The organism is Persicimonas caeni (assembly GCF_006517175.1).
Taxonomy (GTDB): domain Bacteria; phylum Myxococcota_A; class Bradymonadia; order Bradymonadales; family Bradymonadaceae; genus Persicimonas; species Persicimonas caeni.
Genome location: NZ_CP041186.1, coordinates 2,185,138 through 3,107,883 on the forward strand (window position 1 = coordinate 2,185,138; position 922,746 = coordinate 3,107,883).

Here is a 922,746-nt window from a genome sequence, read left to right on the forward strand (position 1 = left end):
CGAGGACGAGGACGGCTGCCCCGACACCGACAACGACAAAGACGGCATCGCCGACGCCGACGACAAGTGCCCCGGCGAGGCCGAGGTCATCAACGGCTTCGAAGACGAAGACGGCTGCCCCGACAAGGGTGAGTCGAAGGTCAAGGTGACCGACAAGAAGATCGAGATCCTCGACCGCGTCTACTTCGACACCGCCAAGGCCACGATCCAAAAGCGCAGCCACAACGTGCTCAACCAGGTCGCCTCCATCCTCAAGGCGCACCCCGAGATCACGCGCGTTCGGGTCGAAGGCCACACCGACAGCCGCGGCAAGGACGAGATGAACCAGGACCTGTCGCAGCGTCGCGCTGAAGCGGTCATGGGCTACCTCGTCGAGCGCGGCATCGACGCCGACCGACTCGTCGCCAAGGGCTTCGGTGAGACCAAGCCCATCCGCGACAACGACACGGCCGAAGGCCGCTCGAAGAACCGACGCGTCGAGTTCGTCATCGTCGAGCAGAAGCGCAACTAACGCGCAACTGCTCCACACACACCAAAGGCCCCGGCGGATTCCTCCGCCGGGGCCTTTTTGCGTCTACGTAGATTCACGGAAGATTTTGACGATATGGGTTCGGTGCCGGGGCATCTTGCCCTCGTCTTCTTTTCGGTGCCGGGGCATCTTGCCCTCGTCTTCTTTTCGGTGCCGGGGCACCTTGCCCTCGTCTTCTTTTCGGTGCGGGGGCATCTTGCCCTCGTCTGCGAGCGCTGGAAGTACTCGCACCGAAAGACGAAAGTCCTCCGTAATTGCACTCAGCTCTCCTGTAGTCCACCTGCTGGAAAAGCAATGGCGCGTTGGCTAATACTACACCTCACCCGCTATTTGACTCCCAACATCGACGAAGGGGGGCCTATGTGCCTGCATAAGTTCGTACTCGCCGAAAAGGCCATCATCATCACGACGCTCGCCCTCCTTTCGGTCGGCTTCGTCTCGTTGACCTCGAGCCCATCCCACGCCTGCTCGCCGCCGCAGTCAGGGTGGAGTTTGACCTCGGAGGGAGCCCATGTGTCCCAGCCGATTCCCACCGACGGCGTCGTCTCGGCACGCGCCTACTTCTGGGAAGTCAGCGCCACCGACAACCTCCCCAGCTTCGACGTGGTGGACAGTGGAGGCAACGCGGTGGAGGGAACAGTGACCGCCCTCGTCCTCTCGCCTTCGCAAAACGACCAACCTCCCGGGCAAAGCGGCGAGGCCATTCTCATCTGGAAGCCCGATGCGCAGCTCGCGCCCGAGACTTCTTATACGGTCACGATTCAGGCGACCCACCCCTACGACGAGGATCTGCGGACGATTGACGAGACGGCGACCTTCGAGACGACGTCCGGGCCCATGCCGCCCCTCGAGCCCGTCAGCTTGAGCGCCGGGATCAAAGTCACCGAAGTCACCGGCGACGTCGAGTGCTGCAAGGTCGAGACAAGCTGCGACTCGTGTGGCATTTGTAGCTCTGAGACCTGTTGGCCGCTCTCGTACGACTACCTTCCCACCGTCAGCGCCACGGTCAGCCTGCCCGACGACCAGAACGGCGCGCTCGTTTACTACGAGGTCCTCGCCAACGGTGAACGAACGAGGCTCGAGGATTCTCTCCGGCAGGGAGATGTCATCGACTCCACATTCGAGGCCGACGCGGATGGTCCTTTTTGTGTCGAGGTCGTCACGATCAGGTTGGTCGACGGCACGAGTGCCAGCAGTGGCAAGGAGTGCTTCGAGCGGTCGGATCTTCCTGACTTTCAACGACGCTCGCCCTCGGCATCGCGCCCGGCGCAATGCCTCGAGGAGGCAGACGGAGGATGTAGCACGAGCGGGACGACCGCGCGGCCGTTCCCGTGGGCTTTGCTCCTCGTCGTCGTCGCCGGCGTGCGCTTGGCTCGTCGCCAAGGGATTCGGTGAGACCAAGCCCATCCGCGACAACGACACGGCCGAAGGACACAAAAAAGCCCCGGCGGGCCAACCCGCCGGGGCTTTTTTGCGTTTGTCTTGCTCGGCTGCTGTCGTTGGTTGCAGTGAAACGACCGGCCACGGTCACGGCTACGGAGCATGACCGTGTTCGTGCCCGTGCTCCGTGCTCCGTGCTCCGTAGCCGTGCCCGTTCTCCGTGGCCGTAACCGTGATCGTGGCCGTGATCGTAACCGTGATCGTGCCCACGGCCGGTTCAGCGATTGCCCTATTCAGTACGCTCCGACGCCTCGCCGCCTGCGCGCTCGAGCACCTTGAACTCCACGCGGCGGTTCTGCGCACGTGCCTGGGGCAGCTCGCTGGCGATGATCGGCTCGGTGTCGCCGTAGCCCTTGGCGGCCAGGCGTTCGGCGGGGACGTTGGCGCCCTCGACCAAGAAGGTCTGGATCGCCTCGGCGCGCGCCTCGGCCAAGATCTGGTGCTCCTCTTCGGACATATTCTCCTGATCGGTGTGCGCGCCGATCTCGACCTTTTTGATGTCGGGGTTGGTGCGAATGATCAGGCCCACCTGCTGGAGCAGGTCGTAGGAATCCTTGTCGATGATCGCCTTGTCGGCCTCGAAGACGACCTTCTCGGTGAGCTTGATGCGGTCGCCGTCGAGCACCGCCTTCTGCTCCTCGGGCGGGCAGCCGTCGGTCGTCTGCAGGCCGGGCTCGTTGGGGCACTTGTCGTCGGCGTCGAGGATGCCGTCTTTGTCGTTGTCGGTGTCGGGACAACCGTCCTTGTCCTCGAAGCCGTCCTCGTCCTCGGGCTGCTCGGGGCACAGGTCGTTGGCGTCGACCACGCCGTCGTTGTCCGCGTCGGGGCCGCGCGCGCTGGGCGGCTCGGTGGGCATCGACGTCTCGCCGGCCTTGTCGGCCTCGGCGCCCTCTTCGCCCTTCGGTGCTTCTTCACCCTCGACCGGGCAGCCGTTATTGTCGGCCGGGCCCGGCGTCTGCGGGCACTGGTCCTCGATGTCGGCCACGCCGTCTTCGTCGTTGTCGGGGTCGGGGCAGCCGTCGGCGTCTTCGAAGCCGTCGATATCCTCGGCCTCACCTCGGCACTTGTCCTCGACGTCGCGCACGCCGTCCTGGTCGGAGTCGGTCTCCATGTAGGCGTAGCGAAGGCCCAAAAAGCCGCGAAACTCGGGAGCGCCCACGCCGCCGACGATGCCGCCGCCGGCGCCGGCCATGACCGAGAACCCGCTGCGGGTGACGACCTTGGCGCCCAGAAGCCCCTCGAGGGGCGTGACGTCGTCGCCGAAGAAATCGCCGAACTCGGTACGCCCGTACAGCTCACCGCCCACGAGCAAAAGGCCGTTCAAGAACTCCGCCTCGGCGCCCAGGCCGTACTCGAAGCGCTCCCCGATCTCGATGTTGCGCACCGAGCGGTCCTCCTGGATGCGCACACCCAGGTTGGCCGCCACGAGCACGTTCTCCCAGCGGTAGTCGACCACCGCCCCGGGGGCGACCTCGACGCTCGAGTCACCCACGAGCGACTCTTGGCGGCCGGTGGGCAACGTCACGTCGACCAAGCCGGTGACGCCGACCGGAAACTTCTCGCGCGACAAGATCATGACCTTGGGCCGCAGCGCCATGTCCCCGATGACCCCGCCCTCGACGTTGTCACTGAACTCGCTGTCGTTGACGAAGTAGATCGGAACCTCGAGGTCGAGCTGGGCGATGTCGAAAAAGCCCACACCCGCCAGCACGTGCATCGCCAGCTGCTGGTCGATGATCGCCACGTTCTCGCCGCCCGCATCGGGCTCGAGCACCAGCGGCTCGCTCGAGTAGTTCAAGAAGACCGACCCGGTCGGCTCCAGGTGACCCAGCGTGGGCGAGGTCTCGACCGTATAGATCGAATACGGCCCCACCGCCGGGCGGAACGTCTGCACGTCGAGCTGCAGCCCATCCTGAGCCGCCGCGCCCGCACTGAAGGCAGTCGCCAGAAGAAAGGCCAACCCGGCCAGCACCTTGTGCGAGGCCGATGACGAACGCGATTTCGGGCAAGCAATCATCATCACTCCTAATACGCGGAAATTTCCCCCTGCTTGATACACTTCTATATCTTGACAGGCAACCAAACCTTGCCTATAAACCGCTTCCCGTTTGGGCCGAAGGCCCTATTCGGGCACACGCCAACGTAGCTCAGTCTGGTAGAGCAGCTCACTCGTAATGAGCAGGTCACCGGTTCGAGTCCGGTCGTTGGCTCTTCTTGAAGGGCTGGATGGTTGCTCCTCCCGTCGCGGTTGCTGGCCAATTTCGGCCTCGCCCCGCTCGGTCCGGATCAACCACCCAGCCCTTCGATTTTTCTTGTACACTTTTTCGCGTGTGACCGATGGAACCGGAAGAACTCGAAGAATTACGCGAGAAGCTCATCGTTCGGCGCGACGAGTTGATCGGCGCAGGAGACGTCGAATTCGAGCCTGTCAAAAAGGACCCGAGCTCGAAGGTCGACGAAGACGAGGCGCCGCTCACCGAGATGAATCAGGTGATCGCGTCGCGGCGCAACAAGAATCGCAAGCTCGAACTCGAGCGAATCAACGTCGCGCTGCAACGGATCGCCAACAACCCGGATGAATTCGGCGAGTGTGCCGCGTGCGGCGAGATGATCCCGATCAAACGCCTCGAGCTGATGCCGTGGGCGCGCTACTGCGTCGCGTGCCAGGAGGAGCGGTCGGGCCCGCGCGGCCGTCGTCGTCGCCACCTCGCGGACTTCATCGATTGAGCAGGCGCGCAGCCAACCTGCCCGCTCCGCACGAGTTGCCAGCCGCCCCACCGGGCTCGCCCCGGCCCCTTCCCCCACGTTCCCTTCGGTCACATGGGGCTAAAGAGACCCCTCTCCGCTACGCTACGAGGGGTGGCGCTTCGGCTTGCGCCTCCGCTTATCAAAACGACTTGAGATTTGTGGGGAAGGATGAGGGTTTGCCCCGGTGGACGGAAAGCCTGACAGCTAGACCCACGCCTTGCACGAACTCCCCTCCGCCCCACCGGGCTTGCCCCGGTGGACGGAAAGCCTGACAGCTAGACCCGCGCCTTGCACGAATCCCCCTCCGCCCCACCGGGCTTGCCCCGGTGGACGGCAAGCCTGACAGCTAGCCCCACGCCCCTCCCCTCTCAGGCGGCGCGCAGCGCCGCGGAAGACATTGAGCAATGCGTTGAGGAGGTCAACGGGGTGGAAGACCTCGTCATCCTGAAAGGACGTGTCCCCGCTCAATTATGCGGGCTCCTACAAATGGGCGAGCTCGCTGGCCTCGAGGTCGGCTTCCCTCGGCGCGGCCTGGTCGGGTGCGTCGTCGGGGAGCGTGGTTCCCGGTCGTTAGCGGGTACGGTCGCTCGTGTGAGTGCGCTGCCCATCGACGGACACGCGATGAACAACGCCATTGACCAAGCGGCCGACGAGCTCGGCGTGCCGAATGTTCTGGAGTACGTCGAGCGATTCCGTCGTGCTCGAGAAAAGTGGGTCCGACGGCTCGAAACGCAAGGTGAACCTCCAAAAGTCTGCACTCGGCTCGAATAGAGCAAGCCCTCCCCAACGGCACTCTCGCCGCGATTCTTCAGAAAGTACGCAACAAATCGGGCGCTTCTGCCGAAAACGATAGTGAGGGGTGAGAGACATCCTTACCTTATCCTGACACCTATGGAGGCAAATATGCTGGAGCAGATACTGGAACGCCTGACGCCCGACCCGAAAGTCGCCGTCGCGTGCGCCTTGGAGCGCGTCGACGATCTCACGCTGGAGCAGTGCCGGCTCGAGCTCTACTGGATGGAGCGCTGGCAGGAGGTGGGGCGGCTGAACCGTACGACCGGGCCGCGGGTGATGGCGAAGCTGAAGGATCGGATTACTGTGAGATGCAAGCGCAAGCCTGCTGCATAGCATCGAAATTTTCTGTACAGTTCGGATTGTACTGATACATATTCAGGCCTGACATTGTAACTGCCCACTTGTTTTTATGGGGGTGAGATGAAGACGTGCAAGTACGACACCTTCTCCGAGGCCATACAGGCATCTGATGGTGAGCTTCCTGAATTCGATGGGAACGGCAATCTCCCACCAGGAGACTATCGCCCCACAGAAGGTGAGCTTAGAAGTCGTTTTGCTGAGTGGCACACGCTCAGCACTCGGCCGGAGGTTTATCGAGTGTGGAGAATTCGGCGACGGGACTTGGTTGGGGCTGGATGCCCCAAGGACGCTGCCTTACTAGTGAACGGGAGCTTCACCACTGAGAAATCACATCCTGAAGACGTGGACTTCTGTGTGGAGGTTGAAGTCCCAGGAATGGACGGGTCATCGCTGAGTTCAGTGAAGGATATCATTGACCTGCTTCCCGGTAACAAGAAGGACCACAAGCGGATTCATGCCTTTCCGGTGTACGTTCTCCCTGAGGATCACCCCATGTACCAAGCCGTTACTGTCGAGGGTATGAGATATTGGCTAAAATGGTTTGGCAGGGACCGTAGCAGCAACCCCAAGGGTCGTGTTTGGGCGACCATAGGAGGGCACCGTGACAAGTAACAACCATCTTGAACCCAGGCCTGCTCACGTTGTCCGGGAGGAGATTGGAGATCTTGAGGCATATCTTCACGGCATACCTGAAGGCATTCGCTCATCTGGGGCTTTTGCTGCGTATGAGAGCAGGCTCAAAGGCCTGAAGGACGAACTCTACTGGTCTGAACTGGGGGCTGAGGCTGAGAAACGAAATGAGTCCTTGATGGACCTGCGTCTCCACAACAGTCGAGATGTTGCAACAGTTCCCCCAACAATGCTCGGTGAGTTGCTCAAGAAGTGGCAACGCTTTTACGACGCGCTAGGGCAATCAGCCAAAGGTGAGGCGACGCCTCGCGGCTTTATCGCGAGAGACATCACCAAGCAAACTCAACTTGGTGTTCTTGCAACGCCTCCCGGATCTTTCGTGGTACGAATGGTGCTGCAACCTGAGCAACAGGCAATCGATCCATCTGAATCATTGGCTTTCAGGGCATACGGACTCCTTCAAGGGCTTGCGGCCGTTGGCGATGATTCTGCTCAGCTTCGAGCCGAATACCAAAAGGTCCAGGCACGTGTTGCCTCACACTACGTTGACATCCTTCAACTGCTCGACGGTGAGCACCTTGATGTGGATGTGAACCTGGCCACGCCAGGTGGAGCAGTTGGGTTTGAGCATACTGGAATCAGCCATTCTTGGGCTGCATCAGCACAATCTGCCTTCACGGATTCAATCGAGTTTGAGGAAAACGAACTTGCACTCGTGGGTCTCTTAAGTGGCGCAAACCTTCGAAGGCTCACATTCGAGTTGGATCTTGGACAAGATGACGCAATCAAAGGCGACATCTTCCCAGACCTACAAACACGAGTTGATGGTGCTGTAATCGGTGCCAGATATAAGGCTATCGTAAGAGAGCGCGTTGAATTCGATAAAATGCAGGGGCGGCCGAATATATCGTATGTGTTGATCGGCTTGGAGCCTGACTAAAAGAAGTGAGGCGACGTGCAAAGCTCCCCAATGGGTGCAAAGCGAGGTGCAAAGTGAAGTCTGTCTGACCCTGTGTCGGGACTGGCTTCGATAGCTCAAACGCCACCCGAGCGCCGCGTAAATCCACAGCAGGAGAGAACCTCGCTCCCACCTAACGAGCAGGTCACCGGCTCAAATCCGGTCGTTGACTCTCTCGCACATCCTCCCCCCTTGACCCCCCTCACCCGTCCGGCTACAGTCGCCCTTACGCAACAACATCACCCGCGGGGAATAGCAGCGTGTGGCCCTCCTCGCGGACGCTGGGCTAGGCCACGCAGTTCGCGCCGCGGAGGTGTCCCGCCACCACGAGGGGATGGGCGTTGAGAGGACAGCCGAGCTATTGGACCGCCACGTAACCTGAATCACTGTCGCCAAGACAGAACTGTAAGGAGAGTGACTCCATGGCTATCAAACGCACCCTTGGCTATCGCAAAAGTAGTGTCGGGAGCCGCGAATTCGTGCTCAAGAAGACCCGTCCCATCGCCGAGGACCTGGGCAACGAGCGTCTGGTCGAAAAGATCGACCTCGGCCTCGACAAATACCGCACCGCCGCGACCCTGCGGCTCAAGTACCTGATGCAGCGCGACACCAACCGCAGCGCGCGCAACGAGGCGGTCAAGCTCGACGTCGACGTCGACAACACCGTCAGCGACCTGTTCGGCCTCATCGAGCTGCACGCCAACCGCCGTCGCGAAAGCGACAAGAAGAAGGCCGCCCAACGTATCATGAAACGCGTCTTCCCCTCCGGCGGCGTCTTTCCCATCACCTCGAGCCAGTACGACGAAGAGCACGCGCTCATCAACACCCTCGTCGACGAGCTCGAGCAGAACTTCGCCGACGAGATCGACCTGCTCGACGCGCGCGACCTGCTCGAAGACCTCGAAACGGTCAACGCCGAGTTCGGCAAGGCGCTCGACATCATCGACCGCGACGTCGTCACCTACGCCGAGTTGCAGGCGCAGATCGAAGACGCCGAGGACGCCTTCAACAAGGTGATGCTCATCATCCACGCCGACTACTGCGACGACGACGCCACGCGCCAAAAGCTGCTCGAGGCCGCCGAGGCGCAGGACGCACGCACCGCCGCCTACTACAGGCGACGCGGCGTTCCCCCGGAGGTCGACCCGGATACCGGCGAGCCCATCGAGGACGTCGACACCGACCCGGTCGTCGACGAAGACGTCGACGTCGACGAGCCGGTGACCAACTAACCCGACGCACCACAAACTTAACAACAACAAGCCGCACCATTTGGCCGACGCGACCCGGGTCCTCCGCCCCTGTCGCGTCGGCCAAATTCATTTTTGAGAGGGTTATCACAACCCTCCGACGCCCCTCGAAGCACGATCTCCCCCCATTCGCATAACATGTAAGCGACCTTCAAAATCGCTCGCCGACACATTCGATCAATATGTAAGCGAGTCGTAGAATTGCTCGCCGTAGGATTGCGATAACGTGAAGCCGACCTCCAAGGCGGCTCACTCGAGCATTCCCCCAACCCTCACCGCTCTGATCTGTCGCGAGCCCGCAGGATGCGATCAATCCTCGCCCCAGCCTTCCACCCCCTTACCGACCCATTCGTGCACCCCTGCGCCGAGCCTCGCCGAGCCAACCGCGCCCCTTGCATCAACCCCACACCGAGCTTTCGAGCGACTGACGATCACGTTATCGCAACCTCACGACGAGCAATTCCGCAACTCGCCGACCCATTGCGACAACCCCACATCGAGCAATTTTTCGCCGCCGCGAGCCCTGCGCCCACCCTCGCGCGACGCATCCACCCCGCCGTCGAGCCCTGCTGCAATGGTCGACGAGGGGGTCGAGGCCCTGGGCGAGGGTTCGGGGGCAGGCGCACGGCAGGAGCGCCGCAGGGCGGCCCGACCACCTGTCGAGCGTCGACCCCTTGTCCCCCAACCTCCCTACGCTTGCGCTCCGGTCGGATGCGGCTACAGAGGCCTCCCTCGGCTACGCCTCGTCCGGCGCGCTTCGCCTCCGGCTCGCTTATCGGGTGGGCTTACGAGTGTCCGTTAAACCAGAGCAACGTCACACTTCGGTGTCACCCCACTAGCGAGCACCGCCGCAAACATGCAACATGCCTCGCGTTCGTTCCCGCGTTTGTCCTTGGGGGGTAGTCGCTCATGTCTGCACGTCCACGTCTCCACCATCGAAGTATCCACCACACCATGTGCCAGGTCTCGCCTGGTCTCGGCCAAGCCATCCTCGCCGCGCTCGTCTGCATGATGTTTGCCGGTTGCAGAACCGTCACGCCCAGGCAGGTCGCGTTCTCGCCGAATCACGCCGAAGTCACCGATCCCTACACGACCACCGAGGTCCGGGAGGCGAAGGCCTGCCGGTCGACGCTGCTGTACATCTTCGGCAGCGGTGATGCCTCGTTGAGGCAGGCGATGGACCAGCTCCCGGAGTCGAGCGCGGCGATGCGCCTGGCTGTCGTCACGGTCGACGTCGAGTACACGAACCTCCTGCTGGCTGCGGAGTCGTGCACGCTAGTCACGGCGACGTATGTGGTCGGCGGGCGCGCGGCGGCTGGCGCCCCAGATCTCTTCGCGGATGTGGCCGACGAGGGCGCTGCAGAGGACGATGCGATGGCGCCACCGCCACCGCCTGGCGAAGAAGCTCCTGCTGACGAGGCGCACGTCCCGGAGGTCGAGCAGCCCCCTGAGCAGCGATGGCTCGGCTCGGTCGAGGACATCTATGAAGCGCGCCAGGAGCCTCGCTGCGCGTGGCTCACCGACTCGCCACCGTTAGGTAGTCGAAGCGCAGCAGGATGTCGTCGACTTTGTCGAAGAGCAGCCCCTCGCTGCCGTCGCGGCTGATGAACTGGGCATCGATGAACAGAGCGTAGTCGCCGTACAGTCCGCGGGTGGCGAGCTCGGTGGAGGCGCCGGCGGAGTCCTGCAGGCTCTCCAAGGTATTGTGGTCGGTGCCCACCGATGCTTGGATGCGCGCCCGGCTGTACGCCTCCACGCCGTTGGCGGCGTTGTCGGTGCCGTCGAGTTTTCCGACGCCTGGCACGCGGAACAGGTTTCGGCTGGGCCGCACGCTCGAGTACTGGAAGCCGGCCTGGTCGGAGCACCACTGGCTGTAGAAGGTGTTTCGCTGCAGCAGGTCGAGGCGCATCGTCCCGCGGGCGCCATTGTAGGCTTGCTCGCCCACCACGCCGGCGTCGAGCGACCAGAGACGCTCGGCGCAGTCGGTGCGCGAGTAGATGGGCACGCCGCCGCCTTCGACGTCGAGCGCTTCGAGGGGGGCGAGCTCGAAGGGGATGCGCTGGCCCAGGTAGCGGCCGTCTTCGTCATAGGTGGCGTAGCGCTCGCTGCTGAGCAGCGTGCGGAAGCGCTCGACGGCCGACAGGGGACGCATCGACTCGGGCCAAGCACTCTCGTCGCCCAGCCGCAAGATGTCGTCGCGCAGGCTGACCACCACGGTCAACTCGTTGGGCGCGTTGCCCCCGATCTTGCGGGTGCCCGCAGTGTCCCACAGATCGCTGAGCACGTTGCGCAGGTCTCGGGGAAGCTTGGCTTCCAAGACGTCTTGTCGCTGCGAGAGGCTCTGTTGGTACTCGTACTCGACCGCGCGCACCGCCAGGTAAGTGGCCCGCCGGGCGAGCTTGAAGTCGCGCACGTACTGCTCGACCTCGGCGCGGCCCCATTGGTCGCCTGCCGGGTCATGCTCGGCGGAGTCGTCGATGTCGGCGAAGTACGCGTAGGCCTCGGTGTGAACGGCCTGGGCCTCGGCGATGCGCTCGTCGAGCTCGCCCTGGGCGCGCTCGAGGTCGAAGGCGGCTCGCTCCAGATCCATCACCGCCGTGGTCATCCCCACCAGCTCCTGCTTGGCCTCGATGAAGCAACGCTCGAGTTCGCCGTCTTCTTCGAGGGTGGCGACCCGGTCGTCATGGCGCTGCTGGGCGTTTTGCATCTCCTCTTCGAGCGCCGACGAGGAGATATTGGCGGCCGCCTCGGCGGCGGCGGCGCCGCAGGCGACGCCGCTGGCCGCCGCCGAAGCGCCCGCGCCCAAGACTCCCTTATCCGAGCCGGCCAAGGTGGCCGCACAGTCTTTGATGGCCGCGGCGCCATGGGCGATGCTGTCGGCGACGAGCTGGCGGCGACGCAGGTCCTTCATCTCTCTGAGATGCGAGTCACGGGCGTCCTGGAGCGCCTCATTGGTCTCCTCGAGGCTAAAGCACGACTCCATCTCGATATCATAAGCCTCGCGGTGTTCCACGATGGCCTGACGGGCCGAGTCGACGTCCGAAGCGGCCGCGACCACATCGAGGTAGGCCTCTCCAATCGAGCCCTGCACGCAGCCGGGTACCTCGAGCGGATTGTCCGGACGGGGGACGCTGACGCGCATGCTCGGATGGTGGGTGACGCAGACGACTTGCGCCCGCTGCAAGTTTCGGCTGGGCTCGGCGGACGACCCGTCGTCGCGGGCTTTGTCCATGGCGGCCAGCTCCAAACTGGTCGAGCCGAGTTGCACCTCAGCGACACTTCCTTTCCAGTCACAGCGCAGACACTGCGCCTGCGGATCGGCTCCGCAGGCGCCGATGGAGACGGCGCCATTGTCGGGCATCGCGTCGGTGTAGCACTCGGCGGCGAAGTCGCGCATCGCCTCGGAGGCAAAACCGACATCCTCGGCTAACGTGGCCGCGGTGACCTCATTGTGCATACACAGCCGTCCCAGGATGTCCTCCTCTCGCCAATTGTCGAAGTAAGCGTTGTTGTCGATCGTACACTCCGGCTTGTCGATCAGCGCGCACGAAGAGGCGACAAAGTCGGGATCGTCGATCGGGTCGTAAGACGGGTCGTCCGTGGTGATGTGTGGCCCGCAGAAATCGAAGAGTTCGTCGCTATACTTCATCCGAAGCTCGTTTGCCCACTGGTTCAGACGCTCTTGGCGGATTTGGCGGTCGGCGGCAGCAGCGTAAATCTCTTCGGCGGCCACCAGTGAAGCTTCGGCCTGGTCGATCGCTTTGGAGGTCCAGCCGTCGGCGGTGTCTCGTCGACCGGCGATATATTCGGTGATCGCCGAGAAGCGGTCGGCAATGCCGTCGGCGTCGTCCGCCACGAAGTACAGTGGAAGGTCGGTATCGGCGATGTCCAGCGGATTGGCGCCGGCGTTGACGGCGCGCACATAGTCGAGCGACTCGGCGACGTTTGCGCGTGCCTGGGCGAGCTTGGAATCATAGGCGTCCTTCCAAGCGGGCGTCGATGGGGCAGCGAGCGCGCGCTGGTGGATGTCGGCGGCCATCGTTTGGGCGAGGAGCATCCGGGGCATCCACTCGGCGAGCGCGTCGGGCGTCTGGCGGGCCGGGTCGTTGGTAGGGCCCTCCATCTCGGCGTAGCGCTCCAGCAGGTCGGCTTGTCGCGTCAGGGTCTCGAAGATCACCGGAGCGAGGGACTGCTTTTGCTCGTCGGTCGGATCTCCGGTCTGACCAAAGCGGTGCAGCCGATAATCGGGGTCGACCAGCGCCTCGACGGGCATCTGCAGCACTGAATTCGCCACGTGGGGGGTCACGAAGATGTCCCAGCCGCGGGTGCTCTTTTGGACCATCTCCTCGACCGTGGGCGGGATACGGTCGCTGGCGGTGGTGTTCAGCCCCTCGCGGAAGTACTCGGACATCTGGGCGACCTGGTCGGTCTCACCGGCCAAGAAGCCGTGCAACTCCAACCAGCGCACCAGCAGGCGTTGGGTGTAGGCCGAGGCCCGCGTCTGTTCGTTAGCTTCGAGCGGAGTCGCTCCCGGGCGAAGGGTGCGGCCTTGAGCGCCAATGGCCGCCAGCATACGCCCGACGTCGACGCACTCGGCACCGGCGTCGAAGATCGCGTCGGGGCTGCCGGGCGCCGGGGGCTGCAGCTCGAGCATGTCGAGTTCGGCCGGGCATTTCTGCAGCACCTCGCTCGCGGTCATTTGGGAGGCGGCTCGGTCGAGCGCGATGCCGGCGCTCAGAGCGCTGTCGGCGCACTCGAGGTCGTCCACCTCGGCGAGCTTGCTTTCGGCGAAGTCCCAGCCTGGGTAGGCGGCCGGATTGGTCGAGGTCGCGCGGATGCACGAAATCGACTCGCCGCAATAGGCCGGAGCGCTTGGGAGTTCACACAACTTGGTGACCGTCATCGACACATCGATGGGGTCGGGCCCGGTCCCATAAGAAGAAGAAGTCTCCTGGTGGCGTAGCCATGCCCTCATGGAGAACGAATGATCGAAGTTGACCGACTTGATCTGACAGCCGGTCTTCGCCGCCAGATCATTGCAGAAGTCGATATTCGCAGTGGCCGAAACCTCCTCACCGGTAAAGTGGGTGGTCGCGGTGTAGTCTTGAAATCCGCACGCCATGCCATCGGACATCGAGGGATGTGCGTACTGCGACCAAGGAGGCTGGGCCTGAAAATCCTCAACATTCAACCACTCATTCGGATCGTTAGGCCCAACGACATCTTGCATTTGGTCGTATACCGCGGTGAACTCTGCAGTCTGTGGGTAGGTGTTGGCGTGTTCTGCTGAAGGCTTGTCCTCCTGGACCATCCAGTAGCCGGAGAGCGCCTGGTGCATCGCGCGGCGCTCGGATTCGCTCCAGCCGCACAGATTGGCGTCCATGCCCCCGTGGTTGAAGGTGTGCGTCAACGAGGTGACGCTCGGCGGGGTGGCTCCGGCAAACGCGTGCTCCCAGGGCGATGCGGCGGCCAGGCGCTGGGCAGCGTCGTAGCCAAGCTCTGCGGGCAGATGGCTGCGATCGGGGACCGCCGCGGTGGTGTCCGCGCTGCGCTGAAGGTCGACCGCCCACTCGACCGTCGGCGCCACCGTCGTGCCGTGGCCCAGATAGCTCTGGGTGATCGCCAGGCTCAACGTGCGCGGTGCGAGCCGCGAGCGAAGCTTCGCCTCGACGGTCTCGGCGACCAGCTTGTGGTCGCGTCCGGCGACCGTGGTTTCGATGAACGGGTGGGTCTGGAAATCAGCCTGTCCGTCGACCAATCCGTCGGTATCGTCGTCCTGCTCCAAGGTGAGCGTCCCGATAAATTGCTCGGCGCTGGTCAGCGCGCCGGTGGGGTCGTCGATGGCGATGACAACCTCGCCGGCGTCGTCCCACACCGTCGCCTGCACGCTCATCTCGGTGGGCAGTTGCGCTTCGGGCAGGTTGGCGAGGTCCGCGTCGGTCCCCGCGCCCACAAGCCGCATCGTGCCGGTGTAGCGCCCGGCGATGCTCACCGGATCGGTGTTACCCGCCTCGCCGTCGAGTTGGTCGAGCCGCGGCACCACCGCGGTCTCAGTGTTGGCGGGGCCGTGGACGGTCACCGTGGGCACGTCGTCGGAGGGGTCCTCCCCGGCCGTGCGCCGCACGACTAATTCGGCGGCGGCACCGGCGGCGAGCGGGCCCAACATGCAGCTTTCGCTAAAGTCGGTCTGGTCGGGGCATTTAATCTGTAAGCCCGCGCTGACCGTGGCCCGCGCCCGGTCGACGGCGCGCTCCTCGACACGGATCACAAGCCTCTCTTCTCGGCCCTCCTCGAGGAGCAGCCGGCGCTGGTCCAGCGCGATACGCCCTTTGTCGGCTTGCTGGCGCGGAAGCGGCACGAGCCCTGTGGCTGCGGTGTCGCGGCAACGTCCGAACTCGTCACAGACCTCGCCGTCCTGGCAGTCGGCCGCCTCGCTGCAGTCGGCGATGCAGCGGCCGAGATCGCAATAGGTGCCGCACGGGCAGTGGTCGTCGATCTGGCAACGGTTCTCTTGGGCGACCAATTCGGGGTCGGGCGTGCACTGTTGACTGACGATGTCCGTGTCTGACTCGGAGTCGGTCGTGGGACCGGCGTCGGCGTCCCCGCCCGCATCGGACAGCGGCTTGTTCCCGGAGCCGGGGTCGCCGCCACAGCCAAAAAAGGTCAGCATAATCACGAGCGCCCAAAGTGAGCGATGAATGCGATGCATCGTCGTACCCTCGAAAACAAGTTGGGGGGGGGCGGGTTCCAGCCGCAGAGTATATGGCCGCGGACAGATGCTGTCTTTGTCTTGAGACGCCAATCTCTTTCCCATTTACGCCAGATTGGCTATCGATGCCTGTTTGGCTTGCGATGTCTGTTTGGCTACGGATGCCGGTTTGGCTTGCGATGTGCCTCGACATTGTTATCCTCGCCACCGACAACTCATTATTCAGAGAAATTGGAGTACTGCTGTGGGGTTGAGTGCAACTGAGTGGCGAGACATCGCGACTCTCTGGCGAGAAGTGACCGAGATTCCGAGCTACGAGTTCGAGCGCGCGCGGCGACGTGCTTCCGCCGGTCTGATGTCGCTGGTGGGGGGCTCGCACGTGTTGATGGTGATTCAGCAACGCATCGCGCCCGAGAGCGCGCCATTGAGCGGTTTCGCGCCGGTCTTCTCCCAGGACTTCGGGCCCGATCTCGAAGCCCGCCAGCGGATCCTGCAACAATGGCAGGCTCACGAGCCCGAGACCGCCCTGGCCACCGACCCCGTTTTCCAACGCCTCGCCGCCGGTATCGGCGAGCTTCGCACGGTGCGCCACCGGGGAGATATCGACACCGAGGAGTGGGCGCAGTCTGCCGTTCGCCGGCTGCTCGAGCAGCTCTCGCTCGAGGACCGCGTCAACGTCGTGGTGCCCCTCGGCGAAGACATCGAGGTCTCGTACTGCATCGATCGCCCGCAGGGTGCGCCGATCTTTAGCGAAGCCGACAGCGAGCTGCTGCTCGCCGCAATCGAGGGGCTCCGCCCGCTGACCGCCCGGTTTGTGCGCCGCTACGGCTTCATGCCCGGCCAGCACAGCCTCGACCTGGTCGAGCAACGAGCCGTCGAGCACCTGATCGGCCCGCAGTCCCTCGACGAGATTGCCCCAACCCTCGACCTCCCCCCGGCGAAGCTCGCCGAGGTCGCCGACCAGATCTACCAGAAGTTGGGCGTGGGTGACCGCGTCGGGCTGATGAGTATGTGGATGGAAGGAGCCGAGCCTCTAGACCCTCGCGAGGCGCACCTGAAGCAGCCCCGCAGCTCCGTCCCCAGCTCACAGGACATCCCCAGCCCACAGGAGGAGGGGCCGCTGGTCACCCGCGTACGCGACGCCATCGACCAAGGCATGCAAATCGGCGAGTTCGAGATCGACCAGGTCGCCCGCCACCTCGGCCTCAGCGTGCGCGGCCTACAGCGCGATCTGGGCGAAGCCGACACCTCCTACCGCGATCTCGTCGAAGCCGCCCGCCAGTCCCGCGCCGAGGTCCTCTTGACCCGCCCGTGGCTGACCTTTTCGGACATCGCCCAAAAACTGGGCTACACGCAGGTGTCGAGCTTCAACCGCGCGGTCAAGCGCTGGACGGGAAAGACCCCCAGCGAGCTTCGCCAGGAGTTTCTCGCCGAGGAGTCGCGCGACCGAGCGTCCGATTGAGTTGTCGACTCACGCCCACTCGGCGCAAGTAGAGCGCCCCCCTCGACACGTGGTCGACTCGCACGAGTTGGCAACCACCCCACCGGGCTTGCCCCGGCGTACGCGTAGTCGACTCGTTCGAGGCAGCAGCCGCCCCTGACAGCTAACTACGCGGCCCCCGCCCCCTCCATTAGGCGCGCGCAGTGCGCCGAGTCGAGGGTCAACATATGCGGGACCAAGCACCTAGTGCCTAGTTTCACGAAACGGTCGGGGCGCGCGCCGTCTCGGCCGCCGGCGCTCGTTTGCAGTTGCACATCTGCGTTCAGTGGAGTGATTTCGCAAGCGCATTTGTCAACTCGACCGCTTTTTGCCAAATTATCGGGTAGTAGAAAGGAGATTCAGATAATTGGCGGGGCGGTTCGAAAGAAGAAGGAACAGCGAGTTCTCGGGCAAGAGTCTCTCTCAACTCCTTTGGAATCACTTCGACCGCATGCTGCGGCTGGGGTGAAGATACCTCGGACTTGAGAAGGCTAGAGAAGTTCTCTGCCGAAGTCTCGTCGCCGGTCTACGGCAAAGAAGAGGAGCGCTACGCCGACCACGCCGAGGGCGACGCTCGGGCCGCTACGTGGATGCGCCTGGTCAACAAGTCACCCGACATCCCCGACGCCTACGCACGCTTCCTGCTCATAACGCTGTCGATGTTCCTTGAGGGCGACGTTGTCCCTGTCACCTTCGATGATGTGCTCGAAGAGCCCCACCTGAAGAATTAGCAGGACATGTGGTCAGCGGGGTCCGAGGTCGTAAAATCGACGTTCGTCGAGCCAATCGGCAACTTGGCCGCAGAGGATCGCGGCGGGTGAGTGTTGAAGTTGAAGTTTCCTGATGAGTGAGCCCCTGAAAACAGGGGGGATGGCAAAGCCGAAAGGCTGTAGTGATCGCCAAACGAGCAAAGGCCATTTGAGCGATCGTTGAGTTCGTTTGCTGGGTATATAAGGATTAGTAATGGCGGCTGAGTTAGTTTTCACTATGTTTCGCCTTCAGCTTGACGAGCGCGAGCAACTCGAATTCGGCCTGAGCGCAAGCTATGGCCGTACGGCCGCGCTAAGGGACGTGCTTTATGAGGCTCCCTACGGGGAGAGCAGATGGGGAACTTGGACGATCGGAAACGTCGCACAAGTCGACGAGTTTGGATACTACTTCAGGCTAGGACGCGTGAAAAAGGAGCGCACACAAACGTTCGAGGATGGCAAATTCGTTGATGTTGCATTCGATCGCGCACCTTATACCCATGCCTTTCTGGACACGCACAAACAAGTGCTCGGAGTCGCACGCAATAAGGAGGTAGCAGGTTCGACCAAGGCACTAGCGAATAGGTTTTGCGGCATAGTGGCCACTTCAGAGACGTTTAAGAAGGCAGGTTTCCTTTGTGAGGCATTTCAAATCTCTGACCCCAAAGGGCTTCTGACTTGGATTGAACGAGCTGACACAATCAAGGCGATGTGGCTCACCTTTCGCCGGCCCAACGCTTTCGATGAAGAGAAGGACTTTCGAGGGCCGATGAAGAAGACACTGAAGGCGCTCAAAGCGAAGAGTGGAACCGCTCAGTTTCATGGTCCAGACATTGACAAGCAGCAGGCGAAAGAGATTACCCAGGCGACAGCCGCCGGAGGGAACGACGCAACTGTTAGGCTTCGAGCCCCGGAAGAAGCCACAGACAGGAATGTGTCGACTAAAGACACCCCGGCGATAGTTACGACCGAGAGTGTTTCGAGCGAAGAAAGCCGCAAGCAATTTCTAGCGCGACTTCGCGCCAAGTACACGGAAGTACGCGGCCCTACACCGGATGAGAGCTAAAATCACAACGAAGGTGAAACGATGGCAACGCACACACGACAGGCGCCGCACGAGGCGAGGCAGCACTCGCCAGAAGATGCGGTTGAATCCGAGTCGAATGCCGTACCATCGACGACGGAGAATGAGGAAACCGTTGAACCAAAGAAACGCGACCGAAAGCTGAATTTTTGGCATTGGTTCTTCTTCGACGGTGATTCGGATGCAGGATGGAAGCGGTTGACGGACCGTTGGATGTTCTTTCACATGGCCATTGGCGGTGTATTTACCTTTCTAGTCGAAGCCCCGATCAAGGAGGTTGCTGGTTCTGGTGTACTACCATTGGTGGCCATTCTTTTTGGACTTGCTTTTGCTTGGGTAGGCAACGCCTTGGCACTAATTACTGACTCAAGCTTCAAACATGCCGCTCGAAACCGTGAAGGAGGAGTCAAAGAGTATGCTTATACCTACCAACTCGCCGTGTTGACTTCGCTGTGCACAGTGGTGCTTTGGGGCCTGATTGCAGTTGGCGTTGCGGATCATCTTTCGTTTGCCGGTCAGGCGGTCTTCAAGTTTGTCCTCTTCACAATTGCTAGCTTGACGATCCGGGAATGCTGGCAGGTTATCTACGGTGCTCATCGCTCGCTCATCGTTGCAGACGAGATCGACCAAGAGATTGGTGACTAGCTGCAAGCCAAATTGAGGTGTTGCCCCGGTCTCCAGCCTGGGCTTTTTTGTGTCACATGATCAAGCACGGAGCTTCGACTTGATCTCTTTGTGCAGCCCGCGTGCCATAAGGGAGGTGCATAGCGAGGTGCAAAGTGAAGTCTATCTGACCCTGCGTCGGGACTGGTTTCGATGGGTCAATCGCGCTACGATTGCCGCTTGGGGCCGCGGCAGGAGGGTAAGTTGCTCACTCGTAATGAGCAGGTCCCCGGTTCGAGTCCGGTCGTTAGCTTCTTCTTGGGCGCGAGATTTGGAGGTCGGCCGACTTCCACACCTCGCGCCCGGATTTCTTACTGAACATTTCGTCCAGCTTGGTCGCAGGATCGACCCAAGGCGGCGCCGTCCCGCCGCCGCGCCGGAGCGCCAGCGAAGGCCTCGTTAGCCCCAGGCGACCGAAGGGAGTCTGGGGTCGAGCGCACGCCCCCCTCGACACGTGGTCGACTCGCACACCTTGACGATGCCCATTTGTTGAGATGAGGTTAGCCCCCTCTAGCTTTCAGGCTTTCCGTCCACCGGGACAAGCCCGGTGGGGCGGTGGGGCGTTCGCGTTTCGCACACTCTAGCTTTCAGGCTTTCCGTCCACCGGGGCAAGCCCGGTGGGGCGGTGGGGCGTTCGCGTTTCGCACACTCTAGCTTTCAGGCTTTCCGTCCACCGGGGCAAGCCCGGTGGGGCGGCTTTCTGCCAAGGCGGCGCCGTCCAGCCGCCGCGCCGGAGCGCAAGCGCAGGCCTCGTTAGCCCCAGGCGACCGAAGGGAGTCTGGGGTCGAGCGCACGCTCCCTCGACACGTCGTCGCTTCCCCCTCGACACATGGTCGCTTCGCGCGCCTACTCTGCTCGCCCCGCCCCTCGCAAAAAGAACGCCACGAGCCGATCGATATGCTCCTCGCTCATCGCCTCACGGAGCGCCGCCTCCTTGTCGGCGGCGGCGGCGTCTGCGACGGCGTCGTCGGCGGCGTCGACGCTCTCGAGGAGCCGGCGGATGCTGTTGCTGATCATGCCCAGGACTTGGCGGGCGACGAAGTCGGCGGTGAGCTTGTCGGCGAGGGTGAACGAGCCGTCTTGGTGGGCGCGCTCGAAGAAGTCGGCCAGCGGGCGGGTGAGCTGCGCCCAGATCGTCTGTCTGTCGAAGGCGGGTTGGCTCGCCGAGGGGTTGCGCGCCACGGTGTAGGCGAAGCTCAACATGTCGGGGTGGGTGCGGGCGTCTTGCAGGGGCAGCTCGATGAGTCGGCGCAGGGTCGGCTCGATGTCGTGGCCGGCGTCGACCGTCGCCTCGATGCGCTCGGCGGTGCGCTCGAAGAGGCTGTCGACGATGGCCAGGAAGAGCGCCTCTTTGTTGCCGAAGTGGTAGTAGACCACCGGCAGGGTGACGTTGGCGCGCGCGGCGATGTCTCGGATGGTGGTGCCCGAGTAGCCGCGCCGGGCGAAGAGCGCCACGGCGGCCTTGGCGACGCGTCCCGGTGAGTCGGTGCTCGCCGGGTCGAGGTCCATGACGAGGTCGACCACGCTGGGGGTCGTGCCGGCGATATAGGGTGAATCTGCCATGCTCTGATCGTTCTGTTCAGTCTTCGGGCTTCTTGGCGGCCCCGTTCATGAACAACTCGATGAGATCGTCCATGTGCGGCTTGAGCGGAAAAGGACCCTCGAGCGCCCAATGGCCGGTCAGGGCCTGCAGGCTGCCTCCCATCGCCATCGCCAGGGTGGCCGGGTCATAGTCGCGCAAGACGCCCTCTTCGATGCCGCGCGACATCAGCTGATTGAACGCGTCGCGCATCTGGTGGTGCTTCTCGAGAAACTCCTCATCGAGGGTCATCGGCGACTCGGCGATCGGCGAGTTGGCCATCGCGGCCAAGAAGAGGTCGCGATCGTTCTCGGCGAACTCGGCGATGCTATACAACGTCCACTTGAGCCGGCCCACGAAGGGCAGGTCCATGGGCGGCTCGTTGGTAAAGACCTCGATCATCTCGGTGAAGACCCGGTGCCACAGGCATCGGAAGAGGTCGTCCTTGTTCGAGAAATGCTTGTAGAGCGCGGACGCCGAGTACTCGGCCTCGGCGGCGATATCCTCGACGGTCGCCCCCCTTCCCTTCTCGAGAAAGACGCGAGCCGCGGCTCGCAGAAGTTTATCGCGCGCCTCAGCGCGGCCCAGCCGTTGGCGGTTATCCTTTGCCATGGTTTCTCGTCGTCCAATGAATTGCAGTTACAGATATGGCTCCCGAGTCAGTATGCACCCTGTGGCAGGCGCCGACAAACTCGGGAGCTCGTGGTGTCACTCCACCAGTGCGTCAGCCGACGACGCCTTCGGCGCCCTCTGGCGACTCGTCAGGACCTGGCGCCTGGTCATGCGGCCCCCCATCGCGTTTGGGGCGCACCTTTTGGACCAGCTTCTCGGCCAGCAGGTAGGCCACCGGCACCACGACCAGGGTGAGCAAGGTCGAGGAGACCAGGCCGCCGATGATCGCCACGGCCATCGGCGCGCGGCTCTCGCCGCCGGCCGACATCGCCAGGGCCACCGGCATCATGCCGCCGATCATGGCGAAGGTGGTCATCAAGATCGGCCGCATTCGCACCGTCCCTGCTTTGACCAGCGCCTCGAAGAGCGGCAGGTTTTCCTCGCGGCGCACCACGTTGGTGTAGTCGACCAGGAGGACCGAGTTCTTGACGACCAGGCCCATCAGCATGATGAAACCGATCATGGTGAACATGTTCAGCGTCATGCCGGTGAGCGCCAGCGCGCCGAGCGCGCCGATGAGCGACAGGGGCAAGGCGAGCATGATCGTGAGCGGGTGGACGAAGCTCTCGAACTGGGCGGCCAAGATCAAAAAGATCAACACGATCGCCAACAGGAGCGCCTCGACCATGTAGCCCATCGACTCGCGCAGCTGCTCGGCGTCACCGCCGAGGGTGCCCGAGACGCCTTCGGGAGCGACTTGCTCACTGAGCGCCATCATCTGCTCGGAGGCCTGGCCGACCGTCTGGCCCTCCAGGTTGCTCAGCACGGTGACCTGGCGCTGGCGGTTGAACCGCTCGATGGAAGCAGGGCCTTCGCCGCGCTCGATGTCGACCACGTTCGACAGCGGGACCAATCGGCCGGTAGCCGAGCGCACCTGCAGGTCCAGAAGCTTCTGGGGGTCGTTTCGGAAATTCTCCTGGATGCGCACTCGCGCGTCGTAGCGGTCGCCGTCGGTGGCCACCTCGGAGACATCCTGGCCCTGATACAGCGTGCGGATGGCCATGCCGATGACCGCAGTGGGGACGTTGAGGTCGGCGGCGCGCTGACGATCGATGACCACGCGCACCTCGGGCTTTCCGAGGCGCACGTTCTTGTCGACGTCGACATAGCCATCCATCTCCTCGAGGGCGGCGATCATCTCGTCGGCCGTGGCGTTGAGCTCGTCGTAGTCGCTTCCCAACAGCATGAACTGCGCGTCACCCTGACGCTGGCCACCGCCACCGCCGACGGACTGAATCGGCTCGATGGCCAGCTGGACGCCTTTGTAGCCGGCCAGCAACGTACGGGCGTACTCCATGGCGTCGGACTGGCTAAACGAGCGCTCCTTGGCGTCGACCAGCTCGACGTGAATGGTGCCCTTGTGCACCTCTTCTTGCTGGCCGCCGCCGATGGTCGCAAAGGTCAGCTCGACGCCGGGCATCTCGCCCAGGTCGTCGGTGATCTGGTCGACCTGCTCGATCGTCTTGTCGAGCGAGGTCCCCAGCGGCATCTCGGCATAGACGCGGAACTCCCCGCGGTCGGCCTCCGGGATGAACTCGGTGGGGATGACCCCGAGCAGTCCCAGCGAGCCGATGAACGAAACGGTGGCGACGATCATGGTGATGATCGGGTGGCGAAGCGCGCCTTTGATCGTGATGTTATAAACGCGATCCAACCAGTCGAAGAACCAGTCGAGCGCCTTGCCGATGGGCCCACCGCTGCCATGCTCGTGCTCTTTGAGCATTCGCGCCGAGAGCATCGGCGTGAGCGTCAGCGCCACGAGCATCGAGACGGACACGGCGATGGCCACGGTGACGCCGAACTGGAAGAAGAACCGGCCCATGATGCCCTTCATGGTCGCCACCGGCAGGAAGACGGCCACGATCGAGGCGGTGATCGCCATGACGGCCAGGCCAATCTCGGCGGTCCCCTCACGGGCGGCCTTCCAGGGCGATTTTCCCATCTCCAAGTGGCGGTGGATATTCTCGATGACGACGATCGCGTCGTCGATCAGGATACCGATCGACAGGGTCAGGGCGAGCATCGTCAACTGGTTGAAGGTAAAGCCGAACGCGTTGAGGAAGCCGACCGTGGCGATGACCGAGGTCGGCAAGGCGAGCGCCGAGATGAGCGTGGCGCGCCAGTCGCGCAGGAAGACCAGGATGATGATGACCGCCAAGATCGCGCCCAACATCAGGTCGAATTGCACATCGCCGATGGTGCGCTCGATGAACGTCGAGTTGTCGACGGGCACGGTGATTCGGTACGACTCGCCGAGCTCTTCGCGCAGCTCGTCGAGCTCGGATTTGACCTCTTTGGCCACCGCCACGGTGTTGGCGCCCGACTGCTTCTGGATGGTCAGCGCGACCGCTGCGTCGCCGTCGAGCGCGGCGTGCGAGCGTTTCTCCTCTTCGGTGTCGCGCACCGTCGAGACATCGCCGACGCGAATCGGCCGGCCTCGAATCGAGGTGATCACCAGCTCGGAGAGCGCCTCGGCGGTGTGCACCTCGCCCTCGGTCTTGATGGTCAGCTCGGTGTCGCCCTGGTCGATGCGACCGCCGGGCACGTTGATATTCTGACTGCCGATCGCCTGGGCGACGTCGGTGACCGTCAGCCCGTAGCTGTCGAGCCGGGCCGGGTCGATCAGGATATGAAACTCGCGCTCCTGACCACCGACGATGTCGATATTACCGACACCGGGCAGGGTCTGGAGGCGCTGCTTGAGAGTGTCGTCGGCCACCTGCGTCAGGTGGCGTGTGTCGTAGTTCCCGGAGAGCACCAGCGACATGATCGGTGCCGCGCCGATATCAAATTTCTGAATGACCGGCGTCTCGACCTCATCGGGCAAGTCGCCCAGCACGGTCTGCACCTTGTCGCGCACGTCCTGTACGGCGATATCGGCGTCGCGTGACAGCTCGAATTGGATGGTGACCAGCCCGAAATTCTCCGAGCTCGTCGAGCGCAGCTCGTCGATGCCGTTGATCGAGTTGACCGCCTCCTCGAGCGGCTCGATCACCTTCGATTCGACCGTCTCCGGGTCGGCGCCCGGGTAGACCGTCGAGACGACGGCCACCGGAAACTCGACGTCGGGGAACAGGTCGACGCCCACGCGCGGATAGGCCACCACGCCGAAGACGACCAGGACGAGCATCATGACCGTCGTGAGGACCGGCCGCTTTACACTGATATCGACGAGCTTCATTGCTCACCCCCTTCGGCGGTCGGACCGCCACCTGCAGCATCTTCGGCCAGCGTAATCTCGGCGAACATGCCCGAACGGATCGCCAGGTCGGGGTTGTCGACCTCGGCGAGCACGTCGAAGGCGCGCGAGCTCTTGGCCACGCTCGGGTTGATACGGTCGACGGTCAGCGTCATCTGGCGGTCGAGCGCAGGCACCTGCACCGACAGCTTGTCGCCCTCATCGACCTGCTTGGCGTACTCTTCGGGCACGCTCACCCGCAGGTAGAGATTCTGGACCTCTTCGAGCTGGATCAGCGGCGACGGGCCGGGGGCAGCGAAGCTCCCCTCGGCGACGTTGACCGCGGTGACCACGCCGGCATAGGGGGCGCGGACCACCGAGTCGGCGCGCGCCTTCTGGGCCATACGCAAGCCCACCTTGGCCTGCTCGAGCTGCGCGCGCGCCGCGGCGAGGTTGCCCGACAACTGGTCGGCCTCCGCAGGCGCCACCGCCTCCTTCGCCAGGAGTTTTTCGAGGCGCTCGTACTCGGTCTGCAGCGTGTCGACCTGCGCCTGGGCCGCCTTGACCGCGGCGCGCGCCTGGTCGACGCGGAGCTGATAATCCTTGGCGTCGATATTCAGGATCCGGTCGCCCTTGTCGACGACGTCGCCCTCTTCGACGTAGACCTCGCGGATGATCCCGCCAACGCTGGCGGCCACGCTCGAGGTGCGCTGCGGCTCGAAGCTGCCCGACAGGCGGCGACCAGCCCCTGGGGCCTCGTTCGTCGTCGGCGACGCCTCGCTGGCGCCCTCGTCGGCCTTGTTTGACTCGTCCGCCTCTTCAGCCTCGTCGGCTCTTTCAGCCTGCTCAGCCTGCTCGGCCTCGTCAGCTTCTTGGGCTGCCGCCTCGTCATTCGCCGTCGCCTGCTCGCTGGGCAGGTCGACCTTCTCTTGTTCCGTGCTGCATCCAGCGAGCGCCAGTCCTCCGGCGCACACTGCGAGCACCACATAAGTCTTCAGCGTGGTCTTCATCGGTTTCCTCCACGGAGCAGCCGATCAGCCGTCACGGGCCGGCCGGTCGCATAAATCAATTCTGTGTGCTGGATCAGCGCCTGATACAGCGCGTTATTTCGATTGTTGCGCGCCTCGGTCAGCGCCGACTGTGCGTCGAGCAGGTCGGTCGAGGTCGACTTGCCTGCCTCGTAGCGCACCGACTCGACGCGATAGGCCTCTTCGGCCTGCGCCACGGCGCGCTCGGCGACCCCATAGGCCTCGACAGCCGACTCCAGGTCGTACCAAGCCATCTTCGCCTGCAGGCCGATCTGGCGGCTGGTCTGCTCTTGGGTCGCCTCCAGGCTGACCACCTGGGCCTCGGCCTCGTCGACCGCGTAGTAGCGCGCGCCCCATTGCCACAGCGTCCAGTCGAGTGACAGCCCAACGAACGCCGTATCGGTGCCGGCGAGTCCCTGTCCCTCGGTGTGCGAGTACTGCCCCACGGCGACGAGCTGCGGGATATAGGTGCCCTCTTCGGCCTTCACACCCGCCTGGGCAGCCTCGATGCCGAGCTCGAGCTGTCGTAGCTCCGGGCGGTTGGCGATCGCCGCCTCGACGGCATCTTCAGGCGAGCCGTCGACGCCGGGCAATGTGTCCGCGTCCACGGCGTTCGCGCCTACGCGCTCTTGGGCGTTGCGCCCCAGCGCCACGGCGAGGTTCGACTGCGCCAAGCGCACCCGCGAGCGGGCCTGGATGACCTCCTGCTCGGCCGCGGCCAGCGCTACTTCGATGCGCATGCGCTGCGAAGAGGTGGTCGCCCCTGCCTCGACGAGTACCGAGACCGTCTCGACCTGCGCGGCGAGCTGCTCGACCGACTGCTGGGCGGTCTCCAGGAGCGCCTGCGCCTGCAACACCCGAAAATAGGCCACGGCAGCTTCACGCGCCTGGTCGCGGCTCACCTGGTCGACCTGCTCTTCGGCGGCCTCCTCGGCGAACTCGGTGGCGCGATAGCCGTGATAGATCGAGTAGAGCGGCCCCAGCGGCTGCGAAATCGTCAGGGCGACATCCCAGGTAATCTGGTCGCGCACCACCGTCGGCTCGGTCTGGGTGAACAGGCCGGCGATGATCTCCTCGTAGGGCGTCTGCGGCGGCGGAAGTTGGGGCACTTGGTCGCCACCCGGCGACGTCGAGAAGGTGATCTCGTCATTCCAGAACTGGATGCCGGCCGACGCTGACAACGTGGGCCCGAAATTCGCGCGCGCCTGCTTGCGCTGCGCCTCGGCGGCTCGCCGGTCGGCCCTGGCGCGAGCAATATTCGGATGCTCGCCGGTCGCCTCCGCGATCGCCTCCTCCAGAGTCACAGTCGTGGCCGCCGTCGTCGGGGCCTGCCCGTCGGGCGCCTGCGCGGCTGCCACCGCCGGCCCACCCACCACACAGGCGACCAGCACGGCAAGCGCGGCCCCTGCGCTAAGTCTCGTTGGCTTGGTTCGATCGGTCATCTACTTCCTTGCTCCATCAGACTGACTACGTGGGTGCCTCGGCGAGAAGCCATCGTCACCCTAAGTGAAAAAGCATTCACCTCTTACGGAGATGACCGTGAAGGATTCATCCCCAGATGTCAATCAAACTTATCGATTGGTGAATATTATTTCACTAAACTCGAGATCGCCGAGAAATCGGTGAACGTGTGTGTCTGAGCATCCGCTACATTTCACGGTTGCGGTCGCGGCGGATCATCCCACACGTTTCTGAGCATTGAGCCCGGCGGGCCTTGCGCCGCGCAAAAAGAAGACCCCGGCGGCGCAAGGCTCGGCGGGGTCTTCCTTCGGCGGGGGGCTTCTTTCGGCGAGGTCTTCTTTCGGCGAGGTCGAGGTCTTGGGGAGCGTAGGCGAAGAGCTTAGCCAACGCTCACTCCCCGCGCTTCTCCTTGTACACCCCGTACATCAACTCGTAGACCACCTCGTCGGGCGGCGTGACGCCCAGCTCGGCGTTGGTCTCGCGGCGGAAGCCGTCGATGAGTTCGCGCACCGGCTTTTTGTAGTCTTCGTCGATCGTCCAGAAAATGGCGGTCAGCCGGGAGACGTCGCCGTGGGGCTGGCGGGTGTAGCTGACGACCTTGTCGAGGTCGCTGCCGCGGCCCTTGCGGTCGAGTTCGTCGACGAAGCCGGCGACGCGCTCGCGGAAGCGCTCGGTGACCGGGTGGTCGGAGTGCTCCCACCCGTCGACGTCGCTCTGGGGCAGCGCTTTGGCCGAGAATTTGGCCGTGTCCAGGCCCTCGCCCAACCGGTAGCGGATATGGATGCGCACCGGCTGGCCCGCCTCGACGTCGACGTCTTCGCGCAGCGGCACCAAGATCGACTGCAGGCCGGACTGGCTGGTCACCTGGATGACGCCCTCGGCGAGCTCGCACATCGTGGTCAGCCGAAGCGCGCTCAGGCGGCCGGAGAGCAGCGGCTTGATGATGATCGTGTCGTCGATCGCCTCGGGGATCTCGGCCGACTTGGTCAGGTCGGTGGTCAAGAAGTGCTTCGACTCGCCCAGCACCGGCACGGGCTCGCCGGGGCGGCTGTAGCGCGGCACCCTCAGCGGCATGCCCGCCACGCCGGTGGCCGTCGAGGCGATCTCGAACATGTGGGCGAGCCGGCGAGGCACCATGGCGCCGTTCTTCTTGAGGACGTTGGCGCGCAGGTTGGCCAGCACGGCCGCCTCGTCGCCCTCGATGAACCAGGTCGAGGTGACGCTGGCCACGGCGATGTCGACGTGCTCGTCGAGGCTGACCTCGCGGGGGGACTCGGCCACCAGCTTGACCTTCTTGCCCAGATCGCGCGCCAACAGCCCCTTCTCGATGCTGTCGATCAGCTCCGGATCTTCCTCGATGATCACCACGCGCCCGGCCTTCTCGTAGGCCGCCTCGATGAGCGTGGCCGCCTGCCAGCCAACCAGCGCCACGCTCGGCTCGGCCGCCGCGCACGCCTCCAGGGCAACCTGGAGTCCGCGCAGCATCGACTGGCGCCGATGCGGGTCGAGGGCTGCCGAGAACTGCTCGCCGACCGGTCTGGAAAACATCCCTTTCGATTCCATCACTGCCTCTCTTAGTTGTACGTTTTTGGCACCCCAACAGTTAGCAACTCCCCATTAGGGTGTAAACAACGCCCCCCTCCACCCCAGCCCCCACCTCCCATTTGCATTCCAAAGCCGTACGGGTAACATGCAGCTATCGAAACGGACCTGCTTTTTAAGGGAGTAACCCTGATGTCTCAGTTTCCCAACCGCCGCTTGATGCCGTTTTTGCTGATGATTCTGGCTGTCGCCAGCCTTGGACTCGCCGCCTGTCAGGCGGCCATGGAGACCAAGCAGGGTGGGCTGAACGAGTTTTGCAACAACCGCGACTCCGATTGTCGCGAAGGTTTGGTGTGCGAAGCCGGCGTGTGTGTGATGGCCAACCCGGCTGTGACCGACGCGTGTGAGCAGGTCTGCATGCGCATCGACACCTGCGGGGTCACCGAGCCCAACTGCATCAACGACTGCTCGACCGAGATCCAGAACTGGGGCGACGGCGTCATCGAGACGTTCGCCAGCTGCGTGGTCGACGATTTGACCTGCGAAGAGATCGGCGACACCGCCAACGACGCCGCCCAGGTGTGCTACGACCGGCTGCCGCTCGACACCGAGCGCGCCGACCGCTGCCGCCTGCTGGTGCGCGAGCTGCAGAGCTGCCGCCCCGGCGCGAACACCAACCGCTTCCAGTCCGACTGCGTCTACCTGGCGCGCACCGCCGGTGACGAGCTGTGGTCGAACACCGACGGCTGCGCCGAGTCGGTCGAATTCGGCGAGTGCAGCGAGACGGTCGACTGCATCAACCAGGTGTTCAAGTACGAAGAAAACCCGTTCTAATCACTCCCGATCACTCGATCGCCTCTTCGACCTGCGCGACCGCCTTGCGGGTGCGCGGGTCGTCGCTCATCGTCTTGATGGTCGACAGCCGATTCTTCAGAGGCGTGACCCGGTCGAAGCCGCGCCGGCCGGCCAGGTCGGCCACGTGCTCGAGGGCGTCGCGCACCACGCGCTCGTCGGGGTGATCGAGCATTCGGATGAGCAGGTCCTCGTCGTCCGGATATGTCCAGCCCGCCTTGCGGTACTCGCTGACGGCGGTGGCGAACTCGCGAAACCCGTCGGCCTTTCGAAGCTCGTCGATCGCGGCCTTGCGCTCGGCCTCGGGTGTGCCCTCCTCGGGCTCCAGGCCCTTCATCATCTCTTTGAAACGCTCGGGCATCTCGCCCGACTTGAACAGCTTGTCGAGGTCGCGCTTGTACTTGGCCGACGAGCGCTTGTCCTGTGACTTCCGGGACTTACGGTCTCGGCTGGTGTGCTTGCTGCTGTCTTTCTGCCGGTCGATCTCTCGCCAGCTCTTGTTTCTGCGCTCGTCATCACTCATGGAACCTTTTCCTCTTGCTTAATCAGGCGTCGAATGGTCACAACGCCTCAGAATGTCGTGCGAGGACGCTTGGCGTCAACGGGCGCGACGAAATTTCGTCTTCGCCTCACCCCGTGTTATGGATGGTGAGACGAATTCAGCCGTATAGAAGCGTTAATGGATGAACCGACATAAGCCGAACAAAATCGCTTGGGTGGGCGCAGGCGCCCTGATCGCGCTGCTCTGGCCTGTGATCGGCCTGGCCGCCGGCAAAGGCGGCTTCGAGGGCCTCGACCCCAGCCAGGAGAGTGTGCTCATTCTGCTGGCCATCGTCGGGGTCGCCTACCTGGTCACCCACCTGGTCCTGGAGCGCGTCGCCGAGCGATTCGGCTTCGTGACCGGCGTCGAGTACATCGTGCTGGGCGCCATTTTGGGCCCGGCCGCCAGCTATATCCCCGACGTCCAGCCGCTGATCGACGACACCACCCTGGGCGCGCTGACCCCGGCGATCGTGCTGGGCACCGGCTCGCTGGGGCTGTGGGGCGGGCTGCACTTCGACTTCAAGAAGTTCGGAAACCTGCAGTTCCGCGCGCTCAAGAGCGCGATGTTCATCTCGCTGACCACCCTCCTGGTGGTCGTGGGCGTGGCGACCGCGGTGCTCTACTACTTCTGGAGTCCGGGCACCGTCGTCGCGGCCATGCCCGCGCTTTTGTGCGTGGGCACCGTCGCCATGGTCGCCGACACCGGCCCGCTGCGCTCGATGGCCGCCTACCTGGGCGCCGAGGGCCCGGCGACCGAGTTCGGCGCGCTGGTCGCCGGTTACTGCTCGGCGATGGGCATCACCGCCTTCGGCCTGATCTTCTGCTTTTACAACACCACCACCGTCCCGTTCGACGTCGACCCGCCCTTTGTGTGGCTGGTCTGGTTCGGCATCCACCTGCTTCTGGGGAGCGCGCTGGGGCTGGTCTTTGCGACCTTTCTTCGCCGCGACTTCTCCGACGACAAGATCATCACCGTCGTCATCGGCATGGTCATCTTCTCGAGCGGGTTCGCCTACTACCTGCACCTGTCGCCCATCTTCGTGAACTTCATCTTGGGCGTCGTGCTCATCAACACCGGCCGCCACGCCGACCACGTCGAGTCGCGGCTGCGCGCCATTCGCCGACCGCTGTATATCGTGCTCTTCTTCTTCGCCGGCGCCGGCTGGAAGACGGGCAACGTGGCCTGGTGGGCGTTCGCGCTGGTGATCGTCTACGTGGTGCTGCGACGCACCGGCCGCCTGGCCGGAAGCCTCGCCGCCACCCGCATCGTCTCCCAGCAGACCTACGGCGCCGGCCTGGGCCGCGCGCTCCTGGCGCCCGGGGCGCTCAGCGTGGCGATGTTGTTGAATTTCGACCAGGTCTTCAGCGGCTCGCCGTACGCCAAGGTGCTGTACGACGGGCTTCTGACCGCCATCGTCGTGACTGAAATTGTCGCTTATCCCATGACGCGTAGTTGGCTCATCGACGTCGCCGACGTCGCGCCTCCCGAACAGCGCAAACGCCAAACGGAGGCCGGCTGATGTGGCAGATTATCACCATCGTCGTACTGCTCTTGCTGATGATCAGCCGGCAGTTCTTCGACCTGCACAGCACCGTCGGTGACTTCGATCCGGGCACGCTTGCGGCCACCGGCTTTATCATCCTGGCCGCCTTCACCATGGGCGAGCTGTTCAAGCGCCTGAAGATGCCGGCGCTTCTGGGCTATATCGCCGCGGGCATCGTCTTCGGCCCCGACCTCTCCCAGCTCGTCTTCGACGGCCAGCGCCAGGCCATCTTCGGGCGCGAGGTCATCTCCGATCTGTCGCTCATCAATATCTTGACCATCGGCGTCATCGGCACGCTGGGCGGCGGTGAGCTCAAGATCAGCGACCTCAAAGACCAGGCCGGCACCATCCTGACGGTGATCGCGTTCTCCTTTTTGGCGATCGTGCCCCTGTCGGCGGCCACCGTGATGGGCATCTCGGTGGCGTTTCCCGACCTGATCCCGTTCTTGGAGGGCACCCCGCAGATGACCCGCATGGCCGTGGCGCTCTTGTTCGGCGTCTTCGGCTTTGCGATGAGCCCCGCGGCCACCCTGGCGATCATCCAAGAGACCAAGGCCAGCGGCCGGTTCACCTCGCTGACTCTGGGCGTGGTCATCGTGGCCGACCTGGTGTTGGTCGCCTCGTTCTTGCTCGTCTTCAACTTCTCGCAGCTCCTCATCGGCCCGGGCGGGGTGACCGACGAGGCGGTCAACAACCTGCTCATCAAGATCGGCCTGGAGTTCGGCTGGGCGATCGTCATCGGCATCGTCACCGGCGGGCTGTTCATCTTGTATTTGCGCTTTGTCGCTCGCGAGATGCTGCTCTTTACGGTGGGCCTGATCTTTGCGGCCGCCGCGGTCGCCGAGATGGTCCACGCCGAGATGCTCCTGGCATTCTTGGCCGCCGGTTTCATCGTCCAGAACTTCTCGAAGCATGGTCACGACATGATCCATGCGCTCGAGAAGATCAGCCTGCCGGTCTTCGTCATCTACTTCATGATCCAGGCCGCCGAGCTCGACTTGATGGCCGTCGCCCAGTTCTTGCCGCTGGCGCTGGTCTTGACCTTCGTGCGCGGCCTGGCGCTGTACGGCAGCGTCAAGATGGCCACCAAGCTGCGCAACGCGCCCGAATATATCGACAGCAACCTGTGGATGGCCTTCTTCTCGCGCGGCGGCGTCGACATCGTGCTCGCCAGCCTCGTGGCCGACCAGGTGGGCACCTGGGGCACCGAGTTCAAGGCGGTCATCATGGCGACCGTCGTCATCCACATCATCGCCGGTCCCGCCATCCTCAAGTGGGTCTTCGAGCGCGTCGGCGAGACCGAGGACGCCCGCAAGGCAGGCAGCGAAGAGGTCGCCGAGCTCGACCGCATCGTCGGCTTCGACCACGAGCCGGTCTACGAGCCGCTCGAGCGCCCCGACTTTCCCGACCCGCGCCTCGACGCTCGCCTCGGCGAGGTGCGCGAGGAGCTGACCAACTGCTACCAGGGGTGTCTGGTCGACCAGATCGAGCAGCACGGCCAGCGCCTGCAGCACATGGTCGGGCGTATCGACACGGTGCGCCGCGAGACGCTCGACGACCTGGTCACCCTGCTCGAAGAGGCCGAAGAGGGTCACAGCGAGGACATCGCCCCGCGCGTCAAGCGCCTGCACGTCAAGTTTCGCCAGACCATCCAGCCCCAGATCGACATGCTCGAGCAACTCGAGCCGATGCCGGTCACCGTCGAGACCACCGACCGGCTCTTGGAGCGGGTGCGCGGGCTGGTGGACTTCGACGAGACCTACCGGGTGCGCATGGAGCGCTGGCTGCTCAAGGGCGGCGCCGTCGACAACAAGCTGTTGACCCTCGTGCGCGCCATGCGCCGCATCCGCCGAGCGTACGGGCGCGGCGGGTACCGAAACGTGCCTCTGGGCCGCTTGTGGCGGTTTTATCTGGAGTTGTCGCTGCCCGGCTATCTGGCCAGCGCAGTCAGCGCCACCGCCGAGCGCAACGAGGCGTTCTGGTATCACCTGGGCATTCACCTGCGACGCGTCGACGACCTGTTCGAGCGGGTCGTGCGCACGTTGCGCGCCCCGGCCGAGCGCCCCATCGACGAGGAGCCCGACGAACAGAAATCGCCCGGCGACGAGGAGGGAGTCACCGTCGTCGAGCGCGGCGAGACGCTCTCGCCGTCGGTCGACGCGTTGCCGATGAGCATGGCCGCCGAGGCGGACGACGACGAGGACGAGCACGACACCCACGGTGAGCACGACGCCCACGGCGAGCGCGACGAGCATGGCCACGACGACGCCGACGAGGCCGGCGACGAAGAGCCGAAACGCGCCGACGCGTCGGCCGAGTTCGGCACGCTCGCCCCGCTGGCCAAGGCGCTCAGGCAAGCCAAGCAGAGCCGCGAGCGCCTCACGACCGATGCGGACGAGCTCGACACGCTGTTGGCGCTGTTCATCCAGACCCAGCGTGAGCGCTTCAGCTTCAGCATCGAGCGCGCCTTCGGCGACTTCGTCGACGCGGTCGCCAAGGCGGGCACCATCGAGCTGCCGGCGTTCCGCTACCGCGCCTCCGCCCGCTACGACGAGGCCCACCGCGCCGAGGCACGCCTGCGAAGCCGACTCGACCGCGAGGCGAGCCTGGTCATGGGCTATCAGGGCTGGGTGGTGCTCGATCACCAGCTCATCTTGTTCTTGCACTGGTTCCGCACCTATCAGCGGCGCGTCGTCGCCACCCTCGAGTCGCGCTTCGACGAGGGGTGCCTGCGCCAACTGCGCCGGCTCGAAGGCCGCTGCGAAGAGCGCCCCAGCGTTGTGCGAGAGGGCGTGATGCCCGATGGAGGGGGCGACAAGCCGGGCGTGCCGGATTGGGCGAATTGGTTTGCCGAGCAGCTCGATCCGGCCCTCGAGAACGCGCGCGTCGACCTCGAGCACGCGCTGACCGACTTCGGTCAGGGCATCATCACCCGTCGGTTGATGGACGTGCTCGAAGCGCGCGTGGCCCGCTTCTCCGACCAGGTCCACCTGCTCGTCCAAAACCCGGTGGAGTCGGTCGAAGAGGGAAGCCAGATCGAGACGGTGACCGTGCCGCTTCGGGCCTGGTATTTCTCCAAGCTGCTGCGCGAGGCCGCGCTTCGCCTCGTCGAGTTCAACGAGCGCGCCGAGCGCATCTTGCGCCGCTCGCTGGTCGCGCTCAGCGAGATCAGCCAGAGCCTCGAGTTCGAGCTGGTGGCTCGCCAGGCCGAGTACCGCAACGACGGCGAGACCGAAGAGGCCAACCAGGTCGCCGAGCGTGCCCTGCGCGAAGCGGCCGCCCAGACCGCCCAGCTCGTCGAGCAGATCCACGAGGACGAAGAGCAGATGCGCGTGTGGGTCGTCGGCGAATCGACGCGCATCGTGCGCGAGTCGACCATCCCGTTCCTCGAGCACCGACTCATGGAGGTCATGCGCGAGCTTAGCCAGGTGCGCCGCGGCGGGCTGGCCAAGCGCAGCGTGCAGCCGCTCATCAGCCGGCTCGAGGTGGCGTATCGACGCATCACCCCGGTGGTCGCCCAGATCACCGGCGACATCGGCGACAAGCTCGCCGGCCGCCAGCCCGAGACGCGCAAGTCTCAGGTGCGCGATCGGTTGATCAGCGCCGATCCTCAACGCGCGGCCAACACACCGGCGATCTACCGGCGCCTGTTCAGCCCCGTGCCCGTCGATATCCCCGACTTTTACGTCGAGCGGCCCGCCCTCGAAGAAGAGTGTCTCGAGGCGGTCGATCGCTGGTTCAACGGCCAGTCGACCTCCATCCTCATCGCCGGCGACCGCGGCATGGGCAAGCGTACGCTGGTCCACCACGTGCTGCCGATGCGCATGTTCAGCAAGTACCACGAGCTCGACGAAGAGCAGCTGCAGACGGTGCGCATCGACGAGCAGGTCGAGACCGAGCGCGAGCTGTGCGCCTCGTTCATGCCGCTGCTCGACGGCGACTCCCCGCGCACGCTCACCGAGCTCGCCGGCGAGCTCAACGGCGCCGAGCAGCGAAAGATCGTCTTCGTGGAAAACGGCGACAAGATCTACTCGCGCACCCGCGAGGGCCTGGCCCTGTGCGAGCGCTTCCTCGACATGATGGAGGCGACCTCCGGGCAGATCTTGTGGATCATCATGATGGGCAAGCCGGCCACCACGCTGCTCGACACCGCGCTGCAGCTGTCGGACTACTTCACCCACGCCCTCGAGGTCGACCCGCTGGGCCCCGAGCAGATCGAGCAGATGATCTTGGCTCGCCATGAGGTCAGCGGCTTCGACATCACCTTCCAGAAGCCCGAGGTGCGCTACCTCGACCGCCTCCAACGCCCCCTGGAGGCCTCCGACGCGCTGCGCCACCCGCAAAAGGAGTATTTCGAGCGCCTCGGCCGCCTGTCGGGCGGCAACCCCCTGCTCGCCCTGCTCTACTGGCTCGAGACGGTCCACGTCGACCCGCGCGACAACTCGCACATCATCGTCGACCCTCTGCCCGAAGAGGAGCTGGCGCTCATCGACAACCTGTCGGTCCAAAAGAAGCTGATTCTAGCCACCTTGGTCCAACACCACGCCCTGAACGCCCGGCGGCTCAGCCGGATTCTGCGCGTGGGCCTCGAAGAGGTCAAAACCGAGCTCAACCACCTGCGCCGGCTCGGCTTCGTCGAGTTCATCGCCAGCACGACGAGCTATCAGCTGCGCCCCCTGCCGGGCGCGTTGATTACGCAGGAGTTGCGGGCGCGCAATTTGGTGTAGGGGTTCGCACAAGCGACGTCTTCCTCTCCGCCCGTAGCGAAGCGTAGGGTAGGAGAGGACCGAGGAGAGGGACCTCCTCCGCGAGCAAAGCGAAGTGGAGGAGGATCTAGGAGGAGGCCGTCTTTGCCGGCATTAAGGGCCTCTCCCTCGGTCCCTCTCCACTTCGCTTACGCTGCGTGGAAAGGGAGGCCTCTCCTTAATCCTCTCCCTCCCTTCGCTCCGCTACGGGTGGAGAGGAGACCCATGCGCGCTCGATCTCTCCTAATACACCTTATGCACCTTCGGCCTAATACACCTTCGACACCGAAAACGAAAAATTGCCCTCGAGCGGCCATCCCTCGCGCCACCCGAACGAGTAGTACGCGTCGGCCTGGAAGTTATCGAGGAAGAAGACGTGGATGCCCGGGCCGAACGAGGCGAAGAAGTCGAGGTTTTGCTCGCGGGTCTGGCGGTCCATCAGGCCGACGAGCGCGGCGCCGCCCGAGGCGCTGACTTTGAGAATGTCGCGGTAGAGCGACATCCGGTACTCCAAGCCCATCTGGCCCATGTTGCGCGCGAACGATTCCTCGCCGGCCACCGCGCGCAGGATCGGCGAGGCGATCGGCTCTTCGTCTTGCCAGCTCGTCCCCTCGCCGGTGATGGAGGTGCCGCGCAGGCGCCAGAACAGGTCTTGGTAGCCGAAGGTCCACACGTCCCGGTAGCGCAGCTCGGCGCGGCGCACCAGGCCGGCGGCGACGTTGTACATCTCGAACTCCAGGTCGAGCTTGTGGCGCTTGTCGCGACGAAAGGTTCGCATCCCCAACAGCCAGTCGAGCGAGACGCGACCCAAGGGATAGTGGCGGGTGACTTCGGTGACGTAGTCGGGGGTCAGCGCGGTGCGCTCGAGCAAAAAGATCTTCTCGTAGCCGTAGCCCAGGCCCAAGCTGAAGACGAGATCGTCGACGGGCTCGACGCCCAGGCTGGCCACCGCGCTCACGTTGAGGTCGAGGAAGTCGTCGAGGCCCAAGCTCGCGCGTCGAGGGCTGTCGAGGCGCCCGCGAAGATCGATCGTGGGCCGCAGCCAGGCCTCGTGGAACGGCGGCAACGCCCAGTGCAAGCGCGACTCGGCGTGGGTGAGCAGCTCGTTGCTCAGCCCGGCGGCCTCCAGGCTCACGCGGTAGCGATCGTCGTCGACGGCCAACCCGGTCGACGCGTAGCTGATATGCGGGCGCAAGCCGTACGGCAGCAGGTAGCTGACGCCGTAGCCCAGCCCGTCGCCCCAGCCGTTGCTGACCACGTGCACCCGCAGCGCGTAGCGCCCACGCGACTCACGCCACACATCGTCGAGATCATCGTCATTCTCCTCGAGGGCGCTGATGAAGTCCTGCAGCTGGAAGAACGTCGACGGCCGCGGCTCGAGCAGCACCAGCTCGGCGCGGAGCTCGGCGAGGCCGTATTTGTCTTCGAGTCGGGCCAGCTCTTCTTCGATGCGGTGGCGGTTGTAGACGTCGCCGGGAAGGCGCATCTCGATTTGCAGGCGAAGGGTTTGTCCGCTCCCCGAGCCCGTAAAGAAGATCTTGTCGAGCTTGCCCTCGTCGACGAAGACATACAGCGTCTCGTCGTGGACGAGGGTGCGCACCCGGGCCAAGTCGTAGCCGGTCTTTCGAAAGAAACTGCGCAGGCGCAACTCGGCGCGCTCGGCGACTTGCTCGGTGACCGGCCCCTCGTCGGGAAGGTCCATCACCCAGAGCAGCACCGAATCGAGCAGCTCGCTGTTGCCGCGGATATGGACCGGCAATCCGGTGGCAAAGGTGCCGTCTTCACGCGGGTCGGGACGCAGCTCCTCGACGGTCATCTGAGCGAGCGCCTCGTCGGCGGGGGCGACGAGGGCGATGAGTGCGGCCGCGGCGATCAACCATCGGGCCGCCATGGGGTGGACAACAGGCATCGAACTTCTTCAGTCAGCAGACAATCCCATTCGAGGCGTGAACTTTGTGCGAATGTAAGTACATTGCGCTATAGTCGTCACGCAGGCGGCAAAGCTAAGCGCAAGCGACATACTCGTCACGTCGTACCCAAACGAGTCCCATGGACCCACAGCAGACACAAGCAGCCTCTCAGGTAGCCTCGCAGGTAGCCGGTGAAGCCGTCCCCCTCTTTTTGCAGCCCGTCTGGGCGCTGAGCATCTTTCTGGGGGCCGTGTTGATCTCGCTGGGCATTGGCTACCTGGCCAGGCTGCCGGGACTACGCCGGGTGCGCCATTGGTTGTTGCTCACGCGCGTGCTCGTGTGGACCGTGGCGGTGTTCAACACCGTATTCGCGCTGTTTCGCCCGGTCACCGAGCACTGGGTGTGGCTGGGCGTGCTCGTGTTGGGGCTGATGGCCCTGGCGGGCATCGACTGGCTTCGAAACGTCGCCGCCGGCCTTGCCGTCGCCTTCGAGTCGCACTTCCACGTGGGCGATATGGTGCGCTTTGGCAATGTGGAGGGTGAAGTGGTCAACCTGGGAACGCGCGCGGTGACCATGCGCGCCCCCGACGGCACCCTGCACCAAATCCCCAACGAGAGTCTCACGCGCGACGCGGTCACGCACCTGGAGGCCGACGGCGAGGCGGCCTGCGAGATCGTGGTCGCCCTGCCCAAGGGTGTGTCGCCGGAGCGCGCGCTCAAGCTCGCCCAGCAGGCCGCGTTTTTGACCCCGCTGGCCTCGCCGCACCACCGCCCGGATGTCTTCTTGGACGTCGACCGCAACGCCGGCGGCGGCATCCAGTTGCATATTCGCGGCTTCGCCTTCGATCCCGGCCACCGCGAGCACTTCCGCAGCGACGTCGTCGCCCGCATCCACGACATGCTGCGCATCGAAAGCGCGCCCTCTTGAGGCGCCCATTTGACGCGCCCTCTTGACACACAGGCCCCGTCCCACTTTGATAGGGACAGCTGTAAAGCACTTAAAAACATACACAACGCGAGGCCTCCGATGGGAAGCATCATCCCACCGATCAACTTCAAGCAGTGGATCGAGGACAACCGCCACCTGCTCAAGCCCCCGGTCGGCAACAAGAAGATCTGGGAGGACACCGACTTCGACGTCTTCATCGTCGGCGGTCCCAACGAGCGCAAAGACTACCACATCAACCAGAGCGAAGAGTTCTTCTACATGATCGAGGGGGACATGACCCTCAAGATCGTCGAGAACGACGAGTTTCGCGACCTGCCCATCCGCGAAGGCGAGATCTTCTTGCTCCCCAAGGGCATCCCGCACTCCCCGCAGCGCGAGGCGAATACGGTCGGTCTGGTCATCGAGCACAAGCGCCCTGAGGGCGTCGAGGATGGGCTGCGCTGGTACTGCGACGAGTGCGGCGAAGTCTTGCACGAGGAGTTCTTCTACCTGACCGACATCGTCGGCCAGCTCAAGAAGGCGATCCAAGACTTCTGGGCCAGCGACGAGAAGCGAACGTGTGAGAATTGCGGCGCGTACATGGAGAAGCCATGAGTGGAGCAGCGTGTGTGTGCTGATTCGCTACGCCCTCTATTTAAGTGAAACTACTATTGAAGGGCGGACGATCAGCGGCATTTGAGCGAGGTGGACGTCTTGCAGGACAGACACGTTTCTTTTCACCATGACGCACGCTATGCGCATACGCCTCGCACCGTCCGCCCTGAAATAGTAGTTTCACCTCAATAGCAGGCGCTACTGCCCTGAAGCACGATCATCAAGTTTCTTGACCCCATATAAACATGAAAATCGACATCCACGCCCATATCCTCCCCAAAACGTGGCCCGACCTGCGCGAGCGCTACGGCTACGGCGGGTTCATTCGCCTCGAGCACACCGGCACCGGCTGCGCGAAGATGATGAAGGACGACGAGTTCTTCCGCGCCGTCGAGCCGAACCTGTGGGACCCGAAGGTGCGCGTCGAGGAGTGTGACAAGCACGGGGTCGACGTGCAGGTCCTGTCGACGGTGCCGGTCATGTTCAGCTACTGGGCCAAGCCCGCCGACACCCACGACCTGTCGAAGATCCTGAACGACCACATCGCCGACTGCGTCGCCCAATTTCCCAAGCGCTACATGGGCCTGGGCACCGTGCCGATGCAGGCGCCCGAGCGCGCCGCCCAGGAGCTCGACCGCTGCATCAACGACCTCGACATGGTCGGCGTCGAGATCGGCACCCATATCGGCGAGTGGAACCTCGACGACGAGGCGCTCGACCCGTTTTGGGAGGCGGCCAACGACCTGAACGCGGCGGTCTTCGTGCACCCATGGGACATGATGGGCTTTGACGACATGCCCAACTACTGGCTGCCGTGGCTGGTGAGCATGCCCGCCGAGACCAGCCGCGCGATCTGCTCGCTGATGATGGGCGGCGTGCTCGAGAAGTACCCGAATATCCGGTTCGCGTTCGCCCACGGCGGCGGCGAGTTCCCGGCGACCATCGGCCGCATCCAGCACGGCTTCAACGTGCGCCCCGACCTGTGTCAGACGCGCACCAAGACCTCGCCGACCGACCTCATCGACCGCATTTACATCGACTCGCTGGTCCACGACCCGCGCGCGCTCAAATACACCGTCGAGGTCATGGGCCACGAGCGCATCGCGCTGGGCACCGACTACCCGTTCCCGCTGGGCGAATTGCAGCCCGGCCAGCTCATCGAGAAGGTCGACTTCCTCACCGCCGAGGTCAAAGAGCGCATGCTCAGCGGCACCGCGCTCGAGTGGGCCGGCCGCGAGCGCACCGCCTACGAGACCGACGCCAGCCGCGCGCACTCCGAGTCGATCGGCTTCGAGATAGCCGACAGCTGCTGCGCCGAGCACGCAGCGGCCGCCAAGACGCCAGCTCAATAAGGTCGCCCGCCTCATGAACCTGCTCGACGAAGTCTGCTTCGAGGTCGATGGCGAGTCGTACCGCGCCGATATGAGCCGCGTGTGGGACCTCGCCATCCGCCTCGACTTCGACGGCCCCCAGCCCAACGCTTTCCACCTGGGCGAGGCCCGCGCAAAGGCCGTCGAAGCCGGCGACTTCGTCGGCGACACCCGCCTGGGCGGCAGCGCCAACTGCGCCGACGTCCACCTCAACCCACACGGCAACGGCACCCACACCGAATGCGTCGGCCACATCGTCGACGAGCCGGTCGCCGTGGGCGAGCTCGCCAAGACGCCGCTGATGCCGGCGGTGGTGCTGAGCGTCCCACTCGTCTCCTTCGCCGATTCGGGCGAAAGCTACGGCGGCAAACACGCCGACGACGATCGCGTCATCACCCGACACGCCCTCGAATCCGCCTTCGCCGAAATCGAGGCCCCGGCAGCGTTCTGCCAGGCAGCTGTCCTCCGCACGCTACCCAACTCGCCGGACAAAACCGGGCGTCGCTACAGCGGCACGAACCCGCCCTACCCCACCTCGGACGCCATCGCCTGGCTGCGCGAGATGGGCTGCGAGCACGTCGTGCTCGACCTGCCGTCGCTCGACCGCGAGGACGACGGCGGCATCCTGCCGAATCACCACCAGTTCTTCGGTGTGCCCCAAGGCGAGCACTCCCTCGCCGGCGCCGAGCCCTCGACGCACACCGTCACCGAGATGGCCTTCGTCTCTGACGAAGTCGCCGACGGCATCTGGCTTCTCGACCTGCAACTGCCGCGCTTCGCGCTCGATGCTGCGCCCTCTCGGCCACTTCTGGTCGAAGTCATCCCTTCGTGAGCTAACCGCAAAGGTCGCCAAGGTCGCTAAGGACGCAAGCAAGGCATCCCCTGCTCCCTTTACCTCCTTTGCTCCCCTGGCGATCTTCGCCGCTCGTTGCCCCGAAGACCCCGGCGGGCTCGCCCCGCCCGGTGAATCAGCCTGTGCAGCTAAAAGCGTCGGCCAATCGAGCCCGAAGACCCCGGCGGGCTCGCCCCGCCCGGTGAATCAGCCTGTGCAGCTAACCGGCCGCCCAGGCCCATCACGACGGCATACCGGTGCGTCTACCGACAAAATTCGCCGGCATGGGCGCTGCGGAGTTTCTTGTGATGTCGACAGGTCAACGGGCAAAGCCCGCCCCGTTTTGAAGCCACCTCGGATAGGTCACGTCTCACTGCGACGCGCCCACCCCGACGCCACATCTTACGAGCTACATCGACGCCGCTGCGGCAATCCTCATGGCACAGGCCCATCTTCACGCCACATCTTCTACTTCGACGCTCCTACAAACCCGCACCGGGCAAATCCGATAACCGCGCTCCGCCACAAGGGCGAAGCTACCGGCTCGGCCTCCGCCGAGCGCGTCGAAGAGGTACGGTCCCACATCTCCTCGAAGATACGCTCGCTACGAAAGCTCTGTTTTGCGGATCGGGAAACCGTTCCGCCGCAGTCCAGGTTCTGTTCGACAACTCCGGACCGAGCCGAGGCGAGGGGATTCGGTGCAGATTCGGATGCCGTCTGACGCAGGCGATGCAGCGCATCGTCGAGGACAGACGGCGCCGAAGATGCACGAATCAACCGCCTTCGGCGACGGGAGCGAGTTGTCGAACAGAACCTTCCGAGCCCACCGGCTCAGCCACCCGGGCAGTGAGCCAACGCTGACGACGACTCACCCGCCCGTTTGAAATTTGTGGGGAAATTCGTGGCCACGATACTTCCACCCCTCATTACGGTTTTCGGCAAAAATCAAAAATCGTTGCGTACTTTTTTCACGATCGGCCCGTGGCGGGGTTTATGAGGCGAAATTCTCTAATGCACAGATCCGGATATTCGACCCACCGACGCCGCTCCTACCCAAGCACCTTACGAGCGTTGCGCTGCCCACCACCTGTCGCGATGCTGCTGCGGTAACCTTTACAATTCGATTGGGCCGGAGGGCTCGTCACCGTCCTCCGGGTAACCTTGCCAGAGAGGATGCTATGGGGATTGCCAAGCGTGATGCACGTCTGGAAGAACAGATGGGAGAGTCGGCCGACCGCGCCGATCAACTGACCCTGACGGGCCGTCCGGCCCAGCAGCGCGACCTCGCCGCCGGGATGCACGACCGGCTCAACCAGATCGTGCCGCCGGCGTCGACGGTGTTTTACGGGCAAGGCGGCGGCGCGGATGCCGAAGATCCCGACACGCCCACCGAACCCGCCGAGCCCGTCGTCGAAGCCTAAGTGATGGCTCGATAGTTCGCTCCCGCCTCACGAACGCCATTTCAGTTGCCCTTCGAATCGACGGAGGGCACTGAAATGGCGTTTCTGCGTATCCAGCTTCTCCATAGCCCGACGCACGAGCGTTTCTGTGCCGTAAAGATTTTCGAGAGCCCGATGAAACGCCCTTTCTACGCCTCGATCTCTTCCACATCCCGCTGCTCGGGCGCGTGTGCACCTCCCACATTTCCCAACGCCCGATGAAATGACGTCTCTGCGCCATCAGAGCCTCCAGATCCCGATGAAATGACGTTTCAATGCCCTTCGGTCTTTCGACGGGGCACTGAAACGAGTCGAGTTCGGCCGCTGGAGTTATGGGACGCGGCCTGCGTTGTCCCTCCTGCGTGAGCTAACGGCAAAGGTCGCCAAGGACGCTTAGGACGCTAAATACACTTATCCTTTGCTCCCTTTGCCTCCTTTGCTCCCTTGGCGGTTCATTCCCCCTGCAACCTTGCCCGATCCACCCAGAGTCGATTATTACCGTCCCTAGCTAAACTCGCCTTACAACCGGCCAGGTACACCATGTCGCACGAACCCACGCTCGAGTACGCCCAAAAGCTCGACCAAGAAGATCGCCTCGCCAAGTTTCGCGGCGAGTTCCACTTTCCCGTTCAGGATAACGGAGAGCCGTTCGTCTACCTGTGCGGAAACTCGCTGGGCTTGCAGCCCAAGGGTGTGCGCGCCGACATCGACGGGGAGCTCGAGGATTGGGCGAAGTTGGGCGTCGAGGGGCATTTCGACGGGCGGGACCCGTGGTACTCGTACCACGAGAAATTCTCGAGGATGCTCACCGATATCGTCGGCGGCCGGCCCGACGAGATCGTGGTCATGAACTCGCTGACCACGAACCTGCACCTGATGATGGTCTCGTTCTACCGGCCGACCGAAGAGCGCTACAAAATCCTGATGGAGGGCGGCGCGTTCCCGTCGGACCACTACGCGGTCGACAGCCAGGCCGATTTCCACGGGTTCGACCCCAAGGACGCGGTCATCAAGGTCGAGCCGCGTGACGGCGAAGAGACGCTTCGCCACGAAGATATCCTGGAGGCGATCGAGGAGCACGGCGACGAGCTGGCGCTCGTGATGCTCGGCGGGGTGAACTACTACACCGGCCAGCTCTTCGACCTCGAGGCGATCACCGAGGCCGGCCACACGGTGGGCGCGACGGTGGGCTTCGACCTGGCGCACGCGGTCGGCAATGCGCCGCTGAAGCTACACGAGTGGGGCGTCGATTTTGCGGTGTGGTGTCACTACAAGTACCTGAACGCCGGGCCGGGAGCGACCGGCGGCGCGTTCGTGCACGACCGGTGGGCCGAGGACGCCGAGCTTCCGCGTTTTGCAGGCTGGTGGGGCTACGATCCCGAGACGCGCTTCGAGATGCTGCCCGAGTTCAAGCCGATGCGCGGCGCGGGTGGCTGGCAGTTGTCGAACGCGCCGGTCTTCTCGATGGCGCCGCTCAAAGCGTCACTAAAACTGTTCAACGAGGCGGGCATGCCCGCGCTGCGACGCAAGTCGCTCGGGCTGACCGACTACCTGCTCTACCTCATCGACGAGATGCCGTCGGGGAGCTTCGAGGTGATCACCCCGCGCGCGCCGAAACGACGTGGAAGCCAAGTCTCGCTCAAAGCGACGCGAGACGGCCGAAAGCTCTTCGACGCGCTGCAGGAAAACGGTGTGATTTGCGACTATCGAGAGCCCGACGTCATCCGCCTGGCTCCCGTACCGCTGTACAACTCCTACGAGGATGTCTGGAAATTCTGCGACATTCTTCGTCGCACGCTCGCTAGCGATTAACGTCGGCTAGCGACTGATGCTGGCTGGCGACTAGTTCGTCGCCGTGCGCTGGCGCTGCCGCCACTGACCGATTGCGATTTGGTGGAGCGCTTGGAAGGACTCGGCGCGGCCGGACGAATCAAAGCTCTCGAGCGCGGCGAGCGCGGACAAATCGTCGGTCAACGACAAGGCGACCAACGCCTTTTGGCGCTGCCCGGGCATCGTGGGCATCGAGTTCAGCATCTCGACAAGCTCGGGAACACTATACAGCCCGACCCACCGATCGACTTTATCGGCGAGCCAGTTGTAGCGCTCCCGCTCGCGAATCAAGTGCAGGAACTCCTCGCCCGACATTCCCGTCACGGCCAGAGAATGAGCGGCGGTCGCACTCGACGAAGGGAGTTGCAACATCAGCGTCTGTTGACTGTCATGCGCTTTCTGGTTCATGGCATTGGCCTCGAAAGATGCGCAGAACGTCTTGCTGGTTGTCGATACTAAGGGCTTCAGTGTTGAAGTATATGCTCTCCCCAGAGTCGATCAAGCCGCAGCTCACTAAACGTTTATAAAAGTTCTTTGGGCACCCGATTAGCAACTCGTTAGCAGTCCTTTTGGCGTTTTTTGCGAGGGCCCCTCAGGCGCCGACCCGCTCGACCTCGAAGCGCACCCCGCCCGACGGCGCGATGGTGACCATGCGGCGCACCGGACGCACCTCCTCCTCGTCGCACAGGCGCAGCTCGACGCGCGTGGCGATGCGCGCCAAAAGGATCTGGAGCTCGTAGAGGGCCAGGTGCATCCCCAGGCAGCGGCGCACCCCGCCGCCAAAGGGCATGAATTCATTGTGCTTGTAGTCGCGCTCCAGAAAGCGTGACGGCCGAAACTGCCCGGGCTCGTCGTACAGATCTTCGCGGCGGTGCAACAGGTAGATCACCGGGGCGACGGTCACCCCGGCGGGCAACTCGTAGCCGGCGATCTGCACCGGTTCTTGCAACTCGCGGGCGATGATCGGCACCACCGGGTTGATGCGCAGCGTCTCCAGGACGACGCTCTGCAGGTAGTCGAGCTCGGCGATTTGGCTCGGGGAGGCGTCGGGGCCGAGCGTGGCCAGCTCGGCGCGCAGCCGCTCGAGCACCGGCGGGTGGGACCAGACCCAGTGCACTGCCCACGCCAGCGAGGTCGCCGTCGTCTCGTGGCCGGTGGCCAGCAAGGTGACCAGCTCGTCGCGCAGCTCGTCGTCGCTCAACGACTCGCCGTCCTCGTACTCGGCGTCCATCAATAGGCTCATGATGTCGTCGCCGCGTCGGCCCGTGGCGCGTCGCTCGGCGATCTCCTCGCGCACCAGCCGGTCCATCTCGGCCAGTGACTCTTGGAGCTGCTGCCACGCCGGCGATCCCGCCAGGCGCTCGCCGAATTGGCCGATCAGCGCGATGTTGAAGTGAGGATGGCTCAAGATCTCATCGAAGCAGCGATGCAACGCGTCGTGTCGGTCGTGGTTGGCCTCGCCGTCGAGGCCGAACACCAGCCGATCAATCAGGCCCAACGCCACCGACTGCGCCGTCTCGCGCATCGGCATCTCCTCGCCGACACGCCACCCGTCGATCATGCGGTCGGCCACCTCTTCGATCTGGTCGCCCCAGCCATGAATCTGGCGACGCGAGAAGTGCGGCATCATCAGTCGACGCTCGCGCTTGTGACGCTCCTCTTCGAGCAACAACAGCGAGTGCGCCCCCAGGAAGGGCTCCAGCAGGCCGTTGGCGGCGTGAAATACCGCCGGATCTCCAGTCAGAATCTGATGGATATGCTCGGGGTCCGAGAAGAGCACGTATTGGCCGTGGCCCCGAAAGTCGATCGTGAACACGTCGCCCACCTCTTGCCGACACCGGGCCAGCAGTTCGTAGGGACGCGTCATCCAACCAAAGGTCTGCTCGCGCGGGGACATCGACGGAGACGGCGGCATCGGCATAAGAACCTCGATGACCGCCCGGGCATTTAACCGAGCGGACAACTACAAAAGGCACACAACGAACAACCAAACGTTAAACATCAATTTGTCACAACTCGCTCCACACTTCCAACGAATACTTTTTGTCTCGTCCGTCACAGCCGATCACCGTCACCCACACTTTTCGCCTTATGAGCGCTCGCAATCCTTCGACACACGGCCACTCGACCACCTGAACATTAAAAAAGCCTTAATAACCGCATAAACACTGAGCGAGAACCACTTTTGACCACATCCTCCGAACGGTATCATTTCAATGCGTTAGCATGCCAAGAAGACACTACCGCCGAAACTACCAAAAATGAGAACTCTGCCCTTTTCATGCTAATCTAGGCTTATTAGCAAGACATATTTATTGCTAAAGACCACCCAAAAACCTAAAATTCAGCCACCGTAGACTCATGGACTGACATAGCAGTGTCGGTCGCTCGGATCGCTCCAAGCGCCGACCCAAGTGAGGTAGTGATGAAAGAAGTCGTCGAGTTGGTTCATCGTGCCATTCGGGCCGCCGCGCAAAACGAATTGCCCGACCGGATCCAGTCGCATCACTCCTTTCTCGAGGACCTCGGCTTCGACTCCCTGTCACTGTCGGTGCTGACTCTGGAGCTCGAAGCGCTCCTGGGCCGCCCGGTGCTGCTCAACCGCTGGGTCGAGCGCGCCTCGAGCCCCTCGAAGCTGACCGTCGAATCGCTGTGCGAATACCTCGAAGGAGTCGCCGCGTGAGTCAGACCGTCAAACAACCAAAGACAATTCACGTGTACCGACGCTCGCGTGGCGTGGTCGAAGTCGAACTCGACACGCCGGGAAGCGAGGTCAACATCTTGACCGGCGCGGTCGTCGGCGAGATCTACGAGCTGCTCGCCTCGCTCGACGCCTCGCAGGTCTCGGCGCTCGTCTTCACCAGCGCCAAGCCGCGAAGCTTCATCAACGGTGCCCAACTCATGCTCGCCAGCGCGGTGCAGTCGGCCGACAGCATCTTCGAGCTGACCGAGTTGCTACGCCGCACCTACCGGGCGGTCGCCGAGTTCGACGCCCCCACGATCGCGGCGGTTCGCGGCTCCTGTTACGGCTGCGGGGTGGAGTTCTCGCTCTGCTGTGACTACCGCATCGCCCAGAACGGCGCCGACACCACGTTCTACATGACCGAGATCGCCGACTACCTCAACGGACCGGCCTTCGGCAGCACCCAGCGTCTTCCTCGCCTGCTCGGCATCGAACACGCCATCGGGTTTTTGTTGTGGGGCCACCGTCTGTGGGGCGACCGCGCCCAGCAGGTCGGCCTCATCGACCGGGTGCTCGCAGAAGAGAGCTTCGACGCCGAGGTCGACGCTTTCGTCGACGCGATTATCGCCGGGAAGGTCGAACCGCGCGCACAGGTGCGCCAATCCACCGAAGAGCTGAACCGCGTGCGCGAGGCGTGCCTCGACGAGATCGACCGACTCCCCAAGGACTACCGACGCCTCTACAAAGACTGCCTGGCGTTGCTTCTCCACTCGGCGCTCAAGCAGGGCCCGCTCGAGGACGACGACTTCCACCGAGAGCTGCGTCTGGCCGGCGAGAGTCTCGTCGAACCGCAGGCCGAAGCCGCGCGCTCGTTTTTGTACCTTCGCCAGCTCGCCGAGCGCGTCTGGGTGCGCCAGATTCCGAAGCGCCGCGGATGGCTGCTCGGAGCCGACACATCGGACCAAACCGCCGCCCGCTTCGCCGACATGCTCGACCGGCGCGACGTCTCCGGCGTGCGACGACTGGGCGCCGGCGAGGCTACGTCGGCCGACGACCGGGTGTTCTGGCTGACCAGCCAACCGGGCGAGCCTCCTCGGCTCGACGCCGAGGTGACTCCGGTCGGCGTCTGCCTCGACCCCATCGGCGCCGCGCTCGAATGGACGGCCGACGTCGTCGTGCGCCGCCCCTTCGCTCACGCCGAGGTCGATCACTGGGAGACGCGCGTCCCGGCTACCGGCACCCGGCCGCTGGTCGAGATCGCGACGACGCCCGAGGGCACCGCGGCCATCGCGCCGCTGTTCGAGTACCTCGACGCCGCCGGCCACTCGGTCATCGTGAGTACACCTGAGGACGCGTTCGCTGCCGACACCTTCATGGCCGCCTTTGTGGCACCGCTGGTTGCCTACGTCGCCGATGGCGGTGACGCGAGCGCCGTGCACACCTCGCTGAGCCGGTTTGGCTTTGTCCCCTCGCCGCTTGCGGAGTTGGCCGGCGAAGCCGACCACGACGCGCTGCTCGACCTGGTGCGCCCGCAACTTCCCGAGCACCTTCGCGCGGAGGCGAGCACCGCTCTCGAGGCGTTGCTCGACGCATCGCACACCCAGTCCACCGCGCACCCCGAACTCGTCGACGCCGTCGTCGTCTCCTTGCTGTGGGCCACGCGTCGCGCACTGGCAGGAGGGCTGCTTCGCCACAGCACCTTGGCCGACGTGATCTGCCGAGAGCTGCTCGGCTTCCCGGTCGGCCACGCCAGCCTCTGTGAGTACGCCACCGTCGAGCGCGTCGACTCACTCCTGGACGAGTCCGACACGCTCGGGCGCTGGTTGGCCGAGCCCGCCCTCGAGGATGCCCGCGCCTTTGTCGACGAAGGTCGCAATTTTTACCTTTGAACCACCCAATCGACCCCGCGGGGCGATGGAGAGCCGCCATGCAGTCTGTGCTCGTATCAAAAGCGTCGGACTCGTCCGAGTCCGACTCGTCTGAAGAAGTCGTCTGGCGTCGTGCCGAGGGTTGGCAGGACAAGGTCCCCCAATCGGTCTGGGACGCGCTGCCCGATCCCGAGGAGAGCCTGCCGGCCATCTTCGCACGGCGCTACGAAGAGGACCCGACAGCGGTCGCCCTCCACGTGGTGAGCTTGGCCGGCGCCGAGCTCGACGCTGCGCCGATCACGTTCGAGCAGTTGTGGGAGCGCGTCCACCGCGCCGCCGCCCTGCTCGACGCGCGCGGCGTCGAAGCGGGCGATCGGGTGGTGCTCTCGCTCGACGGCATCGCCGACTTCGTCGCGTTCTTTCTGGCGTCGATGGGCCTGCAGGCCATCCCGGTGCCGCTGCCGCCGGTCACCGAGCTGCGCATGCCGCAGGCGTTCATCGAGCGCATCGAGTCGGTCTGCCAGGACTGCCGCCCGCGGGTCCTCGTGGGTGATTTGCCCGAGCGCTGGGCCGATCTCGAGCTCGACGGCGGCATCGTCGAGATCTTCGTCGACGCGAACAACCTCGCCGACGCCGACGCCGCCGAGATCACGCTCGACTTCGACTGCGAGCTCTCTCAACCGGCGTACCTGCAGTACACCTCCGGGAGCACCGGCCACCCCAAGGGCGTCGTCGTCACCCACGGCAACGCGGTCGCCAACCTGCGCGCGAGCACCCTGGGCGGGCATTTCTCGCCGGCCGACCGCTCGTTCTCGTGGCTGCCGCTCTTCCACGACATGGGGCTGATCGGCGGGCCGCTGTTGGGGCTGTTCGTTGGATTCGCCCCCTACTTGATGCGCCCGTCCGACTTCGTGACCCGACCCGACAGTTGGCTTCGCGGCGTCGAGCAATTCGGCGCGACCTTCATCGTCGCGCCCAACTTCGCCTACGCCGTGGCCGCCCGAAAGCTGCCCGACCGGCTCGTCGAGGGACTCGACCTGTCGTCGGTGCGCCTGGCCTTCAACGGCGCCGAGCCCATCGACCACCGCACGGTCAAAGCCTTTTTGGAGCGCTTCGCCCCCTGTGGGTTCGACCCGCAGGCGTTCTTCCCGGTCTACGGGCTCGCCGAGGCGACCCTGTCGGTGGCGTTTCCCTCGCCGGGCGAGACGGTGCGCTACGACAGCGTCAGCCGCACGGGGCTCGCCGCCGAGCAACTCGCCGAGCCGGCCGACGCCGAGGCGGCCTCCACGGCGACCTTCGTGGGTGTGGGGCGTATCGTGCCGGAACACGACCTGATCATTCGCGACCTCGACACCGACCGGGCGCTCGACGCGCGGCAGGTCGGCGAGATCTGCGTGCGCGGCCCCTCGGTCTCCCCGCGCTACTACGAGGTGGACGCCGAGGACGACACGGCCCGCGAGGAGCTTCGCACCGGCGACATGGGCTACGTGGCCGACGGCCAACTCTACGTGGTCGACCGAATCAAAGACCTGATCATCGTGGCCGGTCAGAACTACGCCCCGAGCGACATCGAACGCCACATCGGCCGACTGGGCGGCGCGCGCAAAGGCCGCGTGGTCGCGCTGACGCGCACCGACGAGACCCTCGGCACGGAGCAGTTGGTGGTCGTCTGCGAGGTCTCGCCCGGTCACCTGCGCCCGCTGGACGAGCTGAGCGACACCATCAAGCGGGTGGTCAAACGCCACTTCGGGCTGAGCGTTGCAGAGCTCGCGTTGGTGCCTCCGGGGAGTATCCCGAAGACATCGAGTGGCAAGATCAAACGGCGCACCACCCAACAACTGCTCGACGCCGGCCGCCTCGACTCGATGCGCGAGCCGCGAGTCCGTGTGCGCGAGACGCTTCGCCACCTCAAGAAGACCGGCACGCGCGTCGCCCTGCACTGGATACAGCAGCTTCGCGCCAAAAGCCCAATCCACTGAAATAGAGCCCGATCCGTTGAAGTGTGGCGGCACGCAAGCCGCCACACGCAGTTTCAATGAGAAGGACGATGAACCCCAGTTCCACAGAACAGAACCAATCTAGCTTCTTCGACCTACTAACCGCCCGGTTTCTGCCCAAAGACATCGAGGAGGGCTCCGACGACATCTTCCGCGCCCGCGTGGTGGTCGTCTTCTCGCTGGCGTTGGCCATTTGGGGGCCGATCTACGCGGCCGTCATGTACGCGCTCAGCGGAGCGTTGGCCGGGCCGCTGGCGGTCATCGCCTGTGCGGTGTTCGTCTGCAGCAGCCTCTTCCTGCTCCGCCGCGGCGTGAGCTTTGGCATCATCGGCAACTGGCTGGCGTTCAACGTCTTTTGGATCATGCTATTCGTCGCGCTGGTGAGCGACTTTGGCAGCCCGCCCTTTTTGTGGCTGGCCGTCGTTCCCATGCTCGCCGTGCTCATCTCCGGGATGCGCTCGGGGATGGTCTGGCTGGTGCTCGTGGTCGCCAGCGCAGTCAGCTACTACATCTCGCAGCTTCAAGGCGGGGCGACCGGCGGCGCGCTCGACGCGCGCCAGCAGGTCTTCTTCGAGCTGACCGTGCTGGTGGGCCTGTACGTGCTCGTGCTCTCGCTGACCTTGGCCTACGAATCGCTCAAGGAGTGGGCCATCGGCCAGATTCGCAGTCGCGAGGCGCACACCCAGGCGGTCGTCCAGACAGCCGCCGACGGCATCCTGACGGTCTCACCACGTGGACGTATCCGCGAGCTCAACCACGCGGCCGAGGCGCTCTTTGGCTTCCGCCGAGACGATATCCTCGACGCCCCGTTTGCCACGCTCGTGCCCCAGATCAGCGACGCGCCGCCCCAGGAGGAACCCGACGCCTCCGAGGAAGCCGACGGCGCCGACGGTGAGTTGTTCGCCACGGCGAGCCCCACCACATCCGAAGCTCGCATCGGCGGCATGGACGCCTGGCAGGGATCGGGCCGCGAAACCGAGGGCCGCCAGCGCGGCGGCAGCTCGGTGCCCATCGAGATGTCCATCAGCCGCATCGAGGGTGAAGACCTCGACATCGACCAGGGTTATGTGGCCATCGTGCGCGACATCACCGAGCGCAAGCAAAACGAGCGCGCCCTCGAAGAGGCCCGCGACGAGGCAGTGCGCGCCAACGAAGCCAAGAGCGCCTTTCTGGCCAATATCAGCCACGAGCTTCGCACCCCGCTCAACGCCATCATCGGCTACAGCGAGCTGATCTACGAAGACTTCGAGATGGACGGCCACACCGAGTATCTGCCCGACCTCAAGAAGATCGGCGTGGCCGGCGAGCACCTGCTCAGCCTGATCAACGACATCCTCGATCTGTCCAAGATCGAGGCGGGCAAGATGGAGCTGTACCTCGAAACGATCGACCTGCACTCGCTTCTGGGCGACGTCGCCGACACCATCGAGCCGGTGGTGGCCAAGAACGACAACACCTTCCTGGTCGACATCGACAACGCCCCGAAGACCATGCAGGGCGACATCACCAAGCTTCGCCAGGTGCTCTTCAACCTCTTGTCCAACGCCGCCAAGTTCACCGAAAACGCCACGGTGCGGCTGCATGCCTACGCCGACGTCGACGACGGGCGTAATATGTGCGTCTTCGAGGTCATCGACCGCGGCATCGGCATCCCCGACGAGAAGCTCGAGCGTCTCTTCCAGGCGTTCACCCAGGCCGACGAATCGACCACCCGCCAGTACGGGGGCACCGGACTGGGCCTGACGATCACCAAGCATTTCACCGAGATGATGGGCGGGCGCATCGAAGTGCAAAGCGAGGTCGGCCAAGGCACGACCTTCCGGGTGTTGGTGCCCGTGAACCCGCAGGTGTCCCACTCCGAGCCGTTGGATCTGGGCGAGGACGAGAGTTCGTCCGCCGAGAATGACGAGCTGATGGCCGACCCCAACTCCTCGGAGGTCTTGGTGATCGATGATGATCCCACCGTGCACGCGTTGATGAAGCGGTTCCTCAACCGCGAGGGCTTCGCCATCCGCTCGGCCAACAGCGGCGAGGAGGGGCTCGAGCTCGCCCGCGCCCACAAGCCCGACGCGATCACCCTCGACGTCATGATGCCCGAGATGGACGGCTGGACGGTCTTGTCGCGGCTCAAGGGTGACGCGGAGACGTCCGACATCCCGGTGATCCTGCTGACGATCGTCAGCAACAAGAATATGGGCTATTCGCTGGGCGCTTCGGAGTATCTGGTCAAGCCGGTCGACCGCAAACGACTCTCGACGGTGCTCGCCGACGTGACCGGCGCCAAGGGCGAGGGGCGGGTGCTCGTGGTCGAGGACGACGAGAGCACGCGAGAGATGCTCGAGCGCACCGTGGCCCGACAGGGCTGGCAGGTGGACACCGCCGCCAACGGGCGCCTGGCCATCGATCACCTCGAGAGCGCGCCGGCTCCCAACGTCATCTTGCTCGACTTGATGATGCCCGAGATGGACGGCTTCGAAGTGCTCGAGACGATGAGGGAGCGCCCCGAGTGGAAGGATATCCCGGTCGTGGTGGTCACGGCCGCCGATCTGACCGTCGAGGAGCGCACCCGGCTGAACAATCAGGTCAACCGGATTTTGGGCAAGGGCGCCTACACCAAGGATCAACTGCTCGCCGAGGTCACCCGCGCGGTCGGCAGCGGCGCAGCGCGCCACGTGAGCGACGAAGCTTCCGCGAACGTTTGAGAAGCCCCTGGCGACTTATCTGAATGAGAGCATTTTTCTGATCAAGGCAAAGATTTTATCGAGGCACAGAACCACGTCATGGCAAAGCTGCTACTGGTCGAAGACAACGAAATGAACCGCGACATGCTCGCCCGACGGCTGATGCGCCGGGGCTTCGAAGTCACCGTCGCCATCGACGGCGAGCAGGCCTTGAAGAAGTTGAGTGAAGGGAGGTTCGACCTGGTCCTGATGGACCTGAGCCTTCCGGTCATGGATGGCTGGGAGGCCACGCGACGCATCCGCCAAAAGCCGAAGTACGCGGACTTGCCTATCATCGCGCTGACCGCCCACGCCCTCGAGGGCGACCGCCACAAGGCCATCGAGGCAGGCTGCAACGGTTTCGAGACCAAACCGGTCAAGATCGAGAGCCTGCTCGAGACGATGTCCAACTGGCTCGACGGGTAGCGGGCGGTCACCGTGTGGAGATCACCGATCCCACGTCACCAAGATCCGGTGCTCTCCATCGACTTCCACGGCTCTTTGGGCTCGAGCGGCTCGCCCTTTTGCAACAACTCCACCGAGATGTCGTCGGGGGATTTGACGAACGCCATGCGCCCGTCGCGCGGCGGCCGGTTGATGGTCACGCCGCCGTCTTGCAGACGCTCGCAGACCTCGTAGATATCGTCGACGGCGAAGGCCAAGTGGCCGAAGTTGCGCGCGTTGCCGTAGGTTTCGGGCACATCCCAGTTGTAGGTCAGCTCGACCTGGCCGCCGTCGTCGCCGGGCGCCTGCAAAAAGATCAGCGTGTAGCGGCCGCCCTCGTTGTCGTAGCGCCGCACTTCCTCGAGGCCGAGCAAGTTGCAGTAGAAATTGAGCGACTCGTCGATGTCGCGAATGCGAACCATGCTGTGCAAGAATTCCATCTCTGACCTCTGTGCAGATAAAATTGAACCGCGAAGGTCGCAAAGGGCGCCAAGGACGGCAAAGGAAAAATTTCTATGACCTTTGCGCACTTCGCGCTCTTTGCGGTTAGCTCCCTATTTTCACTTCTGAATTTCTTCGACCATCGCTTCGGCGGCCGCCTTGGCCGAGGCCGGGTTTTGGCCGGTCACCAGCCGCTCGTCGACGACCACGTTCTCTTTGAACTTCTCACCCTCGACGAATTCGGCGCCGCGCTCCTCGAGCTTGTCCTGGAGCAGAAACGGCACGACCTCTTCGAGTTCGACGGCGCGCTCCTCTTCGTTGGTGAACGCGGCGACCTTCTTGCCGGCCACCAGATAACTGCCGTCGGACAGCTCGATATTGACCAGGCCGACCGGCCCGTGACACACCGCGCCGACCACGCCGCCCGATTCGTAGACCGCCGCGGCGGTCTTGGCGAGCTCGGGGGTCTCGGCCAAATCCCACATCGTGCCGTGGCCGCCCGGATAGTAGACGGCTACGTAGTCCTCCGCGTCGACCTCATTGGGCGCCAGCGTATCCTCGAGGCGGCCCATCAATTCGGCGTCATCGAGAAACTGCGCGTTGATCGGATCGGAGCGATCCTCGCTCTTCGGATCCATCGGCGCCGCGCCGCCGGTGGGGCTTACGAAGTCGACGGTGAAACCCGCCTCGGTGAAGACGTAATACGGATGGCTCACCTCCGACAGGTAGTAGCCGGTCTTCTTGCCCGTATCGCCGAGCTCCGCGTGGTTCGTCATCACGAAGAGCACGCGCTTGTCGCCCTGCTCGTCGGGCTTGGCAGCTTCGACTTCCTGCTCGGCAGCGCTATCCGATGCGGCAGCTGCAGACTCGTCGTCCTTCGCCGCGTGAGCCGCGGCCGCTCCCATGGTCTGCTTTTCTCGCTCCGTATACTCGGGAGAACCCGCACAGCCATACGAGGCGGCCAGCAGCCCGAGAATGCCGAGCAATGCCACAATATTCTTCCGTTTCACGTACTTCATCATGAGCTCTCGCTTGCGCTGTAGGTACAGGTACGATGCGTCTGTCGCCGATTTCGTAGCAAACCAATCGCTGCATGGACAAGACCGTCCCACCCGCGACAACGTCGAGTTGTTCGATGTTTGCGAAAAGAAAGGTTCACCACGGAGAACACGGAGAACACAGGGAAAGAAATAACGAAGTTCTTTCCTCCGTGTCCCCGTGGGCTCCGTGGTGAATTTGTCGTGTTACGAGGAGCTCAACGCTCCAGAACGATCGACATGCCCAGACCGCCGGCCGCGCACAGCGTCATCAGGCCGAGGTTGACGTCGCGACGCTCCATCTCGCCGGAGAGCTGCATGAGCATGCGAGTGCCGGTGGCGCCGAAGGGGTGTCCGATGGGAATCGAGCCGCCGTGGACGTTGAAGGTGTCCATGTCGACCTCGCCGATCGCCTCGTCGAGGCCCGCCTCTTTGCAGAGCTTCTCGGAACTCCAGACTTTGAGGTTGGCGAGCACCTGAGCAGCGAAGGCCTCGTGCATCTCGACCAGGTCCATGTCCTCGAGGGTCACGCCGCCGCGGGCGAGCGCCTTGGGTGTGGCGAAGGTCGGGCCCATGAGCATCGGCTGCTCAAACAGGTCGATGCCGACGCTGGCGTGCGAGCGAATGAACGCCTGCGGCTCCAAGCCCAACTCCTTGGCCTTGCTCTCGCGCATCAGCAGGACCGCCGAGGCGCCGTCGGTCAGCGGCGAGGCGTTCGCCGCGGTGATGGTGCCGTGCTTGCGGTCGAAGACCGGCTTGAGGCGCTCCATCTTCTCGACCGAGGTGTCGCCGCGCACCAGGTTGTCGCGTTTGACCGGCTCGTCGAGATCTTCGCCGGTGAAGACTGTGACGACCTCCGGGAAGCAACCGTTCTCGTAGGCTTCGGCCGCCCGGTGGTGGGTCATCTCGGCGTACTCGTCCTGCTCGCGGCGGGTGATGCCATACTTCTTGGCCATCACCTCGGCCGAATCGCCCATGCGCTCCTGGGTGGTCGGCTCGGCGATGTCGGGCACGTCGGGCAGGAAGTCACGGGCCTCGACGCCTTCGAAAGCCTTGAGCAAGTCGACCGGCGAGCCGGCCTTGGAGGCCTCGTTGAGCGCGTGCGTGAGCGGGAGGCTGACGCGCGCCTGGGCCGCGCTCATCGACTCGACGCCGCCCACGATGGCCACGTCGGCCGCCCCGCTCAGGATATCGCCCACCGCGTTGGTCGTCGCCAGCGCGCTCGACGCGCAGTACATCTGCACGGTGTAGGCGGGGATATGGTTGGGCAGCGGCGTGCGAAGCACCACCTCACGGGCGACGTTCGGGCCGTTCATCGGCGCCGAGACACATCCCATGATCACCTCGTCGATGAGGTGCGGATCGATCTCGGTGCGGTTGACGAGTTCGGTGACCGCCGCGCGGGCCAGGTCGGCCTCGTTCAAGTGCTTGTAGTGGGTCCACGCCTTGGCGAACGGGGTTCTGGCCCCGGCAATGACCGCGATGCGATCTTTGCCGCCAATGGGTGTCTGAATGTTTTTCTTTGTCTCTTTGACAGTCTTCTTAGCCATCATATCCTCAGTCCCCAGCTCCGCTTCGCTTCGCAGGGGCTATCAAAATAGGTGGATCTGCCCTTCGGGCTCGGCTTGTCTTGTGGGATCGAGGCGTGCGCTTGCGCTTTATTCTTAGCGCCGTGTGCGCCTTTCCTTCGATCCCGAGATCTCTCGAGTCCTCGATCACTCCGAATAGAAGTTTTCGTTCTTCTCGGCCTTCTCGACGATGATGTCGGCGGGCTTGAGGCGGTCGCCGAATTGGTCGGCGAGCCGGTGCATGCGCTCGGCGACGCGCGGCAGGCCGACCGAGTCGGCGTGGCGCAGGATGCCGCCGCGGAACGGCGGGAAGCCCAGACCGAAGATCACGCCGATATCGATGTCGCGCGGGTGCTCGGCGATCTCCTCCTGCAGGCAGTAGGCGCACTCGTTGAGCATCGCCAGCCAGCAGCGCTCCTGGATGACCTCCTTGTCGACCGGCTTGCGGTCGCGGCCGCCCGGAAGCAGGTCGTAGACGGTCTCGTCGACCTCTTTGCCCTTTCCGTCCTTGTACTTGTAGAAGCCCTTCTTGTTCTTCTTGCCTTTGCGCCCGTCGGCGGCGACCGCCTTGAGCGCAGTCGGCGCATCCCAGCGCTCCTCGAAGGCCTCTTGGAGGGTCTTCGCGGCCTTGAGGGCCACGTCCATGCCGACCTCGTCGACCAGCTTCATCGGCCCGACCGGGAAGCCCCAGTCTTTCATGGCGCGGTCGATGTCCTCGATGCGCGCGCCCTCCTGCAAGATCCAGCCGGCCTCGTTGATGTAGGCGCCGATGACCCGGCTGGTGAAAAAGCCCGACCCGTCGTTGACCACGATGCAGGTCTTACCCATGTCGCGGCCGACCTCCAGCGCGGTGGCCACCGCCTTGCTGGAGGTGCCCTCGTGGCGGATGATCTCCAACAGCGGCATCTTGTGCACCGGGCTGAAAAAGTGCATGCCCAGCACCATCTCGGGGTTCTTCGACGCCGAGGCGATCTCTTTGATCGGGATCGTCGAGGTGTTCGAGGCGATCACCGCCTCGTCGTGGGTATGCTCTTCGAGGTCTTTGATGACGCTCTTTTTGAGGTCGAGGTCCTCGAAGACCGCCTCGATGATCAGATCGGCTTGGCCGAAGCCAGTGTACTCGGTGGTGCCGCTGATCCGGCCGAACATGATGTCGCCCATCGGCGCGGAGATCTTCTTGCGCTTGACCAGCTTGTCGATGAGCTCCTTGGTGTAGTTCAACCCCCAAGAGAGCCCCTCGTCGTCGACGTCTTTGAGGCGCACCTCGTAGCCCTTGTAGGCGGCGACCTGCGCGATGCCCGCGCCCATCAGGCCGGCGCCGAGCACGCCTATCTTGTCGACCGGGTATGCCTTGGTGTTCCAGGGGAAGGGCTTGGCCTTGTCGACCTCCTGCTTCATGAAGAAGAGGTTGATGAGGTTTTTGGCCACGTCGTCTTTGACGAGCTTGGCGAACGCGTCGCCCTCGGCTTGGAGGCCGGCGTCGAAGCCGTCCTTGTAGCCGGTCTCGATGACGTCGATGGCGGCGAACGGTGCGGGGTACTTGTCGCCGGCCTGTTTGCGGGTGGTCTCGCGCGCCTGGTTGAAGATGAGCTTGCGAGCCGGGGTCTTGGCCGCCAGGTTGACCATCTCGCCGGGGTTGGAGAAGACCTCGCCGATGCTCGCCTTGGGCCGCTTCTGCCAGCCGCCCTTGGCGTACATCTTGCGCGCCTTCTCGGCGGCGACCTGCAGCAAGATGCCCGGGTGGACGACGTCGTCGACCAAGCCGAGCTTTTTGGCCTTCTTGGCGCCGACCTGCTTGCCGGTCAGGATCATGTTCAGGCCCGTTTGCAGGCCGACGAGCCGCGGCAGGCGCTGGGTGCCGCCGAGGCCGGGGATGACGCCGAGTTTGACCTCCGGAAGTCCCATCTGGGTCTTGTCGTTATTGGACGCGATGCGTGCGTGACACGCCATCGCAAGCTCGAGCCCGCCGCCCAGGCAATTGCCGTCGACGGCGGCGACCACCGGCACCGACAACTCCTCGAAGCGGCCCAGCATCTGATGGCCGCGGTCGATCATCGGGCGGACGTCTTCGGGCCGTTGGCTCAGCTCCTGCAGCTCGTTGATGTCGAAGCCGACGACGAAATTGCCCTCTTTGCCGCTGTGGATGACCACGCCCTCGAGCCCGGCGGTGTCGCGAAGCTCGTCGAGCACCTCCTCGAAGCGTTCGGTCATCGGCGTCGACAGCGTGTTGACGCGCTGGCCACTGACGTCGATGCAGACATATGCGATGCCGTCGTCGACGCGTAGCGAGAGATATTCTTTGGGAGCCTCTTCACTCATTTCCTACCCTCATTCGTCTAAATTGTGGTGCCGTACGGGCGCATTGAACCACTTGTGACGCAGTGCGTCAAATGACAGCCGTGGCCATGAAAAAAAGAACCCGCGCAGCCGAATCGGCGCGCGGGCAACTTAAACGCTTGGGCGAAAAAGCAAGTCGGTTACAGCAGATGCCCCGACTTTTTGCGCTTGGTCTCCAGGTAGCGCACGTTGTGCGGGTTGGGCAGCACCTTGAGCGCGCGGCGCTCGGTGATCTCGACGCCCTCAGCTTCCAACCCCTCGACTTTGCGCGGGTTATTGGTGATCAGCTCGATGCTCTTGGGTCCCAAGAGGCGAAGCATTTCGGCGGCCACGCTGTAGTCGCGCAGGTCGTCGTCGAAGCCCAGGTGTAGGTTGGCCTCGACAGTGTCCATGCCGTCGTCCTGCAGGCTGTAGGCTTTGACCTTGTTGGCCAAACCGATGCCGCGGCCCTCCTGGCGCATGTACAGGATGATCCCCAGCTCGGAGTCGGCGACGACGTCGAGCGCCCGGTCGAGCTGCTCACCACAGTCACACTTGAGGCTGCCGAACACATCCCCAGTCAAACACTCGCTGTGCACACGCACCGGCACGGCTTCTTTGCCGGCCACGTCTCCGTTGACGATGGCGATATGCTCTTTGAAGTCGAGATTGTTGACGAACGCCACGATCCGGAACTTGCCGTGCTTGGTCGGAAGGTTGGCTTCTGCATACTTCTCGACCACCAAGCCATCGGCCTTCTCCAGCCGCGCTCGATCCGTGTCACTCAACTCTAGCTGCGCCGCAGAAAGTGGACTCTGCATCATTCTACTCCAATGGGGTCGGAAACCTCGTACCACACCACCCGACGGGGCCCTCTTATCATAAGGGGGACCCTTCGAGCGGCAAAGGTTCGCATGCCAGCTTCTAGGATTCAAACGTCTTTGATGCCGGGCAGATTCCTGTAGCCTGCCCGGCCCCAATCACGCGTCCGTCGCGCTCGCGCTGAAGCCGGCCCAAAATAGCCGGTCGACAGCGCGCGTCAAGCGCTGGACTCCATTAGAAGATGCAAGGCGACCCGCCAGAGTTTCACATCGCGATCTGATGGCGATGAGATTGCTGCTGCATGCGCTGCTGCTCGACGCGCTGGCGGAAGATACGCGCCGCCTCGATCGTCCCCTTCATCGCCTCGACGACCACCGGCACCATGTCGGCACGGTGTCCGTTGAGGGCGTCGAAGTAGTGGTGACGGTCGTTGGCGTGGATGATCGCCGGCGGGTAAAAGTTCTTGATGAGGATGTAGTTCATCATCAAGCGGCCTACGATGCCGGTGCGCTCATCGAACGGAAAGACGCGCATAAACTCCCAGTGCGCCATCGCCGCGGCCCGAATCGGGTGGACCGTGCTCAGCTCGGCGTCCCACTCTTCCAAGAATTTGTGGAAGTAATACGAGATGCTTTTGTAGGGGACCACGTCCAGGTGATAGACGCCCGGGCTGGTGTCGCGCTTGCGGTAGCGGCCGGCGTGCTCGTCGTCGGCGTCGCACATGCTGCGGTGCAGATCTTTGAGCCAGTCCATCGACACGTCGACACCACGACTGGCGTCGGTCTCCAGCTGGCGGATACACCCCATCATGCGGCGCAGCGATTTCTGGACCAGCCCATCGCAATAGTTGCGACACGGGCGGCCGGTGAGCGCGCGGTTGATATCCGATTCGGTGAGCACCACCCCTTCGAGCATGTGGTCGTGGTACAGCCACGACTGGAACAGACGATCGTCGAACGTCTGACGCAGCTCGTCGGAGAGCTCGAGGTAATCGGCGCGAGCTTGATCGATTTCGAGGTATGTCAGCGACATTTCAAGCCTCCTGGTGCGAGTTCGGAGGCCTTCAGCGTTCCCCAACGATCCAGAGCACTCCCGAACTTGCAGCACAAGCTGCTTTTGATGTCACGCTCTAGAGTCTAGCGACTGGACAAACCCGTTTCAAATACTATTTTCGTTCGGCGAACCTCGCTAACTTTTTCACCATGGATGTATTTATGACTGCTTCGCGAATCTCCCGGTTGCTGATCACTGTCTGCTGCACGCTTCTGTTCTGCCTGGTGAGCTCGTCGGCCTTCGCCCAGCGCGCCCCCAATGGGTTTGGTATCGGCATCGGCGCGGCCACAGTGGCAGGTGGCCTGTCCATCAAGACCGGCACCGCCAGCGGGTTTACCTTCCAGGGTGTCGTCGGCCCCTGGCGCGGCTACGGCCCCGAGTGGCGTTATGGCGCCGACTCCATCGCCGTCGCCGGCGACTTCTTGTACGAGCAGGCTCCGCTGGCCTCCGGTGGACTGTTGTCTCTGGGCTGGAACTACGGCGTGGGCGTGGGCGCAGGCTTCGGCGATTGGGGCGGCGCGGTCGTCGGGGTGACCGGCGTGCTCGGCCTCGAGTTCAACTTCGTGCCCGCTCCCATCGACGTGGTTCTGGAGTACCGCCCGGGTCTCTACATCGGCGAGAACGACTTCGACATCGCCTTCTGGGACGTCACCCCGCATATCCGGCTGTGGTTCTGAGCCATTTGAATTCTTCGCCGAACTCCTCGTCATACCCACTGAACACACGACGACAACGACGAGGAGTTCGACGATGAAACGCACCGCCGCATACGCCCTGCTGATCGCTTCGCTCATCTGCCCACCGTTGGCCGCGACTTCGTTCGCCCACGATAACGGGCACACCCACTCCCACTCGCATTCGTATGCCGAAGCTCATGCCTCGGCCAGCGCCTCGGCGACCGTCACCATCGACGGACACACCTCCCGAAGCTCGTCGTCGAGCCAAGCCTCGGCCAGCGCCTCGGCGAGTTCATCGTCCGGCCACGGGCACGACTCCGACTACTCCCGAAGCTCGTCGTCGAGCCAAGCCTCGGCCAGCGCCTCGGCGAGTTCATCGTCCGGCCACGGGCACGACTCCGACTACGCGTACGACGAAGATTACGACTACGACGAAGATTACGACTACGACGAAGATTACGACGACAGCTACGGCGACTACGACAGTGACGGCGGCTACGGCGACTACGAAGGGCGCACTCGCCGCGATGACGACCGTTACGAGCGAAAGCGGCGCACTCGCCGCGACCGCACTCGCCGCGACCGCCGCCGACACCGCCACCCGCGAGAGCGTGCCCGACGCGGTCACACCCACCGCTGCTCGAGCAGCTGCGACCACCACCACAAGCGTCGCCACCGCCACTACGACGGCTGCGGACACGACCGCTATGATGACCGCGACGACTACGACGAGTACGAGCCGCAAGCGATGTCCGACGCCGAGTTCGCCCGGTTCATCCGGCAGGTCAAAGGTGAGAATTTCTCGTCGGACCGGCTGCAAGTGATCGAAGTGGCCGCCAACGGCAACTACTTCACCAGCGCGCAGGTCTCCACCGTCATCGAAACACTGACCTTCAGCTCCAACAAAGTCGACGCGGCGGTCGCGCTCTACCCGCGTGTGGTCGACCAAGACGATTTCTACCAGGTCTTCGCCGCCTTCACCTTCGAGTCGAACAAGCGTAAGGTGCGCGAGAGCCTTGGCATTTAGACCAATTGCATCATTGCGAACTTATGATGTTGAAAAAGCTGTATTTATCGCTCCTCACGGTCATATTCACATGCGCCTGCGCCGGAGCTTCGGGCACGAAGGCGCCGAGCGAAGGGAGCTCGGCCGACGCGGCGCAGGAGGCCGCCCCGGGGAGCGTTCTGCCGGAGCATCACCGCACCCAACTTCGCGAGTTGAGCTCGGCCGTGGCCGACTGTCAGAACGACGACGTCCACGCCTGTACCGAGCTCGCCCGGCGCTACGCCGCCGGCCACGAGGTGCCGCCGAGCGCCGAGGCGACCGAGACTTTCGCTGCACGTGCCTGCGAGCTGGGCGACGACGAGCATTGCGCCTATTTGGCCGTCGAGCTCGTCCAACACGATCACACCGCGGCGCTCGGCGCCGGACACATCGCGAAGTTGTGCGCGGCTGGATACAAGCCATCGTGCCGCGCTCAGGCGCGCTTGATGGTCTCTGGACGCGGCCTCTCGAAGGCGCCGGCTCGCGCGGCCAAGATGATGCGGCCGCCATGCGAAAGTGGCGAGAGCGACGCCTGCTGGGTGCTGGTCGACGCGGTCCAGGCCGCCGACGTAGCTGACAAGCCGTGGGCGCTCGACGAGTACACCGCCCTGCTCGACCGTGTCTGTCAAAAGGGAATGGAGGATGCGTGCAAACAGCTCGGAGATTTCTATTTCGAAGGCGTCACCTGGGGTGATGCCACGATCGAGGCGGATGTCCCGAGGGCGAAGTCCTACTACCAGAAGGCCGGCCAATCGCCCCCGAGCAGCGCGCAGGTGACGGTCTACTCGAAACCCGCCGGCCTCATCGTCATTGACGGCCAAGTGACCACGCAACGCACGCCCGCGACCGTGGACATAAGCCCCGGCGAGCATGCTCTGCGCGTCAAATTCGACAATGGTGAGACGTCAGAGCCCAAATCGGTGACCGGCCGACGAGGCGAACGCGTCAAACTCTTCTTCCGATATCAATAAATAAATGCCCGCCTAATACTACTTGGTCACTTTCGGTGAACCCGCCCTGGAGCGGCCCAGAACCACGATCGCTTCGGCGTCATTCTTCCATGATGCGCACCGGCATCGCTGTCAGAATGCCTTCTCGCGCTCGTGGCCCTGGTCTCGCTCAGGTGCGGGCCACGAAATTGACCAAGTAGTACTAAATGGCCGCCGCCAAGATAGCCGCGGGCCGGAAGAGGTGGCGTCGGCTCACCCCTTCTTGAGACGATTGATGGCGCGCGCAATCTTGCGGCAAGCGCCGAAGTAGGCCTTGGCGGCCGTCTCGACGGTCTCTTTGAAGCTGCTTTTGGTCTCGTCGTTGCCGCTGTCGGCCTCGTAGGAGGGGGCAGCGTGCGCTTCGGGACGCCGGTCGTTGGGGGGCGCCTGATTCATTCTATTTTCCCTTGCGAAACTAAGGCGAAACTGAAAGCTTTGCGAGCGTGTATACAACCTTATACCACCGCCACCCATCGGACAAATGAGCGACGAAAAGGTACTCACGAAACAGGTCGATGACGACGGCCTTTGCGTAATTACCATCAATCGGCCCGACGCGATGAACTCGCTCAACGGCGAGCTCGTCGGCCAGTTGTGGCACGAGTTCTACGAGATGCGCCACGACGACGCGGTCCGCGTGATCGTCTTGACCGCTGCCGGCGACCGCGCTTTTTGCGCCGGGGCCGACCTCAAGGAGCGCGCGACGATGAGCGAGTCGGAGGTGCGCCGGCGCATCGACGACTACCGCGGCTGCTTCGGCGCGATCGACAATTGTCCCAAGCCGGTCATCTGCGCGATCAACGGCTATGCGTTCGGCGGCGGCCTCGAGCTGGCGCTGGCCTGCGACCTTCGGGTGGTCAACGCCGACACCAAGGTCGGGCTGACCGAGACGCGCCTGGGGATCATCCCGGGCGCCGGCGGCACCCAGCGCCTGCCGCGCGTCGTCGGCGTTGCCAAGGCCAAAGAGCTCATCTTTACCGCCAAACGGCTCACCGGCAAGGAAGCCGAGGCAATCGGGCTGGCCAACTACGCCGTGCCCGCCGACCAGGTCCTCGACCGCGCCAAAGAGCTCGGCCGCGCCATGCTCGACTCGGCGCCCATCGCCCTGCAGCAGGCAAAGATCGCCATCGACGCCGGCATGCAGGCCGACCTGAACACCGGCCTCGAGATCGAATCGCGCGCCTATGCCGTCACGATTCCGACCGAAGACCGCCAGGAGGGACTCGCCGCCTTCCGCGAAAAACGAAAACCCAACTTCAAGGGCAAATAGGCCCATGCGGAGCGGCCGCTTGCTGCCCGCGGAGCTCGCCCCGTTGTCTGGGGCGCCTGTGCAGCCCCAAGGCTTGCCTTGGGTAAACCCGCGGCATAAACCACAGACGCCACGCACACGTTACGGCATTCGCCACGCCACATCTACGCAACATCAACAACCCAGGACGTACTCATGAGCGAAGAGACCAACGCATTGTCCGAGCTGGACCAGGAAGTCCACGAGCGCCGCGCCGACATCGAAAAGGGCGGCAAAGAGAAGTACCACGAGCGCAACAAGGAGCGCGGCAAGCTCTTCGTGCGCGAGCGCCTCGAGCTGCTGTTCGACGACGGCCTCAAGCTCGAAGACGGCAAGTGGGCCAACGTCTTGGCCGGCGACCTGCCGGCCGACGGCGTGGTCACCGGCATCGGCCACATCAACGGCCGCCGCGTGGCCGTGATGGCCAACGACTCGACGGTCAAAGCCGGCTCGTGGGGCTGGCGCACCGTCGAAAAGATCATCCGCATCCAAGAGAAGGCCGAAAAGCTTCGCATCCCGCTGCTCTACCTGGTCGACTCGGCCGGTGCGCGCATCACCGACCAGCTCGAGATGTTCCCGGGCCGCCGCGGCGCTGGTAAAATCTTTTACAACCAGGTGCGCCTGTCGGGCTACGTCCCCCAGATTTGCCTGCTCTTCGGCCCCTCGGCCGCCGGCGGCGCCTATATCCCGGCGTTCTGCGACGTGGTCGTCATGGTCAAGGGTAACGCCTCGATGTACCTGGGCTCGCCGCGCATGGCCGAGATGGTCATCGGCGAGAAGGTGACGCTGGAGGAGATGGGCGGCGCGAAGATGCACTGCAAGCAGTCCGGTTGCGGCGACGTACTCGTCAAAACCGAGCAGGAAGCGCTCGAGTGGGCCCGCAACTACCTCGACTACTTCCCGTCGAACTGCCACGAGAAGCCGCCGATCCACGAGCCGATCGCGCCTCAGGAGCAGAAGAAGACGCTCGAAGAGCTCATCCCGGTCAACCAGAACAAGGCGTTCGACGTCAAAAAGGTCATCGCCCACCTGGTCGACAACTCCGAGTTCGTCGAGATCAAAGAGAAATTCGCCCGCGAATTGGTCACCTGCCTGGCGCGCATCGACGGCCAGCCGGTGGGAATCATCGCCAGCCAGCCCAAGTACAAAGGCGGCGTCTTGTTCGTCGACTCGGCCGACAAGGGCACCCGGTTCATCGACCTGTGCGACGCCTTCGGCATCCCGCTGGTCTTCTTGGCCGACGTCCCCGGCTTCATGATCGGCACCCGCGTCGAAAAGCAGGGCATCATCCGCCACGGCGCCAAGATGATCTCGGCGGTCAGCTCGGCGACCGTGCCGAAATTCTCGGTCGTGCTGCGCAAGGCCTACGGTGCGGGCCTGTACGCCATGTGCGGCCCGGGCTTCGAGCCCGACGCCACCCTGGCGCTGCCCGAGGCGATGATCGCGGTCATGGGTCCTCAGGCGGCGGTCAACGCGGTGTACGCGCGTAAGATCCAAGCGCTGCCCGAGGACGAGCGCCCCGCGTACGTCCAAAAGTTGCGCGACGAGTACGAAGAGGACATCGACATCTACCGGCTCGCCAGCGAGCTCATTGTCGACGACATCGTCACCAAGGACGAGCTTCGCGCCGAGCTCAGCGAGCGCCTGGAGCTGACGGCCTCGAAGAAGGTCGACTGGCCCGACAAGAAGAAGCCGGTACGCCCCGTCTAAGACAGGAGCGCGGCATGCTAGGCCGCTATTGGCGAAGACGCCGGGGCCCCTGAGGCCCCGCGGCTGAGCCTACCCGTGCGCAAGCCACGAAATTGTGGCCCATTCGTTTTCGCCCTCCTCGGCGGGCACAGGGCCCGCTCTCGTCGGCCAAATGCGGACTGGCATTCCGCGCTCCTAAAGACCGCATAGCCGATGAACCCCACCTTACGACAGGCAGACGTGGACGACGCGCGAGGCATCGCGCGCGTCCACGTCGCCGCCTGGCGAGCCGCCTACCGCGGGCAACTGCCCGACGACCTCCTCGATAACCTATCGGTCGACGCGCGCACGGCGCGCTGGAAAAAGCTCTTGAGCGATCCCTCCGGGGGAACACGCGCCTTCGTCGCCGTCGACGACGGCGAGGTGTGCGGGTTTGTGGCGTTTGGACGCTCGCGCGACGCGGACGTCGACACGCGGAGTGTCGGCGAGGTGTTCGCGATCTATGTGCACCCCTACGCGTGGCGCCACGGCATCGGGCGGGCGCTGCTGACCATCGCCACGAACGAACTCGAACGCGAGGGCTTCGACGAAGCCACGCTGTGGGTGCTCGAGACAAACGAGCCGGCAAAGCGGTTTTACGAGTCGCAGGGGTGGGAGGACGACGGTGGTCGCAAGGTCGACGAGCGGCCGAACGCGACCTTTCGCGAGATGCGTTACCGCGTGGCGCTCGATTGAGCTGAACGAGGGCAAGATGCCCCCGCACCGAAGGTAGGCGAGGGCAAGATGCCCCCCCGCACCGAAGGCAGGTGAGGGCAAGATGCCCCCCGCACCGAAGGCAGGCGAGGCCAAGATGCCCTCGCACCGAGGAAATCAGTTGCAGATGCCTTCGGCGCGATTGGCGCGGTACTCGTAGTAGCGCGACACCGGACTGATGCCGGTGGCCTCGTCGAGCCAGGCCGAGGTCTTGACGAGTTCGTCGAGAGAGACGCCCGTCTCGATGCCCATCGTGTCGAACATGTGGACGAGGTCTTCGCTGCCGAGGTTACCGGCGGCGCTGGGGGCATAAGGGCAGCCGCCGGTGCCGCCTACGGCGCTGTCGAATTGGCGCATGCCGACCTGCCAGGCGACGTAGGCATTGGTCAGGCCCAGCCCCTGGGTGTCGTGCAGGTGCAGTGCGACGCGATCCGCCCCGAACGCCTCGACGGTGCGCCGGCAGCCATCTTCAACCTGTGGCGGCGTGCCTGCGCCGATGGTGTCGCCCAGCGAGATGAGGTCGGCGCCGAAGTCGAGAAGCTTGGCGCAGATATCCATGACCCGGTCGAAGTCGACTGCTCCCTCGTAGGGGCAACCGAACACCGTCGACAGGTACGCGCGCACCTCGCAGCCCTGCGCTTTGGCCGTACCGATGAGCTCCTCGGAGACCGTCAGGCTCTCTTCGAGCGAGCGGTTCAGGTTGCTCTGGTTGTGGGCTTCGGTCGCCGACATGAACGTGGCGATGTGGTCGAGGCCGGCGCCGAGCGCGCGCTCCAGCCCCTTTTGGTTGGGCACCAACGCCCAGTAACGTACGCCCTCCTTGCGCTCGATCCGGCTCACGACCTCGCCGGTGGCGGCCATTTGCGGCACCCACTTGGGATGCACGAAGCTGCCGATCTCGACATCGGTGTGCCCGGCGGCGACCAGACGTTCGATCATCTCGACCTTCTGGTCGACCTCGAGGATCACGTCCTCGTTCTGCAGGCCGTCACGCGGCCCGACTTCGAAAATGCGCGCGGTGTTGGCGTCCACGTCTTCTCCAATATGACGATTGCGGGTCAAACCCTTCATGTAGAAGGTATTCACTCAGTCGAAGAGGTGTCAACTACGCGACGTCGTCCCACGATCATGGCCTCTACAACCGTCCCGGGTCCGTGGCCAACAAGTAGTCGAAGACGCCGCGCTCTTGGCGAAGCGAGCGGATATAAGCGACCACCTGCCAGATCTGGTCGGGCTTCAACGCGCCAGCGTAGCCGGGCATCGGCACGCCGGATACGCCCGTGGCGATCGTTCGATAGAGGTCGCGCGGGCGCGGTCCGCTCTTGTAGACGCCGGTGCTGAAATCGGGAGGCGCGATGGGCCGACCCGTGTAGTCTTCGAGATCTGCAGCCGACGGACCACCGCCACGACCGTCTTCGCCGTGGCAACTCGTACACCCAAATTGACCGAACAGCTTCTGACCCGACGCCACGGCATCGGCGCCCAATTCCGGCGGGGCGGGGATGTCGATGACCGCCTCCGGCTTGGGGCGAGTCGCCTCGTCGCCGAAGCCAGGCTCCAGCGTCTGCACGTAGGCGGCGATCGACCACATCTCCTGCTCGCCGAGGCGATCGCCCCAGGCAGGCATCTCCGTACCGGGCACGCCGAGGGCGATGACGCGGTACAGATCTCCGGCCGTGGGCGACGAGCCCATCGGGGTCGAGCGGAACTTGAACTGACCGGCGGTGAGGTCTCGCGGCGGCGTGTCGAGCACATCCGCGGCCGGGCCGTCGCCCTTCCCTTCGGCGCCGTGGCACGGCTGGCAATACTTCATGTAAAGGTGGGCGCCTCGCGAGACCAGCCCCGGCCCCTCGACCGTCTGACCGACGTCTTCGGGCAAGTAGGGTTCGGGAGCGTCGGTGGCGCACCCGGCGCACCACAACGCCAGGAACGCGGCGGTGTTGCACAACAGGAGGAGGATGCGCATCAAAAGCTCCGGGCGTCTAGTGGACCAACAACTAGAAGTAGAAATGGGCGATGACGGCCAACTCGTCGATGCCCTCGCGCTCGCCGTCGAGCGGCCGGCGCCACAAGAACTTGAGGTCGAACATCGGGATGGGAAACGCCTCGAAGCCGGCGCCGATGCGCGGAACCTCGTCATCGTCGGCGTCGAGGTCCGGCTCGAGCCACTCGAGCTGCAACTGCAGATCGAGGCCTTGGATCACCAGGTAATTCAACGCGTTGAATACGACGTAGCCTTCGACCTCGTCGGACGAAGAGTCGAAGGTTTCCGGGTCGGTCGAAAAGCGCGTCGTCCATACCCGATCGGCCTCGCCGAGATACGTGAAGCGGCCGAGCGTCGCGGTGACGTAGACGCCCAGTTGGTGACGCTCGATGCGGTCGTCTTGCTCCAACCGGGGGACGCCCTCCTCTTCGACGATGACCCTGCGGCCCGACTCGTTGGTGTAGCCCGAGAGTCCCACCCGCAGCGGAAGTGCGGAGGGGCCGAAGCGATACTCGGCCAAGCCATAAAAGCCTTTGGCGTCATCTCGATCGAAGCCAAAGGGCGCCGCGCCGGTGATGGGCTTGCCGTTGGCGATCGCCAGCGCGAACGTGAACGGCCCGGGGCGCCATCCGACTTCTAGGCCGGTGTCGAGGCCGTAGTAGGCCGCTTGCGGGCTGAAGCCGAGTTCCTCGCGAATGAAAGCGGTGTGATCGGCTAGACGAAGCCCGTAGGGCATGACGAAGTGACCGATCTTGAGCCACGCCTTGCGCTCGGGGAGGTGTAGCATGCCGAAGGCTTCGAAGTTGGTGAGCCCGCGGTCGAGCACGAAGGTCAGATAGCGGCCCAACTCGGCGGTGACATATAGGTCGACCTGCATGGGAAAGAAGGAGTTGAGGCCGGGATCCGACGGGTCGTCGGTCTCCTCGACATGCGCGTAGAGCACGCGCAGGTCGGCGCCCAAGGAGGCGGCAAACCCATTGTCAAAGTCGAGGGTGGGCATCGCGCCGATCTCGACCTCGCCCAGGTCCATCGGCAGCGCCTGCTGGGCCCAAATGTTGGCGCCGAAGCGAGTGCGTGGTCCTGCGCCGGTGGGGTTGACATGGCAAGTGGCACACGGATAGCCCGTGCGCGCGGCAAAGCGCGGTAGCGCGGTGGCGGTGCTCGCCGTCAACAGCACGACACAGCCCATCCACAGACCTACGACAGCGGCAAGGCGATGCACGCTGACTCCAGATGTAGCGGAAGAAGGACCGGCGGCGATGGTCGCCGCCGGCCATCGAGCGGACCTACTGGACCGTGGCCACCCCGTCATTCATCTGCGTGGGATGGATCGTGCAGTAGTAGTTGAAAGTCCCCGCCTGGTTGAACTGCAGACAATAACTCTCGCCCTGGGCGATATTGCCCGAGTCGAACAGGTCGCCGGCGTCGGCGTCACCCGAGCGTCCACTGGTCACCGTGTGCGGGATCGCCGAGGTCTCGTCGTTGTCCCAGCGAACCACGTCACCCGCTGCGATGGTAAAGGTGGCCGGGTCGTAGGCGATATTGACCATGCTCACCACCTGGTCGGCCTGCACGGTGGCACAGTCGACCTCGACGACGGCCGAGACGGTGGCGTCAGCGTCATCGCCAACGTCTTCAGCCACATCTTCTTCGACATCTTCAGCCACATCTTCTTCGACGTCTTCAGCCACGTCCTCAGCAGCATCTTCGGCGACATCTTCGGCCGCATCGGCCGGCGCATCTTCGGCCACGTCTTCGACGACATCCTCAACCACGTCCGCCGTGCCGACATCCGGGGGCAGATCATCGTCGTCATCGTCGTCGCAGCCCACCACGACCAGAGACAGTGACATCAACACGGCCACACACAACTTCCATCGTTTCCATTCGAGCATTTGGTATCTCCCAATCGAATCGTCATGAACCCCCGAGCAGACTTCATCGACTCGCCCGACACAGAGATGCCGGCCAATACCAACCGCTGGGATCAGGTCAGTGAAACACTCTCGACTTCATTTGTAACGGCTCAGCCAGACAGTAGGCACACGACGCACCGCGTCAAGGGGGCGAGCGCAGGGAAGCCCGTGCCGTGGTTGACATTCCGAGGCCCGGATCCTTATTCTGCCTTAACCTACGCGGGCCCAGAAATTGTCCCGCCCCCGATTGTGCTTTCCACATCGCGAGGTCCACCCGTGGCATCCGACGCAAAACCAACTTTTCACCGCGGCGTGGCGCTGATGCTGTGCGAGAATGAGGCGATCTTGGAGGAGACGATGGTCTCCATCGATACCACCGAGCTCGACATTCAACGCATCGGCGGTCGCGCCATTGTCGCACCGGCATACCAGTTGGAGGCAATCCGCGAGGCCCTTCAGCAACGTGGCACATTTCCCAAAGTCGTTGGCGATATCGTCACTGAAGAGCTGCTTGCAGCCCAAGCCGCCCAAGAAGACGAAGAAGCCGAGACGTCCGAGCAGCAGGAGGACGAGTGAGAGGTCAGCGTTCAGACAGGTCGCGTGGTTCGGGAGGAGGTCCTCTCGAGTCAGAGGAACTCGTAGCACTCTTCGAGCGCGGCTACAGCCTGTCATCGAAGCGCTTTCTCGCCGAGACCTGGGGACTCTCGCCGGAAAGTGAAGGCATTCAAGTCGCCGGCCACGTCAACTCCAAAGACGTCGTCGACGAGCGCCTCGCCCAGGTCAACAAACTGCAGCGGGTGATCTTGAGCCAGGTCGCCGCCAGCGGCGGACGCATGCGCGGGGAGAACCTGCGACGCGACCTGTTGCTGCGCGGCTTCGGCGACACCGACGAGGTGCTGCGCGAGCTGGTCGAGCAGGCTCTGCTCATCCCGTTGCCCAACCCCGGCGAGAGCGAGCTGGATATCGAGGGACTCCTCGACCAGGACTCCTTTTTGCAGCGTGACCTCGCCGTGGTCGTGCCCCTCAAAGATCAGCTAACCGAGGAGGCCGAGAAGCTCGGCCCCGAGGCGATCGAGGCGTGGTCGGGCGAGATCTCGACGACCCAGCACAACACCCTCGAGGGGCTCGAGCTCAACCTGCTCCACTTTGCCTCGCTGCTCCAGCAGGAGAACCTGCGCCTGAACATCGACGGCACGCCCAACCGGCGAAGCCTGGTGCGCTTTGGCCGCGGGATCACCTTCCCCGGCGAATCGGGCGAGGCGGCCGACGACCTCGATCTCAACGACGCGGTCCAGCTCGACTACCTGACCTTTTTGTTGGCGCTGAGCCTCGAGCTCGACTTCGTCGACAAACAGGACCAGTCGATCACGGGCAAGCAGGGACCGGTCGAAGAGTTCTTTTGCGCCGATCCCGACGGGCGCAACCGCATGCTATCGAGCGCGTTCCGCGGGCTGAAATACTGGAGCGAGGTCGAGAGCCTCTCTCTGACGCGCGCAGGTGGGCCGGCCGACTCCGAGGAGCACTTCTCGCAGTTCGAGCCCACCGGCGAACCCTTTATCGGAGCGCGCGGCTACGTGCTCTCGGTGCTCAAGCGCGCTCGACTGGGCCAATGGACCCCGGTCGAGGCGATGATCGACCTGTGCGCACAGCTCGACAAGAGCTATCTGCCGCGGGCGCTGAGCAAGACCGAGCCGCCCGTCGAGCCGCGACGCTATATCGAAGCGGTGCTCCGACGCGGCCTGATCTGGCTGGGCGTCATCGAATTTGGTGAGAGTGACGACGGCGTCGAGATGATGCGGGTGACCCCGCGCGGCGCGAAGTTGCTGGGCGTCAAAATCGAGCGCGAGGAGACCGACGCCGGTCCCCCTCCGTCCGAATGCATGGTCGTCCAGCCCAACTTCGAGGTGATGCTCTTCCTCGATCCGGCGCCCCTGGAGATCGTCTACCGACTCTACCAGGTCGGCCAGCGCGAGAAGCTCTCCGAGCGCGTGGCCAACTTCAAGTTGACCGCCGAGACCGTCCAGCGCGGTCTAGGGATGGGATTGAGCGCCGACGAGATCGTGGAGACGCTCAACAAGTTCAGCCACGCTCCGGTGCCCGACACCGTCGCCTTCCAGATCCGCGATTGGGAGCGCGTGCACCGCAAGCTCGAGTTGTTCGCCAACGGCGTGCTCATCCGCCATCCGGACCCCGACAAGCTTGACCTAGTGATCGGCCAGCTTCGCCACGAGCAGCGTGGCAAAGACTTCGTGTCGTATCGCCTCGGCCCCGAGTCGGCCTTTTTGCCCGACAGCAATCCGGCCGGACTCGAGCGACTCGTCGAGCAACAAGACGGCGTGCTCATCGACTATCTGGGCGACATTCCGCCCAGCCTGTACTTCGTCGATATGCTCGAGGTGATGATCGATCCGCTCGAGACCGACATCGTCACCCTGAGCGAGCTCGACAAGATCGGCACGCAGCTCGAGGACAGCACCCCGCGCTCGCGTTTTTACAAGATCGAGGTCGGCAAGAGCGCCCGTCGCTGGCCCGACAACACCCTCGATCATATCGTCAAGTTCTTGGACGCACGCACCGACGGCGGCATCCCTCCCGCTCAGGCCCTCAAGCTTCGCAGCTTGCTCGACAAGCCGCTCGAGGTCGCCATGTCGAGCGGCGTGACGGTCATCGTGCTCGAAAACGCCGAGATCGCCGATCGCTTCGCTCAAATCCCCGAGTGTGACCCGCTCATCGAGCGTCGCCTGGGCGACGTCGCCTTCTCCATCAAGAAAGGGCACGAAGACGAGCTCAACGAAATGCTCGAAGAGCTGGGGATCGAGCTGATCGAATAGACCTCATGACGACCAGTCCCGACTCAGCTTGGTACAAGCAGCTCCACTGGCAGATCTTCATCGGTCTGCTGGTGGCGCTCGTTTATGGACTGGTCGTACGTGGGGCCGTCGATCCGAGCCAATTCGAGAGCTATCGCGCTCCGTTCAGCTTCGTGGGCGAGTTGTTCATTCGCCTGCTCAAGCTGATCATCATCCCGCTGATTCTGACCAGCGTCGTCACCGGCATCCAGAGCCTCAAGGAACCCTCCGAGCTCGGTCGGCTAGGCGTGTTTACCGTCGGCTACTACCTGATGACCACCCTGCTCGCCGTCACGGTGGGCATCGGCGTGGTCAACGTGCTCCAGCCGGGCAAGGGCCTCAACCTGAGCGCCCCCGAAGACGGAGGACTCGAGCCGACACCGCTGAGCGAAGTCTTCCTGAATATCGTGCCCGAAAACCTCTTCGGAGCGTTCGCCGCCGGCGACATGCTGCCGACGATCTTCGTGGCGATCTTGACCGGCCTGGCGATCTTGGCCGCAGGCGAGCGTGCTTCGCTCATCCGTAAATTCTTCACCCAGGCCAACGATCTGGTCTTGATGGTCACCGACTGGATCATGGCCACCGCGCCGGTGGGCGTGGCGGCCTTGTTCGTGAGCACCCTGCTCGACCCAAAGCTGGGCGACTTGGCGACCTTCTTCGGCGACATGGGCATCTACATGGTGTCGGTGGTCGGCGGGCTCGCCATCCACGCGTTCGTTATCCTTCCGCTCATCCTCCTGCTCATCGCGCGCATCCAGCCGTTCTTCTATCTGAGCGCGCTCGCCCCGGCGCTCCTGACCGCCTTTTCGACCGCCTCGAGCTCGGCGACCTACCCGGTCACCCACGAGTGCGTCACCGAGCGCGCCAAAGTCGACCGCAAAGCCGCCGACTTCGTGCTGCCGCTGGGCGCGACCATCAACATGGACGGCACCGCGCTGTACGAGGCGGTCGCTGCGGTCTTTATCGCCAACGCGCTCGGCTTCGACCTGACTTTTGCCCAGCAACTCATCATCGTGTTGACCGCCACCTTGGCCGCCATCGGCGCGGCGGGTGTGCCCAGCGCGGGCCTGGTCACCATGATCATCGTGCTCGAGAGCGTCGGGCTGCCGGGCACCGGTTATGCGCTGGTGGTCGCCGTCGACCGCATCCTCGACATGTGCCGCACGTCGGTCAACGTGTGGGGTGACAGTGTGGGCGCGGCGGTCGTCGGCCGGTTCATGAGCCCCAACCGAGCAGACGTCGCCAGCGGATGACCGAGTCGTACCCGAGCGCCCTGCCCCAGCAGGCCAGTCGACGCAGGGGCGTCCGAATCAGCTTCATTCTGGCAATTTGTGTGGGGATGCTCGCCACGCTGTTTGCGGCCGGATACCTGGTGCGCACCCCGCTGGTCGTCGGACCGACGGTGCGCGCCAAGCTGACGGCGCTCGCCGAGCGCCACGACGTCAACCTTCGGATCAACACATTTCGGCCTCACGGACTGCTGGGGGTGCGCTTCGAGCAGGTCCAGTTGGTCGCCCGACGCGGCGCTTATCTGGTCGAAGCCGATCTCGACGCCGTCGACGTCACGCCCTCCTTGGCACAACTGCTCGACGGCCTTCGCGTCCACCCAAACTCCATCGACGTCGACGGCGGGCGCGTTCGCATCACACGTGCGCCGGCGTCGCCCCAACCCGAGCCCGAGCCGACGAAGCAACCTGCCAAGCCCAGCGCCTCGTCCGCGAGTAAGTCAGTCGCCCCGGCAGCCCCGGTGGCTCGCAAGACACGCGCGGTGCTCCACGATGTGTCGGTGTCGGTTCACCCCGCGCCCCTGCCGAGCACCACGCGGCCGCTTGTCTTGCACCGCGCCGAGTTCCTGCTGACGACCGGCGCCGGTTCCACGCTCGAGTTTCGCCACGGCTACGGCCAGCTGCCAGACGCGACGCCCTTCGGCATGCGGCGTTTAGCTGGCGACAATGCGGGCGCCGGGGCCGCTAACGGAGCGAGCACCTACGTGCTCGAACCCGAGCAGCCCACACGGGTCGACCGATGGGTCGCCACCGGGCTTCCGCTGGGCATGGAGGTCTCCGAGATCACGATGTGCCCGCAGTGCCAACCTGCCACCGTCGAGTTGGGCGGGCTCCAATTCGTCGGACCTGCCGGAATCTCCGCCGAGAGCCGCGCCATGCGGCTGTCGGCGAGCACCAGTGAAGTGCGCGTGAGCCTAGACGACCTTGATGTCGACACGCGGCGCACGCCTCTGCCGTACCGCCTCGAAAATTTCGAGGCCGTTCACGACAGCGAGACCAAAACGACGATTGTCCAAGGCGACGTGCGCGACGCCGACCGGGGCCTCGCCTCGTTCGCGTCGAACTGGTCGGGTCAATGGGGCGTTCTGGAGACGCGCGTTCAATTGAGCGAGTTTCAGACCGCGCCCATCTGGCCAACCCTCGGCCTCGACGACCACGCCGGCGGCGGTGTGCATAGCGGCAAGATCGAGGCGAGCTACGAGCCCTGGCTCGATCTCGTCGAGCTCGACGTCGACTTGAACACCCGCTCGATGACCCTCGACCTGCCGATGGTCACCGGTGAGCCGCTCGAGTTTGGCCGCGTCGGCCTCGAACTCGTGGCGGCGTTCCAGCCGCGTGCGCGCACCGTCAGTATCTCGTCGGGCAAGGCGGCATTGGGCGAGGCCGACCCCATCGACTTTGGCGGCTACGCCCTCGACGCCGGGCGCGGGTGGGTCTTCGAGACCTTCGCGCTCGCCGAAGATCTGCACCCGCAGCGGCTGCGAGACGGCCTGCCGCCGAGCCTCGCCAAATTGGCACGCGGCACGGAGTTCGACGGCGAGTTCGGCTTCGGCATCTACAGCGCCGGGCACACAGCCTTCCCCGAGAGCATCGAGCTGACGGTCGACTTTAGCGGCGAGGTCGAGGTCAAAGGTGACTCGAGCCACGCCGACGTCCTCGCCCTTGCCGCCGACGGTCCGCCGTCGATCGATCTGCCGGGCACCCTGGCCCGTAACGTCGAGCTGGACCGCTGGGTCGATTACGACACCCTGCCCGAGCACGTCCCGCAGGTGCTCACCGCCGCCGAGGACGCCAAATTCTTCAGCCACGACGGCTTCGACTGGCGAGGGCTTCGCCGCGCGCTCGTCCACAACGTCAAAGAAGGCGGCATCGTGCGCGGCGGCAGCACACTGAGCCAGCAACTCTCCAAGAACCTCTTTCTGGACCACGAGCGCACGCTCGCCCGCAAGCTCCAGGAGGCCTACGTCACCTGGCGCCTCGAATCCGAGTTGAGCAAAAAGCGCATCCTCGAGTTGTACATGAATATGGTCGAGTGGGGCCCGAACCTGCGTGGTCTCAAGCAAGCCGCCCGGCGCTATTTCGACATCCCGCCCGAGGAGTTGAGCGTGCCGCAGGTGGCGCTGTTGGCCTCGGTGCTTCCGGGCCCGTCGCTCTTCGGCCAGCAAGTTTTGTCAGGGTACCTGCCGTCGTCGCGCGTCGAGAAGATCGAGCATATCTTGTCGAACCTGCGCTTCTTGAAGGTCATCTCGGGCCGCGAGTACCGCAAGATGTACGCAGGTGCCCAACGGGGCGAGATTGGCGGGCTCGAATTGCAGGTGTGCGACGATGATGGCAAGGCGCCGGAGGGCACGCCGGAGTGCCCTTGAGCACGCGCCTCACCGAGCCTGCAACCGCACACGCACCAGCAAATCGTGCAGGCGCTCTTTGGCGTCGGCCTCGGGCGTCTCGCGCAGCTCACTCGCCTCGTGTTCCTTCTCGAGACGCTCGATGAGTTCGAGCACGTAGTCGCGGTGCTTGTCGATGCTCGACGGGTCGAGCTGCATCTTCTCGGTGCCCGCCTGCTTGGCCTCGATCAGGTCGAGCAAGTCGGGGCGGTTGTACTTGGCGGCGAGCGTCGTCAGGTCGGTCTCGACCTCGCCGGTACGCATCAGGTGAATGCCGGAGAAGCAGCCGCGATAGGCGTACAACAGCGCCTTGAGGCGCCGACTCTCCTCGAACCCCTCCCAGCGCGAGCGAGCAAACCCCAGATAGTGGTGGGCGTGGTGGCGAGTGATGCAGTCGCCGGCGATCTCTTTGAGCTCGTCGAACGCGTCGCCGCCCTCGATGAGGTGCGGCGAAAAGACCTGCTCGAGCACCATCGCGTTCTTGTTGAGCAGCAGCTCGATGAACTTCTTGAGGTCGTGCGTGACCACGTCGAGCTCCCGGCCCTCCAGGTCGTGCATGACGTCGACCGTATCACGCCTCGCCCGCAACCCCACGACATCCTCGAGCGGCAGCACATGTGCCCCGCGCACGTCATAATCCGAGTCTCCCGACGGAAACCCGTACATATGCGCTCCGCTCAACACCGCGAAGAAGATCGGATACGGATGCTCGTCAACTTGCCGCTCCAACCAACCGAAATCATATGACTTTTGCATGGGGAGTCTCTTAGGGTTGCTTAGGGTTACTTAGGGTTGCTTAGGGTTACTTAGGGTTACTTAGTACTACTTGGTCACTTTCGGTGAACCCGCCCTGGAGCGGCCCAGAACCACGATCGCTTCGGCGTCATTCTTCCATGATGCGCACCGGCATCGCTGTCAGAATGCCTTCTCGCGCTCGTGGCCCTGGTCTCGCTCAGGTGCGGGCCACGAAATTGACCAAGTAGTATTAGGGTTACTTAGGGTTACTTAGGGTTACTTAGGGTTACTTAGTCTCCCATCCATCGACGGCCCACCGCCTCGCCTCAACAAGATAATCATTCGCGCGCTCGTAATCAGGTCGTTCGGGCAAATCGGTCGCCTCGAACACCTCGTCGAAGCGCTTGTGCAGGTCCAGTCGCCACTTGTCGACCTCCGGCCAGGGCATCTCGCCGTCTTTGATGGCGATCAAGCGCCCGCGCCACTGCTCGACGTCGACCGGCACGAAGCCCTCCTCGAGGATGGTGATCCCCGAGATGAGCAGCCGGATCAGGTGCATGGCGTGCTTGGTCTTGATCTCGCTGGTCTTCTCGAAGCGCCGGTTGAGCTTCTTGAACTGCGAGAGCACGTAGCGGTTGTAGGTCTGGTAGACGAGCTGCGACAAGAAGATATGCCGCATGTCCAACAGCTCCTGGGCCACCGGATGCACGTGCTCGACGACCGGCGTGTACAGGCACTCCAAGATATTCGGGTTGGCCTTGAGCGCGAGGCGCAAAAACTTCTGCAGCTCCCAGTACACCTCGTCGGTCGCCTTGTCCTCGAGCTGCTCGGGCACGCCGTAGAGCGACCAGTGCAGCCTGGCCGGCGGCAGGTAGATGCCGCGCCGGTCGACGTCCGACTCCTCGTGAGCCAGCCCGTAGGCCTCCGAGCCGACGATGCACCGGTAGATGACTGTGCGCCGCAGGCTGTCTTCGCCCTCGGGATGCTCGGCCTGCTCCCAGTCGGGCCGGTGGAAGTGGCTCAAGATGGCCAGATCGTCGCGTGCGACGGTCGCCTCGGCCCCGTCGGTAAAGCGAATTCGGTAGTCGCCGCCCTTCTCGTGCGGGTTACGCACGACTTGAGCGACCGCGCCCTCGGGGCGCTCGCGCGGGCCGGCCTTCGTGGGCGTCCTCAAGACGACCTTCGTGCCGACGGGCAAGATTTTGTGGACGTTTTGCATAATAAAACCTCACTCACGCAAGGTAGCGGCGACGACCACGACCAACAAGGCCGCCAACCCCGCGGCTCCCCAGAAGACGCCCTCATAGCTCCATGCGGCGTACAAGACCCCGGCGGCGACCGGCCCGGTGGTCTGACCGATGCGGTAGACCGTGCCGTTGAGCGCCATGAATGCGCCGCGGTACTCGATGGGGGCGAGCCCGGCCAACAAGGTCTGCACCGACGGGATGTTTAGGCCCTGGGCGGCGCCGTACACCAGCGACGGCACGACCATCCACCACGCCGAGGGCATATACGGGAGCATCGCCATGGCGGCGACGTAGAGCACGATGGAGGCGTAGATGAGCCCCGTGGCGCTGAACCGGCGAGTGAGCGCCTCGAGGTTCGCGCTGACCAAGAAGGTCGTGATCGACGCCGACGAAATCACCAGGCCGATGGCGAACGAGTCGATGGCGAAGCGGTCGTCGAGCAACAGCGGCACGAAGGTCAGGTACGGGCCGAACAAGATGGCAAAGACGGCAAAGCTGACCAAGAAGATGCCCACCACCTGCCGGTTCTTCAGCCCGCGGGTGACCTGAGCCAGGTACTCTTTGAAGTGGGCGTTGACCTCCGGCTCGGGGTTGTCGAGGCGAAACAGCACGAAGAGCCCCACCGGAATGGCCACGATGGGCAGCGCGAACGGGTAGTGCCAGCCGAGCATGGCCAGCGCGCCGCCGATGGCGGGGTAGGCGGCGGTGCCGATGCTCAAGACGCTCGCGTTATAGCCCATCGCCGCGGTGCGCTCGTTGCCCGCGAAGATGTCTCCGATCAGCGTCAGGTTGAGCGCGCCCAAGGACGCCGCGCCCATCCCCTGCAAGAGCCGAAGCCCGAGCAACAACTCGAAGTCGCGCGCGAACGCGCACGCCGTTCCGGCCACGCCGAACAAAAAGAGCGACGGCACCAGGATGCGCTTGCGGCCGATGCGGTCGGACAAGAAGCCCAGAACGGGCGTCAGAATAACCCCGGAGAGGTAGTAGAAGGTGATCAGCAGCCCGGTCTGCTCGGGGGCGACGTCGAGCGCCTCGGCGACCTTCGGAAAGACGGGCGTGATCGACGACACGCCCATGACCGCGCTCAGGGTGATACCGAAGATGATGTGCAGCCGGGGATCTTTTAGGACCCGCCGGCCGGCGGGCTTTGCTTCTCGAGTCATGAGGGCCTTCGGCCGGTCGTGGGGCGCTTCGCGCCACACCTACCCGCCGATGCACGTACCGGTCAACCCCTCCTCGATGGCGCACGTTCCCTCGCCGCAGCAGTCGCCGTTGTCGGCGCAAGTGCCGCCAAGCGGCTGGCACTGCGTACCGCAGGTACCGTCGATGCACGTGCCGCTGCAGCAGTCTCCGTCGGCGCTGCAGGAGTTGCCCGCCGGGGTGCAGCCGGCGCAGTTGACGGTCACCGCCATCACCGTGCCGTCGGCGGCGGCGTCTTGGAGCGTGTCGCACCAGCTTCCGTGGACGCTCAGGGTCGCGGTGCCCGGGTCGTAGGTAAAGCCGTCGGACCCATCCTGGGGCACCGGCTGATTGTCGATCTCGACGCTGATCAAGTCAGCGCTGGCCGGGGCGGAGTCGAGGGTCTGCGAGCAAGCGATGACATCGGTCGAGATATTGCGCACCGCGTCGGCCAACTCGCTGGTGCTGTTGGCGGTGTAGAACCGGTTCGAGCCGGGGGCGTCGGTGCCGCCGGCTTCGGCGAGCGCGTCGAGCTTGTCGGGGTTGGCCTCGGAGCGGAAGCCGACCACGAAGATGGGCACGCCCTCGGCGGCCAGCGTCTGGGCCTCGCTCAGGTGGGGGTGCTCGTCCTCACACACGGTGGGGTCGCCGTCGGTGATGACCACGAGCGCCTTTTCGCGCTTGTCGTCGTTAGTGTCGCCCGTCTCGCTGAGCAGGTTGCGCGTGCGCACCTCGTAGATCGCCTGGCCGGTGGGCGTGCCGCCGGCGGCGGTCAGCCCCGCCCAGGCGCCCTTGAGGTCGGCGGCGCTGTTCGTGCCCACCTCGATCATGTCGTTGACCCCGCAGCCGGCGCTCGGGAAGGGATAGGCGCCCACGCCCAGCCGGATGCGCCCGGAGAGCGAGTCGGCGACCGCGTCGAGGCCCGCCTTGGCCTGAGTCATCGGCTCGCCCTCCATCGACGAGGAGCGGTCGACGAGCAGGTAGACGTTGGGCTGGTAGACCTCGCTAAAGGTGGTCGTCGGGCAGGTATCGCCGTTGTTTCCGCCGCCGTCGGCCCCGGAGCCATCGGCTCCCGAGCCGTCGGCCACGGCATCGCCGGTGGTGGCGTCGCCGCCGTTATTGCCTCCGCCGTCGGTCTGGCCGTTATTCTGGCCACCGTTATTGGAGCCGCCGTTATTCGCCGAACCGGCATCGTCGTCGGAGCATGCACCGAGCACAAGGCCCGCTGCGCAGGTGAGAACCGCCAGCCACTTTGCGTGTCGCGCCGCCATCTCTCTCTCGTTGTCGTGGAATCGTTACTCGCCGCGATCCATAGTACGCAATCGAGGGCCGACCTTCCAGCGCGGGCGCCAAGAGCGAGATGCACTCGCAATGAACGACTACCGACGCGCGTCGACCGCTTGCAAAAACGCGTCGATCACCGCGAAGCGATCGAGCAACTCGTCTTCGTCGGCGTGCTGGAACTCGGGATGCCACTGCAGGCCCATCGCCCAGCGCTCGTCGGAATCGAGGCGCACCGCCTCGACCACCCCATCACCCGCCGCGCGCGCCTCGATGACGAGCCCCTCGCCGACGTCTTTGATCGCCTGGTGGTGCACGCTGTTGACCAGCCCTCGGGTCTTGCCGCCGTAAATCCCGCTCAACCGGCTCTCCGGCTCGATGGCGATCGGGTGGTAGTTGCGCTCGTACAGCGGGCGGTCCATGTGGGCGAGCGGGTCGTCGACCTGCGTGGGCACGTCCTGGTAGAGCGTGCCGCCGCGAGCGACGTTCAAAATCTGGTGGCCGCGGCAGATCCCCAACAACGGCTTGTCGTGCTCGAGGCAGGCGCGCACGAGCGCGATCTCGTAGGCGTCGCGCACGGCATCACCGGGCCACTGCTCCGACATATGAGCTTCGCCGTAAGTCTCCGGCGCCACGTCCACCCCGCCCTGCAGCACGACGCCGTCGAGCCCTTCGACAAGGTCGTGCAGGGAGGTGGCCACCTCGACGCCTTCCGGGGCGAACGGGATGACGTAGGGGCGCACGCCGGCTTCCATCAGCCAGGTGGCCATCGATTGCTCCAGGTAGAGCAAGGGGCGGCCGTTGTAGACGCGTCGATCCGGATCTTCGTGGAAGACCGACGCCGAGACACCGATGCGGGCGGATGTGCGGATCATGTTACTCGTCTCCTACAATTCTCACTTCTTGGGAGCCTTCGGTTGCACGCTCCTACAGCCCTACCATAGACTACGTCCATATTCCCCAACGAAGGGGCGGCAGCGCACGGTCGGAGGACCACTCCAAGATGCTGTCGTGTGTTTGTATTAGTGTGTCTCTCGAACGCATGGAGGATACCTTGCGCCGTAAAGAGTCTGCCACCCGATCCGGTGGCTCCAATCTATTACTGATGTTTGTGGCCCTGGCCGCCATCTTCATGTCGGTCGGCTGCGCGACCCAGGTCGGGCCGCGCTACGTCGACCAGATCACGTCGTCGAAGAAGTCGGTCAAGCTCCTGTATCACCAGCAAGTGGGCGCCGAGACCAAACGTGGGCTCATCGAGTGTGAGCGCAACAAAGACGGGTCTCTGCAGAACTGCCAGAACGTCAACATCCACTTCAAAGAGTAAGGAGCGATCCATGAACACCACGCGAAATATCGCCTTCGCCCTGCTCTTGTTGGGCGTGTTGGCGCTGACGTCGGCCTGCTCGACGAGCTACCGCATCCTGAGCGTCGAAGACCACCCCAACGGGGAGGTCACCCTGATGAAGACGCTGACCACCAGCAGCGTGGGCGGGTTCTACAACACCGCCAAGTACAACTACTGGGAGTGCCGCCGCAGCGACGCGGGGCTCAGCTGCGAGAAGACCTGCTGGCACCGCGACATCAGCGGCCAGTGGCCGCAAAACGCCCCCCAAGACGGCGCCATGTGCGGCGGCGGGGTCGCCACCGCTGCTCAGTAGAGCCATCAGTCGATCGACAAGGAGTGAACGATGAAAAACGCATTTCGAGCGGTAGCCGCTCTCATCGCGCTGGGCATCCTAGCCAGCGTCTCGGTGGGTTGCGTCACCCCGCGACCCGTCATGTTCAAGCAAGAGTTCGTCGAAGGAAAGAGCATCAAACACATCAAAGACCCGGTGACCGAGGAGTACCTCCTCGAGATCTGCGAGTACGATGATGCCGGCGAGCGCCTGCAATGCAGCCGCAGCACCATTTTGGTCGAGAAAGAGGAGAAGACCCTGCTATGAGCACTCGAGCCATTCGAATCAGTCTAATCGCAGCGCTCTCGCTCTTCTTTTTGTCCGGCTGCGGCATCTTCAAGCAGCAGAGCAAGCGCTATATCAGCACCACCCACTGGGGCGAGATGGGCGGCGGCGCCTTCGCCGAAAAGGAGCAGCCTGCTCCCGAGCCCGAAGCCAAGAGTGACGTCGAGGCGGCCGCCGAAGAGAGCGCGGGCACCAAGACCGAAGAAGGCAACGAGGCCAGCGCCGAGGGCGACAATGCCCCCGAAGCGCCGCCCCAAGAGGTCGCCTCGGCCGGCAACGTCGGCAGCACCGCCCAGTCGAGCGGCGGCGACGAGGACATGACCCTTTACATCGCCTACTACGAGCACATCACCACCGAGAATATGCTCAACGGCGAGACGAACACCGCGGCCATCCGGTCGCACCTGCGCATCTGCCAGCTCCAGGAAGACAACTCGCTGCAGTGCAGCGAGAACAAGGAGCTCAACAAGATGCTCAACCCGCACATGCAGCCACGCTAAGCAGCATTGGAGGCAGGGTCGAGCGCCCTGCCTCCGCTTACCTGCCTCCCCTTACCTTCCTCGCAAGTTCTGCGAAATCCGGAGCACGTCGCTCAGTACACCCGCCGCGGTGACGGCGCCGCCGGCGCCCGCACCCTGCACGATGAGCGGGTAGTCCTGGTAGCGCTCGGTGGTAAACGCCACGAACGACTCCGAGCCGCGCAGCCGCGTGGCCGGGTGGCTCGCTTCGATGGCGACCGGCCCCACCTGAAATCGGGGCTCGGCGCCGTCGACGCCCGGGTCGATGACCGCCAGGTACCGGAGGGTCTTGTCCTCGGCTTTGATCGTAGCGATCTGCTCGGAAAACTCCTCGTCGTAGTCTTCCAGCGCCGCGAAGAACTCGTCGAGCGTGTCCGTCTCGAGGAGCCGCTGGGGCACCAGGGGCTCGACGGCGATGTCGTCGAGCTCGAGGTCGAGGCCGAGTTCACGGGCCAGGATGAGCGCCTTGCGGGCGACGTCGAGCCCGCTGAGATCGTCTTGCGGGTTGGGCTCGGTGTAGCCGAGCTCCTTGGCGGTGCGGATCGCCTCGGACAGCGGCACGCCGGCCATCACCTCGTTGGTCAGGTAACCGAGCGTGCCCGAAAACGAGCCCTCCACGAGCATGACGCGGTCGCCGGTGCGCACCAGGTTTTGCAGCGTGTCGACCACCGGCAGGCTCGCGCCCACGGTCGTCTCGTAGTGGTAGGCGCGGTGATTCTTGCGCGCGCTGGCCATCAGAGCTGCGTAGTCGTCGAGTGAGGCGGTGACTGGTTTTTTGTTGGCCGCCACCACGTGCACGCCGCGCTCGAAGGCCTTCTCGTAGAGCGCCTCCATGCCGCCGGCGGCGGTCACGTCGACCAAAATGGGCACCGACAGGCGCGTGAGCTTGTCGAGCATTCTCTCGAGCGCCTCGGGAGAGTTCGGCTCGCTGTGCAGCTCGTCGGCGGCGTCCGCGTCGAGCAGCTCCGACCAACCATCGAGCTCGAGGCCGGCAGGGTCGAAGGTGATGCGCCGGCTATTCGACAGGCCGACGACGCGCACGTCGACGTCGTGCTCACGCTCGAGCTTTTGCTGCTGGCTGCGAATCTGGCCGAGCAGCTCGCTTCCGACCACCCCGCAGCCCATCACGAAGAGGTTGACCTCCTGGTGGGCGAAGTTGAAGGCGGCGTGGACCGTGCGCACGGCCACCTCGGTGTCGGCGGCGTCGATCACGCACGAGATCGACCGCGAGCTCTCGCCCTGGGCGATGGCCAAGACCTTGATGCCCACCGCGCCGAGCGACTGGAAGAACTTGCCGGCGATATTGTGGCTGTCGCGCATCTTCTCGGCGACCAGGCTCAACAAGGTCACCGGGCGGCGCACGTCGACCGGCTCGACCTCGCCGCGCTCGAGTTCCCAGGCGAACGCCTCTTCAATCGCCGCTTTGGCGCGCTCGACCTCGTCGACGGGCACTACGACCGAGACGGCCTGGCCGTGGGCGGCCTGCGTGGCCATCCACACGGTCACCCCTGCCTCTTCGAAGGCGCGCAACACGCGACGGCCCATCTGGGCCTGTCGGGAGAGTTCGCGCCAGCGAAGGTCGACCAGAGCCAAGTTCTCCAGCGAGGTCACGCACGTGGGCTGGTCGCCCTCGCCCACCCCGAGGGCGTCGATGCGCGTGCCCGGCTCGTCGGGGTCCATCGTGTTGCGAATGCGCATCGGGATGCCCGACTCGATGAGCGGGAGCATCGTGCGGTTGTGGAACATGCGCGCGCCGTAGTTGGCCAACTCGAGCGCCTCGAGATAGCTCAAGCTGGCGACCGGGTAGGCGTCGTCGACGATGAACGGATCGGCGGTCATCACGCCGGATACGTCCGTGCAGATGACGACCTCGTCGGCGTCCAAGCCGCGCCCCAGGAGCGTGGCGGTGTAGTCCGAGCCGTTTCGCCCCAGGGTGGTCGTGCGCCCGTCGGGCGTCTGCCCCAAAAAGCCCGTGTGGATGGGCACCGCGTCGCCCCACCCTTCGCGTAGTGCGTCGAGGCGCGCTTTGGAGGCCTCCCAGTCGACCCGGGCGCTGCCGAAGGTGGCGTCGGTCACCACCCAGTCGCGCGCGTCGACAAAGGTCGCCTCCACCCCGCGCGCCGCCACCAACTCGGCCACGATCGTCGCGCTCAAACGCTCGCCGAAGGAGAGCACGAGATCGAGCGACTGCTCGGTTTTCTCGCGAAGCAGACTGATGCCGAGCAAGAGCTTTCGCAGCGGCTCGAGCATCTCGCGCACGACCGGGGTAATCTGGGCGTGCGGGGCGCTCGCAGGCGCCGGGCCGTCGGCCTCGAGCGCGTCCCCTTCTAGCACGACGAGCGCGTTGCTCGTGGCCAGGTCGGCGATGCGATCGACGAGCGCCTCGGCGCCGTCGAGATCGCCCCCAGCGGCCAACTCGACCGCCTCGAGCAGCCAGTCGGTGGTGTCGCCCATCGCCGAGCAGACCACGGCCAAGGGGCTCTCCTCGCGCTCCTCGACGATGAGGTCGACGACCTGGCTCAAACGCGGGGCGGCGCCCAACGACGATCCGCCGAATTTCAGAACACGGTAGCTCATCTCACACCTCCTCGAGCGCCTGCTCGAGATCGTCGATCAGGTCTTGGGTGTCTTCGATGCCGATAGCAAAGCGCACCAGGTTGTCGCGAATGCCGATGTCGAGCCGCTGCTCGGTGGTCAACTCGTAGAACGACATCAGGGCGGGCTGCTCGATGAGGCTCTCGACGCCGCCGAGCGACGGGCCGATCTGGGGGATCTCACACGCGTCGATAAACCGCGACACGTCGTCGAGATCGCCCTCGACGAGAAAGCTGACGACCCCGCCGAAGCCGTGCATCTGCCGGCTGGCGACCTCGTGGCTCGCGTGGCTCTCGAGGCCGGGATAATAGACTCTCTCGACCTTCGGATGCGCCTCGAGCCACCGGGCGATCTGCAGCGCCGAGTCGTTCTGGCGGTGCACCCTGAGGTCGAGCGTCTTGATGCCCCGGATGAGCATGTAGGCGGTGTTGGCGTCGACCACGCTTCCGAGCACACCGCGAAAGTCGCGGATCGCGTCGATGATCCCGGCGTTGCCGCAGATCGCCCCGGCGAGCAGGTCGTTGTGGCCGCCCAGGTACTTGGTGGCCGAGTGAACGACCAGGTCGACGCCGAAGTCGAGCGGCTTCTGATTGATTGGGGTGGCGAACGTCGAGTCGATCATGATCTTGACGCCGCGGTGGCGGTCGCGAATCTCGACGAGCTTCTCGAGATCGGCCACATGCAGGTACGGGTTGGTCGGCGACTCGGCGATGATCAGCCGGGTCTCACCGGGGCGAATCGCCGCCTCGAGCGCCTCGTAGTCGCCCGGCTCGACGAGGGTCGCCTCGACGCCGAATTTACCCAGCGTGCGCGTGACGAATTGGCGCGTGCGTCGGTAGCAATCGCTGGTCATCACCACGTGCTGGCCGCTGCGCAGCATGGCCAGCAGCGTGGTCGTGATCGCGGCCATGCCGCTCGAGAAGAGCGCTGCGCCGCCGGCGCCGTCGAGCGCGGCGATCTTCTGCTCGGCCACGCTCACCGTCGGGTTGCCGTAGCGCCCGTACTCCTCGCGCTCGATGCGCCGCTCGAAGTGCGCACGCAACTCGGCGGTATCCTCGAACACGTACGTCGCCGTGCTCTGGATGGGCATGGTGATCGCATCGCCGGCCTTTTTGCGCGGCTCACCGCCGTGCACTGCGATCGTCGATAGCTTCTTCCCGTCCGTTGCCATGGCGTCCCTCGGGCAAAAGGCAAAGCATAGTTGTGTGGTAGGATTTGTAGCAGGTGGGCTGGGACGTGGCAAGATCGAGCCTGGCGGCGCGGTCTTGGGTCTTGTAGGCGGGGTGTCAGTACAGCTCTTTGACTTCGATGCCCGAGTAGTAGTGGGTGAGGATGTCTTTGTAGGACTTGCCGTCGTGCGCCATGCCGGTCGCGCCGGTCTGGCACATGCCGACGCCGTGGCCGAAGCCGGCGCCGCGGAAGGTGAACTCGGTGATATTGCCCTTGTTGTCCTTGCTGTACTTCATCAAGAACAGCCCGCTCTTGAGGCCGCCGAAGAGCCGGCGCACGTTGAGTTCGCGCTCGATGACCGCCTTGCCCTTCGAGCCGGTAACCTGCAGGCGGATGACCCGCCCGCTCACACCGCGACTCTCGATGGCCACCTTGCGCAGGTCGCCGACGTTGTAGCCGTGCTCGTCGAGCCACGCTTTGGCCTTGGAGGCGGGTACGGTTTTGGTCCAGCGGTAGTATTTGGTGCTGCTCACCGGCGCGGTCTTGCTGTGGGCGGGCATGTCGCTCTTCAGGAAATCGTCGAGCTCCGACACGCTGATGCCGTCCCTAAACTTCTTGGGCACCTTGCCCGACGGGGCGTCGGCTTTGCCGCGTAGGTAGGGCCTGGGCTCGGCGTCCCAGACGTTGTCGTTATTCTCGGTGAACCCGCCGGCGTTCGAGCTGTAGACCGCCTCGATGATCTGCTTGCCGTAGAACATGACCTGGCCGCGGGTGGCCTTGACCGCCTTCGTCGTGCGCGGATGCTCGGCGCCCACGCCGCCGTAGACCTGGTCGTAGATGTCGGCGCGCTGCATGTAGGGGTCGGCCAGGTTGCGTACGCCGATGGCCGCGAAGATCTCGTTGCGCGCGGCCACTGCCTGGGCGCGAAGCGCGCCTTCCGGGGCGCTGGCGTAGATCTCGGCGGGGACGACGCCGCGCAGCAGGCGCTCGGCGCCCAAGCTGTTCATCGCCACGAGCTTGCCCTTTTTATCGGGCGCAAAGATCAAGGTGCCCGTGTAGGTGCGCGTCTCGGTGCCGGGCCGGTAGTTCTTCTTGATGCCGGGGACCGTGTAGCGAATCTCCTCTTTGCGCCCCTCTTTGGCCGACACCCACATCACGCTCGGGTTTTTGACCTCGACGTCGACGCCCTCGCCGGTCAGCGTGAGCGTGCCCGACGGGTATTCGGTCGCCTGGGAGTGGATGCGCCCGATGATGCCGTATTTCGCCTCGAGCTTGCGCTTGAGCTTGTGGGCCTCTTTGAGGTCGTCGGTGCCCCCCACGCCCACCAGAATCTGCCGCGAGTCGAAGACCTTACCGCGGATGGCGAAGAGCCCGCCCACCTCGAAGGTGTCGGGCAGGTAGCCGCGCTTGGTCCACTCCTGAGTGACCTCGCCGACCTTCTTTCGCTGGCGCACGCTCAGCCCGTCGACGACGACCCAGTGCTTGTACTTGCCCGGCTGGGTATCCGAAATCTCGACGGTGTACTTCTTGTTGCCCGGCAACACGATCTCGGTGCCGCCCTCGCCCTGAGGGAGCACGCGGATCGACTCCGACGGGGTGAACTCGACGGACTTTTTGCCCTCGAGGATACCCACCCGAATGATCGGGTCGCCCTCGGCGGTGAAGTTGAGCTGGGGGGCGTACAGAATCGCCAGCCGGTCGGCCGCGGTCAGCTCGCGCTGCTGGGCGGTGGCGGGGATGGAGAGCGTGACAAACGCCAGAGCCACCAGCGCGGCGAAGACGATGCGACGCGCGCCGGAGGTGATGTGGATGAGGTACTTCATGGGTCCTTGGATTGCGCTACCAACTGAAGAGCGCCGAGACGCCCCGGGGCGAGACGCTGACGTCCCAGTTGCGCTCGTCGGCGAGCGGGTCGTCGGCCTCGGCGCCGTCGACGAAGAGCCAGACGGTGCCGGCGACGACGCTGACCGCCCCCACGCCCAGCAACACGCGGTGGGCGAGCTCGTAGCTCTCGCCGGTGTCGATGATTTCTTGGCGGTCGGAGATGTAGGCGTCGCGGCTCATCTGGAAGCGCTGGGCGTCGTGGTCGGCCAGCTCGTCTTCCTGGCCCTTCATCAACAGGGCCATCGCCCCGCTGCCGGCCAGGGCCACACCGCCCACGCCGATGGCGCTCCAGGCGCCCCAATTGGGCCCGCCGCCACCGCCGGTGACCGGCGGCTTGGACGAGTCGCCCATGCCCGACGAATCACCCAGGCCCGACGAGTCGTCGACCTTAACGCCGGTGTCGCCCTCTTGTGTTCCCTCACCCGCTTCTTTCTGAGCCACCGCCTCGGGTTGCTTCGTCTCGTTGAGCGGCGCCCACAGCCGGATGTCGGCCCCTTCGGTCAGCTCGATGCTCACCTTCCAGGTGTCGTAGCCCTCTTGAGAGACTTCGACCGAGTAGTTCCCCGGCGGCAGCCCCTTTCGCTCGACCGGGGCGTTGCCGATCATCGTGTCGTTGACGCGCACTTCGGCGCCCTCGACGTTCGAGCCGATCTGCAGCCGTGTCCCCTCGGTTGCCTGATCGGGGGCGAACATCGACTGGATCTGCTTGCGAAAGGCGATGACCGGGTCGTCCTTGTTGACGATGGTGCGCACCAGGCGCTGTTCGACCTTGGAGGTGTCGGCGTCGAAGACTTCGATGGTGACCGTATGGGCCTGCTCGACCTTCTCGACACGCCCATAGATGAGCACGCGCGCCTCGAGTTGGTCGGCGGCCTGCTTCAAACACGTAGGGTTGTTGGTGTCGCAGCCGAGCACGACCACGATCTCGGACAGGTTGATCGGCGACTGGTTGACGATGTCGTAGTCGCTGTATTGCTGCGCCTCGTTACGCAACACCGAGGTGAGCGTCTCGAGCAACTTTTGGTCGACGCCCTCCCCTTCGAGGTTGAGCACGGCCACATTGATCGACTCTCCTGTGTCCTGCGCGTGAGCCATGGGCACGGCCGCGAAGAGGGTCACCAGGAGGGCGAGCAGCGTGCGTACAAGGGAGACTGCAGTTGTATTCATGATAACTGCCCGAGGTGCGAGCGGGGTACGAATCGTCCTCGGAGTATATGAGGGCGCCGCAGGGAAGTAAAGAAATGCAGGCGGCGCCCGGCTCGGGCCACGAAGACCTACTGGAGGACCCATTCACCGTAGGGCCGCCCGAAATTCGAGCGCAAGTGTTCTTTGTGGAGAGGGCTGCCGGGAGGCGGCGTATACGGCTCGCCCCAACGTGCGCCGGGGGCGAGAAGTTCGCCGTCGGAGGTGCGATCCATGACCGGCTCGCCGGGCTTGCGTTTGCTGAGCGGCTTGACCTTGGGGGCGGCTTTGGTCTTGGCCGACGCCTGCTTGGCGTTGGCCGCGTCGTCGGCGCCGTCAGCGGCTTCATCCGGCGTGGGCGCGGGCATGTAGACCACGAAGCTGTAGGGGCCGTAGGGGTAGGCGTAGACCTGCGGCATGAACTCGCGCAGCCCCACGGCGCGCACCTGGTCGCCCGGGCGCAGCACTTCGTAGTCGGTCAGCCGGGTTTTGAAGAAGGCTTCGATTTCGTCGAGGGACATGCGCGTCTTGACGCGAATCTCGTCGCCGTGCTCCTCGATACCGCGCACGCTGGGAGGCAGCGGCAGGCCAAAGGCGCTGCGCATGCGCTCCATGGTGTCGGTTTCTTGCGACGAGGCGTCCTCTTTGGCGGCCTGCTCCTCTTTGGGAGCCGACTTCTCGGCCTCCTCGTCACCACACCCGCCGCAGCCCACAGGTCCGGCGGCGAGCACGCTCAAGCCCATCGCCAGCCACAGGGCGTGGCGACGGGCCGAGCGGGTCCAATCGAATGATGCGAAATTCATGAGACTCAATTGTCGATGACCGCCCAGCTAAGTGGGATATGCTGACTCTCGAGCGCGTCGAGTTGCTGCTCGATAGCGTGCAACTCGCCGGTGTCGCCGGCGTCGAAGGTGTCGCTGCCGGTCTCCGACATCGCCCCCGAGCTCGACTGCGCGATGAGCGTGGGTTGCTTGGACTGTTGCTGGACTTTGCCGCCGGTGGCGCTGCCGGGGTTCGCCACGCAGCTCGCCCCCAGGGTGATCGTCAGGCCGCGCACGACCACCGGCTCGGTGAGGTTGGCAGTGTTCGACGGCTCGTAAGCCAGACGCGCCGAGGTGGTGCCGCCCACGCCGTTGGTGCCGCTGGGCAGGTCGGCGTCGGTCCACAGGCCCTTGGGTCCTTTGGAGCCGTCGCCTTCGAAGTCGAGCGCGTAGATGCGCGACCAACCGGCTTGGCAACGATCGCTGGTCGGCTCGACGAAGCTGGTGAAGTACAGGCCTTTGTTGAAGACCACCGCCTCACTGGTCAGCTTCTCGATCTGGGCGTCCGTCTCGTCTTGGAACTCGTGGCTCCAAAGGTGGGTGCCTTCGGCCACGGCCTCGTAGTCGCCGTTATTCTCGACCGTCGAGATCTCCTCGCGCACCGCGATCATCATCTGCTTGGTACCGGTGCTGCTCAAATCACCGCGCTCGCCGAGTCCGTAGAAGACCAGCAGGTCGTTACCCACGTCGGTGGTGCCCAGCGCCAGCGCCGGCTTGTAGGCCGCCGGGCCGAAGATGGGCCGGTCGTTCTCGTCCATCTGCTTGTACTTGTCGATGTCGACGCGCGGGTCGAAGAACAGCTCGACCGACCAATCCTCGGGGTCGTCGTTCGAAAGGTCGATGCGATACAGACGCCCGGCGCCGTCGCCCACGAAGCCGCGGGTGGCCAGGCTGCCGGGCTTGGCGTTGTAGAGCGCCGGCGAGCCGGTGATCGGATGCTGGAAGCGCTTCTCGACCGGCGAGCCGCTCTCGTTGTCGATATACGACACGAAGCGTCGCAGCAGGGTGCCCGTCTGCAGGTCGACCACGTAGATGGCGCGGCCCACGCGCTGCTCGGCGTCACAGTCCGTGCCGAATTCACCGTACGCACCACCGCTGATCACGGCGACCGGGCGACGAAGGCGCGGGCGGGTGTCGGCGTTGGGGAAGGTCGCGTGCAGCGCGATGGTGCCGATGGCGGCCTTGCCGACACTGGCGCCCAAAAACGGCTGGTCCCAGAAGTACTCGTTGACGCCGTCGCTGTCTCGGTCGTCGCTGCGGTCGTCGTCACACTCGGCGATGAACCCGCCGCTTGTGCCGTCACGCAGGCTCGACTCGCTCGGGTAGACCAGCTCGTCGCGGCCGGCGTCCGACAGGGTCTTGACCTGGCCGCGCTCCCAGTTGGAGTCGAACTCCCACAGCGGAATCGGGTCCGGCGCCTCGATCTTGAGGCTGTTGGTCGACTCGACGAATTTGCCGCCCGGGCGGGTCACGTCGACGGCGAAGTAGCCGGCGCCGGCCTCCCCCAAGCCCTGCACGAGCACGGTGCGCCACTGGTCGGCAGGCTCGACGGTGCAGCTCGAGCCGGTGCATCGGCACGCCTGGCGGTTCAGGTTGTAGTCCTGCGAGCCGTGGCACAGACGCACGTCCTTGACGCTGGGGGTGCCGTCCATCAGGTAGGGCTGCTGGCCTTTGAAGAGGGCGAGCTTCTTGTGGAGCATCTGCGGGATATAGGCCCACGCCTCGCGCTGCTCGGGCATCGAGCCGTTCGTGCCATCCTTCTTCATGATCTGGGTGTCGGCCGTCGCCGGATCTTCGTCGAGCTCACCCGAGTAGATGCCGTGGAGCAAACCGTCGGTGGTGGCCACGTAGATCATGCTGGGGCGATCGGCGAACTGCGCTTTGTAGGCGCGGTAGCTGTCGATAGGCAGGTCCAGATTCGGCGGCTCGACGGCGACCGGCGACGAGTTGAGGATGGCGCCAAACGCCCGCCCCTCGCCGTTGGTGAGGTCGTACTCTTTGGCCTCCGCACGGCCGCGCACCTCGTGGATGAGCTGTTTGAGGTCTGTCTCGTCGAGAGCGTTGAAATAGTCGAGCAGCTCGATGTCCGGGTCGACGTCGGCGTTGAGGTTGGCGATGACCTGCTCGAATTCATCGAATTCGAAGGGCACGCGCCCGGTGAGCAGCTGGTCGGGATCGAAGCCCAGGTAGGTGCTGTCTCCGTTGGAGTCGCGGAACTGGTCTTCGTCGCCCGACTCGAGGTCCATGCCGAACCAGAAGCGGTGGCGCTCGAAGTCGATGGAGCTGGCCGTGTCGAGGTTGCCGGCCAGACGTGTGTTGTAGTCGAACGAATCGTGGGTGGCGAACGAGGTGAAGATGCGTCGCCGGTCATTGGTGACCGTACCCGTGTCGTAGATGCCGTCGCTGGCGTCCGGATCGCCCACCGAGCCGGCCAGTTGGTTGATCTGGTCGTGGATGGTGGTCTCGGACTTGTCGATGGAGGCGCTGGCGGTGCACACGTTGTTCTGACGATACAGAAGACCGCGCCAGAAGATCTCGCCGTTGTCGACGCCCACACCCGAGAAGAAGCGGTACTGACCGCCGTAGGTGTTGTCGTCGTCGAGGCGGTTGACGAAGGTCGGGCGGGTGCGCGACTGCAGGCCACCGCCGACGATGTCGTTGAACAGAAGCTGCAGGGCGTCGGCAGTGTAGCGTACCAGGTTGACGTCGGGATCGTCGGTCGAAAGGATCAGCGCCGGGTAGCGGCACTTGACGGTGTCGCCGTCGGGCTTGATGTACTCGTAGGCCCCGCCGGTATTGTTCTCGCGCAGGTCCATATACTCACCCTGGCGCGCATCCAAGCAGGCGCGCACCGACGGGTCACAACTGCCCTGGGTGCCGTCGTACATCGTCTCGCCGTCCGGGACCCAATTCGACCCCAGGTAGTACTCGGCGCAGGTGCGGCCTTCGACGGCCATCGCGGCGAGCTTTTGAACCACGCGGTCCTCGAGCGTCTCGAGGTCGGCGTTGGGGTCACCGTCGTCGTCGACCTGGCCGACCTGGCCGACCACGTGCACGCGCGGGTTGTACTTGCAGGCATCTTCATACGAGGACGCCGTCGAATCCCACGAGCCGACCAGGTACGAGTCGGGATACGGCGGGCTGCTCGTGTAGCGCGGGTTGTTGACGCCGGTATGCTCGGTGTCGGTCATGAACGAGCGGATCGCCTTTTCGGTGTAGGTGTACGGATATTGTGCCGGGTCGTAGCCGAACGCCGAGCTCAGCGTGTTCGTGCCTACGTCGACACCACCGGGAAGCTCGGGCTCCGGGTTGCCGTCGGTGAGCATGATCACGTGCTTCGGACGGCAGTTTTTGTACGAGTCCTCGATGATCGGGCTGTCGTCGCTCAGCTTTCCCTTACGCCCGTGGGCGAAGTAGTGGTGGATGTCGTACATCGCTGCGGCCAGCGGCGTGGCGCGCGCGATGGGCTGGCGGCCGAGGGTGTATTTGTCGACGAACTTGTCGAGATCGTCGGAGAACTGCACGCCCAGCGCATCGTTGAGCGCACCGCTGAGGAGCCCCTCATCGTCGGCCTTCTTGGGCTCGAGCTTCATGTCCTCGTCGTCGCGCAAGTATCCGGCGTCGATCAAGGCGTATTGCACGTAGCTCGAGATCTGGCCGGCGATGCTCGTCGACATCTCCAGGGACTTGGGCCCGATCATCTGAAAGACGCCCAAGTTGTAGTTGAACTTGTCTGGCTCGCCGGCCTTGTCGGGCTCACCCTTGCCTTCGGTGACCCCGGCGAAGGTGTCGTCCTCCTTCATCGGATCCTGGAGGTGGTCGGCGCCCGACGAGCCCTTCCAATCCTTCCAAGCGTCATCCTCGCGGTCCTTGTAGCCGTCGAACATCGCCACGGCGAAGATGGCGTTACCGGCGACCGTGTCCATCAGGCCGTTGGGCACCTGGCCGTCGAAGACCTCCTGGAAGTGCGGGCGCGGCTCGGAGTAGTCGGGGAACTTGTCGAATTTGTTGTAGTCGCTCGACGCCAGATCGTCGCACAGGTCGCCGGTCTGAGCCGTGGCGTTGCGCTGGCGCGGCACCAACCAGCAGCCCGGCGCGTCGACGTTGGGGTTGAGGTCGCCGATCGAGCGGGTGTCGCCGTCGTAGCGAAGCACCATCTCTCCGGACAGAATCTCCTTGAGGCTGACGTGGCGCGGCTGGCTTTTGTTCTGCAGACGGGGGCCGACGCCGGTGGCATCACCGCGCATCGCCTCGATGCGGTTGTTGATGGTCGCGTCCGAGTAGTTGTCGCTCCAATCCGAACCAGTCTGCCAACCGGGACGGTCGTAGTCGGAGCAGTCGGCCTTCCAGACGTAGCAGGGCCCGTAGCGCTCGGTGTCGAGCAGCGACTTGCCGGCTTTCCACTCCGGGGCGCCGTCGTTGTTGTTGGGGTACTGCTCGTCGCCCTCGTCGGTCCATTCCATGCTCGCCGAGGTGTCCATCAAGATCATGATGAACGGCTTTTGCGACGCTCCCGTCGACTGGGCGTAGGCGGTGGTGCTCACGGTGCCGAAAAGCGCCGTCAGCGCGGCCACCGTCAGGGCGCGACGTCCAAATGTTGCGAACGCGGTAGGGCTGAGCATGGGGATCCTCACACGATTGCCGGAGCTATCAAAAATCCATCGTCGGTTGGCCATCTTGTCCTGCTCCATCTGATCGGGCTCCATCTTATTGGACTCCATCTTATTGAGCTCCACATTCGATGGGACCGATATACGTTTCGATCGCGGTGCGCTTGTCGGCGACCATGCCCGAGCCGCTCCAGTCGTGCGAGGGCTCGCCGACCAGCCCGCGGCTGACCACGGTGATCTTCTTGAAGCAGTAATTCTCGCCGTAACCCGCTGCCGGCGGCCCGTCCATCGGGTCGCGCAGCACGACCTCGAACTGCGAGCTCGACTCGCGGGCTTCGAACGACTTCTTGGAGCCGTTGGTCAGCAGGCCGGTCTCGCCGGTGATCGCGGTGACGTTCGGAAAGACCTTGTCGCCGCTGCCCGCCTTCTGCTTCAGGTGCAGATAGGCGCCGCGACGCGCCTCGGCTTGGCGCGCATTGGCGCTGGACAACTGCGACAGGTTGGTCACCTGCGGGCTCTGCATCATCGCCCAAAAGCCGCTGGCGTCTTTGCCGGCCATGTAAGCGGTGTAGCCGCTGGCCGCTTCGGCCAGGCCGGTGGCCTGGGCGCGCACGCGGTATGCCCCCGACTGCTGCAGGCTGGCGCGCGTGTCACGCATCGCCAGCATGCCCAGACCGGTGAGCACCAGGAGCACGAGCATCGTCAAGATCAGCGCGCTGCCCTGCTGCTGGGCGAGCCACTTTCGAGTCGTTGTGCGGTTCGTATTCATCGGAAACTCGGCTCCTAGTAGACGACGTTGCGCATCGAGAAGGTCGCCAGCTCGACATCACTCTGGACGGTCACCACGCGAGCGGCTCCCTCGGCGTCGGGGTTGACGTCGAAGTAGCGCATCGACATCTCCTTGTTGACCGTACCCGTCGAGTCCATGAAGAAGGCTTTGATATTGTCCGGGGCGTCTTTGCGCTCGTACTTGGTGCGCACCGACAGGCGAATGTGGGCCATGCGCGCCTCGCCGAATTCGCCGGTGTTCGGGTCCATGCACGCGCCTCCGCCCGGGTTGGCCCACTCGGTCAGCCAGGCCGCACCGGCCAACTCGCCCTGAGCGTTGCCGGCACAGTCGAACCAGACCTGGAAGTCGACCACGCGGTCGGCAATGACGACCTTGTCGCCGGTGGCGAGGCCCTCCAGCTTGGTCGTGGTGATGGCGTTGGGGTTGGTCGCCAACTCGCTGGCGATGCCGTCGCCGTTGAGTCGCTCGCGCACCAGGCGGAAGTTGAGCGGGTCACGCGGGTCACTCTCGACATGGTACCAGTACACGTCGATGAGCGCGGCGTCGTAGCCGATATCCTGATTGTCCTCGGTCTGACGCTGCAGCCCCACGGCGTGGTCGGCGCCGGCGCTGTCGTCGGCCTCGTTGTTACGCACCAACAGGTTGGTGGTGAATTCGATGGGAATCCCACCGAGCGACGCCGCCGGGATGGCCGTATCCGAGTAGGTCGGCACCGGATCGGCGGCGATGCCGCTGACCTGGCTGTTGCCCTCACGGTCCATCACGCGGATGAGCCGGTCGGACAGGTCGTTGGTCAGCACCGCCGAGGCCTCGCTCAATTTGAGAGCGTCACCGCCGGCGTCGGCCGAGTCATCGGGCACGATGCCCTGCGGCAGGCCGGGGTCGGTGTGAAACGGATTGTTGACCAGCAGCTTGAACATCCCGCGCTCGTTGGCCGGGATGGTCGCCCCTTTGACCCGCTCGTTGCCGGAGTTGAACGTCAACGAGGTGATCTCGAAGCTCTGCGGAAAGTCGATGGCGCCCATGACGATGAACCCGTCGTACCCCACCGCCGGCACCGAGCCTGACACCGCGGAGTCGGTGTGAGCCGCGTCCAAGCCATGGGTGGTCAGCAGAGTGTGGTCGTTCTGCCAGCCGTTGTAGCTGGCCACCCCGGCCAGGCGCACCGAGCTGGAGCCGGCGTTGTTCACCGACGGATACCAGCGGTCGCCCTGGGAGTCCGGGCTGCCGAACGAGCCGGCGTTGCGCACCTCGGCCGACAGCCGCTCCATGGCAAACCGAGTACGGTCGAGGGTGTCGGCCAAGCTATCCGCCTCTTTGAGCGTGTCGGAGGTCGAGGCGAAGAGCGAGAAAATCACCCCGACGATCAACCCCAGCAGGGTCACCGCCACCATCAACTCGACCAGCGTAAAGCCACGGCGCAACAATTTGGGCAAACGAATCTTCATAGGGAGCCTCACAGGTAACCGCGCCGGTAAATATGCGAGCCGAAAAACTGGACCTTGTAGCCTTCCATCTGCAGCGAATTGTTGTCCAGCGGGTCCATCGACGCATCGAGTTTGGCGGCGGCGTACTGCGGACACTGCGTGGCCGGCGGCGCATTATTCGAAGCCGGGAAGGCCTTGTTCGCCGACGGAAAGACCACCGCGATCTGGACGGTGAAGACGTCACCCGCCTCCAAGTATCCGCCGCGGGCATAAGCGCAGTAGCGCGTGGTGCCGGTGGTGGTCAGCCGGGGGTCGACCGGGTTGGCAAATAGCCGCGTCCACGAAGTCCATCCACCGCCGTCGACCGCCGCTAGCACCGGCGAGGAGATGAATGCCGTGCCGTTGAAGGCGGGGGTGTCCACGTCGTTGGCGATCGTACCGCCGCGCCACTGGCCCGACTCGGCGCGCATCACGTCGAAGATGCGCTTCGCGATATCAGACGCATTGGAGTTGTCGCGCGAGATCATGGCGCTTCCCATCGAGCTGAACTGCATCTGCAGGATGGCCATGATGCCGATCGCCAGAATCAGCATCGCAATCAACAGCTCGACCAGAGTAAAGCCGGCGCGTGTGCGACGGCCCGTCGAGCGGTTGGGAGACTGGGTTTGGACTCGTGTCGTTTTCATCACTGGATGACCGAGACGGCGCCGTTGTAGGGAACGTGAATGCTATAAAAGTTGGTCAGGTCGCGCCCATCCTTTTGGGCTTGGCGTTTGGTCGCGTCCTCGGTGGCCTCGTTCACGCACTTGTCGAGCGCCGGGGCGGTACCTCCGAGCGGGTTGGACGTCAGGCCGGTGTCGCCCGGCTCGCCCAGTCGCACGTAGATGCGCGTGTTGATCGCGTCACAATCGGACTCGAAGGGGGTGCCCGCCTGGCTCAGCACACGGCCGCTGGGCGAGAAGCACAGCGTCAGCGTATTGCCCGCCGGAGCAGGCGTGGCGTCGAAGCCGCTGATCAGCATGTCGGGATGCTTGTCGGCGAAGTCGAGCTCGGCGACCTGCACCTTGGTCAGCGCGTTGGTCTGCGTGCAGCTCAACGCGAAGCAGTCGGTGTTGTGCGGGTCGTAGTTGGCGTTGGTGGGGTCGCACTCGGCGGCCCCGCTGTTGGTGGTGCGGTAGAGCACCACCTCGCCCGCATCTCCACTGCCCTCTTTGGTCACTTCCACCAGCAGCGCTTCGCCGCGGCTCATCGCCTGGTTGCGCGCAGCGCGAATGATATTGGCCACGTCGCGCGCGGCCGATTGGCCTTTGGCGCGGCGCATATAGGTCATCACACTCGGAGCCAGAAAGCCGGCCAAGATGGCAATGATCGACACCGCGATCATCAACTCGGTCAGCGTAAAGCCCCGCGGGTCACGCCAAATTTGGTTGTTGGGCAGTCTTGATTTCATCGCAATCGACTCGCGCTCCGCAGATAGAGTTTCAGTCTGACCATATTTTAGCAGCAAGAATCACACCAACCGCACAGCCAGTAAGATCACGTCAGCATCGGCACTGAGTCATGGTACCCCGTTTGATGCACTATGAAAACTTTTCATAGTCATGAAAAAGGTTCGCACTGCAGCCGACTACTGCGGTCGTTGGGTCGTGGGGCTTGGGGGCTTGGAGGGTTGGGTGGGTGTGGAGTAAAACGGGGGGTGAGCGGAGAATGGTGTTCGTTTGGTGGAGATCGGTGCGTGTCGTCTTTTTGTGGCTCGATTGCAGTCCGACGCTTGTTGGTGGGCTGTGCGGTGCTTGCCTGGGGGCTGTTGGGTCCCGGCGAGGCGGGTGTGTCGAGTGCGCAGGCGGCGAATTACCGGGTTCGGTCGATCACGATTGGGCGTGCGACCCAGTATTTTCGTTCCGATCAGACGATCAGCGCGCCGCGTATCTTTACGCAGGGGTTGAGCGTCTGGGGCTATGACCTGCTCGATGACCGCACCGGCTCGCTCAACCTGCACGTGTCCATCCGGTACAACACCGACTTTTCACTGACGCGCGTCGAGCGCGACAACCCCTACTTTGGCGACCAGTGGAACGAGTTGAGCCTCGATCTGGCTTACCTCGACTGGCGGCCCTACGACTCCTTGCAGGTTCGCTTCGGCCGCCAGTGGAGCCAGGGCGCGCTGGGCGTGCGTGATTTCGACGGCGCGCTGGCCGCCTGGCGGCCCAGGGTGGGGCCAAACACTCACGCGCGCCTGGAGGTCTACGGCGGCCACGATATTCAGACCGCCTTCGGCGAGTTCGACGCTGCCCAGTGGGATGTGCAGGGACTGCCGCCCGACGACTCCATCCTGACCGACCGACTCGACGGCTTCCACCTGCTCGGCGGCGCCAGCGGCGGCATGCAGTGGGGCGGCGACGCGAGCTTCGAGCTGAGCTACCGGCGCCGCTGGGCCGTCGGGGTCGACTCGCCGGTCGAGGGCGCCGACACCGTCGTCGGAAGTGAGCGCTTCGGCGCGGCCGCCAGCGGCTCGTTCCACCCGCGCCTGGCGGTGTCCGCCTACGGCTCGATCCACTCGATGCTCGAAGACGTCGACCGCGCCGGAGCGCAACTCAGCTGGCAGATTCCGGGCCTCGAGGGCATCGCCACCGGCGGCGTGGAGCATCGCCACCCATGGTTCGACAGCTCGAGCATCTTCAACCTCTTCGGCCCTCGGGCCTACCAGAGCGCGTTCGGCATCTATCAATTCGAAGTGGAGTCGCTTCGCACCGAGTTCGGGGTGCGCGGCTGGGGCAGGATCTATCACGGCGACGACGACGCGGTCGCCCTGGGGGTCGACGCGCAGGACGAGCGCGCGGTGGGAGGAGCTGTGAGCCAACTGAGCCGCTTGAAATGGGGCGAAAAGCCGATCAACTGGCACTCGCTGGTGAGCTACCAGACGAGCATCGACCGGGGCACCGACCAGCTCTTGGCAGACAGCCGAGTGCGCATGCCGCTGCTCGCCGACGACCTGTACGTCTCGGCGCGCGGCCTCGTTTTGGCCGCGATGACCGACAACCCCCGCTTCGACGACGAAGGCTATGCGCTGACCGGGGTGTTGGGGGTCGACCTGCCGATCTCGACGCTCGGCACGCTCAGCGCCGCGCTGGAGACGACCGGCGGCAACTTTTATCCGACGCAGACCAGCGTGTACGCGACCTTTGCAGTGGAGCACTGGCCTTGAGACGACGACGCCGACACATCAAAAAGCGGCGCCGAGCGTGGCTCCGAGGGGGCGTGCTGGCTCTCGTGCTCACCGCCCTCTTCGCTGGCTGCCAGACGCGCCAGAGCACGGTGCCGGCCGAGTTGCGCGAGGGTGAGTCGCCCGACTATCGCTCGCTGCTCGCCGACGAGCCGGCCAGGCTGCGCCCGCGCAACCACGAGGTCGGCTGGCTCGAGCGCCACGGCGTGGCCGCCCGCGCCATGTCGAGTGACTGCATGAGTTGCCACCAAGAGGAAGACTGCGCGTCGTGCCACACCGAGAATCTGGCGAAGCCACTGACGGTCCACCCACCTAATTTCGAGACGATCCACGCCATCGACGCCCACCTCGACCAGGACAACTGCACCGACTGCCACAAGGTGGAGACGTTCTGCGCGTCGTGCCACATCCGCACGCGGGTCAGCGCCATCGAGCCCAACGACCCGCCGACGCGCGTGGAGTTCCACCCACCCGGCTGGCTCAACGCCTCGTCGCCGAACAACCACGGCGTGGCCGCCCGGCGCAATATCACCGACTGCGCGAGCTGCCACCAAGAACGCGATTGCGTGACCTGTCACCAGGGCATCAATCCGCACCCGCCGCAGTTTCGCTTGAATTGTGGGAGATGGTTGGAAGCAGATCCGCGAGCATGTGTGACGTGTCATGCGGATCTGAGCGCCTTGAAGAGGCGCTGCCTCTAACATCGACGCAAATAACACCTAACATCGACGCAAATAACACCTAACATCGACGCAAATAACACCGACACAAAGGCAACATCTCCCTCCCCGTGCAAAGCATGGGGAGGGCCGGGGAGGGGCGCCCTCCTCCGCGTAGCGTAGCGAAGTGGAGGAGGATCCAGGAGGAGGAAAGTAGGCGTTCGATCAAAGAAAAGACCTCTCCCTCGGTCCCTCTCCACTACGCTTCGCTTCGTGGAAAGGGAGGCCTCTCCTTTGTCCTCTCCTTCCCTTCGCTTCGCTACGGGCGGAGAGGAAAGCTAGCTTTAGCGCGCTCACTCCCCCTTAAACTTATCCCCAAGCAAATCCCCGAGCGTACCAAACCCACCGCCGTCACCACTATCGTCGGTATACCCTCGCGAGCCCGACGACTGTGATTTCTGCGATGACTTGGACTTGCTGCTCGACGTACTCGCCGAGCGGTCGATGTCGCTCGCGCTCTTCTCGGTGAGCGCCATTTTGCGCTCGGCCGAGTCGACGTTGAGCACGCGCGCGGTCGCCTCCGAGCCGACGTCGTACTTGCGATGCGGGGTGACGCCGCTGGGCAGGTCCATCTCGCTGCGCGGGATGAGGGCGGTGATGCCCGAGTCGAGGCGCACGAACGCGCCGAAGTCCTCGACGTTCTCGACCGTGCCGGTGACCTCCATGCCGATGCTGTAGCGATCGGCGGCGGTGTCCCACGGGTCACCCTCGACAGCCTTCATGCTCAGGCTGATGCGCTGGCGGATCTGGTCGATGTCTTGGATCTGGACGGTGATCTTGTCACCCGGCGAGACGACGTCGCGCGGGTGCCGCACGTGCTCTTTCCAGCTCATCTCGGAGACGTGGACCAGCCCGTCGATGCCGGGGGCGATCTCGACGAAGGCGCCGAAGGGAGCCAGGCGAACGACCTCGCCTTCGACCTGCTGGCCGACGGCGAACTTCTTGTTCACCTCTTCCCACGGGTCGCCCTGGGTCTCCTTGATGGAGAGCCCGATGCGAAGGTCGCCCTTCTTCTCTTCGATGTTGAGGATCTTGACCTCGACGCTGTCGCCGGGGCTGACGACCTCGGAGGGCTTGTCGAAGTAGCCGTGCGCCAACTCGGAGACGTGGCACAGGCCTTCGACGCCGCCGATGTCGATGAACGCGCCGAAGTCGACCACGCGGGTCACCTTGCCCTGGACGACCTTGCCTTCTTGGAGGCTCTCGAGGGTTTCCTTGCGCTTGGCGGCGCGCTCTTCTTCGAGCAGCGCGCTGCGGCTGACGACGACGTTGCGCCCGCCCTCGGCGACCTTCTCGACGCGGAAGCGGTAGGTCGCGCCCACGTGGACCTGCGGCTCTTCGGTGTAGCCGAGCTCGATCTGGCTGATGGGGCAGAAGGCCCGGACGCCGCCGATGACGACCTCGTAGCCGCCCTTGTTGGTGTCGGCCACGCGACCCTCGATGGGCACGCCGGTGTCGTGGGCGGTCTGAATCGCCTCCATGGCGCCCTCGCGCCCGCCGAGCTTTTTGCCCAGCCGGACTTCGTCGGAGCCGACGGACAGGACGTAGAATTCCTTCTCGTCACCGACCTCGACGGTCAGCTCGCCTTCTTCGGTCTGGAAGTCCTCACGCTTGGCCACGCCCTCGAGCTTGGTGCTGCCGATCGACACGAAGACGAATTTTTCGCCAATCGCCTCGATGACGCCCTTGATGCGGTCACCGGCGGCGATGTCTGCCGACTGCGGCGCGCTCACCGAGCCTTCACCGGCCAACAGGGCCTCGAAGTCGGCCGTCGACACGTCCGGCTCCTCGACCTTGAACTCGACCTTGGGCTTATTCTTGGGACGGGGCTTCTGCTTTCCTCCCCCTTTCTTCCCCTTTCCTCCCCCTTCCTTACCCTTCTTCTCCTCTTTTTTCTCCACCGTCACAGCCCGACGCCCAGGCTTCTTTTTGCTCGCCTGTTCCTTCTGGGCGTCAGCATCGGACGAGGAGCCAAGGCCCTCCGTGGAGCGCGCAACGCGCACCTTACTGCCGGCCTGATGCTCGGTTTGGTAGTCTTTTTTGCCCTCCTGGGCCTCTTCGGCCTGAGCTTCTTCTTCGGAGGGCTTATCTTCGACGACTTCTTCGACGACTTTGACGCGCTTGCGCACGGTGTTCTTCTCTTCGTCGTTCTGTTTCGGCTTTTTGTCCGACATGATCCCTGTTTTCGGTGGGTAATCGTATAGAGACAGTGTTCTGACGGGGGAAGTGTTAGCGCAGCGGCCTATTTGCTGCAAGCCCGCCCGCAATAGATCGCCCCACAAGGGTCGAACATTCCACGTTTTAGCCGTCTGTGGACTGCGTCGGCGTCATCGTCACGGTCTCTTCTGCCTCACGGCACTCCGGCGGACAAAACTCTCCGTTGGGATAATACTCGCCGTAGTCCAAGTCCACCGAACCGACGTACGCCAGCGCGCTAGCATCGTCGCTCGTGCGTATGTCGAGTTGCAGCGAGTCGACGTCGGGGGCCTCGAACAGCACGACACTGGCCCTTCTACACTCGTAGCTCTCGCCGATTTGGGCCCCGTCTGGGCCGCAACTTACCGAGATCGTTTCGTCACCAGCGGTAATCTCTCCCTCGAAACCGTCGATCGGCTCACCGTTGGAGTCTTCGAAACTCAGCGTGATCGGATACCCACAACCCACCTCGGTACAGCCAATCAGGTCACAGCCAGCCGCACCTGCGCTGAACGCTACCAAGACCGACATCAGGACCAACTTCTTCATCTCTTCTCCCCTGCTTTTGATGGATATCTATTCGAGTCCTCAATGAGTCGGGCACCGTAGCGACTCGGGCGTCCGCTTTCAAAAGGACGCGGCCCGATATGTACGCCAACCCTTGATATATCCGACAACCTACTGACATTCATACTGAATCGCGCGACAACCCAACGATGCAGTAGTCTTTCAAAGGGAGTAAGCGATGAGACATACGATTCTAACGAGGTTTGGTAAGCTCGGTGTTCTTCTGTGTGCCCTGGCGCTCGCCCTGACGGCTTGCGAGAGGGAGCAAGAGGAGCCGACCGGGCTCGAGCTCGAAGAAAAGGAGATCGAGCGTGACGACGGACAGATCGAAGAGGCCGAGATCGAGGTCGAGCGTGAGGAGCTCGACGAGATCGACGAGCCTGTCGGCGAAGAGCTCGCCGGCGCGCTCGAAGAGGGCGAGCAGCCGGGCGAACAGGCCGGCATGGAGCCGCAGCAAGACCAGCTCGCCCAGCAAGATCAGATGCAACAAGACCAGATGCAGCAAGGCCAGCAAGGCCAGATGCAGCAAGGCCAGCAAGGCCAGATGCAGCAAGGCCAGCAAGGCCAGATGCAGCAAGGCCAACAGGAGCAGCAGCTCACCACGGTCATGGTCGCCCCGGTCGACTATATCGGCATGCCGGTCAAGGGAACTGCGACTGTCGACAAGGTCATCTCAGACCGCGGCTTCTGGCTGAGCGAAGGGGATAACCGCCTCTTCACCGTCGTGCGCGAAGACGTGCCCAGCGAAGAGATGATCGACATCAACGAGGGCGAGAAAGTGCAGGTCACCGGTATCCTGATGGCGCCGGCGGACCCCAGCGACATCGCCGGTAACCTCGAGGAACAAACCAAAAAGGTCGCCGAGGAACAAACCAGCATGCTGGTCGTCTCGTGGAGAGACGTCCAGAAGGCCGATGAGAAGGGCGCCGTCGGAGGCGGCCCCAACCAAGGCCAGCAAGACCAAATGAAGCAAGACCAGCAGAACCAGCAGAACCAGCAGAACCAGCAGAACCAAAAGCAGAAGGACGAATCGTACTAAGAGCTGGTTTCAACACCAACTGAGCAGCCCCCAGTAGGATCTAGCGCGGCGCGTCTCCATGGCGCGCCGCGCTAGTTTTTTGTTCCCTCAGCGTCCTCGGTGCACTCGTAGCTCAACCGCACCACTTCGGTCTGCCCGGCGTCCATCGTGGCGAGCTTGCGCTCGACCTTGAGGAGTCGGTCCTCCCGGTAGTGAAACGAAGCGTAGCCGACCTCCTCGCCGTCGGCGTGCCTTTCAGACACGCGGATGAGTTTGCCGGCGCGGTAGTCGGCCTCCAGCTTATGCTCACCTTGCCCTGCGGGCAGCGTCAGCGACACGAGCCTCCCGTCGACCACTTTCACGTCGTCGATGGGCTGCGGGCCGAGGTTGTAGCCCGTGCGCGTGACCAAGAACGAGAAGTCGCCCGGCGCCGTGACGTAATGGTAAGTCAACTCGCCGTCGGGAAAGGTGAGCGCGACGAGGTTCGAGCCGTCGACGGCCCGAAGCTGCGAGGTCTCACTCGGCTCGGTCTTCGCCGAGCAGACACCCTCTCGAACGCCTTTGCTCACGAGGCGGCCGTCGGTGTAGCCGAGCGAGATGCAATTGGTCAGCTCGTCGCCCTCCCCGAATTTCGCCTCCACCTTCCGGGGAAGCTTCCCTTCGTACGCGACGTCGAAGGTCCCGTCGACCTCACCGTCAGCCGGCGAGTCGACCTCGAGGCGGCACGGCTTCAGTGTGACGGCGACCCCCGCGGCTTGCACGTCGGCTGTTTCCGCGGCGGTCTGTCGAGAACGCGCCTCCTGCTCTTTGTCACAGCCCACTGCCCCCCAAGTCGTCGCGCACGCCAACAGCCACCCCATACGGCGCAAAGCGCGGGCTCGAGATCGGTCGAATTCGAAGAGATTCATAGCAGTCAGGTCGTCATCGTCACACAAGCGGGCGGAGACAGAAGGTGCGAACCCAACATCGTCGGTCAACCACCCCGAGCCACGACGCTGGAATGTCCTGCGCCCGTCGTCTAGTTTAAGGCCTGTATGAAAATAAATGCCCGAGCGAGGGCGAGCTGATTTTGAGACCAGTTTTGTTCGTAAAACGTAGGCTTAGCAGCGCTAAGTCGAGGCTTTGCGGGCAAAAATGGGCCAAAACTCAGCCGTCATTCGCGACCAAATTAATTTTCATACAGGCCCTAAGCCCATGCCATCGAGCAGGGGATCTGCACCCACATGACCGACGCAAATGAACATAACGAGCCCGACGAGAGCTCGGAGGCCGCTCCCGAAGAGGAGGAGGCCGAGCGCGATGGACTCCTGTGGCTCGGCCTGCCGGTCTTGTTCTGGTCGTTGGTCATCAGCCTCGTGCTGCATGGCCTTGGCGCCGCGCCGTTTCTGATCTGGGAGTTCGCGCCCAACGGTCAGAGCCTCGACGCCGAATGGGCTGAACAATTCGAGGATTTGGAGGGTATTGGACACGGCATGAGCCAGGGACGATGGGCCAACCTCGAAGATTTGCCGGAGGTGGAGACGGAGACGGACACGGAGACGGACACGGAGACGGACACGGAGACGGACACGGAGACGGAGACGGACACGGAGACGGAGACGGAGACGGAGACGGACACGGAACCGGACACGAACACGGACACGGAGCCGGAGACGGACACGGAGACGGACACGGAAACCGGAGACCGGCAGCCGGATACCGAAAAGCCGGAACCGGACCCGGACCCGGACCCGGACCCGAACCCGCCATCCAAAGCCAAACCCAAACCCAAAGCCAACGAGGTCGCCCGCGGCCCCTTTCGCCCAGACAAGCCTCTGCCCGCCCTGGAGCGTGCGGGCCCCACGAATATCCCCGACCTCAAGCATTACGGGCCGGGTAACGCCCGCATGACCGCGCTCGTGCGCATGGACCGGGTGCGCGGCACCGTCTACGAGGCTCCGATTCGACAGATCATGCAGGCCGTGCCAGATTTTCGCATCTTGGCGCACTCCACGGGCTTCGATCCCGTCGACGACATCGACTCCTTTTTCATGGCGTCGGCCAAGCCGCAGTACATCCAGCACACGTTTTTGGCGGTGCGCCACTCGAAGTCGCAAGACGAGATCAAGAGCGTGCTCGACCGGCGCTTCGCCGAGCCGGTGCCCTGGCAGAAAAAGGGCGACTACGACGTACGCCGCCTGGTGCCCCGCGACAGCGAGTACTGGGACCCGCGCAAGATCATGCTCGCCCGCCCCGGGCTGACGATCGTGGGCAAGGACAAGTGGCTCGACACGCTGGCCGCGAATCTCCCCAAAGATTCGCCACTGCGTGGGGAGCAGACCGAAGGCAACCAAAAGCAGGCCGACGCGCCGGCCCCGGCGACGCTGCTCGACGGCCTCGCCCAGATCGAGCGGGCGGCCAACGACAACGACACCCTCGTGATGATGAGCGCCCAGGGCCTCGTCTACACGATTCCGGGGCTCGGACGGATGACCTTCGAGGGGGTCCGACTCGCCGTCACCAACCCCAAATCACCCACCCTCGACGTCGACCTCAAATTCGAGGACGCCGAGCAGGCCAACCAATTCGCCGGCTCCTGCCCCGCCCTGCGCGCCCGCCTCAAAAAGGCGCTCAAGCTCGACAATTTCGTGATGCGCAACTCCACGCCCGCGCAGGTCATCAACGGGCTGAAATGCCGCGCCGACGACAACTACGTCAACATCCACGCCCAGTACACCGCCGAGCAGATTCGCGCGGTCGCCGGCATGGCCGCCCCCTGGATGCCCAAGCCAAAGGCGCTCGACGAGTTGCCGCCGCCTCCGCCGCGGCCAGCCGAGAACGAGCAGCCGGACGCCGGCACCTCGCCGGATGCGGGTGCGTCGGAGGATGCCGGAGATGTGATGTAAGGCAACCATAAAGCACCCCGCCGCTTCGCGCGGGGTGCCGGGAGCGAAGGCGACCGGAGGCATTGCCGCTGACCTGCAATGCGATCACCAGGGGCATCCACTGCGCAGCTAAAACAGCGTCTCCACCGGCGCACGCTTATCCTCGTTCGTCCCGTCCCCCAACTGCCCGTGCTCGTTCGCCCCCCAACACCAAACCTTGCCGTCGGAGGTCACCGCACAGGCATGCGCCTCGCCAGCGTCGAGCGCGACCACATCCTGCAATCCGGCGACCACCGCTTCCCCATAGCTTGCCGGCAGCGCCCGCGGCCCCTCACCGCGGCCCAACTGACCGTTGCTGTTACTCCCCCAGCATTCCACATGACCGCCCTCGGCCAGCGCACAAGTGAAATGCGCCCCGCAGGCAATGTCGATTGCGTCGATGACCAGCGTCTCGATTCCCCACTCGTCGAAGCCGTGATCACCCACGGCTCCCTCGGTATTTCGCCCCCAGCACGTCACATGACTCGATCGTCCACTTCGGCTGCAAACGTGTCCGTCCCCCACGCACAGTTGCACGGCTTCATCAGCGCGCTCGTTCTCGAGCGGACTTGGCTCGTGGTCATTTTGGTAGTCGGGTGTATGCCGACGAAGCTGGCCGAAGGTGTTGTCGCCCCAGCAAAAGACGCGCCCGTCGCGAAGACGCGCACATGCATTCGCACCACCCGCTGCGACTTCGATCACGTCAGTGAGCCCCGCCACCACGCTCGGTTGGGAGGCCAGCATCTGGCTACCGCCCTCCCCGCCGCGCCCGTCGCCGACTTGTCCTCGTGCGTTGTCACCCCAGCACTCCACGCGCCAGTCTAAAAGGCGTGCGCAGGTGAAATTGTCGCCCACGGCGATCTCGACTACGTCATCCAGGCTCGGAATGGTGATAGGAGGCGTCCCGGACCCGGGCGGCGCAACGTCGGTGAGCTGGTACGACGCGTTTTCGCCCCAACACGTCACTTGACCGGGCATGAGAGCCGCGCAGAAATGTGAGGAAAAAGACTCGACTGCGTGCACGTCCTCGACACCGTCGACAATCGCCGGCTCATTCACGTCACCCCGCTCGACAGCACCGCCAAACGCCCCAAACTCGTTATCGCCGGCGCACTTGATGCGCCCGTTCGAGTACGTGACACAGGTATTCCGACCGGCCGCCACCGCCACGGGCACGACTTCAGCTTCGCCGGAGTCCGATGCGTCCCGAACATCGCCGCCCCCTCCAGAGTCGAGATTTGGGGCATCGTGGTCGGAAGTATCGGACGTCGCATCGCGAAGGGCGTCCCGGTCGTCATACGTCGCCGAATCCCGGTCGTCGTCGAGCTGCCAGCCTGGCCCCGACGAAGCCGACTCCAACGAACACGACGGAAAAAGGCAAAGCGCAGCCAGCAGGTATCCGACCCGTGCCTTTCGTCTATCAGGTCCCCTCAGCACTTCCACGTTCTTCCTCGACCTGTGCGATGAGCTTCTTGGCTGCGCCGTAAGTAGTGTTCGCCCGGAGCACGTCCTCCAGCAACTCAAGAGCCTCATCAACTCTCTGATTGGCTAGCAGTACACGAGCATAGTCGACGGCAACCTGAGAATTCGCGGGATTCGCCTGGTGCGCACGCTCATAGTACTCTTCCGCTTCCGTTGCACGCCCAAGTTTCTCCAGTACTTGTGCAATCCGTTGCCACGTCTTGAAGTGTTCGTCGATTCGGCTCGACTCGCGAAAGTAACGAAGTGCCAGCTCATACCGCTCTTCGTCAAAAGCCTGCATTCCATTCAGGTACTCTCGACGAGCCTTTTCTTCGTCTTCCATGTTGCTTCTCCCAGAACTTCAAGACTGGTCTACCTTGCAAATATGACGCGCATTTTCACATCCCAAACTTGCACCAGATCGCCATTTCCTGGATCAGTCAAGATTCTTCTGAACATGTTCTACTAATCGATTGATGTCATTTCGGACGGTCTTCGGTAGCTCGCTTGGCTTCCTGAGGACGGTGCCTCCGTGCGTTTTAGCAAATGCTCCGGTACCAGCCACCTTGGCCACCTCTACGTCTCGTCGATAGATGTGAATGTGAAACCTGCCTTCTCCTGGCGCGACCGCTCCAGGATTTGTGTCGATTCGGTAGTTATATCGCTTATTGCGAAATTTTCCGGTCACTCCATGCACTGAGCGCACTTTCTTCGGACGCTTGAACTTGCAGTTATGTACCCACGCCCCACTCTCGCCGACAAAGTACGAGCGAAAGTCGTCGACGGCAAAGTTGTAGACCGTCTCGACCCGCTGCGTCAGAAACACGCTCGCGACGGTCAAGCTCGATCCGTCACCGCTGGGCACTTGGTCGCCCGTACGTAGCTGGTCGACACGCGTCCAGCCCTTGCCGTCCACCCAGAAGGGGTGGTTGTTCGTCGTCTCGATCACCTCCGCCACGCCATCTTCGTCGACGAGCTCGAGCTCGACGATGACCCGCTCGGGATTTGCATACGGGTCATGGGTGCGGGCGCATCTTGCCCTCGCCTGCGAGCGCTGGAAGCACCCGCACCGAACACTGGGTGCGGGGCATCTTGCCCTCGTCGGTGGTCACGGGGCCGTGTTGACCCCAGCCTGTGCGGCCCCGGGTCACGATACTTCCGACTGAAGTCGCACCCCTCGTGGCCTCGGGTCACGAGACCGAGGGCTCGAGAGCGTGTTGTTCCGGCCTCGGGTCGGGCTCTTCGCGGCTCGACCGCTCTCATTCCAGCCTCAGGTCACCCCTCGAGCAACTTTTTGCGACGCTTACATGACCCAAGGTCACCCCTTCGAGCCATTTTTCGCGACGCTTACATGACCCAAGGTCACGCTGCGATCGATTTTGCGCGACGCCGTGAGACCTGTGGCCGCGTTGTGAGGCACTCGGGTCCGAGATCGTCCGGCCTCGGGCCGGGATGAATTCGCCCTGAGCCCGACCTCGTCCGACGCAAGGCCGGAAACGGAGGGGCTCTGGCCCCTTCTCGTCCGGCCTCGGGCCGGGATGGATTCGCCCCGAACCCGACCTCCTCCGACACGAGGCAGTGATCTGAGCGACCCAGGTCCCTTCTCGTCCGGCCTCGGGTCCCGCGGCGAGGCGCGGACAAACAAAAACGGCGCCCCGAAAGGCGCCGCCATTCACACAACCATCCAATTTAATTCATTCAGTTCCGGAACTGGTCCGTGTTGGCCTGGTTAGGCCCGATCTTCGCCCTCGCTGGCGACCACCAGACGGGTGCGCGCACGCTTGAGCGATTCGCGGTAGCGCTCGAGGAGTTCCTCCTCGTCTTCGGCCACCTCAGTCTGCGCCTCGAGGCGAGCGATCTCTTCCTCGGCGACGGTGATTTCTTCCTGGGCGTGCTCGATGTCGATGTCGCTGACGCCCTCGCAGCCCTGGGTGAGCACGCTGACCTTGTCGTCGAGGACTTCGGCGAAGCCTTTGTCGACAAAGAAGCGACGCTCGCCGCCCTCGCTACGGATGACCATCTCGCCGATGCCCAATCCGGTCAGAAGCGGAAGGTGGCCCGGCAGGATGCCGACTTGACCCTCGGAGCCGGGCAGGACGACTTCGTCGACGTCCTCGCTGAGCACCGCCTTTTCGGGCGTGACGACTTCCAATTTGATTTGCTCTGCAGCCATGACTCAACCTTACAAAAAACGTTCGGCGAATCAGCCGGCGCGCGCACGCGCCGGCTGACTTGCATCTGCTTAACTCTGCGCCGCGAGCTCTTCGGCCTTCTTCTTGACGTCGTCGAGGGTGCCCTGCAGGTAGAACGCCTGCTCGGGAAGGTCGTCGACCTCGCCGTTGAGAAGCGCCTTGAAGCCGGCGATGGTGTCCTCGAGCTTGACGTACTTACCGGGCATACCGGTGAACTGCTCGGCGACGTGGAACGGCTGCGACAGGAAGCGCTGGATTTTACGCGCGCGCTCGACGGTACGCTTGTCCTCGTCGGACAGTTCGTCCATGCCGAGAATGGCGATGATGTCCTGCAGCTCCTTGTAGCGCTGCAGCGTCTCCTGGACGCGGCGAGCGACTTCGTAGTGCTCTTCGCCGACGACCTCGGGAGCCAGAATCGTCGAGGACGAATCGAGCGGGTCGATCGCGGGGTAGATACCCAGCGAGGCGAGCTGACGCGAGAGAACCGTGGTCGCGTCCAAGTGAGCGAAGGTGGTCGCCGGAGCCGGGTCCGTAAGGTCATCAGCCGGCACGTAGACCGCCTGGACCGAGGTAATCGAGCCCTTCTGGGTCGTGGTAATCCGCTCCTGAAGGTCACCCATCTCGGTCGACAGCGTGGGCTGGTAACCGACAGCAGACGGGATACGACCGAGAAGCGCGGAGACCTCCGAGCCGGCCTGGGTGAAGCGGAAGATGTTGTCGATGAAGAGGAGCACGTCCTGGCCCTCTTCGTCGCGGAAGTACTCGGCGATGGTCAGAGCCGACAGGGCGACGCGAGCACGCGCTCCGGGGGGCTCGTTCATCTGACCGAAGCACAGGGCAACTTTGGAGTTGTCCCAGTCGCCGTTGGGAGCCAGAACGCCGGCTTCCATCATCTCGAAGTACAGGTCGTTACCCTCACGGGTACGCTCACCGACGCCGCCGAACACCGAGAAACCACCGTGCTCGAGGGCGATGTTGTTGATGAGCTCCTGGATGAGAACCGTCTTGCCGACGCCGGCGCCGCCGAACAGGCCGACCTTACCACCACGAGCGTAGGGAGCGAGCAGGTCGATGACCTTGATGCCCGTCTCGAACGCCTCGGTGGCGACTGCCTGCTCTTCGAAGGAAGGCGCCTTGCGGTGGATGGGCCAACGCTGGGTGGCCTCGGTCTCTTTGATCTCTTTGACGTTGGTCTTCGAGATCTGCTTCTCTTCGATTTCGTCGAGCGTGTCGTGGGTGGTGCCACGGACCTGGACGGTGTAGGCGGTGTCGCTCTCGCCCTCGAGGGTGCCACGCACGGTGGTGCCGTCGTTGAGCTCGAAGATGCGCACGCCGTCGACCGGGTCGCCGGTGACGTTGAGGATGCGACCGAGCACTTCACGGCCGACCGGCACGGTGATCGGGTCGCCGGTGTTCATGACCTTGGCGCCGCGGGTCAGACCGTCGGTCGAGTCCATCGAGATGGTACGAACGACGCCTTCGCCCAAGTGCTGCGCGACCTCGAGGACCAAGTTCCACTGGTCCTCGCCGAGCAACTCGTTGGTGACCTTGAGGGAGGACATGATCGGCGGCACGGCGTCCGAAGGGAACGCCACGTCGACGACCGGTCCCATGACCTGGCGAATCTCGCCAAACTTGGCGCCTTCCTGGACCCCTTTGGCGGCGGGCCCCTGGCTGGATGCGGCTTCGGTGGTCATTGTCTTTCTCCTGAATCTATTGCGTAACTACTACGTTGACTTCGGTATATGTGGCGTTGGTGCCGTTTGCCGCGCCCGATCCCAAGGCAAGCCTTGGGGCTGCACCGGCGAGGGCTCCGCTGGGGGCAAGCCCCCGCTCCGCTGTTAGCCTTTGAGCGACTCGGCTCCACTGACGATCTCGCAGATCTCTTTGGTGATATAGGCCTGACGCGCCCGGTTGTACTGGGTGGTCAGGCTGTCGATCATGTCTTCGGCGTTGCTGGTCGCGTTGTCCATCGCCGTCATACGCGCGCCCTGCTCGGCGGCGTAGGACTCGAGGAGCGCCTGCAAAAACTTTACTTCGACATAGCCCGGGAGCGTCTGCGCCAAGAGTCCCTCTTCATCGGGCTCGTAGATATACTCCGAGGCGCCCATGCCCTCTTCGGCCTCTTCGCCGTCGGCTTCACCGGCGCCGAAGATCTCTTTGGACAGCGGCAGGACCGGCTCGACGAGCGTGTTGTATTCGATGGCCGAGACGAACTCGTTGTAGGCCACGTAGACCGCGTCGTACTCGCCGGTCAGGAACTGCTTGGTTGCGTGCTTGGCGAGGCGCTTGGCCTCGTCGTAGCCCGGGCCGTCGACCACATCCATGAAGTTCTTCTCGACCTCATGTTTGCTGCGCCGGAAGTAGTCGCGCGACTTGCGACCGGCGGTCACCACGGCGACCTCTTCTCCGCTGAGCTCTTCGTCGCGGATGAAGTTCTCGACGCCGCGGAACAGGTACGAGTTGAACCCACCACACAGGCCGCGGTCACTGGCGATCGCGTACACGAGGACCTTGTCGACCGGGTCACGCTGCTCCAAGAGCGGGTGCGACCCCTCTTCGGCGCGCGCCACGAGGTTCGAGATCACCTGGTGCATCTTGTGGGCGTAGGGCCGAGCGGCCTGCACCGAGCTCTGGGCTCGGTTGAGCTTGGCCGCCGCGACCATCTTCATCGCCTTGGTGATCTTCTGGGTGTTTTTGACGGAGTTAATCCGCGTCTTGATGTCTTTCAGGCTAGGCATGGCTTGTTGCCTACTTCTAGTTGAGGCGCCTATCGAACCAATCGGTCGATACGCAACCCCTAAAACCTTAATTGCTCATGTAGAGGGCCCTGCAGCAATCGAAGCGCCCTCTACTTGGGCATCTAAATTCTAATGGGTTGCCCCGGCGCAGCGTGATCGCGCGACGGGGCAACTCATCTGCTTATTCCGCCGCTGCCGTCTGCTTGCCGGCCAAGAAGTTCTCGGTGTACTCGTCGAGAATCTCCAGGGCGTGAGCGGTCACGTCGGACTGATTTTCCGTGCGGATCTTCTTGCCGAACTTGCCGTCGCCTTCGATCTTGCTCCAGATCTCGGGGTCCTTGCTCTCGGCGAAGTCGTACAGGCCGTTCTCGTACTCTTTGAGATCGGCGACGTCGAGCTTCATCAGGTAGCCGGCGTTGGCCGAGAAGATGATCAGAATCTGCTTGCCCACGCGAAGCGGCTGGTACTGACCCTGCTTGAGGATCTCGACCAAGCGCTCACCCTTGGCCAGCTGACGCTGGGTCGTCTCGTCGAGGTCGGAAGCGAACTGCGAGAACGCCTCCAGCTCGCGGAACTGAGCCAGGTCGAGCTTCAGGGTACCGGCGACGTTCTTCATCGCCTTGATCTGGGCGGCACCACCGACACGGCTAACCGAGATACCGACGTTGATCGCCGGGCGGACACCGGCGTTGAACAGGTCGGTCTCCAGGAAGATCTGACCATCGGTAATCGAGATGACGTTGGTCGGGATATACGCCGAGACGTCGCCTGCCTGGGTCTCGATGATCGGCAGCGCGGTCAGGCTACCGGCGCCTTCCTCGTCGCTCATCTTCGCGGCGCGCTCGAGCAGGCGGCTGTGAATGTAGAAGACGTCTCCGGGATACGCCTCGCGGCCGGGCGGGCGACGAAGCAGCAGCGAAAGCTGGCGATAGGCGACAGCCTGCTTGGAGAGGTCATCGTAGATGATCAGGGCGTGCTGGCCGTTGTCACGGAAGTACTCACCCATGGCGACACCGGCGTACGGCGCCAGGAACTGCAGCGGCGCCGGGTCCGACGCGCCTGCGTTGACGACCGTGGTGTACTCGAGGGCGCCGTGCTGGCGCAGGCGGTCGACGACCTGAGCGACCGTCGATTCCTTCTGGCCCACCGCGACGTAGATGCACTTCACGTCGAGGCCCTTCTGGTTGATGATCGTGTCGACGGCGACCGCAGTCTTGCCCGTCTGACGGTCACCAATGATGAGTTCGCGCTGGCCACGGCCGATGGGGACCATCGAATCGATAGCTTTGAGGCCGGTCTGCAGCGGCTCGTGGACCGACTTACGCTCGATGATGCCGGGAGCCTTGACCTCGGCGCGACGACGCTCGCTGGCGTCGAGCGGGCCCTTGCCGTCGATGGGCTGGCCCAGCGGGTTGACCACGCGTCCCAGAAGCTCGGGGCCGACCGGCACGTCGGTGATACGACCGGTACGCTTGACCTCGTCGCCCTCGACGATCTTGGTGTCTTCACCCAGAAGCGCCGCACCGACGTTGTCTTCCTCGAGGTTCAGAACCATGCCGAAGACACCGTGCGGGAACTCGAGCAATTCGCCGGCCTGCGCCGACTCCAGCCCGTAGATACGCGCGATACCGTCGCCCACCGAGATGACAGTGCCGGTCTCTTCGACCTCGACACGCTTATCGTAGTTCTCGATCTGGTCCTTAATGATGGAACTGATCTCTTCGATATTGATGTCCATCGTCCTTCCTGTTTCGGGGGGCCTTGAGGCTGGCCCGTTTATCTCTGTGACAACTCTTTAAAATCTATCGGATGCCGGGGTTCAGACCTCGGCCAAGATGCTCTCTCGCAGCCGCTCGATCTGGCTTCGGATCGACCCGTCGTACACCATGCTGCCGATGCGGGTGACCGCACCGCCGAGCAACGACTCGTCGACGTCGGTCTCCAGCAACACGTTCTTGCCGGTGATCTCGCCGAGGGCTTTTCGGATATTGCTTTTTTGCGCTTCGTTTAGGTCGACCGCGCTGGTCACCTTGGCGCGAATGTTGCCAGCCTTCTCGTCGACACGCTCGCCGAAGGTGCGTGCGATGGTGGGCACGAGCCGGAAGCGGTCGTTATCGAGCAGGAGCAAAGCGAAGTTGGTGATCATCTGGTGCCAGCCGCGCTTCTGCGCGATGGCACGCACGATCTTGCGGCGCTCGTCGAGCCCGATGCTCGGGTTGAGCAACGCGGTGCGAAACGGCTTGCTCTGCCCGTAGATCTCGGCGAGCTCGTCGAGCTGATCGCGAAGCTTCTCGTAATTGTTTTGCTCGACGCCGATGTCCAACAGCGCCTGAGCGTATCGTCTTGCTACCGGTTCGCCTGCCATGAGGACTTACTCCTTGAAGTTGGCGCGCGAGGCCGACGCTTCGGCCCGTGCGCACCGTCCTAAACTTATGCGGCGCGCTCGGAGTCGCCGGAATCCAGGGTCGAAAGCTCGCTGACGTAATTGTCGACCAGCGTCTTCTGCGTGCCGCCGTCGAGCTTCTCGCGGGCCATCGTCTCGGTCATGCCGACGGCCAGATCGACGACCTGACGCTCCAGGTCGGCGATCGCCTTTTTGACCTCTTGTTCGATGGTGACTTCGGCGTCGGCGCGCATCTTCTCGACCTGCGTCTTGGCCTCTTCGACGATGCGCTTTTTCTCGCGCTCGCCCTGCTCGTGGTACTCCTCGAGCAGCTTTTTGCGCTCGTCTTCGAGCGCGTCGAGCCGCGCGGTGTACTCTTCGAGACGGGCCTCGGCCTCTTCGCGAAGCTTGCGAGCCTCCTCCAGATCATGGATGAGGGTCTCGCGGCGGGTTTTGAAGAAATTGGTGATTCCTTCGCCACCGAACTTGTAGATGATCCCGAGGAAGATCAGCAGGTTGATGATGCTGACGATCCAGCTTCCCCACGGGAAGCCGTGGCCGCCACCTGCGGCGGCGAAAGCCGGCTGGGCGAACAGCAGCACGGCACAACCGGCCAGCACTGCCAATTTAACGGGAGTTGGGGCTCGAAATTTCATCGGTTCAGCCTCTGGTAAACTCGCGTCCACTACTGCTAGCGAGCCACGACTGCTAGCAAACAGGTGGCTCGTTAGCTCGGAAGAATCTTGGCGGTCATCGCGTCGGCCAGGCCCTGGGCGCGCTTCTCGATGTCGGATCGAGCCGAATCGACCTTCTTGGCGATCCGATCGCGCTCCTCTTTGAGCTTGCCCTGAATCTCTTCGCGCACCTCTTGGACCATGTCGTTTTGCTTTTGGATCCCTTGGTTGCGAAGCGACTCGCGCACGTCCTGGGCGTCACGACGCGCCTGGCGCATCTTCTCTTCGTACTCTTCGATCACCCGCCCGGCGCGCGTCTCCATCTCGGCGGCCTCTTCGCGGGCGCCTTCCACCCCGTCTTCGCGCGCGTCGACCGCCTGTAGATAGGGGCGGAAGAGCACGAAGTGCAGGAAGAAAAGCACGAAGAAGAACAAGATCATCTGAACGATGATCGTTCCATCGACATCGATAGCAGCAGCCGCCATCACAGGGGCGACTTGACTGGCGGAAATGGTGGCCATTGTATTGAACATCACCGGCTCTCGGCTTTGAAAAGAACTACCAAGATGCAGCCTCTAGCGCTGCGCCAGAAGGCTTCGACGAGCCCTCCGGAGAACGCGCGGCGGAACTAACACGCGTGATTTACGGGTGTCAAGCTATAGAGTGGGGGGAATTCAGCACGTTGCGCGCCCTGCCCTCATTGCGCACCGCCGAGACATCTGTGCAACGCGTCGGATCGCGCGGACACTCCCGAGTAATAAGGTTTCGGGGCGGGGGGGAAACTCGAGAAGTGACAATCGGTGTGACGACTAGAAGGTGTTGTCGTCGGCGCGCACACCTTTCTTTCAGACCATCCGAAGCGCCGAACAGCTTTGCGTTCGGGCCCCATCGTCTGTTTTGGGGAGGCCGGTCACGGTTTCGGTTTCGGTTTCGGTTTCCGGTCGCCGGTCGCCGGTTTCCGGTCGCCGGGTGCCGAACCCGTGACCGTGACCGTCTGATCATCCCACACATCTCATTTGCCGATGCGGAGCCGGGGCTTGCCCACTTGTTTTGCTAAGCAGGGGTTGGTCGGCGTTGAGGAATCGCACGCCCGACCCCAAGGAGAGCCTTGGGGCTGCACCGGCGAGGGCTCCGCGGGCAGCAAGCAGCCGCTCCGCGTGCCGCAACACGGTGCCTGACACCTCGTCGACGCCATCCCGCACATCTTTGTTGATGCGCTGCGTTGACGGTCGGGGCGCGGTCGTCCCCGGCCGCCGGGGTCCGTCTCGGGCCCCGCACGTGTTCGCGCAAGGCGTGTGCCTTGCTTCAGACACGCGACAACACGGCGCCTGACACCGCGTCGACCGCTCCGTGATCGTGATCGTCGTCGTGATCGGCGGTTGTCGTTCGCGGCGAGACAAACGGCCGATCACGATCACGACGACGATCACGGCCGCACAACACGGTGACTGACACCTCACCGTCAACCCACTTCGTGGGCCTCGATGGACGGGTTCGCCGACCACAACACGGTGTCTGGCACCTCGTCGTCGCGGGGTCCGTCTCGGGCCCCGCACGTGTTTGGGCAAGGCGTGTGCCTTGCAAAAGACACGCAAGCTGGGGCGCCGGTCACGGTCACGGTTTCGGTTTCGGTTTCCGGATCCGGTTTCCGGTCGCCGGTTTCCGGTCGCCGGTTTCCGGATCCGGTTTCCGGCCGCCGGTCGCCGGTCGCCGGGTGCCGGACCCGTGACCGTGACCGTAATCCGTGACCGTAACCGTAATCCGTGACCGTGACCGTAATCCGTGACCGTGACCGTGACCGTAATCCGTGACCGTGACCGTAATCCGTGACCGTAACCGGACCCGTAACCGTGACCGTAAACGTAGCCATCCCCACGATCCTCCTCACCGATGTTCTTGACCCTGCCCCCACCATGCGCCATGTTGTTCGGGAAAATTCGTGGACCGCTGTACCAACATTAATGCCACAAACGAGACACGACGCCGTGACTGACCAACCTTCGGAAAAGACCGAATTTACAGGCGATAACCTCACCTATATCGAACAGTTGTACGCTCAGTACCTGGACGACCCCTCCTCGGTCGATCCGAGCTGGAAGCCGGTGTTCGATGAGTATCTGGCCGATCGCGGCGCCGCCAAGCAGAAGCCGTCGTTTCGGCCGCGCACGATCTTTCGGTCGGGCACGACCACGACCAACGGCAACTCGAACGGCGAGGCGGTCTACGTCGACAAGGTGCACAACACCACCGTCGGCGCGCCGGGGCGCACCGAGGGGTTTGCCGCGCGTATCGAAGCTCTCGTGCGCGCGTACCGTCTTCATGGCCACTTGATCGCCAAGATCGACCCCCTCGACCGAAGCCGCCCGCCGGCGCCGCCCGAACTCGATCCGGCCACCTACGGCTTCTCGGACAGCGATCTCGACACGCCCGTGCGCTGCGAGCCGCTGTTCGGCTCCAACGAGACCAGCTCGCTGCGCGAGGTGCTCGAGCGCCTCAAGCAGCTCTACTGCGACGGGATCGCCGTCGAGTACCAGGACATGCCCGTGTCTCGGTCGCGCTCCTGGCTGCGCGAGCAGATCGAAAAGAATAGCTACGCGTCCATCGACGGCGCCGACGAGAAGAAGCGCATCCTGCAGCGCCTCATCGAGGCCGACTCCTTCGAGTCGTTCCTGCACAAGAAGTACGTGGGTGCCAAGCGCTTCTCGATCACCGGCGGTGACACGCTCATCCCGATGCTCGACGCCATGCTCAACGAGTTGGGCCGTCTGGGCGCCGAGGAGATCATCTTCGGCATGGCGCACCGCGGCCGGCTTAACGTGCTGCACAACATCATGGGCAAGCCGGCCGATGCGATGCTCTCGGAGTTCGAGCGCAGCCCCGAGCCCGAGGAGTATATCGGCTCGAGCGACGTCAAATATCACATGGGCTACTCGAGCGACTTCGAGACGACCTCGGGGCGCAACCTGCACCTGTCGTTGTGCTTCAACCCGAGCCACCTCGAGTTCGTCAACCCGGTCGTCCAGGGCCGCGCCCGCGCCAAGCAGCACCGTCGCGGCGATGCGCTCGCCCGCGAGGAGATCGTGCCGGTGCTCATGCACGGCGACGCCGCCTTCAGCGGCCAGGGTATCGTGACCGAGTCGCTCAACCTGAGCCGGCTCGACGCCTACAACGTGGGCGGCACGATCCACATCGTCATCAACAACCAGATCGGCTTTACCACCGAGCCCAAAGACGGCCGCTCGACGACCTACGCCACCGACGTCGCCAAGATGCTGTCGGTGCCCATCTTCCACGTCAACGGCGACGACCCGGAAGCGTGCGTGCGCGTGATGAAGCTGGCGGCCAAGTACCGCCAGATGTTCCAAGAGGACGTCATCATCGACCTGGTCTGCTACCGCGAGTACGGCCACAACGAGGGCGACGAGCCGCGCTACACCCAGCCGGTCATGTACCAGCGCATCGAGGGCCTGGCCCCCGTGCGCAAGAAGTACACCCAGGAACTGCTCGAAGAGGGCGTCATCGACCAAGAGGAGGCCGACCGGCGCTGGGACGAGCGCATGGAGATGTACTCCAGGACCTTCGAGAAGGTGCACACCTCGCCTAAAAAGAAGACCGTCGACACCATGAACGGGCTCTGGGAGCCCTACGAGGGTGGCGACGTCGACGCCACGGCCGAAGTCGAGACCGCCGTCGCTCGCGAGCGCCTCGAAGAATTGGGCACGCTGCTCTCCGAGGTCCCCGACGACTTTACGCCCCACCGTACCCTCAAGCGTCTACTCAAGACGCGCAAGGAGATGGCCACCGGCAATAAGCCGCTCGACTGGGGCATGGGCGAAGCGCTGGCGTACGCCACGTTGCTGACCGACAACCACTCGATTCGCATGAGCGGCCAAGATGCCATCCGCGGCACGTTCAGCCACCGCCACGCGGCGGTCTTCGACGCCGAGACCGGCCTCGATTACTGGCCGGCGCGCCACCTTCAAGACGAGCAGGGCGAGCTCGAGGTCTACAACAGCCTGCTCTCGGAGGCGGCCGTGGTCGGCTTCGAGTACGGCTACAGCCTCGACTACCCCGACGGCCTGACGATCTGGGAAGCGCAGTTCGGCGACTTCTCCAACGGCGCTCAGGTGATCATGGACCAGTTCATCAGCTCGGGCGAAGACAAGTGGAAGCGCTTGAGCGGTCTGGTCATGCTGCTTCCGCACGGCTACGAGGGCCAGGGCCCCGAGCACTCGAGCGCGCGTCTGGAGCGCTACCTGCAGCTTTGCGCCGAAGACAACATGTTCGTGTGCAACCCGACCAACCCGGCGCAGTACTTCCACATGATGCGCCGGCACATGATGCGCGCGGTCCGAAAGCCGCTCATCGTCATGACCCCCAAGAGCCTGCTGCGCCACCGCGACGCGACCTCCACGCTCGAAGATCTGAGCGAGGGTAGCTTCCAGCCGATCTTGGGTGAGACCGACGAGCGCGTCGACCCGAAGAAGGCCAAGCGCGTCATCCTGTGCTCGGGCAAGGTCTACTACGACCTGGCCAGCTACCGTGCCGAGAACGAGCACTTCGACACCGCGATTCTGCGCGTCGAGCAGCTCTTCCCGCTGCGCGAGGCCAAGCTCGAAGAGGCGCTCGCCAAGTTCTCCAACCGCGAAGAGGTGGTCTGGGTCCAAGAAGAGCCCAAGAATATGGGCGCTTGGACGTACATCTTCCCGCGGCTGCTCGACGTGCTCGGCCCCGAGCATATGCCCAGCTACGTGGGCCGTCGCGCCAGCGCCAGCCCGGCGACCGGCTCGCCGGAGGCCCACGACATCGAGCAGGCGACCCTGGTGCGTGAGGCGTTCGGCGACTGAGCAATGGGCGAGAGCCTTGCTTTGCGTCGCCCCCCATCCGCCTCGCGCTGTACGACGCGCGAGGCACCTTCCCCGAGGGGAAGGGATGCCCCTGCGAAAAGCTACGTGGTCCAGAAAAGCTAAGGCAGCCCTTCCCCCGGGGGAAGGTGCCCGTAGCGAAGCGAAGGGCGGATGGGGGGCGCCAAGAACCCACCACTTCCTAAATCTCCACTCTCCCCTTGAAACCTAGCACTAAGCGCGTAGACTGCCCGTGGTTTGCGTGAGGGTGCGATTCGCAGTCGCACGCACAACTCCAAATTTCTTTGTAATTAAGTAGATGTAATCAGCCGGTGCGTCGACGCACCGCGAGCCAAAGAGGCAACCCATGAGCGTTACCGTCGAGGTCCCGTCGCTGGGAGAATCGGTCACCGAAGGCTACGTCGCCGAGTGGAAGAAAAAAGAGGGCGACTACATCGCCGAGGACGAGGTCCTCGTCGAGTTGGAGACCGACAAAATCACTATCACGGTGCCGTCGCCGGTGTCGGGGACCATCACCGCGCTCAAGGCCGACATCGATGATGCCGTCGCCGTCGGCGAAGTGATCGCCGAGATCGAGCCCGGCGAGGCTCCCGAAGGCGCCGGTGAAGCCGAAGAGACCGTCGAAGCCGAAGCCGAGACGGCCGAAAAGGCTGCCGAGCCGGTCGAGACTCACGAGGGCCTGAGCCCGGCGGTCGCCCGCCTGGTCGAAGAGCACAACCTCGACCCGTCCGACATCGAGGGCAGCGGCCCCGACGGGCGCATCCTCAAAGGCGACGTCCTCGCCCACGTCGAGGGCGGCAAGGCCAAGAAGAAGCCCGCCGACGCCGGCGTCGAAGTGCGCCGCGCCCCGCAGGTCGAGACGCAGCAGACCGAAGAGCGCGTCAAGATGAGCCGGCTTCGCCAGACCATCGCCAAGCGACTGGTCTCCGCGCAGCAAGACGCGGCCATGCTGACGACCTTCCAAGAGGCCGACATGAGCGGCGTCATGGAGCTTCGCAAGAAGTACAAGCAGAAGTTCCTCGACAAGTACGACGTCAAGCTCGGCTTCATGAGCTTCTTCGTCAAAGCGGCCATCGAGGCGCTCAAGGCCTACCCGGCGGTCAACGCCGAGATCGACGGCAACGAGATCGTCTACAAGAACTACTACAATATCGGCGTGGCCGTCGGCGGCGGCGAGAAAGGCCTGGTCGTCCCGGTCATCAAGAATGCCGACCAGCTCAGCTTCGCCGAGGTCGAGCTGACCATCAACGAGCTCGTCGGCAAGGTGAAGAGCAACTCCCTGACGATGGAAGATCTGCAGGGTGGCACCTTCTCGATCACCAACGGCGGCATCTACGGCTCGATGCTCTCCACGCCCATCCTCAACCCGCCGCAGAGCGGCATCTTGGGCATGCACAACATCGTCGAGCGCCCCGTCGCCGTCGACGGCGAAGTGGTCATCCGCCCGGTGATGTACCTGGCGCTGAGCTACGACCACCGCATCATCGACGGACGTGAAGCCGTGTCGTTCCTGGTGCGTCTCAAAGAGTGCATCGAGAATCCGGAGCGGATTCTTCTCGAAATCTAAAAGGTTTTACAATGTACGATCTAGTAGTCATTGGTTCGGGCCCCGGCGGCTATATCGCCGCCATTCGTGCTGCTCAACTCGGCATGAACGTGGCCTGCGTGGAGAAGTACGACAGCTACGGCGGCACCTGCCTCAACGTCGGGTGCATCCCGTCGAAGGCGCTGCTCGACTCGAGCGAAAGGTTCGCCGAGGTCAACCACGCGCTTGCCGACCACGGCATCAACGTGGGCGAGGTCGAGCTCGACCTCGACAAGATGCAGGCGCGCCGCCGCAAGGTCGTCGAGGACTCGGCCAACGGCGTCAACTTCCTGTTCGGCAAGAACAAGATCGACGGCATCCACGGGTTCGCGACCATCAAGGACAAGAATACCGTCGAGGTCGATCTCAACGACGGCGACACCAAGACGCTCGAGACCAAGAAGATCTTGATCGCCACCGGCTCGAAGCCCTCGCAGCTTCCCGGCATCGAGTTCGACGACGAGCATATCCTCGATTCGACCTGGGCCCTCGAGCTCGACGAAGTCCCCGAGCACCTCATTGTGATCGGTGCCGGCGTCATCGGACTCGAGATGGGCTCCATCTGGTCGCGCCTGGGCGCCAAAGTCACCGTCATCGAGTACCTCCCCCAGATTCTGGGCGGTCGTGCCGACAAAGAGGTGATGAAGAAAGGCAAGCGCATCTTCGAAAAGCAGGGCCTCGAGTTCGTCATGAACGCGATGGTCACCGGCGCCGAGGTCAAAGACGGCCAGGTCGAGGTGAGCTACCAGCCGCGCGACGACGAAGAGAAGACCGAGACGCTCACCGGCGACAAGCTTCTGGTCGCCGTGGGTCGCTCGCCGTACACCGAAGGTCTGGGCCTGGAGAATATCGGGCTGGAGACCGACGATCGCGGCTTCATCCACGTCGACGGCAACTACGAGACGAGCGTCGAGGGCGTCTACGCCATCGGCGACGTCATCCCCGGCCCCATGCTCGCCCACCTGGCCGAGCACGAGGGCGTGGTCGCCGTCGAGCGCATGAACGGCATGGGCTCGCACGTGCTCTACGAAGCGGTGCCCGACGTGGTCTACACCCACCCCGAGATCGCCAGCGTCGGCAAGACCGCCGCACAGCTCGACGAAGAGGGCGTGGAGTACAAGACCGGCAAGTTCATGTTCCGCGCCAACGGTCGCGCCCGCGCCATCAACGACACCGACGGGTTCGTCAAAGTCCTGGCCGACGCCAAGACCGACCGCATCCTCGGCGCCCATATCCTGGGCCCGCAGGCCGGCGACCTGATCGCCGAATTGGCCGTCGCGATGGAATTCTGGGGAAGCTCGGAAGACGTCGCGCGCAGCTCGCACGCACACCCGAGCTTGGCCGAGGTGGTCAAAGAGGCTTGTTTGGCCGTCGAGGGTCGGGCGCTCAACTCTTAAGAGCTACTAAGGGTGACTTAGGGTTACTTAGGGTTACTTAGGGTTACTTAGGGTTACTTAGGGTTACTTAAGGCAGCCTGTTTGAAACGCACTGCTTAGTTCCCCTTAGTTCCACTTAGTCACCCTTAGTCACCTTTAGTTCCCCTTAGTCACCCTTACCTCCCCCCAACATCTCATCTCGCGCCTCGCCGCCGGTTCGAACGACCAGGTCGCGAAGCTTCAAATCGAGATCGATCCACGCATCGAAGACGTGCTGTGGGACTTCGTAGTCCTGCAGCACGTCTTTTAGTATCTGGTGGCGGCGGTCGAAGTGACCGACGAGGATGGGGTGGTCTTGGTGGCCGCGCCGAATGGGCTTGCCGGTGTACTCGACGTCCTCGTTGCCGAGGCGAGCACGGGTGTACTCGCCCTGCAGTCGGGCGATCTCGTCAAGGTCGGTGTCGACGAAGAAGAAGCCGATCATGACGTCGTCGAAGAGACGACGGTAGAAGTCGCGCATCATCTCGTCGAGGCGGTCGAGACCGCCGACCTCTTCGGAGAGGCTCCAGTTTTGGTCGGTCATGGTGCTTATTTGGTCGGATGGCTGGTTCGTAGCGATGCCCCCGGCCGGCCTCCACCGGCCCCCCCGCGCGGAGCGGCGGGGGGCTTTATGGTCGGCTTCTCGGAAGTGTCTCAGGGGCGAACGGTCGAGAATCGACCACTTTGAATAGATCGACCATATAGGCCCCCGCCGCTCCGCGCGGGGGCCGGGGGTGCGGAGGCACCCCGGGGGCATCGCCACTCACCTGCAATGCCCACACAACCAAAATCACCCAATCCGCCCGGTCGACATCAGCGATTCGTAAACCAGCAGGCGCACCGAATCATTCTCGATCGACTTGAGCACCGTCTCGGTCTTGTGCTCCTCGACGGTCTGCAGCGTCACATCGAGGTCGCCGCCCCAGATGCACTGGTCGGTGTCGTCGAACACCTCGACCACGCGCACGCGCACCGGCGTGTCCTGGAAGGTATTTCGCAAGGCCGCCAGCGGCACGTGGAGCATCGTGCGGTCGGTGTCTTCGGGGCGCGGCACGATCACGGTGAACGTGGGCACCATGCGAAGCTGCGATTCGCGCGGGTCCTGGAAGGGATCGAAGATCACCTGCGCGCCGAGCACGTGGCGAACCTCGGTGCACAAGATGGTGAACGCCTCGCGCTCGTCCCACTTTTGCCACGCCTGAAAACGGCGGTCCCACACCGCCTTGGCCTCGCCGAAATAGCCGCCGTAGGCCGATCGAAGCGTCTGGAGCAGCCGCTTTCGCTGCGAAGCTTCGAGGCGCTCGAACTGACGGAGCATCGCCTGGTGATTGGCCTGCAACGCCCGGGCGAGCAACTCGTCGTAGTTGTCGGGCAAGGAGTGCTCACCGGCCACGACCTGGACTTGCAGCGCGGAGTCGGCGACTGCCACCTGCAGCGGCTTCTCGTCGCTCTTGGTGGTGATGTCGCAAATCTCGCCGTGGGAGTTGGGGAGCGTCTCGGCCAGTGAGCGGCGCATGCCCACGAGCAGGTCGCGAAGCGCGTTATGCTCGCGCATGCTCCACGATAGCAGCGGCGCGTCCCACGGGAGGCTGTCGGGCTCGCACAAGCGCATCGTCTGCAGCGGGAGACCGAAGACCGACACCGGCGGCGTGCTTCGCCGGCCGGGGGCGAAGGCCAAGGCGCGCTGCTCTTCGCGGAAGAGCTCACTCCACGCATTCGCCAACTCGCCATAAGCCGACCACTCCTGGAGTTGCCCGGTCAGCTCGCCGCTCTCCTCGTCGACGATGCGCGCCAGCTTGAGCAGCGCTTGCTCGACGTCCACCCTGCTCTGCTCGGCGCGAAGCTTTTGGGCGGCGTGGCGCAGGAACGATTGCGGCGACAGCGCCAGGCTCTCCCAGCACAGCTCGACGAGCGCCGCCGGGTCGGGCGCGTCCTCCAAGCCCTCGACGGCCACGCCGATCTCTTCGACGGCGCCCTTCATGAAGCTCGAGCGCTCGACCACGCTCCAGTCGGGCCAGCCGCGCTTGGCGCGCTTGAGCTTCTCGGTGAAGTCGTCCATGCCGCTGAGCAGCAAAAAGACGCTGTCGCCGAACTGTTCGGCGAAATCGCTCAGCCGCTCTTCGAACAGGCTCATGCGCTGCTCGACGATCGCCGGAATCTGGGTGAGGTGGACGCGATCGCCGCCGAGCTGACGCGCGGCCTTGTTCGTCAGGCTCTTGAGCTTGCGGTCGTCGCGGCTCTGCAGCACCAGGCCCACGCCCACCTGCGAGATCCCCAAGATTTCGGAGACGGGCTGCTGGAAAGCGAGCAGCAACTCGGAGTCGTCGACGTTGTCGATCAGCTTTTTGTGCAGGCGGATGCTCGGCGGCGACTGCGACAGGTCGGTCATCACGGGCACGGGGCGCCCCCCGTCGCTCAGGGTATCGTCGACGCCCACGTCGAGCAGGGCACGCACCAGCGCATCCATGCGGCGACGCTGGTCGGCGACGGCGACCCCCTCCTCGGCCAACAAAATCAAAAAAGGATCGAGATGGACGGTCAGCAGCTCGCGAACCAAGCGTTTGGTTCTGAGCTCGATCGATTCACTCACGAAAAGACTCCTCGAGGCGCGCGCGTATGCCAGCTCGTATCGGCCGGCACGCTCACACAAAAAACCCGCGCAGAAATTGGCGACAAATGTTGCTCGTCGACTATCTTACGCGTGAGCGGCCGCCGAGTGAAGGGGATTAAAGACACAAATTTGTGGCCAACGCTCGCGCAGTTTGTGCGCCAATGCGGCCGCATCGACGCGGTGCCCCTGAATGCCACTGGGGTTGATGCTCAACGCCAGAATACGAGCCGGCTGCAGGGCGCGCACTTGCCAGCGTCGCTCGAGTCGCCCCAACCGCCGCGCAGAAGCCTGCAGCACCGTGCCGTCGGGCACGAGCAGCATACGCCCCTTCCCCGTCACCGCGAGCAAATGCTCGACGACGCTGTCGCTCACGAGCCCCGGAATGGCGATGGCCTCGATCTCCTCGGTCCACAACGCCCCCGCTCGTTTGAGCCCCAAAAGAGCGCTCTTCGAGGGCAACTCGACCGGTTCGACCCCCTGTCCGCCCAACAGCGAACGGTCTTGGCTGATCGCCTCGCCCAAGAGCTCGCGCTGCCAGTCCTCCTCGACTTCCGCGAGCGCCAGCCGGTCGACCAACTGCGCGGTGCGCGCGCAGATCTCGTCGACGTCACTCGACAGCACCGCCCCGGTCGACACGATGAGCGCATCGCTCAGCTCGGCCTTGGCGGCCACGGTGCGCCCGTACGCCCCGTCGATGAGCACGAGATCGACCCCGTGCTTCTCGAGCACGTCGATGCCCTTGCGCAAATCTCCGCGGTGGCGAACTCCCGCCAACACCACGGTCCCCTCCTCGATGACCCTTCCGACGAGCACCTCGCCGAGTGGCGTCGAGAACCCGAGCGACTCGACGTACTCCACCCGCGCAGTCGACTTGGCCAGCGCATCGCGCGCCGTGACAATCCAGTGGCCACGTTTCACGTGGATCGGCGGCTTCTTAGTCCCGATGAGCAAATCGGCCGATTCGCCGTCGATCCCGATCGACACCAGCCCCACACACCGATCGGCGCACGCCGGCGAGCCGAGCAAGAAGTTGAGCGTGGTCGTCTTGCCGCAGTTCTTCGCCACGCCGACCAGTGCCAGGCGGCTTACTTCGTCTAGTAAATTTGGAGGGATTGTCGTCATATCGTCGGTCTATTTGGGCAAACAAAAAACAATTTGAGGGTCGTCCAATTCACCATTTGTGGTGATTGACACGACCCTCAAATCGTCGTTTGTCCGCTCTAATAGGGTCCAATTCACCATTTATGGTGATTCACACGACCCTCAAATCGTCGTTTGTCCGCTCTAATAGCACACGTTTAGTCGTCTTCGCCCTCGGGCTTGTCGCTGCCCTGGTGGCCGAGCGGCTCGGCCTGGTCGAGGCGCGGGTGGTTGTTCTGGAACTGGCGGCGAAGCTTGCCGCTGCCGTCGTCCATCGCGTCCATCGCCTGCACCGACTCGGCGATCGCGTGGACCGCGGCGAGCACGTCGGAGGTGTTCCCGGTCTCCGAGATGGTGTGCATGTTGCGGATCGGGAAGCCGATCGAGGTCGCAGCCGTGTCGACCGCGGCGAGCACGCCGGCCATGCCGTCGGTGCCGGTGTCGCGGCCGCAGACGTCGCGCTGGAACGGGATGTCCTTCTCTTTGGCGGTCGTCTCGATGATGCGGTTGAGCTGCTCGCTCGCAATCGAGCCGACCGACATCGTGAAGCCCTTGCCCATCTCGAGCGGGGTGAACCGGCGGTCGCCGATACCCGGAGCGGCCACGTAGTCGTGGTTGACGTCGACGGCGATGATCGCGTCGGGGTTCAGCTCGCCGGCGAACACACGGCTGCCGAAGCGGCCGATCTCCTCGTAGCTCGCAATCGCGAACATCACGCGCACGTTGTCCGTGCCGCCGTTCTCGGCGATGAGGCGGGCGACCTCGGCGGCCACGAAGCAGCCCAGGCCGTTGTCCAGATACGCGCCGTAGAAGGTGTCGGGGCTGAAGCCGCGCTTGATCGGGCGGTTCAAGATGATCGAGTCGCCCGCGCGAATGCCCAGGTTTTCGATCTGCTGCTTTTTGTTCTCACCGTGGATCTGCAGCTCGAGGTAGAGTTGCTCTTTCTTGATCCCCTTGTCGCCGGTGCGCAGCGCGCTGTCGGCGAAGTGAATCGCGCCCAAGGCCTCGACGGTGCCACCCTCGATGGTGCGGTAGTTGCCGGGATTCTCCGGATCTTCGCTGAAGACCTTGACCTCGTGACCGATGAGCGTCATCGGCAGGAACGAATCGCTGTCGATCCAGATCTTGCCGTCGTCACCAATGGAGCGCACCTGCATGCGGATCTTGTCGGCGTGGCCGATGATCATGACCGAGAACATCTCGTCCTGGCCCGGGTGCGTGTCGAGCACGACGCCTGCGTGGCCCTTGAACTGGTGCAGCTTCCAGCCGTCCTGCGAGAACGACTCGAAGTACGGCTTGAGCACGCCGTAGGTCATCGCCCCTTCGAGCCCCACGGGGCTGGGAGCGGCGAGGATGTCACGCATCAGCGCAAATTGGTCCTCGGGCATCGACTCGTTCCACGGCTTCTTTGCATCACTCATGACGTCACTCTATTTGTGAGAATTCTGCTACTTTGGAGTTGTTCTAAGCGCTCGACGCTTGTCGCGGGGGAATATACCACGCGATGCGCGGAGGTAAAGGTGGGAGGAGGGATTTGCAGGCATTGCTGATTCGGGGCGATGCCCCCCGGCGCCTTCGCGCCGCCACCCCCGTGCGAGGCAACGGGGGTGGATATGGTCGGTCTTTCACAGGTGGTCCCCTTCTGCAGTTTCGCTCCTGCGACCACGTATGCCAGGTCGACCATAACGCCCCCCAGAGCTTCGCCTGGGGGGCAGCGGCGAAGGCCGCGGGGGGCATCGCTACGCATCAGCAATGCGCCTCAAAGAAGACGCACCTCAAAGGCTGCGCGCAACCTTATTCAGCCGCGCCAACACACCCTCGTCGACATAGTCGACCTCGCCGGTCACCCGGTTCGCAATGAACTGGTCCACCGACGCCGTATCGACGTCGCCTTCGACGCCCAACTCGGCGCGCTCCCACAGGCGGACCGTCGCGTAGAAGAGCCACGCCAACTTGTCCATCTGCGGGCGCATGGCGAGCGTCGCCGGGCCCATGTCCATCTGGGCGATCTTGCCCAAAGCTTTCATCGACTCGCCGAGGCCGGCTTTGACCGCCGCGACGCGCTCCGAATCAGCCTCGTCACACTCGTCGAGCAGGGCGTTGAGGTGGCTGAAGAAGCCCTCGTGCACGCCGTACTTTTGCATGTCGCGCATCACCTGCATCTGCAGGGTGTTGTGGGTGCCCTCCCAGTTCTCGGTGACGATGGAGTCACGCAGCATACGCGGCAGGACCGAGAAGGTCTCGATGGCGCCGTTGCCGCCCAAGATCTCGATGCCGTCGACGGCGGCGTAGCGCGCCGACTTGGCGGTGCGCACCTTGTTGAGGTTCAGGGCCATGCGGAAGAAGCCCTTCTCGACGTCCGTCGCCTCGCCCTTGTCCAGCTTGTCCTGCAGCCAGGCAAGGTGCATCGTGCCGGACATGCACGCGTCGATCTCGGCTTTGACGTTCGCCAAGGTCTCTTGGACGAGCGGGTAGTTGATGATCGGCTGGTCGAAGGCCACGCGGTGCTCCGCGTAGGTCTGCGCGGTCACATAGGCCCGACGCGCGATGCCCATGCAGGCCGCCGCGTTGAACAGGCGGCTGGTGTTGATGACCAGGCGCATCATGTTCTTGAAGCCGTCTTTCGGCGCGCCCATGTGATAGGCGACCGCGCCGCGGAAGTCGCACTCGCCCGAGGCCATCGAGCGCGTGCCGATCTTGTCTTTGAGGCGGCGCACCGTGAAGTGGTTGACGCTGCCGTCCTCGAGCTGGCGCGGCACGAAGAAGAGGCCCAGGCCGCGGGTGCCCTCTTGCTTGGGCTTGCCGTTGGCGTCCTCGAACCGCGCGGTCATCAAGAAGATGTCGGCGTCGATATTCGAGCAGAACCACTTTTCGCCATAAATCCGGTACGAGCCGTCGGGCTGCTCGACGGCGCGCGAGGCGTTCCGGCCCACGTCGCTTCCGCCCTGCACTTCCGTCAGAAACTGCGCGCCCTCGAGGTGCTTGGCGTAGTCGCGGTCGAGGAAGCCCGGTAGGTACTTCTCGCGGATATCGTCCGGGGCGAGTTCTTGGAGCACGCGAATGACGCCCGCGGTGCACGCGGCCGGGCAGTTGTGGCCCGCTTCGCCGTTGTAGCTCGAGATGTAGAAGCGCGACAGCACGCCCGTAGCGTTCGGGTGGTGCGCGTACGCGGCCATCATGCCGCCGCCGTACATGTAGGCGCCCGCCTCGTGATAGGTCGGGTGGTGCTCGATCTGCTCGCTGCGCTCGCCGATGCCGCTGTAGCGGTCCAGGCGCGGCAGGTTCTCGTTGAGGTTGTTGCGCCGCACCAGCTTGTCGACCGGGCCGGCGACCTCGGCGCCAAATTTGGTGAGCTCTTCGGTCAGATCTTCGGCCGACTCGGTGGTCGCGTACAGCGGAACCAGTCGCTTGAAGTGGGTGTCCGAGGTGAACGCGTTGTCCGGCTGCGAGGCTTCCCACGCCTTCAGGTCGTTGCGGCCCTCCGCCTGCCCCGGCTGCACGGCATCGGGCTGCGCCTCGGTGACCACCTTAGTGATATTCGACTCTGGGTTTTCCTTGTTCATTTTGTCTCTCGAGCGATGGAGCGTGTGAGACCCGGTAGTTGTGAATTGCCATTCAGCGCAATGGTACTCGATAGGTGCATAGATGCAACGCGTGAGGTGGGGCGAGGCTTCCGAGGCGACCGTTTGACGAGCTGCGACCCTTCCGAGGGTGCGCTTCATCGAAGGCGCCGAAGGCGCTTCGATTTTGCTTACCCCCGGTGACGAGGTCGAGATTGAGCTCGCTTCCGGCAATGAGGTTGGGATCTTGAAAACGATTTGCCGATTCGGTCGCTAGGGCGTAGGACTAAGTGCTAGTCGGTCGAAAATGCGACCTCGTCACCGAATGCTAGTCGGTCGAAAATGCGACCTCGTCACCGAATGCTAGTCGGTCGAAAATGCGACCTCGTCACCGGGGCTAAGCTCAGCCGGGCGCGCCTCGCGCGACCGGCGTAGCGCCCCCCCGGCGAGGCTCGCAGCTCTACAAGACCTCAACCTTAAAGCCCCTATGAACCTCACCTTCAAAGTCCCCGTCGAGCATCACCCCAAGACTCTCTCGCAGCTTCTGCGCCGCGCGTGGCTCGACGCCACCGAGGAGCAGCTCGCCAAGGCGTTCGCCGACGGCAACGTGCGCATCAACGAGCGGCTGTCGAAGAACCCAGACAAGGTGCCCTCGCCCGACGAGGAGGTCACCGCCGCGGTCGGCGCCGGCGAGGAGCCGTTCGGGCTTCCCGAAGCGGCCGAGCTCGCCCGCGGCGAGGGCTGGGTGGTGGTGGAGAAGCCAGTCGGCATGCCCGGAACGCTCGATCGCGACGACCCGATGAACTCGGTCTTGTTTTTGGCCGACACGCTCGGGCTCGACCGCGACACATTTACGCCGGTGTGGGAGATGCCCGCCGAGGGAGGCGGGCCGTGGCTCTTTGGCGATGATCCACAGAATGCCGACGAGCTTTTGGAGGCGTGGGCCTCCGGCGAGCTCATGATCACCTGGGTGGTGCTCACGCCGACGCCGGGGCGCGCCCAGGGGCGCATCGAGGCGGCGCACGGCATACCGATCGACTACAGCGCCACCCAGATCCGCGAGGGCATCGCCGAGCTTCAGCTCACCCCGATGCCCCAGCAGGCGGAGTTCGAGGATGCGCCCGACCCGGTCGAGCTTGTGCTCGACGCGCTCGCCAAGGCGCAAATCCCGGTGCTCGGCGACGCGCAGCGCGGCGGCTATATGATCGACGGCGGACTTCGCCTACGCGTGACGGCGCTGTACCAGGCGGGCAGCGACCTCGCTCATAGCTGGAACCCCGACGAGGATTGGTGGCCCACCGACCCGGTGGTCGAGCTTCCCGAAGAAGAGGAAGAAGAGATCCCGCGCAAAAAGAGCAAGCGCCGCAAAGAAGAGATTGAAGAGCTTCTGGTCTCGGCCAAGACCATCGAGGTGCTCACCCGCCACGGCCACCCGTGGGTGCTCGCCGACCGCCAGACCGGCAGCCGCGGGCACCTGGCGCCCGGCAGCGTCGTCCAGCTCGTGGGCACCGACGGGGCGACCGGTCCGACTGCGCTCGTCGAAGGCACCGGCAAGCTCGCCGCGCGGGTGTGGAGCAGCGATCGCGAGGCGGCCGAATACTTCGCCGACGAGGTCGACATGCGCGTCGACGAGGCGTTTACCCGCCGCGCCGACCTGCTCGGCCAGACTCAGAAGACCGACCTCTTCCGGCTCATCCACAGCGAAGCCGACGGCCTGCCGGGCCTGCAGCTCGACCGCGTCGGCCCGCTGCTCCGGGCGACGCTGGTGGGCGCGACCGCCTTCGGCTTCCGCGAGCGCGTCTACCAGAATATCCTCGATTTCGACCCCGAGATGATGATTCTGGAGGTCGAGCACCTGCGCGATATCCGCACCGAGGAGATGCCCGAGGCGCGCGTGGTCGCCAAAGGCGCGTCCTACGTGCGCCCCGGCGAGCGCGTCGTGGGCGTCGAGGACGGTCTGAAATATTGGTGTGAGCCGTGGGAGGGGATCGACGTCGGGTTCTTCGCCGACCAGCGCGAAAACCGCCGCCGGCTCCGCCAGATGGCCGAAGAGGGCCAAAAGTGGCTCAACTTATTCTGTCACACCGGCGCGTTCACCGTGGCGCTCTGCTCGGAGGGCTGCGAGGTCGTCAGCAACGACCTGTCACAGCGCTATCTGACCTGGCTCGAGGAAAACCTCGACCTCAACGGGCTGCCGCAGTCGCTCAACCGCTCGGTCGCCGACGACGCGCGCGCTTATCTCAAGCGCTCGGACGAGACCTTCGACGGTATCATCGTCGATCCGCCCACGGCCGCCGCCGGCTCGGAGGGATTCTGGTCGGTCAAAAAGGACTACGAGGACCTGCTCGTCGACTGCTTCGAGCTGCTCGCCGACAACGGCGTGATGCTGGTGTGCCGCAACGAAAAGCGCGCCTCCGACCCGCTCGAAAAGCTCGTGCGCCGCGCCGCCAAGCGCGCCGGACGCAAGGTTACGAGCGTCGAAGACGCGCCGCCCGCGCCCGATTACCCGACGATGGAGGGTTTCCCGGAAGGAGATTCGTTCGAGGGTTTGTGGGTTCGAGTTTGAATTTGAGGCGCCTCGGTTCCTGAAACGCCTTCTACATAAGCAATTAAGGACATAGGGGCTGCGAATTGCGACGCCTTCGCGATACGCAACCCTTATGTCCTTAATTGCCCAAATAGAGGGCGCTGCTCCTCTGCAAGGCGTACAGCAGCTCTAGACCAACTCCGGCAGCCCAAACCACAAAAACGCGGCGATCAGGAAGTAGCCCAGACGTACGAAGGTGAGCCACTTGCCCAACTTCTTCGCCGTCTCGAAGTCTTTCTTTGCCCGCCGAGCGTTGCGCGGCAGCAGGAAGACCGCGCCGATCAGCAACCCGCCGAGCAAAAAGGGTTTTTCTGACAGTGAGCGTGTCAACACAGCGCTCGTGCTGAATATGATAAAGAGCGCGTAGAGCACCACGCTCACAGCGATGCGTCCGTACAGAATCCGATTCTCTCGCCGGTCGTCGCTCGCAGGTTGGTCGCTCGCAGGTTGGTCGCTCGCAGGTTGGTCACTCATAGTTGTTCGCTCGTCGTTGCAGTCCCAGATACCTAAGAACCTTGGATACACAGCCGTCTCTTGCCACTAACACGGTAAATCACGGCTGGCCAAGCATGCCTATAAAATGTATGCGAGTTGCACGGGCAAGGCGAAGTTGCCCGTCACCCAGATAAAATTAACGAGTTCTAGGCGCGTCCCGTCGTGTCGCTGCGTTCGGGTGTGGCCTGGCAATAACCAAGGAGTCGACAATGAGCAAACGAGTTACTCTGATTCGCGGTGATGGGATCGGCCCCGAGATCATGGAGGCGACCCTGCGCGTCATCGGCGCGCTGGACGTCGACATCGAATGGGACGAGCAACAAGCCGGCGCCGGCGCCTTCGAAAAGCTGGGCACCCCGCTGCCCGAAGAAACCCTGGCGAGCATCGCCGAGACCGGCGTGGCCCTCAAAGGCCCGCTCGAGACGCCCATCGGCGCAGGCTTTCGCAGCGTCAACGTCGCCATCCGCAAGCACTTCGACCTGTACGGTAACGTGCGCCCCTCGCGTGCGATTCCAGGGGTCAACACCCGCTTTAGCGACCTCGACCTCGACCTGGTGGTCATCCGCGAGAACACCGAGGGCGCCTATATCGGCATCGAGCACACCATCCCGCCGAACCGCTCCGCCGCCGAGTCGATCATCTTGGTGACCCGCCACGGCTCCGAGCGCATCTGCAAATTCGCCTTCGAATATGCCCGGCGCCACAACCGCGACAAGGTCACGCTCATCCACAAGGCCAATATCCTCAAGGAGACCAGCGGCTTGTTTCTGGAGGTCGGCCGCCAGGTCGCCAACCGCTACGACGACATCGAGTACGACGAGGTCATCGTCGACGCGATGTGCATGAAGCTGGTGACCAACCCCGAGCAATACGACGTCATCGTCAGCACCAACCTGTTCGGCGACATCCTCTCCGACCTGACCAGCGGTCTGGTCGGCGGCCTGGGCGTGACCCCCGGCGCCAACATCGGCGAGAACTGCGCGATGTTCGAAGCCGTGCACGGCACCGCGCCGGATATTGCCGGCCAGGGCAAAGCCAACCCCACCGCCATCATGATGGCCGCGGTGATGATGCTCGAGCACCTCGACTACGACGCCGAAGCCCAGCGCATGCGCGAAGCCACCCATAAGGTGGTCGGCCGCGGCGAAGAGGTCACCGGCGACCTCGGCGGCTCGGCGAGCACCGAAGAGTTCACCGACGCTGTGTTGCGTGAGTTGGGTGCGTAGTACGGAAGGCATAGCTTTGCGGCGCCCCCCATCCGCCCTGCGCTTCGCTCCGGGCACCTTCCCCCGGGGGAAGGGATTCCTTAGCTAGAACCACATTGGTCGCTTTTCGCAAGGAAATCCCTTCCCCTCGGGGAAGGTGCTGAGCGCGTAGTTTAGCGCGAAGCGGATGGGGGGCCCCGCATAGCTTTGACTCACTCTAGGCTCAATTCAACGAAACGAGCTTGCTCCCATCGCTGCTGCAGTAGGCCGCGTGGCCGCCGTGCTCGGCGCCGCACTCGCCGCAGACCTTGCGGCGGGGGCCGAAGCCGCGCGCCGGGAACTCGGTCACGCGCATGTTGACCACCGGCATGAACACTTCGCCGTCGTTGGGGCAGAAGGCCACGCCCGGCGCGCCGTATTCGCGGCAGGTCGGGCAGATGGTCAGCGGGATGGCCGGTTGGACGTGGGTGGAGTCCGACGGGTCGATCTCGACCAGCTCGTGGCCGTCGTTCGGGCAGAGCATCTCGTCGTCGGCCTCCCCTTCCCATCCACAACTCTCACAGGCTTTGAACGCCGGCGCGTTGTCGGCGCGAGCGCGGGTGTCCTGCATCAGCGGGAGGCCGTCGTGGTAGCAGTAGTCGACGCCTGGCGGGTAGCGGCGCTCGCAGCCGGTGCATACCAGCCGCTCGAGGCCGTCGGCCCTCTGGGCGCGTCGGCGCCGCCGCGGCTTGTGGGCCGGCCGAAGCGCCGTCGAATCGTAGGGGCAGACCAAGATGGTGGCGGGGAAGGTACGCGAGCACTTGGGGCACTCGCGCTTGGGCTCGGCGAACTGCTGCTGGGGCGTAAAGCCGACCTCGGAGGTGCCCAGCGCCTCGAGCACACTGTCGGGCGCGCCCGATTTCTGCTCCGAGGCCCCCTCGCTTCGCCGGCCCGAGGCTGCAACCTGACGGTGGTTCGAAAAGTCGGACTCGGTGACGGGGGCGAACCCGTCGAAGTCGAAAAGCTCCTGCTCTCGGCGCTGCCGGCGACGCACGAAGAAATACCCGCCGAACATGCCCAGACCCAGCGCACAGGCCGTTCCGAGCAGTACATACCCGAGATTCTTGCGCTCCAACGACTCTTCAGCCGCGCCTTCAGCCGGCTGCTGATCCGCCGACTCCTGAGCGAGCGCCGTGCCCGAAATGCCGAGCAAGCCCAAGATCCCGAGCAGACAAGCGAGCGCACTGAGCGCCAGCGAGCGCTTCAAGCGACTGAGGATGCGACCTTTTCGCGATTCTACCATGTACTCGCCTGCAGGAGAGGTGACGTCGGCCCGAATATATCAAGACTCCCGCAACTTCGCCAAGTTGGGGCGATACGGCGCCTCGACGACGCCCTCTTCGGTGATGATCGCGGTCACCAACGTGTTCGGCGTGACGTCGAAGGCCGGGTGCGCCACCTGCACGCCCTCGGGGGCGATCGCCTGCTCTTTGATGTGGGTGACCTCACGCGCGCTTCGCTGCTCGATGGGGATCTCGTCGCCCGACTGCGCCTCGAAGTCGATCGTGGAGACCGGCGCGGCCACGTAGAACGGGATGCCGTGGTGCTTGCACAGCACCGCCAGCCCGTAGGTGCCGATCTTGTTGGCGATATCGCCGTTGGCGACCACTCGATCGGTGCCCACGATGACCGCGTCGACCTCGCCCTCTTTCATAAAATGCGCGGCCATGCTGTCGGTGATCAGCGTGCACGGGATCTCGTCTTTCATGCACTCCCAGGCGGTCAGCCGCGCGCCCTGCAGGTACGGCCGCGTCTCGTCGACCCACACGTGCTCGAGCTTGCCGGCCGCGTGCGCCGCCCGGATGATGCCCAGCGCGGTGCCGTAGCCGCCGGTGGCCAGCCCGCCGGTATTGCAGTGGGTGAGCACCTTGGCGCCCTCGGGCAGCAAGTCGGCGCCCAGCCGGCCCATGCGCAGGTTATTGTCGCGGTCCTCGGTGAAGATCGCCTCGGCCTCCTCGAAGAGGCGCGCGACGAGCGCCGGCGCGTCGAGCTCCGAGCTCTCGGCGACCGTGCGCTTCATGCGCTCGATGGCCCAGAACAAGTTGACCGCCGTGGGGCGCGTCTTCGACAGGTGGTCGTAGACGTCTTCGAGCTTCTCTTCGATCTCGTCGCGCTCGGCCTCCACGGCGAGCACGCGAGCGGCCAGCGCCACCCCGTAAGCTGCCGCGATGCCGATGGCCGGCGCCCCGCGAATGACCATGTCGCGAATGCCGTCGGCGACCTCGGCGTAGGTCGACATCTCGTGCCAGTGCTCTTCAGCCGGCAACAAGCGCTGGTCGAGCATCTTCAGGTGCCCGCGGTCGAGCGCTCCGACCCACTGAACCGGTGCTACTGCTGTTTCCATTTGTTCCTCCAGAATCTCACGTAGATCTTATGATTTTTGAACAACAACAGGCTTTTTGAACCGGTTATTAGTTCTTGGTTCTTGGTTCTTGACGGCTGAAACGTGCAGCTCGATTGGACTGCAGTAATTTTCGAGAGTCACTGCCGTTATGAATGAGCAAGAGACCTCGATTCGCAAGAACCAAGAACCAAGAACCAAGAACCAACTCACCGATCTTCGTCGAGGCGATCTCGTAGCATTTCATTGGCAAGCTGGGGGTTAGCCTGTCCTTTGGTGGCTCGCATGACCTGCCCGACGAACCAACCGACGATATTGGTGTTCCCTTCCCGATAGGTGGCCACCTGGTCGGGATTATCCGCGATGATGCCGTCGATGATCTCGCCGAGCGCGCCCTCGTCCGAGATCTGTTTCAACCCCTTCTCCTCGACGATTTCTTCCGGATCGCCGCCCGAGGCGAGCATCTCCTCGAAGACCTGCTTGGCGATCTTGCCGCTGATGACGTCCTCGTCGATCAGACGCACGAGCTTGCCGAGCTCGGGCGGGCGCACCGCGACCGTCTCGATGGTCGTCTGGGCGTCCAGGCGCCCCAGCAGCTCGTTGATCACCCAGTTGGCCACGCCCTTCGGGTTGTCCGCGTAGGCGTCGACGGCCTGCTCGAAATACTCGGCCAGGAGCCGGTCGTCGGTGAGCACGCCGGCGTCGTAGGCGCTCAGCTCGTACTCCTCCTGGTAGCGCGCGCGCTTTTCGGCCGGAAGCTCCGGCAGCGACTCGCGCACCTCCTCGCGCCACGCCTCGTCGATCACAATCGGCGGCAAGTCGGGCTCCGGGAAATACCGATAGTCGTGCGACTCCTCCTTGGAGCGCATCGCGAACGTCTCACCCTTCGACGGGTTGTATAGCCGCGTCTCCTGGACGACCTCCCCGCCCGCCTCGACGAGCTCGATCTGGCGGTCGATCTCGTAGTTGATCGCGTCTTTGATGAACTTGAACGAGTTGATGTTCTTGAGCTCGGTGCGCGTGCCCAGCTCCTCCTGGCCCTTGGGCCGGATGGAGACGTTCGAGTCGCACCGAAACGACCCCTCCTGCATGTTGCCGTCGGAGACGCCCAGGTAGACGACGATATTGCGAAGCTCCTTCAAGTAGGCGACCGCCTCGTCCGCCGAGCGCATGTCGGGCGCGCTGACAATCTCGATGAGCGGCACCCCCGCCCGGTTCAGATCGACCAGGCTATACGGCCGATCCTCGACGTGCGTCGACTTGCCGGCGTCCTCCTCCATATGAATGCGCACGATGCCGATACGCTTCTTCTCCTCGGAGTCCTCCAGCTCGATGTCGAGGTGGCCGTGCTCGCACAACGGGTACTCGAACTGCGAGATCTGGTAGCCCTTGGGCAGGTCCGGATAGAAGTAATTCTTGCGCGCAAACTGGCTCCACTCGCGCACCTCGCAGTTGAGCGCAAACCCCGCCCGCATCGCATACTCGACCGCCGTGCGATTGAGCACCGGCAACACCCCCGGCAGCCCCAGGTCGACCTCGCTGACCTGCGTATTCGGCTGCGCCCCATAGGCCGCCGACGCCGAGCTGAAGATCTTCGACTTCGTCTGCAACTGGACGTGCACCTCCAGCCCGATGACGACTTCGTATTTGTCTCTCAGATTTGCCATAGTCTATTGCCCCAAAGGAGGATTTACCACGGGGAGCACGGGGACACGGGGAGAACAACAAAGCTTTTCTCCGTGCCCCTATGTACTCAGTGGTGAACTCGCCATTTCTTCTTCTAACTCGAGTGTTTCACTACGGGGAGCGCGGAGACACTGGGGACAGCTACATAAAGCCTTTCTCCGTGTCCCCGTGGCCCCCGTGGTGAATTCGCCGCTTATGCCTCCACCACCGCACCAATCGCCAGCATCGTCTCCTCGTCGAACGCCGGCGCGAGCACCTGCAAGCCCACGGGTAAGCCCGCGGCGGTCGCGCCGCAGGGGACGCTCATGCCCGGCAGCCCTGCCAGGTTGCACGAGATCGTGAAGATGTCTTCCAGGTACATCTGCAGCGGGTTCTCGCTCTTGTCGCCCAGTGCGAACGCCGGGGTCGGCGCGGTCGGGGCGACGATGGCGTCGACCTTGTCGAAGGCGTCGTCGAAGTCCTGGCGGATGAGCGTGCGCACCTGTTGGGCCTTGCCGTAGTACTGGTCGTAGTAGCCGGCCGACAGCACGTAGGTGCCCAGCATGATGCGGCGTTTGACCTCGTCGCCGAAGCCCTCGGAGCGCGAGTTTTCGTACATCTCGACCAGGTCCTCGCCCTCGGCGCGAAACCCGTAGCGCGCGCCGTCGTAGCGGGCGAGGTTGCTCGAGGCCTCGGCGGTGGCGATGAGGTAGTAAGTCGCCACGGCGTACTCGGTGTGCGGCAGCGAGACCTCGACGAGCTCGGCGCCCTGGGCTTCGAGGTCGTCGATGGCCGCGCGCACCAGCGCGCCGACCTCGTCGTCGACGCCGACCTCGGAGGCGAAATACTCTTTGGGCACGCCCAGCTTGAGCCCCTCGACGCCGCGGCCGACCGCGTCGGTGAACTTGGGCACGTCGCGCCGGGCGCTGGTGGCGTCGCGCGGGTCGAACCCGCAGATGACCTCGAGCAGGCGCGCGGCGTCGTCGACCGAGCGGGTCAGCGGACCGACCTGGTCGAGGCTCGAGGCGAACGCGATGAGCCCGTAGCGGCTCACCCGCCCGTAGGTCGGCTTGACGCCCACCACCCCGCAGTGGCTCGCCGGCTGGCGAATGCTGCCGCCGGTGTCGCTCCCCAGCGCGGCGACGCACTGGTTGGCGGCCACGGCCACCGCCGAGCCGCCCGACGAGCCGCCGGGCACCCGCTCGGGGTCGTGCGGGTTGAGCGCCGGGCCGAAGAACGAGTTCTCGTTCGACGAGCCCATCGCGAACTCGTCGAGGTTCGTCTTGCCCACCAAGATCGCGCCTGCGTCCTGGAGCCGCTCGACGACCGTGGCGCTATACGGCGCCTCGAACTCGGCGAGCATCCGACTCGCCGCGGTCGTCTGCCCGCCTTTGACGCACAGGTTGTCTTTGACGGCGACGGGCACACCCGCCAACGCGCCGAGCTCGGCGCCATTCTGGCGCGCCTCGTCGACCGCCCGCGCCTCGGCGAGCACAGCGTCGCGCTCGCGCACGCTGATGAAGGCGTTGAGGTTCTCGCCGGCCTCGATGGCGTCGAGCACGGCGCCCGCCGCGTCCTCCGCGGTCGCCTCGCCGGCCTCGAAAGCCTCGATGAGTTCGGAGATCGTTTTTGCGTTTAAGCTCATAACGTTATCTATTGTAGGCCTTCAGAAATCGAGGCGCCCTCTACATAGGCAATTAAGGACATAGGGGTTGCGAGTTGACGGTGATGGACGATTCGCAACCCCTATGTCCTTAATTGCTTATGTAGCAGGCGTTGCAAATCATCCATCCGTCCCAACTCGCAACCCTCAAATCCTTAATTGCTTATGTAGCAGGCGTTGCGAATCGTCCATCACCCTCAACTCGCCAATTCAACTCGGCACCATCAATCTTCCACGACTTTCGGCACACGAAACTGCCCGGCTTCGCTCTCGGGCGCATTGTGCAACACCTCGTCGTGATCGAGCCGCTGCTCGACCTCGTCGTCGCGCAGCCGCGACTCGAGCGCCACGGCGTGCGTGGTCGGCTCGACATCGGTCACGTCGAGCTCGTCGAGCTTGTCGACGTAGTCGAGAATCGAGCTCAGATCCTCGCGGTAATGCTCGACCTCGTCTTCGTCGAGCTCGATCCGGGCGAGCCTGGCGATATGCAGGACTTGTTCGCGTGAAATAGCCATCGTTCCTCCGTTTGCGGGACGGGTGGTTCATAGCATTTGGGCGGCGTGAAATCGAGCCTCTAGACCGAGCCCACGCCGTCTGCCTCCTCTCCGCCCGAAGGGAAGGAGAGGATTGAGGAGAGGACTCCCTTTCCACGCAGCGAAGCAAGTGGAGAGGGACCGAGGGAGAGGCTTTTTCGAGCGCCGACAAAAGCACCTCCTCCTGGATCCTCCTCCGTTCCGCTACCGCTTCACGGAAGAGGACACCTCTCCTTAATCCTCTCCCTCCCTTCGCTGCGCTACGGGTGGAGAGGAGACACATCACAATACGAACCTTATTTGAGCCACACCCCAACTTCACATATCCTGCCCACATAGCCGTCCAACTCCACCCGGGCCACCACGATGAAACTCCGATTACGCCTCGCCCCACTCCTACTTGCCCTGGCAGCCGCCTTCCTGCTCGCCGGCTGCGTCAACGTCGCCGGCGGCAGCCTCGGTGTGTCGCTGCTCGTCTTTTTGGTCGCCCTGATGGGCCTGGGCGCCGCCGCCTGCAGTGATGACACCTCTGAGGGCCGAGACACCGGCTGGCAGGTCGGCGAAGATACCGGCTCGGACGCCGACGACGCCGACGATGCGACCGACACGCAGGACGGCCGATGGGAGTCGTGCTGCGAGAACGGTCGCGTCGACTCGTGCTTCTGCCCGGCCGGCATGGCCTGCAATTACGGCATGTACACCGATTGCGGCGACGGCACGTGCTCCTACGACCCGCAGGGGTGCTACGACACCGGGGACGCCGGCGATGTGTCGGACACGACCGACACGACCGACACGACGGACACCTCGGATACCTCCGACACGACCGACACGGCCGACACCTCCGACGTCACCGACGAGCCCGATGGAACCTGGGAGCCGTGCTGCCAAGACGGACAGGTCGACACGTGCTTCTGCCCGGCGGGCGTGGCCTGCAACTACGGATGGTATACCGACTGCGGCGACGGCACGTGCGTGATGGGCGGCGGCGGCCAAGACGAATGTAAAGTTGACGCGGGAATGTAAACGATGAGCCACAAAGCAAGCTTCGCCGGCGGCATCTTCGCCGACTTTCACGACGAACTGATGGGCGTCGACATCGACTTCGACGCCTTCGACCCCTCTCGATTCGACGACGACCTGGTCCACCAAGCGCGCCACGTGTGGCTCGAGCGTTTCCAGACCGAGTTTCGCTCCACCCAGATCATGACGCGGTTCATGACCGAGGTCCTGGGCGCCGGCGACCCCGTCGACGTCTACGCCGGCTGCGTCGACCTCATCGAAGACGAGGTACGCCACGCCGCGCTGTGCGCCGGCATGTGCGGCGCGCTGGGCGTCGAGGCGCGCTTTCCCGACCCGGTCGCCCTGCAAGATCCCGAGCGCTTTCTGCGGGCGCCGATGGGCGAGCGCGCGCTGCACACCGCGATCACCATGGTGGCGATCAACGAGTCGCTGTCGTTCGGCTTCATCACCGACCTGCGCGAGCGCTGCGGGGAGCCGACGGTGCGCGCCGTGCTCGACGCGACCGTCGAGGACGAAGAGGGCCACCAAGATTTCGGCTGGATCTACATCGAAAAGTCGCTCGGGCGCTTCCCCCGCTCGACGATGAACGCCTGGCGGCACCTCGTGCAGACGACCCTGAAGACCCACCTCGACGCCGCCGGCCCCATTCTGGACGAGATGAGCGACGACGCCAAAGATCTGGCGAAGTGGCCCGACGCCGAGCGCGTCCAACTCGGCCTATACAGCCCGCAGCGTCAGGCGCTAGTCTTCCAGAAGACCTACCAAGAGGTCGTCAAACCGAAGCTCGAAAAGCTCGAGCTTCTGTAACGAGCTTCCGCAGGCAGTCGGACCCATGGCACAAGCAACCGCACAACAACCCAAAGCGATCTTCCACCCGTGGGTCGACGCGCTGGCCATCGGCGGGCTGTCCATCGGGTTCATCACCTTCCTGTTGCTCGTCGAGCCCAACTGGAACTCGAGCCAGGTCGCCGAGCAATTCGTCATCCTGTCGGCCCTGCTCAACTGGCCGCACTTCATGGCGACCTATTTTCTGCTCTATGGCTCCAAGGAGACCGTGGAGCGCTACCCGTGGTCGACCAAGTGGATGCCGCTGCTCTTGGGCGCGTACTGCCTGGCCACGATCTTCATCGCCCCCTACTCCGAGATGCCGCTCAACCTGGCGCTCTTCTCGGCCGGCGCGTATCTGGCCTGGCACTACACCGGCCAGACCTGGGGGATGATGGCCACCTTCTCGTACCTGGGCGGCGCGCCCATCGACGACTCCGAGAAGAAGTTCTTGCGCCTCAGCCTGCGCCTCTTGTTGGTCTGGCACCTCGTCTGGTTCCTGTTCCACCCGCCCGACTACGGGCTGCACGAGACGCTGCTGCCCAAGTACTACCTGGTCTACCGCTCCGCCTCGATCATCTTGATCGGCGCCGGCATCATCCTGGGCGGCTACGGGATGTACCGCTACATCAAGCGCATCGAGCGCACCCCGCCGATCCGCGTGCTCATCCCGTTCGTGTCGATCTGGCTGTGGTACGCGCTCCTGGCGGTCTACCCGTTCGCCATCTTCTGGGTGCAGCTGTCCCACGCGCTGCAGTACCTGCTCTTCCCGGCGCGCGTCGAGGTCAACCGCAAGGAGAAGCAAGCCGCCGACGCCGACGCCCGAGGCGGCCGCTCCTGGCTGCAACTGGCCGGCTACGCAGTGCTCCTGCTCGGCAGCGGCGTGCTCATCTTCGAGGGCTTCCCTCGCCTGCTCGAGTGGACCGTGCCGCTCGTCGGCGCCGGCGTCACGCTCGCCCACACCAAGGCCGCCATCGGCGCGTTCATCAATATCCACCACTTCTTCGCCGACGGCGCCATCTGGAAGATCAGCAACCCGGCGGTGCGCGGCGAGTTGTTCTCGCACCTCAAAAGATAAGCCGCACTCGGGACGCACGCGGTCGCCGCCCGAGCGACTCGACCGCCTCCGCGATCGACCGCGCTCGCCCCACGCCGCAACTCACCGCCTCCGCGATCGACCGCGCTCGTCCCGCGCCGCCCCTCACCCTCGCCCCGATCGAGGCCGCTCGTCACCATCGTCACTCCACCCTCGCCTCGATCGACCGCGCTCGTCCCCGCCGCAACTCCTCCCCAAGAGCAGACGACCGCGCTCGTCCCACATCGAAGGTGCACCCCCGCGCCGAACGACCGCGCTCGTCCCGCCCGAAGGTCACCCATAACTATTAACGACCGCGCTCGTACCATGCCGAAGGTGAACCCCTACGCTCAACGACCGCGCTCGTCACGCCCGAAGGTCACCCAAAAATCCCGACGACCGCGCTCGTCCCGTGCCGAAGGTGAACCCCTGCGCCCAACGACCGCGCTCGTCCTGCCCGAAGGTCGCCCCAAAATCCCGACGACCGCGCTCGTACCGTCCAAAGGTCACATGAAAATCCCGACGACCGCGCTCATTTCCGCCGAGGGTCCCCCTTCGGCGGCGACGACCGCGAGCATCTCGGCCCCCTTTTCGGTGCGGGAGCATCTCGAGGCTGTCGCAAAAGCCTTTGGAGGCAGTGCTTCCAGCGCTGGTTGCAGGAGCGTGCGGCCCTGCTCCCAGGGCAAGATGCCCTGCCTCCAAAGGCTTTCGACAGCCTCATCTTGCCCTCGTTGGCGAGAGCTGGAAGCACTCGCACCGAAAACTCACTCACAAGGCACGCCCGCCAATCCAAACTTCTCGTCGAGCTCGCCCAAGACCTCCCGGGCGGCCGACGACTCCCGGCACGCCCGCTCGATCAACGCCTCGTCGCGCGCCTCCAAAGGCTCGCCCATGCGCCGGCTCTCGAACGACTCGAGGCCCTCGACGTCGAAGGCGTGCGGCCGGTTCAGGTTCTTGCGCAGGTAGACGTAGCGGTCGGCGGCGTGGATGGCGACGCCGCGCACCTCGGGGACGCGCGAGGCGGTGAAGCAGTAGGTGAGCCGGTCGTCGGGCGCCGGGTGCAGCAGGCTCTGGCCGTCGGGCTCGACGACCGGCGGCATCGACCACAGCTCGAGCACCGTCGGCAAGATGTCGACGTGGGAGCTCAGCTTACCGGTGTTGGCGGCGAGGACGCCGCGGTCGACGCCCAATCTCTGCTGCCATTCTTTGGGCACGTACATCAGCATCGGGGTTCGGGCGTAGACCGGCTCGCACGAGGAGACGCGCGCGCCCTGGAACATCGCCGGCTCGTCGCGGCGCAGGGCCTTGTGGCCCGCGCGGTATTTGGCCTCGTTGAGCTCGATGGCGTGGTCGCTCACGAAGATGACCACCGTCGAGTCGAGCCGGCCCTTCTCTTCGAGCGCGTCGAGCACCTTGCCGACCGCCGCGTCGCTTCGGGCCATCGCCGCGTCGTAGCGGTCGACCGACCCCTCGATGGGCCACGAGACGTCGTCGAGCGCGTGGTAGGGGAAGTGGGTGGCGTTGAGCTGGAAGATGCCGAAGAAGGGCTCGGCTTTGGCCGAGGCGTCGCCGATGAGCTCGACGACCTTGTCGGCGGCTTCGAGGTCGTCGCCGCCGGCGTCGTTGACGACTTCGAGGCCGAGCGCCTCGGCGTCCCAGAAGGCGTCGGGCGGCTGGTGGTCGATATAAAAGCCGGTCAGGTTCGCCCAGCCCCACGGCTGCGCGCTGACCAAAAAGGTCTCCATCTCGGCGGCCTGGGCGTATTGCCAGATGACCGGCGCGCTCCGGAGCACGTCGGCCGGAGCGGCGTAGTGCTTGCCCAACAGGAGTCCCATGCCCGAGGCGAGTGTGGCGGCGGCGTTGGCGGTGTGGCGTTGGAAGGCGAAGACCTCGTCGGGCCGCCTCTGCGCGAACCCGGCCATCGCGGGCGTCGTCGCACGACCCGGCTCGCCCCACAATTGCGTGCGGTCATTGCGCACGCTCTCGGCCAAGATCAACAGCACCGACGGGCGCTCGCTCGGCTCGTTCGGATCGTTCGGCTCAGAGGCGACGGGCGGGACTTCGGTGCGCTCGGCGGGCCGCATCATGATCGAACTGACCCCCTGCGCATAGAAGCTCACGCCCTGCTCGCCGACTTTGAGCAGCCGGATATCGGTGGGGTACGGCGTCCACGGGTTCTCGACGACCGACGGCCACGTCGTCCACACCACGAGCGGCACCGACAGCACCGCCGCCCCGGCAATGAGGCGTCGGTTGCGGCGAGGCGCTTCGGGCTCGGCGTCGTCGATCGCGCTGTAGAGCGCGGCGGCCAGCCAGACGATGGGCAGCAAGATGAGCGCGGCGAGCCAGCCGGGCGAGACGCCGGCCATGGCGAGTTCGATGGCGTAGAGGGGCTCTTCGAGCAGGAAGGCGACGACGGTGGCGGCCGGGTCGTAGTGGCGAAGCGTGCGAAACCGCCACGACGCCACGATGAGCACGCCCAGCGGCACGACGACCAGCGGCAGCAGAATCCAGCGAAGCCGCGAGCCTTTGACCAGGCTCACCAGGCCCCACCAAAGCGCGACCGACAGGCCCACCGACCCCAGAAACCAGGGCCAGAAGACGATGGGCTCGCGGGCGTGCTCCTGGACCCAGCGAAACTCGAAGTCGCCAATGAGGATGGTCAGAGGGATGAGCAGCAGCGCCCCGATGCGGGCGAGTCGTCCCGTCTTGTCTTCGGCGCGCTGTGCCATGGATTGGGTCTACTTCTTGCGGAACATCACTTCTTGCGGAACAGGCGCATGAACGGTTCGAGCCGAAGCTTCGAGCTGGCCGAGCCGCCCACGATATGCCAACTGAGCGCCCACCAGAACAGCGCCAGCGCGATGATGGCGAGCAGGATGCCCACGATCATCATCACCGAGACGCCCGAGATCATATAGTCGTAGCCGCGCAGGATGAGCGCGGCGGCCACCGCCAGGCCGGCGGCGATGATCCCCAAAAAGAGGCGCGTTCCCAGCGTGTTCAAAAAGGTGCCGATCTCGTCGATCGACTCGTTTTTGATGGTGATGGTGAGGTTTCCGCCCTCCAGATCCATCAAGATCTGGTCCATCTGCTGGGGGATCTGCTGGACGAAGCCCGAAAAGCCCATCGCCGAGTTCATCACGCCCTGCATCACCTTGCGCGCCGAGAACCGGCGGGTGGCCAGCTTTTTGGCGTACGGCATGCCTTTTTTCATGATGTCCATGTCGGGCTCGAGCTCGCGCATGATGCCCTCGATGGTCATCGCCGCCTTGGTCAGCACTGCGTAATTCGTGTTGATGCGGATGCGGTGCTTTTGGGCGGCGTTCATCGTCTCCTGGACGAACTCGCCGACTTCGATGTCGCCGAGGTTCATCGCCAGGTATTTGTTGCGGATGCGCGTGATGTCGGCCTTGAACTCGCGCAGGTTCACCCGGCCGACGGGATAGCCCATGCTCAACAATGAGCGCGACACGCCGTCGACGTCGCCGGTGAGGATGGTCAAGATCAGGTCGATGAGGTCGTCCTGTTGGCTCTCGCTCAGGCGGCCGACCAGTCCGAAGTCGATGAAGACGATGGTGTCGTCTTCGCGCACCATGATGTTGCCCGGGTGCGGGTCGCCGTGGAAGAACCCGTCGTAGAGCACCATCTTGACCATGGCCTCGAGCAGGGTGTCGAGCACGCGAATAGCGCGCTCCGAGCCGCCCTCCAGGCTGGCGAGCTTGTCGGCGTCGATGAACTCCATCGTCAAGATCTGCGAGGTCGTGTACTCGTGCTCGACCTCGGGCACCTCCACGGTGGGCATCTCGGCGAAGTTGTTGCCGAACTCCTCGATATTCTGGGCCTCTTGGAGAAAATCGAGCTCGTTGAGGATGGCGCGCTCGAACTCGCGCACGATGGCGGTGGGCGTGTACAGCTCGACCTCCTCGATGGTCGCCTCCAGAAAGCGCGCCAGGTAGTAGAGGATGTCGAGGTCGCTGCGGATTTTCTCGGAGATGCCGGGCCGCTGGACCTTGACCACCACCGCGCGCCCGCTGGGGAGCACGGCGCGGTGAGCCTGGCCGATGGAGGCGGCGGCGAGCGGCTTCTCCTGGAACTCCTCGAACAGCTCTTCGATGGCGCCGTCGAGGTTCGACTCGACCTGCTCGCGCACCTGCTCGAAGCTTAGCGCGGGCACGCGATCCTGCAGGTTTTTGAGCTCGTCGATGAACTCGGGCGGCAGGATATCGGGGCGCGTCGACAAGACCTGGCCGAGCTTGACGAAGGTCGGGCCCAGGTCCTCGAGCACGTTGCGAAAACGCACTGCCGCTTCGCTGCGGTCGCCGCCGAGCAGGTCGCCGTCGTCCTCGAACTCGACGACGTCGGCGCCGCCCGAGTCGCCCAAGAAGCGACCCAGCCCCGCCCTGCGCGCCACCGCCGAGAAGCCGTGGCCGGTGAGCACCCCGCTGATTTCACGAAGTCGCCGAATATCCTGAACGGCGGTCTTGACCGGAGAAACCATAATGCGTCCAACTGCAAACGTACCGCGTGGGCCGGCGCCTTCGGGGGGCGCCTCAAGCCAAATAACCCGTACAACATTCGTGCCCACAGTGCGTTTGGCAAGGTAGCATGGTGGTGGGCAGGCGCAAAGAAAGACGACTTGGCGCAATAGTTGACAATCGATCGGGGGCGACTGAAAATGGCGGTTGCGTCAAAAAGCTCGACGCAGCGGTAAGCCCCCTGCACGATGTTATTCGTATGAAGCTCACGCTGGCCCGTCCAGAACACGCCGAACACGTCGCCGATTTTTATCGGGCGATCCACGGCCCTGATTTCCCCCATCAGGAGATGTTTTCGCGCCAGACTGTCGAGCGTCTGCTGCGCGACGGCGAGTTGGCGGTGGTCATCGCCTCGCAGAACCGTCGCATCATCGGCTGCGGCATCAGCTTTCCGCAGGCGTGGAACCAGTCCCTCGAAATCGGCACCCTGTCAGTCGACAGCATTCCGCAGCGCGGCGAGGTGGGCAAAGCCTTGTTCGAGGCGATGCGCCGGCTCGGTTTCAAGTCCTACGGGCTGGTCTACTTTCGGGCGAGCACCGAACGCACCTTCAAGCGTGCCCGCAAGATCGGGGCGACGACCTGGGGCTTTCGGCCCGCGCCCGGATCACGTGATTTCGACAAGTCGGAGCTTCTGCTCGGCTTTTTCAACCCCGACGCCAGCGCCCCGCGGGTGCAGCCGCCCGACAACCTGATCAGCCGGCTCCCCTTCGCCGCGCGGATCGTCGACGCGCTGCCCAACGCCGACCAGCACATGGAGTACCCCAAGGCCTACCCGGTGGGTGAGCCGCGGGGCACGGGCATGCCGGTCATCTCGGGGCGCGTGTGGCCGACGTACCACTCCAAGGGCAACTACGTGAGCATCGAGAGCTCGGCGGGGCGCTATCCCATCGAGATCATTCGCGAGTTCACCAGCAAGGTGCGCCAAAAAGGCGTCTCCGACATTCGCCTGACGCTGCCGGTCAACCAGGAGCAGGCGTTCATCGACCTGCTCGACTTCGGCTTCCAGCCCGTGGCCTACCTTCCGGGTTGGTACCTTCGCGGCTCGCACCGCTTCGACTGCGTCCAGCTCGTCGCCGGCCTGCCCAGGGTCCCCCGCGGGGCGAGCTCGTTCATGGAGCGCGCCGCGGCCAAGATCATGGACGGCCTCGCCGTCGAATAGCGGCGAAATTGCAAAACCAGCCATTTAGAGTCACAATAAAACGCACAGTCTCAATGTGCTCAACGCACTTGTTGGCTTTTGGCCGCTTCTCCGAGAGGCACGCGCGTGACTCGAGCCCGCACATCCCCCGACTCGACCCGGCGTCGATGGGCACCTTTGGTGCTCTTGGTGTCGATATGCGTGTTGTTCGCGTGGGGATGTGATCTGGCGGGCATCCCCGGCCCCGAGGTCCGAGACACGGGGCTGAGCGACGTCGAAGAGCTCGAGCAGGTCTGCACGCCCCGCGCGCGCCGATGCTTTGCGGGCTCGGTCATCGCCTGCAACGCCGACGGCACCGTCGAGAGCGAGTATGCGTGCGGGCGCGGCGAAGCCTGCGACGAGGGTTATTGCAAGGCCGTCAGCACCCAGTGCGATCCCGAAGGCCAAGCCGACGGCATCCCGTTCAGCGTCTCGAAGACCCAACTGGTCTTCGACACCGGCCAAGACCTCAAGAAGGTCACCGACGCGGTCACCCTGACGAACTGCACCGACAGCGTCCTGCGGCTCGACAATATCGCGATCGAAGATCCCAACAGACTGCCGATCAACGACTTCTTCGAGCGCGACGGTGTCTTCCACCTGACCCGCGGGAGCGATCTGGAGGATGCCGAGCTTCGCGCCTTCGAAGAGTTGACCATCGCGGTGAGCTACAACCCGCGCTATGCGTTCTCGGAGACATCCCACCAGCGAGGCGAACTCGAGCTGACCACCGTCGACGCAGACTACCGCAGTCATACGACAACGCTCGAACTGATCCCGAAGACCGACTGCGTCACCGTCTCGCCCGGCGTCGACCTGGGCATGATCGACACGCAGGTCGCCGGCAGCGTCTACATCCAAAACTGCGGCAATGAATCGATCGAGGTCCTCGGCATATCGGTCGAGCCCGACAAAGCCGAGACGGTCGTCTACGCGGACGTGCACCTGCTCGACCCGCAGCCCACGCAGCGATTCGAGCTGGCCAGCGGTGAGATCCAGGAGGTCACCTATACGGTGGTGCCCTCCGGCTACGGACCCATCAATCGGCAACTCGTCTTCGAGCTGGGCGAGCCGGCTCGGTTCGCGGACGCCACCCCGTCGATTCAACTCACTGGCCATTCGGTGTCTCAGTCGTGCACCGCCAACACCCTCGACGCGCCCACGGTGTGGACCGAAGACGCCGACGGCGACGGTCGCACCGAGGTCGAGGTCGACGCCAACTGGTCGGGCGAAGTCGAACGCGGCCGCACCGTTCACTTCCAGATGAACCCGACGCCGTCGTGGCTGGGCAAGCCGGTCTTCCGGCTGGTGCCCCCGGCGGGCAGCCGCGCGACGCTCGAAGCCCCGTCCGATTCGATCTTTCCGCTGGGCAAACTGCAGTTCGAGACCGACGTCGCAGGGGTCTACGAAGTGCACATGAACTACCTGAACGCCAACTCGCGGCCGATGTGCGACGGCGAGGGACAGCAAACGGTGCTCGAGCTCTTCGCTCGCCCCACCGCCGATCTGTACGTCGATCTGCAGTGGATCACGCTCGGCGATCAGATTCGAACCGACGTGGGCTACGGGCGCGGCGCCGACCTCAACCTGCACCTGACGGCCACCGACGACGATCACCTCTCTCCGAATTGGGGCGACAAATACGAGGCCTGCCTCGGCTTTGGCGAATACCCCACCGGCGAGGCCGGCGAGCGCTACGACATGGCCAACTGCAGCAGTTCGGGGGCCGAAATCCACTCGCTGAGCGTCAGCGGCGCTCACCGCGAGATCATGACGGTTGCGCAAACCGACCGGCGCTACTACCACATCGGCGCGCAGGTCTGGAGCATCGCCGACTTCTACGCCAACGCCCAGGCGAGGGTGACCATCTGGGCCAACGGCCAGCGGGTCGACTCGCACGAATGGGTCAACGACCAGTGGGCGAATGTCTTGTGGGCCGAGGGCGACAACCCGGACGAGCAGATGTGGGCTAACGAGCCCCCGCCCGACGAAGAGACACAGGACGAGATGCTCCAAAGGACGTACCTCTTGGGCAAAGAGAACTTTTGGCCCTTTGCGGTGTGGGACGCCCAGGAACAAGAGCTCTTGCTGTACCCGTTCCGCCGCTTCAACAATACGTTTCCGTAGAACTTTCGATCCAACCGGCGAGACAATCGCCCGAATGCTTTTTGAGATGTTTTTTGGGAGTACCTATGAGTAGTAGATGGATGCTGATGGCGCCAATCGCAGCGCTCACGTTCGCCACCGCCTGTGGTGGATGTGATGAAACGACGGCCACCGGTGCGAATAACTCCCAAACCGAGGAGGACGCTGGCTGGTGCGTCGACGGCGATTGTGCCGACGCAAGCGACGTCAGCAGCGACTTGGACGCCCAGGATAGCTCGCTGGATGGCTCATCGGACGACGCGTCCGATGTCGAGACCGACGCCGAGCAGTGCGCCCCCGAGAATCAGTGCGCTGCCGAGTGCTGCGCCAGCGACGAGTTGTGCCTGCGAGATTCGTGCGTGACTCCGGGCGCCGACTGCCAGACCAACCGCGACTGCACTAGCAGCCAGATCTGTGAGCCCACCTTGGGCAAGTGCATCCCCGACCCGGGCATCGTGTGCGAGTGGCGCCCCCCCACCCAGGTCTTCGACCCGGAGGTCGACCTGGCCTGGAAGGACGACGCCAACACGCCTGCGCCCGAGTACAAACAGGTCATGATGACCCCGGCGGTCATCGACATCGACGAAAACGGCTCGCCGGATATCGTCTTCTCGACGTTCCAGGGGAGCGCCTACAACGGCCCCAGCGTGCTGCGAGCCATCGACGGGGAGACCCATCAGCCGATCTTCGATTTGACCGATCCCGCCAAGCACGTCGCCGGGTCGGCTTCGCTGGCCATCGGAGATATCGACACCGACGGACGCAATGAGATTGTGGCGGTGCGCCCGCACTCTAGCGGGCTGATCGCCATCGACGACCACACCACCGGCTGGGCGGTCATGTGGGAGACCGGCTCGCACGCGATGGGTTGGGACGGCGCCTCCCTCGTCGACCTCGACGCCAACGGCCAAGTCGAGATCGTGGGCGCCAACGGCGTGTTCGCCGGGATGACCGGCACCCCCTTATGTGAGGGCACCGGGATTCGAAACACCCCGCTCAACTCGACGACCGCCGACCTCGACGACGATGGCTTCCAAGAGATCATCGCCGCCAACGGCGCGTTCGACTTCGAGCCAGACGGTCAGGGCGGGTTTACCTGCCCGAAGTACTGGAACTACGACGATGGCGACAACGGCTTCCCGGCGGTGGGTGACTTCGGCACGTTCACCAACGGCCAGCGCCTCTTCGGCCAACTCGACGGCGTCCCCGAAGTCGTGCGCACTCGCGGCAGGGAGATCGAGTTGTTCAACGGCCAGACCGGCGAGAGTATCTGGACGGCGACCCTGCCGGGGACCGGTCACCCGATTCATTCCGACTCGACGTGCTCGAACACCAGCGGCATCGGCGCGCCCACCGTGGCCGACTTCGACGGCGACGGCGCCCCCGAAATCGGCGCCGCCGGTGCCTGCTTCTACGTGGTCTACGACACCGACGGCACCATGATGTGGAAACACGCCTCCCAGGACTTGTCCAGCCGGGAGACCGGCTCGTCGGTCTTCGACTTCCAGGGCGACGGCAAAGCCGAGGTGATCTACGCCGACGAATGCTTTATCCGCGTGTATGACGGCGCCGGCAATGGTGACGGCACCACCGAGGTGTTGTTCAAGCGCTCGCATTCGTCGGGCACCACCCGCGAGCTGCCGGTGATCGTCGACGTCGACAATGACTACCACGCCGAAATCGTGCTCATCTCCAACGACTACTCGAGCGTGGGCAGAGGCTGCGCAAACAACTGGCCCGACTACGGCACCCTGGGCGGCGAGGAACGCGGCATTCTGGTCATCGAGGACAAGGAGAACCGCTGGGTGTCGACCCGCCCGGTGTGGAACGAGTACTCATATCACGTCACCAACGTGTGTGACGGCAGCGACGACCAGCTGTGCGCCGGGCGCCAGAACAAAGTCGGCGCCATCCCCATCGGCAAAAAGGCCAACTGGAAGCTCGATTACCTCAACAACTTCCGCCAGAACGTGCAGGGCGAGGGGCTGTTCAACGCCCCGGACCTGCAGATCACCAACGTCAAGACCGAATGCGACGGCAACGGGCTGACCTTGCGGCTGACCGTGGCCAACCGCGGCACCCAGGGCGTGCGCGCCGGCGTCGAGATCGCGGTGTGGGTGACCGTCGACGGCACCGAGCAGTTCTTGACCACGCTGGTGACCACCCAGGACTTGCCCCCCGGCGGGCGTGAAACGATCGAGTACGTGTGGGCCGACGCGCCCGACCCGGCCGGCCAGACCATCTCGGTGCGCGCCGTCGCCGACGGCAACGAGGCCGGCGAGCAGCAGCATAACGAGTGCAAAGAGGACAACAACGAGACGCTCAACGACGTCACCTGTGCATGCCAGGAAAACACCGACTGCGACCCGGCCGAGTTCTGCTCCAACAACGGCCAATGCTTGCCCATCGACGGCTGAACGCCGGTTAAACCGAGGGCGACTTGCCGATTCGCGCATGGCTCGCTAAGATTCGCTTAACCATACGCACATACCTGCTGTCACGACGGAGCCGTGGCTGCACTTCAAGACGGTCTTGGACCGGCCAGAACTCTGGTAACAGCCTAGCTCCCCTGCGTTTCTAGCTATGCGTGTATGGTGCGGGTCTGTGGGGCTCGCGCGGCTCTCGAGGTGCGAGAGCGCGAAAATGTATAGTGCATCATGTGCAACGGTTCAGGAGACGGCATCATGGCAGAGACGTACAACGGCAAGGTCAAGTGGTTCAGCGAGGAGAAGGGTTACGGGTTTATCTCCCGTGACGACGGGGAAGATGTTTTCTTCCACTACTCCTCCCTGCAGGTTCCCGGATTCAAGACGATCCAGGACGAGGCGGAAGTCCAGTTCGAGATCGAAGACGGTCCCAAAGGCCCCAAAGCGGTGAACGTCCATCCGCAATAAGGGCAACCACATAGCAGCAACGCAAAAAGCCCGGCTCCTGCGAGCCGGGCTTTTTGCTGTTCTCGAGCTCTCGAGCTTCTCTAGAACCGTCCGTTGACGCCCAGCGTGGGGATGATCGGCAGGCTCGGCACCGGCGCCGACTCGGTCGAGTCGTAGTTGTACTGACGGCCCTCTTCGTTGACCGCGTTGTAGGCGTTGAGCACCTCGATGTAGGCGCCGATGATGAAGGTGTCGAAGATGAACTTCTTGTCGATGCGCACGTCGAGCTGGTGGAAGGTGCCGTTGCGCGCCGACAGCGTGGAACCGTAGACCGGGTCGTAGTCGTCCTCGTCGGCGTCCCACACCGAGCCGACCACCGGGGTGTACGGGGTGCCGGTGACCAGGCGGAAGCGCGACGACACGTCGATGTCGTACGGCAGGTTATAGCCGGCGACCATCGTCAGGATGTGGGTCTGGTCGTAGCGGAACGGCTCGTAGGCGTCCTCGAGCGGGTCGTAGCGCTCGGCGCGGCTCAGCGTGTAGGAGACCCAGCCGAAGAACCGGTTCTGCGGGTAGTGTCGCAGCAGCAGTTCCAGTCCGTAGGCGCGCCCTTCGCCCAGGTTGTTGTACAGGACGTTCTCCGCCGTGCCGTCGTCGGAGATATTGACCGCCGAGGTCGGCTCGACCAGGTCGAACATGTCGCGGAAGAAGAGCGTGCTGTCGAGTTCGACATAGTCGAGGATGCGCCACTCGCTGCCCACCGCGTAGTGCATCGCCTTCTCGAAGGTGATCTTGTCGGTGCCAAAGACCGTGCCCGACTCGTTGGGAAGCGGCGGCTGGGTAAACAGACCCACCCCGCCCTTGAGGGTCAGGTTGTCGAGCATCTTCCAGCGCGAGGAGATACGCGGCGACACCGAGGTGCGCCGGATCTGGCCGTAGTAATCGGCGCGAATGCCGGGAATGATCTTGAGGGTCTCGAACGGCTCGTACTCGGCCTCGGCGTAGACCGCCGGCTGCAAGATCGGGACGGTCTCGTCGGCGACCACGCCGTTGGGCGACAGGTTCACCCCGCCGTTGCCGTCGTCGCCGAAGTCGCTGTTGCGGTCGCGATCGGAGCGCGGCAGCTGCAGCTCGTAGGCGGCCGCGCCCAGCTGCAGGTCGGCGCCGAAGCGCAGGTTCAGGTTGTCGGCCGCCTCGATGCGGAAGTCCTCGCGGATCTGGGTCTGGTAGTAGTCGATCGTCAAGTACAGGTTGTCGGCCGCCTCGAAGCCGGCGCGGTTCAAGCCGAACGAGGCGCTGAAGTCGCTCTCGATGGGCTCGCCCTCGGGCCTCCACTCCCAACGGACCTGTCCGCGGTGGAAGAGCTGGCCGAACGACGCGCCCGTGACCTGCACGTTCGTGTTGCCCTGCGGCTCGTCGTCGTCGAAGACGGTGGCGATCTTGTCGTCGGAGCCGTACAGAAACAGCTCGAATTTGTGTGCGTCGGTCGCCCGCCAAGTCAGCCATCCCTGATAGTCGTAGTAGCGCGGCGAGACGGTCACCTGGTCGGTGAGTTCGTCGGGCGCGAGCACCGGGAGCACCGCGTCGATATAGCTTCGTCGAGCCGACAGCGCGAAGCTGACGTTCTCGCTAATCGGCCCCTCGAATTGAGCGGTCGCGTCGATCAGGTCGATCTCGGTGAACCCGTGGAAGCGGTCGTCACGCGGCGAGCGCGTGCGCAGCGCCACGACGCCACCGGTGGCGCGGCCATAGTAGGCGCTGAAGTTGCCCGGGTAGAAGTCGACGCCCTCGAGCATCTCGGAGCTGACGACGGCCGGCCCGCCCAAAAAGTGGAAGACCAGGGGGATGGTGTCGCCCTGCAAGAAGACCTGGGTGTCTTCAGGCGCCGCCCCGCGCACCACGAGGCTGCCGGCCACGTACGACGGCCGGGCCACGCCGGGCATATTCTGGACCACGCGCACCACGTCGCCGCCGGTGCCCGGGATGCGCCGAAGCTCCTTGAGGTCGATGCGCTGCTTGCTCACCTCGCGCTGCTCGCGCTGCGCGGTCGTCTTGACGGTGTACTCGTCGTAGTACTCGGCGCGCAGATAGAACGTGCCGCTGGTTACTTTGTCGGTGTCGACGGTCTCCTCGGAGCTGAACGACTCGTAGCTCTCGGCGTCGAAGACCAGCCGGTACTTGCCCGGCTCGAGGCCGCGGAAGGCGAACTTGGCGTCGGCGTCGCTGTAGGTCTGGCGAATCTGGTCGCCCGTCTCGGGGTCGACCACCTGCACCTCGACGCCGGCCAGCGGCTTGCGCGTGCCCGCCTCGCGCACCTCGCCGCGCAGGTTGATGGGCGACTTGCTGAACCGGTAGGTCACGTCGACCGTCTCGCCCGAGCCCAGCTCGACCTGTTCGCTGCGGTCTTTGTAGGCGGTCGGCGAAATCATCACCGCGTAGGGTCCGGGAGGCACGTCGCTGAAGGTGAACGTGCCGTCGCTCTCCGAGGGCATCTGCGCCTCGGGCGCCGGCTCGTACTCGTCGCCGACGTACTTGATCGCCACCGTGGCGCCCGCGATGGGCTGGCCGGTGTCGGCGTCGACGACTTTGCCCTGGAAGGTCGCAGGCATCAGCGGCAGCGAAAACCCGATCGCAAAGTCGAGGGTCACCGGCGCCGGCTGGTTGTTGATCTCGGCGGGGGTGAACACGAACTGCTTGGCCGCCTCCACCGCGGCCTGGTCGAGTCCGTAGCCCAGCCCCTCGAGCACCTCGACCTTGGTGACCTTGCCGGTCGCCGAGATCGTCAGCCGAAGCTTCACCTGGCCCTCGATGCGGTTCTCGACCGCCTCGTCGGTGTACTCGGCCTGGGCCTGCTCGACGAGTTCGGGCGCCTTCGTCAGGCGCACACGCCCCTGCTGCGGGCCCTGCTGTGCGGACTCATCGTCCTGCTCGCCGGTCTCCTCCCCGGTCTCCTCCTGGGCCTGCTGGGCAAACCCCGTCGCGGGCATCCCCACCCCAACAAGCGCCACTATCAGCAACCAATGCTTCATCCCTTGCATCCTTCTAAGCTTATCCATCTATTCGAGCTCCCACGCCACCACGCGCAGCCGACGCTCCACAAAGTCGAGCCCCAGCCGCCCGTCGCGAATCACCGACCAGACGTACACGTCGCAGCCGTCGCCGATGCCGTCGTCGTTCGAGTCGACCTGGTCCGGGTTGTAGAGCGGCGCGCAGTTGTCCGACGCGTTGCTCACCCCGTCGTTGTCGTAGTCGCTCTTGCTGGCCTTGAAGGGGACGCTGAAGGTCGTCGTGCCCGCCTTCTCGAGGGTGTTCTGCTCGTCGATGAAGAGCCCGCGCGAGTCGCCCAGGTCGCCCGCCGAGGCGAACCAGCGAAACTCGAGGCCCTCCGATTCGGGCGGCAACAACTCCTGCTCGGAGCCTTCGGGCGCCGGCGGCCGCCAGGTCTCGATGCTGAAGGGGTCGACGTCGGAGAGCACTTCGAACGGGATATTGGCGACGATGGGGGTGGGCGCGTCGGCGGGCAATTCGTGCCAGTCTTCGAGCAAATCGGGGTTGGTCTCGGCCACCCAGTCGAGCTCGTCGCGCACCTTGTCGGCGTCCTCGGGCTTCTCGAGACGAATGCCGATGCCGGTCACGTCGGGGTTTTCGTTCACCGGCGTCTCGTCGGTGGTCGCCAGCACCACGCGCTTGCGGGCGACGATCTCGTCGTCGGGCGTGGTCGCGACCATGCGCACCGACACCTCGAAGCCCCTCGAGCAGTCGAGCGTCGGGATGACGCCGCCCAGCCCCGACTGCGCGCCAGCGTCGGCGGCCGCCTGCACGATCGCCTGGCAGAAGCCCGCGATCACCTCGCGGCTGGCCGGGTACTCGAACTCGACGCTGGGGTCGGTGCCCAGATCGAAGAAGTCGTCGGGCAGCGGCGGCGGCACCGGCTCATCCTCGGGCGCCTGCTCGGCCAAGATCTCGTTGATCTGCTCGACGGTGACCGGGCACTCGTAGCGATCTTGGACCGACACGCGAAACGGGCACCACTCCCAGCGATAACTGACCTGTTCGCCGGCCGGGTCGTGGCTCAGCGCGCTGAGCGTGGTCGACTCGCCTTCGTCGAGGGTCACCGGATCTGCCTTGATGGCCAGCACTCGAAACTTGTTGACTTTCCAGTAAGGGTCGAAGTCGGGGCCGCAGGCGCCCAGCGCGAGCAGGGCTGCCAGCAGAAGACTCCGAGAAACCACCGCATTCATTGGCCGTCTCATTGTCGACATTCGTGGTAAAAGTGCGCGAATCCAACGGCCACATCATGCATAACCCGTCGGTCAATCTCCAGTGCGCTTTCTCATTAGATGCACCGACAGCCACCAGAAGAACGAAGAAAGAGCGGCGAGCCCCGCCATGAGCATCAGGAGTTGGGGGATCTCGATGGGCGCGTTCGGGTCGGCGGCCTCGGGCATGATCTCGGGCAGGACCACCGCGTTGGTCGTGTTGACCACCGCGTGGGCGACAATCGCGGGGATGAGGCTCCCGCTACGGATGGTGATATGGGCAAAGAACGCCCCCAAAATGGCCAGGCCGATGGCCGACACCGGGTTGACGTGGAACGCCGAGAACAAGATCCCGTTGACCACCACGGCCACCCCGACCCCTTCGACCTTGCGCTCCTCCTGCAGGATGGTCCCGCGAAACAACGCCTCCTCGCAGATCGGCGCCGCCACGCACACCCCGATGATCCCGAGCACGCGCTCCACCCCGCTCGCCTCGAGCAACAACTCGGCGATGCGCTCGCTGTAGGCCTCGGCCGACTCGGCCATCCACGGGCTCAACTCAACCAGGAGCGCGGCGATGGTGTTGGCCAAAAACCCCAGCCCGATCGCGGCCAGCGCCAGGGCCACATACGCCCCCACCGACGCCTTCGGCCGCAGGCTCGGCCACCCGGCGGCGGCGTCCTTCGTCACCCAACGCCAGATAAACGCCGCCCCCAAAATGGCGACGACCTCGCTGATGATCGTGGTCAGGTGGAAGCCCACCACCTGGAGCACGACCGCGCTGACGAACACGAAGAACACGAAGCTCAGAAAATAGAGCAGGTAGGCGCCGGCGTTGCTGTTTCGGATGCTGTTGCGGAAGGAGGACACAGGGGGCCTCGTCTGGGGGTTGGGTACCTCGTCGGATTTAAGCGCGTTGGGGTTTGATTTCAAGAGTGAACCGTTTGTGGTTGAGGGAAGGGGCCTCTCCCTCGATCCCTCTCCTTCCCTTCGCTTCGCTACGGGTGGAGAGGGCGTTTGGGCCTCTCCCTCGATCCCTCTCCTTCCCTTCGCTTCGCTTCGGGTGGAGAGGGGGGCCTCTCCTCGGTCCTCTCCTTCCCTTCGCTTCGCTACGGGCGGAGAGGAAGATGTCGTTCAATCGATCTCTGTACAGAGTGCGATATTGCTCTATCGATCTCTGTACAGCGTACGCCAAGGCAACATCTTCCTCCCCTGCGCGAAGCAAAGCGTAGCGTAGGGGAGGACCGAGGAGGGGACTCCTCCTCCGCGCAGCGAAGCGAAGTGGAGGAGGACCGAGGAGGAGGACCGCCGACATGGACAAATCCCCACCGTCTCAGCTACCATCCCCCCGTCGTAACCAGCCCCCCGACTCCCGACGACAACCATGACCGACTTCGTACACCTGCACGTCCACACCCAGTTCAGCCTCCTCGACGGTGCCATCAAGCTGCCCGACCTGATGAATCGGGTCAAAGAGTTGGGCATGGACACCGTCGCGATGACCGACCACGACAACATGTACGGGGCGGTCAACTTCCAGAAGGCGGCGCAAAAAGCAGGCGTCAAGCCGATCATCGGCTGCGAGATGAACCTCACCAAGGAGGACTTTCGCGAGTCGACCGACCCGATGAGCTATCACCTCACCGTGTTGGCCAAGAACAAGACCGGCTACAAAAACCTGATGTACCTCAACTCGATGGGCTGGCTGGAGGGCTACCACGAGCGCACGGGCATCCCGCGCATCGACCGCGACCTTCTGGCCGAGCGCAAAGAGGGCCTCATCGTCTTGTCGGGCGACCTGGGCGGCGAGATCAACCGGGCGATTTTGCGCGGCGACATGGACGCGGCGCGCGAGACGGCCAAGGCCTACGCCGAGATCTTTGGGGAAGACCACTTCTACCTCGAGATCATGGACAACGCCTTCCCCGAGCAGAAGAAGTGCAACGACGCGCTCATCGAGCTCGGCCAGGAGCTGGGCATCCCGCTGGTGGCCACCAACGACTGCCACTATATCCACCAGGAGGACGCCCGCGCCCACGGCGTGCTCATGGCCATCCAGCTCCAAAAGACCGTCGAGCTCGAGCGCATGATGGAGCACGGGGTCGACCAGCTGTACGTGCGCGGCCCCGAGGAGATGAAGGAGGCCTTCGCCCACGTGCCCGAGGCGATCGAGAACACCGTCAAGATCGCCGAGATGTGCGACCTGGAGATCCCGCTGGGCGAGATTTACCTGCCCCAGTACGACATCCCCCAGGAGTTCTTCGACGAAAACGGGATCGAGGACTACAAAGAGGGCATCCACGAGTACTTCGAGCACGTCTCCTGGAAGGGCCTGGAGGCGCGCTTCGAGGAGTTCGACGCCCTCGGCAAGGAGTACGACCGTCAGGTCTACGAGGACCGGCTCAAAGAAGAGATCGGCATCATCCGCCAGATGGACTTCCCGGGCTATTTCCTCATCGTTTGGGACTTCATCCGCTGGTCCAAAGAGCAAGGCATCCCCGTCGGTCCCGGCCGCGGCTCGGGTGCGGGTAGTCTGGTGGCGTACTCGCTGCTGATCACCGACATCGACCCGATGCCCTACGACCTGCTCTTCGAGCGCTTTTTGAACCCGGAACGTGTGTCGATGCCTGACTTCGACATCGACTTTTGCATGAACCGGCGCGGCGAGGTCATCCAGTACGTCCACGACAAGTACGGCCACGACAACGTGGGGATGATCATCACCTACGGCCAGCTCAAGGCCAAGGCGTGCATCCGCGACGTGGCCCGCGCGCTCAACTTTTCTTATGGCGAGGCCGACAAGATCGCCAAGCTGGTGCCCGACGAGCTGGGCATCAGCCTGCAGGGCGCGCTCGACCAGGAGCCCGAACTCCCCAAGATGCGCAAAGAGGACCCGCGCGTCGACGCCTTGTTCGACATCGCGCTGTCGCTGGAGAACCTCAACCGCCAGGCGGGTATCCACGCCGCCGGCGTCGTCATCGCCGAGGACCCGCTGTGGGAGTACGTCCCCGTCACCCGCGGCGCCAACGGCGAAAAGGTCACCCAGTTCGCCAAAGAGGAGGTCGAGGAGGCCGGCCTGGTCAAGTTCGACTTCCTCGGCCTCAAGACGCTCACGGTCATCGACGTCGCGCTCAAGCTCATCAACGCCCAACGGGACGAGCCGTTCGACATCGACGCCATCCCGCTCGACGACCGCAGCGTCTACGACATGATCTGCGCCGGCGACACCACCGGCGTCTTCCAGCTCGAGTCCTCGGGCTTCCAGGAGCTGCTCAAAAAGCTCAAGCCGTCGACCTTCGAGGATATCGTCGCTTCGGTCGCCCTGTACCGCCCCGGCCCGCTGGGCTCGGGCATGGTCGACGACTTCATCGACCGCAAGCACGGGCGCAAAAAGGTCGAGTACCCCCACCCCTGGCTCGAGGACGTCCTCAAGCCCACCTACGGGGTCATGGTCTATCAGGAGCAGGTCATGAAGACCGCCCAGGTCATGGCCGGCTTCTCGCTCGGCGGCGCCGATATCCTGCGCCGCGCGATGGGTAAGAAGAAGATCAAGGTGATGGAGCAGCAAAAGAAGGTCTTCATCGAGGGCGCCGTCGAGCAGGACGTCGACGCCAACAAAGCCGAGGAGATCTTCGACCTGATGGCCTACTTCTCGGGCTACGGCTTCAACAAGTCGCACTCGGCGGCCTACGCGCTGATCACCTACCAGACCGCCTACCTCAAGGCGCACTTCCCGGTCGAGTTCATGGCCTCGCTCATGACCAACGACCGTGACAACACCGACAAGATCGTCCGCTTCATCAACGAAGCCAAAGAGATGGACATCGAGGTCCTGCCGCCCGACGTCAACGAGTCGCGGCTCGACTTCTCGGTCTCCGACGGCAAGATCCGCTTCGGACTCGCCGCCATCAAAGGCGTGGGCGGCGGCGTGGTCGAGTCGATCATCGAAACCCGCGACGAGGGCGGCCCCTTCGAGAGCCTGTACGACTTCTGCGGCCGCGTCGACCACGGCGCCATCAACAAGCGCACCATCGAGGCGCTGGTGCGCTGCGGAGCCTTCGACTCGATCAGCCCGCGCGAAGAGCCGGCGCGCTTCATCGGCGACATCTGCACCGACCGCGCCCGCATGTTCGCCGCCATCGAGATGGCCGTCAGCCGCGGCCAACAGGCCCAGCACGACGCCGAGGTCGGCCAGTCGAGTCTCTTTGGCATGATGTCCGAAGACGCCAAAGAAGAGGTCCTCGAGGAGAACTACCCCGAGGTCGAAGCCTGGTCGGACCGCGACCTGCTGCAGAACGAAAAAGACCTGCTCGGCTTCTACGTCACCGGCCACCCGCTCGACCGCTTCGACGGCGAGCTGGGGCTGTACGGCATCACCGCCACCGAGGTGATCACCGGCGGCAAAGAGGTCCAGCACCGAGACGACGTGGTCATCGCCGGCGTCATCACCGAGTACCGCGAGCGCCCCCTCAAGAGCGGCAACGGCCGCATGGCCTTCGTCCAACTCGAAGACAAGACCGGCCAGGTCGAGGTGCTGGTGTTCAGCCGCACGTTTGCCGACTACGAAGAGCCGCTCAAATCGAACGAGCCCATTCTGATCCGCGGCCAGGTCCAGGAAGAAGGCGAAGGCGACGCCCGCAGCTGGAAAGTGCGCGCCAACGAAATCCAGCGCCTCATCGACGCTCGCCGCGAGCGCGTCAAACGCCTGTGCGTCGACATCGACGCCGACGAGGTCGCCCAGACCACGATGCGCCAGCTCGAAAAGCTGTTCAGCTCGTACCACGGCGAAATCCCCACCAGCCTCGTCTTCAGCATGGAGAACGACGACGGCCGCGGCAAAATCGAACTCGCCCTGCCCGCCCAATACGCCGTCGATCCGTCCGACGAGCTGATGATGTCGCTCGATCGTCTGTTTCGGAAGAGGTCGACGCGGTTTCGGTAATATCGGAGCGAGGGCATCTTGCCCTCGTCATTTCGGTGCGTTTGGGTGCGCGACGTCCTCCCCCCCCAGCTCCGCTTCGCTACGCAGGGGGCTATCAAAATTTGGATTCCGCCCAAGGGCTCCAGGTGGCGAGGGTCTTTGGTTTGCGTGAGGCGCACGCCACCTGAAGCTCCCAGGCAACTCCCTCCAACGAGCACGCGATACCGAACGCGCAAGGCCGCCGCACGGCAAGCTCGCAGAGCGTAACCGCGATTTGATAGCCCCCTGCGCAGGGAGCGCGTAGCGCGACCGGAGCTGGGGGGCGCGACAAACCTGCAAGGCAAACATCAAAAAACAACCTACCTCGCCACGTCACACCCCTCGCGCAACACCATCAGCCGATCTTCCAGATACGCGTGGTTGACGTACATCAACGTCGGATCTTCGCCCAACCACCAGACCGTGGCCGTTCCGTCGGCCTGCACCGACGTTCGGTAGCGGCCGAGCGCGGTGCGCGCCACGATATACTGGGGCCCCTCGCCGGGCCACGGCTCGCCGCGCAAGGTCAGTTGCACCTCGGCGTGATGCAGCGGCAGGTCCCACGACAGGTCGCCGTCTTCGGCGACTTCGACCCATCGAGTCAGGCCGGGCGCATGGCGGTAGCGTCGATGGTTGGTAAGTCCGCCCAGGGAGAGGTCGAAGCGATATTGACCGGGGAACGCGTCGAAGGCGAAGCCGGTCGGTCCAGTCGCGGCGAACTCGAATGCGGCGGACTCTCTATCGTGGTGCGCGCGCGGATAGTGAACCCGCAGCGGGCCGTGGAAGACGGACGTCTCGTCTGAATATGTCTCGCCCACATAAGGCGAAAACGCTTCAGCCGCCGGTATCGCCCCGCCATCGGCGGTCAGCTCGCCGGACACACGCACCACCTTCATGTCGAAGTCGCGAGTCATCTCCTCGTCGCCCACCTCCAGGTATGGGTCGAGGACATACCCTCCCGGAGGCAGCGCATCACTATGGGGCGCCTCCAGCGACGTCGGCAGGCCTCCATAGAGGACCACACGGTAGATGCCCGGGCGGATCTCGACCTCGTATTCGGCTTCCCCAGCCGACGACAAGACCGACCCCAACCGCTGCGCCGTCGCCACGCGCCAGCAGGTTCCGCGCTCACCGCTCAAACATTCGAAGGCCACGTAGCCACGCATGTCGTCGCCGAGGGTGTTGTCGGGCATCGGGGCGCCGTCGACGGTGATCGTGCCGTGCACCTTCGTTCGCACGTCGATATCGCCGAGATCGACGAGCAGGTCGTCGATCGGCGTGTTGCCCACCTCGAGTTCACGCAGCGTGGTGCGCGGCAGATAGGAGGCTCGATCGCCTTCGTATTGGTCGATGGCGACCGCGTAGTCGCCGGGTGGCAGCACCGTCTCGAAGCGGCCGTCGACGACGCTCGCCGTGTGCCACAACGGGGACCCACCGCGGCGGGTAAACCACACCATCGGCGGCACCTCTTGGTCCGGGACCGGCTCGACGCGGCCCCGCACGGCCACCAGCCCCTCGCCGAGGGTCATCTCGATACGTTCGTCGCCGGCGAGCGAGAAGGTCTGAGTCTCGACAAGGGTGGGGTCTTCGCCCAACCCACCAACCCAGGCGCGCAGCTCGTAGTCACCGGCGACGAGTGTCTCGCTGAATTGCCCGTCGTCGAGAAAGAGCTCGACGAGTGGCTCGTCGCGACCCTCGATGCGGATTTCGACCATCGTCATCAGATCTTGCGGCAGGTCGTCTCGCAAGCGCACCTGCCCCGACACCGTGGCCAGATCGACGGGCACCGTCCACGAGGTATCCTCGTCGACGGTACGCGGCCCGTCGAGCAGCATGCCCGAGAGAGTGCGCACTCGATAGGTGCCGGGGAGCACCGTGAGGGTCATCGGCTCGTCGTAGTGGGTCTTGGTGATCACCTCGACATAGCGCTCTCCCGACGTCGTCTGGGCGAGCCGCTCGACAGTCACGGCACGGAGCGCCCCGCTCTCGCGAAGGCGCTGCGAGACGTCCAACGACATATCGAGGTGAATGGGTCCGGAGACGTCGACGTCGAGGGTGCGCTCACCGGCGACGACCAAGTCGGAGGCGACCCACTCCCCGTGCGCGAAGATGACGGGCGCAAAGCCTTCGACGCCAGTCACATAGACGTCGTAGGTCCCCGGGTGGAGCTCCACCTGGTAGCGGCCCTCCCGGTCGGTCAAGACGTCTACCCGCGCCCGGAACTCACCGCGGTTGGCTCGGTTGATAAAGCGAAGCTCGGCCATCGGCTCGCGTCCGGTCAACGGCTGCCCGTCCATACGAACTTGGCCGCTGACGACATGCCTTTGAATGTCGAAGGAGAGCGACTCGCCGGCCACCGACTCGCTGGCCTCGGCTCCTTGGGCGCAGATCGACTCGCACCGCCCCTCCACGCAGACCTCGTCGTCGGAGCAATCGAAGCAGGCCGAAGGAGCCTGTCCGTTCCAGTCCGGCACCCCGGAACATTCACTGACGAGGTAGCCGGTACACGACGCGTTGCAACGCAACTCACCGCCCGAGAAGCCAAAGCTCTGGCAGTCGCGCCCGCCCAACTCCACCCCGTCGCAGGCTTCATCCCCGCTGACGCGGCCGTCTCCACAAAATCCCGAAGACCTCGACGCGTCGTCGCACCCGGCGAGCACCCACAACACGACCGCGACCGACAACGAGCAGACAATTCGAGCAAACATCACGCACCCCAAATTATGGCGGGAGGTTGAAATCGCCCGACTATAGCGATTGCGGGGGGTGGGGGCAAATGGTTGGGGGGCAGAGCACGCGATACCGAACGCGCAAGGCCGCCGCACGGCAAGCTCGCAGAGTGTAACCCCGATTTGATAGCCCCCTGCGCAGGGAGCGCGTAGCGCGACCGTAGCTGGGGGTGTGCAGAACGCATAAGCGCTCACAAGCCCTTCAGCGCAATATCGACCGCGCCAAGGAGCGTTCGCGAGCCCTCGAAAGAGCGGTCGACCGCGACGCTGTGCGTTCACGAACGTCGCGTGGAGCGGTCGACCGCACAAAAAAGGGCTCGCGAGGCCTCCATCGGTCGGTCACCCGAACCGGGGGAGGGCTCGCGAGCCCAAAAAACTGCGGTCGATATCGCTCGAAGGTGTTCTAGAGCGTTTCCGAGACCGGTCGACCGGTCTCCGAAGTGTTCTGACACACTCGTAGAGCGGTCGACACTGAACGCCCGTTCACTACTCGCCGGGCTCGGGGTCGGTCACGTCGTCGACCGGGTCTTCGACGACGTCTTCGCCGGTTTGCGGGTCGACGTCGGGAAGGAGGCCGGAGCCGCGGTTGCGTTTGTAGAACGCCGCCGCCCGGTCGTTCTGGATGGCGAACGGGCCCAACACGGCGCTGCGCGCCTCCAAGTCGGCCTGGCCGGGGGTCGGCCAGGTGCCGTTGACCCGGTGGATGGCCTCGATCATCTTCGCCTCGATCTCGTCTTCCATCTGGCCAAGCTGCTCGGTGGTGGGGGCGGCCTCGGTGTCGACCTGGGAGCTCATCGCCTCGCGGAAGGCGGCGAAGTCCTCTTTGAGCACGGTGAACGACGCCTCCAGCCCGCAGGTGCGGATGTCGGGCAGGTGGTTGGCTTCGAGCTCGGCGATGATGGAGCTGAGCATCGCCTCCTCCTCCTCGCGGGTGGCGTTGGTCACCGAGTACACCTCGACGTCCAGGGGGCCTTCGAGCAGGTTGTGGGCCGACTGGCCGCGCGGCGAGTCGGGGCCGTGGTCTTCGAGCTCCATCTCGGTGCGGCTGACGAAATTCGAGAAGCTGCGGTCGACCTTTTTGTCGCGCACGTTCAGCTGGGGGTCGGCCTTGGTGTTGCGCGCGGCCTTCCAGGCGCGCTTGGCGGTGGTGTAGTCGACGGTCATCTGCAGAAGTTGGTCGAAGGTGTCGACCACGGGCGCCGGGGCGCCGACGTCCTCGGCGGCCTCCACGGCGCGGCGAGCCGCCCACTGCACCCGCGACGGCGGCAGCTTGTAGGACGTGAAGAATTCGCTGATCGGAACAATACGCATACATCCCCTCCATCTGGCATCGCGCAGCTCTGCCGGGAGCATGCCTATCACGCCCCCGTGTCGCTGCATCTCTTTATTGACGTAACGACACCGTAGCAGATGCTCGCCGAGGGCTCCACGCCCGTTTTACCCGCCCTCTTCCTCCCCCTTCACGACTCCAAAACCCCCGCCAACACCTCACGCAGCTCCGACGGCGCGATGGGCTTGCGCATGATCGTGTGCGCCGAGGCGCCCGCGGCGCCAAGGTCGTGCTCGTCGCTGTAGCCGGTCAGCAAGAGCACGGGCAGCTCGGGGGCGAGGTCTTCGAGGCGCTCCAAGAGCTCGAGGCCGTCCATCACCGGCATGATGATGTCGGAGACGACCGCGCCGATGCGCTCGCGGTGGTCGCCCCAGATGTCGAGGGCGTCGCGGCCGTTGCTGGCGACCAGCACGTGGTAGCCGCCGCGCTCGAGTCCGCGCACCAGACTTCGGCGCACCAGGGGGTTGTCGTCGACGAAGAGGAGCGTGGCCCGGTCGTCGGCGGCGCGGACGGTCGCGTCGGGGGTCGGTTCCTCGCCGGCGCGCTGCTCGGGGGTCGCCTCGGGCAGCCAGATGGTGAATTCGCTGCCGCGGCCCGGGGTGCTGGCCACGTCGATGTAGCCGCCGCTCTGGGTGACGATGCCGTGCACGCTGGCCAGCCCCAGCCCCGTGCCCTTGCCCTCCTCTTTGGTGGTGTAGAACGGCTCGAAGATCCGGTCGATGATGTCGGCCGGGATGCCCACGCCGTCGTCGTGCACCGAGATGACGCCGTAGCGTCCCGGCGCGAGCTTCCCGGGCGCGTGTTCGCCCAGGGTCTCCCAGCGGCTGTACAGCTCGATGCGTCCCTCGCCGTCGACGGCGTCACGGGCGTTGAGCACCAGGTTCATGATCACCTGCTCGAGCTGGCCCGAGTCGACGAAGACCTCCAGGTCGCCGGCGTCGAGTTGGATGTCGAGGTCGATGGGCGCGTCGATGACCCGACGGCACAGCTTGGCAGTACGCTGCACGACCGAGTCGAGGTGGACCACCCTCGATTCGAGCACCTGCTGGCGGCTGAACGCCAGCAACTGGCTGGTCAGCGCCGCCGACTGCCCGGCGGCCTCGTGGATGTCGACGGCGTCGACGCGGCGGGGATCGTCGGCCGCCAGATCTTCGAGCAGAAAGCTCGAGCACGCCGAGATGACGTTGATCAGGTTGTTGAAGTCGTGGGCGACGCTGCCGGCCAGCCGCCCCAGGGATTCCATCTTCTGGGCGCGCCACAACTGCCGGCGCGTGGCCTCGAGCTCGCGCTGGGCGCGCCGCTCCTCGGTGCGGTCGCGCAAGATCGCCTGGATCACTTTGCGATCGCCCAGGTCGATCAAGGCCGAGGAGTTCTCCACGATGATCTCGCGTCCGTCGGCGCGTGTGAAGGTCACATCGTAGAGGGCCGGCTCGCCCTGCTTCCAGCGCTCCCACTTCTCCTGGGTGGCCTCCAGCTCTTCGGGCGCGATGAACTCCGAGAAATGCGAGCCGCGCAGCCGCTCGAACGTGGTCCCGAACATGTCCACCATGCGCTGGTTGCAGTCGATGAGGTACCCGTCGAGATCGGAGATGACGATGGCGTCGGTGGAGTTCTCGAACAGCACGTCGTACTTGAGTTGGGTGAGCGTGAGCTCTTCGCCGGCGGCCAGGTGGCGCTCGCGAAAGTGCTCGACGCGCTCGGCGAGCCGCTGCTGCTCGCGCATCTGCTCGCTTACGTCCCGGGTCACCCCGGAGATGCTGTGGGGACCGGAGTCGTTCTCGACGACGAAGGCGCTACTGCTCACCCACTTTTGGACGTCCCCTTGTGCGTCGACCAACCGGTAGACGAGGCTCATCTCCTGGCCCGAGGACAGGTCGGCGATCGCGTCGGCCAGCTCGGCGCGGTCGTCGGGATGCACCTGCTCCAACCACCAGTCCGGCTCGTCGAACCACTGCTCGCGCGAGATCCCCCAGACCTTCTCGATGGCGGGGCTGACGTAGATGGCCTCCTTGAAATCGGCCGATCGAATCCAGAAGACATCGGAGAGGTGGGCGGTGAAGCGGTCGAGCGCAGCGCTGACGGCCAGACTCTCGGATCGCTGCCTGGCGAGTTGGTCTTCGGTCTGGTCGGCGCGTCGTCGCGAGCCGCGCAGGCGCAGAAACTGCTCGAGTTGACGGGTCAGCGCCTGCATCGCCTCGATCTGCGTGGCGCTGAGCTGTCGGGGGCGGGTGTCGAAGACGCACAAGGTGCCCACCGCGACCTCGTCGAGCGTGATCTGAAAGCCGGCGTAGAACCGGATATGGGGAGGCCCGACGACGAAGAGGTGCTCTCGAAACCGCTCGTCCTCCCGGGCGTCCTCGACGATCAGGGGCTCGTCTCGACGCAGCGCATGCTCGCAGAACGACCCCTCCCGCCCGGTGTGCTCGACGGACAAGCCCTTGCGGGCCTTGAGCAAATGGCGCTCCTTGTCCGGCAGTGAGCAGGCCGCCATGGGCACCTCGCACAGGATGGAGGCCAATTCGACGATATCGTCGAAGGTCTGCTCGGACTCGATGTCGGGCAACTCCAGCTCGGCCAAGATGGCCAAGCGCTGCGCTTCCTTGTCGAGCAATGATGGTTCGTCGAGCAATGATGGTTCGTCGAACGGTGACTGCGAAGAGGGATTGCGATCGTCTGACATAGTCGAACTACTGCCTCGAAGTTCAGTCAGGCTCGCGAAACGATGCGCACCGAAAGGAGCCTGCAGATGCAATACACGCCGGGCGGCGGTGATGATGTACGTACAACGAAGCTATAATGCATAAAAACCGTGTAAAGTCACAGTGTCTTACAGTTCTGATAATTCGTCGAATTTTCAGGCCACCGGCGCCCACCCCTCGCCCGCGTCTGCGGCCAGGTGAGCCGACAGCGCGTCACACAGCTTGGCCGGCGAGATCGGCTTGCGCAGAATCTCGTCGGCCTGGCGGCTCGACGGGCCCAGACCGCGCCCCTCGGCGTAGCCGGTCAGCAAGAATACCGGCATCTCGGGCGCCTGCTCTTTGAGCGTGTCGAGCAACTCGAGGCCATCCATCGCCGGCATGATCACGTCCGAGACCACCGCCGCGATCTGGGAGTCGTGCCGCCTCCACATGTCGAGCGCCTCGCGGCCGTTGGCCGCCGTCAGCGTGCGATAGCCGCCGCGCTCGAGCCCGCGCACCAGGCTGCGGCGCACCAGCGCGTTGTCGTCGACCAACAAGATCGTGGCACGCTGCTCGCTGCGAGCCTGCGCGCCCTCCAGCTCGGAGAACTCCAGGTCGCGTTGGTCCTCGGTCGCCTCGGGCAGCCAGATCGTAAACGCGCTGCCCTTACCCGGGGTGCTGTCGACGTCGACGTAGCCGCCGCTCTGGGTGACGATGCCGTGCACGGTCGCCAGGCCGAGGCCGGTCCCCTTGCCGTCCTCCTTGGTGGTGTAAAACGGCTCGAAGATGCGCTCGATGTCGTCGGGCTCGATGCCCACGCCGTCGTCGCGTATCGAAATGACGCCGTATCCTCCCGCGGGCCGCGACCCGGACACGCCCGCGCCAAGCGTCTCGTGGCGGGTGTGGATCTCGATGCGTCCGCCCCCCTCGACGGCGTCGCGAGCGTTGAGCACCAGGTTCATGATCACCTGCTCGAGCTGGCCCGAGTCGACGAAGACCTCCAGGTCGCCGGCGTCGAGTTGGATGTCGAGGTCGATGGGCGCGTCGATGACGCGACGACACAGCTTGCCGGTGCGCGACAAGACGCTGTCGAGGTGGACCACGCGCGACTCGAGCACCTGCTGACGGCTGAAGGCGAGCAGCTGGCGGGTCAACGCAGCCGACTGCTCGGCCGCCTCGCGAATATCGAGGGCGTCGTCGCGGCGGGGATCGTCGGCGTCTAGATCTTCGAGCAGGAAGCTCGAGCACGACGAGATCACGCTGAGCAGGTTGTTGAAGTCGTGGGCGATGCTGCCGGCCAGACGCCCCAGGGACTCCATCTTCTGGGCGCGCCAAAGCTGCTGGCGCGTGGCGTCGAGTTCGCGCTTGGCGCGCCGCTGCTCGGTGTGGTCGCGCACGATCGCCTGGACGACTCGGCTATCGCCCAAGTCGACCTGGCTCGACGAGACTTCCACGAACGACTCGTTGCCCTCGCCGTCGACCAACGTCATCTCGAAGATGACCGCCTCGCCACGCAGGCGCTTCTCCCAATTCTCGTAGGCGACGTTCAGGTCACGGGGGTGGACGAACGCCGGCCAGTGCGTGCCGCAGATCTCTTCGTAGGGGCGGGCGAACAACTCCACGGCGCGGCTGTTGCAGTCGATGATGTGGCCGTCGAGATCGAAGATGACGATCCCGTCGTTGGAGTTTTCGAAGAGCAGGTTGTACTTGAGTTGGGCGTTGGTCAGCTCTTGTCCGGCGGCCTTGTGGCGCTGCTCGTACAGCGTGGCGCGCCGAGCCAGGCGCCGCTGCTCGAGCACCTCCTCGGTCACGTCGCTCGTCAGCCCGGCCACGAAGTCGGGGCCGTCTCGGTTTTCGACCAGAAACGCGCTGGCGCGCAGCCACTTGCGGACCTCGCCGTCGTCGTCGACGAACCGGAAGTTGAACGAGCGACTCCCGTCGGCCGGCATCTGCGAGAACGCGTCGAGCAACTCTTGGCGCTCGTCGGGATGGACATGCTCGGACCAGGCGGCCGGGTTTTCGAGCAACTCCTCGCGTGAGATCTCCCAGATATTTTCGAGCCCGGGGCTCGCGTAGATCGTCTCGCTCAGATCCTGGGTAAAGATCCAGAGCACGTCGGGGATATGCGCCGTGAACCGGTCGAGCACGGCGCTGAACGCGCGAATCTCGGAGCGCTGCCTGGCGAGTTGGTTCTCGGCACGATCGATGCGGCGCAGCGAGTCGCGCAGGCGTTGGAGTTGCTCTTCGTGCTCGAGGGGAAGCGACCGGTTCTGGGACTCGTCCTGCATACTGCAACCTATGTGGGAGGGGGGCCAGTTATTGGATGCAGCTCGTGCAACGGGCGTAGCAAATAAATCTCGCGCGCCCTGTACCGTTTAGACAGCCCGACCTCGGCACCGGCCTTGCCCACGAAATAGTTTCACCCTAGAAGTTGCTTATCGACTGTGGCCCCAACGGCCCTCCATGCACCCATCAGCAGTAAGAGTGACCAAGATGACCCCATATAAGTTGTCCGCCGCCGCCATCGCCGCGGCTCTGCTCACCTCGACCAGCATGGGCTGCGCCGGCTCGAGCGCGGCGACCAGCTCGCCCGCGCAGGACGCTGCCCCCAAGGAAGCTTCGGCCGACGAGGCCTCCCAGCAGGAGGCCCAGGCCGACCAGACGCTTCCCGAGGTGGAGATTCCCTACGAGAAGTTCACCCTCGACAACGGCCTGACGGTGCTCGTCCATCAGGACAAAAAAGCGCCGGTGGTCGCCGTCAACGTCTGGTACCACGTCGGCTCCAAGGACGAGAAACCGGGCAAGACCGGCTTTGCGCACCTCTTCGAGCACCTGATGTTCCAGGGCTCGGAGAACTACAAGGGCGAGTATTTCGAGCCGCTCGAGAAGGCCGGCGCCACCGACATGAACGGCACGACCAACCGCGACCGCACCAACTACTTCCAGACGGTGCCCAAGAGCGCGCTCGACGTGGCGTTGTGGATGGAGTCCGACCGCATGGGCCACTTCCAGGGCGCCATCTCCCAGGAGCGCCTCGACGAACAGCGCGGCGTGGTCCAAAACGAGAAGCGCCAGGGCGAAAACCGCCCGTACGGCAAAGCGTGGCGGATGATCCCCGAGAACACCTACCCGCAGGGCCACCCGTACTCGTGGTCGACCATCGGCAGCATGGAGGACCTCGACGCCGCCTCGCTCGAGGACGTCAAGTCGTGGTTCGATGAGTATTACGGCGCCTCGAACGCGGTGCTGACGCTCGCCGGCGACATCAGCGTCGAGGAGGCCAAGGAGAAGGCCGAGAAGTTCTTCGGCCACATCCCCGCCGGCCCGGCCGTGCCGCATCGCGGCCCTTGGATCGCCAAGATGGACGAGCGCAAGGAGCTCGACACCTACGACCAGGTGCCGCAGGCTCGCGCCTACTACGTCTACAACGTGCCGCAATACGGCTCGGAGACCACCGAGCACCTGCGCCTGGCCGCCGACCTTTTGGGCGACGGCAAGAACTCGCGCCTCTACAAGCGCCTGGTCTACGAAGACCAGATCGCCACCGACGTCTTCGTGTGGCTGTGGGAGGGCGAGATCGGCTCGCAGATCTTGATGGGCGCCGACGCGCGACCCGGCGTCGAGCTGGCCAAGGTCGAGAAGGCCCTCGAAGAAGAGGTCGCCCGCTTCGCCAAGGAGGGGCCGACCGAAGAGGAGCTCGCCCGCGTCAAGATGTCGAATTTCGCCGAGACCGTCTCCGGCCTCGAGAAGGTCGGCGGCTTTGGCGGCAAGAGCGACCGACTGGCCCGCGGCGAAGTCTTCTTGAGCGACCCGGGCGCCTTCGAGAAGTTGCTCGACGTGCAACGCGACGCCACGGTCGAGCAGGTGCGTGAGGCGACCGCCGAGTGGATGGGCGACGGCGTCTTCGTGTTGCGCGTCTATCCCGATCCGAACCACAAGGCTGCTGCCAAAAAGAGCGCGGCCGATCGCAGCAAGGTCCCCGAGCCGGGCCAAGCGCCCAAGCTCGACCTGCCCGACCTGCAGCGCGCAAAGATGTCGAACGGCGTCGAGGTCGTGTTGGCCGAGCGCCACGACGTGCCGATGGTGCGCCTGCGCCTGATGGCCGACGGCGGCTACGCGGCCGACCCCAAGGACAAGCTGGGCGTGGCCAAGCTGACGATGGACGTGCTCGACGAGGGCACCGAGAACCACAGCTCGCTGGAGCTGGCCGCCGAGCTCGAGAAGCTGGGCGCCGGCCTGTCGAGCGGCTCGAGCCTGGAGACGGCGTATGTGAGCATGCGCGCCATGACGACCACGCTCGACCCGGCGCTCGACCTGTTCGCCGACGTGGTGCTGCGACCGGCGTTTGCCGACGAGGAGATCGCGCGGCGCAAAAAGCAGCTCTTGGCCAGCATCGACCAGGAGACGGCCCGGCCGCGCACCCGCGCGCTTCGCCTGCTCGGCCCGCTCGTCTACGGTGACGCGCACCCTTACGGCGTGCCGCTGACGGGCTCGGGCACCAAGGCGTCGGTCGAGGCGCTCGAACGCGACGACCTCGTCGCCTACCACGCGCGCCAGTTGCGCCCCGAGAACGCGACCATTCTGGTCGTCGGGGACACGACGATGGAGCAGATCAAGCCCAAGCTCGAAGAGCGCTTCGGCAAGTGGAAGGCCGCCGAGGCGAAGGCGCAGGTCCAGAACGGTCAGATTGCCAAGCACGACAAGGTGCGCGTCTTCCTCATCGACAAGCCGGGCGCCGAGCAGTCGCTCATCGCCACCGGCAACGCCTTCGACGAGCGCAGCGGTGTCGACCAGCTCGCCGTCGAGGCGATGAACACGGTCATCGGCGGGGCGTTCAGCTCGCGGCTGAACATGAACCTGCGCGAGGACAAGCACTGGTCGTACGGCGCGCGCTCGTTCGTCTACGAGACCAAGGGCAAGCAGCTCTTCGGCGCCTGGGCGGGTGTGCAGTCCGACAAGACGAGCGAGTCGATGGTCGAGATCAAAAAGGAGCTCGACGCCTACCTGGGCGACAAGCCGATCACCGAGGCCGAGCTGGCCAAGACCAAGCAGAACAAGACCCGCAAGCTGCCCGGCCGCAACGAGACGACCGGCCGACTGCTCGGAAGCGTCGCCGAGATCGTCAAGTTCGAGCTCCCCGACGAGTACTGGGACACCTACACCGACCGCATGAACGAGTTGACCGTCGAGGGGGTTCGCAAGACCGCCGGCGAAGTCATCGCCCCCGAGCGTATGACCTGGATCGTCATCGGCGACCTCGACAAAATCGAGGAGAAGGTGCGCGCGCTCGAATTCGGCGAGGTGATCGTGCTCGACGAGGAGGGCAAGCCGGTCAATTGAAGCCGGTCAATTGAAGCCGGCTGACTAAGGCGACGACGATTGTGAAGAAAAATTTGTGCCCGGACTTTTGCCTGTTACCCTTGGGCGACAGACGCGCTCGGCTTTGTAGTGCATTCACGGATGAATGCGGTCAGCGCGTCGGATGACCCCAGATTCCACGGAGAGGAAGTATGGAAGCAGTCATGAGTAACGATCGTCGTCGTCGTCGCAGCGAGAAGACCCACGAAGCGGTGTACTACCAGCTCGACCACGTCCGTCAGAAGCACGGGCTGGGTTTCCTGGTCCTGGCCAACGACGAAGGCGTCTTCGTCGCCGGCGCCGGCGAGAAGGACCGCGACGAGGTCTTCGCGGCCTATGCTGCCGAGATGGCGCAAGCCGACTCCGCCTACCGCCAGAAGCTCGAAGCCGAACTGCACGAGTACCTCTTCGGCCCCGACGCCGACACGGTCGTCGACGTACGCAGCTTCAAGATCGATGATATGCCGATGTACCTGTGCGCCGCGGGCGCTGCGTCGAGCAGCTCCGACGACGCGCTCGAGCACACCATCAACGGCGTGCAGCGGATCTTCCGCACCACCTGAAATATCTAAAAGAAGTCGCGTCACCGAACTCTAGCCGACGATCGGAGCGACGCGAGAGAGGCGCTGGGGCTACTGTCCCAGCGCCTTTTTGAGTTTGTCGGCTTGGTAGCTGGCGATGGAAGCCTTCGAACCGCCCGGAAAGCGGCTCAGGTAGTTCTGGTAGGCGTCGAGCGCAGCCTGGTGATTCCCCTGCTCGCGCTCGGCCTTGCCCAGCCCGATATAGGCGTCGCCGTAGCTGGGGTTGTAGTTGAGGGCCTTGCGAAATTGGGCGCTGGCGGCAGCCGGGCTGCCCAGGGCGAGCAGCGACCAACCCAGGCCGGTGATCGCCTCGACGTTGTTGCGCTCCTCTTCGAGCACCGCGTGAAATTTCTGGCGGGCTCGGCGCGGATGTCCCGCCTCCAGGTAGCGCTTGGCCTTGGCCAACAACTCCTCGGCGTCGGGCTCTTCGGCAGCCTTGACCGCCGCCTCGATCGCCACGGCGACGCTCTCTTCGAGCTTGGGACCTGCGGCCGCGATCCCGGCGGCGAGGTGCTTGGCGTTCTCCTTCTGCGCGCTGTCCAGCGCGTTGGCCACGGCCCCGTCGATGCGCTCGCGCGGAGACGCCTCTTTCTTTTCGGGCTCGCGCTCCTCGTCGGCCTGCTCGGCCTCGGCGATGTCGACGACCTCGGACTCGGCCTGCGTCGGCAGGTATTCGTCGATCAAGTCGGGGCGAGCGAAATAAACGGCGGCACCTCCGCCAGCCACCACGAGCAGCATCACCGCGACCACGATGGGCCAACGACTCTTTTGAGGCTCGTAGTCGACCGCGTCATGGCGCCCCGTACCTTCGAGTTCACCGAGAGACGAGCCTTCACCAAAGCTCCACTCGTCGTCCTCTTCGAGGTCGTCGCTCGCCGAGCCGAACGCGCCGGTCTGCAGGCGTACCTGTGGCTGAGGAGCGCTTGGCTGCGGGGCGCTCGGCTGCGGGGCACGCGGTTGCTGGGGAGCAGCCTGCGCGGTGGCCTCACCCGAGGCGTTCCGCTGGGGTGCGGGGGTCTGTGAGCGAGGCGGATCGGTCGGGCTTGGTGACGGCTCGGAGCGCGAAGGTTGGGAGCGTTCCGGGCCCGCAGGCCCGCCCTCGGCGCCGCGTTTGGGCGCCTCGAGTCCGAACTGCTGGGAAGTCTTGACCTTGGAGCGAAAATCCGGCTCGGACGCAGGCTCGGGAGCGCTCGGCAGTTGCTGCTCGGCGCCACGCCGTTCGGCTGCGTGCGAGGCGCTGATGCTCGAGATGCTCTCGACGGCCTGAAAAATCGGCATGAACTCGCCGATGTCGGCCAGGCGCTTCCACTTTTTGCCGGTGCGCGAGACCTGGTCGGCCTTGGTGACCTTGCCCTGCAAGATCCACTGGTGCAGCTCGTCGAAGCTCGAAAAGTAGAGGATATCGCCGCTGGTCGTGTTCTTGACCATCCAGCGGCGCTGGTTTTCCTGGCTCAACGCTGCGTGGGTCTGCAGCCGAAAGACATGCTCGCACTGACTGCACTTGAGCGTCGCGGCGCCGCCACGAAGCTGACGTGCGTCGATCTCGTACAGCGTGTCACACTGTGGACAGCGAACGTCCATGGTAGGTGTTTCCAATGGGGGCCCGGAGCGGCCCAGCCCGGCGCGGCGGGGCGGCCGGATGAGTCAATACGGCCGCTACTCGTTACTGGCGGCTTCGCCAGCTTCATCGCCCGGATCTTCGGAGGCCGTCAACTCGGCGACTTTCTTCTTGGCCGCCTCGGCTTCTTTGTCCTGGCCCATTTCCGCGTACACCTCGGCGAGCATCTCGTAGATCTCGACGCGCTCGGGAGTGAGCAACTTGGCGTTTTGCAGCTTCTCGGCGGCCGTCTGCAGTCGGTTGTTCTTGACGGCGCGCTCGGCATCGTCGATGAGCCGGTTGACCTCTTTGACCAGCTTGGGATTGGGGCCGCTCTCCTCCTGGGCGACCTCCTCTTGCTGGGCCTCGTTTGCCGGCGCAGCTTGCTCCTGGGGAGCCGGCTTCTGGGCCTGCTCTTCGGGCTGAGTCGACTTCATCCCCAGCACTTCGCCCTTGATGTCGTAGATGCCGAACATCTGGACGCTGAGGCCGCCGGCGACAAGGAGCAGCACCAACACCACGCCCCACAAGAGCACGTTCCATTTACCGTCACGCGACGGCGGACGGTACTCCTTGGGCTTGATCTTTTTGCCGGGCGGCTCCGACGAGGGCGACGGCACAGGCGCCGACGGCGCCGGAGTCTGGCTCGCCAGCGAGTTGCCGGGCATGCCCGCGGCGCCGGCGCCCGGGCCACTGGGCGGCTGCTGCGGCGCCGGCGACGGGTTGTTTTGCTGGAACGAAGGCGGCTGCTGCGGGCCACTCTGGGCCGGGCCGCTCGAAATCTGCGGCCAAGCGCTGAGCGCGTGGAACGTGTCGCCGTCGCCCGAAAGCTCGTAACCGTCGAGGTCTTCTCGGTTCGACAGCCAGTTTTTGAGGCTCTTGGTGTCGGGAAACTCGTAGGTCAGCCCGAAGTTGGTCTTGAGCTTCCACGGCCCGTCGTGGTCGGCGTTCGGACCGGAAGGCCCGTCGGCTGCTTCGAACGGAGCGGCTTGGCCGCCTGCGTCTCGTTGGCTCTGCTGTTGACTCTGCTGCTGGCTCGGCTGTTGCGCCGGCTGGCTGGGCTGAGCAGGAGCGGGCTGCTGATTCTGTTGGGGCTGCGGTTGCGACGGCGCCTGCGGCGCGTCGGCGGGTTCGAACGGAGGCTTGGACTCGGCCGACGAATCGTTGAAGCCGAAGTTGTCGAGCATGTCACCGGAGACGACCTCGGTGGGCGCCCCCTCGTCCATCGACGAGCCTTGGTGGCCACCGGCGTTGCCCTGCCCCATGCCCGGAAGACCGCCGTCCTCGAAGGGATTCTTCATCTCGACGGTGCCGTCGTCCGGCGCGTCGGCGCCGTTGAGAAAGTCGGGGATCGAATCGCCCGACATCACCTCGGTGGCGGCCACGCCGTCGTCTGCACCACCTTGCGGCGCGCCTCCACCCTGCTGCATCTGGTTGACCAGCTTGTTCAGATCGGGGCGGAAGGCGACCGAGGTCTTGTCCTCGAGGTCGTCGGAGGCAGGCGCGCTCGGAGCCGGGTTCTGCTCCTCGGGATAGACGATGAACTTATGCTGACATGACGGGCAGGTGATCTTACCTCCCGATGCCGGCACATTGGCATCGTTGACGCGGTACCGAGATGCACAACTGGGACACTGGACAATCATTCCGAGAGCTGCTCCGTGATGGACGTCGAGATCGTTCGGCTACCCCGCTTCAGACCGGCGACCCGAGTGATGTGAGCGTGCCGGAATGGCTTTGGAGAGTAACCGGTCGCATTAAATCACACGTGGGGGGGTCACGCAAGAGATCACCCCTATTCAAACACGCTCAGGCGGGCATAAACGCTCCGGTTCCGGCTCCCGGCTGGTATCTCCAGCCACCTGCGCTACGATACGTCCATGAGCGCCACGACCCCCATCCAGTTCTCGACCCCCCGACGCCTTCGGCTCAGACGACTCACGGTGGCTGATCTGGCGGCGATAGGCTGGATTGACGCGCATCCCGGCGTGTGCCGCTTCGAACCCCTGGCCGCCCGTGAGCGCCTCGTCCAGCTGATCGCTTCTTATCCAAGCGCCCAGTTCGCCGTGGAGGTCGACCATCGCCTCGTGGGAGCGCTGATGGGCTTTCCGAGCGAATCGGGACCGCCGATGTGCAGCCAACCCTGGGAGGCGCTGACAGCGCCATTTGGTGCGGCCGAGCTCGACGTCGACGGCACCGTCCTGATCGGCGAGGGCGCGGTATGGCGCGACGTGCTCGAGGACGACCAGATCGATCACCTGCTCTGTGTGGGCCGAAAAGCAGTGGTCCAGCAACTGGGCCTCGACGAGACCGTCAGCGTGGTGTGCGCGTCGAGTTGGGCTGCGTGGCGCGATCGGTTGGCGCCACAGGCGTTTGTCCAGCAGGTGCATGCCGGCGGGATCAGCGATCGGGCGATCGCTGCATACGTGCGGGCCGGATGGGCGATCCGTGGGTTCTGGGAGGACGCAGAGACCTTGAAAGTGCTCGTGCGTTGGGAAAACCGGCGGCGATAAGACGGCGGCGTGGCCCTCGAGCTCGAGCAACGCCCCTTCCAGGAAATATCGCCAAGAAATACCGAAGCCCGCGCCTCACGGCGCGGGCTTCGGAGATCTCTACTCAATCGAGCTTGGCTCAGCCAGCGAGCTGCTGGACGAGAGTAGCGGCGTCGATCTGGTTCGTGATCAGGATCGTGATAACGAACGCGTAGATGACGAGCGACTCGATAAGAGCCAGACCGAGAATCAGCGGGGTGAGAAGCTTACCGCTGGCGCCCGGGTTGCGAGCGATGCCCTCGAGGGCAGCCGCAGCAGCGCGGCCCTGGCCGAGCGCGCCACCGATGGCAGCCAGGCCGATGCCGAAGCCGGCAGCAACCGCCATCCAGGAGAACATGGTGAAGATGTTGTCGCCAGCGGCAACTGCAGCGTTCTGAGCGAAGGCCGAGGTGCTCCACAGAGCGATGACACCGAAGGTGCTAAGAAAAGCGATGACTTTGTTTTTGGACAGCATAGACGAATCCTCCTAACTCCAGCGCTTGCTATATTTGATTCGCGGCCTCATGCCGCCTGCGCCGTTGGTTGGTATGGTGAACGGTCCACGTAATTATGGGCGACGACCTTTCAGCAAAGTTATGTCGCCCCGCTTCTTAATGCCCTTCGTGCGATACTGCAAGGGAGATGTAGATCGACGAGAGCAGGCAAAAGACAAGGGTCTGAATAATCGAAACTAGTAGACCCAGGAACAAAAAGGGTACGGGAAGCAAAGCCGGGACTTGCACAAGCCCGGCGGCCAAGTCGCCGAACACCCCGAGCACCATGTGGTCACCGGTCATATTACCGGTAAGACGCACAGCGAGGCTGATGGGGCGGAAGGCGTGGCCGATGAGCTCGATGACGAGCATCAGCGGCGCGATAAACCAAATGGGGCCCAGGAAATGCTTGAGATAACCCATGCCGTGCTCGCGCAGGCCGGCCACGTTATAGACCACGAAGACGACCGCCGAGCAGGCGAGGTTGGTGTTCAAGTTCTGGGTCGGCGGCAAAAAGCCGGGGATCAAGCCCAACAGGTTGCTCAGGAGGATGAACACCGCCAACGCGCCGATGAGCGGGAAGAACTTTTTGGCGTTCTCCTTGCCCATCATCTCGGTCATCAACCCGAGGGTCGCGTCGAAGATCACCTCGAAGAAGTTACGTACGGTCAACTTCCCGTCGGGGATCATCGCCTCTTCTTTGCTGGCGTATTTACGCCGGGCGATCAATCCCAAGATGACGATGAGCACCGTGACGACGCCCGCCATGACCACGTGATTGATCGTGACGGTGCCGGTGGCGTTCAAAAGCGGATTGCCGAAGATCTCGTTGAAACCCTCGCCGTGATTGCGCTCGGCGATTCCGGGGGCCACTAGATCGAGAAAAGTGTAGTCTGCCATCGGTTTACAAACTCTCGGTGTCGCCGTCCTCTACAAGGTCGTCTTCGCGGCCCATGTACAGGGCCAACTGCCAGACGATAGCCAAGAGGAACGTGCTGTACCCAATGATATAGCCGAAGACGTTGGCGCCGACGATGATCACGAAGACGAACGTCAGCACGAACAAGACAAACAGCTTGATGACCAACAACAGGGACCAAAAGGCGGAGCTGGTACTGCCCTGCGCCCCGGCCTGCAGTATCTTGCGGCTGATCCAAGAGACCACCCGCAGGTTAAACGCTCCCACCAACACGCCCAGGCCCACCGAGCCGGCAAAATGCACCGACATGACCCACCAGCCGATCAGCGCCGACACGGCGCCGATGATGAGGGTCTTCCAGAAGAGCCCGTCGACAAATTTGGTCTCGAGCGAGGTCATGATGAAGCTGTCACTCCAAAAAACGTTTGGCCACGCGATAGATGTGCCACAGCACACCAACCAGTCCCAAGAGCACCATGACGATGACGCCCCAAGGGTGAGTGCCGAACTGGCCGTCGATCAGCGCACCGACGATATAGCCGCCGATGATGAACCCGACAAATTCGAACCCGAGGGCGCCAAAGACCCCGGCGACTAACCAGGGAGAGCGCTCTTCGGTGGGCTGCTCATCGGCGTCTGACGAAGCCGGTCTCTTAGGCACTTTGCTCTTCGAGTCCGTCATCAAGTCAGCTCCTTGCGAGCGGCCCGCCTCAGCCGGCTTGCACCCCGTTTTTTGGGGCGCCGGCCACGCGGCGGCGATTGACTAACACAGGGGTAGGTGTGCGTCAACTGGGTAGTTAGACGCTTCTTTCACAAACAAAAACACCCGGCTCGTCAAAGCGAACCGGGCGTTGTTGTAAGGCTGTGAGGCGAAGCTTATTCCTCTTCACCTTCATCGAGTTCGTCCTGCAGGTCTTCGGCGATGGACGACTCCTCGCCCGCCTCACCGGCGGCCTCTTCGGCGTCAATCTCGGCGCCCTCGACGCCCTCGACGCCCTCTTCGTCTTCCTCGTCGTCGGTCTCGGCCAAGCGAGCCATGCTGACGACCTTTTCGCTGTCGTCCGTGACCATGACTTTGACGCCCTGGGTATTACGCCCGTAGGTCGAGATCTCGCCGACGCGGGTGCGCAGGATCTGGCCCTGGTCGGTGATGAGCATCAGCTGGTCGTCGTTGTGCACCAGCCGGGTGCCAACCAGGCGGCCGTTGCGATCGTTGACCTTCATCGTGATGACGCCCTTGCCGCCTCGCGACTGCTGGGGGTACTCGTCGATGATGGTGCGCTTGCCGTAGCCGTTTTCGGTGATCGTGAGGATCGTCAGATCTTCGTCACGCTCGGTGGGCAACACCTCCATGCCCACCAGCTCGTCTTCACCCTTGAAGCGCATGCCGATGACGCCGGTGGCCGTGCGGCCCATGGGGCGCGCGTCGGACTCGTGGAAGCGAATCGACTGGCCGTTCTTGCTGACCATGAAGATGTCGTCATCGCCCTCGGAGAGGCGCACCGAGACGAGCTCGTCGCCCTCTTTGATGTTGAGCGCGATGATGCCGCCCGAGTGCACGTTCTGGTAGGCGATCAGCTCGGTCTTCTTGATGATGCCGTTGCGGGTGGCGAAGACGACGAATTTGTCCTCGTAGAAATCGTCCGAGGCCAAAATGGTCTGGACCGTCTCGTCTTCCTCGAGGGGCAGCAGGTTAGCCACGTGGCTTCCCTTGGTGGTGCGCGAGCCCAGAGGCAGCTCGTGGGTGCGCAGCATGTACAGCTTTCCGATCGAGGTGAAGATCAAGATATTCGTGTGCGTCGAGGCCACGAACATATCGGTGACGAAATCCTCGTCCTTGGTCCCCATGCCGCGCTTGCCGCGGCCACCGCGACGCTGGGCGCGATACTCGTCCAGCGGGGTACGCTTGGCGTAGCCCTGGTGGCTCAAGGTGACGACCATGTCTTCTTCGGCGATGAGATCTTCGAGCGACAGCTCGCTGACGTCGTACAAGATCTCGGTGCGACGCTCGTCGCCGTACGACTCTTTGACCTCGACGAGCTCGTCCTTGATGACACCCATCATCTTCTGCTCGTCGGCCAGAAGGCTTCGCAGATATTCGATGGTGGCGCGCACCTCGGCCAACTCTTCCAAGATCTTTTCGCGCTCGAGGCCGGTCAGCTTCTGCAGGCGCATGCGCAGGATGGCGTCGGCCTGACGCTCGCTGAGCTCGAAGCGCTCCATGAGGCCGGCCTGCGCCTCCGACGGCGAGTCGCTGGCGCGGATCAGCGCGATGACCTCGTCGAGGTAATCGAGCGCGATCTTGAGACCTTCGAGGATGTGGGCGCGATCTTCGGCCTTGTTCAGCTCGTAGATCGTGCGGCGGGTGACCACGTCACGACGGAAGTCGATGAAGTGGTTGAGCACCTCTTTGAGGCTCATCACCTGGGGCTGACCGTTGACAATCGCCAGCATGATAATGCCGAACGACGACTGCATCTGGGTCATCTTGTACAGGTTGTTCAACGTGATCTCGGGCATCACGTCGCGGCGAAGCTCGATGACGATGCGCATGCCCTTGCGGTCGGACTCGTCGCGCATGTCGGTGATGCCGTCGATCTTCTTGTCGCGCACCAGCTGGGCGATCTTCTCGATGAGGCGCGCCTTGTTGACCTGGTAGGGCAGCTCGGTGACGATCAGGCTCGACTTGCCCGACTTCTCGTTGTGCTCGATCTCGACCCGAGCGCGCATGCGGATGACGCCGCGGCCGGTCGAGTAGGCCTCTTGGATGCCCTTGGCGCCGTAGATCATCCCTGCGGTCGGGAAGTCCGGGCCGGGCACGATCTCCATGAGATCGCCCACCGTCATGTCCGGGTTCTCGATGAGGGCGACGGTCGCCTCGATGACCTCGGCCAAGTTGTGCGGCGGGATATTGGTCGACATACCGACCGCGATACCCGACGAGCCGTTGACCAGCAGGTTGGGCACCTTGGCGGGCAGGACCGACGGCTCTTTTTCGTTGCCGTCGTAGTTGGGCACCCAGTCGATGGTGTCCTTGTCGATGTCCGCCAGGAGCTCTTCGGTCACCCGGTTCATGCGAACTTCGGTATAACGCATCGCCGCGGCCGGGTCGCCGTCGACCGAGCCGAAGTTGCCCTGGCCGTCGACCAGGGGCACGCGCATGTTGAAGTCCTGGGCCATGCGCACCAGGGCGTCGTAGACCGCCGAGTCACCGTGGGGGTGGTATTTACCGATGACGTCGCCGACGACACGCGCCGACTTTTTGTAGGCCGCGTTCCAGCGGTTTCCCAGCTCGTGCTGGCTGTACAAAATACGCCGGTGGACCGGCTTGAGGCCGTCGCGGACATCCGGCAGGGCACGCCCGATGATGACGCTCATCGCGTAATCGAGGTACGAATGACGAATCTCGTCCTCGATATTTACGGGAATGACGTTTGCCGACTCATCTGCCATAAGGGTCTCTCCTCAAGACGTAAGCAAACGCCCCACCCGAGCGCGGCCACAGGCCGCATGGGCGGGCGCTCACCGAAAAACTACTTGTAAAAATCGTAGGTTGCTCGCTGCGAGCGCTGAGTCGCTAGCTAGCTTCGAGTCCCACATTCGCACCGAGAGCGCCGCGAGGCTATCAATAACGATCCCCACGGGCAAGCGCGACAAACAAATCAGCGTCGCCCTGAAACCTTCTGAAGCGTGGGCGCATCCTACAAGTCGAATGGTTACTGGTCTGGATGGGCACCTAACCGAGGCGCGAGACGCCTCGAGCACGTGCGCGCGCCCGATGCAAGCGGTGGGTCGCAAGGATCTCTTGTCCCGCGCAGTTCGCTGGTTAGCTTCTCCCTAGATTCGAACGAGCCGTCGAATCCGGGAGGGCAGCACGACTCGCAGTGATTGAACGAGCGACCATCGCGCGTCATTCCAGCCAAAGCCATGATCTTGGCAAGCGTTGCACCACAGGCACTCCGGGGTTTCGACCCCCGATGTCACCCGCCCGGGGCGGCCCGGGTGAAAAAATACAACTAGTTTGAAACCTTTTGGCTTAGAACGCTTCTAAACAGAGAAGGCTTGAGGTTTCAGCCCTCGTGGTCGAGTCGACTCGACCGGCTCGATGCGAGCGCTTTAAAATAGATCGAAAAGGAGTCACCATGATCAAGCTCAACCAATTCAACCGCGAGCTCGGCGAAGGCGCTGACGACTCGAAGATGATGGTCTTTCAAGAGACCGCCATGGGTCACCTGGACGAGTTATACGCCACGGCGCTGCGCTACACCAAAAACGAAAAGGACGCCGAAGATCTCGTCCAAGAGACCTTCTTGAAGGCGTATAATAATTGGGACCGGTTCGAGCAGGGCACCAACTGCCGTGCCTGGTTGTTCACGATCCTGACCAATACATTCATCAACAAGTATCGTCGCAAGAAGAAGGAGCGCGAGATCCTCAATGCGGACGACCTGCGTCCCATTGAGCAGTACTTCTTCAACCGCGAGAAGACCAACTTTTATGACAACCCCGAGCGCGAAACGCTGCACAAAGCGTTCAGCAAGGACGTCAAAGAGGCGCTCGAGTCACTCAGCGAGGAGTTTCGGATGGTCGTGGTCTTGGCCGACCTGAACGACTTCTCCTACAAGGAAATCGCGCATATCTTGGACTGCCCGGTGGGCACGGTGATGAGCCGGCTGTTCCGAGGCCGCAAGATGATGCGCCAGGCACTGGTCGACACCGCCTACGAGCGCGGCATCATCCGCGACCGTGAGCCGTTTTTGTACGACGACTCCAACCGCACCCGTCGCTCGGTGCGCAAGGCCAAGCTCAAGGAGCGCCGCAGCGACGAGAAAGAAGTCGCCTAAGGCGGATCACTCGCCCAGCGATGTAGCAGCCATCGAGGCGGCGTCGAAAGACGTCGCCTCGGCTGTTTCTTGTGCAGTTTCTTGCGAGTTGACCCGGGAGGGAGTGGCGGGTCGCGAGATCCCTTCGAGCGCCTTCCAGCGCTGGGCCTTGGAGGACTGGCCCTGACGGTCGCGCGCGATCTCGCGCACGAAAACCTCGACGACCTGCGGGTCGAATTGGGTGCCCGCGAACGCCTCGAGCTCACGCACGGCCACGTCGTGCGGCAGCGCGCGTCGGTAGGCGCGGTGGGAGGTCATCGCGTCGTAGGTGTCGGCCACGGACAAGATCCGCGCCATCAGCGGCGTCTCTTCGCCGACCAACCCCAACGGATATCCCTTGCCGTCCCAACGCTCGTGGTGGTGGTAGACCCCGGGGATGAGCTCGTGCATGAACTCGATCGGCTCGAGCATCCATTTGCCACGGGTGGTGTGGCTCTTGAACATCTCGTACTCCGACTCGGTCAGCGGCTCGGCCTTGTTGAGGTCCTCGAAGCGAATGCCGAGCTTGCCGATATCGTGCACGAGCGCGGCGTCGGCGATGGTGTCGACTTGCTCGTCGCTCAGCCCCATCCCCTCGGCGATCATACGCGCATAGCGGCTGACCCGCTCGGAGTGGCCGCGTGTGTAGGGATCTTTGTCTTCGAGTAGATTCGCAAACGCCTGCACCGTCTGCTTGAGCACGTCCTTGAGGTGGACGTTTTCGGCCTCCAGGCGCTTTTGCTCGAGCCCCCGCTCCAAAAGCCCGATGACCTCGCGCACCTTGAACGGCTTGAGCACGTAGTCGTACGCCCCGTTTCGCATCGCCGCGGTCGCGGTCTCGACCGTGCCGTACCCGGTCATCATCACCGGCACGAGGTGCGGGGCGAGTTCTCCGAAGCGCGCGAGCACCTCGAGTCCGTCCATCCCCGGCATCTTCAAGTCGATGAGCGCGGCGTCGAATCGCTGCGCCACGATGGCTTCGAGCGCCGCCTCACCGTTGGCCACCGCCACCACATCATAGCCCTCCACCGTCATGAAGTCCTCGAGGACTTCGCGAATGCTACGCTCGTCGTCGACGACGAGGACTCTTGTGGGGGCTTGGGATGACATACAGCGTCTGCGTAAAAAAGAAAGCAATGCAAGCAGTTGCGACTGTGCCGAAATGTAGCACACGGTGGGTCAGTGCGTCAAATTTTGAGGGAGCTCGTCCGAGCTAAAAGAGCATGCCTTGTAGAATTGCAGCGCCAGCTATTAGGGGCATGGGCTGAACTACGCCCACGCGGAACAACAATTTGAGGGTCGTGTCATCAACCACATGAGCCGCATCGAGACGACACTCAAACAAATAAGCCGCATTGAAACGACCCTCTAATTGCAGTTCCGCGCCGCTGTTCAGGCGCGCCCTAATAGCCGGCGCTGCGCTCCTGCCCCCCCTCCGTTCTTGCCACACTCCCGTCGCCTCATGTAAACCATACGAAACACAACTTGCGACGTTGGTCTCATGAATACCCTTTCCAAAGCCATCCTTCCTCTCCTCTGTCTCTCCTTGCTCGTCCCGGCAACGGCCTTCGCCCAGGAGGACACCGTTCCGCAGGGCGAGCAAGCCTCGACGACCGCCGAGGACGACGACGACACGTCTCCGAAGCTCCTCTACCGTCTTTGGGGAGATCTGGCCGACAACCCCACCTTTGCGGCCGGCGACGGTGAGCGCACCGCCTTGCGCCAGTTGATCCGCGGGCGCATCGACATGGACAACGAGGAGTTCAGGATGGTCGCCGAGGTCGACCTGTTCGCCGGGCGACTCGCCGGCGACAGCGATCCGGCGGTGCCCGAGGACGCGCAGTCGGGCACCCAGGCGAGCCGCGATCTTTTGTCGAGCGGGCGCCTGATCGACCCGCGCGAGTTCTACGCGCAGTGGCTCACCCCCGTGGGTCAGTTGCGCGGTGGCCTGCAGACGAGCCAGTGGGGACTGGGAATCTTGGCCAACGGCGGCTCGACGCAGACCGAGAGTCTCTTCAACCAACACTTCGGCGGCGACCGGGTCATCCGCGCCGTCTTCGCTACCGCCCCGCTCCGTCCGCTCTCCGAGAAGAGCTTTCTCAAAGACGTCTACCTCGCCGTGGGCGGCGACTACGTGTGGCGCGACGAAAACGCCGATCTCTTGGCCGGCGATCAGGCGCTGCAGGGCATGAGCGCGATCCTGTACGACACCGAGCAGACCAAAGGCGGCACCTACGTCGTCTACCGCAACCAGACCGACCGCGACGACGACTTTCTGGAGATCTGGGCGTTCGACGTCTACGGCGACCACACGATGAGCGTGGCCGATGATTTCGAGGTCCGCGCCGCCGCCGAGGCTGCCTTTTTGACGGGCACGTCCAACCGCTCGCTCACCCAAGACGGCCAGCCCGTGTCGGTCACCGGCCTGGGCGCCGCCGCCGAACTCGGCGTGCACTACGAGCCGGCCAAGCTCGGCCTCGAGCTTCGCAGCGGCTACGCCTCGGGCGACGCCAACACCGACGACGACACGCTCTACCGCTTTCGGTTCGACCCCAACTACAACGTCGGACTGGTGATGTTCGATTACTACCTGCCGGCGGTCACGCGCACGAGCGTGAGTGCCATCCACGATCCCGCCCGCAGCGGCGAGGCGCCCAAAGGCGTGGGCGGATTGGTCAACGACGGCGGCATCGAAAACGCCCTGTACCTGAGCCCGCGCGTGCTCTACGGCTCGGAAGACGGCTTTTTGGCAGGCTTCAGCTTCTTGTGGGCGCAGGCCGATCAGCCGGTCTTCGATCCGTACAACTCCTTCGAAAATGGCGGCGTGCCCACCGGCATCAACGGGCGCAGCCCCGCCTCCAAAGATCTGGGCATGGAGTTCGACGCGGCCATGCAGTACCGCTTCGAGCCGGTCGACGAGCTGACGCTGGAAATGAAGGGCGAATACGGTATCTTCTTCCCCGGCGAAGCCTTCGAAGACGCCTCTGGCGCCCCGCAGGGTGCGCAGAGCTTGGCCCGAGTGCGCATGAGCGTGCTCTGGTAGACACCGTACACATCCCGACATGACCGACTCCAAACGCACCTACTGGCGTCCCAAGCCCCTCGATCGCTGGGACTGGCCCATCGGCGCGGCGGTGCTCCTGGGCACCTTCGCGCTCTTGATGGCCACCCTCGACATGGGCTTCACGCGCGACGAGAGCTTCTATTTCCACGCCGCCTACGAGTATATCGGCTGGTTTGAAGAGCTGTGGGACAACCTGCTCGCCGGCAACCTCGCCGAGAGTTTCACCAAGGCGAACGTCGACAAGCATTGGAGCTACAACCCCGAGCACCCCGTGCTCGTCAAGACGCTCTTTGCGCTGAGCCACAAGCTGTTCCACGACAAGCTCGAGTGGCTCAGCCACTCCGAGGCGATGCGCCTGCCCGGGGTCGCCTTCGGGGCGATCACCGTCTTCTTCACCTACCTGTTCGGCCGGCAGACCTTCGGCCGCTTCGCGGGCCTGATCGCCGTCGGCGCCCTCCTGTTCCAGCCGCGCTTCTTTTTCCACGCCCACTTGACCGTCTTCGACGTGCCCGTGACCGCGCTGTGGCTGATGGTGGTCTACGCCTACTGGCGAAGCTACGAGAGCAAGGGGTGGGCGGTGGCCACCGGCGTGCTGTGGGGCCTGGCGCTGTCCGCCAAGCTCAACGCCTTTTTCCTGCCGCCGGTGCTCTTGCTGCACTGGTTCTTCGTGCACTGGCGTGAATTCGGCTTCAAGCGCGACGAGGCGGGCGCGCGGCTCAAAATCCCGCCGGTGCCCTGGGCGTTCGTGGCGATGGCCGTCATCGGGCCGATTCTGTTCTACGCGCTGTGGCCACGCCACTGGTTCGACACGTGGAACCGCGTGGAGTGGTACCTGAACTTCCACCTCAAGCACGTCCACTACTTCGTCTGGTACTTCGGCGAGCGCCTCGATCTGCCCCCATTCCCCATGGCCTTCCCGTGGGTGATGACGGCGGTGACCGTGCCCGCGACCATTCTGCTCTCGTTCGTCCTGGGTATTTGGGCAGCCGCACGCCAGTGGCGCTTCGTCGACTGGGCCAAGCAGTGGTACGCCGCGCTTCGCCGGCGCGAACTCCCCAACACCAAGGACCCGCGAGCGGGCTTCGACCCCAAGGGCACCGGGCTTCTGTTGGCGATCAACTTCCTCTTTCCGATCGTCCTCATCGGCATGCCCGACACGCCCGTCTTCGGCGGCACCAAGCACTGGATGCCGGCGATGCCGTTTATGGCGATGCTCTCGGGCGCCGGCGTGGCCATGGCGTGCGCCATGACGATGCGTGCGCTCCACGAGTACAAGGAGAGCCTGGTCCGACCGGCCGTCGGTTGGACCGTCGCCGGCCTGCTGACGGTCTCGGTGCTCGGCCCGGCGGTCTATGCGACCTGGTACAGCCACCCCTTCGGCACCAGCTACTACAACGAGCTCATCGGCTCGTACCGCGGCGCCGCCGACTCCCAGATGATGCGCCAATTCTGGGGCTACACCGCCCGCCAGGGCCTGCCCTGGCTCGACGAGCACGCCCCCAAAAACGCGCGTGTGTGGACCCACAACACCACCGGCTACGCCTGGAATATGTACCGGCGAGACGACATGGTCCGAAAAGACCTGCGCGGGTCGAGCTACCGGGGCAGCCAATACGGGCTCTTCCACCACCAGCGCGCCTTTGTCTGGCCGCTCACGCGACTGTGGAACGAGTACGGCACGATGGCCCCGGCTCATGTGGTCAGCATCGACGGGGTGCCGGTGTTGAGCATCTACGAGCGACCGGGGACGCGCGAGAAGGCGAAACAGCGCGAAAAGACAAAGAAACAGCGCGAAAAGACAAGAGAGTAGAGTCGCGTAACATCTTCCTCCCCGCGCGAAGCGCAGGGGAGGACCGAGGAGGGGCCTCCTCCTCCGCGAGCAAAGCGAAGTGGAGGAGGACCGAGGAGGAGGAGGACAGGCGTACATGAAACAAGTAGACGTATAAGAAGTCGAACAGCCTCTCCCTCGGTCCCTCTCCATTTCGCTTCGCTACATGGAAAGGGAGTCCTCTCCTCAATCCTCTCCTTCCCTTCGCTTCGCTACGGGCGGAGAGGAAGATGTCGGTGTGGCAGGAGTTTTAGATCGTTCGGGCGTCGCCTCCGTTAGAACCATCCGAACCGACGGATGAACCTACGGAGCTCCCATGAACCGCCTTACCCAATCGACCGCCCTGCTCGTCCTGCTCACCACCCTCGCCCTGGCCGGCTGTAGCAACGCCGGCAAGTCGGCCGATTCCGCCATGCAATCCGAGGCCGTGGCCCGCTCCTCGGGAGGCGGCTTCACCGGCAGTGACGAAGCGAGCGAGTCGGGCGGCGAAGCCCGCATCGACGGGCGAAAGCTCAAGCGCAACGCCTGGCTGACCGTCGAGGTCGACAACGAAGACGATATCCCCAAGACCATCGAAAAAGCCCGGCAGTTGGCTCAGAACGCCAACGGCTATATCCAGAGCGCGTCGACCCACTCGGTGACCATGATGGTGCCGACCGAGCGGGCCGAGAACTTCCTCGACGAGTTGGCGGCGCTGGGCGAGGTCACCGACAAGCACGTCAGCGTCGTCGACGTGACGTCACAGTACGTCGACCTCGAGATTCGCATCGACAACCTCGAGAAGACCCGCCAGCGCCTGCAGCAACTGCTCGCCCAGAGCGCCAAGGTCCAAGATGTGTTGGAGGTCGAAAAGGAGTTGTCGCGGGTGACCATCGAGCTCGAACGGCTCAAAGGTCAGATGCGCACCATGAAGCGCGAGACGACCTACGCGAGCATCCGCCTCAACGTCGAAGAGGAAGTCACGCCCGGGCCGCTCGGCTGGGTCTTCTACGGCGGCTACAAGGCCGTCAAATGGTTGTTCGTGTGGGATTAATCCGCCCGCACCAATACGAACCACGCGTCCATCGGCTTGCCCTTGTAGGCGCGGCCGATGGTGCAGTGCTGCGAGACCCGCCGAAGGCGATCGACCATGCCGTGATAGACGAATCGGCCCAGTCGCGCTTTGTTGCTGATGATCTTGGGCCACTCGTCGGGCCGCTCGGTGGGGAGCTCGCGGTAGTCGATCCAGACCTCGCCGCTCTCTTCATCCTCGTAGGCCACGAAGTAGCCGGGACCGGTAAACGGCGACATCGTCTGGTGGTTGTAGCCCCACAGCACCTCGCGATTCGACTGGCGCTGGTCGCGGCTGGGTCGGCAGAAGCGCTTCTGGAACTTACGAAACGCCGGCAGCGTGTTCTGCCCCTCGTGGATGACCTCCTCGAGTGAGCCTTTCTCGGACGGCACGATGTGCTCGATGTCCACCCGGCGCCCTTCCGCGGCCTCGAAGAGACGCTTCTGAATCTTGGGAGTGAACTCGCGAATCGCCTGCACCCGCTGCTCGTGAGTCGCCTCGTCGAAGGCCGATTCCAGCGCGTCACAGTCGATCTGATCGGCGGTCACAAGATCCAAAATCTGGGTCGAGACACGGCTCATAGCACCACTTCCTTGCGCAGCAGGGATACTGAACGGTCAGTCGGTTTTGGTACAACGAGCCGATCATAGGGCCGAGGGTCGCAGGTGTCCAGCCATCAACGGCCGAGACCCCACGACCCCGAAACCCCGACCCACCTCACTTCACGTTCTCGGGGTGAAGCTCGACTTTGGTGTTCGCGCGCAGGTCGCTCAACAGGCTTTGGAGCGCCTGCTGGACGCGCTGGTTGCGAAGCTTGTTCTCGAGTTGGTCTTTGACCTCGTCGTAAGCCACCGTACCAGCCTCGCGCTCGTCGACCTTCTTAACGAGGTGCCAGCCGAACTGGGTTTTGACCGGCTCGGAGACCTGGCCCTTCTCGAGGTTGAAGGCGACCTCCTCGAATTCGGGGACCATGCGGCCGCGGCCGAACCAGCCCAGATCGCCGCCCTGGTTAGCCGACGGGCCCTGCGAGTGCTCCTCGGCGAGCTTGGCGAAGTCGGTGCCCTTGGCGGTCGCCTTCTTACGAATCTCGAGGGCCTCTTTGTGAGCCTTCTCCCAAGCAGCCTCGTCGGCTTCGGGCTCGACTTTGATGAGGATGTGGCGCGCGTGCACCTGCTCGGGGCGATTGAACGCCTCTTTGTTCTCCTCGTAGAAGCTCTTGACTTCCTCGTCGCTCGGATACTCCATGCCGCGCTTGACCAGAAGTTGCTCGATGGCAAGCGACTCGCGCACCGAGTCACGGAACTCTTCTTTGGTGATGCCGAGGTTCTTGACCATGTCGTCGAGCGAGCCCATCTGGCCGTTGAGCTTGGCGTTGGCCTCCTCGAACTGGGCGCGGATCTCTTGGACGCGCTCCTCGAGCTTCTCTTCGCTCACCTCGATATCGGCCTTCTCGACGGCGCGGTCGATGAGCTCGCGGTCGACGATCTTGCTGATGATCTGGTCTTTGACCTGGCTCAGCAGCTGGACCGGAAACTGACCCGAGTCGACGATCTTCTTCATCTCGGTGTTGAACGTCTCCGCGCTCACCGGCTCCCCGTCGATGTGGGCGATGGGGCCCTCGGCGGTCGGAATCTTGCCCTCTTCTTGGGCGTCGCCGGCCTGGGCGGTCTGCTCTTTCTCTTTGGCGCCCTCGGTCTGACCGGCCTTGTCGGCCGACTCGCCTTCCTGCGTCGACTTGTACTTGTGCTGCTTGCCCTGCTTCTGATCGGGCACCTCCGGCGAGGAGGAGCAAGCAACGGTCATACCCGCCATCGACAGGCACAGAGCGAAAAAAATGAGCTTGAATCGGGTGATCATGTAATTGAACTCCGAACGTATGTTCTAGCTAGTCGTGTTTCGGATTAGGCGGTGCGGGTACGCGATGCGTAGCACCATCTGGCGGTGGTTACAACTATTCTGCCAGTCGAACTATTCGAAGTTCTGTCGCGCGTTCCCCCCGGACGCGCGACGTCTACGGCGCCAATTGCGCCACAATCTTCCGCCACGCCTCGAGCTCCGGCTTACCCGGCTTGCGCTCCCCGAACACCTGAAAAGCCATCTCCGAGCGTCGGTCGAATACCTCCAACGAGGTCACGATGCCGTCGACGGTCGGCTTCTCGACCACCCACGCGTCCGCAAGCTGGGTGCGGTCGACCCAGAGCTCGAAATTCGGCCCCTCCACGCGCATGCCCGCCTCGTCGAGGTGCTCGACGCGCACCGTGCCGGTGTGGATCTGGACGCAGCCGCCGCTCGACACGAACACCATGATCGGCGTCTGCGACGCCTCGGCGAGCTCGAATACCCGATGCAGCGCCCCGTCTTCGGCCTCGACCGCGAACCCGTCGGGCGCCAACTCGAGGGCGACGTGGCGCTCGAGGCCGTGCTCGCGCAGCATGCCGAAGAACTCGTGGGTGTCTTCCATGTCGCGCCACGCCTGGGCGAACGACGCGGCGGTCTCGTCGTCGACGTCCTCGACCTGCATGGGCGGCTCGTCGGGAAGCTCGTCGGGCTCGACCGACTCGAACTCCTCGGCGGCGAATGCGTCGACGAGGCTCACAAAGGCTTGCGCGTCGCAACGCCCCACACAGCGCACCTCGAAGACGCAACGCCCGTAGCCATCGTAGATCTCGATGGCGTCTTTCGCCTCGGAGCGAACCGCCCGGGCCCACTTCCAGTGATGGGTGAAGAGGCGCAGGTCGATATCACCGGCGAGCACGAGCCCGATCGGCCCCTCGAAGCTCACGTTGTCGAACTCGCCGCGCTTGATGTGGGACACCGAGCGGTTCTCGGTGCGCACCTCGACCGGCCCGAGTTCCTGGAAAGCTTCGACCAACTCCGCCCAATCGGGGCGCAGCCGTACCGCGTGGCGCGCCTCGCCGGCGGCAAAGAAGTTCGTCTCATCGACTGTCATCTGGTTCCTCGCATCCATCGGGTTCCTCGCATCAGTGAAGTGGTGTTTCGAATGGCTAAAACGATAGTTGGGCTCGGATATGTGGCCGCCCGCTCTCGTCGGCCGACACCGCAACCGGCGCGCCGAAGCACGCCTCGAGCTCCGTGGCATTGAGACATACGGAAGGCGGTCCGGCGGCCACGATCTCACCGCCGCGCATCAACACGACCCGGTCGGCCACGCTGGCCGCGGCGTTGAGGTCGTGAAAGACGCTCACCACGCCCAGCCCGCGGTCTGCGAGCCGGCGAATCAGGGTCAGCACACGCGCCGATTCGGCGATGTCGAGGCTGGCCAGCGGCTCGTCGAGCAGCAGGTAGCGAGCCTCGTCGACCGCTTCGAGCGCGCGAAGCTGGACCATCACCCTCGCTAGTTGGACCCGGCGCTTCTCGCCGCCCGACAGCGTCGGGTATTTGCGGTGAGCGAAACGGCGCAGCCCGACGGCCTCCAGATAATCGAGGGTGCGCACCCGCGCGGGCCCTCCAGCGACGGCGCGCCACGGCAATAGCCCCATCTCGACCACCTCGCGCACCGAGAAGCCAAAGGGCATGTGGTGCTCTTGGCTCAAGACGCCTCGGCGCCGGGCGAGCGCGTCGCCTGGCCAATCACCGAGCGCGCGCCCGTCGAGGCGAACATCGCCGGCGGCCTCGCGGCGTCGAGCCAGCGCCGACAACAGCGTCGACTTGCCCGCCCCGTTGGGTCCAATCATGGCCACGACCTCGCCCGGGGCACACACAAGCGCGGCGTCTCGCACCAGCGTCTTGGCGCCCGCGGTGACGGTCACGTTCTTCGCGATGAAGCTCATAGGTAGTACTCCGAGCGGCGGCGAACGAGCAGGTACAGAAAGAACGGCGCGCCCACCAAGGAGGTGACGATCCCAATGGGGAGTTCGGCGGGGGCGACCACCGTGCGCGAGACGGTGTCGGCGCAGACCAAGAGCAGCGCGCCCAGCAACATCGACAGGCCGAGCACGTGGCGGTGGCTCGGCCCACGCCACAGCCGCACGATATGCGGCGCGACGAGGCCGACGAAGCCGATGAGCCCCGTAAAGGCGACCGACGCCCCCACGACCACCGCACTGATCACCACGATACGCCGCTCGAGCTCGGCGACGTCGACGCCCAGGTCGCGCGCCTCGTGTTCGCCCAGCAACAGCGCATCGAACTCGTCGGCGCGGCGAACGAGCATCCATCCGGCCACGCCCAGGCAACTCGCGCACACCGCGAGCTGCGCCCAGTCGGCCGAGCCCAGGCTTCCGAGCGTCCACAACGTCAGGCTTCGCAGCTCGGCCTCGTCGGCGGCGTAGGTCAACAGGCCGATGATCGAGCCGGCCGCCGCGTTGACCGCGATGCCGGCGAGCAGCATCGTGGCCACCGAGGTGCGCCCGTTATTCGTCGCGATCCGGTAGACGACGAGGGTCGCAGCGAGGCCGCCCACAAACGCGGCCGCGGGCAGCAACAGCGACTGCGGTATCCAGCCGAGCTGCATCCAGCCAAATAGGGACTCGAGCGCCCAACCGGCGACCACCGCTGTTGCCGCGCCCGCCGCCGCCCCGCTCGACACGCCGATGAGCCCGGGATCGGCCAGCGGGTTGCGAAACATCCCCTGCAACGCCGCTCCGCACAGCGCCAGCCCCGCGCCGACGCACACGCCCATGAGCACTCGCGGCAGCCGGATCGACCAGACGATGACCTCGACTTGCGCCCCCGGCGACGCCGTCACCCCGAGCTTCGCGCCGATCACGGCCGCGATCTGGCCCAGCGTGACGTCCGCCGCGCCGATGACCAGCCCCAGGATCGCCGCGGCGACGACGCCCGCCCCCAACAGGTACGCCGCAGGCGCATCACCGACCCCGAAGCGCCGCCCACGGGCCCCCTGATTGCTCACTCCCGCGCTCATCGATCACTCCGCGGCGTTGGAGGCCTGCGCCTCGTCGAGACACAGCTTCTTGGCGAGCTTGGCGGCGGCCTGGCCGGTGCGCGGGCCGAAGCCGAGAAGCTCCAGATCTCCCATCGTCACCACCCGGCCCTCTTCGACCGCGGCCGTCTCGCTCAAGCCCTTGACCCCGCGAAGCCCCTCGACGCCGCCCATGCTCTTCAGGCCGCTGCCGGTCATCAGCACGGTGTCGGGGTTCGCCTCGAGCACGGCCTCGGCGGTCATCGGCTTGAAGCCCTCGATGTTGCCGGGCACGTGCGTCGCCCCGGCCAGCTCGATCATGCGCGACGCCGAAGTGTCCTTGCCGGCCACAAACGTCGTGCCGCGTCCGCGTGCGTACATAAAGAGGGCCTTCGCCGGCTTGTCACACGCTTCGGCGACCGACTTCGCCTCGGCGAGCTCGGCGTCGAGCGTCGCGAGGAGCTCTTTGGCGGCGCCTTCTTTGCCGAGCGCCTCACCGAGCTTGGAGATTCGCGCCTTGGCGGCGTCGACCGTCTCGTCGGCCGTCAGCCGAAGCACTTTCACCCCCGCCTTTTCGATGCGCTCGAACGCCCCGTCGGGGTTGGCGGCGTCGGTGGCGACCACCAGCGTCGGCTCGTGCGACAAGACCGCCTCGGCCGAGACCGTCCGAAACAGGTCGAGGGTGCGAAGCTCCTCGGTCGCCTCCGGATAGACGCTCGACTTGTCGACCGCGACGACCGCGTCCCCTGCACCGAGCGCGTACACGATCTCGGTGACCGTGCCCCCCAGCGAGACGATGCGCTGCTTTTCGGCGGGCTCTTCTACAGGGTTCTCCTTGGCGGCCTCGGCACTCGCTTCGGCGCCTTGCTCGACGCCCTTCTCACTGGCGGGCGCGCTCTTGTCGCACCCGAGCATCCCCGCGCCGAGCAACACCAAGCAGGCGGACCAAATCAGACCTTTTCGAGTCATGTCGTTGACCATAGACATCATTCTTCTCCAGTTGTGCGATCGTTGCTGTGATAGTGATATTCGACCGAGGCGAGCACACTCAGGCCCGTCTTCGGACCCCAGGTCGCGTTGGTCTGGTCGAGCAAATTGTCCGCGTCGAGGCGGACCAAAAAGTCATCGGCGGGCTTCCACCCCACGCCGGCCCCGAGGAGCACGTACGCAGGCGCTCCGGGCGATCCGCTCGGGACCGACAACGCCGAGCGCGACCGGGCGTCGAGCCAGGTCTGCAGGCGCTCGTCGAGCCAGTCGCGCTTCATCTCCACGAGCACCTGGTGATGGGTGCGAAGCTCCAGGCGCTCGCCGGTGTCGAGGTCTTCGGCCAGAGGCAGGTACGAGTAGCTCACCCGCAGGTCGACGCCGCCGAAGAGTTCGCGGGCGCCCAGACTCAGCCGCCCTCCGGCGGTGTGGGCGCGGGCCACGTTGGTATAGGTGAACGTCGGGCTCGTGCCGGCCAGGTCGGCCGTCTGAGCGGTCGTGATCAGGTCGTCGAGCCGGTGGTAGTAGACCTCGGCGTCGAGTTCGAGCTCGTCGGCGGGGGCCACACGAGCGCCGGCGCGCGCCGACCACAGCCGCTCGGGCCGCAGATCGGGGTTGCCGCTCACTTTGTAGCCGACCTCGGAGTGATCGAAGAACAAGAAGAGCTCCTCGGCGGTCGGCAACCTGCGGGTGCGCGAGGCCGACGCGCGAAGCTGCAGCGCGTCGGTCGCCTGCCAACCCACGCCGACGTCGGCCATCCACCCCGCCTCGAAGTCGGTGTGCACGTCTCCCCACAACCTGCCGCTCACCTCGACGGCCGAGGTCGGCATCCACGTGTCCGACAGCCCCAGGCCCCCGTGCAGCCGGTCGACGGTGGGGAGCTCGCCGGTCTCGCCGGTGCGCGTGACCCGCTCGAGCGAGCCGTACAGCTCGACGCCCAACAGGTGCCGGCCGACGGACTGCTGGACGAGGACGTCTTGGACGCCGCGAAGCTGGCCGGTGTCGGCTTTGAGGCGCTCGAACCCGCTCTGGAGCACGCGCTTGGAAAATTGATGGTCGTAGACGTCGAATTGCGTCTTGTGCTCGAGCGAAAATCCATCCGCCGAGCGCCACTCGCCGAGCACCCGCCCGACGACCTGCTCGGTGTCTACGAGGTCGCGCAGCACGCTCGTGGGCCCGAACGCTCCTTCGGTGACGTTGTTGGCGTAGGAGACGTCGACGACGAGCGAGTCCTTCGAGTTGGCGGACGGGCGCCACACCGACCGCGCGCCGAATCCGTAGTCGCGCTCGTCGGCCGAATCGAGCTGGCCGTCACTGTTGACGTCGACGCCGTCGTGGCGGCTCGCGCTCGCCCGAAGCTGCACGTCGACCCGCTCGGCGCCCCAGCCTGCCCGAGCCGCGCCGAGCGCGAGCGTGGGGAAGGAGTCGACCGGCCGCCCCGCGAGGGTGCGGCCGGCCGTCTGCAGCGAGAGGCCCAGGCCAGTGGGTAGCTTCTCTCGGTGCAACTGGACGACGACGCCGCTGGCAGGTCCGCTGCCAGGGGGGCCCATGCCGCGGTGCACCTCGACGCGCTCGACCCCGCGACCGGCGAGGCTGAGCGAATCGAGGTCGACCGACGGCCCGTCGGGCCCGCCCACCGGTCGTGAGACCGGCATGCCGTCCTCGGTAACTTGTAATTGTGCTGCGGGGAGGCCGTCGACGATGAGCCCCGAGCTCGTCCCGGTCGAGTCGACCGGCGTCGCCGAGGTGAGCCACGCGAGCGCATCGCCCAGCCGCCAGGTCTGGCGACGGTTGATGTCTTCCTCGGAGATCTCGTCGGTCCGCTCGGGCGCCGCCGCGTCCTCTTCGGGCGCCTCGCGCTCGGCCTCGACGTCGACCTCGGGGATCACCACCACGTCTTGCGCGAGCGCATCGGCGGTCCACCCCAAGGTCGTAGAGACCAGGACCGCAACAAAGATGACGAGGCCGACCCACGAACGCATCGCTCACTCCCAGAGGCTCGCAGGCACGTCGGGCGTACCGGCCACGTCGGTCCGGCCGGTCGACCAGAGCAGGTGCCCCGGCGGCAACCGAAGCGAGACCTGGCCGTCGAAGCGCTCGACGATGAGATCGTAGCTGTCGACGTCCATCCGCAGCGCGCCGGCCGGCTCGGACGCCCTCGAGACCACCGTCGGGCCACTCTCGGCGCACAGGTCGACGTAGCTCGCCCCGTCCGCGTCGACTGCGATCGACGCACGCCTCGCGCCCCCGACGTCGGGCAGCGTCTGCGCGTCCTCGCTCGTCGCCAGCTCCTCACAACTCGCCGCGAAGCTGAGCTCGGCGTCGCCAACACGCGTCACCGACCAGGCCGCGAGTTGCATATCCGCGGTCGCCTGCACGAGCACGTCCGACGATTCGCCGTCGGCGAGCGCGGCGAGCCGCCCGGCGAGCAGGCTGTCGGCGCGTCGGCTCTTGGCGTCTGGCAGCCGCGTCCACGCGTCCGGAAGCACCTCGAGCGAGTCGCCTTCGGCGCGCTGCACGGTCAGCGGCGAGGCCGACGTAAAGTGAGTCGAAGCGTAGATCCACGGGTCTTGGACGGCGAAGCCGGCCGCGGGGACCACCCGAAGGTCGGTGCGCAGCACCACATGGTGCGCCTCGGCGCAGTCGACGACCGCCGGCGTCTCCAAGTCGACGCAAACCGGGGCCTCTTTGACGCTGTCGCCGATCTCGAACTCGACGATCGTCGAGGCGTCGAGCGGGCGCGTCTGCAGGGTGAAAAACCCGCTCGTCCCCTCTTCGTCGTAGTAGCTCACCACGCGGAAGGCGACGTCGGTCTGGGCGCTCGTCACCCGATAGACGAACGGGCGCGGGGTGAGCGCGTGGGTCTGCGAATCGTAGTCGTACCACGAAGCGCCCACGCCGTAGCGCTCGGCGTAGAAGCCGTCGGTCAGCGCCACCTGACGGCCGGTGTCGTCGCCACCGGCGTCTGCGTCCTGGTCGCTCGGCGTCGTCTCGATATTGCAGCCCGCGGCCCCCACGAGCAGCGCGAGTGAGAAGAATATTGCCTGGCCCGGCGATTTCATGACTGGCGAATCTCCTCGAAAAACTCGCGAATCGACATCACTTTGCAGCGCGTGCTGTCGCGCACCATCAGCAGCCGGCGCGACCGCCGCTCGGTCGGTTGGCGTTCCGCCTGCGCGCTCTACTCATCGACGCGCGTCACCTCGGCGCTGTCGTCTCGTTCCCGAACCGGTTTCATTCGAACCCTCCCCAACGAATGTCGTAGGTGCCGTCGGCGTACGCATCGATGCCAAACTTCACGACCGCGTGGGTCGACATGTTGTACATCGCCCAGGTCGTCGACTCGGGCACCGACACCGAGTGCGTCGACGGGTCGTACTCGTACCAGGTGCCGAAGCCGGTCTTGATCGTGTCGCGCCCCTCGGTCACCAGCTCGCACGCGTCGGTCACGAAGTCGTCCTGCGCCCACTCGGCGTCGGTGCCGGGAGGCTGCGTCGCCTCCGCCCACCCCTTGTCGATGCGGCTGACCATCCAGTTGCCCGGCCCGGAGTCGGCGCTGTTCAGGCGAATGACCGTGCGCCGGAAGGCCAAGTCCCACACGTCGTCCTCGAAGGCCTCGGCGTCGGACAGCTCGAGCTTCGCCGCCGCGTCGAGGTCGACGTAGATGAACGACTCGCCGGCGGCGTTCTGCACGCCGCCGGAGGCCGCCTCGACCGTAGCGGTCTGCACGTCGCCGTCGGCGCCGAAGCTCACCGCCCCGTCGTTGACGGTCGCGTTCTGAGCCACCTGCGCGGCGGCGACGTCTTCGGGCGAGCACGCCGCGGCATCCTCGCCTGTCGAGGCATCCTCGCCCGTCTCGTCTGCGACGTCCTCGCCGCCGGCGTCGGCGGCGGCGGCGGCGTCCTCGGTCAGGCCGGTGTCGGTGGTCGCGTTATGGGTCGCGTTATCGTCGTCTCCGCCGCAAGCGGCGAGCGAGAGCGCCATGAAAATGAAAACCGTTTTCAATTTCGAGGAAAATGAGCGCATGAGTTTCTCACGGATGTAGGTGCATCAGTCACTTCTTCCCTGTCAGTGACCTACATCTACCCGCAGATTTTGCACGTGTCAAGCTAATTGAAAATGACTTTCAATTGCAGGACATGGAGGATGGAGGATGGCGATAGTTCAGGAAGCACGCGTCGTCCACGGGGGTGCGACCCCGCCCATTAAGGCAATTAAGATTGACGTTTGGCGTATTGGCGGTGGTTCAGGAAGCGGGGGTTGGGCTTATCGGCGAACGTTAATCTTAGATGTGTAAATAGGCCGGCTCCCACGCCGGTGGTCGAGGCCCCGCACCCAGATCTGTCGCCAATTCGCTAACTCGCCCATCGACATTCGCCAATTCGACATTCGCCAACCAACAACAATCACGCCGGCCCGTTGAAATACGTCCGGATCTCCTCGGCCGTCGCCTGCCCCACCCCGTCGACCTCGGCGAGTTGCTCGACCGAGGCGTCTTTGATCTTTTTGAGGCTGCCGAAATGCCGCAAGAGGTTCTTGCGAGTCTTCGGCCCCACGCCGGGCACATCCTCGAGGCTCGAGCGAAGCGTCTGCTTGCGGCGAAGGCGCTTGTGGAAGTTGATCGCAAAATTGTGCGCCTCGTCGCGCACCCGCTGCAAGAGGTACATCTCGGCGCTGTTCTGCTTGAGGATGATCGGGTTTTTGCGCCCCGGCTTGAAGACACGCTCGGGGCTCGAGGTGATCTCGGGATCCTGGAAGCCGACCTTGTCGTTTCGGGCCTTGGCAAGCGCGATGAGGTCGATGTCGTGGATACCCAAGTCCTCGAAGACGCTCTCGGCCTGGCCGAGCTGGCCTTTACCGCCGTCGATGACCACCAGATCGGGGGCGTCATCGCCCTCCTCGACCACCTTGGTGAACCGGCGCATGAGCATCTCGCGCATGCTGGCGAAGTCGTCCTGGGCGTCGACCGAGCGCATCTTGTAGTGGCGGTACTCGCTCTTTTCGGGCTGGCCGCCAATGAAGCAGACCCGCGAGCCGACAATCTGCTTTCCCTGCATGTTGGAGACGTCGTAGCACTCGATGCGCTCGGGGTAATTGCGCAGCCCGAGCGCGCCGCCGAGCTTGTCGAGCAGGTCTTTGGCGCGGTCTTCCTTGTCGTGCTCGTCCTCGAAGGAGTGCTTGGCGTTGGTCATCGCGGTGTCGACGAGCGCCTTCTTCTGCCCGCGCTTGGGCGAGTGCAGGTACACCCGGCGGCCGGCCATCTCGCTGAAGAGTTCCTCGAAGCTCTCCACCTCGCTCTCCTCGAACTCGATGGGCAGCAAGACCTCCTGGGGCAAGTCGTTTCCGGAGCTGTAATACAGGTTCAAAAAGCTCGACAGGACCTCCTCGTCGGGGAAGGTCTGGTCCTTGTAGCTAAACGAGCGCGCCCCCTCGAGCTTGCCCGAGCGGATGAACAAGATCTGCAGGGTGAGCCGGTCGCCCTCGCGATAGAACCCGAACGCGTCGCGGTCGACCTGGTTGGTGGTCACCGCCACCTGCTGCTCGAGCACCTTGCTAATCGCCTGGATCTGGTCGCGGTAATGCGCCGCCAGCTCGTACTCGAGCTCCTCGCTGGCCTGCATCATCTTGTCGCGCAGCCCGTCGACCAACTCGTCGCCGCGCCCCTCCAGGAACATCACCGCCTCCTGGACGTGCTGCATGTACGTGTCGCGGTCGATGTCGAAGACGCACGGCCCCGGACAACGCTTGATCTGGTACTGCAGACACGGCCGGCTGCGGTTGTTGAGCACCGAGTCGGGGCAGGTGCGCAGCCGAAAATACTTGTTCAGCACCTTGAGCGTGCGCCGAATCGCGCTCGCCGAGTGATACGGCCCGAAATACTTCGCCCCGTCTTTTTTCTGCTTGCGCACCACGTCGACCCGCGGCCACGCGTGCTTCATGTTGATGCGCAGCGACAGGAAGTTTTTGTCGTCCTTGAGCTGGACGTTGTACTTGGGCTTGTGCTCCTTGATGAGCGTATTTTCGAGGATGATCGCTTCTTTCTCGTTGGCCGTAACGATGTACTCGATGTCGCCGAGCACATACGGCAGCCGGGCCACGAACGCGCGCGTGTCGCCCGAGGCTCGAAAGTAGCTGCGCACCCTGTTTTTGAGGTCCTTGGCCTTGCCGATATACACGATCTTGCCGCGCTTATCGCGCATCAAGTAACAGCCCGGCTCGTGGGGGACGACCTCGATTTTTGCTTCGTAATCGAACTTCTTCATGGGTGTCTAAATACTGGAGATGGTCGGCCTAGTGCAACGCTCGGCGGGCGGGGATCATTTCGGGGCTTGGTGAGGGAAGGGGCCTCTCCCTCGATCCCTCTCCTTCCCTTCGCTTCGCTACGGGTGGAGAGGGGCGCCTCTCCTCGGTCCTCTCCTTCCCTCCACTTCGCTACGGGCGGAGAGGAAGATGTCGTTTAATCGAGCTCTGTACAGGGTGCGATGCTGCTCTACCGATCTCTGTACCAAGTGCGTACTGGCAACATCTTCCTCCCCTGCGCGAAGCAAAGCGGAGCGCAGGGGAGGACCGAGGAGGGGACTCCTCCTCCGCAAGCAAAGCGAAGTGGAGGAGGACCGAGGAGGAGGCAGAAAAGATGCACTACTTCTGCCCACTTGTGTGTTAGAGCAACAACGTCAATCACCTCCCGCACCGAAACGAGCCACATTGTGACCACCAACGAATTTGCAACCCTGGGCCTCACCCAAGCCTGGACCGACAACCTCGACCACCTCGACTACACCGAGATGACGCCCATCCAGGCCGCGGCCCTGCCGCTTTTGCTCGAGAGCAAGGACGTCATCGGCCACGCCTACACCGGCACGGGCAAGACGGCCGCGTTCGGCCTGGCGTTGTTGCAGAAGATCACGCCCGCCAGTGAGCTTCCCGGCGCGCTGGTGTTGTGCCCCACCCGCGAACTCGCCGGGCAGGTGGCCACCGAGCTTCGGCGGCTGGCGTGGGCGCTGCCGAATACCAACGTGGTGACCGTGTGCGGCGGCAAGCCGTTCCATCGCCAGCAGCACGCGCTCGAGCACGGCGTCGACGTGGTCGTGGGCACGCCGGGGCGAGTGCTCGACCATATTCGGCGCGAGACCATCGACCTGTCGAACGTGTCGACGGTGGTGCTCGACGAGGCCGACCGCATGCTCGACATGGGGTTTATCGATGATGTGGCCCAGATCCTCGAGAACACGCCCTCGAATCGCGGAGACAACTCGCGGCAGACGGTGCTCATGTCGGCGACGATCACCGATGATGTGCGCGAGGTGAGCGAGCGCTTCCAGAACGACGCCGCGATCGTGTCGGTGGTCGACGAAGAGGAGGCGCCCGACATCACCCAGATCGTCTACGATCTGGGCGACATGGAGCGCATCGAGGCGCTCCGGCGAGTGCTCGGCCACCACCGGCCGGACTCGGCGGTGATCTTTTGCAACGAGCGGGCCACGTGCAACGACGTGGTGCTCGCGCTTCGCAACGAGGGGCATTCGGCGCAGACGATGCACGGGGGCCTGGAGCAGCGCGACCGCGACGACGTCTTGCTCATGTTCAGCAACGGCAGCCTTCGCTACCTCGTGGCCACCAACGTGGCCGCGCGCGGCATCGACATCGACGCGCTCGACGCGGTCATCAACTACGAGCTTCCCGACGAGATCAACACCTACACCCACCGCATCGGGCGCACCGGGCGCGCCGGCGACGAGGGCCAGGCGATCAACCTCATCGACGGCAACGAGCGCGGCCGGCTGCGCGACTACGACGAGGAGCTGGCCAAGGTCGACCCGACCCCGATCACCAACCTGTCGAGCGACTACAAGGCGCCCGAGTCGGCGCCCATGCGCACCATCGCCATCCAGGCGGGGCGCAAAGACAAGCTTCGCCCCGGCGACATCGTCGGCGCGCTGACCGGCGACGTGGGCATGCCGGGCGACGCCATCGGCCTGATCACGGTGCGCGACCGCATCGCGTTCGTGGCCGTGGAGCGCCACTACGCGCAGAAGGCGTTTCAGGGCCTGAAGCACGGCAAGATCAAGGGGAGGAGCTTTGGGGTGTTTTTGGTGAGGTGAGGGCGCTGAGGGGCCTCTCCCTCGATCCCTCTCCTTCCCTTCGCTTCGCTACGGGTGGAGAGGGGGGCCTCTCCTCGGTCCTCTCCTTCCCTCCACTTCGTTACGGGCGGAGAGGAAGATGTCGTTCAATCGATCTCTGTACAGAGTGCGATGTTGCTTCACCGATCTCTGTAAGGGGTGCGCTGTAGCAACATCTTCCTCCCCTGCGCGAAGCAGAGCGTAGCGTAGGTGAGGACCGAGGAGGGGACTCCTCCTCCGCGCAGCGAAGCGAAGTGGAGGAGGACCGAGGAGGAGGAGCCTTTACCTTGCCAACCCCCACCCCGCGTTGATATGTCTCCTGCGTCGATTCGACACAGCACAACTCAACCCAACCGAGGACACATCATGACCAAGCCAGTTCGCGTTGCAGTCACCGGTGCCGCCGGCTCGATCGGCTACTCCCTTCTCTTTCGCATCGCCGCCGGCGAGATGCTGGGCCCGGATCAGCCCGTGATCTTGCAGCTCGTCGAGATTCCGCCGGCGATGGACGCCCTCAAAGGGGTCGTCATGGAGCTCGAAGACTGCGCCTTCCCGCTCGTCGAAGAGATCACCACCGCCGACAACCCGTTCGACGGGTTCGACGGCGCCAACATCGTCATGCTCGTGGGCGGCAAGCCGCGCGGGCCGGGCATGGTGCGCGCCGACCTGGTCGAGGCCAACGGCCCGATCTTCGTCGACCAGGGCAAAGCCATCAACGACCGCGCCGCCGACGACGTGCGCGTGATGGTCGTGGGCAACCCCTGCAACACCAACTGCCTCATCGCCATGAACAACGCGCCCGACGTTCCCAACGAGCGTTTCACCGCGATGACGCGTCTGGACCAGAACCGCGCCAAGAGCCAGCTGTCGACCAAGTCGGGCGTGGCCATCAAAGACATCAGCAACATGGCCATCTTTGGTAACCACTCCAAGACCATGTACCCGCACTTCTTCGACGCCCAGCTCGACGGCAAGGCGGCCACCGAGGCCATCGACGACGAGTCCTGGCTCAAAGAAGACTTCATCTCCACGGTCCAGGGCCGCGGCAAGGCGATCATCGAAGCGCGCGGCGCCTCCTCGGCCGCCAGCGCCGCCAACGCCGCCCTCGAGCACGTGCGCGACTGGTTCCGCGTGACCCCCGAGGACGACTGGGTGTCGATGGCCGTGCCGTCGGACGGCTCCTACGGCGTCGAAGAGGGCCTCATCTTCTCGTTCCCCGTGCGCTGCGACGGCGAGGGCAACTACGAGATCGTGACCGACCTCGAGCTGAACGACTTCGCCAAAGAGAAGATCAAGATCACCGAAGACGAGCTCAAGAAAGAGCGTGAGATCGTCGCGGATCTGTTGAAGTAAGCAGCAAATTGAGGATTTGACGAGCTGCGACCCTTCCAGGGGTGCGCCTCGCCGAGTGCGCGAGGCGCACTCCGCTGGGCTTACCCCCGGTGACGGTTGGTTTGCGCATAATGAGCGTTTGGGTTGAACAGGCCTTCTCCTCGAAAACAAATCGCCCGTTCGGTCGATCGAGCGTAGACCCACCGTCACCGGGGGTAAGCGTAATCGAGGCGCCGCCAAGCGTCCTCGATGAGCGCCCCCCGGAAGGGTCAACGCTCGACAAATCCTCACCCCTCCCCCACCACAAAGCTCCCCACATCCCCCCACAACGCCTCGAACCCCTCCCGGTCGAACCCCGACCCCGTACACAACCAATCGATATGCGGCGGGTCGTGATCCGGCCCGGTGAAGTGGCCGCACACGTCCAGGTGGTCGGCTTTGGCCGCGTGGATGACCTCGTCGTAGACCTGCGACAGCGTCGGGCACATGCCGTCGTTGTCGCGCAGGGTGGGTAATTCGCCGTAGGCGGCGACCAACTTGGCGCGTTGGGCGTCGGTCAGCGGGGGGAAGTCCTCCTTCACACGCGCGGTGATGCGCGACACCAGCTGGTAGACGGCGTTCGACGCCTGGCGGTACGGGTCCAAGCCGACGTTGAGCGTGGTGCGCAGACCCGGGCGTTGGGCCTTGGTGATGACCGAGGCGTAGCGCACGCCCGGCCTGTCGGAGGCCGTGGCGTTGAACAGGTCGATGCCGCCCGGGGTGAGCTGGCCCAGCGCCGACTGGTCGTCGACGATGTGGTGCAAGAAGTCGCGGATGACCTCCTGGTGCTCTTTGTCGAAGTCGCTAAAGAGCTGGTCGTAGAACTGGTCGAGCACCGTGTTCTTGAGGCCGACGTGGTCGTCGAGCTTGGTGATGATGCCGCCCAGGGCCATGAGCGCGCGCAGCGGGAGCCGGCCGAACTGCAGCATGTAGACCGTGGCCAGCGACCAGACGTACAGGAGCTTTTCGCCCAGAAGATCGTCGAAGAACGCGGCCACGGGCGTGCCGAAATGAGGCGTCGCCACGGTGACCACCGAGCGGACCCGCTCGGCATAGGGCTCGGCCTCGGCGTCGACGCCCAGTTTGACGTTGGGCGTGGCGAACAGCCGCGCGTCGAGGCCGCCCGTGGAGTGGCCCACCAGGTGGATGGGCGCGTCGGGGGCCATCTCGGTCTGCTCGATGGTGTCGAGCAGTTGGAAGGTGCGCCGGCGAATCGAGGCGGTCGGCAGCGTCGACACCGTGGTGATGTCGACGTCGACGCCCAGCTCGTCGAAGACCTCGGCCAGGTACTCACGCACGTGGTGGAAGTAGGTGATGCGGCCGAGGTCGGAGAAGCCGAAGAAGCCGGGGATTAAGAATATGTGCTCTTTCATGGGGACCGGCAGAGATTTCGGGTTTTGTATTCGGAGGAGTGAGGCCTTGCGGGTCCGGTGCGCCTTCTATTATGGGCGAGGGCTGGAAGGCGCCCTCGCGGCCATTAGGGAGTCGTGTCGTTGCCGCTCTTGTGGTTCGTGTGCGCAACTCCTTAATGGCCTTAGCCCCTAATAGCTGGCGTCACTTACTTGCAAGGCGTCGCCTCCATCCAAATCCAAGCACCACCAGCAGCCACATCAACCCCGCGGGCGAACTTTCGCCCGTCGACGAGCACGACGAGGTGGTCGTGGCGCGGGTGGACTGTTCGCGTTCTTCGCCGTCCTGGTCGCTATCGGTGCCCGAGCCGACGTCGCTGCCCGTGTCGGCTTGACCGGCGTCGACCGTGTTGCCCGCGTCGGGCTGGGTCGTGCCCGCGTCGGGCTCGGGCTGGGCGGGGCGAATGCGAGTCAGGCGCACCGCGTCGGCGATGATGCGTCGGTCGAGATCGAGCGATTCGCCGGTGTTGTCGTAGTTGACGACCCACTGGTCGGCGCCCTGGGCGAAGTCGAACTCGCCCAAGCTTCGCCAGCCGTCGCCGGCGGTGTAGTCGAGGCGTTTTTCGGTCTCGTTGCCTGCGTGGCGCACCACGTAGCGCGCCTGCTGGGCCTGGGCGTAGTCGGCGACGACGTAGACTTCGACCTCATAGGTGCCCGCCTCGCTCGTCTCGACGTGCCATTGCGCCCAGTTCGACGCGTCGGGGTCGTCCCAGGCTTTGGTCCAGTGCAGGTCGCCGTCGTGGCCGGCGTCGGTCACGTAGCGCCAGGAGGCCGGCGGGCCGTGCAGCTCGAAGCAGGGGCCGGCGTCGTCGAGGGTGCCGCCGTCGGGGCCGAGCGCCTCGCACGGCTCCTGCGGGATGCCCAAAAGACGCTCGTAGGAGTCGACCAGCGACATATAGGTGGGCACGTAGGTGTTGCCGATACCGCTGACGTTTTGGTGCAGGTCGTAGTGCAGGTGAATCGTGGTCGGTGTGCCGCCGAAGGCGTTGGAGACGCGGCCGAGCCGGTCGCCCTTGGCCACGCGTTGGCCCTCGCTCACGGGGATGCTCGCCGGGTCCATGTGCAGGTAGCGGTGGCGCGTGCCGTTGTCGGCCTGCAGGTAGACCGAGTAGGTGCCGATATTGGTGATCGTGCCCGCCTCGGCGGCCACCGCCCAGTGCTTGTTGTCCTCGCAGGTCGCCGCGCGGATGTCCTGGCCCTGGTGGCCGTTGCCGCTGGGGCACAGCGGCACGTCCCAGCTTCGGCTCTCGCAGTAGTTGTCCCACCACGGGTACGAGTAGTTTTCGGTGTCACATTGGCCGCCGCCGGGGCCCTTGTAGCCGCCGTGGCCCCACACCTGCGAGTTGGCGTAGGCTGGCGCCTGCTCGATCGGAAAGCGCATATTGGGCACGTAGATCTTCGAGTCGACGCGGCCCTGTCCGCTGCCGGGCACGAGCTCGCCGGGCGGCTTGTAGGTGAATTCGGCCGAGGCCGGCGTGGCCAGGAGCGTGAGCGCGAGGATGCCGCATGTTCCGAGGATTCGCTTCATCGCTCACCTCCTTCGGTTGCAGTCTGCTCGGGCAAGACCAACGCGTTGGCCAACTCGACGGCGTAGTCGTCTTCGGTGCAGCGCGGGTCGCTGCTCGGCTTCGCGCACTCGACTTCGATGACGTAGGCCGCCCCGAAGGCGTTGAACGACAGGCTGACGATGAGCTCGTTTCGGGTGATACGAAAATCCTGGGCGAGGTCGAGGCGATCGTCGGGAAGCGCCAGGCTCGGCACGACCGTCTCGAGGCGCGTGCCGCTAACGTAGACGTCGTGGCCCTCGCCGTCGAGCGAGGCGGCGTACCAGTGCTCGCCCTTGGTGATCGTGGCCGACTCGAAGAGTTCGGGCCGATTGGGAAGCAACGCCGGCACGGGCGCGTCGAGCAGCTTCGCTCGCTGCTCGGCGCCGAGCTTGTCGAGGCGAGCGGCCGGGTGCTGTTTGGCCTGCGCCCAGTCGATCGTCGCCACGCGCTTTCGGACGGTGGGAACCTGTCCGGTCTTTTTGAGGGCGCGTTCTTGTTCGATCGCGAGGGAATCGTCGATCGCGAGGGAATCGTCGGCCGGGGCCGATTCGAGGGGGTGTGAGTGGGTCGCGGACGGCGCGGCGCTCTCTTCGGTGCAGGCGGAGAGGACCAGCGTCGCTGCCAATAGCAGCAAAACGGGAGATCTCATCGTCGATTCTCGTTGAGGTTGGGCGGCACGAACGAGTGGAGTGTAGTTGAATGGAACGGGACTGTCACTGGAGGTGATGGCCGTTCGACGCCCCCTCCGACGGCTTCGCCTGCGCTACGCCGCCACCTCCCCGCAGCGGAGAGGGGTCACCGACTCTCCGCCGCCTTCAACTTCTCGAGCACCTCGAGATCTTTGAGGGCCAGCGGGTGCTTCGGTTTGATCTCGAGCACGCGGCGGTACGAGTCGATCGCGCTGTCGATGTCCCGGCGAAGCTTGGCGGTGTCGGCCTGCTTGAGGAACATCTCGAGGGCGGCCTTGCGGTCGACGCCGATAGCGATCTCGCTGCGGTAGGTCGCGCGGCGACGGGTGTCGGAGAGCAGCTCGTAGGCCTCGGTGAGCTTCTGGCGAAGCTCGTCGATCGTCTCGCGAGTGCCCTCGTCGAGCTCGTCGGGCAGCTTGTCGTCGGCGAGTCCGGCCATGCGCTCTCGGTAGGCCTCTTCGATCTCCTCGTCGTAGGCCGTCCAGTGCACGCCGAGCGTCTCGAAGTGGTTTTTGGCGTGCAGCCGCGCCTTCATCCGCGCGATCTGCTCGACGAACTTGGTGCGCCGGCGCGTCCACGGGTTGGTCTCCTCGGTGGTGAGCATGCCGAGGCGGCGGAAGCACTCGAGCAAGACGATCAGGTTGTCGTCGCCCAGCCGGGAGATGCGCGTCAGCTCGCTCAGCGGGCGCGGGGTTTCGAGCACGAGCTCGTAGAAACGCGTCTCGCGCTTGCCCAGGTCGAGCTGGGCGATATCGCACAGGGGCTCCGGGGCGCGGGAGGTGAGGTGGGCGCGAAAAAAGTCGCGGCGCTCCTCGAGCCAGGCGTCGTCGGCGCCTTTGAACCCATCGCGCATGCGCCGAAAGAGGTGGTAGGCCAGCGGGCTTTTGGGCGCGCGGAAGCGCCGCGAGAGCTCGTCGACCTCCCACAGGCGCGCTCGTCCCTCGGTCTTCTTCCACAGAATGCCCAACAAAAAGCGCGCGCGGGTTTTGAGGGCGAGTCCCATCTCGGCGTACGAGAGGATGCCCAGATCGACCAGCGCCTCGGCCATGCAGACGCCGTGCTGGGCGGTGTAGCGCTCGGCCCGATCGATGTCGGCCTCGTCGAGCTTGCCGGCAGCCAACAACAGGCTCTCGAGGGTCTCCTTTTGGGCCGTCGGGTAGATCTCGACGTCGACCACGTTGGCACCGTCGAGCACGACCTGCGCGCGGCGCTCGCCGAATTCGACCTCCAACACGGACAAGCCCGTTCGGTCGAGCAGGCCGAGCAAAATGTCGGGGACCGACTGTTGCGCGAGGTCCCAGATCCGCGTCGGTTCGCCATCGAGCACCATCGGACCGTCCGGGTCGACCGCGCAGATCGGCTCGCGTTGCGTGCCGGAGGCCTGCTCGATGGTGGGCGTCGATGCCCGAGGGGCGGACTGCGTGGCCTGGGCGGCCTGCGCGGCCTGCGCGGCCGTGGCCAACGCCTGCTGGCCAGCTTCGGCAGAAGCCTGGCGCATCTTCTCGGGCATCTCGCGCAGGCTGTCGGCGATGGGCGGCTCGGGCGCGTTGACCTGAAAAGCGACGCCTGCGGGCGTCTCGCGCACCGCGCGCCCCCGCAGCGTGACCGTCTGCTGCAGGTGAATGCCGCCGATCACCAGGAGGACGTCGGCCAGAGGCGGCAGCGTCTCGTCAACCTCGAGGCAGACCCCGCCGACCTCCAGGTAGTCGTCGAGGTCGCGCTCGAGCCCCACGCCCGTCGAATAGATCACCTTGAGCTTGATCGGCTCGGTCTTGCCGACCACCTCGACGGTGGGGCTCAACGAGCCGTCGACCAGGTCGTGATGATACTCCCCGAGGTATTGTGCGAATTCGCTCGTCTGCAGTCCCGCCGAATATTTGCGGATTAACTGCGACAATTCGCGCTTAAACTGGTGCTCCGCGCCCATATGAATCAGCCTTCGCGGGGGTTCTGCCCCACCTACACGCGTCAGTTTGGTAATAGAACGTCCCCAAACAACTATAAAATTCACTTTTTTGCAAGTATTCGATTGGCGAACGCTGCTACCTTGCACCGGTCGCGTGCCTAAACTATGGTCCGCGCGCGAGTCCCCTCCCCTTCTGGGGAGGTGCCGAGCGATGTCTGCGAGGCGGAGGGGGCGTCACCTATCGACGCACTCCATTCGCTTCCCCTGTCGTACGAGCCGAAGACGTGGAACTCCTTCTCAGCATCGTGGCCCTGGTGGCCGGTCCGCTCCTCTTCCCGGTGGCAAAGCGCCACCCGCGGCTGCTGTGTGGGATGGACGGGTTCGTGCTGGTCGCGATCGCGGGCCTGAGCTTGCTGCACCTGCTGCCGGTGGCCATCGAGCACGCCGGCCCCTGGGCTCTGATCACCGCCCTTCTGGGCGTGCTCGGGCCCTTTTTGTTCGGGCGAAACCTGCCCCACGAAGGCCAGCGAAGCGTCCACAACGTCTTCATTCTGGTCGCGGTCGTCGGCCTGGCGTTTCACGCGATGGTCGACGGGGCGGCGATCTTTCACGGCACCCACAGCGACGACATGAACCTGGGCGGCATGGTCGCCGCCGTGCTCATCCACCGGGTGCCGATGTCGCTGTTGATCTGGTGGGCGCTGCGCCCGCGCATGGGCATCGGCCTGGCGAGCGGGGCGTTGGGGCTACTAGCCGTGTCGACCGGCGCGGGCTACCTTCTGGGCGGCTCGATGCACTTCACCCCCGAGATCATGGGGCACCTGGTGGCGTTCGTCGCCGGAAGTCTCGTGCACGTGGTCGCCCACGACACCGCCAGCGAGCTCATCCCACGACACTGCCACGACCAGTGGCACGCGACCTATTCGGCCATCGGCGGCGCGGTCGCGGCGGTGGGACTTCTCTTCTTCGGCCACATGCACCACTTCGAGGGGGCCTGGAGCAGCTTCTCGGAGCTGATCGTCTCCCATTCCCCGGCGATCTTGCTGGGCTTCGGGCTGCTCGTGCTGGCCGTGCGCATCGGCGTCACCGCGCTGGCCGACGACGGCGGCGTGACCAAGCCGTGCGGCTCCGAGGGGCTCGTGCCCCCCAACGAACTCGACTGGCTCGACTGGATCGACCGCGTCACCCCCTGGCTCGCCGTAGCCATGGCGCTGGTCTTCGCCGTGCAGGTCGTCGACACCGGCGCCGCCCACGCCCACGCCCACGACCACGGCGAAGCCGCCGCACACGCCTGGTGGCAGTGGGCGGCGACGGCCGTGCTCGCCGGCACTTTCCTGGTGTCGTATTTCCGAGTGGGCCCGCGCGGGATGCTCGCGCAGTTGTTTCCGTTCGAGCACGACCATGATCACCGACATCACGATCATGAGCATCATGATCACGACCATGGGTAGAGTGGGCCTTGCAAGCGTTGAGGCGCCGTCTATTAGGGGCTTGGTCCATTAGGGGGTCGCGGCTCTGCAGCGGGTCGATTGTTGCAGCGACCACTTGGCGGCGTGCATCGGGCGAGACGAGGCTGTCGCAAAAGGTCGCCATAGTTTGGAGGCAGCGCTTCCAGCGCTGGTTGCATGAGCGTACGGGCTTGCAATCAGGGCAAGATGCCCGGCCTCCAAAGGCTTTTGCGACAGCCTCGAGACGCCCGCGCCCCGGATATGTCGCGCGCTTCGGCGTTGTCGGGGCGCGGCGCCTCTGGCCCGCCCCGGGTGCCTCTGGCCCCGGCTTGCGTATCCCTCAGACCGCCAAGCGCATCGCCTCTTCGGGCGAGGTTCGGGGCAGGTCGCAGATTTGGTAGATGCGCTCGTCCTCGACCGGCAGATCGGTCACGAGTCCCTCGGACAACGCCTGAATGAGCCCGTACGGGAGGTCGCTGATGGCCGAGAGCCACACGGCGCCCAAGGAGCGCGGCATCCAGGGGACCTCGATGAGTTCGAGGCGGCGGCCGGCGAAGCGGGCGTACATCTGGATGAGCTCGAGGTAGGTGACCTGCTCGCGTGAGCCGACCTCGAAGGTCTGGCCCAGGGTCTGGTCGCGGTGGGACAGGCAGCACATCAGGGCGGCGACGACGTCGTCGACGTAGACCGGCTGGGTGTGGTTGTGGAACTCGGGGACGACCATCAGGGTGTCCATCGTGCGGGTGAGCGCGTCGAGCATGATGCAGCCGGCGCTGCCGTCGCCGATGATGAAGCCGGCGCGGATGACCGTCAGGGGGACCTCGCCTTCGAGCAAGATGCGCTCGACCTCGCGGCGGCTCTCCAGGTGCGCGGAGGCCCGGCCGGGGGGCTTGAGCCCGCTCAGGTAGACGATCTGCGAGACGCCGGCGGCGGCGGCGCGCCGGGCGAAGTTGCGCGCGGCCCTCTTGTCGCGCTCGACGAACTCCTTTTCGCGGCCGACGCCGCCGCCCATCGAGTGGATGAGGTAAAACGCGGTGTCGATGCCGTCGAAGGTGCCGTCGAGGCTCGTGCCGTCGAGCAGGTCGAGTTGGACGCACTCGAGGTTGTCGTGGGGGGTGAGGTCGAGTTGGTGCGCGGGTCGGCGGCTGGTGGCGCGCACCCGATGGCCCGCGTCGAGCAACGCGGGAAGCAGGTGGCGGCCGATAAAGCCGGTCGCGCCGGTGAGTAGAATTTGATTAATTTGGCTCAAATCGGCGTTTGAGATCATTGAAACGACCCTCAAATTGTAGTTTGTCCGCCCAAATAGCGCTCAATTCAGCGTTTGGGGTTGCTGAAGGTCTATTGAGGCAAACAAACTACAATTTTGGGGTCGGTCAATTCAGCGTTTGGGGTTGTTGAGGGTCTATTTGGGCGTTTGAGGTCATTGACACGACCCTCAAATCGTAGTTTGTCCGCCCAAATAGCGTTTACTTCACGTCCATATCGGCCAACTTCGGCAGCAACGCCCGACACGCCTCGCGCAGCCGCTCGATCCCTGCGTGGTCGATCGCGAAGGTGCGCTCGTTCATGTAGAGGTCGCGGTTGACCTCGATCTGGATGGCGTGGATGTCCTCGCCCGGGCGGCCGTAGTTGCGGGTGATGAAGCCGCCCTTGTAGGGCTGGTTCGTCTTGACCGAGAACGAGTGGTCGCGGAAATGCTCCTCGACCGTCCAGGTGACCGTGACGTCACAGGAGGTGCCGTTGGCGTTGCCCGGCACGATGTCGGCGCGGCGGCTGCCCGGGTCGGTGTGACCGCGGCGGCCTTTCGAGGGCATCGAGTGCCCGTCGACCAGGATGCAGTAGCCGAATTGCTTGCGTACCCGCTGGATCTCTTTGGCGAGCGCCTTGTGGTAGGGGTGGTAGAAGGTGTCGAGGCGCTGCTTGAAGGCCTTTTTGCTCATCGGAGCGGCCATCACGGGCACCCCGCTGGTGGTGTTTCGCCACACCACTCCGCGGTCCTGGTAGTAGCCGGGTCGGTTGATGCGCTTGCCGCCCTCGACCGTCTCGGGGGAGACGTCGTCGGGGGCGCGGTTCAGGTCGACGACGTAGCGCGACACCTCCGAGGCGATGAGCGTGGCGCCCAGCGCCGGGGCGTCTTGCCACATCTGGTCGACATACAGGTCGAGGTCGCGTTTGAGCACCCGCCGGCCGACCACCATTTCATCGCGGACATCGTCGGGGATCCACTCCCCGGCATGGGGCACATCGACGACGACCGGGAGGGTCTGCTCCTCGGGGCGCTCGATACGAAAATACGACTCAGGCATGGCGTTCAACTCTTCGTACAAACCTTAAGTAGGTCGCTGTGCTACTGATGCACAAGGCATATCATACTTGTGGCGGGGTGGATACAGATTTTGTGGAAGTTTGGGTTGTTGGGGCGGCCCCTCCGCCTCGCGCGTCGCCGCCTGCGGCGGCTGGCGCTCGGCACCTCCCCCCGCCTAAGAGCGCGGAGAGGAGCCCTTCGCCAAGGCCTCCCGGACCTCCTCGAGAACATACGCCTCGTCTTCGCCCTGTCGAGCCCTTTCGAGGATGCGTCGGGCCTCCTCGCCGCCGATCTGGCCCAGCGCCCAGGCGATGTGGCCGCGCACGAGCGGCTCGTCCTCGTCGTCGAGCAGCCGGCGCCCCAACAGCTCGACGTCTTCTTCGCCGCCCGTGTTGCCGATGACCACCGCCGCGTTTCGCTTCAGGCCGCGCAGCTTGGCGCGCTTCATCGCCGACTTACTGAAGTATTCGACGTAGTCTTCGAGCTCGAAGCAGACGAGTTCCTGGGGGGTCAGGTCGCGGTATTTGTCGCGGGTTTGGAACTTCGGGTCCTCGGTGGGCACCGCCTTCGAATTCCACGGGCAGACGGCCTGGCAGATGTCGCAGCCAAAGAGCAGGTCGCCCACGAGCGGGCGCAGGCGGCGGGGGATCGGGCCTCGGAGCTCGATCGTCAGGTACGAGATGCACCGGCGCGCGTCGATGACGCCGGGGCTGACGATGGCGTTGGTGGGGCAGGCGTCGATGCAGCGCGAGCAGGTGCCGCAGCGGTCGGGCACGAGCTCGTCGGTCGGCTCGAGGTCTTGGTCGACCAGCACCTCGGCGATAAAGCAAAACGAGCCGATCTCGGGGTTGATGAGCATGGCGTTCTTGCCCACCCAACCCAGGCCGGCCAGCGCGGCGAGGTCGCGCTCGAGGAGCGGGGCGGTGTCGGTGGCCGGGCGTGTGGCGACCTCGGCGCCCGACTCGGCGTGGATGAAGGCGGCCAGCTCGCGCATCCGGTCCCACAGCACGTCGTGGTAGTCGTCGCCGTGAGCGTAGCGGGCGATCCGCAGGCCCCCGGCGAGCTTGTCGGCCTCGCGGTAGTAGTTCTTGAGCAGCACCACGCAGCTCTTGGTCCCCTCCTCCATCTTGGCGGGATCGACCCGCAGATCGTGGTAGCGATCGAGGTAGTTCATGTCGCCGTGGCGGCCCTCTTTGAGCCACTCGAGGTACTGCTCGGCGTGCTCGAGCCTGCGCGCCGGCACGATCGCGGCGCGGTCGAAGCCCAGCTCTCGGGCACGGGTGATGATCTTTTGCGATAAGGTCATGCTGTTCGCTGCATTAGAGGGCGGCCTTGCGGGGCCGGAACGCCATCTATCTATTAGGCGCTGCGCACCTGAAAGGCCACTAGACCGTCAGATCTACAAAGATCCTTGCCTGATGGGAAATTTCAGGTATGACGCCTGCGTAATGGATGGGCCGGCGAGTGCCGGCAGGGTGTAAAATTACACATAAGCTAAAAGCCCCTGCACACGTCCCATGGAAAGCCTTCTAGTCATACTGCTTATCGGCGGCCTGTGCACCTATATCGGCATGGGTACTCTTCTGGAGTTTCACGCCTTCCGCCAAGTCGCCGCCCGCACTGACCTAGCACAGGTCGGCCGCCAACTCGAAGGCGACTACAACGGTGTGCCGGTGGTGGTCGCCGCCGAGCACCGCCCCGGTGACGGGCACCACGACGAGTGGACGGTGGTGCAGGCTCGACTCGCCGCGCCGGCTGACGAAGCGCTCGACGCGCCGGTGCTCGAGGAAGTGGTCGAGGCCTGCAAAGACCGCCACCCGGTGGTCGTGGTCGAGAACGACGAGCTTCGCGCCGAGCTGCCCGGCGGGATCAACCGCGCCGGCGAGCTCATCGAGGTGCTCGATGCGGTGACCGAGTGTGCGAGTCGGATCAATCGCGCGGCCAGTTAGAGACGCCTCGGTTTCTGAAGGCCTTCTACATAGGCAATTAAGGACATAGGGGTTGCGAATTGAGGCGCCTCGGTTTCTGAAGGCCTTCTATTTGTGCAATTAAGGATTTTGGGGCTGCGAATTGAGGCGCCTCGGTTTCTGGAGGCCTTCTACATAGGCAATTAAGGACATAGGGGTTGCGAGTCGGCCATGTGTCTCGGCACGCAACCCTTATGTCCTTAGATGCTTATTTAGAGGGCGCCACGCCCCTGCAGGGCCTGCTCTCTTAGCCACGAGCCAGCCTACGCAATACCCAACCCTCCTCATCTGTTGCACCCACAGCGCCGATTGACCTCTGCGCATCCAACTGCAATATATGAACGAGTATTCACTCACTTAGCACCACCCAAAGCACCATGAGCAATACACAAGCCCCCGGCTCTTTCGATCGTTTCTCCGGGACCGAGTCCTATATCACCAGCCCCGAGCTTCGCGACGTGGTCAACGTGTCGGTCGCCCTCGAAAAGCCGCTGCTGATTCGCGGCGAGCCGGGCACCGGCAAAACGTTGCTGGCGCACGCGGTGGCCGACGACCTGGGGATGCCGCTGCACCGCTGGCACATCAAGTCGACGACTAAGGCGCAAGAGGGCCTGTACGTCTACGACACCGTCCAGCGCCTCAACGACAGCCGCTTTGGCGACGGGGACGTGAGCGACATCAAGCAGTACATCAAGCTGGGCGCGCTGGGCAAAGCGTTCGACAGCGAGGAGCGCGCGGTGCTGCTCATCGACGAGATCGACAAAGCAGACATGGAGTTCCCCAACGATCTGCTCCACGAGCTCGACCAGATGAGCTTTTATATCCCCGAGACGCAGCGCACCGTCGAGGCGACCCAGCGTCCGGTGGTGATCATCACCTCGAACGCCGAAAAGGAGCTGCCCGACGCCTTCTTGCGCCGCTGCATCTTCCACTACATCGAGTTCCCCGATGCGCGGCTCATGGCCGACATCGTGGCGGTGCACCACCCGAACCTCGAAGAGAAGCTGTTGAAGCAGTGCCTCGACAAGTTCTACTGGCTGCGCCACCAGCCCGACGTGCGCAAAAAGCCGTCGACCAGCGAGCTCATCGACTGGATCGGAGCGCTGATGCGGGCGGGGATCTCGGCGGAGTCGTTGGAGAAGGAGTTGCCGTTTATGGGCGTGCTTCTCAAGAGAGAAGAGGATCTCGTCCAGTTCTGAGGCGCAAACGAGCAACGTCCTCCTCTCCTCCTGAAGCGTAGCGGAGGGAAGGAGAGGACCGAGGAGAGGACGCCCTTTCCACGCAGCGAAGCAAGTGGAGAGGGACCGAGGGAGAGGCTGTTTCGAGCGCCGACAAAAAGCCTCCTCCTGAATCCTCCTCCATTTCGCTTCGCTACATGGAAGAGGACGCCCCTCCTTGGTCCTCCCCTTCGCTTCGCGCGGGGAGGAGAATGTTGGCGAAACACCTCACTCGTGCAAACGAAGCTATGTTCATAAACTTCTTCTACCACCTCCGAGCCCGCGGCCTCCCGCTGAGCACCACGGAGTTCCTCGCCCTGCTCGACGCCCTCGCCCAGGGGCTCTCTCGCGAGAGCCTCGAGCATTTCTACGTGGTCGCCCGCGCCGTGCTGGTCAAACGTCCCGAGCATTACGACATCTACGACCAGGCGTTCTACGAGTTCTTCAAGGACACCGAGTTCGACAAGTCGTTGCTCGACGGGCTGCACGACGAGCTGTTGGAGTGGCTCGAGAACCCGCTGGCGCCGCCGAACCTGTCGCCCGAGGAGCTCGACGAGCTCAAGAGACTGGGCCTCGACGAATTGCGCGAGGAGTTCGAGAAGCGCCTGCAGGAGCAAGACGAGCGCCACGACGGTGGCAGCCATTGGATCGGCACCGGCGGGACGAGCCCGTTCGGCCACGGCGGCCAGAACCCCGCCGGGGTGCGCGTGGGCGACCAGGGCGGCGGGCGCAGCGCGGTACAGATCGCCAGCGAGCGTCGGTTTCGCAACCTGCGCAAGGACTTGACGCTCGACGTGCGCGACATCGGCATGGCCCTGCGCCGGCTGCGCCAGCTCACCCGCGAGGGCAACGAGGAAAAACTCGATCTGCAAGAGACGATCGACCAGACGGCCCGAAACGCCGGCTATATCGAGCTGGTCTTTCGGCCGCCGCGCGAGAATAACGTCAAGCTCTTGCTCTTGTGCGACGTCGGCGGGTCGATGAACCCGTACACGCGGCTGACCTCCCGGCTCTTCTCGGCCGCCCACCAGGCGAGTCACTTCAAGAATTTCGAGAGCTACTACTTCCACAACTGCCCCTACGAGACGCTCTACACCGACATGGAGCGCGAGAAGGGCAAACCCACCGAGGAAGTCTTCCGAAACCTCGACCAGACCTGGCGCTGCATCGTGGTCGGCGACGCGGCGATGGCGCCCACCGAGCTGACCTCGCGGGGAGGCTCGGTCAACTACTGGCACTACAACGAGAAGGCGGGCATCGAGTACCTGCGCACACTCAAGGACACCATCCCGCGCACGGTGTGGCTCAACCCCGACAAGCCGGCGTGGTGGGGGAGCTGGACGACCCAAGAGATCAAAAAGATGTTCCCGATGTACCCGTTCACGATGCAGGGACTGGAAGACGCCGTCGACGAGTTGCGCCGGCGGGGGTGAATGTCGAATGGAAGGCCTTGCAGAGATCGAGGCGCCCTCTAATTAGGCAATTAAGGACATAAGGGTTGCGAGTTGGAACGCCTTCTCGATTCGCAACCCCTATGTCCTTAATTGCTTATGTAGCAGGCGTTGCTATTCTGCACGCGTTCTCAATTACTGTGTGCCGGAACGCGCCATGCCCTATCGTAGTGCCGTTGCATTGCTCGCCCTCGCCCTCCTCGCCCCTACGACCGCCCAAGCCAAAGCGTGGACCCAACCCGAAGGTGACGGCTACGCCAAGGTCTGGCTGCGCGGCATCTTCGGCGGCGACGCCTTCTTGGCCGACGGCGAGATCGCCGAGTCCGAAGGCTACGCCGACGTCTCGCTGCGCCACTACGTCGAGTACGGGCTGACCGACAAATGGACGCTTCTGACCTACGGCGCCCCCGCGGGCGTCGCCTCCTACGGCGACGAGTCGAGCGCCTACGTCGGCCCGCTCGCCGTCGGGCTACGCCGCGGCCTGACCGACGGCCCGTTCCAGGTGGCCGCCGAGGCGCATTACGGCTACGCGCCGCCTGTGGGCGACGACGACCTCGCCCCGGCCGGCTCGGCTCTGCGCTACTTTCCGACAGTCGACACCCACTTCGCCGTGGGCGAATTGCAGGCAGGCTACGGGTTTGGCTGGGGCTGGACGGTGGTGAGCGCGGGCGTGCAATGGAACAGCAACGACGACGTCGACACGGCCGTCATCGGCCTGGCGCAACTGGGGGTCAAGCTCACCCGCACGGTCTTTGTCGAGGCACACCTCGTCCCGTACGAGCCGCTGGGCGACGTCGAAGAGACCAACGTGGCGGGCACCGGACAGACGCGCTACCTGGGCTTCGGTCTGGGGGCGAGTTGGTGGGTGACCGAGAGCGTGGGGCTGTCGGCGAGCTTCGACGGCGCCGCGTACGCTGAGTCCAACGCTGCGACGCCGTCGTTTTCGGTGGGTGTGGAGGGTCGGTTTTAGGGGCCACGCCTTTCGCCGTGCGTCAAGGCGTCGACGGTTCCACGACCCGAAAATGCAGCGGATTCGAACTTTCATGCAGGTCGCGACTGCTGCCGAACGAGACGTCGTCGTTGCGAGTACCGTCTCGATCACGCCAGTACAGGTACGGGTCCTCCCAGGTCGCCACCTGGACGACATAGATGCCTGGTTCTTCGGGAAAGGTCACCTCGAAGCTTTTACGAGCGTCGACGCGCGTACGGTAGTCTCCGCGGGCGTTCCCCTGGGTAATCCACCACACGGGCCCCATCGGCTCCCCCTCGAATAGCGGCACCAAGACCGTGGGCTTGCCGCCCTGCTGATCGGAAGTGCTGAGCGCCGAGAAGTACATCCGCCGCGTTTCGCCTGGCTCCACGTCGATGAGCGATTGGGTATCGAGCGCGTCGGTGATGCCGTCGTAGAAGAGGGGCCCTATATTCATGCTAGCGGCGTAAAGGTACATCTGTCTTTCCCAATCGGACCACGGGATGTCGAGGCGTGGTTCGGCGCAAGGACGCGACGGACGGTCGTAGCCGCCGTTGAAAAGGGCGAATCGGTAGGCCTCACCTGTACGCCCCCCGCGAGGAACGGTCACGTTGAAGCTGACGCTGATTTCGTACATTCGTCGGTCTGGAAAGGCAGATGCCGGAATGGTGACGTCCAAAATCTCGAAATCGGAGTCGATGTCGAAGTTGATCCCGGTCGCCGTCGTCTCGAGCAACTTCTCGCTGCGATCCGGCTTCCAACGAGCGTATGTCGCTTGAACCGGTTCGTAATCGACCATGACCGCGACATTGAGGCGATAGCCGGTGAAGTCAGAGGCGTCATTGAGCGAATAGATGTGAATCGGGACGTCAGTGCCCGGTTCGGCATACAGGTCAAAAGCGCGGCCGTCTCCGGGAAGTACACTCGTATCCGGTCGAACCGAATAAGCCTGCTCGGGAACGAACCCGAGTTCAGCGATGAATTCGTCACGCGTAATTATTGGCCGCTGTGACGGCTCGACGCGAGTAGGTAGCGAGAACTCTTCGTTTTCCTCGGCGAATGTGACCTCGCCCGTGCATGGATTCGGTTGCTGCCAAAGCGTTGGATCAAAGTCGATCGGTTCGCTCGATGTATCTGCACCCGACCCGCCGTCGCCATCGGAGACTGCACGGAAGCTTACAATTCCTGTGGACGATTTTCGAACAGAGCGCTGGGTTGGGGCGCGCGAGGTGTCTCTGCCCGTCGGGTTGGGCGGCGCACTGTCCGGCGAGGCGTCTCTGGTCGTCGGGTTGGGCGGCGCACTGGCGAGTGAGGTGTCGCTGCCCGTCGGGTTGGCTCGCTCGACGTCGAGTGGGCCGCCCGGGCCGCACCGGCGGCTCTCTTGGGAGTGCGCGGCGCGGCCGGATTGTCAGAGACGGCTCACCGGACAGTGCGCGGCGCGGCCGGACGACCAGCGATGAATCGCCGGACAGTACGCGGGGTGTCCGGACGACCAGAGACGAGTCGCTCGACAGTGCGCGGGGCCGTGAAGCCTTCGGAGGCAGGACATTTTGTCCTGGGCTGTCGTGCAACCAGACCTGGAAGGTCTGCCTCCCAGTCCAGACCTGGAAGGTCTGCCTCCCAGTCCAGACCTGGGAGGTCTGCCTCCGAAGTCGGACGGAGCGTCAGTCGCGCCGGCGGCGCACCAGCGCCATCGCGCCGGCGACCATCACCAGCATCAGGGCGTTGCCGGGCAGGCTGTTCGGGTTCGTGCTCGAGCAGCCGCAGCCGTCTTCGGCGGCGCCGCCCGAGGCGGTCTCGACCGGGCAGCCGTCTTCGCCCTCGCCGGCTTCGAGCGGGCACAGGTCGTCGGCGTCGAGGACGCCGTCTTCGTCGTCATCCTCGTCACACGCGTCGCCCATCAGATCTTCGTCGGTGTCGAGTTGGTCGGTGTTGGCGACCAAGGGGCAGTTGTCGGCGTCGTCTTCGACGGTGTCGCCGTCGTCGTCGGCGTCGCACGCGTCGCCCTCGCCGTCGGCGTCGGTGTCAGTCTGCTCCATGTTGGCGACGGACGGGCAGTTGTCGTCGGCGTCGACGATGGTGTCGCCGTCGACGTCGTCCTCACAGGCGTCGCCTTCGCCGTCGGCGTCGGTGTCGGTCTGATCGGGGTTGTTGACCAGGCGGCAGTTGTCCGAGCCGTCTTCGACGGTGTCGTCGTCGCTGTCGATGTCGCGGTAGTCGGGCTCGCCGTCGCCGTTGGTGTCGACCGCGGCGGTCGCCAGGTCGTCGTCGCCGGCCTCGTCGGCGTCGGTCACGCCGTCTTCGTCGGAGTCGTCGTCGAGCGCGTCGAGGGTGCCGTCGGCGTCGGTGTCGATCGGGTTGTCGAGGTCGTCGCCGACTTCGTCAGCGTCGGCGATGGTGTCGCCGTCGGAGTCGGCGGTGGTCGGGTCGAGGCCGTTGTCGGTCTCCCAGGTGTCCGGCAGGCCGTCGTCGTCGGCGTCGAGCAAGCTCACCTCGACGGTGATGCTTCGGCTGTCGCCGGCTTGACCGTCGGTGACGTCGAGGGTCCAGGTGTAGCTTCCGGCGTCCTCCCAGGTGGGCGTCCAGCTGAACGCGCCGGTGGCGCCGTCGAAGCTTGCCGCGTCCGGGGCGGTGGTGACCGCGTACGTGAGCGTGTCGCCGTCGGCGTCGTCGGCCGTCAGCGTGAAGGCGAGCTCGTCGCCCTCGACGACGCTGAGCACGGATGCGTCGGCCGGCGTCGGGTCGATGAAGACCGGCGCGTCGTTGATATTGGTCACGGTGACGGTGACCGTGGCGGTGTCGGTGCCGCCGTTGCCGTCGCTCACCTCGTAGGTGAACGTGTCGGTGCCGAAGAAATCGGCGTTCGGGGTGTAGTCGACGCCGCCGTTGGCGTTGACCGTGGCCGTGCCGTTGGCCGGCGCGGTGCTGATGGTCGCCGTCAGGATGTCGCCGTCGACGTCGGTGTCGTTTCCGACCACGTCGATGCTCACGGCGAGCTCTTCGTCGGTCGTGGCGGCGTCGTCGACGGCCACGGGCGCGTCGTTGACCGGGTTGACCGTGATGGTGACCGTGGCGGTGTCGGTGCCGCCGTTGCCATCGCTCACCTCGTAGGTCAGCGTGTCGGTGCCGTTGAAGTCGGCGGCGGGCGTGTAGTCGATGGAGCCGCCGTTGACGCTGGCGGTGCCGTTTGCAGGCGCGCCGGTGATGGTGACGGTGAGTGCATCGCCGTCGACGTCGCTATCGTTGCCGACCACGTCGAAGGAGGCGGCGACGTCCTCGTCGGTCGAGGCCGTGTCGTCGGTGGCCACCGGGGCGTCGTTGACCGCGTCGATCGTGATGGTGACCGTGGCCGCCGCCGAGTCGCTCGTGCCGTCATTGGCCAGGTAGGTGAACGTGTCGGTGCCGTTGAAGTCGGCATCGGGCGTGTAGTCGAACGAGCCGTCGGCGTTGAGGGTGAGCGTGCCGTTCGTCGGCCCGGCGTCCAACGTGGCGGTCAGGGTGTCCGCGTCGGCGTCGGTATCGTTTTGGAGCACGCCGGGAGCGGCCACGTTGAGCGTGGTGTCCTCGTCGACCGAGTAGGTGTCGTCGACGGCCACGGGCGCGGGGTCGCACGCGTCGCCCAGCCCGTCAGCGTCGGCGTCGGCCTGGCCCGGGTTGGCCACAGTGGGGCAGTTGTCATTGGGATCGTTGATGCCGTCGCCGTCGGTGTCGACCGCATCGGCGACCCAGGCGACAGCCTGCTCGAGCAGACGATCGAGGTCGCCGCTGCGCAGGTCGCTGTTGTTGTAGCTGGTTCGAGCCATATAGAGCAGCCCGAGATAGACGGTGCGCCCCGAGCCTTCCTCGCCGACCACGATCACCCGGTTGCCAGGCGCGCCCGGACACGAGCCCAGCGATTGGGCGTTCGTGCCGTCGAGCGGCTGCGACGAGTACTCCATCTGGTACGACGTGGTGAAGTTGACGGTGGTCGGAAGCCCGGCGGTCACCGGGTGATTGTTGGGCGCCGGAATCGACACCGCCGAGTCGTTGCAGAAGTCATAGACGTACGGAGCCGCGTCGATCGGCGTCACATCGTCGAGGGTGGCGTCGACGGTGGTCGAGCGGGTCGTGTAGTCGAACCAGCCGGCGGTGATCACTCCGATACGGCCTGCGCGCAGTTCGGCGACGAGCGCGTCGGCCATCGCCTGGGTGAAGTCGTCGTTGTCACTTCCGGAGTCGCCGAGGATGACGACGTCGTAGTTGGCAAGCTCGGCGCTCGTGTCGATTTGATCGGCAGAGACGACGGTCGCCGTAAAGTCGTAGAAGGTGTCGTCATTGAGCTGCGCGGCCAGCTCCGGAGCGCTGTTATCGGTCGACGCGCCCTTCTCGACGGCCACGCGGATCTGGGCCGACGCGCTCGAGGTGACGAGTAGACCGGCCAACGCCAGTCCCATACTTCCTAAAATCTTGGCTTTCATACTGCACTTCTCTGAAAAGGGGGTGCTGTGGACTCGGACGCCCCCTCTCGTCGAAATCAGCATGCGTGCTTGGCTGTGTTGCTTACTCTGACAGCCTACCTGTCGAGCCAATCGCCTACAAGTAATGCTTATAAAATTTTTGCACCAAGAAATACCGAAGGCGCCGCAACGTCGCGGCGCCTTCGGTGATTGCGAGGTCTTCGGGGTGAGGCTTAGTAGGTCACTTCGAGGCTCCACTCGTTGAGCGTGCCCTCGTCGTATTTGGCCTCGTCCCACACGTACAGCGTCCAGTCGCCCTGGGCGTCGACGCCTTCGAACTCGGTGACGACAATCGTGCCGTTGAAGTTGTCCTCCGACGACTCGCTGCTGTCGAGCAGCACGGCGAGGTCACCGTTGGGGCCTTCGAGCATCACGCTCAGGTCGCCGATATACGAGTGGGTGATGTCCAGGTTGACCGACATGGCGCCGATGGTGCCGGTGTCGTCGATGGTGATCGTGCTGGTGATCCCGTTTTCATCGTTGTCCGGAATCGCCACCGACTCGGTGTTCGAGTAGGTCTGGGTGTCGCTGGTCTCCTGGCAGGTGGCGTGCTCGCTGCAGACGCTGTCGTCGCAGTCGACGTCGCCGTTGCCGTCGTTGTCGAGGCCGTCGCCGCAGACTTCTTCGGGGATCTCGAATTCGGGAGCTTCAGCCACGCGACCGCGGCCGTACTCTTCGACGTAGTCCATCGAGATGAAGCCGTAGCCGGCGCCGTAGGGGCTCTCTTCGGCCCAACCGGTGCCCCAGCTGTTCTTGAAGATGAAGAAGCCCTTGTCGACCACCGGCTCGCCGTTGTCGTCGACCATCGGCTCGCCGTTCTCGTCGAGACGCGGCACCTCGAGGTTGTCGTCCCAGCCGACCAGAAGGATGGAGTGACCGGCGCGGTTCTCCAGGCTCTTCTCCTTGTCGACTTCGTTCGGGTAGAAGACGTAGCCGTTGCGCGAGTATTCTTTGCTGGTGGTCAGCGGCGAGCCGCCGTGGCCCCAGGCCTGATAGAAGAAGTCGAGGCCGACGATGACCGCCGACTTCTTGGTGTGCATGTGCGCCTTGATGTCGTTGGGGCGCGTCGAGATCCAACGGCTGCGCGGCAAGTACCACTTCTCGGCGTCGGCCGCTTCGGCCGGGGGCTCACCGTTGGTGTAGCAACGCGTGGGCTTGTCCTCTTCGCCACAGGCAGGGTCGTCGGATGAGGTCCAGCCGCCCGACTCGTAGGGCCACACGTCTTCTTCGACGATGCCGTAGCGCACGATCGCGTCGAGGTTCGAGCGTGCGTTCGAGCCGCTGGTGTTGGGGAAGGCGCCTACTTCGAACTTCGCCGACCACTGCAGGTACTGCTCGGAGAAGTCCGGGTTCAGGTAGGTGCCCTCTTGGATGTAGAGGTGCTCCATGAGCGCGACGGTCGAGAAGATCGAGCAGACGCCGCGGCGGCCCTGGCTCTTGACCGGCGACTGCGTCTCGAGCAGCTCGGTGAACTGCGCCGGGTAGACCGCGTCGGCCTTGCCCTCGGTGGGCAGCGCGTCGTTCTTGGGAGCATCCGCGAACAACTCGTCGGGATTCTCGTGCAGCGGCGGAAGGTACTCGTCCTGCTCACCACCGACGGTTTCGTTGTTTTGCTGCGTCTGGTCGTCGGCACAGCCGGCGAGCACCAGCAGCGAGCTCAGCGCGAAGAGATAAAGTCGATTCCGAAAGTGCATTGATTCTCCAAAGAGCCAAGTGAGCGAGACACTCACAAAGTCAGTCAAACCGAACAATACTTCTCTAACTACTCTCTTTGGCCCGTTTTTGTCAAAGCCGAGGCATTTTGCGGTGCAGATCGCCTCTTCAGCCTACACGTGTGAGGACCGTGCGCTGGACGCTGCCGACCTCGTACCGACATTTGACGCGGTAACCCAGGGGCATTAAAAAGGTATTAACACACCGACACACGCCGATGCAGCGCCGTTAGCGGGATGAGGCTTGGAGCCCATGAATGAGGACCGTGCTCGAGATGCTAGTGGTGGGGGACGTACCCGAAGCGATGGAGATCGTCGACTTCGAGCACCCGTTCGAGTTGAGAGCCCAGTGCGCTCGAGATCTGGCGCAACTGGAGAAGGCCCTTCGTAACGACCGCTACGCCGTGGCTGTGAGCGCCGTGCGCCTGCAGGGCGAAGCCGAGGCCGGCGATATTTTGGCCATGCTCAAGCAGAGCTTCCCTTTTCGACCGGTCGTCATGGTCGCCGACCCGGGCGACGCCGATCAAATTGTGGTGGCTTACGAGCAGGGGCTCGACGACAAGCTCATTCGATGCGAGCAAGTCGAGCCCACGTGCCAGTTGCTCGACTGGGCGGTACGCCGTTGCCTGGAGAACTTCACCCTTCGCAACACGAGTGCGCTGCCTTGCTTCGACCTGGCGCTTCGCCAGGCGACCAATCAAAGCCTGCACGAGACCCTCATCTTGTTCGACGGCGACAGCCGCGTTCTGTACTTCAACAAGGCGGCCGAGGAGTTGGCACGGAGAGTCTTCGAGGTCGAACTGGAGGTGGGCGCGACGCTCGACGAGCTGTACACCGCGAACGTTCCGGTCGACTTTCGCGGGCGTGTCGACGAGTACATCGCGCGCGCGATGGGCGGCGAAACCGTGTTCATGCGCGAAGAGACGACCTTCGCCAACGGCACGGTCATGGAGCGCGAGTACAGCTACGAGCCGCTATACGATCCGCAGGGACACGTGATGGCAGTGGCGAATACGAGCCGCGATCTCGAAGAGATCCGTCTCATCGAACATCAACTCGAGGAGAGCGAGGCGCGTTTCTGGCGCTTCTTCGAGCGGCTTCCGGTGGGCATCGGCATCGTCGACGCCGAGGGGCGCTGGGTGCGGGTCAACCCCGCCCTGCAGGAGTTTTTCGGCTACGACGAAGACGCGCTCGTCGGCAAAACGCCACTCGACCTGACCCACTCCGAAGACCTCGCGACGACCTATGAGCGCATCCACAGGTTGCGTGCAAACCAGCTGCCGTTCGTCAAATTTCACAAGCGGTACCTCCATCGAGAAGGTCATACGCTGTGGGCCGATGTCATGGCGATGCCCCTGAACGTCGAGTCCAAACCCGACCACTTCATCGGCATCATTTCCGACATCAGCCAGCGAAAACAGCTCGAAGACCAACTCCAGCAATCCGAGAAGATCCGCCTGATCGGCCAGCTCGCCGGCGGAGTCGCCCACGACTTCAACAACCTGCTGACGATCATCAGCAGCTACACCTACCATGTGCTCGACGAAATCGGCGACGACTCGCCCCACTCCTTTGCGCTGGGCAAGGTGCTCAAAGCTGCCCAGCGCGGCTCGGCGCTGACTGAGCAACTGTTGGCGTTCAGCCGACGTCACCTCAGCCAACCTAACGCGGTCGAGCTAGGAGAAGCGATCGACGAGTTGAGTGAAATGATCGATCGGCTTATTCGCCCGCGCTTCGAGTTGCACGTCCAGTTGGGCGACGACGCAGCCACGGTGTGGATCGATCAGGGACAGCTCGAGCAGGCGCTGTTGAACCTGGTGCTCAACGCGCGTGACGCGATGCGAGACGGCGGCACGTTGCGGCTCGAGACCGAACGCGTGGCCCTGGACGAGCCACGCAGCACCCGGTTCGGGCTCATTCCGCCCGGCCGCTACGGCGTCGTGCAGGTCAAAGACGACGGCGCCGGCATTCCCCCCGAGGTCCTGGAGCATATCTTCGAGCCCTTCTTCACCACCAAAGACGTGGGTCAGGGCACCGGCCTGGGGCTGGCGTCGGTGTGGGGAATCGTCACGCAGGCGGGCGGTTTCATCGACGTCGAGTCGGTGGAAGGCCGCGGGACGACGTTCTCCGTCTACCTGCCGATCGCCGAGGAGCGGGCGCTCGATTGAGCGCCGCGTTCCTCGATATCGACGAACTCACACCTCGACTTTCGGATCCTTTTGGAAGGTGATGCGGCGCCACACCTTGGCGAGCACGCTTCGGCGTGCGCCCAGGAGAGTTTCGAGCAGGAGCATCATCGTGATCGCGAACAGGATCGGCGGCCAGACGTTGACGCGGCGCTCGTTGGTGGGGATGGCGGCCTGGGCAGCTTCGCCGCCTTTGCCCTCGTCGGGTTTGGTCCACGGGTCGAGGGCGTTTTGGCCCAGCGGGTCGAGCTTGGACTCGTCGGAGTCGACGTTGGCCGCAAAGGAGAGCGCGTCGAGGCGATTGCGCGGGTTGTCCGCATCGCCCTGAGCCTCGTCGGAGTCGGCCCACACCTCGTAGAACCCGACATGCTCGGGCGCGAAGCCGACGGTGCCGTCGGTCGGCTCGAGCACGAGCCGCGAGTCTTCAGGCCCGTGGATGATCGCGCGCTCGTCGACCAGACCGCTGACGTCCAGAGTCAGCCGCTCGCCCACGACCGGGCGGTCCTTGCCCGCCGAGGTCGCCCGACGCGCCAGGTACTGCACGCTTCGGCGCATCAGCGGCAAAAAGGCAGTGCGCACCGGCAAGTCGGTCCACTCGCGATCGACCGTGGTCGTCAGCATGACCACGCGCCCGTCGCCGACCTTACGCTCGATGAGCGCGGGGGCGTTGTCCTTGTACGCCAGGATTTCGCGCGTCTCGGTCTGCTGGGTCGGCTCGAGCAGCATATAGCTGTAGACCTTGACCGACTGCAGCGACGAGCCGCCCGGCAGGTCGAAGATGCGAAAGATCGGGTGGTCGCGGTTGCCCGTGCCCAGCCGGGTGATCTTGACGGGCGCGTCGGGATCGTCGCGCTCGGCCAGCCGCTTGAGGCCGCGAAGCGGCTTGGGCAACAGCCCCTCCATCGTCTGGTTCCACGAGGTGGCGTCGATCTGGTCGCCCATCGTCACCAGGAGCCCGCCGCCGCCGTCGACGAATTGCTCGAGCTTGCCGGCGTTCGGCTGGCTGACCGTGGCCACGTTGGCCAACACGACCACGTCGAAGTCGTTCAGGTCGCGCCCGGCGAGGCCCTCGGGCGTGGTCATTTCGGGGATGATCGCGCTCTGACTCGTCGTGCCGGGGTTGAGCGCGCGCACCGCAAAATACAACTCGTCGGAGTAGGCGACGCTGCTCGGCTCGCCGTTGACCAAGAGCACGCGGATGCGCTCCTTGAGGTCGACGGCGAAGTAGTAGCGGTTGTCGATCTCGAGCGGGTCGTCGTTGACCAACTCCACGTAAGCCTCGCGCACTCCGGCGCCCTCGAAACGATGGCGGAAGGTGTGCGTCGAGGTCTTGCGGGCGGGCACGTCGACCAGGCCGCCGCCGATATCCTCGCCGTCGACGTTGAGGCGAAGCTCGACGCCCTTTTGGTCTTCGGGGCCGAAGTTGCGGACGGTCGCCGTGATCTTCCAGCTTCCGCCTTGGCCGCTATGCTCCTGCTCGTAGTCGACCGCGGTGATGCCCAGGTTCTCTGGCACGCTCTCGGCGTCGTCTCGCACCGACACCTGGCGTACGTCGTAGGGGATCTTCGCTTCGGGCGTGGGGCTGTCGGGGAAGCCGCCGCGGGCAAAATCACTGATCACGACGATGCGCTTGCTCGGAAGCTGCGACGACGAGAGCAAGTCACCGGCGGCGACCACCGCTTGTGACAGGTCCGCCGACGCATCGGTGGCCTGCAGATCAGAGAACGCCTCACGAATTTCGCCGTGGTCGCTCGTAAAGCGGGTCACCGGCCCGTCGATGGTGCTCGCCGTGATCAGCGTCGCCTCGTCCCACGGGCGCAGCTTGCCCAACTGCTCGTCGAACTGCTCGACGGTGTTCTCCCACCAACCGGCGTGCTGCATCGAGGCGCTGTCATCGACCACGAAGACGACCGCCGTCGGCAGCCGCTCGGAGGCGGTGACGCCCTCATCGCTCAAAAAGTACGGCTTGGCCAACGCCAGGGCGAGCGCGGCGATGACCAGCACGCGCAGCCCGAGCAGGAGCCACTGGCGCACCTTGACGCTGCGCGCCTCCTTTTTGTTCGACTCCATCAAGAGCCGAAGAGCCGGAAACTCTTGGCGGGTCGCCTTGCGGCGGTTGATCAGGTGGATGGCGATCGGGATCGCCGCCGCCAAAAGCCCCGCCAAAAAGAGTGGTTGCAGAAAACTCAAATCCGCCCCCTCAAGAAGGTCAGGCAGGTCTGCTCGATGGGTTGCGTGGTCGGAAAGCGCAGGTACTCGATGTCGGCTTGCTCACACTGCTGTTTGACGAACGCCATATGCTCGCGCATCCGCTCGGTGTAGGCGTCGCGCAAGTCGTCGACGTCGACGAGGAGCTCGCCCTCGCCCTCCATGCCTTCGAAGAGCATCATGCCTTCGTAAGGCAGGGTAATCTCGGCCGGATCGACCACGTGGAAGGCGGCGACGTCGAGGCGGCGGTGGCGCAGCACCTTCAACAGCTGCATCGCCTCGCCGTCGGCGTCGAGAAAGTCGCTGACGATGAACACCACGCTCCTGCGGTTGGCCCGCTCGGCGATGGTGCGAAGCGCGTGATCGAGGCCGGTCTTTCCGGCCGCCGGCTGGTTGTCGAGCAGGTAGAAGATATCGTCGAGGTGATTTTTGCGCGCGCTCGCCGGCAAAAACTGGCGCTGGTCGGCGTTGAAGCTGAGTGCGCCGACCGCGTCGCCCTGGCGCAGCAGAAGGTGGGCGAACGCCGCCGACAAGTACGAGGCGTAGTCGAGCTTGGAGATGGGCGCCTCCTCGCTCTTGAAGCGCATCGACCCAGACCCGTCGACGACCATGTAGGCGCGCAGGTTCGTCTCGTCCTCGTACTGCTTGACGTAGTACTTGTCGGTCTTGGCGTAGACCTTCCAGTCGATGTGGCGGATCTCGTGGCCCGGCGAGTACTCGACGTACTCGGCGAATTCGACCGACCCGCCGTGGTGCGGCGAGCGGTGCAGGCCGGCCAAGATCCCCTCGACGAGCATGCGAGCGCGCACCTGCATCGTGCCGAGCTCGTCGAGCACGGCCGGATCCAGGTATTGTTGGCGTAGTGTCTCAGTCATAGCTACCTTTTCCTCCCCGCCCGAAGGGAAGGGGAGGACCGAGGAGGGGAGCCCTCCTCCGCGAGCGAAGCGAAGTGGAGGAGGATCCAGGAGGAGGAAAATCAACTCTCCTCAACCAACCTCTTCACAATATCGTCCGTCGTCAGCCCCTGCGCCTCGGCCTGGAAGTTGGTCAGCAGGCGGTGGCGAAGGATCGGCAGGGCGAGCGCCTTGATGTCCTCGTTGCTCACCGTCAGACGCCCGTCCAAAATGGCGCGCGCCTTGCCGCCGATGACCAGGTACTGACTCGCGCGCGGGCCGGCGCCCCATCCGATATATTCTTTGACGTAGTCGGGCGCGTCGGAGCCGTCGGGGCGCGTCTTGCGCACCAGATCGACTGCATAGCGCACCACCTCGTCGCTCACCGGCACGCGTCGCACCAGATTCTGCAGCTCGAGGATGCGCTGGGCGTCCATAACCGGCTCGAGCTCGGCCTTGTAGCTCGAGGTCGTCTTCTTGACGATCATCACCTCGTCGTCGGCCTCCGGGTAGTCGACCGTAAGGTGGAACATAAAGCGGTCGAGCTGGGCCTCGGGCAGCGGGTAAGTGCCCTCCTGCTCGATGGGGTTCTGCGTGGCGAAGACCTGGAACGGAAGGTCGAGCTCGTAGGTCGTCCCGCCGGCAGACACCTCGTACTCCTGCATCGCCTGCAACAGCGCGGCCTGCGTCTTGGGCGGCGTCCGGTTGATCTCGTCAGCCAAGAGCAAGTTGCTGAACACCGGCCCCTTGATGAACTTGAAGAAGCGCTTTCCGGTAGCGTGGTCCTCCTCGAGGATATCGGTGCCGGTGATGTCGGCCGGCATCAAGTCCGGGGTGAACTGGATGCGGTTGAAATCGAGATCGAGCACCTCGGCGAGCGTGGCGATCAACGAGGTCTTCGCCAGGCCCGGCACACCCATCAGAAGGCAGTGACCGCGCGAAAACAGCGCCACCAGCAGGTGCTCGATGAGCTCGGTTTGCCCGTAGATACGCTTGCGAACCTGCGCCAAGATGGCCTCGCGGGCCTCGGCGATCTGGTCGACGTTTTCGAGCAACTCCTCTTCGGGGCTGCTGTCGGTTGTGAGATCGGTCGTCATTCGGTGTCCTAACTTACGAGTTTCGCAAACTTTCTGTACTTCTTCGCCATCTCGGCATCACCCAGCTTCTCGTACGCCTCGGCCAACTTCTCGTGGACCTCGGGGTCGAACGGGTTGATGCGCGCCGCCTCGGACAGGTACTCACGCGCATCTTCGTACTGGCCTAACGCCAGACTCGCCTTGCCCATTTCAATCCAAGCTTGAACGTAGCTGGGGTAGGTCTCCTTGACCGGCTCGAGGACCTCGAGGGCCTCTTTGGCTTTGTTCTCGTGCAGCAGACATTGCGCCTGGCGCGTGTGGAGCACGGGGTTGGTCTTGCCGAGCAGATGCGACGCCTTTTTGTACTGGACGAGCGCCGCGCCGTGGCGGTTTCTGGCCTGCAGCATCTCGCCCAGGTGCATGTGGTCGCGCGCCTCGGGCTGCTCGATTTCGTTGACCTCACTCTTCTGGGCGTTCTCCTCTTTGAAGAGCAACTTCTCTTCGTAGCCGCTGTCTTCGGGCAGGTCGGCCATCTCGCGCGTCTTGAGGTGGGCCAACCAATCCTTCTCGAAGTCCGCGAAGGGCTTGCCGACGGTCGTGGCGAACGCGGTCTTGGCGTCCATTCCCTTGTTGATATTGTCGAGCAGGGTGCCGAAGGCCTTCTCGCCGACCTGACCGCGCAGGTACTCCATGACGGTGTAGACCTGGGCGAAGGCCACCGCGGCGTCTTCCTGGCTGGGAAGCTTGGCCATCGACGGATGCATCTGCTCGAAGGTGATCAGGTTGTCGGACTCGACGCGCTTTTTGAGCAAGTTCTGGCTCGACGGGTTGAGCTTGTGGGCGTGCGCGCCGCGCCAGCGCCGCTCCAAGAATTTGGCCAGACCCTCGTGCATCCAGATAGGCACGCGGTTCTTGGTCTTGGTGTTGATGACGTAGTGGACGTACTCGTGCACGAGCGTGTCGACCCAGCCGTAGCCGCGGAGCAACGCGCGCGGGCTGGTGATCATCAGCCGGTTGTACTTGCACAGGGCGATCGTGCCCGAGGTGCGAATCTCTTGCTCGGTCAGGCTCGACACCTTCGCCAGGGTCGCCGTGCGCGGATAGACCTCCACGCGGATGGGCGTGGCCGGCTTGAAGCCGAGCTCGTCGCCGACCTCCTCGTAGGCGCGCTCGAGCGCCTCGGCGGCGAACGGAACCAGCACCTGGTCGCGCCCTTTGGGCACGAAGATCTCGAAGCGCCCCTTCGAGCTGGTGTACTTGACGTAGTCTTTGGTGACCTCGTGGGTCGACTTGATCAGGTCGCGCAGGTGGGTGAAGTGAGCCAGGTCGCCGCCGTTGGCGATCGCCTGGTCGAGCTTCTGGACCGCCTCTTCGTAGTCGCCCTGAAAGAAGTCGTAGCGCGCCTGAAGATACAGCACGTTCGGGTCGTCGCCTTTGACCTTGGCGAGCTTGCCGATCGCCTTTTGAGCCGCGTCCATCTCCCAGGCCGACAACAGATTGTTGACCTGCTCGAAGGACTCGGCCGACGCCGACGCAATGCCGCCCAGGCCCACCAGGAGCGCGACCAGCACCGACACCGTCACACGAGCGAGACGTAATTTAAGGTTCATTTCTCACTCCATGATCGACTTGTAGTACTGCTCGATCTCGGACTCGTAGCTGTCGAGCTTCTCTTCTTTCATTGCGTCCATGACGTCCTGGCGAAGCTCCTTGCCTGCTCGCTGGTCGTCTTGGCCGGGGATCTTGACCTTCTCGTCGCGCGTAGACTGCTGGCCTTGCTGCTGGCGCTTTTGCTTCTGGACGGCCTGCTTCATCTGCTGCTTGAGCTTGCCCAACTGCTCGAGCGCCGAGCGCTCCGAGTCGAGCCCGCGCTGGATGCGCCGCTTACCGAGGCTCTCCTGGGCGTCCTGCATCGCCTCTTGGGACTTCTGCATCGACGGCTTTAGCTGCTGCTCGAGCATCGGAAAGCGCTTGGAGGCCTCGCCGATCTTCTGCTCGAGCTTTTTGGCCTGCTCGGAGATCTTCTTCTGGCGCTCGGACAACTCCTGCATGCGCTGCTGGTTCATGTTGCCGAGCTTCTGCTGGGCCTGATCCATCATCTCTTCGAGGTCGTCGACGATGCGCTGGCCGCGCTCTTCGACGCCGTCGTTCATCTTGCGAAGCTCTCCGAGCTGCTCTTTCTGCTCGGGCGAATCGCTGTAGCGCTGCGACAGGTCGATGCGGAAGCGCAGCCGGCGGCTGGCCTCCTGGGCCTCGCGCGCCTTCTCGAGGCTCTGCTCGATATCCTTCTCCTCGAGCATCTTGTCGAGCTCGTCGAGCTTTTGCTCGACTCGCTTGATGCCATCTCGGTGGGTCTGCTCGGTGCCCTCGCCTTCCATCTTCTCGAGCGCTTGCTTCTGGCGCTCGACCTTTTGGCGCAGCTCCTTGGTGAACTCGTCGAGCATCTCGTCGATCTGCTCTTGGCGCTCTTTGGCGAGCTCCTTGTTGAGCTGGGCGGTGTCCTCCTCGAGCTTCTTCTCGGCCGCCTGCAGGTCGTTGACCTGGTCCATCAGCTCGCCAACTTTCTTGTCGAGCTCGCTCAGCCCCTGCGGCTGGGCCTGGCCGAACTGCTCATTCATGTCCTGAGTGAGCGAGTCGAGGTTCATCTCCATATTCTCCAGCGCCTTCAACGCCCCGTCGATGTCGTCGTTCTCGAGCATCTTCTCGATCTGCTGGAGACTGTCGGCCATCTTGCGCGAATCGCTCTCGAGCTGCTGCTGCTTGATGGCGTCGAGGTTCATGTGCTCCTGGGGGAGCTTTTGCAGCTGCATCTGCATGCGCTGCATCAGCTCGCTCATGCGCTGGCGCATGCGCTGGATCTCACGCAAGATCGCCTTTTTGAGTTCGGGATCTTTGGTCTCTTTGTACTTTTTGAGCAGCTCTTTGAGCCGGTCTTTGAGCTCCTTGATATCCTCGGCGGTCGCCTTGATGGCCTCCATCTTCTGGCTGGCCAAGAGCTCCTCGAAGCGCAAGATGCCCTTCTCGAGGGTGTCCTCGGCGCGCGAGGCGTAGTCAGCCACGCGCTGAGCGCGCCCCGTCGACAGGCCGCCGTTTTGCATGGCGGTGCTCGCCATCGTCATGGTGCTCTGGCCGTCGTCGTGCAGCTCGACGAGCTGCTTGTGCAGCGCCGAGAAGAGCGTGAAGTCGCGCTCGAGCATCAACGGATCTTCTTCGAGCTTGTCGACGAGCTCGCCCATCTGGTCGAGGATGCGCTTTTGCTCGGTCTGCAGCTTCGCCAGCCGGCCGACGCGCTTGGTCAGCTCGCCGGAGGCTGTCGAGACGGGCACCACCTGATGCCAGGTGTCGTCGGAGCGCACCTCGCGCTCGCCCATCGGGCTCTCCAGGTAGGTCGCCAGAAGACCGAGGAGCTCCTCCAAGATCTTTTGCTGGTCGGCGATATTCTGCAGGTGCTTGTCTTCGGGGCTCGACACGCGCAGCCGAATCGGCTGGCTCTGGCCGGTGCCCGGGCCGGTGAGCGTGTTGTTGTCGACCGCCTCGATGTAGAAGACGACCACGTCCTTGGGCTGCAACGACAAGGGCGTCAGGTCGAAGCGGATCTTGCCGCTCGTCTCTTTGGGCGAGTTGGCCAGCTCCGGAAGGTCGAGCTTCTTTTTGCTCGCGTTTTCCTGACCGCCGGCGAAATGCCAGACCCGCGCCACCGACTCGAGGCCGAAGTCGTCGGAGACCTCGAACTCGATTTCGAGCACGTCGTCAGGGCTGACCTCCAGCTCACCTTCGTGCGAAGTGACGGTGACCTTGGGCGCGTTGTCGGGCAACAGCTCGATCTTTCGCTCGGCGCCGTCTTCGACGACAGTGCCGTCATCGAGGGTGGCCCGAAAGTGGTAGGTTCCCGGCTCGAGGGCGACAAACGACCCGCGAAGCTTGCCGTGAGGCCCCTTTTCGAGCTTCTCCATCACAATCTTGTTGGTGCCCTCCCCCGTCTCGAGAACCAGCTCGATCTGCTTGGTGTTGGGGATGAGCGGATAAGCCTCGATGGCGACCTCGGTGCCGACCATCGTCTCGATATGGCCGGTCGAAAAGGCGTCCATCTTGCGCCCGAGACCGGTGTAGGGCGGCGTCGAGTAGTAGATATACAAATCGCCGACGATGGGGCGAATATCGGGATCTTCGGCTTTCTCGGCGGCCGTCTTGGCAAACGGCGAGTTGAGAACCTTCAGCGTCCAGTCGGCGTCGACGAGCAGCGGCACGATGAGCAGCGTCAGGCAGCCGGCCAGCGACATCGCCGGGGCGACGAGTTCACGGCGTGGCAGAAGGTGTGCCAGATGGCCGTGCTCGGCCTTCGACAAGACTTTACTCACGGTCCGACGCACATGCGCGCGGGCCATCGTCGTGCTGAACTCGAAGTTGTCGTCGCCGTCGAGCAGCTTCTCGGCAAATTCGAGCGCGGCGACCAGGTCATTGCGAAAAGCAGGATGGTGGCGTTGCAGGAGCGTCGCCACCCCCTCGACGTCCCCTTTGCCCGCTTGCAAGCCCAGCCAGGCGACGATGGCGCCCAGGGTCGCGGCCACACCGCCCACCACGAGCACCCACTTGGTCACCCCGGGGATGAATTGCGGGACGAGCGCGCCCAGCAACAGCGCGCTGAGCACCACCGCGCCCAGCGTCACCAGATACCAGAGCGCCCCCTCGAAGACGATCGGGCGGCGCCAAGCGCGCCCGGTCCTGTGCAGGATCGCGCGCAGCGCGCCCAGATCCTTTTCGAGAGAGGCGTTGTCGGGAAGTTGTTCGGAATGGTCGGCCATTACGGCTTCAAATCGGGTTTGGGATGTCGAGTAGTGAAGGCCTTGCTGAAATTGGCGTTGCGAATCGAGCACGCCTTACGAATAACGGACCTTCGCCAATCCAACCCTTCAACAGGCTCGCGCGCCTGATTTAATCCATAAACCTCAACGGAATCGGCGGCCTACTCCAGATACGACAGCGGCCCCGACTCGAGGCTCTCGGGCTGCCAGCCCGGCTCCTGTCGAAGCTGGGCCTGCGGGTAGGTGCAGTAGAGCCCTGCCAGAAGCGCCGAGGGGCGGTGGTTGCCCGACTTTTTGATGCCCCCGAACGGCAGGCGGCTCGACGCACCGCACGTCGACCGGTTCATGTTGAGCACGCCGGCGCGCAGCCCATACGACAGGTTCTCGAAGCGCTCTTCGTCGGCGGTGAACACGCTCATCGACAACCCGTACTCGGTGGCGTTGGCCACGCGGACGGCGTCCTCGTCGTTGTCGACGACGTAGACGACGATGTCGGGGCCGAACAGCTCGCGGCCCTGGTGTGAGCCGGTCGCGTCGACCGACTTGGCCAACCACACCGACGGCTTGACGAAGTAGCCGTCCAGATCACTGCGAGCGCGTCCGCCTTCGAGCAGGGGCACGAGCCTGCCGCCCTCGTTGTCGCGCTGGGCCTGCAGAAATTTGTCGAAGCCCGACCCGCTGGCCAGCGGGCCCATAAAGGCCTCTTCGTCGAGCGCATCGCCGGTGGTCACCCGCGTCGACAGGTCGCGCAAGCAGTCGATGAACTCGTCGGCGACCTCGTTTCGCACCACCACCCGGCTCGTGGCGCTGCAGCGCTGACCGGTGGTCAGATACGCCGCCAGGCCCACCTCGTGGACCGCCTGCATCAAATCGGCGTCCTCGAGCACCACCGAGGTATTCTTGCCGCCCATCTCGAGCGCCAGCAGCTTCCAGTAGTGCTCCTCGGTGGCCTGCTTGATGCGAAGCCCGGTCTCCCAGGAGCCCGTAAAGAGCACGCCGTTGACCCCACGGTGGCCGGCGAGCTCGGCGCCCACCTCACCTTTGCCCTGCACGAGGTTGATGACGCCGTCGGGAAAGCCCGCCTCTTGGGCACACTCGAAGTACAACTGCATGCACCCCGGCGCGAGTTCGGAGGGCTTGACCACCACCGTGTTGCCGTTGATCAGCCCGGGGATGATGTGCCCGTTGGGAAGGTGCAGCGGGAAGTTGAACGGCCCGAGCACGCCCAGCACGCCCAGCGGGCGGTGGCGATAGCTGCCGTTGGCCAAGCCGTCGGGGTGCACCTCCTGGGTCAACTCGAGCCCCGGCCCGCACATAATCTCGATCTTGGCGGTCAGCGCGCCCGCCTCGGTCCGAGCCTCCCAAAGAGGCTTTCCGACCTCGCGGGCGATGATGTGCGCCAGGTCTTCTTTGCGCGCGGCGAGCGCCTCTTTGAAGCGCTCGAGGTACGGCATGCGCCCCTCGACGCCGAGCCGATCCCACGCCGGCAGCGCCTTTTTGGCCGCCTGGACCGCCTCGTCGACCGCCGAAACCGCCCACGGCGCGCTGAAGACGGTCTCAGACGTACGACATGGGTTCTCACGCACGATCTCGCCGTCCGATGAGGTCACCGCGCGCCACTTCCCATCAATGAAGTTGCCTTTGTAGTCCATGTCCGCCTCTCCGCCCGGCTCCGCTTCGCTTCGCCGGGGGCTATCAAAGAATTTTGCTCCGCCCTACGGGCTCGGCTTCTCAGGTTGATTGGTGGCTCATTTGAAGATCACGTATTTCTTCAGGAAATCCATGACCGCTCCGTAGAAGTGCTCGATCGTCTCCGAGCGGCGCCAGCCATGCCCCTCTTCTTCGTAGATATGATACTCGTGAGGCACCCCGCGAGCGGCGAGCGTCTCGACCATGGCCTCGGCCTGGTTCTGGGGGACGACTTTGTCCTTGCCCCCTTGGAAGATCGCGACCGGATCTTCGATGCGGTCGGCGTTGAACAGCGGGGAGCGCTCGCGGAACGTCTCGCTCGCCTCGGGCAACTCACCGACGAGCATGTCGTTGTAGTGTGACTCAAACTTGTGCGTCTCCATCGACAAAGCAAATAAATTGGAGATGCCGTATTTGGAGATGCCGGCCGCAAACGTGCCCGGATGACTCACCAACGACTGCAACACCGTATAGCCGCCAGCGCTTCCTCCCATGATCACGATGCGCTCGGCGTCGGCCAGGCCCCCGTTGATCAAGAAGTTCGCCCCGCTGACCGCATCTTCCACATCGAAGATGCCCCACTGGCCGGCCAACGCATCGCGGTACTCGCGCCCGTAACCGGTGCTGCCGCGGTAGTTGACGTCGAGCACCGCGAACCCGCGGGTGGCGAAGAACTGGTTGGCCGCCTCGAAGCGCGCGGTGCGCTGGGAGGTCGGCCCGCCGTGGATCATCACCAGCGCCGGCGGCTTGCCGTCGGCCTCGAATCTCGGGTTGGTCGGCGGGTAGTAGTTTCCGTAGATCTCGACCGACTCGCCGCCGCTCTGCGCAGTCCAGCTCACCGGCTCCATCTCGGAGAGTTGATCGGCCTCGAGGCGCTCGGCCGAAGAACGCCGCGCCACGCGGGCCGGCTCGTCGGGGCTCCAGGTGACCACGCGCGTCGGGATGCGACTCGACGAGGCGATCATCCCCAGCGTTCCGTCCGGCGACATCGCCAACTGGCCCAAGAAAGTGTACTCGCTCAGGCCGCTGACCGTCTCGGAGGCGCCGTCCAACGACACCTCGAGCAGGTCCATCTCGCCCTTCTCGTTGCGAATGGCGTACAGCCCCGAGCTGTCGGGCTTCCAGATATAGGCGCGAATTCCCTGAATCCAGGCCGGCCCGCCCACCTCGAAGTTGCCTTCGGTGAGTTGCTCGACCTCGCCCGTTTCGGTGTCGTGAACGTACAGGTGCCACCAGCCGTCGCGATCGCTCAGGTAGGCGAGCTTTTGGCCGTCGGGGGAGAACTCCGGCTGCATAACCGAGACCGATTCACCGCCGGCCACCCGTTCGGTGCCGATGACGAACAGCCCATTTTCGCCCAATTTGAGGGTACCTACGTGCAACTCGGTCTCGTCCCAGGGCATATTCGGGTGATTCCACGACACCCAGGCTAGGTGGCGCCCGTCGGGCGACCACTGCGGCTGCATATAGAAATCATCACCCGACACCAGCTTGATCGGCCATTGGTCTCCGGCGCTGTCGACCGCGGCGAGCACGTCGTTGTGGCCGTCGGTGTGCACGTAGACCACCCAGTCGCCGTCGGGCGAGACCACCGGTGAGGCGACGCTTCCATGAGCCGGCGTGAGCGCGCGCGGATTGCCCGTGTCGAGCCCAACCCGGTAGAGGCGGCCGTCGGAAGCGGCAAAGTAGACGCTGCGGCCGTGCACGCAGAATTCGCCGCCGCCGTAACCCACGCCCCCGGAGACACGCTGCTCGCGGGTCAAATCGCGGGCGGCCTCGTCACCTTTGGCCACCAGAACGCCGTGGCCGTCGCGCGACTCGAGCCACACCAAGGTGCCGTCCGAGGTCCAACCGACGTCCTTGAGTCCCAGATCTCCGGCCATCGCCTTGGCGGACAGGCCGCTCGACCACAGCCCATAAGGTTTCTTGGTCTTCATCGTGCAGAGTCTCGTTTTATTCGCAGTTATTGTTACTCGGAGGCCAACTTAACCAAGTTGAGGCGAAATTGGAAATTGTGTGCGCTTGGTCGGTTCTTAATGCCCCCTCCGCCTCACAGACATCGCTCGGCACCTCCCCGACGCGGGGAGGGGGTGATCAAAAAAGGGAGGCCGAAGCCTCCCTTCTCTTACATCACCCTGAGATTCTATCGTGTCACGCCGTCTCGATAAGACCCACGTTGCCGTCGTGGCGCTTGTAGACGATGTTGATGTTTTTGCTCACCGCGTTGGTGAAGATGTAGAACTCGCGATCGGACAGGAGGTCGAGCTGCATGACCGCCTCTTCGAGCGACATCGGCTTGGCCTCGTACTCCTGGTTGCGGAGCACCTTGACCGCATCGCCACCGTTGACCTGAACCACGCGGGCGTCCTCGTCTTCGGCCACGGCCACCGCTTCGTCTTCGCTGGGGGCCGGATACAACTCGTAGTCCTCGGCGAACTCCTCGTCGAATTCCGACTCCTCGTACATCCCGCCGTCGAACGGAGCGACCACGCCCATGCGGAACATGCGCGAGTGCCCGTTGCGGTCGGGCTGGTGATCCTTGAGGCGATCCTTGTGGCGGCGAAGCTGCTTTTCAATCTTCTCGAGCGCCAAGTCGATGGAGCTGTACATGTCCTCGCTGCGCTCTTTTCCCTTAACGGTAAAGTTCTTGATGTGAAGGGTGAAGTCGGCGATATGCCAGTGCTTCTCAACGCTCATCACGACAGTGGCATCGATCTTTCCCTGCACGTACTTGTCACAGACACGCTCGAGCTTGCTCACAGCGTATTCGCGCAGAGAAGCAGAGGATTCCATGTGCCGAAAAGAGACATTGGCATTCATTGCGGACTCCTAATTGTGGGGGAGTTAAACTGTTCGGGTTGCTGATGATCATACATACGCAGTTGCGCCACGTAGTAGTTAGAACCCCAAAGGACACCACGATGCCGGGATGGCAGAAGTTGTGGTGCCGCCACGGTTCCGTAAGGGAAAGCATATCGTGATCATCGCCAGAAAACCAAGCAAGATCATAAGAAATTTAAAGAGATTCTTAACGCACAAAAAAGGACGGCCCGAAGGCCGCCCTCGATGACTCGACGCGAGGGTCGCTCAGCTCACTGCACGGACACGCTGGTCAGCGTGCCGAAGGCCATCGCCGTGCTGCCCGAGGAGATCGGGCCCGGTCCAGGTCCCGAGTTGCCCGAGTCGAGCCCCTCGGCGAACTGGATCATGAACTGGCGCTGCTCGGCCTCGGCGAAGGCCATCGGCCCGCGGAAGTGATCGTCGTTGAACACCGTGCCGTCGGCGTCGTACATCGCCAGGGTCATGTAGCTGACCTCGAGGCCGTTGAAGTCCTCGTTGGCCTGCGAGGTGACCCGGTACTCGTCCTGGTTGGTGAACCCGAAGTCGTTGTTGAACTCGAAGAGCAACTCGGCGGTCGGCGACGACGTGAGCAGGTTGGTTCCCAGGTTGACCGAGAAGCTGCTGGTCTCGCCGGTCAAGGTATACATGCCCATGCGGCCGTCGGGGTTCGAGTCGGTCGGCGAGGACATCCCCGGATACGAGATCACCCCGGTGAAGGTATCTCCGACGGCGACGCCCGGGCTCAAGTTATCGTTGTCATTGACCGAATCGATCGTGCCTTCGAAATAGATCGTGGTGAGGACGAGGCACTGGTTGGGATCGTTGGGGTCGGCCGTATAGCCGTCCGGGCAGGGACCGCACTCGACGATCTCCGACTCGACCTCTGATTCTTCGAGGGTGCCGTTTTCGTCGAGATCGCGGCCGACCTGAATGGCGGTGCCGCCGCCTCCGCACACATCGCCCTGCGGAACCTCGACCTCCTGGATCAAGATGGGCGCGTCGACGGCATCGGGAGCATTGCAGATCGTCTCTTCGCTGGTGACTTCGGAGTCTTGCAGCGCGCCGTCGTCGTTTGTGTCGACGCCCACACGCACCAGCGTGCCGCCCGCGTCGCCGCACGAGGTCGCCTCGGCAGTCTCGACGAGCGCCGTGGCGCCCTGCTCTCCTTGATCGCCTTGCTCGCCCTGCTCGCCGGCATCGCCCTGAACTCCGTTGCACACGTAGCTGGTGGCCTCGACCTCGGTGTCGCTCAGGCTGCCGTCGCCGTCGGCGTCGACGCCCGTGCGAATGGCGGTGCCACCCTGCGCACAATTGTCACCGGCCGGCTCTTCGACCGTCTCGACGAGTGACGAGGCACCGGCCGGACCCATTTCGCCGGCGTCCCCGCAGGCAACCAACAAAAGAGCCGTCGCCAGTGCTGTCAGTACTACTTTGCCGTTGCGCATTATCTGTTCCTCATCTCGAATCGTTCGAAGAATCCATGGCCGCGTACCGTACGCGGTCCGCCTCGATTCGTATTGTCCACATCCACCCCAGTTGTGTGACGTAACAATACCTTACAATTCGCTGTGAGGTCGATAAAATCGCAAAACAACACGCTTTAGTCGGGCCTACTTGGTAGACGCCTTATCTGGCAAATACGACGCCGCGGGTGTCGAACTCCGCGCCCGGGCCGCCTTGCTCGGAGAAGGAGTACTCGCGGACCGTGCCGGCGACGTCGGCGCTCATCTCGGTTTGCACCTGATACGCCTCGCCGCTCGCCACTTCACCGCGCTTGAACGCCGCGGACTCGACGCGCGCCTCCCACAGGCCATCGAGGGCCAGCGGCGTCCACGCCATTTCGTATCCGAGTTGCTCGGCCGAGGGCGCGTAGATGTAGCCGCCGCCGGTCTCGCAGGCGAGTCGAGCGTAGTCGTGGATGGGGCCGACGCGGCCGGCGGCGTCGTGCTCGGGCAGACAGTAAGTCTGGTCGATATCGTAGGTGCCGGGAGATTCGACCGTATCGCCGGCGTTTTCGGTGTAGCCACGCGGCTTGCGGCACGTCTCGTAGTTCTTGCATTCGGTGTCGTCCGAGCAAGGCGTCTGCCCCTCGGGATACATCGGATCTTCACGGAGCAGCGTCGGCTCCTCGAGTGCGGGATCGAGGTGGACGACAAAGACGCGCACGTTGTGTTCCCGTGCAGCGCGGATCGCGTCGCCGATCCCCTCGCTGCCCATCTCGCGCATGTCGTCGTAGCCGTCGACGAAGACCACGAGTTGCTTGTCGACCGCGCCGGGGCGCTCGACGCCCAACTCGGTCATCGCCGATTCGCTGTAGGGGCCGTCGATGACGTTTGTGATCGCCTCGTAAACGTTGGCACGCGCGTCGGGCGTCGGAGGCGCGTTCCGATAGTCGCTCGCGATCGAGGCTTCGACCGTGGCCTGCTCCTGAGTCCATTCGCTGGTCTCCGACGAGGCTTGCGCAACATGAGACGTCGGCTGGAGCGCCGTGGAGTCGAAGGTCCACACGCCGAAGAACGTCTCGCGGCCCTCCGCGCGGGCGAGCCTGTAAGCGCGTTGCCAGGAGGTATAGGTGCCGAGCACGGCCGCTAGGCGACGCTCGTCGACATCCGTCGCCGTCTCGCGCAGACGAAAGTCGGGCACGCCCATGTCCTCGCGATCTCCGGTGACACCGTTGCCGTTTTTGTCCCAGTGACCTCGGGCGCCGGGTGGGACGAATCCGTCGAGGCTGCCGGCGTTTTCGAGTAGCAGGCCGAAGACCTGGTGCTCGTCGTTGTCAGCGACGAATTGCACACTCGGGCCGGCGACCACCGAGATATCCGAGTTGGAGAATGTGAGCGACTCGGGGCCCAGTTCCACCGACTGATGGTCGACCGTCTCGCCCAGACGAATCGGGCGCACCTCGCCGTCGGTCAGCACAAAGCGCACGCGCATCTCGCCGTCATCCCCCGTCACGCCCTGGCAGGAGCCGGGCGCGGCGGTAAACCGCGACGAGTGGATCTCGACAAATGAACGCTCCAGATCACCGTTCGGTACCTGCTCCATCGGATCATCCCAACAGGCAGGCAACAACGCGACGATCAGGCCGACGCCAACAACATCCAGTCTCCCCATCCCAAACAACCTTTTTAGAATACTTGTTTACGCTTCGAACTCGACAAAATCCCCATCATCTCGCGGTACTTGGCCACGGTGCGCCGGGCGATGTCGATATTTTGCTCTTCCTCGAGCTTTTTGGCGATTTTGGAATCGGAGAGCGGCTTTTGCGGGTCTTCCTCGGCGATGATCTCGCGGATCTTCGCTTTGACGGCCTCACTGGCGAGGTCTTCGCCGCCGTGCTTGGTGATGCCGGAGTTGAAGAAGAATTTGAGCTCGAAGACACCGCGGGGGGTGTGCACGTACTTGTTGGTGGTCACGCGGCTGACGGTCGACTCGTGCATCTCGATGTCGTCGGCGACGTCCTTGAGGACCAGCGGCTTGAGGTGCTCGATGCCCTTTTCGAAGAAGTCCTTCTGGAACTTGATGATGCTCTCGGTGACCTTGATGATCGTCGACTGGCGCTGGTGGATGCTGCGGATGAGCCACATGGCGCCGCGAAGCTTGTCCTGGATATAGTCGCGGACATCGTCCTTTTCGCCCTCTTCTTTCTTCTGGGCGAGCATCTTCTTGTAATAATTCGAGACCTTGAGCTTGGGAAGCCCGTCCTCGTTGAGCGAGGCGACGTATTCGCCGTCGAGCTCGTAGATGTAGACGTCAGGGGTGATGTAGCGGCCCTCGTCCTGGCTGTAGAGCCGGCCCGGCTTGGGCTCGAAGGTCGCGATGAGCTGGGCGGCGCGGATCACCTCGTCTTTGTCGACGCCCAGGGTACGCGCGATCTTCGAGACGCTCTTGCGCTCGAGATCGGCGAGGTGATCTTCGAGGATCGCGTGGACGGTGTCGTCGTCGGGTACCAGACGATCGGCCTGGATGAGCAGGCACTCCTTGATGTTGCGGGCGGCCACGCCGATGGGGTCGAACTCCTGGATGATCTCCAAGACCTCTTCGACCTCCTCTTCGGTGGCGTCGATCTCCTCGTCGGCGGCGAGCTCGGCCACGGTGATGTCGCGAAGGTAGCCCGTCTCGTCGAGGTTGCCGATGATGTGGGCGCCGATTTGCTGCTGGCGATCGTCGAGCGCGGAGAGGCGAAGCTGGCTCATCAGATGATCGACCAGAGACTCGCTGGTCGACATCGTCTCCTCGTAGCCGGGCAGATCGCTGGTGCTATACCCCTTGTACGAGTTCGACGGCATCGAGTTGCCGTCGTACTTGTTGAGGTATTCGTCCCAGTCGACGCTGTCCATGTCGCCTTCGTCGGCCTTGACCTCTTCGGTTTTGTCGGAGCGCTCCTTCTCTTCGATGCCGTGCTCTTGGACGTAGAGCGACTCGGCCTCGTAAGGATCTTGCTGCTCTTCGAGCACCGGGTTTTCGGTCATCTCCTGGCGCACCATCGAGATGAGTTCCATGCGCGACAACTGCAGAAGCTTGATAGCCTGCTGAAGCTGCGGAGTCATGCGCAGCTGCTGTGTCTGCTTCAGTTGCGCTCTGAGTCCCATTTCCATGGTTGTGCTCTCCTTCGCCTTCGTTCCAGCCGAGTAAAGCCGAGCGTCGCACTCTCAAGGTGCGACGCGCCGCACATGTTACAAGTCAGCGCTCCAGTTATTCCGTGCCCGCCGGGGGCGAGGCCCCGGAAGGCTCAGGACGACTCTGGGTGGTCGAGCCGCCCGGTGCAACTTTTTCAAACAGCACGCGCCCCGAGGCCAACTCGACCTCGATACGCCGGGCCTGTAGTCGCCAGCGCGGATGGACCACGCTCGGCGACTCATCCGTCTCGACGAACACCAGCCCACGCGAGGGCTGCACACTGACCATCTGGCCCGCCGTGACATAAAGATCATCGGGGCCTGCGAGCCTGACGTGACCATGCGCGGTCCACCAACTCACGTCGATGGACGGGGCCGCTGCGAGGCCCGTTTGGACGCGATCCGCCGTCAAAATCCACCCCGGCGTGCCCGCCCGCCGAGCGTAGACGCCGTCGAGGCGCAAATGAGCATCCTCGACTACAGCGCGATGGGCGAAAATCTCCCAGCCGCCCATCTCCACCAACACCGGACCTTTCGGCGCGTCCACGTCCGGCCGTCTTGGAGGCTCGTGCCCGCCAACGGGCAGCGCGAGCGCCCCAATCGTCGTGATCGCCATGATCGTGCAGGCGATCTCGCACGCCTTTCCGACGAGGCGACTGCGCACAATCTGCGTAGACTCTGACATCAATGTCGCCTTTGGGGCGTCATCGGTGTGACACCCTGTCACATGAAGCTGCGCGTTTCGTCGGGCTCAGAATACATTGACAACATTTTTCGACCCGTGCACATACGCCAGCCGAGCCGCCCACAACGGGAAATTAAATCGCTTGTTCAAAGCGTAAACCATTCGCCCATTTGGTTGGCGTTCATCTTGCATTCAGCATACGACAGCCGATGACGCGAAGCAAGTCGAAAGGATTTCCGTGGTACGACTCTTGCTTACGGTCTCCATATGGACCAGGCGCGCTTCGGCATACCAAGTTGGACTTTCTTCTGAGGAGTGACTGATGAAGCGACGAGTACTGCTGACTATCTTGCTTGCGATGACTGTGGGCGTTGGCGCCTGCGGCGACGATGACGACGCGACCAACAACGCCAACAACACCAATAACCAAGCTGATACCGGCACCGAGGACGCGGGCACCGAGGATACCGGAGCCGAGGACACCGGCGACGAAGATGCCGGCGACGAAGATGCCGGGGACGAGGACACCGGCGACGAGGACGCCGGCACCGAAGATACTGGCACCGAGGACACCGGCGGCGACACCACCGCTGCGGCGACCGCCGACGACCAGACCCTCGACAACCTGTCGACCCTCGTTACCGTCGCTAGCGCCACCTCCGACGGCCCCGGCTGGATCGTCATCCACGAAAACGCCTGCACCGACGATCAAGGCACCGCCACCTTTGGCGCCGTCATCGGCAAAGCAGCTCTGAGCGACGGCGAGAACACCGACATCTCGGTCACTCTCGAGCGTCCGGCCGTCGACGACGAGTCGCTGTGCGCCATGCTGCACTCCGACACCGGCGAAGAGGGCACCTACGAGTTCGGCACCGACGATCTCGACGGGCCGGTCACCGACGGTGAGGGCAACGTCGTCATGGACAGCTTCGCCGTACAGGTCCCCGAGGGAACCCCGGCCATTCGCATCACCATCGACGCTTCGGGCAACCAAGACTACGATTTCCAGAGCGTCGAGCCGGCAATGTACGACAACGGCCTGAGCGGCTCGGCCGATCCGGTGCTCTTCCTCAACGACGGATGGCGCTACGAGATCGTCAACAACGCCACCGCCAATCACCCGTTCGAGCTTCTCGACGCCGACGGCGGCCTGGGCGGCATGGGTGATGTCCTGCTGTCGCAGGCCTCGAACCCGACCGCCGAGACCGATCCGGACACCGCCTGGAACGAGGACGGCAACTCGGTCCTGTTCACCGTCGCCGGTGAAGCCTTTGCGGGAGGCGCGCTCAGCGGTAGCGTCGACGCCTACCGGTGCGCGAACCACCCCGAGTCGATGCAGGGCACGGTTACCATCGAGTCACCCTAACCTCAGCTGAAGCACCAGGGTGGAGGCGCGGCCCCTCGGGGTCGCGCCTTTTTTGTGTTTTAGGGTACGAATGTGTTCTGGAATACAAAGGCAGGAAGTCACGGCCGGTACGTCACGCCCAACGACAACAGCTCCGCCGACGCGTCGTAACTCCCCGGAAAAGCATCCCCGCTCGCCTCGGCTCCCATGAACACGACGTGTCCGTAGCCCACATCCACCTGGAGCCCGTCCACGACCGTGTACCCCGCGCCCAACGACGGGATCAGCCGGTTGCCATCGGGCGACGACGGCGACAACGTGTTCGACGGCGACGGCGCCATGTCGAAGGCCAGCCCCACGCGCAGATCCAAATCCTCAACCCATCCCTTTTGCTCCCAGCCGGCCGCTAACGTGATCGAGTCGTTCCAGTTGCGCGGCTGAGTAACGTCGGGAGTCTGGTCGTGGGCGAAGTCGATGCCGAACTCCTGGAAGGTCGACCACGTCCAGTACGTCACGTCGACCGAGGCGATCGCATCGTCGAATGCCCACGCAGCCCCCAGCGCGATACGGTCGGGGAGCGTCAGCTCGGTGGTCACGTACTGGTCGTGGGCCTTTTGCTGCAGCTCGATCGGCACGTCCTCGAAGTTGGCCCAGCCCGAAAAGTCAAGGTGCATGCGCGAGCGCCAACTCAAGCCCAGCGTCAGCTCGTCGAGCGGGCGATACATCAACGCGAGCTGAGCGCCCAAGCCAGTGGCATCCCCGGCGAGCTGGACGCTTCCTTCGGTGTCGACGGCGTCGATCTGGCGACCGTAACCCACCGTCGAGCGGCCGAGCCGCGGTCCTGCGGCGATGGAGAGCTCGTCGATGGGCCGCCACACGACCACCCCGGCGACCTCGAAGACCTGCAGCTCGATGGAGGTGATCTCGAAGCGTCCGCGCCAATCCTTCGGCCAGCTCAAGCCCGAGCCGAACGGCACGTCGAACGAGAGTCCGACTCCAAAATCGCCGAAACGATACCCGACATGACCGTACGGAATCGTCGACAAGTCGGTCTGCGCACCGGTCTGCTCACCAGACCCTGGCTGCACGTGCGCCACCGAGGGTGCTAGTCCCGACACGCCCGCCGAGATCATCAGTGAATCGGCGAAGCCAAACGCCGCCGGGTTATGGAAGCCCGCTCCGCCCAGGTCGGCGCGCGCCGTCGCCGCCCCTCCAACTCCACGCGCACCTGCCCCCTGCTCCCCAATCGCAAACCCCGCCGCAAGAGCAGGCTGGGCATACAAAAGGCCCGCGAGAACCAAGAACCAAGAACCAAGAACCGTGTTATCGCTCATTGAAAAACTCGATCATCTCGTTGCGTGCATCTCGCCCCTCGAAAGAGGTCGGGTCGAACAAAAAGCCATGGTTCGATATCGCCGGTTCGTACTCCGAAATCGGCACGCCCATGCGCTCGGAGAGCACCTCGGTGGCCACGTTGGGGACGACCGCATCGTTTTTGGCCATCTGGATGAGCACGCGCTTGGTGGGCGCGGTCTTCTGTTGACCGTCGACCGGATCGACGTAGGTCACCGGGTCGAGGATGGCGTGTTGGGCCATGTTGAGCGGGTCGACCGGATCGAGCAGCCAGCGAATGGTGTTGCCGAACTCGAAATAGGCGTCGCTGCCGTCGGCCACACCGCGCTCGTCGAGGGCGTGCTGGAACTGACTCTTGAAGGTGTCCGAGTGCTGGATGAGCTTGAAATAGTCGGCCCCCGGCACGTTGAGCACGAAGGTCTCCAAGGTGGGCTCGGCGGCGGTCAAGATCGAGCCGATAATGCCGCCCAGGCTCATCCCCAGGTAGACCACGTCGTCGCCATCGAGCCTCCAGCCACCGGTCTTGCCGACCCAGTCGGCGTTTCGAATCACCCGCAGGGCCTGCATCTGGTCGAGGGCTGCCTGGGCGAAGTGGTCACGGGTGCCCACCAGGTTGCCGACTTCGACGAAGGCAAAACCGGTCGAGACCGGATATTCAGCGTCGACGAAGGGCACTTCGATGGTCGCGATCGCGCCCTTGGAGCCGTCGGGCTCGATGCACTCGCCGACTTCGTTGCACGTCCCATCGCCCTTGCAATCGCTAGTCTCCACGCACACCGCGCGATGGCCGTGATAGGGCATATCGACGGCAAACGCCGCGTAGCCCTCGTCGGCGAGCTTGTTGGCGATGAGGTAGACGAGCTCGCGGCTGGTCATCAGCCCGTGGCCAAATTGGACCACCGGAATCGGCTCGCCCTTGTCGATGCCCGACGGAATGGTGAGCACAAACGAAGCTTTGCGCTCTTGGGCCGCGCCGTTGGGGTAGGCTGTGCGCGTAGTCGGATCGAGGTGGTCGAGCACGAACATTTCGCCGGAGACAATCGTCTTGACCTGGGGCATCGCCAAGAAGAGCCCACGCTCGAAAGGCGTGGCGACCTCGACGTTGACGATGTCGGTGCGCACGTCCTGCTCGTAGAGGGTGGCGCGCTTGGCCAAGAGGCGCTCGACCGCCGACAAGGTCCGGAACGGCACCGCCGCCGAGACGAGCTCGCGCGGCATCAAGTCGGCGGCGAGGTGGTCGAGCACCGGCGTGGCCATCTGGCGCACCGGCTCGAGCATCTGCGCGGTGGCGTCGTCGACGGCCGACACCTGCGAGGCACCCCCTTCGACGAGGGTCGCCTTCGAGCGCAACAGGGCGCCGAGCGGCTGGGCGCGAAGCGCGTCGCCCCCCTGCCCGGTCAGCTTCTGGGTGGCCACGTACACGTAGTCGCTGTTCGGCTCGAGGGTGAGCGAGGGGCGCGCCCAAAAGCTCTTGCCGTCGTTCAGCACGCCGCGCTCGAGGTCGGTGACCTCGACGAGCGAGCCGTCTTCCTGCTTGCGAAAGAGCCGGATCGCCTCGGGGTCGGCGACCGTAGTCGGGTCCACCGGATGGGTCGACTCGATCACAATCGCGCCGGAGGCCGAAAAGCCGTCGTATTGTGACAGCGCATGCTTGACGTCGCGCACCTCCTCGGAGTCGTCGTCGCTCACCGGCAGGTCGACCTGACCGGTCGCCGGATCAATGAGCAATTGATTGGGAAGCGGGATGCGCCCGGTATCCGGGTCGAACCACACCGCCGGCTGGCTTGTCGTCGTAAAGCTACCCAGCACGGCGAGCTGCTCGCGCGCGAAACCGCGCGTCTGCGTGACCATCTCGATCAGCGGCGCGTAGGCCTGCTGGACCTTACGGAGCGCCTCGGCCGTCTCGAGCTTCTCGTCGTCGGTCTCACCGGGCATCGCCGCTGGATGCTCGTCGAGCGGCGACATCGAACGCACCAAGTAGAAGCCGGCGTCGGCGATCACGGGTTCGCCCTCGGCGCCGATAAGCCCGCCGTCGTAGCCGCGGAGCCCGAAGACGTAGGTATGACCGGGCAAAAACTCCGAGTTCTGGCCTCCTTTTGGCGTGCCGGTAATCAGCCCCGCCTCGGAATCGTAATCGAGCGACAAGTCGAGCGCCTCGCGCGTCTGGGCGTCGAGCACGAACGCCGCCCCGCGCAGCCCACCGGCCTGCACGTCGTCGGACATCGGGATCTTCAGCGTCGAGGCGAGCGGGTAGCCGTCGAGCGAGTTGAGATAGCCGACGAATTCCTTGTCGGCCGCCGGCGCCTGAGGGTCGACGGGCAGGTCGAGCCGACCGGTCGCAGAGTCGCGCACCAAATCGGTCGGCGTGGGCAACTCGCCGGTCGCCGGGCTCCACATCGGGCGCACCACGTCGGGCACGGGCTCGATGTCGGCTTCCGGAGCGCATGAGCTCATCGCGACCGCGCAGAGGCCGAGCGAAAGTAGACGAAGGCGCGTCATCGCGGCACCTCGAAAAGGGTGAATGGTCAGTCAGATGGGGTGGAGAGTACAGGAGAGAGGACGGAAGATTCAAGTCACGGGGACGGGGACGGCCACGGTCACGGGGACGTAAACGTGATCGTGATCGTGATCGTGATCGTAATCGTAATCGTGATCGTAATCGTGATCGTAATCTTGCTCGTCCCCCCCACCCCCAACCGAAATGCGCGCCGGTTTAGCCTCGTTACACCCCACGAAGCACGTTGATAACTCGACCCCCGTTCGGTAGGGTGGGCGCATCGTCAAGCATTCAAACGTGGTCAGGAGTCGATAGAATGGGCAAACGCTGGGAACCGCTCGAGAAGTACTCGTCGTGGCGCAAGATTTCGGTCGGCATGTGGAAAACCCCCGCAGATCCGACGATCTACGGGTTCGAAACCGTCGACGTCAGCCGCCTGGTGCCGTATCTCGAAGAAGTGTCGCGCGTCAGCGGCACCAAGGTCGGCGTCGCCGCCTATTGCGCCAAGTTGATGGCGACGGTCTTCGAAGAGTATCCCGACCTCAACGTGGTCATGGTGGGCAAAAAGGTGCACCGCCGAAAGACCATCGACATCTTCTGTCAGGTCGCCGTGGGCAACGAAAAGGCGAGTCAGGCCGACCTGAGCGGCATCAAGCTCGCCGAGGCCGACAAGATGGACCTGGTCGAGATCGCCAAGAAGCTCGGCTCGCGCGCCGAAGACGTGCGCACCGGCCAAGACGCCGAGATGGAGAAGACCAAGTCGATGGTCGACGTGGTCCCGCCCTGGTTGATGGGCGGCGTGCTCAAGGTCGTCGACTTCTTGACGTTCAACGTGCCCTTCGACCTCGACAAGCTGGGCATCCGCAGCGACCCCTTCGGCAGCGCGATGGTCACCTCGGTCGGCCAGTTCAACATCAAGCAGGGCTTCGCGCCGCTGGTGCCCGCCAGCCGCGTGCCGTTGGTGGCGCTCCCGGGCGTGTTGCACAAGGCGCCGTTCGTCACCGAGAACGGCGACGTCGAAGCGCGCGACGCGCTGACGGTCTCGTGCACCTTCGACCACCGCGTCTACGACGGCTACCAGATCGGGCGCATCGTCGACGTCATCCGCGACGTGTTGATGTATCCGACTCGATATTATCCCGAGCCGGAGCACTGGGCGACGCCGGACACCGAACCCGCGCAGTCGCCGCGGCCCGAAGATCGCGAAGCGAAACCTGCCCCGGCCGAATAAAATGAGATCTGCAGGTCTCTTCAAACTTCTGGTCGTCGCGCTGTTGGCGTTTGGCCTCGGATATACGGCCTGCTCGGACAATACGGGCAACCAATCCAACGAGACGAACAACACCCTTACCGACGTCTCCACGCCGGACGCCACCGATGCGTCCGGCGCGTGCACGCCCGGCGAGGCCGAGTGCACTTCGCTCGCCTCGCGGCAGGTGTGCAAGAGCGACGGCAGCGGCTTTCGCGACGAGGTCTGCCCCGCCGACCAACGCTGCCACCCCGACTCGGGCGAGTGCACCGACAAAGTCTGCAACCCGGGTGAGTTTCAAAGCTGCACCGACGAAGGTCTGCAGCGCGTATGCAACGCGAGCGGCACCGCCATCGTCGAGACGCTTTGCCCGGGCGACGCCCCCTGCACCGACGGCGCGTGCGAAGCGCCCGAGTGCAGCCCCGGCACCAACCGCTGCGTCGACCGCCGCCAGCTCGAGGTCTGCAACGAGGCGGGCGCCTTCGTGCCCGGCGAGCCGTGCCCCATTGGCACCGAGTGCTTCAACGGCGCCTGCGAAGAGCTGTGCGAGCTCAATAAAAAGGTCTCGAGCTATATCGGCTGCGAGTATTGGTCGGTCGACCTCGACAACTACGACGACGCGCTCAGCCAGCCGCACGCGATCGTGGTCACCAACCCCAACCCCGAGAGCGAAGCGCGCGTCACGCTCAGCGAGGGCTTTACCGACCGACAGCTTATCAGCGCTCCCGACGGCACGCGCTACGACCTGGTGATCCCGCCGGGCGAAGCGCGCATCTACTCGGTGCCGACCGGTTTCGACCACTCCGGCACGCGCCGCCTCCAAGACAAAGCGATCCGGCTGACCAGCAGCGTCCCGGTCATCGCCTACCAGTTCAACCCGCTCAACAACGTCGACGTCTACTCGAACGACGGCACGCTGCTCATCCCGACGAACTCGGTGGGAAGCGAGTACTGGGCACTGAGCTGGTATTACCGCGGCGGTCGCGCCCGCATTCGCGGCTTTTTGACGATCGTCAACTCCCACGGCAACCCCAACCGGGTGCGCGTGACCCCGTCGGCCCAGGTCATCCAGGGCCCGGGCATCGAGCAGATCGAGCCTGGCGAGACGCGCGTCTTCGACCTGGCTCCCGGCGAGTCGATCAACCTCGAGACATCGGGCGCCGAGCTCGACGCCGCGATCGAAAGCGGCTGCCTGGCCACGCGCGAAGGCCCGCCCGAGCAGGTCACGCCCTGCCCCGACCTGACCGGCACCCACATCGACGCCGACATGCCGATCACGGTCTTCGGCGGCCACCAGTGCGCCAACGTGGTCAAAGACATCGACCGCTGCGACCACATCGAGTCGATCATCTTCCCGGTGTCGTCGTGGGGTAAGAATTACGTCGGCGCCAAGTTCAGCCCCCGCGCCGACGGCATCACCGCCGAGCCCGACGTGTGGCGAGTCATCGCCGCCGAGGACGGCACGATCATCCAGACCGACCCCGAGATCCCGGGCGTCCACGGCCGCACCATCGACGCCGGCGAGTGGCGCCAATTCGAGGCGCACGGCAGCTACCAAAACTTCCAGCTCGTCTCCAACAAGCCCGTCATGCTCGCCCAATACATGGTCGGCTCCAACTGGACCGGCATCCCACGCGAGTGCGACGAGGGCATCGACGCCCAAAACCCCACCGGCATCGGCGACCCGGCCATGTCACTGGCCGTGCCCGTCGATCAATTCCGCACCGACTATATCGTGCTGACGCCCGAGGCCTACGACGAGGACTACATCAACCTCATCGTCCCCGCCGGCCAGCAGGTACGCCTCGACGGCGAGCCTGTCCCCGACGACCAATGGACCACGGTCGGCCAGCGCGGCAACTTCGATATCGCTCAAATTCGTGTGGAGGACGGCTTCCACCGCCTGGAGGCGGACGCGCCGTTCGGCGTGATCAGCTACGGGTATGACTGCCACGTCTCCTATGCGTACCCGGGCGGGTTGAACTTGGAGACGGTCGAAGATCGTCTCGAATAGGAAAAACGCGCATTAAGCCAACATCTTCCTCTCCGCCCGTAGCAAAGCGGAGGGAAGGAGAGGACCGAGGAGAGGGACCGAGGGAGAGGCTCTTTTGCCGTTTCTTTTTCCTCCTCCTGGATCCTCCTCCACTTCGCTTCGCTCGCGGAGGAGGGCGCCCCTCCTCGGTCCTCCCCACCCGCACAAAGCGCGGGCGGGGAGGAAGATGTCGATTTAGCGAACTCTGTTCGCAGTTCGCTCCCCGTCCGCAAAAAGCGCGGGCGGGGAGGAAGATGTCGATTTAGCGAACTCTGTTCACCATTCGGGGTTGCTTAGAACGGAATGTCGTCGTCATCGAACGACTGGTCGAAATCACTCTCGACCTGCGGGCGGCTCTGGTTGAAGCCGCCGCCTCCGCCGCCGCCGCCACCCGAGTAGCCGCCGCCTCCGCCGCCGTTGCCGCCGGACAGGAAGGTGACGTTCTGGGCCACGATCTCGGTGGTGTAGCGCTTGTTGCCGTCGTTGTCTTGCCACTCGTTGGTCTGGATCCGACCTTCGACGTAGACCTGACGGCCCTTGCTCAAGTACTTGGCGCAGTTCTCGGCGGTGTTGCCGAAGACGACCACGCGGTGCCATTCGGTGCGCTCTTGGGACTGACCGCTCTTGTCCGTCCAACGCTCGTTGGTGGCGATGCGCAGGTTGGCCACCGGGGTGCCCGACTGCGTGTAGCGGACCTCGGGATCGGCGCCGAGGTTTCCGATGATAATCGCTTTATTGACGCTCATTGTTTTCTCCTTATCTATCCTGCCCAGGCTCACCCCGAGCAGGTGGAAGTCCATGTGACGCGTTTATGGTAACGTGCCTTAGCTATTTTGCAACAACCACTGAACACCTGTTCTGTGGTCATACGATCATTTTCAGAACTGCCGGAGGATCGTGAGCCGACAAGGCTCTACCAATGCCCTCATATATGTTATCGGCAAAAAGTGCTAATTCGTTGCGTGGTTTTTTGCGCTTTGTCAGGAAATCCCTGTTAGCACATGATGCTGGAGGGATGCAGTGAAGATTTTTTGTGCGTGCTCTGTTCTGTTTTTTTGAGGCGTAGCGTCGTGGCGCCCCCCATCCGCCTCGCGCTAAACAGCGCGCTCGGCACCTTCCCCACGGGGGAAGGGATGCCCCTGCGAAAAGCTACGTGGTTCAGGCACGCAAGGAAATCCCTTACCCTGTGGGGAAGGTGCCCGTAGCGAAGCGAAGGGCGGATGGGGGTCCCCAACAACCCAAACGTTAATAACCCTATGTCCTTCCTAGACAAACTCAGCGAACGCGTCGGCGGTTTCCTCGACGAAGTCTTCTTGCCCGAAGACGTCGCCCACGCGCTGCACAAGGCGTCTCAGGCGATGCAGCGCGAGGACTACGACGCGGCGTTGCGCATCCTCTATAGAACGCACGCCGAGCACCCCGACTTCCACCGCACGCACCACATGATCGGGATGTGCCACTTCCATCAGGAGAAGTTCGACGAGGCCCTGTCGGCCTTCGATCGGGCGGTCGAGCAGCGCGAGGAGGCGGTCAGCCACCTCTACGCGGGGCTGTCGGCCGAGCAGTTGGGCAACGCGCACGAGGCGCAGGTGCACTTCCGAAGAGGACTCGAGCTGTCCGACGCGGCCGAACTCGAGTTCGACCTGCTCTTCGGGCTGGGACGCGTGTATCTGGCGCAGGGACGTGCTGACAAGGCGGTGCGGGAGCTCAAAAAGGCGGTCAAGGCGCGCCCCGACCAGTCGGAGGCGACCGTGCTACTCGCCCGGGCGCTCCTGCAGCGCTCGAAGCTCGACGAGGCTCGCAAGGTGCTCGAGCGGCCGGGCGCGCGCAGCGCGGGTCAACCGGCGTTGATCTTGCGCGGCGAGATCGAGGAGGCGCGCGGTCACCACGGCCAGGCACGCGAGGCCTACGACAAAGCGCTCGAGTGGGAACCGAACCACCTGATCGCGCTGATCGGCGTGGCGCGAACGAGCCTGGCGCTGGGCGACCACCGCCGGGCCAACGAGTGCTCGCTGCGTGCGCTCGAAGAGGCTGACGAGGAGCAACTCCCCGAGATCCATACGCTGCTCGGGCGCGTCAACGAGGCGGTCGAAAACCGCCAGCGCGCCCTCGAATGCTATCGAAACGCGCTGCATCTCGACGCGCGGCGCCCGCAGGCGCATCTGGGCGCCGGGAGGATCTTGCTCGAGCGCGGCGACGCGGAGACGGCGCGCGAGCACTTCCAGGGAGTGCTCGAGATGGGTGGTGACGACCCGACAATGCGTCGAGAGGCGCTCGTTGGCTTTGCCAAAGCCAACCTCGCCGGGGGCGATTTGGCCGGCGCCCGCCGACTGATCGACGAGGTGCTCCAGGAGCAGGACAAGCCGTCCCCCGAAGCGCTGCACTTGCTCGGGCAGGTCGCGCTCGAGTCGGGCGACCCCGCCGAAGCGGTCGTCGCCTTCGAGGAAGCCGTGCGTGCGGCCGGCGAGCGGCGCGTCGACGCGGTCGAGGCCGACCTTCGTCGTGCCCTGGGTGAACTCACGTTCGACTGGGAGTTGCCCGAGCGGCTCGACGACTCGACCGACGTGGTCGAGGTGTTGCGACAGCTTCGCGACTTCGTCGCCTCCGACCCGCGCATCGACCACTTCTCGGCGCGCGTCCAGCAGATGCTGGCCACGCTCAACTCGCCTTTGTCGGTCGCCATCGTCGGAGAGTTCAACGCCGGTAAGTCGACGCTCCTGAACGCGCTCATCGGCGAAGAGGTCGTCCCCATGGGCGTGTTGCCGACCACGGCGCACACCTGCTTTATCCAGTACGGACCCCGTAAGTCGGCGCGGGTGGTGCGCAAAGACGGCGAGGTCACCGAGGTCAACCTCGAGGAGGCCAAGCGCCAGATGAAGACCGACGCCGACGACATCGACCACCTCGAGTACGTCTATCCGCACCCCGACCTTCGCTCGGTCGAGTTCTGGGACACGCCCGGCTTCAACGCGCTCGAAGACGCTCACGAAGAGACCGCCAGCCGCGCGCTCGAGGAGGCCGAGGCGATTCTGTGGGTCCTCGACGCCAACCAGGCGCTCTCCCACAGCGAGTTCGAACAGATCGAAAAGGTCCCCAACGGACGCGAGCGTCTGCTCGTCTTGCTCAACAAGATCGACCGGCTGGGACCGGCCGACTCGCGCGGCCCGCAGGTCGAAGAGCTCGTCGACTATGTCGAGGAGAACGCTTCTGCGCGCATCGCCGGCTGTTTTCCGATGACCGCCAAGGAGGCGCTCGCCCACCGTACGGCGCCCGAGGACGAAGCCGACGCCGAGGCACTCGCTGACACTGGCTTCGAAGCGTTTCGCGACTTCTTGGAGTCGCGCATCATCGAGCGCTCGGGGCGCATCAAGACGCTCGAGATCGCACGCCAACTCCACGATCTGGTCGGCGACATGACCGAGTTTCAACGAGCGCTCGTCGACAAATACGACCAGCTCGGCGGCGAGGCCGCGTCACTGCGCGGCTGGCTCGACGAACTCGCCGACGAACGCCCCGAGAAGCACGCCAAAAAGGAGGCGCGCGCCCTCGAAGATCGCTTCGACTTCGTGCTCACCGGCATCGAGCGAGAGATTCGCGAGGCGCTCAAGTCACGCGGCACCTGGCTCACACGCAAGGTCCTCTCGGAAGAGGACCAGACCTTTATCCTCGACCTGCTCTCCGAGCGGCTCGACGACGTGCTCAACCGTTCACGCCAGACGATTCTGGCCGACGTCGACGAGCTCGAAGGCGCGGTCGCCCAGCGCGTCGGCCCGATCATCCAGTCGCTTCCGCTGGGAGACGCCCGCGCGATGAACCGACGACTCGAAGGCTTCTTCGACGAGACCCGCATGCTCAAGCTCTTGCTCGAAGAGCGCGTCTACGGGCAGCTTCGCGCCCGGGCGACGGGTCAGATCGAGGCGGCTGGTCAGCGCGCGCTCGAAGAGATTCGCAACAGCGGCCAAGAAGGCCCCGCCTGGCGCGCAGCGCTTCGACGCCTGCTCCCGGACACCCGCGGCCACCTCAACCGCGAACTCGCTGCCTGGTACGAGGAATTTTTCCTTGCAGCATGTCGCTTTTCCGATAGGGTGCAGCGGGACTTGCACCTCCTCAAACTGGAGGCCGAACACCACTTCGACGTCTCGGCCGTACTCCAACTGGCCAGTGACTGAATAGATGACTTCGAAGAAGACACTTCTGACAACCTGCGCGCTGCTGCTCATCGGACTCTCCGCCTGTGACGACAAGTCTGAAGGCGAGGCTCGGGTCGACGCCGGCGTTGACGCCACCAAGACGGCCCAAAAGGCTCAGAAAAAAGCCGAGGCCAAGCAGCCGAGCGCGTCGAAGGACGCAGCGGACCCGGAGAAGCGCACCAGTGCGTCCTCCCCCAAGGGTGCTACCGTTGCAGAAGAGCCCCCGCTCGACATCTCCAAGTTGCTCACGACAAAAGATTTCGAAGATTTCACCCGAACCTCGATGGTTCGCGAGCAGCTCGTGGGCAAGCCCCCCTCCCCCACCTACAACGCCGTGCACCTGCACCCGTCCGGACGCAACTTCTACGGCGCCGGCCTGCAGGTCTGGAAGGCAGAGTCGTCTGAAGCCGCCGTGGAGCGCGCCCTGCAACTGCGCGAGCAGTATCTGGCCGTCGATGATGCCCCCAAAGACGGTCCGGTTGACAACGAACGGGCGTTCGTGTCCGACCGTGCCGGGATTTTCACCTACGTCTTTCCGTTCTCGGAAGGCGATCAGAGCTACGTCGTAGCCGTGTCTTGTGGAGAGAAGCTCTGCAAGAAGGGATTCGAGGACGTGGCAGAGCTTGCTGAGGTGGTTGTTGAGCGGCTTGGGGAATCGGAAGAATAGCTTTTCGAGGCCCCCCATCCGCCCTTCGCTTCGCTACGGGCACCTTCCCCCAGGGGAAGGGATGCTGTTGCGAAAAGCTACGTGGTTCAGGCGCGCTAAGGCAGCCCTTCCCCTGGGGGAAGGTGCCGAGCGCGCGGTTTAGCGCGAGGCGGATGGGGGGCGCCGCAAAGCAACACCCCTCAGCCCCCACTCCTCCTCCATCACGCCTGAATCTTCGAAATATCCGCCACTTTCATAAACAGCTCGCGCAACTCATCCAACAGCGCGATGCGGTTCTGCCGAAGCTTCTCGTCTTCGGCCATCACCATCACGTTGTCGAAGAAGTCGTCGACCGGGGCTTTGAGGCCGATGAGCGTGCCGCAGGCGCGGCGCCAATCGCGCTCGGCGAGCGCTGAGTCGACCTCGCCGGCCGCCTCTTGCCATGCCTCGTGAAGCGCGCGCTCTTGCTCCTCTTCGAGCAGCTCGGCGTCGACGCTCTCGGCGAGCTCGGCCTGCTCTTCGGCCTGCTTGCGCAAGATGTTGACCACGCGTTTGAACCCGATGGCCAACGGCTCGAAGTCGGGCTCGTCGCGAAGCTCGGCGAGCGCAGCGACGCGGTCCTGGACGCTCAACACGTCATCTTTGTTCGCGGCGAGTACCGCGTCGACCACGTCTGTCGGGTACTCGTCGGTGAGCTGGTACTTGAGGCGCGTGGCCGCAAAGTCGACGACTTCGTCGACCAACTCGGCGTGGTCCTTTTCGAGCACGCCGGGGCTCAGCTCCTCGTAGGTCTCCACCGACAGCTCGAACAGACGCGACAAGCCGATGCTGTACTCGCGCTCCTGCAAGATGCGGATGACACCCAGCGCCGCGCGGCGAAGGGCGTACGGGTCGGACGTACTCGTCGGTATGAGCCCGATGCCGAACGTGCCGGTGAGCGCGTCGATCTTCTCGGCCAGCGCCACCGCGGCGCCCGCCGGCGTCGCCGGGGTGTCGTCCTCGGCGCCTTTGGGCAGGTACTGCTCGTAGATCGCGTGGGCGACGTCGGCGTCCTCGTCGTGGGCGAGCGCGTACTCGCGGCCCATCACACCCTGCAGGTCGGGGAACTCACCGACCATGTCGGTCAGCAGATCGGCCTTGCTCAACAGCGCGCCCCGCTCGGCGGCGGTGTGCACGTGCTCGCCCAAGCCGAGCTCGTTGGCGATGGCGCCGGCGAGCTTCGACATGCGCTCGCTGCGGTCCTTCATCGAGCCCAACTTCTTGAGCCAGACGACGTCGTCGAGCTTGTCGACGAGCGCATCGAGCGGGGTCTTGAGGTCCTTGTCCCAGAAGAAGCGCGCGTCATCGAGGCGCGCCTTCAACACGCGAAGGTTGCCGTCGTAGACCTGCTCGGGGGTGCGCACCGGGGTGTTGTAGATGACCCCGCACACCGAGATGAGCGAGTCGCCCTCTTCGTCGGCGATGCTGAAGTAGCGCTGGTGCGAGCGCATCGACGAGATGAGCACCTCGTCGGGAAGCTCGAGATACTCGTCGCCGAACTTGATGGCGATGGCGTGCGGCTCCTCGATGAGGAAGGCCACCTCGTCGACCAGCGCCGGGTCTTGGACGAGCGTGCCGCCGATATCCTCGGCGATCTCGGCCAGGCGCTTCTCGATGGTCTCGCGACGCTCGGCGGGGTCGGCGATGACGTGCGCCTCGCGCAGTCCGTCCAGGTAGTCGTCGATGCTCGAGACCTCGAACGATTCCGGCGCCGCGAAGCGGTGGCCGCGGGTGGTGTTCGAGCTCTCCACGCCGGCGTAGGTGACCGGCACGGTCTCGCCGCCGGCGACCGCCAGAATCCAGCGCACCGGACGCGCGAAGCGCTCGGTGCGATCCGCCCAACGCATCGACTTCGGAAAGCCCAGACCGTTGATGATCTCTTCGAGCAGCTCGGGCAGGAGCTCGGCGGTCGGCTGGCCCTCTTCGAAGACCTTGGCCGCGATATACTCGCCCTTGTCGGTGTCGACCGTGTAGAGGTCACTCACGTCGACGCCCTGGCCGCGCGCGAAGCCCTCGGCGGCCTTGGTCGGCTCACCGTCTTTGAAGGCGATGTTGGCGGGCGGGCCGGTGCGCTCCTCCTCGAGGTCGGACTGCTTCTCGGCCAATCCGTCGACCAGAAGCGTCAGGCGACGCGGCGTCGACACGGTGCGCGCGCTGTCGAAGCTGATGCGCAGCTCGTCGGCGCGCTCGCGGAACTTTTGTTCGATTTGCGTGAGCGCCGGCTCGCAGAAGCTTGCGGGGAGTTCCTCTGCGCCAATTTCGAAGATTAATTGCATGGGTTTGATCGTCTGTATGTTCAAAGGTGGCGGCCTTGCTGGGTTTCGGCGCGCTATTTGGGCAGACAAACTACGATTTGAGGGCTGCGAATTGACCGGTGGTCGCGATTCGCGGCTTCGAGAACCGACCTACTTCGATAACACGACCCTCAAATTGTAGTTTGGCCGCTAAAATAGCGCCTCGATTCCTGAAGGCTTCACTCGTCTGCGTCTTCAGCCAACAACTTCTCTGCTTCCTCGCGCGGCAACAACGGGTAGCCGAGCTCCTTACGCTGCTCGACGAACCCCTGGGCAACCATGCGCGCCAGCGATCGGATGCGCCGGATATATTTTTGGCGCTCGGTCACGCTGATGGCGCCGCGGGCGTCGAGGATATTGAACGTGTGGCTCGCCTTCATGATGTAGTCGTAGGCTGGCAAAATCAGCCCGTGCTCCATCAGGCGCTTGGCCTCGCCCTCGTACTGGTCGAACCACTCGAAGTGCAGCGCGTTGTCGGCCTGCTCGAAGTGGAAGTGGCTGAACTCGACCTCTTCCTGGTGGCGGATCTGCCCGTAGCTCACGCCCGGCGCCCACTCCAGGTCGTAGACGCTGTCGACACCCTGCAGGAACATGGCGATACGCTCGAGACCGTAGGTAATCTCGGCCGGGACCGGGTGCAGCTCGATGCCGCCCACTTGCTGGAAGTAAGTGAACTGGGTGGCCTCCATGCCGTCGATCCAGACCTCCCAACCCAAGCCCCAGGCGCCCAAGGTGGGCTGCTCCCAGTCGTCTTCGACCAGGCGCAAGTCGTGCTCCATCTTGTCGATCCCGATGGCCGCAAGGCTCTCCCAATACAGGTCGAGCACGTTGTCCGGGCTCGGCTTCAACAACACCTGGAACTGGAAGTAAGCGCCCATGCGGTTGGGGTTCTCACCGTAGCGACCGTCGGTGGGTCGACGACACGGCTCGACGTAGGCCACCTTCCAGGGCTCGGGGCCCAGCGCGCGCAAAAACGTCGCCTCGTTGTAGGTACCGGCGCCTTTCTCGACGTCCCAAGGCTGCTGCAACACGCAACCCTGGTCGGCCCAGAACTTCTGGAGGGTGAGGATGAGGTCTTGGAAGAGCATGGGTTGTTCGGGGTTTCGGTTTGGCTGCTCGGTGCAGCGTTTTGGGTCGATCGTGGGTCTTATAGCGTGAGCGTTGGTGAGGGGCAAGCGTGGGGTCGTACAACAAAAAACCCGGCGCCCCAAAAGGGCGCCGGGTCTCAACAAGCTACCGAAGTAGCCTATCGACTAACACTTACTCAGCGGTGGCGATACCGCTGAAGGTCGCGCCGGTGGTTTCGAACTTGGCACCGATGCTGACAGCGTCGGCCGAGCCGTCGCCGTCGGTGTCGATGTCGGCCAGGAACGGAAGGACGCCCACGAGGGTGTCGCAGTTCGAGGCGATGGTGCCGCAAGTGCCTTCACCGGCCTGCTCACAGGCGTCGCCTTCAGGCGCGCCGGCGTTGCAGGTGGCGGTGCCGGCGATGTCCGACGGGTCGTACGAGATGAGGTCGTCGCCTTCCAGACCCATGCAGGTGCAGGTGCTGGCGAAGCCGTTCAGGCCGTCGAGGATGTCGGAAACCTTGACCACGCCGCCGAGCTTGCCGTCGGTCATGGTCACGCCGTCGCTCAGATCGGTGTCGTCGATCGTGGCCTCGAGCTGGGCGTTGCTGATGCGAAGCGACAGCGGGGTGCCCAGCAGGTCGATGCTCAGCTGGACGACGCCCGGGCCGGCCGAGAACTGGTCGCCGTTGATGGTCGCGTTCGGCACGCGCGCCTGAGGGAAGGTACCCTGGTCGATGCTGGCCGGGTCGATGAGGTAGGTGCCGTCACCAGCGTCCTCACCCAACCAGAAGTTGGCGGCGTACTCTTCGCCGGCGCTCAGGTCCGTCAGACCGTCGTGTTCGAAGATCAGGATGAGGCTGCCGTCAGCGATGCTGTCGGTCAGGCTCTGGTTGATGCTCTCGAGCTGGCCGAAGTCGAGCAGCGTGGCGCCGAGCGCGTTGTCGGGGCCGTCGTTGCCGTCGTCCGGGGTGTAGTCGAAGCAGCACTCCGGGTCGGTCTGGCCGCCCACGGAGCGACCGGCGACCTGGAAGGAGGTTACGAGCGAACCCGGACCGAATTCGGTATCGTCGAAGCCCTGGTCGCAACGTGCCGGTCGATCGTCGCCGGTCAGGTCGCAGCCGGTGGCTCCTGCCACGCACATGCCGGTGTTGGTGTCGCACACCTCGCCGTCGGCGCAGTCGTCGTCCGAGGTGCAGCCCTGGTCGGCGTCCATGTCGCCGCCATCGTCGGCGTCCATATCGCCGCCGTCTTCGGTACCGGCGTCTTCGGTGCCAGTGTCGGCCTGGTTGTTGGTGTTGTTGCTATCGTTGGTGTCGTCATCGCCACAAGCGGTGAGCGACAAGCCGGCGCAAAGCGCCAGCGCCATCAAGCCAATCAGATTCTTCTTAAGCATCGAACTCCTCCAGAAGTCGAAAAACTGCCGGTCTGCATCAATCGAAAATTAACCGGTTGGTCAAGAAACGTGGGTTTCTAGCCGTATGTTGTCGCTTATGTGCTTCAACTGGAGGGGAAACTAGCAAAAATGGGAGGGCGGAGCAAGTTTTGGTATTCCCCCAGCTCCGCTTCGCTTCGCAGGGGGTTATCAAAGGGGGGATTCCGCCCAAGGGCTCCAAGAGAAATCAATCCAAAACCCACGACACCGGCTCACCCTCCTCCACGCGATCGACCTCGGGCACATCACCCCACTCCCGCAACTTCTCGGGCATCTCGAGCGAGATCTTGGGCAGCTCGCCGCTGCCGTACAGCCCGGCGTAGGTCACGTAGCTCGTGAAGACCTTGCGCACGTAGCCGCGCGCCTCGCGGTAGGTGATCGACTCGACCCACGCGTCGAGCTCGCGCTCGCCGTAGCGCTCGAACCACGACTCGAGCGGGGCGGGACCGGCGTTGTAGCCGGCCAAGGCCAGCGGAATCTGGTCGGCGGCGAACGCGGTGTGGATGCGGATATACATCGTGCCCAGCTTGACGTTGGTCTCGGGGCGCACGATCTCGGAGCGCGACAGGTGGCCGCCCTGCTGAAGGAACTGACGCTGGGTGTAGCGGGCGGTGCCGGGCATCAGCTGCATCAGGCCCATGGCGCCGGCGTAGCTGCTCACGCCGGGGCGGAAGCCGCTCTCCTGGCGGATGATCGCCTGGACCAAAAACGGCGAGACGCCGTATTTCGCGCCGTATTTGTGGGCGAGTTCCATGAAGTCGGTCGGAAAGGCCACGCCCCACTCGCGCAGGTTGTGGTAGCCGGGGCCGGTCTCGTCGATATGCTTCTTCATGATCCAGTGCGCGTAGTTCGGCTGGTCGTCGGCCAGGTAGACCGCGGCCATAAACTCGTGGGCGTGCTCGGGCACCGGATAGATGGAGACCTGCTCGCGAAGCTCGCTGATCGCGTCGTCGTACAGGCCGAGCCGGCTGTAGGCGGCGGCGACCTCGAGGCGCTCGTCGCGCGGCACGCGAAGCGTCGACAAGTCTTTGAGCTCGGTGGCTGCCAGTGTCGAGTGCGGGATACTGACGCGCGCCTCGAAGCCCGCCTTTTCCATGCGCGCGACCGCCAGGCGGCCGTACCAGGTCAGCGGTCCCTTATCGATCGCCTTTTGCAGAGCGACCCGAGCGCCCTCTTTGTCACCGGCCTTGAGCTTGGCGACGCCCAGCCAATACTGGGCTTTGAGGCCGATCGTCAGCTCGGAGGCGTCCTGCTCGTCGCCGTAGAACGCAACGATCTGCTCGAGCGGGCTCTGCATCGCCTCGTAATCTTCCATCAGGTAGGCGCTAAAGGCGCCTCGCCACAACGCTTGAGGCACGTGCTCGCTGAAGGGAAAGAGGCCGACGACCAACGCGAAGTTGTCGCGCGCGTCGTCGTGCTTGCCCAGGTACTGGCTCAAACGACCCGCCTCGAAGTAGGCGTCGTCGCACAGGTGGTGGCGCGGGTATTCGTCGCACAGGCGCCTGTAGAGCTTGATCGCCTCGGTGTCGCGGTCGAGCCGGCGAAGCGCGCGGGCCCAGCCGAAATACAGTCGCGGGCGGATCGCGTCGTCTTTGACGAGCTTCTCGGCCTGCTCGAACATCTCGGCGGCCTTCTCGCGGTCACGCTGGCGCTCCTCCTGGAGGGCGCGGCGATAGAAGCTCCACCCTTTGATCTCGTTGCCGCTCACACCGCGAAGCTTGGCGTTCTCGATGGAGACCTCGCGCGCCTTGCGGTAGCGACCGCGCGCGATCAAGTCGCGCATGCGGTCGACGCGCTCACCGAACGTGAGCACCTCGACGCCGGCGCGCTTCTGAATGCGCTCGAGCCGATCTTCGATGGCGTCGCCGATATTCCAGTCGCGCGCGACCCTATATATGCCGAGCATCTTGCGGGCAGCGTCCTTGAGCCGGCCGGCGCGCTCAAGAATCTCGACCTGCGCCGAGCGCACCTGGTACTTGTGCCACCAGCGCGTCTGCTCTTCGTCGAGGGTGTCGAGATCTTGAAGCGCCTCGTCGACCTTGCCCTTGCGAGCCAGGCGTTTGGCCTGGTTGATGCGGTCACGAAGGTACAGACCCTCGTCTTTCTCGCTGGAGTCCTTGCCGGCCGGAAGCCCGAGCCGACGTCGAGCGAGCTCGGCGACGACGCTGTCTTTGGCCTTGGCGAGTTCTTTGAGCGTCTTCTTACCCGCCGCCTCGTGCTCCTTGGTGCACATCTGGATGCGCGCCAACGCGTAGCGGATCGCCGGCTCGCCCTCCTTGTGCATCTCGGGCTCGCCGACGATCTCGGTGGCGAGCGTGTGGGCATCTTCGCAGTCGTCGTCTTTGAGGAGCTGCATCGCCTCGACCCAGCGCGGGTCGCTCACATACGGCGTGAGCACGAGCTGGTCGCCGCCGCCGGCGGTCAGCATCTGGCCGGCGATACGCTTGAGCTGGGTGAAATTGATCTTGGTCTTGAACTCGTCGAGCTTGCCGCCACGCTCGATCACGCGGCGCTCGACCGACTGCTCCTCGGGCGTCTTCGCCGCGGCGCCGTCGCCGGAGATTGCCGCGGCTACACGCGTCGCCGAGCCGGTCACCTGCTCGACGGCGCGGCGCACCTGGATAGGCGGCTGGCCCGACGGCTTGATGCGCCAACTCGTGTCGTCCTCGGGGTCGACCTCGGCAGGCTCGACGTCTTCGCCGGCGTGCGCCTCGACCGCAGCGGGTTCGTCTTCGGGCGCCTCGACCAGCTCGTCGACCTCCGGCAGCGTCTTCGAGTCGGCTTCTGCCACGCCGTCGGCCTCGGGCACGCTTTTGGGAACGGCGACCTCGGAGCCGGCGTCCGGCGCGGGTTCTTCCGAGGGGCTCGATTGCCCGAACGCGCTCGACGCCACAGAAGTGAGCAGCGCGATCACACAGAGGGTGAGCGCGGCCCGTGAGAAGGCGGAGTCGGTGGGTGCAAAAAACTTCTTCATATATATGTCCAAGATTCGCGTCCGTGCTATCTCGGAGGACGGCTGCTGTTGATGCTCAGATGTTAGTATCTAGTATAAGGGGATGTGGGTGGGACGGCAAAGAAAAGGTTGTGAGCTGGGGAGTTGTCGCAGGCTGTACCTTCCGGGGGCGCTTCCTCGTTCGCGCGAGGCGCGCCCGAGTTTGCTTCCCCCGGTGACGGATACGAATCGAGTCCGATTCAGGTTTTGATTTGAACTCGTCACCGGGGGTAAGCATAGTCGAGTACGTCTTCGGGCGCACTCGACGAGCGCACCCTCGGGAAGGGTCGCAGCTCGTCGGGTCGTCGTCTCGAATCCTCAAATCTGAATCTCTGCTCCCCCGCTCGACGTCTTATTCGAGCAAGCGCCACTCCACAGCTAGCGCGTCCGTATGGAACTCAACTTCGAATACCTCAAAGAGCACGCCACCGAGCGCGCTCACAAGCCGCCGCCCACCCTCGAGTTGGACCACCTCGACACGTTGTGGCTGCAGGTCACCGGTACGTTGTGCAACTTGGCGTGCCTGCACTGCTTCATCTCGTGCGGCCCCAAAAACGACAGCCACGACTACATGTCGGTCGAAGCGGTGCGCCGCGCGGTCGAGACCGCCGCCGCCCAGGGCACCAAGGACTACTACTTCACCGGCGGCGAGCCGTTTTTGCACGACGACATCCAAGAGATGATCGAGCTGACGCTGGAGCACGGCCCGCTGACGGTGCTGACCAACGGCATCCTCATCGACGAGGAGATGGCCGACTGGCTGGCCCAGACCTTCCGCAACTCGCGCTACAGCTTCGATCTGCGCGTCTCGCTCGACGGGACGACCAAGTCGGAGAACGACGCGCTTCGAGGCCGCGGCACCTTCGAGAAGATCATCGCCAGCATCGAGCGGCTCTACGCCGCCGGGCTCAACCCGGTGATCACCGTCACGACCTGCCACGCCGGAAGCGGCGGCGAAGAGGGCCGCCGCAAGTTCTACGAGTTCGTGCGATCGCGCGGCGTCGAGCAGCCGCGGCTCAAGTTCCTGGCGCCATTCAAGATCGGCCGCGAGGAGCGCCGCGGCGGCGGCTATGAAGAGTGGGAGCGGTTGGTCGAAGGCGACCTGCTGCCCGACGAGGCCGAGCAATTGCAGTGCTCGAGTTGCCGGATGGTGACGTCGAAGGGCGTGTATCCGTGCCCGATTCTGATCGAGTATGACGACGCGTTGATGGGTCAGGAGCTCGAAGATGGCCTCCAGGCCATCGAGTTGCGGCATCAGGCTTGTTATACGTGTCATGTGGAGGGGGTAACGTGCAGCACCTGACCAAAATCGCCGTCTTCGGCGGCGTCTACAACAACTATTTGAGCCTCGAAGCCACCCTGGACGACGCGCGCCAAAGAGGCGCCCAAGAGATCTACTGTTTGGGCGATATGGGCGGCTTCGGCCCGCACCCCGACCGCGTCTTTCCGATCTTGCGCGGCGCCGACGACCTGCTCGTCATGCAGGGCAACTACGACCACTCCATCGGCAACCGCCTCGACGACTGCGCCTGCGGCTACTCGGACCCGCGCGACAACCACTTCGCCGAGATCTCGTACGAGTACACCTTCGAGAATACCGCCGACGACAACAAAGACTGGCTGCGCGACCTGCCCACCGAGTTCAGGCGCGACTGGGCCGGCCGCCGCGTGCTCATGGCGCACGGCTCGCCCCGGCGCACCAACGAGTTTTTGTGGGAGTCGAGTTCACCCGACGCCTTTTTGGAGCACCTGCTCGTCGAGGCCGAGGCGGACCTGCTGTTCGTGACCCACACCGGCATCCCGTGGCAGCGCACGCTTCCCAGCGGCAAGCAGGTGGTCAACGTGGGCGCGATCGGCCGGCCGGCGAATAACGGCAAGACCACCGTCGACTACGCGATCGTCGACGTGTTCGACGACCGCGTCGACGTCGAGCTCCACGAGGTCGCCTACGACCACGAGCGCCTCGCCCGCGAGATGCAAGACGAGGGCTTGCCCGACGAGTTCGTCGAGACGGTGCTCACCGGGTGGTGGACGACGTGTGTGGAGATCCTGCCGGCGAAGGAACGGGCGCGGGGGCGCTACTAGCCTCCAACATTCGACACGCTGCATGTCTCCTCTCCCCCGAAACGAAGTGAAGGGAGGAGAGGACTAAGGAGAGGCCTCCCTTTCCACGTAGTGAAACGGAGTGGAGAGGGACACAGGGAGAGGCCCCAAAGCCACCAACTACTTCACCGAACATACCTTCCAAATCTCCTCCAGCACCGCACGCGTATCCTCCATCACCTCCTCATTGGTGAAGCGGATAACTTCAACACCGTGCTCACGCTCGAGATACTCTTCGCGCGCCACGCCCTTTGCCTGCTTCATTACGGTTTTCAGCAAAATTGAGGATTTGTTGCGTGGGATCTTACGAAGTTGAGGTCTGGTAGGGTTCTGGAGGCAATTTTTGTTTTTGTGCTCTGTTTTCCTCCTCCTGTATCCTCCTCCGTTTCGCTTCGCTTCACGGAAGAGGACGCCTCTCCTTAATCCTCTCCTTCCCTTGCTTCGCTGCGGGCGGAGAGGAGACTACGCACTGCTCAACTGCACGGCTGTTCGGGAACGGGTAGAGAGGAGAGATGCTCGACAGCAAGTCAGCACCTGATCTAAAAACGCCCCAGCGTTTCAACACTCACACCCCCGGAGCAGTTGCCAATGGATCTCCTCAAAACCCTCTCCGAACTACCGGGCGCGCCCGGTCGCGAAGAAAAAGTCCGTGACTTCATCAAAAGCAAGGTCGACGGCCTCGCCGACGAGGTGCGCGTCGACGCAATGGGCAACCTGATCTGCCGCGTCAAACCCTCGGGCGACGGCGAAGGCACAGATGCCCAAAAGGTCATGCTCGCCTGCCACATGGACGAAATTGCGTTTTACGTGCGCAAGATCGACGACGACGGCTTCATTCGGCTGCAGCACCTGGGCGGCTTCGACAACCGCAACCTCTTCGCCCGCCGCGTGCGCATCCAGACGCGCGACGGCGAGGAGATCATCGGCAACCTGAACCCGGGCGGAAAGCCGATCCACATCTCGGACGCCGAAGAGCGCAAGAAGATCCCGAAGATGCACGAGTTTTTCGTCGACACCGGCCTGTCCAAAGAGGAGCTCGAAGGCCGCGTGCGCCCCGGCGACCCGGTCACGCTCGTCGCCGAGTTCATCGAGATGGGCAACCTGGCCAGCGGCAAATGCCTCGACAACCGCGTGGCCTGCTGGGTGGGCATCCGCGTGCTCGAGCAGCTCGCCGACGCCAAGACCGACTACGACGTCTACGTGGTGTTTACCGTTCAGGAAGAGATCGGCATCCGCGGCGCGACGACCTCGAGCTACGAGATCGATCCCGATATCGGCATCGCCATCGACACCACCCTCGCCGTCGACACGCCCGGCGTGCCCGACGAGCACGAGATCACCAACCTGGGTGACGGCGTGGCCATCAAGATCATGGACTCGTACACGGTCAGCCACAAAGAGCTCGTCGACGAGTTCATCGAGCTCGCCGAGGCCAACGAGATCAACCACCAGTACGAGATTCTGCCGCTGGGCGGCACCGACGCCGCGGCCCTGCAGCGCGCGCGAAGCGGCTCGAAGGCGATCACGCTGAGCGTCCCGACACGCTACATCCACACGATCACCGAGACCATCCACAAGGATGATCTGAAGGCGACCGTGGAGCTACTGACGGCGTATTTGACGACATGACCAAACTCGACGAACTGCGCGAACAACTCAACGAGATCGACGAGCAGTTCCTGCGCTTGGTGCAAAAGCGCCAAGCGCTCGTCGAAGAGATCGGCCAGGTCAAACAAAAGATGGGCCGCGGCACGCGCGACTTCGGTCGCGAGAAGGTCGTCATCGAGCGAGCCCGGGGCTTGGCCGACGACCTCGGGCTCGACCCTGACCTGGCCGCTGCGCTCTTTCGCCAGCTCATCCAGGCCTCGCTGACCGTCCAGGAGCGCGACCGCCTCGAGCAGCGCGGCACCGGCGGAGGGCGGCCGGTACTCTTGATCGGCGGCGCCGGGCGCATGGGAAAGTGGTTCGCCGACTTCTTGGACGCGCAGGGCTACAACGTCACCATCGCCGACCCGGCCGGCTCGGTCGACGGCTTCGAGAATGTCGACGACTGGCAAGCCCTTGACCTCGACGATTTCTACATGATCGTCGTCGCCGCCCCGATCCGCGCGACCAACCGCGTCCTGCTCGAGCTCGCCGAGCGCGCCCCCTCGGGCGTGGTGCTCGACATCAGCTCGGTCAAAGAGCCGGTGCGCCCCGGCCTCGAAGCCCTCGTCGCCGCGGGCGTGTCGACCACCTCGGTCCACCCGATGTTCGGCCCCTCGACCGAACTCTTGTCGGGATCCCACGTCATCTTCATCGACCTGGGCGACCGCCAAGCCCTCGACGCCGCCCGCGCGCTATTCGACGACACGATGGCCGCCAAAGCCGAAATGAAGCTCGAGCAGCACGACCGCGCCATGGCGTTCGTCCTGGGCCTCTCGCACGCGCTCAACATTGCCTTCGGCGACGCCCTTGCCCAAAGCGGCCCCCGCGCCGAGCGCCTCGACGAGGTCTCCAGCACCACCTTCGCCCGCCAAGTCGGCGTCGCCGGCGAGGTCGCCCGCGAAAACCCCTACCTCTACTTCGAAATCCAGGCGTTCAACCCCTACTCCGACGAAACCCTCGCCGCCCTCGCCGACTCGGTCGCACATTTACGCGAGACGGTCGCCAACGGCGACGAAGAGGCTTTCGTCGAGATGATGGAACGCGGCCGCGAGTTCCTGACGGCCAGACCGGAGGCTTCTGACGGGAACAGTGGTTAGGCTATAGAGTTGGCCTTGCAGATGAGCGGCGCACGCTCAAAAGCGGTCGAGATCCTGGAGCCGATTCAGCTGAAACTCCAAGAAGTGGTCGGCGAGCACGAGCGCGGCCATCGACTCGAGCACGGGGATCGCCCGCGGGACGATGCACGGGTCGTGGCGGCCCTTTTTGGACATCTCGCCGACGGTGCTCGCCGGCTTGAAGTAGGTGAGCAGGCGGATGCGTTGACCGTTGGAGATGCCGCCCTGGATGCCGTTGGCCGACGGGCTGATGCCGGCCTCGGGGCCGTAGCCGCTCTTGCCGGCGTGGAAGTCGAAGCCCGACTTGGTGCTGTCTTCGGCGGCGTCGCCCAGCGTGCAGCCGACGACGGCGCCCACGCTCATCATGGCGTTGGCGAGGGTGTTTTTGATCTTGCGGAAGACCGGCTCGCCCAGACCAATCGGCAACCCGTCGATCCACAACTCGACGATGCCGCCGCGCGAGTCGCCCTGCTCTTTGCACGCGAGCAACTCCTCTTCGATGCGCGCGGCGACCTCGAGGTCGGGGCAGCGCGTGGCGTGTTGATCGACGCGATCGCGATCGAGGTCCTCGGGCACGTCTTGGGCGCGATGCTCGCCGATTTGGCGGGTAAAGCCGACGATGGAGACCTCGTCGGGCAACATCTTCTCGGCGATGGCCCCGCCGATGACCCGCGCGGCCGTCTCACGCCCGGAGGCGCGCCCGCCGCCGCGGTAGTCGCGGTGGCCGAACTTCTCCTCCCAGGTGCGGTCGGCGTGGCCCGCCCGAAAGAACTTCGGGTCGTAGTCGCGGCTGCGCTGGTCCTTGTTCCAGATGATCACGCAGATGGGCGTGCCCAAGGTCTTGCCCTCGAAGACGCCGCTCAAGATGTCGGGCGCGTCCTTCTCGTCGCGCGCGGTGGTGATCTTCGATTGGCCGGGCCGACGGCGCATGAGTTGGGGCACCAGATCGTCGGGCGACAGTTCCACCCCGGCGGGCACACCGTCGACAATCGCGCCAAGCGCGCGGCCGTGTGACTCGCCAAAGGTGGTCAACCGAAGCAAATTGCCGAATGTGTTGCGGTCCATAAAAGCTCTCCAATCAAGCCACCCGCCCCCGCGAACGTGCACGTGCACGCGAACGCAAACGAGCAGTCAAAGCTGCAATGAGTCCAATGTGACGACCAGGTTCGAGTTTCACCGACATGGTCGCTTTGAAAACCTTTGTCTTTCCGACCGTCTGTGCAGGAGGAAAGGCCGTTCAGGTGCACGAGCACGTTCACGGGGTTCGATTCGCTCACGAGTACCAATACGCCCTCTGCGCCCTCGCCTGAGCGTCAAAGAAGGTATCGCCGTTAAGATGCACGCCCACGCCCTCGGGTGCAGCACGCACGCCGGTATAATGCAAGTCGACCCACACCTCGCAAGCAGGCGGGTTCGCGTACGTTCGGTCCGAATCGCCGGTGGCGTTCACCACCATCGTCACTGAGTCAGGCGCCGCGTCGGTCCAGCCCTCTCGCCCGCTAGCGTGGTGCACCAGGTCCCACTGCGACTCCTCCAACGCCCGAAGCACCGCCGGCGAAACGCCGCCGCGGCCGATGATGGCCACGGTGCCGGGCGCCATGCCCTGCTCTTCGGCTGCAGCCAGCGTCGCCTGCATGCCGTACTCGTCGGTATCGGTCGCCTCCCACTCGCGTGGCCCAATGCGCCGCAACGTGTTGGCGGCCGACAGCCCCTCGGGGTTCTCGACGACGTCGGGCGCGAGGATGGCGCGCTTGAGCGGCGAGGTAATCGACAGCCCGCGCACGTCGAGCCAGGCGGCGCTGTCGAGGAGCAACTCGAGCTCCTCCGTCGATGCCTCACGCCCGAACGGGATTTTAACGTACGAGGTGTTCCGTCCTTCGTCTCGGGCAGCGCGGCGATGCCAGACATCGCCCTGGCTCGACTCGACGGGGTCACCCAGCAACCCTTCGAAGCCGGTGGGCTCGGGCCCGGCGAGGTGTGGCAGCCAGCCCTGCAGGTCGAGCGGCGTCTCGACCGGGTTGTCGGTGTGCGTACGCCGCTGAGGCCCCAGGCCCACCGGCAGATAATTCGACGCGTTGCGCAGCACGAGCGGCGGTCGACACCAGGCGAACGCGCTCCCTTGCGGCAGGCACGTGACCGCGTGCCCGGCCTCGCGGATCCGCGCGTCGGCGTCGAGGACCTCGAGCAAGTCGGCGTAATCGTCGACCACCGGCGCATACTTCAGCACGAGCTCGCTCGCCCAGTCGGGATGCGCTTCGGCGAGCTTGGTGGCTTCGTAAACGAGTCGGTCGACTCGCTCGGCGGCCGTCTCGGGCGGGTGCCACGACAACAACAACGGACGTGGCTCGAGCTTGTCGAGCGTGCCCGCCTCGAGCACCTCGTCGATGAGCGAAATGTCGATATCGATGGCGGCCGCGTGGTCGAGCTTCTCGAGCCACTCGGGCTCCGGCGTGCGCAGGCTGGCGAGCACGTCGACGTCGAGCGCCGCAGCTTCGGCGGCGTCGAGCAGGTCGCTGCGCACCTCTACGCCGGCCAGGCCGAGCACCCTGGCGTCGTGCACGGCGCGGTCGAGCTGCTCGGAGCCCGCAGGCACAACCCAGGTGCGCCCGGCGAGGGTCGACTCGGGTAATTCGAGCAGCCAACCGATCATCGTCGCCAGGTCACGCCCGGTGCGCTCGGGGCCTCGACCACGCGAGACATCGAGGCGCAGGTGCGCCGCCGCTTCCCAGCGCGGCTCGCGCTCGGCGACCATCCAGGCGACCTCATCGGCGAAGTCGTCGTCAGGGTTGAGCTGCGCGCGCGCCGCCTCGGCGACCTCCTGCCAGCCATCGCGGTACAGCCAGATGGCCACGCCGTCGTCAGGCACCGGAAAGAAGCCACCGCCCAGCGAGATGATACGCGGCTGGCCCGTCGCCTCCGAACGCACCTTGTCGAGGTACTCGTGCTCGAGCCTGCGAAAGCGCGGCTCGCCGTCGGCGATGATCTCGGCGCAGGTCTGCCCTTCGCCCGCCTCGAGCACCTCGTCGAGGTCGACGACCTCCAGGCCGAGGTGCTCGCCGGCGAGGCGTGCAGCGGTCGATTTGCCCGAGCCGCGATGGCCGATGATGTAGATGTTCATATTCAAACTCGGCTAATGACTTGATTCGCACGACATTTTCCTCTCCTCCCGCAGCGTAGCGGAGGGAAGGAGAGGAGCTTTGCATGTTGGCAATGCTTTTTCACAACGCGCCAACCACCCACCCCACACGCCGCGCATCGTGCCAAAAGGTCGGGTAAGACTTCGCCACCACCATCGGATTTTCAATCAGCAGCGGCGTCCCGCCCGCCGTCATCAACAGGCCCGCCATCGCCAGGCGATGGTCGCCGTAGGTGGGCCATAATCCACGCGCACGCGGTGTCTGCCCCCCTGCGGGAATCGTCATGCCGTCGTCGCGCGGCTCGATCTCGATGCCGACGTCGGCGAGCGCCTGGGCGAGGTCGCCGATGCGGTCGGACTCCTTGTGGCGCAGGTGCGCGGCGCCCACGATATTGACCTGCGGGTCGATCTGCGTAGCCACGGCGGTGAGCACCGGCGCCAGGTCGGGCGCCTCGGCGAGGTCGACGTCGACGCTGTCGACGCCCTCTTCGTGGGCTTTGGCCAGCTTGGCGGCGATGTCGGCGGCGCGCGCGTCGGGCTGGCGGCCCGATTGGGGCGAGCGGGCGACGTCGGCCTCCACGCCGACCAGCCGCGCGAACGCCCACACGGCGGCGCTGCTCGCGTCGGTCTCGGCGACGAGCGTTGCTGGCTCGTCGAGCGTCGGAGTCGGCGCGAATTGGAACGAGCCGTCTCCTTCGGTCACGTCGACGCCGGCCGTCCGAAGCAGGTCGAGGGTCATGTCGAAGTACGGCCGACTCGCGATCGACCCGTCACCCGACAACGCCAACTCGAACCCGTTTCCACTCGTCGAAAGCAGCGCCAGGGCCGTGGCGTACTGCGACGACAGCTCGGCCGAGATCTCGAAGCGCTCGGGCCACGTCGACCAGCCCCGCACACGAATGCCTTTGCCCTCGTCGGTCTCGACCGGCTCGATCGTCGCGCCGGCAGCCCGCAGGGCATCGAAGAGCGCGTCGTGCGGGCGCTCGAGCAGTCTCGGGGCAGCCAAAACGACCGTCTCGCCGGGCCGCGCGGCGCACACGGCGCTCAGGAATCGAAAGGTCGTGCCGCCCTCGCCGGCAAAGATCGTCGTCGGCCCGTCGGCTTCCTGCGACTCGGCTTCCTTTAACTCAGCCCCTTTTAACTCAGCCCCTTTTAACTCAGCAAGACAACGGCGAAGCCAGGCGACGTCGTCGGCCGTGCTGTAGCCGTCGATGCGCGTCTGGCCGGGGCGCAAGTGCTCGATGACGAGCGCGCGGTTCATCTCCGACTTGCTCGCCGAGATCTCCAAGCTGGCCGCGCGCTCCACGCGACGCTCGACGAGCGCCGGGGTCGACTCGAACCACTCGACCGCCTCGCGAAAGGCCTCGTACCAGTCGTCGGCGCTCACCTCGCGGGTGACGTACGGCTCGCCGGGGGCGTCGAGGAGCACCGAGCGCAGCTGGCCCTCGATGCGCTTTTTGTCGCGCTTGATGCCCGCGCAGAAGCGCTCGCGGTCCTCGAACGCGCTGATGACCTGCGCCGGAGTCAACAACTCGTAGACGTGCCGGCGAAGGCGCGGGAAATCGCTCAGAAAGCTCGCCGAGAGCATGCCCCAGCAGACCGCTTGGCCGTGCGAGATGCCCGTGTGCAGCTCGAGGGTGTGGGCGACGGTGTGCCCGAAATTCAAGAAGGTGCGGATCTCTTTGGTCTCGTAGAGGTCCTGGTCGACGATGTCGAGTTTGACGTCGATGGCGCGCTCCAACAGCTCCATCATCCGCTCGCGAATGTCGTCGAAGGGAGCCGAGGCGAGCTCGCCGACGCCGCCGTCGGCTTCGAGCAACTCGAGCGCGTCGGCGTCGCCCAGCCACAGACCTTTGACGAGCTCGGCGAGGCCGTCGCGGCGATGCTCGAGCGGCAGGGTCGCCAGCGCCTCTTCGACGAGCACGACGCGGTCAGCCGGATAGAAGGTGCCGAGCTGGTTTTTGGCCGCGCCCAGGTTCACCGCCGTCTTTCCGCCGTGGGCCGAGTCGACCATCGCCAGAAGCGTGGTGGGCACGTGCCACAAATCGACGCCGCGCCACAAAATACTCGCCAAAAACCCGACGGCGTCGCCGATGGAGCCGCCGCCGACGCCCACCAGTGTCAGAGGTCGCGTCGAGCGGCGCTCGAGCACCTGGCCGGCAAGCTCCTCGATGGAGGCGAGCCGTTTGAGCGATTCGCCCGCCTCGACCACGATGGGGTCGGGCAGCGCGTCGATCCACGCCTCGGGAAGCGCGTTGTCGACGACGACGATGGCGTCGTCGGGAAGCTCGAGCGCACTGAAACTGCGTGCGCGCGTGATTTCTGAAGTCTTGGAATCGGGTCTGCTCATGACGGCGTTTTCATTGCGACGGGAAGCTTCGGTTGTATGCTCCATGCAACCGTATGCATGATGGATTGCCAGCTACTTTGGTGCACGACACAGGATTGTTCAATGGCCAACCAAGACTCATCCCATGCGCTCGAGGTCGCCTACCAGGGCGAGATCGGCGCGTACTCCGAGGGCGCAGCCGTCGAGGCGCTCGGCGACGCCATCACACCGATGCCCTGCGAGAGCTTCGATGCAGTCTTCGAGGCGCTCGCCGACGGCCGCGCCGACCGCGCCGTGCTGCCCATCGAGAACTCCCTGGCCGGCAGCATCCACCGAAATTACGACCTGATGCTGCGCCACGATTTTCATATCGTCGGCGAGCATATCTTTCGGGTGCACCACAATTTAATGGCGCTGCCCGGCCAGTCCATCGACGAGATCGACGAGGTGCTGAGTCACCCGCAGGCGCTGTCACAGTGCGAACACTACCTGCGGGACCTTGGCGTCGAGACGCACGCGACCTACGACACCGCCGGCAGCGCCAAGCGCGTGCGCCGAGAGAAGCTAGCCCGCACCGCCGCCATTGCCAGCCGGCGCGCCGCCGACGCCTACGATCTCGAAATCCTCGCTGCAGGCATCGAGGATGATCCGGAGAACTACACGCGTTTTCTAATCTTGGCGCGCGAGCCCCAGACGCCCGCCGAAGGGACGAACGCGAAGACGTCGATCGTCTTCTCCCTCAAGGATCAGCCGAGCGTGCTCTTCAAGGCCCTGTCGGTCTTCGCGCTGCGCGACATCGACCTGACCAAACTCGAGAGCCGACCGCTTCGCGGGCGTCGGTTCCGGTACTTGTTCTATCTGGACTTCGTCGGCAGCGTCGAAGAAGAGCGTGCGCAGAATGCGCTGCGGCACCTGGAAGAGATCGCGCCGATGTTGCGCGTGCTGGGGAGTTACGGGCGCCATATTGTCCAAAGCGCCTGATTACGCTAAAAAACAGGCCACCAACCCCAACCAACCCGAGGTCCGAAGTGCGTAGCCAAAGAGTCGAGTTCCTGCAGCAATCCGACATTCGTCGCATGACCCGTGAGTGCAACCTCGCCGGCGGGATCAACCTCGGCCAGGGCATCTGCGATTTGCCCACACCTCCGGAGGTGCTCGACGAGGCCTCGAAGGCGGTGCTCGCCGACAAGAGCGTCTACAGCAAATACGAAGGCATCGACGAGTTGCGCGAGGCGCTCGCAGACAAGCTGCACACCCACAATAAGCTCGACGTCGACCCCGACAGCGATATCGTGGTCACCGTCGGCTCGACCGGCGCCTTCGCGAGCACCATCCAGGGGCTGTTCAACCCCGGCGACGAACTGATGGTCTTCGAGCCGTACTACGGCTACCACCTCAACACGATGCGCGTGGGCGGGGTGAAGCCCAACTTCGTGACCCTCGAGCCGCCCAATTGGGAGTTCTCGGCCGAAAAGCTCGAGGCCGCGCTCACGCCCAAGACCCGCGGCATCGTGGTGAACACGCCGACGAACCCGTCGGGCAAGGTGTTTACCCGCGAAGAGATGAACACGATCGCCTGGTTCTGCCAGAAGCACGATCTCATCGCGATCACCGACGAGATCTACGAATATATCCTGTACGACGGGCGCGAGCATATCAGCTTGGCGAGTCTGCCGGGGATGTACGAGCGCACGGTCACGATCTCGGGTTTCTCGAAGACATTCTCGATCACCGGCTGGCGCATCGGTTATGCGGTCGCCCCGCCCGAGCTCAGCGAGGCGATCGGCCTGGTCAACGATCTGTTCTACGTATGCGCTGCGACTCCCTTGCAGCACGGCGTGGCCCGCGGCATGGCGCGCCTCGACCCGTCGTATTACGCCGAGATGGCCGCCGACTACGAGAAGAAGCGCGACATGTTCTGCGCCGCGCTCACCGAGGCCGGCCTCACCCCCTACGTCCCCGCCGGCGCCTACTACGTGCTCGCCGACATCTCGCCGCTCGGCTGCGACACCGCGCGCGAGGGGGCGATGAAGATCCTCGAAGAGGCCGGCGTGGCCAGCGTGCCCGGAAGTGCGTTCTACCAGTCGGAGGCCGGTGAGTCGCTCACCCGGTTCTGCTACGCGAAGGATTGGGACACGTTGGAGGCTGCGGCGGAGCGGTTGAGTCGTCTGGGGGGCTGATGACCGAGAAACTCCAAAAGCAGACGATCCTCGACGACTTGGTCAACCAGTTCGCCGACCCGCTGTCGTTTTTCCGCGAGCTCATCCAAAACGCCATCGACGCCGGCTCCGGCGAAGTCAACGTCCACTTCGGCTTCGACCCCCACAGCAAGCCCGATGCAACCCTTCCCCCGGGGGAAGGGGCCTCGCGCGCCTTACAGCGCGAGGCGGATGGGGGGCGCCAACAAGCTGGGAGCCTCAAAGGCACGATGACCATCCACGTCGACGACTTCGGCGAAGGGATGAACCGCGAGATCATCGAGACCAAGCTCACCCGCCTGTTCAGCTCGGCCAAAGACGACGACTACACCAAGATCGGCAAATTCGGCATCGGGTTCGTCTCGGTCTTCGCCATCGAGCCCGAGGCCGTCTGCGTCGACACCGGACGCACCGGCGAGAGTTGGCGGGTGCTCTTTTCGGCCGACAAGACCTATGAGCTCTACAAGCTCGACCATCCCATCGAGGGCACCCAGATTCGGCTCTTCAAAGAGGTCGGCCGCGAGGAGTTCGACGACTTCGTGGCCCGCGCCCGCGACGTCATCATGCACTGGTGCAAGCACGTCCCCATCCCCATCTACTTCGAGGACGAAGAGCTCGCCGCCCCCTTCGACATCGACTCGCCGTGTAAGCTGGAGCACCGCGAAGAGGGAACGCGCCTGGTCATGGGCTTCGTCGACAGCTTCGAGGCCCCGTTCGGCTACTACAATCGTGGGCTCACCCTCAAAGAGGGCGACGAGAGCCCGTGGCCGCATATCGCCTTCAAGCTCGACTCGCGCTACCTGGAGCACACGCTGACCCGCGACCAGATCTTGGAGGACAAAAACTTCCACAAGGCGTGGAAGCTCCTCGAAGAGATCGCCACCGAAAGGCTCCCCGAAAAGCTCGTCGACCTCATCGAGGCCGAGGCGAAGCATCCAGCGGGACGCGACCTCCACGAAGAGCTCTGCGGCCACCTGCTGCGCTGGCTCGAGGTCGACGGCGCGTTGCGCCGCGATTGGTCGAAACGCCCGCTCATCCCGACGGTGCACGGCGAGGCGGTCAGCTTGCGAGAGTGTGAGCGGCGCGCGAACAAAGGCCAGCTCTTCGCCGAACCGGAGGCTACCGCGCTCACTGCGCGCCTCGCCGACGACTACCTGGTCATCCGCGCCGCGGACGACTCACCGATTCAAAGGCTGATCGATCGCACGGTGGGCCACAGGCCGCCGGTCGCCTCGCGCCAATTCGCCTTCGCGGCGCAAGCAGCCGGCGCGCCCGCGGCAGGCATCGGTGAGCTTGGCGAGCAGCTCGCGCTGTTAGTGCGCGAGATGGGCGGCGCCCTCGACTGGGTGGGCTTGCTCGAGTTCGACGACGGCGTCGCCGGCAACGATCGCATGGCACTCGCGCTCGAAGATCGCCACGAGCCGGTGCCGATCGACGACGTGCCCGCATGCGGCGAAGCGAGCCTGTGCGAGGCGCACCACCTGGTGCTCAACCTGAGCGACGAGCGCGTCGACAAATTGGTGCGCCTATCGAAGAAAGAGCCCGAATGGGCCGCCTATACCCTGCTCAAGCTCCTCCTGCTCGACGACGAGCTCCGCCCCGAGCTCGACAGCCTGCTCGCCGCGCGCGCCGTCGAGCGGCGCAAGCGCCGCCTCGATTAGCGACGCCCTACCAACTCGCAAGGGCATCCCTTCCCCTCGGGGAAGGTGCCGAGCGCGAAGTACAGCGCGAGGCGGATGGGGGGCCTCAGACTGCTAGGCCTACGCCAAGAGCTAAGGCATCCCTTCCCCTCGGGGAAGGTGCCGAGCGCGAAGTACAGCGCGAGGCGGATGGGGGGCCTCAGACTGCTAGGCCTACGCCAAGAGCTAAGGCATCCCTTCCCCTCGGGGAAGGTGCCGAGCGCGAAGTACAGCGCGAGGCGGATGGGGGGCCTCAGACTGCTAGGCCTACGCCAAGAGCTAAGGCATCCCTTCCCCTCGGGGAAGGTGCCGAGCGCGAAGTACAGCGCGAGGCGGATGGGGGGCCTCAGACTGCTAGGCCTTGCAAGATCGCAACGTCACACAAAGCTACGCGTAGCTTCTTGTGGCCCCCCATCCGTCCGGCGCTAAACTGCGCGCCAGACACCTTCCCCCGGGGGAAGGGATGCCCCCCAGGTGTCAGGATAGTTGTCGCCTCTTCGATTGTTAGTTTCATGGAACGAAGGGGCAACAAGGAGATCCGAGATGAGTCCATATCCTAAAGAGCTAAAAGAGCGTCTTGTTCGACGGATGCTCGACGAAAAGATCAGCCCGGAGAGCCTGGCCGAGCTGAGCGGCGTGGGCAAGACGACGCTTTGGCGGTGGAGAAAGGCGGCGCTCGATGGTGCCTTGCGTGCTGAGGCAAAGCCAGAGTCGGCACCCGAGAGACGCTCTTCGGCCGAAAAGCTGCGTCTTGTGATGGCCGCCGAGGCGCTCGAGGGCAAGGAGTTTGGCGCTTTCCTGCGCGAGGAAGGAGTGCATACAAGCGACCTTCGACGCTGGAGAGCGCAGATGTACGAGGGGCTTGATGGACGCACCAGGGCCAAGAAGGAGGCCACCCAGAAGCTGCGCCAGGCCCAACGGGACAAGCGCGAACTCGAAAGCGAGCTTCGCCGAAAGGAGGCCGCGCTGGCCGAGACGGCCGCCTTGTTGGTGCTCTCAAAAAAGGCGCGCCGGTTGTGGGGGGACGAGGACGCTCCCATGATCGGCAAGAGCGACAAGTCATCCTCGACATGATCGCAGAGGCGGTCTCCCACGGCGCGCGTCAGGCCCAGGCCTGTCGGACCCTGGGCATCAGCGAGCGCACCATACAGCGGTGGCGAAAAGACCCGCAGGCCGAGGACGCTCGCCAGGGACCCCACAGTCGGTGTGCGCACGCGCTCACCGACGAGGAGCGAGCACAGGTGGTCGCCATCGCCACAGGTCGTGAATTCTGTGATGTGAGCCCCCGGCAGATCGTATGCAGCCTGGCCGACCGGGGCGAGTATGTCGCCAGCGAGTCGACATTTTACCGCGTGTTGCGCGAAGAGAAGATGATGACCCACCGCCAGCCAAGCCGGCCGCCGAAGCCCAGGCCGAAGCCCGAATTAGTGGCCGCCAGCCCCGGCCAGGTCTGGGTGTGGGATATCACATACTTGCCCACCCAGGTACGCGGCCGGTTTGTCTACCTTTACTGGATCATGGACTTGTTCAGCCGCAAGATCGTCGGCTTTAGCGTCGAAGACCAAGAATCGATGGAGCTGTCGAGCCGCCTCATTGAAAAGACGATCCTCGCCGAACAGGTCGAGGCGAGCGGACTTTGCATCCACGCCGACAACGGGGCTGCGATGAAGGGCTCGACGCTTCTGGCGACGCTGGAGCGCCTGGAGGTGGCCGCTTCGTTTAGCCGCCCGGGCGTCTCCAACGACAACCCTCACTGCGAATCGAGCTTTCGCACGCTCAAATACCGGCCTGGCTACCCCAAAAAGCCGCTCGACGGCGTGCATGAATGGTCTGAGTGGGTCGAGGCGTTTGTCCGCTGGTACAACACCGAGCACTATCACAGCGGGATCGGCTGGGTGACCCCCGAGCAGCGCCACGCGGGCGAAGACGTCGAGCTGCTACAAAGACGCCAAAAGCTCTATGAACAGGCGCGCCAAAAGAATCCCGCACGCTGGAGTCGAAGGCCGCGAGGATGGACGCGCCCCGAAGAGGTGCGGCTTGCGCCGCTCAATTTACAAGAGACGTAGATAATTCAGACGCGACAACTATCTTGACACATACCGTGCCTTAGCCCGTTGCTACGCGTAGCTTCTTGTGGCCCCCCATCCGTCCGGCGCTGTACTTCACGCCGGACACCTTCCCCGAGGGGAAGGGATGCCTTAGCATGGGGGCAAGGCTTGGGTAATTGGGGCAAACGTATGGCAGATCGATCACATCTCGACGACTTGCGCAGCGAGGGCAGCCTGGCGGCGCGGGGTGAGTTTGGGCTCGACCGCGCTAAGGCGCGCGAGAAGATGCAGAAGTTCCAGCTTCGCGACCCGCATCATTACGTGCTGCAGTTCGTGCAGGCGGCGCACCTCCTGGGCACGTCGGTGATTCGGGTCACCATCGACGCCGACGAGATGGAGATGCACCTGAACCAGGCGCCGCTCGACCGCCAGGACCTCGAGCGGCTCTACGACGCCCCATTTTCGAGCCGCGTCGACCCGAAGACGCGTGCGCTTCGGCACCTGGCGATTGGGCTGACCGCAGCGCAGGCGATGGAGCCGGCGGTGGTGCAGCTCGATATTTTGCGCGATGCGCAGCGCCTTCGCCTCGAGATCGGACCGAACGGCGAGGAGTTTATCGAGGAGGCGTACGAGCCGGGCGAGCACGAGGGCGAGGTGCGCATCTACCTGCGCGAGAAATTTCGCGCCTCGCACCTGGTCGACTTTTTCCGCAATCTGGCCGGTGACCTCGCCGAGAAGGCTGCGCTTCGCCAGTACTGCGCCCATTCGTCGCGGCATATCTACCTGGACGGCGAGCGCATCAGCTTCGGGCCGATGTTGCCGGCAGCGGTCGTCGGTCGCGTCGACTTCGAGACGGAGCACGAGCGTGGATTGATCGGGATGTTGCCCGACGACGAGGAGACGCGCGTCACGATTCTGCAAAACGGGGTCGAGGTCGTCGAGCACCGCATGAAGCCCGACCTGGTGGCCTATCGCGCGGTCATCGAGTCGGACCGGCTGACCAAGAACCTGTCGCAGAGCGCGTTTGTCGAAGACACCGATTGGAAGCGCTTTGTCGAGATGGTCCTGCCGGCGGCGCTGTACGCTTCGCTCTACGAGTACGTCTCGTCGCTCGACGAGCGCGATTGGGACAAGCAGCGACAGTGGCTGCAGACGCTGTGCGATGCGGTCAACCGTAAGGCGCACAACGTGAGCGACAAGCATATCGCGCTTCGCAACCGGCTGTACGGGCTCGGCTCACTGCTCGACGCCCTGCCCCGGCTGGCCGAGTTGCTGCGCTCGCTCCCGCTGTGGCCCGTCTACGACCAACGCTCGGCCGACGCGCCGCGCAAGTACGTCTCGCTCAACGAATACCTCCACGACAACAAAGCTCCGGAGGAGTTCGTGCCCTACACGAGCGTGTACTACCCCGACAAAAGCCTCGAGGTGACCGGGCCGGCGCTCTTCTTCGACGGCCAACCGCCCGCCCTCTTTCCGCTGTTGTTCGGCGCGCGCTTTATCGACCTGAGCGAGGAGTACGAGGCGGCGTTTACGCGGCAGCGCAACAAGACGCTTTGGCGAGAGCTCCCCTGGCCCGACGCGCCCGCCAAAAGGAACTACCCGCACCAGCGCCACTTCGAGGGCGACCGGATGAGGGCGACCCTGGCGCTCAGCAACGAGCTGCAGTCGAGCTCCAAAATCTGGCTCGTCAAAGAGGGCCACCTGCTTCGTCAGTTCGACCAGAGCGAGCTGCTCGAGCCCTTCTTCGATTACGCGGTGTTGCCGCGCCGGATGGTGATCTCGTTTTCCGGCGACATCCCGGTCAACCGCGCGTTCGACAACGTGCAGCCCGACGACGAGTTCGTCGAGCTCGTCTTCCGGCTCGTCGAGGCACTCCCCGAGTTTCTCGAGCCGCACGCGCAGCGCTTCGCGATGGATGAATTGCAGGGCTTTGTCTCTCATCTGCTCGGCGGCAAGCTGCACGAGTACTTGTTCAACGCCTTCCAAATCAACGCCGTCGAGTGGTTGCCGTGGCTCAGAAAGCTCGCCTTCGAGCGACCCGACAGCGTGTGGGCGCTGCTGTCGCCATCGCCCGACAAAGACTGGAACGCCGTGCTGCGACCCGAAGAGGTCGAAGCGCAACTGGCGTCGTTGGGCGACTATTCGCAGGCCCCGATGTTCGAGGGGTTGTGGGGCGATGCGATCACGCTCGCGGAACTCGCTCAGAATTACCGACGCCACGGAGAGATCTGGTTTTGCCGCGCGTCGGGCGATCTCGACAAAGTCTTCGAAATGGCCAACGAGGCAAATATCGATCGCTCGATCGTCATCGCCGGCAAAGAGGGTGAGTTCATTCTCGAGAGGCTGTTCGGGCCGGGGCTTGTCTACGCGATCAAGCGCCTCGTCCGGCACAATCTGAGCCCCCGGCGTAAAGAGGTGGCCCCGGCTGCGACCGAGAGCGCCAAGGAGTTGGTGCAGAGTTTGGTCGATAGGCCGGTCGAAGAGACGTCGGTCGAAAAGACGCCGGTCGAAGAGACGCCGGTCGAAGAGACGCCGGTCGAAGAGACGCCGGTCGACCAGACCGTCGCCCCACCGATACCGCCGCCCTTGCCCGACGAGACACCCGAGGGCCGGCTCCTCAGGCGTCTACGCACGCAGCTGACCGAGGTGCGCGGCGACGTACACTATCTTCTGGACGACGCGCTGTTGCACGCGCTCACCTTGGAGCTCGACGACACCGAATTGATCGCACGCACCGGCGCCGACAGCGTCGAGATCGCCCCCGACCACGTCGTGACGCGCTACGCCATCGAGCAGCGCGGGGATCCGGTGGCGCTGGCTTTTCTGAGCGTGAGCGTCTACACCTCGATCAACATCCATTACGAAGAGATCACCGATTCGCACGAGGGTGAGTTCCTCATGCGGATGGTCGACCACCTCGAGGCGCATCTGGCCGGTCGCACGCACCTGAAATGATGCTCGAGCGACGGACCCTTGTCGGAAACGCCTTTCATGTCGTATTTTTTGGATGTTTCCAGTTCTGTGCTCATCTTTTGCCCGCTAACTTCTGAGTAGTTCTCGCAAGCCGGAGTGACCTAGAGAAATCCATGGCTGACCTTGGTAGTATCGAGTCGATCGAATCCCTGGCCAAAGACATGCGTGTCGAAGACGGCCTCGTTCACGTGACCTTTCAGTCGAAAGGCAGCAACGAGGAGGTGCGCACCGTTGTGCCAGTTTTCCCCCAGAACCGCCCCAAAGCGGGCACCGAGACGAGCGTTGAAGAACCGTTTGTCTTCAGCGTCGTTCGCTCGGCCAATGGGCTAGTTCGCAACTTGCTGGGCTACACAGCCAGCGTGAGCGCAGCTACCACCGCCATTGACTCGGCGCTCGACGAGGAGGAGGGCGAGGCGCCGAAGAACGACGGCGGCGCGCCGACCGTCACCAGCGTCGACGAGCTGAGCGCCGAGCAGCGCGAGGACGTGCTGTACCGCGCCTTCGAACGCATCATGTTCCACTTTGCGTGGGACCCCGCCAACGAAGAGTGGGTCATCGTGCACGAAGCGCGCGGGCTGGGAAGCGAGCTGCAGCGCCAGCTCAAGCTCGCCCCGCTCGAGTCGCCCGAAGACCGCGAACTGGTCACCCGCATGATGCTCGACGTGGCCACCGCCGACGACGAGTTGAGCGAGGCCGAAGAAGAGGTCCTGCTCGACTTTATCGACCGCGACCAGATCCAGAACGCTCGCCCCGGCGAGCGCGGACGCGTCTCCCAAAACGACCTTCGTCGTGCCAGCACCGGCCAATCGCGCGAGACGCTCTACATGCTCGCCTGCGCCATCGCGCTGGCCGATCACAAGTTCGATCCCGAGGAGAGCGACCGCCTCGAGTTCTACGCCAAAGGACTCGGCCTCGAGGAACACCGCGCCGAAGAGCTGATGGAAGCTGCTCAGATGTTCTTCATCGAGCAGTACATGGTCAGCCGCTTCGCCGAGACAGGCGAGCTCGACGAGGACGCCCGCGAGGAGGTCATCGAGTTGGCCAAGAAGATTGGGTACGACCCCGACTCGGCCGAATTTGCCTTCGAGCGGTATCGTCGCGTGCAGGATAGCGGCGGAGGATTCTCCTCTGGGCTCTCCTGGTAACGGCAGAGGATCAAGGGTCGAGTGGCTCGAACCACTCGACCCTCCCTCCCCCCTACAATCAGACAAAGCGGTAAAGAATGGCTGGGACGATCAAGAATATTCTCTGCGCCAACCGCGGTGAGATCGCGATTCGTATCTTCCGCGCCTGCACCGAGCTGGGCATCCAGACGACGGCCATTTACAGCTGGGAAGACCGGCTGGCGATCCATCGCTACAAGGCCGATCGCGCGTATTTGGTCGGCCAAAAGGGTGAGCCGGTCGCCGCTTATTTGGACGGCGACGCCATCATCGAGCTGGCGCTCGACAAGGGTGTCGACGCCATCCACCCCGGCTACGGCTTCTTGAGCGAGAACGCCGACTTCGCCCAGAAGGTCATCGACGCCGGCTTGGTCTGGATCGGCCCGCCGCCCGAGGTGATGCGCGAGCTGGGAGACAAGGTTTCGGCCCGCAAAGTCGCCAAGCGCGCCAACGTCCCGGTGGTGCCGGGCACCGACGGCGCGGTCGACTCGCTCGACGACGCCCTCGAATTTGCCGAGGAGTTCGGCTTCCCGCTGCTCATCAAGGCCGCCCACGGCGGCGGCGGACGCGGCATGCGCGTGGTCCAAGACGGCAGCGAGCTTCGCGAGGCGTTCCAGAATGCGCGCAGCGAGGCCAAAGCCGCCTTCGGCAGCCCGGAAGTCTTCATCGAGCGCTACATCGACAAGCCGCGCCACATCGAGGTGCAGCTTTTGGGTGATACGCACGGCAATCGCGTCCACCTCTTCGAGCGCGACTGCTCCATCCAGCGCCGCCTCCAAAAGATCGTCGAGATCGCCCCGGCCCCCAACCTGCCCGCCGAGGTGCGCGACCAGCTCACCGAGTACGCGCTCCGACTGGCCGACGCGGTCGACTATTCGAGCGTGGGCACCGCCGAATTCTTGGTCGAGCAGCGTGACGGCGAGACCAATATTTACTTCATCGAGGTCAACACCCGCATCCAGGTCGAGCATACCGTCACCGAGATGGTCACCGGGCGAGACCTCATCAAGGCGATGATTCGTGTCGCCGAGGGATACCGGCTCGACGACGACGTCATCGACATCCACGGCCAAGACGATATCGGCGTCAACGGGTTTGCGGTGCAGGGCCGCGTCACCACCGAGGATCCCGAGAATAACTTCATGCCGGACACCGGCCGCATCATCACCTACCGGTCGGCCGCCGGTTTTGGCATCCGGCTCGACGCCAGCGTCGGCGGCACCAACACCGAGGTGCTCCCCTACTACGACAGCCTGCTCGTCAAGGTGTCGGCCTGGGGGCGTGACCTGGCCGACTCGACCCACCGCCTCCACCGCAGCCTGGCCGAGTTCCGCGTGCGCGGGGTCAAGACGAATATCCCGTTTTTGCAAAACGTCATTCGCCACCCGGTCTTCCAGAGCGGAAACACGCACACGCGCTTCGTCGACGAGACCGAAGAGCTGTACCGCTATCCGGAGCGTCGCGACCGCGGCACCAAGGCGCTGCGGGCCATCGGCGACATCACCGTCAACGGCCCTCCCGGCACCGAACAGCGCCTCGAGCGGCCCGAGCCGCTCATCGTGCCCACGCCGCCCAAGCCCCCCAAAGGGGCCGAGATCCCCGAGTCGCCGGCCTACAAGGTCTTTCGCGAGGACGGTGCTCAGGGCCTGAGCCGCTGGATTCGCGACCACGACAAGCTGTTGATCACCGACACGACCTTCCGCGACGCGCACCAGTCGCTCCTGGCGACCCGCGTACGGACGCGCGACCTGCTCGACGTCGCCGAGCAGACGGCGTGGGCGATGCCCAATATCTTCTCGTGTGAGATGTGGGGCGGCGCGACCTTCGACGTGTGCATGCGCTTCCTCAAAGAAGACCCGTGGGAGCGGCTGAGCCGCCTTCGCGAGAAGATGCCCGGCACGCTCTTCCAGATGCTTCTTCGCGGGGCGAACGCCGTCGGCTACACCAACTACCCCGACAACGTCGTCGAGGCGTTCGTCGAGGAGGCGGCCGACGCCGGCATCGACATCTTCCGCATCTTCGACGCGCTCAACTACGTGCCCAACATGGAGTTGGCGATCGAAGAGGTGAACAAGGCCGGCAAGATCGCCGAGGCGTCGATTTGCTACACCGGCGACGTCGCCGATCCCGACGAGGACAAGTACACCGTCGACTACTACGTCGACCTGGCCAAGCGCCTCGAAGCGTGCGGCGCGCATATCCTGAACATCAAGGACATGGCCGGGCTCTTGAAGCCCTACTCGGCCAAGATCCTCATCGGGGCGCTCAAAGACGCCGTCGATCTGCCGATTCACCTGCACACCCACGACACCTCCGGAAACGGCGTGGCCATGTACCTGATGGCCGCCGAGGCGGGCGTCGACGTGGTCGACTGCGCCCTGTCGAGCGTCGCTGGGCTGACCAGTCAGCCGTCGCTCAACGCGATCGTGACCGCCATGAAGGGCCAGCCGCACGCTCCCGAGTTGCCGGTCGACAAGCTCCAAGAGCTCGCCGATCACTGGGAGCTTCTGCGCGAGATCTACCACCCGTTCGAATCGGGCCTGAAATCGGGCACCACCGACGTCTACTACCACGAGATTCCGGGCGGTCAGTACTCGAACCTGCGCCCGCGGGCGATCCAGCTCGGCCTGGGCGACCAGTGGGAGCGCATCACGCGCACCTACCACGAGGTCGACCAGGCGCTCGGACGCCTGGTCAAGGTGACCCCGACGAGTAAGGTCGTCGCCGACTTTGCGATGTTTTTGGTGCGAAACGACATGACCGTCGAAGACGTCTTCGCCATGCACGAGCGCGGCGAGGAGGTCGACTTTCCGCAGTCGGTCGTCGACTTCTTCATGGGTCGACTCGGCCAGCCCTACGGCGGGTTCCCCGAAGAGCTCCAAAAGATCGTCACCCGCGGCAAAGAGCCGATCACCGACCGCGCCGGCCAACACCTCGACGACTACGATTGGGAGGCGCACGCCGCCGACCTCGAGGAGCTGCTGGGGCGCACGCCGACCCGCCGCGAGGAGATCTCGTACGCGCTCTACCCGAAGGTGTTCACCGAGCTGGCCCAATCGATCGAAGAGTTCGGCGAGTTCCGCATCCTCGACACCGTCTCCTTTTTGTACGGCATGAAGCCGGGCGAAGAGACCCTGGTCGACATCGAGGAGGGCAAGACGCTGGTCATCAAGCTGTTGACCATCGGCCCCCTCGAAGAGGACGGCACGCGCACGATCTACTTCGAGCTCAACGGTCAGCCACGCGAAGTCACCGTGGTCGACCAGTCCGCCGAGCTCGCCGTGGCCGCACGCCCCAAGGCCGACCGCACCAACCCCGACCACGTCGGCGCGTCGATGAAGGGCAAGGTCATCGCCGTGGCGGTCTCCGAGGGCGACACGGTCGAAAAGGGCCAGGTGTTGCTGACCACCGAGGCGATGAAGATGGAGACCAACGTCACCGCGCCCAAGGACGGTACGGTGAGTCGCCTGGAAGTACGCGCCGGCGATGGGGTCGACTCGGGCGATTTGGTGGCAATCATCGAATAGACGTCGGTCATTTTTCGACCAACGTTCGGCAATTGCCACGTCGTCCACCCGGGATCGACCGATGAAACACCTTCGGACCAACGAGTTCGACTTTCACCCCGGCCACATGGCCACCACGTGGCGGCCGGGCTACCCGCTGAGCCTGCGCAAGCCTCAGGGCGTGTTGCGCATCGGGCACCTGAGTGACTTCCACTTCGGCAAGCCGACAGCAGACGGCGTCGACGCCGAGGATGCGGTTTGGCGCTGGATCGAAGATTTCGGCGAGGTCGGCGTCGATCTGCTCTTCGTCACCGGCGACCTCGTCGAGGAGCCCGACGATGAAGAACGGCTCCCCGCGGCCAAGGCGATGCTCGACAAGGCGCCCTTCCCTTACGTGGTCATCCCCGGCAACCACGACGTCTCCAACCCCGGCACGCCGGGAACCTTCGAGAAAATCTTCGGCCAATACCCGCGCCTCGAGCGCCACGGCGACCTCGAGATTGTCCTGCTCGACTCGATGCAGGGCCTGCCGCCCTCCGAGCGCAGCCTATACGACCGCATGGAAGCAGCCACCGGCAAGGCCTACTCGCGCGGCAAAGTGGGCCAAGCGCAACTCGACGACCTCGAAGGCCGCTTCGCCCACGAGGAGCCGCTCACGTACGGGCGCGTGATGCTCGTGCACCACCACCTGCGCCCCAACGCCCCGACTCGCCAGGGCTACCAACACCACCCCACCGAGCCGTGGGGTCTGATGGGCCCCCTCGAAGACGCCCACGACCTGATCGATTGGGCCTCCCAACACCGCGTGCGGGTGATCTTTCACGGCCACAAACACAATTTCTGGGATCCCTACGAGCCCCGCCCCGGCGTCATCGTGCTCAACAGCGGCACGTCGACGCGCGCCAAGGCCGACCGCCCTCGCCGGGCGCGCATCGTCGACCTCTTCGCGGCCGAGGATTCGATCGCGGTGCACGATTTGGAGTTGTCTATTTAGGCGGACAAACTACGATTTGAGGGTCGTGTGAATCACCTCTAACGCTGAATTGAGCGCTATTTGCGCGGACAAACTACGATTTGAGGGTCGTGTGAATCACCTCTAACGCTGAATTGAACGTCCCCCAAATTGTTGTTTGTCCGCGCAAATAGACCCTCAGCAATCTCAAACGCTGAATTGAACGTCCCCCAAGTTGTTGTTTGTCCGCTCAAATAGACCCGACATCATTTCCCCAACGCCTCGACGATTCGATAGGTGCCGAATTTGGGCAGGCGCATGAAGCCCGACCAGGCCGCGGCCGCCAAGGTGCCGTCGGAGAGCATTTCGGCGAGCCAGTCGCCGGCGTAGCGTGGGTCGCGTTGCTTCAAGCCGGCACCGGCCTCGACCGCCCAGCGGCGGTTGTAGCGCTCGTGGACGCCGACCGGCCACGAGAAGATCAGCGGAAGCCCGAGGGCGGCATAGAAGGTCATTTCGCTCGGCTTCGTCCACAAGATGTCGGTGTCTTGCAGGCGCTCGTTGAACCTGCGGTAGTAGGTCTCGAAGGTCGGCTCGTGCAAGATCTCGATGCTGCGGCCGAGTTCGGCGTCGAGTCCGGCGTCCGAGATCATCTGCTCGAATTTTTCGACGACCTCGGAGCGCACACCGGCGACCAATGTCAGCCGGAGATGGTCGAGCACGAGCAGGTGGCGAAGTCGGGGCAAGAAGGTCGCCACCAGCTCGACCTGCGCACCTGCTCCGCCCACCGCATACATCAACCGGGGCGACCGCCCCTGCTCCTCGTCGGGGAGCTCTCCCAAAAAATGCTCGAGCTCGTGGCTGTGGTAGTCGCGAAAGCGCCCCTTCGGGTCGAGGCGCACCAGCCGGCGCGCGAGGTTGTCTCGGAGCACGGGCAGGTCGGGGCCGCCCAAAAGCTCCGGGGGCAACGGAAAGCCCGTAAAATGGATATGCTCGCCGGGCACCCCGTACGACTCGAGCCGCCGGCGCGCTCGCTTCGAGGGCACGAGGTACTGAATGGCACTCCCCCGCGAGTTTTTTGGCGCCCACACCCGGTTGATATCGCTGTCGGTGACCACGCAGAAGACACGGCGGCAGCCGAATCTGTCGGCGATGATCGCCGGCGAATAAAACGTGGTCAAAAGGGTCGCGCCGGTCTGGCGCAGCTTGGCCACCATTCCCTGACCGATACCTCCGTCGATGGCCCGCTCGAGCAGCCGCACGCCAAGCGTCGGCCGCGACAGGTCACGGTAGGGATGCAGGTGCGGGATATCGGTGACCTGATTGAGGGCGAACCGAAGGGGCACACCGACCACAGGAAGCTGCGAGATGCGCGAAGTCGCCTCGTAAACATGGCGCGTCTTCTCCCACGCCTTCTGCTCCTCAGCGTCGGCCAACGGCGCCTCATCCACGTGAAACACTTCGGTGCGCAGCTGATCGGCCAGTGGGTACGCCGCGCGCAGGTGGCCGTAGCCCATTTCGATCGATACGACGTTCACTTCTGTCATTGGTAAGCCTTGCAGGTGGATTGAACCGCCAAGGTCGCGAGGAACGCCAAGGACGCTAGACAGACCCTCTTGGCCGTCCTTGCTTCCTTTGCTTGCTTTGCGTCCTTAGCGGCCATTGTCGAGCTCAAGCAACTTCATCGAAACCGAGCGGCTCGAGCGCCGGCTCCTCGTGCAGCGGGCGCACCCGCGAGCCCTCGTCGATGATGAACTTGTTGCCGCGCCAGATGACCACGCGTTTGACCGCGGCGACGGACCATAGCAAGAAGACGACCAGGTCCTTGATCGGGGCGACGAGCATACCGCGCCAACCGATGGAGTCGCCGCGCAGACGGCGGTTGAGAAGGTCGTCCGAGAGCACCTTGAGCACCACGGTGCCGAGCGCTGCTGCTGCGAGCACAGGGGTCAAGGTACCCGCCGCGGCGCCCAGGGCAACGGCGGCGGCGACAAAGGGCACCGGGTACAGCAGCGGCTCGGCGAAGAAGGCGGGTGGGTTGATGCGTCGGCGAAGCTGCGCCCAGCGCACGTGGCGGTTGCTGAAGCGCTCGAAGGTCCAATCGACGTTGACCGTCGGCAGCACGTGCGAGGAGAGGGCCACCTTGTGGCCGGCCTTGTGAAACCAATTCCCAAGCACGTAGTCCTCGGCGAGGATGTCGGCCACGGCATGCCAGCCGCCGAGCTCTTCGAGGTGCCTTTTGCGAAAGAGCATCGACTTTCCAATCACACATGGATGACCCACGAGGTCGGCTGCGCAGATCACCGAAGCGACGAACGAGTTCAGGTGCAGGTTCTCGAACAGGGCGCCAGTGGAGCGCTCGCCGACGCCGACGAGCACGTTCGACACCAGCCCCACGCCCTCCTGGGCGAGCTCGGCGGCGATGTCGCGCAGGTACGAGGGGCCGGGACGCACATTCGAATCAGAGATGAGGATCTGTTCGTATGTAGCGTACTGAGAGAGGACGGCCAGGTTGCTGACTTTCGGGTTGAGGCCCAGCGTCTGGTCACACACATGCACGCGAATGTCGACACCGGGGTAGGCGCGCTGAAAACGTCTGGCCACAGTCAGCGCCGGGTCGAGCGGGTCGGCGGCGCCCAGCACAATCTCGAATTCGGGGTGGTCTTGCTCGGCCAAGGCGACCAAGTTCTCCCACAACTCGTCGTCGACTCCCTTGAGCGGCTTGAGCACCGATATCGGCATCGGCCGGTCGCTCTCGGGCGGCTTTCGTGAAGCCTTGATATGAACGGCAAGGTGAACGAGCAGCGTCAGCACCAGTGACGCTGCGGCGAATAAGACGGTCGAGGCGATAAGTACTTGAAGTACCATAGGTCCCTCCTTGGGTTTGGAGGGACCTTAGAAGGGCCAAGTGACCGTAAGATGGCGCATCTGTGAAAGATGTTGCGCCGGCGGTGACGCCTTGTGGAAGCGGCGAGCGCTACCTGTAGAACGGCCCTGTAAAATGAAACCAGGTGGGCACGTCGCGATACTCTTGGTTCGCCGCGTCGATCACCTCGGCCGACGGCGAGTAGACGAAGAAGCCGGGAAAGTCGGCACCTGTATAAGTCCCGGCAGGGGCCGCTTTCAGGCCGAGGTTGTCGTGCTGATTGGCGCCTTCGATGGTCACGGCGATGTCAGTAACCCGGGCTGATGCACCGCTGGAGGGACCCACGACGAGGTAGGCCGCGCCTTGGCTTGTCGACCCCGAGTCTCTGGCGCCGACGACCAGTTCGTCGCGCCCGTCCCCGTTGATGTCGCCCACGTAGGTGAGGCTGGTGCCCAGGAGTTGCCCCGCTTCGACCCCGTGGATCACGAAATTCGCCGCGTTGTCCACCGTCGTGGAGCCGACCGACGGGAAGTTGCCCCGGCCCGAGACCACGTGCACCTTGCCGGCCAAGTCCCCGACGGAGCCCACCGTCGACCACTTCGAGGCGATCACCAAGTCGTCGAACTCATCGCCGTCTAAGCTTCCGCCCATGGCGATGGTAGCGCCGAAGTTCCCGCTGGAGTTGGTCGTCGAGATCCGTAGGTCGACGTCACTGCTACTCACCAGATTGATCGGCTGGCCGTTCGCGATCTGCGCAGTGCCGATCGAGCGTCCCGAAATGAGATAGACCATCCCCGTGCCGTTGGCGTCGGGCGCACCGAACGCCACGTCGGCCATCCCGTCATTGTCGAAGTCACCGCCGGCGATGGAGGTACCGAAATCCGACCCCGCCTCGCCCACAAAGGCCGTGTCGACCTCGGCGAGACTGTTGACGAAGTCGATGTCTGCTCCCGAGATCAGATATACTTTGCCCGGCCCGCTCTGATCGGCGCTGCCGCCGAACCCGGGCGCCCCCACGGCGAAGTCGACCTCACCGTCTTTATCGACGTCGCCTAGGGTGACCACCGCGCTTCCGGCCGCGTCTCCGCCCTGCTCGCCTGCTAGCGTGCGCGCCGGACTCGTCGAGCCATTCTTCAAGTTGGAGCTGTGATAGATATGCACGGCGCCCCGAGGCTGGTTCGAGTTGCCGACGTAATCAGGATGGCCGACGGCGAGTTCGGCAACACCGTCACGATCGATATCACTGACCGCGGCGACCGCCGCACCGAACCGACCGTCGCTGCTCGGTGCGGGAATCTGCGTGATTTGCAACGAGCCAAGACCCAACACTCCGCTCGTGGGAGCTCCGCTGCTGAGCAAAAGCCTGACGGCACCCTCGCCCTCCTCGGCTGACGGCGTGCCGACGGCCAAGTCATCCTTGCCGTCGCCGTCGAGATCTCCGAGAACGGCGATGCCCCCAGCCCAGGTGTCGGTGGAAATGGTGCTGTTTTCGAACAACACCAGGTCGGCCTCTCCGGGGAGCAACCGCTCCGCGCACGCGAGCCCAGTTCCCGAGGTCGTCGTACGCTGCTCCGGGTTGTAGTGGTCGGGGCAGTTGTCGTCGCTGTCGGCAATGCCGTCGTTGTCTCGGTCCCCTATGGCTGCGTCTTCCGTATCTGAGGAATCGGCCGCATCGGAGGCGTCGGCGACATCGCCGCTATCTGCATCACCAGCATCGCCCGCATCGACGCCCACGTCGCCGGTGTCACCGGCATCTGCGTCGCCTGCGTCCGCGTCGCATATCGCAAGATCCGCACAGTCCGAGTCCTCGCAGTCCGCCGCGCCGTCGCCGTCTTCGTCGCCGACGCTCGTGCACGATTCGACCTTGTCCGGCGGCACACAAATAGACTGACTGCGGTCCTGGAGATGCGCGCACTGGTAACCGTCGCTGCACTCGGCGCTCGAATCACACAAGTATTCGTAGCGTTCGATGTCGAGATCCGTCTGGCAAGCGCTTGCGCCCAGCGTCGCGACAAGACAACCGGCGAGCACGTTGCGGAGAGTTTGGAACGTCATGAGCTTCTCTGGGTACGAGCTGAATACTAGAAGGAGACTCGCCACTGCACGCGCACCGCATCGGCGTCGAGGTGGACCGAGGTCTGCGAGCCCGAAGACTCGTCGTCCGCCACAAACAGATACGCGCCCACGCCGGTGATCACCGCACCTCCGGCCAGCGCAGCCACGCCGATCGTGTCGTAGGTATTGGCGCGCGACTCGATCTCGGCGGCTTCTTTCATCGTACGCTCTGTCACCACGCCCTCGTCGGGCTCGGGTTGCGAGCGGACCTTGTCGCGCTCGCTCGAGGCGAGCGCGAACATGGCGCCGCCGCCAGCCATCACGGCGACACCGCCGAGCGTGACGGTCCAAGCAACCGCGTTCGACGAGTCTTCCTCGACCACCGGCGGCGCCTCGACCTTGTCGACCTTGTCGGCCTCTTTCGCCTCGACCGTCTCCCCTTCCGGGCACTCCTCGTCGAGCTCGGCGGAGTACTCGGCGACCTTCTTCTGGATGAACGTAGGCGGCGGTTGTTTGACCGGCGGCGCCTCGAGCGCTCGCTCGAAGGCATCGCGCGCCTTCTGGCACTGCTCCAGTTTTTGATAGGCGCGGCCCAGGTTCAGGTAGGTCACGTTGAGCTCGCCCAGTGAACGCGCCTCCTCCAGCAACGCGACCGCACCGGCATAGTCGCCCTTGATGATCGCGCGGACCGCGTCGTCGTTGAGTGTCAGCTGGTGCTCGCTGGGATTGGCGTACTCGGGAGGGTCTTGAGCCCAAGCGGCCGTCGGAGACACAAAAGCCACGCTGGCCGACAGGCATGCCGCAATAAGGATTGAAACGCGAGATTTTCGAAACATTTGGGCGCTCGAGGTACAGCGAAAAAACGATAGGTTCTACGATACCCGGGGTAGACGGTGGTGTAAAATAGGGATGCATGCTTTCTGCTTTGGAGGCAGCGTCGCCAGTGGTGGTCTCACCTGGAAGGTCTGCCTTCAACGGATGAACACCGTATCCGGACGAACACCGTATCAGAGATACGCATCCCAAAAGTCGCAGTAGTCGCCGCGCACGCCCGTCGTAGGGCCGAGCTCGTCGGTGTCGAGCTGCAGCCAAGTGTCGGCCCCGGCGTCATAGGCGGGCCAGTCGACCGTACCGTCGCTGCCCGGCGCGCCGTCGTAGGCGAATTGGGTCCACCACGTCTGCATGCTGCCCGACAATTCGCCCTCGGCGCCGCCGCCGCCAAAGCTGCCGAAATTGCCGAAGACGAACGCCAACTCCGAGGCGTGGAAGGCGCCCAGGCCCGTCTGGCGACCGGCGGAGGTGACATGGGTGAAGAAGTAGGTGAACGTCGCGTTTGCGTTGGTGCTGTGGGCGCGGGCGGCCTTGCGTGATGGGCACACGAACGCGACGTCGCCCACGATGGCGGCGAGGGCTTTCCAGGGCGCGTCGTATTCGGCGGCGGGATACTCTTCGAGCACCTGAGCGCCGATCGTCGGGAAGGTGGCGTTGACCAAGTCCTCGTACTGCGTCTCGGTCATATTCTGCTGCGAACTCGTAAAGAGCGTCCCCTCGTCGGCGTTGACGCCGATGACAAACGGCACCTCGTGGGCCGAGCCGTCCTCGATGGCCCGAGCCATGCTCTTGTCGAGCACATGGCCGTCGATGATCGGCTCGAAGGCTTCGCCGTCCCCGAGCAGACTGATGGAGCCGGGGAGCGCCTCGAGGATCTCGTCGGACGATTTGCCACGCATACAGGCAGCGACGTCGCCGGCGTCTGCACACCCTGCGGCCTCGGCAAGGCGCTCGCCCTGGGCCGTCGCCGGTTCCTGCTGACCATTCTGAACGTCGAGCTTCCGCATCTGCGCCAGACAGTTGCCGCTCTCCATGATGGCGCCAGTGAACATGCCCTCGGTCAAGGGCGAAGCCATCAATGCGCATACGCTCACCCCGCCGGCCGACTCGCCAAAGATGGTGATCTTGTCGGCATCGCCGCCGAATCGGTCGATATTGTCGCGTACCCACGAGAGGGCCTGAATCTGGTCGAGCAGCCCGTAGTTGCCGGCGGCCGGGTGGCCGTCCTCGCCGACGAACGCCTCGTGCGCCAAAAATCCGAGCGCGCCGAGCCGGTAGTTGATGGTGACGACCACCACATCTTCGAGGGCAAGGTCGACGCCGTCGTAGACCTCGGTGCCCCCCGCGATCGTCTGGCCCGTGCTCCCTTGAATAAACCCACCACCGTGGATCCAAAACATGACCGGCAACGGCTCTTCGGGCTCGAGTTGGGACGTCCAAATATTGAGCGTCAGGCAGTCCTCGTCGGTCGGCCCGGACTGGGTGAGGGTATTCGACGCATCCTGCGGGCAGGCGTAGCCGTAGCTCTTCGCCTCGAAGATGCCGTCGCGCACGGCCGGGGCTCTGGGCGGCTTCCAGCGATGCTCGCCGACAGGCGGCTGGGCGTACGGGATCCCCTTGAAGGCCCAGACCCCGGCAAATTCGGTGCCCTGCACCGGCCCTTCGGTAGTGTCGACACGTCCTTCGGGGGTCTGCCTGCTATCGGCGTCCTCGACACCGTCACCGACATCGTCGCCGGCGTCGGGCTCGAGTGCCGTGTCTGCGCCGGTGTCGGCGGCCGGATTGGAATTGGTGTCGTCGCCGCAGGCGGCAAGGGTGGATGCGGCCAACAAACAGATAGCGAGTGTATTGCGATTCATCGGGCGCCCCGTCTTCGGGTGTAGACGGGGCGAGATTAGCCCAAACTCAGCCCCAAAGCCACCGCACCAACCACACTGCAGGTACGGTCCACAACCCGGCGACGATGTCGTCGGCGACGACCGAGATGCCGTCGTCGCCATTCTCGTCGAGCGACTTGGCCGGAGGCGGCTTCGTCGTGTCGAGGATGCGAAAGAGCACCAATCCGACCAATGCGGCCAACCAGCCCAGGTCGTCGAACCAGACCAACGCGGTCCACACCCCGATGACCTCGTCGATGACGATGCGGTTGCTGTCGTGCTCGCGCAGGGCGCGGCCGGCGTGGTGGCTCCAGTACATCGAGGCAGCCGAGGCGATGATGAGGAGCGCCACGCGGAAGGGAAGCGACCAGTCCGACATCCACACGATGAGCGGGGTGAACAAAATCGCCGCGTAGGTGCCCGGGCCGCCCGGCAGGTGGCCGATGCCGGCGCAGGTGGACATGAACATCGACGTGGGCGCCTCGGTCCAGGCGCGGCGTGTCTCGGATACGGGCGCAGGATCACTCACCGGCGGCTTCCTGTGGTTGCGGGCTCAGAATGTCGGCGAACGACTCGCGGATGGTGGCCGCAGCCCGATCGGGCCACTGCCCCAAGCGAGTGTGGGCGAGCGCAACGTAGACGCCGGCGGCGAGCGCGCCACCGGCGATGACGTCGATGACGTAATGATGCCCCAGATAGACGGCGAAGAAGCACATCGCGCCGGCGTATGAGTAGGCTGCGACTTTGATGGCGGTCTTGCGCGCCCACAATGCAATCCAAATCGACGGAGCGACGTGCAACGACGGTAGGGCGCCGAAGACGTAGGTCCCCTGCTCGTAGATGCTCGCAAAGTGCGGGTACCCCAGCCAGACGTCGACGCGCCCCAGGCCGGCAGGGTCGCCCAGGATCGGCTCGCCGGGCGGGGCGAAGCCGTATTGCTCGACATACCATGGAGGGGCGACCGGCATCAGAATCCAAACCAGAAAGCCGAGCACGTTGAAGACGAGATAACCCCACATGAACTTGTGCAGGCGGCTCTCTTCCTGCCCGTCATCTCGCCACGTGCGCCACCAAAGATAGATGCCGAAGAGGACGACCGACGGCACGTGTGTCGAGTAGAAGAGCCCGGCGAAGATATCGATGAGGATATGGTGGTGCTCTCGAAAGAAGTCGACCGGCCCGAGGTCGCCCGGCTGCGGGGTCATCCACCCAAACATCGCCTGCTCGATGCGATAGATCGGCTCGACGACCACCGCATCGTAGGACCGCCCGGCGAAGAGGCGCAGCAGATCGTAGACCAGCCCGAAGATCGCCGCCGGCACCAACGCCACGGCCAAGTCACGCGTCGCCCGTGAAGCGACGGTGAGCACCACAAATAGCGCGATCAGCGCCATATGCTCCATCCGAAACGGATTGACGGTGCCGTACAAGGTCAGCGCCAGCACGACCACGATGACGGGCACGAATTTTTTGAGCGGCGACCGTTTCACGACTCACGTCCTATGGGAGGGTCACGAACGTCACGAGTGGATATTTTCGCGCTGGCGGGCGACCAGCATCACCTGCACAAGAAGGTTTATAGTCAATATGGACCCGAGACCGATGACGGCTACCTGTCCCAGGCTCAGCAACCCGGTGTGGCGGGCGAGAAGCAGCGTGCCGAAGCCAATCATCGAGGTCAGGTATGCTGCGCTGATCGCCAGGGCCACGTTGGAGTGCGGCCCGAGTTTGTGGCCGTTGTCGACGTGGAGCATGATGTGAAACGAGGCGTCGACGCCCAGGCCGATCCAGATGGGCAAGATGACCACATTCATGAAGTTGAAGTCGACGCCCAGCAGTCCGTTGAGTCCCAGGGCCACCAACACGGCCAGCGCGACCACCAGCAACTGCAACCCCACGAGCCTGCGGCTTCGAAACGCCACGAGCGACAAGAGCAACAGACCGATGAGGGTGATCGCGAGCATCCACACCGCGTCACGCTCGGCCATGCGGATGATGTCGCTCAACAACAACGCATCGGAGATGGCGTCGTAGCCGCGGCCCGAGTCGACCCCGGGCAGGCTTCGGATCACCCGCGCGTAGTCGTCGACGGCGTCCATGTCGGACAGGTTGATCGCCGGGAAGACGAGCACGACGGCCTTGTCGGGCGCGTCCTTGCGCGAGAACGGCCGGCGCACCTGCTCGGGCAAATCAGCTATGCTCAACTCCCCGAGGCTCGAGACCCGTCGAACCTCCTCGAGGTAGCGAGCGAACTCGTCGGGTCGCGCAGATGAGGGCAGATCGGCGAGGGTACGGGCGATTTGTCGAATCACCTCGAGCTTGGCGCGCTGACGCTCGGGGACAAAGGTCGACAGCGACACGACCTTGTCGATGGTATATCCCTCGGGCAGCCGCGAGGCGCGCTGGCGAAGCTCTCCGACGATCGTCTCGGCCTGGCGCTCCGAATCGGCGAGGACGACCGCAGGCGTCTGAGACTGCCCCAACATCTCGTTGACCTTCTCGTCGAGCTTCCAGGAAGGGGCCGAGGTCGACTGGAGCACCGAAAAATCGCGCACGAAGTCGAGCTGGGGGAGCCCCACCGAGGCCGCTACGACCACGGCGACCAACGCCGCCGTCGCCGCCCGCCCTGCAGCCTGGGCGCGTCGGTTCACCGCGGCATCTCCGCCAACCTCGAGTTTGGCGAGCACGCGCTCGGTCAGCGCACGAGACGCCGGTGGAGGCAGGTCGAAGTCGTAGCGCGAGGCGAGCAGAACGGTGCACGGAAAGAGCACGGCGTAGCTCACCAAGATGAGCACCAGCCCCCCCAGCGCGATGACGCCAAACTCGAAGAAAGCGCGAAACTCCGAGACGACCAAGCTCCCCAGGGCGACCATCGTCGTCAGCCCTGCAAATAGGTTGGCGCGACCGGTCGTCGCCAATGTCTCGGCGAGCGCATCGCAGCAATGGCACTCCTCGGAGAGTTCGTGGAACCGCGAGTAGAGATGGATGCCGTAGTCGACACCCAACCCCATGAGCACCGCCCCCAAAAAGGCCGTCAAGATATTGAGACTGCCGAAGGCGAGTTCGGCCCAGGCAAACGTCAGGATGGTGCCCACAATCAACGGCGCGATGACCGCGGCGGTGCCGTGCGCGCTTCGCAAAAAGGCGAATAGGAAGATCAGAATCAATCCCAGCGCCAGACTCATCGACACGGCCAGGTCGCGCTGGAGCATCTCCTGCAGGTCGACGCGCTTCTTGTAGCGCCCGGTGAGCCCGTAGCCCACATCAACTTGCCCCTTCAACTCCCGTTGGACGATCCCGTCGACCTGCTCGACGAGCTTCTCGGCACGTCCGAGATCCGAGGCGGCAAACGATGGATACACAAAGAGCGCCAACATGCTGCCGTCGGCGCTCAGATAGTGAGCCGAGCCGTCGAACTCCTCGACCTTCTCGGTCAGATCCGAGAAGTCGACCTCGGGCGGCTCACCATCCTCGACATCGACAAAGAGCGGGTTGGCCCGCTTCTTCTCCCAGCGGATGCGGCGGTCGAGCCGGTGTTGGATTGTCTGCAGGTCGTCGAGGTCGGCGTAGAGCAAACGCCGGTTCTCGAAAAAGCCAATCGGTTTGGTCGCCTCGACGCGATCTACCCCACCGAGGTCCTCGAGCCGGTCGGCCAAGGTATGTGCGGTGCGCTCGAGCTTGGGATTGCGACGCTCGCCGGTGGGCTGGGACTCCAAGACGACCGTCAGCCGGCCGATCTGGCCGCCGTAGGCTTCCTCGAGGCGCTCGAGTCCGGCGACACTGGGAGCGGACTTGGGCAGCAGGCGAGCCATGTCGGCTTCGATCGCCAGTTGGGAGGCGAGCGCCAGCGCACCGAGGCTCACCGCCACGACGAGCGCAACGATCGGCCAAGCAAAGCGCTGACAGAAGTCGATGTAGGCACGCACAGCCCCCATGAAGAGCCCCCGGTCCATTGACGCCCCAAACGGCGTCGATACCAATCAAATCATCAGTCCCTTTCAGCCACCGTCTGCTTGGCGCTATTCGCCCCCAAGCCCCCAAACACCACGTAACGGCTGAGCGGATAGATCCAGAACACCCACACAAGGCCTTTGGAGGCAAACCAGCCTACCGACGGCCCCAGATACTCGACGAAGCTTTGGGTCAGCGTGCCGTGGAAGGCGGCCGCCAGCCAACTCATCGCAAAATAGGCGACTGCCGACTGCTTGAGCGGCGCTTGAAAACGCTCGAAGACCCAAAAGCGACTCATCGAATAGTGGATCAGACCGCCCACAAAGGCCCCCAGACCTGCGGCCATGCCCACCGAGATGTCCCCCCATTCAACGAACGTCCACAACAAGACGGCATAGATGATGCCGTCGACGGCGGTGGCGGTCGCGCTGGCGACCGACGCCCCCGAGAGGTCGAGCAAATGTCTTTTCCAAGACTTCATAGGCACTGCGACGCCCGGACGACCCACAGTGCAGGCGCAACCGACCCTCGGCTGCGCCAGGCCCTATTCGGCCACCCCGGCGTTCTGTTCGAAGTGTGTGTAGCCCTCATCCGGCTCATCGGCGCCCACGATGGGCGCTCCGTTCTCGTGAGACTGACCGGCGAGGGTGCTAAAGATCCAATGGGCACGGCGCACGGCGGTGACCGTGCTCAAAGCAGCCAGAAGGCCAATGCCGAAGATAGCGACGTGGAAGACAGGGCGCTGGGCGCCGGGCTCCAAGAATACCGCGGCGATGGGCGCCGCGAAGAGCGTGAGGATCAACAACAAGAGCCGCTCGGGTCGCTGCATCAAGCCGACCTTGCAGTCGGCCCCGAGGCCCTCACCTCGGGCGCGGGCGTAGCTGACCATCACCGAGGCGAGCATCGCCCACAGCGCGAGCCAGGTGAGAGCGCCGCCGCCCCCATAGAAGGCGATTCCGGCGAACACCATTCCCTCGGCGATGCGATCGGCGAAAGAATCGAGAAAAGCGCCGGCAGGTGAGCCGGCATCGGTCTGGCGGGCCAGCAGGCCGTCGAGCAGGTCACAACTGGCCGCGGCGATGACCAGCCAGCAGCCGACCATGAAATAGCCGGTGCCCAGCGCGACGGCGGCCAAAGCGGCCAGGTAGAGCGAAAAGAGCGTGATGTGGTTGGGGCGCACCCCCAGGCGGTCGAGCCCGGAGATGATCGGGGTGACCAGCCAATACCAAAAACCGATGAGGATTCGGGGCAGCAGCACCGAGCCGTCGCGGCGGAGCGAGCGCTCAGTGCCGGCCGTGCTCAGCGCGTAGATCCCCAGCAAGACCACGAGCACCGCCCCCAGCAGCAGGCCGGGGGACAGCTTGACGAGCAAGTCGAACCATGGCGCGTTTGGCATCTGGTCACCCGTGTCAAATTACAGCTCCGAGCGAATGCGCGCCTGCGGCTGAGGGTCGACGAGGCGGCCGTCCCACGGCTCGCCGGCCGCATGCAGCGCGCGGAAGGCCTCCAACTGGTTGAACAGCATGCGTCGCTGGGCGAACAGGTCGTGCACCGGCTGCTCGCCGTCGTTGGTCTGAGGGCTCTTGAAGTAGAACGACAACCACTTTTGGTTGCCGCTCAAGCCGGCGCGGTGGGCCAGGTCGGCGAACAAGGCCAGGTCGAGCACCAGCGGGGCGGCCAAGATCGAGTCGCGGCACAGAAAGTCGATCTTGATCTGCATGTCGTAGCCCAACCACCCGAAGATATCGATATTGTCCCAGCCCTCCTTGTTGTCACCGCGGGGTGGGTAATAATCGATGCGCACCTTGTGGTGCATGTCCCCGTACAGCTCGGGGTTGTTGTCGGGCCGGAAGATGGAGCTGAGCACCGACAGCTTCGACTCCTCTTTGGTCTTGAACGAGCCGGGGTCGTCGAGCACCTGGCCGTCGCGGTTGCCCAGAATATTGGTCGAGTACCACCCGCGCACGCCCAACTGGCGGCTGGAGAGCCCCGGGGCCAGAATCGTCTTCATCAGCGTCTGGCCGGTCTTGAAGTCCTTGCCGGCCACCGGCACGCCCTTCTTTTTGGCCAGTTGCACCAGAGCCGGGGTGTCCAGCGCGCGGTTAGGCGCGCCGTTGACAAACGGCACGCCGGCCTTGAGGTGAGCGTAGGCGTAGATCATCGTGGGGCTGATCGCCTCGTGATCGTTGCGCAGCCCGTCTTCGAAGGCCTCCAGGGAGAGGTGGACCTCCTGGGGCGACACGTGCACCTCGGTCGAGCCGCACCACACCGCCACGGCGCGATCACAGCCGTTGTCGGCGACAAAGCCCTCGATGTCGTCGATGAGCGCCTCGGCCAGCTCCATCTTCGAGCCCGCCTCCTTGACGTGGGTGCCGTCGAGATTGCGCACAAACTCGCGATCGAAGACCGCCTTCATCGGCTTGACCGCCGCCAGCTCCTCTTTGACCGGCTCGAGGTGCTTGTGGTCGAGCACGCCCGCCTCGCAGGCCGCCTCGTAGCAATTCTCTTCGAAGATATCCCACCCCCCGAAGACCAGATCGTCGAGACTGGCCAGAGGAAGGGCCTCCTTGATCAACGGCGGCTCCTCACCGCCCGGCATGCGCCCTAATTGGCTCAAGCTGCCGATGGGTTCGGCCAGCTGACGTCGGATGGCCATCACCCCGGCGATGAAGGTGGTTCCCACTGCGCCCAATCCGGGCAGCAAGACGGCCAGCTTTCCGTCAGCGTCACTGATTTTCGCCGCGTCGGTGTCTTTACTCACGATGACCTCTCGAGGCTCGTGTCATTAGCGATGTGAATTGCGTCGGCTGACTCGCCCCCCGTCTGCCACGCTCGCCGTTGTGGCAGCGGCGCGGCAGCGGATGCCCTCCCGTCGACTGCGGGGGGAGTCTCAGCTCCGGCAGTAACAGACAAGGTAGTTGCGTTGTCGACATTTCCAAGCATAAACCCGGCCAGCAGGTTCTTCCACCTTCTGGCCCACAGACGACGCCCTGACAGGCGCCCACGCTCGGGCTGGCGGCGCTGATCTTGCAAGCTTCTTGGGCCGCCACAGGCCCCGGGCGCCGCGACCCAACCCAGCGCGCGCCTCGAGCCCCAGCCGCGCCGGTCCCATTGGAGCATCTTTGCTCCAATGGACGTGCCGCATGTGGAGTGATATGTCTCCACTTGTTGACAACTCCCTGACGTAACTGACGAAGTTCGATGTATCAAAAAGCACTCATCCCTGCCGCCGGACGCGGCGCTCGTCTCGACCGCCCCAATACTCCCAAGCCGCTCGTCGACGTGGGCGGCCGCCCCTTGATCCTGCATGTGCTCGAGCAACTCGAGGCCGCCGGAGTCGACGAGGCGGTGGTCGTGTTGGGCTTCGAAGCCAAAAAGATCGCCCGCGAGCTGACCAACCACCCCGACCTGTCCATTCAGGTGACCTTGGTCGAGAATCCGTCGTGGCAACATGGCCTGGCCAGCAGCTTGCTGGCGGCCCGCGAGCACTTCGACGCGCCCTTCTTGCTGTCGATGGCCGACCACTTCTTCGACCCCGCGCTCGTCGAGCGCATGGCCCAGGTCGACCTGAGCGACGAGCAGGTTGCCTGCATGCTCGTCGATCGTGATACGAGCCGAATCTACGACCTGGACGCCGCCGTCAAGGTCAACCTCGACGGCGAGCGCGTGCTCGACGCCTCTCGAAGCCTCGAAAACGCCCACGGCGTCGACGCCGGGCTCTTTGCCTGCCGCCCCGCTCTGTTCGACGCCCTCGAGGCCACCTTGGCCGACACCGAGCCCGCCGACCTGACCGACGCCATCGCCCGGCTGGCCGCCGACGGCAAGGTCGCCGCCCGCTTTGTCGGCGAGCGCAAGTGGTACGACATCGACACCCCGCCGGCGCTGATTCGCGCCGAGATGGACCACCGCCAAAAGCGCCGCGTCGAGGCGGTCTTCTCGGCCGACATCCACGACACCGACCGCGAGACCCACGAGTACACCTTCGTCACCGGCAAGCCCATCGAGACCGACGTGTTCGTCCAGCGCGGCTTCGTGCGCAACCCGAACACCATCAAGCTCATCCCCGACGAGAGCGCCTCGTCGCCCATCTACGTGTTCACCGACACGCGCGTCAACGAGCTGTACGGCGACGATTTCGTCGGCGGCCTGAGCGACATGGGCTACGACGTGCGCCGCATCGTCATGGCCGAGGGCGAGGAGTCCAAGACCCTGTCGAACTACACCAAGCTCGTCGAGCACGTCCTCGGCGAGGGCATCGACGAGCGCTCGGTGCTCGTCAGCCTGGGCGGCGGCGCGGTGTGCAACGTGTGCGGCTTTATCGCCTCGACCCTGTACCGCGGCATCGGCCTGGTGCACGTTCCCACCACGCTCATGGCCCAGTGCGACGCCGCCATCAGCCACAAGCAGGGCGTCAACGGCGAGCGCGGCAAAAACCTGGTCGGCGCCTACTACCCGCCCATCAATATCGCCGTCGACGTCGAGGTCCTGGCCACCCTCGAGGACTGGCTCATCCCCGACGGCCTGAGCGAAGTCGTCAAGCACGCGCTCGGCCAAGACCCCGACTACCTGCAATTTTTGCTCGACTACGACGGCGCCATCGACGACCCCGACTTTCTGGAGGCGGTCGTGCGCAAGAATATCGAGCTCAAGTGCGAGCTGATGGCCATCGACCCCAAAGAGCTTCGCGAGGGCATGGTCCTGCAGTACGGCCACACCGTCGGCCACCCCATCGAGTACCTGTCGGGCTACGACCTGAACCACGGCCAGTCGGTCGGCATCGGCATGATGGTCGCCGCGCGCGTCTCCCGCCTTCTGGGCGGCTGCGACGAGGAGATCATCGAGCTGCACCGCCACGTCATCGAAAAGTACGAGCTGCCCACCCGCATCCCCGAGTCGATCAAGGTCGACGACATCCTGGCGATGATGCGCTTCAACAAGCGCTACCTGACCGAAGGCACGCGCATGGCGCTCGTCGACGGGCCGGGCACGCTGTGGTCGGTCGACGATGACTACGCGATTCCGGTCAGCGACGCCGTCCTTCGTGAAGCGATCGAAGCGAGCTATTGAGGTCGACCATGCCACGCGAAATCCTGATCACCGGCGGCTCCTCCGGCATCGGCCTCGAGACCGCCCGCGCCTTCATCGAAGCGGGCGACGACGTCCACATCGCCAGCCGCAACGCAGACAAACTGCAAGCGGCGAAGCAAGAGCTGGGCGACGTCACCACCCACCCGCTCGACGTCACTGACCAGGCCGCCGTCGACGCGCTCTTCGTCGAGCTCGGCGCCCTCGACGTGCTCGTGGCCAACGCCGGCGTCTGCCTGCAGGCGCGCCTCGACGACGCGAACACCGACGAGGTCTGGCACACCACCATGGATGTGAACCTCAACGGCGTCTACTACTGCCTCAAGGCCGCCCAGAAGACCCTCGTCGACGGCGGAAGCATCGTCACCGTCTCGTCGGGCCTGGGCAAAAACGCCCGCGCCGGCTACGAGGCCTACACCGCCAGCAAGCACGCCGTTTTGGGGCTGACCAAATGCGTCGCCCTCGAACTCGCCCCGCGCGGCATCCGCGTCAACGCGGTCTGCCCCGGCTGGGTCGACACCCCCATGTCGCGCGCCGACAGCGCCGAAGGCGCGCGACGCGCCGGTGTGGAAACCGACGAGTTCCGCAAGGAGGCCATCGCCGGCATCCCGCTCGGCCGCATGGTCGAGCCGGAGGATGTCGCCGACTTGATCGCATTTTTGTGCTCCGGCGCAGCACGTGCAATCACCGGGCAGTCGTACAACATCGCCTGCGGCGAGTTCTTCAACTGAGAACACAGCTCGATCGAGCAAACGCATCCTCTCCGCCCGCAGCGAAGCGAAGGGAAGGAGAGGACCGAGGAGAGGCTCCCTTTCCATGAAGCGAAGCAAAATGGAGAGGGATCAAGGGAGAGGTCTTTCGCACACCAACTACTTTCCTCCTCCTCGGTCCTCCTCCACTCCGCTACGCTTCGCGGAGGAGGAGTCCCCTCCTTGGTCCTCCCCATCTCTCCGCTGCGCTACGAGCGGGGAGGAAAATGTCGAGTAGAGTAGGCTTTTCATGAAGACGTTGATCGCCGGCCACACCACCCACGACCACTACCAAGGCGGCTTCGCCGCCGGCGGCTGCGCCTTCTACGGCGCCAAGGTCCACCACGCGCTCGACCGCCTCGCAGCGAGGGCAAGATGCCCCCGCACCGATGGGACGAGCGCAGCTTCGGTGCGGGGGCATCTTGCCCTCGTCGACGGACACACCCACCTGGTCACCGTCGTCGGCCACGACTTCACCCGCGACGACGAACTCAGCGACCTCGACGCCACCGTCCACCGCCAGGGCCAGACGACCGTCTTCGCCAACTACTACCCCGACGACGCCCCGCGCATCCAACTGCTCGAGGCGATGGCCCCCGAGGTCACCCCCGACATGGTGTCAGACACCATGTTGGACGCCGACCTCGTCCACCTCGCCCCGGTCCTGGGCGAAATCGACCTGCTTCGCTGGAAGGACGCCGTCGGCGACGGCCTCCTGGCGATCAACGTGCAGGGCTGGATCAAAGTCCCCGGCCCTGTCTTCGACGCCTCCGAGCTCGAAGGCGTCCAGCAACGCGGCGTCACCGGCCAAGCGCACCGCGTCGTCCAGCAGTTCTGGGATGTGACCGAAGAGGATTTTCGGGGCGTCGACATCGCCTGCTTGAGCGAAGAGGACGTCATCGACCAACCCGGCCTGCTCGACAAGCTCGTGCGCGCCGTGCCCATCGTCGCCTATACCCTGGGCGAGCAGGGAAGCCGCATCTATGTCGACGGCGAACCCACCGAGGTGGGCATCTACCCCACCGACGCGGTCGACCCCACCGGCGCCGGCGACACCTTCGCTGCGAGCTTCTGCCACCAAATCGCCGCCGGCCATGCTCCCGTCGACGCCGCCCGCTTCGCCGCGGCCTGCGCCTCCATCGTCGTCGAAGATATCGGCGCCCGCGCCCTCACCCGCCTCGACGAGGCCGAGGGGCGCATGGAGGCGATTTGAGGGGCGGAGGCCCTGCAGGAGAGCAACGCCTGCTATTAGGGGCGAGGGCTGAACAGCGCCCTCGACAAACGACAATTTGAGGGTCGACTCATCCACCACATGAGGCTCATTGAAGTCATCAACCACATGAGCCACATTGAAACGCCCCTCAAATTGTAGTTCCGCGCCGCCGTTCAGGCGCCCCTAATAGCTGGCGCCGCGCCCCTGCAAGGCGTTCGCCCACCGTCGAAGTTGGTTGCTCGCCTCTCGCACATAGGTTACACGCAGAATTGCGCGTGATCTGTTTGTGGCACGATCTGTTGAGCACCTTCTTCGCTGTGAGGCGCCTCGATGCACGACCTGCACCTACTGGCTGATTTTTTGATCATCGTGAGTCTGTCGGTGATCGTCGTCTGGCTCTTCCACAAGATCAAATTGCCGTCCCTGGTCGGCTTTTTGGCCGCAGGCGTGCTCATCGGGCCGGGCGGCATGGCGGTGATCGCCGACCCGAGCGAGGTCGAGCTGCTGGCCGAGATCGGCGTGGTGCTCCTGCTCTTCTCCATCGGCCTGGAGTTCTCGCTGCGCGACCTGATGCGCATCCGCAGGCTGGTCTTCGGCGGCGGGGGCATGCAGCTGTTGGGCACCGCGGCGATCGTGGCCGGGATTGCGATGGGGGTGGGGATTGCCTGGAACGTGTCGCTCTTCTGGGGGGCGCTGGTGGGGCTGAGCTCGACGGCGATCGTGTTGAGCCTGTTGCAGCAATCGGGTCAGCTCAGCGCGGTGCACGGCCAGGGGATGCTGGGGATCTTGATCTTTCAGGACCTCGCCGTCGTCGCGCTCATCTTGCTCGCCCCCATCATGGCCGGCCAGGCGCCCGGGGCGAAGGAGGTGGCGTTTATCTTCCTGAAAGCCTTCGGGGTCATCGTCGGGCTGATGCTCCTGGCGACCTACGTCTACCCGTGGTTCATCGAGAAGGTCGTCAAGACCCGCCAGCGCGAGCTGTTCACGCTGCTGACCATTCTGGTGGGCGTGGGCACGGCGTACCTGTCGGGGCTGGCGGGGCTGTCGCTGGCGCTGGGGGCGTTTTTGGCGGGGCTTGTGATCTCGGAGTCGCCCTACTCGCACCAGATGCTCTCGGAGGTGCTGCCGTTTCGCGACCTGTTCAACAGCCTCTTCTTCGTGTCGGTGGGCATGTTGTTCTCGCCGACGGTCTTCATGAATATGCCCTTCGAGCTCATCGGGCTGATCGTGGCGGTCTTCGTCATCAAGGCGCTCATCGCCGGCACGGTCATCCTGGTGCTCGGCTATGGGCTGCGCGTGGCGGTGCTCGTGGGAATCGGCCTGGCCCAGGTCGGTGAATTCTCGTTCGTGCTGGCGCGCGAGGGGCTTCGCGTCGAGCTGCTCTCCCCCGATCAGTACTCGGTGTTCCTGGCCGTGTCGGTCATCACGATGGCGGCCACCCCGCTGTTGTTCCGCCTGGCCGAGTGGCTCGCCGAGCGCACCGAGTTCGCCAAGCCATCGCGCCTCGAGCGGCTGCTCGCCCCGTCGCGCCGCGTCGAGGCCGTCCACCACGATGGCACCGAGCAGGACCTCGAAGACCACGTCATCGTCGTGGGCTACGGGCTCAACGGCAAAAACGTCGCCCGCGTGCTGCGGCGAATCGCGGTGCCGTACGTGATCGTGGAGATGAACTCGAAGACGGTGCGCGACAAGCGCGACGAAGAGCCGATCTATTTTGGCGACGCCGCCCGCCAGCCCATCTTGAAGCACCTGGGCATCGAGCAGGCGCGCTCGTTGGTCGTGGCCATCGGCGACGCGCCCACCACCCGACGCATCGTCGCCCAGGCCCGCCGCCTCAACCCCGAACTGTTCATCGTGGTTCGCACCCGCTACGAGCGCGAGGTCGACGACCTGTACGAGCTGGGCGCCTCGGAGGTCATCCCTGAGGAATTCGAGACCTCGCTCGAGCTGGTCGGCTCGGTGCTCGAGAGCTACGGCGCCTCACCGGTCGACATCCTGCGCGAAAAGGACCGCATCCGCCGCGAGGCCTACGGCTTCTTGCGCATGCCGCGCGCCCCGGAGCAGTCGCGCACCCGGCTGACCCTCAAGCAACTCATCGGCCGCAGCGAGGCCGACATCATCCGCGTGCCCCGCGGCGGCGCCGTCGAGGGCAAAACCCTGCGCGAGCTGAACCTGCGCGCCGAGACCGGCGCCTCCATCGTGGGGGTGGTCCGCCAGAACGACCTCGAGATCAACCCGCCGGCCAACTGGATCCTGAAGGGCTGGGACGAGCTCGTCATCCTCGGCAAGGGCCCCCAGGTGGCCCGGGCGCGCGAGATGGTGTCGCGGGTGGAGGAAGAGGTGGCAGCAGAGTCGAATTCGACGAACGAGTAGGCCTTGCAGGGGAGTAACGCCGTCTATGAAGGGCGCCTGAACGGCGGGCAAAATCTCGGCACCGCCATCAGGGAAACGGCGAAGGATTCGTGTGCGGCGAAAACGCCCTCACTCGATCACCGACTCGCTCACCTGCGGGTCGCCGTCGCCCAGGTAGAAAATCCCCGGATATCCCTGCGTCTCGAAGCCGTCGCTGGGGTTGTTCTGCAGCGTCGAGTCCTCGATGACCAGGTGTCCCGAGCGGTCATTGCTCACAAAGAAGATCGCCCCGCCCCCCTCGTTGGCGTGGTTGTCGACGATGCGGGTGCCGCACACCGTCAGGGTGTAGGTGTTGCCGTCGTTGTAGATGGCTCCGCCGCTTCCGCCGCCGGGCGTGCCCTCCTGGGCGGGGTTGGCGCCGCGGCCGATGGCGTCATTGTGGCTGAACAGGCTGTTGATGACGGTGTAGGAGACCCCGATGCTGCTCAAGCCCCCACCGTTCGAGCACGTGTTGCCCAGCTCGGCCGCCCCGCCGAAGGTGCTGTTGACGATGTAGACCGGCTGGCCCTCGTGCTGGCTGAGCGTGCGGATGGCCGCGCCGCCCACGTCGGGGCCGACCTCGTCGCAGCGATTGTTGAAAAACCGCGAATTGACCACCTTGAAGCGCCCGCCGCGCACAAAGATCGCCCCGCCGCCGCCCGGCTCCTCACCGGAGGCATTGCCGTCGACGAAGGTCAGGTTCTGGACGGTCAGCCACGGGTGGTCTTGGTTCTGGCAGTGCGACGTGGTCCATTTTTGGTCCTGGTCGCAGGTGTTCATATAAAGGATGCGCCGACGGCCCGCCCCGCTCAACGTCACTTTGCCGCCGCCGTCGATGACGATCTCGGGGCCGGTGTCGTTTACCACTTTGGCGGTTTCTTCGAGGGTGATGGTGTGCGGGTCGGGCCCGCAGTCGAAGGTGATGACCCCGCCTTTGGCGACCGCGTCGACGAAGGCCTGCGAGGTGCAGCTCTCGGGGGCGCCGTCGCCGACGACGTGGTCGGGGCGCGACGTATCTTCGAGGCCGGCCTCGTCGGGGATGTCGGTGCAGGGAGCGTCGGGGTTACCCGCCGGCGGGCCGTCGTCGGGGTCGGTGAGCGGGTCGGAGACGTCTATGCGCGTGTCCGGGGACGTACCGGCGTCGGTCGAGCTGCCGCCTGATGATGCACCGTCGGAGCAGGCTGAAAGCGTGGTGAGCAGGAGCATGCACAGGTAGACGAGCGTGGGACGTGGCATGACGGCCTCGGGCGGGTGGCGTGATTGCTGCGGCCGAGTCTAGCAGAGGAGCGTGGGCCTTGCAGGTGCGTGACGTATGCGCCCCTACTTCCTCGCCGTAATCCACCGATCGAGCGCATTGGCGAACGCTTGCTTTTGGCGGTCACCAAAGGCCGACGGCCCGCCGGTGTCGACGCCGATGCTGCGCAGGTGGTGGGCGAAGTCGCGGCGGCTGAGTCGGGCGCGCACGTTGTTGGCGTCGAGCTCCTTGCCGTGCGGGGTGATGACCACCGCGCCCTCCTCGACGGCGCGCGCGGCCAGGGGGATGTCGAAGGTGATGACGAGATCGCCCTCTTCGCACTGCTCGACGATATAGTCGTCGGCGACGTCCTCGCCGCTGGCGACGGTCACCACCGAGACGCGGCTCGACTTGGGCTTTTGCAGCCAGCGGTTGGCCACGAGCACCACGTCGACCTCGCGCTTGAGCGAGGCGCGCACGAGGATGTCTTTGCAGGCGTTGGGGGCGGCGTCGGCGTCTACCCAGATGGTCATGATTTTTCTCGTCCTATTTGAAGCGCATCGGTTCTTGAAGGCCCGCTATTTGGGGCGAGGGCTAAACAGCGCCCTCGCGGAACGGCAATTTGAGTGTTCCCCAATCAAGCTCTTGTGGTGCATGAGGCAACACCCAAATCGTAGTTTGCGCCGCTGTTCAGGCGCCTCTAATAGCGGGCGCCAACCTCGCAAGGCGACCGCCTCCGGCTCACCCGCCCAATAGCTGCTGGCTCTCCACCAGCCGGCGGTACACGTCGTCGCCGCCCATCAACTCCTGGTGCGTGCCCTTCTCTACCACGCGGCCGCGGTCGAGCACGACGACGCGGTCGGCGTTGGCGATGGTCGACAGGCGGTGGGCGATGATGATCGTGGTGCGCCCCTCCATCAACTTTTCGAGCGCGGCTTGGACGAGCGCTTCGCTCTCGACGTCGAGCGCCGAGGTCGCCTCGTCCAAGACCAGGATCGCCGGGTCCTTCAGGATCGCCCGGGCGATGGCCACGCGCTGCTTCTGGCCGCCCGACAGGCGCACGCCGCGCTCGCCGATGACCGTGTCGAGGCCGTCGGGGAAGTCGCTGACGAACTCCCAGGCGTTGGCGGCCCGCAGGGCGTCGACGACCTCGTCGTCACCGGCGCCGAGGCGGCCGTAGACGACGTTGCTGCGGATGCTGCCCGAGAAGAGGACCGGCTCCTGGGCGACCATGCCGATGGCGCTTCGCAAGACGTCGGGGTCCCAGTCGCGGATATCGTAGCCGTCGATGCGCACCCGGCCCTCTTGCGGGTCGTAGAAGCGGGCGACGAGGTTGGCCACCGTCGACTTGCCCGAGCCCGACGGGCCCACCAGCGCGACCTTCTCGCCAGGGCGCACTTCAAAGGAGACGTCGGCGAGGGCGGCGACCTCGGGGCGCGTCGGGTAGCGGAAGGTGACGCCCTCGAGGGCGACGTGGCCAGTCTTGGGCGCGTCGTGGCGCGGGTCGTCGGCCACATCGAAGTTGGGCAGGCGGTCGATGAGCTCGAAGACGCGCTCGCCTGCGCCCACCGCCTTCATGAAGTCGGTCCACAGACCGCTCAACACGCCCAGCGCCACCGCCACGAACAGCGTGTAGAGGATGTAGGCGGCGAGCTCGCCGGGGGTCATCTGGCCGTCGATGACCATCAGGCTTCCGAGCCACAAGATCACCGCGATGGTGCCGTAGCCCAAAAATGTGATCCCGCCGGTGAAAAAGGCGCCCAGCCGGGCGCGGATCTTGGCGATGTCGAAGGAGCGCTCGATGTCGCGGTCGTAGTTTTCGCGCTCGTGCTCCTCGCGGGCGAAGCTTCGCACCGTGCGGATGCCCCCGATCGACTCTTCGGCGACCGAGGTCGAGTCGGCGATGGCGTCCTGGACCTTTCGGGAGAGCCTGCGGAGCATGCGCCCGTAGAAGAACGCCGTGCCGATGACCAGCGGCACCGCCACGATCATCACCAGCGACAGTTTGACGGAGGTCACGAACAGGATGGCCACCCCGCCGATGGCCTGCGCGCCGTAGCGAAGCCCCATCGACACGTTCGTGGTCACCGCGCTCTGGATGGCCTGGGTGTCCGAGGTGAGCCGGCTGGTGAGTTCGCCTGTGCGATTGTCGTCGAAGAAGCCCATCTCCTGGGCGAGCAACGCCGAGAAGAGGCTCTTGCGCAGGTCGGCGACGATGCGGTCGCCGATAACGGTGAACAGGTAGTAGCGAAGCGCCACGAAGAAGGCCTGCACCGCGAAGATGCCGAGCAGGCCGAGCCCGAGCATCTTCATGTCGGTCGTCTGACCAGCCTTGATGACGTCGTCGATGGCGATGCGGGCGGCCTGCGGGTACAAAAGCGAGATGCCCGCGGCCACGAACAGGGCGAACGTCGCCACCGAAAGCCCCTTCCAGTGGGGCTTGATGAGGCTGAGCAAACGCTTGGCGTTCAGCGAGGTCTCTTCTGTAGGTCGTTTGGCCATCTAGAGGCTAAGGCTGTGAGGCGCTGCTTTATTTCGTCTCGCCGCGCGCGAAGCCGCGCCAGCATCTGGTCGTCAGTCAGCGGCTCGTCGGTGTCGGGGTCTTCGAACGGCCAGTGATAGCGCGTCGCCTCACCCAAAAAGGCGTGGTCACGGTGGCTTCTTTGGGTGTTAAGATTATCGCATTTGCACGATTATATAAGAAGGCTCAAGATGTCAATTTGACGAGCTGCGACCCTTCCGAGGGTGCGCTCATCGAAGCGCCTTTTGGGCGCTTCGATGAGCGCACCCTCGGTGACGAGAATATCGCGCAAGCGACCTCTACGGGCAAATGATTATCGAATATGCGACCAGATCAGCTCAGAGTGCAGCAAGGCTAGGCCCCCTCGTCACCGGGGGTAAGCACAGTCGGGCGCGCTTCGCGCGTCCGACGAAGCGCACCCTCGGAAGGGTCGCAGTTCGACAGCTTGACACTCATCGTAATATGACGATAATCGCAAAAGAACGATAAAGGCTCAACCCACAGGAACCCACAATGACCACAACCGAAACCCAATGCTGCCCGCCGGCGTCTGAACTCGAGCCGCTCGCCGACCTCGAAGGCCCCGCCGCCGACGACGAGCTCGCCGAGCTCGCCAAGGCGTTGGGACACCCGGCGCGCGTCAAGATCTTGCGCCTGCTCGCCAGGCGCGAAGCCTGCGTATGCGGCGAAATCGTCGACGAGCTGCCGCTGGCCCAGTCGACGGTGTCGCAGCACTTGAAGAAGTTGAAAGACGCGGGGCTGGTGCAGGGTGAGATCGACGGGCCGCGGGTGTGTTATTGCATCAATCCGGACGTGTTGAGGCGGTTGAGGGTGCTAGTTGCAGCTCTTTGAGACTCTTCGAGCTGCCTTTATGAAACGATAGACTCAAACCACAGGAGCCCAAAATGAGCAAAACTGAAGAAATCAAAAAGCAAATTCGCAAGACCTACGGCGACGTCGCCAAGTCCGATCCCTCCAGCAGCGGTTGCTGCTCGGGTGGCCAAGCCGAGCGCGACATCGCCAACATCCACGCCGAGCGCCTGGGCTACTCCAAAGAAGAGGCCGAGTCGGTGCCCGAGGGCGCCAACCTGGGACTGGGCTGCGGCAACCCGACGGCCATCGCCGCGCTCACGCCCGGCGAGGTCGTGCTCGACCTGGGGGCCGGCGCGGGGTTCGACGCCTTTTTGGCGGCCGACAAGGTCGGCGATGAAGGTCTGGTCATCGGCGTGGACATGACCGCCGAGATGGTCGAGAAGGCGCGCGCGAACGCCGACAAAATCGACGCGAAGAATATCAGCTTTCGGCTGGGCGAGATCGAGCACCTGCCGGTGGCCGACGCCACGGTCGACGCGATCATCTCGAACTGCGTGATCAACCTGTCGCCGGACAAGCCGCAGGTCTTCGCCGAGGCGCTGCGCGTGCTCAAGCCGGGCGGCCGGCTGGCCATCTCGGACGTGGTCGCCACCGCCGAGATGCCCGACGAGATCTTGGAGGACCTCGAACTGTACTCGTGCTGCGTGAGCGGGGCGAGCACCATCGACGACCTCCGGGCGATGCTCGAAGAGGCCGGCTTTGTGGACGTGACCATCGAGCCCAAAGACGAGAGCCGCGAGTTCATCCGCGAGTGGGCGCCCGGGGCGGTCGTCGACGAGTATATTCGCTCGGCGAGTATTGAGGCGAAGAAGCCCGGCAAGCAGTCGTGCTGCTAATGATTCGGTGCGGGTGCATCCTTGCTCTCGCCTACGAGGGCAAGATGCCCACGCACCGATGAGTTCGAGGGCAAGATGCCCACGCACCGATGAGTTCGAGGGCAAGATGCCCACGCACCGATGAGTTCGAGGGCAAGATGCCCACGCACCGATGAGTTCGAGGGCAAGATGCCCACGCACCGATGAGTGTTACGGCGCGCAGGTCTCGCTGGGCGCGGCGCCCAGCCCGCTGAAGTCGTCTTCGGCGTGCGTCGTGTAGAACACGGCGGCGTCGAAGCTCGACACCCCGTCGAAGGGCGCGAAGTTACAGCGCTCGAGAGTGACGTCGGCCCACAACCTGCTCGAGGGCTCGCTGGCGAGCTCGCCGAAGGCGTCGACGACCGTGTCGACGCCGTGCTCGTAGGCGCCGCTACCGTCGTCGAGGTAGATGACGAAGCGGTCGTCGCCGTTGAAGCTGATGTTACCGGTGAGTTCGTCGCAGGCGGCGGCGTCTGAGATGCGGTCGTTGCACAACACCTGCACCGCGCCTGCGGCGAGGGTGCCGGTCAGGTCGTGGTCGCGCGAGCAGTCGGCGGTCCCGGTCGGGTCGGTCGAGTTGTGGGCGGCGCAGTAGCGGTAGTCGGTCAGGTCGATGGCTGCGCTGCCGCAGTTGTAGATCTCGATGGCCTTGTTGTAGCTGCTCCCCTCGACGTACTCTGAGATGATCAGGCAGTCGGCGCCGCCTCCGCCGGTATGTCCACCGCCGTCGTTGCCGCCAGTCCCGCCGTCATCCCCCCCGCCGCCGTCGTTGCCGCCGCCCTCGCCTACGCGCACCACCACCGAGTCGCTGCTGGTCAACTCGCCGTCGTCGACGGTCAATTCGAAGGCGTAGTCGCCCTCGACGCTGGGGGTGAACCGCGGGGTGGCCGAGTCGGAGCCGAGCAGCGCGGAGGTGTTGCCGGTGGGCTCGGCGATCATCGTCCAGCGGTAGGTGAGCGCGTCGCCGTCGGGGTCGCTGCTATTCGAGCCGTCGAGCGTCAGTTGGGTGCCCACGTCGGCGGTGATATCGGCGCCGGCGTCGGCCACGGGCGCGTGGTTGGGCCCGGCGTCGACCTCGTCGGAGGTATCCTGGCCGACGTCTTGGCCGGCGTCGGCAGTCGTGTCGATGGGGCTGTCGTCGACGGTGATGGTGAATGTCTCGGTGGACTCGGCTTGGCCGTCGTCGACGGTCAGCTCGAGAAGGTATTGGCCGACGACGTCGGGCTGGAACCACGAGTTGGCGCTGCGGTCGCCCCAGATCACGACTTGGCTTCCGTCAGGTTTGCTCGCAAATCGCCAGACAAAGTCGAGCTCGTCGCCGTCTGGATCGACGCTCGCCGACGCGTCGAGGTCGACTCGCTGGCCGACCGAGGCTTGGCTCGGCGCAGAGATCGACGCCTGCGGCGCCTGATTCGCGCCGTCGACGGTGTCGGCGCCGAGACCGGCGTCGGCGCCGGAGTCGGACGGGTTGTGGGCGGGACCTTCGCCGCCGGCGCACGCGCCGGCAAAGATGAGCAGCGAGGAGAGAAGACAGACAGACAACTGAGTTCGCGGCGCTTTCAACAACATGGCCAAATCTCCGAGACGGAAGCTCGTTATTTGGCGCGGAGGATGGGGGTTTAGGCGACGCGATGCAACGAAAAAGGCCGATTTGCTACAGAAATGACACGTTGATGGAGAGGGATGAGCTCCGCTCCGCAATCCCGCCCGACAGTTCCTGTGATCGTGGTTTGCAGCTGTAGTGGTCGTTCACGGTTAAACTGCCGATCACGATCACGACGACGATCACGGTTTGCGGTGGACGTGGTTGCGGAGAGGTCAGTCCGGGAGGAACGCCTCGATATACCCCGGTTCGTGGTTGAATCGGGGTATTTCTGTATCGACCTCCCACGGGCGCCGCGTCACGACTTCGTCGGGGTCGTCGACGTGGCCCTTCTCGAGCAGCTCGTCTAGCTTGGCGGGCTCGAGGGCCTCTCGAAGCGGCAGCTCGCGCTCGACGCGGCGGATGCACACCCCGCGCTTCCATTTGGTGGCGATGTCGTTGGGGTTGACGCCGAACTCTTGGAAGATGAGCTCCTGGCGCTGATTGGTGCTCAGGCCTTGGAGCATCTCGTGGGCCTTGTTGGCGTCGTACTTCTTGCGAAGCTCCCAGTAGGCGTAAGTGCTCACGCAGTTTTTGAAGGCGTCGTTCTGGCGCCACAAAAAGTAGTTATTCACCTCGGCGTACGGCACGACGAAGGCGCGACAGTCGAACATCGCCTCGGTCGGAATGCCGTAGGCGTTGGCGACGCGGTTGAACGTCACCGCCGCGCGCGAGGCGGTCAACGAGGCGAGCTTCTGGGTGCGATTGCCCAGGAACGGCTCGGTCTGCTCGGTGTGGTCGTTTCGAAGGAGCACCGAGATTTCGTCGGATTGCACGTAGGCGAGCTCCGCGCCCGAGCAAAACTCGAGCACGTCGGTCGCCGCGGCGTGCATCGCCTCCAAAAAGCGCTCGTCGAACGGCTTGTCGAAGTCCTCACGCTCGGTGAGCTTGCTGAAGGCGTGGCCGTCCATGCGCAGGATGACCGGCAAGCGCGGAGGCAGGAGCTGCTCGGAGGTGGATTCGTAGGCTTTGAAACGTGCGGCGAGTCGGTCGGTCATGGGTCTCTCGTCGGTGGTTCGGACATGCTCGGCGCGCCGGCGCCTTCTGCTTCTTCGGTGCGCGACGAACGGGTTGCGGCGCAATCCTCCGAGACAAGCCTCGGGGCTGCACGGGCGCTGGCTCCGCGGGCAGCAAGCAGCCGCTCCGCGTTCAGTACACCGGCAGCTCGCCCTCTTCGACGAGCTCTTGCCCGTCGAGGGCCTTCGGCAGCGCCTCGCACAGCGCCTCGTACTGCTCGAGGCGGTTGTAGAGGGCGCACGAGACGCGCAAGATGCGCTTGGGTAGCTCGGGGAACGCGGCCATGCGCACCTCGAAGCCGCCGCGGGCGAGTCGCTCACCCAATGGGTCAGTGAACTGGTTGGGCGGGAGCTTGTCGTAGGGGGCGTCGGGCAGCGGGACCGAGGCCATCGGGCCGAGCATCTCGTCGGGCGCAGGCGGGTCGATGTCGAGCGTGTCGCACAGTAGGTCGCGGGCTTGCAGGGCGAGCTTGTGGTTGCGCTCGTAGATAGCGGGCCAGCCGCCGGGCATCAGGCTGCGCAGGAACTTGATGGTCGTCGGTACGCACAGATACGGCGAGAAGTCGTGGGTGCCGGTCCAGTCGAACTCGTAGTGGAAGCGCTCCTCGGGCGGTGCGCCGGCGCCGTGACTGATGACCGCCGGGCGCACCTCGGTGCGCTTGCTCGGGTCGACCCACAAAAAGGCGGCGCCTTTGGGAGCGCACAGCCACTTGTGGCAGTTGCCCGTGTAGTACGTGGCGCCCAGGCTCTCCAGGTCGAGCTCGAGCATGCCCGGGGCGTGCGCGCCGTCGACGAGGACGTCGACTCCGCGGGCCTGCAGCTCGTCGACGATCTTTTCGATGGGCAAGATGAGCGCCGTGGCGCTCGTCACATGGTCGATGAGCGCGAGCCGGGTGTTGTCGCCCACCTTGGCGAGAATCGCCTCGACCACCTCGTCCGGCGAGCTTATCGGAAAGGGAATATCGGCGACCACGGACTTGGCGCCGGCGCGCTCGCAGACGAAGTCGACTGCGTTGTTGCACGCCGGGTAGCCGTGGCTTGTCACCAAGATCTCGTCGCCCGCCTCGAGCGCGAGCGAGCGCAGCACCGAGTTGACGCCGGTGGTCGTGTTCGGCACGAAGACCAGATTCGCCGGATCTGCGCCCACGAACTCGGCGAACTCCGCGCGCGCTCGATCGAGCTCGCCCGGCAGATCGCGCATGAAGAACTGCATCGGCTGGCGCTCCATGCGCTTGCGAATCTCTTCCTGCTCGTGGAGCACGCGCTTGGGCGTGGCACCGAACGAGCCGTGGTTGAGAAACGTCACCGACGGGTCGATTGTCCAGTGGGCGGCGAAGTCGATCTTGGGATCCTCAGTCATAAGGTGTCTCGTCGTGCTATTTGGGGCGCCTGGCGGCTACAAACTACAATTTGAGGGTCGTTTCAATGCGCCTCATGTGGCTCATGTGGCTCATATACGCGACCCTCAAATTGTAGTTTGTCCGCCCAAATAGGCCTCAAGAGCCCAAACGTTCTTTAAGCCAACCCGCAACGTCTTCACGCGCGACCTTCTCCTGGTCGCCCGACTTCATGTCCTTGAGCGCGACGACGCCCGCTTCGAGTTCGTCGGGGGCGAGGATGGCCACGAACGGGATATTGCGCTCGTCGGCGTAGCCGAACTGCTTGCCGTAGCGGTCGTTGTCCGGGTACAGGTCGACCTTCAGGCCCGCCTCGCGAAGCTCGTTGGCCAGCCGGAAGCTGTTGGGCGTGAAGTCGTCGTTCCAAAGGGTCACGAGGACGTCGACCTCCGACTCGCGCTCGTCGAACATGCCGCGTTCTTCCATGAGCACGAGGATACGCTCGACGCCCAGCGAGAAGCCGCACGCCGGGATGTCTTGCTTCGAGAACATGCCGATGAGCTCGTCGTAGCGACCGCCACCGCCCAGGCTCCCCGAGAACTCGTCGCTGCGAATCTCGAAGATGGGACCGGTGTAATACGACAGGCCGCGCGCCAGGTACGGGTCGATATACAGGTGGTCCGCAGCCGAGCCCGACGTGGCGAATTTGAGGAGCTTGTCGAGGTCGGACAGCGCCTTTTGGCCGCTCTCCAACTCACCGACTTCCTCTCTCAACGCGGCGAGCGTCGCCTCGTTGTCGAACTCACCGGGGCTGGTCGGTTCGCTGGCCTGGTCCAACAGCGGCATCAGGCTGTCGATGGAGCCTTGCTCGATGCCGCGGTTTTCGAGCTCCTCGATGACGCCGTCGCGCCCGATCTTGTCGAGCTTGTCGATGGCGATGAGTGCCTCTTGGCGCATCTCGGGGGCGACGCCGGCCTTCTCCATCATCGCCGTCAGCAGCTTCCTGTGGTTGACGTGGATACGAAAGTCGGTGAACCCGAGGCGAACCAGTACTTCGGCCAGCGCCGCGGTGACCTCGGCCTCGACGGTCATCGCCTCGGAGCCGATGACGTCGACGTCACACTGGTAGAACTCGCGAAAGCGACCCTTCTGGGGCCGGTCTGCGCGCCACACCGGCGCGATCTGGTAGCGCTTGAAGTAGCGCGGCAGCTCGTTTTGGTATTCGGCGGCCACCCGCGCCAGGGGCACGGTCAGGTCGTAGCGAAGCCCCATGTCGGCCACATCGGTGTCCTGGGGCTCATCCTTGCGCAGCGCCTTGTCGAGCTTGCGCCCGCGCTTCATGACCTTGAACAAGAGCTTGTCGCCCTCTTCGCCGTACTTGCCCATCAACGTCGACAGGCGCTCCATGGCAGGGGTATCGAGGGGCTCGAAGCCGTAGGATTCGTAGACTTCGCGGATGATATTGAAGACGCGATTGCGGCGCTGGACGTCCTTGGGCAGGAAGTCGCGCATGCCGCTCGCGGGCTTTGTCGAAACTTGACTCATTGTTCTTCCAATTGATGTTTGTTCAGAATTGCGTGTCGACGTTTTGGGGCGCTCTTCTTGTTCGGCGCTCGCTATTTGGGGCGCCTGAACTGCGGCGCAAACTACAATTTGAGTGTTCCTCCGATGCACCACATGTGGTTTTTCGCAGCAACACTCAAATTGTAGTTTGTGAGGGCGTCTTTTGCCCTCACCTCAAATAGCGGGCCTGAAAAATCTATACGTCCCAGCTCGGCTCGATCTCTTCTAGAATCTGGGCCAACTCGTCCCACCCGGGCAGCTTGTCGAGCGCTTCGCGCACGTAGCGGATCGAGGAGTCGTAATACTGCAAGAAGCTCGGGTCGCCTTTGACGCGGTCGATGTAGACAAAGCGGCCAGCGTCCTTGAGCTTGCGTTGGATCGTCTGCAGGTGGAATGCCTCGTAGGCGCGGTCGCCGTCGGCGCACCACGGCAGGCCGACCTGTTGGCCGCGCGTGACGTAGTGGTCGAGCAGCGTGTCGACCTGGCTCGATTCGAGCTCGATATACGAGTCGCGCAACAGGGCGACGAGGTCGTAGGTGAACGGACCTTTGAGGGCGTCCTGAAAGTCGATCAGGTGCCACTGGCCTTCTTTGTGCATCAAGTTGCGCGACTGGTAATCGCGCAACACGAGCGCCTGTTGGACGTCGAGCAGCTCGTCGACCACCTCGTCGAAGATGCGGTCGAGGTCGGCCTTTCGGGCGGCGACGCGCTCGGCGGCTTTGCCGTCGAGGCGCTCCTCGAGGCCCCACTCCAGGTAATGGTCGAGCTCCCAGCGCAACAGCTCCTTGTCGAAGCTTCGGCCGAAGGCGATGCAGTCGGCGTTGTCGACGTCGTCGTCGGTGGCCGACTGGAGCACGGCTTGCTGGAATTCGACCAGCAGGTCGATCGCTTCGCGATAGAGGTCCAAGAAGGCCTCTTCGTGGTCCTCCGGCTCGAGGTCGTCACGACGGCGAAGCTCGAGGATCGACTCCTCGAAGGTCTGGTCGCCCAGGTCCTCGAGCAACAACACCCCGAGGTTCATGTCGACCAGGTCGATGTCGGGCACCGGCATGCCGATGCTGTCGAGGTAGCGATGCACGTTGACGAACGGGAGTTCTTTGGGCGCCTCGGCCCCGGAGGACATCCCCTCTTCGCTCTCGAGGATGTCGGCGTCCTGGGGCAGCACCATGGCCATCTGGGTGTACTCGCCGCGCGGCGCGCTGGCATGCGCGGGTAGCTGGACGCGCCAGTAGATACGCAGCGAGGCGTGCCCGCCGCGGTTTTCCAATTCGGCGGACTGCGCCACCTCGATGTCGAACAGTTGAGTCAGCGCTTTGCGGATGCGCTCTTCCATGTTTTTGATGGCCAAAACGAACCTCCCGTGGTCCGAAAATGATGAACAGTGCTGCACGATGCTCGACGGCTCCACGATTGTCAAATGGTGGCGTATTGGGAAGAATGGGCCGACGGGGTGCGCCAACAAGCAACTCTTACAACACTCGCGACCAATGAACTTCGACCAACTCCTCGAAAAAGCCAACGCGCTCAAGAAAGAACGCCCGCGCGGCCGCTACGCGCCCAGCCCCACCGGCCCCCTGCACCTCGGCAACGCGCGCACGGCCCTTCTGGCCTGGCTGCAGGCGCGCCTGATGGGCGGGGCGTTCATCATGCGCAACGAAGACCTCGACCAACCGCGGGTGGTCGAGGGGAGCGCCGAGCAGATCTACGAAGACCTGTACTGGCTCGAGCTCGACTGGGACGAGGGCCCCGATGTGGGCGGCCCGGTGGGGCCGTACAACCAGTCGGAGCGCACCGCGTTGTACGAAGAGGCGCTTCGCCGCCTCGACGAGGCGGGGGTGGTCTTCCGGTGCTACTGCTCGCGCAAAGACGTGCGCGAGGCGGCCAGCGCGCCGCACGACGACGGCCGGGTCATTTACCCGGGCACCTGCCGGTTTCTGAGCGAGGAGGAAGAAGCGCAGGTCAAGGCCGACAAGCCCAACCGCACCCCATCGTGGCGCTACCGCGTGCCCGCCCGAGACGTCTCGCTCGAGGACATCATCGCCGGACGCTACGCCCAGAACCTCGACACCGAAGTGGGCGACTTCCCCATTCGACGCGCCGACGCGCTCTTTGCCTACCAGTTGGCAGTGGTCGTCGACGACGCACTGATGGGGGTGACCGACGTGGTGCGCGGCGATGATCTGCTGTCGTCGACGCCGCGCCAGGTGGAGTTATTCGAGGCGTTCGGCTTCGACGTGCCGCGTTTTTGGCATGTGCCGCTGATGTGCGACGAGGAGGGCAACCGCATGTCGAAACGCGACGGCTCCGATTCGCTGCAGATGCTCCGCGAGCAGGGCAAGACGCCCTACGAGGTGGTCGGAAAGCTGGCGGCGTCGGTCGGTCTGGCCGAGCCTGGCGAGGAGATCTCGGCCGGAAGGCTCCTCGACCGACTTACGATCGAGGAGTTCGAGGAGGCGCTTCGCGCCCGGTCGCCTTACGGCTGACCGGCGTCGTCGCTCTGATTATTGCCGTTGTTCTGATTCTGGCCGTTGGTGCCCGGGTTGTTCTGCTGGGCGCTGCTGGCGATGGCCTGGCCCTTTTCGTTGGCGTCGAGGCGCCGGTTGTTGTTCTCGTCGCGGAACAGGCGCGCCGAGCGCTTGATCGAGGCCTTGAAGCTACCCATCATCTCGGGGTTCTCCTCCGATGAGATGACGATCGGGTCTTGGTCGCTGACGTTGTCGAGCTGCGACTCGTTGATCCACTCGTCGAGCGCGAAGCCCACGATCAAGTGCTGGTCACCGACCAACTCGAAGTCCTCGAGCACACCGCTCAAGTGGAATTTGTCGTCGAGGTCCGCCTCGATGCGGAACTCGACGCCGTCGGCCCGAGCCCCCTCGACGAACAGCGACAAACCGGCCAATTCACCCGGCGCCCCAGCGGGCAGCGCGTCGGCGTCGACCTGCGAGAAGCCGACGTCGAGTTTGCAGTAATCGCCGGCCGGCTTGGTGAACAGCGGCGCGTCGTAGGTGGGCTGGTCGGCCAGCAGATCGACGACCACCGGGTCGGTCACGTCGTAGGGAAGCGTCTCGTCTTCGCAATCATCGACGCTGCGGAAGCGGAACTGCGACAGCACGATCCACGCCGTGTCGATGCGCAGGCCGTCTTCCAAGGTCAAGGCGCCCGAACGGGTCTCGGTGTAGCCAGCAACCTCGAGTTCTACGTTTGCCTGTTCGTCTTGCGGGTTGCCTACATCGGTGCCCACACACGAGGGCACCAAGAGCGCGACCAGGAGAAGGATATGGAGGGTGATGCGTTTCATTCGTCTGGGTTCTCCTCGCCCGGCACCTCGGTCAACGGGAACAACTGGAAGTTGATCTGGAAGACCGCCTCGGGATTGGCGTCGCGATCGCAAAAATCGAGCAAGCTCTCACGAAACGCGTGGATGCGCTCTTTGACTTCCGGGACCTTTTCGGAGTCGATGCACACGGTCAACGCGCTGATATCGCGAAGCTCGCGCGGCACGTTGACGATGGAGTTAGCCGCGCGCTCGAGCATCTGGCGATGGTAGTTGCCGATCGCCAAAGAGCGCACCTCGTGGCCGGTGGTCAGGCTCGGCTCGCCGCGCGAGATCGAACCATCCTCTTCCTCCACCAGAAGGCCCATGTCGAAGAGAAGATCCAGCGATGCCTCGATCTGCTCGACGGAGACCTCCGGGGAGAGCTTCCGGGCGATCCATTCGGGATCGCGGCGGAAATCGTCGAGTGCGGCCAACTCCCGGATCGCCGGGTGGTACCAGCGCGACAGGTACTCGAACATGCTGCTGTCGAGTCGGCGCGCGCGGCGAAACCGCCGGCTGGCGGCGACCCGCTCGAACGCCTCGTTGCGCTCCTCGACCGTCTCGGCCTGATCGAAAGCGACCAGGTCGGCGAAGAAGCGCTTCTCTTCGCGGTCGAGTTTGAGCGCCTTGGCAAACTTGTTGATGCTGTCGTTGCTCAGGTTGCGATCGCCGTCCATCACCAACTTGAAAAAGTTGGGGGACGAGAAGCCTGCCAGGCGCGCCAAATATCGATACGAGAACTGCGAGACGTTCGCCTTGCCGGCGTCGTAGTAGTCGCGCAGATACTCGCGATAATCGACGTATTCGAAGATGTTGGGTTTCCAGTCGTCGCTCATGAAACGTCCCAACGCGAAAGGTGGACCGTTAGAATACGTCTTTGCAAGCCAGCTTGCAAACGAAAGGAGCCACTTTTCGCGCTGGGAGGCGTCAAACGAAATGCGAGAGGCGCTCAGCCCTCGTTCTCCTGCTGGTCGTTGGTCTCCGAGGCAGGCCGCACATCGAAGGTGAACGTCTCGGTGATGCCGTTGCCGCCGTCGGCGCCCGGAATCGACACGTCGATCTCGCAGCTACCTTCGGCCTTGCCGGTCACCTTCAACACGTTGGGCTCGTACAGGTTGAACAACCCGTCGTCGGAGGTGCGCGCCTCGTAAGCGACCTCGCAGGTGTCGGAGGTGGTGGCCGTCGCCTCGATGGCGATGTCGCTCTGGCAGACCGGCACGGGCTCTTGGATCGCCGGCAGCAAGCCGCTGGCGGTGGGAAGCAGGTGCAAGGTGAGCGACTTGTCGACCTCGACGGGGAAATTGGACTCATCGAGGAAGTCCTGTTCGAAGATCTTCGCGCCGTCGATATCGCCCTGCTCGATGAGCGTGAGCGCAAAGGTCGTATCATCGACCTGCGACTTCACCGAGATCTCGCCGGGGGTGCTGGGCGTGCGCAGCGGGAGCAGTCCGTTGACCGTCGAGTCGCCCAACGTGGCGGCGTCGGCCGGCTCGAACTCGACCGGGTAGTGGCCGTAGCCCACCGCGATCTTGCCGCCGGCGCGCATGGTGTAGTGCAGGCTGATGTCGTGGTCGACCAGATACAGCGCCTCGGCGTCTTTGGCGCACGGGTTGTCGAACTCGAGAGCATCGACGGTCGCCGCCTCGAGCTCGAACGAGTCGGTCAGCGCCTCGCCATCGGGCGCGGTGGCCTCCACGTCGATGGTGGTCTCGCCGTCGGCGACGCCCTCGAGGGTCATCAGGCCGCCGTTGACGCCGTCGACGCGGATGATCTTGTCGTCAGCAGCAGTCGCCGAGTCGAAGGAGACCTTCTGCTCCTTGTTGCCGTTGACCATCGCCGAGTAGTCGAGCTTGGCGCCCACCGCCAGCGGTGACGAGCCGGTGGCTCCACCGATGGGTCCTTCGTTGTAGGTCAGCGTCAGGTTGCCCTCTTCGCCGCCAATCTCGGGGTTACAGGCGCTGGCAAAAAGTGCGGCGGCCGACATCGTGAGCAAAATTTTCGTGGTCTGTCGCATTTCGACACCTCGTTATCTGAGTAAAAGCGTGCTCTCAATTTGTAGTCGGTGCGTAAGACTGCAATGGGTATGCCAGTATTCAAGGCGTGGCTTCGTGGAGTTTCTACCGCCCAACCCCGACACCCATGCCCCACCCGTGGACAAATGGTACACCACTTGGCGTGCGTCAAATTGCGGTTAAAATCGCCGCGTGCCAAAAATTGCTACCAACACCTGAGGAGACCCCCATGAGCATCCGCTCCGTCAACCCTACCACCGGAGACGTCTTCGCCGAGTATCCGTACATGGACTCCGAGACGATCGACCAGACGCTGACGCGCGCCTGGGAGACCTACGAGAGCTGGAAGCAGACCGACTTCGACGAGCGCACGCGCCTGATGCACAAGGCGGCCCACATCCTGCGCGACCGAGTCGAGGAGTATGCTCGCCTGATGGTCAAAGAGATGGGTAAGCCCATCGAGCAGGCGCGCGGCGAGGTGCGCAAGTGCGCGTGGGCCTGCGAGTACTTCTCCGACAACGCGCGCGAGTTCTTGCAAAACGAGGAGATGCAGAGTGACGGGTCGCGCGCGTTCGTGCGCTTCGACCCGCTGGGGCCCATCTTTGCGGTGATGCCCTGGAATTTCCCGTTCTGGCAGGTCATCCGGTTTGCCGCCCCCAACTTGATGGCCGGCAACGTCGGCGTGCTCAAGCACTCCCATAACGTGGGTGGCTGCGCGGTCGCGCTCCAGGAACTCTTCGAGGAGGCGGGCTTTCCCGAGGGCGCCTTCCAGAGCATCTTTTTGTCCAACGACATGACCGACGAGGTCGTCGGCCACACCGCCATCCGCGGGGTGACGCTGACCGGCTCGGTGGGCGCCGGGCGAGCGGTGGCCAAGCTCGCCGGGCAGAACCTCAAGCCGACGGTGCTCGAGCTAGGCGGCTCGGACCCGTTCATCGTCCTCGACGACTGCAACCTCGACTACACCGTCGAGCAGGCGGTGCGCGGCCGGCTGATCAACAACGGCCAGAGCTGCATTGCCGCCAAGCGCTTCATCGTCGAAGAAGGTATCTACAACGACTTTGTCGAGAAGTTCCGCGACGCGTTGGCCGGCCAGACGATGGGAGACCCGATGGACGACGCCACCGACCTGGGCCCGATGGCCCGCCTGGATCTGCGCACCACCCTGCACAAGCAGGTGCAGCGAAGCGTCGATCAGGGGGCCAAGCTGGTGCTCGGCGGCGAAATCCCCGAGCGCGAAGGGTTTTATTATCCCGCCACGCTCGTGACCGAATGCGAATACGACATGCCGGTATTCGACGAGGAGACCTTCGGGCCGGTCGCTGCAGTGACCCGAGTCCAAGACGCTGACGAGGCCATCGACGTCGCCAACCACAGCCACTTCGGCCTGGGCGCGTCGGTCTGGACGAGCACCGACCGCGGCGTCGACCTCGCCGCGCGCATCGAGGCGGGCCACGTGTCGGTCAACGGCATCGTCAAGAGCGACCCGCGGCTGCCGTTCGGCGGCGTCAAAGACTCCGGCTACGGCCGAGAGCTGAGCCACCACGGCATTCACGAGTTCGTCAACAAAAAGACGGTGTGGGTGAAGTGATTCAGTCTGCCTTCGTCGCCCGATTGCGCCCGTTTTGCTTCGAGGCATAAAGGGCGCGGTCGGCGGCGTCGATGAGTTCGGAGGCCGAGTCGACCTCCTGTTCGGGGTAGGAGGCGACGCCGGCGCTGATGGTCACCGCCAGCTCTTCGCCGTCGTGGGTGAACTCGTTCTGTTCGACCAGCTTTCGCAGCCGCTCGGCGGCCTGCCATGCCTGCTCGAGGCTCGCGCCGCGGCAAATCATCGCAAACTCTTCGCCGCCGTAGCGCGCCACGAAGTCCTCGGTGCGCACCGTCTGGTTGAGCAGCGAGCCTAGCTTCTCGAGCACCGCGTCGCCGGCCAGATGGCCGTGGGTGTCGTTGACCTTCTTGAAGTGGTCGAGGTCGAACAAGATCAGCGCGATCTGGTCACCGTAGCGCGCCGCATAACCGAACTCCGAGTCGAATTTCTGGTCGAAAAAAGCCCGGTTGTGCACCTGGGTCAATGGGTCTTTGATGGCCGCGTCGAGCAGGCGCTGCTGGAAATCCTCGTCGAGGTGATCGTGGTAGGTGAACTTGAGGATGGTGTCGGTGCCCAACGTGATCTTGTCGCCCTGCTCCAGGTGCGCAAATCGCTCGATGCGCTGGCCGTTGACGTACACGCCGTTGGAGCTGTTCAGGTCTTCGACGTACCCGCCCTGCTCGCGCAGGTAAAACCGCGCGTGGCGCCGCGAGACCCCTTCGTCGGTGATGACGAGATCGGCGTCGTCAGCGCGGCCCACCACTTTGGGTGACTCGGACAAGGAGACGGTGTGCCCCATGACCGGCCCCGATAAAAACACCAAGCAGGCGTTGCGCTCGGTCTCCTCGGCGAACGACTCCTCGAAGGCATCGGGGGGCACGTCGATAGTAATCTCGTCGTCTTCCGACTTGACCAACTCGAGATCAGACTTCTCAGCCATCATTGCTCCAAGAGCGAATCACAGAAACGGGTTTCGCCAGTGTAATTGATGACGGCTGTCGCGGCAAAGCACCGCATGGTGAATTCTCAGTACTACGCCTTGATGGCGTGTGCGTTCAGGTGCTTGCTCCGCAAGCTGTCCGCCTCGGCTCGATTCTCGTCGTCGGATACGGCGACTGCCCGCTTGAAATTATCGATAAAATCTCGATCGTCGGGCGACCAGAGCACGTAATTATCGACCGTGCCTTGTCGCATGGTGACACCGAGGACTCCGTCGATGCCGGTCATGTCCTCTTTGCTCATCTCGAGAGTGGGGCCGTTGACGTCGACGAAGCGGTCGACATCGGCGCCGAGATCGTCGGCTCGGTTCATCAACCCTTCTACGGTCACCTCGCCGCTGGCCAGTTGTTGTTGCAACTCGAGCCCCGACTTGCCGAGCGCCTTTGCGAGTCCATGAAGATCTGTGATGGTCACGCCAATATTGGCGTCGATCTCCGATCGGCCGACCCTTAGCGTCATATCGACATCGTAGGTGACTCGAATCGGCTGCTCGGCGCCGACCGGCGTATAGAACCCCACGGTCGCCTTCGGCTCGGCGGCGAGGTTGATGCCGACCGTCGGACCGTAGACCTCTTTGAACCCCTGGGGAATCTCGGGGGGAAGCTTTTCGAACATCTCGTCGAGGAGTGGATGGCCGACTTTCGAGCTCTCCAGCCACGGTCGAGCCAGGTCGTCGCCGATCTGCAGGCTTGGACTCTTCGCTTCGAACTTCAGCCCCACCGACGCGGTCTTTCCGTAGTACTTCTGCCCATCGATCGTGGTTAAGCTCGCGGTGCCCTCGATGCCGACCTTCGCGCCGACGTCGAAAACCTCGACATCGAGATCGTCGGCGAAGCTACCCTCCGCCTCGCTCACATCGATATCGGTCGACGGTGTCTTGCGAAGCAGAGCGGCGAAGTTGCCATGAGGCGCCGTGGCCATCTGCGCGGCGCGCTCGGCGGCGCCCGGGCCAGATACTTCGACGACGATCTTCCCACCGAGTTCGACCTCATTGTCGCCGGTTGCTCCCTCACCGGCTGCCTCTACGCCCCCTCCCACTCCAACTGTTCCCTTCAGCGAAACTTCGACCTCGTATCGATCTGCGTCCAGCCGAGTGACACTCGACTCGACGCTGGCTCCTACAACTCCGCCGACTTTGGCGTGTGCCGACACCTCGAGTCCGCGTTGAATGACGTAGCTGTTGCCGACCTCGAGCGCCTCAATCTCGGGTTGCACGTCATTTGGGTCGAGGTCCTCGACGAGCATGCGCACCTTGTCGGGATGATCGATCAGGTCCTGGGCAAGTCCCGGAGCGCCCTTGGCACCACGCGCGAGGCCCAGCATGGCCGTACGCGAGAAGGATATCGCGAGGCCTACCGGGTCCAAACCCGCCTGCTTAAATGCATATGCTGCACGCTCGTTGTCGAGTACCTGCTCGACGAATTCGCCGGCGCCTTCGATCAGCTCACGATGCTCGACGATCGTGTCGGCACCCGTCAGAACCATGCCGACGAGGGCATGCTTGGCATTCTCCGAGAGCGTCTCGGGCAGGCTCTTCAGCGGCTCGTAGACATCCTGCTCGACCGTTTCGAGCATCTCCCGTCCCAAGTTGACGGTACCGTCGAAGACGCGTTCGGCCGCCTCGTAGACTGCCTCTTCGGGCTGGCTCTCGAGGAAAGCTTCGACCTCGTCGGCCAATTTAGCACCCTGGTTCTCGAGGGTGCGATACAACTCCTCGCCGCCGGCGACGACGTCTTTGGGAACCTCGCCCATCTCGTGCAGCGCCTCGTGGGCGAGGTCGAGGACCTGCTCGAGCTCTTCGGCCGTCTCGACGGCGAAGTCGCTCGCCTCGTCGACCTCGTCCATCACCGAACGCTCGACCTCGTCGACGGCCTGCTGCGCCGCGCCGCTGACGCCGTCCCAGAATTCCTCGGCGGCCTCGCCAATATCCTCCTCGGCGTCGCCCACCGCGTCCTCGATCTGCTTCTGAGCGTCACCGATCGCATCACCGATCTGCTCGCCAGCGTCACCGACCGCGTCCTCGACTGACTTCTTGGCGTCGCTGGCCGCGCCTTCGAGCGTATCGAGCGCGCCATCGAACATATCAAAGCCCCATCGACTCGAATCGCCGCCATCAATTTTGTCTGCCATTTTCTCGCCTCGTGATAGAAGTACCCTCCTATTACGGTTATCGGCAGAAGAGGCGATTTCGTTGCGTGTTCGGCATATATTTTTTTGTACGCCCACACACAAACCCCCACTAAACACTTGACAATGCAGACCTTTCTCTCGCACAATCCTTCGTGCCACTCAGGCCAATCTCTAAAAGCCAGCTAAAGCAAGTGGGGTCCCACTCGAAACTCGCTTCACCTAGCGAGGCCCGGCGCCTATGATGGCCGCCGATGATGCATTTCTTGCCGAGAATTGCCTATGTGCGGACGATTTACACTTTCTACGCCGCCCGATCAGATCGCCAAATTATTCGATGCGCCCGAGGTGCCGTCGATGGAAGCGCGCTATAACATCGCGCCCACGCAGGATGTGCCGGTGTGCCGTCGGCCCAATCCCGATGCCCCGCGCCAAATCGATCTGCTGCGTTGGGGGTTGGTGCCGTTTTGGGCCGACGACCTCAAGATCGGCAACCGGATGATCAACGCCCGCTCGGAGACGGCCTCCTCGAAGCCGGCATACCGAGCCGCGTTCAAGAAGCGACGCTGCTTGATCCCGGCGACGGGTTTCTTCGAGTGGAAAAAAGAAGGCGGAGGCAAGCAGCCTTACCTGTTTCGACGCGAGGACGGGGCCCCGTTCGCCTTCGCCGGCCTGTGGGAGCATTGGAGCGACGACGAGACCGGCGAGGTCGCCGAGACCTTCACCATCTTGACCTGTGCGGCCAACGAACTGGTCGCCCCGGTGCACAAACGCATGCCCGTCGTGCTGCGGCCGGACGATTTCGAGTTCTGGCTCGATCCCACCAACGTCGACGTCTCGGCGCTCGACGAGTTGGTCGGCCCCTGGGCTCCGGAGGGATTCGAGGCGTACCGGGTCAGTCGCGACGTCAACAGTCCCCGCAATGACAACCCCTCGCTGGTCGAACCACTGCAGTAGACATCTGATGCATAATCCGAAGCAACTCTTGCCCGTCGCCGTCTCGGCGTCCAAATCGCTGGAGCGCTCGCTACGTGCGATCGTCAATGGCTTGGACATTGCCGGGGGCGCGCTTTACCTCGTCGACCGCAACAACGAGCTCAAACGCATCGTCGCCTCGGCGAACTACCCAGAACCGCTTCCCAACGAAGCATATCTGCTCGAAATGGTCGCCGCAGACCAAATCGAGCTCATCGCCGACGCGCATGCTCACCCCAAATTGTGCGAGCACCCGTGGGTCTGCGAGTCGCCTCGCTGGCGCAGCTTGGCCGTGGCCCCGCTGAAACTGGCGCGAGCCCAAGCACCGTTTGGCTATCTACTCATCGCCGATGACCAGCCCCAGCGCTTCGACGCATCGACCCAGACTGTCCTCGAAGACGTGGCTCATCTGGTCACCGAGCGCCTCGAGTTGCAGCTGTCCCAGGCCGAAGTCGCCGGCGAAATGGATCGTATGATCACCATTGGCATCCTCGCTGCCGGCGTCGCCCACGAGATCAACAACCCACTGTCCTTCGTTGGCGGCAACCTGCAATTTGCCCTGCGCCTGCTCGATAGCGAGTTCGATCGAGACGACCTGCCCTCGGCGGTCTCCGAGAGCCTGTCCGACATCAACGAAGCGCTGCGAGACGCGCTCGAAGGGAGCCGACGTGTACGCAACGTGGTCCGAGATCTTCGCCGATTGGCCGGCGGAAACGGCACCGACGACTACACCATCGAGCCGGTCGACGTGCTCGAGTCGCTCAAGAGTTCGCTGAGTATCGCGCGCAAACATATCGAACAGCGCGCCAAGCTCGTCGAACAGCTCACCCATACCCCCATGGTCATGGGCAATGATTCGAAGCTCGGCCAGGTCTTCTTGAACCTGCTCATCAATGCCGCTCAAGCCATCCCCCGCGATAATACGGGGGACAATGAAGTGCGCGTGCGCACCTACGAGCGCGATGGGGATGTGGTGATCAGCATCACCGACACCGGAACGGGCATCACCGAAGAGGCGCTCGAGCATATCTTTACGCCCTTTTTCACGACCAAACCGACCAACGAGGGCACCGGGCTGGGCTTGGCGATCTCGCACAATATCGTGCGCAATCTCAGCGGCGACATCGAGGTCGAGACCGCTCTGGACGAGGGCACGACCTTTCGGGTGGTCCTGCCAAGCGTCGACAAGGTCGTCCAACAAATGCCTCGAACCTGAGGCCCGAACGCGAGCGAGGCTGTCCGGAGTGCTTCGCGGCTTTTTAGTCGCTTAAAAAAGTGTTAAATTGAGCGCTGGTCTCTTGCCCCCGGAACCATGCAGCGCTCCAACCGGTATCATCTTCTCGAGAATGCGCCGACCCAGGCGTTCCAGCGGAGCACGCGCCTCATTTTACGCCTGCTCGACGTGACCGGCGTGGCGATCTTTTTGACCGGTCTCGATGGCGACTGGAGGCTTGTCTTTCTTTCGGGGTGCCCTCGCAGCCAGGCTGCCGACATCGAGCCGTGGCTCTCCGCACTACCTGACGACGAGCCGTGGGTACTGAGCGACTCGTCGAACGCCCCCCTCTCTGCCGAACGCGCAAGCACTCCGCCGCCGTTTCTGGCCAGTGCCCCGCTTACTTGCCCGGAAGACGGCGCCAACTTGGGTTATCTGGTGGTGACCGGAACGAACTCGAGCCTCGGCGAACAAAGCCGGCAGACACGTCAGAACCTGCGAGACTGCGCAGATATGATCGTCGAGCAACTCGAACTGCGGCTCCAGGTGCGGCAAGCCGACATGGATGTTCGACAACTCGAACAATACACCACCCAGCTCACCGAGAGTGAGCGACGCTTCGAGACGCTGGTCAACCTGCTCCCACTGTTCATCGTGGTCAAGGATTACGACGGCCACATGTTGCTCTCCAACAAAGCACACGCCGAGTCGTATGGAAGCACGCCGGAAGAGATGGTCGGACGCCACTTCTTCGAGTTTCTCACACCTCGCGAGATTGCCGAGGCGGTCCTCGAAGCCGACCGCAGGGTCATCGACACCGGCGAAACGCTGCGCGCCATTCGTGAAGTCGATAACAACGGCTCGCAGTTCATTTTCGACGTGATGAAGATCAAGTACGACAACTGGGAGCCGGGGGTCGACGCCGTGCTCGGTGTGGTTACCGACGTCACCGAGCTCAAGGAGCGCGAGCGTGAATTGGCCGACCAGAGCCGAGAGCTCGAACATCTGGTCGAGGAGCTCAGCCGCTCGAACCGCCAGCTCGAACAATTCGCCTACGTGGCTTCGCACGACCTGCAAGAGCCGCTGCGCATGGTCACGAGCTTTTTGACGTTGCTGGACGAGGAGTACGGTGGCCAGCTCGACGCCGATGCCGACGAGTATATCGGCTACGCCGTCGATGGGGCGCGGCGCATGAAGGCGATGATCAACGATTTGCTCGAATACTCGCGGGTCCGCCGCAGCGACGAGCCGTTCACCGACGTCGACCTGGATGCGCTCGTCGAGACAGTCGGCGCCGATCTCCAAGCGGCGCATCCGGACGTGGCCGTCAGCTTGACCCACGACCTCCTGGCGGAAGTTCGCGGCCGTCGCGGCCAACTCGAGCGCCTCTTCACCAATCTGTTCTCCAACGCCGTCAAATACGCCGGCTCGGGCTCCCCGCACATCCACGTCAGCTGTACGCGCCTCGACGACGAGTGGCGTATCGCCGTGGAGGATAACGGAATCGGCATCCCCCCGGACCAGCACGAGCGCATCTTCGACGTGTTTGTGCGCGGCCGCACTACCCGCCAGACTCCGGGTACGGGCATCGGGTTGGCTATCTGTGCGACCATCGTCGAAGAGCATGACGGGCGTATCTGGGTCGAGTCGGATTCAGCGCACGGCTCGACTTTTTACTTCACGTTGTCCCGTAACCACGCAGGAGCACCGTGATCGAGCAAGCAAAGCGCGCCGGCCCTATCTGCGTCCTGCTCGTCGAGGACAACCCTGGCGATGTCCGGCTGACGCAAAAAGCCTTCGACAAAGCAAGCGTGCGCGCAGGTCTGCACGCCGTCGACAACGGCAAAGCGGCGCTCGACTTTTTGCACCGCCGCGGCGAATACGAGGGCGGCCCGGGAGCAGATCTCGTGTTGCTCGACCTCAAATTGGGGGATTGCGAGGGCACCGAACTCCTCGAGCAGATCAAGAAAGACCCCGCGCTCAAGGCGATTCCGGTGATCGTGCTGAGCAGTTCGGCCGCCCCGGAAGATATCGCCCGGGCCTACCAGCATCACGCCAACGCCTACATCACCAAACCGACCGACTTTCCGTCGCTCATCCAAGCCGTCCACTATCTGAACGACTTCTGGTTCGAACTCGCTTTGCTTCCTGCCCACTCGTGACGCATCACCCAACCATGACTTCTAGCCGTTCGCCACTCCCTACGCCTCCCGAAACGCTGCGCGTGTTGCTCGTCGAGGATAACCCCGGCGACGCGCGGCTCATCGAGCGAAGCCTTCAGAAATCGACGTACCGACTCTTGGAGTCGTCCGTCGAGCTCATCTGGAAGGAGAACCTGACCGACGCGCTGGAGTTTCTCGAGCAGGACAACGCCGTCGACGCCATCTTGCTCGATCTGGGCCTGCCCGAAAGCAACGGCCTGCAGACGCTGGATCGGATGGTCGACTATATGAGCCACTATCCGGTGATCGTATTGACCGGGCTCGACGCCCCCGAGATCGCCGTCTCGGCGGTACGCGCCGGCGCTCAGGACTACGTGCACAAGGACAAGCTCGTCGGCGAGCAGATTGCGCGCACGCTGCGCTACGCACTCGAACGCCAGCGCGCTCAGCGCGAGCTGCAATTGCGCATGACCGAAGTGGACCGTGTGATCAACCTGGGTCTGCTCGCCGCGGGCACCGCCCACCAGGTCAACAACCCGCTGGCCTACGTGACCAGCAATGTCGAGTACGCGCTGAGCCTCTTGAGAAAGACTCATGTGTCGACACTCGACGAGCCGTTGGCGACCCATTACCCCGAGGTTATCGACGCCCTGCAGGATGCCCTCGATGGGAGCCGACGAGTGCGAGACGTGGCCCGAGATTTACGCAAACTCGCAGGGGGAACGCCGGAGATGAACAGCAGCACGTCCATCAACCTGGACGTGGCACCGGTGCTAAGGAGTTCGACCAAGCTCGCGCGCAAGCATATCGTCGAATATGCCCGGCTCGTCGAGGAGATCGACGCCAACCTGCCCCACGTGATCGCCAGCGAGCCGAAGCTGGGCCAAGTCTTCCTCAACGTGCTCATCAACGCCGCACAGGCGCTCGACCAAAGCACCTGCGACGATCCCGAAGTGCGGGTGCGAGCCTATGCAGACGACGTCTCGGTGGTCGTCGAGGTCTCCGACACAGGGTGTGGGATTCCTCCCGAGAATCGCGCGCATATCTTCGAGCCGTTTTTTACGACCAAGCAAAGCGAGGAGGGCCTCGGTTTGGGCCTGACCATCGCGCACAAGATCGTGACGAGCATGGAAGGTCGTATCGAGGTCGACTCGAAGGTGGGAGTGGGAACCAGCGTGCGCGTCATCTTGCCGACGAGTGAGGCCGTCTTGAGCGAAGACGCCCTCTACGAGCCGACGGACGTGATGGATTGGTGAATGGCTCGAGAGTTCAAGCCGGCTGGGGAAGCCAAATCACAAACCCATTCTCCAGCAAGCTGGCAAGACTCTCCGGATCGACGTCGATGACCCATTCGCGTCGAAGCTCGCCCTCTTCGATAGCGTCGAAGATGCGCGCGGCGCCGCGCCCCACGACCGCGAGCCGAAGCTCGCCGCGCATGAAGATGCGGGCCATTTCGATCTCCTCGGCGTCGGCCTGGGCCAGCCCGGGATCATTGGTGACCTGAGCGACGACCATCGGCGAGAAGACTTCGCGGCTGAGCGTGGCGTTGAGACGTGTGCGCCCGGGCCGAAGGGCGTACTCGTCGAGGCTGCCGGGCAGGCACGCAAACAACTCGGCGTCGCGATCCTTCTTGGGAGGCGCCATCGCCCACGCCTCGAAGCGCGCCAACTCGGCGACCCGGCCGGGCACCTCGGTCGTGGCGAGCCAGTCGGCAAAGCGGTGGGCCAAACGCCCGTGCGAGGCGAACTCATCGGAGAGCGCGAACGCTTCGACCCGCTCGCTCAAGTCTTCGTCGAGTTGGTCGGCAGCCATCGGCACGGCCTGACTGACCCCCTCCTCGAGCAGTCCGTGTCCGGCCTGGACGAAGCGCTCGGGCTCGCACCAGGTGTAGCCGAGCGAAGGCACCGCCTCGGCGACCTCGTCGGGGAAGAGGTGGCGCACCCGGTCGAACTCGAGAAGAAGGTCGAGCACGACGTCGCCGGAGAAGTCGCTCAGCTGAGCCTGCTCGTCGACGTGGTGGACGTGGTGAGCCGCCTGCTCGAGGGTCGGCATCAGCCGCTCCTCGGCCTCGCGCAACGTCTGGGTGCCGTCTTCGAGCCAGCCCAACGCCAGGTAGAGCCGATAGGCGACGTCTTGAACGGCGCGCCTGCCGCGGTCGACCTCGAACTGGTCGGGATCGACGTCGAGATCGCCGCTGAGCAGCCGCTGTGTCGTCTTGGCCAAGTTGTTGGCGTAGCGCTCCAGCGAGCTGAAGTAGTCGACGCCGTCTTTGAGGAAGGTCTCCGCCCACACACCGAAGCTCCAGGCGGTCATGCGATTCCAGTGGCTGCGCATGTAGCCGATGGCGTCGCTCGACGCGTCGAGCCGGGCGCGCTCGACCGCGTGCACCTCGCCGGTGTCGATCTCGGCCAGGCACGCCTGCCACTCCTCGGCGAAATGGTCGAGCCCCTTGTCCGCCCAACGCACCGCCTGATCGCGGCGCTCGTCGCGCCAACTCTGAGGCTGCTTCCAATACGGCCGGGCGGCGTCCTCGCACGCCCCGCAGTACTCGCGGTAGAGCACCTCTCCCTGGTGTTCGTCGCAGCGCGGCCGAAAGATCTCGTCGAAGGCGTACCAGTGCACCACCGGCAACAGCTCGTTCATCCGCGCGCCCACATACATCTCGAAGCGGGTCATCTCCGGATGCCAGAAGAACTTGAGCGCGCCGTGCAACAGCTCGTGTGCGCGCCACTTGCGGCGATGGTTGGGGTTGAACGCCGGAAACGGCGCGTCTTGGAAAAACGAGAAGTACTTGGGCTCCTCGAGCACACCGTCTTGCCAGGTCGGCACGGTGCCCGCCTCCCAGACCGCCAGCTCGGGATGCTGGTCCTCGGGCATGGGCACGCGCTTGCGAAGCTCGTGGTGGAAAAAGGCGCGTCCGCCCTGGGCGGCCAGAAGCGAGGCACGCGCCGACAGCGGGGTGACGACCATGTCGAGCACCGGCGCGCCCATTCCCTCGAGCAGGTCGACCAACCCGTCGGGCTCGCCCGCAGCGGCCAGGTCGTCGCAGGCGTCGACAATGGCGTCCGGGGCGGGCAACCAGTCGCGCGGCGAGCCGGAGATGTCAGAGGCGGCGATGTCGGGAAAGTGCAATTTGGCCATGGCGCTCGGGGGTGGAGACAACATTTATTGAAAAATTAGTAGCGCGCGGCGAATAGGCCAATGATTTCAATTGTGGATGCGGAGCCGGGGCAAGTCCCGGCTCCGCAATAGGCCTACTCCTCTTCGGACCCATCATCCTCCTCACCCTTCTGAATCTCGACCGGCGGGCGGTACGAGCGGATGAGGTGGCCGCGCTTGATGACCCAGCGGCCTTTGTTGCCGCGGGAGGTGGGCTCGAATTTGGACTTCGAGCGGCTGATGATGATGTTGCGGCCGCGGTTGGTCTCGACCTCCAGGCCCTCGTAATAGCCGGTCGACAGGGTCCAATCGAGGACTTCGTCGTCGCCCTCCAGCCCGATCGTTTTGACGCCTTTGGCCGCGCCCTTGTACTGGCTGACCTCCCGGGAGTGGAAGGTGAGGCCGCGCCCCTCGCGCGAGGCGATGGTCACAAGCTCTTCCTCGTGACAGGTGCACTGCTCGACGTTGACGACCTCGTCCTTTTTGCTCAGGCGCATGAACATGCGACCCTTGACCGTCGACGGCTCGTCGAAGCCCTCGAGGGTGAAGCGTACGCCCTGACCCTGGCGGGTGATGGCGATCATCTGCGGCTCGCCGTCTTCGACCTCGCTGTCCTCGACCAGGCTGGGCTGGTCGGGCGCCACGCTCTGCAGGACGCGCTTGTCGATGGTGATCACGCCGACGATTTTCTCGCCGTCGTCGAAGTCGAAATAAGCCTGAACCGGGTCGCCGTAGCCCGTCGTCGACGGTACGTCGTCGATGCGCATCGTGTAGACGCGGCCCATATTCGAGAAGAAGAGCACGCATTCGGGCGTGCGGCCGGGCATGACCCAGCCGATCTCGTCGTTGTCGCGCACACGGATCGTGGACAGGTCGCTGTACGACTTCTGGCGCTTGAACCAGCCGTCTTTGGTGACCATCACCCACACGTCCTCATCGAGGATATAGTCGGCCTCGGAGTACTCGAGCTGAGCGACGTTGACGTCGACCTTGGTGCGACGCGGGTCGCTGTAGACATCGCGCAGAGCGACGAATTCGTTGCGGATGAACTCCCAGCGCTTCTCTTCGCTGAGGAGGAGCACCTGGATCTTTTCGGCCTCTTCGCGGCGCGCGGCCAGCTCTTCGCGGATATTCTCGATCTCGAGCTTGGCCAGCCGGTACAGCTTGGTCTCCAAGATGGCGTCGGCCTGGTCGGCGTCGATGCCAAAATAGTTCATGAGCTTGTCGGCGGCGTTCTTCTTGCTCTCCGAGGCGCGAATGAGCTCGATGGCCTTGTCGAGGTCGTTGAAGATGAGCTCGAAGGCCTCCAGGATGTGGATGCGCCCCAAGATCTTTTCGAGCTCGAACAAAAGCCGGCGCACCAGAACTTCCATGCGGAAGTCACGGAACTGGGCCAGCATCTGCTTGAGATCGAGCGTCGCCGGGGTGGGCACCGACGGGTTCTCCTCGCCGACTTCGAATTCACGCAGGAAATCGAGCAGGTCGATGACGCGGACCTTGCCCTCTTTGCGCTTGGTCCACGGCTCGACGGTCAGCTTCTCGACCATCTCGCGCAGCTCGGCGTTGGCCGTCAGCGGGTCGGTCTGCTCCTGGGGCACCAGGCAGGTGACGTTGACGTGGAAGCGATGCTCGAGCGGGGTGTGCTTGAACAGGTACGCCATCGCCGTTTCGGGGTCGGTGCCGCGCTTGAGCTCGAGCACCACGCGCACATCGGCGGTCGACTCGTCGCGCACGTCTTGGACCTGCGGCAAGTTGCCCTGGATGATGTGGTCGGCGATCTTTTCGACCAGCGTCGCCTTGTTGACCGTGTAGGGCAGCGACTTGATGATGATGAACTTTTTGTAGTCGCGCGACTCGACCTCCCAGGAGGCGCGCATGTTGATGGTGCCCGAGCCCTCTCGGTAGATCTCCTGGAGCTCTTCGACCGTGTTGAGCATCACCCCACCGGTCGGAAAATCGGGCCCCTTGATGTACTTGTCGACGAGGTCGTCGACCTCGAGCGAGGGGTCGTCGATCAGCGCGATGAGCGCGTCGAGACATTCGCCCAGGTTGTGCGGCGGGATATTGGTCGCCATACCGACCGCGATGCCCGTCGCCCCGTTGATCAGCAGGTTGGGCACCTGCGAGGGGAGCACGCCTGGCTCGGCCTCGGTGCCGTCGTAGTTGGGCCGGAAGTCGACGGTGCTCTTTTTGATCTCGTCGAGCAACTCCGACGACAGGTTGGTCAGCCGCGCCTCGGTGTAGCGCATCGCCGCGGCGCTGTCGCCGTCGAGCGAGCCGAAGTTGCCGTGGCCGTCGACCAGCGGATAGCGCACCGAGAAATCCTGCGCCATGCGCACCATCGCGTCGTAGATCGATTGGTCGCCGTGGGGGTGATATTTACCCATGACCTCACCGACGATACGCGCACTCTTCATGTGCTTGGCATCGTGGGTCAGCCGCAGGTTGCTGAACATCGCGTACAGGATGCGCCTCTGCACCGGCTTGAGCCCGTCGCGCACGTCGGGCAACGCGCGGCTGGTGATGACGCTCATCGCGTAGTTCAGGTAGCGCGCTTGCGCTGTTTCATGCAGCGGAATTTTTTCGATCTTGGCTGCCACGTCTTTTACTCCTTAGTTCCAACCGACAAATCCAAGCGTCAGTGGTGTATCACTGGATCTGTGCAAGCTCAACCACAGCAGGCCTTTGCGTCGATCCCGACACGATCAAAGTCGACTTCCACACGATCCCGAGACGCAACAGGTAGACGAACGGCCGCGGTGCGCCCACCTTTGAAGTAACGCAAGGGGTATTTCATTCCGGCCTGGGGAGGCCAACAATGCACAGGGGAAGCGCACCACGCGCTCGATTCGCTCGGTTCATGGTGCTGGCGCTCGTCGTCACGCTCGGGGCCGCCTGCGGCGAGGACACCGTCGAACCGCAGTCTGGGGACGCCGGGGCCGGCGATGCGCAGGACACGCCCAACGCGGTCCTCGACGCCAGCCTACCCCAGAGCGAGGTGGTCGCCACCGTCGCCGACGCCGGCGACGCCAACACCGACACCGACGACGCCGACGCCTACACCCTGCCCCCCAACAGTATCACGACTTGCAACGGCTTTTTCGAGTGCATCCAAACCTGCCCGCCCGACGTCGACTCGTGCGTGGGCGCCTGCCACGACGCGATGAACGAAGAGGCCGAATTCTTGGTGCGCCGGTTCATCGCCTGCGTCAACAGCTTCTCGTGCAGTGAGCCCGACTGCGTGCTGCGCAACTGCGGCCAAGAGGCCGAGGCGTGTTTTAAGGACGACTAATTGGGGCGCCTGCTTCGAGGGAGGGCGGCCTTGCAGAAGTTGGGGCGCCTGCTATTAAAGGCTAAGGCTATTAGAGGGTTGCGAGACTGTTACACCGGACGATACGCAACTCCTAGAGAGGTGGCCTTGCAGAAGTTGGGGCGCCTGCTATTAAGGAAATTAAGGATTTTGGGGCTGCGATTTGCGACGTATGGACGATTCGCAGCCCCTAAATCCTTAACTGCCCAAATAGAGGGAGCCCCGATCCCTGTAGACCTACGCCAGCCCTGTCTTTCTCCCCCACGCCCACACGAATATGGCCATCCGACAAGACTTCATCCTGCGCATGATCGAGCAGCTCGCCGAGGCCTTCGGCCGCATCTTTGCGGGCGACAAGGTCGACGACGAGCAAAAAGCCCTCTTCGAGATCGAGGGGGCGCTGGCGAAGACCTTTCGCACCCGGCGCGAGCTGCTGTTCATGAATCCCGAGGACAATATCGAGGAGTTCGACCCGCGTCTGTCGGCCGAAGTGGGTCGGATGTTCCTCGAGCACGCCCGCCTGTCCGCCTCCCAAGGCCAATCGAGCGCCTCGGAGCGCTCGTACGCTCTGGGCATCAAGTGTCTGCGCAACGCCATCGGTGAGGATCTGTCCCACAGCGACCAGACCTCGACCGATCTGATGCGCGAGCTTCTTCGGTCCCAGCGCATCACCACCGTGCTCAGCGCCGACGACATGGCCGAGACCTGGCGCGACATCTTCGAAGAAGAGGCACGCCTGCAACACTACCCCGCCGCCGAAGACGCGCTCTTCCACGCCATCGACCTGGCCGACGACCCCGCCGACCACGTACGCCGGGGCATCCGGTTCTTCGAAAATCTGCTCAAATTGCCCGATGAAGTGCTCGACGAGGCCGATCTGCCGCGTGTCGAGGTCGAGGAAGCTCTCGATGAGTTGCGCGAGGAGTAATCACCACAGGGTGCACGGGGAGCACGGAGGATAAGAATTTCGCCCTGTGCTCTCCGTGGCCCCGTGGTGAAATCGCCCTTTACGAGGCGCCGGCGACCACTGCGAGTTGCGGCTCGCGGTGCATGTGCAGCTGCATGCCGCGGTCGACGGCCACGATTTGGCCGGGGACCATCTCTTGCCAGACGTTGTCGCCGCTGAGGGGCTCGCTCGAGAAGATCATGTGGTTGACCTTTCCCGAGTTGACCGCCATCTCGCAGATTTTGGAGAAGCTTGGGCAGACGTCGCGCTCGGGGCAGCTCGTCTTGTGGGTGCTGTAGTAGAGTTGCTTGCCGCCCTGGTGGGCGGCCATGACCTGGCCGTTGGTCAGCAGGAACGACAGGTACAGGTCGTCTTTGCCCGTCGAGCCGTAGCAGTTATCGCCGGTAAGCTTGTGGATGGTGTCGATCGTCTCGTCGATCGCCTCGGTGACGTGGTCGACCGACGGGCCGCGCTCGCACAGCTCGAAGCGCTCGGACATATGCGACAGCAGCAGGTAGAAGAGCACCTCGCTGTCGGTGTCGCCGAGTACGAACCGGCGAAGCTCGGGCATGATTTGGTCGAGCAGCGCCTCGCGGTGGTCGCCGAAGTCCGGGATCTGGCCGTTGTGGGCAAAAATCCAGTTGCCATACTGGAACGGATGGCAGTTGACCATCGAGATGTGGCCGGTGGTCGCCTTGCGAAGGTGGGCGACGACGGTTTGTGAGCTCACGATGCCCGAGACACGCTGGAACAGGCTGTCTGCGACCGCCGTGCGCGCGCTCTTGATGACGTGCGGCACGTTGCGCACGTAATACGCCACGCCCCACCCGTCCGGGTGCCTCTCACTCTGGTGCACCAGCGCGTTCTCGCAATCCACCAGACTGCGGTGCACCTGACTCGCGATCACTGAGCGAAATCCAAATAGCCGACACATAGGTCCAACCTCTCGCGCACATACAGCGCGACCACTTTCAAAAAGCCGAAGCCGTTTCCAGTGGTGCTAAACGGCTGCCGCTGCCGAAGTATTCACTCGGCAGCGAACTCCCCCCAATGCTACCAGATAAATCCTACCATTCAACTAGGATATTAAACACGTGGTGGTGCAGGTGAATGGGGCGCCTCGATATCCAAAGGCCTTCTACATAAGCAATTAAGGACATAGGGGTTGCGAGTTGTGGTATTCCTCTTGTGCAGGTGAATGAGGCGCCTCGATATCCAAAGGCCTTCTACATAAGCAATTAAGGACATAGGGGTTGCGAGTTGTGATTTCCTTCCATCACGCAGCCCCTATGTCCTTAATTGCCTATTTAGATGGCGTCGCAACCCCGCAAGGCCTACCCCCTCGAAAAAGCCTCCCGATGATCCCCCACGAATTGCCGCATCGAAATGGGCGGCCGACCCAGCAGCCGTTCGAGATCGTTGGTCACCGTATCCGCCTTGCCCAGCCGGCATACCGTGTACAGCGCGGTCATCACGCCGACGAACGGCAGCGACATGCCGCGCTTTTTCATGCGCCAGGCAAACCGGATCGCCCCCGGCTTCGGGTAGGAGATCTTGCGGCCGAGCACCTCGCTAAAGATATCGGCCACCTGTCCGTAGCTGAGCGCCTCGGAGCCCGTCAGCGGATACGCTATATCGCGGTGAGCGTCGGGATCGGCCAAGGCCATCGCGGCGACCTCGCCGATGTCGCGCGCGTCGATAAAGCTCGTCTTGCCGTCGCCGGCAGGTACGAAGATCTCGTCGCGGTCGCGGATATCCTCGAGGTGCGTCGTGCTCAGGTTCTGCATGAAGAACGACGGGCGCAAAAACGTGTAGCTCATGGGTGACGGCACCAGCCAATCCTCGAGCTTTCGGTGCGGCACCACCGGGTTCTTCTCGGCGCCTAGCAGTGACAAGAGCACCACGTGCTCGACGCCGGCCTTCTGGGCGGCCTCGAGCGAGGGCAGCATGTCGCGCTCGATGTTGGAGATAGGCGGCGGGCGCATCAGAAACATGCGGTCGACGCCATCGTACGCCGCCGCCCAGGTCGAGGGGTCGGTGAAGTCGAAGACGACCGGCTCGACGCCGTCGGGAAGACGCTCGGCGTCGTCGAGGTCGCGTACGGCGGCGCGCACGGGCTCGCCGGACTCGACGAGCGCTTCGACGGTGGGTTGGCCGACGTTGCCGGTAGTGCCTGTGATGAGAATGGTCATTGTTGACTCCTCTTGTTGCTAATTCGTCACCATCGGCGCCTGACCAACCCACGTGTCGTCCTCGACCGAGTCGAGCATGAACGTGGCGAGGTCGGCGCGCGAGATCGTCGCCGACGGCCCGAGCTTCATGTAGCCCGCCTCGACCTTGCCGGTGCGCTCGCCGTCGGTCAGCCGCGGCGGTCGCACGATGACCCAGTCGAGTCCGCTCGCGCGCACCTTATCGGCGTGGTTCTGAGCGTCTTCGAGGATATGGCGCGCGAAGATTTTCATCAGCCCGAGCATGAACTTGCGTCCCAGTGAGGAGTAATCTTTGGGGTCGCTGACGCCGGCGCCCAAGAGCGTGACATAGCGGTCGACGCCATGCTCTTTCATCGCGGCGACGATGTGGTCGGCGGAGACCGTCAGCAGGTCCTTTTGTGAACTCGGCGTCTGCCCGAGCGCGCTGATGACGGCGTCGGCGCCTTCGACCGCCTTCGCGACGGCCTCGGCGTCCTGCGCGTCGCCTTGGACCACGCGCACGCTCTCGGGGTCGACGGTGAGCTTCGACGGGTCGCGCACAAAGGCAGTGACTTCGTATCCTCTCTCGAGCGCCTGCTCGACGACGTGTTTGCCGGTCTTTCCGGTGCTTCCAAAGATGGCGATACGCATGGGGTACCTCTCGGTGATGGCGGTGTGCCGTAATTAGACCAGTCTATATAATTTCGATGGTAAAAAAGTGAAGGAGTGAAGGAGCGAAAAAGTGAAGAAGCGAAAAAGCGAAAGAGTAAAAAGCGAAAGAGTAAAAAGCGAAAGAGTAAAAAGCGAAAAAGAAAGAGAGCGAAGGCGTTGCGTAATTGGTCAGCGAGCGAACTCGAGCAGTTCGCGCAGCTCGGCGCCGGCGCGCTGGAGTGGCTCGGTGCTCTTGTAGGTGCGGCTCAAGATGATCGCGCCTTCCATCGTGGCAAGGACCAGCGTCGAGAGGCGCTCGGCCCTGATGCTGTCGATGCCATCTTTGCGGATATACCGCTCGAAGGTGGCGCGCCACGACTCGTAGATCTCCTCGCAGGCGTTGTTCAGCCGCTCGTTTTGGCCGGCGGTTTCGGTCGCCACCGTCGTCAGCGGACCGCCGGCGCCAAAATTCGACGCTTCCATGGCCCGCGAGATGCCTTCGACTAACGCGGCGATGCCCTCGGCGGCCGTGTCGGCCTCCGACATCGCCCGGTCGATGCTCTTCTCGAGGCTGGCGCCCGACCGGCGAATCGCCTCCTCGCAGATCTCGTCCTTTCCGCCCGGGAAATAATAGTAGAGCGAACCTTTAGGCGCGCCCGACTCCTCGACGATCTGGTTGAGGCCCGTGGCGAAGTAGCCCTGCCGCTCGAGAAGGTCGCTGGTGGTGTCGATGATGTCGTCGCGTTTCTTGCTCATGCGGCGATTATAACGACTGGTCTATATATGGCAAGGATGAACGCCTTGCGGGGTTGCAACGCCCTCCCCAAGCTCCAGCGCAAACAGCGCGCTTGCGCATGGGGCTATCAAAAGGGTGGGTAACGCCCTTCGGGCTCGCAGTTCGTCGGCCCTGCACGATCTACCAAATGTTGTTATTGACGCGGTTTGCCAAGGAGATTCCGGTGGCGCAGGCCTTGCTCGAATCGAGGCCTACACCACCTGGAGCGCGTAGCGCGAAATCCCTCTTTGATAGCCCCATGCGAAGGGAGCGCGTAGCGCGACCGAAGCTTGGGGATGGCGCGACGAACCTGCAAGGCGAACGCCCTGAATTACGAGTGCAAGATGCCCTCGCACCGATGATTCACGAGGGCAAGATGCCCCCGCACCTATGTCATTCGTCGAACCCCGCGATCGCCTCGACGATGCGGTCTTGGACGGGGCGATAGCGCCACGCGCGTTTGGGAGGGTCGTTGAAGAGCACCGAGAACGCCACCAAGCGTCCCGACTCGGTGCGCAGGTAGCCCGAAAGCGCGGATACCTCGTTGAGGGTGCCGGTCTTGCCGCGCACGTTCGCGGTGGTTTGCTCGCCGGTCATGCGTCGCTCGAGGGTGCCGTCGACGCCGGCGACCGCCAGCGAGGTCATATACTCGGGGGCCCACTTGTGGCTGCTCATGTAGCGCAAGAGCTGCACGAATTGCTTGGGCGAGACGAGGTTACCGTCGTAGAGCCCGCTGCCGTTGTGGATGGTGACCGTGCTGGTGTCGATGCCGGCCTTCTTCAAAAAGGCAGTCGCCTCTTGGCGGGCGGCGTCCCAGGTCGACGCGGTTTGGTCGTCGCCGCCCAGGGTGCGCATGACCTGCTCGGCCATGAAATTGTTGCTCCACTTATTCATCGCCAACACAACGTAGGAGAGCGGCTGGGAGTTGTGGCTCACGACCACGTCGGCCCCGTCGGGCGCTTGGCCCGTCTTGACCTCGCCGTCGAACGCGATGCCGACCATCTCGAGAGAGTTGGCGAGCACCGATCCGGCGAAGGCCGGCGGGTTGTCGATGCGCTTTCGGCGGCTGCGATAGGGGCTAGCCTGTGTGCCGATCTTGCCGGTGATGACGAGCTTGGTGCCCTCCTCCGTTGGCACGGATTTGACGCCGATGCGCCGGCGGCGTCCCTCGTAGGTCGTCGCCTGATTGACGATCTCGACGTGCTCGTTGGGCGGATACATCCGCACCTCGGGCTTCTCACCCGCCTTGCCGGCGGGCTCGACGATGGCGGTCACCGCGTTGAAGTTGACCGACACCGCGCCGATGGGCGAGCGATACGAGGCGTCTTCGTTCTTCTGCTCGAAGCCCGGCGGCAGGTACGCCGCATTGAAGGCGGTGTCGTCGATGACGATGTCGCCCTCGATCTTCTCGATGCCCTTCTGGCGAAGCTGGCCGGCCCAGTCGAGCACGTCCTCGTGCAGCAAAAAGGCTTCGCCGTTGCCTTTGACGTACAACGAACCCTTGATGGTGCCGTCGTCGACCTCTTTGGCCATCAGCTTCGTGCCGAAGGTGTACTGCGGACCGAATTTGTCGAGCGCTGCGGCCGACGTGATCAGCTTCATATTACTCGCCGGGTTCATCGGCTCGTCGGCGCCCTGCGAGTGCAGGACCTGCCCGGTCGCCACATCGACGGCGTGGATGCCCACCTTGCCCGCGGTAACGTCGCTGCCTGCCAAGATCGCCTTGATCTGGCCGGCGAGCTTGGTCGCTTCGCGATCGAAGGCCGGATCGGCCTGCTGTTGTGCCTGCGGCGGCTGGCCGACCTGCGCTTCGGCGGTTTCGGCTTTGGCGGTGGGGGACTCTTGGGCGGCCAACGGAGTGGCCAGGCCCAAGACGAGGGCGAGGGTGAGGACGCGAAACAGGCTTTTGGTCATCGGTGTGTCGGTATTGGGTAGTTGGGGGGCGAATCAGTCCGTCTCCAGCTTCGGCGGGATATTCGCCTCGGCCGTCTTCATGTTGCGGTCTTTGGGCACGCCCATGAGCATCCAGGCGGCGGCCATCACCGCGATCATAACCACGGCGATAGCTTCGTAGGGCATCCGGGTGCTGTACAGAAAATTCTCTGCAAAGAAGCGCCCTTTGGAGCGCTTGCGGATGCGGCCCTGGACCTTGTCGACGAAGTCGGGTGGGGCAAACTCGAACGGCAGGCTCTGCACGCCGCCCATGATGTCGGCGAAGTCCTCGAAGTCGCGGCGCAACTCGGCGTCACGCTCGAGCTCGGCCTCGAACTCTTGGCGACGCTCGTCGGGCAGATCTCCTTCGAGAAATGCGATGAACAGAGCGTCTCGCTCATCGATCTCGGCAAGCTCGGGCTCCCCTCCCGGCGTCGATGTCGGGTGAACGTGCATTACGATGCCTCCTCAGACGGCCCCTCGGAACTATACCGGGACTCGACGTACTCTTTCAATGTCACCCGGGCGCGGTACAACCGACTCTTGACCGTCCCCTCGGCGATCTCGAGCACCTCGGCGATCTCGGTGTAGGTCATATCTTCGACGTCGCGCAGCACGATGACGGTGCGATGTTCCTCGGAAAGCGCCGCCAAGCCTTCCTTGATGATGCCATGCAGCTCGTTGCCGAGCGCCTTTTCGTCGGGGCGGAAGACTCCGCCGCCGAAGGGGTTGGAGTTGACCTTCGACTCGGGGGTGTCGTCGATGTCCTGGTGTTTTTTCTGCGAGCGACGGGCCAGATACTTCACCCGGTTTTTGGCGCGGTTGGTCGCGATTCGGTACAGCCAAGTCGAGAATTTCGACTCTCCCCGAAACGAGTCGATGTACTTGAAGACCGCCACGAACACCTCCTGGGCGACATCTTCGGCTTCCTGACGATCGCCCACGATGCGGTAGACGACGTTGAACACCTTGTGTTGATAGACGTTCACGAGCTCACTGAACGCATCTTCGTCGCGCCGTTTGAGCGCTCGAACGAGTTTTCGCTCGCGTCGCTTTCTCATCGAAATCCATCACCAGCAAAGACAATCGGCCACCGCCGTACTGTTACAGACAAGCCCCTGCGACAAAAGTTCCGCGGGTCACTCAGATTTTTCGTCGGACTCCGCTTCGCGGCGAGCGCTGCGCTGGCGATACTCTCGCCACAGCTTAAAGACGAGATAAACGAAGATGAGCGCACCGATGCCCAAGACGATCAGGCCGAATTCGAGGCTCAGTGGGGCTTCGCCCGGTCCCGGATTTACGGTGTAGTCAGGCTCCATGGAGGGATAATGCAGGGAGGAGGGGTCGGCGTAAAGTCGTGATACTGCGTACGTGCACGTGCTCATCCGTGAACGTGCACGTGCACGTGCATGTTCACGGGGTCGACGAGCCGCCCGCATCGAGGATTCGGGTCTCACCTGCGACTCGAATACCCAACGCGATTTCGAAGTCGCCCTCGGGCACGTCGACCCACAAAATGTGGGTGCCGGGGCCGCGGCGTCCACCGTCGCGCTCGAAGAGGCGCTCCGCGCCGTCGAAGCTCGCCAATTCGACGTGGACGTCGCGGCATCCCCCGTGCACCGAAATCTCCGCTTCGACGACATCACCAGGGCGCACCATCGAAAGGTCGTCGGTTGGCGCCAACGTGCGACCGTCGCGGCGAATCCAGTAGGTACGCGCTTCGACGGGCGACTCGCAGCCTCGCCCGGAGGCCGGCTCGAGGCGCACGGTGCGTTGGCCGCGCGACGCCGCGGCGATCCCGAACCGACGAAGCCGGCGTTCCTCGAAGCTCGCAAAAGCGCCCGAGGCGTACTCGACGCCGTCGACCGCGGTAGCGCGGACGTCCACCGGTAAGATCGACCGGGGAAGTGCGATACACTCGGTCAGGGTCTTTCCGATCTGCTGGACCGAAGTGGGCTTGGCCGTGGTCGCGCGGCCGAGCTCGGTGCGAGCGCTCCAGCGAATGCGCAGATGGTCGCCCTCGGGGTCACGCGCGGTGGCGCAGACCTCGACGCGGTCGGTGCGTCGGTGGGTGGTGAGTTCGGCGACGGTGGGCGCGAAATTGAGCGCCCCGTCAACCATGGGAACGTCCGAGGGCATTTGGCCGCAGCGGGCGACCAGCAAGAAGTGGTGGTCGGTGTTCGGGCCCAGAGGCACGCGCGTCGTCTGGGTGGCCGCGCAGCCGTCGAGCGGCTCGCCGTTTCCGCCGAGCGGCTGGGCGGTAGCGTAGTAGCAACCTGCGTCGAGGTCCCAGCGCTCGCGCCCGAAGAAGTGGCCGCGCACGAACTCGACCGGTTTGTGCTCGAAGCCGCTCAGCTTGTCGAGTGAAGCGGAGGTAAAACCGACGCGTCGGCTGGAGACGGGCTCGGGCGAATCGCAACGATAGACGTCGATCCGCACGCGGGCGACGTCGCGGTCGACCGGCACGGCCGCCGCCAAGTGCAGCCGCGCCTCGCCGACCGTCTCGCCGACGCGCTGAGCCGAACCTTCCGCATCGGCACAGCTCACCCCTGCCATGACGAATGCACTCATGAGCAGAATTGTTGCGGTCGTCCCCATTTGCGCCCGCATGGCCACCTCCCGCTAAGCTCGCTCCTCGCCTACGTCCAACTTCTGGTCATTGGTCGTCGGCCTCCTCACAGGCGGTGCGACCACCGGCAAACGAGTCGAGGAGCCTGTCGCCGTACGGACGCTCTTCGGCACGCTCGGCGGCCTCGAGCGGCGCGCCCAGGTGCAGGTCGGCGATGAACTTGCAGTCGGGGAGCACGTTCCACAAAAGGTGCGAGCCCTCGTCATAGCTACGGCTGAAGACCGACGCCTGCTCGGCGCGCGTCCTGCTTCCTTCTGATGTGCTGCCGGTATACGACGCGAAGGTGACCTGCGTGCCCGAGCAGCCCGGGGCGACGTCGAACTCGACGTCGACCATGTCGCCCTCGCGCACTCTGCTCAGGTCGTCGGTGGGCTCGAGCAGCCGTCCGTTGCGCGTGATCCAGTAGGTGATGTCGGTGATACGCCGTTGGGGATCGTCGGGGCACTTCGTCTGTGAGCAGTGGGCCTCGAGGGGAAAGCTGCGGGTGTCGCGAGAGTGGGCGATCACGCCGTAATTGCCCAGGTAGGCATCCTCGTAGGTGATATAGCGGCGGCCATCTTCGAGCTGGTCGCGCACCGTGACCTCGAAGTTCCACTTGCCCTTGCCGGGGGTGATCTCGACGCATTCAGTCAGCTGGCCGCGCCCTTCGGTGCGCTTGGGAGCAGGAAGGTGCAGCGCGTTGCCCTCCTCGGCGGTGACCGACCAGTGCATCGTCATGACGTCGCCGTCGCGGTCGCGCGCCGTGGCGCAGATCTCGACGGTGTCGCATACGTTGTCGGCCCCGTGGCGATCGATGCGCACGTCGGCGACTCTCGGAGCATGATTGGGCTGGCCGGCGACCTCGATGGCGCCTTCACCAGGCGTATCGCAACTCGACACCAGCGCAAAACGCTGGGATTGCCCCGGGTCGAGGAAGGTGCTCGGCGTGCGCACCTGCGAGCAGCTCTCGAGGGGCTCGCCTGCGCGGTCGACCGGCTGGGCGGTCACGTAGTAGCACCCCTCGGCGAGCCCCCAACTCATGTCGGCGAACCTGTGCTCGGCGCCCAGCTCGACCGACAGGTCGCCGAACGCGGCAAACTCCTCGAGGCTGGCCGCCTCGAAGGGCACGTCGACCTGCTCGGTGGGCTGGGTCTTGCCGCAGGCGTACAGCTCGACTCGCATCGCCCCGGCGCGCTCCCCGGCGGCGGCCCCCGCCGCCACGCTCAACCCCGTGTGACGCTCTTGGCCGAAGATTGTCGCCAAATTCAGGTCCATGCCATTGGCCACAAAGAAGACTCCGACCCCAAAGAATAAACCAAATGCAGAAAGCACCTTCCTGTCGATCATGTGATCCCCCGAGCAGGACCGCCCAAGGCGAGACGCCCCGCGGTCAGTTCCCCGATGTAGACACACCGCTGCCGCCGCGACGCCCCGTGGCGTTTCGCCACAGTGTCACTCTCCCCAAGCGACCGATGCGCCGCTGCAAGCGTGATGTCTGATTGCTCCTGGTACGACTACAAATGTGTACGCATCTTGAACTGCGTGAAGGGTGGAGACCCTTTCAGGGTTGACCTTCCTCGCCCGCGGGTGTGATCCTTCCGGGAGCATTTGCGGTTTTGGGCAGGAAACGATGGCAGAGGAGACACGACAACTCGGGCGCTATGAGCTGATCAAGCGCATCGCCGTAGGCGGCATGGGCGTGATCTACCTGGCCAAGTCGCGCGGGGCGGCGGGCTTCGAGAAGACGGTGATCATCAAGAAGATCTTGGATCACCTGGCCGAAGAGCAGGAGTTCATCACCAAGTTCCTCGACGAGGGGCGCATCGTCGTCAACCTGACCCACGGCAATATCGTGCCGGTCTTCGACATGGGCGAAGAGGACGGCGAGTACTTCATCGCCATGGAGTATCTGCCCGGGCGTGACCTGCGCGACGTGCTCAAGCGGCTGCAAAAGCGCGAAGAGATCCTCCCGGTGCATCTGGCCGTGCACATCGTCACCGAGGTGTGCAAGGGCTTGGATTATGCCCACCGGCGCACCGACGACGCGGGCAATTCTCTCGATATCGTCCACCGCGACGTCAGCCCATCGAATATCCTGATTTCGCGCGACGGCGAGGTCAAAGTCATCGACTTTGGCATCGCGCGGGCCACCAGCCGGGCGGCCAAGACCGTCAGCGGGCGCATCCAGGGCAAGATCTGCTACATGAGCCCCGAGCAGGCCAGCGGCCAGTCGGTCGACGCCCGCAGCGACATCTTTTCGGCCGGCGTGGTGCTCTACGAGATGCTCACCGGCAAGCGACCCTTCCAGGGCGAGAGCGACCTGCAGAGCCTCGACCTGGTGCGCAAGTGCAACTTCCAGACGCCCAGCGAGCTCAACCCCGAGATCCCGCCCGAGCTCGACGCCATCGTCGAGAAGGCGCTCGAGCGTGAGCGCAACGAGCGCTACCAGTCGATCGACGAGCTGCATGTCGACCTGCTCGAGTGGCTCTACAGCGGCGGGCGAGCGGTCACCAGCCAGCAGCTCTCCGAGTTTGTCCACCAGCTCTTTCCGGAGGGCTTCGAGCGCGAGGAGCTCCGAAAGGCGCGCGACGCCTCGAGCGCGCAGTCAGCCGATCGGCCGATGAACCTCGACGACGCGCTCAACGCCGAGCTCGAGAAGCTCGAAAAAGAGACGCCCAAGCCCAATATCGATCCGCTGAGCACCACGGCCACCGAGCTGGCCGACGGGCCGGCCAACCTCACGGGCGGCCAGACCTCGACGTTGAGCCAGCCCGTGGGCGCCGCCGGAACCCCGACGCATCCGCCCGAGACCGACTCCTCGCCGGATGTCGACACCTCCAACACGAATACCGGCAGCTCGAACACCGGCAGGTCGAATACCGACGCCGGCTCACAGCCGTCGCTGTCTGGCGACACGCCGCTGCCCGCGCAGCCCACCGGCACCGCCACCGGCGAGGCCCAGCGCGACGCGGATAAACCTACCGGATTCAAGCGATGGCTGGCCGTGGCGCTCGGGGTGGGTATCCTTGCCGGAGCGGCGGTCATCTACGCCTACGCCGCCACCGAGTACGGCAAGGTCGAGGTGCGCACCGAGCCGGCAGGTGCGTCCATCGAGGTCGACGGGGTCAAAGTCTCGGGAGCCAAGACTCCGCACACCCTCGAGCTCGAGACCGGCAACCGCGCCATCAGCGTCTTGCTCGACGGCTACGAGCCCCAGACGATCAAGCACAAGGTCAAGCGGGGCAAAAAGCAACTCCTCGACAACGGCACCATCGAACTCGAGCCCGTCGAGCCCGACGACGAACCGCGCCAGGCGTGGGTGACGGTGCGCCCGACCGACGCGCTCATCAAGATCGACAACGGCGAGAAGAGCGCGCAGGGCAAGGCCAAGATCACCGTCGAGCCCGACAAGCAAGTGCTCGTCGAGGCGAGCCACCCGAACTGCCAGACGGCCACCCGAGTGGTCAACTACGAGGGCGCCGCCCAGCCGATCACCTTCGAGCTCGAGTGCACCGAGCCCCAAATCGCCCAGGCCGACGCCGGGCCCGACGTCGGCTCGAAAGCGTCGGCCGACAACACCGAACAGGCCGCCGAGCGCCGCAACACCGAGCAGCGCGTGACCCACAAGGTCGTGCGTTTCTCGACGCGGCCCACCGGCGGCACGATCACCATCGACGGCGAGCCGACCGACGGCGCCGAGCGCCTCCGCATCGGCCAGAAGGTCGATCTTCACGCCGAGCTTCCCGGCTACGCCCCGGTGGACAAGCAGTTACGCGTCACTCACAATCTCCGTAGTCGCTATACGATCGAACTCGCCAAGCTCGGCTGCCTGCAGGTGCGCCACCCGCAAGGCCAGCTCTTCACCATTGCCATCGATGGTGGTAAAGCCGTTCGGTCGAACAATAAGAGGTTCTCTTTGGCGCCCGGCAAGCACCAGGTCCATCTCAAAGACCCACAAGGACGATCGAAGACGTACACGGTCGACATCACATCCGACGCCAACAATTGCGAGTGGCTGGGCCCCAACTGGCTCGACGACGTACGCAATTAGGCGCGGCCCCCAACGACCTGCCGAGCCCAAAACCCCCAAAACCCTAAACCCCCAACCCCCTAACAAACCCATGACCGACGTCACACGCACAGTTTATCTCGACAGCGGCGAGCAGAAGCTCGAAATGCAGAAGTACCGGCTCGCCGTCATCGAAGGTGACAATGAGGGAGAAACGGGCACCTTCGAGGAGCGCCAGGTCGAGATCGGCAGCTCGCCGGACAACGACATCGTGCTCGACGACGCGGCGGTCAGCCGGTTTCACGCCATGATCGAGGTCGACGAGCGCGGCTACCTGCTGCGCGATCTGGGCTCGAAGAACGGCACCTTCGTCGGGGGCTTGGGCGTGCGCGAGGTCTACCTCGAAGACGGCACGACCTTTCGGATGGGCAAGACGCGCATCCGGTTCAACATCACCGGCGAAGAGGCCGAGGTCCACTTCTCGAACAAGACGAAGTTCGGCGACATGCTCGGCGAGAGCCTGGCGATGCGCGAGATCTTCTCGCTCTTGGAGCGCGTCGCCCCCACTGACGCCACCGTGCTTGTCGAGGGCGAGTCGGGCACGGGTAAGGAACTCGTGGCCGAGGCGATTCACAACCACAGCCCGCGCAAGGACAAGCCGTTTATCGTGGTCGACTGCTCGGCCATCCCGCGCGATCTAATCGAGTCGGAGCTCTTCGGCCACATCAAAGGGGCGTTCACCGGCGCCACCGGCAACCGAAAAGGCGCCTTCGAGGCCGCCCAGGGCGGCACCCTCTTCCTCGACGAGCTCGGCGAGCTCGACCTCGACCTGCAGCCCAAGCTTTTGCGCGCGCTCGAAAAGCGCGAGATCAAGCCGGTGGGCAGCAACGACACGATCAAAACCGACTGCCGCGTGGTCGCCGCGACCAACCGCAACCTCATCCACGAGGTCAAAGAGGGCAATTTCCGCGAGGACCTCTACTACCGCTTCGCGGTCATCAAGATCGAGCTGCCGCCCTTGCGCGACCGCCCCGAGGACATCCCGGTGCTCGTCGAACACTTCCTCAAGTCGGCCAACAAGATGGCCGGCCGCGACGGCGTCGACGTAAGCTACAAGACGATGGAGAAGCTCAAACGCCACCGCTGGCCGGGCAACGTGCGCGAGCTCAAGAACTTCGTCGAGCGCGCCGTCTTGCTCACCCAGGGCGACGAGATCGAGACACGATTTTTGCAGACGACCGAGCCGACCCCGGAGAACCCCGAGGCCGCCCAAGAATCAGCCGCCTCCATGGCCGACCTGGCCATCGAAGAGGGCCTGCCGTTCAAGGACGCCAAAAACCGGCTGATCGAGGAGTTCGAAAAGAGCTACTGGATGCGACTGCTGGAGGGGACCGACGGCAACGTCAGCAAGGCCGCGCGGATTGCCGGGGTGCATCGAAAGAGCGTGGAGTATATTTTGAAGAAGTTGGATCTTTCTCGGGAGGATATTGTTTCTTAGGACTCCCAGCCAGGCTGACCGGCCCCCGGGGCGGCCTTCGCCGCCCCGCCCCCCGCGCGGAGCAGCGGGGGGCTATATGGTTGCTCTGGCAGACGTGGTTCAGAGACGAATATTCGAGACTGAACCACGTGTGATAGGCCGACCATAAAGGCCCCCGCCGCTTCGCCCACTCGATTCGGATCACCTATTCGCCTTGTTTTGAAAGGGGGGATCCGATGCGGGGGTATTTGCCTCCGGTAAAAGACGTGCGGCAGTTAAGGGGGCTCTGATGGCGATTGTTATGTTGGCCTGCTGGGGCAGGCTGTTCCACTGTAGCCGCTCGTCCCAGGTTTTCCGGCGTCGCTGGCGACGTGCGGCGGTCATCGCCAGATAGTCTACGTGGCGAGTTGAGGAATCCGGTGGAGATTTTGTCACCTCGACCTTGAGGCTTCGAGCAGCTTTTCGAAAGGCGTTGCGAAAGGTGCTTGCGACCAGTACCGGCTGACGCATGTGGAGGTCGCCGGGTTCGGGCAAGTCGTCAGGAATCGACAGTCTAAGCCCTAGCAGGGCCGTTGAGGGCGACGCCTTATCAGCGGGATCACTGCCATGCGTCGGCGCGTCAGCGGCCTTATCTTGGCCTTGGATCGCAGCTGGCTCGTCGTGCGCACCCAGCGTGGCTGGCGGCGGCATGTGAATCTCGATCTCTTTTCTGTAGGTCGGCGACGTCGACGAGGTGCATTCGCGGCGGAAGGGGCAGCCCTGGCAGGCTTGTGGGGAGCCGATGCGGAATCTGACGATCACACGGCCGCCGCGCTGGCGCATTCCGGACAGGCCCAGATAGGCGCCTTTCGCACAGCCGATCTGGCGGGTTTGAGCGTCATAGCTGAATCCATCGAGCCCACCGATGCGCTGCTCGACCTTTCGGGTGACACCCTGCCACCAGGCGTGCGATGCCTCGAAGCCGACGGCGAGCGAGGCCGGCTCCGGACGGCCTGCCGCTGGGGCTGCGTGGGGTGCGGGGGCACCGGTCGGCGCGAGCGGCAGCGTGTCGGCCGATTCGAGCTTGCGCGGCGCAGCCTCGACGTCGATAGGCTCGAGCTCGCCGAAGAGCTCGGCGCCCCTAATGGCCCTGAAATTGTGTAGCCAAACCCCCAGCGCCATCATGACCTGCTGGCCGGGCGCGCAATCCGAGTACATCTTCTCCAGATCCATGTGCCGATCGAGTCGGGCAAAGCCGTTTTCCTGGCGGCCGGCCCGGGCGTAGTAGGTGGTGACGACTTCTGCGGCCGGATAGGCCGTCGGGTCGAGATCGCAGGCGTAGACCTCGTACTGAAGCCCGTCGACAAAGCATCCGGCGCCGCGCTTCTTGCCGTCGGTCGGCTCAAAGCAGCTGACCACCAGCCTGGCCCGAGCGTCACCAAGCCAGTAGTCGCCCATTTCGGTCGCCCAGCGCTGGGGGCCGCTTCGGGAATCGTCGACCTTCTGCCATGTCTGCTGGGCCAGCTGAGCGCGCACCGCAGGATCTTTGAGCGGCTCGTAGTAACGAAGCCGGGTCAAAAAGTGCACCGGCGAGCGAAGCGCCGCGCGCAGCTGGGCAAACCCTCCCTGGTGGCCGTCGATGGCCAGAAAACACCGGCCGGGCTCGAGCCCGCGGGCGTTGGCCCATCGCTCTATCAGTGCCAGGCCCTGCGCAAAGTCATCGCTGAGCTGGCCGTTTCCGGCCGCATAATTCATCGCCAGATAAAGCCCGCTTCCCAGATGCTCCAAGATCGACGTCTCCATCTGGACGTCGGCGCGCTTTCGGCCCGAATAGCCCGGTTTGGCGCCCAAGCTGTCGACCCGACGGCGGGCGGGCGGGTACTCCTCGCCCTCGCACAGCGCCCGGCGTCGAAAAGGCTGCACGCGCCCATCGATGGCGAAGCCGTGCCAGGACTGCCCGGTGCAATCGCGCCACAGCACAGCCTCGTAGGCCGAAAAAGGCGCCGCCGGGGTCCATGCTCCGAGCAACTGCTCTTTGAATCGACACGCCATCTCCTCGGGAATGTCGCCCAAAACGCGCGACATCGATGCCTGGCTGCAAAGCCTGTCTCGCCCCCCTGCCGCTGCCAGGGCCTGCGACCACCCTCGGCCATTGACTTCGTCGAGCATCCCACGAAGCCCCGAGTACGTGGGCTGGGCGCTAAAAAAGGCCAGCCCCGCCAGCACCGCGTCGATAAACTGGTAGCCGCTTCGGTCGAGCCGAAACTGCTGCTCGATCTCGTCGAAAATGCCCTCACCGCGCAGATGCTCGCAGGCTACGATATACTCGTTGAAGTGAGCGGGCACTGCTCGCTGCGGCTCGGAACGCTCGTGATTTTGGAGGCTGACATTGAGGCGAGTGTCTGGCATGATCGTCTCCGGATGTAATGATTTCCAGGCTTTGTGCCCGGTTTGTTTTTGGTCGAACAAAATCATTACATCCTTTTTGTTTTCTTGACGATCCTCCCGATCGGTCGCCCCCCACGCCTCCTCGCTGATTCGGATCGAGTGGGCTTCGCGCGGGGGCCGGGGGCGCGAAGGCGTCCCCGGGGGGCCGTTGCGAACCTGCAATGCCCCCATCACACCTTGAACCGAATCTTCCACACCCGCCACAACGCCTCCGCCGCAATATCCGGCGTCATCTTCGACTCGCCGGCGATGCGATCCGGGAAGACGATGGGGACTTCGAGAATGCGGTAGCCCTTTTTGTGGGCGCGGTACTTCATCTCGATTTGGAACACGTAGCCCGAGGCCTCGACGTCGCTCAAATCGAGGCTGGCGAGCGCTTCGGCGCGCCAGGCCACGAAGCCGGCGGTCAGGTCCTGGACGTCGAGCCCCAAGATCGCGCGCGAGTAGATGCCCCCGCCGCGTGAAATCACCTTTCGCAAAAGACCCCAGTCCTCGGTGCCGCCGCCGGCGACGTAGCGCGAGCCGACGACCACGTCGAAGTGGTCGAGCTGGCCGATCATCTCGGGCAGGTATTTGGGCTGGTGGCTGAAGTCGGCGTCCATCTCGACCACGCGCTCGTAGTCGTGCTCGAGCGCCCAGCGAAACCCGGCGATATATGCCTTTCCCAGCCCTGCTTTCTCGGTGCGGTGCAGCACGTGGATGCGCTCGTCGCGCTCGGCCAACTCGTCGGCGATGTCGCCGGTGCCGTCGGGCGAGTTGTCATCGATGACGAGGACGTGCACCTCGGGGACCACCGCGTGGATGGCCTGGATGATCGGCCGAATATTCTCGGCCTCGTTGTAGGTGGGCATACAGATGACAGTGCGCGGCATGATGGCTCCCGAACTTCAATATTGGGCAAAATCGGGAGGATTATTGATGGGCTTGGATCGGAAAGCAAGGCCGGCGGTTCAGGTCAACGGCAGGCGCACGAAGAAGGTCGTCCCCTCGCCGAGCGCGGTCTCGAATGAGATGTCGCCGTCGTGCATCTCGACGAGCTTTCTCGACAGGGCCAGACCCAGGCCGGTGCCCTGGTAACTGCGCTCCATGGGAGTGTGCGCCTGGGTGAATTTGTCGAAGACGTAGGGTTGGAACTCCTCGGCGATCCCCTCGCCGTAATCGCGCACCTGGATCTCGGCCTGGCCCTCGTCGCGCACCAGGTTGATCTCGACGCGGCCACCCGGCTTGGAAAACTTGGCCGCGTTGGAGATGAGGTTGGTCAGCACCTGCACGATGCGCCGCCTGTCGACGCGCGTGCACAGCGGCTCCTCGGGCAGGCCCAACGCATACGACAAGCTGCGTCCGAAGAAGAGCGCTTGATTCTCGGCGATGGAGTCATCGATCGCCTCGCGCAGGTCGCACGGCCTGCGCTCGAGCTCGATGCCCTCCTCGCTGGTGAGCCGGCGCAGGTCGAGCAGGTTATTGACCACCTCGAGCAGACGGTGGGTATTCGAATGCGCCAGCTCGACCATGCGGCGAAGGCGCGGCTGCTCGTCGGCGTCGATCTCGCGCTTCATCACCTCCAGCAGCCCGTCGAGCGGCGTCAGCGGGGTGCGCAGCTCGTGGCTGACCAGCCCCAAGAAGGCGTCCTTGAGCCGGTCGACCTCCTCGCGGGTGCTCGTATCCTCGATGATGGCGACAAAGACCGGCTCGAGATCGAGCCCCGAGTACAGCAACTGCACCGACACCGGATACTTCGAGCCGTCGGATCGCTTGGCCGACGTGTCGAAGCGCACCACGTCGCGCCCCTCCTCGCGGACCTCGCACAGACGCTGCTCGAAGCGTCGTCGCGGCGAGGACGGGAGCACGTCGAGGATGCTCAACTCTTCGAGCTCGTCGGCCGAGTACTCCAGATTGTGGCGGCTGGCCTGGTTGGCTCGAGTGATCTGCAGGCTCTCCGCGTCGAAGACGAGCACCTCGGTCGACGAGTGCTCCAGGATGCGCCCCAGGCGACGATGCAGCGCCTCGACCCGGCGAAGCTCGGTGACATCTTGGACCGTGCCGCGCACCTTGTAGGGCGTACCGTCTTCGTCGCGCATCACCTCGATCTCGGCGTGGAGGATGCGCGGCTCCCCGGTCGGAAGCACAAAATATTGATTCATCGCATGCCTGTCGCCGCTCTCCAGAAGCCGCACCGCCGTGGCTTCGATTTCGGGGACCGATTCTTCGGGCAACAAACTCAAGAATTTGTCGTAGGTCAGCTCCATCGACTGCGGGGCGAGCCCGAAGATGCGGTAGCACTCGTCGGACCACTCGATCTCGTCGGTCTCCAAATCCCACTGCCAGTCGCCCACGTGGGCGATCCGCTGGGCGACGGCGAGCCGCTCGCGGTTTTCCTCGAGGCGAAGCACGGCCTCTTTACGCTCGGTAATGTCGATGAAGACGCAGCGCAGCCGGTCGGGCTCGCCGTCGCACGGCACGTACGTGGCAATATCGCGCACCCAGCGCACCTCGCCGCCAGCTTCGAGCATGCGATACTCGAGCTGGTGCGAGCGCCCGTGACGGGTGTGCTCCAAGCAGGTGTCGACCACCCGCTCGCGGTCGTCGGGGTGCAAGAGCTCCTTCCACAGATTCGGCTCCTCGTAGACCTCGTCGACGGTGTAGCCGAGCATCTGCTCGATCTGGGGCGACACGTAGGTCGTGCTCAGCTCGGTGGCGTCGAACTCCCAGATGATGACATCGAGAGAGTTGACGATCGCCGCCAATCGCTCGCCGGGATGATCGCCGCCGGAGGTCTCGTGCGCCTCCGACGGAGGCCGCGGCGCCGAGTCCTCCGCCTCCTTGGGTCTGTGCGGTCGAGCCATATCGCCTCTCCTCGACAAAATCGGGCACTCCATCGTCCCTCTCCACATAAATCGTAGGGATATTGTGCGTGGCTTCCACGCCGAAGTGAGGCTCCGGCAGGCCTGCACCGGATCTGCACAAATGATGTGCACCCTTTGCACCTCCCGGTCATCCCCGGCGCAAACGACTGTGGACAATCGAAAGTGTCGAATGGACGACACCGACTTCGGAGGTTCTCAATGAAAACGCTGCTGGCTACTCTCGCGCTTCTCATCGCCCTGCTCCCCACCACCGCCGGCGCGCAGACTCCGGACGCCGATACGCGCCCCCACATGCGCACCGTCGAGCGCGCCGGCTGGACCATCGAGTACTCCTCGACCTGGTTCGAGGCGACCAAAGACGGCCAGACCGTCTCGATGGACGACTTTCTGTACCGCGACTCGATGGACTGCATGGAGTGGACCGAGTCGGGCAAGCTGCTCTCGATCGTGGGCACGGTGGTCACCTTCGAATGGTCGATGTACGCCTACTGCGGCGGCGCCCACGGCTGGGCCGACACCAAATTCATCTCCATCGACCTGAGCCGGGCAGGCAAGGCCGTCACCCCGGCCGACCTCTTCGGCAAAAAGACCGTCCAAACCGCGCTCGAGCGTTCCCCCGAGTGGAAGCAATCGCGCAACGAGGGCGGCGTCTACCAATGTGTGCTCCTGCACGAAGACAACACCATCGGCGGCCCCTTCGCCTTCCACCGCCTCGACGACAACGCCGTGGCGGTGCGCATCGGCGTCGGCGAGCACCTCTCGGAAGCGTGCCGCGGCACGTTGGTCGAGGTCGAGTTGTACCTGCCCGTACCCGACAAATTGGCCGCCGATTTGCGCCGGGCGGATGAGGAGGGGACCTTGATGGAAGATCTGTATGAGCCGGTGGAGGGGTGTTGAGGCCTCCCCCAAGCTACGGCGCATAAGGCGCGCCTTCGCATGGGGCTATCACTTCGGGGATTTCGCGCTCCGCGCTCCTGGTGGCGTAGGTGTTGGGTTGGAGCAAGGCCTTCGCCATTTTAGAATGTCTGGGCAACGCGCATCGAATGCGACATGTGGTGGGTCGTGCCGGGCCGCCGGACTGCAAGCCCGGAGGGCGTCACCCGAACTGATAGCCCCCTGCGTAGGGAGCGCATAGCGCGACCGAAGCTGGGGGACTGGGGGATGGATGATTGAGTCGCGCCCGCGCAACGCGTACACTCCCAAAGGAATCACCCACCACGCCCACCTTTGGGGGATGTCGTATGCGCACCCACGTCGTACACCTCGCCACGATCTCGATGCTCGCCCTGCTCGTGGGTTGCAGCGACGACGCGCAGCCGAATCAGACCGACGCCGATGGCGGCGATACCTGGGAGGTCGACGGCGCGCTCGACGCCTCCGACACCGCCGACGCGCCCGCCGACGCCGATCCGTCCGACGCGCCTGACGTGACCGATGCCGAGGCCGACGCCGATACCGACGCCGACACCGACCAATGCGGCGACGATCCGACCGCCGACTGCGACTATGACGGGTTGCTCGACTGCGAGGAGGAGCTTCTCGGCACCGAGGTCTGCAACCCCGACACCGACCTCGACGGGTTGACCGACCTGCAGGAGCGCCTGCGGGGGACCGACCCGAACGACCCGGACACCGACGACGACGGCCTCGACGATGGCTTCGAGGTCGATATCGGCCTCGATCCCACGAAGCCGGATACCTTCGGTGACGGCACCATCGACTCCGATCGATGGGTCGCCACGGCCTGCGAATCACCGCAGTCCGAGCCGCTCGCCGTCTACGTCTCGCAGCCGGTCACGAGTGACGACCCCGACGTCGACGGCCGCAACTTCGGCGATTGGCGGCTCGCGCTGCCGCCCGCCGTCTCCGAGTTCGCCGACCTGAGCATCGACGGCCTCGAGGTCGACGCCAACGGCCTGCCCGTCAACCGCAAGGACGCCGCGGTCTACGCCTCCCAACACGTGGCCGGCTTCTTGCTGTCGTACACCCCGAGCGCCTCGTCGCCCGACCCGTCGGCCACCGTCGACGGCTTTCGTACGGCCCTGGCCGGGCTGGGGACGCTCGACGACGCGCAAATCGGCACGAGCTTCCGAACGCACGACCACCAACTCGCCAGCATCGGACGCTTCCGGCTCTCGTCGACCGCGCCGCGCTCGACAGACGCGTTTCGCAACGACGTGCTCTTCGCGCTCGCCCCGTTCGGCGTGGACGAGGTCAGCGGGCTGCCGCAGGCTGCCAGCGGCCAGCATACCGCGTTCGACGTCCAGATCGCCGCCATCGAGCGCGAGCACCATTCGGGCGAGCACCAGACGCTGGTGACCGCGGCGGTGGCGCCCTCCTCGCTCTACGACGCCGAGGCGCGAGTGCGCCGGCGCATGAAGGACCTGACCGACGCGACGGGCGTGGCCGAGATTACCGACGGCCGATCCACCCGCTGCTGGCTATTTGCGCCGCGCGAGCGGCCGCAGACCGACTTCTACTGGGTCGTCGATCACAGCAGCTCGATGGACGACGATTACGCCCAACTGCGCACCAGCGCCGAGAAGCTCTTCGACGACCTCGCCCACGTCGACATCGACTACCGCATGGGCGTGACCACCATGGAAGGCGCTCGCGGAGGTCGCCTGACGAACGCGGGCTGGACGACCGACGAGGCCTCCTTTCTGGCCGCGCTCGACTCCGTAACCGTCGCACCGTCGGCCGAACCGAGCCGCGGGCTCGAAGCCGCCCGCGAAGGCCTCGAGTTCATGAACGGCCAAGCAAGCTCGCCGCCCCCGCCGGACGAGAAACTGCGCCCCGACGCCCAAGTCGTGACAATCTTCGCCACCGACAACGAGGCGTACACCTTCGAGCAGACCGACCTCGACAGCACCGCCGGCCAACAGGCGTTGAGTGACTACGAAGACTTCTTCCGCTCGACCTCCTACGTCTATGCGCTCGTCGGCGACGGCAGCCAATGCGGCGCGGCCGACGGCGCCTCCTACCGCCGACTCTCCCAGGCCACCGGCGGCGCGCACCACTCGCTCTGCAGCACCCCCAACTTTTTGGGCGAACTCATCGTCGACGCCGCCGGAGGTCGAGAGGTCTTCCGGCTGCCCAACACCCCAATCTCGAGCAGCTTGAGGGTCTACGTCGACGGCCGCTGGGTCCCCCGAAGCCGCCAGGACGGCTTCGAGTACTTCCCGTCGAGCAACGCCATCGCCTTCTTCGGCGAGTACGTCCCCGAGATCAAAGAGAGCGGTGAGCCGGAATTCGTAGCGGTGCACTACGACCATTTCAGGGATCGCACCCACCCCTGACGACACGAGCCCCAAGCTACGGCGCGTAAGGCGCGCCTTCGCATGGGGCTATCAATTCGGGGCTTTCGCGCTCCGCGCTCGTGGTGGCGTAGGGATTGGGTTCGCGACGTCTATCCCCAAGCTTTGGCGCGAACGGCGCGCCTTCGCATGGGGCTATCAATTCGGGGCTTTCGCGCTCCGCGCTCCTGGTGGCGCATGTTTTGGGTTCGCGACGTCTATCCCCAAGCTTCGGCGCATAAGGCGCGCCTTCGCATGGGGCTATCAATTCGGGGCTTTCGCGCTCCGCGCTCCTGGTGGCGTAGGTGTTGGGTTGGAGCAAGGCCTTCGCCATTCGGAACGTCTGGGCAACGCGCATCTAATACGACATGTGGTGGATCGTGCAGGGCCCACGAAAAGCGAGCCCGGAGGGCGTTACCCGAATTGATAGCCCCCTGCGTAGGGAGCGCGTAGCGCGACCGAAGCAGGGGGGAAGGCGTCGCGAATCAGAAAAACACCCGCAACTGCGTAAACACAAACCCCCCGTACGTCCCATACTCGCTATTGACGTCCGCCCCGCCCCCGAACAGGTCGACCTCGGGGTCCTCGCCGAACCCTTGAAACGCGCCGACGTTGATGTCGGCCTCGTCGGACAAGATGTAGCGAAAGTTGGGGGCCACGATGAACGACGGGTCGCCCACGTTCGAGATGACGCTCAGCGACAGGTTCGTGCGCTCGAAGCCCGAGTACGACAGCAGCCCGCCCACGTAGTGGCGGCCCAGAAAATACGACTCGCCGCGGGTGAACACGTCGCTCTGGAGTTGCGCGAGGTAGCCGTCGGGGGAGTCGGCGCCGGCGCCGTTGAAGTGGTATTCGAGGGAGAGCTGCATGTCGGCGGCGATATAGTCGCCGCCTACGGTCACGCGCGGCAGGTCGAAGTCGCCTTCGTCGATGTCGTAGGGCTCGGCGGCCTCGAGGCGGCCGCGGAAGTGGTCTTTGGTCGCCGAGATGCCGGCCATGACGATGAGCTCGTTCCAGAATTTTCCGCCGGCGACGAAGACGTCGCCGAAGTCGAGGGTCTTGCCCCAGCGCGCGCCGCCCGACAGGTCCTCGAGGCTCCCCTTGTCGGCGACGATGAAGTCGAGCTCGGTCGAGAAGTCGGGGTAGGCGAGCACGCGCACCGCGTCGGTGCCGCGCTTTTGAGTCTGGTCGAGCTCGAAGGGGCTGAACCGGGTCCACAGGTCGGCGACCGGAAAGATCATCGCCCGGCCCCAGGTGATGCCCTGGCGGCCCACGGTGATGTCGGCGGCGTCGGTGTAGACGGTGACCGCGGCGCGGTCGATGTCGTGGTCGAGCAAGAGCCCGGCGTCGTCGCGATCCTCGATGAGGCCGTCCTCACCGATGAGGCTCGTCGACAGGTCGAGGGTGCGGTCGGGCTGGGCGGTCGCGCCCAGGCCGACGACGTTGCCGGTGCCCAGCGCGCCCTGCCCGCTCATCGTCTGGAAGAAGAGGCGGTTGTGCACCTCGAAGTGCACCTTGTCGGTGAGCTGGCCCGACCACTCCAAGCGGATGACCTCGGAGTTGAGCCCGCTCGAATCGTCGAACGGCTCGGGCAGGTCGTAGGTGCGGTATTGCACCCCGGAGACCGACTGCACGTAGCCGCCCAGCTCCAAAAAACTCGTGTCCTCGTCGGCGTCGCCCACCACCGGGATGCGCGCGAACGCTGCGGCCGGCGACGCCAACAAGAGCGAGACAATCAACAACTGTAGATACTTCATAGTCGCTACTTCATGCCCTCGAGGGGCCACCTTTAGGAAGCGACGAGCTCTTTGCGCTCGTCGCCCACGATATTGCCGCTGTCGAGGCGCACGATGCGCCGGGCGCGGTCCATGACCAGGTCGTCGTGGGTCGAAAAGACGAACGTGACGCCCTGCTCCTGGTTGAGCTCGAGCATCAGGTCGAGAAGCGACGCCGAGGTCTCGCTGTCGAGGTTGGCGGTCGGCTCGTCGGCCAAGACGATGCGCGGCTTGGCTGCGAGCGCGCGGACCACGGCCACGCGCTGCTGCTGGCCGCCGCTGAGCTCGTGGGGCTTGCGGTCGGCGTAGCCGGCCAGGCCCACGCGCTCGAACAACTCGCTCACCCGCTGCTTGCGCCGGGCGGCGGGCACGCCCTGCAGCATCATGACGAACTCGGCGTTCTCGTAGGCGGTGAAGACCGGGATGAGGTTGTAGGCCTGGAAGATAAAGCCCACGTGCTCCATGCGGTATTCGGCGCCCTCGGTCTTGCCGAAGCCGGTCACGTCGGTGCCGTCGATGCGCACGTTGCCCGCGGTGGGCGTGTCCAGACAGCCGATGGCGTTCAAAAGCGTGGTCTTTCCCGAGCCCGACGGCCCGGCCAGCGCGGTGAACTCCCCTTCGGCGATGTCCAGGTCGACCCCGCGAAGCGCGTGCACGTCGACTTCGCCTTGCTTGTAGATGCGCTCGATGCCGCGCACTTCGATCAATGTGTCTGCCATCTTTTGCGTACTCATTCGTAGAACCTCATTGCTTCTGCCGGGGCCATTTGCGAGGCGCGCCAGGCGGGATAGGCCGCGCTGAGCATCACGGAGAGGAACACCGTGGCGGTCGCGCCGAGCCACTTAACGGGGTTGATTTCGCTGCGCATGATCATGTCGCTCATATTGACGCCGGCGAGCTCCATGTCGACGCCGTACATCTCGGCCGTGTTGATGCCGACGTCGGCGATATACAGGTGGATGCCCAGCCCGATGCCAAAGCCGATGGCGATCGAGATGGTCGCCATCAGGGCGGTCTCCCAGAAGATCAGCTTACCCACCCGCCCCGGCGTCATGCCGATGGCGTTGAGCAGGCCGAACTCGCGCACGCGCTCCATGACCGCCATCAAAAACGTGTTGGCGATGGCGAAGACGACCACGATGAAGACCACGATCATGTAGATGTAGCCGAAGGCCTCATCCATCTGGATAAAGCCGACCATCTCGGGGACGGCCTCCTGCCAGGTGAGCACCTCCAAGCCCCGGCCCTCGAGGGCGGTCTTGGCGCGCTCGGCGACCTGTTCGTGAGCCACCGCCTCGTCGGTGAGCAGGCCGAATTGGGTCAGCTGGCCCTCCATGCTCACCGCCTTCTGGGCGGCCGCCAGGGTCGTGTAGGCCATGCTCTCCCCCATGCCCGCCGCGTCGAGGATGCCGTCGAGGCGAAAGAGGGCTCGCGTCACCTCGCCGTCGGGCGTCGAGGCGGTCAAGACGACCTTGTCGCCGCGCTCGAGGCCGAGTTTGTCGACGAGCTTCTCGCTCAGCACGATGGGATGGTCGAATTCGTCGGAGAAGAACTCGCCGCTGTCGAGGTCCTCGGTGAGGTCGGCGAGCTTCGCCTCCTGGTCGAGGTCGACGCCCATCAGGCGCACCGGCTCGTTGCCGCGTGAGCTCGTGGCCAGGCCGTTGATGACCACGCGCGGGATGACCGCGTCGATGCCTGCGACCCCTTCTAGCGCCTTTTGCGCGGCCTGGGGTCGTTCGATGACGATGTCACTCGACTGGGTCTCCCACCAGCCGTCGCCGTGCACGAGCACTTCGCCACCTGCGCCCTCGGCGGCGGCGTCGAGCATCTTGGTGTAGGTGTCCTCGCTGATGCCCATCGACACCAGCATCAGCGCGTAGCTCAGGATGATCGCCGAGCAGATGATCAGGGTACGGGGGCGATTGCGCCACAAGTTGCGCCAGGCTAATTTCAGCATTTTAGTTCCTCCCCGCGATGGCCGAGGTGATATCGATCCCGATGGCCTTGGCCGCCGGCCACAGCCCACACAGAATCGCCACGCCGAGCATGACGAGCAGCGGCTCGAGCACGATCTCGGCGTTCAATCCGAAGTAGAGGCGCTCGGAGAACGAGATCCCCATCCAGGTAAAGTCGGTGTTGGTGGCAAAGGCGGTCATGTCGAGCCCGTTGACGGCGTGGTGCCAGGCCAGCCCACCGCCCAGGGCGGTGCCGACGAGCGCGCCGACGAAGCTCAACAGGAGCGTCTCGGCCAGAATCACCATGAACAGGCGCCGGGGCGTCACCCCGATGGCCATCATCACGCCGAATTCGCGGCGCCGCTCCAGCGCGCTCATGCGCTGGGTGTTCAAAAGCCCCAGGCTGGCGAGCAGGTAGAGGATGAAGAACATCGCAATATTGCTGGCGTCGCTCAGCTCGAGCATCTGGGCGATCTGGGGGCGCGCCTGTTGCCAGGAGCGCACGACCAGGTCGTGTTCGTCGGTGTCGTACGCGTCGATTTTGGGGGCCATCTGGGCGACGACCCCCTCGGCCTCGGCCGGGTTGTCGGTCTTGACCACGATCTCGTGGACCTGCCCGTCGAGCGCGCCCACGTATTGGGCGTCCTCCAGGTGGACGTAGGCCGCCTGGCGGTCGACCATGGAGTTGCCGGTCTTGACGACGCCGACCACCTTCAAAAGATCGTTGCCCAGCGAGCCGTCGGAGGCCTCCAAAAAGACGACCAGCTCGGCGCCCAGATCGACCTCGAGTTGGCGGGCCAGCCCCTCGCCCAAGACCACCTCGCGCGGAGCGGGCGGCGGCTCGGGGTCGTCACTGAGCCACTCACCTTTGACGACGGCGTCGGTGATGGGCGTGGCGGCCGCCTCAGCCTGCGCGTCGACGCCCAGAAGCTTCGAGACCTGCGAGCGCTGCTCGTTGCCGATCAGCCCGTACAGGTTGATGCGCGGGGCGGCGGCGCGCACGCCTTCGGTCTGCTCGACCTCTTCGAGCATGCCCTCTTCGAGGGCGAACGCCTCGTAGATCGACGGCTCGTCGACGTAGGCCTTGCGCTGGATGAGCGCCTGGCCGGTGTCGAGCGCGGTCGCTCCGCGCACCATCGCCCCGAAGAAGCCCTCCATATAGGCCATCGTCCAGACCATCAGACCCACGGCGACGGCCACGCCCGCGGCGGTCAGAATGCTTCGCCAGCGGTTCCTGGCGAGGTTTCTCCAAGCTAATTTCGTAATCATGTCGGACTTCCTTAGCGCCTGCTGGCTGAGCGTCTTGGCTTAGCGGCGACGCGCCACGCGACGCAGCCCGCGCTTGGTGAACATGCCTTTGTCCACGTCGGCGCCGAACTCCATCTCCTTGTACTCCACGCGTGTCTTCTCGCCTTTGTCCTCACCAGTCTGGGGCAGAAGCTCCATGACGGTGGGGATTCTGCGCCCGCCGAGTTCCTTGATGTTCGAGAACTTCATGACACGCACGACCTTGCCGTCGTCGAAGTACGAGGCCTCGACGGGCAACCACTCGTCGGCGGTCATCAGGTACTCGATCTTCTCCCAGACCACCGGCGCGCCCTTTTTGGGGGTCAGCGTCTCCTTGAGGTAACGCGTGCCGTCGACGGTCGCCCACGACAGCTTCGTCTCGTAGTCCTCCTCGAAGCTCGTCTCGCGCATCAGGTCGTCGTTGGTGAAGTGGCTGCCCATCCAACTGTCGCTCAAAAGGCCCGAGGGGATGCGGATGAGCCGGTCGGCGCGCGGGGCGTAGTTCCACAGGCCGTCGTCGTTTCGCAGCGTGGCCGTGCCCGCCTCGCGGGTGGGCTTGCGGATGACCATCAAGGCCTGATCGTCGCCGCGGGTCCACTGCTCGATCTGCAGGGTGCGCTTGCCGCGGTCGGTCACCACGGTCATCTCGATGGTGCCGTGCGACGAATCGGCGCGGTACAGATCATCGAGCTTGTCAGTCACCTCCTCGACCGACGGCAGCTTTTGTTCCTTCGCCTTCTGCGCTTTGGCGGTTTTGGCTTTGTCGCCATCGTCTTGAGCCAGCGCCGGCGCACCCAGCGCCAGCATCAGGCCTACGAGCAACAGGCTTTTCAGTTTCATTCGTTTCATTGCGTTACCTCCACGTTGGATGCGGGGCTCAATAGTCTCTTCATCGCGTCGATATGTTGCTCCATGAGCTCTTGGAGTTCCTCCTCGCTGCACTCGCCCCAACGCTCCAAGAGCCAGTGGTCGAAGACCGAGTCGACCGCGATGGCCAACTGGATCAGAAAGTCGATGGACAGGTCGGTGCGCACCCGGCCGAACTCGCGTCCGCGCTCGAGCAGTTCACGCATGACCTGCTTTCCCCACTCCATCGTCTCGGCGCCGGGCGCCTCGGGATCGTTGGGCTCCATGACCTGATGGAAGCTCTTGGCCAGCCGGATATACAGCTCGTTGTTGCGAAGCTGGTCGAGCGAGCGCCGGCTGTAGTCCTGCAGGTACTCCCAGAAGTTCTCGGCGGTGATCGCGTCGACGTCGAACCCGCCGGTCATGGCGAGCATGCGCTCGGTAGCGTAGCGCAGGGTGGTGTCGAACAGGTCACGCTTGTCCTCGAAGTAGTAGTACATCGAGCCTTTGCTGATGCCGGCCTTCTGGATGATCTGGTTGATCGAGGCGGCCTCGTAGCCCTTCTCGCCGAACTCCTCGGCGGCGGCGTCGAGGATTTGGCCCTGCTTGTCAGGGTCCAGGTTGTCGAATCGGGACGTTGCCATCTTGGGTAGACCTCATGGTTAGACTTTCGAGTTGGACCAGCCAGTTAGACCTTAGGGTTAGACTGACAGGTTAGACCAGCTGGTCTAAAGGCGACGATACAGAGATATTCGGGGGTGTCAAGCAATGAAAATCGAAGGGTTTGAAAAAGCGAGGGTCTCCTCTCCGCCTGCAGCGAAGCGGAAGGAAGGAGAGGATTAAGGAGAGGCGTCCTCTTCCACGTAGCGTAGCGAAGTGGAGGAGGACTCAGGAGGAGGCCCCTCCCTGTGCTCCCTCTCCACTACGCTGACGCTTCGTGGAAAGGGACGCCCCACCTCGCTCCGCCCCTCGCTATCGCGGGGGAGGAAGATGTCACTCGACTGGACCTAGTCGCCTTTGCGAAGAAGCTGCACGAACGCCTTGCCCACGCCCAACCACTTGCCCTCGAGCAGCGAGTTGAACAACTCGGTCATGTGCTCGTATTTGCCATGGTAGGGGAACCAGACCGGCTCGCTGTCGGCGCGCCCGCTCGAGACCATCACCGCCTTGGCGTGCATGAACGTGAGGATGCCCTCGTCGCCGTGGTAGCGGCCGAAGCCGCTCGATTTGACCCCGCCGAAGGGAAGCTTGGGGTTGCCGACCGACTGGACGATATCGTTGACGCCGACCTGGCCGCACTCCATGAGCGAGGCGAGGCGCTTGCCCTTGTCGAGGTCGCTGGTCCACACCGAGCCGGTCAGCCCGTACTGGTGCTCGTTGGCCAGCTTGATCGCCTCGTCCTCGTCTTTGACCTTGATGACGGGCAACACCGGGCCGAACGTCTCCTCGGTGTAGATGTCCATGTCCGTGTCGACCTCGGTGATCAACGTGGGCGCATAGAACATGCCGTCGCGCTCGAGGCGCTTGCCGCCACACAGAACCTTGGCGCCGGCTTCGACCGCCTTGTTGACGTGGTCCTCGATGATCTCGAGCTGGGGCGGGAAGGTGATCGCGCCCATGTCGGAGTCGGGGGTGTCGCCGACTTTGACCTTGTTGATCTCCTCTTGGACCATCTCGACGAACTCGTCGTAGACCTCTTCGACGACGATGAGCCGCTCGACCGAGATGCACATCTGCCCGCCGTTGATCAGCGCGCCCCACACCGCCCCTTTGGCAGCGCGGCGAAGGTTGGCGTCGGCGCACACGATCATGGCGTCCTTGCCGCCGAGCTCGAGCTCGACCGGGATCGGCTTTTTGGCCGCCTCGGCCATGACCTTACGGCCGGTGGCCACCGAGCCGGTAAAGAAGACCATGTCGATGTCCGATTCGACGAGCGCCGCGCCCGTGGACCCGTCGCCCTGGACGACCTCGACGACGCCTTCGGGGACGCCAGCGGCCTCGAAGAGCTCCTTCATCAGCTCGCCGGTCATCGGGGTGACCTCCGAGGGCTTGAGCACCACGGTGTTGCCGCCGATGAGCGCCGACAACACCGGCACCATCGACAACTGGAAGGGGAAGTTCCACGGCGAGATCACCCCGATGACCCCCATCGGAAAGTACTCGACGTGGGCCTTCTTGCCCGGGAAGAGCATCCCCGGCCAGATCTTTCTGGACTTGAGGATCTTCGAGGCGCGCCGGCGGTAGTGGTCGATGAACAGCGGCACGACCAAGATCTCGGTCATCAACGCGTCCAAGAGCGCCTTGCCCGTGTCGGCGCTGATCCGCCGGGCGAACTCCTCGCCGCGGTCCTTGATGATCTCGCGGATGCGGTCGAGCACCTCGAAACGCTCTTCGAGGCTGCGATCGCGCCAGGCCGGAAACGCGCTTCGCGCCCGCGCCACCGCAGCTTCGACCTCGTCGGGGGTGCTGATGTGGTATTCGCCGAGTTTCTCACCCGTCACCGGGCTGTGCTTTTCGATAACACTGACGCTCATGGTGCGCTCCCGTCTGGCATAGTCTGTAGTCGTGGGACCCTTCCCATAGCAAAACCGGCCGATTTCGTACACCTTGTTGACGAGGAAGCCGCAATAATTGGGTTCTGCGGAAAGCAGTCAAATTTTAGAAGAAAATCGAAAATTTTTCTTTCGTCCTTCGAATACGAGCGGTCCGGCGCTCGCCCAGTGTTCATGCGGCTCTGCTCGGTCCGAGCAGCACCTTCAACCGCAATTAAGTCAACGAATATCACCAAAAATGCTTTTTTATTTCCTGAGCTTCCCCACAATCGATGGTGTAGCAGCCACGAGTAGGGCCGGCGGCGAGAATGGGGATTCCCGCCGAACGGCTCATCGAGAGTACGCACCGCCACGATGCGGTCGAGGTTGCTCACGCTCGGGGGCGACGTCCCCCGGCGCGGCGAGCAGGCAATTTTACTAGTTGCTAGTTTCTCTATTGGGGGCTCGCTCGCCGCGCTCTCTTCAATTCACTCGACCAGGCAGGGGGGACTTGCCTGCACGGGCTTCGGCCACTCCGAGGCATGCGCATCTGTGCGCGACTGCCCACCGGACGCCACCGAGGCTTCCGCGGCCCCACTCTGCCGCCGACCGGCATCCGCAGCCCTGTGCTCGGCCGGAAGGAGGCTCGATGAGGTAGACGCACGTCCTCGTCCGTAAGAGAGGAGCAGTAGTGATGTAGTGAAATGTCTGAATACTCACACTTTTGTGCTGCCAGCTTGGGGGAGCTTGCCGTACGTGCAGCACACACATGAGGAGAAACACATCATGAAGCTCAAGCTAATTTTTACTGCTTGTTTGACGCTGGGATTGACTGCCAGCGCTTGTGGAAACGTCGACGAGGATGGAGGGACCTCCTTGCCGACGGCCAACTCTCAGATGGCGCTCAGCGCCGACCTTCTGGGAGGTACCGACGTGGCGGGCTTCAAGTTCAAGCTCACCCGCGTCAACTGCAAGACCGGCGACACGGTCCACCCGTACCAAGAGCACAAGGGCTACGCCGACCTCGAAGAGATGTTCTTGCCCGGTGGCAACGAAACCTTCGAGGGGGGACCGAAGGACGAAGGCTACGACCAGTACTCCAAGCACCACTTCTCGGACTACCTGTTCGAGGTGCCCTACGGCTGCTACGACGTCAAAGCCATCCCGGTCGACAAACATGGCGACCGCTCCGAGGATTGCGCGGTGGCCGTCAAGCGCAACCAGAAGGCCATTAAACAGGCCTTCACCGAGACGCACCTCATCAGCCAGTGCCGCGGGGAAGCTCGCCGCACCAGCGACGTGGTCGCCTCGCTGAACCACCCGCCCCAGATCGACGATCTGGACATCGAGAAGTTCATGTGCTCGGGCGCCGGAGTGCGGGTCTGTGCCACCGCGTCCGACCCGGACAACGACCCGCTTCGCTTCTACTGGAAGGGTCTGGACAACGGCTGCTTTTTGCCGGCACCGACCGGTAAGCCGCATTACGATCCGCAGACCGGCAAGACGACTCACTGTGTGACGATTCCGAGCCGGATGGCCGAGACCAAGAACTACAAGGTCGTGGTCAAAGACCTGGCCTGGAGCGACGACAGCTACAAGCGCGTGCCCATCGAGGATCTGCTCGCCGAACAGGACAACTACCACTCCGACCCGTACGTCAACCCGGACGAGTCGCGCGCCGAGCGCCACTTCGTGACCCACTCGATCGACGACTGCATCCCCGGCGCGATGAGCTTCATCGGTCTGACGCTGGGCGCCGATCTCGACGACCCGCACGACAAGTGGCCCAACAAGTACAAAGGGATGAGCCGCACGCAAGCGAAGAAGCTGGCGGCCAACGCCGTCGACTTCGTCAACCCCAACGGCTACAACGAGCAACCCGACATCCTCATCGTCCAGGACGACAACACCAACGGCGAGGACGAGTTCGAGGCCAAGTTCATCGAGGGGCTGCTCAAAGAGGCGGGCTTCAAGGACGTCGTGCGCATCGTCGAGCCGCACGACGGGCTGAGCGCCTGGCACCTGGTCGGCTTCGACATCGTCTGGTTCACCAACCCGGGCTACCCGATCGACGACGAGAAGACCTACATCAAGCTGCGTCGCTTCCGCGAGAATGGTGGTGGCGTGATCATCTCGGGTGACGACGCCAACCAGAACACCGAGCTCGATAGCCCGCTCGACATGTCCTATTTCAGCTTCATGGAGTACCTGGAGGGGCTGCCCAAAGAGATCGCCAACGGCGAGAAGGCCTGCTACAAGCCGGTCGATAACTGGGGACAATACGCCTACAAGGTCGAGCTGAAACCGAACACCCCGCTGACCAAGGGGATCTACGACCTGAAATTCCCCTACGCCAACGACATCGACCGCAACAAGCTGCTCGGCAAAGGCGAGATTCTCGCCGGCTATACCGAGGGCTTGGTCGGCAAGCCGGACTGCCTGAAGTACAAGGTCCCGGTTATCACGGCGGTGCCGTCACCCCTGACTCTGTACTAAGTGACGGTGATTCCCCTTGTCATACCTCGACTTATGCCAATGCTTGGTAGGTAGTTACCGTCGGGGGTAACAGACGCTGGGCGCGGCAAACGGCTTCGGGGGAGGCCGCATGCCGCGCCCCTTGTCTTTCTTGCTTCTACGCCTTCTTGCCTCGTGTCTTTCCCGACTTCAATCGAGTGACGGCGGCCGCTGGAGCTCGAAGTCGTAGCGGATGGTCTGCACCCCGTCGACCACTTCGGGCTCGACCGCAAAGACCAGCGCGCCGAGTCGCTGCGTCAGGATGCTCACGTCGAGCGGCTCGAAAAGCGTCGGGTCGAAGACGGTCATCAACGAAAAGAGCGCCACCGGCTCGGCGCGCACCAAGAACGTGTGCGGCTCGCGCTCCTCACGCTTTGACACCGCGTCGAGTTCGGCCTGACTCGCCTCCTTGGCGAGGCCGTACGAAAAGAACATGAACGGCGTGCCGCCGGTCTCGCCGAAGTAGTACATCACCGGCGCCGACACCCCGGCGGCCTCCAGCTCGACGAGTTCTCCCTTCACTACCTTGTCGGGCTTGGCCTTGTCTGCGTTCGCGTCGGATTCTTGCGGAGCGTCCAAATTGGACACCACATCACCGAGCGCGCCGACAAGCCCGTCGGCGAGCTTTTGGCGCTCATCCTCACCAGCCTCCTCGTCGAGCAGCACCAGGCCGACCAGACGCGGCTGGATACGAAGCCCTCGCATGTCGATGCCCGCGCTGGCGACCTCCAGGCGGCGAAACGCCCGGCGATTCTCGAAGAGCGGCTCGAGCGAGCCGACGAAATAGTCTTCGAGCATCTTTTCGGTATTCGCAAAGAGCACCGCCAAGCTTCGAGGAACCGACAGGGCAAAGAAGCTCGGGTCGAAGTCGGCCGCGGCGAACCCCTGCAGGACCGTTTCGGGGTCGGACACGCCGATAAAGCTCTGCCACGCTTTGTCGGTCACCGGCAGCATGTCGAGCGACATCGCCAGCCCGCGCTGGTCGACGCCGAGTCCGATGGGCGTCTCGGAGACGGCCAAGCCCTCTTCGTCACCGGCGCCGAACAAGGTGACGTTGAGCCGGAAAAAGCCGTCGGTCTCGGGACCGGTGAACAACCCGTAGCTCACCCCGGTGAGCTCGCCCGAGGCGAGCGACCAGTTGCGCGCGCTTCGAAGCGCCTGCTTTACGTTCTCCAAAAAGATCAAGTCACGCTGAGCGACCGCGGCGGCCTCGGCGAATCGAAGCGCCTGCCGGTAGCCGCGCAGTTTGGCATAATCGCCTGCGCCGTCCTGATCGGCCGCCACGCCCAGCGCCGGCGTGTCGGGCGAACGCGGCGCGGCCGGACGCCCGCTGTCGATCTTGGTGGCCGCCGCGGTCAATCGAGCTTTGATCGCCTCCAACGCGGCTTCCTTGGCGTCGCCGATGCTGACTCGCCGCGACAGTTGTCGGGCGACCACGTCGAAGATCGCCAGCTCCCCGTCGACCCGAAGCATCACCCCCGGCCAATCGGCGTCGAGGTCGTAGAAGATGCGCCGACTCTGCTCGTCGCCCTCGGCCTCGACGGCGAATTGGGCGTATTCCATACCCACCATCAACTCGTCGATGCTCTCCAGAAACGTCTCCCGCTCGACGATCGGCACCACCACGCGAAAGCCGTGCAGCGGCGCCTGCGCGGCGACGTCCCCGGCGACCGCGCTGTGCACGCCCTTGGGCAGATCGCCTTGGGCGAGCATCGTCATCGTGGTCAGCGAGTCGAGCAGGTCGTTCTCCTCGGGAAATTCGAACTCGCCGCGAATCGCCTCCTCGAAGGCGGCGACAAACTCACTGCCGCTCCCCTCGGCGACGGGATAGACGCCCACGTAGATCTCGCGCGAGGGATCCAAGCCGATCTTCTCCCAGCTTGGCGCCTCCAAGGGGTCCATACCGAACTCGCGGACGATCACGTTCCACTCGCTTTGCGCCTGGGCGACCATCTGCGCGCCGTTCGGCCCGAACATCGCCGGCTCGGCGAAGAGCCAATCGCGCAGGCCGGCCATCGCCTCGAGCAAGCGGTCGCTACGCGTCCAGAAGACCACCGGTGAGTTAGCGGGCAACTCGAGCGCATGCTCCTGCCACGCCTGAGCGCCGGGGCGTACAGGCTGAGTTTGCTCGACAGGCTGCTTGTCCTCGGCGGGCTCGCCGGTGGTGCAAGCAGGCGCGGCGAAGAGCGCCACCACCAACAGCATCGGCAGCAAAACGTGAGCGACCCCGAGCCGACCCCGTCGCCTCGCCCAGCCCAAAACATGTTCCTCGACGCGGTGCATTGCATCTCACTTCACAAGAGGGATTGAGTCTGCCTTCAAGGGTAATACCCGGTCGAGGTGCGGCGCAATCTCACCATTTGGAGGCGTTCTAAACTGGACGCTTGACTCCCGCGATGTGTGTTTTATGTTTCGTGCACAATTTAGCTGCAACAAACTCAACTAGGAGGACTCATATGGCTCATTACGGCGAACATACTCTCCCTGATCTTCCCTACGCTTACGACGCTCTCGAGCCGTATATCGACGAGCAGACGATGCGTCTCCACCACGACAAGCACCACCAAGGATACGTCAACGGCTTGAACAAAGCCGAGCGTGACCTGGCCGAAGCACGCGAGTCGGGTGATTTCTCGAATATCCGCAACATCCAGCGTCGCCTGGCCTTCCACGGCTCGGGTCACATCAACCACAAGCTGTTCTGGCTGAACATGTGCTCGCCGGACGACTACAGCGATCCGATCGGCGACCTGGCCACCCAGATCGAGAAGGACTTCGGTAGCCTCGACAACCTCAAGGCGCAGTTCGGCGCGGCCGCCAAGGCCGTCGAGGGCAGCGGCTGGGGAAGCCTTGTGTGGCAGCCCGAGGGCGGCTACCTGACCACGGTGGCCTACGAGAACCACCAGAAGCAGTTCGTCAACGGTCAGATCCCGATTCTGCTTCTCGACGTGTGGGAGCACGCCTACTACCTCAAGTACCAGAACAACCGCGGCAAGTACGTGGACAACTTCTGGAACATCGTCAACTGGGACAACGTCGCGGGGAACTTCGACAAGGCGAAAGCCTACGAATTCCCGGTGAGCCTCTAAGGCACCCGGTTCGGCGCCTGGGCTTCTAGCCTTGGCTCTCAGATCACAAAAACCCCGCGAGGCTTGTGGCCTCGCGGGGTTTTTGTGTTGGTCGTTGGCAGGTTTGGTTGGATCAGCTCGCAAAATCGCGTTGCGACTGGTTATAACTGCCGATGAACAGCGCGGCGAAGACGGCCAGCACCAACACTGGCGCCACCACGAAAAAGAGCATTCCAAAGTCGATGGTCTCCATACGAACCACCCCCGATATGCTTTGAGTAGACTTCGTCGTGAGCTAAGCTGCTTTTTGAATCTTCCAACGTCTACACGCGTCTATTCGTGCAGAAGCTAACCGCTCGTCCTTCGAGGTAAAGCGCCATGAAACGCACCGCCGCCCTGCTCGCCGCCCTCGCCGTCTTGCTGCTCGCCCCTGCTGCGTTTGCAGAAGATGTCGTCGATACGAAGGACTGGGACGCCCTGTTGAGCAAGTACGTCGACGGAAAGGGCCAGGTCGACTATGCCGCCTGGCACAAGAGCGCGAAGGACCAAAAGCGCCTCGATCAGTTTTTGGAGAAGGTCGCCACGGCCAACCCCGATGCCCATCCGGCCAAGGCCCAGCTGGCGTTCTACATCAACGCCTACAACGCCACGGTCATCGACTCGGTGCTCGAGAAATGGCCGGTCAAGAGCGTGAGGAAAGAAAAGGGCTTCTTCAAGAGCGAAAAGCACCCGATTGCGCGCAAAGAGCGCACCCTCGATGAACTCGAGCACAAGCTCATTCGCCCGACCTTCAAAGAGCCTCGCATCCACTTCGTGCTGGTCTGCGCGGCCAAGAGCTGCCCGCGACTTCGCCAGGAGGCGATAACGGAGAAGAACGTCGACAAGACCCTCGAAGCCTCTGCACAGGAGTTCATCCCGGCGGCGACGAAAGCCAACGGCAAGACCGTGACCACCAGTCAATTGTTCAATTGGTTCGCCGACGACTTCAAATCAGACGCCGGCTCGGTGGAGGCGTATCTGGCAAAATACACGTCCGGAAAGACAAAGAAGGTACTCGAGTCGGGCGAGGCAAAGCTGGAGTTCTCGAATTACGACTGGGCGATCAACGAGCAATAGCGGGGGCCTTGCAGGCCAGGGGGGCCATCTATTTGGGCAATTAAGGATTTGGGGGTTGCGAATCGCCCGTTCCTTCCAACTCACAATCCTTCCCCTTCCTCACCCGTCTGCCCCGGCGCCACGCCGGCGTCGTACGCCAGCATCATGCCGGCCGCGCTCATCAACCTGAGCGCGTACAGGTCGGCGTAGAAATTCTTGCGGAAAAACTCCACGTTCGTCTTGGGAGCTGTGCGCACCAAGTGCTCCAGATACGCGTAGCGAATCTCGGGGCTGTCGACCTCGGCCAAAAGCGCGCGGCTCTTCTGGTCATCGGCAACTTTCACCAACAGCAGCGCCGCCAAGGCCGAGGCCTTCTCGTCTTTGCCCTTGGCGAGCTTGTAGAGCTGGTCCGACAACGGCTCGAGCGTCTGGGCGTCCTCTGTGGTGACGATGACGTCGCGCAAAAGCTCGAGCGTCGCCAGGCGCTGCTCCTCGTTGTCGAGTTGCTTCGACAGGTTCTTTGCCCATTCCCCGGGAAAACGTCGCGTTAGAATCTGAGCCAGACGCTTTTTGCTCTCGAAGTCCGTGCCGCGCATCGCCGCCATGAACGCCTTGGCGGTCGCTTGGTCGTGGTCGGCGAACAGCTCGATAGCTCGGTAACGCACCGGCTCGCGGGCGTCCTGCATGGCGATTTTGAGGCTGATGGCGGCGTCTTCCGACGGATTGGGCGCCAGGGCGGTGAGCACTTCGAGGGACTGCTCGACGTCGGCGTTGGTCAGGTACTTCTGGGCCTGCTTGACGTATTTGGTCTCGCCAGCAGCGACCAACCCGAGGGTCGCGGCTTTGACGAGCTCCTCGTCGATCTTTTTGGGCAGCACGAACTCACCGGTCTTCGAAACTTTGACCGACTCGAGGATCTTCTCGAAGTGCGGCACCGCCTCCTTGATCTGGGCGCGGCCCAAGATACGCGCTGCGCTCAAGCGCTTTTCGCGCTCGGCCGACTTGTCGCCCAGCGTCTCCAGAAGCGGCTCGGCGCGCTCGGTTTGGCCGGCGGCGACCAGCGCCTCGAGCGCAGCCGAGGCGAGCACCTCGTCATCGTGGTTGATCGAGCGGCCGATTTCGGGAAAGAGCGTGTTCTCCAGAAGCTTCGCCTTGCCCTCCTCTTGCGCCTTCTCCAGGCGGGCCAGCGGCCCCTCCTCGAAGGCCTGGCGGCGAAGAAAGGGATCCGTCGAGCGCAGCGCCCGGCTGGTGATCACCCGCTTGAGCGGCGGCGGACCATATTCGAGGACCGCGCTCAAGATCGCCTTCTTTTCAGCCACGCTCCCCTTGTTGAAGCTCGCCGTCGCCACCCTTCGGATGTCCTGGTAATCGTTGGCCAGAAGCACGCGCAGCGCCGCCACGCGCACCATCGGCGAGTCGCTCGAGTCGACGAGCTTTTCGGCGAACTCGTTGAGCTCGGGCTTTTTGATCATCTCGAAGACGCGCAACGTCTCGGCCTGCACGTACGGATCGCTGTCCAAGCCGACGCCGGTGTGCAGCACCCGCTGGACCTCTTGGCGCTCGGCTTCGCCGAACTTCTCTTCCTCGCAGCCCAGCAACCCCATGCCGAGCATGACGATGCCGGCGATGGCGCACGCCCTCTTGACGACTCCTGCCGATTTCATTGCCGGCCCTTTCATCCCTGGTCCTCTGCAGCAGTCTGTCGGTGTCGCTCCATCCAGCGCAGCATGCGCCGCACGATGTCGTCCCACGGCTCCTCGTTGAGAATCTCGTGGTAGAGCTTGGGAAAGATCTCCATCTCGCGGTCGCCGCTGCCCATCTTGTGGAAGACGTCTTCGGCACATTTCGGGTCGACGACTTCATCGCCGCCGGCGACCAAGAACAAAAACGACTGCTCGAGCTCGCCGGCGCGCTCCAAGAGCGTCTGCTGGGCGGCCTTCGCCTCGGTGAAGTAGCGCGCCGAGACGATCTTGAGGTCGAGCGGGTCGCTGTCGTACTTGTCGACGACGCGCTGAACATGGCTGATTTTGCTGCCGTCGAGCCCGTTGGGCATCGTGAACGACGGCCAGATCTTGCTCAACAGGTCGCCGGCGGCGGCCTTGATGGCCGGAACCTCCAGCGCGAAGCCGCAAAACGGACTGGTGACCACAAATCCGGTGATGTCGTCAGGCTGGGTCAGCGCGTACTGCAGCACGATGAGCCCGCCGTTGGAGTGACCGAAGCAAAACAGGTCGAGCTCGGGCCAGCGCGCACGGGCGTGCATCTTGAGCAGATCGTAGTCGCGCACGTAGTGCTCGAATCGCTGCACATGCGCCCGCTTGCCGGTGCTGCGGCCATGGCCGCGCGCGTCGATGGCGAGCACGGCATAGCCGGCCCGACACAACGCCCCGGCCACGTGATCGTAGCGCGAGGAGTGCTCGCCGAAGCCGTGCATCAGCGCGATGACTCCGCGCGTGGGCCCACCCTCGGGTTGCCACGATTGCCAAAAGATCTGCAGGCCGTCGAAGGCGTGCCAGAAACCCTCATCCTGCAGCACGCCGTCGTCATCGAGCGGCACCGCCGGCGCCAAATCCGAGAAATCGAGCGCCTCGATCTCCTCATCCGACAGATAGCCCGCCATCGCCTCAACCGTATCGACAGTCAATTGCGTTCCTTTGAATTAAATTTCGGTAGGTTCACCTACTCGGCGAGTTTAGCCCATGTAGGCGAAAACGTGAAGGTGTTGCGCGCTATTGGTCGACGCAATAGCGCACGTCGACCGCCTCGGCGGCGATCTCGGCGAGCGTAAAGCTCAAGTCGTCGGTGCACAGGTTCTCGAAGACGCCGTCGTCGCCGAACAGCGTGGCCGCCTCGAACAGGCGGTTGGCAGGATACGCAGCGCCGAGCGTGCTCTGGCACACCGGGCGCACCGGCTCGTCGGGGCCGAACTCGCGAGCCGACGGTGGCCCGGAGACGACCGCCAACGCCACGCCCTCGGAGCCGGGCGCGCCGTCGCGAATCGCATCGACGTAGCTGCTCACCTTGGTCAGTCGCCCGGCGTTGCGCACGCACTGGGTGCGAACGGCGCCCTCGCCGCCTAACTGCGCCCCCGACGAGCAGTCGTCTTCGTTCGAGAAGACGACCACGAGCAGACGCGCGTCGTCGCGCAAGAAGGCGCCGAGGTTCCCCGGACGCTCGACCACGCTTCGCTCGATGACCTCCAGCGCCTGCTGGCGCGGCTGCCCCGCCTCGCCCTGAACCACGTTACACGCAGCGATCTTCGTCCAATCACCGCCGTCATCCGAGCTGGCGATGGCCTGGACGTTCTGCTCGCAGCCGTCCGCGATCTGCCCCGGCGGCGCCAACCCCGGCGCAGCCGACGCGTCGGTCGTCACAACACCCACACGCACCGCCACACCACGCTCGACGAGCGTGTCGAGAAACTCCGGCAGCGCACTCGCCAGCCGCTCTTGCTCCCCTTCGACGTCCCCCGAATTGTCGACCACCATCAAAATATCGAGCTTGTCGGGCTGCTCGAATGCCTCACCACCGCGACACGCCTCCGGCAGCCCCGACTCGGGCGCGTACCCCGGGTTATCGTCGACGCAACCGGCGGCGAGGAGGCCCAAAAGCAAGGTTGTAGCGAGTCGTTTCATGGTTTGTTTCGGTTCAGGAGAGGTCTTCGCCGATCATAGACGTGCGAGCGTGCGAAAAATTTAGTGATCGTGCAATGCGCCCAGCTTCGTTGATTCGCCACGCCCAACGCGACCAACCGCGAAATGCAGCGACGCTTCCAAAATGTTATTATCTTTCGAAAGCGGCGCCACATGATGCCATGGAGCAGATCAAATGAGCACGCAACCCGTTCCAAATCCGCCTCCCGGCTTCGACAAGCTCTCCAAAGAAGAGCAAATCGAATACCTCCAAGAGCTGTGGAATCAGCTCTCTTCAGAAGAGTCCGAGGTGCCTGTGCCAGATTGGCACCGCGAGATTCTGCGCGAGCGCCTTGCCAATACAAATGACCAAGTCACGGAGTCATGGGCAACTGTCAAAGCACGGCTAGCAGGCAGATCACGTGGGTGATCTCACCGTCAAATTCGACCCGCGAGCCAGTCGCGACCTCGAGGCCGCCGTCGAATGGTACGATGTACACGGTGATGACCTCGGCGATCGCTTCATCGATGGGCTAGAAGAGTTGCTCGACCGCCTGACGAGCCACCCATCGCTTCACGCTCCGGTTGAAGGCGATGTGCGCCGTGCCCTCATTCGACAGTTCCCGTACGCCGTCTATTATCTGCCCAAACCGAACACCATTCGCGTTCTTGCCATTCTTCACACGAGCCGCCGCCCCGATTACTGGCAAAGCCGAGACAAATGAATCGTTCCCCGTCGTGGACCCAACTCGGAAGCCATTGATACCTTCGAGAACTATTTACCCACAATTAGGGGGGAAGGCGCCATCGCTTCAGTCTTAGAATGAGTACCTGACAGCCTGAGGAGCACGCCATGCGTCGCGACATACTGACTTTATCGACGAGCCTCTTGGCGGTATTTGTACTGTCAACGGCCGTGTCGCGTGCAGCGCAACCGCAGGCGTCATCGCCTGTCGTACTGCAGTGCGGGATGCGTACCACACAAACTTTGCGGTTGGCTCAAAAGTTCGAGTTTGGAAGCATCAAAGTCGACCGCCCTCCAAGATATGCCCCGCATCGACGAACGTCCGGCTACGAGCGGATTACGAGAAGGATATACGAGTCACATCGTTCTCGTTTTATCGACTGCTACGAATATGGCCTCCAGCAAGACCCATTTCTCTCGGGAACCGCGACTGTCAGGTACATGGTCGACAGCATTGGCATCGTCAGAAACGTGGACACCGTTGACGCGTCTCTATCGTCGCCGATCGTGGCCCGATGTATTGAGCAGGCAGTTAGGGACCTGACGTTTCCAGAGCCGCAGAATGGGACCGCCCCTTTGATAACCGACGCAACCTTCGAACTTGGGACCGAGTGCCCGCTAAACCGTTGACATAACGACACAATATCACGCAACCCCCTTTATCGAATCACGCCGCGCCTAACCTCCAAACTGCGTCGCAAAAGGCGCGACTACGCATGGGGCTATCAAAAGACGCCTCACCCCTCACGCCCCAACACCTCCAACATCCCGTCGATCTCCGCCCAATCGTCCTCCTCCACACGCCCCTCCAGGCGCGACCACGCACGACCGTCGAGCCACATCGGAAGCTGCTCCGGATGCGCTCGGGCGGCCTCGACGGCTTCACCAAGCACCGCCTTCGCCTCGTCGACACGCCCGAGCAACGCCAACGACAACGCCTTCGAGGCCAGGTAGGCCGGCTGGCCCGGCTCGAGTTCGAGCGCGCGCTCGACCGAGGCGAGCGCCTCGTCGTGGCGGCCGAATTGCTGCTGGACGCGACCTTGGACATGATGCGACTCGGGGTCGTCGTCGCTCAGCTCGACGGCGCGCTCGGCCTTCTGCCGGGCGAGCATCAAGTCGCCGATCAAGAGCGCCGCTTCAGCCATGCCGCGCGCGCTCGCTGCGCGCTCGCCGCGCAACTTCTCGGCCTGCTTGAAGGCGGCCATCGCCTCTTCGGCGCGGCCGAGCTCCAAAAAGACATGCCCGCGCACGATGAGCGCGTCGGCACAAAACGGGTCGACTTTTTCGGCCTCCGAGAGCGCCTCGAGCGCGTCCTGAAACTCGCCGAATTGCGCAAACCCGATGCCGAGCTCGACCCAGGCGTCGGCGTCGGCCTCGCCGAGCTCATAGAGGCGAAGCTGGGCCTTCAAGCCGCGGCGCTCCTCGCCGAGCTCGAACCACAGGTCGGCGCACGCCTCCCACAGGCCCAGCCGGTCCTTGGCGAGCTTGGCGGCGTACTCGAAGGCCTCGGCGGCCGCCCACAATTCGTCGCGGCCCATGTAGAGCTGGGCGAGCCGGATGGCCGGCTCGGGATCGCCGACGTCACCGTCGACGGCGCGCTGGTAGAACGCGATCGCCTCGTCCTCTTCGGCCAAGTCGAGCCACACGTCGGCGACGAACGCCAAGATCTCGGGGCGCTCGATCGCCTCGGCGTCGATCTGACGAAGCGCCTCTTTGGCGGCGTCGACTTCGCCTTCGAGCACACGCGCGTCGGCTAAAATCGCCATCAGCGCCGGGTCGTCGCCGTGCGCCTCGCGCGCTTTTTTGACCAGCCCACGCGCCTCGACCACGAGCTCGCGGCCGACCAACAGGCACGCATACGTCAGCACCGTGTCGTAGTCTTCGACGCCTCGGCGCGCGTAGCGCTCGTTGGCCAGCTTCAGCGCGCGCGAATAATCGTCCTGCTCGAGCGCCTTGAGCGTGGTCTTGTGCACCGAGTCGATGCCGCGCGGCATCAGCGCCTCGAGGCGTCGCAGCGCGGGGAGAGCAATCAGATTTCCTTCGAACTCAGCCATTTCGATCCTTGAACGCTTGCAGTCTGGACTCAAACTCCGTTAAGAAAAAGCCACGGAGATTGGAACGTGTGTCGGCTCCAAGGTGCACACGTGCCATGAACCCACAATCATTGACAACCTCATGTCTGGAAGACGCATGTATTCTTTCTCGCCCGAGACGTTCGCCGCCCGCCGCCGCGACTTCATGGAGCGCATCGGCCCCGACTCGGTGGCCATCCTTGTCGCAAACCCCGAGAGCACCCGCTCGCACGACACCAACTTCCCGTACCGGCCGTCGAGCGACATTCTGTACCTGACCGGCTTTCGCGAGCCGCAGACGGTCGTGGTGATCGCTCCGGGTCACGACGAAGGCGAGTTCGTGATGTTCGTGCGCGACCGCGACCCGAACAAAGAGCAGTGGGAGGGCCGCCGCGCCGGACCCGATGGCGCAAAGGCCCAATACGGCGCCGACGCCGCCTTTACGGTAGGCGAACTCGAAGAGAAGCTGCCCGAATTCTTGGAGGAGCGCGAGCAGCTCTTCTACACCCTGGGACGCAACGCCGAGTTCGACAAGCGCGTGACCCGCTGGGTCAACAAGCTTCGCCACCGTCGCAACAAGCCCTCGGGCGCGCCGGGCGCGCTCATCGATGCGCGTGATATCCTGCACGACATGCGCGTCAAGAAGAGCGACGAGGAGATCGAGCTGATGCGCCAGGCGGTCGACGTGACCGCCGAGGCCCACGTGCTCGCCATGAAGCACTGCCGGCCGGGCATCAAAGAGTACGAGCTGCAGGCGCTCATCGAGTACCACTTTCGCAAAAACGGCGCCGAGTTCCCCGCCTACACCAGCATCGTGGGCGCCGGGGACAACGCCACGATCTTGCACTACGTCGAAAACCGCGACGTCATCGACGACGGCGACGTCGTGCTCATCGATGCCGGCTGCGAACTCGGGTTTTACGCCGCCGACATCACCCGCAGCTTTCCCGCCTCGGGCAAGTTCACCTCGGCCCAGCGCGACCTGTACGACGCGGTGCTCGAAGCCCAGATCGCGGTGGTCGACCATATCGCCCCGGGCGTGCCGTACAACGAGCTGCAAGATATGGCCAAGCGCAAGCTGACCGAGTCGATGATCGACTTGAAGCTTCTGAGCGGCTCGGTCGACGAGCTCATCGAGGAAGAAAAGTACAAAAAGTACTATCCGCACAGCATCGGCCACTGGCTAGGCATCGACGTACACGACGTGGGCCCCTACCACGACACCGAAGGTTCTTGGCGTCCGCTCGAGCCCAACATGGTCTTGACCATCGAGCCGGGGCTGTACGTGCCCGAGAACGACGAAGACGCCCCCGAGGCGCTTCGAGGCGTGGGCGTGCGCATCGAGGACGATATCTTGGTGACCGAGGACGGCTACGAGAACTTGTCGAGCGCGTGTCCCAAGGCCACCGACGAGATCGAGGCGCTTGTGGGAACCGGCGCCGACTGACCCTCAACGCTTTGGTCTGAAAGCCCTAAGAGGGCGCAGAGACAGGCATTCTTGCCTTCTCTGCGCCCTCTTTTCGTTTGGCGTTTAAATTGTGGGCGTGGCGTTTGTTGATTTCTGCAACGGGAGGAACACCACGATGACCGAACGCAATGACGGAAGAGATTCGCAGCCCAACGACTGGTCTTCCGGGGATGCCCCTCCCCCCGAGACGCAAAGCTCTTTGCGCGGCGACGAGCCCAAGCCGGTGCCGCCCCACGAGCCCGACGCCACGCAGGCGCCGGGCCCGCAGGGCCCACGTGAGCCTCAAGGGGGCGAGTGGGACGCCGGCCACACCGTAGAGACCGAACCCGGCCACCGTGGCCACGACGCCCGCACGTGGAAGGAGGGCTTGGGCGAGCCGGACACCTATGAAGAGAGTCTCGATCGCCCTGTCGACGAGCCGCCGGCCCACCAGCGCAACACCAAGCCCAAGCTCGATAACTCGGACATCTTCGCCATCATCCTGTCGGCCTTTTTTCCAGGCGTCGGCCAGATGATGAATGGTCAGCAGACCAAGGGCATCGTCGTGTTGCTCGTGGCCATCGTGACCGGGTGCGGCGTGGGCCTGCTGTCGATCGCTTCTGCGCTCGACACCTATTGCCTGGTGATGGCGCAGAAGCGACGCGCAGTCGACGAATGGGAGTTTTTCCCGGATATTCGTCAGTGGTTCTAAGGGTCAGAGCGCCGCGTTGACTTCACTGCAGCAGTTGGTCTCCAGACACTGTTGCTCGGCGTCGGAGTCAGCAGTCTCGTCGCAGCCGTTGTTGGTGCTGCAAGTATCCAGCGCCTGGGCAGCCGTGCGGCATTCTTGGCTGACATCGCACTCGTCGAGGCAGCCATTAGCGCACTCGGCGCAAGCCTGCGGGTTCAAGCCGCCCTGGCAATCGGCGCTCTGGAAGCACTGCAGTTCACAGGAGTTCATGCACTGCATGTAGGGGCAGCACACGCCGCCGTCAGCGCACCAGTCAGCGCTACACTGCTGGGTGTTGTTGTTCGAGGTGTTATTGTTCGACGTATTGTTGCTCGAGCTCTGCTCGTTGCAGAACAGGTCGCCCGCTTTGGCGTACACGACCACGTCGAAACTTCCATCGAGCGTCCAGGTCGAGTTGCCACTTTCGGCGGCGAGCACGACATTGTTGAACGAGCCTCTGGCATGCTCACCAACAGCGCGCGGGCAGCTATCGAGCGTGATGGTGCCCGACCCAGTGCTCATAAACGCGTTGCCCTGCGCAGCACTCACGATCGACACGAAGGTGGTTTCGATATCCGCCTGCGGCGTGAAATCGCCAGGGGCTTTCTGTGACTCGGTCGTCGCGATCATCGCCGTGACCGCCGTGCCGTCGGCGCTGGTCAAATTAATCTGCAGATTGCTGTCGGCGATCGACGCTCCCCAGCTGCCCTCTCCGGCCTTGCTGTCCGCCTGCTCGCCCTCGAGTTGCTGGTTGCCGCCTTCTGTCTCGACCTGCGCGCTAAAGCTGCTCGTATCCGACGAGCCGTCGTTATTCGACCCACCGTTATTCGAGCCTCCACCGCCGCCGCCGTTGTCATCGCCGCAGCCCCACGCCCCCGCAAGCGCCAGACAACTCACACACAATACCGTCTTCCATCCAATCGTCTTCAACACAGTCATTTCCTTCTGAGTTAGGTTCAGTTCCAAGAGCGTGCGAGGAATCGCACGTTTGTCTACATGTGCAGCTGCGTGGTGTGAGACGACAGACGACGCCGGTTATTCAAATCTACATCTCCATATCGGGCGCGAGGTTCTCGAAGCGGGTGATTGGCCCGAAGAAGCGCAGCTTGACCGTACCGATCGAGCCGTTGCGGTGCTTGCCCAAGATGATCTCGGCAACCCCCTTTTCCTCGGTGTCCGGATTGTAGACCTCATCGCGATAAATGAACGTGATGATGTCTGCATCTTGCTCGATCGCGCCCGATTCACGAAGGTCACTCATCATCGGCCGCTTGTCGGCACGCTGCTCGACGCCACGGTTGAGCTGGGCGAGCGCGATGACCGGGATGTCGAGTTCCTTGGCGACCGCCTTGAGGTTACGCGAGATCTCGGAGATCTCTTGTTCGCGGCTGCCGTTGCCGCCCGAGCCCTTCATCAACTGGAGGTAATCGATGAAGACGATGCCGATATCGTGCTCGGCCTTGAGGCGGCGGCACTTGGAGCGAAACTCCATGATCGGCAGGGCGGGCGTGTCGTCCAAAAAGATCTTCGCCTCGCTCAAAGCGCCGGCCGCTTTGATGAGCCGCGCCCACTCTTGCTCGGTCATATTGCCGCGACGAAGCTTCGACTGGTCGACGCGGGCCTGGCTGCACAACATACGAATGGCCAGCTGCTCGTTCGACATCTCGAGGCTGAAGAACGCCGCCGGGGTGTTGCGCTCGACCGCCGAGTGGGTGGCCATGTTCAGGGTGAACGAGGTCTTACCCATCGCAGGACGGGCGGCGACGATGATCAGGTCGCTTCGCTGCCAGCCGGCGGTGATATCGTCGAGGTCGACGAATCCGCTGGGCACACCGGTGATGTGCTCACTTTTGTTGTAGAGCGCCTCGATCTGGGTGAACGCGCGCTGGATGACCTCGCGCATCGAGGCGTAGTCTTTCTTCTGGCCGTCCTGGGTGATGGCGAACAGCTTGCGCTCGACATCGTCCATGAACTCTTCGACGTCAGCCACGTCGCCGTAGGCGTCGTTGACGAGCGCGTCGGCGGTGCTGATAAAGCGTCGAAGCGCCGACTTTCGGCGCACGATCTGGGCGTATTGGCCCACGTTGGCCGCCGAAGGCACCGCGTTGGACAGGCGTGCCAGATAGCTCGCCCCGCCGGCGGCCTCGAGCCGATCGTCGGCCTGCAGGTGGTCGGCCAGGGTGATGACGTCGACCGGCTCATCGCGCCGATGCAGATCGGTCATCGCCCGGTAAATGTGGCGGTGCTGCTCGCGGTAGAAGTCCTCGACGTCCACCTGGCTCATCATCTCGTCGAGCACGCGGTTGTCCAACAAGATCGCGCCGAGCATGCTTCGCTCGGCGTCCTCGTTGTGCGGGGGGACGCGAATCGTCTCATCGACGGGCGGGCGGGTCGGCGTCGGCGACGAGGTCATGGGGACTCCGGTTCAGCAAAAGAGCGAGAGAGCGAAAAAGCAAAGGAGCAAAAGAGAAAGGAGCAAAAGAGAAAGGAGCAAAAAGCAAAAAAGCAAAAGAGCTGGGTGACAAGAGCACACTTCGTTGCTCTCTCGCTCTTTTGCTTCTTCGCTCTTTTGCTTCTTCGCTCTTTTACTTCTTCGCTCTTTTACTTTTTCGCTGCCTTATTCGACGTGCATGTAGTCGTTGCGAATCAGGTACACGATATCCTGCATCGTCTCGAGGTCGCTCGCCAGGCTCTTGTTGAGCACCTTGGAGACCGAGCCGTAGTTGAAGACGAGCTGGATGGTGTCCAGAAGCTCGGGCGTCAGGCTGCGCAGCGGCGGCACCAGCGGGCGGTTGATCACCAACTCCGAGGTCAGCTCGGGCACGTCGTCACCCAAGTTCATGATCTCGTCGAGTTGGCGCATGCCCTCCATCAACAAGTTCTCGATCGACTCGTCGATCTCTTCGTCGAAGGTCTCGTCGGTGGGCTGCTCGAGCGAGAACGTGCCGGTCTTCCACGCCAGAACCCGGTAGAACGCCTTGTAGGGCGAAATGTCCGGGTCGTCGTTGATCGTGGCGTAGAAGATGCGACCTTCGCGCAAGTAGATCTTGGCGGTGTCGTTCTCCGTGCGAATGACGAGCACTCCCGACTTGCGACTGGTCGAGAAGAGCTGCAGCAGGTCGGGTAGCGGCACTTCCTCGATGAGCCCGGAGATCGATCCGGTCAAGGTGGCCCCGGTGGTGCGGGTGGCCGGCCCTGCCTGCTGGCGCTGTTGCTCCATGCTGGGCGCGCCCATGCCCGGAGAGCCGCCGTCTTCGGCGACCTGCTCACGGTGGACGAGCTTGATGATATTTGTACCGATGAGAACCCGATCGCCCTCTTTGAGGCGCGATTTGGTGATCTTCTCACCGTTGACGAAAGTCCCGTTGGTGCTGCCGAAATCTTCGATCTCAAGGGCACCATTCTTGGCGCTGATCCTCGCATGTTTGCGAGAGACCATGTCCTCGACAAGGACCATATCGAGATCACTCGATCGGCCGATCAGGATCTCCGAGCCTTGCTCGAGCGGGAACTCTCCCCCCTGATACTTGCCTGAGATGAATTTCAGGACGTACTGGCCGGCTTGCTGTTGACTCAATTTAACCTCTCCTCAACCACGAGAATCGAGGAATGAGCTGGGTATAACTTTTGAAAATAGCTTAGTTGATAAGCACTGTGGTACGCGTTGGTATCGACCAAACACGTTACGCAATGGCCTAGGAAGCGTCAAGATTATCCCCGCATAATGAACGATCTGCTCGTACATCTGGGCGAGGCTGGTGGTCTATCGGCACCAACGGCCCAACTTATTGCCGCCATCTTGGCCATTTTGCTGATCATGGTAGGTGCCGTCTTACTGATTATCACATTATTCGGCAAGTGGGCACGTGCAATTGAGAACGAAACCGACAGCCGCCTTCTGCCCACGCTGGCCGAGGACGTACTCGATGCCGACCTGCAGCGCATCTACCGAAAGTCGCTGATGCTCGACGACCAGATCGCCGAGTGCTTCCCGACGATCGCTTCTGCGACGGGAACCGAACTCGGCCGCAAGGCCCGCAAGTTTGTGGTCGGGTTACAGGCGACGCGCTTTGCGGCCGCCCAAGGACTGCAGAGCAGACGAGGCGAGCCGTCCGACATGGAGGCTCGCCTCGAAAGAGTGGGCGCTGTGATCGAAGAAGCCCTCGAGCGCTTGGGCGTCGAGGGCTCGGCCCCGAGCTCGCCGGCCGAAGCCAGGCAGATGCTCGAGGCACTCTCCGAGAAGCTTCGGGCCTAGAAGAAGATCAGCAGGTTGACACCGAACTGCGAAGTCTCGGCTTCGTACTGACCGTCGACGGTGCGACCGTTGCCGGTGTCGTCGAATCCGTAGGCGCTGTACAGGTAGCGCGCGCTCAGCCCGATGTCGTCGACACGCGCATCGACACCCAAGCCCAGGCGAAGCGAGGCGCCCACCGAAGCCATGTCGGCTTCGCTGTCCGACAGACCGTGCACACCCACGCCGACCAGGCCGTAGGGCGAGAAGGCACCGATGCGCGGCTGCAGGCGCACATCACCACTGACACCGAACAGGCTGACGTCGCGGTCCGGGTTGGCCGGCTCGTAGCCACCGGCGTGCACGCCCATCTCGGCCGAGAAGAGCTGGCCCTTGGCACCCAGACCCAGGTTGAAGTCGGTGCCCGACATCGTCCCGCCGTCGAGCGTGGCGGCGTCCAGACCGCTCAGGCCCACACCCAGGGTCAGGTACGGGTCGGCCACCGGCGCCGGGTCGCGAGCCTCGGAGCGATCACGCACCGCACCCGAGGCCGTGCCTCCGGCGCTTCGGCGACGCCGGCTGGTACGACGCTCTTCGTAGTAATCGTCGTCGTAGTAGTCGTCATCGTAGTAGTCGTCGTCGCGGTAATTACCGTTGCCGTGGTCGTGGTAGTGATCGTTGTAGGTGTTGTGCTCGTCGTGGTCCACGTAGGTGTCGCCACCACGGTCGTGGCTGTGACCGCGGTCGCGGTTCGGGTGGCCGCGGCGACGGTCGCGTCGGTCTCGGTCGCGGGCACGCTCACGGCGATCTTTCTCCCGCTCGCGGGCACGTTCGCGACGGTCCTTGTCGCGCTCACGCTCGGCGCGGCGGCGCTCCTTCTCACGCTCGCGGCGGGCCTTGTCGCGCTCACGCTCTCGCTCACGACGCTCCTTGGCACGCTCGCGCTCGGCGCGGCGGCGCTCCTTCTCCCACTCTTTTTGGCGATCCTTGTCGAAGTCTCGCCCACGCCGACGCGTCTTGTCGGGGCGGTTGTTGCGCGGGTTCTTGGTCTTGTCGCGGTCGGCGCGCCCGTTGTTGGGGTGGCCAGGCTGCTTGTGGTGGCCACGACCGCGCTTGTTGCTCTCGTCGTGGTTGTCGTGGCCGCGACGCGGCTGCTTCTTGGCGCGCTCTTTGCGCCCGTTGCCGCGCGGGTCGACCGGGTTTCGCCGGTAGACGTCGTCGCGCGTCTTCGGCCGACGCGGGTTGGTCGTCGGGTTGCGCCGCGGCGTCTTGTCGCGTCGCGCCCGCTCGTGGTCGTCGTTGGCACGCGGGCTGCGCCGCGGCGTCTTGTCGGGTTTCGCGCGGTCGTTGCGCTCGTTGCGCCGCTTGTCCACGCGCGGGCTGCGCCGCGGCGTCTTGTCGGGGCGACTCTTGCGCTCCCGCTCGCGGCGCGCGCTCGAGTTCAGGTCGACGTCGTTTCGGCCGATGTCGACGTTCGAGTTGCGCTGGCTGCCGTTGACGTTGCCACGCTCCTGGCGCCGCGGCGTCTTCGTGCGGCTCGTTCCGCGCCGGCGCGGGGTCTTGGCGGTCGGCCGCGACGTGGTCTCGCTGCGCCGCGGCGTCTTCGCCTTGCTCGACCCACGGGGGCGGCGGGTGCGCGAGCGGCGGCGACGCTTTTTGTCATCGTCGTCATCGTCGTCGTCGGCTTTGTCCCGACGCTTGCTCTTGTCGTCCGAACGGCTCCGGTTCTTCTTGGCAAAGGGGTTCGCCTCCGCGCGCTGCTCCATCGAGGAGAGGACCACAGGAAGTGCGATCGTCAGCGCCAACACAAAGGCCAATATTTTCGAGATGCGCGCGGTCATGGCTCTTCTCCATGCAAAAGTTCGCGATTCACCCACTTGGACAGACTACATCATGAAATATTCAATTCGTAATGAACTTCTCGAAAGCCGCCCCTCAACCACGCCTCGGATGCCCTAAGCCCACTCCACACAGGTGGAGCACCCATACTCCAACCGGAGCAGACACTATCCAGCCGCAAGCAGTCACCGATAGGCGCGCCCTAAACAAAAACTGCATTTCGTCAACCGTTTGGAGGCATTTCGACCGATCGGTCGGTGATGGCGTCAATCTTGCACTTTCCACCTCACCGGCACGCGCCTGGCCGGGCCGCCCGTGGTGGCCTCGAAAAGTTGCGCCGGCGTCAGAGTCCGTTACAGTGGCCCCTGACGCGTATTGACCATCTTGACGCAGTAGGTTCGCTATGCGATTGTCCGCACCTTTTGTGCTGTAGCGCGCGGTGTGGAGCTCCATCGACCAACTTGCGGGAACCCTTGCGCTGCACCGAATCTGCGAAGTAATGGCTGTGTGCCGCCCCTGTGACGGCGGCTGAGAAGATTCGGCCAGATTGTACTGAGGAAGTTATGTCGAATTTGAACTACAGGCTTCGCCCGGACTTCATGAATCGCTCCGAGGAGCGCTCCTTGGAGCTACGCGAAGTGGTCAACCGGCAGGCGATCGACGTCGCCCCGGCCGTCCGCGCGCTCACCCCTTACGAAGCCGTTACCAGCCAGTCTGCCATCGAGGCGCGCCCTGACGGTGAGACGACCTTCAAACTCGACTGGAACGAGGCGACCATCGCCCCGAGTCCCCGCGTCAACGAGGCCATCCAGGCCTACCTGAGCGGCAACCGAGATCTGAACTGGTATCCCCAACTGGGCAGCAAGGACCTTTTGGGCGCTCTGGAAGGCTACACCGGCCTCTCCTCGGAGCACCTGATGGCATCCAACGGCAGCGACGACGCGCTGCAGCTCATCTGCAACACGTTTTTGTCCGAAGGCGACGAGGTCGTCGCTCCGGTGCCGACCTACAACCACTTCGTGGTGTTCGCGCAGAGCCGCGGCGCCAAGATCACCAAGGTCCAGGGCGACTCCCCGTTCGACAAGAACCTCGAGGGCATTTACGAGGCGATGTCGCCCGACACGCGCATCCTGTACCTGGTCAGCCCGAACAACCCCACCGGCAAGGTGCTCGATCCCGAGGACGTCGAGGGGCTGTGCCGCGCCTACCCGCGCACGCTGGTCATCCTCGACGAGGCCTACTTCGAGTTCGCCCAGACCACCGGCATCGAGTTGGTGCGCGAGTACCCGAACCTGATCGTCACGCGCACCTTCTCGAAGGCATTCGGCCTGGCCGGCCTTCGCGTGGGTTATTTGGCCGCCGACCCCGACCTCGTCGAGGGCCTGAGCCGTATCTACAACCCCAAGAGCGTCAACGCGCTGGGCCAAGTCGGCGCCATCGCCGCACTGAACGATCTCGACTACCTCAATGACTTTCTGGCCGAAGTCGAAGAGTCCAAGGAGTTGCTGCGCGACTTCTTCGCCTCCAAGAATGCCGAGGCCTACATCACCCCGGCCAACTTCGTGGTCGTGCGCGTCCCACAGATCTCCGACACGCTCGGCCAACTCGAGCAGCGCGGCGTCTACGTGCGCGACCGCTCGAGCTACCCCGGCCTCGAGGGCTGCTTGCGCATGAGCGTGGGCACCGTCGAGCAGACCGAGTGCCTGCTCGAGCGCCTGGAAGAAGTCTTCTAGAAAACCAACATGGCTTAATAGAACGACCCCCAAATTGTAGTTTGTCTGCCCAAATAGAACGCTATTTGAGCGAACAAACTACGATTTGAGGGTCGTTTTTGTGGCGCCTCGGTTGTTGAACGCTATTTGAGCAAACAGACGACAATTTGAGGGTCGTTTTTTTGTGGCGTTGTCCTTGGGAGCGTTATTCTTCCAAGACCCGCGTCAACAGGTCGTCGGGCACCTCACACGCCTCCGGTTTGACGATCGACACGAGCATGCGCTCCGGGTCGAGGTACGCGTCGACCACACGCTCGACGTCGGCGACCTCGATCGCCTCGATGCGCTCGCCGTAGTCGAGCGAGCGCTTGTAGCCCAGCCCGTACAACTCATCCAAACCGACGCTGAGCGAACGCGCCGAGTTCTTCTGCAGGCCGATGTCGTGGCTGCCGGCCAGGTAACGCTTGGCGCGGGCGACTTCGTCTTCGGTGATCGTGCCGTCGTGAAGCTTTCGAACCTCACGCACGATGCCCTCGACGGCCTGCTCGATCTTCTCGGGGCTGGTGCCGATCGTGATGACGAAGGCGCTCGTATCCAGCCCGAAGACCATGCGCGCCCCGACGCTGTAGGCGAGGCTTTGCTTGTCGCGAAGCTCGTAGAACAGCCGGCCGCCCTGCCCCGACAAGATCGCGTAGAGCACTTCCAAGGGGTATTTGTCGTCGTGGTCGAGCGACGGGGTCTGGAAGCCGCAGATGATATGCGCCTGCTCCTTTTCGAGGTCGCTCACCACCAGTTGCGCCTTGTTCAACTCGCCGGGCTCCGGGATCTCGGGCGCGAGTGACTCGCCGGTGTCGTGGCCGCTGAAGTAGCGCTCGGCGAGTTGCTCGACGAGTTCGCTGTCGATGTCGCCCACCACAACCAGCACCATGTCCTGCGGATTGATCAGGCTCTTGTAGTAGGCGCGCACGTCGTCGGCCGACAGCGCCTCGATCGACGCTTCAGAGCCGTCCGACGGCATGCTGTAGGGGTGCGGAGCAAAGAAGCCCGCGCAAAACTGCTCGTAGTTGACCGCGCCGAGCTTGTCGCGTCGGCTGCGGATATACTCGAGCTGCAGGCGCTTTTCGCGCTCGAACTCGTCATCGGGGATCGTCGACTCGAGCAGACAGCCGGCGAACAGCTCGAAGCTCCGCTCGAAGAATTGGCTCAACCCCGACATCGACAGGCCAAAGGAGTTGCGGCCGGCCAAGCCTTTGAGCGACCCGGCCATCGACTCGACGCGGTGGGCGATCTCCTCGGCGCTCCAGTTGAGCGTCCCCTTGTCGACGAGCTCACTCAGCAGGCTGTTGATGCCGTTGTTGTCGACGTTTTCGTAGCGAAGCCCGCCCAGGCACAACGCGCGCGCCGAGAAAGTCTCGACGCTGTGATCTTCCTGGATGACCAGCGTCGGGCCCCCCGGAAGCTTCACACGCGCAAAGCCCTCTTCGTCGAGCTCGACGCGCTCTTTGACGTGCTCGCTTTCGGAGGCTTCACGCGCCTTGCGGGTCGTCTCTTCGAGTTCATCGACGGTCACTTCGCCGTGCATCTCCGGATGACTCAACACCACCGTGCAATTGTCCGGCGTCAGATACTCGCGGGCCACGCGCCGAATATCTTCGGGGGTGACCTGGGCGAGCGCCTCGTAATAGACCTGCTCGTACTGGGGGTCGCCGGTGACCATCTGGTAGCGCCCGACCTTCATCGCCAGGCCTTGGACGGTCTGCTTGCCGTAGATTTCCTGGCTTTCGATGATCGTTCGCGCCCGCTCCAGGTCGACCAGGCTCGGGCGTACATCACGGAAGCGGAAGACTTCCTTCATGATCGCGCCCAGCACGTCGGTGTCCGATCGTCCCTCCTCGGGCAGCTGGTACTGCGCCGAGACCATGAACAGACCGGCATCTTTGGGGGTGTACGCTCCCGAGTAGATCGAATTGACCAGCTGCTGCTCGCGCTGGATCGTCTGGAACAGGTGCGAGGAGTCTCCGTAACCCAAGATCGCCCCCAAAAGATCGAGCGCGGGGATATCGTCGTGGGTCGCGTGCGGGATATGAAACCCGACGCGAAGATGCGCCTGATTGATGTCGTCGCCGGCCGCCCATCCGCGAAACTCGGTCTGCTTGGGCTCGGGAGCCCGCTCACGCGGGGTGTACCCGCCGTTTTCGAACCCGCCGAAGTACTTCTCGACGAGATCTTTGGCCTCGTCGATCTCGAAGTCCCCCACAAGCACCAGCGCCATATTCTCGGGCACGTAGTGCTTGTGGAAGAAGTCGAGCACGTCGTCGCGCCCAAACGAGTCGACCGACTCGCTGGTGCCGATGACCGGCAGCCGATACGGGTGCTCGGCGTAGGCCGTCTCGAACAGCTTGAGGCTCGCTTCGCGCGACGGGTTGTCTTTGCCGCGCTTGATCTCCTCTTGGATGACCTCCAGTTCGCGCTCCAGCTCGTCGGCGTCGAACGAGGAGTTCTGGATGGCGTCGGCCAGAATATCGAGGCCGGTCTCGAAGTACCGGCTGCTCATGACCACGTAATAGCAGGTCTGATCGAAGGAGGTGAACGCGTTGATGTGGCCGCCGGCGGCCTCCACCTCACGGGCCAGCTCGCCGACCTGGCGGTTGTCGGTGCCTTTGAAGAGCATGTGCTCGTGCACGTGGGCCAGGCCCGCCTCTTCGGGCTCCTCGTCGGCACTACCCACGCCAACCCACACGTTGCAGGCGACGACCGGCGCGGCCGCCGCACGGTGCAACAGCACCTTCATTCCGTTATCCAGTTCATAGCGAGTCAATTCCACGCGAGCTCTCCTTGTTCACTTTATGAGCAGCCGACATCCGGGCGCCGGATCGGCAGTTTGCAAAACGACGTTGTTGCAATATTGAACACCTAGGTGGACTTGGCAATGTCAACAACCGTCCTTAGCTTTCCACCGTTCGTTTTCTGACCCGCGCCCATTCTCTGAACCGTCACCAGCTCTCCAAGCTCATGCCCCAGTTGCCAACCGCGTATATCGACCGGCTGTACTCGCCCCCTCCTCGGCGTGCGCGAGATGGCATGGGCGTCGACGCGTTGGCCAGCCTGGTCGAAGCACTTGCCGACGCTGACGTCCACGCGCCGGCGGTGACCTCTCTGATGCGCGGAAAATTGTCGTTCGACGACGCCCCGTCGGCGCTCTTCGTGCTCGCCGACTGTCGCCTGCAGGCGCTGGCCGACTGGGCCGGCTCGCTGGCGGCGGCGACCTACACATCGATCGTCGGCTGCTCGCTCGCCGATATAGGCACAACGGGCTATCCGGACGCCAAAGACGCCCCGTTGTTGACCGGTCACGGCATGGTACTCGCCAGCCGCGGCGTCAGCGGAACCCCCCTGGTCGGCATGTCGCTTCAATCGCTTCGCGCCGAGCTCGAACGGAGCCGCCACGAGCTATCGGAGATGGCCGGTTATGGCGTGCGCATTCTCATGCCGGCGCCCTCGACGCTCGGCACGGCCGTCGACGGCCTCGTCCTCGAGGAAGCTCGACGCGCCGGCTACAAGCTGGTGCTTAGCCCCGGAAGGTCGGTTACCGAGCTCACCGAGCGCCCCACAAATGGCGCCGATCCCGTCCAAACGCTCCAATACCGCACCGTGCGTACCGACGACTCACCCGAGCACCTGCGCGACTGGATCTTGGGCAAAGGTCTGTCGCGCCAAGTTGCCCAGGTACGCGATCTGGTCAACCGGCCGCGCCGCATCTTGTCGCGGTTTGGTATCGAGTGATCGGGGGCCGGCAGGGCTTCCACTATTGCTTCTGGAAAAACGGCTCGATCAATCCCGGCGCCACCATATACAGAAGCGCGAGCAACAGGATAAAGAGCAACAAGGCCAAGCCAACCACCACCGTCGTGGGCGCCACGACCGGCTCGTCGCCGAAGAAAGCGCGCGCAAACCGCTCGAAGAGCCCCATGTCCTCGCGCTTCTTCTTGCGATACTCCCACTCGCCCGTCTCCAGGTCGAACTCCCGATCGAAATAGGGTTTTGAATCGGGCCAGTCGCCGTCTCGAAGCTCGTAGCCCTCGGCCGTGGGCTCATACACATCGGTGCGTCCATTTTGGCGCAGCCGACGCGAGATCACTTCCAACCGGTCGCGCACCTGCTGGGCGCTCTCGGGTCGATGTTGCGGGAGCTTCTCGAGCAGCGTGTACGTCAGGTCGAGCAGCTCGGGCGGCACTGGCACATTGATCCGCTCTTCGAGGCGAGGCACCTCTTCGAACTTGTGGGCGCGCATCAACTCCAAATCGTTGTCGGCGGTAAAAGGGGCCTCGCCGCACAACGCTGTGTAGAGGAGCACGCCCAAGCTGTAGAGATCGCTTCGCGGCGTGGGTGGGCGCTCGTCGATCAGCTCGGGCGCGATGATGCCGGGGGTGCCGGGAACCTGGCCGCTTCGGGTCAGATTGAGGTCTCGCGAAAGCAACTTGGCGACCCCGAAGTCCAAGATCTTGATATGCAGCCGCTCGTCTTTGTGGCGCGACAGCATGATATTGTCGAACTTGAGATCGCGGTGGATGATACCGGCGTCGTGCGCCTCCATGAGCGCGTCACAAGTCTGGATGAGCACATCCAAGATCTCGGGCAAGCTCAACTCCCCGGTCTTGAGCGCCTGGCGGAAGGTTTGCCCCTCGACGTACTCCATGGCCAGGTAGGTCAGCCCGCCGGCGTCTCGGCCGGCGTCGATCAACGAGACGACATGGGGATGGCGCAGCGAGGCGACGACCTCGATCTCTTGGGAGAATCGTTGGACCAAGTCGGTCTCGTTGGACAACGTCGGACGCAAGATCTTGACGGCGATCTTGCGGTTGACGCTCAGCTGCACCGCCTCGAACACAATGCCCATCCCGCCGCGCGAGAGCACCTCGACGAGCCGATAGCGCCCATCGAGCACACGCCCGACCAACGACTGGGGCGCGTCGAGCGGCTGGGTGCCGTGGCGCTTCTTTTTGGCTTGAGGTCGGGTGGTCATCCCAAACAACTCCACCGGCCATCGCCGGCCATCAATACGAGCTGAACGGGATAAGAATTACACGATATAGCGCACACAAAAAAGGAGCGACGGCCAAACCGTCGCTCCTCGATTCATCGTCGAGCTGGTGCTCGATGCTCAGTTTGTGCGTACGCAGCCTCCGCCTCCGCCGCCAGCGCTGCGCATTTGCATGACGCCTTCGCGTTTCGGAGTGCGAACCTTCTCGACCTCGAACTCCTCGGTGCGAAGTTCGTTGACCGCCTCGCCCACTGCGTCCTTGCACAGGTGGTGGGTGCTCGCCAGCGGCATCGCCTCGCGGCACAGCGCGTCGATGGAGACACCGCGATAATTCTCACGGAGCTCCTGGGTGACGCGGTGCAGCTCGTCGGTGCCGTCTCGCTCATCGGAGTCGGTCACGCTCAGGTTCTCATCGACGTCTTGGAAGAGGACCGTGGCGCCGACCACCTCGACGAGCGTCTTCCACTCGCCGCTCTCGATGCGGTTCTGGCAGCGATCGTAGCGCCGGCGCAGATCGTGGAAGTTCTGCAGGGCGTGGCCCTTTTCGATGCCGCGCGCCTCACGAGCGATGGCGTACTCGACCCACAGCCCGGTGTGCAGCGTCTCGCAGGAGGACGCGTTGCGACGCAATGCGCGCTTGTAGAGCACACGCGCCCGGTTGCGGTCCATCTCACGAGGCACCCACAGGCCGGCCCACGCCAGGTTGTTCTCCATGACGCCGTTGGACGGGTTGCCCACACTACGCAGGCCCTTCTCGAGGGTGTCGACGGCCTGCTCGTGCTCGCCGAGCACGATCTGGTGGTAGCCTTTCAGGTTGTATAGCGGCTCACTCGCCGGATAATAATGCAGTCCCTGCGACGCCACGGTCATCGCCATGCGCGAGTTGTTCTTCTGCTCGAAGCAACTCGCGTAGACGAGCCAGTCGGTCTCCGACCACCCGGTCTTATTCTGACCGAGCACTTCACGAATACCGCTACACGACTCGGTCGCGTGGTATTCGTAAACCTGCGGGGCGTCGGGGGTGTTTTGCTGGGCTACCTTGTAGGCCAGCGTGCCCACCGCCGAAAACGCGAGCAACGAAACCGTCGCTACCGTCGCCGAGGCGGGGCTGGTGAAGATGGTGCGTGGAGTGATCGCCATGGCTGGGTCCTCGCTGTGTGGGTCCTAGTCTACCCAACAGTATAGAAAATCGGCTCTTATGGCTCAACAACGGTCGACAAAAGTTTTATTTCATTCGCCGACCGCCGCTGCCAACTGCCGCCAACTGCCTCACTGGAAAGCTATGCACTTTCGACGACTTCGGCCAATCCGCGGCTCAATACCGTCTGGCCATCGTCGTTGACTGCCTCGAACCCGAGAGTGGTCACGCCTTGCTCCGAGTCCAATTTCCACACCCGCGTAGTCACCGTCTGCTCGGGGAGTACCGGCTTGGAGAAGCGCACGCGCAGCCGCTTGAGACGCCGGGGATCGCCGTCGCACACCCCGTTGACGATCGCCTTTTGGGCAAAGGCCATCGTGCACATGCCGTGCAAGATCACGCTGGGCAGCCCGGCCGACTCGGCGACCTTCGGATCTGTGTGGATCGGGTTGTGATCGCCGGAGGCCTCAGCGTAGCGAAGCGGTTGATCGACGGCGACAAACTGGGAATCCTCGACCACGATCTCGCGATCCTCGGGCGCGATCTCGTCGGCCGGCGCCTTCTTTTTCTTCTTGCCGCCGCCCCCGCTTCCCGAGCCGCGGATGAACAGGCCGCTGGTCGACTCGGCTACAAGCTCGCCTTCGCAGACCAGCCACTGGCGAATCGTGAGGAGTTGACCACTCGACTTGTCCTCGATCTCGGCGATCTCGGCGCGCGCGGCCACCAGATCCCACGGCTCGAGCGGCCGGTGAAAGCGCATGTCCTGCTCGCCGTGGACCAAACGGAGCAAATCGGCGTTGAGCGCCTCGTCGGTGATCGCCTCGCCCATGACCTCGTGGAAGAGCTTCTGGCTGAAGAGCGGTGGAGCGACGATGCCGCCTTCGCGCTCGACGTCGACGTAATGAGGGTTCGGATCTTCGGTCGCCTCGGCGTAGGCGACCATCTCGGGCGCCTTCACAAAGCGCGCTGCGCCCTTGAACTTGGTGCCCAACATGTCGCGGTTGAGCCCCTCGGGCGCCTCGTCGGCGTCGGCCTCCTCGGCCGGGCCACCCAAGGCGCTGGCGGCCTTGGCCAGGTCGAACAGCTTGCCGAACTTCATGAGAATATCCATGTTGTCCGAGCCGATCTTGCCGCCCATAAACGCCTGCTCGGGCTTGAGCTTACCGCTGGCCAGAGCCAGCAGCGTGTCGGCGCTGTCGAAGGTGACCTTGCCGTCGCGATCGTCGCTGGGACCGCCCTGAAAGCTCGCCTGCCCGTCAGCCACGTCGATGGTGTAGGTGCCGGTGCCCTCTACCTCGAACTGGATCGTCGCCTTCCAGCTACCCGCTTTGTCGGCGCGAAGCGTCTGCGGCAGCGCTTCGAACAGCGCGCGTACCTGCGCGGCTGCTTCCGAGTCGGCTTCGCCGCCCGCCTGCGGCAGCGCGCCGATCTCGTCGATGCGCTCGCCGACCTTCGCCGGCGTCCAACGCTCTTCGCCTGAATCGAGGCTGGCAAGATCGATGCCCGGGGTGCGCTGCATCTTGTACTCGAAATAGTGCGACCCGTGCGCCCCGAAGATGCGCCCGGTCACGTCTGCCGCCTCATCGCTGGCAAGCCAGGCGACCAGCGGCGCGATGTCCGCGGGCTCCATCTGCTCGGGCACCGCGTCGATGTCCTCGGTCATGCGCGTCTTGGCCACCGGCGCGATCGCGTTGACCGTGATGCCGAAGCGCTGGCCCTCCATCGCCACCGTGCGCGTGATCCCGGCGATGCCGGCTTTGGCCGCGGCGTAGTTCGTCTGGCCGAAGTTGCCGAGCAGGCCGGCCAACGAGCTCGTGTTGATGATGCGCCCACCAGACTCCTGCTTCATCATCTGGCGCACAGCCGCTTGGGTGACCAGATACGTCCCTTTGAGGTGAACCGCGATCACCGCGTCCCACATCTCCTCGGTCATCTTGACCAGCGTCTTGTCGCGCAAGATCCCGGCATTGTTGACCACGATGTCGATCCGACCGAACGCCTCGACGGCGTCGTCGATGATCGACTGGGCCCCGGCGGCGTCGGCGACCGACGCATAGTTGGCCACCGCCTCGCCGCCCGCCTCTTTGATCTCGGCGACCACCTTGTCGGCAAATTTCGAGCTCTCGCCCTCTCCGTCGACCGCGCCGCCGAGGTCGTTGACCACGATCTTGGCGCCCTCTTGGGCCATCAAGAGCGCATGCGCCCGGCCCAAGCCGCCGCCGGCACCCGTGATCGCCACCACCTTTCCATCCAAAAGTCCCATTCTCACATCTCCCGCTCGATAATCGTTGCCACAGCCTGTCCAAATCCGATGCAAAGCGTCGCCAACCCGTAACGGACGTCTTGGCGCTCCATCTCGTGCAGAAGCGTCACCAGAAGACGCGCGCCCGAGCACCCCAGCGGGTGGCCCAGCGCCATCGCGCCGCCGTTGACGTTGGTGCGCTCGAGCAACTCCTGGGGCTCGTCGCTCATCTCGTGGGCCCAGGCCAACACCACCGGGGCGAACGCCTCGTTGACCTCGAAGACCCCGATATCGTCGAGCGTCAGCTCGGCCTTCTCGAGCACCTTCTTCGTCGCCGGAATGGGACCGGTGAGCATGATCGTCGGGTCGACGCCGGCCACGGCCATCGCCTTGAAGCGCGCCCGCGGGCTCAGGCCGAGCTCTTCGGCCTTCTCTTTGGTGCCGATGACCACGGCGGCGGCTCCGTCCGAAATCTGGCTGGCGGCAGCCGCGGTGACCACCCCGTCGTCTTTGAACGGCGTCTTCAGCCCGGCCATCTTCTCGAGCGTGGTGCCGCGGCGCGGCCCCTCGTCAGTGTCGAAGCATACCTGCTCGCCGTCGGGCGTGGTGAGGTCGAGGGGCAAGACCTCACGCTCGAAGCGCCCCTCGTCGATCGCGTGAATCGCGCGCCGGTGCGACTCGAGAGCCAGCTTGTGAAGATCCTCTTTGCTCAGCCCCCACTTCTCGGCGATGAGCTCGGCGCTCACGCCCTGCTGGATGATGTCGTACTTGTCGGTCAACAGCTCGCTCAACGCGCCCATGTCCGAGCCCATCGGCACCCGGCTCATCGACTCGACGCCCGCGCCGATCGTCAGGTCGTGCATCCCGCTCATGACGCCCTGGGCGGCAAAGTTGACCGCCTGCAGGCTCGAGCCGCACATGCGGTTGACGGTGGTGCCGCAGGCGGTCACCGGAAAGCCTGCGATCAACGAGGCGACCCGGCCGATGTTGATCCCCTGCTCGTCGACCTGGGTGACGCATCCCATGATCACGTCTTCGACATGCGCCCCGTCGAGATCGAGCTCGTCGGCGAGTCCTTTGAGCAGCGCGCCAGCCATATCGTCGGGTCGCGTGGCGCTGAGGGCACCACCGCGCTTGCCGATCGCGGTCCTCTTCGCGCCGAGAATATAAGCGTCTGTCATAGTCTGGCTCCCTATTGTAATGTGTAAGTGGTCACTAACATGACCTCGTAAAGGTAGGAAACCTGCCGCGGAAGGGCAAGAGTGAACGCTCATTCATCGCTCGCCCCGATATAGTATTAGGGCAACCGGAGCCAAAGGTGACCGGTGCCAAGGAGCGTTCGAAAATGGGTCACGACAAAAAGCCGCGACTTCGCTTATGCTCGTTATTGACCGTCATTATCCGCAGAAAGAATAGAAATCTAACGCTCTGTGACTATACTACCGCAGGCGACATCATGTAGGTCCCGCGCCGATAATACCTGAGCCGAGCTTATGCCCGAGGACAAAGCCACAACGGACGATCAACCGACGTCGCTGATCCCCGACTCGCCGATCAAAGAGATGCTCGAAGGAGAGCAGCGACATTTTTTCGAAGCGATCATCGAGGGGATCAATGAGGGCGTCGCGGTCTACGATCGCGACCTGCGCTACGTCTTCGTCAACCGCTTCTTCACTGAATCCACAGGCCTGACCGCCGATCAAATTATGGGACGCAAGGCCAGCGACGTGTTCCCCCAACTGCGCCACGAAAGCTGGCAAGAGTTGGTCGAGCGCGCCCTGGACGGCGAAACCGTCGAGACCGGCGACCGCAAGTGGGTCTTGCCGCAGCTCGACCGCCCGGTGTGGATTCGCACCACCTACGGGCCGATGCGCTCGCCCCGAGGCGACGTGGTCGGGGTACTGGTGGTGGCTCGCAATGTGACCGAGCGCAAGCGCGCCGACGAGGCCGCGCTCCAACTCGCCCGAAAGGAGGCCGCCCACGCCGAGGCGGTCGCCGCCGAGCGCAAGATTCGCCGGCTCATCGAGAGTATCGGCGACCCGTTTTTGGCCGTCGATCCCGATGGTAAAATCATCTACGTCAACGAAAAGGCCGCCGACTATTGGTCGATGGACCGAGACGAGCTGATGGGGCGGCGCGTCGGCGACGTGTTTCCGGCGGCCAAGAATTCCGAGGCGTCGATTCATCTCAAGAAAGCCATCGAAGAGAACCGCCGGGTCAACTTCGAAGCCCGCTCGGTGGTCACCGGCCGTTGGATCGAGATCAGCGCCTATCCACTCGACGGGGGCCTGTCGATCTACTTTCGCAACATCGAGGAGCGCAAACGCGCCGAAGAGGCCCGCCAACGCTACGAGCGCGAGCTGGTCGCCGCGCGCCGGCAGGCCGAGGAGATGGAGCGGCTCAAGTCGAGCCTTTTGGCCAACATGAGCCACGAGATCCGCACCCCGCTGACCAGCATTTTGCTGCAGGCCGAAGTCCTCTCGCGCGACCTGGAGACAGCCCACCAAGAGGCCATCGGGCGCATCGTGCGCTCGACCGAGCGGCTCGGGCGCACGCTCGACTCGGTGCTGACCTTCGCCCAACTCGAGAGTGGCATGCTCGAGCCGCACGCCGAATCGATCGACCTGTTCGCCGAGGTCCGGCAGATAGTCGACGAACTCAAACCGCTGGCGGACAGCAAAGGACTCGAACTGTCGGTGCGACGCCTCGACGGCCAGCCCCAGCCCCAACACATCCGTCTGGACGCCACGCTGATCCACCGCATCGTCACCAATCTGGTCGCCAACGCCATCAAATTCACCGAGTCGGGAGGCGTGACGGTCTGCGTGCGCCAGACGCCGAGCTCGGTCACCCTCGATGTCGAGGACACCGGGATCGGCATCTCCGCGCCCTTCGTCGACCAAGTTTTCGAGCCGTTCAAGCAACAGTCGACCGGCCACGGGCGCACTCACGAAGGTAGCGGCCTGGGACTGACCATCACCAAGCGCCTCATCGAGGCGTTGGATGGCGAGATCGACGTCGAGAGCCAGCCCGGCAAGGGGAGCCGCTTTACCGTCCACTTGCCCGTCCAACCTGCCGAGCGAGAGGAAGCGCCGCCCGGAGACATCGGCGCGCAGTCGGCCCCCGTCGCCGAGCCCTCCGATCAGAAACCGCTGTTGGTGGTCGACGACAACGTCGACATCTGCGAGTTGCTCGAATTGATGCTGGCGCCGCGCACGGTGCACACCGCCCAGAGCGCCGAAGAGGGCCTGAAGAAGGCGGCAAACCATGATTACGCGGCCATCTTGATGGACATCAGCCTGCCGCGGATCAGCGGTGTGGACGCATTGCACGAGCTGCGAAACCAAGACAGGAACCATTCGACGCCGGTCATCGCCATGACCGGTCACGCCCTGCCCGGAGACCGCCAGCGCCTTCTCGACGAAGGCTTCGACGCTTACTTGGCCAAGCCCTTCAGCCCCACCGGCCTCGACGCCGTGCTCGAGCTCGCCGAGGACTCCGAAGCCTCACTGAGCAACTGAGCTGAGCACCTGAGCAGCTTCACACGAACCGACGCGTACCACGCACCAGCCGCTCGTCGTCCTCACTTCGTTGATATTCGGGGTCGAGCAATATGTTGATGCGGTCCATGACCAACTCGGTCATCGCTTCGAATTTGTCGACGTATTTCTCGGAGGCTTCGCGGGTAAAGGGGTGGTACGCCGCGTCGATCTGAAACTCGGCGAGCTCGGCATCGGGCATGAGCGCCTCGCCGATGCGATAGCGCACCTCCCCGCCGCGCGACAGCGGGTTGGCCCCGGGGTAGGCATCGTCGGAGCCGTTGCAGCCCACAGGCACCACAGGGGCCCCCAACCGAAGAGCCATCTGCGCCAGCCCGGTGCGCCCCTTCGACAGTCGCGGAGAGCGAGTCCCCTCCGGAAAAACGAGCACGTTGCAGCCCAGGCGAAACGCCTGGACGTTCAGCCCGACGAACTCGTCGATCATCAACCGGAACAGTTCGATCTGGGCTTCGACGTAATTCTCCCGGCGCGGGTCGAAGTCGTAACCGAGCATGTCGCGCGGGGTCTCGAACAACTCGGTCACCTCCGCGTCGACGTCGCGCTCGACGGCCTCGGCGCGAAGTGTCGTCAGGTCGGTCTCGCCGCTGTCGATCGCCCCGCGAATCAACCGGTAGGCCTCCTCCGAGGGCGGCCGCCCCAGGAACTCGACGGCGTCGGCGGTGATCAGGTAGCCGCGCGAGGGCACCGGGATCTGGTTGGCGGACACCAACAACTTTCGCACGACCGTGTTCTGGTAGTACTTGCCTTTGACCCAGGTGCACAGCGACGGCCTGTCGTTGCGCAGAAGCCAGACGAAGAAGGGGATATAGTTGAACCGGTCGGTGTGATTCATCGCAAAGATCACCGACCGGTCCCAGGGTACGTTGTCTTCGCCCTCGACCTCGACCTTCGTGCGCGTGGGTGGAAACAGGTAGTTGGTGCGCGCAATCCCACCCAAGAATCGAATCGTCAGCGGATCGGCCGACAATTCGACGTTACGCATGACATCCAGGGTCAACATGACTCACCCCGGAGGCCAGGAGAGGTCGCGGCCGCCGATGACGTGCAGGTGGATGTGGAAGACCGACTGGCCTACGCCCGCGCCAGTATTCAGCACCAGGCGAAAACCGTCCTCTTCGAGGCCCGCTTCCTTGGCGATGTCGCGCGCCCGCAACATCAGCTTGCCCAGCAACTCGGCCTGGTTCTCCTCGGCCTCCCACAGGCTGGCGATATGTTCCTTGGGGATGACCAAGATGTGGGTGGGCGCCGCCGGATTGATGTCGTTGAAGGCGTAGACGTCGTCATCCTCGTAGACTTTATCCGAGGGCATCTCGCCGTCGATGATCTTGCAGAAGATGTCTCTTTCGTCGCTCATCGGTTCTCCTTTGCGTTCGAGTTATCGATCCCGGCTGTCGATCCAAATCGTCACCGGCCCATCATTCACAAGCTCCACATCCATCATCGCCCCGAAGACGCCCGTCTCAACCTTGCGCACCTCCTCGGCCGCCCGGGCGACGAACGCCTCGTACATCTCGTCGGCCTCCTTGGCGCCCATCGCCCCGGTAAAACTGGGCCGGCGGCCCCGGCGGGTGTCGGCGTACAGCGTAAACTGGCTGACTACGAGCATCTCGCCGTCGATGTCCTTCAGCGACAGGTTCATCTTGCCGTCGTCGTCGGCAAAGATCCGCAGGTTGATCGTCTTGTCGAGCAGGTACTCGAGATCCTCGTCGGTGTCGCCCTCGCCTGCGCCCAAAAGGACGAGCAGGCCGCGACCGATCGCTCCGGTGATCTCACCGTCGACGGTGACCTGGGCTCGGGAGACTCGCTGCAAAAGTACGCGCATGGGGGCCTCGTGTGGGGGATCGGGTGGTGCTGGAGGGTTTTGTAGCAAATGGCGGGGCATGTGCAAATAGTGGCTCGAGGCAGCATCTAGGCGGGGTCGCCGCGAAATCCGAAAAAAAATTGATCGTTTGCTCACCCGATCTAAGCTGGCCAGTCCGGGCACACCTGGTGCCCATCGAATCACTGTTTGGATGTCCGCGCCCCCGGCTCGCCGAGACGCGGAAAAACTTGAATATATCTGTAGATGACACGACACTGGTATCTAATCGACGACGACGGTTGCCGCAGGATTAACGTGAGCGAGAAGAGCTGGGACTTCTGGTCCGACTTTCGGTCGGGAGGAGACGCGAACGAGGCTTGGCCTGCGTTCACCCAGGCGGCGGTGTGCGCCGAGCTCGGCAAGGCCGTGGCGACCATCCGCGAGATCTCCGGCGAGCTCGACTACGACTACGAAGACGTCACGATGACCCCCGAGATGTGGGACGGCGGGCTGTGCCTGGCTACCGACGACGAGCTCACCCTGATGACCGAGCCGTCGGTCGAGCTCGACGAGCGCTTCGTCAACGCCGAGAGCGCCGAGATGCTCCTCGAGCGCCTCGAGGTCGACGGCGCCTTCTTCGGCTACGACCCGGCCGCGGGCACCCTGATGCTCAGTGTCTTCTCCAACGGCACCCCCGATTTTCTGTGGGCCGACTCGCTGCAGCCCGGCCCCAGCCACGCGATCACCTTCCACGACGACGGCACCGCCACCCAGGAAGACCCGCGCAAATTCGCCTTGCGCCGCCTCGGCCAGCCCGAGACCAGCCCGTTCTTGGACCGCTACGCCTTCGTCGAAAACGAACTCGCCAAGCTCGGCTTGCAAGACGTGCAACCCGAACTCGAGCGACGCCCCATCGTGGCGGTGCTCAACCTGGAGCGTCGCCCGGGACGGAGCCTGGGCTGATCGGACGCATTCGTGCACGCGGGGTTCGACAAATAGGAAGCGCGAAGGGCGCGAAAGACCCCGGCGGGCTCGCCCCGCCCGGTGAACCAGCCTGGGCAGCTACCGAAGCGCCCATCTGCCCCCAAAGACCCCGGCGGGCTCGCCCCGCCCGGTGAATCAGCCTGTGCAGCTAAAACCGGCCACCGACGCCCGTCATGACAACGTACCGGTGCGTCTACCGACGAAATTCGCCGGCATGGGCGCTGCGTGTTTGCTTGTGATTGCGATCGGCTAACGGGCTAAGCCCGCCCCGTTTTCGAGCCACCTCGGCCAGGTCACACGCAGGGCGCATGCCTGACCCGACGCCACACCTTACGACTACAACGACGCCGCTGCGGCACTCCTCATGGCACAGGCCCATCTTCACGCCACGCCGCTACTTCCACTTCGACGCATCAACAAACCCGCACCGGGCAAATCCGATAACTGCGCTCCGCCGCCAGGACGAAGCTACCGGCTCGGCCTCCGCCGAGCGCGTCGAAGAGGTACGGTCCAACATCTCCTCGGAGATACGCTCGCTACGAAAGCTCTGTTTTGCGGATCGGGGAACCGTTCCGCCGCAGGCTGGGTTCTGCTCGACAACTCCGGACCGAGCCGAGGCGAGGGGATTCGGTGCAGATTCGGACGCCGTCTGACGCAGGCGATGTGCTGGTCGCGAAGCGACCGAATGCCCTTGGGGTGCGGAGCATCGTCGAGGAAAGACGGCGCCGAAGATGCACGAATCAACCGCCTTCGGCGACGGGAGTGAGTTGTCGAACAGAACCTTCTGAGCCCACCGGCTCAGCCACCCGGGGAGTGAGCCAAGGCCAAACTCCGACCCACCCGCCCGTTTGAAATTTGTGGGGAAATTCGTGGCCACGATACGTCCACCCCTCATTACGGTTTTCGGCAAAAAACAAAAATTGTTGCGTACTTTTTTCAAGATCGGCCCGTGGTGGGGTGCATAAGGGGAATCTCTCTAATCGCCGGGGTCGCCCCAATCACGGCCGAACGGTCCTCACCTCCAGCCTCCCGCCCGCCCCGATCACAACGCGCACCAACCCGCGGTGCGCCGTCTCCAGCACATCGATCCCTCGACGCCGGTAGCGCGCCAATACCTGCGCGTGCGGGTGGCCGAACCGGCTGAACCGCCCCGCCGACACGACCGCGACTGCGGGGCGGACGGCGTCCAAAAACGGCGCGCTGCTCGAGGTCCGCGAGCCGTGATGGGGCACCTTGAGCACGGTGGCCTCGACCGGCCGATGGTCGACGAGCCAGCGCTCGGCGCCGCGCTCGACGTCGCCGGGTAGCAGCACGCCGGCCGGGCCGCGCGCGATCCGGGTGACCAAGCTGGCGTCGTTTTGCGACCGGCCGGTGACCTGCGGCCGCACGATGTCGATCGTCACGCCGCCGAAGGTGCGCCTGAGCTCGCTGTCGAGCGCGTGCAGCTTCGCGCCCGTCCGTCCGGCGCGGCCGACGAGCTCGCGCAGGCTATCTTGTCGCTCGCGGGCGTCGAAGACGAGGTGGCGCGGGCGCATCTGCTCGACGACCGCAAAGAGCCCGCCCAGGTGATCGGTGTCGGCGTGGGTGACAATCACCCAGTCGAGCTGCCGAACGCCCAGCCTGCGCAAATACGGCACCACCACGAACCGGCCCGGGTCACGCCCCAGCCTGCTGCCGCCGGCATCGACGAGCATGGTCGTTCCGTCGGGGAACCCGACGAACGTCGCGTCGCCCTGCCCCACCGGGATGAAGTGGACATCGAGCGAGTCGTCTTGTCCGATCGCCGGTCGAAACAGCCCCACGGCCAGCCCGAGCGCGATCATCGCCGCGGCGCAGGCGAGCCGCCGCGGCGTCCATCGGCTGGTCACCGCCACGAGCGCGCCCATCGCCAAGCAAACGGTCGCCCACAGGGGCGTCGCGCCGGTCACCCACTGCGCGCCGGGAAGCGCCGCGACCCATGTGAGCACGCCGCCCAGAGCCAAGAGCACACCGGTGGTCAACTCGACGATCATGAGACCGACCGGCTCGACGACAATCGAGCTCAGCGCCCCCACGGCGAGCAGGGGAAAGACGATCGCGCTGACCAACGGAGTGACGATCAGGTTGACCACAAGCCCGCTCGTGGCCACCTCCCCGAAGTGCGCGGCCACGCTGGGCCAGGTCGCCACCGTCGCGCTCGTCGACACGCCCACGAAGAGGCCGACGCGGCGAAGCTGTCGTCTCGCCCACGGCTCGGGTTCGGCGAAGGGATCCTCGGGGGCGTCGAGGATGGGCGGGCGAAATCGCAAGAAGAGCAAAATGCCGAGCGTCGCCGAGAAGCTCAACTGGAAGCCCAGATCGATGACCACCGCCGGATTATGGGCGATCAGGCCGAGCGCGGCCGCCGCCAGAGCGTGCAGCGGACACAGAGGACGCATCAAGACAAGCGCCGTGACGCCCACGGCCACCATTACCCACGCACGCACCGCCGACACCGGCGCACCGATGGCCAAGACGTAGACGCCGAGCAGGAGTACCACGGCCCCGCCGCACGCTCGGCGGCGCCCGAATCGAAGCAGCACCCACTCGAAACGATTGACGACCACCGAGCAGGTCCACCACAGGAGCGCGGCCAATACGCCCAGGTGCAGCCCGGAGATCGCCAACAGGTGGGCCGTGCCGGTGTAGCGAAATGGGGCGACCGTCGCGGGCTGCAAGAAGGCGCGGTTGCCCGTGGTCAGCGCGACGGCGAGCGCAGCCTGTTGGTCTTCGCCCTGCTCTTCGATGCCCCCGAGTCCCTCGAGAAGTCGGCGCTCGAAGCGCGCTCGCCCCTTGGCGAGGGTGCGTTCGACCCACACGATGGGTCCGATGCGGCTTCCCACGATTGCGACCGGCTCGACGGCGGTCGCCCGCGCGTCGACGCCGCGAGAGGCCATCGCCTCGCGAAGCGATCTTTGCCCGGGAAATGCGCGCCCCGGATAGTTTTCCACGCGCGCGAACACCTCGATGCGATCGCCCGGCCAGGCCGGGGCCTCGTGAGCGTCGAGGTGATCCGCGGGCACGAAGAGGCGCACATGCGGCGGCTCGGCATAGCGACGGTCGTCGAGCGCGTCGAGGCTCACCTCCAAGCTCCAGCCGCGCGGCGACCGGCGGCCGATGCCCGCCACGGTGCCGTGCATGACTCCGCGCACGCGCTCCTCTGCGAGCGCCGAGAGTTGTGGAGTGGGGGCGAATAGCTGGACGCCGATCGCCGCAAAGGCGAGCGCGACCAGACAGACGGCGAGCAGCGGCTGTTTTAGCAGATCCATGGCCGATCGTTGGCAACGAGAGCATTGACACCATCAGGGGGCATCCTTATAACCGGCCCCCATTTTGGTTATCGGCAAAAAGACCTCGATCGTTGCGTACTTTTTTGTAAAAAGGCGGCGCGATCGTGGCTCGTACGCCCCACCAGAGTCCTGTTTTCGCTGCGATTTGCGGGTGTTTTCCACCGCCGCAGGCGAGGTTTTCCACAACCCGGTCGAAGTTTTCCACAGGCGTGTGGAGACCGTCTCAAAGGGGGCACCCGAACGTCACACTCGCCCCAAACCACCGTATCCCGGCGTAAACACACGCCTTTTCGCCACCCTGGCGCGCGATCGGTCGAGTATTTGTGGAGAATTTGGGTCTGCGTAGGTGTTGGCTGTGGACAGCCTGTGGAAAACTTGTGGGTAAATATGTGGTTTTTCCCAACAGGCCTGTGGAAAAGCCGGTGAGTTTTTCACAGAACGTGACCCGACGCTGTGTTTTTTTGTCCGACGGTCGCGTATCGAATAGTCCAAGCCCGACGGAATTCGGCCCCCCGGATTCCTGTTTATGCGCACGAGACTTGCGCACACCCTGTCATGCCTCTATGAATCAGCACGCGGTGAGACAGGCTTGATCGGGACGCCCATTGTGGAGCGTCCGCCAAGAATTAGAAGTCGCTACACAGGTTTGCGATCCCATGTTCGAATTCCTCGCAAAGATCTTCGGCTCGGCCAACGAGCGTTTCCTCAACAATTGTCAGCCTCATATTGAGGCGATCAACAACTTCGAGAAGCAGATCGAGAAGTTGTCTGATGAGGAGCTCAAAGGCCAGACGCCCAAGCTCAAGCAAAAGCTCGACAACGGCGCTACGCTCGACGACATCATGCACGAGGCGTTTGCCACCGTGCGTGAGGCGAGCAAGCGTACGTTGGGCATGCGCCACTACAACGTCCAGATGATCGGCGGCATCGCGCTGCACAACGGTCACATCGCCGAGATGAAGACCGGTGAGGGTAAGACCCTGGTGGCGACCTCGCCGCTGTATCTGAACGCGCTGGAGGGCAAAGGCGCCCACCTCATCACGGTCAACGACTACCTGGCCAGTCGTGACGCCAAGTGGATGGGCCACATCTACAACTTCTTGGGCTTGTCGGTCGGCACCATCGTCGGCGACCAGCCCTCGAGCGTGCGTCAGAAGGCCTACGGCGCCGACATCACCTACGGGACGAACAACGAGTTCGGCTTCGATTACCTGCGCGACAACATGAAGAACCGGCTGAGCGACATGGTTCAGCGCGATCTTCACTACTGCATCATTGACGAGGTCGACTCGGTCCTCATTGACGAGGCGCGTACGCCTCTGATCATCAGCGGTAAGGCGGATCGGTCGACCGAGATGTACTTCGAGGTCAACAACATCATCCCCTACCTCAAGCGCGACGAGGACTACCTGGTCGACGAGGAGCACCGCTCCACGACGCTGACCGACGCGGGTGTGGAAAAGATCGAGAAGAAGCTGGGGATCGACAACCTGTACGATCCCAAGCACATCGAGATGGTCCACCACGTGAGCAAGGCGCTGCAGGCGCACACGCTTTACAAGAAGGACGACCAGTACATCGTCCACGACGGCGAAGTCATCATCGTCGACGAGTTCACTGGCCGCCCGATGCCCGGACGGCGTTGGTCGGACGGTCTGCACCAGGCGGTCGAGGCCAAAGAGGGCGTGCCCATCCAGGAGGAGAACCAGACCCTGGCGACGGTCACCTTCCAGAACTTCTTCCGCATGTACGACAAGCTGTCGGGCATGACCGGTACCGCCGAGACCGAGGCGGCCGAATTCCACGAGATCTACGACCTGGAGACGGTGGTCATCCCCACCAACCGCCCGATCGCGCGTAAGGACTACGACGACGTCGTCTACAAGAGCTACCGCGAGAAGTTCAACGCTATCGTCGACCAGATCGTCGAGTGCCACGAGCGTGGCCAGCCGGTCCTGGTGGGTACGACCAGCGTCGAGAAATCCGAGGCGATCAGCCAGGTGCTCAAGAAGAAGCGCATCGACCACGAGGTCCTCAACGCCAAGCAGCACGAGCGTGAGGCGCATATCGTCGCCCAGGCCGGCCGACTCGGCGCGGTGACCATCGCCACCAACATGGCCGGTCGTGGTACCGACATCTTGCTCGGTGGCAACCCCGAGTTCTTGGCCGAGGAGGTCGCCGGCGAGCAGACCGTGCCCATCGGCACCCCCGAGCACGAGCGTCACGAGCACTACACCGACGAGTACAACGAGGCGTACGAGAAGTTCGCCAAGCAGTGCAAGGAAGAGAAGCAAAAGGTCATGGAGGCCGGCGGCCTGTACGTCATGGCTACCGAGCGCCACGAGTCGCGCCGCATCGACAACCAGCTTCGCGGCCGCTCCGGCCGTCAGGGCGACCCGGGCGCCAGCAAATTCTTCCTGTCGCTCGAGGATGACCTGTTGCGTCTGTTCGGCGCCGACCGCGTCGCGCGCATCATGGACACGCTCAAGATGCCCGAAGGTGAGCCCATCGAGCACAAGATGGTCACCCGCAGCATCGAGAACGCCCAGAAGAAAGTCGAGGCGCGAAACTTCGACATTCGTAAGAACCTGCTCGAGTACGACGACGTGCTCGACAAGCAGCGTAAGTCGGTCTACGACCTGCGCAAATTCGTCCTGCGCGGCGAAGACGACGAAGGTCACTCGCTGCGCTACATGGCCCTCGACCTGTTCGAGGATGTCTGCCTGGCGACCATCGAGACCTACGCCTCGCGCGAAGTGCGCATGGAGGACTGGGATCTCGAAGGACTCGAGTCGGCCCTCGAGCAAGTCTTCGACATCGAGTTCGACCTGGCCGGCGCCCGCGGACGCGACGCCATCGAGATCCAGGTCTGGAACACGGCTTACGCGCACTTCGAGAAGAAGGAAGGCGAACTCGAAGCCCTGGCCGAAAAGATCAACGAGCGCCGCGAGCAGCAGCTCGAAGAGCTCGAGGCCGCCAAGGCGCAGGCCGAGGCCGAAGCTCAGGCCGACGAAGACGGTGAGGTGGCTGCCGAGGTCAACGACTGGGATATCCCCGAGGAGTTGCACGAGCGCGTCTCGGGCCGCGAGCTGTTCGAAGAGCAGATCCGCAACCAGTACCTGATGGCCATCGACCGCTACTGGAAAGAGCACCTTCAGGCCATGGACCAGCTCCGTGACGGCATCGGCATGCGCGGCTACGCGCAAAAAGATCCGAAGCAGGAGTATAAGAAAGAGGGCTACAACCTCTTTTTGGACATGATGATGAACGTCAAGCGGCGCGTGGTCGAGTTCATCTCCAAGATGGAGATCGACACCCCCGCTTCGCTGCAGCCTCGCCCCGAGCCGCAGGTGCCCAAGCGCATCGAGTTCAACCGCGGCGGCGGCCCGGCCGAAGCCAGCGTCGAGGAAGAGGAGACGTTCGAGCGCGAGTTGCCCAAGATCGGGCGCAACGATCCTTGTCACTGCGGCAGCGGACGAAAGTACAAGCGCTGCTGCATGCGCAAGGACAACAAGGCGAGCGCCTAACTCAGCAGGTCTACGAGGTAGACGTTGCGTATCTTCGTCGAAAAACTCCACTTCGTCGGCTATCACGGTGTCTATGAAGAAGAACGCCGTGATGGCCGACGCTTTCGGGTCGATCTGGCCGTCGAAGTGGCCCAACCCGAGGGCGCCTCGAGCGACGAACTCGACCACACCGTCGACTACCGCGGCTTGGCCGAGGTGGTTCTGTCGGTGGGCGAAGGTGAGAGCTACAAACTCATCGAGCGTATGGGCGATGAAATCCTGACTCGCCTCTTCGACCGCTTCCCGGCGGTGCACAGCGCCGATCTGACCATCCGAAAATACGCCACCGGCGTCCCCGGCGCCCCAGAATGCGTCGGCATCGAAATACAACGCACACGCTGAGGGGTTTCAAACTGCAGCAACGCAGTTGCAGTAACGCAGTCTCCAAACCCCTAAACCCCTCAACCCCTAGCCCCTCAAGAACCGATGTTTGAGCGCAGCGGATACCACTTCTTTACCTTCCGCGGCATCGATGTCGCCGTCAGCCCCTGGTACATGTTGCTGATGGCCTTCTTTGCCTTCGGCGGGCTGCTTCGCGCCGGCGGCGGCGCCAGCGGAGCCGAATTGCAGTACGGCCTCTTGTTGGTCATCGGGGTGACGGTGTCACTGCTGATCCACGAGTTCGGCCACGCCTTCGTCAGCAAGTATTACGGGCTGCGCCCGAGCATCTTGCTGCACGGATTCGGCGGGTTGTGCGCCCACGAGCCGGCCGACAGCGACGGAAAGGACGCGTTCATTGTCTTTGCCGGCCCCGGCATCGAGCTCGTCTTCGGCGGCCTGTGCGCCGTGTTCGGCTGGTTCGTCCTGCCGCAACTCGGACTGAGCCCGCCGGTCTACTCGGTGCTGGCCGACTTCACCAATATCCTGATCTGGTTCAACATCGTCTGGGGCGCACTCAACCTGCTGTTGCCCATCTGGCCGCTCGATGGCGGCCAACTCTTCCACCTACTGCTTCGCCGCTTCATGCCCGAGGCGCGCGCCCAGGAGTTGGCGCTCAAGGTGAGCATCTTCGTGCTCATCCCAGTGGGGATCATCGGGTTCATGTACCTGAAGAGCTTCTTCGTGGCGCTGCTGGCATTCTTCCTGTTGATGAACAACATCAACGCCCTCAAGGCCGGCCAACAACTCGTCGCGCGCCAGGCCAAGGTCCGCGCGAGCGACTTCCAGCAAGAGTTGTTCGAAGAGGCCGAGGCGGCCTTGGCCGACGGCGACGTGCGCGAAGCCTATCGGCTGTGCCACCAGCTTCGCTCCACCGGCGACATGCCGGCCAAGATGCTCGATCGCGTCTGGGAGATCCTGACGGTGACCGCCGTCGAGATGGAGCGGTTTGACGAGGCCAAGTCTTACGCCAAACGCGCCCCCGACACCGCCGCGGTCAAACAAGCACGCGCTCGCCTCGAGACGCAGACCGCCTGAGGCGGCCCACCACCGCCGAGGTCCTCCAGATTCGGCTGAAATCCGACAGTTCCCGCTTGGCGACGCCGCCTCGCTCCTTAGGTTTGTTTCACCGGGGTACGCGCTTTCTTCACGCTTTGACGGGGTCGGGGGAGGATCCATGTCGCTTCGGGGACCGGAAAACCACGAAAACTCACACATGTCGACAAGCGGGGATCGACCGTTCGACGAGCACACCACGCCCGAGGCGTTGCGTGCCCTGCTCGATCGTCACGTCAACCAGCAACTGCTCACGGCCAAGCTGAGCAGGCTGGCGCTGCGTGCGCGCTACGCAGACGTGCTCCGTGAGGCCGTCGAGGGGTTGCGCGAGGGCGTCGACGCCGACAACGCCGAGGTGCTCGAGTTGGTGCCCAGCGAGACCAGCTTTCACCTGCGCTATGCGGTCGGCCTCGACGATGCCACCCAATTCGACGAGATCGAGCCGGCCGGCTCTCAAACCGCTCGTGGACACGCGCTTCGCCACAACCAGGTCGTCATCGTCGACGACTTCGACGCTCAGACACGCTTCGAGCGCGCGTCCAGGTTGACGCAGCGAGGCATCAAGGCCTCGATCACCGTGCGCATCCCTGGGCTCAAACGTCCCATCGGGGTGCTGAGCGCCCACTCGCGCCATCCCGGCCACTTCTCCAACGACGACGTCGAGTTTATCCGCACCGTCGCCAACATCATCGGCGAGTGCGCCGAGAGCGAGCGCTCCGAGGAGCAACGCAAGCGGATGTACGAGGAACTCCACCGCGCGATGGACGTGCGCGAGGAGATGCTCTCGGTCATTTCCCACGACCTGCGCAGCCCCGCCTCGGCCATTAAGCTGAGCCTCGAGGTGGTGCGCCGTGCCGTCAAAGATCCGGGCGGCCCGATCACTCCCGAGCAAGTCGAGCGTGCCATCCTCAAGGCAAACTCCAACCTCGACCGGATGATGTCGATGATGGACGACCTTCTGACGATGAGTCGGGCAGAGACCGACGCGTTTGACATCAACTGGGAGGAGGTCGACCTGCGAGAGGTGGTCGAAGAGGCGATCGCCGATCACGAGCGCGCCATCGAAGCCTCGGGGAGTCAGATCAGCATCGAGGGACCGGACGTCCTCGTCGGCCAATGGGACTGGGTGCGCGTCGAGCAACTCGTCGCCAACCTGCTGTCCAACGCCATCAAGTACGGGCAAGGAAGCCCGATCACGATTACGCTGGAGGCTGACGAGCAGACCGCCACCTTACGGATCCATGATCGGGGTCGAGGAATCCCCAAGGGCGAGCGCAAACGCATCTTCGAGCGCTATGTGCGCGTCGGCCCCAAAAAGGAGGGCAAGGGCAACAACAGCTACGGTTTGGGGTTGTGGATTGTGAAACGAGTCGTCGACTCGCTCCATGGAACCATCCGCGTCGACAGCACTCCGGGTGAGGGGACGACCTTCGAGGTGAAGCTGCCGCGCAACGTCGAGGCTGAGACGCGTTGAGGTCAAGACGCCAACGCCGTGGCGACCGCCTCGAGCAACTCGTCTGCCGAAAAGGGCTTGGGCAAGAATTTCGCCCGGGCTTTTTTGCGAAAGCCGTTGACTGCATCTTCTTTGGCATGTCCGGAGATAAAGATCACTTCCAAGTCCGGCTGTAGTTCCAACAACTCACCGGCGAGCTCGTCGCCCTGCATCTCGGGCATGCGGATATCACATACCAGCAGACTCACCTCGCCGCCTTCGTCCTCGCGCAAGTAAGCAAACGCCTGCTCGCAGTCATTGGCGAGCAACACTTCATAGCCCTCACGCTCCAAGATTCGACGGCAAACACGCAACACCATCGGCTCGTCGTCGACTACAAGAATCAGCTCTTTTGTGCTCAACTTCTGGTCCGACACAGCCTCTCCGATCTCGCGGCACTCTCACACTAGCGCGGTCCGAACCTAAACACATTCTGCGCATTGTGTGATTTTCCCCACAATAAATTGAATTGGAAGCATCATAAGGTCCGAGCGACAGCTTTGCCAACCCCCAAATGCATATGTGGTATGGACCGCAACCGCGAAGAGAAGAAGACTCAGCGGGGCAGGTGAATGCGAAAGCGGCGACCGGTGTGGTTCATTCTGTCGACACTCATCGTGCCGCCGTGAGCTTCGACGATCATGCGACACAAGGACAGCGCCTGGATGGAGTCGCGGGCGACTTCGACCTCGCTGTCGCGATTCGCACTTCCGGCGAACGCCGGCCCGCGCACCCGCGCCTGGAGGGTATCGGCGGTCGTATCGCCCTGATCGCAATAGAGCAATTCGATGGTGCCCGAGTCGAGTTCTTGGAGGTGAATCTCGGCGTCGGTTCCGGGCGGCGTCGCCGCCAGTGTCGCCCCCACCAGGCTCTCGATCATCTCGCGCAACAGCTTTCGATCGCCGGCCACAAAGGGATCGCGCAAGTGACCGACGATATACACCCGCCGCTTCGCCTTGGTGAACTGATACTCGTGGAGCTCGACGATCTCCTCGATCACGTCCATCAGGTCGATGTCGCGTGCAAAAGAGGTCAGCGCAGCCTCTGGGTCGAGAAGGATTTCGCGCGCGCTGTGCAGCAGGTCGGCCATCGTATCGACCGCCTCGGTGATATCGTCGAGAGCTTCGTCGACCTCGCCGTCGCCACGTGTGCGTCCGCGCACGTACTCGGCGTCGGCCTTAACCGCCGTCGCCGCGTTGATCACGTCGTGCAGCAGGAAATTGGTCAGCGCCTGGCGTCGAGTGCTGACCTGATGATCGATGGCGATCTTGGCGGCGAGCCCCGACGACTCGATCGTCCCCTCTTGGCGCACGATGAACTCGAGTTGGAGTTCGACCTGACGCGCAATGCTGGTGAGCACGGCGCGTTGATGCGCCGAGATACGCCGGGGCTTGAAGTCGAGCACCGTCAGCGTGCCGATCGGAATGGTGCTGTCGATCATCAGCGGCTGACCGAAATAGAAACAGACCTGCTGACCTTCGACCATCGGCTTGGTCTTCGGAAAGCGTCGGTCTGTTGACAGGTCTTCGCTCAAGAGCGAGTGGCCAAGTTCGATGACCTTTCCACCTAAGACCTCGTCTCGGGGGCGGTCACGCGGCTCGACGCCCACCGTCGATATGGTGCGCACGTGGGCGCGGTCGACCAGCGCGACGACTGCCACCGGTGCCCCAGACACCGAGGACGCGGCTTCGACCATCTGCTGGAAGGCGTCCTCTCGGCGCAGCCTTGCCACGTCGAATGCCTCCACCAGACGCACTCGTACGTCTTCACTATTGGTGCGTGTGACGGATGTTTCGTCGAGACTCAAGGCCTTCCTCGGTTGTACTGCTTTCGCCTGATAAGTATATGCAACAGCGCGACAAATGTAGACGATCAAACCCTCGCGTCAATACTCTTCGCCTGTTTGTCTCTGATCTCTGAATTTCGAGAGCGGAGAGGCCGGCTACTCCCGGTTGAGATACCGGCGGACCATGCCCACCAGATCGCTCTCTTGGAAGTTGAGCTTGACGAGATAGCCGTCGGCGCCGAAGTCCATGGCGCGTTCCTTGTCCTCGGGATCGCCGAGCGTGGTCAAGATGACCACCGGAAGCTCGGCCCACTGCTCCGAGGCGCGAATGCGCTGGAGCAACTCGAGGCCGTCCATTCGCGGCATCTGGATGTCGGTGACGACCATGTCGACGCGGTGGTCCTGGAGCATCTTCCAGCCCAAGTAGCCGTCCTCGGCGACGATGTAGTGGTAGCCGTGGCTGCGCAAAATTCCGGTGACCAAATCCCGCGTGATCTCGCTGTCCTCGACCACCAGCACCGTTTGGGAGCCGGCGGGGCGTGCGCGGTTGACCTGGGCGTACTTCTTGCGCGACCCGACCGTGGCCGGACGCAGTCGGCGATCGCGCTGAGCACGCGAGAAGAGCTCGGAGACATTCAGAAGCGGCACGACTTCGCCCGCGTCGGTCAGGGCGACGCCGCGACACAGCCGCACGCCCCCCAAGAATTCGCCGAACGGGCGGTTCATCGCCTCGCGCTCACCCAACACATGATCGACCCACACGGCCACGCGCTGCGAGCCGCGCTTCACGATCAACACCGTCATCGTCGGGCCCGAGCTGCGCTCGCCGTCGGCCTCCAAAATCTGCGTCCAGTCGTGCAGCGCGATCATCTCATCGTCGAACTCCAAGAAGACCCCGCCGTGGCCCTCCATGAGCTTGTCGCGTGAAATAGCGTCGACGCGCACGACCTCCTTGGCCGCCAGCGCAAAGGTCTTGCCGGCGATGTCGATCATGAGCACGTCGCTCACAGCGCTCGACACCGGCAAAATCAACGTGATCGCGGTGCCTTCGCCGACCTCACTTTCGACCTCGATATAGCCGCCGAGCTCGGTGATCTGACGGCGCACCACGTCCATGCCGATGCCGCGACCGCTGACGTCGCTGACGCTCTCACGCGTGGAGAAGCCCGGCTCGAAGATCAGCGCCAAGGCCTCCTGGTCACTCAACGCCTCGGCGCGCTCGGGGGGCATCAAATCACGCGAAACGGCCTTCTGCCGAATGATCTGCGGGTCGATGCCCCGCCCGTCGTCTTGGATGACCACGCGAATGCTGTCGCCGACGTACTCGGCCAGAAGCTGGATCTCGGCCTCGGGCTCCTTGCCCGACGCCTCGCGCTCCTGCGGGCTCTCGATGCCGTGGTCGACCGCGTTGCGGATCATGTGCAGCATCGGCTCGGAGAGCGCCGACAACAACAGCCGGTCGACCTCGACGTTGCCGAACGAATGAACCAGACGCACCCGTTTCCCCTGCTCGCGGGCCAGGTCGCGCACGGCGCGCGGATAGTGGCTCATGACCTGCGCCAGCGGCACGTGGCGAAGCGTGCGCACTTCCTCGTCGAGCTGCGAGGTGCGCGAGCTGATGCGATACGTCTCGTCGCGCGCGTTGCTGGTAAAATCGTCGAAGCGGTGAGCGAGGCTGCGAAGTCCGCTGATCGCCTTGAGGGGAAGGTGCGGCTCGACGCGCTCGAGCCAGAGGCGAAACTCGTCACGGATCGCGTCGAGATCGCCTAACTCGTAGTTGAGCCGCCGGCTCATGAGCATGACCTCGCCGGCGATATTGCCCAGGCGTTCGAGCTTCTGCAGGTCGACGCGCAGCGTCCCGCCGGCCTGAAGGCGCAACAGTCGGTCCGAGGAGCGCTGCCCACCGTCCTCGGACGCCTCGGAGGCTTCCGAGCTGTCCGTGTGAGCGTCAATGCGCGTGCGCGTCGAGCGGCCGGAGCCGGGACGGCGAAACCCGCCGGAATCTTGACGCGGCTTATGGGAGCGCGCGGCGGCGTCGACCCAGCTATCTTCGGCGAGGTTTGGGTCGGGGTCCGGTTCCGGCTCCGGTTGCCGGTCTTCGGTCTCCAGTTGCCGGTCTCCGGTCTCCGGTTGCCGGTCTCCGGTCTCCGGTTGCCGGTCTCCGGTTTGCGGTTCCGAATTAGAAGGAGCGGCATCCGTCTCTCCCCCCTCCTCGCGGTTTCTGACCTCGTTGACCCGCTCGACGAACCCCGCCAGGTCGACCGGGGCGTCGGACGTACCGGCCGACTTGGTCAGCAACTGGCGGATGATGTCGAGGCCCTCGAAGGCCACGTCGACGGCCTCTTGGCCGACGTCGAAGCGCTTTTCGGTCATCAAGATGAGCAGGTGCTCGGTCTGGTGCGAGACCAGGTTGACGTCGGCGAAGCCCATCATCTTGGCTTCGCCTTTGAGGGTATGAATCTCGCGAAGGAGCTCCTCGGTCGCCTCGTCGTCGCCGGGATCACGCTCCAGCCCCACGAGGACCACGTTCATCTGCTCGATGCGGTCGAGCGCGACGGAGCGAAACTTTTCAATGAGCGAGCCGAAACTCATGGCTCCTCTTCTACCTCAGAGGTCTCTTTTAGCTCGCCGCCGGCCTTCTCGAGTTCGCGCTCGAGCGCGTCGATCTGGTCTTCGACGCTCGAGTCTTCGCTGCCGGCGTCATCCATCTCGTCGTCGTCATCAACGTCGAAATCGTCGAGGTCGTCGTCGAGCTCGAGATCGCTGGTGTCGATGTCGTCGCGGCTCAGCGCAGCCTCTTGCTCCTTTCGACGCTCGGCGAGCATCTTGCGCATCACGTCGCGCTGCTCGTCCTCGGTCATGTTGGTGGCGAACTCGATCGTCGGCTGGTCGGCGCCCGAATCGATGGGAATGCTCGACTCCTCGTCGAGCGTGTTCGGGGTGTCGTCGACCGGAGCGCTCGCCAGGTTCATCGCCGTGGCCCGAAGGTTCGGGGACGACTCCTCTTCGGCAGCTTTGCCTTCGGATTCTTGACTCTCGGAGACCTGGCTGAACGAGCTGGACAGATCCGCCGCGGCCATCTCTCGCGACTGATCGAGCACACTCGAGCTTTGGGCCAACCCGCCGCCACGGTTGCGCGAAGACGCGTCGGACGCGTAGGCGGACCGAAAATTCGAGCTGCTCCGCCGCTTTCTCGAGTTGACCGCCTTGTACTCGGCCGAGGTCGCGGGGTTTTGCGAGATGCGAAATTCGTCGACTAGGTTGCGAAGACTCTCGGCAAGGTCGGCCAACTCGCTGGCGGCCATCGTGACCTGCTGGGTGCCGGCGACGTCCTGGTTGATCAGCTCGCTCAGGTCGTCCATCGACTGGGTGACCTGCTCGGTGCCCGATTTTTGCTGCTGGGTGATCAGCGTGATCTTGAGCGCGTTATCGGTGGTATTCTCCGACAGGCGAGTCCCCTCGTCGGTCGCCATGGCACTGGCCATCGACGACTCGCCGATATCCTCGACCAGCTCTTTGATGTCGCCGACCGAGTCCTTGATATTCTCGGCCAGCCGGCGCATCTCGGCGGCGACCAGCGTAAAGCCCTTGCCCGCCTCGCCGGCGCGCATGCCCTCGAGGCTGGCGTTGAGCGCCAACAAGTCCGACCGGTCGGCGATGCGCTTGATGCCGCCCAGAATCTCGTTGATGCGCTCGGTGTGATTCTTGAGCTCGCTGATGCGCTCGGCGATCGTCCGGTTGTTGTGCTGGGTCTTTTCGGCCGACTTGAACACGTGCTGGGCGTTCTCGGAGATCTTTTTGGCCGACGACAGCAACGTCTCCATGGTGCGCTGCGTCTCCTCGACGCTCGACGCCTGGTGATTGGCGGCCATCTCCTGCTCGCGCAACACCGCCAGAATCTGCTCGGCGGCCGTCGAGATATGAATCGCCGTCTGGGTGATGCGCTCGACCAGCTCACGCAGGCCGGTGACCATCTGGTTGAACGCGCTGGTCAACTCGCCGTCGCCGTCGACCGTCGAGGTCAAATCACCGTCGGCGATGTCTTTGGCGCGCTCGGCGATCGTCCGCAGTTTTTTGACCATCAAACCGAACGCCGAGCCGAGTTCGCCGGGGACCTTCTCGTCCAACAACGGGCTGTCGAGGCGGTCCTTCGAGATCATACGCGCCTGAATGGTCAACCGGCGAAGCTGGTTGGTCATCAAGGCGAAGCTTCGCTCGAGATCGCCGTCGCGGCCCGAAATCGCCAGGTCGGCGTCGGACAGACGCTCCGAGCGCATGACCTTGTCTTCGACCTCGAGCACGCCGATCTTGCCGTCGGCGAGTTGCTTGGCGCGCTCACTCAAGGCGTTGAGCTGGCTGAGCATGCGGTTGGTCGAGGTGATCAGGCGGCCGACCTCGTGGCCGCCGTCGACCACCGGCACGTGGCGCTGATCGAGATCCCCGTCGGCGATCCCCTCGAGCACCCGCGTCACGTTCGACAGCGGCGCGAGCGCGCGCCGGATACCCAGCGCGATCAGAAAACCGGCGATGGCCACTCCCGTCGCCAGCAGCCCCTTGGGCACCTCGATCCACTGGTCGGCGACCAGCGCAACGATGGCGACCGTGGTGAGGGCGCCGATGGCGAACGAAATTCTGACCCACAATTTGTCCATGACGGTTATCCTTGCTCCGTCAACTTACGCAAATCGAGCAACCAGACGATCTCGCCCTTCTCATCGCTGCCGCACGCGCCTTTGAGCACGTCGGGCAGGTAGTTGGCGATCCAGTCTGGAAGCGACAAAATATTGGCCGGCGTCCACTTCTCGAAGCCGTGGACCTCGCCAATCTTGATCCCCAACGGGGGACCGAACTCGGGTTCGACATAACCGACGTGACCGCCGCCAAGCGGCCTCAGGCCCAGCCGGGGGGCCGGGTCGATGAGCGTGATGCCCTGGCCTTCGCCGTAGTCGAGCACGCTGCTGACCTCGTGAAGCTCGATGGCCAACTCCAGCGGCCCGAACCGGGTGCGGATGACGTCTAGCTCCATCCCTCCCCGCGTCGGGGAGGTGCCTCGCGCAGTCCGTGAGGCGGAGGGGGAATCGAGCTGTCCTCGCGTGTCACTCACTGCACCGCCGCATCATCCAACAGCTTGGGCACGTCCAACAGCACGCACGCCTCGTCTTCACTGAGTCGGATACCGGCCGCGTAGCGACGGGTGCGCGAGTTGATCGAATCGGGGATACGGCTGCGGTCGAGCACCTGCTCGGGCCACTCGTCCATGCCGGTGACCTCGTTGGTCTCGATGCCCACCGTGTAGGGGCCCGCCTCGACGATGACCACCCGGCTGGCCTCGACCGCGGCGACCTCGGCCACCGGATCGAGCCAGCGATGCAGGTCCAGCACGCCGATAACTTGCCGACGCAGCACGCTGACGCCGCGCACATGCTTGGGCGCGCCGGGCACCGGCGTCACGTCGAGCTCGCTGACGATCTCGCGCACAAACTCGGTCGGCACCGCAAACCGGCGCTCGCCGATGCGAAACCGCAACACCGACACGGTCTTCTCGGAGACACCCGCCTCGGAGTCGTCGGTCTCCCAGTCGAAGCCGTCACCGGCCTCGGCCGCGCCGATCAGCCCGTCGAAGTCGAGCTTCTGGTCAATTGAATCGCTCATGCACCACGTTGGTTGGGGCGAAGTCTTGCTCGTTTCACCATAAACGATGATGCGCGTCGGTGCACGTTGTTTGCGTTTTCGCAAAGCAACCAGACGTCCAGTCTCCTCTCCACCCGTAGCGAAGCGAAGGGAGGGAGAGGACTAAGGAGAGGAATCCCTTTCCACGCAGCGTAAGCGAAGTGGAGAGGGACCAAGGGAGAGGCCCTTTGCTCGGGACTGAGGCGCAACAACCACACACGTCTCATTCTTCCACAACAAAACATGAATTATTTTGCACAAACATTTGAAACGCGATCGCAAAACATGCACGATGGTGCATGTCTTGAGGAGAAACCATGACCGACGACCTGCCCAAAATCAGCGACGAAGAACTTCGCGAGCGCGTCATCTACTCGCTTTTGCGTCCCGCGGTGCGCCTGGCGCGCCTGTTCGGCGTGCCGCTCAAAGAGATCGTCGCGTCGGCCGAGCTCGCCTATTTCCACGAGCTCAAAGATGCCGGGTTCACCCAGCGCGAGTCCGCCTCGCTCTTCGACGTAAGCACGCGCAAAGTCGCCCAGCTCGCCAAGCGCCTGAAGCAGAACTTCTTCAAGCCCGAGCGCGACGAAGAGCTTCCCAGGCGCATCGAGTTCATGCTGTGGGCGGGGCCGGAGTCGGAGGGACGCATCCACCAGAGCCTCCCGGGCTACTCCAAAGAAGACGTGCGCCACGCGCTCGAACTGCTCGTCGAGCAGGAGCGCGTGGTCCGAAAGGAAGGTCGCACTGTCTACTACGAGGTCCCAAGGAGCGAGTTTCGCCTCTACCAGGACCACTGGATGCCGAAGATCGACGGGCTGAACAACCACCTGTTCAGCGTCGTCGACAGCGTCTTCGGCCGCTTTTTTCAAGCCGACGAGCGCGCGTTCGCCCGCACGCTCAATTTTCGAATTCGCAAAGAAGATATCGACGAGCTTCGACGCCTCTACGAAGAGGTGATCTTTCCGAAGCTTCGCGACCTCGACGAGGCTGCCAAGGCCTCGGACGACGATGTCGAGATGGGGCTGTCCATCAACTGGGCGCCGCATCGCCTCACCGAACTAGGCCTCACCGAACAACCAGGGGACAATGATGAAACGAATGACTAGATGGATAGTGCTCGGCGGACTCCTCACGGGCTCGCTACTCACAACCTCGGCGTGCTCCGCCGACCTCGATCCGAAGGAGCAGGACGACCTGCGCGTCGCCTGCGACCGCATCGACGTCGAGGGCTCCGAGTATTGCGTCTACCGGCAACCGATCACCGAGACGGGCTACGAATGCCCGCAGGACTTGCCCAACGCGATCTCGTTCGAGGGGCACACCGTGTGCAGCGACGAGGAGCAACTCCCGCCCGACCACGCCCAGCCCATCCGCGAGCACTTCGAGGGCAGCCCGCTCGATGGAGGCATGGATGGCGGCAGTTGTGAATGGGGCCAGTTGTCGTGCGACGCCATCGGACACCCATCCATCTACTTCGAGTTTCTCGAGCCTGACGGCCAAGCGTACTGCGGTGACGTGACCATCCGCGGCTGGGATGATGGTTCGACAGGATCACCCACGGGGTGGACACAGTGCGAGTGCCAAAACGGAGAAATGGACTCTACGACGGAAGGCGGCGGATGTGCCCTTTGGGCGAGCCCCTTCGACCCTGGCGAGACTGTGCGTGTCGAAGTCGAAGCGCCGGGCTATGCCACATTCGAAACGACCGCGACCATTCCGTGTGAATGCTACTCCTCGACGTCCGTCGAGGTGCAGTTCGAGAACCCATGATTGCCCGACGCCCCAAGCTCCGGCGCAAACGGCGCGCCGGAGCTTGGGGCCAGCAAGCAGAGATTCCACGCGACTGAAGTCTAGAAACGATACGATGAAACGAAGGACCAAATGGACCATTCTCTTTTCAGCTCTGCTCGCCCTGAGCGCCTGCTCGAAGGATGCAGGCGAGGATATGGAGGTAGAGTGCGAGCGCATCGACGTCGGCGGCACGGCTTACTGCACCTACGAGCAGCCGATCACCGAGACGGGCTACGATTGTCCTCAGGACTTACCCCACGCAGTCGACTTTCAGGGTCATACGGTGTGCTCGCCGACCGAGAGCATCCCAGATGAAGACCGCGGGCCGCTCGAGGAGCATTTCGCCCAAGGAAGCGGTGAGCCTGTCGACGGCGGCACTGATGGTGGCGGTGAGACGACGCTCTCGCAGCTTTGCACTACCCCACAAGCCTACGATGGTCAGACGGTGACGCTCGATGGCAGCCAGATCGAGACCATCAACGTCGGAACGACTCGCGGGTGCCCCGACACCGGTGAAGGCTGCTGCAACGCCGTCGTCACCGGCTTTGTGTTGGCCTGCGGACAAAACCAGGTCGGCAACGTCGACCGAGACACTGCTATTGTCCTAGTCGCAGGCGACGACGCGGGATTCGAATTCGTCCAGGGCGAGGTCGTGACCGACGAAGTTGCAGATCTGGAAGGCCTCGTGAAGGGTGAGATCCGCATGGGATGCGTCGGACAGGAGTGCTACGAGGTATGCGGCCCAGCCGCTCCTGAGGAAATCATCTCCTTCACCGGCACCTTCCGTAGCTCCGGCGGCCCGTTCTACCCCACCACTCGAGGCGGCCTCGGCGATCCTCCCGGCATCTTCGATTACGCTGTGGAGGTGACGAATATGGAGGTTGCCGAATAGACGTGGCGCATGTGTGAAGTCGCAACGTCCCCCCCAAGCTCCGGCGCCAAAAGCGCGCCTGCGCATGGGGCTATCAAAGCGGGGATTCCGCCCTTCGGGCTCCAGGTGGCGTCGGCCTCGATTCGAGCAAAGCCTTCGCCACCTGAAGCTCCCAGGCAATCCGCCCCACGAACCACATGTGCCGAAACGTGCAGGGCCCACGAGAAGCGAGCCCGAAGGGCGTTACCACCCTTTGATAGCCCCCTGCGTAGGGAGCGCGTAGCGCGACCGAAGCTGGGGGTTCGAGGCGCCACGAACCACCAACCCCCTACGCTACAATCAGTCCAACCCTTCCGGCGGCTTCATGCTCGGATACGGCGCAAAGTCGGGCACCTTCGGCTTCTGCTCCTCCAACAACTCCATCGTCTTCGCGATCGCCGCGTCGAGCTGCGGATCTTCGCCTTTGGCATAGGAGCTGGGCGGGTTTTCGACCTCGATATCCGGGTCGGTGCCATAATTCTCCACGCCAAACCCGACGTCCTCGAACCAGAACGAAAATTCGGGCTGAGTCGTCACCGAGCCGTCCACCAGGAAGTGGCGCGGCCAGATGCCGATGACGCCGCCCCAGGTGCGCTTGCCCAACAGCGGACCTAGCTCCATGAGCTTGAAGGTGTGGCTGAAGATGTCGCCGTCGCTGCCGGCGTGCTCGTTGGTCAGCGCGACGATCGGGCCCATGACCGACTCTTGCGGGTACGGCATCGGCTGGCCCCAGCGCTGGATATCGTAGCCGACGCGCTGGCGGGCGAGCTTTTCGAGGATGAGCTGGCTTACGTGGCCGCCGCCGTTGAAGCGCACGTCGACCAACAGCCCCTTTTTGGTGTTCTCGGACATATACGCCCGGTGGAACTCGGCGAAGCCGAATGGGCCCATGTCGGGGATATGCACGTAGCCGACCTGCCCGTCGGTCGCCTCGTGGACCTTCTTGCGGTTGGCGAGCACCCACTCGCGATAGCGCGCGCTGAACTCGCTGCGCAGCGTCTTGACGGTGTGGGTGGCCACCTCGCCCGAGTCGGCGTCGACGACGGTGAGCTCGACCTCTTGGCCCGCGCGGTTGACCAGGCGCTGGTCGACCGAGACGTGCTCGGAGACGCGCTGGCCGTTGATGGCCACGATCACGTCCCCTGCGGCGATGTCGACGCCCGGGCGAGCCAGCGGGGAGCGCTCGTTGGGCTCCCAGGTCTCGCCGGCGACGATATGCTCGATGAGGTAGCCGCCGACTTGTTTCGTAGAGGCCCCCGTCTGGCCGCCGCGCTCGTACTCGAAACCGGGGTCCCAGACGATGTCGGCACCCAGGAATCCGGGATGGTACTGCGGCGGGCGCGGGTAGTCGCCGCCGATCTCGTAGGCGTGGCTCGTGCCGAGCTCGCCCTGCATCGTCCAGACGACGTCGGAGAACTCGCTGCGCGTCGACACGCGGTCGAGCAGGCCCGAGTAGCGCACCCAGACCTCGCCCCAGTCCACCCCGCTCATGTCCTCGCGCCAGAAGTGGTCGCGCATCAGGCGCCACGCCTCGCGCAGCATCTGCCGCCATTCGGCGCGCGGCTCGACGCCCACCGACAATCGGTACAGGTCGATGAACCCGGTGCGCCTGGACGGCGTCTCGTCGTCGGTGTCGGCGTGAATCGGCCCCTCGCCCTGTGCGCTGACCACCTGCAGGCCGGCGTCGGTCCACATCGCCATCGTCTTCAAGTCCGGCCCGAGCACGAACTCCGACACGCCCTTGGCGAACGTCTTGGTGCGCCGCTTGTTCAGCGAGAAGTAGCGCAGCGTGCCGTCGCCGTGGTCGTCGTCCCAGCCCTGCCCGAGGCTCCCTTTGACCGGGTGCATCGTAAAGAAGACGCGGCTTTCAGTCGCGGCGAGGTCGCCGTAGGTGCCCTCGCGGCCCGGGAAGACCTCCACGCGGCGCTCGATGCCGGCGAAGTCAATCTCGAGGCCCTTGCCTTTCTGCTCTTCGTTCCCCTCGCCCTCTTCGGAGCCCTCGTCGCCGTCTTCGTCGCCCTCCTCGTCGTGCTCCTCGTCGTCTTCGTCGTGATCGCCGTCCAGCGGACGCGGCTTTTCGACAAACGGAGACTCGACCTCGTCGCGCAGGGTGACCACGCACGGCTTCATCGCCCGCGGGAAGCTCAGCTCGAAGAAGACCTCGTCGTAGACCGGGTTGAACTTGCGGTACGACAAGAAGTACAGGTAGCGCCCCTTGGGGTCGAAGACCGGCTCGATGTCGAGGTAATTGCCCGACGTGACACGGTGCCAGACACCTTCTTCGAGGTCGTAGATGCGGATCTCGCCGGTCGAGAAGTCATTGCCGAACCCGTAGGCGACCCAGCGCCCGTCCGCAGACCAGTCGAACCCGTTGATGCGAGTGTGCTCGCTCTTGTCGAGCACCTTGGCCTCGCACGACTCCAGGTCGAGGTGGACGATCTCGTGGCGGTGGTTCGTAAAGACGAGCGCGTCGCTCTCGGCGGCGACTTTGACCTCGAGCGGCCGCCCGATGTCGAACTCACCCGTGTCGACGGCCTCGGGCGCTGCCGACCCGTCGACGCGGTGGATCTCGAAGCGCTCCTCGCCGGTGGCGTCCGACGACACCACGATGCGCTCGCCGTCGTTCAGGTAGCGCGGCAAGCGATAGCGCGTGCCCTGCTCGGCCCCCGTCTGGCGCACCGCGCCCTCCCAGTTGCCGAAGTTGAAGAGCTTTCCGCGCGTCGTCACCGCCAGCGAGTGCCCCTTGGGGTGCAGCGTGAAGTCGTCGAGGTAGTCCTCGGCGTCGACGAATTTGCGGTTCAGGTCGGTCTTGGGCGAGGCGTAAGTGCACTCGATCTTGCTGGACTCGCCCGAACTGGCCTCACCCGACGCCACGTCGAGCCGCCACAGCTCGCCGCCCACCGTGTAGACGATCGTCTGGCCGTCGGTGCTCGCAAAGCGCGCGTAGAACCCGACGTGGTCGGTGTGGCGCTCGAGCTCGGAGCCGTCGGGCGCGCACGAGTAGATATTTCCGTAGCCCTCTTCGTCGCTCACAAAGTAGACGCGCTCGCCAATCCACATCGGCCGAATCAACCCCGCAGTCTGCTCGGCGAGCAACCGCTCCCAGTTGCCCGAGCCGTCCGCGTCGATCCACAAAACGCCCGCGGTCCCGCCGCGATAGCGCTTCCAGCGCGCCAGATCGTCCGAATGCCGACACAACACCACGCCGTCGCCGTCGGGCTGGTACGCAATCGAATGCGCCGGCCCCACCGGCACCCGCTGCGGCTCCCCACCGTCGACCGGCACCGCATACAGCCCCACCGACCGGCTGAACGGCTCGCGATAATTCGACCGAAATAGCACCTGCGCGCCGTCCTTCGACCACCCCACCGTCGTCGACTGCGCCCCGTTGAACGTCAACTGGCGCGCCGCGCCGCCCTGCGCGTCCATCACGTAGACCTCGGGCGTGCCCTCCTCGGTCGCCGTAAACGCGATCTGCGAGCCATCGGGCGAGAAAAACGGGTGCGACGCCGCGCCCTTGCCGCTCGTCAGGCGTCGAGCGACGCCCCCCTCGAGCGAGACTTCCCACAGGTCATCTTCGCTGACGAAGACGACACGATCATCAAAGACGGTCGGCTGGCGGTAGTATCCGTGCATGTTGTTCTTGGGTTGTGTTGTGTTTGCGTTGGTGAGGCGTGTCGGTAGCTGCGAGCGAATCGCCTAGCGAACGGTTCTTGGTTCTTGGTTTTTAGTTCTTGGTGCTGCGCGATGTGCGTTTGGGCTTTCTATACCAGCAATGCCCAAGAACCAACACTCGAACGCGGGAGCGCAGAGATACGGAAACGCGGAAACGCGGAGGCGCGGAGCGCCGTGGCGCTGAAGATTCATCTGAACGCAGCGGAAAACGCTGGAGTTCCACAGCGCTGCGGCCCGTCGACGCGCCGGCGGGGGAGCAGCCTTCTGCAGCGGTTACAGCGAACCTCAGATGAATCTTTAGCGCTTCCGCGTGCCGCGGCTCCCGCATTCAGCGGGCTCGGCGCTTCCAGCGCTGGTAATCGGTGCGACTGCATCCCTGCTCTCGCATACGAGGGCAAGATGCCCTCCCTCCGATTTGCAGGGCAAGATGCCCGCCCTCCTAAGGCATAGGCGACAGCCTCGAGACGCCACAAAGGTGATGCCCAGCGCCGCGGAGCGCGAGACGGTTTCAGGCACTCATGATTGCTCACAAGTTGGAGGGCAGCTACCACGGTCGATTCACCCCGTGTCCGCGACCGTGCCCGTGACCGTGACCCGTTGTTAGAACCTGCAGCGAGTGCAACAAGACGATACAGCTCCGTTCGAATCCGTCAGCTCAACTTCGAACTCAGCGCCACTGCGACCTCGTTGCAGCTACGAACGGCGGGTCACGGTCACGGCCACGGTCAGGGACACGGGCTCAATATGACCTCACGGCCGACCACGATCACGATCACGACTACGATCACGGACAGGGCGTACGCCTACGCCGTTTTGTTGGGCCTCTGGAAGCACGGTCGCAGCGTGCGGCCTCCCGGCCCGCACTGGGGCGTCCTCGCCCCTGCTCGCGTGTTCCCCGCAAGACACTCGCACGCCCACGCGGAATCAGACATCGTATCGCCCGCCTCACCGACTACTGGGTCTCCCCCGAGCGAGTGACCCTGAAGCTGTGCGAGCTCACGAGCCCCTCACCCTGACGAGCATTGGGCAACGACAGACTCCACGCACAATCCCCCTCGGCCGCGATGGCCACGTTCACCCGCAGGCGAGAACTCGACGCGTCGTCCTCCACGATGCGCGCAGAACAGACGTCTGGCGTGGACGTCAACACTGCGGCTGAGGGAAAGGCCTGACAGAGACGATGCTGAGTCGTGAACAGCTTTGGGCGGAAGTTCAACTCGTCTCGAAACGCCACACTTTGCGGCTCGCCCACCTCGACGCGCTCGATTTGCGCCTCGTCTACCTGCGCGATCTCCAAAAGAGGCTCGCCATCCTCCGCGACCAAGGAGAGCGCGCCGGCTTGGCGCGACGTGCGGACCCGAAGCACTCCTACCTCATCCACCTCGCGAACGATGGACGCATCGGTATCCCCCTCAACCTCCACGGGATAGTGACCGTATCCGAGCAGCGTCGTGTGACCATCGAGCAGCGTGTAGCGTAGGTCGACGGTGCTGCGGGTGAGATAGGCCGGCGCATCTTCGAACGGACACCCATGCGAGACCCGCGCCGACGTAGCGTCTGCTGCTGATACCCGAAGCGAATCAGACACCGTCGTCTGGCCCGACGTCGACACGGTCGACATGACCGAAAGTTGCACATCTCCGGGGGCGTGAGCCCGGACTACGAAGGAGTTCTGCTCGACCGAGTCGACCGAAATGACGCCCGGCTCGCTCGACACAACACGCTCGATCCGCACGGACGGCGCTTCCAGCGCACGATCGTGGGAGTCTTGGGTCTTCACGGCGATGCGCTGTCTGCTTCCCACCGCGAGCGTGGCCTCTGTGGCATAAGGGGAGTAGGGCACCTCGAACTCGAAGACCAAGTTTCCTTGCTCTCCTTCGAGGTGGAAGCCACAAGACACACAGGACAAGAGGCCGACCATCGCGCCGATGCCCCATACGATTCTTGCAGTATCCATCACTGTCCCCCGCTGGGTGGAGTAAAGCTGAGTGGTGTAAGCGAAGACAGCCGAACCATAACAGACGCCGCATCCAAAGTCATAAACAGCGCGAGACGGTTTCAGACACTCATGATTGCTCACAAGTTGAAGGGCAGCTACCACGGTCGATTCACCCCGTGTCCGCGACCGTGCCCGTGACCGTGACCCGTTGTTAGAACCTGCAGCGAGTGCAACAAGACGATACAGCTCCGTTCGAATCCGTCAGCTCAACTTCGAACTCAGCGCCACTGCGACCTCGTTGCAGCTACGAACGGCGGGTCACGGTCACGGCCACGGTCAGGGACACGGGCTCAATATGACCTCACGGCCGACCACGATCACGATCACGACTACGATCACGGACAGGGCGTACGCCTACGCCGTTTTGTTGGGCCTCTGGAAGCACGGTCGGAGCGCGCGGCCTCCCGGCCCGCACTGGGGCCTCACCGAGGCCCCGTCGAAAATGCGTAACGCAAGTCGAGCGCGAGACGGTTTCAGACACCATGTTCGGCCTCGCATACGAGGGCAAGATGCCCTCCCTCCGATTTCGAGCCCAAGATGCCCGCCTAATGCATATGAGACAGCCTCGAGACGCCACAAAGAAGGCCTCGGAGATTTCTCCGAGGCCTTCTTTGGCAGCCAGATCGCCTCGGAGATTCCTCCGACGCCTTCTCGCTCACCGCGATGGCCTCCCTGCAACCTCCGAAGCCTTCCCGCTCACCGCGAACGACTTTTTGCCATCTTCGAGACCATCCCGCTCTCCAAGATCGCCTCGGAGAAATCTCCGAGCCCTTCCCGCTCTCCAAGATCGCCTCGGAGAAATCTCCGAGCCCTTCCCGCTCTCCAAGATCGCCTCGGAGAAATCGAGCAGCCCTTCCCGCTCTCCAAGATCGCCTCGGAGAAATCGAGCAGCCCTTCTCGCTCTGCGAGGCCGCCTCTACGAGCCAAAAGAGACGTTCGCGGGGCCCACAGACGTGTGGGAGATCGAGAAAAGGCGTTCGTCGCCTGCGCGGTCGTCATGGACGCGCGATTGACGTCGATTCACACGGCGCGGTCGAGATGGCATGATCGGAGACAGACTTCACGCCAGCCACGCCGGAAGACCCATGGATGCTCTGGAAATCATACTGACGATCTTCGTCGTCGTCGGGGTCATCTTGAACTGGTTCAGGTTCCGCGGCCCCAAGCTCACCCGCGGCAAGCGCGTCGACCCGTCGAGCTCGAAGGAGCCGACCAACTTCGTCGAGGCCGAACTCGCGCGTCGACGAGCCGAGGGCCACGAGCCCTCCACCCCTTTCGACCGCGCCCCCGTCGAGTCGCTCGACGAGCCCACCGACGCCGCGCCAAAGCCCTCCGACGAGAGGTCCAACGACTTGTCCGACGGTGAGTGGTAAACCAGAAAGTGCCCGCCCCACGCCCCACGACTCGAGACCCAAGACCCACGGCTCGAAAAGCCACCACGTTTGCAAGTCGCCCCCGCCTTGTGCCATACCGACACGTGAAAAAGAGAGCCACCCACACCCGCCTGGAGTGACACATGCAAAAGCGGTACTTCACGGTCGCAGAAGCCAATGAAATGATTCCGTTTCTGGAGAGCGCGTTCACCCGCATCATCCAGATGCGCCACCAGATCGGCGACATCATGCAGTTGTTGCAGCTCGTCGACGCCGCCCCCGAGCGCGACGACTTCGAGGTCGAGTTGCCCGACGCCAGCCCGGCGGTCATCCACAACCGCGCCACGCTCAAGGCCCTGATGCTCGCCGTCCAAGACGAGCTGACCAAAATCGAGGCGACCGGTTGCCTGGTCAAAAACCTCGAGAACGGCTTGGTCGACTGGTACGCCACAAAGGGCGGCCGCGACGTCTTTTTGTGCTGGCACGTGGGCGAAAAAGAGGTCTTGTTCTGGCACGACACCCGCGAAGGCTTTCGCGGGCGCCGCCCCATCGACGAGCTCTACGAACTCGACGAGACCTCGGAGGCCGAGGAAAACGCCCAGGCCTCCTAACCCCCTAACTCCCCTAAACCCCTGCCTTTAAGCCACCATACACCCAGCCTCCCCGGCCAACATCCACGTCAGCTTGACCTCCTGCGCGTCGGCGTCCAACTCGCCGACGCGCACGCCTTCGAGCGCCCCGCCGAACACGCAGAACGTCCCGTCATCGAAACGCCTGGCCACCCCGGCCGGCACCAATAGCGAGTCCAACAAATCGACCGTGGCGAAGTCGAGCGTGCGGTGGGTTTGCACGCCTGCGTCGTCACGCGCCTCGCCCAGAAAGGGCGCGAGCCCCATGTCGACCCCGCTGTCGAGGTTCTCCTCGGCGCATTGGCGCGCGAACATGCTCGCCGCATGGACGAGGCCGCCGAGGGCGTCGATCGGGTAGCGCTCGTTCGGTGAGAGCTTTCGCAACGCGGCGACGATGGCGGCGATGGCGGAGAAGACCGCCTCCTCGATGTGCGCGGCGGTCTGCTCGGGGAAGAGCGATTCGTCGCGCCAGCCTGGCTCGATGCCCGCGGTAAGGTCTGCGTCAGGCTCCTCGCCGGTGAACTCGGCGCGGCCGCGGGCGTGGGTCGAGTGCGCCACGCGCAGGCCCCACGCAGGGTGCAGCCCCATCAAGATGAACAAGCCCGCGGCCGCCGCCGGGGGAACGAGCAGGCGGGTGAACGCCTCGAGCAAGAGCCGGCGCGCGGCCGCGTCGTCCCAATGAGTCAGCTCGGCGAGCTGCATCTCGGGGGCGAAGCCCTCGCGGCGGGCGCGCAACACCCCGCAGCCGCACGCCAGGCCGGCCAGGCCCGACCAGCCGCCCGGCGGGCTCATCCCGTAGCGCTGCTCGAGCTTGCGACACTCGCGCGAGTCGAGGCGCCACGCGCCCTCGACGCCCAGCTCGCCCTCGGCGTGGGCGTGGGCGAGCAGCTTCATCAACGGTTCGTGCACCCCGGGCGCCTGCGGCTCCTGGTCGAGCGGGCGGCCATTTTCGACGAGTTCCAAGTACGCGTGCAGTCCGTGCATCTGTATCTCCTCGCGGATTTTCTCCGCGCGTCTGTTTGTTTTGAAAGTCGAGCGACTACGAGGAACACGGTGTCGTGGCCCTCATATAGGTTTTCGGCAAAAGGGGCCGAATCGTTGCGTCTTTCGCCTAACTTTTTTTACGGCGGGACTGCGCGATCGCGCCTCGAACGGCCCTAGAAGGCCTCCGAGCCCTGATTTTGCGACAGTGGAAGCAACGAGCTTCGTAGTTAAGTTTCTAATGGCATGCACTCAAACTCGCTTGATTTCGCGGCACGGCGACGGTAGGTCGTGCGCTAAACGGCCTGACAACGAGAAGTAGCTATGTTTGGCACATCCGAAAAACGCTGGAAGCTCTTTACGCTATCGGGACATGACGTCTACCTGACGCCCTGGTTCCTGTTTCTGGTCGCCCTGTTCGCCTTCAGCGGACTGCGCGCCGGGGCGGGGATGGAGGCGTTGACCGAGATCATCATCTGGGCGCCGGTGCTCTTCGGCGGCATCCTCTTCCACGAGTTCGGCCACGCGTACGCGCTGCAGGCGTACGGCTACGGAGGAAGCCGCATCGTGCTGCACGGGTTTGGCGGGGTCACGGTCAACGAGCGCCGCGGGGTCACCTCCCCGGGCAAGTCGATCGTCATCAGCCTGGCCGGCCCGCTTGCGAGCCTGCTGCTGGGACTGCTCTCGGCCGGCGTCCTGCTCGTCTACACCGGCAGCGGCATCTCCGAGGCCTTCTCGGGCGGCGGCCTGCTGCCGTCGTTCCTGCAGACGATGGCCGTGGTCAACCTGGTCTGGGCGGTCTTCAACATGCTGCCCATCAACCCGATGGACGGCGGCCACATCGTGCTGCACGGGCTTCGCTGGGGCCTCAAGAATGACCGCAAGGCGATGCGCTACTCGGCGATCAGCTCGCTGGTCTTTTTGGGCCTGCTCGTCTTCGGCGTGATTTTGATGGGCTTCACCGGCCTGGGCCTCATCTGGATTTTGGTCCTCGGCGGTATGTTCGCCATGCAGAACTGGCAGATCTACAAGGCGACCAACCAGCCTAACCGGCGGTATCCGCGCGGGTTCTAAAATCAATTGAGTAGGGCCCTGCAGAGAGCGGGGCGCCCTCTACATGGGCAACTAAGGACATAGGGGTTGCGAATCGACCATTTTTCACGATTCGCAACCCCTATGTCCTTAATTGCTTATGTAGAAGGACTACGAAAACCGAGCCTCTACTTCACCCCACCTGCAACCCCGCCACGATTCGCAACCGCACACGCGGGCTCCACTGCGGCACGTCTCCCACCACGCGGCGCACCTGCGCCAGTAGCCGCCCCGGCGGTAAATCTGCGCGACACAACCCGGCGAGACGACGTTCGGTGCCGCGGGGGAACGAGCGCAACAGCTCGTGGCGAAACTCGGCAAGCTCGTCGGCGGCGAGGTCGAGCGCGCCCTCTTCGACGTGGGTGTGGAGCTCTGCCCACAGCCGTCTTTGCGGGGCGTCGAGGCGCACCGGGAACGGGGCGAGCCGGGCGGCACGGAGCAGCTTTTCGCGGCGCTCGATCGCCCCCCGGGCGGCTTCGAGCAGCTCCGTGTGGGGTTCGGCGGGGGCGACGGGCGAGCGCAGGTCGGCGTCGCGGGCCATCCCGTCGAGCAGCGCGGCGAGGCGAGATTCGACCTCGCCGTCGTCGCGCACCCGCAGCCACATCCAGCGCGTCGTCTCGGCGTCTTTGATGGCCACCAGAACCCACAAGCGCCGGATGTCCGGTGCCGTGCGAGCGCACCAGAACGGCGCGTCGAACGCATTCGCACCTTCGCCGCGCAGACTCTCGGCGAGGGCGTCGAGGCGTGTGAGCGCGGCCAGTGGGCGAAGCGTCTGCGCGTCGTCCGCAGCACCGCCTGGCGAGGCGCGCGTGGGCTCGGTTGCGATCCGACTCGCCGCGACAAACCCAGCGCCGGAGGCCGCGGCCTGGGCGAGCTTGTCGTCGAGCCGACGACGCATGCCCAGGCTGTCGGTCCACGAGCGCGGCCTCGGAAGGTAGACCGTCACCCGCTCGTGCGGGCCGCCGGGGCGCACCAAGCGTCCGATGCGTTGCTCGACGCCGAGCGGCGAGTACGGAAGATCGGCCAGCACGACGCGCCCGCAATCCTGCAGGTTGACGCCCTCGGCCAGGCAATCAGTGGCTACGAGCACGTCGAGGCGTTGGTGGGGCTCGACGCTGCGCCCGCCGTTCGATCGCGGCGCGAAGCGTCGCACGATCTCGTCGGCGCCCACGCGCCCCAGACCCGTCGCCTCGCAGCCATTGCCCGTAACGAGGCCAACCTTGGCCGTCGCGCCGAGCCCGTCGACCAGATAATCGTACAGTCCACGCGCTGCGCGCTGATAGCTCGTGAAGACGAGCGTCTTGCGCGCGTCGCCGCGGACCAGCTCCAGAATTGCGTCGCGCTTTGCGTCGCCGTTTCCGAGCACCGCTTGCACGCGGCGCTCGAGCCCGTGGAGCACCTCCAGATCGCGCTCGACCGCCTCGCGGCGAAAGGTCGGCCCCGCCGGACCGTCGAACAAAAACGGGAAGACGCCCTGGCGGCGGCCGAGCTCACCGTCGAAGAGCTGGCGAAAGCTCTTGCGGCTCAGCGTGCGCCCGTGGGCGTCGGCCTCGAGCCACCGGGAGTGAAACGCGCTCATCTGGGCGAGCGTATCGGCCAGCGCATCCGCCCCGCTCTCCCAGCGCTTGAGCACGTACTGCACGAGCAAGGGCCTGGGCCAATCGGCCCGGAAGAGTTCCAATGTCATGCGCTCGAGCTCGGCCTCCAGATGACGCCACAACCACAGCTCGGCTCCGCGCGCCTCGTAGCCGAGCACCTCGAGCGAAACGTTCGGCCGGCGCCCAAAGCCTGCTCGCGACGGTTGCTCGGTGCGCCGAATCACCACCTGCTCGACGAGCTCGGTCAGATCGAAGCGGCCCGCCTCGGCGAGCTCGAAGGCCTCGCGCAGGTCGTGCCCGATCGCGCCGCGCAGGTCGTGCTCGCCCAAAAAGAGGCTCAGCAGGTGGTACAAGTCCCACTGGCTGTTACAGACCGGCGTCGCCGTGGCCAAGATCACCGGCGCCCACGCCGCGAACCGCGCCAGCGCCCGGCTTCGCTTCGCCTTCGGGTTGCGAAACCGGTGCGCCTCGTCGACGACCACGACCGCCGGCTCGCCGGGCCCGTCGAGATGAGAAAGGCCCTCGCCGCGGCTGAGCGCGGTGTGAGTGACCACCTCGAACTCTGCGATTCCCGCACGTGTCAACGCCTGGTCCCATTGGCGCCTCAACCGGGCCGGCACGCAGACCCACACTGGCCCTGCCCGCCCCGATCGAAGCCGCGCATCGCGCGTCAACGCCTTGGCGATCGCCAGGCTCACGCGAGTTTTGCCCAGACCCACCGCGTCGGCCAACACCACTCCGCCGAACGCCCGCGCCATGCGAAGCCCACGCGCCGCCGCGCGCCCCTGGAACGGGGCCAACGCGAGCTCGCCGACCTGCACCGGCGACTCGGCCGCATCGCTGCGCGCGTCGGTGAGCGCGAAGGCGTGACGAAACCACTCTCGCACTGTCTGTTCGCCCATCACGCAACCTCCCCGCAGGCGCCCTCGCCTGTGCGCCAACCCTGCAAGCAAGCCACCTCGTCGGCGTCGAGTCCGTACAGCGAACCGGCGAGTTCGCCGACCGGACGGGCTTTGTCCGTGCGGATGCGGCGCTCGAGCGCGAGAAGATCGGCAAACTCACCGGCGCGACGCTGCGTGTCGGCTTGCAGAAAGTCGACGAAACGCTTGGGCACCGGCAACAGGCGCATCACCCACGCAAAATGGCGTCGCCACCCACCGCGCGCCCGTTCGCCCAGGGCATAGGCGAAGGCTCGCAGCGCCGGGCCGTTGAAGAGCGCGGCCAGGAGTCGAGCCTCGACGTCGTCGCCGAGCGCGATGAAGTAGACCGTGTTCAGCGGCACGACGTCGGCCGGCGCGAGCGCGGCCTCGAGCTTCGGGCTCAGATCGCGCCAGACGACCTTGGGGCGAATGATATCGTCTTTGACCCGGAACATCTGCCAGAGCGGCTCGTCCAGACGATGGTCACTGCGGCCCTCGAGGCGCCTGCCGTGGCCGGCAAAATAACGCCGCAGACATTCGGGCAGGTCGCGTCGAAGCTCGAGCGCGTCGTCATAGGGCCACAAGATGCGTCGGTCGGGCTCGACCGACCATGGGCGCACGTCGCGGCCGCTCAGCACGGGGCGGCTGAACGTGTCGAAATGCGGCCCGAGGAGCTCGCGGGCGTGCTCTTCGTCGTGCACGAAGACGTCGTTGCACCCGGTAAAGAGCCCGCGCACAGGCTGCAGACGCTCGACCTCGCCAAGCGGCACCGAGGCTTTGCGCATCTTGTCGAAGAGGTGGGTGATATCGGGCTCGGCCAAGATCCACGGGGCGCCCGGGTGGTCGCCGGCGGCGTAGAGCGTATCGCTGTCGGCGCGCCAGCTTCGTCGGTTCTCGCCGCGCCACACCGATAGGCGCATCGGCGCGGGCTTTCGCGCAGGCCTCGCGGCCTTTCGCCGCCGCGGCGCGGCCTTCTTTTGGACGTGCAACATCGCCGGATAAACCGTGGCGTCGAAAATGCGCCGGCTGCCGTCGGAGTAGTCCTCGAGCGCGACGAGCGCGTGTTGCGAGAGTTGCTCGCGCAGCGCGCTGCCGTGAAGCGAGCTGAAGAGCTTGGCCGGCACCAGTCCACACAAGCGACCGCCGTCGCGGAGCAACTCGAGCGAGCGCTCCACGAAGAGCGCGGCGAGATCGACCTGCGGGCCGAATGGAGCGCGGATGCCCGCGCGCTTGGCGCCCGGCCACAGCCGCCGACGGTGCGACTCGTACCGAGCGCACAGCACCTCGCGCTGCGCCGAGTCGATGCGGTGCGCGCGAACCCAGGGCGGATTGGTGATGATGATGTCGAAGCCGCCTTCGGGCAGCAGCTGGCCGAAACGGGTGGCGTAGCTGAACGCGAGGCGGGCTTCGCGCCCCGATTCGAGCGCCTCGAGCGCCTCGTCGACCGCCCTTCGCTCGGCATCCAACCCTTCGCGCTCGCGCTGCTGCTCGTCGGTCAACGAGACCTCGCCGCCGAACAGGTCTTTGGAGGCGGCGAGCGCCGATAGTGGTTCGAGCTTGGCGTCGAGCGTCTCCCTGCGGGTCTGGAGCATGGCACGCTGCAGCTTCTTTTCGAGTTCGCGCATCCCTTTGCGCACCTGCTGCTTTTGGGAGCCGTGGGTCGTCAGGTAGCGGCGCTGGGCGCGCTCGAGCTCGTCGACCAGTGCGCGATTCGACTCCCCGTCAACCGCGTCGGCCCACGCGGCGAAGCTCCCCTCGCCGACGCGCAGGCTCACCAAATCGGTCGGCGACAGGAGCGAGTTGCCCACGCAGACCTTGTGCGACAGGTTCGGCAGCGGCGGAAGCTCGTCGATGGGAACCGCCGGAAGCGTGCCCAAAAGCGCGAGCCACAAGCGCAACTCGCAAAGGCGCACCGCGGTATATTGGATGTCGACCCCGAAGAGATGCCGGTGGATCAGACCGCGGACCAGGCGGTACTCGGCGAGGGGATCATCGGTGTCATCTTTGCGGCCGGCGTCGGAGCCGACGGCCTTGCGACATCGGCGAAGCGCGTGCAGCGCCTCGAGCAAAAACGCCCCCGTGCCCACCGCCGGGTCGAGGATGCGCACTTTATCGAGCGCGTCGGAGATCGCTGTGCGCGTCTCGTCATCCAGCGCGACTGGGCGGCCGTTCGAGAGCGCCTCCAACTGCTCGTCACTCAGCGGGGCGGCGTCGCTCAAATAGCCGCCGAGCGCCTCGTCCACCAGACTCCGAACGATGTCGCGCGGCGTATAGAAGCTGCCCGAGGTCTGGCGCGACTCGCCGTACATCAGGCCTTCGAAGACCCGGCCGAGCATTTCGGGATCGACCGCGCGCTGCTCGTCTGCCCCCTGCATCTCCTCGGCCGCAAAATGATAGCGCTCGAGCAGGCCCTCGACGACATCACCGAAGACGTCGTCGGACCACGTCATCCGGGGATGCGCCCGCTCGACAGGAAGCGGCTCGAAGAGGCCTCCGTTTAGAAACGGCAGGTTGCCGAGCTCCTCGGCCTCCGGCTCGCGTTCGTCCACCGGACGGTTGAGCGCCCCGAAAAAGAGCGGACGCAACACCGTGCGATAGAAGTTTCGACCGTCGGCGCGCGCCTGGCGAAGGTGGCGCAGCACAAAGCGCCGATCACCGTCGAGGGCGCCGCGGAGTTGCAAAAAGTACAGAAAGACGAGGCGAAGCAAGGTCGCCAGCGCCACGTCATGACGGGCGCGCTCCTCCCCGGGGCCATCGCAGATCTCCTCGCGCAATAGCCCCAGTGCGCGCTCGAAGCCACGAAAGAATTCGCGGGTGAGACCCTCTTGCTCGAGCACCTCGCGGACGTGGCGCCGAAGCGCGCTCGGGCGGTCGACGACATCGCCTGCGGCGAGGTCTCGCACCGAAAGCGCCGCCCACTGACGCACCCCGATGGGGTCGAGTTTGTCGCGGTCGACGTCCATTCGCCGAACGAAGAGCCGCCCGTCGACGTGCTCGTCGACCATCGCCACGCTTATTCTGTTGGTGCTGTTGTGACTGTTGGCGCTGTTGTTGGTGCGCGCCCACCACCAGACGACGAGCTCGTCGGAGTTGCGGCGGCGGACGTCCAGCATCATGCGCCGAAGCGTCCGCCATGGTATCTCACCTCTGGCCAGCAGCAGCCGAAACCCCGGCTCGGCAGCGAGCACTTCGAGCGAGTCGAGACCTGCAGGGTCTTCAGGTGAGATGCCCCAGGTCGACCACGCCTGCGGCGGGATCTCGGAGCGGTGCGTTGTATCGAAGCCGAGGAGTTCGGCGAGCGCCGCCCAAGCTCCGTGGTTCAACAGTCGAGCTATCTGCGCGGGGACCGTGTCCTCGCAATCTATCGGTTGATCATTCACAGGATCCTCCCATGTCTCGAGTCGATTCAGCAGCGGGAGCCATCGTTAGCCCCCTCTCTACTGTTTTCGGCAGAAATCCCGAATTTGTTGCGTACGATCTTCTGACACCCACCCCACAAGGGCTTCTGGGGCACTTTTTTGTATTCCTCGCCTGGTGCTCGACAGTTAAGCCGCCGAATTATCTCTTGAAATCACTTGCCCCCAGCCTTACAGTACCAGTGAACTTTTTTAGCATATATAAAACGCGAGCAGCACCGGGTCCCCCCGTCTCATTGCTCTGCATGCAGTTCTACTTTGGAGCATCCCGTGTCTAATCAGTCCGACTCGTCTGACAAGAGTCGCCCCGAAGGCTTCGCCAATCCCGACTCGTTCCTCCCCGGCGAAACACCTCCCTTCGACTTCATCGTCGAATCGATCAACGACAGCATCTTGGTTTGCGATCTGCGAGGTGCGATCACCTACGTGAACCGACGTTTCGCCAAATTGATCGCCTATGATCGTCAACAACTCGTCGACGGCATGACGATCTTCGACGTAGTGACCCCCAAAGGAGCGCAGCAGCTCAAAGAGTTGCTCAGCAAGCGCCAAGAAGGAGGGGAAGAGTCCGACAGCGACTGGCAATATGAACTGGAGCTCAAACGCCAAGACGGATCGGTGGCCACTGGACTGATCAACACCACGCCTATCAAAGGGGAAGATGGGGCTTATACCGGCACCATCGCGGCGATCACCGACATCACCGAGCGCAAAGAGGCCGAGGAAGCCCTCCGAGCGGCGCGCGCCGAGCTCGAGGAGCGCGTCAAACAGCGAACCGCCGAGCTGGAGAAGGCCAACGAGGCCATGCAGCGCGAGGTCGAAACCCGTCGATTGGCCGAGACCAAGGCGCTCGAGGCGAGCAAGGCCAAGAGTGCGTTTTTGGCCAACATGAGCCACGAGCTGCGCACTCCGCTCAACGCCGTGCTCGGCTATACCGAGCTCATCGACGAGGACATCAACCTGTTTTTGTCCGGCGACGACCCCGAGTTGCCGGCCGAGTCGATCCAAAACGACCTGCACAAGATCCACCGCGCCGCGACCCACTTGCTGGCGATCATCAACGATATCCTCGACTTGTCGAAGGTCGAAGCCGGTCGTATGGACCTGCACCACGACACCTTCGAGTTCGGCGACTTGCTCGACGAGATCGCCGAGACGATCTCGCCGCTGGTCACCACCAACAACAATGAGTTGAACGTCGAGATCGACGACAGCTTGGGCACGGTGACCACCGATCGCACCAAACTCAAGCAGGTGCTTCTCAACCTCGCCAGCAATGCCTCGAAGTTTACCAGCGACGGAACGGTCACCATCAAGGCCAAACTCGACGAATCCGGCCCACGCGGATGCGCCGTCGTCGAGGTTTCCGACACAGGCGTGGGCATCGCCCAGGACAAACTCGAAGATCTCTTCGCCCCGTTTACGCAAGCCGACAGCTCGACCACCCGCGAGTACGGCGGCACAGGCCTCGGGCTGACCATCTGTAAGCGTTTCTGCGAACTGATGGGCGGTGAGATTTCGGCGGAGAGCGAAAAAGGCGTCGGGTCGACGTTCTCCGTGCGGATTCCGGTCGACTCCAAGCAGGTCAGCCAAGACCCCGCTCCCTCGGAGGTTGAATGGTCAGAGGAACATGGGGTACCCCATGTGGGCGACGCCGAGGACACGTTGGTCTTGGTCATCGACGACGACGCTGACGTCCACGAGTTGATGCGACGGTTTCTAGTCTCTCGTGGCTATCAAGTGATCTCGGCCTACGGCGGCGATCAGGGGCTCGAATATGCCCGAAAGCTCCAGCCCGACATCATCACGCTCGACGTCATGATGCCCGGGCGCGACGGCTGGTCGGTGCTCACCGAGATCAAGTCGGACGACGAGCTTGCCGAGATACCGATTGTCATCGTCTCGATGATCAACGATCGGAATATCGGCTATGCGTTGGGAGCTTCTGAATACCTGGTCAAGCCGATCCAGCGCGATCGACTGGTCGGAACGCTGAGCCGCTTTCGGTCGAAGAGCGCCGAGGGCTCGGTGCTGGTCGTCGAAGACGAGGCAGACACTCGCGAGATGGTCCGCCGCCACCTCGACCGCGCCGGCTGGCAGGTCGAGACGGCCGAGAACGGTCGCGTGGCCCTCGAGAGGCTCGAGGAGGGTCTGGTTCCCGACGTTGTCGTGCTCGATTTGATGATGCCCGAAGTCGACGGATTCGAAGTTGCGGCGACGATGCGCCAAAAGCCAGATTGGGCCGATATACCCATCGTGGTGCTCACGGCGATGGATCTGTCCGACGCCGATCACGCCCAGCTGCGTGACAGCGTCTCACGGATCTTGCAAAAAGGTAGCACGAGCATCGATTCGGTGGTCGACCATATTCTCGAAGCGCTCGACTCCAAGGCGGCTGCACCGGTGGCCTGACCCCCGGCGCAGAAGCGCCCCGAGCCGGCGTCCCAATGGCGTCGGCAACAAAGATTTCTGCAACACCCTGTGAGGAATGATCATGGCCACGATTTTGCTGGTCGAAGACAATGAGATGAACCGCGACATGCTCGCTCGCCGCCTGCAGCGACGCGGCTACGAAGTCGTGATCGCCGGCGACGGACAACAAGCCCTCGATCTCGTCCACGATAGCGCCCCCGACCTCATCCTGATGGACCTGAGCCTGCCGGTCATGGACGGCTGGGAAGCCACCCGCCGGCTGAAGGCCGACGATGCGACTGCCTCGATCCCGGTGATCGCGCTGACCGCCCACGCGCTGCAGGCCGATCGCGAAAAGGCCCTGGCCGCCGGGTGCGACGATTTCGCCACCAAACCTGTCGAGTTCAAGAAACTCCAGGGGCAAATGGAGGCCCTGCTCGACGGCTGAAGCTGTTGACGCCGTAGGCTAGACACGCAAAACCCCGGCAGGCGTCCGTGCCTGCCGGGGTTTTGTACGCTCTGCGCGTTCACACCACGAGTTATTGCGCGGGCGCAGCAAGATCGGCCGCGGTGCCGTCGGCCGTGAAGGCGGTGACGCCGAAGTCGGCGTCATCGTCCGTGTCGAGCGTACCGCGGGCGACGACCGTCAGATACTGACCGGCAAAGCCCGACAGCGGTGCAGCAACCGTCGCGACAGCCGACCCGTCGGACGCGGCCGTAATGTCGACGTTGACGTCGTTCGCCGCGGTCGTCGCGATATCCGAGTAGTTGCCGAACGCCAGATCTTCGGCCAAGGTAAGCGCACCGTCCGCCGCGGTCACGTCAACGGCCGGAGCATCGGGCGCGCCGTGGAAGATCTGCAGGGCGACTTCGCCATCCGGCGCCACTTCCTGGGCAGCCGACGGACGGATCTCGAAGTTGTCACCAATGAGGCCACTTGCGATGGCCACCCAAGTACTGCCCGGCGTAATGACGTTGCCTTCGATGGTCTGGCTATAGACCGGCGAGGAGTTGTCGGCGGCATCTGCAGCCGTGATGTCAATCGCCAAGTCTGCGCCCGACGGCACCGTGATGAAAGGCGAGGCCGACAGGTAGGCAAAATCGTCGAGCAGCGGAGCGTCATTTACGTAAACATCGACGGTGCTCGCAGCAGCATCGGGGCTTGCGTGAATCGCCTGCAGACGGGCCGCCTGCTCGAGCGGAATGCCCTGAACGCGCTCACCACCAGATAGCGGCGTCGCCGGGAACGCAAAGAGACCGGCGGCGGGGCCATCTTGGTTAGCGGAGGGGTCGAAGAACCCCGAGGCAACGACGGTGAACGAAAGGCTCGGAGGAAGCTGCGGGGTCTGGAAGTGCAGCGCCGGCACGCCCTCCGGAGCTACGTCGACGACATGCACCGCCGGTTCGAGGGACACGTAACCTGCAAAGTTACCGTACGTCAGATCTTCGATCTGCGGCGTCTCGGCGTTGTCCACCGTGATGTCGACGGCCGGGATATCGGTCGCGCCGTGGTAGACAAGCACGTCAGCTGCGGTATCCGTCTCGGCCTCTTCGCGTGCATCGGCGAAAACGTCGAGCATCAGCGCAATATCTTCACCGCTCGGGTTGTCGGCGAAATCGTCCGGGTTGCCGACCCCGTTAGCCACCACGATAAAGGTGCCGTCGGCGGTGAACTCGACATCCGTGAACTCTTTGATGACCGTATCGTCATCATCGAGGGTGGTGTCACCGTCACTGGCTGCGTCAGCGCCGGCGATCGTGATCGTCAAACTGACTCCCGCCGGTACGTCGACAAACGGCGTGGCTGTGCGAAACTCGAAGTCGTCGATCAGAATCTCGCCGTTGGCGAACACGTCGACGGTTGCAGCGGCTGGATCGGCTGCGTTGTGAATGATCTGCGCGCGAGCAGTCGCTCCGTCCCCTGCGTCGTCGCCTACATCTTCACCGGCGTCATCACCGACATCGGCGACTCCGGTGTCCGGGGCGAGATCGTTGTTCTCGTCATCGTCATCATCGCCACAGCCTGCAGCGATCAGGCCCAGCGAAAGCAAGGCAACCAACACCCAAGATTTCTTCGACACAACGCCATACAAACTCGTACTCATTGCATCCTCCCAAGTCATATTGAAAATAGTGCTACGGTGGTCGAGCACCCGAATTTCGTGGGCGCATCAAAGACTAAGCGCACTCGCGCCTTTTCCCACCGTGGAGTTTGGATGCAATTTCGCGACGGTTCGTAACACAGACACCTCGAAGAATATCAAAACGCCCGCTCACGCAAGGGCGTGAGCGGGCGTCGTTTTAGATCCTAGCGGCGCTCTTATTGCTCCGGAGCCTCCAAGTCGATGCTGTTGCCATCGGCACCGAACGCGGTCGCGCCGAATTCAGCGTCGTCCGTGGTATCGATCGTGCCACGTGCGACGACCGTTAGATAATCTCCGGCGAAATTCGACAACGGAACCTCGAGGCTCACCACAGCCGTGGTCGTGCCCGCCAACAACACATCAGCGACCACGTCGTTCGAATCGACCGTCGTGATACCCGAAAAATCGCCAAAGCTGATCCCTTCGGCCAACGTGACCAGTCCGCCTGCCGCAGTCACATCGACCGTCGGTGCGTCGGGCACTCCGTGAAAGATCTGCACTGCGGTCTGACCACTCGGCGCATTCTGCTGCGCCGGACCGAGTCGAATCGCAAAGTTGTCACCAACCAGTCCACTGGCGATCGCCACTGCCGTCGCGTCTTCAGTCACGGCCGTACCTGGAATGGTCTGGCTGTAAACCGGGTTCGAGTTGTCCGTCGCGTCTGCCGCTGTGATGTCCACATCGAGATCGACCCCTGCCGGCACCGCCACGAAAGGAGTGGCCGTCAGGTACGCAAAGTCGTCGAGCAGCAGCTCGTCGTTGACCCACACGTCGACCACACTAGCCGCGTCGTCGGGACTCGCGTGAATGATCTGTACCAGCGCCGTGGCGCCGTCCGCGTCGTCCTCGACGTCATCTTCGGCGTCGCCCACGTCGGCAGCGTCCGCCCCGTCTCCAATATCAGCCGGCTCGGCGTCTTCGCCGACATCCTCGGCCTCGTCTGCGTCCTCCTCTCCGACATCCTCGACGACATCCTCACCAATATCCTGGTCCTCGTCGACGTCGGTGAACCCGATATCCGGCGGCAAGTCGTCATCGTCATCGTCACTACAGCCCGCCGCTGCCAAGCACATCGCCAGCGACGCGATCAAGAACAGCGTTCTTCGCTCCTGCATCCACTTCGCATACGTAGTCATTCGTCCCCCCTCTGCTTGGGATAAACTCATCCTACACATCCAAACGTGTCCGTATGGATGCACTCTAGGACATCCACTGCGCGGCTCCCCCAAAATGACAGCTGGATTGATGCTTCAGGTAATTCTGAGCGCGCTACCCTTCAAGTTTGTCACATTTCAAATGATTGCGATGATTGCGACCATTCTCGAGAGCAGCGAGGAGGCCTTCCGTGTGTCGCGAAACGACACCGATGGCCAAGAAACGACAAAAGCCCCGACAGGCAAAACCTGTCGGGGCTTCTGGCGTATAAAAAGCTGGCAGCGACCTACTCTCCCACAGCGTCACCACTGCAGTACCATCAGCGCTGGAGAGCTTAACGACCGAGTTCGGGATGGGATCGGGTGTGGCCTCTCCGCTATAACCACCAGCAAACCTTTGCGATTTAGAAAATCGCACAGGACAGTGTCTTTTGATGTTCTAGCTTTTTTGTCTCAGCGAGGCATCCTCTTTGACTGATCCGACCGACCCTGGGGTCGAGCAAAGCAAGTAAAAAGGTCAAGCCTCCTGGTCGATTAGTACGTCTCAGCTCCACATGTTGCCATGCTTCCACTTGACGCCTATCCACGTCGTCGTCTTCGACGGACCTACAGTCGGGTTTACCCGAAGGGAAATCTGATCTTGAGGGGGGCTTCCCGCTTAGATGCTTTCAGCGGTTATCCTGTCCGCATATGGCTACCCGGCCGTGCCGCTGGCGCGACAACCGGTACACCAGGGATGCGTCCACCCCGGTCCTCTCGTACTAGGGGCAGTTCCTCTCAAATTTCCTGCGCCCACGGCAGATAGGGACCGAACTGTCTCACGACGTTCTGAACCCAGCTCGCGTACCACTTTAATCGGCGAACAGCCGAACCCTTGGGACCTACTCCAGCCCCAGGATGTGATGAGCCGACATCGAGGTGCCAAACCTCCTCGTCGATGTGAACTCTTGGAGGAGATAAGCCTGTTATCCCCGGAGTACCTTTTATCCGTTGAGCGATGACCCTTCCATTCGGAATCACCGGATCACTAAGGCCTGCTTTCGCATCTGTTCGACCTGTATGTCTCACAGTTAAGCTGGCTTGTGCCTTTACACTCTTCGGCTGGTTTCTGTACAGCCTGAGCCAACCTTTGCGCGCCTCCGTTACTCTTTGGGAGGCGACCGCCCCAGTCAAACTGCCCACCAGACACTGTCCTCCACCCCGCTTCAGGGGTGTGAGTTAGGCATCCAGGTCCACCAGGGTGGTATTTCAAGGGTGACTCCACCGACGCTGGCGCGCCGGCTTCCCTGTCTCCCACCTATCCTACACAGGTGGACCCGAATGTCAGTGCCAAGCTACAGTCAAGGTTCACGGGGTCTTTCCGTCTTGCCGCGGGTAAACGGCATCTTCACCGCTAGTTCGATTTCACTGAGTCCCTGGTCGAGACAGTGGGGAAGTCGTTACGCCATTCGTGCAGGACGGAACTTACCCGCCAAGGAATTTCGCTACCTTAGGACCGTTATAGTTACGGCCGCCGTTTACTGGGGCTTCGGTTTGCAGCTTCACACCCGAAGGTGTTAACCGCTCCCCTTAACCTTCCAGCACCGGGCAGGCGTCAGACCCTATACGTCCTCTCTCTAGAGTTCGCAGAGTCCTGTGTTTTTGGTAAACAGTCGCTACCCCCTGCTCTCTGCAACCCGTTTCCGCTACAGTCGTTAAGACGTTCACGTACTCGGGGCATACCTTCTCCCGAAGTTACGGTATCAATTTGCCGAGTTCCTTAACCAGGGTTCTCTCAAGCGCCTAGGTGTACTCCACCTACCTACCTGTGTTGGTTTACGGTACGGGCCACTCACGGACTCCGATGCGAGATTTTTCTTGGAAGTATCGCCACAATTCGTTGACATGCGCTCCCAAAGCGGAGCGCTCCTCATCCCCTCTGACCTTATGCCGTAGCGTTTGTGGCCCATGGCCTCCTACTACAGCGGCTGCGGGGTTGAACCGGCATCCAATCGCCGGCGAACCTTGCGTGCTTCGTCATCCCTCATCTTCAACGTCTCGCGTGTGGGTGCAGGAATATTAACCTGCTTTCCATCGCCTACGCCTTTCGGCCTCGGCTTAGGTCCCGACTAACCCTGGGCTGATAAGCATGGCCCAGGAACCCTTAGGTTTTCGGCGACCAGGTTTCTCACCTGGTTTTACGTTACTCACGTCAGCATACTCTCTTCCAGAACCTCCAGGACTCCTTACCGGTATCCCTTCACAGGCGACTGGAATGCTCCTCTACCACTGCACTTGTTCCGTAGAACAGGTACAGTCCGCAGCTTCGGCAGACGACTTAAGCCCCGGTGTATTTTCGGCGCGGATTCACTTGACCAGTGAGCTATTACGCTTTCTTTCAAGGGTGGCTGCTTCTAAGCCAACCTCCTGGTTGTCTGTGTGCCTCCACATCCTTTTCCACTTAGTCGTCATTTAGGGGCCTTAGCTGGCGGTCTGGGTTGTTGCCCTCTCGCCTACGAACGTTATCGCCCGCAGACTGACTCCCGAGGTAACACTCGACGGCATTCGGAGTTTGATTGGGGTTGGTAGGCGGTTAGCCCCCTTGCCCATTCAGTGCTCTACCTCCGTCGGTGATTGTCTCGAGGCCCTACCTAAATAGGTTTCGAGGAGAACCAGCTATCTCCGAGTTTGATTGGCCTTTCACCCCTACCCTCAGCTCATCCCCTGACTTTTCAACGTCAGTGGGTTCGGTCCTCCATTCCGTTTTACCGGAACTTCAACCTGGCCAAGGGTAGCTCACTCGGTTTCGGGTCTGCGCCTGACAACTTGTCGCCGGTTAAGACTTGGTTTCCCTGCGGCTTCTCCTGAGCGGATTAACCTTGCTGCCAAACGCAACTCGCTGACTCATTATGCAAAAGGCACGCAGTCACACGGCCCAAAAGGGCATCGTGCTCCCACTGCTTGTAGGCATACGGTTTCAGGTTCTATTTCACTCCCCTTAAAGGGGTACTTTTCACCTTTCCCTCACGGTACTTGTGCACTATCGGTCGTTTGCGTGTATTTAGCCTTGGAAGATGGTCCTCCCAGTTTCCGACAGGATTTCACGTGTCCCGTCGTACTCGGGAACTCGCTTCGCAAGACAAGTCGATGTCGCCGACGGGGCTATTACCCTCTCTGGCCGGCCTTTCCAGAACCGTTTGGCTATCGTCTTGTTTTTGACTTGCGCCTGAAGCCACAGCTTCAGGAAAGCGAGCCCCACAACCCTGCTCGAGCAACGCCTGTGGGCTTGGCACTCGAGCAGTTTAGGCTCTTCCCCGTTCGCTCGCCGCTACTGAGGGAATCTCAATTGATGTCTTTTCCTTCGGGTACTGAGATGTTTCAGTTCTCCGAGTTCGCCTCCAACACCTATGTATTCAGTGTTGGATGACCTGGTATTACCCAGGCCGGGTTTCCCCATTCGGAAATCCATGGATCGAGGCCTGTTTGGCGGCTCCCCATGGCTTATCGCAGCCTTCCACGTCCTTCATCGCCAGCAAACGCCAAGGCATCCACCGTACGCCCTTAGTAGCTTGACCTAAGAATGATGTGTATCTCTTAAAAAAGAGACCACAACAAAGTGCGCTTGATGTTTCTAAATGATGTCTCGATGGACAACCTTTGGAATCATCAAGAGCAAGACTTACTTGCTCGATTCCAGGGTCCATCGGATCAGTGTATATCGTTTCATCCACAGCTCGTAATGAGCTGTCGATGGAAGATGCCTGACTGAGAGAGTTTGTTCCCATCCTAGAGAACGCACTCTCATCAAAAGACACTGTCCTATGCAATTTTCAAAGATCGCAGTGGAGGATATCGGACTCGAACCGATGACCCTCGCCTTGCAAAGGCGATGCTCTCCCAACTGAGCTAATCCCCCACGTCGGTTCAGAAAACTTGGCCCGGAGGCCGCTGTTTTCAGTGGACCTGGCTAGATTTGAACTAGCGACCTCACCCTTATCAGGGGTGCGCTCTAACCAACTGAGCTACAGGTCCAAGACGCGGCAAAACAGGAGTTCAGACAAGACGGCACGTAGATTTCTTTGGCGGTGCGCTTTGGAGGGCAAAGTGCGCGAGACACTCATAGATGCGAGTCGTATTAGAGCTAGATGCTCCGTAAAGGAGGTGATCCAGCCGCAGGTTCCCCTACGGCTACCTTGTTACGACTTCACCCCAGTCACCGTTCACTCCTTCGGCGGCTCCCTCTAAAAGTTGGGTCACCGACTTCTGGAGCAAACGACTTCCATGGTGTGACGGGCGGTGTGTACAAGGCCCGGGAACGTATTCACCGTGGTATGCTGACCCACGATTACTAGCGATTCCAGCTTCATGCAGTCGAGTTGCAGACTGCAATCCGAACTGAGGCCGGCTTTTTGGGATTGGCATACTCTCGCGAGTTAGCTGACCCTTTGTACCGACCATTGTAGCACGTGTGTAGCCCTGGACATAAGGGCCATGAGGACTTGACGTCATCCCCACCTTCCTCCGAATTCACTCCGGCAGTCTCCTTAGAGTGCCCAGCATGACCTGGTAGCAACTAAGAATAGGGGTTGCGCTCGTTGCCGGACTTAACCGAACATCTCACGACACGAGCTGACGACAGCCATGCAGCACCTGTCACCGTGCTCCCCGAAGGGCACCCTCTCGGTTAGGAGAGATTCACGGGATGTCAAATCCAGGTAAGGTTCTTCGCGTTGCTTCGAATTAAACCACATGCTCCACCGCTTGTGCGGGCCCCCGTCAATTCCTTTGAGTTTTAACCTTGCGGCCGTACTCCCCAGGCGGTTCACTTAATGCGTTAGCTTCGTCACGGACTCTCAATTGAGCCAGCAACTAGTGAACATCGTTTACGGCGTGGACTACCAGGGTATCTAATCCTGTTTGCTACCCACGCTTTCGCGCCTCAGCGTCAGTTCCGATCTAGTCAGTCGCCTTCGCCACTGGTGTTCCTCGTGATCTCTACGGATTTCACCCCTACACCACGAATTCCACTGACCCCTCTCGGACTCAAGCCTACCAGTTTCCAATGCACCTCCGGGGTTGAGCCCCGGGCTTTCACATCAGACTTAATAGGCCGCCTGCGCGCGCTTTACGCCCAATGATTCCGAACAACGCTTGCACCCTCCGTATTACCGCGGCTGCTGGCACGGAGTTAGCCGGTGCTTCCTTCGGAGGTACCGTCATGCCCGACAATGCGGGTTTTCTTCCCTCCTGACAGAGCTTTACGACCCGAAGGCCTTCTTCACTCACGCGGCGTTGCTGCGTCAGGCTTTCGCCCATTGCGCAAGATTCCCCACTGCTGCCTCCCGTAGGAGTCTGGGCCGTGTCTCAGTCCCAGTGTGGCTGATCGTCCTCTCAGACCAGCTATCTATCATGGCCTTGGTGAGCTTTTACCTCACCAACTAGCTAATAGACCGCGAGCTGATCTCCGAGCGCCCGAAGGCTTTGACCGCTCCGGCCGCAGCCGGTGTGGTCTCATGCGGTATTAGCTACCCTTTCGGATAGTTATCCCCCGCTCGGAGGCACATTACTCACGTGTTACTCACCCATTCGCCACTTTACTCGGGACCCGAAGGTCCTTTTCTCGTGCGACTTGCATGTGTTAAGCACGCCGCCAGCGTTCGTTCTGAGCCAGGATCAAACTCTCCAGTTTGAAATAGAGCTCCTCTATAATGAACAACCAATCTCTCAAAGGTATAAGAGCTGGTTGCCAAGCGTTCGCTGCGACACACGTCCTTCTCGTCTAGCGGGCGAACCCACTAAAGAAGGTGTGATGGCTGCTATGCTTGGAGAGCTGCGTACAGGTTTTGGTCGATTTTGATGACCGAGCACTTGCGCCTCTATAGTAGAGGTGGCGACTTAAGAAAGAAGAACCTGTCAGGAAACCACTTTCGAAAAGCCTTGCGCTCGGGCCGTGCGCGCTTCGGGCATCTATCTCCGAGCCCCTCCTTTGGAGGGACGCGCGTCACACGACGAGGTCGACTCGTCTGCACACTAGCTTCGCCAAACAAAGAGCACTACCTTTTCTGAGTTAGACTCAGTAAGAAAGACGTGCCGTCTTGTCTGAACTCCTATTCTGTTTTCAAAGAGCCGCTCGATGTTAAGCCGTGTCGGCTTTTTCATCAGCGGGCGGCGGAGCATATGTTCGTTGCTGCCGCCTGTCAAGAGCCTTTTTCAAAACTTTCGAAGCGTGTTCGAAATTCCGAGAAGCCTCTCGCCGCCGACTCGAGCCGTTGGGCTTTTCGTCAGCGGGCGGCGGAGCATATGTTCGCTGCTCCAGCCTGTCAAGAGCCTTTTTCGTTTCTTTCGAACATTTTCGAAAGCGACAATCGAGCTCCTGGGCGCTGACCCGAAGCCGTGAGGCTTTTCGTCAGCGGGCGGCGGAAGGTAAGTGCTTACCGACGCCGCGTCAAGAGCCTTTTTCGTTTCTTTCGAGCTTTCTCGAAATCAGCGTTTCGGCTCTCGCCGCCGACTCGAAGCCACGTGGGCTTTTTCGTCAGCGGGCGGCGGAAGGTAAGTGCTTACCGCCGCCGCGTCAAGAGGTTTTTCCGATTCTTTTGGAGCGCCGTTGGCCGGCGTCGTTTCCTCTCGAACCAAGCGTTTAACTCATCGGTGCGAGGGAGTATTTCAAAGAATCTCGAAAACCTTCCCCGGCTGCGAGTTGGCGTCGTTTCGCCAGCCTCCTCAGCGCGGAAGCGGGAGTTTACATGCGCTGGGCTTGAGGTCAAGGAAAACCTGCCCATAATGAGGCCCGGTTCCGAGCATGGGACACAAGATGGCTAGAACTACTTATAAGGAAACCCGATGCGAATCATTGCAGGCCGTGCTGGCGGGCGTTCATTGGCTTCACCGGAGACCCGGGAGATCCGCCCGACGCCCGATCGTGTGCGCGAGGCGCTCTTTTCGATCCTGGGCGACATCCACGACGCGGTAGTTGTCGACGGCTTCTCGGGCACAGGGGCGCTGGGGTGTGAGGCGCTGAGCCGTGGTGCCAAGGTTTGCTACTTCATCGAGCGGCGTGAAGAGGCGCTCGAGTTGATCGACGAGAACCTGGAGCGCATTGATGCGCGCGATCAAGGAATCGTGCTTCGCGGTGACTTCACCAAACAACTCGTCATGATCGACGAAGATCCCGATTTGTGGCTGCTCGATCCCCCTTATCATAAGGGATTGGGCCAAAAGGCCCTCGAGGAGATGGTCGGGGCGCCGTGTGTCAGTGACCAAGCCTTGGTCGTGCTCGAGCAGGATCTCGGAGAGGACGTGCCCGAGGTCGACGGCTTCGAACTCGAGGATACTAGAGAGTACGGGCGCACGCGCGTGAGCTTCTTCCGGCGCGTGGTGCAGCAGTAGCCATTGCGCCATAGAGCGCAATCGAATAACACCGTCGTCGTAGCAGACAGACGATTCCCGAACGCCGAGAACTACCATGGCTCGCATCGCGATCTACCCGGGCAGCTTCGATCCGTTGACCAACGGTCATGTCAGCATCATCGAGCGCGGCCTGCGGATCTTCGACAAGATCATCGTCGCCATCGCCGTCAATATCCGAAAGGAGCCTCTCTTTACGGTCGATGAGCGCGAAGAGTTCATCCGCACCGAGTTTGCCGACGAACGTGTCGAGATCGACACCTTCTCGGGGCTGCTGGTCGACTATGCCGCCAGCCGCAACGTGCGGGTGATCCTGCGCGGGCTGCGCGCGGTGAGCGACTTCGAGTACGAGCTGCAGATGGCCAACATGAACCGCAAGCTCGACGACAGCATCGACACCGTCTTCATGATGACCGAGGAGAGCGACTTTTACGTCAGCTCCAGCTTGGTCAAAGAGGTGGCGAGCTTTGGAGGCAAGGTCGAGGGTGTGGTGCCGGAACACGTAGAGCAGAAGCTGGTCGAGAAATTTGCCGACAAAAAGTAAGGAGCGCAACGTGATCAAACTCGCCGACAGAATCAATCGCATCGAGCCGTCGCCCACGCTGGCGATTTCTGCGCGCGCTAAACAGATGGTGGCCGATGGTATCGACGTCATCAGCTTCAGCGCCGGAGAGCCCGATTTCAACACGCCCGAGTCTATCCGCGAGGCCGCCAAGCGCGCCATCGACGAGGGCAAGACCAAGTACACCCCGGCCGCCGGCATCCCGCAGCTGCGCCAGGCGATCGCCGACGACTACAAAAAGCGTGGTCGCGACATCGAGGCCAGCCAGGTCGTGGTGACCGTGGGCGGAAAGCACGCGCTCTACAACGCCACGCAAGTGTTGTTCGGCGAGGGCGACAAGGTGCTCATCCCCGCACCGTACTGGGTGAGCTACCCGGCGCAGGTGACCTTGGCCGACGCCGAGCCCATTGCAGTGGAGACGGGACTCGACACCCACTTCAAGATGCTCCCCGAGCAGCTCGAGAAGCAACTGGAGGACCCGTCGGTCAAGGGCGTCATCCTGTGCTCGCCGTCGAACCCGACCGGCTCGTGCTATTCGAAAGAGGAACTCGAGGCGCTCGGCGAGGTGCTGAAGACCCGCGAGGACGTGGTGGTCTTCTTCGACGCCATCTATGACCGGCTCTACTACGGAGGCGGCATCGCCCCGGATCTGGTGGCGACCGTGCCGGAACTCGAGGACCGCACCATCACCTTCAACGGGTTCAGCAAGACCTACGCGATGACCGGCTGGCGCCTGGGCTATGCCCACGGGCCGCAAGAGATCATCAGCGCGATGGCCAAGCTGCAGAGCCAGTCGACCTCGAACACCACCGCGTTCGCCCAGTGGGGCGCGCTCGAGGCGTTGAACCTCGACGACTCGGTGATCGACGAGATGCGCGACATCTTCAAGCGCCGCCGCGACCTCATCGTCGAGGGCTTGAACGCCATCGATGGCGTCGAGTGTGCCACGCCCGACGGCGCGTTCTACGTGTTCCCCGACTTCTCGTCGTTTATCGGCGATCGCTTCGAGGACGATATGGCGTTGGCGGGCTACCTGCTCGACGAGGCGAAGGTCGCGCTCGTGCCCGGCTCGGCGTTCGGCACGCCCGGGTACCTGCGCATGTCGTATGCGACGAGCGACGAGCTCATCGAGAAAGGAGTCGCGCGCATCAAGGATGCGCTCGGTTAATCGGATAAGCGAGTAATCGACAGATGAGTGAGAGCCGGCGCGGCTGATGCCCCGCCGGCTCTTTCTGTGTCAGTCACACTCGCCTGCGGGTCCCTCCGTACCCCGATAGGTCTGTCCATCGACCTCGTAGGTGAAGGCACCGGCGTTGGTGTCACAGGTGGCGCGAACCTCTTGGCAGACGGTGCCTTCGGGGCGCACAGAGGGGCGAAGCACGCACTTGTTGGCTTCGCATTCGTAGCCATAGACCCGGCGCAGGTCGCTCGGCACCGCACCGCAATCGGTGCTTATCTGGCAATCGAACTCGTCTACTTGGTCGTCGCAGTCATTGTCGACGCCGTCACAGAGCTCGGGAGCCCCTGGCGAAATGTCGGAGCGGGTGTCGTCGCAGTCGAGTTGGTATTTGTCCGGAGGACAATTGGTTCGGTCGGCGCCATCACCGTACCCGTCATCGTCGAGGTCGATGTCGCCTTCGGGATCTGCAGACTGATCGCACGGCGGCGCTGTTAGCGGCACCGGCTCCTCACAGATGCCATCGACACATTCGTAGCCCTCGATACAGTCCCCATCACTTTCACACGGATAATCCCCCTCGGGCAGCCCATCTGCGCCTGCATTACACCCCGCCCCAAAGCACAACATGCCCAGACATCCGATGGTGATGAGATAGCGTCTGCAGTCCATGGTCAAGCCCTCCCAATGAGTTTGATGGTTGGCCTCCCAGTCTAGCGGCCAAGAACGAGAAAAGCCAACGCAGCCTCAAGGCCGCGTTGGCTCTTCGCTATTCAGATGCCCGTCGAGTCAGGCCCCATTTGCTGGGTTTACTGACACTCGAGGACCGGACCTTCGGTGGCCGTGTAGCTCTGGCCGTTGAAGGTGTAGGTGAACGCCTGCTCCTGAGAGTTGCAGGTGATCTTGATGTCGGCACACGTGCCGCCGTCGAGTTGCTTGGCCTGGTTGAACGGCTGCATCACGCAGGTGTTGTTCTCGCAGGCAAAGTAGTCGAGGTAGTTGACCAACTCGCTGGGCGGACTGCCGCACTCCGAGGAACTCGACTGACAATCGAACTCGTCGACCTCGGTGTCGCAGTCGTCGTCGGCGCCGTTGCATCGCTCACCGGCGCCCGGGAAGATATTCGGATCGGTGTCGTCGCAGTCCTCGGCCTGCTTGCTCGGCGGACAGTTGGTGCGGTCGCTGCCAGTACCGTAGCCGTCGTTGTCCAGGTCGATATCGCCCTCCGGATTGCCTTCTTGGTCGCAGGGCGGCGCATCGGGAGTGCCGATGGGCTTTTGGCAGACCATGTCGGTTTCAGAGCACACGTAGCCTTGGATGCAGTCGTCATTGGTTTCGCAGGGGAAGACCCCCTCTTGGTCGACGTCAAAGCCGACGGTGCAACCAGTCCAGATGCCTGCGGCGAAGCAGACGGAGGCGATCGTAAGGAGAATGGTATTTTTGCTGCGCATCTATATCTCGTCGTCAAGTCTTGCTGTGTGCGTCTTGTCTAGCCGTCTAGGTTGTCTAGCCGTGCAAGATCGCTGTGCAAAACGAATCAGAATTTGAAGGAGGCCCCAAGGCCGACGTTATCGACGCCGAAGCTCGGCTGGATGTCGACGCGGTCGAGCAGTCCGGCGCGACGACGGCCCTCGGGGGCGGCGACGTCAGAGCCGGACTCGACGTAGAACAAAATCCCGCTGATGACCGCCAGGCCGGCCGAAGCGCCGTACAAGACGTTGGCCGTCAGCGCGTCGCCCTCGACGTCGCGCAGCATCTGCTGAGCTTCGGCCTGCGAGATGGTGAACTGGCCGCCGGCGTTCTTGCTGCCGATGATGGCGTCCTCGCCGTCGGAGGCCTCCATGCCGAAGTAGATGCCGGCGCCGAGGCTGGCGACCGACAGACCGGCGGCGGTCCAGGCCAAGATCTTCTGGACGGTGCCGCTGTCGCCCTCTTCACCGTAGTTGGGGCCCTTTCGCTCGACGCGGATGTCGAAGATGTCCTTCATGGCCGGCTCGACCGAGTCGAGGACCGAGTCGAAATTTCCGAGACGATCGACCGAGGTGTACTTGACGAACAGCTTGTCGTTGACGTCGAACAGGTCGACGTTGAGCGACAGACCGCGCGCCTTCTGCTCGACGCGACCGATGAGGATGCGGTCGACACCGGCGTCCTGGCCGACTCCCGACAGACACAGCGGCTCGGTCACGCACGAGGCGATGCCGTTGGCCTCCAGGCCGTTGAGCACCGGCGCGCCGTCCTGAGCGCGGTAGTTGGGGTCGAGGCTGACCGCGTCGAGCATCTTTTGTTGCAGCTCGATGCGCTGGTCGCGGTCGATGGCTTCCGAGGGAATGGCGACCACGGCGACGGTGTAGCTATCGGTGGCGGCCGTGTCTTGCGGCTCCTCCTGAACCTCCTCGGCGCCAAAGGTCATGGTGCCGTCATCTTCGGCGGCGCCGTCTTGCCCCTCCGACTCCTCTTCTTCGACCTCTTCGACTCCAAAGTCCATGGAGCCCTGGGCAAAGGTCGCCGAAGGGATGAGGAGCATCACCAAGAAGCTCGCCAAGAGAAAGATCCGAGGCCGCGAAGGCGTCATATCTGCCATAATCTAGTGTATTCTCTAAGTTGATTTGGTCTGGCCCCACCAGCGTGTGCATGCTGGCCAACAGGTAGTGCAGACATTTTACGTAGCAGGCGCGAGTTTACAACAGGTGTTCGCGCTCGTCGCCCTTCAGGAGTACCATAGGGTGTAGGTAGGCGCAATTTTGTGCGGGAGAGTTCGTAGGCCCTCGGGAAAGGTCGTTGGCTCGCGGATGTTGTGGTGTTGGGATCGAGGGTTTATAAACGCCTCGTGTTGTAAGCCTCGAAAAGGAAGCAGACGTTGGCTGCGGACGGAGATCTCGAAAATTTTGATGGCCCGGCAGGGAGCAGCGACGAGTCGATGCTCCCCGAGGGGCTGCCCCGGCTCGACGAGGAGTCCGAAGTCGAGGTCGACGATGCCCAGGCGCTCGTCGAGCGCCACGCGGCGCTGGCCGAGCAATTGCGCGAGCGGCCGCACAAGTCGGCGATGCTGCGCACCCTGGGGCGTCTGCTGCGCCTGATCGGCTCGGTGCTCTTTGCCCACGTGTTGTTCGGGCAGCGAAACGCCGACAATATTCGCGACGCGGCCAAGCGCGGCACGCCCGTGTACGTGATGCAGTCGCGAAGCTTCCTCGACTACCTGTACTTCAACTACGCCTTTCTCAAGCACGATCTGCCGCTGGCCCAGTACGCCAACGGCGTGAGCACCATGTGGGTGCGCGGCCCCTTGGCCTGGCTCAAAGGCCTGTTCCGGCGCGGCCCCTCCGAAAAGCCCGAGGAGCAAGTCCAGGCGCTGGTCAAAAACGACGAGGCGGTCTTCATCTTCTTGGAGAAGCCGCGCAAAGAGCCCGACGAAAACCTCGAGTTCAGCCAGAAATACCTCACGCGACTCATCCACGCCCAAAAGCAGGTCGACGAGCCGATCTATGTGCTCCCGATGCTGCTCATCTGGGAGAAGCGCCCCGACCCCAAACGCGCCGGGTTTATCGAAGATATCTTCGGCACCGCCCAGCGCCCCGGCTTTTTCCGCAAATTCGTCGGCTTCTTCCAGACCTTCTGGCAGAGCTTTTTGCGCCTGGGCCAGCCGATGGTCCAGATCTCGACGACGCTCAACCTGCACGAGTTTTTGCGCGAGTACCCCAACGCCGGCAGCGCCGATGCCTCCGAGTTGTTGCGCGGCCGCCTGCTCGACTACCTCGACCAGGAGCGCCACGTCATCTTGGGACCCACCGGCGAGCCGGTCGACAAGCTCTACAAAGAGCTCATCAACCGCCCCGCGCTGACCAACGCCGTCCACGAGATCGCCGCCGAGGAGGACGTCTCCGAAGACCAGATTCGCAAGCGCGCCAAAAAACAATTCGAAGAGATCGCGGCGACCCCGAGCCTCTTGATGCTCAAGCTCTTTTCGTCGGTCTTGAGCTTTGTGTGGTACCGCATCTACGACGGCTTCGAGGTCGACATCGAGGGCTTCGAGAAGGTGCGCGAGGCGGCCCGGGAGAGCAGCATTGTGCTCATCCCGAGCCACAAGAGCCACATCGACTACCTGGTGCTGAGCTACATCTTTTACAACTACGGGATGATCGCCCCGCTCATCGCCGCCGGGGTCAACCTGTCGTTCTGGCCGCTCGGCCCGCTCTTTCGGCGCGCAGGCGCGTTCTTCATCCGCCGAAGCTTCCGCGGCGAGAAGCTCTACCCGGTCGTCTTCCGCGAGTACCTCATCCGCCAGATGGAAGAGGGCTACCCCATCGAGTTCTTCATCGAGGGCACTCGAAGCCGCACCGGCAAGCTCATCAAGCCCAAGTACGGCATGCTCGACATGATCATCCGGGCGTTCACCTCCGGGCGGATCGACTCGGTCAAGATGGTGCCCATCTCGGTGGGCTACGAGAAGATCATCGAGGAGCGCTCGTACCGCCGCGAGGTGCTGGGCGCCGAAAAAGAAAAAGAGAGCCTGACCGGGCTCCTGAAGACGCCCAAATTCCTGACCAGTAAATACGGCCGCCTCTACATCGAGTTCAGCGAGCCCATCGACCTGGGTTCGTACCTCGACAAGTACGACATCGACCGGCTGCGCCCCGAAGAGGACGACCTCGACGACCTGACGGTGCGCCTGGCCCACCGCATCATCTACGACATCAACCACGTGGCCACGGTCACCCCGTCGTCGCTGACGGCCACCGTCCTGCTCAACAACCCGGTGCGCGGCACCGACCGACGACGCTTTCTGCACGAAGTCGGCTTCCTGCTCTACTTCCTGACCCACCGCTTCGAGTCGACGCGCCTGTCGCGGACCCTGCGCGAGGGCCTCGAGGAGAACAAAAAGGCCCTCGACCGGCTCAAGGAGCGCCAGCCGAGCCCGGCCCTGCTCAGCCGCCCGGAGCGCACGCCGGACGCCGACGAAAACGGCGCCGGGTCTGCCAAGGCCCCCCCGACGATGGCGGACGACGGGCCGGTGCGCATCGAAACGGTCATGGGTGAGGCGGTCTCGACGGTCATCGAAGAGGCGATCGGCCTGTTCGAGGACAACGACCAGGTCGTCATCGAGAAGACCGACGAGGACGTCTTCTACAGCGTGCCCGAGGAGTCGCGCCTCGAGCTGGCGTACTACCGCAACAATATCGTGCACTACTTCGTGCCCGAGGCGCTCCTGGCGACGGCGATTCGTCGTTTCGACGCCCCCGAGGTGCCGCTGGAGCCGCTCATGGAGGAGACCCGCTTTTTGAGCCGGCTCTTCAAGTACGAGTGGATCTACGAAGAGCGCGCCGAGTTCGAGAACGTCTTTTTGCGCACGCTCGCCTACTTCGAGCACGCCGGCTGGGTGTCGGCCGACGAGATCTCCGACGACACCCTGCAGGTCGACATCCCCAAGCCCTTCCCGCCCGAGCTCGGCTTTTTCCGCCGCCTCGTGCTCAGCTTCCTTGAGGCCTACGCGCTCACCGCCGAGCTGCTCGAAGAGATGGAGGGCGTCTGGGAGCGCGAGGATCTGGTCAAAAAGGCGCTCAAGCGCGCCCGCAACGACTACCTTCGCGGGCGCATCCTCTACTACGAGACCCTGTCCAAGCCGACGTTCAAGAACGCGGTGCGCCTCTTCGAGGACTGGGGCGTCATCGAGCGCCAGAAAGACGCCAAGAAGGGCTCGGCGTACTGCTACCGCCTCGTCGATGACTGGGAAGGCGACAAGCTCGCCGACTTGCAGTCACACCTGCGCGCCTTCGTCTATCAAGGCGACTAACAGGCTGCCCTGCCCCCTTCCACGATCGCTGTTGATTCTCATATCCGACATCTGCTAGGTTGCCCCCACTTATCCAACTCCGCATTTGGAGTGGGGAACCAACACGCCTCGGCCCGATTCCGTGTGCCGCAGCTGTGTGTTTAATGCCGTGTGCTTCGCGGCAGAAGTAGACAATTGATATATTTAAAATCAGGGGGCCCCCCAATGAGAAGTACTCTTCGTGTGTTGACGATCTTTGCGCTATCGATGGTGGCATCCGCGCCGATGCTCGGCTGCCAGGGCGTCGAATGCGGCCCCGGGACCACCGCCGATGGCGACCAGTGCGTGGCGGATGACGAGCTACAAACCGACGAGATATGCGCCGAAGGGACGACGCTCGTCGATGGAAGCTGCGTCGTCGACGACAAGGTGTGCGGCGAGCACACCCGGTTCGATGCAGACAGCCAGAAGTGCGAGCAAGCCCCGGGCTTTTGCGGCGAAGGCACCACCTGGGATACAAGCGCCGAGCAGTGCGTGCCGAACACCGACATCGACTGTGGTGAGGGCACCGAGCTTCGCGACGGCCAGTGCGTGCCGGCGCTCGATCAGATCTGCGCCGACAAGACCGAGCCGGACGCCCAGGGGCGCTGCGTCATTCAGGCAGACGCTTGCGCGACCGACGAACTCCTCGACCCGAATAGCGGCGCCTGCGTCGCCACGGACACCCACTGCGCGCCGCACACCGCCTTCGACGCCGACAGCGGCACCTGCGTGCCCACCGCCGAGGTGTGCGACACGGGCACCACGTTCGACAGCGGCTCGGGCTTGTGCCTGCCCGACGCCTGCCAGACCGGCGATGTCATGCTCGACGGCGTCTGCGTCAGCCCCGCCGAAAAACTCGCCGCCAACGCCGACGTGACTGAGACGGAGAACAACGACCCGACGATGGGCGGCACCGCTCAGGCGCTGAGCGTCGAGCCCGTCGGCGCCGCCGCCGTCTTCACCGGCACCATCGAGGCGCCGCGCGACCTCGACAACGACGGCCGGGCCGACCAGGACCGCGATACGTTCACCTTCGACGCCAGCGAGGGAGACTGGTTCCAACTCTCCGTGCAGTCGACCGGCCTGCCCGCTCCCGGCTTCGTCGTCGAGGGGCCCGACGGGTTCGTGCGCTACAGCCCGATCGGCTCGTCTTCGGACGCCGCGCGTCAACTCGTCATCCCCACCAGCGGCACCTACTCCATCACCGTACTCCCGGCGATGGTCATGCACACCGACGGCCAGGTCGGCCCCTCGGGTCACGCCGACTGGAGTTGGGTGGGGGCGCTCGAGCAGCTCGCCACGCCCACGCCGACCCAGGCGAGCCTCACGGGCGCGCCCGTCACGGGAAGCTACGAGCGATTGACCGACAACCTCTTGGTCGCCACCGGCGTCAGCGCCGGAGACATCGTCACGGTCAGCGTCGACGCCAGCGGAAGCGATGCCCAGGGATGGTTGCAGGTGTGGGACAACCCGAACGAGCTGCAGCGCCAGATCGCGGCGACCCCCGGCGAGGCAATCGAGGTGGTGGTCCCGCGCAGCGGTGACCTGCTGTTGATGCTCGACTGGGAGCGCATCCACGGTCCCGACCTCGACTTCGAATTGAGCGGCGAGGTCGACGTCGACACCGAATACCTGGGGATGCTGGCAAACGACAGCACCACCAAGAGCTCGGCCGTCGATATCGGCCAGCGAGACTCTTTTCGCTATGTCTTCCACGTCAACCCGGCCCAGGTCTTCGAGCTCGCGCTGGACAACGCCCAGGCTGAAGAGGTCGACATCCGACTTTACAACGCAGCGGGGCGACTCCTGTCGAGCGAAGACGCGCTCACCCCGCTCTCCGCTTCGGCGACCCCCGGCTTTCACTATTGGTTCACCGAAAGCGGCGGCACCTTCGTACTCGAGGTCAGCCCGAGCGCGTCCTCCGACGATTTGCGCGACGTGGCGCTGACGATCAACACGGTGACGCCCAACGACCTGGGCGTGGTCGGCCCCGGCACGAGCCTGAGCACCACTATCTCGACCCCCATCGCCCGAGCGCACTCGGCGTTTCACATGTTCACCGCCAATAGTTCGCTGCAGGTCAGCGGCGCAGTGGTCACACCCGACGAGGCCGACGCCGACGCCTTTTTCTACAACGCGGTCAATCGAGAAATCGACGCCTACGCCACGCTCAAAGGTGTGACCTTCTCCGATACGACAATCTCGAGCGCAGGACTCTATCTGTTGCGCATAGCCGCCGACGAGCATATCCCCACCTACGATCTCGAATTGGATTTCGTGGCGCTGACGCCATAGGACCCGTGGGATGTTCGGAGGCACAATCGCGGCGGTGGTCACTCTGTTTGCGTCAGTGGCCATCGCCGTGTAGCCTCCGCGCCGCCCACACGGCTCGAGTCCCACAATTCTCTGGGGGGACGCCATCGCTGTCCCAGCGTGCGGGCAAATCGCTCGTTCCAGGCCGCTCGCCTGGACCTGCCGGATGCCTGCCAGAGCGGGGACGTGCTGCTCAATGGCGTGTGCGTCAGCCCCGCCGAGGAGCTCGCCGCCAACGCCGACGTCGACGAGACCGAGAACAACGACCCGGCGTTGGGCGGCACCGCTCAGGCGCTCACCGTCAAGGCCGTCGGCGAGACGACCGTGTTCACCGGCGTAATCGACGCGCCCAGCGACCTCGACGGCGACAACCAGCCGGACCAGGACCGCGACGTCTTCACGTTCGACGCCACCGCCGGCCAGTGGTTCCAGCTGGCCGTCCAGTCGACCGGCCTGCCCGCCCCCGCCTTTATGGTCGAGGGCCCCAACGGCTACATGCGCTACAGCCCGGTGGGCTTGAGCGCCGACGCCGCCCGCCAGATCGCGGCGCCCTACGACGGCACCTACACCGTCACCGTGCTCCCGGCGCTGGTGATGCAGTCCGGCGGCGAGGTCGGCCCCTCGGGCGACGCCGAGTGGAGCTGGGTCGGCGCGCTCGAGCAGCTCGACGCCCCCACCGCGGTCGACGTCGACCTGAGCAGCGCCAACATGACCGGCAGCTACGACATGCTGACCGACAACCTGTTCAACCTGACCGGGTTCAGCGCCGGCGACATCGTCCAGTTGACCGTCGAAGATAGCGGCGCCGACGCCGAGGGCGTGCTGCAGACGTGGAACAGCACCACCGAGCTCGGCTCCACCGCCGCGATCAGCTCGGGCGACACCCTCGAAGTGGTCGTCCCCGCCAGCGGCAACTTGCTGGCCCTGCTCGACTGGACCGAGGCCCACGGCCCGGCGTTGAGCTTCGACGTCAGCGGACAAGTCGACCCCAACTCCGAGAACCTGGGCGCCATCGCCGACGACTCTTCGGCCACCAGCACGGCCACCGCCATCGACGGAGGCGACTCCTATAAGTACGTCTTCGACGTCAACGCCGGCCAAGTCATCGAATTCGCCTTCGAGAACACCGAGGGCGACGACGTCGAGTTCTGGCTGCGCGACAACGCCGGCAACAAACTGTTCAACGAGGACGACATCGACGTGTTGTCGTCGACCAGCGGCCCGGACATTCGCTACTGGTACACCGAAACCGGCGGCACCTTCGTCGTCGAGGTCACCCCGGCCAGCTCGTTCGACGACCTGACAGGCGCCACCGCCCAAATCACCACGATGACGCCCAATGATCTGGGCGCGGTCGACGTGGGCGATTCGGTGACCGCCACCATCACCGACGCGATCGCCGAGGACTTCTCGGCCTTCCATATGTTCACCGCGACCAACCCGGTCGAGTTCAGCGGCACGCTGACCAGCACCGGCGGCGAGACCCTCGACGCGGCGCTGTGGGACACCAGCAACACCGAGGTCGCCTCGTACACCTCCGGCGACACGGTGACCCTCGACTCCACCGTCGTGGCCAACGCCGGCATCTACCTGCTGCGCGTCGAAGGCGTCGACGCGGTCCCGTCGTACGACGTAAGCCTCGACTTCGTGGCCCCGCCGGTGCTCGAGCAGGAGCCGAACGACGACATGGCCGGCGCCATGGCGATCACCAACCTGAGCGCCACCCACGCCGGAACGACCCACTCGCTGGGCACCGACCCGGACGTGTACGAGTTCACCGTGTCGACCGCCGGTCTGCACGTGATCGACTTCACGGCCGACTCGTTCTGCTTCGACGCCAGCCTGATGAACGCCAACGGCGACGTCTTCTCCTATGACGACGATGTCGACGCCACTGTGGGCGGCGTGCTCGCGCCGGGCACCTACTACTTGATGGCCTCCGGCTGGTGCAGTTCGACCGACGAGAACGTCTCGTACAGCTTCGGCATCACCCAGCCCACCTTCGCCCCGACCGCGCTCGACGAAGGGAGCAACGACACCCAAGCCAGCCCGCAGGTGGTCACGATCAGCGGCGACGCCGAGATCGCGGGCACCCTCACCGGCCCCAACGATGAGGACTGGTACGAGCTTTCCTTCGCCAGCCAGACTACCCTCGCTCTGGCTGTCCAGGGCGTGGGCAACGGACTGGCCGATCCCGGCTCGTCGTTGACCGTCGAGGCCTTCGACAGCACCGGAACCGGCTCGCTGGGAGTCGGCGGCGAGGCCATCACCTTCCCGGCCGGTACCGCCTACATTCAGGTCAGCGGCTTCAGCGCCGGCAGCGACGAGAATACCTACAGCTTCGCGCTGACCGCCCCGGTGTGCGGCAACGACACCATCGAGCCCGGAGAGACCTGCGAAGACGGCAACTCCGCCGACGGTGACGGCTGCTCGGCCAGCTGCACCCTCGAAAGCGCCACGCCGCTTTCCATCGCCGCCAGTGGCCAGTCGCTGCTGATCTCCGAAGCGCTCGACTCGAGCGACTCCAGCTACAGCCGCCCCTACTCCGGGTGCGGCGCCTCCACGGGCAAGGACACCTACTACGACGCTTACCGGATCGTGAATAACACCGGCAGCGACCAAACGGTGACCGTGACGGCCTCCTGGCCCGACTTCGACGGCTACCTGCACGTGTACTCGTCGGGCTTCAACCCGGCCACTCCGGATGCTACCTGCGTCGACGGCAGCGACGACTTCGGCGGCACCTCGGGCAGCCAGGTCGCCGGCGTGACCATCGCCGCCGGCGAAGAGCTGGTGGTCGTGCCCACGACCTTCAGCGACCTGACCACCGGCAGCTACTCGCTCGACATCGCCACCGACTGAGCGAGCCTCCAGTGAGATAGCCACCAGAGAGCTGCCATAAGGCAGCCCTCTCCCCAATCCCCCTCTCCGGCGCTACACACGTCGGGCAGGGGGATTGCTGTATTTTCAATATTTTGTGTTGTGCTATATTCCCACTGATTGAACAGTCATTCACTCGCGTCTCAGGAGCGGTAGCGATGTCCGACGACAAGAAATCCACAGGCCCCCAAGGTTGCTCGTTTCTGATCAACAAGGTCGGATTCGAGGAGATTCAGACCCCCGAGAAGTTCACCGAAGAGCAGATTCTCTTCGCCAAGACGGCCCAGGGCTTCATGGAAAAGGAGGTCTTCCCGCACGTCGAGGACCTCGAGCACAAGGATTTCGACAAGATGGTCGAGATCATGCGCAAAGCCGCCGAGGTCGGCCTGCTCATGGCCGACATCCCCGAGGAGTACGGCGGGCTGCAGGTCGACAAGACGACCAGCATGATCATCACCGAGATCATCAGCCAATACGCCAGCTTCGCGGCGACCTACGGCGCGCAGGTGACCATCGGCATGCTGCCCACGCTCTACTTCGGCACCGAAGCCCAGAAGCAAGAGTGGCTGCCCAAGCTCGGCAGCGGCGAGGCGTTCGCCGCCTACGCGCTCACCGAGCCGGGGAGCGGCTCGGATGCGTTGGCCGCCAAGACCAAGGCAGTCGAGTCCGACGACGGTGAGCACTACATCCTCAACGGCACGAAGATGTGGATCACCAACGCCGGGTTCGCCGACCTCTTCACGGTCTTCTGCCAGGTCGACGGCGACAAGTTCACCGCCATCTTGGTCGAGGCCGACCGCGAGGGCGTGTCACTGGGCGCCGAAGAGAAGAAGATGGGCCAGCACGGCTCGTCGACGCGCGAGGTGAACCTCGTCGACGTCAAAGTCCCCAAGTCGAACGTCCTGGGCGAGATCGGCAAGGGCCACAAGATCGCGTTCAATATCCTGAACGTCGGCCGCTTCAAGCTCGGCGTGGGCTCGCTGGGCGGGGTCAAGCGCTCCATCATGCTCGCCGCCCAGTACGCCAACGAGCGTCACCAATTCGGCCAACCCATTTCGAGCTTCGGGGCCATTCGCTCCAAGCTCGCCAAGATGGCCACGGAGGCCTACGCGCTCGAGTCGATGTGCTACCGGGTCGCCGGCTACATGGACGCCAAGCTCGAGAAGCTCGACAAGAACGCCGAGGGTTACGCGGCCCAAGCGATGAAGGCGATCGAGGAGTTCGCCGTCGAGGACTCGATCATGAAGGTCTTCGGCTCGGAGGTCTCCCAGTTCGTGGCCGACGAGGCCGTCCAGATCCACGGCGGCTACGGCTACTCGGCCGAGTACGAGGTCGAGCGCCTGTACCGCGACGTGCGCATCAGCCGCATCTACGAGGGGACCAACGAGATCAACCGCATGCTCATCCCGGGCATGATCTTGAAGCGCACCATGAAGGGTCAGCTCAACCTCTTCGAAATGATCCAGCAGGTCGACGCCGCCCTGAGCGAGCCGGAGATGCCCACCCCTCCGGGCAAAGACGCCGACCCCGAGCTGAGCTTCGAGCGATTCATGACCGAACAGGCCAACAAGCTGGTGGTCTACACCGCCAACCAGGCCATCCAGAAGCATATGGCCGACCTGCGCGAGCAGCAGGAGATCTTGATCGACCTGGCCGACATGATCATCCACCTGTACGCGATGGACTCCACGGTCACCCGCACCCTGCAGCTCATCGAGCGCGACGGACTCGACGCCGCCGAGCTACACCGCGCGGCCACGCGCCTGCAGACGAGCACCTCCTTCCAGAAGATCCGCAACATCGCCGAGCGCCTGCTCAGCCACCTGGCCGCGAGCGACGCCGACAAGCTGACGACCCACCTGGAGGCGTTGGACAAGCTGACGTTCAGGCCGCGGGTCGACGAGATCGGCCTGGAGCGACAGATTGCCGAGAAGGTGGTGGATGTGGAGAAGTATCCGTTTTAGGTCGGGGTTTGGGGGTTTGGGGGTTTAGGGGAGTGCGAGTTGAGGGTAATGGGCGATTCGCAACGCCTTCTATTTGGCTGGAGTTTCGCCATCTTTTCAGGCGGCACTCCTTGAGTTGGCGCGTCTAGTATGCTCAGCGATTAGTAGGTACGTGGCATAAGTGGTCGAAATGAAAATAAGAAGGGCTTGGAGGTGGTTGCTAGGGTTGCGTACACCAAGCAGTCCAACCGTCCAAGCCCTGGCTCGACAATGGCCTCTATCAAAGCCCTCATCGAGATGTTTCGACCGGCCTTCAGCACCCCGACTTACGACAACTTTAGTTACCTGATGTTGGCCTGGATCCGATGTGAATCTAGGCGATGCATCAGTAACCTGTTGCGCGCCGGCCGTTTTATGCCGGGGCTGAGGATGAAACCGGACGGTGAGCCCAAACATTTCTCGATATTCTATCGGTTCTTTTCGCGGGCCAAATGGAGCCTGGATGAGCTCGGCCATCTGCTGGCGTTGGCTTTGAAGGCCCGACTCGGACAAACGGTGTATGTGCTTGTGGATGATACTGTTTGCCGGCGCACTGGGCCCTTTGTGATGGGCGCCGGAATCCATCGAGACCCGATGCGCTCGACCCTCACCGGCAAGAGGGTGCGCAAGTCGGCATTCTGCTGGGGTCTTCAATTTGTGACGCTGGCAGTTTGGGTCCCGGTCGGTTTCATGCACAGCGGCGGCATCGCCGTTCCGTTGCTGTTTCGTCTGCACCGCACCCGTAAGCTGTGTCCGCCTGAGGCCTATTGCAGCCGCCCCCAGCTTTTTGCCGAGATGCTCGCAGTCTTGAGAAGCTGGTGGCTCGAGGCCCATTTTGTCGTCGTGGGCGACAACGACTACGTCAACAGGACCGTTTTTTCGGCCCTGGACGATAACATGGAGATGGTCGGCCGATTCAAAGCCAATGCAGCTCTCTTTGATGCCAAGGTCGAGCAAACGCCGGGGCCGGGACGCCGACGCATCTGGGGCAAGCGGCTCCCATCGTTGGCCGAGCTCGCTGAGGATCCCCAGCTGCCGTGGAAAGAGCAAATCCTTTACATCTATGGTCAACAACTGCAGCTTTGGATCAAAACATTTGAGGCTCAGTGGAAGAGCGCCGGGAAGGATCGCGTGCTGACCGTCGTCATCACTCGCGATCCGAGCGGACGACTCGAAGATAACTACTACTTTCGAAGCCGGCCGGGCTGCTCGGGCCCCAAAGTCCTGATTCCGCAGAGCCTGCGGTGGTCGCTGGAGAGCTGCTACCGTGACTGCAAGCAGTACATGGGCATCGAGGAGGTCCAAAACGGATTCGCTCAAGGAGACGAACCTGCAGATTCGACGATCCACGGGCCCAAGGCTCCTATCGAGCGGCGGCCGATCGCCTCGGAGCGCACGGTTCCATTCGGAATGCTGTGCTACAGCTTTGTGGTGCTGTGGTATCTCGACCATGGTCAGCCGCTCAAAGACATATGGTGGGCGCGCTATCTGGCCCCGTGGTATCCGCACAAAGTGACAATCAGTTTCGTCGACATGCTCCAGGCATTTCACCGCCAGATGGAGCAAGAACAATTATGGCAAACCCGGTCTGACGACCGGGTTTACGAAAAACAGACAACTCAACTGGCCCGACACGCGCCGCCAGGGGCCGATGGGGCTCGCAAGGCGGCCTGAAACGGCCTACCTTCGGCCCAATTTACGAGGGCAAGATGCCCTCGCACCGAAGAAAACGCCGACAAATTCGGCGAAACTCCAGATTTGGACAATTAAGGATTTAGGGGCTGCGAGTCGCGACGGATGGTCGGCTCGCAGCCCCTAAATCTTTAGATGCTCAAATAGCGGGCGTTGCTGACCTGCAAGGCCTTCGCCCTGTCGATACGCGAACGAGTATCACAGCGGGATCGTGACGCCGGCGGTGAGGCCGAATTGGCTGAAGGAGCCTTCGAACTCTCCCTTGAATGTTCCGTACGAAGTCGTGACGTCCCCCTCCAAGGCTACGTTCTGTAGCATCCACCCACCTTCCACAAAGAGACCAAACTGTTCGAAAAGAAGGTAATTAAGACCTCCGACTACTCCCATGTTCCAACTTACTCCAGTCTCGGCTTCGAAGCCGTCTTGATCTTCCCAGTCTTCACTCGGGACAATCACTGACAGTCCCACAGGTAAGCCCACATACAGCTCGCCAGGAGCGGTTAGAAACGGATAGCGCAACTTGGCAACAGCGTCGAAGTTGAACATCAGGTCCCGCGCGTAGTCGTCATCGTCCTGCATCTCGGCAATGAACGCCCCAAAAGCTCCTCGTGCCCCAAGCAGTACGTATGGATGGACAGGTGCTTCGTACTGCAAAAATCCGCCAAGTGTCGTGAGCATGTCAGATTCTATGTCGCCGGATCCGTCGAGCTCTGGAATCGAAAGCTCCGCCTCGAGCTCCCCACCCAACCCAAACATCGGCCCCACGAGCACCCTGCCCCGCTGGGAGAACCACTGCGCTTTCGGATTGGGCTGCACCGGCTGCTGTTGCTGGCCCCACGGCTGTTGGCCATAGCCCTGCTGCGGGTTTTGCCCGTAGCCCTGCTGGGGCTGCTGCCGGGGTTGCTGGCCGTAGCCCTGTTGCGATTGCTGCTGCGGCTGCTGCTGGGGTTGTTGTTGCTGGGGCTGCTGCTGAGGTGGCTGCTGGCCGTAGCCCTGAGCCCAAGCGGACGCCGGGAGCACAAGGAAGAGTGCGGACATGCCCAAAAGCGCGGTTACTCGTCGAAGCATCGAATCCCTCCAGTCGAAGAATCAGTAAGAAGTCGGGGCACCCATGGCGGTGCCCCCCTATTACTGTTTTCGGCAGAAGGGGCCGAATCGTTGCGTACTTTTTTGAACTTTTCTCGAAAATCGCCCTCTGGTGGCCCTGGGAGGGCGATTCTCGTGAAGTGTTCTCTGTTTTCTAAAAAGGCAGCACCACCCCGAAGTTCAGCGCGAACTGCGTAAACTCGCCCTCCAGGTCGATGTTGATCGAGCCGTCGGAGCTCTCGCCGTCCCAGTTGACGTTCTGGAGCATCCAGCCGGCTTCGGCGAAGACGCCGATATCGTTCGAGAAGAGAAAGCTCGCCCCGCCCAGGATCGACAGGTTCCAGCTGATGCCCGGGTCGAACTCGACGTCCTCGTCCTCCCAATCCTCGCTGGCGAAGAGCACCGACAGGCCGACCGGGGTGGTGGCGTACAGCTCGACGGGGGCGCCGGAGAGGGCGAAGCGCAGCTTGGGGGCGATGTCGGCGTTGATCGCCCAGTTGCGCGACCAGTTCTCGTCGGCGCGGCCCTCGGTGTTGAAGCCGGCGAAGCCGAGGCGCCCGCCGATGGCGAAGTAGCGGTGCACGGGGCTTTCGTAGTGCAGGAAACCGCCCCAGGTGGTCTCCATGTCGTCGTCGATGTTGAAGTCGAGGATCCCGAAGGGGACGTCGGTGTCGAAGTCGCCTTCGAACTCCCCGCCGGAGCCGGTCGCGGCGCCGATGAACAGCTTGTCGCCGTCGGCCGCCGAGGCCGACATCGGTACCAGCAAAAAGAGCGCACAGATCAGTCCCGACAGTGCTCGCGTCACATTCAACATCATACAATCCGTTTCAGGAGTGAGTGAGTTATTGGGTGGTGAAGTAGGCTTCCTCGACGTCGCGCTCGACGTCGCCGCTGATGGCGTCGCGGAACTTCTGGCTGCGCTCGTCGTCGATCTTCAGGTCAGGCGCGTTGCCCTCGCCGACCGTGAAGCCGGGCTCGAAGACGCCGTCGACGAAGAAGGCCTGCAGGGCGGCGTCGCCCACCTGCCAGTACGCGTCCATCTCGGCAGTCGCCTCGACGTGCTCGAACCAGCGAATGTCGGCGGGGAGCGTGCGCCCCTCGCCCTCGAAGAACGAGGAGAGATCCATGGTCGTCTTGGGCGTGGAGCCCGGGAGCTCGGCGGGGCCTTCGAGCGAGTCGCGCACCGCCTCGAGAAAGACGATGAGCTCTTCGGCGTAGGCCGCGTCGGCCTGCTTCCAGCGCAGGGTCGTCTCCAGCTCGCCGTTCAGGCCGACGTCGATGGCCGCCACGGCCGACTCGAGGCTCGCGTCGAAGGCCTGGCGCGACTCACGCAGGTGCAGCGGGTCGCGCACCTTTCGGGCCAGGCGCCCGTCGAGGTAGGCGAGCGCGTAGTCGCCGGTCTGCCAGCCGTCTGTGGGGTTCGCGCGGGCCTCGGCCTGCGAGCCGAGCATGCCGTCGAGGGTCCAGGTGTGCTCGTAAGCAGCCAGAAAGTAGATCGAAGCGCGCGTGGCCGACACGACGCTGCTCAACATGTGCAGTTCGGAGCGGCCCAAGAGCAACTCGAGGTCGTCGTGATGGAACACCAACCCGGGCACGTACAAAAACTCGAACTCGGGGTCGTCGAGCGCGCGCTGCAGGTCGTTTTCGATCTGGGCCATGGCGTCGGCCAGGACCACCAGATCGTCCATCATGGCGTCGCCCGGCGTGTCGAGGCCGGTGAAGAAAGCGCGCAGCGAGTCGAGGCGCTCGGCCGACCAGGGAAGCTCGTCGGCGATCAGGCTGCGGATACCCAAGTAAGTGCCGTCGTCGTTCCAGGGCACCCCGCGCACCTGCCAGTACAAAAAGCCCTCTTCGGCGTAGATGGCGTCGTTGGCGTCGACCCCCGAGGTCGCGCCGAGGTGGTCGACGAGCAGGGTGCGCGCGGGCTGCGAGCCGGGGAGCAGCAACAGATCGGTGAACGCCTTGCCGGCATACGCCGCGCCGGGGGCGTCGCCTTGCTCGGCCACGATCTGGCCGTAGATGGCCTGGGCCTGCTCGACGTCGTGATTGGCGAGCGCGGCCTGCGCGTCGAGCAGACGCTGGTCGACGGTGGTCGTACCCGCGTCGCCGCCTTCGGCGCTCATGTCTTGCGGCGCACAGCCGCCTTCGGAGGCCCCCATGCACAGCAGGCTCAAAAGCCCGATGATGACCAGCATCCTGCTCAGGCTGGATCTTCTTACGCTAGTTTTGGGTCGCTCGTCGCGCATCGTCCGAGTCCTGTCGAGCCGTCGAGTCAGCTCGCCTTCATGGTACCCTGCTCAGGGTAGCGAACCGTAGTCGACCCCGACAAGTCTGCAAGTTTCTTGCCGACTTCCAGCCCCTTGGGAGCACCGCGAGGCGCGGGGGCTGGTGAAAGCTTTGACCACTTCGAGCAACAAGCGTCGTCATCTGGAGCAACTCTACTCCACTCACGCACCATCGAGCTGACGTTGCCGTGTGCATTTGGTCGGCGACCTGCCTATACTGGGCGCGATTGCGCCGGACCCATATCGAGCGTGATCGCGCCGGCCCCAGTTTCAGCCATGGGAGTAGCAACGCAGTAAGCATGGACGCGTCTTCGACCCACAACCCGACCCGACCGACGATCGCGCGGCCCCTCTGGGCGCTGCTGCTCGTCGCCCTCGGCCTCGTGTCGACCGGCTGCCCCACCTACGAGGACACCTACTCGGGGAGCTTCCGCGAGGTCGTCGAGGCGTCGGGGCGCACCAGCGACGCCATCGCGGTCGACTTTTTTCGGTTCGGGGACAACGCCGCGGCGATCGTGCGCATCTACAAGCGCGATCCCATCACCGGCGACCCGTTCGGCGAGCAGGAGTTTTGCACCTGGACGACCGCCGAGCCCTTCGACGAAGACCAGCGTAAGTTCCGCCTGTACATCAACAAGTCGTCGACCCAACTGCCGCGAAGCCAGCTTTTCGGCACGATCACCGCCGACGGCGAGATGGAGATCACCCTGTTCGACGAGCGCACCGGCGAGCCGTACGACGGCGTCGAGGGGCTGGCGCTCGAGCAGATCGCCGACGAGCCCGACACCGACTGCGAGCTCGTCGAGGACTTCGTCGTCCAGGTCGACTTCCCGCGCGATCCTCAAACCGGCGGCCTGCAGGCGATGCCGCCCGAGGCGAATTACGCCATCGAAAACCCGGTGCTCGCCGTCTCCTGGGTGGGCGTGCAGCCGGTGCGCAACAACACCTCGTTCGCCCCGGTGACCCGCCACACCCCCACGGTGCTGCTCGACGACCAGTTCGGCAGCAACTACGACCCGGGGCGCCACGCCCTCAAAAACGACCGCACGCTGCTGATCCCGCCGCCGCCCGACACCGTGCGCATGCCCAGCGGCACGACCACCATGGCGCTGGGCCACTTCGTGGTCGTCGACGACAGCCTCGACGATCGCCCCGACTTGGACGGCACGCCCAATCAAAGCGAGACCTGGCAATTTAGCTGGGACACCGACGCCGAAAAGCTCGTCGCCACCACCCTGCAGCGGGCCACGCGCCCGTCGTGCAGCTCGGGGACGAACCACTGGGGCCGCGCCCTGCTCTTCGTCGAAGACGACATCGCCAACCTGTCCACCCTGATGAAGGGCGATATCGACGGCTACGAGCAATGCGAGCCCGCGGGCACCTGCGAGCGCCACTTCTTCATCGTCGACATCTGCGCCGAGGACGACGAGGTGCGCGACATCCAACTCGGCCTCGTGGGCGAGTCGACCGGCAGCATCCCCACCGTGCCGCTCTTCGTGACCGACGAATACCTGAGCGCCGACACCATTCCGCTGCCGCGGGTCAATCCGTACGTGCAGTGAGTTTGTTGGGGGGTCTTGGGGTTTGGGGGTTCGGGGGTTTGGGGGCTTGGGGTCTTTCGACAAAGATGAACTCCGATTCCCACAATCGGGCAGCAGAGAAATGCGCCCGTGCACCCCGCCACGGGCCGATCTTCAAGAAAGTACGCAACAATTTTCGATTTTTGCCGAAAACCGTAATGAGGGGTGGAAGTATCGTGGCCACGAATTTCCCCACAAATTTGAAACGGGCGGGTGGGTCGTCGTTAGCGTTGGCCCACCAGCTGGTGGCTGAGCCGGAGGGCACAGCCTGCGGCGGAACGGTTTCCCGATCCGCAAAACAAAGCCTTCGTAGCGAGCGTATCTTCGATGGGATGTGCGACCGTACATCATCGACGCGCTCGGCGGAGGTGGAGCCGATAGCTTCGCCCTTGCGGCGGAGCGCAGTTATCGGATTTGCCCGGTGCGGGTTTGTTGATGCGCCGAAGTTAGACGTGGCGTGAAGATGGGCCTGTGCCATGGGAGTGCCGCAGCGGCGTCGTTGTAGATAGTAGGATGTGGCGTCGGGGTGGGCATGCGCCCAGCGTATGACCTATCCGAGGTGGCTTCAAAACGGGGCGGGCCTAGCCCGTGAGCCGATCACAATCACAAGCAAATCCGCAGCGCCCAGGCCGGCAAATTTCGCCGGTCGGCGCACCGGTGCGTCATCACGACATGGCTGGCACGGCTACACGCTGATTCACTGAGCCGGACGAGCCGGCCACTGACTGGGTGCGCAGAAATCGTCGCTGGACCGCCTACTTCATCTTCTACGCTGCAGAGAAGTGCTCCTCGGACCGCCGACTTCGTCTTCTCTGCTGCGGAGAAGTGCAGGTCGGACCGCCTACTTCGTCTTCTCCGCTGCCGAGAAGTGCTCCTCGGACCGCCGACTTCGGCTTCTCCGCTGCCGAGAAGTGCTCCTTGGACCGCCGACTTCGTCTTCTCTGCTGCCGAGAAGTGCAGGTAGGACCGCCTACCTCGTCTTCTGCGCTGCGCAGAAGTGCAGGTGGACGGTCCTACCTCGTCTTCTGCGCTGCGCAGAAGTGCAGGTGGGCGGTCCCACTTCGGCTTCTGCGCTGCGCAGAAGTGCAGGTGGGCGGTCCCACTTCGGCTTCTGCGCTGCACAGAACAGTGGATTTCTGCGGCGGATTATCACAGTATGGCGGGGCCAACCGATGACTTCTGCGGTAGTCGAGTGAAGCACCTCGTTCACATCTTGGCGTTGGGGACCTGTCTGGCGTGGCTGCTGGTCGCCACCACGGGCACGGCGCATGCCGACGTAGCCAATCAGAAGCGCACCAGCCTGGTGTTTTCGCCGCATTTTCAGGTCTTTGCCGACATCGAGGGTACCGTCGACGCGGTCGAAGCGACCCGGGCGTTTTATCGCGGGGCGACCACGTTCGTGTCGAACCACCCCGAGGAGTTGTACCTGGTCAGCCAGTCCGACCTGGAGCGGGCGGTCAAGACGAGCCGCGGGTTCGACGACAAGCTCAAGATCGCCGAGCTGCAGACCGAGTTGGGGATCGACAAGTACAAAAAACTCGAAGTCGACGCCTCCCGCGAGCACCTTCAGGAGGCGCTCGAGGTCTATCGGCTGCTCAATTACCAGTACGCCAACCCCGAGCGCGTCGCCGAGGTGGCGATGTACGTCGCGCTGAGCTTTATCGAGCAGGACGCCAAGACCCTGCAGCTCTTCGACATGCTCCAGACGATGACGCTGCTCGACCCGTCGCGCAGCATCCGGGAGGGCTACTACCCCGACGAGGTCGTGCGCGTGTACCGCGACGCGCGCCAGTCGCTCATCCGGGTGACCCGCGAGCAGGGCCCCGACAGGACCGACGCCGAGCGCCTGGCCACCTTCGCCGACACCGACTTCGCCGTGTACGGCTACGCCTGGCCCACCGGCGAGGGGACCCACGAGGTCGCCCTGTACCTGTACTCGCGCGCCGAAGATCGCTTTTTGCAGCCCGAGTCCCTCGAGGTGGACAACCTCGATCCGGCGACGCTGCGCGCGGCGGGCAACCGGCTGATGAGCCGCTACCTGCCCTGCTTCGAGCGCCCCGCCGAGCCGCGGGTCTCCACGGTGGTCGACACCGACGGGGACAGCCCGTTCTCGCTCGAATTCGGCGCCGCCTACACCTCGTTCATGCAGTACCCCGGCCAACTCGCCGAGACGAAGCCGTGGGGGAATTTGGGCCTGTCGGTCAACGCGCGGCTCTTGCTCACCCGCGACTTCTCGGTGGTCGCCGGGGCGCATTTCCTCAACTCGATGAGCGACTACGCCGGCCTGCTGGCCAGCGACTTCATCACGTTTCGGGGATTTTTGGGAGGCGACATGGGCATCGACCTGGGTGACTTCAACCTGGGCGTGCAGATCAGCGCCGAGGCCACCAGCCTGACCGACTTCGACGCCTACGCCGACAAGGTGTGCGCCGCCGGCCGCCAGAGCTGCGGGCAGACCACCCTCGACGCGCCGGGGCTCCTGGTGGGCATCAACGCCCGGCCGCGCATCATCTGGCACGCCCACCGCCAGTTCAGCCTGCTGGCCAGCGTGAGCGGTTCGTATTATGTGTTTCCCCTCTCGGGACGCGAATTCAACTTTCCGCTGACCACCCAAATGGGTGTGTCGTACAGGTTTTGAACGCGGAGCGGCTGCTTGCTGCCCGCGGAGTTCGCCCCGTTGTCTGGGGCGCCCGTGCAGCCCCGTGGCTTGCCGCGGGGGTTTGATGTCCGATGAACCACAAACGTCTATGGGATCGAAGACAATCGATATGACCAAAAATTGGACGGTGCACAAATTCGGCGGCTCGTCGTTGGCGAGCGCAGATCTCTACCGGCGCGTCGGCCAGACGCTCGGGGCGCGCCCAGGTATGCGCAAGCAGGATGCCCGCAAGGGCGTGGTCGTCTCGGCGATGGGCGGGGTGACCAACCGGCTCATCGAGCTGGTCGACCTGGCCCGCGAGCGCGACACGGCCTACCGGCGTCGCCTCGACGAGCTGCGCGACTTCCAGTTCGACACCATCGACGACCTGTTGCCCAAGTCGCAGGCCGAGACCCTCAAGTCGCGGCTCAAGGACGACTTTCGCGACATCGAGGACGTCCTGCGCGCCATCTGGCTGCTGGGCACCGCCCCTCACACCGCCCTGGAGCTCGTCTCGGGCTACGGCGAGTTGTGGTCGGCGCAGGTGCTCGCCGGCTTCTTGGGCGCCAAGGGCGAGTCGGCCGACTGGCTCGACGCCCGCGAGGTGCTCGTGGTCAAAGACGGCGAGCTCGGCCCGGTCATCGACTGGGACGCCACGCGCCCCAAGCTCGACCGGTGGCTCGAGTCGCGCGAGGTCGAGTTTTTGATCATCACCGGCTTCATCGCCTCGAACGAAGAGGGCATTCCGACCACGCTCGGCCGAAACGGCAGCGACTTCTCGGCGTCGATCTTCGGCGCGCTCCTCGAGGCCGAGGCGATCCATATCTGGACCGACGTCGACGGCGTCATGAGCGCCAACCCCAGGCAGGTCCCCGACGCCGAGGTCCTGGACGCGCTGACCTACCAGGAGGCGATGGAGCTCGCCTATTTTGGCGCCAAGGTCATCCACCCGAGCACGATGGCCCCGGCGGTCGAGCTCGAGATTCCGATCTATATCCGCAACACCTTCAAGCCCGAGGTCCCGGGCACGCGCATCCACCTGACGGCCGGCGAAGGGAGCACGGTCAAGGGGTTTGCGACCATCGACGGCATGGCGCTGGTCAACGTCGAGGGGACCGGCATGATCGGGGTGCCCGGCATCGCGCACCGGCTCTTCGGCGCGCTGCGCGAGGCGGGCGTGTCGGTCGTCATGATCTCGCAGGCGAGCTCGGAGCACTCGATTTGCTTTGCGGTGCCCCAGTCGCAGGCGCGCATCGTCAAAGACGCGGTCAAGCGCGGCTTCTTCGCCGAGCTGCACCACGGCCAGATCCAGACCGTCGACGTCACCGAGCACTGCAGCATCTTGGCGGTCGTGGGCGACAATATGGCGGGCATCCCGGGCCTTGCGGCCAAGTTCTTCGGCGCGCTGGGCAAGGCGGGCGTCAATATCCGAGCGATCGCGCAGGGCTCCTCGGAGCGCAATATCTCGGTCGTGGTCGACCAAAAGGACGCCACCCGCGCGCTGCGGGCGGCGCATTCGGGCTTTTACCTGTCGAACCAGACCTTGTCGGTGGGCATCATCGGCCCGGGCAACGTCGGCGCCACGCTCATCGACCAGCTCGCCGAGCAGGTCGAGCGGCTTCGCGACCAGTACATGATCGACATCCGCGTGCGCGGCATCACCGGCGCGTCTGAGATGGTGCTCGAGGAGTCGAGCATCGACCTCGACCGCTGGCGAGACGTGCTCGACGCCGACGCCCAGGAGGCCGACCTCGACGCGTTCGTCGACCACGTGCAGACCGACTATCACCCGCACGCCGTCTTGATCGATTGCACCGCCAGCGGCGCCATCTCGAAGCGCTACGCCGACTGGCTCGAGCGCGGCATCCACGTGGTCACGCCCAACAAGAAGGCGAACACGAGCTCCATCGACTTCTACCGGCGCCTCAAGGCCGCGAGCCGGTCGAACCGGCTGCACTACCTGTACGAGACGACGGTGGGCGCGGGCCTGCCGATCATCCAGACGCTGCGCGACCTCATCGAGACGGGCGACGAGATCTTGGGGATCCAGGGGATCTTCTCGGGCACGCTGTCCTACTTGTTCAACTCGTTCGACGGCGAGCGCCCCTTCTCGCAGATCTTGGCCGAGGCCAAGGAAGCCGGCTACACCGAGCCCGACCCGCGTGAGGACCTGTCGGGCATGGACGTGGCCCGCAAGGTGGTCATCTTGGCAAGGGAGATGGGCATGGAACTCGAGCTCGACGACGTCGAGGTCGAAGGCCTGGTCCCCGAGGGCCTCGAAGAGGGGTCGGTCGACGACTTCATGGCCGCCCTGCCCGACCACGACGAGCAGATGACCGCCCTTCTGGAGGAGGCGCGCGCCCAGGGCCAGGTGCTGCGCTTCGTCGGCGCGGTCGACCGCGACGGCCACGCCACCGTCAAGCTTCGGCGGTATGACGAGAGCCATCCTTTTGCTAGGATTCATCTCACCGACAATATCGTCCAGTTTCGTACGCGCCGCTACGACGAGAACCCGCTGATCGTGCAGGGACCGGGCGCCGGCCCGGAGGTGACGGCAGGTGGGATCTTTGCAGATCTTCTGCGACTGGCGGCGTACGTTGGAGCAACCCTATGAGCAAAAAGAAAGCAACCGCCTTCGCCCCGGCCACCGTCGGCAACGTCGCCGTCGGCTTCGATATCCTCGGCTTCGCGACCGACTCGGTGGGCGACAAAGTCACCGTCGAGCGCATCGACGAGCAGACCGTCGAGATCGGCGAGATCTCGGGCGTGGTCACCGACCTGCCGCGCAAGGCCGACGAGAACACGGCCACCGTCGGCCTGGTCCAGCTCATCGGCGACTGCGGGCTCGACTTCGGCTTTCGCGTCCACATCGACAAGGGCATCCCGCTGGGCTCGGGCATGGGCGGCTCGGCGGCGAGCGCGGTGGCGGCCATCGTGGCGGCCAGCGAACTCGTACCCCAGGACCTGCCCCCCGAGGCGATCTTGAGCTACGCCCTGTTGGGCGAATCGGTCGCCAGCGGCGACGTGCACGGCGACAACGTCACGCCCTGCTTGTACGGCGGCTTGACGCTGACGCGCTCGCTCGAGCCGATCGACGTCGTCGAGATCCCGGTACCCGACGATATCTGCTGCGTGCTGGTCAACCCGAAGCTTCGCATCGACACGTTCCGCGCCCGCCAGGTCATCCCCAAGGAACTCCCGCTCGAGACCTTCGTGCACCAGTCGGCGAACCTCGCCGGGTTCATCTCGGGCTGCTACCGCGAAGACCTCGAGCTGATCCGCCGCTCGCTTCGCGATATGCTCATCGAGCCGCACCGCGCGCCCTTGATTCACGGCTTCGGCAAAGTGCGCCAGGCCGCGCTCGACCACGGCGCGCTCGGCTGCTCGATCTCGGGCTCGGGGCCCAGCGTCTTTGCCTGGGTCGAGCATTGTGAGACCGGCGAGGAGGTGCGCGACGCCATGGTCTCTGCGTTCTCCGACGCCGGCGTCGAAGCCAACGCATGGGTCTCGCCGGTGAGTTGTTCTGGAGCGAAAGTCATCGAATGAACATGAAATACCTCAGCACCCGCAACCCCGACCACCTCGTCAGCCTCTCCGAGGCGCTGCGCGACGGCCTCGCCCCCGACGGCGGGCTGTACGTCCCCGAAACGTTGCCGCATGTCGACGGCACCAAGTTCGTCGGCCACAGCCATATTCGGTATATCGCCGAGGACTTGCTCGCGCCGTTCTTCGCCGGCGACCCGCTCGCCCACGACCTGGGCGATATCTGCGACGAGACGTTCGACTTCGATATCCCGCTGCGCGATCTGAAGGACGACACGGCGCTCTTGGAGCTGTTCCACGGGCCGACCGCCGCCTTCAAAGACGTCGGCGCGGGCTTTTTGGCGTCGTGTTTCTCGCGGCTGAACAAGGGGGCAGAAGAACCGCTGACGGTGCTCGTGGCCACTTCCGGCGACACCGGCGGCGCGGTCGCGGCGGCCTTCCACGGCAAGCCCAACGTCAACGTCGTCATCCTGTACCCGAAGGGGAAGGTCTCGCCGCGCCAAGAAAAGCAGCTGACCTGCTGGGACGGCAACGTGCGCACGTTCGGCGTCCACGGGGTCTTCGACGACTGCCAGCGCATCGTCAAAGAGGCGTTCGCCGACGAGGCGTTTCGCGACCGGATCAACCTGACGTCGGCCAACAGCATCAATATCGGCCGGCTCCTGCCCCAGATGACCTACTACGCCGCCTCGTCGGTCTGGTACCGAAAGCGCCACGGCGTCGAGCCCAACTACGTGGTCCCCTCGGGCAACCTGGGAAACGTCCTGGCGTGCCTGTACGCCCGCGAGTGCGGCATGCCCATCGGCGAGGTCGTGCTGGCAGTCAACGAGAACAAGCCGGTCGTCCACTTTTTGGAGACCGGCGAGTACAAGGGCTTCGACACGGTGGCCACGGTCGCCAACGCCATGGACGTGGGTGACCCGAGCAACATGGAGCGGCTGCGCCACATGTGGCCCGACGTCGACACGATCCGCCAGAAGATCAGCGCCTATCAGGTCGATGACGAGACGATCCGCCAGAAGATCCGCACGGGCCTCGACGACTGGGGCCAAGTCTGGGACCCGCACACCGCCTGCGGCGTCGCGGTCCGCGAACAACTCGACAGCCCGCACTGGATCGTGGTGTCGACCGCCCACCCGGCCAAATTCGACACGGTCGTCGAGCCGCTGATCGAACGCGAAGTCACCATCCCCGACCAGCTCGCCGAACTGCTCGACCGACCGGACTACTCCTCGGAGCTCGACCCGTCGTTGGACGCGCTCGAGGCGGCGTTGGTCGATTGACGCTCTCCCCCAGCTCCGGGCGCGCTTTGCGCTCCCTGCGCAAGGGGCTATCAAAATGGGGTTACGCCCTCCGGGCTTGCTATGCGTAGGCCCTGCTCGTTTCACCACATATTGTCAGTCGAGACGAGTTGCCAAGAAGTGCACGTGGCGCGGACCTTCGTTTAGCCGAAGACCTGCGCCACCTGGAGCCCTTGGGCGGTTGGCGTCGCAACCGTTATTTGCGGTTCACACCTCCCTGCGAAACGTCTCCAAATCATCGCAGATCTCGATGTCGAGATCCTCGGCGACCTCTCGGAGTTCCGCGGCGGCGCGACCGCCCAGGACGATCGGCAGATCGCCGAAGCGCTTGCGGATGTCGCGGATGAGCGTGACGGCGGTGGGTAGATCGGGCGCCATCGTCAGCGATAGGCCGACGACGTCGGGTCGCTCGTCTTCGATGGCCTTCAAAAAGTCCTCGGAGGGGATGTTGGTCCCCAAGAAGGCGACGTTCCAGCCCTCGAGCTCCAACAAGTCGGCGGCCAGTTGGGCCGGGAGCACGTGCTCTTCGCCCTCGACGCCGCCCAGGAGCACGCAGCCACGGCTGCGCTCGGACTCGATGTACGCATAAAGGCGCGCCACGACCGACTGGGTGACCGCCGAGGCCATATGCTCTTGGGCCACGCTGATCTCACTGTCGGCCCAACAGTCGCCGATCTCGGCCTGGGCCCAGGCGAGCACGTCCTTGTAGACCGACGCGACCGAAAGACCCGCGTCGAGGGCGTCGCTGACTACTTGCCAGGCCCGGCGCCGATCCCCCGCCAGCGCAGCGGCGATATACTCTGACTGCCAGTAATTGGGCTGGCGACTCGAGCTGGTGCGACTCGCAGAATCCATCATGCCCTCCGGGACTCGTCGATGATGCGCTCGGCACATTCCTCGCAGTAACCGTGGCTCAGGAAATCGCTGTGCTTCATCAAGAAGCTGGCCACGTCCTCCCAGTTGCCCTCTTCGGTCTTGACGTTTTGACACGACACGCACATGGGGAGGACTTCGGCGATCTTGTCCAGATGCCAGTAGGCCTCGTTGAGCCTGCGATTGGTCTCTTCGAGCAGGCGAGCTTGGCGGGCGTTCTCGCGGCTGAGCACGGCCAACTCGGCGTTGGTACGCAGGAGCTTGTCGGCCATGATGCACTGAGCGTCCCACGGGGGCTCGCCCACGACGGTCACGCCGCCGTCTGGTGCGCGACGCGCATAGATAGAAAGGCTCAACGGCTCGCCGGAGGCGTTCGACAGACGAACCAGGACGGGACCGTCGTCGGGCGCGTCGAGTTGCTCCCAGAACACAGGACAACTGGCTGACTCGAGAAGCGAGTCCCAGTGCCGCCCCACCGGTTTGTAGCCCAACGCGGACTCGAAGGCTTTGTTGGCGTGGGTTACCTGCCCCTTCGCGTCGAGGAGCGCCACGTGGACGGCCTGCCCCTCGTTGATCAGGCGAGCGAGGGGCGCGCTGGAGACCTCGTGGTCGAGCCCGTCTTTGAGAACGAGGCGAGCGATCTCGAGCATCATGACCTCGCCTCCCCGTTCAACGCCAATTTGATCGCCGCGATCAATTGGTCGGGCGTGTACGGCTTCTGCACGAAGATATCATCGCTCTGCACCCCATGGTCGCGCACCGCGTTCGACGCGTAGCCGGAGACGTAGACCACCGGCAAATCCGACTGCTCCTGGCGCAGGCGCCCGGCCAGCTCCGCCCCGGTCATCTCCGGCATGACCACATCGATGAGCGCGACGCCAAAGGGGTGTTGCCGGACCGCCTGGAGGGCAGTCTGGCTGTCGCCGACAGCGGTGATATCGAACTTCTTCGGGCCCACGCTGAGCATGATGGTGACTGCATCACGCACGAGCGGGTCGTCATCGACCACAAGAAGCTTGGTCCGTTGGGGGGACTGCTCGGCCATAAACCCCTCCCTTGCAGTTGGAGACTTGGAACTACTCGACACCTCCTCCAACTAATGATGGACCCAAGCTATTCACAATAAAGGGCTTTGCGCCGTCCCGATGCACCATCGGGAGGCTAACCGCAAAGGCTTTTTGCTCTTTTGCTTTGTGCTTTTCGCTCCTAAACGAGCTTTTCGAGACGCGACAGGTCGCGCGTCATGTTCTTCTGGTGGGCTTCGTTGGTGCCGCCGCCAATCTCGAGGAGCTTGGCGTCGCGCCACAGGCGCTCGACGTGGTACTCGCCGACGTAGCCGTAGCCACCGAGCACCTGGATGGCGCGGTCGGCGACGTTCTTGCCCATCGTCGAGCAGTACAGTTTGACGCCGTCGGAGTCGATGCGGTGGCCGAATTTGTCGAGCTCGAGCTGGCTGGCGACGTTGTAGACGTAGCTGCGGCCGGCCATGTACTCGGCGTAAGACTCGGCGATGTGGCGCTGGATCTGGCCGAAGCGGTTGATCGGCTTGCCGAAGCTTTTGCGCTCGCGGGCGTAGCTGTTCATGATCTCGACCGAGCGCCGGGCGATGCCCAGGCTCATGGCCGCGAGCGTGACGCGCTCGATGGCCAGGTTGCGCATCATCGACTTGACCGCGCCGCCGGGCTTGCCCACGAGGTTCTCAGCAGGGATGCGGCAGTCGTCGAAGACGAGTTCGGCGGTGGTCGACGCGCGCATGCCCAGCTTGTCGTGGATCTTCTGGCCGAGCTCGAAGCCCTCCATGCCCTTCTCGACGATGAACAGCGACACGTCGCGCGAGTCGCGGTCGTCGATCTTGGCGTAGACCAAGAAGACGTCGCCCAGCTCACCCTCGGCGATGGCGCCGTTGGTGATCCACATCTTCTGGCCGTTGAGCACGTACGAGTCGCCGTCTTTCGTGGCGACGGTGCTCATCCCCAGCACGTCGGTGCCGGCGCCCGGCTCGCTCATGCACATGCCGCCAACCAGCTCCCCGGAGCAAGCGCCCGGCAGGTACTTGGCGCGCTGCTCGTCGTTGCCGTTGACCGCCAGGTTGTTCACGAAGAGCATCGAGTGGGCCAGGTACGCCAGGCAAAAGCCCGGGTCTTGAGCCGACAGCTCCTCGTGGGCGATGACCGCGGCGACCGCGTCCATGCCCGAACCGCCAAATTCCACCGGTGCGGTGATCCCCAGCAGGCCCAGCTCGCCGAGCTTGCGGAACAGCTCGAGGTTGAACTTCTCGCTGCGATCGTATTCTTCGGCCTGTGGCGCGACCTCACGCTCGGCGAACGAGCGAATCATGTCGCGCAGCACTTTATGCTCTTCGGTGGGATTAAATAGATCGGCCATGACGTCTTCTCCTGGGGCAGGACTTCACACAAGTGTTACACGCCCGAATTACCACACGAGCCGCCAAGCTGCCAGTTTCAAGGGTGTCGCACAGGCGGCCATTCTTGACGTTTTTACGCGCGCAGTGCTAATAGGTCTCGATGTTTTTCGAGACGAATGCTGCGCATTTAGCGGTATCGTCAAGGCATAATCCTTCACATCCGCTCACCGACAGTTCGGGCACGGGCTCGAACGACGACTTACGCTAGGTAGTTAAATGGATCCGACGACAGGCGTCATAATCGCTATCGCCTTGGTGGTCATCGCGATTGCGGTGTACTTCATCGTCTCGGCAGGCAAGCAGCGCGAAGCCTTTTTGGCCGAGAAGCAGCGCCTCCAAGAGGAGCGCGAGAAGCTCACCGCCCAAAAGCAGACGAGCACCACCGAAGCCACCACCACCTCCGAAGATCTGCGCGAGCTCAAAGAGGAGCTCAGCGGGGCCAAAGACGAAATCAAGAGCCTCAAGCAGAAGAATTACGATCTCAACCAGCAGCTAGACGACACGCGCGAGAAGCTCGAGGCTGCCGACGCCAAGTCGGCCGCGCCCACCCAGGACACCCTCTTCGACCTGCGCAACGAACTCGCCGAAGCCAAGGCCGAGATCGAAACGTGGAAGAAGAAGGCGCAGTCGGGCGGCGGCAAGGCCGAGACCAAGGCGCCCGAGCCGAAAAAGGAGACCAAGCCGTCGACCGAGACCACCGGCGACGAGCAGCTCGACGAGCTGCGCGGCGAGCTCGAGAAGCTTCGCGCGAGCAAGGACGAGCAGGTGTCGGCCGCGCGTGAGGAGATCGCCAAGCTCGAAAAGGAGTTGCGCGACAAGCTCAAGAAGACGGCGCGCAACGCCGACCGTCAGCGTCGTCGTGCGGACAACAACGATAAGGCCTACAAGATCACCCAGCGCCAGTTGGACGCCGCGCGTGAGCGTATCGACCACCTCGAGGGGATGCTCAAAAAGGCGAGCTTCGCCAGCGCCACCGACGAAGCCGCCGAGACGGCGCAGGTCGCCGACGAAGTCGCCGAGGCCCAAAAGGCCGCCGTGCTCGCCGACGCCAACCTCGACTCGCTCGAAGAGGAGTCGACGACGCAGCGCGAAGAGGTCGAGGCTGCTGAAGAAGCTGCGGCGGCCGAACAGGCCGAAGAGGTCGAGGCTGCTGAAGACGTCGAGGAAGCTCCGGCCGAAGAGCCCGAGGCTGCTGAAGAAGCCGAGGAAGCTCCGGCCGAAGAGGCCGAGGAAGCTCCGGCTGAAGAGCCCGAGGCTGCTGAAGAGGCCGAGGAAGCTCCGGCCGAAGAGGCCGAGGAAGCTCCGGCTGAAGAGCCCGAGGCTGCTGAAGAAGCCGAGGAAGCTCCGGCTGAAGATAAGGCCGACAAAGCCGATGCCGAGTCGGACGAGAAGAACTCGGACGAGAAGAACTCGGACGACAAGGACTCGGACGACAAAAAGCCAGAGTCCGACCCCGAGGGCCTCGACGAAGGCTCGACGGTTGACGATGCTTGGGCGAATATCAACATCAAAGAGTAACGCCCCAGCCGGCCTACAAGCAGCAAGAAAAACTCAAAAGCCGCGGCGTCCGTTAAGGGCGCCGCGGCTTTTGTCGGTGTGGCGACTAATCCTCGTCGCCGTTTTCTTTTTGCTGCTGGATTTCTTCGTAGAGCTCTTCTCGATAAATGGGAATCTCGCGCGGCGCGACGATACCGATACGCACCTGATTGCGACGAATCTCTTTGACGACAATCTCTATCTCATCGCCGATCCGAATCGATTCCCCAACCTTCCTGGTGAGGGTGAGCATACGCTCTTCTCCTTGTCGAAAGTGGTGTCCTCCATGACAACGACCGTGACACCTGAGGGCAAATTTACGCTCACCTTCCGTAGCTTGCGATAATTGTCCGCTCAGTATTGTACCGCTCAAAGGGAAAATCGACAAATTTCCCACACGGTCCACGGTTTGGGCTCCTGCCCAGGGGTCAACGGAAGTCCTTCTCCGCCGCCCACAATCTAACCCTAAGGCAGAACTTTAAGGGGGGCAAAAAAATTGTGCGAGGATGTAGGATAAGGTGGGAAGCTTTTCGCGGAGCGGGGCCTTGGCCCCTGCGGAGCCAGCGCCGGTGCAGCCCCGCGGCTTGCCGTGGGGTATTGATCATCAACAATCACATGGGTTCATCCATGTGATGTCGCATTCAGCCAAATTGTGAAAATCAAAATTGAGCCGGTTTTAGGAATCGACCGAATGACCCCAAGGCAAGCCTTGGGGCTGCACCGGCAATGGCTCCGCTCGGGGCGAGCCCCGGCTCCGCTGACTTAAACGTCGAGTTCCTCACCATCGACCAACCCGGCGTTGGTCATGATGAAGTCGAAGCGCACCGACGCGTCGCGGCCCATCAAGTCGCCGATGACCTCGTCGGTCTCGTTGCTGTACTCCTCGGGCACGGTGACCTGAAGCAGACGGCGCTGCTCCGGGTCGAGGGTGGTCTCTTTGAGGGTCTTGGCCATCATCTCGCCCAGACCCTTGAAGCGCTGGATGTTGATCTTCTTTTTCCGCTTGGTCGCCAGCTCGGCCATGATCTCCTCTTTGTGCTGGTCGTCGAGCGCCCAGAAGATCTCGTTGCCGTAGTCGATGCGGTACAGCGGCGGCTGGGCGATGAACAGGTGGCCATCGGTGATCAGCCGCGGGATGTAGCGGTAGAAGAAGGTCAGCAGCAAGGTCGCGATGTGGTGGCCGTCGGAGTCGGCGTCCATCAGCAGGATGATCTTGCCGTAGCGCAGCTTCGAGGCGTCGTACTGGTCGCCGATGCCGCAGCCGAGCGCGTCGACCACGTTGGAGAGCTCCTTGTTGTTGACGACCTTCTTGAGCGTGGCCTGCTCGGCGTTGAGCACCTTACCGCGAAGCGGCAGGATCGCCTGGGTGTTGCGGTCTCGGCCCTGCTTGGCGTTACCACCGGCCGAGTCACCCTCGACGATGAACAGCTCGGACTCCTCGGGGTCGGTCGACGAGCAGTCGGCGAGCTTGCCGGGCAGGTTGAGCCGGTGGCTGACCGCGCGCTTGCGCTTGACCTTCTTGACCGCCGAGCGCGACGCCTGACGAGCCTTGGCCGCCTGGATGATCCGCTTGGCGATCTTCTCGCCGGTATTCGAGTTCGAGTACAGGTACTGCTCGAGCTCCGAGCGCACCAAACCGCCCACTAGGCGCTTGACGCCCGGGTTATTGAGCTTGTCCTTGGTCTGGCCCTGGAATTGCGGGTCGAGCATGAAGATATTGACGACCGCTTTGACACCCTCGCGGATATCCTCAGTGCCGATCTTGAGGCTCTTGGGGGCGATGTCATTGGTGTCGAAGTAGTTGCGCAGCGCCTTTTGCAGCCCGTCCTTAAAGCCACCTTCGTGGGTACCACCGTCGCGGGTCGGAATGCCGTTGACGAAGGTGTAGAACTCCTCTTTGGTGTCCTCGGTCCACTGCAACGCCACCTCGATGCGGGTGACGTTGTCGCCGTCGGGCGTGTCCTCTTCGAAGTAGATCTTATCGGTGTGGATCGGCGGCTGCTTCGACTCCTTGGTGACGTGGTCGAGGTAGTCCTTGATGCCGCCGTCGTGCTTGAACTCGTGGTAGGCGTCGTTGACTTCGTCGCGGAAGACGATGCGTAGACCCGAGTTCAGGTACGTCTTGATCTCGAGGCGCTCGGCCATGAGCTTCGGGTCGAACTCGGTGTCCTCGAAGATCTCGGCGTCGGGCTGGAAGAAGATTTCGGTACCCGTGCCGCGCACGCCGTCTTTGACGACCTCGAGCTTGGTGCGCGGGATGCCGCGCTCGTAGCGCTGCTCGTGCAGTTTGCCGTCGCGCTTGACCCGCGCGATGAGCACCTCACTCAAGGCGTTGACCACCGAGCTACCCACACCGTGCAGGCCGCCGGAGGTCACGTAGTTCTGCCCGTCGAATTTACCGCCGGCGTGCAGCGTGGTCAGGATGATCTCGAGCGCGCTGCGGTCCTCGCCAGGCTTGGCGTCGACCGGGATGCCTCGGCCGTTGTCGGCCACCGTGACCGACTCGCCGTCGGCGTGCAGCGTCACCTCGATGGTCGACGCATACCCGTTGATCGCCTCGTCGACCGAGTTGTCGACGATCTCCCAGATCAGGTGGTGCAGGCCCGTCTTGCCGGTGCCCCCGATGTACATGCCCGGGCGCTTTCGGACCGGCTCGAGGCCCTCGAGAATGGTGATATTACTTGCGGTATATTCGGTAGCCACAGCGTTACTTCCTGCGTGTGTACTTCGTCCGTGAACTTTCAAAACATAGGGCGAGACGCCGCATAGGAAACACCAGGATGCGCGTGAACGCAAGGGAATCCACGGCTCGTCGCCCGTCTAGCCTTAGGAAACGTGCCCGAGGCACTGAAATTCCGTACAGTACCAGATACGTACGCCAAGGCAAGGGCCGTCGCGCACGCCCCTACAACGCAACATGAAACGCAACAAGGCCGACTCCGAGGAGCCGACCTTGTGCATCGCTGCATCAATCAGATTGCTGTGCGCGATCGGGCTTTAGGGCAAGGTGAAGCTCAACTCGTGCTTGTCACCGTCCTGCCCGGTCGACTGACCCTTCCACTCTTTGACCGTCTGACCGTCCTGCTTGACGATCAGGTCGAAGGTGCCTTGGCCGGTCGACTGGAAGTTCTCGACCTCGAAGGTCATCTGGGTGCCCGACGGCGGCGCGGCGCCCGTCTGCTCCATGACGATCGACTCGGTGTACTTCCCGTTGCTGTCTTTGATGCCGTAGCAACTTCCGCCGAAGCTCGCCGGGCACTCGTCGCCCTCGTGGCGGTAGCTGCTGCCGTTGGTGAAGCTGTCGTCCTGGTAGTCGATGTACTCGGGCTGGAGCATCGCCAGGTCGAGGTCGACCGCGTCGCTCTCCCAGCTCAACTCGACTTCCAAGGGCTTGGGCGCCTCGTCGCCCAGGCACGTCTTGACGCACAGGGGCATCTCGTCGTTGGCCGGGCAGTAATCCGAGCAGGTGTCGTTGATGGGCTTGTTCCACTCGCACTTCGAGCCGCAGATATTGGCGGCGGTCAGGCCGATCTTCGACTCGATGCCGATGCGACCGCACAGGCTGGCCGGGTTCTCGCCGCAGGCGCTCGACGGCGAGCTGCCGTCACGCACGCTGAACACCCCGCCGGCGTCGAATTGCACGCTGGCGTAGGGGCTGAACGGCTCGAGGTAGGGGCCGGCGACGTCGTAGAGCAACAGGTCGATGCGCGGGGAGAACTGCAGCTTGGCGCTGGCCTTGCCGGTCAGGTTGACCGTCAAATCCTGCTCCTCGAGGTTCAGCCCCTGGAAGCCCGGATTCGGGCGACGCTCGGGGTTGCCCTCGAAGCTGCCATCGATGCCCTTGTAGAACGGCTCGATGCTCCCGTCGTTCATGCGCACGCCATAGCCCTCGTCCTCACCCGAATCGGCGAAGTAGTGAAAGCCGTTGCCGTAGCGAAGGCCAGTGACCTCGACCGGGTTGAGCTCGATGGTGGCCTCGGCGCTGGCCTCGGCGCTAGCCGTCAGCGTCGCCTTGGCGTTGGCGGTGATGTAGACCGGGAACCAACCGATGAAGAAGAGCTTGCTCATCAGTCGCTTGTCGTGGGTCTCCCAGATCGTCCACGACTTTTTGGCCGAGGCCGAAAAGCCCACCTTGAGCGGGCCGGTGGTCGGCGTCAGCGAGCCCTCGGCGTCGAAGACCATGCGCTTGAGCGCGCCGGTGCAGTTGTCCTTGGCCCAGTCGACCTGAACCGGGTGCGGCGGAAGGTAATCGCCGCAGGGGCCGGCCTTGACCTGAGTGAGCGTCTTGGTGCCCTCGTAGTAGGCGTTGAAGTCGGCATCGCACGAGGAGTTTTGGGCCGCGTAGTCGAGGGAAGCGATGATGTCGTTACACGACGGGCCGGCCGCGTCGAACCAGAAGCCGTCGTACTCGGTGCTCTCGTAGACGCAACGGTTGGCCTGGCAGCTCACGCCGCGGTTCTCGCCGCGTGCGGCCTCCGGGAAGCAGTCGTTGGTGCTATAACAGGTCTTGGTCCCCGTAAACGTAGTGTACGAGGTGTCCATGTTGCTGCCCGGCTCGATCTTCAGGTCCATGTAGACGCTGGCGTCGAGCTGGATCTGGGGCTTGGCGCTAAACGACACGCCGTTGTTGGCCGTGTAGGTGATCGTGCCGCCGGAGACCTGCAGGTTGGGGATCGACTGCGTCTTCGAGTCGGGCACGCCGATGGAGACCGTGCCCGAGGAGATGCGCGGTGCTTCCTGAGCGCCCAATTCCTGGCGGCGAACCCCCGAGGTGTCGGTCTCGGTGGGCTGCTGCGGGGTCAACTCCCCCTTGTAGACCGCCTCGGTCAACTGGGCGTTGCGCGTGTTGAAGATCAACGCGCTGTCGGTGCGCTCGACGCTCTCGACCTTGCGCAGGAACGGACGGTCCGGGTTGGCCGAGACGAGCACGTCGCCCCGGTCGAACTCGCTGGCCGCTTCGGCCGGCGCGCCGCTCACCGGAAATACCAGGCGATTGGGCTCGACCTGAATCTGGTCGACCACATCGTTGGCGATCTGGTGCGTCCAGGGCATGACCACGTTGGTCTTCTGGGCGATATACTCGTCGCCCAAATCCATCGGTGTGCCCTGCTCGCTGTCATCCGCAGTCGAGTTCACGACGCGAGATTCCTGCTCGCCGCAACCAACGGCCAGCGTCAGACTCAGACCGACCAATAAAGCCGGCAGGCGAAATCGTCTCTTAGCATCCATCTGCGCAATCATTCTTTCCTCTATATTTCCGACTCGGCAGCAACCATTCGTTCCGACACGAACCTGCAATAGCTATTTCTTCAGCGTTAGGAACAGCAATAATTGATCCACTTCCCTTGTACGAAGCGCCACTGCTTGCTGCAAGACTTGTGATGCCTCGCAGCTGTGACATTTTGGCACGCACCTGGTGACTACTGCCCCCAACCTACACCAGTAACCAAAAGTAAAACTGGCGTTTATTGCGTTGAGGCTTTGCGAAGCACTTCGAATAGTACTGGAGACGCCTTACGCCCGCAAGGCGGCGGCTCACCGGGCGCGCCAAGCCTGTGCAACAATCCGGTGACGCCGCCCGCCGACCCCTCGTGCGCCCGATAGCCGCTTGTTTGTGGGTCACGGGGGCGTTACGATACCGAACAGTGTAGCCAGCAGTCACCGAGCCTCGATAGGTCCGCATGTCACATCGTATCCGTCATCTGGGCAGCTTTCTGATCGTCGCAATGGCCCTTACCGGTTGCACGAACGAGACGAGACTGGTCAGCACCCTCGACAATGGAGACGCCTCTCACAACGACGTCTCCCCTCAAGATGCCGCGGACCCCGACACGACTCTGCCGCCGCAGGACACCGGACCGGACACCACCGAGGTGGACACCGGCCCCAACCCTCCCGAGGGCCCCTCGGTAGCCATCTACTGCGCTCAGGCCGCACGCGTGATGTGTGACAGGCTCTACGAATGCGCCGACGCGACGGTCACGCTGCGCAGCCAACTCGAGGGCAACTTCGGCTTCGACGACCAGTACGAGTGCCGCCAGAAGATGACCCGGCGCATGGTCGAGTTCTGCCACCCGGCCGCCATCAGCGCCCAGAAAGGCCGCCTCGACTACAGTCCCCAGGCCGCCGACACCTGCCTCGACACGATGCAGACGACGAGTTGCGCTGACTTCGCCGCCGGCCTGCCGCCGCTTCGCTTCATGACGCTCTTCGAGCCGACCTTCTGCGGCGACATCGGCGTGGCCACCCGCCAGCCCTCCGACGCCTGCTTGTCCCACAGCGACTGCACCGGTGAGGACGCCTACTGCGACGGCTCGAGCTACGTCGGGAACGTGGCCACCAACGGCACTTGCGGCGTGCGCGGCCAAGCCGGCCAGTCTTGCACGCTCCCCGAAGACTGCGCCGAGGGCCTCTACTGCGACCGCGACGGCGTCTGCTCCGAACCTCCCGGCGAGAACGAGCCCTGCACGAGCATCTGCCAGTCGGGCCTCATCTGCAATCGCGAGGTCGACGAATGCCGTCCCCTGGGAGGCGACTCCGACCCCTGCTACGAGGCGATCGAGTGCCAGCCCGACCTGGCCTGCGGCGCCGACAACACCTGCCAGACTCCGCCCGCCAACGGCGAGTCGTGCTTCGAGCGCTGCCAGCCCGACCTGAAGTGCAACCTGCAAACCGGCACCTGTGAGCCGCTGCCCAGCCAGGGCGAAGACTGCTCGGGCGAGTGCGCCGACGGCTTTGTGTGCGGCGCGGACTCTACATGCCAGCCCATCGCCTCCGAAGGCGACTCCTGCGCGTCCAACGACTGCACCGACGGACTCCTGTGCACCAACGCCACCGCCACTTGCGTCGTCCCGGCCCTCGTCGATACCTCCTGCGAGCCCGGAAACTGCGTCTGGTACGCCACCTGCCATCCCTCGGGCACCTGCGACCCGCTCCCCTCGCTCGGCGAGGCGTGCACCGGCGCGTGCATCGAGCCGGCGGTCTGCTCCGGCGGCACCTGCACCGACCCCTCCAACCTCGAGCCGTGCGACAGTGGAAGTTGTAGCGCCGCTGACGAGTTCTGTGACGACGGCGTCTGCGTCAAAGGGTGACAACACCCCACTCGCGACCCGATCCCCAAGTCTGACAAATCAGCCGGGGGCTCCTCCCCAGCGCGTCCAGCGCAGGGGAGGTGGTCGAGCGCCCCGCGCGAGACCGGAGGGGCCACGCCAACAAGCAAGGGATTTCAGTCCCTCCATTGACACATATGGTCGAACGCGGCATTAGTGCCCCCGCAAAAAGCGCCCGAATTCCCTGCAGTTCTCACCTGTCGAGAGGACCATGAGCGACGCGAGCAAGAAAGGCATCGAAGAGTTGACCGTCAACACCATCCGCACCCTGGCCATGGACGCCGTCCAGAAGGCCAACAGCGGCCACCCGGGCGCCCCCATGGGCCTGGCCCCCGCCGCCTACGTGGTGTGGCACAATCACCTGCGTCACAACCCCAAGAACCCCGACTGGCACGACCGCGACCGGTTCATCCTGTCGAACGGCCACGCCTCCATGCTGCTGTACGCCATGCTTCACCTGACCGGCTACGAGCAGATGACCCTCGAGCAGATCGAGAACTTCCGCCAGTGGGACAGCGCCACCCCCGGCCACCCCGAAAACTTCGAGACCGAAGGCGTCGAGATGACCACCGGCCCGCTCGGCCAGGGGTTTGCGACCGCCGTGGGCATGGCCCTGAGCGAAGCGCAGCTCAACGAGCGCTTCGACGGCGTGGTCGACCACTTCACCTACGTCTTCTGCTCCGACGGCGACCTCATGGAGGGCATCTCCCATGAGGCCGCTTCGCTCGCCGGCCACCTCGGCCTGGGCAAGCTCGTCTACATCTTCGACGACAACAGCATCACCATCGACGGCGGCACCGACCTGACGTTCACCGAGGACGTCCAGAAGCGCTTCGAGGCCTACGGCTGGCACGTGCAGACCGTCGAGGACGGCAACGATCTCGACGCCATCGACGAGGCGGTCGAGGCCGCCAAGCAGGTCACCGACAAGCCCAGCATCATCGCGCTGCGCACCGTCATCGGCTACGGCTCGCCCAACAAGGCCGGCAAGTCCTCCTCGCACGGCTCGCCGCTGGGCGACGACGAAATCGCCGCCACCAAAGCGGCGCTCGGCTGGGAGTACGACGAGCCGTTCTTCGTGCCCGAAGAAGTCCAGGCCCACATGAGCGCGGCGGTCGATCGCGGCCACCAGCTCGAGAGCGAGTGGGCCGACCGCCTCGAGAAATACGCCGAAGAGGCCCCCGAGAAATACGCCGAGCTCACCCGCCGGCTCGCCGGCAAGCTCCCCGAGGGCTGGGACGCCGACCTGCCCACCTTCGAGCCCGACGCCAAGGGCATGGCCACCCGCAAGTCGAGCGGCGCGGTCGTCAAAGAGCTGTACGCCAAGCTCCCCGAGTTCACCGGCGGCTCGGCCGACCTGGCCGGCTCGAACAAGACGCTCTTCGAAGAGTTCGGCATCATGAGCCCGGGCCACTTCGACGCCCAGAACATCCACTTCGGAGTGCGCGAGCACGCCATGTTCGCCATCGCCAACGGCATGACGCTGCACGGCGGCACCCGCGGCTTCGGCGCCACGTTCCTGATCTTCTCGGACTACATGCGCCCGGCGCTGCGCCTGGCCGCGCTCATGCAGACCCCGTCGATCGGCGTGTTCACCCACGATTCCATCGGTCTGGGCGAAGACGGCCCCACCCACCAGCCCATCGAGCACCTGGCCTCGCTGCGCGCCATGCCCAACATGACGGTGCTGCGCCCCGCCGACGCCAACGAAGTGCGCGAGTGCTGGCAGGTCGCCATCGAGAACACCACCGGCCCGTCGTCCCTGGCGCTCACCCGCCAGTCGGTGCCCACCCTCGACCGCGAGGCGCTCGGCAGCGTCGGCGACGCCACCAAAGGCGCCTACATCCTGGCCGACAGCGACGCCGATGAGCCGGAGGTCATCTTGATGGCCTCGGGCAGCGAAGTCGCCGTCTGCCTCGACGCCTACAAAAAGCTCACCGACGAGGGCGTCGCCGCCCGCGTCGTCAGCATGCCCTCCTGGGAGGTCTTCGAGGCGCAAGACGACGCCTGGAAGGAGCAAGTCCTTCCCAAGAGCGTCACCAAACGCGTGGCCGTCGAGGCCGCCGCCACCTTCGGCTGGGAGCGCTACACGGGCTGGGACGGCCACGTCCACGGCCTCGATCGCTTCGGCAAGTCGGCCCCGGCCGGCGAAGTGTTCGAGAAGCTCGGCTTTACCGGCGACAACATCGCCGAGTTGGCCAAAGGGCTTCTGTGATCGCCTAGCTTTATGAGGCCCCCCATCCGCCTCGCGCTAAACTGCGCGCGAGGCACCTTCCCCCCGGGGAAGGGATGCCCCTGCGGAAAGCAAGGCGTAGCTTTATGAGGCCTTGCGAAAAGCAACGTGGTCCAAAGAAGCTAAGGCAGCCCTTCCCCCGGGGGAAGGTGCCCGTAGCGAAGCGAAGGGCGGATGGGGGGCGTCAAGAAGCTACGCCTCACTCTCTCATCAAACCGAGGCTTCAAAGCGATGCACAAAACGCTGTCTGTCGTCATTCTGGCTACTCTTTGCGCCATCGCCTCCCCCGCCATGGCCCAGTCCCCCACCGTCGAAGGCGCCCTGCAGACCCACTTCGGCGCCGACTCCGACGACCCGGCCGCCCAGGTCCTGCGTAAAGCCGGCTACAGCTACGAGCGCACCCTCGTCGCCGAGATGCTCCCCAGCGAGACGACCCTCTTCGTCGAGGTCGAGCTCGCCCGCGACGACACCAACCTGCGATACCCGCTCAAACTCGCCCGCAAGCTCGACGGCGGCGAGGTACGCTGGTCGGTCGACTGGTCCCCCGTCGAGGACTACGCCCGCGGCCTGGTCGCCGTGGGCAAAGACGACGGCCTCGCCCCCATCAACGCCAAGACCGACTGGATCGCCGTCGAGCGCCTGCCGGCCTTTCCGGTCATCGTCGGCGAGCAGGTCTTCGTGACGCCCTACGGCCGCGTGGCCACCCAAACGCAGCCGTCGGGCGACGAAGCCGCCCAACTCGCCCCGCCCAAAAAGCTCGCCGAGCACGCCCAGCGCTGGATCGGGCTCACCCTCGAGGACGAGCCGGGCACCGCGAACGTCGACCTGATCTTGTCGCCCGACGTCACCTGGCAACGCGCTACCACAGCGCTCATGGCGCCGGCCTCGTTCGGCATGTTTCGCATGTATGTGGTGGGGAGTAACGATGGGCGCCCGGTCGCCTTCGCCACCGCCGCGCCGGTCCTGCGCCAGGCGCCCGACGGCGCGGCCCCGCTCGTCGTGGGCATGTACCCCGCCGGCGAAGAAAGCGCCTTCAAAGTACGCATCGGCGACGAAGTCGTCGCCGGCGAGGACGCCTGCGCCGCCGCGATGACCTTCTGCGCCAAGACGCTCGCCGACTTCGAACAACAGGCCCTCGACCGGATCACCGCCGCGGTGACCGAAAAGCAGACCAAGCTCGCCTACGTGATGTTCGCCGCCACCGGCGACTTCGAAGCGAGCGCCGTCGCCAATCACCTCATCGGCCTGGGCCGCGCGCTGGGCGTGCCGACCGCCAAGATCTTCATGGGCTATATCGGAGGCAAGCAATGATGCGAGCACGCCGCCACCAAAAAATCCGAAACCCTCGCCGGCTTGATCTCGTCTACTTACTGGCCTGCTTACTCGTAGGCCCCTGGCTGACCGGCTGCGCGACGACGCCCCAAACGACGGCTCAAACGGGCGAGGCCGAAACGACCGCGCAGACAACCCCGGCCACCCCGGCCCCCGAAGGGCCGTTCGAGGCCGCACAGACGTGGGCGAGCGAGTTTTCGGCGGACACGGCCCCCGAGGCCGTCCGTGAAGTCGTCGGCGACTGGAAGCGCGCTCGGGTCGCCCGCGTATGGGCCTCCGGCGAGGAGTACCGCGCGGTCGTTGTACAAAAAAGCACCGCCAGGGAAACCCCAGCGGTGCTGCTTCGCATCACACGAGGCGACGCGAAGAGGTGGGAGGTCACCGGTGTCGAGCCGACGACCTCCACAAACCTATGGTCGGAGTTATAGATTCATGTGCTAAGGCTCGATCCGCGCATCAAACCTGCGATGAGCATGAGCAGGAAGATGCCCAGGAACACGAAGAACAGAATCTTTGCGATCGTCGCCGCGCCTGCTGCGATGCCACCAAAACCAAAGACGGCTGCAACGATAGCGACGACGAGAAATACAAGCGCCCACTTCAGCATGACGCCTCCTCGTTAGAGAGAAGATGAACCTCGGGTTCCCCCCGTACTTCCGAGGACTTTTGCTAACTCCGAATCCAAGATAAGCACCAGCAACCTACTGAAAACACTAGGATAGAACGTGGTACAGCAGCGACTTGCAATTTTGGGGGCCGGACCGATCGGACTCGAGACCGCGCTGTACGCGCTCGGCAAGGGCTATGAGGTACAGGTTTACGAGCGCGACATGCCCGGCGCCCACGTCGCCAGGTGGGGCCACGTACGCCTGTTCTCGCCCTGGGAGATGAACCGAAGCCCGTGGGGCGAGCGCGCGGTACGCGAGGCGGGCCACGAGCTGGCCGACGCCGAGGCGTTTCCGACCGGCCGCGAGTACCTCGACCGCTATCTGCTGCCGCTGGCGCGCCTCGAAAGGCTGCGCGGCCGCATCCACGAGGGCAGCAAGGTCGTCGGCGTCTCCCGACGCCACGCGCTCAAGGGCCACTACATCGGCGACGAGAAGCGCGCCGAAGGCCCCTTCGTCCTCCTGCTCGACGAAGCCGACGGCGAGCGCTACGTCGAGGCCGACATCGTCATCGACACCACCGGCGTGTATGACCAACCCGGCCACCTCGGCCCCGGCGGGCTGCCCGCCCTGGGCGAACGCGCCGCCGACAGACTCATCGAGCGCCACATCCCCGACGTGCTCGGCACCGACCGCGCACAATACGAAGGCAAGACGACGCTGCTCGTCGGAAACGGCTACTCGGCGGTCACCTCGGCGCATCTGCTGGCCAAGCTGCACGCCGACGCCCCCGAAACACACGTCCACTGGCTGCTGCTCGACGACGCCCCGCCCTACGCCCCCATGGCCGACGACCCGCTCCCCGAGCGCCTCGCCCTGGCCACCTTCGGCAACGACGCCGCCCGCGGCCAGGTCGACGGCATCGCCCCGGTCTTCGGCCAACTGCAACGCCTCGAACTCAGCAATGACGGGCTCGTCGCCGACGTCGACTTGGTCGACGGCACGCGCACCCTCGAGCTCGACCGAGTCATCGGCAACGTGGGCTACAAGCCCGACGCGAGCCTGTACCGCGAGCTGCAGATCCACCAGTGCTACGCCTCCGAAGGCCCCATGAAGCTCGCCGCCTACCTGCTCAGTCAAAGCGGCGGCGGCGGCGACTGCCTCGCGCAGACCAGCGGCGGCTTCGAAACCCTGGTCAGCCCGGAACCCGACTTTTACATTTTGGGCGCAAAGAGTTACGGACGTAACTCGGACTTCTTGCTCAAGCTAGGCTTCGAGCAAATCGAAGAGTTATTCGCCGGACTGCAGTAAAGACGACATATGTTCAAATTGAGAGCCGACACCCCACCCGAGTGGGCCGTCTACGTCGCCGACCACCTCGACCAATTCCTCATCGACCACGCCGCCTGCGAGCGAAAGGCCTCGGCCAACGCCATGCACTTCGTGGTGCGCTACCCCGACCGCGCCGACATCGTCGACGCCATGGTCGAGGTCGCCCGCGAGGAGCTCGAGCACTTCCACGACGTCTTCCACCTGATGCAGGAGCGCGGCGTCGAGCTCGCCGCCGACGAAAAGGACCCCTACGTCAACGCGCTGCTCAAAAAGAGCCACAAAAAGGGCGAAAAACGCCTGCTCGACCGGCTGCTCTTGGGCTCGATCATCGAATACCGCGGCTGCGAGCGCTTCGCGATGCTCTCGCGCGAACTCGCCAAACGCCCCGACGACGCCGCCCTCGCCGAGTTCTACAAAGAACTCGCCGCCAGCGAGTCGAAGCACCGCGGCGACTTCTACGAGCTCGCCCTGAACCACTTCGACCGCGACGACGTCGAAGCACGCCTCGACTTCTGGCTCGACCTCGAAGGCCAGATCGTCGACGAGTTGCCCATTCGCGCGGCGTTGCACTAAGAGTTCACCACGGGGCTCACGGAGAGAAGCTGTTTACGCCTTTACCCGTGCTCCCGTGCTCCCCCTGATAAACCCCCCATGGCTTTTTACGCCTTTCCCCGTGTCTCCGTGCCCTCCGTGGTGAAACCCCCATGGCAAAAAGGCCCAACAAAGCAATCCGTCGCTACCTGAAGCGCCACGGCCACGACGTGCCCGAAGCGAGCACGCTGCCCGCGCCGCACCCGGACTTACGCGCCTCGGTGGTCATCCCCGCCTACGACGAGCTCGACAATATCGGCCGGGTCATCGCCTCGCTGGAGCAGGCGAGCGAGACACCCGAGGTGTTCGAGGTGATCGTGGTGGTGAACAACGCCCGCGATGCTGCCGCCGACAAGGTCGAGGCGAACCGAAAGACGATCGCGATGCTGCGCGACCTGCAGACGCCGTTCGCGCTGCACGTCGTCGACCGCTCGCGTCCGGAGCAGGCCTACGACCCGGAGGACGCCGGCGTGGGGCTCGCCCGGCGTGAGGGCGCCGACCTGGCGCTCGAGCGGCTTCTGTCGGTCGGCCGCGGCGCCGACGGGCTCATGCCGTGTCTGGACGGCGACTCCCCGGTCGCCCCCGGCTACATCGACGGGCTCATCGCCGAATTCGACGCCTACCCCGACATGCTCGCCGGTGTGTGCCGCTACCGCCACCCGGTGCCCGACGAGGGCGAGCACGCCCGCGCCATCGCCGCCTACGAGGCGTGGATGCGCTACTGGGAAGCCGCGATGGTGCTCACAGGCTCGCCGTACGCCTTCCAGTCGATCGGCTCGTGCATGGTCCTGAGCGCCCGCGGCTACGCCCTGGCCGACGGCATGCCCACGCTGCAGGCGCTGAGCGACTTCTACGTGCTCGAAAAGGTCATCAAAGCCGGCGGCCCGGGCGCCGTGCGCCAACTCGGCGCCCCGCTCGTCTACCCGTCCGCGCGCCCCTCCGGCCGCGTGCCCCGCGGCACCGGGCCCAGCGTCCGCATGCAGATGGAGACGGGCACCACCCGCTTCGAGATGGCCGAGCCCCCGGGCGTCTTCTTCGCCCTGGGGAGCCTGTTCGACGCCGTCCAAGAGGGCTTTCGCAACCCCGAGGCCCTGCGCGACGCCGTCGACAGCTCCGGCGCCTACGCCCCCATCCTCGCCAAACTGCTCCAAGAGTACCTCGACGAGATCGACGCCTGGCCCACCTTCGCCAAGCTACGCGACAACGCCCCCACCGCCGCCCACTTCGCGCGCCACTTCCACACCTGGTTCGACAACCTCAAGGTCGTCAAATTCGCCAACGTCGCCAAGCGAAGCCGCGGCGGAGTGTGGATCTTCGACGCCGTGCGCGACGTCTACGCCGCCCTCGGCCTCACCCAGGTCGCCACGAAGATCCCGCGCGTCGGCCCCGACGAGGCCGACGTCGCCGCCTGGCGCGAGCTTCTGGACGTGCTGCGCGACGCGGAATTGGCGGTGCATCTGTCGATGTAAGTGATGCTCTTCTATGCAGAAGTGATGGCCTTGCCGGTGCGCGGCGCCTGCTACATGGGGCGCCCTGAACTGCGGGCGATAAGGACATAGGGGTCGCGCTGTCGGGGCGTGCGGGTTGTCGCAGCCTGCGTTGGAGGGGTCACAACCATCGTGGCGCGGCGCCTCGCAGCCCTCATGTCCTTAACGCGCGTAGTCCAGCGCGCCCCATGTAGAGGGCGTTCCTCCTCTGCAAGGCCTCCTCTCTGTTCTCAACACGGTGTCTGACACCGAGTTCAGCGGACACCGTGTCGCTGGCCTTGCCGGTGCGCGGCGCCTGCTACATGGGGCGCCCTGAACTGCGGGCGATAAGGACATAGGGGTCGCGCTGTCGGGGCCTTCGGGTTGTCGCAGCCTGCGTTGGTGGGGATTACAACCATCGTGGCGCGGCGCCTCGCAGCCCTCATGTCCTTAACGCGCGTAGTCCAGCGCGCCCCATGTAGAGGGCGTTCCTCCTCTGCAAGGCCTCCTCTCTGTTCTCAACACGGTGTCTGACACCGAGTTCAGCGGACACCGTGTCGCTGGCCTTGCCGGTGCGCGGCGCCTGCTACATGGGGCGCCCTGAACTGCGGGCGATAAGGACATAGGGGTCGCGCTGTCGGGGCCTTCGGGTTGTCGCAGCCTGCGTTGGTGGGGATTACAACCATCGTGGCGCGGCGCCTCGCAGCCCTCATGTCCTTAACGCGCGTAGTCCAGCGCGCCCCATGTAGAAGGCGTTCCTCCTCTGCAAGGCCTCCTCTCTGTCCCTTGCCGACACTTTGTCACAGACCGGGGTAAGTGATCGTAGCTGGTTCGCCCAAAGTGACCACGGCTGGTTCGGCCAAAGTGATCGGCCCTGGTTCGGCCAAAGTGATCGCAAAATCGGGCGGATGTCGATGACCTGAAACGCTCAGACTGGGAGAATGCAGAGCAGATGGCTTTAGCCCCTGCTCTGGAGGACCCGATGAGCAATGAGAGGATCGACATGCATCGATTACAAGACCTGGTGCGGATGCACCGTGAGGGCGTTGGCTGCCGCGAGATTGCCCGCCTTCTAAAGATGAGTCCCAATACCGAGCGCAAATACCGCCACGCGCTCGATGAGGCTGGATTGCTCAAAGGCGAGCCTTCCGAGATCATCCCACTGGACGAGCTCAAGCAGGCGGTCGCAGAGCTCCTTCCGACGAGCACGCCGCCCCAGGAGACCTCCACGGTCGAGCCGTGGCGCGCACAGATTGAAGAGATGTACGAGCGCACGCGCTCACCCCGAGCCATCTGGGACAGGCTTCGGCTCGAGCACGCCGATTTCGACGGCAGCCTGTCCGCCGTCAAGCGCATGTGCGCCCGCATCAAAGCCGACAGAGGCCCACGTCCGCAAGATGTGGTCATTCGCGTCGAGACCGCGCCAGGAGAGATTGCCCAGGTCGACTTTGGCTATGTCGGCCGACTCTTCGACCCGATGAGCGGCAAAGTCAGAAAGGCTTATGCCTTCGTGATGGTCCTGGGCTTCAGCCGTCTGATGTACGTCGACCTGGTTTTCGACCAAAAGGTCGACACCTGGCTTCGCCTGCACGTCGACGCCTTCGAGTACTTCGGCGGCGTGCCCGAGACGGTGGTGCCGGACAATCTCAAAGCGGCGGTTGTGCGCTGCTATTTCGGGCTCAAGGACAAACCGGAGCTCAACCGAAGCTACCGTGAGCTTGCTCGCCACTACGGCTTTATGATTGACCCGACCCCGCCGTATGCCCCTGAAAAGAAGGGCAAAGTCGAGTCGGCGGTCAAGTACGTCAAATCAAACTTCTTTGCGCCGCGCGCCCTCGAGAAGCTCGACGAGGCCAAGGAGCAATTGAGCCTGTGGCTCGACCAGATTGCCAATCGGCGAGTCCACGGCACCACTCACAGGGTGCCCCGCGAGCACTTCGACGCTGAGGAGGCAGAAGCACTTAAAGCACTGCCGCCGACGCCCTTTGTGCCGGTGGTCTGGAAGAAGGCCAAGGTCCACCGCGACAGCCACGTCGAATTCGAGCGCCGGCTCTACTCGGTGCCGTTTCGGCTCATCGGCCAGACCGTCTGGATCCGAGCTCGAGGCGCAAGCGTCGATATCTTCTATGACGACGAGCTGTGCACCTCGCACAAGCGAAGCGGTCCCAGAAAGAGCACCCATGAGGCACACCTTCCTGAGGGGCGGCGCGATCTGCGCCACCGAAGCCGTCAGTGGTGGCAGGACAAGGCTGACCGGATGAGCCCGATCGTCGGCGAATATGTCGAGGAGGTCTTCGGGGCCGACGATGTCTTCAATCAGCTGCGCGCAGTCCAGGCGATCGTGTCGTACCTCGAGCAGTTCCCCGTCGAGCGTGCCGAGGGCGCCTGCCGAAGGGCTCGCGCTTTCGGAAACTACACCTATCAAGGCATCAAGCGGATTCTGGTGGAGGGCATCGACTTAGAGCCTGCCATCCCGCAGGCCGTCTACGTGCACGGCAAGCTCGCCCACCCGCGTTTTGCCCGAAATTTCGAGGAGCTGGCCCTGGCCGAGGAGGTCTACCATGAGCGCTCGTGATGATCTGGTCCCCATCCTCAAGCGCCTGCGGCTGTCGGGGCTTCTCAATACGCTGGAGCTTCGCGCCGAGCAGGCCGTCGACGACAAGCTTGGCTACGTCGACTTTGTCTATCGACTGCTCCACGACGAGGTGGAGCGCCGCGATGCCAATAAGCTGACGCGCTTGATTCGCCAGGCTGATTTCGAGGCCCACAAAACGCTTCAGGATTTCGATTTCAGCTTCAATCCCAAGATCCCACGCGAGCGGATCATCGAGCTCGGCACCACAAGCTTTGTCGAGCGCCAAGAAAACGTGCTCCTGGTCGGCCCGGCCGGCACGGGCAAGTCGCACATCGCCCAGGCGCTGGGTCACCGGGCCTGTCGAGCCGGCTACAAGACCAGGTATGTCGCCGCACATCAGCTTTTGAGCGAGCTTCGAGCAGCCCGCGCCGACCGCAGCTGGGACAAGCTGATGTACAAGCTGTGCGCGGTCGACCTCCTGATCATCGACGATCTTGGGCTGCGTCCGCTGGCCCAGGACGAGCCGGTCGACCTGTACGAGCTGATACGCCGCCGCTACGAGCAGGGCTCGCTCGTGATCACATCCAACCGCGCCATCGACGAGTGGTACGCCATGTTTGGTGACGCGCTGCTCGCCAGCTCGGCGATGGACCGACTGCTACACCACTGCCACGTCGTCACGCTCGACGGGCACTCGTATCGAAACCCGCCGTCGAAAGCCCGAGCCAAGACGGCCTAAACCCGATCACTTTGGCCGAACCAGCACCTTGAGGAGAACGACGAGAAATCGCCCATGACATCCGCCCGAAAATCGCGATCACTTTGGCCGAACTGAGCGCGATCAGTTTGCCCGTCCGTTGACACACTTCTCTGTCGCCCGCCGACACTTCTCTGTGGCCCGCCCACGCTTCTCTGTAGCCTTCCAGCACTTCTCTGTAGCCGGTTTGAAGCATCTCTGTAGCCCACCGACGCTTCTCTGTAGCTCGCCGAGCTGTCTCTGTAGCCCGCCGACGCTTCTCTGTAGCCCGCCGACGCTTCTCTGTAGCCCGCCGAGCTGTCTCTGTAGCTCGGCGCGCTCTCTCTGTAGCCGCCCATTGCCTGCGCCGCCATCTCTGCATAGACTGCTCTCACTTTCCGACAGAGCAGTTGTGTCGGGTGGGGCATCAACCAACCTGGCCACGCAGCTATCCCGTGGACCGTGGGGGTCTGTGGGGCGGTCGTGGCCGCGACCAACGGAGGAAGACTATGCCGACGAACCACCTGGAAACGCTCGCACCGACGCTGACCACCCTCGACGCCGCCGACGTCCACGCGCCGGCGGGCATGCCCATCGCCACCATCTTGGCCGAGGCCGACGACCTCGCCGTGCTTACCCGCAAAGACCAGATTCGCCAGCGCCTGCTCGGCGTCGGGATCGATCCGGCGAGGCTCGACCTGTTGCCAGTGGCCGTCGGGGCCTGCCGTCAGGCGCAGGCGCAATGGGTGCAGGCGCGCTACGGCACCCGCACGCAGGCCGACCTCGAGCTGATCGCCCGGGCCGATGAGCTGCGCTCCAACGGCCTTCGCGCCGGGCGCTGGAACCTGCGCCGCGACCGCCGCGCCCGCGCCACCCTCGACATGATCACCGAGGGCGACGACCAAGACGATCTCGTTCAAGATCTGCACGAATTGGCCAGCCTGGTCGACGACAACCTCGCAGCCTTCGCCAGCGACCAGTCCTTCGACGCCTCCACCTTCATCGACGAGGCGCTCCAGCTCGCCCAGCAACTGTCGACGGCCAACGCCGAGTACGCCGCGCGCATGAGCCCCGACCAAGCCAAAGACCTTCGCGACCGCGCCTTCACCCTCCTCGACGACCTCGTCGGCGAGCTGCGCGAGGCCGGCCGCTACGCCTACCACGACGACAAGGCGATGCGCCGCAAGTTCACCAGCGCCTACTGGCGCCGCCACAACCACGACGAGCCGCTGAGCGACCCGCCCATGCCCACGGCCGACGACGTCAACGACGGCGTCGACGAGCCGGCAGCCGACCCCGTCTAGGCGGCCCGAATGTCGGCGACACCGTGTCTGACACGGTGTCGCTGGACACGGTGTCGCTGGCCTTGCCGACACTTCTCTGTCGCTCGCCATCCCCACACGGTGTCTGACACCGTGTTCATCGCTCACCAATTATGTTAAATAGCCCCCCTCACTGGCGGTTCTTTCCGCCGGCTCCAATCAAAACGTATGGGAGGGAACATGAAGCCGACGATGAGACACCACGCGCCCCTGATCGCCTTGGCGATGCTGCTCGCCGCCTGCAACTCGGAGCCCGACGCTCGACCGGACGCGGGGGGTGATGCGGGAACCGACGACGCCTCAGCCGAAGTCGTCCAGCTCAGCGGCTCGGTGCAGAAGGGGCCGTTCGTCCTCGGCTCGTCGGTCGACGTGGCCGCGGTCGACGCGCAGGGTACTACCACCGGCGAGGTCTTCTCGACCCAAACCTCCAACGACCTGGGCGAATTCGAGGTGTCGGTGCGCTACACCGGGCTCGCCTCCATCGAGGCGTCGGGCTTTTATTACAACGAGGTGCGCGGCAACTTGTCGTCGGCCGAGTTGACGCTTCGAAGCTTCGCCGACATCCAGCCGGCAGCGACCCAGACCACCTACGTCAATATCCTGACCCACTTGAGCCACGGTCGCGTCGACACGCTGTTGGACGGCGGATTGAACTTCGCCGACGCCCGCCAGCAGGCCGAGACCGAGCTGGTCGCCGCGCTGGCGGTCGGACCGTCGAGCGCCTCGCCGGGCGCCGCCAACGAGCTGAGCATCCTGGGAGGCGACACCGACGCCAACGCCTACCTCTTCGCGGTGAGCACCATCTTCACGCAGGCCGCGAAGCTGCGTGCGGCCGACGGCGCGGGCAGCACCGAGGCGAACCTCCAAGAGCTCCTCAACCAGTACAGCGCCGACTTTGCCGCCGACGGACAACTCGACGCGGCGCGCGCCGACGAGCTTGTCGCCGCCGAGCGCGCGGTCGACACCGACCAGGTCGAAGCCATGTTGGCCGCGCGCCTCCAAGACCTCGGCTCGACGGCCACGGTGCCCGACCTCGACCGGTTTATCGACACCGACGGCGACGGCATCGTCAACGCCGACGACCCCTGCGTGCTCGACCCCTCCACGCAGCCGCAACACGCGATTTGCGCCGTGTCGGACGAGGTGCTCGTAGCGCTCGAGACCACCACCCGGCCGTACAAGTGGTGGGCAGCCGACTTCGACGGCGACGGCGAAGGAGAGATCGTGACCGTGGCGATCAGCGCCTCGTTGCGCTATATCGACCGCGCCGACGACGGCACGTTCACGCTGGGCGCCGAGCAGCGCGCCATCACCGTGGCGCCGGGCGAAAACGTCGAGGAGCCGCGGCTGCTCGACTACGACGACGACGGCGACCTCGACATCATCGCCGTGCACACTGGGCGCGACGACGCCCCAGACGTCGGCGCCATCGCCCTGCAAAACGACGGCGCCGGGCAGTTCACCCAGGTTTCACTGGACGTGCCGACCTCGACCTGGAGCGACGGCATCAACCTGACCTATATCGACGAGTACACCGCCGTGGACCTCGATGGGGACGGACTCCGCGACCTGGTGGTGCGCAGTTCGGGGCGGGTCGGGGTCATCCTGGCACAACAAGGCGGCGGCTGGTCCGACGTGACCGAGCTCGACCTGGGCACGCCGACGCTTCGCGGCCTGTCGCGCTTTGCGGTCACCGACCTCGACGCCGACGCCGATCTCGACGTCCTCATCAGCGCGGCCGACGAACCCTCCGACGGCGAGGTCACCGGCGCGATGTTCGCCCTCATCAACGACGGCGATGGAGAGCCTCAGGTCATGGGCCCGTACACCGACGGACTCGACGAGCGCTTCGCCGTCGCGGCCGAGCTGCACACGGGAGACTTCAACGCCGACGGCCACACCGACGCGTTACTCACCACCGACGCGTTTCCCTGCGAAGGCCAGTGCACCGCCGTGATGTACGGCGACGGCGCCGGCGCATTCGGCACCGCCGAGCCCCTCCCCGAAAAGGCCACGCTCCACCACGTCGACACCGGCGACTTCAACGGCGACGCAGTCAGCGACCTACTCGTCGCGGGCAACCAGACCGATTTCCTGCTCGGCGCCAGCGGCGGCCTCGCGCCCGGCCCCACCCTCGAACTCGACAAAGAGCATTTCCTGCGCTCGGCGCAGGTGGTCGACTTGGACGCCGACGGACGCAGCGACATCGTCACCGTCGAAGACCCGACAGGCGGCGAGTCGCTGCAGCTTCGCGGCTGGTATTTCGAGGGGCCCGCCAGCAACTGAGAAACACGGCATCTGACACCGTGTTCATCGGGACACGGTGTCGCTGGCCTTGCCGATGCGCGGCGCCTGCTACATGGGGCGCCCTGAACTGCGGGCGATAATGACATAGGGGTTGCGCTGTCGGGGCGTTCGGGTTGTCGCGAACGACACGGTGTCTGACACCGTGTCGCCGGCCTTGCCGATGCGCGGCGCGTCGCAGCCCTCATGTCCTTATCGCGCGTAGTCCAGCGCGCCCCATGTAGAGGGCGTTCCTCCGCTGCAAGGCCTCCTCTCTGTCCCCAACACGGTGTCTGACACCGTGTTCATGGCTCGACGCTCTCCAACAGTTTGTCGACCTGATACTCAGCGTCCTTCGACGCCTTGACGAGGGCTTCGATGCTCGCTTTGAGGCCCTCGGGGACCGCGATGCGCACCTTGTCGCCCGCGCGGGCTTCGTCGAGGGCCTGGGCGAGCGCGCCGAAGCGGGCCAGCCAGCGCATGAACAAGTCGAAGGACTCGCCGTGGTACCACAGCACGTCGTCGTGGCGGTTGATGCCCAAAAAGCTTCGGGCGTCGCCGTCTTCGAGGAGCGCCTCGAACAGCTCGGCGGGCGCGAGCGCCCAGGTCTCTTCGTCGGCGAGCCAGCCCTGGTTGCTCAGGCCGAAGCGTAGGAGCTCGATGGCGCGGGTGGTCGGGGCGGCGGAGACGTCGAGCTCGCGGAACAAGCGGGTGAGCACGAGCTCGACCGACCATTCGTCGAGCAGGCTGCGGATCTTGAGCCCGCTCTCCTCGGACGGCTCGACGCCGCCCAGGGGGCGCATGATGGCCCAGGCCCACAGGCCGGCGAAGATCAGCTTGGTCTGGACGGTGTCGCCGGCGTCTGCGCCGGTCACCGCCGGGGTGGTGTCCATGAGGGCTTCGAACTCGACGAGCACCTCGAAGTCGTGCTCGACCTCGGCGAGGTAACCCTCGACGTCGTCGATGCCGCCGAACTCGCCGGCGCATTCGGCCAGGGCCGACAACTTGGGGCGAAGCGCGTCGAGCAGCTCCTCGTCGGCGTCGCCCTTGGCCAGCGCCTCGACGCATTCAGGGGTGAGCACGTCTTCGAAGAGATCGTGCAGGGGCTCGAGCTCCATGTGGCGAAGCTCGGTGACGATGCTCGAGACGCCGCGGCCGCCCAGGCGCTCGGTGAGCCGGCGGTATTGGCCGTCTTCGGTGTCCCAGACCTCGCGAAAGTCGAGGAAGACGTGGCAATCGTAGGCCCCCAAGCTTACGAAGAAGCCCTTCTCGGCCAACTCGACCGAGCTTCGGATATATTCGAGGCCGGTGACGTGGTCTCGGAAGGTGACGAATTTGTTCGGGTCGGGCGACAGGCCGAGGCCATGGGCCAGGCGCTTTTGGACGATCTTGCCGTCGGCGCCGACCGACTTGTCGCGGTAGCCCACCGAGTCGCGGATCCAGCCGGAGGTCTCGGCGTACCTGTTGTGGTAGACGACCAGCGCGCTCTTGTCGCCCAGGCGGTTCGAGTAGGCGAAGACGTTCTGGTCGACGGTGTGGTTGCCGGTGTGGACGTCGTAGAGCAAGAAGTTTTGGACGCCGGCGAAGAGCCTGCGGTGGCGAAGCAGCGGAAAGATCTCGCGCTGGTGACGCTCGACGAGGCCTTCGTCGGGCGACTCGTCCAGGCGCGGCTCGTTGAAGTCCATGCCGTACTTTTCGACGAAGCCCTCCAACTGGCCGTGGCCGATCATCGGCAGGCCGGGCATCGTCGCCATGAGCGTGGCCACACCGAAATACTTGTCGCCCTTGCCGAATTGGGCGACCGCGGTCTCCTCGTCGGGGTTGTTCATGAAGTTGACGTAGCGCCGGAGGATGCGCGGGTCGAACTCCAGGGTCTCCTTCATGACCCGGCGGTAGCCGGCGTTGTCCTCGTCCGACAGCATATTCATGAACGCGCTGTTGTAGACGCGGTGCATGCCCAGCGAGCGCACGAAGTAGCCCTCGAGCATCCAGAAAGCCTCGGCCAACAGCAAGGTGTCGGGGGCTTCCTTGGCCACCCGCTCGACCACCTCGGTCCAGAACTCTCGGCGCATCACGCGGTCGAAGTCCTGCTTGCTCATGCCGTACTCGGCGCGCGAGGGGATGGCGCCCCCCGAGCCCGGCTGCGGGTACCACAGCCGCTGGATATGCTTTTTGACGAGCGTCATCGCCGCGTCGAAGCGGATGATGGAGCACTTTTTGGCGACGTCCAAAATCTGCTGGATCACCGCCTCGCGGGTGTCCGGGTTGAGGTAGTCGAGCTGGGCGGTGTCGTTCCACGGCATGCTCGTGCCGTCGTTGCCGTGGTAGAAGTACTGAGTGCTGCCGTGCTGGTAATCGACGCGTTTGAAGACGACGGCGGCGTCGGAGCGGTCGAAGTAGTGGTCCTCCAAAAAGATGCCGATGCGCTCGTCGTCGGACAGGTCGGGCCCGTTGAAGGTGTACGACGGGTACGGCGGGTCGTCGCGGCGCATGAAGCGCTCGGGGTGCTCGACCATCCACTTGGAGGTGATCCCCATGTGGTTGGGCACCATGTCGGCGGCCATGCGCACGCCGTGCTGCCGGGCGCGCTCGCGCAGCTTGTCCCACGCCTCCTGGCCGCCCAAGTCGTCGGCGATGCGGTACTCGTAGATGGAGTAGGCCGACGAGACGACGTGCGGGCTTCCGCTCAACTCCTTGATGCGCTTCGACGCCTCGCTTCGCTCCCAGAGGCCGATGAGCCACAGCCCACTGACGCCGGCCTGGCCCAGCCGGGCGAGTTCCTCGTCGGGGATCTGGTCGAGCCGGTAGATGTCTCGGTCGTAGCGGCGGCGAAGCTGGGTCAACCACACGTGGACATTCTTGGCGATGAGCACCAGCTCGGGCATCCAGCCCAGATCTTCGCTGAAGCGCTCGGGCTCCTCGTCGAGCTCTTCGAACGACGGCGGCTCGACCGGGCCGGGTCCGGGACCTCCGGGAAAGCGAAACGCCTTGTGCTCCTCGCTGAGCACGTCGAGCGTGGTCAGAAGCCCGCGCAGAAGCTCGGGCGGGAGCAGATGCCCCAGAAACTGGCGCAAAAACTGGAGCTGCGAGTCGAGAGTGTCGCCGCCGCGGTCGATGTGGGCGCGCAGAAGCGCGATGAGCGACTCGCCCTCGGGCCCGAAGCCGGGCGCGTCGTCGAAGTACTCCTGCAGCGTGGCGATGACCTTGTCGTACGAATCGTCGTACAGCGGCCCGGCGTCGAACAGATCGACGACGCGGCCCACCGCCGGGTTTTCGTTGAGCAGCCAGATGGCCAACAGCTCGGTGGTCAACTCACCGTCGGTCTCGCGCGACTCGACGTACTCGGTGACCGTCTGCTCGTTTTGGCGCACCGGCTCGGGCGGAAAGACCTCGAAGAAGTTGGTGAGCGAGGTCAAAAAGCCCTCGTCGCCCAACGTCTCTCGGAGCTCGTCTTCGGCCTCTTCGAGCGCTGCCGGATTTTTCTCGGAGCAGTAGCGCGTGATCAGAAAGCGCGAAACTTCGTCGAGCCTTGCGACCGCGCCCAAATGGCCGGGCTGGACGGCCAGCTCGGGGGCCTGCTGGACCTCGGGCGACTTGTTGAGGGTATTGGCGAGCTTTCGGATCTCGTAGAAGCTTTCCAGCTTGGCGCGACCGCGGGGGTCGACCATATCGCCGGCGTCGTAGCGGTTGCGGGCGTCGCCGGAGAGCAGGAGGCCTTGGGGCGTATTCGTGGGCATAGGCGCAGGTCGCAGTGGAACACATCAATTGGGCACTACAACCGGACCCTACACACTCGGTTCTAAATGTCCACCGGCGACAACGCCCACGGGCGTGCCACTACTGGGGGGTCTCCCACAACACGTTCAGGCTGCAGCGGTCGGTGTCGTCGCAGGTATAAAACGAGATGACCAGGTCGCCCGACTGGGCGATGGCGGTCGACACGCCGTAGGACGGGCCGTCGAAGACGGTCTCGACAGTCCAGGTGCCGGTGACGACATCGCGGCGCGCCACCCGAAGCTCGTCGTTGCCGTCGGGGTTGAACGCCACATACAGCGTGCCGTCGGTGCCCTCGATGATCGACGAGGGATGGCCGTAGGCGAGGCGCTCGCCGCGAAACAGCCGGGTCTCGCCGGTCAGGTCGAACATCGAGCCGCAGGTCACGAGCAGGTCGTCTTGGTAGTTGCCGCTCATGCACAGCCGGTAGTCGGCGGTGATGAAGAGCGAGTGGACAAAGGTGCTGGTGAGTTGCTCGAGTTCGACCGACTGCGGCCAGGCGTCGACCTCCTCGTCGTAGCGATACACGCCGTAGACGCCCGACTGCCCGCTCTGGTTGACCAGGTAGACGCTGTCGCCGTTGTCGGCGCGAAGCCCACGCTCCATGGCCGCCTGGGGGTTAGTCACCTCGAGCGGAGCTTTGCGGCGCCACTGGGGACGGCTGGCGGTGGTGTCGTAGGCGTAGAATTCGACGCGCTGGGCGTCTTGGGGGGCGAAGCTGACGAAGTAGCTCTTGCCGTCGTTGGTCACGTCGAAGCCGTCGTAGCGGGGGGTGCGGCTGCGGTCGACGGGGAAGGTGTGGAAGCGCCACGAGCCGTCGGGCTGGCGCATGGCGGCCTTGTAGGTGTCTTCGAGGGTGTCGGGAAAGACCACGATGGGCTTTTGGGGCTCGATGACGCTGACCCCGAAGATGCCCTCGTGGGCGCGGATGCGCTCGCCGGCCCACTCGCCGCCGACCGGCTTGTGGACGACCTTGAGGGTGGGGTTGTCGCAGCCGAGGGTGTTGCACTCGTGGTAGCCGAGCCACAGGGTGCCGTCGGGGTCGACGGCGAGGCTGGTGCGGTCGGTCAGCGCGTGGGTGCGCGAGACCGACTCGACGACCTCGGGCTGCCAGGGCTCGACGGGCGGGGCGTCGGGCTCGTCGGCCACGTCGACGGTGTCGACGAGGTCGGGCGGCGCGTCCCAGGCGTCGGCGATGTCGGGCTCGACGTCGGCGGTCACGTCGACGCCGGCGTCCTCGGGGAACTCCAGGTCGGACTGCAGATCCCACCCCGACTCGAATTCGTCGTGGCAGTTGCAGCCCGAAAGGGGGAGTACTGCGGCGATAGTCAACAGTATCAGTCGTCGCATGGTCATGGTGCCGAGTTAGGCGTGTGGTCCCCGAGAATATTCACCAACTGCAGAAAGCGTAGCGAAGATCCCCATTTCACGCCACTCGCACACGGGTGTCAGACACCGTGTTTTCGCCGCGCCCAACTGTGTCAGACACCATGTTTTTGCCCTTATTGAAACGGTGCCAGATACCGTGTTTACCCCGCAAAATGAGTGTGAGAGCGTGATCTCGCCTCGAAAGCACCCGCTATTTGCACAACATCGTGGCCAGAGCCTTGGCCTCGACTCACGCAACGACGGTCTGCGTTCGGCTCTCGGCGTCAGTGTCCGTCATTTTGGCAAAAATCGAGCCTCGAGGAGGCGATGAAGGCACACTTCGGCAGGCTCGCGACGCTTGAAGCGCGCGCAGGAAGGGAACGATGGCTGGTAGGGGTGGGGTTGGGTTCACGCCACCTTGGAAGGCGGCTCTCGGCGGATTCGGGTGCTCCCTCCCTCGCAAAACTGATGGCCTGGTGGAATGGTGCCGTCGGGGAAAGTCACCGACGATTTGCCTTTGCGCCATCGGTCGATCGCTGTTCGGTAGCGGTCGACGAGAGCACGATAGTCTGCGCGGTATTCGCCGAGCTTCTCGAGCTTACTGCCGAGACACAACGGACGAGGCGCCCTTTTCGGCTCGTTGGGACGATCTTCCCAGTCTCGAGCTAGGACCTTCTCACGCCCAATGCACTTGCCGACACGCTTCTTATCGAGCTCGTCGGCATGATCGTGGCACACTTCGACGATCTTTTTGTGGTACGCCTCGTCGTCGAGGTCTTGCCACTGGGGGAGCTTGGCCATGTCGAGGGTATATGTCTCGGTGGCCATCTGGATGAGCTCGGCTTCCGTCTTGTCTTCGTTCTTCTTTTTGCGTTTCTCGGCCCAGTACGTCTTGCGATTGACGACTTTCCCCACAAGCGGCTCGCCGCTCTTGTGGATATCCCAGGAGCAGAGTCCCGGCCACTTCATCGGGTGTTGGACCAAGTTCGACTCGCAAGGATTGCACACGATGTAGCGCAAACGTTCGAGCAGCATCTCGTCGTCGAGCACGCGTATTGCGGTGTAGCGGCGCTCCCAGAAGGTACCTTTACGACCGCGTAGCTTGTTGATCTTCTTGGCCAACTGGCTCTGGAAGTCGCGCATGAACAGGTGCATCTGCAGGGAGGGGCAGCGCGCCAGGATGTGGAAGTGGTTGGACATGAAGCAAAACGCGAAGATCTCGACACTGTAGCGCCAAGCCATCTTCGCCAGCAGCCCCAAGATGATGCGGTTGACCTGCTCTTCGGGTAGAAGCGCGTAAATCTGGTGCAACGTGCGATTGCCCAGCTCGTAGATGGCATCCTTCTCTTGATTTCGCAGCGGGTGTCCCATGTGTCTGTCTCCATCCGTGGTGAAGGTTCATCAACAGCCCTCATTACGGTTTTCGGCAGAAAGGGACGATTCGTTGCGTGATCGGGCAAAAATTCTTGCGGAGGCGGAGCGCACAGACATCCACGAGATCGCCCTCAGACGCGCATGAATACTCACCCACACGGTGTCTGACACCGTGTGGGTGGGCGGCGAGATCGTGGTCATTTTTCTGTTTGCCTGCATGCTTCGATCTGGTGCCCCACCACTAGCGCACCACCAATTTTCGGCGTGACGCCTGCCCGGCGGTGTTCATCACGACCAGCTCGTGCTCGCCCTGGGCGGGGGTCCACCACAAGGTGTCGTCACCGTCGACCTTGCCCAGAAACCGTCCGTTCACAAACCAGCTCAGCTGGCTCTGCGAGTTGGCGGCGTGTGCCTGCAGCAGGACCTTCTGACGCTCTTTCGGGATGCCGGGCATCAACACCAATGTCTGGCCCGGCGGCGGCGAGGCGATGGCCGGCGGGGCGGCCTCGCGGGCCGCACCGCAGTCGGAATGCATCGGCGGCGGTTCGCTCACATCACCCAGCCGCTCTTCCATCCAACGACGCACGTCAGGAGGAAGCTGCACAAAGGACCGCGTCTCGAACTCCCGCCCCTGCCGGCACCGCGGAGTGAGCGCGCGACCCGTCTCCAGGTCGACGTCGACCTCCACATGGTACGGGCACCGCTCGGTCGGTACCGAACGGGTGGGCAAGTACACTTCCTCAATATGCTCGCATGCTCCACTGGGTAGATGACCTGAAAAGGAGCATACTTCGACCTCGGTCATCACCTCGTTGGGCATCGGGTCATCCAGCCGCGTGGTGTCGTCGAGCGCCTCCAAGATGTCGAAGAACAGCGGCGCCGCGGCCTGCGAGCCCACAAGGTACGTGCTCGGGGAATTGGTCAAGTTGCCCATCCACACCACCGCTGTGTACCGACTGCTCGAACCGGCCGTCCACGCGTCCTTGTGGCCGCTGCTGGTGCCGGTCTTCCAGTGAATAGCCCCCGAGGTGCCCGTCCCACGCGCACGCCCCGGAAAGTCCGGTCGGTCGCGCCGACGTAGTGCTTGTCGAGTCAGCCATGCGGCACCAGAGCTGACGACGCCAGAATCGCGTTTCGCGGTGTCAGACACCGTGTTTTTTCTGCGCTCCGACACGGTGTCAAACACCGTGTGGGCCCCATTCTGTGCGGGCGTGGCGGCCTTTGCGAGCACGCGCAACTCCGTGGCGCGTGCATCGTTGGCCAGCGCCGCGTACAACTCGGCCACCTCCACCGGCGTGGCTTCCACGCCGCCCACCGCGATCGACAACCCCGTGTCGCCCGGCCGCGGGTTGAACCGACGCAGCCCCAGCGCGCGCAATGTACTCTGGAACCGGTCGACGCCGACCTCCCCCAGCAGGTTGACGAACGGCACGTTTAAAGAGCGCGCCAAGGCGTCGTCCATGCGCACCAGCCCCGAGTATTCGTAGTTGTAGTTCTCGGGGCTGTAGGTGCCGTAGGTCACCGGGATATCCGATTCGAGATGCTCCGGGGCGATCAACCCGTCGTCGATGCCTTGGGCATACAGAAAGGGCTTGAGCAGCGAGCCGGTCGACCGGGCCACGTCGAACCCGGCAATCTGGCCGCCGTGGCGCGCATCGCTAAAGTCGAAGTTGCCCACCAGCGCGCGAATCTCGCCGGTCTGATGCTCGGCGACGACCACCGCCGTATTGTGAATACCGTGGGTCTCGGCGACCGCCCGCCGCGCGTCGACGAGCTCCTCGACCGTTGCCTGCGCATACCGGTCCAGCGTCGTCTCGAAACGTCCCTCCTCGGGAGATCGAGCGCGCAGCCAAAACGCCAGGTGAGGAAGCCGCCGCGGCAATTGGGTCATCGCCACCGGCACCTCCTCGGCGGCCACCTGCGCGTACGCCTCCTCGACGCTCAGCCCACCGCCGCCCTTCCCCGCCGACAACGCCCCCTCCTCGAAGAGCTTCTTGGCGATGCGATTTCGCGTCTTCTCGAGCCGCTCGGCGTTCGCCTCCGACGGATGGTGCAAGGTCGGATTCTGCGGCACCGCCAACAACGTGGCGATCTGCGCGTCGGACATCACCTCGGCTGACTGCTCGAAGTAGGCCAACGACGCCGTCTCGATGCCCTCTCGGTTGCCCCCGTAGGGCACAAACCGAAGGTACGCCTCCAGAATCTCCTCTTTGGACATGTGCACCTCGAGTTGCATCGCGCGCAGCGCCTCGACCATCTTCGAGCCCAGCGTTCGCGGCCTGGGCTCGAGCAGGCGCACCAGCTGCATCGTGATCGTCGAGCCGCCCGAGACGACCTCCCCGTAGCGCACGTTCGACCACGCCGCGCGTACAATCGCGATGGGGTCGACGCCGGGATGGTGCCAGAAACGCTCGTCCTCGAGCGCGATCAGCGCCTCGACATACGCCGGGTCCACTCGGTCGAGCTCCACCGGGATGCGCTGCTTGTCGTCACCCGACAAGAGCACATGCGCCGTGCTGCCGTCGCGCCAGGTCACCACCATCGAGTCGCGCACCGAGAGCCGCTCCGGCAGGGGGACCAAATGGGCTGCCAAAACCCCCGCAAAAACCAGCAACATGAAAAGTGTCAGACACCATGTGAGGGCTCTCAGGAGCCGCTTTCGGCCCCATCTGGTCCATTTTGTCACCAACGTGCGCATCGCAGCCTCCTCCATTCTCCGACTCCATCCACCCGCTCAATCCACCAACCCAGACCACGGTCCTTTGACCGTAATGCTCTCCCGCTTCTTTCGCGCCCACACGTCGGCGTCGTACATCGACTCGGCGTGCACCGACGGCACGGTGAACTCCCCGGCGAGTGTGGCGCGCACCGGGTAGACCACCTGGGCCTCCTCGTAGCGGCTGAGGTTGCCGAAGATCGCAATCTTGGAGTCGCGCACGTCCATGTAGTCGCGGCTCCACGTGCGCTTGGAGTACAGCGCCCGAAGCGCCCTATGGTTCTTGTTGTGTCGCGGGTTCTGGATCTCCCAGCCGGCCGGCACGCGGTCGACCAGCGCGATATTTTGCTGCGACCTTCCCGACGTGTTTTTGACCGTCAGGCGCACGTAGGCCAAGTCGCCCAGCCGGTGGGCGCTCTTGTCGAGCGCCTGACCGTCCGTCCCCAAAAACTCACGCGAGACCTCCAGACCTTTGCCGCCGTACGAGACCGTCGGCTTTCGGCGCACGCCCTCGCTGCTGATCACCAGATACAACTCGCCCTTCTTGCGACCGTCGGTCTTCCGACCCTTCGACTGCACGTCGATTTCAAGCGAGCCGAAATCCGCCGCTCGCGCCAGCGACCAGCTCACTCCGTGGCTGTTATTGACCGCCGCGGGCACCTTTTTGCCGTCGGCCTTCAAAACGGCGCGCTTGATGCCGTTCGACCCGGTCTTCGACCATTTGCCGAGTCCGGTGACGCCCCAGGTGACCTCCTGGGTGTTGTAGCGACCGTAGCCGTGCTCGCTCAGCCCCCTGGCGACAGCCTTCATCAGCGGCTCGCCGGCCGCATCGTGGCCGAACAAGTCGACGAAAACGTTGAGCTGGAAGCCCTTTCGGCGAAGGTCGGAGTAGTAGCTTCGCCACGAGGTGCGCTCACCGCTGTCGGCGTCCAACCGCGGGCTCTTGAGGTCGTCCTCGTAGCGGCGGTCGCCGGCCAAGTACAACGCGGCCTTGAGCAGGTAGAGCTGCTCGGACTTCCAGCCGCGCGTCTTCGCCTCGTAGCGGTCGATCGCCCGCCGAATCGTTCCTTTATTAGCCCGGCCGGTCAGCGCGAGCACATACTGCGTATAGCCGTTCGCCCAGCGATAGTTCTTGTTGTCGACCTGATTTCGCAGCCACTCGAGCGCATCGTCGAGGCGCTCCTGGGGGATGTCGTAGCCTGCCTTTTTGGCGTCGAGCAGCGTGTGCGTGGCGATGGTCGTCCCCCACACATCCGGCCGACGCGCCCCGGGCCAGTAGCCGAATCCGCCCTGAGAGGTCTGCATCGACAAGAGTCGGTTGACCCCAGCTTCGACCCGCTCGTCGATCTGCTCTTTGGAGTAGGCGCCCTCCGGGTCGGCCGCGCGCATCAACTCGGACAAAAAGAGCATCGGCCGCGTCGACGAACTCGTCTGCTCGACGCATCCGTACGGGTAGCGCACCAAGTATTTGAGGTGGTCGAACGCTCGCCCGTACGGAATGTGGCTCACCCACAGAGTCGACCGCTCGGTGTGGCGCTCCCAGCCTTTCAAGTGCTTGGACAGGTCGGTCTTGCCATCCTCGAGCTTGATGCTCTGGATGAGGCGCTCGCGCGGCTGCTTCGGGTGGATGGGAAGTTGGGTCTGGTCCGTCGAGCGGATCCCCTCTCCCCTGGCAACGACCTTGAAACGCGCGCCTCCCGAACGCGCCCTCGTCTTCGCCTCGAACACGAAGGTGTGCGACTCACCATCGGCGACGGTCGCGCTCTTGGTGTCAGCCTTGAAGGCGACCGGGGCGAGCAGCTCGTCCAAGAAGGTGCTGCCGGGAAGTTCGATCGCCTCGGCGTCGATCGCGACCTCGACCTTCTGCGCCTTGCCGGTCGTGTTGGTCACAAAGACCGGAATCTGGACCGTGTCGCCGGCGGTCAAAAACCGCGGCGTGGTCGTCTGGATGGAGAGCGGGTCGCGCACTTTGACCGCCGTTTCGGTCGAGGCGACCTTCTTATTCGTCGCCGCGATCGCCATCACGCGCAGCTCGCCGCGGTAGTTGGGCACGTCGAACGCGATCGTCTTGCGCCCGCTCCGGGGCAATTTGACCAGCCCCGACCACAGCGCCACCGGCTTGACCGGCATGATGCGCCCGGTGTGATGCGAGCCGCCCTCACCCGAGCCGCCGCCGGGAGGCCCATTCTGTCCCGCCTCGGGCATCTGCACGTTCCAGCCGACGGTGTCGAAGGTCGTCACCCCCAGCGCCCGCTTGGCGATGAGTTGGTCGGTCAGATCCGGCGTCTCGTAGTTGTTGAGCGACAAGATGCCCTCGTCGACCGCCGCCACCGTCACATACATCGGCTCGCGCAGCTTGCCGGCGTCGACGACCACCTCCAGGCGACTGTTCGGCCGCACCTCTTTGGGCGCTGCCACCTCGAGCTTGTGCCGGTACGGGGAGCGATCGACGGCCAGCGACTTGGCCCCGAAAGCGCGCTCGGGCAAAAAGGCCATCTTCGAATCGAGGTGCGGATCTTTGATGAGAAAGACCGTCGCATAGGCGTTGGGCACCCGCTCGTCGAGGGTGAACGTCCAGGTATTTTCGCCCGGTTCGACCTCCTTCCAGTCGTGCTCGACCACCCGGTGGGTCTCCAGCGTCAGCAGCGCGCGGCCCTTGTACGGCGAGTTAAACCGAATGGTGTGGCGCTTTCCGACTTGAATCTCGTCGGGCCCCTCGATCTCGAGCTGGGTCGGATCTTCGACGCGCTCGGTGCGGCTGTTGTTGCGGCGAGAACGCCACCAAGACCAGTAGTAGCGCCGGTTCGTCTCGAGTTGCAGCGCCGTCTCGGCCTTGCCCGAGCGTGCCCGCACGGCGAACCCGTCGCGCACCTCGTGGGGCGTGATTTGCAGCTCGAATTTGCCGTCTTGGACGGCAACCTTCTTGGTCTCGGTGATCAGCGGCTGCCAGCGCGAGCGCCGGCTGTGGCTGCCCCGCGAGCGGTGGTAGTACCACGAGTAGTTGCGCAGCAGGTTGACGATCTCGAGTTCGACCTCGTCGGCCTCCTTGTACGGCTTGCCGTCGGGGGTGACCACCACGCCATTGATCGTCACCGGCTTGCCGTCCTCGACCTTCTGCACGTCCGCTTTCAGCCCGATATAGTAATGCGTCGGGTGGAACCAGGCGCTGGCCTGCTCGTCGGTCGTGCGACCGCTGCCGGCCTCGAAGACCGACGCCGTCGCCACGATCCGGCCTCCCGTCGAGCCGGCCACGTCGACTTCCGGGCAGTCGAGCGTGGCGATGTCGTCGTCGCCGATGGTGCCCACCGCTTTGCCCAGGTCGACGGCACGGTGGTCGGCATCCTCGAAGGCCGCCGGGCCGAATTTGTAGCCTTCGAAGCCGGCCGGCTGGAAGGTTTTGGGCTCGAGCCGGCACCGCAATTCGACGTTGCTCCCTTTGGCCGACGCGCCGAACAGGTAGCGCGCGTGCACCCCGAACTTGGCGTCATCTTCCGGATAGAACGCCTCCGACAGCGCCTCGACATCGACCTCCATACGCTCGGGGACGAACTCCTCGACGTAAAAGTCGTGCTGGGCGACACGCTTTTTGCCCACCAGCAGGCGCAAACGCCAGCGGCCGGTCGGGCTGATGTCCGACAACTGGTAATCGACCGCGATCACTCCGGCCTCGTTGGTCTCGACCACCCCCGACTCGGCGGTACGTCCTCGGGCGTCGAACAGCTCGTACTCGACGGGCAGGCCCTTTTTGGGGGCACGCTGGCCGTGGTTTCGGAGCACCCCGACCAGGTGGACTTCCTCGGCCGGCCGATACAGGTCGCGGTCGCCGTAGACCGCCGCGCGGTACGGCTTGGGCGACAGGTACGGCTCCCCGCCGGTGTCCGCCCCGGTCAACTGAGTCTCGAGTTCGCCGTACTTCAGGTAGGTGACGTCGTCGCCCTTCGAAGCGACGATCGCAAACGGCGCGTTCGGGTCGACGTCTTTCTTGGGCACGTCGAGCCGGCACGTGCCCTTGCGCCCCGTCTTGCAGCGCGCCATCACAAAGCCGCTCTGGCGGATAAGCTTGACGTCGACGCCGCGCTTGGGCCGGCTCGTGTGCATGTCGACCGCCCACACGAACACCTCGTCGCTCCACGACGCGTCGGGCTTTTTGGCGCTGCGTTTGGCCAACAAGTTGATGTCGGTCAAGAGGAGCCTGGCGGTGTCGCGCGAGTTCGAGTTCTTGTCGCGGATATGCACCTCGTAGACGCCCGGCTTGCGCTGGCCGACGAAGTCGCCGATGTCGACGAACAACGTCTCGACCACGTCCTGCTTGCCACGGGGCTCGAGGGTCGTCTTGCCCACCAGGTTCGAGGTGCGCGCGGTGGCCGACTCGCGATAGCCGCTCATCCAGAACACGAGGTTCTCGCGCGGAATGTGGCGCACCTCCACCTCGAGCTCGTCGACATTGCGGTGGCGAATCGCCAGGTTGTTCCAGGCCTCCGGCGGGATGTAGCGCCCCTCGCCGACCAGTTGGACGACCGACGAGCGCTTGCCGACGTCGTATTCACGCTCGACGACCTTGTCGAGCACACCGCCGTCGATCGTGCGCAGGCCCGGGCGCAGCCGAACGGTGTAGTTGTCGGGCTTGAAGTCGCCGCGAATCTGGAAGCCTGCGGCCGCCGGGGCGATGTCGAAGTCGACATTCGGCTCGATGTCGATATGACGTTTGGCCGAGTCGACGTCGGGGGTACACCGCTGGCTGACCCGGTAGTCGCGATAGCCGATGACGTTTCGGAAGTAGACGTCACCGCCCGCGACCGCCGCGTCGTCGCAAATGACATAGATATAATACCCGTCGACGCCTTCTTCGAGGGCGACGTTTTCCACCTGGACGCGCTCGCCGAAGGCCACCGACTTGTGCTCGTTGGCCGCCGGCGCTCGGATGGAGTGCGCCTCGTCGAACGGAAGCCCGCCGGCCAGCGCCAACTCGACCGACGCGTAACCCTTCTCTTTCATGAACGCGCTGGCCGTGATCGTCGCGCGCACCACGTGCGGCTTGTCGCCGCGGGCGTAGCTGACGTTGTAGGCGACCGTGCCGTTGACCCGCCAGTTGGCGTATTTGTCGACGGTCTTCGGGTCGACCGGTGCCGAGAAGAGCAGGTCGACCTGGGCTTGGCTTTTGTCGGTGACCGCCACCGGCGTCATCATGCGCACGAGCTCGAATTTGGGCAGCTCGTAGGTATGCGACCACGCCTTCCGGGGCTCGAGGCGCGTCACCGCGACCTCTTCTTCGCCCGCGTCGTTCTTGGTGGTGCGCTCGACGCCGATGGACTCGATGGTCACCTTGTAGGCGTCGCCTGGCTCGAGCTTGTCGCTGGGTCGAAAGACCAGCCGGTCGCGCTTGTCGAAGGTCCAGCGCCCGGCGAGCGTGGGCTCGATGGCGATTTCGGTCTCGCCGTTGAGCTCGCGGCCGGTGCGCGCGACGATGTCGTGACTGAACTCGACGACGAAGGCACGCGGCAACACCTCTTCAGGGCCGTCGGTGCGAAAGTCAGCCTCGAGCGTCGCCGCCGTGGGCAGCTTCGATGCAGCAACTTTGTCGACCACCTCGTCGAGCTCACCGGCCTCCTCGACCACTTCGTCCGAGCTCGCCGACGCCTCGCCGTCCGCCTCCGCGTCGTACTCCACACAGCCACTCGGCGACACCGCCAGAAGGGTCGCCAAGAGCACCCAAGTCGCCGCGCGCACCATCATCACCTTGCCATCCATCGCACCATCTCCATTCCGTTAGGGTTCGCGTTCTATCCTTCGACGCTACCCAAGGTACGGAGTGGTTGTTGTGCGCGTTTGGCCCGCGGGTTGCGCTTTACGGGCGAAAATGTGCAGAGGATGTGCAGAGAGGGCGATCGCACGGTGTCTGACACCGTGCTCGGCACGCACTCCTACGCCGCCACGACACTCTGGAAAGACGCGCCAAACTCGCCTATAAATCTAGCGAACACTTAGAATACCCTCTAATCACGAGTCTCCCCTCCCCCTGTCAGCGCCCCTCTTAAGCCGGGTTGGCGACCTGGCACGCATCTTGGAATAGGTCTCTGCGACGTTGCCGCAACAATCCGCAACTAGAACGAACAAGGAGAGAACGATGCGAGGCAGCGAATTGAAGCAGATGGGCTACCCCGAGGGGAACACGACCACCCTGGCGCTGAACCTGGTGGGCAAGGCCTGCGAGTCGGGCTGGGACGTCGACGACGTGCGCGACGTGCTCGAGAAGCTCGTCGAGGAGCCGGGCGAGTACGCCGAACACGAGATCTTCGGCGAGCTCGCCGAGGCGATCGGTGAGCGCGTGCTCTTCCGTGAGCGCGACGAGCCGGCGCCCTGGAAGCAGTGGGGCTCGGATCTCGACCCGGCCGCCATCGGCCAGCTCGAGAACGCCTGCCGTTTGCCCGTGTCCGTCGCCGGCGCGCTCATGCCCGACGCCCACCGCGGCTACGGGCTGCCCATCGGGGGCGTGCTCGCCACCGAGGGGGCGGTGATTCCCTACGCCGTTGGCGTCGACATCGCCTGCCGTATGAAGATGACCGTCTTCGACGCGCCGCCCTCGGCGCTCGAGCACGACAAGGAGCACTTGTCGAAGATCATCGAGGACGAGACGCGCTTTGGTATCGGCGCCTACTTCGACAAGCCCCACGACCACGAGGTCATGGACCGCGACTGGGGCGTCTCGCCGGTGACGCGTCGGCTCAAGGAGAAGGCGCGCTACCAGCTCGGCTCGAGCGGCTCGGGCAACCACTTCGCCGAGTGGGGTGTGTTGACGCTCGCCGACGACGCTCTGGGCGTCAAAAAGGGCCAGTACCTGGCGCTGTTGACCCACAGCGGCAGCCGCGGGGTGGGCGCGTCGGTGGCGAACCACTACTCGAAGCTCGCCCGCGAGTGGCACCCCGAGCTGCCCAAGGAGCTGCAGCACCTGGCGTGGCTCGAGCTCGACAGTGAGCTCGGCCAGGAGTACTGGGCGGCGATGAGCCTCATGGGTGAGTACGCCGCGGCGAACCACGCGGTCATGCACCGCGAGATCGTCGAGGCGTTGGGCGCCGAGGTGGTGGCCGACGTCGAGAACCACCATAACTTCGCCTGGAAGGAGGAGCACGACGGCCGCGAGGTGGTCGTGCACCGCAAGGGCGCCACGCCCGCGGGCAAAGGCGTGCTCGGGGTCATCCCCGGGTCGATGGCCGAGCCGGGCTTCGTGGTCCGCGGCAAGGGCGAGGCGACCTCGCTCGAGAGCGCCGCGCACGGCGCCGGGCGCGTGATGTCGCGTCGTCAGGCCAAGCGTGAGATCTCTTGGAAGGACGTGCAGGCCGAGCTCGACGCGTCGGGCGTGACCCTGCTGTCGGCCGACCTGGACGAAGCGCCCGACGTCTACAAGGACATCGAATCGGTGATGAGCCACCAGGACGACCTGGTCGAGATCGTCGCGCGCTTCGACCCCAAGATTGTGAAGATGGCGCCTCCTGGTGAGCCGCCGGAGGATTGAGGAATGACTGAGATGCTCACGATAGATGGATCGTTTGGCGAGGGCGGAGGGCAAATCCTCCGCAGCTCGCTGTCACTAGCCATGATCACCCAGACGCCGTTTCGGATCGAAAATATCCGCGCGCGGCGACGCAAACCGGGGCTGATGCGCCAGCACCTGACCGCCGTGAAGGCGGCGGCGCGGGTGAGCAACGCCCACGTCGAGGGCGCCGAGCTCGGCTCGACCGAGCTCGTCTTCGAGCCGGGGCCTATTTGCCCGGGCCACTACGAGTTCGCCGTGGGCACCGCCGGCAGCACGATGTTGGTGCTGCAGACGGTGCTGCCCGCCCTGCTCCTGCTTACCGAGTCAGGCGGCGAGTCAGGCGGCGAGTCGGGCGGCGAGCCGAGCGAAGTCTCCGTCGAAGGCGGCACACACAACATGAACGCGCCGGTCTTCGAGTTTTTGGACCGCGCGTTCCGCCCGCAGATGCAGGCGCTCGGCGCCGAGGTCTCGTTCGGGCTGGAGCAACACGGGTTCTACCCGGCAGGCGGCGGGCGCGTTCGCGCCACGATCAACCGCGGCTTCGACCCGTCGGCGAGCCTCGAGCTCGTCGAGCGCGGCCGGCTCGAATCGGTGGAGGCGACCGCGCTCTTGGCGCATCTGCCCGCGCATATCGCCGAGCGCGAGTTCGCCGCCCTCGCCGAGGCGCTCGACGTGCCGGTCGACGAGACGCGAACGGTCACGCTCGAGGAGTCGCGCTCCCCTGGCAACACGCTCATCGTCGACGTGGCGAGCGAGAACGTCACCGAGGTCTTCACCGGCATCGGCCGCAAGGGCGTGCGCGCCGAAGAGGTCGGCGAAGAGACCGCCCGCGCCGTCAACGCCTACCTGGCCGGCGGCGCGCCGGTCGGCCCCTATTTGGCCGACCAGTTGCTCTTGCCGATGACGATCACCTCCGGCGGCGTCTTTCGCACGAGCGAGTGCACGCCGCATACGGCGACCCAGCTCGCGCTCATCCCGCGCTTTGTCGACGTCGGATTCGAGCGCATCGACGACGAGCACGGCACCTTGATTCGTGTGGAGAAGTAGATTCGTGTGGAGAAGTAGGTTCGTGTGGAGAAGTAGATGACCCGACGTAAGACCGTCATGATCGGCATGGTCGGGGTCCAGCTCGACTCGGGCGTGGGCCCCGGCCGCTGGGAGCGTTGGCGACCGACCGTCAACGCGTGCAGGTACCCCGACCTCATCGTCGACCGCTTCGAGCTGTTGCACGAGCGAGATTACACCGCGCTCGCCGAGACCCTCGCCGACGACATCGTGTCGGTCTCGCCCCAGACCGAGGTGCGCCGACACGTCTTCGACGTCGACGACCCGTGGGACTTCGAGCAGGTCTTCGGCCAATTGCACGACTTCTCGAAGTCGTACGCGTTCGACCTCGACCGCGAGGACTACCTGCTGCACATGACCACGGGCACCCACGTCCACCAGATCTGCATGTTCCTGCTGGCCGAATCGCGCCACCTGCCCGCCCGCCTCCTGCAGAGCTCTCCGCCCCCCAAAAAACGCCGCACCGAGCCGGGCACCTACCGGGTGATCGACCTCGACCTGTCCAAATACGACCAGCTCGCCGCGCGCTTCGAGAGCGAGCACGCCGCCGCGATGAGCCTGCTCAAGGCGGGCATCCAGACGCGCGACGCCGACTTCAACGCGCTCATCGAGCGCATCGAGCGCGTCGCGCTGGCCTCGACCGCGCCGATTTTGCTCACCGGCCCCACCGGCGCCGGCAAGACGATGCTCGCCCGGCGCATCTTCGAGCTTGCCCACAGCCGCAAGATGGTCACCGGCGACTTTGTCGAGGTCAACTGCGCCACCCTGCGCGGCGACGGCGCCATGTCGGCGCTCTTCGGCCACCGCCGCGGCGCGTTCACCGGCGCCATCGAGGCGCGCGAAGGCCTGCTCAAGCGGGCCGACGGCGGCGTCATCTTTCTCGACGAGATCGGCGAGCTCGGCGCCGACGAGCAGGCGATGCTCCTGCGCGCGCTCGAATCGGGTCGCTTCCTGCCCGTGGGCGCCGACACGGAGGTCGAGAGCGACTTCCAGCTCATCGCCGGCAGCAACCGCGACCTCGACGCCGCCGTGCGCGACGGCGACTTTCGCGAGGACCTGCTCGCCCGCATCAACCTGTGGCATTTTCGCCTGCCCGCCCTCGCCGAGCGCCCCGCCGACATCGCGCCCAACGTCGACTTCGAGCTGGCCGAGTACACCCGCAAGAGCGGCCGCAAGGTGAGCTTCAACCGCGCCGCCCGCGAGCGTTTCCTGCAATTTGCGACCTCGCCGGCGGCGACCTGGCGCGGCAACTTCCGCGACCTGAACGCCTCCATCACCCGCATGGCCACGCTCGCCCCGGGCGGACGCATCGACGAGGCGACGGTGGAGGACGAGATCGCGCGCCTGCAGCGCGCCTGGCAGGGGCGTGCGCAAGAAGGCGATAAGGAGAAGTTCCTGCGTAGGCTGATGGGCGAGGAGGCGTTCGCCGAACTCGACCGCTTCGATCGCGTCCAGCTCGCCGACGTGGTGCACGTGTGCAGGGAGTGTCAGACGTTGTCAGAGGCCGGAAGGCGGCTCTTCGCGGTGTCGCGCGAGCAGAAGAAGTCGAACAACGACGCCGATCGGCCGTCGAAATACCTCGCGCGCTTCGGCTTGCGCTTTTCCGACATCAAGGCGTTGAGGCGCTGAAGCGCCACGACACGTGCGCCGGCCATGCTCCGCTCGTAGAGCAACTGTATTCATCAAAAAACCCGCACTCAACCCCAAAAAGGCTTGAATCTCGATCCAAAAGGCTTAAAACTACCATCAACCGTATTCTGAAAGATGCAATTGGAAGCTCTGGCCTGCTTGAAGCTGAGAGTCGAATGATGAAACGATCTCCGATGGTTGATGTTGGCAAACTCGTCCCGTGGCGCGTACCGCGTCACATGATTGGTCTCCTATTGATGGCCGGACTGGCCGTCAGTGGCTGCAGTGAAGAGGTCACCGGCCCGGACCCGGGCCTCGAAGACCCGGTGCAGGGTCAAGCGCTTCCGGTCAACCCCGGGATCATCTGCCAAGAGCAGCACCCCGAGGGAGGCACGCGCGTCGAGGTCACCGGCGAAAATATGGCGCCGGTGCCCGTCGACCTGCCGGGCAACCCGACGGTGGCGCTGCCGTCGCTGTCGCTGATCAAACAAGCCACGCTCGGCGGCCAAGCCGAGACGGGCACGACGATCACGTACGGCAGCGAGCCGGGCGAGACCAACGCCTCGCTGCTCAGCTGGGAGAGCCAGTCGTTGATGGCCTTCCAGGTGCCCAACAGCCTGACGTTGGGCGACGGCACCGACGGCATGCTCCCCACGGGCGTGTATGACGTGCAGGTGACCAACCCCAACGAGTCCGACGCGACCTCGATGGGTGCGCTTGCGGTCGCGCCGCGGCCCACCGTCGAAGAGGTCAGCCCCGGCCTTGTCTGCGTGGCTCAGGGGTCGGAGACGATCACGCTGACCGCCCAGACGGTGCTTCGCATCGGCGACAACCAGGCGGTCGTGCGCATCGGCGGCAACGAATTCACCGTCGACTCGACCGACGGCTGCACCCCGGTGGCCCACGAGGGCCTCGACGCCGAGTTCTGCGACACCGTCACCGTCACCCTCGAGCAGGGCAGCCTGCCGGCCGGCTTCCACGACGTGGTGGTCGCCAACCCGGAGACGGCTGCATGTGTGAGCGACCCGGCCGCCGACGCGGTCAGCCTGCGCGTGGTCGACGCCCCCGAGATCACCAGCATCGAGCCGGCCGCGCTTTGCAGCACCGAGCTTCCGGCCACCGTCACCCTGGTGGGCACCGGCTTTCTGGAGGTCGACGGCGAGCTTCCCACCGTCACGGTCAACGGCACCGACGTCACCGTCGACAGCATCGGCGGCACCTGTGAAGACCTCGAGACCCAGGGCGCCACGGTGCGCTCGTGCACCGAGGTCACCGTCACCCTGCCCGACGACCCGTCCATCTCGGCGGGCACCCAGACGACCGTCGAGCTGACCAACCCGGGCACCGCCGACTGCACCGGCCAGACCTCCACGCAACTGTCGGTCGCCGGGCCGCCCACGGTCACCGACGCACAGCCGTCCGAAATCTGCAGCGACCAGCCCGAGACGATCACGGTGTCTGGCACCGGGTTCGTCGACGGCGCCACCGTCACGGTGGGCACCGCGCAGGCGACCTCGGTCACCGTCAACAACGACGGCACCGAGCTGACCGCCGAGTTCAGCCAGGGCATCGCCCCGGGCACCTACGACGTCACCGTCGAGAACGCGCCCGGCTGCGGCGACACCCTCGAAGCGGCCATCTCCGTCGAGCCGACCCCGCTGGTCTTCTTCGTCGACCCGCCGGTCGTCTACAACGACATCGCCATCGAGGCGACGATCTTTACCACCGGCCTCGACGCCGCCGCCTCGACGGTCGAGGTGGTCGCCGACGACGGCACCGCCACCGCGTTGACCGGCATCCGCAGCCCGACGCGCTTCAACCGCATCCTGGGCACCATCCCCAGCGGGCTGACCCCGGGCGTCTACGACGTGCGCGTGACCAGCGACATCGGCTGTGCGGGCACCCTCGAAGACGCGATCACCATCACCGACACCACGACCATCGACATCGCCTCGGTCGAGCCGGCGTTCGTCTCGCCGACCGAAGCTACCGGCATCACGATCGCCGCCGACGCCAACTCCACGGCGCTGTTCGAGGCCACCCCGCGCGTCTACATCAACCCGAATCCGGCCCAGACCGGCGCGATCGCCACGGCGCTTCGCGCGGTCGAGTTCCAGGACGACCAGACCTTGAGCGCGGTCGTCCCCGGCGGGCTCAACCCGGGCACCTACGACCTCATCGTGGTCAACCCCGGCGGTGAAGTCGGCGTGCTCACCCAGGGCGTGACCGTGACCAGCGCCGAGCCGCCGCTCGTCACCGGCGTGCAGCCCGGCTCGTTCGACGCGGGCACCACGCCCACCGCCACGGTCTTCGGCGAGAACTTCCAGAGTGGCGCGACCGTCGAGTTCACCTGTGACCTCAACGGCACCACGAGCACCCCGTCGGTGGGCGCCTCCTTCGTCAGCGCCACCGAGCTGACCATCACCCCCGACCTGAGCAACGTGTCGGCGGGCAACGTCTGCCTGGTGCGCGTGATCAACCCCGACGGCGCCTCCTTCGAGTTCTCGGCGGTCTCGGTCAAAGAGCCGGCCCAGAACTTGTTCCCCTTCTCGACCACCAGCAGCATGCAGGAGCCGCGTCGCGCCCTCGGCCTCGAGGCGGGACGTCCCACCGCCACCAGCCGCTTCCTGTACGCCATGGGTGGTGACGACGGCACGCTGGCCAACGCCAAGACGAGCGTCGAGTCGGCGCGCGTGGGCGTCTTCGGCGCCCTGGGAAGCTGGTTCGACCAGCGCTACAGCCTGCCCGAAGCGCGCACCCTGGCGTCGACGGCGATCATCGGTCGCTACATCTACATGGTCGGCGGCAGCAACGGCACCAGCGCTCAGAACACCCTGTACCGCGCCCAGATCTTGGATCCGTTGGCCGGCCCCGAGGTCACCGACCTCGACGCCGAGTTGGGCGACGGCACCACCGGCCTCGACGGAGGCACCTGGTACTACAAGGTCTCGGCGACCTTCCCCGACACCGACCCGGACAACCCGGGCGGCGAGTCGCTCCCCGGCGAGGTGCTGAGCGTGCAGCTTCCCGACCGTCAGGAGAATATCATCCTGACGCTGACCTGGGATCAGGTGCCCGGCGCCGACGGCTACCGCATCTACCGCACCGCCGCGGCTGACGGCGACGCCGACAACGTCGAGCTTCTGGCCGAGGTCACCGACGGCACGACCACCAGCTACACCGACGACGGCCAGACCGCGGTCACCACGGGCACGGTGCCGCTCCCGCCCGGCTCGCTGGGTCAATGGCGTGACATGACCGGCTCGGCGCTGAACACCGCGCGTGCCAACCACGCCACCGTCGCCGTGCAGAACCCCAACGACGTCAGCCAGTACTTCCTGTACGCCTTCGGCGGGCGCGACGCCTCCGACACGCTGCTCGACTCGTACGAGTGGGCCACTGTCGACGTCGCCGCCGACGGCACCCAGACGGTGTCGGGCTGGACCACGGGCACGCGCACCATCGGCGCAGCCAAAGAAGGCCTGGTCGCCTGGACGGTCACCAACCGCGAGAGCGGCGATGTGGCCGCCGGCGAGACTTACATCTTCGTGGGCACCGGCTTTTTGGCCAACGGTCAGTCGACGGGCGCCATCTTGTCGGGCTTCCTCGACGCCACGAGCACCGACGGCGACCTGATGGCCTCGGCAGGCGGCACGCTCGACACCGAAAACGGTATCTCGACGGGCCGAGGTGGCGCCGTCGGCGCTGCGGCCAACGATTTCCTGTTCCTGTTCGCGGGTGGGCGAAACACCGCCATCACCAACGACCAGTCGACCGAGATCATCGCAGGTCCCGATCTCGACAACTGGAATGCACTCGGTGGAGGTAGCCTGCCGACGCCGCGCTTCTACCCGGCGCTGGCCTCCGAGAGCGCATTCTTCTTCGTCGCAGGCGGCGCCGACGACGCCGGCAACGCCCTCGACGTGGTCGAGCAGACGGTCAAATAAACGGGTGTGAGCCGGAGGCCCCACGGGTCTCCGGCCGGCAACCGAGCGCCGAAAGGCAAGACATCAATGGAGAAATGACGATGAAATCGATGATGCATATAAAACTATTGGCCCTGGCCGCCGTGCTCACCCTCGCCCCGGCCACCGCGTTCAGCCAGCAGATGGGAACTCCGCCGGAAGACGAGCAGCCGGCGGCGACGGAGACCGAGACAGACACTGAGACCGACACCGAACCGGAGGCTCAACCGGCCGAAGGCGAGGAGATGGCCGAGCCGATGGCCGAAGACGAGGCCGTCGAGCCGATGGCCGACGAAGACGCCACCGTCGGCGCCGAGATGGAAGTCGGCGCCGACGACGAGCTGATCTACCAGCAAGGCGGGCTCTCGGGCCTCGGCCTGGTCATCGGCGCCAAGGTCGGCGGCGGCTTCCCGCAGCTCACCAGCGAATTCGACACCACCTTCACCGGCGAGCTCGAGCTCGGCTACACCCTGCCGGTGCTCGACCGCAGCATCGAGGTCTTCTTGAGCGGCCAGTACGCCGCGCCCAGCTCCGAGGAGACCGAGGCCGGCCCCGACGAGCGCCTCCCCGGCGACGGCACCTGGAGCTACGAGGCCACGATGCACCAGGTCGTGCTCACCCTGGGCGGCCTGTACCGCCTCGACGTCGGCTCGGACCTGGTCGTCCCCTACGGCGCCCTGGGCGGACGGATGTACCTGTGGCAGACCGACGTCGACGGCGAAGCCGACGGCCAGCCGTTCGGCGAGTACGAAGAGCAGGACACCGACTTTGGCGGCTACGCGGCGCTGGGCGCCGACTTCTTCCTGGGGCCCGGTTCGCTTCTGGTCGAAGTGCAGTTCGGCTACGCCTCGGTCGATAACTTCATCTTGCGCGATACCGACACGGGCAGTTTGAACGCGGTGATTGGGTATCGGATGTTTTTGTAACCTGAAGCAACGCGTGGCTTCGTGATGCCCCGACGATTTGCTACGCGTTGCTTTTCGGCGCCCCCCATCCGCCTGGCGCTGTTTCGATTTGCTACGCGTTGCTTAGCGGCGCCCCCCATCTGCCTCGCGCTAAACAGCGCGCTCGGCACCTTCCCCGGGGGAAGGGATGCCCCTGCGAAAAGCTACGTGGTTCAGGCGCGCTAAGGCAGCCCTTCCCCCGGGGGAAGGTGTCTGGCGCGTTTTATAGCGCCAGACGGATGGGGGGCGCCACAAAGCAAAGCCTAGCTCTTCGCAGGCGCGAGGCGGATGGGGGGCGCCGCACGGCTACGCGCCCCATTGTCCTCACACAAAAACGCTCATTTTCCTTTTACGGGGATTGTTGCCTACCAAAACCGCATTACCATCGTTGGGTAAACAAAGCTGATTCCCAAACCACCCAACGAGGCCCCCAATGAGCACCGCCAAGAAGCACCCCAAAGCTCCCACGCCGCCCTCCAGCAAACTCGCCGCCACCGACCACCCGGTCCACGACCTCATCGCGCGTCGCTTCAGCCCGCGCGCCTTCGCAAACAAGCCGATCGACGACGCGACCCTGCGCTCCATCTTCGAGGCCGCGCGCTGGGCACCCTCGGCGTTCAACGCCCAGCCGTGGAGCTTTATCGTGGCGCGGCGCGAGGACGAAACAGCGTTCGAAAAGGCGTCGAGCATGCTCATGGACGGCAACAAGCGGTGGGCCACGGAGGCCGCCGCGCTGGTGTTGGTGATGGCGCAGACCCACGATCCCGAGACCGGTCGCAACTACAGCCACGGCCGCCACGACGTGGGCCTCGCCACCGGGTTTTTGCTCCTGCAGGCGCTCGACCACGACGTCTATGCCCACCCGATGGCCGGCATTCACCGCGACAAGATCGCCGAAGCGTACGGCATCCCCGAGCATTTCGAGCCGATCACGGCGCTGGCGCTGGGGTATCTGGGCGAGCCCGCCGACCTGCCCGACGACCTCGAAGAGCGCGAGCGTGCCCCGCGCAGCCGCCGCCCTCAGGACGACTTCGTGCACATGGGAGAGTGGTAGTTGCGTGGCCGCGTGCCGGCCACTACATTGGCTTCGTTGCAGATAATCTGAACCAACAGCACAACGAGGCACCATGCACGTTCCCGAACTCATCCGACGCAAACGAGACGGCGAAAAACTGAGCGCCGACGAGCTTCGCGCGCTCATCAAGGGCTATACCGACGGCGATATCCCCGACTACCAGATGGCCGCCTTTGCCATGGCCGTCTACTTCCAGTCGATGGACTCCGATGAGCTCGGCGCCTGGACCGACGCGATGCTGCGCTCGGGTGAGGTGCTCGACCTGTCGGATATCAGGGGCGTCAAGGTCGACAAGCACTCCACAGGCGGAGTGGGCGACAAGGTCTCGCTCATCCTCGCCCCGCTGGCCGTGGCCGCGGGTCTGAAGGTCCCGATGATCTCGGGACGCGGCCTGGGCCACACCGGCGGCACCCTCGACAAGCTCGAGAGCATCCCCGGCTTCGACGTCAACCAGCCGGTCGGCGAGTTTCGCCGCCTGGTCGACGACATCGGGCTGGGCCTGATCGGCCAGACCGGCGAAATCGCGCCGGCCGACAAAAAGCTGTACGCGCTGCGCGACGTCACCGCCACCGTCGAGTGCATCCCGCTCATCGCAAGCTCGATCATGAGCAAGAAGCTCGCCGAGGGCATCGACGCGCTGGTGCTCGACGTCAAAGTCGGCAGCGGCGCGTTCATGAAGGACGTCGACAACGCGCGCAAGCTGGGCGAGACGATGATCGGCATCGGCCAGGCGATGGGCACCGAGGTGCGCGCGCTCATTACCGACATGGACCAGCCGCTGGGCTTGGCCGTGGGCAACACCCTCGAGGTCGTCGAGTCGATCGCCACGCTTCGCGGCGAAGGCCCCGAAGACCTCACCGAGATCACCGTCGAACTCGTCTGCGAGATGCTCGACGCCGCCGACAAGGTCGACGATCGCGACTACACCAAAAAGATGCTCTACGAGCTTCTGCAAGACGGCTCGGCGCTGCACGTCTTCCGCGAGATCATCGAAGCCCAGGGCGGCAACCCCGAGGTGTGCGACGACCCGACGATCATGGGCGTAGCCGACCACGTGGTCACCTTCGGCGCCCCCAAGGCCGGCGTCATCGAACACATGAACGCCGAGCAGGTCGGCCTGGCCGCCCTCGAGCTGGGCGCCGGCCGCCACACCAAAGAAGACGACATCGACCCGGCCGTCGGCCTCGTCTTCCGCAAAAAGCGCGGCGAGACGGTCGAAAAAGACGAGCCCATCCTGGAAATCCACCACAACGGCAAGGGCCTCAAAGACTGCGTGGCGCGCCTGGAGAAGGCGATCCGCATCGGCGACGGCCCGGCCGACGACAAGCCGTTGATCATCGAGCGGCTGGGTTGAGGAGCATAATGAGTCGTGCTGCCTCACTTGGTGGGCTCGCCGCGCCTATTGGCTGCACTCTGATTGGGTTCACGCTGATTGCCTGTCAGCCAAAGCAGGTGAGAGAGCCCCAAGCGGCTCAGCGAGAATCCAGTGAGGCACCCTCCTCGTCGGAGCAGACGAAAGACGCCCTCGTCAGTCTCGAGGCGCGCCCCGAACTGGTGTTGCCGACGATATTCAGCCCTCTGTCACCGGTTCCGGGTCCCTACGTCGAGCTGGGACTCGACACCGTCGAAGTGGGTCGGTTCGAGATCGTCAGCGGCGAGCGCAAGGCCGACACCGACCCGTCTGCCAGTTTCCCGCGCACGGCGCTGACGGACGGGTCGACGGCGTGGAAAGAGAAGCTCTCCGGGCCGATCTCCATATCCCGAGACAAAGCCGAGCACTCGAACGAAGCGTTCGATCCCGTCCTGCGCGTGGCAGCTGACCACACCATTGGCGCACACGAGCTTCTGGCGTTGATGGTGGGAGCAGAGGATGTCGCCGGCATCCGCCGGTTCAAGCTCTTTGTGCGAGTGCCCGAAGTGGGCTTGGGCGTCACCAACATGACGCTGCTCGACCAGCTTCCCCCGACCGAACCGCCCGAGGGCTCGAAGCCCTTGCTGCTCACGATCGATATTTTGCCCGACGGCTTCACCGTCTCCTCGCCGCGCGCCACCTTGCCCCAAATCGAAGGATGTCCTTCGACAGGCCCCACGGTGTGTCGCCCCAAGACACAGGTCGACCCCGCCGCACTCGCGAAGGCTCGAGCGCTCCAGCGTGCCGGCAAATACGAGGAGAGTCGTCAAGAGGTGGCCGAAGTGCTGACGACCTACGACTGGCCGGGCCTCTACAGCAAACTCGTCGAGGTCAAGCGCGCCCATTTCAACGCGACGGTAGTCCATATTCGGCTCGGAGACCGAGACGTGCCGCTGGCGGTGCTCGCTCAACTCATCGACACGGCCCAGTACGGGTTGCGAAAGGCCGATGGACAAGATTGCACCGATGACTTTTCGAACTCCGAAGAACTCCTCGCAGCGGTTCCCTGCAAGAGGGGCGGAAGACTCGCGCCACTCTTTCCCGACGTGGTACTGCTGACGCAGTCCACGCCCACCAAGAAGAAGTGATGCCATGGATACAGGCATCCGGGGCCGAACAGAGAAATCGGCCCCTGGCGCCCTTCCTGCGGCGATCGACGCAACAAAATCGAAAATCTGCCGATAACCGTACTGAGAGGCATGAAGTCTCGTGGCCACGAAGCTGCTCTTCTCATGGGCGGGTGGGCCGTGCTCCTTCGGGAGCGCGGCCCCTGGCCTGGTGGCCGAGCCCTGTGGGCTTGGACGGTTCTGTTCGACAACTCCTCCCGTCGCCGAAGGCGGTTGATTCGTGCATCTTCGGCGCCCTCTGTCCTCGACGATGCTCCGCATCGCCTTCGTCAGACGGCGTCCGAATCTGCAGCGAATCCCCTCGCCTCGGCTCGGTCCGGAGGTGCCGAGCAGAACCTGGTCTGCGGCGGAAGCGGTTTTGCTCCGGTTCCGAAAAAGTGGGTGTCACGCGCGAACGTCTTCCGAAGGCCCGTCGGTTCGCGCAGGGTGCTCCAAGTTGCCCGGTGCGGCTCGCGGCGGGCGGTGTGTTTGCCTCGTGCAAACATGCCGAAGGCCGAGCACGTACCACCTGACAATTGCCGCAGCGGTTCCGGCGTTCCGATGAGTGAGAAGGTGGCAGTTCGGGCGTCGGCGTCGGGGTAGGCGCGTGCGCTGCGACCTATCCAAGGTGGCTTCAAAAACCGGAGCCGGCTTCGGCCGGCACAGCATGGCTGGCTGCGCGGTGCACCGGTCGAGCTGGTCGCTACGCCGGCCAACCTGGTCGCTACGCCGGCCAACCTGGCGGCTGCACCGGTCGAGCTGGTGGCTGCACCGGCCAACCTGGTCGCTACGCTGGCGAAGTTGGCCAAGGCCGAGCCAGAGCCGGTCGGTCAGCTCATGCAAAATGACATTTCGACACACCGGCTGTCGCGTTCATCGTGGCTCCGGACCGCACATTTGTGCCTACCGTCCGCTCCCCCACGAAAACCATTACGAAACAGGCACCGCCGTCGGCTCGCCTTCCGGCAACTGCGCCGGCTTGTCGGCTCCGTCGAGGGACCAGGGGTCCTCGAAGACTTGTCGGAAAGCGTTGGCGAGGGTGCCGAGTTGGTAGCCGTCGACGAAGCGGTGGTCGACGGTGGCGGTGATGGTCAGTTGCTCGCGCACGGCGAGCTCGCCGTCGATGACGGTGGGTTGCTCTTTGATGGCTCCCACCAGCAGATAGACGGGCACGCGGGCGAACGGCGTGGGCGGCGCGTAGCCCTCGTCGATGCCGAACATGCCGACGCTGGTGATGATGCACGAGCCGAAGGGGAATTTGTCGAGGCCGAAGTTCGACAGGTCGAGGCCCAGGGCGCTGGTCAGCCAGCCGACGAGCCACAAAAAGCGCGGCAGCATCCAGCGGGGCATCAACTTGAGCGGGCCTTTCGACTTTTCGAATTGCTCGTCGTTGCCGCGGCGCAATTTACCGGCCTGCTCGCGTAGCTCGCCGGCGATGTCGGCGACCGACTTCTCGTCGGCGCGCTCGACCTTGGCCTTGGCCAGGTCGGCGCCGTCCTCGACGGTGACCAAAAACGAGAGGTCGACCGTCTCGAAGGGCACGAAGCGCCGAAAAAGGATGCGCCCGTTGAGGCTCGGCTCCTTCTTGAGGGCCATGGCGGCGGCTTTGCCGACCAGGTGCGTGACGGTGACCTTCTCGCCGGTCGTTTGGCGCACGTGTTCGATGTAGCGCTGCGCCTCGGTGACGTCGAGGGTCAGCTTTCCGTAGATATTACCTTCCCGGGGCGACGCCCAGGTGGCGATAGCGAGCTTGCGTCGAAGGCTCATGGCAACAGACTCGAGATGGTAAAGGTACACCTCAGCCTAGCCTGCGAGCGTCGCGCCGTCGAGTTTTCTGTGCGGAGACTTGTGCCGGCTTCGATTGCCGGCAGCGAAGCGACCGGCCGATTCAGTTTTTGCGCAGCGGGGGCAGGTAGACCACGGCGCCATTTCGCACCTCCCGGCGCACCTCGATCCCCGCGCCCCACAACTCGTCGACCAAAAAGCCACTCTCGCAAAGGCCCAGGGCGTGGGCGAGCAGGCGGTCGGTGATGCCGTCGGGGTGCTCGAAGATGATCTCGAGCGCGTCGTCGGCGTCCTCGCTGATGAAGGCGAACTGCTTACCGGATTCCGGCTTGTTGAATTCCGGCTTGTTGAATTCTTCGGTGTTCTCGTCCACTGCATCCCCTGTTTGACGAGATGTTGAGCGCGCACGGCCCCCTCGCCGGCTGCGCTTCTTCTGTGTCTAAGGGACAAGCTAGACACTTTTGACAAGACGCGAAGCCGTGTAGGATAAGGTCTCTTTGTGACAGATGTATGACAGAGCAGTAATTGTGCGAAGTACAACGATATTTACCGTATTCGTCTTGACCGCGACCGTCGCTCTCGCTGCCGGTTGCGGTGGTGACGGCAAAGTCGTCTCCACTCCCAGCGAAGAAGACGCCGGCCCCGATATCGGCCCCGATGTGGGTGATGTCGGCGAGGACGCGGACGCCGCGCCCGACGCCGACGCGAGCCCTGATGCCGACGCCGACGTCGACCCGCCCCCGCAGGAACTCATCGGCCAGCTCAACGTGTCGCGTTGGCAGGCCGATGCGCTGTACGACTACCCGGAGTTGCACTCCACGGCGGTCTTCTCGCCGGCGCTCGCCGAAGCCGGCGTCGAAAACGCGCTCGGCTGGTTGGTCCGCAGCGAGGGGTGGCCCATCTTTTTGCCGCTCGGACACTGGTCGCTGCCCGCGGTCGGTGAGGCCGGCCCGATGCAGCCGGCGACGGTCGACGGGTTTGGCCTCGACGACGTGCTCGACGCGGGCATCTACGTCACCGTGGGTGAGCACTCGGTCGCCCACGTCGACGAGAATATCCTGGCCGCCCACGACACGCCGGTCTATCTGACGCTGCAAGAAGACGCGTTTTTGCACGCCGAGCGCCAGGACCCGGCGGTGCCGATGGACCTCGAGATCGACGGCGGCGAAGACATCTCGCGCCAGGCCCTCGAGGCGGCGGTCACCCTGCCCGAGCCGCTCGAGATCACAAGCCACGACACCTCGCAGCTCGTGCCGGTGCGGCGCGGCAAAGACGTCGTCGTCGAGTGGACGCCGAGCGCCGATCCCGACGACACCATCGTGCTGACCGCCGAGACCTGGGACGACGCCCATATGTGGCGCGTCGAGGACACCGGCCGCGCCAACTTGAGCGAGTTGATGCGCCAGGCGTCCATCGTCGTGCGCGACGCGCCCACGTTTTCGATCACCCGCCTGCTCGAAGACACCGTCCAGCTTCGCGAGGGGCGGCTTAAAGTCGTGAGCACCGCGCGCCAGTGGCTGTATGGCAAGCGCGTCAAGCCGTGGAAGATGGATCCGTTCGTGTGGCCTGCGGGCACAACCACCGAAGTGGAGTTGAACTGGTGGGACGGCGCCGTGCGGCCGAACGAGCTCGTGTTCGACCTGCCGGCCGGGGTGAGCGTGCAGAATATCCGGATGCTCGACACCGCCCACCACAGGATCGGGCTGACGGTCGAGGTCGATGCGGACGCCGAGCTGGGCGCCGTTGGCCTGAGCTTCGTCGACGATACCGGCCGCGCGGTCAACCTCGACGAGGCGGCGTGGGTGGCCGCGTCGCTGCCCGCCTCGGGCGACTGCCAGAGCGCACTCGACGAGGGGCCGCTGGCCGACGGGACTTACTTTGCGACCAACGATGGACTTTCGACCGGCGCGTTCGCCACCGACGACTGCCCTCTGGGCGACCCCACCGGACGCGAGCAGGTCATCCCGCTGCACATGAAGCCGGGCCAGACGCTCCACGCTCGCCTGCTCAACCAGCAGAGCCTCGGCACGATGTATATCGTCGGCGACTGCAGCGACACCTTGCCGGTGTATGCGTGCACGATGTCGCCGCGAAAAGAGCGCGCCGCCACGCTCAGCTACACCGCCTACTACGAAGAGGACATCTTGCTGGTCGTCGACAGCTACGGCACCGCCGACGGCCCCACCGAGCACTTCGCCGTCGACATCCGCCGAGGCCCCCAGCAGCCGTTCGTGGTCGCCCCGCCCGTGGTCACCGGCGGCGCGCGCTCCGAGGAGCTCGAGGTGGTCTCCTTTGCCGGCGACTTCGACGCCTCCACGGCGAGCTTCGACTTCGGCGCGGACGTCACCGTCGAGAATATCGACGTCGCCTTTGCGGACACGGCCTTTGTGACCGTGTCGGTGGCCACGCCGCTGACCAATCCGGGCCCGCGGGACGTGGCGACCCAGATCAGCGGGGTCGACTACACGGTCCCCGGGGCGCTGACGCTTCGCCCGTGGCTCAACCCGCAGACGACCTGCCAGGACGCCGCGGCGCTGACGCCGCTCGGCGAAGGTGAATACGAGGGACTCACCAGCGAATTCCTGGGCAGCCAGAACACCGTGTCGGTGGAGTCGTGCTTGGGCCAAACGGCCGACGCCCCCGAGGCGATCTTCCCGGTGGAGCTCGGCCCCTCGCAGACGCTACGCGCCCGGGTCGACATGCCCGGCGCCGACCCGGTGCTCTACTTGCTCGAGGCGTGTGACGGCGCGGTCTTGCAGTGCGCCGACGACCGCGCCCCGGGCGACCCGGAGTACCTCGAGTACACCGGCCCGCCCCAGGCGAGCACCGTGTACCTGGTCGTCGACGGCTACGGAGCCACCGACACCGGCGTGTATTACCTGAATATCGATTTTACGCTGTAAATATTGGATAGAACGATGAAGAGTTTGATGCTCCGAAAGCTGCTCGGCCTGGCCCTCTTGCTTGTCCTGAGCGGATGCCTCAACGCCGCCCCCGACGCCCCGGGCAGTGCCCAAGCGCCCGCCCCGGCCGACGAAAGCAGCCAGCAAGATGGCCGCCAGCAAGATGGTAGCCAACAAGACGACGGCCCGCAGGGCTGGCAGACCGTGCGCCGGCCCTACGTGATCGCCGACGGCGAGGTGCAGCTGCACTTTACCCGCCCGGGCATCGTGCGTGACGGCGGCGAAGACCCCGAGGCCGACGACGCCATCGCCGAGGCGATTCGCGGCGCGCAGACCAGCGTCGACCTGTGCCTGTACGAGTTCAACCGCCCCGAGATCGTCGACGCGGCCGTCGAGGCGGCCAACAACGGCGTAGAGGTGCGCTTTGTGGGCGACGGCGACGAGCTCGAAGACGAGGGCTACGTGCGCCTCGAGCACGCCGGCGTGGAGATGGCGCTTCGCAAGCCGCACGACCGCATCATGCACAACAAATTCGCGGTCATCGACAACCGCATCGTGTTCACCGGCTCGATGAACTACTCCGAGAACGGTGTGATGCGTAACAACAACAATTTGCTGCGCATCGAGAGCACCGACCTGGCCGACATCTACGCGCAGGAGTTCCAGCAGATGTACGACGAGCGCAAGTTCGGCCGCTCCAAAGAGCCGCTGGGGATCAGCCTGCCGGTGGGCATCGGCAACCGCCCCGCGGAGGTCTACTTCAGCCCGCAGGACGACGCCGCCGAGCGTGTGCGCGACCTGTTGCAGGAGGCGGACACGCGCGTCTTCTTCATGATCTTTAGCTTCACCCACGGCGACATCTCCGACGACCTCATCGCGCTGGCCGACAGCGGCGTCGAGGTGGTGGGCATCTTCGACGAGAGCCAGGCACGCGGCCGCTACAGCGTCGACGAGAAGCTCGCCGAGGCGGGCTTGCCGGTCTTTATCGACGGCAACGAAAACGCCATCGGCTTTGCGGGCGGAAAGCTGCACCACAAGGTCATGCTCATCGACCCGGGCACCGACTCCGACCCGGTGGTGGTCACCGGCTCGTACAACTGGTCGAAGAACGCCACCGAGAATAACGACGAGAATATCCTCGTGCTGCACGGCCCCGAGTACGCCGCGCCCTACCTCGAAGAATTCTGCAAGAACCTCGAGGTCGCCCGGCCCCACCCGGACATCCAGGTCAAGCCGCCCAACCCGTGCGCCAATCTGTTTACGCCGGTGCGCATCAACGAGTTCATGCCCAACCCCGACGGCGCCGACAGCGACAACGAGTGGGTCGAGATCGTCAACACGGGCACCGCGCCCATCGACCTGACCGGCTGGCAGTTGGGCGACGGGCTTCGCAAGGCCCGCCACGTCTTTGGCGACGTGGTGCTCCCGCGCGGCGGCTCGATCGTCGTCTACAGCGGCGGCGCGACCGCGCAGAACCCGCGCACCGTCGCCTCGACGGGGTATCTGGGGCTGGCGAATAACGCCGACGAGATCGTGCTGCGAGACGAGCACGACGTGGTCATCGACCGGGTGGCCTACAAGAGTGCCGAGTCGGGGATTTCGTTCAACCGCGACCCCGACGGGGGCAAAGAGGGCGACTTCGTGACCCACGACACGCTGGGCACCGGCCTCGAGAGCTCGCCGAACCGCCGCGCCGACGGCACCGCGTGGGCGGGCCAGCCGCAGGTCATCATCAACGAGCTCTTCCCCAACCCGTCGGGCACCGACGACGGCAACGAGTTCATCGAGCTGGTCAACGCGGGCAGCGCGTCGGTCAACCTGCAGGACTGGCAACTCGGCGACTCGGTCGCCGGCGACCGCCACGTGTTCAGCGCGCGCACCCTCGGCCCGGGCGAGTCGGTCGTGGTCTTCGACAGCGGCTCGCACACGAGCATCGCGAACGCGATCACCTCGTCGTCGGGCACGCTGTCGCTCAACAACACCGGCGACACCATCACGCTGGTCGACCACCTGGGCCGCCACGTCGACCAGGTCCAGTACGCCGGCTCGACCGACGGGGCGAGCCTCAACCGCCAGACCGACGGCAGCCCCTTGGCCGCGATGGTCGACCACGACACCATCGGCAGCGCGCTGGGAAGCTCGTCGCCGGGCACCCGCGTCGACGGCAGCCTGTGGACGCGCGCCGACCTGGAGACCCGCGTCATCATCAACGAGGTCTTCCCCAACCCCGACGGCTCGGACGCCGGCCAAGAATTCGTCGAGATCATCAACGTGGGCACCCAGACCGCCGACCTGAGCGGCTGGACGCTGGGCGACGCGGTCGTCTCGGACCGACACACCTTCCCCAGCGACACGCGCTTGGCGCCCGACGGCGTCATCGTCGTGTTCGACAGCGGCACCCACGACACGGTGTCAGGGGCCGTGTCGGCCAGCAGCGGCAACTTGTCGCTGAACAACTCGGGCGACGTGATCACCCTCTTCGACACCGGCGGTGAGCCGGTCGACGCGGTGCACTACGACAACGCGACGTCTGGCAAGAGTTTGAACCGCCTCGACGACGGCAACCCCGACAGCCCCCTCGACTACCACGACCAGGTGTCGGGCGCGGTGGGCAACAGCTCGCCGGGGCTTCGGGCGGATGGGTCGGCGTGGTGAGACCGGCTCTTGGGGGTTGGGGTCTCGAGCGTGCGCCTTGCAGGGGCTGTGGCCATTAGGCTGGAGTTTCGCCGAATTTGTCGGCGTTTTCTTCGGTGCGAGGGCATCTTGCCCTCGTAAATTGGGCCGAAGGTAGGCCGTTTCAGGCCGCCTTGCGAGCCCCATCGGCCCCTGGCGGCGCGTGTCGGGCCAGTTGAGTTGTCTGTTTTTCGTAAACCCGGTCGTCAGACCGGGTTTGCCATAATTGTTCTTGCTCCATCTGGCGGTGAAATGCCTGGAGCATGTCGACGAAACTGATTGTCACTTTGTGCGGATACCACGGGGCCAGATAGCGCGCCCACCATATGTCTTTGAGCGGCTGACCATGGTCGAGATACCACAGCACCACAAAGCTGTAGCACAGCATTCCGAATGGAACCGTGCGCTCCGAGGCGATCGGCCGCCGCTCGATAGGAGCCTTGGGCCCGTGGATCGTCGAATCTGCAGGTTCGTCTCCTTGAGCGAATCCGTTTTGGACCTCCTCGATGCCCATGTACTGCTTGCAGTCACGGTAGCAGCTCTCCAGCGACCACCGCAGGCTCTGCGGAATCAGGACTTTGGGGCCCGAGCAGCCCGGCCGGCTTCGAAAGTAGTAGTTATCTTCGAGTCGTCCGCTCGGATCGCGAGTGATGACGACGGTCAGCACGCGATCCTTCCCGGCGCTCTTCCACTGAGCCTCAAATGTTTTGATCCAAAGCTGCAGTTGTTGACCATAGATGTAAAGGATTTGCTCTTTCCACGGCAGCTGGGGATCCTCAGCGAGCTCGGCCAACGATGGGAGCCGCTTGCCCCAGATGCGTCGGCGTCCCGGCCCCGGCGTTTGCTCGACCTTGGCATCAAAGAGAGCTGCATTGGCTTTGAATCGGCCGACCATCTCCATGTTATCGTCCAGGGCCGAAAAAACGGTCCTGTTGACGTAGTCGTTGTCGCCCACGACGACAAAATGGGCCTCGAGCCACCAGCTTCTCAAGACTGCGAGCATCTCGGCAAAAAGCTGGGGGCGGCTGCAATAGGCCTCAGGCGGACACAGCTTACGGGTGCGGTGCAGACGAAACAGCAACGGAACGGCGATGCCGCCGCTGTGCATGAAACCGACCGGGACCCAAACTGCCAGCGTCACAAATTGAAGACCCCAGCAGAATGCCGACTTGCGCACCCTCTTGCCGGTGAGGGTCGAGCGCATCGGGTCTCGATGGATTCCGGCGCCCATCACAAAGGGCCCAGTGCGCCGGCAAACAGTATCATCCACAAGCACATACACCGTTTGTCCGAGTCGGGCCTTCAAAGCCAACGCCAGCAGATGGCCGAGCTCATCCAGGCTCCATTTGGCCCGCGAAAAGAACCGATAGAATATCGAGAAATGTTTGGGCTCACCGTCCGGTTTCATCCTCAGCCCCGGCATAAAACGGCCGGCGCGCAACAGGTTACTGATGCATCGCCTAGATTCACATCGGATCCAGGCCAACATCAGGTAACTAAAGTTGTCGTAAGTCGGGGTGCTGAAGGCCGGTCGAAACATCTCGATGAGGGCTTTGATAGAGGCCATTGTCGAGCCAGGGCTTGGACGGTTGGACTGCTTGGTGTACGCAACCCTAGCAACCACCTCCAAGCCCTTCTTATTTTCATTTCGACCACTTATGCCACGTACCTACTAATCGCTGAGCATACTAGACGCGCCAACTCAAGGAGTGCCGCCTGAAAAGATGGCGAAACTCCAGATTAGGGCCTTTGGCGCTAATAGACTAGAGTTTCGCCATCTTCGACAGCGATTCTATAGGAGCCAGGGCATCTTGCCCTGGTAGATTACAAAATTAATGGCCTCTTTTGAGGCTTGTTTTAGGGATTCAAGCGGCCATTGTGAAAAGCTTTTGCTGATTCGGCCGCTCGAAGCCCAGAGACTGCAGATAATTTTCGTCGAAGCCGTGCTCAGGCGGGTTCGTCCATAATTGTTCATGCTCCATCTGACGGCGAAACGCTTGGAGCATGTCGCCAAAGCTGATGGTGGTCTTATGCCGCCACCACGGCGCTAGAAATTTCGCCCATTTCAGGTCGCGAGCCGGTTGCCCATGTGCCAGATACCACCGCACGACAAAACCATAGGCAAGCATGACAAAAGGGCCGGTGCGTCTGGATGCTCTGGGGTCGGCGTCCACGGGAGCTTGCGGCCCAGGCCGCTTTCGGCGATGGGTTTTGGCTGGCTTGCCGCGGTGGATAAAGCCGCTTTGGATGTCCTCGAGGTGCAAGAGCTGTTTGGCATCTCGAAACGTCATCTCCAGCGTCCAGCGCCGACAGATCGTCGTGAAAAAATCCTGGACTTCGGCGTCTGCTTCAGTGCGAAAAAAGCAGCGGTCGTCGTAGGTGCCGGTCGGATCGCGGGTGACGAGGATCGTCAAGACCCGTTCCTTGCCCATGCTCTTCCAGCGGGCCTGATACGTCTTGACCATCAGCGTAACCGTCCGGCCGTAGACGACAAGCTCCATGTGTTGCCAGGGGACCGAGGCGTCCTGAGCGAGTTCTTTGGGCGTCTCGAGGCGCTTGCCCCAGATGGGTCGCCGCCCACGGCCGGTGTGCTCGGGGCGTTTGTGTTGGTAGAGGGCGGCGTCAAAGCGCATCGGAGCCGTCAAAATGATGTTCTGGTCGAGCACGGCGCCGACTCTTTTGCAGGCATACTCGTCATCGACGCACAGCTCGAGTGGGCGCGTCGGCCACCAGCTTCTCAAGACCTCGAGCATCTCGACGGCGAGCTCGGTACGCCTCTTCCACTTGCCTTCGGGACAGGTCTTTTTGCTGCGGTAGAGCCGAAAGAGCACCGGAATCGCCACGCCCCTTGCGTGGACGAATGGACACGGCACCCAAACGGCGAGCACCACGAAATTGAGCCCGAAGCTAAAGCGTACACGATGCCGACCTTGCTCGTAGCTGACCTGCAGCGGGTCGTAGTGGAAGCCTGCGCCGAGTACCATGGGTCCGCTTCTGCGACACAGAGTGTCGTCGATCAAGATGGTCACCGATTCGCCAAGCCACGGCTCGAAAAGCCCAAGCATCAAGTGCCCCAGCTCATCGGTGCTCCACTTGGCACGGCTGAAAAGCCTGTAGAAGCACGAGAAGTGCTTGGCCTTGCCGCGATCAGTGGGATAGAGCTGGGGCATATGAAAGATGGCTCTGAGGCAATTGGAGATCCAGCCACGCGCCGGATTCATCAGCCAGGCCAGCATAAGAAACTGAAAGTTAGCGAAACTGGGAGCCGAAAAAGCGCTGCGAAACTGAGCGATGAGCGGAAGAATCGTCGACGTCATGATGTTTGGGAGGTGCGGGTTTTGAGACAGCTCGGTGGTTTTTGGCGAATTCACCAACCTGTCGAGAAGCCCGTTTTATTTTCCCCTTCCCGATCAACGTCTTGCGCTGCATCTAACCGATGGCCTCTCGAACCTCCGTATCAATCGTTACCGTCTGAAAAGATGGCGAAACTCTAGAATAGATGGCGTGACTTTTCTGCAGGGCCGACACCCTCTATTCGGGGCTCGCGCCGAACTCTTCGGGGCGCACGCCGATGCCCTCGCGGATGACACGGTCCATCGATCCCTCCTGCATGCCGATTTCTTCGAGGAGTTCGGCGAAGACGGTGCCGAAGACGATCTCGTCGCCGCCGTCGGTCGCGCGCACGCCGAAGACGAGTGCGGGGACGTAGAGGCGGCGGCCCAGCATCGATTCGAGGCCCTCGGAGCGCACTACGACGAGACCGACGTCGTGCTTTTTGGCGCCGACTTTGGCGTCGGTCCAGCCCGTCGCGAACAGGGTTCTGAGCTCGTCGCGCTCCATCTGCTCGACGTATCCCTTGATGAACGCGTCGGCCTTCTGCGGCTCGATGACGCCGAGCTTGCCGAGCTGAGGGGCGCGGGTGAAGACGCGGTAGTCGACGCGGTCGCCGAAGCGTTTTCCGAGCGCGTCGACCTCGCCGGCGTTGAACTTCTGGACGAAGTCGGCCACGGGTGCGGTCGATGCGGTCTCGACGGCGTCGGCGACGGGCGCCGGCTCGGCCTCGGCGGGCACGTTGTCCTTGTTGCGAACCTCCATGTCGTCGGCCTCCTCTACTGCACTAGCCTCCCCTTCGGAGGTCTTCGGTTGGGGCTGCGAGCAGGCGCACGCGGCGCCGACGAGCAGGACGAGTAGCGTAGAACCAGCGAGAGCACGGATCATGTCGTGGTGGGGGCTGAGGATGTTCGAGATTTCAGGGCGGAAAGTGCAGCCGACAAGCCCGATGCATGGCCCATGGCGGGCTCGCGGGCGGTCTTGCACTCGGGGCAAAGCGAGGCTTCCTTGCGCACCGCATAACCGCACGAGTCGCACTCGACGCGCGCTCGGCGGTCCATGGCGCGTTGGGCGGCGCGGGCGGCCAGGGCCCCGGCGGCCAAGGCGAGCGCGAAGAAGACCAAGAAGCTAAAGATGATCAGGGGGAGCAGGGGCAGCAAGATGAGCACGCCGACCACGCCGCCCGTCTCGATGCGCGCCCACAGGCGCCCCAGGTCGAAGTCGTCGACAAACTCGAGCATTTGGGAGCGAAGCCAGGTCAGCCCGAGGTTGATACCCACCGCCGCGCCCACCGCGCCCACCTGCACAGGCGTGCCGAGGTCGGAGGAGGCGGCGGCCGCGGTGGCGTCGAGCACCCCGCCGTCGTCGCCCACGGGCACCGGCGCGCCGTCGACGAGCGCGGTGGCGTCGGCCTCGGGCATGCCCAGCGCGGCGAAGAGCAAGGCGGCTGTGAACGCGCCGAACGCGCCGGTCAGGTTGTCGACTTGCAGGTCGCGCAACACCGCGGCGATGTCCGGGTCGTGCTTCGCGGCGGTCTCCAGGCCCGCGAGCACCGCCGCCACGACGATGGCCGGCACCGACACGAGCCATTCGAGGGCCGCGGGGAGCGCGGCCACGTCCTGGGCGACCATGATGGCCACCACGACCTGAACCGCCAAAAAGGTGACGGCCGGCCGCGCGGCCGCCGTGATCGAGGGGCCGACGGTCATCGCCAAAAATCGCAGCAGCGCCAGACTCATTGTGCCAACTCCAGAAGGGTTTTCGCTATCTCGCTGACGGTCGGGATATCGGCGGTCGACAGCGCGTGCAGCGTGCCCGCCACCGCGCCCACCGTCGAGCCCACGACCACCAAGAGTGCCACCATCACGCCGCCCGGAAGCGCCCATTCGGCGGTCTTGAGCGGCTGCTCCTCGGCCTCCCAGCGCAGGCGCCGGCGCAAAATGACGAGGCTGCCCTCGACGTACAGCGCGGTCAGCGCCGGGCCGACGGCGCCCAAGATAAACGCGCTGGCGCCCACCAGGGGCGCGATGGCCACGTTGACGAGCAGCGCCATCGTGGCGATGACCGCCCCGAAGAGCTTCATACTGATGCGCGCCAGGATGCGCCGGCTCGGCGACAGCCAGACCAGCCCGCGGCGCAGCACCACCACGTGCAAAATAAACAGCGCGAGCAACTGCACGACGACCTGCAACATCGGGATCGCGCCGGCCACGAAGCTGGCGAACGCCACCATCGCGTAGCCCAAGACGCGCCACCACAGCCGACGCGACTCGAGCGCGTCGAGCACGTCGTGGTCGTGGAATCCCAGCGTCGAGCCGCAGTACTCACACGCCGCCTCGCGCAGAATCGCCGTACGCGACACACGCTCGGCGCACAGGCCGCAGCGGCCGCCGGCGAGCAGCTGGTGTTGGTGGGTCTGTCGTGCCTTGTCACTCATCTCTTGCCCTGTCCGCTCATGGTGCCCACCGTGGCAAATTCGGCCCGCAGGCGCAAGATATCATCGGCTAGTCGCAGGCTCGTGTTCATGTTTGGAGGGCAGAAGTGTCCGATGCATGCGCGTTCATCGAGACGATGGCACAGAGTTCACATATGAGAGATGCGGCGGCGACGGTACGTTTGATGGCGGTGCTCTTGTGGGGCATTGCCGTCGCAGGACTTCCCTCGGTTGTCTTCGCGCAGCCCTACGCTGGCCCCGACGCCCTCGAAAGGGCCCACAAGCGCCTCCAATGGCAAGCAAAAAACGGCGGCTGGACGCGCGTGCCCGACGGGGAAATCCTGCGCTCGGGAAGCGAGGGCACGCGGGTGCTCGAGCTTCGCGAACGTCTGGTCGAGACCGGCGATCTGGTGCGCTGGTGGAGCGCGCCGCCGGATCGCTACACCGGCGACGTGGCCGAGGCCGTGCGCCACTTCCAGCGCCGCCACGGACTCCGCGTCGACGGCGTCGTGGGCCCCGAAACCCTGCGCGAGCTGAACACGCCCATCGACGAGCGCATCACCCAGGTCGAAGAGAATCTCCAGAAGCAGCGCGACTTGCTCGCGAAAAACCAGAAGCACTACGTGCTGGTCAACGTGCCCGACTTCCATCTCTTCTTGGTCGAAGAGGGCCGTGTGCGCCTCGATATGGCGGTCGTGGTGGGCAAAGACGGCTGGCGCACGCCCGCGATGCAAGACGAGATCGAGCACGTCGTCTTCAACCCCACCTGGAGCGTGCCGGCGAGTATCGTCGAGGAGGAACTCGCCCCGAAGATCGCCACCGACCCGAACTTCTTCGAGCGCAACAACATGATCGTGCTCGACCTGCGTAACGGCTCGAAGGAGCGCGTCGACGTCGACGGACTCGACGTCGACTGGAAGAACTTCGACCCGCGTAGCTTCCCCTACCTCATCCGCCAGCAGCCCGGCCCGGCCAATCCCATGGGCCAGATCAAGTTCATGTTCCCCAACTCCCGGGGCATCTACCTGCACGGCACGCCCATGGACCACCTGTTCGAGGAGCGCTTTCGCGCCTTCTCCCACGGCTGCGTGCGCGTCGAAGACCCCGTCGCCCTGGCCGCCGCGCTGCTCGACGACGAGCCCGGCTGGACCGAGGAGCGCATCGAAAAGCTCACCCACACCGAGAAGACCCGCCAGGTCGATCTCGACGAGCATGTCCCGGTCCACATCGTCTACTGGACGGCGTTCGTCGACGAGGACGGAACGCTGCATTTTCGCTGAGCTATCGTGATTACGATCAGTGAAGATCGGGCGCGGTGCAGCAGTCTGCGCGAATCGAGGCGAAGACCGGGAGACTTATCGTGGGCTGGGATACCATCATCATCGGGAGTGGTTTCGGAGGAAGTGTCACTGCGCTCAGGCTCGCCGAGGCCAATATGCGGGTGCTCGTCCTGGAGCGCGGCCCCTGGTGGGGCCCTCGCCTCGAGGGCGACGTCGATGCGGAGCGCAGGGCGTATCCGCGCGGCGCCGGGTGGCGCTCCGGGATCCGCAATATCGTCTGGGCCAAGGGCCAAAAGACCCGCCGCGTCGAGCTCGACGCGCGCGGCCTGCTCGAGTTTCACCTGCACCCCAAGCTCTTCGGGTGGACGGCCTCCGGCGTCGGCGGCGGCTCGCTCATCTACACCGACATCCTGATGCGCCCGCCGAAGGATTTCTGGAAGGCTCTGCCCGCGGAGATGTCCGAAGAGGAGCTCGCGCCCTATTTCGACAAGTTCGTCGAGATGATGCGCCCTGCCCCACTCCCCGAGTCGAAGCGACGCGAAGACGCCCGCCCACGTCAGATGCTCGAGGCGAGCGAGAAGACCGGAGAGGAGCCCTTCTTTCCGCCGCTGTCGATCCAATTTGACGACGTGCCCGAGGGTAACGCCGCCGGCGTGCACCAGCCGCCATGCATTCACTGCGGCGAGTGCTTCGTGGGATGCCCGACCGGCGCCAAGACCACCCTCGACCGCACCTATTTGCCCGCAGCGATCAAGGCCGGCGCCGACATCTGGGAGATGTGCGAGGTCGAAGCGATCGCGAGTCACGACCACGGCTACTCGGTCCACTACCGCGACCGGCGCACCGGCCAACGACAGGTCGAGCAGGCCCCGCGTGTGGTGATGGCGGCAGGCACCTTCAACACCCTCGCGCTGCTCAACGACGCCCACCACCGCCACCGCTCCGTGGAGGTTCCGCCGGCGCTCGGCCGTCAATTCAGCCCGAACGGCGACATGATGGCGGCCGGATGGCGCTCCGGGCCGCAAGACGGGCCGCCCGGCCCCAATTACCCCGCTCTGCTCACCACCGGCACCGAAAACGGCGGCCCGCTGATCGTCTGGGGCGAAGTCGGCTCCCCGGCGGCTTTCTTTGGCGACGGACCGCTGCGGGAGTGGCTTCGCTCGACCTACCTCTACTTCGCCATCGGCCAAGACAGGATGCACGCGTCGGTGCGCACCGGCCCCGACGGGATTCAGGTGCAGGCATCTCGCCTCCACCGCGCCCCGTACTACGGCCGCTCCGAGCGCCTCATGCATCGGCTGATGGAGGGCTACGAGTTGGACCGCCAGGTCGAAAATCTGCCCGGCGGCCGCGGCAGCGCGCACCTGACGAGCGTGCATCCGATGGGCGGGGCGTCGATCGGACGCGGTCCCGACGAGGGGGTCGTCGACCACCGCGGCGAGGTCTTCGGCAACCCGGGCCTGTACGTCGCCGACGGCTCGCTCTACCCGACCGAGCCCGGCGTGCCGCCGTCGCTGACGATCGCGGCGATGGCCGAGCGCCAGGCCGAGCTGATGGTCTCGCGCACCCGCGAGGAGTTACCCGCCGAACGCGTGGCCATCGCCATGCCGCAGACTCGCCCCAGCGCCATCGACCGCCCGAGGGCCGAGATCACCGTCCGCCCGACCGACCTGCGACTCCTCACCCCCGGCGCCCTCGAGCGCACCTGGCAAAGCGCCCCACCCGCCGAGGTCCCGCAGGTCCAGGGACGACTCCCGGGAAGCGTCGTCCACCTGCGCGGCGTCGACCCACTGCCGCTCGCGCCGCGAAAGCTCCTCGACCGCCTCGTCGGCGCCCTGTCGCTGTGGCGCGGCAAGCATATCGTCGGCGCACGCGGCCACAACCACTTTGGGCTCGGCGGCGCGCAGGTGCGTTTCGGTCAGTTCGAGGTGCGTGCAGGCAGGGCTTGGCAGGAGGCGAATCGGCAGGACGCAAAGCAGGTGTTGGTGCTCGACTACGACCAGCCAGAAAACCCGGCGTGGCTGCGTCGACTCCGGGGGGAGCTGTGCCGGCTCGAGCCCGACCTCTTCTTGGGACGGGTGGGCTGGCGAGGCGACGGCGGGGTGCACTTCTTGATGTACTTCGGATTGGCGGCACCCACAAAACGAAGGCGCGCTTCGGCAAGACCGAAGCGCGCCTCCGAGATTCGACCGCTTACGCGGTGATGACTTACTTCTTGACGATCTTGAGGAGCTCGACATCAAAGACGAGCATGCCCTGCGGCGCGCCCGGGCGGCCCTGGTAGGCGAGCTTTTCGGGGATCCACAGGCGGCGCTTTTCGCCCTCTTTCATCATCGACACGCCCTCGGTCCAGCCGGCAATGACGCGGTTGAGCGGGAACTCGGCGGGCTTTCCGCGGTCGTGGGAGCTGTCGAACTTCTTGCCGTCGGTCGTCCAGCCCGTGTAGTGCACGCGCACCGTGCTCGTCTTCGAGGGGCTCTCGCCGGTGCCCTCTTCCAAGATCTTGTAGGCCAGACCACTGTCGGTGGTGGTGGCGTCTCCGGGCGGTGCTGCGACGTCTTTGGGGGCGCTTGTATCTGCCATTTTGGTCTCCTTTTCGGGTAGTTGGTTGTCGTCTTCTTCGTCTGTCGTTTCAGCAGCCTGAGCTTGCTCTTGCTCGGCTTGCTCTTGCTCGGCTTGCTCTTGCTCGGCCTGCTGTTCTTCGAACTTCTCGGCCTTCGCCTTGTCCGGCGGCGGCAGCTCGGTGGAATCCGAGGTCGCACAGCCGGCGAGTACGAAGGCGAGTCCGACCGCAATGTGTCGAATCTTCATGGTGTCTCCAGTAGGCCCCGGTGCCGATCACCGAGGCGAGAAGGTGAGCTCATAGGAAATCTTGGCCTCGCCGTCGTCGGGGCGAGGAAATCGCAGACGCTTGTGAACCCGCTGAATGCAATCGTCGACCTTGGCGTCGCCCAGGCTGCTGTCGGCGATCTTGGCCTCGCCCACGCGCCCGCTCTTCTCGACGGTTAGCTCGACGGTGAGCTTGCCGGCGAGCTTCGGGTTGGCCAGCAGTCGCTTTTCGTAGCAGTAGATCGTCGCGCGACGGTGCCGCCTGACCACCCGGCGCGCGAGCTTCTCGTCGAGGCCGCCCTCGATGCTGAACTCGCCGGGGGTGACCTGGGGCCGGGCCACCTTCTTTTTGCTCTTGCCGTCGGTGCGACCGAACGCCTCGCGCTTCGTCATCGTCCCCTTGCCGCCCGTACCGATGAGGCCCAACCCATTCTTCGGCGGTTGATAGCTGGGAATCCACTCGGCGATCACGGCGAACTTTTCTGGTTTGGCGGACTTGCCGACGTTGATGGGCGCGACCAGCGCCCTGACGCACTTCTCGACCTCCTCGCCGAGCTCGTTTTTGACGACCGTCGTGGTGGCGATGGAGCCATCCTTCTTCGTCGTCAATGTGATCGAGAGGAGGGCCCGCTCGGAGCGCTCCAACAACTCGCCGTCGGCGCAGGTCTCGAGCGCGCCTTTGTGGGCTTCGAAGCGCTCCTGAAACGCCTTTCGGACCGCCGCGTTGGCGCTGTTGGTGCGCAAGCGAAACACCTTGTTGCCCCCGTCGAGCTCCACGGCGTTCCAGATACGCTCGCCGGCGAAGCTGCCCATTGGCTCGGCCTTCAACTGGCCGAGCGCGTTGACGGGGCCTTGTTTCGTATCTTTGGCCTGCGACGCATCCTGCGCGACGGCGGGGGTGGCGACCGTCAGGAGGCCCAACACGACCAGCTTGGTGAGGCAGCGAGACATCCAACACTCCAGTGTCTAAAAGCAATCAGCGTCGTGCACGATAACGAGGATGCCCGATCGTGGCAATCGGATTGGTTCGAGGGCGTCAGCCCCCATGTCGAGACTCGATCGCAGTATTAGAGAAATCCGCCTCCTGCACCCGCCACGGGTCGATTTTTCAAAAAGTACGCAACAAATTTGGGATTTTGCCGAAAACCGTAATGAGGGGTAGACGTATCGTGCGCACGAATTTCCCCACAAATTTGAAACGGGCGGGTGGGTCGGAGTTGGCGTTGGCCCACACGCTGGTGGCTGAGCCGGTTGGGCTCGGAAGGTTCTGTTCGACAACTCGCTCCCGTCGCCGAAGGCGGTTGATTCGTGCATCTTCGGCGCCGTCTGTCCTCGACGATGCTCCGCATCGCCTGCGTCAGACGGCATCCGAATCTGCACCGAATCCCCTCGCCTCGGCTCGGTCCGGAGTTGTCGAACAGAACCTGGACTGCGGCGGAACGGTTTCCCGATCCGCAAAACAGAGCTTTCGTAGCGAGCGTATCTTCGGTGGGATGTGCGACCGTACATCTTCGACGCGCTCGGCGGAGGCCGAGCCGGCAGTTTCGTCCTTGTGGCGAAACGGTCGGATTTGCCCGGTGCGGGTTTGTTGATGCGTCGAAGGTCAGACGTGGCGTGAAGATGGGCCTGTGCCATGAGGAGTGCCGCAGCGGCGTCGTCGTAGCTAGTTGGTCGTGGCGTCGGGGTGGGCATGCGCTCAGCGTATGACCTACCCGAGGTGGCTTCAAAACGGGGCGGGCTTTGCCCGTTAGCCGATCACAATCACAAGCAAATCCGCAGCGCCCATGCCGGCGAATTTTGTCGGCAGTCGCACCGGTGTGTCGTCACGATGGGGATGGGCTGGCGGCTTAGCTGCTCAGGCTCATTCACCGGCGGGGCAAGCCCGCCGGGACGGGTACTTGGTAAGACCACTTACGATCGGCTGTTATCAAAGCGGCCATCTCCTGCCAAACTTGGACGGCAAGCACTTCAGAAACTCGTTCAACTGGCACGGAGGCATCATGCACAAACAGCCGAAGGCGCCGAGGAGTATCTGGAAAAGGCTGACGGACAGACGCAAGGCTGTACTGGTCGACCAGCTTCGGGCGATAGCCAGGCGGCAGATGACTTCGACAAATCGACACGGAGGTCGAAATGACGGAGTCCGCGATTCTGCGCCCACCCAAGATCACCGAGCGACATGTCAACCAGCTGGTGGTGGTCTATGTACGGCAATCAACTCTCCAGCAGCTCGAGGAGCATCAAGAGTCGACGCGTCGACAGTATGCGCTCGCCAAACGCGCTCGTCGGTGGGGATGGAGCGATGATCAGATTTTGACCATCGACGACGATCTGGGCACAAGCGGAGCAAGCATCCAGGGAAGGCAAGGTCTCCAGAAACTCATGCAGGAGGTGCGTTGTGGGCATGTCGGGCTGATTCTGGCCCTGGAGTTGTCTCGCTACGCCCGGTGCTGCCTGGACTGGTATCGTCTCCTGGAACTGTGTGCCCAGTACGATACGCTTATTGCCGAAAATGACGTGGTCTACGAGCCCTGCGACCCCAATGACCGCATGCTATTGGGAGTCAAAGCGACGATGTCGGAGACAGAGCTTCACATCATGAAGCAGCGACTCGAGGACGGCAAGCTGGCCAAGGCCAAGCGGGGCGAGCTCGTCTTTGATGTGCCGCGTGGTTACGTATGGAGTGTCGACGAGGAGATCATCAAAGACCCCGACGCCCAGGTGCGCCGGGTCATCGAACTGATCTTCGAGGTGTTCGAGAGGCGGCGCACCATCGGTGGTGTGTGTCGATATCTCGAGGCGCACGACATCAAGCTTCCGCATCGTCGCGACAGCTTCGGGCATCTGGCCCACCTGGGCCCGCTTGAGTGGCACAAGGCGACGAACTCGGCGGTGAGCAACCTTTTGCGGCACCCGATTTATGCGGGGGCCTATGTCTACGGGCGGCGCCAGCGGCCCTCGAACGCCGGGTTCGGGAGTCGAGGCGAGCCAGGCCGGGTCCGAGTCGACCAGGGGCAGTGGCTCGTGTTGCTCAAAGCCAATCACCCCGCCTACATCGACTGGAAGACCTACGAGAGAAACGTGGAACAACTCGAGGACAACAAACCGGCCGTGAAGGGATATGCGCAAAATGGCCAAGCGCTGCTGGGAGGACTGGTCCTTTGTGGCGGGTGCGGCTGGCGGATGAGCCTGCACTATAAAGACCCACAAACGTGGCGCTACGAATGCGAAAACTACAAGACGAAGGCCAAAGATGGCTGTCGCTCCTTCAGTGGGATGTCGCTCGACGAGCTGATCGAAACGCTTGTGTTGCAGGCTCTGGAGCCAGCAGCCATCGAAATGAGTTTGAGGGTTATCGAGGAGGCCGAGAAGGAAAGAGAAAAGCTAAGAGAGCTGTGGGAGCAAAAGCTCGAGCGGGCGCGCTATCGCGCCCAACGAGCATTCGAGCAGTATGGGTCGACCCGAGAAACCGTCTGGTGGCCCAGACCCTCGAAGATCGCTGGCAAGAGGCGCTGGAGGAAGAAGAACGAATCCGACGCGACTACGCCCGCCAAAAAGCCGAGTGGCAGACGCCGCTTCCTGGCGAACAAGCCGAAGAAATACGCCGTCTGGCCCAAGATCTGCCGGCCCTGTGGCATGCCGAGGAGACGCTCCCCAAAGAGCGCCAAGAAATCGTGCGCGCGATCGTCGACGAAATTCACGCGCAGGTCGAAGGCGAAACCGAGCGACTCCGCGTCGAGGTCCACTGGGCCGGAGGTGACCGCACAGCGGCCATCATGCAACGGCCGGTGCAGAGCTGGAAGCAATTGAGCTACTACGACGAGCTTGTCGATAGGATCAGCCGGCTCTTCGAAGCCGGCAAAAGCGATGCCCAGATAAGTGAGCGGCTAAACGAGCAGGGGTATCGAACCGCCGAAGCCCGCCCATTTACGCGGGCAGCGCTCACATCATTGCGCTACAACCTCGGGCTGAAGCGCGCACAGTCGAGCAAGCCGACCGACCTCCTCAATTTAGCCGAGGATGAGTGGACGACCGACCAACTGGCCGAAAGACTCCAGATGCCGCGAGCGTCACTCTACAACTGGATCCGAAGCCAGAAGGTCAATGCCGAAAAGCGAGCCGCTCAGAAGCGCAAGATATGGGTCATCACCGCCGATCAAGCTGAACTCCAGCGTCTTGAAGCCCTCAGAGAGCAAGGAACGAGTCGCTAATCATCTAATAACACCTTCAAACACGGTGGCATCATGAATCACCCACTGGGGTCTTCGGGCTCGATTGGCCGCCTCGGTAGCTACGCAGGCTCATTCACCGGCGGGGCAAGCCCGCCAGCGTCTCGCGCGCCGCGACGAAGAAACGCTCGGGGCGCGCACGACGTCAGACCTTCGGGTGCTCGGGCGGCCCGGAGACGCGTTTATTCGACTTGTGCAAGTCGGCTGCCGCCACCGCGGCGTTGGCTGCGCCCATGTCGCCGGGGGCAAACACGATGGTGTTGCCCTCTTCGGCGACCTGCAGGAGCGTCTGCAGGTAGCGCATCTTGAAGCCGGTGGGCGTCTGGTCGAGCAGCTTGGCGGCCTGGACGAGGCGGTCGGCGGCCTCCTGCTCGCCCTGGGCGCGGATGATCATCGCGCGGCGCTCGCGCTCGGCCTCGGCCTCCTTGGCCATCGCCTTGCGCATCTCGTCGGGTACGCGGATGTCCTTGATCTCGGTGCGCGAGACCTTGACGCCCCACTCGTCGGTGGCCACGTCGATGACCCGTTTGAGGTCGTCGGCGACTTCGACGACCTCGCTCAACAGCTCGTCGAGGGTGCGCCGGCCGATGGTGCTGCGCAGCGAGGTTTGGGCGATTTCGATGGTCGCGCGGTGGTAGTTCTTGACGTTGACGATCGCCTTGTCGGGGTGCTCGACGCGGTAGTAGACGACCGCGTTGACCGTCACCGGCACGTTGTCGCGGCTGATGCACTCCTGCGGCTCGACGTCGACGGTGACGATGCGGCTGTCGACCTTTTGAAAGCGCTCGATGAACGGCAGGCGCCAGACGACGCCCGGGCCGCGGTAGCCCACGATGCGTCCCAGGCGAAAGACGGCCACACGCTCGTATTCGTTGACGACGGTGACCCACGGCAAAATCTGCGACAACATATGATCCCCTTTTGGATACAGAGCAATTGGTGCAGCCAATGTAGGGGAAGCAGGAGGACAGGGGAAGGCCCGCGAACAGTGTCAGACACCGCTGACGGGCATGTTCAAATCACTTACTTGTTGGCCGATGATTTGGCTTCTTGGTAATTCGGCAGCCAATGCACGAAGATACCAAACATCTCTGCCTCTTCTGTCTTGCCGTAATTGATCGGCTTGATGAGCTCTTGAATGCAGGCCTCGACCTTATCGCCCAGCTCGTTCTTGAGGGCCATCGACCTGGCGGTCGACCCGTCTTTATTGGCCTTGATCGATATCGAGAGAACGCCTTTTTTGGAGCGCTGGAGGAGTTCACTCTCGACGCAATCGACGAGCGCTTCCTCGTGCTCCTCGATGCGTTGGCGAATCGCCTTCTTACCGGCCGAAGTCGGGTGGTCGTAGCCCACGCGCAACACCTTATTCGGCTTTTCGACCACTACCACGGTCCTAGAGACCTTCCGCCCGAGCAGCATGCCGTCAACCCCACGCGTCCGTGTGGGCGCAACCATTCCTCCGCTATTTCCCCCGGCCGGCATCGATTCGACGGCCTTCTTCGCGTCATCTTTGCCCTCAGCGGCATCTTGAGCCACGGCGGGTGACGCCAGACCGATCAGCGCGACTACGACGAACTTTGTGAGAGTGCGAGACATTATTACCCCTATTGCTTAAGATGAACGACTGTGCGGCACGATAGCGAGGATATCGCTTTGCGGCAACAGCGAGCGACCATTGTCAACTCGGGCTCTCTCGAGGCGGCCCGCGAACGGTGTCAGACACCGTGTTTCCTCGGCAATTGCGCGTATGTCGCGGCGGCCTCATCAAAAGATGTACGGCGCCACACATGTTTGATAAAAGCAAATCACGTGACATCACCCACCGATGTGACCACCTTGAGCCGGAGCGCGAACGCCCTTTTTAGAAGGTGTAAGTTTTGTCTTCAGATCGCAGTGCATTCGAATCAGACGTCCGACAGGCGTTCGCACACCTGCCGGATCGCTACTTGCTCATGGCGGCCAACGCTCCCGAGTTCACGATCATGGCCGCCAGCGACAGCTACCTGCGTCTGGTGGGGATGCGTCGCGATGAGTTGATCGGTCGTGGGGTCTTCGACGTGTTTCCCGACGAGGAAGACGCCCCCAACGAGCAGCCGCGGCTGCGCAAAGCCTTGGAGCTGGTGTGCCGAGAGCAGCGGCCTCACTCGCTGAACATGTATCGCTACGATCTGCCGGTACCCGACGCGCCCGAGCGGACCTTCGAGCGGTATTGGAGCCCTCAGATAACGCCGGTATACGGGGACGACGACGAGCTCTGCAGCTTGCTGCTGCGCGTCGAAGAGACCACCGACTCGGTGTTGCGTGAGCGCTACAAGAGACCCTTGGGCGTGCGTGACGCCCAAGATCGCTCGCTGCGGCGCGTGCTCATCGTCGATCCCGACGAGTACGTGCGCACGGACCTGGTCGAGCTCTTCTCGACCCAATGGCAAATCGAGGCGGTAGCCGACGCCGAAGCGGCCCTCGAGACCGTGCGCAATGAGCGCCCGAACGCCATCTTGACGGCGATGAATCTGGGCGACGTGTCGGGCGTCCAGTTTATCCGCCGCGTCAAGAACCTGGGGGCCATCCCCGTGGTGGTGCGCCTGGAGCAGACCGAGGGGCACCTGTACCAAGACGCCTTCGAAGCCGGGGCCGACGATGTGGTCGGCGGGCCCGTCTCCCCGCGCGAACTCATCGCCCGCGTGCAGGCCCAGATGTCCGAGGCATCGGTTCGCAGTCTTCTGCGAGAGCGTTTCCGCCAGCAATACCATCGGCTCTTCGAGCAGGCGCCGGTCGCCATCGCCCTGATGGTGGGTTCCGAGAAGCGCTACGTGATGAGCAACCCGGCGCACGACGAGCTCGTCGGCCACCGCCCACTCATCGGCCTGCCGCTACGAGAGGCGTTCCCCGAGGCCAACGTCCAGCCGCTCTTCGACCGGTTGGACGAGGTCTACCGCACCGGCGAGCCCTATTTTGCCAGCGAAGCCGAGGTCGTGCTCGAAGTGCAGGAGGGCGGGTCGGTGACCAAATACGTCAACTTTGCCTACCTGCCTTTTTACGACCACGCCGGTGATATCGAGGGGGTGGCGTCGTTTTCGTACGACGTCACCCAACAAGTCGAGATGCGGCGCGCCGTCGAGCGCGAGAACGAGCGCAAGGATCAGTTCTTGGCGATGCTCGGCCACGAGTTGCGCAACCCGCTGACGCCCATCGCCACCGCCAACCAGGTGCTCGAGATGCAAGGGGCGAACCTCGATGCCGAACGGGTCGCCTGGGCCACGGCCATCATCGACCGCCAGATCAACCAGTTGACCCGCCTGGTCGACGATCTGCTCGACGTCGCCCGGATCAACCAGGGCAGGATCGTCGCCCGAGCCTCGACCGTCGCCGTCGACGAGGTCATCAACAGTGCCGTGGAGACGATGGCCCCGACGCTGAAAAGGCGCGACCAACGCCTCGACGTCTCGGTGCCCGACCGCAGCGAGCGCGTTCAGGTCGACAAGGCGCGCCTCGTCCAGGCGGTGACCAACCTGCTCGACAACGCGTCGAAATACTCGCCGGAAGGCTCCACCATCTGGCTCGAGGCGTCCCTTGCCGAGCGCGAGCGGAGAGAGTGGCTCACCATCGAGGTGCGCGACGAGGGCCAAGGTATCGAGCGCGAGTTTCTGGAGCAGGCCTTCGAGCTCTTCTCTCAGGCCGACGTCAGCCTCGACCGCGCCCATGGGGGCCTGGGGCTCGGGCTCGCCCTGGTCGACCGCATCGCCAAATTACACGGCGGCGAGGTTCGAGCCTTCAGCGAAGGCCCGGGCAAAGGGAGCCGCTTCATCGTCGACATTCCTGCCCACCCCGCGACCGACGACGCCACCGGCTGAGCCGGCGGTTTGATCTCGCCGCGCGTCCGATCGGCCATTGCCAAGCCCGCCGCCGATCCGTATTCTGGACGCAGAGGTGGCTCACATAACCAACTGAATTCCCTACAGGATTCGCGCCCGGCTTGTTTATATCAATATAGCTCACCTGGGTTTTGCGTCTCCAACTGCACTGCTGTTTTTTTGGCAGCCTCCCTTGTGGTGTGACTCCGAGCTTCGATTCACCTTCGCCGGTCTAGCCGAATGGTTGAATCTCACTTCGGTATCACCCCACTTGCGAATTTGATGTCTGTTTTTCGAAACCAAGACACCAATCAAAGACGTGCTGTCGCCGGCGACGGGTGCCGGTGGCGAAGGAGTGCAGTAAAAGGCCATGGCGGCAGAGGGTGCGAGCGAAGCAGGATCGACGACACACGGGGCTGAAGACCAGAGCCAAGACCAGAGCCAAGACCAGAGCCAAGACAAGCAGCATCGCGCCAGGCGTTGGAGGCGTGCGCGGCGCGTGGTCCAGTGGGCGCTGTTGGTGACGGTCTTTGGGAGCGCGGGCTGGGCGACGCATCGCGAGCTGGCGACGTCGGAGCTTCAGGCGCGCTACTTTGCGGAGTTTGCGCGCGATGCGCGCTTCTGGGTCGAGGAGGGGCCGAGCGAGACGGTGCGCTTTCCCGAGCACGGGCCGCACGACGAGCGGCTCGGCTATACCGAGCTGCCCGAGATCGCCGAGCGCCTGATCGACCGAGGCTTTCGCCTCTCCCACCAGGCCCGGCTGAGCTCGAGAAGCCTCGAGCTACTCGCCGAGGGGCTCAACCTGCCCTATCGCAGCGCGTCGAAGGCGGGGTTGACGGTCGTCGACGGGGCGGAAAATGTCGTGCACACCTCGCAATACCCCACGCGTGTCTTCGACAGCTTCGACGCCATCCCCGAGCTCGTCGTCGACGCGCTCTTGCATATCGAAAACCGCTCGCTGCTCGACCCGAGCCGACCCACGTACAACCCGGCGCTCGAGTGGAAGCGCTTTGGCCGCGCGGTCGCCGAGGTCGGCTGGGCGGAGGTCGGCGGCGAGGTGAGCCCCGACGGGGCGAGCACGCTGGCCACCCAGATCGAGAAATATCGTCATTCGCCGGGCGGCATGACCGGCTCCTACGACGAGAAGCTTCGCCAGATGCTGTCGGCCTCGCTGCGGGCCTACCGCGACGGCGAGCAGACGATGCAGGCGCAGAAGGACGTGGTGTTGACCTACGTCAACTCGGTGCCGCTGTCGGCGGTGCCCGGCTTCGGCGAGGTCCTGGGCATCGGCGACGGCCTGTACGCCTGGTACGGGGCAGACTTCGATGAGGTCCGCGCGCTGCTCGACGAGGCGTCCGACCTGCAGGCCGACCCGTCCCATGCGCGCGCAGCCGAATCGGCGCGGGCCTTTCGGCGGGTGCTGAGCCTTTTTGTCGCCCAGCGCCGCCCGAGCTATTTTCTGGCCGACGACGCCGGCCGCGCCCGCCTGGCCGAGATGACCGACTTTTACCTGCGCGACCTCGCCAGGCACGGCATCATCTCGCCGGTGTTTCGCAATCTGGCGCTCGCCGCTGAAGACGGCCCCTTCCAAGACTTCGTCGACGACGAGACCGAGCCGTTCTGGGCCCGAAAGCACGCCCACGCGCTGCGCGTCGACCTCCTCGACAAGACCGGCGCCCCGACGCTGTACGCGCTCGACCGCTACGACGTGCGCGCGGAGACGACGGTCCACCAGGACGTCCAGCACGCCGTCGCCACGATCCTGCAGCAACTGGCCGACCCCGAGTTCATCGAAGACCAGGGCCTCGACGACTATCGCTTGCTCGACAAAGGCGACCCCTCGAAGGTCATCTACAGCTTCACGCTGTACGAGCGCACCCCGCACGCCAACCTGCTGCGGGTGCAGGCGGACACTTACGACCAGCCCTTCAATATCAACGAGGGGATGAAGCTCAACCTGGGCTCGACGGCCAAGCTGCGGACCACGGCGAGCTACCTGAACGTGATCGCCAAGCTCTACGAGGAGCTCGGCGGGCTGACCCGCGACGAACTCGACGCGCTCGACGTGCACTGGTCCGACCGGCTCGCCCGGTGGGCGATTCGCTACCTGCGCTCGCACCCCGTCGAAGAGCGAAGCCTCGACGCGATGCTCGAGGCGGCGATGAACAAGCGGTACTCGGCCAACCCGACCGAGCGCTTCTTCACAGGCGGTGGCATCCACCGGTTCTCGAACTTCAACTACAAATACGACCACACCTCCCCGACGGTGCGCTTCGCGCTCGAGAAGTCGATCAACCTGGTCTTCGTGCGCATGATGCGCGACATCGTGCGCTACTACATGTTCCGGCAGGAGGGCGTGAGCCAAGAGATTCTGACCCGACGCGACGACCCGCGCCGCCGACGCTACCTGGAGCGCTTCGCCGCCTACGAAGGCGCGGTCTTCCTGCGCGATTTCTACCGGCGCTACGAAGGAGACACGCCCCGCGAGAGCCTCATTCGCCTCTTCAAAGGTCGCTCGTGGAGCCCTAAGAAGTTCATGACGGCGCTGCGCGCGGTGCGCCCCGACATGGATATCTACACGGTGCACGCCCTGCTCGAAGAGGAGCTCGGGCGCACGTTCGAGCGCGACCTGGTTCAGGAGATGTACGACGCCTACGGGCCCGAGCGCTACGACCTGAACGACCAGGGCTATGTCTCGGGTGTCCACCCACTGGAGCTGTGGCTGCTCGGCCACAAAAAAGACCACCCCGAGGCGAGCTGGACCAAGGTGGTCGAAGCGAGCCGCGAGGTGCGCCAAGAGGTCTACGAGTGGCTCTTTGCGACGAGCCGAAAGCACGCCCAAGACCAGCGTATCCGCATCATGATGGAACAAGACGCCTTCGAGCCGCTGCACCGCGAGTGGAAGCGCCTGGGCTACCCGTTCGGCGAGCTGGTGCCGTCGTACGCCACCTCCATCGGCAGCTCCTCGGACCGCCCCGACGCGCTGGCCGAGCTCGTCGGCATCATCCTCAACGACGGGCTGAAACTGGCCGAGGTACGATTCACGTCGCTACACTTCGCCCAGGGGACGCCCTACGAGACGCGCTTCGAGCGGGTGCCCCGAGAGGCCGAGCGCGTCATGCCTCGCGAGGTCGCCCGCACCTTGCAGGAGGCGTTGCTCGGCGTGGTCGAAAACGGCACCGCCGGGCGCCTCGAGGATTACCCGCTGCTCGTCGATGGGGAGAGGATTGCGGCCGGCGGCAAGACGGGCACCGGCGACAACCGCCACAAGGTGACCAACCGGCACGGCCGCGTGGTCAAGTCGGTGGCGCGCAACCGCACGGCGACCTTCGTCTTCTACTTGGGTGAGCGCTTCTTCGGCACGATCACCGCCTACGTGCCCGGCGAGCAGGCCGACGAGTATCATTTTACGAGTGGACTGGCGGTGTCGGTGTTGGGGATTCTGGGGCCGGCGTTGCGGCCGCTTTGGGAGACCAAAGAGGCTGGCGCCGGGGTGTTGGCGGCGGGGTCGTCTGATGGAGCTCTTTTGCGAGGGGATTGAACCGCGAAGGGCGCGAAGGGAGCAAAGGAGGCAAAGGAGGCAAAGGAGGCAAAGGGGGGGCATATGTGCTTCCGCCGAGCTTTCGGTGCGAGTGCGTTCCTGCTCTGGCCGACGGGGGGCAAGATGAGGCTGTCGCAAAAGCCTTTGGAGGCAGGGCATCTTGCCCTGGGAGCAAGGCCGCACGCTCCTGCAACCAGCGCTGGAAGCCCTGCCTCCAAACCACGCCGACCTTTTGCGACAGCCTCGAGATGCCCCCGCACCGACCCTAACGACGAGGGCAAGATGCCCCCGCACCGAAGCTAAGTGCAAGATGCCCCCGCACCGAAGCTAAGTGCAAGATGCCCCCGCACCGAAGCTAAGTGCAAGATGCCCTCAGTCGCAGTGCCCTTCCCCGTCGATGTGACCGACGGTGGTCGTCTGCGCTTCGATGAAGCCGCGAAGATCGGTGATGTCGCGGCTGCCGACCTGGTAGCGTGTCTCGGCGGTGATATCGACGGCGGCGAGTTCGTCGAGCGTGACCTCGCCGTCGTCGTCGGCGTCGGCCGAGGCGATGAGTTCGAAGGCGACGTTGGGCTCCTCGCCGACCAGGTCATCGTAGAAGAGATGGTCGGCGTGAATGGTCAGTTGGCTGCTCGCCGAGCCTCCGTCAGCGACGTCGGCGCTCGTCTGGCAGTTTTCGTAGAGTTTGTCGGTGTCGAACTCCCACGCGAAGGTCTTGGTGGTGCCGTCCTTGGTGGCGGTGCCCGCCACGCGCAGCGCCGACTGTCCGTCGGCCGGTGCGATGCGGTAGTTCAGCGAGTCGTAGACACCTGCCGGAGCGGCCAGCTCGGCGATGGTGTGGCCCTCGCCGGCCGAGTCTTCGGTCAGATCGAGGGTGTGGACGCCGTCGACGGTGACGGTCTCGGCGTCGTCGTTCTCGGCGCTGATGTCGGTGATGGTGACCTCGAAGGTCGAGAAGACGATCTCCCAACCGTCGGTCTCGTCAGCCGGGATTTTGTCTTCGACGAAGTCCTCGCCGTACGCCGAGATGGTGTAAGTGCCCTCGCCGGGCGTGCCTCCGTCGCCGGAGCAGCCTGTGGCGACGGTGAGGAGAGCGGCGGCGATCAGGCTCGTGGTGAGTCGTGCTTGCATGGTGGTTCCTCTGGAATCTCGTTTGGGATCAATTCGCATTCGCGAGGCGATTCAACGTGTGGCGATGGAGTAGTGGTCGTGGACCTGAAGCGCGCGTTTGAGGCGGTTGTACGGAGCCGTGTCCGCCTCGAGCGTGACTTGACCGTCGCCGTCGGTGTCGAGTGTGCCGAAGTCGATCCCGTCGAAGAGGGTGTCCTCCTCTTCGGGATCGAGGGGGTGAGCGCGAAGGACGAGCGTCGCCTCGGTGTCGGCGGTGACGGTGGCCTCGAAAGGCGCGCCGATCACCCGCCGGTCGGTGTCCTGGTCGACGAGCGCCTCGAAGGCGACCGAGGCACCGTCGCGCCGGGCGACGCCGGCGATGTGAATCGAGTGGCCCACGAGCTCATCATCGGCGGCCAGTCCGTCGTCGGTCGAGGCGGCGGCGAAGTGGAAATTGGCGCCGGTGTAGTCTCCGGTGATGAGCGAGGCGGAGCCCAGTTCGGCGCCGCCGTCGGCCCAGTCGACCACGAAGCGGCCGGGCAGCTCGCCGATGACTTGGCCGCCGGCGTGATGGCCCGGGTGGGCGTAGGCCGGCGGGATCAGTAGCGAAGTCACCGTCGAGCTCGAGTCGTGCTGCTCGCCTTCGGTGGTGAACTCGAGGTTGGCGATGGCCGCCTCGAAGGTCTCGATGTCAACGCGCCAGCCGAGGTCGTTCTCGACCGGCTCGTCGGCGAGGGCGTCGACCACCACGGGCAGCTCGACGCGCTCGGCCTCCTGGCTTTCGCCGGAGCAGCCAGCGGCGAGCCCCAGACCGGCCGCGCAGGCGGCGGCGAGCACGATTCGGTGGGCGTTTCGATGGTTGTAGATCGTCTTCATACAAACTCCTTTGGGGTTGATGACTTACAGCGTGAATCAGTGGGTGAATTGCGGTTGAGTATCGTTAGAACCAGGCCGACAGGGTCGCGCGCACGGTGCGCGGAGTGCCGGCGACGTAGTGAATGACGGGGAGTTGGCTGCGCGCTTGGCTGCGGTCCCACCACGAGGCGTAGTGGTACTCGCCTTCGCGCCAGCGGGCGCCGAGTGCGTTTTCGACCTGCAGGTCGAGTTGGAGCCAGCGCCAGCGGTAGCCGAGGGTCGCGTCGACGATGCCCAACGGGGCGGCTTGGGCTCCGTGGGCGAGTGGGCGAACGCCGATGGCGCGCGCGGCGAGGCCGGCGCGCCAGCCGTCGGGGTGAAAGAGTGAAGCTCGCGCCGATGCCATCAGCCTGGGAGCGCCGGGGACGGGCTCGCCGGAGTCGACAAAGCGCGCCTCGACCGCCGTGGCGGACACGGCGAGGTCGATCCAGCGCGCCGGCTGCCAGCCGAGCACGGCTTCGAGACCGTAGCGCTCGGTGGCGTTGAGCTCGACGTTGACGCCCGAGACGTGGTCGAAGACGCTCTCGCGCTCGATCCAGACGCCAAAACCAGTCAGGGAGACGGCGAGTTGACGAACCGGGGTCCATTTGACGCCGATTTCAGCGTTGTCGGTCCGCGTCAGTTCGGGCTCACCGCCGCCATAGCGGGTGTGGTCGCGGTTTTCAGACTGAGGATCGTCGGGAGTGACCACGGCGCGAGCCTCGGGCGGCCGAAGCCCGCGGCCGTAGGCGGCAAAGAAGGTCCAGTCGAGTCCGGCGAAGAAGGTCGCCGCAATCCTCGGTGAAAGCGCGACAAACCACTGCTCACCTGAGGCCTGCGCGAGCTCGTCACGGGCGTCGAGCCCGACGACATCGAGGCGAGCGCCGCCGTCGAGTCGAAGCCACGCGAGCGGCGACCAGTCGACGGACAGCCCCGCGGCGCCCAAGTGTTCGACGAAGTCGAGGTCGCGCGCGGCCTGCCAAACCTGGCCGGTGGGGGAGAGCTGGTCTTCGCTCTGCGACGCCCAGACGGTGCGCCACTCGAGCAGGCTCGAGAGCCGAAGGGTCGCCGCCAGCCGCTCGGACCAGCGCGCCCAGCCGCCGGCGGTCCACGAGTCTTCGCGCTGCAGGCGCCGGTCGCCCCTGTCGGGGTAGAGGAGCTGCCCGGTGAAGTTCTCGTCGAGTTCGAGCCTGCGGCCGAGCCCGTAGACATGTGCATCGATATCCCCCATTGACGTCTCGGCGAGCAGCCGAAGCGCGGCCAGCCCGCGCAGCGAGGCGCCGGCCGTGTCGGTCGAGTAGGCGTCGTAAAAGCCGATCGCATCGTCGCGCACGTCGGTCAGCCTGAGCGTGCCCGGCAGTCCGAAATCGGCGGCGTACCCGGCGAAGAGAGCGCTCAGGTTCAGCTCGTCGTCTCCGGCCAAGTGTGCCCGCGCGATGGCCACGGCGCGACGAGTCTGGCGATTGGTGCCAAAACCGTCGTCGTAGAGCGCCTCGGCGGCTGCAAAGGTCCCGCGGGAGCCTTCTTCAGGTGCCAGAGTCACGGCAAGACGGTGTCGGTTCGTCGAACCGACCTCGTACAGCGTGCGCACGCCTCGCTCCCAGCCGGGGATTCCGAGTTCGAAGTCGAGGCTCGCCGCCGTCGCAAACGGCCCTTGGCGCAGCTCGAAGGTACCCTTGCGGGCGTCGACACCGACGATCGCCTCGGGGATCAAGAAGGCCAGGTCGAGGTAGCCGTTGCCGTGGACGTTCGACGGCTCGTTGAGCGGGATCCCCTCGAGGCGCACCTCGACGTCGGCTCCGTGCACGGCGTCGAAGCCGCGCACGAAGAACTGGTGACCCTTGCCTTCGTTGCCGTGCTGGACAGACTGGAAACCGGGGACCAGTTCGACGAAATCCTCGGCGGTGCGCCGCGGCATCGTCGACAACTCGCGAGCCCCCAGATGAGCCTCGGCGGCCGTCGTCGGCGACGGCTCGGCCGCCGTCTTGACGACGTGCTCCGACCAATCCGAGTCGCGCTCGAGCTGTGAATTTGTTGTGTTGGCATCGGCAGACGGGTCCGTCTGCTCGTCCGAGCGTACCTGGGCGTCCTGCGCTGGCTGGGCCGGCGCAGCAGACGACACAAGGCACACCACGAGCAGAACGGCCCAGCCACACCGATGGTGTAGTTGAACCGGATGCACAGAGATCTCCCCGAAACTGAAGTGACCGCCATAATGAACGCGCTCCCCTTGCCGAAGCGACAGCGGGAGGCCGATGGCACATCAACTCAACGGGGGGCCGCGCGGCGAGGCCGTGCCGAGACGGGGTGTGCGGGGACTGATCTGGGTCGAGGGCTCGACGCGTGCGTCCATCGCGGGCGTCTCGACAGGCGGTGGCAAGACGAGGGTCGTCTGCGGCGCGGTGATCGAGACGGCGAAGTGAGCGAAGCTGTCGCCGGCGTGGTCGAGTGGCGAAGGGGCGTGAGGTGAGCGGGGCAGCTCGTCGTGCGAGTCGGCGTTGTCGTGGGAGTGGTTTTCGCCGTGAGAATGGTCGTGGGCGTGACCGTGAGGGCCGTGATGGTGCGAGAGCAGCGCGTCGGCGGCGAACTCACCGGCTTCGATGCGCTCGGCCAGTTTGTCATCGTCGAGGTCCGACGGCGACAGTCGATAGACGATCCCGCCGCCCGGGGTGTGAACGTGGTCGTCCTCGTGGTCGATGGAGTGCAAGAACGGCACGAACACCAGACCGTACAACGCCAACAAGATCAGTCGGGCGGCATGCCGGCGAGCCCACGCCAGCGGTCGGTTGTGCGATGACAACTTCACACAAGTATCTACAGCTCAACGGGAATTCGAGACGAACGGGTCGTCGCCCTACAGCGCAAACAAGAGCACGAGCGAAGCGACGTGTGGCTCAAGCGTGGTCGGTGTCGTCGGGCTCGAAGTGGTCCATGTACTCGTCGAGGCGCTCTTGGTGCTCTTCGGGCAGCTCGACGAACTCGACGCCGTAGCCGGGGACTTTGCCCGCCTCGAAGTCTTTTTCTTCATTGGTCCAGGCGACCTCGGCGACGGCCTCGATGGCGGTGTCCTCGTTGGGAAGCCGGAAGCGCACGGTGACCTGGGTGCCGACCGGCACGATCTCGGGGGTGGCGACGAAGAGGCCTTTTCGGCTCAGGTTGCCCGAGATGGCCTTGCGGTCGACCTTGTCGCCAGCGACCGAGATGACGTGGACGTAGACCTTATGGCGCATCTGGGCGCGCTGGTCCGAGGCGTGTTCCTGGGCGGACGTCATCGACGGGTCGTGCTTGTCGCTCATCTGGTCGCTCATTGGCGATGTGCTCCGTTGGAGGGGAAAAGAGGAACGGGCACTTTAGAACAGAGTGCACGGTTATTACAATGTCAACACAGTGACATTGCTGCATTGTCGGAAGTCGAGGTGGCGGCCGACCGTTGTCCCAGGCCGACACATCGACTATCAAAGCGGCGACCAGTGCAGGGACGACGAGTGTGATGAAACTTCAAGATTTAGGCTGGGACGAGTTCTTCGCCTCCCAACAATTTCCAGAATTCGAAGCCATCGAGACGGTGCCCGCGCGGGTGTCTCGCCACGACGGCCAGGAGTATGACGTGGTCATCGACGGCGGCCAGACGCGGCGCGCGCGGCTGGGCGGCGGACTGCGTTATCGCGCGGCGGCCCCCGAGGAGTTGCCGGCGGTGGGCGACTGGGTGGTGTTGCGCCTCGAGAGCGAAGGCGAGCTCGACACCATTTTGGGCGTGTACGACCGGCGCACCTGCTTTGTGCGCCAGGCTGCTGGGCAGCGCACCGGCGTGCAGGTGATCTCGGCGAACGTCGACACGGTGTTCGTGGTCACCTCGATGAACGAGGACTTCGAGCCGCGCCGGCTCGAGCGCTATCTCGTGGCGGTGCGAAATGCCGGTGCGCAGCCGGTGATCGTGCTCAACAAGGCCGATCTGGCCGACGACCCCGACCCGTTCGTCAGGCAGGCCGACGAGGTTGCCAACGACGCGCCCGTGGTCAAGATGTCGGCACTGGACGGCACCGTCGGACCGCTCGAAGCGTGGCTCGAGCCGGGCAAGACGCTCGTGTTCGTGGGCTCGTCGGGCGTGGGCAAGTCGACGATCATCAACCGACTGATGGGCGACGAGGTCCAAGAGACCGGCGGTATCCGCGAAGACGACGCCAAGGGCCGGCATACCACGACCACCCGCCAGTTGCTGGTGCTTCCCGAAGCCCACGGCGTGCTCATCGACACGCCGGGCATGCGCGAGTTCCAGCTGTGGGCGGGTGACGCGCTGGCCGAGGACGCCTTCGAGGATATCGCCGAGCTGGCGATGTCGTGTCGCTTTCGCGACTGCAAGCACGACGCCGAGCCGGGCTGTGCGGTGCGCGCGGCGCTCGAAGAGGGCGAATTGACCGCGGAGAGATTCCAGAGTTGGCAGAAGCTGCAGCGCGAGCTCGAGGCGCATCAGGAGCGCCAAGACGTCGTCGCGCGACGCAGCGAGGGGCGCCGCAGAGGCCGCATGCACCGGCGCATCAAGAAGAACCACCCCAAGATCAACGATTGAGGTTTCATGAGCACGACATCGAAGACCCCGAACGCGCCACAAGTCATCATCCGTGAAATGGAGCTCGAAGACTTGGCCGGGGTCTACGCGCTCGGCGAGAAGCTCTTCACCGCCGACCGCTGGCCGAACCTGTATCGCACCTGGGACGAGTACGAGCTCGTGGGGATCTTCTCGTCGGACGGCGACACGTGTCTGATCGCCGAGTACGAGGACAAGGTCGTCGGCTTCGCGCTCGGCCAGATGATCGACAAGCGAAATAGCGCCTGGATCTACGGCTATCTGGTGTGGCTGGGCGTCGACCCGTCCATCAAGGGCCGCGGCGTTGGCAAGCGCCTGGTCGACCGGCTGACGAACCGGTTCATCAGCTTCGGGGCGCGCATGATGCTCACCGACACCGACGGGGACAACAAGGCGGCGATCGAGTTCTTCGAGCGCCAAGGCTTTGGCAATCACCAGCACCACGTCTACCTGTCGCGCAACCTGACCAACGACCCGGCGTATATCGAACAGCGCCAGGCAGACAAGCTGCGCGAGCGCCCGCCGCGCCACAGCGCCAAGCATCACGTGCCCGGCGGACCGCCGTCGATGACGCTGTCCGACGACCCTGACACCACCTCCAACGAAGCCGACACCCATGACGATTGACGCAGTGCTCGACCAGATCGATGAGGAGCGCCTCACCCAGCTTCTGAGCGACACCGTAGAGACCTACAGCCCGTCGTACGCCGAAGAGGCGGTGGTGGATCTGTTGTGCGAGGCGCTCGACGAGATGGGGCTCGCCTACGAAAAGCAACGGGTCAGCGAGGAGGACGAGACGCCCGAGCGCCACAATATCCTCATCGCGCTGGGGCCGGGGCCCGCCGAGTTGGTGCTCGTGGGCCACGTCGACACCATCCCGGCGTGGGACGAAGAATCGACCACGCCGTATATCGAAGAGGGCAAGCTGTACGGGCTGGGCAGCGCCGACATGAAGTCGGGCTGCTGCGCAATGATCGAGGCGATGGCCGCCGTCGCCCAGGCCGGCGTCGAGCTCGAGCGCGGGGTGGTCCTGGCGCTGGTGGTCGGCGAAGAGGAGTACGGCGACGGCTCGGAGTGCTTTTTGGAGGCGTACCAGCCGCGGCTGACCGTCATCGGCGAGCCCACGGGCCTGAAGCCGTGCACGGAGCATTTCGGCTTTGCCGAGTTCGTCCTCGAAAGTAAAGGCAACCCGGCGCACGCGGCGTTTCCGGAGCTCGGCGCCAACGCCATTCACGCCATGCTCGGCTGGCTGAGCCGGCTTCTGGAGGGCATGCGCGAGGTCAGCAAGCCCAAGCAGATCGCGCTCAACCCGCGCGAGATCTCGGGCGGCGGCGACCTGTTCATCGTCGCCGACCGCTGCACCGCCGGCGTCGACATCCACCTGGGCCCGCAGCTCGAGCACGACGAGGTCATCGACCTGCTCGACCGCGCCCGCGCCGAGGTGCTCGAAAACCACGCAAAATGCCAGCTCAGCTTCGAGCAGACCTACTACGCACCGGCGTACCGGCTGGGCGTCGACGACCAGCGGCTCCGCCCGCTCGAAGAGGCGTTCGAGTCGGTGGGGATGGAGTGGAAGCCCACGGCGTTTCGGTCGCACTCCGACGGCAATATGTTTCGCCAAAACGGCGCATTGCCGGTGATCTGCGGGCCGGGCAAGCTCGAGGTCGCCCACACGCGCCACGAGCACGTCGAGCTCGACGAGCTGCACCGAGCGGCGCGGTTGTATGCGGCGATGATTGTGGCGGCGTGTTGTTCGTAATCTTTTGGAGTTGACCGCAAAGGTCGCGAAGGAAGCAAAGCTAAATAGGCAGCGAATTGACCGCCATTGTGTGGCGGCCTTTGCGATCTTGCGGGTCTCTATGACTTGCGGGCGCCCTATGAAACGAGCTGCCAGATGTAGATGAGCCCGCCGATGAATATCGCAGGGAGGACGAGCCGAAACGTCAGCCAGGCCTGAAAGACCTCCATGGCCTTGTCATCCGGGAGAACCCCGCGGAAGTAGTGAAAGTAAGTCGCCTCGATGTCGGCCATCGACTCGACGTGGACCGGCACCGGGCCGCGCTTGGCGCGCTGCTCGACGTGGCGTCGGTGGCGCGCGTAATCTTCGGCGATCGAGCCGGTCGTGCCCAGCGAGTCGAGCCAGCCGGTCGACTTCGTGCTGGGCGAATCGACGCACCAGGTCACGACCGCCGAGCCTTCGTCGAAGTAGGTGAAGAAGGTGAACATCACCCCACGCGGGCTATAGGCCATCGACTCGTTGTAGCGCACCGATACACGCGTCGTGCCGGTGGGGTCGACGAACGACACCCCGGGCAGCCACGGCAACGGGAATCCGAAAAGAGACTCGCGGTATGTGCCGAGCTCGCGAAAACCCTCGGCCCTCAACCACTGCAGCAACTCCTCCGGCAGCTTGACAAACTCCTGTTTGGCCTGCGTGGTGCCGGTGATGTCCTCGAAGCGCGTACGCTTGGCGACAAAACCGTGAATGGAGCTGCGCGGCTCTTCATCGGTGAATACGGCGGCAGCGTATAGTGGTCGATGAGACGTCATGACTTCATCCTGGCCGACGGGGGTCTCGAGGGTACACGCCGATTATACCTGAAGGGACTCGATGTGCCAGAACAGTGCCGTTTGCGCTCGAAGGGGTCTTTACGGTTAATATGGGGGACATGTCATAAGAGTTTGTGGAGAGAGATAAATGATGAGCTGGAGAACGCCGGCGGCAACCATGCTCGCTGCGCTGGCCGTCGCTGCTGGCTGCGAGAAGACCGAGCCCCCTCAACCGCCCGAGCAACCCGCCAGTGAGGAAGCAGATGCTCCCGCGCAGATCTTTACCTGGCAGGATGCCGCCAAGAGCACGCCGAAGAGGACACAAAAGGCGTTGGGAGAGGCACAAGGCTGCGAACCTGAGGCGCGGCTTCCGAGCACGGGGCCGGAAAACCGCCAGCGTTGGCTGTCGATGGAGCCGTATTGCAAGTTCACCGAGAAGGTGGAGCCTGCTCACCAGCACTACTCGATAGAGTATATCGCGTATTCGCAGAATGAGCCTGCGCTGATGCTGCTAAAGCCGCGTGGAAAAGCCACGCGACCGGCGGAAGCACTCGACACCTTCGAACTGCCCGCGCTTTCCATGGCCCGGCTCGACCTCGTGGGCGCGGCCGACAAGCAGAAGCAGATCGAGCTGCATCGCGCCGCCGAGTTACCTCTTGCCGCCGGCGAGGTCGTGGGTTTCGACCTGGTATCCAAGGAGGGTCGGCCCCGGGAGCTCGACCACGTCCGCATCTACCTGCAAACCGGTGATCGAGCGGCATACGAGCACGCCAAGCTGCCCGGCCCACCGGTTGCGCGAGAGCAACTTGTGCTCCCCAAGACATCGAGTGGGATGTCGCCGAGGGACCCGGCCTACGTCGAGATCGGACCTGACACCGTCGATGTCGGCCCCTACCCGGTTTACCCGGCGCCTTTGCCTGACGCCGAGGCGAATGCCGAACAAGGAGAGGTCGCGCGCGCTTCGTTTGCCACGGAGAAGCTCGACGACCTGCTCACCAAATGGCCCGACACGATCAAAGACGTCGTCGAAGCCAACCAAGGGCCCCTGGCGCTTGACGTATTGGTCGCCATCGATCGGGCGACGCCGGTAGTCACCCTCGAGCAATTCGGCCGTGGCATGGCCAGCGCCCGACTTTCGCTCGAGCTTCTCGGCCGCTCTCGCGTTCCGTCCGAGCACGACACGGTCAGCCAAGGTGCCCCGCGATTCATGCGGCTCACCGTTGCCTCCTCGCTGCCAAAGACCCACCCGAAGACGGGCAAAGAGCTGTTCACGATGACCGCCGCTCTAAGCGCCGAGGGCATCGACTTGATCACCCCCAAAGGACGGCTCCCGTCGCTCGACGGCTGCCCGAAAGATGGCCCCACGTTGTGCCTCGAGAAGGGAGATATCGACGTCGCCGATGAGCTCGCGAAGGCGCGCGAGAGGCAGGAAGCGGGTGAACTCCAGGCGAGCCAAGACCATGTCGATCGAGCACTCTCGGCTTACGACTGGACGGGTCTTTATGCCAAGCTCACCGAAGTCAAAGGATACTATCCGAAGGCGAGCGTGATCGGGTTCCGCCCTACCGACGACATCGTGCCGGTGGCGGTGCTGGTGCATGCGATGGACGTAGCGCGCTTCAAGCGAAAAAAGGATGGCTCCGAGTGCGCCGAGGCTTTCGAGAGCGACGCTGCGTTGCTCGAGGCCGAGGCCTGCCTCGACGACGATACACAACGTCGCGCCGCACTCTTCAGGCATGCGTACTTGCTTGCCGAAGAGGACGACACCGCGGACACGGGCTCGGCCAAAACCACCGACGTCATCGGGGAAGACATCTCCACGTCAGGCTCCCTCGACAAACGGCTCATCAAGCGCGTCTTCCGCGCCCACCGCCGTGAGCTGCTCTGGTGCTACAAAAAAGCGCGCGCCAACAAACCCGGCTTAGCCGGCGAGATGCACGTCAAATACACCATTAGCGGCTCGGGAGACGTCATCGCGGCGCTCGTGCGAAAGGGCGACCTGCGAAGTCGCGATCTCGAATCGTGTGTCACCCAAAAGATGCGCCGCTGGGTCTTTCCCGAACCCAAAGATGGCGGCATCGCCGTGGTCAATCAGACGCTGAAATTCGTCCACGAGTAACAACGTGCAGTAAACAGCAACTTGAACCGCCGCGGGGCCACGGAGATCTGCTTTCTTTCTTGCTCCGTGCGCCCCGTGTCCCCGTGGTGAATCTCTCCTTCGCTCTTACTTGATAATGGCAATCGTCTGCTGATTCAGCGCGAGCAGGCGGCCGTCTTCACCCCACAGCTCGCGGAATTCGACCATGTAGCCGTCGCGCGCCACCGGGCATTCGCTGCGGAAGTAGAGCGGTGCGTCGGGGTCGAGGCCGTCGAAGGTGCCGGGGAATTGCATGCTGAAGGTGACGGTGGCCATCGGTCGCGGTGAAGTGACCTTGGCGAAGGCGGCGGGCCAATGGGCGTCCATGCAAGCGGCCAAGTAGGCAGCGTCGCGTGGCTCGCCGGGGTGTTTGGGTCGCGTCCAGCCGGTCACGGCGAGTTGCTCGGCGCCGGAGAACGGGAAGCCGGACAGGGGCCGAAACTGCATATGCTGGGTGAACGTGGGCGCCAGCGGCGCCTGGAGTTCGGCGACGCTCGCCTCGCGCCAGTCGCCCAACTCGGGGGCTTCGAGGTCGCTCCAGTCGCCGTCGTCGACGCGGCGCGCGCCGAACAGGGCAGTGGCGTGGGCGCGCACCGTGCCCTCTTGGGTGAGCCGGGCAATGAGGGTGGTGGTGTTGCTGCCGGCGCGCAACAGCTCGACGGTAATCTCGGCCTCCTGGGCGAGCACCGGGCCGCACAGGGTGGCGTCGAGCGCGCGAAGGGCCTGGCCGTCGGCCTCCGATTCGCGGTCTTGCTCGGCTTCAAAAGCACGAATGAGCGCAGCGAGCACCAGCCCGCCGAAGGCGCCGCGGCCTTGCTGCCAGCCATCGGGGACGTCCCAGGTGTAGCGATGGTCGTCTTGGCGAGTCGGGGAGGACGAAGCGAGGAAATCTTGCACAGGTGGTACCGAGGTAATGAGACATGTCAATCGCCGGCATCGTAGGCGTGGGATGCCGCGATGTCGACCGAGGTTTCGGAGGCTCGCCCTACGCAAGCTCGCTCAACCGCTCGTACCACGGCCGCCCGCCGCACATGCGCTCGGCGTCGACCGGCTGGAGGTGGACCGGGGCGTTGCGCTCGAAGCGCAGCCCCTGGCGAATGCGCCGGTCGCGCTCGGCGTCGAGATCGCCGTTCGCGCAGAACTCGAAGACGACCAGCGGCGTCTGGCGCTCGACGAGGGAGCGGAAGATGGCGTTGATGTGGCTGTCGTCGACGTTGAAGCCGTAGCCGACCACCGCCACGACGTCGCAGTCGCAAAAGCCGCGGTGCAGGTCGACGTAGCGCTCGCTCATTTCGACTGAGGTCAAGGGTTTGGTGCCGCTCTGGGTGAGCATGAACGGCACGAGCAGGCGCTCGGTTCTGGTCAGATCGTCGGGGCTATCGAGGGCGACGAGCTTGTTGAGGTACGGGTCGTAAAAGTCGGCCAAGCCACCGTTGAGGTGGTGCACGTCGGGGTGCTCGCCGAGTTCGCGTGCGAGGATGTCGGTGATGAAGGTGTTGTAATTCGACGTTCCCACCGCGGCGAGCTCGAGGCCGTGGTCGGCGAAGCGTCCCAGGTCGTGGTAGTAGCCCGGGCCTTCAGCGATGCGCGCCTCGTTGGGCGCGACTTGTTCGGCGATGTAGCGGCGCACGGTCAGCAAAAAGGTGGCGATGCGGGTGAACTTCGCCCAGTGCGCCCGTGGGCTGAACAGGTAATGAAAATACTCGTCGATGAGCTTTCGGTAGTCGAGGCAGCTTGCGATGAGCTCGGTCAAAAGCTCGCGGGCGAAGCCGGTGACGACCTCGATATTGGTCGACACGTCGCTCACCCGAAACGATGGGGCGTCGAGCACGAGCTCGAGGCTCGACTTGCCGACCTCGCTCAGCTCGAGGCGGAACATATTGGGCGTATCCTGCAAAAAGGACAGCTCATCGGGCGCGCGGGTGAAGAGCTGGTGGCTCAACGAGTCGACCAGCCGGTGGCCATGCACCGCCACAAGAAGCTGTACGAAAGCGAGCACCAAGCGCTGCAGGGGGCGTGCGCGGCCGTCGTCGACGGCTTCGAGCACGCTCAAAAACGCCGAGAAATACTCGCTCGAAAAGAGCGAGACGTCGTCCGACAACGCGTCGTTCAGCTCGACGACATTGCCGTAGCGTCGCTGGCCGAATTTGTAGCCGCTGAGCTCCTCGACCGCCTGCTGGAAGCGCTCACGCGACAGTTGCGAGCCGGCGAGCACGCGCGCGGCGCGCCGGTCGAAGGAGCCCAAGAAGTCGAGCAAATCCCGGCGGCGGTGCTCGATCGTCGACTCGACCAGCGCGCTAAACTCGCGCTTGCCGAATTTCCACAGCGACTGCTGGAAGTACTTCTCCGGCAGCCACGTATTGGCGTAGATCGAGCGGGGGTCGACCGCGGCGAGTTGCGCCTCGAGCAGCGCTTTGTCGGGGGTGGCGTCCTGGCGAAAAATCTCGAGCGCGAAGCGCCCGCCGAGCGGCATGCCGTAGTCGACCTCGGCGCCGGCTCCGAAAAAAAGCCCAACCTTCATGCTATACATCCGTTCAGCGATATTTATCAGCAGTTGGCGAACGCGCATTCTACCGCGGCCGCCCTGCGGGAGCAACGCGTGAAGGTCTTAGAGTGTGCGCATGACGATCATTTAGCTCTCCGGAACACAAAAGGATACGTCATATGAATAGGCTCGTCTCCGCGGTTCGGGAACTCGAGAGTGCGAACTACGTCGAGTACACAGGTCTCCAGTGTCTTATCGGCGGCGGTATTCTCGGCCGCCGAGACCTGCTCGACTTTCCCCTCGGGGTTGATGACGAGTTTCACTACGATCTTGCCCTCCAGCTCCGGCTTCGACAGGAGGCGAGTTTCGTAACACCACGAAATCAGCTTTGCGTGAGCGTCCATCACTTTGAAGACATCTTTGTGCTCGAGGTTACCTTTTTGCTTCGAGTTCCCTCCACCTTTCTTCTCGAGCACGACCTCTCTCGCGGTCTCTTCATCCGCCGATTCTCCACTCGACTTCTCTCTCTCGGCTTGCTTGTCTTCCTCTTTCTTCTCGCCCTCGTCTTTTTCGTCTGTCTTTTTCTCGTCAGACTTCGACTCGGCCTTGTCCGACGAGCCACTGCTCTGGGCCAGCGCATTCGGCGCAGCGCTGACGAGGAGAGCGAGGCAGGCAAAAAGTGACACGGCAAATCTGGTGCACATGTTCGTGGCTCCCAAGCATCGAAGAGAAAGTAGCGGCAGTGCCGACAGGGTAGATGAACCAACCCGCGCGTTCAATTGCCACGGCGACTTGAGTTCAGCGCTCCGATTCCGCACACTGCACCCAAACCCTAAGCGCCCAAACCTCCAGCCCCCCGAGCCTATGCCAGATCTAGACGGACAAGTCGCATTCATCACCGGCTCGACCCGCGGCATCGGCCGCGAGATCGCCATCGCGCTGGCCAAGCGCGGCTGCAATATCGTGGTCACCGGCAAAACCGACGAGCCGCGCGACGACGTGCCGGGCACCATCTACACCACCGCCGAGGAGGTCGAAGAGGCCGGCGCCGAGGCGCTGCCATTGAAGCTCGACGTGCGCTACGACGACCAGATCGAGGACGCCATCAACCAGACGGTCGACAAGTGGGGACGCCTCGACATCCTCATCAACAACGCCGGAGCGATTCACCTCAAGTCGGTGCTCGAAACCCCGCCCAAGCGCTTCGACTTGCTCATGGGCGTCAACGCGCGGGCGGCCTACGCGTGCAGCTACTACGCGCTGCCGCACATGATCGAACAAAACTACGGCCATATCCTGATGGCCTCGCCGCCCATCGCCATCGATCGGGCCCCCGGCAAGGCGGCGTACGCGCTGAGTAAATTGGGGATGACCTTCGTCGCCCAGTCGCTTGCCGAAGAGGTCCGGGAGCATAACATCGGTGTAAATGCGTTTTGGCCGGTCAGCGCCATCGAGACGCAGGCGACGATTCACTTCAATCTGGGTACCGAGGAGATGTGGCGTAAGCCCGATATCCTGAGCGACATGGTGCTCGCGATCGTCTCACGCGACCCCAGCGAGTGCACCGGCAACGCGTTTTACGACGAGGACGTGCTGCGCGAAGAGGGTGTGGAGGACTTCTCGAAGTACAACGTCGTCGAGGGAAGCGAGCCGCCGCCCCTGTCGGCGCTGATGTTCGATCCGGAGTATCAAAGCTGAGGCTTGGAGGTCGGCCATGCTGCCCGATTATATCCCGACATCCGACTTGATGGAGCAACGCCTGGGCGACCTCTGCGAGCGCATCCCCAATTTTCGGGTCGTCGATCAGGTCGACGGCCTCGCCGCCCAGGGCCGCTGGGCGGTGGCCCTTGGCTCCATCAATCACCCGCACCCCAAGCCCGACCACCCGCCGGTGATGCTATTCGCCATCTTCGTGGTCATCGACCTGACCAACAACTGCGTGCGCATGGCCAACCCGCTGCCGCCGGGCAACTTCAAAGAGGCGACTTTGTTCAAGTACATGGCCTCGGCCATGAGCGACCCGATGCAGGGCATGCCCGCCCGCCCCATGCAGCTCGTCTGTCCGCAGCCGCGCATCGCCAAGCTGCTTCGCCCGCTGATGCTGCGTGTGGGGGTCAAGACCGAGGTGCACGACGTCATTGGCTTCGAGCCGGTGTTCGATACGTTGTGTCAGGATTTGCTGGATCCGACCTGAATTCGACCGCCGCTACGGGCAACGCTCCGTGTCCTTCGGACACTTCGCTCGCCCGCAGCTATAAGTTCCGTAACACCCACAAGGGGTTCGAGGCCGTCGGCTTGACAAAAGAGTACGTCTTGTGGCTCTCGGAGCCAGACGCACATTTGCCAAATGGCGGTCGCTCTGGGCGAGGCCGACAACCTTGGAACCCCTCGCGGGTGAAAGAGAGCTTTTAGCTGGGGGCGAGCGAGGCGCCCTTAAAGGGTGCCGAGCGTTGCCCTCAGCGGCCTTCAGGAAGGTAACTACCCTCGTCATCCCAGTACAAGATATAAGGCTTTTCGGCCTCGGCCTGCTCAGGCGTCAGGTAGCCCTTGTCGACCAAGCGGCCCATGATCTCGCCCATGCGGTTGAACCACCAGTGCTTGGTGGGCGTGTGGCCGCGCCTGCGGAAGCGGTCGCCGTACCACGGCGCCGGTTTGAGGATGGCGATGAAGACCGCCTCTTTGGGCGTCAACTCGCGGGCGTCCTTGCCGAAATAGTGCTGCGCGGCCGGGCCGATGCCGTAGACGTCTTGGGCGTACTCGATGCAGTTCAGGTACAGCTCGAGCACGCGCCACTTGGGCACCGCGTCCTCGATCCGCCAGGCAATCAACGCCTCTTTGAGCTTGCGGGCGAGCGTCTTGTCGCGGGTCAGAAAGAGGTTTTTGATGAGCTGCTGCGTCACGGTCGACCCACCGTACACAAAGCGCTCCCCCTCGAAGTCGATCCGAAGCGCCTTCTGGATGAGCCCCAAGTCGACGCCGTGGTTCTCGTAGAACTCCATCTCCTCGCTCAAGTACGCCGCGCCGGCGACAAAGGGCGGAAGCTCCTCCATCGGCACGTACGCCTCGGTGCCCGGCCCCACAAAGACCTCGGCCTCCTCGGAGATACCCTCGGTCACCTGCTTTTTGAACGGGCGATTGAGCCAGTGGACGTCGTCGGGCTCGCGCGGGTCGTAACCCTCGGGCGCCTCGGGCAGCTCGTAGGTCAAGCCGCGTAGCTTCTCGGGCACCGGCCACGTGGGCTCTGCGGGCTCTTCCACAAAGGGATTCACCACGGGGGACACGGGGGACACGGAGTCTTCTTGGTCGGAGGACTTCACATCGTGCGATGTCACTTGTTGTTGCCTTTCTCTCAGTGCTCCCTGTGCCCCCCGTGGTGAACTCTTCGTCGCAACAAACTCTACCTCGGGCCAAGCGTTCTTCTGGGCGTTGAGCGCGGTCACGTGGCACTTGTCGACGAAGTCGTCGACGTCGATTTCGAGCTTGCGGGGGCGGTGCCACGGCAGGTGGAAGCGCAGCTTGGGCGCGGCTTCGCCGTCGATTTCGATGTTGGCGTAGGGCCCGAGCATGGCCGTGGGGAAGGCGCGTACGGCCTCTTGGCAGGCGATTTTGTCGACGCGGGCGTCGAGGTCGAAGACCGGGTCGAAGGGCCAGTCGACCAGTTCGGCGTCGAGGTCGACGCCGACCGGGCCGTAGGTGGCGCGGCCCTCGCTCAAGGTGATCTTAGCGAGCGCCGGGGTCCATTCGAGCTCGAAGGCCAAGCCGGCGTCGATGTCGGTCAGGGGCTTGTCGGCCAGCCCTGAGAGCTCGACGCGGCCGTCTTTCCAGTCGAGGTCGGCGGTGACGTGGACGTTCGACTTGGCGTCGGGGCGCAAGAGCGGTTGGCCTTCGGTCACGAGCATGATCGAAGCGTCGACGACGCCGCCGATGCGCCCGCGGATGCCGCGGTTGGGGAGCGTGCGGCCCTCTTTGACGCCGGGAAGGTCGTCGAGGCGCACCTGCGAGGCTTGTACCGACAGCGTGCGCGGCAAGAGCATGCCCGGCTCGAGGCTCGCGCCCACGTCGAAGCGACCACCGGCCGACTCGCCGCGCGCCCACAACTCACCGGCGGTGAGCGAGGCGTCGAGGCCGTCGACGAGCGTGATCTCGCGGTGGGTGCCGTCTTTCTTCTCGAGGCGAAGGTCGAAGCGGCCGGCCTCGACCGAGGCGTCGAGGCGCTGCAGCCACCAACTGAGGCGCGAGGCGAGGCTCGGGCCGGCCTTCTCGTCCAGCTGCTTGTCCAACTGCTTTTGAGCAGCGGCGGGCAGCTTCGACTTGAGGTTCGAAATGCCTCCGCCAAAGGACCTGCGAAGGCTCGCAAGGCGCTTGGGCGAAACGGCCAACTGCGGACGCACGATGCTGATGCGCGGGTTGGGCGCGGTGAGCTCGGAGAGGCTCACTTCGGCCATTTTGACGGCGACGGCCGGCGCCTTTTGGCCGCCGAGCGCCGTGTCGACCTCGTACAGCGTGAGCGCGACACCTCGCTCGGCGCCCAGGGCAGCGCTCACTTTGGCACGACCGACGCTCAACCGGCCGCGGCCCGGGATATCGAGCTCGACGAGCGCCTCGTCGGCGTCGCCGGCCTCGACCGCCAAGTCGACTGTGGCAGTCTCTGCTCCCGTCGAGCCGCTGGCGCTCCATCGAATGGGCGCGAGCGGCAGAACGGAGAGTTTGGGATGAGTCAGATCGAGCTCGCCGTCGACGTCCAGCGTGCGGCCGTCTCGGCCGTGCTCGGAGACGAGCAGCTCGTCGACCGAAAGCTTCGCCAGCGGTGAGCCGTGGCGCACGAGTTCGACCTGAAGGTCCTCGCCGCGCACCTCGCCGATGCGTCGAAGCTTGTCAGCGAGTGAGTGCGAGCCCGACGACTGCTCCGCAGGCGACGCTTCATCCGTTCGGGAGGCTCTGCGCAGATCGACGGTGAGCGCCGCCCCTGAAAGCGCGACTTCGTCGACGCGCGGCGTCTCTGCCAGGGCGATGTCCCACGGCAGCACGACCTCGACGCGCTCGACCACGCCCGAGACCCGATCGTCGGCCGCCGAGAACTCGACGCCTTCGATCTCGACCGTCGCCGGCCAGCTCCACGACAGCTCGCGCCAGGTCATCTCGGCGCCACGGCGCTCGAGTTGCTCGGCGAGCTTCGCCTCGGCGGCGCTCTCGAGCAGGTACGGAGCGCCGATGATCACGCCTCCGAGCAGAAGGCCGATGATCGCAAAGATGATGAAACGTCGGGACATCTGTGACTACGTTTTGGAACGCCAAACTTGAACTTCCGCCCTGCGGACGAATCATATTAGAAGCTAGCTTCATCTAAGGGAAGCATTCTGGCGAACCGCTGGACACTCGATCGAAGTTGAAACATAATCCGGCGCGAACTGGTTTTATTAAATGAACGCATCTGGGCGCGCGCCACTGAGCGAACGCGCCGCAACAAGTGAACTTCAATCAAGCAGGTAATCTGTATGGGTTTCATTCCTTACGTCGTCGAGCAGACGCACCGCGGTGAGCGCGGTTGGGATATCTTCAGCCGGCTGCTCAAAGATCGGATCATCTTCTTGGGCACCCCGGTCACCGATGATGTGGCCAACAGCATCATCGCCCAGCTTCTGTACCTGGAGAGCGAAGATCCGGACAAAGAGATCAGCCTCTACATCAACTCGCCGGGCGGCAGCGTCACCGCGGGCATGGCGATCTACGACACCATGCAGTACGTCAACCCGGACATCTCGACCATCTGCATGGGCCAGGCGGCCTCGATGGGCGCGGTGCTCCTGGCGGCAGGCGCCGACGGCAAGCGCTTCGCGCTGCCCAACTCGCGCATCCTGATCCACCAGCCGCTGCTTCGCGGCGGCATCGGCGGCCAGGCCACCGACATCGACATTCAGGCCCGCGAGATCTTGCGCCTGCGCGAGCGTCTCAACCAGGTCCTGGTCGACCACACCGGCCAGTCGATGGAGCGCATCGAGAAGGACACCGACCGCGACTACTACATGGGCGCCGTCGAAGCCAAAGAGTACGGCCTCATCGACACGGTCATCGAAAACCGCCCTGGCCTCGGCAAAGAAGAGAAAGCTGGGGAGTAAGCGGTGCGCGGTCCGAGAGTCTCGACGCCAGGTCTCATCGCAGCGCTGCTCGTCGGCGCTGCGTGCTCCAAGGGGCAACCTTCTGCCGAGGCTCCCGCGTCCGAGCCCGCCGTCGAACAAGCAGGAAGCATCGATATCGCCGTCGGCCCCGACGTGCGCTCATTCGACCTCGCCGAGGCCGAGTGCAGCGTCGTCGAGGCCGGCGGCGATTCGCGTTCGGGCGACTCTCACTCGGGCGAGGCATACCTGAACGTTACCGCCCGCTCGGCGACTATCCACACCATCGAGGGCCAGCGCGTGCGCCCCTACCTTCTGAGCGCTCGCCTGCCGGCCGACCTGGGCGAAGACGAGACCACCTTCGGCCCCGAGCGTACCAACTGGGGCGCCGTCGCCTCCTTACCGGGGGCCAGCCTCGAAGCCGACGACGACCCGATCATCCAAGTCATCGCCCGCTCGGTCCAAAACGGCCCCACCGACTACGAGTGCCGCGCCAGCCGCACCGGCCAAGAACTAAAACTCTCGGTCTTCTGCAACGGCGGCAAACTCGTCCCTTGGTCGACCGCCGGCCCCGTCCCTTCAGGCTCTTTCAAAGCGACCGTGAACTGCAAAGAGGTAAATTCACCACGGGGAACACAAGGGACACGAAGAGGAAAATAGAGTGCCTTTCTCCGTGTCCCCGTGATCTCCGTGGTGAACTCTACCCTAAAACCTTCACGAATTTGCGGATGATCGTCTTCTCGCCCTTGCCGGGGAAGTTGATCGTGAGCACCGCTTTGTCGCCGCTGCCAGACACGTTTACGACCTCGCCGATGCCGAAGCGTGAGTGCGAGATGGTGCAGCCGGTCAGGCCGTCTTTGCCCGGGGAGGCGCCAGCGGGAGGAGCGTCGGGTTCGCTCGACCAGGCGTCCTCCTGAGCGAACTCGTCGTCCCAAGGATTCACCTGGGAGAACGAGGTGTCGAAGTCGCCATCTTCGGCCTCCGCGAGCGTCTTTTTGACCGCTTTGGAGACTTGATTCTTATACATCGGCGGGGATTGGTCGAACTCCCAGGCGTCTTGGTCGACGCCGCTGCCGAAGTAGGCTTGCTCGGTGGCCTGGCGGAAGGCGTCGTAGCCGCCTCGATTCGAGGTTCGCCGTGAGCTGTAACGAATGCGTTTCGACGTGCTCTGCGGGTCGATCTCGATGCGCTCGGGGTCGATGTCGAGCAGAAAGCGGCTCGGGTCGGTGTTGCGCGTCTTGCCGTAGATACGCCGGCGGCGCGCATTGCAGATGTAGAGCTTGTGACGCGCACGCGTGATGGCGACGTAGGCCAGGCGGCGCTCCTCGTGGATCTCCTCGGCGTCGAACTGGTCGCGCACGCTCGGGAAGATCTCGTCTTCCATGCCCGCCAAAAAGACCGTGTCGAATTCCAAGCCCTTGGCGCCGTGGACGGTCATCAGGGTCACCGCGCCCTTCTCGTCCATCTGGTCGGTGCTGTGTACGAGCGCCGAGCGGTCGAGAAACGCGCCCAGCAGCTTGGCCAAACGCGACTCGGCGACCATGTCGGTCCCCTCGGGCGCGTCAGCGTCTTCGGTGGGCCCGAACTCACGCGCCTCGAAGTCTTGCTCGAACTCTTCCATCGCGCCGAGCAGCTCGCGCACGTTCCTCCATCGATCGTCGACGCGCTCGGCGTCGTCGCTCTCGAGGTACGAGTGGTAATTGATCTGATCGAGCAAAAACTCGCTGACGTGGGCCAGTCCTTCGTCGGCGGCGATCTGGTCGCGAAGCGAGAACAGGAGCTCACACAGATCTTCGACGCCCGAATTCGTCCGCCCGCGCAGGCTGTCGACGTCGGCCAAGGCCTCCTCGTCGGCGACGTCGAACGGCTCGGGCTCGATAGGAGCGTCGCCCACCGCCGACGGCTCGAGGTGGCCGGCGGCGTAGCGCACCGCCCGGTACAGCGTGCCGATGCCGGGTACGCGCGCGGCGCGCTGCAGCTTCTCGATGGTCACCTTGCCGATGCGCCGCGACGGCGTGTTGATGATGCGCAGGAAGTCGACCTCGTTGTCCGGGTTCAGCGCGACCTTCAGGTAGGCGAGCACGTCCTTGATCTCGGAGCGCTCGTAGAAGCTGATGCCGCCCACGACCTGATACGGCACGCCCCAGTTTTGCAGCTGCTCCTCGAACTGACGGCTCTGGGCGTTGGTGCGGTAGAAGACGGCGAAGTCACCCCAGTCGGCGCCGGCCTTGGCCATCTCGTGGATGCGCCGGGCCACAAAAGTCGCCTCCTCCCGGTCGTCGCCGCCGGTAAAGAGCGAGATCTTGTCGCCGCCCTCGCGCTCGGTCCACAGCTTCTTGTCGCGCCGGGTCGGGTTGTGCTTGATGACGTCGTTGGCCGCCTCCAAGATCACGCTCGTCGAGCGGTAGTTCTGCTCGAGCTTGATGACCTGGGCGTCTTCGTAATCCTTCTCGAACCCCAGAATATTGGCCACCGTCGCCCCTCGCCAGCGGTAGATGGCCTGGTCGTCGTCACCGACGACTGCCAGGTTGTCGTGGCAGCGCGTCAAGTGCTTCAAAAGCTCGTATTGGGCCGGGTTGGTGTCCTGGAACTCGTCGACCATCAGGTAGCGCCAGTGGCGGCTGTAGCTGTCGGCCAGGCGCGGGTCGTCGCGAAAGATCTCGAGCACGCCCAAGATCAGGTCGCCGAAGTCGGCACAATTCGCCTCGCGAAGCTTCTCCTGATAGGTCTCGTAGAAGGTCGCGTCCTCCTCGTCCACTGCGTTGAACGCGTTCTCGTGGGCCAACTCGGGCGTGTAGCCCTGGTTCTTCATCCGGTTGATATACCCGCGCAGCCTCCTGGACTCGCTGCGGTCTTTGGGGCGCCCCTCGAGCTCCATGACCTGCTTGACCAACTTGAGCTGGTCGTCGCCGTCGTAGATGTTGAAGTTCCAGTCGAGCCCGAGCCTGTCGGCGTGCCGGCGCAGCAAGCGGGCGCAAAACGAGTGGAACGTCGAGATGGTCACCGCCTCGGCGTCGTCGCCGGCGCCGTGTGCGCTCAGGATATCGTCGACGCGCTCGCGCATCTCGCCGGCGGCCTTGTTGGTGAAGGTCACCGCCAAGATCTGCTCGGGGTAGACTCCTGCCTCCAAGATCAGCCATCCGATACGGTAGGTGATCACGCGTGTCTTGCCGCTGCCCGCGCCGGCGAGGATCAGCAGCGGGCCGTCTTTGTGCTCGACCGCCTGTTTTTGGGGCGGGTTGAGGTGTTCCAGGAGGTTCATCGTCGTTCGAAGCTTTGGGATTACTGCACGTTTGTTCCGGGGATGGTAGCCGGGGATGTTGCGTATGACAATTGCCTTGCAGAAGAGGCCGTCCTGCAGATGCGCATCACCAGCTACGCAAATGACCACATTGCTCCCATAGGCGCCCTTGAAAACACGCCCTCGGCGTCGAGAATTTCTGCCGCCGTCGGGCCGTGCGAGCCGCGACTTCGATTGCGATTACGCCGCTCGCGAGTTAGACTAGTCGATGTAAATTACCCTCTCTGACATGTGACTGTGCCTTGCATCAATCACAGCGACGCCGGTGGTCGAACGCACCTTGCATCGCCACCTGTCTTTATGTGAAGACGCGTTGAGATTGATGGGAAGACGCCACGGATCGGCGACGGGCAGCGGCCCGAACGAAGTCACTTGAGGAAGCATTTGGAGCACAGATGGCCGTCGAGCAGATCAACGATCGCAACGAACTCAGAGAGTTTCTCACTCGGGATAAACTCGCCAACGCCTACCTCCTCGGAAACCTCGACCCTGCCTTTTTCCCCTTCTGTAGCTGGTACGGCGCCCGCAGCGAATCGGGCGAGTTGGGCAGCCTGTTGCTGATCTATCAGGGCCTGAGCCTGCCGGTCGCCTTCATGGTGGGCACGAAGCCCAATTTCCAAGAGTTTCTCGTCGACGCCAAAGACCATCTTCCCGAGCGCTTTCACTTCCACGTGCTCGAGCACCACATCGACACGGTGCGCCACGTCTTCGACTGCTCGGACACCATGCGCATGCATCGCATGGGGCTCGAGAAGGAAAACTATCAGCCGCTCGAATCGACCGACGACGTCGAGCGTCTGGGACACCGCGACACCGCCGCCATCATGGCGTTGTACGAGCACTACCCGGACAACTTCTTCGAGCCCTCCCAGCTCGAAACCGGGCTGTATTTCGGCATCCGCGACGGCAACGGCGGGCTCTCCTCCATCGCCGGGGTGCACGTGGTCAGCGAAGAGTACGACGTGGCCGTCATCGGCAACCTGGTCACCCACCCCAGCGCCCGCGGCCAAGGCCTGGCCACCCAGTGCACCGGCCGCCTGCTCGACGAATTGTTCGAGCGCGTCTCGCTGGTGGCGTTGAACGTCCAAGACGACAACGACCCGGCGATCAAGATGTACGCAAATTTTGGCTTCCAGGACAACAACGTCTTCTGGGAAGGCCGCTGCTCATCCGTGAGCACCTGAATCCGACTCCAACATTTGATGGAATATGGCGACGGCTCAGAACCGACCGGTGAAGCCGAGCGAGACGTCGCCACCGGCGGTGACCGAAGCCGTCGGGGCCGCCTCGAGGTCGTCCGAGCTCAACAACAAGAAGACGCCGGTGCCGGTGACCACCGCGCCCACGGCGATGGCCGACACGCCGACGGTGTCGAGGGTATTCGCGCGCGCCTCTTCGGAGAGCGCCTCTTGGCGGCTCATGCCTTCGACGACCCCGCCGTCGGCCGCCTCGACCGAGCCCGTGACGTCGTCGCGGATCGACTCGGCCCAGAAATGCGCGCCCACGCCGGCGCCGGCCACGACCAGACCCGTGGCGGTGAGGGTCCACCCGACCGCGTTGCTCGAATCGGCCTGACTCGACTGGGCCTGACTCGACTCGGCGGGCAGATCGGTCGGCTCCTTGACCTGCTGGCCCTTGTCACCTTTCGTCTCGGCATCCGCCATTTTCTGCTTGGAATCGTCAGCGACCGTGCACTCCTCGTCGAGCTCGCTCAAGTACTGGTCGGCCTTGGCGTTGATGAGCCGCGGCGAGGGATCATTGACGGCGGGCGCCGAGATGACGTTGAGATAGGCCTGCCGTGCTTTGTCGCACTCACCCATCTTTTGGTAGGCGCGCCCGAGGTTGAGCCACGTCACGTTGAACTCCCCTAAGGCGTTGGCTGCTTCGAGCAACTTGACTGCCTTCTGATGGTCGCCCTTCTTGATGGCGCCGACCGCCTCCGAGTTGAGGCGGAGCTGCTCGTTGGACGGCTTGGCGGCTTTGGTCGCTTCTTCCGTGTTTTGCTGAGCGAGTACCACAGCAGGTGCGCCGGCTGTGAGCGCCCCGGTAAGCAGGCAAGTGAGCAGACGAATACGAACGCGATGGGAGAACATCAACAAACTCTTTTCAACTCTGGGGTAAATGCTCGCGAGCCGCCCGCAAAGCGGGTCGCTCGCGACAACGTCGTCGCGACGGCTCTCACTCGATCGCAGCCGCGAAAGAGCCCTCCAACTTCGCCGATTCGCCGGTCGTCGAGTGCTCCACTGACCATGTCCACTCACAGGGGGTCGGCTCCCCCAGAGCGTCGAAACGCGGCAGCGGATACGCGTCGCTCTCGCGCCAAGACGAGCTCGATTGATAATCTGGTTGGCCCGCCGTGCAATCGGTCGAACTCAACGTCATGAGAAGGTCTTCATCGAAACTGCTCGCGGAACTACGCAAGCTAGGCAACAGGGAAGCTCCGACCCACGTGCACAAATTGCTAACAATGCTCCCATCGACTTCCCCCTCCGACACGGACGCCGCCATCGCTTCGCAGTCCCAGCGCTCCTCGTTGATCAGTTTGGCTAATGTGTCTCCTTGTCCGTAATCGGCGAGGAGTTCCGGAAAGACGACGCGTTCGAAGACAACGGTGATATAGCGAGAAAAGAACAACTTGTCGGTGGGTGAAAAACCAGCGATTGCCAGCGTCTCGCCTTCCAAGACCTGGAGTTCGAACGGAGCGTGCAGACGACCGATGAGCTCGTTCAACTCTGGAGCGCAAGTTGAGTCGCCATCGCAAATCGCGTCGAAGTCGAACTCGCCTCGAAACAAACCGCTGAGATTCTCGCTTATCGGTGTACCGCCTCTCCACGAGAAGCTTTCGTACACAAGGCTCTCGACGCTCCCCCGCATGGAGGCTGTACCGAGCGCGTCTCCAACGACCCGCTTGGCGCTGTCGGCACCATCATTCAACACGGGCTGCTGGACGTGGCTGGCGAAGAGCTCACGAAGATCTCCGCGATGGTTGAGCAACGCCTGCTGGACGTCGGGGTTCCCGTTCGCGCGGAGTGCCAAATCGATCAAACCGCGGTCTGCAGGGTACTCGGCGCACTCCGAAGCGTCCGAATCGATGCAGCCAAAGAGCGCCAACGAGGGGTCTTCGGGGAATCTCGTCAGCGCGCGCACATACTCACCGTACAGCCCCATGGCGAAGGGGCCGAAATCCCACAGATAACTCGCCTGGTAGTCTTGTAGAGAAAAGACCGGCAGTTGCTCGCGCATCTCCACAGCGAGCGGGCCATCGCCGGTGCCGTCGGTGGGCGCGACCGCCTCTTGGCAGCCAACGATGTTGCGCAGCCCTGACTCGGCAAAGCCTTCGACGAAGATCAGGTGTCCGACTTCGACGTCGAGATCGGCAAAAGCCACCGGCGGCACGCTGCCATCGACACGCACATCCACCTCTCGCCGCTCTGCGGTGACACCGGGAGGCAGGGTGGTCGTGATAAGCTCCTCACACGAGGCCGAGCCCTCCGGATCGGGCACGGCGGTGACACGTACCTGCTCGATTGGCGACTCGGTTCCGTTCGTCGGTGCGACGAAGATGGCCCCGGATCCCTCGCCACCGACGGCGAACGCCCAGCTGACACGCCGCGGCAGCGCTCCGTCGCCCACGGTCGCGGTCAGCGTGGCCAAACCGGCTTGTGTGCCAGAATCGAGCACCACGCTCGCCGTTCCGTCCGCCGTCGTCGTCACCGTTTGGGCCTCGAGGCTCACCGCCCCTGCCGACTCGCGGTTCAGATCGAAGCTGACCTCCGCCCCGGCAAACGGATTGCCAACGCCGTCGGTCACCTGCACGGTAAGCTCGCGCGCCTCTTGAAACGGCAGCACCATCGCACAGTGCTTGCGCTCCGAATCGCACTCCTCGGAGGCATGTGCCAGTTGGGCCCCCTCCGGCAGCGGCGTCACCGTGCCGTTGTTCACATTGCCGTCGCCATCCTCGGGTACGCATACCTGGCCGTAATCGGGATGCTGGCCGCATCTGTAGTCCGCACCGCACTCATCGTCCGCTTCACAGCGAAAATACGCGCGATCGAGCTCCAGCTCTTGCTGACATCCAGTCAGGCCCGCCAGGCTTGCGCCCGCACCGAGTACAGCCGCCATCGTTACGAATCTCAGTCGCTTCATAGACATCTTTGGTGCCTCGAGCACCCCAACATGGGCGGAATTCACAGTGTGCGCAGCTTACCAAGCTCCTTACAGCGACACAATTAGTTCCCGGCGGAATCGCCAGCGGCCGGCCACGGCCAGGCGGGCACGTCGGGACGACCGGCCACGATCTGCTCTTCTTTGCCGTAGGGGCAATGCCTGCAGCCGCTGCCGCAGCATTCGCCCTGCCCGCGCAGGTAAACCGACGTCATCACGAACAGACCGGTGTCAGGGTCCATGTAGCCGGCCTCGCCTTTCTCGCAGGCTCGGCGGTGGAGTTCGAGGGCTCGTTTTGAAGGTCGTTGGCTCATTGGAGGGAGTATAGGGGAGCGCTTCGGAAAAGCTAGGCGTTGCTTTTTGGCGCCCCCATCCGTCTCGCGCTGTAAAGCGCGCGAGCCACCTTCCCCGCGGGGAAGGGATGCCTTAGCACGCTTGATTCACGTAGCTTTCCGCAGGGTCAGCCCTTCCCCAGGGGGAAGGTGCCGAGCGCGTCGTTTAGCGCGAGGCGGATGGGGGTCCTCGACAAGCAAGCCCAAACAGAGAACCGACCTCCCCACCAAACCCAAACCCACCTAAAAAACAACCACTTACAGCTCAACCACAAAAAAACTTCGCCCAAACACGCAACGATTCGTCCCTTTTTGCCGAAAACCGTAATGAGGGGATGCACTGTGCTTCCCCGACGAAAACACCATTTGCAACGGGGATCGGAAAACATGTCTTGGATTGGAGATGCAATTGGCAAAGCTACCAGCGCCGTCACAGATTTCGTCAGTGACGTCGCCGACGACGTAGGCGACGCGGTCGGCGACGTCGCCAGCGAAATCGGCCAAGCCGTCGGCGACACCTTCGAAGCCGTCAGCGACGGCCTGGGACCGTTGGGTGACGTGGTCGACGGCGCGCTCGAGGTGATCTCATCGGGCAGCTTGGGCCAGATGCTCAACACCGGGCTCGACAAGCTCGGCATGCCCGACTGGATCGGCGACATCGGCGGCGGCGTACTCGACTTCTGCACCGGCAACTGGGTCGGCGCGGCGGCCAACGGCCTCGACGCGCTCGAAGACGTCGCCAAGGCGTGCGGCGGCGACGAGATCGCCGGCTTTTTGAAGGCGGGCTCGAATATCACCGGCATGTTCGCCGGCGGTGGGTTGGGCAAAATGGGCAAGGCGGGCGAGTTGATCGACACCGCCACCGACTCGCTCGGTATGGTCGACGACGCCCTCGGCGGCATCGAGTCGCTCATCGACGGCGATATCATGGCCGCAGGACAGAGCCTGCTCGACCTGACCGGAGGAGATCTCGGCCCGCTCGAGAACGTCGTCGGCGAGTTCTCCGACGAGGCGCTCGGGTTGCTCGAGGAGCATATTCCGCAGGCCAAGCAGCTGGTCTCCGGCCTCTACAGCGCGCTCGAAGACGGCCAGTTGACCCTCGACGACCTACAAAACGACGAGGTCTCCGAGCTCCTCGGCTCGGTGATCGGCGAAGAGCAACTCGCCGGGCTCGAAGAACTGGCCAAACCGGTCATCGACTTCGTCCACGACGGCCAGAGCCTCGTCGACGAGCTCGGGCTGGGCAGCGCCCTCGAGATGAGCTCGCTCGGCCAGGGATTGGTGGGCGGCGTCATGGACTTCGTCGCCGACCAACTCGAGGCCGATCATCCAGACATCGCCAAGCTCGCTGCCAAGCGCGACTTCATCGGCCAGCTCATCCAGATGGGCGCCGCCGACCCGAACGCGCTGGGCGTCCTGAGCGACCTGCTCACCCAGAGCGGTGCGCTCGACGAGGTGCTCGACACGCTCGCGCGTCACAGCGCCTCGCTGCGCGCCTAACAGGAACAACAAACCAAGAACCAAGAACCAAGAACGGGCACTACGAAGCTGTACGCCACAACTCCTGAACCACGGACACTCAAAATGACGGACCCACAACAAACTGACCTCGCACACGCCGACACCGTCGACGCGCTCGAAATGACGCCCGATATCATCGTCGACCAGCTCGCCGCCTCCGCCGAGGAGTATTACAAGCGCGGCAAGCTGAGCCACGCGCGCGACTACCTCGATCAGCTCGTGATGATGCGCCCCAAGGAGTCTCAGTATTGGACGTTGCTCGGCGTCATTCACCGTCGCCAGAAGCGGCGCGCCGCTGCGCTTCACTGCTTCAAAAAGGCCGCCGAGCTCACGCCCAAAGACCGCAACAATCTGGTCAACCTGGGCGAGACGCTCATCGAGGTGGGCAAGGTGCCCGCAGGTGTCGAGCTTATGCGTGCCGTCTTCGAGGAGGGCTACGACCCCGGCAAGGAGCCTGAAGAGCAAGACGAGTTTACGATCCGTGCCGGGGCCACCCTGGAGTTTGTGCAGAAGGGAATCAGGAGTTTCGTAGCTTCTCACGAGTCGAGCGAATGATCTTGCCGACGCGGCGCGTCGCTTGGAGCCGCTCGTCGACTTCGGCGGCGAGCTCCTTGCGGTCGCGCTTCGTCTCCATCTCGCGCTGGACCTGACCCAGGACCTCCTGAATCTGGCTGTAGAGGCGGTCGCCGGCGTGCTCGACGAACGCTTCGAGGCGCTCGCCGTAGTTGTAGATGACGCTCAACAGCTCTTCTTCGATGCGCGATCCGAGCTCGTCGATGACGCGGATGCCCTCTTCGCGAGCGCGCTCTTTGACCTTCTCGTCGACCTTGCCCTTGAAGAACATGGCCAGGACCGGCGCGGTCAAGGTGAGCAAGCCGCCCACGAGCGCGGCGCCCAGGAAGAACGCCGACAGCCCGATGGTGCCCAGCGCGAAGACGCTGACGTCGTAAGCGATGGTGTCGACGTCGAGGTCGAGCTTGTCCTTGAGGCCGAGCTCGTCGCGTAGCACGCCGACCGTCTCGCGCATCGACTCGTTGGTGATCTGGATGACCTCTTCGGCGAGCTCCTCGAGGCTGTTGGCGATCTTCTCGCCCTCGTCCTCGAGCCAGTCCTTGAAGGAGTCTTGAATCCAAGCCGACAGGTACAGCTTGACGTCACGCGCCTCGGCGCGCTCGATCTGCTGGGGCAGCGTGGTCTTGAACTCCTCGACGAACGAGCGAAGGTTGTGGCGCGCGGTCGCCGCGATCCCGCCGATGCTCTCGTCGATGTGGTCGATATTCTGGGCGATGAGCTGGCGCGACTGCTCGAGCTTGTTCTCGACGCGCTCGATGCGCTGCTCGAGGTCCTCTTTTTCGAGCAGGTAGCCCTGCTTTTTGATGGCCAGGTTCTGCTCGAGAAGCCCGGCAATGCGAAGGCCTTCGCCCAGCGCGCTGTCGACGAGGATATACGCCTTATTCTCGCGCAAAAAGCCGAGCAGGTACTCGCGAAACTGGTTGAACTCGGCGGGCGGCTCTTTGCCCTCTTTTTGGGCACGCAGCGCCTCACGCCCCGAGAACGCGAACAACTCGACCGGTCCGATCAAGTCGGCGAGGCGCTCGCGAGCGTAGGTCTCGACCTCTTGGACGTCCTCGTCGCTGAGCGCGTCGGTCTTGCCGAGCACGAAGATGATCCGGTCGCGGTTGGCCTTGAGCAGCCGGTCTTTGATGAACGTGATCTCGCTCTTTTTGAGCACCTGGGTGGCGTCGAGCACGTACAGAATGACGTCGGCCTTGGGCACGTACCCGTAGGTAATCTCGACCTTCTGGCGCGAGATATCGTTGACGCCGGGGGTGTCGACGAGCACCAGCGAGTCCTCGAGCAGCTCGTTGGGATACTGGATCTCGACGTACTCGGGCTCGGTGCCCTCCTCTTCCTCGTGGCGAATCGCCGCGCCCATCTCCTCGTAGGGCACGCCCTTGCGCTCGCCGCCGCGCGGCGCCTGGATCTCGGCCTTGGGCTCGTCGCCGTGGACGAGGTGGGTGATGACCGCGGTGGTCGGCGTGATGCCGGTGGGCAAGATCTCCTCGCCCAACAGCGCGTTGACCACCGTCGACTTGCCGTGGTTGAACTCGCCCAACACCACCACCGACATGCGCCCCTGCTGGAGCGCCGGAATCCGATCCTCACGCACCTCGGCGGAGAGCGACTTCAGCCCACTCTCCTCGGAGATCTCGGCGAGCTCGACGAGCAGGTCTTCGACGTGGCCCTTCTTGACCGGCAGCACCGTGCCGGCGGCGGGTTCTTGGGCGACCGTCGGCTCTTCGGAAGCTTCGGATTCTTCGGTGGCTTCCGGCTCCTCGGTGGCTTCTGGCTCTTCGGGAGTTTCCAGTTCTTCTTCGGGCGTTTCGTTTTGGCTTTTGTCGTCGGTCATGTTCGTTTCGTTCGTTTTGTTGAAGTTATTTCGACGTGGCTCAGCCTCACATCACCTTCACAAGCTTCTCGATCTCCCGATCCACCTCGTCCAACGGCTTCCCACCACGCTCGCCGATCAGATTGCGATAATACTCACTCTGAGCGAAGAGCTTGAGCGCCTGGATGCGCTTGGGAAGGTACGGGTGCGACTGGAAATACTCTTTGAACCGGCCGACCCCGTCCTGCACGTCGTCGAGCTGGTTGAGGTATTCGTCGACGTCGAGCTCCTCGAAGAGCTTCTTGCTGCCCAGCGCCAGGCGCAGCATGGCGTTGACGGCGGCCTCTTCGCTCTCGGCGCACAGCATACCGGCGCGGTCGCAGGTGATCTCGCCGCGGCGGCTCCACGCGTTGAGCGCCATGGTCGCCGGGACCACCGCCCACTTGACCAGGTTGATGACCCCGGATTTGAGGAACTCGGCCGCCGTGCGATAGACCACGTGGTTGTTCTGGATGTGGCCGCACTCGTGGCCGATGACGAACTTGAGCTCGGCGTCCTGAAACCGGTCGATGAGCGACGAGGTGATGATGATGAACGACTCCTCGTCGGTGCCGTAGGTCCCCGCGTTCAGGTGCGGGTTTTGCTGCACGTAGACCGTGGGCGGGGGGATATCGAGGGTCTCGGCGCACTCGAGCACCGTCTCATACAGCGACGGGAACTGACGGCGACTGATGCGCACGCCACGCCCTAAAAGCTCGTTCTTCTCGAACGACTTCCAGAAGCGCACCGCCGACTCGGCAACCAGGCGCACCGGCTTGGCGCGGTCGAGCTGGCGCAGCACGCGGATATCGCCCGAGAAGGCGTACTCGCCAAAGCCGGTCTTCTCCTCGCGGTTGCTGCCGGGGCTCTTCTTCTGGTCGACGTATTTTAGAAAGTCAAAATCCATATGGTCTCCGGTGCCTCTGCGTGGCCGGCGCGTCTGCGCGACCGGTCCTCCCAGAGATCAACATCACCCAACGCTCAATCTATTCAATGCTTGACGCGTAACGCCTGGAGACAAGCCGCAGCGAGTCGTCATGCGGCTCAGCTCGGGCTACTCGAGCAGCTCGAGGGCCTCTTGAAGGGTCTTCTTCGGGTCGGTCTCTCGAATCGCCGACTGCAGGCGAATGCGGTCGACGGTCGACAGGGGTTCTAGGTCGGTGCGGTCGATGGCGTCGGCCAGCCGCTCGAGCGCGCCGAGGCGCTGGCGAAGCGCGGCAATCTCGTCGGGCGTGACGCCGCTGGGGGCCTCGTCGTCCTGGGCGCTCTCTTCGGCCTCGGCGCGCAGCTCGTCGCGCTCGGCTTCCAGCTCCGCGATACGCTCGGTCGCCTCGACCAGCTCGGCCTCCAGGCGCTCGACCTCCTCGCTGTCGTCCTCGTTGGAGCGACGACGCTCGAGCTGCAGGCGCTGCTTGAGCCCCTGGACCTCGGCCTTCAGGTCGCCGGCGAGCCTCTCGGCCTCTTCGAGCGCCTGCGTCTTGTCGGCCAGCTCCTCGCGCATCGGCTCCGCGTCGGCGAGCTGGCGTTGCAGCTCGTCGCGGGTGTCGAACAGCTCGGCGAGCTTCTGCTCGTTCTCCTGGGCGGTCTGACGCAGCTGCTCGTTGGCCTCGCGCTGCTCGTCGAGCTCGGTGCGCAGGTCGGCGTTTCGCCGCTCGTACTCATTGAGCAGGCGGTTGCTCTTCTCGAGCTCGCCGCGCACCTGCTCGAGCTGGGCGCGCATGCGCTCGGCTTCGTCGCCCGAGCCGGAGGTATTCGCCAACTCGTCTTCGAGGGTGCGCACGTCGTGCTCGAGCGCCTCGACGCGCTCGTTCTTGACGGCCACCTCACGCTCGAGCTCGCTCTGCCGGTCGGTCGCCTGCCCCAGCCGACGACGCACCCCGGACAGCTCGTCCTCAGTTCGCTGCAGCTCCGAGCGAAGCTGCTGGACCTGGTGGCGCTCCTGGTCGAGCTCGGCGCTCAGGCTCTCGAGCTGGGCGGCCTCCTGGCTGCCGCTTTCGAGCTGCTGGCGAAGCTGCTGGTTCTCCTGGCGAAGCTGCTCGGCGTCGGAGCGCGCCGCGTCGAGCTCGCCCTGGAGCTGCTCGGCGCTGGCGCCCTGCGCCTGCATCTGCTCGAGCTGCTGCGAGGCCGCCTGCAGCTCGGCCTGCAGCTCCTCGATCTCGAACGCCTGGCGAGACGCCAGATCTTCGATCGACTGCTTCTCGCGCTTGAGCCGCTCGACCTCCTCGCCGTAGCCGCCGTGCTGCTCGTAAGGCTCTTGCTCGTAAGGCTCTTGGTCGTAGGCGTCTTGCTCGAAAGGAGAATGGCCGCCGCTGGGGCCCACCTCGTCGATCTCGACGAAGTCGTCCTCGCCCAACTCCTCGACCTCTTCGTAGTCGTAGCCGGCCGCCGAGTGCTGCTCGAGCCCGGCGCCTGCGTGCGCCGCGTGTGCCTCAGAGGACTCGGCGCCAAAGGCGAACGCATCGGCCGCCTCGGTCGGCCCGGAGACGTATTGCTGCTCGCCGGAGGGATGTTGGTTGTTGACGGTCACCTCACGGTCGACCGGGTCGTCGAGCAGGAAGTGCACGATGAAGTCGCCGCACCAGATCTCGTCCTGATCTTCGAGGCGCTCGTGGGTGATCTCGAAGCGCTGCTCGTTCTCGATGAGCCAGGTGCCGTTGGAGCTGTTGAGGTCGATGACCTCGAAGGTGCCGTTGTTGTAGCGGAACTCGGCGTGGTGGCGAGACACCGACTTGCGGTTGGAGCGAATCGTGCAGTCGGTCGCTCGCCCGATGGAGACGACCGGCTGGTCGGGGCCCAGATAGGCCGATTGCTCCCGGTTGGACGAATCGGTGTAGACAATTCTGGCCACAGATACCGCTCCTGAGACGAGTGCAGCTAAATTCCGACGACGGTTCGTATGGCGTATAGTAGTACCGGCCCGCCCCAAAGGTCAATTTGCAGAAGAGATCGGGGTTTTGGGGTCTCGGGGTGTCGGGGTTTCGGGCGCGGATGGCGCGGATGGCGCGGATGGCGCGGTCACTTGCGCACGAAATCGCGAATCCAGCGGAACAGCCACCACACGTTGAGCAGGATGAACAGGCCGATGAGGCCCGACAGCACCAGGTACCACCAGTGGTCGGAGGGTTTGACCTGGGTCTCGACCAGATAGGCGTCCACACACTCGTCGCCGGTCGCCTCGGCGGCGCGGCGCTCCTTTTCGGGCAGCTGCATGCCGCAGAAGTTGGTGTTGTAGCGCTGGTAGTAGTAGGAGCGAAGCCCCTGGTACTGGCCGGGGATCTTGCTCAGGTGCAGCGCGCGTCCCGCGCCCTCGAAGTAGGTGCGGTCGATCTCGCCCTTCTCGTTCTGGAACTCGAGCTCGAGCTCGGTCTTGTCCTCGATGTCGCGCGGCACCTCGATATAGACGTGGTCGCCGACGAGCTTGAAGAACTTGTAGCGCTTCGACTGCGCGCGCTTCGACGGCACGCCCTCGATGGAGACGTAGCGGTTGTGCGGGATCTCCGGCTCCCAGTTGGGATCTTGGGCCCGCTTGGCCGGAAAATCGGTCACGCTGCCGATCTCGACGGGCTCCGACGAGCTGAAGAAGTAGGCCAGCTGGGTCTGCCAGTCCGAGATGACCGAGACGCCGAACCAGATCACCACGATGAACAGGATCGGGCGAAGCAGCGAGCCCTGGCGCCGCGACGACGCCAGATCGAGCAACTCCTCGTCGAGCTCCTCGTCGTCGAACTCCGCGGAGTCGTACTGCTCGTCGTGCTCTTTCGTGTTGTGGGACTCCTCGACCATACCGTGTACTCTCGAGACATGATTGAGCGCTAACTTCTTATGCGAAGGCGCCAAGTTTATCAATTGCCTGCTGCTGTCGGCACGTTGAACATGTGAAGGGTGTCGAGTTATTCACAAGTGATTCGAATGTCGTCGACCTTGCTGGTGCGTCACGCCCGCTAACCCTCACCCAATCAGACAACACCCCAACCCAAAAGTTTCATCATGCCCACCACCGAAACGCCAGCCTTCCTCATGAGCCCGCCACGCCTCGACTGGGGCCTGCGCGGCAAAGCAAACTTCCGCTCGCGCCAGGCCTCGAGCACCGACGCCCGGCGAGCCCGCGCCGAATGGGCCTCGCTGGCCGACGCCATCGTCGCCGCCGGCGGCGAGGTCGTCGTTTGCCCGCCAACCCCCGCCGAAAACCTCACGGGCATGATCTACACCGCCGAGGCCGGAGAATTCTACCGCACATCGGCCGACGAGCCAGCTTTTGTGCTCCCCAACATGGCCGCCGCACACCGCCGCGCCGAGGCCCCCTGGATCGCGCGCTTCGTCGAGCGCCTGGGCTTTCGGACCACCCACGTCGACGCGACCTGGGAAGCCCAGGGCGACTGCATCCGCGCGGCCTCCGGCGACCGGATCGTGCACACCTACGGCGTCGGCCCCGACGCACGCACCGAAAGGAGCGCCTACGCCGAAGTCGCCGACTTGCTCGGCCCCCACCACGTCCAGATTCGCTTCGACGCCGACCCCTGGTTTCACGGCAACACCTTCTTGAACGTCTACCGCGCCCCCGACTCCGACGACCACCTCATGGTCGTCTGCCCCGACGCCTTGCCCGACGAAGAGTACGCCAAGCTGCGCGCCTTCGTCCCCGACGCCCGCCTCCACGAGATCTCCCGCGACGAAAGCCTCGGCTACGACACGAACGCCCTGCAGGTGAACCACACGGTGATTTCGCCCACCACGATGTCCGAAGCAACCGAAGCCGCGCTCGCCGACATCGGCCTGCAGGTCGAGCGCCTCGACCTGGGCGAATTGTTCGTCAAAGGAGGCGGCGCCCCGGTCTGCCTGACCAACCGGCTGTGGGGCCTGCGCGACGACGAGGTGCCAGACACCGTGTTGTGGTCGGCGAACCCATACATCGAGGCCCACGAAGTGGGTTGACGGTGGGGTGTCAGGCACCGTGTTATGCGGCCGTGATCGTCGTCGTGATCGTGATCGTGATCGGCCGTTTGTCTCGCCGCGAACCACAACCGCGATTAGCTCCATCAGCCAATCGGCGTATCAGCTCCATCCGCGTATCACAGCCATCCGCTCCATCCGCTCAATCACAGCCCCGTGCCCCGCCGTTTGTTTGGCTATGAGCTCACGAACAGCACCACACCGCGCCGGGCGAGCGTGCGCGCCAACAAGCCGCGGGATGCAGCGTCGGTCGCCTCGCCCGGAAGGGGCGGGTCATGGCTCACCATCCAACACAAATGGCGTCACCGACGAGGTGCCAGACACCGTGTTGTTGTCGACGAACCCGTCCATCGAGGCCCACGCGGTGGGCCAAGGCCCCCTCTTGCCACCCGCCCCCATCCCCGCTAAAAAGGACACACGCTTTTTGAACAACTCGGAAACGACGGCCCAAACGAGGATTTGGGGGGCCGTAACAGACTCTGCAAGGAGACACTGATGGCTGCACGACCGCACGTGAACACCCCTGTCGACCACATCATCATGGTGCTCAGCGCCCTGGGCATGCTGTGCAAACGCCACAAGACCGCGTTTTCGCGCGTGCGCGGCGACGACTTCGACGGCGAGGCGCTGGCGCGCGAGCTCAAGGAGCGCCTCGAGGAGAAGGAGGCGACCTACCAGACCGAGCGTCGCGAGGATGTCGAGTGGACCAACAACAAGGACGAGGTCGTCGGGCGCACCGCCGAGATGGCCGTGGCGACGAAGGCGAGCGTGGAGCTCGGCTACCACGGTGACGGCGACCTCGACGATAGGATGGCGGACTTCAAGACCCCGACGCCTTCGAAGATTCGGACCTTGCCGACTGCGAACAATGCGCTGCGCACGATGCGCGCCGGCCTGAAGCACCACGCGAGCCACCTCCAGAAGCATGTGGCCAATTACGACGAGATTCTGGCCGAAGTCGAGACTCTGCTCCAGCGCGTCGATGAGCTCGGAAACGCCGACGCCGAGGAGCAGGCCGAGACGCGCACGGCCGCTCACGAGCGCGACCAGGCCAAAGAGGACGCACTCGACTTCATCGACAGGCTCGACCTGACGGCGCGCGTGGCCAGCCCGTGGGTCGGCGGCATCCTCGCCGAGCTCGACGCCATCTTCGCCGAGCACGTCCCGCAGCCCAACACCGACGAGCCCACGCCGACGCCGCAGCCCCAGCCCGAACCCACCGAGGTCTAAGACCTGCCTGCAGATTCTCGAGAAAGCCTCCGCAAGCCCAACGATGCTTGCGGAGGTTTTTTGATGCCCGCGGCGCGCTCGAGATGCACGCGGCGCGCTCGAGATGCCCGCGGCGTGCTCGAGATGCCCGCGGCGTGCTCGAGATGCCCGCGGCGCGCTCGAGAAGCACGCGGCGCGCTCGAGAAGCACGCGGCGCGCTCGAGAAGCACGCGGCGCGCTCGAGAAGCACGCGGCGGGGCTAACACAGGGCCTGTCTCGTTTTTACCAAGGGATGTCTCGATTTTTGGAGGGGGTGCAAACGCTCGAGAGGGGGGTGTCTCGATTTTTGGAGGGGCTGAAAACGCTCGAGGAGCATGCGGAGCGCTCGAGAACAATTCGGCTCCGCGACGACGAGGTGCCAGACACCGTGTTGTGGTCGACGAACCCGTCCATCGAGGCCCACGAAGTGAGTTGACGGTGCGGTGTCAGGCACCGTGTTGTGCACCCGTGATCGTCGTCGTGATCGTGATCGTGATCGGCCGTTTGTCTCGCCGCGAACAACAACCGCCGATCACGACGACGATCACGATCACGATCACGGAGCCGTCGACGCGGTGTCAGGCGCCGTGTTGTCGCGTGTCTGAGGCAAGGCACACGCCTTGCCCGAACACGTGCGGGGCCCGAGACGGACCCCGGCGGCCGGGGACGACCGCGCCCCGACCCTGTCGTTGCGCACAACCTGCCCGGGGCGCGCGGCGTCCTCGCCCGCCCTGGGGCGTCCCCGCCCCAGCTTGCGTGTCTTCCTGCAAGGCACACGCCTTGCTCGAACACGTGCGGGGCCCGAGACGGACCCCGGCGGCCGGGGACGACCGCGCCCCAACCGTCAACGCGGCGCATCAACTACGATGTGCGCGATGGTGAGACGGTCATGGCCACGGTCGCGGAGGCGTCGAGGTGCCAGACACCGTGTTGTTGTCGACGAACCCGTCCATCGAGGCCCACGAGGTGGGTTGACGGTGGGAGACTCCGAATCAGCGACCGCACCCCATCGAACTCAAGCTCACTCGCGTTTTGCCTGCACAAAGATTGTATTGGAGACCTCGATCTTGCGATCAAAGGAGTTGTGCATGTCCCGGAAGGGCTGGGCGAACTTCACGAAGCGAATCGGGTGGATTTGCTCATCCCGGAGTTCGATTTCGATAGGGAAACGCACCACGAACGGATCGTCGGAGTTTACCGTGTCTTGTGGCGCTTCAGGCGGCGCGAACACGCCGCTAGCACCCTGCAGCGGGGTGGTCCCGTCGAAGGCGACGATGACGCTGCGCTCCTCCTCCAAGAATGACGAGCGGATGGAATGGCCGAGAAGGCGGGCGGGACTCGGCACCGAGAAAACCTGGCCGAGCTCTGCCTGTTGCATGGGGTCGCGCAACGAGGCGAGGTCGTAAACGTCGGCTTCAGGTAGAAGCAGCGTGGTCATGGGGCCGTGGCTAGCGAGCAGTCGCGTGTTTCGGTGAGCCGACACTTCCTGGGTGTCTGGCAGCTCCGGGGCGTCGTGCTCGGGGAAATCGAGGCCCCCGTAGTACAACGTCACCGAGTGGTGAATCGTAAATCCTCCATGTCGGACGATGGGATCGCCGGGGTCCGACGGAAAGCGATTGAGCAGCACAATGCGCAGATCGTAGGCTCCCACTGCACTGAAAACGTTCGGTGGGATGTAAATGCTCACTCCCTTTGTATGGTGATCTGGCACTTCGAGAGGGGCGCTGTCGACCAGCACCTCATCGGACTGTTGCCACTCCTCCGCCGACGGAAAGCCACTCTCCTCTTCCACCTGCCGCATCTTGAACTGGATCGGCTCGAAGTTCGCCAACACCACCAGGTCATACTGGTGGTGGTCGTAGCCCCACATTTTGTAGGTCAGATCGAGAATGAAAGGCTCGCCCGGCTCCAGCCAGAACTGCTGGTGGTTCTCGTCAGGCGCCATATGCTCGCGCCCTTCGCGCAGGCTGACGTGGCCGACCGAAAAGGTGTCCGTTTCGTAAGAGTCCGTTTCACCGAATAGCTGACGATCATCGAACGCGCGATCCGGCTTCTCGAAGGTCGAGGGCCCTTCTTGGTGCTCTGTTTCGGTCTGGCGGGAGTCGTGGTTCTGCTCACTGCAGTTTGTCCCGGCAAGGGCGACAAACAGACCCACCATCAGCAGGGATTTCGTAGAGCGGAGCATGGTGCAATGCCTTCTTGTTGGACGAGGAGTTGTAAAGCCGCTCAAGTATTTGGATACCGCGCAAATAGAGGCGTTCGACATCCTGCGTCGACGAGGTGTCAGGCACCGTGTTGTGGCAGCGTTTGCAGCGAACCTCAGATGAATCTTTAGCGTCTCCGCGTACCGCGGCTCACTCCTTCAGGGCGATCGGCGCCTCAGCGCCTCAGCGCCTCCGAGCCATCCGCGCCTCAGCGCCCCCGTCCCCGCGGCAACCGCAGCAAAAACCGCGCGCCCTGCTCGCTCGGCAGCAACTCGATGTCGCCGCCGTGGGCGCGCAGCAAGGAGCGCACGATCGACAGGCCCAGGCCGGTGCCGCCCTCGGAGCGCTTGGTGGTGAAGAAGGCGTCGAAGATTTTGTCGGCGTTGCCCTCCGAGATGCCCGGGCCGTCGTCTTGGACGATGAGGTCGACGAAGTTGTCGGCGGCGTCGACAGCGATGTGGATCGTCTGGGCGCCGTGCTGGCGGGAGTTCTCGAGCAGGTTCGACACGACCGAGTCGAAGGTCTCGGCGGCGATGGCCACGCGCTCGACGCCCGCGGGGTTGTCGACGGTGACCGCCAGGTCGTCGAAGCGGCTGGCGACCTCGGCCAGGGTCGGGCCCAGCGCGACCGAGTCGGCGCCCGGCTGCAAGACGTCGGCGCGGGCCAGGTCGAGCAGGCGGGTGACCAGGCGCTCCATGCGCTCGGCGTCGGCGGCGAGCATGCCCAAGAACTTCTGGCGTTGCTCCTCGCTCATCGTGTCGAGGTGGTCTTCGAGGAGCTCGACGGTGCCCTGGATGGAGCTGATGGGGGTCTTGAACTCGTGGGAGACGTTGCGGGCGAACGTGCGGATATAGTCGGCGCGCTCGTTCAGCGCGGCGGCCATGTCGGCAAAGGCGCGCGACAGCTCGTCGATCTCGTGGGTGCCCGGGTGGTCGATGGGCTCGGTGGCGTCCTCCTCTTCGCGCGCGATGCGCCGGGTCTGCTCCATGAGGCGCTTGATGGGCCGGCCGATAAAGATCGCGGTCAACAGCGAGATGACCACCGCCGCCAACAAGATCGCGCCGACGAAGGTGCCGAAGATCACCCGGTTGTTGTAGATCGCCTTGAGCAGGCTGATGGGCGTGCGCACCAGCACCACCGCCCCGAGCACCCGCCCCTCGTGCACGATCGGCATCGCCACGAACACCCGCACGCTGGTGCGCCGCTGGATGCCCTCGAGCGACCAGGTCGTCGGCGCCGAGGTGCGCCGCCGGAGCAGCTGGACGAACTCGCCGTCGAGCGCGCGCCGGACCTCTTCGCGGTTGGCGATCGACCGGCCCAGCGGGCTCTGGGTCGTGGCCACGACCGTGCCCCGATAGTCGACCACGTGCATGCCCGACAAGGTGATGCGCTGCGCCTCGGTGAGCGTGGGCACGAGCGCCTCGCCGACCTGCGCGGCGCACGGCTCGGCGGCCAGCTTCGGCTCGACCGCCGGGGGCACCGCCGGATAGATCCGGTCGCTGGCCGCGTCGAGCTCGGCCGGGATCGGCATGAACTTGTCGTCGATATTGACCGGGTATTTGACCTCGACGGGCACCCCGTAGGGCCCCGCCTCGGCCGGCCGGTCGCACTCGTAGTCGAGGGCGTACAACAGCCGGTCGCGGTACATCGCCTGGATGAGCGCGCCCTGGCTGATCAGCTCCGACTCGGTGCGCCGAATCAGCTCGGTCTCGTAGATACGCAGCACCCCGATGCCGCCCAGCGGGATGAGCAACACGATGAGGTTGACGATGAGGAAGATCGTGCGAAGGCGAGGTTTCGGGTTCACTTACAACTTCCCAACTTGTACCCCATCCCGTGCACCGTCTCGATGGGGTTGTCGCCGACTTCTTCGAACTTGCGGCGCACCCGGCGCACGTGGCTGTCGATGGTGCGGTCGCTGACGATGGTGCCGTGGTCGTAGGCGCCGTCCATCAACTCGTTTCGCGAGTAGACCTTGCCCGGGTAGCCCATCAGGGTGCGCACCATGCCGAACTCGGTCTTGGTCAGCTCGACCTCGCTGTCGCCCCAAAACGCCTTGAAGCGGTCCATGTCGAGGCGAAGCATGCCGTACTCCATGACGTTGTCGTCGTCGCCGTCGGCCTTGGGCGCCGGGGCGTCGCTCGTGCGGCGAAGCACCGCCTTGACCCGCGCGACGAGCTCGCGGGGGCTGAACGGCTTGGTGATATAGTCGTCGCCGCCGAGCTCCAGGCCCAGCACCCGGTCGATCTCGTCGTCGCGGGACGACAAGAAGACGATCGGGATCTCGGTGTCGGCGCGAAGCTTTCGGCACACGTCCGTGCCGTCCATCTCGGGCATCATCACGTCCAAGACGACCAGGTCGGGGTCGTGGCCGTCGACCTTCTCGAGGGCGGCCAGGCCGTTCTCCGCCTCGACGGTCGCGTAGCCCGCCTGCTCGAGCGCAAAGCGCACCACCTCGCGGATATGCGGGTCGTCATCGGCGATCAAAATCTGTTTCTTTGCCATTGTTTATCGAGCTCCCGCGCCAATTCGCTAACAAACTTCGTTCACTGCGCTCCATCTTGATCGGTCGGGTGTGGCCACGTCAACTGAACGAGTGAATCGGGCAGGCATCGCCGGTGTGGACAGTTGCCCCCATCCGACGCCCGCCGTGTGCCAACATGTCACACCCTGTCCTACATCCGCGCACCTCCAACCGCCCCGAGCCGCGCTGCTCGGCGTGGTACAGAAACTGCAACGTCCTCCAATTGCCGTGTTGGCCCATAAATGCGCCGTTTGGTTGCAGAAGGACGCTTGTAGATGCTGCACCGGACGGGGATAATTAACGCCGTCGCACGTCACTTTTACTCCGGCTCGTTGGCCCATGCAGGAATCTCCCCGACAAAAAGGGGCGTTCGCCACCCTCACCACCAAGGCGCTTCTGCATGCTGCGGCGGTCGCCATTTTGGCCACGGGCACGCTGGCGCTCTTTTCGAGCGAGGCGAGTTGGGAGGTTGTGGGCTGGGCGTGGCAGCGCGGCGAACTCGCCGAGGCCGTGCTCGGCGACGTCGGGATTCACGTGGGGCTGTGCGCGATCGTGTGGGCCGTGCTGGCGTGGTGCTTCTCGCGGCTGCACACCCTCGTCGACACCATCCGCGCCGACGAGCGCCCGCGCGTCAAACTCGCCGCCGAGCGCGGCACCGTGCTCACCGAGACGCTCATCGTCCTGCCGGTCGCGCTGCTTCTGATCATGGGCATCGCCCAGCTCACGCTGATGAATATCGCGGTCACCCTCAGCGACCTGGCCGTGATGCAGGCCTCCCGCGCGGTGTGGGTGTGGGCGCCCGAAGCCGAGGAGGGACGCTTCGGCGTGGACAACCGCACCGTCGAGGAGAAGGCGCGCGTGGCCGCCGCCGCGGTCATGGCGCCGACCGCCTCGTCGGACTTCGGCCGCTTCAACACCGCCCAGCACGCCGGCTACGCGCGCACCTTCCGCAAGGCGATGGGCGCGATGTACGGCACCACGCTCGAGCACGGCGGCACCGACGTCGGCTCGTACTCGACGAACGAAGCCGAGTTGAAGCTCAGCGCCCAGGACAGCCCCATCGGCGAGAATATGGCGTTCAACCTGGCCTTCGACTCCGCCGAATTCCAGACCCGAAGCGCCCGCAAATTCTTCAACGCCTGGGCGCAGACCGAGATCGAAATCACCGAGACGAACGACTGGGTCGGCGCCAAGATGACCCACTACCACATGTGCCTGATGCCGCTGGTGGCGGGCATCTTCGGCGAGCATATGGCCGTGCACGGCCAAGACGGCTACTACGTCGAGATCAACCGCGCCTACAGTCTCCCCAAGCAGCTCAATCCCAATGCGAACCTTCCGCAACACTGACAAGGCGGCCCTGCGCCGTCGGGTGGCGCAGGGGCTTCGCGGGTTTCACCGCGACGACGGCGGCGCGATCATCCTGCTGGCGTTGGCCGCGGTGATGATCTTGATGATGCTCGCCTGGGTGCTGTGGGACGCCGGCAAGATGGGCCGGCACAAGTTGACCGTGCAGGCCGCCGCCGACACCGCCGCCTACAGCCAGGCCGCCATCAAGGCGCGGGCGATGAACAACCTGGCCTACGCCAATATCGCCAAGCGCTCGACGGTGGGCATCCACAGCCAGTACAAGGCGCTGTGGGAGTCGTACAAGCGCTGGTTCGCCCTCCAGGTCGCGCTGTGCGCGGCCGGCGACGACTCGGCCTGCCAGCGCGTCAGCGACAACCAGCCGATCTTGGAGGCCGAGCGCGAAAACGACTTCGCCACCTTCCGCGACGAGCTCGGCGAGCAGTATTACCTGCAGGACCTGATCGCCATCGACAACTACCAGCGCTACACCCACGCGCTGACGCCCTGGTGGGGCTGGAGCGAGGCTGTCCTGCGCGCCGCACGCAACGGCGCGGGCATGGCGGCGAGCTTTCCGGCCCCGCAAGGCACGCCCAAAAACGCGCCCATCCTCGACTCGGTCACCGACCAGGTCATGACCCAAGTGGGCTCGACGCCGCTGGTCAAGTACACCGGCCACCGCGACCTGCTGCCGGTCAAGATCAGCGACTACCAGTACATGCTCGGCACCGGCATGAGCCAGGGCCTGAGCTTCATGGGCGCGGAGTACGAGGCCAACAATCAGCTGCACAAGCAGAATTCGGAGGCCGGCGCGGCCAGCCAGGCGGTCATCCAGGGCGCGCGCAATCACTTCTCGAGCGCGGTGACCGGCTACAGCCAGTCGGTCTTCGGCGAGTACGGCAAGCCCTGGAAGCTCTTCCGCACGACCAACCCCGCCCACTGGACCTCGTGGACGTCGAACCTGGTGGTGACCTACCGGCGCAAAGAGGAGCTCTTCGACGAGATGCGCCAAAAATACGGCCCGGTGCCCAAGGATTACCACCTCGACAACGAGGAGATGTTCCGCCTATCGGGCTACTGGGGCATGGCGCGCGCCGAGATCTCGTTTCAGGACAGCTCGCGCGAGCCGACGCTGTGGCACCCGCGCTGGACCGCGCGCATGCGTCCGGTAGCGCTGCCCGGCGAGTTCCAGCAGGCCGGCCTGCAGATGTCGTCCATCTACCACGACATGATCCCGTACCTGGCGCTCAGCGGCATCATCAACACCGGCGACAGCGGCATCGTCAACGACTCCATCGACGACCTGGTGTTCATGGAGCGCGCCAACCGCGCGCTGGGCCAATCGACCGTGGAGGGGATCGCCAAATGAGCCACCGATTCCCCATGAACGTGTGGGAGCGATTCGCCCGCGACGAGCGCGGCACGGCGCTGACCGAGTTCATCATCGTGCTGCCGATCTTTGTGATCATCTTCGCCGGCATCGGCCACCTGACCCGGCTGAACAAGACCGCCATTCGCCTGGGCGGCACCGCCTACAAGCAGATGTGGGAGAAGGCCAAGAAGGTGCAGACCGACGACCCTGGCGTGCACGTGGTCCCGGCAGGCGCGGCGAGCATGATGCAGAACAACATGGCGACCTACACCGGCCTGCAAGAAGAGGCCGGCATGAAGCAGATCGTCCAACACGAGACCAGCAACCACGCCGCCGGCCTGCTCCAGAGCGGGCATATGGGCGAGTCGTACAACCGCGTGCGCCGCGCCCGGCAGAATATCGAGATTCGCTATATCGACGCCGAACTCACCAGCCAATTGAGCGGCGTCACCGGCGAATCGGCCTACGCGCAGCGGCTCTTCGACGACTCGGGCAGCGCCTCGACCTTCTATCCGGGAAGCTCGAGCGCGGTCAGCAGCCACGGGCTTCGCCCCGTGATCGCCGCCGGCACCCGCTACGGCACGGTGGTCGGCAGCGACAACGGCTCGGTCGACGTCGGCGGCCGCGAAATCGAGCTGGCCCACTACTTCACCACCTTGGTCGCCCCCAAGCCGAGCAGCGAAGAGGCGGCCAGCGCCGTCGCGCGCAGCGCCATGTGGGGCAACGGCCCCTACGACAACCTGCTGGGCATCGCCACCGACCAGCCGCTGCAGTCCGAATCGCTGGACGTGCCCACCATCGAAGGCGCGTTTGGAGGAGGCTCACCGTGAATCGCCTACTCCACATCACGGCCCTGCTCGCCGGCGCCAGCGCGCTGCTCTGCGCCGCGTTGTGGGCGACGGTGTGGACGCCCGGCGAGGGCGTGGTGAGCGCAGGCGCCGACATCGCCGACCTGTTCGGCGTGCCCGACACGCCCACCCAGAAGTTCCAGCGCGCCCTCGACCACATGGGCCACGAGCCCCCGCGCGCCTTCGATCTGAACGGCAACACGGTCTACTTTTCGGTCAACTTCGTCGACTACAGCCCCATCGAAGCGCTCAAGCGCTACCAAGACGAGTTCGTCTACGGGGGCATCAACCAGAAGAGCTACACGAGCCTGAAGGCCGCGAGCACCCGCGAAGCCCTCGAGGACATGCTCACCGGCGGGGTCGTGCCGACGACCGTCTCCAAGGACTACGTCGCCATGGGCGGCGGGCTGGCCGAAAACCGCGCCCAGACCGCCGACGAGCTCGCCCGACTCGGCCGCGACTTCGCCGCCGGGCGCCTGGCCAAGAAGTTTCGCGCCTACCGCCACATCGAGGCGTTCCGCGAGCCCGGCTCGCGCTGGACGACGGTCGTCGCCACCTGGAGCGACGAGTCGTTCGACTACCGCAAGATGGTCGCCGGAAGCCGCGTCGCCGGCCAGCGAGGCGACGGCACCATCCCCGCCTGCCCCGGCTGCACACGCCTGCAACGCTTCGAGGACCTCGACCCGAGCGCCGACCACGTCGACTACACCTTCATCGGCCCGGTCGGCGTCCATGAGACCCTGGCGTTCTACGACCGCGTCCTCCCCGCCCGCGGCTGGGAGCACGCCCCCTCCTCGGCCGTGCTCGAGCGCGCCCGGCGCCTGAACCTGCCCTTGCCCAACGCCAGCACACGCCAATACCGCCGCGGCGAGCAGACGCTCACACTCGTCGTCTACGCGGCCGAAAACGGCGAGACGGCCGCGCACCTGTCGTTGGCAAAGTAGCGAAGAGCCCTTCCGCTCTTGCGTGCATCAGCTCTTGCGTGCATCAGCCCCATGTCGACCTTTCAGGAGTCCGCAGCCATCAACTGCTCTACTGTTGAGAGGGACGACATGACCACAGAACGCACACACAGCGAACCGGGGCGCGACGTCACCGTCGAGGAAGACGTCGAGACCACCGACGAGACCCTATCGCCACCCACCCGCGCCTCGTGGGGCGCGATCTTCGCCGGCACGGCCGTCGCCTTGGCCGTCGCCTTCATCATCGGCCTGCTCGGCTCGGCGATCGCGCTGGGCAGCTTCGATCCGGCCACCGAACAGGACGCCATCGGTAACTTCGGCGCGATGACGGGCGCCTGGATTGTCATCCAGATCGTCGTCTCGCTCTTCGCCGGCGGCTGGGTCGCCGGACGACTGGCCAACAAGCCACGAAGCCTCGACGGCATGCTCAACAGCGGGGTCGTCTGGGCATTGACCACGCTGCTCTTCGTCGTCGGCTTCGCCTCGTTCGCCTCCACGGCGATCAGCGGCACGGCCACCGTGGTACGCGAAGGCGTCAGCGCGGTCACCGACGTGGCCGGCGCCGCCGCCGGCGCCGTGGGCGGGGTGCTCGACCAGGCCGACATCGACGTCCAACGCGGCCAGATCGTCTCGACCATCCAACAGGAAGGCCGCCAGGTCCTGCAACAAAGCGGCAAACAACAACTCCAGCCCGCCGAGCTTCGCCAAGAAGCCCAGGCCCTCGAGCAACTCGCCGTCGAGACCGCCGGCGACGTGGCCCAATCACCCCAGCAAGCCGGTCAAATCCTCGACCAGGCCATCAGCCAGGCCTTCACCGAGCTCGACGGCACCGTCGAGGCGGCCGACCAGCAGGCCCTGGTCAATATCCTGACCGCACGCACGAACCTGAGCGAGCAGGAAGCTCGCCAGACCGTGCAGGGCTGGGTGCAGACCTTCGAGAACGCCATGGGCCAACTGCAACAGATCGGCCAGAACCTCGGCCAAGAGATCGAGAGCACCGCCGCGACGGTCGCCACCGACGTGACCGACGCGTTGGCCAAGGCGATGTGGTGGACGCTCTTCGGCCTGGTCCTCGGCCTCTTCGCCGCCCTCGGCGGCGGCTGGATCGGCAGCCCCAAACTCGAGAAGTGGCGCGAACAGCGCGTCCGACGCCGCCACTGGCGCACCGGCCATCGTCACGGGCCGCCCACTCCAGCCTAGGGGGAACCGCAAAGGTCGCCAAGGGCGCGAAGGTAGCAAAGGGGGGGCTTGGCCATGAGGGTGTCGCAAATGCCTTTGGAGGCAGGGCATCTTGCCCTCGGAGCAGCGCCGCACGCTCCTGCAACCAGCGCTGGAAGCGCTGCCTCCAAACGACGGCGACCTTTTGCGACAGCCTCTTCACCCGGTGAATCAGCCTGTGCAGCTAGTGGTGTGACACCGAGATTCGATTCACCTTCGCCGGTCTAGCACCACCAGCTTCGGCGCTTACTCCTCGACGATGCGCTGCATCGCCTGCGGGGTTCGCATCCGAATCTGGCGGCGCTATCCTCGCCGAAGGGTTGAATCTCACTTCGGTGTCACCCCACTAGAAGCGGCCACCCGCCCCGATGACCCCGGCGGGCTTGCCCCGCCGGTGAATGAGCCTGCGTAGCTACCGAGGCGGCCAATCGAGCCCGAAGACCCCGGCGGGCTTGCCCCGCCGGTGAATCAGCCTGTGCAGCTAACGAAGCGGCCACCCACCCCGATGACCCCGGCGGGCTTGCCCCGACGGTGAATGAGCCTGCGTAGCTAAGCCGCCGGCCCATCCCCATCGTGACGACACACCGGTGCGTCTGCCGACAAAATTCGCCGGCATGGGCGCTGCGGATTTGCTTGTGATTGTGATCGGCTAACGGGCCAGGCCCGCCCCGTTTTCAAGCCACCTCGGATAGGTCACACGCTGGGCGCATGCCCACCCCGACGCCACACCTTACAACTACAACGGCGCCGCTGCGGCACTCCTCATGGCACAGGCCCATCTTCACGCCACACCCGAACTTCGACGCATCAACAAACCCGCACCGGGCAAATCCGATAACTGCGCTCCGCCGCAAGGACGAAGCTACCGGCTCGGCCTCCGCCGAGCGCGTCGATGAGGTACGGTCCGACATCTCCTCGAAGATACGCTCGCTACGAAGACTCTGTTTTGCGGATCGGGAAACCGTTCCGCCGCAGTCCAGGTTCTGTTCGACAACTCCGGACCGAGCCGAGGCGAGGGGATTCGGTGCAGATTTGGATGCCGTCTGACGCAGGCGATGCAGCGCATCGTCGAGGACAGACGGCGCCGAAGATGCACGAATCAACCGCCTTCGGCGACGGGAGCGAGTTGTCGAACAGAACCTTCCGAGCCCACCGGCTCAGCCACCCGGGCAGTGAGCCAAAACGAACTTCGACTCACCCGCCCGTTTCAAATTTGTGGGGAAACTCGTGGCCACGATACATCCACCCCTCATTACGGTTTTCGGCAAAAATCGAAAATCGTTGCGTACTTTCTTTCAAGATCGGCCCGTGGTGGGGTGTTTGACGCGAATTTCTCTGATTCGGCCAGCTCGCCTATTCATACAACCGCAACGTCTCTACCGTCTCGCTAAACGCGCCGTCGGCCGTCGACGCACTCTTCAACAACACCCTCCCCTCCCCGGCGTACTCGATGCTCGTGGCATGCTCGTCCAACAACTCGACCCGCGGCTGCGCGGTCCACGGACCCACGACCGCATACGCCTCGCTCGTGCACCGCTCGGAGCAATACTCACCGATGCACTCTTCGAAGCACTCGCTGCCGTCGTGCTTGTTCGAGAACGCGTAGGGCAACTCCGATCTCGGCGCGCCGCCAAGGCTCGCCCCCTCGAAGAGCGTCTCCACCTCGCCCGTCGCAAAGCTAAAGCGCACCAAACGCCCCTCGTCGGGCAACACCGCCAGCAAATACTCCCAGTCGGGAGACGGAATGACATTCTCCGTCGAGCTTTCACCGAATGGGCGGAGGATTTCGGTGCCGTTCCAAACGATTCCCTCACCATCGAGCGATTTGAGATAGCCCCTGGCGAACGAAGCGTTCGTCTGGCTCGACCGACATCCACCCGAGCGCGCCTCCGTGAGCGCAACCGCCGAGCCGCGCCGAATGTCGTGGAGCATCAGGCGAGGCGACTCCTCGTCGGCCTTGCGCGCCGTATACATCACGCGCTGCTCGTCGGCCGAGAGTCCGTCCCGGCATATGGTGACCTCGGCATACGCCTCGCCGAGCTGCTCGAAGGAGAGCTGAGGAAGACGCAACCGATGCAGCGCCTCTTGGCCCGTGTCGCCAACCTCCCGAGACAGATACACCTCGCTGCCCGCCTCGTTGACGCCTGCGACTCCGGCCCGCATCTCACCGCTCGCAAGCTTTACCGACGCGCCGGTGTCGGCGTACCAAAACCGTTGCTCGGCCTCGCCGGACTCGGTCTCGAATCGATAAATCACCGCGGGCAGGCCGTCGACGAAGTGGGGCTCGTTCCGCATGCTGAGGTGGGCCGGCGCGAGCAACTGCTCGTGGTGCGTCTCGACGTCGTAGACCGTCCACCAGACCCCGCGCTGCCCCTCACGAGCGGCCATCGACTGGTACAAGAGCAGGCGCTCGTCGAGTGACCGACTCAGAATGCCGCTTTCGTCCGAAGAAACGCTGTTCATCGAGGGGACGTCCTGACTCAACGTGCGCACCCGCTGCTCGACGGGGTCCCAACTGCGCAACTCGATGCGCGCCGGCTCGCCTCCTTGCGATACCTCTTCGAACCAGAGTAGCCGCGGGATCCTGCCCCTCACCCGAGCGTTTTCTCGCCGCCAGATCGGCTCGACATTTCGGCCCAGCACCACCTCGGACTCGGGCCCGCCGAAAACTGGGCGAACCCGCAGCTCCACGTTGGCCACCTCACCCCATTCCCCCTCTTCGGCCACCGAATAATACACGTGCGTGGTCCCCGCGGCGGTCCCCAAAAAACCGAGGTGGTGGAAAGGAAAGAACGCCTCGCTCCCGTCCGGAATCGAAGCAAACGTCTCGGCCCGACGCGTCTCGTAGTCCCACAGGACGAGGTCACGCGGGCGTGATCGCGTTCCACCGGAAGGAAAGAACTGGTAGCGCCGAGGATAGTCGAACGTGGTCAAACCGGAGACAGTCGCAATCGGCGTCTCGCGACCACTCATCAAGTCGATCGCCACGTACGCCAAACCTTCTTCGGACGACCTGATGCCGACGACCAGCCCGTACTCCTCGACATGGAACGCCCCACGCACATCCTCGGCGATCACCCGCTTCTGATCGCTGCGCAGCGACCACTCCCAGTACGTGTTGTCTTGGATGTAGAAGAGCGTGTCGCCATCCTCCGACTGCTCGAGGCCCCGAATCCCCTTCGAACCGCCACTGGTGCCCAGATCTCTCGTCCGACGCACGAGCGTGTCGTGGACATAGAGCCGGTGGAGGGGCTCGCCCTCTCGCTCGCCGTCATCCATCTCGAAGGCGATATGACGTCCTTCTCTCCACCGGTCGAAGACGAATATCCCGCCCCCTTCCCCCAACACCTGCTCCCGCAGGCTCGTCTGACCGCCTCCGCCGCGCCCCTCCTGGCTGCACCCCGCGGCGAGCAGACAGACGAACCCCAGCGCCAAAGCAAGCCTCGATTTTCGCAACCCAACAAGCATTTTCTCCCCCATGACCATACGACGGGAACGAACGCGCTCACTCTAGCGGCGCCCAGTCGACCCAACCAAGCTCTTTCTACAAAAAGATCCTTTGCGATCGCCTCACGCCGCATAAGTTCTGTTCCATACGCACTACCAGACAGACGCGCCACACAGGCCGCTTCCAAATCGGGGGAACGCGGCTATCCACAAGACGGGGGTCCATCTATGCCTGGAGCCAACTACTGCAGCCGCTCGCTGGCGCTGCAAACGATCAATCCGTGCGGTCCGGTCTTCGACAACCGTAGCTTGACCGAGGTGCGAGGGGAGCACCTCGCGGTCAACCGGGGCCGGCTGATGACCAGAGACTTACACAAAAAGTGCACCAAGAGGGGTTGGGAGCGCGCGATGCTGCTCGACGACAGCCCCGACCTCGACGGCATTCCCAAGGCCGCCACGCGGCTTCGCTGGGACAGCCAGGTGCGCCCGGAACCCGAGTCGTTTCCGCGCACCCTGGCGCTGTACCACCCGCTTCGCCGCCTGCCGGTGGCCAGCCTGCGCCTGTCGCCGCTGGCGCCCACGGAGCGCAAAAACGGACTCTTCAACTCCGGCCTGCTCGTGCGCGAAGCGGCCGACGAGCCGCTCGTCGACTTCGCCTCGACGGCCATCGCTCGGCGCATCCGGCGCACCGCCGGCCTCGTCGACCGCCGCGGCGGCTTTCTGCTCAGCCTCGAGCGCCTCGTCGGCCACCTGGGCGACCAGACGCTCAACGCCGCCGCCATGCTGCAGGCGATCGTCAAGCTCGTCGTCCACGCCCCGCGCCGCGTCGAAGGGATCGTGGCGCCGGTGCCTGGGGATTCGCCGTTTCTGCGCCTGCTCGGCCCCCTCGAAGAGGCCGAACTCGCCCCGGTCTGTCACCTGGGTCAAGTCAACGCCCGGCTACTTCGCTTTACCGACAAGGGCGTGCTCAAGGACACGCGCACCGTCGACCTGCACATCCTGCACATCGACGTGTTGCACCTGCGCCATACCCTCGAGCTGCTCGACGAGTTCGAGAGTGGAGATCCGGCCAGACGGCTGCTCGACACGGCCATCGTCACGCGCACCTTTCTCAAGCGCCACCTGGCCCAGTCGCATACCGTGTTGGCGCCCGAGCTGCAGGCGATCGTGTGCCCCAATCGCAAGAACGTGGATGAGCCGCCGCCGGCCGAGGAATGACCGGCCGAGGATTGACTGGCCGAGGAAGGCCAGCTGAAAAGGAACAAGCTCAGCCGTCGCCGCCCAACGCCTGCCATTGCTCTTCGGCGATGCGCGAGGCCGCCTCGGCGCGCTCCGCCCAGCCGACCTCGGTGGCCAGTTCGCCGGCCCGCTCGGCCAATTCGCCCAGATCGCGAAGGCGCGCGCCGGTCTGGGCGATATTGTCGCGCGCCGAGTCCAACGCAACGTCGAACGCCTCGGCGTCGGCGCGCTTGGCCGCGCAGCAGGCGAGCCCTAGATGCACGCCCGACATCTGGGCGACATACCCGAAGTTGGGATACGTCACCTCCAACTCAGAAAAGAGGCGCTCGGCCTCGTCGAAGCAGCCCGCTTGGAGTTCGCAGATCGCCAGGTTCAGGTGGGCGACGGTCACTTCGCGATCGTAGGCCCACGCCCACAGCTCGATCGCCTCGCGATATTGCGCGCGGGCCTTCTCCCAATCGCCGCGCCGACTCGCGATGCCCGCCAGGTGCTGCAGCGCGTTCGCCTCGATCCAGCGCGTACCGGCGCGACGCGCCTCGTCGAGCGACTCTCGCGCCAGCGCCTCGGCCTCGTCGAGCTCTCCCCGAGCTTGCAGCACATACCCCAGCCGCCCCAACGCGTCCGCCAGTCCAAATCCGTTGCCCGAGCGCCGATACACCTCGAGCGCTCGCCGGTAGTGATGCATGCCCTTCTCGTGGCGCCCCCGATACACATATGTCGTGCCCAAGTTGATATGCGCCGTGGCGAGTTCGATATCGCTGTCGAGCCCGGCGGCCAGCTCGATCGCCCGCTCGAGCGCATCTGCCGACTCGTCAAACTTGCCCGCGTTGCGCCTGGCCAAGCCCAACACGGTCAACGAGGAGACCTTCTGATGCAACGAGCCATGCTCGAGGGCCACTTCGACCAACTTGTCGAGGCGCGCCTGCACTTCGGAGGCCTGATCGAATGACAGCCGGAACTGGCAGCGGACCAGCTCGCTCTGGATTCGCGGCGAGGCAAACTCGGTCAGCCCGAGTTGGTCACTCGTCTTGGCGTGGAGGTTGGCGAGGTGCTCGGCCTCGTCCATCAGCCCCGCCCTGGCGGCCTGCAGGCTCGCCTCGCTCAACGGCGAGAGCGCCTCACGGAGCTTGCCGGCGGCCAATAAGTGACGCGCGCGGCGGTAATGGGTCACCCGATCGTCGTACAACGCCTCGACCGCCTCGACACAGCGCTGGTGATGCTCGCTCAGCCGCCCCGCCTCGGCGGCCTGCGCCTCCAAGCTCTGGCGCAGCATGTCGTGGGTGAACGCCCAGCCGAACTCCTCGGCGCGCGCGAGCCCCGAGCGGACTAACGCGTCGACCAGCGTCGGCGTGGGCGTCACGCCCGCCTTGCGACACACCACGTCCCATTCAGCGGGCGAAACCCGCGGCCCGAGCGCCGCGGCGAGTTCGAGCGCCACGCGGTTGTCGTGCGCGCGGCCATCCGACGCCGCCCGAAGCACCTCGTCGATCCGACTGACCCACAACTCGGTGAGCGACGCCGGTATCTGCACCTCGCGCTCCTCTAAACAAAAACCCTGCGCAGTGGCCACGAGGCACTCCTTTTGGACCCAGTCGCCCAACAGATGCACCGCAAAGAGCGGCAAGCCCGCCGCCTGGTCGACCACGCGCTCGCACAGCTCGGGCTCGAGCGGCAACACCTGCGAGACGAGCTCCCGACACGCCTCGTCGGCAAGTCTGTCCACCGCGACTTCGGTGACGTCGTCGCGGCCGACGAGCGCGGCGAGCTGACTGCTCGCCAGGGCGTCTCCAGCCGCCTCATCCGGGCGGGCGGTCAACACGAAGAGCACCGGCACGTCCGCGTCGAGCGCGTACTCGACGAATCCGAGCGCCTCGCGCGCCCAGTGGACGTCATCGAGCCACACCACCACCGGCCGACGCTGGCCTATCTGGCGAAGCAGCCGCACCACGGTCGCATGACGCTCGCGCGGCGAGGCAAAGTGAAACGGCGGCCCGTCGACGTCGGTCGCCCCGCGCGGCGTCGGGTGGATCAGCTCACACAGCGCACGCGCCTCGTCGCTTCGCCGCGCCGAGTCGGCCGCCTCGCCCACTTGCAGCTCGCCGAGCTTCTCGAGGATACGCCCGTAGGTCTTCGCCCGCCCCAACCCGTGCGTCACGAAATACGAGGCGAGCAGCGCCGACACCGCCCGAAGCGGGTCCGACGACTGGCCGTGGTGCACCCGCAGCACATTCGCCGCGCCGACCTCGTGGGCGCGCCGCGTCAACCACTGCGCCAGCGCGCTCTTGCCGCGGCCGAGCTCTCCGCCGAGCACCACCGCACGGGCCTCGCCGTCGCTGTGCACTCGCCCCAGCTCCTCCCACAGGACGTCGCGGTGCGACACCCGGTCGACGAGCGGCACCTCTCGCAGCCCCACGAGGCCCAGACCGACGTCCGACAACTCGACGTCGCGACGCCGCTCGAGCCGCGCCTCCCAGCTCTGCGGAAACTCGGGGTAATTCCACTCCCCCGCGCTGCCCGAAGGCGCGTCACCCTCGCGACGCCCCTCGAACACCGCGGTCGCCTGCACGTCGAGCGCCATGGTGACCGTGGCGGGAATCTCCATCGGCTCGGTCGGCTCGGCGGCCCCGAGGGTCGGCAAGTCTTCGAACGCCATTGTCTGGCCGAGATAGGTCTCGCCGAGATGGGTGTCGCCCCAGGCGGCCTCTTCGCCGCTCACCGCCCACGCAACGTCGGTGTCGTCGAAGGCAAATTGAACGAGCGCCCAGGCCGCGTCCGCCGCGCGCTCGAATCGGCGAGACGGCTCTTTGTCCATCAACGTCCGAATCCACGCCTCGAACGCCTCGGGGACCGCAAAGCGCGGCTCGAGCGGCGGCACATCCTCACTGACATGGCAGTTCATCAACGCCACGACGTTGTCGGCGGTATACGGCGATCGCCCACACACGAGCTCGTAGGCCATGCACCCCAACGAGTAGAGGTCGGTCCACGGGCCGAAATCTCGCCAGCGCCCCAAGATCTGCTCGGGCGCCATATACGCCGGCGTCCCCGCCGACATGCTGTTGAGGCTCGAGCGCTCGTCTCTCTCCTCGCGCCCCGCCCCGACCGCATGCGAGATGCCGAAATCGGCCAACTTGAAGTCGACCTGCCCCGACGCGCCGCGCACGTACAGGATATTCTCGGGCTTCAAGTCGCGATGGATTATGTCACGAGCGTGAGCATGGGCGAGCGCGCCGAGCACCACCAGAAGCACGTGGCGAACCTGCGACCAGCTCTGCATCTCCAACTCACGAAGCGTCCCGTCGGCCAGCGCCATCGCCAGATACGGGCTGCCGGGACGAAGTGCGGCCGCCTCCATCCGGTCGCCCTGAGTTGGGTCTGCCTCGTCGAGCAATCCGTAATCGTAGACCTCGACGATATTCGGATGGACCAGACTCGAAATCGCGCGCGCCTCGGCGCGAAACGCCTCCTGATAGCGCAGCTCGGTCGCCCGCTCCCCGGTCATGATCTTGACCGCCACCGGCACACCCTGCCCACGATGCACCGCTCGCCACACCTCGGCCATGCCGCCGCGGCCCAGCGGCTCGCGCAGCTCGAACACCCCACATGAAATGCGACCGGAGGTCATGCCATCGCTCCCAAACTCATTCGCCGACCACGTCGTCGATCCACCCGCGAAACTCCTCGTTGAGCTCGTCGAGCCCCGACGTCAACTCCTCGAAGCTCGGCACGTCCCCGAACCGCTCGACGCACGCCGCCCGATAATGCTCGAGCGCCCGCTCGGCCTCGGCCGCCGCGTCGGGGTCGTCGTCCTCGAGCATCCAATTGAGCTCCGGGTCGAGGCGCGCCGGCGAGGTGAAGGTCGGGTACTCGTCGACCCCGGGTGCATACGCCAACACCATCGCCCAGTCACGCGGCGAACGCACGAGCACGCCCGAGCCGCCCTCCGAACCAAAGTAGACCACCGGCGGCGGCCCCTCCGCCCCCGGCCGTATCCACGCCGCAAACTGGCTCCCCATCCCGTCGATCCCCAGATGCGCGAACTCGTAGCCCGCCTCGGTCCACCCCTCGTCGCCGAACCAGTAGCCCATCGTCGTCGCAAACTCCTCCTCGGAGTCGATCGTCGGCTCGTAGTCCATGAACGTGAAGATCTTGTCGATATGCTCTTCGAGCCACTGCTGCAATTCTTCGACGGTCATCGAACGCTCCTCTCTAGAGAGTTGGGTGTGCGCGAATCGTACGCGACAAGCCTCGTTTCATCAAAGGCGAAGGGGGCCTCTTCGAGGAAGAATGCGATCGACGCTAAAGCTCCTCTGCCAGCGCACGCCGACGCCGTTCATTCGCCCGAGAAGAGGCCCCCAAGCCTTTGCGACACCCAGCCCGAATCGCACTCGACATTTCTCCCGTTTAATGCTGGACTTAGCCGCGAGAACCACAACCGTAAGATCTTGCAAAACAGGTCGGCTGATGGGTGCCTGGGGCACGGGAAATTTCGACAACGACGCCGCGCTCGACTTCCTGAGCGCGCTCTACCCGCGAGAGGACGGCTGCGGGCATATCGAGAAGGCCCTCGCCAAGGTGTTGCCTGACGCCGACGAAGCCGACGTCGACGAAGCCGACGCCCACGCCTGCTGTCAGGCCCTCGCCGCCGCCGAGATCGTCGCCGCCCTCGGCGGAGCGCCGCGCGACGGGTTGAGCGAGAGTGTGACCGACTGGGTCTGGTACCGCCGCCCCGTCGAAGATAGTCGCCTGGACGCAATCACCGAACTCGCCCGCCGGGCGGTCCGACAGGTGCGCGACGACTCCGAGCTCTCCGAGCTTTGGCAGCAGACCGACTCGCACGACGCATGGCGCGCCGCGGTCGACGAACTCGCCGCCCGCCTCGACCGCGCGCCGGTCGCCCCGGCGCCCGACGAGCCACTCCCCAGCCACGCCGACAAGTTCAGCGGCACCTGGCGCGTCGACGTCGACCGCGATCTCGACCTCGAGCGCTGCATCCCCGCGCTCGACGCCACGAGCCGCGACTATATCGTCGCCGACACCGACGAGGGCGTGCTCTACCTGACCTCCGAGTACCCGCTGACCGCCCTCGACCTGCGCACAGGCCAGCCGCGCTGGGAGACCTACGAGGCCGCCCGCCCGCTGATGATCCTGGGCGACGTGCTCCTCGCCCAAGACCGACCGGCGCGCCTGCCCTTCAAAAACCTGCACCTGGTGCTCCTCGACCGCCAGACCGGCGAGCCGCTGCAAAAGTTCAAGGCCCGCTTCGACGACCTGCTCGTCGGCGACTTCGACGATCTCACCAACGGTCCGGCCGAGCGGGACACCTTCTTGCGCTGCGAGGCCCGCCGCGCCGGCGCCAAGGTCTACATTACCTGGGAGTCGGGCATTTACCCGCCCGCCGGCGCCCGCTCCACCGCGGCCATCGCCGACATGGACCGAAGCCGCGGCGCGCTCTGCCTCGACCCGGCCGAGCGCACCCTCCAGATCGTCGACCCCGACCGCGTCCCGGCCGCCGCCCACGCCGCAACCCACGGCGCCCGCGCCGGCATGCCCCCCGCACCGATTCGCACCCCGGAAGCCCCGCGCCACCACGAACGGCGCCCGTCATTCAACGCACACGCCCCCGCCCAGCTCGCCACCGTCTCCAACTTGGGCAAGGCCAAGGCACGCCTGGGCGACGTCGTCCTCTACCGCCGCGCCGACGGCGTCATCCACGCCGTCGACGCCACCGCCGGCGTGGTGCTGTGGCGCCACAAACTGCAGTGAGAATCACGATGTATCGTAGCCGTATCTGTTTGCTCTGTGTCGCTTCGCTCGCCCTCCTCCCGTCGCTGACGGGCTGCACCTCGGCCCCCGAGCCCAAAGCCGAGGAGACCGACGAGATCGAGTTCACCCCCAAGCGCCATGCCCCCGAGCGCCCCGAGTACCACGCCGAATCGGACGCCGTCCTGCTCAAGACGCCCGAGTCGCGTGCACTCGTCGAGGCGAGCTGCGCGGCCACCGACACGCCCAACGCCTGCCGCGCCCAGGCCGACCGCCGCCTGCGCGGCTACCGCGGCTCGTTCAGCGCCCCGGGCGCCGACGAAGTGCTCGTGGGCGTCGGCCCCAGCGCCGTGCTGCTGGCCGAACGCGCCGGCAAGTGGACCGTCGTCGCACGCGCTCAAAACGTCGACCTCGACCACTGCCTGCTCGGCGAACCCGCGGCCAACGACGCTCCCAACGACCTCGTCTGCCGCGCCGCCACCCTCGACGACTGGGGCCACAGCCTCGAATTCTTCCGCCTCGCCGCCGCCCCTCAATCCGACGAGGGCAACCTGACCGTCACCCCGCTCGACACTCCGCACGCCACCGACGTCGACACCGCGCTCTTCGCCGGCTGGAAGCACGAGGGCGAGCTCATCGAGGTGCGCTTTCACAAGGAATCCGAGGTCAAAGGCGCCTCCCAGGTCGACTTCGGCAACACCCAAACCTGCCGCTACCGCACCTTCAGCTACGAGCGCTCCCCCGAACCGAAGCTCGCCGAACTCGACGCCTGCAAGAGCGGCGGGTCCGACACCGCGAACGACGAAGACGCGCGCTCCAACTACGCCACCTACGACAGCCGGCTGCAACAACCCATAAGCAACCGCAACCGCGCCTTCGCCATGTGCTACCAACGCGAGCTCGACCGCATCGCCGCACTCGCCGAAGCCCAAACCGAGGTCGCCGACGCCAAAGCAAAAGCCGCCAACGAGGGCGACGCCCCACACGACCCACAAGACTCACAAGACCCGCGCGACCAACAAGACCAACAACTCACCGCCGGCCAAATCCAGGTCCGCTTCGTCATCGGCTCGTCGGGCGCCCCGGTCAGCTGCGAGGTCGCCAACACCACCCTCGACAACCCGAACGTCGAGCACTGCCTGTGCCGCGAGATCATGAACACCGAATTCCCCCCGGTCCCCGCGGGTAAATTCGTCGACGTCACCTATCCGTTTAGCTTCGCGCCGTGACTGGGGGGGAACCGCAAAGGTCGCGAAGTACGCAAAGGAAGCAAAGGGGGGCTTCTGGCAGAGGCGTACAACCGGGTCGGACCCCGGCGGTCGAGACGACCGCGCCCCTACCGTCAATGCGGCGCATCGACCAAGATGTGCGGGATGGTGAGACGGTCACGGGTGCCGGGTGCCGGAGCCGGTCACGATCACGGTCGCGGGCGCCGGAGCCGGGTGCCGGAGCCGTGACCGTAGCCGTAGCCGTCTCCGTGACCGTAGCCGTCTCCGTGACCGTAGCCGTCTCCGTGACCGTGATTGTCCAACCCACCAATCACTTGACCCTGCCCCCTCCGCGTCCTTAATTCCACTCTGGCGCCGCCACGCCCACCTCGCCGGCGCCACCCGAAGTCCCCCTACAACCCGAGCCCCCAACGGACGCATGAAGCTCACCGTAGGCGACATCCACATGGATTCCCGCGACGGCATCCAATTCCGTCGGCCACAAGCCGACGCCGGCGAGCCGAGCCCTCGAGAAAGGACTGACCTCGAACGGGCCGACCGAGAACCGGTCCGCCAAGAAAGCGTCGGCCAACTCATCGCTCGCCTCCCCGAGTTGCCCACCTCGCTGTACCTGGTCGGCGCGCTGGTCATGATGGCCGCCACGGTCGCCCTCTTCGTGGCCGCGGCCACCACCGGCATCATCTATCTTGCGATGCCGACGCCGGGCCTGATCTTTTTGGCCGGCCTCTTCGCCGCCCGCGCCACCGGCTGGGGCCAACCGCGCGCGCCCCTCGCCGCAGCCCCCGACGTCGACCGCACCGCCGAGCACCTGGCCCTGCGCGACGAGCGCGCCACCGTCGAAGATCTTATGGACGAGCTCGACTGGACCGAAGCCCGGGTTGTGCGCGCCCTGAAAGTCGGCGTCGAGCACGGCCGCCTCGACGAAGACCTCGACGCGGACACCGGCCACTGGACCTACGACGTGGCCCGCCCCGCCGACGAAGACGTATTCACCCGTCGCGCCCTCCCCGTCGACGAGCGCGTCCTGCACTTCGGCGACGCCCCCGAACACGCCGACCACCAACACGCCGACCACCAACAAGCCGAACAATCGCACCACCCATCGTCTCCGTCTTCACGCAGGAGTTCGCCATGAAATCGAAGATCACCGCCGCCGTGCTCGCTTTCTTCTTGGGATGGCTGGGCGCCCACAAATTCTACCTGAATCAGCCCGGCATGGGTGTGCTCTACATCCTCTTTATGTGGACCGGCATCCCCTGGCTCATCGCCATCGTCGAGGGCATCCTGTACCTGACGATGGACGACTTCGCCTTCCAGGCCAAATACGGTGACCGCAACCTCCAAGAGCCCCCACCGCAACAAATCGCCCAGAACGTCACTTTCACCCTCCCCGAAAGCCACGCCTCCCCGAGCGCCTCCATCTCCGAAGAACTCACCAAGCTACACGACCTGCACACCGCCGGCCTGCTGACCGACGACGAGTTCCAGTCCCAAAAGCAGCGCCTCTTACGCTGAGATGAGCTCGCGTCCGCAAACACGTTCCTCAATCAGGAGACATACCATGCTCCGCACGACCATGCTCATCGTCCTCATCGGCGTAGCGGTGATCTCAGCCGTCGGCCACGCCCAAGACTCGATTTTCGAAAAGGAGGCCGCCGAGGTCCCCGCGTCGAAGCGCGGCCAGGTGCTCGGCGAGCCGCCGACCGCTGAAGAGCCGGCCCCGCCCACCGCTGAAGAGCCGGCCCCGCCCACCTCCGAAGACACCCACTTCCGTGACGCCCGCTGGGGCATGAGCCGACAGCAGGTCAAACAACTGGAAGACGAAGACCCCATCGCTGAAGAGGAGCTCATTGTTGGCTACGTCGACCAGCTTCTGGGACTGAAGGCTGGCGTCTACTACGTCTTCATCGACAATCAACTCGTGCGCGGCGTCTACGGCATCATCGAAGATCATACTAACGACAACGAGTACATTGCCGACTACGAAGACCTCAAAGAAGCGCTGACGCGCAAGTACGGCGAGCCCGAGCAAGACCAGGTCATCTGGAAGAGCAACACCTACCGCGACCATCCGGACCACTGGGGCATGGCCGTCAGTATGGGAGACTTGACGTACCTCTCCACTTGGGCGCAGTCCGAGACCGACATCACCCTTTCCCTCACAGGCGACAACTTTGAGTCGCACCTGCAGGTCCAGTACACCAGCCAGGAACTCGAGCACCTCATCGAAGAGTATCGACAGAGAAAGGTCGACGAGATGTTGTGAGCAGGGTGCGACCAAGCGCCGTGCCCTCGTCGCTGCTCGAAGCAGGCTCACTTGCCCCACCGCCCCACCCCGACTAAAACATCCCTCCAACCCGACATCCCATCGCCCCGAGCGGCCCATGACCACCGAAGCCATCAAAGACGAAATGCGCCGCATCTTCGGCGACCTCGAAGACATCGAGATCTACGACGACGAAATGCCCCTGCTCGCCTCGGGCGACGTCCCCGACGACATCGTCGCGCTGGTGACCTGTTTTGAAGAGGATAAATACTTCAACGGCGAAGAACTCACCGGCTCACTCCACCAGATGCTCTACGGCGCCTGGGGCTTCGACGAGACCAACGGCGACTTCGGCATGCTCGCCGACATGATCGAGTCGGGCGGTGTTCCCGAAGGCACCTACGAAATCGGCGAGCATTTGGTCGTCGACAGCACCGGCGCCTTCGGCACGGGCGAACCGGGCGCGGTCTACGTCGTCTCGTCCGACTACGCCCTCGACGACCCCAAGCACCTGGGCGACTCCATCCTCGACTTCCTCGAGCAGATCGACCCCGTCGTTTAGACCGAGCAACGCGAAGGGGGGACGGGGGACCCCAGCACGCCTCCCCTCCTTGAACCGGCTCCACCATCCCGCTATAAAACCGCATCTTATCAACTTTGTTGTCGCACACGCTCCACGCAGGGGACGAAACATGAAATCGCACGCATTTGCCGGTTCGATCGCGCTCGGCATCGCGCTGATGGCCATGACAGGCTGCACGAGCTCCAACACCGACCTTGGCTGCGTCACCGACCAAGAGTGCAAAGGCGAGCGCATCTGCGGCGCGGCCGGCCGCTGCGTCTACCCGAGCGGAGGCGGCGGCAACAACGACAACAACACCGTCGCCGACGCGGGCGCCGACACGACCTCCGACGCGAGCACGCCCGGCGACACGGGCGGCTCGGATGAGCGCGACGCCATCGCCCTCGACACCGGCGGCGACGTCCCCACCGCCGACGTCGCCCAGGACGCCCCCGCGACCGACCCCGATGCCGCCGACCCCGGCGACGCCGACCCCAGCGACGCCGACCCCATCGATGCAGACAGGCCCGACACCGACCCCACCGCCTGCCCCACCGCCCAGATCCTCACGCGCCTGCAGGGCCAGACCACCTGGCAGACGGGCGACGTCTCGGCGCTCCCCCTGCAGACCATTGAATTCGACGCCACGGCGAGCGGCCACGTCACCGCCCACGAGTGGACGATCACCGCTCGCCCGCAGGGCTCGACGCAGCGTCTGCTGCCCAGCAACACGGTCGCCCAACCGCGCCTCTTCCTCGACCTGGCGGGCACCTACGACATCGACCTGACGGTGACCAACCACGACGCCCCGTCGGCCTGCACCTCCTCGGCGAGCGTGACCATCACCGCCACGCCCTCCGACGACGTCCAGATCTCGCTGACCTGGGACACCCCCGCCGACTCCGACCAGACCGACAACTTCGGCACCGACCTCGACGTGCACTACCTGCACCCCAACGGCCGCTGGGACGACCCGCCCTGGGACCTCTTCTGGCGCAACCCCGACCCCAACTGGGCCGACCAAAACCTCGACACCGACGACCCCAGCCTCGACATCGACGACACCGACGGCGCCGGCCCCGAGCACGTCAGCCACTCGAACCTCGAGCAACTGCGCTACCGCGTGGGCGCCTACTACTACTCGGACAACACCCTCGACCAATCCTTCGCCACCGTGCGCATCTACCTTCAGGGCACCCTCGCCTACGAAGACGCCAACAAAGAGATGCCCCGCACCGGCTCATTCTGGGACGCCGCCATCATCGACGCCACCGACCCCACGAATATGCAGGTCACCCCCGTCGACAACATCTACGCAGGCTTCCCGAACAACACCCCCTAGGGCCAGCCCGACATCCTCCTCTCCGCCCGTAGCGAAGCGAAGGGCTGGAGAGGACCGAGGAGAGGCCCTGTGCAAACCTTACTTGCCTCTTCACACACCACACAAAAAGGGGAATATTACCGCACTGGCGACATGCTTCGGCGCGCTCATCGCGCAGTGCACCCCGCTGGTACACATCGTCGCCTGCGCCCGCTCCTCGGCGCTCAAGTGCCGCGACGCCGAACTCGCCAGGGCGAGCTCCGGATGCGCGGTGACGTCACCGACGACGAGCAGCGAGCCGAACGGGTCGTCGCCACGCTCTACGGCCTCGGAAGCGACTTCGATGCAACGGCGAAGGTGGTCTTGATCGGTCAATGTGATGGGCATGGCGTGCATCCTGATTGGAGTACTTCGAGTATTGCTCCGAGTCAGTGCTTTCTGCGCTGGGTGCCAAAGCTTATACTCTTCAATGTCCGCACAGAAACGCCTCTACTAACACCGCAACCCATGAAGTCAGGAATCATCCTCATTGCCGCCGCCGCAGCCACGCTGGCCTGCGCCTGCACCACCGTCGAAACCGCCACCGTCGACTACCGCGAAGGCGGCAAGATGGCCGTCTACGACTTCGCCATCGACGACGGCCACACCCTTCACGGCCCGTATCGATACTGGTCGGCCGAAGGCCAACTGCTCACCGACGGCCACTACGAAGACGGCTTGCGCCACGGCGCCTGGACCGAGTGGTACCAGAACGGCCAGAAGCGCTTCGAGGGCCGCTACGCCCACGGCGAGCGCGTCGGCAAATTCACCCACTGGCGCTCCGACGGCCAGCGCACGCAGGTGGTCGACTATCGGGACGGCAAGTCTGCCCCCGTCGAACTCTACACCTACGTTCGCGACACAAGTTCGGATGGCGGTGCCGGGAAAATCAGCGACGACGCGCTGACAAAGGCCATCCGCAGCTTCATAAACCGCATCCAGAGCTGCTACGAGAAGAGCGGACTGCGCTACGACCAGAGCATCGGCGGCAAGATCGCCTTCACGATCACCGTCGACGTCACCGGTCACGCTACCGAGGTCGTACATAAATCGTGGCTCGACCACCAACCCACCGAAACGTGTATGGTGGACGTGTTCTATCACGCCACCTACCCCAAGCCCCGGGGCGGCGAGGTCACATTCACGAAGACGTTCGTGTTAGAGGGCCGTGCGGACTGAGTTCGCGCTGCGGAAAACATAAAACGTATGCTCCGAAAACTCTCCCCAGCGCCCCGCCCCATGACACCTCCCAACCACCTCCTCATCATCGGCGGCACCGGCATGCTCGCCGCCGCCAGCAAACACCTCGTCGAACTCGCCCACCGGGCGACCCTGGTCGCCCGCGGCCGCGACGGCCTCGAGCGCATCGCCCAGAGCGGCGAGGCTCGCACACTCGCGGTCGACTACCACCACACCGACACGCTTATCAACGAGCTGCGCGCTGCGCGCCGGGAGCACGGCCCGTTCGACCTTGTATTGCTGTGGATACACTCGACCGCCGAGCCCACCTTCGACGCGGTTGTCGATTTGCTCGGCGAGCAGGTCGAGGCGTGTCGGGTTTTCGACGTGCGCGGCTCGGCGAGCACCGATCCGACGAGTGAGGTCGACCGGCGACGTGAGTATGCCAACGAGCGCGTCGATTATCGACGCGTGGTGTTGGGGTACGTGCACGAGCAGGGCGTGTCGCGTTGGCTGACCCACGACGAGATCTGTACGGGGGTGCTGCAGGCGATTGCAAACGGAGCTGAGGAGTGGGTGGTCGGCAAGGTGCGGCCGAGGGGGGCGCGGCCGTGAGCTGCTACACCGAACTCACTACCAACAGAAAGATGACCGTCGTCGCCGCCATCCAGGCGACCATCACCGACAAAGCGTTGAGCGAGCACACCTCGACCCGAAGGGGCAGGATGATTTGCAGCCACGGAACATCGACATGCGCGTACCACAGTCGATGAACAGCCCACGCGACTGCGCAAAGCACGATCACGCCCACGACCAACCGCGCCGACGAACGCCCCATCTGGGCCGTAAGGCTCGCTTTGCGTACCTGCCGCACAGCGTCGGGCTCGCGCCAGTCGATTCGCAGTTCACTGCCCATGACGGCCACTTTGGAGAGGATACGAGGTTGGGTCGTTATACCGCGGGCCGAGTTGCACCGCCACCGTCTCTAAATCCGAATGAGGCGAGGCGTGTATTCACGAAGCGCCATCCAACTCGAGTTCCACGGTTGAGCCCCGCCTGTTCCTGCAATTCTGACGCAGACATTTGTAGCACATGTAACTCTTTCGAGCGTGAGCACTTGATTCCGTAACATGCGGACTTCAGTGGCCAACTGGCGACAAGCGCCTCTTAAACCTCCCTGTTCTTCTCACGCACCCAAGAAGCACAACCCAATAATTGCCAACTTTTGTTGTTGCGCACGCAACAATCACGCAGTAAGGTGCGGCCTATAACTTTCTAGCTAGAGGGAGCAGAAGACACACCGCGAGCAACGGGTTCATGGCGCTATTCTCCCCACCTGCCCCGTTGCACTACAAGCTGTGTATTCTCCGCTGAAGCCGGATATGTGAGCGCATAATTGGAGCGTTACTCCGCCGCATTTGTCGCTCACCCGAGGTTGGTTCGCTGCTTTTGATAGCGTCCCCTTAGATTAAGATGTGGCGTGTACCTGAAAGACGCGATGCTCGTGGAAATTCGAAAGCTGTTTCAATGCATCATCGCCTTAGTCCTCTCCGCGGCGGCGGTTTCACTGCCCCGTAATGCCGCTGCCGATTGTGAGCTTGCCGAGCAAGCGGAAGCAGTGTCGGAGTCGACCATCAATTCGTTAAGCCCGGTGCAGCTTTATGACCTCAAGCACCTAGCAACGAGCTTGGACCGGGCCTCGCGCTTGTACCAACAGGACAGTAACCCCGGACAGCTCGAAACTCCCTTCAAATCGACCGCTTTGGCGGAATTTCGCCGCGATCTGAAGCGTGTCGTCACTCTCCAAACGCAAACGAGGACGAAAGCAGTCCACGCTCTACGGCAGGGGAACGCGTCCGTATTTTTCGAGGTGATCGACAAGGATGGGCTCGACGTCGACGTGGCTCCAACCGACGAGAACGGCCGTCCACATGTTGAAGTGAATCAACTGGCCGTCGAGCAAGCCTTCGTCATCTCCACTATCGGGCCGTATTTACCCGCTGACTTCGAGCATCGCGCGGACCTCGAAGCCCTCGTCGACGAGATGATCACCGCTTGGATGGACGCGTCGATCACGCTTGCCAAGCTCGAACTGCTCGCCCGCAGTCCGGCAGTGGTCGGACAGGTGTTCGAAATCGACCAAGGGTGCTTGCGACGCCAGCTCGAACGCGCCGGTCGACCTCTGTCCCGCGAGACCGCCGACGAGGCCGAAGACCTGCTGCGCGCCCTCGCCGAACGGCGTAGACTGCGCGCCAAGTACCTCGAAGCACAAGCAGAACTCGTCGAGAACGGCGGGCGCTTGGTTCGCCGAGTGGAGACACTCTACCGAAACACGGTGGGAGCTCGCCTCGCGGCCATCAACGGGTTCTATGAAGCCCTCACGTCGACCAAGTACTACGACATCCCCGCCAGCGGCAGCCCTCGGCTGCGGTTGGAGATGCTCCCGATCGAGACTGGTGACTGGCAAGGAAAGCAAACTCGCGTGAGCGCGCGGGTGAGTCTCGTCACACAGAACACGAGCCAAGTGACCTACGAGGGAGTCCAAGCGAACGGAACAGCCGGGTCGGGTAGCCCCCGCCTGGAGGCGACCCACCCCCTCGGACTGGTCGTTCACGAGGTCGCCTTTTCGTGCGCCGAGGGCACATCCAAGAGTTGTACGCTCAAACTAGATCGCTTGCCAAAGCTCGGCTTTCGGCCCCGATTCGAGCGCAACCCGGCTCAGCTTCGCCGGTTGGCGGCGGCTCTGGGGCTGCCGCCCCAGTTGGGAGTGTCCATCGCCGGAGTGGACATCACCGAGCAAATTCACGGCTCGCAACTAACCTGGAAGGCCCATGCCAAGGTGCGCATCCCGCGCCTGAGCGGAGAAGCCGAGGAGTTGACCTTGGTACTCTTCGAGCACGGTGAGTTGCAGCCACTCGAGCAGGTTCGAAGCGCCATCCAACGCCGCGTTCGTAAGGTTTTGCAGACTGACTTTTGCTCCGATCTCGGGCGTCAAGTCCTCTCGAAGCAGATCGGCGTCCAGATCGGCGACTGTTCGGCGGTGCAGTTGACCCAACAGGGGCTGAAAGCTGTAGTCACCATTCGCTGGAAGCTGCCCGACTCATCACACACGGTCGAAGTTTCAGGAACGTTGCGGATCCGCAACAACGACGGAGAAATCCAGGCGGATATCATCGAGGGAAGTATCGACGCCGATGCCCTCCGCACCGCTTTACGCGACGAACTCGAAGACCACGTCGCCGCCCTTGTCGCGGCACTACCGGCCGAGACCCTTGCCGAGATCAACCGACTGGTGGGCGTAGCGACCGCCGAGCATCGCGCGGCCCTGATCACCGACGCGCTTGCATTCGAGGCGTCCGGTCGCCTCACGCCGCCCAGGGTGTGCGCCCAGGGCAAGCTGCGCGAGGCCGACATCGGATGGGGATTCTGCGTGACGCCCGAGGGCAAGGTCACCTGGAGCACGCTGCCCGATGTGGAAGCACTCCTCGCCGCCATCCGCCGCCTCTTCGACCCCGAAGCGCTGCTGGTGCGCTCCATCGCCCACCAGAGTTGCGCAGCACTCGAAGATACCACCTTGTTCGGCGACAGCCTCGCCATCATCAGCGCGTCTTCGTCCGACTCCGCCAAAGAAGCGGGCACCCCAACTTGTCGGTTCACCGCAAAGGTGGCGAACACGCGCACCGCGCTCGACGGCACGCAGGTTCGAGGCGCGGTGAGTTGGACAGACGGTCGAGTGCGCTGGAAGACCCTGCGCCTCGAAGCACGCAACCTCGAGGAATTCCTCGACAAGCTCGTCCGCGCACGCCTCGACCAGTTCCCCGCCAAGCTGCCATTCGAACTGCGCGACGTTCGCATCGACCGCGGTATGCTGGCGTTTCACGTCTACATCGATGTCTCGGAGTTGGCCCAAGCGTTCAACGCCGGCGAGGTGCGCATCGATTTTGTAAACGGACAGATCGAGCACCAAGGCTCGTTGAGCGACCTCACCTTCAGCTTGCTCGCGGGGCAACTGCAAGCGGCGCTCAACCATCATCTGGGAGGCACCAGCCTCGAACTGGGCGATGTACGCATCGAACTGGCAGCCGAACCCGTCTCTCTGAGCATCAACGCACGAGACGAGTTCACGCTCTCGGTGACCGGTGATGTCGACTTCGACGGCGTGTTGCGCGTGCCCGTCGAGCTCCAATTGCTGCCACACATCGAGATTGCCAACCGTGATCACTTGGTCCAGACCGTGCTTCGGCGCCTGCTCGTCGGCAACCTCGCAAACCTCGGGCTCGGTTTTCTGGCCGGAGCAGATCCACCGATCAAGGTAGTCGACATCACCCCCGCCCCCGACCTGCGCCACATCGAAATCGAGTTCGATCTCGAGTTTCCCGTGTGGAAATTCAAGGTCGACCTGGACGGCCTCATTTTGAGCACGGCCGGACTGGAGTTTCCCGCCGAAATCGGCGCGCGTATTCCGGGCTATATCCCCGCCGGGCCGTTTTATCTGGCGCGGCCTGGCTTCTCGTACAACCGATTGACCGACAAGTTCTCGATCCTGACCGACATCATCTTCTCGCCGGGCACCGAGCACATCGCCAAGATCGACGCGCGCCTGACCGCCGGCTACGAGGCGGTCGCCTTTGCCCTACGTGGCACGCTGCGCCTGCTGGGGGTCATCCCGCTGTATGAGGTACGCGGCGACGTCGATTTCGAAACGGGTCGCATGGAGTTGGTCAGCGAGTCGGTGGGCTTTATCCGCAAGTTGGTGCAGTCCGACTCCAAGCTCATTGTCGACGGCTACGAGCAGACGTTCAGCCAAACCACTTCGCTGGGGGTGCTCGGCCTTTCGCTGACCCAAACGGAACTGGTCGGCGCGATTCGCGAAGGCATGTTGAAAGCCATCGACGATGTCAACCTTCTGGTCGGCCACGCCAACCTGCGTGTTCACGCCAAGCTCGACTCTTTGCGCGAGTGGCTCGGCGCGGGCAAAATCGAGCTGATGTACGGGCTGAAAGGAGGAGGGTTGGAGCTCTCGGCGCACGCCGTGGTGCTAGAGCTCACCGCGTTCGGTGTTGACATCACCATCCGCGTACCCACGCTCTCGGCGCTCACTCCAGCTGTGCTACTCGATGCAATCGACCAAATCTTCGACGTCGGCTCCCTCTGGGATGCAATCAAGAACTTCGACGGCGACATCGTCGTCGATCTCGTCGGCGGCGCCTCGGGCGACGGCGAAGTCTCGGCCCGGGTCGGCGAAGGCAATGCGACGGTCGAGGCCTCAGGTGTCACTCGCCACCCCCTCGTCGAGCGCGCTGAGGGCCAGACGAGCGAGTCGAACGAACAAGACTCGTCGGACTACGGGCAGCGTCCGGGACCAGGACCGTCCCCTCAGCCTCGCCCCGTCGACGCGGACGACGAACCGCCCTCTCCGTTCGAAGACTCGGCGCCGGTTGCAGACGAGGGTGACGAAACCGATGAAACCACTGAGGGGCAACCGGGCGAGGATCTCGGTTTTTCCAAAGAGGGAGTGCCTGTGGTGCTACGCGAGATCCCGGGCAACGACGGAGTCCATCTCTGTCAATCCGATAGCGAGTACTGTCGGTATTACTTGCCGCCCAAGGCCGCCCAAAGCCTCGGTGGAGCCGGGAGCCATGCACGCATTCTGGCCGACTTCGGCGTTTGGAGCCCCTTTCCGAACAATCGCATCTGTTTCGGGCAAACGTGCCTGCACTTCGAGCTCCCCGGTGCAGCCAACCCGGTGTACCGACGCTGGGCGCGTCCCCAAATAGATTCCCAGGGGCGACCCCATCCGGTGTTCCAGGAGCCCTTTGCGCGAGCCCTGGTCCTACTCAGCTCGAAAGCGTTGATCGTCCACCCGACTCATCGACCGCTCGGCTACTACCCCAACGGAAAGTTCGAGTGGTTCCCCTCTGGAGTCGACAAGACGGCCGGCGACCTGACGCGGTCCGTCTTCGCCGCCAAGGTCGGCACGAGAACCCGGAGAAAAGGCGCTGCTCAGCGACGATGGAACAGCGAGGATTCCGCCCTGGCGGTGCTCGAGAACTGGGTGCGCGACCTCGAACTGACCGAGTGGCACCCGCGCCATCAAGTCATGCTCGAAGTCACCTGCGCGAGCCAACCGACCGGAGATGCCCTGTTGTTCCTGCGCGCCAAGCGGTCCCCCGAGACCATTCGCTACGCGATCAGGTCCGCTCAAGAATTCCGCCACATCGATACCGTCGAGCAAAAGTGCTTGAAGAAAGATGCACTTACCGACGGCTGCGGGCGTTCTCTGGTGCGGTTGTGGATGCAGACGTTTCAGTACTGCGGCGATGAGACACAACCCCTGCAGATGCGCGAAGAGATCCTCGAGGAGTCGCTCTCGAAGCCTCGCCGCTACACCATCGGAGATCTTGAGGGAGAGGAGGTCTTTGCTCGGTTCGACCACGATGAGGGCCGCAAGGCAGACGCAAGATTCCTCGAGATGGCCACTACCACCATCGACCTGCACTACGAAGGGATCTTCAACTCGACGATCCGCAACCCGGCTTCGCTTTATGACCATCTGGTCGCCAATGGGAGCATCGGCAATGCGGAGATCGACCTGATCAACCACTCGGTCAGGACAGTGTTGAAAGGACTTCCAGCGCCGCGATTCGGCCGCGTCGCCGCCTGTTCGGCCAAGGGCTCGGGCAGCGGGCCGTGCAAGTACAGCTACGCGCATTCACGCCCCGGGATCACACTGAGCAAATCAACCCCGCAGGACTCCCAGACGGGCACACACCGCACCTACCGAGTCAAAGAGGGCCACGTCGAGTACGACTTGGAAGTCGACTCCACGACCTTCCGCCTCTTTGGCGGCCAACGTCTCGAGGACGCCCAGGGGAATATCAACGACCGGATGGACCACACGAGGCTCTCCGGGCCAACGCGCTTCGAGGCAATCTTACGGTTCATGTTTTCGGAGCGACAGCGTTCCGCCCACTTCCCTCAACTGCTCTGGGTCGGCCCCGACAACAGTGTGTACTTCACGACGAACCCTCGCAGCACCGACAAAGGCCAGACGCCCGCGATGCTCCACATCTTCCAGCCCGGAGAGAGTACTCCGCGACGCGTCGAGTTGGTGGCCCCCTTCCCCGGTCATATCTTGCCTGGGAGCGCAACTCCACCAACAAGCGAATCGACCTCCACTAAGTCACTCCAACCACTCTGGACGCGCGACAGTGTCCCGAAAGCACTGCGTCGGGTCCACGGCAAGCTCGTAAGAGGGCTGTCGACCGACAGCGAACTGCCTCGCCTGAGCTTGGCATCCATGGGCGCTGAAGAGCCCACCGCTTGGCTGCGCCAAAACAACCAGATGATGTTCGTGCCTCCCGAAGGCACGATCGTGACCACCAAGCTGGCACTGTTGGAGAAGAATTGGGCCACCGCCGCCAAGTGCGGCCTCTTCAAGCCCGAGCTCCTGCGCCGCTACCGCGCGCGACTCGACGCACGGCCCCAGAAGTACAAAGACACGCCTACCAGCCGCTGGACGGACGCGGCGATCCCGCTGCTCATCGAGCTTGTCTCGTTGAGTCGCTGGCGAGACTCGATGCAAGTCCACCCGTCGTTCCTTCTCGCCGAACACCACCGCCAGAACCTTGTCTGTATCGGCAACGGAGATAACTAGCAGTCATGAAAGACAACGAATCCAACTATATCGATCGCTTGCGCCGGTTTCTGCTCCCACGCCGTCTCGCCTTCTACTCGGTGGTCTGGCTGCTCTTGGCTCTCTTTGTCGTCCCGTTTGCCTACGACCGCGGCGCGCGCCTCTACACCGCCAGCGTCGAGTATGCCTACCAACGTTTGAACGTGGCCATCAGCCAGGCGCCGGTGTTGACCACCGTCATCGAGAAAGACCCCACGATTCAAGGCGGCCCCAACGGCCAGGCTAAGCCGATGACCCGAGAGCTGCTTTGGCAGATCTGGCAACTGCTGGGCATCATCGAAAACGACGTCGCCCCCGGTGATATCGACCCGAAATTCCGCTCGGCACACGGCATTGGCGGCTCGAACGATTCGGGCGAAAACCCCGGCGTGAAGACGGATGTCCCCGGGGTGGAGCTGTTGGTCCGTTTGGCTGCCAAGGTGGGGAGGGATGGCCCGCTCGACGAGCAAGAGATTGCCGCCGCCAAGCGCCACCTCGTCCAACTGGTGGCTCGCGCCCCCTACGCGCTCGACGACTACACCGAGTGCATCGCCAGCGAGGATTTGTGGAGGAGCTCACCCGGCGAGCCCCTCCCGAAAGGCCATGTCGACGACTACAGTGGTCCGCTGTCGCTCTCCCAATGGCAGAAGGTCTACGACACGGCCGCCCCTTTCAGCTTCTCCGAGGTGACCGCCTTTTTGCAGGCCTCCTCCGATAAGATCGAGCACGAGCCCGCCTGCCAATATCCCGCCGGCCCCAGCCAGGCCTACCGGGTCCCCTGGCGAGCTGAGGCTTACTGGGGCACCTCCTATCCGGACCGAAGCGTGTTGGACACTCTCTTCGAACACTTTAGCGTCCAAGAGCACTACACGGCCCAAGCGGTCGACGACGAAGAGATCTTGGAAGAGCGCCGACAGCTCACCGAGTACGCCCGACAACTGTTGGTGCTCATCGAAGAGGACGCCGAGGTCACCAAGAGCCGCTACCACGTGAGCATCGTCTTCGGCCCCGAGCAGTGGGTCATGTGGATCTTTCTGTGTCTGATCGGCTATCTACTGCTCGCCCACCTGCTCACGGTGGTGTCGTGCTCGGGCATACTCGCCGCCCTGCGCCGACAACCCGACGATCCTCTCGTGACCGGCATGCCCTCTGATGAAAAGGTCAAGTCCTCGGTGCGCGGTCAGCTATGGCCGATTCGCTGGCTTATCGCCGCGCTGCCCTCGGTGGGCTTTATCGGAACTGTGCGTGGCATGAGCGGAGCGCTGGCCGACGCCGACGCGATCGTCAAGGCGCGCACCGCCGTCGAGCAGGCCTTTGCCATCTCGAACGTCGCCTCCACGCTGGCGCTCGCGTTTACGACCACGCTGGTCGCCCTGGTTTTCGCGCTCATCGCTTCCCTCGCCTACGAGCTAGTCATGGCCGCCGAGCGCATGGTGTTCGAATCTCGCTGGTTTGAGTGGAAACCATGCAACGAGACTGACGACGCAGCCGTCGAGACCGCCGACGCCTCCCACGAAGAGGCACCCGCTGCCGAGGGCACCCTCGCCAGCGTCGAATCGGAGAGCCAAGACGACGATTCGAAGGCCGAGGAAGAAGCATGAGCGACAGCTCCACCGAAGAGTCGAGCGATCTAGGAGCGGGCTCGACGCTCAGCTTCATCGACGTGATCACGTGCGGTTTCGGCGCGGCAATCATCTTGATGATGGTCTACAGCACGCTGCCGCGCATGGGCGAGAGCATCGCCCACGGCGGCCAGAGCGGTGGCAACGCCGCGATTCCGGCACGAGGCATCCCCGGCGACCTCGAAGACAAGCTCGGCGAGTTTACCGCTGTGCGGGTTGTCGAGGTTCGCCCGATCGACCCCGCCCACCGCTTCCCGCCTCAGACGATGAGCGCCAGGTGGTCAGGGCGCGCCACCGACGAGTGCCGCTCGTATCGCGACATCTACGAGCACACCATCGCCTTTGTCTTGCTGTGCCCCCAGGGCCTCATCACCACCGAGACGCAGACGATCGACCTCGCCCGTCAAGGAGGTGGCGTACCGGTCCAAGTACGCGCTCGCGCCTACCAGGGACCGTGGAACGCGCTCACACCCGCCGAGACCACCTGGCGCAGCTTGCCGGCGCCCAACTACGAGCGCGCCGTGCGCTTTCACATCAGCAGCAAAGAAGGCAAGCGTGTGCGCTACCGCACCGGCGGAGGACAGCCATGAGCCTGCACCGAAACAGCTCTCTGGTCAGCCTGCTCGACGTATTCAGCTGTGGTTTCGGCGCGGCGATTTTGCTCGGGTTCATCTTCTCGGTCAGCCGCGACGACGCCGAGCCGCCGACCTATATGGAGGACTTCGCCACCATCGAGGTGACCGCCTCCGATCCGCACGCCTTGCTACAATTCGTGCTGATCCCCCCGAACGGCGGCCCGCCGCTCTTCATCGATCCGAGTGACCGAGCCGGCCACGGCCGCGAGGCAGTGTTGAAGGCCAAGCAGGTGCCGGTGCCGATCACCTACTTCACCTACGGCGGCAGCCCGCAGGCCCACGGCGGACTCAAGCTGACCAATCACGAAACCGGCACGGTGTCCAACGCCCAAAGCCGGCGCTATTTGCTCTACATCACCTCGGTCATGTCCGGCCAATGGCGCCTCGGTGTGCGCTACTTCAATCGCAGCGGCGACGAACTTGACGGGGCGAATCGACACGCCGCCCTATCCCAACCGGTCGAGATCGAGCTCGACATTGATTGGCTCGGAGGCCGACTCGACAATGTCAGGTCGTGCACGACCTCCGAGCTCTACTTGGGTGAGACCACCCTCTGTACCGTAAACTTCAATGAGGAGAAGCAATGAAACGGACCATTTTCGCCATGTTACTCGTCTTGCTGTGGGCCTCGCCGGCAGCCGCCGATGACTTTTCCGAGTGGAGCTGGGTGGAGGCCAACTGGAGCCCGTGCGAAGGCGTAGGGGTTCATGGCTCCTATCGCGTCACGGCGCGCGCCAAGCTCGAAAGTGCGGGCGACGAAGTCAAGATATCGAATCTGACCGTCGTGGTTTCCATCACGCACGCCGCAGGTAAAGTCACCGCCACCGGAAAGGTTGCGGTGCGCAAAGACGGCGAGACGACGCAGACGGTCACCCTCGAGAAGCCTTGGTACCCGGTAATCGCTCCGACCCACGCCGGTCCTATGCTCACGCTCCCAAGGGTCAAGAGCTCCGAGTCACCCTCACCGGACGATGCTCAGGTGTTGACCGTCCCCAAAGGGGCCAAGCTCGAGTTCACGATCACCGCGATGGCCGACACTTCCAGCGGGGCTTGTGTGATCGGTAACAGTGAGCATGAAGTCGCGCTAGACTCCTGAACCCACGACGGAGAAACCGAGTCCGTTTCCGGAGAGTTCTATTGATCGTGCGCAGCTTGCTGACCCCATTGTCGATCTCGGTCAAGATGATCGACGACGACTTTGCGCTGCTCACGATCAACGGCGAGTGCGTCGAGACCACGAGAGGACCGGATAGACCGGTGAGGGCCAAGCCCGGCTGAATCTGGCGATACCGGCCCCCCCTTCGAACCGAAACTGAAACTCCTCATGCGAGTGCAGCCACCGTCGCAAGTCTCGCACGACCTCTCTCTGATCTTCGCACGCGGGAGAGTGAACCCAATTCACCCCGATTCGAAGGACTTGGCGAAGCTCTCCTTGGCTGCACGTGATCGTAAACTCGAACCGGGAACTCCCATGAGGCTGGTCGCCAGGCCTCGGAACACTCTCGAGGCTCCGATGGGGCATGTCGCGTGCGCGCACCTGCATCCCCTCCAGCAGCGCGCGCGTCGCCTCGACCGGGGGGCACGACGGCGGCGCTGCCAAACAGGCGCAACACGGCGGCGTGCCGGCAGAGTAAGCCACAACGCGCCCGATGAAAGAGTAGGAGCGCGAAGAGCCTCAGCCTCTGCGCACATCAAGCCTCGGCGCCCAACCGCTCGGGTGCACGTCTGTCGACAGGGTTGGTAAAGAGGTCGCGGCTCCACGCTACCGCCAGAATTGAGAAGATCCACAGGTGGATGAAGGATATCCCCATGAAGATCCAGGTGCCGATGTGGAAGCCGATAGCGGCAGCGAGCAAGGCGCGCCGGAGCTTTGGTAGGGGGTAGTAGAGCAGAAACAAGAGCTCCAAGCTCAAAGCCCCGTAGGCCATCAACTCACAGACCGCGGGGTACTGAGCCAGCCACACCCCGGCGGTCGTCTCTTGGCGCAACAGCGCGATTTGCAGGTTCGTGCCGTCGGCCGCCCACTGCCATCCCGACTCCAACAGTTTGGCCAGGCCCGATTGGACGTAGACGAGGACCGTAACCAGCTCCATGAATCGAAACGCCAGGCTGGTCGACTCGGACCAGGACTGCGTCCACCTCTCGGTGCGAGAAAAGTCGCAGAGGGCCAGCGCTCCGAGAAACCAGACAAAATGAATGCGCGCGTTGACGAAGCCAAACCCGTTCGACCAGGCATCCAGCAGCAAGAAGCCCACGAAGAACAACGAGGCGAAGAGCCGATGGCGAACGCGCATCAACGACAGCACGGCGGCGGCGGTCAACGCCAGGTTGACGGCGACGAGCAGGCCCGAAGGCGGGAAGGCCAGCCCGACGCGCTCGGCCAGACCGGCCGGGCTGTAAAGCCATGCTTCGGTGGCTCGGTAGGGAGACCAGTCGGTCCCCCAGATCACGCCCAGGGCGTACAGATACAAGACGACATGCGCCATCTCCATGAACTTGTGCGCTTGGACCCCGAAGCAGAATTGGTCCCAGGGATTCGAATATGGGGGCTTATCGGCAGACATGGAGCGTTTCTTGGCGGAAGATAGAAGAGGTCATCGCCTTGTCGGCGTCGCGGGTGAAGTGCACGATTTGACGGGTCACCTCGACCTGCTCGGTCTGAGTGCCGTCGAGTACGATCCGACAGATGGCCGCCTCGAGCGCCGGGTCGTCGGTGTCGATATAGGCGCGATAAGACATCTCGTTGGCCTGAAAGAAAGGGATAGGGATCACCTCACCCGGTGTGTGGGAGCCTCCCTCCTGGTCCAGATACCGAATGCGCTCGAGGTAGACCCCGTCACTCAGCGTACGAGTGAACATGCGATAGGCGTTGAACGGGTAGTTCGACGCGTCGCTCAAGGTCGCGTAGGCCTGTATGGCCAGAAAGGCCGGCAACAAGAGACTGCAAATCTTCCACTGCGATTTCATGGTCGGCTCGTCGGGAGGGCGCGCGGGTCAACTCGAGAAGCTCTCCTCGATGAACTCGAGGATGACGTCTCGGATGGCCATGTCGGTGTTGGCCTCAAGCTGGCGGCGTTCGTCGGTGTACTCGAAGAAGCTGTCGCCCCGATCCAGATGATCGGAGAGGTTGAGTATGGCCACGGCCTGAGAGCCGTAGGCATGCGCGACCGAGAAGGTGGTCGCCGTTTCCATGTCGACGCCGACAAATCCGCGCTCTTGCCACCGACGGATCTTGGCAAGATCTTCTGTCAACACCGCATCGGTACTGATGACCTTGCCCTGGGCGAATGGCAGCTCTTTGCGGGTGCAAATACGGCGCATCCGCGCGAGCAAGCCCGGTTCGGCCGCGTAACCATCTGGCGGACACGACACGTAGCTGGGGGCCACACCGTCATGACAGTCGGCGTGGGTGACCAGCAACACGTCTCCGTAGTCGACGGTGGGCGACAATCCGCCAAAGTAGCCGGTCTGCACGACCAGCTGGGTCCCCATCTGGCACAGCGGGTGGGCGACAAAGGCCGCCATAGGGCTGCCAAAGACGCCGGCGACCATGACGTCGACGCCGGCGTGGGTGCCCAAAAGCGCGTTCCACTCGGTGTCGCACACCTCACCGGCGAACGCCGAGCGCCACCGCTCGAGTGCGCCGGCCAAGCCCCACTCCCCGTGAAGGATGAGAACATCGGGAACGTCTGCAGGCTCCAAAGACTTCAGCCGCAGCCAGTCAGCGCGCTGTAGCTCACCGTAAAGAGTCATGGTTTCTGAAAGATGCACAGGTAGACTGAGGGCCTTTTTTCGCCCAGATCGATCGGGCAGGCCCGGGTGCGAACTAGCTCCTCGAAACCCGCCCAGTCGTGCTTGGTATAGATGTGGAAATTGCGCTGCCTTTCTCGCTCGACGATCGAGGTGACCAGGTTTTCGACGTCGTCGGTATGTGCCTCGAGCGACGGCAAGCGCTCGGCCGAGACGAGGTTCAACCCGCGCTGCTCGAAGAGGCGCAACTGCTCGGCCAGGGAGGCCACCCGAATATGAGCGGAGATGGATTCTTGGAGTGTACGGACCAGATGAGCGGGCACGTCGCGGTAATCGTACAAGAATTCGACCATATACCCGCCGCGCCGAAGCACGCGCCTCCCCTCCTCGATGATCCTTTCGGGCTCGGGGGAGTAGCCCAAGGTGGCCGTCAAGACGAAGCCGTCGTAGGAGTTGTCGTCGAAAGGCAGGTCGGTGACATCGAACCTCGCGAAGGTGGCCGCCGATTCTTGTTGGCCGGCGAGCAAATTGGCCATCGAAATGAACTCGGCGTCGTTGTCGATGCCGAGAACGTGATCGAAGTTGCGACCGAGCACCATTGAAGACAGGCCGGTAAAGCACCCCACATCCAAGATCCTCGAGTCCGGCGCCAACCCCAGGTCCAACAGGCGTTGGCTCAGCCGCTGGACACTGCTGCCGCCTCCGGGGGCGGCGTTCGGATCGCCCAGGTAGGCGAGGAATTCCAAGGGACGCATATCGGACAGTTTCTGCAGTGGCATCCGCCTGATGGGCCGGCTAAAGAAGGCCATCAGTTGATCGCGCGTCTGCTGCTGCAGCGGCGTTTCTCGCACGATTTGGCGCGCGGGTTTCGGCTCGCCGGCCACGAAGCGCACCGTGTCGTCGGGCGCCTCGGACAAGTCGCGACACCAGAGCCTGCGCAGCGACAGGGGGCCGAGCGTGGCGGCCATCTGCGATGCCTCCATCGACGAATCAGCGGCAAGCAGCAGGGGACGACGGCCGTCGCAGCGCTGGGCGAGGAGTTGGCCAAAGACGGGAGCGTCCATCACCTCCGGCGCCACGGCGAAGACGCGAGGCTGCGAGTCGTCGGCGCGCGCAGCGCGCGGCAGCTCGGCCGGGTCGGCCACCGCTTCGACGCCATAGTCTGCAGACAGTTGCTCGGTGAGGCGCGGGGCGTCGAGCCGAGGCGAGCGGTGCTCGCACCGCACGAAGAGCTCGGCGGCCGAGGTGCGTTGGAAGCCTTCGAAGACAGCCTCGGCGAGAGGTCGTTGGGAGTTCGGGCTCATCAGGGCCGCTCCTTGTTCCACGGTTCGAGTAAGCGAAAGCGCCCCCCGGCGGCGTCCAACTCAGCCTCGACGCCGATCGGGAGGGTCAAGAGGGGATCGGTATGCCCAAAGTCCACGTCGTAGAGAACGGGGATGTCGTAGCCGCGCAGCGCGACATCCAAAATGTCGCGAAGACTATCTTCCCGGGTAAATTCAACCGAATCGGGGAAGCGGCCGATGACCATTCCGTTGACCTGGTCATAGACTCCCATCTGACGCAGTCTGGTGAACAAGCGATCGATGGTCTCGGGTGACTCGACCTCGTCTTCTTCCACGAACAAGATCGTCCCCTCGAGATCGGGCCAGTAAGGAGTGCCGCTCAACAACAGCAGGCTGCCCAGGTTGCCACCGAAGAGCCGCCCGCGGGCGACTCCCGCAGCGTAAGTCTTCCACCCCTGAGAGGGCCGCTCGAGCATCGCCAGGTCCTCGCGCTCGTACCACAGGTTGGTCGAGACCATTTCGGCGGCCTGAAAGTCCAGCTCGCGGCCCCCCTCGAACAAGACCCGCTCGAACCAGCGCACGGTGTAATCGAAGAGAGTGGGCTTGGCGAAAGTGATCACCGCCGGGCCGCTGAAGGTCACCAGCCCACAGCGCGCGGTGATGACGTTGAGCAGCGGAGTCAGGTCACTGTACCCGATGATCGGCTTGGGGTGAGCCGCGAAGAGCTCGAAGTCGAGATACTCGAGGAGTTGATGGGTTTGATGACCGCCCCAAAACGCCATCAGCGCGTCGATGCTCGGGTCGGTGAGGAAGTCGTGGATCGCCTGGACGCGCGCTTCAATCGTGCCCGCGGTATGTCCGACGGCTCGCCGGCAATTGGGCGCCTCGACGACCTCGAGGCCCACTTCGGCCAGTCGAGCATATCCTCGCGCGATCACGGCGTCGTCGAGTTCGTCGATCGGCGAGGACGTGGCGATTACACCGAGCCGGCTTCCCTGAGCGAGTCGCGGCGGACGAATGATTGTCGGCATGCTTGTCTCCGTGTCTTAGGGAGTGGGTCATCGCGATGAAGAAGGCTGCCACTGTTCCTCTGAGACAGTGAGCACCGGGGGGGCCTGGCGAATCCAGCTGTGCGAGGTCGCCAGATCGTAGGCGCCGACTTCTCCAAAGACGAGGAGCGTGCCCGGCGATAGAGGCACCGGGGAAGTGAAACCGCGGGCGAGCGAGTCACTTTCGAAGCACTGGGCCCCGAACAGATCATATTCGATCTCCTGGTCGAGCGAACCTGCCAGCTCGGGAGCGTCGTGGACCACCTCGATGGGATGATGCCAGGTCTCCAGCGACGGGATCAGATTGCGCCCGGCGTCGAGCACCAGCAGCCGACGCCCGTTGCGACGCTTTTCGTGGCGCACGCGGCTGACGAGATAGCCGTGATCTTCGACGAGGCTTCGCCCCGGCTCGACGACCAGCGTGAAATGATGCGGATCGAGATGCTGGGCTCGAAACGCCGTCGCGACCGCGTCGGCGAACTCGGCGATCTCCGGAGTCTTTGCCGGGGTCTGGCTCTTGGAGGGGAAGCCCCCGCCTATGTCGAGCCAGATGTCGCCGTCGTACAGGTCAACGATCTGTCGGAACAGTGAGCCATAGATGGCGATCGTCTCACGATACAATCGGGGACTCGGCTGATTCGAGCCGACGTGAAAGTGTAGCCCCGATAGGCGCACTTCGGCGTCGTCGAGGAGTTGCAGCGCAGTGGCGACCTCGGAGAGGAGCAACCCGAATCGAGACCAGCGGCCGTTCGGCCGCCGCGTAGCCAACCGCATCGAGATGCGCGGGCAGCTCGCGAGTTGGTCGCTCAACTCGAGCACCGTCGACAACTCCGGCAGGCTGTCGACTTGAATGGCCACTCCGGCCTCGAGCGCGCTGCGCAGCTCGTCGGGAGTCTTCAGCGGGCCGTCGAAGTAGATCTTGTCGGGCTGAAAACCATCCTGCAATGCGAGCTCGAGTTCTCGTCCGGAGACGACCTCGGCGGCGAGCCCCTCTCGGGCAAACAGTCGGGTGATATCCGCCAGGCTGTTGGACTTGTACGAGTAGGCGACCTCCACCCGGGGAAAGTGAGACGCCCATGCCTGCTGATGCGCACGCAAGCTAGCGCGAATACCGTCGATGTCGACCAGAAAAAAGGGGGTCTTCACCTCGGCCGCGGTCTGGCGGACAAGTGGCGGGATCGTCGAGCAACTCATTTGAGCTCCCAGATTTCGAGGGCGAGTCCTTGATACCGTCGATGTTCATTGAGCACGATGCGGGTGTCTCGCATGCGGTCGAAACATTGCTGTTGCAGCTCGGGGCGAGCGTCGGCGTAAAAAGACGACTCGTCGAGCATACGGCGAGTGGCGAACACCACGGCCGGAATCGAAACCGGCTCGAGGGAGTGCGTTTGGGACTCACACAATTCAAAACGCGAGGTGAAGTACTCGCGCCACCATTGCTCGGTCCAATGGGCCCGCGGTCGAAAGTCGATGTACTGCTCGACGGTGTCGAGCAACTCGTCAGGCGGCGAAGAGCGGTAAAAGAAGTTCGACACACACAATTTGCCTCCTGGCTCGAGCACGCGGGCGACCTCGTCGAGGGCGGCTTCGGAGGCGTCGAAGAACGCAAACGTGCCACCTGCCACGACGTGCGTGAACGTCTCGTCGGCCAGCGGCAGGTCGGTGGCATCGGCGACCTGGAAGTCCAGGCGCAGCTCACCGCGCACTTGTCGGGCCCGTTCGATAGCACTCGAGGACAGATCGATTCCGACCCCGCTGCAACCGAGGTGATGCGCGATGTACCGCGATGAAAACCCGGTCGAGCAGGCCAAGTCGAGCAGGTGACTGTGCTCGTCGATCGACGCCTTGTCGATCCACCAACGCACGGTGTCCTCCCCTCCCGGAGGCGTGTTTTCTTGGCCGAGGAGGGCGACGAAGTCAGGATAGTCGAGCGCCTGAACATCCTTTCTGGATTCAAATTTCATAGGACTGATTTGCTCAAGAGAAAAAAGGAACTGGGAACATCCAAGCCGCACGCTACTCGTGTGGCGAACGCGCTCACTGGGCGATGGGGGAGCGGGTCAGCGACAAATCTCTCAGATCGATGCGCAGCTCCTCGAAGCCCACAAGCAAAGGCAGATGGTCGGCGGCGAGGATGCGGATGGCCGCCTCGCCCATGAGCCCGCCCATCAGGGTATTGATGGTGGATCCCGAGGAGTTCCAACTGTTGGGCAACTTGATCGCGGCGCTCAAGGCTTGGGCGATGGAGGGGCGGTCGAGCACCGTCATCAACTGCCGCCAACTGGGAGTATTGAAGCCAGGATCGACATACGGGCCGATGAGGCCGACGCAGCCTTCGTAGCCGCCTCGGATCAGCGGCGTGTCTGCCACGAGCCCGGGGTGGTCGTACAGCCCCTCACACTCCCCACACACTGCGATGAGATCGGCCTCGGGGAGTTCGACGTCGGCGTCACGATCGACGTTGAAGGTATGAGTGTGCAGTTCGAGGGCGGGGAATCGGCGGGCCAACTCCCTGGCCGCGACCTCGACCTTCGGCCGCCCCAGATCTTCGGCGGTATATAGGATTTGGCGATTCAGGTTCGAAAAGTCAATCGTGTCGTGATCGATAAGATGCATCTTCTCGACGCCCGCCCCCGCCAGGGTCAACGCGCAGTGACAGCCGATGCCCCCCATGCCGTATACGATAACGGTGCGACTCTTCAGGTCCCGGAGGATCGCGTCGGGTTCGAAGGGCTGTAGGTGAGCATAGTAGGAGAGTTGGCGGGTGAAGAGTGGCTCTTCCTGGCGGAACTCGTCCAAGCGCGCCGAAAGGCGCACCAGCCACCCACGCTCTTCGAGCACGGGCATCAAGAGCTCGAAGATAGGAATGTCGAGCAACTCCGCTTCGGTCCTGGTGCCGTCGAGCTTGGCGAGGGCAGCGACCCCGGCTTTGCCGAGATTGGAGATGGTAATCTTCTTGCGCGTGCCGCGCAGCACGAGCGATCCGTCCTCGTTCGCCGGGCTTACTGTGGGAAGCAGCCAGAGATAATGTGCCATGGATATAGCGCTAAGAGATCAAAGGAAACAAGAGGCGGCCGAAGCCGCCTCTTGATCAGTGCGACATTACGTCACTCTAGTTTCGCACCACGATGGCGGCCGAAACCATGTCATCGACGACGATGTCGAAGGCAGTCGGCGTAATGCCGGTCGTACCCTCGAGCTCTTCGACCATGGCCGGGTCGATGAGGATCTTGTAGGTCCCCTGCTCGGTGACCTCCAACGTGATTCCAGCCGCGTCGATTGTCGACTCTTCGTCGACCTCGCACATGATCGGCTCTTCGGCGAAAGCCGAGCCGGGCACGGCCGAGATAGCTGCGCCGAGGGCGAGAGCTTTGCCAATATTACCCAACGTCTTTTTCTTCGACATATTGTCTCCTTACAATAAATAAACATGCCCCTAAAGGCACATAAGCACTAGACACGACGTCGTTGAGGAAATGCATTTCCCCCGCATCACTTTGTGTGCGGTATATTCATACTCAAAGAAGCCTCTTTCCATGTCAAGTCAAATCCCTTCGATCTCCTTCAAAAGAAAAGCCCTCCCAAGAAAGCAGCCCATAAGCGACCGCCCACCCCTTCCACGCAGACCATTTTCACAAGCCCCGCTCGACCAAACGACTGGCCGCGGCCGTGGAAAATGACGCTCCCCCCCAAGAGTTTGCATTAAGAATGGGACATCCAGGGGGCTTCGCCCAACAAGGGCAAACCAACATATGTGACGGCGCCGGCCACGATCACTTTCAACACTTAATCACCACACCTAGCAGTATACACCCTTATTCTCGTACCCGCACAAACCCGCCGTTTTTCTACTTCTCCAGTATTCCCATTAATGCCGCATTTAAATAAAAGAAGAGCGTGCTGCGCATCTGGTGGCCGCCTTGGCCGCGCCCCACTGAGACACGAGCCTAATGACTACATATGACTCGCGACACCGAGCTGACGCCGTCCCCCCGCACCATCGCGACGACACTGAGGAGCAACGACAAGCTGCTCACGTTGAACGACCGGCAGAGCCAAAAGGTAAATCAGGCCTTCGGACTCCAGAAGGTTGGCGACCTCAAGGAGTTTGACACCCGCGAGTGCCAGCCCCCCAAAACAAGCATCAACAACAGAATGCGACGCATCCTTCGCCCTCGTATTGAACAGAATTCGTGCGGTTGGCCGCCCCAATCGCGCGACCCGCTGCCCTCCATCCCAACTCAAACCTCCCTATTGACGCCCCCTCCCTCCCCCAATAGACTCACTCCATTCGAACCACACAGCTTCCCCAGGGGGACCACTCGCGGCCGTCCCCCAACGGGGCAGTCGACGCCACAAGACGTACGTCCTCGGTAGTAGAGCCACGGGTCCAGCGCCGTACCGTGCTTGCGAGACGATTTGGGGGGCCTCGACGCATGTACTGGCGCCGCGACAACCCACTCTTTTGACAGGAGTCAAAACGATGAGTCTACGTCCTTCGGAACAATTGGACGGCTACCAACAGGACACCGGCAGCAAGGAGTTCTGCCTCAACGACATGCGCCCCAAGGCCGAGGCCCGCGGGCTGAGCGAGCTGGTCGGGCTGATCGACGCCGCCCAGGCCGACCTCGACGAAGTGGGCAGCATCGAGTTCGACTGGGGCCAGAGCAAGACCAGCGGCCCGGCCTCCCGCAAAGAAGCGGTGCAGGTCGACGTCAAACTCGACCGCTCTCTGGGCCAGGCCCACACCATCATCGACGCCTACGCCAAGGGCGAGTCCGACTCGCCGCAACGCGAGGCCGCCCGGCGCATCAAGACCAAAGTGCTCCCCCGCGGCGTCTTCCCGATCACCTCGCTCAAGTACGAGCAGCAGCACGCCGCCATCAAGGAATTTCACGGGCGCATGACCACGACCTTCAGCGCCGACGTCGACACCCTCGGGCTGACCGGCCTGATCGATGGCGTCGGCCGGCTCAACGCCGACTTCGGCAGCCACCTGACCGTCGACGCCAATCAGGTGACCTTCGACCAGGTGCTCGACGCGCGACGCAAGTCCGACGACAGCTTCGCCCTGGTCATCATGGCCACCCACGTCTTCACCGCCCACGACCCCGAGGCGACCGCCGACCTGCTCGCCGCCTACCACGACCAGCAAGAGCGCATCGCCCAGTACCAAAAGCGGCGCGGCGTCACCCCGGTCGTCGACCCGGGCACCGGCGAAATCGTCGACGACGAGGGCGGTAACGCCCCGGTCGCACCCACGCCCGATGAAGACACCGACCCGTCGGCCCCCTCCGCCGACGACACCGACTCGCCGGCCGAAGACGACGTCGTCGAGCCCCAGCCGGTCCTCGAAGAATAAGCCCACCCAACGCCCTCCGGGGAGCGTCGCACACACGTCGCGGCGCTCCCCTCCACACCGCGCTCAGCCTCCCACACGCGTCACGCCCATCCCCTTCGACGTAGGGTTCGCGCCCAACTCGAGTCACTTTTGGAGGGTTCGAAGCCCTCCCCAAATTCAGGTCCACCCTCGATCCCCCCCTACACCGCCCCCCTCAAATTCAGGTCCACCTCGATGGCCCGGCCAACGCCGAACCCCCAAAACGCGACCTCACCCGAACGCCTCCCCCAAAGACGAACCCCTCCCACGCGACCCCACCACAACGCCCTCCCCAACGCCGAACCCCTCCCACGCGACCCCACCCGCAACCCGACCCGGCCGAGCACCCGTCCGACACGACCCGAGCAAAACCCGCGCCCCCTTCACAACCCTCAGAAGCCCTTCTGACGGGGTTAAAGCCCAAAAACCAAGAGACGCACGTTTGGCGAGGGCATCCCTTCCCCTCGGGGAAGGTGCCTCGCGCGAAGTACAGCGCGAGGCGGATGGGGGTCCCCAACAAGGCTTTCCGCATCATGCTCATTCCGCCGTCCCAATCTGAGCCAAATCCGGAATCGACAGGCCAGGAAGCAAGTAGAACTCGCCGCCGTGCTCATCCCCGAGCGTGACAGCCAAAGAGAAGGAGAAGGCGTCGAAGAGCATCACGCCGCCGCCGGTGGCGAGGCGCACTTCCTCCTCACCCGTCGGGGCGATCGACGCGTGGTGTTGGAGTTCGCAGGCTCAGGGGGTGTCGCGCTGGCAGCCGCAAGATGAGTTCTACGAGGGGGGGTACTGGCGACGACTCTGAACGGAGCTGAGGAGTGCGTGGGTGACAACGTGTGACTTTGATATGTTCGCCCACATAAAAACGGCATGACGCCATCCATCAATGGGTGGCGTCATGCCGTGCGCGTCCGCGTGAGCTTCGAAATTGATAAGCAGCGAATAAATGTAACGATGAGCTACGTCACCGCTTCAAGCACGTCTTTAGAGTTACTTACTTCAGCCTCAAGCCACCGGCAGACGCATCCAACCACTTCTTTGACAGCGCACAGCAAATTCTTCCGCTGATGATAGAGGCTCACTCGCCAGCGCCGAGGAACTCCAACAGATTGGGTCCGACACCTACGGTAGCAACAACCCCAGGAGACTCACCATCGCCGAGGTCGACAAGATATGAGCCTCCCACATAGAACCAGCCCGAGACGTCGCCGAGTAGACCAATAGAGATTCTATCGGCAGCAAGATCGCCTTGATCTCCGCTCTGAAGCTCCACAATATTCCACCCTCCGGTCACAGACGCGCCCAGATAGTTAAAGGCAGCTACTCTTTCGAAGTTCCACTTCATTCCAAATGCAAGGGACACCGGTGCAGCCGAAAAAATCAAGCCATTATCACCAGTATCGAAATTCGTAGAAATCAGCCCCGCCGGAATCCAGAAAAAGGACTCTTCACCGAGTGCACGGTAGCCTTCAATACTCCTTTTATTCTTGAAGTAGAATGAAGTCCGTGTGAAATCCTGAGGTTCTCCCGAGCCTTCGGGATCTCGCACAATGTTGAATTGGATTTCTTGTGCATGATGCGCCTCGATACTCGCAAGAGGTACGAGAATCAAGGGATGGCGCCGGACGGGAAAGCTTCTCAAATCTGCAGATTGTCCTCCCTCGACCTTATAGTGAGCCTTTTCCCAGTTAACCTCAGAAGGATCGACAACCTGTCGGTTCTGCTCAAACCAAACAACGAAAGTGTAAGAGTCCACGGGAACGTACAAATGACTTCCGGGGACGGTAGATGGATAGTGGCCATTACTTCCACTCTCACCGCAATCATTCATCCATTCGCGCACTGCCTTTGGATCGACCTTCTGTCCTTTTTTGAGTTTAACAAGCATTGGGTCGGTATTCGCCACAGAGCAAACCACTGCGAAAGTATCGCCCGACTCAGTTCCCGCCCGAACAGCCGACATGGCCATTCGCGGCAGCAGCATTGTGCACAAGGTAGCAATCAGCAACGCCATCGAGACCTTCAAAGACAACTTCATACTACTGTCTCCCCGTAAATACTTAATTAGTAGAAGCTGCAAGCTATCGGTGTTCAGCACAACTGTCGAGAAAAAAAGCAACACCGCACTTACACTATTTAATCGGAGTCTTTCACTTAAGCGCGGGCAACTCAAACGAATGCAGGCAGCCCACTTTGACCCTAGAACAGGTTGACAATCCAAGAAAAACTGAGTTTGCACGGGTCATCGCCAGCTGGGTAGGGCGCTGTTCGCGCCTACCAACGCGTAGCAACTCTCGTCGCGAAGTATGTGCAAACGCTGGTGTGATCACATCTAATTTGGAAGCTCCCTGCCGTCTTCACCCACAGAACGAGCCAAGACCTCCTCGAGCAAATTGGCGATCGGTCTGAGCTTCTCCGGTTCATTCGCTAAGAGCCACTCAGTCATTAACGGCGAATGCAAGGTCTTTCGCAATTCCAAGGTGCTTTCACTGACGAAGTCGAACACGTGGTCGATAACCTCGGCTGCGTGAACGCTCTCCAACAGCCAAGTCTCATTATGCTCCCACTCTTGTGAGCTAGCATCAGGGCAGTGCTCGCGGTAGCGTCGATCCAATTCATTTTTGAGCTCGGTTTCAACGGTCTCTAATTCGACTGAGACATCGTTGGCGTACGGATCTTGCTCGATGGCATATTTGATCGCCTCGGGCACGAGCAAAAAGTTCTCGTACATCCGAGCGTCCAAGAAGCGAATCCGCTCGACATCTGCGCCGACCTTACTCCCCTTGCGCTTCAAGTCCTCGACCTTCCGGCTCGACTTGTCCTCAAGATCGAACACATAGGCGGCCGCCGTCGGCAACAAACTGTGACTGGAACTCAGATTTTCGTAGATGTCGAACGTATTCTCGGCGTCCTTCCCGTCGAAGTCCCCGGTGTGCTTGACCGCCCGAATCGCGGTACCGGCGAGCTTGACGTCCGTAAGCGCCTCTAGAATCATCGGGAAGCACTCCTGCTCGGTCTCGCCTTCGACCCACACGATGCGGTCGACGCCGAACACATCCGACAGCCTCGAACCCAGGGCCATTAACGCCTTGGTGATCTGGTCGCGCTGGTCCGGCTCGATGGTCCGCAGTTCGCTGACGCCATTGTCGATCTCGGTCAGAATGATCGAGGAAGACCGCGCGCTGCTCACGATCAGCGGCGAGTGCGTCGAGACTACGAATTGATGCTGGTCTCCATACTCGGCGATGATCTCCATCAGCGCGCGGGCGGCGGTGGGGTGCAGAAAGCTGTTGGGCTCATCGATGAGAATGGTGCGCGGGAAGCGCGATGTCACCAAGATGTACAGAATACACAGAACCTGGGCGACGCCGCTGCCGCATTCATCGAGGGCGAAGGTGAGATCGCGGCGGCCGTCGAACTTCCAGATTTCAATTCGAACCCGACCGCCGTCTCGAGCTGCTGTCACCTCTCGAATGGAGGGAAAAACACGCCTGACGAGCTCATTGTAGTGCTTGACCCTCCGATAACCTTCGCTCTGAAGGTCCTGCACACATGCTGCGAGATTTGCGCCGTTCGGTTGAAGTTCGGTCGATACATTGACATCGCAAACGCCCTTTACATCGCGCACCGAATCGAAGCGATAGACTCGGCCGAGATGTTGCATTCCGAGCCGAAAAGCGAAGTGGTGCTTGCTAGCTACACTTGACCTGTCGTGCAGACTGATTTCGGACTTGTCTCTGTCATAGCTGTAACGCGCCATCGCCGCTTTGGAATTCGCTTCCAGCATCAAGGCAAGTCCGAACGGCACCTGGGGCTCCGTGCGAAGAAATCGCTGAATACCACTGCGGCCCTCGAAACAAAACTTGATGCGTTCTTGCTCATGTATCCACCTCCAGAAGTGAAGGACCGGGTTGTCCTCGTCGCCACGCTGCTGGTGGACCCAAAATGGCTGGTTGGATAGATGTTGCCGAAGCTCTTCTTGACGGCACGAGATGACAAACTCAAAACTACTTGGTTTAGACGGTTTATCGCCGTGGGAAGGCACACTTCGTAGACTTCGGTGAGGCATGTTCGAAGCGCTCACCTGCATCGCCTCCAAGAAGGCAGTCTTCCCGGCGTTATTCTTCCCGACAAGTAGGTTCACGCCCAACGAAAGCGGAATGCTCTCGGTCTCCCAATAGCTCTTGTAGCTGCGAATCTTGAACTCACTGAAATACATCCATCACTCCCACCAAAGCCGGCCAGCCTTCATCACTCAATTCCACTCCCGAATCTTCTCACACACTTCCTCCAACCGCTCGGCCAAATCGGCGGTCTCCTCGAGCATCGCTTTGGTGAAGTGCTTCTTGACCGCGTTGGCGTGACCGACCTTATCGAAGGTCTTGCGCCCCCGCGCCGCATTGATCTGCTCCGGATACGAATCGAACGGGCCGACCGGCTCGAAACCTTCGTCATCCAGCAGCGCGCGCGTTGCCTCGACCGGGATATAGTTCTCGACCTCGCGGCCGGCCGTCACCCAGCAGTACATCTGGGTGTCATCCATCTCTTCGGCGATGCGCGCCAACCGCGGCTTGAGTTCGCTACCGGCCTCAGATCGGTCGCTGTCCGCCATCAAAATGGCGTGGCAGTTGACCCGCAACACCTCGACCAGGTCGTCGACCGAGGCCCCCAACTCCTCGGCCGTGTAGTGCGCCAACAACGACCCACCATAAAAGACACATTGATAATGACTCCCCTCACGAAGCTCGCCGTCGGTCCACAGCTCGACCCACCTGTTGAAGTACAGCCGGTCCGACGGCCCTTCCAACCACACGATGCAATTCGACTGCAGCAGGTCGCTGGCGCGCACCGCCAGGTCGTCCAAGATGGCCCGCTGCTGGGCATACGTGCTCACCTGGTGCACCGTCGCCTGGCCATCCTCGCGCTGAACGTGCAGGATCTGCGCGTCATCGTCCTGACTGAACATGTCGATGACCACGTTGGAATGCGTCGTCAAAAAGAAGTGGCTGCCGTGCTCGTCGGCGAAGTTGCGCAGGTAGCGGAACAGACGGCGCTGCAGCGCCGGGTGGAGGTTGTTTTCGAGTTCTTCGAAGCCGAAGAAGTACTTGTCGGGCTCTTTTGGGTTTTTGCTGTGAGGGACGAGGTACAGGAAAGTCAAAACGAGCAAAACCGTCTTCAAGCCACTGCCCGAATCCGACAGGCGAACCAGGGGTTTGCCGTCTTCCTCGAGGAAGACTTCCCAGGTTTCGTTCTTGTCGTGCTTGGTCATGATGCGCGTGAAATACGCATCGCTCTCGAAGATCTCGTTGAGCCCGTCGAGCATCGACTCCTCGACCAAGTCGTGCGGTAGCTCTGCACTCGTCAGGTAGTTGCGAATGAGGTTGGTCGCACCGCGCCCGTTAGGGTCGACATCGAGCTCGCCCGAAGCGGGCTCAGGACGAACGTCCCGCTCGCTGGTGAGTCGCACGAAATGGTGGCCCATGAATGGATCGAAGAGATACTTCTCGAGATTGGTCCATAACGCACCGGCAGACGGTGGCCCCGGCGCCCCGCAGCCTCCATGAAATGCAGTGTAGGACCCGACCGATCGCAGTGTTCGCTCACGAGCAACCAGACCGCTAGAATCGCGTTCTTGTGGAGTCCACTGCGCTTCTTCACCACAAAAGCGCATCCCGAAGTCGAAGGTAGTTCCATAATCGTCCTCCGGGAGTTCACGCATCGGAAATACGGCATTGATATCCTCCACCGTTAGCTTCTTATGCAGCCGCAACTCCCGCGGAAGCTCGGTGGAGACATCGTGGCCCCAAGCCCCTCCTGCAAGCGCTCGCTCGACCAAGTCGAGCAAGCTTGACTTGCCGGCGCTGTTCTTCCCAATGATGACGTTGACCGGATAGATACGTTCGAAGCCCTGCCATTCCTCACCAAAACACTTGTGATTCCGAAACCGGAAGCCATGATTTGCAAAAACCATCCACGTATCCTTTCAGCCGAAAATTGACCCAACGCCGACACCCAGCTGTCCCGCTACTGTCGAATTTTAGCGCGAAATTCGACTAATGCGCTTCGCCTAGTCATCACGCTCCCCAAACCCTGGCGGCGGGGATTTGAAGTTGCCACCATCAGGCAGCGTCTCTCCCATCCACTGTCTCTTGCTCCTCTCCACAGCCCACTCCACGCCGTTTTGTTGAGCCTCCTTCAACGCCCGCACCGGAAACTCCACGTCAGCGACCACGTGCAGGTTGTTGCCGCGAATTCGCGCGATTTCCTTGCGCTGCGAGTGCCTCGGAGACCAGGCGAACGACCCGCCGTATGAGCCGTGATTCGTCACGACAACATTGGCGTAGCTTTCGTACGCCCGCACCCAACTTAGCTTATCGTAGAGGTCTACATCCTTGTTGAACGCACTGAGAACGAGGTGCAGAACCTCACCACGAAGATTCATCCACGGCGTCGGGTCTAGAAGATCCGCACAGATGCCGACAGAAAAGTCACCCCACTTGGGATGAAGAAACCGGTACCATTTGCGACCCGGCAGAACCTCAAAAGAGGTCGTTTTCTTTGAACTCGACTTGATCGTCGCATTTAGAGCCTGCGTGAATCCATGCTCCAGATGCGCCGGCGTCGGCTTTCGAATGCGGAACTCTCGAGTGAGCCGATATCCATGTGTTTGCTCGTGGGTCATCGGAACGATCAACACCGCCTCGTTGACGAGAAAACGCTTGCTAATAGTCGACGTCACGTGCGGCGGTGTCACGCACCTCAACGGGCTCCAAACTAAACCTGCGAGAACACTGCGCCCGGTCTGACGAACGATGGAGCGGAGGTAGCCGGTCTCAGTGGTTGGGACGACAAGCTCAGGAAAGACGATTAATCCCTCGGAGGAACCGGCGAGGGTACTCTTCCCGTCGGCCTCGCGCATCGCAGTGGACCAAATCTGATGGCATACCTCCTGTATTTCGCGCCGTGACAGCGCTGGGAAGCGACGTCTGAGTGTACTCCAATCCGGGCTGGCGTCGATTTGGCCGATTCTTACTGGCAACTCATCGGCCAACTTCTCCAACGAACCGAGCCTCAGTTTTTCCGGCAGAATCCGTTTATCAACTGGCGGCGGAGGGAACCCACAAATCGACCTTACTTCCTCGAAGTCTTCATTCGCTTCGAGCCGAACGTCGACTCTCTCGTATAGGAAATCTCGCGCACCAGCTCGGTCCAAGTCGAGCGCGTCTAACCGGTCGATGAGATTTTGGAGAGGGTCGTTATCCAGCTTGGTCTGTTGCCTTTTTAGTTCGCCGCCGCCATCTTCTAGCCAACGGAGCAGCGCTTCAACTAAGCGCCATGTCTCGGGCGTGAGATGAACGCGTCTACGCAGCCACCAGCGATCCGCAAAGGGGACAACTCCAAAGCCATTGTCAAAGACTCTGTCGAGGAAGCGTTCGGAGCCTTCGACACAGACGAAAAAGTGTAGCGCGTGAACCCAGGTTTCATAATTCGCCCAAAACCCATCGCGCCTTGCAGGTTTTTTGAGAACTAACGGCAGAAAGTAGAGCGGGTGTGGCAAGATCTCCCAGTCCTCGGGGCGACTCGAAGTGGCGATCCAACTCTTCGGACTCACATCTTCGAGAATAGAACGACTTTCTCCGCGCTGGTGTCTGCGCCCCTGAGCAAGGATCTTCTCAGGCGCATTGTGCAGCCTGTTGTCATTGGACTCATCTTCCGACCGAGCAACCAGCCACGTAGGTGGGTATTCGCTGGCATGAGCCTGTTCTGACTCGTCGACCGAAGGTGCTGAGATTGCCTCGCGAAACATTGCCAGCGCGATCCGCATGGGAAGCCCAATCGCAGCTGCCTCGGGCAAGTTGAGCCGCCAACCCGTGAGCGAGTCGTGCGACGTTGCTCTTCCCCACAGTACCCGGTGAACGGTAGGTTTTGTCTCGGAAAACAGACCCGTCTGGTGACCTGGCCGATGCAAGTTTAGCGAATGAAGCAGAAGCCGAACATCTGCGTAAGTGTGCAGCGCGTGATACGCCTCGAGAGAATGGAACTCTCCGCCAGCACCCTCGAAAATCGACGTAAGCAGCTGCGTCTGAAACTGAGGCTCCTTGCCCTCCTCACCACCGTCCTCATACCAACTTCGCGCGGCTTCGGCGGGCACGTGGAGCAACCATCCCAAACGTCTTGCGAGGGCAATCCCCTCTTTCGACTTCCCCAACTCTGCCAGGGCCTCTTGAATCTCGGCAGGGGGAGAGTTGTCTGGTGACGGTACGAGTTTCAAGAGAACCCACGGGTTGATTTCAGCAGCATCTGCGTCCCGCGCGACTAACCGGCCATCCTGGCGTAGGATTGCCCGCGTCACGCCTTGGTGTTGAAACAATGCCTCGTGATCGGGAAGACGCAGTTCAGATAGTTCGTCGTGCGCTTTTGCGTGAGCAATTGTCAGGAAAGGATTGCCACTCACAGTAGCGATACAGGAACGAGCCACCGTCGCGCGGGTTGTCGCCGCAAGCACCGCTTGACATATCGCGGACGCCTCCCACGGCCGGATTCCCCAAGGCGAGTTTACGTCGAAACCTGGGTACAGGACTTCCGCCCATCGGTCGAAATCACCCAGCCACTCGAGGAGTCGCGGAATTTCCGAACTGGGTACGGCTCGAAACAACCAGGAGCGCGATCTGGGAGAGGACTTCTCGAGCGGCGACCACGTGGACGGATCGGCCGCTTCGATACGCCGCAATTCCTCATAGCGCAGCGCAGCGATGGCTTGGCCGAGACAACTCCAGAAGTGGGCGCGAAGAAAGGAAACGACCAAATGGACGCGCTCACCGGTCACAGAATCGTTGCCACATGCCCGTTTTTTTCCGCCGGCATACCAGCGCGCCGCCCAATCCTCTTGCCAATCTTTTTCATCTTCCTTCGGAGATGGAAGCCGAATATCATTCAGAATTTCGATCAACCACTCCGTTGCGCGCTCGCGCTCATCGAGTGCATCATATTCACCGGCCATCGGACGACGTACGGCAGCTCTGATGACCGCCCGCCACAAACTGAACTTCCAAGGACTCTCAAACATCGCCTGTCGCACGGACCGTCGAATCTCGAGAATCTGCCTAGAATCCTCTTCGACATCTTCCTCCGGGAGCCACGCGCGAACGAGGCGGTTTGCGGCGAAAGCACGCCGTGTGTCTTCGCGCACTTGCTCGTCGTCGAAGTCAAATCGAATCAGTTCGTGGAGATCAACAAGCCGATCCCGCGCGGGTTGCCCAAAGCGCTCTTCGAAGCCCTCGCGCGAGAGGTCACTCATCCGTTCGACCAAGTAGGTCACAAACGGCCCTAGCTTCTCCTTGCGCAACACATGCTCGCCGTAGGGATCGTTGAACCTGTCAAACGCATCGCTATCGGCGTCTTTGAACCAGTCGCTCAATCCAGGACACGCTTGCGAGGCGTCGTCGGCGCGGACACTAGTCAACTCCCCCTGACTAGGCGTATCCTTCAGCTCTGCCGGCTCTTCTTCGGTTATTGCCGCTTCCGGTTTCGGAGCCGGCCCGTCGGCCAGCACCTGTTCGCCGACCAGGTCGGGGTTTTGCGTGCCTACATAAAACTCTTCACATTCGTCGCATTGCTTCGCCGCCGTACTCCCATCCTCGAGGTACTTATCGATCACCTCCTTAACAGGCTCCGGCCCGATTTTTGCCCAATTGAGCCGTAGGTTGGAGCATTTGCCATTCGAGCCCGGCTCACCGAGCTTTGATGGCTCTGCTTTCTTGCTCTCAGCGGCAATACCCTCCCAGAGCATGTCGATTCCCTCGAGAAGCATTTTACGACTCGGCGCGACCAACAGCATGTCGTCCGCGAATCTCAGAAAGATAGAGCAATCTGGTTTTGGCTCAGCAACACGTTCATCGAGCCAACTCAAATAGTGCCAATCGAGCGGCGTCAGGTAGACGTTAAGAAGGAAGTTCGAAAGTGCCAAACCGGTGGGTAGCCCCGGATGGTTCGAACCATCCTGTATCGGCAGCTCATGGGTAATATGTGGAGGCTTCCAGCAATCGTCCCAAATCGACAGTGGCGTCTTCGGGTCCGGTGTGCGGTAACGGATCTTCTGCAGAAGGTCGCAAAGTGTATCCGCAAGGCGCTGACATGTAGCGCGCGTTTCAAGCCTTGACCGAATGTCGGCTGGATAACCCGTCATAGTTTCGCTCGTGGCCTCCGATATATCGCGAACACCAAAATCGCGATGTTCGAGATTCGTGAGACTATTTGGCGAAATTACTGGTTCATCGCACAGCACCGACCTAAACCGATTGCGGAGCTCTTCAATACAGACCGTTGGAAAAGCAAGGCGAAGGTCCAGACTCGTCCAGTACGCCTTCTTTGAGCCACCTTGGCCGTAACGCCCCCACCACTTTTCACGAACAAAGGGAGGGAGCTTCTCGTACGGGTAGTCGTCTGGCGTAAGCGCATCACCGGTTGCGCCACTTTGACTGATCTTCGCCGAGACTTTTGCAGCCGTGCTCCAATGGGCAACTCGCCGATAAAGCCCAAATGCTCGGGCATACGGCTGGTACAGCCGACTATCCGATAAAGAGAACCCCCGATCTTTCCACTTTGGTTCTGCCTCGCGATTGTCCCGGAAGATTCCGCGGAACCAGCGATTGCCGAAGGAGAAGTTCGGCATGACCGCCTCCATCACCGGTGCCAGCAACACTCCAAACACGATGAAAGCCACCTGGTCCTTTGTCCTAGGTGCTGTGTAATGCCGAAGCATTCCTCCTTTTTTTGGATATGGGACCAGTGGAAACAGCGACGGTTCGTAGGTCCCGGTTGCTAGCTCTTTGCCGAGTTCCTCGAGTCGCGACTCCGGAGCGAGTTGCCACTCGATGAAGTCGGCTTCATTGCGGATCTCGCCGAAACGATACCAACTCTGAAGCTTCCGCCATGCAGCATGCAGCACGAGCGGGTGTGAGAGCAGATAGGATACGTCGTCCGAAGATTCGTCTGAACCTTGCTTACTCATCGTTTGACTCACACAAACTTTAGTCAATCCAATCAACCATTGCACCAACACAACAACTGCGTTGATCTTCAACATTTGTATGTCGGAACCGCTACGCGTGAGTCTCTGGGGCCCCGGCAGCCATACTTGCAATCTTAGTACTTCAAGCCGCCAAGCTGGCGGCACATCATCGACGGCTCTCCTACCTCATCTCCTCCACCACCCACGCCTCATTGTTCTCAGCCTCGCAACGAGCACATCCAACACATGCTGTGTGTCGCTCAACCGGTCGACGTTCGGGAAATACCGCGCCAGCAGCCACAGATCCTCAGCAGCAAATGAGCCCACACGACCTCTTGGCACACCGCTGCAGCTCTCTGTCGTGGTCGGTGCAAGGTAGGTGAAGGTGTCGTCTTCGCTAGCTTTTTGCAGCTTGCCCAGACAGTGGCCGGCGATGCGGTCGTCGACATCGAACCAAATTGGTGGGCATGGAGGCTCGGAGCACTCGCCAATATCGGCGAGCGCCTGAGTTTCCTCGTAGCGCATCCACGAGACGTCGCGGCTATCGGTGGCGGTGCCGATATCCGGGCCAAGGTTCTCGGAGTTCTGTTCTTGCAGCCCAAATGCGCCAAGCGCATCGGCTGGTAGTTCCGCAGTATCGAAAGTACAGGTCTTGATTCTCGGTGCTTGGTCTCCAAGACCGGAGACTCGCCCGAGTTCGAATTGCAGGAGATGTCGGACATCAGGCACTGCTCACCTACGACCAAGTACTCGACCACGCGCAATCTGTGTGACCGACGTGGTGCGGCGCTTCCCCGTTAGATGTTCGGAAGCGTGTGGGTAGTAGCGTACGACGATGAGGGTGGGGGTGCAACCTGCTTGGATTAGTTTTCGGTAATCGGATTATCTCCCCCCGCTACGGGCAACTCTCGGCGCCCGTTGGCCGCCTCGCTAACTCTTAGCTACAAGCTCCTTTCCACCCACAAGGGGCTCCCAGTTCGTCGGCCCTGCTCAATTGACCGCCTCGGGCGGATGTGCATCTCCCTCCGAGCGGTGTGAGACGGCGTTTCCTGCAACCAGGCACACCCCACGCGGGCAGCCGACCTACATCGCCATCAACGACCCAGCGGCCTTCGCCGCCAGGGGGGCTAGCGCCGCGAGGGCGCTGCCGGCGGCGACCCATTTCACCCATGGCATCTGTTGCAGAGGGGCGCGCTCGTCCTCGTCGAGCTTGGTCGGCAAGGAGAGGGTGCGCATGGCGAGGATCGCTGCGGCGATGCTCAGCACGGCGAAGGGGTTGAAGAACCAGGATACTGCGGCGCACACGGCGCTGTAGAGAGCGCCGTTGCGGTAGGTCTGCTCGAGGTCGGCGCTCGCCGGTCGCGCGGCGGCGCATTCGGGGCACAGCCAGCCGATCATGCTCGTCGAGGCGTCTTCCTCGGCGAGTTCGGTGCCGCAGTTGTTGCAGGTGACAAGCATCGTGGACTCACTTTTGGGGATATAAGGGTACGACGACGGGGGAGGAGCGAGCAACATGACTGGGATCGTCTTCGCCGCCCTCACCCCCACCACCCATACCACTCCTTGGACAAAACACGCCCCTCGTCGAAGTTGACCGCGCAGGTGTATCGCTCGAGGTGGGCGCCCAGTTGGGTGTACGACACCTCTCCTTGCTGCGGCACGACGGGGCTCATGGCGGGGCACTCGGAGAAGCACTTCGACGCGCCTTGGTCGTCGTGGATGCACCACGTGGGGAATCGGGGTCGTTCGTCTTCGGAGAAGCTGCAGGAGTGCTCGACAAAAAGCTGCACCGTCGCGTGCGCGGCGTCGCCCTCGTCTACCTGCTCACACAGCTCGGCGGTCTTCCATCGGGCGGAGAGGTGGCCGATGGTGGCGGTGACGACGATGTACGTCATCGGGAGGAAGATGAGCAGCGCGACGGCGGCGAGCATCCCCTGGAGAGCCTTTTGTAGCATAGCGTTGACCTCTGTCTGCCCGCGGCTCCGTGGCGCCGTCGACGACGGGGACGAGCATCACGACTCGGACAGCGTGGGAGCAGACTGGCGTTCGGCGAGGAGTCGCCGGGCGCGGTCGATGTCCATGCTCAGCTCCTGATTCCAGCCGGTGGGGTTGTCGCCCTCGGCGAAGCCCAGGCGCAGGTACAGTTGGTAGACCGATTCGTTGGCCGGCTGCACGGAGATGTCGACGCGGGTGCAGTCGGCTTCGGTGGCCCGTTCGACCGCGCGGCCAAACAGGCGGGTGCCCACGCCTCGGCGTTGCCAGGCGGGGCGCATGGCGGCGCCGTTGACGATGAGGGTGGGCGGGCGCAGTTGGAATTGGAGGTAGCCCACGACTTGGTCTTCGTCGTCGTCGACGGCGACGAGGATCGTCGAGGCGTCCAGCGTCGAGCGCAGAAAGTCGACGTTGAAGAGGTCGGCGTCGCCGCCGGATTCGACGACGAAGTCGCGCAGCGTGTGTCGGGCGATCTCGGCGACCGCCGCTAAATCGGCGTCGTCGACCGGGCGAATGACAAGGTTGGTTTCGCTCATGATGTTCTCCTCGATGATTTGCACCAGTCCACCACGACCTACGGATGAAGACAATGCCCGTTCGTCTCCTTTAGGCGCCTCGCCTCATCCAACGCGGCTTGTTTAAGTAACTACACGAAGATTCTGTCGGTCATCTCGGCGGCTCTCGACGCCAATCACTGCGTCGCCATCCCTCGACGATGCCGCTGGCATCGCCTGCGGGCTGTCTCCTTGTGCTTGCCGCCGATTGCTCGCCGAGCTTTCCCGCACAATCTCCGTGCAGTTACTTAGCTCGGCTCGGACGGCTGGGAAGCGCTCGCCGATTGCGCTAATCTAGGACAAACGCCCGTTGGGTTTCCCTAAATGCAGGTCTCTTGTGAAGAAACTTCTGTTGGCTCTGACGATGTCGCTCTTTTTGGTCTCCTGCGGTGACGACGACTCCGCCGGCGTGGCGAACGCGTGTGAGCGCGACGCCCACTGCGAGACGGGCATGTGCTACACCCGCACGGACCCGGGCTACTGCACCGCGCCGTGCAGCCGGGAGGGCTGGACCGACGAGTGCCCGGCGTACACGGCGTGCAAGAAGATCCACGGCGGCCAACTGCGTTGCCTGCTCACCTGCCGCGACGACCGCGACTGCCCGAGCAACTCCGAGTGCACCGACGCCCCCCGCACCGACGGGGCGAGGGTGTGTGAGCCGGACGATTGAGCCCCGCAGGCTCTGTAGGCCCGCGCGTGGGGGCGGATGGGCGCAAGGGACTTGTAAGACGTCACATTCAGCACTATTCACACAGGCAGTGCCAACGCAGGACGGGAAACTCCACCGAAGGTCGCCCTTGACGCCCCAGCAATCCGACAATTTGAGTACCCTCGCGCGCCTCTTTCCGCAGTTGGAGCGCGAGGTGAAAGCCTACGACGAGGAGACGGGCGACGCGCCGGCCTACGCCTATACCGAGCGCAGCCCCGACAGCGTGACCGCGGGGGAGTTCCTGCGCGAAATCACCCACGTGATTGTGGCCGCCAGCCTCTCCTCGGCGGCGGTGCAAAGCATCGAGGCGGCCATCGCCCCCTACCTGGACTACGCCCAACCCCGCCTCACTGCCCAGGAGCGCGCCCAGCGCGAGGCCGCCGTGTTGGAGCGGTTCGGACACCGGGCCAAGGTCGCCGGCATCTTCGACGCCTTCGACTACGTCGCCCAACACGGCATCGACGGGGTGATCGACGAGCTTCGCGAGAAGGGGCCCAAGTCTCTGCAGCGCTTCAAGGGGATCGGCCCGACCAGCTGCCGCCACCTCGCCAAGAACCTCGGCTACCGCACCTCCATGCACGACCGCCACATCGAGCGGCTCGCCCAGGCCGCCGGCTTCGACAACGCCGGCCAGCTCCCCTGGGCGGTGCTGACCTCCCGGCTCGACGCCGAGTCGGTCAGCTGGGTCGAGTACGTCTTCTGGAGATACGTCACCGCGTTGGACGGCGAGGCGGAGTTGCACGGCGCGCTCGCATGAGGCGACATTCCTCCCTAGCGCGCAGGGCTGCGATCGCGTTAAGGCAAACACGGAGGACTTTCGTCTTTCGGTGCGAGTGCTTCCAGCTCTCGCCGACGAGGGCAAGATGCCCCCGCACCGAACAAATCGCGCGCTTTCGGTGCGAGTGCTTCCAGCTCTCGCCGACGAGGGCAAGATGCCCCCGCACCGAACCGACCTGCCATGCTGTCCGTTGTCGCCCTGCCCGTCTTCATTTGAGTAAATGCCTAAAGGGGGAACCCGAGATGCCAAAACGAATCACTGCTCCGGCTCAAACCGCGGTCGCTGCTGCCGCGTGTCTGCTCGTGTTGTCTGCGGGAGCGAGCCCGGCGGCGGCCCAAGAGCCCGACGAACGGATGAGCCAGCGCGCGGCGGATTACCTGCTGCACGACCAGCACTTGCCCGACGAGACCGTCCAGCTTCGGATCGCGCTCGGTCCGCGCTTCGACGACGCGGTCGACTACCGCGAGCTCGGCGCCGAAGCCTACCTGTTCCGGTGGGGCGTGACCGACCGCATCAACTGGGGCTTTCCCCTGTACGGCTCGTTTGTGGTCGACGAGTCGGCCTCGGGGCGCGTCTTGCTCAATGGCGGCCTGGGTGGGTTTGGGTTCGACTCGCAGGAGAACTTCTGGACCGACTTCTCGCTCGGCGGGGCCTACCAACACCTCGCCGCGCCAGACACCGTCTGGACCTTCAGCCTCGTGGGCATCGAGAGACGCAACTGGACCACCGACGAAGGCGGGCTGACCCTGTTCGCCGCGGCCAACCGGACGGTCGCCTTCGGGGAGCGTTGGTCGTTTGGGTTCGGTGTGGGGGCGAGCTACTTCTCGCGCACCAACAGGCTGCTCGACGCCGCCGAGGACGAGGCGTCGGTGGTGATCGGCGCGGTCGGCAGCAACAACCGCCCGCTCGTGCAGTTTCGGGTGTGGGGCGGGCTGCACGCGTACGTGGCGTCGCGGTTGCGGGTCTTCTTTAGCGACGGGGTCTATCCGGTCCACGAGCATCTGGGTGGGTTCAACTGGTTCTTCTGAGGCGCCCGCCGAGGTCAACGCGCGCGGCGCCGGCCGAGGACTCCACCGACGACACTCCGAGTTTGCCGCTGTCTAGCATAGAAGCTTGACGCCCCCTTCGAATCCCTTAGCATGGCCGCCTGACCCCAACACATAAATGGGGGGGCCAACGAGATTTCCAGAGCACTGACACGATAAGTTCAGTGTCGTGGCCCATGTTGTTATGTGGTTCTTTACAGGAGTGTGAACGGATGAGTTTGAAGTTTTTGAGAAGACGCTCGCTCGCTGCGGTGTTGTTGGCAGCTGCGCTCGTATTCGCCGGATGTGGCGATGACGAGCCGGGCAACGGCAACAACAGCAACAACCAGGCCGACGCTGGCACCGAGGACGCCGGCACCGAGGACGCCGGCACCGAGGACACCGGCAACGAAGATACCGGCAACGAGGATACCGGCGGCGGCGATACGTGTACTGAAACCGAAGGTGGCGTCGAGATTTGCGACGGCATCGACAACGACTGCGACGGTGAAGTCGACGAAGACGCCACCGACACCACCACCTACTACACCGACCAAGATGACGACGGCTATGGCGACGACGCCACGGCCGTCGAGGCGTGTGAGCAGCCGGCCGACACGATCACGACCGGCGGCGATTGCGATGACAGCGACGCGGCGATCAACCCGGACGCCGACGAGGTGTGCGACGGCGTCGACAACGACTGTGACGGAGACGTCGACAGCGCCAACGTCGTCGCCCAAGACTGCGCCACCCAAGAAGGTGTGTGCAGCGGCGCGCAGACCTCGACCTGCGACAACGGCAGCTATGCCACCTGTGGCGCCAGCGAATTCGGCCCCGACTATGTCGGCTCGGCCGATGAGAGTTGGATGTGCGACGGGCTGGACAACAACTGTGACGGCACCGCCGACGAAGTTTGCTGCGGTGCGGCCGGCAATAACTCCGAGCCTACAGCCACCACGTTGGGCGACGGCTCCGACTACATCTACTCGGGCGCCTTCGGCCCGGCCCGTCCCACGGTGATCGAGCCGGCCAACGGCGCTCCGGCCGATGCCGCCGCTCTGGTGGTCTGGGAGGAGAGCCAGACGTCCATCGCCGCCCAGCACATCGACGACATGGGCAGCCCGGTGGGAAGCAAGTATACCAAGTCGGTCAACAATGCGACCGCTTCGACGGTCGTGGCCACCGCGCAAGGTTACGACCTCATCTGGGGTGAGACGAGCGACACCAGCGGCAACGACAAGGTCGTCGAGATCTATGTCCAGCCGCTGACCGCGACGCTGTCGAACAGCGGGTCGAGCTCGATGCTGTTCGAGGAGACCGAAGTCGGCAAAGAGCTGACCACACTGAGCGCCGCCTACCACGACCGCGGCGTCATCGTGGGCACCACGTCAATCACCCTGGGGCCGATCGTCGGCGGGTTGATCTATCGCATCGACGACCGCGCCAACTCCACCCAGACCCTCGACTTGGGCACCGGCGGCCTGTTTGGGCGGATCTACATGCGCTCTGTGGCGACCGACTCCGGCCTGCTGCTGACCTGGTTCACCGACGGGGGCACCGGCAACGATCCGAAGTTGCGCGGCAAGCACTACTCGTCGACCGGCGTGGCCAGCGGCTCGTTCGAGGTCACTTTTGCCGACCAGGACACCGGCCAGTACGACCTGTTCCAGACGGACAGCAACGAAGTCACGGTGGTCTTCCCCGAAGCGCGCGGAAGCAACAACGCGCTGGTGGCTGCACCTGTGGACTTCTCGAGCGGCACCGCCGGCACAAAGGTCGACCTGACCAGCTCGTCGGCCAACCACCTGTCGCCGGCGGTCGACGGCCGCGACACCGATGGTGACGGCTACGCCGACGCCATGACGGTCGTGTGGGTCATCGAGAGCACCACCGGAACCACGCTGGTCGGCTCGTCGTTCGACGCCAACAACCTTGGCACGATGGGCAGCAACTCGATCATCGCCCCGAACGCGACCAACCTCGACAACTCGAGCATCATCGTCACCGACCGCGGCGCCGTGGCTGCCTGGCAGACACGCACCACCGACGAGGTCAAGACGGCCCCGATGAGCTACCAGGGCCCGGGCATCTGCCCGTGATCCGACTCATCTGAAACGACAAAGCCCCCGCGGCCGCCTGGCGGTCGCGGGGGCTTTTTTGTGCCGGCGAGCCGCGGGGGACGCGGCTCTTAGCGGTGAGGCTCAACGGTAATACGACCAGGGCACGGTGATCGTGTAGGCCTGTCCGGTGTAGGTGATCGTCTGGGCGCCGGCGTCGCTCGTGGCGCTGTGGATGTAGCGCGCGCCGCTGAACTCCTGCTGCTTGAAGACGTTGCCGGCGGCGTCGAAGCCGACGACGTTGGTGGCCAGGCGGTTGTCGGTGTAGCTCAGGGGCCAGAAGTCGGCGCTGCCGCACTCGACGACCGGGCAGCCGTTGTTGCCGCAGACGGTTCTGAGGCCGCTGGGGAGCGACGGGATGGTCGAGGGCGACTTCATCGTGATGGTGGGCGTGCAGACCTCACAGGCGCTCGAGGCGCAGTCCTGATTCTGGCTGCAGGCGTTGCCGCAGCTGCCGCAGTTCTCGCGGTCGCTCGTCACGTCGGCGCAGTAGTCGGTGGCGGTGACCTGGTCGGTGCAGGTGGTCAGGCCCGAGCCGCAGTTGACCTCGCAGCTTCCGGCCACGCAGACCTCGCCCGAGGCGCAGGCGTTGCTGCAGGAGCCGCAGTTGCTCGGGTCGTTGTCCAGGTCGGCGCAGTAGTCGTTGCACACGGTCAGCCCGCCGCCGCAGGTCGTCTCGCAGCTTCCGGCCACGCAGGCTTCGCCCAGGCCGCAGGCGTTGCCGCAGGCGCCGCAGTTCTCGTTGTCGGTCTGGAAATTCGCGCAGTAGGGGTCGCCGTTGGCGTCGGTGCACAGGTCCTGGCTGGTCTGGCAGGTCGTCTCGCAGACGCCGGCCGAGCAGACTTCGCCCTGGGTGCAGGCGTTGCCGCAGGCGCCGCAGTTGTCGTTGTCGGTCTGGAAGTTCGCGCAGTAGGGGTCGCCGTTGGCGTCGGTGCACAGGTCCTGGTTGGGCTGGCAGGTGGTGCCGCAGCTTCCGGCCGAGCAGACCTGGCCCTGGGCGCACTCGACGCCGCAGTCGCCGCAGTTGGTGTTGTCGGTCTGGAAGTTCGCGCAGTAGGCGTCGCCGTTGGCGTCGGTGCACAGGTCCTGGTCGGGCTGGCAGGTCGTCTCGCAGCTTCCGGCCGCGCAGACCTCGCCCTCGGCGCAGACGTTGCCACAGGCGCCGCAGTTGGCGTTGTCGGTCTGGAAGTTGGCGCAGTAGTCGTCGCCGTTGTCATCGCTGCACAGGTCCTGGCCCGGCTGGCAGGTCGCCGCGCAGGTGCCGGCGGCGCAGACTTCGCCGTCGGCGCAGACGTTTCCGCACCCGCCGCAGTTGGCGTTGTCGCTGTCGAAGTTCGCGCAGTAGGCGTCGCCGTTGGCGTCGGTGCACAGGTCCTGGCCCGGCTGGCAGGTCGCCGCGCAGGCGCCGTCGGAGCAGACTTCACCGTCGGCGCAGACGTTTCCGCACCCGCCGCAGTTGGCGTTGTCGGTGTCGAAGTTCGCGCAGTAGGCCGTGCCGGCATCACCGCCGGCCGCGCAGACCTCTTGACTGCCCGGGCAGGTCACCTCGCAGACGCCTTCGACGCAGACCTCGCCGCCGGCGCAGCTTACGCCGCAGGCGCCGCAGTTGGCCTCGTCGGCCTGCAGGTCGGCGCACACGCCGTCGCAGTCGGTCTCCTCGGCCGCGCAGGTCAGCGCGTCGTTATTGGCCGCGTCGTCGTCCGAACACGCCGAGAGCATCAGGCCCATACAGACCATCAGCAATACAGCAAATTTCATGGCGTACTTACTCACAACTCCTCCCGAAAAGATCCAATGATACGAAATAGCTACTTCGAAAATGCGAGCGAATTGGCTCATATAAGCGACACGAGGTCAAGGTACTAATGAGTAGTACGGGTGATTAAGTAGTCCGGGTGGTGGGTGGTAGGTCTAGATATGCGACAACTTCGCCGTCGCCGCCGTCCGAGACCAAGCGCACGTCGTCGCGAAATAGCGTCTCGAGGCGAGCGGTGTCGCGCACCGAAAAGCCGTAGACGTCCCGTAGAAGAAGCACGCTTCGCTGGCTTGGCGCCTCCAAGCTGCAAGCTTCGAGCGCGTCCGCCAGGTTGGGCGCTCGCCTCGAAGAGAACGAGTTCGGTAGGTTGACCGGGTCGTTGACGGTCGAGGAGGTGGTTGGCGGTGAGCAGCCCGGCGAGGCCGCCGACGATGGCGACGCGGTGGGCGTTTGGGTTGCGGTCGGTCTCCGCTTGTTCGGTCTTCATAGAACCTCTTGCGAGGGTCGAGACATCGATACTCACAGGGGACACGAACGAGGCCGCCAAAAGGTTACAAAAAATTTCAATGAGCCGTGCTAATCTCGCGTAATCTCTCCGGCTCGAACCACCTGTCGAGCGCTCTCACATCACCCATTGGGTGACGCAGGTCCTGAAAGAGCACTCCGCCGCCGGCGTCCGAGCGGGCGATATACTCGCGGCCGTTGGACGCGAACACGAACGGCACCTCGTAATCGAGGCCATCGATCACCCACGGGCTTCCGGCTGGCGGGACATAATCGGCCAAGTCCCAGGCGCGGCTGTGGAGTTTGGCCTCCTCGAGGCCGTCTTCGACGGGGCCGTCCCAGCGCTCGGCTTCGATGATGGCCAGCGGGGTGAGACCGTCGAAAAGGACGTAGTCGGCCAATCCCGCGGCGGTGGGAACGTCGGCGATGGCCAGCGCCCTGCCCGGCTCGGGGCGAGCGCCGTGTTGCCAATGGAGCACCTCGTGGTCGGCGCCCCAGCCCTGGATGCGCAGCTGGGCGTCGATGAGCGCGCGGGTCTCGCGGTCGTCGAGCTCGACCTGCTCGCCCGCACGGCGCATGCGCTCGGCCTGCGCGCTTCGCTCGGCGGGGCCGGCGGCGTCGGCGCGGGCGCGAAGCTCGGCCAGCCGAGTCTCGTACTCGATGGCGAACTCGCGAAACACATTTCGCTCCTCGCGCAACCGCTCGAGGAGTTGCTCGGCTTCGGCGTAGCGCTCCTGGGCGCGAGATGCGCGGGCGTTGGCCTCGGCGAGCGCCTTTTCGGCGTCCTCGACCGCCTCTTGCAGGTGGCGGTTTTGGCCCAAGATCTCTTCGCGCTGCGAGGCCAAGTCGGGCGGATCGACGAAGGGTCCCGCCGAGAAGCCCGGGTCGCGGCCGAACGAGCGGTGAAACCAGATGGAGATGCGGCGCACCAGACGCAGGTATTGTTTGGCCACGCCCTGCGAGTCGCCCAGATAGACGTCGCCGTGGACGACGTCGTTGGCGTTCATGCGCACCTCGTGGAACAAGTCGTCGATATTGTCGCGAAACGCGTCCTCGCGCTCGAGGCGGCGCAACAGGTCGTAAAACGAGGTGCTCTCGTCGACGTAGATCCCCAGATAGGCGGCGGTCTCCTTGGCCAAGAGCTCGGCGAGCATGCGCACCTGCATCATGCAGGCGGTGGGGCTGATGCTGGCGAGCTGCTCGGCCTCGCGGCCGATTTCGGCCAGTCGGGGGTCGTGCTCGGCCAGGAAGGCGAAGTTGGATTTGAAGGGCGTGTCGGGCATGGGAGGAGGATATGGGGTGCGGATGAGGTGTGCAAGATGGTGGGTGCCGAGAACGTTCACGGGGTGGGCCGGTTGTGCTTATGGTTGGAGTTGCGAGTGATTCCTCCTTTTTCGCATATTCTCTCGCACATCTTTTCGGAGGCACAGCCATGGAGCATTTCGACACCGACGACGTTCGCACGTATATGCTCGACGATGACGGGCGCATCCCCAACAACCCGACGTTCCCGCTGTTGGTGTATCCGGGGGCGATCCCGACCGGCGACGACCCGGTGGGATTTTGCAAGAGCCGGTTGGGTGACAACGGCTGGGCGGGGACGTGGGTCAACGGGGTCTTCGACTATCACCACTATCACAGCAACACCCACGAGTTCTTGGGAGTCGTGGCAGGTCGCGCGAAGCTCGCGCTGGGTGGGCCCGAGGGGGTCGAGCTCGAGGTCGAGGCGGGCGACGCCGTCGTGTTGCCGGCGGGCACCGGCCACAAGCGCCTCGAGTCGAGCAGCGACTTTCGGGTGGTGGGCGCCTACCCCGGCGGCCAGAGCTACGACATGAACACCGGCGCTCCCGACGAGCGCCCCGAGGTGGTCGACAATATCCGGCGGGTGGGCCCCCCCGACAAAGATCCGCTCTTTGGCGACGCGGGACCGTTGGTCGACATCTGGGGGAGTGTTTAGGCGCAATTAAAAACGCGTGGCCCACCGGCGGCGTTCGCGTTAAGATACCGCGGCAATGAGCGATACAAAGAACAAGCCCGACAAAGAGGGGGGCGAGTGGAGCCGCCAGACCAGCTTGAGCGGGCTGGTCGACGCGCCCGAATCCAGCCCTGGGGTCGAGCCCGAATACCTCGCCAAGCTCAGCCACCGCATGCGCAACGCGATGAACGTCATCGTGGGCTACAGCGAGTTGGTCGCCGAAGTGCTCGTGTCCGAGGAGAGCGGGCTCGAGCGCGAGCTGGGAAAGATCGTCGACTCCGCGCACGACATGGTCGAGTTGGTCGGCGATATCGAAAAGGCGATCGAGACGGCGCGCGCTCGCCAGGAGCGCGCCGATGTGACGCGGCGACTGGCCGAGCGGCTCAATCAGGCGCTGACGCCCGATCAGTTCGTCCACTCGGTGGTCGACAGCCTGGGCGACTTGTTCGCGTGCGACTGGGTCGAGCTGTGGCTCGAAGACCAAGGGACGCTGACCTGCGTGGGGGCATCCCCGCGCCTGCCGGAGCCCTGCGCGCCGGTGCCGTCGGCTGCGCAAAACCGCCTCTTCGCCCCGCTCTTCAGCGGGGAGCGCACGCACGAGGTCTCGGGAGCCGCGGCCGTCGACGCGCTGCGCGAGCTCTACGGCGAGGCCGAGGTCGGCGAGTGGGTCGCCGCGCGGATTGATCACGACGACGAGCTGTTGGGGGCGCTTGTGCTACGCGCCGAAGACGCCGTGCGTCTGGGCGAGCAAAAGCTGCGCTCGCTCGAGCCGGTCTGCGCTCAGCTCGGGATCGCGCTGGGCCGAAGCCGGCGCTTCGATCAACTCGTCAACCGGGCGCATCGCGACCCGCTGACCGGTTACCTGAACCGCCGGCGCTTCTTCGAGCTGGCCAGCGCCGGGCTCACCGGGGCGCAGGCGGCCGACGAGACTATCGCGCTGCTGATGCTCGACATCGATCACTTCAAGGATTTCAACGACACCTTCGGCCACCAACTGGGCGACGAGGTCCTCAAGCTGGTCTCGCGCTCGTGCGCCGGGCAGTTGCGCGACACCGACCTGTTCGGCCGCTTCGGCGGCGAAGAGTTCATCGTGCTCGCCCGCCACGTCGACTCGGCCCAAACCGCCCACCTCATCGCCGAGCGCCTGCGAAACGCGGTCGCCTCGCTGGGCATCGCGCAGCAAGACCAACTCCTGTCGGTCACCGTCAGCATCGGCTACGCCCTGTCCGAGCCCGGCGCCGAGCTCGACGAACTCATCGGCCGCGCCGACTCGGCGCTGTACGCCGCCAAACATCAGGGCCGCAACCGCGTGGTGCAATACGCCGACGTCAACGACACCCTCGAGATGTAGAACGATGGATGAGCAGACCTAGAAGGTCGGCCTCCTATGGTGTAAGTTGGCCAAACGAAGATATCCCCCTGCGAAGTACCGACTTTGGCCGCCGACACCGACATTGCCGTCTTTCATGATTCGACCGGCGAGTTGATCGCCGAGCGCTACGAGGTGCTCGACGAGATCGGCCGTGGCGGCCAGGCGCTGACCTTTCTGGCGCGCGACCGGCAGACCGACGAGCGCGTGGTGCTCAAGGAGCTCGACCTGCGACGGGCGGGCGACTGGAAGGCGGTGGAGTTGTTCGAGCGCGAGGGTGAGGTGCTGCGCTCGCTCGCCCACCCCGCGATTCCGCGCTACATCGATGCGTTCCAGGTCGACGGCACCGCCGAAGACACCGATATCATTCGCTTCTTTCTGGCCCAAGAGTTCGTCCCCGGCGAGTCGTTGCGCGAGCGGATCGAAGCCGGGCGACTGCTCGACGAGGAGGAGGCGCGCCGGTTGCTCGTCGAGATATTCGACGTGCTCGATTACCTGCACTCGAAGAGCCCGCCTGTGGTCCACCGGGACATCAAGCCGGCCAATATCATCATGCGTGCGGACGGAGGTATCGCGCTCGTCGACTTCGGCGCGGTCCAAGAGGTCGTCCAGGAGACCGCCGGCGGCGACACGATTGTGGGTACCAGCGGCTTTTTGCCCCCCGAGCAGCTCATGGGCAAGGCGAGCCCGGCGAGTGACCTGTACGCGTTGGGGGCGACGGTGGTGTACGCGATGGGCGGGGTGCACCCCGCCGACATGCCGATGCGCGGGATGCGCCTCGACTATCGCGGGGCGGTGCATTGCTCGGCGAAGCTCGACAAGTTGCTCGAGAAGATGCTCGAGCCGGCCGTCGAAGACCGGCTCAGCGACGTCAGACAGGCCCGCGGGCAGTTGAGCGACGAGACGAGCCTGCCCGCCAAGAGTCGCACGAAGCTCGCCACCGAGCCGGTGACCATCGAGCGCGACGCCGACACGCTCACCGTCACGGTCGCCCCGCGCGTTCCCCAGCACACCCCGTTTTCGATCACCGCGCTGGCCGTGGCGTTGGTGCTCCCCTTTTTGGTCGTCTCCTCGAAGGTGCTCTACTTTGCGGCGGCCGTCCCCATCCTCGCCGCGATGACCTTTTGGGTGGGCGACTTCGGCGTGCTGACCCACGTCATCGAGCTCACCCCACGAACGTTCAGCATGCAGCGCCGCTGGGGGCTGCTGCGCTGGACGGTGCGCGGCCAACTCGACGACCTGCACGGCGCCGACGTCTACACGCCCGAGTCGAGCCCCAAATTCTCGCTGCTCGACGGCACCAAAGAGCGCGTCATCGCCGCGCGCCTCGACGAGGCGAGCTGTCGCAAGATGGGCAAGCATATCGAGATGTACTTGGACGAGTATAACCGCTGATGACGCAGGCTATCGCCGACAAATCGAGCGCCAAGAGCGCGCGCTACGAGCTCCTCGACGACCTGGGCGGCGGGCAGACCGCCACACACCTGGCGCGCGACCGCGACACGGGTGACGAGGTCATTGTCAAGATGCTCGACGTGCGCCAGTCCGACGAGTGGAAGGCGGTCGAGTTGTTCGAGCGCGAGGCCGAGCTGCTCGCAGCCCTCGACCACCCGGCGATTCCGAAGCTGTTGGACGCGTTCGTCGAGCAGGACGAAGCGGGCCATCGCGCGCGGCTCTTCTTGGTCCAGGAGTACGTCGAGGGCACCGACCTCGCCCGGGCGGTCGAAGAGGGCTTTCGAGTCGACGAGGAGCGCGCGAAGCAAATCGCCCGCGAGTTGCTCGAAGTGTCGAGCTACCTGCACGCCCAGGACCCGCCGGTCATCCACCGCGACATCAAGCCGGCCAACATCATCCGGGGCACCAGCGACGACGGCAGCGAACGGCTGCACCTGGTCGACTTCGGCGCGGTGGGCCGGTTCGTGTCGGCCAAGGGCGGCTCGACGGTCATCGGCACAGCTGGGTACGTCCCCACCGAGCAGCTCGCCGGGCGGGCGACGCCCGCCAGCGACCTGTACGCGCTGGGGGCCACGCTGGTGTACTTGCTGTCGAGACGCCCTCCTTCGGAGCTTCCGGTCGAGCGCATGCGCCTGGCGTTTCGCAAGGTGACCAACGTGAGCGAGGAGTTCGCCGAGTTCCTCGACCGGCTACTGGCGCCCGCGCCCGAAGACCGCCCCAAGGACGCCACCCAGGCGCTCGCCGAGCTCGACAGCCTGGGCTCGAAGCTGCCCGTGCGTTGGTCGGGGAGCATCGACAACCAGCCTCGGCGGCTGCGCCCGCCGTCTGGAACCAAGATCACCGTCGACCGGCGCCCCGACCACCTCGAGGTCTACCTACCACACGCCTACGGCCATTACGGGCTATCCCTGATGCTCCCTTTTGGATATCTGGCCGTGGCCGTCGCGTCGAGCGAGGGGCTTTCCGCCCTCGCAGGGATCGCGCTGTTCACTTTGTTGGCGGTGGTGCCCTATGTGGTCTCGCGCTTGATCGACCTTCGCCTGGTGCTCACACCGGAGCGCTTCGAGCGAACCTACGGCTGTTTGGGAATGCGCTTCAAGAAGTCGCTGCCCACCGAGCAGTTCGAGGGATTCGAGTTGGGAAACGTCAGCGCCGTCGGCAGCCAGCGAAGTATGCCCGGCCTGATCGTCAAGAGCAGCGCCAAAGACGACGAGTTGACGATCCCGATGGGCATCTCGAAGGCCGAGCGACGATGGATCGCCAAGTTGTTCGAGCCGGAAGCCCCTGAAGAGCCCGACGAGTGACCCCTTTGCAACTCCCCTTCGCCCACCTGAACCTTCGCCGTAACCCATTCGGCGAGGTCCCCCCCGAGGAGCGCGGCCGCCTGGCGGTGGTCGACGTCGAGCGCTTTGTCCCGAAGCTCGCCGCGCCGGGGTTCGTGGTGGAGTTCGTCGGCGATTGCGGGCGGGGCAAGACGACGCACCTGCGTGCGCTGTGGGATCGGTCCCCCAATGCGCCCTTCGTCAAAGTGCCCGAGAAGGCGCGGGGGTTCGACGTGCCCGACGCGCCGTTGGTCTTTGTCGACGAGGCGCAGTTTCTGGGGCGTTGGCAGCGGCGGCGCACCTTCCGGGGCGAGCGCTCGTTTGCCGTGGGCACCCACGAGAGTTTGGCGAAGGTGTACGAGCGCGCCGGGCTCGACTGGATAATGATCGAGGTGGGCGGTGTCGACGCCGAGCGTGTCCGCCAGATGATCGAGCGGCGTTTGGAGTGGGCGCGGCGTGAACCCGGGCCGCTTCCGCAGGTGACAAATGCGGCGATTGCGGCCATGCTCGAGCGTCACGGCGATGACCTTCGTGCCATCGAGCACCACCTATACGAAGTTTTTCAGAGACTCGAGGAGATCCGCGATGTCGAAGTGCACCATCTTGGTCGAGCTGGATGACCCAACGCGCCAGTACGTCCCGGGCGATTTGGTCAGCGGCGAAGTCCACGTGACCGTCGACAGCGACTGCAAATGCGACGCGCTGATGGTCGAGCTCGCCTGGGAGACCCACGGCCGCGGCAACCACGCCGAAGGGGTCAGCACGCTGGACATCCCGTTTCAGGGCACCTGGAGCGCCGGCGACGAGCACACCTACCCGTTCCGATTCACCGTGCCCAACGGGCCATACACCTACCACGGCCACTACCTGAACGTGGACTGGTACGTGCGCGCCCGAGCCGATATCCCGTGGGCGATCGACCCGAAGGGAAAGGCCGACTTTTTGGTCGGCCCAGGACCGAAGACCGACCCGGCGAGCTATATCAACACCGACGAGTGGCACGATGGGCTCGACACGAAGCAGGCGCCGAGCGCAGCCAACGCCGGCTGCCTGTTCTTCTTCGGCATGGTCTTTGGCGGCTTCGGCGTCTTCATGATGATGATGATCCTCGCTACGGGAGGCGACGCAGGCGCCAGCGTCATGGCCGCGCTAGGGGGCTTGGTCTTTCTCGCCATCGGCGGCTCGATGATGTTCGCCGCGGTGCGCAACCCGTTGGCCCAAAAGAAGCTGGGCACCGTCGAGGTCACGCTGCCCGACGAAGTGCTGCACCCGGGCAACAGCCTGCCGGTGACCGTCACACTGGACGCGGATGCACGCGACGACATCACCATCGCCACCGCCACGCTCATGTGCCGCGAGCGCGTGGTGTCGGGCAGCGGAACCAACAAGAGCACCCACACCGAAGATATCTTGGTCGAGCCGCTCGAGCTCGAGGAGACCGCGGGCGCCCCGGGCGGACGCATGGTCCTGGAGGCGCTCCACCGCCTCCCCCAAGACGCCGCCCCGAGCTTCTACGCCGACGACAACGAGCTCTTGTGGCTCGTCGAGGTCCACGTCGATGTACCCAACTGGCCCGACTACAAGGAGGAGCGCTTCTTCGAGGTGCGGCCGGGGGTGGGGCGTGGGGCTGGCGAGGAGAAGAAGCCTGCGCTGGAGGCGGGCGCGGTTTGGTAGGAGCGCGGCATGCCGCGCTCCTACTTACTACTTCGCCATAATCGCCTCATCGAGACGCTCGAGCGCCAGGGCGTAGGCCGCGACGCGTGGCGGAAGATCGCGGTCGTCCATCACGTCGAAGACCTCGTGGGTCGTGCGCAAGATGCGCCGTTCGAGGCGCTCGGCGACGGTGTCTTCGTCCCAGCGCTCGCCGGTGCGGTTTTGGCGCCATTCGAAGTAGCTGACGGTGACGCCGCCGGCGTTGACCAGGATGCCCGGGTAGATGGGGATGTCGTTGCCGGCGAGGATGTCGTCGGCGGCCGAGGTGATCGGGCCGTTGGCGACCTCGAAGATCATGTCGGCCTGGACTGTGTCGGCGTTGTCTTCGTCGATGGCGTCTTCGAGGGCGGCGGGGACGAGCACGTCGACGTCGAGGGCGAGCAAGTCGTCGTTGCCCATTTCTTCGCCGTCTCCTGCCTCGCCCACCGCGTCGACCGAGCGTTCGACGCGCTTCTTCTGCCAGATCTGTTCGACGTCGAGCCCCTCGGGGTGGTGCAGCGCGCCTTTGGAGTCGCTCACCGCGACCACCTTGTAGCCGTCGGCGGCGAGCATGCGGGCCAGGCCGCCGCCGGCCGAGCCGAAGCCTTGGATGGCGACGCTCGTCTCGTTGGGGTCGCGCCCGTCGCGCTCGATGACCGCGTTGATGATGTGGCGCGCGCCGCTGGCCGTGGCCGTGTCGCGGCCCTTCGAGCCGCCGAGGGCCAAGGGCTTTCCGGTGAATGACTCGGGGGTATTCTCGCGCTTGATGCGGCTGAACTCGTCGGCCATCCAGCCCATGACGGTGGCGTCGGTGTAGACGTCCGGGGCGGGGATGTCGACGCGGGGGCCGATGACGTCGGCGATGGCGCTGATATACCCGCGGCTCAATCGCTCGAGCTCGCAGCGCGACAGCTCGCTGGCGTCGACGGCCACCCCGCCCTTGGCCCCACCGAAGGGCAGGTCGTTGAGCGCGCACTTGAAGGTCATCCAGAAGGCCAGCCGAATCACCTCCTCCATGTCGACGTCCGGGTGGTAGCGGATCCCCCCTTTGGCCGGGCCGCGCGAGTCGTCGTAGCGCACCCGAAACCCCTCGAAGACACGTAAATCCCCGTTGTCCATGCGCACCGGCACCGACACCTCCAGGGCGAGCCTGGGAGCGCAAAGGATGCGACGGGCGTCGGGGCTCAGGTCGACGTGCTGACAGGCGGCGTCGAGGCGAGCGCTGGCGTCTTCGAGTCTCTCGTGGGGCATCGTTTGTCCTCCTGCACATTTTCTGCACAAGCTCTCCAAGGTTTCACCACACCCTGAACATCACCACTGCAAGGCCGGTGGCCATCCTTCGAAGCGGATGATGGAAGAGCCCATGCTTCGCTTACTCGGCTTCGCTGATTCGGCTTCGATTAGATGGATAGGATGCGTAACCACCCTGCACAGAATCACAACCGGCCATGGCTCGTCGGCGCGATCGTCGCGCTCGGCGCGCTCGTGCTGGCCGTCGAGCCGGTGCTGTGGCTCGTCGAGACGTGGACGACGCCGGCCTACGACAGCCCGGGCGGCTGGATCTTTGCGCTGGTGGCCGGGCTGTTTGGATGGAGCGTGTCGAGCCGACAGACCGCACATGCCTTAACTCAGCAAGCCTCGACGCAGCACGCCTGGTGGCTGCTCGCCGGCACGGCCGTGCTTCGGCTGGTCGGCCAGGTGCTGGCCATCAACGTGCTCGGGGCGTTGGCGCTGGCGGTCGACGTGTACGCCGTGGGCGTGTTGTGTAGGCTGGGCCGACGCGAGCGGGCCGTGTCGCCGTTTTGGCTGGCGGTGCTCTTTGCCTTCTCGCTGCCCGTCGAGCGAATCTTCCAACGCGTTATCGGCTACGGTCTGCAGCACGTGTCCGCCGCCGGCTCGTGCAGCCTGCTCAGCACGGTCTTCGACGACGTGACCTGCGCCGGGGTCAACATCACCCTGGCCGGCCAGCCCGTGCTCGTCGACCTGCCCTGCTCGGGCGCTCGCGGGCTGGTGCTCTTGTCGGTCTTGTTCTGCGGCTTGGCCGCGCTGGCGCGCCCTAATCTTCGCCAAGCACTCGTCGGCATCGGCCTGGCGGTGGTCTCGGCGCTGGTGGCCAACTCGGTGCGCATCGCGTCGCTGGCGGTGGGGATCGCGTTTCCCGAGGCGGTCGGCGTCGACGTGATGGCCCAGCCCTGGCACGACATCGCCGGCCTGGCGGCGTTGGGGTTTGGGGTGATGCCGTTGGTGTGGTGGGCGAACCTCATACGTACGCCTCGCCACCCCTCCCCGAGCGGGCAGGTGCCGAGCATCGTTTGCGAGGCGGAGGGGGCGTCGAAGGACGAGGAGCCTCTTTCTGCCCCCTCCGACGGCATGGCGATCGCCTTCTTGGCCTGCGCCCTCGCCATCATCTTCGCCCCGCAAAAGCCCGTCGACGTGGCCCAGCGCCTCGACCCCATCGCCCTGCCCTCGACACTGGGCGGCCACCCCGCCGCGCGCCAGTCGCTGAGCGACCTCGAACAAGACTACTTCACCCGCTTTGGCGGCGCGGCCGCCAAGGCGAGCTACGGGCCGCATACGCTGCTGGTGGTGCGCACGAGCGCGCCGCTTCGCCACCTGCACGCCCCCGACGAGTGCCTGTCGGGCGCAGGCTTCCGTGTCGAAACCGCCGGTATCAGCGGCCACGCGCTGCCCGGGGCGACCTACCGAGCGACCGCCCCCGACGGCAGCGAGTGGCGAGTCGTCGTCACCTACGTCTCCGACTCCGGCGACGTCGCCACGAGCGTGTCGGAGGCCGTGTGGCGCTGGATGCGAGACACCGACTCGACCTGGACCGCCATCGAGCGCATCCACCCGGCCCACGCGCCCCTGGCCGAAGCCGAAGCGTTCGACCACGCCGTGGCGAGAGCGTTCGATTTGAATCGACCTTCTGCACTGCGAGACGGAGCCGATTGGGTTGGTGCCGATCAATCCCCCGGGGCTCGCCCCGGGGCTGCACCGGCGAGAGCTCCGCTGGGGGCAAGCCCCCGCTCCGCGACATCCCCCAAACCCCTAAATCCCTAAACCCCTAAACCCCTAACACCCCATGAGCATCAAACCTCAGAAAGCAATCGCCTACGCCCTCGCTGGCATCTTCGGCATCATCTGCTCCATTGTGACGATCGGCATCCTGTTCTCGAATTTCTCGCAGGACGTGACCGACATCTCCAACCGGGCGGCCGACAACGCCAGGCGCTACGTGCACGACCAGAGCCGGCGCGAGCTCGACCGGCAGCGCACCGACAGCTCGCCGCAAGTCCGCCGCGTCGAGCCGACGACTGAGAGGCGGCCGGGGGCGCTCGACCGGTTCCCCGACCACGGCGGCCAGATGGTGGCGACCACGCCCGACGGCCGAAAGCTGGCGCTGCCGACGGTCAAATCGGACTATAAGGTTGATATCCGCGGGGACCTGGCGACGGTGACCGTCGAGCAGCGCTTCGAGAACCCCGGCGAGGTGCCGCTCAACGCGACGTACCAGTTTCCGATGGCCGAGGAGGCGGCGGTCTACGAGATGATCATGCGAGTGGGCGACGAGCGCATCCGCGCCGATATCCAGAAGAAAGAGGAGGCCAAGAAGACCTTCGAGAAGGCCAAATCGGAGGGCAAGTCGGCGGCGCTCTTGGAGCAGCACCGGCCCAACCTGTTCACCCAACAGGTTGCCAACCTGATGCCGGGGATGCCGGTCGACGTCACGCTGCGCTATGTGCAGACGGTCGACAAGATCGACGGGCGCTATCAGGTGGTGGTGCCGCTGGTGGTCGGCCCGCGCTTCAACCCGGGCGACATGTCGAAGAACTTTCTGGTGGAGTCGGAGGGCGCGGGGAGCTCGAACGACGCGCAGGCCAACGACCTGCCCACCGCCCCGCCGGTCAGCGAGCTCGACGCGCCCGAGACGATCGACCCCGAGCGCGTCTCGCTGGAGGTCCGCATCGACGGCGGCGTGCCCATCCAGTCGGTCGAGAGCCCCACGCACGTCCTGGAGGTGAGCGAGCTCAACCCGCGCGACTGGCAGGTGGGCCTGGCCGAAGGGCGCACCATCGCCAACAAGCATTTCGTGCTCGACTACGGCCTCGAGGGCCAGGAGACCGACGCCGGGGTGCTGTCGTACTGGAACGAGGAGTTCAACGAGGGGTACTTCAGCGTGCTGGTCGAGCCGCCGGCCGAGCCCGCCGACGAGGATATCGTCAAGCGCGAGATGGTCTTCGTGCTCGACTGCTCCGGCTCGATGCACGGCCAGCCGATGGACGCCTCCAAAGCGTATATGCGCTTTGCGCTCAAAAACCTGCGGCCCACCGACCACTTTCGCATCATTCGCTTCAGCGACTCGGCCACCGAGTACTCCCGCGAGCCCAAGCTGGCGACCGACGCCAATATCGAGGAGGCGATCGCGTACGTGAACGACCTGAGCGGCTACGGCGGCACGATGATGACCTCGGGCATCCGACAAGCCCTCGAGGTGCCCGTGCCCGACGACACGGTGCGCTTAGTGACCTTTTTGACCGACGGCTATATCGGCAACGAATACGAGATCATCCGCCTGGTGGGCGACAAGCTTGGCAGCGCGAGGCTCTTTGCCATGGGCGTGGGCAGCGGCGTGAACCGCTTTTTGCTCGACGAGATGGGCAAGATGGGGCGCGGCTTTACCAAGTACCTCGACCCGACGAAGGACGTCGAAGCTCAGGCCCGCGAGCTGGCCACGCGCCTGCAGACGCCGGTGCTCACCGACATCCGCATCGACTGGGGTGAGCTGGGGCCGCGCGAGCAGACGCCCGAGAAGATCCCGGATCTGTTCGCCGGCCAATCGGTCAGGGTGATGGGCCGCTACGCGACGCCGGGGACCTACGACATCGAGGTTCAGGGCAAGTCGGGCACCCGCGAGGTGACCATCCCGCTGCAGGTCGAGCTCGCCGAGGAGCCCTCCGATGGCAAGTCGGTCGAGCTCGTGTGGGCGCAGCGCACCATCGACGAGTACATGCACACGCTCACCACGCCCAACCGACTGCGGCGCACCGAGCTGACCGACGAGCAGATCAAAGAGATCGTGACCAATATGGGCCTCGACTACTCGCTCGTGACCCAATGGACGTCGTTCGTGGCGGTCAGCGAGAAGGTGGTCAACCCGAACCCGGCGGGCGCCGCCGACGGGCAGGTGCCCGAGGCGCAGGCCGACGGCGTGACCCGCAAAGGCTACGGCCAGCGCGCCTCGTCGACGCCGCAATTCGGCGCGGCGACCGCCCACGGCACGCCCGAGCCGACCACCATCGGCGGGCTACTGCTGGCGATGCTGGCCGGTGCTTTCGGGCTGCGAAGGAAGGACTAGGAGGCAGCGCTTCCAGCGCTGGGAGCGCGCCCTTTTGGAGGCAGCGCTTCCAGCGCTGGAAAAGCCGTTTACGGCACAAAAACCACCCCACGCTGGTCACGCGGAGGCGTCCCGCCGGCGATCGAGAAAGCGTAGGGCTGGGCAAACCCGAGCCACTCGACCTGCAGCAGCCCACCGAGCCGGTATGCGCCCCGGTCGGCCTCGCCGCCGCTCACGTCGGTGAGGTCGACGTCGGCTTGCCACCACGACCGCTGTGTGCGGGGCAGCGGGGCGACGTCCTTGTTCAGGTACTCCTCAGTCGTTCGATACAGGTAGGCGCCGCCGGTCGCGCAGGCCAGACGCTCGTAGTCGGCGACGGGGCCGAGGCGGCCGTCCTCGTTGCGTTGGGGCATGCAATAGGTCTCCGAGGGCGCATTCGACGGCTCGCCGACCGCGGAGGCGTAGCCGCGCGGCGTGCGGCACGTCTCGTAGTTTTTACACTCGTCGTCGGAGGTGCAGGGGTCCTGGCCCTGGTGGTACGTCGGGTCGTCTCGATACGCATCTGCTTCGTCGCGCATCGGGTCGAAGTGGACGACGAAGACTCGAACACCAACGCTGGTCGCTGCCTGGATGACGTCGTCGATGCCCACCGCGTCGTTGCCGCGCATGTCGTCCGGGCCGTCGACGACCAGCACGAGCGTCTTCTGGGCGTCGGCGGGCTCGGCGACGCCGGCCTGCGACAGCGCGGTGTCGGTGTAGTCGTTCTCGAGCAGCGAGACTGCTGCCTCGTAGACGTTGGCGCGCGAGGGCCCTGCCTGCTCCTGCTCGTAGCTGTCGACGGCGTCGTCTGCGAAGCCCGAACCGGCGGCCACCCAATCGGGCTGACTATGCGCTCGCGGCGCGGTGTCAGCGGCGTTGAACGACCAGAGGCCGAAATAGCTCTGTTGGCCGTCCATCATGGCCAGTCGAGCCACGGCCTGCCAACTCCCCATGGTGTCCTCGACGGCATCGAAGAGCCGGTCGTTCGGGTCGGTCGCCACGGCCGAGTCGCGCAAGTCGACCGGCCCGGCGTCGGTCGTGCCGTCGCCGTCGGCGTCATAGGCGTCGGTGGTGCCGGCCAACCGGACGCCGTCGAGGCTGTGCGCGTCCTCGACGAGCATGCCGAAGACCTGCGCGCCAGCGGGCTGCGCCAAAAACTCCACCGAGTCCGGCTGCGTGCCGACCGCGAGCGTGGCGTCGCGGTAGCAGCGTCGGAGCGCGGCATCTTCTTCGAGGTCATACGCCGGCGCAAAGCCACAGCTAAATCCATCGGCACAATCGGCGTCACTCTCGCAAGCGAGGTCGGCCGACGCGAACAGCGCGCCGCGGTCCAGCGTCAGGTTCTCGGGCTGCAAGTCGAGCGGCTCGCCGCCGACCCAATCGCCCTCGGCGATGGGCTGTGCGTTCATATCGGTGAGCACGAATCGAAGCGTCGTCTCTCCCGAGCCCGCCCCGCACGCCTCCTGCGACGCCGAGAACGCGGCCGTCTCGATCGGCCCGATGTTGCTCTGCTCGTCGAGCCGGCACTCGCCGCCCCCCGAGCCCGAAGACGCGCAACGAAGTCCCACACCACAATCGGCCTGTGTCTGGCACGCCTCCCCCACCCCCTCGGGTCCTTCCCTCAGCGGCGGCTCATCTCCGCCACCAGAACCGCACGCGGCCAGGCTCATCGCCACACCGAACACGGCGAGTACGTGCCACGAAGAACGCTTTTGCGAACACATCATCATTTGATTTCCCCACGAGTGATTTCGAGTTGGATTCGGCTCACCGTAGAGCAATCGAGTACGCAGGGCAAACGGGTCGATTGGCCTCTCGTTGCCCCCTTCGACAAGCCCCACATCTCCTGCTAATCTCACCTCACTTTCGCAGTAGTATCAGTTTCCCCGACATCTTGGGCGGGGGGTATCGATAAGGACGCGCCGCCATGGGTGCGTCGTATCTACGAGATGGAGGTGACATGACCTTTCTACGACACCGCGCATACCTGATGGCGCTGTGTGTCTGCCTGTTGCTCGGAGCGGCCTGCTCCGACGATCCCGACGAGAGTCCCGGCGAGCTGGTCGACAGCGGCCAAGACGTGGGCGCCGACACGGCTGATGTGGGCGTCGACGCCGACGTCGCGCCGCAGCCCGACACGGGCCCAGACGCCGACCCGGATCCAGACACGGGACCAGACGCCGACACCGGACCAGACACAGACACCGGACCAGACGCCGACACGGGCACGGCCACCGGCCTGCGCCTGGAGGGCACGCTTGTGCCCAACGGCGGGCTGTCGATGAGCCGCAGCTTCACGCTGTCGGGCCGGTTGAGCCCGGGCATGCCCACGCAGAAGAGTACGAGCGCGAGCTTTGCGCTCGAGCTGACACCGGCGACAGGCAAGACGGACGATGCGAATTGAATGGCGTGCGAGACCATCCCTGCTCTCGTCGCCTTCGGTGCGAGTGCATCCCTGCTCTCGCCGTGACAAATAGGAGAAATGACAGATGAATGGACGATATCAAGCAGCACTGCTGACCATGCTCTTGTGCCTTGGCCTGTCGGCCACGGCCTTCGCCCAGGTCCCCGCCACGATGACCTACCACGGCAAGCTGACCGACGGCGCCGGCCAACCGGTCGACACCACCGTCGGGGCGACCTTCCATATCTACGACGCCGCAACCGGCGGCAGTGAAGTATGGTCAGAAGAGTTTTCCACAGTCGATGTGAACAACGGCAGCTTCACCGTCCAGCTCGGCGCCAACCAGGCGCTCGACAACGTGTTCGACGGCAGCGCCTACTGGCTCGAGATCTCCGTCGACGGCGAGACGCTCAGCCCCAGGACGCCCATCGAGTCGGTGCCGTACGCGCTGCGCGCCGACAAGGCCAACAAGGCCGACGACGCGGACACGCTCGGCGGCCAGACCGCCTCTGACATCACCGCGGCCGCCCCCTCGACTGCCGCCGACCTCGCCTACGACAACACCCAGAGTGGGCTGACCGGCTCGGACGTGCAGGCCGCCCTCGACGAGCTCGCCCAGCTTCGCGCACGGGTCGACGCGCTCGAGGCGAGCATGCAGGATTCGAGCGGCAACGCGGTGACGCTGGCCGACCTAGACGCGCGAATTGCGGCGAACGCGGGTGATATTTCGACGAATGCCGGCGACATTTCGTCGCTTCAGACGAACGTGTCGACGAACACGAGCGACATCTCCTCGCTGCAGTCCAGCGTGTCGACGAACACGAGCGATATCTCCTCGCTCCAAACCAACCTGTCGTCGCTGGAAACCACCGTCTCGGGCAACACGACCGATATCTCCTCGCTGCAGTCCAGCGTGTCGGCCAACGCCACTGATATTTCCTCGCTGCAGTCCAGCGTCTCCGGAAACACGAGCGATATTGCGACGCTGCAAACCACCGTGTCGGGCAACTCCAGCGACATCGCCTCGTTGCAGGCCGACGTGGCGAACAACGGGAACGCAATCTCGACGAATTACTCGACCATCGCCGCCAACCAGACCGACATTGCGGCCAACGCCAACGATATCTCGACCAACGCCTCGGCCATCGCGACGAATAGCTCGGCCATCGCCACCAGCCAGACCGATATCGCGGCCAACGCCTCGGCCATCGCGACGAATGGCTCGGCCATCGCCGCCAACCAGACCGATATCGCGGCCAACGCCAGCGATATCTCGACCAATGCTTCGGCCATTGCGACGAATGGCTCGGCCATCGCCACCAACCAGACCGATATTTCGAACAACGAATCGAATATCCAGGCCAACTTCACCGCCATCAGCGCGCTCGAGACGCTGACTCAGGATATGAGTCGCACCACCATCAACGGTCAGCCGTCGGTAGCGTTTACCGGGGTGAATGTGCATGTGCGCAACGGATTGGGCGCGACGGATGGTGATACCGGCAATGGCCCGCAGGTCAACGGAGTGGGCAATTTGGTCGTGGGGTATGATGAGGCGCGGTCCACGAATAGCGACAAGAGTGGGTCGCACAACGTCGTGATCGGCGACGACCACAACTACACCAGCTACGCCAGCCTCGTCAGTGGCCTCCGGCACAAAGCTACTGCGAAATACTCCACCGTAATTGGCGGCCTTAATAACCATGCGTCCGGCGACTACGCTTTCATCGGAGGGGGGTACAACCACAGCGCGTCCGGCACCGCCGCAGTGGTCGTCGGAGGGAACGATAGCAAGGCATTGGGCAGCTCGTCCACGGTCGTGGGAGGTTTCGTCAACACGGCGCACAGTTCAAATTCCACGGTCAGCGGGGGCGACCATAATAATGCGAACGGCTTTATATCCACAATCAGCGGTGGGGCGTATAACACTACATCGGGCCGCGCCTCCTCAGTCAGCGGCGGCAGATCCAACACCGCCTCGGGCGACCACTCCTCGGTCAGTGGCGGCAACGGCCGCAGCGCGGGCGGGCCCTACGACTGGCGAGCCGGGGGAATCTGGGAGACCGAGTAATCCGCCCCCCCGTGAACGTGCACGTGCACCTGAACGTGAACGGCAGTTAACTCTGCAATACGCACGACAACGACAAAGGGCCTCGAGTCGCGCTGATGAGCACGATTCGAGGCCCTTTTGCGTTCGTGTGCTCATTGCTGCCCGAAAGGCCGTTTACGTGCACGTGCACGGGAACGTTGACGACTCCGACTTCGACGTCGAGACAGCTCACACCGCCGCCGACATCACCGCGGATGCCCCTGCACCCGCCGCGCCGTCACTCGGTCGCGGTGTGAACGACCACGCCCCCTTCGCGTAGCAACCCGAGCGTGGCGCGAACGACCATACACCCTTCCCATTACGACACGACCGTCACGCTGAACGGCATCGGGTCCTCCCGCGCGGGATTCGACCGCGAGTCAAAGGACCATGGGTCCTTCGGCGTCGCGGTCGGGTTGCGTGCAAAAGGACCATGGGTCCTTCCGCGCGGCGGCCGGGTTGCGATTAGAAGGACCATGCGTCCTTCCGCTTGCGAGCGAGTTGTGTGGAAAAGGACCACGGGTCCTTCAGTGCGGCGGCCCGGTTGCGTGCAGAAGGACCCTAGGTCCTTCAGTGCGGCGGTGGGATTGTGATCGAAAGGACGCTGGGTCCTTCCGCGTGCGGTCGAGTTGCGTACAGAAGGACCCGGGGTCCTTCGGCGCGGCGGTCGGGTTGCGTGCAAAAGGACCGTGGGTCCTTCGGTGCGGCGGTCGGGTCGCGATTGGGAGGACCCTGGGTCCTTCGGTGCGGCGGTCGGGTTGCGTGCGAAAGGACCCTGGGTCCTTCGGCGCCGCGCGGGCGGCTTGCGATTGGACGGCAAAGGGCCTCCTCGGTCCCTCTCCTTGGTCCTCTCCTCCCTGCGCTTCGCTTCGGGGGAGAGGAAAATGTCGTGTGGGTGTGATTTTGTGGTGGCTCGAGGCTACATATACGCCAAGCCCAGCCCGATCATGATCCAGTGCCCGCCCACGAAATTCTCCCCGAAGAAGCTCGCGTCGGTGCCGTAGAACACCAGCGGCAGTCGATAGCCCAGCGAGAACTCCAGGGGCAGCTTCGTCCACCCTTCCGGCAGCGCGGTCATGCTCACCTGCGGGGCGAGCCCCGTAAAGAAGGCGACGTCGGAGTCGAGGCCGCGCAGCCCGGCGAAGTACTCGGTGCGCGCGTCGATCAGAAAGCGCGCCGACCAGCGCCAGTGAAAGCCGTAGGAGTAGTCGAGGATGAACTGGTTGAGCTGGGCGTCGCCGATGGTCGAGCGGAGGCCCATGCGGTGGCTGGTGAGCCAGTTGGCGCGGTCGTCGAGTTCGCTCAAGAGCGTCAGGTGCAGGCCGTATTGGGCGGCGGCGCCGGTGGCTTCGACGCCCAGGTCGAAGGTGAGCGCCTGGTAGCCGAACGACGGCGGGGGCACCGGGATGGAGCCGTGGTGCATGCGGCCGACGACTTGGCCGGAGCTGTCGTTTTGGCCGGCGACGAGCGTCGGGCGAGCGGGCAAGGTGCGGCAGACGAAGGCTTCGAGGGAGCCGTCTTGCGGGCAGGAGGTGCGGGCCAGAGTCTTGGGCTCATTGGGGGCGTCGTACAATGTGCCGCCCAGGGCCCAATCGACCAGGCTGGCGGTGCTCGTGGCCACGAGCAGGCCGCGTTGGTGCTGGATGAGGCAGGTGGAGACGAGCTCGGGCGGGGTCTTTGGGGCCGACAGGTCGTCCCAGTTGCAGTCGACGGCCTTGTCGACCTGCACCGGGCCGAGCATGTACTGGTCGCCGAAGGCCACGAAGGGGTACTCGCCTGTGCGCGTCTGGAAGAGCGCGACGACGCCGTCGCGGTTGTCGGCGTGGTGGTCGTAGCGCACCTCGCCCAGCTCCTCTTTGGAGCGGATGGTGCGCATGTGGCCGCCGGCGAGGCCGTCTTGCAGGTAGTGCAGCCCGGTGCCCTCCATGACGAGTGAGGTGGTGGCCACGGCGACGCGGTCGAGGAGCAAACCGGCCTCATCGGGCGACTCTTTCATCTCGGTCAAGAGCTTATCGACCGGGGCGACGAGCTTCTTGTCGGCGCGGGCGTGCCACTCGACCAGCCGCCGGCGGATCGCCTCGCGCATGACCGCGCAACCCTGCTTCGCGCGCTCCTCTTTGGACAGCTCGTCCCACTCGATCTCGTCGAAGCCGGCCATGTCGTCGGCCAGATCGTCGAGCTGGTCATCGTCGAAGTCGATGACGTCCTCGCACGTCTTCTTGCCCACCGACACCGCCGCCGAATGGAAGCCGAGCCACGAGCTGAAGGCCTGGTCGCCAAAATGCGAGTGATTGCGCAAGACCAGGTCGAGGTAGTGTGGGTTGTCGAAGCTGTAGGCGCCGGCCGGGTCGGTCGGCCCCTGCGGAATGGGCGCGCGCACCACCGGGCTGAGCAGGTCGGTGGGGATCGCTTCGAGATCGTCCTTCTCGTCGGTGCGTGTGAGAAAGGTCGAGATATCGTGCTCGACGCGGTTCCACGGCACCAGGTTATCGGTCTCGCAGGCGTCCTCGGCCACGTCGCCGATCACTCCGCCGGCGTCGTCGGGCTCGCCTGTGAGCCACAGCCACGCCTCGTAGGTGAGCCCGTCGGCGCCGATGCGGCTCAGCCCGCGGATGGGGCCGTATTTGGACATGTGGTCGGGCAGCGCGGCGTAGTCGCCCAGGCTCGCGGCGAGGTCGCCGCTTTGGTGCGGCGGCGCCTCGAGCCGGTTCAAGCCCGACTCGAGCTGCTTGTAGCCGTCGTCGCAGTAGGGCTTGTCCCACTTCTCGGGACACGCCAGCGCCAGCGCCAGGTAACGGGCCAGCGTCTCGTTGGAGGTGTCGCCCTCTTGGATGTGCGCGCCCAGGCGTGTCTGCGCCTCCAGGCAGGCGCGGTCGGTGAAGTAGGTGTGCTCGATATAGTCGTAGGCGTGCGTCGTTGAGGCGCTGAGAACGACGAGGGCGAAGGCGAGGCCGGCGAGGGCGCCGTTGGCGAATCGGTGCGGCGAAGACATCTGCGTGATCACGTCGTGGAGAGACGGAATGAATGACGGTTCACAGATACGTGAACTCGTGAGCAATGTCGAGAATGGGTGATGTCTACTGGAGTCGTGATCGTGATCGTGATCGTGATCGGTTGTTGTCATTCGAGGGGGTGAAACAGCCGATCACGATCACGACGACGATCACGATCACGACGACGATCACGATCACGGGATCGTGGGCGTTGTTTTGAGTGCCTTTGCGAGGGACTGGATCTCGGCCGACAGTGACCGGTCTTCATCTACGAAGGCGCTGCGCGCCCTCACCCAATGAGCTATATTTTGTGAGCTCTCGCAGAAGTCGTCCCTCTCGAACCCTCCCACCAATTCGAAGCCCTGCACGAGCACCATCGCCTCGATGGCGAGTACTTCGTAGAGCCGTTCGAGCAGCTGCGAGGCGCGCAGCGCGGAAATGGTGCCCATGGTGACGACGTCTTGGTTGTTGGCGTTGGTGGGCACCGACTGGATGGAGGCGGGCGACGACTTGGTGCGCATCTCGGCGATGAGGGCGCTGGCGGTGACCTGCGCGCCCATAAAGCCGCTGTTCAGCCCGGTGTGGTTGCCCTGCATGAAGGCGGGCAGGCCGCCGTTGAGCGTGGGGTCGGTGACGCGGGCGACGGCGCGCTCGGCGTGCACGGCGAGCTTGATGATGGCGTTGGACAGCGCGTCGGAGGCAAACGAGATGTGCTGGCCGTAGAAGTTGCCGCCGTGGACGACGCGGCCGTTTTCGACGTCGAAGACGGGGTTGTCGGTCACCGAGTCGAGCTCGCGGGCGACGGTCTGGCCGTGGAAGTCGAGGGTGTCGAGTACGGCGCCGAAGAGCTGCGGGATACAGCGCAGCGTGTAGGCGTCCTGGGGCAGATCGCGGCCGTGGTCGACGGGGCCGTCGCCAGCCAGATCGAGGCGCGCGGGCTCGTCGGGGATGGGCTGGAGGCGCGCGCTCGACGCGGAGAGCGCCATCAAGCGCTCGTGGACGCTCCCCTGGCCGGGGTGCGGGCGCAGCCTGCCGAGCAGCGGGTCCCACGCCTCGCGCCGGCCTTCGAGCAGCTCGGCGTAGAGGACGGCCAGGCGCAGGGCGAGGTCGAAGGCCCTGTCGGTGTCGGTTTGATTGACCAGCGCGAGGCCGGTCATCGCCGAGGTGCCGTTGACGAGTCCCAGCCCTTCTTTATGGGCGATGTCGAGCGGCTCGAGGCCGACCTCGTCGAAGACCTCGGCCGCCGGACGGCGTTGGCCGTCGTACATGACGTCGGCCTCGCCCAAGAGCGCCAGGGCCATGTGGGCCAGCGGAGTCAGGTCGCCGCTGGCGCCGACGGTGCCGAGCGAGGGGATCACCGGCAAAATGTCGTGCTCGAGGCAGTCGAGGATGAGCTCGACGGCCCGCGGCCGCACCGCCGAGGCGCCGCGCGACAGGCTCACCGCCCGAGCGAACATCAGAGCGCGCACGTAGACCGGGGCGAAGGGCTCTCCGACGCCGGTGGCCAGGTGGTAGATCAGCTTGCGCTGCAGCTCGGCGGACTGGGCGGGGTCGATATATTGGGTCGCCAGCGGCCCGTAGCCGGTGGTCACGCCGTAGACGCGGCGTTTTTCGGCGACCATGCGGTCGAGCAGCTCGCGCGAGGCGAGCATGCGTTCGCGTGCGGCGGGGCTCAGCTCGACGCGGCGGCGGCCGCGAACGACGTCGATGGCTTGTTGGACGGTGACGGAGTGATGCGGGTCGAGTGCGAGCGCTCGGCTCATACAGCTTCCTCGAAGGTGCCGATATCGGGCAACGAGCGCAGCTCGTCGCGAAGAACTTTGCCGGCGCCGTTTCGGGGCAATTCGTCGACCACGAAGAGACGCCGGGGACATTTGTACCGCGCCAGAGACTGGGAACAAAACGCCACGATGGCCTCCAGCGAGATTTCGTCGCCCGCATCGTCTTCTTCGGGGACCACGGCGCAGCAGACCTGCTCGCCCCAGAAGTCGTCGTCGACGCCGAAGACGGCCGCTTCGGCGACGCCCGGCATCTGCCCGAGGACGCGCTCGACCTCGGCCGGGTACACGTTTTCGCCGCCGGTGATGATCATGTCGCGGCGCCGGCCGACGATCGTGTAGCGGCCGTCTGCGTCCTGCCGGGCGATGTCGCCGCTGTGGAACCACCCGCAGCGAAGAGCGCGGGCGGTCGCCTGCGGGTTTCGCCAGTAGCCCTTCATGACGTTCGGGCCGCGCAGGATGAGCTCGCCGGCCTCGCCGGGCGCGACGTCGCGCCCCTCGTCGTCGACGATGCGCACGTCGACGAACTCGCCGGGAACGCCCACCGAACCGGCGTGCTCGACGGCGTCGCGTGGGCCGAGCAACGTGGCCATCGGCCCCGCTTCGGTCATGCCGTAGCCCTGCATGAGCGTCACGTCGTGCTCGGCCCACGCCCGGATAAGTTCGGGCGGGCACGGCGCACCGCCGACGACGCCGCCTTTGAATTTCCCCATGGATTGGGCCAAGCCACTGTCAGCCTCCGCCTTGGAAAGACTGTCGAGCAAAGCCCGCCACATCGTGGGGACCATGAACGCGCAGGTCGCGCCGGAGTCTCGGATGTGGGCGAGCGCCAGGTCGGGCTGGAAGCTCGGCACTAAAATGCTCGTGCCCCCGGCGAGCAGCAGCGGCCAGGTGAGCACGTTCAGCCCGGCGACGTGGAACATCGGGGCGGCTGCGTAGTTGATGTCGTCGGCTCCGAAGGGCAACTCCTGCAGGAATTGGGCGTGATTCCACAGCAGGTTGGCGTGGGTGTGCACGGCGCCGCGCGGGGTGCCTGTGCTTCCGCTGGTGTAGACGATGAGCGCCGGAGTCTCGGGGCCCGCCGGGGCATCCGTGGGCGACGCCAATGTATCGGCCACCATGTGGGTGACGGAATCGTCGAGTGGGACGTCGGCGTCGATCAGCATCACGGCGCTCGACAGCGCCGCCTCGAAGGCGAGCGTGGCGGTGCGCATCTCGTAGAACATCACGGCCGGGTCGGCATCCTCGATGACCGCGGCCAGCTCGACGGGGGCCAGCCGGTGGTTGAGCGGGACGAAGACCGCGCCGCGTAGCGCGCACGCGGCCTGCAGGGTGACCAGCGCGATGCGGTTGGGCATGAGCGCTGCGACGCGGTCGCCCGCGCCGATGTCGAGCCCGGCGAGTTGGGCGGCGCGTGTCTTCGTCATTCGCCACAGCTCGGCGTAGGTGACCTGACGCTCCGGCTCGATGAGCGCGATCTTGTCGGGGCGTGTGTGGGCGTGGTGTTTGAGCCAGTCGCTGCTGAGGAGCATGGGTGGGTAGGGGGTTGGGGTTTGGGGGCCTATGGCCTTGGTCTTGGATTAGATGCGGTGGGGGTGGGGGGAGTTACATGGGTGGGTTCGCGTGGGGCGAAGGAAAAATTCGCGTGTAACGCATTGTGGTGGCGTTGCATCTGAGGAATGCACTGCATCTAAGGCGACACGCTGCATATCGGAGTTCGTATGACGCATTACAAAAAGCCCGACCTCGAGCCTGCCATCCTGGAGGCTTGCCTCGACCAGCTTCCCATCGGCGCGATCCTCGTCGACGACGAGGGTGTCATCAAGCGGTTCAATCGCTACGAGGAGCAGCTTTCGGGGCGGTCGCGCGAGAAGGTCATCGGGCGCTCGTTCTTCTCCGATGTGGCGCCGTGCACCAACGATATCGAGCTGGGCGCCCGCTTTCGGGAGGGGATCGAAGACGGAAACCTCGACATCGATATCGAGTTCAGCTTTCCGTACCCGTACAACCGCGTGGCCCGCGACGTGCGCATCCGGGCGACCTCGGTGCACGGCCAAGAGGACCATATCAACCTGGTCCTCATCGAGGAGATCACCAGCCGGCGCGAGCTCGAGCGTAACAACCAGACGATGATGGCGAGCCTGCGGGCAATGATCGGCGCCGACGCGGTCGGGGACGCCGACGAGCGGAAACCGGCCGCCACGGTGACCCGCCAGAAGGCAGTGTGCCTGCTGGCAGACTTGTCGAGCTATGCGTCCGTGGCTCGCGAGGTGGCGCCCGACGAGCTGTTCGGCCTGCTCGATGGGCGCATTCGTCGCGCCGTGGCCGCCATCCACCGCTACGGCGGACATATCGACGAGATCACCGGCGAGGCGGTGCGGGCCTACTTCGTCATCGAGGAGCGTGAGGAGGTGCACAACCAAGCCTTCTTCAACGCCCTTCGGGCCGCGCGCGACATCACCGGAGAGCGAGGCGACGCCGAGTTCGAGCTGCCCTTCCGGGTGGGCATCGCCAGCGGCGAAGTCATCCAGGGGCAGCTGGGACGCGACGAGTTCTCCCAAAAGGCGACGGTGGGGGCGGCCTTTACCGCCGCCAGTCGCCTCGCCTCATTGGCCGGCGAGGCGCAGACGATGATGGCCGCCGACGTCGAGGAGCGCGTGCGTGAGTCGGTGGGCACCAGCGAGGTGCCGCGCATGCCCATTGTGGGCCTCGATGAAGTCTGGCCGGTCTATCGCCTCGAGCGAGTCGACCTTCCCTGAAGTTTCGCGCGGGCAACACGCCGCCGGCTACCTTTTTCGAGCACCAGTCTCGAGCACAAGGCTTGAAAGTGAGCACGCAAACGCGAACAACGACGACCATCGAACCGGGCGCGACGTTGATGGGGCGCTACGTCATCGAGGGCTGTCTGGGGAGCGGAGGCATGGGCAAGGTGTACCTGGCCCGCCAGCACCCGTTCGACCGCAAAGTCGTCATCAAGGTCATGCACGATCGGCACGTGGCCAACGACCAGTTGCGCCAGCGCTTTTTCAACGAGGCGCAGGCGGCAAGCCAGCTGTCGCACCCCAACACGATCACGGTCTACGACTTCGGTGAGGCCGACGACGGCATGCACTTCATCGTCATGGAGTACGTCGACGGGCGCTCGCTGCTCGAAGAGCTCAACGACAACGGGCCGATGTCGGTGGCGCGTGCGGTCCCGCTGGTCGTGCAGGTCGCCCAGAGCTTGGGCGAGGCGCACCGAAAGGGGATCATCCACCGCGACCTGAAGCTCGAGAATATCATGATCTCGGCGGTCGGCTCGGGCGACGAGTTCGCCAAGGTGCTCGACTTCGGGATCGCCAAGCTCACCGAGAAGAAGGTGGGGCTGACCCAGACGGGCTCGGTGTTCGGCACGCCGGGGTATATGCCGCCCGAGCAGGCCAACGGAAACGACAAGATCGACGCCACCGCCGATCTGTACGCGCTGACTTGCTGCCTGTACGAGTTGCTCACAGGCCGGCTGCCGTTCGAGGGGGAGTCGGCGTTGGCGGTCCTGATGAAGCATCAGACCGACCCGCCTCCCAGTCTGCCCGACCATCTGCCGCGGCGCCTCGACGCGTTCATCAAGCGCGGCATGGCCAAGCAGCCGCGCCATCGGCCCCAGAGCGCCGACGAGTATATCGCCGGGCTGCTCGCCTGTTTCGTCGACCGCGACAAAGCCGCCGGTCGGCGCAGGCCGCGCGAATCGTCGTCGTCGCACCCGAACATCGCGAGTGCGCAGACCAATGAAGGTACGCCACCGGGACCGAAGACCACCCGCCGAAAGGCGTCGGATGTGCACTCGCGGCCGACGATGCAGTCGCCGGTGCCCCAGCAGAAGCTCGATCGCGCCGCGATGGACGACCTGGGTCGAGCCAAGACGGCCTCGGGCGAGCACGACAGTATGTCGCCCAGGTTGCCGACGCCCCAGCCGAGTCCGAGTACCCCGGTGCCGCGTCTCGAGAAGAGGGAGCTGACAGGTGAGCCGACGCACGAGACGGGCCGAGACGTGTCCGAATCGCGCCCGGGCACTGGCGCTCGACCTGGCGAGCCGACCGACACGCGCGTCCCTCTAAGCTGGGTGGTCGCCGGCGGGTCGGTGCTCGTCGCTACCGGCGCTCTTCTCTTTGCCTTCAACAGCGCCCCCGAGCCCGCCCGCCCCTCCGCCAGCGCGGCAGCGACGAAGACGCCCGCCAAAGTCGAGCTGACCGTGGTGAGCGAGCCCGAGCGCGCCAGCATCTTCGCCGACGGCCAGCGCGTGGGGATCACCCCGGCAACGCTGAGCTTCGACGACGGCGAGACTGTCGACCTGCGCATCGAAAAGAGAGGGTTCCGCCCCGAGACGTTCGATGACTACAGAGTCGGCACCGCCGCCGACGGAAAGCTCGTGGTGCCGCTGGAGGCGGCCACGATCACCGTCACGGTGACCTCCCCGGATGCCGACGGCGAAGTGCTCGTCAACGGTGAATCGTTCGGAAGTCTGTTGGCGGGAGCGAGCCGTCGACTCGAGGTGAGCTGGCCGAAAGACGCGTTGGAGGTGCGCATTCGCTACGCCGACCGCGCTGACTACGTCGAGCGCATCCCCGCAGGGGCGATCTCGACCGACGTCGAAATCGCCCCTGCGGCCGATGAAGCGCTGGGGGCGAAGAAGTAGCGGCTACTGGAAAAAGGCGACGTTTCGGGAGGCGTCCGGAGCGAGGCGCTCGGGCAGGTTGAAGTCCTCGTAGATCGCCTTCATCGGACACTCGGGCACACAGGCGCCGCAGTCGATGCACGTCTCCGGATCGATGTACATCTGAATCTCGCGCAGCCGGTCGCGTTTGCCGTCCAACTGCAGCTTGCGAATCTCGTTGACCGGCAGTGGACCCTGGATGCAGTCAATCGGGCAGACGTCGACACACGAGGTATCGCAAGTTCCCTGGCACCACTCTGTGATCACATGGCTCATGGGCTCGACTCTTCCAAAGGCTCATCAACACTCTGCCTTTGAGATGCGTCGAGAGCCTATTCGGTAACACCCCCGATGACCCTGTGAGCCCCGTGCGGCCATCGTCGGGAACAGATTCCCTGTTACTGCGTCGCCGGCGACGCATCTAAGACCTGTAAGCCTTGACGTAGCGAGCCCCAAAATGATCCACCACGCCCGACAGATTTGTGTCGAAGCCAAGTTCGACCGGCTGGCCCAGCGAACCTGCAGCACGCTGGCCGACGCCGGCTTCGCCGAACGCAAAGTCGAAGGCGCCTTTTGCTTCGACGACGAATTCGCCCGCGAGCCGCTGAGCATTCGCCCCGTGGCGTTCACCGGCCGCGGCCTCGACTTTGGCAACGTGGTGCGCGTGCGGGGCGGCAGTCAGGTGCAGGTTCTCAGTATCGTGCTCATCCCCCCTAGCACTTCCCCATTACCCATCTTCGGCTGTGAGCTTCTTGTCTTCTCGCGCGGCGTGCACCTGGTGATGCTCGACGCGTTTCCTACCTGCGAGCACGAGGAAGCAAGCCGTCTCCTCCTAAAGCTCGAGCGCCTCGGCGCCTGTTTGGCCGATGCGTTCGAGCTCCATCCCGCCCCTGACTGGGGCAAGAATGTCTTCAGTGAGAAGGCCATCGTCATCAAACCCGACCCCCTCAAGCCCGCCGGGATCGGCGCTTTCGTGCCCGCGGTCAATAGCCTGCTGTCGGCCTACTTGACCGCGGCGGGCCAATGCCCCACCGCCCCCGAATCGATGCAAAGCCAGATTCGCGAAGCGCGCGCGCTGTACTTGAAAGACCACGCTGAGCAAGAGCCGGCGGGGCCGTTTTTGGAGAGAATCGCGGGCAAGGAGTGGGTCGACAAGTTCGTGTTCGACTTTTTGTTCCCGCAGTGGTTGGCGTGACTCACGGAGGCAGCGCGGGAAGCGCTGCCTCCGATGAGTGAGCTTTAGGGGCGGTACGAAGTCTTATTCGGTCACGATGTTCATGCGCCACGAATCGAGCTGACCCTCGTCGTACTTGGCGCGGTCGACCACCTGCAGCGTCCAATCGCCCGCCATGTCGACGCCTTCGAACTCGGCCAGAAGCTTGCCGGTGATGTGAACGTCGTCGGCCGACGGGTCGTCGACCTCATCGCCGTTGAAGACGGTGGCGGTGATGCCGTCGTGGGTCAGCGTGATCATCAGGTCGCCGGCGTAGGTGTGGCTGACGCCCAGATCGATGGCCAACTCGCTGACCTCGCCGGCTTCCTCGACGGTGATGGTGCTCGTCAGACCGGCGTCGTCGTTGTCGGGGATGGCCACGTTCGTCTCACCGTCGAACTCGTAGTCGCCGGCGACCGGCTCGGGCTGCGGTTCCGGGTCGGGGAACGGCGCGTCGGTCGCCACGTCGAATTCGAGCGTCCAGCCCTCGATGGTGCCCGTGTCGATGCGCGCGTTATCGCTGACCACGAGTTCCCACTCCCCTTCGGTATTCATGCCCTCGAAGCCGAGGATTTGCTCGGCCGACAGGCTCACGTTGTCTTCCCAGGCGGGGCTTGCGTCCTGGCCGTTGTAGACGAGCACGGTGGTGCCGTCGTGGCGCAGCTCGACGACCAAGTCGCCGCGGTAGGTATGCTCCACCTCGAGGTCGAGCTTCAGCCCGCTGATGACCTCGCGCTCGGCGACGGTGATGGTGCTCGTGGCGCCGTTGGGGTCGTTGTCGGGGATGGCCACCGACTCGGAGCTCGTGTAGCGGAACTCGCCTTCGGCCGGCTCGTCACCGCCGGGCGCGTCGGGGTCCTGGCGGCTCTCGGCGATCAAGTCGCGTACCAGGTCGGTGTCGATATGCGGGTTGCCGCTGCGAGCGCGCGTGGGCAGCCACAAGAAGTCGGGGTGGTTCTGGATCGAATCGCCCAGCCACTCGCCGCCGATGATCTTGCCCTCGCCGTCGAGCTCGAGGATGTAGTGGTAGTAGTCGTGGCGGGTGTAGCGCTCGATGTGGTCGCCGTTGGGGCGCGTCGAGGCGTGCGACTCGGTGATATAGTCGGTGGTCAGCTTGATCTCGATGAACTTCTCGGCGTCTTCATTATAGACGTACTCGACGGGCTCGCTGACCTCGCCGTCTTCGCCTTTGACCTTGAGAAGCTCGTGGGCCTCCTCGAGGGTGATTTCGCGCTGCTCGGTGATCTTGAAGCCGGTCACCGGCTGGTTCCACACCTCGTAGTTGTAGGTGCGGTCCTCGGCGATGGCGCGCTGCTGCAGGCCCAGGAAGTTGGTCACGATGACGTGGAAGGTGCCGGCGTTGACGTCGCGGCAGCCCGAGTTCATCACGCGGCCGGTCTCCTCGTCGCGCTCGACCTCTTTGTCGTTGCAGCGACCGCCGAGCATGTAGGCGTCGGCGCGGTCGTACTGGGCAATGATGAGCGCCTTGATGTCGCTGACCTCGAAGGTCACGCCGTTTCGGGTCACCGGACGAAGCGGCTCGTCCTCCAAGATCGCCGCCGGCACCCACGCGTGGCAAAGCCCCCACCAGGTCTCGACGCCGTCGCGGTCCTTGTTCTCGTCGCCATAGCCACACTCGTCTTTGTCGGCGAGGCCGTCGCCGTCGTCGTCGACGCCGTTATGCGACTTCCAGTTACCCTTGTAGCGGCTGGTGTACTCGGCGGCCGGGCCCAGCGAGGTGTAGTAGTCCTCGTCCCAGGTGCAGCTCGACGAGTCGAACGGCTTCAGGTCCATGAAGCCCTCGGGCTCGGCCCACCCGTTGAACGCCTTGTCGTACTTCTCGGCCGGCGACAACGTGTCGTGGCCCTGCCAGCGCGCGTTGATGCTATCCTCGTAGGTCGGCCAGTAGGTGTCGGCCCACGCCACGCGCTGCGAATAGCCCTCGATGGGCAACTCGGCGAACGTGTAGGTGAGCTCGCTGCGAAAGCGAGACGGGTCGTTGCGCCAGTTCCAGGCGTCGCCCTTACCGTCGGTGCCCTCCGACTGCTTGACCATGCCGTCGGGGGTTACGCGGGCTTTCGATGTGTCGTCAGCGCTCTCGGCGCAACCGGCGAGCGCGCCGATGGCGAGCAGACCGGCGATCGCCCACTTGGTGGTGTTGGTGTTCATCGTCTCTTCTCCCAGATATATCGCAAAATTCGTTGTGTTTGCGGGTTGTGGGGGAAGAGTAGATCAAGATGCGTGCCAATGTGGGGAGAGCGTAGCGTGGGTGTGGGAAGGGGGGTGGCAAGTCGGGTTGCCGGATGTGTGGGGGATGAGGGTGGAAGATGGAGTTGCCGGGGCCTCTCCCTCGATCCCTCTCCTTCCCTTCGCTTCGCTACGGGTGGAGAGGGGGTCCTCTCCTCGGTCCTCTCCTTCCCTCCACTTCGTTACGGGCGGAGAGGAAGACGTCGTTCAGTCGATCTCTGTACAGTGTGCGATGTTGCTTCATCGAACTCTGTACAAGGTGCGCTGTAGCAACATCTTCCTCCCCTGCGCGAAGCAAAGCGGAGCGTAGGGGAGGACCGAGGAGGGGACTCCTCCTCCGCGCAGCGAAGCGAAGTGGAGGAGGACCGAGGAGGAGGAAGAAAACGCCCAGCTACATCAACCGCGTTACAAACCAATACACACTCACCAACAACACCAACGCCGCCACAACTTTGATCGCCTTCGAGCCCCACTCCCGACCGCGCGCCCACGCGACCAGCGGGAACGCCGCGGCCACGATGGCGATCTGGCCCAACTCCACACCCACGTTGAACGACAACAGCGCCGGCACGAGCGCATCGGTCGGCAAGCCGACCTCGTCGCGCAGCACGTACGAGAACCCGAAGCCGTGCAACAGACCGAACGCGAAGGTCAGCGCGTACAGGTGCAAGGGCGGACCGACCTCTTCGTCGTCTTTGCTCGCATCGGCGGGCTTCTTCGCTTCGAGCAGAAGCTCGACGGCGACCCAGGCGATCGACAGCGCGATGAGCGGCTCGACGACCGTAGGCGGCAACGTGAGCACCTCCAGAGCGCTCAACGCCAACGTGATCGAGTGGGCCAGCGTAAAGCTCGTGACGACGACCAAGAGCGGCCGGAAGCGGCGGGCAGCCAGCAGCAGGCATAGAACGAAGAGCACGTGGTCGATGCCGAGCACGATGTGCAAGACGCCCTGCCAGATATATTGGACGAAGACGTCCCAAAAGCTCTGCTCGGAGGCGGCTTGGCCGTCGGCGCCGACTTGTACGGTGTAGCTCGAGGTGTCGCGGTTGAAGACGGTGGTGTGGATGTCTTTGCCGATCTGGATCTGGCCGTAGTGGGTGTAGCCATTCTTCGAGGCGAGCATCACCTCGTTGGTCAGGGTGACCTCACCGAGGGCGTCGTCGCATTGAACCGTCTTTCGAAAGAGCAACGACGCCATGCGCCGGCCCATGTCGACGAAGTCTTGGTGGGTGGGCTGGCAGACTTGGCCGTTGTTGGTGACCTGCAGATGCTCTTCGAAATACGAGCCGATGGCCGGCTCGAGATACGGCAACTCGGATTGGTCGACCCAGCCGTCACCGTTGGGGTCGAGCTTCAGGTGGTCGGTGACGTCGTCCGGCGAGATCGCCAGCAACATGTCGACCTCGCGCTTGTCGGGGCGGACCTCGACGTTGAGCGTACTGACGGCTGTTTGATGCGCAAAGGCCGGCTGGGACACCATCACGAAGCTGGCCACAACGGCCAAAACGATACAGCTCATCCGTACGAGCAGCTGGGTGCACATAAAACGAAGCCTGAGTTGTCGCTTGCGGTAAAGCTTATTCGGCAGCTTTGGCTGCCTCGACTGGTTTCGTCGTCGCTTCGACGTGCGAAAACAGTTCGATGGGCTCGACTTTCAAGGCTAGGGCCAGGGAGACCAAGTTGTCGAGGGATATGTTCCGACGACCGTTTTCGACCATCGACAGGTAGGAGCGGTTTAATCCGGCTCGCTCGGCGAGCTTGGACTGAGACATGCCGTTGGCACGGCGTAGTCGGCGAAGATTCCCACCCACCTGCTGGCGGAAATTTAAAATGTACTGATCGTCAGAGAGCATGAGCGTGCAAGTTCGTGCGTTAGATTTACGGAAATTTAACACCCCTGCGCACTATACGCAACAGCAAATCCGGTTCTATGCACTTAGATGCAGCTCCTCGGCCCTTTGTTACGAAAAATTCAGTTTTTTATCTCAAATTCTTTAATACTCCCATGCGATCTTGGCTGAAAAGGAGCGTCCTTCGAACTGGCGAAGTGCCTGTCGAGTGCCGACGGTCTCGGGCTGGTCGAGGTCGAGAAGATTCTTTGCCTTGAAGCCGAGCTTGAAGTGGTCGGAGAGCCGCTGTGAGTAGACGAAATCGACCACGTGGGACGGCTCTTCGTAGGTGTCCGGACGCCCGCGAGCGCCGACGCTGATAATGCGCTGGCCGAAGACGTTGTAGAGCAAGGTCGCCGAGGTGCCCAGGTCGGCGTTGTCGTAGCCGAACTGCATGTTGACGACAAAGGGCGACTGCCCCTGCAGCGCGCGCTCGGTGTTGGTGAGCACGTCATTTTCGCCGATATCGACCTGCGAGGCGATCAGCGCCACGTTGCCGGCGATATAAAAGTCGCGGAACGCGTCAGATAGCACGTCGAGGTTCTTGCGCGCGTCGAACTCGACGCCGTAGTTGGTCGCGCCCTCGGCGTTGGAGTAGGTCTCCTGAGGCGGCGTGCCCGGCTCGAGCACGATCTCGATAGGAGCTTCGAACAACTTGAGGAAGGCGCCGACCGACACCGACTCGCCGCGGCTCGGATACCACTCCCAGCGGGCGTCGAAGTGAGTGATCGTAGCGCGCTCGAGGTTAGGGTTGCCGCAGACTTGGCGGCCGCCGACGACCGAAGCGAAGCAGGCCGGAGACAGCTCGCGAAAGTCGGGGCGGTTGACCGTGCGGGCGACCGCGCCACGAAGCTGCATGTCGTCGACGAATTTCCAAGTGGTGCTCAGCGAAGGCAGCACGTCGAGCCGGTCGAGGGTCGACTCGTCGACCTCATTGGTGAAGAGCTGTTGGGTGGTGACCGTCTGCGTCGACTGCTCGAGACGTACACCTGCAGCGATCTCGAAGGTCTCGGTGAGCGGTAGCTCGGTGAGCAAGTAGGGGGCGACGATGATGTGCGCGGCGGTGTAGTTGTCCGTCGGACGCGTCGTCTCCAAGATCTCGTAGCCGTCCGGGCCGATGGTGCCGTCGTTGATCAATTCCTCGGGCGACTGGGTGCGCTCCTGTTCGGAGGGCGGCGGCTCGGCTTTGAAGGAGAAGCGGCGCGTCGACACCGCGCGATCCTTGTAGAGAAAGTCCGCGCCCGTCTTGACCTTGGCCTCCAATGAGGACCACACGTCGAAGGGAATGGTGACCGAAGCGCCCAGGTCGTGGCTGTTGTCGACCAAGTCGCTGTAGAGGCGCACGTTGCCGTCGGGGCGGTTCGACAGCACCCAATCGTTGACACGCGGGTTCCAGTCGTAGCGGTAGTCGCGACGGTCGGGCTCGTCGCGGCGTGCCTGGCCGTAGGCGTAGCGCCAGTCGATCTCGATGTCGTTCCAGTCCTCGACTTTGTGCTCGCCGCGAAGCTGGTGGAACATCAACTGGCGCTCGAGCCAGCGCAGGCGGGTCATGCGGATATCGTCGCCGATATCGTCGTAGTAGCCCTGATAGACCTGGGTTTCGTTGTCGGTCAGCCGCGAGATCATCGAGGTGAGCTCGATCATGTTGCCCTCGTCGAACTGAAGACCACCGGCGAGCATCGCCGACAAGACGACTTCGTCGATGCGCTCGTCGAAGTCGTATTGGTTGACGATCGTCTGGTCGGCGTTGAGGAAGTAGGTTTTGTTGTAGCGGTTGACGTCGTGGTCGTTGTCGTAGCTGAGCGCGATGCGGTAACCCGCGTCGGCGTCGAACAGCTCGACTGTGTCGCCGAGGTCGGCCGAGATGCCTAGCCCCGGCATCACCGTCTCGCTGCGCGTCGAATAGTGGTTCGGCATCGCCTCACCGATCGCCTCGAGCTCTCGAGGGCTGAAGCCGTTGTCCGAGAACGTGCCGCCACGCTTGAGCGGGCTCTGGGCGGCGGCCCGGCGCACCTTCTCGGGCAGCGCGCGGGTGCCGTCGTCGAAGCCCAGCCAGTCCAAGCCGCCGCCCTGATAGGCCAATCCGTCCTGAAAGGTCGTCATCGTGTTGGCGCCCAGCGATAGCTCGACGCCGGCCGAGAAATCCGAGGGAAACGAGCGGGTGCGCATACGCACCACGCCGCCGCCGAAGCCGCCGGGCATGTCTGCCGAGTAGGTCTTCTGGACGACGACGCTGTCGAGAATGGAGGTCGGGAACAGGTCGAGTGGAACCACGCGTCGCTCGGGGTCGGGACTCGGCAGACTCGATCCGTTCAACAACGAGCTGGAGTAGCGCTCGCCGAGTCCGCGCACATACACGTACTTGCCGCCGACGACCGTCAAACCGGTGACGCGACTGAGCGCCGACGCCGCATCGGAGTCGCCGCTCTTGGAGAATTGCTCGGCGCCGATGACGTCGGCGACCTGCGAGGTCTCCTTACGCTCTTCGAGCAGCGAAATGGTGCCGCCCTCGATGCGCGGGATGGTGACTTTGAACGCAGCCAGACGAACTGACGCCGGGGTCATCGCGATGGTGACGTCGGCCTCCCCTTCGGCCGCGACCTCCACGCCGGTCTCGCTGGCGGTGCTGTACTCGGGATGGATGACCGAGAGGTCCCAGGTGCCCGAGGGGACCTGCATGGTGAATCGACCGTTTTTGTCGGTCTTCGCCTCTTCGGCGAGCCCGCGCACGAACACGCGCGCCCCCTCGATGGGTGTCTGCCCCTCGAAGGAGACGACGGTGCCGGACAACGTGCCCGGAGGACCGGTGTTCTCGGGCTGTTGGGCCTCGGCAGCTTGGCGCCCCTTGCCGAGCTCGACGGTCTCGACGTCGGCGATCACCTCACCATCGGCGCGCACCTCGACGACCACCTCGGCGCCCTCGCCGCGAGCCACTTCGACGTCGTCGATCCGAGCCGAAGCCATGCTCTCGTGGCTGATGCTCAGGGTGTACGTGCCCGGGGCGACGTTCAGCCACGCTGCCCCGTCTTTATTGGTTTCGAGGGTCTGGTCGCCCACCTCGACCTCGGCGCCCTCGACCGGAAGGCCGTTGGGCGGGCCGAAGACGACCACATGGATCTGACCCGTAGGCTCGGCAAAACCGAGCGATGGCGACGCCGCGACGACAAAGACCACGGCCGCCAAACATGCTGCGAAATGCTTCATAGCTTATATCTCAACAGCCCGAGGGCTCCTGCTGACACATCTGAACTGTCTTGCGCAGTTGCACGGCACTTTCGAACAGTTGTGCGTCGGTGACTCTCTTCAGGAGACGCTCGGCGTCCTCATAGTCGCCGGTCTGAAACCGGGCGTAGGCGAGTGTGTAGAGAATACTCTGTTCATCCTGGTCATCGAGCAGCCCCAGCCGCGACAGGCGCATCTCGAGCGACGCGATGCGCTCGAATTGCTTGCGGTCGAGCAGGATGGCCACCCGCTGCTTGAACTTTTTCTTTTGGTCTTCGACCTGCGAGTTCATGTAGAGGGCGCGCTCGAAGGCGCCGGCGCGCCGATAGAGTTCGGCTGACTCGAGCACGTACTTTTTGTCGAACTCGGCGGCCTGCTGCAGGAACTCACCGGCCGTGATCAGGTGGCCGGTGGCGATATAGGCGTGCGCCAGGTGCACCAAGACCTTTTGATTCTGGGGGAAGCGGAGCTTGGCCTCCTCGAGCAGATGCTTGGCCCGGTCGTGCGCGCCGGCGCGGCGAAACGCCTCGCCGAGCGCCAGGTAGTCTTCGACGCCGCTGTCGGCCTTCCCCAAAAAGACCTCCCCCAGGTCGGCGGCCTGCCTGTACAGGCCCATCTCGACGAGCAGGAAGACCTGCTGGCGCAAAAAGGCGACCTTGTCGGGGAAGCGCTTCGCGCCCTTCCTCAAGGTCGACCAGGCCTGCTGGTTCTGGTCGAGTTCGCGGTGGGCGTGGGCCTTCATCAAGAACAGATCCGGGATCTTTTCGCCGGCCTCTTCGGCGTTTCTGACCGACAAAATCGTTCGTTCCCAGTTGCGCAGCCCGTAATAAGCCTGCGCCAGGTAGACGAACATCATGTCGTCGACCTTGCCGTAGCGGATGGCGTCGTCGAGGTGGTCGACCGCCGACTGGTAATCTTTCTTCTTGAGGGAAATGATCCCCTCGAGCGTGTAGTAGGTCTTGCGATCGAAGTCGCTGCCTTCGGAGGTGTCGACCTTGGCCAGCTCGAGCTGGGCGCGGTCGTAGTGGCCGTCCTGGACGAGCATGGCGGCGAGCGCGACGTAGTCGGGCTTCTGGGCTTCTTGCTGCTTCGACTCGTCCTCTTCGGCGAAGGTGTACGCCGTCGTGGTGAGCACTGCGGCCGCGACTGCCAGGGCGAGGAGGCGTTGCCAGGTTGTGGATAAATGCGGTTTCATATTTGAATGCTTCTGATTGGCGCGGGTCTATTTGAGCGGACAAACGACGATTTGGGGGTCGTATCTTCGACCGTGGTCACGAGTTGTATCCCTCAAACACCGTCGCCGGTGGGTCAATCGACCCTCAAATTGTAGTTTGTCCGCCCCAATAGCGGACATTCACCCCAACTCGAATTCGAACGGCACGACGGTGGCCGTCTTGACCGGGCGGCCCTTGTAGGTCGCCGGCTGGAACTGCCACTGGCGCAGCGCCTCTTTGACGATCTGATCGAAGACGCCCGGCGGGTTGGCGCTCTTGATGCGCACCCACTCCACGCGCCCCTGCTCGTCGACCATGCATTCGGCCACGACCTTGCCCTCCACCTGCTTTTGGACCAGACGCGCCGGCAGTTGCGGTTGGACCTGACGAAGCGGCTTGGGCTTGGTGTCGACCGAATCGGCGGTCATCACGCTCGCCTGCACATCGCCCAACAGGTCCTTGGACACATCGCCCATCTCCGAGGGCGCAAAACCGGGCAGATCGAGCGCCACCGAGCCGATCGCCGAGTTGAGGCTCGGCGGCGGGGCCGGCGCCGACTTCATCGGCTTTCGCTTGCGTGGCTTGGGCTTCGGTTTTTTCTTCTTTTTCGGCGGCTTGGGCTTGGGCGCGGCCACGAACCGCTCGGCGCGCTCGGCCTCGGGCTTCTTCAAATCGCCGTTCATGCCGTTCATCACGAGCATCAGCCCGAAGACGGTGGCGCTGCCGCCGGCCATGATCACCAGCGTGCCGGCCCACTTTGTGAGCAGCGAGCGATTCATCATCCCGCCTCCTGCTCGGTGGCCACACCGACGTCTTTGGCGCCGGCCAAGCGGCATTGGTCGACGACCTCGATGAGCTTCTCGGAGGGGACGTTGCGGTCGACGACCACGAGCACCTGACCCTCACCCGAGCCCGAGATGAGCTGGCGGATGCGGCTCTGCAGCATCCACGGTTTGACGGGGTTTCCGTCGACGAAGATGCTCGAATTCTTGTCGATATAGACCCGAAGCGCCTTCGTCGACGCCCTGGAGGCGCTGGCCGCGCCAGGGCGCTCCAGGTCGAGCTTCATGTCTTTGACGAAGGTCGTCGAGACCATGAAGAAAATCAGCAAGATGAACACCATGTCGATCAACGGGGAGATGTCGATCTGTTGCTCTTCGGTATTCTTGTGTCGGAATCTCATGGCGTAGTGACCTCGGAAGGCTGTTGAGATCTTGTGCTTCGATCGACAAGGTTCTTGGTTCTCGGTTCTTGGTTCTTGTTGCTGCAGAGAACCTCTTTGAGTTCCTCGAGTTCGCTTGCGAGCCGCTCCTGCTTGCGGTCGAGAATGCGCCCGACGACCAGCCCCGGGATCGCCACGGCCAAGCCCATCTGGGTGGATACCAGCGCTACCGAGATGCCGCCGGCGATGCCGCCCGATTGGCTAAAGAGCGACATCGACGCCAGCGAGTCGAACGTCTCGATCATGCCGGTGACCGTGCCCAACAGGCCGGTCAGCGGCGCCACGGCGACGATCGCTTTGACGAGCACGTTGAACTGCTTCATGTCGAGCTCGAGGTCGCCGAAGGCGTCGTCGAGGTAGCCGCGAAGGTCGTCCAAATCGAGCTTCGCAAGCGCCACACCGCGCATGGCGGCGCGGTCGACGATGCCACGCGCCCCCTCGCGCTCACCCTTGGCGTAGGCTTTGACCAGCTCGCGCAGCGTGGCCGTCGAACCGCGCTGCAGGGTCATCAGCCGCCAGCCGAGCGCGAACCACAAGATCAGCGTGGCCACCACCAGCGGCGGCATCACGAAGCCGCCGTCCTGGAAATACTGGAGCAGTTGGTCGAAGACTCCGGGTTGCATCACACAGCTCCCAGGTATTCGGTCGCTTCAGGCATCTCGACCTTCTCGAGCTTGGGCTTCTCGCCCTCGCTATCCGGCTCGCCCTGGCGCTCGAGGCGAGCGAGGTTCATCAGCCGAAGCGCGCCGCGCTCCATGTGGGTGGTGATATTGCCCGCCCACCCCTTGAGCACATTGCCGATCAGCAGTAGCGGAATCGCCACGATCAGGCCGAGTTGGGTGGTCACGAGCGCCTCGGAGATACCGCCCGACAGGAGCTTGGGGTCGCCGGTGCCGAACTCGGTGATGATGTCGAAGGTCGAAATCATACCGGTGACCGTGCCCAGCAAGCCGAGCAGCGGGGCGACGGCGGCGAAGACCAAGATGGCCGAGCCGAAGCGCTCGAGGGTGGGAAGCTCGTGGAGGATCGACTCGGCGACGACATCCTCGAGTTCTTCCCTGTCACATTTGGCAGGATCGACGTCCAAGTGCGACAACGTGCGAGCGAGCACGCGTGCCGCCGAACCGTTGGCGTTCTCGCACAACCTCTTCGCGCCCTCGACGTCGCCGGCGACGACCAGCTTGCCCGCCTGGGCGATGAGCCCGCGGGTGTTGGCGCCGGCGCGCCACAGGATGAACACGCGCCCGACGACCAGCAGCAGGCCGAGCAGGCCCAGGCCGACGATGACCCAGGCGATGACGCCACCGCTGTTGACGATGTCGAGCCAGGTCTTCTCCTTTTGCTCTTCGACCGCCTTTTCGAGCGACTCGAACAAAAACGCCTGCACGACGCCCGGGTTTTCGCCATTGGCGAGCGCGCGGGCGCTCTTCGAGGCGTCCTTTTTCCACAGCTTGAGCCGGCCGTTGCCCGCCGGAGCGAGCGCGCCGGCAGCCTTGTCGGCCACACCGTAGGCGGCGACGTTGCCGACCATCACGATCTGGCCCTCGGTCTTGGTGCCGTCGGGCAGGAAGAACTCGCCCTGCTTCGAGCGCACGCTGCTATGCTCTTCGAGCAACTCCGTGCCGGTGTCGAACAGCGCGCTCACAGCCTTGGCGTACTCTTTTTTGCCGTCGGCCTCGGGGATGTCGACCTTGCGATTCCACTTCTCGAAGGTCGCGTTGGCCTGCTCGACGGTGGTGGCCACCGCCTCGCCGCCCTCGCCCATCCCGTCGGCATTGCGCTCGACCTCGGCGAGGGTGTCCGAGAGGCGATCGGCCTCGGTCTGCAGCGACAGCAGCCGGCCCTGCAGGGCGTCGAGCTCGCCTTTGGCGCCGCCGACCTGGGCGCGCTCGCGCTTCTCGAGCTTCTGCAGGCGATCTTCGAGCGCCTTTTTCTGCGCCTCGAGGTAGGCGAATTCTTTTTTGTAGGCCGCGAACAAGCTCTCGTCCTCGTGCGGATGAGCCCAGCTCGTGGCGGTGATCGTCATCAGGACAAGCCCGAGCGCGATCAACCCGGCCAAGACATGTCCACCTGCGTGTCGGATTGGGCGCATCATTGCGCACCTCCCTTTTGAACTGCTTGCTGGTCCTGCGGGGCAGGCAGCGCGTTCGGAATCTCGAAATAGCCCACCCGGATATTCTTCTTGAACGAGTCGAACAGGTTGCGCACCCGCTTGGTGTTCTCTTCGCCGCTGATCGTCGCCCACTTCCAGCCCCCGTCAGACTTCTGGGCCATGCCGACCCGTCCGTCCTCGGTCTTGAAGTAGATGGCGACCATGCCGACTCGCGCCACGTCGGCGAGGACTTCGTCCCCGTCGACCTCGACGATCTGGCGGTACAAGCCGTTCTCACGCGCCAGGCGAAGCTCGTCTTCGACGAATTGCCACAGCCGGGCGGTCGCCTTCTGTGGCGAGATGAGCTTGTCGTCGAGCTGCTTTTCGAGCTTGTCGAGCTCGCTCAACCGCGCCGAGCGCTTGAACGGAAGGCTCTTGGCCACCGTCTGGCGTACGTCGCCGATGGCCTCCTTGGCCGCCGGGGCCAAATCAGCGCGCGTCTTGTTCTGCGCCTCGATGCGGTCCTGGTGCTTTTGAACCGCCTGGCGAAGCTGCTTCAGGCGGACCTCTTCGCGCTGAATCTGCATCTCGAGGTCGGCCTTCTGGCTTCTGACCGAGCGCAGCTTGGCGTCGATGTCGGCTTTTTTGTTCTCGACCTCGCTCGACAGCGTCTCGACCTCCGAGCGCAGCTCGGCGAGCCGTTTGGCCAAGGCCTGCACGTCGCCGTCGTGGGCGATCGCCGAGCCCGCGACGAGCAGGGCAAACAGAGCAGCAAAAGCGCCGAGGGTTTTCAGGCCCATTCGGCGCCACCTGGTGAGTTCTCGGGTGGAACGTCTCATGATGATGTCTCTTTGTGGCTTGAAGCTTGTCGTTGGCTCCCCTCCGCCGAAGCGGAGGGGAAGCGTCAATCAACCACCACTTAGCTGTCGGAAGTGATCGTCCAGCCGGCGGTCCAGTCGTCTTCGCCGACGGCGCCGATGAAGCCGGCGTCTTCGAAGAAGCTGTCACCGTCGGGCTGGACCGAGTCGGTCAGCGCCGGCGAGCCGCTCTGGGGAACCCAGCCGTCGAGCATGGGGTCGGTGGCTTGGTTGCCGTTCTGGCCTTCGAACCACTCTTGGACGGTGAACGGCTCGGTGGCCTCGGCGTCTTCTTCGTCGTCTTCGTCGAACGTCTTGTTGCAACCGTTGACGATGGAGTTGACCATGGTCAGCTCGCCGCTGAAGTCGCCGGCGTCGGCGTCCCAAGCGTTCTCGAAGGTGGCGATATCGTCGATGTCGATGCAGGCATCGGCGAAGTTGGCCACGATCATGTTGTAGTAGTTGCCGGCCACGCCGCGGCGAAGAACCATGCCGGTATCACCCTCGGCGCCGCCCAGGAGCGTCACGTTCGAGATGACCGGGTGGCTGCGCGGGCTGGCGTCGTTGTCGGCCTTGAGGTTGTCCGACTCGATGCCGCGGTCGGCTTTGTCGTCGAATTGCTGGACGACGGCGTACTGGATCTTGCCCTGCCAGCCGTCGGTCCAGTCGATGCTGTCGTCACCGATACCGGTGAGAACCAAGTGCTTGGCCTCGGCGGTGCCGCCGAAGAACTCGACGCCGTCGTCGCTGTTCATGTGCACCTGCACGTAGTCGATGACGGTGCCACGACCGACGCCCTGGAAGGCGATGCCGTTGAGCTCGTCCTCGTCGGTGATCAGGTCACCGGCGAACTCGACGCGCACGTATTTGAGCGTGCCGCTGCTGTCGTTGGGGTCGTCACCGCCGTACTTGCCGGTGTTGCCCTCGCCTTCGGCCTCGGCGCCGGTGTTCAGCGGGGCATTACCGTTGATGATCATGCCGCCCCACATGCCACGCTGGCGGGTGCCTTCGTCGGCAGCCGGGGTGAAGACGATGGGGGCGTCCTTGGTGCCCTCGGCCATGATCTTCGAGTTGCGGCGGATCGTCAGGAAGGTCGTCTCGGAGGTGGCCGGGTCGGCGAAGACGGTCACGCCGGGCTCGATGGTCAGCACGGTCTCTTCGGCGTCGTCACCGACGAAGACCGGCCCTTGGAGTTGATAGATGGTGCCGTCGTTGGCCAGCGTGAGATCTTCGGTGATCCCGCCGGTGATATTGCACAGCGTGCCAGAGTCGACTTCCGAGCAATCGACGTTCGGATGGTCGAGGCCTTGGCCGTTATTCGAGCCGCCGTTGTTGGTGGTTTCGTTGTTGCCGGCGTCGTCGCCGCAAGCAGCGGCGCCCAGTGAGCCGGCAAGCATGGTAGCGAGCGACAGAGCGATAAACTTCGTGTTCACATTCCAATTCATCTTGGCTTTCCCCGAATGGAAAAGAGACCAGACTGCGAATGCTCCCGGCGGGCCTATCCCGACGAAAACAGGACACAAACGGGCAATGGGCGCCCGTCCAGTTCGGGGTGCACAATGTCATCGATGGATGGAATTGAAGTGGCGTGTTTGTGACGATTTACTCGCCACAATGTAACGACCGTGTGACACCTCCCCGGTCGGGGGAGGAGTTACTTGGCCAAAAAGCGGCTCACCACGTCGTAGAGCACGCGTTGTCCCCACACGAATCCGTCGACGGGCACGCGCTCGTCGACGCCGTGAAAGAGGTCGCTGAAGACGAGATCGCTGTCAGGATCGAGCTTGAGCGGGGCGAATCCGTAACAGCGCATGCCCAGGCGGCTGAAGAAGCGCGCGTCGGTGTGGCCCGGGATCATGTAGGGGGCGGGAATGGCGTCCGGGGCGTGCACCGCGAGGGTGTCGGTGATCGTGTCGAGCAAGGGACTGCCGATGGGGTTGGCCTGCACGGCGGGCGCCTCGGAGACGACCTCGATGTCGATGGCGGGATCGTCGATGCAGCGCTCGACCTCGCGTTTGAGGTCTTGGCCGTTGAAGTGCGGCAGGGTGCGGCCGTCGAGATCGCAGCTGGCCTCGCCGGGGATGACGTTTCGGTTGGAGCCGGCGTGCATTACCGTGGGCGAGACGGTGTTGTGCAGCAGGGCGTTGAAGTTTCGAGAGATCGACGGATCGGGCAAGATTTTGTCGAGCACCGGCCCGGAGAGCCGGCTGTTGAGCAGGCTCTTGAGCCCCATGCTCGCCGGCAGCGGCTGGGTGTCGGCGAGCTTGCGGATGAAGTCCTCCATGACCGGCGACAGGTGGTAGGGAAGCCGGTTTTTGCCGAGGGTTTCGATCGCCGAGGCCAACTGGACGAGCGCGTTGTCGGGCCGCGGGATGGAGCCGTGGCCGGAGGGGCCACGCGCGGTCATGCGCAGGTGCACCGAGCCCTTCTCGGCGACCATGATCGGGATATAGCTCTGCGGCCCGATATTGAGCCAAAACCCTCCGACTTCGCCGAGCATGAACTCGGCGTTGACCCGCGAGGGGTGATTGTCGACCAAGAACTTCGAGCCGTGCCCGCAGCCGGCCTCCTCGTCGGCGACCGCCGCCACGATCAAGTCACGCTTGCGCTCGCGGCCCGAGCGGGCCATCAGCTTGGCCACCATCGTGCTCATGGCGACCATATTCTTCATGTCCACCGCCCCACGGCCCCAGATATGGCCGTCCTCTTCGGCCCCCGAAAAGGGTGGGTGGGTCCAACGAGCCGCCTGGGCCGGGACCACGTCGGTGTGGCCGGCGAGCAAAAGCGGCCCGCCAGTGGGGGTGTCGACCGTGGCCGGCAAGCGCACCACCAAGTTCGCTCGCCCCGGCGCGCTCTCGACGATCCAAGGGTCGAGGCCGTCTTCCGACAGCGCCTCGGCCAGGTACTCGGCGGCGCGATTCTCGTTGCCGGGCGGGTTGGTGGTGTCGAGGCGCAGAAGCCCCTTGAAGAGTTCGACCGCTTCGCGGCCTGTTTCGTCCCAGTCGATTCCGTGCGGGTCGAGCGGCATCGTTCCTCTCAGCGAAAGACCATCACGATCACGTCGTAGATCGCATGCGTGTAAACCGCGACCGCAAACCCTCGCAGGTAAAAGATCACCGCCAACAGCACGCCGGCGAAGAATCTGTACGTAAACGAGCCGAGTTCAAATGGATCGCCCAGAGATCCGATATAGTGGACCGCGCTAAACAACAGGCTCGAGACCAATACGGCAGTGGTCGCAGCCAGCCACGCCGGCCATTTGACCCACTTGACCCCGGCGTAAAACATGCCGCCCATCAAGAAGAGGCGGAAGACGAGCTCCTCGTACAGCCCGGCGCCGATGCTCAACACCAGGCTGTCGAAGACGCCGTACTCGACCGCGCCGGCGCCCGACGCCAGCAGCACGTCGAGGCCCAGCCCCCGCATCATGCCGATGACGGCGGCGCCGAAGAAAAACGCGTACACCGTGCTCTCGGCGATGACCTTGGGCCACAGCTTCGGGTTGAACTCGCCCTTTTTGCGCAGCCAGATCAGCGACAGGCCGAAGGCGATCAGTATCCCCAAGTTGATCAGGAAGTAGTTCCAGAAGTTATGGCCGGCCAGGGCCATCAGCACGTCGGTCACGAAGTCGACGCCGTTACGCACCCCACCGGTGGCCAGCAGCCCGAGCTGGTAGAGCACAAAGAGCGGGAAGACCAAGATGACGCTGGTGGGCAGGTCGCGGGTCTTATCCAAGTAGGTTTTGACGGCCTCTTTCATCTTCATGTCTCCAGCTTGGGACGTTCCTCGATGTATAACAGGCGCACACTTTTAAAATATTCACGACGGGAACTTTCTTTCGCAAATGGATGTAGCCTGCTACAACTTGGCCCACGGGGCCAGTCAAGCAGTTGGATTTCTTGATCTTGGCCGACCAATCGTGGATCATTTCTTCGCGGAAAAGCGCTTATGGTTCCCAGCTTGACCGAGATCATCCTGCTGATCGTCATCGTGATCTGTATTTTCGGACTCGGAAAGCTCGGTGACATCAGCGAAGCGCTCGGCGAGATGCGCGCCAAACGAGCACGCAGCCTTCCCGGGCCCGATGCCGTCGACATCACCCCCGAGCACCAACGCCGTGCGTCGACGGACGCTGCCGAGCCCAAGCCGGGCACGCGCAAGCCTCCGGTCGATGAAGCGATGATCGACGAAGACGAAGATAACAAGCCAAAAGCTAACGACTCTGAAGCCTGAACGCGCAGTACGAGGATTTCATGCTGGTCGACCTCATCGCTCCCATCGCCAACATGCCCATGTTGGCCGAAGCCGCCATCACCTGGACGCCGTCCACATTCTATATCGCAGCGGCCATCGTGCACGTGTTCGTCTATCTGATCGGCTTCAAAGTGCTGCAGACCGACCCCGAGCACAATACGTTCGTGGGCGCGGTGATCGCGGCGGTGGTATCCAACTTCGCCACGTTCGTGCTGCGCGACTTCGGCCTGTTCGGCATTTTGGGCGCCGGCGCGCTGCACTTTGTGATGCTGGTGGCCATCACCAGCGGTGAAGCGGTCAAGTCGCTGGTCGTCTTCCTGATCTCGATGGCGGCGTATGCCGGCCTGGGCACCTTCATCACCCAGCGCACCCCGCTGCGCGCCGAGAATATCGGTGGCATCCCCATGGTCATCATGACCGGCGGGCTCGAAGCCGAGCCGATCACCGAGGAAGAAGCCAACAAGATGTCCGCGCCTGCCGAAGACAAGACCCAATAAGTCGAACCCCGGTAAGCCCAGACTCGGCAAACCAAGATCCGGGAAGCTCGGTTACAGTTCTAGATCGGCGATGAGCGCGTCGACGTCTCGCTTGATGGCGTCAAAGTCGACGCCGTCGTCGAAGATGACGATCAGGAAGTCTTTGCCCGCGCCGACCAGGTAGACGTTTTCTTTGGCGTCGAGGCCGGTGGCGACCATCGGCTCGGTCGCGCCGGCGGTGGCCTTGAGCGCGCGAGCTCGGCCGACGCGCGCTCGCACCGAGCCGGCGCGATCGACCACGAGCGCCGCCTTGATTTGAGCATGCTCTTCGAGCGCACCCATCATTTGATTGCGTTTGGCATCCTCTCCGAGCAAAATACTCCTCCTCAAACAACTGCGAGACCAATCGACCCGCTCGACACCGACCGACGGGTGCAAGCGGTGGATGCTACCGGTGAGTACGCGCCTTGGTGCGCTTGCTGACGCCCAGCGGCATGCTCCCGCGCGCTTTGAGCCCGTGGCTGGTAAAGCCCGGCGCGTCGAGCTGCTGCAGGTAGAACTCGGCCACGGCGCCCAGCATAGCCGCATTGTCCGTACAAAGCGACGCCGGCGCAATGAAGATGTCGACGTCGGCCTCGTCCCCGGCCGCGCGCATGGCCTGGCGCAGGCGGCTGTTACAGGCCACGCCGCCCGACAGCACCACTCGCCCGATATCGTTCTGGTGGGCCGCCGTCATCACCTTCATGACGAGCACGTCGACGACCGCCTCTTGGAAGGAGGCGCACAGGTCGTTGAGCGCCTGGCCTTCGGGGATGCCGTGCTCCTCGAGATGCTGGAGCACCGCGGTTTTGAGCCCGGAGAACGAAAAATCGAGGTTCTTGCGCGTCCACATCGGCCGCGGGAAGTCGATCGCGGCCGGGTCGCCCGTCTTGGCGAGTCGGTCGATCTCGACGCCGCCCGGATAGGGCAGCCCGAGCATCTTGGCGACCTTGTCGAAGGCCTCGCCGGCCGCGTCGTCGCGCGTGCGGCCCAGCAACGTGTAATCGCCCAGCTCGTGGACGATGTAGATGTCGGAGTGGCCGCCGCTGGCGATGAGGCCCACGTAGGGAAACTCGGGGGTGCCGACCTCGTCGAGGTCCAACAAGACCGTGGTCAGGTGGCCCTCGAGGTGGTTCAGGCCTACACATGGCCGGTCTTTGGCGAAGGCGAGCCCTTTGGCGGTCTCGACGCCGACGAGCAGGCTGCCGACCAGCCCCGGACCGGCGGTCACCGCGAAGCCCTCGATGTCGTCGAGAGTCTTCTGGGCGCGCTCGAGCGCCTGATCGATGACCGGGTGGATGTCACGAATATGATTGCGGGAGGCGAGCTCGGGCACCACGCCGCCGTAGCGGGCGTGCACCGGGATCTGGCTGGCGACCGCGTTGGACAGGATCTTCTTCCCGTCCTCGATGATCGCCGCCGAGGTCTCGTCGCAGCTCGACTCGAGGGTCAAGACCAGCATGGATTACTCTCTCAGAGCCGTTCGAGAATCGAGCGAACCTCGTCGGCGCGCTTGCCGGACGGCTGTAGATTCAGAAACTTCTTGTAGGCGCCCTTGGCTTTGCCGATGTCGCCGCTGAGCTGATAGGCGGTGGCCAGGTCGAGGTACATACTCGCCTTGCGGTAGCCGAGGCGGTCGGCGCGCGACAGTTGCTTGATCGCTTCGCCGTTGCGTCCGGCCCCCAGCGCGGCTTGGCCGTGCAGGTAGGCGGTCTTGCCGTGGCCGGGCTTCTCCTTGCTCAACTTGCGAAGCGCGTCGAGCGCTTGGCTGTTGCGGCCGCGATTGACCAGGCGCTGAGCGCTGGCCAGACGGTCGTCGAAGCTGTTGCCGCTCGCCTTGGGCTTCTGGGGCGCGGGCTTTTTGGCGGGCTCGGTCTTGGGCGGCTTGTTTTGCACCGCCGGCTTGGTTGCACCGGCAGCCGGCTGGTCGCCCTGGCCGGCGTTGGCCACGGGCTGCTGATTGGCAGTGGCCGGGTCGACCCCGGCGACGGCCACGGCAGTCTGCGTGGCGGTGGTCTGGACGTCGGCGCCGTAGACGCCGGCTTCCATCTGCGCCTGCGCCTCGCTCAAGCCTTCGGGCTCGGGCGTCTCTTCAGCCGGCTTTTCGGCCACCTCTTCTTTGGCCGGCTCCACCGGCGCTTCGACGGCCGGCTCCGGAGTCTCCTCTTTGGCAGGCTCTTCGTCGGAGGCGGCAACTTTGTCGCCTTCGGCGTTCTCGGGCGTCTGGTTGTCGCCGGTGGCCACGGCGATGACAACCGCGGTCAACGTCGCCAGAACGGCGACGGCGACAAAATACACCCAACGATTGCTCGTCTGAGGGACGTCCTCGAACTCCCAATCGTAATCACCCTCTTCACCGTCGGAGAAAAAGGCGTCCTCGTGCGACTTGTCGGCGAGAGACTCCTGGAAGAAGTCATCTTCTTCGTCAGCAGTCGCCTCTTCTTTCTCGGCCTCTACTTTCTTCTCGGCCTCTTCGGTTGCTTCCTCGTCGGCCTCTTCTTCCTTCTCGGCCTCTTCTTCCTTCTCGGCCTCTTCTTCCTTCTCGGCCTCTTCTTCCTTCTCGGCCTCTTCGGTTGCTTCCTCGTCGGCCTCTTCTTCCTTCTCGGCCTCTTCTTCCTTCTCGGCCTCTTCGGTTGCTTCCTCGTCGGCCTCTTCTTCCTTCTCGGCCTCTTCTTCCTTCTCGGCCTCTTCGGCCTCCGGTTCCTCTTCGGACGCTTCGTCAGCAGCCTCTTCTTGCTTGTCGGCCTCTCCAGCCTCCGGCTCTCCAGCCTCCGGCTCTTCGGCTTCCGGCTCTTCGGCTTCCGGCTCTTCTTGCTTCTCGGCCTCCCCAGCCTCCGGCGCGGCTTCGGCAGCCTTGCTTCCCGGAGATTGCGACAGGTCGTATTCGGCCTTGACGACTTGACCGTCGGCGGCCGACCGCTCGACCTTGGCGGGCGCCTCTGCCGGGGTGACGTCGACGGCGGGAATCTCGTCGGCGGACTCCTCTTCCTCGTCGATCGGCTCGGTGACCTCGTCGGCCATCCGGCCCGGCTTTTCGATCGGCTCGACGATCTCTTCTTCGTCGTCGACGGCCGAAATCTCCTCGGTCACCCGGTCCGAGCGATCGATGTCGAGGTCTTCTTCCGCCGGCGCATCGTCTTGCTCCGCCGTCCCCTCTTGTTCGGCCGCTTCCTCCGGCTCTTCCTGTTCGGCCGCTTCCTCTTGCTCGGCCGCTTCCTCTTGCTCGACCGCCTCTTTTGGCTCGGCCGACTCTTTCGGCTCGACGGCCTCCTCGGCACTTGCCGACTGTTCGACCACGTCGCCTTCGTCGTCGGCCTTGGGAAGTTCGTCGGGGTCGATGGCCGCAAACGGCGCGCTCTCGCGCACACTTCGCGACGCCTCGCGCTTGACCGACGCCGCCTCCTCGACCGACGCGGCACGCCGCTCGGCACTGCTACGAGGCTCTTCTTGCTGGGCCTGTTGGGCGGCCTCGGGCTCCGGCTCCGCCTGAGTGGCATCGACAGCCTCGTCGGCCTGCTCGGCCGACTCTTCCGGCTCTTGGAGTTCTTCGTCCTCTTCGTCTTGGAACAACCGCGCGACCTGGATTCCCGGGGAGGTCTGGTCGGCGGGCGAGCGCTTGGGGAAATCGTCCTCGGCGCTCACGTCTCCGTTGGGCGTGGCGATCGGCGTCGGCTGACGGGTGCGGTGTGCCGTCTGGCTCTCTGCAGGGGGAGTCTCTTCGTCGCGAGCCACCCTCTCGATCGGCGCGGTGGTGCGCCGCTCGGCAGCCTCGTCACCTTCGAGCTTGTCCGCCTTTGCCTCATCGGACTTGGCGGCCTCGTCACGTGGGACAGCCTGCAGCTGTTGGATCGTCGCCTCGAAGCGCCCGCTCTGGCGCAGAAGTTGGCGCGCCTCCTCTTCACGTCGGCGCACCTCGCGCTCCTCGAGCTCGTTGAGCGCGCTGTCGGCGTCGAGTTGCTGAGGGCTTTCTGCGACGGCCCGCTCGTCTGCAGCCGGCTGCTCGACGATCGGCTCTTCGGCCCGCGGCTGCTCGAGGGTTCTGCGCGCACGTTCGTCGGAGTCGTCTGCGGCATCCCAATGCACCTTCCAGTGCCCGCCGCCCTCGGCACCGGAGCTCGATGCCGCCTCGGGAGTCTCGGTGGTTTGATCGCCCAGCGGGCTGATCTCGACCGACGAGTCGACCTGCGTAAACGGGGTCGGCACGTCCTCGTCGTCCTCCGCTCCGGCAAGCCACGCCTCCAGGTTGGAGGTCTTCTGCGAGTCGGTCGCCTCGCTCGACGACTTCTCGTAGAGCACATCTTCGCTCAAAAGCCGGCGAATGATCTGCAAGGTGGTGATATCGTCGAAGGGACTGTCATCGACGACCTCGCGCAGCGAGCGCACCCCGTCGAAGAGACGCACCACGCGTCCGGCCGGCTCGGGCAATTCGGCGAGCAGATTGGGCAGACGCTGGTAGTCGGCCTCGAAGACCCGCCCCAGCGAAGGCAGCACAGCCACCAGCTCGTTCCACTGGTCGAGGCGCTGGATTCCCTCGATCAGAAGCTCGCTCGAGTTCTTCTCGATATGATCGGCGCGACGCACGTTCTCGTGGTACTCGACGCGGAAGTCGCCGTCGGGCCACAGCATCAGCCGGTACAGGGCCTCTTCACCCTGCAGCTTGCCGCACATCGCGTCGAGGATATTGCCCTCACGAAAGTGCACGGCGGCTCGGCGCCCGTTTCGGTTGATCTGGATCGACCCCGATCGAAGCTCCTGCTCGATGGTCTGCAAGAGGTCGATCATGGTCACGTCGGCCAGGTCGCCCTCGAACTCCTCGGCTTCGCCGCCGCTGAGCCGCTGCTGGGCGCGCTTTTGCAAGAGCACCTCGACCCGGCTGGTCACCTCTTTGATGTAGATCGGTTTGGTCAAATACTCGTCGGCGCCCAACTCGAAGCCGCGCATCTTCTCGGGAAGCGAGCGCTGCTCGGTCAGGAAGACGAACGGGATATTCGTCCAGTGCGGGTGCTCTTTGACTTCGGCACAGAAGTCGAAGCCGTCCCCGTCGGGCAACTCGGTGTCGCTGATGATCAGATCGGGCTCGTGGGTGCCGATGGCACTCCGCGCCTTCTCGATCGAGTCGACGATCAGTACTCGATAGCCCGCTTTCTTGAAGCTGACCTCGAGGACTTTCTGACTCTTCGTATCCGCGTCAACTACCAGGATGGTCTCGTTCGCCACGCCCGCTCCTCCGGAGGGTTTTCCGCACTGCGCGCCAGCCCCAAAATGAGGTGGCCGACACGATCGGTAGGATCCTTACACGTCCTAGAAAACAAGCAAGAATCCTGCCGACGATCTGGTACCGCAGCGAATCTTAAATGGTTGAGGAGTCATTCACAAGGAAGGTCCGCAACGGCAAAAGAGCAAAAGAGCAAAAAAGCAAAAAGCTAGAGAGCAAAAGAGCAAAAAGCTAGAGAGCAAAAGAGCAAAACAACTCGTGCCCAAGGGCAGCTCGAGGAGCGTTACTTTTTTGCTCTTTTACTTTTTCACTCTTTTGCTCGCGCGAAGCGCGCTTTCACTCGCGCGTCAGCACGCCGAAATGCTCGGCGTACTGCTCGAGCGCCTCGACCGGGGCGCGGAAGGTCGCCGGCGAGTCGGGGTTGAAGACCACTCCGCGCACCTGTTCGCGCACGTCGAGGATTTGCTCCATCGAGTCGCGCGGGTCGAGCACCATCAAGAAGACCTCGCCCGACGCCTCGGCGCGGCCGGTGGTGCGCGCGAAGTCCTTGAGCCGGCGCACGTTGGTAAACGCCACTAGCCACGGCTCGTCGTCGACGAGCATCACCGTGGGGCGGTTGGGCCCCTGGCGGTTTTCGGCGGGCAAAAAGTACCAGCCCTTGAGCAAGAACATCGCCTGCCACAGGGCTTGAATGTTCTCGGTCGTCGGGTCCGCCTTGGCGCGGGCGACGTAGTCTCGGATTTCTGAGGCCATGGTTGGTTTCCTGTAATTCTCTGCTTTCTGGCGCCCCCCATCCGACTCGCGCTGTAACGCGCGCGAGCCACCTTCCCCGAGGTGAAGGGCTGCCCAAGCAAGCCTGAACCAAGTAGCTATTCGCGGGGTAATCCCTTCCCCAGGGGGAAGGTGCCGAGCGTGTCGTTTAACGCGAGGCGGATGGGGGGCGCCGAGAAGCTTTGCTGTCCGAAACGCCCTGCCTCCTAGACGCCGACCACAATCAAATACGCCCAATTGACCAACGGCACCACGATCAGCGAGATCTTGAAGATCTTACTCTCCGTCGCATTCAGGTGGATCTTCGTCCGCTTGTCGCGCACGAACAGCCCGAAGCTCACCAAGCCCCACAGCGCCAGCGCCGCATATACCGCCATCATCATCGGCTGCAGGCTGATCGCGCCGGCCAAGTCGCCGTACAGCAGGCGAATCGTGGCGCGCGTCGCCCCGCAGCTCAAGCACGGCAGGCCCACCGTCGCCTTGAGCGCGCACGTCCCCAGGTTGCCCCACGGCTGCTGGACCATCCAGCCGCCCAGCGGCAGGGCAAAGAGCGGGAGCATCAAGAATGCCCCCAGCGGGATATGCCCCGGGTTGCGCTGTTCGACGGCGAGTTTCATGCCAGATAGCGTCCCTTCATCAGAAAGACGATGATGATGAAGCACAAGCCGACGATGCCGTGGATGGCCATGAACAGCTTGCGCTTGCCGTCGCCCTTGTTGTGGAAGCGACGCATGCGCTGGTGGAAGAATTGGTCGGCGACGATGAGGATGAACACCAGCATGAGCTTGACGTGGAAGGTACTGCCCCACACGCCCTCGTCGACGCTCAGGTAGATCTTCGGGTTCAGGAACAGCGCGTACAGGCCGGTCGCGAGGGTCAAAAAGAACCCCGGCAACACGCCCATATAGTACGACTTCGACTCGTAGACCTTCAGGTCCTCGTCGACTCCGGTTTCACGGCTTACGTGCGTGCCGACGTGACGGGTCAGCATAAACAGGCCGCCCATCCAAAGAATGATTCCGATAATGTGCAGCGACGCCATCCATCCAGGCATAATCGATCTCCTCGTTACCAAACTCTCAACAGCATTCCAGCGATCTCTTCTGCGGTCAGCCGCCCCGCTTCACCGGGGGTGATACCCGTACAGACCGCCCGACGCAACACCGCCGAGACGGCAACGCCGCGGCCGTAGACCTCATCGCCGGGGGTGGTGATCTTCGACAAGAAGAGGTCCACGTCGGTCTGGTCGATCTCGTAGGTCAACTGGGCGACTCCGAAAGTGCGTTCGATCGCTTCGACGACCCCGGAGCGAGAAACGTAGGCTTCTGCCCACGCATTTCCACCTTCGAGCAGCGCGCGGATATCCTCGGGCAGCCAGGTTTGCCATCGTCCGGGGATTTGATCGGGATAGCTGTGGGTGGGCAGCTGCGCGGGCACCGAGTCGGCCAAGGGGATGACCATCAGGTCGCCGTCGTCGTAGGCCTCGCGAAATTCCTCGTCGTCGATCTCGTCGGCGAGCTCGCTGGCAGCCTGCTCGGTCTCCTCGATCACCAGCCAATAGCCGGGGGCGGCACACGCGAACGCCCCGCCCTCCGGGTCGGCGGCCCAATCCTCGAAGAGCTCGAGCCACAACAGCTTCGGGTTGAACACGCGCCGGAACACGCGCTCGATGGTCGACTCGCCGAGGCGGTCGAATACCTCGCCGCGCTCGTCGTTCGGCGTCCATCCGGGCAACGCCTGCGGGTCGAGCCGGCGGCGGGCCTCGAGCTCGAATTCGACCTCGGGCGCGTCACCCGTGCGGTCGAGGTAGCCGCGAATGATACCGGCGTCGTCGGGAAACCCGTACGTCAGCGCCGCCTGCGCGACGTGTTCGGGCCCTACCTCTTCGCCGCAATTCTCGCACTCGTAGCCCGCCTTTTGGGGCACCTGCGCCAACAGCTCGCCCAACCTCTCGACGGTCAGCGGGTGAAACGGCGTCGAATGGTAGAAGCGCTGCATCTGCACGTGCCCGCACAGCCCACACTCACAGCGCACGTCGGCGACATACATCACCTCCGGCTCGCCGTGCTCCCCTGGCGCGAATCGAAATACGAATGGTTCAGCCATAACTATCGCCTCGGTTGATGCAACGCCTTCTACATGAGCAATTAAGGACATAAGGGTTGCAAGTCTCGACTGCTTTCCAATTCGCAGCCCCTATGTCCTTAATTGCTTATTTAGCGGTCGCTGCAAACCTGCAAGGCCATCTCTTCTCGAAAGCAAACTCAGAACCCGCTCACGCGGTCCCAAAAAGTCGATTCGAACTGCAATACCGCCTCGGCCATCGACTCCAAGTGATGCGTCGGGTCTTCTTCGGGCTTGTCGTCGCCGCCTTCGACCCAGCGTGACATCGCCTCCAGGTAGCGCGCCAGCGTCGACCACGACGAGGCGGTGCGCGTCATGCTCACCGCGAGTTGGGCCTGGAGGATGCTCGGCACGTGCTCGCCGGCCTCGTTCAGAAAATCGCGATACAGGTAGCGGAAGTTACCTCCGCCGGTGCCCCTCTTTTCGATGCACTGAAACGCAAATCGATACGCCCAGGCGGCGTCGTCGAGTTCGCGCCAGGAGACGATCTCGGCGGCGAATTGCTCGAGGGCGGCCAAGCCGCCAAAGCCGCTCGAGTCCTCTTCCATCTGGGCGGCGTTTCGCTCCAGCGCCAGCTCCACCGCCTCGTCGAGGGGGCGCGTGTCGCCCGGCTCCAGGGTCCACCACACGTTCTGGTTGCCCATCGACGGCGGCGCGTTCGAGGCGCGGGCGCGCTCGAGCGCGTCGGCCGAGATGCGCTGCAGCCCCTCGAAGTGGGTGTCGGCGACGAGCACCTCGCCGGTGGCGTCGTTGTAGCCGACCACCGCGATCTTGTGGCCGTTGAACGGAGTGGTCGACCCCCAGTAGGGAAGTTCGCACAGGTCACACTGCACCAACACCGGCCGGTCCTCGTCGAGCGCGGCTTTGACGCCGGCCCAGGCGGCCTCGTTGTCGCCCTCGAAGTGGGGGCGAAGCTCGAGGCCCAGCGCCTCGGCGCAGTTCTCCTCGAGGCGGAAATGCCGCCCCATGATTTGGCGCGACGGGGACATATGCTCACTTTTGAGGTAATAGACCCCGAGCCCGCTGCCGAGCCCGAAGACCATCGCCTCGCTGAGCTCGATGCCGGCATGGCGCAAGATGTCGGCCATGGCCGTCGAGCCGCAATGAATCCCCGTGTGATGCTCAAAGTCTTTGACGATCCGGTCGCTCATCGGTATTTCTCGTGACTCACTTCTGCGCAACGAATATGGGGCTCCCATGCGTGTACACCAGAACCAACCGAGATACTACCGACAGCCGTCTTCGCTGACGGCGTTTGTCACCCGTCTCGGCTGGATATTTGCCGTCGCCATGCTGGTCCTGCCGCCTCAAATCACCATGGCGCAGCAGGCGCCTGCGGCCCAGGTCGATACGACCCAACAACAGTCGGCCGAAGGTGCCGAAGAGGCCGCGCCCGAAGCCCAGCAAGCCGACGAGGACGACGAAGAGTTCTTCGGCGAGGCCCACCGACGACGAATGTACGAGCAGTCGTCCCTGTCGACCACCACCGCCGTGCTCTACAACCTGGCCCTGCCCGGGCTGGGCAACCTGTACGCCGAACAATATTTCTACGGGGGCATCGCCTTCACGCTGATGGTCTTCACCCTCGTCTTCGAAGGCTACGGGCTGGTCACCAACCAGTCGGAATTCTTGTGGATTGGCGCCGGCACCGCGCTGATCGCCTACTCGGGCAGCATCGCCACGAGCGTCGTCGGCGTTCGCGAGTACAACCGCAAGCTGCGAGAGGGGTTGAAGCTGGAGACGGTCTCAGAATCTGGGCCGTGGCAGTTGCCGAAGGCGAGGACGATCGACGTCGGCTTTCGATTTTGAGGATTGACTTTCTCGGTCGCCTTGCAAGGGTGGCGTCCGCTATTCGGGGCGCCTGAACTGCGGCGCAAACTACGATTTGGGTGTTCCCCCATGCACCATAAAAGCTGAATTGAGGAACACTCAAATTGCAGTTCCGCGAGGGCGTAGTTGGCCCTCGCCCCAAATCGCGCGCCTCAACAACCACATACGCCCCACCGAAGGAACACTCAAACCGTCGCAAACCACCCGACGGGCCGCTTCCCCTCTGCCACCATCAACCGGAATCTCACGCCTTCGCTCGTTCCCGTAGGCGGCTCGCCGCCCGGCTCGTACGCCTTCAACAAATCGCGCCCCTTCGACTGCACCCACGTTCGCTGCTCGAGCACCCGGTCGAGCGCCGACTTGTTCATGGTGGTCGCCACGACGCTGCCGTCGAGCGCGACCAACGCCCCCGGCTCCGACAGGCACTCCAGCGCGCCGATGAGCAGCTGGCGCTGTTGGTTGATGAGGCCCGTCGCCTTCGAGCGCAGGTGCTCCTGAGCGTCGAGGGCGGCGTTGAAGTGGCGCGCGATCGCGCCCAGCTCGTCGTCGTAGCCGGCCTTGAGGCGGCGTTTGTATTCGCCCTCGGCGATCGCCTCGCTGACCTCTTTGAAGTAGGTCAGCCGCGCGATGAGGTGCTTTCTGAGCGCCCGAGACAAGAAAACAAGCGAGAGTAAGGCGATGGCGACCAAGACTCCCAGCCAGACGCCGTTTTGCATGGCCGTCTCACGGGCCTCACGGTCGGCGACGATCATCGCGGTGCGGTTCATCTCGACGAGCTCGAGCACCGACTGTTTGACGTGAAAGAACGTCGGGAAGGTCTCTTTTCGATACGCCACCAACGGCTCGTCGAGTTGCTGGGCGAGCAGCTCTTCACGCAGCGCCGTGTACTGGTCGTACTCGAGCTCGATCTGGTCGATCATCTTCCGCTCGCCCTCGATGGTCACGTTGTCGCGCGCCTTGCCGAGCGCGCTGTCAAAGGCGGCGTCGGCCGCGTCGAGGTTCTCGCGGCTGGTGGGGTCGACGCCCGGCTCGACGAGCGAGGCGAGCGTGGCGCTGTCCTGGCGCTCGAGCGCCTCGAGCATGTTGGTCGCCGCCGTCAGGCTGCGCACGTTCTCCTGCAGGATGCGGTCGATCCCGCGGCTCAGCTCGAAGAAGCCGACGGCAGCGCCGCCGGCCGCCAGAACAATCAGCAGCACCAGGTAGCCGTAGCCGAGTAATAGTCGGGTGCGAAGGCTCATAAGGTCTCACTCAAGCGAGCGCAGCGATACGATTGACGGCCTCGGGGCGGCCGATGACGACCATGATGTCGCCCGACACCAACTGCACTTCGGCGCGGGGGTTCGGCTCGACGGTGTCGCCGCGGCGAATGGCGAGCACCGAGACGTGGTACTCGTTGCGAAGGTCGAGCTCGGCCAGAGTCTTGCCCACGAACGCCTCGGGCGCCTCGACCTCGGCGAGTTCGGCGTTGCCCAGGTCGATCTGGTCGACGATGCTCGGCTGGGAGAGCCGACGAGCCAGGCGCCGCCCCATTTCTTGCTCGGGGTCGATGACCTCGTTCGCCCCCACCGAGCGCAGGATGCGCGCATGAAGCTCGTTGCTGGCACGAGCGATGATCCGCGGCACGCCCATCTCTTTGAGCAAGGCGGTGGTCAAGATCGACGCCTCGACCGAATGCGCCCCCATGGCCACGATGGCCACGGACATCTGCTCGAGCCGAAGCCCGTACAGCGCGTCCTCATCGGTCGCGTCGGCCTGCACGGCCACGTCGACGACGTCCTGGACCGCCTCGATGTGGTCCATGTCGTTGTCGACTGCCAACACTGCTTGCCCCTGCGAGGCCAGGCTCCTGGCGACCGCTTGGCCGAATTGGCCGAGGCCGATGACTGCTGTTTCTCCGCTCACTGGGTTTGATCCGGGGTTTAGGGGTCTAGGGATTTAGGGGTTTAGGGCGCTGATTTCGCTGATTCGCTAATTCGCTAATTCGCTGATTCGCTGACTTCGCTGATTCGCTGGCGACCGCGACGTCAGACCGTACCGCTCATCCTGCGGAAACTGTTTCGTCAGCTCGTATATGTCGGTCGTCACCTGCATCCCAACCTGCCAAGCCTTGTTGTTCTTATACCCTGCTGCCCCGCCCGCAGAATTGTTCGCGGCTTGCTTCCCTCTACGATTCATCTGTCTCTCCTCGTCGATTTCCAAAGCAAAGGTTCCTTCTGTCCTACACTCTGGTTATCGGCAGAAACCGCCAAATCGTTGCCTCCTCCCCCGCCCGCGCACCACCAAATCACGATTCCTCTGTTCCCCCCCACATCCCAACATCCCCACATCCGCGAACTCCGCGCCTCCCAAACCCCTAAACCCCAAAACCCCCTCCCCTAACCCACCATCAACCGCGTCTTCGGATACGTCACTGGACTCGGCTTGCCGCCGCCGAGCAGCAGCGCCAGCGTCAACGGCCCGATACGACCGACGAACATCACGAAGATGATCACAAATTTGCCGATCGCGCTCAGCTCGCCGGTCGCCCCGATCGACAGGCCGACGGTGGCCACGGCGCTGACGACTTCGTAGACGAGCATATAAAACGGGATATCCTCGGTCAGGAGCAGAATGAACATGCTCAACCCGATGACGAGCACCGCCACCACCGCGATCGCCGCGCTGCGGTAGACGATCTCTTGGGAGATGCGACGCTTGAAGAGGACGACCTTGGGCTCGCCGCGGGCGATGGCGCGCACGCCGGCTAAGAGCACCACGGCGGTGGTCGTCTTGATGCCGCCGCCGGTGCTTCCCGGTGAGGCGCCGATATACATGAACCCGAGCATGGCGAAGACGGTGGCCATCTCGAGTTGGCCGTAGTCGACCGAGTTGAACCCGGCGGTGCGTAGCGTCACGCTCTGGAACAGGGCGTTCATGACCTTGTCGACCGGGGCGAGCCCCGCAAGCGAGGCGTCCCACTCGACGGCCAGGTAGATCGCCCAGCCCATCAAAACAAGCGCCACCGAGGCGAGGGCGACGATCTTGGCCTGCACCGACCACTGGATGCGTCCTTCGGCGCGCCACGAGCGAAAGGCGCCGGCCATCACCAAAAAGCCCAGGCCCCCGAGGGTGATCAGCGCCGAGAAGACCAGCAGGGCGAATGGGTCTTCTTTGAACATCATCAGCGAGTCGGACTGCAGGGCGAATCCGGCGTTGCAGAACGCCGAAATGGAGTGAAAGACCCCGTTCCAGACCGCCTCGCCCCATCCGTAGCCGTGGGTGACGAAGACCACCGCCAGCAAGGCGGCGCCGACCGCCTCGATGACGAAGGTCGAGATGACGATGAAGGTGGTCAGCCGGTAGGCGGTGCGCGGGTCGTGGATGTCGAGTTCTTGGCCCAGCGCGCGCTCACCGCGGATGCCGAGCTTGCCGCCGATGATGACTGCCGCGAAGGTCGACAACACCATGATGCCGAGCCCGCCCACCTGAATGAGGCCCAAGATGACGGCGTGGCCGAAGGTCGAGAAGTCGTGGGGCGTGTCGAGCACGATCAAGCCGGTCACGCACGAAGCGCTGGTCGCGGTAAACAACGCGTCGAGCGGGTCGATGGGCACGCCGGTGGCCGAGGCCTGCGGGAAGGTCAGCAGCAGTGTGCCCAGCAAGATGATGGAGACGAATGCCGCGGCGATGAGCACCGCCGGGTGGTCGAAGAAGACGCCTAGCAGCTCGCGAAACAATTCGCCGCGCACCACCATCGCCACCAGCGTGAGCAGGTGGTAGACGCCCACGAGCGCCAACGCCACGGCGAAATTTCCCACAAAGACGAGGCTCAACCCCAGGGGCACGGCAAGTAGCGCTATTGCGCGCTGGCCGGCGGCGTAGCTCAGCAGCACGAAGCGCAAACTCAACACCACCGTGAGCAGCGTCAGGGCCGCCGAGACGGTCAACGCCACCCAGTGGCTCGACAACTCGAAGCCGATCACCGCCACGGTCAAGAGCACCGACACGATCACCAGATGGCGCACCGGTGGCCCGTAGGCCGCCCACCACTCGCCGACCGAGTCGACCGGCGCGCCCAAGGGGCGATCGATGTACTCGCCGATCTCGGTTGCCTCGGGGAACAGGTGCTGGGTTAGCAGCACCAGGTGCCAGATGATCAGCAGCACCGCCAGCAGCGGGTCGCTGACCAGCGCCGGCACAAAGAGACCGATGTTGACGGAAAAGGCGACGGGAACCAGATTTCGTAGCCACTCGACTCGCCGGAGAAGGCCGGCAGCAACCACAACCGCGCTGATCAACAGTGCACCGGCATAGATGGCGCCAAAGTCGGTCAACTGGTTGGCAGGCCCGAGGTAGCCTTCGGGCATGTCGATCGAAAAGATCGCCACGACTGTCAACGCGGTACTTCCGACGAAACGCGCAGCCGTGAGAAGCCGGTGCATGCAGTGACCCGTGCGGGAAATAAGTAACACGACGTCGACACGATGTAGTCACGCCACCAGAGGTTGTCAACGCGGCGCGACTCACTACAATGGCCGCCAATCGCCTCAACCCCAAACCCTCAACCCTTATAGATCCCGCACATGCATATCCTTGTCATCAACTGTGGTAGCTCGTCCATCAAAGCTGCGGTCGTCCAGAGCCAGAGCGGCGAGGTCGCCGCGACGCTCGACGTCGAGCGCCTGGCGCCCAACGACGCCGCCGAAGCGCTCATGTCGATCAACGGCGCCGAGCCCTCCTCGGTGCCGGCCGACGAGCATGCAGGCGCCCTCGAGTTCGCGCTGCCCAAGCTGATCGACGCGCTCGACGACGGCGTCGAGTTGCAAGGGGTCGGCCACCGGGTCGTCCACGGCGGGCGGCGCTTCGACCGGCCGGTGTTCATCAACGACGAGGTCGAGCAGACCATCGAGGAGCTCATCCCGCTGGCCCCGCTGCACAACCCGGCGAACCTGGCGGGGATCCGGGCGGCCAAGAGTCTGCTGGGCGACATCCCGCACGTGGCCGTCTTCGACACCGCCTTTCACCGCACGCTGCCCAACCGCGCCAAGGCCTACGCCATCCCGCCGGAGGTCGCCGAGGAGCACCAGATCGAGCGCTTCGGCTTTCACGGCGTCAGCCACCAGTACGTGGCGGGCAAGGCCGCCGAGTATTTCCGCGCCGACGTGCGCGACCTGCGCCTGATCACCTGCCACCTGGGCAACGGCTGCAGCCTGGCCGCCGTCGAGTACGGCCGCTCCATCGAGACCTCCATGGGCATGACCCCGCTCGAGGGGCTGGTCATGGGCACCCGCAGCGGCGACATCGACCCGGGCGCGATCATCAACCTGCTTCGCCAGGAGGGCTGGGACGCCGACCGCGTCGACGATCTGCTCAACCGCGAGTCGGGTCTGGCCGGCCTGTCGGGGGTGGGCAACGACATGCGTGACATCGAGCAGCGCGCCTCGGAGGGCGACGAGCGCTGCCGCATGGCCATCCAGGTCTTCGCCCACCGGGTGCGCAAGTATATCGGCGCCTACGCCGCGGTCATGGGCGGGGTCGACGCGGTCATCTTCACCGGCGGCATCGGCCAGAACAGCGCGCTGATGCGCCACCGCATCTCTCAGCGCCTCGAGTTCTTGGGCGCGCGCCTCGACGAGGACAAAAACCGCGCGGTCTCGGTGGGCCGCCAAAACCCGGTCGCCAGCTTCTCGGCCGAGCCGAGCCGCTGCCACCTTCTGGCGGTGGCCACCGACGAGCAGCACGGCATCGCCAGCCAGGTCTCGAGCCTGATCATGAAGCGCCACTGCCCCACCGACACCGAACGCACCATCCCCATCGCCATCTCGGCGCGCCACGTCCACCTGACCCAGGAGACCGTCGAGCAGCTCTTCGGCGAGGGCCACGAGCTGACCCCGTACAAGCCGCTGTCGCAGCCAGGCCAATTCGCCAGCGAGGAGATGGTCACCCTCGTGGGCCCCAAGGCCGAGATCGAGCGCGTGCGCGTGCTCGGCCCCACCCGGTCGAATAACCAGGTCGAGATCGCGCGCACCGACGAGTTCAAGCTGGGCATCGACGCGCCCGTGCGCGGCTCGGGCGACGTCGAGAACACCCCCGGCATCACCCTGCGCGGCCCCGAGGGCGAGGCCTCCCTCGAGAAGGGCCTCATCTGCGCGCTGCGCCACATCCACATGACCCCCGAGGACGCCAAGGCCTTCGGCGTCAACGACGGCGACTTCGTCGAGGTCGCCGTGCGGGGCGGCGAGCGCGACCTGACCTTCGGCGACGTGCTCATCCGCGTGTCCCCCAACTACAAGCTCGAGATGCACCTGGACACCGACGAGGGCAACGCCGCCCACCTGGGCCGCTCGGCCGAGGGCGTGCTCGTGTCCACCGAGGGCGAGGCGGCGATCCAGCGGCGCCGGACGCGTTTCGACTCGGCTGCCGAGTAGTGGCGTTTGTCCCGGGACTCCCTCCGGTCGCCCCGGGCTACCGAGGCCTTCGTTTCGCTTCGCTTCACTTCGGCGCGGCGCGGACTGCGCGCCTTAGACTGCTCCTTCGACACACCTCGCTCGGGCGGCCAAGGCGCCGCGCCGAGCGTTGTTTGCGAGGCCTCGGTAGCCTCAGGCGACCGGAGCGAAGCGAAGGGAGTCTGGGGAGAGGGCGCGTGTTTAGCTTCGAGATCGACTCGCACAACTGGCAACAAGGGAGGACGAGATGACGATCGGTAAGAAGCACTGGGCGATCGCCGAGGGGTATATCCCCGAGGGGAGCACCGGCCCCGAGCCCGAGATGCTCAGCCACGAGACCGCCTGCATCCTGAACACGACCGACCAGGACGCGCACGTCGAGTTGATGATCTACTTCAGCGACCGCGATCCGATCGGCCCCTACGAGATCACCGTGCTCGCCAAGCGCACCAAGCACGTGCGCTTCAATGACCTCGCCGAGCCCGAGAAGGTCCCCCGCGGCACCGACTACGCCAGCGTCTTCGAGTCGGACGTGCCCGTGGTCATCCAACACACCCGCCTCGATAGCCGCCAGGCCGAGTTGGGGCTGCTGTCCACGATGGCTTATTCGGAGTGAGTGGGGGAATCGGAGGACCCGGGACTCCCTTGCGGTCGCCCCGGGCTACCGAGGCCTTCGTTTCGCTTCGCTTCACTTCGGCGCGGCGCGGACTACGCGCCTAGGACTTCTCCTTCGACACGCCTCGTTCGGCACGTGTTTTGGAAGAATCTCTGGCCTTCCGAGCCGCTCGGCGCCGGTCTTGGAAAAATCTCTGGCCTTCCGAGCCGTTCGGCCCGTGTCTTGGAAAAATCTCTGGCCTTCCGAGCCGTTCGGCGTGTCAGCGAGAGAAATCTCTGGCCTTCCGAGCCGTTCGGCGTGTCAGCGAGAAAAATCTCTGGCCTTCCGAGCCGTTCGGCGCGTCAGCGAGAAAAATCTCTGGCCTTCCGAACGGCTCCGAACGTTTCCGAGAAGAGTCTCTGACCCTCCGAGCCGTTCCGATGGCGAGCGAGGCTGCAAATTGGCGTCCGGCGCCGATCAGAGTTGAGCCGCAAAGAGCCACACCACCAGAACAACGCCCGGAATCGCCCACACCCCGGCCACGAGGTCGTCGGCGATGACGGTGATGCCGTTGTCGCCCTCGTCGTCGAGGCGGCGAGCAGGCGGGGGTTTGGTGACGTCGAAGATGCGGAACAACACCAGACCGACGAGGGCGGCGAGCCAGCTGAGGTTCGAGAACCACACCAAGGTCGCCCACACGCCCACGACTTCGTCCATGACGATGCGTCGGCTGTCGTGCTCGCCCAGGGCCTTGCCAGCCCGGTCGGCCCACCACATCGACAGCAGCGTGACGACGACGAACGGCCCCACGCGCCAGCCCAGGGGCCAGGTGGACATCCACACGATCGCCGGGGTGAACAGCGCGGCGGCGTAGGTGCCCGGGCCGCCGGGGATGTGGCCGACGCCGAAGAAGGTCGAGAAGAACATCGACACCGGGGCCTGTCGCCAAGCTTGCCGCCAGGTCGGCTTAGGTTCGTCGGCAGGTTGCTCAGGCGACTCCATGCTCGGCCTCCTCTTCGGCGTTCTTGCCGGCGAGGCCGCCGAAGACGACGTACCGACTCAGGGGATAGGTCCACAAAATCCAGATCAAGCCTTTGGACGCACCCCAGCCCCAGCCGGCGCCGACGATCCCGGCGAGCCACTCGGTGAGCAGGCCGTGGCCGACGGCGGCCGAGCCGCTCATCGCAAAATAGGTCAGCGCCGACCAGCGCAGCGAGGCGTCGAAGCGGCGAAAGACCCAGAAGCGGCACATCGAGTAGTGGATCACGCCGCCGACCACCGCGGCCAGGCCCGCCGAGACGCCCACCGACAAGAGCCCCCAGGCGACGAGCGTGTGCACAAAGGCCGCGTAGACGAGCCCGTCCGAAGCCGTGGCCACAAAGCTCGCCACAGACGATCCCGATACGTCCATCAGATGTCTGCGCCAGGTGCTCACGACGCGCCTCTCCCTGCGTCTTTGAGGAGCACCAGATGCGACAGCAGGTTGACCACCAGAATCGTCCCCAGTCCAATGACGGCGATGGCGCCCAGCGAGAAGAGCCCCTCGTGGTGGGCCAGGAGCATCGCGCCGAAGCCGACCATGCTGGTGATGAAGGCGCCTGCGATGGCCGCGGCCGTGGTCAGCTGCGCGCTCAGGTCGTCGGGGTGCTCGCGAAGGTGCATGAGCACGTGGAACGAGGCGTCGATGCCCAGGCCCAGCCAGATGGGCAAGATGATGATGTTCAAGAAGTTCAGGTCGATGCCCAGCCAGCCGGCAAGCCCCAGCGCGCCGGTGAACGAGGCGACGAGGATGCCCATCTGCAGCAAGACCTCGCGCCGGCGCCGAAACGCCAGCACCGAGATCAACAGCAGCCCAGTCAGGGTCAGCCCGATCATCCAGGCGGCGTCGCGCTCGACGAGGCGCACGATATCGTACAGCAGGAGCGCCTCGCTGATGGCGTCGTAGCGCCCCGGCTCGTCGATGCCCGGCAGGTCGGCCAGCGCCCCGGCAAAGCGCGAGACCTGGTCGATCTCGGCCAGGTCGATCGCCGGAAAGACGAGCACGACCTGCTTGTCGTCGACCTTGCTGCGAAACGGCTCGCGCACGCCTACGGGGAGCTTGTCGGCGGTCAGAGGCCCGCGCTCGAGCAGTCCCTCGATCTCGTCGACGAAGCCGGCGAGCTCCTCGCTTCGCTTTTTGGCGGGCACGTCTCGGAGGTCGTCGAGCACCTCTTCGAGCAAGGCGAGTTTGTCGCTCTGGCGCCCGGGCAGGAGCGAATGCAGGGCGATGACCTTGTCGATGGTCTCGCCGCCGGGATCTTCGTCGCGGCGCCGCTCGAGCTCGGCGATGACCGCGTCGCTCTGCTCGGTCGAGTCGGTCAGCACCACCGTGGGCGTCTGCGACTGACCCAGGAGCTTGTTGATCTTTTGGTCGAGCTTCCACGACGCCGAGCTTCGGTTCTCCAGCGGGGCGAAGCTTCGCTCGAAGTCGAGCTGGGTGATGCCCACGCCGGCGGCGAGCACGAGCACGCCCAGCGCAATCGCCGCCGAGCGCGCCGCCCGCGGCAAGGTCTGAATGGCGTCGTGGCCGAGCCGACCGGACAGGTAGCGGGTCAGAAGCAGCGAGGCCGGCGCGCGAAACCGGCGGCCTTTGCGCTCGAACAAGTAGACCAGCGGCGGCATGAACAGCGCGTAGGCCAACAAGATCAGCGCGATGCCGCCCAGCGAGATGACCCCGAATTCGAAGAACGCCCGAAAGTCGGTCACGATGAGGCTGGCCAGGGCCACGGCCGTGGTAAACCCGCCGTAGAAGTTCGCCCGCCCGCTCGTCGCAAAGGTCTGGGCCAGGGCCTCGCCGGTGGGCAGGCTGTCGCGAAGCTCTTGGTAGCGAATGTAGAGGTGAATGCCGTAGTCGACCCCGATGCCCATGAGCACGGCGGCCAAAAACCCGGTCAAGATGTTGAGGCTGCCGAAGGTCAGCTGCGCCCAAGCCATCGACCAGATCGTGCCGGCGACCAGCGGCAAGCCGACCACAACCATGCCCGAGGGGCTTCGAAGCAACAGCAACAAGACGAGCGCCAGAAGTGTCAGCGCCACGCTCGTGGCCACGCCGAGGTCGCTCTGGAGCACGTTCTGCAGGTCGACGCGCTTCTGGTAGCGCCCGGTCAGGCCGAACTCGACGCCGTCGAGCGCCCCGACCTTGGCGGCGACGCTGTCGCGCACGCGGCTCGTCAGCGAGCGGGTGCGCTCGAGATCGGTCGAGGGAAACGACGGGTAGACGAAGAGCGCGAGCGTGGTGCCCTCTTCGCCCACGTAATACGACGACTGGTCGAGGTCGCCGTACCTGTCGGTCAGGTCCGAAAAGTCGACCTCGGGCGGGTCGTCGTCGCCCAGCGAGACGAAGAGCGGGTTGGCCCGCTTTTTCTCCCAGCGGATGCGCTTGTCGAGGCGTGCTTTAGCTTCTTCGAGGTCGGCGTAACCGGCGTAGAGCAGCCGAAAATTCTTGAAGAAACCGACCGGCTTTTTGACCTCCACGCGGCGCACGCCGTCGAGCCGCCCGAGGTCGTCTTCGAGATCATCTGCGAGCGCCTCGAGGGTCGGCCGGTCCGCCCCGTCGAGCACGACGCTCAGCCTACCGATCTGGCCGCCGTAGACACGCTCGAGCTCGTCGAGCCCGCGCACGCTGGGGGCGTTCTCGGGCAGCAAACGCGTCAGGTTCGAGTCGAGCGTGAGCTTGGAGGCAAGCCCACCGGCCGCCGCGGTCAACACCATCAGAGCGGCGAGGACGACGAAGAGACGGCGGCGGCAAAATTCGATGAAGGCGTGCATCTTGAGACTCAATCTTGCGAATCGGGGCGGACGCTCAGGAGGAGGCTTCGGCCATGGAAGAAGAGCCCGACGGGCGGCCGGCGTTGTCGGGCGCGGCCGGGTCCGTCTGGGAGAGCGCGCGCATGATCCACAGCGCGCGCTGGCCGGCGGTGATCGTAGAGAGCGCCGCCAGCAAGCCTATGCCGGTAAGCACGACTTGCATCTGGGAGACGCCTCCCGGGCCGAACGCGGCGATCAGGGGGGCGAGCAAGAGGGTGAAGAAGAGCACGAGCAGCCGCTCGGGGCGCTGCATCAGGCCGACCTTGCAGTCGACGCCCAACCCCTCGCCGCGGCCGCGGGCGTAGCTGATCATGTACGAGGCGACCAGCCCCCACAGGCTCAGAAAAAAGAGCAGATTCTCGCGGCCATAGTAGGCCAACCCGGCGAAGACGACGCCTTCGGAGATGCGATCACAAAACGAGTCGAAGAAGGCCCCGACGCTCGACTGCATGTCGAGCGAGCGGGCCAGCAGCCCGTCGATCAGGTCGCAGGCCATCGCCGCGAAGAGCACCCAGGCCGCGCTCATGAGGTGACCGGTGGCGATCAGACCGGCGGCGGCCGTCGACAGCACCACCGAAAAGGCGGTGACGTGGTTGGGCCGCAGCCCCAGGCGGTCGAGCGGAGCGACAAACGACTCGCTCAGCCAGTAGGCGTACCGAATGAGCACCTGGGGAAGCAGCACAGAGCCGGTCTTGCGGCTCGCCTTCTGCTCGAATTTCGGTTGGCGAATCAAAAAGACGGCCAGCGCCAGGAGCAGGATTCCGAGAATCGCCAGTCCGGGCGCCAACGCCATCCAAACATTTGTAGAACCATCCATGGTGTTCATCGACTCAGGTGGATCAACCGCGCTCTTTGAGGGCGTAGAGCGTATCGAAGAGCAGGTCGCGCTGGGCGAACAAGTCGTGCACGGGCACTTCGCCGGCGACCGGCTGCGGGCTCTTGAAGTAGAAGCTCAGCCAATCCTGCACCCCGCCCATGCCGGCGCGGCTGGCCAGGTCGCCGAACAGCGCCAGGTCGAGCACCACCGGGGCGGCCAGAATGGAGTCGCGGCACAAGAAGTTGACCTTGATCTGCATCGGGTAATCCATCCACCCGAAGATATCGATATTGTCCCACCCCTCTTTGTTGTCGCCGCGCGGCGGGTAGTAATCGATGCGCACCTTGTGATCCATCTCCTCGTAGATCTCGGGGTAGGCATCCGCGTCGAGGATCGACTCGAGGACCGAAAGCTTCGACTGCTCCTTGGTCTTGAAGGAGCCGGGATCGTCGAGCACGGCGCCGTCGCGGTTGCCCAAGATATTGGTGGAGTACCAGCCGCTCACGCCCAGCATGCGCGCGGCGAAGCCCGGGGCGAGGATGGTCTTGATGAGCGTCTGGCCGGTCTTGAAGTCCTTGCCGGCGATAGGCACGCCCTCGCGCTCGGCCAGCTCGATGATCGCCGGGGTGTCGAGGGCGGTGTTCGGCGCGCCGTTGAGGAAGGGGACGCCCGCCTTGATGTGCGCATAGGCGTAGATCATCGTCGGGCTGATCGCCGGATCGCTCTCCAGCAGGCCCGCCTCGAAGGCCTCCAAGCTCGAGTGCACCGGGCCGAGGTTGACGTGCACCTCGGTCGAGGCGCACCACACGGACACGGCGCGGTCACAGCCGTTATCGGCCATGAAGCTCTCGATGTCGTCGATGAGCGCCTCGGCCAACTCCATCTTGTTGGCGCCCTCTTTGACGTTCGGGCCGCTCAGGTTGCGCACGTAATCTTGGTCGAAGACCGCGCTCATCGGGCGAATCGCCTCGAGTTCCTCGCGGATCGGATCCAGGTGGCGGTCTTCGAGCACGCCGGCATTCTTGGCCGCCGTGTAGCAGTCCTCGTCGAAGATGTCCCAGCCGCCGAAGACGATGTCGTCGAGGTGGGCCAGCGGCATGGCGTCGCGCAGTCGCGGCGCGTTCGGATCGTCACCCATGCGCGCGTACTGGGTCAGGCTTCCGATCGGCCGCGCCAGGCCTTTGCGCGCGGCCAAGACGCCTGCGATGACGGTGGTACCCACCGCGCCCAAACCGGGTAGGAGCACCGCGAGTTTTCCTTTGGCCGGCGCGACGGGATCGTTGTTCAACTTCTGCTTGTTCACAGCAACCTCTACATCAAAGTTCAAAAGCTATCTGAAGTCGTTCTTCTCAATGTTGATCAGGTGAATGTTGCTCAGGCATGTCGGCATCCCCCGCCCGGCCGCTTTACTTAACGCTCGTTAATCAGCGCCTCGAGCAAAGCAGCGGGATCATACGAACTCGCATCACCCGTGTCAATCTTAGTGGTGTGACACCACTGGGAGGCCCATCTTCGATGCAGCTGCTGCTGCTTTGGTTTCGTCGAACACGCGCAACACTCGCTTCCAAACGCAACAAGGGCACGGAGGAGCGCGAGTCGCGCTCCTCCGTGCCCTTGTTGGGAAAGTCCTACGGCTGTGCTCTACAGGTGCCTGCTCAGGTCATACGCGCCCGCTCACCGCCATACTCGGCGCGGCCCGAGCCGCGCAGGATAGCCGCAGCCCCGGTGTCGACCGGCATGCGGGACTTGGGCAGCTCGAAGACCTCGCCGCCCATCGAGATGACGAACTCGGCGAGCTCGTCGAGCACGTCGGTCTCGTCGGTGTGGTCACGCCCGTTCTCGCGCTCGACCTCGACAGTCCCCTCGTTGCGGTCGATGTTGCCCCAAACGCGCCGGCCCTCCTCGATGAGCAGGAAGCGCACCTGGCTCATCAAGGTGCGCTTGGCGATCTGCTGCAGGTCGGTCTCGGCCTTGCCGCGGCCGTACTCGCGCTCCCAGAGTTCCAAGACCTCGTCGATCTTCTTCTCGGACGCCTTCTTGGCCAACGGCCAAGTCTTCTCGTGGATCTTGGCCGGCTTGAGGTGGACCAAGCTCTCCTGGAGCCCCTCTTCGGCCAAATTGTCGAGTTTGCTCTCCTGGCGGAAGTGGCTGTACATGCGCCCCGGCGCAGCCAGAATCAGCGGCCCGGTGGCGTTGTGGAGCATCTCACGCAAGCCCTCGTCGACGATCTGGGCGTATTGGCGAAAGTAGCGCGGCTCGAGGTCGCGCTCGTCGCCCATGCCCACAAACGCGGGCTTGGAGCCCGACACGCCCGCAGGCGAGCCCTGCGCATTGGGCGCGCCGCCTTCGCGCTGGCGACTCTCGGCCGACGGGTGCGTCGGAAAGTCGGCCTGCAGCGCATCGTCCATGCTCGTGGGCGTATCTCCCAGGCTGATCTCCTCGATGCGATCCTCGCTTGCCTCGAACAGTTTGGTGTTCTTCTGGTCGAAAACCAGCACCCAGTAGCGCTGGGGCTCGAGCATCGTGCGCAGCATCGGACGCGTGTAGAACGTGTCGCTGACGATCGCCTCGTCGTCGACCTCGGTCTTGAGACGATAAACCCGCTCGATCTCGGGCGAGAAGAACGCGGCGACGCCTTTGGAGAGGCTCCCCCAGAAGGCGTCGTCGTCGAGCCAGTCGTCCATCATCTCGGCCACCGAGCGGAACTCCTCGTCGGGATAGCGCTCCTCGAGCATCTTCTTGGCTCGGTTGACCTGATCGCGAAACGCCAGCTTGTTGTTCTTGCCCTTATTGTTCTGACGATCGGCCTTGACGAAGATCGACACCGCCGGGCCTTTCTGTACGTCGAGCAACTCCTTGAATTGGTCTTTTCCGAAAAAGTCCATTCTTGCACTCCCTGTGTATTTGGATTTGCGCTTCGCGCCCCGATCACTCCTCCCTCAAACTTAATACGCACGCAGTCAAAACAACCTTACTTCCTTCTACTGCCTTGCTTTAGCCGCTCAGTTGCGGCACAATCGCCGCCAAGTAAGTACTCACTAACTTCACGCCTATCCTCTGCGGTCGAATCATGACACCTCGACTCCACATTGCCTCGGTCGTCGCCTTGGCCTCCGTGCTCGTCACCGGCCAAGCCTTTGCCAATGAAGACTTGCCCTACGAGCCTCCGTTCATCGAGCTGGGGCTGGGAGCCACCAATATCGAGACGACGCTCGGCAACGGCGGGCTGACCGCCGGCGTCTCCCAAGACGGAGATCTGACGATGATCTCGTGGCCGTCGCCGTCGTACTTCGACCACATGCACTATATGACCACCAATGCTCCGGACGCGCGTCAGCGCCCGCGCTTCGGCGCGCAGGAAGGCATGGGCGCTTTCGCCGGGTTGGCGTATACCGTGCAGGGCGACTCGACGGCGCAGGTGAGCTTTTTCCGCAGTGAGGACTGGCAGACGACCACCAAGTTCGTGGCCGAGGATGTCGGAGTCGTCGAGACGACTTTCGAGAACGCCACGCTGGGGATCACCGTGCGCCAGCTCGACCTGGTGCCCTACGAGCACGACGTGTTCATCCGCCGCTTTCTGGTCACCCGCGACTCGGCGAGCACTGTCGACACCGCCTCCATCCTCGCCTACTCGAACTTGTCGCCCAACCTGTCGAAGATCCCGCAGGTGCCGCTTCTCGACGCACTCATCGACCACAAGAACGACTATTTGGCCGTCTGGCAGGAGACTCAAAAGGCGGTGATGCACTTCCACCCGGGAGACACCGGCGTCGCCCAGAATCTGGGCGCGATCTTGCAGCCGCTCGACCGAGATTTCGGCGCGCTGGGTGAACTCCTCGAGAGCCAGACGCCCGACACCGCCCAGATCGACACCATCGCCGCCGACCTCGACAGCCACTACGCCGAAGGCGTCTACATCGCGGTCAGTTCGATGCCCGAGCCGGTCGAGTTCCAGATCGGTGAAGACACCACCGACTCTTGCGCGATGATCGACGAGCTCGCCGACAATATTCAGGTGCTGGGCGAGCGCTACCCCGACAAGAGCCTGCCGGCGCCGCCGCAGGTCGCCGACACCGTGCGCTGCAACGACTTCGACCCCCTCGAATACCCGCGCACCCAAAATGGCTGGACCTACACCGCCCAGGACGCGCTGGCCGACGCAGCCGACGGTGAACTGAGCGGCAACCGGCTGGCCGGCGGCCAGGTCAACGCCACCATCAAGTTTCCGCTGACCTTCGACGCCGGCGAGGCCGAGGCGACCCTCGTCTACGCCTTCGGCGCCACCGCCCAAGCGGCGAGCGACGAACTCGCCTGGGTGCGCAGCCAAGACATGCAGACGGTGCAGGACGACATCGCCCAGAAGGACAAGGCGTTCGTCGACGGGCTGTGGATCCCCGAAGAAATCACCGGCGAGATGCGCAAATTCGTCAAGCGCACCTTCTTGAACATGCGCGTGGGCACCGACCGAGAGACCGGCGCGATCGTCGCCTCGGTCAGCCGCCAGCCCAGCTACCAGCTCGACTGGCCGCGAGACGGCGCCTTCTTCAACATCGCCCTCGACTTGGCCGGCCAAAACGAGCTGGTGACCAAGCGCATGCGTTTTTACTCGGACACCATCCGAGACACCCCGGCCCGCCCCGTCGCCCTGCTCAATCAGCCGGTCCCCGGCTGGCCCGACGACCCGTCAGCGCGCGACTTCCCGGCCGATTCCTGGGAGATGAACTACTACGCCGACGGCATGACCGGCGGCAATATCCGCCTCGAGATCGACAACACCGCACTTTTGGTGTGGGCCTACGTCTACCACATCGGTCATCTGGAGGGTCAGGCGCGCGAGGACTACATCGAGCAGGAGTGGCCGACCATCAAACGCGCCGCCGACTGGCTGCACTCCTGGCGAGACCCGGAGACCGGGCTGAACTGGTACGCCAACGAAGACGACCACGCCGTCTACACGCAGGGGCTGCAGGGCTCCTCGACGACCTACGGCGCCCTGGTCTCGGCCGCACGCGTGGCCAAGTATCGCGGCGAGGACGACCTGGCCGACAAGTGGCTGCACCGCGCAGGCGAGCTCAAGGCGGCGACGATCAAGTACATGCACGTGCCCGGCGAGGGCTTCCGCGGCCACCCCGACCCCGACGAGCCGGGCGGCGGCTCGCCGCACTGGCTCATCTGGCCCACCCACATGTTCCCGCACGGCGACGAGCGCGTCGCCCCGCAAATCTCGTCGGGCCTCGACAAGCACCTGGCCGACGTCAGCGGCGAGACCCCGGGCGGCCAATACCCCACCAAGGTCGCCATCAGCGCGGCGCTGGCCCTCCCCGAGGGCGAGGAGCGCGACAAAGCGCTCGAAATCGCCACCAAGCTGGCCACCGAGATCGCCAACCCGCACACCTACACCATCGGCGAGCACTACTCGGCGATCGACAGCGACGGCGACGGCGAGTGGGACGACGGCTGGGTCAACGGCGTGTCGACCCCGCACCTGTGGTCGATGGCGCTGGTCTACCTGACCGCGGTCGCCTACCACCATCCGGACAAATTCGACGCCTACGACGCGGTGCTCCCGCAGGTCACCGTGCCCGAGGTCGAGCCGCCCGGAGGCAGCGGTGGCGAAGATGCCGGCGGCGATGTCGGTGCGGATGTGGGGGGCGATGTGGGCGCGGATGCCGGCGAGGTCGTGCCCAGCGTTCAGGACGATCCCGACCCGGACGGTTGCGGATGCGGCTCGACCGGCGAAGGCGTGCCGGGTGGGGTGTTGATGGTGTTGGTTGGGGCTTTGGGAGTGGTGGTGCGAAGGAGGTTGGTCTAACGACCAAGTTCGCCCGTGAGCGTGCACGTGCAGGTTCACGGGCTTAGACCCCCGGCAACCCCTCCAGCGCCGTATGCAGGCTCTTGTCGTGCCCGTCGGCCGGCACCACGCCCATGATCGTGGGCGAGCAATACACCGACAGGGCGACCATCACCCACCACAGCTTCATGGTCCCCGACACGATCGTGCGGCCGGCGAGGGCGTCGCCGTCGTTTTGCAAGAGCTTGACGCCGATGGCGCGGTAGATGCGTGCCGCGACGACAATGGCCAGGCGCGAGCGCGCCGGGATATAGGCCATGCCGCAGTCGGCGCTTCGGTAGTAGCGGTCGGCGAGCTTCAACAGGTCGCACACGACCTGGCTGACCTTCTCGGGGTCGGCCTCGCCGGCGAGTAGCTCGCGGGGTTCGACGCCGGCGTCGCGCAGGCGCTTGGCGGGCAGGTAGACCCGGCCACGCTCGGCGTCTTCGAGCACGTCGCGGCAGATATTGGTCAACTGCATCGCCACGCCCAGATCGATGGCGTGGGCATGGGCGCGCTGGTCGTCGACGCCGAGCACCGCGCACATCATCAAGCCGACGGTGCCAGCGACGCGGTAGCAGTAGCGCAACAGGTCTCGGTCGCTACGAAGGCATACCTTGCCCAGGTCGCTCTCCACCCCGGCAATGAGCTCGAGGGCGTAGACCACATCCAGCTTGCGGCGCTCGGCGACGTCGAGAAACACAGCAACCAGCGCGCGCGCGTCGCGCTCACCTTCGAGTTCGCCGCGCAACAACTTCAACTCGGCGCGCGCCTGCTCGGCGCTGTCACTTTCGTCGGCAATATCGTCGATCAGCCGGCACAGGGCATAGACCACCGCCGCGTCGTCGCGCCGATCGGCAGGCAAAAACCACGACGCCCAGCTAAACGAACGCGAATTGACGGCCAGCACCTCGCGGCTGGCGACCACCATATCGGTACTACCGCTCATGCACTCGCTCTCTCATTGGCCTTCGGAACATCGACTCGCACACCGGCCGACGGCACCGGCACGACCTTCTCGAGCACTTTGGCCGAGGTGATCACGCCCGGCACACCTGCGCCCGGATGCACGCCCGCTCCCACAAAGTACAACCCGTCTACGTCTTCGGAGCGATTGTGATAGCGGAACCAAGCTGACTGCGTCAATCGTGGCTCGGGTCCGAACCCGGCGCCGGCCTCCGAGCGAAGCTCGTGCTCGAAGTAGTCCGGCGTGACCGCAAACTTGACCGTCAGGTGCTCGCGAAGCCCCGGCATATGCCGCTCTTCGAGGTGTTCGAGGATACGCTCGAGGTACTCCTCTTTGAGCTCCTCCCAATCCAGGCCGCTGTTGTTGTTGGGCACCGGCGAGAGCACGTAGAAGCAGTCGTGGCCCTCGGGGGCGAGGCTCGGGTCAGTGGCCGTGGGCCGGTGCAGGTACAGCGAGAAGTCGTCGGCGAGCACCTTTTTGTTGAAGATATCGTCCAACAACTCTTTGTAGCGCGGGCCGAGCACGATGGTGTGGTGCTCGATGTCCTCGTACTTCTTGTCGGTGCCGAAATAGGCCACAAACAGGCCCATCGACTGCTTGACGCGGTCGACCTTGCGGTCGGTGTTCTTGCGCCGATGCTTCGAGTCGATGAGGTTCTTGTAGACGAAGGACGGGTCGGCATTGCTCACCACAAACCGGCACGGCAGGCGCTCTCCGGCCTCGGTGTGCACTGCGACGGCCTGGCCGTTTTCGACCTCGATGTCGACCACCGGCGTGTTGAAGCGCACGTCGACGCCGATGTCCTCCAGAAGTTGGACCATGGCGTGGACGATCGCGGTGGTGCCGCCCTTGGCAAAATGCACGCCCCACTTGCGCTCGAGCGCATGGATCAGCATGTAGATCGAGGTGACGTTGAACGGGTTACCACCCACCAGCAGGGGCTGGAAGGTGAAGACCTGCCGCAGCCGCTTGTCTTTGATGTACTTGGAGACCAGCCCGTAGACCGACCGGTAATTCTGCAGCTGGATCATCTTGGGAATGATCGTGAGCATGTCGGTCAGCTTGTCGAACGGCTCGTCGGCGAGCTGCTCGTAGCCCACCGCAAAGATCTCTTTGGCATGCTCGAGCATGCGCTTGTAGCCGTCGACGTCGGGCGGGTTGAACTCGCCGATCTGGGCGAGCAGCCGCTCCTGGTCGTTAGTGTAATCGAAGACGCTGCCGTCGGTGAACGTGATCCGGTACATGGGATCGACGTCGACCAGATCGAAGTAGTCCTCACGCCGACGCCCCACCAACTCGAACAGCTCGTCGAACAGGTACGGCGCCGTGATGACGGTCGGGCCGGCGTCGAAGGTGTAGCCGTCGCGCTTGAAGACCGCTGCGCGCCCACCGGGCTCGCCGCGGGCCTCGAGCAACGTGACCGGATAGCCCATCGCACGCATGCGAACGGCTGCTGACAAGCCCCCAAAGCCGGAGCCGATGATGATGACGGGTTTTTGTTCCATATTGATATTTCCTCAAGCGTGTCGAGAACCCACTCCTCCACTAAGATGCAACTGTCTGTTCTGAGTTACACCGACTTCTCGAACTTCTTTCGAACCTGCGGCAATCGCCACCAGGGAACCCCCGGTTTTTCGTGATGTTCCCAGTGATAGCCGAAGTGATAGCACGTCAAAAACGACACCCACGTCGAGTAGGCGTTGCTCCTGGCCCGGTGGCGATCGGCGTAGCCCTCCGGCGGCTCTTTATGCGGCAGGTACGTGCCGAAATAGAAGAGCTGGACCGTGCTCAACAGCGCAGGCACTACCCAAAAAAGGTTCAGCTGTAAAAGGCCGACCCCCAAAAGGTGATGCAAGACGTTAAAAACCACCGCCATGCCGATGATCTGGAAGACCCCGACGTAATTCTTCAAGAAGTTGAAATACCACGCGAAAAAGCCGCGATGCTCACCATTGTGGTAGTCGGGGTCTTGGCCGGAGGCGGGATGATCGTGGTGCTCCCAGTGTTTTTCGGTCAGCTTTTTGTACGAGAAGAGCGCGTAAAGGCGCACCACGACTGTGCCGATCAGGTCGTTGAGCTTGCGGTTGTCGGGCGCGACGGTGCCGTGCATGGCATCGTGGGCGGTGATGAACAACCCGGTGTACAGAAAGGTCTGCACGGCGATGGCCGGCACGACCAGCCACGGCGAGATCGCGATGACATCGACGGTCAGAAGAGCCGCCAGACACGCCGCCCACGCGCCGATGATGGTCAGCGCGATCGCGACTCCTTTAAAGGTTCGTTTGGTCATCCTGCCAGTGCCCTGATCATCTCCCAACCTTCACGCCCCATCGCCGTTTTGGTCAGCGACATGCGTAGCGACATCGGGGCGACACGAAATAGACTCCACATGACCCGGGCGATCTCCGCGGGGGCCAGGGTGCCGGACATATAGCCTTTCCAGTACTCACCGGGCAGCGAAAAGAAGACTTCGAAGAAGCGGCGGGTCTGGGCGGGCTCGAGGCGAAGGAGGCACTCGAGGCCGAACATCCACAGTTTGCGCGCGCGCACTTGGTCCTCGGGCCAGATGGTCCGCCAGGCGCTCTGCGCTGCGTCTTTGGGGTCGGCGCCCAGCTTGCCCAGTTGCTCGGCGATGACGCCGGCGAGCTCGGGAGCGGTGCGTAGCATGCGGGCCATCTGGTAGCCGGTGGCCGGGTGGACCATGCTGGCGGCGGCGCCGAAGCCGACGACCTGTTGGTCGAGCAGGGGCATCGGGCTATTCATGGGGATGAGGCAGCGCTCGACGTCCTCGACGCCGACGACGGGCACTCCGCGCGCGCGCAGTCGCTGGGCGAGTCGTTCTTCGAGCACGTCGAAGGTCATTGCCGGGCGGTGGACCAGTGAGGTCTCCTCGACAAAGTAGCGCCCATCGCCAAGGTTCATGGCGTAGAGGAACGTGGCCTCGGGGCTTCGGCGCGGGCCGGCGTCGAGAAAGTCCTCGCGAAAATCCATGAGCACGAGGTCGTCGCCGCCGATGGGGTCGCCGTCGAAGTCGCCGACAAAGCCGTAGGCGGCCTGGGAGGCGTTGGCGCCGCCCTGCTCGCGCTCGACGAACTTGGGGCGGTGGCCGGTCGCGTCGATCAGAAGCGCGGCCGTGTACTCTTGGCCGTGCCGGTCGAGCACGGTGATCCCCCGTTTGTTCACTCGTGTAGACGCGGCGAAGCCCTCCAGCCAGCGCACCCCGTGGGCGTCACACCATTCGGTCAGCCGCGCGCGCAGCTTTTGGTTGTCGAGGCGAAGATAGACCCGGTCGAGGTGGTGGGCGTGGGTTTTGCTGGTATAGGCCACCGGATTGTCCCAGCGCCGGTCGTAGCAGTCGGCCAGACCCAGCCCGGCGATTTCGTCTTCCCAAAGCCCGTAATTGTTCGGCCACGGCGACGGATGCGACGGCGCCAAGCACCCCACGTCGAGGCCTGCACGCGCCAAAGCCGCGCTCGCTGCCATTCCCGCCGGACCTGCGCCTACTACAAGGACGTCCATGGTGCCTACACCTCCGATTAGATTCCCAAGATATGATGCGCGTTCGCGCCCAACGTAACATATCGGTTAAAATGTAATCACTGGACGATCGAGATACGCCGAGAGTCTGGCCGCTAAGCGCATCGCCGAATGCAACCGCCCAAATCTGCCCCCCCAAAACAACCCTCCCCCCAAACGGTGTCAGACACCATGAGAGGTAGTCGTAATGCGGCTCACAGCACGTTTCGACCAAGCTCGACGAGTCAATTCGGCGTGATGACGACGGCGAAACCGGCATCAGAACACGTCGAATCAAAATCGGCTGCGAGTTGGCGGGTTCTTCGGTCGAAAAACGGTGGGAAACATAGTGTGGTGGATGCACTTCGGCAGGCTCACGGCACAGGTCGCGAGAGCGGGCGGGGGACAATGGCTGGAGCTTCTCGAATCGACGACGGGAGGTCGCCTCAGGCGGGCCGTGGCGGCACGGTCATGTTGAACTGACCCTTGCACCCGTAGCAGAACTGGTGGCCTGGCGGGATCGTCCCCTCGGGAAACTCGATCCGGTTGACCGGCGTCTTTCCCTCGCGCCACTTTCCGACCGCCTCTTTGTAGCTGTCGGCCACGTCCCAGCGCTGCTTGCGATACTCCTCGCGCTGCTCGGGGTCGCCTCCGTGACACAGCGGACGCGGCGCCTTTTTCGGATTTGCAGGACGGCTCGACCACTTCTGGGCGAGCACCTTCTTTGGGCCCAGGCACGGCTTGCAGCGCTTTTCGGCCAGCTGCCCGGCGTGCTTGTGGCACTCCTCGACAATCTTTGCGTGGTAGGCCTCGTCGTCGAGGTCCTTCCACTGCGGGAGCTTGGCCATCTCGAGCGGGTAGCGCACCGTGGCCATCTCGATGAGCTCGGCCTCGCTCTTGTCTTCATTCTTCTTCTTTCGCTTCTCGCGCCAGTACGTCTCCCTGTCGACCACCTCTCCCCACATGGGCTCGCCGCTGTGGTGGATGTCCCAGGAGCAAAGCCCGGGCCACCGCTTCGGATGACTCACCAGGTCCGACTCGCACGGGTTGCACACCGTGTAGCGCAGCCGGTCGATCAGCGCGTCGTCGTCCAAGATCTTGGTGGCCGTGTAGCGGCGCTCCCAGAAAGTGCCCGTGCGGTTGTGAAGCTTGTTGAGCTTGCGCGCCAGCTGGCTCTGGAAGTCACGCATGAACAGGTGGAGCTGCAGCGAACGGCAGCGCGCCACGATGTGGAAGTGGTTCGACATAAAGCAAAACGCAAAGATCTCCACGCCGTAAATCCAGGCGTACTTGGCCAGAAGCCCAAGGATGATCTTGTTGACCTCCTCGCCCGGCTTGAGCCCGTGGAACTGGTGGAGCGTGCGATTGACGATTTCGTAGATCGCGTCCTTTTCTTGCTGCCTGAGCGGTTGTCCCATCTGCCAGTCTCCGTAAGGTGAAGGTTCATCGACAGCCCTCAATACGGTTTTCGGCAAAAGGGGCCGAATCGTTGCGTGTTCGAGCCAACTTTTTCGCGGAACGATGTGCGACGCGAGCACAGAGGATCGCGCTCAGATGCCCATGGATGCTGGACAACATGGTGTCTGACACCGTGTTGGGGGTGGGGCGAGATCGGGGGGTGATTTCTGTTTCGAGATCCAGGACAACATGGTGTCTGACACCGGTACGATACGGTGTCTGACACCAGCAAACATGGTGTCTGACACCGGTATGGGAGGGGGCGGCGTGGGTGGTGATGGCGCTGCTCGACAAGTCGACTCGCTTCTTGCCACAATCGGCGCCGCTCGGGAGCCAAGCTGAATTCGGCGCCTTCACACAATGTTCGCAAGCACAGTCATCATCCTTCTCGTTGCTTCGCTCACGATGAACGTCACAGCACCGCACGCTGGTGGCGCGATCGAAAGCCAGCGCCCCGGAATCATGTAACTCATACCCAACCTGCAGCATCCAAGATGCGTGGTTATTTTCGAGTCACCCTCGAGTTGCTCTTTGGTGATCTTTGTTCATCCTCAGTTTTCCTCACTCGACCCGAACATGTCCCAGACCTCGCTCATTTGCCTGTCGCCGCCCGATCATCGCCTCGACCGCGCGCTGCTCGACGCTCGAGGCGGCTTCGTGTGGTGGTATGTCGACCTCGTGGACACCTCCGGCAACGGCCTGGTGCTTATCTGGTCGTACGGCCTGCCCTTCTTGCCCGGCTACGCCCAGTCGGCCCGCGACGGGCGCGCGCCGGCACCGCGTGAGCGGCCGAGCATCAACCTGTCGGTCTACAAAGACGGCGAACTCGACTTCTACCTCCTCCAAGAGCTCGCCCCCGACGACGCCACCTGGTCGAGCGACGACGATACATGGTCCTTTGGCGACTGCCGGATGCAGCGCCGCGTCGAAGACGGCCGCGTCTACCTGGACGTCGAGCTCGACTGCCCCGTCGACGGCTCCGACGAACGCCTGACCGGTCGCATCGAGCTCGACGGCGTCTGCCGACAACCATGCGGTGAAGAGACCCATCCCGGTGAACTACCCCATCACGATTGGACGCCGCGCGTCGGCCCCGCCACGGGTCGGGCGGATCTGACCCAAGGCGAGCATCACTGGCGGATCGACGGGCGCGCCTATCACGACCGAAACGGCGGCTCGGTGCCCCAGCACGATCTCGGCATGGACCACTGGATTTGGGGACGCGTGCCACTCGAAGGCCGCGAGCTCATCTACTACCTGCTGTGGGAAGAGGCCGACGGCGAGCCGATTTGTCTGGGCCTGACCATCGACGATGACGGACGCACCGAGTTCCTCGAAGACGTGCGCGTCGAGCTCGCCTCGCCGCGCAAGAATATGGGCGGACTTCGCTGGTGGCCTGCACTCGAACTGTTCCGGGGCGACGAGCCCTGGCTCGGTGTCAGACACCATGATGTGGTCGACAGCGGCCCGTTTTATATGCGCTATCTCACCGAAGTGACCACGCCGACAGGCGAGTCTGCTCGCGGCGTCGGTGAGCTGTGTGAGCCCGACCGCGTCGACTTGCACCGCCACCGCCCGCTGGTGCGCATGCGGGTGCACAACACCGCCGGCGACAACTCGATGTGGTTGCCGCTCTTCACGGGTCCCAAGCGCGGGCGAGTGCGCCGGCTTCTGGGCTCGTGGTTGAACGGACGGCGCTCCGACGAGAACCGCTCGCCCGGGGGCGCCCGATGATCGAGACGCTCCTCAGCTGGGAAACGCTCATCTGGGCCGCCGGCGCGGGCTTGCCGCTCTTCGCGCTCCTGATGACGCTCTTCAACCTCGTCACCTGGCCGCGAGGCCGGCGGGGCAGCCGTTTTACCGGGCGCTTATCGGTGCTCATCCCCGCGCGTAACGAAGAAGAGACCATCGAGCAGTGCGTGCGCGCGGCGCTCGAGGGAACCCACCCGGTCGACGAGGTCCTCGTCTACGACGACCAGTCGACCGACGAGACGCCGGCAATTTTGGCCCGGCTATGCGAGGAGTACGACCAGCTTCGCGTCGTCGAGGCAAAGAAGCTTCCGCCCGACTGGGTCGGCAAACCCCACGCCTGTCACCGGCTGGCCGAAGCTGCCACCGGCGACGTGCTCGTCTTTGTCGACGCCGACACCTTCTTGCAAGACGACGGCTTGGCCCGCATCGCCTCGCTCTTCGAGCGCGTCGACGCCGAGCTGGTCACCGCCGTGCCACGCCAGCAGACAGCGAGCTTCGCCGAGCGCCTCGTGCTGCCGCTGTTGCACCTGACCTACACCAGCTGGTTCCCGCTCATGCTGGTCTACCGCACCCAAGATCCACGCTTTCTGGCCGCCAACGGCCAACTCTTGGCCGTCAACCGCGCCACCTATGACGATATCGGCGGCTTCGAGGCCGTGCGCTGCGACGTGGTCGACGACATGGCCTTCTGCCGGCTCGCCAAGGAGGCCGGCCACCGCGTCGTCTTCGCCGACGGCTTCGAAATGGCCAGCTGCCGGATGTACGAGTCGGCCCGTGAAGTGTGGGAAGGATTCTCGAAGAACCTGTACGAGGGCATCGGCGGCCACCCCGTCGCCCTTCTGGGCGTGTGCGTGGTCTACTTCACCGCCTTCGTGCTCCCCTATGTGATGCTGGCGACAGCTTTGCTGGGCGGGTTCGCCTGGATGTTCTGGCCGGCTGCAGTAGGGGTAGGCGCCAACGTCGCGCTTCGCGCCGCCCTGGCCTGGCGCTTTCGCCAGCCCGTCGAGGGCATCGTGCTGCACCCGGTGGGCGCGCTGGCGTTGCTGAGTATCGCCTTCAACTCATTTCGCTGGCACGCCAGCGACTCGATCATGTGGAGTGGACGTACGTACGCGCGCAAGTCGCGCAGGAGTGAAACGTGACGCAATTCGCCATCATCGGAGCCGGCATGGGCGGCTTGTCGTCCGCCATCAGCCTGGCCGCACGCGGCCACGAGGTCACTGTCTACGAGGCCGGGCCGCGCAGCGGCGGCAAAGTCGGCATCGCCACCCACGACGGCGTCGAGTTCGACACCGGCCCGAGCCTGCTGACCCTGCCCGACCTCATCGACGAGGTCCTCGCGCTGGCCGGCACGAGCCTCGAAGCCGAACTCGAGCTTCTTCGCCACGACGTGGCGTTTCGGTACCTGTGGCCCGACGGTACCGCCCTCGACGTGCATTTTGCGCCCGAGGACACCCGTGAGAGCGTGCGCAAGACGCTCGGCGACAAGGCCGCGCGCCAGTTCGACGACTTTTTGGGCTACGCCCGGCGCATCTGGGAGGCGGCCGCGCCGAACTTCGTGCTCGGCCCGGCGCCCTCGTTCGGCTCGGTGGTCAAGCTGGGTCTGGGCTCACTCGGCAAGATGATGGCCATCGATCCCATGAACACGATGGCCCGCGGTATCGAAAGCCGGGTCAAAGACCCGAAGCTGCGCGACCTTCTCTTCCGCTACGCCACCTACAACGGCTCGAACCCCTTCGAGGCGCCCGCCACGCTCAACTGCATTGCCTGGGTCGAACTGGGCCTGGGCGGCTGGGGCATCCGCGGCGGCATGTACGAACTCGCCCGCGCCATGGAGCGCGTGGCGCGACGCGTCGGCGTCGAGTTCGCGCTCGATTCCTACGTCACAAGCATCGCCGTCGAGGGAGGGCGAGTGAGCGGAGTGGAATGGGGCTCACCACGGGGGACACAGGGGACTCAGGAGACAGGGAGCGAAGAGGAGACCGACCCCGTGAACGCCGTGCCCTCGGTGGCGAACCCAGCCTTTGCTCGGGCTGATGCGATCGTGGTCAACGCCGACGTCGCCCACCTCATCGACGACTTGCTCCCCGAGGCGACGAAGCACGACCTGGAGCCGCCGGAGACTCCGTCGATGTCGGGATGGACGGCCGTTCTCAAGGCCAAGCGTCGCTCCGCCGCCGAGCGCCAACCGCACACGGTGCTCTTTCCCGACCACTACGACGACGAATTTACCGATATCTTCGACCACGACCGGCCCCCCCGCGAGCCGACCGTGTACCTGTGCGCTCAAGAGAAGGCGCACGCCCGCGAGGGATGGGAGAATCACGAACCCATCTTCGTCATGGCCAACGCCCCCGCCGAGCCCGAGCACGGCCCGCGCTCCGAGCAGGTATGGGCAAACCTGCGCGAAACGGTCCTCTCGAGGCTCCACCGAATGAATCTCATCGACGCAGACGACGTCATAGTCTGGGAGCGCACGCCGTCAGACCTCGCCTCGCAATTTCGAGGCACCCGTGGCAGCATCTACGGCGCAGCGTCCAACTCAAAACTTGCCGCTTTCCGGCGTGCGCCTAATCGTATCGATGACGTCCCGGGCCTGTACCTGGCCTCGGGCAGCGTCCACCCCGGCGGCGGCGTTCCCCTGTGCGTGCAGTCGGGCAAGACGGCCGCCCAGGCGGCGCATGACGATGTAACGAATGGATGAGCAGTTCGAGCTAGTACGAGGTAAAATGATGAAGATGCGCCTCCCGATCCTCCTGTTGTCCCTCGCTGCGGCGGCGCTCGTAGCGCAGGGCTGCGCCACTGGTGACACCGCGCGCACCCAACCCGCCCAGACGACCGAGCCGCCGGCCACCACGACGGCCGACGAGCAGATCCCCCCCAAAGAGCGCGCCGCGCTCGAGGAAAAATTCTGCACCGCGACGCTCGAGCAGCTGCGAAATGATCCCGACCGCCAAGTCCCCGACGACTGCAAAGGGGTCGTCATGCGCCGTACCGAACAGTTCGGCCACGGCGAAAACAATGGCTATCTGGTCACGGTGATCGTGGGTGAGGACCGCGAGAAGATCGACCTCGGCGCGGTGGTCACTCCTGCCGGCCAAGTCGAGCTGCGCTCCCTGCAAACCGGCCTGAACCGCGCCGCCGTCCAAGAGGCCGAGCTCGGCATCCGCAACCTGCAGACGAAGATCGACGAATTCTTCCTGCAGAGCGAACCGCGCCGACTCCCCGACTCACTCGAAGAGCTCGAGCAACAAAATGTGGTCGACAACCTGCCGACCGACCCATGGGGCAACGCCTACATCTACACCAAGAAGTCGGCGACAGATTACGAGATTTACAGCGCCGGCCCGGACGGGCAGAAGGGAACGCTGGACGACGTTCGCGTGCAGTGAGTAAGCAAAAGAGCTAAAGAGCTAAAGAGCTAAAGAGCTAAAGAGTAAAAGGGCCAACGCCGACCGGCATTGACCCTTTTGCTCTTTTTGCGTCTCCCTCTTCTACCGGCGCGCCACGAGCGCGCTACGCCGACTTTTTCTCGTACACGAGCATCGGCTTCTCCTTCTTGGTGAGCACCTCTTCGGTGATCACACACTCACGCACGTTGCGCAGGCTCGGCAGCTCGTACATCACGTCGAGCATGACCTCCTCGAGGATGGAGCGAAGCCCGCGGGCTCCCGTCTTGCGTTTAATGGCCTCGCGCACGATGGCGACCATCGCCTCGTCCTGGAAGCGCAGCTTGACGCCCTCCATTTCGAACAGCTTCTGATACTGCTTGACGAGGCTGTTCTTGGGCTGCCACAGGATATCGACGAGCATATCTTCTGAAAGCTCGTCGAAGGTGACGATGACCGGGAAGCGGCCGACGAACTCGGGGATGAGGCCGAATTTGACCAGGTCGTGGGGACGGGCAAACTTGAGGATCTCGGAGGTGTTCTCGTCCTTCTTCTTCAATTCCGAGCCAAAGCCCATCTGCTGCTCACCCATGCGCCGGCTGATGATCTCGGTGAGGCCGTCGAACGAACCGCAGCAGATGAACAAGATATTGCTGGTATCGACCTGGATAAACTCCTGCTGGGGCCGGTTGCGGCTCCCTTCGGGAGTGATCATCACCTCCGACGACTCGACCATCTTCAAGAGCGCCTGCTGGACGCCCTCGCCGCCCACGTCGCGGGTGGCCGACGGCGACGAGCCGCCCTTGGCGATCTTGTCGATCTCGTCGATACACACGATGCCGCGGCTGGCGCGCTCGACGTCGCGGTCGGCGGCGAGCCACAGGTTCTTGATGACGTTTTCGACGTCTTCGCCCACATAACCCGCCTCGGTCAGGCTGGTGGCGTCGGCGATGGTGAACGGCACGTCGAGCTTTTTGGCCAACGACTGGGCCATCATCGTCTTGCCGCTGCCGGTCGGCCCGATCATCAAGATATTGCCCTTGGTCAGTTCGACTTCGTCGTCCTCCTCGTCGAACATGTCGGGCATCTCGAGGGCCAGATCGTCAGCCATGATGCGCTTGTAGTGGTTGTAGACCGCCACCGAGATGACCCGTTTGGCGCGGTGCTGGCCGACCATATGCTCGTCCAGAAACGCCTTGATTTCTTTGGGACGCATCTCGTCGAGGCCCTTTTGCTGCTTGGGCTCGCGCTCTTTGTCCTCCTCGATAATCTCGCGGCACAACGACACACACTCGTCGCAGATATGCACCTTGGGACCGGCGATGAGCTTGCGCACATCGCGCGCTTCCTTGCCACAAAACGAGCAACGGACCTTGCTATTGGAATCAGTCGGTTTCATCTCGGCTCTTATCGGGGGTAATCATCTTCTATGCCTTGTCTCATGGATTCAACCAATAACCAACCGCGTTTACTCCAACGAGACAAGCTCCCCCGAATTTGAGTGGAAACCCCCCGGACATGCAAGCTCTTTTCTCGCCGGCCGCCCCTCAGTGCGAAGTTGGGCGTCAACAGGGCGAGGTTGGGCGTCAAAACCGAAAGTCGTAGCCGAGCCCGCCGAGCAAGAAGCCGCTGCACATCGCGCAGTCGTTGCCCGGGTCCTCGGCGAGCACGCCGGCCTGAGCCAACGTCACCGCCAGACGAAGGGTGTGGCGGCCAAATTGGAACCGGTACGCCCCCGAGCCCAGGATGCCTACTGTGGGAGCGACGTTGTCAGCGTCGATTTGAGCGCCCAGATAAGGACCCACGTCCACCTCGAACGCCAGCCAGTCGAGCAAGAAGAGCGTGCCGCCGATCCCGGCGGACACGCCGGAGTGTGCGGCCAGCGATTCCGCCCCTCCCAACACGCCGGCCACCGAGGCGTCCGCGCCCACCCATGAGTTTCGCGCCGCCCAATACGTATAGCGACCGGCGAAGGCGCCTCCGGGATCTGATATCGAGCCGGGATAATCGCCAAATACGCCTGCGGCCACGTCCATCGTGAGTCGTTCGGACTCCGCGTAGCGAGCATCTTGAGCCAGCGCCGGCGGTGACGCAGCCAAACATGCCGTCAGACAACCAAATACCAGAGCCCATCGGACCGAAGCCTCTCGCTGCATTTCCTCACCTTGGGGCATTCACCACTAGGGCCTGTACGAAAATTAATTTGGTCGCGAATGACGGCTGAGTTTTGGTCCATTTTTGCCCGTAAAGCCTCGACTTAGCGCTGCTAAGCCTACGTTTTACGAACAAAAATGGCCTCAAAATCAGCTCGCCCTCGCTCGGGCACATATTTTCGTACAGGCCCTAATCGTTTTCAAACAATCCAGAATTTATCGCATAGGAATCCCCAGCAGGTGCAATCCTCGTGCCTGCGATGCAGAAAGCGCGCAGACGTGTCGCGCCGGTGGCCAAAAGTTACACAGCACGACACTTGTGTCAGTTTCGGTCACCGAACATGACATATGTGTCGGTATGGCCCGCCCGCAAAACCAGTTCGTAGTCCGCGGCCAGACCGACAGCCATCACTCGTACTCGTCCATCATGCCGGGACGAATCTTCGTGCGAGCCTCCTCACGCTCCTGCTCCTCTTTGCAGTCGATGCACATGGTCGTCATCGGCCGCGCTCGCAGGCGCTTCTCGTTGATCTCCTCTTCGCACGACTCGCAATAGCCGTACTCGTCGTTGGCGATGCGCTCGAGGGCGTCGTTGATCTTCATGATCAGGTTGCGGTCGCGGTCGGCGAACCGCAGCCGGGTCGACATGCCCTGCTCGTCGGTCGACTCGTCGAGTGAATCACGTCCACCTTGGTACTGGTCGGAGTCACGAATTTCATTTTGAGCCAATTTACTCTTGTTGATCAGCTCGGCGCGGCGGGCCTCGAGGTCCTCACGGATCTCTTGGAGTGTTTCTTCGCTGACTGCGCTCATCGGATGGCTCCTCGTGGTGTTGAAGTTTACTGCGTCTGCTTTGCGTATTACGCATTGCATTCGAATCATAGGCACAATGCCGGTGTGGTGAAAGCCGAGTGGCTCAGCCCCACGCAACCCGAGACGCACAGATTGAGACGCGACATGTCCAAATGCCCGAGCTGCCCCCTCGTCGACCTCCCCTACGCGGAGCAACTCCACCAAAAACACCAAAAGGTGGCGCGCGCGTTCGGGGCCTATCCGCAGATGGCAGGCCACGAGATTCCGGCGGTGCACCCGTCGCCCCACGAGCAGGGCTACCGAAATCGCGCCCGCATGGTGGTGCTGCCGAAAGCCGACGCCTCCGAAGCACTGCTCGGCTTTTACGAGGAGGGGAGCCGCCAGGTGGTGCCGGTCGAGCGCTGCGAAGCCCACCACCCCACCGTCGAGACGGTGTTGGGCGAGCTTCGCCCATTGCTCTTTACCGATGGGCTGTTGCGTTGGTTTACGCGCTTTGTCGACGTACGCTCGACCGCCGGCCACCCTGCCGCTGAGGAGGCGGCCATCGTCACGCTGTGCGGCGAGGTCGCCGAACACGACCGCGACGAACTCGAGGCGCATGCCGCCACTCTGCACCGAGCGCTCGACGAGGCGTGCGACGAGCTGCGCGTCTCGCTCCACCTCAACCTCGCCGACGAGCCGTCGCAATCAGTGCTGGCGGGCGAGCAACAGGTCGTCGCCGGCGACGCCTGGCTCGACGTCGAAGTCACCAACCGGGAGTTTCGCGTGCCGCCGACGGCCTTTTTCCAGGTCAACCTCGACGCCCTCGAGGCGGTGCACCGGCGCATGGACGCCGTTCTCGGCGACGACGAAAGTCGGCGACCTCTCGTCGACCTGTACTGCGGCGTGGGGGCCCACGGCGTCGCGTTGGCTGAAGCGGACACCGAGCTGCTCGGCACCGATATCGAACAGGCGGCGATTGATTTGGCCGAAGACAACGCCCGTCGGGCCGAACTGCACGCCGAGTTTCGCGCCGCCGCGGACACTCACGCCGCCGACTGGCTCGCCGATCGACTCGATGGCCGCGCCTACCGGCTCATCACCAACCCTGCGCGCGCCGGCATGTCGGCCCAGACGGTCGCCTTTGTGGGCGCCACCAAGCCCGATTGTATTCTGTACCTTTCATGCGAGCCGCACACGCTGGCGCGCGATCTCGACCGCCTGCTCGACCACGGCTTTCGCCTCGAGAGCATCGAGCCGTTCGACTTCATGCCCCAGACGGACCAGGTCGAAACACTGGCTGTGCTCACGCTCGACGACGCCTCCACCAAGTCGAGCCGCGAGCGCGCCTACCAGCCGCAAGGTCCCGCCCAGCGCACCTTCTCGCCGGGTGTCTCCGGCCCCAACATGGTGTCTGACACCGTGATCGACGCGTCGAGTTGGGTGGCACTCGTGGCCGGCGAGACGCCCAAGCACGGATTCTTGCCCAAGGCGCGTGGGCTCGACGGCCAAGGCCGCATCGAGGTCGAGCGGCTGCGCAAGGTCGAGGGAAACTCGGTGGTGCGCGTCAAAGCGCCGACGCTGAGCGACGACGAGCTGCGCCAGCGCTTTCGCGCCTGGAACCACCCGGTGCTCGGTGACCCCGACTACGGCGACCGCAATGCCAATCATCTGGCTGCGCGCCATGCGTATCTCGACCGCATGGCGCTGCATTGTGTGGAGGTGCGAGCTGGCGGGGAGGTCTACCGGGCCGAGGTGCCCGGTAGTTTCCTGGCGCTGATGCGGTTGCCGCGCAAGGTGCTCGAGGGTTAACGGCTCACCGCCTCGACCAAGCAATCCCGATAGAACGCCACGCGAAATACGCTGCCAGTCTTCCACAGCCGTGCCAGGGCAGCGAGTGCGTCGTCCGAGCCATTCATGGCCAGCCGCCGCGCACAGTCGAGCCCCAGCGGGCCCTCGAGGCGGGCGTGCTCTTCGAGGGCGGCGATGAGCGCTTCCTCTTCGATGGAGTTGGCGCTGAAGGCCAAGGCCGCCTCGATGGCGTCGGTGCGCTCCAAGAGTTCGGCCTCGCGGCGGGCAGCCTCGTGGTCGAGCGGCACGAGCAGTTGGCGCACGGCCAGGCGGATCGCCGCCGAGCTGTTGTCGAGGAATTCTTCGACCCACGCTTCGGCATGCTCGGCGAAGCGCTCGTGGTCGTGCATCACCAGCCGGCGCAGATCGCACATCGTGCGCACCACAGCGACCACGGTCGCGTCGGCCATCTCGTCCATCTCGGCGATCCCGTCGAGCAAAGCGCGCGAGGTCTCCAGGTTGAGGTGCTGCTCGGCGGTCGCCGACAGCGGCAAGCCGGGGATGCCGGCCGAGTGGATGTCGAAGAGCGTGAGGCGTTCGTGAGCGGCCACCTGGGCGCACAACAGCGCGAGCTCGTCGTCGGGAGCAACCGCGATGGCAAATCCGAGCCCCTGGGCGGTGGCGATCGGCTCCCAGACCTCGGTCTTGGCCCCCGGCTCGACGGCCAGCAGATCGAGCAACTGCTGGGCTTCCTCGTCGTCGGGTGCCTCGAAGCCGGCTCCGGCCGCCGCGCTCACCGCCAAGAGCGCGGCGAGTTCGAGGGACGGATCTTCGACCGCTTCGAGCATGCCCAACACCTCGAGCCACTGGGTGGGGCCGTGGACCTGCAAAAAGTCGGCGACCACGGGCATATCGCCCAGCCAGCCGATCCCCGAGTCACCGGCGAGTACTCGACGAGCGTAATCGCTCGGCTCGAGCACGGCGTAGAGTCCATCGAGACGCGCCTTTTCGAGCTCGTCCTCGTCGAGCTCCTCGAGCGCCTCTTCCCAGACCCGAAACGATTCGGCGAGCTCCTCGCTCAGGTCGAGCGCCGCGGCGCGCAGCACCTCGAGGGCGTCCTCGACGACCTCGCAGTCCTCCAGCCAAGCGGCGACCTGGTCGGGATTGGCCACCGCCAGCAGCAGCGCCGCGGCGCGCCTGTTGGCGTCATGGTCGAGCAACGCCTCGATCTGATCGCTGTCCCACGCGATCCCGGCACGCGCCAGCGTCTCGGCCACCGTACCCGCCTCGCCTGAATCGAGCATCTCGTCGATGCGCTCTTCGACCGCCTCGGACTCGCTGGCCACCCAGGCGACCTTGCCGAGCGCGTCGGCTTTCTCGAAGTCGATCTTTTTCGCCCACTGACCGCGCACCGACTCGTCGGTGCTCGACGCGAAGAGCGCGGCGACCAGGTCCGGGGCGTCCTCGGCGATCAGCTCGCCGAAATCGGCGTCGACCGGCTCTCCGGTGGCGACGTGGTGCTTGAGGGTGTCCAACAATGCTTTCGTATCGGTCATCGACTCGCTCCAAAGTTTGGAAATCACACAGCATGGGCTGACAGGCGCGTAATATCGCACCCAACCCGAAAACGCCAAATGCCCATGCCCTGCCATCGTCGTCCGAGACTCCCTTTGTGACACACTGTGACTTCAATGACACAAATCCTTCCATCAGAGTGACAATTGAGCCTGGTGGCCGTGGGCGTGAACTCCTCCGCCCTCATCTCGTCACGCCTGCGCTGCCACCATCACTCGTTCTCTTGGCGCCCGGTCGGCCCCCTCACTTTCGCCGGCCGGGCACCTCGAGGCTTCTCCCGGAGGGATGACCCATGTCGAATCGCACAAAGCTCGTTTCGCTCGCACTCACAGCCTCTTTCGCCGCCACGCTCGCCCTATCGGGCTGTAGCGACCCCATCGACCCCCAAGGAGACACTGGCGACACAGGCCGTCTGATCGACGTCTCGGAGCCCGACGCAGGAGACGCTGCGGACGCCCCCTCCGACACGGCCCCCGATGCCGAGCCGTCGCCGGATGCGAACTCGGACGCCGGTGACACGGCCCCTGATACGTCCCCAAGCGATGCCGGCGCCGACGCGGATACCTGCGATGAAGACACCGGCGACGACTGCGACTTCGACGGAATCGTCGACTGTCAAGAGGAGCTCATCGGCACGGACCCCTGCAACCACGACACCGACGGTGACGGGCTCAGCGATCTTCACGAATTTCAGCACGGCGCCGACCCGTTGGTGGCCGACACCGACGGCGACGGCATCGAGGATGGTCAGGAGGTCGAGTTCGGCCTCGACCCCTCCCGGCAGGACACCTACGGCGACGGACTCCCCGACGGCGATCGCTGGGTCGTCGAAGCCTGCCGCGAACCTCGGACCGAGGCCCTCACCTTCTACCACTCGCAGTTGGTGACCACCCCGTCGAACACCCAGTCCAACGTGGGTAACTGGCGCATCGCGCTGCCGACGACGTTCAACAACTACACCGAACTGACCATCGCCGGCGCCGACCTCACCAACCGCGAGGCGGCCGCCGTCTACGATGATCCCGCCCTTGAGATCGCTGCATTCACCCTCTCGCACGTGCCCCAGGGCCACCAGACTGGCCCGGGCGACGTGCTCGCAGGGTTGCGCGCGGCGCTTGGAGCCGTCGGCGGCATCCAGCAAGATCTGAGCTACGACCTCGACACCCACGACTACCGCGAGGCCGCCCGGGGCAACTACTGGATCCGCGCGACCACGCCCATGTCGACCAAGCAAGTGCGCGACACGCTGCTCTTTGCGATGGCACCGTTCGACGCCGACGCAACCAGCGGCCTTCCGTCGACTGCCGGCGCCGTCTACAGCGACTTTCGCATCTACGTGTCGACGGTGTGGCGAGAGTACGGGAATGGCCAGAAACACCTGATCACTTCGTTGGCGGTTGCCCCCAAACAAAAATTCGAGAACCGCGACAAGGTCCAGTTCCGCATGGACGACCTGACCAACACGACCAACGTCGCCGAAGCGGGCGACGGCGATCTGTCGCGCTGCGATTTGTTCGGCCCCAAGGAGCCCGCGCCCACCGACTTCTACTGGGTGCTCGACCACTCCGGCTCGATGAACCCGGTCAACAACCGCATGGCCATGATCGCCAACCAGTTCTTCAACGAGCTCCTCAACGCCGGGCTCAACTACCGCCTGGGGGTGACTACGATGCAGGAGGCTCGCCACGGCCGGCTTCGCCCCACCGCCGGCTGGCACACGGATCTGAACACCTTTATCGGCGAGGTCAACTGGGTCATCAGTCTCAACGGCGCCTGGGAGGGGGGGCTGCAGGTGGCGCGCGAGGGCATCGAGTTCATGAAGGGCCTGACGGGCCTGACGCCCCCGCAAAACGAGATGATCCGCCCCGACGCCCACCTGATCACCGTCTGGATCTCTGACGAGGAATCCGAGTGGTTCCAGTACCAAGATATGGGCGAAGCGACCGCCCAGCAAAAGCTGGGCGATCATATCGACTTTTACAGCACCCACACGACCAGCTTCGCCATCGTGGGCAACCCAGCAGAGAGCTGCGGCATGAGCGAGGGCACCGCCTACAAAGAGGTGGCGCGCGCCACGGGAGGCTCGTTCGCCAGCGTCTGTGCCCGGGATCTTTCCGAGACGATCAACGAGATTATTTTCGCCGCCAGCGCCCAGGCCGGCTACCGCATGCCCGAAACCCCGATCTCGAGCAGCCTGCGGGTGTTCCTCAACGGGGAGTGGGTCCCGCGCAGCCGTGAGAACGGCTTCGATTATTTCGAGTCGACCGACTCGATCGCCTTTTTTGGCAGCTATCGCCCCGAATTGCCCGACAACGGCGAGGCCCCCGACGTGATCGCCATCTCCTACCAGACCTGGCAAGACCGCACGAAAGACTGATTCAAAAGAGTGCTCCAACGTGATGAGCGCCCCCGCATCGGCCGGCGGGGGGCCGCTCCGACCGGGCATGTCGACCGGACCGAGCGCGTGGCTTCGCCCACCGGTCGCCATGTGCAAATCGCGCGAATGTCACACGTCGTTGATTTCGCCCATACAATCCTCTATCTTTTGGGTCCTCAAGGGCGAGGAAAACGCCGCGGTGCGCCGCAAAAGCACCATGACGTGCACATATCAGTTGAGCATTGCTACCAGGATTTGGCGAAATGAAGATCCGACGATTGGCCTTAATACTACTGCTTGCGACGACAGGGTTCGTCGGCTGTAGTGACGACCCGGATGGCACCAACAACAAGCTCGACAAGGGCGACGCAAGTGTTGACGTCATCGATGATGATGCCGACGAGGCCGACGCTGGCGACGTTGGGCCGGATACCGACCCGGCTGACGTCGAAGAGGATACCGACCCGGCGGATGTGATCGAGGATGTTGAAGAGGACGTCGAAGACGACGTCGGCCAAGACGTCGACGAAGATGCCACCAATATCTGTGGCGATGGCATCGACGACAACGACTGTGACTATGATGGCATCTACGATTGCGAGGAAGCCCAGATCGGCACCGATCCTTGCAACCACGATACCGACGGCGACGGGTTGGGCGACCTCCAAGAATTGGACAACGGCACCGATCCAAACAACCCCGACTCCGACGGCGACGGACTGACCGACGGTCAAGAGGTCGAGCTCGGCCTCGACCCGACCAAGACCGACACCTACGGCAACGGCACTCCCGACAACGAAGAGTGGATCGTCACCGCCTGTGAAGACCCCTCGGGCGAGCCGGTCAATTACTACGTGTCGAATAACGTGCAGGTCGACCCGAACAGCCCCAACCAGGTCAACGTGGGCAACTGGAAGCTGGCGCTGCCGCCGGCCTTCAACAACTACGCCGAGCTGACCGTCAGCGGGCTGTCGATGAACGGCAGCATCCCGGCCAACCGTAAGGCCGCCGCCGTCTATGACGACCCGACCAACGAGGTCGCAGGCTTCCTGCTGTCGTACACGCCCAACTCCTCGCAGGCCGACCCGATCGAAGTCCTCGACAGCCTGCGCACCGCCATCAACGCCCAGGGCTCGATCGTCCAGGGCTTCAACGGCGGTATGTTCGACACCCACGACTTCAACAAGGCCGCCATCGGCCGCTACCTGCTCGACGTGTCGTCGCAGTCGTACAAAGAGTTGCGCGACAGCATGCTCTTCTCGATGGCCCCGTTCGGCCAGAGCGACGTCACCGGCCTGCCGACGACCAGCGGTGCGGACTATACCAAGTACCGCTTGTTCGTGTCGGCCATCTACCGCGACAAGAGCAACGAAGACCAGGTGCTCATCTCGGTCGCACTCGCGCCTGCTGACAAGTACGAAGCGCGCGAAAAAGTCCAGTTCCGCATGGACGACCTGACCAACACGACCAACATCGCCGAGTCGGTCGACGGCGACCAGGTGCGCTGCAACATCTTCGAGCCCAAAGAGAGCACCAAAGCCGACTTCTACTGGGTGCTCGACCAGTCGGGTTCGATGTCCGACGACTACAACCGCGTTCAGGCCGTCGCCAACCAGTTCTACAACGAGCTGCGTAACACCGGCCTCGACTACCGCCTGGGCGTGACCACCATGGACGAGGCCTACAACGGCCGTCTGCTCACCCCCGGCTGGCACACCGACCTCAACAGCTTCCTGGCCGCGGTCAACGCCGTGATCAACTGGAGCGGTAACGGCTACGCCGAGTACGGCCTCAAGGTCGCCGAAGAGGGCATCAAGTTCATGAAGGGCATCAGCGGCACCCCGCCCGCCAACGAGCGCGTGCGCCCCGACGCCCAGCTCATCACCATCTGGATCTCCGACGAGGAGTCGCAGTCGATTCAGGACAACGACCTGTCGGGCGCCACCGGCCAGCAGATGCTGCAGAACTGGATCACGTTCTTCAGCCAGCACACCATCGGCTTCTCGATTGTGGGCGACGGTAGCGGCTGCGGCACCCACGACGGACGCTCCTACAAAGAGGTCGCTCAGGCCACCCGCGGCTCGTTCGCCTCGCTGTGCGCCACCGACATCTCCGAGACGATCGAGGACATCATCTTCGCCGCCTCCGGTTATGCCGGCTACCAGCTTCCGGACACCCCGATCTCGAGCTCGCTGCGCGTGTTCATCAACGGCGACTGGGTCCCGCGCAGCCGCGAGAACGGCTTCGACTACTTCGCCCAATCCAACTCGCTGGCCTTCTTCGGCAGCTACCGCCCCGAGGTCAACGCCACGCCCCCGGACAACATCTCGATCACCTACGAGACCTTCCAAGATCGCTCGAAGAACTGATCGATAGGGCATAAGACACAAAGAAGGCCGGCGGATTTGCTCCGCCGGCCTTCTTTGTTTTGCGAAATATCTCGTTTTGCCTCCACCCCTCGAGACATCACTCTCAACTCACTGTTGCTCTTGAGCGATCGACTTGAGTTGGAAGAGGGTCGACATCAAGTCGTAGACGCCGCGCGTAGAGTTGCCCTTGGCGCCCGGCGAGACCTGGACGGTTGTCTTGCCAAAGCGCATCGCTTGGACCGGTTTCTCGGCGGTGGTGACGTAGCTCTCGGCGTCGGCGTAGGTCTGCGCCTCGTAAATCGTGACCATGACGGTCTTCGATTTCTTTCGAAAACGCGCACTCGACTGAGTTAAGTCGCTGAACTCGAGCGTGTCGACCTTGCCAATGCGCCGCCAACCAGATTGGTTGAGCGCCGTCCAGATCATCCCCGAGGAGTAGGAAGGCGTGCCGTCGTCGAGTTCAGCCTCCAGTTGTTCGGGGCTCTTCTGCTCGACCGGCGGTTCGGCGGCCTCGTCATCCTCTTTGGCCACCACGGCCTCATTGTTGGCGTTGTCAGCCGCACCATCGGCGGTCTCGTCGCCTGAAAAAATCGCGTAGGCGCCTGCGCCCAAGATTATGGCCGCGGCGAGCGCCGAGACAGCCACGGTCATCTTCTTTGAATGATTCCCGCCATCGCTCGCCGGCAGGGAAGCCTTCTGCGAGACACGGGATGGATGCCGCGGCTCGGAGCGCGCGTGTGCGCCGACCGGTCGAGGCGGGTTCTGCATAGGCGACGTGTCGGGCGCAGCAGACTGGTCCATCTCGGGCACCGACGACTCCTCTGCGAGGGCCAAGAGCTCACGCTCGAAGGTGTCGTCGCCCGGGGCCGAGGATACCTCGTTGGAGCCGGACAGCGGAGGAGGCGCCCCCGACGGCCCGTGCAAATCAAGCGGCGCCTGGTCGCCCGGGCTGCTCTGCTCTACCAACCCGGCGAATAACTCGTCGTCATCCACGTCGCTCGACTCTCTGGCCAACCCCACCGGCTCGTATCCGCCCGCAGCGGTCGCGCCGATGAAGAAGTCTTGACCGCTGTTGCGCTGCGCTTCGGACGACCGCAGCCACGCGCTCAGGTCGCGGTGCATCTCACGGCAGGTCTGGTAGCGCCTCGAAAGGTCTTTTTCGAGCGCCCTGTACAGAATATTGGCGAGCCCCGGCGGACACTCGACCGAGGCGGGAAGGCGCCAGGGATTGTCGCCCATGTGGTATTTGACACACTCGCCGTACTGGATCGAAGGCACCGCCGGGTCTCCTACCAGCGCCTCCCACATCAACAATCCCAGCGAGTAAATGTCGGCCGCCGGCGTCAAGCTCTTGCCGTCGAGCTGCTCGGGCGAGGCGTACCGCGGCGTGCCGATAAAGGCGCCCTTGTGGGTGATCCGAGCCGCCTGCCGCCCCACCTTCTGCTGTGAACTCTCCAGCACCTTGGCGATGCCGAAGTCGAGCACCTTGACGATGTCCTGGCCCTCGTAATCCTTCGAGAGCATGATATTCGACGGCTTGAGATCGCGATGCAAAAAGCCGCGCCGGTGTGCCTCGTCGAGGCTCTGCAAGATCTGCAGAGTGATCTCGGCGACGTCCGGTGCCGACAAAGCGCCGTTCTTCTTGAGGTGGTGATAGAGCGACGTGCCTTCCACCCACTCCATGACGATGTACAGAAAACCACGCTCGTCCTGGCCGTAGTCGAAGATCGTAACGGTGTTGGGATGGGTCAGCTGGCTGGCGAGTTTGGCTTCCCGGGTGAATCGCTCCAACCAGGTCGGCTTGATCTCGTCGTCGAGCGCCAGCAGCTTGAGCGCCACCGGCCGCTCCATGCCGATATGAGTGCCCTGATAGATGACACTGAACCCACCGCGCGCGATCGCCTTGTCCACGCGGTACTTCTCGGCGATGACGACTCCGGAGCGTAGTACCCTCTGTTTGGTGGCTGTGGCCATGGATGCATCGAACGCGACTTGGAGGAAAAATGCCTAGCCAAATTGTAGAGGCTAAGCCGACGCGTGTCGATGGTCACGGAGCTTGAATTCACCACGGGGACACAGGGAATACGGGGGAAAAACAAAAGCCTTTCTCCGTGTACCCCGTGTCCCCGTGGTGAGCTTTTTTCGATGCTATTTGGCAGTGCTATTTGGCCGTGATCGCCAGGATGAGCATGCAGTCTTTGTAGTCGAGGCCGGCCTGGAAGAAGGTACTGCCGGGCGAGGCACGAAGCGTGGTCTGCAGTTTGTCGCCGATGGCCAGACCTAGGCGCAGCATATTGCCGGCGGTGCCGTGAAAAGTGATCTTGACCTTGGTGCCGCCGGGGACAGTCTCGGTGTGCGATTGCTTCTTGCTCAGGGTGAACTGGTCGTCGTCGATGAGCTTGAAACTGCTGTAGCCGCGGAAGGCCTTTTTGAGTTTGCCTTTGAGATCGTCGAGTTCGCTGTCGAAGGCTTTGCCCTCGGTGCACGCGCCGATCGAGCGGATGCGAACGGTGACATCTTGGGCGGCGGCGGGCTCCGAAAAGCCCAGAATGCCGGCGACCACCGTCACGGTCAGTAAGATGTTGAGAAGCGTCCGCATGACTACTTCCTAGGAGTGTATTTCCCGTCAACGGGAAGGTTCATTTCAGTCGAACAGCTCAAATGGGCTGTCCCTTCGGCGCTGCATCGGTTCCGGCGTCGGTGCCCGGGGCCTCGTCGCCCTGCTCACCTTCAGCCGGCGCGGCCTCGTCTTGCTCCGCGGGCGCTTCGTCAGCCGAAGCCTCGTCGCCCGAGTCGAAGAGCCAGATGACCGTCGGGTCCTCTTCGCCATCCGATTCGGCGCTGGCTTGCTTCATCGGGCTATCAATCATGACGGAGGAGCCGGGCGAATATTCAACTTGCTCGACAACAACCACCCGTTTTTCGACGATCACGCGCTCTTGGGGGCCGAAGATCTGGTCTTTGAACAGCCCCACCAGCCCCGCCAGGACCACGGCAGCGGCCAAGCCGCCCACGATCGCCTGGCGATACTCCGAAAACCAACTCGTGCTGCTCGTCCCTCGAGATCCGCTGCGCCGATCGGCGCGCGCGCTATCGAGGGAGACGACCTCGGCGTCGGCCGCGTCCTCGGCGATCGCCGCCTCGACACCGGTCCAGATGCCGCGCAAGTCGGCCTCTTCGCAGGCCGTCTCGATGGCGACGTTGACGCCCAGGTGCAACTCGGCGAGCACGTCGAGGTGGGCTTTGACCTCCGCGTTGCCCTCGTCGAGCCACCGCTCGACGCGAGCGGCCTCTTCGCAGCTCACCTCGTCGTCGACGTAGCGCTGCAGAAGCACCAAGTGCGCTTCGCGCTCGAAGGCCACCTCGTCTGTCGGCGCGGAATCGGCCCCGGCAGTGCCGGCGCCGGACGTATCAGCGCCAATTTGAGCGGCGATGCCGTCCCAGAACCCGTCGAAGTCGACATCTTCGGCCAACTCCTCGCCGGCCACGCGCAAACCATGGCCGATCTCGTCGAGCCCGGCCAAATAGTCGACCGCGTCTTCACGCTCGTCGAGCAGCGCGGTCACGAAGGCCATCTCGGCCTCGTCGGCCTCGCCGTCGTGGAAGCGCTCCAAAAGCGGCGCCAGCTCTTCGAGCGGCGCCTGGGTCGGATCGCCGGCGCTTACGGCCAACTCGGTGAGCACCGTGGGCGCGGGCATCGCGCTTTCGGCATCCTCCCAAGCAAGCTCGCTCGCCGCACGCACGCTGTGCGTCAGCTCTTCGAGCGCACGCACATAGACCCGCGCCGAAGCCGAGCGCTCCAAGAGCTGCTTGGCTTGCACGCTCTCGGCCGCCGACAGTTCGCCGTCGTAGTGGCGCTGCAGCAATAGGCACTGCTCTCTGGAAAGTCCTTGTGGGGCCATCTTGTCCTCAGCAGTCGATTGGCTCTCTGCTGGTAGACGAGGGTAAAAACAAAATATTCAAAACGAGTCTGGGATCTGGGGATCTAGGGGGATTCCGCGGATTCCGTCCCGAAACCCCGAGACCCCACCCCCCCTAATAAACCTACTCAACAGTAATCTGATCGCCCAGATACTCCTTGATGGCATCCTGGAAATAACGCCGGGCGTGATACAGCCGACTCATGACCGTGCCCTTGGAGATCCCGAGCACGTCGGCCATCTCCTCGTAGGCCAACCCCTCGACCTCGCGCAAAATCAGAATGGTGCGGTGCTTCTCCGACAGCGTGTCGAGCGCCTCGAGCATCTTCTCACGCAGCTCTTTGCGCCCGTAGACCCGATCGGGCTGCAGCCCCAGCGTCGAGGGCAGAATATTCTCGTCGCCCTCGACCTCGGTGCTGCGCTGGATGGTGTCGTCGTAATCGACCTCCGAGCGCCGCTTCTGCTTGCGGATAAAATCGATGCACTTGTTGTACGTGATTCGGTACAGCCAGGTATAGAAGCTGGAGTTGTGGTTGAAATTCTCCAGGTACTTGAAGACTTTGATGAAGACTTCTTGGCTGACGTCTAGAGAGTCCTGCTTGTTCTTGAGCATGCCATAGCAGATGGAGTAGACCTTGCGCTGGTAGTTCTCCACCAGCTGCTGGAAGGCCTCCTGGTCGCCATCCTGCGCCCGTTTGACAAGCTTGAGTTCCTCTGCTTCTTCCACCGTCTCTCCCGCTGTGCGTTGCGGTACCGGTACCTCACGGACCTAAAGAAGGAAGGCCCGCACCTGTGTGGACTGGGTACAACGATCTGCGTCGTGAGGCAAGTTCGTCGACATTCGCCGCGACACCTGACGCTCAAGGACAATCGACCAACGTGGTTCGATAGCTGAGCGTGTTGCTGCCGTTTGCAATGGTCACCTCGTACTCCACGTCGGCCTCGGCGTTGGGCACCTCCCACGAGATCGTGTCGATCGCGTAGCCGTTGCGAAGCTTCTGAACGTTGTTGACTTGCACGATCGAGCTGTCGCTGACGTTCGTGATCGTGACCTCGGGCGAGGAGCCGAAGTTAAAGCTTCGCGAGCCTGCCGACCACGCACCCAAAAGCGCCGAGCGAGGGAAAAAGCCCGCCGACGGATAGAAGACGTGGTCGACCGACGACGCCTGACTTCGATCGAACGAGTACATGCACGAATAGCTTCCCCGCTGGCCAAATCCGGTGGCCGCCATCGTCGGGTTCAGACACCAGCGACGGTGGCCCAGACTGTTGACCCCGCGGTCGCCGATATACAGATCGACGGTCGCCGCCGGGTTGCGCACGCCGTAGGCGATATTCGACGACGATGCGCCCGTGGCCGCTTCCTGGGTGTAGCAAGCGTAGTCCGACGGGATATTGTGAGTCAGCCCGGCGCCTTCGGCGGCGAGCGTCGTGGCACAGGCCTGGGTGACCTCGATGTAGTTCGGTTTGGTCGTCACCGGGTCGAGGCCAACCAGCCACCGAAACAAGTCGAGCCGGCGAATCGCGTCGCCCTGCGCTTCGGGATGCAGCTCGCCCCAGTCGCACTCGTCGGTCGGCTCTTGCGCCCACAGAGTTGCCGCCTGCGGCGCATAGCCCGTCCAGCGGGTGCACACCTCTTGACGAGTGCGCGTGGCGGGATCACTGACCGGATCGGGGGTGCACCCGCCGGCGCCGTCCGACGAGTAGCCCGGGTCGCAGTCACCGCTCGGGTCCGGGCCCGTGTCGGGCGCCGTATCGGAGGTGGTGTCAGACACCGTGTCGACCCCGGTATCACTGAACGAGCTATCACTGGACGAGCCGTCATTGGACGAGGCGTCACTGGACGCGCCGTCGCCGGCATCGGCCGTCAGCGTTTTGTCGCTGCTGCCGCCGTTGTCGTCCGAACAGGCTGTCACTCCCAGCAGCCCCACGCTCACTACACAACACAGCAATCGTCGCAGCATCACTCGCTCCGTTTGACGAGATTATCGGTCGGTCAATGGGAGGAGTGTAGCATTGTTTGGTGGCGTCCGCTATTTGGGGCGCCTGTACTGCGGCGCAAACTACAATTTGAGTGTTCCCCTGGGCACCACAAAAGCTGGATTGGGGAACACTCAAATTACCGTTCCGCGAGGGCGTCGTTTGCCCTCGCCCCAAATAGAGGGCCCCAATAACCACATGAGCCTCATCGAAGGAACCCGCCTCAAATGGCCGCCGCGATCTTGCGCCCCATCGCCAGCGCGTTGCCCATGATCGTCATCTGCGGGTTGGCGCCCATGGCGGTCGGAAAGACGCTGGCGTCGGTGATGTGCAGGTTTTCGATGTCGTGGGTCATCCCGTCTTCGGGTCGCACCACGCCCACCTCGGGGTCGGGATGCATCCGGCACGTGCTCATCGGGTGGCTGGCGTACAGGCTCAAATCGGAGGCGTTGGTGGTCTTGCCCACCTGGTCGAGGGTTTCATTGAGGCTGCTGTAGAACTTCGCGCCGGCCACCAGCGGCATCGCGCTCTTGGCGCCGGCGGCGAAGAACATCTCGGCGGTGAGCTGCAAACCCCGGATGAACTTCTTGCGGTCGGCTTCCTCGACGAAGTAGCGGATACTCGCCTTGCCGTCCGACTTGCGGGTCACCTCGCCGGAGGAGACGTCGCGGATCATCGAGCCGCAGCCGGCCAGGTAGCGCAGGTTGCGCAAAAAATCGACCGCGTCGTAGCCCACCGTCGCCGACTGGGCGAGCATCGCGTCGGGCGGGGCCGAGAAGGTCTCACACAGGACCTCCGGGTCGTCGGGGTGGTGGGCGTAGTAGCCCTGAGTGGCACCTTTCCAGATCTCGACTTCCTCGGGCATCATCGCCACCATCGCGATCGCCGGGTGGACGTGCAAGTTCTTGCCGAGCGCACCGCTGGAGTTGGCGAGGCCTTGTTTTTGGAGCAGCAACGGCGTGTTGATGGAGCCGCAGGCCAAGATGACCCGGTCGGCCTCGACGACGACCTCGGCGATGTCCTCTTTGGCCTTCGGATCGCGCATCGTGCCCCGCACGCCCACCGCGCGCCCACCTTTGATCACGATCTCTTCGACGCGCGTGTCGGCATAGAGCCGGCCGCCGTTTCGGAGCACCCGCGGCAGCCAATTGAGATCCGAGCTGGCCTTGCCGCCGGAGGGACACCCCGTATGACAGGTGCCACAGCCCGCGCACCCGCCGGCGTTTCGGGGCATGTAGCCGTGATGGACACCGAGCGCCGAGAAGCCTCGCCGAGCGACCTCGGAGTTCTTGCCGGCGATCGCAGGCGACGTGTCGACCACCCCGATGGCCCGCTCGACCTCGTCGTATAGCGCCTCGCGCTCGCTCTGCTGCCATTGTTCGGCCCCCCACTCGTCGACCCACTGGTCGAGCACCCAGTTGGGCGTGCGAAAACAGATGGCCGAATTGACCAGCGTGCCGCCGCCCACGCCTCGCCCGCTAGCCAGCGGGATGAAGACGTTGCCCTGCATGATCCGCGTGCCCTTGGCCTGGTAGAGGTTCTCTTGGGCGAAATTCATGTCGCGCACAAAGGCCTTGGGCCGCCAAAATTGCCCCGCCTCGAGCATGACGACGTCGAGGCCGGCTTCGGTCAGCGCGGTCGCCGCGCACAACCCGCCGGGCCCGGTGCCGGCGATGACGACGTCGGCTTTCAAACGCAGACTGGGTCCCCCGCCCCCCTTGGCGTACGTCTGCGCAGTGTGAAGCTGCTTTCCAAGATAACGAACTGCCGAGAAGTCGAAGCCGATCATACGCTACCTCCACAGCTGTAGTGGATGCCGGCAGCGGCGAGCACGTCCGGATGATTGCAGTACTGGTTGGAGAGCACGTATTTGAGCGCCCGAAAACCGGAGCGGCGCACCATCATGCCGCTGTTCTCCCACACCTCGAGCGCGGCGATGCGCTCGCTACGCGGCCGCTTGTGAAAACGCGTCAGGCTGAGGTCGCCAAAGACCGCCATGTCGTCGATGGCATGCAGCAACATCCGAAGCCCGTCGGCCGACGCGTCGTCGAGGCCGGCCAAATAGGCATCAAACTTCTCGACCACCCCGACCTCGATCCCGTTTGGCATTGGCGGGCTTCCGACATCCCCCGGAAAGAGCGCATCGGCGATAGAGGCGGTGATCGCCGCCTCCTCGTCGCTGAGCACCTCGAAATCGGTGCTCGGGAGTTGATCCCACCAGTGGGCGAGTCGAAACGATACTCCTGCGGTGACCGCGGCGGTGCCCAAGCCGGCAAGTTTGAGAAAGTCGCGTCGGTTCATGACTGCGTAGGACCTCTACGGGGTACGATGCGCGGAGAACGGGCTGGCCCTTACCAAGATCTGAAAACAGCGGGGCAAGATCTGAAACACAGCGGGGCAAGATTTTGGAATCAACAAGGAAAGTATGACAGACGGGCCTAGAGATGGCAAACCGACTGGTCAGTTTTTTTCAACCCCAGTCAGAAGATAGACGCCCGAATAGGTCTGCTCAAGGGGAGCGATTGAAGGACTGGAATCATTCCGGGAAGAAAGGCGTAGCTCGAGGACACCCGCCCATCCGTCCTCAAAAGAACGTCATCTGATGGGCGAAAGCATAACCCACGCCCATCATCAGCCCGGCGCCCATGCAAACCCACACCGACAGCCCCAGTTCGTACAACAACGCCAGCCCGAAGTAGACGATCGCATACTCGGCGAGCGGCTCGCCGACCTTGGACCAAGGGTGGCCCACGAGAAACGGAAGCCAGAGCGCCGCGCCCAGCGCAGTCACCACCAGCGGACGCACGAAGGACGACCACCCGCGGAGCACCACGCTCTGGACGAACGCCTGCCAGAAAAACGTGCCCACGGCGAAGATGCCCCCGTACACCGCCATCGCCAAGCCCAGCTTGCTCCAGTCGCCGATATGCTGATAGCCGTCGAAGTTGATCGCGCACAACGCCACCACGACGACAATCGGTACGCTCGCCGCCGCCGCCATGCGCACGTCGACGTTGTCGACCAGCGGCTTGTTGGCATCGGTGTCTGCATCGGCCCCCACGAAGAGGGCGACCGCGGCCAAAAACGTCGGTCCCCAGATGGTCAGCCCGAGCCAGCCGTTGACGTTGCTCTCGCCGTAGAAGCCCAGCGGCGTCTGCAGAAAAAAATGAGGCGCAGCGGCAGCGACGATCGCGCCCAACGCCACCCAGATGGCGGTCGTTCGGCTCGAGCCTAGCGTTGGTTTGTCGGCGGAAGTCTTCGTTTCAACGGCCATAACAGGATGTTTCCAATTGCAGGTGGTTGCGTTCGCCAACAGCTGGCTGGTAGACTAGACCAGCTAATAGCTCCTCGAACAAAGCCTTTCTGGTACTCGAACACGGCGGCGCGATGATATCCTCCAAGATTCTGCTCCAAACGGCAACCGCGGGTCTAATGGCTGGCGCAATCCTCTCGATGCCCCTCTTCGTGTTTGACGCCGAGGATCATGCCTGGAAGAGCCGTAGCTGTCCGCATGCCACTGTGCAACCGACGCCGCGCCACATCGAACCGTCTCAGCAGTACAACCAGCACGTGTTGCGCGCCGCACCTTCGGTCGCCCAGGTCAAGGTGATGCCCAAGGATGACCTGGTGCGTCGCTCGCTCGAGCAGCGCAACCAAGCGGCTCGCCAGGCGCTCCAAGAGTTGGACAAAGCCTACGAGCATTCCGACGCCCAGCAGCGCGGCACCTATATGGCGCACTCGGTGGCCGCCCACTCGATGGGCCAACAAACAGCGACCCGCGTCAATATCAAGGCCCTCGGAGGCTGTCGCGGCGAGCACCGCCAGGCATGCCAACAGCTGCAGAAAGTGCTCGAGCAGCACGGCCCCATGTTGCAGAATATCCCCCAATTTCGTCGTTGAATAGTCGTCGCCCGCTGCGGCTCAGCTGACCACCGAGCTCTTCTCGGCGAGGTGTTGGACGACGTGCTCGTGGCGAATCAGCCACAGCTGCAGCCGATCGGCCGAGATGCCCAGGCCGTTGAGGTTCCCGTCGTTGCCGAAAGAGAGCGCCTTGAGGTTGGCGAACGACGCCTCGATGCGCAAAAAGGCGCTCGGGTCCGTCAGGCTGACCACGCGCAGCTCTCCCGATTCTTCGACGACCGCCGCGATATCCCCGTGCAAACCACAGGTCGACGCAATGGGCGCGCTCGACAGCGGCTCGAGCACGCGCAACTCCTTGCGTGAGGCGATGTCGAGCGTCTTCATCTGCCCTTCCCAACAAGCCACGAAGAGCTGGCCGGTCTTGGGCACGAAGCGCACCGCGCTGATCGGGCTGGAGGCCTGGTGGACCTCGATGGTGCGCTCGGTGCGTGAATCGTAGAGCAGCGCGCGACCGCGCTCGGTGCCGATGGCCAGGCGCGTGCCCTGCTCGTCGATATCGAGCGAAAAGATGCGATCGCCGACATCGACCACCCGGCGAGGCAAACCCACGGTCAGGTCGAGGTTCCAGCGCAGCACCTTGCAGGCAAAACCGCCGGCGTAGACCTCACCACGACTCGGCGAGATGGCCACCGCCGTGTTCATGCCCTCGGCGCCCCCAAATGACATCGTCTGCAGGTCGGTCTTGAGCCCGACCAGGTGAACCTGCTCTTCACGATCGGCGATCACCGCATAGTCACCACCCGGTCCCAGTGCGCTGGCCGTAATGCTCTTTGCTGCCGTCTTGATGCGCTCGGGAAGCTCGAGGCTGGCCACCAGGTGCACGACGCGCTGGCGCGCCATCGGAGGCGCGCCGATTTCGCCGGCGTCCAATCCGTCGAGGGTCGAACTACTCGGCGCCTCCGTCTCGGTCGGCTCGGCGCCGACCGGCACGGCCTGCCGCTCTGCCTCCGAGATGCTCGACCGGGTGTTGAGGCCCAGCGCGTCGAGCGCGCGCACCACTTCGCCACAATCTTGCGGGCGGTCCTGGGCGTTTTTGGCCAACATCCTGCGGACCAGCGTGTCGAGGCTCTCGGGGGCCTGCTCTCGGGAGATGAGGTCGAAGATCGAGGGAACCTCTGCCTCGATATGCGCCTCCATGACGGCCAAGGAGCGCTCGCTTTGATAGGGAGGGCGCCCGGTCAAGCAGTGAAACAGCACACAGCCGAGGCTGTAGACGTCGCTCCGCGCGTCGATCTCACCGTTGGAAGTGCATTGTTCCGGGGAGGCGTACAGCGGTGTGCCGCGAAACCCGCTGGTCTGGCGCACGCTGTCGACCATGTAGGCGATGCCGAAGTCGAGGATGCGCGCGAAGACCCCGCTGGCCGGCATCTGCTCGACCATGATGTTCTCGGGCTTCATGTCGCGGTGGATAATCCCGCGCTGGTGCGCCTCGTGCAGCCCGTTGGCGGCCTGGCGCACGATCTCGATGGCCTCTTCGAACTCGAGCCGTCCGGTGCGATCGAGACGCTCTTGGAGGGTGACCCCCTCGACGAAATCCATGACGATCACAAAGACGTGATCGCGCACCTTGAACGACTCGTAGACGTTGATGACGTGGGGGTTGCGAAGCCGGCTCATCGCCTCTACTTCGAGCTCGAGGCGGCGAACCATCTCGTCTTCGAGCTCTTTTCGGCCGTAGCGTTGGGTGTCGACGACCTTCAGGGCGAAGGGGCGCTGGATGCGCGTGCCCGTGCCGCGGTAGACGTCGCCTGTAGTACCGGCGCCCACAAAGCGGTCGACGACATAGCGGCCGTCGAGCTCACGGCCCAGATAAGCGTAGGAAGCGGTTTGGAGGTCTTCCCAGCCCGCCGAGGGGCGCGGGCTGAGGCATTCGGGACATCCGTCGGGATCGTCGGCGAGGCAGCTTGTGCAAACGGGGCAATAAACCTCAAAATCGGACAGCGCGATGCTCGACATTTATGTCGCCTCCGCCCTGGCTCGAATACGACGCGAGAGCCTCATCGGTTGATTACCTTCTTGTTCTCGCCGGGTTTGACCTCGACGTAGACCGTCTTGTTCAAGCCAAACTCTTCGTTGACGAGTCGAATCTTGTGGTTGCCGGCCTTGATCTTGAAGTTGATCAGCGGTGTGTAGCGCCCGGTGTCTTTGCCGTCGATGTGCACGCGCGCCACCGGCTTCGAGCCGATGGTCAGCGTGCCGGTGCCCACCGGCTTTTTCTGCTCGGGCTTTTTGGTCGTGGTGGTCGAGCCGCTCGAGCCCGAATTGCTCCCTCCCGAGTTCGAACTCGATCCGGAGTTGTTCGTGTGGCTGGAGCCGCTCGAGCCCGAATTGCTCCCTCCCGAGTTCGACCCGCTGTTTCGGTTGGCCTGGGCGACCGCGCCTGACGACGAGCTGCTCGAGCCGCGGTCTTCTTCGCGCTCGAGCTCGGCGTCGAGGGTGTTCTCCTTGTCGGTGCCGGCCTCGAATTCCTTTTCCCACTCCTCGTAGCCGCTCTTGTCGACGACCACGCGGTACTTCTTGCCGCCGGCGAGCTCTTCGATCGTCTCGGGGGTGCGCCCGCGAGCCACGCGCTCGTCCTTTTCGACGTCGTAGACCGAGAAGCGCGCCCGTCGGGGCTCGCTTCGCACCGTCAGCGACACCTGCTTGGGGCGCAACTTGATCGACAGTTCTTCGACGCCCGACTCGACCTCGACGGTCTTCTCTTCGGGGAAATACTCCTCGTGGGAGACCTTGATGGTGTACTCGCCCGCCTCGAGGTCTTCGAGGGTCAACGGCGTCGCCTCTTTGCGAGCCTCGCCGTTAAGCTCGACCTTGGCTCCGGGGGGCTCGGTCTTCACGAAGATGCCGCCCTTCTCGGCCTTGGCCGGCTTGAGCGCCTGGTTGAGGCTGTAGGTATCGCCCGACTTCAGCTCTTGGGTCTTGGTGTAGGGCTGGAAGCCTTCGCTCTCGATGCGAATCTCGGCGTTTCCGGCGGTCGCCTCGTAGGTAAACGGCGTCTCGCCACTGTGAATCTTCTCACCGTTGATGAAGATCTGGACGGCCTTGGGCTCGGTGTCGAACACGATCGACGGCTTGGCCTTGTCGCCCATGACGAAGAAGTAGACGCCCAGGCCCACCGCGATGACCGCGACGGCCACCCCGGCGATGACCATGCCTCGGCTGCCCTTTTTGTTCGACGCCGGCGACATGCTCTGGACGGTGACCTGCGGGTCGCGCCGCTCCTGGGGCACCGGCGCCATCTGCGCGGTCGGCTGGCGGGTGCGGCCGGTCTCGGGCAGGTCGTTGAAGCTGTCGGGGCCGCCTCCGTCGAAGCCCATCGGGCCGCCGCCGGTGTCGATCTCGCGCTCCTCGAACTGCTGTTGGACGTCCCAACGGTTGTACTCGATGGTGGCGTCGCCGTCGTCGACGTCATCTTCGATCTCGATGATGTCGTCGTCGGCCGCGTACACGATCTGCGACTCGGTGATCGCCTCGACCTCTTCGGAGGTGCGGTCGAAGATCTGGGTCTCCATCTCCTCTTCGCCCCACTCCAGCCCGCCGCCTCCGCCGCCGGGCGGCTCCAGGCGCGCCTCGCCGTCGTCGCTCGGGGCGGTCAGGTTCAGGCCCCGGTAGTACTCGAGCTTTTTGTTCTCGAACTCGATGTCGGCGTTGAACGCCTGCTTCATCGAGTTGGCCAGGTCTTTGTTCGTAAAATAGTAGCCCTGGTTGCGCATGAAGCGCTCGAGCGCCTCGGCCAGATCGTGGGCCGACTGGTAGCGGTCGTCGGGCGACTTCGCCAGCGCCTTGAGGACGATGTCCTCGAGCTCCTTGGGGATATGCGGGTTGTAGAGGCTGGGCGGGCTCATCTCGACTTTGCGGATCTTTTCGAGCGTGTCGAAGTCGCTCTCGCCCAAAAAGAGCCGCTCGAGGGTGAGCATCTCGTAGAGCACGATCCCCAAGCTGAAGATGTCGCTGCGGTGGTCGACATGCAGCCCGCGCACCTGCTCGGGGCTCATGTAGCTGAACTTGCCCTTGAGGATGCCCACCTGTGTCTGGCTCTGCTTGCCGGTGGCCTTGGCGATGCCAAAATCGATGACCTTGACCTCACCTTCGTAGGAGATGAGGACGTTTTGCGGAGAGATGTCGCGGTGGACGATGTTGAGCGGGTTGCCCTGCGAGTCGTTCTTTTCGTGCGCGTGGGCCAGCCCCTCACACACCTTCATGACGATGTAGCAGACCCGCGGGATGTCGACCTTCTCGCCGATGCGCCGCGCGCGCTCGAAGATGGTCTTTACATCTTTGCCGCTGATGTACTCCATGGCGATGAAGTACGAATCGTCGACCTTTCCCAGGTCGAAGATCTGGGCGATATTCGGGTGGTTGAGCTGCCCGGCGATCTTCGCTTCATCAATGAACATATTGATGAACGACTCGTCCTCGGCGATGCTCGACAGGATCTTTTTGACCGCCAGAAGGCGCTCGAACCCCTCCACACCGAAGGCTTTCGCCTTATATACCTCCGCCATTCCCCCAACGTTGATACGTTCGAGGAGGTAGTACTTTCCAAACGGAATGGGTTTGGGAAGAATGCCCGGTTCGTTGCTCATGAGGCCTCAAATGGCTGACACGGACCAGCTTTTGACGTGTCGACGACCGTCGAATCCTAGAGAAGCCCCCGCCCGAATGTCAACCAGCGCCGGGGGGGTCGTCATCAGCTCCCGGGCGGTCGCACGCATCGAAGCACGAAAAGGGCACGTTCAGCGCGTAGAATACAACAGGACGCGGTGTGCGTGAAGTGTGCGAAACAATTAGGCTCTGTTCGCCCACATTGAGCCACTCTAGTTAATTTGTCTATGGCTTCTGAGTAACTCTGCGCGTCGCTTGCGCACCCAGCGATGAAACATCCACATGACGAACGCGTGCAGGCGCGTCTGGGTGAATCGATAGGTGAGCGCGCGAGCCCGGGCGAGCAGCCCGCGCGTCCTTCGGCCGCTGATCGCCGGGCGAAAGCCGACCAGGCGCGTCTCGAAGATCTCGCGATCGCCGTCGCGCCACCATCGAAAGCTCAGCTTGGCGTCCCACTTGTTCTCGGAGTGAATCACCGCCAGCAGCCCGCCGGTGACCGGATAGAACAGCTCGCCTTCTTCGCCGCGCGCCAGCGCCCCCATCTTGATGATCTTGGGGCCGACCGGCCACACATAAAACGCCGGCTGGACCTGGTCTTCGCCGCTGGCGGACACGCCGATCACCCCGAAGAGCAGCCGGCTGACGTAGTCGGGGTAGGCCAGCGCGGCGCGGTGACAGCCCACGGCGAGTCGATCTTCGCCGTCGGCCGTCGCCGCGATGCCGCGCCAGGTGGTCGTCTCGCGACTGAACGAGTACCCGTCGTCGTCCAGGTCGGTCTCCGAGTCGTAGGAGACGTCGACCCGGGTCAGTTGTGCGTCGGTTTCACTCAACTGAACAGGTCAGTGATCTTTTTGGAAATCCCGCGCCGGTACAGCACGCCGAAGACCTTGTCGACCGCCTTGCCCACCCCGGCGTTGTACGGGAACCAGAACGGCTCTTTCTTGAGGTTGAAGATATCCTCGAGCACCGTCTTCGACTGGGTGAACTTGTGCAGCTCGTTTTTGCTCTTGCGCCGGCCGATGCCCGAGTGCTTGACCCCGCCGTAGGGCGCCTCGAGCGCCAGGTAGCTGGCGATGACGTCGTTGATGCACACCTGCCCCGACTCGATCTGGCGAGCCAGGTCGCGTCCGCGGCGCACGTCGCCGGTCCACACCGACGAGTTGAGGCCGAACTCCGAGTCGTTGGCCAACTGCACCGCCTCGAAGCCCGAGCGCACCTTCATGATCGGCATGACCGGGCCGAAGGTCTCTTCCTTCATGATCTTCATCGAGTGATCGACGTCGACGAGCACGGTGGGCTCGAAGAAGTCGCCCTCGTCGGTGTCGCGGCGCTTGCCGCCGGTCAGGATGCGCGCGCCCTTGTCGACGGCGTCCTTGATATGCTTCTCGATGATATGCTTTTGGTCCGGGTCGATCATCGCGCCGATGTCGATGGTGTAGTCCCACGGCACACCCTGGCGCAGGTCACGGGTGAGCTCGACGACGCGCTCGACGAACTGGTCGTAGACCGCCTCGTGCACGTAGACGCGCTCGACGGACATGCACACCTGGCCGGAGTTGAAGAACGAGCCCCACACGATGCCGTTGGCCGCCCGCTCGATGTCGGCGTCATCGAGCACGATCGCCGGGTCCTTGCCGCCCAGCTCGAGCGTGCATGGCACCAGGTTCTCGGCGGCCGCCTTGGCGACCTTGCGCCCGGTGGCCACGCTGCCCGTAAACGTGATCGCGTCGGCCTCGTCACACAGCGCGGCGCCCACGTCGCCAAAGCCGGGCATCACCTGCAGCAGGCCCTCGGGAAGCCCCGACTCGTTCATCACCTCGATGGCCCGAATCACCGCCAAGGACGTGTGCTCCGACGGCTTGATCATGACCGCGTTGCCCGCGATCAGCGCCGGAATCGCCGGAGTCAGCGACAGGTCGATGGGGAAATTCCAGGGGCTGATATTCACGACCAGCCCGATGGGCGGATACTGCACCTTGACCCGCTTGTTTTTGAGCAAGTGCAGGTTGAGGGGCTGGTCGGCCAGAAATTCAGCCGCGTTCGACGTGTAGTAGCGGAAGGTCTCGAAGACCGTCAGCAGCTCGGCCTGCGCGTCGATGATCGCCTTGCCCGTCTCGGCGACCAGCAGGTCCAGAATCTCCTCGCGGTGGTCGAGCAGATGATCGCGCGCCTCGAGCATGTGCCGGCAGCGCTCCTCGACCGACAACCTGCGCCAGCTCTGGAACGCCTGCTTGGCCGCGGTGACCTTGGCGGGAATCTCCTCGACGGCGGTCGCCGGGATCTCGGCGATGATCTTGGAGGTCGCCGGGTTGTAGCACTCGATGGTGCGGGCCGCCTTTTTGGTGTTCTTTTTTTTCTTTGCCGACGTCTTATTGGTAGGTGACTTCTTGGCGGATGACTTCTGATCGGTCGTCTTGCTGGCGCTGGTCATCGATATCTCCCTGGCTGGAACGCACATGTATTTGGGGCGTGTGGCAGACACTCGCACATATAGCAGTTGGACCCCGCAGTGTCAGGTGGCCACATTACAATTTGCCATCCGATCCTAAGTTCGTAAGATGTGGTCGCAAGCCCGGGCCAGGCTGAAGCACAATCAGCGCTTCTCTCAGTAAAAGGGAACAACCAATGAGTGAACAAAAGTTGAACAGACGCGAATTCTTCGAACGAGCCGCGATGCTCGGAGCCGTTGCTGCAGGCGCAGGTAGCTTCTTGGCGGCATGCCAGAAGCAAGGCGGCAACGGCGCCGAAGCCGAAGGCGGCGCCGGCGCGCAAAAAGCCGAAGGCGGCGGCGCCAAAGGCGGCGAGCTGAGCTGCACCGACACTGCTGGCCTGAGCGAGCAGCAGATCAAGGTGCGCGAGTCGCTCAACTACGTCGACAAATCGCCCAAACCCGAGCAGCTGTGCGAGAACTGCCAGCTGTACAAGCCCGCCCCCAGCGCAGGGGAATGTGGCGGCTGCCAGACCGTCCCCGGCCCGATCCACCCGAAAGGTTGGTGCACGGCATGGGTGAAAAAGTCGTAATTGCGCACGCCTTCTAGATTCGAGCCCCCGTACAGTCTCTGAGTGTACGGGGGTTTTTTGGTTCTTGCTGACGGAAGCGCTCAGCAGGAACATCCCACGCTCCCAGTTGTTGTAACCCTAGACAGACCAAGTTACACTCGACTGCCCGGGATGCTTGGGTTCCGGTGCAGACGCGACGCTTCAGGGAGTACGATGGAAGACAAGGAGCAACTGGCTCGTCAACTGCTCGACAAGATCGAGGAGACCGAAGACGAAGAGCGCTACCGCAGCTTCAGGGACCAGCTGTACGGGTTGGGCCCCGACGTGCTGCCGCTGCTTCGCAAGGAATTGGCCAGCTACCACTATCGGCGGCGCATGGCCGCAGCGACCAACTTGGGACGATTGGGGGACGCGCAGGCCGTCAGCGAGCTTGTGCGCCTGCTGAACGACCCGCAGGCCGGCGTGCGCGAGATGGCGTTGTTCGCGCTGGGGATTTTGGGGGACACCAGCGTCACCGACGCCATCCTCAACTCCCTGAACGACTACGACGCCGACGTGCGCTACCGCGCGCTGGTCGCCCTGAGCGACCTGGGCTACGGCCAGCTCGAGGACGTGCTCATCCGCTGCATGAACGACGAGGCGTACGGGGTGCGCGAGCAGGCGCTCGGCCAGCTTCGCACCATCGGCTCGGTCAAGGCGGTGCCCGCGGTGCTGCGCGCGCTCTTGGAGCGTGAATCCGAGATGCAGCAGATGGCCGAGGAGGCCCTCGACCGCCTCGTCCCCAAGATGACCCGCGAGCACTACAAGCGGCTTCGCGAAGAGCTCAAACCCCGCGAGCGCCGCCTCGTGCTCAACTACTTGGAGGCGCGCAACCTGCAGGAGGTCTACGGCACGCTGTGGAAAAAGCTGCAGCTCGTCTCCAAGAATAGCGGCTCGAAGCGCGGGCTCGACAAATACGGGCGCATCCTCAACTCCCCCGACGAGCGCGAATTCTTGTCGCGCGCCTACGGCCGCGACGAAGAGGTCGACCTGCTCGTCGACCACTTCGGCAACCCCGACGTGCAGCGCAGCGTCTTGCTGGTCGGCGAGGCCGGCGTGGGCAAGACCGCGGTCATCCAGGAGTTCGCCCAGCGGCTCATCGACACCGACGAAGACTGGAAGGTGCTCGAGACCAACACCAGCGAGCTCATCAGCGGCACACGCTACCTGGGCGACTGGGAGACCAAGCTCAAGGAGATGACCGACGCGATCCTCAAGGACAAGTCGCGCGTGATCATCTACATCACCAACCCCAACGACCTTTTGGGCGCAGGCGCGCACTCCAAGAGCGACGAGAACTTCGCCGACTTCTTCAAGCCCTACCTGCACCGCGGCCAGGTCCACATGATCGCCGAGTGCACCGAAGAGGCGCTCAAGGGCGGCCTGAGCCGCGACCCCGGCTTCTTGCGCCTCTTCCGCCAGGTCAAAGTCCAGCCGATGGACGACAAGCAGACCCTCGACGTGCTCGAAAAGCGCGTGGGAGATCTGAAAGCCCACGGCGGCCGCAAAGTCACCGCCGAAGAGGGCACGCTCGAGCAAGTCGTCGACTTCGCCAAGAGCTTTTATACCCGGGCGCACGCCCCGGGCCGCGCCTGCGACCTGCTCGACGCGCTCGTCGACTACGCCGGCCGCAAGAGCGACGACGACGAAAAGGTCGTCGAGCTTCGCGTCGAGCAATTGCCGCCGTGCTTGTCCGAAGTCACCGGCATGAGCCTCGACCTGCTCGACGACACCATCCCGCTCGACCTCGACGAAACCGAGGAGTGGTTCAAGACGCGCCTGATCGACCAGGACCACGCCGTCGACAGCTTCGTCGACCGCCTGGCGATGGTCAAAGCAGGCCTGGGCGACCCGGAGCGCCCGCTGGGCGTCCACTTCCTGGTCGGCCCCACGGGCGTGGGCAAGACCTACTTCACCAAGCTCGTGAGCGAGCGCCTCTTCGGCAGCGACGACCGCATGATTCGCTTCGACTTGAGCGAATACCAGGGCCGCTTCGCCGTCGAGAAGCTCATCGGCTCGCCGCACGACAAAGACCGCGAGGGCCTGCTGACCGAGGCGGTCAAAAACCAGCCGTACAGCGTGTTGCTCTTCGACGAATTCGAGAAGGCCGACCCCGAGATCTACCACCTGTTCCTGCAGATCTTGGACGAGGGCCGCCTGACCGACGCGCGCGGTCGCACCACCGACTTTCGCCAGACGCTCATCTTCCTGACGAGCAACCTGGGCGCCTCCAAGACGAGCATCGTGCCCGTCGGCTTCGACGGCAACAACGGCCAGACGAGCTACACGGGCCATATCCGCCACAAGCTCGACGAATTCTTCGCCCCCGAGTTCTTGAACCGGTTGGACGAAATCGTCGTCTTCGACCCGCTCACCCCGCGCGCCATGGAGCGCCTGGTCGAGCTCGAGATCGCCAAGGCCCTCGAGCGCCGCGGGTTCGCGCGCCGAAAACTTCGCGTGCGCACCACCCGCGCGGCGATGCTGTGGCTCGAAGAGCAGGGCTTCTCGGAGCGTTTCGGCGCCCGCGAGCTCAAGCGCACTATCGAGCGCAGCGTGCTCGCTCCCATCAGCCGACTCATCGTCACCGAACCCGGCGGCCACCACGGCAAGACGCTCCTGGTCGACGAGGAGGACGGTGATTTGACCGTTTCGTTCGTGCGCCGCGAGGAGACGACTGGTACACCGGCTCTGCCAAGAGAACCCCGGACGCCGTCGCGGGTCGAGTAGTTCTAGTATGCAGTCCCTTGCTTTTTGGCGGGGCCCCTCCGACGGCTCCGCCGACACCTCCCCTTGCGCTGAAAACCGCGCCGGGGAGGGGGATTGCAGGTAAGAAAAGCGTTCCAAAGGTGCAATCCCCCTCCCCCGGCTGCTTTCCAGGCCGAGGGGAGGTGGCCGAGCGCCGTTCGCTCGACCGGAGGGGCCCTTACAAGAAGCAAGGGATCTCAGCATATCCACCTCAATCACCCATCTCTCACCATGCCCCTCCAAAAACTCCAAAACTTCTGCACCGCCAACAACCTCCCGTGGACCGACGAAATCGTCAACGATTTCGCCACCTATCTCGAGCTTCTGACCCACTTCAACAAGGTGATGAACCTCATCGGACCCATGTCCGAAGGGGAGGTCGTCGACCAGTTGCTCATCGACAGCGTCGCCGCGGCCGCGGTGTGCGCGCCGCAGGGGCCGATCCTCGACGTCGGCAGCGGCGCGGGCCTGCCCGGCGTGCCGCTCAAGCTGCTCTACCCCGACCTGCCGATCACGCTCGTCGAGCCGCGCCAAAAGCGCACGACTTTCCTGAAGATCGTGCTCAATCGGCTCGACTTGGCCGACACGACCATCGAGCGAAAACGCATCGAGGAGGTCGAGCGCGCCGAATTCTCGTACGTGATCTCGAAGGCGTTTCAGCCGCCGGTGCAGTGGTTGGAGACGGCGAGCGAGTGGACGGCTGACGAAGGGGTCGTGATGTGTCTGACGCGGCCCGACGAGCGCGCGGCGCTCGAGGCGAAGGCCGGCGAGCTCGGGCTCGAGCTCGCCGGGGCGTGCGACGACACGACCGTGCTCGGCGCGCCCAGCGTAGGCGACGTGCGGGCTATCTACGCGTTTGGGCAGCCGGGAGAGTAGGCCTTGCAGGGCGTGACGCCCTCTAAATATGCATCTAAGGACATAGGGGCTGCGTATCGTGCAGGGGTTCAGGTTCGCTTGATGGCGCACCTGTACCGCGTCGCGAATCGCAGCGCCTATGTCCTTAATTGCTTATGTAGCAGGCCTTCAAAAACCGAGGCGCCTCGTCCTCCAGAGCCCCCACACTCCGCCGATTAGCCACCACACGCCGACCGGCCCACCACTTCCGCCTGTCGAACACCCTCCATCACCACCAGGGCTGTCGCTAGCTCCAGCGTCGGCCTCGCCTCCTGCGTCGCCGCCGCCCGAGTCGACCTCGACACCGAGCGCGTCGGCCAGCTCGAGCCACACCGCCGGGCAGGTCTGAGCGACGTCGCTGTCGGCCGGGCAGTCGTTTCTGGGCCCGGCGAGGCGCGTGAACTCGACGGCCGCGGCCAGCGAGTCGTCGGCGCCGACGCGTGACAGGTCGTGGCCTTCGCGGTCGCGGCGCGCGCACAGATGGTGCGCCCCGTCGACGTAGGCGACGCACATCGCGCTGTGGTCGACGAGCGTCTCGGACCAGAGCGGGTCGACGCCCTGCTCGCCCACGAGCACGCCACGGGCGTCCTCGAAGACCCCGCTGACCCACACCTTCAGGCCGCGGTCGGTGAGCACCGCCCCGCTGGGCCACGAGTCGACCGCCCGCGCGTGGGCGGTCGGGTTGGTGATCGGTCCCCAGTAGACGCGCATCTGGTCGCCGTCGCGCCCCAGCCAGACGACCCACCCCTGTTCGTGGACGTCGAAGACGTACGGATATGTCAGGCCGTCGAGCTCGACGAGCTCGCGGTGGGTGCCCTCGTCGAGGTCGACGAGCAGCAGGTGCGCGGCGCCGCGCACGGCGTCGTCGGTCGAGTAGGCCGACACCACGAGGCTCGACTCGCTCAGAAACGCCGCCCGCGTCAGGTGCAACGGCGCGTCGATGCTCACCTTCTCGACGGTCTGCCCCGCGTCGTCGGTCCACCAGACGCCCTGCTCGGCGGCGTCGTCGACGTTGATCAGATACGCCGCCCGCGTGCGCTCGGGGCTGACGGCGACTCCGGCAGGTTTTCGGGGGATCTGCTGGCGAATCTCGAAGTCGCAGCCGTCCGGCGAGTAGAGGACGGCGTCGTGGGTAAACACGAGCCACTCGTGCAGCCCGAGCACGCCCACCTGGAAGTCGTCGCCCCCGGCGAACGCCTCCTCGCACACGTAGCGCTCGGGCGCCTCGCTCGTGATCAGCCCGAAATTCGTGCGCATCACCCACTGCGAGTCGCCCACGGCGCTCAGGTCGGTGGGCAGCGGCTCGGAGCCGTGCGCCGAGGCGCTCGTCGAGACCATCATCGAGGCGAGGAGCGAGGCGATGCAAAGCGTCAACAGTCGGGTCATGGGTCCGCCGGGGCGTCGAGTCGGATTCCCTACACCCTACACAACGACCGACGCACTAGGCAAAAGGCCGGAGAGGCCGTTAGATGAGGCCCGGAGCGAACTCGTCGGCCTCGATGAAGTCGCTGTCGTCGGTGTCGTACGTGTCGAAGAGCCCGTCTTCGAACTCGTCGTCGTCGATGAAGTCGTCGCCGTCGGCGTCGAACGTGTCGAAGTCGACGTTGACTAGCCCGTAGTCCTCGGCGCGCACGGTGAACTCCTCTTCGTCGAGGCGCTCGTCGTCGTCGGTGTCGAACTCCTCGAAGACCCCCTCGTCGTCGAGGCCCTCGGCGAATTCGTCGGCGTCGAGCTTGCCGTCGTCGTCCTCATCCCAGTCGGCGAACGCCGTGTCGATGGGCCCGCCGCCCAGCGGCTCGTCGTCCTCGACGACGTCGCCGTTGCCCGAGCAGCCGAAGGCGCCACAGGCGGTGAGCAGGAGCGCGAATAAAATGGCGAGATTCTTGTGGTATGTCATGGCTTTCCTCGTGTGTGAGTCCAGCGAGGAATTTAAACACGCTATTTGGGGCGAGGGCTAACTACGCCCTCGCGGAACGGCAATTTGAGTGTTCCTCCGGTGGGGCGCGTGTGGTTGTTGAGGCTCGCTATTTGGGGCGAGGGCTAACTACGCCCTCGCGGAACGGCAATTTGAGTGTTCCCCAATCCAGCTCGTGTGGTGCATGGGGCAACACTCAAATCGTAGTTTGCGCCGCTGTTCAGGCGCCTCTAATAGCACGCGCCACGCCTCTGCAAGGCCTGCATCCCAACTATTATTGGCCAACCCGACCACTCTGCGGTAAAACCGCCCCGAACAACGACCTTCCCTGTCTTTTCAAGCACATGTCCAAAAACGAAACGAAGACCGACGCCCCCGAATCGAGCGTCGATGAAGCGGCCGAAACAGCCAAAAAGACCGGCCGCGGCTTTCTGGTGATCACCGGCGCCAAGATGTGGTTCATGGTCACCGGCGCGGTGATCCAGCTCGGCCTGCCCATCTTTTTGGGCTCGCCGGAGCAATTCGGCGTCTTCAAGATCGTGACCGAGGCGATCAGCCTCATCAATATGGTCATGATCACGGGCACGCTGCAGGCGGTGAGCAAGCTGGTGAGCGAGCAGCCGCACGCGGCCAAGCGCGTGGTCAACCAGGCGCTCAAGCTGCAGCTCTTTTTGGGGCTGCCCATCGCCGCCGTGTACGCCCTCGGAAGCCCCTGGATCGCCGAGCAGTTCAACGACCCGACGCTGACGAACCTGATACGCCTCTCCAGCCTGATCATCGCGTTCTATGCGTTCTACGCGATCTTTGTGGGCTACCTGAACGGGGTCAAAGAGTTCGTGCGCCAGGCGAGCCTGGATATTACGTTCGCGACGCTCAAGATGGTGGGCATCGTCGGGCTTGTCTTGCTGGGCTTCGGCGTCGGCGGCGCGGTCGCAGGCTTTGTGGGCGCGGCGGGCATCATCTGCCTAATCTCGGGCGTGTGGGTCTTTCGGATCATGCGCACCCACGCCGACCGGTTTCCGGCCAAGGACGAGGACGAAGACGCCCCCAAAGAGGCGCTCAAGCGCCTGCTCGGCTACCTCGTGCTCATCATGGTCTACACCTTCGCCCTCAACGGGCTGATGCGCGCCGACCTGTTCGTCCTCAAGAGCGTGACCTCGGAGGTCCCCGCGCACCTGTCGGGCGCCGAAGGTCTGTTCAACCTGATCAGCTCGAAATTCGCCGGCTTCTACGGGGCGGTCCTGAACATCGCGCGCATCCCCTACCAGGGGGTCATCGCGGTGACGTTCGTCATCTTCCCGCTCATCAGCGAATCGACGTTCAAAAAAGACCGCAGCAAGACGCAGGCCTATATCAAGGACACGTTCCGCTACTGCCTGCTCCTCATCGCCGGGGTGGGCGGCCTGCTGGCGCTCAACGCCGACTCGATCATCGCCGGATTGTACTCGAGCGAGTACGGCGCGGCGGCCTCGGCGCTGGCGATCTTGAGCGTGTCGATCATCTTCTTCGCGCTCTACTACGTCGCCACCACGATCATCATCGGCGCAGGGCGCCCCAGCGTGGCCGTGGTCATCATGGCCATCAGCCTGGCGATGAGCGCGGGGCTGAACTACTGGTTCGTCAACGAGGTGCACGACGAGACGGTCGCGCAACTCGACTGGACGCCGCTCGAGTCTCAGGAGGCCGCCACGGCCCAGGGCGCGGTCCAAAACGCCATCGCTGTGGCCCAAAACCGCGTCGACCTCGCCGGCCCGTACCTGCTCGAGGGGGCCAACTACATGGAGTCGGCCGCCGTCGCCACCACGATCGCGATGTTCGTCGGTTTTCTTCTGTCTTTGCTGTGGTTGTGGAAGAATTACGGGGCCGCCGCCCCGCCCATGACCGTGGTGCGGATCCTGGCGGCTCTGGGCGCGCTGTACGGCGTCGATTATCTGGTGCAACTGCCCACTGCCTGGGTCGCCGAGTACGGTAAAATTGGCTACCTGGGCATCGTCGCGGGTAAAATGGCGGCGATGGGGCTGTTGTTCTTGGTCGTATTGTTCGTGCTGCGGGAGTTCGGGGAGAAGGATTTGAACCGGGTGAAGGCGGTTATTGGTAAGAAGTGATGAGGACTTGACGAGCGGCGACCCCTTCCGAGGGTGCGCTCATCGAGAGCGCCCGAGGGCGCCTCGATTCCGCTTCCCCCCGGAGACGAGTTCAAATTGAAACCTCGTCACCGGGGGTAAGCTCAGTCGAGCGCGCATTGCGCGCTCGACGTAGCGCACCCTCGGAAAGGGTCGCAGCTCAAAAGAGTTTCAATCAGTAAAGCACTCGAAAGGCCTATACGATGAAGTATCTCACAACTCTGCTGCTCCTCCTCACCCTCGCCCTGCCCGCCTGCGCCAACTCGCCGACCGACAAGTCGATCGACGACAAGGCCAACCTGCAGGTGACCGTGCAGACCTTCCACCGCGACATGCGATGGAAGCGCTGGGAGTCGGCCGCCATGCTCATGGCCCCCGAGAAACGCCAGGAGTTTTTGGGCCGCTACGAAGAGCTCGGCGAGGACTTCCATATCTCGAGCATCGAGCTCAAATCGCTGACCCACGAGGGCGACAAGGCGATCATCGACCTCGAGCAGGAGTCGTACAAAGAGCCGGCGATGATCGTGAAGAAAAAGCGCATCATCGAGGTGTGGGAGAAGCGCGACAGCGCCTGGGTGCTCGCTGATCGCATGCCCAAGGACGACTACAAAGAGATGAAGAAGGCCGAAGAGGCGGCGAAGAAGGCCGAGGAGGCGGCGAAGAAGGATGAGGCGCCTCCAGAATCCGACGCGCCTCAATAAGGCCTCACTCCACCACCCACACCTTCCGTCCCGCCACCGTGCCGCCCCTGAGCGGCACTTCGAAGACCTCCGACAACAGAGACTCGGTGAGCGTGCTCGCCGTGGGCCCGTCGGCGACGGCGCGGCCGGCGTCGAGGACGACGACGCGGTCGAAGTAGCGGTCGACGAGCGCCAGGTCGTGCAGCACGGCCAGCGCCGAGCCGCCCTCGGCGCAGTGCTCCGAGACGCGGTCCAACAGCGCGACCTGGTGGCGCAAGTCGAGGCTCGCCGTGGGCTCGTCGAGCAGCCAGGTATCGGCCTCGGTGACCATCGTGCGGGCCATCAGCACGCGCTGCAGCTCACCGCCGCTCAACACCGACGCGGCGCGCTCGGCCAAGTGGGCGACCTCGAGGCGCTCCATGGCCTGCAGGGCGCGCGTCTTTTGGTCTTTGGAGGGCAGCGAAAAGCGCCCGGAGCGGGCGTGAAAGCCCATCAAGACGACCTCGAGCGCGCTGAACTCGAAGACCTGCGGTCGCGCCTGCGGCACCACCGACAACTTGCGGGCGACCTGGCGGCGGTCGACGTGCTGCAGGTCTTCGCCGTCGAGCTCCACACGGCCCCCCTGCGGGTCGAGCAGCCCGGCGAGCGTGCGCATGAGCGTCGTCTTGCCCGCGCCGTTGGGGCCGACGAGGGCGACCGACTCGCCGGGCTCGATGGTGAGCGAGACGTCGCGCAGGACTTCGGTCGGGCCGAAGGCGTGGGTGAGGTTGTGGGCTGTAATCGTCGTCAACTCAGAACTCCGTATATACACGCAACATCTTCCTCTCCGCCCGAGGCGAAGCCGAGGGATGGAGAGGACCGAGGAGAGGACTCCCTTTCCATGTAGCGAAGCGGAATGGAGAGGGACCGAGGGAGAGGCGTCCCCTCCTCGGTCCTCCCCACTTTTGAACTGCAAAGCGGGGAGGAAGACGCTGCGCGATCGAGCGCATTCGCCTGACTAATTCATCGACCGCCACAAAAAGAACACGAATAGCGGCGCGCCGATCGCCGCGGTGACCACGCCGACGGGCAACGTCGACGAAAACACCCCGAACGCACTCCTCGCCACCAAGTCCGCCACGATCAAAAACCCCGCCCCGCCCAGGGCGCACGTGGGCAGCAGCACGCGGTGGTCGGGGCCGACGACCAGCCGAATGCCGTGCGGCACGACCAGACCGACGAACCCGATAAGCCCCGAGAACGCCACCGCCACGGCGACCGCCACGCTCGAGATGCCCACCGTCCAGCGGCGCACCTGCGTGACCGGCACGCCCAGCGCGGCGGCGTCGTCGTCGCCCAGGCTCAGGGCGTTCAGGTCGCGGGCGAACCAGATGAGGCCGACCACGCAGGCCAAGACGACCGCCGCGCAGGCGACGATCGTGGCGGCGTCGGTGCCTTCGACGGCCAACGAGCCCATCAAGTAGAACAGCAGCTCCTGGGCCTTTTGGGCCGAGACGACGCTCTTCAGAAACATGATGATCGCGCTCGCAAAGGCGTTGAAGACCACGCCGGTGAGCAGGAGCACGTAGTTGGAGGCGCGCGAGGCGGGCGTCCAGCGCTCGACGGCGAAGATCAGCGCCAGGGCGCCGAGCGCCCCCACAAAGGCGGCCGCGGGCACGCCCATGGTGACCGTGGCGACGGCGACCGATCCCAGCGTCATGAAGATCGTGCCGCCCAGGGCTGCGCCGCCCGAGATGCCCAGGATATAGGGGTCGGCCAGGGGGTTTCGCAGCACAGTCTGGAACACCGCTCCGCTCGTGGCCAGCGCGGCGCCCACGATGGCCGCGAAGACCACGCGCGGCAACCTCGCCTGCATGACGATTGCCTCCTGGGCGGCGTCGAGCGAGCCGGTGAGCACGCCGCGAATTACCTCGAAGCCGCCAAAACCCGAGCTTCCGTAGGCGAGCGCCACCAGCCCGCAGCCCACCGCCACGACGGCCGAGATGGCCACCGTCACGAGCAGCCGAGGGGCTGTCAGCGGTGTAGTGGGGCGTTTCACGTACGGTACGTCCTGTTATTTGCGAGCAGATGCAGAGCCGACGATCGCCTCGCGAATCGTGCGCAGGCCGTCGACCAGCCGCGGGGCGGGCCGCAGCACGACCGGGTCGTCGATCAAGTAGACGTGGCCCCTCTCGACGGCGTCGATCGAGGGGTACTGGTTCCAAAACTCGGTGTCGAGGCCCTCGCCGGCCATCGTGGCGTCGATGATGCGCTCGGGGTCGAGGCTGATGACCTTCTCGATGTCGAGCTTGGGATAGGGGGCTTTTGCGTCGGCGAGGACATTTTTGCCCCCGGCGAGTTCGACGAGTTCGTGGCCGAAGGTGCCCGGGCCGGCGGCGATGAGCGGGTTGCGCCCAAAGATCATGAGCACCCGCGGGTGCTCGCCGTCGCGGGCGCTGTCGGCGACGCGGTCCATCTTCGCCTCCATGTCGGCCGCGAGCGCCTCGGCCTTGTCGGCGGCGCCCACGAGCTCGCCGATCTTGGCGATGCCCCGGTAGGTCTGGGCGAGGTTGTCCATGCGCACGAAGCCGTAGGGGATGCCGGCGTCGTCGAGCTTCTTGGCGATCTTGGGGTCGGCCCCCGAGCTCGTGCCCACGACCAGGTCGGGCTCTTTGGCCAAAATCGCCTCGAGGTCGACGTCGACGATGCCGCCGACCTTCGGGATCTCGGCGGCCTGGGCGGGATAATCGCAGAAGCGGGTCACCCCGACGAGGCGGTCGCCTGCGTCGAGCGCGAACAAGATCTCGGTGACGTTGGGAGCCAGCGACACGATGCGCTCGGGCCGGCCGGGCAGCTCGTCGGTGACGACGACCTCGGGAGCGCCCTCCCCGGCCGACGCCGCTGTCTGGTTAGCCGACTTCTGGGTTGTCGACGGCTTGTCACACCCGGCCAGCACCGCCAACAGCACCATCAAACCCCACCAAATCAGCGTGCCATTGCTTGGTTGGCGAAAAAGCGTAGAATTCATACCGAATGAAAGGCTGATATCGAGAAACGGGGTTTGGAAAAGCCCTGCCGCGTTGGTAAATTAGTCTACGTGGGTGCGTTTGCAAAGAGGGTCCCGTATGACGCCGAAGGACGAGTTGTCGTCGTCGCATTTTGACGCCAAGCTGAGCGAATTCGAAAAGAAGCTCGAGCGGTTATACCGCACGTACGAGCAGTATTTTATCGGCGTCGAGAAGCGCCCTCCTCACGCCCAGCGCCGCGAGGTGGTGCGGATGTATCGGGAGCTCGAGCAGCTACCGATGGTCAAAACCGCCATCAAGTTCCGCTTCCGCAGCCTCGTGCAGCGTTTCAACAGCTACAAAGCGTACTGGAACCGCACCGAAAAGCAGATCGAAGAGGGGACCTACCACCGCGACCTGGCCCGCGCCAAGGCGCGCCAGCAGCGCCGTCAGGACCAAGAGCAGCGCCACGAGCCCGAAGAGCGCAGCGGCCAAGCCGAAGACGGCGCCTTCGAGATCGACGACCTCGACCTGGAGAATCTCGATCTGGGCAGCATGGAGGAAGAGCTCCAGCAGATGGACCAGCGCGGTGAGTTCGAGAAATACGTCGGCACGCAGAAGATGAAGCGCGACGGGTTTCCCGAAGATGAGCAGCGCGGCGGTCAAGCTCCCAACCAGGAGTTCAAGCCGGCGCCGCGCGGCGACGGCAGCGGGCGGCCCCCGCAGCGCGGGCGCCAGGGAAGCAGCAGCTGGGAGCGCCCGAAGGTCGACGAGAACGTCAAGCAAAAGAAGCTCGCCGAACTGCAGGCCAAGCTCGGCCTGTCGACGCGTGGCAACCAGTCCAGCCAGCCCAATCAGCCCAGCCAGCCCAATCAGCCGGCCCAGGGCGGCAACAATCCCTTCGAGCGCAGCGCCGAAGGTCCCACGCAAAAGGCGCGCCCCGAAAATCCCTCGGCCCCCAGCCGCGGCGCCGACATGTCAAAGCTGCGCAAGCTTCGTCGCGCCAAAGAACGCCTCGAGAAAGAAAAGCAACAACGCCGCTCGGCCCCGCAGCGCTCGAGCGCCAACCGCAGCGTGGCCAGCCAGGCGCGCAGCAACCGCGACAACAACAGCAGCCGCACCACCGGCTCCAACCGCGTCATCCGGCGCAACTCGAGCGCCTCGGCGGGCAGCGGCGGCTTCAGCGAAGAGAAGTCGCGCAAGATCTACAACAACCTCGTCGAGGCCAAGCGTCGCTGCAAAGAGGACACCAGCAACCTCAATTACGACACCTTCAAGCGCACCATGGAGAAGCAGCGCAGCCAGATTCAGAAGAAAAAAGGCGCGCGCGACGTCGATTTCAAAGTGGTGATCAAGGACGGGCGAGCATTTTTGAAGCCGGAGACCAAGAAGTGATTCGTGAAATGCTCCGGCCCTAAACCTTGTTATTGATACGACGTAAGACTTCTATAACCGACAACAACGGAGTCAACAATCGGACGCAGTGTTCACGGAGACCTAAGTGGCCTCAAAACGAGCGAGAAACGTGCGCTCGAAAAGCTCTACCGGCGCCAGATCAATTCGGCGGCGCCGATCACTCAGGAATTCGCCGACCGTCTGGCCAACATCTCCAGGCAGCTCAATCGAGTTGTAGCTGTCTTGGTCGACCGCACAGGCGACGTCGAGTGGGTCATGGTCGGTGACGCCGACCGTGTCTACCTGCCCGATATCGGCCGCCAACGTGCCGCCTCGGACCGCTTTCGTGGCATCCGCCTCATCCGCACCAGCCTCGACGGCAACGGCAACAAGGTCGAGTTGTCGCGCGACGACCTGACTGACTTGTCGAAGCTGCAGCTCGACATGGTCATGACCATCTCGGTCAGCCCCAGCGGCGAGGCCGGCGCGACCAAGTGGGCACACCTGCTGCCCGAGAACCCCGACGACAAGATCTGGGAGATTCACTCCGAAGAGCGCCCCTACGACTGCTTCTTCGACTTCGAGCAGTTCATTCGCGAGCTCGAGAGCGAGTTCCAGCGCAAGGCCGACGCGCTCATCAAGACGGGCCAAGACCCGGCGCTTCTGGTCTTCGTGGCCACCCCCGACGGGCGCGACGAGGAGATCGAGATCGCCGAGCTCTTGGAGCTGACGCGCACCGCCGGCGTCGAGGTGGTCGACACGATCATCCAGCGCCGCACGCGGGTGCACCCCAAATACGCCGTCGGTAAGGGCAAGATCGAAGAGATCACGCTGCGCGCGCTGCAGCTCGACTGCGACCTGGTCATCTTCGCCCAGGACCTGACGCCCGGCCAGCTGCGCGCGATCACCGACGAGACCGACTTGAAGGTGATCGACCGCACCCAGCTCATCCTGGACATCTTCGCCCAGCGCGCCAAATCGCGTGACGGTAAGATTCAGGTCGAGCTCGCCCAGCTCAAGTACAACCTGCCGCGTCTGCACTCCAAGAATACCGGCATGAGCCGCCTCACCGGTGGCATCGGCGGGCGAGGCCCGGGTGAGACGAAGCTCGAGATCAACCGGCGTCGCGCTCACGACAAGATCCGCGACCTCGAACAAGAAATCGAAAAGCTCAGCCAGCAGCGCGAGATTCGGCGCAAGCGCCGCAAGCGCGCTAATATCCCCATCGTCAGCGTGGTCGGCTATACGAACGCCGGGAAATCGACGCTATTGAACGGGCTGACCGAGTCGCGCGTCCGAAGCGAGGACAAGCTCTTCGCCACGCTGCGCCCGACGACGCGCCGGCTGCGCTACGGCGACCGCGAAGAGATCATCTTGACCGACACCGTCGGTTTCATCCACGAGCTGCCCGAGGACCTGGTCGCCGCCTTCAAGGCGACCCTCGAGGAGCTCGACGAAGCCGACCTGCTCTTGCACCTGGTCGACATCTCCAACGAGAACTTCGAGGAGCGCATGGAGGCGGTCAACCGCATCCTGCGCGACATCGGCCTGGAGGACAAAGAGCAGCTTCTGGTCTTCAACAAGATCGACCAGGTCGAAGACAAGGTCGTCGACGCCCTCTCCCGCCGCTTCGAGGCGATCCCGATCACCGCGCTCGACCTGAGCACCGCCGAGCCCTTGATCGACGAGATCGAGAGCCGCCTGTTCCGCCAACAGCGGGCGCGGGCCTACAGTCAGGCGTAGGAGAGCCAAAAAGCTAAAGAGCCAAAAAGCTAAAAAGCTAAAGAGCCAAAAAGCTAAAAAGCTAAAGAGCCAAAAAGCTAAAAAGCTAAAGAGCTAAAAAGCTAAAAAGCTAAAAAGCTAAAGAGCCAAAAAACTAAAAAGCTAAAGAGCCAAAGAGCCAAAGAGCTAAAAAGCTAAAAAGCTAAAAAGCGACATGCCTTCGGGCCTGTCGCTCTTTGACTTTTTTACTCTTTGACTTTTTTACTTCTTTACTCTTTCACTTCTTTACTCTTTCACTTCTTTACTCTTTCACTTCTTTACTCAAGCACTCACTCACACCCCAACTGCTCCATCTGACGCTGCACGGCGGCCGCGTTGCCCGGGTTGGTGCCCAGGTAGCGCTTGAAGTTCGAGCAGGCTTTGCCGTTGTTGCCCATCTGCTTGTAGGCGATGGCCAGGATGCGGTAGCAGCCGCGGTAGCCGCCTTTGAGCGCCTTTTTGCAGTCTTGGATGGCGCCGGCCGGGTCGCTCTTGAAGATCTTCTTTTGAGCGCTGCGGTACAGCTCTTTGGCCTCTTCGGGGCTCACGCTGGGGCGCTTGGGAGGGCGTCGGGACGAGCTGCCGCTGTTGCGCGAGCTGCTCGAACCCGAGTTGCTCGTGGTCGTGTTGGAGGCGACCTTCTTCTCGGCCTCGTCGAGGCGCTCGAGCAGTGACTTGGCGCCCTCGTGCTCGCCGTCGTACACCAAGACCTCTTCGACCAAGGTGCGCGCCGTCTCGGCGTCGTCCTTGTCCATCGCTTCTTCGGCCTGAGCGACGGCACCGTCGAGCGCCTGCTCCATCAAGCCCTCTTCGGTGTAGATCGTGTGGAACACCGAGTGCTTGGGGATTTCGCTGAGACGCTTGAGCGCCTGGGGGAAATCCTTCGATTTGATGTCGTCTTTGGCCGCCTGGTAGTCCTGCTTGAAGGGGCGCTCGGTCTTGGCGCTGCCCATCAGCTCGGCGATCTTGTCGTTCTGCTCGGGGGTCGGCTCGAGGTATTTTTTGGCCGACTCGAGGGTGCCGATCGCTTTGTCGAGCTCCCCGTCTTGGATCTTTTGGCTCGCCTCGGCGATCGCCTGGCTGACCTTGTCGTCGGCTTTCTCTTCGGTGGGCGCGGCCTCGGCGTCCTCTTTGGCCGACGTCGGCGCGGCCGGCGCGCCTGTGCCGGCGCCGTTGTCGGCCACGGCCACGGCGTCGTCACCGCCGGGCTCGGCCGACGGGGTGCCGTCGTCGCCCATCAAGAAGAAGATCGCGCCGCCGACCAACGCCGCCACCACCAGCACCGCGGCGATCATCATGCCGTTCTTCGAGCTGCTGCTCGAGCCGGAGTCGAACTCGACGTCGTCGAGGGTAGGCTGGGGCGTGAAGACGTAGTTTTCGCCGGGCTCGACGAAGCGAAACTTGACGTGGCCCAGCTCGATGACGTCGCCGCGCTTGATGTGCACCGCGCGATACTGCTCACCGCTGACCGACACGCCGTTTTTGCTGTTCAAGTCGACGATCTGGTACTTGCTGCCCTGCTCGCGCAACACCTTGGCGTGCTTCTGAGAGACCGAGCGGTGGTCGATGATGATGTCGCAGTCTTCGCCGCGACCGATGATCATCTCGTTTCGGTTCAGCGGGAACTCTTGGCCGGCGAAGTTGCTCGAGATGACCACCAACTTGGCGGGCATCGCCGGCAGGACCTGCGTCCCCTCGCTCTGTTTTTTGGTCTTGGGCTTCTGGGCGGGCTTGGGCGGCTCGCCGGGGGCCTTTTCGGGCTTTTTGGCCTTCAGAGTCAGCTTGTAGTCGCCGATGGCGACGATATCACCGGGCGCAAATTCGGCCCGCTGATCGATCTTGACCCCGTTCTTCTTGATACCGTAGCGCGCGGCCACTTCCTCGACGTACACGCGTCCGTTCTCGCGCAACACACGAGCGTGCTTGCGCGACACGTTGCGCTCCGTCAGGCGAATCGTGTTGCCTTCTTGGCGGCCAATTGTGATTTCGTCTCGGACGATGGGGACGGTGCTTTTGCTTCCCTCATCATCCGCGATGACCAGCTTATACATGCAAGATCCCTTCGAGCAGGTCGCACCCACTGGAGCATGCCAGGGGCTGCCCGCGCGGTCATCCGCGCACACTTCCGTCACTCAGGATACCGCTCATGCGCGGCCGCGCAACCTCCGAAGCCGCATTTCGGCCTGTCGGGCCAGCAAATGGAGCTGAGAACAGTTCTCCGTAGTACTATCACAGGGTACACGATCCTGCAATTTTTGGAACCGGCGTCTAAACCGCCTCGCCCCCCAAACCCCTAGACCCCAAACCCCTAGACCCCAAACCCCTAGACCCCTCTGCCTTAATAGCCTATAAATGGACTGTCGGGATCAGAATCCGTACCCACTCTAGAAATCGCCCTTTTCGCGTTTGCGCTCACCGTGTGGCTATGAGCTCCAAGCAACAAGTACCACAGCTAAAGCCGGGTGATGTCGTCGCCGGACGTTTTCGCATCGTCGAGCGCATCGGCTCGGGCGGCTTCTCGGTGGTCTACCGCGCCCACCAGGAGGCGATGAACCGCTTCGTGGCGCTCAAGATCTTGAAGCCGGCGGCCTCGAGCGACGAGAAAATCGTCGAGCGGTTTCGGCGCGAGGCGCTCTTTGCAAGCCACCTGTCGCACCCGAACACCATCTCGCTGTTCGACTACGGCCATACCGACGACGGGCTGTGCTACATCGCCATGGAGTTGCTGCACGGCACCGATCTGGCCGAGGTGGTCCAGACCGGCAAGCCCATGAAGCTCGAGCGGGTGTGGAATATCTTGGTGCAGTGCTGCCACAGCCTGGCCGAGGCGCACCGCCTGGGGCTCGTCCACCGGGATTTGAAGCCCGAGAATATCTTCTTGGTCGAGCGCGACGGCCCCGAGCTGGTCAAGGTGCTCGACTTTGGCGTCTCCAAGGCGATCAACAACTTCGCCAACGCCGGGCCGCGCACCATGGCGCCGCTGACTCAGGAAGGCACCGTCTTCGGCACGCCCTTGTATATGGCGCCCGAGCAGGCGATGGCCGAGTCGATCAGCCCTGCGGTCGACGTCTACGCGCTGGGCCACATCGCCTTCGAGATGATCACGGGCAAGGCGGCCTACGGGGATTGCACCAACGCGATGGACGTGATGCTCAAGCAGATCAACGATCCGCCGCTGGTGCTGCCAGATCCCTGGTCGCAGACGCCGTTCTCCCCGCTGATCACCAAGTGCACGCTCAAAGATCCCGACGAGCGCATCGAAGACGCCACCAAGCTGCGCGAGCACCTGCTGCACGACGCGTTCCTCCCCTACATGGACGAGCAGAGTCGGCCCAACCGCACCCGCAGTTTGCCGCGGGTGAACACCGTCGACGGCGGGCCGCCCTCAGCGCATTATACCGTGCCGCCAGAGTCGACCGAGGAGGTCGAAGAGGTCTATCGCTGGGAGCTCGACGTCCTCGACGAGGCGCTCGCCGAGGTGCGCCAGGTCCAGGAGATGCGGCTTGTGATCGTGCGCGGCTCGCCGGGCACCGGGCGAAGCAACCTGCTGCGCGCCTTTTTGAAGCGCCACCGCGGCGACGACGGCTGCGTCATCGTCCATCGCCAGAGCCACAACGAGCAGAACCAGGGCGAGTCCGACAGCCAGAGCGCCGGGCTGGAGACCGATCTGGCGTGCGTGACCGATGATGCCCTCGAGGGACGAGGCGTCTCCGAGCTCAAGCGAATGCTCCACCAGCACTACGATCACGAGCGCGGCCGCTCGCCCGACGGCGATCGGGTCGACAGCGATTCGGCGCCGATCAGCGCGCTGGGCGCCCAGCGCGACAACTTCTTGTCGCGCATCACCGGCCCCTTTCGCGACGCGTCGGAGCGCGGAGTGCTCGTCTGGGGTGTCGAAAACCTCGAAAAGATCGACACGCTCACCCTGGCGTTCCTCGACCACTTTTTCCGGGATCTGAAGAGCAACCCGGCGCCGATCCTCATCGTCGCCACCGTGTATCCCGACGACCTGATGCGCCGCCCCGGCCTGCTTCGCTACACCCAGGAGCTCCTGCAGGCGACCAAGCCGCTGGCGCGCCAGTTGTCCCTGGTGGCCCCCGGAGAGCGCAAGGCCGGTGACAACGCCACCGGCGCCCCCCGCCCGCCGACCGACTACCCGACCGAGACACCCGGCTCGGGCTCGTTCATGGGCGACGAGCTGCCGACCCTGCAGGGCAATGGCCTCGACGAGGAGAGCCAGCCGCAGTCGATCGAGCTGTTCGACGAGCTCGACGACGACAAAGAGCAGGCGCCCAAAGAGCGCGACGAGACCGATATCGCCTTCGACACGGTGCTCGGGTTTTTGGCCGAGCTGGGCGACGAGGTGCCCGACGACCTCTGGAAACTCGCCCGCGCACGCGTGCTCCCCTCGATGTTTATGGCGCTGGCCGACTTCATCGTCGACCAGGCCGAGCGCTTCGGCATCATCCAGCGCCGCGGCGAGACGATTTGCTTCGCCCAGCCCGGCTTCGCCGAGGAGATGCGCGAGAGCTTCGACGAGCTGGTCGACCCGGTGCCCACACACCTGGAGTTGGCCGCCCTTCTGCTCGACCATTACGACTCGCTCGATCGCGAGCAGCTCAACACGGTGGTGCGCCATCTGCGCAGCGCCCAGGCGCCCTACGAGGCCATGGAGCTGTTGATGCAGGCCGGCGAAGAGGCGTATCGCTCCTTCGACCTCGACTCGGCGCGCGAGTACTACCTGCAGATTCGCCAGCTCATCGACGACCTCGACAGCGGGCGCATCCACGCCGGTGGAGGCGCCGAGACGGGCAACGACTTCGAGCAAGCGCGCGTCTGGGTGCGCCTCGGCGAGATTCACGGCGCGCTGGGCGAGCACGGCGCCGCCGAGGACGCCATCAACAAGGCGCTGCTGCCCGACTCCGACGCCACGCCCGAATTGCGCGGGCGGGCCTACAAGATCTTGGGCGATTTGGCCGTCTCCCAGGAGCGTTACGAGAACGGCAAGACGCACTACCGGCACGCCCGCGACAGCTTCCGCGAGGCCGGCCACCCCGGCGCCTTCGTCGCCGCGATGGGCGCCATGGGCCACTGTGCGTTGATGGAAGGAAAGCCCAAAGAGGCCGAGGAGATCTTGAGCGTGGCCCTGGAGCGCGCCTCCAGGCTGCAAAACAACGTGCTCGGCGCCCGCCTGGGACGCTTCATGGGCCAGGTGCTCATGCGCCAGGCACGCTTCGACGACGCGGTCCGCCACCTGGGCACCTCATTGGGCACCTTCGAGCAGATCAACTCGCGCAAAGAAGTCGCCGAGACGCTCGCCGAGCTGGGACAGGCCGCGTTCGCCGCCACCGACTTTAGCGCCTCGCGCGACTACCACGAGCGGGCGCTGACCGAAGCCGCCTCGAATCACGTCGTGCTCCCCGAATCCCCGCACCTGGGGCTGGGCCGCGCGTTCTCGGCGCTGGGCGACACCGAGCAAGCGACCGCGCATCTGCGCCGCGCCGTCGACGAGATCGCCGTGTCGAGCGACCGCCTTCAGGAAGCGCGCGTGCGCTTTCATATCGGCGACGTCGACCTGGCGGCCGGCCGCTTCGGCAAGGCCCTGGAGCATTTCCTCAAGGTCGAGGAGACCGCCAAAAACGTCGGCCACACCGAGCTGTGGCTCGAAGCGTCGATCCGTCGCGCCTACCTGTCGTTCGACTCGGGCGACTCGGCCGACGCCTACGAGCAGCTCAGCCAGACAATGCAGTTGGCCGAGTCGCTGGGCGACGCCGGCGGCGAGCTGCGCGTGCGCGCCCACGTCATCTACCTGCAACTGCTCGAGCACGACTTCCGCACCCGCGGGGCGACCTTCGCCTCGCTCATCGACAAGAGCAAAGAGCGCGGCTACACCCGCGCCCGCGTCTTGTGCCAGTACTTCAAGTCCGACGTCCACGCCGCCCACGGCGAGGCCGACCAAGCGCTCGCCCTGCTCGCCGAAGCCCGCATGGGCGCCGCCGAGCTGCGCGACTACGCACTCTTGCTCCCCATCGAGCGTCGCGTCCGACTGCTCGAGCGCAGCCTGGGCAAGGCAGCCGGCGAGGCCGATGATGGTTTCGCGATCGGAGCTTTGGTGCCGCCGGAGGTGGGAAATCGGCGGTTCAGTGAAGGTCGCGTGGGACGTTGACTACATCCCCCACCACTTCTCCCGCACCCGCAAGAAGCCACACACCCCGCCGAACAACACCACCGTAAACCCACCGAGCACCCCTAGATCGACGCCGAGCGTCATCTCGCGCTCGCCGATGAAGCGATCCAGCGGGTTGGGCGGCGGCGGCGGCGCGGGCACGCCCGGCATGGGCGGCTTGGGGAGTTCGTCGGCCGAGATCTCGTAGGCGTCGGACTGGTGCTCGGTGTGCAGCATCGCCTCGAAGCCCCAGCGGGTCACCGTCGTGTGGCTGGCGGCCTGCGTGGGCGCGTTCATCTTGTCGATCGGCATGATCGCCCCGCCCAAGATGACCTGCGGGATGAGCAAGATCGGCACGAGCGCGATCGCCGCCTCGGTGGTGCGCACCAGCGCCGAGAGCATCAGACCCATGCCCAGGCCCGCCAGCGAGCAGAGCCACAAGACGCCCAGGTGGACGAACGGATTGCCCCAGAAGTCGAGCACGAAGTAGGTGATCAAGAGCAGCATCAGGCACTGCAAAAAGCACAAGAAGCCGAGCACGGCGAATTTGCTGCCCGCGTAGGCCAGAATCGACAGGTTGACCATGCGCTCGCGCCGGTAGATCGCCTGCTCGCTGACGATCTCGCGCGCGGCGTTCGAGCAGCCGAACCACACTGCGGCGACGACCAGCAAAAAGAGCGCGAACGGCATGAACTGCAGCCGGCTCATCACTCCGCCCGTCTCGCTGATAAAGACCAGGTCGAGCAAGATCGCCACGATGGGCGCCTGCACCAGCAAGATGGCCGTGCCGACGTGGTCCTTGAGCTTGATGGTCAGGTAACGCCTCGACAGCGTCAGCCACTGACGAATGCTGAACCGCGGCGGCTTGCGCTCGCTCGAGCCGGTCAGGTTGACCCCTTTGCGGTTCTTGCGGCGCTCGCTGACAAACTCCTCGTGATAGCGGCTCTGTCGGTAGCGCGCCGCGAAGGTCTCCATCGGCTCACCGGCGCGCTTGGCCTGCATCAGCGGGCGCATGCACGAGCCCGGGTCGGCCAAGATCTCTTCGGCCTCGGGGGTGTTCGGCTTGACCTCCGAGTTGAAATAAAACATCGAGTCCGGATACGCCGGCCCGTAGTAGACCTGCTCGCCGTCGGCCAAATACAGCGTGTTGTCCATCATGCGATAGACCTGCTGGGACGGCTGGTGGATGGTCAGCAAGATCGTGCGTCCGCCGTCGGCGAGCTTGCGCAGAAGCTTCATGACGTTGGAGGCGTCCTCACTCGCCAGGCCGCTGGTGGGCTCGTCCAAGCACAGCAAGCTCGGCTCGGTCAGAAGCTCGAGCGCCAGGTTGACCCGCTTTCGCTGCCCGCCCGAAATCCCCTTTCGCTCCGGAGAGCCGATGAGCACGTGGCGGGTGTCCTCGATTTCGAGGTCGGCCAAGATCTTGTCGATGCGCCCGTTGATCTCCTCGTCGGTGGTGTCGGGCGGCAGCCTGAGCTTGGCGGTGTAGTAGAGCGCCTCGAAGACGGTCAGCTCGCTGTGAATGATGTCTTCTTGAGGCACATAGCCGATCGCGCCGCGGTAGCGGTCGTAGTGGGTGCCCAGGTCGTCGCCGTTGACCAGCGTGCGCCCATAGTTGGGGCGCAGGTAGCCGATCAGCGCCATCAAAAGTGTCGTCTTACCGGCGCCCGACGGCCCCAACAGGCCGACGAACTCGGTCGGATAGACCGTAAACGACACCCCGTCCAAGATGCGCTTTTTCTGCTCGCCCTCGCCGACCTCGACGCGAATATTCTCGGCCTGCAGCAGGATATCGCCGCGGTAGCTCTTCTGGATGGTGCCGCGGGCGAGGTCGAGGCGAATGGCGTACGAGCCGAAACTGATCGTCTGGCCCGGCTCGATCTCGACGCGCTCGATGCGCTTGCCGTCGACGAAGGTGCCGTTGGCGCTTCCCAGATCTTCGAGGAAGACGGCCTCGTCGGTACGCACGATGCGCGCGTGGTGCCGCGAGACCTGGGGGGCGTCGAGGACGACGTCGTTCTCGGGGCCGCGGCCGATAGTGACGACCCGCTGGTCGAGCGGCAGCCCCACCTGGCCGGCGTGGGTCGACTCGCGGTCGCTGTCGATAAACTCGCGCACGCGACTGACCGGAAAGCGGTAGCTCCCCAAAAAAAGCACGTCGTTATCGGTGACGAACGCCTCGTCCACACGGTTGAACCGGTCGTTGACGAAGGTGCCGTTGGCCGCGCCGAGGTCTTCGACTCGCCAGCCGCTCTGCACGGGCGTCAGCTTGCAGTGGTGCCTCGAAATCTGCGGGGCGTCGAGCACGATGTCGGCGTCGGCCTCGCGGCCGATGACGATCGCCTTTTGCCTCTGCACCGCCGCCGAAGGCACCGCCTGAAGCGCTTGCGTCTTCTGCAAGTCGTCTTCGGCGGGCTGCAGGCGCTGGGCGAGCTTGGCGTCGAAGACGAACTGGTAGCTGCCCAGCCCGATGCGGTCGCCCGGTCGGATGCGCGCGCGGTCGACCTGATGGCCGTTGACGCTGGTGCCGTTCGTCGAGTTCAGATCTTCGAGAAAGTAGCGATTGTCATACAGCCCGATGCGCGCGTGGTGCCCGGAGACCTGCGGCCGGGGGATGACCAGGTCGTTGTCGTCGGCATAGCCGATGCGCAAAATCGTGGCCCCGTCGGGAATCGAGGGCGCTTCGTCGGGCGTGGGCAGCGGGAACTTGCCGGCGAGCTTCGTCTCGCCGGTGACGTCGGCCTTGGGCATCGCCAACGTCTTGCCGCGCTGACGCTCGGCGACTGCCGTCGGCTGGGTGGCGGCCGCCGTGTCGACGTCGATGGCCGCGTCGCTCGGCTCCTGTCCCAACCCCCGCGGCTCCGACCCTCGCTGCCCCAGCATTTGAGCGGTGATTGCCCGGCGCATCTGGGTCGAGGCCAGCTCGCTTCGCCGCGCCTCGGGGCGCGTGGTGTCGGCGTCTTGCTCCTGCAACGCCGGCAGCGTCAACCCGCAGTGCTGGCAGACGACCTCGTCGGCTGGATTTGACTTCTCGCAATTTGGGCAAAGGCTCGTGGACATGGTGGTCTAGGAATACCTGACGTGGGGCCTCCGGGACAAGGATGGAGGCACTGCACAAAGACGGGAGCCCACCCTGCGATGGTTCGTCGGTGAGGCCAAAAACGCAAATGTTTCGCTTGTGAGTAACACTATGCGCACTATATACAAAATGCACCCGTTTTTCGGACTACAACTTGGGAACCTGTGAGGAGCCATGAAGTCAGTGCAGTATGATGGCGCAATCTACTCAGTTCAAAACCACGAGTCGGTGCTCGACGCGCTCTTGCGCGGCGGCGCAGACGTCAGCTTTTCGTGTCGCAAGGGGTCGTGTCAGACGTGCCTGCTACGCGCGGTCGAAGGCGAGCCGGGGCCCGACGCCCAGAAGGGGCTTCGCCAAGAACTCGTCGACTCGGCGCACTTCATGCCCTGTGTGTGCCATCCTGACGAAGACATGGTCATCGCCCAGCCCGACCTGTCGCAGATGTTCATGCCGGCGATGCTCTCCGAGCGAACGCAACTCTCTCCCAGCGTCACCCGCCTGCGCATCGAGCCGGCGCGCGACCTGAACTGGACGCCCGGCCAATATATCAACCTGCGTCGTGACGACGGGCTGATGCGAAGCTACTCCATCGCGAGCATCGCCGAGGTCGACTACTTCTTGGAGGTGCACGTGCGCCGGGTCGACGACGGCCAGATGAGCCGCTGGATTCACGACGAGCTCGCCGTCGGCGACTTCTTCGAGGTGCAGGGCCCGCTGGGCGCGTGCACCTACCGCGAGGAGTTCGACGGGCGCCCGCTGATCTTGGTCGGCACGGGCACCGGCATCGCCCCGCTATACGGAATCACCCGCGACGCGCTTCGCCACGACCACGAGGGCGAAATCTGGGTCTACCACGGCGGCCGCACGATGGACGACCTGTACCTGCACGCCGAGCTCGGCGAGCTGGCCGACGAGCACGACAACCTGCATTACGTGCCCTGCTTGTCGGGCGACGACGTCCCCGAGGGGATCTTCGCCGGCCGGGTCACCGACCGCGTCTTCAAAGAAGACCACCCCGACGCCGCCGGCCACGTGCTCTACCTGTGCGGCAACCCCGACATGGTCTACGACGCGCGCTACTACGCCATCGGCGCCGGCGTCGCCCGCGCCGACGTGCTCGCCGACCCGTTCGAATCGGCCTACCCGTATATGCCCGACGATGACGCCAAGCTCGAGGCGATCGCCCCCGATCCCGAGCTGTGGGAGGCCCTCGACAAAGGGCCCAAGCTGCGCGCCATCCTGCAGGACTTCTACGAGGCCACCTACGAGGACCCGCGGCTGAGCCCCTTCTTTCACAACGTGACCATGCAGCGGGCGATCTCGAAGCAGTACGCCTTTTTGGCCGAGGTCTTCTCGGGCGAGGACAACTACTTCGGGCTCAACCCGTTCAACGCCCACCACTGGATGATCATCAGCGACGAGCTGTTCGACTACCGCGAGGAGCTCTTCGAGGCGAGCGTGCGCAAGCACGGGCTGCCCGAGCACCTGGTGCGCCGGTGGATGGCCTTCCAGGAGTTGTTCCGCCGCGAGATCGTCAAGTCGACCCAGCGCGGCCTGATCATGAACGGTGTGGAGCACAAAAAGGAGGGCTTCAGCGTCGAGGAGATCCTCATCGCCACGATCTGCGACGGCTGCATGGGCGAGATCAACGAGGGTGACACCGCGCGCATGCACAAGCGCACCGGCCAGCTCTTCTGCACAGAGTGCGCGGCCACAAGCGCCACCAACGAGGTCGGCGCGCCCGCCTAAACCGCAGCACGCGCCCCCGCCCGATACCGTAACTTATACCGTCGCCGGCTTGCGCGCCTTGCGCGTGCGGCCGGCGGCGACCTTTCTGACCTGCTGGCGCACCTCGTCGAGCAGCGCATCCTGGTCGCGCCCCCCCTTGGCCAAGATCTCGGAGACTCCCGTGCGCAGACGCTCCTCGTCCTCGGCGGTGAGCTCCTTGGCGGTGACCACCACCACCGGCACGTCCGCGTAGGCGTCATCTTCGCGGAAGTGGCGCAGGAATTCGAAGCCATCCATCTTGGGCATCATCAGATCGAGGAGCACCAGGTCGGGGTCGCTCTCGGCGAGCTTCTCGAGGCCGACCTGACCGTTTTCGGCCTCCACGATCTGCCAGCCCTCTTTGGCGAGCACCCGGCCGATCAACGAGCGGGTCGGCTCGTCGTCTTCGACCAGGAGCACCTCGCCGGCCTCTCCAGCCTCTGCGGCAGCAGAGTCGGCGCTTCGGTACGGCTGCAACACATCGAGCAACTGCTCGCGGTCGACCGGCTTGACCAGAAAATGGTCGGCGCCCAGCGCGTAGCCGCGCTTGCTCTCCGAAACCATCGTGATCATCACCACAGGCGTGGCCGAAAGCTCGGGGTGCTCCTTGAGCTTGGCCAGCAGGGTCCAGCCGTCCATCGACGGCATCATCACGTCCAGCGTGATGACGTCGGGCGCGAGCTGCTCGGCGAGCAGCAGGCCCTCGGAGCCGTTGGCGGCGGTGGCCACCTGAAAGCCCTCGCGCTCGAGCACGCGCTGCAGCAGGTCGCGCATGGTCGGGTCGTCGTCGATGACCAGTACGACCTCGCCGTCGCCGCCCGACAGACGCGGCTGCGAGCGCGCGTCGCCCCCGGTGGACGCCTCGGCGTCCCCGTCGGCTTGGCCGTCGAGGTCGGCGGAGAGCTTCACCGTAAACGTGCTCCCCTCGCCCGGGGTCGACTCGACGGCGATCGAGCCGCCGAGCAACGAGCAGAAGTGGCTCGTGATCGTCAGGCCCAACCCGGTGCCGCCGAACTCGCGGGTGGTCGACGAGTCGGCCTGCGTGAACGCCTCGAAGACCTTGTCGAGCTGCTCGGGGCTCATGCCCACGCCGGTATCCTCGACGGTGAACTCGACCTGGGTGCCATCGGCGCCCCTGGCCGCGCGCAGCACCACCGAGCCGCCGGTGGTGAACTTGCAGGCGTTGCTCAGCAAGTTGAACAAGATCTGGCGCACCTTCGTGGTGTCCGAGCGCATGTAGCGCAGCTCGTCGGCGACCTCGATGGTCAGCGTGTTGTCGTTCTTGTTGGCCAGCGGGCGAATGGTGCCGCCGATATCGTCGAGCAACTCGGCCACGTCGAACAACTCGACGTGGGTGGTCATCTTGCCCGCCTCGATCTTCGACAGGTCGAGGATATCGTTGATCAGCGCCAGCAGGTGCTTGCCGGCGGTGCGGATGCGCTCCAGGTCGGGGACGAACCCGGTGACCTGCTCGACGCCCTCGACCTCGTCCTCCTCCATGAACTCGATCTCTTCTTTGATCATCTCCGAGTAGCCGATGACCGCGTTGAGCGGTGTGCGCAGCTCGTGGCTCATGTTCGCCAGAAACGCGCTCTTGGCGCGGCTGGCCTCGACGGCCTTGTCACGCGCCTGCTGCAGCTCTTCCTGGCGCTCGCGCATCTTGTGGATCAACCACTCCTGCAGGTGATCTTTGAGCAGGAAGATCACAAACACCGACACGCCCAGGCCCACCAACTCGATGAGCTCCAGGATCGCCATGATGCTCGGCCCGAGCACTGGCTCGAGCTCGTAGCCTGCCATGTCCACGCCGATGTAGACGCCCCAGGACACCAGCACCACGACCATCCAGCGCACCGCGGTCGACGTGTCGCGAAACAACGCGGCGAATAGCGGCACGAAGATCAGCCAACTGAGCACGGGGCTGTTGATCCCGCCGAGCAGATAGGCCAGCCACACCAGCAACACGAACAGGGGGCCGAGCACGAAATGGGCGGCCAGGGACATCTTGCCCGTGTACCGCAGCACCAGCGGCGCCAGAAGCGTGACCATACAGCACGACAGCACCGCGACGGCCCCGGTGGTAAAGCCGCCCCAATAGTAGAAGCCCGACACGATCGGCCCCCACAGGACCATCGTAAAGACGGTCTTGAGCGCGATTTCGGCGCGTCGCAGCGCGAGTCGATTTTCTTTGGCGAAGAAGTGTTCGGGGATGAACCGATGAATCAGATTGGTCATACTGCTGTCGAGCGCACAGGAGTTGCCTGCCGCCCCTCCCTGCTGCACGTGCTTACTGCAAATACTACTGCGCGGGCAAAATAGCACCAAAGTGGAGCGTCCACGAGAAATTTCCCGGCGCGCCCACCTCGCCCCACCCGATCTTTGACAATCCGCGACGCCCAAAGTTATAAGATGGTAAGGTTAATCCCATCCCGCTCTTGGAGCAGTGCATGGCACAGTTGAAAGTCGGCATCGTGGGTGCAGGAAGCATCGCAGAACTGCACGCAAAGGGTTACGAGAAGGATCCGCGCGCCGAAATTTTCGCCGTGTGTGACCGAGACGAAGACCGCGCGATCAGCAAGTCTCTCGCCTGGGGCGCCAAAGCTTATTACACCGACTACGCAGAAATGCTGCAGAATCCGGAGATCGACGCCGTCGAGATCCTGACGCCGCATCATCTGCACGCCTCGCAGGCCATCGACGCGCTGCACGCCGGCAAACACGTGTGTGTCGAGCGTCCGATCGCGCTGACCCACGAGGAGGCCACCCAGGTCGTCAAGGCCGCGCGCGAGTCGGGCCGCGTGCTGCAGGTCTACGAGCCGTGCTTGTTCTACAAGCCGCTTCTGGACGCGCGTAACCTCATCGACGCCGGTGAAATCGGACGCCCCACCAATATCCGCGTGTCCGCCAACATCGGCCGGGCGACCAGCGGCATCTGGGACTTCGCCAACGGCGGCGAGCACATGTGGCGCTTCGACCCGCAATTGTCGGGCGGCTCGCCGATGCTGTTCGACGTGGGCTACCAGACCTTCTGCATCTCGCTCTTCCTCATCGGCACGGTCGACAAGGTCGACGTGTGGCGAGGCGAGACCGAGGTGGGCGACAACCTCAAGCTCGACGCGCCGACGGTGGCGATGTGGAAGCACTTCCAGCAGGAGTGCTACGGCACGCTGCACCTGAACTACGCCCCCGAGCGCAAGCTTCGCACCGACTACCACCCGCTCGAGCTCAACATCACGGTGGGCGGCACCCGCGGCGACATCCACATCATCCGCAGCTCCGACCCGACCCAGCTCGAGTCGCCCGTCGAATTGCGCCGCGACAGCCGCAAGGTGTTCTACGGCCAGAAGTCGACGGCCTTCGAGGACAGCTTCGTGCGCGCGACCCGCAACTTCATCGCCGCCTGCGTGGGCGAGGACGACCCGCTCTTGGGCGGCGAAGAGGCCCAGCAGCTGTTGATGCTCACCCGGGCCTACCACGAGTCGTCGCGGCGTGGACGCGCTGTGAACTTGCAGCACGGGTGATCGATGTCTTCAGTCACATCCAGCCGCGTCCGCGTGGTCCGCACGCCCGGGCGCTACGCCGTACTCCTCAACGCCCGCGCCAAAGGTTGGACGGGTAAGCTGCACCACGACATCCAGCGCTTCGTCTCGTCGCAAGACCTGTACCTGACCGACGATTTCCGCCAAGCCGAGCGCACCGTCGACAAGCTCATCGCCGCCGACTACGACGCCATCTTCACCGGCGGCGGCGACGGCACCATCTGCTACCTGATGTCGGCGATCGAAGAGCGCATCCGCGCCGGCAAGGTCAGCCGCGACGACGCCCCGCCGGTGGGCGTGTTGCGCATGGGCACCGGCAACGCCATCGCCACGTTCGTGGGCGCCGGGCCGGTGACCGAAGACCTGCGCGCGCTGCGCGCCGGCGCCCCCCTGGTCGTCCACGAGGTCGACATGCTCGAGGGCGCCGAGGGCCTGTTCCCCTTTGCCGGCATCGGCTGGGACGCCGAGGTCCTGAACGACTACGAGTGGCTCAAAGACGCGGTGCGCGACACGGCGGTGGAGAACTACGCCACCGGCTTTGGCGGCTACTGGATGTCGCTCATCTCGCGTACCATCCCCAAGGCGCTCCGCCAAAAGCCGGTCACCATCACGATCACCAACACCGCCGACGAAGCCCTACGCATCGACCAGAGCGGCAACGTCATCCGCACCTACGAGCCCGGCGAGGTGATCTTCGAGGGGCCGGTGAGCACCTGCGCCCCGGCGACCATCCCCTACTGGGGCTTCAAGATCCGCATGTTCCCGCAGGCCGCCACCCGCCCCGGCTTCGCCCACCTGCGCTGCTTCGACGGCACCGTGCCCTGGATCTTGAGCCACCTGCACAAGTACTGGAAAGGCGAGTTTCGCCCCGAAGACATCGACGACTTCCTGATCAAGCGCGTCGACGTCGAGGTCCACGACCGCGCGGTGCCCTACCAGGTCGCCGGCGACGGCGTGGGCTACGAGCGTCGCGTCGAATGGAAGGTCGCCGACGCCCCGGTACGCCTGGCCGTGCCGATGCACTAGCGCCTCCCCCCCTCGACACCGCCCCCCACCCGCTGCTAGAGTCGACCCCTACGCACCACATGGTATGCCGGAGATCACCGCTGCTCGATCTCCGGGGGGAAGAACAACAGCACACGAGGAGGCACCGTGGTTATCCGTAAGTCTTTGCGAAAGCTCAAAGAGTTCATCGATCTGTCCATCCCGCTCATCGAAACCCTCGAGGTCGACGACGACGTCGCGCCGGTGCGCGACCTGACCGTGGCGCGCTATAAAGGGGTGAGCCAGCAGATCGACACCCAGATCAAGTCGGTGAGGCAGGAGAGTGTCGAGGCGAAGCAAGCCGGTGACGCGCTCGACGCCGCCGAAGGCGACGCGGTCGACGCCTACGACACCATCTACAAGGGCCTGCGCATCGCCCACCTGCAGGCTCAGGTCAGCGGCGAGTCGACCGCCGCGGACCACGTCGACCACTTGGACCGGTTTTTGGAGGGCAACAACACCAGCGACTTCGAGCGCACCACCGCGTCGGCCAAGGTCGGCTACCTCGAGCGGGCCTTCCAGTTCCGCGACCAATTCCTCGACGGCACCATCGACGCGGGGCGCATCGCCGCCGCCGAGCAGGCCCTCGAGCGCCTGCGCGGCGCCCAGACCCAGTGGGCCAAGGAGACCCAGGAGGCCCGCGACGCCGACGTTCACCTCGACGCCCTCGAGGAGCGCGCGCGCACCGAGTACTCCGCCGGGCGCGACTGGATTCGCGGCTGTCTGCGCCTGCTGGGCCGAGAAGACCGACTCGGCGACATCATCCCGCCGCTGCGCGACATCTACCGCACGAGCTCCGACGCCGACGAGCCCGCCCCCGCGCCGAGTCCCGAAGAACCCACGCCCGCCTGAGCCCGCCCCGCCCGTCGGGCGCCGCCGCACTTCGATGCAGGCGGTGCCCGACCCCGTCAGTCTGCCCGTGCATGTGGCTGCAAACCCTCAACCGCACCGTCAGCCCCCCGCCGAGGCGCATACACCGCCCCACCGACGCCGTCGGTCACTCGCCTAGGCGCATGCACCGCCCCACTGACACCTTCCGTCCCGCCGCCCCTCGCATGCACGCGCCGCCCACGGCCGCGGCGCCCCTTTGCAGCCACCTCGCGCGCAGCCTGACGGCACCAGTCACCCTTTGCACCGACATGCACGGCATCGCCGACGGCGCCAGTCACCCTTTGCACCGACATACACGGCATCGCTGACAGCGTGGGCGCCACGCGCCCCTCACAGCCGTCGCTCCAACTCCGGCACCAGCTTGTCCATCTCGTCTTGCAGCTCGCGCAGGGCGATGTCCGAGCCGTCGAGGGTTTCGTTCTTGCCCATCTGCGACAGCGAGCTGGCCACGTGGCTGACCCGCCGGGCGCCAAAGATCGCCGCCGAGCCCTTCAGGGTGTGCGCGGCGCGGCGCAGCAGCGTGAAGTCGGCGCGGGCGACGCCCTGCTCGATCTCGTCCATCATCTGGGGCCACTGCTCCAAGAAGATCTCGACGAGTTCGTCGAGCGTCTCCTCGCTGCCGGCCACGCGGTCGAGCGCCTCGTCCCAGTCGACGACTTTTTCGCCCTCGGGGGGTCTGATCGACGTGCTCATGAGCTCTCCTCGGTGTGAGTATCTTCGGGTTGCGATTCGTCGGGTTCTGATTCGTCGCGTTGTGATTCGGACACAAGCCGCCCGTCGGCCACCCGCTCGAGCACCTCGTAGACCGTCTCGGCTTTGACCGGCTTGGCCACGTAGTCGTCCATGCCCGCGGCCAGGCACCGCTCGCGGTCGCCCTTCATGGCGTGCGCGGTCATGGCGATGATGGGCACGCGCGTATCCGAGCCCTCCTCGCGGCGGCGGATCTCGCGGGTGGTCTCGAAGCCATCCATCTCGGGCATGCGCACGTCCATCAAGATGACGTCGTAGGCGCCCGGCTCGAAGGCCTGCAGGGCGGCCTTGCCGTTGTCGGCGATCTCGATCTGGTGGCCCTGCCGCTCGAGCACCCGCTCGATGAGGCGCTGGTTGACGCGGTCGTCCTCGGCGACGAGCACCCGCAAGGGACGCTCGGCGGCGGCATATTCGTGCGGGCGGCGCGTGCGCTCGCGTCGGGCCCGATCGCTCTTGTCGAGTGCGTCGCACACCGCCTTCCACAGCTCGCGCTGCTTGACCGGCTTGGTCAGGCTGCGCACCACGCCCAAGTCGTCGTATTGCACCGGGTCGAGGGGCACGAGGCCGGCCGACGACATCAACACGATGGGCACGTCGCGGTATTCGTCGCTCTTTTTGAGCGCGCTCGCAAACTCCTTGCCGGTCATGTGGGGCATGACCTGGTCGAGCAGGATGACGTCGAAGGGCTCGTCGGACTCCTCGCGAAGCATCGCCAGGCCCTGCGGGCCGCCCGGGGCCAGCGTGACGTCCATCCCCCAGTGCTCGAGCAACTCGCGCAGCATGCGCCGATTGAGCCGGGTGTCGTCGACGACCAACGCGCGCCGACCGGTGACCTCCTGGGTGGGAATCTTCTGGTCGGCGGGCAGCTCCTCGATGCCGAAGCGCGCGGTAAAGTGAAAGGTGCTCCCCTGGCCGAGTTCGCTGTCGACCCAGATCTTTCCGTCCATGGCGTGCACCAGCCGAGACGCAATCGTCAGCCCCAGGCCGGTGCCGCGCTTGGCGTCGCTGATGGCCGAGCCCTGGCGAAACGCCTCGAAGATCTTGTCCTGCTCGTCGTCCGAGATCCCCACGCCGGTGTCCTGAACCTCGAAGTGCAGGCAGATCTCGTCGTCGGCGCGCCACTCGACCTCTGCCTCCACGCGCACCTCGCCGGCAGGGGTGAATTTGATGGCGTTGCCGACCAGGTTGTCGATGATCTGGCGAAGCCGCAGGCGGTCGCCGATAAGGTAGCTCGACGGAAGATCGACCGGGACGCGATAGCCCAGCTCGACGCCCTTTTCGTGGGCGCGCACTGCCTGGGTCTGCAGTACCTCGGCCAAGAGGTCGCATAGCTGGAAGCGCGCCCGCTCCAGGGTCAGCTCACCGGCCTCCATCTTGGACAGGTCGAGGATGTCGTTGAGCAGCCTGAGCAGCGAATTGGCCGACTGGTCGATCAGCGAGACGTACTCGTGCTGCAGCGGGTCGAGGCCCGTGTTCAACAACAGCTCGGTGAACCCGACGATGCCGTTCATGGGCGTGCGAATATCGTGGCTCATATTCGCCAAAAACTCGCTCTTGGCCTGATTGGCCTCCTCGGCGCGCTCCTTGGCGCGGCGAAGCTGCTCTTTGGATTGGGCGAGCTCGAACAGCGAGCCCTTGAGCTCCTCCTCACGCGTCCTGCGGGCGGTGATATCCTCGGAGATCCCCATCACGTACGCCGGCTCGCCGTCGGCGTCGAAGATGGGCATCTTTTTGGTGTGCAGCACGCGCTCTTCGCCGTTGTGGGCGAAGACTTTCTCCTCGGAGATGTCGATCAGGCGCCCTTCCTGGAGCGCCTGCAGGTCTTTCTCGCGGCAGAATTCGGCCTGCTCGGCAGGGAAGAGGTCGGCGTCGGTGCGCCCGACGATCCGATGGCGAGACATGCCCATGATCTCTTCGCCGGCGCGGTTGACACGCTCGTAGGTGAGGTCATCGGCGCTCTTGACGTAGATCATCAGCGGGATGTTCTCGATGATATCGTCCAAGAACTTCTCGGAGTGGGCCAACGCGTCCGTGCGCTCGCCCAGGGCGCGGTGGGCCTCCTGGAGTTGGTTGGTCGCCTTGTCGACCTCCTGCTGGATGCGCTCGGCGCGGTTGACCGCGACGGCCACCAGCGCAAACAGAAGCCCGGTGCCCAAGATCCCGCCGCCCAGCGCCAGGGCCGGCGCCAGGGTGCGCTGGCTTTCGATATAGGCGGGCGTCGGGCGCAGGTCGAGCAGCCAGCGCTGGCCGGGCACCTCGATGCGCTCGCGGTAGTTCAGCCAACCGGGCAAATCCGACAGCAAGACGCTGTCGCGCTCGTCGCCCGCGGCGTCGATGGCCCACGAATAGCTGTACAGCGTCTCGAAGCGCTGGCGGCCGGTCGGGTCGAGCAGGCGCAGGTCGATGGCCGCCGGAGGCAGGTCGCGTAGCGCCCCCTCGACGATCTCGTCGAGGTTGTAGACCACCCCGACGAAGCCCTGCAGGTTCTGGCGCCGGTAGGGCACCGTCTGCACCGAGCTGTGGGCCACATACACCGGGTAGATCCCGGCCACGAAGGTGTGCTCTTGGGGCAAGCTCGGCAGCTCCAAGGGCGCCGAGATGATGGGCGTGCCCCCGTCGCGCGCGCGCCGCATCGCACGGCGCACCACCGGAAGCGAGCTCACGTCCAGGCCCAGCACCGACTCGGGGGGCTGGTTGCGCATCTGGGCGAACAGGATCGGAAAGTAATTTTGCTGCTCGGGAGCAGCCTGAGGCGCGCCCTGTTTGTCGAACACGCGCAACCCGTAGTCGGGATGCACGGCGGCTTGGCCGGCGCGCTCGTGCGCCACGCGTTGCTCGCCGGGCACCCGCGGGATCCAGAACAAGCCCTGCACGCTTCGGCGCTCGACCAAAAACGGGGTGGTGAACTCCTCGAAGTCGAGCGGGCCGACGTTCTCGATGGCCGTGTACAGCGCGCTGAGCCCGCGCAGCACGCCGAGTTGCTCGTTGAGCTCGAACTGGACGACCTGGGCCTGCTGGGCGGCGTCGCTGCGAAACTCGGTGCGCACCATCTGCTCGTCGCGGTAGCTGAGCCACTGCCAGCCCACGATCGCTGCGCCCAGGCCGATGATGGCGACGAGGCTCGGGATGAGCCATCGCCTGCCGAAGAGGCGAAGACGCGAGTAGTCGCGCTGGGGTCCCACCGCGGGGGGCGGGACTGCGTCTTCGACGCCTGCTGTCATGGTTACTCCTTGGGGTTACTAAAGGTTACTTAGGGTTACTTGGGGTGACTTAGGGTGACTTAGGGTTACTTAGGGTTACTAAAGGTTACTTAGGGGAAGAGGCCGCGGATGAGTTTGGCTTTGACGACGCGCTCGACGCCCTCGAGCATGGCGGCGGTGCGCAGGTCGACGTCTTCGTCGCGCGAGCGCTCGAGGGTGCGGTGGAACGCATTCGCCAAGAGCTCGCGCAGGCGCTCGTTGACCTGCTCGAGCGACCACATGTAGTTCTGGGTGCCCTGGACCCACTCGAAATACGACACGGTCACGCCGCCGGCGCTGGCCAAAAGGTCGGGGACGACGAAGACGTCGCGGTCGCGCAAGATATCGTCGGCCTCGGTGGTCGTCGGCCCGTTGGCGGCCTCGGCCAAGATGCGGCAGCCCAGCCGGGGGGCGTTCTCGGCGGTGATCTGGTTTTCGACGGCCGCCGGCACGAGCACGTCGCAGTCGAGCTCCAGAAGCTCGGCGTTGCTCAGCGCGTCGCCCTCCGGGTAGCCCTCGACGTGGCCGTGCTCGTCGACCCAGCGCCGAAGGTGCTCGACCGACAGCCCCCCGCTGTTGTAGGTGCCCCCGGAGCGGTCGCTCACCGCCAGCACGCGCACGCCGGCCTCGTCGAGAAAGCGCGCGGTGTGATAGCCCACGTTGCCAAAGCCCTGTACGGCGGCCGTCGCCCCGTCGAGCTTCATGCCGACGACGTCGGCGGCCTCCTCGACCACGTAGACCAGGCCGCGGCCGACCGCCTCCTTGCGCCCCTTCGAGCCGCCTAAGACCACCGGCTTGCCGGTGACCACCGTGGGCACCGCAAAGCCCTTCTGCTCGCTGTAGGTGTCCATCATCCACGCCATGACCTGCTCGTCGGTGCCCATGTCGGGGGCGGGGATGTCGCGGTCGGGGCCGATGATCTCGAAGATCTCGGAGGTGTAGCGGCGCGTGAGCCGCTGCAGCTCGGGAAAGCTCAGCGTGGTTGGGTCGATGCGCACCCCGCCCTTGGCGCCGCCGAACGGCAACTCCATGACCGCGCACTTCCAGGTCATCCACATCGCCAGCGCCGACACTTCGCCCAGGTTCATCCCCTCGTGGTAGCGCACCCCGCCTTTGGTCGGACCCATCGTGAGCACGTGCTGGACGCGGTAGCCGAAGACCGTCTCGACCTGGTCGTACTCGTCGCGGCGAAACGGAAACGAGACCAGCTGGGTGCGCTGCGGAAAGAGCAAGCGCTGGCGGATATTGTCGTCGATGTCGAGCATCTGCGCGGCCTTCATGAACTGCTGGTGGGCCAGGCGAAGCATCGGCGAGTGCCACTCGCTGGCCCGCGCCCGGGTGCGCTCCAGGGCATAGCGCACCGCGCGATCGAGGCGCGCGGCGCTCATCTTGTCTTTGACGATGTAGTCGAAGGCGCCCGCGTCGACCGCGCGCACGGCGATGTCCATGTCGTCGACGCCGGTGAGCACCACGATGGGCACGTCGGGGGCGTTGGCCCGCACCCGCGCCAGCGTGTCGAGGCCCTGGCTTTCGGGGAGCACCAGGTCGAGCAAGATCACATCCGCCGGCTCTTTGGCCAGGTGGGCGAGTGCGGGGTCGAGCCCCGCAAAGGTCTCCACCTCGTAGGGAATCCGACCGCCCGCCGAGATCAGCCGCTCGACCAGCCGGCTGTGAAGCGGGTTGTCCTCGACGAGAACGATGGTAGTCTTGTTTTCGCGCATACAACCCCCGGAACGACACCGGTGAGAGACCCAGTTACAAGCGCCGAAGCAAGCCGCGCCAGCACACGCAGAAACTAGTCACGCGGCCGCCGTTTGCTAAGCGATCCCAAAAGGATACAGATGACGCGCATCGAAGAAATTTGTACGCAGGGCGGGCTTCGGGTCGCCGAGATTCGCCAGGCCGGCGATGTGCTGGTGGTGGTGCCCGCCTCCCTCGAGGCGCTCCCCTCGGCGGACGCGCTCGAAAAACTCGCCGAGCAGTTGCGCGAGGCGTCGTCTTGCCGGTATGTCACCGTGGCGATTGACGAAGCGAAAGCGATACAGGACGCATGACCCAGCCATTAGCAGCACAGCTCGAGCACAAGGTGGGCGCCATCCTCGACGAGATGGCGAGCATGGAGAAGATCGTCGTGGCGTTCAGCGGCGGGGTCGACTCGACGGTGGTCGCCGCGCTGGCCAAGCGCGCCCTGGGCGACGGGGCCACGGCGGTGACCGCGGTCAGCGAGACCCTGGGCGGCCGCGAGCTCGAAGAGTCCAAAGAGATCGCCCGCGAGATCGGCATCGCCCACCGGCTCATCGAGTTCAGCGAGCTCGACGACCCGCGGTTTCGGGCCAACACCCCGGCGCGCTGCTTCTTTTGCCAGTCGATGCGCTTCGACCAACTGCGCAATATTGCCGAGGCGATCGACTGCGACGTGCTCGCCTCGGGCACGAACTTCTCGGACACCGGCGACCACCGCCCCGGCCTCGAAGCGATGGCCGAGCGCCGCGTCTACCAACCCCTGCTCGACCACCAGATCGACAAAGACGGCGTGCGCCAGATCGCGCGCTGGCTGGGGCTATCGGCGTGGGACAAGCCCGCCAAGGCGTGCCTGTCGTCGCGCATCCCGCACGGCCTCGAGGTGACCAACGAGCGCCTGCGACGCATCGAGCGCGCCGAGGACGTCCTGCACGACCACGGCTTCGAGCAGTACCGCGTGCGCGACCACGACGGCCTCGCCCGCATCGAAGTCGCGCCCGACGAGATGACTCGCCTGCTCGAACCCGAGCGGCTGCGCCAGATCGCCCGCGGCGTCAAAGACGCCGGGTTCGCGCAGGTCGTTGTGGATATGACGGGGTATCGGTCGGGGAGTTTGAATCCTGTGAAGGGGCGCGTCGGTTCTTGAAAGTGCTATTTGAGGCGAGGGCGAACGACGCCCTCGCAAACTACAATTTGGGGGTCGTTTCAATGCGGCTCTTGTGGTGATTGAAACGACCCTCAAATTGTAGTTCCGCGCCGCTGTTCAGGCGCCCTAAATAGCCGGCGCCCCTCATCTGCAAGGCCATCTCTTTCGACAAACGACCCACTCTTTCGACAAACGATCCATGACCACCAAAATCAGCCAACTCCTCCAAGCGTTCAAACAAGGCGACGTCGACGAAGACGAAGTCATCCAGCGGCTGGTGCGCCAGCCTTTCGAAGAGCATATGCTGGGCCGCTTCGACCACCACCGCGAGGCCCGCACGGGCATCCCGGAGGCGATCTTGGCCGAGGGCAAAGACCCGGCGGCCGTCGCCGACATCTTCGCCAACTACCTGGAGCGCGACGAGCAGCTCATCGCCACCCGCGTGACCGACGCCATCGTCGACGCGCTGGGCGAGTTGATGCCCGAGCTGCACTACTTCCCCGACGCGCGCATCGTGGCCACCCAGATGCCCGAGCCGGCCGAAAGCCGCCACACCGTCATGGTCATCTCGGCAGGCGCGCTCGACCGACGCGTGGCCGAGGAGACGGCGGTGACCTGCCAGCTCTTGCGCAACCCGGTCGACCGCGTCTTCGACGTCGGCGTGGCCGGGCTGACGCGGTTTGCCACCGAGCTCGACCGCTTCGACAAGGCGGGCATCATCATCGTGTGCGCCGGCATGGACGGCGCGCTCCCCAGCGTGGTCGGCGGCCTGGCCGTCCAGCCGGTCATCGCCGTGCCCACGAGCGTGGGCTACGGCGCGAGCTTCGGCGGCGTCGCGCCCCTGCTCACCATGCTCAACTCGTGCTCGCCGGGCACGGCGGTCATGAATATCGACAACGGGTTTGGGGCGGCGGTGTTGGCGACGAAGATGAATCAGTTGGCGTGTAGAACGGCGTGAATCCCTTGCTTTTTGCAGGGGCCCCTTCGCCTCGCAAACCACGCTCGGCACTTCCCCCTCGCGCTGGAAAACGCGCGGGGGAAGGGGATTGCATGTCTGAGTCACTCTTCTTTCCTGTAACTCTAAACCACTCTCCTTTCCTGCAATCCCCCTCCCCGAGGCGCTGTTCAGCCTCAGGGGAGGTGTCGGCGAAGCGTAGCTGAGCCGACGGAGGGGACCCCTCAGCAAGCAAGGGATTGCGCACTTGACCTCTCCCCCCCCCACCTCGGCTAACCTTCAACAGCACTCGCGAATTCGCGAGTCAGCAACGCCGCAACTCTTCGCGGCAGTGTTCCAGTTTATTTTCTGAATTTGGGAGGGACTAGGAAGTACGCTAAGCTTTGGTCAGCCGCCATGTGTGCTGTGTTTGTGCCGCTGCTTGCATCGCAGCAAGCCAGCGCCGGCGAGTTGAGCAGTTGCACGAGCAACTGCGCGTGCACCGCCGAAACGAGTCTGGGATATGACAGCTGCACGACGATTTCGGAATCCGAGCTTGTCGACGTCTCGGACCCGCTCGCGCTTCGCCAAGCGCTCGGGTTGACGACCGTCTACAATGCGAACACGAACAAGTACGAGATCAGCTATGACGTTGCGACACCCGATACGATGATTCTGACGCTGCACTCCAACGGAGGTCAGTGGGCGACGACCAATGACCTCAACGATTATGTCAACGCGCTGCTCTTCGGACCGGCAGGACCGCCCGATTCCGGACTCGGCGCGGTCAACATTTGCGAGCTCAACGACATCGGCTTCTTGTCGCAACAGGGTTTCTTTGGGCGCTGGGATCAGTTCCAGAAGAGCTGGGCAAATTTCCAGGCGCAAAATGTGCTATACGCCGCCATCTCTGACACGGATGGTGATATCTATGTCGACGGTGAAGCATTCGCGCCCCTGAGCGGCACCCTGCAGGAGCAGTACTGCGACGACCACACGAATGCCGACAACGTGTACGCCGAGCAGTGCTCGAACTACGAAGACCCGAAGAGTGGCTATGGCGGCGGCTTGGAGGTCTGCGGCGATACCGTCGAAGGCTCGGTCCGGCAGGGACCGACGGCTTGGACCGACCTGCACGACCTGAAACGCGACAATGTCTCGTTCAAGATTGAAGAATCCTGGGAGCAGGGACAAACCGGTCGCCAGTTTCGTATTCGGCAGGTCACGGAGACGATGAGGCTTCGCAGCGACTTCTTCTACGCCGGAGTTCAACAAGGAGGCCGCAAAGACAGTGGCACCTTGTCTGGACAGACCGAACTCCATCAGTCCGCTCCGGGCGCTGCCAACGGAGTATGCTCTCGTGGTGAAGTCGATGAGGGGCAGTTCAAGTTTGGAATCGATACTAGCGTAGGAAGCGCGCCAAGCAACTGCAGCTTCGAGTGAATCATTATTCTGGCCTACATTCGTGGCAGCAGCCCTTCTTGTCTTGGAGACGGGGCTGCTGCCATTCTAGGAGATGCGATGAAGCTCGACGTTACAGAGGTGCTTCACCAGCTCGACGCTAAACCTGTGGTGCTCCTTTTGCTCGCTGTGCTGGTGACAGGTTGTGACGAGCAGCCACGGGAAAAACGCGATAGTGACCCCAGCAATTCAACTGACGTGACCGACACGAAAGTGATTGACGCTGATGCTCGCTCAGCCAGCGACGACACAGATATCAGTACCGATACCGAAGAAGCGGGAGATGGCGTTACCACCGACGCCACAGACAGTGGTGGCGATAAGGACGCCTCGGCGCTTCCAAGCTTCTTTTTTCGAGAGTCATACCTTTGTGACGCGACGGGCAGACCCGCTTTGCGGCACGAAGTCGGTTATACATTTCGAGAGCTCGATCGCGGCGGTGGAGGCCCCCTAACCGCGCAAGACGTACGCGAATTTCGCGGAGGAGAGATCGATGTCGACGGCGGATGGATGTCGGCACCGGCTTCACTCGACCCGGGAGAGAGAAGTTATGCCATGTGGACAAAAGACGGCGAGGACCTCACTCTCTATACGGGCACTTTTACTAAGGAGACGCAGTTAGACGGTGCCACTCTCTCGGTGACAGCCATGGTAGATTACGAACCCGTGAGCGCGACCTATCGACTGTGGGACCCGGAACGCGAGCAACTCCTTGAAGAGACGACAGCCACGGGAATTCATGTGCCCATGGATACTCAGGTCGAGGTCGTCGACATTGTCATCCCAGCGGAGACGTTCGATGAAGATCGGATGTACGAGATCGCGGTCGCTCACGTCGCCGACGGGCAAGACAAATGGATCGAACGCAACTTCTTTCGCGTCACGCTCTACAAGCAAGGCTACGACTTGCCTGCGCATCCGTGTTTTGAGCCCGCACTTCCTAGTGATCGCACCCCCGTGGAGCAGGCGATCGTCGCCAGCCACCACTATGGCACAGTGACTCTCTATCCGTCCGATCTCGAAGACCCTGCTGAACTGAAGTCTCCGATCTCGGCGAGACCGGGTGAAGAGATGACAATCGAGTTCTTTGTGGTCAATTCGACTCTGCCCTATGCAACAAGTATTGGCCTAGTGCCGCTCCTCAACGGAAAACCGCTGGACAAGCGGTGGTTTTACGTTCGCCCGAGCTATGACGATGCTGCCGGAAGCGTCCAATACCGCGGCGAATTCGAGGTGACCCTGCCAAGCGAACCGGGCATCCACGAGATCACGATGACCCGGTGGGAGTTCCCGTTCATGCCCATCGAGAACGAGCGCGGGATCAAGACGAACACGCCCTATATGCGACACGGCGGCGGCAGCCGCACGCTTCGGTTCGACGTGCAGTGAGCGACGACCGTAGATCAGTTGGCATCTTGGTATAGCACTCTTCGCAGTAGCGCGGCGCTATTGAAGCGGACAAACAACAATTTTGGGGTCGTTTCAATGCGGCTCTTGTGGTTGATGACACGACCCTCAAATTGTTGTTTGTCTGCTCAAATAGCCGCCTTGCAGATGAGTACCGCCATCTATTAGGGGCGCCTGCACTAATGCTGCACGTGCCACCCCTCGTACTCCCCGCCAAAACGCGACGTGAGCTTGAACAGCTCGCGCACCAACTCGTCCATCTGCTCGATGGTGACCGACTCGGCGCGGGTGATCGTCAGGCCGTACTCGACGTCCTCTTCGTCGGCCTCTAGCGGGACGTCTTGGTCGGGATAGTGCAGCGCGAAGCCATCGTCGGCGACGGTCTCGGCGAACGCGTTGCGGTCGTCGGGGGAGGTGAACCAGACGGTGTGGTCGACGGGGCGTGCGTCGTCGGTCGACTGGCCGAGCTCGGCCAGCTCGCGCACGGTGCGTCGGTTTCTGAGCAAGAACCGCTCGACCTGCGAGGGGCACAGGAACTCGCGGTAGACCGACCAGCCCGGGTCGTGTTGGGCGCGCGCGTGCACTTCGATGTCGGGAAAGCGCTCCGAGATGGCCTCTTCGAGCTGCTCGGCCAGGGGTTCGCGCGAGTAGATGAACCACTCGGCCGACTGCAGCGAGGAGACCGACCCCACCAGCACCGCGCTCTTGGTGGCGCTGCCGGTCAGCGGCGAGAAGAGCTGCTTTTCGATGTCGTAGCCCGACTCGGCCGGAAAGTGGCCGGCGGCCTTGGCCTCGTCGTTGTCGGCCGGCGCCGAAACCCGAAGCGCGGTCACCCACGGCAGCGCGTCGATGGGCACCTCGTCTTCGAGTTGCAGGTCGACGCCGATGATCGTCTCGGACGAGCCGACACGCCGCGGGAATGTTTCGATCTGGGGGGTGTAGTTTGGGAACATAATGGGTTGGGAATCGGAGTCATTGCTTTGTGTGGCCCCCCATCCGCCTCGCGCTAAACTACGCGCTCGGCACCTTCCCCGCGGGGGAAGGGATTCCCCTGCGAAAAGCTACGTGGTTCAGGCGCGCTAGGAAATCCCTTCCCCAAGGGGAAGGTGCCCGAAGCGAAGCGGAGGGCGGATGGGGGACGCCGAAAAGCTACGCCTTGCTTTCCCCAGCGCGAGGCAAAAGGGGCACTGCAAATCTACTGCGCTTCAACACGAAACATGCTATCCCCACCCCGTCATTACAAGCAAACACTCCCGAGACCACCATGAAACACATCCACATCGACATGCTCGGCGGCATCGCCGGCGATATGTTCTTGGCCGCCGCCATCGACGCCGACCTCGTCGACACCGCCGCCCTGGAGAGCGCGCTCAGCTCGCTGGGCGTCGGCGATATCCGCATCGTGACCGAACGGGTGCGCCGCGGGGCGATCTCGGGCACGCACGTGCACTTCGAGGGGTGGGATCCGGCCGAGGAGCGCGACCACCGCCACCTGTCGACCATCTTGGAGATGCTCGACACGAGCGGGCTCGACGCGGCCGTCAAAGCGCGCGCCAAAGAGATGTTCCAGACGCTGGGCGAGTCGGAGTCGAAGGTCCACGATATCCCGCTCGAGACGGTGCACTTTCACGAGTGCGGCGCGCTCGACTCGATTTTTGACTTCGTGTCGGCCGCCTTCATCATCGAGACGACCGGGGCGAGCTGGTCGGCGAGCGCGGTGCCGACCGGCAGCGGCACGGTCGAGACCGACCACGGCACGGTGCCCGTGCCGGTGCCGGCGACCGCCGACATCCTCAAGGGCTTCGAGCTGATCGCGCGTCCGGTGCAGGCCGAGCTGGTCACCCCCACGGGTGCGACGATCCTGAAGACGCTGCGCGGGATGAACCCGGGCTTCGATCGACCGCAGGCCACCGTCTCGACGGTGGGCTACGGCTGCGGCACCCGCGAGCTCGCCGAGTTCTCGAACGTGGTGCGCTTTTTGGTGTTGGAGACCGAGGCCACCGGCGACGAGGCGGACGAGACGCGCGACGTCGTCGCCAAGCTCACCTGCGAGATCGACGACATGCAGCCCGAGCTGTTCCCGAGCGTGGAGGCCAAGCTATTCGATGAGGGCGCGCTCGATGTGGTGCGAGAGCCGGTCTACATGAAAAAGGGCCGCCAGGGCATCCGCCTGTCGGTGCTGTGCCGGCCCGCGGACCGCGACCGCCTCGCCGACGTGCTCTTTCGCGAGACGACGACCTTCGGGGTGCGCGTCGAGCAGGTCGAGCGCCTCAAGCTCGCCCGCAAGATCTTGGAGGTCGAAACCTCCGCAGGCACGGTGCACGTCAAGGTGGGCTACAAGGACGGCAAAGTGTTGAAGGCGACCCCCGAGTATGAAGATTGTCTACGTTTGGCTGCCGAGACCGGCACGCCGGTGCGTGAGATTTATATCGACGCGCTGACGGCGGCAGCGTCTCACTGACGACTAGTTGAGGCGCTTGCCAAAGTCCCCCCCTTCCGCTAGTTAGTACCCACTAACTTACATAACGCACCGCGTCATTCTAACCGAGTGTACGCGCTGTAAAGATCTTATTAAGAAGAAAAACTAAAAGTTCCTTTTAGTGCGCTCAAAGCAAGCTGTGTAAGCGACGAGTGGACGACGTAACCAGTTGTAGTGACTGGAAAAATCACTATACTGGCGAATCTGTCGCAGGACATTTATCGGGGGGCGTCACTGACCGGGTTTTTACTCCCGAGGCAAGAGATCATGGGCACCAACTGGAAAGATCAGCAGGCGTTGCGCAGGCGCGCCGACAACCTATTGCGGCACTTTTGCGAGAAGTGCACGTCCTTGCGCGCCGAGGCCGACGAGAGCTGCCTCGACTGCGGCAGCGACAGGCCCCGGGGCGGCTGGGTGCCGTTGATCGGCGCCTACGACCCGTTCTTGGGGCGCATCCTCAACGAGCGCTACCTGATCAGCAAAATCGAGGGGCGCGGCAGCTCCTCGACCATCTACCGCGCCGAATCGCTGACGGTGCCCAAGCGCTTCGCGATCAAGATGGTCAAGCTGTGGCACTCCGAAAAGGGCGTCACCGAAGAGGTGCGCGCTCGCCTCGAGCGTGAGGTGCGCGCGGTGGGGATGCTGCGCAACCCGCATATCGTGCGGGTCTACGAGCTGTTGGAGCTCAACGAAAACTGGATCGCGCTGGTCATGGACCACATCGAGGGAGACACCCTCGAGGAGCGCATCGATGCGCAGGGGCCGCTCGACGTCGATCGCGCGCTGGCGCTGCTGTTCCAGGTGACCAACGGGCTGTGTGAAGCCCACGACGTGGGCATGATTCACCGGGACATCAAGCCGGCGAATATCATGCTCGAGCGGCTGCCCGACGGCGAGGACTTTGCGTACCTGCTCGACTTTGGCGTGGTGCGCCTGGACGGAGAGACCAAGCTGACGCGCGGGTTCTTGGGGACGCCGCTCTTTGCGAGCCCCGAGCAGGCGACCGGCGGTGAGCTCGACGGGCGAAGCGATATCTACAGCCTGGGCGCCACCCTCTTCTACATGCTCACCGGGCGGCCGCCGTTCGAGAGCGACAACACCCTGCAGGTGCTCAAGGCCCACGTCCAAAAGCCGGCGCCGACGCTGTCGCAGGCGTGTCCGAAGCGCAAATTTCCACGTGCGCTCGAGCGGCTTGTGGCGGCCATGCTGGCCAAATCTCCCAGCGACCGCCCCGCCGACCTGTACGAGGTCATCGACGCACTTCGCAGTACCCGCGAGGCCTCCGACGCCGAGGAGCTCGCCGACGCGGACGCATTGCACGAGCCGACGCCGGCCGAGTCCGCCGACCTGACGAACCAGTTGGCGGTCGAGGACTCGTACAACGGCGCTCGCCGTACCGAGTTGGGCACGGATCTGGACCCGACCGAGTCGCTCAAGGCGACCATGGCCTTCCAGGATCGCCCCAAGACGGTGCTCGGCCTGCGCCACGGGCTCGGCGAAGCGCCCGACACCGACACCACGGACAACGAAACCGCGGACAAAAAAGGGAAGGTCGACGAGTGGCGAACTCAGCGCGATAGCGGCCAGCTTCGCTCGCTGAACGAGACGAACCCGCGCGGCTTCGATCGCCCCGCGACCAACCCGCGCGGGCACAAGCCGCCGCGAGACATCGAGGTCAAAAAGACCCTGCAGTTCTTGCCCGACCCCACGCAGGTCGGCGTCGACGCCGACGAGGAGCTCGAGCGTGACGAGCCTGCCGGCGCCGCCATCGTCGGGCGGAAACGGGACGCGAACAAAGCGGCCCCCAAGAAGAACGACACCGGCTACCCGTTTGCGCGCACCGTGCGCCTCAGCGGCGCCAGCAGCGAGCGTCTGATCGCCTTTGTCGACACGCACAACGAGATCTGGACGGTCGGCGACGGGCGCCTGGTGCCGGTCACCGTGCCCAGCAGCCGGATTACGGCGGTCGCCGCCAGCGAGGCCGGCGCCTTTGTGGGCACCGCCGATGGCGCGATCTGCTCGATCGACGCCGACAACTCCGAGCTCGAGCGCCTCTTCTGCGACGCCGAGGGCCGCTCGTTCACCGCCATGGCGGCCACGCGCTCGGGCAGCACCCTCTTGGCGGCCACCGCCGACGGCGCGCTCTTTTTGGGGCGGCTTCGCCACCACCGCGAGCGCTGGCTGTCGCTGGCGGCCAACCGGCCGATCACCAGCGTGGCGGTCACCGCCATGGGCGGCATGTTCGCCGCCGCGTCTGCCGACGGGCTCATCCGCGTCGCCTCGACCGAATCGCCGGGCACCGCCGTGGCCAAGCTGACCGCCGACGGCGCGGTGCGCGACATGGCCTTCTCGAACGACGGCCACCTTCTGGCCGTGCTCCTCGACGACGGCCGCCTGCCGATCTTCCAAGTCCTGTACGGCAGCCAGATCTCCGAGCTCACCCCCGACTGCCCCACCCCGCGCAGCCTGTACTTCTCGCGCGAGAATATCCTGTACGGCGTGTGCACCGCCGACGGGCGCATCGGCCGGTGGAATCTGACCACCGGACGGGCCGCCGAGCGCGAGTGACAGGCACGAATAAATCGGGCGCTTCGCTTGTACTTGTGGGGGCGGACGATTAATAAGAGACGCCGTTGTTGTTCGGTGCGAGGGCATCCCTGCCCTCGTCAACCAGGGCAAGATGCCCTGGCACCGATAAAATTCGTTCTCGCTTGCCAGAGACGTACTCGTGAGCAGCACACCCACCCAAAAACAACTCGAGCGCGAAGTGGGCCGACGCCGCACCTTCGCCATCATCTCGCACCCCGACGCCGGTAAGACGACCCTTACCGAAAAGCTTCTGCTTTACGGCGGGGCGATCCACCTGGCCGGCAGCGTCAAATCGCGCCGAGCGGCCAAGCACGCCGTCAGTGACTGGATGGAGATGGAGCAGGAGCGTGGTATCTCGATCACCTCGAGTGTGCTGCAGTTTCCGTACGGCAAGAACTCGATCAACCTGCTCGACACCCCCGGCCACGCCGACTTCTCGGAGGACACCTACCGAACGCTGGCGGCCGCAGACAGCGCGGTCATGCTCATCGACTGCGCCAAGGGCGTCGAGCCGCAGACCGAGAAGCTCTTCAAGGTCTGCGCGATGCGCAAGCTGCCGGTGTTCACCTTCGTCAACAAGATGGACCGCTACGGGCGCCAGCCGCTCGAGCTGATGGAGGAGATCGACAACGTGCTGGGCATCCCGGCCGTGCCGATCAACTGGCCCATCGGCATGGGCAAGGACTTCAAGGGCGTCTACGACCGCCGCGAAGAAAAGGTGATCTTGTTCGACTCGGAGGGCACCCACGGCGAGGCCATCGTCGAGACCGAGAAGCTCGACCTGGACGATCCCAAGCTCGAGAGCATCCTCGGGCCCAAGCGCTACGAGAAGACCCTCGAGGAGATCGAGCTTCTGGAGATCGCCGGCGAGCCCTTCGACCTCGAAAAGGTGCGCAACGGCGAGCAGTCGCCGATGTTCTTCGGCAGCGCGATGACCAACTTCGGCGTCCAGCCCTTTTTGGAGGCGTTCATCGAGATGGCGCCCTCGCCCGGCGAGGTCAAGGACCCGCCCGTCGAGCCCACGCGGCCCGAATTCTCGGGGTTCGTCTTCAAGATTCAGGCGAATATGAACCCCAACCACCGCGACCGCATCGCGTTCGTGCGCATCACCTCCGGCCAATACACCCGCGACATGCACGCCAAGCTGGTGCGCGAGGACCGCGAGCTCAAGCTCTCCTACCCGCAGCAATTCATGGCGAGCGACCGCGGCACGGTCGACGAGGCCTACGCCGGCGATATCCTCGGTCTGTACGACCCGGGCTACTTCAAGATCGGCGACTCCATCTCCAACGGTGACCCGGTCGAGGCCAAGGACATCCCGCGCTTCAGCCCGGAGCACTTCTCGGTGGTCGAACTCAAGGACCCGCTGCGCCGAAAGCAGCTCGAAAAGGGCCTCGACCAGCTCTCCGAGGAGGGCACCATCCAGGTCTTCCGCCAGCCGCACCTGGGCAACCAGACCATCGTCGGCGCCGTCGGTATTCTGCAGTTCGAGGTGCTCACCCACCGCCTCGAGCACGAGTACAACGTCAAAGTGCGCCTGCGCAGCTTGCAGTTCAAATACGCGCGCTGGATCGAAGGCGAGTTCGACGAAGCCAAATTCGAGCGCCAGGACTACACGATGGTCCTCAAGGACAAGGACGATCTGCCCATCGTCTTGTTCCGCAACGACTGGGCGCTGAACTTCGTCAAGCAGAACCACCCCGACCTGAAGCTCCTGCCGAACCCTCCGGGCACCCCCGGGCTGGAAGAATTGCACGGTAAGGGCTGGGACTTCTAATACCCCCGCGACCGCGACCGCGACCGCGACCGCGCCCCGCTGTTCCACTGCAGATGTGGTCGATAAGGCAACTACGCTGGAATCGAGCTCATACGCTCATCCAAGGCAAGTTGCCGTCGTCGAACGCATTGCAGTCTTAACGACGGGGCGCGGGCGCGGACGCGGGCGCGGGCGCGGCTCGAGACACCATGCCACGCCAACTCCCCGCCCCACCCTCCAAGCCGGTCGCCTACGCCCTGTTGATCGTCACGATGATCATCTGGGCGTCGGCCTTCGCCGGCCTGCGCTTTGTGCTGCGCGAGCTCGACGCGTTTACGCTGACCGTCTTACGCATGCTCATTGCCACCGGCGCGCTCGTCGCCATGGGTCTCATTTTCAAGACCCCTCTGCCCGAAAAACGCGACCTGCCCGAGATCCTCGGAGCGGGCTTCTTGGGCTTTACGCTCTACCATCTCGCGCTCAACTACGGCCTCGAGTTCGTTACCGCCGGCCAGGGCTCGTTCATCATCGCCACGATTCCGATCTGGACGAGCATCCTGGCAGCGCGCTTCTTGGGCGAACGGGTCACCATCAAAACCTGGTTGGGCATGGGACTTGGGCTCTTGGGCGTGGCCTACATGAGCCTCGAGCCGGGCAAGATGAGCATCTCGGGCGGCAGCTTCATCGTGTTGTTCTCTGCGTTGTGCGCCGGCGGTAACATGGTGCTGCAAAAGCGGCTCTTGAGCCGCTACCGCGCGCTCGACGTGTCGGTCTACGCCACCGTCGTGGGCACCGTCCCCTTGCTCTTCTTGCTGCCGAGCGGCATCGACGCCATCGCCGAGCTGAGCACCACCGGCTGGCTGGTCACCGCGTACCTGGGCATCGTCCCCATCGCCATCGGCTACTACCTGAGCACGCTCGCCATGAACGCGCTGCCGGCCAACCGCACCGCCCAGATGCTCTTGCTGGTACCGCCCATCGCCGCGGTCATCGCCTGGCTGACGATCGGCGAGGAGCCGGGCACCAAGCTGGTGGTCGGCGGACCGATCATTTTGGCAGGGGTGTTGCTGGGGAATCTGGAGCGCAAGAGGAAACGCGCTCCCAAAACCTCCCAATAGGCCAAACGCCAATCTTAATTGCGTAAATAGGCCGGCTCCCACGACGCAAACGTCAATCTTAATTGTGTAAATAGGCCGGCTCCCACGCCCCAAACGTCAATCTTAATTGCGTAAATAGGCCGGCTCCCACGCCGGTGGTCGAGGTCTCGTACTCTGAACTCGGATCGACAAATCGACGTTACGAATCGACCATCCGTTCAGAGTGCCCACGTCGTCCACGGGGGTGCGACCCCGCCTATTGAGGCAATTAAGATTGACGTTCGCCTTGGCGGGCGTGGTCATTGGTTCGGGGCTTCCTCACCCCTCTAGATCCCACCAATCTCATCAAAATTGATCGCGCAGCCCGGCGAAACCTTTTGCGGGTCGTCGCCTTCGCGGTGGGTCATGACCTCGACGCCGTCTTCGGTGACGACGACGGTATGCTCGAATTGAGCGGAGAGTTGGCGGTCTTTGGTGACGGCGGTCCAGTCGTCGTCGAGGACTTCGACGGGGTAGTCGCCCAGGTTGATCATCGGCTCGACGGTGAACGCCATGCCCGGGCGGAAGCGCATGCCGGTGTTGCGCTTGCCGAAGTGGGGGACCTCGGGGGCGCCGTGGAAGGTGCGCCCGATGCCGTGGCCGATGAAGTCGCGCACCACCGAGAAGCCTTCGGCCTCGGCGTGGGCCTGGATGGCCGCGCCGATGTCGCCGATGCGCTTGCCGGGGCGGATCTCGTTGATGCCGCGCATCAGACACTGCGCGGTGACCTCGACGAGCTTCTTGGCTTCCTCGTCGACCTCGCCGACGAAGAACGTGGCGCACGAGTCGCCGTGGAAGCCGTCGACGATGGGGGTGACGTCGACTGAGATGATGTCGCCGTCTTCGAGGACCCGGTCCTTGTTGGGGATGCCGTGGCAGACGACCTCGTTGATGCTCGTGCAGATGCTACGCGGGAAGCCCTTGTAGCCGTACGGCGCATGGGTGGCGCCGCGTTTTTCGACCCAGCGCTCGGCCTCGTCGTTGAGGTCCTGGGTGGAGATGCCCGGCTCGATCATCTCTCCGAGGTGGCAGAGCAGCGTGGCGGCGAATTGGCCCGCCTCGCGCATCTTGGCGATCTCGTCTTTAGAGAGAAGAGTCAGTTGTCGGCGGCGTCGTCTCATGGGCTGGTTCTTGGTTCTTAGTAAAGGCCTTGCAATTCCGGTTTGAGCTCACGGCTCATCAGCTCGGTGACCGCATCTTCGGTCGACAGGCCCTCGTATAGAACCTGATAGACTTTCTCGCAAATAGGCATTTCGACGCCCAGCTTCTGGCTGAGGCTGTGAACACTCTTGGAGGTCTTGACGCCCTCGGCGACCATATTCATGCCGCCGACGATCTCCTCGAGGGAGTGGCCCTGACCCAGCTTGACGCCCACCGAGCGGTTGCGGCTCAGCCCGCCGGTGCAGGTGAGCACCAGGTCGCCCATGCCCGCCAGCCCGGAGAGCGTCAGGGGGTTGGCGCCGATGCTGACCGCCAGGCGGCTCATCTCGTGCAGCCCGCGGGTGATCATGCCGGCCCGCGAGTTGAGCCCCAATTCCATGCCGGCGACCGCGCCGGCGGCGATGGCGATGACGTTCTTGACTGCCCCGCCAATCTCGACGCCGACCACGTCGGTGGAAGTGTAAGCACGGAACACATCGTTACTAAAGACGCGCTGGACGCGCTCGGCAAGCTTGTGATTGTACGAGGCGACGGTCACCGCCGTGGGCTTCTGGGCGGCGACCTCTTTGGCGAAGCTCGGCCCCGACAGGTAGACCAGGTACGGGTGGCAATACTCGGGGAGCACGTCCTCGAGGATGTCGCTGACGAGCATCTGGGTTTCGTTCTCGATCCCCTTGGTCGCGCTGACGATGGGCGTGGCCGGCGGGATATCGTCGGCCACCTGCGAGATGACCTTGCGCAGCACGTGGCTGGGCACCACCGACACGATCATCTCCTTGTCGGCGATCGTCTCCTGGATGTCGTTGGTCGCGCGCAGGTTGTCAGGCAGTGTGAAGCCGGGAAGGTACTCGGTATTCTCGTGCCCCTCGTTGATCGCGGCAGGCAGCGGCTTCTCGTGGCACCAGACCAATACGTCGTGACCGTTTTCAGCCAAGAGCTTGGCCAAGGCCGTACCCCACGATCCGCCTCCAATGACACCAATATTCATGCGTCTACCTCCGGTAGATTAAAGTTATTGCGTAATCGAGTCATTGAGTGAACTACAACAGCGTAACTACAACCGCGTCACAGCGTAAAGGCACAACCGCACGGCCTCCGCCCTCCCGCGGTCTTTCACTCGATCACTCGGTCACTGCGACTGCGTCGCCGAAGCATGCGCAGCGTCTCGGCCGGATGCCCGAAAACCTCGTGCAGCCGTCGGTTGGCGTCGCGCATCTCGCCGACGAGATCTTCGGCGATGGCGTCGATGAGGTGGAAGGCCGCCGGGTGCTCGGCTTCGAAGAGCTCCTCGAATTTCTCGCAGGTCAGCCGCAGCACGATGCTGCGCTCGAGCGGCGTGCCCGCGCTGCCGTGGGGCCAGGGGTGGACCAGCGACGAGAGGGTGAGCGCGGTCGCCGGTTCGGTGAACTGGTCTTTGCGCTGGCCGTCGGGCTGGACGCGATACGAGACCTCGACGCGGCCCGACACCAGGATAAACGCGGCGTCCTTGGGCTCGCCGGGCGACCACAGCGCCTGACCAGGCATGAGAGTAAGCGCCTCGCAGACCTCGACGAGGTCTTCGATCTCGGAGAGCTCCCAGTCGGCGAAGATGCCGCGTCCGGCGAGGGTTTGAGCGTGCGATTTCGCGTTTGCCATGGAGGGTCCTACGCCTTCTTGAGCCGGCCCAACATCTCGTGGACCTGAGTTTCGAAGCTGTCGAGGTACTGCGCCGGGTCCTCGAAGACCTCTTCGACGCGCGCATCGGTTTGACGACGCCGCTCGCCCAGAATGCGAGCCAGGCGCAAGATGATTTTGTAGGCCGCCGGACGCTTCTGGGCGCGCAGCTCGTCGAAGGAGTCGCGGCCGAGCTTGAAGATGGAGGCATCGCCGATGACCTCGACGCTCGCCGAGCGCGGGCCTCCGGCGATCAGCGACATCTCGCCGACGACCGAGCCGGCGCCGAGCACCGCCAGGACGACGTCTTCGCCGGCCGGGGTGCGCGCGCGGACCTGCAGCTCGCCCGACTCGACGATATACAACGCGTCGGCCTCGTCGCCCTGCTGGAACAGCTCTTCGCCGGCGGCGACGTTGAGCTGGTCACAGGCGCCGACGACCTCGCGCACCTCCTCGGGAGCGAGCGCTTCGAACAGTTCGATCGACCGGAAAACGGTCTCGGCGTCGGGGCTGACCTCAGCGGAGGAGGTCGCCCCGCCCAAGCCCCGCTCGCCCTCGGGCGCCGGGGGCCGCAGCTTGACCGTCTCGGTCAAATCGGCCGCCCCCTCCTCCATCGAGGCGTCCTGGTTCTTCTTCTCTTCGTTGTCGCTCATCGGGCCTATCCGGGGTTCACTTCTGTTGCTCGTTCGAGTCTACATTCGGTGGGTTACGGGCGCAATGATGGCGATCAGAAGTCCCCAATGCGCTCCACCAGATCGGGCCGATCGATAAACGGATTGCGCGAGTTCTGAATCCCCGCCACCGCGCCGTTGCGCTCGCGCTCGGCGGCGTCGACCGGGTCGGCGGTGTGCCACTGGCGAATCGTCTGCTCCTCGTGGGCCGGGATATCGCCGCCGTACATCACTGCGAAGTAGAACAAGGCGCGCGCCACGTTGCCCTTGTGCTCGTCGCGCGGCTCGAAGCGCACCTCACCGGAGCTGTCCTCGCCGAGCTTCGAGCCCCCTTCGGACCACGACACGTTGCTGGTGACATTGCCGAAGAAATTCGCCGAGCGGCGAGAGTTCGCCGAGGAGTCCGTCGGAAAGAGGTGGTGCAAGTCGGACTTGGCCGGCTCATCGCCCGCGCCGCGGCTCTGCGGCCAGGTGTGCTCGGTGTTGAAGTCTTGGGTGTAGGCGTCGCCGCTGCTGCTCGTCTGGATGGTCTGGCCGGTGTAGACGCACTCGACGCTGCCGTCGCGGTTGTCCACCGTGGCAAACATGTGGTCGCGCGCCTCGTCGTAGCCCACGCTGACGTGGCCTTGGTGGTCGGCTCGCAGCGCGTTTTCGAGGTCGGCGTTCGTCAGCCCCTCGTACGGGTCGTTGCCCGCGTCGGGGTCGCACGCGTTGCCCAGCCCGTCGCCGTCGTCGTCGACCTGCTCGGTATTCGGGGTGGTGATGCAGTTGTCGACCGCGTCCGGGATGCCGTCGTCGTCCTGGTCGTTCGTGTCGTTACACGGCCCGCTCTTGCACGTCAGCTCGAAGGTAAAGCGCCCATCGACGTCGGCGAAATTCTCCAGGGTGAGCGTAAACCGCCCGCCGCTAAAGAACTCCCAGCCTCCGTCGAGCTCGCTCTCGTTATACGGGATATGCGCGTCCACATCGCCCTGCGGGTTGCCCCACACCAACGCCTGCGCGTCGCCCGGCCGAAAGATCGACACCGACGGGTTCCACGCCGGCTCGCCGTCGATGCGCAGCCAGGCCACGATGCGGTCGCCGTCGTTGGCGATGAGATCGACGTCGATCTTGCCGCCGGCCGGGATGGTCCCGCCAAACGAGGCTCCCGCGGTGGTGATCTCCGCCGGGATATCATTGGAGGGCGCATCGGGCCCGACGTCGGGGTCGGGGCTGGTATCCGGGGTGGTCGAGTCGGCCCCGGTCGTGTCCGTGGCGTCGGATTGCTCGACCCCGCTGTCGGTTTTGGAATCCGGCGCGTCGTCACTGCAGGCAACGGAACCGAGGGCGAGGGCGAGGGCGAGGACATACGAGTGATGCTTCATGCGGGAGCTGCTTTGAGAAAATTGTCTGCTTTTAGCGTAGAAAAGCTTCGTAGCCGCACAGACTAGTAGATTTGGGCGAGGAGTGCCAATAGATTGCCGCGCTCCCGCACCCTCAAATAACCTCAACCTATACTCCATATAAGAATAAAGTCTTTGAAGTAATACGACAGGGCGCCATACTTGAGAGCGACATATGGATGGGCAGTCGATGTTGGCCCCTTGGCCTGATTTGCCCCCTCGCCTGACAAGATGCCTTGTCGATGGCCGGGCCGTTCGAATCATTGAGCAGACCGATTTACAAACGATTACCCCCGACAGGAGAAGAGAACATGGGTAAGAATCCGGAAAATGAAGGCAAATGCCCCGTCATGCACGGCTCCCATCGGCACAAGGCGAGCGGCTCCTTTGCCAATCACCACTGGTGGCCGAACCAGTTGAGCCTCAAGATCTTGGCTCAAAACGGCCCGCAGGTCGATCCGATGGGCGAGGAATTCGACTACGCCGAGGAGTTCCAGAAGCTCGACTACGAGGGGCTCAAGGCCGACATCGAAACGGTCATGAAGGACTCGAAGGAGTGGTGGCCGGCCGACTGGGGCCACTATGGGCCGCTATTCATTCGCATGGCCTGGCACAGCGCGGGCACCTACCGCGTCTCCGACGGCCGCGGCGGCGCTTCCTCGGGCACGCAGCGCTTCGCCCCGCTGAACAGTTGGCCGGACAACGTCAACCTCGACAAGGCGCGCCGGCTGCTCTGGCCGGTCAAAAAGAAGTACGGCCGCAAGATCTCGTGGGCCGACCTGTTGGTCTTGGCCGGCAACGTCGCCCTCGAGTCGATGGGCTTCGAGACCTTTGGGTTTGCCGGCGGACGTGAAGACACCTGGGAGCCCGAAGAGGATGTCTACTGGGGCCCCGAGAACGTCTGGCTCGCCGACGATCGCCACACCCAGGAGGGCAAACTCGAGGGGCCGCTGGCTGCCGACCACATGGGCCTCATCTACGTTAATCCGGAGGGCCCCAACGGCGAGCCCGACCCGGCGAAGGCGGCGCAGTATATCCGTCAGACCTTCAAGCGCATGGCGATGAACGACGAGGAGACCGTCGCGCTCATCGCCGGCGGCCACACCTTCGGCAAGGTCCACGGCGCCGCTCCCGACGAGCACCTCGGCCCCGATCCCGAGGGCGCGAGCATCGAGCAGCAGGGCCTGGGCTGGCAGAACACCTTCGGCACCGGCAAGGGCAACGACACGATCACCAGCGGGCTCGAGGGTATCTGGACCCAGAAGCCGACCGAGTGGGACAACGGCTTCTTCGACAACCTGTTCGGCAACGACTACGAGCTCGAGAAGAGCCCGGCCGGCGCCTGGCAGTGGATCGCCAAAAACGAGGACGCCCAGAACACCGTCCCCGACGCCCACGATCCGTCCAAGAAGCACGCCCCGATGATGCTCACCACCGACCTCGCCCTGAAGGTCGACCCGGAGTATCGCAAGATCTCGAAGCGCTTCCACGAGAACCCCGACGAGTTCCAAGAGGCCTTCGCCAAGGCGTGGTACAAGCTCATCCACCGCGACATGGGCCCGCACTCGCGCTTCCTCGGCCCGGAGGTGCCCGACGAGGTGATGCTGTGGCAAGACCCGGTGCCCGAGGTCGACCACGAGTTGATCGGCGACGAAGAGATCGCCGAGCTCAAGACGACGATCCTCGACTCGGGGCTGTCGACCGTCGAGCTCGTTCGCACCGCCTGGGCGTCGGCCTCGACCTTCCGCGGCAGCGACAAGCGCGGCGGCGCCAACGGCGCGCGCATCCGCCTCGCCCCGCAGATTGGCTGGGAGGCCAACCGCCCCGAGGAGCTTCGCAAAGTGCTGAGCGTCTACGAGCAGCTCCATGAGGACTTCAACGGCTCGCGCTCCGACGGCAAACGCGTCTCCATGGCCGACCTGATCGTGCTGGGCGGCTGCGCCGCGGTCGAACAGGCCGCCAAGGCGGCCGGCTACGACGTCGACGTCCCGTTCAGTCCGGGCCGCACCGACGCCACCGCCGAGCAGACCGACGTCGAGTCATTCGACTGGCTCGAGCCACGAGCCGACGGCTTCCGCAACTACCTGCGCGACGACATGGAGCGCTCCGCCGAAGAGCTGCTCGTCGACAAGGCACAGCTCCTGACGCTGACCTCCCCCGAAATGACGGTGCTCGTCGGCGGCCTGCGCGTGCTCGGCGCCAACTGGGACGGCTCCGAGCTGGGCGTCTTCACCGACCGCCCCGGCGAGTTGACCAACGACTTCTTCTCGAACCTGCTCGACATGAGCACCGAGTGGAAGAAGTCCGAGGAGTCTGACGAGATCTTCGAGGGCTACGACCGCGACAGCGGTGAGCTTGCGTGGAAGGCCACCCGCGTCGACCTCGTCTTCGGCGCCAACTCCCAGCTTCGCGCCCTGGCCGAAGTCTACGCCTGCGACGACGCCGAAGAGGAGTTCGTGCGTGACTTCGTGGCGGCGTGGAACAAGGTGATGAACCTGGATCGGTTCGAGCTGAAGTGAGCGTGATGACTGGAGATATGAAGGCGCCTCGAAGAGTCGGGGCGCCTTCTACATAGGCACCTAAAGACATAGGGGCTGTGAGTCGCCACTCCTTCTCGACTCGCAGCCCCTATGTCCTTAATTGCTTATTTAGCGGGCGTTTCTCACCTGCAAGGCCTCCGTTGCCCCCTACTCCAGCCCCAACCGCGCCCGCAACTCGTCCTCGAGCGGGTTATAATAATCCGCCGCCCGCTCGAACACGCCCTCGAGGCCCTTGCCGCCCTCGGTCGGCCGGTACACGTCGGCAAAAATACCCTGGGCGAGCGCGTCGAACATGCCTTCGTCGCGGACCTTCTCGAGGAGGTCGACCGACTCGGCGAGCACCGTTTGGGCGCGGGTCTGGATGATGCCGCCCTCTTTGTACTCGACCTCCTCGCCCAGCGCGCGGGCGTTGTTCATGACGTATTGGGCGTTCTCCAGCGCCAGGGCGCGGTCGCCCATATGCGGGGTGTGCATCGCTTCGGTCATCATGCCCAACAGCTGGATGCCCTGCTTGGACCAGGCGCCGATGAGGTTGAACAGGGCGTCTTGGATGTGGCCCTTGAAGATATTGCCGGTCATGTACTTCGTGGGCGGCATGTACTTGAGCGGCGCCTTCGGGAAGATCTCGCGGGCCATCTCGGCCTGGGCGAGCTCGAGCAAAAAGCCGTTTTCGATGTCGGGGTTCATCTCGAAGGCGTGGCCCAGGCCCATCTGCTCTTCGGGCAGCCCGCTCCTGAGCGCGAATTGCTCGTTGATGAACTGGCTGGCGAGCACCGTGTGTGCCGCCTCGACCGCATCGGCGGTGGTCAGGTAATTGTCCTCGCCGGTGTTGATGACCACGCCGGCGTAGGCGTTGATCATGCGGCTGAAGTACTGGTCGACGAAGGTGCGCTTGGGGTTGATGTCGCGGAACAAGATCCCGTACAGCGCGTCATTGAGCATCACGTCGAGGCGCTCGATGGCGCCCATCGCCGCGATCTCGGGCATGCACAGCCCGCTGCAGTAGTTGCACAGCCGGATATAACGCCCCAGCTCCTCGCCGACCTCGTCGAGGCCCTGGCGCATGATCTCGAAGTTGGCCTGCGTGGCGTAGGTGCCGCCGAAGCCCTCGGTCGTGGGCCCCTCGGGCACGTAGTCGAGCAGGCTCTGGCCCGTCGAGCGGATCACCGCCACGATGTCGGCGCCCTGGCGCGCGGCGGTCTTGGCCTGGACGACGTCCTCGTAGATATTGCCGGTGGCCACGATGACGTAGTGCAGGGGTTCGGGACGATCGGTCGACTCGGCCAGACGCCGGTCGCGCTCGTCGACGGTCGCCTGGATGCGGTCGGCGGCCTCGACGGCCAACTCCCGGCCCACCTCGCGCACCTGCGCCTCGTCGAAATGCGGCAAATCGGCCAGGCTCAGATCGCCCGCGGCGACCGCCTCGGCGATCGTCTGCGGGTCGCGGCCCGTGTGCAGCACCGCGCGCGCCATGAGCCGCGTGATCCCCTCGTCGATGCACCCGGCGGCGACCGCCCCGTCGACGACCACGTTCGACAGCGGGATATCGTCGACGTCGACTCCAGTGATCCCCATCAGGCGCAGCACGGTGCGCTCGACCGCCACGGTCGTGCGTTGGCGGATAAACTCGTCCATGCTGTCGGCAATATCGGCCGCCGCCTGGCGCCCGCGTTCGATCATCTTCGGATCGAGACCCAATTTCGACATCGGTGGTACTCCTGCTTTGGTGCACACTTCGCTTGGCAGAGTCTGTTTGGCAGAGGATGGGGGCAATTGGCAAGATCGAAGGTACTTTGGGGCGGTCACGGTCACCGTCACGGTCACGGCTACGGGGACGGCTACGGTCACCGTCACGGCTACGGTCACCGTCACGGTCACGGCTACGGGGACGGCTACGGTCACCGTCACGGCTACGGTCACCGTCACGGTCACGGCTACGGGGGCGGTCACCGTCACGGCTACGGTCACCGTCACGGTCACGGCTACGGGGGCGGTCACCGTCTCCGTGACCGTAGCCGTGTCCGTAGCCGCCTCCGTGTCCGTAGCCGTCTCCGTGTCCGTAGCCGTAGTCCTCAATCACCAAATGTGATAGCGTCGCGCCCATGCAGCAACTCGACACCATCCAGACCATTGAAACGCCCGAAGGCGTCGAGTTCGAGGTTCACTTGGCCGGCCCCATCCCGCGCATCATGGCGTTTGGCGTCGACGTGGGCATCCGGCTGGTGGTCTACACGATCATGTTCATCCCGCTCGCCTTCCTGGACGAGCTGGGCATGGGGCTCTTTTTGCTGCTGATGTTCGTCATGGAGTGGGGCTACCCGATCTACTTCGAGATGTATCGCGACGGGGCCACGCCGGGCAAAAAGATGTTCGGCCTGCAGGTGGCCAACGCCGACGGCACCCCGATCAACTGGAAGGGCTCGGTGCTCCGAAACCTGCTGCGCGCGGCCGACTTTTTGCCGGTGGGCTACGCGCTGGGCATCGTGATGATGGCCGCCTCGGGGCGCTTCCAGCGGCTGGGCGACCTGGCCGGCGACACCGTGGTGTGCTTTCGCCAGCCCGACGACCTCACCGGCGCCGGCGAGTTGCCCGACGTCGACCCGGTGACCTCCGGCGAGCAGCTGACCATCGAGGAACAGAAGGCGATCGTGCAGTTTGCCGAGCGCAGCAAGCGCTGGAACTACACGCGCAACGCCGAGCTGGCGCGCCTGCTCGAAGACCTCACCGGCACCAAAGACGGCCAGGGCGCAGTACGCCACCTTCAGGGGCTCGCTAACTGGATCACCAAGGGGCGCTAGCGATGAGCCAAGCGAGCTTTGTGCGCAAAAACGAGAAGCTCTGGCGAGACTACGAAGCCCTGCTCGATGAGTTCGAGAAGGACTACCCGTCGGTGCCCGCCGAGCGCTTCCCGGCGATGTACCGCACGCTGTGCCAGCACCTGTCGATCGCGCGCCACCGCGGCTACAGCGCGGCGGTCGTCGACCGCCTCAACCCGCTCGTCGAGCGTGGCCACGCGCTGCTGTACGGCTCGCGCACCGGCCGCTGGCAGCCCATCCTCGAGTATATCCGCGGCGGATTCGCCCGCGACGTACGCAAAGACTGGCCGCTCTTGCTCCTGGCGACGTTCATCTTCGCCGGACCGTTTTTGGGCATGATGGCCTGGCTCGAGCTCCAGCCCGAGTGGGCCTACCACGTGCTCGGCGACGACATGATCTCGCAGATGGAGGCGATGTACGCCAGCTCCGACGCCATCCAAGACGAGCGCGAGGCCGACTCGAACTTCATGATGTTCGGCTTCTACATCTACAACAACGTGGGCATCGCCCTGCGCACCTTCGGCTCCGGGGCGGTCGCCGGCTTGGGCGCGCTGTTCGCCCTGTTCTACAACGGCGTCATCCTGGGCGCGGTCTCCGGCCATCTGAACAACGTGGGCTTGAGCCACAACTTCTGGCCCTTCGTCATCGGTCACGGCTCCTTCGAGTTGACCGCCATCGTCCTGGCGGGCATGGCGGGGCTCAAGCTCGGCTTCGCCCCCATCTGGCCGGGCCGAAAGAGCCGGCTGCAAGCCCTCAAAGACACCGCCCGCGACAGCCTCGGGCTGGTCACCGGCTTCTTTTTGATGCTGGTCATCGCCGCGTTCATCGAGGGCTTCTGGTCGGCCCAGCCCACCTCCGACGACGTCAAATACATCGTCGGCGCCGGGCTGTGGGCGGTGGTGTTCTTGTATTTTGGGTTTGCTGGGAGGACTGCGAATGATTAGCCTCCAGCGCCTCTTCCAACTTACTGGCAATGTTCTTGGTTCTTGGTTCTTGGTTCTGGGTCACCGAGACGTGCAGGCTGGTTTGACGGCAACGCTTCGCGACGTTCGTTACCGTGAGCTCGAGCCGCACTTTCCAGCCAGCAAGAACCAAGAACCAAAAACCAAGAACCAAGAACTAAAAACCGCTCGAAGGAGCGATAAGCCTCTAGCACCACAAGCATTGCGAAATTGTGGGGGAGGCCAACCTTGAACCTGGACAAAGTCGCTGCGAGGTTGCGTCCGCGCTCGTCCTGGGAGGCCGTCGATCTCGGCTTTTTGCTCGCCCAAAAATTCTTCAAGCCCATCGCGCAGGGCTGGCTGACGTGTGTGCTGCCCGTCTTCGTCGTCGCCACTTTGGTGGCTGCGACGACCGACCTGTTCTGGCTGCCGCTCGTCTTTGTCTGGCTGCTCAAGCCGCTATACGACCGCGTGCCGCTCTTGGTCTTGAGCCGCGCCTTTTTCGGCGAGGTGCCCGGCGTCAAGGCGACCGCGGGCATGGTCTTTCGCTCCTGGCGAGGCCGCGCGGCCCTCTCCGACATCACCTGGCGCCGGTTCAGCCCGTTTCGCGGGGTGACGATGCCGGTGCGCGAGCTCGAAAATCTTGGCGGCGCGGCTGCCAGCGAGCGCCTGGGCGTGCTGCTTCGCCGGCAGGTGCGCGGGCCGGCCATCGGCCTGACGCTGGTGGCGATGGCCACCGAGATCCTCTTTTTGGGCGCGACGCTGATGCTCATCCAGATGGTCGTGCCCAGCTCGGTGCAGTTCGACCTGGGCGCCAAAATCGACACGATCTTCAGCACGAGCGTCGACGCCCCCCTGCTCGAAGTCGGCGCGTTCGCGCTCTACTTTTTGGTGATGAGCGCCATCGAGATCTTTTACGCCGCGGCGGGCTTCGGCCTCTACATCAACCGACGCGTGCGCCTGGAGGGCTGGGATATCGAGATCGTCTTCAAGAAGCTCGCCGCGCGCCTTCGCGCCCGGGCCCGGTCGATCTTCGAGACTGCCGCGATGGCGCTGTTGGTGGGCCTCTTCGGGCTGGCCACGTTCGGGCTGCCGTCGACGGCCTCGGCCCAGACCGAGCATGCCCAAACCGAGCAAGCCGCGTCGACCGCCCCCGAATCACCCCAACAAGACGAGCAAGTACGCGAGGTAACGCCCTCCCAGCCCCCCGCTGGCCTCGACCCGCAGGCCGAGATCGAAGATATCTTGGACAACCCGGAGTTCGGGAGCACCCGCACCGAGACGACGTGGCAGCTTCGCGACGAGCTGTTCGAGCAGGACGAAGACGACGACGAGAACCCGCCCGATCTGAGCTTCCTCGAGCAGATCATCAAGGCGCTGGCTACGACCTTCCAGATCGTCATGTGGCTCGTCGCCGGTGGCCTGATCGTGGCCGCGATCGTCTACTTCTACAAAAAGACTCGCCCGCTCGCGACGGTCGAGGCGCCCGAAAAGCCCCTCGAAGGCCCGCAGACCGAGCTGGTCGCCTCCGAGGCGCCCGCCCCGAAGGTCACGCTTCCGGCCGACCTGATCGACACGGCGATGGCCCGCTGGCGAGACGGCGCCCATGCCGAGAGCTTGAGCTTGTTGTATCGGGGCACCATCGAGGGCCTCGCCAAAGGCTACCGCATCGAGATCGACCCGAGCCTGACGGCCTACGAGTGCGTCGAGGCGGTGCGCGGGGCCGGCGGCCCGGCCGACTACGTCGCCGAACTCGCCCGGGCGTGGACCTCGACGGTCTACGCCGACCGTCCGGTGAGCGACGAGCGCGCCCAGGAACTGTTCGCCTCGTGGAAAGTGCACTTTAGGAGGGGCGCGTGAGCGACGGATCTCGCAAAAAGACCGCGCTCCTCGCGCTCGTCGTCGTCGGCATCCTTGCCCTGTTGGGGCTCGGGGGCGCCGCCGTCTCCGACACCCTCTTCGAGGAGGTCGAAGAGGAAGTGCGCGAGCCGCCGTCGGGCGAAGCCAGGCGCAACCACTTTTTGGCGCTCGAGCGCCTCCTGAGCCGCTTCGACCACGACGTGACCACGGTGCGCCGGCTCGGCGAGCCCTCGCCCGTGGCGACCACGATCATCTTGGCCGACCCGAGCGACGAGTTTTCGCCCGAGCAGGTCGACGCCTGGGAGAATTGGGTCGTCGACGGCGGCCACCTGATCTTGACGCAGCCGGTCGAAGACGCCGACGAGAAGACCGCGCCATTGCTGGCTCGCCTGGGCTTCGATGTCGCCAACGAGGGCGACGAGTGGCCCTACGAGGTCGAGGTCAGCCCCCTCGAGATCGACTACCTCGACGATTCCACGCCCAGCCTGCGCTGGGTCGCCTCCGACGCCGATTGGCTGCTGTTCAGCGGCCCCGACGAGCCCTTTGCCGCCAGCCGCAAGGTCAGCGACTACGGCCGCGTGACGCTGCTCAGCAGCGCCGAAATCTTCGACAACAACACCATCGGCAAAGGCGAGCACGCCACGCTGGCGATGCGCATCCTGGAGCTGCCCGAAGCGACCGACAGCGGCTACGAGACGGTCACCATCGTGATGTTCGGCGCGCGCGACTCGTGGATGTTCTACGTCGCCAGCCATATTTGGCCCTTCTTGCTGCTCGTGGTCGTCGGGCTTCTGCTCGCCATCCAAAACGGCCGCAAGCGCTTCGGCCCGATGCTGGCAGACCCACCCGAAGAGCGGCGAAGCCGGCGCGAGCACGTCGACGCGGTGGGCCGCTTTTTGTGGGAGCAAGGCGCGACCGCCGCGCTCGTCGAGGCGGCCCAGGGCGCGCTGATGGCCGAGCTCGAGACGCGCCGCCCGCGCGTGGCCAGCGCGCCCAACGCCGAGCGCCACGAGATCGTCGCCGAGGAGCTGGGGATCACCCCGTCGGAGGCGCGTGAACTCTTCCGCCAGCCGTCGGGCAACCGCAACGCCGAGACCTTTACCCAAAAGATCCGCCAACTGGAGCATCACCGGAGGAAGCTGTGAGCGAGTCTGATTTCCCCACGACACCACCCCAGTCGACGCCTAGCCAGTCGACGCCAGACCAGTCGACGCCAGACCGGTCGACGCCAGACCAGTCGACGCCCCAGCCGGCTCCCCCGTCGACACAACAGGCGCCGGGGCTCGATGCCGACGTCGCTCGAGCAGGCGAGCAGCTCGACCAGCTGCGCGCCGAGCTCCGCAAGGCCGTGGTCGGCCAAGACAAGGTGATCGACCAGGTGCTGTGCGCCTTCTTGGCCAGCGGCCACGTGCTCGTCGAGGGCGTGCCCGGGCTGGGCAAGACCTTGTTGGTGCTCAGCCTTGCGCGCACCTTCGGAGGCACCTTCGGCCGGGTGCAGTTCACCCCCGACCTGATGCCCTCCGACGTCACCGGCCACGCCATCTACCACGCCACCTCGGGTGATTTCCGCATCCGCAAGGGGCCGATCTTTACGAACCTGCTCCTGGCCGACGAGATCAACCGCGCGCCGGCCAAGACCCAGGCCGCGCTGCTCGAGGTGATGCAGGAGCGCCAGGTGAGCATCGAGGGGCACTCCTACGAGCTCGAGCCGCCGTTCATGACGCTGGCCACCCAGAACCCCATCGAGCAAGACGGCACCTATCCGCTGCCCGAGGCCCAGCTCGACCGCTTCCTGTTCAAGATCGAGATCGACTATCCGGCCGAAGAACACGAGTTCGCCATCGTCGAGGAGGTCACCGTCGGGCGGGTGGGCGACTCGTTCAACATCGACGACGTCGAGCAGGTCATGACGATCGAGCAGGCGCGCAAGCTGCAGCAAGTCTGCGCCAAGGTGCGCGTCGACCGGCGCATCGTCGAGTACGGCGTGCGCCTGGTGCGCGCGACTCGCGGCTGGCCGGGCATCCGCGCCGGCGCCGGCCCGCGCGGGGCGATCTCGATCATCCGCGCCGCCCGCGCGTTCGCCCTGCTCGACGGGCGCGACCACGTCATCCCCGACGACGTCAAGTCGGTCACCCTCCCCGCCCTTCGCCACCGCATCCTGCGCACGCCCGAGGTCGAGATCGACGGCATCGCGCCCGACGACCTGCTGCGCGACGTGCTCCGCAAGGTGGAGGTACCGCGCACGTGATTGCGACCTCACGGCTATACTGGTGCCTGGGCGGCCTGGCCGTCTGGGGACTCGTGGCGGGGATCTTACCGGCGGCGTTTCCGCTGTGGGTGGGCGCGTGCGGCGTGCTCTTGGTGGCGGCGCTGGCCGACCTCCTGTGGCTTCGCCGCGCCACGCCGCCCACGCTCGAGCGCGAGGTGCCCGACTCGCTGGCCGTGGGCGTGTGGACCGAGGTCGTGCTCGTGTTGCGCTCCTACGAGCGCCAGACGCTCGACCTGGAGCTGTTCGACAAGCCGCCGTCGCATTGCGACCTCGACGGCATGCCCGCCTCGCTGCGGCTGCCCGGCGACAAGCGCGCCCGAGTGCGCTACGCGCTGAAGGCCAACGAGCGCGGCGAGCACCAGTTCGAGCCGTGCGACGCGCGCATCCGCGGGCCGCTCGGCCTCTTGTTTCGCCAGGTCGAAATCGGCACGTTCGAAGACGAGCAGGCGCAGACTTTTCGGGTGCTGCCGAACTTCAAGGCGGTCAGCCGCTACGCCCTGATGGCCACCGCCGACCGCGTCGGGGAGCTGGGCATCAAAAAGCTTCGCCGCCGCGGCTCGGGCATGGAGTTTTCGCACCTGCGCGACTACCGCCAGGGCGACCTAAGCCGGCAAATCGACTGGAAGGCGAGCGCGCGGCGAAGCAAGCTCATCTCGCGCGAGTACGAAGACGAGCGCAACCAGCACATCGTCTTCCTGCTCGACTGCGGCCGGCGCATGCGCGCCCGAGATGAACACGATGGAGGCGACAAGCTGGCGCACTTCGACCACTGCCTCAACGCCAGTCTCCTGTTGAGCCATGTCGCCCTCAAGCAGGGTGACTCGGTGGCGCTGGCGACCTTCGGCGGCCACGAGTTGTGGGTGCCGCGCCAGAAAGGCCCCTCGGGCATGAACGCCATCCTCGAGCAGATCTACGACCTGCAGACGACCACCGCCCCGAGCGACTACAGCGCCGCCGCGCGCCGACTCGCCGCCGTGCAGCGGCGCCGCGCGCTCGTCGTCGTGCTCACCAACCTGTACGACCAGGACAACGCCGAGCTGCTCGAGGCGGTCTCGCTGCTGCGCCAGCGCCACGTCGTCCTCGTCGCCAGCCTGCGCGAAGCGGTCACCGAGCAGACGCTCGACGAGCCGATCTACCACCTCGACGACGCCCTGCGCGTGGCCGCCGGCCACCACTACCTGAGCCACCGCGACAAAACCCACCAAGAGTTGCAAGGCCGCGGGGTGATGCTGCTCGACGTCCAACCGGGCGAACTCTCGGTTCAACTCGTGAACCGCTACCTGGCGATCAAACGGGCGGGCATGCTGTAATGGGTTCACCACGGGGACACGGGGACCACGGAGAAAACCTATTTTGTTTTGCCTCTCTCCGTGTCCTCCGTGTCTCCGTGGTGAATTAGCCTTTTACGACCACTTCCATCCCCCCCTCCTCGCGATTCCGAAGCTCCAAGCGCCACCCGTGCAGGTCACAAACCCTGCGCGCGATCGACAACCCAAACCCCTGCCCGCCGGGCTGGCGGGTGCGTGAGTCGTCCATGCGGAAGGAGCGTTCGGTGAGCTTGTCGAGGAGTTCGTCGGGCACGCCGGGGCCGTCGTCGAGCACACGCAGCTCGAAGCCGTCGTCGACAGCGTCGAGCACGATGCTGACGTGGCCGCCGGCGGTGTTGTACTGCAGGGCGTTCTGCACAAAATTACTCAGCGCCTGCTCGACGAGGGTCGAGTCACACTCGATGGGCAAGCCGTCGGGCGGCGCGGCCCAGTTGAGCTCGATCGCTTTTTGCTCGGCCAGGGGCTCGTGGCGCGCGGCGACACGCTCGACGGTCTCGGCCAGGTCGCACTCGTGCAGAGTCAACTCCTCACCGGTGCGGTCGAGGCGCGCGGCCGCGCCCATATTCGAGATCAGCGAGGCGATATAGTGCGCCTCTTCCATGCTCGCGTCGGCGAGCTCGGCTGATTTAGTGTCGTCGGCGAGTTGCTTTTGGAGCTTTCGCAGCCGGTGTTGCAGCACCGTCAGCGGGATCGCCAGGTCGTGGGTGGTGTTGGCGATATACTCGGTCAGCGCCCGATCGCGCGCCTCGAGTTGGTCGACCGTCTGGCGGACGCGCTCGCCGGCGACGTTGAAGGCGCGGGCGAGTTCGCCGATCTCGTCATTCGAATCCGTCTCCACGTCGACCCGATAGTCGGGCCCGCCGGCCTCCTCGATGGCGTCGGTCAGCCGTCGGATGCGCCGCACCATCGGGCCCGCGGCCAGAAGCGCGGTGATCAGGAGCACCACGAAGGCGACCACGGCCTGGGTGGCCACGTTTTTGGCAATGCGCCCCGGTTGGGCACCGGCCCGCTCCGGCCAGTAGACCGCCAGCAAGGCGCAGTCGGAGTCGGGCCACGGGCTGCGCACCACCGTCACGCCGGCGTGTCGCGGGTTGCGCCACATGGTGTCACTGACCGTGTCGTCGCCCGCCTCGAGCGCCTCGACGACGTCGTCCGTAAGCGGCGGCGCCTCGGGATGCACGGAGCGATAGTCGGCGCCGTAGGCAAAGACCTCGAACCCGCGACGCATGCGATGGTGGAAGCGCTCGGGCCGACGCAGGCAGCGCTTGGGCGGGCGCGCCTCGATACGCGCCGAGATGCGATTGGCGATGCGCTCTTGAAAGTCGCGGCGCTCGCCGTGGATGCGAAAGAGGGTAAAGAGCACCAGCACGGGCACGACGACGGCGACCAACGTCAACGCGAGCTTCGGGCGTAGCTTCACGAGCCGTCCTCCGCCAACTTGTAGCCGATGCCCCACACCGTCTGGACGAGCTTGCCGGCCTCGCCGAGCTTTTTGCGGATGCGCGACACGTGCACGTCGAGGGTGCGCTCGGTCCCCTCGCTCTCCTCGGGCAGCGCCCGTTCGACGAGTTGGCGGCGGCTGAGCGCCATGCCCGGCCGGCGCGCCAGGGCGGCGAGCACCTCGAACTCGACGGCGGTCAACTCGACGGGCTCGCCGTCGACCTCGACTTTGCGGGTGTCGAAGTCGATCGACAGCGGCCCGAGCTCACGGTCGGCCTCCCGGCGCATCACCGGCCGGCGCAGCCGGGCGCGGATGCGCGCCAGGAGTTCCTCGGGCAAAAAGGGCTTGGTCATGAAGTCGTCGCCGCCCAGTTCGAAGCCGCGAAGCTTGTCGTGCGTCTCGCGCCGGGCGGTCAGGATGATGACCGGCACGTCCGACTCGGTGCGATACTTCTTGAGCACGTCGAAGCCGTGCTTTCCGGGCAGCATCAGGTCGAGCACGACCAGATCGAACTCCTCGACCGGCTCGAAATACGCCTCCGAGCCATCTTTGATCCACGTCACCTCGAATCCCTCCTCGTCGAGCGACTCGAACAGCTCGTCGCCGAGGGCAAAATCATCTTCAATCAATAGGATCTTGTGTGTCATCGGAATCTCATCGGGCGCAAATTGTACGTTAGCGACATCGCCTCGATTGCTTTATAGTCAACGCGCAGCGTAGCAGACATCATACCTGCAGTCTTTCAAGCGCTCCTTTTTCCCTGCCACGTCGATGACCAATTCCACCATGATGCAGCCCCAAGTGTGCCCTCCGCTTCCGAAAGGGACCATCTTGGATCTGGCGCCCACCGATTTAAAGAATTTGCGCCAGACACGCTACGACGGGCGAAACAAGAGCGCCTCGGTGGAAGAGTTCGCGCCCGACGCGCGGCGCACCATCGAGATGGCCTACGAGGTCACCTGCGAGCTCCAGGAACTGCTGCGACCGCTCTACAAGGACACCGCCCTCGCCGAGGAGGCGCTCCAACGCTTTTTGGAGAATGAGGACTGGAGCCAGCCGTTTGGTCGCCTGGCGAAGCTTCGCATCCCCGAAGCCCAGCGCGAAAACGACGAGTTGCGCAAGGTCACTCACGACATCAAGGGTGGCGCGCTGACCGCGCTGTACGGTCTGCTCCAGCTCATCGAGCTCGGCGTAGGCCAGCCGGAAGATATCCCGCAGGCGTATTTTCTGGCGCGCGACCACGCCAAGATCATGCGCAACGCCCTGCCGGACCTCGACCCGCCGCGTTACGAAGCCGACCTCAACTACAAGCTGCACGACGTCGAATTAATCGCCGAGAAGTGGCGTGGCAAGCGCGGGCGCGAAGACGGCAAGAAGGTCGAGATCCGCTCGCACGTCGAGTACGAGGGCGCCATCGCCACGCGCTGCATGGAGTTCTCGGCGCTCGACCGCGTGCTCTACAACGTGCTCAACAACGCGGTGCGCCACACCAGCGGCGAGGCGATCTTTTTGAGCGCCGTCGCCGTCCCTCAAGAGCACCCGCACAGCCTGCGTTTTGTGGTGGTCAATCCGATCGACGCAGCGCAGCAGGCCGCCATCAACGAGCGTACCGACGGCGAGCCCTCGCGGCTGTTCGACCCGGGCGTGACCACCGACAGCACCGGCCTGGGGCTGACCATCAGCAGCGAATTCGTCGCCCAGGCCTTCGGGCTGGCACACGCCGGCGAGGCGGTCGCACGCCAATATCTGGGCGCGACCCTCGTCGATGACTACTTCGCCTGCTGGTTTCACTGGCCGCTGGTCGACGACTGATCAGTGGTGGGGCGCCGAGGACGAGCGCGGCTTGTCGGCCCCAGCAATGGTGAGCAGTTTCATAGAAGGCGTTTTCTGGCAGTCGCCGATCGCTTATAGTGGTGTGCCCAAGACCGCCTCTCGCACGAGACTCTACCATGGTTTATATCCTGACCATCGCCCTTCTTCTGGTTTGGGTCGTCCTGATCGCCATGATGGTCCGGGCCGTTCTCAAGACCCCGTCGTGTCCCGAATGCGGCAGCGACCGCATCGAATCGGTCGACATGCGCACCTCCACCATCAAAATCGACGGCCAAAAGGTCCCCGCAGCGTGGATGTACCGGCGCTGCCATGACTGCAGCGCGCGTCTCAAGTGGGATATCGGCCAAGATGGGTGGGTCGAACTCGAGCCCGGCGAGTGGGATGAGGTCGTACGCAGCGCCGAAGAAGTGCCCTAATTCTTCCCCGGGTGCTTCCCGTTCCCCAACATCTGCACCTCGAATATCGGCTCGCATCTCTCCACGCCCGCCCGCGCCTCCTGCCAAGCTTCACGAGAATCATACGACGACTCCGGCAACTTGCAGTTGAGCTTGGAGGCGGCGGTCACGAACCGACTGCTCAACGACGGGTGTAGCCAGATCAACAGCGTGTCGGCCTCGCCATAGTAGCTCTGCATGCGGTCGAGCGTGTTGTAGAGCTTCCACCAAGGGTAGCTGTCGACGCCCTCGACCTTGGCGAGATCGACGGCGAACTCCTCGAACATATGCTTTCGATAACCGTCGTGGCGCTCGGAGAGCCAGGCGTCGAAACGCTCCGGGTACAGCTTGATGGTGGCGTGGGTCAGCGCCATCGGCTCGGGCGGCTGGTCGTCGCTGGCCGCACAGGTTCTGGCAGCGAGGCCGATGCGCCCGATGCCTACCGTGCCCACACCAACCGTCCCGCCACCGCCGCCGCGGCCCGTGCCCCGAAGCCCCAGCCCGCCGAAGCCCTTGGCCGACGACGAATTGGCCCCCAGCGTACCGAGTAGAATCGCTTTGTCGTCCGACTTCTTCTTCGACGACTTCTTACCGGTGTCGACCTTGCCCAGCCCGCGAATGCGGCCAAAGCCCTCTCCACCGCCGCCTTTGCCCGTACCGCGTAGGCCCATGCCGCCGGCGCCACGGCCCACGACCACCTCGCCGCCCTCACCGCTCATGGTGACGTTCATCTTCGAATCGAAGGCATCTGGATTGCCGAAGATATTCTTCAGCGGCCCCGCGCCTAAGACCTTGCCGCCCAACATCTTGCTGTCGGAGGTCTGGCCACCGGAGGTCTGGCCATCGGAGGTCTGGCCTTTGGCCTTCTCGGCGTACTTCTTCAAGTCGGGCTTGCGGCGGCTCCACGCCACGCGTCGGCCGCCCATAAAATCGCGCGTGAGCCGAAGATGGACCGGCGATGCATCGCCGACCTGCAGCGTCATCCACTCCAGGTCGGTCTTGGCCAGCGTGTATTGCAGCGCCATGACCGTGTCGGCCGGCACCGCCGGGTCGACCTCGACGAGCACGCGGCCCTGGGTGATCTCCTCACCGTAGACCACTCGGCGGCGCCGCTCGGCCACCAGGGCAGCGTCGACCGGCTCGACGAGCCCCTTCACCGTGAAATAATAGCGTGACGCAAAGCTCGACCGACCGATGTAGCCGCCTTCGAGCGCCAAGAGCTCGTCGCCGTCGATGGTGACGGCCTTCGGCGACACTTGGAGGGTCAGCGAGATCGCCTCGGGCGGCTCGTGGGAGGGCGTGTCGTCGCGCGTGCCTTTCGTCTTCGATGGACTTGCATCGACGTCGTCGACTGCGTCGACGTCGGCGGCCCCCTCTTCGGCAGACACCTGCGAGACGGCCTCGTTCGAGGCATCGGGCTTCGGCTCGGCCGTCTGGCAGCCGAGTGCCCCCCCGAAGAGGCAAGTCGACAGGAGGAGGCTAGAGCCGAGTTGTGCCGTCAGACGATAAGACATGCGTTGCACTCCGGTGCTTTCGCTGATTTCGGTGCTCATCAACTTAGCTTCAGATTCTCTTAAGATCCACCTCGTAGATTCATGATGAGGCCGACGGTTGGCCCTTCTGGTACACTGAAACCATCTTCTTTCTTTTGAAGGAGCACACATCATGAAGCTCAAGCGAATTCTCTTCACCGCCGCGATCGCCTGCTCGTTTGCCTTCGGCGCCAACGCCTTCGCCCACGGCGGCAAGGGGGGCAAGCACGCCCGCTGGCAGCAAATGAGCGACCAAGAAAAGCTCGAAGTCATGGAGAAGCGCCTCGACGAGAAAGTCGAGCGCATGGACGAAGAGCTCGATCTGACCGACACCCAGGAAAAGAAAGTCCGCCAGATTTTGGAGACCTCGCGCACCGAGCTGATGGACATCCGCCAGCGCCACAAAGGCGACCGCAAGGCCGGACGCAAAGAGGCGCGCCAGGTCTTCAAGCGCACCAAAGCCGAGCTCGCCGAGGTGCTGACCGCCGACCAGAAAGCGAAGTTCGAGGAGATGCGCCAGAAGCGTCGCGGCAAGCGCCACGGCAAGCGCATGAAGCGCATGTTCCACCACCTCGACCAGAAGCTCGACCTCGACGCGCAACAGGAGGAGAAGGTCCGGGCGATCATGAAGGAGACGCGCCAGAAGATTCGCCAGGCGCGCCAAGACAACGAGGGTGACCGCAAGGCCTTCCGCCAGGCGATGCGCAAGGAGATGCAGGCCGGCGCGAACAAAATCGAGAAGGTCCTGGACGCCGATCAAAAGAAGACGTTCCAGGAGATGCGCGCGAAGATGAAGGAGCGACGTCAAAAGCGCTCGCAGTGATCGAGAGGTCACGTTCGGTTCATTTCCAACTCTCCTCTCGAACGCTATAGTGCGACCCATGGGGCAACTAAGCACATGGGTCGCGCTACTTCTCACCACCACACTGCTGGCGTTTTCCGTGGGGTGTAAGTCTGCGCCCAACTCGCCCCCACCCTCCACCGATAAGACCACCAAAGGCGCGACGCTCCACCCTCCAACTCGCGCAAAGTGCGTCTTTCCCGGCGGCCTCGTCTTCACCGACGATGAGCAACTCGACGAGTTTCGCCACACGAACTGCACGAGCATCGAGGGAGATCTGACGATTCGTGGTCCGAAGGTGACCCGAATCACCCCGCTACTCGAGCTCACCGACTTGCGTGGTACGTTGCGCATCGTCGACACCGAAAAGCTCGAGAACACCGACGGGCTCCAGAACCTCGAGCGAATCGATGGATCTCTCATCGTCGAGCGCAACCAGAGGCTGGTGGAACTGTCGTGGCTCGACCAACTTGAGGAACTGCAGGGTAACCTCGTCATCCAGTCCAACCCCGCCCTCGAGTCCTTGCCCAAGCTGAAGACCTACGAAGCCCCCATCGGTGGTGATCTTCGAATCACGGACAACCCGAGCCTCGCGTCGCTCACCGGGCTCGAGGCCATCTGGAGAGTCGAGGGCGACGTGGTCCTGCGTGGTCTTCCGGTCCCGAGCGTCGAGCCCATCATCCCGCTGATTCAAATCGACGGGAGCGTCACCCTGTCTGACCTGCCCAACGTGCGGGGCATCGATCTCACTTTCGGTACCATCGGAGGAGACCTCGTGTTGTCAGGTGAGATGGGATTTCTACCCGACTGCGTCATCGAGCACTGGCGCAAGGCGAACGCCCAGACGATTGTGAAGGGAACGGTCTTTGTGGATGCCCGCAACTCGACCTTCGTCATCGACGATAGCGCCGACATGCAGCATATCCGCGACTTCAGCTGTGAACGAACGCGCGGCTCCATTTACGTGGTCGGCGTCGACACCACCGACCTCAGCACGCTCGGCTCGCTGCGCCAAATCGAGGGCGATCTCGTCATTCGCAGCAACACCCACTTGGAGAGCCTCGCCGGGCTCGAGAACCTCGAGGCCGTCGGTGGAGATCTGCACATCACGCACAACCCAAACCTGTTTTCGGCCCGCCAGTTGAACAAGCTGACGCGGGTGGAGGGTGAGCTTCGCTTCGAGAAGCTACCCAAGCTCGCCGCGATCACCGGCCACGCACAACTCGAGACGGTGGGCCGAGGCTTGGTCATCGCCGAAAACGATAGCCTGACGCACCTCCAAGCCTTCCGCAGCCTCGAAACTGTGCGTGGCGACTTGCGTATCGACTCGAACTGGCGCCTGGAATCGATCGCACAACTCGACCCGAAGACGATCACCGGCGATCTGCGCATCTCACACAACCCAGTGCTCGGCAGCTTGGGCTCGCTCGGTCGCCAGACCAAGGTGCTCGGACGTGTCTCGATCTACCCTCACACGAACTTGCCCGAAGAGCAGACCCAGCGATTCGCCAAAGAGCGCTCGGAAGCCGAGTAAGCACCGCGCCCTCTCGATATCCCCTCCCCCTTCTGCTATCCTACCGGGTCCACACCGCCCAAACAGGAGGCATCATGAAGAAATTGACCGCCCTGATCGTCGCCCTTTCGTTCGTCGGCATGGCCGCGCCTGCGTTTGCCCAGAGCCAGCAAGATGAGGTTCCGACCGACTTTATCGACATCGTCGACGGGCTCGACATCGACGGGAATATCAAGGTGCCTGGCGCCGAAAGCTACGACGCACGCGACGAGGCGAAGTTCAACCCGCTATTCGACGCCAAGCGGAGCTTCATGCCGAAGATCAAGTCCAGCGCGCGGGCGAGCGCGCTGGACTAGGCTGGACTAGAATGCTCGACGAGCGAGCCCGGCGTCCGTCAGGATCCGCCCAGCGACAACTCGTCGAGCAGCTCCTCGAACAGAATCTCGCCATTGATATACTGGTGCATCGCCCGGTAGAACTTCCTGCCGTCGGGCACCACAGACGCGTTCGCCCAGACGTGAATGGTCACGATGTTGTTGCCATTATTGTCCACCAGTCGAATCTTGGGCGTATCGGTGTTGGTGGCGAGGAACTGGACCCAACCGAGCGACGCGTTGTTGATATCAGCGTAGTCCCAGTGCGGAACGTTGGTGGTGATATCGAAGATGTAGTCGCCCAGGGAGAGCTGCTCTTGGGTGAAGGTCCCGGCCTTGTGACCGCCTAGGCTGCCGATGGGCTCGATCACGTCGTACATGCCGGCGTAGTCGAGCCGATTGGTGGTCGTCACGATGCGGCACAGATGCATCAACCCCTCCCAAACATTGCGAGTGCCCTGCTCGTCGGCGTCCGCGTCGAGCGGGAAGGTCAATGCGCTCTCGAGTTGGACCTGCCGCTGCAGCGCGTCGCGAATATCCTGCACCTGAGCGGGGGTGATGCTGGAGAGCCCCTCCTCTTCGATATGGTACATTGCCTCGTCGAGGATGCGCATCGTCTCGGGCCCCACGACCCCGTCGACCATGGTAATGAAGCCGCCGGCAGCAAACTGCGACTGGAAGTTACGCACCGCCTGCGCGGTCGAGGGACCGAACTGGCCGTCTTCGGTGAGTCCGAGGTTCGGGTCGAGCACGTTGAGCGCCTTTTGGAGGATGAGCACCGGCTCCCCCACCGCTCCCTCTCCGAGAAACGCGGGGTGCCAACTGGTGCCGTGGGGCACGTTCAGGCATCGGGAGAACCGCCAGAACGCCGACACGTCAATGCCGGAGCTGAAGAAGTCGGCGCGCAGTTCGAGCGGGGGCGGGTCAGTCTGGGTGACTTGCGCAGAGCCGTCGCCGGGGGTGGTGAATTTGACCGCATCGCCCGAGCCGCTGTTGGCCTCGTAGCTGGTGAACTGCGCAGGATTTTCGGGGAGCATGTCGCGGGTCGGCGAGACGTTGATCCGGCGACCGTCGCCCTGACTTCCCCCCTGAGTTCCACCCTCGCCACCACTGTGGCCGGCACCGTCACCAAATAGGCTGCCCAAGCCGCCGCCCATGGTCCGCAAGGCGGTCTTGATGACATCCTTGCCGTCTTCCTCGGACATATTGCCCTTTTCCATCTGCTCTTCGGTGCGGTCGATGACCTTGTCGGCGTTCTTGACCATCGAGTTATGCATGGCCAACTCCTTGGCCATCTGGGCGTACTTGGTCGCCGCCTCGGTGTTCATGCGCATCGCCTCGATCGCCCCCTTTTGGTTGGCCTTCAGCGCCTTCAGGGCGTTGAGCTGATTCTGGTTGAGGCCGGCGAAGTCCCCGAACACGCCCGGCGTCGCCATCGCCTCGATCAGCGCCGACAGGCTCGCCGGGTCGGGCGCATCGGGCAGGTCTTGGAGGGCGACCAGGGCCTCGGCGAAGTCCTTGGGCTGCAGGTTGCCCGGCGCCTGATAGCGGCTGGCCAGGCTGAGCGGCTCGATCTCGGTGGGCTTGCTGCCGCAGGGGACCTCCTCGAAACGCCAGTGGCGGCTCTCGTCGATCTTCTCGCAGCTATTGCACGAGCCCATGACCGCCTCGGCGTAGACCCCGCGGGTGGGCACGCTGATGCGGAACGGGTCGAGCGGGGTCGTCGGGGCATAATGTGCCAGCAGGTCGACCGGCTCGTCGCCGTCTTGGGCGAAGCTCGGGTCCAGATGCACGCCGCGCGCCACCGGCATGACCAGGTTGTTGCCGACCACGCCAACCACACGGTTTTCGACCACCGACGCCACGCTGCGCCCGCCGGAGTTGGGCGCGATGAACCCGTCGAGCATCATGAAGCGCTTGTCTGCGTCCATCTGGTACCACAAGACCTTGTGGTAGAACTCGAGGTGGTCATTGAGGTGATTGATCAGCCGGTTGGCCTTGTCGTACAGGTCTTGGATGGGATTGAACAGCTCGCGGCTATTCAACGGCGTGCGCACCGTGGCCGAGTCGGCGCTGCCCAGGTCGTCGTTGAGGTTCCAGGCGTTGAACAGCGCCTCGTCGAGGTTGGCGGTGACGTAGCGCAGGTTTCCGCCGCGGAACGACACACGCGACCCATCAGGTAGCGGATAGTCATTCTTGACGTAAAACCAGGCCACCTCGTCGCGCGTAAACCGGCTCTGGCCGGGCAGCATGCGCAGCTTGAGGCGAAGCGACGAGCCCGGCTCGTACTCCTCCATGAAGGCGCGCAGGCGGGACTTGCGATCGGTGTTGCCGTGGGAGAACGCCTCGGCGACCACGTCGAGGTTCAGCACATGCTCGGTGCCCTCGCGGTCGACGTAGCCGAACTCGAGCGCATCGATGAACTCGGTGAGGATGTCGGGCAGAATCTCCTCGCGGAACATCTTCTCACGCGCGGCCTGCGCCAGGCCCAGAAAGTGCGAGCGCACGCCCATGGGCGTCCACGGTCCCAACAGCGGGCTGAGCGCATTCCAGCGGGCAAGCGAGAACCCGAACTCGCCGTCGCTGTCGACGTCGTCCTCGGGGCGCGCGATGACCATCGAGAACTCGAGTTCCCCGCCGATATCTTGGATCTCCTCGTCGGCCAACACCCCCGGCTGAGCGCCGGTGTTGAGGTAGCGCGCCTCGATGGTCTCCAGTGCATCGATCCCCTCGAGAAGCTCGCGGTCGTAGATGCTCCCGGCCAGCTCGCTCTTCCAGCGCAGGATCTTGTGGATGTCGAACGGCGTCATCTCCAGCGGAATGAACAAACACTCCTGGACGTCGGCCAGGCGCTGCTCGATGGCGAAGTGCCGCAGCACCTCGAAGTACTCCATGGTGATGGAGTGGCAGTGGTTGTGGTTGGCGATCACCTCGCTCTGCGCGGAGGTGCGCTCGCCCTGGTTGACCACCTGGACGACGGTGGCGCGCTGGTTTCGCACCGCCGAAGCGCCCTGCATGACGTTGTCGCGCAGCTTGTTCATCCCCTTGGCGCTGAGCTGGCGAGCGCTATTTTGCCAGGCGCTCGAGGTGCTGTTGCCGGAGGAATATTGCGCGCCGATGCCGGTCGACGAGCCGATCACGCCGCCGAATTGCATCCCCTTGACGGGCACCTTGGCACCGATTCCGCCGCCGCCCGAGTGCCCGAGGCCGAACGAAAATCCTTTCGTCTTGGTCTTCGAGCCGCCTTTGATGCGCTCGCTGAACGAGGTGTTCAGGATATCGGAGACGTCGCGGTCACGGTCCAAATAGGCACTCATGCGCTCGTCGGCCGACAAGAACTCGTCGCGAGTGGCCATGTCATGGCGGTCCCAGTCGTGGATGACGATCTGCTTTTGCTGACACGGCGCCAGCGGCAGCGAGTACAGCAGGTCGCCCATGGAGTAGCCGTCGGCGCGCCAGACTTGCTTGAAGTGCAGCACGTGGCCGTGGGCGACGGTGGTGTTGTGGTACAGCGTCGGCGTCTCGTCCCAGTCGATGGCGTGCGTTCCGTCGAGTTCGGTGCGTCCGCCCGCGCCCGACTCGAAGACCAGGCGAATATAGCCGACCAGCTCTTCGGGCGTGCGCGGGATCCGGCCGTAGTCGTCGCGGAATTGGCTGACGGCCAACCTCAAGAACTCGAGCAGCTCCAGGTCGAGTTGGTGGGCTTCGCCGTAGACCGTGGCGAAGACCGCGGCCAGTTGCCCCTTGAGATGCTGCAGCGGCGTGATGCCCTGCGGCGCGGTATAATTGCCGTAGTCGATGCTGAACAGCCACCACTCCCCCGGCCCGTCGTTCGCCGTCTGCATCAGGGTCTGACGGATGAAGTCCTCGAGCTCGTCGGGAGTATTCGGAAGACGATTGTGGCGGTTGTGGAATTCCTGGGCGGTATACGTCCAGAAGGTATAGAGCTCGTTCTCATCGGCAGGTGTGCGACCGTAGAATTCGACGAACGTATCGCGGGCCACGTCGATGCAGTAGTGCTCGAAGACCGTCTGGGGCTGCAGCGCGACGATCAACTGCTCGATGCCATCGAGGCGGGCAAACCCCGTCGAAAGCGGGCTGCCGACGAAAGGTCCGTAGCGCTCCTCCCCCTTGTCGGCCAAAAAGGTGAGCATCGAGGTCTCGAAGATCCACCACTGGTGGTCGCCCGCGTTCAGGCTCGTCCACAGGCTGGCATAACCGGGCCGGTGGCCGAAGAGCCCGGTGACGTTCTCCAGGTCGCCGTAGCTCGCCTCTTGGCGCTGCGCCAGCCGAGCGCGAAACGCCTCGGAGACCTCTGCCTGGGTGGCGTTTCCGGGGTCGGAGGTCGCCGGAACCACCGGGCTGAGTGTGGGCGGCTTCTGCCAGGGAACCCGCCGAATCTCCGGCTCGGTGGTGCGTACGACCGCATAGTAGTCGAACTCCTCCAGGCTGCGGTTGGGAGTGGTGAAGCTCACGCACGTCCCCCCGAGATCGTCGGAGTAGACCGGCGAGTGCACCAAGTCGGCGGCGTCGGGGTCGGTGGGGGTGGCGGTGTTGCAGGCGCAGTCGTCGTCGACAACCTCGACGCCCTCGAAGACCAGCGTCTGCTGAGGGTTCGCCTGAGCGTTTGCCACAAGAGCCAAGTCGGCGGTCGGCCCCGCGGCGCCGCCGATGCGCGCATATGCCCGCTCGATCGCGCCGGCGGGCATCTGAAACGAGAAATAGCCCGAGGCGTCCGTGGTCGGCGAGGCGATCACCTGAGGGACGACGGTGTCCACGTCGGTCTGGAAGGCCACGTGGATGAAGAGCTGGCGGTTCTTCAGCGCGCTGCCATCCTCGAAGCGATAAGCGCGGCCGCGCACCTTGTAGGGCTCGGGGTTGGCCACGCTGGGCAGCGAGACCGGCTGGTGAGGGGCGGCGACGATAGTCATCTCGGCCGAGTCGTCGGCGGCGGCCGACGCCGCGCTCGAGAACAACGCATTGTAGCTGTAATCGCGGCGCACCAATACGCCGCCGACCGGCGACTTGAGCGTCAACCGGATCGGTCCATCGACGCTGTCGGACGGAGGGAGCGAAAAGTCAAAACGGCCATCGTCGTCCACCGATACCGTGGTCTTGCGCGCAACCATCGACTCACGCAGCGTTGCCGTCTCTTCGACTCTCGTCGAGCGGGGCTGCTCGAGCGCCCGGCGCATCTCGGCAGGAAGCTTGGCGTAGCGCTCCCGGTCCGACGCCTCGAGGGCGGCGAGTTGTGCCTCGACCTGCCCGGAGGCTGGCGACTCGGCCGACTCTTCGACGGCAGCCTCGACCGTGTCGGCCCCCCCGCTTTCCAGCTGTGCTGCCTTGGCGGGTTGAGCCGCAGAGGCGACGGTGCTCGTCTGACACGACACCACGACTTCTGAGTACTCGACAATCAGCCGATGACCAGCGTAATTGACCCGGGAGTCCGCTGATTCCGAAACGAAGCGACCGTTGACATTTCTTTGCATTTCAATGCCCCCCGAGAACCGCCGCCTTCCGGGGCGACACTCTCATTCTGGAAGAAAAATAAGACTACATTCACTCGATAATGAGCTGGTAGCCTAGGGAGGCACAATCCCGGTCGTCTATGAGTAATTCGTCTAGCCCTTGCTCTTCTGGAACAACACCGTCAGGAAAGCTCGGAGGCCTCGGACAGCCCCGCCAAGGTGTCGGTGACCAGGCGTCTGAACACCATCGCTTCCTCGCGAAGCAGCAGGATCAAGGCGTGCAGGCGGTCGTCCGACACGTCGCCGACGCTCTCTTCGACCTGGGAGGCGGCCTCGGCGATGGAGAGCGCGCCGGCGTTGGAGGCCGCGCCGCGCAACTGGTGGGTATATCGGCGGAGCTCGTCGAAGTTCTGGCGTACCGCCGCCCGATTGAGGGCCGGGAGGACCTCGGACAAGGTGGTCAAAAAGGACTGGACCACCTCGGCGATGAACGAGTCGTCGTCGCCCAATTGGGCGCGGAGGTGGGCGTGGTCGAAGACCTGCGGAAGCTTGGTCGTCAGCGACGCCTCCGCGCCGAGTCCCGCCGTTTGGCCCTCGTCGGCGCGCTCTTCACTCCAGTGGTGGACCGCCTTGAGCAGCGCCTGACGGCGCACGGGCTTGGAGAGCAAATCGTCCATGCCGGCGTCCAGACATTTCGAGCGCAGCCCGTCGACCACGCTGGCGGTCAGCGCCACCACAGGCGTGTGCCGGCGCGCGCCGACAGCCCCTTCCCACTCGCGGATGCGCCGCGTGGCGCCGTAGCCGTCGAGGTTGGGCATCTGACAATCCATGAGGACCAGGTCGTAGTTCTGCTCTTTGAACTTCTCGACGGCCTGCAGCCCGTCCTGGGCGACCTCGACCTCGCAGCCGTCCTTCTCGAGCATCTTGCGCACCACCAACACGTTGACCCGGTCGTCGTCGACCAGCAACACCTTGCGCGCGCCGCTCAGCGGTGTCCAGTGGATGGGGCACTCCTCCTCGGAGCGATTGCATCCGTTGCACATACTCGGCTTGTTCAATTCGGCCGGGGGCACGCCGCCGGGTAGCTCGACCTCGAACCAAAACGTCGCCCCCTCGCCGCGCGCACTCTGCACGCCGATGGTGCCTTCCATCAACTCGACCAGCTGCTTGCAGATGGCCAGCCCCAGGCCGGTGCCCTGGTAGAAGCGGCGCTGGTGGTCGACCCGAGCGAACGCCTCGAACAGATGCTCTTGGTCCGCCGCGGAGATGCCGATGCCGGTGTCGGCGACCTCGAAGCGAATCTTGTGGCGTTTCTGGCCCACCGCCCGCACGCGAACACGCAGGCACACTCGGCCCTGATGGGTGAACTTGACGGCGTTGCCCACCAAGTTGAGCAAGACCTGGCGCAGCCGGCGCGCATCGCCGACAAACCAACGCGGCGCCCCGTCGTCGTAGTCGACTTCCAGATCCACCCCCTTGCTGGCGGCGGGCTCGGCCATGATCACGGCGGTGCTCTCGCACAGCTCCTCGAGGTTCAGTTGGTCGCACTCCAACCGCGTGCGAGCGGCCTCGTTGCGCGAGAAATCGAGCACGTCCTCGGCCACCCCGAGCAACACGTCGGCCGACGCCCGAATCAAGTCGAGGTACTCTTGTTGCTGCGCCGACAGGTCGGTCTGGGCCAACAATTCGGTCACGCCCAGCACCGCGTTAATGGGCGTGCGCACCTCATGGCTGACGTGGGCGACGAAGCGGCTGCGCGCCTGGGTGGTCGCCTCGGCCTTCTCCTTGGCCTCTTGCAGGTACTTCTCGTGGCGCTTCTGCTCGGTGATATCGCGCACCACGATCGTCAGCCCGTCGATGCCACCGTCGCGATCCAACCGCGGCGAAACCGTGGCCTGCAGCGCACGCCAGCCTTTGTCGTCGTCGAGCGTGTAGTCGAAACACTCGATCTGGCCGGTCGCCTCGACGCGGTCGAGCGCGCGTTGGTACAGCGGCAACACCTCATCCGGCGCCCCCAAATCCTCGAGATGCTTGCCCACGAACTCGTGCGGGTTGACCGTCAACGGCGGCCCCTGGGGCGGATAGTGACAGTCGATGATGCGCCGGTTTCGGTCGACCACCACGACCAGATCGCTCAGCGAGGCGAGCACCGAGCGCAGCCGCTCCTCGCTGTCGTGAAGCAGGGAGTTCAGGTTCTGGGTGTGGGGCAAATGCTCGATGAGCGTCTCGAGACGTGAACTCGTCAGCCGACATTCTCTGGCTCGCTCGGCGCCCTCGGTCACATCGCGCATCACCCCGTGCCATATCCACTGGTCGTCGCCGAGCGCTTCGATGGCCGCCGACGAGTGGATCCAGCGGATCCCACGCGACGGGTCGGGGTGGATATACCGATAGGTGTAGTCGAACGGCTTGCCGCTGACCGTCGACCACTCGACCGTCTCCCACAACCCCTCGAGATCGTCTTCGACGACGTGACGCTCGAACCACTCCGGGCTCATCTCCCGCGCGATCTGGTCGACGTCGTAGCCCAGCAACGCTTCGGCGCCGGGGCTCAAAAAGGGCACGTCGAAGTTGCGCGCCGCGTCCATTTGCAGTTGATACAGCGCGGCCGGGATCTGCCGAGACAGCTTTTCGAGATTGACACGATCGGAGGAGACGTCCGAGCAGGGCGAGTCGCCCTGTTGAGTTGATTCAGTCATGTGGTGCTAAGTCAGGTACCGCTCGTCATCACCGAGGCCCGAGCCGGCGGAGATGAACACCTGTGGGAGGCAAAAAGGCCGTTTCGCTGTCTCGTTGAAGACAGTTCGCTATAAAAATACAGAAAAAACAGGTGCATTCAATACTGTCGCTTGTGCTTCGCCCGCCCCATTTCGGGGTGGCGGACATGGCCGCACCACGATACAACTAGGTGCCGCTCGAGCGCACAGCGGGTGCAACTATTGAGATGCACCTGCCGCTCCTTCTGTAACATCGAAGTCCCCTTCTAGCCGCGACCTCCTCTGCTTTGACGCTGCGAAATTTCTCCGACTATATCGCCGAGTGGGGACGCCTCGGCGCCGACGAGTTCCGAATCCGCTATCAGCGCCCGGCGCTGCTGGGGCTTTGCGTCGTCGGCGAGCTCGAGGAAGAAGGCGAGCGCGGCGAAGCGCGCACGTTCATGGCCGCCCTGCAGGAAGAAGACGATCCCGCCAGCCTGCGCGGGCGCATCTGGTTGTTCTACGAGCGGTTCTACGCCCAAACCGAGGCGGTGCGGCTGGGACGCTCGGCCGACAACGACATCGTCGTGCCCGACTACGCCATCTCGACGACCCACTGCGAGTTCCACATCCAAGAAGGCGGCCTGGTCGTCGTCGATCTGGCCTCGCACAACGGCACCTACGTCAACGACTACCGCCTCACTCCTCACAGCCCGTTCATCGTCGACGATCAAGACGAGCTGATCTTGGGGCGCTACAAGTTCGAGTACTTGGCCGCCGCGACCTTTGCCGAGCGCGTCGAGAAGATGGCCTCCCTCTGACGCCAAAAAAGGCCGATCCGTAACGGACCGGCCCTCTCTACAGCCAACGCGAAACTCGGGGTGAGGTCCCTCGTCTGCTCAGCCGTAGAACTTGTCGAGCGCTGCCTTCTCGTCGGCGCTCAGCACCTCTCCGAGAAAGTCGCTCACTTCTTTGGGCGTCTTGAACGCTTTGCGCGCATCACTGTTGGCCTGCTCGAGCAGTCGGCCCACCTGCATGCCGCTCATCACGCTGTTACTGATCAGGTGCCCCGAACGCTCCAGGTGGGGGTTGTCCGATTTCATCAAGCCCACGAGGGCCTCGCCCACGTCGGGCGGCACGATCTCGAGTTGGCGAAGGTCGCCGGCGATGACGACCTTTTGGCCGAGCTTGACGATGGTCTGCTTGAGTTCCTGCTGGAACGCCGTCACTTCGTCGATGGTGATCGGCGAGGCGAGGGTCACGGTGATCAGGCGTCCAACGGTGTTATTGAGCGTAATCATGAATCGGTCCGTCTGGGTTGTGGCTCGTGTCTACTGCGGTTGCGTGCTCGAAATCGCCAGATTAACGGCGGTACTTGTCGACCAAATCGGCCAGTTCGCCGGCCAGTTGTGACAAAAACATCGATGCGTTGTTGGTGTTGTTGGCCAACGTACTCGTCTCGGAGGTGCGCTCGGAGACCTCGGTGACCTTTTCGGTGATGCCCTGGCTGCCGTCGGCGGCCGTGGCGATGCTTCGGCTGATCTCGTTGGTGGTGGCCGTCTGCTCCTCGACCGCCGAGGCGATGGCGCTCTGCAGGTCGTTGATCTGGCCGATGATCTCGGTGATCTGGTCGATGGCTTTGACGGCGTCGTCGGTATTCTCCTGGATGGTCGCGATCTTGGCGCCGATATCGTCGGTCGCCGCGGCGGTCTCCTTGGCCAGCTCTTTGACCTCGTTGGCCACGACCGCAAAGCCCTTGCCCGCCTCGCCGGCCCGGGCGGCCTCGATGGTGGCGTTGAGCGCCAGCAGGTTGGTCTGCTCGGCGATGGAGGTGATCACCTTGATGACCTTGCCGATCTCGCGACTGCTGTGTCCCAGGCGCTCCATGGTGGTGTTGGTCGATTGAGCCACGTCCACCGCGTCTTGGCCGACCGTGGCGGCGTTGCTGGCGCTGCGCGCGATCTCCTGGATGCTGGCGGTCATCTGCTCGGCGCCGCTGGCCGCCGCCATGATGTTGGTGCCCAGGTCGCTGGTCAGCTGGTGGGCCTGCTTGGCCTGCTCGTCGGTCTTGGCCGAGCTTCCGTCCATCTCGGTGCTGATGCGCTGCAACTCCCCGCACGCTTCGGCCACGCCTCGAGAAGCCTGGGCCATCTCGGCAAAGTCGTCGCGCAACACTGAGAAGAACTCGTTGAGGGCGTCGGCGATCTGAGCGTAGTCATCCTCGCCTTCGCAGTCGAAGTGCACGGACAGGTCCCCCGCCGTGGCGGCCGACAACCCCTCCAGGATAACCGCCAGGCGCGGATCTTCCGTTTGAATCGGTGCGGTGCTCATGGTCTTTATCTCAATCCTTGAATGTTTGCGTGATGGCCCAGTGAGACTTACCTCACTACTCGTCGCTCAGTTGCTACATCGACACGTTTCGGGACTCTTTTAATCAACAATTCGCAGGCCTTGGCCCCTCTCCAAACTCATTTGAACGCCGTCACTGCCGCAGCACGGCGCGAGGCCGACTGACTGGGCCGTTGGGGCCGATAGACCACCGTGGGTCCGAACTTCTCGACGCGCCACGCCCCGTCGACCTTGATGGCCGTCTCGCAGCCGCCCAGCATCAGGTAGCCGTCCTCGCGTAGCAGTTGATGGGCGCGGCGCATGATCGCCTCGCGGGTGGCGTCGTCGAAGTAGATGAGCACGTTGCGCAGCAAGATGACGTCCATCTTGGGCAAGTAGGGCCACGGCTTGGCCAGGTTGATCTGGCGAAACTCGACCATGCGCTTGAACGCGTCGTCGATCTCCCACTTGGCCCCGCGGCGGTGGAAATACTTGATCAGAAGCTGGGCGGGCAGTCCCCGGTTGACCTCGACCTGGTTGAACGTGCCCTGGCGAGCCTGCTCGAGCACGGCGGTGTCGATGTCGCTGCCCAACAGGTTGAGCTTCCAGCCGCGACACAGGTCGGGGAAGTGGCGGCGGATCTCCATGGCGACCGTGTACAGCTCCTGGCCGCTCGAGCAGGCCGCCGACCAGATGTCGAGGCGGCGCGACTCGGCGTTACGCGTGATCAACTCCGGGATGATGTACTTGCGCAAGGTCTCGAACGGATGACGATCGCGGAAGAACAGCGTCTCGTTGGTCGTCATCGCCTCGACCACCTGCCGGCCCAACTCCGAATACGGGTTGGCCCGAAGCTTGGCGACCAGGTCGGCCATCGAGCCCAGCTCCTGCTTGCGCACCACCGGCAGCAGGCGCGCTTGAATCAGATAATCTTTGTCCTCGTCGACGACCAGCGCGGCTTGCTCGTGCAGGAAACGTGCGAGGAACTTGAGGTCATGGCGTTGTAGTTGAGTCATCGACTCGACTCCTCGCTGACTGGCTTTGTAAGGATTTTTTGGCGGCTCGATTGGACCCGACACACAATCGTCGAGGCGATCAAATCGAGCGGAATGATCTCGTCGGCCAACCCTGCGCGAGCGACCGACCCGGGCATCCCCCAGACGACCGAAGACTCTTCATCCTGAACGAGAACGTGTCCTCCTTTGGCGCGGATAGCTTCACAGCCCTCCAACCCGTCGCAGCCCATGCCGGTCATGACGACCGCCAACAGGTGCGAGCCGTAGATGTCGGCGGCCGACTTGAAGAGCACGTCGACCGAGGGACGCGAGCTGTGAACGGGTGGATCTTGATTGAGATCGATGAGCACGCTGGTCGACTCGCGACGCAGCGTCATGTGGTAGTCGCCGGGCGCGATCCAGCAGTGCGACGGGCGCACCGGCGTCTGGGTCGTCGCCTCGATGACGGGAACCTGTCCCTGCTGGCTGAGCCTGATGGCCAACTGCGAGGTGAACTGCGCCGGCATATGCTGGACGACGAAAATCGGCGGCAGCCCCGGGGGCAATTGCGGCAACACCTCCGCCAGCGCGGGCGGGCCGCCGGTCGAGATCCCAATGACGATCGCGTCGATCGGCCCCCCTTTGACCAGGGTGGGCGGGCGGCGCGCGAACTCGGACGCGCCGGGTTGCGCGGCGCTCACAGGCTCGGAGTCTTCCTCCAACGCCTCGGCCACGCTCGGCAGGCTCAACGGCTTGACCTTGCGGGTGGTCGCCTGCTCGTCGAACGGCGGGTGCAGACGCTTGGTGATGCGTCGCTCGAAGCCTTCGTTGACCGGCGTCTGCTGCGGATGGAACGGGTTGATGCTCGGCATGCGCAGCATCACCGGAATGCCGGGCGACTCGGCGCGTAGCTCACTGATCAATTCGCGCACCACGTCCCCGGCCAGATTGCCCTGGATGACCACCAAATCGGGCTGGAGCTGCTCGAGCTTGCGCACGGCCAACGGCCCGGCAGGCACCGTCGCCCCCACCTCGATATGAGGCTCTTCGTGCTCGAGGCTAGCGGCCAACTCCTGGCGAAGCTGGGCCGATTCGGCCACGACCAGAGCAATCTTGGGGTCGCTCATTCCAGCACTCCAGCCGTCTGGAGCTTGGCGGTCAACCCGTCGTCGGTAAAGGGCTTGATGACGTACTCGTTGGCCCCCGATTCCAACGCCTCGCTGATGCGCTCCACGTCGGTCTCGCTGGTGACCATCACCAGCGGCACAGTGTCCCAGTGGGGCTTGCCGCGCACCGCGCGCACAAAGTCGATGCCGTTCATCCGCGGCATATTCCAGTCGACCAGCGCCCCGTCGATGGGGCCGATCTGGTCGAGCTGGTCGAGGGCGTCTTGGCCATCGCAGGCCTCGACCACCTCGCAGTCGAGCTTGCGTAAACTCCGGGCGATCAACATGCGCATGGCGCGCGAGTCGTCGATCACCAAGATTCGTTTCGAACTGCTCATCTCGTTTCTCCTCGGGGTTGACGTCCCCATGACTTCTCGAGCCGATCAACTCATGATCACCATCATCTCGCCGCTGCCGTAGTCCTCGATGTCCACCGTCAACGACAGCCTGCCGGGAGCCTTCTGCAAAAACATCGGGATCGGCTGGGGCGGCGCCTTGGTGCTGGTGTCGTACATCTCGTGCAGCTTGACCGAGCTGGTGTAGTTCTCCTGGAAGAGCTGCGAGCAGATATTCAAGATCTCGTGCAAGTTCTCGAACATCATCTCGGGCACGATCCCCTTTTTCTGATTCTCCTGGGCCGTCCCCGCCGGCATCATCGTCAACGCCGCACCGGCGTAGTTGACGATCGCCGAGTCGCACACCAGCGCCGCGCGCAGCGTCCCCTCTTCGGTCACGTAAATCGCCACCGCGTGTGGCCGGGTGCCGCTGTTTTGCGTCGACGGCTCGGCCACCACTTCGCAGCCCAGCAAGCTACCCACCAGTTCGGCGAGCTTGGGGCCGGCTTGATCAATCGTAGAAGCATCCATTGGCGCGTCGTCCTCCCGTGGACGCCGCGACGCCCCTCATGCTCAGCCCAACAGGCCGAACACGTCGTTGAAGGCATCGACGGTGAAGGGTTTGGTGACAAACGACTGGGCGCCGTTGGCGAAGGCTCGCTCGCGCAGCTCGTCCGAGATCTCGGAGGTCACGAACACAAACGGGGTCTGGTCGCCGCCCCCGCGAAGCTTCTGCAAAAAGTCGATGCCGTTCATCTCCGGCATATTCCAGTCGCAAAAGATCAGGTCGGGCGCCCAGTCGCCCACTTTGGCCAGCCCTTCGTTGCCGTCGGCGGCCTCTTCGATCTCGGCGATCTCCACGCCGGTCTGGCGCAGGGTACGTTTGACGAGCATGCGCATGGCGCGGCTATCGTCGACAATCAGGATCTTCATCGTCTCAACTCCTCTTCGTGGGGGCGGGCAGCGCCCGGGTTTTTGGACTCACTCGTTGGGCGACCTTCAGGCGTCGCTGGGGCGGTCCATCAAGGAAAAACGGATGGCCAAGCCATCGCTGACATAGGTCTGGCACAGCGCCACTTGGGTGCCGGGCAGGTCGAGCTTGAACTCGCGTCCCTCGACCACCGTGGGCAGCGACAGCTGCGAGCCGCTGGGGAACAGCCCTTTGACGTTGCCACCGAGCATATTGGCCACCTCACCCAGGGCATCGTGGACCTCGTCGTCGGCCAGCTCGTCGGCCTCCAGGCCGAACAGCGCCCCGGCCAGCCGCGAGGCCATGCGCGAGGGGCACTCGACGACCACCGAGCCGTCCTCTTCTCCGGTCACGTGGACCACGGCGGTGATCATCATTTCGCTGGCGTGCTCGGCGAGCGCGTCGTGGCTGGCCGCTTCGAGCTCGGGTTGCGCGAAGATGCTCCAGATGCTGCGGATCAGTTCTTCAAAATCGGCGTCGGTTAGCTGCATGGGCTCTTCTCCAGGGAGCGTAAGTAGGTCGCAGGTCACAGTTGGAAGCGGGCCACGAGCTTGCTCAGCTCACCGGCCGTGCCCTTGAGGGCGTCGGCGGAGTTGAGCGTCTCGTTGGCCATCCCGGTGGTGGCGTCGGCCGCATCGGCCACGTCGACGATGCTCGCCGACACTTCATTGCTGCCGCGCGCGGCTTCGGCGGCGCTGCGGCTGATCTCGTTGGTTGTTGCGGTTTGCTCCTCGACCGCCGAGGCGATCGCGTGCTGCAAGTCGTTGATCTGGTTGACGACCTCCGAAATCTGGGTGATCGCGTCGACCGCGGCCGAAGCGTCGTCTTGGATGGACTGCACCTGCTCGCCGATCTCCTCGGTGGCCCGCGCCGTCTCCTTGGCCAACTCCTTGACCTCGTTGGCAACAACTGCAAATCCCTTGCCAGCTTCGCCGGCCCTCGCCGCCTCGATGGTGGCGTTGAGCGCCAACAGGTTCGTCTGCTGGGCGATGGAGGTGATCACCTTGATGACCTTGCCGATTTCGGTGCTGCTCGTGCCCAGCTTCGACATCGTGTCGTTGGTCGACTGGGCAATATCTACCGCCTGGGCGCCCACGCCGGCGGCGTTGCTGGCGTTGCGCGCGATCTCCTGGATGCTGGCGGTCATCTGCTCGGCGGCCGCAGCCATATTGTCGATGCTCTGGCTGACCTGCTCGGAGGCCGCCGAGGCGGTGCCGGCGCGCGTGGAGGTGGTCCCGGCGCCCTCGTCGAGCAGCCGGCTGACCCCGGCGAGCGCGTCGGCCGACTGGGACAGATACTTGGAGTTGTCGCTGATCTGACTCAGGTCCTCGCGCAATCGGTCGATGAGCCGGTCGACGGCCTGGCCGATGCGGGCCACGTCGTCGTCGCCCTCGAGATCGAGCTTGGTCGTCAGGTCGCCGCGGCTGACCGCGTCGACCACGTCGACGATATTGCCCACGCCCTCGCGCATCTCCTCGGCCCGCTTGATGGCCTCGGCCTTGTCGGTGACCACGTCCCAGGCCACCATCGGCCCGATATACTCGCCGTCGGCGTCGAATAGCGGCTCGACCTTGAGCCACATCACCTCGCCGTCGCCAAACGGGATCTCGGCCTCGTGGGGAAGATTTGCCGGGTCGGCAAGAATGCCGCGCTGGTGCGCCGGATCTTTGTGGAAGATGTCGATATTGACGCCGACCAGCTCGTCGGGGCCCACCGGCAGGCCCGGCAGCGTGGCGACCAGGTCGCGCGTGGCCTGGTTGACCCAGGTGATGTTGAACTCGAGGTCGGCGCGCATCACCGGGGTAGGCATGCGCTCGAGCATCTGCTGGGTCAGCCCGAACCCGTCAGCGTAGTCCTGCTTGGTCGTGTACTTGTACTCGATCTCGTCGAGCTTCTGATTGGCCACGCTGCCCCAGTGGGCGGTGTTCTCTTGCGTCTCGGCAGTGCTCATATCTATCTCCGGTACATCTCAGGGTTGTTCGCCTCACGATTTCGCCGCCCCGCAGGCGGCGAATCGAACAAAATACTCTCAGGACACGTCGACCACCCGGTCGGGGTCGATGACCAGCAACAGCTCGGTGTCGGTCTTGTAGACCCCCTCGAGCACGTCGCGCACGTTGCCCAGCACCGTCTGCGGGGTCGACTCGAAGCGCGAGTCGTCCAGGGTGATCACGTCGCCGATATCGTCGACGAGCATGCTCACCGGGCCCTCTTCGCGGTGCAGCACGATATTGACCGGGTCGGTGCCCTCCTTGGCGTCGGGCAGGCTGAGCCGCCGGCGCAGGTCGAGCGCGCTGACGATCTGGCCGCGCAGGTTGATCAGGCCGCTGACGCAGTCGGGCGCCAGGGGCACCGGGGTCAGCTCGGTGGAGCGAATCACCTCCAAGACCTTGGTCACCTCGACGCCCATAAAGAGGCGGCCCAGGTAGAAGGTGCACAGTTGTCGGGTCGTGTTCTGCATGGTCTTCCTTGTCGGTTAAGCAGCACCGTCAAACGGCGCGATTAAGCAGCCGACACGTGCGGCTCGAGAATGGCTTCGACGTCGAGCACCTCGGTGACCCGCTCGTCCATGACGATGCTGCCGAGCACCCCCGGCCGGCTGCTGGGCAGCTGGATCTCCAGGGAGGTTTCGACGATGTCCAGAATCTGGTCGACCACCAGGCCCACCGAGTAGCGGCCGCGCTGGTAGACGACGACCTGCAGGGTCTGTTCGTCGACCTCGGGCTCGAGGGTGTCGGCACGTCGGGGGGTGGTGCGCCGCTCGGGCAGCACCGAGGAGAGGTAGACCAGCGGCAAGATCTCGCCGCGGTACTGGACCACCGCCGAGCTGCCGGTGCGCTCGACGCGGCGGCGAGGAATCTCCTCGAGGCGGCTGACCTGCGACAGCGGCATGACCATGCGCCCGTCGTCGGGCGTGCGCACCAAAAGCGCGCGCTCGGTCGACGACGCCTCGGCCGCCTCGCGGCGCTCGGCGTCGACCAGCCGGTCGCTGGTCTGCGCGCCGAGCACGTCGGCGTTACGGGCGATGCCGGGCACGTCCAGAATCAGGGCCACGCGCCCGTCGCCCATGATCGTCGCCCCGGCGTACGCGGCGATGTCGTTGAGCTGCTGGCCCAAGGGTTTGACCACGATCTCTTCGGTATCGATGATCGCGTCGACCACCAGGCCGAATTGCTGGCCGGCGGCCTGCAGCACCACGATATTGAGCGCCTTGTTGCTCGCCTCGGCCAGCACGTCCTCGTCGGCCTGGGTCAGCCCCAGCTCGTGGTGCAGGAAGACCAGCGGCAACAGGTTGCCGCGCAGCCGGTAGACCGGCGCGTTGTAAATCGTCTCGATGCGGTCGGCGAGGTTGTCGGCGTCCAGGCGCACCAGCTCGAGCAGGCTGACCTGCGGGATGGCGTAGCGGCCCTGGCCGCAGGTGACGATGAGCGCCGGGATGATCGCCAGGGTCAGCGGGATCTCGACCTTGATGGTCGTGCCCACGCCCACCTCACTCTGGATGTCGATGCTGCCGCCGATGCGCTCGATATTGGTGCGCACCACGTCCATGCCCACCCCGCGCCCGCTGACGTTGCTGACCTTCTCGGCGGTCGAGAACCCGGGGGCGAAGATGAGCTTGAACAGCTCCTGATGGCTCAGCGCGGCGGCCTGCTCGGGGCTGATGACGTTCTTGGCCACCGCCGTGCGCCGCAGCTTGTCGGGGTCGATGCCCCCGCCGTCGTCGCGGATCTCGATATTGACCTGCCCGTCCTGGTGGTAGGCGCGCAACAGCAGGGTCCCCTCGGCCGGCTTGTCGCTGGCCAGGCGCACCTCGGGCGGCTCGATGCCGTGGTCGACGGCGTTTCGCACCAGGTGGATGAGCGGGTCGTTGATCGCCTCGATGAGCGTCTTGTCGAGCTCGGTGTCCTGCCCCTCCATCTCCACACGCACCTGCTTGCCGCACGCATGCGCGATGTCGCGCACCAGCCTGGGGAACTTGTTCCAGATATTGCGGATGGGCTGCATGCGCGCCTTCATGACGCTCTCCTGCAGCTCGCTGGTGATCAGGTTGAGGCGCTGGGTGGTCGCCAAAAAGTCGCGGTCCTCGGCCTCGTTGGAGTGCTGCAAGATCTGGTTGCGCGCCAACACAAGCTCACCGACCAAGTTCATGAGCTTCTCGAGCAGGTCGACCGACACACGCAACGTCTGGTCGGCGACCTGCGAGCTTCGCTTCGCGCCGGCCGCCGCCAGCGCATTGGCCGGCTCGGCAGCTTTTTCCGGCTCGGCAGCTTTTTCGGGCGGGGCAGCTTGCTCAGGTGCCGGCGTGGGCGCGGGCTGAGCGACGGGCGCGGGCGTCGGCGCCGGCTCGGGCTCCGCAGCAGGCGCCGGCTCGGCAGCAGGCTCGGGCGCCCCTTCCGCCGACCCGACCGCCTTGAGGCGCTCGATAAGCTCGCCGAAGTCGACGCTATCGTCGCTCGAGTGCTCCTCGATCTCGACGAGCATCGCACGCACCGCGTCGACCATCGCCAACAGCGCGCTGATGACGTCGGCGTCGAGCGCCAACTCCCCGTCGCGCGCGCTATCGAGCAGGTTCTCCCCGGCGTGGGCGACCTTCTCGAGCTGGCCGAAGCCCAGCGCACCGGCGGTGCCTTTGATCGTATGGATATCGCGAAACACGCGCTCGAGGATCGCCTTGGCGTCCGGCTCGCGCTCGAGCTGCACAAAGTCAGCGTCCATGCGGTCGAGGCTCTCGTAGCTCTCGACCAAGAATTCCTGGATGATCTCGTCCATCGGGCAGTGCTCTGGCATGGGGATGCAATAGAACCAGTTGCTCGCCCATGCACATCGGCACAACCCGGACCACACTTTAGCAAAAAGATCGATTGGGGCGGGTACGGCTACGGCTACGGCTACGGCTACGGTCACGGCTACGGGCACGGCTGACGGGCTACGGTCACGGTCACGGTCGCGGGGCACGGCTACGGGCACGGCTACGGCTACGGGTACGGTCACGGTCCCGAGCGCGCGACTTGCAACTACGAACAAGTCACGCGCCCACCCTCACGTAGACCCCGGCGGGTTTATCCCGCCGGTGAATCAGCCTGCGGAGCTAACCCTAACGGTCGCCCCACCCACCATCCGCGCATCCTGAATCATCCCCCTCTATCCGCGCCCAATCCGCCTATCATCACCCCATCCGCGCTCAGCGCCATCAACGCCATCAACGCCATCAACGCCATCCGCAAATCCCCCATCAGCGCCATCCCCCCGAGAACCCCACCACGCCCCGATCTGAAAGAAAGTACGCAACAAATCCGCAAATCCCGCGATAACCGTATTGAGGGCCCCGAACGCGTCGTCTCACCCAGCGCCGCGTCGAGGGTCCTCACCGGATGCGCAACCGACGACAAAATGACACCCCGGCCTGGCCCATGCCTCCAGCCGAGCCCGCCCCGAAAAGGCGGTCGAAGCGAGGCAGGCGGAGGCAGCGCCGAGGTACGTCTTGGCTGGTCAATGGGCGGGGGTCCGCGGGACCCAGGGGGAGGGAGCTATTCTGCTACTCTGTTCAAACTCGCAAGTCGCGCGCGCGAGAAATTCGCGCGTTTGAGGGAGGAGGCGGGGGCGGGCGCGTTTCTAGCTACACAGGCTCATTCACCGGCGGCACAAGGCACGCCGGGGTCTTGGGGAGGCGGGCGCGTTTCTAGCTACACAGGCTCATTCACCGGCGGCACAAGGCACGCCGGGGTCTTGGGGAGGCGGGCGCGTTTCTAGCTACACAGGCTCATTCACCGGCGGGATTAACCCGCCGGGACGGGTACTTGGTAAGACCACTTACGATCGGCTGTTATCAAAGCGGCCATCTCCTGCCAAACTTGGACGGCAAGCACTTCAGAAACTCGTTCAACTGGCACGGAGGCATCATGCACAAGCAGCCGAAGGCGCCGAGGAGTATCTGGAAAAGGCTGACGGACAGACGCAAGGCTGTACTGGTCGACCAGCTTCGGGCGATAGCCAGGCGGCAGATGACTTCGACAAATCGACACGGAGGTCGAAATGACGGAGTCCGCGATTCTGCGCCCACCCAAGATCACCGAGCGACATGTCAACCAGCTGGTGGTGGTCTATGTACGGCAATCAACTCTCCAGCAGCTCGAGGAGCATCAAGAGTCGACGCGTCGACAGTATGCGCTCGCCAAACGCGCTCGTCGGTGGGGATGGAGCGATGATCAGATTTTGACCATCGACGACGATCTGGGCACAAGCGGAGCAAGCATCAAGGGAAGGCAAGGTCTCCAGAAACTCATGCAGGAGGTGCGTTGTGGGCATGTCGGGCTGATTCTGGCCCTGGAGTTGTCTCGCTACGCCCGGTGCTGCCTGGACTGGTATCGTCTCCTGGAACTGTGTGCCCAGTACGATACGCTTATTGCCGAAAATGACGTGGTCTACGAGCCCTGCGACCCCAATGACCGCATGCTATTGGGAGTCAAAGCGACGATGTCGGAGACAGAGCTTCACATCATGAAGCAGCGACTCGAGGACGGCAAGCTGGCCAAGGCCAAGCGGGGCGAGCTCGTCTTTGATGTGCCGCGTGGTTACGTATGGAGTGTCGACGAGGAGATCATCAAAGACCCCGACGCCCAGGTGCGCCGGGTCATCGAACTGATCTTCGAGGTGTTCGAGAGGCGGCGCACCATCGGTGGTGTGTGTCGATATCTCGAGGCGCACGACATCAAGCTTCCGCATCGTCGCGACAGCTTCGGGCATCTGGCCCACCTGGGCCCGCTTGAGTGGCACAAGGCGACGAACTCGGCGGTGAGCAACCTTTTGCGGCACCCGATTTATGCGGGGGCCTATGTCTACGGGCGGCGCCAGCGGCCCTCGAACGCCGGGTTCGGGAGTCGAGGCGAGCCAGGCCGGGTCCGAGTCGACCAGGGGCAGTGGCTCGTGTTGCTCAAAGCCAATCACCCCGCCTACATCGACTGGAAGACCTACGAGAGAAACGTGGAACAACTCGAGGACAACAAACCGGCCGTGAAGGGATATGCGCAAAATGGCCAAGCGCTGCTGGGAGGACTGGTCCTTTGTGGCGGGTGCGGCTGGCGGATGAGCCTGCACTATAAAGACCCACAAACGTGGCGCTACGAATGCGAAAACTACAAGACGAAGGCCAAAGATGGCTGTCGCTCCTTCAGTGGAATGTCGCTCGACGAGCTGATCGAAACGCTTGTGTTGCAGGCTCTGGAGCCAGCAGCCATCGAAATGAGTTTGAGGGTTATCGAGGAGGCCGAGAAGGAAAGAGAAAAGCTAAGAGAGCTGTGGGAGCAAAAGCTCGAGCGGGCGCGCTATCGCGCCCAACGAGCATTCGAGCAGTATGACGCGGTCGACCCGAGAAACCGTCTGGTGGCCCAGACCCTCGAAGATCGCTGGCAAGAGGCGCTGGAGGAAGAAGAACGAATCCGACGCGACTACGCCCGCCAAAAAGCCGAGTGGCAGATGCCGCTTCCTGGCGAACAAGCCGAAGAAATACGCCGTCTGGCCCAAGATCTGCCGGCCCTGTGGCATGCCGAGGAGACGCTCCCCAAAGAGCGCCAAGAAATCGTGCGCGCGATCGTCGACGAAATTCACGCGCAGGTCGAAGGCGAAACCGAGCGACTCCGCGTCAAGGTCCACTGGGCCGGAGGTGACCGCACAGCGGCCATCGTGCAACGGCCGGTGCAGAGCTGGAAGCAATTGAGCTACTACGACGAGCTTGTCGATAGGATCAGCCGGCTTTTCGAAGCCGGCAAAAGCGATGCCCAGATAAGTGAGCGGCTAAACGAGCAGGGGTATCGAACCGCCGAAGCCCGCCCATTTACGCGGGCAGCGCTCACATCATTGCGCTACAACCTCGGGCTGAAGCGCGCACAGTCGAGCAAGCCGACCGACCTCCTCAATTTAGCCGAGGATGAGTGGACGACCGACCAACTGGCCGAAAGACTCCAGATGCCGCGAGCGTCACTCTACAACTGGATCCGAAGCCAGAAGGTCAATGCCGAAAAGCGAGCCGCTCAGAAGCGCAAGATATGGGTCATCACCGCCGATCAAGCTGAACTCCAGCGTCTTGAAGCCCTCAGAGAGCAAGGAACGAGTCGCTAATCATCTAATAACACCTTCAAACACGGTGGCATCATGAATCACCCACTGGGGTCTCCGGGTCGGCGCCGTCCTCGGCGCTCGACTCCGTGTTCTTCAGTGCTTCCGTGGTCCTCCGTGTGCTCTTCCGTGACTCCACGCCTCAATGTTTCCGCGCCTCCGCGCCTCCACGCCCATCGGTTTTTTTTGGACGAGGGACTAAAAGTCGCCCCCCCGCGTGCCGATGTATCGAGCGCAGTAGCACATCAACCCACTGTTCTTCGGGAGGAAGACGAATGTACCAAATCGAGCGCACCCCTTACGGATACAAACTGACTTTTGCCGGAAAAATCGACGCCCCCGAGATGGCCCAATGGGCCCAAGAGGCTCGCCAGAAGCTGAAATCCTCGCCCGACGAGTTCGGGGTGGTGGTGGATATGGCCGAGTTGGCGCCGCTCAAGCCCGACGCGCAACAGGAGATGGTCGGCGGGCAGGCCGCCTTCCGCGAGCATGGCATGGTCCGCTCGGCGGTGATCGTCAAAGACGCGGTGGTCAAGATGCAGTTCCTTCGGCTCGCGCGCGAGAGCGGCATCTACAAGTGGGAGCGCTACATCGACGCCTCGCGCCACGACGACCCCGAGTCGGTCGCGCGCGCCTGGGTCGTCGACGAGGTCGACCCCGACGCGGCGCTGAGCGCCTGAGTATGAGCGCGGTCGTGGCGCCTGCGGCGCAGGCGCCACGACGACCGCCCTGCTCACCTCGACGACTGCTCTGCTCACCTCGACGACTACTCTGCTCACCTCGACGACTACTCTGCTCACCTCGACGACCGCTCTGCTCACCTCGACGACCGCTCTGCTCACCTCGACGACCTTCGCGACCACCTCGACGAGCTTCGCGACCACCTCGACGACCTCGACGACCACCTCGACGGCCGCTCTGCTCACCTCGACGGCCGCTCTGCTCACCTCGACGACTACTCTGCTCACCTCGACGACCGCTCTGCTCACCTCGACGCTCGATCTGTCGCCACGACGAGTCGATCCATTGCCACGACGAGTCGATCCATCGCCACGACGAGTTTTTGGGCACCTCGACGCATCCCGAGCCGAGTCTTGCCGCCGATCATGAGGGGCGCTATTCTCGCCTCTATCTCCGATAGCAGTAGTTAGTTCACGTCGGGAGAACTGATCCGGGCCGCACGTCGCACGCGTGCGTTCGCGTCCACACGGGCGTCGAACACGTTGTGTGCGCGCTGTGCGAGCCCCTCGTTTGTTTGTCCATTTATCTGGCAACAGCCTATTTCATTGTGATTTGGAGGGAACGATGGAGACCCCGAACCTCGACCAACTGCGCCCCACTCTCGAAGCCATCCCCGCCGCCCAGGTGAAGATGCCCGGCGGCATGCCCATTTCGACCTACACGACCGAGGCCGAGACGCTCAGCCGGCTGATCGGCCAGACCGATGTGCGCTCGGAGCTCGAGCACGTCGGCGTGCCGGCCGCCAACCTGGATATCTTTCCGACCGCCGTGGGCGCGGCCGTGGAGGCGCAGAGCCTCTGGGTGCAGTTCCGCGACCGCAAGAACAGTCCAGAGTACAACGACGCCATCGCCGAGAGCGAAAAGCTGCGCGACGCGATGACCGACGCGTGCCGCTGGAACCTGCGCGACAACCAACGCGCGCAGGCCGCACTCGACGTCATTTACCCGGGCAAGGGCGTGCCCGACCTGAACCAAGACCTGCACGATCTGGCCGGGCTCATCGAGAATAACCTCGACAAATTCGACGCCGACCAATCCTTCGACGCCCAAGCCGCGGCCACTCGCGCCCGCGCCCTGCGCGAGATACTGCTCGGCGAGGCCGCCTCGCACCACCACGCGTTCGACAAGGAGGACGCCAAAGAGCAGCGCGACCGCGCCTTCACCTACCTCGACAAGCTGGTCGACGAGATCCGCCGCGCCGGTCGCTACGCCTACCGAGGCGACGAGGCGATGACCACCCGCTTCGTCAGCGGGTACTGGCGACGCCAGCGCATCGGTGACGACGAGCCCGCCATCGAGCCGGCCGGCGAGGACGTCACCGACCCGACCCCTAACCCGGCCCCGGCCGACGCCTGACCTCCCCACCACCTACCTGTACCTTTTAGAGAGCCCCGCGCCCGGCGACCGCCGGGCGCGGGGCTCTCTACCAAGAAATCGAGAAAAATCTCTAAAGGAATTCTGGGGCGTGACGATGTGCATATCGGAACATGAAGCGGCCCGCGTGACGGCCAATCACAAAAGCTGCTTCTCCCAGTCCATACATAGAGACTCGCGACCCCCAGGAGGATTGTAATGAGTGTCGTACTTCAGACCAACGTCTCCAGCCTTTCGGCTCAACGCCACCTCGGCAAAACCAACCGTGCTCTGAGCAGCAACATCGCGAAGCTGTCCAGCGGCTTTCGCATCAACTCCGCAGCAGACGACGCTGCAGGCCTTGCCATCTCCGAAGAGATGAAGGCCGACATTCGCTCGCTTTCGCAGGCCAAGCGAAACTCGAACGACGCCATCAGCATGATCCAGACTGCTGAAGGTGCCATGGGCGAAGTCCACAACATTCTGGGACGTATGCGCGAGCTGGCCGTTCAGGCCTCCTCGGACGGCATCAACGACACCCAGCGTGGCCACCTCGACACCGAATTCCAAGAATTGTCCGCCGAGATCGACCGCATCGCCGGTGTGACCAAGTACAACGGCAACGATCTGCTCGACGGCACGCTCAACGCCACCTTCCAGGTGGGCGCCGACAGCGGCGAGACGATGAGCGTGGCGATTGCCCAGGACTTCAACACCACCGCCCTGGGCGACGGCACCAACTTCATCGGCGGCGCCGACCTGACCAACCGCGCCAACGCCGACGCCAGCCTCGGCGTCATCGACGGCGCCATCAGCCAGGTCTCCAGCTCGCGCGCCTCGCTCGGTGCCAAGCAAAACCGCTTGGAAGTCACCATCGACAACCTGAGCGTGCAGCACGAGAACCTGTCTGCCGCCAACAGCCGCATCCGCGACGTCGACGTGGCCAGTGAAATGGCCGCGATGACCAAGAACCAAATCCTGATGCAGGCGGGCACCTCGATGCTCGCCCAGGCAAACAGCCGCCCGCAGTCGGCGCTGTCCCTGCTCGGCTAACGCCAAGTTCGCCGCCCCGCCCCCAACCGTGAGTTCCTCACACGAATTCACCAACGGGGTGGGCGCGGTGCCTTGATGAGCGTAGCCGGTAGGCGGAGCGTCGCTGCCTGAAGTTTGAGGCGGCCTCTCTAGCCCCATGTGCCCGAAGCTTAGCGGAGGGAGCGTGGGGTACGGGTCGCGGCTCGACGCACCTCCTATCGAAGGGAATTGGCCTGGTGACGTGGTTTTCCACCGAACCCCCGGACATTCGCTTCGGTCACCCCGGCTACATAGGCTCGGCACTCTACGCCGGGCGACTCTCCGGCTTCGGCTACGCTCATCAAACCCAGACTCGCGCATCACCGTCAGGCTCGACCTCGAGCTCTGCCTCGGCCTCTGCCTGCCTCCCCCCTCGTTTCCCCTCCCCCCTCTCAAAAAAAAAAAACATAAAACCCCTAAAGCTCCTCCAGTCCCGTGTCGATGTGGTCGTTGTAGGAACGGGACCGTCAGGTCCCCGATACAAGTATCCAGTCACCCGGTTCCCTACATAAGGAGGAATGACCTATGGGTATGGTACTTCAAACCAATGTCTCGAGTATGTCTGCTCAACGGCATTTGGGTAAAACGAGTCGCGCTCTGAACAGCAATATCGCCAAGCTGTCCAGCGGCTTTCGCATTAACTCGGCGGCCGATGACGCCGCCGGCTTGGCTATTTCCGAGGAGATGAAGGCGGATATTCGCTCCTTGGCGCAGGCCGAGCGTAACTCCAACGACGCCATCAGCATGATCCAGACGGCGGAGGGCGCCATGGGCGAGATCCACGGCGTGCTCGGTCGCATGCGTGAGTTGGCCGTCCAGGCCTCATCGGACGGCATCAACGACACGCAGCGTGGCCACCTCGACACCGAGTTCCAGGAGCTCGAGGCCGAGATCGACCGCATCGCCGGGGTCACCAAGTACAACGGCAACGCGCTGCTCGACGGCACCATGGCCGCCACCTTCCAGGTCGGCGCCGACTCCGGCGAGACCCTGTCGGTGTCGATCACCCAGGACTTCAGCGCCGCCGGCCTGGGTACCACCCCCGGTACCTCGGACCTGAGCACCGTCGACCTGACCTCGCGCACCAACGCCGACGCCTCCCTGGCCGAGATCGACGCGGCCATCAGCCAGGTGTCGAGCTCGCGCGCTTCGGTCGGTGCCACCCAAAACCGACTCGAGGTCACCATCGACAACCTGTCGGTCACCCGCGAGAACCTGTCGGCTGCCAACAGCCGCATCCGCGACACCGACGTGGCCAGTGAAATGGCCTCGATGACCAAAAACCAGATCCTGATGCAGGCAGGCACTTCCATGTTGGCCCAGGCCAACAGCATGCCGCAGACGGCGCTGGGACTGCTCGGCTAACCCCGACGCAGCCCTTCTCGGATAGCCGAGACGGCTAATCCGAGGCGGTTTCCCAACAGGCGAGCACCCGCGGCGGCCACCGCGGGTGCTCGCCACCCACATCGGTCACCTCGCCCCTTTCTGCGGGGCCCATCCCCAGCGACCGAATATCGGGCCTATTCCCCTCCGCCCGGCAACAAATTCCGGCAAAAAATTCCCAAATGCTAAAAGGATTCAGGGTTCGTGCCGATGTGTCCGTTGACGGTACGGGAGTGTTTCCCGTGGTAGTTTCCATTCACCCAGTTCCCTATGTGTAAGGAGGAATGACCTATGGGTATGGTACTGCAGACCAATGTCTCGAGCATGTCCGCTCAGAGGCATTTGGGCAAAACAAGCCGCGCGCTCAACAGCAATATTGCCAAGTTGTCGAGCGGCTTTCGCATCAACTCCGCGGCCGATGACGCCGCCGGCCTGGCCATCTCCGAGGAGATGAAAGCGGATATCCGCTCGCTGGGTCAGGCGGAGCGAAACGCCAACGATGCCATCAGCATGTTGCAGACTGCTGAGGGCGCGATGGGCGAGATTCACGGCGTCCTCGGTCGTATGCGCGAGTTGGCCGTCCAGGCAGCCTCGGACGGTATCAACGACACCCAGCGTGGCCACCTCGACACCGAATTCCAGGAGCTCGAGGCCGAGATCGACCGCATCGCGGGCGTCTCGAAATACAACGGCAACAACCTGCTCGACGGCACCATGGCGGCCACCTTCCAGGTCGGCGCCGACTCCGGTGAGACCCTGTCGGTCTCCATCGGACAGGACTTCCAGTCCACGGCATTGGGCGACGGCACCACCACCTTGAGCGCCACCGACCTGACCAACCGCACCAACGCGGACGCCTCCCTGGCGGCCATCGACGGCGCGATCAGTCAGGTGTCGAGCTCGCGCGCCAGCATCGGCGCGAGCCAGAACCGCCTCGAGGTGACCATCGACAACCTCAGCGTCACTCGCGAGAACCTGTCGGCTGCCAACAGCCGGATTCGCGACACGGACGTGGCCAGTGAAATGGCCTCGATGACCAAGAACCAGATCCTGATGCAGGCAGGCACTTCCATGTTGGCGCAAGCTAACAGCATGCCTCAGACGGCGCTCGGCCTTCTTGGCTAAGCACCTCTCGGATAGCCGAGACGGCTAATCCGAGGCGGTTTCCCAGAGTCGAACCAACGACACCCGCGGTGGCCACCGCGGGTGTCGTTGGTTCTTGGGGTTTGGGGGTTTGGGGGCGCGGATGGCGCGGATTTTTGAAAAGAGTTTTGGTGTTGGCACGGGGATTGCTCTAGGTTCTGGGCGGAACCGATCAGGTAGCTTTGGCCAGTTGCCTGGTTCCTCGCCTTCGGGTGAGGCGCGGCGAGCGGGTGGAACGAGAGGTAGTCTGGGAAACCGCCTCGGATTAGCCGGGACGTATTAGGAAACTCACATTCCTCCGAGTTCTAATATACCGCTCCGAAGTCCGCTCGCCGCACCGGGTTCCCCGGATCCCCCCCGACACAACCAATCGACGCATATCCGAAGCCCGGGTAGGTCATGAAGTCCCCCTCTTCATTTCCCCGACCATACCCCAGCAGCATTCGCAGGCACTCCCAACACATTCCTTCTTCATGACCTGTCCGGGCTTCGGATAGTCCGTCCAATCAGGCGCGGTGCGGTCGCGGTCACGATCTCACCATCCCGCACATGTTGGTCGATGCGCCGCATTGACGGTCGGGGCGCGGTCGTCCCCGGCCGCCGGGGTCCGTCTCGGGCCCCGCACGTGTTTGGGCAAGGCGTGTGCCTTGCCTCAGACACGCGACAACACGGCGCCTGACATCGCGTCGACGGCTCCGTGATCGTGATCGTGATCGTCGTCGTGATCGGCGGTTGTTGTTCGCGGCGAGACAAACGGCCGATCACGATCACGATCACGACGACGATCACGGCCGCACAACACGGTGCCTGACACCTCACCGTCAACCCACTACGTGGGCCTCGATGGACGGGTTCGCCGACCACAACACGGTGTCTGGCACCTCGTCGTCGCGGGGTCCGTCTCGGGCCCCGCGCGTGTTTGGGCAAGGCGTGTGCCTTGTAAGACACGCGACAACACGGCGCCTGACATCGCGTCGACGGCTCCGTGATCGTGATCGTGATCGTCGTCGTGATCGGCGGTTGTTGTTCGCGGCGAGACAAACGGCCGATCACGATCACGACGACGATCACGGCCGCACAACACGGTGCCTGACACCTCACCGTCAACCCACTACGTGGGCCTCGATGGACGGGTTCGCCGACCACAACACGGTGTCTGGCACCTCGTCGTCGCGGGGTCCGTCTCGGGCCCCGCGCGTGTTTGGGCAAGGCGTGCGCCTTGCCGAAGACACGCGACAACACGGCGCCTGACATCGCGTCGACGGCTCCGTGATCGTGATCGTGATCGTCGTCGTGATCGGCGGTTGTTGTTCGCGGCGAGACAAACGGCCGATCACGATCACGACGACGATCACGGCCGCACAACACGGTGCCTGACACCTCACCGTCAACCCACTACGTGGGCCTCGATGGACGGGTTCGCCGACCACAACACGGTGTCTGGCACCTCGTCGTCGCGGGGTCCGTCTCGGGCCCCGCGCGTGTTTGGGCAAGGCGTGTGCCTTGTAAGACACGCGACAACACGGCGCCTGACATCGCGTCGACGGCTCCGTGATCGTGATCGTGATCGTCGTCGTGATCGGCGGTTGTTGTTCGCGGCGAGACAAACGGCCGATCACGATCACGACGACGATCACGGCCGCACAACACGGTGCCTGACACCTCACCGTCAACCCACTACGTGGGCCTCGATGGACGGGTTCGCCGACCACAACACGGTGTCTGGCACCTCGTCGTCGCGGGGTCCGTCTCGGGCCCCGCGCGTGTTTGGGCAAGGCGTGTGCCTTGCCGAAGACACGCAAGCTGGGGCGGGGACGCCCCAGGGCGGGCGAGGACGCCGCGCGCCCCAACAAATATCCTTGCCTCATGCCCTCCTAGCCGCGATTCACCCCCAAAAACCGAAAAATCTCTAAAGCAATTTTGCAGCGTGCCGATGTCTCTTGTGCAGCGGATGGGAGCTACCGCAGCAGGATAAGCTCCCGGAGTTCACAAGAAAGGCTACCCGTGCCACAGCCTGAGAAGGAGTAACCCATGTCGATTGTTTTGCAGACCAATATCGCCGCGCTGAACACCCAGCGTCACCTCAACCGCACCAACAAGGACTTGAGCGGCAACATCGCCAAGCTCTCGAGCGGTTTCCGAATCAACTCGGCGGCCGACGACGCCGCCGGCCTGGCCATCTCCGAGGAGATGAAGGCCGAGATTCGCAGCCTCAAGCAGGCCGAGCGAAACGCTAACGACGCGGTCAGCCTCATCCAGACCGCCGACGGCGCCATGGGTTCGGTGCACGACATCCTCAACCGCATGCGTGAGCTGACCATTCAGGCAGCAAGCGACGGTATCAACGACTCGCAGCGCTCGCACCTGGACACCGAGTTCCAGGAGCTCGAGGCCGAGCTCGACCGCATCGCCGACGTGACCAAGTACAACGGCAATAACCTGCTCGACGGAACCATGGCCGGCATCTTCCACGTGGGCGCCGAGTCGGGCGAGACCCTGGCCATCAACATCACCCAGGACTTCCACGCCGCCGCGCTGGGCGACGGAACGAACTTCCTGAGCACTCAGGACCTGACCACCCGGGCCACCGCCGACGCCGCCATCGACGTCATCGACGCGGCCATCACCCAGGTGTCGACCGCGCGTGCCTCGGTGGGCGCCAAGCAGAACCGCTTGAGCATCACCATCGATAACCTGAAGGTCCAGCACGAGAATATCTCGGCGGCCAACAGCCGAATCCGCGACGTCGACGTGGCCAGCGAGATGGCGGCGATGACCAAGAACCAGATTCTGACCCAGGCGGGCACCTCCATGCTCAGCCAGGCGACCCAGATGCCGCAGTCGGCCCTGTCGTTGCTCGGCGGCTGATCGCCCCCCTCCACACAAGTTTTCCGAATCCCACCGAAAGGTGGCTTCCCGGACGACGGCGCGAGACCCTGGCCAAGGGGTGTCGCGCCGTTTTTTTATGCGTCGGCGTGAAACCTGCATATGTGCCTCGGGGTAACCGCGTACCTGCAACTTTTGCCCAGAGAGCACACGATGACACGCCGTTGGCTTTGGATAATCCTCGTCAGCCTGACCTTCGCGCCGGGATGCATCCTCTCCCAAGACTTTGGCGTTTTGCCCCCGGAAGACGAGCGTCGAGACGACGCCGGCGGCGCGGCCGCCGACCTCGGCCAGGACTCGCCGGACACCGTCGAGCCCCGCGACGCCGCCCAGGCCGACGACGTCGCGGCCGCCGAGGACGTCGTCGTCGCCCAAGATACCGGCGCCCCGGAGACGTGCTCGCCGACGCAAGACTGCCCCCAAGATCCGCCGGTGGATACCTCGCGGGCGCTCTTCGAAGAGCTGGGCGACGAAGTCGTCTTGGCGCTGTGGCTCGACGGCGCCCACGGCATCCGCCTCGACAACCAATCGCGGGTCGTGCAGTGGCAAGATCGACGCGAGGGCTTGCAAGAACGGCCGCGCTTCGAGCAGGCCGACGCCCAGCTTCGCCCCGTGCCGGCGAGCTCGCCGGCGGCGGTCAGCTTCGGCGGGGCGCACGTGCTGGCGGGTACCGACGTGTCGCTGAACGAGTTCACCGTCTTTACGGTCGTGCGCCACAACGCCCCGCCCATCGACGGGTTGCTGCTGAGCAATTGCGACGACGACGGCTCGAGCTTCGGCAACAACCGGTTCGGCTTCTCCGAGGACAACCTGGGCCGCACCAACCTGCTCTTCTTCGGCCGGTACGTCGCGGTGGGGCCGACGACTTATAGCGTCAGGGGCGTGGCCGAGCCCACGGAGGCCTGGCAAATCGTCACTCTCGTCAAGTCGCGCGCCGAGGGGGTGCGCATGCAGCAAGACGGCGTCGACCAGGTCAGCAGCGAGGCGCCCGCGCCCAACGACTGGGTCTTCGACCGCATCGGCGCCTGGTGTCCTCGCGACGGCAAGCCCAGCGCGGGCCTCAACGGCGAGGTCGCCGAGCTGTTGGTCTTCGACCGGGTACTCTCGGGCGATCAGGTGGGCAAGGTGGAGTCGTATTTGCGCGACAAATACGAGCTTTGGTGAAGGTTTGAAAAAATAAATTAAAACTCGCGCCCTTCGTGCCGATGTAGTTTGTGCACGGGGAGTCTGGGCCCTCAGGGCCCGCTCCTCGGGCACTCTCAAAAAGTTCGAGAGAACAAGCGAGGATTGCCATGGCGGTACAATTTGGCGGCCTAGTCAGCGGCCTGGACACCAACAACATGATCTCCCAGCTCGTCAAGCTCGAGCGCCAGCCGATTAACCGGCTGCGCACGCGTCAGCGAGCCGTGGAGACCGAGATCAGCAATCTGGGCAAGCTCTCCTCGAAGATGAAGGACCTGGCGACCAAGCTCGAGGACTTCAGCGAGACGGCGGGCATCCTGGCCAACTCGGCGACCAGCTCCAACGAGGACGCCCTCGGGGCCACCGCCAGCGGCGACGCGAGCAGCGGCATCTACAAGGTCGTCATCGACAAGCTCGCCCAGGCCGAAAAGAACCGCTCGCAGGCCTTCGGCGACAGCCTCGGTCAGGTGACCGCGGGCACGCTCGACATCGCCGTGTTCGACGAAGACCCCGTCTCGATCACCATCGAGGAGGGCGACACGCTGGCCGACGTGCGCGACAAGATCAACGCCTCGGACGCCTCCGTGGGCGCCTCGATCATCGACACGGGCAGCGGCGCCTACTTGAGCGTGACCGCCCAGAAGTCCGGCCACACCGTCGGGGGCACGCCCTCCGACGCGGTCGTCATCACCGAGACCTACACGGGCACCACCGGCGCGCAGCTCGGGCTGACCGAGACCCAGACCGCTTCGAACGCTCAGTTCAGCGTCGACGGGCTCGCAGTCGAGCGCACCACCAACCAGGTCACCGACGTGCTCCAGGGTGTGACGCTCGACCTCAAGGCCGAGAGCACCGACCCCATCGAGATCGCGGTCGCCCCCGACCCCGAGAAGGTCATGGAGAAGCTCGAGGCCTTCACCGAGGCGTATAACGCCACGGTCGACGCGCTCAAGAGCGCCCAGGAAGAATCCGGCGCGCTGGCGCGTGGCGCACTCTCCGAGCTGAGCACGCTGGTCTCCAGCGCGGTCACCGGCGCGGCGAGCGACTTCGTCAACCTGTCGAGCATCGGCCTGGAGACCCAGTGGGGCACCGGCAAGCTCGAGCTCGACAAGAGCAAGCTCGAAGAGGTGCTCGCCCAGGACCCGTCGGCGCTGGCCAAGCTGTTCACCACCACCGACACCGGCCTTTCGGCGACCATGGGAAGCGCGCTCGAGCGCTACACCGATGGCTACGAAGGCATCATCAAGACGACCCAGGACGGCCTGCGCGACCGCGTCGATCGCTTCGAGAACCAGATCGAGGACCGCGAGCGCGCCGTCCAAGCCTACGAAGACCGGATGGTCCGCCAGTTCACCCGGCTGGAGACCTTGATGAACGAGATGAACGCCGAATCGGCTCGTTTCGCCAGCGCCATGCCCATGGGCATGATGATGGGCTAAGCGAGCCAACACCGACGCGACGAACGCGACGACAAGCACGAAGCAACACGAACCCTAGACGCCCTAACCACGACTTCTGGAGTACCCGATGCGAGGCATCAAAGCATACCGACGAGCCGCTGCCGTCTCTTCCGACCCGATGGACCTGGTGGTCGCCCTGTACGATGGCTTCCTTCGCTACTGCTACACCGCCAAGCGCGGCATCGGAGAGGGAAGCCCGGCCCAAGCAGGCCCGGCGCTGTCCAAGGCGATGGAGATCGTCAACGAGCTGCACATCTCCCTGGACCCCAACCAGGACGAGGCGTTCACCGAGCGGCTGTCGAGCATCTACGTGTACGTCAACCAGCAGTTGCTGCAGGCGAACCTGCACCGGGACGTGGCGCGCATCGACGAGGTCATCCGGCTGATGACCGAGCTGCGCGAGGCGTGGGCCGAGGCGGCCATCAAGCTGCGCTCGGGCGAGGCCAGCGCGGAGCCAGGCGGTGAAGCAGCCGCCGAGCCGGTGGAGGCGGTCGCATCTGCAGGATGACTACACCTCCGTCCGACATACGCCCGCTGATCGAAAAGGCGATTCGCCTGCACGAATTGGGCATTCGTATGCTCAAAGCAGGCGCCTACGATCAACTCGAGGAGTTTCAGGAGATACGCGCTGACTTGCTCGGCGAGTTCCAGCGCGCCGCCAAGCAGACGCCGCCCGAGCAGTGGCCGGCCGAGCTAGCTCAGAACCTGGGTGAGGTCGAGGCGACCTTCACCGCCCAACTGCGAGTCCACGTCGACAAGATGAGAGGCAGCGTGGTGCGCCAGCGCGCCGAGCGCGTCCACCTCGACAAATACCGCCATGAATAACTCCCCCCGCTCATATACCGTCTGGTTGCTCGCAGCGCTGCTGCTGGGCGCCGGGGGGTTGCGAGCGGCCGAGAATCGCCCCACGGCGCCTTCGACGGAGGCGCTGACGCGCTTCTTGCTCTTCTCGTGGGTGGAGTTGCCCGAAAAGACCCCCGCCTTCGAAATCTCGCACCGCCGACTCGCCGCGCGCGTGGTGCTGCGGTTTGCGAGCGCACCCAGCGCCGAGGTGCGCCAAGCGATCTCGGCCAAGCTCGAGGAGCCCAGCAGCATCGAGCGCCACCGTTGGGCGAGCGACAAACGGCTGGTCATCCAGCTCACCTCCCTGACGACCGACGTCAGCCGCCTTCGGCAAGACGACGCTCTTCGCCAAGAAGACAAGTCGGGCCCGATGCTCGCCCTGGGTAACAAACGCAATATGCCCGCGCTGCCGGTGTGGTTGTACGGCGAGTTTTGCCCCTACCTCTTCGACGGCCTCGAGCCGCATGAGGAGCGCCAAGTCAAAGGGACCGCGGCCAAAAAGCTCGTCGCCACGTTCTGCCAAACCGACAGCACGGTCACCGAGATGGCCGCCGCGCGCCCTCCGACCGAGGACCGCGCGCTGACCGACCTGTGGCGCTTGATGGTCTACCACAAGGCTTCGGAGCTCGCGCAGCTCGATGTGGGCGAGTTCGAGGCCTATATCAACCGGCACGAGACGACGCCCCAGATCATGTATTTCGCGCGCATCAGCGCGGCGATGATCCACGCGGCGCGCCACGAGTTCGAGGCGTGCTTTGCCCAGCTCGACGCCATCGAGCGCATGGACCGCGACGACGAGCCGGTGCTGACCGACTGGCAACGCCAGCTGGTCGCCGATCTGGGTGAGGCGAGCTTCTCGCGCATGGTCGGCCGGCGCCTGGCCGCCGTCGAGCAACGGGAGGGTTCGTCGGCAGACGTGCTCGAGCACGTCGAGCGCTTCGGCCACTGGGAGGGCGTCACCCTGCCCACGCCCCTCAAGGAGACCATCGCCAAGATGTACCGCCAGGCGCTCTTTCCCAAGCGCGCCGTGCCCCACTATCAGGCGCTCTTGGAGCGCGCCGACGCCGACCGCCCCGCCCTGCTCGAAGAGCTGGCCGTGACCTACTACGAGGCCGACCAGAACTACCGCGCCTGGGCGACGCTGCAGTACCTACGCGAGCAGCACCCCGGGCGCGAGCTGACCTTCGTGCTCGACGACGACGCGTCGATGAACCCGGACCGACCGCTCGACCAAGACACACCGGCGGCAACCTCGACCCCCTGAAGATTCTACTCGGCAAAAGTTTCCGCTCCGCCCCGTCCTTCTTTCCGCTTCCCTCCGCCTCCCTCACCGCTCTTCCCCCTTCCTCACCGCTCTTCCCCCTTCCTCGCCCTTCTCCCCAAGTCGGCACGAACCTTGCTCATGTGTCCTGACGACTGAGTTTTGCCTGTCAGGAGATGCACGATGAGCTTTTTGAACGACCCATCCATGGCCGTCCTCGAGCAGGGGCTGGGGCTGTCGCTTCGGCGACAGTTGGTGATCAACTCCAACGTCGCCAACATCGACACCCCCGGGTTCACCCCCAGCGACATCGACTTCGATGCCGAGTTGCAAAAAGCCATCGGCGCCGGCCGCGGGCCGCGCCGCACGCATCACGACCACCTCAACGCCGACGGCGCGCGCCGCAGCGAAGTCAGCACCTTCGAGCGGCCCGACGGGCCGGCGGGCGCCGACGGCAACTCGGTGGACTTGGACGTCCAGATGGCCCGGATGAGCCAGAACGCAGTGCTCTACCAGGCCAGCACGCGCGCGGTGTCCAAAAAGATCGCCCTGCTCAAGTACGCCGTGACGCAAGGGAGTGAAGCATGAGCTTTTTGACCGGAATGGAAGTCGCCGCCTCGGGCTTGAGCGCCCAGCGCACTCGCCTGGACGTGACCGCCTCGAACCTGGCCAACGCCGAGACCACGCGCACCGCCGAGGGCGGGCCGTACCAGCGCCGCCAGGTCATCTTCGAAGCCCGGCGCGCCGAAGACTTCGGCCGCCAGCTCGACGGCGCCGTGCGCCGCGTGGACGTCTCCGACATCGAGGTCGACGCGGTCACCCCCGGCCGGCTGGTCTACGACCCGGGCCACCCCGACGCCGACCTCGAAGGCTACGTGCAGATGCCCAACGTCGACGTGGTCGAAGAGATGACCGAGATGGTCATGGCCTCGCGCAGCTACGAGGCCAACGCCACGTCGTTCGAAACCCTCAAGAATATGGCGCAACGCGCCCTGTCGATCGGGTGAATGGTGAAGGCGCCGCTGACCTGAAACGCCTTCGCCAAACGCAGCACAAAGAGCAGCACCCTTGAAAGGAACCAACAATGGCAATCAACCCCATAGCTCACCCGGACCGGATCGCCGCCGCGACCCAGCAAACGCGGGTCGAGAAGGCCTCGCCGGACAAGTTCACCGAACTGCTGGCCGAGGGCATCGACAAGGCGAACCAGAAGGTCATCGAGGGCGACCAGCAGGTCGAGCGGATGGTCGAGACGCAGGGCGCCAACCTTCACGAGACGATGATCGCGCTCGAGAAGGCCGATATCGCCACGCGGCTGACCGCCAAAATCGGCCAGAAGCTGGTGCAAGCTTATAAAGAAGTCAGCCGGATGCAGGTGTAATCAATGGAGCGTCTGGCGCGATTTCGCGAACAACTCGCCGAGACCTTCGGCCGACTGTCGCTGCCCCAGAAGGTGGGGCTGGCTGCCGTCTCCTTGCTCACCATCGCTGCGCTGCTGTGGATCACCCTGTCGGCGACGGGGGAGCCGCATCGCACGCTGTATAGCGACCTGACCGAGGAGACCGCCTCCAAGATCGTGGCCGAGCTCGAGGCCCAGCAAATTCCCTACGAGCTGCGGGGCCCCACGACCATCACCGTGCCTCGCGACCGGCTGTACGACGCCCGGCTGCACCTGGCCGGGGTGGGCCTGCCCGACGAAGAGGGCGCCGGCTACGAGTTGTTCGACGAGGCCGAGTTCGGCATGACCTCGTTCACCCAGAAGGTCAACTACCAGCGCGCCCTGGAGAACGAGCTCGCCCGCACCATTCGCTCCATCGCCTCGGTGCGCGCCGCGCGCGTCCACCTGGTGATGCCCGAAGACGCGCTGTTCGAAGACGAACAAAAAGACCCCACCGCCTCGGTCGTGTTGAGCCTGCGCGCCGGACGCGCGCCCGAAGAGGCCCAGATTCGCAGCATTCGCTACCTGGTGGCCTCGGCCGTCGAGGGGCTCGACCCCAGCCAGGTCACCCTGGTCGACGACAACGGCAGCCTGCTCGCCCGCGGCAGCGGCGACATGGCCATGGACGGCGGTGGCAGCCACTACGAGATGGGCCGCAAGCTCGAAGACGACCTCGAGCGTCGCCTCAAGACGCTCTTGGCCCCGCTGGTCGGCCCCGAGCACGTGCGCATCTCGGTCAACGCCGAGATCGACACCGCCCAGGTGCGCGAGACCAGCGAGGAGTACGACCCCGAGAAGACCGCCGTGCGCAGCGAGAAGCGCAGCGAAGAGACCCGCCTGCAGGGCGGTGACCAGGCCGCCGGCGCCCCCGGCGCGGCCACCAACCTGCCCGGCCGCCAGAACGCCCAGGTCGGCGCCGAGACGAGCAGCTCGACGGTCGCCGACGAGGTCGTCAACTACGAGGTCTCCAAGAAGGTGCGCAGCGTCACCCAGACCGGCTTTGGCATCAAGCGCCTGTCGGTGGCCGTCGTGCTCGACGAGGGACTCGAGAAGGCCGCCGGCGCTGCTGGTGGGAAGGGTGAGGAGGCGCAAGAGGGTGAGGAAGGCGAGGAGGCCGAAGAAGGCGAAGACGCCGCCGCGGCGGCCGCGGTCGCCGCGCTGCCGAGCCAAGAGCGCGTCGAAGCGCTGGTCAAAAGCGCCATTGGATTCGACGCCGAGCGCGGCGACCAGGTCCAGGTCGCCTACGAGACCTTCCGACCGCTGAACGTCTCCGGCGAGCCGGAGCCGGCCTGGTACCTGGCCCCCGATTTCCTGTTGGTCCTGGCCCGCTACTTGGTGCTCCTGGCGCTGGGCCTGGCCCTGCTCCTCTTCGTGGTCCGCCCCATCGTGGCTGCGCTGCGCGGCGAGGACAAAGAAGAGGTCGAGGAAGCCGACGTCGAGTTCGTCGGCCGCACCGTCGCCGAGCTCGAGGCCGAGTACGGCGAGATCGAAGCCGAGTTCAGCCCCGCCGGCGAGCTCAGCGAGCACTACGAGCAACTGCGCGCCGAGGTCATGGAGCTTGGCCAAAGCGACGTCGATAAGACCGGTCAGGTCATTCGACAGTGGATTCGCATGGATAACGCCTGACCCACGAGAGAACGATGGCCAACAACCCCAATTTCGAAGCCGTACCGCCCAAAGGATCGGGCATTCGCAAGGCGTGCATCCTGGTGCTGGCGCTGGGCGACCAGCTCGCCCGCGAGGTGTTCACCCGCCTGAACGAAAAGGAGATCCGCCAGTTGGGCCGCGCCGCCGCCAACCTCGAGGACGTCACCCCGCGCGAGCTGCTCGAGGTGCTCACCGAGTTCAAGCACATCTTCCAGGGCGGCTGGATCCCGTCGGCGGGCGCCGGCAGCGCCTTCCAACTGATGGCCGAGCGCGTGCTCGGCGAAGAGCGCGCCCGCGACCTGTTGACGACCACGCGCCAGACCGACCCCTTCGAGGAGTGCAACACCGTGCCGCCCAAGCAGCTCGCCGCCCTGCTCGGCCGCGAGCACCCGCAGACCGCGGCCATCGTCTTGCGCTCCATCGACGCGGAGCACGCCTCCAAGACGCTCAACGAGATGCCCGCCGAGCAGGCCTCCGAGCTGGTCTACCGCATCGCGCACCTGTCCGAGCCCTCCGAAGAGATTCGCCGCGACATCGGCGACTCGTTGGCCGAGGAGCTGCGCTACCTGCCCGGCCGCGGCGCCGACGGCGAGGAGGAGTTCGACCCCCAGCAGCACGCCATCGACCTGCTCAAGGGTCTGTCGCGCGAGAACACCGACCAGATCTTCGAGCACCTGCAGTCGCGCAGCAGCGACTTTGCCGGCGACCTTCGCAGCAAGTTGTTCATCTTCGACGACCTGGTCGCCCTCGACTCGCGCTCGATGCAGCAGCTGCTTCGCGAGGTCGACTCGCGCAAGCTCGCCGTGGCCATGAAGGGCGCGCCCGAAGACCTGCAAAACCTCATCTACGCCAGCATGTCGTCGCGCGCCGCCGACATGTTGCGCGACGACCTCGAGGCGATGGGCCCGACGCCGCTGTCGGAGGTCGAAGACGCCCAGGAGGCGATCGTCGCGGTGGCGCTGCGTATGGAAGAAGAAGGGGTGCTGAGCATCCCGAGAGGAGGCGACAGTGAGTTTGTTTGATTCCCCGTCCGACGACGTCCAGCTGATCAACTTCGACGAGGAGGACGCCGCCGAGTCGATCGAGTCGGTCAACTTCATCCAACTGGCCGGCGCGGCTCGTCACGGCCAGCCCCACGGGCTGGCGAACGTGCCGAGCGTGCCGAAGGCCGGCGAGCACGCCCACCTGGGCGAGCGCTCCTCGTTCGTCGAGGACGCCGAGGCGCACCTCGACGCGCGTCTGCAGGCGAGCTTCGAGGACGGCTACCGCGAAGGACTGGCCGAGGGCCAAGCCCAGGCCGAGCAGATGGCCGCCCAGCTCGACGAGCGCGTCGACGCGGCCATGCGCCACGCGCTCGACCAACTCGCCGCGCTGGAGCGGGCCTGCGATGCGCGGGTGCGCCAGGTGTCGGTCGTCCTGGGCCGCGCGTTCGCCGAACAGATCTTGGCGCGCGAGTTGCGTGACCACGACGGGCTGTTCGACGTGGCCACCGACGCGATTCGCCGGGCCAGCGGGCTGGGCAAGATCACGGTCAACGCCCACCCCGACGCCGTCGAGATGCTCGAAGAGCACCTGGACATGCTCCGGCGCATGCACCCGGACGGCTCGGGCGTGGTGCTGCAATCCGACCCCACCCTCGACTACGGCGACCTGCGCCTGATGGCCGAGGGCGGCCAGATCGAGAGTGTCCTCGAAGACCGCCTCGACCGGCTCGCCGCGCGCGCCGAGTTCGAGATGGCCGAAGATCCCAGCGTGGGGCTGGGCGACGAGGCGACCTCGCCGCTCGACACTGCCTCTGGACCTGACGAGGTGCTCTGATGGGACTCGACCGCATCATCGACACGCTCGGCAACCTCGATACCCTGCGTTATGTCGGCAAGGTGACCCGCGTGGTGGGCATGATGGTCGAGGGCGTCATGCCCAACGCCAGCATCGGCGCGACCTGCCAACTCGAGCCGCCCAACGCCCCGCCGGTGCTCGCCGAGGTCGTCGGCCTCAAAGACGGCAAGGTGATCATGATGCCGCTGGGCCCGCGCCGCGGGCTGACGGTGGGCACGCGCATGACGATGGCCTCCGGACAAGCCGCCCTGCAGGTCGGCCCGGGGTGTCTTGGCCGCGTGCTCGACGGGCTGGGGCGCCCCATCGACGAGAAGGGCCCGCTCGACGACGTCGACCAAATCCCGCTGGCCCGCGAGCCGATCAACCCACTTCGCCGAAGCGCCATCGACCGACCCATGGACTTCGGGATCCGCGCGATCAACGGGCTTCTGACCATCGGCGAGGGCCAGCGCGTGACCGTGATGGCGGGCACGGGCGTGGGCAAGAGCACGCTGCTGGGAATGATGGCCCGCAACGCGCGCGCCGACGTGGTCGTCGTGGCGCTTATCGGCGAGCGTGGCCGCGAGGTCCAGGAGTTCGTCGAGCGCGACCTGCAGCTTTCGAACGTGTCGGCCGACCGCGTGACCGTGGTCGCCGCCACCAGCGACGAGTCGGCCGCGCTCAGGCTTCGCGCCGCGTTCACCGCCACGGCCATCGCCGAGCACTTTCGCAACCACGGAAAGCGCGTGCTGCTCCTGATGGACAGCCTCACGCGCGTGGTCATGGCCCAGCGCGAGATCGGGCTGTCGGTGGGCGAGCCGCCCGCCCAGCGCGGCTATCCGCCCAGCGCCTTTGCGATCATCCCCAGCCTGCTCGAGCGCGCCGGCACCAACGAGCGCGGCAGCATCACCGCCGTCTACACCACGCTCATCCAGGGCGAAGACGAAGAAGACCCGGTCGCCGACGCGGTGCGCGGCACCGTCGACGGCCACATCGTGCTGTCGCGCCGACTGGCCGAGGCGGGCCAATACCCCGCCATCGACGTCGCGCGCAGCCTCAGCCGCGTGATGCCCCAGATCTCCGAGCCGGAGCACCAGCAGGCCGGCCGCGAGTTTCGCACCCTACTCAACGACTTCCGCGAGGTCGACGACCTGATGAGCCTGGGCGCCTATCAGAAGGGCTCGAACCCGCGCTACGACCGCGCGCTCGAGATGGCCGGCTCGCTGCGCGGCTATATCAGCCAGCGCCCCGACGAGGTCGTCTCGGTCGACACGGCCATCGACGAGCTGCACGAGGTCATCCACCTGGCCGACAGCGCCCAGGTACAAGCTGAACCGAAAACCCAGCGGCGCTCGTTTCGCCGCCACCCCTCCAAGACTTACCAAACCGCCGAGGAGCAACTGTCATGACCAACTCGAATCTGCAGAAACTAATCGCGTTGAGCAGCCGTTGGCGGCTGTTGGTCGTCGGCCTGGCCGTCGGCGCCCTGCTGGCCACCGCCGTAGCGGCCGTCGCCCAAACGACCGACGAGCAACCGAGCGCCGGCGGGTTCGGCGAAGACCTGCGCCAGAAGAAGGCCGCTCTCGAGAAGCGCGAGAAGGAAATCGACAAGCGCTCCAAGGAGGTCGACAAGCTCGCCGCCGAGCTCAAAAAGCGCGAGGCCGAGCTCGACGCGAAGGTGCGTGAGTTCAACAAGAAGCGCGCCGAGGAGATGCAGGCCCAGGAGCAGGAGAAGAAGGCCGAGGAGAAGCAGCAGGCCGGCGCCGAGAAAGGTGCGGAGCCCCAAGGGAAAGAGCAGAAGGGACAGGGGAAAAAAGAGAAAGAGCAAAACGGGGCCAAGGCGGGTCAGACGCAGCAGGGAGCTAACCAGCAGGCCAACCAACCAGCCAATCAGCAGGCGGGCAAGCCGGGCGTCGACCCCAAGAAGATCGACGAGCTGGCCAAGAAGGTCAAAGCGATGAAGCCGGCCGCCGCCGCCGCGCTGTTCGGCGAGCTCGAGCCGGCGCTGGCCGTGGCGGTCTACGAGACGATCGACGCGCGCAGCAGCGGCAAGATCTTGAACAAAATGCCGCCCAACCTCGCCGCTCGCCTCAGCGAGAAGATGGTGCGGGGAGGAGGCGCGCAGTGAAGCTGAACTTCGAGGCCATGTTTGCGGGGGTGTCGGCGGCCGGCAAGGCCGGCAAGGCCGGACAAGCCGGTCAGACTGGCCAGGCTGGTCAGGCCGGCAAGGCAAGCCCGGCGGCGAGCGAGTTCAGCGCGCTGCTCGACGCCATTCGCGCCGGCAAGGTGGCCCACAAGTTCAGCGAGACGATGCCCCAGGCAGCTCCGGAGGCCGAAGGCGACGCGACGCCACATCAGACCGCGCCGCAGGCCGCCGGGGAGATTCGCGCCCGACTCGGCGCCGCCAAACGCGGCCATGCGCCGACGCAGACGCCCCATGCGCTTGGGCCTGCTACCAGGGCTGGAAGCCCTGCCTCCAATGGGCTTCCTCGCCCTCCTTCGGAGGCAGACCTTCCAGGTCTGGTCGCTACTACCAGGGCTGGAAGCCCTGCCTCCAATGGGCTTCCTCGCCCTCCTTTGGAGGCAGACCTTCCAGGTCTGGTCACTCAAACGCACGCTCCTGCTAACAGGGCTGGAAGCCCTGCCTCCAATGAGCTGGCCGCCAAAGCACACGCTCCTGTTACCAGGGCTGGAAGCCCTGCCTCCAATGGGCTTGCACACCCGCCTTTGGAGGCAGACCTTCCAGGTCTGGTCACCCATACGCACGCTCCTGCTAACAGGGCTGGAAGCCCTGCCTCCGAAGAGTTGGTCGCCGAAACCCCGCACACGGCGGACCCGGACCAATTTTCCGACGCCCTGAAAAATCTGCCCATCCCCCCGGAAGCGACGCCCCAGCAGCCGGCGGCCGCGCCGGTCGACGCCGCGGACGTCCAGGTCGTCGCAGAGCCCGCCGAGACGCCGCGTGAGCCCCTTCCCGCACAAAAAGAAAGTTTTTTGCGCGTGTCGGATCGCCAATTGCAATGGCCTAAGACCGAGCAAAAAGCCCGACCCGACGCGATGCCGCAGGCGAACGTCGCGGGTGATGGAGAAGCTGCCCCGCAACTGAGCGAGCAGCAACCGAGCAAGCCGCAGGCGAGCAAGCAGGCGGCCGAGACCCGAGAAGACGCGATGCAGACTG

Annotated in this window: 663 protein-coding genes, 4 tRNA genes, 3 rRNA genes and 3 pseudogenes (2 of these 673 cut by a window edge); 299 read left to right on the forward strand and 374 right to left on the reverse strand. The window is 64.2% G+C overall.

The window, feature by feature from the left end; genetic code table 11:
- On the forward strand, positions 1–511 hold the 3' end of the coding sequence (locus FIV42_RS08110; protein ID WP_141197186.1) for an OmpA family protein. 4,757 nt of this gene lie to the left of the window's left edge; the window shows 511 of its 5,268 coding nt (coding positions 4,758–5,268); its start codon lies beyond the left edge, outside the window; the stop codon is at positions 509–511.
- A gap of 63 nt (positions 512–574) precedes the next feature.
- Here the strand turns inward: FIV42_RS08110 and FIV42_RS30055 are convergent, their stop codons facing one another.
- The gene (locus FIV42_RS30055) at positions 575–724 is read right to left on the reverse strand and encodes a hypothetical protein (protein WP_168210495.1); all 150 of its coding nucleotides are present in this window, start codon (positions 722–724) and stop codon (positions 575–577) included.
- Positions 725–889: 165 nt separating this feature from the next.
- Here FIV42_RS30055 and FIV42_RS08115 point away from each other — a divergent pair, with 165 nt between their 5' ends.
- A complete protein-coding gene (locus FIV42_RS08115) occupies positions 890–1,924 on the forward strand; it encodes a hypothetical protein (protein ID WP_141197187.1) in 1,035 nt (344 codons plus the stop codon).
- A 274-nt stretch (positions 1,925–2,198) separates the two neighbouring features.
- Here the strand turns inward: FIV42_RS08115 and FIV42_RS08125 are convergent, their stop codons facing one another.
- The gene (locus FIV42_RS08125; protein ID WP_168210496.1) at positions 2,199–3,986 is read right to left on the reverse strand and encodes an OmpA family protein; all 1,788 of its coding nucleotides are present in this window, start codon (positions 3,984–3,986) and stop codon (positions 2,199–2,201) included.
- 119 nt (positions 3,987–4,105) lie between these two features.
- Between FIV42_RS08125 and FIV42_RS08130 the strand changes: the two genes are divergently transcribed.
- From FIV42_RS08130 to FIV42_RS08165, 7 genes are all read left to right on the forward strand, one after another.
- Positions 4,106–4,179: transfer RNA gene (locus tag FIV42_RS08130), tRNA-Thr, on the forward strand.
- A 127-nt stretch (positions 4,180–4,306) separates the two neighbouring features.
- Positions 4,307–4,696 (forward strand): TraR/DksA family transcriptional regulator, encoded by a 390-nt coding sequence (locus FIV42_RS08135; RefSeq protein WP_141197189.1) that lies wholly within the window; start codon positions 4,307–4,309, stop codon positions 4,694–4,696.
- Positions 4,697–5,620: 924 nt separating this feature from the next.
- Positions 5,621–5,845, forward strand: coding sequence for a hypothetical protein (locus FIV42_RS08145; protein WP_141197191.1), 225 nt, complete (start codon positions 5,621–5,623; stop codon positions 5,843–5,845).
- A gap of 87 nt (positions 5,846–5,932) precedes the next feature.
- Positions 5,933–6,484, forward strand: coding sequence for a DUF6932 family protein (locus FIV42_RS08150; protein WP_141197192.1), 552 nt, complete (start codon positions 5,933–5,935; stop codon positions 6,482–6,484).
- The gene (locus FIV42_RS08155; protein ID WP_141197193.1) at positions 6,474–7,442 is read left to right on the forward strand and encodes a hypothetical protein; all 969 of its coding nucleotides are present in this window, start codon (positions 6,474–6,476) and stop codon (positions 7,440–7,442) included. Before FIV42_RS08150 ends, FIV42_RS08155 begins: the two co-directional genes overlap by 11 nt.
- A 440-nt stretch (positions 7,443–7,882) precedes the next feature.
- Positions 7,883–8,692, forward strand: coding sequence for a DUF6261 family protein (locus tag FIV42_RS08160; RefSeq protein ID WP_141197194.1), 810 nt, complete (start codon positions 7,883–7,885; stop codon positions 8,690–8,692).
- A gap of 927 nt (positions 8,693–9,619) precedes the next feature.
- On the forward strand, positions 9,620–10,315 hold the full coding sequence (locus FIV42_RS08165) for a hypothetical protein (RefSeq protein ID WP_141197195.1): 696 nt from the start codon (positions 9,620–9,622) through the stop codon (positions 10,313–10,315).
- Here the strand turns inward: FIV42_RS08165 and FIV42_RS08170 are convergent.
- Positions 10,227–15,419: an EB domain-containing protein gene (locus FIV42_RS08170; RefSeq protein ID WP_141197196.1), complete on the reverse strand. Its 5,193-nt coding sequence runs from the start codon at positions 15,417–15,419 to the stop codon at positions 10,227–10,229. The two genes, FIV42_RS08165 and FIV42_RS08170, sit on opposite strands and share 89 nt — an antisense overlap.
- A gap of 244 nt (positions 15,420–15,663) precedes the next feature.
- Between FIV42_RS08170 and FIV42_RS08175 the strand changes: the two genes are divergently transcribed.
- From FIV42_RS08175 to FIV42_RS30060, 5 genes are all read left to right on the forward strand, one after another.
- Positions 15,664–16,881, forward strand: a complete 1,218-nt coding sequence (locus FIV42_RS08175) for a helix-turn-helix transcriptional regulator (protein WP_141197197.1) — start codon at positions 15,664–15,666, stop codon at positions 16,879–16,881.
- A 500-nt stretch (positions 16,882–17,381) separates the two neighbouring features.
- Positions 17,382–17,630 carry a hypothetical protein gene (locus tag FIV42_RS08180; RefSeq protein WP_141197198.1) on the forward strand — a complete coding sequence of 83 codons (249 nt, stop codon included), beginning with the start codon at positions 17,382–17,384 and terminating at the stop codon, positions 17,628–17,630.
- A 232-nt stretch (positions 17,631–17,862) separates the two neighbouring features.
- On the forward strand, positions 17,863–18,714 hold the full coding sequence (locus tag FIV42_RS08185; RefSeq protein ID WP_141197199.1) for a hypothetical protein: 852 nt from the start codon (positions 17,863–17,865) through the stop codon (positions 18,712–18,714).
- Positions 18,715–18,735: 21 nt separating this feature from the next.
- Positions 18,736–19,377: a hypothetical protein gene (locus FIV42_RS08190; protein ID WP_141197200.1), complete on the forward strand. Its 642-nt coding sequence runs from the start codon at positions 18,736–18,738 to the stop codon at positions 19,375–19,377.
- Positions 19,378–19,577: 200 nt separating this feature from the next.
- Positions 19,578–19,651 (forward strand) — tRNA-Thr (locus tag FIV42_RS30060).
- A gap of 590 nt (positions 19,652–20,241) precedes the next feature.
- Here FIV42_RS30060 and FIV42_RS08195 read toward each other — a convergent pair.
- From FIV42_RS08195 to FIV42_RS08220, 6 genes are all read right to left on the reverse strand, one after another.
- Positions 20,242–20,958: a TetR/AcrR family transcriptional regulator gene (locus FIV42_RS08195; protein ID WP_141197201.1), complete on the reverse strand. Its 717-nt coding sequence runs from the start codon at positions 20,956–20,958 to the stop codon at positions 20,242–20,244.
- Positions 20,959–20,974: 16 nt separating this feature from the next.
- Positions 20,975–21,586 (reverse strand): TetR/AcrR family transcriptional regulator, encoded by a 612-nt coding sequence (locus FIV42_RS08200; protein WP_141197202.1) that lies wholly within the window; start codon positions 21,584–21,586, stop codon positions 20,975–20,977.
- Between the two features lie 112 nt (positions 21,587–21,698).
- Entirely contained in the window at positions 21,699–24,827 is a 3,129-nt protein-coding gene (locus FIV42_RS08205; RefSeq protein ID WP_141197203.1) for an efflux RND transporter permease subunit, read from the reverse strand.
- Positions 24,824–25,834, reverse strand: coding sequence for an efflux RND transporter periplasmic adaptor subunit (locus FIV42_RS08210; protein ID WP_141197204.1), 1,011 nt, complete (start codon positions 25,832–25,834; stop codon positions 24,824–24,826). The genes FIV42_RS08205 and FIV42_RS08210 overlap by 4 nt, the downstream gene beginning before the upstream one ends.
- Entirely contained in the window at positions 25,831–27,294 is a 1,464-nt protein-coding gene (locus FIV42_RS08215) for a TolC family protein (RefSeq protein WP_141197205.1), read from the reverse strand. Before FIV42_RS08215 ends, FIV42_RS08210 begins: the two co-directional genes overlap by 4 nt.
- Positions 27,295–27,703: 409 nt before the next feature.
- A complete protein-coding gene (locus tag FIV42_RS08220) occupies positions 27,704–28,861 on the reverse strand; it encodes an SAM-dependent methyltransferase (RefSeq protein WP_141197206.1) in 1,158 nt (385 codons plus the stop codon).
- Positions 28,862–29,047: 186 nt separating this feature from the next.
- Here FIV42_RS08220 and FIV42_RS08225 point away from each other — a divergent pair, with 186 nt between their 5' ends.
- Positions 29,048–29,689, forward strand: a complete 642-nt coding sequence (locus FIV42_RS08225) for a hypothetical protein (RefSeq protein ID WP_141197207.1) — start codon at positions 29,048–29,050, stop codon at positions 29,687–29,689.
- Between the two features lie 10 nt (positions 29,690–29,699).
- Here the strand turns inward: FIV42_RS08225 and FIV42_RS08230 are convergent, their stop codons facing one another.
- On the reverse strand, positions 29,700–30,230 hold the full coding sequence (locus FIV42_RS08230) for a hypothetical protein (protein ID WP_141197208.1): 531 nt from the start codon (positions 30,228–30,230) through the stop codon (positions 29,700–29,702).
- 160 nt (positions 30,231–30,390) lie between these two features.
- Between FIV42_RS08230 and FIV42_RS08235 the strand changes: the two genes are divergently transcribed.
- Together FIV42_RS08235 and FIV42_RS08240 are read left to right on the forward strand one after the other, a co-directional pair.
- On the forward strand, positions 30,391–31,770 hold the full coding sequence (locus tag FIV42_RS08235) for a cation:proton antiporter (RefSeq protein WP_141197209.1): 1,380 nt from the start codon (positions 30,391–30,393) through the stop codon (positions 31,768–31,770).
- The gene (locus tag FIV42_RS08240; RefSeq protein WP_141197210.1) at positions 31,770–36,521 is read left to right on the forward strand and encodes a cation:proton antiporter; all 4,752 of its coding nucleotides are present in this window, start codon (positions 31,770–31,772) and stop codon (positions 36,519–36,521) included. Before FIV42_RS08235 ends, FIV42_RS08240 begins: the two co-directional genes overlap by 1 nt.
- Before the next feature lie 286 nt (positions 36,522–36,807).
- Here the strand turns inward: FIV42_RS08240 and FIV42_RS08245 are convergent, their stop codons facing one another.
- Positions 36,808–38,448 (reverse strand): outer membrane protein assembly factor, encoded by a 1,641-nt coding sequence (locus FIV42_RS08245; RefSeq protein WP_141197211.1) that lies wholly within the window; start codon positions 38,446–38,448, stop codon positions 36,808–36,810.
- 140 nt (positions 38,449–38,588) lie between these two features.
- Here FIV42_RS08245 and FIV42_RS08250 point away from each other — a divergent pair, with 140 nt between their 5' ends.
- The 6 genes from FIV42_RS08250 to kynU all read left to right on the forward strand — a co-directional run bounded on the left by FIV42_RS08250 (position 38,589) and on the right by kynU (position 45,445).
- Complete coding sequence (locus FIV42_RS08250; protein WP_141197212.1) at positions 38,589–39,377, forward strand: mechanosensitive ion channel family protein; 789 nt, start codon at positions 38,589–38,591, stop codon at positions 39,375–39,377.
- Between the two features lie 99 nt (positions 39,378–39,476).
- The gene (locus FIV42_RS08255; RefSeq protein WP_141197213.1) at positions 39,477–39,992 is read left to right on the forward strand and encodes a 3-hydroxyanthranilate 3,4-dioxygenase; all 516 of its coding nucleotides are present in this window, start codon (positions 39,477–39,479) and stop codon (positions 39,990–39,992) included.
- Positions 39,993–40,237: 245 nt separating this feature from the next.
- A complete protein-coding gene (locus FIV42_RS08260; RefSeq protein WP_141197214.1) occupies positions 40,238–41,344 on the forward strand; it encodes an amidohydrolase family protein in 1,107 nt (368 codons plus the stop codon).
- A gap of 13 nt (positions 41,345–41,357) precedes the next feature.
- Positions 41,358–42,194: a cyclase family protein gene (locus FIV42_RS08265; RefSeq protein ID WP_141197215.1), complete on the forward strand. Its 837-nt coding sequence runs from the start codon at positions 41,358–41,360 to the stop codon at positions 42,192–42,194.
- Positions 42,195–43,411: 1,217 nt separating this feature from the next.
- Entirely contained in the window at positions 43,412–43,615 is a 204-nt protein-coding gene (locus tag FIV42_RS08270; RefSeq protein ID WP_141197216.1) for a hypothetical protein, read from the forward strand.
- A 558-nt stretch (positions 43,616–44,173) separates the two neighbouring features.
- Positions 44,174–45,445, forward strand: coding sequence for a kynureninase (kynU, locus tag FIV42_RS08275; protein WP_141197217.1), 1,272 nt, complete (start codon positions 44,174–44,176; stop codon positions 45,443–45,445).
- Positions 45,446–45,475: 30 nt separating this feature from the next.
- On the opposite strand, the gene FIV42_RS08280 is transcribed toward kynU, so the two are convergent.
- Both FIV42_RS08280 and FIV42_RS08285 read right to left on the reverse strand, forming a co-directional pair.
- Positions 45,476–45,871, reverse strand: a complete 396-nt coding sequence (locus tag FIV42_RS08280) for a hypothetical protein (RefSeq protein ID WP_141197218.1) — start codon at positions 45,869–45,871, stop codon at positions 45,476–45,478.
- Positions 45,872–46,055: 184 nt separating this feature from the next.
- Positions 46,056–47,384, reverse strand: coding sequence for a cytochrome P450 (locus FIV42_RS08285; protein WP_141197219.1), 1,329 nt, complete (start codon positions 47,382–47,384; stop codon positions 46,056–46,058).
- 504 nt (positions 47,385–47,888) lie between these two features.
- Between FIV42_RS08285 and FIV42_RS30065 the strand changes: the two genes are divergently transcribed.
- From FIV42_RS30065 to FIV42_RS08305, 5 genes are all read left to right on the forward strand, one after another.
- The gene (locus tag FIV42_RS30065; protein WP_168210497.1) at positions 47,889–48,146 is read left to right on the forward strand and encodes an acyl carrier protein; all 258 of its coding nucleotides are present in this window, start codon (positions 47,889–47,891) and stop codon (positions 48,144–48,146) included.
- Positions 48,143–50,035, forward strand: coding sequence for an enoyl-CoA hydratase/isomerase family protein (locus tag FIV42_RS08290; protein ID WP_168210498.1), 1,893 nt, complete (start codon positions 48,143–48,145; stop codon positions 50,033–50,035). Before FIV42_RS30065 ends, FIV42_RS08290 begins: the two co-directional genes overlap by 4 nt.
- A 38-nt stretch (positions 50,036–50,073) precedes the next feature.
- Positions 50,074–51,993 (forward strand): AMP-binding protein, encoded by a 1,920-nt coding sequence (locus tag FIV42_RS08295; protein WP_141197221.1) that lies wholly within the window; start codon positions 50,074–50,076, stop codon positions 51,991–51,993.
- Between the two features lie 68 nt (positions 51,994–52,061).
- The gene (locus FIV42_RS08300) at positions 52,062–54,713 is read left to right on the forward strand and encodes a hybrid sensor histidine kinase/response regulator (protein WP_141197222.1); all 2,652 of its coding nucleotides are present in this window, start codon (positions 52,062–52,064) and stop codon (positions 54,711–54,713) included.
- Positions 54,714–54,791: 78 nt separating this feature from the next.
- Positions 54,792–55,157, forward strand: a complete 366-nt coding sequence (locus FIV42_RS08305; RefSeq protein ID WP_141197223.1) for a response regulator — start codon at positions 54,792–54,794, stop codon at positions 55,155–55,157.
- A gap of 35 nt (positions 55,158–55,192) precedes the next feature.
- Here FIV42_RS08305 and FIV42_RS08310 read toward each other — a convergent pair whose 3' ends face one another.
- The 6 genes from FIV42_RS08310 to FIV42_RS08335 all read right to left on the reverse strand — a co-directional run bounded on the left by FIV42_RS08310 (position 55,193) and on the right by FIV42_RS08335 (position 62,391).
- On the reverse strand, positions 55,193–55,615 hold the full coding sequence (locus tag FIV42_RS08310) for a VOC family protein (RefSeq protein WP_141197224.1): 423 nt from the start codon (positions 55,613–55,615) through the stop codon (positions 55,193–55,195).
- Positions 55,616–55,735: 120 nt separating this feature from the next.
- Entirely contained in the window at positions 55,736–56,635 is a 900-nt protein-coding gene (locus tag FIV42_RS08315; RefSeq protein WP_222615416.1) for a type 1 glutamine amidotransferase domain-containing protein, read from the reverse strand.
- A gap of 236 nt (positions 56,636–56,871) precedes the next feature.
- Entirely contained in the window at positions 56,872–58,203 is a 1,332-nt protein-coding gene (locus FIV42_RS08320; RefSeq protein WP_141197225.1) for an acetyl-CoA C-acyltransferase, read from the reverse strand.
- A 165-nt stretch (positions 58,204–58,368) separates the two neighbouring features.
- Positions 58,369–60,540, reverse strand: a complete 2,172-nt coding sequence (locus tag FIV42_RS08325) for a 3-hydroxyacyl-CoA dehydrogenase NAD-binding domain-containing protein (protein ID WP_141197226.1) — start codon at positions 60,538–60,540, stop codon at positions 58,369–58,371.
- A 158-nt stretch (positions 60,541–60,698) separates the two neighbouring features.
- On the reverse strand, positions 60,699–61,358 hold the full coding sequence (gene ribA, locus FIV42_RS08330; protein WP_141197227.1) for a GTP cyclohydrolase II: 660 nt from the start codon (positions 61,356–61,358) through the stop codon (positions 60,699–60,701).
- A 265-nt stretch (positions 61,359–61,623) separates the two neighbouring features.
- The gene (locus FIV42_RS08335) at positions 61,624–62,391 is read right to left on the reverse strand and encodes a Fic family protein (RefSeq protein WP_141197228.1); all 768 of its coding nucleotides are present in this window, start codon (positions 62,389–62,391) and stop codon (positions 61,624–61,626) included.
- Positions 62,392–62,573: 182 nt separating this feature from the next.
- Between FIV42_RS08335 and FIV42_RS08340 the strand changes: the two genes are divergently transcribed.
- The 3 genes from FIV42_RS08340 to FIV42_RS08350 all read left to right on the forward strand — a co-directional run bounded on the left by FIV42_RS08340 (position 62,574) and on the right by FIV42_RS08350 (position 65,105).
- Positions 62,574–63,089 carry a cupin domain-containing protein gene (locus tag FIV42_RS08340; RefSeq protein WP_141197229.1) on the forward strand — a complete coding sequence of 172 codons (516 nt, stop codon included), beginning with the start codon at positions 62,574–62,576 and terminating at the stop codon, positions 63,087–63,089.
- A 73-nt stretch (positions 63,090–63,162) separates the two neighbouring features.
- Positions 63,163–64,116: a DUF4476 domain-containing protein gene (locus tag FIV42_RS08345; RefSeq protein WP_141197230.1), complete on the forward strand. Its 954-nt coding sequence runs from the start codon at positions 63,163–63,165 to the stop codon at positions 64,114–64,116.
- A 26-nt stretch (positions 64,117–64,142) separates the two neighbouring features.
- Positions 64,143–65,105, forward strand: a complete 963-nt coding sequence (locus tag FIV42_RS08350) for a PEGA domain-containing protein (RefSeq protein ID WP_168210499.1) — start codon at positions 64,143–64,145, stop codon at positions 65,103–65,105.
- A gap of 231 nt (positions 65,106–65,336) precedes the next feature.
- Here FIV42_RS08350 and FIV42_RS08355 read toward each other — a convergent pair whose 3' ends face one another.
- On the reverse strand, positions 65,337–65,519 hold the full coding sequence (locus FIV42_RS08355) for a hypothetical protein (protein WP_141197232.1): 183 nt from the start codon (positions 65,517–65,519) through the stop codon (positions 65,337–65,339).
- Between the two features lie 85 nt (positions 65,520–65,604).
- On the opposite strand from FIV42_RS08355, the gene FIV42_RS08360 reads away from it, so the two are divergent.
- The 3 genes from FIV42_RS08360 (at position 65,605) to FIV42_RS08370 (ending at position 68,835) form a co-directional block, all read left to right on the forward strand.
- Complete coding sequence (locus FIV42_RS08360; RefSeq protein WP_141197233.1) at positions 65,605–66,393, forward strand: enoyl-CoA hydratase-related protein; 789 nt, start codon at positions 65,605–65,607, stop codon at positions 66,391–66,393.
- 174 nt (positions 66,394–66,567) lie between these two features.
- Entirely contained in the window at positions 66,568–68,121 is a 1,554-nt protein-coding gene (locus FIV42_RS08365) for an acyl-CoA carboxylase subunit beta (protein WP_141197234.1), read from the forward strand.
- Positions 68,122–68,340: 219 nt separating this feature from the next.
- Entirely contained in the window at positions 68,341–68,835 is a 495-nt protein-coding gene (locus tag FIV42_RS08370; RefSeq protein ID WP_168210500.1) for a GNAT family N-acetyltransferase, read from the forward strand.
- 135 nt (positions 68,836–68,970) lie between these two features.
- Here FIV42_RS08370 and FIV42_RS08375 read toward each other — a convergent pair whose 3' ends face one another.
- The 4 genes from FIV42_RS08375 to FIV42_RS08385 all read right to left on the reverse strand — a co-directional run bounded on the left by FIV42_RS08375 (position 68,971) and on the right by FIV42_RS08385 (position 72,732).
- Positions 68,971–69,885 carry a hydroxymethylglutaryl-CoA lyase gene (locus tag FIV42_RS08375; protein WP_222615417.1) on the reverse strand — a complete coding sequence of 305 codons (915 nt, stop codon included), beginning with the start codon at positions 69,883–69,885 and terminating at the stop codon, positions 68,971–68,973.
- A gap of 103 nt (positions 69,886–69,988) precedes the next feature.
- Positions 69,989–70,819 (reverse strand): c-type cytochrome, encoded by an 831-nt coding sequence (locus FIV42_RS08380; RefSeq protein ID WP_168210501.1) that lies wholly within the window; start codon positions 70,817–70,819, stop codon positions 69,989–69,991.
- A gap of 31 nt (positions 70,820–70,850) precedes the next feature.
- Complete coding sequence (locus tag FIV42_RS30070) at positions 70,851–72,059, reverse strand: hypothetical protein (protein WP_168210502.1); 1,209 nt, start codon at positions 72,057–72,059, stop codon at positions 70,851–70,853.
- Positions 72,060–72,123: 64 nt separating this feature from the next.
- Positions 72,124–72,732: a cupredoxin domain-containing protein gene (locus FIV42_RS08385; RefSeq protein WP_141197238.1), complete on the reverse strand. Its 609-nt coding sequence runs from the start codon at positions 72,730–72,732 to the stop codon at positions 72,124–72,126.
- Between the two features lie 297 nt (positions 72,733–73,029).
- Between FIV42_RS08385 and FIV42_RS08390 the strand changes: the two genes are divergently transcribed.
- The 4 genes from FIV42_RS08390 to FIV42_RS08405 are packed head-to-tail and all read left to right on the forward strand — an operon-like array spanning position 73,030 to position 79,254.
- Positions 73,030–73,329, forward strand: coding sequence for a hypothetical protein (locus tag FIV42_RS08390; RefSeq protein ID WP_141197239.1), 300 nt, complete (start codon positions 73,030–73,032; stop codon positions 73,327–73,329).
- Positions 73,326–75,584 carry a helicase-associated domain-containing protein gene (locus FIV42_RS08395; protein ID WP_141197240.1) on the forward strand — a complete coding sequence of 753 codons (2,259 nt, stop codon included), beginning with the start codon at positions 73,326–73,328 and terminating at the stop codon, positions 75,582–75,584. The genes FIV42_RS08390 and FIV42_RS08395 overlap by 4 nt, the downstream gene beginning before the upstream one ends.
- 5 nt (positions 75,585–75,589) lie before the next feature.
- Entirely contained in the window at positions 75,590–76,855 is a 1,266-nt protein-coding gene (locus FIV42_RS08400) for a dicarboxylate/amino acid:cation symporter (RefSeq protein ID WP_141197241.1), read from the forward strand.
- Positions 76,852–79,254 carry a biosynthetic peptidoglycan transglycosylase gene (locus tag FIV42_RS08405; RefSeq protein WP_141197242.1) on the forward strand — a complete coding sequence of 801 codons (2,403 nt, stop codon included), beginning with the start codon at positions 76,852–76,854 and terminating at the stop codon, positions 79,252–79,254. Before FIV42_RS08400 ends, FIV42_RS08405 begins: the two co-directional genes overlap by 4 nt.
- A 9-nt stretch (positions 79,255–79,263) precedes the next feature.
- Here FIV42_RS08405 and FIV42_RS08410 read toward each other — a convergent pair whose 3' ends face one another.
- From FIV42_RS08410 to FIV42_RS08430, 5 genes are all read right to left on the reverse strand, one after another.
- Positions 79,264–80,028: a nucleotidyltransferase domain-containing protein gene (locus FIV42_RS08410; protein WP_141197243.1), complete on the reverse strand. Its 765-nt coding sequence runs from the start codon at positions 80,026–80,028 to the stop codon at positions 79,264–79,266.
- 265 nt (positions 80,029–80,293) lie between these two features.
- Complete coding sequence (locus tag FIV42_RS08415; protein ID WP_141197244.1) at positions 80,294–81,226, reverse strand: nucleotidyltransferase domain-containing protein; 933 nt, start codon at positions 81,224–81,226, stop codon at positions 80,294–80,296.
- 9 nt (positions 81,227–81,235) lie between these two features.
- On the reverse strand, positions 81,236–82,417 hold the full coding sequence (locus FIV42_RS08420) for an MFS transporter (protein ID WP_141197245.1): 1,182 nt from the start codon (positions 82,415–82,417) through the stop codon (positions 81,236–81,238).
- A gap of 39 nt (positions 82,418–82,456) precedes the next feature.
- Positions 82,457–83,704: a VWA domain-containing protein gene (locus tag FIV42_RS08425; protein WP_141197246.1), complete on the reverse strand. Its 1,248-nt coding sequence runs from the start codon at positions 83,702–83,704 to the stop codon at positions 82,457–82,459.
- A gap of 108 nt (positions 83,705–83,812) precedes the next feature.
- Complete coding sequence (locus FIV42_RS08430) at positions 83,813–84,589, reverse strand: gamma-glutamyl-gamma-aminobutyrate hydrolase family protein (protein ID WP_141197247.1); 777 nt, start codon at positions 84,587–84,589, stop codon at positions 83,813–83,815.
- Between the two features lie 230 nt (positions 84,590–84,819).
- On the opposite strand from FIV42_RS08430, the gene FIV42_RS08435 reads away from it, so the two are divergent.
- Genes FIV42_RS08435 through FIV42_RS08450 form a run of 4 tightly spaced genes read left to right on the forward strand, consistent with a single transcriptional unit; the run spans position 84,820 to position 86,175 of the window.
- Positions 84,820–85,038 carry a hypothetical protein gene (locus tag FIV42_RS08435; protein ID WP_141197248.1) on the forward strand — a complete coding sequence of 73 codons (219 nt, stop codon included), beginning with the start codon at positions 84,820–84,822 and terminating at the stop codon, positions 85,036–85,038.
- A 10-nt stretch (positions 85,039–85,048) separates the two neighbouring features.
- Positions 85,049–85,372: a hypothetical protein gene (locus tag FIV42_RS08440; RefSeq protein WP_141197249.1), complete on the forward strand. Its 324-nt coding sequence runs from the start codon at positions 85,049–85,051 to the stop codon at positions 85,370–85,372.
- 30 nt (positions 85,373–85,402) lie between these two features.
- Complete coding sequence (locus tag FIV42_RS08445; protein WP_141197250.1) at positions 85,403–85,657, forward strand: hypothetical protein; 255 nt, start codon at positions 85,403–85,405, stop codon at positions 85,655–85,657.
- The gene (locus FIV42_RS08450) at positions 85,654–86,175 is read left to right on the forward strand and encodes a hypothetical protein (protein WP_141197251.1); all 522 of its coding nucleotides are present in this window, start codon (positions 85,654–85,656) and stop codon (positions 86,173–86,175) included. The genes FIV42_RS08445 and FIV42_RS08450 overlap by 4 nt, the downstream gene beginning before the upstream one ends.
- A gap of 51 nt (positions 86,176–86,226) precedes the next feature.
- Here the strand turns inward: FIV42_RS08450 and thrA (FIV42_RS08455) are convergent, their stop codons facing one another.
- From thrA (FIV42_RS08455) to FIV42_RS08500, 10 genes are all read right to left on the reverse strand, one after another.
- Positions 86,227–88,770 carry a bifunctional aspartate kinase/homoserine dehydrogenase I gene (gene thrA, locus FIV42_RS08455; protein ID WP_141197252.1) on the reverse strand — a complete coding sequence of 848 codons (2,544 nt, stop codon included), beginning with the start codon at positions 88,768–88,770 and terminating at the stop codon, positions 86,227–86,229.
- Position 88,771: 1 nt separating this feature from the next.
- Positions 88,772–89,959 carry a trans-sulfuration enzyme family protein gene (locus FIV42_RS08460; RefSeq protein ID WP_141197253.1) on the reverse strand — a complete coding sequence of 396 codons (1,188 nt, stop codon included), beginning with the start codon at positions 89,957–89,959 and terminating at the stop codon, positions 88,772–88,774.
- A 115-nt stretch (positions 89,960–90,074) separates the two neighbouring features.
- Positions 90,075–91,781: a SpoIID/LytB domain-containing protein gene (locus FIV42_RS08465; RefSeq protein WP_141197254.1), complete on the reverse strand. Its 1,707-nt coding sequence runs from the start codon at positions 91,779–91,781 to the stop codon at positions 90,075–90,077.
- A gap of 16 nt (positions 91,782–91,797) precedes the next feature.
- On the reverse strand, positions 91,798–93,009 hold the full coding sequence (locus FIV42_RS08470; protein ID WP_168210503.1) for a PEGA domain-containing protein: 1,212 nt from the start codon (positions 93,007–93,009) through the stop codon (positions 91,798–91,800).
- A gap of 107 nt (positions 93,010–93,116) precedes the next feature.
- On the reverse strand, positions 93,117–93,827 hold the full coding sequence (locus FIV42_RS08475; RefSeq protein ID WP_141197256.1) for a hypothetical protein: 711 nt from the start codon (positions 93,825–93,827) through the stop codon (positions 93,117–93,119).
- 5 nt (positions 93,828–93,832) lie between these two features.
- Positions 93,833–98,566, reverse strand: coding sequence for a pilus assembly protein (locus tag FIV42_RS08480; RefSeq protein WP_141197257.1), 4,734 nt, complete (start codon positions 98,564–98,566; stop codon positions 93,833–93,835).
- Position 98,567: 1 nt separating this feature from the next.
- Positions 98,568–99,224, reverse strand: a complete 657-nt coding sequence (locus FIV42_RS08485; protein ID WP_141197258.1) for a hypothetical protein — start codon at positions 99,222–99,224, stop codon at positions 98,568–98,570.
- Positions 99,225–99,238: 14 nt separating this feature from the next.
- Positions 99,239–100,693, reverse strand: coding sequence for a PilW family protein (locus tag FIV42_RS08490; RefSeq protein WP_141197259.1), 1,455 nt, complete (start codon positions 100,691–100,693; stop codon positions 99,239–99,241).
- Positions 100,694–100,701: 8 nt separating this feature from the next.
- Positions 100,702–101,358, reverse strand: a complete 657-nt coding sequence (pilV, locus tag FIV42_RS08495; RefSeq protein WP_141197260.1) for a type IV pilus modification protein PilV — start codon at positions 101,356–101,358, stop codon at positions 100,702–100,704.
- A complete protein-coding gene (locus FIV42_RS08500; RefSeq protein WP_141197261.1) occupies positions 101,358–102,122 on the reverse strand; it encodes a pilus assembly FimT family protein in 765 nt (254 codons plus the stop codon). Before FIV42_RS08500 ends, pilV begins: the two co-directional genes overlap by 1 nt.
- 285 nt (positions 102,123–102,407) lie before the next feature.
- Here FIV42_RS08500 and FIV42_RS08505 point away from each other — a divergent pair, with 285 nt between their 5' ends.
- Both FIV42_RS08505 and FIV42_RS08510 read left to right on the forward strand, forming a co-directional pair.
- Complete coding sequence (locus tag FIV42_RS08505; RefSeq protein ID WP_141197262.1) at positions 102,408–103,877, forward strand: hypothetical protein; 1,470 nt, start codon at positions 102,408–102,410, stop codon at positions 103,875–103,877.
- Positions 103,874–104,596: a cytochrome c3 family protein gene (locus FIV42_RS08510; protein WP_141197263.1), complete on the forward strand. Its 723-nt coding sequence runs from the start codon at positions 103,874–103,876 to the stop codon at positions 104,594–104,596. The genes FIV42_RS08505 and FIV42_RS08510 overlap by 4 nt, the downstream gene beginning before the upstream one ends.
- A gap of 311 nt (positions 104,597–104,907) precedes the next feature.
- Here the strand turns inward: FIV42_RS08510 and FIV42_RS08515 are convergent, their stop codons facing one another.
- Both FIV42_RS08515 and FIV42_RS08520 read right to left on the reverse strand, forming a co-directional pair.
- On the reverse strand, positions 104,908–106,788 hold the full coding sequence (locus FIV42_RS08515) for a S1 RNA-binding domain-containing protein (protein WP_141197264.1): 1,881 nt from the start codon (positions 106,786–106,788) through the stop codon (positions 104,908–104,910).
- A gap of 127 nt (positions 106,789–106,915) precedes the next feature.
- Positions 106,916–107,359 (reverse strand): hypothetical protein, encoded by a 444-nt coding sequence (locus FIV42_RS08520; RefSeq protein ID WP_141197265.1) that lies wholly within the window; start codon positions 107,357–107,359, stop codon positions 106,916–106,918.
- 196 nt (positions 107,360–107,555) lie between these two features.
- Here FIV42_RS08520 and FIV42_RS08525 point away from each other — a divergent pair, with 196 nt between their 5' ends.
- Complete coding sequence (locus tag FIV42_RS08525; RefSeq protein WP_141197266.1) at positions 107,556–108,416, forward strand: hypothetical protein; 861 nt, start codon at positions 107,556–107,558, stop codon at positions 108,414–108,416.
- Positions 108,417–108,487: 71 nt separating this feature from the next.
- Here FIV42_RS08525 and FIV42_RS08530 read toward each other — a convergent pair whose 3' ends face one another.
- Complete coding sequence (locus FIV42_RS08530; RefSeq protein WP_141197267.1) at positions 108,488–109,303, reverse strand: hypothetical protein; 816 nt, start codon at positions 109,301–109,303, stop codon at positions 108,488–108,490.
- 315 nt (positions 109,304–109,618) lie between these two features.
- Here FIV42_RS08530 and FIV42_RS30500 point away from each other — a divergent pair, with 315 nt between their 5' ends.
- The gene (locus tag FIV42_RS30500) at positions 109,619–111,280 is read left to right on the forward strand and encodes a hypothetical protein (RefSeq protein ID WP_174769492.1); all 1,662 of its coding nucleotides are present in this window, start codon (positions 109,619–109,621) and stop codon (positions 111,278–111,280) included.
- A gap of 108 nt (positions 111,281–111,388) precedes the next feature.
- Here the strand turns inward: FIV42_RS30500 and FIV42_RS08540 are convergent, their stop codons facing one another.
- The 10 genes and pseudogenes from FIV42_RS08540 to FIV42_RS08590 all read right to left on the reverse strand — a co-directional run bounded on the left by FIV42_RS08540 (position 111,389) and on the right by FIV42_RS08590 (position 121,282).
- Positions 111,389–112,657 (reverse strand): RCC1 domain-containing protein, encoded by a 1,269-nt coding sequence (locus FIV42_RS08540; protein ID WP_168210504.1) that lies wholly within the window; start codon positions 112,655–112,657, stop codon positions 111,389–111,391.
- 61 nt (positions 112,658–112,718) lie between these two features.
- Positions 112,719–113,102, reverse strand: coding sequence for a tetratricopeptide repeat protein (locus tag FIV42_RS08545; RefSeq protein WP_141197269.1), 384 nt, complete (start codon positions 113,100–113,102; stop codon positions 112,719–112,721).
- Positions 113,103–113,195: 93 nt separating this feature from the next.
- A pseudogene (locus tag FIV42_RS08550) lies at positions 113,196–113,765 on the reverse strand (polymorphic toxin-type HINT domain-containing protein); the annotation flags it as partial.
- Positions 113,766–114,488: 723 nt separating this feature from the next.
- Positions 114,489–114,932, reverse strand: a complete 444-nt coding sequence (gene atpC, locus FIV42_RS08555; RefSeq protein WP_141197271.1) for an ATP synthase F1 subunit epsilon — start codon at positions 114,930–114,932, stop codon at positions 114,489–114,491.
- 69 nt (positions 114,933–115,001) lie between these two features.
- A complete protein-coding gene (gene atpD, locus FIV42_RS08560; protein ID WP_390619653.1) occupies positions 115,002–116,564 on the reverse strand; it encodes a F0F1 ATP synthase subunit beta in 1,563 nt (520 codons plus the stop codon).
- Positions 116,565–116,792: 228 nt separating this feature from the next.
- Entirely contained in the window at positions 116,793–117,692 is a 900-nt protein-coding gene (atpG, locus tag FIV42_RS08570) for an ATP synthase F1 subunit gamma (protein ID WP_141197272.1), read from the reverse strand.
- A gap of 181 nt (positions 117,693–117,873) precedes the next feature.
- Positions 117,874–119,430: a F0F1 ATP synthase subunit alpha gene (atpA, locus tag FIV42_RS08575; RefSeq protein ID WP_141197273.1), complete on the reverse strand. Its 1,557-nt coding sequence runs from the start codon at positions 119,428–119,430 to the stop codon at positions 117,874–117,876.
- 81 nt (positions 119,431–119,511) lie between these two features.
- Complete coding sequence (gene atpH / locus FIV42_RS08580; RefSeq protein WP_141197274.1) at positions 119,512–120,057, reverse strand: ATP synthase F1 subunit delta; 546 nt, start codon at positions 120,055–120,057, stop codon at positions 119,512–119,514.
- 65 nt (positions 120,058–120,122) lie between these two features.
- Positions 120,123–120,731 carry a F0F1 ATP synthase subunit B gene (gene atpF, locus FIV42_RS08585; RefSeq protein WP_141197275.1) on the reverse strand — a complete coding sequence of 203 codons (609 nt, stop codon included), beginning with the start codon at positions 120,729–120,731 and terminating at the stop codon, positions 120,123–120,125.
- A 71-nt stretch (positions 120,732–120,802) separates the two neighbouring features.
- Entirely contained in the window at positions 120,803–121,282 is a 480-nt protein-coding gene (locus FIV42_RS08590; protein WP_246099093.1) for an ATP synthase F0 subunit B, read from the reverse strand.
- A 1,452-nt stretch (positions 121,283–122,734) separates the two neighbouring features.
- On the opposite strand from FIV42_RS08590, the gene FIV42_RS08600 reads away from it, so the two are divergent.
- From FIV42_RS08600 to lpdA, 3 genes are all read left to right on the forward strand, one after another.
- Positions 122,735–125,596: a 2-oxoglutarate dehydrogenase E1 component gene (locus tag FIV42_RS08600; RefSeq protein WP_222615418.1), complete on the forward strand. Its 2,862-nt coding sequence runs from the start codon at positions 122,735–122,737 to the stop codon at positions 125,594–125,596.
- 364 nt (positions 125,597–125,960) lie between these two features.
- On the forward strand, positions 125,961–127,181 hold the full coding sequence (gene odhB, locus FIV42_RS08605) for a 2-oxoglutarate dehydrogenase complex dihydrolipoyllysine-residue succinyltransferase (protein WP_141197279.1): 1,221 nt from the start codon (positions 125,961–125,963) through the stop codon (positions 127,179–127,181).
- Between the two features lie 11 nt (positions 127,182–127,192).
- Entirely contained in the window at positions 127,193–128,596 is a 1,404-nt protein-coding gene (gene lpdA / locus FIV42_RS08610) for a dihydrolipoyl dehydrogenase (RefSeq protein ID WP_141197280.1), read from the forward strand.
- A gap of 145 nt (positions 128,597–128,741) precedes the next feature.
- On the opposite strand, the gene FIV42_RS08615 is transcribed toward lpdA, so the two are convergent.
- From FIV42_RS08615 to FIV42_RS08635, 5 genes are all read right to left on the reverse strand, one after another.
- Positions 128,742–129,158 carry a globin domain-containing protein gene (locus tag FIV42_RS08615; RefSeq protein ID WP_168210505.1) on the reverse strand — a complete coding sequence of 139 codons (417 nt, stop codon included), beginning with the start codon at positions 129,156–129,158 and terminating at the stop codon, positions 128,742–128,744.
- Between the two features lie 246 nt (positions 129,159–129,404).
- Positions 129,405–131,204 (reverse strand): hypothetical protein, encoded by a 1,800-nt coding sequence (locus FIV42_RS08620; RefSeq protein WP_141197282.1) that lies wholly within the window; start codon positions 131,202–131,204, stop codon positions 129,405–129,407.
- A gap of 105 nt (positions 131,205–131,309) precedes the next feature.
- Entirely contained in the window at positions 131,310–132,347 is a 1,038-nt protein-coding gene (kamB, locus tag FIV42_RS08625; protein ID WP_141197283.1) for a lysine 5,6-aminomutase reactivase subunit KamB, read from the reverse strand.
- A 176-nt stretch (positions 132,348–132,523) separates the two neighbouring features.
- The gene (locus FIV42_RS08630) at positions 132,524–133,786 is read right to left on the reverse strand and encodes a M20/M25/M40 family metallo-hydrolase (protein WP_141197284.1); all 1,263 of its coding nucleotides are present in this window, start codon (positions 133,784–133,786) and stop codon (positions 132,524–132,526) included.
- A 354-nt stretch (positions 133,787–134,140) separates the two neighbouring features.
- Entirely contained in the window at positions 134,141–135,928 is a 1,788-nt protein-coding gene (locus FIV42_RS08635) for an acyl-CoA dehydrogenase family protein (protein ID WP_168210506.1), read from the reverse strand.
- A 484-nt stretch (positions 135,929–136,412) separates the two neighbouring features.
- Here FIV42_RS08635 and FIV42_RS08640 point away from each other — a divergent pair, with 484 nt between their 5' ends.
- The gene (locus FIV42_RS08640) at positions 136,413–138,491 is read left to right on the forward strand and encodes a class I SAM-dependent rRNA methyltransferase (protein WP_141197286.1); all 2,079 of its coding nucleotides are present in this window, start codon (positions 136,413–136,415) and stop codon (positions 138,489–138,491) included.
- Between the two features lie 150 nt (positions 138,492–138,641).
- On the opposite strand, the gene FIV42_RS08645 is transcribed toward FIV42_RS08640, so the two are convergent.
- Positions 138,642–138,986 carry a hypothetical protein gene (locus FIV42_RS08645; RefSeq protein WP_141197287.1) on the reverse strand — a complete coding sequence of 115 codons (345 nt, stop codon included), beginning with the start codon at positions 138,984–138,986 and terminating at the stop codon, positions 138,642–138,644.
- Positions 138,987–139,216: 230 nt separating this feature from the next.
- Between FIV42_RS08645 and FIV42_RS08650 the strand changes: the two genes are divergently transcribed.
- Positions 139,217–140,233, forward strand: coding sequence for an isocitrate/isopropylmalate dehydrogenase family protein (locus tag FIV42_RS08650; protein WP_141197288.1), 1,017 nt, complete (start codon positions 139,217–139,219; stop codon positions 140,231–140,233).
- A 202-nt stretch (positions 140,234–140,435) separates the two neighbouring features.
- On the opposite strand, the gene FIV42_RS08655 is transcribed toward FIV42_RS08650, so the two are convergent.
- From FIV42_RS08655 to gatC, 5 genes are all read right to left on the reverse strand, one after another.
- A complete protein-coding gene (locus FIV42_RS08655; protein WP_141197289.1) occupies positions 140,436–141,494 on the reverse strand; it encodes a hypothetical protein in 1,059 nt (352 codons plus the stop codon).
- Between the two features lie 39 nt (positions 141,495–141,533).
- On the reverse strand, positions 141,534–142,595 hold the full coding sequence (mtnA, locus tag FIV42_RS08660; RefSeq protein WP_141197290.1) for an S-methyl-5-thioribose-1-phosphate isomerase: 1,062 nt from the start codon (positions 142,593–142,595) through the stop codon (positions 141,534–141,536).
- Positions 142,596–142,801: 206 nt separating this feature from the next.
- Positions 142,802–144,259 carry an Asp-tRNA(Asn)/Glu-tRNA(Gln) amidotransferase subunit GatB gene (gene gatB / locus FIV42_RS08665; RefSeq protein WP_141197291.1) on the reverse strand — a complete coding sequence of 486 codons (1,458 nt, stop codon included), beginning with the start codon at positions 144,257–144,259 and terminating at the stop codon, positions 142,802–142,804.
- A 212-nt stretch (positions 144,260–144,471) separates the two neighbouring features.
- A complete protein-coding gene (gatA, locus tag FIV42_RS08670; protein WP_141197292.1) occupies positions 144,472–145,902 on the reverse strand; it encodes an Asp-tRNA(Asn)/Glu-tRNA(Gln) amidotransferase subunit GatA in 1,431 nt (476 codons plus the stop codon).
- A 242-nt stretch (positions 145,903–146,144) separates the two neighbouring features.
- The gene (gatC, locus tag FIV42_RS08675) at positions 146,145–146,435 is read right to left on the reverse strand and encodes an Asp-tRNA(Asn)/Glu-tRNA(Gln) amidotransferase subunit GatC (protein WP_141197293.1); all 291 of its coding nucleotides are present in this window, start codon (positions 146,433–146,435) and stop codon (positions 146,145–146,147) included.
- Positions 146,436–146,819: 384 nt separating this feature from the next.
- Between gatC and FIV42_RS08680 the strand changes: the two genes are divergently transcribed.
- Genes FIV42_RS08680 through FIV42_RS08690 form a run of 3 tightly spaced genes read left to right on the forward strand, consistent with a single transcriptional unit; the run spans position 146,820 to position 149,379 of the window.
- A complete protein-coding gene (locus FIV42_RS08680; RefSeq protein WP_141197294.1) occupies positions 146,820–147,479 on the forward strand; it encodes a hypothetical protein in 660 nt (219 codons plus the stop codon).
- A gap of 3 nt (positions 147,480–147,482) precedes the next feature.
- Positions 147,483–148,283 carry a ferritin-like domain-containing protein gene (locus FIV42_RS08685; RefSeq protein WP_141197295.1) on the forward strand — a complete coding sequence of 267 codons (801 nt, stop codon included), beginning with the start codon at positions 147,483–147,485 and terminating at the stop codon, positions 148,281–148,283.
- 25 nt (positions 148,284–148,308) lie between these two features.
- Positions 148,309–149,379 (forward strand): hypothetical protein, encoded by a 1,071-nt coding sequence (locus FIV42_RS08690; RefSeq protein WP_141197296.1) that lies wholly within the window; start codon positions 148,309–148,311, stop codon positions 149,377–149,379.
- A gap of 761 nt (positions 149,380–150,140) precedes the next feature.
- Here FIV42_RS08690 and FIV42_RS08695 read toward each other — a convergent pair.
- Positions 150,141–152,108 carry a sulfatase-like hydrolase/transferase gene (locus FIV42_RS08695; RefSeq protein WP_141197297.1) on the reverse strand — a complete coding sequence of 656 codons (1,968 nt, stop codon included), beginning with the start codon at positions 152,106–152,108 and terminating at the stop codon, positions 150,141–150,143.
- 26 nt (positions 152,109–152,134) lie between these two features.
- Positions 152,135–153,877 carry an ABC1 kinase family protein gene (locus FIV42_RS08700; RefSeq protein ID WP_141197298.1) on the reverse strand — a complete coding sequence of 581 codons (1,743 nt, stop codon included), beginning with the start codon at positions 153,875–153,877 and terminating at the stop codon, positions 152,135–152,137.
- Between the two features lie 236 nt (positions 153,878–154,113).
- On the opposite strand from FIV42_RS08700, the gene FIV42_RS08705 reads away from it, so the two are divergent.
- From FIV42_RS08705 to FIV42_RS08720, 4 genes are all read left to right on the forward strand, one after another.
- Positions 154,114–155,073, forward strand: coding sequence for a hypothetical protein (locus FIV42_RS08705; protein ID WP_141197299.1), 960 nt, complete (start codon positions 154,114–154,116; stop codon positions 155,071–155,073).
- A gap of 180 nt (positions 155,074–155,253) precedes the next feature.
- The gene (locus FIV42_RS08710; protein ID WP_141197300.1) at positions 155,254–157,218 is read left to right on the forward strand and encodes a hypothetical protein; all 1,965 of its coding nucleotides are present in this window, start codon (positions 155,254–155,256) and stop codon (positions 157,216–157,218) included.
- Positions 157,219–157,283: 65 nt separating this feature from the next.
- Positions 157,284–159,653 (forward strand): FG-GAP repeat domain-containing protein, encoded by a 2,370-nt coding sequence (locus FIV42_RS08715; protein WP_141197301.1) that lies wholly within the window; start codon positions 157,284–157,286, stop codon positions 159,651–159,653.
- Between the two features lie 267 nt (positions 159,654–159,920).
- Positions 159,921–160,130, forward strand: a complete 210-nt coding sequence (locus tag FIV42_RS08720) for a cold-shock protein (protein ID WP_141197302.1) — start codon at positions 159,921–159,923, stop codon at positions 160,128–160,130.
- 80 nt (positions 160,131–160,210) lie between these two features.
- Here the strand turns inward: FIV42_RS08720 and FIV42_RS08725 are convergent, their stop codons facing one another.
- From FIV42_RS08725 to FIV42_RS08735, 3 genes are all read right to left on the reverse strand, one after another.
- Entirely contained in the window at positions 160,211–163,138 is a 2,928-nt protein-coding gene (locus tag FIV42_RS08725; RefSeq protein ID WP_168210507.1) for a TonB family protein, read from the reverse strand.
- A gap of 27 nt (positions 163,139–163,165) precedes the next feature.
- On the reverse strand, positions 163,166–164,350 hold the full coding sequence (locus tag FIV42_RS08730; protein WP_141197304.1) for a hypothetical protein: 1,185 nt from the start codon (positions 164,348–164,350) through the stop codon (positions 163,166–163,168).
- Between the two features lie 72 nt (positions 164,351–164,422).
- Positions 164,423–165,238, reverse strand: coding sequence for a type II CAAX endopeptidase family protein (locus FIV42_RS08735; protein ID WP_141197305.1), 816 nt, complete (start codon positions 165,236–165,238; stop codon positions 164,423–164,425).
- A gap of 514 nt (positions 165,239–165,752) precedes the next feature.
- Here FIV42_RS08735 and dnaE point away from each other — a divergent pair.
- Complete coding sequence (gene dnaE, locus FIV42_RS08740) at positions 165,753–169,310, forward strand: DNA polymerase III subunit alpha (protein WP_141197306.1); 3,558 nt, start codon at positions 165,753–165,755, stop codon at positions 169,308–169,310.
- Positions 169,311–169,648: 338 nt separating this feature from the next.
- On the opposite strand, the gene FIV42_RS08745 is transcribed toward dnaE, so the two are convergent.
- The 4 genes from FIV42_RS08745 to FIV42_RS08760 all read right to left on the reverse strand — a co-directional run bounded on the left by FIV42_RS08745 (position 169,649) and on the right by FIV42_RS08760 (position 178,353).
- Positions 169,649–172,036 carry a hypothetical protein gene (locus FIV42_RS08745; RefSeq protein ID WP_141197307.1) on the reverse strand — a complete coding sequence of 796 codons (2,388 nt, stop codon included), beginning with the start codon at positions 172,034–172,036 and terminating at the stop codon, positions 169,649–169,651.
- Positions 172,037–172,543: 507 nt separating this feature from the next.
- Positions 172,544–173,368 (reverse strand): hypothetical protein, encoded by an 825-nt coding sequence (locus tag FIV42_RS08750; RefSeq protein ID WP_141197308.1) that lies wholly within the window; start codon positions 173,366–173,368, stop codon positions 172,544–172,546.
- Between the two features lie 149 nt (positions 173,369–173,517).
- Positions 173,518–176,067, reverse strand: a complete 2,550-nt coding sequence (locus tag FIV42_RS08755) for a hybrid sensor histidine kinase/response regulator (protein ID WP_141197309.1) — start codon at positions 176,065–176,067, stop codon at positions 173,518–173,520.
- Between the two features lie 174 nt (positions 176,068–176,241).
- Positions 176,242–178,353 carry a PAS domain-containing hybrid sensor histidine kinase/response regulator gene (locus FIV42_RS08760; RefSeq protein ID WP_141197310.1) on the reverse strand — a complete coding sequence of 704 codons (2,112 nt, stop codon included), beginning with the start codon at positions 178,351–178,353 and terminating at the stop codon, positions 176,242–176,244.
- Positions 178,354–178,558: 205 nt separating this feature from the next.
- Between FIV42_RS08760 and FIV42_RS08765 the strand changes: the two genes are divergently transcribed.
- The gene (locus FIV42_RS08765; protein WP_141197311.1) at positions 178,559–181,405 is read left to right on the forward strand and encodes a M16 family metallopeptidase; all 2,847 of its coding nucleotides are present in this window, start codon (positions 178,559–178,561) and stop codon (positions 181,403–181,405) included.
- 182 nt (positions 181,406–181,587) lie between these two features.
- Positions 181,588–181,986 (forward strand): hypothetical protein, encoded by a 399-nt coding sequence (locus FIV42_RS08770; protein ID WP_141197312.1) that lies wholly within the window; start codon positions 181,588–181,590, stop codon positions 181,984–181,986.
- A 69-nt stretch (positions 181,987–182,055) separates the two neighbouring features.
- Here FIV42_RS08770 and FIV42_RS08775 read toward each other — a convergent pair whose 3' ends face one another.
- Both FIV42_RS08775 and FIV42_RS08780 read right to left on the reverse strand, forming a co-directional pair.
- Positions 182,056–183,585, reverse strand: coding sequence for a zinc-ribbon domain-containing protein (locus FIV42_RS08775; RefSeq protein ID WP_141197313.1), 1,530 nt, complete (start codon positions 183,583–183,585; stop codon positions 182,056–182,058).
- A 75-nt stretch (positions 183,586–183,660) separates the two neighbouring features.
- Complete coding sequence (locus tag FIV42_RS08780) at positions 183,661–185,247, reverse strand: zinc-ribbon domain-containing protein (RefSeq protein ID WP_141197314.1); 1,587 nt, start codon at positions 185,245–185,247, stop codon at positions 183,661–183,663.
- Between the two features lie 234 nt (positions 185,248–185,481).
- Here FIV42_RS08780 and FIV42_RS08785 point away from each other — a divergent pair, with 234 nt between their 5' ends.
- On the forward strand, positions 185,482–186,114 hold the full coding sequence (locus FIV42_RS08785) for a hypothetical protein (protein WP_141197315.1): 633 nt from the start codon (positions 185,482–185,484) through the stop codon (positions 186,112–186,114).
- 118 nt (positions 186,115–186,232) lie between these two features.
- On the opposite strand, the gene FIV42_RS08790 is transcribed toward FIV42_RS08785, so the two are convergent.
- The 5 genes from FIV42_RS08790 to gyrA form a co-directional block, all read right to left on the reverse strand.
- Entirely contained in the window at positions 186,233–186,607 is a 375-nt protein-coding gene (locus tag FIV42_RS08790) for an ATP synthase F0 subunit C (RefSeq protein ID WP_141197316.1), read from the reverse strand.
- Between the two features lie 136 nt (positions 186,608–186,743).
- Complete coding sequence (atpB, locus tag FIV42_RS08795) at positions 186,744–187,526, reverse strand: F0F1 ATP synthase subunit A (RefSeq protein ID WP_141197317.1); 783 nt, start codon at positions 187,524–187,526, stop codon at positions 186,744–186,746.
- A 4-nt stretch (positions 187,527–187,530) separates the two neighbouring features.
- Complete coding sequence (locus FIV42_RS08800) at positions 187,531–187,944, reverse strand: hypothetical protein (protein ID WP_141197318.1); 414 nt, start codon at positions 187,942–187,944, stop codon at positions 187,531–187,533.
- Between the two features lie 10 nt (positions 187,945–187,954).
- A complete protein-coding gene (locus tag FIV42_RS08805; RefSeq protein ID WP_141197319.1) occupies positions 187,955–188,227 on the reverse strand; it encodes an AtpZ/AtpI family protein in 273 nt (90 codons plus the stop codon).
- A gap of 194 nt (positions 188,228–188,421) precedes the next feature.
- Positions 188,422–190,998 carry a DNA gyrase subunit A gene (gyrA, locus tag FIV42_RS08810; protein WP_141197320.1) on the reverse strand — a complete coding sequence of 859 codons (2,577 nt, stop codon included), beginning with the start codon at positions 190,996–190,998 and terminating at the stop codon, positions 188,422–188,424.
- 689 nt (positions 190,999–191,687) lie between these two features.
- On the opposite strand from gyrA, the gene FIV42_RS08815 reads away from it, so the two are divergent.
- Positions 191,688–192,389: a sigma-70 family RNA polymerase sigma factor gene (locus FIV42_RS08815; protein ID WP_222615419.1), complete on the forward strand. Its 702-nt coding sequence runs from the start codon at positions 191,688–191,690 to the stop codon at positions 192,387–192,389.
- Between the two features lie 6 nt (positions 192,390–192,395).
- Here FIV42_RS08815 and FIV42_RS08820 read toward each other — a convergent pair whose 3' ends face one another.
- Positions 192,396–193,517 carry an HD domain-containing phosphohydrolase gene (locus FIV42_RS08820; protein ID WP_141197321.1) on the reverse strand — a complete coding sequence of 374 codons (1,122 nt, stop codon included), beginning with the start codon at positions 193,515–193,517 and terminating at the stop codon, positions 192,396–192,398.
- A 391-nt stretch (positions 193,518–193,908) separates the two neighbouring features.
- On the opposite strand from FIV42_RS08820, the gene FIV42_RS08825 reads away from it, so the two are divergent.
- The 3 genes from FIV42_RS08825 (at position 193,909) to FIV42_RS08835 (ending at position 198,332) form a co-directional block, all read left to right on the forward strand.
- On the forward strand, positions 193,909–195,450 hold the full coding sequence (locus FIV42_RS08825) for an alginate export family protein (RefSeq protein ID WP_141197322.1): 1,542 nt from the start codon (positions 193,909–193,911) through the stop codon (positions 195,448–195,450).
- A 19-nt stretch (positions 195,451–195,469) separates the two neighbouring features.
- Positions 195,470–197,281 (forward strand): ArnT family glycosyltransferase, encoded by a 1,812-nt coding sequence (locus FIV42_RS08830; RefSeq protein WP_141197323.1) that lies wholly within the window; start codon positions 195,470–195,472, stop codon positions 197,279–197,281.
- Between the two features lie 334 nt (positions 197,282–197,615).
- Positions 197,616–198,332 (forward strand): DUF4349 domain-containing protein, encoded by a 717-nt coding sequence (locus tag FIV42_RS08835; RefSeq protein ID WP_141197324.1) that lies wholly within the window; start codon positions 197,616–197,618, stop codon positions 198,330–198,332.
- Here FIV42_RS08835 and FIV42_RS08840 read toward each other — a convergent pair.
- From FIV42_RS08840 to uvrC, 10 genes are all read right to left on the reverse strand, one after another.
- Entirely contained in the window at positions 198,329–198,931 is a 603-nt protein-coding gene (locus FIV42_RS08840; RefSeq protein ID WP_141197325.1) for a hypothetical protein, read from the reverse strand. The genes FIV42_RS08835 and FIV42_RS08840 overlap by 4 nt on opposite strands.
- Before the next feature lie 136 nt (positions 198,932–199,067).
- Positions 199,068–200,153 carry a peptidylprolyl isomerase gene (locus tag FIV42_RS08845; protein WP_168210508.1) on the reverse strand — a complete coding sequence of 362 codons (1,086 nt, stop codon included), beginning with the start codon at positions 200,151–200,153 and terminating at the stop codon, positions 199,068–199,070.
- 208 nt (positions 200,154–200,361) lie between these two features.
- Entirely contained in the window at positions 200,362–201,300 is a 939-nt protein-coding gene (locus tag FIV42_RS08850; protein ID WP_168210509.1) for a ChuX/HutX family heme-like substrate-binding protein, read from the reverse strand.
- A gap of 55 nt (positions 201,301–201,355) precedes the next feature.
- Entirely contained in the window at positions 201,356–202,141 is a 786-nt protein-coding gene (locus tag FIV42_RS08855) for a heme ABC transporter ATP-binding protein (RefSeq protein ID WP_141197328.1), read from the reverse strand.
- Positions 202,138–203,235 (reverse strand): FecCD family ABC transporter permease, encoded by a 1,098-nt coding sequence (locus tag FIV42_RS08860; protein WP_141197329.1) that lies wholly within the window; start codon positions 203,233–203,235, stop codon positions 202,138–202,140. Before FIV42_RS08860 ends, FIV42_RS08855 begins: the two co-directional genes overlap by 4 nt.
- 3 nt (positions 203,236–203,238) lie before the next feature.
- Positions 203,239–204,219, reverse strand: coding sequence for a heme/hemin ABC transporter substrate-binding protein (locus FIV42_RS08865; protein WP_168210510.1), 981 nt, complete (start codon positions 204,217–204,219; stop codon positions 203,239–203,241).
- Positions 204,219–206,198, reverse strand: a complete 1,980-nt coding sequence (locus FIV42_RS08870) for a TonB-dependent receptor plug domain-containing protein (RefSeq protein ID WP_141197331.1) — start codon at positions 206,196–206,198, stop codon at positions 204,219–204,221. The genes FIV42_RS08865 and FIV42_RS08870 overlap by 1 nt, the downstream gene beginning before the upstream one ends.
- Before the next feature lie 3 nt (positions 206,199–206,201).
- The gene (locus tag FIV42_RS08875; protein ID WP_141197332.1) at positions 206,202–207,278 is read right to left on the reverse strand and encodes a hypothetical protein; all 1,077 of its coding nucleotides are present in this window, start codon (positions 207,276–207,278) and stop codon (positions 206,202–206,204) included.
- Between the two features lie 172 nt (positions 207,279–207,450).
- Positions 207,451–208,200: an HmuY family protein gene (locus FIV42_RS08880; protein ID WP_141197333.1), complete on the reverse strand. Its 750-nt coding sequence runs from the start codon at positions 208,198–208,200 to the stop codon at positions 207,451–207,453.
- 422 nt (positions 208,201–208,622) lie between these two features.
- Entirely contained in the window at positions 208,623–210,479 is a 1,857-nt protein-coding gene (gene uvrC / locus FIV42_RS08885) for an excinuclease ABC subunit UvrC (protein ID WP_141197334.1), read from the reverse strand.
- A 444-nt stretch (positions 210,480–210,923) separates the two neighbouring features.
- Between uvrC and dbpA the strand changes: the two genes are divergently transcribed.
- Together dbpA and FIV42_RS08895 are read left to right on the forward strand one after the other, a co-directional pair.
- Positions 210,924–212,318, forward strand: a complete 1,395-nt coding sequence (gene dbpA, locus FIV42_RS08890) for an ATP-dependent RNA helicase DbpA (RefSeq protein WP_222615420.1) — start codon at positions 210,924–210,926, stop codon at positions 212,316–212,318.
- Positions 212,319–212,702: 384 nt separating this feature from the next.
- Complete coding sequence (locus tag FIV42_RS08895; RefSeq protein ID WP_141197336.1) at positions 212,703–213,689, forward strand: malate dehydrogenase; 987 nt, start codon at positions 212,703–212,705, stop codon at positions 213,687–213,689.
- Between the two features lie 266 nt (positions 213,690–213,955).
- On the opposite strand, the gene FIV42_RS08900 is transcribed toward FIV42_RS08895, so the two are convergent.
- The 4 genes from FIV42_RS08900 to FIV42_RS08915 form a co-directional block, all read right to left on the reverse strand.
- Positions 213,956–215,080, reverse strand: a complete 1,125-nt coding sequence (locus FIV42_RS08900) for an esterase/lipase family protein (protein ID WP_141197337.1) — start codon at positions 215,078–215,080, stop codon at positions 213,956–213,958.
- A gap of 181 nt (positions 215,081–215,261) precedes the next feature.
- Complete coding sequence (locus FIV42_RS08905; RefSeq protein ID WP_141201303.1) at positions 215,262–216,644, reverse strand: golvesin C-terminal-like domain-containing protein; 1,383 nt, start codon at positions 216,642–216,644, stop codon at positions 215,262–215,264.
- The gene (locus tag FIV42_RS08910) at positions 216,641–217,312 is read right to left on the reverse strand and encodes a hypothetical protein (protein WP_141197338.1); all 672 of its coding nucleotides are present in this window, start codon (positions 217,310–217,312) and stop codon (positions 216,641–216,643) included. Before FIV42_RS08910 ends, FIV42_RS08905 begins: the two co-directional genes overlap by 4 nt.
- Positions 217,313–217,458: 146 nt before the next feature.
- Positions 217,459–219,249, reverse strand: a complete 1,791-nt coding sequence (locus FIV42_RS08915; protein ID WP_168210511.1) for a J domain-containing protein — start codon at positions 219,247–219,249, stop codon at positions 217,459–217,461.
- A gap of 293 nt (positions 219,250–219,542) precedes the next feature.
- Here FIV42_RS08915 and FIV42_RS08920 point away from each other — a divergent pair, with 293 nt between their 5' ends.
- Positions 219,543–220,709 (forward strand): ZIP family metal transporter, encoded by a 1,167-nt coding sequence (locus FIV42_RS08920; RefSeq protein WP_141197340.1) that lies wholly within the window; start codon positions 219,543–219,545, stop codon positions 220,707–220,709.
- Between the two features lie 337 nt (positions 220,710–221,046).
- Here FIV42_RS08920 and FIV42_RS08925 read toward each other — a convergent pair whose 3' ends face one another.
- The 3 genes from FIV42_RS08925 to queG form a co-directional block, all read right to left on the reverse strand.
- Complete coding sequence (locus tag FIV42_RS08925) at positions 221,047–221,973, reverse strand: NAD-dependent epimerase/dehydratase family protein (RefSeq protein WP_141197341.1); 927 nt, start codon at positions 221,971–221,973, stop codon at positions 221,047–221,049.
- Between the two features lie 199 nt (positions 221,974–222,172).
- Positions 222,173–223,012 carry an N-formylglutamate amidohydrolase gene (locus tag FIV42_RS08930; RefSeq protein WP_141197342.1) on the reverse strand — a complete coding sequence of 280 codons (840 nt, stop codon included), beginning with the start codon at positions 223,010–223,012 and terminating at the stop codon, positions 222,173–222,175.
- Between the two features lie 174 nt (positions 223,013–223,186).
- Entirely contained in the window at positions 223,187–224,317 is a 1,131-nt protein-coding gene (queG, locus tag FIV42_RS08935) for a tRNA epoxyqueuosine(34) reductase QueG (protein WP_141197343.1), read from the reverse strand.
- A 211-nt stretch (positions 224,318–224,528) separates the two neighbouring features.
- Here queG and FIV42_RS08940 point away from each other — a divergent pair, with 211 nt between their 5' ends.
- The 4 genes from FIV42_RS08940 (at position 224,529) to FIV42_RS08955 (ending at position 228,616) form a co-directional block, all read left to right on the forward strand.
- Positions 224,529–224,960, forward strand: a complete 432-nt coding sequence (locus tag FIV42_RS08940; protein WP_141197344.1) for a hypothetical protein — start codon at positions 224,529–224,531, stop codon at positions 224,958–224,960.
- Positions 224,961–225,355: 395 nt separating this feature from the next.
- Positions 225,356–226,177 (forward strand): AAA family ATPase, encoded by an 822-nt coding sequence (locus FIV42_RS08945; RefSeq protein WP_141197345.1) that lies wholly within the window; start codon positions 225,356–225,358, stop codon positions 226,175–226,177.
- A 266-nt stretch (positions 226,178–226,443) separates the two neighbouring features.
- On the forward strand, positions 226,444–227,628 hold the full coding sequence (locus FIV42_RS08950; RefSeq protein ID WP_141197346.1) for a vWA domain-containing protein: 1,185 nt from the start codon (positions 226,444–226,446) through the stop codon (positions 227,626–227,628).
- A gap of 175 nt (positions 227,629–227,803) precedes the next feature.
- Entirely contained in the window at positions 227,804–228,616 is an 813-nt protein-coding gene (locus FIV42_RS08955) for a hypothetical protein (protein WP_141197347.1), read from the forward strand.
- 22 nt (positions 228,617–228,638) lie between these two features.
- Here the strand turns inward: FIV42_RS08955 and FIV42_RS08960 are convergent, their stop codons facing one another.
- The 3 genes from FIV42_RS08960 to FIV42_RS08970 form a co-directional block, all read right to left on the reverse strand.
- Entirely contained in the window at positions 228,639–229,415 is a 777-nt protein-coding gene (locus FIV42_RS08960; protein ID WP_141197348.1) for a hypothetical protein, read from the reverse strand.
- A gap of 865 nt (positions 229,416–230,280) precedes the next feature.
- A complete protein-coding gene (locus tag FIV42_RS08965) occupies positions 230,281–233,073 on the reverse strand; it encodes an Ig-like domain-containing protein (protein WP_168210512.1) in 2,793 nt (930 codons plus the stop codon).
- 212 nt (positions 233,074–233,285) lie between these two features.
- A complete protein-coding gene (locus tag FIV42_RS08970; RefSeq protein ID WP_141197350.1) occupies positions 233,286–234,806 on the reverse strand; it encodes a C1 family peptidase in 1,521 nt (506 codons plus the stop codon).
- Between the two features lie 275 nt (positions 234,807–235,081).
- Here FIV42_RS08970 and FIV42_RS08975 point away from each other — a divergent pair, with 275 nt between their 5' ends.
- A complete protein-coding gene (locus FIV42_RS08975; RefSeq protein WP_141197351.1) occupies positions 235,082–236,992 on the forward strand; it encodes a PAS domain S-box protein in 1,911 nt (636 codons plus the stop codon).
- A 27-nt stretch (positions 236,993–237,019) separates the two neighbouring features.
- Here the strand turns inward: FIV42_RS08975 and FIV42_RS08980 are convergent, their stop codons facing one another.
- The 12 genes from FIV42_RS08980 to FIV42_RS09035 form a co-directional block, all read right to left on the reverse strand.
- Positions 237,020–239,200 carry a BatA domain-containing protein gene (locus tag FIV42_RS08980; RefSeq protein ID WP_141197352.1) on the reverse strand — a complete coding sequence of 727 codons (2,181 nt, stop codon included), beginning with the start codon at positions 239,198–239,200 and terminating at the stop codon, positions 237,020–237,022.
- A complete protein-coding gene (locus tag FIV42_RS08985) occupies positions 239,197–240,093 on the reverse strand; it encodes a DUF58 domain-containing protein (protein WP_141197353.1) in 897 nt (298 codons plus the stop codon). Before FIV42_RS08985 ends, FIV42_RS08980 begins: the two co-directional genes overlap by 4 nt.
- 101 nt (positions 240,094–240,194) lie before the next feature.
- Entirely contained in the window at positions 240,195–241,208 is a 1,014-nt protein-coding gene (locus FIV42_RS08990; RefSeq protein ID WP_141197354.1) for an AAA family ATPase, read from the reverse strand.
- An 8-nt stretch (positions 241,209–241,216) separates the two neighbouring features.
- The gene (locus tag FIV42_RS08995) at positions 241,217–242,797 is read right to left on the reverse strand and encodes a tetratricopeptide repeat protein (protein ID WP_141197355.1); all 1,581 of its coding nucleotides are present in this window, start codon (positions 242,795–242,797) and stop codon (positions 241,217–241,219) included.
- A 3-nt stretch (positions 242,798–242,800) separates the two neighbouring features.
- The gene (locus FIV42_RS09000; RefSeq protein WP_141197356.1) at positions 242,801–245,989 is read right to left on the reverse strand and encodes a DUF4175 family protein; all 3,189 of its coding nucleotides are present in this window, start codon (positions 245,987–245,989) and stop codon (positions 242,801–242,803) included.
- A 161-nt stretch (positions 245,990–246,150) separates the two neighbouring features.
- Positions 246,151–247,641, reverse strand: coding sequence for an aldehyde dehydrogenase family protein (locus FIV42_RS09005; RefSeq protein WP_141197357.1), 1,491 nt, complete (start codon positions 247,639–247,641; stop codon positions 246,151–246,153).
- Between the two features lie 96 nt (positions 247,642–247,737).
- The gene (locus FIV42_RS09010; RefSeq protein ID WP_141197358.1) at positions 247,738–249,615 is read right to left on the reverse strand and encodes a S9 family peptidase; all 1,878 of its coding nucleotides are present in this window, start codon (positions 249,613–249,615) and stop codon (positions 247,738–247,740) included.
- Between the two features lie 214 nt (positions 249,616–249,829).
- A complete protein-coding gene (gene hpf / locus FIV42_RS09015; RefSeq protein WP_141197359.1) occupies positions 249,830–250,498 on the reverse strand; it encodes a ribosome hibernation-promoting factor, HPF/YfiA family in 669 nt (222 codons plus the stop codon).
- A 272-nt stretch (positions 250,499–250,770) separates the two neighbouring features.
- Complete coding sequence (locus FIV42_RS09020) at positions 250,771–251,964, reverse strand: DUF7151 family protein (RefSeq protein ID WP_141197360.1); 1,194 nt, start codon at positions 251,962–251,964, stop codon at positions 250,771–250,773.
- 181 nt (positions 251,965–252,145) lie between these two features.
- Positions 252,146–253,564, reverse strand: coding sequence for a vWA domain-containing protein (locus tag FIV42_RS09025; protein WP_141197361.1), 1,419 nt, complete (start codon positions 253,562–253,564; stop codon positions 252,146–252,148).
- A gap of 83 nt (positions 253,565–253,647) precedes the next feature.
- Entirely contained in the window at positions 253,648–255,117 is a 1,470-nt protein-coding gene (gene rpoN, locus FIV42_RS09030) for an RNA polymerase factor sigma-54 (RefSeq protein WP_141197362.1), read from the reverse strand.
- Positions 255,118–255,214: 97 nt separating this feature from the next.
- Positions 255,215–255,823, reverse strand: a complete 609-nt coding sequence (locus FIV42_RS09035) for a hypothetical protein (RefSeq protein WP_141197363.1) — start codon at positions 255,821–255,823, stop codon at positions 255,215–255,217.
- Between the two features lie 322 nt (positions 255,824–256,145).
- On the opposite strand from FIV42_RS09035, the gene FIV42_RS30075 reads away from it, so the two are divergent.
- On the forward strand, positions 256,146–257,189 hold the full coding sequence (locus tag FIV42_RS30075) for a DUF7282 domain-containing protein (protein ID WP_168210513.1): 1,044 nt from the start codon (positions 256,146–256,148) through the stop codon (positions 257,187–257,189).
- A gap of 98 nt (positions 257,190–257,287) precedes the next feature.
- Here FIV42_RS30075 and FIV42_RS09045 read toward each other — a convergent pair whose 3' ends face one another.
- Together FIV42_RS09045 and FIV42_RS09050 are read right to left on the reverse strand one after the other, a co-directional pair.
- Positions 257,288–258,502, reverse strand: a complete 1,215-nt coding sequence (locus tag FIV42_RS09045) for an OmpP1/FadL family transporter (RefSeq protein WP_141197364.1) — start codon at positions 258,500–258,502, stop codon at positions 257,288–257,290.
- Positions 258,492–261,020, reverse strand: coding sequence for a hypothetical protein (locus FIV42_RS09050; RefSeq protein ID WP_141197365.1), 2,529 nt, complete (start codon positions 261,018–261,020; stop codon positions 258,492–258,494). Before FIV42_RS09050 ends, FIV42_RS09045 begins: the two co-directional genes overlap by 11 nt.
- Before the next feature lie 314 nt (positions 261,021–261,334).
- Between FIV42_RS09050 and FIV42_RS09055 the strand changes: the two genes are divergently transcribed.
- Both FIV42_RS09055 and FIV42_RS09060 read left to right on the forward strand, forming a co-directional pair.
- The gene (locus tag FIV42_RS09055) at positions 261,335–262,249 is read left to right on the forward strand and encodes a 2-oxo acid dehydrogenase subunit E2 (protein ID WP_141197366.1); all 915 of its coding nucleotides are present in this window, start codon (positions 261,335–261,337) and stop codon (positions 262,247–262,249) included.
- Position 262,250: 1 nt separating this feature from the next.
- Positions 262,251–264,281, forward strand: a complete 2,031-nt coding sequence (locus FIV42_RS09060; RefSeq protein WP_141197367.1) for an IgGFc-binding protein — start codon at positions 262,251–262,253, stop codon at positions 264,279–264,281.
- Positions 264,282–264,592: 311 nt separating this feature from the next.
- Here FIV42_RS09060 and FIV42_RS09065 read toward each other — a convergent pair whose 3' ends face one another.
- The gene (locus tag FIV42_RS09065) at positions 264,593–265,045 is read right to left on the reverse strand and encodes a single-stranded DNA-binding protein (RefSeq protein WP_141197368.1); all 453 of its coding nucleotides are present in this window, start codon (positions 265,043–265,045) and stop codon (positions 264,593–264,595) included.
- Positions 265,046–265,555: 510 nt separating this feature from the next.
- Between FIV42_RS09065 and FIV42_RS09070 the strand changes: the two genes are divergently transcribed.
- Positions 265,556–268,468, forward strand: a complete 2,913-nt coding sequence (locus FIV42_RS09070) for a tetratricopeptide repeat protein (protein ID WP_168210514.1) — start codon at positions 265,556–265,558, stop codon at positions 268,466–268,468.
- A 4-nt stretch (positions 268,469–268,472) separates the two neighbouring features.
- Entirely contained in the window at positions 268,473–269,156 is a 684-nt protein-coding gene (locus tag FIV42_RS09075) for a hypothetical protein (protein ID WP_141197370.1), read from the forward strand.
- Between the two features lie 200 nt (positions 269,157–269,356).
- Here FIV42_RS09075 and glyS read toward each other — a convergent pair whose 3' ends face one another.
- From glyS to FIV42_RS09095, 4 genes are all read right to left on the reverse strand, one after another.
- A complete protein-coding gene (glyS, locus tag FIV42_RS09080) occupies positions 269,357–271,450 on the reverse strand; it encodes a glycine--tRNA ligase subunit beta (RefSeq protein WP_141197371.1) in 2,094 nt (697 codons plus the stop codon).
- 197 nt (positions 271,451–271,647) lie between these two features.
- The gene (gene glyQ / locus FIV42_RS09085; RefSeq protein WP_141197372.1) at positions 271,648–272,556 is read right to left on the reverse strand and encodes a glycine--tRNA ligase subunit alpha; all 909 of its coding nucleotides are present in this window, start codon (positions 272,554–272,556) and stop codon (positions 271,648–271,650) included.
- Positions 272,557–272,728: 172 nt separating this feature from the next.
- Positions 272,729–273,931, reverse strand: coding sequence for a hypothetical protein (locus FIV42_RS09090; protein ID WP_141197373.1), 1,203 nt, complete (start codon positions 273,929–273,931; stop codon positions 272,729–272,731).
- Positions 273,932–274,157: 226 nt separating this feature from the next.
- Positions 274,158–276,944 carry a lytic transglycosylase domain-containing protein gene (locus tag FIV42_RS09095; protein ID WP_141197374.1) on the reverse strand — a complete coding sequence of 929 codons (2,787 nt, stop codon included), beginning with the start codon at positions 276,942–276,944 and terminating at the stop codon, positions 274,158–274,160.
- Between the two features lie 409 nt (positions 276,945–277,353).
- Between FIV42_RS09095 and FIV42_RS09100 the strand changes: the two genes are divergently transcribed.
- Together FIV42_RS09100 and FIV42_RS09105 are read left to right on the forward strand one after the other, a co-directional pair.
- The gene (locus tag FIV42_RS09100; RefSeq protein WP_141197375.1) at positions 277,354–278,265 is read left to right on the forward strand and encodes a radical SAM protein; all 912 of its coding nucleotides are present in this window, start codon (positions 277,354–277,356) and stop codon (positions 278,263–278,265) included.
- On the forward strand, positions 278,253–279,047 hold the full coding sequence (locus FIV42_RS09105) for a metallophosphoesterase family protein (protein WP_141197376.1): 795 nt from the start codon (positions 278,253–278,255) through the stop codon (positions 279,045–279,047). Before FIV42_RS09100 ends, FIV42_RS09105 begins: the two co-directional genes overlap by 13 nt.
- A gap of 138 nt (positions 279,048–279,185) precedes the next feature.
- Here FIV42_RS09105 and FIV42_RS09110 read toward each other — a convergent pair whose 3' ends face one another.
- Positions 279,186–279,329 carry a DUF559 domain-containing protein gene (locus FIV42_RS09110; protein ID WP_141197377.1) on the reverse strand — a complete coding sequence of 48 codons (144 nt, stop codon included), beginning with the start codon at positions 279,327–279,329 and terminating at the stop codon, positions 279,186–279,188.
- Between the two features lie 324 nt (positions 279,330–279,653).
- Here FIV42_RS09110 and FIV42_RS09115 point away from each other — a divergent pair, with 324 nt between their 5' ends.
- The gene (locus FIV42_RS09115; RefSeq protein WP_141197378.1) at positions 279,654–280,694 is read left to right on the forward strand and encodes a M42 family metallopeptidase; all 1,041 of its coding nucleotides are present in this window, start codon (positions 279,654–279,656) and stop codon (positions 280,692–280,694) included.
- Positions 280,691–281,809, forward strand: coding sequence for a prephenate dehydrogenase/arogenate dehydrogenase family protein (locus FIV42_RS09120; RefSeq protein ID WP_141197379.1), 1,119 nt, complete (start codon positions 280,691–280,693; stop codon positions 281,807–281,809). The genes FIV42_RS09115 and FIV42_RS09120 overlap by 4 nt, the downstream gene beginning before the upstream one ends.
- Before the next feature lie 36 nt (positions 281,810–281,845).
- Here the strand turns inward: FIV42_RS09120 and aroC are convergent, their stop codons facing one another.
- From aroC to FIV42_RS09135, 3 genes are all read right to left on the reverse strand, one after another.
- A complete protein-coding gene (aroC, locus tag FIV42_RS09125; protein WP_141197380.1) occupies positions 281,846–282,892 on the reverse strand; it encodes a chorismate synthase in 1,047 nt (348 codons plus the stop codon).
- A gap of 208 nt (positions 282,893–283,100) precedes the next feature.
- The gene (locus tag FIV42_RS09130) at positions 283,101–284,945 is read right to left on the reverse strand and encodes a shikimate kinase (protein ID WP_141197381.1); all 1,845 of its coding nucleotides are present in this window, start codon (positions 284,943–284,945) and stop codon (positions 283,101–283,103) included.
- 100 nt (positions 284,946–285,045) lie between these two features.
- A complete protein-coding gene (locus FIV42_RS09135) occupies positions 285,046–287,313 on the reverse strand; it encodes a 3-dehydroquinate synthase family protein (RefSeq protein ID WP_168210515.1) in 2,268 nt (755 codons plus the stop codon).
- A 102-nt stretch (positions 287,314–287,415) separates the two neighbouring features.
- Between FIV42_RS09135 and pheA the strand changes: the two genes are divergently transcribed.
- The 9 genes from pheA to FIV42_RS09180 all read left to right on the forward strand — a co-directional run bounded on the left by pheA (position 287,416) and on the right by FIV42_RS09180 (position 301,853).
- Positions 287,416–288,273, forward strand: a complete 858-nt coding sequence (gene pheA, locus FIV42_RS09140) for a prephenate dehydratase (protein WP_141197383.1) — start codon at positions 287,416–287,418, stop codon at positions 288,271–288,273.
- Between the two features lie 47 nt (positions 288,274–288,320).
- A complete protein-coding gene (locus FIV42_RS09145; protein ID WP_222615422.1) occupies positions 288,321–289,472 on the forward strand; it encodes a pyridoxal phosphate-dependent aminotransferase in 1,152 nt (383 codons plus the stop codon).
- Positions 289,472–291,151, forward strand: a complete 1,680-nt coding sequence (locus FIV42_RS09150; protein ID WP_141197384.1) for an ATP-binding protein — start codon at positions 289,472–289,474, stop codon at positions 291,149–291,151. The genes FIV42_RS09145 and FIV42_RS09150 overlap by 1 nt, the downstream gene beginning before the upstream one ends.
- A gap of 561 nt (positions 291,152–291,712) precedes the next feature.
- Positions 291,713–292,243 (forward strand): transposase, encoded by a 531-nt coding sequence (locus FIV42_RS09155; protein ID WP_141196618.1) that lies wholly within the window; start codon positions 291,713–291,715, stop codon positions 292,241–292,243.
- Entirely contained in the window at positions 292,240–293,235 is a 996-nt protein-coding gene (locus FIV42_RS09160; protein ID WP_141196617.1) for an IS3 family transposase, read from the forward strand. Before FIV42_RS09155 ends, FIV42_RS09160 begins: the two co-directional genes overlap by 4 nt.
- A 171-nt stretch (positions 293,236–293,406) precedes the next feature.
- A complete protein-coding gene (locus FIV42_RS09165) occupies positions 293,407–296,172 on the forward strand; it encodes a hypothetical protein (RefSeq protein ID WP_141197385.1) in 2,766 nt (921 codons plus the stop codon).
- A gap of 131 nt (positions 296,173–296,303) precedes the next feature.
- Entirely contained in the window at positions 296,304–297,335 is a 1,032-nt protein-coding gene (locus FIV42_RS09170; protein ID WP_141197386.1) for a tellurite resistance TerB family protein, read from the forward strand.
- Between the two features lie 77 nt (positions 297,336–297,412).
- On the forward strand, positions 297,413–300,880 hold the full coding sequence (locus FIV42_RS09175) for a pyruvate carboxylase (protein WP_141197387.1): 3,468 nt from the start codon (positions 297,413–297,415) through the stop codon (positions 300,878–300,880).
- A gap of 61 nt (positions 300,881–300,941) precedes the next feature.
- On the forward strand, positions 300,942–301,853 hold the full coding sequence (locus tag FIV42_RS09180; protein ID WP_168210516.1) for a metallophosphoesterase family protein: 912 nt from the start codon (positions 300,942–300,944) through the stop codon (positions 301,851–301,853).
- A 224-nt stretch (positions 301,854–302,077) separates the two neighbouring features.
- Here FIV42_RS09180 and FIV42_RS09185 read toward each other — a convergent pair whose 3' ends face one another.
- The 11 genes from FIV42_RS09185 to FIV42_RS09235 form a co-directional block, all read right to left on the reverse strand.
- Positions 302,078–303,355, reverse strand: a complete 1,278-nt coding sequence (locus FIV42_RS09185; protein ID WP_141197389.1) for a glycosyltransferase family protein — start codon at positions 303,353–303,355, stop codon at positions 302,078–302,080.
- Positions 303,356–303,479: 124 nt separating this feature from the next.
- Positions 303,480–304,676 carry a glycosyltransferase gene (locus FIV42_RS09190; protein WP_141197390.1) on the reverse strand — a complete coding sequence of 399 codons (1,197 nt, stop codon included), beginning with the start codon at positions 304,674–304,676 and terminating at the stop codon, positions 303,480–303,482.
- Positions 304,677–304,785: 109 nt separating this feature from the next.
- Positions 304,786–306,729, reverse strand: a complete 1,944-nt coding sequence (locus FIV42_RS09195) for an integrin alpha (RefSeq protein WP_141197391.1) — start codon at positions 306,727–306,729, stop codon at positions 304,786–304,788.
- Between the two features lie 26 nt (positions 306,730–306,755).
- A complete protein-coding gene (locus FIV42_RS09200) occupies positions 306,756–307,565 on the reverse strand; it encodes a tetratricopeptide repeat protein (RefSeq protein WP_141197392.1) in 810 nt (269 codons plus the stop codon).
- Between the two features lie 171 nt (positions 307,566–307,736).
- Entirely contained in the window at positions 307,737–309,419 is a 1,683-nt protein-coding gene (locus FIV42_RS09205; RefSeq protein ID WP_168210517.1) for a carboxylesterase/lipase family protein, read from the reverse strand.
- A gap of 46 nt (positions 309,420–309,465) precedes the next feature.
- On the reverse strand, positions 309,466–309,966 hold the full coding sequence (locus FIV42_RS09210; RefSeq protein WP_141197394.1) for a phosphatidylglycerophosphatase A family protein: 501 nt from the start codon (positions 309,964–309,966) through the stop codon (positions 309,466–309,468).
- Positions 309,959–310,927 carry a phosphatase PAP2 family protein gene (locus tag FIV42_RS09215; RefSeq protein WP_141197395.1) on the reverse strand — a complete coding sequence of 323 codons (969 nt, stop codon included), beginning with the start codon at positions 310,925–310,927 and terminating at the stop codon, positions 309,959–309,961. Before FIV42_RS09215 ends, FIV42_RS09210 begins: the two co-directional genes overlap by 8 nt.
- A 30-nt stretch (positions 310,928–310,957) precedes the next feature.
- Positions 310,958–313,372, reverse strand: a complete 2,415-nt coding sequence (locus FIV42_RS09220) for an efflux RND transporter permease subunit (RefSeq protein WP_168210518.1) — start codon at positions 313,370–313,372, stop codon at positions 310,958–310,960.
- A 53-nt stretch (positions 313,373–313,425) separates the two neighbouring features.
- The gene (locus FIV42_RS09225) at positions 313,426–313,869 is read right to left on the reverse strand and encodes a GtrA family protein (protein ID WP_141197397.1); all 444 of its coding nucleotides are present in this window, start codon (positions 313,867–313,869) and stop codon (positions 313,426–313,428) included.
- Positions 313,870–313,932: 63 nt separating this feature from the next.
- Complete coding sequence (locus FIV42_RS09230) at positions 313,933–314,784, reverse strand: CDP-alcohol phosphatidyltransferase family protein (protein WP_141197398.1); 852 nt, start codon at positions 314,782–314,784, stop codon at positions 313,933–313,935.
- Between the two features lie 18 nt (positions 314,785–314,802).
- The gene (locus FIV42_RS09235; protein WP_141197399.1) at positions 314,803–316,149 is read right to left on the reverse strand and encodes an inositol-3-phosphate synthase; all 1,347 of its coding nucleotides are present in this window, start codon (positions 316,147–316,149) and stop codon (positions 314,803–314,805) included.
- 440 nt (positions 316,150–316,589) lie between these two features.
- Here FIV42_RS09235 and FIV42_RS09240 point away from each other — a divergent pair, with 440 nt between their 5' ends.
- The 4 genes from FIV42_RS09240 to FIV42_RS09255 all read left to right on the forward strand — a co-directional run bounded on the left by FIV42_RS09240 (position 316,590) and on the right by FIV42_RS09255 (position 322,808).
- Entirely contained in the window at positions 316,590–318,455 is a 1,866-nt protein-coding gene (locus FIV42_RS09240; RefSeq protein WP_141197400.1) for a 3-dehydroquinate synthase family protein, read from the forward strand.
- A gap of 8 nt (positions 318,456–318,463) precedes the next feature.
- A complete protein-coding gene (locus FIV42_RS09245) occupies positions 318,464–319,204 on the forward strand; it encodes an SDR family NAD(P)-dependent oxidoreductase (protein WP_141197401.1) in 741 nt (246 codons plus the stop codon).
- 268 nt (positions 319,205–319,472) lie between these two features.
- A complete protein-coding gene (locus tag FIV42_RS09250) occupies positions 319,473–320,435 on the forward strand; it encodes a PfkB family carbohydrate kinase (protein WP_141197402.1) in 963 nt (320 codons plus the stop codon).
- Between the two features lie 330 nt (positions 320,436–320,765).
- Positions 320,766–322,808 (forward strand): monovalent cation:proton antiporter family protein, encoded by a 2,043-nt coding sequence (locus tag FIV42_RS09255; protein ID WP_141197403.1) that lies wholly within the window; start codon positions 320,766–320,768, stop codon positions 322,806–322,808.
- 108 nt (positions 322,809–322,916) lie between these two features.
- Here FIV42_RS09255 and FIV42_RS09260 read toward each other — a convergent pair whose 3' ends face one another.
- The 3 genes from FIV42_RS09260 to FIV42_RS09270 all read right to left on the reverse strand — a co-directional run bounded on the left by FIV42_RS09260 (position 322,917) and on the right by FIV42_RS09270 (position 326,562).
- Positions 322,917–324,062: a hypothetical protein gene (locus tag FIV42_RS09260; RefSeq protein WP_141197404.1), complete on the reverse strand. Its 1,146-nt coding sequence runs from the start codon at positions 324,060–324,062 to the stop codon at positions 322,917–322,919.
- An 84-nt stretch (positions 324,063–324,146) separates the two neighbouring features.
- On the reverse strand, positions 324,147–324,593 hold the full coding sequence (locus FIV42_RS09265) for a YaiI/YqxD family protein (RefSeq protein ID WP_141197405.1): 447 nt from the start codon (positions 324,591–324,593) through the stop codon (positions 324,147–324,149).
- Between the two features lie 208 nt (positions 324,594–324,801).
- Positions 324,802–326,562: an ABC transporter ATP-binding protein gene (locus tag FIV42_RS09270; protein ID WP_141197406.1), complete on the reverse strand. Its 1,761-nt coding sequence runs from the start codon at positions 326,560–326,562 to the stop codon at positions 324,802–324,804.
- 532 nt (positions 326,563–327,094) lie between these two features.
- On the opposite strand from FIV42_RS09270, the gene FIV42_RS09275 reads away from it, so the two are divergent.
- Both FIV42_RS09275 and FIV42_RS09280 read left to right on the forward strand, forming a co-directional pair.
- Complete coding sequence (locus FIV42_RS09275; RefSeq protein WP_141197407.1) at positions 327,095–327,433, forward strand: ArsR/SmtB family transcription factor; 339 nt, start codon at positions 327,095–327,097, stop codon at positions 327,431–327,433.
- Between the two features lie 53 nt (positions 327,434–327,486).
- A complete protein-coding gene (locus FIV42_RS09280; protein ID WP_141197408.1) occupies positions 327,487–328,290 on the forward strand; it encodes an arsenite methyltransferase in 804 nt (267 codons plus the stop codon).
- A 189-nt stretch (positions 328,291–328,479) separates the two neighbouring features.
- On the opposite strand, the gene FIV42_RS30080 is transcribed toward FIV42_RS09280, so the two are convergent.
- From FIV42_RS30080 to FIV42_RS09305, 5 genes are all read right to left on the reverse strand, one after another.
- Positions 328,480–329,877 carry a lamin tail domain-containing protein gene (locus FIV42_RS30080; protein ID WP_168210519.1) on the reverse strand — a complete coding sequence of 466 codons (1,398 nt, stop codon included), beginning with the start codon at positions 329,875–329,877 and terminating at the stop codon, positions 328,480–328,482.
- A 249-nt stretch (positions 329,878–330,126) separates the two neighbouring features.
- Complete coding sequence (locus FIV42_RS09290) at positions 330,127–330,948, reverse strand: tRNA(His) guanylyltransferase Thg1 family protein (protein ID WP_141197409.1); 822 nt, start codon at positions 330,946–330,948, stop codon at positions 330,127–330,129.
- Positions 330,949–331,099: 151 nt separating this feature from the next.
- Entirely contained in the window at positions 331,100–332,326 is a 1,227-nt protein-coding gene (locus FIV42_RS09295; RefSeq protein WP_141197410.1) for an aminotransferase class V-fold PLP-dependent enzyme, read from the reverse strand.
- A gap of 136 nt (positions 332,327–332,462) precedes the next feature.
- Positions 332,463–333,848 (reverse strand): histidine--tRNA ligase, encoded by a 1,386-nt coding sequence (gene hisS / locus FIV42_RS09300; RefSeq protein WP_141197411.1) that lies wholly within the window; start codon positions 333,846–333,848, stop codon positions 332,463–332,465.
- Positions 333,849–334,062: 214 nt separating this feature from the next.
- Positions 334,063–335,214 (reverse strand): aminoglycoside phosphotransferase family protein, encoded by a 1,152-nt coding sequence (locus FIV42_RS09305; RefSeq protein ID WP_141197412.1) that lies wholly within the window; start codon positions 335,212–335,214, stop codon positions 334,063–334,065.
- Positions 335,215–335,353: 139 nt separating this feature from the next.
- Here FIV42_RS09305 and gluQRS point away from each other — a divergent pair, with 139 nt between their 5' ends.
- On the forward strand, positions 335,354–336,349 hold the full coding sequence (gene gluQRS, locus FIV42_RS09310; protein ID WP_168210520.1) for a tRNA glutamyl-Q(34) synthetase GluQRS: 996 nt from the start codon (positions 335,354–335,356) through the stop codon (positions 336,347–336,349).
- On the opposite strand, the gene FIV42_RS09315 is transcribed toward gluQRS, so the two are convergent.
- From FIV42_RS09315 to FIV42_RS09325, 3 genes are all read right to left on the reverse strand, one after another.
- Positions 336,340–337,164, reverse strand: coding sequence for a hypothetical protein (locus tag FIV42_RS09315; protein ID WP_141197414.1), 825 nt, complete (start codon positions 337,162–337,164; stop codon positions 336,340–336,342). The two genes, gluQRS and FIV42_RS09315, sit on opposite strands and share 10 nt — an antisense overlap.
- A complete protein-coding gene (locus FIV42_RS09320) occupies positions 337,161–338,018 on the reverse strand; it encodes a TIGR02147 family protein (RefSeq protein ID WP_141197415.1) in 858 nt (285 codons plus the stop codon). Before FIV42_RS09320 ends, FIV42_RS09315 begins: the two co-directional genes overlap by 4 nt.
- A gap of 113 nt (positions 338,019–338,131) precedes the next feature.
- Positions 338,132–339,196 carry a hypothetical protein gene (locus FIV42_RS09325; RefSeq protein WP_141197416.1) on the reverse strand — a complete coding sequence of 355 codons (1,065 nt, stop codon included), beginning with the start codon at positions 339,194–339,196 and terminating at the stop codon, positions 338,132–338,134.
- Positions 339,197–339,423: 227 nt separating this feature from the next.
- Between FIV42_RS09325 and FIV42_RS09330 the strand changes: the two genes are divergently transcribed.
- Positions 339,424–340,785, forward strand: coding sequence for an NAD-dependent succinate-semialdehyde dehydrogenase (locus FIV42_RS09330; protein WP_141197417.1), 1,362 nt, complete (start codon positions 339,424–339,426; stop codon positions 340,783–340,785).
- Between the two features lies 1 nt (position 340,786).
- Here FIV42_RS09330 and FIV42_RS09335 read toward each other — a convergent pair whose 3' ends face one another.
- Entirely contained in the window at positions 340,787–341,722 is a 936-nt protein-coding gene (locus FIV42_RS09335) for a GGDEF domain-containing protein (protein WP_168210521.1), read from the reverse strand.
- A 92-nt stretch (positions 341,723–341,814) separates the two neighbouring features.
- Complete coding sequence (locus tag FIV42_RS09340) at positions 341,815–343,911, reverse strand: hypothetical protein (protein ID WP_141197419.1); 2,097 nt, start codon at positions 343,909–343,911, stop codon at positions 341,815–341,817.
- Positions 343,912–344,190: 279 nt separating this feature from the next.
- Between FIV42_RS09340 and FIV42_RS09345 the strand changes: the two genes are divergently transcribed.
- From FIV42_RS09345 to FIV42_RS09365, 5 genes are all read left to right on the forward strand, one after another.
- A complete protein-coding gene (locus FIV42_RS09345; protein ID WP_141197420.1) occupies positions 344,191–344,865 on the forward strand; it encodes an SOS response-associated peptidase in 675 nt (224 codons plus the stop codon).
- A gap of 7 nt (positions 344,866–344,872) precedes the next feature.
- Positions 344,873–346,099: a sensor histidine kinase gene (locus FIV42_RS09350; RefSeq protein ID WP_168210522.1), complete on the forward strand. Its 1,227-nt coding sequence runs from the start codon at positions 344,873–344,875 to the stop codon at positions 346,097–346,099.
- 96 nt (positions 346,100–346,195) lie between these two features.
- Positions 346,196–347,809, forward strand: a complete 1,614-nt coding sequence (locus tag FIV42_RS09355; protein WP_141197422.1) for a sensor histidine kinase — start codon at positions 346,196–346,198, stop codon at positions 347,807–347,809.
- Positions 347,806–348,258 carry a response regulator gene (locus FIV42_RS09360; protein WP_141197423.1) on the forward strand — a complete coding sequence of 151 codons (453 nt, stop codon included), beginning with the start codon at positions 347,806–347,808 and terminating at the stop codon, positions 348,256–348,258. Before FIV42_RS09355 ends, FIV42_RS09360 begins: the two co-directional genes overlap by 4 nt.
- Before the next feature lie 14 nt (positions 348,259–348,272).
- Positions 348,273–349,514, forward strand: a complete 1,242-nt coding sequence (locus tag FIV42_RS09365) for a sensor histidine kinase (RefSeq protein WP_141197424.1) — start codon at positions 348,273–348,275, stop codon at positions 349,512–349,514.
- A 13-nt stretch (positions 349,515–349,527) separates the two neighbouring features.
- On the opposite strand, the gene FIV42_RS09370 is transcribed toward FIV42_RS09365, so the two are convergent.
- Both FIV42_RS09370 and FIV42_RS09375 read right to left on the reverse strand, forming a co-directional pair.
- Positions 349,528–351,399 carry a hypothetical protein gene (locus FIV42_RS09370; protein WP_141197425.1) on the reverse strand — a complete coding sequence of 624 codons (1,872 nt, stop codon included), beginning with the start codon at positions 351,397–351,399 and terminating at the stop codon, positions 349,528–349,530.
- 113 nt (positions 351,400–351,512) lie between these two features.
- Positions 351,513–354,017: a DNA gyrase/topoisomerase IV subunit A gene (locus FIV42_RS09375; protein ID WP_222615423.1), complete on the reverse strand. Its 2,505-nt coding sequence runs from the start codon at positions 354,015–354,017 to the stop codon at positions 351,513–351,515.
- Between the two features lie 218 nt (positions 354,018–354,235).
- Here FIV42_RS09375 and FIV42_RS30085 point away from each other — a divergent pair, with 218 nt between their 5' ends.
- Together FIV42_RS30085 and FIV42_RS09385 are read left to right on the forward strand one after the other, a co-directional pair.
- A complete protein-coding gene (locus FIV42_RS30085; protein WP_168210523.1) occupies positions 354,236–354,709 on the forward strand; it encodes a hypothetical protein in 474 nt (157 codons plus the stop codon).
- Positions 354,710–355,004: 295 nt separating this feature from the next.
- Complete coding sequence (locus FIV42_RS09385; protein ID WP_141197427.1) at positions 355,005–355,655, forward strand: DUF6483 family protein; 651 nt, start codon at positions 355,005–355,007, stop codon at positions 355,653–355,655.
- A 79-nt stretch (positions 355,656–355,734) separates the two neighbouring features.
- Here the strand turns inward: FIV42_RS09385 and FIV42_RS09390 are convergent, their stop codons facing one another.
- From FIV42_RS09390 to FIV42_RS09435, 10 genes are all read right to left on the reverse strand, one after another.
- Positions 355,735–356,607, reverse strand: a complete 873-nt coding sequence (locus FIV42_RS09390; RefSeq protein WP_141197428.1) for a class II glutamine amidotransferase — start codon at positions 356,605–356,607, stop codon at positions 355,735–355,737.
- A gap of 400 nt (positions 356,608–357,007) precedes the next feature.
- A complete protein-coding gene (locus FIV42_RS09395; RefSeq protein ID WP_141197429.1) occupies positions 357,008–357,865 on the reverse strand; it encodes an SDR family oxidoreductase in 858 nt (285 codons plus the stop codon).
- Between the two features lie 18 nt (positions 357,866–357,883).
- A complete protein-coding gene (locus tag FIV42_RS09400) occupies positions 357,884–358,513 on the reverse strand; it encodes an NAD(P)-dependent oxidoreductase (protein WP_141197430.1) in 630 nt (209 codons plus the stop codon).
- 189 nt (positions 358,514–358,702) lie between these two features.
- Entirely contained in the window at positions 358,703–359,269 is a 567-nt protein-coding gene (locus tag FIV42_RS09405; protein ID WP_141197431.1) for a TetR/AcrR family transcriptional regulator, read from the reverse strand.
- Between the two features lie 412 nt (positions 359,270–359,681).
- Positions 359,682–361,202, reverse strand: a complete 1,521-nt coding sequence (dacB, locus tag FIV42_RS09410) for a D-alanyl-D-alanine carboxypeptidase/D-alanyl-D-alanine endopeptidase (protein WP_141197432.1) — start codon at positions 361,200–361,202, stop codon at positions 359,682–359,684.
- A 33-nt stretch (positions 361,203–361,235) separates the two neighbouring features.
- Complete coding sequence (locus FIV42_RS09415) at positions 361,236–361,676, reverse strand: anti-sigma factor family protein (RefSeq protein ID WP_141197433.1); 441 nt, start codon at positions 361,674–361,676, stop codon at positions 361,236–361,238.
- Positions 361,676–362,281: an RNA polymerase sigma factor gene (locus FIV42_RS09420; protein WP_141197434.1), complete on the reverse strand. Its 606-nt coding sequence runs from the start codon at positions 362,279–362,281 to the stop codon at positions 361,676–361,678. Before FIV42_RS09420 ends, FIV42_RS09415 begins: the two co-directional genes overlap by 1 nt.
- A gap of 78 nt (positions 362,282–362,359) precedes the next feature.
- A complete protein-coding gene (locus FIV42_RS09425; protein WP_141197435.1) occupies positions 362,360–362,539 on the reverse strand; it encodes a hypothetical protein in 180 nt (59 codons plus the stop codon).
- 94 nt (positions 362,540–362,633) lie between these two features.
- Positions 362,634–363,791, reverse strand: a complete 1,158-nt coding sequence (locus FIV42_RS09430; protein WP_141197436.1) for a hypothetical protein — start codon at positions 363,789–363,791, stop codon at positions 362,634–362,636.
- Positions 363,792–363,876: 85 nt separating this feature from the next.
- Positions 363,877–365,115 (reverse strand): hypothetical protein, encoded by a 1,239-nt coding sequence (locus FIV42_RS09435; RefSeq protein ID WP_141197437.1) that lies wholly within the window; start codon positions 365,113–365,115, stop codon positions 363,877–363,879.
- Between the two features lie 343 nt (positions 365,116–365,458).
- Here FIV42_RS09435 and FIV42_RS09440 point away from each other — a divergent pair, with 343 nt between their 5' ends.
- On the forward strand, positions 365,459–367,879 hold the full coding sequence (locus FIV42_RS09440) for a serine/threonine protein kinase (RefSeq protein WP_141197438.1): 2,421 nt from the start codon (positions 365,459–365,461) through the stop codon (positions 367,877–367,879).
- 70 nt (positions 367,880–367,949) lie between these two features.
- On the forward strand, positions 367,950–369,335 hold the full coding sequence (locus tag FIV42_RS09445) for a sigma 54-interacting transcriptional regulator (RefSeq protein ID WP_168210524.1): 1,386 nt from the start codon (positions 367,950–367,952) through the stop codon (positions 369,333–369,335).
- Between the two features lie 180 nt (positions 369,336–369,515).
- Here the strand turns inward: FIV42_RS09445 and FIV42_RS09450 are convergent, their stop codons facing one another.
- From FIV42_RS09450 to FIV42_RS09460, 3 genes are all read right to left on the reverse strand, one after another.
- Positions 369,516–371,702 (reverse strand): hypothetical protein, encoded by a 2,187-nt coding sequence (locus tag FIV42_RS09450; RefSeq protein ID WP_141197440.1) that lies wholly within the window; start codon positions 371,700–371,702, stop codon positions 369,516–369,518.
- A gap of 209 nt (positions 371,703–371,911) precedes the next feature.
- Positions 371,912–372,613, reverse strand: coding sequence for a polyprenol monophosphomannose synthase (locus tag FIV42_RS09455; RefSeq protein ID WP_141197441.1), 702 nt, complete (start codon positions 372,611–372,613; stop codon positions 371,912–371,914).
- 78 nt (positions 372,614–372,691) lie between these two features.
- On the reverse strand, positions 372,692–374,584 hold the full coding sequence (locus FIV42_RS09460; RefSeq protein WP_168210525.1) for a sensor histidine kinase: 1,893 nt from the start codon (positions 374,582–374,584) through the stop codon (positions 372,692–372,694).
- Positions 374,585–374,803: 219 nt separating this feature from the next.
- Between FIV42_RS09460 and FIV42_RS09465 the strand changes: the two genes are divergently transcribed.
- Positions 374,804–375,502: a hypothetical protein gene (locus tag FIV42_RS09465; RefSeq protein WP_141197443.1), complete on the forward strand. Its 699-nt coding sequence runs from the start codon at positions 374,804–374,806 to the stop codon at positions 375,500–375,502.
- Positions 375,503–375,846: 344 nt separating this feature from the next.
- Complete coding sequence (locus tag FIV42_RS09470; protein WP_141197444.1) at positions 375,847–377,904, forward strand: VWA domain-containing protein; 2,058 nt, start codon at positions 375,847–375,849, stop codon at positions 377,902–377,904.
- A gap of 482 nt (positions 377,905–378,386) precedes the next feature.
- Here the strand turns inward: FIV42_RS09470 and FIV42_RS09475 are convergent, their stop codons facing one another.
- The 7 genes from FIV42_RS09475 to FIV42_RS09505 form a co-directional block, all read right to left on the reverse strand.
- A complete protein-coding gene (locus FIV42_RS09475; RefSeq protein ID WP_141197445.1) occupies positions 378,387–379,658 on the reverse strand; it encodes a hypothetical protein in 1,272 nt (423 codons plus the stop codon).
- 32 nt (positions 379,659–379,690) lie between these two features.
- Positions 379,691–380,395, reverse strand: a complete 705-nt coding sequence (locus tag FIV42_RS09480) for an ABC transporter ATP-binding protein (RefSeq protein WP_174769493.1) — start codon at positions 380,393–380,395, stop codon at positions 379,691–379,693.
- Between the two features lie 11 nt (positions 380,396–380,406).
- The gene (locus tag FIV42_RS09485; RefSeq protein WP_141197447.1) at positions 380,407–381,633 is read right to left on the reverse strand and encodes an ABC transporter permease; all 1,227 of its coding nucleotides are present in this window, start codon (positions 381,631–381,633) and stop codon (positions 380,407–380,409) included.
- Between the two features lies 1 nt (position 381,634).
- Positions 381,635–382,900: an ABC transporter permease gene (locus FIV42_RS09490; protein WP_141197448.1), complete on the reverse strand. Its 1,266-nt coding sequence runs from the start codon at positions 382,898–382,900 to the stop codon at positions 381,635–381,637.
- Positions 382,901–382,939: 39 nt separating this feature from the next.
- Positions 382,940–383,767, reverse strand: a complete 828-nt coding sequence (locus FIV42_RS09495) for an outer membrane lipoprotein-sorting protein (RefSeq protein ID WP_141197449.1) — start codon at positions 383,765–383,767, stop codon at positions 382,940–382,942.
- Complete coding sequence (locus FIV42_RS09500) at positions 383,764–384,408, reverse strand: TetR/AcrR family transcriptional regulator (RefSeq protein ID WP_141197450.1); 645 nt, start codon at positions 384,406–384,408, stop codon at positions 383,764–383,766. Before FIV42_RS09500 ends, FIV42_RS09495 begins: the two co-directional genes overlap by 4 nt.
- A 363-nt stretch (positions 384,409–384,771) precedes the next feature.
- Entirely contained in the window at positions 384,772–386,298 is a 1,527-nt protein-coding gene (locus tag FIV42_RS09505; protein WP_141197451.1) for an aldehyde dehydrogenase family protein, read from the reverse strand.
- Between the two features lie 783 nt (positions 386,299–387,081).
- Between FIV42_RS09505 and FIV42_RS09510 the strand changes: the two genes are divergently transcribed.
- A complete protein-coding gene (locus FIV42_RS09510; RefSeq protein ID WP_141197452.1) occupies positions 387,082–388,791 on the forward strand; it encodes a hypothetical protein in 1,710 nt (569 codons plus the stop codon).
- Positions 388,792–388,959: 168 nt separating this feature from the next.
- Here FIV42_RS09510 and FIV42_RS09515 read toward each other — a convergent pair whose 3' ends face one another.
- Positions 388,960–391,092 (reverse strand): hypothetical protein, encoded by a 2,133-nt coding sequence (locus FIV42_RS09515; RefSeq protein ID WP_168210526.1) that lies wholly within the window; start codon positions 391,090–391,092, stop codon positions 388,960–388,962.
- A 173-nt stretch (positions 391,093–391,265) separates the two neighbouring features.
- On the opposite strand from FIV42_RS09515, the gene FIV42_RS09520 reads away from it, so the two are divergent.
- Positions 391,266–391,898 (forward strand): superoxide dismutase, encoded by a 633-nt coding sequence (locus tag FIV42_RS09520; protein ID WP_141197454.1) that lies wholly within the window; start codon positions 391,266–391,268, stop codon positions 391,896–391,898.
- A 357-nt stretch (positions 391,899–392,255) separates the two neighbouring features.
- Positions 392,256–392,993, forward strand: a complete 738-nt coding sequence (locus FIV42_RS09525; RefSeq protein WP_141197455.1) for a DUF547 domain-containing protein — start codon at positions 392,256–392,258, stop codon at positions 392,991–392,993.
- An 80-nt stretch (positions 392,994–393,073) separates the two neighbouring features.
- Here FIV42_RS09525 and FIV42_RS09530 read toward each other — a convergent pair whose 3' ends face one another.
- The 3 genes from FIV42_RS09530 to FIV42_RS09540 all read right to left on the reverse strand — a co-directional run bounded on the left by FIV42_RS09530 (position 393,074) and on the right by FIV42_RS09540 (position 396,607).
- A complete protein-coding gene (locus FIV42_RS09530) occupies positions 393,074–394,636 on the reverse strand; it encodes a HEAT repeat domain-containing protein (protein ID WP_141197456.1) in 1,563 nt (520 codons plus the stop codon).
- Between the two features lie 11 nt (positions 394,637–394,647).
- Positions 394,648–395,616, reverse strand: coding sequence for an alpha/beta hydrolase (locus FIV42_RS09535; protein WP_141197457.1), 969 nt, complete (start codon positions 395,614–395,616; stop codon positions 394,648–394,650).
- Positions 395,617–395,701: 85 nt separating this feature from the next.
- Entirely contained in the window at positions 395,702–396,607 is a 906-nt protein-coding gene (locus FIV42_RS09540) for a hypothetical protein (RefSeq protein WP_141197458.1), read from the reverse strand.
- Positions 396,608–396,800: 193 nt separating this feature from the next.
- On the opposite strand from FIV42_RS09540, the gene FIV42_RS09545 reads away from it, so the two are divergent.
- The 3 genes from FIV42_RS09545 (at position 396,801) to FIV42_RS31410 (ending at position 397,979) form a co-directional block, all read left to right on the forward strand.
- Positions 396,801–397,034: an addiction module protein gene (locus FIV42_RS09545; RefSeq protein WP_141197459.1), complete on the forward strand. Its 234-nt coding sequence runs from the start codon at positions 396,801–396,803 to the stop codon at positions 397,032–397,034.
- On the forward strand, positions 397,027–397,329 hold the full coding sequence (locus FIV42_RS09550; protein ID WP_141197460.1) for a type II toxin-antitoxin system RelE/ParE family toxin: 303 nt from the start codon (positions 397,027–397,029) through the stop codon (positions 397,327–397,329). The genes FIV42_RS09545 and FIV42_RS09550 overlap by 8 nt, the downstream gene beginning before the upstream one ends.
- Positions 397,330–397,574: 245 nt before the next feature.
- Positions 397,575–397,979 carry an AgmX/PglI C-terminal domain-containing protein gene (locus FIV42_RS31410; protein ID WP_168210527.1) on the forward strand — a complete coding sequence of 135 codons (405 nt, stop codon included), beginning with the start codon at positions 397,575–397,577 and terminating at the stop codon, positions 397,977–397,979.
- 107 nt (positions 397,980–398,086) lie between these two features.
- On the opposite strand, the gene FIV42_RS09560 is transcribed toward FIV42_RS31410, so the two are convergent.
- Complete coding sequence (locus tag FIV42_RS09560) at positions 398,087–399,403, reverse strand: tetratricopeptide repeat protein (protein ID WP_141197462.1); 1,317 nt, start codon at positions 399,401–399,403, stop codon at positions 398,087–398,089.
- Positions 399,404–399,539: 136 nt separating this feature from the next.
- Between FIV42_RS09560 and FIV42_RS09565 the strand changes: the two genes are divergently transcribed.
- The gene (locus tag FIV42_RS09565; RefSeq protein ID WP_141197463.1) at positions 399,540–400,868 is read left to right on the forward strand and encodes an aminopeptidase P N-terminal domain-containing protein; all 1,329 of its coding nucleotides are present in this window, start codon (positions 399,540–399,542) and stop codon (positions 400,866–400,868) included.
- Between the two features lie 136 nt (positions 400,869–401,004).
- Entirely contained in the window at positions 401,005–401,580 is a 576-nt protein-coding gene (locus tag FIV42_RS09570; protein WP_141197464.1) for a DUF1129 domain-containing protein, read from the forward strand.
- Between the two features lie 3 nt (positions 401,581–401,583).
- Here the strand turns inward: FIV42_RS09570 and FIV42_RS09575 are convergent, their stop codons facing one another.
- The 3 genes from FIV42_RS09575 to FIV42_RS09585 all read right to left on the reverse strand — a co-directional run bounded on the left by FIV42_RS09575 (position 401,584) and on the right by FIV42_RS09585 (position 405,175).
- Positions 401,584–402,537 carry a hypothetical protein gene (locus FIV42_RS09575; protein WP_141197465.1) on the reverse strand — a complete coding sequence of 318 codons (954 nt, stop codon included), beginning with the start codon at positions 402,535–402,537 and terminating at the stop codon, positions 401,584–401,586.
- A 106-nt stretch (positions 402,538–402,643) separates the two neighbouring features.
- Complete coding sequence (dnaB, locus tag FIV42_RS09580) at positions 402,644–404,011, reverse strand: replicative DNA helicase (protein ID WP_141197466.1); 1,368 nt, start codon at positions 404,009–404,011, stop codon at positions 402,644–402,646.
- Between the two features lie 204 nt (positions 404,012–404,215).
- Positions 404,216–405,175 (reverse strand): DUF4388 domain-containing protein, encoded by a 960-nt coding sequence (locus tag FIV42_RS09585; RefSeq protein ID WP_141197467.1) that lies wholly within the window; start codon positions 405,173–405,175, stop codon positions 404,216–404,218.
- Positions 405,176–405,322: 147 nt separating this feature from the next.
- On the opposite strand from FIV42_RS09585, the gene FIV42_RS09590 reads away from it, so the two are divergent.
- The gene (locus FIV42_RS09590; protein WP_141197468.1) at positions 405,323–405,853 is read left to right on the forward strand and encodes a hypothetical protein; all 531 of its coding nucleotides are present in this window, start codon (positions 405,323–405,325) and stop codon (positions 405,851–405,853) included.
- On the opposite strand, the gene FIV42_RS09595 is transcribed toward FIV42_RS09590, so the two are convergent.
- Positions 405,850–407,670 (reverse strand): outer membrane beta-barrel protein, encoded by a 1,821-nt coding sequence (locus FIV42_RS09595; RefSeq protein ID WP_141197469.1) that lies wholly within the window; start codon positions 407,668–407,670, stop codon positions 405,850–405,852. The two genes, FIV42_RS09590 and FIV42_RS09595, sit on opposite strands and share 4 nt — an antisense overlap.
- Before the next feature lie 561 nt (positions 407,671–408,231).
- Between FIV42_RS09595 and hisC the strand changes: the two genes are divergently transcribed.
- Positions 408,232–409,401: a histidinol-phosphate transaminase gene (gene hisC / locus FIV42_RS09600; RefSeq protein WP_141197470.1), complete on the forward strand. Its 1,170-nt coding sequence runs from the start codon at positions 408,232–408,234 to the stop codon at positions 409,399–409,401.
- A 184-nt stretch (positions 409,402–409,585) separates the two neighbouring features.
- Here hisC and FIV42_RS09605 read toward each other — a convergent pair whose 3' ends face one another.
- On the reverse strand, positions 409,586–412,204 hold the full coding sequence (locus FIV42_RS09605; protein WP_141197471.1) for a M16 family metallopeptidase: 2,619 nt from the start codon (positions 412,202–412,204) through the stop codon (positions 409,586–409,588).
- A gap of 188 nt (positions 412,205–412,392) precedes the next feature.
- Here FIV42_RS09605 and FIV42_RS09610 point away from each other — a divergent pair, with 188 nt between their 5' ends.
- The gene (locus tag FIV42_RS09610; RefSeq protein ID WP_141197472.1) at positions 412,393–413,163 is read left to right on the forward strand and encodes a polysaccharide deacetylase family protein; all 771 of its coding nucleotides are present in this window, start codon (positions 412,393–412,395) and stop codon (positions 413,161–413,163) included.
- Between the two features lie 22 nt (positions 413,164–413,185).
- On the opposite strand, the gene FIV42_RS09615 is transcribed toward FIV42_RS09610, so the two are convergent.
- The 4 genes from FIV42_RS09615 to FIV42_RS09630 all read right to left on the reverse strand — a co-directional run bounded on the left by FIV42_RS09615 (position 413,186) and on the right by FIV42_RS09630 (position 418,982).
- Positions 413,186–414,403, reverse strand: coding sequence for a serine/threonine-protein kinase (locus FIV42_RS09615; protein ID WP_141197473.1), 1,218 nt, complete (start codon positions 414,401–414,403; stop codon positions 413,186–413,188).
- 138 nt (positions 414,404–414,541) lie between these two features.
- Positions 414,542–415,561 carry a tetratricopeptide repeat protein gene (locus FIV42_RS09620; protein WP_141197474.1) on the reverse strand — a complete coding sequence of 340 codons (1,020 nt, stop codon included), beginning with the start codon at positions 415,559–415,561 and terminating at the stop codon, positions 414,542–414,544.
- 140 nt (positions 415,562–415,701) lie between these two features.
- A complete protein-coding gene (locus FIV42_RS09625; protein WP_141197475.1) occupies positions 415,702–417,822 on the reverse strand; it encodes an SDR family NAD(P)-dependent oxidoreductase in 2,121 nt (706 codons plus the stop codon).
- A 2-nt stretch (positions 417,823–417,824) separates the two neighbouring features.
- Complete coding sequence (locus tag FIV42_RS09630; protein WP_141197476.1) at positions 417,825–418,982, reverse strand: thiolase family protein; 1,158 nt, start codon at positions 418,980–418,982, stop codon at positions 417,825–417,827.
- A gap of 312 nt (positions 418,983–419,294) precedes the next feature.
- Between FIV42_RS09630 and FIV42_RS09635 the strand changes: the two genes are divergently transcribed.
- Positions 419,295–421,322 (forward strand): PAS domain-containing hybrid sensor histidine kinase/response regulator, encoded by a 2,028-nt coding sequence (locus tag FIV42_RS09635; RefSeq protein ID WP_141197477.1) that lies wholly within the window; start codon positions 419,295–419,297, stop codon positions 421,320–421,322.
- 19 nt (positions 421,323–421,341) lie between these two features.
- Here FIV42_RS09635 and FIV42_RS30695 read toward each other — a convergent pair whose 3' ends face one another.
- From FIV42_RS30695 to dtd, 3 genes are read right to left on the reverse strand one after another with little or no spacing between them, the layout of a single operon-like run.
- Positions 421,342–422,361 carry a lysophospholipid acyltransferase family protein gene (locus tag FIV42_RS30695; RefSeq protein ID WP_222615425.1) on the reverse strand — a complete coding sequence of 340 codons (1,020 nt, stop codon included), beginning with the start codon at positions 422,359–422,361 and terminating at the stop codon, positions 421,342–421,344.
- Positions 422,362–422,364: 3 nt separating this feature from the next.
- Positions 422,365–422,715: a histidine triad nucleotide-binding protein gene (locus FIV42_RS09645; protein WP_141197478.1), complete on the reverse strand. Its 351-nt coding sequence runs from the start codon at positions 422,713–422,715 to the stop codon at positions 422,365–422,367.
- A 21-nt stretch (positions 422,716–422,736) separates the two neighbouring features.
- The gene (dtd, locus tag FIV42_RS09650) at positions 422,737–423,183 is read right to left on the reverse strand and encodes a D-aminoacyl-tRNA deacylase (protein WP_141197479.1); all 447 of its coding nucleotides are present in this window, start codon (positions 423,181–423,183) and stop codon (positions 422,737–422,739) included.
- A gap of 243 nt (positions 423,184–423,426) precedes the next feature.
- On the opposite strand from dtd, the gene FIV42_RS09655 reads away from it, so the two are divergent.
- A complete protein-coding gene (locus FIV42_RS09655; protein WP_141197480.1) occupies positions 423,427–424,125 on the forward strand; it encodes a hypothetical protein in 699 nt (232 codons plus the stop codon).
- A 1,019-nt stretch (positions 424,126–425,144) separates the two neighbouring features.
- On the opposite strand, the gene FIV42_RS09660 is transcribed toward FIV42_RS09655, so the two are convergent.
- Entirely contained in the window at positions 425,145–427,433 is a 2,289-nt protein-coding gene (locus FIV42_RS09660) for a DNA internalization-related competence protein ComEC/Rec2 (RefSeq protein ID WP_141197481.1), read from the reverse strand.
- A gap of 677 nt (positions 427,434–428,110) precedes the next feature.
- On the opposite strand from FIV42_RS09660, the pseudogene secA reads away from it, so the two are divergent.
- The 5 genes and pseudogenes from secA to FIV42_RS09680 all read left to right on the forward strand — a co-directional run.
- Positions 428,111–430,706, forward strand: a pseudogene (gene secA / locus FIV42_RS09665) (preprotein translocase subunit SecA); the annotation flags it as partial.
- Between the two features lie 50 nt (positions 430,707–430,756).
- Positions 430,757–430,981 carry an SEC-C metal-binding domain-containing protein gene (locus FIV42_RS31545; protein WP_449304922.1) on the forward strand — a complete coding sequence of 75 codons (225 nt, stop codon included), beginning with the start codon at positions 430,757–430,759 and terminating at the stop codon, positions 430,979–430,981.
- A gap of 24 nt (positions 430,982–431,005) precedes the next feature.
- Positions 431,006–431,362: a dihydroneopterin aldolase gene (folB, locus tag FIV42_RS09670; RefSeq protein WP_141197483.1), complete on the forward strand. Its 357-nt coding sequence runs from the start codon at positions 431,006–431,008 to the stop codon at positions 431,360–431,362.
- Positions 431,363–431,446: 84 nt separating this feature from the next.
- Complete coding sequence (locus FIV42_RS09675) at positions 431,447–432,436, forward strand: site-2 protease family protein (RefSeq protein ID WP_141197484.1); 990 nt, start codon at positions 431,447–431,449, stop codon at positions 432,434–432,436.
- A gap of 178 nt (positions 432,437–432,614) precedes the next feature.
- Positions 432,615–433,928, forward strand: coding sequence for a GAF domain-containing sensor histidine kinase (locus tag FIV42_RS09680; protein ID WP_168210528.1), 1,314 nt, complete (start codon positions 432,615–432,617; stop codon positions 433,926–433,928).
- Between the two features lie 2 nt (positions 433,929–433,930).
- Here the strand turns inward: FIV42_RS09680 and FIV42_RS09685 are convergent, their stop codons facing one another.
- The 6 genes from FIV42_RS09685 to FIV42_RS09710 form a co-directional block, all read right to left on the reverse strand.
- Positions 433,931–434,323, reverse strand: coding sequence for a response regulator (locus FIV42_RS09685; RefSeq protein ID WP_141197486.1), 393 nt, complete (start codon positions 434,321–434,323; stop codon positions 433,931–433,933).
- 179 nt (positions 434,324–434,502) lie between these two features.
- Positions 434,503–435,753, reverse strand: a complete 1,251-nt coding sequence (locus FIV42_RS09690) for a GAF domain-containing sensor histidine kinase (RefSeq protein WP_141197487.1) — start codon at positions 435,751–435,753, stop codon at positions 434,503–434,505.
- Between the two features lie 135 nt (positions 435,754–435,888).
- Positions 435,889–438,324, reverse strand: coding sequence for a hybrid sensor histidine kinase/response regulator (locus tag FIV42_RS09695; protein WP_141197488.1), 2,436 nt, complete (start codon positions 438,322–438,324; stop codon positions 435,889–435,891).
- Positions 438,321–440,384: a methyl-accepting chemotaxis protein gene (locus tag FIV42_RS09700; RefSeq protein WP_141197489.1), complete on the reverse strand. Its 2,064-nt coding sequence runs from the start codon at positions 440,382–440,384 to the stop codon at positions 438,321–438,323. Before FIV42_RS09700 ends, FIV42_RS09695 begins: the two co-directional genes overlap by 4 nt.
- Positions 440,385–440,389: 5 nt before the next feature.
- The gene (locus FIV42_RS09705; protein WP_141197490.1) at positions 440,390–440,758 is read right to left on the reverse strand and encodes a hypothetical protein; all 369 of its coding nucleotides are present in this window, start codon (positions 440,756–440,758) and stop codon (positions 440,390–440,392) included.
- Between the two features lie 74 nt (positions 440,759–440,832).
- A complete protein-coding gene (locus FIV42_RS09710; RefSeq protein WP_141197491.1) occupies positions 440,833–441,384 on the reverse strand; it encodes a chemotaxis protein CheW in 552 nt (183 codons plus the stop codon).
- Between the two features lie 335 nt (positions 441,385–441,719).
- Between FIV42_RS09710 and FIV42_RS09715 the strand changes: the two genes are divergently transcribed.
- The 3 genes from FIV42_RS09715 to FIV42_RS09725 all read left to right on the forward strand — a co-directional run bounded on the left by FIV42_RS09715 (position 441,720) and on the right by FIV42_RS09725 (position 444,082).
- Positions 441,720–442,505 (forward strand): hypothetical protein, encoded by a 786-nt coding sequence (locus tag FIV42_RS09715; RefSeq protein WP_141197492.1) that lies wholly within the window; start codon positions 441,720–441,722, stop codon positions 442,503–442,505.
- Complete coding sequence (locus FIV42_RS09720) at positions 442,498–443,169, forward strand: hypothetical protein (protein ID WP_141197493.1); 672 nt, start codon at positions 442,498–442,500, stop codon at positions 443,167–443,169. Before FIV42_RS09715 ends, FIV42_RS09720 begins: the two co-directional genes overlap by 8 nt.
- Positions 443,170–443,263: 94 nt before the next feature.
- Complete coding sequence (locus FIV42_RS09725) at positions 443,264–444,082, forward strand: hypothetical protein (protein WP_141197494.1); 819 nt, start codon at positions 443,264–443,266, stop codon at positions 444,080–444,082.
- A 318-nt stretch (positions 444,083–444,400) separates the two neighbouring features.
- Here FIV42_RS09725 and FIV42_RS09730 read toward each other — a convergent pair whose 3' ends face one another.
- Together FIV42_RS09730 and FIV42_RS09735 are read right to left on the reverse strand one after the other, a co-directional pair.
- A complete protein-coding gene (locus FIV42_RS09730; protein WP_141197495.1) occupies positions 444,401–447,736 on the reverse strand; it encodes a S41 family peptidase in 3,336 nt (1,111 codons plus the stop codon).
- A gap of 991 nt (positions 447,737–448,727) precedes the next feature.
- Positions 448,728–449,636 carry a hypothetical protein gene (locus tag FIV42_RS09735; protein WP_141197496.1) on the reverse strand — a complete coding sequence of 303 codons (909 nt, stop codon included), beginning with the start codon at positions 449,634–449,636 and terminating at the stop codon, positions 448,728–448,730.
- 1,223 nt (positions 449,637–450,859) lie between these two features.
- On the opposite strand from FIV42_RS09735, the gene FIV42_RS09740 reads away from it, so the two are divergent.
- Together FIV42_RS09740 and FIV42_RS09745 are read left to right on the forward strand one after the other, a co-directional pair.
- A complete protein-coding gene (locus tag FIV42_RS09740; RefSeq protein ID WP_141197497.1) occupies positions 450,860–451,147 on the forward strand; it encodes a hypothetical protein in 288 nt (95 codons plus the stop codon).
- A gap of 143 nt (positions 451,148–451,290) precedes the next feature.
- Positions 451,291–451,758, forward strand: a complete 468-nt coding sequence (locus tag FIV42_RS09745; RefSeq protein WP_141197498.1) for a DUF2203 domain-containing protein — start codon at positions 451,291–451,293, stop codon at positions 451,756–451,758.
- Positions 451,759–451,785: 27 nt separating this feature from the next.
- Here FIV42_RS09745 and FIV42_RS09750 read toward each other — a convergent pair whose 3' ends face one another.
- The gene (locus FIV42_RS09750; protein ID WP_141197499.1) at positions 451,786–452,760 is read right to left on the reverse strand and encodes a hypothetical protein; all 975 of its coding nucleotides are present in this window, start codon (positions 452,758–452,760) and stop codon (positions 451,786–451,788) included.
- A gap of 321 nt (positions 452,761–453,081) precedes the next feature.
- Here FIV42_RS09750 and FIV42_RS09755 point away from each other — a divergent pair, with 321 nt between their 5' ends.
- On the forward strand, positions 453,082–453,831 hold the full coding sequence (locus FIV42_RS09755; RefSeq protein ID WP_141197500.1) for a site-2 protease family protein: 750 nt from the start codon (positions 453,082–453,084) through the stop codon (positions 453,829–453,831).
- Between the two features lie 151 nt (positions 453,832–453,982).
- Here the strand turns inward: FIV42_RS09755 and FIV42_RS09760 are convergent, their stop codons facing one another.
- Positions 453,983–456,349 carry a DEAD/DEAH box helicase gene (locus FIV42_RS09760; RefSeq protein WP_141197501.1) on the reverse strand — a complete coding sequence of 789 codons (2,367 nt, stop codon included), beginning with the start codon at positions 456,347–456,349 and terminating at the stop codon, positions 453,983–453,985.
- Positions 456,349–459,747 (reverse strand): Eco57I restriction-modification methylase domain-containing protein, encoded by a 3,399-nt coding sequence (locus FIV42_RS09765; RefSeq protein ID WP_141197502.1) that lies wholly within the window; start codon positions 459,745–459,747, stop codon positions 456,349–456,351. Before FIV42_RS09765 ends, FIV42_RS09760 begins: the two co-directional genes overlap by 1 nt.
- Positions 459,748–460,053: 306 nt before the next feature.
- On the opposite strand from FIV42_RS09765, the gene FIV42_RS09770 reads away from it, so the two are divergent.
- Positions 460,054–462,195: a response regulator gene (locus tag FIV42_RS09770; RefSeq protein WP_141197503.1), complete on the forward strand. Its 2,142-nt coding sequence runs from the start codon at positions 460,054–460,056 to the stop codon at positions 462,193–462,195.
- An 82-nt stretch (positions 462,196–462,277) separates the two neighbouring features.
- The gene (locus FIV42_RS09775) at positions 462,278–462,643 is read left to right on the forward strand and encodes a response regulator (protein WP_141197504.1); all 366 of its coding nucleotides are present in this window, start codon (positions 462,278–462,280) and stop codon (positions 462,641–462,643) included.
- A gap of 91 nt (positions 462,644–462,734) precedes the next feature.
- Here FIV42_RS09775 and FIV42_RS09780 read toward each other — a convergent pair whose 3' ends face one another.
- The 7 genes from FIV42_RS09780 to FIV42_RS09810 form a co-directional block, all read right to left on the reverse strand.
- Positions 462,735–464,348, reverse strand: a complete 1,614-nt coding sequence (locus FIV42_RS09780) for a DUF4397 domain-containing protein (RefSeq protein WP_141197505.1) — start codon at positions 464,346–464,348, stop codon at positions 462,735–462,737.
- A 167-nt stretch (positions 464,349–464,515) separates the two neighbouring features.
- On the reverse strand, positions 464,516–465,475 hold the full coding sequence (locus FIV42_RS09785; RefSeq protein ID WP_141197506.1) for a DUF4397 domain-containing protein: 960 nt from the start codon (positions 465,473–465,475) through the stop codon (positions 464,516–464,518).
- 292 nt (positions 465,476–465,767) lie between these two features.
- Positions 465,768–465,884: ribosomal RNA gene (gene rrf, locus FIV42_RS09790) — 5S ribosomal RNA — on the reverse strand.
- A 122-nt stretch (positions 465,885–466,006) separates the two neighbouring features.
- Positions 466,007–469,047, reverse strand: a 23S ribosomal RNA gene (locus FIV42_RS09795).
- Between the two features lie 268 nt (positions 469,048–469,315).
- Positions 469,316–469,388: transfer RNA gene (locus FIV42_RS09800), tRNA-Ala, on the reverse strand.
- Positions 469,389–469,430: 42 nt separating this feature from the next.
- Positions 469,431–469,504: transfer RNA gene (locus FIV42_RS09805), tRNA-Ile, on the reverse strand.
- A gap of 122 nt (positions 469,505–469,626) precedes the next feature.
- Positions 469,627–471,161: ribosomal RNA gene (locus FIV42_RS09810) — 16S ribosomal RNA — on the reverse strand.
- The 16S, 23S and 5S rRNA genes sit together here with 2 tRNA genes alongside, the layout of an rRNA operon.
- Positions 471,162–472,312: 1,151 nt before the next feature.
- Here FIV42_RS09810 and rsmD point away from each other — a divergent pair.
- The 3 genes from rsmD to FIV42_RS09825 all read left to right on the forward strand — a co-directional run bounded on the left by rsmD (position 472,313) and on the right by FIV42_RS09825 (position 474,606).
- Positions 472,313–472,858 carry a 16S rRNA (guanine(966)-N(2))-methyltransferase RsmD gene (gene rsmD, locus FIV42_RS09815; protein WP_141197507.1) on the forward strand — a complete coding sequence of 182 codons (546 nt, stop codon included), beginning with the start codon at positions 472,313–472,315 and terminating at the stop codon, positions 472,856–472,858.
- Between the two features lie 76 nt (positions 472,859–472,934).
- Positions 472,935–473,420, forward strand: a complete 486-nt coding sequence (coaD, locus tag FIV42_RS09820; protein ID WP_141197508.1) for a pantetheine-phosphate adenylyltransferase — start codon at positions 472,935–472,937, stop codon at positions 473,418–473,420.
- A 10-nt stretch (positions 473,421–473,430) separates the two neighbouring features.
- Positions 473,431–474,606 carry a pyridoxal phosphate-dependent aminotransferase gene (locus tag FIV42_RS09825; RefSeq protein WP_222615426.1) on the forward strand — a complete coding sequence of 392 codons (1,176 nt, stop codon included), beginning with the start codon at positions 473,431–473,433 and terminating at the stop codon, positions 474,604–474,606.
- A 69-nt stretch (positions 474,607–474,675) separates the two neighbouring features.
- On the opposite strand, the gene FIV42_RS09830 is transcribed toward FIV42_RS09825, so the two are convergent.
- From FIV42_RS09830 to FIV42_RS09840, 3 genes are all read right to left on the reverse strand, one after another.
- Positions 474,676–475,287, reverse strand: coding sequence for a putative metal-binding motif-containing protein (locus tag FIV42_RS09830; protein ID WP_141197509.1), 612 nt, complete (start codon positions 475,285–475,287; stop codon positions 474,676–474,678).
- Between the two features lie 137 nt (positions 475,288–475,424).
- On the reverse strand, positions 475,425–476,066 hold the full coding sequence (locus FIV42_RS09835; protein WP_141197510.1) for a putative metal-binding motif-containing protein: 642 nt from the start codon (positions 476,064–476,066) through the stop codon (positions 475,425–475,427).
- A gap of 86 nt (positions 476,067–476,152) precedes the next feature.
- On the reverse strand, positions 476,153–477,199 hold the full coding sequence (locus FIV42_RS09840; RefSeq protein WP_141197511.1) for a hypothetical protein: 1,047 nt from the start codon (positions 477,197–477,199) through the stop codon (positions 476,153–476,155).
- A 276-nt stretch (positions 477,200–477,475) separates the two neighbouring features.
- On the opposite strand from FIV42_RS09840, the gene FIV42_RS09845 reads away from it, so the two are divergent.
- The 5 genes from FIV42_RS09845 (at position 477,476) to FIV42_RS09865 (ending at position 489,276) form a co-directional block, all read left to right on the forward strand.
- Positions 477,476–480,406, forward strand: coding sequence for a 1-acyl-sn-glycerol-3-phosphate acyltransferase (locus tag FIV42_RS09845; protein ID WP_141197512.1), 2,931 nt, complete (start codon positions 477,476–477,478; stop codon positions 480,404–480,406).
- Positions 480,407–480,610: 204 nt separating this feature from the next.
- Positions 480,611–482,722, forward strand: coding sequence for a hypothetical protein (locus FIV42_RS09850; protein ID WP_141197513.1), 2,112 nt, complete (start codon positions 480,611–480,613; stop codon positions 482,720–482,722).
- A 138-nt stretch (positions 482,723–482,860) separates the two neighbouring features.
- A complete protein-coding gene (locus FIV42_RS09855; protein WP_141197514.1) occupies positions 482,861–485,602 on the forward strand; it encodes a myxococcus cysteine-rich repeat containing protein in 2,742 nt (913 codons plus the stop codon).
- 176 nt (positions 485,603–485,778) lie between these two features.
- Entirely contained in the window at positions 485,779–487,584 is a 1,806-nt protein-coding gene (locus FIV42_RS09860) for an acyl-CoA dehydrogenase family protein (RefSeq protein WP_141197515.1), read from the forward strand.
- A 249-nt stretch (positions 487,585–487,833) separates the two neighbouring features.
- Positions 487,834–489,276, forward strand: a complete 1,443-nt coding sequence (locus FIV42_RS09865) for an IS701 family transposase (protein WP_146983763.1) — start codon at positions 487,834–487,836, stop codon at positions 489,274–489,276.
- 216 nt (positions 489,277–489,492) lie between these two features.
- Here FIV42_RS09865 and FIV42_RS09870 read toward each other — a convergent pair whose 3' ends face one another.
- From FIV42_RS09870 to FIV42_RS09880, 3 genes are all read right to left on the reverse strand, one after another.
- Positions 489,493–490,362: a hypothetical protein gene (locus FIV42_RS09870; RefSeq protein ID WP_141197516.1), complete on the reverse strand. Its 870-nt coding sequence runs from the start codon at positions 490,360–490,362 to the stop codon at positions 489,493–489,495.
- Between the two features lie 172 nt (positions 490,363–490,534).
- Entirely contained in the window at positions 490,535–491,194 is a 660-nt protein-coding gene (locus FIV42_RS09875) for a hypothetical protein (RefSeq protein WP_141197517.1), read from the reverse strand.
- A 28-nt stretch (positions 491,195–491,222) separates the two neighbouring features.
- The gene (locus tag FIV42_RS09880; RefSeq protein WP_141197518.1) at positions 491,223–492,575 is read right to left on the reverse strand and encodes a hypothetical protein; all 1,353 of its coding nucleotides are present in this window, start codon (positions 492,573–492,575) and stop codon (positions 491,223–491,225) included.
- Between the two features lie 389 nt (positions 492,576–492,964).
- On the opposite strand from FIV42_RS09880, the gene FIV42_RS09885 reads away from it, so the two are divergent.
- The 5 genes from FIV42_RS09885 to thrC all read left to right on the forward strand — a co-directional run bounded on the left by FIV42_RS09885 (position 492,965) and on the right by thrC (position 501,709).
- Complete coding sequence (locus tag FIV42_RS09885) at positions 492,965–494,227, forward strand: hypothetical protein (RefSeq protein WP_141197519.1); 1,263 nt, start codon at positions 492,965–492,967, stop codon at positions 494,225–494,227.
- A gap of 1,210 nt (positions 494,228–495,437) precedes the next feature.
- Positions 495,438–496,883, forward strand: coding sequence for a hypothetical protein (locus tag FIV42_RS09890; protein ID WP_141197520.1), 1,446 nt, complete (start codon positions 495,438–495,440; stop codon positions 496,881–496,883).
- 130 nt (positions 496,884–497,013) lie between these two features.
- Positions 497,014–499,497, forward strand: a complete 2,484-nt coding sequence (gene thrA / locus FIV42_RS09895) for a bifunctional aspartate kinase/homoserine dehydrogenase I (protein ID WP_141197521.1) — start codon at positions 497,014–497,016, stop codon at positions 499,495–499,497.
- The gene (locus FIV42_RS09900) at positions 499,494–500,429 is read left to right on the forward strand and encodes a homoserine kinase (protein ID WP_141197522.1); all 936 of its coding nucleotides are present in this window, start codon (positions 499,494–499,496) and stop codon (positions 500,427–500,429) included. Before thrA (FIV42_RS09895) ends, FIV42_RS09900 begins: the two co-directional genes overlap by 4 nt.
- Before the next feature lie 2 nt (positions 500,430–500,431).
- Positions 500,432–501,709, forward strand: coding sequence for a threonine synthase (thrC, locus tag FIV42_RS09905; RefSeq protein ID WP_141197523.1), 1,278 nt, complete (start codon positions 500,432–500,434; stop codon positions 501,707–501,709).
- A 225-nt stretch (positions 501,710–501,934) separates the two neighbouring features.
- Here the strand turns inward: thrC and FIV42_RS09910 are convergent, their stop codons facing one another.
- The 4 genes from FIV42_RS09910 to FIV42_RS09925 all read right to left on the reverse strand — a co-directional run bounded on the left by FIV42_RS09910 (position 501,935) and on the right by FIV42_RS09925 (position 504,985).
- Positions 501,935–502,582: a cobalamin B12-binding domain-containing protein gene (locus FIV42_RS09910; RefSeq protein ID WP_168210529.1), complete on the reverse strand. Its 648-nt coding sequence runs from the start codon at positions 502,580–502,582 to the stop codon at positions 501,935–501,937.
- On the reverse strand, positions 502,582–503,253 hold the full coding sequence (locus FIV42_RS09915) for a PAS domain-containing protein (RefSeq protein ID WP_141197525.1): 672 nt from the start codon (positions 503,251–503,253) through the stop codon (positions 502,582–502,584). Before FIV42_RS09915 ends, FIV42_RS09910 begins: the two co-directional genes overlap by 1 nt.
- Complete coding sequence (locus FIV42_RS09920; RefSeq protein WP_141197526.1) at positions 503,250–503,645, reverse strand: response regulator; 396 nt, start codon at positions 503,643–503,645, stop codon at positions 503,250–503,252. Before FIV42_RS09920 ends, FIV42_RS09915 begins: the two co-directional genes overlap by 4 nt.
- A 161-nt stretch (positions 503,646–503,806) precedes the next feature.
- Positions 503,807–504,985: an acyl-CoA dehydrogenase family protein gene (locus FIV42_RS09925; protein ID WP_141197527.1), complete on the reverse strand. Its 1,179-nt coding sequence runs from the start codon at positions 504,983–504,985 to the stop codon at positions 503,807–503,809.
- Positions 504,986–505,241: 256 nt separating this feature from the next.
- Here FIV42_RS09925 and FIV42_RS09930 point away from each other — a divergent pair, with 256 nt between their 5' ends.
- Entirely contained in the window at positions 505,242–506,543 is a 1,302-nt protein-coding gene (locus FIV42_RS09930) for a coiled-coil domain-containing protein (protein ID WP_141197528.1), read from the forward strand.
- An 85-nt stretch (positions 506,544–506,628) separates the two neighbouring features.
- Here the strand turns inward: FIV42_RS09930 and csrA are convergent, their stop codons facing one another.
- From csrA to FIV42_RS09945, 3 genes are all read right to left on the reverse strand, one after another.
- Positions 506,629–506,814: a carbon storage regulator CsrA gene (gene csrA / locus FIV42_RS09935; RefSeq protein WP_141197529.1), complete on the reverse strand. Its 186-nt coding sequence runs from the start codon at positions 506,812–506,814 to the stop codon at positions 506,629–506,631.
- A gap of 509 nt (positions 506,815–507,323) precedes the next feature.
- Entirely contained in the window at positions 507,324–509,264 is a 1,941-nt protein-coding gene (locus FIV42_RS09940; protein ID WP_141197530.1) for a DNA gyrase/topoisomerase IV subunit B, read from the reverse strand.
- Positions 509,265–509,558: 294 nt separating this feature from the next.
- Positions 509,559–511,697 (reverse strand): hypothetical protein, encoded by a 2,139-nt coding sequence (locus tag FIV42_RS09945; RefSeq protein ID WP_141197531.1) that lies wholly within the window; start codon positions 511,695–511,697, stop codon positions 509,559–509,561.
- A 545-nt stretch (positions 511,698–512,242) separates the two neighbouring features.
- Between FIV42_RS09945 and FIV42_RS09950 the strand changes: the two genes are divergently transcribed.
- The 4 genes from FIV42_RS09950 to FIV42_RS09965 all read left to right on the forward strand — a co-directional run bounded on the left by FIV42_RS09950 (position 512,243) and on the right by FIV42_RS09965 (position 517,663).
- On the forward strand, positions 512,243–513,652 hold the full coding sequence (locus tag FIV42_RS09950) for a hypothetical protein (RefSeq protein ID WP_141197532.1): 1,410 nt from the start codon (positions 512,243–512,245) through the stop codon (positions 513,650–513,652).
- A gap of 229 nt (positions 513,653–513,881) precedes the next feature.
- The gene (gene tkt / locus FIV42_RS09955; RefSeq protein ID WP_141197533.1) at positions 513,882–515,885 is read left to right on the forward strand and encodes a transketolase; all 2,004 of its coding nucleotides are present in this window, start codon (positions 513,882–513,884) and stop codon (positions 515,883–515,885) included.
- A 249-nt stretch (positions 515,886–516,134) separates the two neighbouring features.
- Positions 516,135–517,214 (forward strand): hypothetical protein, encoded by a 1,080-nt coding sequence (locus FIV42_RS09960; RefSeq protein ID WP_141197534.1) that lies wholly within the window; start codon positions 516,135–516,137, stop codon positions 517,212–517,214.
- Positions 517,211–517,663 carry a hypothetical protein gene (locus FIV42_RS09965; RefSeq protein WP_141197535.1) on the forward strand — a complete coding sequence of 151 codons (453 nt, stop codon included), beginning with the start codon at positions 517,211–517,213 and terminating at the stop codon, positions 517,661–517,663. The genes FIV42_RS09960 and FIV42_RS09965 overlap by 4 nt, the downstream gene beginning before the upstream one ends.
- Before the next feature lie 2 nt (positions 517,664–517,665).
- Here FIV42_RS09965 and FIV42_RS09970 read toward each other — a convergent pair whose 3' ends face one another.
- Positions 517,666–517,842 carry a DUF1328 domain-containing protein gene (locus FIV42_RS09970; protein WP_141197536.1) on the reverse strand — a complete coding sequence of 59 codons (177 nt, stop codon included), beginning with the start codon at positions 517,840–517,842 and terminating at the stop codon, positions 517,666–517,668.
- Positions 517,843–517,960: 118 nt separating this feature from the next.
- Between FIV42_RS09970 and FIV42_RS09975 the strand changes: the two genes are divergently transcribed.
- From FIV42_RS09975 to FIV42_RS10005, 7 genes are all read left to right on the forward strand, one after another.
- Positions 517,961–519,151, forward strand: a complete 1,191-nt coding sequence (locus FIV42_RS09975; protein WP_141197537.1) for an NAD(P)/FAD-dependent oxidoreductase — start codon at positions 517,961–517,963, stop codon at positions 519,149–519,151.
- 9 nt (positions 519,152–519,160) lie between these two features.
- Entirely contained in the window at positions 519,161–519,745 is a 585-nt protein-coding gene (miaE, locus tag FIV42_RS09980) for a tRNA-(ms[2]io[6]A)-hydroxylase (RefSeq protein ID WP_141197538.1), read from the forward strand.
- Between the two features lie 131 nt (positions 519,746–519,876).
- A complete protein-coding gene (locus FIV42_RS09985; RefSeq protein WP_141197539.1) occupies positions 519,877–521,232 on the forward strand; it encodes a glycosyltransferase family 2 protein in 1,356 nt (451 codons plus the stop codon).
- Between the two features lie 1,000 nt (positions 521,233–522,232).
- Entirely contained in the window at positions 522,233–523,804 is a 1,572-nt protein-coding gene (gene istA / locus FIV42_RS09990) for an IS21 family transposase (RefSeq protein ID WP_168210300.1), read from the forward strand.
- Positions 523,791–524,543, forward strand: coding sequence for an IS21-like element helper ATPase IstB (istB, locus tag FIV42_RS09995; RefSeq protein ID WP_141195814.1), 753 nt, complete (start codon positions 523,791–523,793; stop codon positions 524,541–524,543). The genes istA and istB overlap by 14 nt, the downstream gene beginning before the upstream one ends.
- A gap of 506 nt (positions 524,544–525,049) precedes the next feature.
- On the forward strand, positions 525,050–525,844 hold the full coding sequence (locus tag FIV42_RS10000; RefSeq protein ID WP_141197540.1) for a hypothetical protein: 795 nt from the start codon (positions 525,050–525,052) through the stop codon (positions 525,842–525,844).
- A 210-nt stretch (positions 525,845–526,054) separates the two neighbouring features.
- Positions 526,055–528,148, forward strand: a complete 2,094-nt coding sequence (locus tag FIV42_RS10005; protein ID WP_168210530.1) for an FG-GAP repeat domain-containing protein — start codon at positions 526,055–526,057, stop codon at positions 528,146–528,148.
- A gap of 302 nt (positions 528,149–528,450) precedes the next feature.
- Here the strand turns inward: FIV42_RS10005 and FIV42_RS10010 are convergent, their stop codons facing one another.
- From FIV42_RS10010 to FIV42_RS10030, 5 genes are all read right to left on the reverse strand, one after another.
- Positions 528,451–531,882, reverse strand: a complete 3,432-nt coding sequence (locus FIV42_RS10010; RefSeq protein WP_141197542.1) for an alpha-amylase family glycosyl hydrolase — start codon at positions 531,880–531,882, stop codon at positions 528,451–528,453.
- A gap of 100 nt (positions 531,883–531,982) precedes the next feature.
- Entirely contained in the window at positions 531,983–533,269 is a 1,287-nt protein-coding gene (locus FIV42_RS10015; protein ID WP_141197543.1) for a hypothetical protein, read from the reverse strand.
- Between the two features lie 426 nt (positions 533,270–533,695).
- A complete protein-coding gene (locus FIV42_RS10020) occupies positions 533,696–534,658 on the reverse strand; it encodes a transposase (protein WP_141197544.1) in 963 nt (320 codons plus the stop codon).
- Between the two features lie 244 nt (positions 534,659–534,902).
- On the reverse strand, positions 534,903–537,254 hold the full coding sequence (pbpC, locus tag FIV42_RS10025; RefSeq protein WP_222615427.1) for a penicillin-binding protein 1C: 2,352 nt from the start codon (positions 537,252–537,254) through the stop codon (positions 534,903–534,905).
- A gap of 141 nt (positions 537,255–537,395) precedes the next feature.
- Positions 537,396–543,125: an alpha-2-macroglobulin family protein gene (locus tag FIV42_RS10030; RefSeq protein WP_141197546.1), complete on the reverse strand. Its 5,730-nt coding sequence runs from the start codon at positions 543,123–543,125 to the stop codon at positions 537,396–537,398.
- A 376-nt stretch (positions 543,126–543,501) separates the two neighbouring features.
- On the opposite strand from FIV42_RS10030, the gene FIV42_RS10035 reads away from it, so the two are divergent.
- The 8 genes from FIV42_RS10035 to FIV42_RS10070 all read left to right on the forward strand — a co-directional run bounded on the left by FIV42_RS10035 (position 543,502) and on the right by FIV42_RS10070 (position 556,085).
- A complete protein-coding gene (locus FIV42_RS10035; RefSeq protein WP_141197547.1) occupies positions 543,502–544,887 on the forward strand; it encodes an RtcB family protein in 1,386 nt (461 codons plus the stop codon).
- A gap of 3 nt (positions 544,888–544,890) precedes the next feature.
- Positions 544,891–545,955 (forward strand): RNA 3'-terminal phosphate cyclase, encoded by a 1,065-nt coding sequence (rtcA, locus tag FIV42_RS10040; protein ID WP_222615428.1) that lies wholly within the window; start codon positions 544,891–544,893, stop codon positions 545,953–545,955.
- A gap of 36 nt (positions 545,956–545,991) precedes the next feature.
- Positions 545,992–547,602 carry an RNA repair transcriptional activator RtcR gene (gene rtcR, locus FIV42_RS10045; RefSeq protein WP_141197548.1) on the forward strand — a complete coding sequence of 537 codons (1,611 nt, stop codon included), beginning with the start codon at positions 545,992–545,994 and terminating at the stop codon, positions 547,600–547,602.
- Positions 547,603–547,778: 176 nt separating this feature from the next.
- Positions 547,779–551,549, forward strand: a complete 3,771-nt coding sequence (locus FIV42_RS10050; RefSeq protein WP_141197549.1) for an IPT/TIG domain-containing protein — start codon at positions 547,779–547,781, stop codon at positions 551,547–551,549.
- A gap of 80 nt (positions 551,550–551,629) precedes the next feature.
- Positions 551,630–552,493 (forward strand): porin family protein, encoded by an 864-nt coding sequence (locus tag FIV42_RS10055; protein ID WP_168210531.1) that lies wholly within the window; start codon positions 551,630–551,632, stop codon positions 552,491–552,493.
- A gap of 451 nt (positions 552,494–552,944) precedes the next feature.
- Positions 552,945–553,565: a nitroreductase family protein gene (locus FIV42_RS10060; RefSeq protein ID WP_141197551.1), complete on the forward strand. Its 621-nt coding sequence runs from the start codon at positions 552,945–552,947 to the stop codon at positions 553,563–553,565.
- Between the two features lie 73 nt (positions 553,566–553,638).
- On the forward strand, positions 553,639–554,940 hold the full coding sequence (locus FIV42_RS10065) for a thymidine phosphorylase (protein WP_141197552.1): 1,302 nt from the start codon (positions 553,639–553,641) through the stop codon (positions 554,938–554,940).
- Between the two features lie 203 nt (positions 554,941–555,143).
- Positions 555,144–556,085: a hypothetical protein gene (locus FIV42_RS10070; RefSeq protein WP_141197553.1), complete on the forward strand. Its 942-nt coding sequence runs from the start codon at positions 555,144–555,146 to the stop codon at positions 556,083–556,085.
- A gap of 948 nt (positions 556,086–557,033) precedes the next feature.
- Here the strand turns inward: FIV42_RS10070 and FIV42_RS10075 are convergent.
- Both FIV42_RS10075 and FIV42_RS10080 read right to left on the reverse strand, forming a co-directional pair.
- Complete coding sequence (locus tag FIV42_RS10075) at positions 557,034–557,870, reverse strand: 2-oxo acid dehydrogenase subunit E2 (protein WP_141197554.1); 837 nt, start codon at positions 557,868–557,870, stop codon at positions 557,034–557,036.
- Between the two features lie 121 nt (positions 557,871–557,991).
- On the reverse strand, positions 557,992–558,261 hold the full coding sequence (locus tag FIV42_RS10080) for a hypothetical protein (protein WP_141197555.1): 270 nt from the start codon (positions 558,259–558,261) through the stop codon (positions 557,992–557,994).
- A 187-nt stretch (positions 558,262–558,448) separates the two neighbouring features.
- On the opposite strand from FIV42_RS10080, the gene FIV42_RS10085 reads away from it, so the two are divergent.
- Positions 558,449–560,791: a hypothetical protein gene (locus FIV42_RS10085; protein WP_141197556.1), complete on the forward strand. Its 2,343-nt coding sequence runs from the start codon at positions 558,449–558,451 to the stop codon at positions 560,789–560,791.
- Positions 560,792–560,806: 15 nt separating this feature from the next.
- Positions 560,807–563,446 carry a lamin tail domain-containing protein gene (locus tag FIV42_RS10090; RefSeq protein ID WP_141197557.1) on the forward strand — a complete coding sequence of 880 codons (2,640 nt, stop codon included), beginning with the start codon at positions 560,807–560,809 and terminating at the stop codon, positions 563,444–563,446.
- A gap of 142 nt (positions 563,447–563,588) precedes the next feature.
- Here the strand turns inward: FIV42_RS10090 and FIV42_RS10095 are convergent, their stop codons facing one another.
- The 5 genes from FIV42_RS10095 to FIV42_RS10115 all read right to left on the reverse strand — a co-directional run bounded on the left by FIV42_RS10095 (position 563,589) and on the right by FIV42_RS10115 (position 569,231).
- Complete coding sequence (locus FIV42_RS10095; RefSeq protein WP_146983763.1) at positions 563,589–565,031, reverse strand: IS701 family transposase; 1,443 nt, start codon at positions 565,029–565,031, stop codon at positions 563,589–563,591.
- A gap of 298 nt (positions 565,032–565,329) precedes the next feature.
- Positions 565,330–566,781 (reverse strand): IS701 family transposase, encoded by a 1,452-nt coding sequence (locus FIV42_RS10100; protein WP_449304753.1) that lies wholly within the window; start codon positions 566,779–566,781, stop codon positions 565,330–565,332.
- Positions 566,782–566,995: 214 nt separating this feature from the next.
- Positions 566,996–567,682, reverse strand: a complete 687-nt coding sequence (locus FIV42_RS10105) for a hypothetical protein (protein ID WP_141197558.1) — start codon at positions 567,680–567,682, stop codon at positions 566,996–566,998.
- The gene (locus FIV42_RS10110) at positions 567,679–568,533 is read right to left on the reverse strand and encodes a hypothetical protein (RefSeq protein WP_141197559.1); all 855 of its coding nucleotides are present in this window, start codon (positions 568,531–568,533) and stop codon (positions 567,679–567,681) included. The genes FIV42_RS10105 and FIV42_RS10110 overlap by 4 nt, the downstream gene beginning before the upstream one ends.
- Positions 568,530–569,231 carry a hypothetical protein gene (locus tag FIV42_RS10115; RefSeq protein WP_141197560.1) on the reverse strand — a complete coding sequence of 234 codons (702 nt, stop codon included), beginning with the start codon at positions 569,229–569,231 and terminating at the stop codon, positions 568,530–568,532. Before FIV42_RS10115 ends, FIV42_RS10110 begins: the two co-directional genes overlap by 4 nt.
- 104 nt (positions 569,232–569,335) lie before the next feature.
- On the opposite strand from FIV42_RS10115, the gene FIV42_RS10120 reads away from it, so the two are divergent.
- Positions 569,336–570,508: a L,D-transpeptidase family protein gene (locus FIV42_RS10120; RefSeq protein ID WP_141197561.1), complete on the forward strand. Its 1,173-nt coding sequence runs from the start codon at positions 569,336–569,338 to the stop codon at positions 570,506–570,508.
- An 80-nt stretch (positions 570,509–570,588) separates the two neighbouring features.
- Positions 570,589–572,712, forward strand: a complete 2,124-nt coding sequence (locus FIV42_RS30700) for a GMC oxidoreductase (protein ID WP_222615429.1) — start codon at positions 570,589–570,591, stop codon at positions 572,710–572,712.
- A gap of 4 nt (positions 572,713–572,716) precedes the next feature.
- Here the strand turns inward: FIV42_RS30700 and FIV42_RS10130 are convergent, their stop codons facing one another.
- Together FIV42_RS10130 and FIV42_RS10135 are read right to left on the reverse strand one after the other, a co-directional pair.
- Positions 572,717–573,319 (reverse strand): FKBP-type peptidyl-prolyl cis-trans isomerase, encoded by a 603-nt coding sequence (locus FIV42_RS10130; protein WP_141197563.1) that lies wholly within the window; start codon positions 573,317–573,319, stop codon positions 572,717–572,719.
- 27 nt (positions 573,320–573,346) lie between these two features.
- Positions 573,347–574,288, reverse strand: coding sequence for an AgmX/PglI C-terminal domain-containing protein (locus FIV42_RS10135; protein ID WP_141197564.1), 942 nt, complete (start codon positions 574,286–574,288; stop codon positions 573,347–573,349).
- Positions 574,289–575,470: 1,182 nt separating this feature from the next.
- Here FIV42_RS10135 and FIV42_RS10140 point away from each other — a divergent pair.
- A complete protein-coding gene (locus FIV42_RS10140) occupies positions 575,471–577,147 on the forward strand; it encodes a recombinase family protein (protein WP_141197565.1) in 1,677 nt (558 codons plus the stop codon).
- Entirely contained in the window at positions 577,126–577,548 is a 423-nt protein-coding gene (locus tag FIV42_RS10145; protein ID WP_141197566.1) for a recombinase family protein, read from the forward strand. The genes FIV42_RS10140 and FIV42_RS10145 overlap by 22 nt, the downstream gene beginning before the upstream one ends.
- Before the next feature lie 163 nt (positions 577,549–577,711).
- On the opposite strand, the gene FIV42_RS10150 is transcribed toward FIV42_RS10145, so the two are convergent.
- Together FIV42_RS10150 and FIV42_RS10155 are read right to left on the reverse strand one after the other, a co-directional pair.
- Positions 577,712–578,476: an SPFH domain-containing protein gene (locus tag FIV42_RS10150; protein WP_141197567.1), complete on the reverse strand. Its 765-nt coding sequence runs from the start codon at positions 578,474–578,476 to the stop codon at positions 577,712–577,714.
- Positions 578,477–578,589: 113 nt separating this feature from the next.
- Positions 578,590–579,162, reverse strand: coding sequence for a DUF2059 domain-containing protein (locus FIV42_RS10155; protein WP_141197568.1), 573 nt, complete (start codon positions 579,160–579,162; stop codon positions 578,590–578,592).
- 281 nt (positions 579,163–579,443) lie between these two features.
- Between FIV42_RS10155 and FIV42_RS10160 the strand changes: the two genes are divergently transcribed.
- Complete coding sequence (locus FIV42_RS10160; RefSeq protein WP_141197569.1) at positions 579,444–581,417, forward strand: sensor histidine kinase; 1,974 nt, start codon at positions 579,444–579,446, stop codon at positions 581,415–581,417.
- Positions 581,418–581,787: 370 nt separating this feature from the next.
- Positions 581,788–584,958, forward strand: a complete 3,171-nt coding sequence (locus FIV42_RS10165; RefSeq protein WP_141197570.1) for a transglycosylase domain-containing protein — start codon at positions 581,788–581,790, stop codon at positions 584,956–584,958.
- Positions 584,959–585,330: 372 nt separating this feature from the next.
- On the opposite strand, the gene FIV42_RS10170 is transcribed toward FIV42_RS10165, so the two are convergent.
- The 5 genes from FIV42_RS10170 to FIV42_RS10190 form a co-directional block, all read right to left on the reverse strand.
- The gene (locus tag FIV42_RS10170; RefSeq protein ID WP_141197571.1) at positions 585,331–586,089 is read right to left on the reverse strand and encodes a hypothetical protein; all 759 of its coding nucleotides are present in this window, start codon (positions 586,087–586,089) and stop codon (positions 585,331–585,333) included.
- Positions 586,090–586,140: 51 nt separating this feature from the next.
- On the reverse strand, positions 586,141–586,944 hold the full coding sequence (locus FIV42_RS10175) for a hypothetical protein (RefSeq protein WP_141197572.1): 804 nt from the start codon (positions 586,942–586,944) through the stop codon (positions 586,141–586,143).
- A gap of 64 nt (positions 586,945–587,008) precedes the next feature.
- Positions 587,009–589,084, reverse strand: a complete 2,076-nt coding sequence (locus tag FIV42_RS10180) for a TonB-dependent receptor (protein ID WP_141197573.1) — start codon at positions 589,082–589,084, stop codon at positions 587,009–587,011.
- Positions 589,085–589,225: 141 nt separating this feature from the next.
- Positions 589,226–589,768, reverse strand: coding sequence for a hypothetical protein (locus tag FIV42_RS10185; RefSeq protein WP_141197574.1), 543 nt, complete (start codon positions 589,766–589,768; stop codon positions 589,226–589,228).
- Between the two features lie 88 nt (positions 589,769–589,856).
- Positions 589,857–590,270 carry a TIGR02266 family protein gene (locus tag FIV42_RS10190; RefSeq protein WP_141197575.1) on the reverse strand — a complete coding sequence of 138 codons (414 nt, stop codon included), beginning with the start codon at positions 590,268–590,270 and terminating at the stop codon, positions 589,857–589,859.
- Between the two features lie 182 nt (positions 590,271–590,452).
- On the opposite strand from FIV42_RS10190, the gene rsgA reads away from it, so the two are divergent.
- Genes rsgA through FIV42_RS10205 form a run of 3 tightly spaced genes read left to right on the forward strand, consistent with a single transcriptional unit; the run spans position 590,453 to position 593,306 of the window.
- Positions 590,453–591,529 carry a ribosome small subunit-dependent GTPase A gene (gene rsgA, locus FIV42_RS10195; RefSeq protein ID WP_141197576.1) on the forward strand — a complete coding sequence of 359 codons (1,077 nt, stop codon included), beginning with the start codon at positions 590,453–590,455 and terminating at the stop codon, positions 591,527–591,529.
- Positions 591,530–591,535: 6 nt separating this feature from the next.
- Positions 591,536–592,174 (forward strand): GNAT family N-acetyltransferase, encoded by a 639-nt coding sequence (locus FIV42_RS10200; RefSeq protein ID WP_141197577.1) that lies wholly within the window; start codon positions 591,536–591,538, stop codon positions 592,172–592,174.
- A complete protein-coding gene (locus FIV42_RS10205; RefSeq protein ID WP_141197578.1) occupies positions 592,164–593,306 on the forward strand; it encodes a M20 family metallopeptidase in 1,143 nt (380 codons plus the stop codon). Before FIV42_RS10200 ends, FIV42_RS10205 begins: the two co-directional genes overlap by 11 nt.
- Before the next feature lie 116 nt (positions 593,307–593,422).
- Here FIV42_RS10205 and FIV42_RS10210 read toward each other — a convergent pair whose 3' ends face one another.
- On the reverse strand, positions 593,423–594,097 hold the full coding sequence (locus tag FIV42_RS10210) for a hypothetical protein (protein WP_141197579.1): 675 nt from the start codon (positions 594,095–594,097) through the stop codon (positions 593,423–593,425).
- A 148-nt stretch (positions 594,098–594,245) separates the two neighbouring features.
- Here FIV42_RS10210 and FIV42_RS10215 point away from each other — a divergent pair, with 148 nt between their 5' ends.
- A complete protein-coding gene (locus FIV42_RS10215) occupies positions 594,246–596,216 on the forward strand; it encodes an AgmX/PglI C-terminal domain-containing protein (RefSeq protein ID WP_141197580.1) in 1,971 nt (656 codons plus the stop codon).
- A gap of 105 nt (positions 596,217–596,321) precedes the next feature.
- On the opposite strand, the gene FIV42_RS10220 is transcribed toward FIV42_RS10215, so the two are convergent.
- The 3 genes from FIV42_RS10220 to FIV42_RS10230 all read right to left on the reverse strand — a co-directional run bounded on the left by FIV42_RS10220 (position 596,322) and on the right by FIV42_RS10230 (position 599,423).
- Positions 596,322–597,131 (reverse strand): thioesterase family protein, encoded by an 810-nt coding sequence (locus tag FIV42_RS10220; RefSeq protein ID WP_168210532.1) that lies wholly within the window; start codon positions 597,129–597,131, stop codon positions 596,322–596,324.
- A gap of 88 nt (positions 597,132–597,219) precedes the next feature.
- Entirely contained in the window at positions 597,220–598,755 is a 1,536-nt protein-coding gene (locus tag FIV42_RS10225; RefSeq protein ID WP_141197582.1) for a hypothetical protein, read from the reverse strand.
- Positions 598,756–598,862: 107 nt separating this feature from the next.
- Positions 598,863–599,423 (reverse strand): AgmX/PglI C-terminal domain-containing protein, encoded by a 561-nt coding sequence (locus FIV42_RS10230; RefSeq protein ID WP_168210533.1) that lies wholly within the window; start codon positions 599,421–599,423, stop codon positions 598,863–598,865.
- Positions 599,424–599,583: 160 nt separating this feature from the next.
- Here FIV42_RS10230 and FIV42_RS10235 point away from each other — a divergent pair, with 160 nt between their 5' ends.
- Complete coding sequence (locus FIV42_RS10235) at positions 599,584–600,417, forward strand: SDR family oxidoreductase (protein ID WP_141197584.1); 834 nt, start codon at positions 599,584–599,586, stop codon at positions 600,415–600,417.
- A 16-nt stretch (positions 600,418–600,433) separates the two neighbouring features.
- A complete protein-coding gene (locus FIV42_RS10240; RefSeq protein ID WP_141197585.1) occupies positions 600,434–600,913 on the forward strand; it encodes a hypothetical protein in 480 nt (159 codons plus the stop codon).
- A gap of 262 nt (positions 600,914–601,175) precedes the next feature.
- Here FIV42_RS10240 and FIV42_RS10245 read toward each other — a convergent pair whose 3' ends face one another.
- Positions 601,176–603,989, reverse strand: a complete 2,814-nt coding sequence (locus tag FIV42_RS10245; RefSeq protein ID WP_141197586.1) for a transglycosylase domain-containing protein — start codon at positions 603,987–603,989, stop codon at positions 601,176–601,178.
- Positions 603,990–604,214: 225 nt separating this feature from the next.
- On the opposite strand from FIV42_RS10245, the gene clpP reads away from it, so the two are divergent.
- Positions 604,215–604,835: an ATP-dependent Clp endopeptidase proteolytic subunit ClpP gene (gene clpP, locus FIV42_RS10250; RefSeq protein ID WP_141197587.1), complete on the forward strand. Its 621-nt coding sequence runs from the start codon at positions 604,215–604,217 to the stop codon at positions 604,833–604,835.
- Positions 604,836–604,838: 3 nt separating this feature from the next.
- Complete coding sequence (locus tag FIV42_RS10255; RefSeq protein WP_141197588.1) at positions 604,839–605,492, forward strand: hypothetical protein; 654 nt, start codon at positions 604,839–604,841, stop codon at positions 605,490–605,492.
- 40 nt (positions 605,493–605,532) lie between these two features.
- Here FIV42_RS10255 and FIV42_RS10260 read toward each other — a convergent pair whose 3' ends face one another.
- On the reverse strand, positions 605,533–608,094 hold the full coding sequence (locus FIV42_RS10260) for an ATP-dependent helicase (RefSeq protein WP_141197589.1): 2,562 nt from the start codon (positions 608,092–608,094) through the stop codon (positions 605,533–605,535).
- 434 nt (positions 608,095–608,528) lie between these two features.
- Between FIV42_RS10260 and FIV42_RS10265 the strand changes: the two genes are divergently transcribed.
- A complete protein-coding gene (locus FIV42_RS10265; protein WP_141197590.1) occupies positions 608,529–609,317 on the forward strand; it encodes a GNAT family N-acetyltransferase in 789 nt (262 codons plus the stop codon).
- A 36-nt stretch (positions 609,318–609,353) separates the two neighbouring features.
- Here FIV42_RS10265 and FIV42_RS10270 read toward each other — a convergent pair whose 3' ends face one another.
- The 3 genes from FIV42_RS10270 to FIV42_RS10280 form a co-directional block, all read right to left on the reverse strand.
- A complete protein-coding gene (locus FIV42_RS10270) occupies positions 609,354–610,226 on the reverse strand; it encodes a tetratricopeptide repeat protein (protein ID WP_141197591.1) in 873 nt (290 codons plus the stop codon).
- Between the two features lie 85 nt (positions 610,227–610,311).
- The gene (locus tag FIV42_RS10275) at positions 610,312–612,255 is read right to left on the reverse strand and encodes an invasin domain 3-containing protein (RefSeq protein WP_168210534.1); all 1,944 of its coding nucleotides are present in this window, start codon (positions 612,253–612,255) and stop codon (positions 610,312–610,314) included.
- A 107-nt stretch (positions 612,256–612,362) separates the two neighbouring features.
- Positions 612,363–612,611 (reverse strand): DUF5522 domain-containing protein, encoded by a 249-nt coding sequence (locus tag FIV42_RS10280; protein ID WP_168210535.1) that lies wholly within the window; start codon positions 612,609–612,611, stop codon positions 612,363–612,365.
- A gap of 405 nt (positions 612,612–613,016) precedes the next feature.
- On the opposite strand from FIV42_RS10280, the gene FIV42_RS10290 reads away from it, so the two are divergent.
- Both FIV42_RS10290 and FIV42_RS10295 read left to right on the forward strand, forming a co-directional pair.
- A complete protein-coding gene (locus FIV42_RS10290) occupies positions 613,017–614,129 on the forward strand; it encodes a hypothetical protein (RefSeq protein WP_168210536.1) in 1,113 nt (370 codons plus the stop codon).
- A gap of 84 nt (positions 614,130–614,213) precedes the next feature.
- Positions 614,214–614,705 (forward strand): tetratricopeptide repeat protein, encoded by a 492-nt coding sequence (locus tag FIV42_RS10295; RefSeq protein ID WP_141197594.1) that lies wholly within the window; start codon positions 614,214–614,216, stop codon positions 614,703–614,705.
- On the opposite strand, the gene FIV42_RS10300 is transcribed toward FIV42_RS10295, so the two are convergent.
- The 4 genes from FIV42_RS10300 to FIV42_RS10315 form a co-directional block, all read right to left on the reverse strand.
- The gene (locus FIV42_RS10300) at positions 614,668–616,560 is read right to left on the reverse strand and encodes a dynamin family protein (protein WP_141197595.1); all 1,893 of its coding nucleotides are present in this window, start codon (positions 616,558–616,560) and stop codon (positions 614,668–614,670) included. The two genes, FIV42_RS10295 and FIV42_RS10300, sit on opposite strands and share 38 nt — an antisense overlap.
- 46 nt (positions 616,561–616,606) lie before the next feature.
- Positions 616,607–617,485 carry a M48 family metallopeptidase gene (locus tag FIV42_RS10305; RefSeq protein WP_141197596.1) on the reverse strand — a complete coding sequence of 293 codons (879 nt, stop codon included), beginning with the start codon at positions 617,483–617,485 and terminating at the stop codon, positions 616,607–616,609.
- Positions 617,486–617,632: 147 nt separating this feature from the next.
- The gene (locus FIV42_RS10310; protein WP_168210537.1) at positions 617,633–619,426 is read right to left on the reverse strand and encodes an FHA domain-containing protein; all 1,794 of its coding nucleotides are present in this window, start codon (positions 619,424–619,426) and stop codon (positions 617,633–617,635) included.
- Between the two features lie 167 nt (positions 619,427–619,593).
- Positions 619,594–620,361: a hypothetical protein gene (locus FIV42_RS10315; RefSeq protein WP_141197598.1), complete on the reverse strand. Its 768-nt coding sequence runs from the start codon at positions 620,359–620,361 to the stop codon at positions 619,594–619,596.
- Positions 620,362–620,565: 204 nt separating this feature from the next.
- Between FIV42_RS10315 and FIV42_RS10320 the strand changes: the two genes are divergently transcribed.
- The 3 genes from FIV42_RS10320 to FIV42_RS30095 all read left to right on the forward strand — a co-directional run bounded on the left by FIV42_RS10320 (position 620,566) and on the right by FIV42_RS30095 (position 623,212).
- A complete protein-coding gene (locus FIV42_RS10320; RefSeq protein WP_141197599.1) occupies positions 620,566–621,510 on the forward strand; it encodes a dimethylarginine dimethylaminohydrolase family protein in 945 nt (314 codons plus the stop codon).
- A gap of 513 nt (positions 621,511–622,023) precedes the next feature.
- On the forward strand, positions 622,024–622,758 hold the full coding sequence (locus tag FIV42_RS10325) for a hypothetical protein (protein WP_141197600.1): 735 nt from the start codon (positions 622,024–622,026) through the stop codon (positions 622,756–622,758).
- 313 nt (positions 622,759–623,071) lie between these two features.
- Complete coding sequence (locus tag FIV42_RS30095) at positions 623,072–623,212, forward strand: hypothetical protein (RefSeq protein ID WP_168210538.1); 141 nt, start codon at positions 623,072–623,074, stop codon at positions 623,210–623,212.
- 585 nt (positions 623,213–623,797) lie between these two features.
- Here the strand turns inward: FIV42_RS30095 and FIV42_RS10330 are convergent.
- From FIV42_RS10330 to FIV42_RS10340, 3 genes are all read right to left on the reverse strand, one after another.
- Positions 623,798–624,961: a hypothetical protein gene (locus tag FIV42_RS10330; protein WP_141197601.1), complete on the reverse strand. Its 1,164-nt coding sequence runs from the start codon at positions 624,959–624,961 to the stop codon at positions 623,798–623,800.
- Positions 624,962–625,188: 227 nt separating this feature from the next.
- Positions 625,189–626,787 (reverse strand): sensor histidine kinase, encoded by a 1,599-nt coding sequence (locus FIV42_RS10335; protein WP_141197602.1) that lies wholly within the window; start codon positions 626,785–626,787, stop codon positions 625,189–625,191.
- Positions 626,784–627,485 (reverse strand): response regulator transcription factor, encoded by a 702-nt coding sequence (locus FIV42_RS10340; RefSeq protein ID WP_141197603.1) that lies wholly within the window; start codon positions 627,483–627,485, stop codon positions 626,784–626,786. Before FIV42_RS10340 ends, FIV42_RS10335 begins: the two co-directional genes overlap by 4 nt.
- Positions 627,486–627,843: 358 nt before the next feature.
- Here FIV42_RS10340 and FIV42_RS10345 point away from each other — a divergent pair, with 358 nt between their 5' ends.
- The 5 genes from FIV42_RS10345 to FIV42_RS10365 all read left to right on the forward strand — a co-directional run bounded on the left by FIV42_RS10345 (position 627,844) and on the right by FIV42_RS10365 (position 633,233).
- Positions 627,844–628,854, forward strand: a complete 1,011-nt coding sequence (locus FIV42_RS10345) for a TadE/TadG family type IV pilus assembly protein (RefSeq protein ID WP_141197604.1) — start codon at positions 627,844–627,846, stop codon at positions 628,852–628,854.
- Positions 628,832–630,220, forward strand: a complete 1,389-nt coding sequence (locus FIV42_RS10350; RefSeq protein WP_141197605.1) for a TadE/TadG family type IV pilus assembly protein — start codon at positions 628,832–628,834, stop codon at positions 630,218–630,220. The genes FIV42_RS10345 and FIV42_RS10350 overlap by 23 nt, the downstream gene beginning before the upstream one ends.
- Positions 630,217–631,053: a TadE/TadG family type IV pilus assembly protein gene (locus FIV42_RS10355; protein ID WP_141197606.1), complete on the forward strand. Its 837-nt coding sequence runs from the start codon at positions 630,217–630,219 to the stop codon at positions 631,051–631,053. Before FIV42_RS10350 ends, FIV42_RS10355 begins: the two co-directional genes overlap by 4 nt.
- Positions 631,050–632,015, forward strand: coding sequence for a hypothetical protein (locus FIV42_RS10360; protein ID WP_141197607.1), 966 nt, complete (start codon positions 631,050–631,052; stop codon positions 632,013–632,015). Before FIV42_RS10355 ends, FIV42_RS10360 begins: the two co-directional genes overlap by 4 nt.
- Before the next feature lie 108 nt (positions 632,016–632,123).
- Positions 632,124–633,233, forward strand: a complete 1,110-nt coding sequence (locus FIV42_RS10365; RefSeq protein ID WP_141197608.1) for a YrzE family protein — start codon at positions 632,124–632,126, stop codon at positions 633,231–633,233.
- A gap of 1,371 nt (positions 633,234–634,604) precedes the next feature.
- Here FIV42_RS10365 and FIV42_RS10370 read toward each other — a convergent pair.
- Positions 634,605–636,686 carry a hypothetical protein gene (locus FIV42_RS10370; protein ID WP_141197609.1) on the reverse strand — a complete coding sequence of 694 codons (2,082 nt, stop codon included), beginning with the start codon at positions 636,684–636,686 and terminating at the stop codon, positions 634,605–634,607.
- A gap of 240 nt (positions 636,687–636,926) precedes the next feature.
- Here FIV42_RS10370 and FIV42_RS10375 point away from each other — a divergent pair, with 240 nt between their 5' ends.
- Positions 636,927–637,916, forward strand: a complete 990-nt coding sequence (locus FIV42_RS10375; protein ID WP_141197610.1) for a hypothetical protein — start codon at positions 636,927–636,929, stop codon at positions 637,914–637,916.
- Between the two features lie 49 nt (positions 637,917–637,965).
- Here the strand turns inward: FIV42_RS10375 and FIV42_RS10380 are convergent, their stop codons facing one another.
- Entirely contained in the window at positions 637,966–641,562 is a 3,597-nt protein-coding gene (locus FIV42_RS10380) for a serine/threonine-protein kinase (RefSeq protein ID WP_141197611.1), read from the reverse strand.
- Positions 641,563–641,578: 16 nt separating this feature from the next.
- Complete coding sequence (locus FIV42_RS10385) at positions 641,579–642,133, reverse strand: hypothetical protein (protein ID WP_141197612.1); 555 nt, start codon at positions 642,131–642,133, stop codon at positions 641,579–641,581.
- A 268-nt stretch (positions 642,134–642,401) separates the two neighbouring features.
- Between FIV42_RS10385 and FIV42_RS10390 the strand changes: the two genes are divergently transcribed.
- The 7 genes from FIV42_RS10390 to FIV42_RS10420 all read left to right on the forward strand — a co-directional run bounded on the left by FIV42_RS10390 (position 642,402) and on the right by FIV42_RS10420 (position 649,099).
- Complete coding sequence (locus FIV42_RS10390) at positions 642,402–643,703, forward strand: DUF4259 domain-containing protein (protein ID WP_168210539.1); 1,302 nt, start codon at positions 642,402–642,404, stop codon at positions 643,701–643,703.
- Positions 643,704–643,711: 8 nt separating this feature from the next.
- Positions 643,712–644,929 carry an AgmX/PglI C-terminal domain-containing protein gene (locus FIV42_RS10395; RefSeq protein WP_141197614.1) on the forward strand — a complete coding sequence of 406 codons (1,218 nt, stop codon included), beginning with the start codon at positions 643,712–643,714 and terminating at the stop codon, positions 644,927–644,929.
- A 418-nt stretch (positions 644,930–645,347) separates the two neighbouring features.
- Positions 645,348–646,064 carry a hypothetical protein gene (locus FIV42_RS10400; protein WP_141197615.1) on the forward strand — a complete coding sequence of 239 codons (717 nt, stop codon included), beginning with the start codon at positions 645,348–645,350 and terminating at the stop codon, positions 646,062–646,064.
- Complete coding sequence (locus tag FIV42_RS10405; RefSeq protein WP_141197616.1) at positions 646,061–646,444, forward strand: NINE protein; 384 nt, start codon at positions 646,061–646,063, stop codon at positions 646,442–646,444. Before FIV42_RS10400 ends, FIV42_RS10405 begins: the two co-directional genes overlap by 4 nt.
- A 46-nt stretch (positions 646,445–646,490) precedes the next feature.
- Positions 646,491–647,195 (forward strand): hypothetical protein, encoded by a 705-nt coding sequence (locus tag FIV42_RS10410; protein ID WP_141197617.1) that lies wholly within the window; start codon positions 646,491–646,493, stop codon positions 647,193–647,195.
- A 118-nt stretch (positions 647,196–647,313) separates the two neighbouring features.
- Positions 647,314–647,757 (forward strand): hypothetical protein, encoded by a 444-nt coding sequence (locus FIV42_RS10415; RefSeq protein ID WP_141197618.1) that lies wholly within the window; start codon positions 647,314–647,316, stop codon positions 647,755–647,757.
- Positions 647,758–647,887: 130 nt separating this feature from the next.
- Positions 647,888–649,099 (forward strand): hypothetical protein, encoded by a 1,212-nt coding sequence (locus FIV42_RS10420; RefSeq protein WP_141197619.1) that lies wholly within the window; start codon positions 647,888–647,890, stop codon positions 649,097–649,099.
- Positions 649,100–649,189: 90 nt separating this feature from the next.
- On the opposite strand, the gene FIV42_RS30100 is transcribed toward FIV42_RS10420, so the two are convergent.
- The gene (locus FIV42_RS30100; protein WP_168210540.1) at positions 649,190–649,465 is read right to left on the reverse strand and encodes a tRNA-specific adenosine deaminase; all 276 of its coding nucleotides are present in this window, start codon (positions 649,463–649,465) and stop codon (positions 649,190–649,192) included.
- Between the two features lie 120 nt (positions 649,466–649,585).
- On the opposite strand from FIV42_RS30100, the gene FIV42_RS10425 reads away from it, so the two are divergent.
- Together FIV42_RS10425 and FIV42_RS10430 are read left to right on the forward strand one after the other, a co-directional pair.
- Positions 649,586–650,296 carry an AgmX/PglI C-terminal domain-containing protein gene (locus tag FIV42_RS10425; protein ID WP_168210541.1) on the forward strand — a complete coding sequence of 237 codons (711 nt, stop codon included), beginning with the start codon at positions 649,586–649,588 and terminating at the stop codon, positions 650,294–650,296.
- Between the two features lie 60 nt (positions 650,297–650,356).
- Positions 650,357–650,911, forward strand: coding sequence for a Rossmann-fold NAD(P)-binding domain-containing protein (locus tag FIV42_RS10430; RefSeq protein WP_168210542.1), 555 nt, complete (start codon positions 650,357–650,359; stop codon positions 650,909–650,911).
- Positions 650,912–650,915: 4 nt separating this feature from the next.
- On the opposite strand, the gene FIV42_RS10435 is transcribed toward FIV42_RS10430, so the two are convergent.
- Positions 650,916–651,212: a hypothetical protein gene (locus FIV42_RS10435; RefSeq protein WP_141197622.1), complete on the reverse strand. Its 297-nt coding sequence runs from the start codon at positions 651,210–651,212 to the stop codon at positions 650,916–650,918.
- 954 nt (positions 651,213–652,166) lie between these two features.
- On the opposite strand from FIV42_RS10435, the gene FIV42_RS10440 reads away from it, so the two are divergent.
- Genes FIV42_RS10440 through FIV42_RS10460 form a run of 5 tightly spaced genes read left to right on the forward strand, consistent with a single transcriptional unit; the run spans position 652,167 to position 661,324 of the window.
- Positions 652,167–657,953 (forward strand): ICP22 family protein, encoded by a 5,787-nt coding sequence (locus FIV42_RS10440; RefSeq protein WP_141197623.1) that lies wholly within the window; start codon positions 652,167–652,169, stop codon positions 657,951–657,953.
- 5 nt (positions 657,954–657,958) lie between these two features.
- Positions 657,959–659,572: a MotA/TolQ/ExbB proton channel family protein gene (locus FIV42_RS10445; protein ID WP_141197624.1), complete on the forward strand. Its 1,614-nt coding sequence runs from the start codon at positions 657,959–657,961 to the stop codon at positions 659,570–659,572.
- A complete protein-coding gene (locus tag FIV42_RS10450) occupies positions 659,569–660,183 on the forward strand; it encodes a hypothetical protein (RefSeq protein ID WP_141197625.1) in 615 nt (204 codons plus the stop codon). Before FIV42_RS10445 ends, FIV42_RS10450 begins: the two co-directional genes overlap by 4 nt.
- Positions 660,180–660,815 (forward strand): hypothetical protein, encoded by a 636-nt coding sequence (locus FIV42_RS10455; protein ID WP_141197626.1) that lies wholly within the window; start codon positions 660,180–660,182, stop codon positions 660,813–660,815. Before FIV42_RS10450 ends, FIV42_RS10455 begins: the two co-directional genes overlap by 4 nt.
- Positions 660,812–661,324: a hypothetical protein gene (locus tag FIV42_RS10460; RefSeq protein WP_141197627.1), complete on the forward strand. Its 513-nt coding sequence runs from the start codon at positions 660,812–660,814 to the stop codon at positions 661,322–661,324. The genes FIV42_RS10455 and FIV42_RS10460 overlap by 4 nt, the downstream gene beginning before the upstream one ends.
- Positions 661,325–661,919: 595 nt before the next feature.
- Here FIV42_RS10460 and FIV42_RS10465 read toward each other — a convergent pair.
- The 9 genes from FIV42_RS10465 to FIV42_RS10505 form a co-directional block, all read right to left on the reverse strand.
- Positions 661,920–662,792 carry a hypothetical protein gene (locus tag FIV42_RS10465; RefSeq protein ID WP_141197628.1) on the reverse strand — a complete coding sequence of 291 codons (873 nt, stop codon included), beginning with the start codon at positions 662,790–662,792 and terminating at the stop codon, positions 661,920–661,922.
- Entirely contained in the window at positions 662,779–663,195 is a 417-nt protein-coding gene (locus FIV42_RS10470) for a hypothetical protein (RefSeq protein WP_141197629.1), read from the reverse strand. Before FIV42_RS10470 ends, FIV42_RS10465 begins: the two co-directional genes overlap by 14 nt.
- 27 nt (positions 663,196–663,222) lie before the next feature.
- Complete coding sequence (locus tag FIV42_RS10475; RefSeq protein ID WP_141197630.1) at positions 663,223–663,981, reverse strand: phosphorylase family protein; 759 nt, start codon at positions 663,979–663,981, stop codon at positions 663,223–663,225.
- Positions 663,978–665,282, reverse strand: coding sequence for a class I SAM-dependent methyltransferase (locus tag FIV42_RS10480; protein ID WP_141197631.1), 1,305 nt, complete (start codon positions 665,280–665,282; stop codon positions 663,978–663,980). Before FIV42_RS10480 ends, FIV42_RS10475 begins: the two co-directional genes overlap by 4 nt.
- Positions 665,282–666,292, reverse strand: a complete 1,011-nt coding sequence (locus tag FIV42_RS10485) for a S66 peptidase family protein (protein WP_141197632.1) — start codon at positions 666,290–666,292, stop codon at positions 665,282–665,284. The genes FIV42_RS10480 and FIV42_RS10485 overlap by 1 nt, the downstream gene beginning before the upstream one ends.
- A gap of 27 nt (positions 666,293–666,319) precedes the next feature.
- The gene (locus FIV42_RS10490; protein WP_141197633.1) at positions 666,320–667,504 is read right to left on the reverse strand and encodes a type III PLP-dependent enzyme domain-containing protein; all 1,185 of its coding nucleotides are present in this window, start codon (positions 667,502–667,504) and stop codon (positions 666,320–666,322) included.
- On the reverse strand, positions 667,501–668,274 hold the full coding sequence (locus tag FIV42_RS10495; RefSeq protein WP_141197634.1) for a class I SAM-dependent methyltransferase: 774 nt from the start codon (positions 668,272–668,274) through the stop codon (positions 667,501–667,503). The genes FIV42_RS10490 and FIV42_RS10495 overlap by 4 nt, the downstream gene beginning before the upstream one ends.
- A gap of 73 nt (positions 668,275–668,347) precedes the next feature.
- A complete protein-coding gene (locus FIV42_RS10500) occupies positions 668,348–669,346 on the reverse strand; it encodes a HesA/MoeB/ThiF family protein (protein ID WP_141197635.1) in 999 nt (332 codons plus the stop codon).
- A 76-nt stretch (positions 669,347–669,422) separates the two neighbouring features.
- Positions 669,423–669,716 (reverse strand): hypothetical protein, encoded by a 294-nt coding sequence (locus tag FIV42_RS10505; protein WP_141197636.1) that lies wholly within the window; start codon positions 669,714–669,716, stop codon positions 669,423–669,425.
- Positions 669,717–670,793: 1,077 nt separating this feature from the next.
- Between FIV42_RS10505 and FIV42_RS10510 the strand changes: the two genes are divergently transcribed.
- Positions 670,794–671,672 (forward strand): DUF6261 family protein, encoded by an 879-nt coding sequence (locus FIV42_RS10510; protein WP_141197637.1) that lies wholly within the window; start codon positions 670,794–670,796, stop codon positions 671,670–671,672.
- A 555-nt stretch (positions 671,673–672,227) separates the two neighbouring features.
- Here FIV42_RS10510 and FIV42_RS30105 read toward each other — a convergent pair.
- The 9 genes from FIV42_RS30105 to FIV42_RS10550 all read right to left on the reverse strand — a co-directional run bounded on the left by FIV42_RS30105 (position 672,228) and on the right by FIV42_RS10550 (position 685,229).
- On the reverse strand, positions 672,228–672,377 hold the full coding sequence (locus tag FIV42_RS30105) for a hypothetical protein (protein ID WP_168210543.1): 150 nt from the start codon (positions 672,375–672,377) through the stop codon (positions 672,228–672,230).
- A 391-nt stretch (positions 672,378–672,768) separates the two neighbouring features.
- The gene (locus FIV42_RS10515; protein WP_141197638.1) at positions 672,769–673,728 is read right to left on the reverse strand and encodes a hypothetical protein; all 960 of its coding nucleotides are present in this window, start codon (positions 673,726–673,728) and stop codon (positions 672,769–672,771) included.
- A gap of 294 nt (positions 673,729–674,022) precedes the next feature.
- The gene (locus FIV42_RS10520) at positions 674,023–675,909 is read right to left on the reverse strand and encodes an AAA family ATPase (RefSeq protein ID WP_141197639.1); all 1,887 of its coding nucleotides are present in this window, start codon (positions 675,907–675,909) and stop codon (positions 674,023–674,025) included.
- A gap of 36 nt (positions 675,910–675,945) precedes the next feature.
- Complete coding sequence (locus FIV42_RS10525; RefSeq protein WP_168210544.1) at positions 675,946–677,172, reverse strand: ATP-dependent nuclease; 1,227 nt, start codon at positions 677,170–677,172, stop codon at positions 675,946–675,948.
- A 585-nt stretch (positions 677,173–677,757) separates the two neighbouring features.
- On the reverse strand, positions 677,758–682,776 hold the full coding sequence (locus tag FIV42_RS10530; protein WP_141197641.1) for a reverse transcriptase family protein: 5,019 nt from the start codon (positions 682,774–682,776) through the stop codon (positions 677,758–677,760).
- Between the two features lie 111 nt (positions 682,777–682,887).
- Positions 682,888–683,430: a hypothetical protein gene (locus FIV42_RS10535; RefSeq protein WP_141197642.1), complete on the reverse strand. Its 543-nt coding sequence runs from the start codon at positions 683,428–683,430 to the stop codon at positions 682,888–682,890.
- 354 nt (positions 683,431–683,784) lie between these two features.
- Positions 683,785–684,159: a hypothetical protein gene (locus FIV42_RS10540; RefSeq protein ID WP_141197643.1), complete on the reverse strand. Its 375-nt coding sequence runs from the start codon at positions 684,157–684,159 to the stop codon at positions 683,785–683,787.
- Between the two features lie 80 nt (positions 684,160–684,239).
- On the reverse strand, positions 684,240–684,656 hold the full coding sequence (locus FIV42_RS10545) for a hypothetical protein (protein ID WP_141197644.1): 417 nt from the start codon (positions 684,654–684,656) through the stop codon (positions 684,240–684,242).
- 57 nt (positions 684,657–684,713) lie between these two features.
- Complete coding sequence (locus tag FIV42_RS10550) at positions 684,714–685,229, reverse strand: GNAT family N-acetyltransferase (RefSeq protein ID WP_141197645.1); 516 nt, start codon at positions 685,227–685,229, stop codon at positions 684,714–684,716.
- 355 nt (positions 685,230–685,584) lie between these two features.
- Here FIV42_RS10550 and FIV42_RS10555 point away from each other — a divergent pair, with 355 nt between their 5' ends.
- The 4 genes from FIV42_RS10555 to FIV42_RS10570 all read left to right on the forward strand — a co-directional run bounded on the left by FIV42_RS10555 (position 685,585) and on the right by FIV42_RS10570 (position 689,861).
- Positions 685,585–685,917, forward strand: coding sequence for a hypothetical protein (locus tag FIV42_RS10555; protein WP_141197646.1), 333 nt, complete (start codon positions 685,585–685,587; stop codon positions 685,915–685,917).
- 127 nt (positions 685,918–686,044) lie between these two features.
- Entirely contained in the window at positions 686,045–686,713 is a 669-nt protein-coding gene (locus FIV42_RS10560; protein WP_168210545.1) for a hypothetical protein, read from the forward strand.
- A gap of 263 nt (positions 686,714–686,976) precedes the next feature.
- Positions 686,977–687,762 (forward strand): hypothetical protein, encoded by a 786-nt coding sequence (locus tag FIV42_RS10565; protein WP_141197648.1) that lies wholly within the window; start codon positions 686,977–686,979, stop codon positions 687,760–687,762.
- 230 nt (positions 687,763–687,992) lie between these two features.
- Entirely contained in the window at positions 687,993–689,861 is a 1,869-nt protein-coding gene (locus tag FIV42_RS10570; protein WP_187027622.1) for a putative metal-binding motif-containing protein, read from the forward strand.
- Between the two features lie 102 nt (positions 689,862–689,963).
- On the opposite strand, the gene FIV42_RS10575 is transcribed toward FIV42_RS10570, so the two are convergent.
- From FIV42_RS10575 to FIV42_RS10585, 4 genes and pseudogenes are all read right to left on the reverse strand, one after another.
- Positions 689,964–691,637 carry a hypothetical protein gene (locus FIV42_RS10575; protein ID WP_168210546.1) on the reverse strand — a complete coding sequence of 558 codons (1,674 nt, stop codon included), beginning with the start codon at positions 691,635–691,637 and terminating at the stop codon, positions 689,964–689,966.
- A gap of 124 nt (positions 691,638–691,761) precedes the next feature.
- Positions 691,762–691,914, reverse strand: a complete 153-nt coding sequence (locus FIV42_RS30895; RefSeq protein ID WP_246099088.1) for a hypothetical protein — start codon at positions 691,912–691,914, stop codon at positions 691,762–691,764.
- A 28-nt stretch (positions 691,915–691,942) separates the two neighbouring features.
- Positions 691,943–692,122, reverse strand: a pseudogene (locus tag FIV42_RS31415) (NAD(P)-binding protein); the annotation flags it as partial.
- A 76-nt stretch (positions 692,123–692,198) separates the two neighbouring features.
- Positions 692,199–693,422: a DUF4145 domain-containing protein gene (locus FIV42_RS10585; protein ID WP_141197652.1), complete on the reverse strand. Its 1,224-nt coding sequence runs from the start codon at positions 693,420–693,422 to the stop codon at positions 692,199–692,201.
- Positions 693,423–693,571: 149 nt separating this feature from the next.
- On the opposite strand from FIV42_RS10585, the gene FIV42_RS10590 reads away from it, so the two are divergent.
- The 6 genes from FIV42_RS10590 (at position 693,572) to FIV42_RS10610 (ending at position 699,934) form a co-directional block, all read left to right on the forward strand.
- On the forward strand, positions 693,572–694,096 hold the full coding sequence (locus tag FIV42_RS10590) for a cupin domain-containing protein (RefSeq protein ID WP_141197653.1): 525 nt from the start codon (positions 693,572–693,574) through the stop codon (positions 694,094–694,096).
- A gap of 55 nt (positions 694,097–694,151) precedes the next feature.
- On the forward strand, positions 694,152–695,465 hold the full coding sequence (locus tag FIV42_RS10595) for a diguanylate cyclase (protein WP_141197654.1): 1,314 nt from the start codon (positions 694,152–694,154) through the stop codon (positions 695,463–695,465).
- An 84-nt stretch (positions 695,466–695,549) separates the two neighbouring features.
- A complete protein-coding gene (locus FIV42_RS10600; protein WP_168210547.1) occupies positions 695,550–696,878 on the forward strand; it encodes a serine/threonine protein kinase in 1,329 nt (442 codons plus the stop codon).
- Entirely contained in the window at positions 696,878–698,242 is a 1,365-nt protein-coding gene (locus FIV42_RS10605; protein WP_141197656.1) for a serine/threonine protein kinase, read from the forward strand. The genes FIV42_RS10600 and FIV42_RS10605 overlap by 1 nt, the downstream gene beginning before the upstream one ends.
- Positions 698,239–698,880: a hypothetical protein gene (locus tag FIV42_RS30110; RefSeq protein WP_168210548.1), complete on the forward strand. Its 642-nt coding sequence runs from the start codon at positions 698,239–698,241 to the stop codon at positions 698,878–698,880. The genes FIV42_RS10605 and FIV42_RS30110 overlap by 4 nt, the downstream gene beginning before the upstream one ends.
- Complete coding sequence (locus FIV42_RS10610; protein WP_168210549.1) at positions 698,846–699,934, forward strand: vacuolar protein sorting-associated family 26 protein; 1,089 nt, start codon at positions 698,846–698,848, stop codon at positions 699,932–699,934. The genes FIV42_RS30110 and FIV42_RS10610 overlap by 35 nt, the downstream gene beginning before the upstream one ends.
- 27 nt (positions 699,935–699,961) lie before the next feature.
- Here FIV42_RS10610 and FIV42_RS10615 read toward each other — a convergent pair whose 3' ends face one another.
- Positions 699,962–701,203, reverse strand: coding sequence for a Glu/Leu/Phe/Val family dehydrogenase (locus tag FIV42_RS10615; RefSeq protein WP_141197658.1), 1,242 nt, complete (start codon positions 701,201–701,203; stop codon positions 699,962–699,964).
- A 162-nt stretch (positions 701,204–701,365) separates the two neighbouring features.
- Between FIV42_RS10615 and xrtT the strand changes: the two genes are divergently transcribed.
- Both xrtT and FIV42_RS10625 read left to right on the forward strand, forming a co-directional pair.
- Positions 701,366–703,012 carry an exosortase T gene (xrtT, locus tag FIV42_RS10620; protein ID WP_168210550.1) on the forward strand — a complete coding sequence of 549 codons (1,647 nt, stop codon included), beginning with the start codon at positions 701,366–701,368 and terminating at the stop codon, positions 703,010–703,012.
- A 22-nt stretch (positions 703,013–703,034) separates the two neighbouring features.
- On the forward strand, positions 703,035–705,308 hold the full coding sequence (locus tag FIV42_RS10625; RefSeq protein WP_141197660.1) for a VIT domain-containing protein: 2,274 nt from the start codon (positions 703,035–703,037) through the stop codon (positions 705,306–705,308).
- A 68-nt stretch (positions 705,309–705,376) separates the two neighbouring features.
- On the opposite strand, the gene FIV42_RS10630 is transcribed toward FIV42_RS10625, so the two are convergent.
- The gene (locus FIV42_RS10630) at positions 705,377–707,053 is read right to left on the reverse strand and encodes a hypothetical protein (protein ID WP_141197661.1); all 1,677 of its coding nucleotides are present in this window, start codon (positions 707,051–707,053) and stop codon (positions 705,377–705,379) included.
- A 233-nt stretch (positions 707,054–707,286) separates the two neighbouring features.
- On the opposite strand from FIV42_RS10630, the gene FIV42_RS10635 reads away from it, so the two are divergent.
- Together FIV42_RS10635 and FIV42_RS10640 are read left to right on the forward strand one after the other, a co-directional pair.
- The gene (locus FIV42_RS10635; protein WP_141197662.1) at positions 707,287–707,730 is read left to right on the forward strand and encodes a hypothetical protein; all 444 of its coding nucleotides are present in this window, start codon (positions 707,287–707,289) and stop codon (positions 707,728–707,730) included.
- An 85-nt stretch (positions 707,731–707,815) separates the two neighbouring features.
- On the forward strand, positions 707,816–709,801 hold the full coding sequence (locus FIV42_RS10640; protein WP_141197663.1) for a hypothetical protein: 1,986 nt from the start codon (positions 707,816–707,818) through the stop codon (positions 709,799–709,801).
- Between the two features lie 937 nt (positions 709,802–710,738).
- Here the strand turns inward: FIV42_RS10640 and FIV42_RS10645 are convergent.
- From FIV42_RS10645 to FIV42_RS10655, 3 genes are all read right to left on the reverse strand, one after another.
- Positions 710,739–712,811, reverse strand: coding sequence for a hypothetical protein (locus FIV42_RS10645; protein WP_141197664.1), 2,073 nt, complete (start codon positions 712,809–712,811; stop codon positions 710,739–710,741).
- A 195-nt stretch (positions 712,812–713,006) separates the two neighbouring features.
- Positions 713,007–714,575 carry an HAL/PAL/TAL family ammonia-lyase gene (locus FIV42_RS10650; protein WP_168210551.1) on the reverse strand — a complete coding sequence of 523 codons (1,569 nt, stop codon included), beginning with the start codon at positions 714,573–714,575 and terminating at the stop codon, positions 713,007–713,009.
- Complete coding sequence (locus FIV42_RS10655; protein WP_141197666.1) at positions 714,572–716,122, reverse strand: class I adenylate-forming enzyme family protein; 1,551 nt, start codon at positions 716,120–716,122, stop codon at positions 714,572–714,574. Before FIV42_RS10655 ends, FIV42_RS10650 begins: the two co-directional genes overlap by 4 nt.
- Before the next feature lie 189 nt (positions 716,123–716,311).
- On the opposite strand from FIV42_RS10655, the gene FIV42_RS10660 reads away from it, so the two are divergent.
- Both FIV42_RS10660 and FIV42_RS10665 read left to right on the forward strand, forming a co-directional pair.
- Positions 716,312–717,349 (forward strand): PAS domain-containing protein, encoded by a 1,038-nt coding sequence (locus tag FIV42_RS10660; protein ID WP_141197667.1) that lies wholly within the window; start codon positions 716,312–716,314, stop codon positions 717,347–717,349.
- Between the two features lie 68 nt (positions 717,350–717,417).
- Positions 717,418–719,262 carry a serine/threonine-protein kinase gene (locus FIV42_RS10665; RefSeq protein ID WP_141197668.1) on the forward strand — a complete coding sequence of 615 codons (1,845 nt, stop codon included), beginning with the start codon at positions 717,418–717,420 and terminating at the stop codon, positions 719,260–719,262.
- Between the two features lie 3 nt (positions 719,263–719,265).
- Here the strand turns inward: FIV42_RS10665 and FIV42_RS10670 are convergent, their stop codons facing one another.
- Complete coding sequence (locus tag FIV42_RS10670; protein ID WP_141197669.1) at positions 719,266–719,556, reverse strand: 4Fe-4S dicluster domain-containing protein; 291 nt, start codon at positions 719,554–719,556, stop codon at positions 719,266–719,268.
- A gap of 181 nt (positions 719,557–719,737) precedes the next feature.
- Here FIV42_RS10670 and FIV42_RS10675 point away from each other — a divergent pair, with 181 nt between their 5' ends.
- Positions 719,738–720,475: a hypothetical protein gene (locus tag FIV42_RS10675; protein WP_141197670.1), complete on the forward strand. Its 738-nt coding sequence runs from the start codon at positions 719,738–719,740 to the stop codon at positions 720,473–720,475.
- Between the two features lie 63 nt (positions 720,476–720,538).
- Here FIV42_RS10675 and FIV42_RS10680 read toward each other — a convergent pair whose 3' ends face one another.
- The 13 genes from FIV42_RS10680 to FIV42_RS10740 form a co-directional block, all read right to left on the reverse strand.
- A complete protein-coding gene (locus tag FIV42_RS10680) occupies positions 720,539–722,662 on the reverse strand; it encodes a proprotein convertase P-domain-containing protein (RefSeq protein ID WP_141197671.1) in 2,124 nt (707 codons plus the stop codon).
- A gap of 469 nt (positions 722,663–723,131) precedes the next feature.
- Complete coding sequence (locus FIV42_RS10685) at positions 723,132–724,259, reverse strand: HupE/UreJ family protein (RefSeq protein ID WP_168210552.1); 1,128 nt, start codon at positions 724,257–724,259, stop codon at positions 723,132–723,134.
- A 58-nt stretch (positions 724,260–724,317) separates the two neighbouring features.
- Positions 724,318–724,593 (reverse strand): helix-turn-helix domain-containing protein, encoded by a 276-nt coding sequence (locus FIV42_RS10690; protein WP_141197673.1) that lies wholly within the window; start codon positions 724,591–724,593, stop codon positions 724,318–724,320.
- Positions 724,594–724,734: 141 nt separating this feature from the next.
- Positions 724,735–727,833 (reverse strand): TonB-dependent receptor, encoded by a 3,099-nt coding sequence (locus FIV42_RS10695; protein ID WP_141197674.1) that lies wholly within the window; start codon positions 727,831–727,833, stop codon positions 724,735–724,737.
- 10 nt (positions 727,834–727,843) lie between these two features.
- Positions 727,844–729,046 carry a tetratricopeptide repeat protein gene (locus tag FIV42_RS10700; protein WP_141197675.1) on the reverse strand — a complete coding sequence of 401 codons (1,203 nt, stop codon included), beginning with the start codon at positions 729,044–729,046 and terminating at the stop codon, positions 727,844–727,846.
- 159 nt (positions 729,047–729,205) lie between these two features.
- Positions 729,206–729,844, reverse strand: a complete 639-nt coding sequence (locus FIV42_RS10705) for an energy transducer TonB (protein WP_168210553.1) — start codon at positions 729,842–729,844, stop codon at positions 729,206–729,208.
- Positions 729,844–730,248 carry an ExbD/TolR family protein gene (locus FIV42_RS10710; protein WP_141197677.1) on the reverse strand — a complete coding sequence of 135 codons (405 nt, stop codon included), beginning with the start codon at positions 730,246–730,248 and terminating at the stop codon, positions 729,844–729,846. Before FIV42_RS10710 ends, FIV42_RS10705 begins: the two co-directional genes overlap by 1 nt.
- Positions 730,245–730,910 (reverse strand): MotA/TolQ/ExbB proton channel family protein, encoded by a 666-nt coding sequence (locus FIV42_RS10715; RefSeq protein ID WP_141197678.1) that lies wholly within the window; start codon positions 730,908–730,910, stop codon positions 730,245–730,247. The genes FIV42_RS10710 and FIV42_RS10715 overlap by 4 nt, the downstream gene beginning before the upstream one ends.
- Positions 730,910–732,382, reverse strand: coding sequence for a MotA/TolQ/ExbB proton channel family protein (locus tag FIV42_RS10720; RefSeq protein WP_141197679.1), 1,473 nt, complete (start codon positions 732,380–732,382; stop codon positions 730,910–730,912). The genes FIV42_RS10715 and FIV42_RS10720 overlap by 1 nt, the downstream gene beginning before the upstream one ends.
- Positions 732,379–733,179 (reverse strand): DUF3450 family protein, encoded by an 801-nt coding sequence (locus FIV42_RS10725; RefSeq protein ID WP_168210554.1) that lies wholly within the window; start codon positions 733,177–733,179, stop codon positions 732,379–732,381. The genes FIV42_RS10720 and FIV42_RS10725 overlap by 4 nt, the downstream gene beginning before the upstream one ends.
- Positions 733,180–733,298: 119 nt before the next feature.
- A complete protein-coding gene (locus tag FIV42_RS10730; protein WP_141197681.1) occupies positions 733,299–734,681 on the reverse strand; it encodes a hypothetical protein in 1,383 nt (460 codons plus the stop codon).
- Between the two features lie 209 nt (positions 734,682–734,890).
- Positions 734,891–736,264: a M20/M25/M40 family metallo-hydrolase gene (locus FIV42_RS10735; protein WP_141197682.1), complete on the reverse strand. Its 1,374-nt coding sequence runs from the start codon at positions 736,262–736,264 to the stop codon at positions 734,891–734,893.
- A gap of 8 nt (positions 736,265–736,272) precedes the next feature.
- A complete protein-coding gene (locus FIV42_RS10740; RefSeq protein ID WP_168210555.1) occupies positions 736,273–736,995 on the reverse strand; it encodes a CPBP family intramembrane glutamic endopeptidase in 723 nt (240 codons plus the stop codon).
- 189 nt (positions 736,996–737,184) lie between these two features.
- Here FIV42_RS10740 and FIV42_RS10745 point away from each other — a divergent pair, with 189 nt between their 5' ends.
- Entirely contained in the window at positions 737,185–737,469 is a 285-nt protein-coding gene (locus FIV42_RS10745; RefSeq protein ID WP_141197684.1) for a twin-arginine translocase TatA/TatE family subunit, read from the forward strand.
- Between the two features lie 20 nt (positions 737,470–737,489).
- On the forward strand, positions 737,490–737,987 hold the full coding sequence (locus FIV42_RS10750) for a hypothetical protein (RefSeq protein ID WP_141197685.1): 498 nt from the start codon (positions 737,490–737,492) through the stop codon (positions 737,985–737,987).
- A gap of 51 nt (positions 737,988–738,038) precedes the next feature.
- Here the strand turns inward: FIV42_RS10750 and FIV42_RS10755 are convergent, their stop codons facing one another.
- The 8 genes from FIV42_RS10755 to FIV42_RS10790 all read right to left on the reverse strand — a co-directional run bounded on the left by FIV42_RS10755 (position 738,039) and on the right by FIV42_RS10790 (position 747,266).
- A complete protein-coding gene (locus FIV42_RS10755) occupies positions 738,039–738,341 on the reverse strand; it encodes a hypothetical protein (protein ID WP_141197686.1) in 303 nt (100 codons plus the stop codon).
- A 73-nt stretch (positions 738,342–738,414) separates the two neighbouring features.
- A complete protein-coding gene (gene tsaD, locus FIV42_RS10760) occupies positions 738,415–739,467 on the reverse strand; it encodes a tRNA (adenosine(37)-N6)-threonylcarbamoyltransferase complex transferase subunit TsaD (RefSeq protein WP_141197687.1) in 1,053 nt (350 codons plus the stop codon).
- 11 nt (positions 739,468–739,478) lie between these two features.
- Positions 739,479–743,222 (reverse strand): response regulator, encoded by a 3,744-nt coding sequence (locus FIV42_RS10765; protein WP_141197688.1) that lies wholly within the window; start codon positions 743,220–743,222, stop codon positions 739,479–739,481.
- A 334-nt stretch (positions 743,223–743,556) separates the two neighbouring features.
- Positions 743,557–743,973: an SseB family protein gene (locus tag FIV42_RS10770; protein WP_141197689.1), complete on the reverse strand. Its 417-nt coding sequence runs from the start codon at positions 743,971–743,973 to the stop codon at positions 743,557–743,559.
- A gap of 224 nt (positions 743,974–744,197) precedes the next feature.
- Complete coding sequence (locus FIV42_RS10775; protein WP_141197690.1) at positions 744,198–744,608, reverse strand: DUF2752 domain-containing protein; 411 nt, start codon at positions 744,606–744,608, stop codon at positions 744,198–744,200.
- A complete protein-coding gene (locus FIV42_RS10780) occupies positions 744,605–745,045 on the reverse strand; it encodes a CopD family protein (protein WP_141197691.1) in 441 nt (146 codons plus the stop codon). Before FIV42_RS10780 ends, FIV42_RS10775 begins: the two co-directional genes overlap by 4 nt.
- Before the next feature lie 14 nt (positions 745,046–745,059).
- Positions 745,060–746,097, reverse strand: a complete 1,038-nt coding sequence (locus FIV42_RS10785) for a hypothetical protein (RefSeq protein ID WP_141197692.1) — start codon at positions 746,095–746,097, stop codon at positions 745,060–745,062.
- Between the two features lie 158 nt (positions 746,098–746,255).
- The gene (locus tag FIV42_RS10790) at positions 746,256–747,266 is read right to left on the reverse strand and encodes a BtrH N-terminal domain-containing protein (RefSeq protein WP_168210556.1); all 1,011 of its coding nucleotides are present in this window, start codon (positions 747,264–747,266) and stop codon (positions 746,256–746,258) included.
- Positions 747,267–747,312: 46 nt separating this feature from the next.
- On the opposite strand from FIV42_RS10790, the gene FIV42_RS10795 reads away from it, so the two are divergent.
- Complete coding sequence (locus FIV42_RS10795; RefSeq protein WP_141197694.1) at positions 747,313–747,924, forward strand: hypothetical protein; 612 nt, start codon at positions 747,313–747,315, stop codon at positions 747,922–747,924.
- A 206-nt stretch (positions 747,925–748,130) separates the two neighbouring features.
- On the opposite strand, the gene FIV42_RS10800 is transcribed toward FIV42_RS10795, so the two are convergent.
- The 3 genes from FIV42_RS10800 to FIV42_RS10815 all read right to left on the reverse strand — a co-directional run bounded on the left by FIV42_RS10800 (position 748,131) and on the right by FIV42_RS10815 (position 752,312).
- Positions 748,131–749,183 (reverse strand): methyl-accepting chemotaxis protein, encoded by a 1,053-nt coding sequence (locus tag FIV42_RS10800; RefSeq protein ID WP_141197695.1) that lies wholly within the window; start codon positions 749,181–749,183, stop codon positions 748,131–748,133.
- A 10-nt stretch (positions 749,184–749,193) separates the two neighbouring features.
- Positions 749,194–749,847 (reverse strand): potassium channel family protein, encoded by a 654-nt coding sequence (locus FIV42_RS10805; RefSeq protein WP_141197696.1) that lies wholly within the window; start codon positions 749,845–749,847, stop codon positions 749,194–749,196.
- 473 nt (positions 749,848–750,320) lie between these two features.
- A complete protein-coding gene (locus FIV42_RS10815; protein WP_168210557.1) occupies positions 750,321–752,312 on the reverse strand; it encodes a TrkH family potassium uptake protein in 1,992 nt (663 codons plus the stop codon).
- Between the two features lie 195 nt (positions 752,313–752,507).
- Here FIV42_RS10815 and FIV42_RS10820 point away from each other — a divergent pair, with 195 nt between their 5' ends.
- Positions 752,508–754,352: an acetate/propionate family kinase gene (locus FIV42_RS10820; protein WP_141197699.1), complete on the forward strand. Its 1,845-nt coding sequence runs from the start codon at positions 752,508–752,510 to the stop codon at positions 754,350–754,352.
- 265 nt (positions 754,353–754,617) lie between these two features.
- Complete coding sequence (locus FIV42_RS10825; protein WP_141197700.1) at positions 754,618–754,986, forward strand: sensory rhodopsin transducer; 369 nt, start codon at positions 754,618–754,620, stop codon at positions 754,984–754,986.
- 456 nt (positions 754,987–755,442) lie between these two features.
- On the opposite strand, the gene FIV42_RS10830 is transcribed toward FIV42_RS10825, so the two are convergent.
- The 6 genes from FIV42_RS10830 to FIV42_RS10855 form a co-directional block, all read right to left on the reverse strand.
- Positions 755,443–755,967: a phosphatidylglycerophosphatase A family protein gene (locus FIV42_RS10830; RefSeq protein ID WP_141197701.1), complete on the reverse strand. Its 525-nt coding sequence runs from the start codon at positions 755,965–755,967 to the stop codon at positions 755,443–755,445.
- Positions 755,954–756,376 carry a GtrA family protein gene (locus tag FIV42_RS10835; protein ID WP_141197702.1) on the reverse strand — a complete coding sequence of 141 codons (423 nt, stop codon included), beginning with the start codon at positions 756,374–756,376 and terminating at the stop codon, positions 755,954–755,956. The genes FIV42_RS10830 and FIV42_RS10835 overlap by 14 nt, the downstream gene beginning before the upstream one ends.
- A gap of 20 nt (positions 756,377–756,396) precedes the next feature.
- Positions 756,397–758,772, reverse strand: a complete 2,376-nt coding sequence (locus tag FIV42_RS10840; RefSeq protein WP_141197703.1) for an efflux RND transporter permease subunit — start codon at positions 758,770–758,772, stop codon at positions 756,397–756,399.
- A gap of 34 nt (positions 758,773–758,806) precedes the next feature.
- Positions 758,807–759,628 carry a CDP-alcohol phosphatidyltransferase family protein gene (locus FIV42_RS10845; protein ID WP_168210558.1) on the reverse strand — a complete coding sequence of 274 codons (822 nt, stop codon included), beginning with the start codon at positions 759,626–759,628 and terminating at the stop codon, positions 758,807–758,809.
- A gap of 22 nt (positions 759,629–759,650) precedes the next feature.
- A complete protein-coding gene (locus FIV42_RS10850) occupies positions 759,651–760,931 on the reverse strand; it encodes an inositol-3-phosphate synthase (protein ID WP_222615430.1) in 1,281 nt (426 codons plus the stop codon).
- Positions 760,932–761,283: 352 nt separating this feature from the next.
- On the reverse strand, positions 761,284–762,513 hold the full coding sequence (locus FIV42_RS10855; RefSeq protein ID WP_141197705.1) for a baeRF3 domain-containing protein: 1,230 nt from the start codon (positions 762,511–762,513) through the stop codon (positions 761,284–761,286).
- 185 nt (positions 762,514–762,698) lie between these two features.
- On the opposite strand from FIV42_RS10855, the gene FIV42_RS10860 reads away from it, so the two are divergent.
- On the forward strand, positions 762,699–765,440 hold the full coding sequence (locus tag FIV42_RS10860; protein WP_141197706.1) for an MYXO-CTERM sorting domain-containing protein: 2,742 nt from the start codon (positions 762,699–762,701) through the stop codon (positions 765,438–765,440).
- Positions 765,441–765,483: 43 nt separating this feature from the next.
- Here the strand turns inward: FIV42_RS10860 and FIV42_RS10865 are convergent, their stop codons facing one another.
- The 5 genes from FIV42_RS10865 to FIV42_RS10885 all read right to left on the reverse strand — a co-directional run bounded on the left by FIV42_RS10865 (position 765,484) and on the right by FIV42_RS10885 (position 771,359).
- Complete coding sequence (locus FIV42_RS10865) at positions 765,484–766,407, reverse strand: phytoene/squalene synthase family protein (protein WP_141197707.1); 924 nt, start codon at positions 766,405–766,407, stop codon at positions 765,484–765,486.
- On the reverse strand, positions 766,404–767,930 hold the full coding sequence (locus FIV42_RS10870) for a phytoene desaturase (protein ID WP_141197708.1): 1,527 nt from the start codon (positions 767,928–767,930) through the stop codon (positions 766,404–766,406). Before FIV42_RS10870 ends, FIV42_RS10865 begins: the two co-directional genes overlap by 4 nt.
- Before the next feature lie 65 nt (positions 767,931–767,995).
- The gene (locus FIV42_RS10875; protein WP_141197709.1) at positions 767,996–768,715 is read right to left on the reverse strand and encodes a fatty acid desaturase; all 720 of its coding nucleotides are present in this window, start codon (positions 768,713–768,715) and stop codon (positions 767,996–767,998) included.
- Entirely contained in the window at positions 768,712–769,944 is a 1,233-nt protein-coding gene (locus FIV42_RS10880; RefSeq protein ID WP_141197710.1) for a lycopene cyclase family protein, read from the reverse strand. Before FIV42_RS10880 ends, FIV42_RS10875 begins: the two co-directional genes overlap by 4 nt.
- Before the next feature lie 443 nt (positions 769,945–770,387).
- A complete protein-coding gene (locus FIV42_RS10885; protein WP_141197711.1) occupies positions 770,388–771,359 on the reverse strand; it encodes a transposase in 972 nt (323 codons plus the stop codon).
- A gap of 616 nt (positions 771,360–771,975) precedes the next feature.
- Between FIV42_RS10885 and FIV42_RS10890 the strand changes: the two genes are divergently transcribed.
- Genes FIV42_RS10890 through FIV42_RS10905 form a run of 4 tightly spaced genes read left to right on the forward strand, consistent with a single transcriptional unit; the run spans position 771,976 to position 776,543 of the window.
- Positions 771,976–773,133, forward strand: a complete 1,158-nt coding sequence (locus FIV42_RS10890) for a hypothetical protein (RefSeq protein WP_141197712.1) — start codon at positions 771,976–771,978, stop codon at positions 773,131–773,133.
- Entirely contained in the window at positions 773,130–774,293 is a 1,164-nt protein-coding gene (locus FIV42_RS10895; protein WP_141197713.1) for a glycosyltransferase, read from the forward strand. Before FIV42_RS10890 ends, FIV42_RS10895 begins: the two co-directional genes overlap by 4 nt.
- Positions 774,290–775,855: a phytoene desaturase family protein gene (locus FIV42_RS10900; RefSeq protein ID WP_141197714.1), complete on the forward strand. Its 1,566-nt coding sequence runs from the start codon at positions 774,290–774,292 to the stop codon at positions 775,853–775,855. Before FIV42_RS10895 ends, FIV42_RS10900 begins: the two co-directional genes overlap by 4 nt.
- A gap of 28 nt (positions 775,856–775,883) precedes the next feature.
- On the forward strand, positions 775,884–776,543 hold the full coding sequence (locus tag FIV42_RS10905) for a type II secretion system protein GspG (protein ID WP_168210559.1): 660 nt from the start codon (positions 775,884–775,886) through the stop codon (positions 776,541–776,543).
- 124 nt (positions 776,544–776,667) lie between these two features.
- Here the strand turns inward: FIV42_RS10905 and clpX are convergent, their stop codons facing one another.
- The 3 genes from clpX to FIV42_RS30705 all read right to left on the reverse strand — a co-directional run bounded on the left by clpX (position 776,668) and on the right by FIV42_RS30705 (position 779,506).
- On the reverse strand, positions 776,668–777,939 hold the full coding sequence (gene clpX, locus FIV42_RS10910) for an ATP-dependent Clp protease ATP-binding subunit ClpX (RefSeq protein ID WP_141197716.1): 1,272 nt from the start codon (positions 777,937–777,939) through the stop codon (positions 776,668–776,670).
- 187 nt (positions 777,940–778,126) lie between these two features.
- On the reverse strand, positions 778,127–778,639 hold the full coding sequence (locus FIV42_RS10915; RefSeq protein ID WP_141197717.1) for a hypothetical protein: 513 nt from the start codon (positions 778,637–778,639) through the stop codon (positions 778,127–778,129).
- Between the two features lie 462 nt (positions 778,640–779,101).
- Complete coding sequence (locus FIV42_RS30705; RefSeq protein WP_222615431.1) at positions 779,102–779,506, reverse strand: TraR/DksA family transcriptional regulator; 405 nt, start codon at positions 779,504–779,506, stop codon at positions 779,102–779,104.
- 144 nt (positions 779,507–779,650) lie between these two features.
- Here FIV42_RS30705 and FIV42_RS10925 point away from each other — a divergent pair, with 144 nt between their 5' ends.
- A complete protein-coding gene (locus FIV42_RS10925; protein ID WP_168210560.1) occupies positions 779,651–781,297 on the forward strand; it encodes a methyltransferase in 1,647 nt (548 codons plus the stop codon).
- Here the strand turns inward: FIV42_RS10925 and FIV42_RS10930 are convergent.
- Complete coding sequence (locus FIV42_RS10930) at positions 781,294–782,832, reverse strand: hypothetical protein (protein ID WP_141197719.1); 1,539 nt, start codon at positions 782,830–782,832, stop codon at positions 781,294–781,296. The two genes, FIV42_RS10925 and FIV42_RS10930, sit on opposite strands and share 4 nt — an antisense overlap.
- A gap of 311 nt (positions 782,833–783,143) precedes the next feature.
- On the opposite strand from FIV42_RS10930, the gene FIV42_RS10935 reads away from it, so the two are divergent.
- Both FIV42_RS10935 and FIV42_RS10940 read left to right on the forward strand, forming a co-directional pair.
- On the forward strand, positions 783,144–785,228 hold the full coding sequence (locus tag FIV42_RS10935) for a hypothetical protein (RefSeq protein ID WP_141197720.1): 2,085 nt from the start codon (positions 783,144–783,146) through the stop codon (positions 785,226–785,228).
- A 263-nt stretch (positions 785,229–785,491) separates the two neighbouring features.
- Positions 785,492–787,597 carry a VWA domain-containing protein gene (locus FIV42_RS10940; RefSeq protein WP_141197721.1) on the forward strand — a complete coding sequence of 702 codons (2,106 nt, stop codon included), beginning with the start codon at positions 785,492–785,494 and terminating at the stop codon, positions 787,595–787,597.
- Positions 787,598–787,705: 108 nt separating this feature from the next.
- On the opposite strand, the gene FIV42_RS10945 is transcribed toward FIV42_RS10940, so the two are convergent.
- The 8 genes from FIV42_RS10945 to FIV42_RS10980 form a co-directional block, all read right to left on the reverse strand.
- Positions 787,706–789,571 carry a serine/threonine protein kinase gene (locus tag FIV42_RS10945; protein WP_141197722.1) on the reverse strand — a complete coding sequence of 622 codons (1,866 nt, stop codon included), beginning with the start codon at positions 789,569–789,571 and terminating at the stop codon, positions 787,706–787,708.
- 187 nt (positions 789,572–789,758) lie between these two features.
- The gene (locus FIV42_RS10950) at positions 789,759–790,196 is read right to left on the reverse strand and encodes a hypothetical protein (RefSeq protein ID WP_141197723.1); all 438 of its coding nucleotides are present in this window, start codon (positions 790,194–790,196) and stop codon (positions 789,759–789,761) included.
- A 58-nt stretch (positions 790,197–790,254) separates the two neighbouring features.
- The gene (locus FIV42_RS10955; RefSeq protein WP_141197724.1) at positions 790,255–791,499 is read right to left on the reverse strand and encodes a hypothetical protein; all 1,245 of its coding nucleotides are present in this window, start codon (positions 791,497–791,499) and stop codon (positions 790,255–790,257) included.
- Positions 791,500–791,641: 142 nt separating this feature from the next.
- Positions 791,642–792,244, reverse strand: a complete 603-nt coding sequence (locus FIV42_RS10960) for an RNA polymerase sigma factor (RefSeq protein ID WP_141197725.1) — start codon at positions 792,242–792,244, stop codon at positions 791,642–791,644.
- 133 nt (positions 792,245–792,377) lie between these two features.
- On the reverse strand, positions 792,378–793,481 hold the full coding sequence (locus FIV42_RS10965; protein WP_141197726.1) for a CAP domain-containing protein: 1,104 nt from the start codon (positions 793,479–793,481) through the stop codon (positions 792,378–792,380).
- Between the two features lie 239 nt (positions 793,482–793,720).
- On the reverse strand, positions 793,721–795,286 hold the full coding sequence (locus tag FIV42_RS10970; protein ID WP_141197727.1) for a GMC family oxidoreductase N-terminal domain-containing protein: 1,566 nt from the start codon (positions 795,284–795,286) through the stop codon (positions 793,721–793,723).
- Entirely contained in the window at positions 795,283–795,798 is a 516-nt protein-coding gene (locus FIV42_RS10975) for a twin-arginine translocation signal domain-containing protein (RefSeq protein WP_141197728.1), read from the reverse strand. Before FIV42_RS10975 ends, FIV42_RS10970 begins: the two co-directional genes overlap by 4 nt.
- Before the next feature lie 283 nt (positions 795,799–796,081).
- Positions 796,082–796,771 (reverse strand): hypothetical protein, encoded by a 690-nt coding sequence (locus FIV42_RS10980; RefSeq protein WP_141197729.1) that lies wholly within the window; start codon positions 796,769–796,771, stop codon positions 796,082–796,084.
- Between the two features lie 245 nt (positions 796,772–797,016).
- Here FIV42_RS10980 and FIV42_RS10985 point away from each other — a divergent pair, with 245 nt between their 5' ends.
- A complete protein-coding gene (locus FIV42_RS10985) occupies positions 797,017–797,397 on the forward strand; it encodes a hypothetical protein (protein WP_141197730.1) in 381 nt (126 codons plus the stop codon).
- A 21-nt stretch (positions 797,398–797,418) separates the two neighbouring features.
- Here the strand turns inward: FIV42_RS10985 and FIV42_RS10990 are convergent, their stop codons facing one another.
- From FIV42_RS10990 to FIV42_RS11005, 4 genes are all read right to left on the reverse strand, one after another.
- The gene (locus FIV42_RS10990) at positions 797,419–799,374 is read right to left on the reverse strand and encodes a WD40 repeat domain-containing serine/threonine protein kinase (RefSeq protein WP_141197731.1); all 1,956 of its coding nucleotides are present in this window, start codon (positions 799,372–799,374) and stop codon (positions 797,419–797,421) included.
- Positions 799,375–799,415: 41 nt separating this feature from the next.
- On the reverse strand, positions 799,416–802,004 hold the full coding sequence (locus tag FIV42_RS10995) for a serine/threonine-protein kinase (protein WP_141197732.1): 2,589 nt from the start codon (positions 802,002–802,004) through the stop codon (positions 799,416–799,418).
- A gap of 231 nt (positions 802,005–802,235) precedes the next feature.
- Positions 802,236–802,853 (reverse strand): hypothetical protein, encoded by a 618-nt coding sequence (locus FIV42_RS11000; protein ID WP_141197733.1) that lies wholly within the window; start codon positions 802,851–802,853, stop codon positions 802,236–802,238.
- On the reverse strand, positions 802,850–804,454 hold the full coding sequence (locus tag FIV42_RS11005; protein WP_168210561.1) for a succinic semialdehyde dehydrogenase: 1,605 nt from the start codon (positions 804,452–804,454) through the stop codon (positions 802,850–802,852). Before FIV42_RS11005 ends, FIV42_RS11000 begins: the two co-directional genes overlap by 4 nt.
- Positions 804,455–804,648: 194 nt before the next feature.
- Between FIV42_RS11005 and FIV42_RS11010 the strand changes: the two genes are divergently transcribed.
- The 3 genes from FIV42_RS11010 (at position 804,649) to rsmG (ending at position 808,683) form a co-directional block, all read left to right on the forward strand.
- Entirely contained in the window at positions 804,649–805,044 is a 396-nt protein-coding gene (locus FIV42_RS11010) for a high-potential iron-sulfur protein (protein ID WP_141197735.1), read from the forward strand.
- Positions 805,045–805,236: 192 nt separating this feature from the next.
- On the forward strand, positions 805,237–807,789 hold the full coding sequence (locus tag FIV42_RS11015) for an AAA family ATPase (RefSeq protein WP_168210562.1): 2,553 nt from the start codon (positions 805,237–805,239) through the stop codon (positions 807,787–807,789).
- A 249-nt stretch (positions 807,790–808,038) separates the two neighbouring features.
- The gene (gene rsmG / locus FIV42_RS11020; protein ID WP_141197737.1) at positions 808,039–808,683 is read left to right on the forward strand and encodes a 16S rRNA (guanine(527)-N(7))-methyltransferase RsmG; all 645 of its coding nucleotides are present in this window, start codon (positions 808,039–808,041) and stop codon (positions 808,681–808,683) included.
- A 147-nt stretch (positions 808,684–808,830) separates the two neighbouring features.
- On the opposite strand, the gene FIV42_RS11025 is transcribed toward rsmG, so the two are convergent.
- A complete protein-coding gene (locus FIV42_RS11025) occupies positions 808,831–810,087 on the reverse strand; it encodes a hypothetical protein (protein ID WP_141197738.1) in 1,257 nt (418 codons plus the stop codon).
- 79 nt (positions 810,088–810,166) lie between these two features.
- Positions 810,167–810,598: a hypothetical protein gene (locus FIV42_RS11030; protein WP_141197739.1), complete on the reverse strand. Its 432-nt coding sequence runs from the start codon at positions 810,596–810,598 to the stop codon at positions 810,167–810,169.
- Between the two features lie 362 nt (positions 810,599–810,960).
- On the opposite strand from FIV42_RS11030, the gene FIV42_RS11035 reads away from it, so the two are divergent.
- Both FIV42_RS11035 and FIV42_RS11040 read left to right on the forward strand, forming a co-directional pair.
- Positions 810,961–812,721 carry a lipopolysaccharide biosynthesis protein gene (locus FIV42_RS11035; RefSeq protein WP_168210563.1) on the forward strand — a complete coding sequence of 587 codons (1,761 nt, stop codon included), beginning with the start codon at positions 810,961–810,963 and terminating at the stop codon, positions 812,719–812,721.
- Between the two features lie 221 nt (positions 812,722–812,942).
- Positions 812,943–813,440 (forward strand): hypothetical protein, encoded by a 498-nt coding sequence (locus tag FIV42_RS11040; RefSeq protein ID WP_141197741.1) that lies wholly within the window; start codon positions 812,943–812,945, stop codon positions 813,438–813,440.
- 4 nt (positions 813,441–813,444) lie between these two features.
- Here FIV42_RS11040 and FIV42_RS11045 read toward each other — a convergent pair whose 3' ends face one another.
- The 3 genes from FIV42_RS11045 to FIV42_RS11055 all read right to left on the reverse strand — a co-directional run bounded on the left by FIV42_RS11045 (position 813,445) and on the right by FIV42_RS11055 (position 816,369).
- Positions 813,445–814,209, reverse strand: coding sequence for an ABC transporter ATP-binding protein (locus tag FIV42_RS11045; RefSeq protein ID WP_168210564.1), 765 nt, complete (start codon positions 814,207–814,209; stop codon positions 813,445–813,447).
- A 207-nt stretch (positions 814,210–814,416) separates the two neighbouring features.
- On the reverse strand, positions 814,417–815,457 hold the full coding sequence (locus FIV42_RS11050; protein WP_222615432.1) for a FecCD family ABC transporter permease: 1,041 nt from the start codon (positions 815,455–815,457) through the stop codon (positions 814,417–814,419).
- A 15-nt stretch (positions 815,458–815,472) separates the two neighbouring features.
- Positions 815,473–816,369: an ABC transporter substrate-binding protein gene (locus FIV42_RS11055; RefSeq protein ID WP_168210565.1), complete on the reverse strand. Its 897-nt coding sequence runs from the start codon at positions 816,367–816,369 to the stop codon at positions 815,473–815,475.
- 154 nt (positions 816,370–816,523) lie between these two features.
- On the opposite strand from FIV42_RS11055, the gene FIV42_RS11060 reads away from it, so the two are divergent.
- Both FIV42_RS11060 and hflX read left to right on the forward strand, forming a co-directional pair.
- Positions 816,524–817,798 (forward strand): MXAN_5187 C-terminal domain-containing protein, encoded by a 1,275-nt coding sequence (locus FIV42_RS11060; RefSeq protein WP_141197744.1) that lies wholly within the window; start codon positions 816,524–816,526, stop codon positions 817,796–817,798.
- A gap of 243 nt (positions 817,799–818,041) precedes the next feature.
- Entirely contained in the window at positions 818,042–819,541 is a 1,500-nt protein-coding gene (hflX, locus tag FIV42_RS11065; RefSeq protein ID WP_222615433.1) for a GTPase HflX, read from the forward strand.
- Positions 819,542–819,849: 308 nt separating this feature from the next.
- Here the strand turns inward: hflX and FIV42_RS11070 are convergent, their stop codons facing one another.
- Positions 819,850–821,610: an FHA domain-containing protein gene (locus FIV42_RS11070; RefSeq protein ID WP_141197746.1), complete on the reverse strand. Its 1,761-nt coding sequence runs from the start codon at positions 821,608–821,610 to the stop codon at positions 819,850–819,852.
- Positions 821,611–821,984: 374 nt separating this feature from the next.
- On the opposite strand from FIV42_RS11070, the gene FIV42_RS11075 reads away from it, so the two are divergent.
- The gene (locus tag FIV42_RS11075; protein ID WP_141197747.1) at positions 821,985–825,725 is read left to right on the forward strand and encodes a serine/threonine-protein kinase; all 3,741 of its coding nucleotides are present in this window, start codon (positions 821,985–821,987) and stop codon (positions 825,723–825,725) included.
- Here FIV42_RS11075 and FIV42_RS11080 read toward each other — a convergent pair whose 3' ends face one another.
- Complete coding sequence (locus FIV42_RS11080; RefSeq protein WP_141197748.1) at positions 825,726–828,785, reverse strand: FHA domain-containing protein; 3,060 nt, start codon at positions 828,783–828,785, stop codon at positions 825,726–825,728.
- A 193-nt stretch (positions 828,786–828,978) separates the two neighbouring features.
- Here FIV42_RS11080 and FIV42_RS11085 point away from each other — a divergent pair, with 193 nt between their 5' ends.
- A complete protein-coding gene (locus FIV42_RS11085) occupies positions 828,979–830,553 on the forward strand; it encodes an FAD-binding oxidoreductase (protein ID WP_141197749.1) in 1,575 nt (524 codons plus the stop codon).
- A gap of 33 nt (positions 830,554–830,586) precedes the next feature.
- Here FIV42_RS11085 and FIV42_RS11090 read toward each other — a convergent pair whose 3' ends face one another.
- Positions 830,587–832,806 (reverse strand): response regulator, encoded by a 2,220-nt coding sequence (locus tag FIV42_RS11090; RefSeq protein WP_141197750.1) that lies wholly within the window; start codon positions 832,804–832,806, stop codon positions 830,587–830,589.
- A gap of 212 nt (positions 832,807–833,018) precedes the next feature.
- Here FIV42_RS11090 and FIV42_RS11095 point away from each other — a divergent pair, with 212 nt between their 5' ends.
- The 3 genes from FIV42_RS11095 to FIV42_RS11105 all read left to right on the forward strand — a co-directional run bounded on the left by FIV42_RS11095 (position 833,019) and on the right by FIV42_RS11105 (position 836,006).
- Positions 833,019–834,092, forward strand: a complete 1,074-nt coding sequence (locus FIV42_RS11095) for a Gfo/Idh/MocA family protein (protein ID WP_141197751.1) — start codon at positions 833,019–833,021, stop codon at positions 834,090–834,092.
- A 3-nt stretch (positions 834,093–834,095) separates the two neighbouring features.
- Positions 834,096–835,136, forward strand: coding sequence for a diacylglycerol/lipid kinase family protein (locus FIV42_RS11100; RefSeq protein ID WP_141197752.1), 1,041 nt, complete (start codon positions 834,096–834,098; stop codon positions 835,134–835,136).
- Between the two features lie 126 nt (positions 835,137–835,262).
- A complete protein-coding gene (locus FIV42_RS11105) occupies positions 835,263–836,006 on the forward strand; it encodes a hypothetical protein (protein WP_141197753.1) in 744 nt (247 codons plus the stop codon).
- Positions 836,007–836,375: 369 nt separating this feature from the next.
- On the opposite strand, the gene FIV42_RS11110 is transcribed toward FIV42_RS11105, so the two are convergent.
- The 3 genes from FIV42_RS11110 to FIV42_RS11120 all read right to left on the reverse strand — a co-directional run bounded on the left by FIV42_RS11110 (position 836,376) and on the right by FIV42_RS11120 (position 841,755).
- On the reverse strand, positions 836,376–836,738 hold the full coding sequence (locus FIV42_RS11110) for an Hpt domain-containing protein (RefSeq protein WP_141197754.1): 363 nt from the start codon (positions 836,736–836,738) through the stop codon (positions 836,376–836,378).
- On the reverse strand, positions 836,735–840,016 hold the full coding sequence (locus tag FIV42_RS11115; protein WP_141197755.1) for a response regulator: 3,282 nt from the start codon (positions 840,014–840,016) through the stop codon (positions 836,735–836,737). The genes FIV42_RS11110 and FIV42_RS11115 overlap by 4 nt, the downstream gene beginning before the upstream one ends.
- Before the next feature lie 89 nt (positions 840,017–840,105).
- Positions 840,106–841,755 carry a Glu/Leu/Phe/Val dehydrogenase dimerization domain-containing protein gene (locus FIV42_RS11120; protein ID WP_141197756.1) on the reverse strand — a complete coding sequence of 550 codons (1,650 nt, stop codon included), beginning with the start codon at positions 841,753–841,755 and terminating at the stop codon, positions 840,106–840,108.
- A gap of 120 nt (positions 841,756–841,875) precedes the next feature.
- On the opposite strand from FIV42_RS11120, the gene FIV42_RS11125 reads away from it, so the two are divergent.
- The 5 genes from FIV42_RS11125 (at position 841,876) to FIV42_RS11145 (ending at position 846,705) form a co-directional block, all read left to right on the forward strand.
- A complete protein-coding gene (locus FIV42_RS11125; RefSeq protein ID WP_141197757.1) occupies positions 841,876–842,088 on the forward strand; it encodes a hypothetical protein in 213 nt (70 codons plus the stop codon).
- On the forward strand, positions 842,085–842,921 hold the full coding sequence (gene larE / locus FIV42_RS11130; RefSeq protein ID WP_141197758.1) for an ATP-dependent sacrificial sulfur transferase LarE: 837 nt from the start codon (positions 842,085–842,087) through the stop codon (positions 842,919–842,921). Before FIV42_RS11125 ends, larE begins: the two co-directional genes overlap by 4 nt.
- A gap of 199 nt (positions 842,922–843,120) precedes the next feature.
- The gene (gene larB, locus FIV42_RS11135) at positions 843,121–843,879 is read left to right on the forward strand and encodes a nickel pincer cofactor biosynthesis protein LarB (RefSeq protein ID WP_141197759.1); all 759 of its coding nucleotides are present in this window, start codon (positions 843,121–843,123) and stop codon (positions 843,877–843,879) included.
- A gap of 393 nt (positions 843,880–844,272) precedes the next feature.
- Entirely contained in the window at positions 844,273–845,298 is a 1,026-nt protein-coding gene (locus tag FIV42_RS11140; RefSeq protein WP_141197760.1) for a hypothetical protein, read from the forward strand.
- Between the two features lie 78 nt (positions 845,299–845,376).
- On the forward strand, positions 845,377–846,705 hold the full coding sequence (locus FIV42_RS11145; RefSeq protein WP_141197761.1) for a hypothetical protein: 1,329 nt from the start codon (positions 845,377–845,379) through the stop codon (positions 846,703–846,705).
- A 197-nt stretch (positions 846,706–846,902) separates the two neighbouring features.
- Here the strand turns inward: FIV42_RS11145 and FIV42_RS11150 are convergent, their stop codons facing one another.
- Positions 846,903–847,676 (reverse strand): DUF695 domain-containing protein, encoded by a 774-nt coding sequence (locus FIV42_RS11150; protein ID WP_141197762.1) that lies wholly within the window; start codon positions 847,674–847,676, stop codon positions 846,903–846,905.
- Positions 847,677–847,987: 311 nt separating this feature from the next.
- Here FIV42_RS11150 and larC point away from each other — a divergent pair, with 311 nt between their 5' ends.
- The 4 genes from larC (at position 847,988) to FIV42_RS11170 (ending at position 854,665) form a co-directional block, all read left to right on the forward strand.
- Positions 847,988–849,184 (forward strand): nickel pincer cofactor biosynthesis protein LarC, encoded by a 1,197-nt coding sequence (larC, locus tag FIV42_RS11155; protein ID WP_141197763.1) that lies wholly within the window; start codon positions 847,988–847,990, stop codon positions 849,182–849,184.
- A gap of 285 nt (positions 849,185–849,469) precedes the next feature.
- Positions 849,470–851,770 carry a WD40 repeat domain-containing serine/threonine protein kinase gene (locus tag FIV42_RS11160; protein ID WP_141197764.1) on the forward strand — a complete coding sequence of 767 codons (2,301 nt, stop codon included), beginning with the start codon at positions 849,470–849,472 and terminating at the stop codon, positions 851,768–851,770.
- A 160-nt stretch (positions 851,771–851,930) separates the two neighbouring features.
- Positions 851,931–853,568 (forward strand): peptide chain release factor 3, encoded by a 1,638-nt coding sequence (locus tag FIV42_RS11165; protein ID WP_141197765.1) that lies wholly within the window; start codon positions 851,931–851,933, stop codon positions 853,566–853,568.
- A 188-nt stretch (positions 853,569–853,756) separates the two neighbouring features.
- A complete protein-coding gene (locus FIV42_RS11170) occupies positions 853,757–854,665 on the forward strand; it encodes a DMT family transporter (RefSeq protein ID WP_141197766.1) in 909 nt (302 codons plus the stop codon).
- Between the two features lie 305 nt (positions 854,666–854,970).
- Here FIV42_RS11170 and map read toward each other — a convergent pair whose 3' ends face one another.
- From map to FIV42_RS11195, 5 genes are all read right to left on the reverse strand, one after another.
- On the reverse strand, positions 854,971–855,804 hold the full coding sequence (map, locus tag FIV42_RS11175; RefSeq protein WP_141197767.1) for a type I methionyl aminopeptidase: 834 nt from the start codon (positions 855,802–855,804) through the stop codon (positions 854,971–854,973).
- A gap of 17 nt (positions 855,805–855,821) precedes the next feature.
- Positions 855,822–856,832: an NAD(P)H-dependent glycerol-3-phosphate dehydrogenase gene (locus FIV42_RS11180; RefSeq protein ID WP_141197768.1), complete on the reverse strand. Its 1,011-nt coding sequence runs from the start codon at positions 856,830–856,832 to the stop codon at positions 855,822–855,824.
- A 125-nt stretch (positions 856,833–856,957) separates the two neighbouring features.
- The gene (locus FIV42_RS11185; protein WP_141197769.1) at positions 856,958–857,479 is read right to left on the reverse strand and encodes a Crp/Fnr family transcriptional regulator; all 522 of its coding nucleotides are present in this window, start codon (positions 857,477–857,479) and stop codon (positions 856,958–856,960) included.
- Positions 857,480–857,487: 8 nt separating this feature from the next.
- Positions 857,488–858,150, reverse strand: coding sequence for a cyclic nucleotide-binding domain-containing protein (locus tag FIV42_RS11190; RefSeq protein ID WP_141197770.1), 663 nt, complete (start codon positions 858,148–858,150; stop codon positions 857,488–857,490).
- 74 nt (positions 858,151–858,224) lie between these two features.
- Positions 858,225–859,532: an endonuclease I family protein gene (locus tag FIV42_RS11195; protein ID WP_168210566.1), complete on the reverse strand. Its 1,308-nt coding sequence runs from the start codon at positions 859,530–859,532 to the stop codon at positions 858,225–858,227.
- Between the two features lie 329 nt (positions 859,533–859,861).
- Here FIV42_RS11195 and katG point away from each other — a divergent pair, with 329 nt between their 5' ends.
- Positions 859,862–862,069 (forward strand): catalase/peroxidase HPI, encoded by a 2,208-nt coding sequence (katG, locus tag FIV42_RS11200; RefSeq protein ID WP_141197772.1) that lies wholly within the window; start codon positions 859,862–859,864, stop codon positions 862,067–862,069.
- Positions 862,070–862,237: 168 nt separating this feature from the next.
- Here katG and kamD read toward each other — a convergent pair whose 3' ends face one another.
- On the reverse strand, positions 862,238–863,797 hold the full coding sequence (gene kamD / locus FIV42_RS11205; RefSeq protein WP_141197773.1) for a lysine 5,6-aminomutase subunit alpha: 1,560 nt from the start codon (positions 863,795–863,797) through the stop codon (positions 862,238–862,240).
- A gap of 395 nt (positions 863,798–864,192) precedes the next feature.
- On the opposite strand from kamD, the gene FIV42_RS11215 reads away from it, so the two are divergent.
- From FIV42_RS11215 to FIV42_RS11240, 6 genes are all read left to right on the forward strand, one after another.
- Positions 864,193–864,888 carry an RDD family protein gene (locus FIV42_RS11215; protein ID WP_141197774.1) on the forward strand — a complete coding sequence of 232 codons (696 nt, stop codon included), beginning with the start codon at positions 864,193–864,195 and terminating at the stop codon, positions 864,886–864,888.
- 2 nt (positions 864,889–864,890) lie between these two features.
- Positions 864,891–865,850, forward strand: a complete 960-nt coding sequence (locus tag FIV42_RS11220; RefSeq protein WP_141197775.1) for a stage II sporulation protein M — start codon at positions 864,891–864,893, stop codon at positions 865,848–865,850.
- A gap of 246 nt (positions 865,851–866,096) precedes the next feature.
- A complete protein-coding gene (locus FIV42_RS11225) occupies positions 866,097–867,707 on the forward strand; it encodes a DUF4129 domain-containing protein (RefSeq protein WP_141197776.1) in 1,611 nt (536 codons plus the stop codon).
- Positions 867,704–868,852: a DUF4350 domain-containing protein gene (locus FIV42_RS11230; protein ID WP_141197777.1), complete on the forward strand. Its 1,149-nt coding sequence runs from the start codon at positions 867,704–867,706 to the stop codon at positions 868,850–868,852. Before FIV42_RS11225 ends, FIV42_RS11230 begins: the two co-directional genes overlap by 4 nt.
- Positions 868,849–869,955 carry an AAA family ATPase gene (locus tag FIV42_RS11235; protein WP_222615434.1) on the forward strand — a complete coding sequence of 369 codons (1,107 nt, stop codon included), beginning with the start codon at positions 868,849–868,851 and terminating at the stop codon, positions 869,953–869,955. Before FIV42_RS11230 ends, FIV42_RS11235 begins: the two co-directional genes overlap by 4 nt.
- The gene (locus FIV42_RS11240) at positions 869,952–871,286 is read left to right on the forward strand and encodes a DUF58 domain-containing protein (protein ID WP_141197778.1); all 1,335 of its coding nucleotides are present in this window, start codon (positions 869,952–869,954) and stop codon (positions 871,284–871,286) included. Before FIV42_RS11235 ends, FIV42_RS11240 begins: the two co-directional genes overlap by 4 nt.
- Before the next feature lie 85 nt (positions 871,287–871,371).
- Here the strand turns inward: FIV42_RS11240 and FIV42_RS11245 are convergent, their stop codons facing one another.
- The gene (locus FIV42_RS11245) at positions 871,372–872,724 is read right to left on the reverse strand and encodes a sensor histidine kinase (protein ID WP_141197779.1); all 1,353 of its coding nucleotides are present in this window, start codon (positions 872,722–872,724) and stop codon (positions 871,372–871,374) included.
- A complete protein-coding gene (locus FIV42_RS11250; RefSeq protein WP_141197780.1) occupies positions 872,721–873,392 on the reverse strand; it encodes a response regulator transcription factor in 672 nt (223 codons plus the stop codon). Before FIV42_RS11250 ends, FIV42_RS11245 begins: the two co-directional genes overlap by 4 nt.
- A 124-nt stretch (positions 873,393–873,516) precedes the next feature.
- Here FIV42_RS11250 and FIV42_RS11255 point away from each other — a divergent pair, with 124 nt between their 5' ends.
- The gene (locus tag FIV42_RS11255; RefSeq protein WP_141197781.1) at positions 873,517–874,557 is read left to right on the forward strand and encodes a sensor histidine kinase; all 1,041 of its coding nucleotides are present in this window, start codon (positions 873,517–873,519) and stop codon (positions 874,555–874,557) included.
- Positions 874,558–874,694: 137 nt separating this feature from the next.
- On the forward strand, positions 874,695–874,994 hold the full coding sequence (locus tag FIV42_RS11260) for a hypothetical protein (protein ID WP_141197782.1): 300 nt from the start codon (positions 874,695–874,697) through the stop codon (positions 874,992–874,994).
- On the opposite strand, the gene FIV42_RS31140 is transcribed toward FIV42_RS11260, so the two are convergent.
- Entirely contained in the window at positions 874,991–876,526 is a 1,536-nt protein-coding gene (locus FIV42_RS31140) for a hypothetical protein (RefSeq protein ID WP_141197783.1), read from the reverse strand. The genes FIV42_RS11260 and FIV42_RS31140 overlap by 4 nt on opposite strands.
- 151 nt (positions 876,527–876,677) lie before the next feature.
- Here FIV42_RS31140 and FIV42_RS11270 point away from each other — a divergent pair, with 151 nt between their 5' ends.
- From FIV42_RS11270 to FIV42_RS11280, 3 genes are all read left to right on the forward strand, one after another.
- The gene (locus FIV42_RS11270; RefSeq protein WP_141197784.1) at positions 876,678–877,367 is read left to right on the forward strand and encodes a hypothetical protein; all 690 of its coding nucleotides are present in this window, start codon (positions 876,678–876,680) and stop codon (positions 877,365–877,367) included.
- A gap of 118 nt (positions 877,368–877,485) precedes the next feature.
- Positions 877,486–878,919 (forward strand): receptor L domain-containing protein, encoded by a 1,434-nt coding sequence (locus FIV42_RS11275; RefSeq protein ID WP_168210567.1) that lies wholly within the window; start codon positions 877,486–877,488, stop codon positions 878,917–878,919.
- Positions 878,920–878,993: 74 nt separating this feature from the next.
- Positions 878,994–879,254 (forward strand): hypothetical protein, encoded by a 261-nt coding sequence (locus FIV42_RS11280; RefSeq protein WP_141197786.1) that lies wholly within the window; start codon positions 878,994–878,996, stop codon positions 879,252–879,254.
- A 38-nt stretch (positions 879,255–879,292) separates the two neighbouring features.
- Here the strand turns inward: FIV42_RS11280 and FIV42_RS11285 are convergent, their stop codons facing one another.
- Both FIV42_RS11285 and FIV42_RS11290 read right to left on the reverse strand, forming a co-directional pair.
- Complete coding sequence (locus FIV42_RS11285; protein WP_168210568.1) at positions 879,293–884,662, reverse strand: peptidoglycan-binding domain-containing protein; 5,370 nt, start codon at positions 884,660–884,662, stop codon at positions 879,293–879,295.
- 260 nt (positions 884,663–884,922) lie between these two features.
- Entirely contained in the window at positions 884,923–887,439 is a 2,517-nt protein-coding gene (locus FIV42_RS11290) for an ATP-binding protein (protein WP_141197788.1), read from the reverse strand.
- Between the two features lie 305 nt (positions 887,440–887,744).
- On the opposite strand from FIV42_RS11290, the gene FIV42_RS11295 reads away from it, so the two are divergent.
- Positions 887,745–888,257 (forward strand): FHA domain-containing protein, encoded by a 513-nt coding sequence (locus FIV42_RS11295; protein WP_141197789.1) that lies wholly within the window; start codon positions 887,745–887,747, stop codon positions 888,255–888,257.
- 78 nt (positions 888,258–888,335) lie between these two features.
- On the opposite strand, the gene FIV42_RS11300 is transcribed toward FIV42_RS11295, so the two are convergent.
- The 11 genes from FIV42_RS11300 to FIV42_RS11350 all read right to left on the reverse strand — a co-directional run bounded on the left by FIV42_RS11300 (position 888,336) and on the right by FIV42_RS11350 (position 898,000).
- Positions 888,336–888,737 (reverse strand): hypothetical protein, encoded by a 402-nt coding sequence (locus tag FIV42_RS11300; protein ID WP_141197790.1) that lies wholly within the window; start codon positions 888,735–888,737, stop codon positions 888,336–888,338.
- Positions 888,738–888,798: 61 nt separating this feature from the next.
- On the reverse strand, positions 888,799–889,767 hold the full coding sequence (locus FIV42_RS11305; protein WP_141197791.1) for a methyl-accepting chemotaxis protein: 969 nt from the start codon (positions 889,765–889,767) through the stop codon (positions 888,799–888,801).
- 137 nt (positions 889,768–889,904) lie between these two features.
- Complete coding sequence (locus tag FIV42_RS11310; protein ID WP_141197792.1) at positions 889,905–890,780, reverse strand: CheR family methyltransferase; 876 nt, start codon at positions 890,778–890,780, stop codon at positions 889,905–889,907.
- Positions 890,777–891,886 (reverse strand): chemotaxis protein CheB, encoded by a 1,110-nt coding sequence (locus tag FIV42_RS11315; protein ID WP_141197793.1) that lies wholly within the window; start codon positions 891,884–891,886, stop codon positions 890,777–890,779. The genes FIV42_RS11310 and FIV42_RS11315 overlap by 4 nt, the downstream gene beginning before the upstream one ends.
- Positions 891,883–892,263, reverse strand: a complete 381-nt coding sequence (locus FIV42_RS11320; RefSeq protein ID WP_141197794.1) for a response regulator — start codon at positions 892,261–892,263, stop codon at positions 891,883–891,885. Before FIV42_RS11320 ends, FIV42_RS11315 begins: the two co-directional genes overlap by 4 nt.
- Before the next feature lie 45 nt (positions 892,264–892,308).
- Positions 892,309–892,791, reverse strand: coding sequence for a hypothetical protein (locus FIV42_RS11325; RefSeq protein WP_141197795.1), 483 nt, complete (start codon positions 892,789–892,791; stop codon positions 892,309–892,311).
- A 42-nt stretch (positions 892,792–892,833) separates the two neighbouring features.
- Positions 892,834–893,193, reverse strand: a complete 360-nt coding sequence (locus tag FIV42_RS11330; RefSeq protein ID WP_141197796.1) for a response regulator — start codon at positions 893,191–893,193, stop codon at positions 892,834–892,836.
- Between the two features lie 66 nt (positions 893,194–893,259).
- A complete protein-coding gene (locus tag FIV42_RS11335) occupies positions 893,260–893,721 on the reverse strand; it encodes a chemotaxis protein CheX (protein WP_141197797.1) in 462 nt (153 codons plus the stop codon).
- 35 nt (positions 893,722–893,756) lie between these two features.
- A complete protein-coding gene (locus FIV42_RS11340; protein WP_141197798.1) occupies positions 893,757–895,181 on the reverse strand; it encodes a methyl-accepting chemotaxis protein in 1,425 nt (474 codons plus the stop codon).
- Positions 895,182–895,259: 78 nt separating this feature from the next.
- Complete coding sequence (locus FIV42_RS11345; RefSeq protein ID WP_141197799.1) at positions 895,260–895,691, reverse strand: chemotaxis protein CheW; 432 nt, start codon at positions 895,689–895,691, stop codon at positions 895,260–895,262.
- Positions 895,692–895,732: 41 nt separating this feature from the next.
- Positions 895,733–898,000 carry a chemotaxis protein CheA gene (locus FIV42_RS11350; RefSeq protein WP_141197800.1) on the reverse strand — a complete coding sequence of 756 codons (2,268 nt, stop codon included), beginning with the start codon at positions 897,998–898,000 and terminating at the stop codon, positions 895,733–895,735.
- A 1,263-nt stretch (positions 898,001–899,263) separates the two neighbouring features.
- Here FIV42_RS11350 and FIV42_RS11355 point away from each other — a divergent pair.
- From FIV42_RS11355 to FIV42_RS11455, 21 genes are all read left to right on the forward strand, one after another.
- Complete coding sequence (locus FIV42_RS11355) at positions 899,264–901,345, forward strand: recombinase family protein (RefSeq protein ID WP_141197801.1); 2,082 nt, start codon at positions 899,264–899,266, stop codon at positions 901,343–901,345.
- Between the two features lie 272 nt (positions 901,346–901,617).
- Complete coding sequence (locus FIV42_RS11360; protein ID WP_141197802.1) at positions 901,618–902,022, forward strand: hypothetical protein; 405 nt, start codon at positions 901,618–901,620, stop codon at positions 902,020–902,022.
- Between the two features lie 625 nt (positions 902,023–902,647).
- On the forward strand, positions 902,648–903,439 hold the full coding sequence (locus tag FIV42_RS11365; RefSeq protein ID WP_141197803.1) for a hypothetical protein: 792 nt from the start codon (positions 902,648–902,650) through the stop codon (positions 903,437–903,439).
- 216 nt (positions 903,440–903,655) lie between these two features.
- On the forward strand, positions 903,656–904,489 hold the full coding sequence (locus FIV42_RS11370) for a flagellin N-terminal helical domain-containing protein (protein ID WP_141197804.1): 834 nt from the start codon (positions 903,656–903,658) through the stop codon (positions 904,487–904,489).
- Positions 904,490–905,032: 543 nt separating this feature from the next.
- A complete protein-coding gene (locus FIV42_RS11375; protein ID WP_141197805.1) occupies positions 905,033–905,872 on the forward strand; it encodes a flagellin N-terminal helical domain-containing protein in 840 nt (279 codons plus the stop codon).
- 309 nt (positions 905,873–906,181) lie between these two features.
- Positions 906,182–907,015, forward strand: a complete 834-nt coding sequence (locus FIV42_RS11380; protein WP_246099089.1) for a flagellin N-terminal helical domain-containing protein — start codon at positions 906,182–906,184, stop codon at positions 907,013–907,015.
- 2,049 nt (positions 907,016–909,064) lie between these two features.
- On the forward strand, positions 909,065–909,901 hold the full coding sequence (locus FIV42_RS11385) for a flagellin N-terminal helical domain-containing protein (RefSeq protein ID WP_168210569.1): 837 nt from the start codon (positions 909,065–909,067) through the stop codon (positions 909,899–909,901).
- A gap of 171 nt (positions 909,902–910,072) precedes the next feature.
- On the forward strand, positions 910,073–911,083 hold the full coding sequence (locus FIV42_RS11390) for a LamG domain-containing protein (protein WP_141197806.1): 1,011 nt from the start codon (positions 910,073–910,075) through the stop codon (positions 911,081–911,083).
- Positions 911,084–911,211: 128 nt separating this feature from the next.
- Complete coding sequence (gene fliD / locus FIV42_RS11395) at positions 911,212–912,540, forward strand: flagellar filament capping protein FliD (RefSeq protein ID WP_141197807.1); 1,329 nt, start codon at positions 911,212–911,214, stop codon at positions 912,538–912,540.
- Positions 912,541–912,628: 88 nt separating this feature from the next.
- Positions 912,629–913,069 carry a flagellar export chaperone FliS gene (gene fliS / locus FIV42_RS11400; protein WP_141197808.1) on the forward strand — a complete coding sequence of 147 codons (441 nt, stop codon included), beginning with the start codon at positions 912,629–912,631 and terminating at the stop codon, positions 913,067–913,069.
- Complete coding sequence (locus tag FIV42_RS11405; RefSeq protein ID WP_141197809.1) at positions 913,066–913,386, forward strand: hypothetical protein; 321 nt, start codon at positions 913,066–913,068, stop codon at positions 913,384–913,386. Before fliS ends, FIV42_RS11405 begins: the two co-directional genes overlap by 4 nt.
- Complete coding sequence (locus FIV42_RS11410) at positions 913,379–914,668, forward strand: hypothetical protein (protein ID WP_141197810.1); 1,290 nt, start codon at positions 913,379–913,381, stop codon at positions 914,666–914,668. The genes FIV42_RS11405 and FIV42_RS11410 overlap by 8 nt, the downstream gene beginning before the upstream one ends.
- Before the next feature lie 180 nt (positions 914,669–914,848).
- Complete coding sequence (gene flgB, locus FIV42_RS11415; RefSeq protein WP_141197811.1) at positions 914,849–915,253, forward strand: flagellar basal body rod protein FlgB; 405 nt, start codon at positions 914,849–914,851, stop codon at positions 915,251–915,253.
- Complete coding sequence (flgC, locus tag FIV42_RS11420; protein WP_141197812.1) at positions 915,250–915,672, forward strand: flagellar basal body rod protein FlgC; 423 nt, start codon at positions 915,250–915,252, stop codon at positions 915,670–915,672. The genes flgB and flgC overlap by 4 nt, the downstream gene beginning before the upstream one ends.
- A 77-nt stretch (positions 915,673–915,749) precedes the next feature.
- Positions 915,750–916,046 carry a flagellar hook-basal body complex protein FliE gene (gene fliE, locus FIV42_RS11425; protein ID WP_141197813.1) on the forward strand — a complete coding sequence of 99 codons (297 nt, stop codon included), beginning with the start codon at positions 915,750–915,752 and terminating at the stop codon, positions 916,044–916,046.
- A 3-nt stretch (positions 916,047–916,049) separates the two neighbouring features.
- Positions 916,050–917,729 (forward strand): flagellar basal-body MS-ring/collar protein FliF, encoded by a 1,680-nt coding sequence (gene fliF, locus FIV42_RS11430; RefSeq protein WP_141197814.1) that lies wholly within the window; start codon positions 916,050–916,052, stop codon positions 917,727–917,729.
- A gap of 14 nt (positions 917,730–917,743) precedes the next feature.
- A complete protein-coding gene (locus tag FIV42_RS11435) occupies positions 917,744–918,772 on the forward strand; it encodes a flagellar motor switch protein FliG (protein WP_141197815.1) in 1,029 nt (342 codons plus the stop codon).
- Positions 918,759–919,568: a FliH/SctL family protein gene (locus FIV42_RS11440; protein ID WP_141197816.1), complete on the forward strand. Its 810-nt coding sequence runs from the start codon at positions 918,759–918,761 to the stop codon at positions 919,566–919,568. The genes FIV42_RS11435 and FIV42_RS11440 overlap by 14 nt, the downstream gene beginning before the upstream one ends.
- Entirely contained in the window at positions 919,568–920,977 is a 1,410-nt protein-coding gene (locus tag FIV42_RS11445) for a FliI/YscN family ATPase (RefSeq protein WP_141197817.1), read from the forward strand. The genes FIV42_RS11440 and FIV42_RS11445 overlap by 1 nt, the downstream gene beginning before the upstream one ends.
- The gene (locus FIV42_RS11450; protein WP_141197818.1) at positions 920,974–921,696 is read left to right on the forward strand and encodes a hypothetical protein; all 723 of its coding nucleotides are present in this window, start codon (positions 920,974–920,976) and stop codon (positions 921,694–921,696) included. Before FIV42_RS11445 ends, FIV42_RS11450 begins: the two co-directional genes overlap by 4 nt.
- Positions 921,693–922,746, forward strand: the 5' portion of a protein-coding gene (locus FIV42_RS11455) for a flagellar hook-length control protein FliK (protein ID WP_141197819.1). Its footprint extends 644 nt past the window's final position; 1,054 of the gene's 1,698 nt are visible here — the first part of the coding sequence; its start codon is at positions 921,693–921,695; its stop codon lies beyond the right edge, outside the window. Before FIV42_RS11450 ends, FIV42_RS11455 begins: the two co-directional genes overlap by 4 nt.

Coding starts and splice junctions, on each gene's coding strand:
- FIV42_RS10355 (WP_141197606.1), top strand. CDS start 630,217: ATGAGCCACCGATTCCCCATGAACGTGTGGGAGCGATTCGCCCGCGAC.
- FIV42_RS09925 (WP_141197527.1), bottom strand. CDS start 504,985: ATGGCCGATCTATTTAATCCCACCGAAGAGCATAAAGTGCTGCGCGAC.
- FIV42_RS11255 (WP_141197781.1), top strand. CDS start 873,517: ATGACCAATTCCACCATGATGCAGCCCCAAGTGTGCCCTCCGCTTCCG.
- FIV42_RS10735 (WP_141197682.1), bottom strand. CDS start 736,264: ATGCCGCTCGACCCGCACGGAATCGACTGGGACGAAACAGGCCGCGAA.
- FIV42_RS10590 (WP_141197653.1), top strand. CDS start 693,572: ATGGAGCATTTCGACACCGACGACGTTCGCACGTATATGCTCGACGAT.
- FIV42_RS10225 (WP_141197582.1), bottom strand. CDS start 598,755: ATGAAGGTTGGGCTTTTTTTCGGAGCCGGCGCCGAGGTCGACTACGGC.
- FIV42_RS10515 (WP_141197638.1), bottom strand. CDS start 673,728: ATGAAGTTGTCTTTGAAGGTCTCGATGGCGTTGCTGATTGCTACCTTG.
- FIV42_RS08765 (WP_141197311.1), top strand. CDS start 178,559: ATGACCCCATATAAGTTGTCCGCCGCCGCCATCGCCGCGGCTCTGCTC.
- FIV42_RS10150 (WP_141197567.1), bottom strand. CDS start 578,476: ATGTTGTCGCAGATTTTGCCGTGGGTCACCGTCGTCAACGAATACGAG.
- FIV42_RS08985 (WP_141197353.1), bottom strand. CDS start 240,093: ATGACTGAGACACTACGCCAACAATACCTGGATCCGGCCGTGCTCGAC.
- FIV42_RS09730 (WP_141197495.1), bottom strand. CDS start 447,736: ATGCACGGATACTACCGCCAGCCGACCGTCTTTGATGATCGTGTCGTC.
- FIV42_RS10230 (WP_168210533.1), bottom strand. CDS start 599,423: ATGTGCACCAGATTTGCCGTGTCACTTTTTGCCTGCCTCGCTCTCCTC.
- FIV42_RS08240 (WP_141197210.1), top strand. CDS start 31,770: ATGTGGCAGATTATCACCATCGTCGTACTGCTCTTGCTGATGATCAGC.
- FIV42_RS08940 (WP_141197344.1), top strand. CDS start 224,529: ATGGAAAGCCTTCTAGTCATACTGCTTATCGGCGGCCTGTGCACCTAT.
- FIV42_RS10800 (WP_141197695.1), bottom strand. CDS start 749,183: ATGAGCCTTCGCACCCGACTATTACTCGGCTACGGCTACCTGGTGCTG.
- FIV42_RS10875 (WP_141197709.1), bottom strand. CDS start 768,715: ATGACCAAACGAACCTTTAAAGGAGTCGCGATCGCGCTGACCATCATC.
- FIV42_RS10405 (WP_141197616.1), top strand. CDS start 646,061: ATGAAATCGAAGATCACCGCCGCCGTGCTCGCTTTCTTCTTGGGATGG.
- FIV42_RS09495 (WP_141197449.1), bottom strand. CDS start 383,767: ATGAAACGAATGAAACTGAAAAGCCTGTTGCTCGTAGGCCTGATGCTG.
- FIV42_RS08485 (WP_141197258.1), bottom strand. CDS start 99,224: ATGAATACGAACCGCACAACGACTCGAAAGTGGCTCGCCCAGCAGCAG.
- FIV42_RS09625 (WP_141197475.1), bottom strand. CDS start 417,822: ATGGGACTTTTGGATGGAAAGGTGGTGGCGATCACGGGTGCCGGCGGC.
- FIV42_RS11280 (WP_141197786.1), top strand. CDS start 878,994: ATGAAGAAATTGACCGCCCTGATCGTCGCCCTTTCGTTCGTCGGCATG.
- FIV42_RS08990 (WP_141197354.1), bottom strand. CDS start 241,208: ATGACGACCGATCTCACAACCGACAGCAGCCCCGAAGAGGAGTTGCTC.
- FIV42_RS09415 (WP_141197433.1), bottom strand. CDS start 361,676: ATGCACGTTCACCCGACATCGACGCCGGGAGGGGAGCCCGAGCTTGCC.
- FIV42_RS08520 (WP_141197265.1), bottom strand. CDS start 107,359: ATGAAGAAGTTGGTCCTGATGTCGGTCTTGGTAGCGTTCAGCGCAGGT.
- FIV42_RS10500 (WP_141197635.1), bottom strand. CDS start 669,346: ATGGCACATTATCTCTGGCTGCTTCCCACAGTAAGCCCGGCGAACGAG.
- FIV42_RS10940 (WP_141197721.1), top strand. CDS start 785,492: ATGAAGATCCGACGATTGGCCTTAATACTACTGCTTGCGACGACAGGG.
- FIV42_RS10035 (WP_141197547.1), top strand. CDS start 543,502: ATGCGAGGCAGCGAATTGAAGCAGATGGGCTACCCCGAGGGGAACACG.
- FIV42_RS11300 (WP_141197790.1), bottom strand. CDS start 888,737: ATGATTACGCTCAATAACACCGTTGGACGCCTGATCACCGTGACCCTC.
- FIV42_RS11005 (WP_168210561.1), bottom strand. CDS start 804,454: ATGACCAGCGCCAGCAAGACGACCGATCAGAAGTCATCCGCCAAGAAG.
- FIV42_RS09755 (WP_141197500.1), top strand. CDS start 453,082: ATGTTTGGCACATCCGAAAAACGCTGGAAGCTCTTTACGCTATCGGGA.
- FIV42_RS08285 (WP_141197219.1), bottom strand. CDS start 47,384: ATGCCGATGCCGCCGTCTCCGTCGATGTCCCCGCGCGAGCAGACCTTT.
- FIV42_RS10260 (WP_141197589.1), bottom strand. CDS start 608,094: ATGAACCTCCTGGAACACCTCAACCCGCCCCAAAAACAGGCGGTCGAG.
- FIV42_RS09430 (WP_141197436.1), bottom strand. CDS start 363,791: ATGAGTGCATTCGTCATGGCAGGGGTGAGCTGTGCCGATGCGGAAGGT.
- FIV42_RS09355 (WP_141197422.1), top strand. CDS start 346,196: ATGCAGCGCTCCAACCGGTATCATCTTCTCGAGAATGCGCCGACCCAG.
- FIV42_RS30080 (WP_168210519.1), bottom strand. CDS start 329,877: ATGTTGTTGAAAGCGCCGCGAACTCAGTTGTCTGTCTGTCTTCTCTCC.
- FIV42_RS08215 (WP_141197205.1), bottom strand. CDS start 27,294: ATGACCGATCGAACCAAGCCAACGAGACTTAGCGCAGGGGCCGCGCTT.
- FIV42_RS09000 (WP_141197356.1), bottom strand. CDS start 245,989: ATGGCCGACCATTCCGAACAACTTCCCGACAACGCCTCTCTCGAAAAG.
- FIV42_RS10625 (WP_141197660.1), top strand. CDS start 703,035: ATGAGCATCAAACCTCAGAAAGCAATCGCCTACGCCCTCGCTGGCATC.
- FIV42_RS10990 (WP_141197731.1), bottom strand. CDS start 799,374: ATGTCGAGCATCGCGCTGTCCGATTTTGAGGTTTATTGCCCCGTTTGC.
- FIV42_RS11110 (WP_141197754.1), bottom strand. CDS start 836,738: ATGAGCACGTCGATCAGACCCCCCGAGGGCGAAAAAGTCGTCGACTGG.
- FIV42_RS11015 (WP_168210562.1), top strand. CDS start 805,237: ATGGAAGACAAGGAGCAACTGGCTCGTCAACTGCTCGACAAGATCGAG.
- FIV42_RS10100 (WP_449304753.1), bottom strand. CDS start 566,781: ATGACGTCGACGATTCTTCCGCTCATCGCTCAGTTTCGCAGCGCTTTT.
- FIV42_RS09005 (WP_141197357.1), bottom strand. CDS start 247,641: ATGGACTACAAAGGCAACTTCATTGATGGGAAGTGGCGCGCGGTGACC.
- FIV42_RS08245 (WP_141197211.1), bottom strand. CDS start 38,448: ATGCCTGTTGTCCACCCCATGGCGGCCCGATGGTTGATCGCCGCGGCC.
- FIV42_RS10480 (WP_141197631.1), bottom strand. CDS start 665,282: ATGAGCCCGAACTCCCAACGACCTCTCGCCGAGGCTGTCTTCGAAGGC.
- flgB (WP_141197811.1), top strand. CDS start 914,849: ATGAGCTTTTTGAACGACCCATCCATGGCCGTCCTCGAGCAGGGGCTG.
- FIV42_RS10395 (WP_141197614.1), top strand. CDS start 643,712: ATGTATCGTAGCCGTATCTGTTTGCTCTGTGTCGCTTCGCTCGCCCTC.
- FIV42_RS09900 (WP_141197522.1), top strand. CDS start 499,494: ATGAGCAAAAAGAAAGCAACCGCCTTCGCCCCGGCCACCGTCGGCAAC.
- FIV42_RS10320 (WP_141197599.1), top strand. CDS start 620,566: ATGCCCACCACCGAAACGCCAGCCTTCCTCATGAGCCCGCCACGCCTC.
- FIV42_RS31140 (WP_141197783.1), bottom strand. CDS start 876,526: ATGTCTTATCGTCTGACGGCACAACTCGGCTCTAGCCTCCTCCTGTCG.
- FIV42_RS10465 (WP_141197628.1), bottom strand. CDS start 662,792: ATGTCTGCCGATAAGCCCCCATATTCGAATCCCTGGGACCAATTCTGC.
- FIV42_RS08250 (WP_141197212.1), top strand. CDS start 38,589: ATGGACCCACAGCAGACACAAGCAGCCTCTCAGGTAGCCTCGCAGGTA.
- FIV42_RS08805 (WP_141197319.1), bottom strand. CDS start 188,227: ATGACGGACTCGAAGAGCAAAGTGCCTAAGAGACCGGCTTCGTCAGAC.
- FIV42_RS09700 (WP_141197489.1), bottom strand. CDS start 440,384: ATGGACAAATTGTGGGTCAGAATTTCGTTCGCCATCGGCGCCCTCACC.
- FIV42_RS10540 (WP_141197643.1), bottom strand. CDS start 684,159: ATGCTTGTCACCTGCAACAACTGCGGCACCGAACTCGCCGAGGAAGAC.
- FIV42_RS08860 (WP_141197329.1), bottom strand. CDS start 203,235: ATGAGCGCGGGAGTGAGCAATCAGGGGGCCCGTGGGCGGCGCTTCGGG.
- FIV42_RS10505 (WP_141197636.1), bottom strand. CDS start 669,716: ATGTCGAAGAAAAAGACGTTGGGTAATATTGGCAAAGCTCTCGCCCTC.
- FIV42_RS10210 (WP_141197579.1), bottom strand. CDS start 594,097: ATGACGTCTCATCGACCACTATACGCTGCCGCCGTATTCACCGATGAA.
- FIV42_RS10970 (WP_141197727.1), bottom strand. CDS start 795,286: ATGATCGGCTTCGACTTCTCGGCAGTTCGTTATCTTGGAAAGCAGCTT.
- FIV42_RS09570 (WP_141197464.1), top strand. CDS start 401,005: ATGACCGAACGCAATGACGGAAGAGATTCGCAGCCCAACGACTGGTCT.
- FIV42_RS11030 (WP_141197739.1), bottom strand. CDS start 810,598: ATGACATACCACAAGAATCTCGCCATTTTATTCGCGCTCCTGCTCACC.
- hpf (WP_141197359.1), bottom strand. CDS start 250,498: ATGAATGCCAATGTCTCTTTTCGGCACATGGAATCCTCTGCTTCTCTG.
- istB (WP_141195814.1), top strand. CDS start 523,791: ATGAGCGCTCGTGATGATCTGGTCCCCATCCTCAAGCGCCTGCGGCTG.
- FIV42_RS09610 (WP_141197472.1), top strand. CDS start 412,393: ATGCCCCAGTTGCCAACCGCGTATATCGACCGGCTGTACTCGCCCCCT.
- FIV42_RS09620 (WP_141197474.1), bottom strand. CDS start 415,561: ATGGCGATCACTCCACGCACCATCTTCACCAGCCCCGCCTCGGCGACG.
- gatB (WP_141197291.1), bottom strand. CDS start 144,259: ATGGCAAATCTGAGAGACAAATACGAAGTCGTCATCGGGCTGGAGGTG.
- hisC (WP_141197470.1), top strand. CDS start 408,232: ATGTCGAATTTGAACTACAGGCTTCGCCCGGACTTCATGAATCGCTCC.
- FIV42_RS11055 (WP_168210565.1), bottom strand. CDS start 816,369: ATGGTGCTGTTGGCGGTGCTGGCCGGGTGTGACAAGCCGTCGACAACC.
- FIV42_RS10130 (WP_141197563.1), bottom strand. CDS start 573,319: ATGAAGATTCGACACATTGCGGTCGGACTCGCCTTCGTACTCGCCGGC.
- FIV42_RS11270 (WP_141197784.1), top strand. CDS start 876,678: ATGAAGCTCAAGCGAATTCTCTTCACCGCCGCGATCGCCTGCTCGTTT.
- FIV42_RS09515 (WP_168210526.1), bottom strand. CDS start 391,092: ATGCACCGCGTCGAGGAACATGTTTTGGGCTGGGCGAGGCGACGGGGT.
- FIV42_RS09220 (WP_168210518.1), bottom strand. CDS start 313,372: ATGGGGGCTGTGCGTGCCTACATCGACTTCTGTCAGCGCTTTGCTTGG.
- atpA (WP_141197273.1), bottom strand. CDS start 119,430: ATGGACATCAATATCGAAGAGATCAGTTCCATCATTAAGGACCAGATC.
- FIV42_RS10415 (WP_141197618.1), top strand. CDS start 647,314: ATGACCACCGAAGCCATCAAAGACGAAATGCGCCGCATCTTCGGCGAC.
- FIV42_RS10945 (WP_141197722.1), bottom strand. CDS start 789,571: ATGGCCACAGCCACCAAACAGAGGGTACTACGCTCCGGAGTCGTCATC.
- atpF (WP_141197275.1), bottom strand. CDS start 120,731: ATGAAATTTCGAGCCCCAACTCCCGTTAAATTGGCAGTGCTGGCCGGT.
- FIV42_RS09725 (WP_141197494.1), top strand. CDS start 443,264: ATGAAACGAAGGACCAAATGGACCATTCTCTTTTCAGCTCTGCTCGCC.
- FIV42_RS08340 (WP_141197229.1), top strand. CDS start 62,574: ATGACTGCTTCGCGAATCTCCCGGTTGCTGATCACTGTCTGCTGCACG.
- odhB (WP_141197279.1), top strand. CDS start 125,961: ATGAGCGTTACCGTCGAGGTCCCGTCGCTGGGAGAATCGGTCACCGAA.
- FIV42_RS11195 (WP_168210566.1), bottom strand. CDS start 859,532: ATGAAGCATCACTCGTATGTCCTCGCCCTCGCCCTCGCCCTCGGTTCC.
- FIV42_RS08200 (WP_141197202.1), bottom strand. CDS start 21,586: ATGGCAAAGGATAACCGCCAACGGCTGGGCCGCGCTGAGGCGCGCGAT.
- FIV42_RS11310 (WP_141197792.1), bottom strand. CDS start 890,780: ATGACTCAACTACAACGCCATGACCTCAAGTTCCTCGCACGTTTCCTG.
- FIV42_RS30500 (WP_174769492.1), top strand. CDS start 109,619: ATGACCGACGCAAATGAACATAACGAGCCCGACGAGAGCTCGGAGGCC.
- FIV42_RS09130 (WP_141197381.1), bottom strand. CDS start 284,945: ATGAACATCTACATCATCGGCCATCGCGGCTCGGGCAAATCGACCGCT.
- glyQ (WP_141197372.1), bottom strand. CDS start 272,556: ATGCTCTTCCAAGACCTCATCCTCACCCTCCAGAAGTTCTGGGCCGAC.
- fliS (WP_141197808.1), top strand. CDS start 912,629: ATGCGAGGCATCAAAGCATACCGACGAGCCGCTGCCGTCTCTTCCGAC.
- FIV42_RS10995 (WP_141197732.1), bottom strand. CDS start 802,004: ATGAGCAACGAACCGGGCATTCTTCCCAAACCCATTCCGTTTGGAAAG.
- FIV42_RS30055 (WP_168210495.1), bottom strand. CDS start 724: ATGCCCCCGCACCGAAAAGAAGACGAGGGCAAGGTGCCCCGGCACCGA.
- FIV42_RS08385 (WP_141197238.1), bottom strand. CDS start 72,732: ATGCTCGAATGGAAACGATGGAAGTTGTGTGTGGCCGTGTTGATGTCA.
- FIV42_RS31545 (WP_449304922.1), top strand. CDS start 430,757: ATGGAGATCGACACCCCCGCTTCGCTGCAGCCTCGCCCCGAGCCGCAG.
- FIV42_RS08430 (WP_141197247.1), bottom strand. CDS start 84,589: ATGATCCGCACATCCGCCCGCATCGGTGTCTCGGCGTCGGTCTTCCAC.
- FIV42_RS08405 (WP_141197242.1), top strand. CDS start 76,852: ATGACCGAGTCGTACCCGAGCGCCCTGCCCCAGCAGGCCAGTCGACGC.
- FIV42_RS10795 (WP_141197694.1), top strand. CDS start 747,313: ATGCGTGTACACCAGAACCAACCGAGATACTACCGACAGCCGTCTTCG.
- xrtT (WP_168210550.1), top strand. CDS start 701,366: ATGCGTAACCACCCTGCACAGAATCACAACCGGCCATGGCTCGTCGGC.
- FIV42_RS10840 (WP_141197703.1), bottom strand. CDS start 758,772: ATGCACGCCTTCATCGAATTTTGCCGCCGCCGTCTCTTCGTCGTCCTC.
- csrA (WP_141197529.1), bottom strand. CDS start 506,814: ATGCTCACCCTCACCAGGAAGGTTGGGGAATCGATTCGGATCGGCGAT.
- FIV42_RS08295 (WP_141197221.1), top strand. CDS start 50,074: ATGCAGTCTGTGCTCGTATCAAAAGCGTCGGACTCGTCCGAGTCCGAC.
- FIV42_RS11170 (WP_141197766.1), top strand. CDS start 853,757: ATGCCACGCCAACTCCCCGCCCCACCCTCCAAGCCGGTCGCCTACGCC.
- FIV42_RS09740 (WP_141197497.1), top strand. CDS start 450,860: ATGGATGCTCTGGAAATCATACTGACGATCTTCGTCGTCGTCGGGGTC.
- FIV42_RS08630 (WP_141197284.1), bottom strand. CDS start 133,786: ATGAGTGATGCAAAGAAGCCGTGGAACGAGTCGATGCCCGAGGACCAA.
- FIV42_RS08910 (WP_141197338.1), bottom strand. CDS start 217,312: ATGAGATCTCCCGTTTTGCTGCTATTGGCAGCGACGCTGGTCCTCTCC.
- FIV42_RS09255 (WP_141197403.1), top strand. CDS start 320,766: ATGCACGACCTGCACCTACTGGCTGATTTTTTGATCATCGTGAGTCTG.
- gluQRS (WP_168210520.1), top strand. CDS start 335,354: ATGAACTTCGACCAACTCCTCGAAAAAGCCAACGCGCTCAAGAAAGAA.
- FIV42_RS09290 (WP_141197409.1), bottom strand. CDS start 330,948: ATGACCGACCGACTCGCCGCACGTTTCAAAGCCTACGAATCCACCTCC.
- FIV42_RS10660 (WP_141197667.1), top strand. CDS start 716,312: ATGACGCATTACAAAAAGCCCGACCTCGAGCCTGCCATCCTGGAGGCT.
- rsmG (WP_141197737.1), top strand. CDS start 808,039: ATGCCCCTCCAAAAACTCCAAAACTTCTGCACCGCCAACAACCTCCCG.
- FIV42_RS10825 (WP_141197700.1), top strand. CDS start 754,618: ATGACGATCGGTAAGAAGCACTGGGCGATCGCCGAGGGGTATATCCCC.
- FIV42_RS11140 (WP_141197760.1), top strand. CDS start 844,273: ATGTGTGCTGTGTTTGTGCCGCTGCTTGCATCGCAGCAAGCCAGCGCC.
- FIV42_RS09490 (WP_141197448.1), bottom strand. CDS start 382,900: ATGATTACGAAATTAGCTTGGAGAAACCTCGCCAGGAACCGCTGGCGA.
- rsmD (WP_141197507.1), top strand. CDS start 472,313: ATGCGAATCATTGCAGGCCGTGCTGGCGGGCGTTCATTGGCTTCACCG.
- FIV42_RS10495 (WP_141197634.1), bottom strand. CDS start 668,274: ATGAAATTTGAATCCAGAAAGGATGTTCAGGCGCTCGACTATCCTGAC.
- FIV42_RS10060 (WP_141197551.1), top strand. CDS start 552,945: ATGAGCACCGCCAAGAAGCACCCCAAAGCTCCCACGCCGCCCTCCAGC.
- FIV42_RS10645 (WP_141197664.1), bottom strand. CDS start 712,811: ATGTCTTCGCCGCACCGATTCGCCAACGGCGCCCTCGCCGGCCTCGCC.
- FIV42_RS08255 (WP_141197213.1), top strand. CDS start 39,477: ATGGGAAGCATCATCCCACCGATCAACTTCAAGCAGTGGATCGAGGAC.
- FIV42_RS08785 (WP_141197315.1), top strand. CDS start 185,482: ATGAGCGCCACGACCCCCATCCAGTTCTCGACCCCCCGACGCCTTCGG.
- FIV42_RS09395 (WP_141197429.1), bottom strand. CDS start 357,865: ATGACCATTCTCATCACAGGCACTACCGGCAACGTCGGCCAACCCACC.
- dacB (WP_141197432.1), bottom strand. CDS start 361,202: ATGACCAAAAGCCTGTTTCGCGTCCTCACCCTCGCCCTCGTCTTGGGC.
- FIV42_RS08500 (WP_141197261.1), bottom strand. CDS start 102,122: ATGAAATCAAGACTGCCCAACAACCAAATTTGGCGTGACCCGCGGGGC.
- FIV42_RS10630 (WP_141197661.1), bottom strand. CDS start 707,053: ATGATGTGTTCGCAAAAGCGTTCTTCGTGGCACGTACTCGCCGTGTTC.
- FIV42_RS09365 (WP_141197424.1), top strand. CDS start 348,273: ATGACTTCTAGCCGTTCGCCACTCCCTACGCCTCCCGAAACGCTGCGC.
- FIV42_RS11335 (WP_141197797.1), bottom strand. CDS start 893,721: ATGCAGCTAACCGACGCCGATTTTGAAGAACTGATCCGCAGCATCTGG.
- FIV42_RS08365 (WP_141197234.1), top strand. CDS start 66,568: ATGAGCGAAGAGACCAACGCATTGTCCGAGCTGGACCAGGAAGTCCAC.
- FIV42_RS09280 (WP_141197408.1), top strand. CDS start 327,487: ATGAGCAAAACTGAAGAAATCAAAAAGCAAATTCGCAAGACCTACGGC.
- FIV42_RS09910 (WP_168210529.1), bottom strand. CDS start 502,582: ATGGATTCTGCGAGTCGCACCAGCTCGAGTCGCCAGCCCAATTACTGG.
- FIV42_RS11025 (WP_141197738.1), bottom strand. CDS start 810,087: ATGACCCGACTGTTGACGCTTTGCATCGCCTCGCTCCTCGCCTCGATG.
- FIV42_RS10055 (WP_168210531.1), top strand. CDS start 551,630: ATGAAATCGATGATGCATATAAAACTATTGGCCCTGGCCGCCGTGCTC.
- FIV42_RS09110 (WP_141197377.1), bottom strand. CDS start 279,329: ATGAAGCAGGCAAAGGGCGTGGCGCGCGAAGAGTATCTCGAGCGTGAG.
- FIV42_RS08745 (WP_141197307.1), bottom strand. CDS start 172,036: ATGTTTGCTCGAATTGTCTGCTCGTTGTCGGTCGCGGTCGTGTTGTGG.
- FIV42_RS10950 (WP_141197723.1), bottom strand. CDS start 790,196: ATGCGGACGCTTCTCAACATCTTACTGACCGTGACGGTGGTCGCCGGC.
- kamB (WP_141197283.1), bottom strand. CDS start 132,347: ATGACGACAATCCCTCCAAATTTACTAGACGAAGTAAGCCGCCTGGCA.
- FIV42_RS11040 (WP_141197741.1), top strand. CDS start 812,943: ATGAAGTATCTCACAACTCTGCTGCTCCTCCTCACCCTCGCCCTGCCC.
- fliE (WP_141197813.1), top strand. CDS start 915,750: ATGGCAATCAACCCCATAGCTCACCCGGACCGGATCGCCGCCGCGACC.
- FIV42_RS08840 (WP_141197325.1), bottom strand. CDS start 198,931: ATGAGCCGTGTCTCGACCCAGATTTTGGATCTTGTGACCGCCGATCAG.
- FIV42_RS08270 (WP_141197216.1), top strand. CDS start 43,412: ATGGGAGAGTCGGCCGACCGCGCCGATCAACTGACCCTGACGGGCCGT.
- FIV42_RS08695 (WP_141197297.1), bottom strand. CDS start 152,108: ATGGCACAGCGCGCCGAAGACAAGACGGGACGACTCGCCCGCATCGGG.
- FIV42_RS09230 (WP_141197398.1), bottom strand. CDS start 314,784: ATGCCAAACGCGCCATGGTTCGACTTGCTCGTCAAGCTGTCCCCCGGC.
- FIV42_RS10240 (WP_141197585.1), top strand. CDS start 600,434: ATGCTGCCCGATTATATCCCGACATCCGACTTGATGGAGCAACGCCTG.
- FIV42_RS08320 (WP_141197225.1), bottom strand. CDS start 58,203: ATGGCTAAGAAGACTGTCAAAGAGACAAAGAAAAACATTCAGACACCC.
- FIV42_RS11035 (WP_168210563.1), top strand. CDS start 810,961: ATGTCCAAAAACGAAACGAAGACCGACGCCCCCGAATCGAGCGTCGAT.
- FIV42_RS10575 (WP_168210546.1), bottom strand. CDS start 691,637: ATGAAATTTGCTGTATTGCTGATGGTCTGTATGGGCCTGATGCTCTCG.
- FIV42_RS10305 (WP_141197596.1), bottom strand. CDS start 617,485: ATGGATTTTGACTTTCTAAAATACGTCGACCAGAAGAAGAGCCCCGGC.
- FIV42_RS08225 (WP_141197207.1), top strand. CDS start 29,048: ATGTCTCAGTTTCCCAACCGCCGCTTGATGCCGTTTTTGCTGATGATT.
- FIV42_RS10775 (WP_141197690.1), bottom strand. CDS start 744,608: ATGAAACTCGCCGTCGAACAGCGCAACCCGGGGCATATCCCGCTGGGG.
- FIV42_RS11445 (WP_141197817.1), top strand. CDS start 919,568: ATGGGACTCGACCGCATCATCGACACGCTCGGCAACCTCGATACCCTG.
- hisS (WP_141197411.1), bottom strand. CDS start 333,848: ATGAGTCAAGTTTCGACAAAGCCCGCGAGCGGCATGCGCGACTTCCTG.
- FIV42_RS10050 (WP_141197549.1), top strand. CDS start 547,779: ATGATGAAACGATCTCCGATGGTTGATGTTGGCAAACTCGTCCCGTGG.
- FIV42_RS10095 (WP_146983763.1), bottom strand. CDS start 565,031: ATGGCCTCTATCAAAGCCCTCATCGAGATGTTTCGACCGGCCTTCAGC.
- FIV42_RS08760 (WP_141197310.1), bottom strand. CDS start 178,353: ATGCAGGACGAGTCCCAGAACCGGTCGCTTCCCCTCGAGCACGAAGAG.
- FIV42_RS10880 (WP_141197710.1), bottom strand. CDS start 769,944: ATGGACGTCCTTGTAGTAGGCGCAGGTCCGGCGGGAATGGCAGCGAGC.
- rpoN (WP_141197362.1), bottom strand. CDS start 255,117: ATGGAAATGGGACTCAGAGCGCAACTGAAGCAGACACAGCAGCTGCGC.
- FIV42_RS09240 (WP_141197400.1), top strand. CDS start 316,590: ATGTATCAAAAAGCACTCATCCCTGCCGCCGGACGCGGCGCTCGTCTC.
- FIV42_RS10015 (WP_141197543.1), bottom strand. CDS start 533,269: ATGCGACGACTGATACTGTTGACTATCGCCGCAGTACTCCCCCTTTCG.
- FIV42_RS08190 (WP_141197200.1), top strand. CDS start 18,736: ATGGCAACGCACACACGACAGGCGCCGCACGAGGCGAGGCAGCACTCG.
- FIV42_RS09065 (WP_141197368.1), bottom strand. CDS start 265,045: ATGAGCGTCAATAAAGCGATTATCATCGGAAACCTCGGCGCCGATCCC.
- FIV42_RS09370 (WP_141197425.1), bottom strand. CDS start 351,399: ATGGCCAAATTGCACTTTCCCGACATCGCCGCCTCTGACATCTCCGGC.
- FIV42_RS10670 (WP_141197669.1), bottom strand. CDS start 719,556: ATGAGCCATGTGATCACAGAGTGGTGCCAGGGAACTTGCGATACCTCG.
- pheA (WP_141197383.1), top strand. CDS start 287,416: ATGGCCAACCAAGACTCATCCCATGCGCTCGAGGTCGCCTACCAGGGC.
- rtcA (WP_222615428.1), top strand. CDS start 544,891: ATGACTGAGATGCTCACGATAGATGGATCGTTTGGCGAGGGCGGAGGG.
- FIV42_RS10330 (WP_141197601.1), bottom strand. CDS start 624,961: ATGCTCCGCTCTACGAAATCCCTGCTGATGGTGGGTCTGTTTGTCGCC.
- FIV42_RS08830 (WP_141197323.1), top strand. CDS start 195,470: ATGACCGACTCCAAACGCACCTACTGGCGTCCCAAGCCCCTCGATCGC.
- FIV42_RS09870 (WP_141197516.1), bottom strand. CDS start 490,362: ATGCTTCGACGAGTAACCGCGCTTTTGGGCATGTCCGCACTCTTCCTT.
- FIV42_RS08590 (WP_246099093.1), bottom strand. CDS start 121,282: ATGTTCAATACAATGGCCACCATTTCCGCCAGTCAAGTCGCCCCTGTG.
- FIV42_RS10235 (WP_141197584.1), top strand. CDS start 599,584: ATGCCAGATCTAGACGGACAAGTCGCATTCATCACCGGCTCGACCCGC.
- FIV42_RS10375 (WP_141197610.1), top strand. CDS start 636,927: ATGCCTGGAGCCAACTACTGCAGCCGCTCGCTGGCGCTGCAAACGATC.
- FIV42_RS09615 (WP_141197473.1), bottom strand. CDS start 414,403: ATGACCACCCGACCTCAAGCCAAAAAGAAGCGCCACGGCACCCAGCCG.
- FIV42_RS11090 (WP_141197750.1), bottom strand. CDS start 832,806: ATGACCAATCTGATTCATCGGTTCATCCCCGAACACTTCTTCGCCAAA.
- FIV42_RS09525 (WP_141197455.1), top strand. CDS start 392,256: ATGAAACGCACCGCCGCCCTGCTCGCCGCCCTCGCCGTCTTGCTGCTC.
- atpB (WP_141197317.1), bottom strand. CDS start 187,526: ATGGCAGACTACACTTTTCTCGATCTAGTGGCCCCCGGAATCGCCGAG.
- FIV42_RS10075 (WP_141197554.1), bottom strand. CDS start 557,870: ATGAGCCTTCGACGCAAGCTCGCTATCGCCACCTGGGCGTCGCCCCGG.
- FIV42_RS09245 (WP_141197401.1), top strand. CDS start 318,464: ATGCCACGCGAAATCCTGATCACCGGCGGCTCCTCCGGCATCGGCCTC.
- FIV42_RS10650 (WP_168210551.1), bottom strand. CDS start 714,575: ATGAGCCGAGCGCTCGCACTCGACCCGCATCACTCCGTCACCGTCCAA.
- FIV42_RS30100 (WP_168210540.1), bottom strand. CDS start 649,465: ATGCCCATCACATTGACCGATCAAGACCACCTTCGCCGTTGCATCGAA.
- mtnA (WP_141197290.1), bottom strand. CDS start 142,595: ATGGAAACAGCAGTAGCACCGGTTCAGTGGGTCGGAGCGCTCGACCGC.
- FIV42_RS30705 (WP_222615431.1), bottom strand. CDS start 779,506: ATGAGCGCAGTCAGCGAAGAAACACTCCAAGAGATCCGTGAGGACCTC.
- FIV42_RS10710 (WP_141197677.1), bottom strand. CDS start 730,248: ATGAGATTCCGACACAAGAATACCGAAGAGCAACAGATCGACATCTCC.
- FIV42_RS10030 (WP_141197546.1), bottom strand. CDS start 543,125: ATGGATGGCAAGGTGATGATGGTGCGCGCGGCGACTTGGGTGCTCTTG.
- FIV42_RS10420 (WP_141197619.1), top strand. CDS start 647,888: ATGAAATCGCACGCATTTGCCGGTTCGATCGCGCTCGGCATCGCGCTG.
- FIV42_RS09200 (WP_141197392.1), bottom strand. CDS start 307,565: ATGTTTCGAAAATCTCGCGTTTCAATCCTTATTGCGGCATGCCTGTCG.
- FIV42_RS09320 (WP_141197415.1), bottom strand. CDS start 338,018: ATGAGCGACGACTGGAAACCCAACATCTTCGAATACGTCGATTATCGC.
- aroC (WP_141197380.1), bottom strand. CDS start 282,892: ATGGACCGCAACACATTCGGCAATTTGCTTCGGTTGACCACCTTTGGC.
- FIV42_RS10925 (WP_168210560.1), top strand. CDS start 779,651: ATGTCCAAATGCCCGAGCTGCCCCCTCGTCGACCTCCCCTACGCGGAG.
- FIV42_RS09155 (WP_141196618.1), top strand. CDS start 291,713: ATGAGTCCATATCCTAAAGAGCTAAAAGAGCGTCTTGTTCGACGGATG.
- FIV42_RS08425 (WP_141197246.1), bottom strand. CDS start 83,704: ATGGCGGCGCGACACGCAAAGTGGCTGGCGGTTCTCACCTGCGCAGCG.
- FIV42_RS10460 (WP_141197627.1), top strand. CDS start 660,812: ATGAAACGGACCATTTTCGCCATGTTACTCGTCTTGCTGTGGGCCTCG.
- FIV42_RS09090 (WP_141197373.1), bottom strand. CDS start 273,931: ATGCTTAAGAAGAATCTGATTGGCTTGATGGCGCTGGCGCTTTGCGCC.
- FIV42_RS09100 (WP_141197375.1), top strand. CDS start 277,354: ATGGAACTCAACTTCGAATACCTCAAAGAGCACGCCACCGAGCGCGCT.
- FIV42_RS09175 (WP_141197387.1), top strand. CDS start 297,413: ATGGCTGGGACGATCAAGAATATTCTCTGCGCCAACCGCGGTGAGATC.
- FIV42_RS09465 (WP_141197443.1), top strand. CDS start 374,804: ATGAAAACGCTGCTGGCTACTCTCGCGCTTCTCATCGCCCTGCTCCCC.
- FIV42_RS10730 (WP_141197681.1), bottom strand. CDS start 734,681: ATGAATTGGAATGTGAACACGAAGTTTATCGCTCTGTCGCTCGCTACC.
- FIV42_RS10485 (WP_141197632.1), bottom strand. CDS start 666,292: ATGCCGACAATCATTCGTCCGCCGCGACTCGCTCAGGGAAGCCGGCTC.
- FIV42_RS10605 (WP_141197656.1), top strand. CDS start 696,878: ATGACGCAGGCTATCGCCGACAAATCGAGCGCCAAGAGCGCGCGCTAC.
- FIV42_RS08790 (WP_141197316.1), bottom strand. CDS start 186,607: ATGCTGTCCAAAAACAAAGTCATCGCTTTTCTTAGCACCTTCGGTGTC.
- kamD (WP_141197773.1), bottom strand. CDS start 863,797: ATGTCGAAATTGGGTCTCGATCCGAAGATGATCGAACGCGGGCGCCAG.
- larC (WP_141197763.1), top strand. CDS start 847,988: ATGAAACACATCCACATCGACATGCTCGGCGGCATCGCCGGCGATATG.
- FIV42_RS08525 (WP_141197266.1), top strand. CDS start 107,556: ATGAGACATACGATTCTAACGAGGTTTGGTAAGCTCGGTGTTCTTCTG.
- atpD (WP_390619653.1), bottom strand. CDS start 116,564: ATGGGACCGGTCGTCGACGTGGCGTTCCCTTCGGACGCCGTGCCGCCG.
- FIV42_RS08490 (WP_141197259.1), bottom strand. CDS start 100,693: ATGAAGATTCGTTTGCCCAAATTGTTGCGCCGTGGCTTTACGCTGGTC.
- FIV42_RS08530 (WP_141197267.1), bottom strand. CDS start 109,303: ATGAATCTCTTCGAATTCGACCGATCTCGAGCCCGCGCTTTGCGCCGT.
- FIV42_RS09455 (WP_141197441.1), bottom strand. CDS start 372,613: ATGCCGCGCACTGTCATCTGTATGCCCACCTACAACGAGGCCGAGAAT.
- FIV42_RS10935 (WP_141197720.1), top strand. CDS start 783,144: ATGTCGAATCGCACAAAGCTCGTTTCGCTCGCACTCACAGCCTCTTTC.
- FIV42_RS09260 (WP_141197404.1), bottom strand. CDS start 324,062: ATGCCACGTCCCACGCTCGTCTACCTGTGCATGCTCCTGCTCACCACG.
- FIV42_RS09985 (WP_141197539.1), top strand. CDS start 519,877: ATGGCAAAAAGGCCCAACAAAGCAATCCGTCGCTACCTGAAGCGCCAC.
- FIV42_RS11220 (WP_141197775.1), top strand. CDS start 864,891: ATGAGCCAAGCGAGCTTTGTGCGCAAAAACGAGAAGCTCTGGCGAGAC.
- katG (WP_141197772.1), top strand. CDS start 859,862: ATGGGTAAGAATCCGGAAAATGAAGGCAAATGCCCCGTCATGCACGGC.
- gyrA (WP_141197320.1), bottom strand. CDS start 190,998: ATGGCAGATGAGTCGGCAAACGTCATTCCCGTAAATATCGAGGACGAG.
- FIV42_RS09545 (WP_141197459.1), top strand. CDS start 396,801: ATGAGCACGCAACCCGTTCCAAATCCGCCTCCCGGCTTCGACAAGCTC.
- FIV42_RS08780 (WP_141197314.1), bottom strand. CDS start 185,247: ATGATTGTCCAGTGTCCCAGTTGTGCATCTCGGTACCGCGTCAACGAT.
- FIV42_RS10140 (WP_141197565.1), top strand. CDS start 575,471: ATGACGGAGTCCGCGATTCTGCGCCCACCCAAGATCACCGAGCGACAT.
- FIV42_RS10380 (WP_141197611.1), bottom strand. CDS start 641,562: ATGACCTCCGGTCGCATTTCATGTGGGGTGTTCGAGCTGCGCGAGCCG.
- FIV42_RS09920 (WP_141197526.1), bottom strand. CDS start 503,645: ATGGCCGAGCAGTCCCCCCAACGGACCAAGCTTCTTGTGGTCGATGAC.
- FIV42_RS08880 (WP_141197333.1), bottom strand. CDS start 208,200: ATGGCGCTCTCGCTCGCCGCTTGCGGCGGAGACGACGATAACGCGACC.
- FIV42_RS08280 (WP_141197218.1), bottom strand. CDS start 45,871: ATGAACCAGAAAGCGCATGACAGTCAACAGACGCTGATGTTGCAACTC.
- FIV42_RS09565 (WP_141197463.1), top strand. CDS start 399,540: ATGTATTCTTTCTCGCCCGAGACGTTCGCCGCCCGCCGCCGCGACTTC.
- FIV42_RS10685 (WP_168210552.1), bottom strand. CDS start 724,259: ATGAGCTGTATCGTTTTGGCCGTTGTGGCCAGCTTCGTGATGGTGTCC.
- FIV42_RS08195 (WP_141197201.1), bottom strand. CDS start 20,958: ATGGCAGATTCACCCTATATCGCCGGCACGACCCCCAGCGTGGTCGAC.
- FIV42_RS11330 (WP_141197796.1), bottom strand. CDS start 893,193: ATGAAGATCCTGATTGTCGACGATAGCCGCGCCATGCGCATGCTCGTC.
- FIV42_RS10275 (WP_168210534.1), bottom strand. CDS start 612,255: ATGGCGGCTGTACTCGGTGCGGGCGCAAGCCTGGCGGGCCTGACTGGA.
- FIV42_RS11380 (WP_246099089.1), top strand. CDS start 906,182: ATGGGTATGGTACTGCAGACCAATGTCTCGAGCATGTCCGCTCAGAGG.
- FIV42_RS08545 (WP_141197269.1), bottom strand. CDS start 113,102: ATGGAAGACGAAGAAAAGGCTCGTCGAGAGTACCTGAATGGAATGCAG.
- FIV42_RS08460 (WP_141197253.1), bottom strand. CDS start 89,959: ATGGCAACGGACGGGAAGAAGCTATCGACGATCGCAGTGCACGGCGGT.
- FIV42_RS08380 (WP_168210501.1), bottom strand. CDS start 70,819: ATGCGCATCCTCCTCCTGTTGTGCAACACCGCCGCGTTCCTGGCGTTG.
- FIV42_RS10955 (WP_141197724.1), bottom strand. CDS start 791,499: ATGGCCCCACAAGGACTTTCCAGAGAGCAGTGCCTATTGCTGCAGCGC.
- FIV42_RS09575 (WP_141197465.1), bottom strand. CDS start 402,537: ATGACTGTGTTGAAGACGATTGGATGGAAGACGGTATTGTGTGTGAGT.
- gatA (WP_141197292.1), bottom strand. CDS start 145,902: ATGAGCTTAAACGCAAAAACGATCTCCGAACTCATCGAGGCTTTCGAG.
- FIV42_RS11075 (WP_141197747.1), top strand. CDS start 821,985: ATGAGCTCCAAGCAACAAGTACCACAGCTAAAGCCGGGTGATGTCGTC.
- ribA (WP_141197227.1), bottom strand. CDS start 61,358: ATGCAGAGTCCACTTTCTGCGGCGCAGCTAGAGTTGAGTGACACGGAT.
- FIV42_RS10315 (WP_141197598.1), bottom strand. CDS start 620,361: ATGGTCGAGGAGTCCCACAACACGAAAGAGCACGACGAGCAGTACGAC.
- FIV42_RS10700 (WP_141197675.1), bottom strand. CDS start 729,046: ATGAAACCGCATTTATCCACAACCTGGCAACGCCTCCTCGCCCTGGCA.
- FIV42_RS10715 (WP_141197678.1), bottom strand. CDS start 730,910: ATGCAACCCGGAGTCTTCGACCAACTGCTCCAGTATTTCCAGGACGGC.
- FIV42_RS11120 (WP_141197756.1), bottom strand. CDS start 841,755: ATGCGCGAAAACAAGACTACCATCGTTCTCGTCGAGGACAACCCGCTT.
- FIV42_RS10905 (WP_168210559.1), top strand. CDS start 775,884: ATGAAGATGCGCCTCCCGATCCTCCTGTTGTCCCTCGCTGCGGCGGCG.
- FIV42_RS08800 (WP_141197318.1), bottom strand. CDS start 187,944: ATGACCTCGCTCGAGACCAAATTTGTCGACGGGCTCTTCTGGAAGACC.
- FIV42_RS08815 (WP_222615419.1), top strand. CDS start 191,688: ATGATCAAGCTCAACCAATTCAACCGCGAGCTCGGCGAAGGCGCTGAC.
- FIV42_RS09170 (WP_141197386.1), top strand. CDS start 296,304: ATGGCTGACCTTGGTAGTATCGAGTCGATCGAATCCCTGGCCAAAGAC.
- tsaD (WP_141197687.1), bottom strand. CDS start 739,467: ATGCTGGTCTTGACCCTCGAGTCGAGCTGCGACGAGACCTCGGCGGCG.
- FIV42_RS09930 (WP_141197528.1), top strand. CDS start 505,242: ATGGATCCGACGACAGGCGTCATAATCGCTATCGCCTTGGTGGTCATC.
- FIV42_RS08415 (WP_141197244.1), bottom strand. CDS start 81,226: ATGCAAAACGTCCACAAAATCTTGCCCGTCGGCACGAAGGTCGTCTTG.
- FIV42_RS10190 (WP_141197575.1), bottom strand. CDS start 590,270: ATGAGCGACCAGATGAGCGACAAGCACGACCCGTCGATGACGTCCGCC.
- FIV42_RS10000 (WP_141197540.1), top strand. CDS start 525,050: ATGCCGACGAACCACCTGGAAACGCTCGCACCGACGCTGACCACCCTC.
- FIV42_RS09450 (WP_141197440.1), bottom strand. CDS start 371,702: ATGCCAGACACTCGCCTCAATGTCAGCCTCCAAAATCACGAGCGTTCC.
- glyS (WP_141197371.1), bottom strand. CDS start 271,450: ATGCAATTAATCTTCGAAATTGGCGCAGAGGAACTCCCCGCAAGCTTC.
- FIV42_RS08685 (WP_141197295.1), top strand. CDS start 147,483: ATGAGCCACAAAGCAAGCTTCGCCGGCGGCATCTTCGCCGACTTTCAC.
- FIV42_RS09195 (WP_141197391.1), bottom strand. CDS start 306,729: ATGACGTTCCAAACTCTCCGCAACGTGCTCGCCGGTTGTCTTGTCGCG.
- FIV42_RS09480 (WP_174769493.1), bottom strand. CDS start 380,395: ATGGCAGACACATTGATCGAAGTGCGCGGCATCGAGCGCATCTACAAG.
- FIV42_RS09970 (WP_141197536.1), bottom strand. CDS start 517,842: ATGCTGAAGTGGGCGCTTGTATTTCTCGTCGTCGCTATCGTTGCAGCC.
- FIV42_RS09660 (WP_141197481.1), bottom strand. CDS start 427,433: ATGGATCTGCTAAAACAGCCGCTGCTCGCCGTCTGTCTGGTCGCGCTC.
- FIV42_RS09270 (WP_141197406.1), bottom strand. CDS start 326,562: ATGGCCAAACGACCTACAGAAGAGACCTCGCTGAACGCCAAGCGTTTG.
- FIV42_RS11410 (WP_141197810.1), top strand. CDS start 913,379: ATGAATAACTCCCCCCGCTCATATACCGTCTGGTTGCTCGCAGCGCTG.
- FIV42_RS08925 (WP_141197341.1), bottom strand. CDS start 221,973: ATGATCTCAAACGCCGATTTGAGCCAAATTAATCAAATTCTACTCACC.
- FIV42_RS09135 (WP_168210515.1), bottom strand. CDS start 287,313: ATGAGCAGACCCGATTCCAAGACTTCAGAAATCACGCGCGCACGCAGT.
- FIV42_RS09710 (WP_141197491.1), bottom strand. CDS start 441,384: ATGAGCGATTCAATTGACCAGAAGCTCGACTTCGACGGGCTGATCGGC.
- FIV42_RS11385 (WP_168210569.1), top strand. CDS start 909,065: ATGTCGATTGTTTTGCAGACCAATATCGCCGCGCTGAACACCCAGCGT.
- coaD (WP_141197508.1), top strand. CDS start 472,935: ATGGCTCGCATCGCGATCTACCCGGGCAGCTTCGATCCGTTGACCAAC.
- FIV42_RS10300 (WP_141197595.1), bottom strand. CDS start 616,560: ATGACCGACGACAAAAGCCAAAACGAAACGCCCGAAGAAGAACTGGAA.
- queG (WP_141197343.1), bottom strand. CDS start 224,317: ATGACCTTATCGCAAAAGATCATCACCCGTGCCCGAGAGCTGGGCTTC.
- FIV42_RS09965 (WP_141197535.1), top strand. CDS start 517,211: ATGATGCGAGCACGCCGCCACCAAAAAATCCGAAACCCTCGCCGGCTT.
- FIV42_RS09960 (WP_141197534.1), top strand. CDS start 516,135: ATGCACAAAACGCTGTCTGTCGTCATTCTGGCTACTCTTTGCGCCATC.
- FIV42_RS09630 (WP_141197476.1), bottom strand. CDS start 418,982: ATGACAGACGCTTATATTCTCGGCGCGAAGAGGACCGCGATCGGCAAG.
- FIV42_RS10470 (WP_141197629.1), bottom strand. CDS start 663,195: ATGAAATCGCAGTGGAAGATTTGCAGTCTCTTGTTGCCGGCCTTTCTG.
- FIV42_RS11185 (WP_141197769.1), bottom strand. CDS start 857,479: ATGGCAAACGCGAAATCGCACGCTCAAACCCTCGCCGGACGCGGCATC.
- FIV42_RS09425 (WP_141197435.1), bottom strand. CDS start 362,539: ATGGAGCCTGACTACACCGTAAATCCGGGACCGGGCGAAGCCCCACTG.
- FIV42_RS09400 (WP_141197430.1), bottom strand. CDS start 358,513: ATGCGTATCGCCATCTTTGGAAGCACCGGAAAGACCGGCAAACACGTC.
- rtcR (WP_141197548.1), top strand. CDS start 545,992: ATGACCCGACGTAAGACCGTCATGATCGGCATGGTCGGGGTCCAGCTC.
- FIV42_RS09205 (WP_168210517.1), bottom strand. CDS start 309,419: ATGAATCGCAATACACTCGCTATCTGTTTGTTGGCCGCATCCACCCTT.
- FIV42_RS08145 (WP_141197191.1), top strand. CDS start 5,621: ATGCTGGAGCAGATACTGGAACGCCTGACGCCCGACCCGAAAGTCGCC.
- FIV42_RS10890 (WP_141197712.1), top strand. CDS start 771,976: ATGTCCCAGACCTCGCTCATTTGCCTGTCGCCGCCCGATCATCGCCTC.
- FIV42_RS08960 (WP_141197348.1), bottom strand. CDS start 229,415: ATGGTCGATTACGAACCGGTTCAAGCGACATACGCTCGTTGGAAGCCG.
- FIV42_RS11180 (WP_141197768.1), bottom strand. CDS start 856,832: ATGAATATTGGTGTCATTGGAGGCGGATCGTGGGGTACGGCCTTGGCC.
- FIV42_RS10785 (WP_141197692.1), bottom strand. CDS start 746,097: ATGGCTGAACCATTCGTATTTCGATTCGCGCCAGGGGAGCACGGCGAG.
- FIV42_RS11450 (WP_141197818.1), top strand. CDS start 920,974: ATGACCAACTCGAATCTGCAGAAACTAATCGCGTTGAGCAGCCGTTGG.
- FIV42_RS08900 (WP_141197337.1), bottom strand. CDS start 215,080: ATGAAAGAGCACATATTCTTAATCCCCGGCTTCTTCGGCTTCTCCGAC.
- FIV42_RS30695 (WP_222615425.1), bottom strand. CDS start 422,361: ATGTTGACCCTGGATGTCATGCGTAACGTCGAATTGTCGGCCGATCCG.
- FIV42_RS10790 (WP_168210556.1), bottom strand. CDS start 747,266: ATGAGCGACCGGATCGTCAAAGACTTTGAGCATCACACGGGGATTCAT.
- atpC (WP_141197271.1), bottom strand. CDS start 114,932: ATGGCTGCAGAGCAAATCAAATTGGAAGTCGTCACGCCCGAAAAGGCG.
- FIV42_RS11375 (WP_141197805.1), top strand. CDS start 905,033: ATGGGTATGGTACTTCAAACCAATGTCTCGAGTATGTCTGCTCAACGG.
- FIV42_RS08205 (WP_141197203.1), bottom strand. CDS start 24,827: ATGAAGCTCGTCGATATCAGTGTAAAGCGGCCGGTCCTCACGACGGTC.
- FIV42_RS10215 (WP_141197580.1), top strand. CDS start 594,246: ATGATGAGCTGGAGAACGCCGGCGGCAACCATGCTCGCTGCGCTGGCC.
- FIV42_RS10345 (WP_141197604.1), top strand. CDS start 627,844: ATGCAGGAATCTCCCCGACAAAAAGGGGCGTTCGCCACCCTCACCACC.
- FIV42_RS08705 (WP_141197299.1), top strand. CDS start 154,114: ATGAAGCTCACGCTGGCCCGTCCAGAACACGCCGAACACGTCGCCGAT.
- FIV42_RS08350 (WP_168210499.1), top strand. CDS start 64,143: ATGTTGAAAAAGCTGTATTTATCGCTCCTCACGGTCATATTCACATGC.
- FIV42_RS08965 (WP_168210512.1), bottom strand. CDS start 233,073: ATGAAAGCCAAGATTTTAGGAAGTATGGGACTGGCGTTGGCCGGTCTA.
- FIV42_RS10450 (WP_141197625.1), top strand. CDS start 659,569: ATGAGCGACAGCTCCACCGAAGAGTCGAGCGATCTAGGAGCGGGCTCG.
- FIV42_RS10980 (WP_141197729.1), bottom strand. CDS start 796,771: ATGGCCGTTGAAACGAAGACTTCCGCCGACAAACCAACGCTAGGCTCG.
- FIV42_RS11250 (WP_141197780.1), bottom strand. CDS start 873,392: ATGACACACAAGATCCTATTGATTGAAGATGATTTTGCCCTCGGCGAC.
- FIV42_RS08955 (WP_141197347.1), top strand. CDS start 227,804: ATGCCCTATCGTAGTGCCGTTGCATTGCTCGCCCTCGCCCTCCTCGCC.
- clpX (WP_141197716.1), bottom strand. CDS start 777,939: ATGAAACCGACTGATTCCAATAGCAAGGTCCGTTGCTCGTTTTGTGGC.
- FIV42_RS10835 (WP_141197702.1), bottom strand. CDS start 756,376: ATGGACGTATCGGGATCGTCTGTGGCGAGCTTTGTGGCCACGGCTTCG.
- FIV42_RS08635 (WP_168210506.1), bottom strand. CDS start 135,928: ATGAACAAGGAAAACCCAGAGTCGAATATCACTAAGGTGGTCACCGAG.
- FIV42_RS08115 (WP_141197187.1), top strand. CDS start 890: ATGTGCCTGCATAAGTTCGTACTCGCCGAAAAGGCCATCATCATCACG.
- FIV42_RS08160 (WP_141197194.1), top strand. CDS start 7,883: ATGGCTATCAAACGCACCCTTGGCTATCGCAAAAGTAGTGTCGGGAGC.
- FIV42_RS09055 (WP_141197366.1), top strand. CDS start 261,335: ATGGGCAAACGCTGGGAACCGCTCGAGAAGTACTCGTCGTGGCGCAAG.
- FIV42_RS08445 (WP_141197250.1), top strand. CDS start 85,403: ATGAAAAACGCATTTCGAGCGGTAGCCGCTCTCATCGCGCTGGGCATC.
- FIV42_RS09680 (WP_168210528.1), top strand. CDS start 432,615: ATGTCGACAAGCGGGGATCGACCGTTCGACGAGCACACCACGCCCGAG.
- FIV42_RS10010 (WP_141197542.1), bottom strand. CDS start 531,882: ATGCCCACGAATACGCCCCAAGGCCTCCTGCTCTCCGGCGACGCCCGC.
- FIV42_RS10200 (WP_141197577.1), top strand. CDS start 591,536: ATGAGCACGACATCGAAGACCCCGAACGCGCCACAAGTCATCATCCGT.
- FIV42_RS08135 (WP_141197189.1), top strand. CDS start 4,307: ATGGAACCGGAAGAACTCGAAGAATTACGCGAGAAGCTCATCGTTCGG.
- tkt (WP_141197533.1), top strand. CDS start 513,882: ATGAGCGACGCGAGCAAGAAAGGCATCGAAGAGTTGACCGTCAACACC.
- FIV42_RS10365 (WP_141197608.1), top strand. CDS start 632,124: ATGACCACAGAACGCACACACAGCGAACCGGGGCGCGACGTCACCGTC.
- FIV42_RS10090 (WP_141197557.1), top strand. CDS start 560,807: ATGAAGAGTTTGATGCTCCGAAAGCTGCTCGGCCTGGCCCTCTTGCTT.
- FIV42_RS10475 (WP_141197630.1), bottom strand. CDS start 663,981: ATGACTCTTTACGGTGAGCTACAGCGCGCTGACTGGCTGCGGCTGAAG.
- FIV42_RS08210 (WP_141197204.1), bottom strand. CDS start 25,834: ATGAAGACCACGCTGAAGACTTATGTGGTGCTCGCAGTGTGCGCCGGA.
- FIV42_RS11405 (WP_141197809.1), top strand. CDS start 913,066: ATGACTACACCTCCGTCCGACATACGCCCGCTGATCGAAAAGGCGATT.
- FIV42_RS08305 (WP_141197223.1), top strand. CDS start 54,792: ATGGCAAAGCTGCTACTGGTCGAAGACAACGAAATGAACCGCGACATG.
- FIV42_RS30075 (WP_168210513.1), top strand. CDS start 256,146: ATGAAGCGACGAGTACTGCTGACTATCTTGCTTGCGATGACTGTGGGC.
- FIV42_RS09295 (WP_141197410.1), bottom strand. CDS start 332,326: ATGACTGAGGATCCCAAGATCGACTTCGCCGCCCACTGGACAATCGAC.
- FIV42_RS09315 (WP_141197414.1), bottom strand. CDS start 337,164: ATGAAACGCATCACCCTCCATATCCTTCTCCTGGTCGCGCTCTTGGTG.
- FIV42_RS08905 (WP_141201303.1), bottom strand. CDS start 216,644: ATGAAGCGAATCCTCGGAACATGCGGCATCCTCGCGCTCACGCTCCTG.
- FIV42_RS10435 (WP_141197622.1), bottom strand. CDS start 651,212: ATGGGCAGTGAACTGCGAATCGACTGGCGCGAGCCCGACGCTGTGCGG.
- FIV42_RS08125 (WP_168210496.1), bottom strand. CDS start 3,986: ATGATTGCTTGCCCGAAATCGCGTTCGTCATCGGCCTCGCACAAGGTG.
- FIV42_RS08400 (WP_141197241.1), top strand. CDS start 75,590: ATGACGACCAGTCCCGACTCAGCTTGGTACAAGCAGCTCCACTGGCAG.
- FIV42_RS30085 (WP_168210523.1), top strand. CDS start 354,236: ATGCACAGGGGAAGCGCACCACGCGCTCGATTCGCTCGGTTCATGGTG.
- rsgA (WP_141197576.1), top strand. CDS start 590,453: ATGAAACTTCAAGATTTAGGCTGGGACGAGTTCTTCGCCTCCCAACAA.
- FIV42_RS10135 (WP_141197564.1), bottom strand. CDS start 574,288: ATGTCTCGCTGCCTCACCAAGCTGGTCGTGTTGGGCCTCCTGACGGTC.
- FIV42_RS09540 (WP_141197458.1), bottom strand. CDS start 396,607: ATGAAACGACTCGCTACAACCTTGCTTTTGGGCCTCCTCGCCGCCGGT.
- FIV42_RS10740 (WP_168210555.1), bottom strand. CDS start 736,995: ATGAAAGAGGCCGTCAAAACCTACTTGGATAAGACCCGCGACCTGCCC.
- FIV42_RS09185 (WP_141197389.1), bottom strand. CDS start 303,355: ATGACAGAAGTGAACGTCGTATCGATCGAAATGGGCTACGGCCACCTG.
- FIV42_RS10965 (WP_141197726.1), bottom strand. CDS start 793,481: ATGCTGCGACGATTGCTGTGTTGTGTAGTGAGCGTGGGGCTGCTGGGA.
- FIV42_RS10245 (WP_141197586.1), bottom strand. CDS start 603,989: ATGTCCCGACGTTTCATCATCTTTGCGATCATCGGCCTTCTGCTCGGA.
- FIV42_RS09505 (WP_141197451.1), bottom strand. CDS start 386,298: ATGAGCGTCAGTGTTATCGAAAAGCACAGCCCGGTGACGGGTGAGAAA.
- FIV42_RS10105 (WP_141197558.1), bottom strand. CDS start 567,682: ATGATCCGTGCTCTCGCTGGTTCTACGCTACTCGTCCTGCTCGTCGGC.
- FIV42_RS10430 (WP_168210542.1), top strand. CDS start 650,357: ATGACACCTCCCAACCACCTCCTCATCATCGGCGGCACCGGCATGCTC.
- FIV42_RS10675 (WP_141197670.1), top strand. CDS start 719,738: ATGATCCACCACGCCCGACAGATTTGTGTCGAAGCCAAGTTCGACCGG.
- FIV42_RS08410 (WP_141197243.1), bottom strand. CDS start 80,028: ATGCAAAAGTCATATGATTTCGGTTGGTTGGAGCGGCAAGTTGACGAG.
- FIV42_RS10280 (WP_168210535.1), bottom strand. CDS start 612,611: ATGAGCCAACGACCTTCAAAACGAGCCCTCGAACTCCACCGCCGAGCC.
- atpG (WP_141197272.1), bottom strand. CDS start 117,692: ATGCCTAGCCTGAAAGACATCAAGACGCGGATTAACTCCGTCAAAAAC.
- FIV42_RS10750 (WP_141197685.1), top strand. CDS start 737,490: ATGCTGGTCGACCTCATCGCTCCCATCGCCAACATGCCCATGTTGGCC.
- FIV42_RS09405 (WP_141197431.1), bottom strand. CDS start 359,269: ATGAGCAAGAAACGCGACGACATCATCGACACCACCAGCGACCTTCTC.
- FIV42_RS09645 (WP_141197478.1), bottom strand. CDS start 422,715: ATGAGCGACGAAAGAGACATCTTCTGCAAGATCATCGACGGCGAGATG.
- FIV42_RS31410 (WP_168210527.1), top strand. CDS start 397,575: ATGCGTACCACACAAACTTTGCGGTTGGCTCAAAAGTTCGAGTTTGGA.
- FIV42_RS09460 (WP_168210525.1), bottom strand. CDS start 374,584: ATGGCTCGACCGCACAGACCCAAGGAGGCGGAGGACTCGGCGCCGCGG.
- FIV42_RS09180 (WP_168210516.1), top strand. CDS start 300,942: ATGAAACACCTTCGGACCAACGAGTTCGACTTTCACCCCGGCCACATG.
- FIV42_RS10155 (WP_141197568.1), bottom strand. CDS start 579,162: ATGTCTCGCACTCTCACAAAGTTCGTCGTAGTCGCGCTGATCGGTCTG.
- thrA (WP_141197252.1), bottom strand. CDS start 88,770: ATGAGCTACCGTGTTCTGAAATTCGGCGGATCGTCGTTGGGCGCCGCC.
- miaE (WP_141197538.1), top strand. CDS start 519,161: ATGTTCAAATTGAGAGCCGACACCCCACCCGAGTGGGCCGTCTACGTC.
- FIV42_RS09160 (WP_141196617.1), top strand. CDS start 292,240: ATGATCGCAGAGGCGGTCTCCCACGGCGCGCGTCAGGCCCAGGCCTGT.
- FIV42_RS09325 (WP_141197416.1), bottom strand. CDS start 339,196: ATGCGACAGACCACGAAAATTTTGCTCACGATGTCGGCCGCCGCACTT.
- FIV42_RS09915 (WP_141197525.1), bottom strand. CDS start 503,253: ATGATGCTCGAGATCGCTCGCCTCGTTCTCAAAGACGGGCTCGACCAC.
- FIV42_RS10865 (WP_141197707.1), bottom strand. CDS start 766,407: ATGAGCGGTAGTACCGATATGGTGGTCGCCAGCCGCGAGGTGCTGGCC.
- FIV42_RS08825 (WP_141197322.1), top strand. CDS start 193,909: ATGAATACCCTTTCCAAAGCCATCCTTCCTCTCCTCTGTCTCTCCTTG.
- FIV42_RS09470 (WP_141197444.1), top strand. CDS start 375,847: ATGCGCACCCACGTCGTACACCTCGCCACGATCTCGATGCTCGCCCTG.
- FIV42_RS09265 (WP_141197405.1), bottom strand. CDS start 324,593: ATGACCATCTGGGTAGACGCCGACGCCGCCCCCAACGCCTGCAAAGAC.
- FIV42_RS10350 (WP_141197605.1), top strand. CDS start 628,832: ATGCGAACCTTCCGCAACACTGACAAGGCGGCCCTGCGCCGTCGGGTG.
- FIV42_RS11080 (WP_141197748.1), bottom strand. CDS start 828,785: ATGTCCACGAGCCTTTGCCCAAATTGCGAGAAGTCAAATCCAGCCGAC.
- FIV42_RS09250 (WP_141197402.1), top strand. CDS start 319,473: ATGAAGACGTTGATCGCCGGCCACACCACCCACGACCACTACCAAGGC.
- FIV42_RS11190 (WP_141197770.1), bottom strand. CDS start 858,150: ATGAGCGACAACGAAGAGAAGAAGAACCAGGACGCCTCGATGGAGGAG.
- FIV42_RS09510 (WP_141197452.1), top strand. CDS start 387,082: ATGAAGCTCAAGCTAATTTTTACTGCTTGTTTGACGCTGGGATTGACT.
- FIV42_RS11365 (WP_141197803.1), top strand. CDS start 902,648: ATGGAGACCCCGAACCTCGACCAACTGCGCCCCACTCTCGAAGCCATC.
- FIV42_RS10020 (WP_141197544.1), bottom strand. CDS start 534,658: ATGGGACACCCGCTGCGAAATCAAGAGAAGGATGCCATCTACGAGCTG.
- FIV42_RS10610 (WP_168210549.1), top strand. CDS start 698,846: ATGTCGAAGTGCACCATCTTGGTCGAGCTGGATGACCCAACGCGCCAG.
- FIV42_RS10885 (WP_141197711.1), bottom strand. CDS start 771,359: ATGGGACAACCGCTCAGGCAGCAAGAAAAGGACGCGATCTACGAAATC.
- FIV42_RS10265 (WP_141197590.1), top strand. CDS start 608,529: ATGGCCGTCGAGCAGATCAACGATCGCAACGAACTCAGAGAGTTTCTC.
- FIV42_RS09880 (WP_141197518.1), bottom strand. CDS start 492,575: ATGCTGGTCATCATCGGGCTTTTGAGCCTGCTGTGCATGGGGGCCTCC.
- FIV42_RS10340 (WP_141197603.1), bottom strand. CDS start 627,485: ATGGCAAAGAAACAGATTTTGATCGCCGATGACGACCCGCATATCCGC.
- FIV42_RS08725 (WP_168210507.1), bottom strand. CDS start 163,138: ATGAAGCATTGGTTGCTGATAGTGGCGCTTGTTGGGGTGGGGATGCCC.
- FIV42_RS09045 (WP_141197364.1), bottom strand. CDS start 258,502: ATGAGCGATAACACGGTTCTTGGTTCTTGGTTCTTGGTTCTCGCGGGC.
- FIV42_RS09830 (WP_141197509.1), bottom strand. CDS start 475,287: ATGGACTGCAGACGCTATCTCATCACCATCGGATGTCTGGGCATGTTG.
- FIV42_RS11315 (WP_141197793.1), bottom strand. CDS start 891,886: ATGAGCGACCCCAAGATTGCTCTGGTCGTGGCCGAATCGGCCCAGCTT.
- FIV42_RS08465 (WP_141197254.1), bottom strand. CDS start 91,781: ATGAAGTACCTCATCCACATCACCTCCGGCGCGCGTCGCATCGTCTTC.
- FIV42_RS09385 (WP_141197427.1), top strand. CDS start 355,005: ATGGCCATCCGACAAGACTTCATCCTGCGCATGATCGAGCAGCTCGCC.
- FIV42_RS09475 (WP_141197445.1), bottom strand. CDS start 379,658: ATGAAGTATCTACAGTTGTTGATTGTCTCGCTCTTGTTGGCGTCGCCG.
- FIV42_RS10170 (WP_141197571.1), bottom strand. CDS start 586,089: ATGCAAGCACGACTCACCACGAGCCTGATCGCCGCCGCTCTCCTCACC.
- FIV42_RS08945 (WP_141197345.1), top strand. CDS start 225,356: ATGAGCAATACACAAGCCCCCGGCTCTTTCGATCGTTTCTCCGGGACC.
- FIV42_RS09095 (WP_141197374.1), bottom strand. CDS start 276,944: ATGAAGAAGTTTTTTGCACCCACCGACTCCGCCTTCTCACGGGCCGCG.
- FIV42_RS10290 (WP_168210536.1), top strand. CDS start 613,017: ATGTCTTGGATTGGAGATGCAATTGGCAAAGCTACCAGCGCCGTCACA.
- FIV42_RS09520 (WP_141197454.1), top strand. CDS start 391,266: ATGGCTCATTACGGCGAACATACTCTCCCTGATCTTCCCTACGCTTAC.
- FIV42_RS08170 (WP_141197196.1), bottom strand. CDS start 15,419: ATGCATCGCATTCATCGCTCACTTTGGGCGCTCGTGATTATGCTGACC.
- FIV42_RS10455 (WP_141197626.1), top strand. CDS start 660,180: ATGAGCCTGCACCGAAACAGCTCTCTGGTCAGCCTGCTCGACGTATTC.
- FIV42_RS10585 (WP_141197652.1), bottom strand. CDS start 693,422: ATGCCCGACACGCCCTTCAAATCCAACTTCGCCTTCCTGGCCGAGCAC.
- FIV42_RS09705 (WP_141197490.1), bottom strand. CDS start 440,758: ATGGAGCTAGACGTCATCCGCACCCGGTTCGGGCCGCTGGAGTTGGCC.
- FIV42_RS10680 (WP_141197671.1), bottom strand. CDS start 722,662: ATGAACACCAACACCACCAAGTGGGCGATCGCCGGTCTGCTCGCCATC.
- dnaE (WP_141197306.1), top strand. CDS start 165,753: ATGACCGACTTCGTACACCTGCACGTCCACACCCAGTTCAGCCTCCTC.
- FIV42_RS11085 (WP_141197749.1), top strand. CDS start 828,979: ATGAAGTCAGTGCAGTATGATGGCGCAATCTACTCAGTTCAAAACCAC.
- FIV42_RS08970 (WP_141197350.1), bottom strand. CDS start 234,806: ATGCACTTTCGGAATCGACTTTATCTCTTCGCGCTGAGCTCGCTGCTG.
- FIV42_RS08720 (WP_141197302.1), top strand. CDS start 159,921: ATGGCAGAGACGTACAACGGCAAGGTCAAGTGGTTCAGCGAGGAGAAG.
- FIV42_RS11345 (WP_141197799.1), bottom strand. CDS start 895,691: ATGCAGAACACGACCCGACAACTGTGCACCTTCTACCTGGGCCGCCTC.
- FIV42_RS08730 (WP_141197304.1), bottom strand. CDS start 164,350: ATGAATGCGGTGGTTTCTCGGAGTCTTCTGCTGGCAGCCCTGCTCGCG.
- FIV42_RS11160 (WP_141197764.1), top strand. CDS start 849,470: ATGGGCACCAACTGGAAAGATCAGCAGGCGTTGCGCAGGCGCGCCGAC.
- FIV42_RS08875 (WP_141197332.1), bottom strand. CDS start 207,278: ATGAAATCGCCGGGCCAGGCAATATTCTTCTCACTCGCGCTGCTCGTG.
- FIV42_RS11070 (WP_141197746.1), bottom strand. CDS start 821,610: ATGTATAAGCTGGTCATCGCGGATGATGAGGGAAGCAAAAGCACCGTC.
- map (WP_141197767.1), bottom strand. CDS start 855,804: ATGAGACGACGCCGCCGACAACTGACTCTTCTCTCTAAAGACGAGATC.
- FIV42_RS11145 (WP_141197761.1), top strand. CDS start 845,377: ATGAAGCTCGACGTTACAGAGGTGCTTCACCAGCTCGACGCTAAACCT.
- FIV42_RS09120 (WP_141197379.1), top strand. CDS start 280,691: ATGACCAAACTCGACGAACTGCGCGAACAACTCAACGAGATCGACGAG.
- FIV42_RS10930 (WP_141197719.1), bottom strand. CDS start 782,832: ATGACCGATACGAAAGCATTGTTGGACACCCTCAAGCACCACGTCGCC.
- FIV42_RS08975 (WP_141197351.1), top strand. CDS start 235,082: ATGAGGACCGTGCTCGAGATGCTAGTGGTGGGGGACGTACCCGAAGCG.
- FIV42_RS10725 (WP_168210554.1), bottom strand. CDS start 733,179: ATGGGCCTGAAAACCCTCGGCGCTTTTGCTGCTCTGTTTGCCCTGCTC.
- FIV42_RS08835 (WP_141197324.1), top strand. CDS start 197,616: ATGAACCGCCTTACCCAATCGACCGCCCTGCTCGTCCTGCTCACCACC.
- FIV42_RS09445 (WP_168210524.1), top strand. CDS start 367,950: ATGACCGACGTCACACGCACAGTTTATCTCGACAGCGGCGAGCAGAAG.
- FIV42_RS08315 (WP_222615416.1), bottom strand. CDS start 56,635: ATGAAGTACGTGAAACGGAAGAATATTGTGGCATTGCTCGGCATTCTC.
- fliF (WP_141197814.1), top strand. CDS start 916,050: ATGGAGCGTCTGGCGCGATTTCGCGAACAACTCGCCGAGACCTTCGGC.
- uvrC (WP_141197334.1), bottom strand. CDS start 210,479: ATGAAGAAGTTCGATTACGAAGCAAAAATCGAGGTCGTCCCCCACGAG.
- FIV42_RS08150 (WP_141197192.1), top strand. CDS start 5,933: ATGAAGACGTGCAAGTACGACACCTTCTCCGAGGCCATACAGGCATCT.
- FIV42_RS11350 (WP_141197800.1), bottom strand. CDS start 898,000: ATGGACGAGATCATCCAGGAATTCTTGGTCGAGAGCTACGAGAGCCTC.
- FIV42_RS08355 (WP_141197232.1), bottom strand. CDS start 65,519: ATGAATCAGGCGCCCCCCAACGACCGGCGTCCCGAAGCGCACGCTGCC.
- lpdA (WP_141197280.1), top strand. CDS start 127,193: ATGTACGATCTAGTAGTCATTGGTTCGGGCCCCGGCGGCTATATCGCC.
- FIV42_RS10490 (WP_141197633.1), bottom strand. CDS start 667,504: ATGAGTTGCTCGACGATCCCGCCACTTGTCCGCCAGACCGCGGCCGAG.
- FIV42_RS09060 (WP_141197367.1), top strand. CDS start 262,251: ATGAGATCTGCAGGTCTCTTCAAACTTCTGGTCGTCGCGCTGTTGGCG.
- FIV42_RS08820 (WP_141197321.1), bottom strand. CDS start 193,517: ATGTCATCCCAAGCCCCCACAAGAGTCCTCGTCGTCGACGACGAGCGT.
- FIV42_RS10595 (WP_141197654.1), top strand. CDS start 694,152: ATGAGCGATACAAAGAACAAGCCCGACAAAGAGGGGGGCGAGTGGAGC.
- dtd (WP_141197479.1), bottom strand. CDS start 423,183: ATGCGCGTACTTTTGCAGCGAGTCTCCCGAGCCCAGGTCACCGTCGAC.
- FIV42_RS10770 (WP_141197689.1), bottom strand. CDS start 743,973: ATGGCCTCAGAAATCCGAGACTACGTCGCCCGCGCCAAGGCGGACCCG.
- FIV42_RS11215 (WP_141197774.1), top strand. CDS start 864,193: ATGCAGCAACTCGACACCATCCAGACCATTGAAACGCCCGAAGGCGTC.
- FIV42_RS08515 (WP_141197264.1), bottom strand. CDS start 106,788: ATGTCGGACAAAAAGCCGAAACAGAACGACGAAGAGAAGAACACCGTG.
- dnaB (WP_141197466.1), bottom strand. CDS start 404,011: ATGACCTCGTCGCCGACGCCGACCCGCCCGCCCGTCGATGAGACGATT.
- FIV42_RS11060 (WP_141197744.1), top strand. CDS start 816,524: ATGACGCCGAAGGACGAGTTGTCGTCGTCGCATTTTGACGCCAAGCTG.
- FIV42_RS09695 (WP_141197488.1), bottom strand. CDS start 438,324: ATGAGTTTCGGCTCGCTCATTGAAAAGTTTCGCTCCGTCGCGCTCGAC.
- FIV42_RS10565 (WP_141197648.1), top strand. CDS start 686,977: ATGCCAAAACGAATCACTGCTCCGGCTCAAACCGCGGTCGCTGCTGCC.
- FIV42_RS11305 (WP_141197791.1), bottom strand. CDS start 889,767: ATGAGCACCGCACCGATTCAAACGGAAGATCCGCGCCTGGCGGTTATC.
- FIV42_RS09350 (WP_168210522.1), top strand. CDS start 344,873: ATGCATAATCCGAAGCAACTCTTGCCCGTCGCCGTCTCGGCGTCCAAA.
- larB (WP_141197759.1), top strand. CDS start 843,121: ATGACCACCAAAATCAGCCAACTCCTCCAAGCGTTCAAACAAGGCGAC.
- FIV42_RS10820 (WP_141197699.1), top strand. CDS start 752,508: ATGCATATCCTTGTCATCAACTGTGGTAGCTCGTCCATCAAAGCTGCG.
- FIV42_RS10385 (WP_141197612.1), bottom strand. CDS start 642,133: ATGACCGTCGAAGAATTGCAGCAGTGGCTCGAAGAGCATATCGACAAG.
- FIV42_RS09500 (WP_141197450.1), bottom strand. CDS start 384,408: ATGGCAACGTCCCGATTCGACAACCTGGACCCTGACAAGCAGGGCCAA.
- FIV42_RS08230 (WP_141197208.1), bottom strand. CDS start 30,230: ATGAGTGATGACGAGCGCAGAAACAAGAGCTGGCGAGAGATCGACCGG.
- FIV42_RS09335 (WP_168210521.1), bottom strand. CDS start 341,722: ATGGCTGAGAAGTCTGATCTCGAGTTGGTCAAGTCGGAAGACGACGAG.
- FIV42_RS11435 (WP_141197815.1), top strand. CDS start 917,744: ATGGCCAACAACCCCAATTTCGAAGCCGTACCGCCCAAAGGATCGGGC.
- FIV42_RS09760 (WP_141197501.1), bottom strand. CDS start 456,349: ATGGGCGAACAGACAGTGCGAGAGTGGTTTCGTCACGCCTTCGCGCTC.
- FIV42_RS30065 (WP_168210497.1), top strand. CDS start 47,889: ATGAAAGAAGTCGTCGAGTTGGTTCATCGTGCCATTCGGGCCGCCGCG.
- FIV42_RS09225 (WP_141197397.1), bottom strand. CDS start 313,869: ATGAAGTCTTGGAAAAGACATTTGCTCGACCTCTCGGGGGCGTCGGTC.
- FIV42_RS10615 (WP_141197658.1), bottom strand. CDS start 701,203: ATGCCCCACGAGAGACTCGAAGACGCCAGCGCTCGCCTCGACGCCGCC.
- FIV42_RS09595 (WP_141197469.1), bottom strand. CDS start 407,670: ATGACCGCGCGCATCTCGAAAATATTGGCCTTTGTGTTGGCGCTGACG.
- FIV42_RS09440 (WP_141197438.1), top strand. CDS start 365,459: ATGGCAGAGGAGACACGACAACTCGGGCGCTATGAGCTGATCAAGCGC.
- FIV42_RS08770 (WP_141197312.1), top strand. CDS start 181,588: ATGAGTAACGATCGTCGTCGTCGTCGCAGCGAGAAGACCCACGAAGCG.
- FIV42_RS10400 (WP_141197615.1), top strand. CDS start 645,348: ATGAAGCTCACCGTAGGCGACATCCACATGGATTCCCGCGACGGCATC.
- FIV42_RS10115 (WP_141197560.1), bottom strand. CDS start 569,231: ATGAGTGACAAGGCACGACAGACCCACCAACACCAGCTGCTCGCCGGC.
- FIV42_RS10525 (WP_168210544.1), bottom strand. CDS start 677,172: ATGGGCCACCATTTCGTGCGACTCACCAGCGAGCGGGACGTTCGTCCT.
- FIV42_RS11360 (WP_141197802.1), top strand. CDS start 901,618: ATGTACCAAATCGAGCGCACCCCTTACGGATACAAACTGACTTTTGCC.
- FIV42_RS10205 (WP_141197578.1), top strand. CDS start 592,164: ATGACGATTGACGCAGTGCTCGACCAGATCGATGAGGAGCGCCTCACC.
- FIV42_RS11355 (WP_141197801.1), top strand. CDS start 899,264: ATGACGGAGTCCGCGATTCTGCGCCCACCCAAGATCACCGAGCGACAT.
- FIV42_RS10690 (WP_141197673.1), bottom strand. CDS start 724,593: ATGCTCTCTGACGATCAGTACATTTTAAATTTCCGCCAGCAGGTGGGT.
- thrA (WP_141197521.1), top strand. CDS start 497,014: ATGACCAAAAATTGGACGGTGCACAAATTCGGCGGCTCGTCGTTGGCG.
- FIV42_RS10745 (WP_141197684.1), top strand. CDS start 737,185: ATGGTTCCCAGCTTGACCGAGATCATCCTGCTGATCGTCATCGTGATC.
- FIV42_RS08755 (WP_141197309.1), bottom strand. CDS start 176,067: ATGTCAGACGATCGCAATCCCTCTTCGCAGTCACCGTTCGACGAACCA.
- FIV42_RS10520 (WP_141197639.1), bottom strand. CDS start 675,909: ATGTATTTCAGTGAGTTCAAGATTCGCAGCTACAAGAGCTATTGGGAG.
- FIV42_RS10065 (WP_141197552.1), top strand. CDS start 553,639: ATGCACGTTCCCGAACTCATCCGACGCAAACGAGACGGCGAAAAACTG.
- FIV42_RS08895 (WP_141197336.1), top strand. CDS start 212,703: ATGACCAAGCCAGTTCGCGTTGCAGTCACCGGTGCCGCCGGCTCGATC.
- FIV42_RS10860 (WP_141197706.1), top strand. CDS start 762,699: ATGACACCTCGACTCCACATTGCCTCGGTCGTCGCCTTGGCCTCCGTG.
- FIV42_RS08845 (WP_168210508.1), bottom strand. CDS start 200,153: ATGACCGTTGCTTGCTCCTCCTCGCCGGAGGTGCCCGATCAGAAGCAG.
- FIV42_RS10445 (WP_141197624.1), top strand. CDS start 657,959: ATGAAAGACAACGAATCCAACTATATCGATCGCTTGCGCCGGTTTCTG.
- FIV42_RS10975 (WP_141197728.1), bottom strand. CDS start 795,798: ATGAACCGACGCGACTTTCTCAAACTTGCCGGCTTGGGCACCGCCGCG.
- FIV42_RS10510 (WP_141197637.1), top strand. CDS start 670,794: ATGAGTCTACGTCCTTCGGAACAATTGGACGGCTACCAACAGGACACC.
- FIV42_RS11370 (WP_141197804.1), top strand. CDS start 903,656: ATGAGTGTCGTACTTCAGACCAACGTCTCCAGCCTTTCGGCTCAACGC.
- FIV42_RS08865 (WP_168210510.1), bottom strand. CDS start 204,219: ATGTCTATGGTCAACGACATGACTCGAAAAGGTCTGATTTGGTCCGCC.
- FIV42_RS08775 (WP_141197313.1), bottom strand. CDS start 183,585: ATGGACGTTCGCTGTCCACAGTGTGACACGCTGTACGAGATCGACGCA.
- FIV42_RS09865 (WP_146983763.1), top strand. CDS start 487,834: ATGGCCTCTATCAAAGCCCTCATCGAGATGTTTCGACCGGCCTTCAGC.
- FIV42_RS10845 (WP_168210558.1), bottom strand. CDS start 759,628: ATGGATGGTTCTACAAATGTTTGGATGGCGTTGGCGCCCGGACTGGCG.
- FIV42_RS10165 (WP_141197570.1), top strand. CDS start 581,788: ATGGCGGCAGAGGGTGCGAGCGAAGCAGGATCGACGACACACGGGGCT.
- FIV42_RS09860 (WP_141197515.1), top strand. CDS start 485,779: ATGTCCGACGACAAGAAATCCACAGGCCCCCAAGGTTGCTCGTTTCTG.
- clpP (WP_141197587.1), top strand. CDS start 604,215: ATGGGTTTCATTCCTTACGTCGTCGAGCAGACGCACCGCGGTGAGCGC.
- FIV42_RS08440 (WP_141197249.1), top strand. CDS start 85,049: ATGAACACCACGCGAAATATCGCCTTCGCCCTGCTCTTGTTGGGCGTG.
- FIV42_RS09745 (WP_141197498.1), top strand. CDS start 451,291: ATGCAAAAGCGGTACTTCACGGTCGCAGAAGCCAATGAAATGATTCCG.
- FIV42_RS09025 (WP_141197361.1), bottom strand. CDS start 253,564: ATGGAGCAGGTACCGAACGGTGATCTGGAGCGTTCATTTGTCGAGATC.
- FIV42_RS08870 (WP_141197331.1), bottom strand. CDS start 206,198: ATGCGTTCGTGGGTCGGCCTCGTCATCTTTGTTGCGGTCCTGGTCTCT.
- FIV42_RS08420 (WP_141197245.1), bottom strand. CDS start 82,417: ATGACTCGAGAAGCAAAGCCCGCCGGCCGGCGGGTCCTAAAAGATCCC.
- FIV42_RS10295 (WP_141197594.1), top strand. CDS start 614,214: ATGACGGACCCACAACAAACTGACCTCGCACACGCCGACACCGTCGAC.
- FIV42_RS08615 (WP_168210505.1), bottom strand. CDS start 129,158: ATGACCGACCAAAACTGGAGCCTCTCCGAAGAGGTCGGCGGTCTCGAC.
- FIV42_RS09675 (WP_141197484.1), top strand. CDS start 431,447: ATGTTTGAGCGCAGCGGATACCACTTCTTTACCTTCCGCGGCATCGAT.
- kynU (WP_141197217.1), top strand. CDS start 44,174: ATGTCGCACGAACCCACGCTCGAGTACGCCCAAAAGCTCGACCAAGAA.
- FIV42_RS11260 (WP_141197782.1), top strand. CDS start 874,695: ATGGTTTATATCCTGACCATCGCCCTTCTTCTGGTTTGGGTCGTCCTG.
- istA (WP_168210300.1), top strand. CDS start 522,233: ATGCATCGATTACAAGACCTGGTGCGGATGCACCGTGAGGGCGTTGGC.
- FIV42_RS09010 (WP_141197358.1), bottom strand. CDS start 249,615: ATGAAGACCAAGAAACCTTATGGGCTGTGGTCGAGCGGCCTGTCCGCC.
- FIV42_RS09115 (WP_141197378.1), top strand. CDS start 279,654: ATGGATCTCCTCAAAACCCTCTCCGAACTACCGGGCGCGCCCGGTCGC.
- pilV (WP_141197260.1), bottom strand. CDS start 101,358: ATGAAAACGACACGAGTCCAAACCCAGTCTCCCAACCGCTCGACGGGC.
- FIV42_RS08655 (WP_141197289.1), bottom strand. CDS start 141,494: ATGGTAGAATCGCGAAAAGGTCGCATCCTCAGTCGCTTGAAGCGCTCG.
- FIV42_RS10545 (WP_141197644.1), bottom strand. CDS start 684,656: ATGCTACAAAAGGCTCTCCAGGGGATGCTCGCCGCCGTCGCGCTGCTC.
- FIV42_RS10695 (WP_141197674.1), bottom strand. CDS start 727,833: ATGAAGCATTTCGCAGCATGTTTGGCGGCCGTGGTCTTTGTCGTCGCG.
- FIV42_RS08300 (WP_141197222.1), top strand. CDS start 52,062: ATGAACCCCAGTTCCACAGAACAGAACCAATCTAGCTTCTTCGACCTA.
- FIV42_RS08715 (WP_141197301.1), top strand. CDS start 157,284: ATGAGTAGTAGATGGATGCTGATGGCGCCAATCGCAGCGCTCACGTTC.
- FIV42_RS09165 (WP_141197385.1), top strand. CDS start 293,407: ATGGCAGATCGATCACATCTCGACGACTTGCGCAGCGAGGGCAGCCTG.
- FIV42_RS11095 (WP_141197751.1), top strand. CDS start 833,019: ATGGCACAGTTGAAAGTCGGCATCGTGGGTGCAGGAAGCATCGCAGAA.
- FIV42_RS08650 (WP_141197288.1), top strand. CDS start 139,217: ATGAGCAAACGAGTTACTCTGATTCGCGGTGATGGGATCGGCCCCGAG.
- FIV42_RS08480 (WP_141197257.1), bottom strand. CDS start 98,566: ATGGAGTCCAATAAGATGGAGCCCGATCAGATGGAGCAGGACAAGATG.
- FIV42_RS09720 (WP_141197493.1), top strand. CDS start 442,498: ATGACTAGATGGATAGTGCTCGGCGGACTCCTCACGGGCTCGCTACTC.
- FIV42_RS10870 (WP_141197708.1), bottom strand. CDS start 767,930: ATGGAACAAAAACCCGTCATCATCATCGGCTCCGGCTTTGGGGGCTTG.
- FIV42_RS10855 (WP_141197705.1), bottom strand. CDS start 762,513: ATGGACTTTTTCGGAAAAGACCAATTCAAGGAGTTGCTCGACGTACAG.
- FIV42_RS11115 (WP_141197755.1), bottom strand. CDS start 840,016: ATGACAGCAGGCGTCGAAGACGCAGTCCCGCCCCCCGCGGTGGGACCC.
- FIV42_RS08680 (WP_141197294.1), top strand. CDS start 146,820: ATGAAACTCCGATTACGCCTCGCCCCACTCCTACTTGCCCTGGCAGCC.
- FIV42_RS11390 (WP_141197806.1), top strand. CDS start 910,073: ATGACACGCCGTTGGCTTTGGATAATCCTCGTCAGCCTGACCTTCGCG.
- FIV42_RS08950 (WP_141197346.1), top strand. CDS start 226,444: ATGTTCATAAACTTCTTCTACCACCTCCGAGCCCGCGGCCTCCCGCTG.
- FIV42_RS08435 (WP_141197248.1), top strand. CDS start 84,820: ATGTTTGTGGCCCTGGCCGCCATCTTCATGTCGGTCGGCTGCGCGACC.
- FIV42_RS10895 (WP_141197713.1), top strand. CDS start 773,130: ATGATCGAGACGCTCCTCAGCTGGGAAACGCTCATCTGGGCCGCCGGC.
- FIV42_RS08345 (WP_141197230.1), top strand. CDS start 63,163: ATGAAACGCACCGCCGCATACGCCCTGCTGATCGCTTCGCTCATCTGC.
- FIV42_RS11125 (WP_141197757.1), top strand. CDS start 841,876: ATGACGCGCATCGAAGAAATTTGTACGCAGGGCGGGCTTCGGGTCGCC.
- FIV42_RS09190 (WP_141197390.1), bottom strand. CDS start 304,676: ATGGTACTTCAAGTACTTATCGCCTCGACCGTCTTATTCGCCGCAGCG.
- FIV42_RS10425 (WP_168210541.1), top strand. CDS start 649,586: ATGAAGTCAGGAATCATCCTCATTGCCGCCGCCGCAGCCACGCTGGCC.
- FIV42_RS11100 (WP_141197752.1), top strand. CDS start 834,096: ATGTCTTCAGTCACATCCAGCCGCGTCCGCGTGGTCCGCACGCCCGGG.
- FIV42_RS09485 (WP_141197447.1), bottom strand. CDS start 381,633: ATGCTGAAATTAGCCTGGCGCAACTTGTGGCGCAATCGCCCCCGTACC.
- FIV42_RS09050 (WP_141197365.1), bottom strand. CDS start 261,020: ATGACGCGCCTTCGTCTACTTTCGCTCGGCCTCTGCGCGGTCGCGATG.
- FIV42_RS08855 (WP_141197328.1), bottom strand. CDS start 202,141: ATGAGCTTCATCGCGAAGAACGTGACCGTCACCGCGGGCGCCAAGACG.
- FIV42_RS08450 (WP_141197251.1), top strand. CDS start 85,654: ATGAGCACTCGAGCCATTCGAATCAGTCTAATCGCAGCGCTCTCGCTC.
- FIV42_RS09150 (WP_141197384.1), top strand. CDS start 289,472: ATGACCGAGAAACTCCAAAAGCAGACGATCCTCGACGACTTGGTCAAC.
- FIV42_RS10705 (WP_168210553.1), bottom strand. CDS start 729,844: ATGAATCGCTCGCTGCTCACAAAGTGGGCCGGCACGCTGGTGATCATG.
- FIV42_RS08750 (WP_141197308.1), bottom strand. CDS start 173,368: ATGCGTATTGTTCCGATCAGCGAATTCTTCACGTCCTACAAGCTGCCG.
- FIV42_RS09275 (WP_141197407.1), top strand. CDS start 327,095: ATGACCACAACCGAAACCCAATGCTGCCCGCCGGCGTCTGAACTCGAG.
- FIV42_RS09590 (WP_141197468.1), top strand. CDS start 405,323: ATGAACGATCTGCTCGTACATCTGGGCGAGGCTGGTGGTCTATCGGCA.
- FIV42_RS08165 (WP_141197195.1), top strand. CDS start 9,620: ATGTCTGCACGTCCACGTCTCCACCATCGAAGTATCCACCACACCATG.
- FIV42_RS09070 (WP_168210514.1), top strand. CDS start 265,556: ATGTCCTTCCTAGACAAACTCAGCGAACGCGTCGGCGGTTTCCTCGAC.
- FIV42_RS08475 (WP_141197256.1), bottom strand. CDS start 93,827: ATGAATTTCGCATCATTCGATTGGACCCGCTCGGCCCGTCGCCACGCC.
- atpH (WP_141197274.1), bottom strand. CDS start 120,057: ATGGCAGGCGAACCGGTAGCAAGACGATACGCTCAGGCGCTGTTGGAC.
- FIV42_RS09345 (WP_141197420.1), top strand. CDS start 344,191: ATGTGCGGACGATTTACACTTTCTACGCCGCCCGATCAGATCGCCAAA.
- FIV42_RS08185 (WP_141197199.1), top strand. CDS start 17,863: ATGGCGGCTGAGTTAGTTTTCACTATGTTTCGCCTTCAGCTTGACGAG.
- FIV42_RS11010 (WP_141197735.1), top strand. CDS start 804,649: ATGAGTGAACAAAAGTTGAACAGACGCGAATTCTTCGAACGAGCCGCG.
- FIV42_RS10530 (WP_141197641.1), bottom strand. CDS start 682,776: ATGTTGAAGATCAACGCAGTTGTTGTGTTGGTGCAATGGTTGATTGGA.
- FIV42_RS08310 (WP_141197224.1), bottom strand. CDS start 55,615: ATGGAATTCTTGCACAGCATGGTTCGCATTCGCGACATCGACGAGTCG.
- FIV42_RS10570 (WP_187027622.1), top strand. CDS start 687,993: ATGAGTTTGAAGTTTTTGAGAAGACGCTCGCTCGCTGCGGTGTTGTTG.
- fliD (WP_141197807.1), top strand. CDS start 911,212: ATGGCGGTACAATTTGGCGGCCTAGTCAGCGGCCTGGACACCAACAAC.
- FIV42_RS09635 (WP_141197477.1), top strand. CDS start 419,295: ATGCCCGAGGACAAAGCCACAACGGACGATCAACCGACGTCGCTGATC.
- FIV42_RS09875 (WP_141197517.1), bottom strand. CDS start 491,194: ATGTTGAATGTGACGCGAGCACTGTCGGGACTGATCTGTGCGCTCTTT.
- gatC (WP_141197293.1), bottom strand. CDS start 146,435: ATGGCTATTTCACGCGAACAAGTCCTGCATATCGCCAGGCTCGCCCGG.
- FIV42_RS09775 (WP_141197504.1), top strand. CDS start 462,278: ATGGCCACGATTTTGCTGGTCGAAGACAATGAGATGAACCGCGACATG.
- FIV42_RS09850 (WP_141197513.1), top strand. CDS start 480,611: ATGAGAAGTACTCTTCGTGTGTTGACGATCTTTGCGCTATCGATGGTG.
- FIV42_RS10830 (WP_141197701.1), bottom strand. CDS start 755,967: ATGGAGTCGCCTGAGCAACCTGCCGACGAACCTAAGCCGACCTGGCGG.
- FIV42_RS10635 (WP_141197662.1), top strand. CDS start 707,287: ATGACCTTTCTACGACACCGCGCATACCTGATGGCGCTGTGTGTCTGC.
- thrC (WP_141197523.1), top strand. CDS start 500,432: ATGAAATACCTCAGCACCCGCAACCCCGACCACCTCGTCAGCCTCTCC.
- FIV42_RS09715 (WP_141197492.1), top strand. CDS start 441,720: ATGACCGACGACCTGCCCAAAATCAGCGACGAAGAACTTCGCGAGCGC.
- FIV42_RS10550 (WP_141197645.1), bottom strand. CDS start 685,229: ATGAGCGAAACCAACCTTGTCATTCGCCCGGTCGACGACGCCGATTTA.
- FIV42_RS08260 (WP_141197214.1), top strand. CDS start 40,238: ATGAAAATCGACATCCACGCCCATATCCTCCCCAAAACGTGGCCCGAC.
- FIV42_RS09655 (WP_141197480.1), top strand. CDS start 423,427: ATGACACGACACTGGTATCTAATCGACGACGACGGTTGCCGCAGGATT.
- FIV42_RS09390 (WP_141197428.1), bottom strand. CDS start 356,607: ATGTGTCGGCTATTTGGATTTCGCTCAGTGATCGCGAGTCAGGTGCAC.
- FIV42_RS08640 (WP_141197286.1), top strand. CDS start 136,413: ATGAACCTCACCTTCAAAGTCCCCGTCGAGCATCACCCCAAGACTCTC.
- FIV42_RS10005 (WP_168210530.1), top strand. CDS start 526,055: ATGAGACACCACGCGCCCCTGATCGCCTTGGCGATGCTGCTCGCCGCC.
- FIV42_RS10410 (WP_141197617.1), top strand. CDS start 646,491: ATGCTCCGCACGACCATGCTCATCGTCCTCATCGGCGTAGCGGTGATC.
- FIV42_RS09885 (WP_141197519.1), top strand. CDS start 492,965: ATGGACGCGTCTTCGACCCACAACCCGACCCGACCGACGATCGCGCGG.
- FIV42_RS08360 (WP_141197233.1), top strand. CDS start 65,605: ATGAGCGACGAAAAGGTACTCACGAAACAGGTCGATGACGACGGCCTT.
- FIV42_RS09560 (WP_141197462.1), bottom strand. CDS start 399,403: ATGGCTGAGTTCGAAGGAAATCTGATTGCTCTCCCCGCGCTGCGACGC.
- FIV42_RS10390 (WP_168210539.1), top strand. CDS start 642,402: ATGGGTGCCTGGGGCACGGGAAATTTCGACAACGACGCCGCGCTCGAC.
- FIV42_RS09420 (WP_141197434.1), bottom strand. CDS start 362,281: ATGAGAAAGCGACGCGAGCGAAAACTCGTTCGAGCGCTCAAACGGCGC.
- FIV42_RS08645 (WP_141197287.1), bottom strand. CDS start 138,986: ATGAGTGACCAACCTGCGAGCGACCAACCTGCGAGCGACCAACCTGCG.
- FIV42_RS11150 (WP_141197762.1), bottom strand. CDS start 847,676: ATGTTCCCAAACTACACCCCCCAGATCGAAACATTCCCGCGGCGTGTC.
- FIV42_RS09340 (WP_141197419.1), bottom strand. CDS start 343,911: ATGGCAGACAAAATTGATGGCGGCGATTCGAGTCGATGGGGCTTTGAT.
- FIV42_RS08690 (WP_141197296.1), top strand. CDS start 148,309: ATGGCACAAGCAACCGCACAACAACCCAAAGCGATCTTCCACCCGTGG.
- FIV42_RS09035 (WP_141197363.1), bottom strand. CDS start 255,823: ATGTCAGAGTCTACGCAGATTGTGCGCAGTCGCCTCGTCGGAAAGGCG.
- FIV42_RS09075 (WP_141197370.1), top strand. CDS start 268,473: ATGACTTCGAAGAAGACACTTCTGACAACCTGCGCGCTGCTGCTCATC.
- FIV42_RS10655 (WP_141197666.1), bottom strand. CDS start 716,122: ATGCTCCTCAGCAGCGACTGGCTCAAACACCACGCCCACACACGCCCC.
- FIV42_RS09750 (WP_141197499.1), bottom strand. CDS start 452,760: ATGCACGGACTGCACGCGTACTTGGAACTCGTCGAAAATGGCCGCCCG.
- FIV42_RS10720 (WP_141197679.1), bottom strand. CDS start 732,382: ATGATGCGCCCAATCCGACACGCAGGTGGACATGTCTTGGCCGGGTTG.
- FIV42_RS10780 (WP_141197691.1), bottom strand. CDS start 745,045: ATGCCTGGATGGATGGCGTCGCTGCACATTATCGGAATCATTCTTTGG.
- flgC (WP_141197812.1), top strand. CDS start 915,250: ATGAGCTTTTTGACCGGAATGGAAGTCGCCGCCTCGGGCTTGAGCGCC.
- FIV42_RS09020 (WP_141197360.1), bottom strand. CDS start 251,964: ATGCGCAACGGCAAAGTAGTACTGACAGCACTGGCGACGGCTCTTTTG.
- FIV42_RS08335 (WP_141197228.1), bottom strand. CDS start 62,391: ATGTCGCTGACATACCTCGAAATCGATCAAGCTCGCGCCGATTACCTC.
- FIV42_RS09840 (WP_141197511.1), bottom strand. CDS start 477,199: ATGGCAGATATGACGCCTTCGCGGCCTCGGATCTTTCTCTTGGCGAGC.
- FIV42_RS08325 (WP_141197226.1), bottom strand. CDS start 60,540: ATGAGTGAAGAGGCTCCCAAAGAATATCTCTCGCTACGCGTCGACGAC.
- FIV42_RS08930 (WP_141197342.1), bottom strand. CDS start 223,012: ATGCCTGAGTCGTATTTTCGTATCGAGCGCCCCGAGGAGCAGACCCTC.
- FIV42_RS11320 (WP_141197794.1), bottom strand. CDS start 892,263: ATGAGCAGTTCGAAACGAATCTTGGTGATCGACGACTCGCGCGCCATG.
- FIV42_RS09785 (WP_141197506.1), bottom strand. CDS start 465,475: ATGACTACGTATGCGAAGTGGATGCAGGAGCGAAGAACGCTGTTCTTG.
- FIV42_RS11340 (WP_141197798.1), bottom strand. CDS start 895,181: ATGAGCACTGCCGAGACGCAAGAGAACACCGCCCACTGGGGCAGCGTG.
- FIV42_RS09835 (WP_141197510.1), bottom strand. CDS start 476,066: ATGCGCAGCAAAAATACCATTCTCCTTACGATCGCCTCCGTCTGCTTC.
- FIV42_RS09950 (WP_141197532.1), top strand. CDS start 512,243: ATGTCACATCGTATCCGTCATCTGGGCAGCTTTCTGATCGTCGCAATG.
- FIV42_RS08220 (WP_141197206.1), bottom strand. CDS start 28,861: ATGTTTTCCAGACCGGTCGGCGAGCAGTTCTCGGCAGCCCTCGACCCG.
- FIV42_RS10640 (WP_141197663.1), top strand. CDS start 707,816: ATGAATGGACGATATCAAGCAGCACTGCTGACCATGCTCTTGTGCCTT.
- FIV42_RS08235 (WP_141197209.1), top strand. CDS start 30,391: ATGAACCGACATAAGCCGAACAAAATCGCTTGGGTGGGCGCAGGCGCC.
- FIV42_RS08470 (WP_168210503.1), bottom strand. CDS start 93,009: ATGAATACAACTGCAGTCTCCCTTGTACGCACGCTGCTCGCCCTCCTG.
- FIV42_RS10270 (WP_141197591.1), bottom strand. CDS start 610,226: ATGTTCTCCCATCGCGTTCGTATTCGTCTGCTCACTTGCCTGCTTACC.
- FIV42_RS08850 (WP_168210509.1), bottom strand. CDS start 201,300: ATGACAGTCGATGAGACGAACTTCTTTGCCGCCGGCGAGGCGCGCCAC.
- FIV42_RS08700 (WP_141197298.1), bottom strand. CDS start 153,877: ATGGTTTCTCCGGTCAAGACCGCCGTTCAGGATATTCGGCGACTTCGT.
- FIV42_RS08995 (WP_141197355.1), bottom strand. CDS start 242,797: ATGAACCTTAAATTACGTCTCGCTCGTGTGACGGTGTCGGTGCTGGTC.
- FIV42_RS11290 (WP_141197788.1), bottom strand. CDS start 887,439: ATGACTGAATCAACTCAACAGGGCGACTCGCCCTGCTCGGACGTCTCC.
- FIV42_RS09330 (WP_141197417.1), top strand. CDS start 339,424: ATGAGCATCCGCTCCGTCAACCCTACCACCGGAGACGTCTTCGCCGAG.
- FIV42_RS08265 (WP_141197215.1), top strand. CDS start 41,358: ATGAACCTGCTCGACGAAGTCTGCTTCGAGGTCGATGGCGAGTCGTAC.
- larE (WP_141197758.1), top strand. CDS start 842,085: ATGACCCAGCCATTAGCAGCACAGCTCGAGCACAAGGTGGGCGCCATC.
- FIV42_RS11325 (WP_141197795.1), bottom strand. CDS start 892,791: ATGGATGCTTCTACGATTGATCAAGCCGGCCCCAAGCTCGCCGAACTG.
- FIV42_RS10175 (WP_141197572.1), bottom strand. CDS start 586,944: ATGAAGACGATCTACAACCATCGAAACGCCCACCGAATCGTGCTCGCC.
- FIV42_RS10110 (WP_141197559.1), bottom strand. CDS start 568,533: ATGAGTCTGGCGCTGCTGCGATTTTTGGCGATGACCGTCGGCCCCTCG.
- FIV42_RS09530 (WP_141197456.1), bottom strand. CDS start 394,636: ATGAAATCGGCAGGAGTCGTCAAGAGGGCGTGCGCCATCGCCGGCATC.
- FIV42_RS10325 (WP_141197600.1), top strand. CDS start 622,024: ATGGCTGCACGACCGCACGTGAACACCCCTGTCGACCACATCATCATG.